Source organism: Mangrovibacter phragmitis, from assembly GCF_040429585.1.
Taxonomy (GTDB): domain Bacteria; phylum Pseudomonadota; class Gammaproteobacteria; order Enterobacterales; family Enterobacteriaceae; genus Mangrovibacter; species Mangrovibacter phragmitis.
Map to the genome: position 1 here is coordinate 3621866 of NZ_CP134782.1, position 922746 is coordinate 4544611.

The 922746-nt window shown below is 50.0% G+C and carries 860 protein-coding genes, 13 tRNA genes, 3 rRNA genes, 2 other RNA genes, 21 pseudogenes, 2 riboswitches and 1 other annotated feature (1 of these 902 running past the window's edge); of the genes and pseudogenes, 402 read left to right on the plus strand and 497 right to left on the minus strand.

Annotated elements, in window-relative coordinates; genetic code table 11:
* The 3 genes in view from MPHASIOC01_RS17485 to MPHASIOC01_RS17495 are tightly spaced (at most 50 nt apart) and all read left to right on the plus strand, a layout consistent with a single transcriptional unit that may run on beyond the window.
* Nucleotides 1-490, plus strand: the 3' end of a protein-coding gene (locus MPHASIOC01_RS17485) for a TRAP transporter substrate-binding protein (RefSeq protein WP_064600366.1). It extends 500 nt beyond the left edge of the window; only the last 490 of its 990 coding nucleotides appear in the window; its start codon lies beyond the left edge, outside the window; it ends in the stop codon at nt 488-490.
* A gap of 50 nt (nt 491-540) precedes the next feature.
* The gene (locus MPHASIOC01_RS17490; RefSeq protein ID WP_064600368.1) at nt 541-1044 is read left to right on the plus strand and encodes a TRAP transporter small permease; all 504 of its coding nucleotides are present in this window, start codon (nt 541-543) and stop codon (nt 1042-1044) included.
* Complete coding sequence (locus MPHASIOC01_RS17495; RefSeq protein ID WP_064600370.1) at nt 1044-2345, plus strand: TRAP transporter large permease; 1302 nt, start codon at nt 1044-1046, stop codon at nt 2343-2345. Before MPHASIOC01_RS17490 ends, MPHASIOC01_RS17495 begins: the two co-directional genes overlap by 1 nt.
* Nucleotides 2346-2401: 56 nt before the next feature.
* Here the strand turns inward: MPHASIOC01_RS17495 and MPHASIOC01_RS17500 are convergent, their stop codons facing one another.
* Nucleotides 2402-2905 carry an ESA_00282 family adhesion-associated protein gene (locus MPHASIOC01_RS17500; RefSeq protein ID WP_064600371.1) on the minus strand — a complete coding sequence of 168 codons (504 nt, stop codon included), beginning with the start codon at nt 2903-2905 and terminating at the stop codon, nt 2402-2404.
* A 103-nt stretch (nt 2906-3008) separates the two neighbouring features.
* Between MPHASIOC01_RS17500 and MPHASIOC01_RS17505 the strand changes: the two genes are divergently transcribed.
* Entirely contained in the window at nt 3009-3419 is a 411-nt protein-coding gene (locus MPHASIOC01_RS17505; protein ID WP_064600373.1) for a hypothetical protein, read from the plus strand.
* Nucleotides 3420-3423: 4 nt separating this feature from the next.
* Complete coding sequence (locus MPHASIOC01_RS17510) at nt 3424-3816, plus strand: hypothetical protein (protein WP_064600375.1); 393 nt, start codon at nt 3424-3426, stop codon at nt 3814-3816.
* 283 nt (nt 3817-4099) lie between these two features.
* Here the strand turns inward: MPHASIOC01_RS17510 and exbD are convergent.
* Together exbD and exbB are read right to left on the minus strand one after the other, a co-directional pair.
* Nucleotides 4100-4519: pseudogene (gene exbD / locus MPHASIOC01_RS17515) on the minus strand (TonB system transport protein ExbD); the annotation flags it as partial.
* Between the two features lie 6 nt (nt 4520-4525).
* On the minus strand, nt 4526-5260 hold the full coding sequence (gene exbB / locus MPHASIOC01_RS17520; protein WP_156519105.1) for a tol-pal system-associated acyl-CoA thioesterase: 735 nt from the start codon (nt 5258-5260) through the stop codon (nt 4526-4528).
* A gap of 246 nt (nt 5261-5506) precedes the next feature.
* Between exbB and metC the strand changes: the two genes are divergently transcribed.
* Both metC and MPHASIOC01_RS17530 read left to right on the plus strand, forming a co-directional pair.
* Nucleotides 5507-6694 carry a cystathionine beta-lyase gene (gene metC / locus MPHASIOC01_RS17525; RefSeq protein WP_064600377.1) on the plus strand — a complete coding sequence of 396 codons (1188 nt, stop codon included), beginning with the start codon at nt 5507-5509 and terminating at the stop codon, nt 6692-6694.
* Between the two features lie 135 nt (nt 6695-6829).
* Nucleotides 6830-7519 carry a DedA family protein gene (locus MPHASIOC01_RS17530; protein ID WP_353612984.1) on the plus strand — a complete coding sequence of 230 codons (690 nt, stop codon included), beginning with the start codon at nt 6830-6832 and terminating at the stop codon, nt 7517-7519.
* Nucleotides 7520-7534: 15 nt separating this feature from the next.
* Here MPHASIOC01_RS17530 and MPHASIOC01_RS17535 read toward each other — a convergent pair whose 3' ends face one another.
* On the minus strand, nt 7535-8467 hold the full coding sequence (locus tag MPHASIOC01_RS17535) for an AraC family transcriptional regulator (protein WP_353612985.1): 933 nt from the start codon (nt 8465-8467) through the stop codon (nt 7535-7537).
* A 184-nt stretch (nt 8468-8651) separates the two neighbouring features.
* Between MPHASIOC01_RS17535 and yqhD the strand changes: the two genes are divergently transcribed.
* Nucleotides 8652-9815 (plus strand): alcohol dehydrogenase, encoded by a 1164-nt coding sequence (gene yqhD, locus MPHASIOC01_RS17540; RefSeq protein WP_353612986.1) that lies wholly within the window; start codon nt 8652-8654, stop codon nt 9813-9815.
* Between the two features lie 75 nt (nt 9816-9890).
* Nucleotides 9891-10718 (plus strand): 2,5-didehydrogluconate reductase DkgA, encoded by an 828-nt coding sequence (gene dkgA / locus MPHASIOC01_RS17545; RefSeq protein ID WP_064600383.1) that lies wholly within the window; start codon nt 9891-9893, stop codon nt 10716-10718.
* Between the two features lie 105 nt (nt 10719-10823).
* Here dkgA and MPHASIOC01_RS17550 read toward each other — a convergent pair whose 3' ends face one another.
* The 4 genes from MPHASIOC01_RS17550 to parC all read right to left on the minus strand — a co-directional run bounded on the left by MPHASIOC01_RS17550 (nt 10824) and on the right by parC (nt 17983).
* Nucleotides 10824-13094, minus strand: a complete 2271-nt coding sequence (locus tag MPHASIOC01_RS17550) for a YgiQ family radical SAM protein (protein WP_353612987.1) — start codon at nt 13092-13094, stop codon at nt 10824-10826.
* Nucleotides 13095-13241: 147 nt separating this feature from the next.
* Nucleotides 13242-14651 carry a cell division protein FtsP gene (gene ftsP, locus MPHASIOC01_RS17555; RefSeq protein ID WP_064600386.1) on the minus strand — a complete coding sequence of 470 codons (1410 nt, stop codon included), beginning with the start codon at nt 14649-14651 and terminating at the stop codon, nt 13242-13244.
* A gap of 70 nt (nt 14652-14721) precedes the next feature.
* Nucleotides 14722-15480 carry a 1-acylglycerol-3-phosphate O-acyltransferase gene (locus tag MPHASIOC01_RS17560; RefSeq protein WP_353612988.1) on the minus strand — a complete coding sequence of 253 codons (759 nt, stop codon included), beginning with the start codon at nt 15478-15480 and terminating at the stop codon, nt 14722-14724.
* A 235-nt stretch (nt 15481-15715) separates the two neighbouring features.
* Nucleotides 15716-17983 (minus strand): DNA topoisomerase IV subunit A, encoded by a 2268-nt coding sequence (gene parC / locus MPHASIOC01_RS17565; protein WP_353612989.1) that lies wholly within the window; start codon nt 17981-17983, stop codon nt 15716-15718.
* A 198-nt stretch (nt 17984-18181) separates the two neighbouring features.
* Here parC and MPHASIOC01_RS17570 point away from each other — a divergent pair, with 198 nt between their 5' ends.
* Both MPHASIOC01_RS17570 and MPHASIOC01_RS17575 read left to right on the plus strand, forming a co-directional pair.
* Nucleotides 18182-18763, plus strand: coding sequence for an NAD(P)H-dependent oxidoreductase (locus MPHASIOC01_RS17570; protein ID WP_064600391.1), 582 nt, complete (start codon nt 18182-18184; stop codon nt 18761-18763).
* 30 nt (nt 18764-18793) lie between these two features.
* Entirely contained in the window at nt 18794-19111 is a 318-nt protein-coding gene (locus MPHASIOC01_RS17575; protein WP_064600396.1) for a putative quinol monooxygenase, read from the plus strand.
* Between the two features lie 136 nt (nt 19112-19247).
* On the opposite strand, the gene MPHASIOC01_RS17580 is transcribed toward MPHASIOC01_RS17575, so the two are convergent.
* Genes MPHASIOC01_RS17580 through argH form a run of 7 tightly spaced genes read right to left on the minus strand, consistent with a single transcriptional unit; the run spans nt 19248 to nt 26309 of the window.
* Nucleotides 19248-20621 carry an MmgE/PrpD family protein gene (locus MPHASIOC01_RS17580; protein ID WP_353612990.1) on the minus strand — a complete coding sequence of 458 codons (1374 nt, stop codon included), beginning with the start codon at nt 20619-20621 and terminating at the stop codon, nt 19248-19250.
* The gene (locus MPHASIOC01_RS17585) at nt 20614-21519 is read right to left on the minus strand and encodes a polysaccharide deacetylase (RefSeq protein ID WP_353612991.1); all 906 of its coding nucleotides are present in this window, start codon (nt 21517-21519) and stop codon (nt 20614-20616) included. Before MPHASIOC01_RS17585 ends, MPHASIOC01_RS17580 begins: the two co-directional genes overlap by 8 nt.
* Nucleotides 21509-22357 (minus strand): polysaccharide deacetylase, encoded by an 849-nt coding sequence (locus MPHASIOC01_RS17590; protein WP_064600397.1) that lies wholly within the window; start codon nt 22355-22357, stop codon nt 21509-21511. Before MPHASIOC01_RS17590 ends, MPHASIOC01_RS17585 begins: the two co-directional genes overlap by 11 nt.
* 14 nt (nt 22358-22371) lie before the next feature.
* Nucleotides 22372-23199: an ABC transporter substrate-binding protein gene (locus MPHASIOC01_RS17595; RefSeq protein ID WP_064600398.1), complete on the minus strand. Its 828-nt coding sequence runs from the start codon at nt 23197-23199 to the stop codon at nt 22372-22374.
* A gap of 16 nt (nt 23200-23215) precedes the next feature.
* The gene (locus MPHASIOC01_RS17600; RefSeq protein WP_064600399.1) at nt 23216-23980 is read right to left on the minus strand and encodes an amino acid ABC transporter ATP-binding protein; all 765 of its coding nucleotides are present in this window, start codon (nt 23978-23980) and stop codon (nt 23216-23218) included.
* A 12-nt stretch (nt 23981-23992) separates the two neighbouring features.
* On the minus strand, nt 23993-24871 hold the full coding sequence (locus MPHASIOC01_RS17605; RefSeq protein WP_064600401.1) for an amino acid ABC transporter permease: 879 nt from the start codon (nt 24869-24871) through the stop codon (nt 23993-23995).
* Nucleotides 24872-24881: 10 nt separating this feature from the next.
* A complete protein-coding gene (gene argH, locus MPHASIOC01_RS17610; protein WP_064600403.1) occupies nt 24882-26309 on the minus strand; it encodes an argininosuccinate lyase in 1428 nt (475 codons plus the stop codon).
* Nucleotides 26310-26449: 140 nt separating this feature from the next.
* Between argH and MPHASIOC01_RS17615 the strand changes: the two genes are divergently transcribed.
* On the plus strand, nt 26450-27448 hold the full coding sequence (locus MPHASIOC01_RS17615; RefSeq protein ID WP_353612992.1) for a LysR family transcriptional regulator: 999 nt from the start codon (nt 26450-26452) through the stop codon (nt 27446-27448).
* A gap of 103 nt (nt 27449-27551) precedes the next feature.
* Here MPHASIOC01_RS17615 and parE read toward each other — a convergent pair whose 3' ends face one another.
* From parE to nudF, 5 genes are read right to left on the minus strand one after another with little or no spacing between them, the layout of a single operon-like run.
* Entirely contained in the window at nt 27552-29444 is a 1893-nt protein-coding gene (gene parE, locus MPHASIOC01_RS17620) for a DNA topoisomerase IV subunit B (protein ID WP_064600407.1), read from the minus strand.
* Nucleotides 29445-29483: 39 nt separating this feature from the next.
* On the minus strand, nt 29484-30059 hold the full coding sequence (yqiA, locus tag MPHASIOC01_RS17625; protein WP_064600408.1) for an esterase YqiA: 576 nt from the start codon (nt 30057-30059) through the stop codon (nt 29484-29486).
* A complete protein-coding gene (cpdA, locus tag MPHASIOC01_RS17630; RefSeq protein WP_064600409.1) occupies nt 30059-30886 on the minus strand; it encodes a 3',5'-cyclic-AMP phosphodiesterase in 828 nt (275 codons plus the stop codon). The genes yqiA and cpdA overlap by 1 nt, the downstream gene beginning before the upstream one ends.
* Nucleotides 30887-30910: 24 nt before the next feature.
* Nucleotides 30911-31333: a DUF1249 family protein gene (locus MPHASIOC01_RS17635; RefSeq protein ID WP_036105661.1), complete on the minus strand. Its 423-nt coding sequence runs from the start codon at nt 31331-31333 to the stop codon at nt 30911-30913.
* 2 nt (nt 31334-31335) lie between these two features.
* Nucleotides 31336-31968, minus strand: coding sequence for an ADP-ribose diphosphatase (gene nudF, locus MPHASIOC01_RS17640; protein WP_064600410.1), 633 nt, complete (start codon nt 31966-31968; stop codon nt 31336-31338).
* A gap of 211 nt (nt 31969-32179) precedes the next feature.
* Between nudF and tolC the strand changes: the two genes are divergently transcribed.
* The 3 genes from tolC to MPHASIOC01_RS17655 all read left to right on the plus strand — a co-directional run bounded on the left by tolC (nt 32180) and on the right by MPHASIOC01_RS17655 (nt 35748).
* Complete coding sequence (tolC, locus tag MPHASIOC01_RS17645) at nt 32180-33631, plus strand: outer membrane channel protein TolC (protein ID WP_353612993.1); 1452 nt, start codon at nt 32180-32182, stop codon at nt 33629-33631.
* A 284-nt stretch (nt 33632-33915) separates the two neighbouring features.
* Nucleotides 33916-34581 (plus strand): DUF1190 family protein, encoded by a 666-nt coding sequence (locus MPHASIOC01_RS17650; RefSeq protein WP_064600415.1) that lies wholly within the window; start codon nt 33916-33918, stop codon nt 34579-34581.
* A 3-nt stretch (nt 34582-34584) separates the two neighbouring features.
* Complete coding sequence (locus tag MPHASIOC01_RS17655) at nt 34585-35748, plus strand: glutathionylspermidine synthase family protein (RefSeq protein WP_064600416.1); 1164 nt, start codon at nt 34585-34587, stop codon at nt 35746-35748.
* An 80-nt stretch (nt 35749-35828) separates the two neighbouring features.
* Here the strand turns inward: MPHASIOC01_RS17655 and ygiD are convergent, their stop codons facing one another.
* Complete coding sequence (ygiD, locus tag MPHASIOC01_RS17660; RefSeq protein WP_353614953.1) at nt 35829-36620, minus strand: 4,5-DOPA dioxygenase extradiol; 792 nt, start codon at nt 36618-36620, stop codon at nt 35829-35831.
* A 746-nt stretch (nt 36621-37366) separates the two neighbouring features.
* Here ygiD and MPHASIOC01_RS17665 point away from each other — a divergent pair.
* Together MPHASIOC01_RS17665 and MPHASIOC01_RS17670 are read left to right on the plus strand one after the other, a co-directional pair.
* Nucleotides 37367-39052: an NAD-dependent malic enzyme gene (locus MPHASIOC01_RS17665; protein WP_064600419.1), complete on the plus strand. Its 1686-nt coding sequence runs from the start codon at nt 37367-37369 to the stop codon at nt 39050-39052.
* Between the two features lie 374 nt (nt 39053-39426).
* Nucleotides 39427-40368: an AEC family transporter gene (locus MPHASIOC01_RS17670; protein ID WP_064600421.1), complete on the plus strand. Its 942-nt coding sequence runs from the start codon at nt 39427-39429 to the stop codon at nt 40366-40368.
* Nucleotides 40369-40437: 69 nt separating this feature from the next.
* Here MPHASIOC01_RS17670 and ribB read toward each other — a convergent pair whose 3' ends face one another.
* Nucleotides 40438-41091 carry a 3,4-dihydroxy-2-butanone-4-phosphate synthase gene (ribB, locus tag MPHASIOC01_RS17675; RefSeq protein ID WP_064600423.1) on the minus strand — a complete coding sequence of 218 codons (654 nt, stop codon included), beginning with the start codon at nt 41089-41091 and terminating at the stop codon, nt 40438-40440.
* Between the two features lie 102 nt (nt 41092-41193).
* Nucleotides 41194-41343: riboswitch (FMN riboswitch) on the minus strand.
* A gap of 120 nt (nt 41344-41463) precedes the next feature.
* Between ribB and MPHASIOC01_RS17680 the strand changes: the two genes are divergently transcribed.
* A complete protein-coding gene (locus MPHASIOC01_RS17680; RefSeq protein WP_064600425.1) occupies nt 41464-41727 on the plus strand; it encodes a ubiquinone biosynthesis accessory factor UbiK in 264 nt (87 codons plus the stop codon).
* 75 nt (nt 41728-41802) lie between these two features.
* Here the strand turns inward: MPHASIOC01_RS17680 and hldE are convergent, their stop codons facing one another.
* The 3 genes from hldE to MPHASIOC01_RS17695 form a co-directional block, all read right to left on the minus strand.
* Nucleotides 41803-43227 carry a bifunctional D-glycero-beta-D-manno-heptose-7-phosphate kinase/D-glycero-beta-D-manno-heptose 1-phosphate adenylyltransferase HldE gene (gene hldE, locus MPHASIOC01_RS17685; protein WP_064600427.1) on the minus strand — a complete coding sequence of 475 codons (1425 nt, stop codon included), beginning with the start codon at nt 43225-43227 and terminating at the stop codon, nt 41803-41805.
* 68 nt (nt 43228-43295) lie between these two features.
* Nucleotides 43296-46136 carry a bifunctional [glutamate--ammonia ligase]-adenylyl-L-tyrosine phosphorylase/[glutamate--ammonia-ligase] adenylyltransferase gene (glnE, locus tag MPHASIOC01_RS17690; RefSeq protein ID WP_353614954.1) on the minus strand — a complete coding sequence of 947 codons (2841 nt, stop codon included), beginning with the start codon at nt 46134-46136 and terminating at the stop codon, nt 43296-43298.
* 17 nt (nt 46137-46153) lie between these two features.
* A complete protein-coding gene (locus MPHASIOC01_RS17695) occupies nt 46154-47464 on the minus strand; it encodes an inorganic triphosphatase (protein WP_353612994.1) in 1311 nt (436 codons plus the stop codon).
* Nucleotides 47465-47783: 319 nt separating this feature from the next.
* Between MPHASIOC01_RS17695 and MPHASIOC01_RS17700 the strand changes: the two genes are divergently transcribed.
* Both MPHASIOC01_RS17700 and MPHASIOC01_RS17705 read left to right on the plus strand, forming a co-directional pair.
* Nucleotides 47784-48404: a TIGR04211 family SH3 domain-containing protein gene (locus tag MPHASIOC01_RS17700; protein WP_064600433.1), complete on the plus strand. Its 621-nt coding sequence runs from the start codon at nt 47784-47786 to the stop codon at nt 48402-48404.
* Nucleotides 48405-48528: 124 nt separating this feature from the next.
* Nucleotides 48529-49770 carry a multifunctional CCA addition/repair protein gene (locus MPHASIOC01_RS17705; RefSeq protein WP_064600435.1) on the plus strand — a complete coding sequence of 414 codons (1242 nt, stop codon included), beginning with the start codon at nt 48529-48531 and terminating at the stop codon, nt 49768-49770.
* A 13-nt stretch (nt 49771-49783) separates the two neighbouring features.
* On the opposite strand, the gene bacA is transcribed toward MPHASIOC01_RS17705, so the two are convergent.
* Together bacA and folB are read right to left on the minus strand one after the other, a co-directional pair.
* A complete protein-coding gene (gene bacA / locus MPHASIOC01_RS17710; protein ID WP_353612995.1) occupies nt 49784-50605 on the minus strand; it encodes an undecaprenyl-diphosphate phosphatase in 822 nt (273 codons plus the stop codon).
* A gap of 108 nt (nt 50606-50713) precedes the next feature.
* On the minus strand, nt 50714-51079 hold the full coding sequence (gene folB / locus MPHASIOC01_RS17715; RefSeq protein ID WP_064600438.1) for a bifunctional dihydroneopterin aldolase/7,8-dihydroneopterin epimerase: 366 nt from the start codon (nt 51077-51079) through the stop codon (nt 50714-50716).
* Between the two features lie 106 nt (nt 51080-51185).
* Between folB and plsY the strand changes: the two genes are divergently transcribed.
* Nucleotides 51186-51806 carry a glycerol-3-phosphate 1-O-acyltransferase PlsY gene (gene plsY / locus MPHASIOC01_RS17720; RefSeq protein ID WP_353612996.1) on the plus strand — a complete coding sequence of 207 codons (621 nt, stop codon included), beginning with the start codon at nt 51186-51188 and terminating at the stop codon, nt 51804-51806.
* 48 nt (nt 51807-51854) lie between these two features.
* Here plsY and tsaD read toward each other — a convergent pair whose 3' ends face one another.
* Complete coding sequence (tsaD, locus tag MPHASIOC01_RS17725; RefSeq protein WP_064600441.1) at nt 51855-52871, minus strand: tRNA (adenosine(37)-N6)-threonylcarbamoyltransferase complex transferase subunit TsaD; 1017 nt, start codon at nt 52869-52871, stop codon at nt 51855-51857.
* Nucleotides 52872-53114: 243 nt separating this feature from the next.
* Here tsaD and rpsU point away from each other — a divergent pair, with 243 nt between their 5' ends.
* From rpsU to MPHASIOC01_RS17750, 5 genes are all read left to right on the plus strand, one after another.
* Complete coding sequence (gene rpsU, locus MPHASIOC01_RS17730) at nt 53115-53330, plus strand: 30S ribosomal protein S21 (RefSeq protein ID WP_001144069.1); 216 nt, start codon at nt 53115-53117, stop codon at nt 53328-53330.
* Nucleotides 53331-53451: 121 nt separating this feature from the next.
* Nucleotides 53452-55203, plus strand: a complete 1752-nt coding sequence (dnaG, locus tag MPHASIOC01_RS17735; RefSeq protein ID WP_064600442.1) for a DNA primase — start codon at nt 53452-53454, stop codon at nt 55201-55203.
* A 476-nt stretch (nt 55204-55679) separates the two neighbouring features.
* The gene (gene rpoD / locus MPHASIOC01_RS17740) at nt 55680-57518 is read left to right on the plus strand and encodes an RNA polymerase sigma factor RpoD (protein WP_064600443.1); all 1839 of its coding nucleotides are present in this window, start codon (nt 55680-55682) and stop codon (nt 57516-57518) included.
* Nucleotides 57519-57997: 479 nt separating this feature from the next.
* On the plus strand, nt 57998-59296 hold the full coding sequence (locus tag MPHASIOC01_RS17745) for an NCS2 family permease (protein ID WP_231889219.1): 1299 nt from the start codon (nt 57998-58000) through the stop codon (nt 59294-59296).
* A 307-nt stretch (nt 59297-59603) separates the two neighbouring features.
* Nucleotides 59604-59679 (plus strand) — tRNA-Ile (locus MPHASIOC01_RS17750).
* A gap of 182 nt (nt 59680-59861) precedes the next feature.
* Here MPHASIOC01_RS17750 and MPHASIOC01_RS17755 read toward each other — a convergent pair.
* Nucleotides 59862-60116 carry a hypothetical protein gene (locus MPHASIOC01_RS17755; RefSeq protein WP_064600444.1) on the minus strand — a complete coding sequence of 85 codons (255 nt, stop codon included), beginning with the start codon at nt 60114-60116 and terminating at the stop codon, nt 59862-59864.
* Nucleotides 60117-60935: 819 nt separating this feature from the next.
* Between MPHASIOC01_RS17755 and MPHASIOC01_RS17760 the strand changes: the two genes are divergently transcribed.
* The 5 genes and pseudogenes from MPHASIOC01_RS17760 (at nt 60936) to MPHASIOC01_RS17780 (ending at nt 67341) form a co-directional block, all read left to right on the plus strand.
* The gene (locus MPHASIOC01_RS17760; protein ID WP_353612997.1) at nt 60936-61388 is read left to right on the plus strand and encodes a DUF1795 domain-containing protein; all 453 of its coding nucleotides are present in this window, start codon (nt 60936-60938) and stop codon (nt 61386-61388) included.
* Between the two features lie 12 nt (nt 61389-61400).
* Nucleotides 61401-65648, plus strand: a complete 4248-nt coding sequence (locus MPHASIOC01_RS17765; protein ID WP_353612998.1) for an RHS repeat-associated core domain-containing protein — start codon at nt 61401-61403, stop codon at nt 65646-65648.
* Between the two features lie 9 nt (nt 65649-65657).
* Nucleotides 65658-66104 (plus strand): SMI1/KNR4 family protein, encoded by a 447-nt coding sequence (locus MPHASIOC01_RS17770; protein WP_353612999.1) that lies wholly within the window; start codon nt 65658-65660, stop codon nt 66102-66104.
* Between the two features lie 29 nt (nt 66105-66133).
* Nucleotides 66134-66367, plus strand: a pseudogene (locus tag MPHASIOC01_RS17775) (RHS repeat-associated core domain-containing protein); the annotation flags it as partial.
* Between the two features lie 755 nt (nt 66368-67122).
* On the plus strand, nt 67123-67341 hold the full coding sequence (locus tag MPHASIOC01_RS17780) for a hypothetical protein (RefSeq protein WP_353613001.1): 219 nt from the start codon (nt 67123-67125) through the stop codon (nt 67339-67341).
* A 307-nt stretch (nt 67342-67648) separates the two neighbouring features.
* On the opposite strand, the gene MPHASIOC01_RS17785 is transcribed toward MPHASIOC01_RS17780, so the two are convergent.
* Nucleotides 67649-67903 carry a hypothetical protein gene (locus MPHASIOC01_RS17785; protein ID WP_353613002.1) on the minus strand — a complete coding sequence of 85 codons (255 nt, stop codon included), beginning with the start codon at nt 67901-67903 and terminating at the stop codon, nt 67649-67651.
* Between the two features lie 326 nt (nt 67904-68229).
* Between MPHASIOC01_RS17785 and MPHASIOC01_RS17790 the strand changes: the two genes are divergently transcribed.
* Together MPHASIOC01_RS17790 and MPHASIOC01_RS17795 are read left to right on the plus strand one after the other, a co-directional pair.
* Entirely contained in the window at nt 68230-69312 is a 1083-nt protein-coding gene (locus tag MPHASIOC01_RS17790; RefSeq protein ID WP_353613003.1) for a malate/lactate/ureidoglycolate dehydrogenase, read from the plus strand.
* 238 nt (nt 69313-69550) lie between these two features.
* Nucleotides 69551-69982, plus strand: a complete 432-nt coding sequence (locus tag MPHASIOC01_RS17795) for a DoxX family protein (RefSeq protein WP_064600463.1) — start codon at nt 69551-69553, stop codon at nt 69980-69982.
* Between the two features lie 68 nt (nt 69983-70050).
* Here MPHASIOC01_RS17795 and MPHASIOC01_RS17800 read toward each other — a convergent pair whose 3' ends face one another.
* Nucleotides 70051-70830: a siderophore-interacting protein gene (locus MPHASIOC01_RS17800; protein ID WP_353613004.1), complete on the minus strand. Its 780-nt coding sequence runs from the start codon at nt 70828-70830 to the stop codon at nt 70051-70053.
* Between the two features lie 303 nt (nt 70831-71133).
* Here MPHASIOC01_RS17800 and MPHASIOC01_RS17805 point away from each other — a divergent pair, with 303 nt between their 5' ends.
* Nucleotides 71134-71805 (plus strand): PadR family transcriptional regulator, encoded by a 672-nt coding sequence (locus MPHASIOC01_RS17805; RefSeq protein ID WP_353613005.1) that lies wholly within the window; start codon nt 71134-71136, stop codon nt 71803-71805.
* A gap of 46 nt (nt 71806-71851) precedes the next feature.
* On the opposite strand, the gene MPHASIOC01_RS17810 is transcribed toward MPHASIOC01_RS17805, so the two are convergent.
* On the minus strand, nt 71852-73189 hold the full coding sequence (locus MPHASIOC01_RS17810; RefSeq protein ID WP_353613006.1) for an aspartate aminotransferase family protein: 1338 nt from the start codon (nt 73187-73189) through the stop codon (nt 71852-71854).
* Nucleotides 73190-73407: 218 nt separating this feature from the next.
* Between MPHASIOC01_RS17810 and MPHASIOC01_RS17815 the strand changes: the two genes are divergently transcribed.
* Nucleotides 73408-74172, plus strand: a complete 765-nt coding sequence (locus MPHASIOC01_RS17815; RefSeq protein ID WP_353613007.1) for an SDR family NAD(P)-dependent oxidoreductase — start codon at nt 73408-73410, stop codon at nt 74170-74172.
* A 63-nt stretch (nt 74173-74235) separates the two neighbouring features.
* On the opposite strand, the gene MPHASIOC01_RS17820 is transcribed toward MPHASIOC01_RS17815, so the two are convergent.
* The 6 genes and pseudogenes from MPHASIOC01_RS17820 to MPHASIOC01_RS17845 all read right to left on the minus strand — a co-directional run bounded on the left by MPHASIOC01_RS17820 (nt 74236) and on the right by MPHASIOC01_RS17845 (nt 78419).
* Entirely contained in the window at nt 74236-74994 is a 759-nt protein-coding gene (locus tag MPHASIOC01_RS17820; RefSeq protein WP_064600475.1) for an amino acid ABC transporter ATP-binding protein, read from the minus strand.
* Nucleotides 74987-75409: pseudogene (locus MPHASIOC01_RS17825) on the minus strand (ABC transporter permease subunit); the annotation flags it as partial. The pseudogene MPHASIOC01_RS17825 and the gene MPHASIOC01_RS17820, both read right to left, overlap by 8 nt.
* A gap of 145 nt (nt 75410-75554) precedes the next feature.
* The gene (locus tag MPHASIOC01_RS17830) at nt 75555-76535 is read right to left on the minus strand and encodes an IS5-like element IS5 family transposase (RefSeq protein WP_000019402.1); all 981 of its coding nucleotides are present in this window, start codon (nt 76533-76535) and stop codon (nt 75555-75557) included.
* 70 nt (nt 76536-76605) lie between these two features.
* Nucleotides 76606-76851: pseudogene (locus MPHASIOC01_RS17835) on the minus strand (ABC transporter permease subunit); the annotation flags it as partial.
* Between the two features lie 21 nt (nt 76852-76872).
* Complete coding sequence (locus tag MPHASIOC01_RS17840) at nt 76873-77514, minus strand: amino acid ABC transporter permease (RefSeq protein WP_064600478.1); 642 nt, start codon at nt 77512-77514, stop codon at nt 76873-76875.
* Between the two features lie 53 nt (nt 77515-77567).
* Nucleotides 77568-78419 carry a transporter substrate-binding domain-containing protein gene (locus MPHASIOC01_RS17845; RefSeq protein ID WP_064600480.1) on the minus strand — a complete coding sequence of 284 codons (852 nt, stop codon included), beginning with the start codon at nt 78417-78419 and terminating at the stop codon, nt 77568-77570.
* A 246-nt stretch (nt 78420-78665) separates the two neighbouring features.
* Between MPHASIOC01_RS17845 and MPHASIOC01_RS17850 the strand changes: the two genes are divergently transcribed.
* Nucleotides 78666-80126 carry a PLP-dependent aminotransferase family protein gene (locus MPHASIOC01_RS17850; protein WP_064600481.1) on the plus strand — a complete coding sequence of 487 codons (1461 nt, stop codon included), beginning with the start codon at nt 78666-78668 and terminating at the stop codon, nt 80124-80126.
* Nucleotides 80127-80536: 410 nt separating this feature from the next.
* Here the strand turns inward: MPHASIOC01_RS17850 and MPHASIOC01_RS17855 are convergent, their stop codons facing one another.
* The 3 genes and pseudogenes from MPHASIOC01_RS17855 to MPHASIOC01_RS17865 all read right to left on the minus strand — a co-directional run bounded on the left by MPHASIOC01_RS17855 (nt 80537) and on the right by MPHASIOC01_RS17865 (nt 83071).
* Entirely contained in the window at nt 80537-81553 is a 1017-nt protein-coding gene (locus MPHASIOC01_RS17855; RefSeq protein WP_353613008.1) for an ABC transporter ATP-binding protein, read from the minus strand.
* Nucleotides 81543-82442, minus strand: a pseudogene (locus MPHASIOC01_RS17860) (ABC transporter ATP-binding protein); the annotation flags it as partial. The gene MPHASIOC01_RS17855 and the pseudogene MPHASIOC01_RS17860, both read right to left, overlap by 11 nt.
* Nucleotides 82443-82513: 71 nt before the next feature.
* Nucleotides 82514-83071 carry a recombinase family protein gene (locus MPHASIOC01_RS17865; protein ID WP_353613010.1) on the minus strand — a complete coding sequence of 186 codons (558 nt, stop codon included), beginning with the start codon at nt 83069-83071 and terminating at the stop codon, nt 82514-82516.
* Between the two features lie 29 nt (nt 83072-83100).
* Between MPHASIOC01_RS17865 and MPHASIOC01_RS17870 the strand changes: the two genes are divergently transcribed.
* Nucleotides 83101-83460, plus strand: coding sequence for a hypothetical protein (locus MPHASIOC01_RS17870; RefSeq protein WP_353613011.1), 360 nt, complete (start codon nt 83101-83103; stop codon nt 83458-83460).
* A 1-nt stretch (nt 83461) separates the two neighbouring features.
* Entirely contained in the window at nt 83462-83908 is a 447-nt protein-coding gene (locus MPHASIOC01_RS17875) for a tail fiber assembly protein (RefSeq protein ID WP_353613012.1), read from the plus strand.
* On the opposite strand, the gene MPHASIOC01_RS17880 is transcribed toward MPHASIOC01_RS17875, so the two are convergent.
* From MPHASIOC01_RS17880 to MPHASIOC01_RS18100, 45 genes and pseudogenes are all read right to left on the minus strand, one after another.
* Entirely contained in the window at nt 83905-84342 is a 438-nt protein-coding gene (locus MPHASIOC01_RS17880; RefSeq protein WP_353613013.1) for a tail fiber assembly protein, read from the minus strand. The genes MPHASIOC01_RS17875 and MPHASIOC01_RS17880 overlap by 4 nt on opposite strands.
* On the minus strand, nt 84342-84992 hold the full coding sequence (locus MPHASIOC01_RS17885; protein ID WP_353613014.1) for a hypothetical protein: 651 nt from the start codon (nt 84990-84992) through the stop codon (nt 84342-84344). The genes MPHASIOC01_RS17880 and MPHASIOC01_RS17885 overlap by 1 nt, the downstream gene beginning before the upstream one ends.
* The gene (locus tag MPHASIOC01_RS17890) at nt 84992-85579 is read right to left on the minus strand and encodes a putative phage tail protein (RefSeq protein WP_353613015.1); all 588 of its coding nucleotides are present in this window, start codon (nt 85577-85579) and stop codon (nt 84992-84994) included. Before MPHASIOC01_RS17890 ends, MPHASIOC01_RS17885 begins: the two co-directional genes overlap by 1 nt.
* Nucleotides 85564-86640: a baseplate J/gp47 family protein gene (locus MPHASIOC01_RS17895; protein ID WP_353613016.1), complete on the minus strand. Its 1077-nt coding sequence runs from the start codon at nt 86638-86640 to the stop codon at nt 85564-85566. The genes MPHASIOC01_RS17890 and MPHASIOC01_RS17895 overlap by 16 nt, the downstream gene beginning before the upstream one ends.
* Entirely contained in the window at nt 86630-87082 is a 453-nt protein-coding gene (locus tag MPHASIOC01_RS17900) for a phage GP46 family protein (RefSeq protein WP_036108935.1), read from the minus strand. The genes MPHASIOC01_RS17895 and MPHASIOC01_RS17900 overlap by 11 nt, the downstream gene beginning before the upstream one ends.
* Nucleotides 87079-87621, minus strand: coding sequence for a phage baseplate assembly protein V (locus MPHASIOC01_RS17905; protein ID WP_036108938.1), 543 nt, complete (start codon nt 87619-87621; stop codon nt 87079-87081). The genes MPHASIOC01_RS17900 and MPHASIOC01_RS17905 overlap by 4 nt, the downstream gene beginning before the upstream one ends.
* On the minus strand, nt 87612-88703 hold the full coding sequence (locus tag MPHASIOC01_RS17910; protein ID WP_036108941.1) for a phage baseplate assembly protein: 1092 nt from the start codon (nt 88701-88703) through the stop codon (nt 87612-87614). Before MPHASIOC01_RS17910 ends, MPHASIOC01_RS17905 begins: the two co-directional genes overlap by 10 nt.
* A gap of 1 nt (nt 88704) precedes the next feature.
* Nucleotides 88705-89973, minus strand: coding sequence for a DNA circularization protein (locus MPHASIOC01_RS17915; protein ID WP_036108944.1), 1269 nt, complete (start codon nt 89971-89973; stop codon nt 88705-88707).
* Complete coding sequence (locus tag MPHASIOC01_RS17920; protein WP_036108948.1) at nt 89973-91898, minus strand: phage tail tape measure protein; 1926 nt, start codon at nt 91896-91898, stop codon at nt 89973-89975. The genes MPHASIOC01_RS17915 and MPHASIOC01_RS17920 overlap by 1 nt, the downstream gene beginning before the upstream one ends.
* Before the next feature lie 98 nt (nt 91899-91996).
* A complete protein-coding gene (locus MPHASIOC01_RS17925; protein WP_036108952.1) occupies nt 91997-92380 on the minus strand; it encodes a phage tail assembly protein in 384 nt (127 codons plus the stop codon).
* 3 nt (nt 92381-92383) lie between these two features.
* On the minus strand, nt 92384-92740 hold the full coding sequence (locus MPHASIOC01_RS17930; protein WP_036108954.1) for a phage tail tube protein: 357 nt from the start codon (nt 92738-92740) through the stop codon (nt 92384-92386).
* Between the two features lie 12 nt (nt 92741-92752).
* Nucleotides 92753-94228 carry a phage tail sheath subtilisin-like domain-containing protein gene (locus tag MPHASIOC01_RS17935; RefSeq protein ID WP_353613017.1) on the minus strand — a complete coding sequence of 492 codons (1476 nt, stop codon included), beginning with the start codon at nt 94226-94228 and terminating at the stop codon, nt 92753-92755.
* A gap of 2 nt (nt 94229-94230) precedes the next feature.
* Entirely contained in the window at nt 94231-94437 is a 207-nt protein-coding gene (locus MPHASIOC01_RS17940) for a DUF2635 domain-containing protein (RefSeq protein WP_036108960.1), read from the minus strand.
* Nucleotides 94434-95036, minus strand: coding sequence for a hypothetical protein (locus MPHASIOC01_RS17945; RefSeq protein ID WP_036108962.1), 603 nt, complete (start codon nt 95034-95036; stop codon nt 94434-94436). The genes MPHASIOC01_RS17940 and MPHASIOC01_RS17945 overlap by 4 nt, the downstream gene beginning before the upstream one ends.
* On the minus strand, nt 95033-95575 hold the full coding sequence (locus MPHASIOC01_RS17950) for a phage virion morphogenesis protein (RefSeq protein ID WP_036108967.1): 543 nt from the start codon (nt 95573-95575) through the stop codon (nt 95033-95035). Before MPHASIOC01_RS17950 ends, MPHASIOC01_RS17945 begins: the two co-directional genes overlap by 4 nt.
* On the minus strand, nt 95575-96015 hold the full coding sequence (locus MPHASIOC01_RS17955; RefSeq protein WP_036108970.1) for a gp436 family protein: 441 nt from the start codon (nt 96013-96015) through the stop codon (nt 95575-95577). Before MPHASIOC01_RS17955 ends, MPHASIOC01_RS17950 begins: the two co-directional genes overlap by 1 nt.
* Complete coding sequence (locus MPHASIOC01_RS17960) at nt 96015-96497, minus strand: hypothetical protein (protein WP_353613018.1); 483 nt, start codon at nt 96495-96497, stop codon at nt 96015-96017. The genes MPHASIOC01_RS17955 and MPHASIOC01_RS17960 overlap by 1 nt, the downstream gene beginning before the upstream one ends.
* 73 nt (nt 96498-96570) lie before the next feature.
* The gene (locus MPHASIOC01_RS17965; RefSeq protein ID WP_353613019.1) at nt 96571-97473 is read right to left on the minus strand and encodes a Mu-like prophage major head subunit gpT family protein; all 903 of its coding nucleotides are present in this window, start codon (nt 97471-97473) and stop codon (nt 96571-96573) included.
* A gap of 5 nt (nt 97474-97478) precedes the next feature.
* Nucleotides 97479-98447 carry a phage protease gene (locus MPHASIOC01_RS17970; RefSeq protein ID WP_353613020.1) on the minus strand — a complete coding sequence of 323 codons (969 nt, stop codon included), beginning with the start codon at nt 98445-98447 and terminating at the stop codon, nt 97479-97481.
* Between the two features lie 209 nt (nt 98448-98656).
* Nucleotides 98657-99493 carry a phage minor head protein gene (locus MPHASIOC01_RS17975; protein WP_353613021.1) on the minus strand — a complete coding sequence of 279 codons (837 nt, stop codon included), beginning with the start codon at nt 99491-99493 and terminating at the stop codon, nt 98657-98659.
* Between the two features lie 3 nt (nt 99494-99496).
* On the minus strand, nt 99497-99931 hold the full coding sequence (locus MPHASIOC01_RS17980) for a hypothetical protein (RefSeq protein WP_353613022.1): 435 nt from the start codon (nt 99929-99931) through the stop codon (nt 99497-99499).
* A complete protein-coding gene (locus MPHASIOC01_RS17985) occupies nt 99921-101495 on the minus strand; it encodes a DUF935 domain-containing protein (protein WP_353613023.1) in 1575 nt (524 codons plus the stop codon). Before MPHASIOC01_RS17985 ends, MPHASIOC01_RS17980 begins: the two co-directional genes overlap by 11 nt.
* Nucleotides 101495-103078, minus strand: a complete 1584-nt coding sequence (locus tag MPHASIOC01_RS17990) for a terminase large subunit domain-containing protein (protein ID WP_405027780.1) — start codon at nt 103076-103078, stop codon at nt 101495-101497. Before MPHASIOC01_RS17990 ends, MPHASIOC01_RS17985 begins: the two co-directional genes overlap by 1 nt.
* Nucleotides 103079-103086: 8 nt before the next feature.
* On the minus strand, nt 103087-103665 hold the full coding sequence (locus MPHASIOC01_RS17995; protein ID WP_353613025.1) for a DUF3486 family protein: 579 nt from the start codon (nt 103663-103665) through the stop codon (nt 103087-103089).
* Nucleotides 103655-103933 carry a hypothetical protein gene (locus MPHASIOC01_RS18000; RefSeq protein WP_353613026.1) on the minus strand — a complete coding sequence of 93 codons (279 nt, stop codon included), beginning with the start codon at nt 103931-103933 and terminating at the stop codon, nt 103655-103657. The genes MPHASIOC01_RS17995 and MPHASIOC01_RS18000 overlap by 11 nt, the downstream gene beginning before the upstream one ends.
* Entirely contained in the window at nt 103923-104297 is a 375-nt protein-coding gene (locus tag MPHASIOC01_RS27700) for a hypothetical protein (protein WP_405027738.1), read from the minus strand. The genes MPHASIOC01_RS18000 and MPHASIOC01_RS27700 overlap by 11 nt, the downstream gene beginning before the upstream one ends.
* Nucleotides 104297-104584 (minus strand): ArsR family transcriptional regulator, encoded by a 288-nt coding sequence (locus tag MPHASIOC01_RS18010; protein WP_353614955.1) that lies wholly within the window; start codon nt 104582-104584, stop codon nt 104297-104299. Before MPHASIOC01_RS18010 ends, MPHASIOC01_RS27700 begins: the two co-directional genes overlap by 1 nt.
* A 10-nt stretch (nt 104585-104594) precedes the next feature.
* Entirely contained in the window at nt 104595-104846 is a 252-nt protein-coding gene (locus MPHASIOC01_RS18015) for a DUF2730 family protein (protein ID WP_405027781.1), read from the minus strand.
* A gap of 25 nt (nt 104847-104871) precedes the next feature.
* A complete protein-coding gene (locus MPHASIOC01_RS18020) occupies nt 104872-105108 on the minus strand; it encodes a TraR/DksA family transcriptional regulator (protein ID WP_353613028.1) in 237 nt (78 codons plus the stop codon).
* Nucleotides 105105-105710: a hypothetical protein gene (locus tag MPHASIOC01_RS18025; protein ID WP_353613029.1), complete on the minus strand. Its 606-nt coding sequence runs from the start codon at nt 105708-105710 to the stop codon at nt 105105-105107. The genes MPHASIOC01_RS18020 and MPHASIOC01_RS18025 overlap by 4 nt, the downstream gene beginning before the upstream one ends.
* Nucleotides 105698-106084 (minus strand): hypothetical protein, encoded by a 387-nt coding sequence (locus tag MPHASIOC01_RS18030; protein WP_353613030.1) that lies wholly within the window; start codon nt 106082-106084, stop codon nt 105698-105700. The genes MPHASIOC01_RS18025 and MPHASIOC01_RS18030 overlap by 13 nt, the downstream gene beginning before the upstream one ends.
* The gene (locus MPHASIOC01_RS18035; RefSeq protein WP_353613031.1) at nt 106068-106295 is read right to left on the minus strand and encodes a hypothetical protein; all 228 of its coding nucleotides are present in this window, start codon (nt 106293-106295) and stop codon (nt 106068-106070) included. Before MPHASIOC01_RS18035 ends, MPHASIOC01_RS18030 begins: the two co-directional genes overlap by 17 nt.
* 1 nt (nt 106296) lies before the next feature.
* Nucleotides 106297-106878 (minus strand): glycoside hydrolase family 108 protein, encoded by a 582-nt coding sequence (locus tag MPHASIOC01_RS18040; protein WP_036108998.1) that lies wholly within the window; start codon nt 106876-106878, stop codon nt 106297-106299.
* A gap of 96 nt (nt 106879-106974) precedes the next feature.
* On the minus strand, nt 106975-107478 hold the full coding sequence (locus tag MPHASIOC01_RS18045) for a hypothetical protein (RefSeq protein ID WP_036108999.1): 504 nt from the start codon (nt 107476-107478) through the stop codon (nt 106975-106977).
* 11 nt (nt 107479-107489) lie between these two features.
* Nucleotides 107490-107885, minus strand: a complete 396-nt coding sequence (locus MPHASIOC01_RS18050) for a Mor transcription activator family protein (protein ID WP_353613032.1) — start codon at nt 107883-107885, stop codon at nt 107490-107492.
* On the minus strand, nt 107882-108433 hold the full coding sequence (locus MPHASIOC01_RS18055; protein WP_353613033.1) for a regulatory protein GemA: 552 nt from the start codon (nt 108431-108433) through the stop codon (nt 107882-107884). Before MPHASIOC01_RS18055 ends, MPHASIOC01_RS18050 begins: the two co-directional genes overlap by 4 nt.
* A 172-nt stretch (nt 108434-108605) precedes the next feature.
* Nucleotides 108606-109043 (minus strand): annotated as a pseudogene (locus MPHASIOC01_RS18060) (DUF550 domain-containing protein); the annotation flags it as partial.
* 203 nt (nt 109044-109246) lie between these two features.
* The gene (locus MPHASIOC01_RS18065) at nt 109247-109864 is read right to left on the minus strand and encodes a DUF3164 family protein (RefSeq protein WP_036109005.1); all 618 of its coding nucleotides are present in this window, start codon (nt 109862-109864) and stop codon (nt 109247-109249) included.
* 12 nt (nt 109865-109876) lie between these two features.
* Nucleotides 109877-110131 (minus strand): hypothetical protein, encoded by a 255-nt coding sequence (locus MPHASIOC01_RS18070; RefSeq protein ID WP_036109009.1) that lies wholly within the window; start codon nt 110129-110131, stop codon nt 109877-109879.
* Nucleotides 110132-110140: 9 nt separating this feature from the next.
* Nucleotides 110141-110398 (minus strand): hypothetical protein, encoded by a 258-nt coding sequence (locus MPHASIOC01_RS18075; protein WP_353613034.1) that lies wholly within the window; start codon nt 110396-110398, stop codon nt 110141-110143.
* 38 nt (nt 110399-110436) lie between these two features.
* Nucleotides 110437-110727: a hypothetical protein gene (locus MPHASIOC01_RS18080; protein ID WP_036109013.1), complete on the minus strand. Its 291-nt coding sequence runs from the start codon at nt 110725-110727 to the stop codon at nt 110437-110439.
* A 2-nt stretch (nt 110728-110729) separates the two neighbouring features.
* Nucleotides 110730-110969 carry a hypothetical protein gene (locus MPHASIOC01_RS18085; RefSeq protein WP_036109014.1) on the minus strand — a complete coding sequence of 80 codons (240 nt, stop codon included), beginning with the start codon at nt 110967-110969 and terminating at the stop codon, nt 110730-110732.
* A gap of 4 nt (nt 110970-110973) precedes the next feature.
* Entirely contained in the window at nt 110974-111912 is a 939-nt protein-coding gene (locus MPHASIOC01_RS18090; RefSeq protein WP_353613035.1) for an AAA family ATPase, read from the minus strand.
* Between the two features lie 78 nt (nt 111913-111990).
* Nucleotides 111991-113976: a transposase domain-containing protein gene (locus tag MPHASIOC01_RS18095; protein ID WP_353613036.1), complete on the minus strand. Its 1986-nt coding sequence runs from the start codon at nt 113974-113976 to the stop codon at nt 111991-111993.
* On the minus strand, nt 113976-114197 hold the full coding sequence (locus MPHASIOC01_RS18100; protein WP_072006966.1) for a helix-turn-helix transcriptional regulator: 222 nt from the start codon (nt 114195-114197) through the stop codon (nt 113976-113978). The genes MPHASIOC01_RS18095 and MPHASIOC01_RS18100 overlap by 1 nt, the downstream gene beginning before the upstream one ends.
* A 232-nt stretch (nt 114198-114429) precedes the next feature.
* On the opposite strand from MPHASIOC01_RS18100, the gene MPHASIOC01_RS18105 reads away from it, so the two are divergent.
* On the plus strand, nt 114430-115143 hold the full coding sequence (locus MPHASIOC01_RS18105; RefSeq protein WP_084172279.1) for a S24 family peptidase: 714 nt from the start codon (nt 114430-114432) through the stop codon (nt 115141-115143).
* 229 nt (nt 115144-115372) lie between these two features.
* Here MPHASIOC01_RS18105 and MPHASIOC01_RS18110 read toward each other — a convergent pair whose 3' ends face one another.
* The 5 genes from MPHASIOC01_RS18110 to MPHASIOC01_RS18130 form a co-directional block, all read right to left on the minus strand.
* Nucleotides 115373-115528: a hypothetical protein gene (locus MPHASIOC01_RS18110; protein ID WP_353613037.1), complete on the minus strand. Its 156-nt coding sequence runs from the start codon at nt 115526-115528 to the stop codon at nt 115373-115375.
* Nucleotides 115529-115531: 3 nt separating this feature from the next.
* Nucleotides 115532-116425 carry an ABC transporter permease gene (locus MPHASIOC01_RS18115; RefSeq protein ID WP_353613038.1) on the minus strand — a complete coding sequence of 298 codons (894 nt, stop codon included), beginning with the start codon at nt 116423-116425 and terminating at the stop codon, nt 115532-115534.
* A 2-nt stretch (nt 116426-116427) separates the two neighbouring features.
* Nucleotides 116428-117381 (minus strand): ABC transporter permease, encoded by a 954-nt coding sequence (locus tag MPHASIOC01_RS18120; protein ID WP_036104683.1) that lies wholly within the window; start codon nt 117379-117381, stop codon nt 116428-116430.
* Between the two features lie 21 nt (nt 117382-117402).
* Nucleotides 117403-119064 (minus strand): ABC transporter substrate-binding protein, encoded by a 1662-nt coding sequence (locus MPHASIOC01_RS18125; protein WP_064600490.1) that lies wholly within the window; start codon nt 119062-119064, stop codon nt 117403-117405.
* A 350-nt stretch (nt 119065-119414) separates the two neighbouring features.
* Nucleotides 119415-120956 carry a PAS domain-containing methyl-accepting chemotaxis protein gene (locus MPHASIOC01_RS18130; RefSeq protein WP_064600492.1) on the minus strand — a complete coding sequence of 514 codons (1542 nt, stop codon included), beginning with the start codon at nt 120954-120956 and terminating at the stop codon, nt 119415-119417.
* 341 nt (nt 120957-121297) lie between these two features.
* On the opposite strand from MPHASIOC01_RS18130, the gene MPHASIOC01_RS18135 reads away from it, so the two are divergent.
* From MPHASIOC01_RS18135 to MPHASIOC01_RS18155, 5 genes are all read left to right on the plus strand, one after another.
* Complete coding sequence (locus MPHASIOC01_RS18135) at nt 121298-122875, plus strand: ABC transporter substrate-binding protein (RefSeq protein ID WP_064600734.1); 1578 nt, start codon at nt 121298-121300, stop codon at nt 122873-122875.
* A gap of 133 nt (nt 122876-123008) precedes the next feature.
* Nucleotides 123009-124013 carry an ABC transporter permease gene (locus MPHASIOC01_RS18140; RefSeq protein ID WP_353614957.1) on the plus strand — a complete coding sequence of 335 codons (1005 nt, stop codon included), beginning with the start codon at nt 123009-123011 and terminating at the stop codon, nt 124011-124013.
* Nucleotides 124013-124846 (plus strand): ABC transporter permease, encoded by an 834-nt coding sequence (locus tag MPHASIOC01_RS18145; RefSeq protein WP_064600494.1) that lies wholly within the window; start codon nt 124013-124015, stop codon nt 124844-124846. Before MPHASIOC01_RS18140 ends, MPHASIOC01_RS18145 begins: the two co-directional genes overlap by 1 nt.
* The gene (locus MPHASIOC01_RS18150; RefSeq protein ID WP_064600496.1) at nt 124839-125675 is read left to right on the plus strand and encodes an ABC transporter ATP-binding protein; all 837 of its coding nucleotides are present in this window, start codon (nt 124839-124841) and stop codon (nt 125673-125675) included. The genes MPHASIOC01_RS18145 and MPHASIOC01_RS18150 overlap by 8 nt, the downstream gene beginning before the upstream one ends.
* Entirely contained in the window at nt 125662-126384 is a 723-nt protein-coding gene (locus MPHASIOC01_RS18155; RefSeq protein ID WP_064600498.1) for an ABC transporter ATP-binding protein, read from the plus strand. The genes MPHASIOC01_RS18150 and MPHASIOC01_RS18155 overlap by 14 nt, the downstream gene beginning before the upstream one ends.
* Here the strand turns inward: MPHASIOC01_RS18155 and MPHASIOC01_RS18160 are convergent.
* The gene (locus tag MPHASIOC01_RS18160; RefSeq protein WP_353613039.1) at nt 126305-127273 is read right to left on the minus strand and encodes a diguanylate cyclase; all 969 of its coding nucleotides are present in this window, start codon (nt 127271-127273) and stop codon (nt 126305-126307) included. The genes MPHASIOC01_RS18155 and MPHASIOC01_RS18160 overlap by 80 nt on opposite strands.
* Before the next feature lie 463 nt (nt 127274-127736).
* Here MPHASIOC01_RS18160 and ygjG point away from each other — a divergent pair, with 463 nt between their 5' ends.
* Nucleotides 127737-129128 (plus strand): putrescine aminotransferase, encoded by a 1392-nt coding sequence (gene ygjG, locus MPHASIOC01_RS18165; RefSeq protein WP_353613040.1) that lies wholly within the window; start codon nt 127737-127739, stop codon nt 129126-129128.
* A gap of 151 nt (nt 129129-129279) precedes the next feature.
* On the plus strand, nt 129280-131301 hold the full coding sequence (locus tag MPHASIOC01_RS18170; protein WP_353613041.1) for an NADPH-dependent 2,4-dienoyl-CoA reductase: 2022 nt from the start codon (nt 129280-129282) through the stop codon (nt 131299-131301).
* Here the strand turns inward: MPHASIOC01_RS18170 and rlmG are convergent, their stop codons facing one another.
* Nucleotides 131302-132435, minus strand: a complete 1134-nt coding sequence (gene rlmG, locus MPHASIOC01_RS18175; protein WP_353613042.1) for a 23S rRNA (guanine(1835)-N(2))-methyltransferase RlmG — start codon at nt 132433-132435, stop codon at nt 131302-131304.
* A gap of 85 nt (nt 132436-132520) precedes the next feature.
* Between rlmG and MPHASIOC01_RS18180 the strand changes: the two genes are divergently transcribed.
* The 4 genes from MPHASIOC01_RS18180 (at nt 132521) to sstT (ending at nt 136831) form a co-directional block, all read left to right on the plus strand.
* A complete protein-coding gene (locus tag MPHASIOC01_RS18180; protein ID WP_353613043.1) occupies nt 132521-133024 on the plus strand; it encodes a M48 family metallopeptidase in 504 nt (167 codons plus the stop codon).
* Between the two features lie 67 nt (nt 133025-133091).
* On the plus strand, nt 133092-134090 hold the full coding sequence (locus tag MPHASIOC01_RS18185) for a Gfo/Idh/MocA family protein (protein WP_064600510.1): 999 nt from the start codon (nt 133092-133094) through the stop codon (nt 134088-134090).
* Between the two features lie 268 nt (nt 134091-134358).
* The gene (locus MPHASIOC01_RS18190) at nt 134359-135327 is read left to right on the plus strand and encodes a TerC family protein (RefSeq protein WP_064600512.1); all 969 of its coding nucleotides are present in this window, start codon (nt 134359-134361) and stop codon (nt 135325-135327) included.
* A 256-nt stretch (nt 135328-135583) separates the two neighbouring features.
* Entirely contained in the window at nt 135584-136831 is a 1248-nt protein-coding gene (gene sstT, locus MPHASIOC01_RS18195; protein WP_064600514.1) for a serine/threonine transporter SstT, read from the plus strand.
* Nucleotides 136832-136870: 39 nt separating this feature from the next.
* Here the strand turns inward: sstT and MPHASIOC01_RS18200 are convergent, their stop codons facing one another.
* The 3 genes from MPHASIOC01_RS18200 to uxaC form a co-directional block, all read right to left on the minus strand.
* Nucleotides 136871-137401 (minus strand): YgjV family protein, encoded by a 531-nt coding sequence (locus tag MPHASIOC01_RS18200; RefSeq protein WP_064600516.1) that lies wholly within the window; start codon nt 137399-137401, stop codon nt 136871-136873.
* 94 nt (nt 137402-137495) lie between these two features.
* Nucleotides 137496-138983: an altronate dehydratase family protein gene (locus tag MPHASIOC01_RS18205; RefSeq protein WP_353613044.1), complete on the minus strand. Its 1488-nt coding sequence runs from the start codon at nt 138981-138983 to the stop codon at nt 137496-137498.
* Nucleotides 138984-139001: 18 nt separating this feature from the next.
* On the minus strand, nt 139002-140414 hold the full coding sequence (gene uxaC / locus MPHASIOC01_RS18210; RefSeq protein WP_064600519.1) for a glucuronate isomerase: 1413 nt from the start codon (nt 140412-140414) through the stop codon (nt 139002-139004).
* Nucleotides 140415-140886: 472 nt separating this feature from the next.
* On the opposite strand from uxaC, the gene MPHASIOC01_RS18215 reads away from it, so the two are divergent.
* From MPHASIOC01_RS18215 to MPHASIOC01_RS18265, 11 genes are all read left to right on the plus strand, one after another.
* Entirely contained in the window at nt 140887-142188 is a 1302-nt protein-coding gene (locus tag MPHASIOC01_RS18215) for an MFS transporter (RefSeq protein ID WP_064600521.1), read from the plus strand.
* Between the two features lie 121 nt (nt 142189-142309).
* Complete coding sequence (gene exuR / locus MPHASIOC01_RS18220) at nt 142310-143086, plus strand: transcriptional regulator ExuR (protein ID WP_064600523.1); 777 nt, start codon at nt 142310-142312, stop codon at nt 143084-143086.
* A gap of 337 nt (nt 143087-143423) precedes the next feature.
* Nucleotides 143424-144086, plus strand: a complete 663-nt coding sequence (gene yqjA, locus MPHASIOC01_RS18225; protein ID WP_064600526.1) for a DedA family general envelope maintenance protein YqjA — start codon at nt 143424-143426, stop codon at nt 144084-144086.
* Nucleotides 144083-144469, plus strand: coding sequence for an EnvZ/OmpR regulon moderator MzrA (mzrA, locus tag MPHASIOC01_RS18230; RefSeq protein ID WP_064600527.1), 387 nt, complete (start codon nt 144083-144085; stop codon nt 144467-144469). The genes yqjA and mzrA overlap by 4 nt, the downstream gene beginning before the upstream one ends.
* A gap of 158 nt (nt 144470-144627) precedes the next feature.
* Entirely contained in the window at nt 144628-144888 is a 261-nt protein-coding gene (locus MPHASIOC01_RS18235) for a DUF1090 family protein (protein WP_064600528.1), read from the plus strand.
* Nucleotides 144889-144984: 96 nt separating this feature from the next.
* Complete coding sequence (locus MPHASIOC01_RS18240; RefSeq protein WP_064600529.1) at nt 144985-145284, plus strand: YqjD family protein; 300 nt, start codon at nt 144985-144987, stop codon at nt 145282-145284.
* Nucleotides 145284-145685 (plus strand): phage holin family protein, encoded by a 402-nt coding sequence (locus MPHASIOC01_RS18245; protein WP_064600531.1) that lies wholly within the window; start codon nt 145284-145286, stop codon nt 145683-145685. The genes MPHASIOC01_RS18240 and MPHASIOC01_RS18245 overlap by 1 nt, the downstream gene beginning before the upstream one ends.
* The gene (locus MPHASIOC01_RS18250; protein WP_064600532.1) at nt 145678-145953 is read left to right on the plus strand and encodes a YqjK-like family protein; all 276 of its coding nucleotides are present in this window, start codon (nt 145678-145680) and stop codon (nt 145951-145953) included. Before MPHASIOC01_RS18245 ends, MPHASIOC01_RS18250 begins: the two co-directional genes overlap by 8 nt.
* A gap of 192 nt (nt 145954-146145) precedes the next feature.
* Nucleotides 146146-146538 carry a DoxX family protein gene (locus MPHASIOC01_RS18255; protein WP_064600534.1) on the plus strand — a complete coding sequence of 131 codons (393 nt, stop codon included), beginning with the start codon at nt 146146-146148 and terminating at the stop codon, nt 146536-146538.
* 140 nt (nt 146539-146678) lie between these two features.
* Nucleotides 146679-147668, plus strand: a complete 990-nt coding sequence (locus MPHASIOC01_RS18260; RefSeq protein ID WP_064600536.1) for a glutathione S-transferase family protein — start codon at nt 146679-146681, stop codon at nt 147666-147668.
* A gap of 192 nt (nt 147669-147860) precedes the next feature.
* Nucleotides 147861-148226 carry a DUF805 domain-containing protein gene (locus MPHASIOC01_RS18265; RefSeq protein WP_064600538.1) on the plus strand — a complete coding sequence of 122 codons (366 nt, stop codon included), beginning with the start codon at nt 147861-147863 and terminating at the stop codon, nt 148224-148226.
* 49 nt (nt 148227-148275) lie between these two features.
* On the opposite strand, the gene MPHASIOC01_RS18270 is transcribed toward MPHASIOC01_RS18265, so the two are convergent.
* Nucleotides 148276-149175 (minus strand): LysR family transcriptional regulator, encoded by a 900-nt coding sequence (locus MPHASIOC01_RS18270; RefSeq protein ID WP_353613045.1) that lies wholly within the window; start codon nt 149173-149175, stop codon nt 148276-148278.
* Between the two features lie 101 nt (nt 149176-149276).
* Here MPHASIOC01_RS18270 and MPHASIOC01_RS18275 point away from each other — a divergent pair, with 101 nt between their 5' ends.
* Nucleotides 149277-149978, plus strand: a complete 702-nt coding sequence (locus MPHASIOC01_RS18275; protein WP_353613046.1) for a pirin family protein — start codon at nt 149277-149279, stop codon at nt 149976-149978.
* Nucleotides 149979-150000: 22 nt separating this feature from the next.
* Nucleotides 150001-150150, plus strand: coding sequence for a hypothetical protein (locus MPHASIOC01_RS18280; RefSeq protein ID WP_197499299.1), 150 nt, complete (start codon nt 150001-150003; stop codon nt 150148-150150).
* A 30-nt stretch (nt 150151-150180) separates the two neighbouring features.
* Here the strand turns inward: MPHASIOC01_RS18280 and MPHASIOC01_RS18285 are convergent, their stop codons facing one another.
* Complete coding sequence (locus tag MPHASIOC01_RS18285) at nt 150181-150507, minus strand: gamma-glutamylcyclotransferase (RefSeq protein WP_064600542.1); 327 nt, start codon at nt 150505-150507, stop codon at nt 150181-150183.
* A gap of 49 nt (nt 150508-150556) precedes the next feature.
* Nucleotides 150557-151117 (minus strand): TetR/AcrR family transcriptional regulator, encoded by a 561-nt coding sequence (locus tag MPHASIOC01_RS18290; protein ID WP_064600544.1) that lies wholly within the window; start codon nt 151115-151117, stop codon nt 150557-150559.
* 94 nt (nt 151118-151211) lie between these two features.
* Between MPHASIOC01_RS18290 and MPHASIOC01_RS18295 the strand changes: the two genes are divergently transcribed.
* Nucleotides 151212-151679, plus strand: coding sequence for a nuclear transport factor 2 family protein (locus MPHASIOC01_RS18295; protein ID WP_353613047.1), 468 nt, complete (start codon nt 151212-151214; stop codon nt 151677-151679).
* 164 nt (nt 151680-151843) lie between these two features.
* On the opposite strand, the gene rnpB is transcribed toward MPHASIOC01_RS18295, so the two are convergent.
* From rnpB to MPHASIOC01_RS18320, 5 genes are all read right to left on the minus strand, one after another.
* Nucleotides 151844-152222, minus strand: an RNA gene (gene rnpB / locus MPHASIOC01_RS18300) — RNase P RNA component class A.
* A 32-nt stretch (nt 152223-152254) separates the two neighbouring features.
* A complete protein-coding gene (gene garK / locus MPHASIOC01_RS18305; RefSeq protein ID WP_064600548.1) occupies nt 152255-153400 on the minus strand; it encodes a glycerate 2-kinase in 1146 nt (381 codons plus the stop codon).
* Between the two features lie 64 nt (nt 153401-153464).
* A complete protein-coding gene (gene garR, locus MPHASIOC01_RS18310) occupies nt 153465-154355 on the minus strand; it encodes a 2-hydroxy-3-oxopropionate reductase (RefSeq protein WP_036104796.1) in 891 nt (296 codons plus the stop codon).
* Nucleotides 154356-154388: 33 nt separating this feature from the next.
* Complete coding sequence (garL, locus tag MPHASIOC01_RS18315) at nt 154389-155159, minus strand: 2-dehydro-3-deoxyglucarate aldolase (RefSeq protein ID WP_353613048.1); 771 nt, start codon at nt 155157-155159, stop codon at nt 154389-154391.
* Nucleotides 155160-155180: 21 nt separating this feature from the next.
* On the minus strand, nt 155181-156509 hold the full coding sequence (locus MPHASIOC01_RS18320; protein WP_353613049.1) for an MFS transporter: 1329 nt from the start codon (nt 156507-156509) through the stop codon (nt 155181-155183).
* Nucleotides 156510-156885: 376 nt separating this feature from the next.
* On the opposite strand from MPHASIOC01_RS18320, the gene garD reads away from it, so the two are divergent.
* On the plus strand, nt 156886-158457 hold the full coding sequence (gene garD / locus MPHASIOC01_RS18325; RefSeq protein ID WP_353613050.1) for a galactarate dehydratase: 1572 nt from the start codon (nt 156886-156888) through the stop codon (nt 158455-158457).
* Nucleotides 158458-158520: 63 nt separating this feature from the next.
* On the opposite strand, the gene rsmI is transcribed toward garD, so the two are convergent.
* Nucleotides 158521-159387, minus strand: a complete 867-nt coding sequence (rsmI, locus tag MPHASIOC01_RS18330; protein ID WP_064600555.1) for a 16S rRNA (cytidine(1402)-2'-O)-methyltransferase — start codon at nt 159385-159387, stop codon at nt 158521-158523.
* A 60-nt stretch (nt 159388-159447) separates the two neighbouring features.
* On the opposite strand from rsmI, the gene MPHASIOC01_RS18335 reads away from it, so the two are divergent.
* The 4 genes from MPHASIOC01_RS18335 to dolP are packed head-to-tail and all read left to right on the plus strand — an operon-like array spanning nt 159448 to nt 163141.
* Nucleotides 159448-161583 (plus strand): penicillin-binding protein activator, encoded by a 2136-nt coding sequence (locus MPHASIOC01_RS18335; RefSeq protein WP_064600556.1) that lies wholly within the window; start codon nt 159448-159450, stop codon nt 161581-161583.
* On the plus strand, nt 161541-161942 hold the full coding sequence (locus MPHASIOC01_RS18340; protein WP_064600557.1) for a YraN family protein: 402 nt from the start codon (nt 161541-161543) through the stop codon (nt 161940-161942). The genes MPHASIOC01_RS18335 and MPHASIOC01_RS18340 overlap by 43 nt, the downstream gene beginning before the upstream one ends.
* Before the next feature lie 23 nt (nt 161943-161965).
* Nucleotides 161966-162556 carry a DnaA initiator-associating protein DiaA gene (gene diaA, locus MPHASIOC01_RS18345; RefSeq protein ID WP_064600559.1) on the plus strand — a complete coding sequence of 197 codons (591 nt, stop codon included), beginning with the start codon at nt 161966-161968 and terminating at the stop codon, nt 162554-162556.
* A 9-nt stretch (nt 162557-162565) separates the two neighbouring features.
* Nucleotides 162566-163141, plus strand: a complete 576-nt coding sequence (gene dolP, locus MPHASIOC01_RS18350) for a division/outer membrane stress-associated lipid-binding lipoprotein (RefSeq protein ID WP_064600561.1) — start codon at nt 162566-162568, stop codon at nt 163139-163141.
* 122 nt (nt 163142-163263) lie between these two features.
* Here the strand turns inward: dolP and MPHASIOC01_RS18355 are convergent, their stop codons facing one another.
* From MPHASIOC01_RS18355 to MPHASIOC01_RS18365, 3 genes are all read right to left on the minus strand, one after another.
* Nucleotides 163264-164325, minus strand: a complete 1062-nt coding sequence (locus MPHASIOC01_RS18355) for a permease (RefSeq protein WP_064600563.1) — start codon at nt 164323-164325, stop codon at nt 163264-163266.
* A gap of 78 nt (nt 164326-164403) precedes the next feature.
* Entirely contained in the window at nt 164404-165048 is a 645-nt protein-coding gene (locus tag MPHASIOC01_RS18360; protein WP_353613051.1) for an NAD(P)H-binding protein, read from the minus strand.
* Nucleotides 165045-165503 (minus strand): YhbP family protein, encoded by a 459-nt coding sequence (locus tag MPHASIOC01_RS18365; RefSeq protein ID WP_064600567.1) that lies wholly within the window; start codon nt 165501-165503, stop codon nt 165045-165047. Before MPHASIOC01_RS18365 ends, MPHASIOC01_RS18360 begins: the two co-directional genes overlap by 4 nt.
* A gap of 103 nt (nt 165504-165606) precedes the next feature.
* On the opposite strand from MPHASIOC01_RS18365, the pseudogene MPHASIOC01_RS18370 reads away from it, so the two are divergent.
* A pseudogene (locus MPHASIOC01_RS18370) lies at nt 165607-165910 on the plus strand (GIY-YIG nuclease family protein).
* Here the strand turns inward: MPHASIOC01_RS18370 and MPHASIOC01_RS18375 are convergent.
* Both MPHASIOC01_RS18375 and MPHASIOC01_RS18380 read right to left on the minus strand, forming a co-directional pair.
* The gene (locus MPHASIOC01_RS18375; protein WP_064600571.1) at nt 165897-166400 is read right to left on the minus strand and encodes a GNAT family N-acetyltransferase; all 504 of its coding nucleotides are present in this window, start codon (nt 166398-166400) and stop codon (nt 165897-165899) included. The pseudogene MPHASIOC01_RS18370 and the gene MPHASIOC01_RS18375 sit on opposite strands and share 14 nt — an antisense overlap.
* A complete protein-coding gene (locus MPHASIOC01_RS18380) occupies nt 166394-166918 on the minus strand; it encodes an SCP2 domain-containing protein (protein ID WP_064600573.1) in 525 nt (174 codons plus the stop codon). Before MPHASIOC01_RS18380 ends, MPHASIOC01_RS18375 begins: the two co-directional genes overlap by 7 nt.
* Before the next feature lie 248 nt (nt 166919-167166).
* Between MPHASIOC01_RS18380 and MPHASIOC01_RS18385 the strand changes: the two genes are divergently transcribed.
* From MPHASIOC01_RS18385 to MPHASIOC01_RS18395, 3 genes are all read left to right on the plus strand, one after another.
* The gene (locus tag MPHASIOC01_RS18385) at nt 167167-168162 is read left to right on the plus strand and encodes a peptidase U32 family protein (RefSeq protein ID WP_064600575.1); all 996 of its coding nucleotides are present in this window, start codon (nt 167167-167169) and stop codon (nt 168160-168162) included.
* Between the two features lie 11 nt (nt 168163-168173).
* Entirely contained in the window at nt 168174-169052 is an 879-nt protein-coding gene (locus MPHASIOC01_RS18390) for a U32 family peptidase (RefSeq protein ID WP_353613052.1), read from the plus strand.
* Between the two features lie 131 nt (nt 169053-169183).
* A complete protein-coding gene (locus MPHASIOC01_RS18395; protein ID WP_064600578.1) occupies nt 169184-170188 on the plus strand; it encodes a luciferase-like monooxygenase in 1005 nt (334 codons plus the stop codon).
* 39 nt (nt 170189-170227) lie between these two features.
* On the opposite strand, the gene mtr is transcribed toward MPHASIOC01_RS18395, so the two are convergent.
* The 18 genes from mtr to rlmE form a co-directional block, all read right to left on the minus strand.
* Nucleotides 170228-171475, minus strand: a complete 1248-nt coding sequence (gene mtr, locus MPHASIOC01_RS18400; RefSeq protein ID WP_353613053.1) for a tryptophan permease — start codon at nt 171473-171475, stop codon at nt 170228-170230.
* 389 nt (nt 171476-171864) lie between these two features.
* A complete protein-coding gene (locus tag MPHASIOC01_RS18405) occupies nt 171865-173757 on the minus strand; it encodes a DEAD/DEAH family ATP-dependent RNA helicase (RefSeq protein WP_353613054.1) in 1893 nt (630 codons plus the stop codon).
* Nucleotides 173750-173830, minus strand: a complete 81-nt coding sequence (gene yrbN, locus MPHASIOC01_RS18410) for a protein YrbN (RefSeq protein ID WP_110027122.1) — start codon at nt 173828-173830, stop codon at nt 173750-173752. The genes MPHASIOC01_RS18405 and yrbN overlap by 8 nt, the downstream gene beginning before the upstream one ends.
* Before the next feature lie 101 nt (nt 173831-173931).
* The gene (gene nlpI, locus MPHASIOC01_RS18415; protein WP_353613055.1) at nt 173932-174816 is read right to left on the minus strand and encodes a lipoprotein NlpI; all 885 of its coding nucleotides are present in this window, start codon (nt 174814-174816) and stop codon (nt 173932-173934) included.
* Nucleotides 174817-175022: 206 nt separating this feature from the next.
* Complete coding sequence (gene pnp, locus MPHASIOC01_RS18420; protein WP_353613056.1) at nt 175023-177173, minus strand: polyribonucleotide nucleotidyltransferase; 2151 nt, start codon at nt 177171-177173, stop codon at nt 175023-175025.
* A 237-nt stretch (nt 177174-177410) separates the two neighbouring features.
* Nucleotides 177411-177680 carry a 30S ribosomal protein S15 gene (rpsO, locus tag MPHASIOC01_RS18425; protein ID WP_064600585.1) on the minus strand — a complete coding sequence of 90 codons (270 nt, stop codon included), beginning with the start codon at nt 177678-177680 and terminating at the stop codon, nt 177411-177413.
* Nucleotides 177681-177785: 105 nt separating this feature from the next.
* On the minus strand, nt 177786-178730 hold the full coding sequence (gene truB / locus MPHASIOC01_RS18430) for a tRNA pseudouridine(55) synthase TruB (protein WP_353613057.1): 945 nt from the start codon (nt 178728-178730) through the stop codon (nt 177786-177788).
* Nucleotides 178730-179140, minus strand: coding sequence for a 30S ribosome-binding factor RbfA (gene rbfA / locus MPHASIOC01_RS18435; RefSeq protein WP_064600589.1), 411 nt, complete (start codon nt 179138-179140; stop codon nt 178730-178732). Before rbfA ends, truB begins: the two co-directional genes overlap by 1 nt.
* 70 nt (nt 179141-179210) lie before the next feature.
* Complete coding sequence (gene infB, locus MPHASIOC01_RS18440) at nt 179211-181916, minus strand: translation initiation factor IF-2 (RefSeq protein ID WP_353613058.1); 2706 nt, start codon at nt 181914-181916, stop codon at nt 179211-179213.
* A gap of 24 nt (nt 181917-181940) precedes the next feature.
* Complete coding sequence (gene nusA / locus MPHASIOC01_RS18445; protein ID WP_353613059.1) at nt 181941-183428, minus strand: transcription termination factor NusA; 1488 nt, start codon at nt 183426-183428, stop codon at nt 181941-181943.
* 25 nt (nt 183429-183453) lie between these two features.
* Nucleotides 183454-183906, minus strand: a complete 453-nt coding sequence (gene rimP, locus MPHASIOC01_RS18450) for a ribosome maturation factor RimP (RefSeq protein WP_064600739.1) — start codon at nt 183904-183906, stop codon at nt 183454-183456.
* 213 nt (nt 183907-184119) lie between these two features.
* Nucleotides 184120-184196, minus strand: a tRNA-Met gene (locus tag MPHASIOC01_RS18455).
* A gap of 59 nt (nt 184197-184255) precedes the next feature.
* Nucleotides 184256-184342, minus strand: a tRNA-Leu gene (locus MPHASIOC01_RS18460).
* Nucleotides 184343-184378: 36 nt separating this feature from the next.
* Entirely contained in the window at nt 184379-184714 is a 336-nt protein-coding gene (gene secG, locus MPHASIOC01_RS18465; protein WP_064600595.1) for a preprotein translocase subunit SecG, read from the minus strand.
* A gap of 220 nt (nt 184715-184934) precedes the next feature.
* A complete protein-coding gene (gene glmM / locus MPHASIOC01_RS18470) occupies nt 184935-186272 on the minus strand; it encodes a phosphoglucosamine mutase (protein ID WP_064600597.1) in 1338 nt (445 codons plus the stop codon).
* Nucleotides 186265-187113 carry a dihydropteroate synthase gene (folP, locus tag MPHASIOC01_RS18475; protein ID WP_064600599.1) on the minus strand — a complete coding sequence of 283 codons (849 nt, stop codon included), beginning with the start codon at nt 187111-187113 and terminating at the stop codon, nt 186265-186267. Before folP ends, glmM begins: the two co-directional genes overlap by 8 nt.
* A gap of 79 nt (nt 187114-187192) precedes the next feature.
* Entirely contained in the window at nt 187193-189130 is a 1938-nt protein-coding gene (ftsH, locus tag MPHASIOC01_RS18480) for an ATP-dependent zinc metalloprotease FtsH (protein ID WP_064600601.1), read from the minus strand.
* A gap of 56 nt (nt 189131-189186) precedes the next feature.
* A complete protein-coding gene (gene rlmE / locus MPHASIOC01_RS18485; RefSeq protein ID WP_036104859.1) occupies nt 189187-189816 on the minus strand; it encodes a 23S rRNA (uridine(2552)-2'-O)-methyltransferase RlmE in 630 nt (209 codons plus the stop codon).
* A 120-nt stretch (nt 189817-189936) separates the two neighbouring features.
* On the opposite strand from rlmE, the gene yhbY reads away from it, so the two are divergent.
* The gene (gene yhbY / locus MPHASIOC01_RS18490; protein ID WP_036105139.1) at nt 189937-190230 is read left to right on the plus strand and encodes a ribosome assembly RNA-binding protein YhbY; all 294 of its coding nucleotides are present in this window, start codon (nt 189937-189939) and stop codon (nt 190228-190230) included.
* A 132-nt stretch (nt 190231-190362) separates the two neighbouring features.
* On the opposite strand, the gene greA is transcribed toward yhbY, so the two are convergent.
* Nucleotides 190363-190839, minus strand: coding sequence for a transcription elongation factor GreA (greA, locus tag MPHASIOC01_RS18495; protein WP_064600603.1), 477 nt, complete (start codon nt 190837-190839; stop codon nt 190363-190365).
* Between the two features lie 255 nt (nt 190840-191094).
* Between greA and dacB the strand changes: the two genes are divergently transcribed.
* The 3 genes from dacB to pmrB are packed head-to-tail and all read left to right on the plus strand — an operon-like array spanning nt 191095 to nt 194245.
* Nucleotides 191095-192525: a serine-type D-Ala-D-Ala carboxypeptidase gene (gene dacB / locus MPHASIOC01_RS18500; protein ID WP_064600741.1), complete on the plus strand. Its 1431-nt coding sequence runs from the start codon at nt 191095-191097 to the stop codon at nt 192523-192525.
* 2 nt (nt 192526-192527) lie between these two features.
* Nucleotides 192528-193190 (plus strand): two-component system response regulator PmrA, encoded by a 663-nt coding sequence (pmrA, locus tag MPHASIOC01_RS18505; RefSeq protein WP_064600605.1) that lies wholly within the window; start codon nt 192528-192530, stop codon nt 193188-193190.
* The gene (gene pmrB / locus MPHASIOC01_RS18510; RefSeq protein ID WP_064600607.1) at nt 193187-194245 is read left to right on the plus strand and encodes a two-component system sensor histidine kinase PmrB; all 1059 of its coding nucleotides are present in this window, start codon (nt 193187-193189) and stop codon (nt 194243-194245) included. Before pmrA ends, pmrB begins: the two co-directional genes overlap by 4 nt.
* 75 nt (nt 194246-194320) lie before the next feature.
* Here the strand turns inward: pmrB and cgtA are convergent, their stop codons facing one another.
* From cgtA to rplU, 4 genes are all read right to left on the minus strand, one after another.
* Nucleotides 194321-195499 carry an Obg family GTPase CgtA gene (cgtA, locus tag MPHASIOC01_RS18515; RefSeq protein ID WP_064600609.1) on the minus strand — a complete coding sequence of 393 codons (1179 nt, stop codon included), beginning with the start codon at nt 195497-195499 and terminating at the stop codon, nt 194321-194323.
* Between the two features lie 16 nt (nt 195500-195515).
* Nucleotides 195516-196481 carry a DMT family transporter gene (locus MPHASIOC01_RS18520; RefSeq protein WP_064600611.1) on the minus strand — a complete coding sequence of 322 codons (966 nt, stop codon included), beginning with the start codon at nt 196479-196481 and terminating at the stop codon, nt 195516-195518.
* Nucleotides 196482-196572: 91 nt separating this feature from the next.
* Entirely contained in the window at nt 196573-196830 is a 258-nt protein-coding gene (gene rpmA / locus MPHASIOC01_RS18525) for a 50S ribosomal protein L27 (protein WP_036104873.1), read from the minus strand.
* Between the two features lie 16 nt (nt 196831-196846).
* Nucleotides 196847-197158 (minus strand): 50S ribosomal protein L21, encoded by a 312-nt coding sequence (gene rplU, locus MPHASIOC01_RS18530; RefSeq protein ID WP_036104882.1) that lies wholly within the window; start codon nt 197156-197158, stop codon nt 196847-196849.
* Nucleotides 197159-197414: 256 nt separating this feature from the next.
* Here rplU and ispB point away from each other — a divergent pair, with 256 nt between their 5' ends.
* Nucleotides 197415-198386 (plus strand): octaprenyl diphosphate synthase, encoded by a 972-nt coding sequence (gene ispB, locus MPHASIOC01_RS18535; RefSeq protein WP_064600613.1) that lies wholly within the window; start codon nt 197415-197417, stop codon nt 198384-198386.
* A 219-nt stretch (nt 198387-198605) separates the two neighbouring features.
* Nucleotides 198606-198869 (plus strand): DNA-binding transcriptional regulator SfsB, encoded by a 264-nt coding sequence (gene sfsB / locus MPHASIOC01_RS18540; protein WP_064600615.1) that lies wholly within the window; start codon nt 198606-198608, stop codon nt 198867-198869.
* Nucleotides 198870-198899: 30 nt separating this feature from the next.
* Here the strand turns inward: sfsB and murA are convergent, their stop codons facing one another.
* The 7 genes from murA to mlaF form a co-directional block, all read right to left on the minus strand.
* A complete protein-coding gene (murA, locus tag MPHASIOC01_RS18545) occupies nt 198900-200159 on the minus strand; it encodes a UDP-N-acetylglucosamine 1-carboxyvinyltransferase (RefSeq protein ID WP_064600617.1) in 1260 nt (419 codons plus the stop codon).
* 53 nt (nt 200160-200212) lie between these two features.
* Complete coding sequence (gene ibaG / locus MPHASIOC01_RS18550; RefSeq protein WP_064600619.1) at nt 200213-200467, minus strand: BolA family iron metabolism protein IbaG; 255 nt, start codon at nt 200465-200467, stop codon at nt 200213-200215.
* Nucleotides 200468-200595: 128 nt separating this feature from the next.
* A complete protein-coding gene (mlaB, locus tag MPHASIOC01_RS18555; RefSeq protein ID WP_064600621.1) occupies nt 200596-200895 on the minus strand; it encodes a lipid asymmetry maintenance protein MlaB in 300 nt (99 codons plus the stop codon).
* Nucleotides 200895-201524, minus strand: a complete 630-nt coding sequence (gene mlaC, locus MPHASIOC01_RS18560) for a phospholipid-binding protein MlaC (protein ID WP_064600623.1) — start codon at nt 201522-201524, stop codon at nt 200895-200897. The genes mlaB and mlaC overlap by 1 nt, the downstream gene beginning before the upstream one ends.
* Before the next feature lie 15 nt (nt 201525-201539).
* Nucleotides 201540-202091 carry an outer membrane lipid asymmetry maintenance protein MlaD gene (mlaD, locus tag MPHASIOC01_RS18565; protein WP_064600625.1) on the minus strand — a complete coding sequence of 184 codons (552 nt, stop codon included), beginning with the start codon at nt 202089-202091 and terminating at the stop codon, nt 201540-201542.
* Nucleotides 202092-202095: 4 nt separating this feature from the next.
* Nucleotides 202096-202881 carry a lipid asymmetry maintenance ABC transporter permease subunit MlaE gene (gene mlaE, locus MPHASIOC01_RS18570; RefSeq protein WP_064600627.1) on the minus strand — a complete coding sequence of 262 codons (786 nt, stop codon included), beginning with the start codon at nt 202879-202881 and terminating at the stop codon, nt 202096-202098.
* 4 nt (nt 202882-202885) lie between these two features.
* Nucleotides 202886-203701 (minus strand): phospholipid ABC transporter ATP-binding protein MlaF, encoded by an 816-nt coding sequence (mlaF, locus tag MPHASIOC01_RS18575; protein WP_064600629.1) that lies wholly within the window; start codon nt 203699-203701, stop codon nt 202886-202888.
* 231 nt (nt 203702-203932) lie between these two features.
* On the opposite strand from mlaF, the gene MPHASIOC01_RS18580 reads away from it, so the two are divergent.
* The 11 genes from MPHASIOC01_RS18580 to npr all read left to right on the plus strand — a co-directional run bounded on the left by MPHASIOC01_RS18580 (nt 203933) and on the right by npr (nt 212135).
* Nucleotides 203933-204910: a calcium/sodium antiporter gene (locus tag MPHASIOC01_RS18580; RefSeq protein ID WP_064600631.1), complete on the plus strand. Its 978-nt coding sequence runs from the start codon at nt 203933-203935 to the stop codon at nt 204908-204910.
* Between the two features lie 12 nt (nt 204911-204922).
* On the plus strand, nt 204923-205909 hold the full coding sequence (gene kdsD / locus MPHASIOC01_RS18585) for an arabinose-5-phosphate isomerase KdsD (RefSeq protein ID WP_353613060.1): 987 nt from the start codon (nt 204923-204925) through the stop codon (nt 205907-205909).
* Nucleotides 205910-205924: 15 nt separating this feature from the next.
* Nucleotides 205925-206491, plus strand: coding sequence for a 3-deoxy-manno-octulosonate-8-phosphatase KdsC (gene kdsC / locus MPHASIOC01_RS18590; protein WP_064600635.1), 567 nt, complete (start codon nt 205925-205927; stop codon nt 206489-206491).
* Nucleotides 206488-207063 carry an LPS export ABC transporter periplasmic protein LptC gene (gene lptC / locus MPHASIOC01_RS18595; protein ID WP_064600637.1) on the plus strand — a complete coding sequence of 192 codons (576 nt, stop codon included), beginning with the start codon at nt 206488-206490 and terminating at the stop codon, nt 207061-207063. Before kdsC ends, lptC begins: the two co-directional genes overlap by 4 nt.
* A complete protein-coding gene (gene lptA / locus MPHASIOC01_RS18600; protein ID WP_064600639.1) occupies nt 207032-207583 on the plus strand; it encodes a lipopolysaccharide ABC transporter substrate-binding protein LptA in 552 nt (183 codons plus the stop codon). The genes lptC and lptA overlap by 32 nt, the downstream gene beginning before the upstream one ends.
* 6 nt (nt 207584-207589) lie before the next feature.
* Nucleotides 207590-208315, plus strand: coding sequence for an LPS export ABC transporter ATP-binding protein (gene lptB, locus MPHASIOC01_RS18605; protein WP_064600641.1), 726 nt, complete (start codon nt 207590-207592; stop codon nt 208313-208315).
* Between the two features lie 161 nt (nt 208316-208476).
* A complete protein-coding gene (rpoN, locus tag MPHASIOC01_RS18610; protein WP_064600642.1) occupies nt 208477-209910 on the plus strand; it encodes an RNA polymerase factor sigma-54 in 1434 nt (477 codons plus the stop codon).
* 22 nt (nt 209911-209932) lie between these two features.
* Nucleotides 209933-210220 carry a ribosome hibernation promoting factor gene (hpf, locus tag MPHASIOC01_RS18615; RefSeq protein WP_036104930.1) on the plus strand — a complete coding sequence of 96 codons (288 nt, stop codon included), beginning with the start codon at nt 209933-209935 and terminating at the stop codon, nt 210218-210220.
* Nucleotides 210221-210302: 82 nt separating this feature from the next.
* Nucleotides 210303-210788, plus strand: a complete 486-nt coding sequence (gene ptsN / locus MPHASIOC01_RS18620) for a PTS IIA-like nitrogen regulatory protein PtsN (protein WP_064600644.1) — start codon at nt 210303-210305, stop codon at nt 210786-210788.
* Between the two features lie 223 nt (nt 210789-211011).
* The gene (rapZ, locus tag MPHASIOC01_RS18625; RefSeq protein WP_036104937.1) at nt 211012-211866 is read left to right on the plus strand and encodes an RNase adapter RapZ; all 855 of its coding nucleotides are present in this window, start codon (nt 211012-211014) and stop codon (nt 211864-211866) included.
* Complete coding sequence (npr, locus tag MPHASIOC01_RS18630) at nt 211863-212135, plus strand: PTS phosphocarrier protein NPr (protein WP_064600646.1); 273 nt, start codon at nt 211863-211865, stop codon at nt 212133-212135. Before rapZ ends, npr begins: the two co-directional genes overlap by 4 nt.
* 11 nt (nt 212136-212146) lie before the next feature.
* Here npr and mtgA read toward each other — a convergent pair whose 3' ends face one another.
* The 4 genes from mtgA to MPHASIOC01_RS18650 form a co-directional block, all read right to left on the minus strand.
* Nucleotides 212147-212875: a monofunctional biosynthetic peptidoglycan transglycosylase gene (mtgA, locus tag MPHASIOC01_RS18635; protein ID WP_353613061.1), complete on the minus strand. Its 729-nt coding sequence runs from the start codon at nt 212873-212875 to the stop codon at nt 212147-212149.
* Nucleotides 212872-213525 carry an isoprenoid biosynthesis glyoxalase ElbB gene (gene elbB, locus MPHASIOC01_RS18640; RefSeq protein WP_064600650.1) on the minus strand — a complete coding sequence of 218 codons (654 nt, stop codon included), beginning with the start codon at nt 213523-213525 and terminating at the stop codon, nt 212872-212874. Before elbB ends, mtgA begins: the two co-directional genes overlap by 4 nt.
* Nucleotides 213526-213754: 229 nt before the next feature.
* Nucleotides 213755-216091: an aerobic respiration two-component sensor histidine kinase ArcB gene (gene arcB / locus MPHASIOC01_RS18645; RefSeq protein ID WP_353613062.1), complete on the minus strand. Its 2337-nt coding sequence runs from the start codon at nt 216089-216091 to the stop codon at nt 213755-213757.
* Nucleotides 216092-216152: 61 nt separating this feature from the next.
* Complete coding sequence (locus tag MPHASIOC01_RS18650) at nt 216153-217082, minus strand: TIGR01212 family radical SAM protein (RefSeq protein WP_064600655.1); 930 nt, start codon at nt 217080-217082, stop codon at nt 216153-216155.
* Between the two features lie 688 nt (nt 217083-217770).
* Between MPHASIOC01_RS18650 and gltB the strand changes: the two genes are divergently transcribed.
* Nucleotides 217771-222231, plus strand: coding sequence for a glutamate synthase large subunit (gene gltB, locus MPHASIOC01_RS18655; RefSeq protein ID WP_353613063.1), 4461 nt, complete (start codon nt 217771-217773; stop codon nt 222229-222231).
* Nucleotides 222232-222242: 11 nt separating this feature from the next.
* On the plus strand, nt 222243-223661 hold the full coding sequence (locus MPHASIOC01_RS18660; protein ID WP_064600658.1) for a glutamate synthase small subunit: 1419 nt from the start codon (nt 222243-222245) through the stop codon (nt 223659-223661).
* 150 nt (nt 223662-223811) lie between these two features.
* Here the strand turns inward: MPHASIOC01_RS18660 and sspB are convergent, their stop codons facing one another.
* The 5 genes from sspB to zapE all read right to left on the minus strand — a co-directional run bounded on the left by sspB (nt 223812) and on the right by zapE (nt 227472).
* Nucleotides 223812-224315, minus strand: coding sequence for a ClpXP protease specificity-enhancing factor (gene sspB, locus MPHASIOC01_RS18665; RefSeq protein ID WP_064600660.1), 504 nt, complete (start codon nt 224313-224315; stop codon nt 223812-223814).
* Nucleotides 224316-224320: 5 nt separating this feature from the next.
* Nucleotides 224321-224962 carry a stringent starvation protein SspA gene (gene sspA / locus MPHASIOC01_RS18670; RefSeq protein WP_064600662.1) on the minus strand — a complete coding sequence of 214 codons (642 nt, stop codon included), beginning with the start codon at nt 224960-224962 and terminating at the stop codon, nt 224321-224323.
* A gap of 314 nt (nt 224963-225276) precedes the next feature.
* Complete coding sequence (rpsI, locus tag MPHASIOC01_RS18675) at nt 225277-225669, minus strand: 30S ribosomal protein S9 (RefSeq protein ID WP_000829818.1); 393 nt, start codon at nt 225667-225669, stop codon at nt 225277-225279.
* 15 nt (nt 225670-225684) lie between these two features.
* On the minus strand, nt 225685-226113 hold the full coding sequence (gene rplM, locus MPHASIOC01_RS18680; protein ID WP_036104968.1) for a 50S ribosomal protein L13: 429 nt from the start codon (nt 226111-226113) through the stop codon (nt 225685-225687).
* 228 nt (nt 226114-226341) lie between these two features.
* Nucleotides 226342-227472: a cell division protein ZapE gene (gene zapE / locus MPHASIOC01_RS18685; RefSeq protein ID WP_353613064.1), complete on the minus strand. Its 1131-nt coding sequence runs from the start codon at nt 227470-227472 to the stop codon at nt 226342-226344.
* 213 nt (nt 227473-227685) lie between these two features.
* Between zapE and zapG the strand changes: the two genes are divergently transcribed.
* The 3 genes from zapG to degS all read left to right on the plus strand — a co-directional run bounded on the left by zapG (nt 227686) and on the right by degS (nt 230763).
* Nucleotides 227686-228087 carry a Z-ring associated protein ZapG gene (zapG, locus tag MPHASIOC01_RS18690; protein WP_064600666.1) on the plus strand — a complete coding sequence of 134 codons (402 nt, stop codon included), beginning with the start codon at nt 227686-227688 and terminating at the stop codon, nt 228085-228087.
* 149 nt (nt 228088-228236) lie between these two features.
* The gene (gene degQ / locus MPHASIOC01_RS18695; protein ID WP_064600669.1) at nt 228237-229604 is read left to right on the plus strand and encodes a serine endoprotease DegQ; all 1368 of its coding nucleotides are present in this window, start codon (nt 228237-228239) and stop codon (nt 229602-229604) included.
* A 91-nt stretch (nt 229605-229695) separates the two neighbouring features.
* Nucleotides 229696-230763 carry an outer membrane-stress sensor serine endopeptidase DegS gene (gene degS, locus MPHASIOC01_RS18700; RefSeq protein WP_353613065.1) on the plus strand — a complete coding sequence of 356 codons (1068 nt, stop codon included), beginning with the start codon at nt 229696-229698 and terminating at the stop codon, nt 230761-230763.
* A gap of 41 nt (nt 230764-230804) precedes the next feature.
* Here degS and mdh read toward each other — a convergent pair whose 3' ends face one another.
* A complete protein-coding gene (gene mdh / locus MPHASIOC01_RS18705) occupies nt 230805-231743 on the minus strand; it encodes a malate dehydrogenase (protein ID WP_064600673.1) in 939 nt (312 codons plus the stop codon).
* 409 nt (nt 231744-232152) lie between these two features.
* On the opposite strand from mdh, the gene argR reads away from it, so the two are divergent.
* Together argR and yhcN are read left to right on the plus strand one after the other, a co-directional pair.
* The gene (gene argR, locus MPHASIOC01_RS18710; protein WP_064600675.1) at nt 232153-232623 is read left to right on the plus strand and encodes a transcriptional regulator ArgR; all 471 of its coding nucleotides are present in this window, start codon (nt 232153-232155) and stop codon (nt 232621-232623) included.
* A gap of 370 nt (nt 232624-232993) precedes the next feature.
* Complete coding sequence (yhcN, locus tag MPHASIOC01_RS18715; RefSeq protein ID WP_064600678.1) at nt 232994-233257, plus strand: peroxide/acid stress response protein YhcN; 264 nt, start codon at nt 232994-232996, stop codon at nt 233255-233257.
* 81 nt (nt 233258-233338) lie between these two features.
* On the opposite strand, the gene aaeB is transcribed toward yhcN, so the two are convergent.
* The 3 genes from aaeB to aaeX are packed head-to-tail and all read right to left on the minus strand — an operon-like array spanning nt 233339 to nt 236458.
* Entirely contained in the window at nt 233339-235309 is a 1971-nt protein-coding gene (gene aaeB / locus MPHASIOC01_RS18720; RefSeq protein WP_064600679.1) for a p-hydroxybenzoic acid efflux pump subunit AaeB, read from the minus strand.
* Nucleotides 235310-235314: 5 nt separating this feature from the next.
* The gene (gene aaeA / locus MPHASIOC01_RS18725; RefSeq protein WP_064600680.1) at nt 235315-236247 is read right to left on the minus strand and encodes a p-hydroxybenzoic acid efflux pump subunit AaeA; all 933 of its coding nucleotides are present in this window, start codon (nt 236245-236247) and stop codon (nt 235315-235317) included.
* Between the two features lie 7 nt (nt 236248-236254).
* Entirely contained in the window at nt 236255-236458 is a 204-nt protein-coding gene (gene aaeX, locus MPHASIOC01_RS18730) for a p-hydroxybenzoic acid efflux pump operon protein AaeX (protein ID WP_036104992.1), read from the minus strand.
* Nucleotides 236459-236637: 179 nt separating this feature from the next.
* On the opposite strand from aaeX, the gene aaeR reads away from it, so the two are divergent.
* Entirely contained in the window at nt 236638-237570 is a 933-nt protein-coding gene (aaeR, locus tag MPHASIOC01_RS18735) for an HTH-type transcriptional activator AaeR (RefSeq protein WP_064600681.1), read from the plus strand.
* Nucleotides 237571-237637: 67 nt separating this feature from the next.
* On the opposite strand, the gene tldD is transcribed toward aaeR, so the two are convergent.
* From tldD to csrD, 8 genes are all read right to left on the minus strand, one after another.
* The gene (gene tldD, locus MPHASIOC01_RS18740) at nt 237638-239083 is read right to left on the minus strand and encodes a metalloprotease TldD (protein WP_064600682.1); all 1446 of its coding nucleotides are present in this window, start codon (nt 239081-239083) and stop codon (nt 237638-237640) included.
* Between the two features lie 87 nt (nt 239084-239170).
* The gene (gene yhdP, locus MPHASIOC01_RS18745) at nt 239171-242977 is read right to left on the minus strand and encodes an AsmA2 domain-containing protein YhdP (protein WP_353613066.1); all 3807 of its coding nucleotides are present in this window, start codon (nt 242975-242977) and stop codon (nt 239171-239173) included.
* Between the two features lie 29 nt (nt 242978-243006).
* Nucleotides 243007-244476, minus strand: coding sequence for a ribonuclease G (rng, locus tag MPHASIOC01_RS18750; protein WP_064600684.1), 1470 nt, complete (start codon nt 244474-244476; stop codon nt 243007-243009).
* Nucleotides 244466-245059 (minus strand): nucleoside triphosphate pyrophosphatase, encoded by a 594-nt coding sequence (locus MPHASIOC01_RS18755; protein WP_064600686.1) that lies wholly within the window; start codon nt 245057-245059, stop codon nt 244466-244468. The genes rng and MPHASIOC01_RS18755 overlap by 11 nt, the downstream gene beginning before the upstream one ends.
* A 9-nt stretch (nt 245060-245068) precedes the next feature.
* On the minus strand, nt 245069-245557 hold the full coding sequence (gene mreD, locus MPHASIOC01_RS18760; RefSeq protein ID WP_064600688.1) for a rod shape-determining protein MreD: 489 nt from the start codon (nt 245555-245557) through the stop codon (nt 245069-245071).
* Nucleotides 245557-246579, minus strand: coding sequence for a rod shape-determining protein MreC (gene mreC, locus MPHASIOC01_RS18765; RefSeq protein WP_064600690.1), 1023 nt, complete (start codon nt 246577-246579; stop codon nt 245557-245559). Before mreC ends, mreD begins: the two co-directional genes overlap by 1 nt.
* 63 nt (nt 246580-246642) lie before the next feature.
* Nucleotides 246643-247686 carry a rod shape-determining protein MreB gene (gene mreB / locus MPHASIOC01_RS18770; RefSeq protein WP_000913396.1) on the minus strand — a complete coding sequence of 348 codons (1044 nt, stop codon included), beginning with the start codon at nt 247684-247686 and terminating at the stop codon, nt 246643-246645.
* Nucleotides 247687-247988: 302 nt separating this feature from the next.
* Entirely contained in the window at nt 247989-249929 is a 1941-nt protein-coding gene (gene csrD, locus MPHASIOC01_RS18775) for an RNase E specificity factor CsrD (RefSeq protein ID WP_064600745.1), read from the minus strand.
* 293 nt (nt 249930-250222) lie between these two features.
* Here csrD and msrP point away from each other — a divergent pair, with 293 nt between their 5' ends.
* From msrP to MPHASIOC01_RS18845, 14 genes are all read left to right on the plus strand, one after another.
* Nucleotides 250223-251227 carry a protein-methionine-sulfoxide reductase catalytic subunit MsrP gene (gene msrP / locus MPHASIOC01_RS18780; protein WP_353613067.1) on the plus strand — a complete coding sequence of 335 codons (1005 nt, stop codon included), beginning with the start codon at nt 250223-250225 and terminating at the stop codon, nt 251225-251227.
* Entirely contained in the window at nt 251228-251833 is a 606-nt protein-coding gene (gene msrQ, locus MPHASIOC01_RS18785; protein ID WP_074388845.1) for a protein-methionine-sulfoxide reductase heme-binding subunit MsrQ, read from the plus strand. It begins immediately after the preceding gene.
* Between the two features lie 224 nt (nt 251834-252057).
* On the plus strand, nt 252058-252510 hold the full coding sequence (gene aroQ, locus MPHASIOC01_RS18790; protein ID WP_064600696.1) for a type II 3-dehydroquinate dehydratase: 453 nt from the start codon (nt 252058-252060) through the stop codon (nt 252508-252510).
* A 20-nt stretch (nt 252511-252530) separates the two neighbouring features.
* A complete protein-coding gene (gene accB, locus MPHASIOC01_RS18795; RefSeq protein ID WP_064600698.1) occupies nt 252531-253001 on the plus strand; it encodes an acetyl-CoA carboxylase biotin carboxyl carrier protein in 471 nt (156 codons plus the stop codon).
* Nucleotides 253002-253011: 10 nt separating this feature from the next.
* Nucleotides 253012-254361: an acetyl-CoA carboxylase biotin carboxylase subunit gene (accC, locus tag MPHASIOC01_RS18800; protein WP_064600700.1), complete on the plus strand. Its 1350-nt coding sequence runs from the start codon at nt 253012-253014 to the stop codon at nt 254359-254361.
* A gap of 108 nt (nt 254362-254469) precedes the next feature.
* The gene (locus MPHASIOC01_RS18805; RefSeq protein WP_353613068.1) at nt 254470-254712 is read left to right on the plus strand and encodes a YhdT family protein; all 243 of its coding nucleotides are present in this window, start codon (nt 254470-254472) and stop codon (nt 254710-254712) included.
* Nucleotides 254702-256156: a sodium/pantothenate symporter gene (panF, locus tag MPHASIOC01_RS18810; protein ID WP_064600704.1), complete on the plus strand. Its 1455-nt coding sequence runs from the start codon at nt 254702-254704 to the stop codon at nt 256154-256156. Before MPHASIOC01_RS18805 ends, panF begins: the two co-directional genes overlap by 11 nt.
* Before the next feature lie 11 nt (nt 256157-256167).
* The gene (prmA, locus tag MPHASIOC01_RS18815; RefSeq protein WP_353613069.1) at nt 256168-257049 is read left to right on the plus strand and encodes a 50S ribosomal protein L11 methyltransferase; all 882 of its coding nucleotides are present in this window, start codon (nt 256168-256170) and stop codon (nt 257047-257049) included.
* A gap of 343 nt (nt 257050-257392) precedes the next feature.
* On the plus strand, nt 257393-258358 hold the full coding sequence (dusB, locus tag MPHASIOC01_RS18820) for a tRNA dihydrouridine synthase DusB (protein WP_064600708.1): 966 nt from the start codon (nt 257393-257395) through the stop codon (nt 258356-258358).
* 25 nt (nt 258359-258383) lie between these two features.
* On the plus strand, nt 258384-258680 hold the full coding sequence (fis, locus tag MPHASIOC01_RS18825) for a DNA-binding transcriptional regulator Fis (RefSeq protein ID WP_000462905.1): 297 nt from the start codon (nt 258384-258386) through the stop codon (nt 258678-258680).
* Between the two features lie 825 nt (nt 258681-259505).
* The gene (locus MPHASIOC01_RS18830; RefSeq protein ID WP_064600710.1) at nt 259506-260531 is read left to right on the plus strand and encodes an amino acid ABC transporter substrate-binding protein; all 1026 of its coding nucleotides are present in this window, start codon (nt 259506-259508) and stop codon (nt 260529-260531) included.
* A 70-nt stretch (nt 260532-260601) separates the two neighbouring features.
* Nucleotides 260602-261783, plus strand: a complete 1182-nt coding sequence (locus MPHASIOC01_RS18835; RefSeq protein ID WP_064600712.1) for an amino acid ABC transporter permease — start codon at nt 260602-260604, stop codon at nt 261781-261783.
* A 9-nt stretch (nt 261784-261792) separates the two neighbouring features.
* Nucleotides 261793-262896 (plus strand): amino acid ABC transporter permease, encoded by a 1104-nt coding sequence (locus MPHASIOC01_RS18840; RefSeq protein WP_064600714.1) that lies wholly within the window; start codon nt 261793-261795, stop codon nt 262894-262896.
* An 8-nt stretch (nt 262897-262904) separates the two neighbouring features.
* Nucleotides 262905-263663 carry an amino acid ABC transporter ATP-binding protein gene (locus MPHASIOC01_RS18845; RefSeq protein ID WP_064600716.1) on the plus strand — a complete coding sequence of 253 codons (759 nt, stop codon included), beginning with the start codon at nt 262905-262907 and terminating at the stop codon, nt 263661-263663.
* Nucleotides 263664-263967: 304 nt separating this feature from the next.
* Here the strand turns inward: MPHASIOC01_RS18845 and rrf are convergent.
* The 4 genes from rrf to MPHASIOC01_RS18865 form a co-directional block, all read right to left on the minus strand.
* Nucleotides 263968-264083: ribosomal RNA gene (gene rrf, locus MPHASIOC01_RS18850) — 5S ribosomal RNA — on the minus strand.
* 201 nt (nt 264084-264284) lie between these two features.
* Nucleotides 264285-267303: ribosomal RNA gene (locus MPHASIOC01_RS18855) — 23S ribosomal RNA — on the minus strand.
* Between the two features lie 221 nt (nt 267304-267524).
* Nucleotides 267525-267600, minus strand: a tRNA-Glu gene (locus MPHASIOC01_RS18860).
* Nucleotides 267601-267686: 86 nt separating this feature from the next.
* A 16S ribosomal RNA gene (locus tag MPHASIOC01_RS18865) occupies nt 267687-269228 on the minus strand.
* The 16S, 23S and 5S rRNA genes sit together here with 1 tRNA gene alongside, the layout of an rRNA operon.
* Before the next feature lie 479 nt (nt 269229-269707).
* Here MPHASIOC01_RS18865 and MPHASIOC01_RS18870 point away from each other — a divergent pair.
* A complete protein-coding gene (locus MPHASIOC01_RS18870) occupies nt 269708-270262 on the plus strand; it encodes a gamma carbonic anhydrase family protein (RefSeq protein WP_064597197.1) in 555 nt (184 codons plus the stop codon).
* Here MPHASIOC01_RS18870 and MPHASIOC01_RS18875 read toward each other — a convergent pair.
* From MPHASIOC01_RS18875 to dprA, 6 genes are read right to left on the minus strand one after another with little or no spacing between them, the layout of a single operon-like run.
* The gene (locus MPHASIOC01_RS18875; protein ID WP_064597195.1) at nt 270238-270495 is read right to left on the minus strand and encodes a DUF1488 domain-containing protein; all 258 of its coding nucleotides are present in this window, start codon (nt 270493-270495) and stop codon (nt 270238-270240) included. The two genes, MPHASIOC01_RS18870 and MPHASIOC01_RS18875, sit on opposite strands and share 25 nt — an antisense overlap.
* Complete coding sequence (gene aroE, locus MPHASIOC01_RS18880) at nt 270492-271310, minus strand: shikimate dehydrogenase (RefSeq protein WP_353613070.1); 819 nt, start codon at nt 271308-271310, stop codon at nt 270492-270494. The genes MPHASIOC01_RS18875 and aroE overlap by 4 nt, the downstream gene beginning before the upstream one ends.
* Before the next feature lie 2 nt (nt 271311-271312).
* On the minus strand, nt 271313-271885 hold the full coding sequence (gene tsaC / locus MPHASIOC01_RS18885) for an L-threonylcarbamoyladenylate synthase type 1 TsaC (RefSeq protein WP_064597191.1): 573 nt from the start codon (nt 271883-271885) through the stop codon (nt 271313-271315).
* A complete protein-coding gene (locus MPHASIOC01_RS18890; protein WP_353613071.1) occupies nt 271878-272432 on the minus strand; it encodes a topoisomerase DNA-binding C4 zinc finger domain-containing protein in 555 nt (184 codons plus the stop codon). Before MPHASIOC01_RS18890 ends, tsaC begins: the two co-directional genes overlap by 8 nt.
* Nucleotides 272433-272455: 23 nt before the next feature.
* Nucleotides 272456-272929: a DUF494 family protein Smg gene (smg, locus tag MPHASIOC01_RS18895; protein ID WP_036112740.1), complete on the minus strand. Its 474-nt coding sequence runs from the start codon at nt 272927-272929 to the stop codon at nt 272456-272458.
* Nucleotides 272901-274022 (minus strand): DNA-protecting protein DprA, encoded by a 1122-nt coding sequence (gene dprA, locus MPHASIOC01_RS18900; protein ID WP_353614958.1) that lies wholly within the window; start codon nt 274020-274022, stop codon nt 272901-272903. Before dprA ends, smg begins: the two co-directional genes overlap by 29 nt.
* A 121-nt stretch (nt 274023-274143) precedes the next feature.
* On the opposite strand from dprA, the gene def reads away from it, so the two are divergent.
* The 5 genes from def (at nt 274144) to mscL (ending at nt 278944) form a co-directional block, all read left to right on the plus strand.
* On the plus strand, nt 274144-274656 hold the full coding sequence (def, locus tag MPHASIOC01_RS18905; protein ID WP_064597187.1) for a peptide deformylase: 513 nt from the start codon (nt 274144-274146) through the stop codon (nt 274654-274656).
* 21 nt (nt 274657-274677) lie between these two features.
* The gene (gene fmt, locus MPHASIOC01_RS18910) at nt 274678-275625 is read left to right on the plus strand and encodes a methionyl-tRNA formyltransferase (protein ID WP_353613072.1); all 948 of its coding nucleotides are present in this window, start codon (nt 274678-274680) and stop codon (nt 275623-275625) included.
* A 73-nt stretch (nt 275626-275698) separates the two neighbouring features.
* A complete protein-coding gene (gene rsmB / locus MPHASIOC01_RS18915) occupies nt 275699-276991 on the plus strand; it encodes a 16S rRNA (cytosine(967)-C(5))-methyltransferase RsmB (RefSeq protein WP_353613073.1) in 1293 nt (430 codons plus the stop codon).
* Between the two features lie 40 nt (nt 276992-277031).
* Nucleotides 277032-278408 (plus strand): Trk system potassium transporter TrkA, encoded by a 1377-nt coding sequence (trkA, locus tag MPHASIOC01_RS18920; protein WP_064597181.1) that lies wholly within the window; start codon nt 277032-277034, stop codon nt 278406-278408.
* Between the two features lie 122 nt (nt 278409-278530).
* Nucleotides 278531-278944: a large-conductance mechanosensitive channel protein MscL gene (mscL, locus tag MPHASIOC01_RS18925; RefSeq protein WP_036112755.1), complete on the plus strand. Its 414-nt coding sequence runs from the start codon at nt 278531-278533 to the stop codon at nt 278942-278944.
* Here mscL and MPHASIOC01_RS18930 read toward each other — a convergent pair.
* From MPHASIOC01_RS18930 to fkpA, 42 genes are all read right to left on the minus strand, one after another.
* On the minus strand, nt 278916-279161 hold the full coding sequence (locus MPHASIOC01_RS18930; RefSeq protein WP_064597179.1) for an alternative ribosome-rescue factor A: 246 nt from the start codon (nt 279159-279161) through the stop codon (nt 278916-278918). The two genes, mscL and MPHASIOC01_RS18930, sit on opposite strands and share 29 nt — an antisense overlap.
* Nucleotides 279158-279586: a Zn(2+)-responsive transcriptional regulator gene (zntR, locus tag MPHASIOC01_RS18935; protein WP_064597177.1), complete on the minus strand. Its 429-nt coding sequence runs from the start codon at nt 279584-279586 to the stop codon at nt 279158-279160. Before zntR ends, MPHASIOC01_RS18930 begins: the two co-directional genes overlap by 4 nt.
* Before the next feature lie 2 nt (nt 279587-279588).
* Nucleotides 279589-279960, minus strand: coding sequence for a DUF1992 domain-containing protein (locus tag MPHASIOC01_RS18940; protein WP_353613074.1), 372 nt, complete (start codon nt 279958-279960; stop codon nt 279589-279591).
* A 110-nt stretch (nt 279961-280070) separates the two neighbouring features.
* On the minus strand, nt 280071-280457 hold the full coding sequence (gene rplQ / locus MPHASIOC01_RS18945) for a 50S ribosomal protein L17 (RefSeq protein ID WP_064597173.1): 387 nt from the start codon (nt 280455-280457) through the stop codon (nt 280071-280073).
* Nucleotides 280458-280497: 40 nt separating this feature from the next.
* Nucleotides 280498-281487, minus strand: a complete 990-nt coding sequence (locus MPHASIOC01_RS18950; RefSeq protein ID WP_036112784.1) for a DNA-directed RNA polymerase subunit alpha — start codon at nt 281485-281487, stop codon at nt 280498-280500.
* Nucleotides 281488-281512: 25 nt separating this feature from the next.
* Nucleotides 281513-282133: a 30S ribosomal protein S4 gene (gene rpsD / locus MPHASIOC01_RS18955; RefSeq protein WP_036112787.1), complete on the minus strand. Its 621-nt coding sequence runs from the start codon at nt 282131-282133 to the stop codon at nt 281513-281515.
* A gap of 32 nt (nt 282134-282165) precedes the next feature.
* Nucleotides 282166-282555 (minus strand): 30S ribosomal protein S11, encoded by a 390-nt coding sequence (gene rpsK, locus MPHASIOC01_RS18960; RefSeq protein ID WP_001029684.1) that lies wholly within the window; start codon nt 282553-282555, stop codon nt 282166-282168.
* A gap of 16 nt (nt 282556-282571) precedes the next feature.
* On the minus strand, nt 282572-282928 hold the full coding sequence (gene rpsM / locus MPHASIOC01_RS18965; RefSeq protein ID WP_036112799.1) for a 30S ribosomal protein S13: 357 nt from the start codon (nt 282926-282928) through the stop codon (nt 282572-282574).
* A gap of 147 nt (nt 282929-283075) precedes the next feature.
* Nucleotides 283076-283192: a 50S ribosomal protein L36 gene (rpmJ, locus tag MPHASIOC01_RS18970; RefSeq protein ID WP_015960705.1), complete on the minus strand. Its 117-nt coding sequence runs from the start codon at nt 283190-283192 to the stop codon at nt 283076-283078.
* 30 nt (nt 283193-283222) lie between these two features.
* Nucleotides 283223-284554, minus strand: coding sequence for a preprotein translocase subunit SecY (gene secY / locus MPHASIOC01_RS18975; RefSeq protein ID WP_064597171.1), 1332 nt, complete (start codon nt 284552-284554; stop codon nt 283223-283225).
* Nucleotides 284555-284561: 7 nt separating this feature from the next.
* Complete coding sequence (gene rplO, locus MPHASIOC01_RS18980) at nt 284562-284996, minus strand: 50S ribosomal protein L15 (protein WP_064597169.1); 435 nt, start codon at nt 284994-284996, stop codon at nt 284562-284564.
* Nucleotides 284997-284999: 3 nt separating this feature from the next.
* A complete protein-coding gene (gene rpmD, locus MPHASIOC01_RS18985; protein WP_036112814.1) occupies nt 285000-285179 on the minus strand; it encodes a 50S ribosomal protein L30 in 180 nt (59 codons plus the stop codon).
* A 6-nt stretch (nt 285180-285185) separates the two neighbouring features.
* Nucleotides 285186-285686 (minus strand): 30S ribosomal protein S5, encoded by a 501-nt coding sequence (rpsE, locus tag MPHASIOC01_RS18990; RefSeq protein ID WP_017374144.1) that lies wholly within the window; start codon nt 285684-285686, stop codon nt 285186-285188.
* A gap of 14 nt (nt 285687-285700) precedes the next feature.
* Nucleotides 285701-286054 carry a 50S ribosomal protein L18 gene (rplR, locus tag MPHASIOC01_RS18995; RefSeq protein ID WP_000358956.1) on the minus strand — a complete coding sequence of 118 codons (354 nt, stop codon included), beginning with the start codon at nt 286052-286054 and terminating at the stop codon, nt 285701-285703.
* Nucleotides 286055-286063: 9 nt separating this feature from the next.
* Complete coding sequence (gene rplF / locus MPHASIOC01_RS19000) at nt 286064-286597, minus strand: 50S ribosomal protein L6 (protein ID WP_036112828.1); 534 nt, start codon at nt 286595-286597, stop codon at nt 286064-286066.
* A gap of 12 nt (nt 286598-286609) precedes the next feature.
* Nucleotides 286610-287002 carry a 30S ribosomal protein S8 gene (gene rpsH, locus MPHASIOC01_RS19005; RefSeq protein WP_036112832.1) on the minus strand — a complete coding sequence of 131 codons (393 nt, stop codon included), beginning with the start codon at nt 287000-287002 and terminating at the stop codon, nt 286610-286612.
* A 34-nt stretch (nt 287003-287036) separates the two neighbouring features.
* A complete protein-coding gene (gene rpsN, locus MPHASIOC01_RS19010; RefSeq protein WP_036112836.1) occupies nt 287037-287342 on the minus strand; it encodes a 30S ribosomal protein S14 in 306 nt (101 codons plus the stop codon).
* A gap of 14 nt (nt 287343-287356) precedes the next feature.
* Complete coding sequence (gene rplE / locus MPHASIOC01_RS19015) at nt 287357-287896, minus strand: 50S ribosomal protein L5 (RefSeq protein ID WP_036112840.1); 540 nt, start codon at nt 287894-287896, stop codon at nt 287357-287359.
* Between the two features lie 14 nt (nt 287897-287910).
* Nucleotides 287911-288225, minus strand: coding sequence for a 50S ribosomal protein L24 (gene rplX / locus MPHASIOC01_RS19020; RefSeq protein ID WP_036112842.1), 315 nt, complete (start codon nt 288223-288225; stop codon nt 287911-287913).
* Nucleotides 288226-288234: 9 nt separating this feature from the next.
* Nucleotides 288235-288606, minus strand: coding sequence for a 50S ribosomal protein L14 (gene rplN / locus MPHASIOC01_RS19025; RefSeq protein WP_035344535.1), 372 nt, complete (start codon nt 288604-288606; stop codon nt 288235-288237).
* 162 nt (nt 288607-288768) lie between these two features.
* Entirely contained in the window at nt 288769-289023 is a 255-nt protein-coding gene (gene rpsQ, locus MPHASIOC01_RS19030) for a 30S ribosomal protein S17 (RefSeq protein WP_000130100.1), read from the minus strand.
* Nucleotides 289023-289214, minus strand: a complete 192-nt coding sequence (gene rpmC, locus MPHASIOC01_RS19035) for a 50S ribosomal protein L29 (protein ID WP_064597167.1) — start codon at nt 289212-289214, stop codon at nt 289023-289025. Before rpmC ends, rpsQ begins: the two co-directional genes overlap by 1 nt.
* The gene (gene rplP / locus MPHASIOC01_RS19040) at nt 289214-289624 is read right to left on the minus strand and encodes a 50S ribosomal protein L16 (RefSeq protein WP_036112855.1); all 411 of its coding nucleotides are present in this window, start codon (nt 289622-289624) and stop codon (nt 289214-289216) included. Before rplP ends, rpmC begins: the two co-directional genes overlap by 1 nt.
* 12 nt (nt 289625-289636) lie before the next feature.
* The gene (gene rpsC / locus MPHASIOC01_RS19045) at nt 289637-290338 is read right to left on the minus strand and encodes a 30S ribosomal protein S3 (RefSeq protein WP_036112857.1); all 702 of its coding nucleotides are present in this window, start codon (nt 290336-290338) and stop codon (nt 289637-289639) included.
* 17 nt (nt 290339-290355) lie between these two features.
* Nucleotides 290356-290688, minus strand: a complete 333-nt coding sequence (gene rplV / locus MPHASIOC01_RS19050; protein WP_000447529.1) for a 50S ribosomal protein L22 — start codon at nt 290686-290688, stop codon at nt 290356-290358.
* Nucleotides 290689-290702: 14 nt separating this feature from the next.
* Complete coding sequence (gene rpsS, locus MPHASIOC01_RS19055) at nt 290703-290981, minus strand: 30S ribosomal protein S19 (protein WP_001138115.1); 279 nt, start codon at nt 290979-290981, stop codon at nt 290703-290705.
* Nucleotides 290982-290997: 16 nt separating this feature from the next.
* A complete protein-coding gene (rplB, locus tag MPHASIOC01_RS19060) occupies nt 290998-291819 on the minus strand; it encodes a 50S ribosomal protein L2 (protein WP_036112870.1) in 822 nt (273 codons plus the stop codon).
* Nucleotides 291820-291838: 19 nt separating this feature from the next.
* Nucleotides 291839-292141 carry a 50S ribosomal protein L23 gene (gene rplW / locus MPHASIOC01_RS19065; protein ID WP_064597165.1) on the minus strand — a complete coding sequence of 101 codons (303 nt, stop codon included), beginning with the start codon at nt 292139-292141 and terminating at the stop codon, nt 291839-291841.
* Nucleotides 292138-292743, minus strand: a complete 606-nt coding sequence (gene rplD, locus MPHASIOC01_RS19070) for a 50S ribosomal protein L4 (protein ID WP_064597163.1) — start codon at nt 292741-292743, stop codon at nt 292138-292140. The genes rplW and rplD overlap by 4 nt, the downstream gene beginning before the upstream one ends.
* A gap of 10 nt (nt 292744-292753) precedes the next feature.
* A complete protein-coding gene (gene rplC / locus MPHASIOC01_RS19075) occupies nt 292754-293383 on the minus strand; it encodes a 50S ribosomal protein L3 (RefSeq protein WP_051691463.1) in 630 nt (209 codons plus the stop codon).
* Nucleotides 293384-293415: 32 nt separating this feature from the next.
* Nucleotides 293416-293727, minus strand: coding sequence for a 30S ribosomal protein S10 (gene rpsJ / locus MPHASIOC01_RS19080; RefSeq protein WP_001181005.1), 312 nt, complete (start codon nt 293725-293727; stop codon nt 293416-293418).
* Between the two features lie 313 nt (nt 293728-294040).
* Nucleotides 294041-294517: a bacterioferritin gene (gene bfr, locus MPHASIOC01_RS19085; protein ID WP_064597162.1), complete on the minus strand. Its 477-nt coding sequence runs from the start codon at nt 294515-294517 to the stop codon at nt 294041-294043.
* Between the two features lie 71 nt (nt 294518-294588).
* Nucleotides 294589-294783 carry a bacterioferritin-associated ferredoxin gene (gene bfd / locus MPHASIOC01_RS19090; protein ID WP_064597161.1) on the minus strand — a complete coding sequence of 65 codons (195 nt, stop codon included), beginning with the start codon at nt 294781-294783 and terminating at the stop codon, nt 294589-294591.
* A gap of 215 nt (nt 294784-294998) precedes the next feature.
* Nucleotides 294999-296183: an elongation factor Tu gene (tuf, locus tag MPHASIOC01_RS19095; RefSeq protein WP_353613075.1), complete on the minus strand. Its 1185-nt coding sequence runs from the start codon at nt 296181-296183 to the stop codon at nt 294999-295001.
* Between the two features lie 67 nt (nt 296184-296250).
* The gene (gene fusA / locus MPHASIOC01_RS19100; protein ID WP_064598014.1) at nt 296251-298365 is read right to left on the minus strand and encodes an elongation factor G; all 2115 of its coding nucleotides are present in this window, start codon (nt 298363-298365) and stop codon (nt 296251-296253) included.
* 98 nt (nt 298366-298463) lie between these two features.
* Nucleotides 298464-298934, minus strand: coding sequence for a 30S ribosomal protein S7 (gene rpsG, locus MPHASIOC01_RS19105; protein ID WP_036111072.1), 471 nt, complete (start codon nt 298932-298934; stop codon nt 298464-298466).
* 95 nt (nt 298935-299029) lie between these two features.
* Nucleotides 299030-299404, minus strand: a complete 375-nt coding sequence (gene rpsL / locus MPHASIOC01_RS19110; RefSeq protein ID WP_025238215.1) for a 30S ribosomal protein S12 — start codon at nt 299402-299404, stop codon at nt 299030-299032.
* A 125-nt stretch (nt 299405-299529) separates the two neighbouring features.
* Nucleotides 299530-299817, minus strand: coding sequence for a sulfurtransferase complex subunit TusB (tusB, locus tag MPHASIOC01_RS19115; protein WP_064598012.1), 288 nt, complete (start codon nt 299815-299817; stop codon nt 299530-299532).
* Between the two features lie 6 nt (nt 299818-299823).
* The gene (gene tusC, locus MPHASIOC01_RS19120) at nt 299824-300186 is read right to left on the minus strand and encodes a sulfurtransferase complex subunit TusC (RefSeq protein ID WP_064598010.1); all 363 of its coding nucleotides are present in this window, start codon (nt 300184-300186) and stop codon (nt 299824-299826) included.
* Nucleotides 300186-300572, minus strand: coding sequence for a sulfurtransferase complex subunit TusD (gene tusD, locus MPHASIOC01_RS19125; protein ID WP_353613076.1), 387 nt, complete (start codon nt 300570-300572; stop codon nt 300186-300188). The genes tusC and tusD overlap by 1 nt, the downstream gene beginning before the upstream one ends.
* Nucleotides 300572-301294 carry a transcriptional regulator gene (locus MPHASIOC01_RS19130; RefSeq protein ID WP_064598006.1) on the minus strand — a complete coding sequence of 241 codons (723 nt, stop codon included), beginning with the start codon at nt 301292-301294 and terminating at the stop codon, nt 300572-300574. The genes tusD and MPHASIOC01_RS19130 overlap by 1 nt, the downstream gene beginning before the upstream one ends.
* A gap of 191 nt (nt 301295-301485) precedes the next feature.
* The gene (fkpA, locus tag MPHASIOC01_RS19135; protein ID WP_064598004.1) at nt 301486-302316 is read right to left on the minus strand and encodes an FKBP-type peptidyl-prolyl cis-trans isomerase; all 831 of its coding nucleotides are present in this window, start codon (nt 302314-302316) and stop codon (nt 301486-301488) included.
* A 235-nt stretch (nt 302317-302551) separates the two neighbouring features.
* On the opposite strand from fkpA, the gene MPHASIOC01_RS19140 reads away from it, so the two are divergent.
* Nucleotides 302552-302770, plus strand: coding sequence for a SlyX family protein (locus MPHASIOC01_RS19140; protein WP_064598002.1), 219 nt, complete (start codon nt 302552-302554; stop codon nt 302768-302770).
* Nucleotides 302771-302834: 64 nt separating this feature from the next.
* Here MPHASIOC01_RS19140 and slyD read toward each other — a convergent pair whose 3' ends face one another.
* From slyD to kefG, 4 genes are all read right to left on the minus strand, one after another.
* Entirely contained in the window at nt 302835-303407 is a 573-nt protein-coding gene (slyD, locus tag MPHASIOC01_RS19145; RefSeq protein ID WP_064598000.1) for a peptidylprolyl isomerase, read from the minus strand.
* Nucleotides 303408-303501: 94 nt separating this feature from the next.
* A complete protein-coding gene (locus MPHASIOC01_RS19150) occupies nt 303502-303702 on the minus strand; it encodes a YheV family putative zinc ribbon protein (protein ID WP_036111098.1) in 201 nt (66 codons plus the stop codon).
* 11 nt (nt 303703-303713) lie between these two features.
* Nucleotides 303714-305522: a glutathione-regulated potassium-efflux system protein KefB gene (gene kefB / locus MPHASIOC01_RS19155; RefSeq protein ID WP_064597999.1), complete on the minus strand. Its 1809-nt coding sequence runs from the start codon at nt 305520-305522 to the stop codon at nt 303714-303716.
* Nucleotides 305522-306076 (minus strand): glutathione-regulated potassium-efflux system ancillary protein KefG, encoded by a 555-nt coding sequence (gene kefG / locus MPHASIOC01_RS19160; RefSeq protein ID WP_353613077.1) that lies wholly within the window; start codon nt 306074-306076, stop codon nt 305522-305524. The genes kefB and kefG overlap by 1 nt, the downstream gene beginning before the upstream one ends.
* A 121-nt stretch (nt 306077-306197) precedes the next feature.
* Between kefG and MPHASIOC01_RS19165 the strand changes: the two genes are divergently transcribed.
* Nucleotides 306198-308117, plus strand: coding sequence for an ABC transporter ATP-binding protein (locus MPHASIOC01_RS19165; RefSeq protein WP_064597995.1), 1920 nt, complete (start codon nt 306198-306200; stop codon nt 308115-308117).
* An 85-nt stretch (nt 308118-308202) separates the two neighbouring features.
* Here the strand turns inward: MPHASIOC01_RS19165 and MPHASIOC01_RS19170 are convergent, their stop codons facing one another.
* Together MPHASIOC01_RS19170 and prs are read right to left on the minus strand one after the other, a co-directional pair.
* Nucleotides 308203-309696 carry a nicotinate phosphoribosyltransferase gene (locus tag MPHASIOC01_RS19170; protein ID WP_353613078.1) on the minus strand — a complete coding sequence of 498 codons (1494 nt, stop codon included), beginning with the start codon at nt 309694-309696 and terminating at the stop codon, nt 308203-308205.
* A 12-nt stretch (nt 309697-309708) separates the two neighbouring features.
* Nucleotides 309709-310569 carry a ribose-phosphate diphosphokinase gene (gene prs, locus MPHASIOC01_RS19175; protein ID WP_353613079.1) on the minus strand — a complete coding sequence of 287 codons (861 nt, stop codon included), beginning with the start codon at nt 310567-310569 and terminating at the stop codon, nt 309709-309711.
* Nucleotides 310570-310758: 189 nt separating this feature from the next.
* Between prs and MPHASIOC01_RS19180 the strand changes: the two genes are divergently transcribed.
* From MPHASIOC01_RS19180 to MPHASIOC01_RS19195, 4 genes are all read left to right on the plus strand, one after another.
* Nucleotides 310759-311478 (plus strand): NUDIX domain-containing protein, encoded by a 720-nt coding sequence (locus MPHASIOC01_RS19180; protein WP_064597990.1) that lies wholly within the window; start codon nt 310759-310761, stop codon nt 311476-311478.
* Between the two features lie 114 nt (nt 311479-311592).
* A complete protein-coding gene (locus tag MPHASIOC01_RS19185; protein ID WP_064597989.1) occupies nt 311593-312609 on the plus strand; it encodes a hydrolase in 1017 nt (338 codons plus the stop codon).
* 1 nt (nt 312610) lies between these two features.
* Nucleotides 312611-312829 carry a YheU family protein gene (locus tag MPHASIOC01_RS19190; protein WP_064597988.1) on the plus strand — a complete coding sequence of 73 codons (219 nt, stop codon included), beginning with the start codon at nt 312611-312613 and terminating at the stop codon, nt 312827-312829.
* 100 nt (nt 312830-312929) lie between these two features.
* Nucleotides 312930-313805: a phosphoribulokinase gene (locus MPHASIOC01_RS19195; protein WP_064597986.1), complete on the plus strand. Its 876-nt coding sequence runs from the start codon at nt 312930-312932 to the stop codon at nt 313803-313805.
* A 53-nt stretch (nt 313806-313858) separates the two neighbouring features.
* Here the strand turns inward: MPHASIOC01_RS19195 and MPHASIOC01_RS19200 are convergent, their stop codons facing one another.
* A complete protein-coding gene (locus MPHASIOC01_RS19200; RefSeq protein ID WP_064597985.1) occupies nt 313859-314263 on the minus strand; it encodes an OsmC family protein in 405 nt (134 codons plus the stop codon).
* Nucleotides 314264-314560: 297 nt separating this feature from the next.
* Between MPHASIOC01_RS19200 and crp the strand changes: the two genes are divergently transcribed.
* Nucleotides 314561-315193: a cAMP-activated global transcriptional regulator CRP gene (crp, locus tag MPHASIOC01_RS19205; protein ID WP_000242758.1), complete on the plus strand. Its 633-nt coding sequence runs from the start codon at nt 314561-314563 to the stop codon at nt 315191-315193.
* A 209-nt stretch (nt 315194-315402) separates the two neighbouring features.
* Entirely contained in the window at nt 315403-316440 is a 1038-nt protein-coding gene (gene pstS, locus MPHASIOC01_RS19210; protein WP_074388802.1) for a phosphate ABC transporter substrate-binding protein PstS, read from the plus strand.
* 128 nt (nt 316441-316568) lie between these two features.
* On the opposite strand, the gene MPHASIOC01_RS19215 is transcribed toward pstS, so the two are convergent.
* From MPHASIOC01_RS19215 to MPHASIOC01_RS19230, 4 genes are all read right to left on the minus strand, one after another.
* A complete protein-coding gene (locus MPHASIOC01_RS19215) occupies nt 316569-317792 on the minus strand; it encodes an aspartate aminotransferase family protein (protein ID WP_353613080.1) in 1224 nt (407 codons plus the stop codon).
* Nucleotides 317793-317879: 87 nt separating this feature from the next.
* Nucleotides 317880-318443, minus strand: a complete 564-nt coding sequence (gene pabA / locus MPHASIOC01_RS19220) for an aminodeoxychorismate synthase component 2 (RefSeq protein ID WP_353613081.1) — start codon at nt 318441-318443, stop codon at nt 317880-317882.
* Between the two features lie 129 nt (nt 318444-318572).
* Entirely contained in the window at nt 318573-319145 is a 573-nt protein-coding gene (ppiA, locus tag MPHASIOC01_RS19225) for a peptidylprolyl isomerase A (protein WP_064597978.1), read from the minus strand.
* A gap of 277 nt (nt 319146-319422) precedes the next feature.
* On the minus strand, nt 319423-320739 hold the full coding sequence (locus MPHASIOC01_RS19230) for a cytosine deaminase (RefSeq protein ID WP_064597976.1): 1317 nt from the start codon (nt 320737-320739) through the stop codon (nt 319423-319425).
* A 419-nt stretch (nt 320740-321158) separates the two neighbouring features.
* Here MPHASIOC01_RS19230 and cysG point away from each other — a divergent pair, with 419 nt between their 5' ends.
* Nucleotides 321159-322535, plus strand: coding sequence for a siroheme synthase CysG (gene cysG, locus MPHASIOC01_RS19235; protein WP_353613082.1), 1377 nt, complete (start codon nt 321159-321161; stop codon nt 322533-322535).
* Nucleotides 322536-322722: 187 nt separating this feature from the next.
* On the opposite strand, the gene trpS is transcribed toward cysG, so the two are convergent.
* The 12 genes from trpS to MPHASIOC01_RS19295 all read right to left on the minus strand — a co-directional run bounded on the left by trpS (nt 322723) and on the right by MPHASIOC01_RS19295 (nt 332699).
* Complete coding sequence (gene trpS, locus MPHASIOC01_RS19240; RefSeq protein ID WP_064597972.1) at nt 322723-323727, minus strand: tryptophan--tRNA ligase; 1005 nt, start codon at nt 323725-323727, stop codon at nt 322723-322725.
* Between the two features lie 4 nt (nt 323728-323731).
* The gene (locus tag MPHASIOC01_RS19245; RefSeq protein WP_064597970.1) at nt 323732-324433 is read right to left on the minus strand and encodes a phosphoglycolate phosphatase; all 702 of its coding nucleotides are present in this window, start codon (nt 324431-324433) and stop codon (nt 323732-323734) included.
* Nucleotides 324426-325103, minus strand: coding sequence for a ribulose-phosphate 3-epimerase (gene rpe, locus MPHASIOC01_RS19250; protein WP_353613083.1), 678 nt, complete (start codon nt 325101-325103; stop codon nt 324426-324428). Before rpe ends, MPHASIOC01_RS19245 begins: the two co-directional genes overlap by 8 nt.
* 45 nt (nt 325104-325148) lie before the next feature.
* The gene (dam, locus tag MPHASIOC01_RS19255; protein WP_064597967.1) at nt 325149-325964 is read right to left on the minus strand and encodes an adenine-specific DNA-methyltransferase; all 816 of its coding nucleotides are present in this window, start codon (nt 325962-325964) and stop codon (nt 325149-325151) included.
* A 65-nt stretch (nt 325965-326029) separates the two neighbouring features.
* Nucleotides 326030-327271: a cell division protein DamX gene (gene damX, locus MPHASIOC01_RS19260; RefSeq protein WP_353613084.1), complete on the minus strand. Its 1242-nt coding sequence runs from the start codon at nt 327269-327271 to the stop codon at nt 326030-326032.
* A gap of 90 nt (nt 327272-327361) precedes the next feature.
* Complete coding sequence (gene aroB / locus MPHASIOC01_RS19265; RefSeq protein WP_064597965.1) at nt 327362-328450, minus strand: 3-dehydroquinate synthase; 1089 nt, start codon at nt 328448-328450, stop codon at nt 327362-327364.
* A 59-nt stretch (nt 328451-328509) separates the two neighbouring features.
* Complete coding sequence (aroK, locus tag MPHASIOC01_RS19270) at nt 328510-329031, minus strand: shikimate kinase AroK (RefSeq protein WP_036111171.1); 522 nt, start codon at nt 329029-329031, stop codon at nt 328510-328512.
* Between the two features lie 302 nt (nt 329032-329333).
* Nucleotides 329334-330551, minus strand: a complete 1218-nt coding sequence (locus tag MPHASIOC01_RS19275; RefSeq protein ID WP_353613085.1) for a secretin N-terminal domain-containing protein — start codon at nt 330549-330551, stop codon at nt 329334-329336.
* Nucleotides 330548-330871 (minus strand): HofP DNA utilization family protein, encoded by a 324-nt coding sequence (locus MPHASIOC01_RS19280; protein ID WP_082917869.1) that lies wholly within the window; start codon nt 330869-330871, stop codon nt 330548-330550. Before MPHASIOC01_RS19280 ends, MPHASIOC01_RS19275 begins: the two co-directional genes overlap by 4 nt.
* Entirely contained in the window at nt 330822-331352 is a 531-nt protein-coding gene (locus MPHASIOC01_RS19285) for a hypothetical protein (protein WP_353613086.1), read from the minus strand. Before MPHASIOC01_RS19285 ends, MPHASIOC01_RS19280 begins: the two co-directional genes overlap by 50 nt.
* Nucleotides 331336-331881 (minus strand): PilN domain-containing protein, encoded by a 546-nt coding sequence (locus MPHASIOC01_RS19290; RefSeq protein ID WP_064597958.1) that lies wholly within the window; start codon nt 331879-331881, stop codon nt 331336-331338. Before MPHASIOC01_RS19290 ends, MPHASIOC01_RS19285 begins: the two co-directional genes overlap by 17 nt.
* Nucleotides 331878-332699 carry a hypothetical protein gene (locus MPHASIOC01_RS19295; protein ID WP_064597956.1) on the minus strand — a complete coding sequence of 274 codons (822 nt, stop codon included), beginning with the start codon at nt 332697-332699 and terminating at the stop codon, nt 331878-331880. Before MPHASIOC01_RS19295 ends, MPHASIOC01_RS19290 begins: the two co-directional genes overlap by 4 nt.
* 117 nt (nt 332700-332816) lie before the next feature.
* On the opposite strand from MPHASIOC01_RS19295, the gene mrcA reads away from it, so the two are divergent.
* Nucleotides 332817-335366 (plus strand): peptidoglycan glycosyltransferase/peptidoglycan DD-transpeptidase MrcA, encoded by a 2550-nt coding sequence (mrcA, locus tag MPHASIOC01_RS19300; RefSeq protein ID WP_353613087.1) that lies wholly within the window; start codon nt 332817-332819, stop codon nt 335364-335366.
* 30 nt (nt 335367-335396) lie between these two features.
* On the opposite strand, the gene nudE is transcribed toward mrcA, so the two are convergent.
* Nucleotides 335397-335957 (minus strand): ADP compounds hydrolase NudE, encoded by a 561-nt coding sequence (gene nudE, locus MPHASIOC01_RS19305; RefSeq protein WP_064598076.1) that lies wholly within the window; start codon nt 335955-335957, stop codon nt 335397-335399.
* 335 nt (nt 335958-336292) lie between these two features.
* Between nudE and MPHASIOC01_RS19310 the strand changes: the two genes are divergently transcribed.
* From MPHASIOC01_RS19310 to pckA, 5 genes are all read left to right on the plus strand, one after another.
* Nucleotides 336293-338428 (plus strand): IgaA/UmoB family intracellular growth attenuator, encoded by a 2136-nt coding sequence (locus MPHASIOC01_RS19310; protein WP_353613088.1) that lies wholly within the window; start codon nt 336293-336295, stop codon nt 338426-338428.
* A 58-nt stretch (nt 338429-338486) separates the two neighbouring features.
* Nucleotides 338487-339155, plus strand: a complete 669-nt coding sequence (gene yrfG, locus MPHASIOC01_RS19315) for a GMP/IMP nucleotidase (RefSeq protein ID WP_353613089.1) — start codon at nt 338487-338489, stop codon at nt 339153-339155.
* Nucleotides 339156-339166: 11 nt separating this feature from the next.
* Nucleotides 339167-339568, plus strand: a complete 402-nt coding sequence (gene hslR / locus MPHASIOC01_RS19320) for a ribosome-associated heat shock protein Hsp15 (protein ID WP_064597948.1) — start codon at nt 339167-339169, stop codon at nt 339566-339568.
* Nucleotides 339569-339593: 25 nt separating this feature from the next.
* Nucleotides 339594-340472, plus strand: coding sequence for an Hsp33 family molecular chaperone HslO (gene hslO / locus MPHASIOC01_RS19325; protein WP_064598075.1), 879 nt, complete (start codon nt 339594-339596; stop codon nt 340470-340472).
* A 329-nt stretch (nt 340473-340801) separates the two neighbouring features.
* Nucleotides 340802-342418, plus strand: coding sequence for a phosphoenolpyruvate carboxykinase (ATP) (gene pckA / locus MPHASIOC01_RS19330; protein ID WP_064597945.1), 1617 nt, complete (start codon nt 340802-340804; stop codon nt 342416-342418).
* A gap of 96 nt (nt 342419-342514) precedes the next feature.
* Here the strand turns inward: pckA and envZ are convergent, their stop codons facing one another.
* Together envZ and ompR are read right to left on the minus strand one after the other, a co-directional pair.
* Nucleotides 342515-343867 (minus strand): two-component system sensor histidine kinase EnvZ, encoded by a 1353-nt coding sequence (gene envZ, locus MPHASIOC01_RS19335; RefSeq protein ID WP_064597944.1) that lies wholly within the window; start codon nt 343865-343867, stop codon nt 342515-342517.
* A complete protein-coding gene (ompR, locus tag MPHASIOC01_RS19340; protein ID WP_036111203.1) occupies nt 343864-344583 on the minus strand; it encodes a two-component system response regulator OmpR in 720 nt (239 codons plus the stop codon). The genes envZ and ompR overlap by 4 nt, the downstream gene beginning before the upstream one ends.
* Before the next feature lie 221 nt (nt 344584-344804).
* On the opposite strand from ompR, the gene greB reads away from it, so the two are divergent.
* The 5 genes from greB (at nt 344805) to feoC (ending at nt 351162) form a co-directional block, all read left to right on the plus strand.
* Nucleotides 344805-345299 carry a transcription elongation factor GreB gene (greB, locus tag MPHASIOC01_RS19345; RefSeq protein ID WP_064597942.1) on the plus strand — a complete coding sequence of 165 codons (495 nt, stop codon included), beginning with the start codon at nt 344805-344807 and terminating at the stop codon, nt 345297-345299.
* 135 nt (nt 345300-345434) lie between these two features.
* The gene (locus tag MPHASIOC01_RS19350; RefSeq protein ID WP_353613090.1) at nt 345435-347756 is read left to right on the plus strand and encodes a Tex family protein; all 2322 of its coding nucleotides are present in this window, start codon (nt 345435-345437) and stop codon (nt 347754-347756) included.
* Nucleotides 347757-348293: 537 nt separating this feature from the next.
* The gene (gene feoA, locus MPHASIOC01_RS19355) at nt 348294-348518 is read left to right on the plus strand and encodes a ferrous iron transporter A (protein ID WP_036111213.1); all 225 of its coding nucleotides are present in this window, start codon (nt 348294-348296) and stop codon (nt 348516-348518) included.
* Between the two features lie 49 nt (nt 348519-348567).
* Nucleotides 348568-350889 (plus strand): Fe(2+) transporter permease subunit FeoB, encoded by a 2322-nt coding sequence (feoB, locus tag MPHASIOC01_RS19360; protein WP_064597938.1) that lies wholly within the window; start codon nt 348568-348570, stop codon nt 350887-350889.
* 24 nt (nt 350890-350913) lie between these two features.
* Complete coding sequence (feoC, locus tag MPHASIOC01_RS19365; RefSeq protein WP_064597936.1) at nt 350914-351162, plus strand: [Fe-S]-dependent transcriptional repressor FeoC; 249 nt, start codon at nt 350914-350916, stop codon at nt 351160-351162.
* Nucleotides 351163-351213: 51 nt separating this feature from the next.
* On the opposite strand, the gene bioH is transcribed toward feoC, so the two are convergent.
* Nucleotides 351214-351996 carry a pimeloyl-ACP methyl ester esterase BioH gene (bioH, locus tag MPHASIOC01_RS19370; RefSeq protein ID WP_064597934.1) on the minus strand — a complete coding sequence of 261 codons (783 nt, stop codon included), beginning with the start codon at nt 351994-351996 and terminating at the stop codon, nt 351214-351216.
* Nucleotides 351997-352034: 38 nt separating this feature from the next.
* On the opposite strand from bioH, the gene gntX reads away from it, so the two are divergent.
* From gntX to MPHASIOC01_RS19385, 3 genes are all read left to right on the plus strand, one after another.
* The gene (gene gntX, locus MPHASIOC01_RS19375; protein ID WP_074388800.1) at nt 352035-352718 is read left to right on the plus strand and encodes a DNA utilization protein GntX; all 684 of its coding nucleotides are present in this window, start codon (nt 352035-352037) and stop codon (nt 352716-352718) included.
* A 58-nt stretch (nt 352719-352776) separates the two neighbouring features.
* On the plus strand, nt 352777-353352 hold the full coding sequence (gene nfuA, locus MPHASIOC01_RS19380) for a Fe-S biogenesis protein NfuA (RefSeq protein ID WP_064597930.1): 576 nt from the start codon (nt 352777-352779) through the stop codon (nt 353350-353352).
* Nucleotides 353353-353656: 304 nt separating this feature from the next.
* Nucleotides 353657-353869 (plus strand): DUF1471 domain-containing protein, encoded by a 213-nt coding sequence (locus MPHASIOC01_RS19385; protein ID WP_353613091.1) that lies wholly within the window; start codon nt 353657-353659, stop codon nt 353867-353869.
* Between the two features lie 197 nt (nt 353870-354066).
* Here the strand turns inward: MPHASIOC01_RS19385 and malQ are convergent, their stop codons facing one another.
* Nucleotides 354067-356163: a 4-alpha-glucanotransferase gene (malQ, locus tag MPHASIOC01_RS19390; RefSeq protein ID WP_064598074.1), complete on the minus strand. Its 2097-nt coding sequence runs from the start codon at nt 356161-356163 to the stop codon at nt 354067-354069.
* A gap of 25 nt (nt 356164-356188) precedes the next feature.
* Nucleotides 356189-358591: a maltodextrin phosphorylase gene (gene malP / locus MPHASIOC01_RS19395; RefSeq protein WP_064597926.1), complete on the minus strand. Its 2403-nt coding sequence runs from the start codon at nt 358589-358591 to the stop codon at nt 356189-356191.
* Nucleotides 358592-359138: 547 nt separating this feature from the next.
* On the opposite strand from malP, the gene malT reads away from it, so the two are divergent.
* Entirely contained in the window at nt 359139-361844 is a 2706-nt protein-coding gene (gene malT / locus MPHASIOC01_RS19400) for an HTH-type transcriptional regulator MalT (RefSeq protein WP_064597924.1), read from the plus strand.
* Between the two features lie 47 nt (nt 361845-361891).
* Here the strand turns inward: malT and MPHASIOC01_RS19405 are convergent, their stop codons facing one another.
* The 3 genes from MPHASIOC01_RS19405 to glpE form a co-directional block, all read right to left on the minus strand.
* The gene (locus MPHASIOC01_RS19405) at nt 361892-362650 is read right to left on the minus strand and encodes a DeoR/GlpR family transcriptional regulator (RefSeq protein ID WP_064597922.1); all 759 of its coding nucleotides are present in this window, start codon (nt 362648-362650) and stop codon (nt 361892-361894) included.
* Nucleotides 362651-362706: 56 nt separating this feature from the next.
* Nucleotides 362707-363537: a rhomboid family intramembrane serine protease GlpG gene (gene glpG / locus MPHASIOC01_RS19410; RefSeq protein WP_064597920.1), complete on the minus strand. Its 831-nt coding sequence runs from the start codon at nt 363535-363537 to the stop codon at nt 362707-362709.
* 65 nt (nt 363538-363602) lie between these two features.
* Nucleotides 363603-363932 (minus strand): thiosulfate sulfurtransferase GlpE, encoded by a 330-nt coding sequence (gene glpE / locus MPHASIOC01_RS19415; protein ID WP_064597918.1) that lies wholly within the window; start codon nt 363930-363932, stop codon nt 363603-363605.
* Between the two features lie 225 nt (nt 363933-364157).
* Here glpE and glpD point away from each other — a divergent pair, with 225 nt between their 5' ends.
* From glpD to MPHASIOC01_RS19430, 3 genes are all read left to right on the plus strand, one after another.
* Nucleotides 364158-365672, plus strand: coding sequence for a glycerol-3-phosphate dehydrogenase (gene glpD, locus MPHASIOC01_RS19420; RefSeq protein ID WP_064597916.1), 1515 nt, complete (start codon nt 364158-364160; stop codon nt 365670-365672).
* Between the two features lie 391 nt (nt 365673-366063).
* Nucleotides 366064-366840: a glycoside hydrolase family protein gene (locus MPHASIOC01_RS19425; RefSeq protein WP_064597915.1), complete on the plus strand. Its 777-nt coding sequence runs from the start codon at nt 366064-366066 to the stop codon at nt 366838-366840.
* Nucleotides 366837-367196, plus strand: coding sequence for a hypothetical protein (locus tag MPHASIOC01_RS19430; protein WP_082917868.1), 360 nt, complete (start codon nt 366837-366839; stop codon nt 367194-367196). Before MPHASIOC01_RS19425 ends, MPHASIOC01_RS19430 begins: the two co-directional genes overlap by 4 nt.
* A gap of 87 nt (nt 367197-367283) precedes the next feature.
* Here MPHASIOC01_RS19430 and glgP read toward each other — a convergent pair whose 3' ends face one another.
* The 6 genes from glgP to asd form a co-directional block, all read right to left on the minus strand.
* Nucleotides 367284-369731, minus strand: a complete 2448-nt coding sequence (glgP, locus tag MPHASIOC01_RS19435) for a glycogen phosphorylase (protein ID WP_064597911.1) — start codon at nt 369729-369731, stop codon at nt 367284-367286.
* 18 nt (nt 369732-369749) lie between these two features.
* On the minus strand, nt 369750-371183 hold the full coding sequence (gene glgA / locus MPHASIOC01_RS19440) for a glycogen synthase GlgA (protein ID WP_353613092.1): 1434 nt from the start codon (nt 371181-371183) through the stop codon (nt 369750-369752).
* A gap of 55 nt (nt 371184-371238) precedes the next feature.
* Entirely contained in the window at nt 371239-372522 is a 1284-nt protein-coding gene (glgC, locus tag MPHASIOC01_RS19445; protein ID WP_064597906.1) for a glucose-1-phosphate adenylyltransferase, read from the minus strand.
* 15 nt (nt 372523-372537) lie between these two features.
* Nucleotides 372538-374514 (minus strand): glycogen debranching protein GlgX, encoded by a 1977-nt coding sequence (gene glgX / locus MPHASIOC01_RS19450; protein ID WP_064597904.1) that lies wholly within the window; start codon nt 374512-374514, stop codon nt 372538-372540.
* Nucleotides 374492-376693 (minus strand): 1,4-alpha-glucan branching enzyme, encoded by a 2202-nt coding sequence (gene glgB, locus MPHASIOC01_RS19455; RefSeq protein ID WP_064597902.1) that lies wholly within the window; start codon nt 376691-376693, stop codon nt 374492-374494. The genes glgX and glgB overlap by 23 nt, the downstream gene beginning before the upstream one ends.
* Before the next feature lie 262 nt (nt 376694-376955).
* Nucleotides 376956-378062 (minus strand): aspartate-semialdehyde dehydrogenase, encoded by a 1107-nt coding sequence (asd, locus tag MPHASIOC01_RS19460; RefSeq protein ID WP_064597900.1) that lies wholly within the window; start codon nt 378060-378062, stop codon nt 376956-376958.
* A 179-nt stretch (nt 378063-378241) separates the two neighbouring features.
* Here asd and MPHASIOC01_RS19465 point away from each other — a divergent pair, with 179 nt between their 5' ends.
* On the plus strand, nt 378242-378850 hold the full coding sequence (locus tag MPHASIOC01_RS19465; protein WP_064597898.1) for a YhgN family NAAT transporter: 609 nt from the start codon (nt 378242-378244) through the stop codon (nt 378848-378850).
* Between the two features lie 59 nt (nt 378851-378909).
* Here the strand turns inward: MPHASIOC01_RS19465 and MPHASIOC01_RS19470 are convergent, their stop codons facing one another.
* The 18 genes from MPHASIOC01_RS19470 to MPHASIOC01_RS19555 form a co-directional block, all read right to left on the minus strand.
* Entirely contained in the window at nt 378910-379677 is a 768-nt protein-coding gene (locus tag MPHASIOC01_RS19470) for a DUF6708 domain-containing protein (protein ID WP_353613093.1), read from the minus strand.
* A gap of 56 nt (nt 379678-379733) precedes the next feature.
* Entirely contained in the window at nt 379734-380498 is a 765-nt protein-coding gene (locus tag MPHASIOC01_RS19475) for a DUF6708 domain-containing protein (protein WP_353613094.1), read from the minus strand.
* Nucleotides 380499-380553: 55 nt separating this feature from the next.
* Nucleotides 380554-381303 carry a DUF6708 domain-containing protein gene (locus MPHASIOC01_RS19480; RefSeq protein WP_353613095.1) on the minus strand — a complete coding sequence of 250 codons (750 nt, stop codon included), beginning with the start codon at nt 381301-381303 and terminating at the stop codon, nt 380554-380556.
* Between the two features lie 23 nt (nt 381304-381326).
* Nucleotides 381327-384533 (minus strand): T6SS effector BTH_I2691 family protein, encoded by a 3207-nt coding sequence (locus tag MPHASIOC01_RS19485; protein WP_353613096.1) that lies wholly within the window; start codon nt 384531-384533, stop codon nt 381327-381329.
* Nucleotides 384505-385434, minus strand: coding sequence for a hypothetical protein (locus MPHASIOC01_RS19490; RefSeq protein ID WP_353613097.1), 930 nt, complete (start codon nt 385432-385434; stop codon nt 384505-384507). The genes MPHASIOC01_RS19485 and MPHASIOC01_RS19490 overlap by 29 nt, the downstream gene beginning before the upstream one ends.
* Nucleotides 385434-387779 (minus strand): type VI secretion system tip protein VgrG, encoded by a 2346-nt coding sequence (locus MPHASIOC01_RS19495; protein ID WP_353613098.1) that lies wholly within the window; start codon nt 387777-387779, stop codon nt 385434-385436. Before MPHASIOC01_RS19495 ends, MPHASIOC01_RS19490 begins: the two co-directional genes overlap by 1 nt.
* Nucleotides 387776-390454: a type VI secretion system ATPase TssH gene (gene tssH, locus MPHASIOC01_RS19500; protein ID WP_064599717.1), complete on the minus strand. Its 2679-nt coding sequence runs from the start codon at nt 390452-390454 to the stop codon at nt 387776-387778. The genes MPHASIOC01_RS19495 and tssH overlap by 4 nt, the downstream gene beginning before the upstream one ends.
* A gap of 180 nt (nt 390455-390634) precedes the next feature.
* Complete coding sequence (hcp, locus tag MPHASIOC01_RS19505) at nt 390635-391126, minus strand: type VI secretion system effector Hcp (RefSeq protein WP_064599715.1); 492 nt, start codon at nt 391124-391126, stop codon at nt 390635-390637.
* Between the two features lie 3 nt (nt 391127-391129).
* Entirely contained in the window at nt 391130-392842 is a 1713-nt protein-coding gene (locus MPHASIOC01_RS19510; protein ID WP_353613099.1) for an OmpA family protein, read from the minus strand.
* The gene (gene tssL, locus MPHASIOC01_RS19515) at nt 392839-393528 is read right to left on the minus strand and encodes a type VI secretion system protein TssL, short form (protein WP_064599711.1); all 690 of its coding nucleotides are present in this window, start codon (nt 393526-393528) and stop codon (nt 392839-392841) included. The genes MPHASIOC01_RS19510 and tssL overlap by 4 nt, the downstream gene beginning before the upstream one ends.
* Nucleotides 393525-394865: a type VI secretion system baseplate subunit TssK gene (tssK, locus tag MPHASIOC01_RS19520; RefSeq protein ID WP_064599709.1), complete on the minus strand. Its 1341-nt coding sequence runs from the start codon at nt 394863-394865 to the stop codon at nt 393525-393527. Before tssK ends, tssL begins: the two co-directional genes overlap by 4 nt.
* A gap of 15 nt (nt 394866-394880) precedes the next feature.
* Nucleotides 394881-396428 (minus strand): type VI secretion system contractile sheath large subunit, encoded by a 1548-nt coding sequence (gene tssC, locus MPHASIOC01_RS19525; RefSeq protein ID WP_064599707.1) that lies wholly within the window; start codon nt 396426-396428, stop codon nt 394881-394883.
* 33 nt (nt 396429-396461) lie between these two features.
* On the minus strand, nt 396462-396959 hold the full coding sequence (gene tssB / locus MPHASIOC01_RS19530; protein ID WP_064599783.1) for a type VI secretion system contractile sheath small subunit: 498 nt from the start codon (nt 396957-396959) through the stop codon (nt 396462-396464).
* A 745-nt stretch (nt 396960-397704) separates the two neighbouring features.
* Complete coding sequence (pxpC, locus tag MPHASIOC01_RS19535; protein WP_064599706.1) at nt 397705-398640, minus strand: 5-oxoprolinase subunit PxpC; 936 nt, start codon at nt 398638-398640, stop codon at nt 397705-397707.
* Entirely contained in the window at nt 398634-399290 is a 657-nt protein-coding gene (pxpB, locus tag MPHASIOC01_RS19540) for a 5-oxoprolinase subunit PxpB (RefSeq protein ID WP_064599704.1), read from the minus strand. The genes pxpC and pxpB overlap by 7 nt, the downstream gene beginning before the upstream one ends.
* 43 nt (nt 399291-399333) lie before the next feature.
* The gene (locus MPHASIOC01_RS19545) at nt 399334-400077 is read right to left on the minus strand and encodes a type 2 GTP cyclohydrolase I (protein ID WP_064599702.1); all 744 of its coding nucleotides are present in this window, start codon (nt 400075-400077) and stop codon (nt 399334-399336) included.
* Nucleotides 400074-401522 (minus strand): deoxyribodipyrimidine photo-lyase, encoded by a 1449-nt coding sequence (phrB, locus tag MPHASIOC01_RS19550; RefSeq protein ID WP_353613100.1) that lies wholly within the window; start codon nt 401520-401522, stop codon nt 400074-400076. Before phrB ends, MPHASIOC01_RS19545 begins: the two co-directional genes overlap by 4 nt.
* A 276-nt stretch (nt 401523-401798) precedes the next feature.
* Entirely contained in the window at nt 401799-402005 is a 207-nt protein-coding gene (locus MPHASIOC01_RS19555) for a YbfA family protein (protein WP_064599699.1), read from the minus strand.
* 303 nt (nt 402006-402308) lie between these two features.
* On the opposite strand from MPHASIOC01_RS19555, the gene kdpF reads away from it, so the two are divergent.
* From kdpF to kdpE, 6 genes are read left to right on the plus strand one after another with little or no spacing between them, the layout of a single operon-like run.
* Entirely contained in the window at nt 402309-402398 is a 90-nt protein-coding gene (kdpF, locus tag MPHASIOC01_RS19560; RefSeq protein WP_064599697.1) for a K(+)-transporting ATPase subunit F, read from the plus strand.
* The gene (kdpA, locus tag MPHASIOC01_RS19565) at nt 402398-404080 is read left to right on the plus strand and encodes a potassium-transporting ATPase subunit KdpA (RefSeq protein ID WP_064599695.1); all 1683 of its coding nucleotides are present in this window, start codon (nt 402398-402400) and stop codon (nt 404078-404080) included. The genes kdpF and kdpA overlap by 1 nt, the downstream gene beginning before the upstream one ends.
* A 10-nt stretch (nt 404081-404090) precedes the next feature.
* The gene (gene kdpB / locus MPHASIOC01_RS19570; RefSeq protein ID WP_064599694.1) at nt 404091-406139 is read left to right on the plus strand and encodes a potassium-transporting ATPase subunit KdpB; all 2049 of its coding nucleotides are present in this window, start codon (nt 404091-404093) and stop codon (nt 406137-406139) included.
* A gap of 7 nt (nt 406140-406146) precedes the next feature.
* A complete protein-coding gene (kdpC, locus tag MPHASIOC01_RS19575) occupies nt 406147-406725 on the plus strand; it encodes a potassium-transporting ATPase subunit KdpC (protein ID WP_064599780.1) in 579 nt (192 codons plus the stop codon).
* A gap of 13 nt (nt 406726-406738) precedes the next feature.
* Nucleotides 406739-409423: a two-component system sensor histidine kinase KdpD gene (gene kdpD / locus MPHASIOC01_RS19580; protein ID WP_064599692.1), complete on the plus strand. Its 2685-nt coding sequence runs from the start codon at nt 406739-406741 to the stop codon at nt 409421-409423.
* Entirely contained in the window at nt 409420-410100 is a 681-nt protein-coding gene (gene kdpE / locus MPHASIOC01_RS19585; protein ID WP_064599690.1) for a two-component system response regulator KdpE, read from the plus strand. Before kdpD ends, kdpE begins: the two co-directional genes overlap by 4 nt.
* Nucleotides 410101-410351: 251 nt before the next feature.
* Here kdpE and pgm read toward each other — a convergent pair whose 3' ends face one another.
* Nucleotides 410352-411995 carry a phosphoglucomutase (alpha-D-glucose-1,6-bisphosphate-dependent) gene (pgm, locus tag MPHASIOC01_RS19590; RefSeq protein WP_353613101.1) on the minus strand — a complete coding sequence of 548 codons (1644 nt, stop codon included), beginning with the start codon at nt 411993-411995 and terminating at the stop codon, nt 410352-410354.
* A gap of 24 nt (nt 411996-412019) precedes the next feature.
* A complete protein-coding gene (seqA, locus tag MPHASIOC01_RS19595; RefSeq protein WP_064599686.1) occupies nt 412020-412571 on the minus strand; it encodes a replication initiation negative regulator SeqA in 552 nt (183 codons plus the stop codon).
* Between the two features lie 185 nt (nt 412572-412756).
* On the opposite strand from seqA, the gene ybfF reads away from it, so the two are divergent.
* The 4 genes from ybfF to fur all read left to right on the plus strand — a co-directional run bounded on the left by ybfF (nt 412757) and on the right by fur (nt 415378).
* Nucleotides 412757-413533, plus strand: coding sequence for an esterase (ybfF, locus tag MPHASIOC01_RS19600; protein WP_353613102.1), 777 nt, complete (start codon nt 412757-412759; stop codon nt 413531-413533).
* Nucleotides 413534-413664: 131 nt separating this feature from the next.
* A complete protein-coding gene (ybfE, locus tag MPHASIOC01_RS19605; RefSeq protein ID WP_036110697.1) occupies nt 413665-413955 on the plus strand; it encodes a LexA regulated protein in 291 nt (96 codons plus the stop codon).
* Nucleotides 413956-414112: 157 nt separating this feature from the next.
* Complete coding sequence (gene fldA, locus MPHASIOC01_RS19610; protein WP_064599682.1) at nt 414113-414643, plus strand: flavodoxin FldA; 531 nt, start codon at nt 414113-414115, stop codon at nt 414641-414643.
* 285 nt (nt 414644-414928) lie between these two features.
* Nucleotides 414929-415378 (plus strand): ferric iron uptake transcriptional regulator, encoded by a 450-nt coding sequence (gene fur, locus MPHASIOC01_RS19615; protein WP_064599680.1) that lies wholly within the window; start codon nt 414929-414931, stop codon nt 415376-415378.
* A gap of 204 nt (nt 415379-415582) precedes the next feature.
* Here fur and MPHASIOC01_RS19620 read toward each other — a convergent pair.
* The 5 genes and pseudogenes from MPHASIOC01_RS19620 to nagE form a co-directional block, all read right to left on the minus strand.
* A pseudogene (locus tag MPHASIOC01_RS19620) lies at nt 415583-415821 on the minus strand (ChiP family protein); the annotation flags it as partial.
* Nucleotides 415822-415852: 31 nt separating this feature from the next.
* Nucleotides 415853-416857: a LacI family DNA-binding transcriptional regulator gene (locus tag MPHASIOC01_RS19625; RefSeq protein WP_353613103.1), complete on the minus strand. Its 1005-nt coding sequence runs from the start codon at nt 416855-416857 to the stop codon at nt 415853-415855.
* A 162-nt stretch (nt 416858-417019) separates the two neighbouring features.
* Nucleotides 417020-418894 carry a beta-glucoside-specific PTS transporter subunit IIABC gene (locus tag MPHASIOC01_RS19630; protein WP_353613104.1) on the minus strand — a complete coding sequence of 625 codons (1875 nt, stop codon included), beginning with the start codon at nt 418892-418894 and terminating at the stop codon, nt 417020-417022.
* A 286-nt stretch (nt 418895-419180) separates the two neighbouring features.
* Nucleotides 419181-420848 carry a glutamine--tRNA ligase gene (gene glnS / locus MPHASIOC01_RS19635; RefSeq protein WP_353613105.1) on the minus strand — a complete coding sequence of 556 codons (1668 nt, stop codon included), beginning with the start codon at nt 420846-420848 and terminating at the stop codon, nt 419181-419183.
* A gap of 176 nt (nt 420849-421024) precedes the next feature.
* The gene (gene nagE, locus MPHASIOC01_RS19640) at nt 421025-423049 is read right to left on the minus strand and encodes an N-acetylglucosamine-specific PTS transporter subunit IIBC (RefSeq protein WP_353613106.1); all 2025 of its coding nucleotides are present in this window, start codon (nt 423047-423049) and stop codon (nt 421025-421027) included.
* Nucleotides 423050-423376: 327 nt separating this feature from the next.
* Here nagE and nagB point away from each other — a divergent pair, with 327 nt between their 5' ends.
* The 13 genes from nagB to MPHASIOC01_RS19705 all read left to right on the plus strand — a co-directional run bounded on the left by nagB (nt 423377) and on the right by MPHASIOC01_RS19705 (nt 430555).
* Nucleotides 423377-424177: a glucosamine-6-phosphate deaminase gene (gene nagB, locus MPHASIOC01_RS19645; RefSeq protein WP_064599671.1), complete on the plus strand. Its 801-nt coding sequence runs from the start codon at nt 423377-423379 to the stop codon at nt 424175-424177.
* A 26-nt stretch (nt 424178-424203) separates the two neighbouring features.
* Nucleotides 424204-425352 carry an N-acetylglucosamine-6-phosphate deacetylase gene (gene nagA, locus MPHASIOC01_RS19650; protein WP_064599669.1) on the plus strand — a complete coding sequence of 383 codons (1149 nt, stop codon included), beginning with the start codon at nt 424204-424206 and terminating at the stop codon, nt 425350-425352.
* Nucleotides 425353-425359: 7 nt separating this feature from the next.
* On the plus strand, nt 425360-426580 hold the full coding sequence (locus tag MPHASIOC01_RS19655; protein ID WP_064599668.1) for an N-acetylglucosamine repressor: 1221 nt from the start codon (nt 425360-425362) through the stop codon (nt 426578-426580).
* Between the two features lie 62 nt (nt 426581-426642).
* Nucleotides 426643-427395 carry an HAD-IIA family hydrolase gene (locus tag MPHASIOC01_RS19660; protein WP_064599665.1) on the plus strand — a complete coding sequence of 251 codons (753 nt, stop codon included), beginning with the start codon at nt 426643-426645 and terminating at the stop codon, nt 427393-427395.
* A 311-nt stretch (nt 427396-427706) separates the two neighbouring features.
* The gene (gene asnB / locus MPHASIOC01_RS19665) at nt 427707-429371 is read left to right on the plus strand and encodes an asparagine synthase B (RefSeq protein ID WP_064599664.1); all 1665 of its coding nucleotides are present in this window, start codon (nt 427707-427709) and stop codon (nt 429369-429371) included.
* 214 nt (nt 429372-429585) lie between these two features.
* Complete coding sequence (locus MPHASIOC01_RS19670) at nt 429586-429720, plus strand: hypothetical protein (RefSeq protein ID WP_269448079.1); 135 nt, start codon at nt 429586-429588, stop codon at nt 429718-429720.
* Nucleotides 429721-429882: 162 nt separating this feature from the next.
* Nucleotides 429883-429959, plus strand: a tRNA-Met gene (locus tag MPHASIOC01_RS19675).
* A 7-nt stretch (nt 429960-429966) separates the two neighbouring features.
* Nucleotides 429967-430051, plus strand: a tRNA-Leu gene (locus tag MPHASIOC01_RS19680).
* A gap of 20 nt (nt 430052-430071) precedes the next feature.
* Nucleotides 430072-430146, plus strand: a tRNA-Gln gene (locus tag MPHASIOC01_RS19685).
* A 37-nt stretch (nt 430147-430183) separates the two neighbouring features.
* Nucleotides 430184-430258 (plus strand) — tRNA-Gln (locus tag MPHASIOC01_RS19690).
* A 34-nt stretch (nt 430259-430292) separates the two neighbouring features.
* A tRNA-Met gene (locus MPHASIOC01_RS19695) sits at nt 430293-430369 on the plus strand.
* Nucleotides 430370-430375: 6 nt separating this feature from the next.
* Nucleotides 430376-430449 (plus strand) — tRNA-Gln (locus tag MPHASIOC01_RS19700).
* 32 nt (nt 430450-430481) lie between these two features.
* A tRNA-Gln gene (locus tag MPHASIOC01_RS19705) sits at nt 430482-430555 on the plus strand.
* 152 nt (nt 430556-430707) lie between these two features.
* Here the strand turns inward: MPHASIOC01_RS19705 and ubiF are convergent.
* A complete protein-coding gene (ubiF, locus tag MPHASIOC01_RS19710; RefSeq protein WP_064599661.1) occupies nt 430708-431883 on the minus strand; it encodes a 3-demethoxyubiquinol 3-hydroxylase in 1176 nt (391 codons plus the stop codon).
* Between the two features lie 144 nt (nt 431884-432027).
* Here ubiF and miaB point away from each other — a divergent pair, with 144 nt between their 5' ends.
* From miaB to MPHASIOC01_RS19755, 9 genes are all read left to right on the plus strand, one after another.
* Nucleotides 432028-433452: a tRNA (N6-isopentenyl adenosine(37)-C2)-methylthiotransferase MiaB gene (gene miaB / locus MPHASIOC01_RS19715; RefSeq protein WP_064599660.1), complete on the plus strand. Its 1425-nt coding sequence runs from the start codon at nt 432028-432030 to the stop codon at nt 433450-433452.
* 170 nt (nt 433453-433622) lie between these two features.
* A complete protein-coding gene (locus tag MPHASIOC01_RS19720) occupies nt 433623-434684 on the plus strand; it encodes a PhoH family protein (RefSeq protein WP_064599657.1) in 1062 nt (353 codons plus the stop codon).
* The gene (gene ybeY, locus MPHASIOC01_RS19725; protein ID WP_064599655.1) at nt 434681-435148 is read left to right on the plus strand and encodes an rRNA maturation RNase YbeY; all 468 of its coding nucleotides are present in this window, start codon (nt 434681-434683) and stop codon (nt 435146-435148) included. The genes MPHASIOC01_RS19720 and ybeY overlap by 4 nt, the downstream gene beginning before the upstream one ends.
* Nucleotides 435149-435250: 102 nt before the next feature.
* Nucleotides 435251-436129 carry a CNNM family magnesium/cobalt transport protein CorC gene (gene corC / locus MPHASIOC01_RS19730; protein WP_064599652.1) on the plus strand — a complete coding sequence of 293 codons (879 nt, stop codon included), beginning with the start codon at nt 435251-435253 and terminating at the stop codon, nt 436127-436129.
* Nucleotides 436130-436132: 3 nt separating this feature from the next.
* Nucleotides 436133-437668, plus strand: a complete 1536-nt coding sequence (gene lnt, locus MPHASIOC01_RS19735) for an apolipoprotein N-acyltransferase (RefSeq protein WP_064599650.1) — start codon at nt 436133-436135, stop codon at nt 437666-437668.
* A gap of 387 nt (nt 437669-438055) precedes the next feature.
* Complete coding sequence (locus tag MPHASIOC01_RS19740; RefSeq protein WP_064599649.1) at nt 438056-438955, plus strand: glutamate/aspartate ABC transporter substrate-binding protein; 900 nt, start codon at nt 438056-438058, stop codon at nt 438953-438955.
* Nucleotides 438956-439114: 159 nt separating this feature from the next.
* Nucleotides 439115-439855: an amino acid ABC transporter permease gene (locus MPHASIOC01_RS19745; protein ID WP_064599648.1), complete on the plus strand. Its 741-nt coding sequence runs from the start codon at nt 439115-439117 to the stop codon at nt 439853-439855.
* Nucleotides 439855-440529 (plus strand): glutamate/aspartate ABC transporter permease GltK, encoded by a 675-nt coding sequence (gene gltK / locus MPHASIOC01_RS19750; protein WP_064599647.1) that lies wholly within the window; start codon nt 439855-439857, stop codon nt 440527-440529. The genes MPHASIOC01_RS19745 and gltK overlap by 1 nt, the downstream gene beginning before the upstream one ends.
* On the plus strand, nt 440529-441254 hold the full coding sequence (locus tag MPHASIOC01_RS19755) for an amino acid ABC transporter ATP-binding protein (protein WP_353613107.1): 726 nt from the start codon (nt 440529-440531) through the stop codon (nt 441252-441254). The genes gltK and MPHASIOC01_RS19755 overlap by 1 nt, the downstream gene beginning before the upstream one ends.
* Before the next feature lie 192 nt (nt 441255-441446).
* Here the strand turns inward: MPHASIOC01_RS19755 and MPHASIOC01_RS19760 are convergent, their stop codons facing one another.
* Nucleotides 441447-441929: a zinc ribbon-containing protein gene (locus MPHASIOC01_RS19760; protein WP_064599643.1), complete on the minus strand. Its 483-nt coding sequence runs from the start codon at nt 441927-441929 to the stop codon at nt 441447-441449.
* Nucleotides 441930-442163: 234 nt separating this feature from the next.
* On the opposite strand from MPHASIOC01_RS19760, the gene leuS reads away from it, so the two are divergent.
* From leuS to nadD, 4 genes are read left to right on the plus strand one after another with little or no spacing between them, the layout of a single operon-like run.
* Nucleotides 442164-444746, plus strand: a complete 2583-nt coding sequence (gene leuS, locus MPHASIOC01_RS19765; protein WP_064599641.1) for a leucine--tRNA ligase — start codon at nt 442164-442166, stop codon at nt 444744-444746.
* A gap of 14 nt (nt 444747-444760) precedes the next feature.
* The gene (lptE, locus tag MPHASIOC01_RS19770; RefSeq protein ID WP_353613108.1) at nt 444761-445357 is read left to right on the plus strand and encodes an LPS assembly lipoprotein LptE; all 597 of its coding nucleotides are present in this window, start codon (nt 444761-444763) and stop codon (nt 445355-445357) included.
* A complete protein-coding gene (gene holA, locus MPHASIOC01_RS19775) occupies nt 445357-446388 on the plus strand; it encodes a DNA polymerase III subunit delta (RefSeq protein ID WP_353613109.1) in 1032 nt (343 codons plus the stop codon). The genes lptE and holA overlap by 1 nt, the downstream gene beginning before the upstream one ends.
* Nucleotides 446381-447037 (plus strand): nicotinate-nucleotide adenylyltransferase, encoded by a 657-nt coding sequence (nadD, locus tag MPHASIOC01_RS19780; RefSeq protein ID WP_064599636.1) that lies wholly within the window; start codon nt 446381-446383, stop codon nt 447035-447037. The genes holA and nadD overlap by 8 nt, the downstream gene beginning before the upstream one ends.
* Here nadD and cobD read toward each other — a convergent pair.
* On the minus strand, nt 447023-448111 hold the full coding sequence (gene cobD, locus MPHASIOC01_RS19785) for a threonine-phosphate decarboxylase CobD (protein WP_353613110.1): 1089 nt from the start codon (nt 448109-448111) through the stop codon (nt 447023-447025). The two genes, nadD and cobD, sit on opposite strands and share 15 nt — an antisense overlap.
* A 92-nt stretch (nt 448112-448203) precedes the next feature.
* Between cobD and MPHASIOC01_RS19790 the strand changes: the two genes are divergently transcribed.
* The 11 genes from MPHASIOC01_RS19790 to lipA all read left to right on the plus strand — a co-directional run bounded on the left by MPHASIOC01_RS19790 (nt 448204) and on the right by lipA (nt 458975).
* Nucleotides 448204-448809 carry an adenosylcobalamin/alpha-ribazole phosphatase gene (locus tag MPHASIOC01_RS19790; RefSeq protein ID WP_064599633.1) on the plus strand — a complete coding sequence of 202 codons (606 nt, stop codon included), beginning with the start codon at nt 448204-448206 and terminating at the stop codon, nt 448807-448809.
* 252 nt (nt 448810-449061) lie between these two features.
* On the plus strand, nt 449062-449379 hold the full coding sequence (rsfS, locus tag MPHASIOC01_RS19795; RefSeq protein ID WP_064599629.1) for a ribosome silencing factor: 318 nt from the start codon (nt 449062-449064) through the stop codon (nt 449377-449379).
* 2 nt (nt 449380-449381) lie between these two features.
* Nucleotides 449382-449852, plus strand: coding sequence for a 23S rRNA (pseudouridine(1915)-N(3))-methyltransferase RlmH (gene rlmH, locus MPHASIOC01_RS19800; protein ID WP_064599627.1), 471 nt, complete (start codon nt 449382-449384; stop codon nt 449850-449852).
* Nucleotides 449853-449876: 24 nt separating this feature from the next.
* Entirely contained in the window at nt 449877-451781 is a 1905-nt protein-coding gene (gene mrdA, locus MPHASIOC01_RS19805) for a peptidoglycan DD-transpeptidase MrdA (protein ID WP_064599625.1), read from the plus strand.
* Between the two features lie 3 nt (nt 451782-451784).
* Complete coding sequence (mrdB, locus tag MPHASIOC01_RS19810) at nt 451785-452897, plus strand: peptidoglycan glycosyltransferase MrdB (RefSeq protein ID WP_064599623.1); 1113 nt, start codon at nt 451785-451787, stop codon at nt 452895-452897.
* Nucleotides 452898-452907: 10 nt separating this feature from the next.
* Nucleotides 452908-454131 carry an endolytic peptidoglycan transglycosylase RlpA gene (gene rlpA, locus MPHASIOC01_RS19815; protein WP_353613111.1) on the plus strand — a complete coding sequence of 408 codons (1224 nt, stop codon included), beginning with the start codon at nt 452908-452910 and terminating at the stop codon, nt 454129-454131.
* Nucleotides 454132-454268: 137 nt separating this feature from the next.
* Nucleotides 454269-455480, plus strand: coding sequence for a D-alanyl-D-alanine carboxypeptidase DacA (dacA, locus tag MPHASIOC01_RS19820; protein WP_064599619.1), 1212 nt, complete (start codon nt 454269-454271; stop codon nt 455478-455480).
* A 101-nt stretch (nt 455481-455581) separates the two neighbouring features.
* The gene (ybeD, locus tag MPHASIOC01_RS19825) at nt 455582-455845 is read left to right on the plus strand and encodes a DUF493 family protein YbeD (protein WP_036109542.1); all 264 of its coding nucleotides are present in this window, start codon (nt 455582-455584) and stop codon (nt 455843-455845) included.
* Nucleotides 455846-455946: 101 nt separating this feature from the next.
* Nucleotides 455947-456588, plus strand: a complete 642-nt coding sequence (lipB, locus tag MPHASIOC01_RS19830) for a lipoyl(octanoyl) transferase LipB (RefSeq protein WP_064599617.1) — start codon at nt 455947-455949, stop codon at nt 456586-456588.
* A 259-nt stretch (nt 456589-456847) separates the two neighbouring features.
* The gene (locus tag MPHASIOC01_RS19835) at nt 456848-457825 is read left to right on the plus strand and encodes a YbeF family transcriptional regulator (protein WP_353613112.1); all 978 of its coding nucleotides are present in this window, start codon (nt 456848-456850) and stop codon (nt 457823-457825) included.
* A gap of 184 nt (nt 457826-458009) precedes the next feature.
* Nucleotides 458010-458975, plus strand: a complete 966-nt coding sequence (gene lipA / locus MPHASIOC01_RS19840) for a lipoyl synthase (protein ID WP_353613113.1) — start codon at nt 458010-458012, stop codon at nt 458973-458975.
* A gap of 121 nt (nt 458976-459096) precedes the next feature.
* On the opposite strand, the gene tatE is transcribed toward lipA, so the two are convergent.
* Both tatE and MPHASIOC01_RS19850 read right to left on the minus strand, forming a co-directional pair.
* Nucleotides 459097-459312, minus strand: coding sequence for a twin-arginine translocase subunit TatE (tatE, locus tag MPHASIOC01_RS19845; RefSeq protein ID WP_064599612.1), 216 nt, complete (start codon nt 459310-459312; stop codon nt 459097-459099).
* A gap of 148 nt (nt 459313-459460) precedes the next feature.
* The gene (locus MPHASIOC01_RS19850) at nt 459461-460249 is read right to left on the minus strand and encodes a deaminated glutathione amidase (RefSeq protein ID WP_353613114.1); all 789 of its coding nucleotides are present in this window, start codon (nt 460247-460249) and stop codon (nt 459461-459463) included.
* Between the two features lie 74 nt (nt 460250-460323).
* Between MPHASIOC01_RS19850 and crcB the strand changes: the two genes are divergently transcribed.
* Nucleotides 460324-460725 carry a fluoride efflux transporter CrcB gene (gene crcB / locus MPHASIOC01_RS19855; RefSeq protein ID WP_353613115.1) on the plus strand — a complete coding sequence of 134 codons (402 nt, stop codon included), beginning with the start codon at nt 460324-460326 and terminating at the stop codon, nt 460723-460725.
* Between the two features lie 284 nt (nt 460726-461009).
* Here the strand turns inward: crcB and cspE (MPHASIOC01_RS19860) are convergent, their stop codons facing one another.
* Nucleotides 461010-461219, minus strand: a complete 210-nt coding sequence (gene cspE / locus MPHASIOC01_RS19860; RefSeq protein WP_002439184.1) for a transcription antiterminator/RNA stability regulator CspE — start codon at nt 461217-461219, stop codon at nt 461010-461012.
* Nucleotides 461220-461403: 184 nt separating this feature from the next.
* Nucleotides 461404-461961 carry a lipid IV(A) palmitoyltransferase PagP gene (pagP, locus tag MPHASIOC01_RS19865; protein ID WP_353613116.1) on the minus strand — a complete coding sequence of 186 codons (558 nt, stop codon included), beginning with the start codon at nt 461959-461961 and terminating at the stop codon, nt 461404-461406.
* 697 nt (nt 461962-462658) lie between these two features.
* Between pagP and dcuC the strand changes: the two genes are divergently transcribed.
* The 3 genes from dcuC (at nt 462659) to MPHASIOC01_RS19880 (ending at nt 466921) form a co-directional block, all read left to right on the plus strand.
* Complete coding sequence (dcuC, locus tag MPHASIOC01_RS19870; RefSeq protein ID WP_353613117.1) at nt 462659-464035, plus strand: anaerobic C4-dicarboxylate transporter DcuC; 1377 nt, start codon at nt 462659-462661, stop codon at nt 464033-464035.
* Nucleotides 464036-464264: 229 nt separating this feature from the next.
* Nucleotides 464265-465071 carry a ribonuclease T2 family protein gene (locus MPHASIOC01_RS19875; RefSeq protein ID WP_353613118.1) on the plus strand — a complete coding sequence of 269 codons (807 nt, stop codon included), beginning with the start codon at nt 464265-464267 and terminating at the stop codon, nt 465069-465071.
* A 473-nt stretch (nt 465072-465544) separates the two neighbouring features.
* Complete coding sequence (locus MPHASIOC01_RS19880; RefSeq protein WP_064599774.1) at nt 465545-466921, plus strand: GntP family permease; 1377 nt, start codon at nt 465545-465547, stop codon at nt 466919-466921.
* Between the two features lie 116 nt (nt 466922-467037).
* On the opposite strand, the gene ahpF is transcribed toward MPHASIOC01_RS19880, so the two are convergent.
* Both ahpF and ahpC read right to left on the minus strand, forming a co-directional pair.
* Complete coding sequence (gene ahpF, locus MPHASIOC01_RS19885) at nt 467038-468603, minus strand: alkyl hydroperoxide reductase subunit F (protein ID WP_353613119.1); 1566 nt, start codon at nt 468601-468603, stop codon at nt 467038-467040.
* 130 nt (nt 468604-468733) lie between these two features.
* Complete coding sequence (gene ahpC / locus MPHASIOC01_RS19890) at nt 468734-469297, minus strand: alkyl hydroperoxide reductase subunit C (RefSeq protein ID WP_064599601.1); 564 nt, start codon at nt 469295-469297, stop codon at nt 468734-468736.
* Between the two features lie 816 nt (nt 469298-470113).
* Here ahpC and MPHASIOC01_RS19895 point away from each other — a divergent pair.
* Complete coding sequence (locus tag MPHASIOC01_RS19895; RefSeq protein ID WP_064599599.1) at nt 470114-471532, plus strand: sugar porter family MFS transporter; 1419 nt, start codon at nt 470114-470116, stop codon at nt 471530-471532.
* A 68-nt stretch (nt 471533-471600) separates the two neighbouring features.
* Here the strand turns inward: MPHASIOC01_RS19895 and MPHASIOC01_RS19900 are convergent, their stop codons facing one another.
* Nucleotides 471601-472764, minus strand: coding sequence for a pyridoxal phosphate-dependent aminotransferase (locus tag MPHASIOC01_RS19900; RefSeq protein WP_353613120.1), 1164 nt, complete (start codon nt 472762-472764; stop codon nt 471601-471603).
* A gap of 141 nt (nt 472765-472905) precedes the next feature.
* Here MPHASIOC01_RS19900 and MPHASIOC01_RS19905 point away from each other — a divergent pair, with 141 nt between their 5' ends.
* The 3 genes from MPHASIOC01_RS19905 to MPHASIOC01_RS19915 are packed head-to-tail and all read left to right on the plus strand — an operon-like array spanning nt 472906 to nt 474744.
* Nucleotides 472906-473520, plus strand: coding sequence for a methylthioribulose 1-phosphate dehydratase (locus MPHASIOC01_RS19905; RefSeq protein WP_353613121.1), 615 nt, complete (start codon nt 472906-472908; stop codon nt 473518-473520).
* Entirely contained in the window at nt 473517-474197 is a 681-nt protein-coding gene (mtnC, locus tag MPHASIOC01_RS19910; RefSeq protein ID WP_064599593.1) for an acireductone synthase, read from the plus strand. The genes MPHASIOC01_RS19905 and mtnC overlap by 4 nt, the downstream gene beginning before the upstream one ends.
* Nucleotides 474198-474201: 4 nt before the next feature.
* Nucleotides 474202-474744, plus strand: a complete 543-nt coding sequence (locus MPHASIOC01_RS19915) for an acireductone dioxygenase (protein WP_353613122.1) — start codon at nt 474202-474204, stop codon at nt 474742-474744.
* Nucleotides 474745-474790: 46 nt separating this feature from the next.
* Here MPHASIOC01_RS19915 and mtnA read toward each other — a convergent pair whose 3' ends face one another.
* Nucleotides 474791-475816, minus strand: coding sequence for an S-methyl-5-thioribose-1-phosphate isomerase (gene mtnA, locus MPHASIOC01_RS19920; RefSeq protein ID WP_353613123.1), 1026 nt, complete (start codon nt 475814-475816; stop codon nt 474791-474793).
* A 117-nt stretch (nt 475817-475933) separates the two neighbouring features.
* Between mtnA and mtnK the strand changes: the two genes are divergently transcribed.
* Nucleotides 475934-477133 (plus strand): S-methyl-5-thioribose kinase, encoded by a 1200-nt coding sequence (gene mtnK / locus MPHASIOC01_RS19925; protein ID WP_064599587.1) that lies wholly within the window; start codon nt 475934-475936, stop codon nt 477131-477133.
* 290 nt (nt 477134-477423) lie between these two features.
* On the opposite strand, the gene MPHASIOC01_RS19930 is transcribed toward mtnK, so the two are convergent.
* The 6 genes from MPHASIOC01_RS19930 to cstA form a co-directional block, all read right to left on the minus strand.
* Nucleotides 477424-478494 carry a sugar ABC transporter substrate-binding protein gene (locus MPHASIOC01_RS19930; protein WP_353613124.1) on the minus strand — a complete coding sequence of 357 codons (1071 nt, stop codon included), beginning with the start codon at nt 478492-478494 and terminating at the stop codon, nt 477424-477426.
* Between the two features lie 76 nt (nt 478495-478570).
* Nucleotides 478571-479566, minus strand: coding sequence for an ABC transporter permease (locus tag MPHASIOC01_RS19935; RefSeq protein ID WP_353613125.1), 996 nt, complete (start codon nt 479564-479566; stop codon nt 478571-478573).
* On the minus strand, nt 479563-481071 hold the full coding sequence (locus MPHASIOC01_RS19940; RefSeq protein WP_064599580.1) for a sugar ABC transporter ATP-binding protein: 1509 nt from the start codon (nt 481069-481071) through the stop codon (nt 479563-479565). Before MPHASIOC01_RS19940 ends, MPHASIOC01_RS19935 begins: the two co-directional genes overlap by 4 nt.
* 565 nt (nt 481072-481636) lie before the next feature.
* Nucleotides 481637-482662 (minus strand): GTP-binding protein, encoded by a 1026-nt coding sequence (locus tag MPHASIOC01_RS19945; RefSeq protein ID WP_064599578.1) that lies wholly within the window; start codon nt 482660-482662, stop codon nt 481637-481639.
* Nucleotides 482663-482674: 12 nt separating this feature from the next.
* The gene (locus tag MPHASIOC01_RS19950; RefSeq protein WP_036109624.1) at nt 482675-482872 is read right to left on the minus strand and encodes a YbdD/YjiX family protein; all 198 of its coding nucleotides are present in this window, start codon (nt 482870-482872) and stop codon (nt 482675-482677) included.
* 57 nt (nt 482873-482929) lie between these two features.
* On the minus strand, nt 482930-485035 hold the full coding sequence (cstA, locus tag MPHASIOC01_RS19955; RefSeq protein WP_064599577.1) for a pyruvate/proton symporter CstA: 2106 nt from the start codon (nt 485033-485035) through the stop codon (nt 482930-482932).
* A 296-nt stretch (nt 485036-485331) separates the two neighbouring features.
* Here cstA and fepB point away from each other — a divergent pair, with 296 nt between their 5' ends.
* The 8 genes from fepB to MPHASIOC01_RS19995 all read left to right on the plus strand — a co-directional run bounded on the left by fepB (nt 485332) and on the right by MPHASIOC01_RS19995 (nt 494768).
* Entirely contained in the window at nt 485332-486249 is a 918-nt protein-coding gene (fepB, locus tag MPHASIOC01_RS19960) for a Fe2+-enterobactin ABC transporter substrate-binding protein (RefSeq protein WP_156519091.1), read from the plus strand.
* Between the two features lie 337 nt (nt 486250-486586).
* Nucleotides 486587-488800, plus strand: a complete 2214-nt coding sequence (locus MPHASIOC01_RS19965; RefSeq protein ID WP_353613126.1) for a TonB-dependent siderophore receptor — start codon at nt 486587-486589, stop codon at nt 488798-488800.
* 440 nt (nt 488801-489240) lie between these two features.
* On the plus strand, nt 489241-489507 hold the full coding sequence (locus MPHASIOC01_RS19970) for a hypothetical protein (protein ID WP_051691374.1): 267 nt from the start codon (nt 489241-489243) through the stop codon (nt 489505-489507).
* Between the two features lie 135 nt (nt 489508-489642).
* Nucleotides 489643-491511, plus strand: coding sequence for a putative nucleotidyltransferase substrate binding domain-containing protein (locus MPHASIOC01_RS19975; RefSeq protein WP_353613127.1), 1869 nt, complete (start codon nt 489643-489645; stop codon nt 491509-491511).
* The gene (locus MPHASIOC01_RS19980) at nt 491508-492221 is read left to right on the plus strand and encodes an exonuclease domain-containing protein (protein ID WP_353613128.1); all 714 of its coding nucleotides are present in this window, start codon (nt 491508-491510) and stop codon (nt 492219-492221) included. The genes MPHASIOC01_RS19975 and MPHASIOC01_RS19980 overlap by 4 nt, the downstream gene beginning before the upstream one ends.
* A 195-nt stretch (nt 492222-492416) precedes the next feature.
* Nucleotides 492417-493139, plus strand: a complete 723-nt coding sequence (locus MPHASIOC01_RS19985) for a nucleoside recognition domain-containing protein (RefSeq protein ID WP_353613129.1) — start codon at nt 492417-492419, stop codon at nt 493137-493139.
* Between the two features lies 1 nt (nt 493140).
* Complete coding sequence (locus tag MPHASIOC01_RS19990; RefSeq protein ID WP_064599564.1) at nt 493141-493602, plus strand: YjiG family protein; 462 nt, start codon at nt 493141-493143, stop codon at nt 493600-493602.
* Nucleotides 493603-493619: 17 nt separating this feature from the next.
* A complete protein-coding gene (locus tag MPHASIOC01_RS19995; protein WP_353613130.1) occupies nt 493620-494768 on the plus strand; it encodes a M20 family metallopeptidase in 1149 nt (382 codons plus the stop codon).
* Nucleotides 494769-495091: 323 nt separating this feature from the next.
* Here MPHASIOC01_RS19995 and MPHASIOC01_RS20000 read toward each other — a convergent pair whose 3' ends face one another.
* From MPHASIOC01_RS20000 to MPHASIOC01_RS20060, 13 genes and pseudogenes are all read right to left on the minus strand, one after another.
* The gene (locus tag MPHASIOC01_RS20000; RefSeq protein WP_064599560.1) at nt 495092-496774 is read right to left on the minus strand and encodes a methyl-accepting chemotaxis protein; all 1683 of its coding nucleotides are present in this window, start codon (nt 496772-496774) and stop codon (nt 495092-495094) included.
* A gap of 151 nt (nt 496775-496925) precedes the next feature.
* Nucleotides 496926-497843, minus strand: coding sequence for a bestrophin family ion channel (locus MPHASIOC01_RS20005; RefSeq protein WP_353613131.1), 918 nt, complete (start codon nt 497841-497843; stop codon nt 496926-496928).
* 580 nt (nt 497844-498423) lie between these two features.
* Complete coding sequence (locus MPHASIOC01_RS20010; RefSeq protein WP_064599772.1) at nt 498424-499449, minus strand: HoxN/HupN/NixA family nickel/cobalt transporter; 1026 nt, start codon at nt 499447-499449, stop codon at nt 498424-498426.
* A 14-nt stretch (nt 499450-499463) separates the two neighbouring features.
* A complete protein-coding gene (gene hypF / locus MPHASIOC01_RS20015; protein WP_353613132.1) occupies nt 499464-501695 on the minus strand; it encodes a carbamoyltransferase HypF in 2232 nt (743 codons plus the stop codon).
* A 46-nt stretch (nt 501696-501741) separates the two neighbouring features.
* Nucleotides 501742-503889: a formate dehydrogenase subunit alpha gene (gene fdhF, locus MPHASIOC01_RS20020; protein ID WP_064599551.1), complete on the minus strand. Its 2148-nt coding sequence runs from the start codon at nt 503887-503889 to the stop codon at nt 501742-501744.
* 37 nt (nt 503890-503926) lie between these two features.
* Nucleotides 503927-504472 carry an electron transport protein HydN gene (gene hydN, locus MPHASIOC01_RS20025; protein ID WP_064599549.1) on the minus strand — a complete coding sequence of 182 codons (546 nt, stop codon included), beginning with the start codon at nt 504470-504472 and terminating at the stop codon, nt 503927-503929.
* Between the two features lie 161 nt (nt 504473-504633).
* On the minus strand, nt 504634-505101 hold the full coding sequence (gene hycI, locus MPHASIOC01_RS20030; protein WP_353613133.1) for a hydrogenase maturation peptidase HycI: 468 nt from the start codon (nt 505099-505101) through the stop codon (nt 504634-504636).
* Nucleotides 505094-505504: a formate hydrogenlyase maturation HycH family protein gene (locus tag MPHASIOC01_RS20035; RefSeq protein WP_353613134.1), complete on the minus strand. Its 411-nt coding sequence runs from the start codon at nt 505502-505504 to the stop codon at nt 505094-505096. The genes hycI and MPHASIOC01_RS20035 overlap by 8 nt, the downstream gene beginning before the upstream one ends.
* The gene (locus MPHASIOC01_RS20040) at nt 505504-506268 is read right to left on the minus strand and encodes an NADH-quinone oxidoreductase subunit B family protein (RefSeq protein ID WP_064599542.1); all 765 of its coding nucleotides are present in this window, start codon (nt 506266-506268) and stop codon (nt 505504-505506) included. Before MPHASIOC01_RS20040 ends, MPHASIOC01_RS20035 begins: the two co-directional genes overlap by 1 nt.
* On the minus strand, nt 506268-506810 hold the full coding sequence (locus MPHASIOC01_RS20045) for a formate hydrogenlyase complex iron-sulfur subunit (RefSeq protein ID WP_036109678.1): 543 nt from the start codon (nt 506808-506810) through the stop codon (nt 506268-506270). The genes MPHASIOC01_RS20040 and MPHASIOC01_RS20045 overlap by 1 nt, the downstream gene beginning before the upstream one ends.
* Before the next feature lie 41 nt (nt 506811-506851).
* The gene (locus MPHASIOC01_RS20050; RefSeq protein ID WP_064599541.1) at nt 506852-508561 is read right to left on the minus strand and encodes an NADH-quinone oxidoreductase subunit C; all 1710 of its coding nucleotides are present in this window, start codon (nt 508559-508561) and stop codon (nt 506852-506854) included.
* 17 nt (nt 508562-508578) lie between these two features.
* Complete coding sequence (locus MPHASIOC01_RS20055) at nt 508579-509505, minus strand: respiratory chain complex I subunit 1 family protein (protein ID WP_064599540.1); 927 nt, start codon at nt 509503-509505, stop codon at nt 508579-508581.
* Nucleotides 509506-509507: 2 nt separating this feature from the next.
* A pseudogene (locus MPHASIOC01_RS20060) lies at nt 509508-510149 on the minus strand (formate hydrogenlyase subunit 3); the annotation flags it as partial.
* A gap of 79 nt (nt 510150-510228) precedes the next feature.
* Here MPHASIOC01_RS20060 and MPHASIOC01_RS20065 point away from each other — a divergent pair.
* Complete coding sequence (locus MPHASIOC01_RS20065) at nt 510229-511152, plus strand: IS5-like element ISSpu11 family transposase (RefSeq protein WP_353613135.1); 924 nt, start codon at nt 510229-510231, stop codon at nt 511150-511152.
* Nucleotides 511153-511205: 53 nt separating this feature from the next.
* Here MPHASIOC01_RS20065 and MPHASIOC01_RS20070 read toward each other — a convergent pair.
* The 3 genes and pseudogenes from MPHASIOC01_RS20070 to hycA form a co-directional block, all read right to left on the minus strand.
* Nucleotides 511206-512405: pseudogene (locus MPHASIOC01_RS20070) on the minus strand (proton-conducting transporter membrane subunit); the annotation flags it as partial.
* The gene (locus MPHASIOC01_RS20075; protein ID WP_064599537.1) at nt 512402-513010 is read right to left on the minus strand and encodes a 4Fe-4S dicluster domain-containing protein; all 609 of its coding nucleotides are present in this window, start codon (nt 513008-513010) and stop codon (nt 512402-512404) included. The pseudogene MPHASIOC01_RS20070 and the gene MPHASIOC01_RS20075, both read right to left, overlap by 4 nt.
* Nucleotides 513011-513096: 86 nt before the next feature.
* Entirely contained in the window at nt 513097-513564 is a 468-nt protein-coding gene (gene hycA / locus MPHASIOC01_RS20080) for a formate hydrogenlyase regulator HycA (protein ID WP_353613136.1), read from the minus strand.
* Between the two features lie 226 nt (nt 513565-513790).
* On the opposite strand from hycA, the gene hypA reads away from it, so the two are divergent.
* The 6 genes from hypA (at nt 513791) to flhA (ending at nt 519623) form a co-directional block, all read left to right on the plus strand.
* Nucleotides 513791-514135, plus strand: coding sequence for a hydrogenase maturation nickel metallochaperone HypA (gene hypA / locus MPHASIOC01_RS20085; protein WP_064599532.1), 345 nt, complete (start codon nt 513791-513793; stop codon nt 514133-514135).
* Between the two features lie 9 nt (nt 514136-514144).
* The gene (hypB, locus tag MPHASIOC01_RS20090) at nt 514145-515029 is read left to right on the plus strand and encodes a hydrogenase nickel incorporation protein HypB (RefSeq protein ID WP_064599530.1); all 885 of its coding nucleotides are present in this window, start codon (nt 514145-514147) and stop codon (nt 515027-515029) included.
* Nucleotides 515020-515295: a HypC/HybG/HupF family hydrogenase formation chaperone gene (locus MPHASIOC01_RS20095; protein WP_064599528.1), complete on the plus strand. Its 276-nt coding sequence runs from the start codon at nt 515020-515022 to the stop codon at nt 515293-515295. Before hypB ends, MPHASIOC01_RS20095 begins: the two co-directional genes overlap by 10 nt.
* Nucleotide 515296: 1 nt before the next feature.
* The gene (hypD, locus tag MPHASIOC01_RS20100) at nt 515297-516418 is read left to right on the plus strand and encodes a hydrogenase formation protein HypD (protein WP_353613137.1); all 1122 of its coding nucleotides are present in this window, start codon (nt 515297-515299) and stop codon (nt 516416-516418) included.
* On the plus strand, nt 516415-517425 hold the full coding sequence (hypE, locus tag MPHASIOC01_RS20105) for a hydrogenase expression/formation protein HypE (protein ID WP_353613138.1): 1011 nt from the start codon (nt 516415-516417) through the stop codon (nt 517423-517425). The genes hypD and hypE overlap by 4 nt, the downstream gene beginning before the upstream one ends.
* 110 nt (nt 517426-517535) lie before the next feature.
* A complete protein-coding gene (flhA, locus tag MPHASIOC01_RS20110) occupies nt 517536-519623 on the plus strand; it encodes a formate hydrogenlyase transcriptional activator FlhA (RefSeq protein WP_353613139.1) in 2088 nt (695 codons plus the stop codon).
* A gap of 62 nt (nt 519624-519685) precedes the next feature.
* On the opposite strand, the gene MPHASIOC01_RS20115 is transcribed toward flhA, so the two are convergent.
* The 5 genes from MPHASIOC01_RS20115 to MPHASIOC01_RS20135 all read right to left on the minus strand — a co-directional run bounded on the left by MPHASIOC01_RS20115 (nt 519686) and on the right by MPHASIOC01_RS20135 (nt 525144).
* Nucleotides 519686-520168, minus strand: a complete 483-nt coding sequence (locus MPHASIOC01_RS20115) for a FidL-like protein (protein ID WP_064599520.1) — start codon at nt 520166-520168, stop codon at nt 519686-519688.
* Entirely contained in the window at nt 520165-520920 is a 756-nt protein-coding gene (locus tag MPHASIOC01_RS20120; RefSeq protein ID WP_353613140.1) for a winged helix-turn-helix domain-containing protein, read from the minus strand. The genes MPHASIOC01_RS20115 and MPHASIOC01_RS20120 overlap by 4 nt, the downstream gene beginning before the upstream one ends.
* 317 nt (nt 520921-521237) lie before the next feature.
* Nucleotides 521238-521903 carry a hypothetical protein gene (locus MPHASIOC01_RS20125; protein ID WP_353613141.1) on the minus strand — a complete coding sequence of 222 codons (666 nt, stop codon included), beginning with the start codon at nt 521901-521903 and terminating at the stop codon, nt 521238-521240.
* Nucleotides 521904-522504: 601 nt separating this feature from the next.
* Nucleotides 522505-523050: a GNAT family N-acetyltransferase gene (locus MPHASIOC01_RS20130; protein WP_353613142.1), complete on the minus strand. Its 546-nt coding sequence runs from the start codon at nt 523048-523050 to the stop codon at nt 522505-522507.
* A 39-nt stretch (nt 523051-523089) separates the two neighbouring features.
* The gene (locus MPHASIOC01_RS20135) at nt 523090-525144 is read right to left on the minus strand and encodes a bifunctional diguanylate cyclase/phosphodiesterase (RefSeq protein ID WP_353613143.1); all 2055 of its coding nucleotides are present in this window, start codon (nt 525142-525144) and stop codon (nt 523090-523092) included.
* Nucleotides 525145-526449: 1305 nt separating this feature from the next.
* Here MPHASIOC01_RS20135 and MPHASIOC01_RS20140 point away from each other — a divergent pair.
* Entirely contained in the window at nt 526450-527319 is an 870-nt protein-coding gene (locus MPHASIOC01_RS20140) for a winged helix-turn-helix domain-containing protein (RefSeq protein ID WP_353613144.1), read from the plus strand.
* Between the two features lie 142 nt (nt 527320-527461).
* On the opposite strand, the gene MPHASIOC01_RS20145 is transcribed toward MPHASIOC01_RS20140, so the two are convergent.
* Both MPHASIOC01_RS20145 and MPHASIOC01_RS20150 read right to left on the minus strand, forming a co-directional pair.
* Nucleotides 527462-529060 (minus strand): APC family permease, encoded by a 1599-nt coding sequence (locus MPHASIOC01_RS20145; protein WP_064599506.1) that lies wholly within the window; start codon nt 529058-529060, stop codon nt 527462-527464.
* 665 nt (nt 529061-529725) lie between these two features.
* Nucleotides 529726-531018, minus strand: a complete 1293-nt coding sequence (locus MPHASIOC01_RS20150) for a citrate synthase (RefSeq protein ID WP_064599504.1) — start codon at nt 531016-531018, stop codon at nt 529726-529728.
* Between the two features lie 455 nt (nt 531019-531473).
* Between MPHASIOC01_RS20150 and MPHASIOC01_RS20155 the strand changes: the two genes are divergently transcribed.
* The 13 genes from MPHASIOC01_RS20155 (at nt 531474) to MPHASIOC01_RS20215 (ending at nt 543865) form a co-directional block, all read left to right on the plus strand.
* Nucleotides 531474-532130, plus strand: a complete 657-nt coding sequence (locus MPHASIOC01_RS20155) for an EAL domain-containing protein (protein WP_353613145.1) — start codon at nt 531474-531476, stop codon at nt 532128-532130.
* Nucleotides 532131-532455: 325 nt separating this feature from the next.
* A complete protein-coding gene (locus tag MPHASIOC01_RS20160) occupies nt 532456-532941 on the plus strand; it encodes a spore coat protein U domain-containing protein (RefSeq protein ID WP_064599498.1) in 486 nt (161 codons plus the stop codon).
* A gap of 45 nt (nt 532942-532986) precedes the next feature.
* Nucleotides 532987-533712, plus strand: a complete 726-nt coding sequence (locus MPHASIOC01_RS20165; RefSeq protein WP_353613146.1) for a molecular chaperone — start codon at nt 532987-532989, stop codon at nt 533710-533712.
* Between the two features lie 10 nt (nt 533713-533722).
* Nucleotides 533723-535948: a fimbria/pilus outer membrane usher protein gene (locus tag MPHASIOC01_RS20170; RefSeq protein WP_231889207.1), complete on the plus strand. Its 2226-nt coding sequence runs from the start codon at nt 533723-533725 to the stop codon at nt 535946-535948.
* A complete protein-coding gene (locus MPHASIOC01_RS20175) occupies nt 535939-536910 on the plus strand; it encodes a spore coat U domain-containing protein (RefSeq protein WP_064599492.1) in 972 nt (323 codons plus the stop codon). The genes MPHASIOC01_RS20170 and MPHASIOC01_RS20175 overlap by 10 nt, the downstream gene beginning before the upstream one ends.
* Nucleotides 536911-536942: 32 nt before the next feature.
* Entirely contained in the window at nt 536943-537722 is a 780-nt protein-coding gene (locus MPHASIOC01_RS20180) for a winged helix-turn-helix domain-containing protein (protein WP_353613147.1), read from the plus strand.
* Nucleotides 537719-538201 (plus strand): hypothetical protein, encoded by a 483-nt coding sequence (locus tag MPHASIOC01_RS20185; protein WP_353613148.1) that lies wholly within the window; start codon nt 537719-537721, stop codon nt 538199-538201. The genes MPHASIOC01_RS20180 and MPHASIOC01_RS20185 overlap by 4 nt, the downstream gene beginning before the upstream one ends.
* A 103-nt stretch (nt 538202-538304) precedes the next feature.
* Nucleotides 538305-539096: a histidinol-phosphatase gene (gene hisN / locus MPHASIOC01_RS20190; RefSeq protein WP_064599486.1), complete on the plus strand. Its 792-nt coding sequence runs from the start codon at nt 538305-538307 to the stop codon at nt 539094-539096.
* 182 nt (nt 539097-539278) lie between these two features.
* On the plus strand, nt 539279-539488 hold the full coding sequence (locus MPHASIOC01_RS20195) for a YdgH/BhsA/McbA-like domain containing protein (protein WP_353613149.1): 210 nt from the start codon (nt 539279-539281) through the stop codon (nt 539486-539488).
* 77 nt (nt 539489-539565) lie between these two features.
* On the plus strand, nt 539566-539754 hold the full coding sequence (locus MPHASIOC01_RS20200; RefSeq protein ID WP_064599482.1) for a hypothetical protein: 189 nt from the start codon (nt 539566-539568) through the stop codon (nt 539752-539754).
* Between the two features lie 294 nt (nt 539755-540048).
* Nucleotides 540049-540786, plus strand: a complete 738-nt coding sequence (locus tag MPHASIOC01_RS20205; RefSeq protein WP_064599480.1) for a GntR family transcriptional regulator — start codon at nt 540049-540051, stop codon at nt 540784-540786.
* 134 nt (nt 540787-540920) lie between these two features.
* A complete protein-coding gene (locus MPHASIOC01_RS20210) occupies nt 540921-542528 on the plus strand; it encodes a PTS transporter subunit EIIC (protein WP_353613150.1) in 1608 nt (535 codons plus the stop codon).
* An 11-nt stretch (nt 542529-542539) separates the two neighbouring features.
* Nucleotides 542540-543865, plus strand: coding sequence for a 6-phospho-alpha-glucosidase (locus tag MPHASIOC01_RS20215; protein WP_064599476.1), 1326 nt, complete (start codon nt 542540-542542; stop codon nt 543863-543865).
* A 67-nt stretch (nt 543866-543932) separates the two neighbouring features.
* Here the strand turns inward: MPHASIOC01_RS20215 and MPHASIOC01_RS20220 are convergent, their stop codons facing one another.
* A complete protein-coding gene (locus MPHASIOC01_RS20220) occupies nt 543933-544124 on the minus strand; it encodes a DUF1127 domain-containing protein (protein WP_064599473.1) in 192 nt (63 codons plus the stop codon).
* 196 nt (nt 544125-544320) lie between these two features.
* Between MPHASIOC01_RS20220 and MPHASIOC01_RS20225 the strand changes: the two genes are divergently transcribed.
* Nucleotides 544321-545769 (plus strand): PLP-dependent aminotransferase family protein, encoded by a 1449-nt coding sequence (locus tag MPHASIOC01_RS20225; RefSeq protein WP_064599471.1) that lies wholly within the window; start codon nt 544321-544323, stop codon nt 545767-545769.
* Between the two features lie 52 nt (nt 545770-545821).
* On the opposite strand, the gene MPHASIOC01_RS20230 is transcribed toward MPHASIOC01_RS20225, so the two are convergent.
* On the minus strand, nt 545822-546571 hold the full coding sequence (locus tag MPHASIOC01_RS20230; RefSeq protein WP_353613151.1) for an SDR family oxidoreductase: 750 nt from the start codon (nt 546569-546571) through the stop codon (nt 545822-545824).
* A 161-nt stretch (nt 546572-546732) separates the two neighbouring features.
* Between MPHASIOC01_RS20230 and MPHASIOC01_RS20235 the strand changes: the two genes are divergently transcribed.
* Nucleotides 546733-547674: a LysR family transcriptional regulator gene (locus tag MPHASIOC01_RS20235; RefSeq protein WP_353613152.1), complete on the plus strand. Its 942-nt coding sequence runs from the start codon at nt 546733-546735 to the stop codon at nt 547672-547674.
* Between the two features lie 18 nt (nt 547675-547692).
* Here the strand turns inward: MPHASIOC01_RS20235 and yajD are convergent, their stop codons facing one another.
* The 4 genes from yajD to MPHASIOC01_RS20255 form a co-directional block, all read right to left on the minus strand.
* Complete coding sequence (gene yajD, locus MPHASIOC01_RS20240; protein ID WP_036109773.1) at nt 547693-548040, minus strand: HNH nuclease YajD; 348 nt, start codon at nt 548038-548040, stop codon at nt 547693-547695.
* Nucleotides 548041-548047: 7 nt separating this feature from the next.
* On the minus strand, nt 548048-548257 hold the full coding sequence (locus tag MPHASIOC01_RS20245; RefSeq protein ID WP_156519090.1) for a class I SAM-dependent methyltransferase: 210 nt from the start codon (nt 548255-548257) through the stop codon (nt 548048-548050).
* A 161-nt stretch (nt 548258-548418) separates the two neighbouring features.
* On the minus strand, nt 548419-549132 hold the full coding sequence (locus tag MPHASIOC01_RS20250; RefSeq protein WP_353613153.1) for an SDR family oxidoreductase: 714 nt from the start codon (nt 549130-549132) through the stop codon (nt 548419-548421).
* 17 nt (nt 549133-549149) lie between these two features.
* Complete coding sequence (locus MPHASIOC01_RS20255; protein WP_353613154.1) at nt 549150-549896, minus strand: SDR family oxidoreductase; 747 nt, start codon at nt 549894-549896, stop codon at nt 549150-549152.
* Between the two features lie 164 nt (nt 549897-550060).
* On the opposite strand from MPHASIOC01_RS20255, the gene MPHASIOC01_RS20260 reads away from it, so the two are divergent.
* Complete coding sequence (locus tag MPHASIOC01_RS20260; RefSeq protein ID WP_353613155.1) at nt 550061-550987, plus strand: AraC family transcriptional regulator; 927 nt, start codon at nt 550061-550063, stop codon at nt 550985-550987.
* Nucleotides 550988-551170: 183 nt separating this feature from the next.
* Here the strand turns inward: MPHASIOC01_RS20260 and MPHASIOC01_RS20265 are convergent, their stop codons facing one another.
* Entirely contained in the window at nt 551171-552073 is a 903-nt protein-coding gene (locus MPHASIOC01_RS20265; RefSeq protein WP_353613156.1) for a LysR substrate-binding domain-containing protein, read from the minus strand.
* A gap of 93 nt (nt 552074-552166) precedes the next feature.
* Between MPHASIOC01_RS20265 and MPHASIOC01_RS20270 the strand changes: the two genes are divergently transcribed.
* Nucleotides 552167-553183: an NADP-dependent oxidoreductase gene (locus MPHASIOC01_RS20270; RefSeq protein WP_064599460.1), complete on the plus strand. Its 1017-nt coding sequence runs from the start codon at nt 552167-552169 to the stop codon at nt 553181-553183.
* Nucleotides 553184-553243: 60 nt separating this feature from the next.
* On the opposite strand, the gene MPHASIOC01_RS20275 is transcribed toward MPHASIOC01_RS20270, so the two are convergent.
* Nucleotides 553244-554257, minus strand: coding sequence for an aldo/keto reductase (locus tag MPHASIOC01_RS20275; RefSeq protein WP_353613157.1), 1014 nt, complete (start codon nt 554255-554257; stop codon nt 553244-553246).
* A 102-nt stretch (nt 554258-554359) separates the two neighbouring features.
* Here MPHASIOC01_RS20275 and MPHASIOC01_RS20280 point away from each other — a divergent pair, with 102 nt between their 5' ends.
* Complete coding sequence (locus MPHASIOC01_RS20280; RefSeq protein ID WP_197499284.1) at nt 554360-555241, plus strand: LysR family transcriptional regulator; 882 nt, start codon at nt 554360-554362, stop codon at nt 555239-555241.
* 151 nt (nt 555242-555392) lie between these two features.
* Here the strand turns inward: MPHASIOC01_RS20280 and MPHASIOC01_RS20285 are convergent, their stop codons facing one another.
* Entirely contained in the window at nt 555393-556202 is an 810-nt protein-coding gene (locus tag MPHASIOC01_RS20285) for a helix-turn-helix transcriptional regulator (RefSeq protein ID WP_353613158.1), read from the minus strand.
* Nucleotides 556203-556279: 77 nt separating this feature from the next.
* Between MPHASIOC01_RS20285 and MPHASIOC01_RS20290 the strand changes: the two genes are divergently transcribed.
* From MPHASIOC01_RS20290 to MPHASIOC01_RS20305, 4 genes are all read left to right on the plus strand, one after another.
* A complete protein-coding gene (locus tag MPHASIOC01_RS20290) occupies nt 556280-558319 on the plus strand; it encodes an FUSC family protein (RefSeq protein ID WP_353613159.1) in 2040 nt (679 codons plus the stop codon).
* Nucleotides 558309-558524, plus strand: coding sequence for a DUF1656 domain-containing protein (locus MPHASIOC01_RS20295; RefSeq protein WP_064599451.1), 216 nt, complete (start codon nt 558309-558311; stop codon nt 558522-558524). Before MPHASIOC01_RS20290 ends, MPHASIOC01_RS20295 begins: the two co-directional genes overlap by 11 nt.
* A complete protein-coding gene (locus tag MPHASIOC01_RS20300) occupies nt 558521-559384 on the plus strand; it encodes a biotin/lipoyl-binding protein (RefSeq protein ID WP_353613160.1) in 864 nt (287 codons plus the stop codon). The genes MPHASIOC01_RS20295 and MPHASIOC01_RS20300 overlap by 4 nt, the downstream gene beginning before the upstream one ends.
* Before the next feature lie 114 nt (nt 559385-559498).
* Nucleotides 559499-559858, plus strand: a complete 360-nt coding sequence (locus MPHASIOC01_RS20305; RefSeq protein ID WP_353613161.1) for a helix-turn-helix domain-containing protein — start codon at nt 559499-559501, stop codon at nt 559856-559858.
* Between the two features lie 30 nt (nt 559859-559888).
* Here the strand turns inward: MPHASIOC01_RS20305 and MPHASIOC01_RS20310 are convergent.
* A pseudogene (locus tag MPHASIOC01_RS20310) lies at nt 559889-559966 on the minus strand (Hok/Gef family protein); the annotation flags it as partial.
* 191 nt (nt 559967-560157) lie between these two features.
* On the opposite strand from MPHASIOC01_RS20310, the gene MPHASIOC01_RS20315 reads away from it, so the two are divergent.
* Both MPHASIOC01_RS20315 and MPHASIOC01_RS20320 read left to right on the plus strand, forming a co-directional pair.
* Nucleotides 560158-560412: a YrhK family protein gene (locus tag MPHASIOC01_RS20315; protein WP_064599444.1), complete on the plus strand. Its 255-nt coding sequence runs from the start codon at nt 560158-560160 to the stop codon at nt 560410-560412.
* A 487-nt stretch (nt 560413-560899) separates the two neighbouring features.
* Complete coding sequence (locus MPHASIOC01_RS20320) at nt 560900-561814, plus strand: ATP-grasp fold amidoligase family protein (protein WP_353613162.1); 915 nt, start codon at nt 560900-560902, stop codon at nt 561812-561814.
* A gap of 13 nt (nt 561815-561827) precedes the next feature.
* Here MPHASIOC01_RS20320 and MPHASIOC01_RS20325 read toward each other — a convergent pair whose 3' ends face one another.
* Together MPHASIOC01_RS20325 and MPHASIOC01_RS20330 are read right to left on the minus strand one after the other, a co-directional pair.
* Nucleotides 561828-562907: an ATP-binding protein gene (locus MPHASIOC01_RS20325; protein WP_353613163.1), complete on the minus strand. Its 1080-nt coding sequence runs from the start codon at nt 562905-562907 to the stop codon at nt 561828-561830.
* Complete coding sequence (locus MPHASIOC01_RS20330) at nt 562904-563608, minus strand: response regulator (RefSeq protein ID WP_353613164.1); 705 nt, start codon at nt 563606-563608, stop codon at nt 562904-562906. Before MPHASIOC01_RS20330 ends, MPHASIOC01_RS20325 begins: the two co-directional genes overlap by 4 nt.
* A gap of 842 nt (nt 563609-564450) precedes the next feature.
* On the opposite strand from MPHASIOC01_RS20330, the gene MPHASIOC01_RS20335 reads away from it, so the two are divergent.
* The 6 genes from MPHASIOC01_RS20335 (at nt 564451) to MPHASIOC01_RS20360 (ending at nt 572034) form a co-directional block, all read left to right on the plus strand.
* The gene (locus tag MPHASIOC01_RS20335; protein WP_353613165.1) at nt 564451-567567 is read left to right on the plus strand and encodes a multidrug efflux RND transporter permease subunit; all 3117 of its coding nucleotides are present in this window, start codon (nt 564451-564453) and stop codon (nt 567565-567567) included.
* Between the two features lie 85 nt (nt 567568-567652).
* Nucleotides 567653-568207: a GNAT family protein gene (locus MPHASIOC01_RS20340; RefSeq protein WP_353614959.1), complete on the plus strand. Its 555-nt coding sequence runs from the start codon at nt 567653-567655 to the stop codon at nt 568205-568207.
* A gap of 182 nt (nt 568208-568389) precedes the next feature.
* A complete protein-coding gene (locus tag MPHASIOC01_RS20345) occupies nt 568390-568842 on the plus strand; it encodes an acyltransferase (protein WP_064599442.1) in 453 nt (150 codons plus the stop codon).
* A gap of 363 nt (nt 568843-569205) precedes the next feature.
* Nucleotides 569206-570294 carry a mechanosensitive ion channel family protein gene (locus tag MPHASIOC01_RS20350; RefSeq protein ID WP_197499291.1) on the plus strand — a complete coding sequence of 363 codons (1089 nt, stop codon included), beginning with the start codon at nt 569206-569208 and terminating at the stop codon, nt 570292-570294.
* Between the two features lie 298 nt (nt 570295-570592).
* Nucleotides 570593-571075, plus strand: a complete 483-nt coding sequence (locus MPHASIOC01_RS20355; RefSeq protein ID WP_064599435.1) for a type VI secretion system tube protein Hcp — start codon at nt 570593-570595, stop codon at nt 571073-571075.
* Nucleotides 571076-571095: 20 nt separating this feature from the next.
* On the plus strand, nt 571096-572034 hold the full coding sequence (locus MPHASIOC01_RS20360; RefSeq protein WP_064599433.1) for a hypothetical protein: 939 nt from the start codon (nt 571096-571098) through the stop codon (nt 572032-572034).
* A 161-nt stretch (nt 572035-572195) separates the two neighbouring features.
* Here MPHASIOC01_RS20360 and MPHASIOC01_RS20365 read toward each other — a convergent pair whose 3' ends face one another.
* The 4 genes from MPHASIOC01_RS20365 to MPHASIOC01_RS20380 all read right to left on the minus strand — a co-directional run bounded on the left by MPHASIOC01_RS20365 (nt 572196) and on the right by MPHASIOC01_RS20380 (nt 576347).
* Nucleotides 572196-572744, minus strand: coding sequence for a NifB/NifX family molybdenum-iron cluster-binding protein (locus MPHASIOC01_RS20365; RefSeq protein WP_353613166.1), 549 nt, complete (start codon nt 572742-572744; stop codon nt 572196-572198).
* 127 nt (nt 572745-572871) lie between these two features.
* Nucleotides 572872-573153, minus strand: coding sequence for a DUF134 domain-containing protein (locus MPHASIOC01_RS20370; protein ID WP_353613167.1), 282 nt, complete (start codon nt 573151-573153; stop codon nt 572872-572874).
* 73 nt (nt 573154-573226) lie between these two features.
* Nucleotides 573227-574612, minus strand: coding sequence for a sigma-54 dependent transcriptional regulator (locus MPHASIOC01_RS20375; RefSeq protein ID WP_064599427.1), 1386 nt, complete (start codon nt 574610-574612; stop codon nt 573227-573229).
* Entirely contained in the window at nt 574602-576347 is a 1746-nt protein-coding gene (locus MPHASIOC01_RS20380; protein WP_064599425.1) for an ATP-binding protein, read from the minus strand. The genes MPHASIOC01_RS20375 and MPHASIOC01_RS20380 overlap by 11 nt, the downstream gene beginning before the upstream one ends.
* Nucleotides 576348-576581: 234 nt before the next feature.
* Between MPHASIOC01_RS20380 and MPHASIOC01_RS20385 the strand changes: the two genes are divergently transcribed.
* A complete protein-coding gene (locus MPHASIOC01_RS20385) occupies nt 576582-577022 on the plus strand; it encodes a hypothetical protein (protein WP_064599424.1) in 441 nt (146 codons plus the stop codon).
* Nucleotides 577023-577356: 334 nt separating this feature from the next.
* Here the strand turns inward: MPHASIOC01_RS20385 and MPHASIOC01_RS20390 are convergent, their stop codons facing one another.
* Entirely contained in the window at nt 577357-577587 is a 231-nt protein-coding gene (locus tag MPHASIOC01_RS20390) for a hypothetical protein (RefSeq protein WP_353614960.1), read from the minus strand.
* A 222-nt stretch (nt 577588-577809) separates the two neighbouring features.
* Between MPHASIOC01_RS20390 and MPHASIOC01_RS20395 the strand changes: the two genes are divergently transcribed.
* On the plus strand, nt 577810-579468 hold the full coding sequence (locus tag MPHASIOC01_RS20395; RefSeq protein ID WP_064599422.1) for a sensor domain-containing diguanylate cyclase: 1659 nt from the start codon (nt 577810-577812) through the stop codon (nt 579466-579468).
* Between the two features lie 18 nt (nt 579469-579486).
* Here MPHASIOC01_RS20395 and ybiX read toward each other — a convergent pair whose 3' ends face one another.
* The 8 genes from ybiX to ulaG all read right to left on the minus strand — a co-directional run bounded on the left by ybiX (nt 579487) and on the right by ulaG (nt 589316).
* Nucleotides 579487-580164: a PKHD-type hydroxylase YbiX gene (gene ybiX / locus MPHASIOC01_RS20400; RefSeq protein WP_064599420.1), complete on the minus strand. Its 678-nt coding sequence runs from the start codon at nt 580162-580164 to the stop codon at nt 579487-579489.
* Between the two features lie 47 nt (nt 580165-580211).
* Entirely contained in the window at nt 580212-582497 is a 2286-nt protein-coding gene (locus MPHASIOC01_RS20405) for a catecholate siderophore receptor Fiu (RefSeq protein WP_353613168.1), read from the minus strand.
* A 484-nt stretch (nt 582498-582981) separates the two neighbouring features.
* Nucleotides 582982-583560: a sugar O-acetyltransferase gene (locus MPHASIOC01_RS20410; RefSeq protein WP_353613169.1), complete on the minus strand. Its 579-nt coding sequence runs from the start codon at nt 583558-583560 to the stop codon at nt 582982-582984.
* Between the two features lie 166 nt (nt 583561-583726).
* Complete coding sequence (locus tag MPHASIOC01_RS20415) at nt 583727-585127, minus strand: MFS transporter (protein ID WP_353613170.1); 1401 nt, start codon at nt 585125-585127, stop codon at nt 583727-583729.
* Nucleotides 585128-585577: 450 nt separating this feature from the next.
* Nucleotides 585578-586336: an HTH-type transcriptional regulator UlaR gene (gene ulaR, locus MPHASIOC01_RS20420; RefSeq protein WP_353613171.1), complete on the minus strand. Its 759-nt coding sequence runs from the start codon at nt 586334-586336 to the stop codon at nt 585578-585580.
* Nucleotides 586337-586424: 88 nt separating this feature from the next.
* Complete coding sequence (locus MPHASIOC01_RS20425; RefSeq protein WP_353613172.1) at nt 586425-587297, minus strand: L-ribulose-5-phosphate 3-epimerase; 873 nt, start codon at nt 587295-587297, stop codon at nt 586425-586427.
* A gap of 18 nt (nt 587298-587315) precedes the next feature.
* Nucleotides 587316-588140 (minus strand): Cof-type HAD-IIB family hydrolase, encoded by an 825-nt coding sequence (locus MPHASIOC01_RS20430; RefSeq protein ID WP_353613173.1) that lies wholly within the window; start codon nt 588138-588140, stop codon nt 587316-587318.
* 108 nt (nt 588141-588248) lie between these two features.
* The gene (gene ulaG, locus MPHASIOC01_RS20435; RefSeq protein WP_353613174.1) at nt 588249-589316 is read right to left on the minus strand and encodes an L-ascorbate 6-phosphate lactonase; all 1068 of its coding nucleotides are present in this window, start codon (nt 589314-589316) and stop codon (nt 588249-588251) included.
* 481 nt (nt 589317-589797) lie between these two features.
* Between ulaG and MPHASIOC01_RS20440 the strand changes: the two genes are divergently transcribed.
* The 5 genes from MPHASIOC01_RS20440 to MPHASIOC01_RS20460 all read left to right on the plus strand — a co-directional run bounded on the left by MPHASIOC01_RS20440 (nt 589798) and on the right by MPHASIOC01_RS20460 (nt 595411).
* Nucleotides 589798-591570 (plus strand): PTS ascorbate-specific subunit IIBC, encoded by a 1773-nt coding sequence (locus MPHASIOC01_RS20440; protein ID WP_353613175.1) that lies wholly within the window; start codon nt 589798-589800, stop codon nt 591568-591570.
* A gap of 56 nt (nt 591571-591626) precedes the next feature.
* A complete protein-coding gene (locus MPHASIOC01_RS20445; RefSeq protein WP_353613176.1) occupies nt 591627-592106 on the plus strand; it encodes a PTS sugar transporter subunit IIA in 480 nt (159 codons plus the stop codon).
* A 57-nt stretch (nt 592107-592163) separates the two neighbouring features.
* The gene (locus MPHASIOC01_RS20450; protein ID WP_353613177.1) at nt 592164-592862 is read left to right on the plus strand and encodes an L-ribulose-5-phosphate 4-epimerase; all 699 of its coding nucleotides are present in this window, start codon (nt 592164-592166) and stop codon (nt 592860-592862) included.
* A 106-nt stretch (nt 592863-592968) separates the two neighbouring features.
* Nucleotides 592969-593628, plus strand: a complete 660-nt coding sequence (locus MPHASIOC01_RS20455) for a 3-keto-L-gulonate-6-phosphate decarboxylase UlaD (protein ID WP_353613178.1) — start codon at nt 592969-592971, stop codon at nt 593626-593628.
* Between the two features lie 478 nt (nt 593629-594106).
* Nucleotides 594107-595411, plus strand: a complete 1305-nt coding sequence (locus MPHASIOC01_RS20460) for a DUF2254 domain-containing protein (RefSeq protein WP_353613179.1) — start codon at nt 594107-594109, stop codon at nt 595409-595411.
* Here the strand turns inward: MPHASIOC01_RS20460 and nudI are convergent.
* The 6 genes from nudI to MPHASIOC01_RS20490 all read right to left on the minus strand — a co-directional run bounded on the left by nudI (nt 595406) and on the right by MPHASIOC01_RS20490 (nt 601832).
* A complete protein-coding gene (gene nudI, locus MPHASIOC01_RS20465; RefSeq protein WP_353613180.1) occupies nt 595406-595831 on the minus strand; it encodes a nucleoside triphosphatase NudI in 426 nt (141 codons plus the stop codon). The genes MPHASIOC01_RS20460 and nudI overlap by 6 nt on opposite strands.
* A 216-nt stretch (nt 595832-596047) precedes the next feature.
* Nucleotides 596048-597346 carry an MFS transporter gene (locus tag MPHASIOC01_RS20470; RefSeq protein ID WP_082917896.1) on the minus strand — a complete coding sequence of 433 codons (1299 nt, stop codon included), beginning with the start codon at nt 597344-597346 and terminating at the stop codon, nt 596048-596050.
* A gap of 492 nt (nt 597347-597838) precedes the next feature.
* A complete protein-coding gene (locus MPHASIOC01_RS20475) occupies nt 597839-598621 on the minus strand; it encodes a DJ-1/PfpI family protein (protein WP_353613181.1) in 783 nt (260 codons plus the stop codon).
* A 266-nt stretch (nt 598622-598887) separates the two neighbouring features.
* Nucleotides 598888-599634 (minus strand): SDR family oxidoreductase, encoded by a 747-nt coding sequence (locus tag MPHASIOC01_RS20480; RefSeq protein ID WP_353613182.1) that lies wholly within the window; start codon nt 599632-599634, stop codon nt 598888-598890.
* A 538-nt stretch (nt 599635-600172) separates the two neighbouring features.
* A complete protein-coding gene (locus MPHASIOC01_RS20485) occupies nt 600173-601120 on the minus strand; it encodes a GlxA family transcriptional regulator (RefSeq protein WP_064599406.1) in 948 nt (315 codons plus the stop codon).
* Between the two features lie 253 nt (nt 601121-601373).
* A complete protein-coding gene (locus tag MPHASIOC01_RS20490) occupies nt 601374-601832 on the minus strand; it encodes a carboxymuconolactone decarboxylase family protein (RefSeq protein WP_064599404.1) in 459 nt (152 codons plus the stop codon).
* Between the two features lie 103 nt (nt 601833-601935).
* On the opposite strand from MPHASIOC01_RS20490, the gene MPHASIOC01_RS20495 reads away from it, so the two are divergent.
* The 8 genes and pseudogenes from MPHASIOC01_RS20495 (at nt 601936) to MPHASIOC01_RS20530 (ending at nt 608904) form a co-directional block, all read left to right on the plus strand.
* The gene (locus MPHASIOC01_RS20495; RefSeq protein WP_353613183.1) at nt 601936-603345 is read left to right on the plus strand and encodes a PLP-dependent aminotransferase family protein; all 1410 of its coding nucleotides are present in this window, start codon (nt 601936-601938) and stop codon (nt 603343-603345) included.
* A gap of 569 nt (nt 603346-603914) precedes the next feature.
* Entirely contained in the window at nt 603915-604559 is a 645-nt protein-coding gene (locus MPHASIOC01_RS20500) for a hypothetical protein (RefSeq protein WP_353613184.1), read from the plus strand.
* Nucleotides 604560-604562: 3 nt separating this feature from the next.
* Nucleotides 604563-605423, plus strand: a complete 861-nt coding sequence (locus MPHASIOC01_RS20505; RefSeq protein ID WP_353613185.1) for a glycosyltransferase family A protein — start codon at nt 604563-604565, stop codon at nt 605421-605423.
* Between the two features lie 159 nt (nt 605424-605582).
* Nucleotides 605583-606067, plus strand: a pseudogene (locus MPHASIOC01_RS20510) (transposase); the annotation flags it as partial.
* 651 nt (nt 606068-606718) lie between these two features.
* Complete coding sequence (locus tag MPHASIOC01_RS20515; protein WP_353613186.1) at nt 606719-606853, plus strand: hypothetical protein; 135 nt, start codon at nt 606719-606721, stop codon at nt 606851-606853.
* Nucleotides 606853-607590, plus strand: a complete 738-nt coding sequence (locus MPHASIOC01_RS20520; RefSeq protein ID WP_353613187.1) for a hypothetical protein — start codon at nt 606853-606855, stop codon at nt 607588-607590. The genes MPHASIOC01_RS20515 and MPHASIOC01_RS20520 overlap by 1 nt, the downstream gene beginning before the upstream one ends.
* 70 nt (nt 607591-607660) lie before the next feature.
* Nucleotides 607661-608143 (plus strand): hypothetical protein, encoded by a 483-nt coding sequence (locus MPHASIOC01_RS20525; protein WP_353613188.1) that lies wholly within the window; start codon nt 607661-607663, stop codon nt 608141-608143.
* Nucleotides 608140-608904: a tetratricopeptide repeat protein gene (locus MPHASIOC01_RS20530; protein ID WP_353613189.1), complete on the plus strand. Its 765-nt coding sequence runs from the start codon at nt 608140-608142 to the stop codon at nt 608902-608904. The genes MPHASIOC01_RS20525 and MPHASIOC01_RS20530 overlap by 4 nt, the downstream gene beginning before the upstream one ends.
* A gap of 149 nt (nt 608905-609053) precedes the next feature.
* Here the strand turns inward: MPHASIOC01_RS20530 and MPHASIOC01_RS20535 are convergent.
* The 3 genes and pseudogenes from MPHASIOC01_RS20535 to MPHASIOC01_RS20545 form a co-directional block, all read right to left on the minus strand.
* Nucleotides 609054-609278: pseudogene (locus tag MPHASIOC01_RS20535) on the minus strand (transposase); the annotation flags it as partial.
* Between the two features lie 103 nt (nt 609279-609381).
* Nucleotides 609382-609984: pseudogene (locus MPHASIOC01_RS20540) on the minus strand (tyrosine-type recombinase/integrase); the annotation flags it as partial.
* A gap of 193 nt (nt 609985-610177) precedes the next feature.
* Nucleotides 610178-610254 (minus strand) — tRNA-Arg (locus MPHASIOC01_RS20545).
* A 416-nt stretch (nt 610255-610670) separates the two neighbouring features.
* On the opposite strand from MPHASIOC01_RS20545, the gene folD reads away from it, so the two are divergent.
* The gene (folD, locus tag MPHASIOC01_RS20550; RefSeq protein WP_064599395.1) at nt 610671-611537 is read left to right on the plus strand and encodes a bifunctional methylenetetrahydrofolate dehydrogenase/methenyltetrahydrofolate cyclohydrolase FolD; all 867 of its coding nucleotides are present in this window, start codon (nt 610671-610673) and stop codon (nt 611535-611537) included.
* Nucleotides 611537-611749, plus strand: a complete 213-nt coding sequence (gene ybcJ / locus MPHASIOC01_RS20555) for a ribosome-associated protein YbcJ (protein ID WP_064599393.1) — start codon at nt 611537-611539, stop codon at nt 611747-611749. The genes folD and ybcJ overlap by 1 nt, the downstream gene beginning before the upstream one ends.
* A 99-nt stretch (nt 611750-611848) precedes the next feature.
* On the opposite strand, the gene cysS is transcribed toward ybcJ, so the two are convergent.
* Entirely contained in the window at nt 611849-613234 is a 1386-nt protein-coding gene (cysS, locus tag MPHASIOC01_RS20560) for a cysteine--tRNA ligase (protein ID WP_064599391.1), read from the minus strand.
* Nucleotides 613235-613409: 175 nt separating this feature from the next.
* Between cysS and ppiB the strand changes: the two genes are divergently transcribed.
* From ppiB to purK, 4 genes are all read left to right on the plus strand, one after another.
* Complete coding sequence (gene ppiB, locus MPHASIOC01_RS20565; RefSeq protein WP_064599764.1) at nt 613410-613904, plus strand: peptidylprolyl isomerase B; 495 nt, start codon at nt 613410-613412, stop codon at nt 613902-613904.
* A 2-nt stretch (nt 613905-613906) separates the two neighbouring features.
* On the plus strand, nt 613907-614629 hold the full coding sequence (lpxH, locus tag MPHASIOC01_RS20570; RefSeq protein ID WP_064599389.1) for a UDP-2,3-diacylglucosamine diphosphatase: 723 nt from the start codon (nt 613907-613909) through the stop codon (nt 614627-614629).
* 135 nt (nt 614630-614764) lie between these two features.
* Complete coding sequence (gene purE / locus MPHASIOC01_RS20575) at nt 614765-615274, plus strand: 5-(carboxyamino)imidazole ribonucleotide mutase (RefSeq protein ID WP_353613190.1); 510 nt, start codon at nt 614765-614767, stop codon at nt 615272-615274.
* Complete coding sequence (purK, locus tag MPHASIOC01_RS20580) at nt 615271-616338, plus strand: 5-(carboxyamino)imidazole ribonucleotide synthase (RefSeq protein WP_064599386.1); 1068 nt, start codon at nt 615271-615273, stop codon at nt 616336-616338. The genes purE and purK overlap by 4 nt, the downstream gene beginning before the upstream one ends.
* Before the next feature lie 107 nt (nt 616339-616445).
* On the opposite strand, the gene MPHASIOC01_RS20585 is transcribed toward purK, so the two are convergent.
* From MPHASIOC01_RS20585 to ybbA, 3 genes are all read right to left on the minus strand, one after another.
* Nucleotides 616446-617600, minus strand: a complete 1155-nt coding sequence (locus MPHASIOC01_RS20585) for a porin (protein WP_064599384.1) — start codon at nt 617598-617600, stop codon at nt 616446-616448.
* Between the two features lie 260 nt (nt 617601-617860).
* Nucleotides 617861-620275: a putative ABC transporter permease subunit YbbP gene (gene ybbP / locus MPHASIOC01_RS20590; protein WP_353613191.1), complete on the minus strand. Its 2415-nt coding sequence runs from the start codon at nt 620273-620275 to the stop codon at nt 617861-617863.
* Nucleotides 620272-620958, minus strand: a complete 687-nt coding sequence (gene ybbA, locus MPHASIOC01_RS20595) for a putative ABC transporter ATP-binding protein YbbA (RefSeq protein WP_064599760.1) — start codon at nt 620956-620958, stop codon at nt 620272-620274. The genes ybbP and ybbA overlap by 4 nt, the downstream gene beginning before the upstream one ends.
* Here ybbA and tesA point away from each other — a divergent pair.
* The 5 genes from tesA (at nt 620929) to MPHASIOC01_RS20620 (ending at nt 624741) form a co-directional block, all read left to right on the plus strand.
* Nucleotides 620929-621555: a multifunctional acyl-CoA thioesterase I/protease I/lysophospholipase L1 gene (gene tesA / locus MPHASIOC01_RS20600; protein ID WP_353613192.1), complete on the plus strand. Its 627-nt coding sequence runs from the start codon at nt 620929-620931 to the stop codon at nt 621553-621555. The two genes, ybbA and tesA, sit on opposite strands and share 30 nt — an antisense overlap.
* Nucleotides 621545-622354, plus strand: coding sequence for an SDR family oxidoreductase (locus MPHASIOC01_RS20605; RefSeq protein ID WP_156519080.1), 810 nt, complete (start codon nt 621545-621547; stop codon nt 622352-622354). Before tesA ends, MPHASIOC01_RS20605 begins: the two co-directional genes overlap by 11 nt.
* A gap of 58 nt (nt 622355-622412) precedes the next feature.
* Nucleotides 622413-623267, plus strand: coding sequence for a co-chaperone YbbN (locus MPHASIOC01_RS20610; protein WP_064599378.1), 855 nt, complete (start codon nt 622413-622415; stop codon nt 623265-623267).
* Nucleotides 623268-623365: 98 nt separating this feature from the next.
* Nucleotides 623366-624283: an SPFH domain-containing protein gene (locus MPHASIOC01_RS20615; protein WP_036109966.1), complete on the plus strand. Its 918-nt coding sequence runs from the start codon at nt 623366-623368 to the stop codon at nt 624281-624283.
* A complete protein-coding gene (locus MPHASIOC01_RS20620) occupies nt 624280-624741 on the plus strand; it encodes an NfeD family protein (protein WP_353613193.1) in 462 nt (153 codons plus the stop codon). Before MPHASIOC01_RS20615 ends, MPHASIOC01_RS20620 begins: the two co-directional genes overlap by 4 nt.
* A gap of 32 nt (nt 624742-624773) precedes the next feature.
* Here the strand turns inward: MPHASIOC01_RS20620 and cueR are convergent, their stop codons facing one another.
* Nucleotides 624774-625190: a Cu(I)-responsive transcriptional regulator gene (gene cueR / locus MPHASIOC01_RS20625; protein WP_064599374.1), complete on the minus strand. Its 417-nt coding sequence runs from the start codon at nt 625188-625190 to the stop codon at nt 624774-624776.
* A 146-nt stretch (nt 625191-625336) separates the two neighbouring features.
* Between cueR and copA the strand changes: the two genes are divergently transcribed.
* Complete coding sequence (gene copA, locus MPHASIOC01_RS20630; protein ID WP_353613194.1) at nt 625337-627835, plus strand: copper-exporting P-type ATPase CopA; 2499 nt, start codon at nt 625337-625339, stop codon at nt 627833-627835.
* A 118-nt stretch (nt 627836-627953) separates the two neighbouring features.
* Here copA and MPHASIOC01_RS20635 read toward each other — a convergent pair whose 3' ends face one another.
* Nucleotides 627954-628112: a hypothetical protein gene (locus tag MPHASIOC01_RS20635; RefSeq protein WP_156519079.1), complete on the minus strand. Its 159-nt coding sequence runs from the start codon at nt 628110-628112 to the stop codon at nt 627954-627956.
* Here MPHASIOC01_RS20635 and MPHASIOC01_RS20640 point away from each other — a divergent pair.
* The 3 genes from MPHASIOC01_RS20640 to MPHASIOC01_RS20650 all read left to right on the plus strand — a co-directional run bounded on the left by MPHASIOC01_RS20640 (nt 628106) and on the right by MPHASIOC01_RS20650 (nt 630921).
* Entirely contained in the window at nt 628106-628918 is an 813-nt protein-coding gene (locus MPHASIOC01_RS20640) for a TraB/GumN family protein (protein WP_353613195.1), read from the plus strand. The genes MPHASIOC01_RS20635 and MPHASIOC01_RS20640 overlap by 7 nt on opposite strands.
* Nucleotides 628919-629104: 186 nt before the next feature.
* A complete protein-coding gene (gene ybaK, locus MPHASIOC01_RS20645; RefSeq protein ID WP_064599369.1) occupies nt 629105-629584 on the plus strand; it encodes a Cys-tRNA(Pro)/Cys-tRNA(Cys) deacylase YbaK in 480 nt (159 codons plus the stop codon).
* Nucleotides 629585-629691: 107 nt separating this feature from the next.
* Complete coding sequence (locus tag MPHASIOC01_RS20650) at nt 629692-630921, plus strand: MFS transporter (RefSeq protein WP_369935712.1); 1230 nt, start codon at nt 629692-629694, stop codon at nt 630919-630921.
* Between the two features lie 248 nt (nt 630922-631169).
* Here MPHASIOC01_RS20650 and MPHASIOC01_RS20655 read toward each other — a convergent pair whose 3' ends face one another.
* The 9 genes from MPHASIOC01_RS20655 to MPHASIOC01_RS20695 all read right to left on the minus strand — a co-directional run bounded on the left by MPHASIOC01_RS20655 (nt 631170) and on the right by MPHASIOC01_RS20695 (nt 640615).
* Nucleotides 631170-632474 (minus strand): inosine/guanosine kinase, encoded by a 1305-nt coding sequence (locus MPHASIOC01_RS20655; protein WP_064599365.1) that lies wholly within the window; start codon nt 632472-632474, stop codon nt 631170-631172.
* Between the two features lie 64 nt (nt 632475-632538).
* The gene (gene hemH / locus MPHASIOC01_RS20660; RefSeq protein WP_353613196.1) at nt 632539-633501 is read right to left on the minus strand and encodes a ferrochelatase; all 963 of its coding nucleotides are present in this window, start codon (nt 633499-633501) and stop codon (nt 632539-632541) included.
* 140 nt (nt 633502-633641) lie between these two features.
* A complete protein-coding gene (gene adk, locus MPHASIOC01_RS20665; protein WP_064599363.1) occupies nt 633642-634286 on the minus strand; it encodes an adenylate kinase in 645 nt (214 codons plus the stop codon).
* Between the two features lie 188 nt (nt 634287-634474).
* Nucleotides 634475-636349: a molecular chaperone HtpG gene (gene htpG, locus MPHASIOC01_RS20670; protein WP_064599361.1), complete on the minus strand. Its 1875-nt coding sequence runs from the start codon at nt 636347-636349 to the stop codon at nt 634475-634477.
* Nucleotides 636350-636464: 115 nt separating this feature from the next.
* Nucleotides 636465-637070 (minus strand): recombination mediator RecR, encoded by a 606-nt coding sequence (gene recR, locus MPHASIOC01_RS20675; protein ID WP_064599359.1) that lies wholly within the window; start codon nt 637068-637070, stop codon nt 636465-636467.
* Entirely contained in the window at nt 637070-637399 is a 330-nt protein-coding gene (locus MPHASIOC01_RS20680) for a YbaB/EbfC family nucleoid-associated protein (protein WP_036109998.1), read from the minus strand. Before MPHASIOC01_RS20680 ends, recR begins: the two co-directional genes overlap by 1 nt.
* Before the next feature lie 82 nt (nt 637400-637481).
* A complete protein-coding gene (gene dnaX, locus MPHASIOC01_RS20685; RefSeq protein WP_064599357.1) occupies nt 637482-639449 on the minus strand; it encodes a DNA polymerase III subunit gamma/tau in 1968 nt (655 codons plus the stop codon).
* Nucleotides 638085-638149: a sequence feature (DnaX frameshifting element), on the minus strand. Its footprint overlaps the gene before it by 65 nt.
* Nucleotides 639450-639539: 90 nt before the next feature.
* Nucleotides 639540-640091: an adenine phosphoribosyltransferase gene (apt, locus tag MPHASIOC01_RS20690; protein ID WP_064599355.1), complete on the minus strand. Its 552-nt coding sequence runs from the start codon at nt 640089-640091 to the stop codon at nt 639540-639542.
* A gap of 146 nt (nt 640092-640237) precedes the next feature.
* Entirely contained in the window at nt 640238-640615 is a 378-nt protein-coding gene (locus MPHASIOC01_RS20695) for a DUF454 family protein (RefSeq protein WP_353613197.1), read from the minus strand.
* Nucleotides 640616-640672: 57 nt separating this feature from the next.
* Here MPHASIOC01_RS20695 and priC point away from each other — a divergent pair, with 57 nt between their 5' ends.
* Nucleotides 640673-641200, plus strand: coding sequence for a primosomal replication protein PriC (priC, locus tag MPHASIOC01_RS20700; RefSeq protein WP_064599351.1), 528 nt, complete (start codon nt 640673-640675; stop codon nt 641198-641200).
* Nucleotides 641201-641267: 67 nt separating this feature from the next.
* Nucleotides 641268-641414: a pleiotropic regulatory protein RsmS gene (gene rsmS, locus MPHASIOC01_RS20705; RefSeq protein ID WP_064599349.1), complete on the plus strand. Its 147-nt coding sequence runs from the start codon at nt 641268-641270 to the stop codon at nt 641412-641414.
* Between the two features lie 26 nt (nt 641415-641440).
* Here the strand turns inward: rsmS and mscK are convergent, their stop codons facing one another.
* The gene (mscK, locus tag MPHASIOC01_RS20710; RefSeq protein ID WP_074388822.1) at nt 641441-644800 is read right to left on the minus strand and encodes a mechanosensitive channel MscK; all 3360 of its coding nucleotides are present in this window, start codon (nt 644798-644800) and stop codon (nt 641441-641443) included.
* A gap of 208 nt (nt 644801-645008) precedes the next feature.
* Nucleotides 645009-645656: a multidrug efflux transporter transcriptional repressor AcrR gene (gene acrR, locus MPHASIOC01_RS20715; protein WP_064599345.1), complete on the minus strand. Its 648-nt coding sequence runs from the start codon at nt 645654-645656 to the stop codon at nt 645009-645011.
* 149 nt (nt 645657-645805) lie between these two features.
* Here acrR and MPHASIOC01_RS20720 point away from each other — a divergent pair, with 149 nt between their 5' ends.
* From MPHASIOC01_RS20720 to MPHASIOC01_RS20740, 5 genes are all read left to right on the plus strand, one after another.
* Nucleotides 645806-646990 (plus strand): efflux RND transporter periplasmic adaptor subunit, encoded by a 1185-nt coding sequence (locus MPHASIOC01_RS20720; RefSeq protein ID WP_064599343.1) that lies wholly within the window; start codon nt 645806-645808, stop codon nt 646988-646990.
* A gap of 32 nt (nt 646991-647022) precedes the next feature.
* Nucleotides 647023-650172, plus strand: coding sequence for a multidrug efflux RND transporter permease subunit AcrB (gene acrB / locus MPHASIOC01_RS20725; RefSeq protein ID WP_353613198.1), 3150 nt, complete (start codon nt 647023-647025; stop codon nt 650170-650172).
* Between the two features lie 846 nt (nt 650173-651018).
* Nucleotides 651019-651393, plus strand: a complete 375-nt coding sequence (gene tomB, locus MPHASIOC01_RS20730) for an Hha toxicity modulator TomB (protein WP_064599340.1) — start codon at nt 651019-651021, stop codon at nt 651391-651393.
* Between the two features lie 25 nt (nt 651394-651418).
* Complete coding sequence (locus MPHASIOC01_RS20735; protein ID WP_036110043.1) at nt 651419-651640, plus strand: HHA domain-containing protein; 222 nt, start codon at nt 651419-651421, stop codon at nt 651638-651640.
* A gap of 260 nt (nt 651641-651900) precedes the next feature.
* Nucleotides 651901-652365 carry a YlaC family protein gene (locus MPHASIOC01_RS20740; RefSeq protein WP_064599338.1) on the plus strand — a complete coding sequence of 155 codons (465 nt, stop codon included), beginning with the start codon at nt 651901-651903 and terminating at the stop codon, nt 652363-652365.
* A gap of 49 nt (nt 652366-652414) precedes the next feature.
* On the opposite strand, the gene MPHASIOC01_RS20745 is transcribed toward MPHASIOC01_RS20740, so the two are convergent.
* Nucleotides 652415-653488: a LacI family DNA-binding transcriptional regulator gene (locus MPHASIOC01_RS20745; protein WP_064599336.1), complete on the minus strand. Its 1074-nt coding sequence runs from the start codon at nt 653486-653488 to the stop codon at nt 652415-652417.
* Between the two features lie 266 nt (nt 653489-653754).
* Here MPHASIOC01_RS20745 and MPHASIOC01_RS20750 point away from each other — a divergent pair, with 266 nt between their 5' ends.
* Nucleotides 653755-655014, plus strand: coding sequence for a maltoporin (locus MPHASIOC01_RS20750; RefSeq protein WP_064599334.1), 1260 nt, complete (start codon nt 653755-653757; stop codon nt 655012-655014).
* A 172-nt stretch (nt 655015-655186) separates the two neighbouring features.
* Here the strand turns inward: MPHASIOC01_RS20750 and MPHASIOC01_RS20755 are convergent, their stop codons facing one another.
* The 6 genes from MPHASIOC01_RS20755 to MPHASIOC01_RS20780 form a co-directional block, all read right to left on the minus strand.
* The gene (locus MPHASIOC01_RS20755) at nt 655187-655495 is read right to left on the minus strand and encodes a glucose PTS transporter subunit EIIB (protein ID WP_064599332.1); all 309 of its coding nucleotides are present in this window, start codon (nt 655493-655495) and stop codon (nt 655187-655189) included.
* Nucleotides 655496-655620: 125 nt separating this feature from the next.
* Complete coding sequence (locus MPHASIOC01_RS20760; protein ID WP_353613199.1) at nt 655621-657678, minus strand: beta-galactosidase; 2058 nt, start codon at nt 657676-657678, stop codon at nt 655621-655623.
* A 27-nt stretch (nt 657679-657705) separates the two neighbouring features.
* Nucleotides 657706-658908 carry an arabinogalactan endo-beta-1,4-galactanase gene (locus tag MPHASIOC01_RS20765; RefSeq protein WP_353613200.1) on the minus strand — a complete coding sequence of 401 codons (1203 nt, stop codon included), beginning with the start codon at nt 658906-658908 and terminating at the stop codon, nt 657706-657708.
* A gap of 5 nt (nt 658909-658913) precedes the next feature.
* Nucleotides 658914-659762: a sugar ABC transporter permease gene (locus MPHASIOC01_RS20770; protein ID WP_064599326.1), complete on the minus strand. Its 849-nt coding sequence runs from the start codon at nt 659760-659762 to the stop codon at nt 658914-658916.
* 12 nt (nt 659763-659774) lie between these two features.
* Nucleotides 659775-661082 (minus strand): sugar ABC transporter permease, encoded by a 1308-nt coding sequence (locus tag MPHASIOC01_RS20775; RefSeq protein ID WP_353613201.1) that lies wholly within the window; start codon nt 661080-661082, stop codon nt 659775-659777.
* A gap of 61 nt (nt 661083-661143) precedes the next feature.
* Entirely contained in the window at nt 661144-662379 is a 1236-nt protein-coding gene (locus MPHASIOC01_RS20780; protein ID WP_353613202.1) for an extracellular solute-binding protein, read from the minus strand.
* 348 nt (nt 662380-662727) lie between these two features.
* Between MPHASIOC01_RS20780 and MPHASIOC01_RS20785 the strand changes: the two genes are divergently transcribed.
* Nucleotides 662728-663876, plus strand: a complete 1149-nt coding sequence (locus MPHASIOC01_RS20785; RefSeq protein WP_353613203.1) for an ABC transporter ATP-binding protein — start codon at nt 662728-662730, stop codon at nt 663874-663876.
* 8 nt (nt 663877-663884) lie between these two features.
* Here MPHASIOC01_RS20785 and MPHASIOC01_RS20790 read toward each other — a convergent pair whose 3' ends face one another.
* A complete protein-coding gene (locus MPHASIOC01_RS20790) occupies nt 663885-664361 on the minus strand; it encodes a helix-turn-helix domain-containing protein (RefSeq protein ID WP_353613204.1) in 477 nt (158 codons plus the stop codon).
* Nucleotides 664362-664582: 221 nt separating this feature from the next.
* On the opposite strand from MPHASIOC01_RS20790, the gene MPHASIOC01_RS20795 reads away from it, so the two are divergent.
* Entirely contained in the window at nt 664583-665128 is a 546-nt protein-coding gene (locus MPHASIOC01_RS20795) for a flavin reductase family protein (RefSeq protein WP_064599310.1), read from the plus strand.
* Between the two features lie 32 nt (nt 665129-665160).
* Here the strand turns inward: MPHASIOC01_RS20795 and MPHASIOC01_RS20800 are convergent, their stop codons facing one another.
* The 3 genes from MPHASIOC01_RS20800 to MPHASIOC01_RS20810 all read right to left on the minus strand — a co-directional run bounded on the left by MPHASIOC01_RS20800 (nt 665161) and on the right by MPHASIOC01_RS20810 (nt 670136).
* The gene (locus tag MPHASIOC01_RS20800; protein WP_353613205.1) at nt 665161-668274 is read right to left on the minus strand and encodes a beta-galactosidase; all 3114 of its coding nucleotides are present in this window, start codon (nt 668272-668274) and stop codon (nt 665161-665163) included.
* A 106-nt stretch (nt 668275-668380) separates the two neighbouring features.
* Nucleotides 668381-669454, minus strand: a complete 1074-nt coding sequence (locus MPHASIOC01_RS20805) for a LacI family DNA-binding transcriptional regulator (protein WP_064599304.1) — start codon at nt 669452-669454, stop codon at nt 668381-668383.
* A gap of 34 nt (nt 669455-669488) precedes the next feature.
* Complete coding sequence (locus MPHASIOC01_RS20810) at nt 669489-670136, minus strand: YitT family protein (RefSeq protein WP_064599301.1); 648 nt, start codon at nt 670134-670136, stop codon at nt 669489-669491.
* An 88-nt stretch (nt 670137-670224) separates the two neighbouring features.
* On the opposite strand from MPHASIOC01_RS20810, the gene MPHASIOC01_RS20815 reads away from it, so the two are divergent.
* On the plus strand, nt 670225-671652 hold the full coding sequence (locus MPHASIOC01_RS20815; protein ID WP_353613206.1) for a PLP-dependent aminotransferase family protein: 1428 nt from the start codon (nt 670225-670227) through the stop codon (nt 671650-671652).
* Nucleotides 671653-671956: 304 nt separating this feature from the next.
* Here the strand turns inward: MPHASIOC01_RS20815 and MPHASIOC01_RS20820 are convergent, their stop codons facing one another.
* From MPHASIOC01_RS20820 to MPHASIOC01_RS20830, 3 genes and pseudogenes are all read right to left on the minus strand, one after another.
* Nucleotides 671957-672175 (minus strand): hypothetical protein, encoded by a 219-nt coding sequence (locus MPHASIOC01_RS20820; protein WP_064599296.1) that lies wholly within the window; start codon nt 672173-672175, stop codon nt 671957-671959.
* On the minus strand, nt 672175-672426 hold the full coding sequence (locus MPHASIOC01_RS20825) for a hypothetical protein (RefSeq protein ID WP_064599295.1): 252 nt from the start codon (nt 672424-672426) through the stop codon (nt 672175-672177). Before MPHASIOC01_RS20825 ends, MPHASIOC01_RS20820 begins: the two co-directional genes overlap by 1 nt.
* A gap of 255 nt (nt 672427-672681) precedes the next feature.
* A pseudogene (locus tag MPHASIOC01_RS20830) lies at nt 672682-673471 on the minus strand (IS3 family transposase); the annotation flags it as partial.
* A 139-nt stretch (nt 673472-673610) separates the two neighbouring features.
* Between MPHASIOC01_RS20830 and MPHASIOC01_RS20835 the strand changes: the two are divergent.
* From MPHASIOC01_RS20835 to MPHASIOC01_RS20845, 3 genes and pseudogenes are all read left to right on the plus strand, one after another.
* Entirely contained in the window at nt 673611-674432 is an 822-nt protein-coding gene (locus tag MPHASIOC01_RS20835; RefSeq protein WP_353614961.1) for an S-type pyocin domain-containing protein, read from the plus strand.
* The gene (locus MPHASIOC01_RS20840; RefSeq protein WP_064599290.1) at nt 674432-674899 is read left to right on the plus strand and encodes a DUF6392 family protein; all 468 of its coding nucleotides are present in this window, start codon (nt 674432-674434) and stop codon (nt 674897-674899) included. The genes MPHASIOC01_RS20835 and MPHASIOC01_RS20840 overlap by 1 nt, the downstream gene beginning before the upstream one ends.
* Before the next feature lie 383 nt (nt 674900-675282).
* A pseudogene (locus tag MPHASIOC01_RS20845) lies at nt 675283-675858 on the plus strand (recombinase family protein).
* A 379-nt stretch (nt 675859-676237) separates the two neighbouring features.
* Here MPHASIOC01_RS20845 and MPHASIOC01_RS20850 read toward each other — a convergent pair.
* A complete protein-coding gene (locus tag MPHASIOC01_RS20850; protein WP_064599289.1) occupies nt 676238-676894 on the minus strand; it encodes a hypothetical protein in 657 nt (218 codons plus the stop codon).
* A gap of 441 nt (nt 676895-677335) precedes the next feature.
* Between MPHASIOC01_RS20850 and MPHASIOC01_RS20855 the strand changes: the two genes are divergently transcribed.
* A complete protein-coding gene (locus MPHASIOC01_RS20855; RefSeq protein WP_156519078.1) occupies nt 677336-678310 on the plus strand; it encodes a VirK/YbjX family protein in 975 nt (324 codons plus the stop codon).
* 148 nt (nt 678311-678458) lie between these two features.
* Here MPHASIOC01_RS20855 and ffs read toward each other — a convergent pair.
* An RNA gene (gene ffs, locus MPHASIOC01_RS20860) (signal recognition particle sRNA small type) lies at nt 678459-678555 on the minus strand.
* A gap of 169 nt (nt 678556-678724) precedes the next feature.
* On the opposite strand from ffs, the gene MPHASIOC01_RS20865 reads away from it, so the two are divergent.
* Nucleotides 678725-679036: an MGMT family protein gene (locus MPHASIOC01_RS20865; protein WP_353613207.1), complete on the plus strand. Its 312-nt coding sequence runs from the start codon at nt 678725-678727 to the stop codon at nt 679034-679036.
* Between the two features lie 88 nt (nt 679037-679124).
* Here MPHASIOC01_RS20865 and MPHASIOC01_RS20870 read toward each other — a convergent pair whose 3' ends face one another.
* Nucleotides 679125-679691 (minus strand): YbaY family lipoprotein, encoded by a 567-nt coding sequence (locus MPHASIOC01_RS20870; protein WP_064599285.1) that lies wholly within the window; start codon nt 679689-679691, stop codon nt 679125-679127.
* Nucleotides 679692-680032: 341 nt separating this feature from the next.
* On the opposite strand from MPHASIOC01_RS20870, the gene tesB reads away from it, so the two are divergent.
* The gene (gene tesB / locus MPHASIOC01_RS20875; RefSeq protein ID WP_353613208.1) at nt 680033-680893 is read left to right on the plus strand and encodes an acyl-CoA thioesterase II; all 861 of its coding nucleotides are present in this window, start codon (nt 680033-680035) and stop codon (nt 680891-680893) included.
* 92 nt (nt 680894-680985) lie between these two features.
* Here tesB and MPHASIOC01_RS20880 read toward each other — a convergent pair whose 3' ends face one another.
* The 6 genes from MPHASIOC01_RS20880 to MPHASIOC01_RS20905 all read right to left on the minus strand — a co-directional run bounded on the left by MPHASIOC01_RS20880 (nt 680986) and on the right by MPHASIOC01_RS20905 (nt 687604).
* Nucleotides 680986-681201: a hypothetical protein gene (locus tag MPHASIOC01_RS20880; RefSeq protein WP_353613209.1), complete on the minus strand. Its 216-nt coding sequence runs from the start codon at nt 681199-681201 to the stop codon at nt 680986-680988.
* A 419-nt stretch (nt 681202-681620) separates the two neighbouring features.
* Complete coding sequence (gene amtB, locus MPHASIOC01_RS20885) at nt 681621-682907, minus strand: ammonium transporter AmtB (RefSeq protein ID WP_064599754.1); 1287 nt, start codon at nt 682905-682907, stop codon at nt 681621-681623.
* A gap of 30 nt (nt 682908-682937) precedes the next feature.
* On the minus strand, nt 682938-683276 hold the full coding sequence (glnK, locus tag MPHASIOC01_RS20890; RefSeq protein WP_002891893.1) for a P-II family nitrogen regulator: 339 nt from the start codon (nt 683274-683276) through the stop codon (nt 682938-682940).
* A 252-nt stretch (nt 683277-683528) separates the two neighbouring features.
* A complete protein-coding gene (locus tag MPHASIOC01_RS20895; protein ID WP_353613210.1) occupies nt 683529-685313 on the minus strand; it encodes a SmdB family multidrug efflux ABC transporter permease/ATP-binding protein in 1785 nt (594 codons plus the stop codon).
* Entirely contained in the window at nt 685306-687075 is a 1770-nt protein-coding gene (locus MPHASIOC01_RS20900; protein WP_353613211.1) for a SmdA family multidrug ABC transporter permease/ATP-binding protein, read from the minus strand. The genes MPHASIOC01_RS20895 and MPHASIOC01_RS20900 overlap by 8 nt, the downstream gene beginning before the upstream one ends.
* A 73-nt stretch (nt 687076-687148) precedes the next feature.
* The gene (locus tag MPHASIOC01_RS20905) at nt 687149-687604 is read right to left on the minus strand and encodes an Lrp/AsnC family transcriptional regulator (RefSeq protein ID WP_064599274.1); all 456 of its coding nucleotides are present in this window, start codon (nt 687602-687604) and stop codon (nt 687149-687151) included.
* Nucleotides 687605-687720: 116 nt separating this feature from the next.
* On the opposite strand from MPHASIOC01_RS20905, the gene MPHASIOC01_RS20910 reads away from it, so the two are divergent.
* Nucleotides 687721-688764, plus strand: a complete 1044-nt coding sequence (locus MPHASIOC01_RS20910) for a PLP-dependent cysteine synthase family protein (protein WP_064599272.1) — start codon at nt 687721-687723, stop codon at nt 688762-688764.
* Nucleotides 688765-688942: 178 nt separating this feature from the next.
* Nucleotides 688943-689638, plus strand: coding sequence for a 7-cyano-7-deazaguanine synthase QueC (gene queC / locus MPHASIOC01_RS20915; protein ID WP_064599270.1), 696 nt, complete (start codon nt 688943-688945; stop codon nt 689636-689638).
* 41 nt (nt 689639-689679) lie between these two features.
* On the opposite strand, the gene MPHASIOC01_RS20920 is transcribed toward queC, so the two are convergent.
* The 9 genes from MPHASIOC01_RS20920 to bolA form a co-directional block, all read right to left on the minus strand.
* Nucleotides 689680-690078 (minus strand): YbgC/FadM family acyl-CoA thioesterase, encoded by a 399-nt coding sequence (locus tag MPHASIOC01_RS20920; RefSeq protein ID WP_353613212.1) that lies wholly within the window; start codon nt 690076-690078, stop codon nt 689680-689682.
* A gap of 99 nt (nt 690079-690177) precedes the next feature.
* Nucleotides 690178-690486 (minus strand): ComEA family DNA-binding protein, encoded by a 309-nt coding sequence (locus MPHASIOC01_RS20925; RefSeq protein WP_353613213.1) that lies wholly within the window; start codon nt 690484-690486, stop codon nt 690178-690180.
* Nucleotides 690487-690630: 144 nt separating this feature from the next.
* Nucleotides 690631-692505, minus strand: a complete 1875-nt coding sequence (gene ppiD, locus MPHASIOC01_RS20930) for a peptidylprolyl isomerase (RefSeq protein ID WP_064599266.1) — start codon at nt 692503-692505, stop codon at nt 690631-690633.
* 225 nt (nt 692506-692730) lie between these two features.
* A complete protein-coding gene (gene hupB, locus MPHASIOC01_RS20935) occupies nt 692731-693003 on the minus strand; it encodes a nucleoid-associated protein HU-beta (protein ID WP_064599265.1) in 273 nt (90 codons plus the stop codon).
* A 233-nt stretch (nt 693004-693236) separates the two neighbouring features.
* Nucleotides 693237-695591, minus strand: coding sequence for an endopeptidase La (gene lon / locus MPHASIOC01_RS20940; protein ID WP_064599263.1), 2355 nt, complete (start codon nt 695589-695591; stop codon nt 693237-693239).
* A gap of 218 nt (nt 695592-695809) precedes the next feature.
* Nucleotides 695810-697084, minus strand: coding sequence for an ATP-dependent protease ATP-binding subunit ClpX (clpX, locus tag MPHASIOC01_RS20945; RefSeq protein ID WP_353613214.1), 1275 nt, complete (start codon nt 697082-697084; stop codon nt 695810-695812).
* A gap of 130 nt (nt 697085-697214) precedes the next feature.
* Nucleotides 697215-697838, minus strand: coding sequence for an ATP-dependent Clp endopeptidase proteolytic subunit ClpP (gene clpP, locus MPHASIOC01_RS20950; protein WP_064599259.1), 624 nt, complete (start codon nt 697836-697838; stop codon nt 697215-697217).
* Nucleotides 697839-698129: 291 nt separating this feature from the next.
* Nucleotides 698130-699428, minus strand: coding sequence for a trigger factor (gene tig / locus MPHASIOC01_RS20955; protein WP_064599257.1), 1299 nt, complete (start codon nt 699426-699428; stop codon nt 698130-698132).
* Nucleotides 699429-699943: 515 nt separating this feature from the next.
* A complete protein-coding gene (gene bolA, locus MPHASIOC01_RS20960) occupies nt 699944-700258 on the minus strand; it encodes a transcriptional regulator BolA (protein WP_064599256.1) in 315 nt (104 codons plus the stop codon).
* 301 nt (nt 700259-700559) lie between these two features.
* Here bolA and MPHASIOC01_RS20965 point away from each other — a divergent pair, with 301 nt between their 5' ends.
* From MPHASIOC01_RS20965 to MPHASIOC01_RS21000, 8 genes are all read left to right on the plus strand, one after another.
* Complete coding sequence (locus MPHASIOC01_RS20965; protein ID WP_064599254.1) at nt 700560-701138, plus strand: lipoprotein; 579 nt, start codon at nt 700560-700562, stop codon at nt 701136-701138.
* A 55-nt stretch (nt 701139-701193) separates the two neighbouring features.
* On the plus strand, nt 701194-702669 hold the full coding sequence (gene ampG, locus MPHASIOC01_RS20970) for a muropeptide MFS transporter AmpG (RefSeq protein ID WP_353613215.1): 1476 nt from the start codon (nt 701194-701196) through the stop codon (nt 702667-702669).
* 498 nt (nt 702670-703167) lie between these two features.
* Nucleotides 703168-704127 carry a cytochrome o ubiquinol oxidase subunit II gene (cyoA, locus tag MPHASIOC01_RS20975; protein ID WP_064599250.1) on the plus strand — a complete coding sequence of 320 codons (960 nt, stop codon included), beginning with the start codon at nt 703168-703170 and terminating at the stop codon, nt 704125-704127.
* A gap of 5 nt (nt 704128-704132) precedes the next feature.
* Nucleotides 704133-706124: a cytochrome o ubiquinol oxidase subunit I gene (gene cyoB, locus MPHASIOC01_RS20980; RefSeq protein ID WP_064599248.1), complete on the plus strand. Its 1992-nt coding sequence runs from the start codon at nt 704133-704135 to the stop codon at nt 706122-706124.
* Nucleotides 706114-706722: a cytochrome o ubiquinol oxidase subunit III gene (locus MPHASIOC01_RS20985; protein ID WP_064599245.1), complete on the plus strand. Its 609-nt coding sequence runs from the start codon at nt 706114-706116 to the stop codon at nt 706720-706722. Before cyoB ends, MPHASIOC01_RS20985 begins: the two co-directional genes overlap by 11 nt.
* A complete protein-coding gene (locus MPHASIOC01_RS20990) occupies nt 706722-707051 on the plus strand; it encodes a cytochrome o ubiquinol oxidase subunit IV (RefSeq protein ID WP_064599243.1) in 330 nt (109 codons plus the stop codon). The genes MPHASIOC01_RS20985 and MPHASIOC01_RS20990 overlap by 1 nt, the downstream gene beginning before the upstream one ends.
* A gap of 11 nt (nt 707052-707062) precedes the next feature.
* Nucleotides 707063-707950 (plus strand): heme o synthase, encoded by an 888-nt coding sequence (gene cyoE / locus MPHASIOC01_RS20995; RefSeq protein WP_064599241.1) that lies wholly within the window; start codon nt 707063-707065, stop codon nt 707948-707950.
* A gap of 339 nt (nt 707951-708289) precedes the next feature.
* Complete coding sequence (locus MPHASIOC01_RS21000; protein ID WP_064599239.1) at nt 708290-709654, plus strand: MFS transporter; 1365 nt, start codon at nt 708290-708292, stop codon at nt 709652-709654.
* 49 nt (nt 709655-709703) lie between these two features.
* Here the strand turns inward: MPHASIOC01_RS21000 and MPHASIOC01_RS21005 are convergent, their stop codons facing one another.
* Complete coding sequence (locus tag MPHASIOC01_RS21005) at nt 709704-710195, minus strand: YajQ family cyclic di-GMP-binding protein (protein WP_064599236.1); 492 nt, start codon at nt 710193-710195, stop codon at nt 709704-709706.
* A gap of 306 nt (nt 710196-710501) precedes the next feature.
* Between MPHASIOC01_RS21005 and panE the strand changes: the two genes are divergently transcribed.
* Entirely contained in the window at nt 710502-711416 is a 915-nt protein-coding gene (gene panE / locus MPHASIOC01_RS21010) for a 2-dehydropantoate 2-reductase (RefSeq protein ID WP_064599234.1), read from the plus strand.
* Nucleotides 711376-711966: a protein deglycase YajL gene (gene yajL, locus MPHASIOC01_RS21015; RefSeq protein WP_064599232.1), complete on the plus strand. Its 591-nt coding sequence runs from the start codon at nt 711376-711378 to the stop codon at nt 711964-711966. The genes panE and yajL overlap by 41 nt, the downstream gene beginning before the upstream one ends.
* 86 nt (nt 711967-712052) lie before the next feature.
* Here yajL and MPHASIOC01_RS21020 read toward each other — a convergent pair whose 3' ends face one another.
* The gene (locus tag MPHASIOC01_RS21020; protein ID WP_064599230.1) at nt 712053-712553 is read right to left on the minus strand and encodes a lactoylglutathione lyase family protein; all 501 of its coding nucleotides are present in this window, start codon (nt 712551-712553) and stop codon (nt 712053-712055) included.
* Between the two features lie 92 nt (nt 712554-712645).
* Between MPHASIOC01_RS21020 and MPHASIOC01_RS21025 the strand changes: the two genes are divergently transcribed.
* Entirely contained in the window at nt 712646-713536 is an 891-nt protein-coding gene (locus MPHASIOC01_RS21025) for a LysR family transcriptional regulator (RefSeq protein WP_353613216.1), read from the plus strand.
* Between the two features lie 55 nt (nt 713537-713591).
* Here the strand turns inward: MPHASIOC01_RS21025 and malZ are convergent, their stop codons facing one another.
* The 5 genes from malZ to phoB all read right to left on the minus strand — a co-directional run bounded on the left by malZ (nt 713592) and on the right by phoB (nt 720851).
* The gene (gene malZ / locus MPHASIOC01_RS21030) at nt 713592-715409 is read right to left on the minus strand and encodes a maltodextrin glucosidase (protein WP_353613217.1); all 1818 of its coding nucleotides are present in this window, start codon (nt 715407-715409) and stop codon (nt 713592-713594) included.
* 163 nt (nt 715410-715572) lie between these two features.
* The gene (gene proY, locus MPHASIOC01_RS21035; RefSeq protein WP_353613218.1) at nt 715573-716958 is read right to left on the minus strand and encodes a proline-specific permease ProY; all 1386 of its coding nucleotides are present in this window, start codon (nt 716956-716958) and stop codon (nt 715573-715575) included.
* A gap of 69 nt (nt 716959-717027) precedes the next feature.
* Nucleotides 717028-718347, minus strand: coding sequence for a branched-chain amino acid transporter carrier protein BrnQ (gene brnQ / locus MPHASIOC01_RS21040; protein ID WP_064599215.1), 1320 nt, complete (start codon nt 718345-718347; stop codon nt 717028-717030).
* Between the two features lie 481 nt (nt 718348-718828).
* A complete protein-coding gene (gene phoR, locus MPHASIOC01_RS21045) occupies nt 718829-720139 on the minus strand; it encodes a phosphate regulon sensor histidine kinase PhoR (protein ID WP_064599214.1) in 1311 nt (436 codons plus the stop codon).
* Nucleotides 720140-720161: 22 nt separating this feature from the next.
* The gene (gene phoB / locus MPHASIOC01_RS21050; protein ID WP_036110201.1) at nt 720162-720851 is read right to left on the minus strand and encodes a phosphate response regulator transcription factor PhoB; all 690 of its coding nucleotides are present in this window, start codon (nt 720849-720851) and stop codon (nt 720162-720164) included.
* A gap of 252 nt (nt 720852-721103) precedes the next feature.
* On the opposite strand from phoB, the gene sbcD reads away from it, so the two are divergent.
* Nucleotides 721104-722312 (plus strand): exonuclease subunit SbcD, encoded by a 1209-nt coding sequence (gene sbcD / locus MPHASIOC01_RS21055; RefSeq protein ID WP_064599212.1) that lies wholly within the window; start codon nt 721104-721106, stop codon nt 722310-722312.
* Nucleotides 722309-725467 (plus strand): exonuclease subunit SbcC, encoded by a 3159-nt coding sequence (gene sbcC, locus MPHASIOC01_RS21060; protein ID WP_353613219.1) that lies wholly within the window; start codon nt 722309-722311, stop codon nt 725465-725467. The genes sbcD and sbcC overlap by 4 nt, the downstream gene beginning before the upstream one ends.
* 216 nt (nt 725468-725683) lie before the next feature.
* Here the strand turns inward: sbcC and mak are convergent, their stop codons facing one another.
* Nucleotides 725684-726595 (minus strand): fructokinase, encoded by a 912-nt coding sequence (mak, locus tag MPHASIOC01_RS21065; protein ID WP_353613220.1) that lies wholly within the window; start codon nt 726593-726595, stop codon nt 725684-725686.
* A 126-nt stretch (nt 726596-726721) separates the two neighbouring features.
* Here mak and rdgC point away from each other — a divergent pair, with 126 nt between their 5' ends.
* Entirely contained in the window at nt 726722-727639 is a 918-nt protein-coding gene (gene rdgC, locus MPHASIOC01_RS21070; protein WP_353613221.1) for a recombination-associated protein RdgC, read from the plus strand.
* A 184-nt stretch (nt 727640-727823) separates the two neighbouring features.
* On the opposite strand, the gene ppnP is transcribed toward rdgC, so the two are convergent.
* The 3 genes from ppnP to aroL form a co-directional block, all read right to left on the minus strand.
* Complete coding sequence (gene ppnP / locus MPHASIOC01_RS21075; protein ID WP_353613222.1) at nt 727824-728108, minus strand: pyrimidine/purine nucleoside phosphorylase; 285 nt, start codon at nt 728106-728108, stop codon at nt 727824-727826.
* Between the two features lie 71 nt (nt 728109-728179).
* Entirely contained in the window at nt 728180-728863 is a 684-nt protein-coding gene (locus MPHASIOC01_RS21080; protein WP_353614962.1) for an AroM family protein, read from the minus strand.
* Between the two features lie 357 nt (nt 728864-729220).
* Nucleotides 729221-729757 carry a shikimate kinase AroL gene (aroL, locus tag MPHASIOC01_RS21085; protein WP_064599202.1) on the minus strand — a complete coding sequence of 179 codons (537 nt, stop codon included), beginning with the start codon at nt 729755-729757 and terminating at the stop codon, nt 729221-729223.
* A 333-nt stretch (nt 729758-730090) separates the two neighbouring features.
* Between aroL and MPHASIOC01_RS21090 the strand changes: the two genes are divergently transcribed.
* Together MPHASIOC01_RS21090 and proC are read left to right on the plus strand one after the other, a co-directional pair.
* A complete protein-coding gene (locus MPHASIOC01_RS21090) occupies nt 730091-730840 on the plus strand; it encodes a DUF2076 domain-containing protein (protein WP_353613223.1) in 750 nt (249 codons plus the stop codon).
* A gap of 104 nt (nt 730841-730944) precedes the next feature.
* Nucleotides 730945-731754 carry a pyrroline-5-carboxylate reductase gene (gene proC / locus MPHASIOC01_RS21095; protein ID WP_353613224.1) on the plus strand — a complete coding sequence of 270 codons (810 nt, stop codon included), beginning with the start codon at nt 730945-730947 and terminating at the stop codon, nt 731752-731754.
* A gap of 83 nt (nt 731755-731837) precedes the next feature.
* Here the strand turns inward: proC and phoA are convergent.
* From phoA to MPHASIOC01_RS21130, 7 genes and pseudogenes are all read right to left on the minus strand, one after another.
* Nucleotides 731838-732956: pseudogene (phoA, locus tag MPHASIOC01_RS21100) on the minus strand (alkaline phosphatase); the annotation flags it as partial.
* A gap of 25 nt (nt 732957-732981) precedes the next feature.
* Nucleotides 732982-734541 carry an IS66 family transposase gene (tnpC, locus tag MPHASIOC01_RS21105; protein ID WP_165564680.1) on the minus strand — a complete coding sequence of 520 codons (1560 nt, stop codon included), beginning with the start codon at nt 734539-734541 and terminating at the stop codon, nt 732982-732984.
* Nucleotides 734542-734633: 92 nt separating this feature from the next.
* Nucleotides 734634-734990: an IS66 family insertion sequence element accessory protein TnpB gene (tnpB, locus tag MPHASIOC01_RS21110; RefSeq protein ID WP_353613225.1), complete on the minus strand. Its 357-nt coding sequence runs from the start codon at nt 734988-734990 to the stop codon at nt 734634-734636.
* A 2-nt stretch (nt 734991-734992) separates the two neighbouring features.
* A complete protein-coding gene (tnpA, locus tag MPHASIOC01_RS21115) occupies nt 734993-735277 on the minus strand; it encodes an IS66 family insertion sequence element accessory protein TnpA (RefSeq protein WP_088585668.1) in 285 nt (94 codons plus the stop codon).
* Nucleotides 735278-735361: 84 nt separating this feature from the next.
* A pseudogene (locus MPHASIOC01_RS21120) lies at nt 735362-735676 on the minus strand (alkaline phosphatase); the annotation flags it as partial.
* Nucleotides 735677-735816: 140 nt separating this feature from the next.
* Nucleotides 735817-736068 carry an anti-adapter protein IraP gene (iraP, locus tag MPHASIOC01_RS21125; RefSeq protein ID WP_064599194.1) on the minus strand — a complete coding sequence of 84 codons (252 nt, stop codon included), beginning with the start codon at nt 736066-736068 and terminating at the stop codon, nt 735817-735819.
* A 210-nt stretch (nt 736069-736278) separates the two neighbouring features.
* The gene (locus MPHASIOC01_RS21130; RefSeq protein ID WP_064599192.1) at nt 736279-737493 is read right to left on the minus strand and encodes a multidrug efflux MFS transporter; all 1215 of its coding nucleotides are present in this window, start codon (nt 737491-737493) and stop codon (nt 736279-736281) included.
* A 327-nt stretch (nt 737494-737820) separates the two neighbouring features.
* Between MPHASIOC01_RS21130 and ddlA the strand changes: the two genes are divergently transcribed.
* Entirely contained in the window at nt 737821-738921 is a 1101-nt protein-coding gene (gene ddlA / locus MPHASIOC01_RS21135) for a D-alanine--D-alanine ligase (RefSeq protein WP_353613226.1), read from the plus strand.
* Here the strand turns inward: ddlA and MPHASIOC01_RS21140 are convergent.
* Nucleotides 738918-739142, minus strand: a complete 225-nt coding sequence (locus MPHASIOC01_RS21140; RefSeq protein WP_064599187.1) for a DUF2754 family protein — start codon at nt 739140-739142, stop codon at nt 738918-738920. The two genes, ddlA and MPHASIOC01_RS21140, sit on opposite strands and share 4 nt — an antisense overlap.
* A 256-nt stretch (nt 739143-739398) precedes the next feature.
* Between MPHASIOC01_RS21140 and MPHASIOC01_RS21145 the strand changes: the two genes are divergently transcribed.
* Nucleotides 739399-739695, plus strand: coding sequence for a DUF2755 family protein (locus MPHASIOC01_RS21145; RefSeq protein WP_064599186.1), 297 nt, complete (start codon nt 739399-739401; stop codon nt 739693-739695).
* A 47-nt stretch (nt 739696-739742) separates the two neighbouring features.
* On the opposite strand, the gene sbmA is transcribed toward MPHASIOC01_RS21145, so the two are convergent.
* Nucleotides 739743-740960 carry a peptide antibiotic transporter SbmA gene (gene sbmA / locus MPHASIOC01_RS21150; protein WP_064599184.1) on the minus strand — a complete coding sequence of 406 codons (1218 nt, stop codon included), beginning with the start codon at nt 740958-740960 and terminating at the stop codon, nt 739743-739745.
* Nucleotides 740961-741104: 144 nt separating this feature from the next.
* Entirely contained in the window at nt 741105-741635 is a 531-nt protein-coding gene (locus tag MPHASIOC01_RS21155; protein WP_353614963.1) for an isochorismatase family protein, read from the minus strand.
* A gap of 219 nt (nt 741636-741854) precedes the next feature.
* Here MPHASIOC01_RS21155 and ampH point away from each other — a divergent pair, with 219 nt between their 5' ends.
* Together ampH and hemB are read left to right on the plus strand one after the other, a co-directional pair.
* Nucleotides 741855-742979, plus strand: a complete 1125-nt coding sequence (gene ampH, locus MPHASIOC01_RS21160) for a D-alanyl-D-alanine-carboxypeptidase/endopeptidase AmpH (RefSeq protein WP_353614964.1) — start codon at nt 741855-741857, stop codon at nt 742977-742979.
* A gap of 109 nt (nt 742980-743088) precedes the next feature.
* Nucleotides 743089-744066: a porphobilinogen synthase gene (gene hemB / locus MPHASIOC01_RS21165; RefSeq protein ID WP_064599182.1), complete on the plus strand. Its 978-nt coding sequence runs from the start codon at nt 743089-743091 to the stop codon at nt 744064-744066.
* Between the two features lie 358 nt (nt 744067-744424).
* On the opposite strand, the gene MPHASIOC01_RS21170 is transcribed toward hemB, so the two are convergent.
* From MPHASIOC01_RS21170 to MPHASIOC01_RS21190, 5 genes and pseudogenes are all read right to left on the minus strand, one after another.
* Entirely contained in the window at nt 744425-745105 is a 681-nt protein-coding gene (locus MPHASIOC01_RS21170; RefSeq protein ID WP_353613227.1) for a hypothetical protein, read from the minus strand.
* A 119-nt stretch (nt 745106-745224) separates the two neighbouring features.
* Entirely contained in the window at nt 745225-745869 is a 645-nt protein-coding gene (locus MPHASIOC01_RS21175) for a hypothetical protein (RefSeq protein WP_353613228.1), read from the minus strand.
* A 559-nt stretch (nt 745870-746428) separates the two neighbouring features.
* Nucleotides 746429-746728 (minus strand): hypothetical protein, encoded by a 300-nt coding sequence (locus MPHASIOC01_RS21180; protein WP_064599175.1) that lies wholly within the window; start codon nt 746726-746728, stop codon nt 746429-746431.
* Nucleotides 746729-746931: 203 nt separating this feature from the next.
* Nucleotides 746932-748260, minus strand: a pseudogene (locus MPHASIOC01_RS21185) (PepSY-associated TM helix domain-containing protein); the annotation flags it as partial.
* A 75-nt stretch (nt 748261-748335) separates the two neighbouring features.
* Nucleotides 748336-748824 carry a DUF2946 domain-containing protein gene (locus MPHASIOC01_RS21190; RefSeq protein WP_353613229.1) on the minus strand — a complete coding sequence of 163 codons (489 nt, stop codon included), beginning with the start codon at nt 748822-748824 and terminating at the stop codon, nt 748336-748338.
* 165 nt (nt 748825-748989) lie between these two features.
* On the opposite strand from MPHASIOC01_RS21190, the gene MPHASIOC01_RS21195 reads away from it, so the two are divergent.
* Both MPHASIOC01_RS21195 and MPHASIOC01_RS21200 read left to right on the plus strand, forming a co-directional pair.
* On the plus strand, nt 748990-750699 hold the full coding sequence (locus MPHASIOC01_RS21195; RefSeq protein WP_353614965.1) for a GNAT family N-acyltransferase: 1710 nt from the start codon (nt 748990-748992) through the stop codon (nt 750697-750699).
* 103 nt (nt 750700-750802) lie between these two features.
* The gene (locus MPHASIOC01_RS21200) at nt 750803-751900 is read left to right on the plus strand and encodes an ABC transporter substrate-binding protein (RefSeq protein ID WP_353613230.1); all 1098 of its coding nucleotides are present in this window, start codon (nt 750803-750805) and stop codon (nt 751898-751900) included.
* Here the strand turns inward: MPHASIOC01_RS21200 and MPHASIOC01_RS21205 are convergent.
* Nucleotides 751858-752622 (minus strand): hypothetical protein, encoded by a 765-nt coding sequence (locus MPHASIOC01_RS21205; protein ID WP_064599169.1) that lies wholly within the window; start codon nt 752620-752622, stop codon nt 751858-751860. The genes MPHASIOC01_RS21200 and MPHASIOC01_RS21205 overlap by 43 nt on opposite strands.
* 197 nt (nt 752623-752819) lie before the next feature.
* Between MPHASIOC01_RS21205 and MPHASIOC01_RS21210 the strand changes: the two genes are divergently transcribed.
* On the plus strand, nt 752820-753350 hold the full coding sequence (locus MPHASIOC01_RS21210; RefSeq protein ID WP_353613231.1) for a DedA family protein: 531 nt from the start codon (nt 752820-752822) through the stop codon (nt 753348-753350).
* Nucleotides 753351-753585: 235 nt separating this feature from the next.
* Here the strand turns inward: MPHASIOC01_RS21210 and mmuM are convergent, their stop codons facing one another.
* The 3 genes from mmuM to MPHASIOC01_RS21225 all read right to left on the minus strand — a co-directional run bounded on the left by mmuM (nt 753586) and on the right by MPHASIOC01_RS21225 (nt 756824).
* On the minus strand, nt 753586-754530 hold the full coding sequence (mmuM, locus tag MPHASIOC01_RS21215; RefSeq protein WP_353613232.1) for a homocysteine S-methyltransferase: 945 nt from the start codon (nt 754528-754530) through the stop codon (nt 753586-753588).
* Nucleotides 754517-755953, minus strand: a complete 1437-nt coding sequence (gene mmuP / locus MPHASIOC01_RS21220) for an S-methylmethionine permease (RefSeq protein ID WP_353613233.1) — start codon at nt 755951-755953, stop codon at nt 754517-754519. The genes mmuM and mmuP overlap by 14 nt, the downstream gene beginning before the upstream one ends.
* A 193-nt stretch (nt 755954-756146) precedes the next feature.
* A complete protein-coding gene (locus tag MPHASIOC01_RS21225) occupies nt 756147-756824 on the minus strand; it encodes a type 1 glutamine amidotransferase domain-containing protein (RefSeq protein ID WP_353613234.1) in 678 nt (225 codons plus the stop codon).
* Between the two features lie 319 nt (nt 756825-757143).
* On the opposite strand from MPHASIOC01_RS21225, the gene MPHASIOC01_RS21230 reads away from it, so the two are divergent.
* The 3 genes from MPHASIOC01_RS21230 (at nt 757144) to MPHASIOC01_RS21240 (ending at nt 759100) form a co-directional block, all read left to right on the plus strand.
* Nucleotides 757144-758034: a LysR family transcriptional regulator gene (locus MPHASIOC01_RS21230; RefSeq protein WP_064599159.1), complete on the plus strand. Its 891-nt coding sequence runs from the start codon at nt 757144-757146 to the stop codon at nt 758032-758034.
* 148 nt (nt 758035-758182) lie between these two features.
* A complete protein-coding gene (locus tag MPHASIOC01_RS21235; protein ID WP_064599157.1) occupies nt 758183-758428 on the plus strand; it encodes a DUF2543 family protein in 246 nt (81 codons plus the stop codon).
* A 189-nt stretch (nt 758429-758617) separates the two neighbouring features.
* The gene (locus tag MPHASIOC01_RS21240) at nt 758618-759100 is read left to right on the plus strand and encodes a cold-shock protein (protein ID WP_064599154.1); all 483 of its coding nucleotides are present in this window, start codon (nt 758618-758620) and stop codon (nt 759098-759100) included.
* 84 nt (nt 759101-759184) lie between these two features.
* On the opposite strand, the gene MPHASIOC01_RS21245 is transcribed toward MPHASIOC01_RS21240, so the two are convergent.
* Nucleotides 759185-760357 carry an ROK family transcriptional regulator gene (locus MPHASIOC01_RS21245; RefSeq protein ID WP_064599151.1) on the minus strand — a complete coding sequence of 391 codons (1173 nt, stop codon included), beginning with the start codon at nt 760355-760357 and terminating at the stop codon, nt 759185-759187.
* A gap of 308 nt (nt 760358-760665) precedes the next feature.
* Between MPHASIOC01_RS21245 and MPHASIOC01_RS21250 the strand changes: the two genes are divergently transcribed.
* From MPHASIOC01_RS21250 to MPHASIOC01_RS21270, 5 genes are read left to right on the plus strand one after another with little or no spacing between them, the layout of a single operon-like run.
* Complete coding sequence (locus MPHASIOC01_RS21250) at nt 760666-761865, plus strand: extracellular solute-binding protein (RefSeq protein WP_231889210.1); 1200 nt, start codon at nt 760666-760668, stop codon at nt 761863-761865.
* A 9-nt stretch (nt 761866-761874) separates the two neighbouring features.
* Nucleotides 761875-762783 (plus strand): sugar ABC transporter permease, encoded by a 909-nt coding sequence (locus tag MPHASIOC01_RS21255; protein WP_353613235.1) that lies wholly within the window; start codon nt 761875-761877, stop codon nt 762781-762783.
* Nucleotides 762773-763612 (plus strand): carbohydrate ABC transporter permease, encoded by an 840-nt coding sequence (locus MPHASIOC01_RS21260; protein ID WP_353613236.1) that lies wholly within the window; start codon nt 762773-762775, stop codon nt 763610-763612. Before MPHASIOC01_RS21255 ends, MPHASIOC01_RS21260 begins: the two co-directional genes overlap by 11 nt.
* A 2-nt stretch (nt 763613-763614) precedes the next feature.
* A complete protein-coding gene (locus MPHASIOC01_RS21265) occupies nt 763615-764577 on the plus strand; it encodes a carbohydrate kinase family protein (protein WP_064599142.1) in 963 nt (320 codons plus the stop codon).
* Nucleotides 764564-765649, plus strand: a complete 1086-nt coding sequence (locus MPHASIOC01_RS21270; RefSeq protein WP_353613237.1) for a sn-glycerol-3-phosphate ABC transporter ATP-binding protein UgpC — start codon at nt 764564-764566, stop codon at nt 765647-765649. Before MPHASIOC01_RS21265 ends, MPHASIOC01_RS21270 begins: the two co-directional genes overlap by 14 nt.
* A gap of 221 nt (nt 765650-765870) precedes the next feature.
* Here MPHASIOC01_RS21270 and MPHASIOC01_RS21275 read toward each other — a convergent pair whose 3' ends face one another.
* Nucleotides 765871-767544 (minus strand): methyl-accepting chemotaxis protein, encoded by a 1674-nt coding sequence (locus tag MPHASIOC01_RS21275; RefSeq protein WP_353613238.1) that lies wholly within the window; start codon nt 767542-767544, stop codon nt 765871-765873.
* Between the two features lie 551 nt (nt 767545-768095).
* On the opposite strand from MPHASIOC01_RS21275, the gene MPHASIOC01_RS21280 reads away from it, so the two are divergent.
* On the plus strand, nt 768096-768257 hold the full coding sequence (locus tag MPHASIOC01_RS21280) for a hypothetical protein (protein ID WP_156519076.1): 162 nt from the start codon (nt 768096-768098) through the stop codon (nt 768255-768257).
* A gap of 183 nt (nt 768258-768440) precedes the next feature.
* Here the strand turns inward: MPHASIOC01_RS21280 and MPHASIOC01_RS21285 are convergent, their stop codons facing one another.
* From MPHASIOC01_RS21285 to MPHASIOC01_RS21305, 5 genes are all read right to left on the minus strand, one after another.
* Nucleotides 768441-769613: a multidrug effflux MFS transporter gene (locus tag MPHASIOC01_RS21285; protein WP_353613239.1), complete on the minus strand. Its 1173-nt coding sequence runs from the start codon at nt 769611-769613 to the stop codon at nt 768441-768443.
* Nucleotides 769614-769616: 3 nt separating this feature from the next.
* On the minus strand, nt 769617-770234 hold the full coding sequence (locus MPHASIOC01_RS21290) for a TetR/AcrR family transcriptional regulator (protein WP_353613240.1): 618 nt from the start codon (nt 770232-770234) through the stop codon (nt 769617-769619).
* 182 nt (nt 770235-770416) lie between these two features.
* Nucleotides 770417-770806, minus strand: coding sequence for a carboxymuconolactone decarboxylase family protein (locus MPHASIOC01_RS21295; RefSeq protein ID WP_064599133.1), 390 nt, complete (start codon nt 770804-770806; stop codon nt 770417-770419).
* A 106-nt stretch (nt 770807-770912) separates the two neighbouring features.
* A complete protein-coding gene (locus tag MPHASIOC01_RS21300) occupies nt 770913-771293 on the minus strand; it encodes a MerR family transcriptional regulator (RefSeq protein ID WP_064599131.1) in 381 nt (126 codons plus the stop codon).
* Between the two features lie 179 nt (nt 771294-771472).
* Nucleotides 771473-773545, minus strand: a complete 2073-nt coding sequence (locus MPHASIOC01_RS21305; RefSeq protein WP_353613241.1) for a DUF4034 domain-containing protein — start codon at nt 773543-773545, stop codon at nt 771473-771475.
* Nucleotides 773546-774058: 513 nt separating this feature from the next.
* Here MPHASIOC01_RS21305 and MPHASIOC01_RS21310 point away from each other — a divergent pair.
* The 3 genes from MPHASIOC01_RS21310 (at nt 774059) to MPHASIOC01_RS21320 (ending at nt 777092) form a co-directional block, all read left to right on the plus strand.
* A complete protein-coding gene (locus MPHASIOC01_RS21310) occupies nt 774059-775255 on the plus strand; it encodes an MFS transporter (RefSeq protein WP_353613242.1) in 1197 nt (398 codons plus the stop codon).
* A gap of 196 nt (nt 775256-775451) precedes the next feature.
* Entirely contained in the window at nt 775452-776081 is a 630-nt protein-coding gene (locus MPHASIOC01_RS21315) for a TetR/AcrR family transcriptional regulator (protein WP_353613243.1), read from the plus strand.
* 21 nt (nt 776082-776102) lie between these two features.
* Entirely contained in the window at nt 776103-777092 is a 990-nt protein-coding gene (locus MPHASIOC01_RS21320) for an MDR family oxidoreductase (protein WP_064599124.1), read from the plus strand.
* 34 nt (nt 777093-777126) lie between these two features.
* Here MPHASIOC01_RS21320 and dhaR read toward each other — a convergent pair whose 3' ends face one another.
* Entirely contained in the window at nt 777127-779040 is a 1914-nt protein-coding gene (dhaR, locus tag MPHASIOC01_RS21325) for a dihydroxyacetone kinase operon transcriptional regulator DhaR (RefSeq protein ID WP_064599122.1), read from the minus strand.
* Nucleotides 779041-779269: 229 nt separating this feature from the next.
* Nucleotides 779270-780367, minus strand: a complete 1098-nt coding sequence (locus MPHASIOC01_RS21330) for a glycerol dehydrogenase (protein ID WP_064599120.1) — start codon at nt 780365-780367, stop codon at nt 779270-779272.
* 611 nt (nt 780368-780978) lie between these two features.
* On the opposite strand from MPHASIOC01_RS21330, the gene dhaK reads away from it, so the two are divergent.
* The 3 genes from dhaK to dhaM are packed head-to-tail and all read left to right on the plus strand — an operon-like array spanning nt 780979 to nt 784136.
* Nucleotides 780979-782049 carry a dihydroxyacetone kinase subunit DhaK gene (dhaK, locus tag MPHASIOC01_RS21335; protein WP_353613244.1) on the plus strand — a complete coding sequence of 357 codons (1071 nt, stop codon included), beginning with the start codon at nt 780979-780981 and terminating at the stop codon, nt 782047-782049.
* 2 nt (nt 782050-782051) lie between these two features.
* Nucleotides 782052-782699, plus strand: a complete 648-nt coding sequence (gene dhaL / locus MPHASIOC01_RS21340) for a dihydroxyacetone kinase subunit DhaL (RefSeq protein ID WP_064599114.1) — start codon at nt 782052-782054, stop codon at nt 782697-782699.
* 3 nt (nt 782700-782702) lie between these two features.
* Nucleotides 782703-784136 carry a dihydroxyacetone kinase phosphoryl donor subunit DhaM gene (dhaM, locus tag MPHASIOC01_RS21345; protein WP_353613245.1) on the plus strand — a complete coding sequence of 478 codons (1434 nt, stop codon included), beginning with the start codon at nt 782703-782705 and terminating at the stop codon, nt 784134-784136.
* Here the strand turns inward: dhaM and MPHASIOC01_RS21350 are convergent, their stop codons facing one another.
* From MPHASIOC01_RS21350 to MPHASIOC01_RS21360, 3 genes are all read right to left on the minus strand, one after another.
* Nucleotides 784137-786065, minus strand: a complete 1929-nt coding sequence (locus tag MPHASIOC01_RS21350; RefSeq protein ID WP_353613246.1) for a sensor domain-containing diguanylate cyclase — start codon at nt 786063-786065, stop codon at nt 784137-784139.
* A gap of 120 nt (nt 786066-786185) precedes the next feature.
* Nucleotides 786186-787268, minus strand: coding sequence for an MBL fold metallo-hydrolase (locus MPHASIOC01_RS21355; protein ID WP_353613247.1), 1083 nt, complete (start codon nt 787266-787268; stop codon nt 786186-786188).
* A gap of 205 nt (nt 787269-787473) precedes the next feature.
* Nucleotides 787474-788328 (minus strand): helix-turn-helix transcriptional regulator, encoded by an 855-nt coding sequence (locus MPHASIOC01_RS21360; RefSeq protein ID WP_353613248.1) that lies wholly within the window; start codon nt 788326-788328, stop codon nt 787474-787476.
* A 107-nt stretch (nt 788329-788435) separates the two neighbouring features.
* Here MPHASIOC01_RS21360 and MPHASIOC01_RS21365 point away from each other — a divergent pair, with 107 nt between their 5' ends.
* The 3 genes from MPHASIOC01_RS21365 (at nt 788436) to MPHASIOC01_RS21375 (ending at nt 790785) form a co-directional block, all read left to right on the plus strand.
* Nucleotides 788436-789878 carry an MFS transporter gene (locus MPHASIOC01_RS21365; RefSeq protein WP_353613249.1) on the plus strand — a complete coding sequence of 481 codons (1443 nt, stop codon included), beginning with the start codon at nt 788436-788438 and terminating at the stop codon, nt 789876-789878.
* A gap of 179 nt (nt 789879-790057) precedes the next feature.
* Nucleotides 790058-790369 carry a type II toxin-antitoxin system HigB family toxin gene (locus MPHASIOC01_RS21370; RefSeq protein ID WP_353613250.1) on the plus strand — a complete coding sequence of 104 codons (312 nt, stop codon included), beginning with the start codon at nt 790058-790060 and terminating at the stop codon, nt 790367-790369.
* Nucleotides 790366-790785, plus strand: a complete 420-nt coding sequence (locus tag MPHASIOC01_RS21375) for a helix-turn-helix domain-containing protein (RefSeq protein WP_353613251.1) — start codon at nt 790366-790368, stop codon at nt 790783-790785. The genes MPHASIOC01_RS21370 and MPHASIOC01_RS21375 overlap by 4 nt, the downstream gene beginning before the upstream one ends.
* Nucleotides 790786-790865: 80 nt before the next feature.
* Here the strand turns inward: MPHASIOC01_RS21375 and MPHASIOC01_RS21380 are convergent, their stop codons facing one another.
* Nucleotides 790866-792140: an MFS transporter gene (locus tag MPHASIOC01_RS21380; RefSeq protein WP_353613252.1), complete on the minus strand. Its 1275-nt coding sequence runs from the start codon at nt 792138-792140 to the stop codon at nt 790866-790868.
* Entirely contained in the window at nt 792137-793561 is a 1425-nt protein-coding gene (locus MPHASIOC01_RS21385) for a M20 family metallopeptidase (protein WP_353613253.1), read from the minus strand. Before MPHASIOC01_RS21385 ends, MPHASIOC01_RS21380 begins: the two co-directional genes overlap by 4 nt.
* A gap of 170 nt (nt 793562-793731) precedes the next feature.
* On the opposite strand from MPHASIOC01_RS21385, the gene MPHASIOC01_RS21390 reads away from it, so the two are divergent.
* The 8 genes from MPHASIOC01_RS21390 (at nt 793732) to lpxC (ending at nt 804002) form a co-directional block, all read left to right on the plus strand.
* A complete protein-coding gene (locus MPHASIOC01_RS21390) occupies nt 793732-794667 on the plus strand; it encodes a LysR family transcriptional regulator (protein WP_353613254.1) in 936 nt (311 codons plus the stop codon).
* A 203-nt stretch (nt 794668-794870) separates the two neighbouring features.
* Nucleotides 794871-794965: riboswitch (guanidine-I (ykkC/yxkD leader) on the plus strand.
* Between the two features lie 60 nt (nt 794966-795025).
* A complete protein-coding gene (locus tag MPHASIOC01_RS21395) occupies nt 795026-796081 on the plus strand; it encodes a putative urea ABC transporter substrate-binding protein (protein ID WP_064599100.1) in 1056 nt (351 codons plus the stop codon).
* Between the two features lie 14 nt (nt 796082-796095).
* Nucleotides 796096-796908 carry an ABC transporter permease gene (locus MPHASIOC01_RS21400; protein WP_353613255.1) on the plus strand — a complete coding sequence of 271 codons (813 nt, stop codon included), beginning with the start codon at nt 796096-796098 and terminating at the stop codon, nt 796906-796908.
* Nucleotides 796909-796932: 24 nt separating this feature from the next.
* Entirely contained in the window at nt 796933-797706 is a 774-nt protein-coding gene (locus MPHASIOC01_RS21405; RefSeq protein WP_353613256.1) for an ATP-binding cassette domain-containing protein, read from the plus strand.
* Nucleotides 797707-797727: 21 nt separating this feature from the next.
* Nucleotides 797728-798441 (plus strand): urea amidolyase associated protein UAAP1, encoded by a 714-nt coding sequence (locus MPHASIOC01_RS21410; protein ID WP_064599094.1) that lies wholly within the window; start codon nt 797728-797730, stop codon nt 798439-798441.
* 2 nt (nt 798442-798443) lie between these two features.
* Nucleotides 798444-799079, plus strand: a complete 636-nt coding sequence (locus tag MPHASIOC01_RS21415) for an urea amidolyase associated protein UAAP2 (RefSeq protein ID WP_064599092.1) — start codon at nt 798444-798446, stop codon at nt 799077-799079.
* 80 nt (nt 799080-799159) lie between these two features.
* Nucleotides 799160-802738 carry an urea carboxylase gene (gene uca / locus MPHASIOC01_RS21420; RefSeq protein WP_353613257.1) on the plus strand — a complete coding sequence of 1193 codons (3579 nt, stop codon included), beginning with the start codon at nt 799160-799162 and terminating at the stop codon, nt 802736-802738.
* A 307-nt stretch (nt 802739-803045) separates the two neighbouring features.
* Nucleotides 803046-804002: a UDP-3-O-acyl-N-acetylglucosamine deacetylase gene (lpxC, locus tag MPHASIOC01_RS21425; RefSeq protein ID WP_353613258.1), complete on the plus strand. Its 957-nt coding sequence runs from the start codon at nt 803046-803048 to the stop codon at nt 804000-804002.
* A 67-nt stretch (nt 804003-804069) separates the two neighbouring features.
* On the opposite strand, the gene MPHASIOC01_RS21430 is transcribed toward lpxC, so the two are convergent.
* Nucleotides 804070-804936, minus strand: a complete 867-nt coding sequence (locus MPHASIOC01_RS21430) for an NAD(P)-dependent oxidoreductase (RefSeq protein WP_064599088.1) — start codon at nt 804934-804936, stop codon at nt 804070-804072.
* A gap of 800 nt (nt 804937-805736) precedes the next feature.
* Between MPHASIOC01_RS21430 and MPHASIOC01_RS21435 the strand changes: the two genes are divergently transcribed.
* The 4 genes from MPHASIOC01_RS21435 (at nt 805737) to MPHASIOC01_RS21450 (ending at nt 810024) form a co-directional block, all read left to right on the plus strand.
* On the plus strand, nt 805737-807392 hold the full coding sequence (locus tag MPHASIOC01_RS21435) for a methyl-accepting chemotaxis protein (protein ID WP_064599087.1): 1656 nt from the start codon (nt 805737-805739) through the stop codon (nt 807390-807392).
* 234 nt (nt 807393-807626) lie between these two features.
* A complete protein-coding gene (locus MPHASIOC01_RS21440) occupies nt 807627-808085 on the plus strand; it encodes a MarR family winged helix-turn-helix transcriptional regulator (protein ID WP_064599085.1) in 459 nt (152 codons plus the stop codon).
* Between the two features lie 46 nt (nt 808086-808131).
* Nucleotides 808132-809373, plus strand: a complete 1242-nt coding sequence (locus tag MPHASIOC01_RS21445) for an MFS transporter (protein ID WP_064599083.1) — start codon at nt 808132-808134, stop codon at nt 809371-809373.
* A gap of 102 nt (nt 809374-809475) precedes the next feature.
* Nucleotides 809476-810024, plus strand: coding sequence for a GNAT family N-acetyltransferase (locus tag MPHASIOC01_RS21450; protein WP_353613259.1), 549 nt, complete (start codon nt 809476-809478; stop codon nt 810022-810024).
* Here MPHASIOC01_RS21450 and MPHASIOC01_RS21455 read toward each other — a convergent pair.
* Genes MPHASIOC01_RS21455 through speB (MPHASIOC01_RS21470) form a run of 4 tightly spaced genes read right to left on the minus strand, consistent with a single transcriptional unit; the run spans nt 809993 to nt 814335 of the window.
* Nucleotides 809993-811528 (minus strand): amino acid ABC transporter permease/ATP-binding protein, encoded by a 1536-nt coding sequence (locus MPHASIOC01_RS21455; protein WP_353613260.1) that lies wholly within the window; start codon nt 811526-811528, stop codon nt 809993-809995. The two genes, MPHASIOC01_RS21450 and MPHASIOC01_RS21455, sit on opposite strands and share 32 nt — an antisense overlap.
* 37 nt (nt 811529-811565) lie before the next feature.
* Nucleotides 811566-812390 (minus strand): ABC transporter substrate-binding protein, encoded by an 825-nt coding sequence (locus MPHASIOC01_RS21460; protein ID WP_353613261.1) that lies wholly within the window; start codon nt 812388-812390, stop codon nt 811566-811568.
* Nucleotides 812387-813373, minus strand: coding sequence for an agmatinase (gene speB, locus MPHASIOC01_RS21465; RefSeq protein WP_353613262.1), 987 nt, complete (start codon nt 813371-813373; stop codon nt 812387-812389). Before speB (MPHASIOC01_RS21465) ends, MPHASIOC01_RS21460 begins: the two co-directional genes overlap by 4 nt.
* The gene (speB, locus tag MPHASIOC01_RS21470) at nt 813370-814335 is read right to left on the minus strand and encodes an agmatinase (RefSeq protein WP_353613263.1); all 966 of its coding nucleotides are present in this window, start codon (nt 814333-814335) and stop codon (nt 813370-813372) included. Before speB (MPHASIOC01_RS21470) ends, speB (MPHASIOC01_RS21465) begins: the two co-directional genes overlap by 4 nt.
* Nucleotides 814336-814490: 155 nt before the next feature.
* Between speB (MPHASIOC01_RS21470) and MPHASIOC01_RS21475 the strand changes: the two genes are divergently transcribed.
* A complete protein-coding gene (locus MPHASIOC01_RS21475; protein ID WP_064599074.1) occupies nt 814491-815399 on the plus strand; it encodes a LysR family transcriptional regulator in 909 nt (302 codons plus the stop codon).
* A 30-nt stretch (nt 815400-815429) separates the two neighbouring features.
* Here the strand turns inward: MPHASIOC01_RS21475 and gap (MPHASIOC01_RS21480) are convergent, their stop codons facing one another.
* The 3 genes from gap (MPHASIOC01_RS21480) to cfa form a co-directional block, all read right to left on the minus strand.
* Nucleotides 815430-816440 (minus strand): type I glyceraldehyde-3-phosphate dehydrogenase, encoded by a 1011-nt coding sequence (gap, locus tag MPHASIOC01_RS21480; protein ID WP_353613264.1) that lies wholly within the window; start codon nt 816438-816440, stop codon nt 815430-815432.
* Between the two features lie 65 nt (nt 816441-816505).
* The gene (locus MPHASIOC01_RS21485; RefSeq protein ID WP_353614966.1) at nt 816506-817501 is read right to left on the minus strand and encodes a helix-turn-helix domain-containing protein; all 996 of its coding nucleotides are present in this window, start codon (nt 817499-817501) and stop codon (nt 816506-816508) included.
* Between the two features lie 93 nt (nt 817502-817594).
* Nucleotides 817595-818746 carry a cyclopropane fatty acyl phospholipid synthase gene (cfa, locus tag MPHASIOC01_RS21490; RefSeq protein ID WP_064599068.1) on the minus strand — a complete coding sequence of 384 codons (1152 nt, stop codon included), beginning with the start codon at nt 818744-818746 and terminating at the stop codon, nt 817595-817597.
* A 114-nt stretch (nt 818747-818860) separates the two neighbouring features.
* Here cfa and MPHASIOC01_RS21495 point away from each other — a divergent pair, with 114 nt between their 5' ends.
* Nucleotides 818861-819649, plus strand: coding sequence for a helix-turn-helix transcriptional regulator (locus tag MPHASIOC01_RS21495; protein ID WP_353613265.1), 789 nt, complete (start codon nt 818861-818863; stop codon nt 819647-819649).
* On the opposite strand, the gene MPHASIOC01_RS21500 is transcribed toward MPHASIOC01_RS21495, so the two are convergent.
* From MPHASIOC01_RS21500 to MPHASIOC01_RS21510, 3 genes are all read right to left on the minus strand, one after another.
* Nucleotides 819643-820002 (minus strand): hypothetical protein, encoded by a 360-nt coding sequence (locus MPHASIOC01_RS21500; RefSeq protein ID WP_064599064.1) that lies wholly within the window; start codon nt 820000-820002, stop codon nt 819643-819645. The genes MPHASIOC01_RS21495 and MPHASIOC01_RS21500 overlap by 7 nt on opposite strands.
* Nucleotides 820003-820292: 290 nt before the next feature.
* On the minus strand, nt 820293-821081 hold the full coding sequence (locus MPHASIOC01_RS21505) for a prepilin peptidase (RefSeq protein ID WP_353613266.1): 789 nt from the start codon (nt 821079-821081) through the stop codon (nt 820293-820295).
* Nucleotides 821081-821350 carry a hypothetical protein gene (locus MPHASIOC01_RS21510; RefSeq protein ID WP_353613267.1) on the minus strand — a complete coding sequence of 90 codons (270 nt, stop codon included), beginning with the start codon at nt 821348-821350 and terminating at the stop codon, nt 821081-821083. The genes MPHASIOC01_RS21505 and MPHASIOC01_RS21510 overlap by 1 nt, the downstream gene beginning before the upstream one ends.
* Nucleotides 821351-822394: 1044 nt before the next feature.
* Here MPHASIOC01_RS21510 and MPHASIOC01_RS21515 point away from each other — a divergent pair.
* The gene (locus MPHASIOC01_RS21515; RefSeq protein WP_064599056.1) at nt 822395-824026 is read left to right on the plus strand and encodes a sensor histidine kinase; all 1632 of its coding nucleotides are present in this window, start codon (nt 822395-822397) and stop codon (nt 824024-824026) included.
* Nucleotides 824023-824742, plus strand: coding sequence for a two-component system response regulator DcuR (gene dcuR, locus MPHASIOC01_RS21520; RefSeq protein WP_064599054.1), 720 nt, complete (start codon nt 824023-824025; stop codon nt 824740-824742). Before MPHASIOC01_RS21515 ends, dcuR begins: the two co-directional genes overlap by 4 nt.
* Before the next feature lie 74 nt (nt 824743-824816).
* Here the strand turns inward: dcuR and MPHASIOC01_RS21525 are convergent, their stop codons facing one another.
* Entirely contained in the window at nt 824817-825794 is a 978-nt protein-coding gene (locus MPHASIOC01_RS21525; RefSeq protein WP_353613268.1) for an FAD:protein FMN transferase, read from the minus strand.
* Between the two features lie 66 nt (nt 825795-825860).
* The gene (locus MPHASIOC01_RS21530; protein WP_353613269.1) at nt 825861-828638 is read right to left on the minus strand and encodes a flavocytochrome c; all 2778 of its coding nucleotides are present in this window, start codon (nt 828636-828638) and stop codon (nt 825861-825863) included.
* A 690-nt stretch (nt 828639-829328) separates the two neighbouring features.
* Between MPHASIOC01_RS21530 and MPHASIOC01_RS21535 the strand changes: the two genes are divergently transcribed.
* From MPHASIOC01_RS21535 to MPHASIOC01_RS21550, 4 genes are all read left to right on the plus strand, one after another.
* Entirely contained in the window at nt 829329-830840 is a 1512-nt protein-coding gene (locus tag MPHASIOC01_RS21535; RefSeq protein ID WP_064599050.1) for an anion permease, read from the plus strand.
* Between the two features lie 150 nt (nt 830841-830990).
* Complete coding sequence (gene fumA / locus MPHASIOC01_RS21540) at nt 830991-832637, plus strand: class I fumarate hydratase FumA (protein ID WP_353613270.1); 1647 nt, start codon at nt 830991-830993, stop codon at nt 832635-832637.
* Between the two features lie 333 nt (nt 832638-832970).
* The gene (locus tag MPHASIOC01_RS21545; protein WP_353613271.1) at nt 832971-833777 is read left to right on the plus strand and encodes a hypothetical protein; all 807 of its coding nucleotides are present in this window, start codon (nt 832971-832973) and stop codon (nt 833775-833777) included.
* A 22-nt stretch (nt 833778-833799) separates the two neighbouring features.
* Nucleotides 833800-834741, plus strand: coding sequence for a sensor domain-containing diguanylate cyclase (locus MPHASIOC01_RS21550; protein WP_064596496.1), 942 nt, complete (start codon nt 833800-833802; stop codon nt 834739-834741).
* Between the two features lie 96 nt (nt 834742-834837).
* On the opposite strand, the pseudogene MPHASIOC01_RS21555 reads toward MPHASIOC01_RS21550, so the two are convergent.
* From MPHASIOC01_RS21555 to MPHASIOC01_RS21565, 3 genes and pseudogenes are all read right to left on the minus strand, one after another.
* Nucleotides 834838-835119 (minus strand): annotated as a pseudogene (locus MPHASIOC01_RS21555) (Bcr/CflA family drug resistance efflux transporter); the annotation flags it as partial.
* 123 nt (nt 835120-835242) lie between these two features.
* On the minus strand, nt 835243-835740 hold the full coding sequence (locus MPHASIOC01_RS21560; protein ID WP_353613272.1) for a hypothetical protein: 498 nt from the start codon (nt 835738-835740) through the stop codon (nt 835243-835245).
* A gap of 134 nt (nt 835741-835874) precedes the next feature.
* On the minus strand, nt 835875-836492 hold the full coding sequence (locus MPHASIOC01_RS21565; RefSeq protein ID WP_353613273.1) for a LysE family translocator: 618 nt from the start codon (nt 836490-836492) through the stop codon (nt 835875-835877).
* A gap of 293 nt (nt 836493-836785) precedes the next feature.
* Here MPHASIOC01_RS21565 and MPHASIOC01_RS21570 point away from each other — a divergent pair, with 293 nt between their 5' ends.
* Nucleotides 836786-837736, plus strand: a complete 951-nt coding sequence (locus MPHASIOC01_RS21570) for a Gfo/Idh/MocA family protein (protein WP_064596323.1) — start codon at nt 836786-836788, stop codon at nt 837734-837736.
* Between the two features lie 33 nt (nt 837737-837769).
* Here the strand turns inward: MPHASIOC01_RS21570 and MPHASIOC01_RS21575 are convergent, their stop codons facing one another.
* From MPHASIOC01_RS21575 to MPHASIOC01_RS21595, 5 genes are all read right to left on the minus strand, one after another.
* Nucleotides 837770-839170 carry an efflux transporter outer membrane subunit gene (locus tag MPHASIOC01_RS21575; protein ID WP_353613274.1) on the minus strand — a complete coding sequence of 467 codons (1401 nt, stop codon included), beginning with the start codon at nt 839168-839170 and terminating at the stop codon, nt 837770-837772.
* Between the two features lie 3 nt (nt 839171-839173).
* Entirely contained in the window at nt 839174-842275 is a 3102-nt protein-coding gene (locus tag MPHASIOC01_RS21580) for a multidrug efflux RND transporter permease subunit (RefSeq protein WP_353613275.1), read from the minus strand.
* Nucleotides 842275-845475 carry an efflux RND transporter permease subunit gene (locus MPHASIOC01_RS21585; protein ID WP_353613276.1) on the minus strand — a complete coding sequence of 1067 codons (3201 nt, stop codon included), beginning with the start codon at nt 845473-845475 and terminating at the stop codon, nt 842275-842277. Before MPHASIOC01_RS21585 ends, MPHASIOC01_RS21580 begins: the two co-directional genes overlap by 1 nt.
* Entirely contained in the window at nt 845472-846701 is a 1230-nt protein-coding gene (locus tag MPHASIOC01_RS21590) for an MdtA/MuxA family multidrug efflux RND transporter periplasmic adaptor subunit (RefSeq protein ID WP_353613277.1), read from the minus strand. Before MPHASIOC01_RS21590 ends, MPHASIOC01_RS21585 begins: the two co-directional genes overlap by 4 nt.
* A 321-nt stretch (nt 846702-847022) precedes the next feature.
* Entirely contained in the window at nt 847023-847790 is a 768-nt protein-coding gene (locus MPHASIOC01_RS21595; protein WP_064596499.1) for a class I SAM-dependent methyltransferase, read from the minus strand.
* Nucleotides 847791-847950: 160 nt separating this feature from the next.
* On the opposite strand from MPHASIOC01_RS21595, the gene MPHASIOC01_RS21600 reads away from it, so the two are divergent.
* From MPHASIOC01_RS21600 to MPHASIOC01_RS21690, 19 genes are all read left to right on the plus strand, one after another.
* Nucleotides 847951-848730 carry a helix-turn-helix transcriptional regulator gene (locus MPHASIOC01_RS21600; protein ID WP_064596333.1) on the plus strand — a complete coding sequence of 260 codons (780 nt, stop codon included), beginning with the start codon at nt 847951-847953 and terminating at the stop codon, nt 848728-848730.
* A 354-nt stretch (nt 848731-849084) separates the two neighbouring features.
* Entirely contained in the window at nt 849085-849471 is a 387-nt protein-coding gene (locus MPHASIOC01_RS21605; RefSeq protein WP_353613278.1) for a hypothetical protein, read from the plus strand.
* 68 nt (nt 849472-849539) lie between these two features.
* Nucleotides 849540-850598: a class I SAM-dependent methyltransferase gene (locus MPHASIOC01_RS21610; RefSeq protein ID WP_064596335.1), complete on the plus strand. Its 1059-nt coding sequence runs from the start codon at nt 849540-849542 to the stop codon at nt 850596-850598.
* Between the two features lie 64 nt (nt 850599-850662).
* Nucleotides 850663-851385 carry a beta-ketoacyl synthase chain length factor gene (locus MPHASIOC01_RS21615; RefSeq protein WP_353613279.1) on the plus strand — a complete coding sequence of 241 codons (723 nt, stop codon included), beginning with the start codon at nt 850663-850665 and terminating at the stop codon, nt 851383-851385.
* A complete protein-coding gene (locus tag MPHASIOC01_RS21620; protein ID WP_353613280.1) occupies nt 851382-852185 on the plus strand; it encodes a lysophospholipid acyltransferase family protein in 804 nt (267 codons plus the stop codon). The genes MPHASIOC01_RS21615 and MPHASIOC01_RS21620 overlap by 4 nt, the downstream gene beginning before the upstream one ends.
* On the plus strand, nt 852166-852423 hold the full coding sequence (locus MPHASIOC01_RS21625) for a phosphopantetheine-binding protein (protein WP_036104525.1): 258 nt from the start codon (nt 852166-852168) through the stop codon (nt 852421-852423). The genes MPHASIOC01_RS21620 and MPHASIOC01_RS21625 overlap by 20 nt, the downstream gene beginning before the upstream one ends.
* A gap of 13 nt (nt 852424-852436) precedes the next feature.
* Nucleotides 852437-852697: an acyl carrier protein gene (locus MPHASIOC01_RS21630; RefSeq protein ID WP_064596341.1), complete on the plus strand. Its 261-nt coding sequence runs from the start codon at nt 852437-852439 to the stop codon at nt 852695-852697.
* Between the two features lie 51 nt (nt 852698-852748).
* Nucleotides 852749-853282, plus strand: coding sequence for a hypothetical protein (locus MPHASIOC01_RS21635; RefSeq protein ID WP_064596504.1), 534 nt, complete (start codon nt 852749-852751; stop codon nt 853280-853282).
* Nucleotides 853279-854643 carry an AMP-binding protein gene (locus tag MPHASIOC01_RS21640; RefSeq protein WP_353613281.1) on the plus strand — a complete coding sequence of 455 codons (1365 nt, stop codon included), beginning with the start codon at nt 853279-853281 and terminating at the stop codon, nt 854641-854643. The genes MPHASIOC01_RS21635 and MPHASIOC01_RS21640 overlap by 4 nt, the downstream gene beginning before the upstream one ends.
* Nucleotides 854630-854983, plus strand: coding sequence for a hydroxymyristoyl-ACP dehydratase (locus tag MPHASIOC01_RS21645; protein ID WP_064596345.1), 354 nt, complete (start codon nt 854630-854632; stop codon nt 854981-854983). The genes MPHASIOC01_RS21640 and MPHASIOC01_RS21645 overlap by 14 nt, the downstream gene beginning before the upstream one ends.
* Nucleotides 854974-856665, plus strand: coding sequence for a glycosyltransferase (locus MPHASIOC01_RS21650; RefSeq protein WP_064596347.1), 1692 nt, complete (start codon nt 854974-854976; stop codon nt 856663-856665). Before MPHASIOC01_RS21645 ends, MPHASIOC01_RS21650 begins: the two co-directional genes overlap by 10 nt.
* A gap of 3 nt (nt 856666-856668) precedes the next feature.
* Nucleotides 856669-857091, plus strand: coding sequence for a thioesterase family protein (locus MPHASIOC01_RS21655; protein ID WP_064596349.1), 423 nt, complete (start codon nt 856669-856671; stop codon nt 857089-857091).
* A complete protein-coding gene (locus MPHASIOC01_RS21660) occupies nt 857088-857693 on the plus strand; it encodes an outer membrane lipoprotein carrier protein LolA (RefSeq protein WP_064596350.1) in 606 nt (201 codons plus the stop codon). The genes MPHASIOC01_RS21655 and MPHASIOC01_RS21660 overlap by 4 nt, the downstream gene beginning before the upstream one ends.
* Entirely contained in the window at nt 857680-859989 is a 2310-nt protein-coding gene (locus tag MPHASIOC01_RS21665) for an MMPL family transporter (RefSeq protein WP_405027743.1), read from the plus strand. Before MPHASIOC01_RS21660 ends, MPHASIOC01_RS21665 begins: the two co-directional genes overlap by 14 nt.
* Nucleotides 859986-860573 (plus strand): DUF3261 domain-containing protein, encoded by a 588-nt coding sequence (locus tag MPHASIOC01_RS21670; RefSeq protein ID WP_064596353.1) that lies wholly within the window; start codon nt 859986-859988, stop codon nt 860571-860573. Before MPHASIOC01_RS21665 ends, MPHASIOC01_RS21670 begins: the two co-directional genes overlap by 4 nt.
* Before the next feature lies 1 nt (nt 860574).
* A complete protein-coding gene (locus MPHASIOC01_RS21675) occupies nt 860575-861744 on the plus strand; it encodes a beta-ketoacyl-[acyl-carrier-protein] synthase family protein (RefSeq protein WP_064596355.1) in 1170 nt (389 codons plus the stop codon).
* A complete protein-coding gene (locus MPHASIOC01_RS21680; RefSeq protein WP_064596357.1) occupies nt 861741-862217 on the plus strand; it encodes a hypothetical protein in 477 nt (158 codons plus the stop codon). Before MPHASIOC01_RS21675 ends, MPHASIOC01_RS21680 begins: the two co-directional genes overlap by 4 nt.
* The gene (locus MPHASIOC01_RS21685) at nt 862214-862945 is read left to right on the plus strand and encodes a 3-ketoacyl-ACP reductase FabG2 (protein WP_353613282.1); all 732 of its coding nucleotides are present in this window, start codon (nt 862214-862216) and stop codon (nt 862943-862945) included. The genes MPHASIOC01_RS21680 and MPHASIOC01_RS21685 overlap by 4 nt, the downstream gene beginning before the upstream one ends.
* A complete protein-coding gene (locus tag MPHASIOC01_RS21690; RefSeq protein ID WP_064596360.1) occupies nt 862942-864171 on the plus strand; it encodes a beta-ketoacyl-ACP synthase in 1230 nt (409 codons plus the stop codon). Before MPHASIOC01_RS21685 ends, MPHASIOC01_RS21690 begins: the two co-directional genes overlap by 4 nt.
* Before the next feature lie 389 nt (nt 864172-864560).
* Here the strand turns inward: MPHASIOC01_RS21690 and MPHASIOC01_RS21695 are convergent, their stop codons facing one another.
* The 4 genes from MPHASIOC01_RS21695 to MPHASIOC01_RS21710 form a co-directional block, all read right to left on the minus strand.
* Complete coding sequence (locus MPHASIOC01_RS21695; protein ID WP_353613283.1) at nt 864561-864788, minus strand: DUF1737 domain-containing protein; 228 nt, start codon at nt 864786-864788, stop codon at nt 864561-864563.
* Between the two features lie 149 nt (nt 864789-864937).
* Nucleotides 864938-865279 (minus strand): hypothetical protein, encoded by a 342-nt coding sequence (locus MPHASIOC01_RS21700; RefSeq protein ID WP_353613284.1) that lies wholly within the window; start codon nt 865277-865279, stop codon nt 864938-864940.
* Nucleotides 865280-865515: 236 nt separating this feature from the next.
* A complete protein-coding gene (locus MPHASIOC01_RS21705; protein WP_353613285.1) occupies nt 865516-865797 on the minus strand; it encodes a hypothetical protein in 282 nt (93 codons plus the stop codon).
* Between the two features lie 158 nt (nt 865798-865955).
* A complete protein-coding gene (locus tag MPHASIOC01_RS21710; protein ID WP_353613286.1) occupies nt 865956-866447 on the minus strand; it encodes a hypothetical protein in 492 nt (163 codons plus the stop codon).
* A 309-nt stretch (nt 866448-866756) separates the two neighbouring features.
* Here MPHASIOC01_RS21710 and MPHASIOC01_RS21715 point away from each other — a divergent pair, with 309 nt between their 5' ends.
* Nucleotides 866757-867188 carry a bifunctional diaminohydroxyphosphoribosylaminopyrimidine deaminase/5-amino-6-(5-phosphoribosylamino)uracil reductase RibD gene (locus tag MPHASIOC01_RS21715; protein ID WP_353613287.1) on the plus strand — a complete coding sequence of 144 codons (432 nt, stop codon included), beginning with the start codon at nt 866757-866759 and terminating at the stop codon, nt 867186-867188.
* Nucleotides 867189-867383: 195 nt separating this feature from the next.
* Nucleotides 867384-867860: a GNAT family N-acetyltransferase gene (locus tag MPHASIOC01_RS21720; RefSeq protein WP_353613288.1), complete on the plus strand. Its 477-nt coding sequence runs from the start codon at nt 867384-867386 to the stop codon at nt 867858-867860.
* 155 nt (nt 867861-868015) lie between these two features.
* Here the strand turns inward: MPHASIOC01_RS21720 and MPHASIOC01_RS21725 are convergent, their stop codons facing one another.
* The 3 genes from MPHASIOC01_RS21725 to MPHASIOC01_RS21735 are packed head-to-tail and all read right to left on the minus strand — an operon-like array spanning nt 868016 to nt 869733.
* On the minus strand, nt 868016-868855 hold the full coding sequence (locus MPHASIOC01_RS21725) for an MBL fold metallo-hydrolase (RefSeq protein WP_353613289.1): 840 nt from the start codon (nt 868853-868855) through the stop codon (nt 868016-868018).
* A gap of 13 nt (nt 868856-868868) precedes the next feature.
* On the minus strand, nt 868869-869195 hold the full coding sequence (locus tag MPHASIOC01_RS21730) for a hypothetical protein (protein WP_353613290.1): 327 nt from the start codon (nt 869193-869195) through the stop codon (nt 868869-868871).
* 4 nt (nt 869196-869199) lie between these two features.
* The gene (locus MPHASIOC01_RS21735; RefSeq protein ID WP_353613291.1) at nt 869200-869733 is read right to left on the minus strand and encodes a sugar ABC transporter; all 534 of its coding nucleotides are present in this window, start codon (nt 869731-869733) and stop codon (nt 869200-869202) included.
* A gap of 165 nt (nt 869734-869898) precedes the next feature.
* Here MPHASIOC01_RS21735 and MPHASIOC01_RS21740 point away from each other — a divergent pair, with 165 nt between their 5' ends.
* The 4 genes from MPHASIOC01_RS21740 (at nt 869899) to MPHASIOC01_RS21755 (ending at nt 875148) form a co-directional block, all read left to right on the plus strand.
* Nucleotides 869899-870798, plus strand: a complete 900-nt coding sequence (locus tag MPHASIOC01_RS21740) for a LysR substrate-binding domain-containing protein (RefSeq protein ID WP_353613292.1) — start codon at nt 869899-869901, stop codon at nt 870796-870798.
* A gap of 180 nt (nt 870799-870978) precedes the next feature.
* A complete protein-coding gene (locus MPHASIOC01_RS21745) occupies nt 870979-871521 on the plus strand; it encodes a chorismate mutase (protein ID WP_156519021.1) in 543 nt (180 codons plus the stop codon).
* Between the two features lie 629 nt (nt 871522-872150).
* Complete coding sequence (locus MPHASIOC01_RS21750) at nt 872151-873506, plus strand: aryl-sulfate sulfotransferase (RefSeq protein WP_353613293.1); 1356 nt, start codon at nt 872151-872153, stop codon at nt 873504-873506.
* 175 nt (nt 873507-873681) lie between these two features.
* Entirely contained in the window at nt 873682-875148 is a 1467-nt protein-coding gene (locus MPHASIOC01_RS21755) for a carboxylesterase/lipase family protein (RefSeq protein ID WP_064596507.1), read from the plus strand.
* A gap of 218 nt (nt 875149-875366) precedes the next feature.
* On the opposite strand, the gene MPHASIOC01_RS21760 is transcribed toward MPHASIOC01_RS21755, so the two are convergent.
* A complete protein-coding gene (locus tag MPHASIOC01_RS21760; protein WP_353613294.1) occupies nt 875367-876002 on the minus strand; it encodes a DsbA family protein in 636 nt (211 codons plus the stop codon).
* A 523-nt stretch (nt 876003-876525) separates the two neighbouring features.
* Between MPHASIOC01_RS21760 and MPHASIOC01_RS21765 the strand changes: the two genes are divergently transcribed.
* From MPHASIOC01_RS21765 to MPHASIOC01_RS21775, 3 genes are all read left to right on the plus strand, one after another.
* Complete coding sequence (locus tag MPHASIOC01_RS21765; protein ID WP_353613295.1) at nt 876526-878424, plus strand: methyl-accepting chemotaxis protein; 1899 nt, start codon at nt 876526-876528, stop codon at nt 878422-878424.
* Between the two features lie 298 nt (nt 878425-878722).
* Nucleotides 878723-878815, plus strand: a complete 93-nt coding sequence (locus MPHASIOC01_RS21770) for a YoaK family small membrane protein (RefSeq protein ID WP_156519022.1) — start codon at nt 878723-878725, stop codon at nt 878813-878815.
* A gap of 309 nt (nt 878816-879124) precedes the next feature.
* On the plus strand, nt 879125-882304 hold the full coding sequence (locus tag MPHASIOC01_RS21775; protein WP_353613296.1) for an HD domain-containing phosphohydrolase: 3180 nt from the start codon (nt 879125-879127) through the stop codon (nt 882302-882304).
* A gap of 283 nt (nt 882305-882587) precedes the next feature.
* On the opposite strand, the gene MPHASIOC01_RS21780 is transcribed toward MPHASIOC01_RS21775, so the two are convergent.
* A complete protein-coding gene (locus MPHASIOC01_RS21780; RefSeq protein WP_231889165.1) occupies nt 882588-882770 on the minus strand; it encodes a hypothetical protein in 183 nt (60 codons plus the stop codon).
* 19 nt (nt 882771-882789) lie between these two features.
* Complete coding sequence (gene cspE, locus MPHASIOC01_RS21785) at nt 882790-883002, minus strand: transcription antiterminator/RNA stability regulator CspE (protein ID WP_064596381.1); 213 nt, start codon at nt 883000-883002, stop codon at nt 882790-882792.
* 321 nt (nt 883003-883323) lie between these two features.
* On the opposite strand from cspE (MPHASIOC01_RS21785), the gene MPHASIOC01_RS21790 reads away from it, so the two are divergent.
* Nucleotides 883324-883515 (plus strand): YnfU family zinc-binding protein, encoded by a 192-nt coding sequence (locus MPHASIOC01_RS21790; RefSeq protein ID WP_064596383.1) that lies wholly within the window; start codon nt 883324-883326, stop codon nt 883513-883515.
* A 99-nt stretch (nt 883516-883614) separates the two neighbouring features.
* On the opposite strand, the gene MPHASIOC01_RS21795 is transcribed toward MPHASIOC01_RS21790, so the two are convergent.
* The 3 genes from MPHASIOC01_RS21795 to MPHASIOC01_RS21805 all read right to left on the minus strand — a co-directional run bounded on the left by MPHASIOC01_RS21795 (nt 883615) and on the right by MPHASIOC01_RS21805 (nt 886110).
* On the minus strand, nt 883615-884505 hold the full coding sequence (locus MPHASIOC01_RS21795; protein WP_064596385.1) for an oxidoreductase: 891 nt from the start codon (nt 884503-884505) through the stop codon (nt 883615-883617).
* 85 nt (nt 884506-884590) lie between these two features.
* Entirely contained in the window at nt 884591-885067 is a 477-nt protein-coding gene (locus MPHASIOC01_RS21800) for an NUDIX hydrolase (protein ID WP_064596510.1), read from the minus strand.
* A 134-nt stretch (nt 885068-885201) separates the two neighbouring features.
* Nucleotides 885202-886110, minus strand: coding sequence for an AraC family transcriptional regulator N-terminal domain-containing protein (locus tag MPHASIOC01_RS21805; RefSeq protein ID WP_369935528.1), 909 nt, complete (start codon nt 886108-886110; stop codon nt 885202-885204).
* A 196-nt stretch (nt 886111-886306) separates the two neighbouring features.
* Between MPHASIOC01_RS21805 and MPHASIOC01_RS21810 the strand changes: the two genes are divergently transcribed.
* From MPHASIOC01_RS21810 to MPHASIOC01_RS21825, 4 genes are all read left to right on the plus strand, one after another.
* Nucleotides 886307-887140 carry an oxidoreductase gene (locus MPHASIOC01_RS21810; protein ID WP_064596387.1) on the plus strand — a complete coding sequence of 278 codons (834 nt, stop codon included), beginning with the start codon at nt 886307-886309 and terminating at the stop codon, nt 887138-887140.
* A gap of 191 nt (nt 887141-887331) precedes the next feature.
* Entirely contained in the window at nt 887332-887778 is a 447-nt protein-coding gene (locus MPHASIOC01_RS21815; protein ID WP_353613297.1) for a hypothetical protein, read from the plus strand.
* A gap of 437 nt (nt 887779-888215) precedes the next feature.
* Nucleotides 888216-888695: a hypothetical protein gene (locus tag MPHASIOC01_RS21820; RefSeq protein ID WP_353613298.1), complete on the plus strand. Its 480-nt coding sequence runs from the start codon at nt 888216-888218 to the stop codon at nt 888693-888695.
* Between the two features lie 573 nt (nt 888696-889268).
* Nucleotides 889269-889889, plus strand: a complete 621-nt coding sequence (locus MPHASIOC01_RS21825; RefSeq protein ID WP_064596393.1) for a response regulator transcription factor — start codon at nt 889269-889271, stop codon at nt 889887-889889.
* Here MPHASIOC01_RS21825 and MPHASIOC01_RS21830 read toward each other — a convergent pair.
* The 5 genes from MPHASIOC01_RS21830 to MPHASIOC01_RS21850 all read right to left on the minus strand — a co-directional run bounded on the left by MPHASIOC01_RS21830 (nt 889886) and on the right by MPHASIOC01_RS21850 (nt 897126).
* Entirely contained in the window at nt 889886-895456 is a 5571-nt protein-coding gene (locus MPHASIOC01_RS21830) for an AAA family ATPase (RefSeq protein ID WP_064596395.1), read from the minus strand. The two genes, MPHASIOC01_RS21825 and MPHASIOC01_RS21830, sit on opposite strands and share 4 nt — an antisense overlap.
* A complete protein-coding gene (locus MPHASIOC01_RS21835; RefSeq protein ID WP_064596397.1) occupies nt 895456-895839 on the minus strand; it encodes a response regulator transcription factor in 384 nt (127 codons plus the stop codon). The genes MPHASIOC01_RS21830 and MPHASIOC01_RS21835 overlap by 1 nt, the downstream gene beginning before the upstream one ends.
* A gap of 38 nt (nt 895840-895877) precedes the next feature.
* Nucleotides 895878-896132 (minus strand): XapX domain-containing protein, encoded by a 255-nt coding sequence (locus MPHASIOC01_RS21840; protein WP_064596515.1) that lies wholly within the window; start codon nt 896130-896132, stop codon nt 895878-895880.
* A 2-nt stretch (nt 896133-896134) separates the two neighbouring features.
* On the minus strand, nt 896135-896377 hold the full coding sequence (locus MPHASIOC01_RS21845) for a DUF1427 family protein (RefSeq protein ID WP_051691267.1): 243 nt from the start codon (nt 896375-896377) through the stop codon (nt 896135-896137).
* Between the two features lie 62 nt (nt 896378-896439).
* Nucleotides 896440-897126, minus strand: a complete 687-nt coding sequence (locus MPHASIOC01_RS21850) for a hydrolase (RefSeq protein WP_036104379.1) — start codon at nt 897124-897126, stop codon at nt 896440-896442.
* A 272-nt stretch (nt 897127-897398) separates the two neighbouring features.
* Here MPHASIOC01_RS21850 and MPHASIOC01_RS21855 point away from each other — a divergent pair, with 272 nt between their 5' ends.
* The 4 genes from MPHASIOC01_RS21855 to MPHASIOC01_RS21870 are packed head-to-tail and all read left to right on the plus strand — an operon-like array spanning nt 897399 to nt 902194.
* Entirely contained in the window at nt 897399-899276 is a 1878-nt protein-coding gene (locus tag MPHASIOC01_RS21855) for an amidohydrolase (RefSeq protein WP_064596399.1), read from the plus strand.
* Between the two features lie 4 nt (nt 899277-899280).
* Nucleotides 899281-899712, plus strand: coding sequence for a DoxX family protein (locus tag MPHASIOC01_RS21860; RefSeq protein WP_064596518.1), 432 nt, complete (start codon nt 899281-899283; stop codon nt 899710-899712).
* Entirely contained in the window at nt 899696-901327 is a 1632-nt protein-coding gene (locus MPHASIOC01_RS21865) for an MFS transporter (protein WP_064596401.1), read from the plus strand. Before MPHASIOC01_RS21860 ends, MPHASIOC01_RS21865 begins: the two co-directional genes overlap by 17 nt.
* 48 nt (nt 901328-901375) lie before the next feature.
* The gene (locus tag MPHASIOC01_RS21870) at nt 901376-902194 is read left to right on the plus strand and encodes an alpha/beta fold hydrolase (RefSeq protein ID WP_064596403.1); all 819 of its coding nucleotides are present in this window, start codon (nt 901376-901378) and stop codon (nt 902192-902194) included.
* Nucleotides 902195-902263: 69 nt separating this feature from the next.
* On the opposite strand, the gene gap (MPHASIOC01_RS21875) is transcribed toward MPHASIOC01_RS21870, so the two are convergent.
* The gene (gap, locus tag MPHASIOC01_RS21875) at nt 902264-903265 is read right to left on the minus strand and encodes a type I glyceraldehyde-3-phosphate dehydrogenase (protein WP_064596521.1); all 1002 of its coding nucleotides are present in this window, start codon (nt 903263-903265) and stop codon (nt 902264-902266) included.
* Between the two features lie 897 nt (nt 903266-904162).
* Here gap (MPHASIOC01_RS21875) and MPHASIOC01_RS21880 point away from each other — a divergent pair.
* Nucleotides 904163-904840: a hypothetical protein gene (locus MPHASIOC01_RS21880; protein WP_064596405.1), complete on the plus strand. Its 678-nt coding sequence runs from the start codon at nt 904163-904165 to the stop codon at nt 904838-904840.
* 472 nt (nt 904841-905312) lie between these two features.
* A complete protein-coding gene (locus MPHASIOC01_RS21885; RefSeq protein WP_353613299.1) occupies nt 905313-906077 on the plus strand; it encodes a YopT-type cysteine protease domain-containing protein in 765 nt (254 codons plus the stop codon).
* Nucleotides 906078-906506: 429 nt separating this feature from the next.
* On the opposite strand, the gene MPHASIOC01_RS21890 is transcribed toward MPHASIOC01_RS21885, so the two are convergent.
* From MPHASIOC01_RS21890 to MPHASIOC01_RS21900, 3 genes are all read right to left on the minus strand, one after another.
* Nucleotides 906507-907196, minus strand: coding sequence for an HlyD family secretion protein (locus MPHASIOC01_RS21890; RefSeq protein ID WP_353613300.1), 690 nt, complete (start codon nt 907194-907196; stop codon nt 906507-906509).
* 197 nt (nt 907197-907393) lie between these two features.
* The gene (locus MPHASIOC01_RS21895) at nt 907394-908575 is read right to left on the minus strand and encodes a deaminase domain-containing protein (protein ID WP_353613301.1); all 1182 of its coding nucleotides are present in this window, start codon (nt 908573-908575) and stop codon (nt 907394-907396) included.
* 490 nt (nt 908576-909065) lie between these two features.
* On the minus strand, nt 909066-909221 hold the full coding sequence (locus MPHASIOC01_RS21900; protein WP_197499264.1) for a hypothetical protein: 156 nt from the start codon (nt 909219-909221) through the stop codon (nt 909066-909068).
* A gap of 37 nt (nt 909222-909258) precedes the next feature.
* On the opposite strand from MPHASIOC01_RS21900, the pseudogene MPHASIOC01_RS21905 reads away from it, so the two are divergent.
* Together MPHASIOC01_RS21905 and MPHASIOC01_RS21910 are read left to right on the plus strand one after the other, a co-directional pair.
* Nucleotides 909259-909420, plus strand: a pseudogene (locus tag MPHASIOC01_RS21905) (integrase); the annotation flags it as partial.
* A 420-nt stretch (nt 909421-909840) separates the two neighbouring features.
* Complete coding sequence (locus tag MPHASIOC01_RS21910) at nt 909841-910263, plus strand: hypothetical protein (RefSeq protein WP_224225008.1); 423 nt, start codon at nt 909841-909843, stop codon at nt 910261-910263.
* Between the two features lie 520 nt (nt 910264-910783).
* On the opposite strand, the gene MPHASIOC01_RS21915 is transcribed toward MPHASIOC01_RS21910, so the two are convergent.
* The 7 genes from MPHASIOC01_RS21915 to proB form a co-directional block, all read right to left on the minus strand.
* Complete coding sequence (locus tag MPHASIOC01_RS21915) at nt 910784-911200, minus strand: hypothetical protein (RefSeq protein WP_353613302.1); 417 nt, start codon at nt 911198-911200, stop codon at nt 910784-910786.
* 11 nt (nt 911201-911211) lie between these two features.
* A complete protein-coding gene (locus MPHASIOC01_RS21920; RefSeq protein WP_353614967.1) occupies nt 911212-911268 on the minus strand; it encodes a DUF1493 family protein in 57 nt (18 codons plus the stop codon).
* A gap of 94 nt (nt 911269-911362) precedes the next feature.
* Nucleotides 911363-912040: a DUF2971 domain-containing protein gene (locus MPHASIOC01_RS21925; protein WP_353613303.1), complete on the minus strand. Its 678-nt coding sequence runs from the start codon at nt 912038-912040 to the stop codon at nt 911363-911365.
* 90 nt (nt 912041-912130) lie between these two features.
* Nucleotides 912131-912550 carry a hypothetical protein gene (locus MPHASIOC01_RS21930; RefSeq protein ID WP_353613304.1) on the minus strand — a complete coding sequence of 140 codons (420 nt, stop codon included), beginning with the start codon at nt 912548-912550 and terminating at the stop codon, nt 912131-912133.
* 612 nt (nt 912551-913162) lie between these two features.
* Nucleotides 913163-913238: transfer RNA gene (locus tag MPHASIOC01_RS21935), tRNA-Thr, on the minus strand.
* A 113-nt stretch (nt 913239-913351) separates the two neighbouring features.
* A complete protein-coding gene (proA, locus tag MPHASIOC01_RS21940) occupies nt 913352-914605 on the minus strand; it encodes a glutamate-5-semialdehyde dehydrogenase (RefSeq protein WP_064596418.1) in 1254 nt (417 codons plus the stop codon).
* A gap of 10 nt (nt 914606-914615) precedes the next feature.
* On the minus strand, nt 914616-915719 hold the full coding sequence (gene proB / locus MPHASIOC01_RS21945; RefSeq protein ID WP_353613305.1) for a glutamate 5-kinase: 1104 nt from the start codon (nt 915717-915719) through the stop codon (nt 914616-914618).
* A 287-nt stretch (nt 915720-916006) separates the two neighbouring features.
* Here proB and phoE point away from each other — a divergent pair, with 287 nt between their 5' ends.
* Nucleotides 916007-917086: a phosphoporin PhoE gene (gene phoE, locus MPHASIOC01_RS21950; RefSeq protein ID WP_353613306.1), complete on the plus strand. Its 1080-nt coding sequence runs from the start codon at nt 916007-916009 to the stop codon at nt 917084-917086.
* Nucleotides 917087-917185: 99 nt separating this feature from the next.
* Here phoE and crl read toward each other — a convergent pair whose 3' ends face one another.
* The 3 genes from crl to gpt all read right to left on the minus strand — a co-directional run bounded on the left by crl (nt 917186) and on the right by gpt (nt 919459).
* Entirely contained in the window at nt 917186-917587 is a 402-nt protein-coding gene (gene crl, locus MPHASIOC01_RS21955; protein WP_064596425.1) for a sigma factor-binding protein Crl, read from the minus strand.
* A 57-nt stretch (nt 917588-917644) separates the two neighbouring features.
* On the minus strand, nt 917645-918889 hold the full coding sequence (frsA, locus tag MPHASIOC01_RS21960) for an esterase FrsA (protein ID WP_064596428.1): 1245 nt from the start codon (nt 918887-918889) through the stop codon (nt 917645-917647).
* 111 nt (nt 918890-919000) lie between these two features.
* A complete protein-coding gene (gene gpt / locus MPHASIOC01_RS21965) occupies nt 919001-919459 on the minus strand; it encodes a xanthine phosphoribosyltransferase (protein ID WP_064596430.1) in 459 nt (152 codons plus the stop codon).
* A gap of 267 nt (nt 919460-919726) precedes the next feature.
* On the opposite strand from gpt, the gene pepD reads away from it, so the two are divergent.
* Entirely contained in the window at nt 919727-921184 is a 1458-nt protein-coding gene (pepD, locus tag MPHASIOC01_RS21970; RefSeq protein WP_353613307.1) for a beta-Ala-His dipeptidase, read from the plus strand.
* A 248-nt stretch (nt 921185-921432) separates the two neighbouring features.
* Here the strand turns inward: pepD and dinB are convergent, their stop codons facing one another.
* The gene (dinB, locus tag MPHASIOC01_RS21975) at nt 921433-922488 is read right to left on the minus strand and encodes a DNA polymerase IV (protein WP_064596524.1); all 1056 of its coding nucleotides are present in this window, start codon (nt 922486-922488) and stop codon (nt 921433-921435) included.
* Nucleotides 922489-922746: the final 258 nt, after the last annotated feature.

Below are 922746 nucleotides of genomic sequence, written 5' to 3' on the forward strand. Positions count from 1 at the left end.
CATGAAAATTCGTGTCCAGGCGAGCCCAACCACACTGAAAATGATTGAGTTAATGGGCGGTTCACCTACCCCTATTTCTTTCGGTGAAGTGTATACAGCCATGCAGCAAGGCGTGGTGGATGGTGCTGAAAACAATGTGCCATCCTGGGTACAAACACGTCATATCGAAATTGCCAAAGTGTTCTCTGAAGATGAACACACCTCCATTCCTGATTTTCTGGTGATGTCGACCAAAACATGGAACAAGCTGACACCAGAACAACAGCAGATTCTGGCTAAAGCTGCTACCGATTCTGAAGTTTATGAACAGAAACTGTGGGATGAAGTGGACAAAGAGTCACGCGAGAAAGCCATTTCAATGGGAGCCACTTTTGTAAAAGTGGATAAAGCGCCGTTCCGTGCTGCTGTTAAACCGCTTTACGACGATTTTGCCAAAGATCCTAAACAAGCAGCCTTGCTTGCCAAGTTTGAAGCCGCCGCGCCACAGTGACGGACCTCTGGCGGGCTTGAAGCCCGCCTTTTTTAATCAGGAAAACAAAAATGATCTTCGACCGTATTAAATGGGTGGTTGACCGGATTATTGCGACCTTTTCTATCCTGGTAATGGTAGCCCTTGTTGTCTGCGTCGTCTGGCAGGTATTCAGCCGTTATGTGCTAGGACAGCCCAGTACCATGACAGATGAGCTGGCACGCTTTTTGATGATATGGGTAGGCTTACTGGGCGCCGCCTATACCGTAGGGGCACAACGCCATTTATCAATTGATATTCTGGCGCTCAGCCTGAGTGAGCGGAAGAAACAGGTTCTCAACATCTTAATTAACCTGTTTATTTTTCTGTTTGCGGGTGGCGTGATTATTTCCGGCGGCCTGAAGCTGATTGAAAAAACCCTTGCCACTGCGCAAGTGTCTGCAGCCATGCAAATTCCTGTGGGTTATGTCTATTTTGTTCTGCCGTTAAGTGGCGCCGTCATGATGTTCTATTCCTTATGGTTTATTGCCCATGATATTCACCGCTTACGCCATCCGGATGAGGTTGCCCCGTAATGGAAAGTTATATTGCTCTCGCCCTGTTTGGTAGTTTCTTTATTCTGGTTTTTATCGGCGTGCCTATCTCGTTTTCAATCGGGATAGCGACTGTCACATCCATGGCGCTGATGTTCCCGTGGGATATCGCCATTATCACCGTCACCCAGCGCCTGGCTAATGGTCTGGATAACTTCGCACTACTCGCCATCCCGTTTTTTATTTTTGCGGGGATCCTGATGAACAGTGGTGGAATAGCCATCAGGTTAATCAACCTGGCGCAAGTGATGGTTGGCCGGGTGCCGGGTTCTCTGGGCCATGTCAACGTACTGGCTAACATGATGTTTGGTTCCATCTCAGGTTCAGCTGTTGCAGCTGCCGCCGCAGTAGGTGGCACTCTGGATCCTATTCAGAAAAAAGAAGGGTATGCCCCCGAGTTTTCAACAGCCATTAACGTTTCTTCCTGTATTACCGGGTTATTGATACCGCCATCAAACGTGCTGATTGTCTTTTCACTGACAGCTGGCGGCGTTTCTGTGGCATCGCTGTTTATGGCGGGTTACCTGCCGGGCATTCTGATGGGTTTTTCCATCATGCTGGTTTGTTGGTTTTTGGCACGTAAACGCAACTATCCATTGTCGCCACGCCCAACAGCTCGCCAGGCGCTGAAAGCGCTTCTGGATGCACTGCCCAGCCTGTTATTAGTGTTTATCGTTATGGGTGGGATTTTAGGTGGGGTGTTTACCGCCACCGAGGCTTCCGCCATCGCTGTGGTGTATACCTTTATCCTTTCAGTGCTGGTTTACCGGGAAGTAAAATGGCGTGATTTGCCCGGGCTTATTCTGGAGTCTGTTGTCACCACATCCATCGTGTTGTTGCTGATTGGCTGCTCAGTGGGCATGTCGTGGGCTATGACCAACGCCGATATCCCCTACATGATTAGTGATGCCATGATGGGTATCTCTGATAACCCGCTCGTTATTCTGCTGATGATTAACGTAGTGTTGCTGGTGGTAGGTATCTTCATGGATATGACGCCCGCAGTACTGATTTTCACCCCTATTTTCCTGCCGATTGCGCAGACACTGGGAATGGATCCGGTACATTTCGGAATAATGATGGTAGCCAACCTGTGTATTGGTCTGCTGACACCACCTGTAGGGAGTGCGCTGTTTGTCGGGTGTTCCATCTCTGGCGTGAAGATCCAGAACCTGATTAAACCGTTGCTGCCCTTCTATGCCGCCCTGTTTATTTCACTCATGATGATAACCTATATCCCTGAAATTTCGCTGTTCATACCAAAATTGCTGGGGCTGATGTGATACTTACCCGGCAGGCGCTAATTCTTCGCCTGGCCGGGTTTCCTTCTGCATAACCGTTATACATCCCCAAGCGAAACCACAGGGCGCTGGTAAGCAGGCCACACAATCGCAACCAGTTCCGGATAAGCACTCAGGCTGAACTCATAGAAACACTGGCGCAGATTCAGCACTTCAATATCTGAGTAGCCAATCACTTCCCCATTCATACAGCGCTTTTTCAGATTGTCATAGTATTTGTACACCGCTGAGTTGAGGTCGCTGCAACGCCGCTGGGCATCAAACAACCCAGGTGTCGACGTGATTTTATCAATGCCCATTTGCTTAACTGTTATGCGGACAAAATCAATGTACTCGTTATTCACCCGCCAGTACCAGGGTGGGGTAATGTGGTTGATCAAACGGGCAAACTGATCCTCCCCTTGCTCTGGTGTTAATGAGGGTTGTGAATATAAAGGCTGTTGCTGTTCCTGTTTTGCGCTCTTTTTATTATCGCGCATTAAAACAAGCACCCCACCCAGTAGTATTAATAATATAAAGACGAGATAAATAGTGAGGCTCACATTTACACTCCTTTTTTTTGATTTTAATTTTACAACATGTTATTGTCAACGTTACACTCGCCCTGAATAATTTTATCTTTTTGATATAAAAGGCTTATTAGTTATGCTGCCAGATAACCTGGTGCCCGGGCGGTATCACTATATAGTTCCGGAATCACCGCAAGAAAGTTCTGACACTCCATCTGATTTCACTTTAGTTACTGAAAAGCTTCAGGAACTCGAGGTTGAAATTCTCAGCAGCGTCTCTCAACCGGGGCGTATTGGCCTGCCGAAGAACGCCCTTCTGGAAGAACACGACCGCTATTTCAAAGAGCGATTATTTCGCGTTGCTAAAATAGAAACCTTTGCCCGGGTACTAAAAGAATTAGTCGCAGAAAATGAAATTACCCAGGAAGCTCTTTCTGAGCTAATCACACAAAAGACCGTAGAAACAAATGAGCAGGGTGAAAAAATTTGGCTTAATTTAATTACCAGCGAAGTTAAATCACCTTTGTTTTACCGGTTTGAGGATTAGCCCTATGTCTGAACAGGCTCAATCAATTAATAAAAATTTCACTTTAAATACTGAAAATAAGCACCAATTTATCTTAAGTAGAAATTTACAGTCACTGCGGCTTTATAAAAACGAGGTGGTAGACCGTTATACCCGTAAAGTCTCCAGCATTCCGGCGGCTCTGGTTGAGTTGAAGTGGCAAAACCGTAAAGCGCTGTACGCATTCCAGGTGAAAGAAGAAGTTTATGGCAGCGTGTTGTGCCAGTTACTGGCTAACAACCCGGAGCTAAAAGAAAAAGTCATGGCGCGTATTGAGGCACATTACCAGCAGTTTCGTACTCATGAAGCACAAACACTGGAAGTGTCCCGCAAACTGGTTGACGGCCAGTTTAAAACGTCTTCAGCACTCGAAAGCTAGCCTTATTCCCTCTCAGTTTTCTGGCACGTTCTTTCACACATAAAAAAAGCGTGGCCAATGCCACGCCCCGATACCGGTAAGAAGCAGAGCAAGCCAGCTTTCTTACCGGGAACAGATAAAAACCGGCTATTTTCATCAAACTGACTGGCAGAGAACCTGCGCGATGAACCAACAGGTCATCAAACAGTCACTCCGATGTCAATTACTTCGCTGCCGCACCTGACGGCTGTGATGATTGCGCGGGTTGTGGTGAGGCACCCGTTGGGCCTGCTGCTGCCCCGGCCGCAGGGTTACTTTCTTGCGCTACCAGGCCAATTTTGAGATACCCGGCCTGTTGCAGCATATCCATCACATGCATCAGGGTTTCATAATCCACCGTTTTATCCGCACGGAAAAAGATAGTGGTGTCTTTCTTCCCTTCTGTCATGGTGTTCAGGACATCCACCATGTTCTGCTCAGTCACAGGTTCATCGCCGATAAACAATGTTTTGTCTGCTTTGACTGACAGATACAAAGGTTTTTCCGGCCTGGGTTGCGGCTCGCTGGATGACCCCGGTAAGTTCACTTTTACGTCAACTGTCGCCAGTGGTGCAGCCACCATAAAGATAATCAGCAAAACCAGCATCACATCAATAAAAGGTGTGACATTGATATCGTGCATCTCGGCGCTGTCGTCTGAGTTCTCATTAAAATGCATAGCCATAAGGCATCAACCTGCACGCAGTTTCTGAGCTGGCTGGATATTACGTGTTTCACAGCTCGCAGCCAAATCCAGATCGCGGCTTTGCAGTAACAACACTTGTGCGGCCACATCACCCAGTGATGCTTTATAAGCGCCAATCATGCGGGCGAAAACATTATAAATCACCACGGCTGGAATCGCAGCGATAAGGCCAACTGCGGTTGCCAGCAACGCTTCAGCGATGCCTGGAGCCACAACGGCCAGGTTCGTTGTTTGCGACTGCGCAATACCAATAAAGCTGTTCATGATGCCCCAGACTGTACCAAACAGCCCAACGAACGGTGAAATTGCACCAATAGTCGCCAAAAAGCCATTACCGCGCCCCAGATAACGCCCGGTTGCCGCAACACGGCGCTCCAGACGGAAACTGGTACGCGATTTGATGCCTTCGTTATCAGTACTCCCTTCTGAAAGGACCAACTCGTCTTGTGCTTCATTAATTAACTGAGCACTCAAACTGCTGGTGTGAAAACCTGCCGCAGTTTCGCTGGCTTCATCTAAAGAGCGGGCACTTGAGAGTGCGGAATACTCACCATTAAGGCGGCGTTTCCAGGCAAGCAGTTCAGTAAATTTGCGAAAGAACAGCGCCCATGTGACCACGGAGGCGAACAACAGGCCAATCATGACCAGTTTCACCACAATATCGGCATGATGATACATACCCCAGACGGACAAATCCGCCTGCATCAAATTTTCTGCCACAGTCAATCTCCAGGACCAACATGAAAAAAACGAATATTGTCGGTATCATATCAAAATAGTGTCGAATTGATAGTCGTTCTCATTACTATTTACATAATGATCTGGCTCACACTCTGTTTCTTTGCGCCAGGACAGCAATTGACTGCTATTTATCGCACTTTTTCTTATGAAGGTCATTTCCCTGTGCCGGTTCCGCCAGAAGCGTGTTAACTTATTTAGACATCCAGACGTATAAAGGGACAGGCAATGTCAGAGAAACATCTTGAAACCGCGCTGATTACTGCTGGCCGTAACAAGCGCTATACCCAGGGCTCTGTGAACAGTGTTATCCAGCGGGCATCTTCGCTGGTATTTGAGTCCGTCAGTGCCAAAAAGCAGGCCACAGCAGGCAGGGCAACAGGTGAGTTATTTTATGGCCGACGCGGCACCCTCACACATTTCTCCTTACAGGAAGCTATGTGTGAGCTGGAAGGTGGCGCTGGTTGCGCGCTGTTCCCCTGCGGAGCTGCCGCCGTTGCTAATACCATTCTGGCCTTTGTTGAACAAGGTGATCATATTCTGGTAACCCGCACAGCATATGAACCGACCCAGGATTTGTGCACCAAAATCCTCTCACGGTTAGGCGTTACCACCTCCTGGTTTGACCCACTTGCTGGCGCAGATATTGCCAAACTGGTCCGCCCGGAAACGCGTATTGTTTTTCTGGAATCGCCGGGTTCCATCACGATGGAAGTTCATGATGTCCCGGCTATCGTCAAAGCAGTGCGAGAGAAAGCCCCCAATGCCATCATCATGATGGACAATACCTGGTCTGCGGGTGTGCTGTTTAAAGCTCTGGATTTTGGTGTCGATATCTCAATTCAGGCTGGCACAAAATATTTGATTGGCCATTCCGATGCGATGGTTGGCACAGCAGTTTCCAACGCCCGTTGCTGGGAACAGTTGCGTGAAAATGCTTACCTGATGGGGCAAATGGTGGATGCAGATACCGCGTATATGACCAGTCGCGGCTTACGTACCCTGGGTGTGCGCCTGAAACAACATCAGGAAAGCAGCATTGCTGTTGCCACCTGGTTGCAGCAGCACCCGGCTGTTGAGCGCGTTAACCACCCGGCTTTACCCGGCAGTAAAGGCCATGAATTTTGGAAGCGCGATTTTACCGGTTGTAGCGGGTTGTTCTCTTTTATTTTGAAAAAACGCCTTAGTGAAGCTGAGTTTGCCCATTTTCTGGACAACTTCAGCCATTTCAGCATGGCCTACTCCTGGGGCGGGTTTGAGTCACTCATTTTAGCGAATCAACCTGAAGAAATTGCCGCCATCAGGCCGGAGAGTGAGGTAGACTTTACTGGCACCCTGGTACGCGTGCATATCGGTCTTGAGAATGTGTCTGACCTGATTGACGACCTCGCTGCCGGGCTGGAGCGCATTGGTTAACTCAGTTTGGTTTAAGTCTGCAAAAAGTTGTCATACATGAGTATGGGATGTGCCATGTTGAGCGCCGGATCAAGGTGTTAAACTGTATCCGTCAGGTACAATTACTATAATTTAAGCTGTTCCACGGGATGTTTCATGGTTGTTATCGAAAATATCATCGCTGCACTTTGGCATCATGATTTTGTGGCTCTGACTAATCCACATGTTATCGGTATCGTGTATTGCATCATGTTCGCGACACTGTTCCTTGAGAATGGTTTGTTGCCTGCAGCCTTTCTTCCCGGGGACAGCCTGCTGTTACTCGCTGGCGCAATGATTGGCCGGGGAGTAATGGATTTTACTTCTACATTATTGTTGCTCACCGCCGCCGCCAGCCTTGGTTGCTGGCTGAGCTACCTGCAGGGCCGCTGGCTGGGCAATACCCGCATCGTCAAAGGCTGGTTACATCAACTGCCTTCACAATATCACCAGCGTGCCACCTGCTTATTTGACCGTCACGGACTGCTGGCACTGTTAGTGGGGCGTTTTTTAGCGTTTGTGCGTACCATTTTGCCCGTCATTGCCGGGTTGTCCGGGCTGTCTAACCGTCGGTTCCAGTTTTATAACTGGCTGAGTGCTGTGTTGTGGGTAGGTACAGTTACTGGTCTGGGTTATGCGCTGAGTATGATTCCGTTTGTAAAGCGCCATGAAGACCAGGTCATGACTGGTTTAATGATTTTACCGGTTGTTCTGCTGGTTGCCGGGTTACTGGGCGCCATCATTGTTGCCGTTAAAAAAAAGCCGATGGGCGGCGTTGCGACAAACAATAACCGCCCGGTTAACTAGGCTACGGCCAGAATTCTACTGGCGGGCAGTGGTGTTCAGCAGATTGCGGGTGCCCGTTTGTGTCGCCCGCATTCTCAGAATATCTTCCCCGGGCGTCAGCCCGAAGTAACGTTTAAATTCCCGGCTGAACTGAGAAGGGCTTTCGTAACCCACCTGAATGGCCGCTGCTCCTGCTTTCATCCCGTCATGCAGCATCAATAAACGCGCTTTGTGTAACCGGTAGGTTTTCAGGTACTGCAACGGTGAGGTGCTGGTGACGGATTTAAAATTATGGTGAAACGCTGATACGCTCATGTTCGCCTCCATCGCCAACTGGTCGACAGTCAGGTTATCACGATACTGAGTTTCAATGCGCCGCAATGCCCGGCTGATCAGGCTAAAATGGGTATGGCGGCTGACCAGGGCCAGCAATGCTCCCCCCACTGGCCCGGTAAGTAAATGGTAGAGAATTTCCCGAATGATGGCTTTACCCAGGATGCGCGCATCCAGCGGTTTTTCCAGTACATCCAGCAACCGTTCCACGGCACACAAAATCGGTTCTGATAAAGGTGCGGAATGAATACCACTGGAAACCGGATGCGGCTGGAATTCCGGTTCTTCACCAATATCCATAAGCAAAGCCTGTAACTGCATAATATTAATGTTGATACGTAGCCCGGCAAGCGGTTCTTCTGGTGTTGCTGTGGTTTCACATTCAAAAGGCAGTGGCACAGTCAGCAATAAATATTCGTTTACATCATAGCGAAAAACACGATCATTCAGATAACCCGTTTTGTGGCCCGAAAAGAGAAAAACAACACCTGGTTCGTACATTACCGGCGTGCGGGGATACGGAGACTCCCCATAGAGCAGGCTAATTTCACCATCAAAAAAATTCGAAGTATTTTTTATGTTTATCAGATGATTAACCTTATTTTTTAAGGTTAAACAAATTTCTTCACGGCTCATTTTTACTTACCAGGCAGAGAGTATTCGGACAAGAGGTAGTGTACTCAAAATGAATTCTTTCTCCATTGTTTTGTAGAAATAGGCAAATCAATTGCAGAAATGAGCATTGAGCAATCGGGCGCAGAATCAGACAATAACCGCCAACGCCCCACAGGGCATAACTAATTATTGAAGGGTACACCCCATGAACAATTTCGATTTACATACCCCTACCCGCATTTTATTTGGTAAAGGTGCGCTGTCTTCACTGCGCGAAAATATTCCGGCAGATGCCCGCATTCTTATCACCTATGGTGGTGGTAGCGTGAAAAAGACTGGCGTGCTTGACCAGGTGCTCACTGCGCTGGATGGTTTAAATGTTCAAACTTTTGGTGGCATTGAACCGAACCCGGCATATGAAACCCTCATGAAAGCCGTAGAAGTGGTTAAGCAAGAAAACATCACATTCTTACTGGCTGTGGGTGGCGGTTCCGTGCTGGATGGTACGAAGTTTATTGCCGCAGCGGCAAAATATAAGGATGGCGTGGATCCCTGGGAAATACTGGAAACCTGGGGCGGCAATATCAAAGACGCTCTGCCGCTCGGCTCCGTGCTGACACTGCCAGCAACCGGATCCGAATCCAACAGTGGCGCCGTGGTGTCTCGCCGTTCAACGGGTGACAAACGCGCATTTATGTCGCCTCATGTTCAGCCTCTGTTTGCTGTTCTCGATCCAGTTTATACCTACACGTTACCAGCCCGCCAGGTGGCAAATGGTGTAGTTGATGCATTCGTTCATACTGTTGAGCAATACATCACTTATCCGGTTAACGCGAAAGTTCAGGATCGTTTTGCAGAAGGCCTGTTACTGACACTGAAAGAAGAAGGCCCTGTCGCGTTGAAAGAGCCTGAGAACTATGATGTCCGTGCGAATATCATGTGGGCTGCCACCATGGCGCTCAATGGCCTGATTGGTGCAGGTGTACCGCAAGACTGGGCAACACACATGCTGGGACACGAGCTCACAGCAATGCACGGCCTGGATCACGGTCAAACGCTGGCCATTGTTCTGCCCGCTTTGCTGAATGAAAAACGCGAGCAGAAGCGTGAAAAACTGCTGCAGTATGCTGAACGTGTATGGAATATCACTGAAGGAAGTGAAGACGCCCGCATTGATGCGGCCATTAATGCCACTCGCCAGTTCTTTGAAAATATGGGGATTCCGACACATTTATCCGATTATGGTCTGGATGGCAGCACTATTCCGGCCTTATTGTCTAAACTGGAAGAACACGGCATGACCAACCTGGGTGAGCATCAGGATATTACCCTGGACGTAAGCCGCCGGATTTATGAGGCGGCTCGCTAACCAGTCTGCACCAATCCTGATTTCGACCCTTCGCTGCCACCTGCTACGGGTGGCAGCTCAATAAAGGAGGAGAGAATGGCGAATGCAAGTGTAATAAAGCTGAACGATGGAAACCTGATGCCGCAACTTGGCTTAGGTGTCTGGCAGGCCAGCAATGAAGAAGTGCTGACCGCCATAAGTAGTGCACTGGATGTGGGCTACCGGGCCATAGATACCGCAGCCGCCTACCACAACGAAGAAGGCGTTGGCCAGGCATTAAAAAACAGTCATGTCCCCCGCGAAGACTTATTTATCACCACCAAACTCTGGAATAGTGACCACCTGCAACCTGCGCAGGCACTTCAGGCAAGTCTTGAAAAGCTACAGCTTGATTATATCGACCTGTGGCTGATGCACTGGCCAGTCCCGGCGAAAGGCCACTACATTGAAGCCTGGAAAAGTATGATTGACCTTCAACAGCAAGGGCTGGTGAAGAGTATTGGTGTCTGCAACTTCAATATTGATCACCTGCAGCACATTATTGATGAAACGGGCGTTCACCCGGTGATTAATCAGATTGAACTGCACCCGTTATTTCAGCAGCGTGCATTGCATGCATGGAATGCCACCCACCAAATACAAACGGAATCCTGGAGCCCACTGGCCCGGGCTGGTGAAGGTATTTTTGAGCAGAAGATTATTCGTCATCTGGCAGACAAATACGGGAAATCGCCCGCGCAAATTATTATCCGCTGGCACCTGGATAACGGACTGGTTGTGATACCAAAATCGGTAACCCCATCGCGCATTGCTGAAAACTTCAATGTCTGGGATTTCCGCCTGGAAAAAGAAGAACTGGCAGAGATGGCAAAACTGGATTGTGGTAAGCGGATTGGCCCGGACCCGGATAAGTTTGGGGCATAAGGCTGCCACTGGCATCTTGCCAAAGCAGGGCGATATAAGCGCCTCGCAAAAAACAAACGCCCTTCATTACGAAGGGCGTTGTTTCATTTGTTAAGCCAACCTGCTTTAGCCTTGTCTGGACTGAGGTTTACGGCGCTTTTGCGCGGCCTGGGGTGAGCGCCCAGGTGCAGCCTGAGATGTGCGACCTGTACTTGTAGTTGCAGACTGAGGTGCGCGACCCGTTGCCGACTGAGGAGACCGGCGTTGATGAGCCATTGGTGTATGGCGTGTCAGTGCGGTCTGGCTCTTACGATTCTGGCGACGTGCTTCGCGCATTTCTTCCATCGTTGGTGACGGCACAAGGCACTCACGCCGTGGGCCTATCAGGTGCTTTTTCCCCATCGCTTCCAGTGCAGAGCGAATCAACGGCCAGTTAGCCGGATCATGGTAACGCAGCAAAGCTTTATGCAGGCGTCGTTGCTTATCGCCACGCGGCACCACAATATCTTCACTCTTGTAATTCACTTTAGACAACGGATTTTTGCCGGTGTAATACATCGTGGTGGCATTTGCCAGCGGCGACGGGTAGAAGTTTTGTACCTGGTCCAGGCGGAAACGGTGTTTCTTCAACCACAATGCAAGATTAACCATATCTTCATCTCGCGTACCTGGATGCGCAGAAATAAAGTAAGGGATCAGGTACTGCTCTTTACCAGCCTGTTTTGAGTAACTGTCAAACAGCTCTTTGAAACGATGATAGCTTCCCATACCTGGCTTCATCATCTTCGATAACGGACCTTCTTCGGTATGTTCAGGCGCAATCTTCAAATAACCGCCCACATGGTGGGTTGCCAGTTCTTTAATGTAGCGCGGGTCTTCAACCGCCAGATCGTAACGTACACCAGAAGCTATCAGGATCTTTTTAATACCACTCAGGTCACGAGCCCGGCGATACAAGTCAATCGTCGGCTGGTGATCGGTATCCATGTGCGGGCAGATATCCGGGTAGACACAGGATAAGCGGCGGCAGGTTTGCTCAGCACGCGGGGATTTACAGCGCAACATGTACATATTGGCTGTTGGCCCGCCCAGGTCGGAAATCACACCAGTAAAGCCCGGCACAGTATCGCGGATCGCTTCAATTTCATTGATGATTGAATCTTCTGAGCGGCTCTGGATAATGCGCCCTTCATGTTCGGTGATTGAACAGAAAGTACACCCACCGAAGCAGCCACGCATAATATTGACCGAAAAACGGATCATTTCATACGCAGGGATACGGCTGTCGCCATATGACGGATGCGGTACGCGTTTATAAGGCAGTGCGAACACGCTGTCCATCTCTTCGGTGGAAAGCGGAATGGCCGGTGGATTTATCCAGATATACCGGTCACCCTGTTTTTGCATTAATGCCCGTGCACAACCAGGGTTGGTTTCATGGTGCAGGATCCGTGATGCATGGGCATACAAGACTTTGTCGCCTTTCACTTTTTCATAGGATGGCAACAGAATGTAGGTCTTTTCCCAGGGCTTTTGCTTTAGTTTTGGCGGCTGTACCACTATGGCTTCTGCTTTTGCCCCCGCGCCCACTTCAACGGTTTTGTTATTATCCGCACAAGGCAAATCCTCGCCATAAGGATGCGGGATTGGGTCTATCTTACCAGGAGTATCCAGGCGAGTGGAGTCCACCCCTTCCCAACCTGGCAGCGCTTCACGAACAATAATCGCAGTATTGCGCACATCTTTAATTTCACTGATGGGCTCACCCTGCGATAAGCGGTGTGCCACTTCTACCAGTGGGCGCTCGCCATTGCCAAACATCAGCATATCTGCTTTGGCATCAATCAACACGGAACGGCGAACGGTATCAGACCAGTAATCATAATGCGCAGTGCGGCGCAGGCTGGCTTCAATACCGCCAAGGATAACCGGCACATCGCTCCAGGCTTCTTTGCAGCGCTGAGTGTAAACCAGGGTAGCACGATCCGGGCGTTTACCTGCGACGTTATCCGGTGTGTATGCGTCGTCGTGGCGCAATTTCCGGTCTGCTGTGTAGCGGTTAATCATGGAGTCCATATTGCCCGCGGTCACACCGAAGAACAGGTTGGGTTTGCCCAGTGCCATAAACGCGTCTTTACTGGTCCAGTCTGGCTGGGAAATAATCCCAACACGAAACCCTTGCGCTTCCAGCATACGGCCGCAAATCGCCATCCCGAAACTCGGGTGGTCAACATAGGCATCACCGGTAACCAGAATAATATCGCAGCTATCCCAGCCTAATTGGTCCATCTCCTCGCGGGACATGGGCAGAAAAGGGGCAGGACCAAAGCAGGCAGCCCAATACTGGGGCCATGAAAAAAGGTCGCGCTCGGGCTGAATCAGACTGGTACGGCTCATATTGCTTCCGAAAAAAGGTAAAAAGATATCAAAGGGTCGCGATTATACGCCGGGTTAGTGCCGGAAAAGAAGAGGGCTGAACAAATTATGCTCACTTAACTGTCACCTGATACCCCTGAATGCTCAGTGATATCAGGTGGATAATCATCAGGATGCAGGTTGAACTAATAGCTGCCCAATTGAGCCCCTGTCGGCCAGTTCCAGTGTCTGGCTGGAATACAGGAAGGGGAAATGCGGCCAGGACGGCTGGCCGAAATACACCAGCAATTCCACCTGCCCGTCAACCCAGACGGTATCTTTCCAGCCCCGGTCTTCCGGGAAGGGGGATGCGCCATTCACATTACGCACCTGGAACATGACACCTTCAATATGGAAAGCCTGGGGCGTATTAGCGTGTACAGTCCAACGCTCCCAGGTCCCTTGCAAGGTCTCAATATCTATGCGGTTGACGTCCCACAACTGACCATTAATACCCGGATCATCACCCAGTGAAATATCACGGCTGCGCGTTGAGCTACCGGCAATAATATCTTCTGGCAAAAGACGGGCAGGAAGTGGAGTGGTCACCAGGGGCAACAAGCCTGTCGGCCGCAGCGTCAACACCAGCGTCGAAATCAGGATGCTGGATGGTTCAAAAAAGCCACGAATGCGTTCCATTATGCCAGCAGATTCCCCGCAGGTAATGGAGACGGCATCACCATTGCTCATATCCACCAGCACTTCGCGACGTTCACCGGGGGCAAGAGAGAGCTGAGAAACGGATACGGGTGCCGGTAAAAAACCCTGATCACTGGAGATAACGTGCAGCGGTCTGCCATCAGACATACGTAACAGGTAACGCCGGGCATTCGACGCATTAAGTAAACGCAGGCGCACCCAGCCTCGCGAGACGTCGACATAAGGACCCTGTACGCCATTGACCAGCAAGGTATCACCAATAAACCCGCCATCGGAAGGTTCGCTGTAGGTTGGCGCGCCAAAGTTATCCAGCCGTTTGTCCTGCAAGATGACCGGGAAATCATCCACCCCATAGTGGTTAGGGACAGGTAATGATTTACTGATGTCATCTTCCACCAGCCACATTCCCACCAGCCCTTTGTAAACCTGCTCAGCGGAACGGTTTGGCGTATTTGCGCGGTACCACAATGTGGCGGACTGCTGGCGAATGGGCAGCACTGGCGCCCAGTCAGCGTTGGGTGTCATCATGCGTGCCGCACCACCCATTAGCGGCCCCGGAACCTGCAACCCGGAAATTGTCATCGCGACATTCTCCGTTAAGCGGTTGCTGTAAATCATTTTAACATCATCACCATTCCATACACGAATGGTGGGCCCCATGTAGCGCCCGTTAAAACCCCATACCTGAGCACGCGTTCCGGGTGCAAAAGACCAGTGAGCGCTTTGCAGCGTCAGAAACAAAGGTTGCCCGCGCCGGGACTCCAGCAATGGCGGAACAGGAAGAGGCAACTGGGTAGCCGCATTGGCTTTTAACGGCAACGCCCCAGCGCCCAGTGCAATGCCAGATGCCTGAATAAACTGACGCCGGCTGAGTGACATAATTGCTCCATGTAAACTGAATGAAATTTGGCGGGACACCTTTCCCGCCTAAAAATGACCGGAAAGAGGCCTAACGTTGTACGTTTTTCTCGGACGTAACTTTTCCCGCTTCGCGCAAAGCAACTTCTGCATCCAGTGCGCGAATTTTTTCTTCCATCAACTGGCGGCAATACGCAGACAATTCACGAACCTGATCTTTACCGAAGTTGCTGGTATCAACAGGTGGCAACATTTCAACTATCACCAACCCATTACACCAGCGATTGAGTTTAATTTTATTGCTGGTGTTGGAAACACAGATGGGAATGACAGGCACTCCGGCAGCCAATGCTGCATGAAATGCCCCGGCTTTAAAAGGCAACAAACCACGACCACGACTTCGTGTCCCTTCTGGAAACATCCAGATGGAGATATTACGCTCGCGAATCTGCTGAACGACCTGGGCAATCGTACCATGTGCTTTTGCCCGGTTATTGCGGTCTATCAGCAGATTGCCAGTCAGCCAGTAAAGCTGCCCAAAAAAAGGGATCCACAATAAACTTTTCTTGCCAACTGTTACGGTTGTTGGCTGAACAATATACGACGCTGTTACCATATCGTAGTTGTTCTGGTGGTTGGCAATGTAAATAGCATTACCAAAGTTTTCTGCACCGGACGGTTTGCGGATTTCCACCTTTAACCCAAATACGGTAGACAGGCGGGCAAAAAGATGACCAAACGTAGCAACGTGGCGTGGGTTTCTGGGGCTGAAGAGACAATATATTGAACCGAAAACACACACCAAAATACTGTAGAGCACAACAATAATAAAACGAATAATCAAAAGCATAGCAACCTCTGAAGACACAGGCGATGTTCACCAGAGCCCTGGTATAATTTCAGTTTCAGGCAGGTTTCAACGCCTTTTATCCTGTCCCCTGAATAACATTAACAACCACTATTTGCAGACCAGCAAACCATTATAACTGGAGAATGCATTGTCAGGCGCTTTGCCATCACAAACAATGGTGAGGTGAAAAAATCATACGAATTCAGGGAAGTGAAGCGCCACTCCCCTGTTCTGTTTATGACTCGCTGTCATCGTCAGCGCGGGCTGGTGAGTCTATTTCAATATTATCAATCCGCTGCAAACCGCGCATCACCGTTCCCCGACGCCCGCGCTCTGCATGGACTTTCTGTAACTCTTCCGGACGCAGTTTCAGTTTCCGCTTACCAACATGAATAGTCACTGTGCTTTGTGGCGGCAGAACACGCAACCAGGCAAGTTTATCTTTCCCGCTTACGGCTTCCGCCGCAGGAATTGAGATAATTTTATTCCCTTTACCTTTTGAGAGTTGCGGTAAATCACGGACCGGGAACATCAGCATACGCCCGGCGGCAGTAATCGCCAGTAACATATCGTCATCATGATTTACCCATAACGGCGGCAATACCCGGGCATTTTCCGGCAGGCTAATCATTGCTTTGCCTGCACGGTTGCGGGCAACCAGATCATTAAAGGTACACACAAAGCCGTAACCGGCATCGGAAGCCATCAACAGTTTTTGCTCATCCGGTGCCATCAGAACCTGTTCAACCACCGCTCCCGGCGGTAGCGTCAGCTTACCAGTGAGTGGCTCCCCTTGCCCACGAGCAGACGGCAGGTTCACAGGATCCAGCGCATAGCTACGCCCGGTTGAGTCGATAAATACCACTGGCTGGTTAGACTTACCTTTAGCCTCCGCCATAAAACTGTCGCCCGCTTTATAATTTAACCCGGCGGCATCAATGTCATGGCCCTTGGCACTGCGAACCCAACCCATTTGCGACAACACAATCGTGACGGGTTCAGACGGCATCATCTCATGGTCGCTCATCGCCTTCGCTTCACTACGTTCGTGTAACGGAGAACGGCGGTCATCGCCATAAGCCTGTGCATCTGCCTGCAACTCTTTTTTTAGCAGGTTATTCATTTTCCGCTCAGAAGCGAGAATGCCCTGCAGTGTATCGCGTTCTTTTTCCAGATCACTCTGCTCACCACGGATTTTCACTTCTTCCAGGCGGGCAAGGTGGCGTAATTTCAGTTCAAGAATTGCTTCCGCCTGAGTATCTGAGATACCAAAGCGCGACATCAGTGCGGGCTTCGGTTCATCTTCAGTGCGGATGATTTCAATAACTTCATCAATGTTGAGGAACGCAACCAACAAACCTTCGAGGATATGCAGCCGTTTCAGTACTTTCTCCAGCCGGAAACTCAACCGGCGGCGTACTGTGTCACGACGGAAAACTAACCACTCACTGATAATTTCATGCAGGTTTTTAACCGCAGGGCGGCCATCCAAACCAATCATGTTCAGGTTAACGCGATAGCTTTTCTCAAGGTCGGTAGTGGCAAACAGGTGGTTCATCACCTGTTCCATATCCACGCGATTAGAACGCGGTACAATCACCAGACGAGTTGGGTTTTCGTGGTCGGATTCATCGCGCAGATCATCAACCATCGGCAGTTTTTTCGCCCGCATCTGGCTGGCGATTTGTTCCAGCACCCGCGCACCGGAAACCTGGTAAGGCAGTGCAGTAATAACCACAGCACCGTCTTCTTTATTCCAGACAGCACGCATACGTACAGAACCACGCCCGTTCTGGTAAATTCTACGGATATCTTCACGAGAAGTAATAATTTCCGCTTCCGTGGGGTAATCCGGCCCCTGAATAATATCCAGCAAGGTATCCAGCGAGGTTTTGGGGTTTTCAATCAGGGTTACTGCTGCCTGAGCCACTTCACGCAAGTTATGAGGCGGAATATCTGTCGCCATACCAACAGCAATCCCGGTGGTGCCGTTTAACAGAATATTTGGCAAACGGGCTGGCAGCATCTTCGGTTCGCTGAGCGTCCCGTCAAAGTTAGGGACATAATCAACCGTTCCCTGGCCCAGTTCACTGAGCAGCACTTCAGCATAACGCGACAAGCGGGATTCGGTATAACGCATCGCTGCGAAGGACTTCGGATCATCCGGTGCCCCCCAGTTCCCCTGCCCATCTACCAGCGGATAGCGGTAAGAGAAGGGTTGCGCCATCAGTACCATTGCTTCGTAGCAGGCACTGTCGCCATGGGGATGGTATTTACCCAGCACATCCCCGACGGTACGTGCTGATTTTTTGAATTTCGCCGCTGCATTGAGCCCCAGTTCAGACATGGAGTACACAATGCGCCGCTGAACGGGTTTCAGGCCATCGCCAATAAATGGTAATGCGCGATCCATGATGACGTACATGGAGTAATTGAGATACGCACTTTCCGTAAATTCATGCAGAGCACGGCGTTCTACGCCGTCATGAGTAATCTCACTCATTAATTTTTAACCCTCAAACTGACTGGCCAATGCAAAGTTGAATGGCAATATTGTGGCCGATAGTACCCTATCTGGCGTGGAGAGTCACAAGAAGCGCATTATTGCCCTCAGAGCAAAAGTCTTTGCCTGTCTTTCCACTACAGGCGTGATACACATCACGATAAAATCCTCCGCATCTTAACTTATCGGAAAGAGACCATGAGTAACATACTGATTGTTAATGGCGCCAAATCTTTTGGGCACTCCGCCGGTCAACTGAATAATACACTGACCGAAGAAGCTGTAGCTCAATTACGTGAGCTGGGTCACCAGGTAACAGTGAGCGTAGCCGACAGCGATTATAATGTGGAAGATGAAGTTGCCCGCTTCCTGGCCGCTGACGCTATTATCTGGCAAATGCCCGGTTGGTGGATGGGTGCGCCCTGGACCGTTAAAAAATACATGGATGATGTGTTCACTGCCGGCCACGGCAGCCTGTACGCCAGTGATGGCCGTACCCGTTCAGATGCCAGCAAAAAATATGGCTCAGGGGGGCTGTTGCAGGGCAAAAAATATATGCTGTCACTCACCTGGAACGCCCCACTGGAAGCGTTTACGGACAAAGAGCAGTTCTTCCACGGCGCAGGTGTTGATGGCGTCTACCTGCCGTTCCACAAAGCCAATCAGTTTATTGGCCTGGAAAGCCTGCCGACATATATCGCCAATGATGTGATTAAGCAACCGGATGTGCCACATTATATTGCACAATATCGCGAGCATCTGCGGGCGATTTTTGCTTAACTGTTAACACATTTAAAAAGGAGTGAATTTATGCTGACAGTGATTGCTGAAATTCGCACACGTCCAGGCGTTCATCATCGCCAGGCCGTGCTGAATGAATTTAAAACCCTGGTACCTGTTGTTCTTCAGGAAGAAGGTTGCCATGGCTACACCCCAATGGTGGATGAGAATACCGCTCTGGATTTTCAGGCAACAGCGCCAGATTCCATTGTCGTGGTTGAAGTGTGGGAAAGTGCTGCACATCTCAAAGCGCACCTGGAAACGCCGCATATGAAAGCATTCGGGGAAAAAACCAGGAATGATGTGCTGGATATGCACATTCGCATTCTGAAACCCGGCATTGCCTGAGTTTACTCCAGCAAAGTAAACACATCACTACAATGAACTCGCTACATTTGCTACAAAAGAAGGAAGTCAGTTTCCTTCTTTTTATTGCGGTTCATAATGTTATTTTTCGCTATCACGCCTGCACCATCACTCAGGTTTACTCATCTTCCCTGCCCAGCAATCCGCACAGTACAGCGACATCCGGGTATTCATCCAGATGCAGGCAAACATGCTCCAGTGCCCGGCAAGACGCTGCTGATAACACCTGGCGTGCCAGTTGGTCAAATTTAGCCAACAACGCTCCATCACTCAGCGGGTTGCCTGGCGAACCCGAAGGCACTGGTACCTGTACCTGTGTCACGCTGCCACGGGTGGTATGTAAAATAACAACCGGTTCTTCATCACCTTGTTGAAGCGCATCAACCTCCAGAGTAATGCGCGCCAGCATATCGCTCACTTGTGGCGAAAGCCGCTTTTCTTCACTGTAGCTTTCCAGCCCGACGCTGCCATAACATAGACGGGCAGCAAGCGCATAAGGCAGGCTCATTTGTGCCGCCGCCAGGCTGCCAGTTGACCGGCCACCGCACATCTCCATTAAAAATGGGTTAAGCCTGACATGTATGCGCTGCACCCGAGCCAAAGGCTGCACAGACAACAACTGGTTCAGTGCATCAACCGCTGAATGAGTTCCCCGGCATGAGGCATAAGGTTTGATTGAGCAACGCGCCAGTTTCCAGACTTGCCCGAGCGATGCCACCAGTGCCTCAGGTAGCTGGCTGTGAGGCGCTATGGTTTGCAAAAAACCGCCCCATTTATCAGCGAAAATAGCACCCGGTCCCTGAATGCCTCTCTGTGCCAGTTGCGCGGCAAACAGCCCACTCTCGGCAGCCCGGCCAGCATGCAGTTTTTTAGTTTGCGAACCATCATGAATGAAAGCCCACAGGCCACTACTGAAACTGCCCGCAATACCCAGAGCAGCACTACACTGAGCCGGAGAAAGCCGCAGCAGGCTGCACACTGCGGCGGTAGCACCAAATACCCCGCAGGTTGCTGTCGAGTGCCAGCCAGCTTCGTTATGAGCGTTGTAACCGCCACAGGCTTCCAGCACACGACGGCCAATATCATAACCAATAATAAACGCGGTCAATAAACGCTGCCCGTCAACGGCTTCCTCTACCAGTGGTAATGCCGCGAGAATGGCAGGCATTACCACTGCTCCGGAGTGATCACAGCCACCGGTATCATCCAGTTCATACATATGCGCAGCGACACCATTCAGCCAGGCTGACTGGCGCGGTGTTACCCGCCACGCCTGCCCCACAAGGAGAGACTGTGCATGCCCGCCTTCTTCTCTGGCTAAGGCAGCACACTGATGCCAGATATCACTGTCGGTGCCTGCAAGCATCGCGCCCAGGGTATCTAAAAAATGGCGTTTGGCTTTTTCAACAAGGTGTGGAGGAAAATCCCTGTAGCCTGTAGTGGCAATGAATTCCCCCAGCATGTGCGTATAATCAATCATGGATTCAGCCATGATGTTGCTCCCACAACCGCTGGAATACTTCCGCCGGGTGGTCTGGCGTATTAGCGGGCTGAGAAGAACGCCAGTGTTCGGCCACAGACTGCGCGGTGGTTAACCAGACAGGTTGCTGTTGCAGCGTATCAATCAGCGCCTCCAGTAATGAAATGCGGCCTGCCGTACCCATAATTTCCGGGTGCAAACGGAGTAAGTAACACAAACCAAACCGGTGATAACCGTAAAAATCCTGGGTCATATTCGCCAGTGTTTCCTGGTATGACGCGATACGCGACTGGCCTGGTGGTACTGCCGGGCTGAGGTTAAACGCGAAATAGGGTTCATCTTCCAGTTCATAATGCAGCGGTAACTCAACCAGAGAGGTGCCCGGATGGAAATAAGGCAGGTCGTCGCCTCGCCAACAGGAAGACCACTGAAACCCCATGCCGCTCAGTGCCTGGGCAAACCCGGGTTTCCACTGCCCGGCGGGGGTACGAAACCCCCGGGGGACACGGCCACATAACGCCGTCAGTTTCTCTGTAGCGCGGCGGACACAAGCCACCTGTTCTTCCAGGCTCATAGCGGAAAAATCTTCGTGCTGGTCACCTGCGCAGGCAACTTCGTGGCCTGCTGCCAAAATCCGCTCCAGCAGCAATGGCTGTTCTTGCGCCACAATAGCTGGCAGGCACCAGGTGGTGTTCACCTGCTTTTTCGCCAGCAGATTCAGTAAACGGTCAACACCGCGTAACGTACCATAGCGCCAGACAGACAATGTTTTATCCCGTCCTTCAACAGTAGGAGCCTGGGACAAAATGCCGTAGATATCATTAAAATCAATGGTGATAACCGCAGCAGAACGGTATCCCTGCGGCCAGGGCGAAGTACTCCCGGTAAGCATTGTGTTTTTATCCGGCATGTTGACACTCCTGCATATACCACGCTGCGACAGCATCACAACGGGCAAACCACACGTCGCCACGGGAAGTCATATGGGCAAAGAATTTCTCCAGCAACAAAATGCGGCCTGGCTGCCCGGAGATTTTGGGGTGAAACAACGTGGTCAGGCATAATCCTTCATCCATGGCGCCATCAAATTCCCGTTGCCAGTTATCCAGCGTCAGTGCATAGCTGGCAGTGCGGTCTCCCCCTTTGGGAAAATCCGGGTTACGGGTATAGGCCAGTGAGGCATAGTCATCCATTTCCCACTTGCCGGGGATTTCCACCAGTGGCGGGAAACCCGCAACCTCAATGCAATAAGGTCTGTCATCGCCACGCATACTGCTCGAATAGAGAACCCCTGCAGCCTTGAGCACTTCAGGAGTACTGGCTTGCCAGTCTCCCGACGGGGTACGGAACCCTCGTGCGGTAATACCTAAATAGCGTTGAAAAATTTCTGCGGATTTTGCCATCACTGCATGCTGTTCATCAGGGCTCAGGGCAAAAAACGATTCGTGCCGATAACCATGAAATGCCACTTCATGCCCTTGTTCCACTATGGCGCGGCATTGTTCCGGCCAGTGCTCAACAACCCAGGCCGGAACAAAAAAAGTGGCCGGTAACTGAAAGTCTTGCAGTAAATCGAGCAAACGACCGAGTGCCCGAAATGGCCCATAAGAGCCAAAGGTAAAGTACTCTGGTGAAGACCAGATACTGCCATTAAGCATGGCATCGCCAGTCGGGCCATCTAAATCAAACGCCAGCGCCATACAACCGCGTTTTCCCTCAGGCCAACGCAATTCACCCGGTGATTGCATCATCTGCTCCTGATTCAGCCCTGGTTGACGGTGGCTTTGGCTACGCCGTTATCTGATAAGCCCCATTTAGTGAGGATTTTTTGGTAGGTACCATTGGCTATCATGTCATTCAGCGCGCCCTGAATGGCATCGCGTAATGCAGTGTTGTCCTTGCCAATCGCCATCCCGGTGTACTGGAAAGCGAATGCTTTATCCAGTGGCTTAAAGGTTCCTTTTTCGAGGCTCATAATGTAAGGCAGCGTTTCGCTCCCCTGCACGGCTGCATCCAGGCGACGCTGGCGTAACTGCGTGCGCGCATCAGCGCTACCTTCAGTACCCACAACCACAACAGCCGGTTTCCCCGCAGCTTCGCAATGAGCTTTGCTCCAGTTAGCAATTTCCTGCGGGAATGTAGTGCGGCGGCTGGTGCCAACATGTTTGCCACACAAATCAATATCATGCTGGAGATCCTGACGGGCGGTCAGCGTGTAAAACTGTGGGCCGGTTTTGAAGTAGTCAATAAAATCGACCACTTTCTGGCGTTCTTTGGTATCTGTCATCCCTGACATCACCATATCGACGCGTTTGGTTACCACAGCATTGACCATCTGCTCAAAAGCGATTTCCTGCCAGTTCACTTTGATACCCAGCTCTTTGCCAATGGCTACGCCCAGGTCGTAATCCACACCAGTTAACTGATTGCTGGCCGGGTCTTTAAAATCCATTGGCGGGTAGTTCGGCATAATTGCCACGGTAATTTCGCCTTTTGCCTTGATGGATGCTGGCAATTCCGTTGCCGCCCAGCTGCTGGAGGACTGGACAACGAGTGCAGTTGCTATCACGCTCAGAAACAGGTTTTTCATGGTTTACCCCGGTTAATTAAAGGAGAATGGCATTAATGAAATTTTTCATTCGCGGGTTACGCGGGTTGAGCAGAATCTCTTCTGGTGCGCCCTGCTCAATAATCTGGCCTTCATCCATAAACACCACCTGGTTGGCAACCTCGCGGGCAAAGCCCATTTCATGGGTCACCACCAGCATTGTTGTGCCCTCCTGCGCCAGTTGACGCATGACAGCCAACACTTCCCCCACCATTTCGGGATCCAGTGCCGAAGTGGGTTCATCAAACAACATCAGTTTTGGTTTCATTGCCAGTGCCCGGGCTATGGCAACGCGCTGTTGTTGCCCGCCAGAGAGCGACTGTGGGTAGGCGTGTGCTTTGTTTGCCAAACCAACCCGCTCCAGTAATGCCATCGCCTCTTCAGTTGCTTCGCGTTTTGGGCGCAATAACACATTGCATGGGCCTTCAGTGATATTCTCCAGCGCAGTCTTATGGGGAAATAAGTTAAAACGCTGGAAGACCATGCCGGTATGCAGGCGCTGGCGGGCAATTTGTTTGTCATTGAGTGGATAGAGCTTGTCGCCTGCAATGCGATAACCAGCCAACTCGTTATCTATCCAGATCCCACCACGGTCCACCTTTTCAAGTTGGTTAATACAACGCAGAAAGGTACTTTTCCCTGAGCCCGATGGCCCGAGAATGCACATCACCTCGCCGTAATTCACTTCCAGACTGACATCTTTCAGCGCGTGGAACTGGTCAAAATATTTGTTCACCTTCATGGCGCGAACAATGTTTCTCATGAGGAACTCCAGTTACTGGCGGCGGCGATGACCGCGGGAGAAATAACGCTCCAGTTGGCTTTGGCCAAAAGAGAGCACCGTGACAATCATCAGGTACCAAATCCCCGCCACAAACAGCAGCTCCATCACACGCGCGTTAGCGAAGTAGATGTTTTGCGTGTTGTAGAGCAATTCGGAATACTGAATCATGCTCGCCAGACTGGTCGTTTTGATCATGCTGATAAATTCATTACCAATAGGCGGCAGAATAACTCGCATCGCCTGAGGCAAAATAATGCGGCGTAAAGCCTGCAGGCGCGGCATACCAATGGATTTCGCCGCTTCATACTGGCCAATATCCACAGACAACAACCCGGCGCGAACCACTTCAGAGGTATACGCGCCCTGGTTGATACTCAGCCCCAGCAAAGCAGCCAGGAATGGTGTCATGACATGTACGGTCTGCACACTGAACAGGCCGGGAATAGAAATCACCGGGAATACCAGCGCGAGGTTGAACCACAGCAGTAATTGCAGAATCAGTGGGGTGCCCCGAAAAATCCAGGCATAGGCCACTGCGATGTAATGCAACACCGGGTTGGGCGACATATACATAATTGCCGCCACCACACCAAAAACCACGCCCAGCATCATGGCTAAAATCGACATAATCAGAGTGTTCATCACCCCCTGAAGAATGGCTGTGGCAGTAAAAAACTGGCCGACATAACGCCATTCAATATTGCCGTGGGCAAAAGCATTCACCAGCATTGCCACCAGGAGCAAAATCACAACCGAGGCAGTAATTCGCCCATAATAGCGGCGCGGGACGACCTGGTATTTGTCCAGGTCATATTGTGTGTGGCTGTTGTGCGCCGGTGATGATGTTGTAAGCGGGGTTGATTGTTCCATCCTGCCTCCTTCAGGCTCGCGGCCCAGTGTAATTCCGGGTCCAGCTTAGCTGGGATTCGGTCAACGTTTGCAGGCGGGCTAACTGTTGTTCAACACAGTGCGGTGCGGTGCCACCGAAACCGTGGCGGGCCGCTAATGCCGCATCCAGTGTCAGGGCATCACGAACGTCAGGCGTCAGGCGCTCATCTACCGATTTCAGTTCGGCATCGCTCAGTGCATCCAGCCCGCACTGCTGTTGTTCGCACAGTTGTACCAGTTGGCCGGTAATTTCATGAGCATGCTTAAATGGCACCCCGCGCATGGCCAGCCAGTCCGCCACCTCTGTTGCCAGGGTAAAGCCTTCCGGCGCCTGCTGCGCCATTCTCTGTGTATCGAATTTCAGGGTGGCAACCATGCCAGACATGGCAGGCAGGACCAGCAACAGGGTTTCTACTGCATCAATGACATTACGCTTGTCATCACTTAAATCCCGGTTGTAGGAGAGTGGCATCGCTTTCATAGTAGTCAGTAATGCCATCAGGTTACCGACCAGACGCCCACTGCGCCCACGCGTCAGCTCGGCAATATCCGGGTTTTTCTTCTGCGGCATAATCGAGCTGCCAGTAGCATAGCTGTCATCCAGCTCCACCCAGCGGAACTGGCGAGATGACCAGAGGCAGACTTCCTCGCACAAGCGCGACAGGTTGACAGCTATCATGGCAGTCACAAACAAAAACTCCGCAGCAAAGTCACGGCTGGCAACGGCATCAATGGAGTTTTCACAGGCTGCGATATACCCCAGTTCCTGAGCTGCAAGTTCGGGTTGGCGGGCAATAGCTGAACCTGCCATTGCTGCGGCACCCAGAGGGCAGTATGCACTGCGCTGATCCCAGTCCTGCATACGTGAAATATCCCGGGCGAAAGCCTGAGCGTGAGCCAGCAACTGGTGCCCAAAAACAATGGGCTGGGCCTGCTGGAGGTGAGTAAAACCCGGAGCAACACTGTGAAGATGTCGGGCTGCCTGGCCCATTAGCGCCTGTTGTAACTCCAGCAATGCACTGGCAACACGACGCCCGTTATCCCGCAGGTAGAGACGCAAATCATTCACTGTCTGGTCATTACGAGAACGGCCAGCGCGTAACTTCCCGCCCAATTCCCCCAGGCGTTCAACCAGTACACGTTCAATAAATGTATGAACGTCTTCATCCGCAGTAATTGGTGAAACCAGTCCGGCTCGAAAATCCTGGTCCAGCTTGTCAATCGCCACCAGCATGGCTGATAACTCTTCAGCGCTGAGCAGCCCGGCTCTTTCCAGCTCTCTGGCATGGGCCCGACACCCGGCGAGATCGTAGGGAGCCAGTGAGAAATAGTGCTCCGGGCTGCGTGATAACGCACTCAGGCTGGCGGCTGGAGCGGATTTAAAACGCGCTCCCCAAAGGCGCTCTGCATTTTCAGACATGCTGTTTCCCTTTCAAGACGGTGATAAATGAGTTCGTCTCCGGCAATAATAAAAACTTATTTTTACTATCACTGGAAAACTTAATTCATTTCATGTTCACTGTACTTTTACCGCAATATTTACGGAGTTAAATAGTAAAAATGGAAAGTAAAGTTTCTCATTATGGAAACATGGCAAATCCGGGCAATGGAAACAGCGCGATGAATCGTAATGATGGAACAACTCTTTCATTAAATAACATCGACCTAAAATTGCTGCGGGTTTTTAAATGTGTGGTGGAAGCCGGAGGAATGACGGCGGCCAGCCATGAGCTGAATATTGGCCTTGCTGCAATTAGCAAACAGGTTTCCGACCTTGAAATACGCCTTGGGATGACATTATGCAGCCGTGGGCGAGAAGGCTTTGAACTGACAGAATACGGCGTAAATGTATACCAGGCAACGCTGGAACTCTTTGTTTCACTTAATACTTTCCGTGAGAGGGTTCACAGTAGTCGCAATGAAGTTCTCGGCGATATTGCGATTAGCGTGGTCGATAATACTATTTCTGATACTCAGTCGCCTGTCACCAAAGCGGTGCAACAATTGCACCAGAATGCACCAAAAGTAAATATCCGTCTGCAAACATCGCAATTAGAAGATATAGAAAGGGGTATTAGCGAGGGGCGTTATCATTGCGGGATCGGCCCCGTATATGAAAAAAAAGAAGCATTTGAGTATTTTATTTTATATCACGAAATTTCGAAAATTTATTGTTCCTCCTCTCACCCACTATTTAATGAAGAAGAGAAAAATAACGTGTCTATTGATATAATAAAACAACAAAAAATGATTAATCACATGTATGTTTCACACCGCGATAGCAGTAGCCTCCTGCCTGTTCACGACACAAAAATACAGGCTGTTCAGGTTGAATCAGTCGCCATGTTAATATTAACCGGACACTTTATTGGTTATCTTCCAGAACATTATGCGCAAAGCTATATTGATCGGGGTTTATTACAGGAACTCAGTAATGAAAAACTGGTGGCAAAAACGCCTTTCTACCTGATGCTGAAGAAAGGAAAAAAAATTAATCCGATAATTAATTTATTTATGCAGGCGTTATCGATCAGTGAATCTGCGGTTGCATCATTATGAGGCAATGCGCTTATACTGATGAACAAATACGCTCCAACGGGCATAAAAAACCCTGAGATAGGGCTTTACGCCTCTATCATCAGGGTTGTTAACCGGCAATAAATCAGACCTCAATATCCACCATATCGCCTTTTTCCTGCAACCAGTTTCGGCGGTCTTCAGAACGTTTTTTCGCCAATAACATATCCATCATCGACTGGGTTCGTTCTTCATCGTCATCGCTAATGGTTAACTGCACCAGGCGGCGGGTATTGGGATCCAGCGTTGTTTCACGTAACTGTAGTGGGTTCATTTCACCCAATCCTTTAAAGCGCTGAACATTTGGTTTACCACGTTTACGCTTAAGTTGCTCCATAACCCCATCTTTTTCTTCGTCAGTCAGGGCGTAATAGACTTCTTTACCCAGGTCGATACGATACAGTGGTGGCATAGCGACATACACATGGCCTGCCTTCACCAGCGGGCGGAAATGGCGCACAAACAGCGCACAAAGTAATGTAGCAATGTGCAGACCATCGGAGTCTGCATCCGCCAGGATACAAATCTTACCGTAGCGCAGTTGCGTTAAATCATCGCTGTCGGGATCAATACCAATGGCGACAGAAATATCATGCACTTCCTGGGAGCCCAGCACTTCGTCTGAAGACACTTCCCAGGTATTCAGGATCTTACCTTTCAAAGGCATGATGGCCTGATACTCGCGGTCGCGCGCCTGTTTGGCAGAACCGCCAGCGGAATCCCCTTCCACCAGAAAAAGCTCAGTACGATGCAAATCCTGGGCAGTACAGTCTGCCAGTTTACCAGGCAGTGCCGGGCCGCTGGTCAGTTTCTTACGTACAACTTTTTTGGCCGCTCTCAGCCGGCGCTGCGCGCTGGCAATCGCCAGCTCAGCCAGTTGTTCTGCCGCCTGCACATTCTGGTTCAGCCATAAGCTGAAAGCATCTTTTACCACACCAGAAACAAATGCCGCACACTGGCGAGATGACAAACGTTCTTTGGTTTGCCCGGCAAACTGAGGGTCCTGCATTTTGACCGACAGGACGTAAGCACAACGTTCCCAAATATCATCAGCAGATAATTTCACACCACGCGGCAGAATATTGCGGAATTCACAAAACTCGCGGATACCATCCAGCAACCCCTGGCGCAGGCCATTAACATGGGTCCCACCCAGCATGGTAGGGATCAGGTTGACATAGCTTTCAGTCAGCAGCTCGCCGCCTTCCGGCAGCCACAGTAGCGCCCAGTCAACGGCTTCGGTTTCACCAGAGAAATTACCTACAAAGGGTTTCTCCGGCAGCGTCACCAAACCATTAACGGCTTCACTCAGGTAGTCTGTCAGGCCATCCTGGTAACACCAACGCTGTTCAGTGTTGTTCACTTCATCGCGAAAGGTGATTTCCACACCAGGACACAGTACTGCTTTTGCTTTCAGCAAATGCGACAGGCGAGAGACAGAGAAACGCGGGCTGTCAAAAAATTGTTCATCAGGCCAGAAATGCACGCTGGTGCCGGTATTGCGTTTACCGCAGGTCCCTTTTACATGCAGTTCTTCAGCTTTATCGCCATTCTCAAACGCAATGCCATACACCTGACCATCACGCTTAACTGTCACTTCAACCCGTTTGGATAACGCGTTGACAACAGAGATGCCCACCCCATGTAACCCACCAGAAAACTGGTAGTTCTTATTGGAGAATTTTCCCCCGGCGTGCAAGCGGCACAGGATAAGCTCAACCGCCGGAACGCCTTCTTCCGGGTGAATATCGACAGGCATGCCGCGCCCGTCATCAATAACTTCCAGCGACTGATCGGCATGGAGAATTACGTCAACTTTTTTGGCATGGCCTGCCAGCGCTTCATCCACGCTGTTATCAATAACCTCCTGACCAAGGTGGTTAGGGCGCGTGGTGTCAGTGTACATACCCGGGCGACGGCGAACCGGCTCAAGCCCGGTAAGTACCTCAATGGCATCAGCGTTATAGGATTGCGTCATGGTTTTTCGCTGCTCAACTAAGGAAGAAGATACCTGGTACTAACTCAGCCCCAGGAAATCAATAATCTGTGTGAAATGATGTTCAAAGCCGGTGAATGCATGATTACCCCCCTCTTCAATGAGCTGGCGGCAAGGGGCGTAATAAGCCACCGCCTGGCGGTAATCCAGCACTTCATCACCCGTTTGCTGTAGCAACCAAAGCAAATCGGGTGCTTCCAGCGGGTCAACCTGCATAACTTTGAGATCATAAATATGGCGAGACTCTAGCACATATTGCTGGCCGGTGTATGGGTTCTCATTGTCTCCGAGAAAATCTGCCAGTAATTCAAAAGGGCGTACAGCCGGATTCACAACCACCGCAGGCAACATAAAACATTGCGACAACCAGGTGGCGTAATACCCACCTAATGATGAACCCACAATGCCCATCGGTTCTCCCCCTCTGGCCATTACAATAGATTCAAGCATTTCTGCAGCATCGGCCGGGTAAGGAGGTAACTGAGGGATAACCATGGTGATATCCGGGTGGTGCTCAGCCAACCAGTTTTTCATACTGGTGGCTTTTGCCGAACGCGGTGAGCTGTTGAAACCATGGAGATAAAGAAGAGTGGCCATTAATAACCTTCAGAATCAGTATCGGGGCTGAACGCGCTGCCCGACAAACGACAAACTTCAGTTGTCAACGAACCATCCGGATGCAGTGTTATCCAGCGCCAGCCCGGCGCAACCGTGTCCAGTGTAAAATTGGCGCAATGTGGTTTGAACTGCACACAGGTGGACGGCGTAGCCATCATCCGGCGCCCATTCCAGTCCACATCCATTTCCTGGTGAATATGCCCACACAGCAAATGTTTCACCCCTGTATAACGTTGCAACACATCATCAAGTGCCTGGGCATTACGCAGGCTGTGTTGATCAAGCCAGCTGCATCCGGCAGGCAGAGGATGATGATGCAACAGTAACAAAGTTTGCCTGTCAGGGTTTTCAGCCAGTTTTTTTTCCAGCCACTCAAGCTGGTACTCGCTCAGCTCACCATGAGGCACACCGAAAACCTGGCTATCAAGCAGCAAAACCTGCCAGCTTTTCCCTGCCAGTACCTGCTTTGAAGACGAAATACCCGATTCTTTCAGCGAACTGAACATCGCGGGTTGAAAATCATGATTGCCAGGCAGCCAGACACAAGGTACCGCCAACGAAGAAACCCCTTCAGCGAAGTGCTGATAAGCTTCGTTGCTCTGATCCTGTGCTAAATCCCCTGTGGCAACTATCAGGTCGAACGGACGGGCTTCTTTGTGGATGGCCGCCAGTACTGCCCGATAACTTGACCAGGTGTTAACGCCCAACAGCGTTTCATCTTTCCCGGCAAATAAATGGGTGTCAGTAATTTGTAGTATCCTGATACTGGCTTCATCAGCAGCAGGTATTGTCAACAGGCTTTCCAAATGGTGTCCTTAGGTTTCACGACGCTAACAAACCGGAATCGCCATCGCTCCATGCGCTAAACAGTAACGTAGCCAATCGGCAAGGAACTGGTTAATTTGATGTTTTTCGTCGCGTTGATGCAACTTTTTATTAGGATAATCATAACGTGCTTTAAAACGGAAGATCTGCTGACTTGAACACACTTCAGCAACCATGGCGTCATGATAGAGCCTGACAGACATGGAAGGAAGACTCCAGTATGTGACAGAGGGTAGCGTTTGTTCAATCTCAACAAGCGTAGTGTAGCGAGTTGATTCAAGAATCGTTAACCGATACTGAGCACTATTGACCTGGTAGCTGATTTTTTCACCGATTGCATCAACAGGTGGCAGCAACCGGCGTAACTGGGCGAAGTTTGTTTCGCACAAACGCATCATCTCAGGAAAATCAGGTGTATAGCGCTTCATTGTCATGCGTTCCACTCTTGTCGTAATTGTTGATAATGCAACTGCAGCCATTGCAAGGCGATGACAGATGCGGCGTTGTCGATTTTCCCTTCCTCAACTAATTGGTACGCCGTTTCCCGGCTGACGACATGAACACGGATATCTTCATTTTCTTCCGCCAGGCCGTGGACTCCGGTCGCAGTCATTGCATCCACCTCTCCGACCAGAATAGACAACCGTTCACTGGTTCCGCCAGGGCTTGCCAGGTAACTTAATACCGGCCGGGTACGCTTCACATGCAACCCGGCCTCTTCTTCTGCCTCACGGCGCACAACATCTTCCGGAGACTCGCCCGCTTCAATCATGCCGGCAACCATTTCCAACAGCCATGGGGTTTCACTGGTATCAAAAGCAGCAATTCTAATTTGCTCAATAATCACCACTTCATCACGCACCGGATCATAGGGCAACAATACTGCCGCGTGGCCACGTTCGAAAATCTCCCGACGAACCTCTTCACTCATTCCGCCATTGAACATACGATGACGAAAACGCCAGACATCCAGCGAAAAAAAACCACGCCAAACTGTTTCCCGTGCAATAATTTCTACATCGTTTTTTGTAAACGTTGTGATGTTTTTGTTTTCTTTATCCATCAGTAGACCTGCTCGAACAGTGATTGTTTTATTGATTTCAATCCATCAGGAATGTTGTTTCAACCACTCTGTGGTAGATTGATGAATTTTCAGGGCAGATGGCACTTAACGCCAAGACGTTGTCAACGCTGAACCTGCTAAAATCGGCGATCATTTTTGGCATCAGTCAGCGTTATTACACACAATTTCTGCTTCACAACAAGGAATGCAAATGAAGAAACTGCTCCCCACACTTATCGGTCTGAGCTTTATCGCGTTCAGTACCATGAGCCAGGCAGAAAACCTGTTGCAGGTTTATCAGCAGGCACGTATCAGTAACCCTGACCTGCGTAAATCCGCAGCTGATCGCGATGCGGCATTTGAGAAAATCAATGAATCACGCAGCCCATTATTACCTCAACTGGGCCTGGGAGCCGACTATACCTACAATAACGGCTACCGTGACAACAATGGCATTAACTCCAATGCCACCAGCGCGTCCTTACAGCTTACGCAAGTTATTTTCGATATGTCAAAATGGCGTGCGCTGACCATCCAGGAAAAAACGGCGGGAATACAGGATGTCTCCTACCAGTCTGACGAACAAGCGCTGATTCTCAATACCGCAACAGCGTATTTTAACGTATTGAGCGCTATCGACTCGTTGTCATACGTTGAAGCGGAAAAACAGTCTATTTACCGCCAGCTTGACCAAACCACCCAGCGTTTTAATGTTGGTTTAGTGGCGATTACTGACGTACAAAACGCCCGTGCTCAGTACGACAGCGTTCTGGCTAATGAAGTCACCGCTCGTAACAATCTGGATAATGCACTGGAATCATTGCGCCAGATTACCGGCAATTACTACTCTGAACTGGCCTCCGTCAACGTTGCGGATATGAAAGTCACCAAGCCTCAGGCCGTTCAGAACCTGCTCAAAGAAGCGGAAAACCGTAACTTATCTTTATTGCAGGCACGTTTGAACCAGGACCTGGCTCGTGAACAAATTCGCTACTACCAGACCGGCCATATGCCTACCCTGAATCTGACCGCGTCCAGTAGTGTTTCCAACACCAAATACAATGGTCATAACGCTGTCGGTTCAAACTATGCAGACAGAGACATTGGGCAGAACTCGGTTGGCCTGAGCTTCTCTTTACCGCTCTACAGCGGTGGGTCTGTGACTTCACAGGTGAAACAGGCGCAATATAACTTCGTGGGTGCCAGCGAATCACTGGAAAGTGCTCACCGCAGTGTTGTGCAAACCACCCGTTCAGCGTGGAACAACATCAATGCATCCATCAGCAGCATCAATGCCTATAAACAGGCAGTAGTGTCGGCACAAAGCTCACTGGATGCGATGGAAGCCGGTTACTCTGTCGGTACCCGTACTATTGTTGATGTCCTGGATGCAACGTCTACATTGTATAACGCCAAGCAGGAACTCTCCAACGCACGTTATAACTACCTGATCAATACCCTGACACTGAAATCTGCATTGGGTACGTTGAACCAGCAGGATCTGGTCACACTGAACAGCGAACTGAGCAAACCGGTTTCGACTTCACCTGAAAGCATTGCGCCCGATAATATGCAGCAGGATGCGAGAGCAGATGGTTACAATGACACAACAGGACAAAAAACAGTCAAAAGAGCCAGCAGCAAAAAAATGCTGAGCCACTGATTGGCCGTTTTGTTTTATCTAAAGAGAGCCTTTTGGCTCTCTTTTAGTTAGCAGCCGAAATTCTGTGAATTAAGTTTCCGTGTTTCTCATTGGGTGACATCCTCTCGTTCTGTGTGGACATGAAGTTTGTTATCAGCCTCAGAGAACCTTTTGGCTCTTTTTTTTCTAAACGTAAGGCTTCGTAAAGAAGACGCCACAATTCTGCACATTGCTTCAAATATAATCAGTGTTCCTCTATTCTTTGCACTCCAAGTAATCTCTACCACTGGGCAAGGAAAAGAATGATGAAAAGGACCAAAACAATACAACTCGCCGCCTTTCGCAAAAGCTGGAATGCACGGCATTTGACGCCAGTTGCTCTGGTTGTTACGGCAGCATTTTTACTCGCTGGCTGTGAAAAAAGCGATGAAACAGTAAAACTCTACCAAAATGCGGATGACTGTAGTGCAGCCAATCCAGGTGAAAGCCAGCAATGTACAACAGCCTATAACAACGCCCTGAAAGAAGCTGAACGCACCGCACCTAAATACGCGACTCGTCAGGATTGTGTTGCCGAATTTGGTGAAGGCCAATGCCAGCCTGCGCCCTCCCAGGCGAGTGTCGCCGGTGACAATCAGGCACAGGCTCAGTCAGGTGGGAGTTTCTGGATGCCATTAATGGCCGGGTACATGATGGGGCGTATGATGGGCGGCTCTTATGCTCAACAGCCGCTGTTCAGTTCGAAAAACCCCTCCAGCCCGGCTTATGGCCGTTACACAGATGCCAGTGGTAAAAGCTACGGCGCAGCAACGCCTGGGCGCACCATGACTGTGCCCAAAACCGCTATGGCGCCGAAACCCACAACTACCAGCACAATTACTCGTGGTGGTTTTGGTGAAAGCGTCGCCAAACAAGCGTCCATGCAGCGATCCAGTACCAGTGGCACAACGCGTCGTACAATGGGTGGTTAAGTCATGAAACGTCTGCCTATTACCGAACGTCCAGGCTGGCAGGATAAAGCCCGCGAATTTGGTTTCAACTTTCACACCATGTATGACGAGCCCTACTGGTGTGAAGATGCATATTACCAGTTCTCCCTGGCGGAAATTGAAAAACTGGAAGATGTTACTGCTGAATTACACCAGTTATGCCTGAAAGCCGTGGAACGCGTGGTTGCCAGTGATGCGCTGATGGATAAATTTTGCATCCCGCGCCATACCCGGGGTTTCGTACGCCAAAGCTGGGCAACCCGCCAGCCGTCTCTCTACTCCAGGCTGGATCTTGCCTGGGGTGGTACCGGGGAACCTAAACTACTGGAAAACAATGCCGATACACCAACCTCATTATATGAAGCTGCGTTTTTCCAGTGGATCTGGCTGGAAGATCAAATCAACGCTGGTAACCTGCCTGCGGGAAGTGATCAGTTCAACAGCCTGCAAGAGCAGTTAATCGAGCGTTTTCGTGTATTGCGCGAACAGTATGGCTTCAATTTGCTTCACATGGCCTGCTGCCAGGACAGCATTGAAGACCGGGGCACAGTGCAGTATCTCCAGGACTGCGCAGCCGAAGCCGGGCTGCCAACCGAATTCCTGTTTATGGATCAAATTGGGCTGGGTGAAAAAGGTCAGTTTACCGATATGCAGGACCAGGTCATCAGCAATTTGTTTAAACTCTATCCGTGGGAGTTCATGCTACGGGAGATGTTTTCGACAAAACTTGAAGATGCTGGTGTGCGCTGGCTGGAACCGGCCTGGAAGAGTATTTTATCTAACAAAGCATTACTGCCATTGCTGTGGGAAATGTTTCCAGGGCACCCGAATCTTTTGCCCGCCTGGTTTGCCGCAGATGATCATCCCGCCATGGAGAGCTACGTGGTGAAACCCATTTTCTCCCGCGAAGGTGCCAATATCCAGATTATTGAACAAGGGAAAGAAATAGCCCGGGCGGAGGGTCCATATGGTGAAGAAGGTATGATTGTCCAGCAATACCACCCATTACCCAGGTTTGGTGACAGTTATACGCTAATTGGATCCTGGCTGATTAATGACCAACCCGCCGGGATCGGTATACGGGAAGACAGGGCACTGATCACGCAGGATCTTTCACGCTTTTACCCACACAGCTTCACCCCTGAATAATGACTGCACGCGCCTGTTAATCAGGCGCGGCCTTATTCAGTATTCATCGGGTTCTGACACAGTACCCGGTGGCAATGTCGTTATGCGCCAACCTGCACAGACAGCATACTCAGAGAACCCATTTCAATTCCTTCAATAACAATACTCACTGGCTCTTCACCATCCCACGCCCCCAAAATATACAACAGCGGCAAGTAGTGATCTGGTGTCGGGCATGAAAGCTGAGCGCCTGAGTGGTCCATATAATTAACCAACGGGTGGTCTTGCGCTTCACCTTTCCAGGTCAAATTATCGCGAACGTACTGGTCAAAGGCGGTTGCCCAGGGATAAGCCTCACTCCCACCCTGCCAGCGAATAGTACGCAGGTTGTGTACAACGTTGCCGCTACCTATCAGCAGGATACCTTCATCACGCAGTGCTGCCAGCTTACGGCCCATTTCATAGTGCCAGACCGGTGACTGGGTAGCATCAATACTCAGCTGTACCATAGGTATATCGGCATCAGGGTACATTTTGATAACCACACCCCATGATCCGTGGTCAAACCCCCATGCACTGTCATCTTTAATGACAGCAGCAGGAGCCAGTAAATCCACTAAGTGCTGTGCTAAATCCGGTGCGCCAGGAGCCGGGTATTGCGTATCAAACAGCGCCTGCGGGAACCCGCCAAAATCATGAATAGTCTTTGGATTAGGCATAGCGGTAACGCCAGTACCTCGCGTGTACCAGTGAGCAGAAACCACCACTATCGCTTTCGGGCGAGGTAGTGTTTTACCCAGTTGCTGCCAGGAGCGGGTATACACGTTATCTTCAAGCACATTCATTGGGCTGCCATGGCCAACAAACAGTGCAGGCATACGTGAGGTGTTCATCATTATATCCTTAATTACCGTGTCAGATTACTTACTGCCAGATTACGGCTTTCAGCGTGCAAATAAACGCAGATAACCATGATGATGATCATCAGAAATTTTGAATATATTATTATGCAAAACGTACGCACAGCCCTCGACACGCAGCTGAATCAAAGATAAAAATGACAGTCATTATCCAATTTAAGTGCTATGCCTGTACCGCTGGTTCCGACTCTGTTAGCGGGTAGTTCACCATTTATTGGCGCACTGTGCATAATGGTGGTCATGGGGTTAAGCCTGACTGCATTACAGGGTATGGAGCTCTGCACTTTCATTGGGTGCAACCCGCCTGGTGTTGGCATCAAATGAATATCAGGCAAACGCACAAAAACACCGGACAAAGGCAGGAAACTAAATACATATTTAACTCATACTTTCCACAATCATTTATTGAAATATTTAACCTCGTCACATAAAATAAAACATCTGGTATTATATAACGCATTAATACCGTTATATGGGTTAGCAGATTCACGTTGATAGTTACCCGCCATCCATCCCTGGATAATAATCAAACAAAAAACACTAAAAAAACTAATTAAAGTTTAATGCAATTAAAGTAATTAAAATTCTGCAAAAATGAGGAATACAATCGGGGTTAAATTAAACCGTTACACCCCTACATCATACGCCAGACGTATATTTACGTGGTGACATTTTTCTCTTATGCGCCGTGGCAGTATGATCGTCTCTGGAGCATTCAGATGTTAAAAAAAAATTCTGTTTATACCCCGTATACTGGGGCTATGTTGCTGGAAAACCCTTTGTTAAATAAAGGGCTGGCATTTTCTCATGAAGAGCGTATTGCATTAAATTTAATTGGCCTGTTGCCTGAACAAGTCGAGACCATCACTGAACAAACTGAACGCGCATGGTCCCAGTTTAATCACTTTAAACGCGACCTCTCCCGCCATATTTATTTGCGAAATATCCAGGATACTAACGAGACATTATTCTATAACCTGCTGCGCTCACACCTCGAAGAGATGATGCCCATCATCTATACCCCTACAGTGGGTGAGGCCTGTGAACACTTCTCTGATATCTACCGCCGCGCGCGTGGGTTATTTATTTCCTGGCCAGACCGCCACCGTATTGATGACATGCTGCAAAACTTTTCCCGCCATGACATAAAAGTCATTGTTGTGACCGATGGCGAACGTATTCTCGGCCTTGGTGACCAGGGAATTGGCGGCATGGGTATCCCTATCGGTAAATTATCGCTGTACACAGCCTGTGGTGGTATTAACCCGGCATCTACATTGCCCATCATGCTGGATGTCGGCACGAATAATGCCCAACGCCTGGATGATCCTCTGTATATGGGTTGGCGCCACCCACGTATCACAGATGGTGAATACCGTGAATTTATGGATATGTTTATCAATGCCGTAAAAGAGCGCTGGCCAAATGTTCTGCTGCAATTTGAAGACTTTGCTCAGAATAACGCCACACAATTACTGAACCGCTACCGTGACGAGCTGTGCTGCTTTAACGATGATATTCAGGGTACAGCCGCCGTTGCACTAGGTACACTGATTGCCGGTTCACAGGCTAAAGGTTCAACACTGCGCGACCAGCGTATTGCCTTCCTGGGTGCAGGCTCCGCAGGCTGTGGTATTGCGGAAACTATCGTTGCACGTATGGTGGCAGATGGTGCCAGTGAAGAAGAAGCACGTTCACGAATCTTCATGGTGGACCGTTTTGGCCTGTTGACTGACGACATGCCAAACCTGCGGGATTTCCAGCACCGTCTGGTCACCAGCCGGGAAAAAGTACAGGGCTGGGGTAATGAAGCCGGAACAATTTCCCTGATGGATGTAGTCCGCCACGCGAAACCCACTGTGTTAATTGGCGTCTCCGGGCAACCGGGGTTATTCAGTGAAGAAATCGTTAAAGAGATGCATCGCCACTGCCCGCATCCTATTATTATGCCGTTGTCCAACCCAACGTCACGCGCGGAAGCCAAACCACAAGACTTGATTGCCTGGACGGAAGGCGCTGCACTGGTTGCCACAGGAAGCCCGTTCCCACCAGTATGCTACCAGGATAATATTTATGACATTGCCCAATGTAACAATGCCTATATTTTCCCGGGCCTGGGGCTGGGCATTCTGGCAGCGAAAGCACGCCGTGTCACGAACGGTATGCTACTGGCAGCAAGCCAGACACTGGCTGATCATTCACCACTGGTGCAAACAGAACGTGGCAAGTTACTGCCTCCTATTGAAGAGATAGAACAGGTTTCTCGAGCAATAGCACTGTCTGTGGCAAAAGCCGCGCAACAGGATGGTGTCGCACCACAAATGGATGACGATGCTATTCTTTCCGCTATTGATAAAACGTTCTGGAAAGCAGAATACCAGCCTTATAAACACGCGGCATTTTAATTTATTTTCTTACCTGTTCATGATGCGCCATTTACTGGCGCATTTTTTATTTCCCGCATCAACTTCCCCTGTCGATTACCTCTGTTAATTCACAAAAAAAATATCTTCCCAAACCAAAAAAACGCAGCCGTTACTTTATTAAATTTAAACAGGCTTTAGTAATTAATGTTAGCCCCTTGCCGTGACTGATATCACTCACAAAAGAATACAGCAACTATATATTCAGCTCATCATAACGATTATTTATTCATTTACAAATAGTGAAATAAAGGCTTATCACTCAGTGTGTTAACCAGAAAAATCTCAACATGAGAAAACATCACTGAAGGTGATCTCCAGGTTGTTTCCACTCAATACAATTACAAGGTAATATTATGCCAACATTACTCTTATCCTCATTATTTCCACTTGTGTTCATTATGGTTCTTGGATGGTTAAGTGGTAAACTAGGTTATACCCGCCGCGAAGATGCTTCGGTATTAGCAACCGTAGTTATCCGCTTTGCTCTGCCTTTGCATTTATTTATGGGTGCACTGAAAACGGATCCAGAGAAAATTCAAAACCTGCCATTTATGGCCGTTCTGGTATTTGGCCTGATGGGCTCGTGGTTGTTGGCATTACTTATTTCACGATTTGTCTTTCGCCATGATATTAAAACCAGTGCAATTCAGTCACTGGTGTGTGCCTTCCCGGATATGGCTTACTTTGGTGCGCCCGTGCTGGCGGTATTAATTGGCCCGGAAGGTTTTCTGGGTGTCCTGATAGGTAACCTGATAACCAGTGTGTTGATGATTCCCCTAACTATTATGCTGATTCGCATGGGGGAGAAAGGTAACGAATCAGAAGCAGTCAGACTGGGCAGTATGATAGCCGCGAATTTATTTAAAGCCATTCGCAACCCTATTGTCTGGATCCCTATTCTGGGAGTATTGCTGAGCCTGAGTGGCCTTAAAATCCCGGCATTGCTGGAGTCACCAATTGAGATGATGGGGAAAACGGCCGGAGGGATTTCACTGTTTGCTCTGGGGTTACTGTTCTATGGTGAACGCCCCGCCTTCAATATACATACACTCACCAATATCAGTATCAAGAACCTGATCCAGCCTGCATTAATGGTTGCCGCCGGGCTGGCTGTTGGCCTCAGCCACACGTTTATGCAGCAAGTGGTGATTATTGGTGCAACCCCTTCAGCTATAGCTGCCGGGATGTTTGCCATACGCAGTGATACTTATGTGGAATCAGCCTCATCATCCATTTTACTGGGGACCGCACTGGGCATTGTGACTGAAGGCATCATGATTTACCTGGTTTCATAACGCTATCAGGCCCCGAAAAGCACTGTGGCAGCCAAATAGCTGCCACAGGAAATAAAAAGTCATTGCCAGTTAGCTGGCTTTACGCTCATTAGCCTGACGATAAGCTACGATATCTTCGATGGTGACAACCGCTAAGTTGTGTTTACCAGCAAATTCGATGCAACCCGGCGCACGAGCCATAGTGCCATCGTCGTTAGTCAGTTCACACAGCACACCCATTGGTTTGAACCCGGCCAGCGTAACTAAATCTACCGTCGCTTCAGTGTGGCCACAGCGGGTAAGCACACCACCAGCCTGAGCACGCAACGGGAAAACATGCCCCGGGCGGTTTAAATCACTGGGTTTTGCGCCATCAGCAATTGCAGCACGTACCGTGGTCAGCCTGTCGGCCGCAGAAACACCGGTAGTCACACCGTGAGCAGCTTCAATGGTAACGGTAAAACCGGTACCGAACGCACTGGTGTTATTTTCTACCATCATAGGCAGGTCAAGTTGCTTGCGGCGTTCATCCGTAATACACAAACAAACGATACCGCTGCCATGGCGAATGGTGAGTGCCATTTGTTCAACCGTCATATTTTCAGCGGCAAAAATCATGTCACCTTCGTTTTCACGATTTTCGTCATCAAGGACCATTACACCACGTCCCTCACGTAATGCAGCAAGCGCTTGTTCAACGCGTTCAATAGGCGTGCCAAAAGAAGAAAGCAGCGTCTGATTCATGGTAAGAAACCTCATTAAACTTATGGATTACCAGAACCAGGGCAGTCTTAGGAGTGCCAAAAGGCAAATAAATAACGCGAGCGGGCTTTCACCCGACTGGATCGCTATCCTCTCCCATCCGGACTCTAACCGTCGGCCCCGGAATTACACCGAGTCTGCTGACCTCCGCCATGACAGCGGAGCGCTCGCGGGCTTTCAGCAAGGCGCTGATTTACCGCCGGTGGGGAATTTCGCCCCGCCCTGAGAATAAACGCAGTTACTATAACGCCAATCCCCTAACCCGGCAACGGGCTTAAAAATATTTCTGGTTTATCCCCCCGGATTCAGCGATTACAATAGAAGAATCACCTCACTTTATTGCCGGAAAAGACAATGATTGATCCAAAAAAAATTGAGCAGATAGCCCGTCAGATTCACGAATCAATGCCTAAAGGCATGCGTGACTTTGGTGAAGATGTTGAGAAAAAAATCCGCCAGACGCTGCAGTCACAACTGACGCGCCTGGACATGGTGAGCCGTGAAGAGTTTGATGTTCAGACACAAGTTTTACTGCGGACTCGCGAAAAGCTTGCTGTGCTGGAACAACGCCTTGCCGCACTTGAAAGTACTCAGAAACAAGAAAGTGACGAACAGTAATAACCCTGAAAAACCAACGGCTGGTAACATTAACAGACTGCCAACCGTTGGTGGCTCACAGGGTTCTGTTCAGAATCACTGATTCTGAATTTTACGAATAATATTGGTGGTTGAGCAGCCATCTTCAAAGTTGAGCACCAGCACATCACCGCCATTTGCCCAAACTTCTTTACTCCCGGCAATATCTTCCGGTTTGTAATCGCCGCCTTTTACCAGTAAATCAGGCAGGATATCGGCTATCAGGCGCTGCGGGGTGTCTTCTTCAAACCCAACAACCCAGTCTACCGCTTCCAGCGCCGCCAGCACAATCATACGCTGTTCCAGCGCATTGACCGGCCGGGTTTCCCCTTTCAGGCGACGCGTCGAGGCATCACTGTTGACAGCCACAATCAGCCTGTCACCCAGCTTACGGGCATTTGCCAGGTAGGAAACATGGCCGGCATGCAGTATGTCGAACACACCATTCGTCATGACCACTTTTTCCCCCCGTTTACGGGCATCACTGACCGCCTGTTTCAGCGCAGCTTCACTCATCACGCCAAAGCCGGTTTCTGCCCGGCCACGCACCGCGTTTTCCAGCTCAATTGGCGAAACTGTAGATGTACCGAGTTTACCGACGACAACCCCGGCTGCGGCATTAGCAAAATAGCAGGCTTCTTCCAGTGAATTTCCGGCTGCCAGCGTCGCGGCCAGCACGCCAATCACAGTATCCCCGGCACCGGTGACGTCGTATACCTCCTGTGCCTGAGTGGGCATATGCAAAGGAGCTTTGCCCGGTTGCAATAAACTCATGCCCTGCTCCGAGCGCGTTACCAGCAAAGCACTCAAGTCGTAATCAGCAATGAGTTTCAAACCGCGTTCAACAATTTGTTCTTCTGTAGTGCACTTACCCACCACAGCTTCGAATTCAGATAAGTTTGGCGTCAACAACGTTGCCCCACGGTAACGCTCAAAGTCAGTGCCTTTTGGGTCGATTAATACGGGTACGCCCGCCTGACGCGCCAGGGCTATCATTTGCTGTACAGACGCCAGTGCCCCTTTGGCATAGTCAGACAGCACAATCGCGCCCATTTCAGGCAAAGCCTGCTGAATGCGTTCATGCAACGGCGCCGGATCAACGCCTTCGAAACCTTCTTCAAAATCGAGGCGAATCAACTGCTGATTACGTGACAATACACGTAATTTAGTGATTGTCGGGTGGGTTGGCACAGACACGAAATCACATTTAACATGCACATCCGCCAGAGACTGGCTCAAGGCCCGCGCAGCGTCATCAATCCCCGTCAGGCCAACCAGGCGTGAACGGGAACCCAGAGAAGCAATGTTCATCGCGACGTTGGCTGCACCACCAGGGCGTTCTTCGATGGTGTCAACTTTCACCACCGGAACAGGCGCTTCAGGGGAAATTCGGCTGGTAGGGCCATACCAGTAGCGGTCCAGCATGACATCGCCTACCACCAGGACGCCAGCACGGTTGTACTCGGGCAGCGTTACTTTCATTCCTTATTCTCCAGCAGAGATAGCAAATTTGCGCGCGATAATACCACAACTGATATTAATCGCACTGTTCAGGCCTGTTCCAGCCAGGTATTCCAACTGGTTATCACTTGTTGACGCTGTGCTGCGAAAGCATCCGGCTCCACATGCCCGGGCTGTGCCTGTAAGGCCAAATGGTGCAAGGCATCACGTAGCGTCACATAAGCTGACGTGAGCGCGTGCGCTTCTTCTTCAGGCATAATGCCATGCTGGGCTAGCAACGCCAGAATACGCACATTATCAGACCAGCGGGTCAGACCAGGGACTTTTGCTGCATCGCGTAATACCAGATACTGCGTGATAAATTCGATGTCAGTAATGCCCCCCTGGTCAGCTTTAATGTCAAACCGGCCACGGTGTTTATTGCCAAGATGTGTGCGCATTTTTTCACGCATCTCACGCACTTCAGTACGCAGGTGGTCTTCATTACGCTCAGTACACAAAATCTTTTGGCGAATGGCATTAAACCGGGTGTGGATTTGGCTGTCGCCATATACCACTCTGGCACGCACCAGCGCCTGGTGCTCCCATGTCCAGGCCTCATTACGCTGGTAGTCTTCAAAGGCACTGTCGGTGGTTACCAACATCCCGGCTTCACCTGCCGGGCGCAGGCGCGCATCCACTTCATACAAAATACCGGAAGAAGTCCGCGTGCTGAACAAATGCATAATGCGCTGGGCCAGGCGCAGATAAAACTGGCGACCATCAATTTCCTTTTCACCATCCGTAACCGCGTCGGCCGGGCAATCGTGCAGAAACACCAGATCAAGGTCTGAGCTGTAACCCAGCTCCCATCCGCCCAGTTTGCCGTAACCAACCACTGCAAACCCGTACCCTTCCCGGCCAGCTAAATGCCCTGGCCTGCCAAAACGAGCCACCATTTGTGCCCACGCGCGCTGCACGACGGCATCGATTATCGCTTCGGCCAGCCAGGTTAAGTGATCACTCACTTTCATCACAGGCAACGTCCCCGCGATATCGGCTGCTGCGACACGTAACAGTTGCGTCTGTTTAAACTGGCGTAGTGCTTCCAGTTGTTGTTCTTCGTCATCTTCAGGAACACGCAACAAATACTGGCGCAGTTCATCGCGGTAGGCATCAGGTGCTGTAGGCTGGTAAAGCGTGGAAGGGTCAAGCAGCTCATCAAGCAACAAAGGGTATTGTGCCAGTTGCTCCGCCACCATTGGCGAAGCAGCACATAAACGCACCAGATGCTGCAATGCACCTGGGAACTCGCTGAGCAGTTCCAGATAGGTGGTGCGGGTCAGAATACCGGTGAGCAGAGGTACCATACGTGAGAACGGAACTGGCGCATCATCCCGGCTACAAACAGCCTGCAACAAATGCGGCATTAACTGATCAAGCACCTGCCGACCTCTCGGGCCAATAGTCCGCCGGTTGGTATCGTTACGAAAATCGGTAATCAGGCGCAGAACTTGCTGGCGATCAGCATCCGCAAGGTGAGCCAGTACATCCGGGGTATCCTGGCTATCCAGTGTGTCATGCCATAATTCGCTCCAGCCATCATCCACCGCATGCTGAGCTTCCACGCTTTCTTCATCGCCAATCAGCGCATTGAAAATTGTGCGTACCGCCTGCATATGGTGTTGCAAGGTTGCTTCCAGTACAGACCAGTCGGGAGCATTCATCGCCCAGGCAAGGCGCGCGCGATTCAGTTCATCGCCCGGCAATGTCTGGGTTTGTTCATCATGAATACTTTGCAGTAAATTCTCCAGACGGCGCAGCCACAAGTAGGCCTCACGCAACGCAACTACATCACTGGCAGGCAGCAAATTCAGGTCGTTGATAACATCCAACGTTTGCAGTAATGAGCGTGATTGCAAAGCGGGTTCGCGCCCACCGCGGATAAGCTGAAAAACCTGAACAATAAACTCCGCTTCGCGAATCCCCCCAGCGCCCAGCTTAATGTTATCTTTCAGCCCCCGCCGCCGCACTTCCCGGGCAATCATACTTTTCATGTTACGCAGCGACTGAATCACACTAAAATCAATGTAGCGGCGAAAAACAAACGGCCTCAGCATCGCGTGCAATTCTTTGCTCCACAGACTGTCTTGCGGGCCAAGTATTTTCGCCTTCACCATGGCATAACGTTCCCAGTCACGCCCCTGCTCCTGGTAATAATCTTCGAGAGCCGCAAAGCTCATTACCAGTGGCCCGCTGTCACCAAAAGGACGCAGGCGCATATCCACCCGGTAGACAAAGCCATCCTGTGTTGGTTGATCCAGTACTTTGATTAAACGTTGCCCCATGCGTGTAAAAAACTGCGCATTATCCAGCTCCCTGCGCCCACCTTGTGTCACGCCGCTTTCCGGCCAGGCAAAAATAAGGTCAATATCCGAAGAAAAGTTAAGCTCTCCGCCGCCCAGTTTCCCCATACCCAAAATAAATAACGACTGAGGGACGCCCTCTTTATTAGATGGCGTTCCCCATTCCCGGCAGCATGCCTGATATACCCAGTCTCGGGCAGCAACAATTAACGCTTCGGCCAGCGCACTTAATTGCACCAGTGTCTGTTCAGTACTGCTGCTTTCTGTCACCTGCCCCCACGCAATACGGACCATTTCCCGGCGGCGGAAAATACGCAGTTCGCGCATCAGTTCTGCTTCGCTCTCAATACTGCCCAACAACCGCTCCAGCGCTGAAGCATAGTTTTGCCATTCATCAGGGCCTGGCTGTGCAACCTGCAACTCTTCCAGCCATTGCGGCCAGGCCTGCACGCTGTCACACACAAAATCACTGAATGCCAGTACGCTTTGTGCCTGCTGAGAAAGCGCCTGAGTTGCAAAAGATTCCGGCAGGCGCGCCAGGCGCGTCTGCCAGTGTTGTTGTAAAACAGGAGAGAGAGGAATCATCACCATTTTCCCTTAATTTAGTGTTTCCCTGATTGCCCGCTGTGTAACCAGAAAGGTGCCTGAGCCAGTGCCTCATGGCGGAAGTGGTCTGCTTCATGGCGGCTGCCCTGCCTGATAGCCAGACAAAGTTCCTGCCAGTTATCCAGCCAGTGGCTGGCCTGGGTTTGATCATAAAAGCCAGACAACAGACGTAAAATATGGACTTCACGGCTCAGACGCGGCAGTTGATCCCGCAGGCTGTCGCCTGTTACGTGAGTAAATGTACGCTTCAGTTCCGCGCTGTGGCGTGACAAATTAATATCAGCAAAACGCTTAAACCCTTCGTCAAGGCTACGCAGTGCTTTCTCATCCAAAAACGGACGCCAGCCCCGGGTCACCAGCCATTGGGTTAACGCCAGTTTGGTTTGCGTGAAACGAGTTTCCCATACCACGCTTTCTGCTGAGACATCCAGCGCGAGATCACTTTCAGTATGGGTAAGCATGTCACGTAAGTGAGTACTCGCCTTCCTGGGAATAATGCCACCAAACAGCACCAGTGCTGCACGAATAAGCCCAATACTTTCAATAATTTCGTTCTTCGCTTTCTGATCGCCACGCACCCACAACTCTTCATGGTAGAGCCAATGATTGAGCGCAATACCCAGTGCCGTCTCCAGGCCTTTCTCTACACTGGACTTCAACGGAAGTTGCATAATGGGTAACGCCTGATGAGGGCGTTCAGGATTTCCTTTCGCCAGGTGGTAACCCCGGGCCGCCTTACTGAGCAGCCCCTGACGAACTCCCGGCCGGGAGGCCAGAACCCCCGCAAGGCTCAGGACATCTTCCGTATTGCCTTTAATCAGCTCCAGTTCAAGTTCATGAATGACTTCGCTGAACTCACCCGCTTTCACCTCGCCCTGGTCAAAAGCTATCTCTACCTCGCTGTCACCGTGAGTAACCACCCACTTTTCCCGCAAAAAATCGGTACTGAACAGCGGGTGCAACGCTTTTTCCAGTTCGGCCACATCACAACCTTGTGGCCAGATTTCAGCCGGAAACTTATCCAGCGCTAAGACAGGCGCATCCAGAGCAACGTTATATTCCGGGCGCTGATGCAACCCACCCACAACATGCCCGGCCGTTTTAATCGTCATTTCATACCGGCCATCCACACCACGGATGCGCAAGCCAGCATCATGGCGCCGCAAGTAGTTATCCTGCGTTTCATAATAGATATTGCTCAGTTTTCGTGGCTCACTATGCTGGCCGGGAAGCGTATTCAGAAAAGCGCATAACGCATCACCGCTTTGCGGTTGAACAATGAACTTTAATTCGATTTCTTGTGCCATAGTCTCTACTTACTGTCGTTCCACAAATTGGGAAGTGAACTAAAAAAACATTTAACTGTCAGTATACTCTAAATAATTCGGGTTTCAGGGCTGCAAAATGAACCTGCATCCAGAAACCCAGCTAACGCAGTAACAGCTGATGAAACCCCAGGGATGGTGAGTGACACCCAATAACGCTAAGGGTAGCTGTCTTCGGCGCAAACTGACTTTTTGGTGGTAAAAATCACACCAGGAAGATTCCCATTCAGGTTTAGTTTTTGCGTCGTCAGACTGTTGCCATTACTATCTTTCTACCATTAACGACAATAATGACTTACTAATGCAGAAATTACGCCTGATTTGTCTCTCTTTATTTGCTTTAAGCGTTTCCGCTACGGCTGTCGCGGATGAAACACGTTATGTTTCCGATGATCTCACCACCTGGCTGCGCAGCGGGCCGGGGGACAACTACCGTCTGGTTGGCACCCTTTCTGCGGGCGAAGCTGTCACATTGCTGCAAACCAATGAAAACACAAATTATGGTCAGGTTCGTGACAAAGACGGGCGCACAGCCTGGATACCACTGAAAGAACTGAATACTGACCCCAGCATGCGCACTCGCGTACCTGCACTGGAAGCGCAGGTGAAAACCCTGACCGACAAGCTCAATAATATTGATGCCACCTGGAACCAGCGCACGGCAGATATGCAGAAAAAAGTGGCCGCAAGCGATGGCATTATCAATGGACTGAAAAGCGAAAACCAGAAGTTGAAGAATGAACTGACCGTTGCCCAGAAAAAGGTCAACATGGCTAACCTGCAGCTGGATGACAAGCAGCGGACCATCATCATGCAATGGTTTATGTATGGCGGCGGTGTTGCAGGCATTGGGTTGTTACTGGGCCTGATCCTGCCCCATATTATTCCTGGTCGCCGCCGTAAAGACCGCTGGATGAACTAAGTCTGTTTGTAAACGCCCGGACGCTACCATTCTGGTAAACCGGGCGTTCTCTTCTTGTTCTTGCTCCATTATGGTTACACTTAACGTATGATATTGGGCAAAGTGGCCATCAATGAGGTAGCGGGTGAAGATTTTTCTGGTGGGTGGTGCAGTACGGGATTCGTTGTTAGGCCTGTCGGTGCAAGACCGGGACTGGGTTGTTGTGGGGGCCACGCCAGCAGAAATGCTCGATAAAGGCTTCCAGCAGGTGGGGCGTGATTTTCCCGTTTTTTTGCACCCGGATACCCATGAAGAATATGCGCTGGCCCGCACTGAACGCAAAAATGGCCACGGCTATACCGGTTTTATCTGCCACGCTGAACCAGACGTCACTCTTGAGCAGGATCTACTGCGCCGTGATCTGACCATCAACGCGATTGCCCAAAGTGAAGAGGGCGAATTTATTGACCCCTGGAACGGGCAAAAAGATATCTCGCAGCGTGTGTTGCGCCACATCTCTCCTGCTTTTTGTGAAGACCCGTTACGCGTGTTACGGGTGGCTCGCTTTGCTGCCCGTTATGCCCATTTGGGGTTTCGTATTGCGCCGGAAACACTGGCGCTCATGCAACAAATGGCTCAGGCTGGTGAACTGTCTCACCTGACACCTGAACGGGTCTGGAAAGAAACGGAAGCTGCACTGTTAACACGCAACCCACAGGTCTTTTTCCAGGTACTGCGAGACTGCGATGCACTGAGCGTTTTGTTCCCGGAAGTGGATGCCCTGTTTGGCGTTCCAGCCCCTGCGAAATGGCACCCTGAAATTGATACTGGCATTCACACATTAATGACGCTGACTATTGCGGCCCAGCTCAGCCCGGCACTGGATGTACGCTTTGCCACACTGTGCCATGATCTGGGCAAAGGACTGACGCCGCCAGAACTGTGGCCCCGCCATCATGGGCATGGCCCTGCAGGGGTGAAACTGGTAGCCCGTTTATGTGAGCGCTATAAAGTGCCAGTTGCCATCCGTGACCTGGCGAAACTGGTTGCGGAGTTCCACGACCTGATTCACACCATACAAATACTGCAGCCAAAAACCCTGGTGAAGTTGTTTGATAATCTTGATGCCTGGCGTAAACCAGAACGTGTTGAGCAACTGGCTTTAACCAGTGAAGCCGATGCCCGTGGGCGAACCGGTTTTGAATCCAGCGATTACCCCCAGGGAAGGTTGTTACGTGCCGCCTGGCAGGTTGCCCGCTCGGTTGACAGCAAAGCGGTAGTGGCGGCCGGTTTTCAGGGAGCGGAAATTAGGGAAGAACTGACACGCCGCCGTATACAGGCAGTTGCAGCCTGGAAGCAAGAGCACTGCCCTCAACCTGAGGGTTAAGGGCAGCCAGGGATTAATGCACAAAAACCAGGTAAACGGCTGCTGCGACAATAAACCGGTAAATGGCAAACGGAATAAACGAGATTCGTTTAATTAATTCCAGAAAGGTTTTAATGGCAATCAATGCAACAACAAACGCCATCACAAACCCAACCGCGAACATCGGTGCATCAGCCAGGGTCAAAAAGCCAATGCTTTTATAGAGATCCAGCCCGGTTGCGCCAATCATCATTGGCACGGCCAGCAGAAACGAAAACTCAGAGGCTGCGTAACGGCTCACGCCCATTAGCATCCCACCTGAAATTGTTGAACCCGAGCGGGAGAAACCCGGCCATAATGCAAGGCACTGGAAACACCCAATCACAAACGCCTGACGGATTGTCATATCATCCACCCCTTCAGCTCGTGGCTTTTTAGGTTTCAGATACTCAGCAACTATTAATAACAAACCGCCCACAATGAGCGCGTACATGACAGTCACCGGATTAAACAGGGTCTTGATGAAATCATGAAAAACCAGCCCAAGGATAACCGCAGGTACCATGCCAGCAATAATGTGCAACAGGGTGAGTTTCCCGGTTCCTGTGCCTTCATGTGGCACAGCGCCAAAATGAATACCAATCAGGCCAAATAACCGCCGCCAGAACATCACCACTACGGCGAGGATTGACCCCAACTGAATCACAACCTCAAAAGTATCGGCTTTATCACCTTCAAAACCCAATAAATGGCCGACAATGATTAAATGGCCTGTGCTGGATACCGGGAGAAACTCCGTCAAACCTTCGACAACCCCTAAGATACCTGCAACACCAAGCGAACTCAGATCGCTCATGACAACGTTACCCCTAAAAAAGATATAAAAAAACGGCAGACATTCAGGCCACCGCAAATGGTTATCCGTAAGACCAGCTTAACCGGAAATAATTTAATTTAGATGACGTTATTCGCTTTTCAGACTTTGCCTACGCTCAATTATCACACCAACGTTGGATGCTTCAGCGACCGCGCCCGGCTTACTGACTTTCAGACGCAGCCAGGGGATGGGGAACCGGGCCAGCAGCAAACTGGCAACTTCTTCAGCCACGCGCTCTACCAGTGCAAAACGCCCGCCAGAGACATGGGTTAATATTGCATCGCTCACATCAGCATAGCTTAGGCAATCATTAACATCATCGCTTTGTGCAGCTTTCTGGTTATCCCAGCCCATTTCGATATCGAACACCAGTTTTTGTTTAATCGTTTGTTCCCAGTCGTAAACACCGATAGTGGTGATTACCGAAAGTTGCTCTATAAATACAATATCCATCACGTCCCGCCGCTTTTTAGCCCAGCCGGATACCACTTCCGGCGAAATATGCGTATTATCCACTGATGCAGAGAATAAAACGACATTTTCAAAACGGAACAGCGTTATGAGTGCAATCGCGCCCGGAATAGTGCTCCTCGCGTACCTTTGTGGCTCGATATCCAGCGCCATTATTGTCTGTCGGCTTACAGGCCTCCCCGACCCGCGTGGCCAGGGCTCAGGCAACCCCGGAGCAACCAATGTGTTGCGTATCGGTGGAAAAGGCGCCGCCGCAGCCGTGCTGGTTTTTGACATACTGAAAGGCATGTTGCCTGTCTGGGGTGCATGGGCATTAGGCGTCAGCCCGATGTGGCTCGGTTTTATTGCCATTGCCGCCTGTATTGGGCACATCTGGCCTGTCTTTTTCGGGTTTCGGGGTGGTAAGGGCGTTGCAACGGCTTTTGGTGCTATCGCGCCTATTGGCTGGGATCTGACGGGTGTTATGGCAGTAACCTGGCTGCTTTCCGTGTTGCTGAGTGGTTATTCTTCGCTGGGGGCAATTATCAGCGCCCTGATTGCTCCGTTCTATGTTTGGTGGTTCAAACCTCAGTTCACTTTCCCCGTTGCCATGCTTTCATGCCTGATTCTGCTGCGCCATCACGATAATATTCAGCGGTTGTGGCGCGGGCAGGAAACCAAAATTTGGGAAAAACTGCGGCGTAAAAAGAAAGGTGAGAGTGAAGAATAGTGCCGTGGCACAACACGGCACAGAATAAAAACAGGCAGGCAAGAACAGTTATTGCGCTGGCGGTAATTCAGCCAGTGGCCAGCGTGGGCGTACACGCACACCTAAATCAGACACACTACCCGCTTTAAAGCGCACCATGCCCGCATAGGCAATCATTGCGCCATTATCGGTACAGAATTCCGGGCGTGCGTAAAAAACTTCGCCACCACGTTTTTCCATCACCTGCGCCAGTTTCGCGCGCAGTGCCCGGTTAGCACTGACCCCACCCGCCATCACCAGGCGACGGAACCCGGTTTGCTCCAGTGCGCGCTTGCATTTAATTGCCAGCGTATCAACCACAGCATCTTCAAAAGCTCTGGCGATATCGGCACGAGTCTGGTCGTCGTCGCTGTTGCTACGAATGGTATTCGCCGCAAAAGTTTTCAGGCCGGAGAAGCTGAAATCCAGCCCGGGCCGGTCTGTCATTGGACGCGGAAAAACAAACCGCCCTTCCTGCCCTTGCTGCGCCATACGCGAAAGCAGTGGCCCGCCAGGGTAATCCAGGCCAAGCAGCTTCGCGGTTTTATCAAACGCTTCCCCGGCGGCATCATCAATGGATTCACCTAATAAGGCATATTCGCCAATACCCGTCACACTAATCAGTTGGGTATGACCACCAGACACCAGTAATGCAACAAAAGGGAAATCAGGTGGGTTATCTTCCAGCATCGGGGCTAACAAGTGCCCTTCCATATGATGAACAGGCACTGCAGGAACATTCCAGGCAAATGCCAGTGAGCGGCCAACGGTTGCGCCAACTAATAATGCACCTACCAAACCAGGCCCTGCGGTATACGCTACGGCGTCAATATCCTTCGCAGATAACCCGGAAGATGCCAGCGCCGCCTGAATAAGGGGCACAGTTTTACGGACATGATCCCGTGATGCCAGTTCAGGCACCACACCACCGTAGTCGGCATGTAATTTAACCTGGCTGTATAACTCGTTGGCTAACAACCCTTTTTCATCATCATAGATGGCTATTCCTGTTTCATCACAGGATGTTTCGATACCCAGTACACGCATACTTCACCCTCTTTTGTCAGCGCGAAGTGTATGCCCAGATGCGCGGCTTGTAAAACTTTGCTCATCCTGGTGCATCGTAGTGTATAATGCCGGACTTTTAGAAAGGCCTGACAGAAAAGCCCTCTTCAGCTTGCAGCAGGTGCTTTACAAAGCAGCAATAGTTGAAGTAAAATTCCGCACCATTTTGAAATATGCTGGCGTTGATGCCAGTGGCAAACCGAATTTAGTAAAGGTGAGAGGCACATGCCGGTAATTAAAGTACGTGAAAACGAGCCATTCGACGTAGCACTGCGTCGCTTCAAACGTTCCTGTGAAAAAGCGGGTGTTCTGGCGGAAGTTCGTCGTCGTGAATTCTATGAAAAACCGACCACCGAACGTAAACGCGCTAAAGCTTCTGCGGTAAAACGTCACGCGAAGAAACTGGCTCGCGAAAACGCACGCCGTACTCGTCTGTACTAATTGTTGACTGCGGATTTTCCGCAATACAACTGTCACACAGACTGAGTTTTAGTTGTAAAGGCCGTGCTTCCGAAAGGAATGCGCGGCTTATTCTCGTTTAAGAGCTGAAAAACCGGGGCCTATGGCTGGACGTATCCCACGCGTTTTTATCAATGACTTGCTGGCTCGCACCGACATCGTCGATTTGATCGATGCGCGTGTAAAGCTGAAAAAGCAAGGTAAGAATTACCACGCGTGTTGCCCATTCCATAATGAAAAAACCCCTTCTTTCACGGTGAATGGCGAGAAGCAGTTTTATCACTGTTTTGGGTGTGGCGCTCATGGTAATGCCATCGACTTTTTAATGAATTACGACAAGCTTGAGTTTGTCGAAACCGTTGAAGAGCTCGCTGCCATGCACAATCTGGATGTTCCCTACGAAGCCGGTAACGGCCCGGGGCAGATTGAACGCCATCAGCGGCAAAACCTGTACCAGTTGCTCGATGGGCTGAATGCATTTTACCAACAATCACTGACTCAACCCGTTGCTGAAAACGCGCGCCAGTATCTGGAAAAACGCGGCCTCAGCCAGGAAGTTATTGCACATTTCGCCATCGGTTATGCACCGGCTGGTTGGGATAATGTGCTTAAACGTTTTGGTCAGCATGCCGAAAATAAACAGGCGTTGATTGATGCCGGGATGCTGGTAACCAACGATAACGGTCGTAGTTATGACCGTTTCCGGGAACGCGTTATGTTCCCTATCCGGGATAAACGCGGCAGAGTCATTGGCTTTGGCGGTCGCGTGTTAGGTGACGGGCTTCCGAAATACCTCAACTCACCGGAAACTGATATTTTCCATAAAGGCCGCCAGCTATATGGCCTTTATGAAGCACAGCAAAGCCAGCCTTCTCCTGCACGGTTATTAGTGGTTGAAGGTTATATGGACGTAGTGGCGCTGGCGCAGTATGGCATTAACTATGCTGTTGCCTCTCTGGGTACGTCAACAACAGCAGATCATATTCAATTGCTGTTTAGGGCAACGAACACCGTGGTTTGTTGTTATGACGGCGACCGGGCAGGTCGTGACGCGGCGTGGCGAGCTCTGGAAACAGCGCTGCCTTTCATGACTGATGGTCGTCAGCTACGCTTTATGTTTCTACCCGATGGCGAAGACCCGGATACACTGGTTCGCAAAGAAGGCAAAGCCGCCTTTGAAACCCGGATTGAGCAGGCTCAGCCGCTCTCTGCGTTTCTGTTTAACAGTTTGCTGCCACAGGTAGATCTGAGTTCACCGGATGGGCGGGCACAGTTAAGTACACTGGCTTTGCCATTAATCAGCCAGGTACCCGGCGAAACATTACGCATTTTTTTGCGCCAGGAGTTGGGTAACAAACTCGGTATTCTGGACGAAACACAACTGGAACGGTTGATGCCGCGCCAGGCGGAAACACCAGTAAATCCGCAGCCAGCCGGGCTAAAACGGACAACCATGCGTATACTGATAGGGTTGTTGATACAAAACCCACAGCTTGCACCGCTGGTTCCTTCGTTGGCAGGGCTGGAACAGGCCAAATTGCCAGGACTGGGGTTGTTCTCTGAGTTGGTTGCAGCCTGTCTGGCGCAACCTGGGTTGAACACCGGGCAATTACTTGAGCTTTATCGTGGAAGAAAAGAAGCGCCAACCCTTGAAAAACTGGCAACCTGGGACGATATAGCAGATAAGGACATCGCAGAACAAACCTTCACCGATGCGCTCAGCCATATGTTTGATACGGTGCTCGAACTCAGGCTTACTGAGCTTATCGCACGGTCAAGGACCGAAGGCTTAAACGCTGCCGAACGCGAAGAAGTTCGCGTGATTACTGAAGCGTTAAAACGCGCAAAGAAATAGGCGCGAGGCACTACAGAATTAACATGCTTTGTGTTGTGAAGGAAGTGAAAACACACCTGCGGCGCGAAGTATGACGAGATTGCTCTAAATAATTCGTGTTGCAGGAAGGCGGCAACGCAGTGAACGGCCTCGAGCTTACATTAGTAAGTGACTGGTGCGAGCGAGGCAGCCAACACACCTGCGGCGCGAAGTATGACGAGAAAGAATTTAAGCGGCTTAACTGCCGAATATACCTCGGGAAGACCCCGAATGCCGCAAAGACGGGCAGCGGCCAGAAAATAAACCAGCCCGCCGTACCTGAGATTTTTCAGGGTGCAGCATGACAGTGATGGCGTGGCCCGGGCGGAAAGAAACCGCCGGGTGAACACAGACCAGGTCATACAACGCCGCAGTTTGAAAGAAACGGGTATAACGTTATTGTTGGCAGTTTCGCCGACCAACACCAACTCTCATGACTTAAGTGTGGATACCGTCTTATGGAGCAAAACCCGCAGTCACAGCTCAAGCTTCTTGTCACTCGTGGTAAGGAGCAAGGCTACCTGACCTATGCCGAGGTCAATGACCATCTGCCGGAGGATATCGTCGACTCCGACCAGATCGAAGACATCATCCAAATGATCAACGACATGGGCATCCAGGTGATGGAACATGCGCCGGATGCCGATGATCTGTTGCTGGCTGAAAACACGAATGACACGGACGAAGATGCCGCTGAAGCAGCCGCACAAGTGCTTTCAAGTGTTGAATCTGAAATTGGCCGCACCACCGATCCCGTACGTATGTACATGCGTGAAATGGGTACCGTTGAACTGCTGACCCGCGAAGGCGAAATCGACATCGCCAAGCGCATTGAAGATGGGATCAACCAGGTACAGTGCTCTGTTGCCGAATACCCGGAAGCTATCACCTATCTGTTAGAACAGTATGATCGTGTTGAAGCAGAAGAAGCTCGTCTGTCAGACCTGATTACGGGCTTTGTTGACCCGAACGCAGAAGAAGATCTTGCCCCGACTGCCACTCACGTTGGTTCTGAATTGTCCCAGGAAGATATGGACGATGACGACGACGAAGATGAAGACGACGACGACAGCGACGACGATAACAGCATCGACCCGGAACTGGCGCGCGAGAAATTTACTGAACTGCGTGAACAATACATTGTTACTCGTGACACTATCAAACTGAAAGGCCGTAGCCACGCAGCTGCACAGGAAGAAATCCTGAAACTGTCTGAAGTATTCAAACAGTTCCGCCTGGTGCCAAAACAGTTTGATTACCTGGTAAACAACATGCGTGCCATGATGGACCGTGTTCGTACCCAGGAACGTCTGATCATGAAACTGTGTGTTGAACAATGCAAAATGCCGAAGAAAAACTTCATCACACTGTTTACCGGTAACGAAACCAGCGAAACCTGGTTCAACGCGGCTATCGCGATGAACAAACCCTGGTCTGAAAAACTGAACGAAGTAACAGAAGACGTTCAGCGTTGCCTGCAAAAACTGCGTCAGATTGAAGAAGAAACCGGCCTGACCATTGAGCAGGTTAAAGACATCAACCGTCGTATGTCGATTGGTGAAGCGAAAGCTCGTCGCGCCAAAAAAGAAATGGTTGAAGCAAACCTGCGTCTGGTTATTTCTATCGCCAAGAAATACACCAACCGTGGTCTGCAGTTCCTCGACCTGATTCAGGAAGGTAACATCGGCCTGATGAAAGCAGTGGATAAGTTCGAATACCGCCGTGGTTACAAGTTCTCAACTTATGCCACCTGGTGGATTCGTCAGGCTATCACGCGTTCTATCGCTGACCAGGCGCGTACCATCCGTATTCCGGTACATATGATTGAGACCATCAACAAACTCAACCGTATTTCACGCCAGATGCTGCAAGAAATGGGCCGTGAACCCACTCCGGAAGAACTGGCTGAGCGCATGCTGATGCCAGAAGATAAAATCCGTAAGGTACTGAAAATCGCCAAAGAGCCTATCTCCATGGAAACACCAATTGGTGATGATGAAGATTCGCATCTGGGTGATTTCATCGAGGATACCACCCTCGAGCTGCCGCTGGATTCCGCCACAACGGAAAGCCTGCGTGCCGCCACCCACGATGTTCTCGCCGGCCTGACAGCCCGTGAAGCAAAAGTTCTGCGTATGCGCTTTGGTATTGATATGAATACTGACCATACTCTGGAAGAAGTGGGTAAACAGTTTGACGTAACCCGTGAACGTATTCGTCAGATTGAAGCGAAAGCACTGCGTAAACTGCGCCATCCAAGCCGCTCGGAAGTCTTGCGCAGCTTCCTGGATGATTAATATATAATCTTCCAACGTGAAAAGGCCCTCTACGGGGCCTTTTTTATTGGTACGCTGTAACCTGCTGCACGGAAAAACATACACAGAAACCTGCCTTATTCCTTCAACATTCCTTCAACGCCTTGTCTTTTGTACCGTTCACTAAATAAACCCGCATAACCAGAACCAGCCATGCTGTTTTCATGTGGGAAAACGATTGCGCACACATGGTGCAATGCACCATAATCACGCCTCATTCTGGTTCGGAATAGTCTTAGCCAGTGATGCAACGAAGAAGGTAAACGATTGCGTCCAGGCATGGCATAGCAATTGCTATGTGAATTCAGGGAAAGGAGTTGGTATACAAGGCGCTGGCGAAAAATCGCCGGATTGATAGCCGAGCATGCAGCTGTCAGCCTTTTCCCGAAACAATAACGCGCATGCAACCCATTATTGGCAAGAGAACGCACGTCAGTGACGTCTCCCCATCACGAGAGATGATGATGTTAGAAAAACTATTCAAGCTAAAAGCGCACAATACAACGGTTCGCACCGAAGTTATCGCGGGTATCACTACCTTCCTGGCAATGGCCTATATTCTGTTTGTTAACCCCAGCATCCTTGGTGCCACCGGCATGGATAAAGGTGCGGTGTTTGTTGCCACCTGCCTGGCTGCGGCAATTGGCTGTGTGCTGATGGGCCTTATCGCCAACTACCCCATTGCGCTGGCACCGGGTATGGGGCTGAATGCCTTCTTTACTTACACCGTGGTATTACACATGGGCTACACCTGGCATATTGCGCTGGGTGCGGTATTTCTTTCTGCCTGTATTTTCTTTGCGCTGTCGATATTCAAAATCCGTGAATGGATTATCAACAGTATTCCGTTACCACTACGTTCCGGGATTGCCGCAGGCATTGGTTTGTTCCTGGCGTTGATCGCGCTGGAAGGTGCCGGGATTGTGGTTGATAACCCGGCAACGCTGGTTGGCCTGGGCGACCTGACCAAACCAGGTCCGTTGCTGGCACTGTTAGGCTTTATCATCATTGTGGTACTGGAAGCCCGCCGTGTAACAGGCGCAGTACTGATAGGTATTCTGATTGTTACCTTCCTGTCTATGGGGATTGGCCTGACACCGTTCGGTGGCGTATTCTCTGCTCCGCCATCACTCGCCCCAACCTTCCTGCAACTGGATATTGCCGGTGCATTTAATGTGGGCCTGGTAAGCGTTATTTTTGCCTTCCTGTTTGTCGATGTATTCGATAACACCGGCACACTGCTGGGTGTAACCAAACGCGCCGGTCTTGCCGATGAAGACGGTAACCTGCCGAAAATGGGCCGTGCACTGGTTGCCGACAGCGCTGCAGCACTGTTTGGTTCACTGCTGGGTACTTCCACCACCACCAGTTATGTGGAATCTGCCGCAGGCGTGAGCGCCGGTGGCCGCACGGGTCTGACAGCAATTGTGGTTGCAATTCTGTTCCTGCTGAGCCTGTTCTTCTCACCACTGGCTGGCAGCGTACCGGTTTATGCAACTGCACCGGCATTACTGTTCGTTGCTGTGTTGATGACTTCAGGACTGGCAGAGATTGACTGGAAAGATGTCACCACTGCTGCACCGGTTACCGTAACCGCACTGACCATGCCGCTGACTTATTCCATCGCTAACGGTATTGCTTTCGGGTTTATCACCTGGACAGTAGTAAAACTGCTGAGCGGCCGCACTAAAGAAGTGAATGCGGCACTGATTATCATGTCCATCCTGTTTGTTATCAAACTGGGCTGGCTGAGTGCCTGATTAGTTTTGTGATTAGCACTAAGGGCTGCGACCTTCGGGTAGCGGCCCTTTCTCCTTCATACTGCATATATGCCATAGCAAGTGACCTTAACGGCCCCGATTCACCTTCTCCTCTGCAATGGCTCTGGAGCCCATACAGTTACTCTTAACGCGTTTAATACTCCAGTGCATCCGCAACGAGGCTACTGACAAGCGGGCATTTCTAATTCTTGTTGATTTTCTAACGGGTTAACACTGCTTATAAAATCAGCATACGCATTATAATGGCTGGATTGAGGCAGTCAGTTCCATTATAATCGTCCGCCACGGCCCCTTAGCTCAGTGGTTAGAGCAGGCGACTCATAATCGCTTGGTCCCCCGTTCAAGCCGGGGAGGGGCCACCAGATTTTAGCTGTTAATACAGACACTTAAGCCACCCAATGCGGTGGCTTTTTTGTTGCCTGAATTTTTAGTGGCGATGAAATGGCGGTGGATTTTTTACCGCCACTTTCCTGAGCACATAAAAAAACCCGCACACGGCGGGCAGTAAGAGAAAATGATCAAAAGCATGCAGAAGTCATATCGATCAGCCTCTGGAGCGATACAGATATCGGTAAATTTTCTTCGTCAGAAAAATTGCCAGAACTCCCAGCAAAATAGAAACAATACCGAGGAAAATCAGTATCGAAAGAAGGTTGCTGAACAACCCTCCAAGGCTAGAAAAATCACTCAGCCGTGCAAATTGTTCCGGGGTCAGTACACGAATCACAATCTCCGGGATAGTTAGAAAAAAAACAATCACTACCAAAAAGTAAATTGCCGCCTTACCACTTTTTTTCATTATCTTCCTTGCCCTTTCTAACAGTTATGGTCAATTATAAGCTCCGGTGATTTCAAAAGAAGTCACATCAGTATGATTAACCGATTTTCCTCATTATTTATTGCCGGAACATCGATATATGGAAAGGCGCACTTTGCAGCTTGCGCTGTTAACAGATTGCGTTTTCAGGACCTGGAATATTATCACCTCCTGTATAAAGAAAATTTAGAAATGCTGTATTTTATAATCGAACCACATATGAAGAAAATCATTTACCAGATACAATCAGGAGATAACAAACCTGAAGTAATAGGTGATGCTTTATATGAGATTTTAAAAAAATGAAGCGGTTGGTTTTGTGGCTATTACAGTCTTTTTTTTATCTTATCCCTGTCATTTTCACTATTGTCGGAGCATTTATAATTCTTCGTTTTGTTCCCTTTCACCCGGGCGTGTTTGTCGTACTGTGGATTATAATTGTTGCATATGTTTATATCCGCTACAGCAAGTGGACTTAACCCATTCACATGAACGGGCCCATAACGTGACCTGGGTTAACCCAATACTCCTTGCTCCCCCGGCAATAAATAACGGTGCTTTACACTCGCACAAACAAAAAACCAAATTCAGACAAAACCTATATCCACTGGTTAAACCGAAAGGTGAAATACCCTTTTCCCGATATAAGTGAACCGGTTATTGCTACCACCCGCTGGCGCAAACCAGGCGGGTTCACTACAGCCAAAGCCGTTCCTGCTGCTATGCAACGCATTCCGGGGAAATGTTATTCATCTTTTTAGATACAGTGTTTAACCCTGTGAAGCAAAAGGACCCTGCGAGATGCCCGACTTTTCACGTTGTAGCTTTACGGAAGGCAGTGTGGCGTTACCTGAAGGTTACCGCGACCGCACCGTGAACGTGCTGCTGGCGGGGGATGATGCCTCCCCTTCTTTGAATATCTCCCGCGATGACCTGCAGGCAGATGAACTACTGGCTGATTATGTGACACGCCAGTTGGATACGCTTTCCACCGGGCTGAAAGGCTGGGTACTGAAAAGCCGTGAACCCGTGTCACTCGGCAAGGATGCGCTGCCAGGGGAATGCGTGCTGGCAAGTTACCTGCGTGATGGCCGCCGTATCTGGCAACGCCAGGCTGTATTTGCATTACAGGGTGGTCACGTTCTGGTATTCACCCTCGCCATGACCCGCAAATTATCACCTGAGGATGAGGCCCTGCTCCAGCAGGTGCTGGAAAGCTACCAGCCCGCCGACGGCGTAACCACACAGCCATAAAAGGGATTTTTCATGAGTGAAGCTGCACGCCTCGGAGACCCCATCGGGCATTCACATGCCCTGGCCGGTATGATTGCCGGCACCCTTGTGGGTGGGCTGATTGCTGCCGCGGGTGGGATCATCGCAGGGGAGTTATTTTTCCTTGGCCTGGCTGCATCCTGCCTTGGTGTGGGTGTGTTGCTGATAGGTGCCAGCTTTCTGGTTGGTTATCTCACAGGAAAACTGGCAACGGCCGCCCGGGATGGCCTTGCCGGTGCCGGAGCCGGGAGTCTGTCGCCCTCCGGGGCCATACAGACCGGTTCCCCCAACGTATTTATCAATGGTAAACCAGCGGCCATTGCCACCATCAGCCAGGTGTCGTGCAGCAACGATGGCCCGTCCATGCAAATGGCACAGGGCTCTGACAATGTCTTTATCAACAAGCAACCCGCTTCACGTAAAGGCGATAAAACCAACTGTGACGCCCAGGTCATGGAGGGGTCGGCAGATGTCACCATTGGTGGCGGTACCGCGACCACACTCCCCATCGACCCTGAAGTACCGAACTGGCTGTACAAAGCTTCAGACCTGACATTACTGTTTGCCGGGTTACTTGGTGGCGCGGGTGGTGCTGCCAGTAAACTGGGCGCCCTTGGCAGGCTATTCAGTAAACTCAAAGGCATCAACTGGTTCATGAGAACTGCCTGCCGCCTGGGCAAAGTTGCTACTGTCGTTGAGGCCGGTGGCATCATCGCCCGCCCGGTGGATATTATCTCCGGGCAGAAATTTCTCGCGGGTGATGATGACCTGGATTTTGTCCTCCCTTCCCGCTTTCCGGTTGAATGGCAACGCTACTGGCGCAGTGGTAACCCCGGAGACAGCGTGCTCGGGCGCGGCTGGAGTCTGTTCTGGGAAAGCTGCCTGATACCGTACCAGGGCGGTCTGGTATGGCGGGCGCCGTCTGGCGACTACATTTCCTTCCCGAACGTTCCCCGCGGGCATAAAACCTACTGCGAAGCGGAAAAGTGCTGGCTGATGCATAACCCGGATGGCACCTGGCAGGTTTTTGATGTCAGCGAACAGGCCTGGCATTATCAGACCCCGGTTGGTGAGCAACCTGGCCGCCTGACTATGATGACAGACTCCACCGGTAACATGACTTCCCTGGTTTATACTGACCAGGGCCAGCTTTCAGGGCTGGCAGACAGTGCAGGCCAGCACCTGAGTTGCCGCTACCTCACCACCACCAACGGCCTGCTCCGCCTGGCCTGCGTATTGCTACACACACCCGGTGGCGATGTACCGCTGGTCAGTTACACCTATGACGATGAAGGCCAGCTGAGCACAGTCACCAACCGAGCCGGTGAAATCACCCGGCGCTTTACCTGGCATAACGGGTTGATGGCAGGCCACCAGGACCGCCACGGGCTACTGAGTGAATACCAGTGGCAGGAAATTGAAGGCTTACCCCGGGTCACGGCCTGGCGGCACAGCGCCGGTGAATCCCTCTCGATGTTTTATGACTTTGCCGGTAGTGTCCGCCGGGTGGTGCGCGATGACGGGAAACAGGCCGTGTGGCAACTGGATGATGACGATAACGTCGCGCAGTTCACCAACTTCGACGGGCGCGGTCTGGCCTTTCTCTACGAGCGGGGCGAACTGTGTGGCGTGATCCTGCCCGGTGGCGGGCAGCGCCGTTGTGAATGGGATATCTACGGCCGGTTACTCAGTGAAACGGACCCGCTGGGCCGCACAACCACCTGGCAGTACTCACGCAACACTGACCGGCTGGTCTCTGTCACCTGGCCGGATGGCAGCCAGGAGTTCGAACAACACGACCAACAGGGCCGGCTGACACAACAGACTGATGCACTGGGCAACATCACCCGCTATCACTACCCGGATGAGGAAGACAGCCTGCCATCTTCTGTTATTAACGCACTGGGTGGCGAGGTAAAACTGGAATGGAACGCGCAGGGCCAGTTGCTGCGCCATACCGACTGTTCCGGCAGTATCACCGCGTATGCCTGGGATGTGTTTGGCGAACTGACGCACCGCACAGACGCCGAAGGCAACCTCACACAATACCAGCGGGACAGCGCGGGCCGCCTGCAACGGCTCATCCACCCGGATGGCAGTGAAGAACACTTTTTCTGGAATGCGCGCGGGCAGTTAACCTGCCATCAGGACCCGCTGGGTAGCGAAACTCACTGGCAATATAACCAACTGGGGCAGCGAACCGCCGTCACTGACCGTATCAACCGTACCCGCCGCTGGCACTATAACGCGCGTGGCTGGCTCACCCGTCTGGAAAACGGCAATGGCGGAGAGTACCAGTTCAGTTACGACCCGGCAGGCAGGCTTACCGGGGAGCGCCGCCCGGATAATACCGACCATTTCTACCATTACAATGCTCAAGGCCTGTTATCTGAACACCGGGAGACCGGCCCGCAGAACAGCAGCGCACAGCCTTCACAGCGGGTACATCAGTTCCTTTATGACGAAGCCGGGCAACTCTGCCAGCGCAGCAACGACAGTGCTGTCTGGCAGTACCAGTACAACTCAACCGGCCACCTGAATGAGGTTTCACGCACTCCCACTGCCGCAGGGGCTGAACAGGGTATTGAGCCAGACCGCGTGCAACTGCACTACGACAGCGCCGGTAACCTGCTGTCTGAACAGGGCGTGAATGGCAAACTGGATTATGAATGGGATGCGCTGGCGAATCTGCTGTCCCTGGTCCTGCCCCAGGGCGACCAGTTACAGTGGCTGTATTATGGCTCAGGGCATACCAGTGCCATCAAATTTAACCAGCAACTGGTCAGTGAGTTCACCCGCGACAGGTTACACCGCGAAACCGGGCGCACGCAGGGCTCACTGCTTCAGCAACGGCAGTATGATGAGCTGGGCCGCCGCCGCTGGCAAAGCAGTTTCCGTAACGGGAAAATCAGCAAACCGGAAGAAGGCCTGCTGTGGCGGGTGTTCCGCTATACCGGCCGTGGTGAGCTGGAAGGGGTGAGTGATGCGCTGCGTGGCGAGATACATTATGGCTATGATGCCGAAGGCCGCCTGCAGCAGCACACGGAACCCCGGCAGAGCCTGCGCAGCCGCCACCTGCATTACGACCTGGCCGATAACCTGCTGGGTGAAGACCCGCTCAGTTCCGGTGGTGCCCGGCAACAGCCCGCAGCCATTGTGAGCAACCGCCTCACCACCTGGCAGCAGTTATTTTACCGCTATGATGCCTGGGGTAACCTGGTCAGCCGCCGTCATGGACAGCATGAGCAGCATTATACGTATGATGCCGACAACCGCCTGATAAGCGCCCGTGGCCGTGGCCCGGAAGGCGAATTCACCGCACACTATCATTACGATGCCCTGGGCAGGCGGATACGCAAAACCGTCGATTACCGCAACCGGGGAACGGAAACCACCCGTTTCCTGTGGCAGGGCTACCGCCTGCTGCAGGAGCAACGGGATAACGCCACCCGTCGCACCTGGAGCTATGACCCGGCCAGCCCGTGGGCGCCGCTGGCTGCCATTGAGCAGGCGGGCAGCGCACCGCAGGCCGATATTTACTGGCTGCACACCGACCTGAACAGCGCACCGCTGGAAGTCACCGATGAAGACGGTAACCTGCGTTGGTCCGGGCAGTACGACACCTTCGGGAAACTGCGCGGCCAGACACCCGGCAGTGCCGGGCTGCGCACCGGCGCGGCTTACGCCCAGCCCCTGCGTTTTGCCGGGCAGTACCAGGACAATGAAAGCGGCCTGCACTATAATCTGTTCCGTTACTATGAGCCGGAGGTGGGCCGCTTTACCACCCAGGACCCGATTGGGCTGGCCGGTGGCTGGAACCTGTATCAGTATGCGCCGAATCCGCTGGGGTGGGTGGATCCGTTTGGTCTTGCAATGAGTGGGGTAGACTTTACAGGCAGCCCTTCTCTCTACCCAGTAACTGGAACACAACGTAATATTGTTGAAATAACTCTGCAAGGCTCCAGAGGACGTGATTTTACTGAAGCCTATAAATTAGCAGGGATTACCAAGACTGATGCTGAAAACTATACATGGCATCACCTTGATGTTTTCGACCCTAAAACAGGTAAAGGTACAATGCAGTTAGTTACGACTGAGGCTCATGTTGAGTCATTACCTCACAAGGGGTCTGTATCGCAATTTGAAAAACATTTCGGTGTAGAATATGGAACACCTGAAGCGATTAAAATATCTCATTCCAAAGGCTGGCTAAAAGGCCGAGTTCCGAAACATTGTAAATAGGAGGTAGCCATGTCAATTAAGTTAATTAATTCCTCACCAGCCATATCTGAGCAAGACATAGAAAAAGCCGAACTTTTTTTAGGCTTTCCGATCCCGAGAGAAATAAATGAAATATACAGAAAAAATAATGGCGGCGTGCTTGAAGATGATAAATGCATTTATCAGAGTGAATCACATGAGTTGGATATAAAATATTTCCTCCCCATCGGAAAATCTAAAGAACCGGGCATATTTACCATTGAGAATTTATATAAGAAACTAGCTAAGGAAAAAAAATTAATTCCAGAAAAAATGTTACCCTTTGCAATAGATGGAGGCGGATTTCCTTTCTGTATCGACATTGACAATAAAAGTATATATTTTTTAAATCTTGAGAGTGGGAAAGAAATTTTTCTTGATAATGACTTGATTAGCTTTATTAATAATATAATTTCAGAAGAAGACGCTTGGGGCTAAAACCATCGTATAATTTTACATATACTATGATCCGACCCGCACTGCTGGAAGTCACCGGTGAAGACGGTAACCTGCGCTGGTCCGGGCAGTACGACACCTTCGGGAAACTGCGCGGCCAGACACCGGCCAGTGCTGAACGCCGCACCGGTGCGGCTTACGCCCAGCCCCTGCGTTTTGCCCGGCAGTGCCAGGATAATGAAAGCGGCCTGCACTATAATCTGTTCCGTTGCTATACGCCAAAAACCGAAATATTCATCACAGAACCCGAGCTAAAAGACATGAACATATAGCGTACACAATTACATTTAAACGACGGGAATAATTACATATCACAACCAGTATTACTGTGTTGTAAAATATATTTTACAGAATAAGATGTACACCGTAAAAATAGATACAACCATGACATCAACTTCATAATGATGCTTCTATCAAAGTAACCTCATATATAGACACAGCATGAATACAGATACCTGATATCACTATAAAAAAGGAGAATATATGCCAGGGAACAGGCTCAGGATGCGTGAACTGTTAGAACGCAGGTAGGTGAATTAAGGCGGCAGTCAATTTATATGGCAAATCAGGCACTAAGAACGCCTGACATCCGAATATAAACTGTCGACAGTACTGCTTATGCGGCCTTTGAACAATGGCGGCATCACCCCGCCAGGGTTGTGGACTGGGATTGGCCGGGTGCATGGCCTGCATGGAAAAAGAACTACCCAAAGCGATTTGAATGCGCAACCTGGAATGGTAATCGTCTTATCGGATTTTCGATGGGGCGTCCCACTTACCAGTCTTCTGGGCTCAGGCTTGATTACATAGAAAAATCGCCAGAAGCAAGCGAGCCACATTTAGACCTGACGTATCTTGCTCTCTATGCTTATGCTACGCTATTAGGTGCCACCCATGTAAAAATAATAAATCCAATTAACAGTGATGTTCTGGATTATTACGAAAGCAAAGGCTTTTGTTATGATGAGAGATCCAATGGCTGTATTCGGAGAATTGTCTGATGAATAACAAGGCAAAGAAACCAGCGTCAGTGCACCATGAAGAGTCTAATACCCAAGAGCAAGAAGATAAAATAAAATCTGGTTTGGAAAATCTCATCAAGGAAATGGGGAAAAACAAATCAACTGAGCCTAAAGGACTGGCTTCAGGGGAAAGTGGTATCAATGGCGAACTGCTCATTAACTTAGGAAAAGATGAGGATGAGGGTGAAAAATCATAAATCATTAAGTGACACAGAAAAGCAATTCACTATTTTAGCTAATGAAGCCCCCCTAAAGATGCGTTTATAAAAGCATTCATTGCGGTTCAGGATGCGTTATCCCAGATGAAGAGTGTTCAACATGCACGGGGTAAAAAACACACCAGTCGCAACAAAATTAAAGGTTATTGATCCCATAAAAACCATTGTGAGCACAATTTGTTATCACCCGGCACTTCTCAATATTTCTGAGGATGCAATCAGCAAAAGCAATAATTACAGGAACACGCAACGGAAAAGCCTTTCTGTTGCGTGTCTAAGGTAAGGCTTACTTCCCAGGCGCCACACCCTCTTTCGGCGGCTTGCATCCATCTGGTGGTGGCAATGGCTTACCATCTTTTCCCATGGGGGGTTTTTTACCCTCTGGTGGAGGAAGTGGTTTACCATCACTACCTTTTGGTGGTTCAGGTGGCTTTTTGCAATCTACCGGGTGAGTGGTGGATGCCGGTTCAGCAGCCTGAACACTGGCAAAAGTAAACATGGCGCTGGCCGCGGCCAGTAGCACTATCGCAAATTTACACATATTATTGTCCCAGAAGTTTTTTGCTTATTCTGGCCCCATCCCCACCAAAAATTGTGAGTAATTTGCGGCACAAATCAGGATAAATGTGTCAAATCATGTCAAAAAAACCACAAACATTTTAAAGTCTTCTCATCATCGATTCACGCCTTGAGCTCAGCCCACCATTGGCGCAGTATAAAACCCGGACAGATAAAAAAAGACCAATAACCCCATCGATTTCACGTTGCCGTACCCCAGGCTACGCCTTTTCATCCACCTTCTGAGGACAGTGGAGCCTTGTGCGCGTAACGTGAACGACAAGGGGCACGCAAGAGGATGAATACAACGTGAACACAGGAATACGTATACAAGCACAACACCTCCACCAGTTTATTGAAGCGCTCTTTCGCCATGCGGGAAGTGAAGCCGAAGAAGCCAGCCGGGTGGCTGACCACCTGGTCGCGGCGAACTTATCCGGGCACGACTCCCATGGCGCCGGCATGATCCCAAGCTATATCAACTCACTGGCACTGGGTTATTTACAACTGAACCAGCACGCAAAAGTCGTGCGGGATGCCGGTGCCATCGTCACGGTTGATGGCAATGCCGCCTTTGGTCAGGTCGCGGCGCTGGAAGCTATCAATATGGGGATTGAAAAGGCGAAGCAGTTTGGCATCGCTGCCGTGGCATTACATAACGCACACCACATTGGCCGTATCGGTTACTGGGCTGAACAGTGCGCCGCTGCCGGGTTTATCTCTATCCATTTTGTGAATGTCCCTGGCGACCCAATGGTCGCCCCTTTCCGCGGCACCGACAGCCGTTTTGGCACCAACCCTTTCTGCGTGGTATTCCCGCGCAAAGATAAAGACCCACTCTTGCTGGATTTCGCCACCAGCGCTATTGCGTTCGGTAAAACCCGGGTTGCCTGGCATAAAGGCCAACGAGTACCAGAAGGCTGCCTGATTGATTCACAAGGTGCTCCCACCACCGACCCGGCCGTGATGCAGACCCCGCCTTTAGGCGCGCTACTTACCTTCGCACAACACAAAGGGTATGCGCTGGCAACCATGTGTGAAATTCTGGGTGGCGCGTTATCTGGCGGGAAAACAACCCATAAAGAAACACTGCACGGCAGCGTTGACGCGATTTTTAATGGCATGACAACCATTATTCTTAACCCGGAAATGTTCGGTGCGCCCGAAATGGAAAAAGAAACGGATGCGTTTATCAATTGGGTGAAATCCTCACAGCAGGCAGCAGATGAGCCTATTCTGGTGCCTGGTGAATGGGAAGCAACCAACCGTGCAATACGCAGGGCTGAAGGGATCCCGCTGGATAACGGCAGTTGGCAGGCTATTTGTGAAGCCGCACTGAAAGCAGGTATGCCACAAGAAGAACTGGAGCAGTTTCGCCTGCTCGTTCATTAATTACTCCCTTCAGACCAGGGTGCGGAAACACACCCTGGTCATTACCGCAGCCTCACAGCAAAAAACGCACTAACCGACACAAAAAAATGCGTAATTAATTGATAAATAAATAGTTACCACAAAAATATTATTCAATTTTTTTGAACCATTGTTGCAATTTTTTAGATTTCTCTCCACTTGAGAGGCGGTTATGCTGCGCAGGTGACAATCACTTTTTGTGCATATTCAGGGATATATTATGTTAACCAATCTTTATTCTCGTTTTTCCAGCGCGGTAGATCACCCGGACTTCGCCCGCCTGTTACTGCGACTTGTATTTGGCATCCTGATGTTATTTCATGGCACTGCAAAAATGCAGAATGGCGTTGAGTGGATTAAACCCATGCTCGCAGCCCATGGTTTACCCGGTTTTGTCGCCTATGGCGCTTATATTGGCGAAGTTGTCGCCCCGGTACTGATTATTATTGGTCTGTTTACCCGCGTTGCTGGCCTGGTGTATGCCTTTAACCTGGTTGTCGCGGTGTTGCTGGTTGGGATGGGGAAATTCTTTGTGCGCACGCAAGTCGGTGCATGGGCACTGGAAACAGAAGCGCTGTATTTCTTCGGCGGCATTTTCATTATGTTGCTGGGTGCCGGTAAATACTCACTGTTTAAAGGTAAACTCAGCTAAGTATATTTCAGCCCGGCAGAGCCAAATCTGCCGGATATTTGCCACTCACACAGCACAAGCGCACTGTATTAACGTTTATCGTGCCAGTAAGCAACGGTACGAACCAGTTGTGCATCCCGCCCTACACTTAGCTGTTCTCCGAGTTGCTTCGCGACCTTACCCTCACCAGTCACCCAAATGAAATAATCCTCTTCAGGAATGGTCAGAGCCAGTGCATGGCGCGCCACGGTTTCAGGGCTTTCGCCAACAAACCATTCGATATTCACACCCGGTTCAGCGGTTAAATATTCACAGGCCTGCTGGCTGTGCACAGAAACCAGCGCTGTCACCTGCCCCTGAAACTGGCGGGCGTTGAGTTCGGCCAGGCGGCGGCGTAATGCAGGCATGCCAGACTCATCACAAACATAGAGTTGCCAGTGATACTCTGTGGGAACTATCAGTGAACCCCGTGGCCCGCCCATATACAGCGTATCGCCAGGTTTAGCCTGCACAGCCCAATTACTTGCCACACCACCGTCATGGATATAAAAGTCCACTGTCAGTTCTTGTGTGGACGGGTCATAAATTGGCGTGTAATCACGAGCAGAAGGGCGAACGTCATTCTGCCAGATAATGCCATCTTCACCTGCAACAGGTGGCACAAAACCACTATCAGGTTCAGGGAAAAAGAGTTTGATATGGTCATCAAAACCTTGTGATTCAAAACCTTCCAGTTCATCACCGCCGGCCACAATACGCTGGAAGTGGCCAGCGACCTGTTCCGTGCGCATCACAGTCAGTTTTCGAAAGCGTAATGCATTGCGGGCACGGCGGGGATAGTGTGTTGTTGCAGAGCGGGGTTGTGTCATAGGAGCTCCTGTATAGTCTAATTTTAGATATATCTAATCGTCAGTTAATGATAATGATTGTTATCCGTGATTTATGCAAGACAAAATTTGATATATCAGCACTCGTCACCACCACCAGTCACAACAAGTCAATAATTAAATACAAATTAATAAGTTAAGGTAAGATCAATGAAATAAACTTTGTAATATTTGCTAAAAAATATAATTAGATATACTTTAGATATATCTATATGACACCTTACCATTCAGAAACTGAATGCAACAACAGGTGCATAAATTAAACACAACAATAAGGTTGTCCCTATGAGAGATTTTTTCCGTTTACAAATGCGTCGCGATAACGGGCGCGGAGAAGAAGGCGAAGGGCGTCGCCATGGCAGGGGTCGCCATAGCCGTATGGAAGGTGAAGAACAAGTTCGTGAACTGCGTGGCCGTGAAGAACGTGGGCACGGAGACCGGAGCCGTGGTAGACATGCTGAGTGCGACATGAATGAACGTGGCGGGCATCGCCGTAAACGCTTCTTTGGCCATGGCGAACTGCGGATCGTAGTGCTCGATATCCTGTCTCAGGATGCCAGCCACGGCTATGAACTGATCAAGTCTATCGAAAACATGACGGAAGGCCATTATGTTCCGAGTGCGGGCGTTATCTACCCCACGCTGGATTTTCTTGAGTCCAATAAACTGATTCACCTGGAAGATGAAGAAAACGGGCGCAAAAAAATCACCATTACAGAACTGGGACAGCAATGGTTAGCAGCGCACAATGAGGAATTGAGCCAAATTAAAGAACGCATCGCAGCTAAAGCGGTAGGCCGTAAATTGAGAACCAACCCAGATATGAAACGGGCGCTGGACAACATCAAAGCGGTGCTGGATTTGAAAGTGAATCAACAAGGCGTTGAGCCTGCTACGCTCAAACAAATTATCGGCATCATTGATAAAGCCGCACTGGATATTTCACAACTGGATTAAAAAGCAAGCAACCAGCCCGCAGGCTGGCCGCTTACCTGGGGAGTGGTTAACGGACCAGGCCGCTGAACTGACCCAGTACCTGGTCAATGATTGCCAGGCCTTGTTTCACTTCATCGGCAGTAACCGTGCAGGGCGGAACCACATGAATGCGGTTTTCCACCACAAAGCTCAGTAGCCCGGCTTCGGTCAACGCCAGCTTGATGGCCGCCATATCGGCTGCAGCGACGGGTGTTTTGGTTTCAGGGTTGGTCACCAGTTCCAGTGCCTGGAATACGCCAACCCCACGCACTTCACCCACCAGCGCATATTTTTCTGAAAGCGCATTCAGGCCGGCACGCAGTGCACCATCACCCACCAGTGCTGCATTTTCCACAACGTTTTCTTCTTTCATTGCGTCCAGCGTGGCGACAATCGCCGCCATCGCCAGTGGGTGCCCGGAATAAGTCAGGCCACCGGCAAAAAAGTGGTCATCAAAATAATGGGAAATGGCTTCAGAAATCAGTACGCCACCTGCCGGTACATAACCTGCGTTCACCCCTTTTGCGAAGGTGATAAGATCAGGTACCACGTCATCATGTTCAAACGCAAACCAGCGGCCGGTGCGGCCAAAACCTGCCATCACTTCATCCAGAATCAGGACAATGCCAAATTCATCGGCCAGAGCACGCACACCTTTCATGTACCCTGCAGGCGGCACCAGAATGCCTGCGGTACCAGGAATACTTTCCAGTAAAATAGCGGCAATAGAAGCCGGGCCTTCGCATTCAATAATACGGCGTAAATGCTGTAACGCACGCGCGCACTCTTCTTGTTCGTTGGTGGCATTGAACTCAGAGCGGTAGAGATACGGGTTGAAGAAATGCACATGGCCGCGAGAATATTCGTTTGGTACACGGCGCCAGTCACCGGTCGCGGCAATCGCGCTACCGGTATTACCGTGATAAGAGCGGTAGGCTGACAGCACTTTATCGCGCCCGGTGTATAAACGCGCCATACGGATCGCGTTTTCGTTGGCATCGGCCCCGGCGTTAGTAAAGAAAACTTTATGGAAACCCGCAGGTGCCAGTTCCACAATGCGTTTTGCGGCTTCACCACGCGCCAGGTTAGCTGTTGCCGGGGCAATCGTCACCAGCTCTTCAAGCTGTGCTTTCATGGCGGCCAGCACTTTAGGGTGCTGATAACCAATATTGACGTTAACTAACTGGCTGCTGAAATCGAGGTAATTTTTACCGTCGTAATCCCATAACTGGCAGCCTTTTGCGCCAGCAATAACTAATGGGTTCAGGTTGCCCTGCGCAGACCATGAGTGAAATACATAAGAACGGTCCAGCTGACGCACATCGTTATTTGTTAGAAAATTCTCGCCCTGTAATGCCAGTTTCATACCTGCCCTCCTGAATCTTACGCTCAACATTTCGGTCATAACCCTTGAATTCATCCTGAGCCTGTAACAACCAGACCTGGTAGAGCCAGAAGCAGATTTTTACTGTGACAAGAGGTGTCACAAGCCAGTCAGTCATCTGGCTCTGTCTCACTCCCTCGCCGCTTCTTATAGTGCGAACTGACCTTTGCCTTATTCAGTCTTCTTTAAAGGAGTGGAACATGTCCGAAAAGCAGGTTGCCTTTATTACTGGTGCAACATCAGGTTTTGGTGAAGCAGCTGCCCATTATTTTGCAGAACATGGCTGGTCACTGGTGCTCAGCGGACGCCGTTTCTCCCGGCTTGAAGCATTAAAAGATGCCCTTGCGGGAAAAGTACCCGTTCATATTATTGAGCTGGATGTGCGCGATTCAGATGCAGTAAAAACTGCGGTAGCCAGCCTGCCTGAAGAATTTGCCGATGTGAAAGCACTCATTAATAACGCCGGGCTGGCGCTCTCACCCATGCCATCTCAGAAAGTTGACCTGGAAGACTGGCAAACCATGATTGATACCAATGTGAAAGGGCTGGTGAGCGTCACGCATGCATTGCTGCCAACACTGATTAAACACGGTGCTGGAGCCAGTATTATTAATATTGGCTCTATCGCAGGCCAGTGGCCGTATCCGGGTAGCCATGTATATGGCGCAACCAAAGCGTTTGTAAAACAGTTCAGCTATAACCTGCGTTGCGATTTGCTGGGAACCGGAGTACGTGTCACCGACCTCGCACCAGGCATTGCGGAAACAGAATTCACGCTGGTGCGTACCAAGGGAGACCAGGCGGCATCAGATAGCCTCTACCGCGGTACCACCCCGCTCAGTGCGCAGGATATTGCAGAGCAGATGTATTACATCGCCACCTTGCCGGATCACATGAATATCAACCGTATTGAGGTGATGCCGGTTCGCCAGGCGTGGAACCCGTTTGCTATCGACCGGGATTAACAAAATAACGGCCCACCGTTTCTGTGGGCCGTTATTGCCGGCTACATGGGAATAACATACATCTCAGCGCGTGGTCGCCAAAAAGCGCTGCACACGTTCAGAATCAGGATTAGTAAAGAATTTTTCGGGTGCGGCTTTCTCAATTAACACGCCTTTTTCCAAAAATACCACCTGGTCTGACACCTGGCGGGCAAAGTCCATCTCGTGAGTCACCACCACCATGGTGTAACCTTCCGCTGCCAGTGCTTTCATTACTGCCAGCACTTCGCCAACCAGTTCAGGATCCAGCGCCGAAGTCGGTTCATCAAACAGAATCACTTCCGGTGACATAGCTAACGAGCGGGCAATTGCCACACGCTGCTTCTGCCCACCGGATAACGTAATGGGGTAACTGTCGGCCTTGTGGTTCATACCCACTTTTTCCAGTTGTTTATGGGCAATCTGGTTGGCTTCCGCACGTTTGAGGCCCTTGACGTGCAATAACGCTTCTGTCACGTTTTGCAGCACCGTCAGGTGCGGCCACAAATTAAAACTCTGGAACACCATACCCACACGTTCACGCACTTTTGACAGCTCACGGTGAGACATATGTTTGCCACTGTCATCCACGCCGATACGGCTACCAGAAATACGAATTTCGCCGCGATCAGGCTGTTCCAGCCAGTTCATGCAACGCAGCAACGTCGATTTACCCGAACCGGATGACCCCAGAATGCTGATGACTTCCCCCTTTTGTACATCCAGGTTGATATCACGTAACACTTCCACATTATCGAATTGCTTCGAGACATTTTTAATACTAACTGCCGCATTCTCAGGCATGGGTAATTCCTCGTTTCGCGCCATAGCTATTCAGGCGTTTAATCAATAACTCAAGCAGCACACTGACACCCCAGTACAGGCCAATGGCAACAATAAATGCATTAAATGGAATGAAATAAGTCGCCTGGACACTGTTTGCTGCAGCAGTAATTTCCTGAACAGTAATAATGCACAAGAAAGCTGTATCTTTCAGGCAGATAATCAACTGGTTACCCATCAGTGGCAGCGCACCGGAAAAAATATTCGGTGTAATAATCCGGGTAAAGGTTTTATAACGGGAAAAACCTTGTGCTGTTGCTGCTTCAATATAGCCAGTAGAAAAAATCCGCCGCTGGCTACGTAATATTTCATAAAAATATGCACTGTGATAAATAATCAGTGAAACCAGACCAGCTGTCCAGGCTTCCATACTAAGGAAGGTGCGAATAAGTGGGGAAATTCTTCTCGGCTGACTCAGTCATTTCATTTCTTCATGTTTGAGCCGATTTTTTCTCCCGTAAATGCCTTGAATCAGCCTATTTAGACCGTTTCTTCGCCATTTAAGGCGTTATCCCCAGTTTTTAGTGAGATCTCTCCCACTGACGTATCATTTGGTCCGCCCGAAACAGGTTGGCCAGCGTGAATAACATCGCCAGTTGGTTATCGTTTTTCAGCAACCCCTTGTATCTGGCTTTCACGAAGCCGAACTGTCGCTTGATGATGCGAAATGGGTGCTCCACCTTGGCCCGGATGCTGGCTTTCATGTATTCGATGTTGATGGCCGTTTTGTTCTTGCGTGGATGCTGTTTCAAGGTTCTTACCTTGCCGGGGCGCTCGGCGATCAGCCAGTCCACATCCACCTCGGCCAGCTCCTCGCGCTGTGGCGCCCCTTGGTAGCCGGCATCGGCTGAGACAAATTGCTCCTCTCCATGCAGCAGATTACCCAGCTGATTGAGGTCATGCTCGTTGGCCGCGGTGGTGACCAGGCTGTGGGTCAGGCCACTCTTGGCATCGACACCAATGTGGGCCTTCATGCCAAAGTGCCACTGATTGCCTTTCTTGGTCTGATGCATCTCCGGATCGCGTTGCTGCTCTTTGTTCTTGGTCGAGCTGGGTGCCTCAATGATGGTGGCATCGACCAAGGTGCCTTGAGTCATCATGACGCCTGCTTCGGCCAGCCAGCGATTGATGGTCTTGAACAATTGGCGGGCCAGTTGATGCTGCTCCAGCAGGTGGCGGAAATTCATGATGGTGGTGCGGTCCGGCAGGGCGCTATCCAGGGATAACCGGGCAAACAGACGCATGGAGGCGATTTCGTACAGAGCATCTTCCATCGCGCCATCGCTCAGGTTGTACCAATGCTGCATGCAGTGAATGCGTAGCATGGTTTCCAGCGGATAAGGTCGCCGGCCATTACCAGCCTTGGGGTAAAACGGCTCGATGACTTCCACCATGTTTTGCCATGGCAGAATCTGCTCCATGCGGGACAAGAAAATCTCTTTTCTGGTCTGACGGCGCTTACTGCTGAATTCACTGTCGGCGAAGGTAAGTTGATGACTCATGATGAACCCTGTTCCATGGCTCCAGATGACAAACATGATCTCATATCAGGGACTTGTTCGCACCTTCCCTAATGCCAATCTCAGGCAAACCGTAATAAAGTAAATAAGCCAGAATCAGAAAAGGCACTGCCCGCATCAGGCTTACAAAATAGTGAATAATGTTATTCAGCACTTTTGATTGCAGCTCGGTTAAGTACAACACTGTAGTACCGATGATAATTCCCGCAATCGCAGTAATAACGAACAATTCAAGGGTCGAAATAAACCCCTGCAGAAACAAATCTCGTGCTGACCAGACTATCGCCCATTGGTTCATAGCGTCTCCAAATACTCTGCTTTACCGCGCCAGGCGTTTCGCTTTACGTTCTGCTAAATTTTGTAATTTAAGCAGTACGCCAATAATTACTATATACAGTAAACCCGCCGCCAGGATAGGTGATAACGGCTCATAAGTTACTGCAGAAATACGGTTTGTTACCCGGGTTAAATCCACCACACCGATAACAGCAATCGCCGGGCTGCCCTTAATTAAAAAAGACATTTCATTTACCAATGCTGGCAGGCTTTCAATCCACATCTGTGGCAACATGATATAACGGAAATAAGTCCAGCGTTGCATTCCTACCGCTTCAGCAGCTTCTTTTTGCTCTTTGGGAAAATGGGTAAAGGCATTACGCCAGATCTCTGCATTGAATGCGGAAGTATTCAGTGTCAGTGCCACAATGGCGGCAATACTTTTATCAAGGTTAATACCAACCGCCGGTAATGAAAGAAACAAAAACAAGACTAATGTCACCAACGGTGTGGCACGCGCCAGGCTGATGTACAGCACCAGGATAGTGTCCACAACGGGGATCTTCATCATTCGAATAAACGCGATGACCAGACCAATCGACACCCCGAACAGGATAGCGATGCCGGAAATCCACAACGTCGCCCAGGCGCCTTCAAATAATAACTGCCAAGATATCGCGTCCATTTAACGCTCCTTGATACCAAAACAAGGCGCAGCCTGCAGGCTGCGCCCATTTATTACAGACCTGCTAATTTATGGAACTGTTCAGCACTGGTGATTGGTACCGTTGGCAGATTCGGGTAGGTTTCACCAAACCATTTTTTCTGCAATTCAGCCAGACGACCGGTTTCACGCATGTGATCCATGAATTTGGTCATATATTTCATCAGTTCTGGTGAATTTTTTGAGATTGGCCAGGCCATATAACCCGGTCCAGAAACCGCCAGGCCTTTGGCAAAAACTTTGGGTTTTTCTTTAACCAAATCGTTTACAGAAATAACCACGTTAATCACATAATCCAGGCGTTTGTTGGCCAAATCTGCATACGCTTCCGGATAGGACTGATATTGAACAACCGGGCCCAGTTCACCACCCTGTTTCTCCAGCATGGCTTTCAGCTCTGGCAAACGTGCTAATAACGCGCTACCCGCCTGAACACCCACTTTTTTGCCGGACAAATCTTTAATGGTATTCAGTGAAGTATCCCCTGCGCGCTTCACAAAATAATGCTGTGCAGAAGCAAACGGTGGTGTGAAATTAAAAACATTCAGGCGCTCATCCGTAACAACAGCCCCTGTCAGAGCCATATCATACTGCCCGGTAGAAACAGACGCCAATAAGCCAGTCCAGGGTAAAATACTTTGGTCTACATGGAATTTTGCGTATTTACGTAATTCATCCAGCATATCCTTGTTAAAACCTTCCGCTTTACCATCTTTGATAAAGTTAAACGGCGCATAGTCGTCTTCTGTCACCACTTTCAATGCGCCTGCTTTTTCAATTTCCGGTAAATCACGAGCAGCCACCTGCCAGCTAAATGCCATTGCCAGCACTGCGGATAAAGTCAAAATGCCCAACTTACTCTTCATAGCGCCACCTTTTATTTTCTGAAACCAGATGCATTACGGGAAAGCGTTACCCGAATACGAAGCAAAATATGTGCCGGAAAAGAAATATCCCGTTAAGAATATTCACACCGGGTTGCGTTTTACTCTAGGAAGGTTGTTTGCCACCTGAACAGTGACAGTTTCACTCTGCCGATGTGTCAGATAAGCAGAATATGGTACGAAGATTGCTTATGTAGTTACCTGTTAAGCCACCGGAGGACCATCACGATGAATCGTCATTATCTGCACATAGAATTTGACCGGTCACGTGGGTTGCAGGAACAAGTCAGAGAGACACTGGTTAACGCTATTTTGAGCGGTATTTTTCCGGCCGACCAGCCTCTGCCTTCCTGCCGCCAGCTTGCCAGCCAGCTCCAGGTGTCACGCAATACCACAGCCCTGGTTTTTGAAGGACTGGTGAACGATGGTTACCTGATTAGCCGTCCACGCAGTGGTTATTTTCTGCACCCGGATTACCAGTCATGCCAGTACAAAACCACAGAGACTGCACTTCCCGCCGATAACACCGCACCACTTTGGAGCAACCGGTTTAAAGTCGCCCCCAGCCAGCAAGAATCCATTATGAAACCCTCAGGCTGGATGCACTATCGCTACCCGTTTATCTACGGGCAGCCTAACACCGCCCAGTTCCCGCTAAGTCAGTGGCGGGCAGCTTCACGCTGGCTCAACAGTGGAGTGGCAGACCAGCGCTGGATAATCGATCATATCGATCAGGATGTCCCCATGCTGATTGAGCAGATTCGCACCAGAGTACTGCCAAAACGCGGAATACTGGCGGCGCCGGATGAAATTCTGATAACCATTGGCTCGCAAAACGCGCTCTATTTACTGACCCGTTTGTTGATGTCTTCGTCAACCCGCGTGGCAGTGGAAAACCCGGGTTACCGTGAAGCTATCAACACGTTTTTGCTGGGTGATGCGCAGATAATTCCCCACGATGTTGATGAAGAAGGCATTACCCTGAACCAGCCGCCGTGTGATTATTACTATGTCACCCCCGGGCACCAGGTGCCGACAGGTGTGACACTGAGTAGCCAGCGCCGCAAGGCATTGCTTGAGCATGTGACTCGCCATGACGCGGTAATTATCGAAGATGATTACGATTCAGAAAGTAATTTCACGCTCAACCCACCGCCCGCTCTGAAAGCCAGCGATAAACATGGCCGCGTGGTTTATGTCAGCAGCCTGTCCAAAGCGCTTTCGCCGGGATTACGCCTGGGATTTATGGTGGCCGACCCTGAATTGATTGATGAAGCCCGGGCACTACGCCGCCTGGTGGTTCGCCATGCGCCAACCAATATCCAGTACCAGATGGCGCATTTCCTGGCACAAGGGTATTACGAAACACATCTGCGCCGTTACCATGAAGACTCTGCACGCCGTTGGGAGTTACTGAACAGGTCGCTGGAAACCTGGTTGCCGGAATGCCGCCCTATTCCCGGGAGTGAGCATGCTAACGCCTTCTGGCTAAAAACCCCCGGCGGTATTAATACCCAGCAACTCACCTGGCGCGCGGCTCACGCAGGTGTATTAATTGAGCCCGGTGCCCGGCATTTTCTGGATGCCAACCCACCAGAAACCTTTTTCCGTATGGGTTTTCACGCCATTTCACCGGAAAAAATTGCCCCCGGAGTGGAAGTACTGCGCGAACAACTCGCGCAGCTATGAACGGCAACAAGTACACATCATCATTATGTAGCTTCACAGACCGGGTTGTCAGTGCCCCGTTTCCCCCTGGCAAAACGGGCAGCTATATAAGAGCCAGGGAACAGCTCTTCACAAGCAACTGCTCCCTCCTGCGCCAGCCAGGTGCCCTACCCCTCAATAACCCGCAAGACGATATACGCACCATCAATATCAGGCAATCAGGCAATCAGGCAATCAGGCACTAATTTGGTGCACCCCATCCCAGACAGAACAGGCTGCATCAATAAAGGGCAACAGACTTCGCAGGCTGTTGAGCGCAAAAGTTAACCCTGCAAACGTACCAACAGGTACTGCTTTAACCGGGAAAACGGGTAAGGCATAAAAACACGGATACTTTTCCCAACATGTCGTCATCGCCTTGTTCGTCAGGTTCAGGCCAACTGGGTTGCTGCTTCTGTTACGGCCTCTTGCTCCAGTGAGCGCCAGCGGTGGCAACTGACCCGATGGCGTTGCGCGACATATTCAGTTTCCGGCACCGTTTGCGAACAGGTGGCACTGGCATGAGGACAACGGCTGGCGAATGCGCACCCTTCAGGTAAATGCGCTAAATCAGGTGGAGCGCCAGGGATGCAATACAATGCATCGCCTTTTTTCAGGCCAGCGCGTGGGCGGCTGCCAAGCAACACCTGGGTATACGGGTGTCGGGGATGTGCGAGGATTTCCGCCAGCGATGCTTCCTCAACAATGTGCCCGGCATACATCACGGCAACACGGTCAGCAATTTCTACTGCCGCGCCCATGTCATGGGTGACAAAAATAATCGACAGCCCTTTCGCCTTTTGCAGCTCGCGCAACAAAATCAGGATCTGAATCTGTACCGTGGCATCCAGTGCCGTAGTTGGTTCATCTGCCAGTAACAGGTCTGGGTTACAGGACAGAGCCAGTGCAATCATGGCGCGCTGGCGCATACCGCCAGACATCTCATGGGGCCAGGCATCAAGGCGGCTTTCCGGGCTGGGGATCTTCACCTGCTGCAAAGCAGACAGCGCCCTTTTCCTGGCCTCTGCGCGTGACAACCCTTCGTGGCGGCGCAGCCCCTCAATAATTTGCTGCCCCACGGTATACACCGGGTCGAAGGCCAACAGAGGCTCCTGGAAAATCATCGCGGTTTGGGCACCACGAAACTGGCGCAGTGCCGCCGAAGACATAGCCAAAACATCTTCCCCCCCAACATGAATCTTGCCGGTTATGCGTGTGCTGTCTGGTGGATGCAGGCGCATCAGTGCGCGTAAGGTAACGCTTTTTCCCGAGCCAGACTCACCAATCAGCGCCATCACCTCGCCCTTTTGCACATCAAAAGAGACACCATTTACGGCCTGAATGGTCTGCCCGCCGCGGGTAAAGGTGACATGTAAGTCATTCACTTCAACAAAAGCATCATGCGGCACTGTACACCTCCCGAACCGGAGTTTCGACGTACCAGGGTGAACCAGGCTGAGCCATCAGGCAGGCGGCCTGATGCCCTTCACTCACTGCACTCAACTGAGGTTTCACTTGTTGGCAAACCGGTTTCGCCTGCGGGCAACGGGTATGAAACCGGCAACCCGTCGGCGGTGAAATGGGGCTGGGGGGATCCCCCGACAAAGGTGAAGCCAGGGTTCTGTGATTTGGGTCCATCGATGGCATAGAGCTCAGCAGCGCCTGGGTATAAGGGTGCGCCGCACCGGTAAACAGAGCTTCAGCAGGCCCCACTTCCACCACCTCGCCCAGGTACATCACCAGAATACGGTCAGATAGCCAGCGAACAACATGTAAGTCATGGCTGATAAACACATAGGTCAAATCCAGGGTGCGTTTTAAATCCTGCAATAGTGTCAGCACCTGAGCTTCCACTGATTTATCCAGCGCGGACACAGCTTCATCCAGAATCACCATGCGGGGTTTCATGGCAAGAGCACGGGCAATGTTCACACGCTGGCGCTGGCCACCAGATAACTCATGAGGATAACGCCCGGCAAAGCGAGCCGGATCCAGCCCAACATGCGCCAGCAAATAATGTGCGTACTCCCGGGCTTCACGAGCAGAAACACCATGTACCCGCTGCCCAAACGCAATGCTCTCTTCCATGGTCATACGGGGGTTGAGCGAAGCGTAACTGTCCTGAAACACCATCTGCACCTGGCGGCGGTAAGCTTTCATGGACAGCGCAGCAGAGCCAACACTCTGCCCGTCAAATACCAGTTCGCCTTTATCCTGGGTGAGTAACTGCATTAATAACCGTGCCGTGGTGGATTTGCCGCAACCGGACTCCCCCACCACACCCAGAGTTTCCCCTTTGTGCGCGGCACATAAATCGCGAATTTTTGTCAAACAACTTTGGATCACAACATGTGATCCAACTTTAAATGTCAAAGCTTAGAGCAGACTGGAAACCTTTTATACAGGGTCGATAAACCAGCATCAAAGATTAGCGCCACACGCTGATAGGACTCACCAGCAGCAATAAGCCTGCCCATTTGTGCCCATTGCTCTATAGTAAACTTAGGCTTCCGACCTCCAATTCTCCCTTCTGCACGAGCTGCCTCAAGACCAGCTCTGGTTCGCTCTACTATTAACTCACGTTCCATTTCTGCAAGTGCTCCCATTACGTGGAAGAAAAAGCGCCCCATGGGTGTACTGGTATCAATGCTGTCAGTAAGGCTACGAAAATTTATCCCTCTTATTTTTAGATCTTCAACCAGTACGACAAGATGACGCATGCTGCGCCCAAGCCTGTCCAGTTTCCACACAACCAGCGTATCGCCGTCTGAAAGCATCCTGAGAAGCTTTTTTAATCCGGGGCGGTCTGATGTCTTCCCGCTGATTTTATCCTCAAAAATTAGCTCACATCCTGCACACTCAAGCGCATTTCGTTGTAATGCAGTGTTCTGGTCATTTGTTGACACCCTCACATAGCCTATCAGCACAAGTATTTCTCCCGGCAAAAGCCGAAAGCATGCCAAATAGCGGGCGAACGGTCATTCTCTTAAACCTTGGTTTGGGAGATATCGCCCTGGCAGGGGTGGGGACGGGATTATTGGGAGGTCAGAGCAGCAATGGATACTGGAAATTTCCTGGGATAATTGATGGTGAGAGAAAGGAGCTGATTATGCAGTGGTACACAGCGATAGCAACACAGGCTGGGGCCATCACTGTAAATTTCCCAATCCCGTTTCCAAATACTTTTCTTGCCGATGCAGTATTACCGGGCGGCTCTGGTACGGCTTTAGTGAATGGTGGAAATGTCTCTCAGATCAGCCGGCAGCTTTACTGCAATAACCCAATGAGTGTCGCTGTAATAACGATAGGATATTAATATGTATCTCTTTTCCAAAACAACACTGGGCTTTTATCCCGCAGCTGATAAACAGGCTTACATCAGTGCGGGTACACTTCCTGATGATGTGATTGAGGTTGATGACAATGTGAGGGACACATACAACGCTCAGGCACCGGTGGGTAAAAAGCTGGATGTTGGCAGCGATGGAATGCCTGTGTGGACCGACCTTCCAGCCCCCACTGCCAGTGAGCTTATTGCTCAGGCTAAGATAAAGCAGACATCGTTACTGACCGCAGCGAAAAACACCATATCCGTATGGCAGTCTGAGCTACTGCTTGGCATCATCAGTGACGCAGACAAGGCAACACTAACAGCCTGGATTTCCTATATCAAAGAACTCCAGGCGCTGGACTTCAGCTCAATAACAGATGAAGCCAGCTATGTTGTCTTTGTCTGGCCTGACGCCCCTGAGTCTTCAAGTTAACTGGATGAACCTGGCTCTGTCGGCCAGGTAATATCTGGTGCAGTTGAAGTGTCTACGGCATTCAGTGCATCAAGATAGTCCAGCCATTCATTAAACAGCGCTTTATCACTGTCACTCAGACGCCCAAGGGCTAACTTTGAAGGCCACTGCATACTATTAATGTAGCCGTTAGCATCATCAGTTTTATTATTTTTCTCAGATTTTGCCGCTGCAATCAGCTCTGCTTCACTGAGCGGCGGGGTATCAACCCATGCTGGCGAACCTGATGTATCTGCCCCCAGTTGCTTTCCATCTGCAGGTGTTGAGGTATACGTTGATAACTCTTCCTCTGAGACTTCTTTTGCATCTGCAGGCCATGTTCCTGCTTTTACGTAAGTGTCTTTAAATGCATCATTATAAAAACCAAACGTAGTTGCGGAAAAATAAGTAGTCATTAATACCCCCATGCCAGCCAGAATACTGGGTTAACCACTCTCACAGGTGATCCGCCGACACTGCTATAGCAGTTAATGTTCATTCCGGTTAATGACTCTCCTGAAGAGTTTGAAATATAGGATGAATAAGCTGATGGTGCACCCGTTAATACACCACAAATAGCGTTAGGAAATGTAGTCTGAAATGTAACCACAGCAGTTGCTGTTGAGGATGATGTTGTAACACCCCACTGAATGATAAATGTTCGCTTCACCCCGCTAATGATTAGCGGTAGAGCTATATATCCATTTCCAGACAGCATACCCCCGCCCACCCCAGCTAAAGCTATATCTCCCAAACCAAGGTTTGCGAGACCCTGTGCAACAGCTGCAGGCCCATCAGCTTTGATATCCGCAAACGGATTCTCTCTGCTGAGAAAAAGCCTGGTGAATGCCGTGAGCAATTGCGTCGCATCTGCCTTATCTGGGTCAATTCCCGCCTGGTCAAGAATATTAAGTAACTCTGACTGAACGGTATTGAACCAGTCAGGGCCCGGATAGGTGGGAGGAATACCATTCCCCCCTTCAGTGAAGAACAGGCGTAAGGCACTGTACAGTGGTGACACGGCGGGCATAACCGGGACGCCCGTATTATTATCGACATGGAACATCAGTTCTCTCCTGCATAAATAAATTCATAGCCTGTGCCACCCATACGATACTTTGTCATAACACACTCAAGCTCCCGGGCGCGGTCACTGAGTAACGGTGTCATGACCGTATCCATACACGTAAACCGGCCACCACTTGAATCAAGAACCTCTATCTGTAAAAGCCAGCGGTAACGATTGGGCCACAGTGGATACATACAGCTCCGCATACAGTGGTGAGGAAGAATAACGTTTACCTTTACGTTAAAGCCCAGGTCAGCCGCGACAGCCTCTATTTGCCAGGGGGCAAGTCCACCTTTACGATGATATTTCTCAACGACAGCCCGTCTGCGGCCTTCGAAAGTGCTGGCAGGTAATTCACATTCAGGCAGCTCAAGATACCCCTCCCATTCATCCAGTAACTGCCGGGTAGTCTCCGGGCGCATTTCAGGAAGAAGCAGGTCTGCATTGGTTTCAACGCGGTTTAAACGGGTTGCAAGAGCCAGTAAAAGACGGGTTAAATCTGAATCGGCTTCACGCGGCCACGCCTTACCTCTGGGCATAACCTGCTGAAGCGCATGTAACCACGCCGCTACGCCGTGAGCCATGTGACATCTCCTGTCGTAATCAGCTCATTGGTTTCTGCCGGAATATCAGCATCAATGGAAAGGGTGTAATCAGTCACGCCGCTGGCTGACCCGACAGCCGTCCTGAGTGCTGAAACAGGTAACTTTTGTCCGGGTGACAGCGTTTTCTGGAGCGTTGACAGGTTGGTCAGCACCGCCGTTCGTGTCGCCGCTGAGTCAGGCGTCAGCTTAATGCTCATATCGACGGGTTTCAGTTGCAGCTCAACAGGCCAAACCTCAATCCCGCCTGGCTTGCCAACATAATTGCCGGTGGCAGGGTCAGCATGCCGGAAGAGATACGTCTCCATGGATGCTCTGTCAGTGGCTGTTGGCGTAATATCGGTACGGTCATCATAGACCCATGCCAGACCAACAGTGCCTGAACCATGCCAGGCATCGAAACACCAGGCACGACTGACACCGGCCATCTCTCTGGCCCAGTTGACATAATCATGGACAGCGCCACCAACGGGCGGGTTACGTTTGCGGAAAAGAAGTCGGTCAAGCAACTCAGAAATGGGTTCAATATCTGCACCACCCGTTATCCCGTCACTGGCAACAACCCCATTGCTTTCTGTGCCTGCAACAGGGGAAAGTAACGTTAATATTTCACCGGATGAAAGGTTTCCATCAACACCGGCTTCATCAGCCTGGACCTGAACAGTGATCACACCATCAACGGGTTCAGAAGATGCAGTGATGTGATAAACCACACCGGATGTGGTCTGCATTGATGTATCAAGCTCAAGTGCAGCAGAGCTGGTAAATTCAACCGGGCCTGTTGCGAAAGAGGTCTGTTTACGTATGACACCTTCAGAAGCAGCTGTATCGATAATGGTCTGGTCATCGGAATCTGGTGAAGGAATTATCTGGTCTGCAATCCAGCTCTGATGGTCATATAAATCACGAACCTGACTGCTTACTGAAATATTGATGGCATTTTCAACGCCGACAGGCGGAAGCTCAGGAATATCGAGTTCAATGACGATATCCTTTTTCCCGTCTGAAATGATTTTTTTTAGCGTGGGAATATTAAATGGCATTCAGCGTCGCCTCCCATCGTTTATTCAGTTGAATGGTCAGCACCGATTTATCCGGGCGGGTCAGGGTTACAGTGAAATTAATGCGGTCACTGGTGGCAATTGTGGCAACCACCTCAGCCGTTCTGGCATAACCGGTACGCAACAAGGGTTGCATGGATAACGTGGCATAGTCCTCCACGCGCTGACGAACTGACTCTGTCAGTTTCTGGCGCTCAAGCAACCAGAGCTTTGAACCCCATGGGTAATCGCTGTAGGTATCACCCGGCCAGCCCCTCAGGTCATCAGAGCCATCAGGAATTTCATCATCTGCATCAGCACGGATATCGGTAAACAGGCAAATAAGCACCAGAGTAACAAGCCCGTCGTCAAGCGCCAGGCCGTCATGTTGAATGGTAATATCACCGCGTGATAAGAGATTTTGCCAGGTCAGTCCGATAGTCATAAGGGTTTGGTTGTATCTTCATTGTCGCCATCCTTATGAATATGGTCGAGGAAGGATTTACTTTTAACAGTAATATCCTCAGTAAACTCAGAAGGACCGACACATTTAAATTGAGCTGTAGTAATCTCAAATAAATCGTCGGCGGTGTAATTAACCGTTTTCCCTCTAACATCAATTATTCCGCCTTTCTTCAGAATAATCATTGACTGACCATCCTGATGATAAAGGCAGACGTCGCCTGCCTCCAGCCCTTTCGGACGACAGCGTTTATCTTCTACGGCAATCGCGACCAGACTTTCCCGACGCCCACCCACGGCCAGCACAATGGCTTCACTGCCTGCCGGTGGAACTGTAGTCAGACCGTATTGCTGAAAACGCTCAACATCGTCGTTCGTCGCATCAGCCAGAGACTGAACCTGGAGATTCTGTCGCCCGAGGCTGTCCGTGACCAGACGAACTACAGCACGATCAACTAACAGGCGCAGACGTCGTGCTATCTGGTTAAGGGTACGGCCAACATTTTCTGGATTCAGTCCCATGTTGCTTTCACCTTTGACTTTTTGGTTTTTTTGCCTTTTGTTTCAGGAAGGTCCAGAGATTCAGGCGGAACCAGTGACAGGACTGTGAGGCGTCCGTTATCACCATCAGTAAACGTCACGCTTTTGATTATCCAGGTGGTATTCAGATTCTGGACAGGGTCACGGATGTCAGCAAGCAGGTTGGTATGCCACAGCGTTCCTGTATTGCCGTTATCACGCCACCCGGACAGGGTAATTTCCGTTGTATTGGATTCACCCAGCATCCTTGCTTTATACCAGTCACCACGAATGCTCGCGCCGCCCACTGTCAGGCTGTCTTCATTGACCAGGATTCTGGGGCGATACCGGTTTATTTCACCGTCATCAATACTGACCTGACGGCCTCCAACAACACTGGCTGGCTGGGCATCCCATGTGGCACCACCCGCACTGGAACTGCCTTTAACAATGTACTGACTGGCCCGTTCACGCCAGCTGAAACGGCCACGGGCGGCGAGAATATTATCCCCAAGTACCAGAGCGACTGGGGCGCGTTTAGTTGAAGCGCGGGTAATAACGAGATTACCGTTTTCGTTCGATGTCAGCAGCACACCACGCTGACGGGCAAGACGATCAAGTAATTCAAAGCCGGTTTCACCCTGTTCCAGTACCACACTGGGAAAAGCCTCGCCGGTATCCGTTTCATTGATGACAGTAATACCATAGGGTTTGGCAACTTCTGTCGCCAGTTGCTCAAGGCGTATGCCTTTCCACTGCCCCGATTTATGCACGACAGAGCTGTCAACAAGGTCGCCCGTCTTATCACGACCTGTTACCCGTAATGACACATTCTCAGCATCATAGCTGGGAATAAAATCATCTATATACCCGGTCATAACGATATCGGTCCCAATCATGACCTTACAGGGTAAGCCTTCTTTTATGGTGCGTGGAGCAGCTTCTGACCACTGGGTTGTCACCGTGAGGTCAAACTCACCCGCTATCGCGTCCAGAGAACGGGTGATGGACATTTCAGTCCAGCCATCCCAGTTTTTCCCGTCCACAATAAGTGAAACGCTTTCTTGCTGGCCGGATTCAGTCATATCAGTCAGTCACCTTTATTGATGTGGAGGGGAGAATAAAAGAAGGATCACGAAGGCGATTACGCGACACAATAGTGTCCCTGTTCTCCGTATCACCCGTTTCACGCCATGCCAGCAGGGCTGCTGTTGTGGTCGTTGTTGGGTTAACCAGACGGGTGTCAGGTAACTGTGCACTACGAACCCTGACATCATTTACAACAGAAAAACGAAGGTCACGTAATGCACGCCACAAATCACGCTGTCCGTTTTCAACGGCAATAGCTGCCTGCTCAGACAGCTGAACGGCCAGCGTATCACCGGCGTTCGTGGCTTCTTCTGCTGTTGCAAAATCCATGGTGGCGACAGCCTCGGCCTTTGCCACCACAGAAGACACAATGACAAGCTGACGGAAGTCGTTGATGTTGTCCTTCATTGATGTGGTCATGGCAACCCCCGTTACCGGGACACTACTCGCCATACCAACGACTCCCTGAGACGGTGAGCTGGCTACAACAGGCATGTCTTTAGGAAGACTTCGGGTTGCGGATTTGGTGGCTTTATCTCCGGCCCACTGGTCACTCAACTGGTCATAAACGCGCAGCGACCAGGGTGGCTCACTGACAATGTCCCGGATACTGCTGGTCAGGCTGGTCATCTGCCTGACCAGTTCTCCGGGTTTAGCAATAATTACACCTGTCAGGTCTTTAAAGCGGCCCAGCCGGTCAACCCAGTCAGTCAGTGCGGAAGGTATGGTTGGGAGGTTCATTACCAGCCCTTCCATATCATCCAGCAGGCTGTCAGTCATATCACCGAGGCCATCAAGAGCGGCAAAATAATCGCCGTTTGCAAAAGCCTCTTTGACAGCATCAGCAGCACTGAGTGAGGTCAGGCTGGTATTTTCCGTTGGGGAAGGGAACAGGCGTTCACCCGCTTCAAAAACTTCAAATGAAATGTAGGCGACGCCGCCTTCCTCAGTGCTGAGTCGGTGAGAAACCTTACCCACCTGCACCTTTTGAACCCCAAACCACGGGTGGACCAGTTCGCCCGGGCCGGGAGTGTTCAAAGCAGACAGCAGGGCATCCAGTTGTTTCTGGTAATTGTTACCGACGAGCTTTCCGTTAATCTGCTGCTGGGACAGCACCGCACCATTGTCTTCGGTCCAGCCCACTTCTTTTTTGGGATATGCCCGAGGGATGGCTCGCCGCCCACTGGTGCCTTCATTATCGACCAGGTAAAACGAGACATTACGGAATGATGCATCACGCAGGGTTTCCCATTTTCCTGTTGCCATCAGTTCTGCTCCACACTGGAAATACCAGCAGAGGCACTGAGTTTCACGCCTGGCTGGTCCATCTTCACACTTTTAACCCGGGCATCACCTTCAACAACCACGCGAATTTCCCCCTGAAGCTGGGGTGGCACCAGAGGGTAATTCGGTGACTGATTTTGCATACTTGCCCATGGCCTTGGGTCCTGCGGCATTGATGATGTATCACTGACAGCAGTGGTAAAAAAGTTGACCAGTGCATCCCATACATCACTTCGTTTTTGTTTTTCCTGGGCAGGTGTATCAAGCTGTAATTCGGATGCCACCCTATACGACCAGTCGCGTGTAGGAGACTGACGCGCCTTTTCCCCAAGCCCGGAACCTTCGTAAATATTTTGGGCAATATAATCAGCCGCCTCACTCTGCAGATAGGTCATACCAACCCCGGTCATGGCACCGAGTGCAAGACCTGTCCAGCGTGTCATGCCTGTTGTAGGTAACTCAGGAAGTTTCGGTGATGAGGGACTGGAACCAGAAGGGACAGGTTTGGTGGGTTCAGCCCCTTTAGGACCTGTTGCCGGTGTCGGGCCATTCTGACTACCCGGACCACCATTACTGAAGCCACCACTCATGTTGACAACATAAACAGGCATCACACCAGATCCAAATGCATCAGAGACGTTCTTTGGAATTCCTTTACTTTTACCGCCGCCAAACAAATCCCAGGCACCTTTTCCAACTTTGAATACTTTTCTGGCCGCAATAAGCCCGCCCACTGCAATAGTGATGTTCTTACCAATATTCAACCAGTTTTGTACCGTTTCATGGTCAACCGAGTTAAGAGCATCAGCCAGTTCCTGTACAGGCTGTGCCAGATTTGATTCAGCAAAACGCTGCCATTCATTATTGAGCGACTGCATGGCTGAATTAAATCCCTCTGCATTGGTCTTTGCTGCATTCTGGGTGGACCCATATTCTACGGTGCCGTAAATCAGCTCCTGCATAAGCCTGATATTCTCAGGCTTGAGTAATGTTGTAATCCCCTGCATCCCTGTCTGGTCAAAGACATCCTGAAGTTTTACTGGATCGTTTTTAGCCCTTGCTAAAATTTCCTTCATCAATTCAAAAGGAAGCTTTAATTCTTTTGTCCCTTTCTGAAACACATCGATGCCATTCGCTTTAAGAAAATCAATGTTCTTTTTATTAGAGAGGGCTGCATACATGGCCTGAATACTGGTAACTGTTTCATCAGCGCTGCCCTTGTTTTTTGCAAATACCTGAGCGAATGCGCCCATCTGGGCAATCGCTACCGGGCCCTGTTGCTGAATAATAGAAAACAATTTTGGGGCAACCCTGGCAATATCGGCCACACTTACCGACCCGACAGCAAACTGGGCATACAACTTATCCAGCATTTTGCTAACGTCACCGGAACCTTTGACACCTTTTTCCCAGAACTGGGCAAGCAAGCCCGCTGCCGTCTGGCCGTCAACCCCAAAGGCCTGCATGAGCAATCCCATATTACGCAGGTTATCTGCCACAAATTTGTAATCACCGGTTTTTCCCAGCAACTCGCTGACACCCTGTCCCAGTGCAGACGCATCAAGGCGAATATCCCCCTGATTCGATATATCCCTGATTTGCTCATGTAAACTGATGACCTGCTCACGGGTTAACTGGGCATCCGTTCCCATACGCCGCATCTGTGCATCGAAATCAGCAACACCTTTTACCGTTGCCCCGGTAGCAAACCCGGCAATCATCCCGGTATAGCGATTACCCAGACTGTCAAGAGCCCGGCCTGCAGCAGCGCTGGTGGATTTAACCACCGACATGGCCCGTTCATTACGCCGGGCGAACTCAGACATATTGGCACCGTATTGCCGCGCTTTTGCTGTCAGGTTACCGGCAAGGTTAATGAGGATTTCTGTGGTCAGGCGGCTTGCCATATTGCTTCCTCAGTTGTTCTGTGAGACGAAACAGTTGCCGCAAGGGCAACTGCTGGAGGTAGGACATATCGAAACGTTGAGACAAATTGACGAGTAAACTACTGAGCGCCGTCGCCAGCGGCATCAGGTCGCCCCCGGGAACCAGTCTCCGCAAGCAGGTCATCCATCTTTGATGCCATGCCCGTCAGTAAATCAAGGTCTTCCGGGTGGAGCCTGTAGAGGTCTTTGATATTCAGCGGGCCGGGGATAGTACCTACAGAAAGTATCTGACGGCGCAACATCTCCAGCCCCATCAGCACCTCAGAGCAGTAAGCAACGGCCTTGCCGTTCTCCCCGATAACCACACGCTCAGCGGCCAGTTGTGATTTGATCACATCCTCTGAGTTCAGTTCACGAAAGGTGACGTCAACATGACATGCTTCATCCGCCGTACCTTTACCGGTCAGCAGGCCATGCTTCAGTGTACAGGTCATCTGAGCCATGTCTTATACCTTAACCAGATTGGTGCCAAGGAAGTTAGCCGATATCGTCCCGGCATCTTCATCCAGTGTTGCCGGGCCTTCTGTTGCTGACCCGGTCATCATATAGTTGAGGCCGTTATCCCCTTCAAACATGACAGTGACCTCTTCCCAGTTACTGATTTCAACCACATCCATGTCTTCTGCAGCCGCAATGGTTAACTGAATTGACGGTGCCGCCATTTTGCGCGACAACCCCCAGACCTTGCCGCCGCCCATATGCTGGGTTCGGGAGAAGCCACCCGGATTCAGGGTGGATTTACCTTCAGTTTTAATTTCACGGCCATTGATACGGATAGAGGCCATTCCCAGAATTGTTGACATACCACTATCCCCTTACTGTTTGAACTGAATAAGACCGGCCAGCACACGCAACTGGTTTACCAGGTTCGGGTGGGCGATAAAGTTGAGCCGGTTGGCATCGTTGCTGTCGATGTCCACATCAAGCGTGTCTTTGTAATCATCAAAGTCTTCCACCAGACCGGCTGGCACCAGTTCGGTCAGTGCGATATCCAGCAACTCAGCCCGGGCGATTTTGGGTGTCATTACGGGCTGTCCCGGGTCAAGGCGGTCCAGAACGTCATCCCCGGCCAGTTTGTGGCGGGGGTAACGGTTAGTGAAGCGGTTCTTAATGATGTAGCGAATGCGCCCCAGTGTGGCCGGTGACTGGACGTCAAGGTAAGACGTATCCGTATCACCGTACTGATTAACCCGGTACATCGTGACTTCACGCTCAATACAGGCATTATCACCCGCATCAACAAAGTGGGTTGCTATACCGTCATGCAGCAGCAGATTACGTTCCTGCAGATCCCAGCGAATATCTTTAACCGGAACAAGTATCCCGGGAAGAACCAGTGTCTGAAGCGGGCGGGCCGGGTCAACAGCCAGATAGTATGCGGCGATACCCCCGTAAGATGCCGCCCACTGCCAGTGAGGCTGAGGGGCAATATTGGTACTCATGCAGGATATCAGCCAGTCATTACGGGCATGACCAAACGTACCTGATTCAGCATGCGTACCACGAAAAGCAGTCCACAACTGCGCCTCAATCATCTTCAGCGGGCCCCAGCGGGTGACCAGTTCGTCACGGAGGGTGTTAAGGCTCTGGGTGTCATTAAACGGGCACACAATATCGGTAAACCAGTCATCACCCATTGCAGCCACGACAGCCGACATGTCCGGTGTACCCGTACCGCCTGCAAAACCGGCAATGGTCACCCCAAGACCCGAGGGTGTCTGCTCGCCGGTATAATAATTCAGGCGCACGTCCATACCATTTCCCGTACTGCCCGGCCAGTTTGCCGTCAGTTCAACCGTATCGGTCAGCCCTTCTTTCAGGGCGGCAGTGACCTGTGTCTCAGGCTGGGCCGTCATAGCCGTCACTATTGCCCCCGCCACGGTATCCTTGTCGTCACTTTCCGCCACGGCAATCTGTACAGAGATACCGTTCACCAACAGCGCCAGTGTGCCGGCTGCTGAAGCAGAACCGATAATCGTCAGAGAAGCCTTTGCCGCGGCCCCTTCAGGAACAGGCACACTCATTGCCCAGGTCTCGGTGTAACTGTTCGCCTTGCGGAATATTTTCAGCATGGCCGCCAGCATTGAACCTTTACCGTATAACTGCCCGGACATACCATCACCGGTGATCCGGCTGCGGGTCAGTGCCACTGATGTCCCGTCATCATTCTGGTGTCCGATAACCAGTACCTTACGTGACTGAGCCGGTGCGCTGCTCAGGGCCTGAGAATTATCAATTTCGATGACAGCCAGTGGTACGCGGATATCATCAGGAATAGTGCCAAGAGACATGGTTATTTCTCCCCGCCAGTACGTTTCTGTGTACCACTGTCAGTGGACGCAGTGCCTTTTTTTACCTCAGTCATGATCACATCACCCTGAGCCTCACGACGATACCACCAGGCATTGACCTGCAATGGCTCGCCTCCGGCAGCAAGGAGGTCGCCATTCTGTTTTCTGACCCGTAAGTCAGGCCGGGCTGGCGTTATATGCTTAATCATTCATGTTCCTCTCTCACGTCAATATCGCCCTGAATTTCCGTTGCGCCATCGTTAACCACAAACGTGGCACCCAGTCGCAGAAAGTCAGGGAGCGCATTAATATCGATTTCTTCATCCAGCCTGAATTCCTGCTCCCATGTCACCGCCCATAAAGTGAGGCCCAGTTCGTTAAGGCCTGCGGAATAAATGTTGTCAGCGCTGATGGAAACCGGAGCCCGTTCAGCTTTCATACCTGCAGCGGCATCACGGGAGGCAATTCGGCGGACCAGTTTTCCCACGATGACCTCGCAGCGGGTATCCCGGGAATGGCCCCATGAATCTGTTGCCATCACATAGGCACCCCAGATGACATCACCGACCGTACCCCCTGCACGCTGGCGGATATTGCGAATACGCAGAGCGGTAATGCGAATGCAGCCACTGCGGTCAGACAGATAGGTTTTCACCTCAGCAGGTGTATTGAACTGGCCGATATGTCGCTCAATTGCCCTGACCTGATCCGGACTGTCACCCTGCAGGGCAGGGATAAGCCATGACACAATATTCTCAGCAGCGGCAACCGTGCTGCCGGTGGTCAGTAATACGGGACGGTTACTCATGGCAACACTCCATTCCAGAAATCACTGATGACGTGCATCAGCTCATCATTGTTCTCTGCAGATAACCCGAGGTATTCACGCTGCGGGATATTCATCATGCGCTTATGTGCCCCCACGGTTTGCCAGACGCCATGCTTCAGTGCCCGGCCAAATGCCTGGGTGATGAGACGCTTATGCGCACTGACCGACACGTTGCCGGAGAACCCGTCCTGGTGAACGGCTGCATAGGCCAGTGGAGAACCCACGCGAACCCGGCCACGCTCGGTGATGAACTGAATACTGTCCAGTAAGTCACCATTTCCCTGTAACAGACTCTGGTTACCGTTACGGGTCTTTCGGTAGCGCTCTGACCAGTCCTGCCACTTCTCCCCGGCAGGGCTGGTTTTCTCATCACTGATACGACGGCGGGTCTGCGATTCAACCGTGGCACCAATGCTTTCCAGCAGTTCCTGTTGCAGGGCACCGTCGGACAGCTTTTCAACCGCCATACGGACCTTAGCCAGTTGTTCAGTGCCTGATACCTCGACGGATATCGCCATCACAGCACCCCACGCAACTTGTTACGGGTGAAGAGTCGCTCGTTATCGGATACAACAATCAGTCTCCCGTTATCCGTTTCCGGTGCCGGTGTGTCTGTTGGCAGACCCAGGTCACGGGTGCCGTTCGCCATCTCTTTCAGGGTCTGGATGGCACTGTCATACCGTTTCTGAATCAGGTCTGTTATCTGGTTGTCGCGTTCAGATAACCAGTAAATGGCGATGGAGACCGCTACCCGGTGCAGTGGCCGCGGGACAGCTGTAATATTCAGCGGCAGCTGGTAACGCTTGGACAGAAACGAATTGATCTCTGCATCTGCGTCTTCAATCGCTGTGGCAATTTTGGTTTCATCAAGCTGCTCGGTGTCCTTGTCTATAGCCATGTTCCAGACCAGAGAGCCGTCTGCCGCCAGCAGGTCATCACGGGTAACGTAAATCCCCATCAGCCTTTCTCCGCCACAACCGGGACGTCAGTCACTATCAGGCCGGGTTCCGCTTTCAGGCGTTGCGCGGTGGCATGGCTGATGAAGCAACTGATGACCACATCACCGTCCAGAGCATTCGCCTCGTTGTCACCATCCGGGTCATCACTGACAAAAATATGCACGGTCTCATGCGGCCAGAAGCGGCCACAGCGCCAGAAACCACGACGGGATTTTGCCCTGACAGACAGAACCTGCACGTCATCAGTTGCCGGACCAGCCGGGGGAAGACGTGTTTCATCACCGGTACTCAGCGCCTGCAGCGGTGTCATCACACTGATGGCACCCGCACCCACCGGTATGTAATGCCCGGGCAACGCAAGTGACAGTTCAGGTCCCGGCACGTTTGATGCAACATCCGGTGCCACTTTCTCCGCTGATACCTTGCCAGCGCCACCTTTAGTGACTTGCTTACCCGTTGCTTTTGCTTTCGTTCCACTCACTGTTCCATCCTCTTTAAAGGTGGGTTACAGCAGGTATAAAGCCTGCTGTAACGTTGTTGACCGACGCTGAGAATTACGCCGGGGTGGTGATGAACGGTGAGTTGACGATATCCACATCTTTGTAATAGATATTGGAATCCCCACCATCGACCAGCATGGCATCAATGATTTTCTTCGCGGCGGCACGGTTGTTGGGCCCCACCACCAGAGTGGTTGGGCGGATACCCAGAGGCTGACCGGAGTCACGTTTCATTCCCTGCAACACCTTCACTGCCGCTTCATAGTTTTCAGTAGTCAGGGCCGCACGTGAGCCACAGGCGGTTTGCCAGAACCCGAACCCGACATTGCAGCGACCATCAACGCCATACAGGAACTCGTTATTTTTGAACGTATGCTCACTGCTCAGGTCGTCCAGCGATTTGAAATCGAAATCACGTCGCTTCTGGTAAATCACCGGCTTCAGTGCCTGTGACTCATCAATCAGGAACCAGGGTTCACCGGTATCGGTGGCAATATCCCCGACGATATTGCTGTAGGTGGAACCCGCCATGGGGTGGTCGGTATCAAAGAAATACTGACCGTCAAAGCATTCTGTCGTGAAACCGGCAACCAGCATGGGGAAGCTCAGGGTGTCAGGAAACGCAGCAACCTGCTGGCCGAACGCGGCGGCAATCACGCTGTACTGACCAATCTCGTCATCTTCAATGTTTTCCCGTTTAACCCGAATAGAGTTTTCCCAGGTTTTGTTGGTGATGACGTAGCCGTACTGTGCCAGCAGTGCCATCTGGCGTTCACCGACCCACTCTTTGATGGTCGGTAAATCCGCCAGCCAGCCATATGTATTGGAGGCGGAGCCACTGGGCACTTCAGTCGCAATACGCAGATACTGTGGTGTAACCCCCGTAAGCCCACGGTTAAACGCAGCACTCAGCGACGTGGTGAGTGCGTGCAAAATTTCAGCAGAAGGTGCTGGCATCGTGATTACTCCTGTTCAGGTTTGGCTGCGAGAAACTCTTCTTCGGTAATGCCCATGCTGCGACACATTGCCAGTTCAGTTTCCGTGAGCTTTTTATCGGTGGTGGTGGTTTTCCCTTTTGTGGCGTCTTCATTGTTCACCAGTGCAGGGGCCGTTTTGACAAAGCCGATGAACTGCTCCCGGCCTTCTTTGGTACGACAGGTCGCGAGATACATCTCACGGTTCGCCGGGGCGACCTTCCCGCCTTCAATTGCCGCATCCACCAGAGCCTCAGCATCTTTGTTGTTGCGGGCCTGCAGCTCACCTTCAGCTGTCTCAGCACGGTTCAGTGCCAGCTGGTGTGTCTCAATGGGAATAAACTTCGTCACATCCGGGTTTTCAGCACGGTTCAGCGCCACCGTTTCACGGTCTTTGAGTTGCTGGATAGCTTTAACTGTGTCATCAACAGACGCAGCAGCGGCCAGACCCAGCACTGTCGCAATCTGGACAGGTACGGTCATGTCGTGGTTCTCCGAGTTAAGTGCGGGTAAATCAAGGTTGGGTTTGTTGGTCAGGCCCGCACTGGAAATACGGGTCACCTGACCGTCGGCAGTAAAGCCAAAGGCCGGACTGTAGTAGCGGTATTTTTTGCCACGGATAAGGGCTTCGCCATCGGGCGTCCATTCGATGTGCGCTTCAATGACGCCATCATCACGCAGCCGGTAGTCGTCCAGCCAGGCAAATGCAGGAGCCTCTTCGCCTTTCGGCCCTTTCAGCTCAGTGGCATGCTCCATATCAAACGGCAGTTTGGGATAGCTCAGGGTGGCGCGGATAACAGCTTCCGGCTGGTTATTTACCCAGGAACGGCCATCACGCCCGGTGAATGTGCCAGCCGGTATCATCGGCAGCCATTCTGGCAGCGGGGTGTTAGCTGTCAGTTCCGGCAACTCAAAGCAGAGCGCCAGAAGTTCAATGTTGGGGAGCGGTTTGCCCATGATGCTGTCCGTTTAAAAAAGGTGTACGGACAGTATGAGGAAGGGAAAATAAAAGCCGGATTTACCGGCTTCACTGTAAATTATCGGGTTAACCCCGTTTAAAACACGTTTAAAAACGCCTGTAAGCGTTTAATAAATTTCTGGTGAATCATCGTACCACAAAGCATGACAGCGCCACCATGAAGCGTACAAACGTCTTTCAGGCAACATTATTTATTACTGTCGAACTGCTGCTGCCGGGTTTGTAACTGACGATCCAGTTCACGTTCCCGCCCTGTACCGGGGTTATAATCCCATCCCGGATCAATACCCTGTGGCACCATTTCCTCTTCACCGGTACGTTTGTTCACCCACTTAACCCGTTTTATTTCCGGCGCTTCAGTTTGCACCGGCACTGTCTGCCGGATGACCTGACCCGTTGGATTACCTCTGTCATCGAGCTGCTGAACGTTACGGGTGACACCCTGTTTCAGCAATTGCTGATACTCATACTTACTGACCTGCCGCACACCACATTTACACCCCCAGCCATTTGGTCCCATATGCGTTTTCCAGAAAGGATCATCAACCGGCAGACAGAGGTCAGCCCAGCCAAGGTGTTCCTTGCGGTGTACCCTCGACGGCCCGACAGTATAGAGCAAATACGGCATGGCCCTTTTGGTTCGCTCTATGCGGTCCCACTGACCGGCACTGCGTGCAGTACGCATATTCGTATCGTAAAGGGTGCGCAAACGTCTGTCGCTGCCGAGCTGTACCACCCGGGTTTCCTGCGTCAGTGGGTCATCCATCATCTGAGTGCCCCACCAACCCCGCTTTATCAGCAGCGGTTTCAGTGTTTCGCGGAACTGCGCGAAGGTCTGGCCATTCTCCAGTGCATCCTCTAGGATCATTTTCACATCCTGAAGAAGGTCGAGCTGGGTCATTTTTGCCACGGTAAAGCCGATACGGTGCTCTTCACGCCAGACGTCACGGTAATCAAAACCGGGCTTAAGCTTTTTGGCTTTCATCCAGGCAAGTGCCTCTTCAGGGACAATATCCTGAGCCATAAGTCACGCCTCCTGTTCAGTGATAATGGTCAGGCCATCAGCCTTCCTGAACTGCCGAATGAGCGCGGCAGAACTGTTGAAAAACGGTGTGCGGTAACGCATACAGTCATGCAGTTCAGGGAACATCGCTTTTGCTTTCCGTTTACCAAACAGCTTTTCCAGCTCAGCCACCCGTTTTGCCGAATAATAACGGCGTCTTTTCTCACACCAGAAAAGCCGGGTCAGCGGGTTAAACATATCACTGGCTTCACTACCCCATCCGGCGCACATTTTCCCGTCAAAATAAACAGCGAGAACCGTGTGGCTCTCACCGTCACGCTCCCGCGTAATACTGACCACTGTATCCTGATAGCGGAACCGGACATGACAAAAGTAGCCTTTCAGCTCATCCGCAATGTTTGTCCACATGGCTTTCGTTACTGGCTTATCAACCATCATTCGCATCCCCCAGCGCCCGGGCTTTAAAACTCAGGAGCGCCAGCTGCTGCACGAACTCATCCGGTTTCAGCGACTGCTGAAGCTCAGGCAGGCGGGCAAGAAACTCTTCATAACTCCCGACATCTTTAGCCAGCTGCAATACCGGACTGGTGAATGCATCACCGGTCTGCTCCCAGTCTTTCATTGCTTCACTGACCATGACATCAATGTCGTCTTCCTGGCTTCGGTTGAGTGCAATGTGTTCACGGTTCAGTGCAGGGGCAGGACTGAAGGCTGTGAACGTGCTTTCAGGCACGAGAACGGCGGCACCGTCTTCGGGCTCTGCCAGCCCGAACCGGTCACGAATTTCTGATTCCTGAATTTTCATGCCCCTGTCTATCAACGGTGTCAGGGCCTCAACAAAGGACTTGAGGTCTTCGGCCTCACTGACTGACATTTTTATCCTGGGGTAATTCTCCTGAGGCCCGTAATTGAACTGGATAAACGGACGAACCAGAAACTCATTGAGCGTATCGGCCAGTTGCCGGGCGTCCCAGTTCACAATGTCCATTCTCACCCGGTCATGAACATCTGCCTGGGCACGGGAACTGCCGTTATCCGTGGTCATCGTCTGACCCAGCACCGCCTTGGATGTCTGGGCATCACACCATTCAGCCATTTCCTTAAACAGTGCGCCGCCATTATTCCGGCTGGCCGTCTCCTGCATATCCAGTTGCATACTCTGTGGAATGGCACACCCGGCATCTGAGGCAATAGAGCTGATGGCATCAATGAGGGTCTTTATCTGTTCAGGGGAGGCATTCGCACCATATTTCCCGACAACAATGGGAATACCGAACTTTTCACCAAAGGCCCACCAGTCACGCACCGTAAAGGACTTGAGCATGTACATCACTGCCACAAGACGGGCTAACCCGTTTCGAATGGGTAACCCTGACTTAAGCCGGGGCTGATGGATAATGAATTTACCCGGGCTCAGCGACACACCCGAAACAGGATTGCTGTCTGTCAGCAGCATAAACTGGCGGAGCGTCTCACGCTCTGGCCTGAGAAAGCGGGGGTCAACCCATTCATAGTCACGGGGTTTCCATTGTGCCTGACGGGTATCCCAGAGAATTTCACAGACACCGATACCTTTTCCCAGCCCGTCCAGCAGGTCAAATAACAGCTCGGGGATTTGAGGCTGTTCCAGCAGGGCCCGGACAGCATCAGCAAGCAGGATATCTTTTTCATCATCACTGGCCGCCACCACCGTGGGGACAATTCCGGCCACCGTCAGCTTACGGGTACGCAACACACTGGCGTAATGCAGGTCACGCTCCTCCATTTCTTCAGCAAGAATGAAGTATTCCCTGACATCACCTTCCACAGCATTGCGTAAAACCCCCGCAAGACGGGCAGGTGACAGTGTGCTGGCGACACTGATACCTGGGGAAGGTCGGCGCACACTCATACTGCGGCTGCGGGCTTCCGCCTCTGTGGCATCAGTATCTTTAACGGTAACAGCTTCCCCGGTCTGAGGATGAAGCAGACGGCGTATAGCCCCGGATAATTGTTTTAGCATCAGAGTAAACCTCGCTGATTTTTCAGACCACGGGTAAGGTGAAGCTGGCGATGGTTATCATCACTCTCTGGCCGCTTCCGCTCATGTTCCTGCCGGTTAAGGCGGTGAAGCTCATACCGGCGGCAGTCTTCTTTGCTGGCAAGGAAGGCCAGAAATATCGCATAAGCACTGTCACCATGGCGTTTATGGCCGTCGCTGCCGGTATTCTCCCGGTCATCAATACCCGGTGCGCCACGAAGGATAACTATCTGACCGAGGTCACTGATCACATCTTCATGCTTCGGTAAGACCAGCTCATCATCTTCAAATGCCGCCTTGAAGCGGGGCATGTTTTCGCGGTAATGCGCCACGGATGGCATGACCACTTCCACTTCATCGCCGTACTTTTCAGCCGCCTGTTCCGCCAGATAATTACCGTTACCACGCCCGTCAAGCTTGATACCGTCGCGTCGTGGCAGACGATCACAAATAAAAAACAGGGCCTGTTCCTGCTGCTTGTAGGGAACATTTGCCAGCTCAACAAGAAAGGGAACCGTGCGGGTGGTGTCATCATTGACCGTCATGGGTGAGAACACGGTCAGGTGCCCGGAACGGGCAAAGTCTTCGCCAAGACAGTGGCGGAGATTCTGCGGTAACGTGTTCAGTGCAGGCTGAACCACCCGCTCAAGCCAGTCCTGCATGTCCAGTGCCCGAATATGTTCAGGCGTGGCATTGAACTCCGTGGACCCTGTAAAGCGCAGAACGGGACCTGAACCCCGCGCAGCCCGTTCACGTATGGACCGGGCCAGATAGGTCCCGCCACCGTTTTTGGGTTCGCAATAATATTCCTCACGGGCATCTTCTTCGGTTGCCGTATCGCTCAGCAGGTTGTTCAGCCACTCAGTTTCTGCGGCGGGTGACCAGGTTTGCCGGGTGACCTGACAGATTCGCCGGTAAAGCCCTTCCTGAATGGCAAGTTCAATATCAATACGGTGAACGGAGTAACGGCGCTTTCCTGCACGGCTTTCAGTGATAAGGGTATTGAACAGGTTTTCGATACCATTATGGGTGGAGATAATGCGCACTTTACTGCCCCACATTGTCAGTGCCAGTGCGGCTTTCAGTAATGCGGCTAAATCCCCCTGGAATGCAGCCTCATCAATAATGACGTTCCCCTGCATACCGCGCAGGTTCGACGGGTTAGAGGAAAGGGCCTTTATCTTGAAACCACTGGCGAAGTTGATGACATAGACCAGAATGTCTTTGTCTTCATCGTTCAGCACTTCTTCGCCAATATTGGATGCGGCCCAGTCGTAGGCCTTTGCCCACATGGCACACGCGTCAATAAACTCGCGAGCCATATCTTTTGTCGTGCCGACATAAAAGGTGTCACACCCGCCAGCAGTTCTGGACATAGACCCATTTAACGCAGCATCAGCCGCTTCTGCCCAGGTCAGTCCGGTCCGACGCGATTTTTCGCCAATCTTGATTTGGGCCGTGTCGGCAATCCAGCGACGCTGGTATGGCAAAAGCACCTGATCCTGTTCAAATTCACCGTTAAGGATGGCAGAGGCTGAAGCACTGTTCAGGGCTGAATCAGACATGGAAACCATTATGCAATCCCCAGAATCTGGCGTTTGATATCAGCAGCGGTTTCAGCTGACAGTCCAGCCTGTTTGGTTATTTTCTCAGCCTGCGCTGCCGCTTCTTCGGCAAAGGCCTGGCGGATTTCTTTTTCTCGTTTATGGCTCGCCATCGCTGCCGCTTCAAGACGTTGTGCCACCAGAGCAAGCTGGCCCAGTGCTTTGGGCTCGACAGTCTGCTCGCTTTCAGCCATTGACATAGATGTTTCAAAGGCCAGTGTCTTGACGAACTCCAGCAACAACTTACCAACATCAGAGGTCGGTGCAGAACCCAGCTTTGCTGCCCAGATTTCTGCCATTTCTCTGGATGCCCGGATTTTGGCACCAAATTCTTCCATACGGCTGGCATACCGGTTCAGCCCCGTTCGGCTGAGCTTCATGCCTTCCGGCAGGTCATGACTGTCAATAAGCTCGTTGATGGCCTCCCGGATTTCTTCCTGAGTATGTCGTTTTTCGCGCAACATCTGATGCAGGGTGTCACGGACACTGTCAGGTAACAGGTCTATCTTTGACGGACGGCCACGGGTGGGACGCAGTTCACTCGCCATTTTCCCTCCTGACTTTCTCCAGGAACCCACGTTCATGGCTGGCCTTGTCTTTCATCAGAAGCTTCCATACGCGACGGTATTCCGGGTTCTTGTTCAGAAAGACATTCAGATAGGAGTCCGGCGCGTTAAAGTCATATTTTTTACCGGTTGATTTTTCCATCTGCGGTGCGACAGCCCTGACTTCAACTTCCAGGCAAACCATGACAGCGGCCAACTGGTTAATCACATTCCGCTCACCTTTGGTGAGTGATTTAAGCTTATTCGCCATGGGGTTCTGCCTCCGCCTGATGCCTGTGTTCAGCCACATCGTTTACCGCGTCACTGAAGCTGAATACGTTACTCCATTCAGGTCGTTCTCCAGTGGCGGCTTCATACATATCACTCAGGGCCGTTTCAGCATGGTCCCGTTCTTCTATCAGCTGTGTCTCTGAACGGTCATACCGGGCCAGCTCTTCGCCCTGTTTTTTACAGACCTGACAGAGCGACTCAATATGGCTGGCAACTTCAGCCACTGCATGCCATGGAAGAATGGTTTCTCCGGCTTCAGTGCAGCCAGCCACGCGGGATATTCGTCTCAGGTTGTCAGCCATTTTGAGACAGTTATGCAACAGCGTATTGGTATCCGTCATCATCACCCCCGCGCCCGGGGTTTTTTGACACCCGGAACTGTGCTCAGACCACTCGCCACATCTTCACCACGACCTGTAATCTCAGCCACATAACAGCCGGAAACATCCGTCAGGCTGACCAGCCCCTGTTCCCGTAACCAGGCAAGATGAGTCCGGACCACATCACGGGAAACCCGGTGTCCGTATGTTTGCAGGCAGGCCTGAAGAATGGATTCATTGGCACTGTCGCCACACTCCGTCAGGGATCGCAAAATGACCAGGCGCTGGTCCTGGTCGAGCATGTCTCGCATTGTCATACCTCTATTTATCCTTCAGTTCATTTTCCAGGAGTAAATCGCTGATACGTGATACCTGACGTATTGACGGGGCCAGCTCACGCAGTTCGCCACGAAGGTTGCTCATTTCCAGTTGCAACTGATGCAGGTCTTTCTGACCCGGCAAAACTTCAATATTGGTTTCCAGCGTCTGTATCCGGTTTCTGACCAGCTCAAGCTCTTCCCGCTTGACATAGGTCTTTGCCAGCAGAAGCTGAATCAGGTTTACGCCTGACATGAACAGCGCCCAGATAATTGCCCAGTTACCTTGAACCGCATCCCAGTCCACGCTTCCCCCTTTCTTCTCTGATGCTCTGACAGGTATGGCAGGTCACGGCATCCGGTTGCGCAGCAAGTCGGTCGTCCGGAATGGTATTGCCACAGTCATTACAAAAACCGTAATGTTCAGGCCGTTCTTTAATGCGGTTTAAATGGCGGTTTAAAATGCGTTCCCGCTCTTCAGTTTCCAGAGCACTGGCGCGGTCAAAAGCATCTGTCATTTCGTCACCATGGCCTTGTCCTTGCTTGACTTGCTGTAGCGGGCAAACCCGTCCAGTGTCCTGAAGCCCAGATAGCCCATGGCGGGTGTCGCCAGCATCAGGGCGATATCCCAGTCTGGCGCGGGCATGGTAAACACATGACCATAAGCACTGGCGACGGCACCGGCCTGCTGTCCCAGAGACATCAGCATCACATAACCGATACTGCTGTAGAGGGATAAACGGGCCATCAGGGGCCGGGTCTGACGCACATAGGTGTCAGTGGCATTATCACCATTACGAATGGTTTCCTGTTGTTCATGCTGAGCCGCCTGACTGTCAGCCATGACAGCTTTGTCCCGTTCAAGCTGAATTTGCTCCAGCTGCACTTTCATGGACTGGATTTGCACGAACTGGTCCGGGGGTAACTGGCTCAGTTTCTGCTCAAGAACCCGTTGCTGGTCCTGAGGGTTAATGACCGAACCGACACTCTCAACTATGCCTGCCACTGAATCGGCGGCTTTCGCCGTATCACCACCGAACAGGTTACCCACCGTTCTGACAAGAGAAGGTCCGGCTTTCATGAGCAAAGAGGCAATGGTGGAAATGGTTATTGGATCCATTTCATCAACTCCTTATTTCTGACCCACAGGCTGAACATGAAGCCGCACAATGACCCTGCGATATACATCGCGACGGATATCCACGTTACGGCAAGAAACGATGTGGCCCAGAAGCAGGCAAGCGCACCGACCAGAACCAGCCAGGCACACCAGCCCATGACCTTTCGACGATGTGCCAGACGCTGCACGACAGCCCGGTTATCAAGAAAGAAACTGAGTGATGAAAGCGCCACACCTGAGGCTGACAGCCACCAGACGAGAAAGGGCTTCTGGCCCGTCTGTCCACATACGGACAGAGAAACCACGACAAACAAAAGCAATGTCCACCCCGAACAAAACAGCTTTGGCAACATCACTTTAATTGAGTTGAACATTCTTTTTTTCCTTGTAACGGTGGCATCGCCAGACAATGTCTCTGACATCAACAGAATCCCATCCCTTGCGGTAATAACTGGCGTGTGTTCCATCGCAGCCGGTGTAGTCTCTTGGGGTTGGAACCGGGCCACCATCGACCCGGTGCAGCACTTCCTGACGGAGGCGATCACGCCGCCCCAAAAGCCGTGAGTTTTCCCAGCTTTTGCACATATCAGCTCCGGGTGACAGAAACCTGCCCACCAATCACTTCCTGACAGGCACTTGCCAGTTCATCCAGTCGGTTGAACCAGCCATTGAGGTATTTCCCCTGAGAAGCATTGGATTTAATGATGTCGGCGTAGTAGCGGGAACGTTTGAGGAAGCAGCGGATCAACAGCCATTCAGCATCTGCGGTACTGACTGCATTGACTGTTTTCGGGCCAATGATGCCATCAGCCTGGACACCAACAGCCTCCTGCAGCAGTTGAATGGCTTTTTTGGAACCATGCTGAACAGCGGAGTCAAAGACAAAAATGGATATGCCGTCAGGCCATGTATCGCACTTGGTTGTAAGCCAGTAGTCACGCTGATAGATTTGACCAGCCTGTTCCTGAGTCAGGTCTTTAATGAGGGTATCGGGTTTCCCGTCGCCGCTGACATCTGTTTTTCCATCAGCGAGGCCATCCCGAAGGTCTGAAATACCGAACTTTGTTTCACCGCCTTTGTCCGTAGGGTCATTAACATAGCCACCTTCACGGGCAAGGACAAAAGCCAGTGCGTGTTGAAATGCGGGGGAAAACAATTGCTGTGTCATATCGGCACCTGAAGATAAAGTTAAAAACGTTTCTTCAATTTATGCCGGACATAAAAAAAGCCGGATTTACCGGCTTCATTGGTATTGACTATGTCATCATGCTTTTTGTGCAGAGCAGGAAGTATTCATACCTGAGTGTTTTATTTTAACATCCCAGCCATTAATGTTTTTATGCACATAATCACCATTACTCAACTGGAGCTTATCAACAGACATAAAGTCCAGTGGGTCAGTAACATTATCATCCCACGACTTTAATTTCTCAATTTGGTCAGAAGTAAGTACCACATGTCGGAAGACAATATTGCATACGGCTGTGGTGGCAACAAAGAAATCATCATCGCTGGGTTTATCACCGTTACCTGCATACCACATTTTTATATTAACTTCGTTCTTTCTCACTGAAGCTTTAATGTTCTGATAAATCCCTAAGTTACGCCCGGTAAACTCAGCAAATGCGGTGTCTCCTTCGTTGTACCAGTCAGCAGCATCCACGTTCGTGTACTGTTGAAAAACCCCTTTAACATCTTTAATGAAGTCCGTACTTGCGATTGCTGATTGGGATAAAATACTTGCTGCGATCAATATGAAGATTTTCATTAATCTTATCCTCAGAATAATGGCATTTGGTGTTTGCCATGCTCCAGTCTTCTCATCCGTTTGATGGCTTTATACACCGTTTTGTAGGTTACATGATAGCGCTCAACCAGCTCAGGTATATTTTTACCGGTAAAGTCACGCCAGATACGCATATCGCGGATGAGATACTCAAGTGTCTGCCCCCGGGGGAAATAGACCTGCATTCCTCCAATCTTGCTACTGATAGCGGCCACCAGTTCAATTGAGTGGCGGGAGTCATACCCAAGCCGTTCCAGTTCGTTACGTAATAACGCATTCAGCTCAGCCAGGAGTGAAGGAAACCGGGAGGATTCAACCTCATCATCAAGATGTTCCAGAATACTGTCATCCCGTACATCATCAAAAAGCTCACCCGTTTCATTTTTCATTGTTTCCCCCTTGCCCTTGCTGCAATAAAAGCAGAGCGAACAGAGTCATAATCCCTTAGCTCTCTGCCATTAACCGGGCTGACAGGCATCATTATCCCGCGTTCGGTCATCGTTTCACGCATCACTCTAAGGTGCCACTGTTTGAGACTTTCCAGTACAGCAATCACCATATCGCCACGCAGCCATGCCACACTTGCCACACCTTCACCACCGTTCTTCTGGCTGGTTATCCGCTGAACCCAACGGTCAAGGGCAACATCACTGCCGTCAATGACAAAACCATCTATGTGCATGAAACGCCAGATAACGCGAATTTTTGCACTGATATCTGATGGTCGTGAAGTTCTGCGTTTATCCGAACGGGCAGATGTCCGGGAAAAGCCTTTTCCCTCCAGCGCCTTCAGCACTTTTTCAAGTTCCTGAATATTCATGTCCCGGCAACTACTTTTGCCAGGAACAATACTGCCAATCATGGTCCGGTATGTTTCATCATCGAGACCCAGCTTGCGCCGGGCCACATGGATAAGTTTAATCACGTTTTTACGCATGTTAACTGCTCCCAGCCAGTGCGGCACGGGCCTGCCAGACATGCCACAGTATGGCGATGAAAGCAGTTTCATCAGATTCAGTGGTCATTCCACTGCGGTCTGGTTCGTAGTCAGTTGCAAGCCATGCATCAAATAAGGCACGTTCGTCGGCGAGTAACCGGGACTCTCCGCCTTTAATATGCAGGCGGGGTTCTCCATCCTTTGGCTCCGGCCAGTTACGGGTTTTATTCACAGCCAGCTTTTTAATCATTGCCTGAACTATCTGCTCATCAGTGATGCCAGCACGGCGTTGCGCGTCCCATAACAGGAATTGCATATCAGCCCATTCGCTAAGGTCACCTGGTTCTGCTGCCGCTTCCAGCGCTTCTTTAGAAAGGTGTTTCAGTGGGCCAACCGGACCAACATTACCGAAGGTGGCTTGTGACCACTCAGCGTGTTCGCGGCGAACATGTTCACGCGCTGTCTGCTCAGATACGACAGGGCCAGAATAGAGTGGAGTAACTTTCCACATTGGCATTCCTTGGTACATTCGCGCTTCACACTCCTGGTCACGAAGGGTTACATCGCCGAATGGTGATACCACTTTGTATTCAACCGGCTTCTGCTCTATCGCCTGCAACAGTGCCCGGGCCATATACATACCTTCTTCCAGTGACTGCCCCACACTTCCAAATGCAATTTCTTCCAGCCGTCTCTTTTCAGGTATCGGTAGTTCCGTTATGTATGTCATAAATAACCTCATACTCAGTTTCAGCGCGAGCGAATCCCCGGCGCTCGCGCCGTATTAAGAAAGAAAACATCAGGAATTAATTATCAGAGCCTGGCTATATCCAGAGATATTTGCTTATAAGAGCCGTCAGTCTGGCGCTCATAAATCCGCAAATACTGACTGGTTCCGGTCACCTGGATAGCATCAGCTACCGCATCCATCGCCTCATTCCATTTCCCGTCATCAATGTTCAGCTGGCGTAACCCCAGCACCTGATTGATGTCTATCTTTCCCTGCTTGTTGACCCGGAAAGCATGGTCAACCAGCGCCATGATTTTTTCATCAGCACCACCGGACCATTCACTGATACAGGTATCTATCAGCTTCTTTGCTGCCTGAATTCGCTCATCGAAAACCCGGTGTTCCCCAACAGCACGAATAATTTTGTAACGGCCATCGAAGCTTACCAGCGTGACATTCCCTTTTGCGCCACCATATTCAACACCGTATTCAGCCGCTGAAACATCAATGAAGTCACCCACCTTTGCCATTGAACCGAGTTTGAACTCAGCCAGAGATTTACGCTGAAGATGAGCAGCTTCCACAATGGCAAGAACCACTTCATCACGCAGTTTATCCAGCGGTTTTATTTGGGACTCCGGAACATAATGGCCCTGAGCATTAATCCGGTAACCTTCCGGGATGTTATTTTCAGTATTCATAAAAGCCTCAGTTTAATTTTTACTATATTGTCGCTGAATAAGGTCAGTGAACTTAATTAATGCATCCAGACCTTCATGTTGTCTGGGTGCTTCAGGGATACCGGGCACTAACAACTGGTCACTGTTTCTGGAATGTCTTGCCATGTCTTCAATCAGTCCCCGAACCCGTGTTTCTTCTCCTGACAGAATGGGCAATGCGCCATCAGGTGTCACCGTACCAAACTCAATCAGACCGGATGCCCACGCGTAAGCCGTAATTTTTGCCATGTGCCCCCCTTAGTGTTTCTGTACTGACCGTTCGCAGACACTGCCTTCTGCGTGGTCACCCATGGAACGCATCTCTTCAACCAGTTTCCCCATTACCAGACCCGCTATTTCTTTTTGATTCTCGGCCATTACCATGGCAAGTGCCCCGGTGGGATTGTGCTGGTCACCCTGAAAATCAACCTGAACATTAACCGAAATCCCTTCCATGACGCCGTTTTGCACCCGTTTTGCAAAATCACTTTTAAATTCAAAAATTACTTTAGCCATATACTGATACCCCTTTATTTAAGTAGTCAGGCGATACTTCACTCAGCCTGACAGACAATGTGGAAAACCCGGTTACGGGTCATTTCCATTTTTTGGGCTATGACCGCAATGGACAGCCCCGCCTTATAAAGCTCACGGCAGAGATACTGGTCATGCTCATCTTCCGTGACTATCCGTAATGACAACCCATGGCGCATGGCGCGGTTATAGACAGACTGAGTTGAACGCCCCAGCAGACGGGCCAGTTCACTGACCCCCAGTTTCCCCGCATGCTGCTCAAGGAGACGGAGTTCTTCCCGGGTCCATGTTCTGCCTGATTTACATCCCATATTTACCTCCAGATAACCCGGCAACCCTCAAGGCTGGCAACCCAGACTGACCGGGTTCCCCCTTTGTGGGTTTCCATAATTCGTGAGGCCTGATTCACCAGTTCAGCAGGAGGGCAGGCGATTTCCAGCAAAGGACGGCGCATAAATACGCGGACATCCGTGACACGACTCCCACGCGCCCGAAGCCAGCTCTGTGCTGCCTCAGCCATACTGATATGCTCTGCAATATGTTCGGCTATCATGGTGTTATTCCCCGTTGACATCTGCATGACCGAGTTCAAGCATCGCTGAATGGATGTGCCCCGTATTAACAGGCTCACCTTTACCGCTTGCGTAGATATGAGCCAGCGGCAGGATGTGTGAAAGAGAGCGAAGTGCCCCGGGCCGTTTTGCAATAGCCTTAAGCAGCTGGCGTTCGTCCTTGCCTGCCACATTCCATGCATCACAGAAAGCATCGACATCCCCGGCTTTGATGTTGTTAATCACCACCTTTTTTGCCACCCGGGAAAATAGCCGGGCAAAGTCCACACTGCGTGTTCCACCGGTCAGCCGGTCATAGACCTTGTGGTTGCCCGTAAAGGCCAGACCGATATTGCATTCCTCCTGAAGAATGCGCAGTTCTTCAATGGCGTCATAGTTGAGCCAGTCAGCTTCATCAATGATGATGAGCGAGCTGGTATCGCGCAGGCGATGACGCAGCAGACGTGAGAGTGCGCCCCGCTGGTAAGGTGCATCAGCAATCCCCATGGCAAGGGCCAGTTCATACATGGTTTCCAGTTCATTGGTTCGGGATTTGCTGGCAGTAATACGCCAGACGTTGTTTCCTGTACGTTCATACTGTTTGAGCGCCTCAGACTTACCAACGCCCGGGTTACCATAAACAAGGGCAATGGTGTGCGTCAGTTGCGCATAAGTCAGCGCAGCGGTGATGGTTTCCGATGTCGGCGTTGCAACATAGTCAGGAATGGCAGGAAGGGTGTGTTGCGCAGCTTTACGGGTTTCCAGCCAGGTGTTTATGCTCTGGGCAACGGTGTCATTATCCCCTCTGTATTTTCCGTTCAGAAACTGGGAAATAACCGCTGTTGACTGACCGGTTTCACGCGCCAGAGTAGCTCCCGTTGTTCCACCATTTTCAATCATGGATTTGACTGCGTGGCGGACTTCATCATGGTTAATTTGCGTCATTTTCTTTAATCCTGTATTTTTCCGTTGTTAAAGCTGATTTACATCGTTTTCAAAGAGCGGCAGGCAAGGCCGCTCTTTTCATTTCTTCCCTTTGCTGACAGATTTCATCAGCGCCTGAAAAATCACATCGTTTTCATTCTGTTGTTCCTGTACCTCCTGAACTTTCTTCAGGGCATTACCTTCTGAAAACACCCGTTCAACCACATGGCGCTGAGGGGGTTCTGGCGGGGCCACATCGGGAAGGAGGTCATTCACCTCGATAGCGGTCATGCGACGTTGTGCCCGGGCAGCGCGTTTGGTGTGAGACATCATCTGTTTACGCTGACGGCTGTGTTCGCGGCCTGTTTCTGTGTCGCCAAAGGCCACGGCAGAACGGCACTCAGCCATACACAGAAAACGGCCGTCCAGGTCATAACAGGCGACTTCGCTGTGCAGGTTTCTCGGGTCGAAGCGCACGGTAATTTTGCGTTTGCGAAGATTGGCAAGCGCCGGGTTCCAGTAGCTGTTTTTGCGACCGAATAATGTACCGCCCGATTCAAGCAGGAATTCACCGGTGGGTTTCACCGTCACGGCTTCAGCCGGAAGCATAAGCTGACGAATTTGTTCATCACTGAGACGGGTGACAATGGCATTGCGGTAGCTGTTCTCAAAAGCCTGGTCAAAGGAATACTCACCGCGACACATTTCAGTATTACGCCCGGTTTTTGCGTTATACATCGCGATACCTTCATTGACGGCGGCAAGAAAGGTTTCTACATCAACCACCCGGTCACCGTAATTATCCGGTTTGTTTTGGGTGTTCGGGCCGGTATATGCTCCGGCAAGGGAAGGATGTTTATCGATATAATCACCCAGACCACCAATACCGAAGGAACGTTCGACAGGCTTTGCCTGCCCCCAGCCTTTCCCACCGATAACACTGGTCCAGTGCACCTGGATACCCAGCAGAGGCAAAATCCCCATAGGGTCATCAGGCTTAACTTTAAAGCGGTAACGGTTTGGTACACCGCCAGAAAGCCATTTATTGGCGGCTGCACGGGTGTTATCGATAGTGACGTGTTCGGGTTTGCCAAAGTCTGAAATGGCATCCATCAGTGAAAGGCGAATGCTGTCGCTGTTTTCCGAAACATCAGTGCGCCAGCCAATAATCTTGCGGCTGTGGACATCCTGCCACACCCATGTTTTTGGCCGGATAACTTCGCCGTTATACCAGCGAACAAAAACGTTATGCTGATAGCCATCGCCATTAATCCATTCCATGGCACTGAGTTGTGCAACAGTACGTTGCTGACTGGGGAACATTCTCGCCAGCGCATTATCACCTTTGCGGGTCGCCACGATAACGCGGACATCAACCTCACGCTCCACGCGACGGCGCAGTGTCCGTTCTGACGGGATTTCCCATCCATATTCACGCGCAGCGATAACGAGCAACTCATAGGATTTTGTAAAGCACGGCTCTTCAGGGCGCAGGTAGTCACCAAGAAAGAATTGCCAGGCATCTTCACTGATAGGTGCTTCACGATTTGTTTTTCGTTTTTCACGCAAACGACGGTCTAACAATACCGGAGCCCATAAATCACGACTCCGGTTCTGCACCCGGTAGTAGAGATTACGCAATGAGCCTTCGCTCATCTGCAGTTTTTTCGCGGCGGTAGCCATCGCGAGCCGTAAGGTCAGCCCCGAATCCTGGAGTTCGGCAACTAAAGCGACAGCTTTAGCCCGGTGTTCGGCTCGCAGTCGCTGTTCGTTACTGGCTTTCTCCCAGTGTTGCCAGAGTTTCTGTCTTTCAAAGCTTTCTGCTGAAGCGACAGTTTTCTTGTTATTTTCAGGTAACGTGATCAACCCTACACCAGTTTCAATTAATCCTTTGGATGTAAGAAATTCGGCTCGAACTTGGGGCGGGAGAGCTGATATGTGATACTCAAATGCTTTTGACCCCTCGCGTTTACGGCGTAATTCAGTCCTTCCTGCCACCATTCTTTCAAGAGTGTCCCGGGTTCTTCTGGGGGTTGTTGGCAATCCAGCAATACCGGCGACTTCATTAGCAGATACCCATTCCATTAATTGCACTCCTCTTTGGGATACCTGCTCGGCCAAATCATTTGTGGAGAAGTTCCCAGGGCAGCAGCAATAAGTTGCTCACCTCGGGGCCATTTCCGTGCAAACGTATTACTTAAAGTTCTTGAGCCAAGTCCCGCTTCACGTGAAACACGGGCCAGTGATGTCCCTTTCTTTTTTAAAGCAGCAATTACATCTGCCCGATGCCAGTCTCTTCCATCCATGCAATTTTTTTGAGATGCTACATAATCATTCATAGTAATAAGCCCTTGTGCTTAGACCTAGTAATAAGACGATAGAGACAAAAGGGACGCAAGTCAATAGGACTTCGTCCTTTTTGTCTTTTTAGTGATTCAGCCTCAGATGCCTGTATAGCCTGGCATTTAGTGGAAAAAGACATGTAAGCGGCAAAAAGGACGACCAGTCCCTTTTACCATCGATGAAAAGGACGTAAATATGGAGTTTGAAGAATCTAAAGACTGGTTAACGGCTAAAGATGCAGCCGGTCTACCTGATATGCCTACAACCCCGAGAAGGGCAAGAGACATACTGGACAGAGCCAGCTATGACCGACCTGATTTGCGGAGAAAAAGGAAAGGGACGAAAGCGACGGAATATCATATATCTGTCCTGCCACCAGCAGCAAAGTTGGCGTACAAGAGTGAGGGAAGTAAACAGTCAGTAAATGATGTGCCATCACCTAACTACACTGTAGAAAAAGCAGAACCTGATTCGTATGACAACTTCTTAGATGAATTTGCTCTTATACCAGGTTATCGCATCCAAGTATCGGCTGGATATGGTTCATTTAATGATGATGGCATTTCACCATGTAGACATCTAGCGTTTAGACGTAAGTGGTTGTCATATCGTGGTTTTCATGAAAAAGACCTTGTTGTTGTTTGGGCAAAAGGTGATTCCATGGAACCAACAATCAGCAACAACGACACTTTACTCATTAACACAGCAGATGCCAGGCCATCTGATGGAAACATGTATGTAATCAGACAAGATGACTTGTTGTGGGTGAAAAGGTTTCAGATTCAACCTAATGGCGCCTGGGTTCTTATTAGCGATAACACGACTTATCCACCAATGCCTATTTCAAAAAGTGAGCTTCATAACTTTGAAGTCATTGGCCGTGTTGTTCATATTGCAAAGGATGTTTAAGGTTTAAATGCACTTTAAACCTTGAAATCACCCAGCGGTACTTTCATTTTTTATGTGTCAGTAATCTCGTTTCAAGTTAGGTGATCTAAAAAAGCGTTCGGCATTGACCTCGCTCTGTGTACTTCATAGTAGATTACCTGAAGCCTTTCATATCAAGACTTATCCCACATACTCCCGGTTAAACCCGGATATTCCCGGTACTAGATACTATTCATTACTTATGTGTCACTTAACACCCTTTTTTTACTTCAAAATTAACGTTATCTACAGCCTGAACCTGTACCCGCCCTTGCGCGCTACGCACCGGGAAATACTTCACCAGCCCGGAAACACGTAACAAAGGCTGAGCAGGCCCACCAATATCCTGATTATGAAAAGGTTGCATCCGTTACTCCTTAATGGCCATGGCTGAGCGCAGGCGATCAGCAAGAATATTGAAGGAGATAGACGTGATGAAAATCATCATGCCTGGTAAAGCCGCCACCCAGGGTTGGGTATAAATAGCCGTGCGCAACGTGTTGAGCATCAGCCCCCATTCGGGTTCAGGTGGCCGTACTCCGAGCCCCAGAAAAGAGAGGCCGGAAGCCAGAATCATGCAGACAGAAATTAACCCGGTAGAGAAGACAAATACCGGCCCGAGGACATTGCCCAGTACCTGAACGCGAATAATGGTAAAGGCACTCGCTCCCGTGGCTCTGGCCGCATCGATATAATCCATATTGCGCACTTGAGCGGTAACACTTTCAGCGATACGGGCAACCTGGGGCACAAACACCAAAGTCAGGGATAACAACGCATTCCCGATCCCGGCCCCTAACGCGCCAGATAACGCAATGGCCAGCAGAACAGAAGGAAAGGCATAAAACACATCCACAGTGCGCATAATCGCACTGTTTACCCAGCCTCCGGCGTACCCGGCCACGATACCTATCGTCCCGCCGATAAAAAACGCCAGGATTACCGGCATAATCCCCATAAATAGCGATAAACGCGTGCCCAGAATCAACCGCGACAGCATGTCGCGCCCCAGTTCATCAGAACCCAGGGGGAAACCATCAGTCCCAATGGGTTTGAGGCGCAAAAACATGGATGTCTGGTAGGGGTCTTTGGTTATCAGCCAGGGGCCAGCCACGGCTAAAAACAGCAGAGCGATAATGATGGCAGCGACAAACATGCCGCCGGGGTCTTTTGCCAGCCTCAGTGCGACACCAGACCAGTAGCTATCTGAAGCCGGAACAACAGGCAATGTATCAGGTGCTTTTGGTGTCACAGAATCAACCATCCTCAGCTCCTTTTAATTCGCGGATCAAGCGCAGACTGGAGCATGTCTACCAGCAAATTCAGCAGCACAAAAAACAGCGCCAGAACCCAGATAGTTCCCTGTAACAGCGGCAAGTCTCGCTGGAAAATTGCCGTGTTGAGCAACATCCCCGTACCCGGCCAGGAAAATACCGTCTCAACCAGGATTGAACCGCCCATCAGGTAACCCACCTGCAGCCCCATCACCGCCAGGGCGGTTGGCGCGGCATTTTTCACCACATGGCCAAAAATACTCGCTTCACTCAGCCCTCTGGCCCGTAACCCGGTAATAAATTCCTGGCTCAATAAGTCTGCGACCTGAGAACGCACGGTACGGGCAATAATACCTGTGGGAATGACAGATAACGTAATGGCCGGGAGCAACATAAATTGCATATGCTCCCAGTTCCACGCCCAGCCCACTTCGCCTATCGGCCCGCCGCCTGTAGCAGGTAGCACCGACAGTTTTACGCTGAAAATAATGACCAGCAGCATACCCAGCCAGTAGTGCGGCACACTCACGCCAAACACCGATAACACCGATGCCAGGCGGTCCACCAGGCTGTTGCGGTAATAACCGGCAACAAACCCGAACAGGCTTCCCAGCAAAAAACCCACCAGTGTTGCCAGCACAGCCAGGCGCAGCGAATAGGTCACCGCCGTCATTACCTCGCTGAATACCGGCCGCCCGGTGGCGACCGACATACCCAAATCGCCATGCAATGCCCGCCACAGCCAGTGGACAAACTGAACCGGTAGCGGTTTATCGAAGCCATAAGCCTGCATCAGACTGCGGCGTAGTTCTTCTGAAGCATCTGGCGGCATAACGGAAACCAGCGGGTCGCCGGGGGCTATCTGTACCAACAGGAAACAGATAATCGCTACCCCCAGCATGGTGGGAACCGCCAGCAATACTCGGTAAAAGACAGACCGAAACATGCTTCCCTCCTGAGTTCTCAGTTACTCTTTTTTGCTCACCAGCGCGAGATCGATAAACCAGCTTTGCGGCTGTACCACCCCAGTGACAGCAGGTGAAATTGCCCGGGGACCAACATCATGGGCAACAAACAGGAACGGAACCTGGTCCACCAGCTCGGTGTGCAATGCAGCAGCGGCTTTGTTCATCTCATCCGTGCTGAAGGCATTTTTCACCGCCGTTGCCAGTTTTTCAGTTTCAGGTGTGGCGAAATAACCCCAGTTAGTGGCAACCGGTGGGAAGGCTTTCGCCGTTGAGAAACGGATCATGCCAAAGTAGGGATCGAGCGCGGCGGCACTGACGTTGATCGCATCAATACCTTTGGCTGCCGGATCTTTTGCCCCCAAACGCCAGTTGGTAAACAAGGTATTCCATTCCTGGACCTTGATATCCACGTTGAAATAGCAACTTTTCAGGCTTTGTTGGATGTATTCGTTCATGGGTAACGGCTGCATCTGCCCGGAGCCGGATGCCGAGGTCGCCACAGTCACATGCAGTGGTTTGCTGGCGCTGTAACCGGCTTCTTCCATCAACTTACGTGCGGTATCGGGATCATATTTAATTTTGAAGGTGGGGTTGCCATGCCAGGGGTTACCGGGTTCATACACGCCGGTGGCCGCCTCCATGTAGCCGCCAAGGTAATTTTTCAGCTCTGCACGGTTGATACACAGGTTAGCCGCCTTACGCACCCGGATATCCAGCCAGGGCGACCCTTTCAGGAATGAGAACTGCCAGGGCCAGACATGAGGCTGAATATTGGCGTAGATCTTGTAGCCCTGGGCTTTTATTTGATCGAGCGCGTCCGGCGCTGGCGCTTCTATCCAGTCCACTTGTTTTGAGAGCAATGCAGCAGTGCGCGCATTAGCTTCCGGCAGTGGGATCAGCACCACTTTGTCCACTTTCGGAATACGTGCTTTATTCCAGTAATTAGGGTTCTTTTTCAGGATCAACTGCTGGCGGGGAACTAACTTTTCCAGTTCAAACGGGCCGCTTCCTACAGCATGTGCTGCGAACTCCGTCCACGCCGTTTTGCTGCGTGTGGCGTCATCGCCATCTGAAGCCGGGATAGCCGCAAAAATTTTCTGCCAGGCCGTGGGCGAAACAATAAACAGATTCGTGAGGTTATAAGGCAGGAGCGCATCCGGTTCTGATGTGGTCAGGGCAACGGTGTAATCATCAATTTTCGTGGCTCCGCGCAGTGTTGGCATACGCGATAAGGTATTGCCAATCTGCCCTGGTGCGTATTGTACAGCGGTTTTATCCAGAACTTTGTTAACGTTCCAGACAATGGCATCGGCATTGACTGGCGTACCATCATGGAAGGTGGCATCGTGGCGCAAAGTGAAGATCCAGCGCGTGTGATCATCCGGGTCAACATGCCATTCGGTGGCAAGCCCTGGCACCAAACCACTGGGTTTTTCGCCTTGTGAAAGATCCCACTCAACCAGTGAATCGTACAAAGGGATCCCGGTGAAACGGTTACCTTCATAGCCCTGATCTGGCTGGCCCAGAGTCAGGGGAATATCCGCTGCAGTCATAGCAATACGCAGCGTTGACGCATTTACCAGTGAACTACTCAAAAGCGCCAGAGAACCCAGCGCCAGTGCGAACTTACTTTTACGGCCCGGAAAAGATAATTTCAGCATGTTGATGTCCCTGTTAAATAAATGACAGGAAACATCGAGCAAAATATGTACCAAATGGTGAAAAATCGGGAAATAACTCATAAAACAATGAAACAATATCATTATCTTATGCTTACAAATCGTTAACGACCGCAACAAATAACCGAAACTTATAGCAAGGTTGCGCAAACGCACTATCACAGTGAGTGCGTTGCACCAACAGCCTGTATTACGCTAAATAACATCATGTTATTGATAGAAAACGCACAGTTTGAATAAGCCACCATGTAGCCATTCACCAGGTACACTGGCGGTTAAGCAGCCAGGTTGCGCAGAACCTGGCCCTCCGTCAATCTCAGCCAGAGTAGTGATTACCCCGCCTGAGAAAGCACGCCAACTGCATCCTGAAGACGTTCCGCCCGGTATTTCACCATGTCGGCAATTTGTGCATTGCTTTCCACCAGTTGCGCGTTACTGGAAGTGATCCCATCCAGCGCCGCCACCACTTCGGTCAACCCGGATAGCCCGGAAGCCTGTTCACGGGTCGCCTTGCTGATGCGGGTAATCAGTTGTGTGACATTTTGTACCCGGTCCACAATGTCCTGAATGGTTTGCCCTGCCTGGTGAACCTGTACAGAGCCCGATTCAACTTTCCTGGCACTTTCTTCAATTAACTGGCGAATTTCATTAGCTGCAGACGCGCTGCGTTGTGCCAGATGGCGCACTTCCTGCGCCACAACTGCAAATCCTTTTCCCTGCTCCCCCGCCCGCGCAGCTTCGACGGCGGCATTCAGTGCCAGAATATTGGTCTGGAAAGCGATGTCATTAATTAATGAGGTGATGGTACCGATTTGCTGAGTACTGCTGGCAATATCATCCATAGTGGTGACTACCGTTTTCATTGCCTGCCCACCGCTTTGTGCCACCTGGCTGGCATCGGAGGAGAGTTGGTTAGCTTGTTCAGCGGTTTGCGAATTGGACTGCACAGTCTCGGCCATCTGATTCATTGTTGTGACCGTAGCCTGGACATTATCTACCGACTGCTGCGTACGGTGGTTCAGGTCTTCGTTGCTCTTTGCAAGCTCTTCACTCCCCTGACGCACGGTGTTGATTTGTTGGGTGACATCATTCATCAACCAGCGGCACATCAGCCCTAGTTGACCAATGGCCCGTAAGGTACGGCCAATTTCATCTGCACGGTGTATATGACGTATTGACTGACGCTCACCGGTGGCAACCTCCAGTGCCTGGGTTGCCACATCCTCTACAGGCCGGGCTACCTGCCAGACCATCATGCCCATCCCAACCAGCATAACCAGCGCCGCCGTCGCTAATTCGCCCAGCAACATCATGCCCCGCTCACCTTGTACGACGGCCAGCACTGCGAATAAGGCCCACAACAAAGCAAACACACCGCCTATGCGCTGACGGAGTGAAAGGCGGGGCAATATTCCCGACAAACCTTTACCCAGCACCAGGCCTTTGAAAATCCGCTTTGTACTGCGCCCTTCATTAAGCGCGCTATACAGCGATTCTGCACCGGCGATTTCATCGCGATTCGCCGCCACTCTTATCGACATATAGCCAGTCACTTTGCCCTCTCTTTTCATTGGGCAGACATTGGCGCGAACCCAATAATGGTCGCCATCTTTACACCGGTTTTTCACAATTCCAGTCCAGGGTTCGCCACTGCGCAACGTGGCCCACATATCGGCAAATGCGGCTTTTGGCATATCCGGGTGGCGCAAAATATTATGTGGGCTGCCAGTGAGTTCATCCAGACTGTAACCACTGATATGGACAAAATCATCATTAGCATGAGTGATATAGCTGGCGAGGTCTGTGGTCGACATCAGTGTTGCTGAGCTTTCCAGTTTTTTTTCTGTTTGGGTAACAGGAGGGCGAGAAGTCATGTACAGCTCCGAAAAAACAGTTGCCTGTTTGTTAAAAACATTCCAGTGAATTGTTATTTCGGCGCTAAAAAATTTATCTTTAGGTTTATTGTGTGATCACAATCGCATTTATCCACTAATAAGATCAGGTTATTCGCACAGACATGTCTGCCACGTATATAACCCGCCAGATATTTTATGAAAGCAATAATTTCATAAAGTTACTATATAGCCATGATGACATTTGACTATATGGATATTACTTATTTTCATAGGTTACCTGCGCGATATGGCTTTATCTCCGGGACTAAAAGCCCTAACGTTATGTGAACAATAATGTCGAAACGTTAATTGGGATGATTATGCGCAAGAAATACCTTCCTGCTGTATTACTGACAGCGCTCTCTGCCAGTATTTTTTCTGCTCAGGCTGCCACACCACCCAATACCCTGGTTGTTGCCCAGGGGCTTGATGACCTGGTTAGCCTTGACCCGGCTGAAGCCAACGAATTGTCGAGCATTCAAACCATTCCCTCTTTATACCAACGCCTGGTACAGGCTGACCGGGATAACCCGGAAAAAGTTATTCCAGTACTGGCTGAAAGCTGGACAACTGATGCAGCCAGCAAAACACTGACGATAACACTGCGTAACGGCGCAGTATTTGCTTCCGGAAACCCGGTGCGCCCTGAAGATGTTATTTGGTCATATACCCGGGCCATTAATCTGAATAAATCCCCCGCATTTATACTTAATGTTCTGGGCTGGTCACCGAAGAATATCGCCAAACAATTCAAGAAGGTTGACGACCACCGATTACAGATTCACTGGACTGCCGATGTCAGCCCGGCGGTTGCCTTAAATATTCTGTCCACGCCAATCGCTTCTATTGTGGATGAGAAACAAGTGGCCTCTCATGCCAAAAACAATGATTTCGGTAATGCATGGCTGAAAATGCATTCGGCGGGAAGTGGCCCCTACAGCATGCGGGTTTACCAGCCCCACCAGGCAATAGTGCTGGATGCCAATGCTTCCTCGCCTGGCGATAAAGCCAGGATGGCTCACATAATTATCAAGAATGTGCCCGACCCGGCCGCGCGTCGCCTGTTAATCCAGCAGGGGGATGCCGATATAGCCCGTGACCTGGGCGCAGACCAGACCAGTGCGCTGCAAGGCAAACCTGGCGTAAAAGTGCTGAGCATTCCTTCTGCTGAACAGAACTACCTGGTGTTTAACACCGGTAATAGTGCTAATCCGCTCCTGAAGAACCCGGCATTCTGGGAGGCTGCTCGCTGGCTGGTTGATTATAAAGGCATTACGCAGGATCTGCTGAAAGGCCAGTATTTTATTCACCAGAGCTTTCTGCCTGTTGGCTTACCGGGTGCTATCGAAAGTAACCCTTTCCACTTTGATCCTGAAAAAGCCAAAGCGATTTTAAGCAAAGCAGGAATTAAAGACGCACACTTTACGCTGGATGTGGAAAACAAACCGCCATTCATCACTATTGCCCAGTCTATGCAGGCCAGTTTTGCACAGGGTGGCGTAAAAATAGATTTACTGCCTGCCGCAGGTAGCCAGGTGTATGCCCGGGTGCGGGCCAAACAACACCAGGCCGCCATTCGTCTGTGGATCCCGGATTATTTTGATGCCCACTCAAATGCCAGCGCATTTGCTTACAATGATGGTAAATCCAGCACTGTCGCAGGGTTGAATGGCTGGATGAACCCTGAAATGAATAAGCAAACACTGGCCGCCGTGGCTGAAGCCGACCCCGCTAAACGCCTGTCTATGTATCAACAGATGCAGGAGAAGTTACAGCACAACTCACCGTATGTATTTATTGACCAGGGGAAAACCCAGGTGGTGGTACGCGATAACGTGAAGGGCTACCAACAAGGGCTGAACGCCGATATGGTGTACTATGACCGCGTAACCAAATAATACCGGTCTCTTTAGCGGCGCAGGGCAATATTACACCCTGTGCCGGTTTATTCCCCTGGTTCTGTCTTACCCAAATAGAGTTTTTTTCATGTCAGCGACACCGTTCTCTCCTGGCGCGAAACGCCTGAGCCAGATGCTGGTCACCCTTGCACAAAGCGGGTTCACACTGGTCTTGACCTTACTGGGCCTGCTGGTTATTACTTTTTCACTTTCCGCCCTTTCCCCGGTGGACCCTGTGCTACAGATTGTGGGCGATCACGCCAGTGCTTCAACCTACCAGCAAGTGCGTCACCAGTTAGGTCTGGATCAGCCTTTGGTCATGCAATTCTGGCACTATTTTGTGAATCTTCTTCACGGGGATCTGGGTACCGCCAGTGCCACCGGGCAGCCTGTTTTGCAGGATTTATTATCGGCGTTTCCGGCTACGCTGGAACTGGCTACGCTGTCGCTGATTGTGGGCGCAGTGGTCGGTATCCTGTGCGGGGTATTGTGTGCCCGCTACGCGGGGTCTCTTTTTGACACCGTAATTCGTACCCTCACGTTACTGGGCAACTCCGTGCCCATTTTTTGGCTGGGGTTGCTGATGTTGTCACTGTTTTATGCCCGCCTCCAATGGAGCGCAGGCCCCGGCCGGTTAGATGATATTTACCAGTACAGCGTTGAGCCACGTACCGGCTTCGCGTTAATTGATACCTGGCTTTCAGGTGACCCGGAAGCTTTCCGCAATGCCCTGAGCCACCTGGTGTTGCCCGTCAGCCTGTTAGGGTATTACGCACTGGCAAGCATTACCCGCCTGACCCGTGCGGCCTGTTTAAGTGAGCTGGGAAAAGAATACATCACCCTTGCCCGGGCAAAAGGTGCCAGCGAAATGACTATTCTGTGGCGCCATGTACTCCCTAATATTCGCGGTACACTGCTGACCGTTCTTGCCCTGGTATGGACCAGCCAGCTTGAAGGAGCGGTTCTGACCGAAACTGTCTTTTCCTGGCCAGGTATTGGCCGTTACCTGACTACAGCCCTGTTTGCCGGAGATACCAAAGCCATTATGGGTGGCACGCTGGTTATCGGGATTTGCTTTGTCCTTATCAATAATCTGACTGACGTGCTGGTTCGCGTCACTGACCCGAGGACACACTGATGCCTGCCTCACTATTCTGGCGCCGTTTATTGCGCTCCCCTTCTGCGGTTGCCGGGCTGGTGGTTGTGGTGCTACTGGTGGCTATTGCTCTCCTTGCACCCTGGCTGGCACCGACAGACCCAAACTGGCAAAATGCCGCCGATCGCCTTGCCGCACCTGACTCACACCACTGGCTGGGTACCGACAGCTATGGGCGCGATATGCTTTCCCGCCTGCTGTATGGTGCCCGCCCGGCACTTGGTCTGGTGATGCTTGTCAGTATTATCACTCTGCCACTTGGCCTGATAGTCGGTATTGTTTCTGGCTACTATGGTGGCTGGCTGGAACGTGTACTGATGCGGATTACCGATATCGTTATGTCCATGCCACGCCTTATTCTGGCGTTTGCTTTTGTTGCCATGCTCGGGCCTGGTCTGGTTAATGGTGCACTGGCTCTGGCGCTCACCACCTGGCCGGCCTATGCCCGCCAGGCCCGCAGTGAAATACAACGCTTGCGTAACAGTGATTACCTTGCCGCCGCAGAGATGATGGGCGTGCGGGGAACACGCCTGCTGGCAGGCCATATTTTACCTTTGTGTCTGCCTTCCGCCATTGTGCGCCTGGCTCTGGATCTGGCCGGGATCATTCTGGCTGCTGCCGGGCTGGGATTTTTGGGGTTGGGTGCCCGCCCGCCTATGGCTGAATGGGGTGCCATGATAGCAGATGGTATGCAGGTGATTTTCGACCAATGGTGGATAGCCGCAGCCCCGGGGGCCATCATTCTTCTTGCCAGCCTGGCATTTAATTTACTGGGCGATGGCTTACGTGACGTTCTGGAGCCACAGCATGACTGACAAGTTTATCCATGTCGACGGGCTGAATATAGATTATCCGGGAGCTCGGGTGGTCAGTTCCCTGTCATTTTCTCTCGGCCAGGAGCGGCTGGCGCTGGTTGGAGAATCTGGCTCAGGGAAATCCATGACGGCAAGAGCGCTGATGGGGCTGGTGCGTAAACCAGGCCAGGTCAGCGCCCGGTCATTGCAAGTGCTCGGCCAGGATGCACTGACCCTCTCCCCACGCGCCTGGCAACGCCTGCGTGGTAACCAGGTCGCCATGGTATTGCAAGACCCACGTTACGCACTCAATCCGGTGCAAACGGTATTACAGCAAACGCAGGAAGCCCTGACTCTGCATCAAAAATTGCCACGTAAAACCCGCATGGAGCATATCAAAGCACTCATTGATGCGGTTGGTTTGCCTCAAACCGTGTTGTCTCGCTACCCGGCGGAATTGTCGGGCGGGATGGGGCAGCGCGTCATGATTGCCATTGCGCTGATGAACTCGCCGCGTGTGCTTATCGCGGATGAACCAACTTCTGCGCTGGATGCCCGCATGCGGGATCAGATCCTCACCCTGCTGGTTGAGCAATGTGAGCAACGAAAAATGGGAATGCTACTGATAAGCCACGATTTACCACTGGTTGCAGCACACTGCCACCGGGTGATGGTGATGTTTCAGGGTCACCTCACAGACACTATGCCTGCGGCCGAACTTCCCAATGCCACTCATCCTTACACCCGGACTCTCTGGACTTGCCGCCCCAGCGCTGAAAGCTGGGGGCATCCGCTTCCTACTCTGGATCGCAGCCAAATCTGGCAAGGAATTCCTCATGGCAATGATTAATGTTAACGAGCTTAAGGTTGTATTTCCGGTAAAAGGCGGAGTGAAAACCGCTGTGTCAGGTGCGACGTTTGCCATTGAAGAAGGTGAAACCTTTTCTTTGATTGGCGCTTCAGGCTGTGGCAAGTCGACAATTTTGCGTGTTCTGGCGGGTTTACAACGTGAATGGCAGGGTTCTGTTTCATTAATGGGGAATACGCTTGCGCCGGGGCAGGTATTTCGCGGTGATCTGCGACGTAATGTCCAAATGGTGTTCCAGGACCCGTATGCCTCGCTTCACCCAAACCATACGCTGTGGCGCACACTGTCTGAACCATTGATTATTCATGGCGAGCAAGTCAGCCGTAAACAAATTACGGCCATGCTGGAAGAGGTTGGCCTGCCTGCCAGTGCACTGGACCGTTACCCGCACCAGTTATCCGGTGGTCAACGCCAGCGTGTGGCAATTGCCAGAGCATTACTGTTGCGCCCGCGTGTTTTGTTGCTTGATGAGCCTACTTCAGCACTGGATATGTCGGTTCAGGCAGAAATTCTCAATTTGTTGAACCGGTTGAAAGCAGAACACGGTATGACTTACGTCCTGGTCAGCCATGACGCTGGCGTTATCGCCCATATGTCAGACCGCGCCGCTTTTATGGATGGTGGGAAAATTCAGCGTTTGTATTCACGCCAGGATCTGAGCCAGGGGATTCACCAGGAACCTGGTGGGTAAGCGTTATCAATTGCCCCGTTTCTGACATATAAATACAGCGGTTACGCCCGGTATTTTTCCCGTGGTACATCGCTTTATCTGCACGGCCGATGGCGTCGTGCAGTGATTCGCCTTCTTTAAGGCCGACGATGCCACCTGTCACTGTCACCGTCAGTAACTCTGCTCCCAGTTCAACAGGGTTACTTTCCATATGATGGCATAACCTTGCTGCACACTGGCAGGCTTCTTTACCCGATGATGCTTCAATAAGCATAATAAATTCTTCGCCACCAAAACGGTAAACAGGTTCATGCCGCCGCGCTCCACTGCAGAGAATATCTGCCACCCGGCGTAATACCTCATCACCGGCATTATGCCCCCAGCAGTCATTAATCGATTTAAACCTGTCGATATCCATTAATAAGACAAATATTCTTTTTCCGGCTCGCTGATTTCGGGCCTGCATTAATGCGAATTTGCTGTAAAGTAAATGCCTCAATGGAAGGCCGGTAAGCGTGTCCATATGGTTACGGCTTTCAAACAAATATTCTTTATATTTATCGATACTATTGATAAACAATTGCTGGGCATGATGGTAATTAGTTAATATTATCGGGCTGACAGCTTTATTAATTATTGCCTGCGTTAAGTCTCGCGCTCTGTCATGCATAATCACATGAGCAGAATAAATATGTGATACCAGCTCAGCACCTGGCTGGCCTTCTTCCAGATTACAGTTGATCCACTGGCTGAACTGGCAACGCTGGTGAGCTAGCGGGTGCAAAATGGCCTCATCGGTTTTTCCACCTAACAAAGCCAGTTCGAGCAGTTTTCCCGCCCACTCATAATGGTTTTTTATCGCCTGATTTAACACAATTAAATCATTATCTATATTAAGAATCATCTGCATAGGGCTTTCCTTGAATTTACCGATGCCGGTCCTGGGCAAAAAACAGCGTAAAGATACACCAATTATTTCCTCTCTCGATGAGACTTTGTAATAAAATAACATTCATTACAAAAATTGATACTAACTGAAGCTTAATAACTCTCAGCCACAGATGTCCATCACACAATTTATTGATAATCATCAAATTACATACTTTACTCAGTTTTCGCACCAAAGCAGAGCAAAGCGCCCCATAACGGTGAAAAAAACACAGCAGACAAACTTTTTGCCACTTTTTATTTTATAGATACCGTTTGTAACACAGCATTAACACCAGGCGATGCCATAGGCACAACGATTAAAATCCATCCTTTCTAAGTTTATCAGTTCAAAATCGTGATTTTCACGACTGCCGACGATATGGCGTAAACCCTGCAATACTTAATTCAGTATCGTGTGATACGCCGCACCAAAGGAGCACATTTTGAACAGGTTACCTTCCAGCGCGTCGGCACTCGCTTGCTCAGCGCACGCACTGAACATCATTGAAAAAACCACCCTCGATCACGAGGAAATGAAAGCACTTAACCGAGAGGTAAGAGAATACTTTAAAGAGCATGTCAACCCTGGTTTTCTGGAGTATCGCAAATCAGTTACAGCCGGCGGGGATTACGGGGCCGTAGAATGGCAGGCGGGAAGTTTGAATACGCTTGTCGACACCCAGGGACAGGAATTTATTGACTGTCTTGGTGGGTTCGGAATCTTTAATGTAGGGCACCGTAATCCAGTCGTTGTTTCCGCCGTTGAGCAACAGCTCGCAAAACAGCCACTGCACAGCCAGGAATTGCTTGACCCCCTGCGTGCATTACTGGCAAAAACCCTTGCTGCACTGACCCCCGGAAAACTCAAATACAGCTTTTTCTCCAATAGTGGAACGGAATCCGTTGAAGCCGCACTGAAGCTGGCAAAAGCGTATCAGGGGAAACGAGGTAAATATACGTTTGTGGCAACCAGTGGCGCTTTCCATGGCAAGTCACTGGGTGCGTTGTCCGCCACAGCAAAATCCACTTTCCGTAAGCCCTTTATGCCATTAGTACCGGGTTTCCGCCATGTACCCTTTGGTGACATTGACGCCATGCGTACCTTACTGAGCGAATGCCAGAAAACCGGCGACGATGTTGCCGCCGTGATTCTGGAGCCTGTTCAGGGCGAAGGCGGCGTTATTCTGCCACCTGAAGGTTATTTGAGCGCAGTGCGTAAGCTGTGTGATGAATTCGGTGCCCTGATGATTCTGGATGAAGTGCAAACGGGTATGGGCCGGACAGGTAAAATGTTTGCCTGCGAGCACGAAAATGTGCAGCCTGATATTTTATGCCTTGCCAAAGCGCTTGGCGGTGGGGTGATGCCGATTGGGGCAACTGTTGCCACGGAAGAAGTGTTCTCTGTACTGTTTGAAAACCCCTTCCTGCATACCACTACTTTTGGTGGCAACCCGTTGGCCTGTGCCGCGGCGTTAGCAACCATTAATGTGCTGCTGGAAGAAAACCTGCCTCGTCAGTCTGCTGAAAAAGGTGCGCTATTACTGGAAGGCTTCCAGGCACTGGCAGCAGATTACCCGGAGCTCATCACTGAGGTCCGTGGTAAAGGGATGTTGATGGCCATTGAGTTTACCCATAACGATATTGGCTATAACTTCGCCAGTGAAATGTTCCGCCAGCACATTCTGGTCGCCGGTACGCTTAACAATGCGAAAACCATTCGTATTGAACCGCCACTGACGCTGGAATTGTCTCAGTGTGAACAAGTGCTCAAGGCCGCGAAAGTGGCACTGGAGCAGTTGTCGGAGTTACAAGAGCCAGAAGACGACGCAGCGTAATATGCCTCCGGGCACACACATGATGTGCCCGGACCTTCCTTTTTCTGCCAGTTATTTGAATCCCATCACAATCGTTTTACCTGATACTGTCCATCAGGCATTTGCCAGCTAAATTAATAACTCATCCGACCACATAACAAAAACGGAAAAAATGATGAGCTATCCATCGCTGCTGTCCCCCCTTAATTTAGGTTTCACTACCCTGAAAAACCGGGTACTTATGGGGTCAATGCATACGGGGCTGGAAGAACACCCCAATGGCCCTGAGCGCCTGGCCGCTTTTTATGCTGAGCGGGCAAAGCACGGCGTAGCTCTGATTGTGACAGGCGGTGTTGCCCCCAGCCCTTCCGGAGTTGCGATGGCACAAGGTGCGACACTGGATACAGAGCAGCATCTTCGGGCGCACCAGGTCATTACTGATGCGGTCCACCAGCAAGGCGGGAAAATTGCCTTACAAATCCTGCATACCGGTCGCTATAGCTACCAGCCACACCCGGTGGCCCCTTCTGCTATTCAGGCTCCCATTAACCGTTTCAAACCTCATGCGTTAACCCACGAAGAAATTCTGGTACTGATTGATGATTTTGCGCGCTGCGCCATGCTGGCACAAAAAGCGGGCTACGACGGCGTGGAAATCATGGGTTCTGAAGGATATTTAATTAACGAGTTTCTCGCGGCACGCACTAATCAGCGTGATGATGAATGGGGAGGTGACTGGCGACGCCGCATGCGTTTTGCAACAGAAATCGTGTCTGCCGTTCGCAAGGCGGCGGGTGAGCAATTTATTATTATCTACCGTTTATCGATGCTCGATCTGGTGGAAGGCGGCAGCACTTTTACTGAAACCAGCATGCTTGCACGCGCCATTGAACAGGCAGGCGCAACGCTGATAAACACCGGCATTGGCTGGCATGAAGCACGTATTCCCACGATTGCCACATCGGTTCCTCGCGCAGCTTTCAGTTGGGTGACGCGCAAACTCAAAGGCGAAGTCGCCATTCCATTGATAACCACCAACCGTATCAACGACCCGGATGTTGCGGAAGCAATTATACGTGACGGTGATGCAGATATGGTTTCCATGGCACGCCCATTCCTCGCTGATGCCGAGTTTATTTCAAAAGCTGAAAGCGGGCGTAGCGACGAAATCAATACTTGTATAGCCTGCAACCAGGCCTGTCTGGACCAAATCTTTATGGGAAAAATCACCTCCTGCCTGGTCAACCCACGGGCCTGCCATGAAACCGAGTTGCCCCTGCGCCCGGCAGCCGGAAAGCGCCGGTTGGCGGTAGTCGGTGCTGGCCCTGCAGGCCTGGCTTTTGCAGTCAATGCCGCCATGCGAGGCCACCACGTTACCTTGTTTGACCAGGCCAGTACGATTGGCGGGCAGTTCAATATTGCAAAAGAGATCCCCGGCAAAGAGGAGTTCAGGGAGACGTTACGTTACTACCAGCGCATGCTGGAACTGCACCATGTCGATGTACGCCTTGGCGAGCGGGTAGCACCAGAGCAGTTAACCGAATGGCAAGAGGTGGTTCTGGCAACCGGTGTTGTACCGCGCACGCCAGACATCGAGGGCATTCATCACCCCAGTGTGCTGAGCTACCTTGAAGTACTGCGCGATAAGCACGCCGTTGGCAAGCGTGTGGCAATTATTGGTTGCGGCGGTATTGGCTTTGATACCGCCATGTACTTAAGCCAGAACGGCGCGTCCACCAGCCTTGATGTGGCACGTTTTTGCCAAGAGTGGGGTATCGATACCTCACTCCGACATGCTGGAGGCCTGATCCCGGGGGGAGCTCATAAGCCAGACAACCCACGTGAAATCATTATGCTGCAACGCAAAAACAGCAAACCCGGTGAAGGTTTGGGGAAAACAACCGGCTGGATCCACAGGACCACCCTGCTACAGCGCGGCGTAACAATGCTGGCCGGTGTACAATATCTGCGTATTAACGATGCTGGCTTACATATCCGTTGTGGGGAAGAAGAGCGAATTCTGGCTGTGGATAATGTGATTATTTGTGCAGGCCAGGAGCCGCTGCGGGCATTATCCCGGCCATTAGAGGAATTGGGTAAGCAAGTTCACCTGATTGGCGGCTGTGATGTGGCAACCGAGCTTGATGCCCGCAGAGCCATAGCGCAAGGCACCCGCCTCGCGCTGAGCCTGTGATCAGTATTGTTTGCGGGTTTTTACTGCCTGTAATACAACAAATTTTTTGTTGGTTGCCAGCGTTGTGCAATTACCAAAGACACGCTTGAGTTTGGCGTAATAATCCAGGTGGCGGTTGCCGACAATGCGCAATTCGCCGCCATATTTCAGGCAACGGCGGGCATCATTAAACATCTGCCAGGCAATGTTATCGGTAATAGCATTCTGTTGATGAAACGGTGGATTACACAGTACGGCATCGAACTGATTCGCTTCCAGCCCCGCCAGCGAGTTATTTACCAGGTAAACAGAGCGATTCACATCACCGGGCAGGTTTTCCTCGACATTCAGGCGGCTGGAGGCCACAGCCATTGCGGATTCATCAATAAATGTCACCTGAGCCTGTGGGTTTTTGCTCAACAAAGACAGGCCAATCACACCGTTACCACACCCTAAATCCACCAGGCTGCCCTCCTGGTTTTCAGGCAGGTACTGCATAAAGAAACGCGCGCCAATATCCAGTGAGCTACGAGAAAAAACATTGGCATGGTTATGCATGATCCAGCCCGTTTCCGGCACAGACCAGTGTTCAGTCTGGCTGGCGGGCTGGTATGCAGGCGCAGTAAAAGTGCAGTGGATCAGGCGGGCTTTTTTCCAGGCAAGAGACGTTGTGGTTGGCCCGAGAATACGCTCAAATAATGCGAGAGTAGAGTTATGGATTTCTTTTGCTTTACCGGCAGCAATAATCCGCGTTTGCGGTGTGGCAACCTGGCGAATTTGCTCCAGTTGATGTGCCAGTAACGCTAACTGTTTGGGCACCTTAATCAGCACCAGCGCTGGTTTTTCCGGCAGGCCAGTAAGGCTGTCCTGGAATGTTACCGCATTATCGTCAAGCTCGTTATTGTGCAGGTTACGTTCCGTGGCAATTTGCGCAAGTAAGGAATCACTGGCAAAAACCGGGTGATGCTCAACCAAAGCGCAGGTTAATGCACCGAAATTATCGTTGAGAATGACCAGTGGCCCGTCGATATCCCCGCTAACCTGTTGCAGTAAATATTCATCTGCCGCATCCCACGCCTGCAGCGGGTTGATGTCGTCAGTTACAGGGAAACGTTCCAGCGCGAATACGCGCCCGGCTAACTCTACCTGGCTCATTGGTTCTCCACAGTGCTAAAATCTGCGCGTTTTATCCCTTAATTTGGCCCCAGAGTAAACCTTTTTCCTGACCCGTGGAGAGAATATGACTACACGCCCGTTTTTACAGGGTTACCCGGCATCATTGCTGGCGCAGGTGGAAACGTTAATTGCACAGGGGAAGCTTGGAAAGCTTATTGAAAAACGCTACCCGGCCCGCCACGAAATTGTGACGGATAAAGCGCTGTGGTCTTATGTTCAGGAGATGAAAAGCCAGTATTTGCGCAGTGCTCCGCCCATTAATAAGGTATTGTGGGATAACAAGATTCATGTGGTCAAACACGCGCTGGGCCTGCACACCGCTATTTCCCGGGTTCAGGGAAATAAACTCAAGGCAAAAGCAGAGATTCGGGTAGCGACATTATTTCGTGAGGCCCCGGAAGCTTTCTTACGCATGATTGTCGTCCACGAACTGGCCCACCTAAAAGAGAAAGAGCACAACAAAGCCTTTTACCAGTTGTGCTGCCATATGGCTCCCGATTACCACCAGTTAGAGTTCGATACCCGTTTATGGCTGACGCACCTTTCGCTACAAAAAACGACTTCCTGACGCGTTTTACCCACAAAAAAACGTGCTACCCTGAAATGACAACCCCTACTGGAGACAGTGCCTGTCTATGATACGCTTCGCTGTAGTTGGAACTAACTGGATAACTCGCCAGTTTGTTGATGCGGCCCACGAAAGCGGTAAATATCAACTCGTTGCCGTTTACTCACGTACCCTTGAGCAGGCCGAAGCCTTTGCCCGCGATTACCCGGTATCCCATTTGTTTACCTCTCTGGAGCAGATGGCCTGCCACGCTGAAATCGACGCCGTCTATATCGCCAGCCCAAACGCCCTGCACTTTTCCCAGACCCAGTTGTTTCTCAGCCACAAAAAACATGTTATTTGCGAGAAACCACTGGCATCCAATTTTGATGAAGCGCAGGCAGCCATTGCCTGTGCCAGAGAAAACAGGGTTGTGCTGTTTGAAGCATTCAAAACGCCAGCACTGCCTAATTTTCAGGTATTGCAAAACGCACTGCCTAAAGTGGGTAAGCTGCGTAAAGTGCTGCTCAATTATTGCCAGTATTCTTCCCGTTACCAGCGCTACCTGGATGGTGAAAATCCCAATACGTTTAACCCGGCATTTTCTAATGGATCCATTATGGATATTGGGTTCTACTGCCTGGGGTCGGCCATCGCGTTGTTCGGTGAGCCGTTTGAGGTAAAAGCGCAAGCCAGTTTGCTCGCCAGCGGCGTGGATGCCCATGGTTCGGTTATCATGAACTATGGTGATTTTGATGTGACGCTACTGCATTCTAAGGTGAGCGATTCATCACTCCCCAGTGAAATTCAGGGCGAATCAGGGTCATTGATCATAGAGAAATTGTCTGAATGCCAGGCGATTACTTTTTTGCCGCGTGGGGGTTCAGCGCAAACGCTGACCGTTCCCCAGCATATTAATACTATGCTGTATGAAGCTCTGGTGTTTGCCGACTATGTGGAACAGAACCTGGTTGAGCACCCTGACCTGGCCTGTAGCCTGGGTATTGCACGCTGGCAAACAGAAATTCGCCAGCAAACAGGTGTTGTGTTCCCGGCAGACGCTACCAGGGAACCACTTATTGCGTAAATTTAGGTAAATCACTGGTGCCGGCACCTTGTTTATCGCGGGCTGCTGACATATTTTGTTACGCGCAAAGGGGAGTAACTTCATTGCCGGCTGGTCGTCATTACGAAGCGCAAGCTTCCGGTCACCGGGCAATGTGGATGGGTTCCATAACATGGGTTCCAAAACGCATTGTAAGTGAGACCTTGCCGGAAGGCGAGGTGCACGCAATGTAGCGATACGGCTGGCGTCTTCCGACACTGGCCGTTTTTGTTTTGTAAGGAATATCTCCATGAATAGTGTTGGCACTCCCTTGCTGTGGGGCAGTTTTGCTGTTGTTGTTGCCATTATGCTGGCAATTGATCTGCTGTTGCAGGGCCGCCGTGGTGCCCATGCCATGTCAATGAAGCAAGCCGCCGTCTGGTCGGTTATCTGGGTTTCGCTTTCTCTGCTTTTCAACCTCGCCTTCTGGTGGTATCTCAGCGAAACACAGGGCCGTGCAATCGCCGACACCCAGGCACTGGCTTTTCTGACCGGTTACCTGATTGAAAAAGCACTGGCGGTGGATAACGTTTTTGTCTGGCTGATGCTGTTCAGTTATTTTGCTGTACCGGCAGCATTACAACGCAGGGTGCTTATTTATGGTGTTCTGGGGGCGATTGTCCTGAGAACTATCATGATTTTTACCGGCACCTGGCTTATTACACAGTTCTCCTGGGTGCTGTACCTGTTTGGCGCATTTCTGCTGTTCACCGGGATTAAAATGGCTGTTGCTAAAGAAGATGACAGTAGCCTGGAAAATAAACCGCTGGTGCGCTGGCTGAAAGGCCATTTACGTATGACTGATACTATTGAGAATGAACACTTTGTGGTACGTAAAAATGGTCTGCTGTTCGCCACCCCGTTGCTGCTGGTGCTGATTCTGGTAGAGCTCAGTGATGTGATTTTTGCTGTTGACAGTATCCCGGCCATTTTTGCTGTTACTACCGATCCATTTATTGTGCTCACCTCAAACTTGTTTGCCATTCTGGGGCTACGCGCCATGTATTTCCTGCTGGCAGGTGTTGCTGAACGCTTCTCTATGCTGAAGTACGGGCTGTCCGTCATTCTGGTATTCATCGGCGTGAAGATGCTTATCGTGGACTTCTTCCATATCCCGGTTGGCATTTCTCTGGGCGTAGTTGGCGCAATCCTGGCCCTGACATTGCTGTTCAATAGTTGGGTAAACTGGCGAAATGACAGACAAAACAAGATGAAATAATCATCTGGCTAAGGGGGCATTTGCCCCTTTATTATTTGGTAAAGTAGCAGGCTGAACATTTGCTGCAATTGTCACAAATTTGTTACAGCTTAGTTATTAATTCTGGATGAACTCAAAAGAATTAGAGCATATCGCTTCCACCGCGAGAGAATATCCTTATACTCACCAATGCAAACACATTGTTACATCCCGCTATAAATGTCACAAATAATACGGCAGCCGGGATGTTTCGCATCATCTCAGACAGGAAATATCAATGGCTACACACTCTTCTCCTGGCCTGTTCCAGCGTATTGCGCAGGGCAGTCTGGTTAAACAAATCCTCGTAGGTTTGATTCTGGGTATTCTGCTGGCGTGGGCATCAAAACCCGCGGCCCTGGCAGTCGGTCTGCTTGGCACATTATTTGTCGGTGCACTGAAAGCCGTTGCGCCAGTGCTGGTGCTGATGCTGGTCATGTCTTCTATTGCCAGCCATACCAAAGGGCGTAAAACCAATATTCGCCCTATTCTGGTGCTCTATTTACTGGGGACATTCAGCGCGGCATTGTGTGCGGTGGTGGTCAGTTTTGTGTTCCCTTCTACCCTGCATCTGACTGCAGCCGCCACTGACGTCACCCCGCCTTCTGGTATTGTTGAGGTATTGAAAGGCCTGCTGATGAGCATGGTGTCCAACCCCGTCGATGCTCTGCTGAAAGGCAACTACATTGGTATCCTGGTGTGGGCTGTGGGGTTAGGTTTCGCTCTGCGTCATGCAAACGAAGGAACCAAAAACCTGGTCACCGACTTCTCACATGCCGTCACGTTTATGGTGCGTGTTGTTATCCGTTTTGCGCCGCTGGGTATTTTTGGTCTGGTTTCTTCCACTCTGGCGGAAACAGGGTTCAGTACCTTGTTGGGCTACGGCCAGTTACTGGTTGCGCTAATTGGCTGTATGTTCCTGGTTGCGCTGGTAGTTAACCCGTTGCTGGTCTTTTTAAAAATTCGCCGCAACCCTTACCCTCTGGTATTTACCTGCCTGCGTGAAAGTGGTGTCACAGCGTTCTTTACCCGCAGTTCTGCGGCAAATATCCCGGTAAACATGGCACTGTGCGAGAAGCTGAACCTGGATAAAGACACCTACTCGGTATCTATCCCTCTGGGTGCAACTATCAATATGGCCGGTGCTGCGATTACTGTTACTGTGCTGACACTGGCGGCAGTCAATACTCTGGGTATTGCTGTCGATTTACCTACCGCTTTGCTGTTGAGTATTGTGGCATCGCTATGTGCCTGTGGCGCGTCTGGTGTCGCGGGTGGCTCTCTGTTGCTGATTCCGCTGGCTTGCGGGATGTTCGGTATTCAGAATGATGTCGCCATGCAGGTTGTCGCTGTTGGCTTCATTATTGGCGTACTGCAAGATTCCTGCGAAACGGCTCTGAACTCATCTACCGATGCGCTGTTCACCGCCGCAGCATGCCAGGCTGAAGATGCCCGGCTGGCCGACCGTAACCCATTACGCGGCTGATATCATTCAGACACTCCCTCCGGCCGGGCCGGGGGGAATTTAGTGTGTTTTCTCAACTAAAAATGGGTCAATCCCACGTTTCTGCATTTTCCAGAAACGAATAATTGTCACGCCATTTACGATTAAAAAACTCCCTTCTATCAGCGTACCGCCTATCGAACCCAGTAAAGCGTTGTGTGTCACCCAGCATGCTGTTGAACACCACATAACACAACGCGTAGTCAGGCCTTTGCAACGAAATAACGCCCAGGTACTGGCAACGGTCCCAATCACTGGCAGCACTTCAAACCAGTACTCAACATGGATTGAACCTGATAACAACGTCAGAGCGATAAAAATTCCCATCACCCACAAACTGCGGGTACGCAGCGTGATTAACGTTCGGATGGCATTCAATTCTGCGCTGGCACCCGCCGGGAATGCCCCCATCAGGAAAAAATGAATACCGATAACAGCACTGTATATTGAAAGCTGTATCTTAAAACGCCGTTCATCACGATTGAGAAAAGTAGTTATACCAATCAAAAACGCAATGACCCCGATGCCCTGAGCAAGCCAGTATGCTGACATGGGAAACCCTTAACAGTAGAAAAAGATAATGCCAAAAAAGAAACGGCGCATCACCAAGTGAAACGCCGTTTTATTTTACGCCAGTGCTGGCATTTTACAATGTGACACCACTCTTGAAGATAGCCAGTTCGCGGAAATCATTTTTCTCATTGCAGGTTTGTTTGCCGTCGGCGATATCCACAATAAGGTCAATGAATTTTTCCAGTAATTGTGGCATCAGAGTGCCATGCAACAACTGACCCGCATCGAAATCGATCCAGTGCGGTTTTTTCGCCGCCAGTTCACTGTTTGTGGCAATCTTAACAGTGGGCACAAACCCGCCATAAGGCGTGCCACGCCCGGTACTGAACAGCACCATATGGCAACCCGCACCAGCCAGCGCACTGGTCGCAACGGCATCGTTGCCGGGTGCGCTTAACAGGTTAACCCCGTGTTTTTTCAGGCGCTCACCATAACGCAGCACATCCACAACCTGGCTGGAGCCCGCTTTCTGCGTGCATCCCAGAGACTTCTCTTCCAGGGTTGTAATTCCACCAGCTTTGTTGCCTGGTGATGGGTTTTCGTAAATAGGCTGGTTATGGGCAATGAAATATTGTTTGAAATCATTCACCATAGTGACTGTTTTTTCAAACGTACTTTCATCACGGCAATGGCTCATCAGAATACGTTCCGCACCAAACATTTCTGGCACTTCCGTTAATACTGTTGTGCCTCCATTGGCAACCATAAAATCAGAGAAACGCCCAAGCATCGGGTTAGCAGTAATACCGGACAACCCGTCAGAACCACCACATTCAAGGCCAAACTTCAGTTCACTGAGTTTACCTGGCTGGCGTTTATCATGACGCATCGCTTCATATAACGCCTGGATGTGTTCAACCCCGGCTTCCACTTCATCGTCTTGCTGCTGGCAAATCATAAAGTGAACGCGATCTTCATCAAACTCGCCCAGGGTTTCACGAAAGGCGCTAACCTGGTTGTTTTCACACCCCAGACCAATCACCAGTACTGCCCCGGCATTAGGGTGGCGAACCATGTTTTGCAGCATAGTACGCGTATTGATGTGATCGTCGCCCAACTGGGAACAACCGTAGTTGTGGCCGAACAGGAAAACACCGTCAATATCAGAGGCGTCATCATTTTCTTTCAGAAAACGCTGCTGAATTTGGCGGGCGATCCCGTTAACACACCCAACGGTAGGCAGGATCCATAATTCGTTACGCACACCCACCTCGCCATTGGAGCGGCGGTAGATCTGAACATCGCGATCCCCCGCCTGCACCATGACATTCAGTGCTTCAGGTTGATAGCTGTACTCGTCCAAATCGCTCAGATTGGTACGCATATTATGCGAGTGAAGGTACTCACCAGGCCGGATATCAACCAGTGCATGACCGATAGGCAGACCATACTTAACAACGTTCTCACCCTTCGCGATTGCCCGGATGGCGAACTTGTGCCCACGCGCAACAGGTTGAAGCAGAGTAATGTCCTGCCCATCGACATTGACGATGGCCCCTTCGGCCTGGTCCACTAGCGCAACAGCGACATTATCTTGCGAATGGATCTTAATGTATTGCATATCAACCTCAGTTGAGACTTAGTTCAGCTCAATAGCAAAATAATCACGCGCATTGTTAAAGCAGATGTTTTTCACCATCTGGCCTAACAACTCGATATCTGCAGGTGCTTCACCCGCTTCAACCCAACGGCCAATCATCTGGCACAGGATGCGACGGAAATATTCATGACGGGTGTATGACAGGAAACTACGGCTGTCGGTCAGCATGCCAACAAAACGGCTTAACAGGCCCAACTGCGCCAGTTGAGTCATCTGACGTTCCATACCGTCTTTCTGGTCGTTAAACCACCAGCCGGAGCCAAACTGCATTTTCCCGGCGATACCTTCGCCCTGATAGTTACCAATCATGGTACCCAGGACTTCGTTATCACGCGGGTTCAGGCAGTAAAGGATAGTTTTCGGCAGTTGATTATTTTCGTTCTGTTTATCCAACAGACGCGCAAGCTCTTCCGCCAGCGGGCGGTCATTGATGGAATCGAAACCAACATCCGGCCCCAGCAGCTTAAACTGACGGGTGTTGTTGTTGCGCAGTGCACCGATGTGGTATTGCTGAACCCAGCCACGACGGGCATATTCCGCGCCCAACCAAACCAGTACTGCGGTTTTGAACTGAGCAACTTCCAGCGCAGACGGAGTAGCTCCAGCCAGGCGGCGCGCGAGAATGCTATCCAGTGTTGCTTCATCAGCATCGGCATACATTACGACATCCAGCGCATGGTCAGACACTTTACAACCGTGGGCTTCGAAGTGATCCAGGCGTTTTTTCAGCGCAGTTTGCAGATCGCTGAAACGGCGAATATCGGTGTCAGAAACTTCCGCCAGTTTGCCGATGTAATCAACAAAAGTGGCCAGTTCAATGTTAAATGCTTTGTCCGGACGCCAGCTTGGCAACACTTTGATGTCAAAACTGGTATCAGCCGCAATAGCACTGTGGTGATTCAGGGCATCGATCGGGTCATCAGTTGTCCCAACCATTTTCACGTTCATCTGCTTCATGATACCGCGAGCAGAGAAGGTGTCTTCAGCAAGCAGCGCATTACACTGCTCCCAAATTTCATCTGCTGTTTTCGGTGACAGCAATTTACCTGTAATACCAAACGGGCGACGTAATTCCAGGTGCGTCCAGTGGTAAAGCGGGTTACCAATGGTGTGCGGCACGGTTTCCGCCCAGGCGTTGAATTTTTCGCGGTCAGTCGCATCACCGGTGCACAGACGCTCAGCAACACCATTAGAGCGCATAGCACGCCATTTGTAGTGATCGCCTTTCAACCAGATGTCATACAAGTTTTTAAAACGATAGTTTTCTGCGACTTGCTGCGGGGGAAGGTGGCAGTGGAAGTCAAAAATTGGCTCATCCGCTGCGTAGTCGTGGTACAAGCGACGGGCAAATTCAGTATCAAGCAGAAAGTCTTCAGTCATAAACCGAGTCATTATCGTTATTCCTCTGGACACGTTATCGGATATCTAATCAGTATGACTACAAAGTTATCACACCAATTCATTGCATCCGAGTGGAATTTTGTGTCCCGGATCACATAAACCATACAAATTATGTTTATTTAAAGTTAAAAAAAGTACTGCAAGCCGCGCCAGTTCTGGCAAAGCATACCCCGATTTAATAACCCTGTCTTTAATGTACTTTTGTGATGGCTCTCAACTTTTAAAGATGTATGACAAGTTATCTTTTGCCACGTCAAGAACAGTAAATATTACGGAATATTTGGCGATGCGCTTTTATCGCTTTTGTAGGTATGGATGCCGGATGCTTTACACATTCTAACTAGCAAGGCACGGGCCATACCTAAGTTTCACTGGTAGAACCCTCCTGAATAAAACTCATATGCAGGTCTGGTCCTGTAATGCAACCGTGTGGCGCGGTTGAAAACAAATACTGAGGTTCGAAATGCGAAAGATCAAAGGCTTACGCTGGTATATGATTGCACTGGTCACGCTGGGGACCGTGTTGGGGTATTTAACCCGTAACACTGTCGCTGTGGCTGCGCCGACTCTGCAAGAACAGCTCCATATTACTACTCAGCAATACTCATATATTATTGCCGCTTATTCTGCATGCTACACAGTAATGCAGCCTGTTGCTGGCTATATCCTTGATATTCTTGGTACAAAAGTTGGCTACGCCGTATTTGCCATCTTCTGGGCTATCTTCTGTGGTGCAACAGCGTTGGCGGGAAGCTGGGGCGGTCTGGCTATTGCCCGTGGGGCAGTCGGTGCCGCAGAAGCCGCAATGATCCCTGCAGGCCTGAAAGCCAGTAGTGAATGGTTCCCGGCGAAAGAACGTTCCATTGCCGTGGGCTACTTCAACGTAGGCTCCTCTATTGGTGCCATGATTGCGCCGCCTCTGGTTGTGTGGGCGATTATGATCCACAGCTGGGAAATGGCATTTGTTATCACCGGGGTTCTGAGTTTTGCCTGGGCGATGCTGTGGCTGTTCTTCTATAAGCACCCGAAAGATCAGAAAAAACTGTCTGATGAAGAACGTGATTACATCATCAGTGGTCAGGAAGCTTTGCATCAAACCAGTAACATCAAAAAGCTTTCTGCCTGGCAGATCCTGCGTAACCGCCAGTTCTGGGGTATTGCGTTACCGCGTTTCCTTGCTGAACCGGCCTGGGGTACGTTTAACGCCTGGATCCCGCTGTTTATGTTTAAAGTCTACGGCTTTAACTTGAAAGAAATCGCCATGTTCGCCTGGATGCCAATGCTGTTCGCTGACCTGGGTTGCGTAATTGGTGGGTATTTACCTCCGCTGTTCCAGCGCTGGTTTGGTGTTAACCTGATTGTTTCTCGTAAGCTGGTTGTCACCATGGGTGCATTCCTGATGATTGGCCCAGGTACCATTGGTTTGTTCACCAGCCCTTATGTCGCTATCGCTCTGCTGTGTGTGGGTGGCTTTGCCCACCAGTCACTGTCCGGCGCTCTGATTACGTTGTCTTCTGACGTATTTGGACGTAACGAAGTGGCTACTGCTAACGGGATGACTGGTATGGCAGCCTGGACCGCCAGTACGTTGTTCGCTCTGGTTGTCGGTGCGCTGGCCGACAAAATTGGGTTCAGCCCGCTGTTTGCCGTACTGGCTGTGTTCGACTTGCTCGGTGCACTGGTTATCTGGACGGTACTGAAAAATAAATCCGCTGAAGACATTGTGGATGAAGGTGGCGTTGCTCACGCTGCGGCGCAAAGTTAAACCTGGTTCTCAAAAAGCCGCCTTAAGGCGGCTTTTTATTAGCATCAAGTAGAGCCGGGAAGAGATAAGTGGTATAACAAATTAGTTTCATCATGTATCAGACCCCATCCTGGAGCCGCTTATGGAGTTATCGGATTCTCGTCGCTTATATCAGCAACTGGCCGCTGAGCTAAAACACCGAATAGAAAGCGGAGTTTATCTTGTCGGAGACAAATTACCGGCGGAGCGTTTTATTGCTGACGAGAAAAATGTCAGCCGGACAGTGGTACGCGAAGCCATTATCATGCTTGAAGTGGAAGGGTATGTTGAAGTCCGTAAAGGTTCAGGCATTCATGTCATCGCCAACCAGGCCCGCTACAGTGCGCAACCCGATGAGCGGTTTGAATTCGCTAATTACGGTCCTTTTGAATTACTCCAGGCCCGCCAGTTGATTGAAAGTAATATTGCAGAATTTGCGGCAACGCAGGTGACCAAGCAAGACATCATGAAGTTGATGGAAATTCAGGAACAGGCGCGGCATGAGAAATGTTTCAGGGATTCGCAATGGGACTTACAGTTCCATGTGCAAGTTGCCCTGGCCACCCAAAACAGCGCGTTAGCCGCTATTGTAGAAAGAATGTGGACACAGCGTGTTCATAACCCTTACTGGAAAAAGTTACACGATCATATCGATCTCAGAACAGTCGATCACTGGTGCGATGACCATGATCAGATTTTGCGTGCCCTGGTCAGAAAAGATCCCCACGCAGCTAAACTGGCGATGTGGCAGCATTTGGAAAATACCAAACAGATGCTGTTTAATGAAACCAGCGACGACTTTGAGTTCAACGCAGACCGCTACTTGTTTGCTGAAAACCCGGTCGTTCACCTTGAAGCTCCCGGCATCCCACATAAATAATTCGTCAATGGGCGAGAGATATTCAGGGCGTTAGTGTCAGCCTTTGTAAATACTCTCGCCAGCCTGCATTTTACCGCGCAAAATCAGCCCGACTACTGCTAAATATTGTGACGCACAACATCTATATTTGTTACAATTGTACGCATTTTTCGTGGCCAGCCTGGCTTTTTGCTGCCTTTTGCCACGTATGTGATACGCCAGAAAAGGCTGTTTTTTATACGGTGATCCAGTTTGTACGCTGATAATGTTTTTACGGCAGCACACACGCGACAGACCCATCCCGCCATTTGCCTTCTTCTGCCGTTATTGGTTTTGACTGATGTGCCAGGACCCCTGAATGGAACTTTTTACACAACTCCTTAATGCACTCTGGAGTCAGGATTTTGAAACCCTTGCCAATCCTTCAATGATTGGCATGTTGTATTTCGTTTTATTTACGATTTTGTTCCTGGAAAATGGCTTACTCCCGGCGGCATTCCTCCCTGGAGACAGTTTGTTAATTTTAATCGGCGTACTGATTGCTAAAGGTGCACTGGCGGCTGTCCCCACATTGATTTTGCTTACCGCAGCAGCCAGCCTGGGTTCCTGGGTCGGCTTTATTCAAGGCCGCTGGCTTGGCAACGCCCGACTTGTGCAGAAATGGCTATCTCATCTGCCCGCCCATTATCATCAACGTGCCCACCATTTGTTCCATAAGCACGGCCTTTCCGCATTACTTGTGGGCAGGTTCATCGCATTTGTTCGTACTCTGCTCCCAACCATTGCGGGCCTTTCTGGCCTGAGCAGCTCTCGTTTTCAGTTTTTCAACTGGATGAGTGGGTTACTGTGGGTTCTGATTTTGACTGCTCTGGGTTACCTGCTGGGCAAAACCCCCGTGTTTGCCAAATATGAAGATGCGTTGATGTCCTGTCTGATGCTTATCCCGGTGGTACTACTGGTCTTCGGTCTGTTGGGTTCCCTGGTGATGTTGTGGAAAAAACGCAGCGGGAGCAAAGGATGAAACTGTTCCATCATTTAACTAATAACCGGGCCCACCTTGCTATCGTGGCTCTGTTACTGATCTGTGCCAGCACCGTATTCTGGGCCGCGACCCGTAAGCCAGACACCACTCTGGAAATTCGCCCTGCACAGGCTGGCGCAACAATTCCCGATGGTTTCTTCGTCTGGCACCATCTTGATGCCAATGGCATTCGGGTGAAAAGCATTACACCAGATAACAATAAGCTCGTGATTAAATTTGATTCCAACGTGCAAAGCGAAGCCGCTGCCCGGGTGCTTTCTGCAACACTTCCCCATGGGTATGTTATCACGCCCCGCCAGGAACCAACCCCGTTTGACCACTGGCTGGCCCGCCTTGGCGTTTCACCTTCCAGAATTGGCTAACTTGCTTTACCGAATATTCTGAATATTTTCACTTACTTTGCCGTTTAGCTGCATCCTGACTATGCTTACCAGGCGATTTAAAAATACAAAATCGCTACACTGACAGCATCTTCAACGGACTGGTGCCCCCTTGTTGCTGCTACCAGAAACGAACGGACATGTTAACAATGAATTATCGCACCTTGCTGGTTTGTACGTTTACCTTGCTGTTTTTCTCCCCTCTGATACAGGCATCCACCGCCTGTCAGGACAAGCAGCAAGATATATTGCGTGAGATAAGTTATGCGAAAAAGCACCATAATCAGCGCCGTATTGATGGCCTGAATAAGGCTCTGGCGGAGGTCAGGTCCCGGTGCAGGGAAGAATCCCATCACAGCAACTTATCGGGTGAAAAACATAAAAGCACTCATACGCGATAAAGGCCCACTCGAACGGCAGGCCAGCGTTACAGCAGTCACCGCATATGTATAGCGGTGACTGATTCATGGAACTGTGAATTAACTGGAGAAGCCTGTATGTCTAAAGATACTGAACAACTGCGAGATGAACTTAAATCCCTGGCGGATACTCTTGAGGAAGTGCTGAATTCTTCGGGTGAGAAATCGAAAGAAGAAGTTGAAAAAGTACGAGCCAAAGCTGAACGTATGCTGAAACAGAGCCGGGTGCGGGTAAGTGAAACAAGTGAGGCAGTGCTGCGACAGACAAAAGAAGCAGCCTGCAAAGCAGATAACTATGTGCATGAAAATCCATGGGCCGGAATCGGAATTGGTGCCGCTGCGGGTCTGGTACTGGGTATGCTGCTGGCGCGTCGTTAATGATGGATAATTCTCCGACACAAGGGCCGGGAGGGCGTATTCTTGGTTCGGGAAAGCGAATTCTGTCGCTGCTGGTCTCCATGGTGGAGACCCGGCTTCAGTTAGCTGTAGTCGAACTGGAAGAGGAGAAAGCGCGCCTGTTTCAGTTACTTCTTCTGCTGTCACTGACGTTGCTTTTCACTCTGTTTGGTCTTGCCAGCCTGCTGGTGCTCATTGTTTGGGTTATTGACCCTCAATACCGGCTCTATGCCCTGACGGCAGCAACAGTTGTATTGTTACTCCTCGCACTCTTCTGTGGTCTTGTGGCGTTGCATAAATCACGGGCCTCCACTCTGCTGCGCCAAACTCGTAAAGAGTTAGCAAACGACAGGCAGGCACTGGAGGATACTCACCATGAATGAATCACTTGCCGAACGAAAGGCGCGGCTGACATTGCGTATTCAGCAGCAACGCCTTGACTTGCTCAGCGCAGAGCGCGAGTGGCTATCTGCAATGGCACCGGTAGATGCGGGCTGGGGGTATCTGGCCCGCTACAAATGGGTGGCCATCGCCGGAAGCGGTATACTGGCGACCTGGCAATTGCGCCATCCTGGAAGGCTGATACGCCTGTTAAGACGTGGGCCACTGGTCTGGAGCGCCTGGCGCTTAGTCCGTAACATACGGCGCTGACTGATAAAATCCCGCGGTTCCCCCGTGGGATTCTTTCAATTCAAACATAATCAATTTTTTTGAATTTTTCTGACAATTATACTTGCTAACAATCTCCCTTCAGTCTCTTTAGTATTCAGCCATGGACAGCAAGGCACACTAATCACCTGCTGCTACTCAATAAAAATAAACTGGTTTCCTGGAGAGAGTAAGATGAAAAAATTCGAAAATATTGGTTTTCTGGTTGCACGCATCCTGATGCCAATTCTGTTTATCTATGCCGGCTGGGGCAAAATCAACGCTTACGGAGCAACTCAACAATACATGCAGGCAATGGGTGTGCCGGGGGCCTTATTACCGCTGACCATCTTACTGGAGTTTGGCGGTGGCCTGGCTATCCTGTTTGGTTTCCTGACGCGCACAACAGCTATTATTACTGCAATCTTCACGTTAATTACTGCGTTTATCTTCCACAGTAATTTTGCAGAAGGCGTGAACTCACTGATGTTCATGAAAAACCTGACGATTGCAGGCGGTTATCTGCTGCTTTTCATCACCGGCCCTGGTGCCATCAGCCTGGACCGTGTCCTGAAAAAGAGCTGGTAATGGTTCAAAGCAAAAGGCGGAGATATGCTCCGCCTTTTGCTGTATCACGGCAACTGACAATCAGCCCCTTCACTTGTTTCTCGCTATAACAGTGTGCAGTTGGGAAAACGGGTTGAAGAAACAGAACAGAGGAAACAGACATGGGACAACTTATTGACGGAGTCTGGCACGATACCTGGTATGATACGAAATCAACTGGCGGGCGATTCAAGCGCTCTGTCTCCGCTTTTCGCAACTGGATAACGCCAGACGGCACACCGGGCCCAACCGGAACAGGTGGTTTTTCAGCATCAACATCCCGCTACCATTTGTATGTCTCTCTTGCCTGCCCCTGGGCTCACCGAACGCTGATTATGCGGCAATTGAAAGGGCTTTCTGATTTTATTCCCGTTTCAGTGGTCCACCCCTTGATGTTTGAACACGGCTGGACACTGGCACAGGATTTCCCGGGCGCTACAGGCGATGGCCTGTACCAACATGAGTATTTATACCAACTCTACTTACATGCCGATGAGCAATACTCTGGCCGTGTTACCGTCCCCGTATTATGGGATAAACAAAACCAGACGATTGTCAGCAACGAATCAGCTGAGATTATCCGTATGTTTAACAGTGCATTTGATGCACTGGGCGCAACAGCGGGAGATTACTATCCCGAAGCTTTGCGTGAACAAATAGATGAGATTAACGCCTGGATCTATGACTCCGTGAATAATGGTGTGTATAAGGCAGGGTTCGCGACATCTCAGGATGCGTATGATGAAGCGGTAGCCGGCGTGTTTACTGCGCTGGATAAACTGGAAGACCTGCTGGGGCAACAACGCTGGCTGGTGGGTAACCAAATGACAGAAGCAGATATCCGCCTGTGGACCACGCTTATCCGTTTTGATCCGGTGTATGTCACCCACTTCAAATGCGACCGCAAACGCATCAGTGATTACCCCAACCTGTTCGCCTACTTACGGGATATTTACCAGATACCCGGAGTTGCTAATACGGTTAACTTTGATCATATCCGCCACCACTATTTTTGTAGCCATAAAACCATTAACCCAACCGGCATTATCTCCACAGGCCCGGTTCAGAATTTAATGCAGCCCCACGGGCGCGAACAGCAGTTTCCAGGTTAAATACCGTTAAATTGTGAGACGAAAACCGGGCCTGCGCCCGGTTTTTGCCCTCATTTAACAAGCCCACGCTATTTCTGCTCAAAAAGGTGAGAACTCAACCATTCTCTGTGCCTGCCATTTGCCAGTTTTATTTTCAGTCCTATGCTTTATTTGGTGATTAAAAAGGTTGTCTGACTGGAAAGGAGAGTGCAAATGGACTGGTATTTAAGCGCGCTGCGCAATTACTTTGGTTTTCAGGGAAGAGCTCGCCGCAAAGAATTTTGGATGTTTACCCTGGTTAATATCATTTTTGCTGCAGTTCTGGCGGTGCTGGACAATATGTTACACCTGCGTATTCATGAGCAGGGGGTATTATCATCGTTGTATAGCCTGTTTGTGTTAATTCCTTCACTGGCGCTACAATTTCGCCGCCTGCACGATACCAACCGTTCAGCCTGGTGGTTGCTACTCATGTTCATTCCACTGATTGGCGCGCTGATCTTGCTGGCGTTCTATTGTCAGGAAGGTAACCGTGGTGCCAACCGTTTTGGCAATGACCCTAAAATAGCGATTAACTGACAGCACAGAACCCGGTGCAACTCCCCGGGTTCTGCTGCAAAAGCGTGGGCTATTTCATTTGCGCGAACAGTTTCGGTATTTCACGCAGGCACCATGACTTGGCTTCACCCATGCTGTCGCCCCGCCAGGCCATGATAATGTCAACCTCGCTGGTCGATTCGGGGCTCACGACCCGTAAACGCCCTTCCTCGATATCCTGTTTCACCAGCGGCCATGGCATGGTTGCCACCCCCATGCCATCCAGTAAAGCCCGATGCTTATCATGAATGGTACTTACCGTAAGGCGCGGCTGTTTATCCAGCAGCTGGACGGTTAATACCGGGCGCTCGCGTGCGGTGTCAGCCACCGCTATACCCCGGTATTTCACACGCGTTACCTCTGAAAGCGGCTCTGCCTCGTTATGGATAGGATGGTCTGCCGCTGCGACATAAACATTCTTCATGGAGTAGAGCTTTCGGGAGTTAATCTCTGTTGAAGAGCGAAAATGCATGTCGGGTGCAATAACGATATCCGCCCGCCCTTGTTCAAGACGCTCCCAGGCGCCAGCCAGTACCTCGGTCAGCAGGGAAAGCTGGGTATTGGCTTTTTGTGCCAGCCTCTCCACCAGAGGAAATAATGCAAAAGTAGGTACCAGTGCTTCAGTCACAATCGTCAGGTGAGTTTCCCACCCCCTGGCCAGTGCTTCAGCATCTGTTGTGAGTTTATCGGCAGCTTCCAGCAACACCCGGCCCCGTTCCAGCAGCATTCTGCCGACATTGGTGAATTTAGTACGGTGACCTGAGCGGTCGAAGAGCACCACATCCAACTCTTCCTCAAGCTTTTGCATGGTGTAACTCAGTGCAGAAGGTACTCTGCCCAGTTCATCTGCCGCTGCTGCAAAACTTCCCCGCCGGTCAATAGCATCCATCACTCTTAATGACTCCAGCGTGAGTGCGCGTTCTTTTGCCATCCTCTTCTCTTTCAGGAAATTTGAACATACCAAGCAGATTAACTGGCTAACAATGCAGCGTCCAGTTACTTAACATGGAGAGAGCAAAAAGAGGTTAAAACATGATTACGACAAGAACTGCAAAACAGTGTGGCCAGGCAGATTTCGGCTGGTTACAGGCACGTTACACTTTCTCATTTGGACATTACTTTGACCCGGACTTACTCGGCTACGCATCATTACGTGTACTGAATCAGGAAGTTTTGGCACCTGGTGCCGCATTTCAGCCGCGCACTTACCCTAAAGTGGATATCCTGAATTTAATTCTGGATGGTGAAGCAGAATACCGTGACAGCGAGGGTAACCATATTCGGGTTAAAGCAGGTGAGGCGTTGCTTTTATCCACTCAGCAAGGTTGTAGTTACAGTGAGCATAATGCCAGTAAAGATAAATCGCTCACCAGGATGCAGCTGTGGCTTGATGCCTGCCCGGAACGCGAAAATCCGTTAATCCAGAAAATAACCCTGTCAGGGGACAAGCGGCAGTTAATTGCCTCACCGGATGGCCAACAAAACAGCCTGGTGCTGCGCCAGCAAGTCTGGCTCCATTATGTGAACCTGAAAGCAGGCGAACAGGAAGAGTTTCAGTTACATGGGCCACGGGCATATTTGCAGTCTATTCATGGTTCTTTTCACGCGCAAACAGGCGCTCAGGAAAAAGCCCATATGACTTGTGGTGACGGCGCATTTATTAAGGATGAGGCACATCTAACCCTTGTGGCGGATACCGACCTGGAAGGGTTACTGGTAGACTTGCCTGTATAACCACACCATGAGAGAGACTGTTATGCAACACGAACAAACACTCGCAAACAGCGCAACAACACCTGTGGCAAAGCCTGCTTCACTCGACGATGTTTTTACCCAAATGCTGGATGAGCTGGAAGCAATTGTCGCGGAAGCACAAGTTCGCCTGGCTGAAGAGCTTTATGCCTGACACCACACTTTTTCTGCCAGGCCTGGGGCATCAGGCCTTCAGAATATAGACAAAGGCACAAATTTTTTGTCCCTGCTGCGTAGTCACTTCCGCGGTTACCCGCAGGTAGTCAGCACCTTCAAAATCATCCAGCATCGCCCAGTTTTCATCCAACTTTGAGGATGAAAAAAGATATCCGTCAACAAGTTCGCCCTGTGAGTCCGGTATCAGCGCCGGGTAGCCACCAAGTGTGCGCCAGCCCGCATTGACCAGATGCCCCGTTACACAGGCCGGTTCCCAAAGGCCTTCCATTTGCGCCAATAACCCGGCGTTTTTCTCCCCCGGGCAGAGAGATCCATAGACAAACAAATATGCCATAGCGGCTCCTGGTACCTGTCTCACTAAAACGAAGAATGGATGAAATAACTTACTGTGTGAAGTCAGCAAGGCAAGCCTGCAATAGTGCCACTGTCGCCTCCCGGTCTTCTTCCCGCTGCGCCTGAACAATCGCGCCATCCACTAATAAAGCACATTTTTGCGCCGTCTGAATACGCTGTGGGGTATCTGGCAGACATTGCGCGATAGTATCCGCCATATCCTGCTTATGTTCACGAATTACGGGCAGAGCCTCCGGTAATACACCGGTAATTTCACTGGTAGCATTAATAAAAGCACAGCCGTGAAATTCAGGTGACAGAAACCAGCGGGAAAGCACCTGTGGTAGTGCCAGGCAGAGCTTGCCACTCTGCGCCATTTCCTCTTTCAAAGCGGTGGCAAACCACGTTATCCATAAGCCATGCCGGTAGTGAAGAAAAGCCAAAATAAGGTCGTTCTTGGCCGGGAAATGGCGGTAGAAAGTTACTTTCGTCACCCCGGCTTCTTTGATTATCCGGTCTACGCCGGTAGCCCTGATTCCGTCTTTATAAAACAACTCATGGGCAGTGCGAATAATGCGCTCTTTAGCGCTGACTTCTTTAGTTGCAGTCACTTCAGGTTTCCTGATTTCAGTCAATAAGTAGACAGACCTGTCTACATCAGATAAATTAAGTAGACAAATCTGTCTACATACTACAGGAGATATCATGGAAACACGACCACCCGTTCCCCCTTTTACTTACGACAGTGCCACACTAAAAGTACGGATGGCAGAAGATGCCTGGAATAGCCGCGATCCTGAAACAGTATCGCGGGTGTATGCGCCTGATACTGTCTGGCGCAACCGGGCAGAGTTTGTCACCGGGCGTGAGGCTGTGGTGAAATTTTTACAACGCAAATGGCAAAAAGAACTGGATTATCGGTTAATCAAAGAGTTATGGGCAGTAAATGAGAACAGGATTGCTGTCCGGTTTGCTTATGAATGGCACGATGACTCAGGGAACTGGTTCCGTAGTTATGGTAACGAAAACTGGGAATTTAATGAGCAAGGCCTTATGGTAAGGCGCTTTGCCTGTATCAACGATCTCCCTATTTCGCACACTGAACGCCTGTTCTTCTGGCCTTTAGGCAGGCGCCCGGATAACCACCCCGGGCTGAGCGAATGTGGTTGTTGAGTGCCAGAGCGAGTATTACAAAAAGAAAAACCCCGCCATTGCTGGCGGGGCCTGAAAGTGTGAAGCTGACTGGTAAGCCGCGTTCTTCGTTATATAGCGTCTTGGGCAGTCATTCATCTCTGTTGATAAAAGAAAAGCCCCGCCATTGCTGGCGGGGCCTGAAAGTGTGAAGCTGACCGGTAAGCCGGGTTCTGTCTTGGACAGTCATTCATCTAGGCCAGCAATCGCTCACTGGCTCAAGCAGCCTACCCGGGTTCAGTACGGGCCGTACCTTATGAACCCCTATTTGGCCTTGCTCCGGGTGGAGTTTACCGTGCCACGAACTGTTGCCAGCCGTGCGGTGCGCTCTTACCGCACCCTTTCACCCTTACCTGATCCTGCTTGCGCAGGCCATCGGCGGTTTACTCTCTGTTGCACTGGTCGTGGGTTTGCACCCCCCAGGCGTTACCTGGCACCCTGCCCTATGGAGCCCGGACTTTCCTCTCCTCCGCCCGTCTCCTTCGAAAAGGACGACGACGAAGCAGCGACTGTCTGGTCAGCTTCGGCGCGCAGTATAGAGGGTTTCACGCCGTCTGTCACCTTGCGGTGCACATACCGACCATTAACGTGGCCGCAATATTACGCGACTCACGATAGATATTTTCAAACGCGCCCCGAAACGCCTCTTCCAGAGAGCCAATACTGCTTAATACGCTGAATACGGCATCAATACCATACTGATGCACAACAGCGACATCCTTCGTCAGAGAGCCCGCTATACCAATGACGGGCTTATGGTATTTTTTCGCCACACTGGCAATACCAACTGGCACCTTACCATGAATACTTTGGCTATCCAGCCGGCCTTCACCTGTAACAACCCAGGTGCAGTCGTGAATGTGTTCTTCCAGATTCAGTGCTTCAGTGACAATCTCAATACCACTGCGCAACTCTGCACCCAAAAACGACATTAATGCTGCTCCCATACCACCAGCCGCACCAGCGCCAGGGACATTCTTCACATCGACATTCAGCGCACTTTTAATGATGTCTGCGAAGTGGTCAAGATTATAATCCAGCGTGCGAATCATGCTTTCCGTCGCCCCTTTCTGAGGCCCAAAGATTCGGGAAGCGCCGTATTCACCCAATAAAGGGTTGGTGACATCACAAGCAACATTAATCACGCAATGCGCAAGGCGGGAGTCCATATTGCTGATATCAATATTACGCAGTTGTAAAAGACTACCGCCACCAAAACCAATTTCCTCACCGGCTTCATCGGTAAGGCGGGCACCCAAAGCCTGAACCATACCCGCGCCACCATCATTGGTCGCACTGCCACCAATACCAATAATGATGTTTTGAGCACCTTTCTCCAGTGCATGGAGAATTAATTCCCCCGTACCACGAGAAGTCGTCAGTAATGGGTTACGCTGTTCCGGTGGAACCAGTGCAAGACCGCTGGCCTGGGCCATTTCAATAAATGCGGTTTTCCCGTCACCCGAAATACCCCATTCCGCCATAACCTGTTGCCCTAAAGGCCCGGTAACCGGGGAGCTCATTCTGACTCCCTGAGTGGCCGTTATCATGGCATCAACGGTTCCTTCGCCACCATCGGCAACCGGCACGGAGACATATTCGGCATCAGGGAAGATTTCACGAAATCCTTTTTCAATTGCCTGCGCTACCTGAGTGGCAGAAAGGCTCTCTTTGTATGAGTCGGGTGCAATTACGATTTTCATAAGGTTGTTGCCTGGTCATGCCACTCAGGGCGAAAACATCCGGGCGCTGTCTCGCGCCCTTGCCTTATCGGCTGACTTCAGTCTTAGCCAGTTTTTCGTAGTAGCATGCCAGTGCACTGTGGTCGGCAGAGCCAAGCCCGTCAGCACGTAATGCCTGCATCATTTCCATTACCGCTGCGGTCAGAGGTAACTGAGCACCCACGCCATGGGAAGTATCCAGCGCATTCGCCAGGTCTTTAATATGCAGTTCAATACGAAAACCCGGTTTGAAATTACGATCCATAACCATTGGGGCTTTGGCATCCAGCACAGTGCTTCCTGCCAACCCACCGCGGATTGCCTGATAAACCAGATCCGGGTTAACACCCGCTTTCGTTGCCAGAACCAGAGCTTCAGACATTGCTGCAATATTCAGGGCAACAATGACCTGGTTTGCCAGTTTAGTCACATTACCTGCACCGACATCGCCGGTATGAACCACTGAACCTGCCATTGATTTCATCAGGTCGTAGTATTTATCGAATACTGCTTTGTCACCGCCAACCATCACAGACAATGTGCCATCCACAGCTTTGGGTTCACCACCGCTAACCGGTGCATCAAGCATGGATACGCCTTTCGCTTTCAGTGCTTCACTGATTTCGCGGCTGGCAAGTGGAGCAATGGAACTCATATCAATTAACACCAGCCCCTGGCGGGCACCTTCGATAATACCGTTCTCACCCAATGCAACTTCTTTCACATGTGGGGAGTTGGGCAGCATCGTAATAATGACATCACACTGTTCAGCAATGGCTTTCGGTGTTGCTGCAGTTTCTGCACCTGCAGCAATAACATCGGCAATGGCTTCAGGATTACGGTCTGAAACCACCAGGGAATAACCGGCCTTAATGAGGTTTTTACTCATTGGTTTACCCATAATACCCAGGCCAATAAAACCAACTTTCATCGTCATAATTTGCTCTCTCTCGCTATTTACAGGTGGTCGTTACTTTTTGAATGCATCACACAGTTTTTGAGTGGCACCGCGGAAAACCCCAAGGTCACTGCCCACAGCAACAAAGGTTGCGCCCCACTCCAGGTAACGACGGGCATCAGCTTCAACGGGTGCCAAAATACCGGCGGGTTTGCCATGTGCTTTTGCGCGTTCAAAAATATGCGCAATTGCGCGTTGCACTTCAGGATGAGAAGGGTTGCCCAGATAACCCAATGCGGCGGACAAATCACCCGGCCCCACGAAGATGCCATCCACACCCTCAGTCGCAGCAATTGCATCCAGGTTATCCAGCCCTTCCTGGCTTTCGATTTGCACCAGAATCGTGATGTTGTCGTTTACCGTTTTGAAGTAGTCTTTAACTGTGCCGTAGCCATTACTGCGATGAGAAACAGAAACGCCACGAATACCTTGCGGTGGATAACGTGTCGATGCCACAGCCCGTACGGCATCATCTTCTGATTCAACAAACGGGATCAGGAAGTTATAAAAACCGATATCCAAAAACCGTTTGATGATGACCGGCTCATTGGTTGGAACGCGCACCACAGGAGCACTGAGGCTGCCCTTCAGAGCCATAAGCTGGGGAATGAAGGTAGAAATATCATTCGGCGCATGTTCGCCATCCAGCACCAACCAGTCGAAACCAGCAAGGCCAAGCACTTCTGTTGTGATAGGGCTTGCAAGAGCAGACCAGCAGCCTATCTGTGTCTGGTGAGCCGCCAGCGCGGCTTTGAATGCATTTGGGAAAAATTCGCTATTCATTTGTCTTGCCTTTATCGTTGCTTATTTTTGAAGTTCCATACGTTTGATATCGCCAACAACCAGCAGGTAGCAAACCATCGCCATCAGTGCTGAACAGCCGACAAAGATCAGAGCAGCATTAAAGGAGTGAAGCTCGCTGACCAGGTAGCCAATCACCAGTGGAGTCACAATTGATGCTACATTACCGAAGACATTAAACACCCCACCGCACAACCCAACGATCTCTTTCGGTGCAGTATCTGAAATTACCGGCCAGCCCAGCGCCCCAAAACCTTTACCGAAGAATGCCAACGCCATCAGCGTCACAACCAGTGCGGTGTTATCGACGTAGTTACACAAAATGATGGTTGAGGCCAGTAACATGCCAAGCACTATTGGTAACTTACGGGCAAAGGTAAGAGAGACACCACGACGAATCAGGTAATCTGAGAACACGCCGCCCAATACTCCACCAGCAAAACCACACAGTGCAGGAATAGAAGCAACCAGGCCAACTTTCAAAATTGACATGCCACGCGCCTGAACCAGGTAAATAGGAAACCAGGTCAGGAAGAACCAGGTAATGGTATTAATGAAATACTGGCCAAAAAATACACCTAACATCATCCGGCTTGTAAGCAACTGTTTGATATAGTTAGCCTTTGGACCAGCGATGCTGTCATTCTTGCGTTGGTCCATATCCACAACTGCTCCACCTTTACGGATGAAGTCCAGTTCTGCTTCAGACATGCGCGGATGAGCTGTTGGGTTATGGATAGTACGAGTCCAGATCCAGGTCAGGATAAAGCCAATAACCCCCATTACGGTGAACACATGTTCCCAACCCCAGGTAAACGTGAGCCAGCCCAGTAACGGAGAAAAAATAGCTAATGAGAAATATTGCGCAGCATTGAACAACGCCGAGGCGGTGCCACGCTCTTTGGTCGGGAACCACGCGGCAACAATACGCGCATTTGCAGGGAATGAAGGCGCTTCGGAAAAGCCCAGCATAAAGCGCATCACGAACATTGAGATCCCGGCCCATGCAAGAGGAAATATGCCAACGAACCCTTGCAGGAAAGTAAACAATGACCAGAAAAACAAACTGTAGGTATAAACTTTACGTGAACCAAATTTATCCAGTAGCCAACCTCCGGGAATTTGCATTAACAAATAAGCCCAACCGAAAGCCGAAAATATATATCCCAAAGAGATTGAACTAAGTTGTAGTTCTTTACCCACTTCAGCACCGGCGATGGAGAGAGTGGCCCTGTCTGCATAATTCACTGCAGTGACAATAAATATCACTAATAATATGAGATATCGGGTGTGCATTCCCCGTTTAGCTTCCACCGTTTCATCCAAAATCATTTTTCCAGCCTCTAAGTCGGGTACAAACAAATAAATTTAAAATGTTTTTATGAACACCATATAAATAAACCAATAAAAAAAACTGGTAAGTGTTTTTTAATTTTCCACAGTATAATCACAGTATAAATAACGCGCACCATGCAAACGCACAATTGAAAGTGTGAATTTAAATTATCTAATGAGCAAATGCACAATAGCATGGGCGATAATGCACAATTTTTACTGTTCCCCACCTTGCCAGCTCTGGCTTCAGCATATTAAGTGATGCAGATCACATTTTATTCTGAATGAACCTGACATGCTAATTCCACAATATATTTATTAACCTTTTCATTTTTTAAATATCACCAGACAGCGTACCTGGAGAATACTGGAAATGGCAACGATAGAAGTTAAACAGCATTCACCTCAGGCATTTTATATAAAAGTTCATGAAACTGATAACGCCGCTATTATTGTTAATGACAATGGTTTAAAGGCTGGCACATGTTTTCCTGATGGCCTGACATTAATTGAGCATATTCCCCAGGGGCATAAAGTAGCCTTAAGTGATATTCCACAAAAAGGGGAAATAATTCGCTATGGCGAAGTTATCGGCTATGCGGTACGTAATGTTCCGGCCGGAGCCTGGATTGATGAATCCATGGTGGAATTACCAAAAGCGCCACCCTTGAACACACTCCCACTGGCGACCCGCGTTCCTGAGCCTTTACCGCCGCTGGAAGGATACACCTTTGAAGGTTACCGCAACGCAGATGGCAGTGTCGGTACCAAAAACCTGTTGGGTATCACCACCAGCGTACACTGTGTCGCAGGGGTTGTGGATTATGTAGTCAAACTGATTGAGCGAGACTTACTCCCCAACTACCCTAATGTTGATGGCGTGGTTGGGCTGAATCACCTGTATGGTTGCGGTGTGGCTATTAATGCGCCTGCAGCAGTGGTTCCGATTCGCACTATCCATAACATCGCGCTTAACCCCAATTTTGGTGGAGAGGTGATGGTGATTGGGTTGGGTTGTGAAAAGCTGCAACCTGAGCGCCTGTTGCAGGGTACTGAAGATGTTCAGCCAATAAATGTGGATGAAGCCAGCATAGTGCGGCTGCAGGATGAACAGCACATTGGCTTCCAGTCAATGGTGGAAGATATCTTACGTGTCGCTGCCCGTCATCTGGACAAGCTCAACCAGCGTAAACGCGAAACCTGCCCGGCATCTGAACTGGTAGTGGGTACACAGTGTGGCGGGAGTGATGCATTCTCTGGCGTAACAGCAAACCCGGCAGTGGGTTTCGCATCTGACTTACTGGTGCGTTGCGGTGCGACCGTAATGTTTTCTGAAGTGACTGAAGTGCGTGATGCCATTCATTTACTCACTCCGCGCGCAGTCAATAAAGACGTAGGCAAACGCCTGCTTGAAGAAATGGCCTGGTATGACAATTATCTGGATATGGGGAAAACGGACCGCAGCGCCAACCCATCACCAGGGAATAAGAAAGGCGGGCTGGCAAACGTTGTTGAGAAAGCATTGGGCTCCATTGCCAAGTCTGGGAAAAGTGCGATTGTGGAAGTATTATCGCCCGGCCAGCGCCCCACAAAACGTGGGCTGATTTATGCCGCAACGCCTGCCAGCGACTTTGTTTGTGGCACACAACAGGTTTCATCAGGAATCACCGTTCAGGTTTTCACAACGGGCCGTGGGACACCTTATGGCCTGATGGCTGTACCGGTGATAAAAATGGCAACCCGTACTGAGCTGGCTAACCGCTGGTTTGACTTAATGGATATTAATGCCGGCACCATTGCAACGGGTGAAGAGACAATTGAAGATGTGGGCTGGAAGTTGTTCCACTTTATTCTCGATGTAGCCAGTGGACGGAAAAAAACCTTCTCAGACCAGTGGGGCCTGCACAACCAACTGGCTGTATTTAACCCCGCCCCCGTGACCTGATCCACCAGCAAGGCATGAACACGCCACATTTGCTATATTCATGCCTGTTTTGCCAGGATAACGTCAACCGTTATCCTGTGCATCCAGCGCATATTTATACAGCGCATTTTTCTTAACACCATGAATTTCTGCCGCCAGCGCGGCAGCTTTTTTCAGTGGTAATTCTGCCTGTAATAAGGCCAGAGTGCGCAATGCATCCGGCGGCAGGGCTTCTTCTTGTGCCTTATAACCTTCCACAATCAGCACCATTTCCCCTTTACGCCGGTTATCATCTTCCTGAACCCAGGCCAGTAATTCACCTATCGGGGCACCATATACAGATTCCCAGGTTTTGGTGAGCTCACGAGCCAGCACTACATAGCGCCCGGACCCCAGCACCGTATTTATATCCGCGAGGCTGTCCAGCAGACGGTGAGTGGATTCATAGAAAATCAGCGTGCGCGGCTCTTGCGACAATGCGGTCAGTGCGTCCCGCCGCCCTTTTGGTTTGGCAGGCAAAAAGCCCTCGTAACAAAACCGGTCAGAAGGCAAACCTGCTGCGCTTAAAGCGGCAATGGCAGCACATGGGCCAGGTAATGGCACCACACGAATTCCCGCTTCACGGCAGGTGCGCACCAGATGATAACCCGGGTCATTAATCAGCGGTGTTCCGGCATCGGAAACCAGAGCAATGTTCTGCCCCTCTTGCAACTTAGCCAGCAATGTTTCTGCTTTTTGTTGTTCATTATGGTCATGAAGTGCGAATAAACGCGCATTTATGGCAAAATGCTGTAAAAGTAACCCGGTATGACGGGTATCCTCCGCTGCAATAAGATCAACAGACTGCAATACGGACAGCGCACGTTGAGTAATATCACCCAAATTTCCGATAGGTGTAGGAACGATATAAAGCTGACCATCAGAATTCAGCACTGATTCGTCTTGTTTCATTGTTTCATCCGTATTGCCGATTTAATATTGAGCATTAAGCAAAAAAACACTGGATACAGTATGGTACCGTCAAACCGTTTTCGTTCTAAAGCTTCACGCAGCCTGCCAGTGGTTCTGGCCGCGATTTTGTTCGCAGGATGCGTCGCGCATGAACCAGACCAAAGTGCACCTTACATGCAAGGCCAGGTAAAGGCCGGTTCCGCCTTCTACTTGCAGCAAATGCAGCAGAGTACGAATGATACCAAGACCAACTGGCAATTACTTGCCATTCGTTCACTACTCCAGGAAGGGAAAACCAACCAGGCAGTGCAACTCTTCCAGGAACTACCACAGCAGGTTACCGCACAGCAACGTGATGAACAGGCATTGCTGGCCGTTGAAATGAAACTGGTGCAGCAAGACCCGGACAGCGCAAAAACACTGCTGGCAAATATAAATCCAGAAACACTGACCCCGTCTCAGGCGCAACGTTACTGGCAGGCGCAAATTGCGCTTAACCACGGCACGCCTTCTATTGAGTTACTCCGGGCGTTAATTGCTCAGGAACCCGGACTGCAGGGGAAGGCAAAACAGCAAAATATTGATGCAACCTGGCAGGCCCTTTCTTCAATGACCAGGGAACAAGCTAATGCACTGGTTATCAATACCGGTGAACAGACCTTACGTGGCTGGCTCGACTTGCAGCATATGTGGTTCGATAACCGTAATGATGCCACCATGCTACAGGCTGCAATCAAAGACTGGCAGACACGTTACCCGGACAACCCGGCAGCAAAAATGCTACCAACCCCACTGGCAAACGTGCAGTCATTCCAGCCTACGTCAGTTCAAAAAATTGCCTTGTTGCTGCCACTGAGCGGCCAGGCGGCCATTTTTGGTCGTACGATTGAGCAAGGTTTCGAGGCGGCCAAAAATGCAGGTACAACGCCAGTTACCCAGATTGCGCCGCAATCTGTACCTGCCTCTGCCAGCAACACTGAGGCAAATGGTGTGCAAACCACTCCGGGCACCACCGCAGACACAGCGGCAAGTGCAAACGGGGGGGTTGTCAGCCCATCTGCAGCATCCGTTGATAATCTGACCGGTGAAACAGCTACCGCCACACAAACCGGCACTACGGCTACAACTGACACCACCACACCAGACACACCCGTTGTAGCCAGCACAACGCCATCTGCTGATACCCAGGCTATTAATAGCACCCCAGCAAATCCATCCGCTGAATTAAAAGTGTATGACACCAGTGCGCAATCCATTGATCAGATCATGGCTCAGGTCCAAAAAGACGGTGCCAGTATCATTATCGGTCCATTGCTGAAAGAAAATGTTAAAGCCGCAGTTAAAATCAATACCACTTTAAATATGCTGGCTCTTAACCAACCGGAAGATGTGCAGAATCAGGCAAATGTCTGTTACTTCGCGTTGTCGCCAGAAAACGAAGCCGCAGATGCTGCGCGACATATTTGGCAATCCGGGCAACGTAACCCGCTGGTACTGATTCCACGCAATAGTTTTGGTTCGCGTATCAGTAAAGCTTTTGCCACGGCGTGGCAACAACTGGGTGGTGGTGTAGTACTTGAGCAACAGTTCGGTTCAGTAAATGAGTTGAAAATGAGCATTAACCGCAATTCAGGTATTACGCTGACTGGCCGTCCCGTTCAGGCGAGCCTGCCACAGCAGAAGAGTGTGACCATTGGTGGGTTAACCATTCCGGCAGCGCCTTCCGATGCAGACATCACTGCCGGAACCTCAGGAAAAGTAGACGCAGTATATATTGTGGCGACTCAACCTGAGCTGGCACTGCTCAAACCGATGATAACCATGGGTTCAGGCAGCCGTAATGGCGGTGCAGTGTTGTATGCCAGCTCACGCAGTGCCCAGGGCGGTACCGGGCCAGACTTCCGTCTGGAAATGAGCGGTCTGCAATTCAGTGACATTCCGATGTTGTCCGGGGGCAATAATACCCTGATGCAGCAAGCGCTCGGCAGTGTGAATAACGATTACTCACTTGCCCGCCTGTATGCTATGGGTGTCGATGCCTGGACGCTGGCCAGCCACTTTTCGCAAATACGTCAGGTGCCCGGATACCAGGTTATGGGGAATACTGGCAACCTGACCGCCAATAGCGATTGTGTTATCAAACGGAAATTGCCATGGCTTATGTACCAACAAGGCAACGTGGTTCCCGTCAATTAAGTGCCACACAACAGAAAGGCGCGCTCTGGGAACAGAGGGCGCGCCGCTGGCTGGAGCAGCAAGGGTTACATTTTATTGCAGCCAATGTGCGTTTTGGCAGAGGTGAGATAGACCTTATTATGCAACAGGGCGGGTGCCTGGTTTTTGTTGAAGTGCGCTATCGCCAGTCAGCACTATATGGTGGTGCGCAAGCCAGTATCACTCGCCAAAAAAGGCGTAAACTGTTACAAACTGCCAACTTATGGCTGGCGCAACAAAACCAGAGTTTTGATACTGTGGATTGCCGTTTTGATGTGTTAGCCTTCACGAATGACCGGGCGGAATGGATACCTAATGCATTCTCCGCCTGCGACAATTAAAAGCCATTGCATCAGGATCTATTGTGCTGGACAGAATTAAAGCCTGTTTTACCGAAAGTATTCAAACACAGATTGCGGCTGCAGAAGCGCTGCCAGATGCAATTTCACGCGCCGCACTCTCCATTGTTCAATGTTTACTGAACGGCAATAAAGTGCTGTGCTGCGGTAATGGCACATCTGCGGCGAATGCGCAGCATTTCGCCGCCAGTATGATAAACCGCTTTGAAACGGAGCGCCCCAGTTTACCTGCTATTGCACTAAATGCTGATAATGTGGTCCTGACCGCCATAGGTAATGACCGTTTGCATGATGAGATCTATGCCAAGCAAGTTCGTGCTTTAGGCCATCATGGCGATGTTTTATTAGCGATTTCGACTCGTGGCAACAGCAGAGATATCGTGAAAGCAGTTGAAGCGGCTGTCACCCGTGATATGTCAATTGTGGCATTGACCGGTTATGACGGTGGTGAACTTGCCGGTCTGCTGGGCCCGCAAGATGTTGAAATTCGTATACCCTCTCATCGCAGTGCACGTATTCAGGAAATGCATATGCTGACGGTGAATTGCTTATGTGATCTGATCGATAACACATTATTTCCTCACCAGGACGACTAAGGAGTACTCATGAAGGCATTAACGCCGCTGGCAGTCCTTATTTCCGCTCTACTGTTACAAGGCTGTGTTGGCGCTGTAGTCGTGGGAAGTGCAGCCGTCGCAACAAAAACCGCTACCGATCCGCGAACTGTAGGTACTCAAGTGGATGATGGCACGCTGGAGTTACGTGCCAGTAATGCCCTGAGCAAAGATGAACAGTTGAAAAAAGAAGCTCGCGTCAATGTCATGGCATACCAGGGGAAATTGCTGCTGACAGGCCAGGCACCGACGCAAGCACTGTCTGAAGAAGCGAAGAAAATTGCCATGGGTGTGGAAGGTGCAACGGAAGTCTATAACGAAATCCGGATTATGCAGCCAATCAGCCTGGGCACAATTTCCATGGATACGTGGATAACCACCAAAATACGTTCACAATTGCTGGCAAGTGATACGGTGAAATCATCGAACGTGAAAGTAACCACTGAAAATGGCGAAGTCTTCCTGATGGGGCTGGTAACAGATGCTGAAGCAAAAGCGGCTGCAGATATTGCCAGTCGGGTCAGTGGTGTTAAACATGTCACTACTGCGTTTACGCCCCTGAAATAATAAGCTTCCCACTCTGGCGGTGTGCACGTCTGGCCAGAGATATCGCTATAGCCAGGAAAATAAAGCCCTGTATACGCAGGGCTTTGTTGTTTTGCAAAGTGCCGGTAACTGACCAGAACAACTCAGAACATCAGTGCCAGCCCCCCCAGTACACTCCCGCAAACAATCACCATCAGCCCCGTGAGCCAGAGCGCTTTTGCCGGGAATGTTTTATGCAACATAACCAGTGATGGCAGGCTTACTGCAGGTAACGTTATCAACAACGCCATCGCCGGAGCTGTTCCCATCCCTGCGGCCATCAGCGTTTGAATAACAGGAATTTCAGCCGCCGTCGGAATCACAAACAGGCACCCGGCAATTGCCATTGCCACAACCCAGAACAGGTTGTTTTCAATAATGCCGTCTGCATGAGGGAACAGCCAGACACGGGCGGCTCCCAGAATGAATACAGCAAGGATATATACCGGAATGGTACTCCAGAACAGCCACCATAACGCTGATGCCCACCGGCGTAAGAACCCCCCTGTTTGCTGGCTGGGTATGTTATCCAACAGCGCATTTGATTTAGCGCGGGCACTGAGTATATCAGGCTCCTTCACCCACTGTTGTACCATCCACGCCACACCCAGCACGGTAACCAACCCGGCAACAACACGTATCAACGCAAATTGCCAGCCCAGTACAAATCCCATAAAGACCAGCGTAGCCGGATTAAGCAATGGGTTGCCCATCCAGAATGCCAAAGCGCCGCCCATGGAAACCGACTGACGGCGCATGCCTGCTGCCACTGGTGCCGCACAGCAAGTACACATCATACCGGGTATTGCGAATAACGCCCCAAACAGAGCTCCGCCAAAACGAGTTTGACCCAGTGTTTTCAGTAACCAGTTACGGGGGAGCAAAACCTGAATCAATGACCCCAGCAATACACCAAGTACAGCCGCTTTCCACACGGCCAAAAAATACACCACAGAGTAATCAATGGCCGACTGGAAGGGATGTGTTTCAGCCTGAGCAATAATGGAATGCCCAATACTGTGGGTTTCAGCCGCAGTAAACGCTTTAAAATAATAGGGTTGCCATTTTACATACCAAAGACCGACAGCCGTTACCAGGAAAAACAAGGCGGGTTTCCACCATGCAAATGCAGACACCCGTTCAGCAGGCGCGGATTGCGTTGCCATAAGAACCTCAAAAAAATATGTAGTGATTAAAACGTCCCGCGGCCTGCTATGCCAGGATACCAGGCAGGAACAATCTGTTTAAACTGTGTAATGCTTTGCGTCCTGGCTGAGTTGAGCGGAGTCCCTGACAACAACGGCAGACTTATTATCGGATAATGCATTAAACATCAGAGCCCGGGCGACATCTGCGGCTCTGATAGCCCGCAAGGAGCCTGGCAGGCATTTAAAAAACGGTGTGCTCAACGTTTCTGTCCAGCGTTTTTTACGGCGACTGCCCAGTAGCATGGATGGACGGGCAATGACCAGTTCAGGCCAGGCCTGTTCAATCAAAGCATACTCTGCGAGACCTTTTGTTCGATTATAGAAGATACATGAGCGCGGGTTGGCCCCCATGGCGCTGACCACCAACATTTTTTCAGCACCAAGACGTAGCCCGGTTTTCCCGGTCAGTACCACCAAATCATGATCCACCGCGTAAAAAGCCTGAGTGCTGCCCGCATCATGGCGCGTTGTGCCAAGGCAACAGAAAACCAGGTCGACCGGTGTTGCGACCTGATTCAGGGCGTCTGCTAATTCAGGGGCTGCAATGCAAGTCACTTTCGGGTGGGAAGGTAGTGAACGGCGCGCGGCAATAACGATATGAGAAATATGCGGGCTGGCAACCAGCAGTTCAAGCAAATGGCTGCCAACTAAACCACTGGCGCCGGCGAGTAATACATTCACTGGTCAAGACCTGCCTGCTGTGCAGCCTCAGGGTCACGGAACCAGAATAATTTCTTACCAAACCCCAGGGTGTTATCGGTGAATTTGAGTTCATCAACCAGAATTTCCCAAATCGGTGCTTTGTGGACTCTGGCGATTGGGAAACGCCGGTAATAAGGCTCACGCAATGGGCCTGAATCAGCTTCATCAACCAAACGAATAGTTCCGCTGTACTGCAGGCCACGAATCAGCGCGACACTTTTGGTCTGACCATTCACGGTACCCGCCACCGGCCTGCTTTGACCAATCATCTCACCATGGCGGGAGGCGGGATCACTCAGCAGGTAAAACGCCACACGCTGTTCATCAAAATAAAAAAATGCATTAGCGCACCAGATACCACTTTCATTTGAGACACAAAAAGTGACGACATGCTGCTTCTTCAGCCACCGGCTGATAACACTCAGAGACTCCATCGCGACTCCTGTTTGTTTAAACCTGCGACGTGATTCTGGCGGCCACTGACCGGTCGCCCAATTCGTGGTAAGGTAGCCTGACACTCCTTTACAACTTAATACGATGTCTGTCTGGTTCCTGTATCTTATTCACACGCAAAATAACCGCCTCTACACAGGCATTACAACGGATGTCGAACGCCGTTTTAGCCAGCATCAGCGCGGTAAAGGCGCAAAAGCGTTGCGGGGTGCGGGTAAGTTAAGCCTGGTATTCAGTTACCCGATAGGTGATAAGTCACTGGCACTGCGTGCAGAATACCGGGTAAAACAATTTACCCGGGCTGAAAAAGAGCACCTGCTTACCGACAACACGAAACTGGTTAATCTTCTGGCGGGCTTGCACACGCCTGGAGATTAAAAGTGATTAAAGTGTTCGTGATAATCAACCCGCCCAGAAATACCCGCCAGAGCCTCTTCCGCCAAAGGATAAACCAAGAAAGCATTTTCTGTCTCAGGCCAACGGCAATACAAGTCGAACTGTGCGGCTTTTTTAAAGCCCAGGTGTGAGTAAAACCCAGGCTCACCAAGCACAACAACAGCGGCATAACCAAATTCGTTTAACGAGTCCAACCCTTCATAGACCAGTTGCTTACCAAGCCCCTGGCCACGAAATGGTGCATCGACTGCCAGCGGGGCCAGCCCGACCCATTGCCGGTCTTCCCCAGCGATATCTACCGGGCTGAACGCAATATAGCCAACCACCTGGCCTTCGTCATCGGTTGCGACGAGACCCAATGTCAGCAATCCATCTTCACGCAGGGAGTGAACCAGTTGCGCTTCTGCATCACCGTCAAATGCCCGGCGAAGCAGTGCATCAATGCCAGGGGCATCAATGGGAATTTCCACACGAATTAGCATGTCTCACCTACTGAGGTCTGTTTGATTGCGGGCGCTTTTTCAAGGCCAGCTTCGACAAAGTCAGCGAGTTGAAGTAGCAGAACCCGCAACGGCTTAGGCATTGCATCCAGCTCTATAGCATCCATCAAATTTTTAACATATAAGCCAAGTTCGGTATCGCCTTCAATCACCAAACGGCGCTGGAAAAAGAGTGTATCAGGATCCTGCTTACGTGCTGCGACCAGTAACAGATCGTTGGCATCGGCAATAAAACTCACATCAGCATCTGCCTGTTCACGCACCACCAGCTGGTTCGCCTGCAACGAAGTAAACCACTGCAGCCCGATATCACGCACCTCGATACTCAGCCAGCGACCTTCCAGAAAGTCCAGCTCGCCTTCCTCCAGCGCCTGACGAAACTGCCAGCCAAGAACTTGTTCCAGAACTTTACGTTTCAACGCAAATGGCGTCAGCTTTACCGGCTGGCGCAACAACGCAGGACCAAGACGCACCAGATTTGTACGCAATTTTTCCAACACGGGCTTTCACTCCTTAACACAATATTACCGCATATTCTGCCACATCAGGCTGGCGAGATAGCGGCTCAAATCAACTATTACACAGGTTTCATTACCAGTGTCTGGAGCTATGAATACGACTTTAGCTGCCTTAAATCAAAATGTATCGTGTAAAGGTTAACTAGAATCGCACTTCGTTAACAATTCTTGCTGTCCAGTTACGGTCAGCCCGGTAACGTTGATGGTTACCAGACAATCCAGGAAACGCTATGGAGTTGCTTTGTCCGGCCGGGAATTTACCGGCTCTGAAGGCGGCCATCGAAAATGGTGCCGACGCGGTCTATATTGGCCTGAAAGATGATACCAACGCCCGCCATTTTGCCGGGTTAAACTTTACCGAAAAGCGGTTACAAGAAGCAGTGGAGTTTGTGCATCGCCATAAACGTAAACTACATATTGCTATCAATACGTTTGCGCATCCCGATGGTTACACCCGCTGGGAAAAAGCGGTAGATATGGCAGCCCAACTGGGTGCAGACGCCCTAATTCTGGCCGACCTGGCAATGCTGGATTACGCAGCCCGTCGCTACCCAGGCGTTGAGCGCCATGTTTCTGTTCAGGCATCAGCCACCAATGAAGCCGCCATTCGCTTTTATCACGATAACTTCGCCGTCAGCCGTGTTGTGCTGCCTCGGGTGTTGTCTATTCACCAGGTGAAACAACTCGCCCGCGTTACCCCTGTTCCACTGGAGGTCTTCGCATTTGGCAGCCTGTGTATTATGGCTGAAGGGCGTTGCTATCTCTCCTCCTACCTGACAGGCGAATCACCGAATACCGTAGGTGCCTGCTCACCCGCGCGTTTTGTGCGCTGGCAACAGACACCGCAAGGGCTGGAATCCCGGTTGAACGACGTACTGATAGACCGCTACCAGGAAAACGAAAATGCGGGCTACCCAACCTTGTGCAAAGGGCGCTACCGGGTCGATGGCGATTTGTATCACGCGCTGGAAGAACCCACCAGCCTGAATACTTTGTCTCTCCTGCCTGAACTGATGTCCATGGGTATAGCATCCGTCAAAATCGAGGGCCGCCAGCGCAGCCCGGCTTATGTTACTCAGGTTGCCAAAGTGTGGCGCCAGGCGATTGACCGCTGCAGCGCAGATCCCGAGAACTTCGTGCCACAAGATGCATGGATGCAGGCGCTTGGCGCAATGGCAGAAGGTACCCAGACAACCCTTGGCGCCTATCACCGGAAATGGCAGTAACAGGAGCAAAGATGAAATATTCATTAGGGCCTGTGCTGTATTACTGGCCGAAAGAAACACTGGAAACGTTTTATACTGCCGCACAAAAAAGTGAAGCGGATATTATTTATCTGGGTGAAGCTGTTTGTAGTAAGCGCCGGGCAACAAAGCAAGGTGACTGGATGGCGCTGGCAAAAATGCTGGCTGGTAGCGGGAAGCAAGTAGTGTTATCCACACTCGCTCTCGTTCAGGCACCTTCAGAGCTGGGCGAATTGAAGCGCTATGTCGATAACGGCGAGTTTATGATTGAGGCCAATGATTTCGGTACAGTCAGCCTTGCAGCGGAACACAAACTGCCTTTTGTCGCCGGGCATGCGCTCAACTGCTATAACGCTGTCACGCTGCGTATTTTACTTAATCAGGGGATGGTACGTTGGTGTATGCCAGTTGAACTTTCCCGTGACTGGCTGATTAAATTACTTGAGCAGTGCGATACGCTGGGTATTCGTAATCAGTTCGAAGTGGAAGTACTCAGCTATGGTCACCTGCCGCTGGCATATTCTGCTCGTTGTTTTACTGCCCGTTCAGAAAACCGGGCAAAGGATGAGTGTGAGACCTGCTGTATCAAATACCCGGTTGGCCGCAATATGCGCTCACAGGAAGACCAGCAAGTTTTCGTGCTCAATGGTATTCAGACCATGAGTGGTTATGTGTACAACCTTGGTAATGAATTAGCCGGTATGCAAGGTCTGGTAGATATTGTCCGGTTGTCGCCAATGGGATTGGGAACGCTGGATGTGCTCAAACACTTCCGCGCCAATGAGCAGGGTGAAAAACCCCTGGTACTGGAAAACCACCACGATTGTAACGGTTACTGGAAACGCCTGGCAGGTCTTAACCTCGAAGTCTGAAACAGCTCGCATTGTTAACGCGCATCATCAATCTTTAATGCAGTATTAAAATTACATGAACGGGCAGATGCTAAAACCATCTGCCCGGAGTCGTTCTTTTGTTCTCAACGATGCGATAAAAGCGAGTGCTTATGTCTGATTACGCCAGTGTACCGTTTTCTGTTCTTGACCTTGCCCCTGTACCTGAAGGCGCAGAAGCAGGTACAGCCTTCAGCCACTCTCTTGAGCTGGCAAAGCTTGCTGAGAAACTCGGCTACCACCGCTACTGGCTGGCAGAACACCACAACATGTCTGGTATAGCCAGTGCAGCAACCTCCGTGCTTATTGGCTACCTTGCGGCCAATACCACCACCCTTCATTTGGGGTCTGGCGGTATTATGCTACCGAACCATTCTCCACTGGTTATTGCAGAGCAATTTGGTACGCTGGAAACGCTCTTCCCGGGGCGTATCGACCTGGGGTTAGGCCGTGCGCCAGGGAGTGATCACCGAACAATGGCAGCATTACGTCGCCATATGAATAGCGAACTGGACAGCTTCCCGGAAGATGTCTGTGAATTAATAAACTGGTTCGATGCCAGTGAAAATGCTTCTGCCGTACACCCTGTACCCGGCTATGGGCTGCGTATCCCGGTATGGCTTTTAGGCTCCAGCCTTTATAGCGCTCAGTTGGCGGCAAAACTCGGGTTGCCTTTTGCTTTCGCATCGCATTTTGCCCCCGATATGCTGTTCCAGGCCCTGCAGCTTTACCGCAGCAACTTCGTACCTTCCAGGCGTCTTGAAAAACCCCGGGCCATGGTGTGCATTAATATTATTGCTGCCGACAGCAACCGCGACGCTGAGTTTTTGTTTACTTCAATGCAGCAGGCATTTGTAAAATTACGCCGTGGCGAAACAGGCAAATTACCTCAGCCAATCCAGAATATCGCTAATTTCTGGAGCCCGGCGGAGCAATATGGTGTTCAACAGGCACTGAGTATGTCTCTGGTTGGCGATAAAACCAAAGTGCGCCATGGCCTGTTAAGTTTATTGCGGGAAACCCAGGCCGATGAAATTATGGTTAACGGGCAAATCTTTGATAACCAGGCTCGCCTGCACTCCTTTGAACTGGCAATGGAAGTCAAAGCGAGTCTGTAATAGTGGACTTACGCAGGGGCAACCCTGCGTTTTTTCGGTTTACTGATAAGCAGGCAACACATTAAAACTGGACAGAATATGAACCGCCGCGTTCACGATGCCAAAGCAAAGCACCAGTATAATGAGCGGTTTTCCTCCCCACACCCGAAACGGCGCATCCGGGAAGCGCTTGCGTGATTTTCGTGCCAACAGAGCCGGAACGACTGCCGCCCAAACCGTTGCCGCCAGGCCAGCATAACCAATCGCATAGAGAAAACCGTTTGGCCAGCACAACGCCCCGGCAACCGGCGGCAGGAAGGTCAGCCCAGCTGTTTTCAGGCGGCCTGACGACGTGTCATCGAAGCTGAACAGATCAGCCAGATAATCGAACAACCCCAGAGTCACCCCCAGAAATGAACTTGCCACAGCAAAGTTGGAAAACGCCACCAACAGCAACCCCAGGTTTTTACTGTTCAGTACACTACCCAGAGCCTGAACCAGCACATCAATGTTGCCGCCTTTTGCAGCGATATCAATGAAGTTATGGCGCGGGATATTCCCCATCGTTCCCAGTAACCAGATAGCATACAGGCCCAGCGCGATAAGCGTTCCCCCCACCAGGCAACGCACGATAGCCGCAGGATTTTTCCCATAGTACTTCACAAGGCTTGGGACATTTCCGTGATAACCAAATGAAGCAAGGCAGAATGGCAGGGTCATCAACAAATACGGCGCATAATGTGGGTTGCTGTCTGCGGTGTTAAGCAATATCGCTGGCTGGACATGCCCAAGCAGTGTGCCAAAAGTGAGAAAGAACGTAATCACTTTTGCCCCCAACACAATGGCGGTTACCCGGCTCACCGCTTTTGTGCTCAGCCAGACAATAAAAGCAATCAACAGTGCAAAACCGGTTCCGGCAAAACGTGCTGAGATATTCAGGGATAAAGAAGAAAAAGTATGCTGCAGAATAGAACCACTTGCAGAAATATATGCATAAGTAAGGATATACAGGACAAATGCGATGGACAGGCCATTGAGCAAATTCCACTTTTTACCCAGTAAGTCCCGTGTCAGGGTATCAAAACTCGCTCCCGGGCGATAATTGAGATTTGCTTCAAGAATCATCAGCCCTGAATGCAGCATGCAAAACCAGGTGAAAGCCAGCCCCGCCAGAGACCAAAAAAACCAGGCACCAGACATCACAACGGGCAGAGAAAACATACCAGCACCAATGATGGTACCCGCGATAAGCATCACGCCGCCCCAAACAGACACAGAGGCTGAAGATGATGTTGTGAGTGTTGCCATACAAGCTCCATTGGGCCCATTTTTAGGCCAGTAATTATATGGAACATTGTACCAGTACATGAGTACACGCTGAAATAACCTTGCCTGAATTGGCCAAAGCATAGTGAAATGCAAAATGTAAAGAAAAGTTTACGGTCAGTTATTTCGCTAAAGTGAGTATAAAGCAGGAAAAATAGCAAAAAAAAGCCCTGCTTACGCAGGGCCTCAGTCTGATGACAAACCTCATGTCCGCATAGAACGAGAGGATGTCACCAATAAAAAACCAGGAAAATCAATTTATTGATTTTCGGCTACTAAATAAAAAGAAGGGAAAACCACACTTTTTCCTTCTTTTTCATCAATTTGAAGCCCTGCTTACGCAGGGCCTGAATATCAGTAGCTACGCTGAATTATGCTTCGCTGAAGCGGCGTCGACCTGTTGAGTCATCACGGTCACGACGCGGTGCGCGACTGTCACGGTTATCACGACGTTCACCGTTAAATGGACGACCACCTTCACGGCGCTCACCACCACCGAAGCGACGGCCTTCACCACGGCCACCTTCGCGGCGTTCGCCACCAAAGCTACGACCACCACCACCACGGCGTTCACCACGCGGCTGTGGCTGTGCATCACCTAATAGCTGCATATTCATCGGTTTGTTGAGAATACGCGTACGGGTAAAGTGCTGTAATACGTCACCCGGCATGCCTTTTGGCAGTTCAATGGTGGAATGTGAACCAAACAGTTTAATGTTACCGATGTAACGGCTGCTGATATCGCCTTCATTTGCAATTGCGCCAACGATATGACGAACTTCAACACCATCGTCACGGCCTACTTCGATACGGTAAAGTTCCATTTCACCAGCATCACGGCGTTCACGACGCGGACGATCACCACGTTCACTACGCTCGCCACGGCGATCACCACGATCGTCACGGTCACGGAATTCACGACGCGGACGGCGCTCAATAACCGGATCCGGCGGCAGAATCAGCGGACGCTCACCCTGAGCCATTTTCAGCAATGCTGCGGCCAGCGTTTCCATATCAGCTTCTTCACCCGGCTGCAGTTTGCTTAACAGCGCACGGTACAGATCGAGATCACTGCTTTCCAGTTGCTGCTGAACACTGGCAGAGAATTTAGCCAGGCGGCGCTCTCCCAGTAACTCAGCATTCGGCAGTTCCACTTCCGGGATGGTCAGCTTCATAGTGCGTTCAATGTTACGCAGCAGGCGACGTTCACGGTTATCAACAAACAGCAAAGCACGGCCAGCGCGACCAGCACGGCCAGTACGGCCAATACGGTGAACGTAAGACTCAGCATCCATCGGGATGTCGTAGTTAACGACCAGGCTGATACGTTCAACATCCAGGCCGCGTGCAGCAACGTCTGTTGCAATCAGAATGTCCAGGCGGCCATCTTTCAGGCGCTCCAGCGTTTGTTCACGCAGAGCCTGGTTCATATCACCGTTCAGTGCAGCACTGTTGTAACCATTGCGTTCCAGGGCTTCGGCCACTTCAAGAGTCGCATTCTTGGTACGCACGAAAATAATCGCCGCATCAAAGTCTTCAGCCTCCAGGAAACGAACCAGCGCTTCGTTTTTACGCATACCATAGACAGTCCAGTAACTCTGGCTGATATCAGGACGCGTAGTAATACTGGTCTGGATCCGCACTTCCTGCGGGTCTTGCATGAAACGACGTGTAATACGGCGAATCGCTTCTGGCATAGTTGCAGAAAACAGTGCGGTCTGATGACCTGCAGGAATTTCTGCCATGATGGTTTCAACGTCTTCGATGAAGCCCATGCGCAGCATTTCATCTGCTTCATCCAGAACCAGACCTTTCAGTTGGGAAAGATCAAGAGTGCCGCGTTTCAGGTGGTCTAACAGACGACCAGGTGTACCCACAACGATTTGTGGCCCCTGGCGCAAAGCGCGCAGCTGAACGTCATAACGCTGGCCACCATAAAGGGCCAGGACATTCACGCCACGCATATGTTTAGAAAAATCATTGCACGCTTCTGCAACCTGAACGGCCAGCTCACGCGTTGGAGCCAGAACCAGGATTTGCGGTGCGCGCAACTCAGGATCAATATTGTTCAGTAACGGCAGCGAAAACGCTGCGGTTTTGCCACTCCCGGTTTGGGCCATCCCCAGAACATCACGCCCTTCCAGTAAGTGCGGGATGCAGGCAGCCTGAATCGGCGAAGGTTTTTCATAACCCAGGTCGCTCAGTGCTTCAAGGATTGGGGCTTTCAGGCCCAGTTCGGAAAAGGTGGTTTCAATATCAGCCATGTAGTACAAGTGCCTCAGTGTCAATGGCGGCCAGTCTACATAACTCATCGTGAAAACGATCTGCAATTTTCATTGAAAAGTGTGAACCGGCTCAAATTTGTTGAATTGACGAACAAAACAGCCCTCACCCCTGAAGGTGAAGACTCGATAAAAAGGGCTGAAAAAATTCGTCAGCTATTGCTGGTCCGATTCTGCCAGGTCATCTTGCTCCTGGCCCAAGAGCGATAATTCCAACAATGCATAGCGATGCTCGACAAAGTTATGAACGTTGTTAGCAAGCGCTAATTTGAACAATGCCTCAGCACTGTCCTTATCCCCCAGACTTAGGTAATGCTTACCTAAATAGAAGTTGGTTTCACTGAGATGCTCAGCGAGCGAGGTGTTATCCGTTGCATCTGCCTTGAGTCTGTCCATCAGTGTGCTTTCACTGATGTCACCAAGGTAGAATTCGACAATATTCCATCCCCATTGTTCCTTGTCCGATTTGTTGAAGCGTTGTCTTAACGCGTCTTTTGCCTGTTGTTTGTTTAACTTGCTTTCGTCAAGGTAAAGCCACAGGCTACGGAAAGGATCGTTAGGATCGTCATGATAAAACGCCAGCAGATCATCTTGCGCTAACCGGTACCTACCGCCGTAATACAGCGCGATACCACGGTTTAAATACGCATAGTTGTAAGTTGGATCAAGCTCAAGTACAGAATCAAACGCTTCATAAGCGGCATCAAAATTGCCCGCCTGCGTTAAATAAATCCCGAGATAATTAAAAGCCTCAGGCATATCTGGTCGGATTGCCAGCGCTTGAGAAAAATCATTCCGCGCTAAAGCTCTCAGACCGAGACTATCATACAACACTCCGCGCTCATATAAAAGCTGTGCGCGTTCATCCTCGGTTAAAGCCCGACTGGCAAGAATTTGTTCCATCCGCGCCAGGATAACTTCCTGCTGTAGTGTTGGCTGTAAAGGAACAGCAAGCACTTCATCCTTACGCCAGGCAGAGTTGCTGCATCCCGCCAGCGTCAGGGCTGTCGCAACGAAACACCAGCGCAAAAAAGGCTTCATTTCCTACTCCCGAAGACAACAAATGGATGAACGTCCTGTTACCCGGTTGTATAACATGGCTTCCTGCCCTGAATGAAACAACTCTTCATGTCACCATGAAGAGTCAACTCCGCATTCCAGATACTGTTTTTGTTGCCCGCCAGTGCGGCACTGGCGGGCAACATGTTTACAGACGGTATCGGATATTAATATGCCATAGAGCGAGATTACTCTGCCTGAGTGTCAACCGCGGCATCCGGAGCAGATTTTTCTTCCTGCTCCTGCGCTTTTGGTTGCTCAACCGCTTCTTTCATGCTCAGACGCACACGGCCCTGGCGGTCAACTTCCAGTACTTTAACCGGAACTTCCTGGCCCATCTGCAGGTAGTCTGTCACTTTTTCTACACGCTTGTCGGCAATCTGAGAAATATGCACCAGACCTTCTTTACCGCCGCCAATCGCTACAAACGCACCGAAATCAACGATACGCGTAACTTTACCATTATAGATGCGACCAACCTCAATCTCAGCAGTAATTTCTTCGATGCGACGAATAGCATGTTTTGCTTTATCACCATCAGTTGCTGCGATTTTCACAGTACCGTCATCTTCAATTTCAATGGTTGTACCGGTTTCTTCAGTCAGAGCGCGGATTACAGAGCCACCTTTACCGATAATGTCTTTGATCTTATCAGGGTTGATCTTAATCGTATGGATACGCGGTGCAAATTCAGAAATGTCACCACGCGGAGCATTGATTGCCTGTTCCATCACACCCAGAATGTGCAGACGCGCACCTTTAGCCTGGTTCAGAGCAACCTGCATGATTTCACGGGTGATACCTTCGATTTTGATATCCATCTGCAAAGCAGTAATACCTTCACGAGAACCCGCTACTTTAAAGTCCATATCGCCAAGATGATCTTCATCGCCCAGGATATCAGAAAGGACAACGAAATTATCGCCTTCTTTCACCAGACCCATTGCGATACCCGCAACAGCAGCTTTCACCGGCACACCTGCATCCATCAGTGCTAAAGACGCACCGCAGACAGAAGCCATGGAAGAAGAACCATTGGACTCAGTGATTTCAGAAACAACACGCACAGTGTATGGGAAACGGTCTGCAGCAGGCATAACAGCTGCCACACCACGTTTAGCCAAACGACCATGACCAATTTCACGGCGTTTTGGCGAACCTACCATCCCGGTTTCACCCACAGAGTATGGAGGGAAGTTATAGTGGAACAGGAAACGATCAGTGCGCTCACCCATCAATTCATCGATGTTTTGCGCATCACGTTCAGTCCCTAAAGTTGCAGTAACCAGCGCCTGAGTTTCACCACGGGTAAACAGTGCTGAACCGTGAGTACGCGGCAGAACGCCTGTGCGCACATCCAGGCCACGAATCATGTCTTTTTCACGGCCATCAATGCGCGGTTCCCCAGCCAGTACGCGGCTACGGACAATGTTTTTTTCCAGCGCATGCAGAATTTCACCCAGTTCATTTTCGTCCAGGGCTTCATCTTCTGCCAACAAAGCAGCAATGACTTCAGATTTAATGACATCAACCTGAGCATAACGCTCCTGCTTGTCAGTAATGCGGTATGCATCGCTCAGACGCGCTTCAGCAAGAGCAGCAACGCGCGCATTCAATGCTTCGTTAACGGCTTCTGGCTGCCAGTCCCAACGCGGTTTACCCGCTTCAGCAACCAGCGCTTTGATATTTTCGATAACAATCTGTTGCTGGTCGTGACCAAAGACTACCGCACCCAGCATCTGGTCTTCACTCAGCAGTTCAGCTTCAGATTCAACCATCAGCACAGCGTTATCAGTACCTGCAACCACTAAATCCAGTTTACTGCTTTTCAGTTCATCGGCAGTTGGGTTCAGAACATACTGGTCATTAATATAACCAACACGCGCCGCACCAATTGGGCCATTGAATGGAATACCAGACAGAGACAAAGCAGCAGAAGCACCAATCATAGCAACGATATCAGGGTGAACCTGCGGGTTAACAGAAACAACCGTCGCAATAACCTGAACTTCGTTAACAAAACCTTCCGGGAACAGCGGACGAACAGGGCGGTCAATCAGACGCGCAATCAGCGTTTCGCCTTCACTTGGACGACCTTCACGACGGAAAAATCCGCCTGGAATACGGCCAGCCGCGTAAGTACGTTCCTGGTAGTTTACTGTAAGAGGGAAGAAATCCTGGCCGGGTTTCGCTTTTTTAGCACCAACAACGGTGACGAAAACGGCGGTGTCATCCATGCTGACCATCACGGCCGCAGTTGCCTGGCGAGCCATCATGCCAGTTTCGATGGTGACGGTATGTTGACCATACTGGAATTGACGAATGATCGGATTAAGCAAAATAGTATCCTTTCTTTAGACGAGTGACAGCACAACAAAGTGCTGTTGTGATTACCAGCCTTTATGCTCCCTCGCGACTAATGAAAACACAGAAAAATTATATGTGCTTTCATTAGCCGCGCGAACCTCAGCAATAAAGACTATTAAAAGCAACAATACATTACTTTCTGGTGAATTGCTGCTTTTGAGTTGAAAAAAGGGGCCTCTGGAGGCCCCTTTTTCAGAAACTCGCAAATATTAGCGACGCAGACCCAGACGTTCGATCAGGGAAGAATAGCGTGCAACATCTTTACGTTTCAGGTAGTCAAGCAGCTTACGACGCTGAGAAACCATGCGCAACAGACCACGACGGCTGTGGTGATCTTTTTTGTGCTCTGCAAAGTGACCTTGCAGGTGGTTGATCTGTGCAGTCAGCAGGGCAACCTGAACTTCAGTTGAACCGCTGTCGTTAGCACCACGACCAAACTCAGAAACGATTTTAGCTTTAGCTTCAACACTTAGAGACATTTTGAACTCCAGTAATTAAATAAGAAAAAAGGGTGCCGATCTCTAATTCAGCAGCCCCAGAGCCGCGCTATTCTACCTGCGCGGACAGGTTATCGCAAGGTGAGACTATACCGGATAATGAACAACCAAACGACGCGGCGCAACACGGCCTTCGTCATCAATTTCACCCATACCGATAAATTCACCAGTCTCGCCTTCGGTAACGCGAACCAGACCGTCAGAAGGTACCCCAGCAACCCTGACCGGCTGCCCTTGTTTGAAATATGCCGCAACAGCGGGCTGCAGATTCACTTGGGGGAAGTCGGCTGCCGGGCTGTCCATTGGCATCAGCAGAGGGTCCAGTACCGCCTCAATACCCGAGCCTTCTTCCTGGGCTTTCGCGACCAGTGTATTCAGGTGCTCAAGGGTCACCATGCGCTCGACCGGGTATTTACTGACAGCTAAACGCCGCAAAAAGGCAACATGCGCACCACAACCCAGTTTTTCGCCAAGATCATCAATGATTGTGCGAATGTAAGTTCCTTTAGAGCAGTGTACTTCCAGCTCCAGTTCATTACCTTCGTGGCGGATAAACAGCAATTCATACACAGTAATAGCACGCGCCTCACGGGGAACTTCGATACCCTGGCGAGCATATTCATACAAAGGCCGCCCCTGGTACTTGAGTGCAGAGAACATGGATGGCACTTGTTGTGTTTCACCGCGAAAGCTTTCCAGCGCCTGAAGAAGATCAGATTCACTGAAGGTGACCGGGCGCTCCTGAACCACAGTTCCGTCGGCATCAGAAGTATCGGTACGCTGCCCAAGCCGGGCAATTACACGGTAACGCTTGTCTGAATCTAACAGATAACGGGAAAACTTGGTTGCTTCACCAAGACAAACAGGCAGCATGCCCGTAGCCAGTGGATCCAGCGCCCCTGTGTGACCTGCCCGATTAGCATTAAAGAGGCGTTTTACTTTTTGCAGCGCATCATTTGATGACAGTCCATGCGGTTTATCCAGCAATAAAACACCATGGACATCACGCCCACGCCGACGAGGACGACTCATCAATCCTCCTTGTTGCTGTCATCCGTTTCCGAATGGGAACGGCGCGCTTCATCCTGTTTAACCACACTGCTGACCAGGTTAGACATACGCATCCCTTCAACCAGAGAGTTGTCGTAGATGAATGTCAGCTCCGGAACAATGCGCAAACGCATTGCCTTACCCAGCAACATGCGAATATAACCAGATGCATCCTGCAGCGCTTTCACGCCAGCTTTTACTGCTGCTTCATCCTGATCATTCAGGAAGGTGACATAAACTTTTGCATAAGCTAAATCACGGGATACTTCAACGCCTGAGACTGTTGTCATCAGACCTACACGCGGATCTTTAATTTCGCGCTGCAGAATGATTGCGATTTCTTTCTGCATTTCCTGCGATACGCGCTGCGGGCGACCAAACTCTTTCGCCATAATAGTTTCTCCAGACAAATCAGGGGGGCACCAGGCCCCCCTTAATAATCTTACCGAGCCCAGAAAGGGATTAGGAAATGGTACGTTGAACTTCGATTATTTCGAAGACTTCAATCATGTCGCCGGTGCGAACATCATTGTAGTTCTTAACGCCGATACCACATTCCATACCATTACGGACTTCGTTAACGTCATCTTTAAAGCGACGCAGAGACTCCAGCTCGCCTTCATAGATAACCACGTTATCACGCAGAACACGAATTGGGTTGTGGCGTTTAACCACACCTTCCGTAACCATACAACCCGCAATCGCGCCAAACTTCGGTGATTTGAACACATCACGAACTTCAGCCAGGCCGATAATTTGCTGTTTGTATTCCGGAGCCAGCATACCGCTCATAGCCTGTTTAACTTCGTCAATCAGGTTATAGATAACGGAGTAGTAGCGCAGGTCGATGCTTTCAGCTTCAATAACACGGCGGGCAGAGGCATCAGCACGGACGTTAAAGCCTACAACAATCGCGTTGGATGCAGCAGCCAGCGTCGCATCGGTCTCAGTAATCCCACCAACACCAGAGCCCACAATTTTCACTTTCACTTCATCTGTGGACAGCTTGACCAGAGAATCGGTAATTGCTTCAACAGAGCCCTGAACGTCGGCTTTCAGTACGATATTAACCTCAGAAACCTCACCTTCAGTCATGTTAGCAAACATGTTTTCCAGTTTAGATTTCTGCTGACGAGCCAGTTTAACTTCACGGAATTTGCCCTGACGATACAGCGCCACTTCACGCGCTTTTTTCTCATCACGGACAACTGTAGCTTCATCACCCGCTGCAGGCACACCAGACAAGCCCAGGATTTCTACTGGAATTGACGGACCCGCCTCTTCAACATCTTTGCCCAGTTCGTTACGCATTGCACGAACACGGCCATACTCGAAACCGCACAGGACAATATCGCCACGATGCAACGTACCTTCACGAACCAGCACAGTTGCTACCGGGCCACGTCCTTTATCCAGGAAGGATTCGATAACCACACCGCTCGCCATACCATTACGTACAGCTTTCAGTTCCAGTACTTCAGATTGCAGCAAGATAGCATCCAGTAGCTCATCAACACCGGTGCCTGCTTTTGCAGAAACATGAACGAACTGGCATTCACCACCCCATTCTTCTGGAATGATGCCGTACTGAGCCAGTTCGTTCTTAACGCGATCCGGATCTGCTTCTGGTTTATCAATCTTGTTCACAGCAACAACTACAGGGACTTTCGCCGCTTTAGCGTGCTGGATAGCTTCAATAGTTTGCGGCATCACGCCATCGTCTGCTGCAACAACCAGCACCACAATATCTGTTGCCTGAGCACCACGAGCACGCATTGCGGTAAACGCTGCGTGGCCTGGGGTGTCCAGGAAAGTAATCATGCCGTTGTCAGTCTGAACGTGATAAGCACCGATATGCTGAGTAATACCGCCGGCCTCACCAGAGGCAACCTTCGTTGAACGAATGTAGTCCAGCAGAGACGTTTTACCGTGGTCAACGTGGCCCATGATAGTCACAACAGGTGCACGCGGTTCTGCCTGAGCGCCAGTATCACGGTCACTCATTACTGCTTCTTCCAGCTCGTTTTCACGACGCAGGATAACTTTGTGCCCCATTTCCTCAGCAACAAGCTGCGCAGTTTCCTGGTCAATCACCTGGTTGATGGTTGCCATGGCACCCATTTTCATCATTGCTTTGATGACCTGAGAGCCTTTCACCGCCATTTTGTTAGCCAGTTCCGCAACCGTGATAGTTTCACCGATCATGACATCACGGTTAACTGCCTGAACAGGTTTCTGGAAACCTTGTTGCAGAGCGCTGCCTTTACGCTGACGCCCGCCTTTACCACCACGAATAGCGGCGCGCGCTTCTTCACGGTCAGCTTTGGATTCGGCGTGTTTGTTACCTTTCTTAGGACGTGAAGCTTTAGCGTTGCGACCGCGGCCACGGCCACCTTCAACTTCACGGTCATTATCATCTTCAGCCTGACGAGCATGCTGAGACGTCGTAACGTGATAGTCGCTGCTTTCCGTTTCTTCGTCAGTATTACGCCAACTGTCGGCATTCTCTTCCGCCATGCGACGGGCTTCGTCTGCAACGCGGCGAGCCTCTTCTTCAATTTTGCGGCGGGCTTCTTCTTCAGCCTTACGTTTCAGCTCTGCTGCTTCTGCTTCACGACGGGCCTTCTCAGCCTGTACGGCTTTCTGTTGTTCGGATTGTTGATTGCTCACTTTGCTATTTTCCGCAGCTTCACGTTTCGCTTGTTCCGCGGCCTCACGCTTCGCATGTTCATCGGCATCGCGTTTGGCTTTCTCTTCCGCTTCGCGTTTGGCCTTTTCCTCAGCCACACGTTTAGCAGATTCCTCTGCTTCACGACTGGCCAGCTCTTCCGCCTCACGCTGCGCTTGCTCTTCCGCGGCAAGACGCTCAGCTTCTTGCGGATCACGTTTTACAAAGGCGCGCTTTTTGCGGACTTCCACTTGTACCGATTTACTTTTACCACCGGTACCCTGAATACTCAAAGTGCTGCGCGTTTTGCGCTGCAATGTTAACTTGTCTGGCCCTGAACCATGCTCACGGTTCAAAAATGCCAGCAAAGCTTGTTTTTCTTGCGCTGTCACCGAATCTTCAGACGACTTGCGGATCCCGGCATCAGCAAATTGCTGTATCAGGCGATCCACTGGAGTCTGAATCTCCGCGGCCAGCGATTTAATAGTCACATCTGTCATGCTGTTCCTTCCTGCTACAGTTTATTACGCTTCGTCGCCGAACCAGCAAATATTTCGGGCGGCCATAATCAGCGCCCCGGCTTTCTCATCGGTTAAGCCTTCAATATCTGACAGGTCATCAATGCCCTGTTCGGCGAGATCTTCCAGCGTACTAATACCACGCGTAGCCAGTTTAAAGGCCAGCGCACGATCCATACCTTCAAGGTTAAGCAGATCGTCGGTAGGTTTCTTATCACCGAGGCTTTCTTCCTGCGCCAACGCCAGCGTGGTCAGCGCGTTTTTCGCGCGGTCACGTAATGCTTCTACAGTAGCTTCATCAAGCCCATCGATTTCAAGCAACTCTTTCATCGGGACATACGCGAGCTCTTCCAGTGAGGAGAAGCCTTCTTCTACCAGAACAGTCGCGAAATCTTCATCGATATCGAGATACTTGGTGAACGTATCAATGGCGGCGTGTGCTTCAGCCTGGTGCTTAGCCTGTAAGTCTTCTACCGTCATGACATTCAGTTCCCAGCCACTCAGTTGAGAAGCAAGACGAACGTTTTGACCGTTACGACCAATAGCCTGCGCCAGGTTACCCGCTTCTACCGCAATATCCATTGTGTGTTTATCTTCATCAACCACAATGGAAGCGACATCAGCAGGCGCCATTGCATTGATAACGAACTGAGCAGGATTATCATCCCACAGCACGATATCAATACGCTCGCCGCCAAGTTCAGTTGATACTGCCTGTACGCGTGCCCCTCGCATCCCAACACATGCGCCAACAGGGTCGATGCGTTTATCATTGGTTTTCACCGCAATTTTTGCGCGAGAACCCGGGTCACGAGCCGCAGCTTTAATTTCGATGACTTCTTCGCCGATTTCCGGAACTTCAATGCGGAACAACTCAATCAGCATTTCCGGCTTAGCACGAGTCACAAATAACTGCGCACCACGTGATTCAGGACGCACGGAATACAGCACCCCACGCACACGGTCACCCGGGCGAAAGTTTTCACGCGGCAACATATCTTCACGAAGAATGACGGCTTCTGCGTTATTACCCAGATCCAGCGTGATATTTTCGCGATTCACTTTCTTCACCATACCGGTGATGATTTCGCCTTCATGTTCACGGAACTGATCAACCACCATTGCACGCTCTGCTTCGCGCACTTTCTGCACGATAACCTGTTTGGCAGTTTGCGTGGTGATGTGGTCAAAAGTCACTGACTCGATCTGGTCTTCTACATAGTCACCCAGATTCAGCGCAGGATCTTCGAACTGCGCGGCTTCCAGCGTGATTTCACGCGTAGGCTGGGTAACTTCCTCAACGATCAGCCAGCGGCGGAAAGTGTCAAAATCGCCACTTTTCCGGTCAATGCTGACGCGGACGTCGATTTCTTGCTCATATTTTTTCTTGGTCGCTGTTGCAAGGGCTGTTTCCAGCGCTTCAAAAATTTTTTCGCGCGGAACCGCTTTTTCATTAGAAACAGCTTCAACAACAGCCAAAATTTCTTTGTTCATCCTGGGTTCGCCTCAAGCCAGACTATTAAAAGTGGGGGACCAGGTTCGCTTTCTGAATATTACTCAGTGCGAACACTTCATCGTTGCCATCGACCGTAACGGTAACCATCTCACCATCAACCTGTTTGATGATGCCCTGCCATTTACGACGGTTCTGCACTGCCATACGCAACACCAATGTGACTTCCTCACCGAGAAAACGCGTGTAATGCGCGGCAGTAAACATCGGACGGTCAAGGCCAGGAGAGGAGACTTCGAGGTTATAAGCAACAGTGATTGGATCTTCTACATCCATTACTGCACTTACCTGATGACTAACATCAGCACAATCATCAACAGTGATACCATTCGGACTATCAATGTAGATGCGCAACGTAGACGTACGACCGCGAACAAACTCAATACCAACCAGTTCGTAGCCCAGAGCCTCTACTGGTGCAGTAATCATCTCTGTTAACTTTTGCTCTAATGTGGACAAGCCCACCCCCAAGACATAAAAAAAGGGCGCTAAGCCCAGTTATTCTCTCGTCAGATAACAAAAAACCCCGATAAATCGGGGCTTTATATAACTGAACCCTACAAGCCGCGACTGCGACCTGGAACTATTTCCATGAGAATTTTTTTCAAAATTCCATTGTGAAAAGAACTGTCGCTCTTCACAGTATATTTGAAAAACAACTCTCAGGGAAATTGGTTGCGGGGGCCGGATTTGAACCGACGACCTTCGGGTTATGAGCCCGACGAGCTACCAGGCTGCTCCACCCCGCGTCCGAAAACGTGGCAAATACTACGCCTTTAACACAAAAAAAGCAAACTTCGCTGGGATTTGGTACCGAGGACGGGACTTGAACCCGTAAGCCCAATCGGGCACTACCACCTCAAGGTAGCGTGTCTACCAATTCCACCACCTCGGCACTTATTTCGCACAAAAAGTACGATGATACGACAACTTAGTGCGGGATATCGCTGCTCGGCTGCGCTGGCGCTGCCGGTTGAGTAGTCTTCTCAGTTTGAGCGGGCTGACTCAGATTGTCCCAGCTGCTTCCCTTGGTGGTTTTGTTGCTGTTGATATTACCCAGCGCAAGGCTGATAATAAAAAACAGTGTCGCCAGCACGGCAGTCATGCGGGTCATAAAGTTACCAGAACCGCTTGAACCAAACAGAGTTGCAGAAGCGCCTGCGCCAAAGGAGGCACCCATATCAGCACCTTTACCTTGCTGCAGCATAATCAAGCCAACAAGGCCGATGGCTACAATAAGGAAAACGACTAAAAGAGCTTCGTACATAATTAACCTGTTCCTTGCGGATTTCCGCATGCCAATGCTTCTAACCAAAAAGACGTGGGTATTTGTCATTCCCCACTGAAGCGGGTGTGAATACTAACCAAAGCGCATGCACTGTGCAAGACCATTTTCTTCGCAATGATTCAATTGCAGAAAAAAGCGGCAACACGCGCAGATTTCAGCCGGTGAGGCGAGAATCGCCCCTACCGGCAGTGTCGTATTTTCAGACCGCTTTCACTGCATCGGCTATTTGGTTAGCCAGTTGAGTCACCTGCGCTTCATCTTCGCCTTCCACCATCACACGAATTAGCGGTTCTGTACCTGATTTACGCAACAGGACTCGCCCGCGTTTACCCAAAGTGCGCTCGACTTCCGCTGTGACTTGTTTCACGCTATCGTGCTCCAGTGGGTCACCACTCCCCGCGGTATAACGGACATTAACCAGAATCTGCGGGAAGAGTGACATACCACTGCACAAATCATGCAGGTTCATATGATTGCGCACGACAGCAGCCAGAACCTGAAGACCGGCAAGAATACCGTCTCCTGTGGTACTTTTATCCAACAGAATGACGTGGCCAGAGTTCTCCGCGCCAATACGCCAACCTTTTTCCTGCATTTTCTCCAGCACATAGCGGTCACCGACCTTTGCCCGTGCAAATGGTATACCCAGCTGTTTCAGTGCCAGTTCCAGCCCCATATTGCTCATCAGCGTGCCGACCACCCCTCCCTGGAGTTTGCCCTGGCGCAAGCCTTCACGGGCAATAATGTAGAGGATTTGGTCACCATCAACACGGTTTCCGAGATGGTCGACCATGATCACGCGGTCGCCATCGCCATCAAAAGCCAGCCCAAGATCTGCGTTTTCCGCAATCACTCTGGACTGAAGCGCTGCAACATCTGTCGCACCGCATTTTTCATTGATATTCAGCCCATTGGGTTCACAACCCATGGTAATTACGTTGGCCCCCAACTCACGAAAAACATTTGGCGCAATGTGGTATGTTGCACCATTGGCACAATCGACAACCATTTTAAGGCCGTTCAAATTCAGTTCGTTTGGGAAGGTACCTTTGCAGAACTCAATATAACGGCCGGCAGCATCAACAATACGGCTGGCTTTACCCAGCATGGCCGATTCCGCGCAAGTAATCTCTTTTTCCAGTTCGGCTTCAATAGCTTCTTCTACCTCATCTGGCAACTTGGTACCTTCTGTAGAGAAAAACTTGATACCGTTGTCATAATACGGGTTATGGGATGCCGAAATGACAATGCCAGCTTCAGCCCGAAAAGTACGGGTTAAATATGCCACTGCCGGTGTCGGCATGGGACCGGTAAACGAGGCAGACAAACCGGCAGCTGCCAGCCCGGCTTCCAGTGCGGATTCCAGCATATAGCCCGATATGCGGGTATCTTTGCCAATAATCACTTTTCGTGAACCGTGGCGTGCCAGCACTTTACCCGCAGCCCAGCCCAGTTTCAGAACAAAGTCAGGTGTAATAGGGGCTTGACCAACACAGCCGCGAATCCCATCGGTACCAAAATATTTACGGTTACTCATAGCGTCTATTTTCCTTCGCTGACAACGTCGCTTCCACAACCCGCATCGCCTCAACAGTTTCTTTTACATCGTGAACACGAATAATATGTGCCCCTTGCATAGCGGCGATAACCGCACATGCAAGGCTACCGCTCAGGCGCTGATCCGGCCCCACATTCAGGAGTTGCCCAACCATCGATTTACGGGACATCCCCACCAACAGTGGCAAACCGAAATGATGCAGTTCAGATAAACGCGCCAGCAACTGATAATTGTGCCCCAGATTTTTACCGAAACCGAAGCCGGGGTCGAGTAACAATTTGTCTTTCGCGATGCCTGAAGCTTCACAGCGTGCAATTTGTTCCATCAGGAAATGCTCTACATCCTGAAAGACATCATCATAATGCGGAGCATCCTGCATAGTGCGAGGTTCACCCTGCATGTGCATCAGACAAACTGGCAGCCCAGTTTCTGCCGCCGCTTCTATTGCTCCAGGCATTTTAAGTGAGCGGATATCGTTAATCAGATGTGCACCTGCTCGTGCGGACTCCCGAATAACTTCAGGCCGAGAAGTATCCACCGACACCCACACTTCAAAACGCTGTGCCAGCGCCTCAACAACCGGAATAACACGGGCAAGTTCTTCTTCCACACTCACTAAAGCGGCACCAGGCCGGGTAGACTCGCCCCCCACATCAACAATGGTCGCCCCGGCGTTAATCATCAGGTTGGCATGTTTTACGGCTTCATTCAGGGTGTTGTGCTGACCGCCATCAGAAAAGGAATCTGGCGTGACATTTAAAATCCCCATGACATGAGGATGCGAGAGATCAAGTGAAGTCCCCTGAGCAAAGAGTTTCATGTGATTACCTTCAGAAAACGCGTTACGGATGAGAAAAACCCCGGACAAGCCGGGGTTTACAGATTACAGCAAAATGGGATTATTTATCACCAGCCTGCTCTGACATGGGATTTCCGGGTTTATTTATATCCGGGTCGTCCACTGGTTTTGGCGCTGTTGGCGTACCAGAGGAATTGTCAGTGTTGTTGCTGGCATTAGGGTCTTCCCAGCCAGCTGGTGGGCGCACATCACGCCGGGCCATCAAATCATCAATCTGCGGTAAATCAATAGTTTCATATTTCATTAGCGCATCTTTCATAGCATGGAGGATGTCCATGTTATCGTTAAGGATTTGACGGGCACGGTTGTAATTACGCTCAATCAGTGACTTCACTTCCTGGTCGATAATACGAGCTGTTTCGTCTGACATGTGTTTCGCTTTAGCCACACTGCGGCCAAGGAACACCTCGCCATCTTCTTCCGCATACAGCAATGGCCCCAGTTTCTCTGAGAAGCCCCACTGAGTGACCATGTTACGAGCAAGGTTGGTCGCGACTTTAATATCGTTGGACGCACCAGTTGACACATGCTCAACACCGTAAATTATCTCTTCTGCCAGACGTCCACCGTAGAGTGTCGAGATCTGGCTTTCCAGTTTCTGACGGCTGGCACTGATTGCATCGCCTTCAGGCAGGAAGAAAGTCACACCTAATGCCCGACCACGAGGAATAATCGTTACTTTATGTACCGGGTCGTGTTCCGGCACCAGACGCCCAATAATAGCGTGGCCCGCTTCATGATATGCGGTTGATTCTTTCTGAGCTTCAGTCATCACCATTGAGCGTCGTTCAGCGCCCATCATGATTTTGTCTTTCGCTTTTTCAAATTCAACCATGGACACAACGCGTTTATTACCACGGGCGGCAAACAAAGCGGCTTCGTTCACAAGGTTAGCCAGGTCCGCACCGGAAAAACCCGGTGTACCACGGGCAATAATAGCCGCATCGATATCCGGAGCCAGCGGCACACGGCGCATATGCACTTTAAGGATTTGCTCACGACCACGTACATCAGGCAGCCCAACGACAACCTGGCGGTCAAAACGCCCAGGACGCAACAAAGCTGGGTCCAGAACATCCGGGCGGTTAGTCGCTGCAATGACGATAATACCTTCATTGCCTTCAAACCCATCCATTTCGACCAGCATCTGGTTCAGTGTCTGTTCACGTTCATCATGACCGCCACCCAAACCAGCACCACGCTGACGCCCCACCGCATCGATCTCATCGATAAAGATAATGCAAGGAGCTGCTTTTTTAGCCTGTTCGAACATGTCACGGACACGGGATGCACCCACACCCACAAACATTTCAACAAAGTCAGAACCTGAAATGGTGAAAAACGGTACTTTTGCTTCACCGGCAATAGCCTTGGCAAGCAATGTCTTACCAGTACCTGGAGGGCCAACCATCAGCACACCTTTCGGGATCTTACCGCCTAATTTCTGGAAGCGGCTTGGCTCACGAAGATATTCCACCAGTTCACCAACTTCTTCTTTCGCTTCGTCACAACCCGCGACATCGGCAAAAGTAGTTTTAATCTGATCTTCCGTCAGCATTCGCGCCTTACTCTTGCCGAACGACATGGCACCTTTGCCACCTCCGCCCTGCATTTGGCGCATAAAAAATATCCAGACCCCAATAAGCAAAAGCATTGGGAACCATGAAATAAAGATCGTTGCCAGCAGGCTTTGTTCTTCTGGTGGTTCACCAACAACCTTGACGTTCTTGGTAAGCAGGTTATCAAGAAGTTTGGGATCGTTTACGGGGATATAAGTCGTGTATCGGTTACTATCTTTCTTGGTAACGGTAATCTCACGTCCGTTGATACGCGCTTCACGAATCTGATCCTGATTGACCTCAGACAGGAAGGTAGAGTAATCCACCCTGCGGCCATTAGACTCGCTGGGCCCAAAGCTCTGGAATACTGACATCAGCACAACGGCAATGACCAGCCAGAGTATTAGGTTTTTCGCCATGTCACTCAAGGGATTAACCTCATATTACAACTGTGTTAACAAACAGCGTCAGGGTACTATAGTTTACGCCCGGTCGCTACAATGTACACTTCACGTGAGCGAGCACGCGAAGCGTCCGGCTTACGAACTTTAACACTCGTAAACAGGGAGCGAATTTCCCGCAGGTACTCATCGAAACCTTCGCCCTGAAAAACCTTCACTACAAAACTACCACCTGGTGCCAGAATATCACGACACATTTCTAACGCCAGTTCCACCAAATACATAGCTCGGGGAATATCAACAGCAGGTGTTCCGCTCATATTGGGTGCCATATCGGACATGACAACCTGAACTTTTTTATCACCCACACGTTCAAGAAGCGCTTTCAGGACTAATTCATCACGAAAATCACCCTGAAGAAAGTCCACACCGACGATTGGATCCATAGGTAAAAGATCGCAGGCAATGATACGACCTTTCCCGCCGATTTGACTTACCACATATTGCGACCACCCACCAGGCGCCGCACCAAGGTCGACAACCGTCATACCCGGCTTAAAAAGTTTGTCACCTTGCTGTATTTCATCAAGTTTAAACCAGGCACGGGATCGTAACCCTTTTTTCTGTGCCTTCTGAACGTATTTATCGCTAAAGTGTTCCTGCAACCAGCGGCTAGAGCTGGCAGAACGCTTTTTACCTGTCATTTTATAATCCAGTCGGGTTCATCTTCCGCGAGCAATATCAAAAAGCGCACGGCGATTTGGCTATAATCAGGAGATGGCGGTAGAATGTCCCGTTTTCAATCCCAACGTAAGCAAAAAACGATGAATCTGAGTACAAAACAAAAACAGCACCTGAAAGGTCTCGCGCATCCGCTCAAGCCGGTAGTCCTGCTTGGCAATAACGGTCTGACCGAAGGGGTGCTGGCCGAGATTGAACAAGCGCTGGAGCACCACGAACTGATCAAGGTTAAAGTTGCCACAGAAGATCGTGAAACGAAAACTTTGATAGTGGAAGCCATCGTGCGGGAAACCGGAGCCTGTAATGTACAGGTCATCGGTAAAACGCTGGTGCTTTATCGCCCATCCCAGGAACGCAAAATTTCGCTGCCTCGTTAACAAAAAGTGCAATAATCATCTGCATTTTTATAACGCAGGCTGAGCAAAATGACACGCTCCTTTCATGGTTAAAAGGCCGCATTGCGGCCTTTTCCATTCTTTACAAAACCGTTATATCCAGCGTAGCAGAAATCAGAGGTATTCTACCTTGATGATTTCAAATTCAACTAACCCACCAGGGGTGTTAATTCCTACGATATCATCGGCTTCTTTACCAATCAGCCCACGAGCAATTGGTGAGTTAACAGAGATAAGATTCTTTTTAAAATCGGCCTCGTCATCACCAACGATACGGTAAGTTTGCTCTTCTTCGGTATCAAGATTCAGTACAGTTACCGTTGCACCAAAGATAACACGACCATTGTTAGGCAACCTGGTCACATCGATAACCTGTGCATTAGACAGCTTGCCTTCAATATCCTTGATACGGCCTTCACAAAAGCCTTGTTGCTCACGCGCAGCATGGTATTCGGCATTTTCCTTTAAATCACCGTGCTCACGCGCTTCGGCGATGGCTGCGATGATCTCCGGACGGCGAACGCCCTTCAGAAACTCAAGCTCTTCGCGCAATTTTTCGGCGCCACGTAAAGTCATCGGAATAGCTTGCATATTATACCTCATTATAAAAAACGCCCCGGACACAAGGGCCACAATTGGCCGCACAACCGGAGTACTGCCCGAAGAAACTCTGCATTCACCGGGCCAGAAACAAAAGAAAACTACCCCGAAGCAAAGCTTCAGGCTAGTCGTATTTCGCATTTTGATACGTATTTTAACCTGAAGTTCCCCGGGGGTCATCGTTTACTTTACAGGGGATTGCACCGTAGTATGACGGCACGTTTCCAGGTTTTAATGCCAAAAATTATGCGATTTTTACATTTAGCTGTTGGGCTGGTTTTATCCTTCGCCTTAGAAGCTCAGGCTGCAAATATTGATGAATACGTCAAACAACTCCCACCAGGCGCTAACCTCGCGCTTCTGGTGCAAAAAGCGGGCTCAGATACGCCGCTTATTGATTACCATGGCCAACAAATGGCACTGCCCGCCAGTACTCAGAAAGTGATAACGGCTCTCGCAGCCCTGTTATCGCTCGGCCCTGATTACCGTTTCACAACAACCCTTGAAAGCCATGGAAACATCAATGACGGGATTTTGCAAGGAGACCTTATAGCAAGGTTCACCGGCGACCCGACATTGAAGAGGCAGCAATTACACAATATGGTAGCCAGCCTGAAAAAGGCGGGAATTACAAAAATTCAGGGAAATATCTTAATTGATACATCGGTATTCGCCAGCCACGATAAAGCCCCCGGCTGGCCATGGAATGATATAACGCAATGCTTCAGCGCTCCGCCATCTGCGGCTATCGTCGATAAAAATTGTTTTTCCGTATCCCTTTCCAGTCCACGTCCCAATGAAACGGCTACGGTGCGCCTGGCATCGTATTACCCTGTTCATGTGTTTTCTAATGTGCGAACACTTGCCCATGGTTCTGCAGATGCCAAATATTGTGAACTGGATGTCGTCACAGGTGACCTGAATCGCTACACATTAACAGGTTGCCTGACCCAGCGTGAAGACCCATTACCTCTCGCGTTCGCTGTACAGGACGGGGCCAGCTATGCCGGTGAAATACTCAAAGATGAGTTGAATAGTGCGGGAATAACCGTGAGCGGAACACTGATTCGCCAAACTCGAGTAAACCAGCCAGGGCAGGTTTTAGCCTCCACGCAGTCTGCTCCCCTCCATGATTTACTACGCATGATGCTAAAAAAATCTGACAACATGATTGCTGATACTGTTTTTCGCACTATTGGGCGGGAAACCCTGGGGGTTCAGGGAACCTGGCGGGCAGGCGCAGATGCTGTTCGCCAAATCCTGAAGCAGAAGGCTGGTATCGATTTAGGTAACACTATTCTGGTGGATGGTTCAGGTTTATCACGCCATGACCTGATTTCGCCTTCAACCATGATGCAAGTGCTACAATTTATTGCCAAAAATGATAATCAGCTAAACTTTATCTCAATGCTGCCACTGGCCGGCCATGATGGCACGCTGCAATACCGGGCCGGGCTGCATGAAGCAGGAGTGGATGGGAAGGTTTCAGCCAAAACAGGATCATTGCAAGGGGTGTATAACCTTGCAGGGTTCATTACAACGGCATCCGGGCAAAAACTGGCATTTGTTCAATATCTTTCTGGTTATGCCGTTGAACCCGGCGACCAACGTAACAGAAGGATACCGCTGGTACGCTTTGAAAGCCGACTCTACAAAGACCTCTATCAGAATAACTAATTATGAAATTACTCATTGTTGAAGATGATTTACTGCTACAAGAAGGACTGGCTCTGGCACTGAATGGTGACGGATACGCTGTAGATACTGCAGCGACAGCAAATGATGCCGACGCGCTGATTCAAAGTGGTGAATACAGTCTGGTGATTCTGGATCTTGGGCTACCCGATAAAGACGGAGCAACACTACTCAGCCAATGGCGCCGAAGAGGGCTAAAAACTCCGGTATTGATTCTGACTGCAAGGGATGCACTGGAAGACCGGGTCAGTGGTCTTGATGCAGGCGCAGATGACTACCTGGTAAAACCCTTTGCGCTGGCCGAATTACAAGCCCGTGCCCGGGCTCTTATTCGCCGTTACCAGGGGCACAGTGACAATCTGTTGCAACATGATGACCTCACATTAAACCTCCAGACACAACAAGTGTTGCTGCAAGGTAACGCTGTGGAAGTCACCCCCAAAGAGTTTGCTTTGCTGACCCGTCTGATTATGCGAGTTGGCCAAACTGTTCACCGGGAAACACTTCAGCAGGATCTCTATAGTTGGCAGGACGATCCTGGCTCAAATACCCTTGAGGTTCACATTCATAATCTGCGACGCAAGCTGGGTAAAGAACGCATCAAAACTGTTCGTGGCGTTGGCTATCGTCTGGAGAACCGGGTATGAACAGTATGCGTCGGCGTTTAATGGCAATGCTGGCGTTAATTTTTCTTTTCTTTCAACTTGTCAGCGTATTATGGCTGTGGCACGAAAGCCAGGAGCAAATTGGGTTCCTGGTCAATGAAACGCTGTCTGCCCGTACACGTAATCACCATGTTGAAAAAGAGATCCACGAAGCCATAGCCTCATTATTAGTTCCTTCACTGGTTATGGTTGGCTTTACACTGTTTTTTTCTTTTCTGGCAGTGTCCTGGATTATCCAGCCACTCAACAAACTCAGTCGTAGTCTTGTTAACCGTTCCGCCGACAACCTTAGCCCATTACCCATGTTTTCCGAGATGGAAGAGATGGTAGCAGTCACCACGGCCCTCAATCAATTACTGTCCCGTCTGGAAAGTACCATTCAGCAGGAACGATTATTTACCGCCGATGCCGCCCACGAATTACGTACCCCACTGGCTGGTATTCGCCTTCATCTTGAGCTTATGGCCCAGTCCGGAAATAAACAGGCTGATTCGCTGATCCAGCGACTGGACCAACTGATGCATGTCATCGAACAGTTGTTAATGCTATCCCGGGCAGGACAAGCCTTAGCCAGTGGGCATTATGATACGCACCAGTGGTGGAAAGATATTATCGAACCACTTCAGGAGGAAATGACAGAGATGGCTGAGAGGCATAATCAACGGATTATCTGGCCGGAAGATACTGGTCTCTCTGTGCAGGGGGACCCGGTGCTATTACGCCTGCTGCTCCGTAATCTACTGGAAAATGCCTGGCGGTATAGCCCTCAAGGGAGTTGTATCGAAATCCGCTTACAGGAAGAAAACAATGGCGCACATCTTCAAGTGCTGGATGAAGGGCCGGGCATCGACGAAGCTCACCGAAAAACTATTACGGAACCATTTCGTCGCCTGGATCAACGCTATGGTGGCAGCGGGCTTGGGCTCAACATCGTGCGGCGTATTGTGCAACTGCACCGGGGAAAATTGCTGATAGATAACCGTACTGATAGCCAGGGTTTGAATGCAGGTTGCTGGTTCCCGGATCATATTGATTGAAACTACGCCCACTGCGCAGTGAAGCAAAAAAGTAAGGCCGGGAAACCCGGCCTTACCTGCAAAGCTACGTGGAGATTAACGTTCGTAGATTATCTCTACACCTTCGTCATCATCTTCATCCCAGTCATCGTCATCGTCCCAGGGCTCTTCGGCTTCAGATTGCACTTCTTCCAGTTGTTTACGGTGGTAATCGTCCCACATAAATTCAACTTTCTCAGCTTCCTGAGCCACTTCTTCATGAACAACCGGGTTTTCGATAATGAAATGCATCACATCCCAACATAACGCATTGACACCATCACGTGTCGCCGCAGATATCAGGTAATGCTTCTCTTCCCAGCCCAGGGCGGTAGCAATTTCTTTAGCCCGCTGTTCTGCTTCTTCACTATCAAGCAAGTCAACTTTATTGAATACCAGCCAGCGTGGCTTTGCCGCCAAAGTGGCACTGTATTTCTCCAGCTCACCAATAATGATGCGTGCATTCTCGACCGGATCAGAACCATCAATAGGTGCCAAATCAATCAGGTGCAATAAAACACGGCAACGTTCCAGGTGTTTGAGGAAACGAATTCCCAGCCCTGCGCCATCAGCCGCACCTTCAATCAGCCCCGGAATATCAGCAACCACAAAGCTTTTTTCGTTATCCATTCGAACAACACCCAGGCTTGGAACCAGAGTGGTAAAGGGATAATCAGCTACTTTCGGTTTTGCCGCGGATACGGCACGAATAAATGTAGATTTACCCGCATTAGGTAAACCCAGCATGCCAACATCAGCCAGCAACATCAGCTCAAGGTCGAGTTCGCGCTTCTCACCTGGCGTACCATTCGTTTTCTGGCGGGGTGTACGGTTTACAGAGGATTTAAAGCGCGTGTTCCCCAAACCATGCCAGCCCCCTTTTGCGACCAGCAAACGTTGACCGTGGGAAACCATATCACCCATTGCTTCCCCGGTACCTTTATCAATAACCCGGGTACCAACAGGTACACGAACGGAAACATCTTTTCCTCGTTTACCGGTACAGTCACGGCTTTGACCATTCTGGCCCCGCTCAGCACGGAATGATTTTTCAAAGCGATAATCGATAAGGGTATTCAGGTTCTCGTCAGCTTCCAGCCAGACATCACCACCATCACCACCATCGCCACCATCCGGGCCACCTTTCGGGATGTACTTTTCACGACGGAAGCTAACACACCCATTGCCGCCATCACCTGCGACCACGAGGATCGTTGCTTCATCAACAAACTTCATTTTACTTCTCCGTAGATCATTCGCCCGAATGGGGCACAGGTACCACCGGCTGGCGCTTACGCCAACGCCCCCAAAGGCGATGCCCAATCGCGGAATACATTGCGCCCGCCACAACGACAAATGCGCCGATATAACCCATGACATTCAACATTGGCACAGCAAAGAAATCTGGCCATGCCAGGGCTAATAAATCTGAAAACAGCAATGTAAATAAAGGTGTCAGTGTAATAAATGCACTCACCTGTGCTGCCTGCCAGCGTGCCATTGCTTCAGCCAGTGCGCCGTAACCCACCAGTGTATTCAGGCCACAAAACACCAGACAACTCAGTTGCCACCCACTCAATTGCTTTATAACCATTGGGTCAGCCAATGGGAGCAATGCTATTGTACATAAAGTGTACAATAAAAACAGAATCTGTTGGGATGCCAGACGCCGTAGTAACACTTTCTGCGCCACCCCATAACTGACCCAGACACAGGCTGCAGAAACGCCAAATATTACGCCCCATGTGTAGTCTGTCAGACGGGTAAATATTTCCACCAGGCTGGAGTTAAAAAACATAATCAACCCGGAAAGCAGCATCAGTGCACCAACAACTTGGGTACCACGCATCTTTTCTTTCAGGATAACAACACTGGCAACCATCATTCCTACCGGAGAAAGTTGTCCAATGACCTGTGATGCTGTAGGGCTCAGATACTGCAAAGAGGAACTAAAAAAAATAAAGTTCCCAAACAGCCCACCTGTTGCTATAGCCAGTAATACTAACCAGCGGCGGCGTTTGAAAATTCTGAGCGGGGGTAAATTCCCTCTCAGTGTCAAAATCAGGCCCAGTCCGGTGCCAGCCATCAGAAAACGATAAAATACAACAGTAGGAGGAGACATCACCTCCAGTACCTGTTTCATAGCAATAGGTAATGCGCCCCAGCACATCGCTGTTGTCAGGGCCAAAGCGATGCCAATTCCTGCCTGTTGTTTCATTTAAAGCCCCTGGCGCTTTCCCCTGTGTCAGAATGTAAAAAGCCCCGCAACGTGTTGCGGGGCTTCAATCCGTTACCGGAACGCGAAAAACTTATTCAGCAACAATGCTTACAAATTTACGGTTTTTCGGACCTTTAACTTCGAACTTGACTTTACCGTCAGACAAAGCGAACAGAGTATGATCTTTACCGCAACCTACGTTGCTGCCTGCGTGGAATTTAGTACCACGCTGACGAACGATGATGCTGCCAGCAAGAACTGCTTCACCGCCGAAACGTTTTACGCCCAGACGTTTAGCTTCAGAATCGCGACCGTTACGTGTTGAGCCGCCAGCCTTTTTGTGTGCCATTTAATCTGCTCCCCTATTAAGCGCTGATGCCAGTAATTTTCACATCAGTGAACCACTGACGGTGGCCCTGCTGCTTACGATAGTGTTTACGACGACGAAACTTAACGATTTTAACTTTCTCGCCACGACCATGAGCAACAACTTCAGCTTTAATTACGCCGCCCTCAACAAAAGGAACGCCGATTTTAACTTCTTCGCCATTGGCAATCATCAGAACCTGGTCGAATTGAACTGCTTCGCCAGTTGCGATGTCCAGCTTTTCCAGGCGAACGGTCTGACCTTCGCTTACTCGGTGTTGTTTACCACCACTTTGGAAAACCGCGTACATAAAAAACTCCGCTTTCCGCACACACCTCTGTGTTTTCAGTGCGCGCTATAAATAATCACAATAGGGCGCGAATATTACGCAAATCCAGGACATTTGACAAGTACCATCATCAATTCGTGTAGAAAAAAAACACTACGCACAATGTTCCATTTATTAAGCGCATTTTTTCAGTACAATCTGTATTTGATGACCAGACAGATACCCAATAACATGTTCCGTCGAACGGGATAAACCGGGCAACAGCCAGACTTTTGCGATGAATTTAGAGAAAATAACCGAGTTAACCGCGCAAGATATGGCGGGCGTAAACGCGACAATTCTGGATCAGCTCAACTCTGACGTTCAGCTAATCAACCAGTTGGGATACTACATAGTCAGTGGTGGCGGGAAACGCATTCGTCCAATGATAGCGGTGCTTTCTGCCCGTGCTCTGGGTTATGACGGCAACGCGCATGTCACTATTGCGGCCTTAATTGAATTTATTCATACCGCTACGTTGCTCCATGATGACGTTGTTGATGAATCAGATATGCGCCGTGGTAAGGCGACAGCAAATGCCGCTTTTGGTAATGCAGCCAGCGTTCTGGTTGGTGATTTTATCTACACCCGCGCATTCCAGATGATGACGCAACTGGGCTCACTCAAAATACTGGAAGTGATGTCGGCGGCCGTCAACGTTATTGCTGAAGGGGAAGTACTTCAGCTAATGAACGTCAACGACCCGAATATTACAGAAGAAAGCTACATGCGGGTTATTTACAGTAAAACAGCACGCCTGTTTGAAGCTGCTTCTCAGTGTTCCGGCATTCTTGCTGGTGCAACGCCCGAACAAGAACTCGCCCTGCAAAATTATGGCCGCTATATTGGTACAGCCTTCCAGCTTATTGATGATCTGCTTGATTATAGTGCTGACGGCGCAACGCTGGGTAAAAATGTGGGAGATGACCTCAACGAAGGGAAACCCACTCTTCCGCTGTTACATGCCATGCAACATGGCACACCAGAACAGGCCACTATGATTCGTCAGGCCATTGAGCAAGGTAATGGAAGGCATCTTCTGGAACATGTACTGGAAGCAATGGAAATGTGTGGTTCACTCGCCTGGACACGCCTGCGAGCCGAGCAGGAAGCGGATAAAGCCATTGAGGCGCTGGCAATACTTCCTGACTCCCCCTGGAAAGCAGCACTAACTGGCCTCGCACACATCGCCGTACAACGCAACCACTAAACCACACCATATTGGCTTAGTTAAAAAGGATCTGCGCCACAGTGCCCGGATCCTTTTTCTTCTTTTGGGCTCTTATGCAACGCATTACAAAAAGCTGAGCGCGGCTACACAAAACAAACTGCAAGCCTCAATATTAAGAACTTTCAAGAATCTCCTGTGCTATATAACCCAGGCTTCCACTGAGTAGCCAATGCAACCCAATAGCGACAGGGAGAAAACATGGAAAGTAAGTTTGTTGACTGGCACCCGGCTGACATTATTGCCGCGTTGCGCAAGAAGGGAACGTCAATGGCCGCCGAATCACGTAAGGCCGGACTGAGTTCTTCGACTCTCGCCAATGCTCTGACACGCCCCTGGCCCAGGGGAGAAATGTTGATAGCCGATGCGCTGAATGTGAACCCATGGGAGATTTGGCCCTCCCGCTACTATGACCCGCATACCGCACAATTCATTGACAGAACCCGGCTCATTCGCCAACGTTAAAAAAACCGGGGAACTCCCCGGTTTATTACGTTATTCAGCGCGAATACGTTCAATTTTAGCACCCAGCGCCTGAAGTTTGTCTTCAATACGCTCATAACCACGATCGATGTGGTAAATGCGGTCAACCACCGTAACGCCTTCAGCAATACATCCGGCAAGCACCAGGCTTGCCGATGCACGCAAATCAGTCGCCATAACCTGGGCACCCGACAATTTGTTCACACCATGGCAAATCGCAGTGTTGCTTTCAATTTCGGCATGTGCGCCCATACGAATCAACTCAGGCACATGCATAAACCGGTTTTCAAAGATGGTCTCGGTGATGACACCGGTGCCTTCGGCAACCAGGTTGAGCAGTGTAAACTGGGCCTGCATATCTGTCGGAAAACCAGGATGTGGCGCAGTACGGACATTTACGGCTTTAGGACGCTGGCCGTGCATATCCAGAGATATCCAGTCTTCACCTGTTTCAATAGCAGCACCCGCTTCACGCAATTTAGCTAATACTGCATCCAGAGTGTCCGGGCGGGTATTACGGCACATCACTTTTCCACCAGAAATGGCAGCAGCCACCAGGAAAGTGCCTGTTTCAATACGATCAGGCAAGACGCGATATACACCACCACCCAGGCGTTCAACACCCGTGATAGTGATACGGTCAGTACCCATGCCTGTGATTTTTGCTCCCAACGTATTCAAAAAATTGGCCGTATCGACAATTTCTGGCTCGCGGGCCGCATTTTCAATAACCGTAGTGCCTTCAGCCAGCGTTGCCGCAGACATAATCGTGACCGTTGCACCAACACTGACCTTATCCATAACAATGTGCGCCCCTTTCAGGCGACCATTGACACTGGCTTTTACATACCCTTCTTCCAGTTTGATTTCTGCACCCAGTTGCTCCAGACCTGAGATATGTAAATCAACCGGACGAGCGCCAATTGCACAACCACCCGGTAAAGACACCTGCCCCTGGCCAAAACGAGCAACCAAAGGACCTAATGCCCAAATAGATGCCCGCATTGTTTTGACCAGTTCATAAGGTGCGCAGTAAATGTTAACTTTACTGGCGTCAATCCAGACAGACCCGTTGCGCTCAACCTTTGTCCCCAGTTGGCTCAACAATTTCATTGTGGTATCAATGTCTTTCAGTTTGGGGACATTCTGAATCTCAACCGGCTCTTCAGCCAACAGGGCGGCAAATAAAATCGGCAACGCGGCGTTTTTCGCCCCCGATATCGTCACTTCGCCACTCAGGCATGTTGGCCCTTCTACGCGGAATTTATCCATCAGGACAGCTCTCTACATATTCAAAATCACAGTTACTGCAGCATCGTTGCAGCTCAGAATCCGTTTAATTTACGGTCGCGTTCCCACTCTGTCGGGGTATAGGCTTTGATGGATAAAGCATGGATACGGTTATCCGCAATGTATTCCATAAGAGGCCCATAAATCGTTTGTTGTTTTTTCACACGACTCATGTCGGCGAAGAGTTCACCCACTGCAGTAACCTGAAAGTGGCTACCGTCACCAGTGACGTGGACTTCCTGAAGGGGCAGTGTATTCATCAGCACCGTCTGAATTTCATGATTTTCCATGGGCTCTTCATCATCGTCGATTAATAAAACCAGCCAAACATCTTAGAGGAAAGTGTTCGCCGCTGAAATAAGCAAAAAGGCCTTGCAGTAAGAAAATGCAAGGCCTTGAAACTAACCCACTGAAAACATTAGTGGGTATAGGGAAATACTGATTCTGGTAAATTATAGAGCTTGCTCAGCATATCAAGCTTTTCGTTCATGCCAGTGAGCACAACCTCATGCCCCCGGGAACGAGATATTGCTACCAGATGCAGTAAGATAGCCAGCCCCGCAGTATCTACCCTGACCAGCTCGCCAACCGCTATCTCAGATAACGACTGGCAAACAACCTGCCGCTGTGACCAGAGTGGCAATAACGACCCCTGATCCAGAATACCAAACAGAGACAGAACGCCGCTATCCAGTTGCCACTGCAAAGCACCTGCCATTATTTCTGCGCTTCCAGGGTAATCGGATGACTGGCAATGGCTTTAAGCTCCGCAGTCAGGCCATCTATCCCTTTCTGGCGCAGCAAATCCCCCCACTCATTTTGTTTTGTGGTGATCATGCTGACACCCTCCACAATCATGTCATATGCCTGCCAGTTCCCTGTCTGGCTATTTTTACGCCACTGGAAGTCGAGACGTACCGGAGGACGACCATTCGGGTCAATGATGGTCACGCGGATTGCCACGATAGTCGCATCACCAATAGGTTGTTCCGGCGCGACCTGGTAGGTTTGCCCATGATACATTGCCAGTGCCTGGCCGTAAGCCTGCTTCAGGTATTCGCGGAAAGCCGCGAAATAGGCCTCACGTTGCGCCGGAGTGGCTTCACGATAATAACGCCCCAGTACTAATGCGCCGGCATACTTAACCTGGACATAAGGCAATAATTCCTGGTCGACTATCTCACGCAGATAATCCGGATTCTGGCGAATTTTCGCCTGTTCATTTTTCAGCCTGGAAAATGTCTTTTCCGCCGCCTGGTTCATTAAAACATACGGATTAGACTGATCCGCCGCTACCGCTAAAGGAGCGATCACCAACATGGCAACCATTAACAGCCGTTTAAACATGACATATCTCCAAACTTAGTTCGTTTTCCCGGACGGGGATGGCTCATTATTCCCGTGTGACGTTCCTTGTGCATCGCCACTCGTCTTATTGTCGTTACCATTGTTGCCCTTATACAAGAACTGGCCTATCAAGTCCTCAAGCACCATAGCTGACTTGGTATCCTGCACCGTGTCACCATCTTTCAGAATACCAGTGCCAAGTTCAGGGTCTTCAAACCCCACATTCAGTGCCAGATACTGTTCACCCAGTAAGCCTGAAGTACGCACAGCCAGCGAACTGGTGTCCGGAATGTGGTTGTAACGCTGTTCGATATCCATTGCCACACGGGGCAAATAGGTCTTTGGATCCAGGGAAATATCTGCCACCCGGCCAATCACTACGCCGCCAATACGGACTGGCGAGCGTGCTTTCAGACCGCCAATGTTGTCGAAAGTGGCATACAGACGATACGTTGGCTCAGTATGAAAGGAGGTGACATTCGCCACGCGCAGGCAGATAAAAAGAATAGCGGCAAACGCAACCAGCATAAATGCGCCAACCCAAATTTCAAATTTCTTCGTTTGCATGAACTTAATTCCCAAACATCAGTGCAGTAAGCACAAAATCCAGCCCCAAAACAGCCAGAGAAGCGTGCACAACAGTACGTGTAGTTGCCCGGCTAATCCCTGCAGATGTTGGGATAGCATCATACCCATTAAATAACGCAATCCACGTTACAGTAATGGCGAACACAACACTCTTGATAACACAGTTGACCAGGTCAAGACGCCAGTCGACAGCATTCTGCATGGCTGACCAGAAAAAGCCGGAATCGATCCCTTTCCAGCTAACGCCCACCAGCGAACCGCCCCAAACGCCAACAGCGACAAAAATCAATGTCAGTAGCGGTAACGAAATGACTCCCGCCCAAAAACGCGGGGAAATAACACGTCGCAACGGGTCAACAGCCATCATTTCCATGCTGGAAAGCTGTTCTGTGGCTTTCATCAGGCCTATTTCGGCAGTAAGTGCGGAACCAGCCCGACCGGCGAACAATAATGCAGCGACAACCGGCCCCAGCTCACGCAGTAGCGACAATGCCACCAGCATACCCAGACTGGTTTCTGCGCTGTATGTGGTTAAAACCAGGTACCCTTGCAGGCCCAACACCATACCGATAAACAACCCCGATACGATGATGATTATCATAGACATAACGCCAACATTGTAGAGCTGGCGCATCAATAGCGGCGCATGTTTGCGAAACTCGGGTTTTCCGACCAGTGCATTGAAGAGCAGTATCCCTGCCCGACCAAATGTTGCACAAAACTTAATGCCCTTATGCCCGAGAGATGCCAGCGCATCCAGAAATACCACGTGATTACTCCTCCGCTCCTGCAAATAAATCCCGTTGATATTCCCCAGCCGGAAAACGGAACGGCACAGGGCCGTCGGCAATACCATCCAGAAACTGTCGAACCCGAGGATCCGGATTACGGCGTAACCCTTCAGGGCTGCCATGCGCGATAATCTGTTGATCCGCAACGATCCATGCTTCATCGGCAATACTGAGTACTTCAGGTACATCGTGGGACACGACAATGCAGGTCACACCCAGTGAACGATTTAACTCAGAGATTAACTTCACCAACACCCCCATAGTGATTGGATCCTGACCCACAAACGGCTCATCGAACATGATGAGTTCAGGTTCCAGCGCTATAGCGCGTGCCAGCGCAGCCCGCCGGGCCATCCCGCCAGAAAGCTCTGATGGCATAAGCTCTGCCGCTCCGCGTAGCCCTACGGCTTCCAGCTTCATCATAACTGTACTGACCAATAATGGCTCAGGCAGGTGTGTATGCTCGCGTAAGGGATAAGCCACATTTTCGAACACATTCAGGTCTGTAAACAACGCACCTGACTGAAAAAGCATGCTCATCCGTTTACGGACGGTAAATAGCCGTGAACGAGACAGTGACGGAATGTTGTCACCATCAAATAAAATTTGCCCGGCATCAGGTTTTATCTGCCCACCAATCAGGCGTAACAGGGTTGTTTTACCAATCCCGGATGGCCCCATGATGGCCGTGATCTTTCCACGCGGTACAGCCAACGAGATATTGTCGAAAATACGCCGACTCCCGCGTGAAAAGGTCACGTCTCGAATATCGACCAGGTTATCCACTCTCTGGTTCATCTGATGTCCTTAAACTCTTAGCTTCAGATACACCTGTACATTTAAACACGGCATTGATTTCTGCTGTGCGCGATATTCTTACAGAATATTGCGCGGTTCAGTTAGCGAAAACTGGCATCGTTTTACTTTTCGGTGCCATATAGTCAAAATTAGGCAAGTGTTTCATGCTGTGCTGTTCCCACATAAGCCAGAGCAGTGAACCAGTCATTGTAACTGAATAAAGGATTTTTCATGTTTGTAGCGACGTCTCTGTTAATCATCGGTTTACTTTTGGTGGTTTACAGCGCCGACCGGCTGGTCTTTTCTGCGTCTTTACTTTGCCATCGGCTAGGGGTTTCTCCCTTAATCATCGGCATGACTGTCGTTACCGTTGGCACATCATTGCCCGAGATAATTGTTGCGTTATCGGCAACGTTACGCGACCAGGGTGACCTGGCCGTAGGTACAGCAATTGGCTCAAACATCACAAATATTCTGCTCATTCTTGGGCTCGCAGCAACGTTACACCCCCTAAAAGTCCACTCAGCGTTGCTACGCAGAGAAATCCCACTGATGCTGCTGGTCACGTTCATTGCCGGGTATATTCTGTGGGATGGTGAATTAACTCGTGGCGAAGGGATTGTCTTACTGATAATCGCCGCTATTTACTTGCTGCTGACAGTCAAATTTGCTCAGCATGCCCATCATAAAGAAAACGACAACCTGACCCGGGAGCAACTGGCAGAACTGCCTTGTGAAGGCTCTCTGCCCGTTGCACTTTTGTGGCTGGGCGTTGCGCTCATTATTATGCCGATAGCCACCCACATGGTTATTGACAACGCTACAGTACTTGCCAATGCCTTTAACATCAGCGAGTTCCTGGTTGGTATCACTGTACTGGCAATCGGCACCAGCCTGCCGGAACTGGCAACGGCAATAGCCGGAGCAAGAAAAGGTGAAGACAATATCGCTATTGGCAATTTAATCGGCGCCAATATTTTCAACATCACAATTGTTCTGGGTTTACCTGCGCTCGGGTACCATAGCGACCTCGACCCGCTCATGATCCGGTATGATTATGGCGTGTTATTGCTGGTCAGTCTGGTGTTTGCGCTACTTTGTTGGCGCCGTTCAGGTGAAATCAGTAAATGTGCGGGAGCGTTGTTATTAGCGGGTTTCATTGCCTGGTTAATTCTGCGCCTCGCCGGTTTTTTTCCTTTCGTCGAGTAATACGGACACGGTATGTCACACAAAAACGTGGATGCAAACTTTGATTTCCAGCACGCCGGGAAAACCGTGCTGGCGGTTGAACGTGAAGGGCTGGCTCAACTGGACCAGTATATCAATGGCGACTTTACAGAGGCTTGCAGGAAGATCTTTGCCTGCCAGGGAAAAGTCGTGGTGATGGGAATGGGTAAATCCGGGCATATTGGCCGTAAAATGGCCGCAACATTCGCCAGCACAGGTACACCCGCATTTTTTGTTCATCCAGGTGAAGCCAGCCACGGTGATTTAGGCATGGTGACCAACAACGATATTGTTATTGCCATCTCTAACTCAGGCGAATCCAACGAAATACTGGCGCTTATTCCAGTACTTAAACGCCTGAAAGTACCACTAATCAGCATGACCGGGCGGCCACAAAGCACGATGGCGAAAGCCGCAGATATCCACTTGTGCATTCATGTACCGCAAGAGGCCTGTCCACTGGGCCTGGCCCCCACCACCAGCACAACCGCCACATTAGTTATGGGTGATGCGCTGGCTGTTGCTCTACTGGAAGCCAGGGGGTTTACCGCCGAGGATTTCGCACTATCGCACCCAGGCGGAGCTCTTGGGCGCAAGTTATTACTGCGTGTTAATGATATTATGCACACGGGTGATGAGATTCCCCATGTTAGTGAGCATGCTTCGTTACGCGATGCTTTACTGGAAATCACCCGAAAAAATCTGGGGATGACAGTTATCTGTGATGACCAGATGACAATCCATGGTATTTTCACCGATGGCGATTTACGCCGCGTATTTGATATGGGCGTAGACCTGCATACTCTGGCAATTAAAGACGTAATGACTCCGGGCGGTATTCGGGTTAAGCCGGCTACACTGGCTGTTGATGCATTGAATTTAATGCAGTCCAGGCATATTACATCTGTACTGGTTGCGGATGGCGACCATCTGGCTGGTGTGTTACATATGCACGATCTGCTGCGCGCTGGCGTCGTCTGAATAGGATATGAAGTAATGAGTACCCCCCAAGCGGTAACTGAAACGTGCTACGGTCTGGTCGATAACTCAGTGATAGAAAAAGCGGCGCGGATTAAGCTGCTTATCCTTGATGTCGATGGCGTGATGTCTGATGGCCTCATTTATATGGGCAACAATGGTGAAGAATTGAAAGCGTTCAATGTGCGGGACGGTTACGGCATTCGTTGTGCCCTAACATCAGGCATTGAAGTTGCCATTATCACTGGGCGTAAGGCAAAGTTACTGGAAGACCGTTGCCAGACACTGGGCATCACTCATCTTTGGCAAGGGCAAAGTGATAAGCGAATCGCTTACCAGTCGTTGCTTGCACACCTTTCGTTACAGCCGGAAGATGTCGCTTATATTGGTGATGATCTGATCGACTGGCCAGTGATGTCACAAGTCGGTTTAAGTGTGGCTGTCGCTGATGCTCACCCACTGCTGCTCCCCCGTGCAGATTATGTCACGACGATTTCTGGTGGGCGCGGAGCAGTAAGAGAGATTTGCGATATCCTGTTACAGTCTCAAGGCAAACTTGAGCAGGCTACAGGGCAATCAATATGAGTAAAAGCAGACGTTGGGTCATTATCCTGCTTGCCCTGGCCGTTTTAATTTTGCTGGGGATAAACCTCGCCGATACCGACAATAATTCGCAAGTGCAGGTCAATGATAACGAGCCCACTTATCAGAGTGAGCACTCCGATACGGTTGTATATAATCCAGAAGGCGCGCTCAATTATCGTCTGATAGCAAAACATGTTGAATATTATTCAGATCAAGAGCTGACCTGGTTTACTGACCCCGTAGTGACTTCATACGATACAAACAAAGTCGCGACCTGGTCTATCCGGGCAGACAAAGCAAAACTGACCAATGACCGGATGCTTTATCTTTACGGGCATGTCGAGTTGGATGCACTGACGCCTGACTCACAGTTACGTAAAATCACCACCGATAACGCGCAGGTAAACCTGATAACTCAGGATGTTGCCTCCGATGATCTGGTGACGCTATATGGCACCACATTTAATTCCAGTGGTTTGAAAATGCGCGGCAACTTACGCAGTAAAACGGCCAAGCTGATTGAAAAGGTTAGAACTTCCTATGAAATTCAAAATAAACAAACTCAGCCTTAACGTTCTGGTAGCCGGTGCATTGTTTGCCGCCAGCCTCCCGGCATTTGCGTTAACTGGCGATACGGATAAGCCTATCCATATCGAATCAGATCAACAGTCTCTGGATATGCAGGGCAATATTGTTACCTTTACCGGTAATGTTGTTGTCACCCAGGGAAGCATAAAGATCAACGCGGACAAAGTTGTTGTGACACGTCCCGGTGGCGAAAAAGGTAAAGAAGTGATTGATGGCTATGGTAACCCTGCCACATTCTATCAAATGCAGGATAACGGCAAGCCGGTTAAAGGCCATGCCAGCCATATGCATTATGAGCTGCAAAATGATTTTGTCGTGCTGACTGGCAAAGCTTACCTGGAGCAACTGGATAGTAATATCACTGGCGATAAAATTACCTATCTGGTGAAAGAACAGAAAATGCAGGCGTTTAGTGATAAAGGTAAACGCGTGACTACCGTTCTGGTTCCGTCCCAACTTCAGGACAAAAAAGACCAGAAACCAGCCCCTAAAAAGAGTAACTAATTCGGTATGGCAACACTTACAGCGAAAAACCTGGCGAAGGCCTATAAAGGGCGCCGGGTCGTAGAAGATGTCAGTTTAACTGTGAACTCTGGAGAAATCGTTGGCCTGCTGGGGCCAAACGGTGCGGGGAAAACTACCACGTTTTACATGGTAGTGGGTATTGTTCCACGCGATGCCGGTAATATCACCATTGACGATGAAGACATCAGCCTGTTACCACTTCATGCCCGTGCCCGTAGGGGAATTGGCTATCTGCCACAGGAAGCGTCTATTTTCCGGCGTCTCAGCGTGTACGATAACCTGATGGCTGTGTTACAAATTCGCGATGATCTCTCCAGCGAACAACGTGTTGATCGGGCAAATGAGTTGATGGAAGAATTTCACATCGAACATCTGCGCGACAGCCTTGGTCAATCACTGTCTGGTGGTGAACGCCGTCGTGTAGAGATTGCTCGGGCGCTGGCTGCTAATCCGAAGTTCATTCTGCTGGATGAACCCTTCGCAGGGGTTGACCCCATCTCGGTTATCGACATAAAACGTATTATCGAACATCTGCGTGATAGCGGTCTGGGCGTATTGATTACCGACCACAACGTACGCGAAACGCTGGCGGTTTGTGAACGGGCTTATATTGTCAGCCAGGGTCATCTTATTGCCCATGGCACACCCAGTGAAATTCTCGAAGACGAGCATGTGAAGCGGGTATATCTTGGGGAAGAGTTCAGACTCTGATAGGGTAAGCGTGACAGGATGTAAAAAAGAGTGAGCACACCTCACATCAGGTTTGTTCGCTATTCGTTATCACTGTCACCGTTTCACTTTATCAGGAGAGTTTTTCTTTTTGCCAGGGCAGGTATTATTAACGTATTGACCTGAGGAAGTATGCTCTGAATATGAAGCAAGGTTTGCAACTAAAGCTTAGTCAACAGCTTGCCATGACGCCTCAGTTACAACAGGCCATTCGCCTGTTGCAACTGTCTACGCTGGAACTGCAGCAAGAACTCCAGCAAGCGTTGGAAAATAATCCGCTGCTTGAGCAAACCGATTTTCATGACGAAGTGGAAACTCAGGATGCTCAGGATAGTGAGTCGCTGGATACCCGTGAAGCGCTTGAGCAAAAAGATATGCCTGAAGAGCTGCCGCTGGATGCAAGCTGGGATGAGATCTATACCGCAGGAACCCCCTCCGGCACCGGTGCCGATTACATTGATGATGAACTGCCTGTTTATCAGGGGGAGACAACACAAACACTTCAGGATTACCTGATGTGGCAAGTGGAACTGACACCGTTCTCTGATACTGACAGGGCAATTGCCACGTCGATTGTCGATGCGGTAGATGAAACAGGCTATCTCACCGTTCCCGTTGAAGATATTCTGGAAAGCATGGGCGATGAAACCATAACACTGGATGAAATCGAGGCTGTACTCAAGCGAGTTCAGCGGTTTGATCCTGTGGGTGTAGCTGCCCGTGATTTACGTGATTGTTTGCTTATCCAGCTTTCTCAGTTCTCTCGTGAAACGCCTTTTCTTGAAGAAGCCCGGCAGATAATCAATGGGCATCTCGATCTTCTGGCAAACCATGACTTCCGGACACTGATGAAAATCACGCGTCTAAAAGAAGATGTGCTGAAAGATGCGATGATGCTGATCCTGTCTCTTGATCCTCGTCCAGGGCAGTCCATTCACACCACTGAGCCTGAATACGTTATTCCGGATGTACTGGTGCGCAAACATAAAGGGCACTGGACAGTTGAACTGAATTCCGACAGTATTCCCCGCCTGTCCATTAACCAGCATTACGCCTCTATGTGCAACAATGCTCGTAATGACAGTGACAGTCAGTTCATCCGCAGTAATCTGCAGGAAGCGAAATGGCTAATCAAAAGCCTGGAAAGCCGAAATGAGACACTGCTCAAGGTCAGCCAGTGTATTGTAGAGCAGCAGCAGGCTTTTTTCGAAAATGGCGAAGAATACATGAAGCCAATGGTACTGGCAGATATTGCTCAGGCGGTGGAAATGCACGAATCAACGATTTCGCGCGTTACCACGCAAAAATACCTGCACAGCCCACGGGGCATTTTTGAGCTGAAATATTTCTTCTCCAGCCATGTGAATACTGAAGGTGGGGGCGAAGCCTCTTCCACGGCAATTCGCGCACTGGTGAAGAAGTTGATTGCCGCAGAAAACCCGGCAAAACCACTTAGTGATAGTAAACTGACTTCTATGTTATCTGATCAAGGTATCATGGTGGCCCGGCGCACTGTCGCAAAATACCGCGAGTCTTTATCCATACCGCCGTCGAACCAGCGTAAACAATTGGTTTGACTCAACCGATAAGGAAGACAATATGCAACTCAATATCACAGGACAGAATGTCGAGATTACTGAAGCTATGCGCGAATTCGTCAACACAAAGTTCGCCAAACTGGAGCAGTATTTCGAAAGGATCAACCAGGTCTATATTGTGTTGAAAGTGGAAAAAGTCACTCAAACAGCGGATGCTACACTTCATGTAAATGGCGGTGAATTGCATGCCAGTGCCGAAGGCCAGGATATGTATGCCGCAATTGACGGTTTGATAGATAAACTCGCACGTCAATTAACTAAACACAAAGATAAACTGAAACAGCATTGATGACCCAGGTATTTCCCTGAATCTCAGCGGCCCGTTATCGCAGGATAGCGGGCCGCTGGCACAGAGGGTACCAGGTGGAGCTATGATGAATAATGATTCCGCGCTGCAACTCAGCGCTGTCCTGAACCAGGAATGTACGCGTAATAACGTACATTGTCAGAGCAAAAAACGTGCTCTGGAAATCGTCAGTGAGCTGGCGGCTAAGCAGTTAGGCCTTCCGTCACAAGCGGTTTTTGATGCTGTATTAACCCGCGAACGTATGGGAAGTACCGGCATTGGTAATGGTATCGCTATCCCGCACGGTAAACTGGAAGAAGACACATTACGTGCCGTTGGTGTATTTATCCGTCTGGAAACACCCATACCTTTCGATGCCATTGATAATCAGCCAGTTGATCTCTTATTCGCGCTGCTGGTTCCGGCAGATCAAACTAAAACACACTTACACACTTTGTCGTTGGTTGCCAAAAAACTGGCCGACAAAACGATTTGTCGTCAGCTCCGTATGGCCCAAACGGATGAAGAACTGTTTAACATTATTACTGATGCGGGAAATGCAGAAGCCTGATTCCGGCTCAGTAATCATGAATTAACATCACATGATACCCATGAAAATTGGGGATGCATGCAGGCTAACACCGTAAACGCCACTGGCTTCATCTGCATCAGTAACGTAAAGGGTGTTTTACTGGTAGCGGTCATTAGGGTGCCTCTCAGGGATGAGAGAGATAAATATAGCCACCCTGTGCAAACCGACAACGGGTATATTCAGACTGGGGGAGAGACTGTTCATGGTGCTGATGATTGTCAGCGGCCGCTCAGGTTCAGGGAAATCCGTAGCCTTGCGTGCTTTGGAAGATATGGGTTTTTACTGTGTAGACAACTTGCCAGTTGTGTTGCTACCCGATTTAGCCCGCACATTATCTGACCGGCAAACATCTGCGGCAGTCAGTATTGATGTACGCAATATGCCCGAGTCACCGGAAATTTTTGAGCAGGCAATGCGTAATTTGCCTGATACATTTTCGCCGCAACTTCTGTTCCTGGATGCTGACCGTAACACGTTGATTCGACGCTACAGTGACACAAGGCGTCTTCATCCGCTGTCCAGTAAAAATCTGTCACTGGAAAGTGCGATTGATGAAGAAAATGATCTGCTGGAGCCGCTGCGTTCCCGGGCTGATTTGATTGTTGATACCTCGGAAATGTCAGTGCATGAACTGGCTGAAATGCTGCGAACCAGGCTACTGGGTAAACGCGAGCGTGAGCTTACCATGGTGTTTGAATCATTTGGTTTTAAACACGGTATTCCTATCGATGCAGACTATGTTTTTGATGTTCGCTTTCTGCCAAACCCCCACTGGGATCCCAAATTACGCCCCATGACTGGTCTGGATAAACCCGTCGCTGCTTTTTTGGATCGCCATACCGAAGTGCATAACTTTATTTACCAGACTCGCAGCTACCTCGAGTTATGGTTGCCCATGCTGGAAACGAATAATCGTAGCTACCTGACGGTTGCTATTGGTTGTACCGGTGGTAAGCACCGCTCTGTTTATGTTGCAGAACAATTAGCTGACTATTTCCGCTCACGCGGTAAAAACGTCCAGTCACGCCATCGAACGTTGGAAAAACGCAAAACATGACCGTAAAACAAACTGTTGAGCTCACCAATCGTTTAGGAATGCACGCGCGCCCGGCAATGAAGCTCTTTGAACTGGTACAAAGTTTTGATGCCGAAGTGTTGCTGCGCAATGAAAGTGGAACAGAAGCAGAAGCCAGCAGTGTGATTGCACTGCTAATGCTGGATTCTGCCAAAGGTGGGCACATTGAAGTGGAAGCAACCGGGCCTCAGGAAGAAGAAGCGCTGGCTGCCGTTATAGCACTGTTCGACGCGGGCTTTGACGAAGATTAATTAACTGCAGGTTAATTCAGTTTGTGCTCTGCCAGGAAGCTTTCCCCACCCAGTTGCCTCATCTGGCGGAGTATCCATTGTTGCCTGGCACGGACATACCCTGAAGGCGCGCTGGCTTTATAAATAATCGGGTTTGGCAATACCGCGGCTAACAAAGCGGCTTCTGCAGGTGTCAGTTGTCTTGCAGTCTTATGGAAATAATGTTGTGCAGCGGCCTCAACACCGAAGATACCTTCACCAAACTCAGCCACGTTCAGGTAAACCGTTAAGATTCGGCGCTTACCCCACAACAATTCAATTCCCACGGTCAACCCGGCCTCCAGGCCTTTACGCAGCCATGATCGCCCATCCCACAAAAACATATTTTTGGCTGTTTGCTGAGAGAGTGTCGATGCACCACGTATCCGGTTTTCATGACGTTCATTATGAGCCAGCGCTTGCTGAATCGCGTCAACATCAAACCCCCAGTGCTCAGGGAATTTCTGATCTTCAGCCGCAATGACCGCAATCGCCATCCAGGGAGAGATGTTATCCATGGATTCCCACGTTGAATGCGCCACATAGTGAAAATTCCCCGAAAACCAGGCCGATACCTGGCGCTCCACCATCACAGCGCTAAACGGGACAGGCAACATACGAAACAGCAGTATTAATGACAGCCAAAAACCAGCGAGCCCCAAAACACTATATAAGATGTACCGTTTAACTCTCGCTAATAATCCTTTACTGCCTCGACTCATTGGCAAAGAACCAGAACACGCGAAACAAGTTTTTCAATACCTTGTGCGGCTTCATCAATATTTTTCGCCAGCATATAGGCCGGTGTAGTTACCACTTTTTGGTCTTCATCCACCACAATATCCTCTACCGGACAAGGAACGTGCTCACCTCCCATCTCTTCCACTAATTCAGCTGTATCAACATCCGTGCCAATAGTCAGGCGCACAGGAGTTTCAAGAATGTGAGGGAGCATGGCTGGTGCAATACAGATAAAACCAAGAGGTTTGCCCGCGGCATGGCAATCCCGCGCCAGAGCCTTCAGTGCCGGGTCAACCGAGCACTCCGCACCGGCAACAGCAAAGTTACTCAGGTTCTTGGCCGCGCCAAACCCACCAGGAACTATAAGAGCATCCAGTTCCGCTGCCTGAGCCAGGCTGAGCGAGCTCACCTGCCCGCGGGTAATACGTGCAGCTTCAACCAGGCAGTTACGCGTTTCATGCATTACCTCACCGGTAAGGTGATTTACCACGTCATACTGTGTTTTATCTGGAGCAAAACAAATGGCTTCTGCTCCTGCCCGAGCAATTGCCAGTAAAGTCAGGACGGCCTCATGGATCTCCGAGCCGTCATAGACTCCCGCACCGCACAGAACTACACCAATTTTTTTCATACAAATTCTCTTTGTACTGCTGTCAAATCGTTAAATAAAATGCTATTAAGACGCTATGCTTCACACATTTTACTGATTCATGTAACAACAAATTTAAGTTTTGCTATCTTATGGCTGAGTTGTGTAAGGAATTTCTCGTCTCGCCTCGTTAAAACATAAACCAATACTCTGCGGGACGTCAGTTTCCCTGGTGTTGGCGCAGTATTCGCGCACCCCGGTTAATCCGGGGTCATTTTTTTTCAGCACCAGCAACCCATTTTTCCAGCGCAGCAATATCGTTGCGCCATTCGTGCCGAATCTCATCTATCCACTCTCCGACGTTATCCCACCATGCAGGTAAATCCGGAGACTGAACTTGCTGTGCCAGTTGCTGGATATGGCGTAACCCCACCGAGCCTGCGGCACCTTTGATTTTATGACCTTCTTCAACAATGCCTTTCTGGTCGCGTGCAGTCCAGTTGGACTCCAGCACACTTAAATAACCCGGCATCATTTTTTCAAACATAGCCAGCCCGTCACGAATCAATTTTGGCCCGACTAACTCCATATACTGTTCGAGCATCGGTAAATCCAGGATAGCTTGTTTTTTATCATCAGTTTCAAGATTATTCACGCCATCCTCCTGCACGGTATGTGCGTCCCAAAACTTCTTGATCATCGCGGTTAAAGCAGACACAGATAATGGCTTACTCAATACATCGTCCATGCCCGCATCCAGGTACTCTTTTTTATCTTTAAGTACATTGGCAGTTAACGCAACCAAAGGAGGCAATTCATCCCGGGTGAATGTCTGGGTTAATTTACGGGCAATATCCAGCCCGGTCATATCCGGCAACTGAATATCCAATAAAACTAAATCGTATTCACCAGGAATAAATGTCGCCAAAGCTTCTTTACCGGTCATTGCCACATCAACAGAATTCCCCATTTTTTCCAGCACAGAACGGGCGACAATCACATTCAGCTCAATATCTTCTACCAACAGAACATGGAGTGCCGGCAATGGCAACTCATCATCATCGTCTTCATCCACTTCGTCATGAACAGCAGGAGCATGTACTGTCAGGGTAAACAATGCCCCCTCTCCTGGATTACTGGAAACGGTGATGTCTCCTCCCATGCTTTTTGCCAGACGTCGGGATACCGCAAGGCCAATTCCGGTTCCGGTTGCCGGCTTTCCACCCTGTTCATCTTTTACCTGATAATACATAGCGAAAATTTTATCCTGCTCGCCTGGAGGAATACCAATGCCCGAATCCTGAACCTCAAAGCGCATTATCTGGTCATCCTGATAGCTGACCCGCACCCGCACTTCTCCTTTGCGGGTAAATTTCACTGCATTACTAATCAGATTCCACAGAATTTGCCTCAGGCGTGTACCATCTGCGATTATTTTATGCGGTAACGGCTGGGCGGCTTCCATTACAAAACGCAGCCCTTTTTGCTGGGCCTGCAGGCCGGAGAGATTTTCGAGGTCAGAAAGAAAACCGGTAAAATCAATTGGCTGGTTATCCAGTTGCACTTTACGGCGTTCAATTTTATCCATATCGATAATATCATTGAAGATATTACCCAGAGTGACAGCAGAAACATGAACGGTTTTCAGGTACTTCTCTTGTTCCGGTGTCAGGTCGGTATCCAGCAGAATACGGCTTAACCCAACAATCCCGTTCAGTGGCGTGCGCAATTCATGGCTGATAGTTGAAATAAACGTTGTTTTATCCCGGCTGGCACGCTCAAGTGCGTCCTGATAACGCTTGCGTTCAGTAATGTCACGCCCAAACCCCATCAGACCATGCCGTTTACCTACACGGTCGTAGTAAGGCACTTTACGGATTTCAAAGCAGGCTTTGCGCCCATCGGGGTAATCCAGCCATTGTTCATAGGTGAGTGAAACATTGTGGCGAAAGACCTTCTCATCTGTTTCAATCACTTTCTCTGCCGCTTCAGTGGAATACACATCGGGCGGACGCAGGCCAATGAGTTGTTTCTCACTTTTCCCGGTTAACAACTCCATCGCCCGGTTACAGCCAGAAAACTCCTGATTTTCATTGCGATAAAACACCAGGTCTGGTGATGCATCGAGAAATGAGCGCAAAAAAGAGGATTGTTGTGCCAGTTGGATCTGCGTTTGTTCACGCTCTTTTATTTCCAGAGTGAGCTGGTCAAGGACAGACTGACGTTCTTTTTCCGCCCTTTCGCGATCAGCAATCTCCTGATTAAGCTGCGTGATATTGTTTTTTAGCTGAACATTAAGCGACAAGTCGCGTTCACGCATCTCTTCCAGTTTTTCTACCAGACGTGTCAGTCGCTGCCGGGACTCTTCAATTTGTTCCACTACAACAGAGAGGAAATAGACCGCCCAGGGCGTAATCAATAACCCGAAGAAAATAGAGCGGATAACATCAATACTCTCTACCTGACCGCGCAACACCATAGTGACAGCCATCTGAACAACAATAGCCAGAACCACCAGCGCAAACGCTAATAACAATGAAAAACGCACCAGACCCAATTTCATCATCAGGTCTACATAATATTGCGCCAGCTTACGGATTTGATTCATGGAACATTCCTTAACTGAGAATTACCACCATGATACCGAAAAATGACATAACAGTATGTTTTCAGGCAAGCGCCGGTTTCCAGGGCGTCCCTAATGCGTCCCCCTGAGGGCCATGTTCAAGCAAATAGCGGTTGATTTCCACCATTCCAGTCCAGCGATTTTCACACCACAAAGGAGCAAGCAGTGTCGGACGACGCGCGCTGGCTGAAATACGGTGATAGACCACATCCAACGGTGTGTGGCGGATCATTTCACTGGCAGTATGGGTATATTCCTCAAGAGTAATCCCCGCCAGCCTGCCGGCTTGCCAGCTTTTTGCCATGATACTGCCTTTCACAATATGCAAGGGATGTAACTTAATGCCATCCACTCCAGTGTTTACCACTCTTTCGAGAGTTTCCATACAATGCTGATGTTGTTCACCCGGCAACCCCACAATCAAGTGACAACAGACTTTCAGGCCGCGCTGGCGGGCCAGTTGAGCTGTTCGCTGGTAGCAGGCAAAGTCATGGCCACGATTAATGCGATGCAATGTTTTATCGTGTGCGGTTTGTAACCCTAACTCGAGCCAGACTTCATACCCCTGAGCCGCATAACCACTTAGTAAATCCAGCACAGCTTCCGGAACACAGTCCGGGCGTGTTCCCACACATAAACCTACAATATTTGCCTGTACAACTGCCTGTTGGTACATATTACGCAGTACTTCTACCTCTGCCCAGGTGCTGGTGTATGCCTGAAAATAAGCAAGATAGCGTTTTGCACGGTTCACAAGGTGCGCCTGATCAGCGAGTTGCTCTGCAATGGAATGATATTGTTGCGCCTCATCAGCAAAAGAGGCGACGTTGCAAAACGTGCATCCCCCACGCCCGATGGTTCCATCGCGGTTTGGGCAACTGAACCCGCCATGCAAAGTCAATTTATGTACCTTTTGCCCGTAGCGGCGAAAAAGATCACCACCAAACATATTGACTAAATTCTGTAACTGCATAATTCTGTTAGGCCGCCCTTAGTAAGGGCAACAGACTGCCACTTTTCTCAACCAACGGCGATGACCTGGATCAAGCGCCCTGGCTGCCTTTATTCAAATGAATAACAATTCACAATAAACGTTTTTTCACTCACTTCGCAGACGATTACTTTTCCTTATGTGAATTTAATTTTTCGACAAAAATTCTTCACAAGCTAAAAACAGTTTCATCAATTACAAAAACAGCATCACCAGGTAAAAAATGCTGGTAGTTTAGAAAAAACCAGTGACAAATCTCATCACCCCCACAACTACACAGTGATACAGGTCACATTCCTCATAAGGTCACCCTTAGGTAAACTGAATGTAAAAAAGTTATTTTTCCATTTAATATTATATAGTTAAGTTACTTTCCATTCTTTTTTGCATAAATAAGAATGCCATTTGACCTGAGTAGCGATTCTCGCTAACTTGGAAGTCCGCTGGAAGCTTTCTCGATGAGTTCTCTGCTCATCATATTTATGCAGTAATTGAGATTCCCTCTGAAGCAAGTCCTCAACACTTGTGCACCGATGTAAAACGTCGAGTCGATAAGAGGGCGACATGCGAGGCTCGCATACTGAGTATGCACACCCCGTCGCCTGTCCCCTGTTACGCCTTAACGCAATCGGTCTCGGGAATCCCGTAGAGCCTGGGGAGGTTCACTGATATGTTGTACGATAAATCCCTCGAACGGGATAACTGTGGTTTCGGCCTGATCGCCCACATAGAAGGCGAACCTAGCCACAAGGTAGTGCGTACCGCAATCCACGCACTGGCCCGGATGCAGCACCGTGGTGCAATTCTTGCCGATGGTAAAACCGGCGATGGCTGCGGTTTGCTACTACAAAAACCCGATCGCTTCTTCCGCATCGTTGCGGAAGAGCGCGGATGGCGTTTGGCGAAGAACTATGCTGTTGGCATGTTGTTCCTTAACCAGGACGATACGCTGGCCCAGGCAAGCCGTCAGGTAGTAGAAGAAGAATTGCAACGGGAAACACTTTCAATTGTTGGCTGGCGCGATGTGCCGACCAATGAAGGTGTACTCGGTGAAATCGCCCTCTCCTCTTTACCACGTATTGAGCAAATTTTTGTTAATGCTCCCGCAGGCTGGCGCCCGCGTGATATGGAACGCCGCCTGTTTGTTGCCCGTCGCCGTATTGAACAGCGCCTGCTCAACGATAAAGAATTCTACGTTTGCAGCCTGTCTAACCTGGTGAACATTTATAAAGGTCTGTGTATGCCGGCTGATTTGCCGCGTTTTTACCTGGACCTGGCTGATTTACGTCTGGAATCGGCTATTTGCCTGTTCCACCAACGTTTCTCAACTAACACCGTACCACGCTGGCCTCTGGCTCAGCCGTTCCGTTACCTGGCACACAATGGTGAAATCAATACCATTACAGGCAACCGTCAGTGGGCAAAAGCACGTACTTACAAATTTAAAACACCACTGATCCCTGACCTGCAGGATGCCGCTCCCTTCGTAAATGAAACAGGTTCGGACTCCAGTTCACTGGATAACATGCTGGAACTGCTGCTAAGTGGTGGGATGGACATTATTCGTGCCATGCGTTTACTGGTTCCACCTGCCTGGCAGAACAACCCGAATATGGATCCTGAACTGCGTGCGTTCTTTGACTTTAACTCCATGCATATGGAGCCCTGGGATGGCCCGGCGGGGATTGTGATGTCTGACGGGCGTTTCGCCGCCTGTAACCTTGACCGTAATGGTCTGCGCCCGGCGCGTTATGTCATCACAACCGACAAGTTAATCACCTGTGCCTCTGAAGTGGGTATTTGGGATTATCAGCCCGACGAAGTAGTTGAAAAAGGGCGTGTTGGCCCAGGTGAACTGATGGTTATCGATACGCGTATCGGCCGTATCCTGCACTCAGCAGAAACCGATGATGACCTGAAAAGCCGCCATCCGTATAAAGAGTGGATGGAGCGCAACGTGCGCCGCCTGGTACCGTTTGAAGACTTGCCTGATGACCAGGTCGGAGCTCGTGAATTAAGCGATGACTTGCTGGGTAGCTATCAGAAACAATTTAACTACAGCAGTGAAGAACTGGATCAGGTGATTCGCGTGTTGGGTGAAAATGGCCAGGAAGCGGTTGGCTCAATGGGTGATGATACGCCATTTGCCGTACTGTCCAGCAAACCCCGCATTATTTATGACTATTTCCGTCAGCAATTCGCGCAGGTGACCAACCCACCAATTGACCCGCTGCGTGAAGCCCATGTCATGTCACTGGCGACCAGTATTGGCCGCGAGATGAATGTCTTTTGCGAAGCGGAAGGCCAGGCACACCGCCTGAGCTTTAAGTCACCGATTCTGCTTTATTCTGATTTCCGGCAACTGACTTCGCTGGATGAAGAACATTACCGTGCAGATACGCTGGATATTACCTTTGATCCGGCCAAAGCCTCTCTGGAAGAAACTATCAAAGCGTTGTGCGACCAGGCAGAAAAAATGGTTCGCGAAGGAACCGTTTTGCTGGTCCTTTCAGACAGAAATATCTCTAAAGAGCGTTTGCCAGTTCCTGCACCAATGGCTGTTGGCGCTATCCAGACTCGTCTGGTAGACCAGAGCCTGCGCTGTGATGCCAACATTATTGTGGAAACAGCCAGTGCCCGGGACTCACACCACTTTGCTGTCCTGCTAGGTTTTGGCGCTACAGCTATCTACCCTTATCTGGCCTATGAATCACTGGCGAAACTGGTTGATGGTGGCGTGCTGGAGAAAGATTACCGTACAGCGATGCTTAATTATCGTAACGGGATCAACAAAGGGCTGTACAAGATAATGTCCAAAATGGGCATTTCTACTATCGCCTCTTACCGCTGTTCAAAACTGTTTGAAGCTGTTGGCCTGCATGATGATGTCGCCAGTGAGTGCTTCCAGGGGGTGGTCAGCCGTATTGGTGGTGCCGGGTTCAATGATTTCCAGCAAGACCTTATTAACCTGGCCAAGCGAGCCTGGCTGGCACGTAAACCACTGGAACAAGGCGGTTTGCTGAAGTATGTCCATGGTGGTGAATACCATGCGTACAACCCGGATGTGGTTCGTACACTGCAACAGGCAGTACAGAGCGGTGAATATTCTGATTACCAGGAGTATGCCAAACTGGTTAATGAGCGCCCTGCTGCCACGTTGCGTGATTTGCTGTCAATCACCCCACAAGGTGACGCTGTCAATATTGAGCATGTGGAACCGGCAACCGAGCTGTTCAAACGCTTTGATACTGCAGCGATGTCCATTGGCGCGCTAAGCCCTGAAGCTCACGAATCTCTGGCGGAAGCCATGAACAGCCTGGGGGGGTTCTCCAACTCTGGTGAAGGTGGCGAAGACCCGGCGCGTTATGGAACCAACAAAGTTTCCCGTATTAAGCAGGTTGCCTCTGGCCGTTTTGGGGTTACTCCGGCTTACCTGGTAAATGCGGATGTTATCCAAATCAAGGTAGCGCAAGGTGCCAAACCGGGTGAAGGTGGGCAATTACCTGGTGATAAAGTCACCCCATATATCGCGCGTTTGCGTTACTCAGTGCCGGGTGTGACATTGATTTCACCACCACCACACCATGATATTTATTCTATCGAAGATTTGGCTCAGCTGATTTTTGACCTGAAACAGGTCAATCCTAAGGCGATGATTTCCGTCAAGCTGGTGTCTGAACCGGGCGTTGGTACGATTGCCACCGGGGTGGCAAAAGCCTATGCCGACTTGATTACTATTGCAGGTTATGATGGTGGTACAGGCGCAAGCCCACTTTCTTCAGTGAAATATGCTGGCTGCCCATGGGAGTTAGGTCTGGTGGAAACCCAACAGGCGCTGGTCGCAAATGGTTTACGTCACAAAATTCGTCTGCAGGTTGATGGCGGATTAAAAACAGGTGTCGATATCGTTAAAGCCGCGATTCTGGGAGCGGAAAGTTTTGGTTTCGGTACTGGTCCTATGGTTGCCCTGGGCTGTAAATACCTGCGTATTTGCCACCTCAACAACTGTGCGACTGGTGTTGCGACTCAGGATGAGAAACTGCGCCGTAATCACTATCATGGTTTACCGTGGAAAGTGACCAACTACTTCGAGTTCATCGCCCGCGAAACCCGTGAAATCATGGCGTCTCTGGGTGTAACACGTCTGGTTGATTTAATTGGCCGTACAGACTTGCTCAGCGTACTGGATGGGTTTACTGCCAAACAGCAAAAACTGGATTTATCGCGCCTGCTGGAAACGGCTGAGCCATTGCCAGGTAAAGCACTGTACTGCACAGAGCAGAACCCGCCGTTTGATAAAGGCGATTTAAACGCCCAGTTGCTTAACCAGGCGATGCCTTATGTCGAAAACAAGCAGAGTAAAACCTTCTGGTTCGATATTCGCAATACTGACCGTTCTGTTGGTGCATCGTTGTCTGGCCATATTGCCAGCCATCATGGCGACCAGGGCCTGGCGGCAGACCCTATCGTGGCGTATTTTACCGGGACAGCAGGCCAGAGCTTTGGTGTCTGGAATGCGGGTGGTGTTGAACTGCACCTGACGGGTGACGCAAACGACTATGTCGGCAAGGGTATGGCTGGCGGCTTAATTTCAATTCGACCGCCAGTGGGTTCAGCATACCGTAGCCATGAAGCCAGCATTATCGGTAACACATGCCTGTATGGTGCGACCGGCGGCCGGTTGTATGCCGCCGGGCGTGCCGGTGAACGTTTCGCGGTCCGTAACTCTGGTGCCATCACTGTTGTAGAAGGCATTGGTGATAATGGCTGTGAATACATGACTGGCGGGATCGTTTGCATTCTTGGTAAGACAGGTGTGAACTTTGGTGCTGGTATGACGGGGGGCTTCGCGTATGTTCTTGATGAAGATGGCGAGTTCCGTAAGCGCGTCAACCCTGAACTGGTTGAAGTTCTGAATGTTGATGAGCTTGCCATTCACGAGGAACACCTGCGTGGCATGATTACTGAACATGTTCAGTTTACCGGCTCTCACCGTGGTGAAGAGATTCTGGCGAACTGGCCGGTATGGTCAGCAAAATTTGCTCTGGTTAAACCGAAATCCAGTGATGTAAAAGCATTATTGGGTCACCGTAGTCGTTCCGCAGCCGAGCTGCGGGTGCAGGCGCAGTAAGAGGTCATACAATGAGTCAAAACGTTTATCAATTTATCGACCTGCAGCGCGTTGATCCGCCGAAAAAGCCGCTCAAGATTCGAAAAATTGAGTTTGTAGAAATTTATGAACCCTTCTCAGAAGGCCAAGCTAAAGCACAGGCAGATCGCTGCCTGTCCTGCGGCAACCCTTACTGTGAATGGAAATGCCCGGTACATAACTACATTCCAAACTGGCTGAAGCTTGCCAATGAAGGGCGTATTGTTGAAGCAGCTGAGTTGTCGCATCAGACCAACAGCCTCCCGGAGGTATGTGGTCGTGTTTGCCCGCAGGATCGCCTGTGTGAAGGCTCCTGCACGCTGAATGATGAGTTTGGTGCTGTCACCATCGGTAATATTGAACGCTATATCAATGATAAAGCCATCGAAATGGGGTGGCGGCCAGATATGAGTGGCGTAAAACCCACTGGCAAGCGGGTTGCTGTCATTGGTGCCGGTCCTGCCGGCCTGGCATGTGCCGATGTGCTGACACGTAATGGTGTGAAAGCCGTTGTCTTCGACCGTCATCCGGAAATTGGTGGACTGCTCACTTTTGGTATCCCGGCATTCAAACTGGGCAAAGAAGTCATGAGCACACGTCGGGAGATTTTCACCGGTATGGGCGTTGAATTCCGTCTGAATACGGAAGTGGGCAAAGATATCCAGATGGACGATTTGCTGAATGAGTATGATGCGGTATTCCTGGGCGTCGGGACTTATCAGTCTATGCGCGGCGGGCTCGAAAATGAGGATGCCACAGGTGTATTTGATGCATTGCCATTCCTGATAGCCAACACAAGAAAGTTGATGGGCTTTGAGGAAGACGCTGAGCAACCTTACATTAACCTGCAAAGCAAACGTGTAGTGGTTCTCGGTGGTGGTGACACCGCAATGGACTGTGTACGCACCTCTGTTCGCCAGAGCGCCACTCATGTCACCTGCGCTTATCGCCGCGATGAAGAAAACATGCCGGGCTCTAAACGCGAAGTTAAAAATGCGCGTGAGGAAGGCGTTGAATTCCAGTTCAATGTTCAACCATTAGGTATTGAAGTCAATGGTAATGGCAAAGTGTGCGGTGTGAAGATGGTACGCACAGAAATGGGTGAGCCAGATGCCAAAGGACGCCGTCGTGCTGAAATCGTTGCAGGCTCTGAACATGTGGTTCCGGCAGATGCCGTCATTATGGCATTTGGTTTCCGTCCGCACCGTATGGAATGGCTGGAAAAGCACAGTGTTGAGCTGGATAGTCAGGGGCGTATTCTGGCACCAGAAAACAGTGACAACCCATATCAAACAACCAACCCGAAAATCTTTGCCGGCGGTGATGCTGTGCGGGGTTCCGACCTGGTTGTTACTGCGATTGCAGAAGGTCGTAAAGCCGCTGATGGCATAATGAACTTCCTGGAAGTGTAACGAACACGGCAACAAATGAGCATTAGCTCATCCGTCAAAGCCAGTCGGTCCACGCTGACTGGCTTTTTTTACATTTTCGGCGGGGAAAACAACAGGCGTAAAAAAACCGGGGTATCGTCCCCGGTTTTCACTATTAACCAACCAGTGTGGTTACTTCACAACCCGTAATGCCGGGCGGCCACCCCGTGGTGGAGGATCGTTGTCCGGATTATCACCTTCTTCCGGGGCATCAGGTTTATCGCCGTCAATCACTGACATCACAGTGTTATCGGATGATTCACTCTCAGACCCAGCCCCTTGTACTGCACTTTCATCATCCAACTCGTAGGCCGGTTCAGGCTCAAACATCGTGCCTGCACCATTCTCGCGGGCATAGATAGCCAAAACAGCAGATACAGGGACAGAAACCGTACGAGGAACACCACCAAACCTGGCATTAAACTGCACCTCATCGTTACCCAGCTCCAGGTTACCGACAGCACGAGGCGCAATATTGAGCACAATTTGTCCGTCCCGGGCATATTCCATGGGTACGTTCACACCCGGCAGCGTCACATCTACTACCAGGTGCGGCGTCAACTGGTTATCCAGCAACCAGTCATAAAAGGCACGCAGCAGATATGGACGGCGAGGTGACAACTGAGACATTTCCATTGGTATTAGCCCCGGGTGTGCAGGCGAATTTCACGCTCTGCTTCCGTCAAAGAAGCCAGGAATGCATCACGCTCAAAGACACGGGTCATATAACCTTTAAGTTCTTTAGCGCCAGCACCGGCAATCTCAATGCCCATTAGAGGCAAACGCCACAACAGCGGAGCTAAATAGCAATCTACCAAACTGAATTCATCGCTCAGGAAGTAAGGCTTCTGACCGAAGACAGGCGCAATAGCCATTAGTTCTTCACGCAACTGTTTACGTGCCGTTTCCACTTCCGAACCCGTACCTGCCATGATGATGTTCATCAGGCTATACCAGTCCTTTTCAATACGATGCATATACAGACGGCTTTCGCCACGAGCGACCGGATAAACCGGCATCAACGGCGGGTGCGGGAAACGCTCATCCAGATATTCCATGATGATACGGGATTCCCACAACGTCAGTTCGCGATCAACCAGAGTAGGAACACTTTGATTCGGGTTGAGGTCAATCAGATCCTGAGGCAGATCATCCGTTTCCACATTCTCGATTTCGAAACTTACACCTTTTTCCGCCAGGACAATACGCACCTGATGGCTATAGATGTCAGTAGGACCGGAAAACAGCGTCATCACCGAACGTTTGTTGGCAGCGACAGCCATGAAAACCTCCAAGTATATTCAGAAAATTACTGCCACTAACCGCTACAGCGGAGCAGCCAGCCAGATTACGGGAGCCCTGAGTCTGTTGTTGTAGTCACTTGCGCCAGGCAATCCGGCTAAAACGTAAACAGATACCAGCTTTGGGGCATAAAATTGGATGATAGTTTACCAGATTTTGTTGTACTTGTGGTGAAGGGTGGTGGGAATTAACAGAAAAACACACTGTCTGGCATGTAAATACAGCATTGTGCAGAGATAAAAAAACCCGGCCAGGCCGGGTTTTTCGCCAATGCAATCTGCAGAGCAGAGAGCAATTAACGTTTGGAGAACTGCGGACGACGACGTGCTTTGCGCAGACCCACTTTCTTACGTTCAACCTGACGAGCATCACGAGTGACGAAGCCAGCTTTACGCAGTTCGGAGCGCAGAGACTCATCGTACTCCATCAGAGCGCGGGTGATACCGTGACGGATCGCACCTGCCTGACCGGAGATACCACCACCTTTAACGGTGATGTACAGATCCAGTTTTTCAACCATGTCGACCAGTTCCAGCGGCTGGCGAACTACCATGCGAGCAGTTTCACGGCCAAAGTACTGTTCCAGAGAACGTTGGTTGATAACGATTTTACCGTTGCCCGGTTTGATAAACACACGAGCGGCGGAGCTTTTGCGGCGACCAGTGCCGTAGTATTGATTTTCAGCCATTGCCTGATATCCCGATTAAATGTCCAGAACTTGCGGTTGCTGCGCCGCGTGGTTGTGCTCGTTACCTGCGTAAACTTTCAGTTTACGGTACATAGCACGGCCCAACGGGCCTTTCGGCAACATGCCTTTAACCGCGATTTCAATCACACGCTCAGGACGGCGGGCAATCATTTCTTCGAAGGTCGCTTCTTTGATACCACCGATGTGGCCGGTGTGGTGGTAGTACATTTTGTCAGAACGCTTGTTGCCGGTAACAGCAACTTTATCTGCATTCAGAACGATGATGTAATCACCAGTATCAACGTGCGGAGTGTATTCCGCTTTATGCTTACCGCGCAGGCGACGAGCCAGTTCGGTAGCCAGACGGCCCAGGGTTTTACCGGTCGCGTCGACAACATACCAGTCGCGTTTTACGGTTTCTGGTTTAGCTGTAAAAGTTTTCATTAAAAGCTTACCCAATAAATAGTTACACGTTGGTGAACACCCAAACGCTTAAAATCAGTTGAGGTTCACACGACATTGTCCAGTAAACCTACCCCCTCGGATAGTTTTCACCGGCACTCTAAAGTTTCGGGAAAAAAACTTTGTTGTAACGTGGGGTCGCAAGATTATAGAGAAGTCACTGGTAAAGATCGACCCTTTTTTCTGATTTTCAGCAGCAGTCAGCACAGGTTATGGCCGGTGCGGAGCCTGCAGATACGCTTCACTTTGCATTTCCTGTAACCGGGAAAGGCAGCGCTGGAATTCAAACTTCAGGTGTTCCCCCTGATAAATCTCGAACAAAGGCACCTGCGCGAGAACCACCAGCTTCACCTGGCGCTCATAAAATTCATCCACCAGTGCAATAAAACGCCTGGCTGCATTTTCAGCCCGTATATCCATCACCGGTACGTTGTACAGCATCACCGTATGAAACAAATGTGACAGCGCGATATAGTCATGCTGGCTGCGGGCATCCACACACAACGTATCGAATGTCACCGCCAGCGTCTGATTCGCACTGCCAAGCGTCGCAAGTGAACGATGATTGACTTCCAGAACCTCGCCCTGGCCTTCATGCCATGGTGAACCTGAAAGTGTCTGAAATAATTGCCCCATCCGTTCCAGGTTGCCAGCATTACAAGGCGAAAGCCATAGATGTGCCTGTGTTAACGCACGCAGACGATAATCCACACCGGCATCCACATTGATCACATCGCAGTGCGCCTGAATTGCGGCAATAGCGGGCAAAAAACGCGAGCGCTGTAATCCATTATGATACAGGTTCTCTGGCGGAATATTCGATGTTGCCACCAGAGTAATCCCCCGGGAAAACAGAGCCTGCATTAGCCCACCCAGTAACATCGCATCGGTAATATCGGAAACGAAGAACTCATCAAAGCAGAGTATGTCTGCCTGCGCTTTGAAGCTGTCAGCCACAATTTCCAGTGGATCGCTGTGCCCCTGCAAACGGGTTAGTTCTTCGTGAACACGCAACATAAAACGGTGGAAATGCAGCCGCAGCTTTCTTTCACCCGGAATACTCTGGAAAAACATATCCATAAGCCAGGTTTTCCCACGCCCTACGCCGCCCCACATATAGAGGCCGGTTACAGGTTGCGGAGCAACTGGCTGGCGGTTAAACCATCGGGTAATCTTTCCTGCCAGGCCTTTTGGCTCAGAATGAGGCACCGCCTGCCGTGCGCTCAATGCCTGGTAAATTGCGTCCAGACGCGTAATTGCATCGCGCTGAACATTGTCAGGCTGAAACTGCCCATCGCGAAGCGCCATTTCGTAACGCGATGCCGGAGAGAGGGTTTGCATGGTGTTATTCTTACTTCCTTAGCAATCTAATAAACGAGTTGCCATTACTCTTTTGTCTAAAAAAAGGCCGTTCTACACTACGCGATACACCAGCAGGATTCCACTTCTCATGAATTAACGGTTATAGTGGCAGTTATAAAGCGATGGCACGGACATAACAGAAGGTAAGCCTCGCAGTTAACCCTACGACCAAACAATAAATGGGAGATGTTCATGACCTGGGAATACGCGCTAATTGGGTTAGTCGTCGGTATCATTATTGGCGCCGTCGCGATGCGTTTTGGCAACCGCAAGCTTCGCCAGCAGCAGGCATTACAGTATGAGCTGGAGAAAAACAAAGCAGAACTGGAAGAATACCGGGAAGAACTGGTGAATCATTTTGCCCAAAGTGCCGAGTTGCTGGATAACATGGCGCGTGATTACCGCCAGTTGTATCAACACATGGCAAAAAGCTCTTCCAGTTTGTTACCGGAAATGAGCGATGAAACCAACCCATTCCGCAATCGACTTGAAGATTCAGAAGCCAATAATGATCAGGCTCCGGTGCAAATACCGCGAGATTACTCTGAAGGCGCATCAGGGCTTTTGCGCAACGAAAAAGCAAAACGCAGCTAACGATTTGTAAATGACAGGGTGCTCCGGCACCCTATTTTTTTGCGTGATTGCGCTTACACGTTATACAAGTTGTTCATTCCAGGTATATTCAATATTATCAATCTATTCAGGATAGCTGTTTTCAAGCAAGCCAATGGGAGCCTGTATTAATGAAAAAAACAACTCCACTTTTTTGTGCTGTCGCGTTAGCGCTTGGCATCGGATTGTCTGTTCCAGCGGCTTCGCTGGCCGCCTTGCCTTCACAGATTCCTGGGCAACCTGCGATTCCAAGCCTTGCGCCAATGCTTGAAAAAGTGCTTCCGGCTGTTGTCAGCATTCAGGTGGAAGGCAGTGCAGTAGAAAGCCCACAAGTGCCCGATGAACTGAAAAAATTCTTTGGTGATGATGGTTCAGACCCGCAAGCCCAGCCTTTCGAAGGTTTAGGTTCTGGTGTAATTATTGATGCAGCAAAAGGCTATGTGCTTACCAATAACCACGTTATTGAGCATGCAGATAAAATCAGTGTCCAGTTAAACGATGGCCGCACGTTTGATGCCAAACTGATTGGCAGTGATTCGCAAAGTGATATAGCAGTCGTACAAATTCAGCATCCCGAAAAACTCACCCAAATTAAAGTTGCTGACTCCGATGCGCTGCAAGTGGGGGATTTTGCCGTTGCCGTGGGTAACCCTTTCGGGTTGGGGCAAACAGTGACGTCCGGCATTATTTCTGCTCTGGGGCGCAGTGGGCTGAATATTGAAGGTCTGGAAAACTTCATTCAGACAGATGCGTCTATTAACCGCGGTAATTCGGGTGGTGCATTACTAAACCTGAAGGGGGAACTGATAGGCATTAACACGGCCATTCTTGCTCCAGGCGGCGGCAGCATCGGTATTGGTTTCGCTATTCCGGGCAACATGGCTATAAAGCTTGCAACCCAACTGATTCACTCCGGGGAAATTCAGCGCGGGTTACTGGGTATCAGAGGAACCGAATTGAATGCTGATTTGGCTAAAGCCTTCAACCTGAATGTCCAGCGCGGTGCGTTCGTAAACGAAGTACTACCAGGTTCTGGTTCAGCGAAAGCGGGAATCAAAGCGGGCGATGTAATAACCAGCCTGAACGGTAAACAGCTCAGCAGTTTTGCCGAGCTCCGTGCAAAAATTGCCACAACAGAGCCAGGAACCAAAGTAAAACTGGGGTTGTTACGGGCAGGAAAAGCACTTTCAGTTGAGGTCGTACTCGATAAGAGCACAGCATCGTCAGCCAGTGCTGAGTTAATATCACCAGCATTACAGGGTGCAACACTCAGTGATGGACACCTGAAAGACGGAACTAAAGGTGTGCATATTGATGCCGTTGACAAAGGTAGTGCTGCCGCAAAAGCCGGATTGAATAAAGATGATTTAATCGTCGGTGTTAACCGTGAGCGTGTGCATTCCATTGCTGAGATGCGTAAGGTAATGGAAAATAAACCATCGGTTATTGCGTTGAATATCTTACGTGGTGATACCAATCTTTATCTGCTTTTGCGCTAAGTAACATAATTACCAGCCTCCGCAATGCGGTGGCTGGTAAACTCATGATATGCTCCCATCCTGTTTACTCAATTAATCACAATATACATCCATGATTCTGAAGCTATTGCGGTCAGCACTAATTGGTTTATTTGTCGGTGGCATTCTGGTGTTCACCGTGCCTTCGCTGCGCACAATGGTGCCTGCATCGGTGAGTCAGTTCACCAGTGCAGATGAATCTCCGGTTAGTTATAACCAGGCTGTACGCCGGGCGGCACCAGCAGTGGTTAACGTTTACAACCGTAGTAGTAATGGCAATACACATCACCAGTTGGAAATCCGCACCCTGGGTTCCGGGGTCATAATGGATGCCAGAGGGTATATCCTTACCAATAAGCACGTTATTAATAACGCTGACCAAATCATCGTTGCCTTACAGGATGGTCGGGTTTTCGAGGCACTATTAGTAGGTTCTGATAGCCTGACTGATTTGGCTGTACTAAAAATTAACGCAACAAATCTGCCTGTTATTCCCATCAACCCACACAGGGTGCCACATATTGGTGATGTTGTTCTGGCAATAGGTAACCCTTATAACCTGGGGCAGACCATTACTCAGGGTATCATTAGTGCGACCGGGCGAATCGGCCTTAACCCAAGTGGCAGGCAAAACTTTCTGCAAACCGACGCATCGATTAACCATGGTAACTCGGGTGGCGCTCTGGTTAATTCACTGGGTGAACTAATGGGGATCAATACGCTCTCATTTGATAAAAGTAATGACGGCGAGACACCTGAAGGCCTGGGATTTGCCATTCCTACTCGCCTGGCAACCCGCATCATGGATAAGCTAATTCGTGATGGGCGGGTCATTCGCGGCTATATAGGTATCACCGGGCGAGAAGTGATGCCCATGCATACAGCCGCAACATCCGGGCTGGACCAGATACAGGGTATAGTCGTTAATGATGTGGCACCAGATGGGCCTGCGGCAAAAGCAGGTATTCAAATCAACGATGTGATTTTATCGGTAAACCATAAACCTGCGATTTCAGCACTGGAGACCATGGATCAAGTGGCTGAAATCCGTCCAGGATCAGTTATACCCGTTGAAATTATGCGTAATGAACAGAAAATGACGTTGATGGTGACAGTCCAGGAATACCCGGCAACGAATTGACAGAAACAAACATGGGCCGGGAGCCGGCCCATGTAGTTGCGTTAGCGGTTTACAAAATCCACACCCAGTTCAATATCTTTCTTCAGCGTATCGATTAACCCTTCCAGCGCTTGTTTTTCAAAAGCACTCAAAACCCCCGGGGACTGACGCTCTACAATGCCATTTTTGCCAAGCAGCAATGGCTGAGCGAAGAAGCGGGCATATTCGCCATCACCTTCTACATAGGCACATTCAACAACTCCTGCTTCACCTTTCATTGCCCGTACTAGTGACAGACAGAAACGCGCAGCAGCAAGACCCATAGAGAGAGTTGCAGAACCACCACCCGCCTTAGCTTCAACCACCTCAGTACCTGCATTCTGAATGCGGGTTGTCAGTGCCGAAACTTCATCATCAGTAAAGCTGACGTCAGGAACATGGGAAAGTAACGGAAGAATGGTCACACCTGAATGACCACCAATAACCGGAACATTCACATCCGCCGCGTTTTTACCCTTGAGTTCAGCAACAAATGTATTAGAACGAATAATATCCAGTGTACTCACACCAAATAGCTTATCTTTGTTATACACACCTGCTTTCTTAAGCACCTCAGCCGCAATTGCAACCGTAGTGTTAACCGGGTTAGTAATAACGCCAATACATGCTGTTGGGCATGTTTTCGCTATTTGCTGAACTAAGTTTTTCACAATCCCGGCATTCACATTGAACAGATCGGAACGATCCATGCCGGGTTTCCGGGCAACACCCGCGGAAATTAATACAATATCAGCGCCTTCCAGAGCGGGCGTTGCATCCTCACCAGCAAAACCTGTGATTTTCACATCGGTAGGAATATGGCTTAAATCAACTGCCACCCCCGGGGTTACCGGAGCAATATCATACAAAGTCAGCTCTGAACCAGAAGGCAGTTGGGTCTTAAGCAGAAGGGCTAGCGCCTGGCCGATACCACCTGCCGCGCCGAGGACTGCAACTTTCATCCTAAACTCCTTATTATGGTTAGCAATAAGTGCCTTAACTCCATAGGGGTTGCGACCATAATCCAGAGATGAAGTAAATACAATCTTCACGCCACCAGTTTACTAAGTATTACGGTGTTTTGTTTACTCCGTATACTTTTCTGGGGTGGACAGTAAGTCACTTCCTAAACAGGCACTTCAATACTGTTTTCTTAACTTGTACTGAATGAATCAAAACAACATCATTTTGATAACATTTACTTTACCTTATAGCGCATTTTTAAGACGTGATGCAGGTATATTTCTGGATAACATTTTTTGATAGAATCCGCGGCTTTCATCAATTTAATTCAGCCGCCAGGATGCATTTGCATAAAAATTCAATTAATTGCATAATGATGCCACTTATTGGCCTGAATGAAGGTAAATTATGCGAGCCTCTGCTAAACAAGAAGAATTAGTGAAAGCTTTCAAGGCGCTTCTTAAAGAAGAGAAATTTAGCTCTCAGGGAGAGATCGTTCAGGCTCTCCAGGAGCAAGGCTTTGAAAATATCAACCAGTCGAAAGTTTCCCGTATGCTGACTAAGTTCGGCGCTGTGCGAACACGTAATGCAAAAATGGAAATGGTCTACTGTTTACCGGCAGAACTTGGGGTACCAACCACCTCCAGTCCACTCAAGAATTTGGTACTGGATATCGACTACAACGATGCTGTGGTAGTTATTCACACCAGCCCCGGAGCTGCGCAACTCATTGCCCGCCTGCTCGATTCTCTTGGTAAAGCAGAAGGGATCCTGGGCACCATTGCGGGTGACGACACGATTTTCACAACACCAGCCAGTAACTTCACGGTAAAAGAACTTTACGACGCGATTCTGGTACTGTTCGAGCAAGAGCTGTAAGTACATGGGTTTACGCTGCCGTACCCGTGCCAAAGGCGCGTAAACCTGTCGAACCTCATGCATCACTACCTGGGAATTTCCTGCCACTATTTTGTATTTTGTGCGTTGTCCACCAGACTGTTCTCATGCACTAAACCGCATCAATGGTTAAATATTTATATCCGATTGATTTACATAACCTTTAGCTAAAAACATTCGCTTCCCAATCCATTTTTATGACTCAACAATCTAAAAAGATTTTCTTATACAATAAATGTTCATTATGAAATGATTAGTCTGTTATCTTTTTTTCGTGGCCCTACTATACTGTTTTTTGTGACACTGCTCACGAATAATGAGCAAGACAAAACAGATAACAGAGGTACCTGATATGAACATGACAAAAACTCTCACTACAGCCAGCCTGCTTTCCATGTTGTCATTTGGCGCTTTTGCCGCAACGCAACTCAATGATGAGCAAGCTGAATCACGCCAGCCTATAGGAACAATCAGCGTTGATGGCATAGCCAGTTCACCTATGGATATGCACCAGATGCTAAATAAGAAAGCCGCTGAACAAGGAGCTTCCGCTTACCATGTTATAGAGGCGCGTTCAGGTGATAGCTGGCATGCAACTGCAGAATTATATAAATAAGCTATGATGCAGGGGCATGGTGCCCCACTTCTCGTCGTTTATAACAACAACCCGGCATAATGCCGGGTTGTTGTTATGCCTTTATGAGTAACTTTCTGTTAGCGCATGCTGATACTTATTCAACATTTCTGTCAGGCGGCGCACTGGTTCCGTAACACTAAGTGGAGCATCCCACTTTTCCAGTTTTTGCTGGTAAATAGCTAACTCACGCAGCAACCTTTGGAAGGATTCACGCCGCCGGAAGTTATTTGATGACGATGTAATACGGTCTGCCGTTCGCCGTAATTGCCGATGAAAAGCTGACAGCTCATCATTCACGGGAACCGGGGCATCACGCAGGCGCTGATGGGCGATAATCAAGTTAAGTGCCAGCCGAAAACGGGCTATATCTCCCGGAAATTTATTCAACAGCAGGAACAGTTGCTGGTACAACGCAGGTAAATGGTTTTCCTTACGACGTACTACATTGGTGGTGAGCGATGACACTGCTGCTGACATCAGTTGATTTAAAATATTCTGCCCGGTTTGCTCACGCGAATTATCCCGAATAACAGAAATCACGATCATGGCCAGCACCACACCCACCAACTGCCCCAGCGCATTGTCCAGGAAGAAATTAAAATCAAACTTCATGGGATTATCCAGCACAATAATATTGATAGTCCCGGCCAGCGTTGCCATTGAACCCAACATACGCTTTTGTACCTGAATACCAATAAAGAACCCAAGAATGGCCAGGCTCAGGCACAGCAACAGCATACTCTGCTGTGTCGAGGGGATAATAAACAGGAAATAGAGTGCGCCGAGTGGTAATGCCATAAGCATGCCATAAACAAAATCAAGACAAACCATCCGTGGGTTAGGTAAACGCATTGCTAATGAAGTGACAACAGCTATCATGACCATTGCGCCACTGCCGGATGTCCAGCCCGTCCACAACCAGAACAGTGTTCCCAGAATACAGGACACCGACGTACGCCAGAAATTAATCATCGCGTGATGGCGCTCAGCTGATACCGGCTTAACAACCGGCTCCCCATTGAGTACTTCCTCTTCAACTGCGCTGATTTTGGTATTTGCGTTGACGCCGCGTTTTAGCAGTAAAAAGCGTGTTGCAGAGCCCACCCAAGTATAAATAGTTACCGGTGTATCATCACCACTGATTGAAATAACACGGCGCATGAGTTTCAACCTGCGGTGTACATCAGCAGCTGAATCGACAGGCAATTCAAACAAGTAACGGAACTCAGAAGGCACTGCCTCAGGACGGGTATTCTGAATCAGAAAGGTTTCGGCTGCCTGAGTTATCATGGTTAACGACAACGAGTGGATAACATTCAAACGGCGAGTGGCTTTATCCCAACGAGATGATTCCATTTTTAAATTACTTCTCATCCCATTTAATGCATTGGTGCGCCTCAGCAAATCACTCCAGGCTTTATCAACCTCTTCGCGGGAACTGTGCGCGATGCACAGTTGCATCAACCGATAATGGTCAACAACTATCTCCTCCAGCTCTTTATCAATTTCTTGTTTAACGGAGCGAGGTGAAAATAGCAGGTCAGCAACTATTGCGCACATTATCCCAATGACAATTTCACTGCAGCGCTCCACGGCAAATTGCGGGGTCAACAATGGTGCTTTTTGAATAGTAATTACAATGATCAGTGCGGTATAACCGGAAAGCCCCCATGCATATGAATTTTCGACACGCACCAGAGAAGAAACCCAGGTACAAAACCCCGCCCATATACAACAGACTATCAACATGAGTAACGGGGCCCGAATCAATAAAATGATAATAGCCAGCGCAGCAAAACAACCAATAAATGTTCCGATAATACGTAGCATCCCCCGGTAGCGAATAGCCCCGGAGTATGGCTCTCCACCTGCTGCAAAAGCTGGGCCTGCTGCAACAAGGGCTGCAGTCAATACAGCCCAGCGAGGTGTTTCAAGCTGAAAATGAAACCCCACAAACAGCGCCAGCACAATGGCTGTAGCGAGCTTGAAAGCAAAACGCAAATGAATCTGGGAGATGGAGAAAAAGCCCATGATAATTAACCAAACTCACGAAAACGGCGGAAAAACTTACTGATAAAAGACATGTTCTCAGTATTCCGGTCATGTTTGCCAGTAACAACAACCGTTGCCGTAGTGCCTGCCGGAAACAAATTGCCATACTGCTTATCCAGTTGAATACGCACAGGTACCCTTTGTGCAAGACGAACCCACTCGAGGTTGGAATCGACACTCGCCATGCCTTTCGCATCCTGGCTACTGCTGGCATTTGTCACCCCGGCAGCAATACTGTTTACCGAACCATGTAATACCTGATTACTTCCCAGCGGGGTGATCTCAACACGGTATCCCGGCCGGACACCATCCAGTTTGGTTTCTTCCATGTAAGCCACAACATAGAACGAATTTTCTTTCACCAGGGCTACAGAGGTAGAACCACGCGTAATGAACTCACCGGCATAGACATTCAAGTTGGTTACCCAGCCATCTGCTGGCGCATAAACAACAGTTCGCGCAAGGTCGAGTTTTGCCACATCTCTTGTTGCACGGGCTTTAGCCAGCTGATGTTCCATAGTCTGCAGGCTGTTGTTCGCCTGGTCGATTTGCTCTTTTGCCACGGCACCCACCCCCAGGCGGTTACGACGAGCGGCTTCACGACGTTTCTCTTCTACTTGAGCCTGGTAGTACGCAACATCCGCCTCAGCCTCTGCCAGTGCTTCTTTATAACGCGGTTGATCAATCACGAACAGCACCTGGCCCTTTTTCACCAGTTGGTTATCATGAACATCAACATGTTCAATCAAACCGGAAACATCCGGTGCAATAGCCACAATATCAGCACTAAAGCGGGCATCTCGTGTCCAGGGCGACTCGGTATAAAACGACCAAACCCGGAATACAGCAATAAAGGCCAGAATAACCAACACCACGGTGATTGCCGTGCGGGTCAGATTTTTTGTTAGTGTTTTCACTTCTACCTCAAACAAACAGGCGGGTTATTAACCAGAATAGACAGCAATACAAGGCGGTATTGAACAATGCCGGGTGCCAGACAAAATCATAGATACCAGTAGGAACCAGTACTCTACGCAGCCCCCAAAATAGTGCCAGCGATAATAGCAACTCGAAAAAAATCGGCGGAAATGAAAGGCCGAATACTACAATAACCGGAAATAAAGTCATTTTTGTCCTGATATGAACGGAGCAGGCGATACCATTGATGTAGTTAACACCTCGAAGCCACATCAAGAATTTGCAGGCAGGAACTACGAAGTGCTCAATTTAATAATAATATATTAACGTAACTGTTATGCTGTTATCTATAATCTGTGATCTAAATCACTTTTAAGCCAGAGTGAATAATGGAACGACTTAAACGGATGTCAGTCTTTGCCAAAGTAGTTGAACTGGGTAGTTTCACCGCGGCGGCAAGACAATTACAAATGAGTGTCTCATCGATCAGCCAGACTATTGCCAAACTGGAAAATGAACTGCAGGTAAAGCTGCTTAACCGTAGTACCCGCAGTATTGGTCTGACCGAAGCAGGGAAAATTTATTACCAGGGCTGCCGCCGCATGTTGCACGAAGCGCGGGAAGTGCACGAACAACTTTATGCCTTCAATAACACGCCGATAGGGACGCTGCGTATTGGTTGTTCCTCTACAATGGCACACAATATTCTGGCTGTCATGACAGCCAATATGCTGAAAGAGTACCCGGGTTTGTCTGTTAATCTGGTGACAGGTATCCCGGCACCAGACTTGATTGCCGATGGGCTTGACGTGGTTATTCGGGTTGGAGCATTGAGCGATTCCAGCCTGTTTTCCCGCCGCCTGGGGGCAATGCCAATGGTTATCTGTGCCGCAAAGAAATACCTCAATCAGCACGGTGTACCGGAAAAACCCGCCGACCTGAGTAACCACTCCTGGCTGGAATACAGTGTTCGCCCGGATAATGAATTTGAGCTAATCGCACCCGAGGGAATTACCACCCGTATGACACCTCAGGGGCGTTTTGTCACCAATGATCCAATGACTCTCACGCGTTGGCTGAGTGAAGGTGCAGGAATTGCTTATGTGCCACTTATGTGGGTTCTGGATGAAATAAAACAAGGTGATCTGGAAGTCTTACTGCCCCGCTACCAGTCAGATCCTCGACCAGTCTATGCGTTATATACCCAAAAAGATAAATTGCCCCTGAAAGTACAAGTCTGTATTAACTGGCTGATGGAGTACTTTGTGAACGTAGCAGAGACTTACCAGGAAATGCATGGCCGCCATACAGACCTGAGGTAAAAAATAAGCCGCCAGTTAAAGCGGCGGCTTACATGTCGACGACTACATTTATCGGCCTGTGTCAGAATCAGGCCGTTCCGCCAACGGTAAGGTTATCCACCTTAAGTGTGGGCTGCCCCACACCAACAGGTACACTCTGCCCTTCTTTACCGCAGACACCGACGCCGTTATCCAAACGCAGATCATTACCAACCATTGAGATCTGCTGCATCGTTTCGATCCCAGAACCGATAAGCGTTGCGCCTTTCACCGGTTTCGTCACTTTCCCTTTCTCAATCAAATAGGCTTCTGAAGTGGAGAAGACGAATTTCCCGGAGGTAATATCAACCTGACCACCGCCAAAATTCGGGGCATACAGGCCATACTCAACCGATGCAATAATGTCTTCTGGCGTGGATTTGCCTGCCAGCATATAGGTATTTGTCATACGTGGCATCGGTAAGTGAGCATAAGATTCACGCCGGCCATTACCCGTTGGAGACATGTCCATCAGGCGGGCATTCATTTTATCCTGCATAAACCCTTTGAGTACGCCGTTTTCAATCAATACGTTGTACTGCCCAGGCACTCCTTCATCATCAATGGCAACAGAACCACGGCGATTTGCCAGCGTGCCATCATCAACGACCGTACATAATTCAGACGCCACCAGTTTGCCCATCTGACCACTGAATACAGAAGTCCCACGGCGGTTAAAATCACCTTCCAGGCCATGCCCGACAGCTTCATGCAACAACACACCCGGCCATCCGGAACCTAACACCACGGGTAGTGTGCCTGCGGGAGCTGCCACAGCAGACAAGTTGACCAGCGCCATACGAACAGCCTCATGCGCCCAGGCATCAGCTCTGGCAGTACCTTCTTCTTCTTCAAGGAACCAGGCATAATCAAACCGGCCACCGCCACCACTGGAGCCGCGCTCACGTTTGCCATCTTCTTCAACCTGCACACTGACTGATAACCGGACCAATGGCCGTACATCGGCTGCCAGAGTACCATCAGTGGCGGCAACCAGGATCAACTCGTACACCCCCGTCAGACTGGCATTCACTTCTTTAACACGGTTATCAGCAGAACGTGCCACGTTGTCCACACGGCGTAAAATATCCAGTTTTTCTTCGCGGCTCATGCTCTGCAGAGGGTCGAGCTGCATATAACGAGCAGGTGTGGCTATGGCACTAAACGCTTTGGTTTGCCCTTCTCCCTGCTCCTGTACGATGCTGCGCGCGGCTTGCGCACTTTGTTGCAATGCTTCAAGGCTTATTTGATCTGCATATGCAAACCCAGTTTTTTCACCGCTGATGGCACGAATACCAACGCCCTGGTCAATATTCCAGGAACCATCCTTAATAATACGGTCTTCCAGAACCCAGGATTCGTGATAGCTGGACTGGAAGTAGAGATCGCCATAATCAAGACGACGCTGTGATAATTGACCCAGGACAGAAAACAAGTCTTGATGACTTAATCCATTCGCGGACAATAACTGCTCGGTTACCAGATTCAGACTCATCGTACTCATTACTCTTATGCTGACCACCTGACTGGTGGTGAAATGTTTTATCTATTGAGCTTGCGGTAATTCATCGCTAACGTCAAATCATTGCGTGGCGGTTTTACGAGGTTGCCGCAATACTTCATTAATACGCGGTTTATCTATCGGGCCCGTAATTTGGTAGCGCAGCAAGGCAATTTTACTCCACAAAGGCCCCAGAACTTTACTGGCGGCAAATACCGCAGCACCAACTATCGGGTTTACTGCAAAAGCCGTTGCAACCCCTACAGTTGCTGAAATTTCAGGTGCCACGGCAGCTTCCATGTTCAACTGCCGGTTAACCAAATCAACAGTGCCTTTCATCGCTATATCCGCTTCGAGCCCATCTACCAGCGTATCATCAGTGTGCAACGTACCGTCTTTAATCCAGGCTGTGCTACGGATGGAATCAAAATAAAAACCACTGCCAAAAGTATCGCTGAAATCAAAGCGCAATTTACGCAATAAGGCATCAAAACTCACCAGTCGCAAAAGTTGGCCTGCATGCCCGGTTTCCAGCTCTGCTATTTTGCCTTTCCCCAGTTTAGTTTTAATTATCCCATTGAGTGAGGCGACATCAGGGCGCCAGGGAATATTGCGCCAGTGCAGATCGTATTCGGTCTTGAAAGAAGCCCCCTGTAACGGAGTACCGACCCCAAAGAAGCCTGTCGCCTCGTCAAGCGACTTGCCGCTCAGGACGCCTTTGAGAGATGTTCTTTCACTACCAGGCTGATTAACCCACTCCCCACTCGCCGTCAACCGTGCAAAGCCTGTATCAATAAGCCCTTGTGTTAACGTAAGCGTATTACCCTGAATCGCTAAATCTGCGTTAATACGACCATATTTTTGCCCCATCAGCCAACACTCTGCGCAGTGAATATTCAGATCAGGCCACTGGCTAAAATCAATTGTATTCCCCGTGGTCGCCAACATATTTTCAGCAGTTTTATCAACCTTGAGCGCAGATAATACCGGGTTGTAATAAAGGTAGTTCAGCGACACATCCCATGGAGTATTTTCACGCCGGGTTAATTTGCCGTTGATCTCACGCCCGGTTATGTCAACAACAGTGCTGTCAGTTGCGTTATGCATCACCAGATTAAGGTTGTTCCATGCCTGACCGGCAAACTGGAAGGAAGGCGTTCGCAATGTGACCGCATCAGGAAAGCTCACACTGTGGCTTACTTTTTCTGCAGTCCCGGCCTGTAAGACAGCCAGCCATTGAGCACCATCAAGTGGTGGGAGGTTAAGCTCCACCATCTGGTTTTCAGGTAATGGGGGAATACTCCTCGAATCAGACACCCAGATAGCCCGCTCCAGTGTCAGTTTTTTATTGAGCAACCAGTGGCTATTAAAGTGTGTGGTCTGCCCAAGGCTGCCAGTCAGCGAAAAACTGTGCATATCTCCTTTCGTTTTGATGACCAATGGCAAAGACTCGCCAGCAGGTTTAGCGGCCGGAACAGGTAAGTGACTACTTACATTCTTCAAGTCACCTGTAAGGTCAACCTGCCAGGTTGTATCACCCCGGTAAGGTAAGGTCACTCCAACATTCCCTTTCCAGCTAAAAGTACCTTTTAAACTCTGGCTAAGAGCATCAGGCAATACGCCTGTACTGGCAGCTTGCCAGTTGCCATTCAGGTTAATATCCACCTGATACGCTTTTTCCTGCTCTTGTGTGGTGAAATCAACCGTCAGTGGCTGATTAAACCAGGTCGCCTGCAGTGGTCCACTGGTTAAATTGCCATTCTTAAAGCTGAACTCGCCAGTCAGGTGATGCAATGTGCTGTTAAGGGGAACAACAGACAACGTGTTATTGCGCAGTGAAACATTTCCCTGTGCCGTCGTCATTTCTCCATCTAAAGGAATAGCCAGATGTAAGCGAGCACTTACATCTCCTTTCAGTTTGAGTTCATCAAGCGTTGCGCCAAGGGTATCCGCTAAGGGCGTTTGTTTGAAATAGGGCCCAACAGATTCTCCCGCGCCGTTGATATCAGCATCAATAAACAGTTTTTCTTTCGCATAATCCGGAATCACGGCGTCCAGATTACTGGCCGTTACCCCACCTAAAATCGCTTTAGGTGCCTTCATCCACAAACCGTCATTACGAAAATCGAGATCAATATCAAGGTGCTGAAGTGCAGGCCAGTCTGGCTGGAAAGCAAAGGTTGCATCTTTAAGCGGAACAAAAACCTGGAACTGACCTTCGTTATGCAAATATGGGAAGAAATGTGGGTTTCCTGAGTAAACCAGTGTCGCATTTTGCGCTTTACCGGCTTTAATCGCACCACTGAGATAATCCACCAGCGATTTGCCCATCAGGTTTTCCGGAAAATAGCGCCATGCCTGCCCCCCGTCAGTCGCCGTGATCCCGGCCAGTATTTTAAGCCAGGGTTGGTCACCTTCCGGGTGTTGATAACTGAAATCACCATGGGCCTGGACGCCATTGGCCTGAACATTGATATTGCTACCGTCAATACGCAGCCCCTGAGCATCATCCTGCCAGCGTAAAGTGGCATTACCTTGTGCGATTTCCAGTGGCGCACGAAAGACATGCTCATAAGGCAAACGGGCATCATGAATGTTCAGATTCAGTCTGCCATTTTGCAGACTTCCGACAATATTGCCGGCAACATGCTGCGCACCTGGCAATAACTTCCACTGGTTCCAGGAAAGGTTGTGCCACTGCGCTTTCATGCGCAATGTTTCGGGCTTCTCTAAGGGAATATCCAGAGCCAGTGAGTCTATATTTCCTGCCGGGTGCAGGGTACGCCAGACATCGACAAATTTTGGAGCAAATGTTTCCGCCAGCGGAAGTAGTGGAGCCAGGTAATCCGGGGTTAACTGATTCGCACGAATGCGTAACTCTCCCTCTGAAAACGCAGACTCTGCGGTTTCTTTGGTATTCCCAGGTAGCCAGGCAAGCACCATGCTCCCTTGTGACCATGACTGGTTATCCAGTTTCAGGCCTGATAACGGAAACTGCACTTGCCAGCCAGTGCCCAGCTTAGAGATATGGGTAAGCAGGCTCTGCACCGAAAGCTCATGCCGGAATTTTTCGCCCGACCACTCCGCGCCCCCTTGCTGTAGCCAGATGTCCGCACTCTCCAGCCCACCATCTTTGATATTTACCCAGGCCGCCATACTGAAGCGTGCACGATTCAACTTAATGTTGTCCCGCATCCACTCACCAAACCAGGGCTTAACATCGACATCGTCTGCCTGCATCCAGATTTTCCCGGAGTTCAGCGTGCCATTTTGATCACGTAAATCCATGCGTACATTGACCAGCCCATGTTGCCCGTTAAAGCTGGACAGACTTATCTTTCCTTCAGCCCGATGGCGTTTATTGCCGTTCAACCAGGTTAAATGTGGAATATGTAAGTTTGCCCGCTGGCCTGATAGCGTTAAAAAGCTGATGTTGCTGTCGCGCAAATCGAAGTGGTCAAATTGCCGTAAAAACAGGTCATTGAGTTTACTGACCTCAAAGTCGGTGGTTTCACCGTTATGGGAAAGGGCCGTATTGGTCACTGCGTTTAATTGGTAGAAGGTGAGATCACGGAATTGCCAGCGAGCGTGTAACAAGCTTTGCCAGATATCCAGCGCCAGCGTGACTCGCTTTATGGTTAACGTCCCTTTGTCTTTAAGCAGAACATTGATATCACGAATATCAAGGGTGGGGCCAAATGTCTGCCAGGAGGCATGGATTTCACTGACCTCTACAGGAATACCGCTAACCTGTTCAATTTTAGCAAGAATGGGTTCCCGCCAATTATTCAGATGCGGCAATGCAAGGCGCAGCCCACTGACCAGTAGCGCAATAACGACAACCAGTGCAGCAAAGGTGAGCAGCAAGATGCCCGGCAGTCGCTTCACATTTCTCTCCTTGTCTGCTGGCGGCAGTGCTACATCATGACCACATCAAACTGCTCCTGATTATAGAGCGGCTCTATCTGAACTTTAACTTGTTTACCTACAAAAATTTCTACCTCAGCAAGCGCATGAGATTCTTCGCTTTTCAATGCTTCAGCAACTGACGGAGAAGCGTAAACCAGGAAACGATCAGAATCATAGGCATGATGGACGCGCACAATTTCACGCATAATTTCGTAGCAGACGGTTTCGACAGTTTTTACAGTGCCGCGCCCATGGCAAGTTGGGCATTCACTGCACAGAACATGTTCCACACTTTCCCGTGTACGTTTCCGGGTCATTTCCACCAGGCCAAGAGCAGAAAAACCATTAACACTGGTTTTAACACGATCTTTACTCAGGGCTTGCTCAAGGGAGTGTAATACACGACGCCGGTGGTCATCGTTACTCATGTCGATAAAATCGATAATGATAATCCCACCCAGGTTTCGCAGGCGTAATTGCCGGGCTATGGCCTGAGTCGCCTCAATGTTGGTGTTAAAAATGGTGTCATCAAGATTCCGGTGCCCAACAAAAGCGCCTGTATTGATATCAATGGTAGTCATCGCTTCTGTCTGGTCGATTATCAAATACCCACCAGATTTCAGTTCAACCTTGCGTTCAAGAGCACGCTGGATTTCATTTTCAACATCATAGAGATCAAAAATAGGCTGGCGACCACTGTAATGTTCCAGTTTGGCCGTCATGTCCGGAATATATTCAGCCGTAAACTCCAGCAGCATTTCATATGTCAGACGAGAGTCAACGCGAATTCTGTCCAGTGAGGCATCAGCGAAATCACGCAATACTCGCTGAGCCAGTGCTAACTCGCCATACAGCTGGCAGCGGGTTTGAGGTCGTTTACGGCGTTCAATGACCTTACGCCAGACGCGTTTCAGATAAGCGGCATCAGAAGCCAGATCCTTCTCACATACGCCTTCTGCCGCCGTGCGAATGATAAAACCGCCCATTTCATCGCAATAAACGCTTACAACCTGTTTGAGCCGCTCACGTTCTTCTTCACTTTCTATACGCTGTGATACGCCGACATGGGATGCACCTGGCATGAAAACCAGATAGCGAGAAGGGAGTGTGATATCTGTCGTCAAACGGGCACCTTTCGTGCCCAGAGGATCTTTCACTACCTGGACCACCAGATCCTGCCCCTGGCGAACTAACTCTGAAATATCCCGTACTGTGAAGTTTTTCTGTTCTTCACCCGCAACACATTCAGTATGCGGCATGATATCTGAGGCATGTAAGAATGCTGCTTTATCAAGGCCAATATCTACAAATGCCGCCTGCATGCCCGGAAGTACACGACTCACGCGACCTTTGTAGATATTGCCTACAATTCCCCGGCGCGCTTCACGTTCAATGTGGATCTCCTGCAAAATTCCACCATCTATGTAAGCTACCCGAGTTTCAGAAGGGGTAATATTGACTAATAACTCAGCCGTCATGATTGCTTTTTCCTTCGCGTAACGCACTAAACGTCGCTATTAATGCATCAGTTTCAACCAGAGGCAGGCCAACCACCGCGTGGTAACTACCATTAATTTTTATCACAAAACGCCCCCCCAGCCCCTGGATTCCATACGCTCCAGCTTTATCCATTGGCTCACCGGATGCAACATACTCAGCAATATCACGCTCTGATAATGGGCGAAATGTCACCTCAGTCACTACCAGACAATCCAGCAGATTGGTGCTATCCGCAATGGCAACCGCAGTCATAACCTGATGTGTTTTCCCAGAGAGTAACTGTAACATAGCACAGGCATGCGCTTGATCCTGCGGTTTTTCAAGAACTTCTCCATTTAATACCACAATGGTATCTGCGCCTAAAACCGGTAAATCCCGGGAGGCCATGGCAACCCCGGCAGTGGCTTTATCCCGGGCAAGGCGTGACACGTATTGTTGCGCAGTTTCTCCCGGTAGGCGGATTTCATCCACACCGGTAACAATGCGTTCAAATGAAACGCCAAGTTGCGTCAGCAATTCCTGGCGACGAGGTGAACCTGAAGCGAGATACAATGTAGTCATCATTACCTGCTACTGCACGGCAAATTGCTGGCGCACTTTGCGCATAAGTAAAAAGATCCAGGGCCAAAGCACACCATTGACCACACTGCTCCAGTAAATTTCCGGATGAAATGTTACGTCAATGACCAAAAACTCCGCCCAGAAGACAAGTAAATCAGCAGCCAGAGAGAGCACAACAATCACTAACGCTTGTTGCCATAACGCCAGATTGCGCAACAGCTGGAATTTTAACGCAACAAGATAAGCAATAATGCTCAGTGAGAGCGCCCGGATACCCAGTGTTGAGCCACTGATAAGATCAAGTATGGCTCCCATTATAAATCCGGTGCCAACATTTACCCGGTGCGGCAACGCCAGTACCCAGTAAATAAGGATAAGCAACACCCAATCTGGCCGGAAAACAATGATTTGTTCCGGCCATGGCATAACCTGCAGTATCAGCGCAATGATAAAAGATAAAACAATTACCCAACGCCCCTGACTACGGTAGCTCGCCACTACTGGCCTCCCTGCAAGGATGGTGTCTTGTTTTGAGGCTCAGTAGCTGCCGGTGGTTGTGACAGGCCTGTTGCTGGTGCTGGTATTGGCGCAGGTGGCCCCATTTGCCCCGGTGCTGGCAATACTTGCGGCATCATTTGCATCAGGCGCTCATTCGCAACACGGTGGACTTCATCCGGTGTCATTGGATGTAACCCCTGGCGATCGGCTCCCCACAGCAATAACAAATAGCGTAAACGCTGCAGGCCAGCAGTAGGACGTGCCTGAATAACAGTGTAAGCCCGCTGTGTATCCAGTTTGACTGAAGAGACAACAGCCACGGGATAACCTTCCGGAAAGCGCCCGCCCAGACCGGATGTCACTAACACATCCCCAACCCTGATATCCGTATTAGCAGGTAAATGTTCAAGCTGGAGATCATCTGTGCAACCATTACCTGCCGCAATAACACGGATGTCATTACGCAATACCTGAATAGGTAAAGCATGTGTGGCATCACAAATTAACAATACCCGGCTGGTAAATTTCGCAACAGCAACAACCTGCCCCACAACACCTTTGTCACTGATAACCGGCTGGCCTTCATAAACCCCATTCACGCTGCCTTTATCAATGACGACCTGGTCACTGTATGGATCGGTCCCCGCCGAAATCACCTGCGTCACCATTTTCTGCTCATCCTGACGCAAGGGGGAACCCAGTAACTCACGCAAACGGGCGTTTTCCTGCCGGTACTGCCCAAGCAGAAGCAAGTCACTATTCTTTAATAATAATTCCCGACGCAGAGCACGGTTTTCCAGCTCAAGCTGATCTCGCGATGCCAGAGTCTGTGAAACGCTATCCAGCAATGCCCGCGGGCCATTGGAGATAAAATAGAAAGGGCTGACAGCCGTATCCATATAGGCCCGGATCTGACTAAACATACCCAGGCGGCTGTCCGCAACAATGACGCCCAGCGCCACCGCTACGGCCAGAAAAAGGCGAATCTGTAGCGAAGGGCCACGGCTAAAAATAGGCTTCATAGGCTATGCGTATTCCTGGGCTGGCAACAAGGGCAATCTGGCGATTGCCCCTTTCAGCATTAATTACTCTTCGCTGAACAAATCACCGCCGTGCATATCGATCATTTCCAGCGCTTTACCACCGCCACGAGCAACACACGTCAGAGGATCTTCAGCAACAACAACAGGAATGCCCGTTTCTTCCATTAACAAGCGGTCCAGATTGCGCAGCAATGCACCACCACCTGTTAATACCATACCGCGTTCAGAGATATCAGAAGCCAGTTCTGGCGGGCACTGTTCCAGCGCAACCATAACCGCACTCACGATACCTGTCAGAGGCTCCTGCAGGGCTTCAAGAATTTCATTTGAATTCAGCGTAAACCCACGGGGCACACCTTCAGCAAGGTTACGCCCACGAACTTCAATCTCACGAACTTCATCGCCCGGGTAAGCTGAACCGATTTCATGTTTAATACGTTCGGCTGTGGCTTCACCAATCAGTGAACCATAGTTACGACGAACATAGTTGATGATAGCTTCATCGAAGCGGTCACCGCCAATACGAACAGAAGAGGAATACACCACACCATTCAGAGAGATGACGGCAACTTCAGTGGTACCACCACCGATATCGACAACCATAGAACCGGTTGCTTCGGAAACCGGAAGACCCGCACCAATTGCAGCCGCCATTGGTTCTTCGATCAGAAATACTTCACGTGCGCCAGCCCCCTGTGCGGATTCACGGATAGCACGTCGTTCGACCTGAGTGGCACCAACAGGCACACACACCAGTACACGCGGGCTGGGGCGCATAAAGCTATTGCTATGCACTTGCTTAATAAAGTGCTGCAACATTTTCTCGGTCACGAAAAAATCTGCAATTACACCATCTTTCATAGGACGAATAGCAGCAATGTTGCCAGGTGTACGGCCAAGCATTTGTTTTGCATCATGGCCTACAGCAGCCACACTCTTCGGTGAACCAGCACGGTCCTGGCGAATGGCCACAACAGACGGCTCATTCAACACAATGCCCTGTCCTTTTACATAAATAAGGGTATTCGCGGTACCCAGGTCAATGGACAGGTCGTTGGAAAACATGCCACGAAATTTTTTCAACATACTAAGGGATAATCCTGCAAGCTGGGGCGGAAACAAAATCCGCTTACTTTACCAACCACTCGATGCAGCGACAAGGCGCAAAAACGTTCTGCATCGGTGAAAAATAGTGCAATTCATTTCCGGCTTTACAAAGTTGCTATCTGGCTCCCGGTGTACCAGTAAAATGCCACTAAGCAACTTTATATTTTGTTACATGGCCGTTCATAAATTGTCCGGTTTACTGAGATACTCCGTCCGGCAAGCCGAGGCTCCCATAGGATTCAGCGGACGTTATTCTACGTGAAAACATCACAAACGGCAGGTTAAACCGAGTATCTTTGCAAATATTTTTTTACGCTCGTATCCAGTGCCTGTGTTGCAGCAATAAAATCCCCTTGTGCGCCACTGACACCGCGATCAACTAACGTTTGCCACTCACCGCGAGCCCTGACACCAGTGGCAAAAACTCGCGTCTGCATGCCGGTACACGCTTCCACAAGACTTCGTATCAACAATTGATTCTCAGTGCGCTTTTCAATGTTGCGTACCAGACCGGGGTGAAGTTTGATTAACTCCACATTCAGTTCCTTTATATAAGTGGTACTGACCAGTGTCAGACCTGCCTGATTGACGGCAACTCTGCTACCCAGGGCTTTGATTAACCGAATAACAGATTGCAGACGACCGATATGTTGACACACATCCGCCTCTGGGAGTTCCAAAATAATTCGCCGCCTTAACGATTTTTCGCATTGCATAAGCGTGTCACGCAGCCAACGTTGAAAAGGAGGGCGAAGCAGAGAATCCACTGTAATTGAAAATGCGAAAGTTTCTTCTGGCCAAAACTGGAGCAACTGAATTCCCCGGCTAATCATTTGCCGGTCCCAGGAATCAGCAAGACCAAACTGTTGCACTACTGGCATGTATTCAGCCGCAAGCACTTCCTGCTGCCCATCAAATATCCGGCACAACAGTTCCCGATGGTGCACCACACCATCCTGCATCACTGCGGGTTTCTGGTAAATCCGTGGCCCACCGCGTTGTAAAACGCCTTCCAGCAAAGTACGCCAACGCACATTGCCTCGTACTTTTTCTGGTGTTGATTCATCCCAGGTTGACCAGCCATTGCCACCATGAAGCATTGCTTCCCGGGTAGCCACCTCAACTTGTTCCATCACCTGCTCAGTTGTTTGCCCGCTACGCCACGCGGTAATCCCAATGTGCAGCATATCGTTACGGTCCAACATGGGAGTCGGCGGCAGAGCATCAACGGCATTGAGTAACTGGCTGGCAATACTTCCAGCTTCTTTTAGTGAACGGTGGGGTAACAGTACAGCAAAATCACTGTGATAATAACGTGCCAGTAATGCCCCAGGGTAGCGCATAATAAATGTTGAAAGCATGTTGACCAGGCTGTAGAGATAATCATCAACAACACTTTTTCCCCAGGTCTCATGTAACATTTCAAAGTCAGGCAGGCGAATCATCATAACAACACCATGGCTCTGAACGTTATCCTGCCCTTCGAGCAAGGTTGCCAGTTGATTATCAAAAAACAGGCGATTATTCAGGCCTGTTCTGGAATCCTGCGCGGCATACGCACGAATCAGGTTCTCCACCCTGCCTTGTTGTTCACCAGCATTTTGGATATCAGCCAGTAACACATCCAGCGCACTACTCAGGTTATGCGGCCATTCATCCATCGTTCCCCGAATCCCTGCCCGGCGTTCCCCCTTAAGAATACGAATAGCCCGGGCTTCAAGATGTTCCAGCCCCTGAAACTGCCGCTTGATCCACCAGACCGTGAGCAGCGCCATTATCACGATGAACAACACCGCAATAGATAATGGTGTGGTCGCCAGAATAGAGTGAAAGTAATTGGCCATTGGATCCATCCAGACCAGCGTCAGTGTCATACCAGGGTGTTTGACCAGAGGAACATTCAGAGATTTATACTGCTGAGGAAGACCTGCCGGGTTATATCCTTCGGGCTGGTCATGAAGAAAAACAGGCACACCATCCTGGCGAATAACCATTCTCACCACATCAACAGGCGTCATGATTTCATCGAAAAAGCGTGACTGAGTTTCTGGTGGATACTCTAGCAGACGGTTATCAACTATAGTGGCTATCGCCCTCACCCGCTGATTCAGCTTCACCTGAACCGCGGTATAGAAACTCCATGAACACCCTATCAGGACAGCCAGCATCGCCAGCCCGGACAGTAATGTCACAATGGCAGAGAATTTTGTTGTCAGTCGCATCCTTGTGTGAACTCCTTCTGGCACCTCGTTAATTGGATAATATGCAAACTCGTTCGAAATGAGCGCCAGCCATGAAAACAGATGCACGTAAACACCCTGCATACTAGCAAATATCGCTGCTCTCTCCAGGGTTTTTCTCACTCCTTCGGTATTGGCGCAGACAAATCAGCCAAGAGACACATTCTCTGCCTAATAAGTCTTAACAGAAAGTTGAATATTTGAAACTGGCTTCATCTGATTCTGCCCGCCATGCTTATAACAACCCACCTGCATGGCAACAAAGGCAATCAATAATGAAAATGAAAAAACACCTCAGTGAAAACGATGTTACACATGAAAGCGTATTTTTTATGCAGCGCCGGCAGGTTCTGAAAATGTTGGGTATTGGTGTAGCCACTGCTGGCTTGCAGGCAAAAGCACAGGCAGATGTATTGTCGTGGTTTAAAGGTAACGACAGACCAGCCGCGCCTTCAGGCAAACCGCTAACCTTTACCCGCCCTGAGGTCTGGCAAGCAAAATTGACATTAACCCCGGAAGATAAAGTCACTGGCTATAATAATTTCTATGAATTTGGTCTGGATAAAGCAGACCCGGCAGCAAATGCCGGAACACTGATTACCGACCCATGGACGCTAACCATAAGCGGTGAAGTTGCAAAGAAAATCACACTTGATCACGATGACTTATATAAAAAACTGCCACTGGAAGAGCGAATTTACCGTATGCGCTGTGTGGAAGCCTGGTCGATGGTAGTTCCCTGGATTGGCTTTCCTTTAGCCAAACTACTGGCTTTGGCTGAACCCACCAGCAATGCAAAGTATGTTGCCTTCACCACTCGCTACGCTCCCGATCAAATGCCCGGTCAAAAAGACAGATTTATTGGCGGCGGTCTGGCATACCCTTATGTGGAAGGGTTGCGTATTGATGAAGCAATGCATCCTCTGACCTTAATGACAACCGGGGTTTATGGCAAAGCCTTACCGCCGCAAAATGGTGCTCCTGTTCGCCTGATTGTTCCCTGGAAATACGGTTTCAAAGGAATAAAATCGATTGTCAGTATTCGTCTGACGCGTGAAAGACCGCCCTGCACCTGGAACCTGGCTGCACCCGATGAATATGGCTTTTATGCCAATGTAAATCCCCATGTTGACCATCCGCGCTGGTCACAGGCCACGGAGCGCTTCATTGGTAGCGGCGGTATTCTGGATGTCAAACGCCAGCCCACGCTATTGTTCAACGGTTATGCGGACCAGGTTGCTTCACTTTATCGCGGGCTGAATCTGCGGGAGAATTTTTAAGTGCGCCTGACAGTTAAGCATATTCGTCTCATCAAAGGCCTGTTGCATTTGCTGGCTGTTTTACCACTGATATGGCTTTTTTTTGCACTACATTACGGCTGGCTAAGCGCCGACGCGGCGAAGGATATTCAGCATTTTACTGGCCGAATGGCTCTGAAATGTTTATTGGTTACATTGCTGATTTCGCCGCTTGCGAAATATTTGAAACAACCACTGCTCATTCGGGTAAGGCGACTAACCGGCCTGTGGTGCTTTGCCTGGGCATCACTGCATTTATTGAGCTACCTTTTTTTGGAACTTGGTATTACGCAATATCGACTACTTGGCGAGGAAATTCTACATCGCCCTTATTTGACACTGGGTATGGCATGTTGGCTGATATTGCTGGCACTGGCCGCAACGTCGACGCGGAAACTGCAACAATGGATGGGAAGGCGATGGCAAACACTACACAACGGAGTGTATCTGGTCGCTATTCTTGCCCCGGTTCACTATATCTGGTCAGTAAAAATTTTATCACCACTGCCCTTGTTGTATGCAGGTGCCGCCTTCTTGCTATTAATATGGCGATACAAAACATTTCGACAGTGGTTTCGTCGCCGATAAGCCCGCCGGGCCTGATGCCACAGGCCCCCATCAGTACCCATACTCATTGTATGTTGATTATCTTCCCTGATAAGACCAGTATTTAGCTGCCAAATGCCACGAAATCATTATAATGTGCGACTTTGGTTCACTCTGGGGCGTTATTTTAGCGTTCTCGGGTGACAACAACAGCCTTAAGGTATATTTTGTAAATTACCTGGAAAATTGCTGGAGATAGCAGCACGATGGCGAACAATTTTCACATTTTGCTTTTGAATGGCCCTAATCTCAATATGCTGGGGACACGTGAGCCTGAGAAGTATGGTTCACAAACGTTGCCTGAGATAGTGACCCGTTTGGAAGCAGAAGCAGAAAGTCTGGGCGCTGTACTGGATCATCTGCAATCTAACGCTGAACATGTGCTGATTGAGCGGATTCATCAGGCTAAAGATACTGTTGACTATATCCTGATAAATCCGGCCGCATATACGCACACCAGCGTGGCACTGCGTGATGCATTACTGGCTGTGAACATTCCGTTCATAGAAATACATCTCAGCAATGTGCATGCGCGGGAACCTTTCCGCCATCATTCATATCTATCTGATATTGCCTCTGGCGTCATTTGCGGTTTAGGCGCCGATGGCTATTCATATGCACTACAGACAGCGGTAAAACGTCTGTCACAATTAAACTAACAAGAGTACGGAACGCACTCATGGATATTCGTAAGATTAAAAAACTGATCGAGCTGGTTGAAGAATCTGGCATCGCTGAACTGGAAATTTCTGAAGGCGAAGAGTCTGTTCGCATCAGCCGCGCAGTGGTGAACCCGGCTCCTATGATGCAGCAAGCTTATGCTGCTCCGGTTGCCATGCCCGCCGCTCAACCTGCACTTTCATCAGCCGTGGCCCCTGTTGCTGAAACAGTAAAAGAAGCTTCTGCTGAGATCAGTGGTCATATCGTACGCTCCCCAATGGTTGGGACGTTCTATCGCACGCCAAGCCCGGATGCAAAAAACTTCGTAGAAGTGGGTCAGAAAGTCAGTGCTGGCGATACATTATGTATCGTTGAAGCAATGAAAATGATGAACCAGATCGAAGCCGATAAATCAGGCGTTGTGAAAGCCATTCTGGTCGAAAATGGTCAACCGGTTGAATTTGACGAGCCGCTGGTCGTCATCGAATAACGAGGCGAACATGCTGGATAAAATTGTCATCGCCAACCGTGGTGAAATTGCATTACGCATCCTGCGTGCCTGCAAAGAGTTGGGCATCAAAACGGTTGCTGTGCATTCCACCGCAGACCGCGATTTAAAACACGTACTGCTGGCTGATGAAACGGTTTGTATCGGACCGGCGCCTTCAGTTAAAAGTTACCTCAATATCCCGGCAATTATCGCTGCTGCTGAAATCACCGGCGCAGTCGCTATTCACCCGGGGTATGGCTTCCTGTCTGAAAACGCGAACTTTGCAGAGCAGGTTGAGCAGTCAGGTTTTATCTTCATCGGCCCGAGAGCAGAAACTATTCGTCTGATGGGTGATAAAGTTTCTGCAATCACCGCTATGAAAAAAACTGGCGTGCCTTGTGTACCCGGTTCTGATGGTCCTTTGGGCGACGATATGGATAAAAACCGTGCCATTGCCAAACGCATTGGTTACCCGGTTATTATCAAAGCATCAGGCGGCGGCGGCGGTCGTGGCATGCGTGTTGTGCGCAAAGAATCTGACTTATCTCAGTCCATCACCATGACCCGTGCAGAAGCGAAAGCCGCTTTCAATAACGACATGGTATATATGGAGAAATACCTGGAAAATCCGCGCCATGTGGAAATTCAGGTACTGGCCGATGGGCAGGGTAACGCAATTTATCTGGCTGAGCGCGACTGCTCCATGCAACGCCGCCACCAGAAAGTTGTGGAAGAAGCTCCGGCACCAGGCATTACTCCTGAACTGCGTCGCTATATTGGCGAACGCTGTGCAAAAGCTTGTGTGGACATCGGCTATCGTGGCGCTGGCACATTTGAGTTCCTGTTCGAAAACGGTGAGTTCTATTTTATTGAAATGAATACCCGTATTCAGGTTGAACACCCGGTGACCGAAATGATCACTGGCGTCGATTTGATCAAAGAACAGTTACGTATTGCTGCAGGCCAGCCGTTATCCATTAAACAGGAAGAAGTTGTGGTTCGCGGACATGCGGTTGAATGCCGTATTAATGCTGAAGATCCTAATACCTTCCTGCCAAGCCCGGGTAAGATCACGCGTTTTCATGCTCCAGGTGGTTTTGGGGTGCGCTGGGAATCTCACATTTACGCAGGTTATACCGTTCCAGCCTATTACGATTCAATGATAGGTAAGCTTATCTGCTTCGGTGAAACCCGTGATGTTGCGATTGCCCGTATGCGCAATGCGTTGCAGGAACTGATCATTGATGGCATAAAAACCAACGTTGATCTGCAATCACGTATTATGAGCGACGAGAACTTCCAGCATGGTGGTACCAACATCCACTATCTGGAGAAAAAACTCGGTCTGCAGGAAAAATAATACTCTGCAAGAAGCTGAAGGGCCGGTAAACCGGCCCTTTTCTTTTTTTATTTCCTCTCATCGTCCATAAGGTACAATTCCGGCTTTGATCTTTTACAAGGGATAACGATGGACGCGCGTTTTGTTCAGGCTCATAGAGAAGCCCGCTGGGCACTCTGGCTAACCCTTCTTTATTTGGCTGCGTGGATTGCTGCGGGATATTTACCCGACTCCGTTCAGGGTGTGACGGGATTGCCGCACTGGTTTGAAGCCGCCTGCCTGTTGGTCCCCGTGGTATTTATTTTTCTATGTAAGATGATGGTCACCCGCATATTCCGCGATATTTCGCTGGAGGAGAACCATGAAGACTGAAGTTCTGCTCCCGCTTGTCGGCTACTTAGTGTTGGTATTTGCTATTTCTATTTATGCATTCCGCAGGCGTAAGCAGGGAAACTTTTTGAATGAGTTTTTCCTGGGAGGACGCTCTATGGGCGGTTTTGTCCTCGCAATGACGCTCACGACCACCTATGTCAGCGCCAGTTCGTTTATCGGGGGTCCAGGTGCTGCTTACAAATATGGGCTTGGCTGGGTGCTTCTGGCCATGATTCAGTTGCCAGCTATCTGGTTGTCACTGGGGATTCTCGGTAAGAAATTTGCGATTCTCGCACGCCGCTACAACGCCGTGACTCTCAACGACATGCTATACGCCCGTTACCAAAGCCACCTGCTGGTGTGGCTGGCAAGCCTCAGCCTGATTGTCGCGTTTTTAGGCGCAATGACTGTGCAGTTTATTGGTGGTGCCCGCTTACTGGAAACCGCCGCAGGCATTCCTTATGACACAGGGCTTCTTATCTTTGGCGTCACTATTGCGCTCTATACCGCATTTGGCGGATTCAGGGCCAGTGTATTAAATGACGCGATGCAAGGGGTCGTGATGCTACTGGGTACCATCTTGTTGCTTGTGGGTGTTGTTCACCAGGCAGGCGGACTCCATATGGCGGTGGAAAAGCTGTCGCATATTAATCCGCAGCTTATATCTCCGAAGGGAGCAGACAATATTCTGTCACCCACATTTATGGCTTCATTCTGGGTGCTGGTCTGTTTTGGCGTTATAGGTTTGCCCCATACCGCGGTGCGCTGTATTTCTTACAAAGACAGCAAGGCCGTTCATCGTGGGATAATTATCGGCACGATTGTCGTCGCGGTGCTGATGCTGGGAATGCATCTCGCGGGCGCACTGGGACGCGCAATTTTACCCGACCTGACAATACCTGATCTGGTTATCCCCACATTGATGATTACCGTCCTGCCACCTGCGTTGGCGGGGATCTTTCTGGCAGCACCAATGGCCGCGATTATGTCGACCATCAATGCTCAACTCCTCCAGTCATCAGCAACGATCATTAAAGATCTCTGGCTCAGAACCCGCCCTGACCAGTCGCAAAACGAATCCCGACTGAAAAAGCTCTCAACCGGGATTACACTGGTACTCAGTGCGCTGCTATTACTGGCTGCATGGAATCCACCAGAGATGATCATCTGGCTGAATCTCCTCGCATTTGGCGGGCTGGAAGCGGTATTCCTTTGGCCCCTGGTGCTTGGGCTTTACTGGGAAAAGGCCAATTCTGCGGGAGCCTTATCAGCCATGATCGTTGGTGGCCTGCTTTACGCTGTGCTGGCCACACTGAAGATACAGTTCTTGGGCTTTCATCCGATTGTCCCGTCACTATTATTAAGTTTACTGGCTTTTCTCGCAGGTAATTGCTTTGGGCGCCCTGCAGTCACCGCCAGTATGAACACCCACCCGGAAAAATAAAGAGTTACGCCATGCCATGGATTCAACTAAAGATTAACGCTACAGGTGAAACCGCTGAAGAACTCGGTGACGCCATCATGGAAACGGGCGCGGTCTCGGTCACTTTTCAGGACACCCATGATACCCCGGTTTTTGAGCCCCTGCCGGGCGAAACACGTCTGTGGGGTGATACTGATGTCATCGGGTTGTTCGATGCCGAAGCAGATATGAATGATGTCATTGCACAGTTGTCTGTTCACCCACTGCTGGCATCCGGTTTTCACCATAAAATTGAACAACTGGAAGATAAAGACTGGGAACGTGAGTGGATGGAAAACTTCCACCCAATGAAGTTTGGTAACCGTTTATGGATTTGCCCAAGCTGGCGCGATATTCCGGATCCTGACGCCGTCAACGTACTGCTGGACCCGGGACTGGCATTTGGTACGGGTACTCATCCCACGACATCATTGTGCCTGCAATGGCTGGATGGACTGGATCTGGTCGGGAAAACGGTTATCGATTTTGGTTGTGGCTCTGGCATTCTGGCAATTGCCGCACTCAAACTGGGCGCTGCAAAAGCGATTGGTATCGATATCGACCCGCAGGCAATTCAGGCCAGCCGGGACAACGCTGAACGTAATGGCGTTTCTGACCGGTTATCGCTGTATTTACCAGCCGATCAACCAGAAGGCCTGAAAGCAGATGTGGTGGTCGCAAACATTCTTGCTGGCCCATTGCGTGAACTGGCCCCGCTTATCGGCGTGCTGCCCGTTACAGGCGGTGTGCTTGGGCTTTCCGGTATCCTTGCCAGCCAGGCAAGTTCAGTTTGCGCTGCCTACACCGACCGGTTCGCACTTGACCCGGTTGTTGAAAAAGAAGAGTGGTGCCGAATTACAGGAACCTGCCTTTGAATTACCTCAGCGTGGTGGCTTTGCACCACGCTTTTCTGTTTGATTATCAATCAATTTTTCTGCGCCAATTCGCCTCACACACCCGATTTTCCAGCATATTATCCCGGTCAAAAGCGCTTTTTATCCCCTCTTTTTAAGAAGTTTTAAGAAAAATTCAAAGCGCACAATTTAACCATAAAAATGTAATCGTATGATTAATATCACTAATTTACCCAGCATTCATGTCCAGAAACAGATTCATTGATCTATAACAGCGGATTGTTCAAAGTTTGGCCTTTCATCTCGCGTAAAAAATGCGTAATATACGCCGCCTTGCAGTCACAGTATGGTCATTTCTTCACTCATGCAAATCGGACAATATCAGCTTCGGAACCGGTTAATCGCCGCACCAATGGCGGGGATAACAGACCGACCATTCAGAACGCTGTGTTACGAAATGGGTGCCGGACTTACGGTCTCCGAGATGATGTCTTCTAACCCGGAAGTTTGGGCAAGTGACAAGTCACGGTTACGTATGGTTCATATTGATGAACCCGGCATCCGTACCGTACAGATTGCCGGCAGTGTGCCTGATGAAATGGCAGAAGCCGCGCGCATTAACGTGCAAAATGGTGCCCAGATTATTGATATCAATATGGGATGCCCGGCTAAAAAAGTGAATCGTAAACTTGCAGGCTCAGCACTACTGCAGTACCCAGAGCTGGTTAAAAGTATCCTGTCCGCAGTGGTTAATGCGGTCGAGGTACCTGTAACGTTAAAGATTCGTACTGGGTGGGATAAAGACCACCAGAACTGTGTAGAAATTGCCCAACTGGCTGAGCACTGTGGTGTTCAGGCTCTGACGATACATGGACGCACGCGCGCCTGCAGGTTTGAAGGCGAAGCAGAATACGACAATATTCGGCTGGTTAAGCAGACAGTTTCCATTCCCGTTATCGCGAATGGTGACATAACAAACCCGCTTAAAGCCAGAGCGGTTCTGGACTATACAGGGGCTGATGCCCTGATGATAGGCCGGGCTGCTCAGGGAAGACCCTGGATCTTTCGGGAAATCCAGCATTATCTGGACACTGGAGAGTTGCTTGCGCCACTGCCTCTGGCTGAGGTAAAGCACTTGTTGTGCGAGCATGTTCGGGCGTTACACGGCTTTTATGGCCATGTGAAAGGTTACCGAATTGCACGTAAGCACGTTTCCTGGTATCTCCAGGAACACGCTCCAAATGACCAGTTTCGGCGCACATTCAACGCCATAGAGGATGCCAGCGAACAGCTGGAGGCGTTGGAGGCATACTTCGAAAATTTTGCGTAAACAGAAATAAAGAGCTGACAGAACTATGTTCGAACAACGCGTAAATTCTGACGTACTGACCGTTTCTACCGTTAACTCTCAGGATCAGGTAACCCAAAAACCCCTGCGTGACTCGGTTAAACAGGCACTGAAGAACTATTTTGCTCAACTGAATGGTCAGGATGTTAATGACCTGTATGAGCTGGTACTGGCTGAAGTTGAACAGCCATTGTTGGACATGGTGATGCAATACACCCGTGGTAATCAGACCCGTGCAGCACTGATGATGGGTATCAACCGCGGCACCTTGCGTAAAAAACTGAAAAAATATGGCATGAACTGATTTTAATCAGTTAATCCGTTGTTTTAAAAGGTACTACCCTTCACGGGGTGGTACCTTTTTATTTATAAATCCGCTCCTTAGAAAGATCCCCTAACTGCATACTTTCCCTTGCCAGATAATTAACCATTATTTTATAAAGGTTATTAATCTGACACACTCCTTTAATACATTCCCCCATGGCGACACATTCGGTAGCGTGAGATTTATTAGTTACCTGAATTACAATTCATTTATATATAACCGCCAGATAACTCTCATCAGTTGCCAGTTTCCCCGCACCAGCAAAAAACTAAATATATCGATGACGAAAAATCAGAACTCACGATGATGCGACTGTTGCAGACTATCGGTATATGGAGCACAGATGATGCAAAGGTAAGCTGTATTAAGGAGGTGCATTTTTATGCATCAGGTGTTTGTATAGATAAGACAAACTTTCAACCAGTTAACTAATAATAGAATATAAAGTTACTTTAGATTACATGAAGCAGATAAATAACCATAAAATGTAGTACTTATTAATATTAACTCCCCACAAAAATTCATTTCATTATAAATTGTTTCTCTACGTTAATATCATCACATCGATGAAACTTTTTTGCGCCATTATGTGGCGTAAGTTTCATTTTTGCACCATGACAGGGCGCCATTTCCTATATTTCATGCCTACACTCATCGCAGGGTGATTGCTTTGTCACATTTTGAATAGTTTAAAACCTGGCATCACCTTTGCTTTATTAAGTTCGGCAATCGCCACAGACAGGATGATGGCATCAATATGGATGCCACTTTTTATAACGATAATTTAGCCACACAGGATCCACTATGAAAAAATTGACGTTAGCCACTCTGGTAGCAGCAGGAGCGCTGTTTGGTATCGCCAACCAGGCACATGCAGGGGCAACCCTGGATGCCGTTAAAAAGAAAGGATTCGTACAGTGCGGTATCAGTGATGGCTTACCGGGCTTTTCATATGCTGATGCAAGCGGCAAGTTCACAGGTATTGATGTGGATATTTGCCGTGGTATTGCTGCTGCCGTGTTCGGCGACGCTTCAAAAGTAAAATATACTCCACTCACAGCGAAGGAACGTTTCACTGCTTTGCAATCTGGCGAAGTGGATCTGCTTTCACGTAATACCACCTGGACATCTTCCCGCGATGGTGGCATGGGGATGGTTTTTGCTGGTGTTAACTATTACGACGGCATTGGCTTCCTCACACACGCTAAAGCCGGATTAAAAAGTGCGAAAGAACTCGACGGTGCGACAGTCTGCATTCAGGCCGGGACCGATACAGAACTGAACGTTGCTGACTATTTCAAAGCCAACAACATGAAATACACACCAGTAACGTTTGACCGTTCTGATGAATCAGCGAAAGCGCTTGAGTCTGGCCGCTGCGATACGCTGGCTTCTGACCAGTCGCAGCTTTATGCGCTGCGTATCAAACTCAGCAAACCTGGCGAATGGGTTGTTCTGCCTGAAGTTATCTCTAAAGAGCCGCTGGGGCCTGTTGTTCGTCGGGGTGATGACGACTGGTTTGCCATCGTTCGCTGGACACTGTTTGCTATGCTGGATGCAGAAGAAATGGGTGTCAGCTCCAAAAACGTTGATGAAAAAGCAGCCCATCCTTCCAACCCGGATATGGCACACCTGTTAGGTGCTGAAGGCGACTTTGGTAAAGACCTGAAGCTCGACAACAAATGGGCATTCAACATTGTTAAACAGGTTGGCAACTACGGTGAAATATTTGACCGCAACGTTGGTGAAGGTAGCCCACTGAAAATCAAACGCGGCCTTAACAACCTCTGGAACAATGGCGGTATCCAGTACGCCCCGCCAGTACGTTAATTTTTGCAGTAATGGGCACTACATTTGTAGTGCCCTCACGTCTGTCGCATTGTATTACTGAGGTTCGTTTATGTCTCATCGCCGCCTTAAAACGAAAGGAGAACTCTCCTTTTCTAACCCTGCGGTGCGTGCCTGGCTGTACCAGATTATCGCAATTGTTCTGGTAGCCACGGCCGCAATTTACCTGATACACAACACCATCACAAACCTTAATAACCGCGGAATCACTTCCGGATTTGCTTTTCTGGACAGAAGCGCCGGGTTCGGTATTGTCCAGCATCTTATTGATTATCAAGAGGGGGATACATACGGCAGAGTCTTTGTCGTTGGGTTGCTCAACACACTGCTGGTTTCCGCACTGTGTATCATTTTTGCTTCTTTTCTGGGTTTTTTCCTTGGCCTTGCCCGCCTTTCAGATAACTGGTTGTTACGGAAGATCTCGACGATATATATCGAAACCTTCCGTAATATTCCGCCTTTGCTACAAATTTTCTTCTGGTACTTTGCGGTATTACGTAATTTACCGGGTCCTCGCCAGGCACTTGATCTGTTTGATCTGGTATTCCTTAGCAACCGTGGCCTTTACCTGCCTTCCCCAATTATTGGAGAGGGCCTTATCGCCACAGGGCTGGCTATACTGGTTGCGCTGATTGTCAGCTATGGGCTGTACCGGTTCAATCGCACACGCCAAATCAAAACAGGGCAACTTCGCCGCACCTGGCCTGTAGCCCTCGTTCTGATAGTATTTTTACCTTTATTAACTCATTTGATCTTTGGTGCAGCAATTCACTGGGATATTCCTGCATTGCGGGGATTCAATTTCCGCGGAGGGATGGTTTTAATCCCTGAACTGGCCGCACTTACTCTGGCTTTATCCGTCTATACATCGGCATTTATTGCGGAAATAATTCGCTCGGGTATCCAGTCGGTTCCGTTTGGACAGCATGAAGCAGCGCGTAGCCTTGGGTTACCCAACCCAATAACCCTGCGCCAGGTCATTATTCCTCAGGCGCTGCGTGTCATTATCCCTCCACTGACCAGCCAGTATCTGAATATAGTGAAGAACTCCTCACTGGCAGCTGCGATTGGTTATCCGGACATGGTATCGCTTTTTGCCGGAACCGTACTTAACCAGACGGGACAAGCTATAGAAACTATTGCCATCACAATGTCGGTCTATTTGATCATCAGTCTGAGTATTTCGTTGTTGATGAATATTTATAACCGCCGCATTGCTCTGGTGGAACGTTAAGGACGCATGATGAGTAAAGCTATTTTATCAAAAGACTCTCGTCCTGATGCTTCCTGGTCCGGACGTACACTACTATGGATGCGTAAGAATCTGTTTTCATCCTGGAGTAATAGCCTGCTGACTATTATCTGCCTGTGGTTAATGTGGCAGTTAATTCCACCATTGCTCAACTGGGCTATTTTTCATGCTAACTGGGCAGGTTCAACACGTAGTGACTGTACTAAAGAAGGTGCCTGTTGGGTGTTTATCCATGCCCGTTTCGGGCAGTTTATGTATGGGCTCTATCCGCATGAACAGCGCTGGCGTATTAATACGGCACTGATTATTGGCCTGTTGAGTATTCTTCCGATGTTCTGGAAGAACATGCCGCAGCGGGGCCGCTACATCACCGGATGGGTAATTGTTTATCCAGTCGTTGTGTGGTGGTTAATGTATGGTGGCTTCTTCGGGCTAAACCGCATTGAAACACGCCAGTGGGGTGGTCTGACACTGACTTTGATTATTGCGTCTATTGGTATTGCCGGTGCTCTCCCTCTGGGGATTCTTCTGGCATTGGGACGCCGTTCGCGTATGCCTGTAGTCAGAATTCTGTCTGTTATTTTTATCGAATTCTGGCGTGGCGTACCACTCATCACTGTTCTGTTTATGTCTTCAGTAATGCTGCCGCTCTTTATGTCAGAAGGGACAACGATAGATAAACTAATCAGGGCGTTGGTCGGTGTGGTTCTTTTCCAGTCATCCTATGTTGCAGAAGTAGTCAGGGGCGGTTTACAAGCTTTGCCAAAAGGACAATACGAAGCTGCGGAATCCCTGGCTCTGGGATACTGGAAAACCCACATTTTAGTCATTCTTCCACAAGCCTTAAAACTGGTGATCCCAGGGCTGGTCAACACGATCATTGCATTATTCAAAGACACCAGCCTGGTCATCATTATAGGCCTGTTCGATTTGTTCAGTAGCGTTCAGCAGGCCACCGTTGACCCGGCATGGCTTGGGATGTCAACCGAAGGCTATGTCTTCGCCGCAATGGTCTACTGGATCTTCTGTTTCAGCATGTCGCGCTATAGCCAGTATCTGGAAAAGCGCTTCCATACCGGGCGCACACCGCACTAAGGAAAATCATGAGTCAAAATACTATTCTACCTGCCGACGCGATGATTACGCTGGAAGATGTTAACAAGTGGTACGGGCAGTTTCATGTTTTGAAAGATATTAACCTTAATGTCCAGCAAGGCGAGCGTATTGTTCTGTGTGGTCCTTCAGGCTCAGGAAAATCAACAACGATTCGTTGTATAAATCACCTGGAAGAACATCAGCAAGGGCGCATTGTTGTTGATGGCATTGAGCTCAATGATGACATCCGCAATATTGAGCGGGTCCGTAACGAAGTTGGAATGGTATTCCAGCACTTCAACTTATTCCCGCATCTTACCGTCTTGCAGAACTGCACTCTCGCTCCGATTTGGGTGAAAAAAATGCCCAAACGTGAAGCAGAAGCGTTGGCCATGCATTACCTCGAACGTGTGCGTATTGCTGAACATGCTAATAAATTCCCCGGCCAAATATCCGGAGGCCAGCAACAGCGTGTAGCTATTGCCCGGTCCTTATGTATGAAGCCTAAAATAATGCTGTTTGATGAGCCAACCTCAGCACTGGATCCTGAAATGGTTAAAGAGGTGCTGGATACCATGATTGGCCTGGCTGAAGATGGAATGACAATGCTCTGTGTGACCCATGAAATGGGGTTTGCCCGTACAGTTGCTAATCGCGTTATTTTCATGGACAGAGGCGAAATTGTAGAAGAAGCACCACCTGAGGAATTCTTCTCTAACCCGCGTTCCGATCGTACCCGGGCCTTCCTTTCCCAGGTTATTCATTAAAATATCCGTATTGCGTTTGCTGATGCCCTGTCCTGTGACAGGGCATTTTTTACTCGGTTAAATGGGTAAGAAAAATTGGCAACAATAATAAGCACCAGCGGTTCTGGCGGAAACAGCGACGGTCTGCGGATGTGCCGCCTCGGTCGGCTCGACCCGGTGGTGTGCAGGCAAAAAACCCGGCACTGCAGCGGAATAACCTGACGGGAACTGTTCCCGGGCGTGAAACTGTGGCTGAACAGCTGAACGGCCTGAAATACAAAAGCAAAAAACCCCCAGCTTTCGCTGAGGGTTCTTCTTAATTAAAGCCTGGCAGTTCCCTACTCTCGCATGGGGAGACCCCACACTACCATCGGCGCTACGGCGTTTCACTTCTGAGTTCGGCATGGGGTCAGGTGGGACCACCGCGCTCTTGCCGCCAGGCAGATTCTTTGTGCTCGGTCGTGTCTCTTTTACGTTCTTGCTGCGTTGCTCTCGCCTGCCCGCTCAGTCACATACTTCAGTATGCTCCTTACGCGGTGCGGCTCTGTGCCCTGCCATAACGTAAAATCCATCACGACTTTACTTATCCGTCAACAGGCTGAAAATTTCGTCTCTCTCACACCAAAACATCTTTGGCGTTGTAAGGTTAAGCCTCACGGTTCATTAGTACCGGTTAGCTCAACGCATCGCTGCGCTTACACACCCGGCCTATCAACGTCGTCGTCTTCAACGTTCCTTCAGGACTCTTAAAGAGTCAGGGAGAACTCATCTCGGGGCAAGTTTCGTGCTTAGATGCTTTCAGCACTTATCTCTTCCGCATGTAGCTACCGGGCAGTGCCATTGGCATGACAACCCGAACACCAGTGATGCGTCCACTCCGGTCCTCTCGTACTAGGAGCAGCCCCCCTCAATTCTCCAGCGCCCACGGCAGATAGGGACCGAACTGTCTCACGACGTTCTAAACCCAGCTCGCGTACCACTTTAAATGGCGAACAGCCATACCCTTGGGACCTACTTCAGCCCCAGGATGTGATGAGCCGACATCGAGGTGCCAAACACCGCCGTCGATATGAACTCTTGGGCGGTATCAGCCTGTTATCCCCGGAGTACCTTTTATCCGTTGAGCGATGGCCCTTCCATTCAGAACCACCGGATCACTATGACCTGCTTTCGCACCTGCTCGCGCCGTCACGCTCGCAGTCAAGCTGGCTTATGCCATTGCACTAACCTCCTGATGTCCGACCAGGATTAGCCAACCTTCGTGCTCCTCCGTTACACTTTAGGAGGAGACCGCCCCAGTCAAACTACCCACCAGACACTGTCCCCACGCCAGATTATGGCGCCAGGTTAGAACATCAAACATTAAAGGGTGGTATTTCAAGGTTGGCTCCATGCAGACTGGCGTCCACACTTCAAAGCCTCCCACCTATCCTACACATCAAGGCTCAATGTTCAGTGTCAAGCTATAGTAAAGGTTCACGGGGTCTTTCCGTCTTGCCGCGGGTACACCGCATCTTCACGGCGAGTTCAATTTCACTGAGTCCCGGGTGGAGACAGCCTGGCCATCATTACGCCATTCGTGCAGGTCGGAACTTACCCGACAAGGAATTTCGCTACCTTAGGACCGTTATAGTTACGGCCGCCGTTTACCGGGGCTTCGATCAGGAGCTTCGCTTGCGCTGACCCCATCAATTAACCTTCCGGCACCGGGCAGGCGTCACACCGTATACGTCCACTTTCGTGTTTGCACAGTGCTGTGTTTTTAATAAACAGTTGCAGCCAGCTGGTATCTTCGACTGACTTCAGCTCCATCCGCGGGGGACTTCACCTACATGTCAGCGTGCCTTCTCCCGAAGTTACGGCACCATTTTGCCTAGTTCCTTCACCCGAGTTCTCTCAAGCGCCTTGGTATTCTCTACCTGACCACCTGTGTCGGTTTGGGGTACGATTTCGTGTTACCTGGAGCTTAGAGGCTTTTCCTGGAAGCAGGGCATCTGTCACTTCAGCACCGTAGTGCCTCGTCATCACGCCTCAGTGTTAATGAGCAACCGGATTTGCCTGGTCACTCCACCTTCACGCTTAAACCGGGACAACCGTCGCCCGGATGACACAGCCTTCTCCGTCCCCCCTTCGCAGTAACACCAAGTACAGGAATATTAACCTGTTTCCCATCGACTACGCCTTTCGGCCTCGCCTTAGGGGTCGACTCACCCTGCCCCGATTAACGTTGGACAGGAACCCTTGGTCTTCCGGCGTGCGGGTTTTTCACCCGCATTATCGTTACTTATGTCAGCATTCGCACTTCTGATACCTCCAGCATGCCTCACAGCACACCTTCACCGGCTTACAGAACGCTCCCCTACCCAACAACACTCAGTGTCGCTGCCGCAGCTTCGGTGCATGGTTTAGCCCCGTTACATCTTCCGCGCAGGCCGACTCGACCAGTGAGCTATTACGCTTTCTTTAAATGATGGCTGCTTCTAAGCCAACATCCTGGCTGTCTGGGCCTTCCCACATCGTTTCCCACTTAACCATGACTTTGGGACCTTAGCTGGCGGTCTGGGTTGTTTCCCTCTTCACGACGGACGTTAGCACCCGCCGTGTGTCTCCCGTGATAACATTCTCCGGTATTCGTAGTTTGCATCGGGTTGGTAAGCCGGGATGGCCCCCTAGCCGAAACAGTGCTCTACCCCCGGAGATGAATTCACGAGGCGCTACCTAAATAGCTTTCGGGGAGAACCAGCTATCTCCCGGTTTGATTGGCCTTTCACCCCCAGCCACAGGTCATCCGCTAATTTTTCAACATTAGTCGGTTCGGTCCTCCAGTTAGTGTTACCCAACCTTCAACCTGCCCATGGCTAGATCACCGGGTTTCGGGTCTATACCCTGCAACTGGACGCCCGGTTAAGACTCGGTTTCCCTGCGGCTCCCCTATACGGTTAACCTTGCTACAGAATATAAGTCGCTGACCCATTATACAAAAGGTACGCAGTCACCCCACCCCAAAACGCTCCACTGCCTGATTTTTTAAGTTGAACGTCGCTTACGCTCCGTTAACCGTCAGTCGCGCTGTCGTTACGCATTTTGCGCACCACGCAAAGCGAAACGCTTTGGTGGTGGGGCTCCCACTGCTTGTACGTACACGGTTTCAGGTTCTTTTTCACTCCCCTCGCCGGGGTTCTTTTCGCCTTTCCCTCACGGTACTGGTTCACTATCGGTCAGTCAGGAGTATTTAGCCTTGGAGGATGGTCCCCCCATATTCAGACAGGATACCACGTGTCCCGCCCTACTCATCGAGCTCACAACAGGTGCGCTTTCGTGTACGGGGCTTTCACCCTGTATCGCCGGCCATTCCGGACCGTTCCACTAACACACCTGCTGATTCAGACTCTGGGCTCTTCCCCGTTCGCTCGCCGCTACTTGGGGAATCTCGGTTGATTTCTTTTCCTCGGGGTACTTAGATGTTTCAGTTCTCCCGGTTCGCCTCATTAACCTATGGATTCAGTTAATGATAGTGTGACGAGTCACACTGGGTTTCCCCATTCGGACATCGCCGGTTATAACGGTTCATATCACCTCACCGGCGCTTTTCGCAGATTAGCACGTCCTTCATCGCCTCTGACTGCCAGGGCATCCACCGTGTACGCTTAGTCGCTTAACCTCACAACCCGAAGATGTCTTCGTGCTGTAAGTTTTGAGAGACTCACGAACAACTTGCGTTGTTCTGTGTTTCAATTTTCAGCTTGTTCCGGATTTTTAAAGAGCAAATATCTCAAACGTGATTCACTGCTGAATCAGTTTTGAGATACTGAGGTCGGCGACTTTCACTCACAAACCAGCAAGTGGCGTCCCCTGGGAGGTCTGACCTCATCAGTTAACGCCTGGCGTCCCCTAGGGGATTCGAACCCCTGTTACCGCCGTGAAAGGGCGGTGTCCTGGGCCTCTAGACGAAGGGGACACTGAAGTCTGCTTCGCAAGACGCCTTGCTTCTTTACTTTCATCAGACAATCTGTGTGAGCACTGCAAAAGACCGTATCTCTAAGGTAAGGAGGTGATCCAACCGCAGGTTCCCCTACGGTTACCTTGTTACGACTTCACCCCAGTCATGAATCACAAAGTGGTAAGCGCCCTCCCGAAGGTTAAGCTACCTACTTCTTTTGCAACCCACTCCCATGGTGTGACGGGCGGTGTGTACAAGGCCCGGGAACGTATTCACCGCGGCATTCTGATCCGCGATTACTAGCGATTCCGACTTCATGGAGTCGAGTTGCAGACTCCAATCCGGACTACGACGCACTTTATGAGGTCCGCTTACTCTCGCAAGTTCGCTTCTCTTTGTATGCGCCATTGTAGCACGTGTGTAGCCCTGGTCGTAAGGGCCATGATGACTTGACGTCATCCCCACCTTCCTCCAGTTTATCACTGGCAGTCTCCTTTGAGTTCCCGGCCTAACCGCTGGCAACAAAGGATAAGGGTTGCGCTCGTTGCGGGACTTAACCCAACATTTCACAACACGAGCTGACGACAGCCATGCAGCACCTGTCTCAGAGCTCCCGAAGGCACTCCCGCATCTCTGCAGGATTCTCTGGATGTCAAGACCAGGTAAGGTTCTTCGCGTTGCATCGAATTAAACCACATGCTCCACCGCTTGTGCGGGCCCCCGTCAATTCATTTGAGTTTTAACCTTGCGGCCGTACTCCCCAGGCGGTCGACTTAACGCGTTAGCTCCGGAAGCCACGCCTCAAGGGCACAGCCTCCAAGTCGACATCGTTTACGGCGTGGACTACCAGGGTATCTAATCCTGTTTGCTCCCCACGCTTTCGCACCTGAGCGTCAGTCTTCGTCCAGGAGGCCGCCTTCGCCACCGGTATTCCTCCAGATCTCTACGCATTTCACCGCTACACCTGGAATTCTACCTCCCTCTACGAGACTCCAGCCTGCCAGTTTCGAATGCAGTTCCCAGGTTGAGCCCGGGGATTTCACATCCGACTTGACAGACCGCCTGCGTGCGCTTTACGCCCAGTAATTCCGATTAACGCTTGCACCCTCCGTATTACCGCGGCTGCTGGCACGGAGTTAGCCGGTGCTTCTTCTGTCAGTAACGTCAATTGATGAGCGTATTAAGCTCACCACCTTCCTCCTGACTGAAAGTACTTTACAACCCGAAGGCCTTCTTCATACACGCGGCATGGCTGCATCAGGCTTGCGCCCATTGTGCAATATTCCCCACTGCTGCCTCCCGTAGGAGTCTGGACCGTGTCTCAGTTCCAGTGTGGCTGGTCATCCTCTCAGACCAGCTAGGGATCGTCGCCTTGGTGAGCCGTTACCTCACCAACAAGCTAATCCCATCTGGGCACATCTGATGGCAAGAGGCCCGAAGGTCCCCCTCTTTGGTCTTGCGACGTTATGCGGTATTAGCCACCGTTTCCAGTAGTTATCCCCCTCCATCAGGCAGTTTCCCAGACATTACTCACCCGTCCGCCGCTCGCCGGCAAAGAAGCAAGCTTCTTCCCGCTGCCGCTCGACTTGCATGTGTTAGGCCTGCCGCCAGCGTTCAATCTGAGCCATGATCAAACTCTTCAATTTAAAGTTTGATGCTCAAAGAATTAAACTGTTTATTCGTAATGAATTAACTGTTAGTCACTCTTTAAGACTTGATAATTTTTAGCGTCTTGCGACGTTAAGATATCAGTGCTTATGAGTGCCCACACAGATTGTCTGATAAATTGTTAAAGAGCAGTGCGACCCGGCATTCTGCCTGCTGTCGCGAGGTGGCGTATATTACGCTTTCCTCTTTCAGAGTCAACCCAATTTTTCAGGATTTTTTCTCTTTATCTTCCCGGCTTACTGCACTCAGTGAAGCGTGCCGCCGTGTCGATGGAGGCGCATTATAGGGATCCCATTCAGATGCACAAGCCTTTTTTCGATCTTTTTTGCTAAGTGTGGTTTTTTCAACCTTTTTGCTGAATTCATGCACTTCAACGTTTGTTTTATGTACATTTCACCTTGAATTTCCCTGTCTGATAGTCAAAGTTAACCTTTCAGACTCTTAAATTGAGGTAGCTATGCCCCAGGTTTTCCGTCAATACCAGAATTTATATCCTTCAGCCGGACGCCAGGTCATGGTTGATCCCTCCAGTGTACTCATTGGTGATGTAAGACTGGGAGATGATGTCAGCATCTGGCCTCTTGTCGCTATTCGCGGCGATGTTAATTACGTTGCTATCGGTGACAGGACAAATGTCCAGGACGGAAGTGTCTTACATGTCACGCATAAATCACCTTCACACCCTGAAGGCTACCCGTTAATCATTGGGCAAGACGTAACTATTGGTCACAAGGCAATGCTTCACGGATGTAAAATAGGTGACAGAGTATTAGTCGGTATGGGTTCCATCCTGCTTGATGGTGCTGAAATTGGTAATGATGTCATGATTGGTGCTGGTAGCCTGGTGCCACCCGGGAAAAAACTGGCAAGCGGATTTTTATATATTGGAAGCCCTGTTAAACAAGTGCGCCCACTATCTGCAGACGAAATCCAAGGCCTGAAATACTCTGCAGATAACTATGTAAAATGGAAAGCAGAGTACCTGGCTCAGGATAACCAGTACCAACCTTGAGCATCTTCCTGTTGCGCATTGATCAATACTTCAGCCTCTTCCTCCAGATCCCAGCGATGGGATCTGAATAGATTCAGGTATTCTTCAGCAGTATGCTCACCAAACCGTTGTGCTAAAACCAGCTTGCTGATAGCGCAAAAGACCTGCATACCACCCACCAGCGCAGGAAAAACAACAGCCTGGTACTCAATATGCCATTCCTCTCTGTCCGGAAACTGAATCGACTGGTTCATGCACTCAATACTCGTTTTAGCTTTTCAATCACTGGGGTTGTTTCTGGCAAAACGCCATGCCAAAGCATAAATGAGTGAGCGGCCTGGCTAACCAGCATCCCCAACCCATCAGCAAATTTCTGAACATGGTGCTGCATTGCCCACATTAAAAAAGGCGTAGGCCCGGCCTGATAAAACATGTCATAACAACTGATATTATGATGCAGTAATGAAGCCGGGATCGGAGGGACGTCGCCGTTAATACCGCTGGACGTTGCATTGATAATAAGGTCAAAAACTTTTCCATCAAGCGCAGAATACTCACAGGCACTCACATTTCCGAAAGCAGAAAAATGCGCGGCCAGCGTCTGAGCTTTATCAAAAGTCCGGTTGGCAATTACAATATCGCAGGTTTGTGCTAACAAGGGCAGAATGACACCTCTGGATGCGCCGCCTGCCCCCAGCAACAGAATACGTGCCCCGTAAGGTAAAAACCCCAACCGCTGTAAGTCACTGACAAGCCCAACACCATCCGTGTTATCACCCAGCACCTGCCCATCGTCCAACAATTTTAACGTATTAACTGCCCCAGCCAATGTTGCTCTTTGCGTTAGCGTGTCAGCAAACTCAAACGCCTGTTCTTTAAACGGTACCGTAACATTCGCGCCCTTGCCCCCGTTCGAAAAAAAAGCCCCAATAGATTCTTTGAAACCATCAACGGGAGCCAGAACAGACCCATAATGGTGAAAAATCCCCGTTTCTTCTGAGAACCACGCATGTATTTGAGGGGATTTGCTATGCGCAATAGGGTTACCAAAGACAGCGAATGTTTCCATGATTATCCTTGCCGAAAGAGTTTGCCGGTTAAAGCGTCTCTGATCTCTGATGGATTTTTCCTTCCCCCTGTTAAGCCATCAACCACAGGAAAGGCATCACCAAATTGAGCGCGAACTTCTTCAGTGGTTCGGCACGGTGGTAAACCACTTAAATTAGCACTTGTCGAAACTAACGGTTTACCGAAAGCGAGACATAAATCAACTACCAGTGGATGATTAGTGACACGCACAGCTAATGAATCAAAACGCCCTGTTAACCATACTGGTGTATCTGGTTTCGCAGGAAAGACAAAAGTGACAGGGCCTGGCCAGCACGCAAATACACTTTGGAGCTGTTCAGGGCTCAGAGAAGATTCATCAATATAAGGGCGTAATTGTTCAAAATTTGCAGCGATAAGAATCAACCCCTTATCAATAGGACGTTGCTTCAACGCCAATAAGCGCATTACTGCAGTTTCACTATCAGGATCACACCCCACACCAAATACAGCTTCGGTGGGATAGGCGATGACATTTTCTTCTTCTAAAACGTGAACGATGTCGTTCAGCGCATGATTTTGCAGGTTGTTATTCACTTTCTTTATCTACCGTTACCGGCTTTCCACATTGTTTACTGGCACAGAAGCGTTTAACACCTTGCGCCGTTTTCTTCTCAATTAACAAGGGGTAATGGCATTCCTCACACTCCCCTGCAACAGGCGTACAATTTACAGCAAACTGGCACTCGGGGAAGCGGTTACAGGCATGAAATATTTTTCCATAACGAGAACGCCGCTGAACTAAGTGGCCTTGCTTACATTGGGGACAGGAAATAGCCGTATTATCAGGCTTATCGATAAGTTCAGTATGCCCACATTCTGGGTATTGGCTGCAACCAACAAACATACCAAAACGCCCCTGGCGTAACACCAGGACTGACTGGCATTCCGGGCACAATTGCCCTTCAAGCACCTTAACAATATGCCCATCTGATGAGGGCTTTAAAGGACGCAGATAGTCACAATCTGGGTACTGAGAACAACCGAGAAACGGTCCATGCTTCCCGGTACGAATTACTAACCGCGCCCCGCACTTTGGGCAGGGCGACTGTTCAGGCACTGAAAAGAGTGCGTCTTTTGCCATATCGCTCACACTTCACTGAATAATCAGTGAAGCATACCTTCATTTACCTCAAAAAGAAGTTCTTCCATCTGTTGATAAGCGTTCTCACAACCTGGCAGATTGAATAACACCATCAACACAACCCATTTCAGGTCTTCAAGATCAAACTCACTTGTATCCAACGCCATAACACGCTCAATTACCATTTCACGTGTTTCGAGGTTTAGCACCTGTATTTGTTCCAGGAATAGCAAGAACCCCCGGCAACTGGAATCCAGACGCTGGCTTTCTTCATCCGTGAAAATACGCATAGACAGAGGGTCGGACGCCAACTGCATTGGCTCAACTAATCCATCCTGGTAATCAGCCAGTTTTTCCAGCCAGGATAATGCATTGTAGATATCGTCGCGATCAAACCCTACATCAGCTAAATCACGGGTTAATTTATCCTGATCAACCTGAACTTCAGCCTGATTCTGGATATATGTTTCAAACAGATAAATTAGTACGTCGAACATGGCATGCCCTCCTCAATCGGACATAGCCGCCGGGTACAGCTGCGATCCACCCTGCTAACTCCAGCTCAAGTAATTGGACTACGGTCACTGGCACAGGTTGGCCGGCACGTTCAGCGACGACGTCAACAGGTGTTACCTCATCTCCTACGTTAGCCAACAGCTCAGGAAATGGCAATGGAGGGATGGCATGATCCACTGAATTATTTAACTTCAACGCCTGTTTTGCTAATACGCTGACAGTTTCACTGAGCGAATCAATAATATCGCCGGGTTGAGAAACCAGTTGAGCACCCTGCTGAATCAACCAGTGTGGACCCTCACTGCCTGGATTACTTAACGGGCCCGGTAACGCAAACACATCTCGCCCATGTTCAAGCGCACAACGTGCAGTAATCAACGAACCACTTTTCAGCGTCGCCTCAATGACCAAAACCCCGTAACTTAACCCACTAATAATTCTATTGCGCCGCGGAAAATTAGCGGGCTTAGGCGTTGTCCATAAAGGAAACTCAGAGACAATAGCGCCGCCCATTACCTGAATGTCTCTTGCCAGTGACCGATGTCGAGGGGGGTAGACTGTATTTAAACCGTTTCCCAAAACAGCAACAGTTCTCCCGCCTGACTCAAGTGCCGCATTATGTGCCACGCCATCAATACCAATCGCAAGCCCACTGGTAATTGTCAGCTGTTCGGCAAGAGATGCAGCAAATTGACGGCACCAATGCTCCCCATACCAGGAAAGGCTGCGGCTTCCAACTATAGCTAATTGCGGTGTATTCAGTACCGACAAATCACCTTTAACAAATAGCGCAACCGGAAAATCATTAATCGCCTTTAACGGCGCAGGATACATTGCATCCGAGACGGTCAACAGATGATGATGCTCACTATCAAGCCAGTTCAGCGCCTGAGCGATTTGCTGCGAAGTGGGAGAGAAAAACTGTTTTATCTGGGTCTCACTACACCCGATAAAACGCAATGTTGCAGGAGTACAGGAAGGGCTTTCCTGTAACTGACGAAATAGCATATGCGCGATGTCGCCATATATTGACGAAACATTCATTAATCGCAGCCAGATTTCCGTTTCCGACAAACTCATTCCTACAACCTCAGCAATTTCTGTGATTGGCGAGGGATACTGTCAATCGGGCGCGGAAATGTCTAGAATAGGAAGGAAGTATCCGTTTAACTTTTGAACTCAGCTCTGGATAAATATGTCAGTATTGCAGGTTTTACATTTCCCGGACGAGCGGCTTCGCACTATCGCTGAACCGGTCAAAGAGGTTAATGCAGAAATTCAGCGTATCGTCGATGATATGTTCGAGACCATGTACGCAGAAGAAGGCATTGGCCTTGCTGCAACACAAGTAGATATTCATCAGCGTATCATTGTCATTGATGTTTCGGAAAACCGCGATGAACAGTTAGTTCTGATTAACCCTGAACTACTGGAAAAAAGTGGTAATACTGGAATTGAAGAAGGTTGTCTTTCAATTCCTGAGCAGCGGGCTTTGGTTCCTCGTGCTGAAACAGTCAAAGTGCGCGCATTAAACCGTGACGGCCAGTCCTTTGAGCTGGAAACAGATGGTCTGCTTGCCATTTGTATTCAACATGAAATGGATCACCTGGTAGGCAAATTGTTTGTTGATTACCTGTCCCCATTGAAACGCCAACGTATTCGTCAGAAGCTTGAAAAAATGGCAAGACTGAGTGCGCGCGAAGCTTAACCGCACGGAGCTAAAAACCACGTGGCTAATTCTCTTCGTATTATTTTCGCCGGAACACCTGATTTCGCCGCTCGCCATCTGGATGCGCTGATAGCTTCAGAGCATGAAGTGGTTGCTGTTTTTACTCAACCCGATCGCCCTGCCGGGCGAGGGAAAAAACTAATGGCAGGCCCAGTGAAAACACTGGCTCAGGAGCATGAGATCCCTGTGTATCAACCAGACAGCCTGCGACCGCAGGAAAACCAGGCGCTAATTGCTCAGTGTAATGCAGATGTGATGGTCGTGGTTGCTTATGGCCTGCTGCTGCCAGCAGCAGTATTAACCATGCCTCGTTTAGGCTGCATTAATGTACATGGTTCCCTGCTTCCTCGCTGGCGTGGTGCTGCGCCGATTCAGCGCGCATTGTGGGCCGGAGATGAACAAACTGGCGTAACCATCATGCAAATGGACAAAGGCCTTGATACCGGCGATATGCTGCATAAGATAGCCTGTCCCGTTACCCCCGAAGACACCAGCGCTACTCTGTATGACAAGTTGGCTGCCATTGGCCCTCATGGTCTGTTATATACGCTTACTCAGTTGGCTGAGTCGGGCATTACACCAGAAAAACAAGATGAGACCCTGGTGACCTATGCTGAAAAACTCAGTAAAGAAGAAGCCAGACTTGACTGGTCATTACCGGCAACCCAGCTTGAGCGCTGCATTCGTGCGTTTAATCCCTGGCCTGTAAGTTTTTTAATGGTTGATGAACAACCAGTAAAAGTCTGGAAGGCATCAGTTATTGACACTCAGGTTAATGAAAATCCCGGGACAGTTGTTGCAGCAAATAAACACGGTATTCAGGTTGCTACACAGCAAGGCATTCTGAACATAGAGATATTGCAGCCCGCCGGCAAAAAACCGATGTCGGCCCAGGATATTCTCAATTCCAGGAAAGAGTGGTTCACCCCAGGAGTTGCGCTTGCCTGATAAGCATCTTATTCACAGCCCGGACTTGTCCGGGCCTTTTTATTTCTGACGGCTGGAAAACCAGACTGTAGCAATGAAACGATCTCAAAACTTACGCAGCCTGGCAGCTCAGGCGATAGACCAGGTAATGGAGCAGAAATTGTCACTTAGTGATGTTCTGCCACCACTTCAGGAACGTGTTTCTGACAAAGACAAGTCACTCTTACAAGAACTGTGCTTTGGTACCCTGCGTACACTGCCAGAACTGGAATGGCTGATTAGTCAGTTGATGTCCCGCCCATTGCAAGGCAAGCATAAAGTCATCCATTATCTGATTGCCGTTGGTCTTTACCAATTAATTCACACCCGGATCCCCGCACATGCTGCACTCGCTGAAACTGTTGAAGGTGCAAGCGTGCTTAAGCGACAACAGTTTAAAGGGGTTATCAACGGTGTATTACGGCAATTCCAACGCCAGAGCGACAGCCTTATGGCGGAACTACAACAGCATGAATCCCGTTACTGGCATCCAGAATGGCTGCTTAATCGCCTGCGCCAGGCCTGGCCGCAGCATTGGGAAAGCATTGTTGAAGCAAATAACCACCGTCCACCGATGTGGTTACGTGTAAACCGTCGCTTTCATCAGCGTGATACGTGGCTTAAGCTACTCCAACAAGCAGGAATGAATGGGTTTACTCACCAAGACTACCCTGATGCCATCAGGCTGGAAACGCCAATACCTGTTGCTATGCTGCCCGGCTTCTCTGAAGGTTGGGTTACCGTACAGGATGCATCAGCCCAGGGCTGTGTGGCGTTGCTGAATCCGCAGAATGGCGAGAATATTCTGGATTTATGCGCAGCTCCGGGAGGGAAAACAACTCATATTCTGGAAGCTGCACCTGAGGCTAACGTTCTGGCTGTTGATATTGACAAAAAGCGCCTTAGCCGGGTTTATGAAAACCTGAAACGTCTGGGTATGAAGGCTGAAATCAAATCAGGTGATGGTCGCTACCCCGAGCAGTGGTGTTCTGGCCAACAATTTGACCGCATCTTGCTGGATGCGCCCTGCTCAGCGACGGGAGTAATACGGCGCCACCCCGATATAAAATGGCTGCGACGCAATAATGATATAGAAGAGCTGGCAAAGTTACAGAGCGAAATTCTTAATGCTGTCTGGCCCCTTTTAAAACCCGGTGGCACTTTGTTATATGCAACATGCTCCATCATGCCAGAGGAAAATAGCCAGCAAATTAAACAATTTTTGCACAACTTTGCTGATGCAACAATTGTCGAAACAGGAACATCTGATGAGCCTGGGAAACAAAATTTCCCCGGGCCAGATGAAGGAGATGGATTCTTTTACGCTAAGCTAATCAAAGCGTCATGATGAATCAAGCCTTCCAGGCACAACTTAAGAAACAATACTGATGAAAATTATCATTTTGGGTGCCGGACAGGTTGGGGGCACCCTCGCAGAAAACTTAGTAGGTGAAAATAACGATATCACTGTCGTGGATACCAATGGTGACAGGTTACGTAGTCTGCAAGATAAATTTGACCTGCGCGTTGTGCAGGGGCCGGGTTCACATCCCAGAATTCTGCGAGAAGCAGGTGCTGATGATGCAGATATGCTGGTCGCAGTAACCAGTTCGGATGAAACGAATATGGTTGCCTGCCAGATTGCTTATTCGTTATTTAATACCCCAAACCGTATTGCGCGCATCCGGGCATCAGATTATGTACGCGATGCGCAAAAACTCTTCACGCCAGACGCCGTACCAATTGACCACTTAATCGCGCCAGAACAATTGGTGATTGATAGCATTTATCGTCTGATTGAGTATCCGGGGGCTCTTCAGGTCGTTAACTTTGCCGAGGGCAAGGTTAGCCTTGGGGTCGTCAAAGCCTATTACGGTGGCCCACTCGTAGGTAACGCGCTGTCTACAATGCGTGAACATATGCCGCATATCGACACCCGTGTAGCGGCTATATTCCGCCATGACAGGCCTATTCGCCCTCAGGGTTCCACCATTATCGAAGCCGGTGATGAAGTCTTTTTTATTGCGGCTTCGCAGCACATCCGTGCAGTGATGAGCGAATTACAGCGGCTGGAAAAACCCTATAAACGCATTATGTTGGTGGGTGGTGGTAATATTGGGGCCGGTTTAGCAAAACGTTTAGAGAAAGAATACAGCGTTAAATTGATCGAACGTGATCAGAAACGAGCCGCAGAGTTAGCCGAGAAATTACAAAATACTATTGTATTTTACGGCGATGCATCTGATCAGGAACTGCTGCAAGAAGAACATATTGATCAGGTTGATTTGTTTATTGCTGTCACCAATGATGATGAAGCAAACATCATGTCCGCAATGCTGGCAAAGCGCATGGGTGCCAAAAAAGTAATGGTACTGATCCAGCGCAAAGCCTATGTCGATCTGGTACAGGGGAGCGTGATTGATATTGCCATATCTCCACAGCAGGCAACAATTTCTGCACTACTCAGCCATGTACGCAAAGCTGATATTGTAGGGGTTTCGTCCCTCAGGCGAGGCGTTGCTGAAGCGATTGAGGCTGTCGCACATGGTGATGAAAGTACATCGCGAGTCGTTGGCCGGGTCATTGACGAGATAAAATTACCACCAGGTACCATTATTGGTGCTGTTGTACGCGGTAATGATGTAATGATAGCTAACAATGATCTGCGTATTGAACAAGGGGATCACGTTATTATGTTCCTGACAGATAAAAAGTATGTCAGCGATGTAGAACGTCTCTTCCAGCCCAGTCCATTTTTCCTCTGAATACAGGGCGGTTATCCGCCCCGTTAATTCTTTGTATATAATCTATTTACTTACTGTTATTTGGGTCAATGGGATCTAAAACGCTATTGCCCTATTGGGGTTGTGTTGTTCAAGGAGAATGTATGAGTATATTCAAAGAGTTTCGAGCTTTTGCAATGCGCGGAAATGTCATTGACCTTGCTGTCGGGGTAGTGATCGGCGCTGCTTTCGGGAAAATCGTTTCGTCGCTGGTTGCCGATATCATTATGCCACCACTGGGGCTGCTGATCGGGGGAATTGATTTTAAGCAGTTTGCAGTAACATTGCGCCCTGCTGAAGGGGATATCCCGGCAGTGGTCATGCACTATGGTGTTTTTATTCAGAACATTTTTGACTTTATCATCGTAGCATTTGCCATCTTCATGGTAGTTAAGATGATGAACAAATTGTACCAGAAAAAAGAAGCACCAAAAGCACCTCCAGCTCCCTCTACCGAAGAGGTGTTACTGACTGAAATTCGTGACCTGCTCAAAGCCCAGAATAGTAAAGATGCATAACTGCCGCAGTTAGTACGAAGAAGGCCAGGAGTAAAAAAGCATCTACTTGTTTACTGCTGGCCTCCTGCCCACTGTTTTTCCCATATTTAGTTTTGCGAGAATAGCTACCTTTTCCTTTCTTGTTTCGCTCAACACGCTGGCGAAATAGCGGGTCATGAAGCAATGCCTCCAAAGCATTATCTCGGATGGTCCCTTTTTTATGTTGATAGTTACTCATATTTTCTCCGGTTGGATTTTGGTTGCACCCTGTTCCAGTGCCTCAAGAATTGAACAGTACACGCTACTGTGAGCGGTGCCACAGCAAATGTCATCCAGTCTTTTTAAAGACTGCCTCATCACCTCAAGCTCAGCGATTCTGGATTCTACTTCCGTGAGTCGGTCCTGGACAATCTGCTTTGACTCACGGCAAGTATGATGTTCCGGGTCAATCCGAATAGAGAGTAATTCACGGATTGAATCCAGAGTAAAACCAAGCTGCCTTGCGTAACGAATAAAACGCAGGCGCTGCAAATCATTTTCACTATATAACCGAAAGCCACCTTCTGTGCGCACTTCATGATCCATCATGTTCTGCTTTTCGTAATAGCGGATAGTATCGGGCGTAACATCAGCTAAACGAGCAATTTCACCTATACGATACATAGCTAGCTGTCCTCAGAAAAGCGCTCTCTGACTAACAGGCCGTAGGAACCATGAAGGAAATCAGTACTTAAACCAGCCTGGCGTAATTTAAGTTCCAGCAATGCAACACGCTGGCTTACTTCATGGAATTCAGGGTCAGTCTCTTTAACACCCTGGAGTAACTCATGGAGTTCAAGTGCTTCCCTACGCTGCTCAAGCTCAGGTGGAAGACATCCTGCATTTTTTAAAAGACGATAACCAGTTCGCAAGGATTCAGGTACAAAAGAATCATCATCCAGCACCAAAGGTTGCCCTTCACCAGGAAGGTTGTCCAAATCACCCTTTTGCTGTGCTTCAAGAATGTGCCGTTCAGCCCATTGGTCAATTAACCACATATCAATACCTCGGTGATTAAATGAACAAATAAAATTTGAATTCTAGATCAAGGTCCGAATTTTAGATATAAAAAAACCGGGCAAGCCCGGCTTTTTTACGTTACTGCAAATTACTCTGCAGTAGCTTCTGCTTGAGACTCAGCGCGATCAACCAGCTCGATGTAAGCCATCGGAGCATTATCACCAGCACGGAAGCCACACTTAAGAATACGAGTGTAACCACCTGCACGGCTCGCGAAACGCGGACCAAGTTCATTAAACAGTTTTGCCACGATCTCGTTATCACGAGTACGGGCGAATGCCAGACGACGATTAGCTACGCTGTCGGTCTTGGCAAGAGTAATCAGCGGCTCAACTACGCGACGCAGCTCTTTCGCTTTTGGCAGGGTCGTCTTGATGATTTCATGACGAACCAGTGAACCAGCCATGTTACGGAACATTGCCTGGCGATGGCTGCTGTTGCGGTTCAGTTGACGACCACTCTTACGATGGCGCATGACCTTATCCTTCTCAGTAAAACCTTAACCTGTGATCCGGTTACTCATCAGCAATGCTTGCTGGTGGCCAGTTTTCCAGGCGCATGCCCAGAGACAGACCACGGGAAGCCAGCACGTCTTTAATCTCTGTAAGAGATTTTTTACCAAGGTTCGGCGTTTTCAGCAACTCAACCTCGGTACGTTGTACCAGATCACCGATGTAGTGGATAGCTTCTGCCTTGAGGCAGTTAGCAGAGCGGACAGTCAATTCCAGATCGTCAACAGGGCGCAGCAAGATCGGATCGAATTCTGGCTTCTCTTCTTTAACTTCCGGCTGACGTACGTCACGCAAGTCAACAAAGGCTTCAAGTTGTTCAGCCAGGATGGTAGCCGCACGACGAATCGCCTCTTCAGGATCGATTGTGCCGTTAGTTTCCATTTCGATAACCAGCTTATCCAGGTCGGTACGCTGCTCAACACGAGCTGCTTCAACATTGTAGGCAATACGCTCTACAGGGCTGTAGCAAGCATCGACCAGCAGACGGCCGATTGGGCGCTCATCTTCTTCCGAATGAATTCGGGCAGAGGCCGGCACATAACCACGACCACGTTGAACTTTAATACGCATATTAATAGATGCGTTATCATCGGTCAGGTGGCAAATCACATGCTGCGGCTTGACGATTTCAACATCACCGTCATGGGTGATGTCTGCTGCGATCACAGGGCCAATGCCAGATTTATTCAGGGTAAGAATAACTTCATCTTTGCCCTGAACTTTCACCGCCAGCCCTTTCAGGTTGAGCAGGATTTCCAGGATATCTTCCTGTACGCCTTCTTTGGTGCTGTACTCATGCAGTACACCATCAATCTCAACCTCGGTCACCGCGCAACCCGGCATCGATGAAAGCAGAATACGGCGCAGTGCGTTACCTAGAGTATGGCCAAAGCCACGCTCTAACGGCTCAAGGGTCACCTTGGCGTGCGTCGAACTCATTTGCTCGATATCGACCAGGCGCGGTTTAAGAAACTCTGTCACAGAACCCTGCATTGTGTCCTCTCTTTGGTACTAAGCTTTACTTGGAGTAAAGCTCGACGATCAGGTGTTCGTTAATGTCCGCAGACAGATCAGAACGCTCAGGCTTACGCTTGAACACACCTTCCATCTTGCCAGCATCAACTTCCAGCCAGGTTGGCTTTTCACGCTGCTCAGCCAGCTCCAGAGCGGCTTTCACGCGAGACTGCTTTTTCGCTTTCTCACGAACGCTAACAACATCGTTCGGACTCACCTGATAAGAAGCGATATTAACAACACGACCGTTAACCATGATAGCTTTATGGCTTACCAGCTGGCGTGCTTCCGCACGAGTTGCGCCAAAGCCCATACGGTAGACAACGTTGTCAAGACGACCTTCCAGCAGAGCCAACAGGTTTTCACCGGTGTTGCCTTTCAGACGTGCTGCTTCTTTGTAATAGTTACGGAATTGACGTTCCAGAACACCATAGATACGGCGAACTTTTTGTTTTTCACGCAACTGCACACCATAGTCAGACAGACGCGGTTTACGCGCACCATGCTGACCAGGAGCTTGTTCAATTTTACACTTGGTATCGATCGCGCGAACACCAGACTTAAGGAACAGGTCTGTGCCCTCACGACGGCTCAGCTTGAGCTTAGGACCCAAATATCTTGCCATTTTCTTTCTCCAACATTCCTAAAAACGGTGCGTTATACGCGACGTTTTTTCGGCGGACGACAACCGTTGTGAGGGATCGGAGTCACATCAGTAATATTAGTGATGCGGAAACCAGCGGCGTTCAGAGCACGAATAGTAGATTCGCGACCCGGACCCGGTCCCTTAACCATAACTTCCAGATTCTTAATTCCGTACTCTTTCACTGCATCAGCGCAACGTTCAGCTGCAACCTGAGCGGCGAAAGGAGTGGATTTACGAGAACCACGGAAACCGGAACCACCGGCAGTTGCCCAACCCAGCGCGTTACCCTGACGATCAGTGATAGTAACGATGGTGTTGTTGAAAGAAGCATGGATATGAGCCACGCCATCAGAGACTTGTTTTCTTACACGTTTACGTGCACGAATTGGTGCCTTTGCCATTATTCAATCACCCCGATTATTTCTTGATCGGTTTGCGCGGACCCTTACGGGTACGGGCGTTGGTCTTGGTACGCTGACCGCGAACCGGCAGACCACGACGATGACGCAGACCGCGATAGCAACCAAGGTCCATAAGACGCTTGATGCTCATGCTGATTTCGCGGCGCAGATCACCTTCAACGACAAATTTGGCAACTTCGTCACGCAACGTGTCGATTTGTTCTTCAGACAGCTCACTGATCTTAACATCTTCAGCGATACCCGCCGCAGCACAGATGGCTTTGGAACGAGTCTTGCCGACACCATAAATCGACGTTAATGCGATTACAGCGTGTTTTTGATCAGGAATGTTAATGCCTGCTATACGGGCCACTATGCACTCCTATAATTTCATGTGTACGTACCATACTGAAAAGCCCGTTTTCAGGATACTCAAATGAATACGCACAGACATACAAAAGATTGGCTGGCTAATCTAGCCAGCTCAACCCAACTTTGCAAGAAAAATATGCGAAAATAATCAGCCTTGACGCTGTTTATGTTTCGGCTCGGCACTGCAAATCACACGAATAACGCCTTCGCGCTTAACGATTTTGCAGTTACGGCATAATTTCTTGACGGAAGCACGAACTTTCATTTTTACTCTCCGTAACTTCTCAAGCGACCATTAACGGCCATAACCTTTCAGGTTCGCTTTTTTCAATGCAGACTCATACTGACTGGACATCATCAGAGTTTGCACTTGAGCCATAAAGTCCATGATGACAACAACGACAATTAACAGTGAAGTCCCACCAAAGTAGAACGGCACTTTCATCGCATCACGCATGAACTCCGGGATCAGGCAAATAAAAGTAATATACAACGCACCGACCAAAGTCAGGCGAGTCATTACTTTATCAATATACTTCGCCGTTTGTTCTCCCGGACGAATTCCTGGTACAAATGCACCGGACTTCTTCAGGTTATCTGCTGTTTCACGCGGGTTGAAAACCAACGCAGTATAAAAGAAACAGAAGAAGATGATTGCAGACGCATAGAGTAACACATAAAGCGGTTGCCCAGGCTGCAAGTACAGCGAAATTGTTGTCAGCCAGTTCCAACCAGTACCGCCCCCGAACCATGAAGTAATGGTTGCCGGGAACAGAATAATACTGGAAGCAAAGATAGCCGGGATTACACCAGCCATATTCACTTTCAGCGGTAAATGTGTGCTCTGTGCAGCATAGACACGTCGACCTTGTTGGCGTTTCGCGTAGTTTACCACAATTCTGCGTTGACCACGTTCAACAAACACAACAAAGAAGGTGACAGCAAATACTAATACTGCAACCAACAGCAACAGGAGGAAGTGCAGGTCGCCTTGCCGCGCTTGCTCGATGGTATGTGCAATAGCAGGCGGAAGGCCTGCAACAATACCAGCGAAGATTATGATTGAGATACCGTTACCAATACCTCGCTCAGTAATCTGTTCACCTAACCACATCAGGAACATTGTCCCGGTGACCAGGCTAACAACAGCAGTGAAATAGAATGCAATACCTGGATTAATAACCAGACCAGTCATTCCTGGCATATTCGGTAAACCGGTAGCAATACCGATTGACTGAAATATTGCCAACACCAAAGTACCGATACGGGTGTACTGGCTAATCTTACGACGTCCAGACTCCCCTTCCTTCTTCAATTCAGCCAACGCCGGATGAACGACTGTCAGCAACTGGATAATAATTGAAGCCGAAATATACGGCATAATACCCAGCGCGAAGATGGAAGCTCGGCTCAGAGCACCACCAGAGAACATGTTGAACATTTCAATGATGGTGCCCCGCTGTTGCTCGAGCAATTTGGCAAGAACAGTGGCATCAATACCAGGGATTGGAATAAAAGAGCCAATTCGGAAAACAATCAGCGCACCAATAACAAACAACAGTCTGCGTTTTAGCTCGCCAAGCCCACCTTTAGCACTTTGAAAATCTAATCCCGGTTGTTTTGCCATCTGCTACTTATTCCTCGATTTTACCGCCAGCAGCTTCGATAGCAGCTCGTGCGCCTTTAGTAACACGCAGACCGCGAACAGTTACCGGGCGAGTAACCTCACCAGACAGAATCACTTTCGCGAATTCAATCTGAATACCGATAATGTTTGCTGCTTTCAGCGTGTTCAGGTCAACTACGTCGCCTTCAACATTAGCCAGGTCAGACAGACGGATTTCCGCAGTGACCATTGCTTTGCGAGAGGTGAAACCGAATTTAGGCAGACGACGATACAACGGCATCTGACCACCTTCGAAACCACGACGTACACCACCACCAGAACGAGATTTCTGACCTTTGTGGCCGCGACCACCGGTTTTACCCAGACCAGAGCCGATACCACGACCCAGGCGTTTCGGCGCGTGCTTAGACCCTTCGGCTGGAGACAGAGTATTTAAACGCATCTCTTACTCCTCAACTTTAACCATGAAGGAAATCGCGTTGATCATACCACGGACCGCAGGCGTATCCTCACGCTCAACAGTGTGACCAATACGACGCAGACCCAGGCCAAGCAGCGTTGCCTTGTGTTTCGGCAGACGACCGATTGCACTGCGGGTTTGAGTGATTTTAATAGTCTTTGCCATGGTCAATTACCCCAGAATTTCTTCAACGGATTTACCACGCTTGGCAGCGACCATTTCTGGAGATTTCATATTTTCCAGGCCATCAATGGTAGCACGAACCACGTTAATCGGGTTGGTGGAACCATATGCTTTTGCCAGTACGTTATGAACCCCAGCGACTTCGAGAACAGCACGCATAGCACCACCTGCGATGATACCAGTACCTTCTGAAGCCGGCTGCATGAACACACGAGAACCTGTGTGCACACCTTTAACTGGGTGCTGCAGAGTACCGCTGTTCAGCGCGACGTTAATCATGTTGCGACGGGCTTTTTCCATCGCTTTCTGGATCGCTGCTGGAACTTCACGCGCTTTACCGTAACCAAAACCAACGCGACCATTGCCATCACCCACTACAGTCAGAGCGGTGAAGCTAAAAATACGGCCACCTTTTACAGTTTTAGATACGCGGTTTACCGCGATCAGCTTTTCCTGCAGTTCGCCAGCTTGTTTTTCGATGTGAGCCATCTTACACCTCTACCTTAGAACTGAAGGCCAGCTTCACGGGCAGCATCTGCCAGTGCCTGGACACGACCATGATATTGGAACCCGGAACGGTCAAAGGAAACATCTTTGATTCCTTTTTCCAGAGCGCGTTCTGCAACAGCTTTACCTACTGCAGCGGCGGCATCTTTGTTACCGGTGTACTTCAGTTGCTCAGCAATAGCTTTTTCTACAGTAGAAGCAGCTACCAGAACTTCAGAACCGTTCGGCGCGATTACCTGTGCGTAAATATGACGCGGGGTACGATGTACCACCAGGCGGGTCGCACCAAGCTCTTTGAGCTTGCGACGTGCGCGGGTCGCACGACGGATACGAGCAGATTTCTTATCCATAGTGTTACCTTACTTCTTCTTAGCCTCTTTGGTACGCACGACTTCGTCGGCGTAACGGACACCCTTGCCTTTATAAGGCTCAGGACGACGGTAGGCGCGCACATCAGCAGCGACCTGGCCAATCACTTGTTTATCAGCGCCTTTCAGCACGATTTCAGTTTGTGACGGACATTCTGCAATGACGCCAGCCGGCAGTTCATGGTCTACAGGGTGAGAAAAGCCTAAAGACAGGCTCAGAACATTCCCTTTAACCGCTGCACGGTAACCTACACCAACCAGCTGAAGCTTCTTAGTGAAGCCTTCGGTAACACCGATAACCATGGAGTTCAGCAGCGCACGAGCTGTACCCGACTGGGCCCAGCCATCTGCAAAACCTTCGCGAGGAGCGAAAGTCAGTGCATTGTCCGCATGTTTAACTTCAACAGCATCGTTGATAGAACGAGTCAGCTCGCCGTTTTTACCTTTGATCGTAATAACCTGACCGTTGATTTTTACATCAACGCCGGCAGGAATAACGACCGGTGCTTTAGCAACACGAGACATTTTTTCCTCCGATTAGGCTACGTAGCAGATAATTTCGCCACCAAGACCAGCCTGGCGCGCTGCACGATCAGTCATAACACCTTTAGAGGTAGAAACGACAGCAATACCCAGCCCAGCCATAACTTTCGGCAGCTCATCTTTTTTCTTATAGATGCGCAGACCTGGACGGCTGACTCGCTGAATGCTCTCTACCACAGCCTTGCCCTGGAAATATTTCAGAGAAACTTCCAGTTCAGGCTTGATGTCGCCTTCAATTTTATAATCTTCGATATAACCTTCTTCCTTAAGCACATGGGCAATTGCCACTTTCAGCTTGGAGGAAGGCATGGTGACCGCAACTTTGTTCGCGGCCTGACCGTTACGGATACGGGTCAGCATATCCGCGATCGGATCTTGCATGCTCATCTGTCTCTACTCCCGTGATTCAAATTGGTGACAATTACCAGCTAGCCTTTTTCAGACCCGGGATTTCACCGCGCATGGCGGCTTCACGGACCTTAATACGGCTCAACCCGAATTTCCGCAGGAAACCATGCGGACGACCAGTTTGACGGCAGCGGTTACGCTGACGAGACGGGCTGGAATCACGCGGCAGACTCTGCAGCTTGAGAACAGCATCCCAACGATCTTCGTCAGAAGCGTTCACATCAGAAATGATCGCTTTCAGTTCAGCGCGTTTAGCGAAGAATTTTTCAGCCAAAGCTACGCGTTTTACTTCGCGTGCTTTCATTGATTGCTTAGCCATGAAGTAACCCTACCTTACTTGCGGAACGGGAAGTCAAAGGCAGCCAGCAGAGCACGGCCTTCATCATCGGTTTTCGCAGTAGTGGTAATGGTAATATCCAAACCACGAACGCGATCGACTTTGTCATAGTCGATTTCCGGGAAGATGATCTGCTCACGGACACCCATGCTGTAGTTGCCACGACCATCGAAAGACTTAGCGGAAAGACCGCGGAAGTCACGAATACGTGGTACAGCAATAGTGATCAGGCGCTCAAAGAACTCCCACATGCGTTCGCCACGCAGAGTTACTTTACAGCCGATCGGATAGCCCTGACGGATTTTGAAGCCTGCAACTGATTTGCGTGCTTTGGTGATCAACGGTTTTTGACCGGAGATTGCTGCCAGGTCAGCTGCTGCATTATCCAGCAGTTTCTTGTCAGCGATTGCTTCACCAACACCCATGTTCAGGGTGATCTTCTCGACCCGAGGGACTTGCATGACAGAATTGTAGTTAAACTGAGTCATCAGTTTAGTAACTACTTCGTCTTTGTAGTAATCATGCAGTTTCGCCATCGTACTACTCCAAATTACTTGATAGTTTCGCCATTAGATTTAAAGAAACGGACTTTTTTGCCCTCTTCAAATCTAAAGCCTACACGGTCAGCCTTACCGGTTGCCGTATTGAAGATTGCAACGTTAGAAACCTGAATTGCAGCTTCTTTTTCAACGATGCCACCCGCCTGGTTCAGAGCCGGAACCGGCTTCTGATGTTTTTTCACCAGGTTGATACCTTCAACAATGACCTTACCAGAAGACAGGACACTCTTAACTTTACCACGCTTGCCTTTATCTTTGCCGGCCAGCACGATAACTTCGTCATCACGACGGATTTTCGCTGCCATGTTTGCTCCTTAGAGTACTTCTGGTGCCAGAGAGATGATTTTCATAAACTTCTCAGAACGAAGTTCACGAGTAACCGGCCCAAAAATACGCGTACCGATTGGCTGTTCGCTGTTGTTGTTCAGAAGAACACAAGCATTGCCATCGAAGCGAACGACAGAACCGTCAGGGCGACGAACACCCTTCCTGGTGCGCACCACTACCGCCTTCAGCACATCACCTTTTTTGACCTTACCACGCGGAATTGCTTCTTTGATGGTAATTTTGATGATGTCGCCTACGCCTGCGTAGCGACGGTGCGAGCCACCCAGAACCTTGATACACATTACGCGACGTGCGCCAGAGTTGTCGGCGACGTTCAGCATAGTCTGTTCTTGGATCATTTCAGTGCTCCGCTAATGTCAACTACTGAGACCTGATATCAGGTCGTTCATAAACGCCCCATAAACGAGGGCGCGGCATTATAACACCGCTTATCGGATATGGGTAGAAAAAATAAACGGCCCATTTCTGAGCCGTTTATCGATTTGAGAATGCGTACTCTATTACAGAACCGCTTTCTCTACAACGCGAACCAGAGTCCAGGATTTAGTCTTGGACAGCGGACGGCATTCGCGGATTTCAACCACGTCACCAATTCCACATTCGTTGTTCTCGTCATGTACGTGCAATTTAGTCGTACGCTTGATGAATTTACCGTAGATCGGGTGTTTCACAAAACGCTCGATAGCAACAACAATGGATTTTTCCATTTTATCGCTAACAACACGACCTTGCAGAGTACGGATTTTATCGGTCATTACGCACCCGCCTTCTCAGTCAGTAAAGTCTTAACGCGTGCGACATTTTGACGCACTTGCTTCAACAGGTGAGTCTGTTGCAGCTGGCCACTTGCAGCCTGCATACGCAGGTTAAACTGCTCACGCAGCAGGTTAAGCAGCTCGGTGTTCAGCTCTTCAACACTCTTTTCACGCAGCTCTTTTGCTTTCATTACATCACCGTCTTAGTTACAAAGGTGGTTTTGATCGGCAGTTTCGCTGCTGCCAGGCTGAATGCTTCACGGGCCAGCTCTTCCGGAACACCGTCCATTTCATACAGGACTTTACCCGGCTGGATCAAGGCAACCCAATACTCCACGTTACCTTTACCTTTACCCATACGAACTTCCAGCGGCTTCTCGGTGATCGGTTTGTCCGGGAATACACGGATCCAGATCTTACCCTGACGCTTAACTGCACGGGTCATTGCACGACGTGCTGCTTCTATCTGACGTGCAGTCAGACGACCACGGCCAACAGCTTTCAGACCGTAAGTGCCGAAGCTCACATCCGTACCTGCAGCCAGACCACGGTTACGGCCTTTGTGCACTTTACGGAATTTTGTACGCTTTGGTTGTAACATCAGCGACGCTCCTTATTTACGGCCTTTACGCTGCTGCTTTTTAGGTTGAGCAGCCGGTTTTTCCGGTTGTTCAACAGCAGCCATACCACCCAGGATCTCACCTTTGAAGATCCACACTTTCACGCCAATAACACCATAAGTGGTGTGCGCTTCAGAGGTGTTGTAGTCAATGTCAGCACGCAGAGTGTGCAGCGGTACACGACCTTCACGATACCATTCGGTACGTGCGATCTCAGCGCCACCCAGACGGCCACTAACTTCAACTTTGATACCTTTAGCGCCCAGACGCATTGCGTTCTGTACAGCACGCTTCATAGCACGACGGAACATAACACGACGTTCCAGCTGAGAAGTGATGCTGTCAGCAACCAGTTTTGCGTCCAGTTCAGGCTTACGAACTTCTGCGATATTGATCTGAGCAGGAACGCCAGCAATGTCTGCTACGGCCTTGCGCAGTTTCTCAACGTCTTCACCTTTTTTACCGATAACGATACCCGGGCGAGCAGTGTGAATGGTTACACGAATGCTTTTAGCCGGACGTTCGATAACGATACGAGATACAGACGCCTTAGCCAGTTCTTTAGTCAGGAACTGACGTACTTTAAAGTCGCTGTCCAGGTTGTCAGCGAATTCTTTGGTGTTCGCGAACCAGGTAGAGTTCCATGGTTTGACAATACCCAGGCGAATACCATTAGGATGTACTTTCTGACCCATTGCTAGTCTCCAGAGTCTCAGCGATCGGACACAACCACAGTAATGTGGCTGGTGCGCTTCAGGATGCGATCTGCACGACCTTTTGCACGCGGCATAATGCGCTTCATGCTCGGGCCTTCATCTACGAAAATTTTCGTAACTTTCAGATCGTCAATATCAGCGCCATCGTTGTGTTCAGCGTTAGCAATGGCAGATTCCAGAACTTTCTTGACCAGTACAGCCGCTTTCTTATTGGTGTAGGTCAGAATATCCAGAGCCTGCGACACTTTCTTACCGCGAATCAGGTCAGCAACAAGGCGAACCTTCTGAGCAGAAGAACGAGCATGGCGATGTTTAGCGATAGTTTCCATCTCTTCCTCCTACCTTATTTCTTCTTCGCTTTTTTATCAGCAGCATGGCCGCGATAAGTACGAGTCGGTGCGAATTCACCCAGTTTGTGACCAACCATTTCGTCGGAAACAAAAACTGGAACGTGCTGACGACCATTATGGACAGCGATGGTCAAACCGATCATGTTTGGAAAGATCGTTGAACGACGGGACCAAGTGCGCAGGGGCTTCTTGTCACCGCTTTCCACCGCTTTCTCTACCTTCTTCAGCAAGTGCAGGTCAATAAAAGGACCTTTCTTGAGAGAACGTGGCATGGCTTATCCTCTAAAATTATTTGCTACGGCGACGTACGATGAATTTATCAGTACGCTTGTTGCTGCGGGTCTTTTTACCTTTGGTTTGAATGCCCCACGGGGAAACCGGGTGCTTACCAAAGTTACGACCTTCACCACCACCATGTGGGTGATCTACCGGGTTCATCGCGGTACCGCGAACGGTAGGACGAACACCACGCCAGCGAGCAGCACCAGCTTTACCCAGAACGCGCAGCATATGCTCAGCATTGCCAACTTCGCCCAGAGTAGCGCGGCACTCTGCTTCCACTTTACGCATTTCACCAGAACGCAGACGCAGGGTGACATAAGCACCATCACGAGCAACGATCTGAACGTAAGTACCAGCAGAACGAGCCAGCTGACCGCCTTTACCAGGTTTCATTTCTACGTTATGAACGGTAGAACCAACCGGAATATTGCGCATCGGCAGGGTGTTACCCGCTTTGATTGCAGCATCAACGCCAGATTGAATCTGGTCGCCAGCTTTCAGGCCTTTAGGGGCCAGGATGTAACGGCGTTCGCCATCTTTGTACAGAACCAGCGCGATATTCGCAGAACGGTTCGGATCGTACTCAAGACGTTCAACAACTGCCGGAATACCGTCTTTGTTGCGTTTGAAGTCAACAATACGATAAGCCTGCTTATGACCACCACCAATGTGACGCGTAGTGATGCGGCCATTGTTGTTACGGCCACCGGATTTGCTGTTTTTTTCCAGCAACGGAGCAAAAGGTTTGCCCTTGTGCAACTCTGGGTTAACCACTTTAACTACGTGGCGACGACCCGGAGATGTCGGTTTACACTTAACAATTGCCATTGTTCTTTACTCCTCCGACTTACTCAGCGCCGCCAATGAAGTCCAGATTCTGGCCTTCTTTCAGGGTGACGTAAGCTTTTTTCCAGTCGCTACGACGACCGATACGCTGTCCATGACGTTTTACTTTCCCTTTAACAACCAGGGTACGTACGTCATTGACTTCGACTTCAAACAGTTTCTGCACAGCAGCTTTGATTTCTGCTTTAGTCGCGTCTTTAGCAACTTTGAGAACGATGGTGTTGTTTTTTTCCATCGCAACAGACGCTTTTTCAGAAACGTGCGGTGCGTTCAGCACTTTCAGCAGACGTTCTTCACGAATCATGCCAGCATCTCCTCAACTTGCTTAACAGCATCAGCAGTCATTACGACTTTGTCGAAGGCGATCAGGCTAACCGGATCGATGCCATTAGCATCACGTACGTCAACCTTGTGCAGGTTACGTGCAGCCAGGAACAGATTTTCATCCAGTTCACCGGTGATGATCAGCACATCTTCCAGAGCCATATCTTTCAGTTTCTGAGCAAGCAGCTTAGTTTTCGGTGCTTCTACAGAGAACTTCTCGACAACGACCAGACGATCCTGACGTACCAGCTCGGACAGAATGCTTTTCAGCGCGCCGCGGTACATCTTTTTGTTAACTTTTTGACTGTGGTCCTGCGGACGAGCAGCAAAGGTCACACCACCGGAGCGCCAAATTGGGCTCTTGATGGAACCAGAACGTGCACGGCCAGTACCTTTCTGGCGCCACGGTTTTTTACCGGAGCCAGTTACTTCAGCACGAGTCTTCTGAGCACGAGTACCTTGACGGGCACCTGCTGCATAAGCAACAACAACCTGGTGTACCAGCGCTTCGTTAAAATCACGACCGAAGGTAGTTTCGGAAACAGTCAGCGCGCTCTGCGCGTCTTTCAGTACTAATTCCATTGCTATCCCCTTACGCCTTCACAGCTGGTTTAACGATCAGGTCGCTACCGGTTGCACCGGGAACCGCACCTTTAACCAGCAGCAGGTTGCGCTCAGCGTCAACACGTACTACGTCCAGGCTTTGAACAGTTACACGTTCATTACCCAGCTGACCTGCCATTTTCTTGCCTTTGAACACTTTGCCCGGAGTCTGGTTCTGACCAATAGAACCCGGAACACGGTGAGACAAGGAGTTACCGTGAGTAGCATCCTGAGTGCGGAAGTTCCAACGTTTAACAGTACCTGCGAAACCTTTACCTTTAGAGGTGCCAGTTACGTCTACTTTTTTAACGTCAGCGAAAACTTCAACACTGATGTTCTGACCGACAGCAAATTCTTCGCCTTCAGCCAGACGGAATTCCCACAGACCACGACCAGCTTCAACACCGGCTTTAGCAAAGTGACCCGCTTCAGGTTTGGTGACGCGGTTTGCTTTTTTAACACCAGTGGTAACCTGGATTGCGCGGTAACCATCGTTGTCCAGATCTTTAACCTGGGTAACGCGGTTAGCTTCAACTTCGATTACGGTTACTGGGATAGAAACGCCTTCTTCAGTGAAGATGCGAGTCATGCCCACTTTTTTACCGACTAAACCAATCATTGTTTCAACCTCTCAATCGTTCAATGACCTGATTAACCCAGGCTGATCTGCACGTCTACACCGGCAGCCAGATCCAGACGCATCAGAGCATCAACGGTTTTCTCGGTTGGCTCAACGATGTCAACCAGACGCTTGTGAGTGCGAATTTCGTACTGATCACGCGCGTCTTTGTTAACGTGCGGAGAGATCAGAACGGTAAAGCGCTCTTTGCGGGTCGGCAGCGGGATTGGACCACGAACTTGCGCACCAGTGCGCTTAGCAGTCTCAACGATTTCCGCGGTTGATTGATCGATCAGACGATGATCAAACGCTTTCAGGCGGATACGGATTCTTTGGTTCTGCATGAGACCAGAGCTCCAATTATTTATAGACGAAAATGACTACTACTCAGACCCATTACGATTGACGGGAGAGTGTAATCTTCTTTACATAGCTTCCCAATCGGAAGCATTGTTCAGGCAGCAAAGCTGCACAGGCTCTGTCGAGCCACTCGCTACTATTAGCGAGCCTGCGCATTATACGCAAATCTGCGCCTCAGGCAAGCTTTGTTTATAAATTAGTCATGGATATTGCACAAGTGGGGGTTTAATTGATAGTAAGCTGAAACAGGAAGATAGATAAAACGGAGACTCAGATATCGCCTCCGCTATAGTGGTGTCAGGCTTGTTCTTTAAGTTGGGACTGGAGATAATTTTGCAGGCCAATTTTACCGATCAAATCCAGCTCAGTTTCCAGCCAGTCAATATGGCTTTCCTCATCCGACAAAATTTCGATAAGCATATCCCTGCTGACATAGTCGTGAACCGAATCTGCATAAGCAATTGCTTCACGAAGATTCTTCGCCCCTTCCATTTCAAGATTGAGATCCGAACGAAGCATCTCTTCAACATCTTCCCCGATGTGAAGTTTGCCGAGGTCCTGCAGATTGGGGATTCCTTCAAGAAACAAAATACGCTCAATATACTTATCTGCATGCTTCATTTCATCAATAGACTCATGATACTCAATATCATTAAGCCTTGTCAGGCCCCAGTTTTTAAACATTCTGGCGTGTAAAAAGTACTGGTTTATTGCAACAAGCTCATTTCCCAATAGTTTATTGAGATGGGTTATTATCTTAGCATCACCTTTCATAGTCACTCTCTCCGCTTCCACTACTTAAAAGCGTAGATGGGTAGCAGAGTAAGTCAAAAAAAGCGCACTAATTATGCCGTTTCTTTAAACTCTGGTATCTGGATCAGTTCTTCCTGCATGATTTCCCTCGCGGCCCTGATGCACTTACCACACTGGTTACCGACAGGAACAAACTTGCGCAACTGCTGAAAAGATTGCGGATGAAACTGGCGTACCGCCTGGCGAATAGCTTTATCACTAACGCCGTTACACAGACAAATGTACATAACCACTCCAGTACAAATAACGATCAAATTCTAATTGAGAATGGTTATGATTACAATAGACGGTTCGTAAAAAGATCAGCACGATGCAGTTAAAGCATTCAAGCCCGGCTTTGAGAAATAACAGCGGAGTACAGATATCACAAGGCGAGGAGCAGACGTAAGAATTTGTGCAATAAAAAAGGGCGCCGAAGCGCCCTTTTTAGTTCGAAGACTAATTAGCCCAGAACTTTAGCAACAACGCCTGCACCAACGGTACGGCCGCCTTCACGGATTGCGAAGCGCAGACCTTCGTCCATTGCGATCGGGTGAATCAGGGTAACAACCATCTGAATGTTGTCGCCCGGCATTACCATTTCTACGCCTTCCGGCAGTTCGATGGAACCCGTTACGTCAGTAGTACGGAAGTAGAACTGAGGACGGTAGCCTTTGAAGAACGGAGTATGACGGCCGCCTTCATCTTTGCTCAGAACGTATACTTCAGATTCGAATTTGGTGTGCGGGTTGATTGAACCCGGTTTAGCCAGAACCTGACCACGTTCAACGTCATCACGTTTGGTACCACGCAGCAGAACCCCAACGTTTTCACCAGCACGGCCTTCGTCCAGCAGTTTGCGGAACATTTCAACGCCAGTACAGGTGGTTTTGGTGGTTTCTTTGATACCAACGATTTCTACTTCATCGCCAACTTTGATGATGCCGCGTTCTACACGACCGGTAACTACAGTACCACGACCGGAGATGGAGAATACGTCTTCGATTGGCAGCAGGAACGGTTTGTCGATAGCGCGTTCCGGTTCCGGAATGTAGCTGTCCAGTGCTTCTGCCAGTTCAATGATTTTCGCTTCCCACTCTGCTTCGCCTTCCAGCGCTTTCAGAGCAGAACCACGGATGATCGGGCAGTCGTCGCCCGGGAAGTCATACTGAGACAGCAGCTCACGAACTTCCATTTCAACCAGTTCCAGCAGCTCTTCGTCATCAACCATGTCACATTTGTTCAGGAACACGATGATGTAAGGAACGCCAACCTGACGACCCAGCAGGATGTGCTCACGAGTCTGCGGCATCGGGCCGTCAGTCGCAGCAACAACCAGGATAGCGCCGTCCATCTGAGCAGCACCGGTGATCATGTTTTTAACATAGTCAGCGTGGCCCGGGCAGTCTACGTGCGCGTAGTGACGGGTCGGGGTATCGTATTCAACGTGAGAAGTGTTGATGGTGATACCACGAGCTTTTTCTTCCGGCGCGTTATCGATCTGGTCGAATGCGCGAGCAGAACCACCGTAGGTTTTTGCCAGAACGGTAGTGATTGCAGCAGTCAGGGTTGTTTTACCATGGTCAACGTGACCGATAGTACCGACGTTGACGTGCGGTTTTGTACGTTCAAATTTTTCTTTAGACACGGCTATATTCCTTACTATTGCGCTCCTCCCGCAGAAGGAGCGCTGGACTTTGTGTTAACCCTGAGGCTTATTTACCACGGGCTTCGATTACGGCCTGAGCGACGTTGTTCGGCGCATCATCGTACTTCAGGAACTCCATAGAGTATGAAGCACGACCTTTGGTCAGAGAACGCAGCTGAGTTGCATATCCAAACATTTCAGACAGCGGAACTTCAGCGTGAATGATAACGCCAGTGGCGTTAGATTCCTGACCACGCAGCACACCACGGCGGCGGCTCAAGTCACCGATAACGTCACCAGTGTTCTCTTCAGGCGATTCAACTTCAACCTTCATGATTGGCTCAAGCAAAACAGGTTTTGCTTTCTTAAAGCCATCTTTAAAGGCCAGAGATGCCGCCAGTTTAAACGCCAGCTCGGAGGAGTCAACGTCGTGGTAAGAACCGAAGTGCAGACGCACACCGATATCCACTACCGGGTAACCAGCCAGAGGACCAGACTTCAGCTGTTCCTGAATACCTTTATCAACGGCAGGGATGTATTCGCCAGGAATTACACCACCCTTGATGTCGTTGATGAACTCATAACCTTTCGGGTTAGAGCCTGGTTCCAGCGGGTACAGGTCGATGACAACGTGACCATACTGACCACGACCACCGGACTGTTTGGCGTGTTTACCTTCGATATCTTTAACGGTCTCGCGAATCGCTTCACGGTAAGCAACCTGCGGTTTACCCACATTTGCTTCAACGTTGAATTCACGTTTCATACGGTCAACGATGATATCGAGGTGCAACTCACCCATACCAGCAATGATAGTCTGGTTAGATTCTTCATCTGTCCATACGCGGAAAGACGGGTCTTCTTTCGCCAGACGGCCCAGAGCCAGACCCATTTTTTCCTGGTCAGCTTTGGTTTTCGGTTCTACAGCGATAGAAATAACTGGCTCTGGGAACTCCATACGTTCCAGGATAATTGCATTATCCGGATCACACAGGGTGTCACCAGTAATTACGTCTTTCAGGCCGATTGCCGCAGCAATGTCACCTGCACGTACTTCTTTGATTTCTTCACGTTTGTTGGCATGCATCTGAACGATACGGCCAAAACGTTCGCGCTGGGCTTTAACTGAGTTCAGTACGGTATCACCAGAGTTAACAACACCAGAGTACACGCGGAAGAACGTCAGGTTACCAACAAACGGGTCGGTAGCGATTTTAAATGCCAGAGCAGAGAACGGCTCGTCATCACTTGCGTGACGCTCTGCCGGCGTATCTTTACCGTCGTCCAGCATACCGTTGATTGCCGGTACGTCAGTCGGAGACGGCAGGTAATCAACTACCGCATCCAGCATTGCCTGTACACCTTTGTTCTTAAATGCAGAACCACAGGTGACCAGGATGATTTCGTTGCTCAGAACACGCTGACGAAGAGCGCCTTTAATCTCTTCTTCAGTCAGATCTTCACCACCCAGGTATTTTTCCATCAGCTCTTCAGATGCTTCAGCTGCGGATTCCAGCAGGTTCTGGTGCCATTCGTCAGCCAGGTCCTGCATGTCTGCCGGGATATCTTCATAGGTGAAGGTTACGCCCTGGTCCGCTTCATTCCAGTTGATAGCTTTCATTTTCACCAGGTCAACAACACCGGTGAATGCTTCTTCAGCACCAATAGCCAGCTGCAACGGAACAGGGTTAGCGCCCAGACGGGTTTTAATCTGATCAACAACTTTCAGATAGTTCGCACCCATACGGTCCATTTTGTTAACGAACGCAATACGTGGAACTTTATATTTGTTAGCCTGGCGCCAAACGGTTTCAGACTGCGGCTGAACACCACCAACTGCGCAGTAAACCATTACCGCACCGTCAAGAACACGCATGGAACGTTCTACTTCGATAGTGAAGTCAACGTGCCCTGGGGTGTCGATGATGTTGATACGGTGCGGTTCATACTGCTTCGCCATACCAGACCAGAACGCGGTAGTAGCAGCGGAAGTGATGGTGATACCACGTTCCTGCTCCTGCGCCATCCAGTCCATAGTAGCGGCGCCGTCATGAACTTCACCGATTTTGTGGTTTACACCGGTGTAGAACAGAATACGTTCGGTAGTGGTAGTTTTACCGGCGTCGATGTGTGCACTGATACCAATGTTACGGTAGCGTGCAATGGGTGTTGTACGAGCCATTTGATTCCTCTATATCCTGGGACGTTCAAGTTAAGTTACCCAGAGTGGGCGCAACAATTAAGTTATAGCGCCCACCTGGAACTAACACTAACGCGGGATTACCAGCGGTAGTGAGCGAACGCCTTGTTGGCTTCAGCCATGCGATGAACGTCTTCACGTTTTTTCACTGCAGTACCTTTGTTTTCTGCAGCATCAGACAGTTCGTTTGCAAGACGCAAAGCCATGGATTTATCACCGCGTTTACGAGCAGCTTCAACGATCCAACGCATTGCCAGAGCATTACGACGAACCGGGCGAACTTCAACTGGTACCTGATAAGTAGAACCACCAACGCGGCGAGACTTAACTTCGACAGTCGGGCGCACGTTTTCGAGGGCTACTTCGAAAGCTTCCAGTTCAGTTTTACCAGAGCGCTGAGCCAGGGTCTCCAGCGCGCTGTATACGATAGTTTCTGCAGTAGATTTTTTACCATCTACCATCAGGATATTTACAAATTTAGCCAGCAGTTCTGATCCGAACTTCGGATCTGGCAGAATTTTACGCTGACCAATGACGCGACGACGTGGCATGGAAATACTCCGTTGTTAATTCAGGATTGTCCAAAACTCTACGAGTTTAGTTTGACATTAAAATAAAACGTTTGGCCTTACTTAACGGAGATCCATTAAGCCTTAGGACGTTTAACGCCGTATTTGGAACGAGCTTGCTTACGGTCTTTAACGCCGGAGCAGTCAAGCGCACCACGTACGGTGTGGTAACGAACACCCGGGAGGTCTTTAACACGACCACCACGAATCAGGATCACGGAGTGTTCCTGCAGGTTGTGACCTTCACCACCGATGTAGGAAGTCACTTCGAAACCGTTAGTCAGACGAACACGGCATACTTTACGCAGTGCGGAGTTCGGTTTTTTCGGAGTGGTGGTATATACGCGAGTACATACACCACGTTTTTGCGGGCAAGCTTCCAGTGCAGGCACGTTGCTTTTAACAACTTTGCGTGCACGTGGTTTGCGTACCAGCTGGTTAACTGTTGCCATTAAATAGCTCCTGGTTTTAACTTTTGCTTCGTAAACACGTAATAAAACGGCCTCATACAATATGAGGACGCAGAATTTTAGGGCCCGGCAGAAAGGGTGTCAAGAATTATACAGCCACGATGTCATTACCAGGCCATCTGATTCTTATGTTTCACTGCCAGTATGACAAAATCATTATAGCTAACCCTGGCAATGCTGGTTGATATTTGACCAGAAATTCCGCGGGCCTGCACGTCATCTTCGAGTACATAAAAGGAGGCAGGGCAAGCTCGCAACTCTGCGAAAGCCACACTGCCTTCTATGGCTGCGTAGACACCATCCTGTAACAGCAGAAGATCATCGCCTTCCCGAAGATTGCGTTTTAGCATCGGCAGGTCAATTTGGCCCGGTGAATGAAAGAGTGTATGTAGCATAATGTCTCAGAAAGTCAGCACAACATCGTACTGTTCAAGGTGGGTGCGTAATACATCAGCAGGCTCAATTGCAGCTGGCAGTATCAATTCCGCACTCTGTCGTGTAAGCCCACGGGCCTTCAACGAATCACTGCACACCCAACAAGATGTAATGTCATAAAGCGGTAATACCTTAAATGTTGAAATGTAGTCGCGTGAATGAATGGCTCCTGGCTGTTGACCTGCCAGTAATTGCAGTACACCATCTCCCATAAAGAATACCCCCGGGTCATCGCTGACTGCAGAGGTTGCCAACAATGCATCAAGCCCTTCTCGCCCGGCAGAAGAACCATGTGGTGGTTGAGTAAATACAAAAGCAATACGCTTCATCAGAATTGCACCACTCGGTCACAGGCTAATGCCGCTTCAGCTAACGCCCCCAGGCCACTCAACTGAAAACCGTCGAGTAAATTATGGCAGCTCAGACCAAGGCGAATGGCCTCAGGCTCATCAACTACACCACGCCGTAATGCCGCAGCGACACAAATATTCAGAGCAATGCCCTGTTGCAAAGCCATTTTCTGCCACGCACGCACCAAATCGAACTCATCTGAAGCTGGAGACACCAGTTGGTTACCGTTAAGTATGCCTTCCCGATAAAAAAAGACGCTGTCCAGTTCATGCCCGGAGTCCAGTAGCGCATTAGCAAAACGCCAGGCAGTGGTCGCCTGTTGTGTGCCATAAGCGGGTCCGGTAACTATTAAAGCAAAACGCATTACCTGTCCTGAATCTGAAAGTCGCCACTCTTAAACTGGCGAATATATAAATAGACGGTATGTTTAGAAATATTCAGGCGGTCTGCCACCTGATTGATAGCATCTTTGATGTCAAAAATTCCTTTTTCATACAGATTAAGGACGATTTGCCGGTTCTTGGCATTGTTCGAAACAGAACGGTCTGCATTGACTTCTTCAATCGTAAATTCAAGAGTTTGCATTACCAGGTCTTCAACTGAAGAAGCAAAATTAACAGAGGATGACTCTTCCTGCGTCTCTGGTGGCACAAAAGTGCTCATTATCTGGGAAAACGGCACATCCAGGTTCATGTTGATGCACAACAAACCAATAACACGGTTTTCCCGATTCCGAATCGCAATTGTGACCGATTTCATCAGTACACCGCTTTTCGCCCGCGTAAAGTAGCAGCGAGAGACGCTACTGTCTGCACCTGTCATATCATGCAACATACGTAGAGCTAAATCTGTAATTGGTGAGCCAATTTTACGCCCGGTATGTTCACCATTAGCAATACGCACTGCTGAACACTTCAAATCCTGAAGAGAGTGCAGAACAATTTCGCAGTGGGAGCCGATGAGCATTGCCAACCCGTCAACAACAGCCTCATATGACTTAAGAATATCAAGATCTGTCTGCTCAAAAGGACGTTGATCCAGTAAATCAAGCTCACTGGTTTCGTTGGTTAGAAGCGAGTTGGACATGAAGAAACACCACCTTTTCCACGGAGTCTGTCGCGATGATGGTCATTATTATCGTAGGGCAGACTCATTTCTTAATACATTGCGCAAGCCCATAAAGTAATACAGCGCAGCACGACTGTGCCAGTTTTTATTATATCCTGGTTCCAATGAAAAACCGCCGCCTGTATGGCGACGGTTTCAATACTAACAGATTACTTGCTTGCTGCTGCGCTGGCATTGTCCGCTTTCGCATCCGCAGCCTTGTCATCATTCTTCGGTGCAGGCTTGATATCCAGCAGTTCGACATCGAAGACCAGCGTAGAGTTTGCAGGAATCCCCGGCACACCCGTTTTGCCGTAAGCCAGGTCTGGCGGAATGACCAGTTTAATTTTTCCGCCTTTCTTGATGTGCTTCAGCCCTTCTGTCCAGCCCGGGATTACACCATCCAGACGGAAAGAAAGCGGCTCACCACGGGTATAAGAGTTGTCAAACTCTGTCCCGTCAATCAATGTACCTTTGTAGTTAACAACCACGGTATCTGTATCTTTCGGCGCTTCACCTGAGCCTGCTTTCTCAACCAGGTACATCAGGCCAGACTTAGTGGTTTTAACCCCTTTTTCTTTCGCGAATGCTGTACGGTATGCAGTACCTTTGTCTTCATTTTCTTTCGCGTCTTTTTCCATTTTTGCCTGAGCAGCAGTTTTCACGCGGGTTTCAAACCCTTTCAGCGTTTCTTCGATTTCCTGATCAGACAGCTTGCTCTTATCAGCAAATGCATCCTGTACCCCGGCAATCAGTTGCGCTTTATCCAGTTTGATACCCAGTTTTTCCTGCTCTTTAAGGGAGTTATCCATGTAGCGGCCCAGAGATGCACCCAGCGCATATGCTGCCTGCTGGTCGTCATCTTTGAATTTTGCAGCACTCTTGTCTGCTTTCGCCGCAGCCCCTTGTTCCGCAGAGGTCGTAGCTGCAGATACCAGAGGTGTATTCAGTGCCATCGCCATAGTGGTTGCCAGCAGCGTGGCTTTAAACAGTGATTTCATCCATTATCTCCGGGCAGGGCGTCACACCCCAGGGTTAAGAAATTAAACTAACAGAGCGACGTACTATAACGTCGGGAAAGAAAGCAGCACAATCTCTAACGCGGTTATTGCGTCAAATTCTGACTTATTTTTGTGTAAATTAATGTCATGGTCAGGACTGGCGGTATTTACGCCATAATTCAAGTACAATCCCCCGCATATTGCCCTGAGCGGGCTCAAATTCCGGGAGAACAATATGCAAAGCACAGAGACAGAAAAACGCCTGGAGGAGTTAGAAAGCCGGCTGGCATTTCAGGAATTCACTATCGAGGCACTTAACCAGGCTGTTTCCAGCCATGAACTGGAACTTGCCAGGTTGCGTGAACACATTCGTTTACTGGTGGAAAAACTGAAGGCAAGTCAACCGTCAATGCTGGCATCACAATCGGAAGAAACACCTCCGCCACACTATTAACAAAAACCACAGAAACCAGCATTAAAAAAGGGCGCTACTGCGCCCTTTTTTGCCGCTCAGCGGATTAATGGCAACCACACCCGCCATTACCACAACCACCGTTGCCATGTTCGTGGTCATGACCATGACCACCACAGCAACCTTCGTGGTCGTGATCATGATGGTGATCATGAGCACCATGAACGTGACCATGAGCAAGTTCTTCCTCAGTGGCTTCACGCACAGCGACAACTTCCACATTGAATTTCAAATTCTGGCCAGCCAGCATATGGTTACCGTCAACCACAACGTGGTCATCTTCCACACCCGTGATTTCAACCGGTACCGGTCCCTGATCGGTTTCAGCCAGGAAACGCATCCCAACTTCGAGCTCATCAACACCCATGAATACATCTTTCGGTACACGCTGTACCAGATTTTCATCATACTGACCGTAAGCGTCGTTTGCGCCAACGCTGACATCAAAGCGATCACCCACTTCATGGCCATCCAGCGCATTTTCCAGGCCAGAGATCAGCGACCCATGACCGTGCAGATAGTCAAGCGGCGCGCTTACCGGAGACTCATCAACTAACACACCGTCTTCTGTACGTACCTGATAAGCCAGGCTGACCACCAGGTCTTTTGCTACTTTCATGATATCTCCTGAACGTGGGGAAAAAACTGGCGCGAATTGTAGCTGAAATTCACGCCGGTGTACCCAATAGCTTAAAGAAAGCTGACGCGTATCGCTAGTCCGGATGAAAAATCCCTATGACTTGCTCGTGTTCGCGCAATTGCTCACGCGCCTGTTTATCGGCCTCACGCATCTGGTGGCCGCATTTCACACAGGCAACAATATCGACATTATTTTCACGCCACATAGCCAGTGAATCCTGTGCCTGGCACTGCGGGCACACTGCACCCGCGATAAAACGTTTACGTACCGCCATTACTCACCTTGTTATTCAAATTCGTCCCAGCCATCCAACTGATGACGCTCTCGTTGTAATTCACGCTGAAAGATCTCTTCCAGTTCCCTGCGCGCTTCTTTTACCCGCGAGATTTGCGCAGTATCGGTATGCACAGGCATCAACTCACGTAACATACGCATATCCAGGCGACGAAAATGTAATTGCGCTCGCAAAGCCTGATGAGGATGCATTCCAAGAGAGATTAGCGTTTTTTTCCCCAACTCCAGCGCACTGGAAAATGTTTCACGGGAAAATTGTGTGACCCCGGCCTGTAATAGCTCATGAGCCTCAACGCGCCCCCGCGCCCGCGCAAGGATAGCTAAATGTGGGAAATGTTTCTGGCAAAGGTGCACGATTTTCAGCGTGTCTTCCGGCTCATTGCAGGTAATAACGATAGACTGTGCGTTTTCAGCGCCTGCTGCGCGTAACAACTCTGCGTCCGTCGCATCACCGTAGTACACCTTATAATCATATTTCCGCATGATATTAACAGCACTGATATCACGTTCCAGAACAGTGATTCGCATCTTATTCGCCATCAATAAGCGCCCAATCACCTGACCAAACCGGCCAAAACCAACAATAATGACCTGGGGATGGTCATCTTCAACCCAGGGGCGTTCATCACTGTCAGTTACGGGTTGGTTAAAACGGCGCACCAGCACACTATCAATCACCCGCATTAGTAGTGGTGTGGTCATCATCGAAAGGGTGACCGTCACCAATAACAAGGCCAGTTGATTACCAGCAAAAATATGCTGTGCAGACGCTGCGGAAAACAAGACAAAAGCAAACTCTCCCCCCTGGCTTAACACCCCAGCAAGCTGAGCTCGCTCGGAAGAACGCAATCCTCGCCAGTGAGCCAGCACATAAAGCACACCCATTTTGATGCTGACCAGAAGCGCTACACTGACCAATATCCATAGCCAGTGGGTATAAAGCACACCCAGGTTGAGTACCATGCCAACCGAAATGAAAAACAACCCTAACAGCAGCCCTTTGAAGGGTTCTATAGCACTTTCAAGTTCATGACGATATTCACTTTCCGCCAGCAGAATTCCGGCAATAAAGGTCCCCAATGCCATGGAAGCGCCAAGCAAATCCATAAACAGTGCCGCACCAAGAACCAGTAACAATGCAGCCGCGGTGAAGACTTCGCGCACACCTGATGCCGCAATGATGCGAAAGACAGGGCGAAGTAAATAACGCCCCCCCACCAGCATGCCAGCAAACGCCACCACCTTAATGCCGAATTTGAACCAGTCAGGTGTCTGCCCTTCGCCACCAGCCAGTAAAGGGACCAACGCCAACGCCGGGATCACCGCCATATCCTGGAAGAGCAAAACCGAAAAACCCAGTTGCCCCCCTTCACTGCGTTTCATGCCCTTTTCTCGCATCAACTGCAGCGCCATTGCCGTTGATGACATAGCAAGCCCAATGCCACCAATAACAGCAGCAGGCAAAGAAAAGTGGCTCAGCATTAATAAACCACCAAGGATCACTGCGCTAATCACTACCTGCAAGGTTCCGACACCGAAAATGGAGCGCCGCAACCGCCAGAGTTGCGCAGGGTTTAATTCGAGCCCAACCAAAAACATCAGGAAAACCACACCAAGTTCTGAGAAGTGCAATATCTCATCGACATCGCTTATCATCCTCAGCCCCCAGGGGCCAATAGTTATCCCGGCCAACAGATACCCCAATACCGCCCCAATACCAAGACGGGCAGCCAGTGGCACAGCCACGACCGCCGCCAGAAGAAATACGACACCTGCAACAAGGAGATCGGGTTGATGCATCAAATTCCTCCCTGGTTAAACGGTGAAGACAACCACTCGACATATGCCCGTGCATGGCTGGCAAGCTCATCAGCGGGCAACCGCCGGGCCCAATAGATCACAAAGGGGTTTAACCAGTGCATCCTGCACAAGGCGGCGGTTAATTCAAATGGGCGTAAAATCTCACTCAGCGGGAAGCGGTTAAGCCCATCGTACTGAAACGCACCTTCAGGCTCGCCAGTGGTGATGACACTGCGCCAGTATTTCCCCACCAGGGCATTGCCCCCTTGTCCACTGGCAAACCCACGGCTTAACACGCGATCCAGCCACTCTTTAAGTAATGCCGGGCAACTGTAAGTGTACAGTGGATGCTGAAATACAATGATGTCATGCTCCCGTAAAAGGGCCTGCTCATGCTGGATATCAATAAAAAAATCAGGATAGTGGGCATAGAGGTCGTGGACAGTCACGTTAGGCAGTTGAAAAACACCGTCCAGTAAGACCCGATTAGCTACTGAACTGTGAAATTCAGGATGGGCGTACAACAGCAAAACCTTGGGTGGCTGCGACATCATTACCCTCCGGGGATCGTTTTGAGTGCTGTTTTGGGCTAACATGCAGCGCGGTTGGCCCAATACTGGCCCAGGTTACCTGATTATAATGACAAATTAACATAGTCTAAACATACGGCGCGCTATGATCGTTTTCTCTTCACTACAAATTCGCCGCGGCACCCGCGTGCTGCTCGACAATGCTACCGCTACTATCAACCCCGGGCAGAAAGTCGGGCTGGTTGGGAAAAATGGTTGCGGTAAATCCACGCTGTTATCGCTATTGAAAAGTGAAATCAGTGCCGATGCAGGTAGCGTGACCTGGCCTGGCAACTGGGCTATGGCCTGGGTTAACCAGGAAACGCCCGCGCTCCCGGAACCCGCCATTGAGTATGTGATTGATGGCGACCGTGAATACCGCCAGCTTGAAGAGGCGTTAAAAAACGCAAATGAAGCGGATGACGGCCATGCCATTGCCACCGTGCACGGCAAACTGGATGCCATTGATGCCTGGACCATTCGCGCACGCGCGGCAAGCTTATTGCACGGTCTGGGTTTTACCAATGAGCAGCTTGAACTGCCAGTGAGCGATTTTTCAGGTGGCTGGCGCATGCGTCTGAACCTGGCTCAGGCGTTGATATGCCGCTCAGATTTACTACTACTTGATGAACCCACCAACCACCTGGATTTGGAAGCGGTTGTCTGGCTGGAGCGCTGGCTAAAAAGCTATACCGGCACACTCATTCTTATTTCCCATGACCGGGATTTTCTTGACCCGGTTGTTGATAAAATCCTGCACATTGAACAACAAGCGTTGTTTGAGTACACCGGTAACTATTCCTCATTTGAAGTACAGCGCGCGACTCGTCTTGCCCAGCAGCAGGCGCAATATGAAAGCCAGCAACTGCGTGTAGCGCATCTGCAAAGCTACATTGAGCGTTTTCGCGCTAAAGCCACCAAGGCGAAACAAGCTCAGAGCCGCATCAAGATGCTGGAACGCATGGAGTTAATTGCTCCGGCGCATGTTGATAATCCGTTTCATTTCGAGTTTCGTGAACCCGAAAGCCTGCCAACCCCCTTACTGAAAATGGAACATGTCAGTGCGGGTTATGGTGATAAGACCATTCTGCGTTCAATCAAACTCAACCTGGTCCCAGGTTCCCGTATTGGTTTGCTGGGCCGAAATGGCGCCGGGAAATCGACACTGATTAAACTGCTTGCTGGTGATCTGGAACCACAGCAAGGTGAAATCGGCCTGGCGAAAGGTATCAAACTCGGTTACTTCGCACAGCACCAACTGGAATACTTGCGCGCAGATGAATCCCCGTTACAACATCTGGCACGAATGGCTCCTGGTGTGCCTGAACAACCGCTGCGCGATTACCTGGGCGGTTTTGGTTTTCAGGGCGATAAGGTTAATGAGCCAACCCTGCGTTTCTCTGGTGGAGAAAAAGCGCGGTTAGTGCTCGCGTTGATTGTCTGGCAGCGCCCTAACCTGTTGTTGCTCGATGAACCAACCAACCACCTGGATTTAGATATGCGCCAGGCGCTGACAGAGGCCTTGATTGACTTTGAAGGCGCACTGGTCGTCGTTTCCCATGATCGCCACTTACTGCGTACTACCACCGACGACCTGTATCTGGTACACGATGGCAGTGTTGAACCCTTTGATGGGGATTTGGATGATTACCAGCAATGGTCTCTGGACCAGCACAAACAGGAGCGGCAAGAAAGCAACCTGAAGGAAACGGTTAAGGATAACCAGAACAGTGCTCAGGCGCGTAAAGATCAGAAGCGGCGTGAAGCAGAACTCCGCGCACAGACGCAGCCTTTACGTAAAACACTTGAGCGGCTGGAAAAAGAGATGGAAAAACTCAACAGCACACTGAGTGACCTGGAAACCCGGCTTTCAGATACAGCTATCTATGATATTAGCCGTAAAGCTGACCTCACAGACTGCCTGCAACAACAGGCACAAGCGAAAGCTGCGCTGGAAGAGAGTGAAATGGCATGGCTGGATGCGCAGGAACAACTCGAACATATGCTTTCTGGCGGGCAAGAGTAACCCTGGAAAAACGTGCACATGAGTATAACCTCATGTGCACCATATTCAGAGAAGAGCTGGTGATGGCCTTGCGTCCACCACTGTCCTATTGCTGAGCAGCAAGGCGCTGGCGCAGCACCTCAATGTGTTCAACATTATACTGTTTGCCATCCAGAAAACGGGTTTTCAGTTCACCTTCACGTTCCTGCTCTGGAGTCTGCTCATCCAAAAGGCATAACTCACCCTGTGCATTTCGCATCACTTTCAACAACCCTCTTGCGGAACGTTTCAGGCCGCTATCTGTTTTCGGTTCCTTAAAGATCATGCGCCCTGTTCCGTTGACGGCCCCCCAGGTAGCTTTCATTGCGAAGCCGAACGTATCACGCGTATTGTACTGATAGGTGTATGAACCAACACCAAACACGACACAGGAGCTGGCAAAACCTTTTGCCGCAAGGCGGCGTAAAATTTCATGGGTACGCTCCAGAGTAATTGAATCACCATAAATCAGGCCTACATGGGAATCGAGCACCTTGTAACCTTTGCTGTTCACTGTACCGCCAAATATCTCCCACAAAACTTCAACAGAACCTTTTTCCTGAGGAGAACGCGTGGCGCGTTGATCATCATCAGCACCTGTACCACATAAAATATCTACCGGATCACCACTGTCCGGGCGAAAAACCACTTTGCCTTCCCGCGCCATAATGGCGGCTTTCAGTTCACGGGTATAGCTTGTGAGCACCTGCCAGTAATCCCAGGTATCTGAGACGATAGACACAAACCCCTGAGGGTACAAATCACAAATCAGACGGCGAAATGTAGCTATTTCATGCTCTTTTTCACCCATGCACATCACACTGTGTTCTGTTGCCGGAATACTGCCTGCTATAAAGTAATCAGCATCATTGCCGGTATAATACTGACGGGCATACACAACCGCCGGAATGCTGTCAGTCCCTTTAAAACTCAGCAAGTGCCCGCAACCAGCCTGGGCGACATCCTGCATACCCGCCATTCCCCGGAAAGAGAAGTCATGGCACTGAAAATCCAGGTGAGCAAAGTCATCACACGTTTGTTCCGCCCAGGTTACACATATTTTGTGATAGTGGTGTGCGATAGTAGCGTTTGTTGATGCTTTCCACAGCTCAGCTGAGAGCACAGTTTCCAGGTAATTAACCAGCCAGAAGAATTCATCCCGGGTGTTGGTAATTGTTAATACCGGCACTTTCATCGGAATTTTATCGCCTTCGTCCAGTCCTTTAATGTGTAAAGGCAAATAACCTAAACGGTGCAATGCCCGAATATGTTCAACATCAACAGCATTTTTTCCCAGGTAACTGTCCATCAGCATTTTGTATTCGCTAACCACCTGTTCTTCCGGCTGTGCGAAAAACTGGCTGTTAAACATGTCTATCAGGAACCATTTTATGAAACCTTGCAGGCCGAAAAATACCAGCTTGTTATCCGCAACTGGCGAACAGAAAAAACGATCGCTGCGTGGCGTAAAATTCGAGTAAACACGCGTTGTGCCTTCAGGGTATTGTTCACGGTGTGAAACTTTATAACCATCAATTGCCAGAATAGGGTTAATCATCATGTCCGTATCTCCTTAAGCCACAAATAACGTGTCAATATCCACAACAGAAAGGCGTGGATCAGTCGGAAACTGTGTAGAAAATGAAGTGGTGGTATAAATGTGGTGAATACCCTGGCTAAGCAGGTTTTCCACACCTTTAGAAAAAATACCGTGCGTCACATACAAACTGACTGAACGCGCTCCCGCCGCTAATAGCACCTGAGCAGACCCAATAAAGGTTCCCCCGGCATCACACAAGTCATCGGTAATCAGCAGGTCTTTTCCAGCCACATCACCACTCGCCAGGGCAAACCCGGTTAATGCGCCGGTTACTACATCCCTGTTTTTAGTCATGATGGCGAAATCTTTTGCCCCAGCAGCGGCAGCGACGGCATGAATCTTTTTCAGTGCACCAGCATCAGGTGCCACCAGCATTAATGCGCCCGACTGTAATTGCGAGCGTAATTCTTCATGGGCCAACACGGCGGCTTCCTGCGGAATAATGACCATGTTGCGCACTGCAGCCGCCGCAGATTCACTGTGCGGGTCAAGGACAAAAACTTTGTCAAAGTTAAGGCTGTTTAGTGCGTCAGCAAAAATACGTAACGCGAAGCTGTCTCCGGGTTGCATATACCTGTCCTGCCGGGCATATGCCAGCCAGGCAAGTTGCAAGTGGCTGAAACGGATATCACACTGATGGCGAATAGCATCAACAGACTGAGCCAGTAACATCCAGTCATCCATCGTGGCAAGCCCGGTTGCCCGAACCACCATTTTATTAGCAAAATCTGGTAACTCAGTCCGTGCTTTTGCCCAAACCGCACCGTCTGGGAAACATCCGGTTTCAACCATGATTGCTTGATTATCAAGCCAAATGTTCAGTGTCATTCCCATTACCGCCTCCAATTAATGTCCTTAAGACACTTATAATATTGTCTCAAAGACACTTTATTGCAAGTAAAAATTGTCACAAAGACACAATTTATAATTAATGCATTGATTAATCTCAGAAAAAAAACATACCCTCTCTGAACTACCTCCATGTAAAATGTGACCTTGAGACAGTTATTGTGGAGAGTGAAGATGGAAAGCGAAGAGCAGTACCTGAAAAATTATGACGCCAGTCGTTTCCCCTCACCTATCGTCACAGTCGACAGCGTGCTGTTCACTTTGCATGAAAAACAACTGTGTGTATTGTTAGTCAAGCGCAGCCAACACCCGTTTCAGGGGCTATGGGGGCTGCCTGGTGGTTTCATTGACTTACAACAGGATAATTCCACCCAGGCAACAGCAACGCGCAAACTGGCAGAAAAAACAGGCATTACCCCTTCCTGGCTTGAACAACTGGAAACTTTCTCCGGGCCGAACCGTGACCCCAGGGGCTGGAGCATCACTGCAACCTGGTTTGCACTCATCGCATGGGAAGCCTGCCAGCCACATATTGCAACAGTAAGTGATGTTCAGTGGTGTCCGGTAGCAAACCTGGAAAGCGAAGCACTGGCTTTTGACCACGCCACAATCATTGCCTCAGCCTTACAGCGCCTGCGGCAAAAAACGATGTACTCGCTGTTACCAGTCTATTGCCTGCCAGATACATTTACCCAAACTCAGTTGCAGGAAGCAACCGAAGCTATTCTTGGGCAACCGGTACAGCGCAAAAGCCTGATTCGCCGTTTTGAAGCGTCAGGAATGTTTGAAGATACAGGGCAAAGTGTTGCCACCGGAGCCAGAAAAGCACGTTTGTGGCGGCGTAAACCCAACATCCCGGTTCACTTGTTTTCGCGTAATCTGCTGCCAGAGTGAACACAAAATGGTTAATTTTGAATCAATGCCGTGAAATACATAAACGAGACGTATGACTCACGGTATAGTAGCCAGTAATTAGCGCGATAATGAATTGATACCCGTTTTACAACTATGACCCAGATTACCCCCGTCGATGCCAGTGAAGAAAACAACAGTCAGAGGGATTTTCACCCTATGCCTGGGCTTTCTAACCCGCATTTACAAACTATGCTGCCCCGCCTCATTCGCCGGCGCCTGCACTTCACCCCTTTTTGGCAGCGGCTTGAGCTTCCGGACGACGATTTTGTTGATCTTGCATGGAGCGAAGACCCACAACTGGCTCTGCATAAACCCCGGCTGGTGGTGTTTCATGGCCTTGAGGGCAGCCTGTACAGCCCCTACGCCCACGGCATGATAGAAGCGGCGAAAGCGCAGGGTTGGTTGGGTGTCGTAATGCATTTTCGCGGCTGTAGCGGAACACCGAACCGCCAAAAGCGGATTTATCATTCCGGTGATACCGGCGATGCCAGTTACTTCCTTAACTGGTTGAATCTGCGTTACGGTTCGGTACCCACTGCTGCTGTTGGTTACTCGTTGGGTGGCAACATGCTGGCCTGCCTGTTAGCAGAACAAGGTACACAGTGCACGCTGGATGCAGCGGTAATCGTCTCTGCACCCTTTATGCTGGAACAGTGCTGCTACCATATGGAGCGGGGATTCTCTCGTATTTATCAACGTTATTTGCTGAACTTACTGAAAGCGAATGCCAGCCGGAAACTGGCTGTGTATCCGGGCTCACTCCCTGTCGATTTAACCCGGCTACGCAAAGTAAAACGAATCAGAGAATTTGATGATTTAATTACTTCCCGTATTCACGGTTTTGATGATGCGCTGGATTACTATCGCCAATGCAGTGCAATGTCCCATCTGCCGAATATAGCGGTAAATACACTGATTATTCACGCAAAGGATGATCCCTTTATGGATCACCATGTCATACCAGACAGCACACTACTTCCGTCAAACATTGAATACCAGCTCACCGACCATGGTGGCCATGTCGGGTTTATCGGTGGTAGCATCGCTCGCCCAGAAATGTGGCTTGAAAAGCGCATTCCCAGCTGGTTAACCCGTTATTTAAGTAATTAAAATGATCATTCCCTGGCAACAGATAGCACCTGAAACGCTGGATAATCTGATTGAATCCTTCGTATTACGTGAAGGCACTGATTACGGCGAGCAGGAACGCTCGCTTGCTCAAAAAGTAGCCGATGTAAAACGACAACTAAAACAGGGGGATGCTGTGCTGGTTTGGTCTGAATTGCATGAAACAGTGAATATCATGCCTCGCACACAATTTAAGGGCTGATTCACAGGCGTCACATACAGTATTGGCATCCACCACTATACTGCTTTAACCTGCAGTACTGTGCGTTTTACCTTGCCTCTTACTGATGGAGTGGTTGTTTATGTCAGCCAAGCACCCTGTTATTGCGGTTACCGGTTCCAGCGGGGCCGGTACCACAACAACCAGCATTGCCTTTCGTAAAATTTTTACTCAACTTAATCTGCGTGCTGCTGAAGTTGAAGGCGACAGTTTTCACCGCTATACACGCCCTGAAATGGATATGGCGATACGTAAAGCACGCGATCTTGGGCGTCACATCAGCTATTTTGGGCCAGATGCCAACGACTTTGCCTTGTTGGAGCGCACATTCAGGCAATACGGCGAACAGGGTAACGGTCAGTCCCGCAAATATCTGCACACTTATGATGAAGCTGTTCCCTGGAACCAGGTACCCGGTACCTTTACCCCCTGGCAACCACTGCCTGAACCCACGGACGTATTATTTTATGAAGGGTTGCATGGCGGTGTCGTTACCCAGACTCATGATGTTGCTCAACATGTTGATCTTCTGGTCGGCGTGGTGCCTATCGTCAACCTTGAGTGGATACAAAAACTGGTAAGAGATACCAGTGAGCGCGGCCATTCCCGGGAAGCTGTGATGGATTCCGTTGTGCGTTCAATGGAAGATTATATCAATTACATTACACCTCAGTTCTCACGTACTCATCTTAACTTCCAGCGCGTCCCTACAGTGGATACGTCCAACCCTTTTGCCGCAAAAGCCATTCCTTCACTGGATGAAAGTTTTGTAGTCATTCATTTTCGTGGGCTGGAAGATATCGATTTCCCATGGCTTTTGGCAATGCTGCAAGGGTCATTTATTTCACATATCAATACATTAGTTGTCCCTGGTGGGAAGATGGGACTGGCGATGGAGTTAATCATGACGCCACTGGTTAAACGCCTGGCGGAAGGGAAAAAAGTCGCGGGAGGCTGATATGGGGTACCAACAGGCAGGGTGCTGCATGGCGCAGCACCCGTCATGAAAACTTAACCTTCAACGACTTCCCATGAGTGCGTGATAGTGGCAGCTTTGCCAAGCATTAACGCAACAGAACAATATTTTTCTGCAGATAAATCTACCGCACGAGCCACGGCATTATCTTTCAGATCTTTCCCTGTAACGATGAAGTGCAGATTAATAGAGGTAAACAAACGCGGTGCTTCTTCCCGGCGTTCAGAAGTCAGTTTGACTTCACAATCAGTCACATTGTGACGACCTTTTTGTAAAATAGAGACCACATCAATGGCACTGCATCCACCTGCTGCCATTAGCACCATTTCCATTGGACTTGGCGCTTTATCACCGGAGTTACCATCCATCAGCACCTGGTGACCTGAGGCGGATTCACCCAAAAATGTTAAACCTTCAACCCATTTAACTCGCGCCTGCATTCTTATTACTCCCAACTAAAGTGTCATCGCAACAGATTACGCGGCATTAACAAAACAGGCAATGGAAGGCGACACAGGTCATGCTGAAACGAGACAATAGAAGACACTACAGGAAACCTGTGCTAAAACAAACAAGATGTAACAGGCTGACAGTGACGTCATACCTGTTACAGAGGAAAAAGCGATTACAGACCAAACGACTTATGGCTCGCTTCAGGAATGGGGCGATTTAATGTTGTAACGCCAACAGGGCCCTACCCTGTCTTTGAGCAAGTTTATAATAGAGGATAACCGCGCATGGTGCTTGGCAAACCCCAAACAGACCCGACTCTCGAATGGTTCTTGTCACATTGCCACATTCATAAGTATCCATCCAAGAGCACCCTGATCCATCAGGGCGAGAAAGCAGAAACGCTGTATTACATCGTAAAAGGCTCTGTGGCCGTGCTTATCAAAGATGAAGAAGGCAAGGAGATGATCCTTTCTTATCTTAATCAAGGCGATTTTATTGGCGAGCTGGGGCTGTTTGAAGAAGGCCAGGAGCGTAGCGCCTGGGTTCGTGCAAAAACAGCCTGTGAAGTTGCCGAGATTTCATACAAAAAATTTCGCCAGTTGATCCAGGTAAACCCGGACATTCTGATGCGCCTTTCATCCCAGATGGCACGTCGTTTACAGGTCACTTCTGAAAAAGTGGGGAACCTGGCATTCCTCGATGTAACCGGCCGAATTGCACAGACTTTGCTTAACCTGGCAAAACAACCTGATGCGATGACTCACCCGGATGGCATGCAAATCAAGATCACCCGCCAGGAGATTGGTCAAATTGTTGGCTGTTCCCGTGAAACTGTGGGCCGCATTTTAAAAATGCTGGAAGATCAAAACCTGATTTCCGCTCATGGTAAGACAATTGTGGTATACGGTACTCGTTAATTTTACTGTATTTAATCACGCATACAGGCACGCTTTAGAGCGTGCCTTTTTGTTTGCACAACCAGGCATCCCTTCAGCTTTACCTAACAAATTCTGAAAATTGTTCATGAATGACACAAAACTGTCACAAATTCGCCTTATTCTTCCCAGGTACTGAAAACACAGCGATTAAAAAATTATTTTTGATCTAACCTTTTCCGGGAGAAATTATGGCAATGCTTAGCTCTTCAGCCCGTCTTGTAATCGCCGCTCTGACTCTGTCCACCACAACTGCATTTGCAGCCACTAACCTGACCGGTGCCGGTGGTACATTCCCAGCGCCGGTTTATGCAAAATGGGCTGCAGAATACCAGCAGAAAACAGGTTCTCAGGTAAACTACCAGGGAATCGGTTCTTCAGGTGGTATCAAACAAATCATTGCAAAAACCGTTGATTTCGGTGCATCTGATGCGCCAATGAGCGATGCTGACCTGGCAAAAAATGGCCTGTTCCAGTTCCCGACCGTTATCGGTGGCGTAGTTCTGGCCGTTAACATCCCGGGTATTAAATCAGGTGAATTAACTCTGGATGGTAAAACACTGGGTGATATTTACCTGGGTAAAATCAAAAAATGGAATGACCCGGCTATCACGAAGCTGAACCCAAAAGCCAAATTGCCGGATACCAACATAAATGTTGTGCGCCGCGCAGATGGTTCAGGCACATCTTTCGTCTTCACCAGCTACCTGTCTAAAGTGAGCCCGGACTGGGCAAGCAAGGTAGGCAAAGGCACCACTGTTAAATGGCCAACCGGGCTGGGTGGCAAAGGTAACGATGGCGTGGCTGCATTTGTACAACGTTTGCCGGGTTCTATTGGTTATGTTGAATATGCCTACGCAAAACAGAACAACCTGACCTGGACTAAATTGTTCGATGCTGACGGTAAAGCAATTGAGCCGACCCAACAAAGTTTCAGCAATAGTGCCAAAGAAGCAGACTGGAGCAAAACCTTTGCCCAGGATCTGACTTATCAGAAAGGTGCAGATGCATGGCCTATCTCTTCTACCACGTTTATCCTGGTCTACAAAAAACAAGAAAACGCACAGAAAGGTGCTGAAGTGCTGAAATTCTTTGACTGGGCCTACAAAAATGGTAACGCTATTGCCAGCAGCCTTGATTACGCGCCTCTGCCAGCAAATGTTACCGATCAGATTCGCGCAGCCTGGAAAGCAAACGTGAAAGACAGCTCAGGTAAAGCGCTGTATTAATTTTCACTTGTGAAACAGCTTGTTTGCAGGCTGTTTCAACGATAAAAAGCCGGATTATCCGGCTTTATTTATTATTAATTTCCCCTGCACACGCTACAAAAACACAGACAGGAGTTGTATTAATACAGTTACAGCCCTTTCACCACTGCCTTTATTGCACCGGCAAAACGGACCATACCATCTTCTATATCTTTATAATCAATAACCAAAGACGGGGCCAGACGAATCACATCCGGGCCAGCGTTAAGGATCATCAAATCATTCGCGGCGGCTGCATTCAGTACATCACGCGCCCGGCCCTTATATGCTGCACTTAATTCGGCGCCAATCAGTAACCCCATCCCACGGATATCACTGAAAACAGCATATTGTTCATTAATCTGCTGCAGGTGTTTTACGAACAACTCGCGTTTCGCCATAACGCCATCCAGTACTTCCGGCGTGTTGATAATATCGAAAGCTGCCCCTGCTACCGCACACGCCAGCGGATTACCGCCATAGGTTGAGCCATGCGAGCCAACATGGAAAGCCGATGCAATCTCTTTTGTTGTCAGCATCGCACTGATTGGGAACCCACCGCCAATTGCTTTAGCACTGGTCAAAATATCGGGAGTCACATCATAGTGCATGTAAGCAAACAGCTTGCCAGTACGCCCCATACCACATTGAACTTCATCAAACACCAGCAAAGCCTGGAATTCGTCACACAGCTCACGCAGGCCTTTCAGAAACTCAGGTGTGGCCGCCATCACACCACCTTCTCCCTGAACAGGTTCCACCACGACAGCACAGGTGTGGTCATCCATAACGGCTTTCACCGCATGTAAATCATTAAAAGGCACATGAACAATATCTGCTGGTTTCGGCCCAAAGCCATCTGAATATTTAGGCTGCCCCCCTACAGAGACAGTAAATAAAGAACGACCATGAAAAGCATTATGAAAAGCGATTATTTTCGTTTTATAAGGGCTGTGGCGCGTGGACGCATAGAAACGAGCCAGCTTAAAGGCGGTTTCATTGGCTTCAGTGCCCGAATTCATAAACAAAACACGCTCTGCAAAAGTTGAGGCTATCAGTTTTTGCCCAAGCTTCAATGCTGGCTCATTAGTAAACACATTGCTGGTATGCCACAACGTTTCACCCTGCGCTTTCAGTGCTTCAACCAGCGCCGGATGGCAGTGCCCCAGCGCTGTAACCGCAATACCGCCTGCCAAATCAACGTACTCATTACCTTGCTGATCCCACACTCGGCTCCCTTTACCTTTTACCGGGATAAAGTTTGCGGGCGCAAAAATTGGAACGATAACGTCATCAAATGTAGAGCGGGTTACTGCGGGTTGTTCAGTTGCCATTTCATATCCACCTATGTTTAGCAGAAATGCGTAATGAAATTATAATCACAAAATATGCATAAAAAATCACTTAATGGCAATAAAAAATCAACGATTCAGGAAATTATTCAAAAGCGCATGGCCCTGTTCGCTAAGAATACTTTCCGGATGGAACTGTACTCCTTCAATATCCAGCAACCGGTGACGGATCCCCATAATTTCTTGTTGTTCCGTCCAGGCTGTCACTTCAAATACCTCAGGCAGACTCTCACGTTCAAGCAATAAGGAGTGGTAGCGGGTAACAGTCAGTGGATTATTCAGACCATGAAAAACCCCTTGATCATTATGGCGGATCGCAGATGTTTTCCCATGCATTACCTTCGCGGCGCGAACCACATTGCCGCCAAATGCCTGGCCAATCGCCTGGTGACCCAGACAGACGCCTAAAATCGGGCACCTGCCTGCATAATGGCGTATCGCTGACAGAGAAATACCAGCGTCATCTGGCGTACATGGTCCTGGAGAAATAACCAGCTTCTGTGGCGCGAGCTGGTCTATATCATCAAGGGTTATTTCATCGTTACGTTTTACCAGCACCTGCGCGCCCAGCTCACAAAAATACTGGTACAAATTCCAGGTGAACGAATCATAGTTATCAATCAGCAATAACATAGCAACTCCCGTTCTAAAAACGGGCATATTCTACCGGTTTTACCCTTGTGAACGGGGAAAATAACGCCATGATGCAGAAAAAGCTGGAGGGGCGAAGCAGGTGTTACTTTCCCGCTTCGCACAAGCAGATTATGGCAGCACTTTAGCTGAGAGGATCACAACAGGCTTAGAGGGAACATTTTGGTAAGGGCCAACATTATGGGTAGGTACCTGAGCGATTTTATCCGCTACATCCATGCCTTTCACCACCTTGCCAAAAACAGCGTATCCGTAATCACGCTGGCCATGGTTTAAAAATGCATTGTCCGCCACATTGATAAAGAACTGGCTGGTTGCACTGTCTTTATCTGCCGTCCTCGCCATCGCTATTGAACCACGCGTATTACGTAACCCATTGTCGGCTTCATTCTTAATTGGCGGTTTCGTGGCTTTTTGCGTCATATCCACATTAAAGCCCCCACCCTGAATCATAAACCCTGGAATCACACGATGAAAAATCGTGTTGTTGTAAAAGCCACTATTGACATAATCCACAAAGTTTTTCACCGTCACTGGCGCTTTTCCGCTATCCAGCACTAGCTCGATATTCCCGGCCGACGTTGTCAGCAGCACATGAGGATCCCCTTTTGCCGCGAGTGCAGAAGAGGAAATCGAAGTCAGGGCAAAGACAGCCGTAACGGCCGCCAGAGTCGATTTCAGCATGAATGGTTTCCTTTACAAGCAATAAAAAATGCAATGAAACGATTCTAAAGAGCCACCTGCCGACAAGCCAGCCATTTACTCTTTTTTACGTAACAGAATACATACCCCGGCAGTAACACCCTCCAGGGTCACTCTGTATGTTTCAATTGCATCAATAAAAACAATGCACTGATTTTATTTAATAAAAATGTACATACTCATCGTATTTTCCCGGTGGTATGGGCAATCAAATACCGCATATCCGGCGTTTCACTCTTCAACTGGGTGTATGTCAGGATTAATTGCCTGAAGGCTGCGGATTACCTGGCTGTGAAAAATCTACCAGTTCGCCTCCCTTATCCACCTGTACCCATGTCTGAGCAGGTTGCGTAGTGGTAATGATACGCCCATTACGGACAGACCAGCGCACCGGCACCTGCCGTCTTAGCGCATCAAAGCCATTCAGGGCTGGCAGAATTACCATGTTCGCCGGGTGCCCTTCCACAATACCGTAATCCGCAATACCCAGTGTGCGGGCACTGTTGTCGGTTATCAGCCGAATGCCCTCATCAATTTGCGGGTAGCCCATTAACTGGCAAATATGTAGCCCCATGTGCAACACCTGCAACATATTACCCGTTCCCAGTGGGTACCATGGGTCGAAAACGTCATCATGACCAAAGCAAACATTAATGTCCGCCTCCAGCATCTCTTTCACCCGGGTTATCCCACGGCGACGCGGGTAGCTGTCAAAGCGCCCCTGCAAATGAATATTCACCAAAGGATTTGCCACGAAATTAATCCCGGATAATTTCAAGAGCCTGAATAAGCGAGACGTGTAAGCACCATTGTAACTGTGCATGGCCGTAGTGTGACTTGCGGTGACGCGCTCCTTCATACCCAACTTCAGTGCCAGCGCAGCCACCGTTTCCACAAAGCGCGATTGCTCATCATCGATTTCATCACAGTGGATATCCAGTGGCCGGTCGTATTTCTCCGCCAGCGCAAAGGCAGTATGCAAAGACTCCACACCATATTCACGGGTGAATTCAAAATGCGGGATAGCTCCCACAACATCAGCGCCCATCACCAAAGCTTCCTCAAGCAAAGCGGCACCATTGGGATAAGACAGAATACCTTCCTGCGGAAATGCGACCAGTTGCAAATCAATCCAGGGCGCGACCTCCTGTTTTACTTCCAGCATGGCTTTCAGCGCAACCAGACCAGGGTCAGAAACATCCACATGACTACGTACATACTGGATCCCGTTTGCCATCTGCCATTTCAGCGTTTTCCACGCCCGCGCTTTTACATCTTCGTGGGTCAGTGTTGCCTTGCGCTCTGCCCAACGCTCAATGCCTTCAAATAAGGTTCCCGATATATTCCAGGCTGGTTCACCTGCAGTTTGTGTGGTGTCGAGATGAATATGAGGTTCAACAAAAGGAGGAAGTGCTAATCCGCCATGAGCATTAAGGACATCGTGGCTTCCATACACACGAGTTTCCGTCATGGGCGTTATTGCTCCAAACCGCCCGTTTTCAATAGTAATTTGCCACAAACCTTCACGCCCTGGCAGGCGCACATCCTGAATGAACCAAAACGTAGCTGGTGCCATATACCCTCCGGATGAATACATATTGAAAAACAGACAGCAAATATGAAGTTATCATGCCTTTTCGTTACAGGCACAACGCATATTCACTATGACGTGCAACAATAGCGCCTTACCACTTTATGTAAAAACCCGGGCATCACTGAAGGGAGCCGACAGTAAGTTACCAAACACCCGGCAAGACAACTTGCAGGCAAAATAACAGGAAGGAAAAGCATCAGGGATTACAGAAAAACCAACAAATTCAATGATTTTTTATCTGTATATTATTGATAGTTTAACGTATTCCCATCTGAATACTGAACTCATATTTAGGGGGCAGGGATCTGTACGCTTTAGTACGGCTATGAGATAGTCTTCGCCTTACTGTCAAAAATGCTTATCGCACTGGCCCGCGCAAGCGGGAGGAACGAGGAACTGCTGTGGATTATTTGCCTATTTTTTGTGAGCTGAAAAACCGCGATTGCCTGCTGGTTGGCGGAGGAGATGTCGCTGAGCGTAAAGCCAGGCTACTAATGGATGCAGGAGCCAACGTCATCGTCAATGCCCGGGAATTTACCCCACAGTTCACTGTTTGGGCTGAGCATAAGCAGTTGTCACTGGTTAAAGGTGATTTCTCACCTGCGTTAATGGATAGCAGTTGGTTGGTGATTGCGGCAACAGACGATGACCAAACCAATCAGCACGTTAGTCAGGAAGCAGAACGGCGTAAGCTTTTTTGTAATGTTGTCGATGCCCCTAAACGTGCGTCATTTATCATGCCGTCGATTATTGACCGCTCCCCCATCATGGTAGCGGTTTCCTCCGGTGGTACAGCACCTGTTCTTGCCCGGTTGCTGCGCGAAAAGCTTGAAGCTGTATTACCTCAACACCTAGGTAAGGTGGCCCAATTTGCCGGTCAGTTGCGTCAGAGAGTCAAAGATACTTTCACAACAATGGCTGAGCGTCGTCGTTTTTGGGAAAAGTTGTTCGCCAATGACCGAATTGCGCAATCTCTGGCAAATAACGATCCGGCCGCAATCCATTCGCAAACCGAAACATTATTCTCTACACCACTGGATAACCAGGGCGAAGTGGTTCTGGTTGGCGCGGGTCCTGGCGATGCCGGGCTGCTCACGCTTAAAGGATTACAGCAAATCCAGCAAGCCGATATTGTTGTGTATGACAGGCTGGTTTCTGATGATGTGATGAAACTGGTCCGCCGCGATGCTGACCGGGTATTTGTGGGCAAACGGGCGGGTTATCACTGCGTACCACAAGAAGAGATTAACCAAATATTGCTCAGAGAAGCGCAAAGTGGGAAACGTGTTGTCAGGCTAAAAGGTGGCGACCCGTTTATTTTCGGGCGAGGTGGCGAAGAGCTGGAAACGTTATGTGAGGCAGGGATTCCATTCTCTGTCGTTCCGGGTATTACTGCAGCTTCTGGTTGTTCCGCCTACTCAGGTATTCCACTGACTCACCGTGATTATGCGCAAAGTGTCCGCCTGGTTACCGGACACCTTAAGTCCAGTGGTGAAGAGCTGGACTGGGCCAGCCTTGCTGCAGAAAAACAGACACTGGTATTTTATATGGGACTAAACCAGGCGCCGGCTATTGAAAAAAACTTACTTGCTTGCGGGATGCCGTCTGAAACCCCCTGTGCTCTGGTAGAAAAGGGGACGGCGACTACACAGAAAGTGGTGCAGGGTACACTGGAACAACTGGCTGCTCTTGCTCAACAAGTGCAGAGCCCAAGCCTGATTATTGTTGGGCGTGTTGTTGGTCTACGGGAAAAATTAAACTGGTTCAGCAACCATTAAGCAAAAGCCCCCGGATGGGGGACTGAGTCTGATGACAAACCTCATGTTCGCACAGAACAAGAGGAAGTCATCCAATAAAAAACAAAAAAAATCAATTCATTGATTTTCGGCTGCTAACTAAAAAGAAGGAAAAGCCAAGCTTTTCCTTCTTTTTCATCAATCTGAAATCTCCGGATGGAGCTTCATTTTAAGGTTTAGCAACGAAACCAATTGCTTCGTACACTTTCTTCAAAGTTTCTGCTGCCTGGGCCTGTGCTTTCTTCGCTCCATCCCGCATAACTTGCTGCAAGAAAGCCTCATCATTCCGATAGCGATGGAAACGCTCCTGAAGCTCGCTCAGCATACCTGAAACGGCATCGGCAACCTCACCTTTGAGGTGACCATACATTTTGCCTTCAAAATGTTGTTCCAGCTCAGGAATACTCTGCCCGGTAACAGCAGACAAAATATCCAGCAAGTTAGATACACCAGCTTTATTGGCAACGTCATAACGAACAACAGGCGGCTCATCAGAGTCAGTTACCGCACGTTTGATCTTCTTAACCACTGATTTAGGATCTTCCAGCAATCCGATCACATTGTTGCGGTTATCATCGGACTTGGACATTTTTTTGCCCGGCTCAAGCAGTGACATAACACGAGCGCCAGATTTAGGAATAAAAGGTTCCGGCACTTTAAATACATCGCCATAAATCGCGTTAAAGCGCTGCGCGATATCGCGGCTCAATTCGAGATGCTGTTTTTGATCCTCACCAACCGGTACCTGGTTAGTTTGGTAAAGCAAAATATCAGCCGCCATCAGAACCGGATAATCAAACAGGCCAGCATTAATATTTTCGGCATAACGCGCAGATTTATCTTTAAACTGCGTCATGCGGCTCAGTTCACCAAAATAGGTGTAGCAGTTCAGCGCCCAACCTAACTGTGCATGTTCCGGTACGTGAGACTGAACAAAAATGGTGCTTTTTTCCGGATCAATACCACAGGCAAGATACAGAGCCAGAGTATCAAGTGTCGCTTTACGCAGTTTCTCAGGATCCTGGCGGGCCGTAATGGCGTGCAGATCCACAATGCAATAGATACAGTGGTAATCATCCTGCATGTTCACCCACTGACGCAGTGCACCCATATAGTTACCAATAGTTAATTCACCTGATGGTTGTGCACCACTAAAAACGATGGGCTTACTCATTTTTTCATTCCTGATTGTCATTGTGCGGGAGCCCAATAATGGGCAGGAGATCACTGAAACGATCACAAACAAAGTCAGGCTGACTTAACGTGATCGATTCACCATAGTTGTAACCATATGTCATGCCAGCAACGCTGACAGTAGCGGCTTTTGCGGCCTGGATATCATTGCGTGAATCCCCCACAAAAAGTAATTCATGAGGATACAGACCCAGTTTACCCAGTACCAGGTAAAGGGGAGCCGGGTGCGGTTTTTTGGCAGCGACATCATCACCACCGATAACCAGGTCAAAATAGTCAGCAATACCCAGTGTTTCCAGAATCGGCCGGACAAATGGCGTAGGTTTGTTGGTCACTATCGCCATTTTAACACCGTGCTCACGCAGAGTTTTCAAGGTATCCGCAACTGTCGGGAATAAATAACTGCCTTCCTCTGCATACTGGGCATAATACGTATCAAACAGGCGCCGCATCATTTCTGGCAGGCCATCCTGAGGTGATTTATCTTTCAAGGCCCAGGTGAGCGCTCGCTCAACCAGAATATCCGCGCCATTACCAATCCAGGTCGTCACACGGTCTTCACCTGCAGCCGGCAACTCAAGGGCATACAATGCGCTGTCAATGGCATCTGTCAGGCCTGGTGCACTATCAATTAATGTACCATCAAGGTCGAATGCGATGCCTTTAATACCTTCAAGCTTACCCATGGCTAACTTTTCCCAGCTCTTCACGCATTTGGTCAATCACTTGCCTGTAGTCTGGTTGCCCGAAAATTGCCGAACCAGCTACAAACATATCTGCACCAGCTGCCGCAATTTCGCCAATATTCTCTACTTTCACGCCACCATCAACTTCCAGGCGAATATCATACCCGGAAGCATCAATACGCTGGCGTACTTCACGCAACTTATCCAGTGTATGCGGGATAAAAGACTGGCCGCCGAACCCTGGATTCACGGACATCAACAAGATGACATCCAGCCTGTCCATTACATAATCAAGGTAACTGAGCGGCGTGGCTGGATTAAATACCAGACCGGCTTTACAGCCATGCTCTTTAATCAGTTGTAAGGTACGATCAATATGCTCGGACGCTTCCGGGTGAAATGTAATAATACTGGCGCCTGCCGCCGCGAAATCCGGGATTAACCGGTCAACAGGCTTCACCATCAGATGGACATCTATGGGTGCTGTTATTCCGTACTGACGCAGTGACTTCAACACCATTGGCCCAATAGTCAGATTCGGCACATAGTGATTATCCATCACATCAAAATGAACCACGTCTGCACCAGCAGATAAGGCTCTTGTGGTATCTTCGCCAAGACGGGCAAAATCCGCCGACAAAATTGAAGGGGCAATGAGATACTGTGTCATCCGCGTCTCCATTTTTAGAAATGCATTATGCGGCAGCGAAATTACTCAGACGTTATAGAGTGCCAGAAGTTCGTCTACTTTCTTGCGCGTGCCGCCGTTACTGCTGATGCTGCGCCGGACTTTTACAGGCAACAACGTACTTGCCAGCCTGTACCATTCCCGGGTCAATATTGTGTCATGATTAGAGATCAACACAGGAATGCGTTTTTGCCGCAACTTCTCAGCCAGAAAAGCCAAATTCTGTTGTTGTTCTACATTAAAACTGTTGGTGTGATACGCCGTAAAGTTTGCTGTTTCTGACAGAGGCGCATAAGGCGGATCGCAATAGACAACCGCACCTTTCATTGCCTTAGCCATGCTGGAATCATAAGACTCACAGACAAACTCAGCCCGCTGAGCTTTTTCCGCAAACAGAAACAATTCATCTTCGGGGAAATAAGGTTTCCTGTAACGCCCGAAGGGAACATTAAATTCACCACGCAAATTATACCGGCACAAACCATTGTACCCATGGCGGTTCAGATACAAAAAAAGTAGTGCCCGCTGAAATGGGTCCGTACTTTTGTTAAACGTGTCACGTAGTACGTAATAGCGTTCAGCGCAGTTGTTCTCTTGAACAAAAAAATTTTTAGATTCAGTAACATACTCCTCTGTACGTGTCTTGACGATGTTGTACAGACTAATCAAATCGCTGTTGATATCGGCGAGGAGATAACGAGAGTATTCTGTATTCAGGAAGACAGAACCCGCCCCGACAAAAGGCTCAATCAGGTACTCGCCTTCGGGGAGATGACGTTTAATGTCATCGAGCAGGGGGTATTTCCCCCCTGCCCACTTCAAAAAAGCGCGATGTTTTTTCATGCTGTATGACTAAATTACCTTCTCCCGCTGTGGAGAAGCTCCGACAGCATCCTGCGCTTTATACACTATTTAAGATCAGCCTGAACCTGATGAATGGGCTTGGTCCAGGGGTTTTTCGCTTGTACATCTGCCGGGAGCGATGACACTGCGCGTTTGGCATCATCGCGATTTGCATAAATGCCGCTTACCAGAACATACCAAGGTTGGCCATTACGCGTTGTTTTGTACACCACATAATCTTTAAGCTGCTCTTTCTTAGCCCAGTTTGACAAGTTGGCCTCGTTGGAAGAACTGCTTAATTGCAAAGTGTAATGACTACCCGGGGCTGATTTCAGGGCATTAATATTGCCAATAGTACCGCCCGAAGCTGCAGCAGGCGCGGGCGTAGTTTTTGCCACCGCCACATGTTCCTGGGTAGCAGGCGCTGCACGAACAGGCTCAGGTTTCTTCACAACCGGCGTGGGTTCGCGTGTTTTCACCGGCGCGGGTTCTGCGGCCCTGGCTGTTTTCTCCCTGGCTGAATGAGAAGGTTCAATGACCACTTCGCGGCGTGTCTTTGCCGGCTCATTGTGACGCACAGTGCGCTCTGGTGCAGCCACAGGTGAGGATTTACCATTCACAGGAGCGACCGTAGCAGGTTCTGTCGGCAGGGTTGAACCCGCAACAACGTTATTGATTTGCCCTTGTTGCTGAGTCAGCGCGGTATTGAGGTCACCCGGCACATCTACGCGTTGTTCAGCATTATTAGCAGACTGAGCAGGACCAATAGCCTGCGAAGGTGTTTCTGACACAGGCGGGACAGAAATTTCTTGTGGTGCACTGTTGCCCTGAGCAACCTGACCATTATTGTCCACTACGGGTGCAGGAGTACTACTTCCCTGTGAAGCAGAACCAGAAAGATCGATACTTTTTTCACCGCCAGAGGAGACCGTGGAGGATGAATCGCCGGGTGACTTAGGTGATTGCAGTGCAGAACCAATCCCCAAAATCAGCACCAGCAAAACCAGTATCCCCACCCCCATCATAATATGCTGGCGTGAAACTGGGCCTTTAGAAGGAGCAGACTTTATTTTTTTACGCTTAGGTGGACGACGCGTGGGTTGTTCCCCACTTTCATCAGCCTCATCATACTCCTGGGCATCGCTGTCACGTCGTGAACGCGATGGACGGCGCTCGTCTGCATCAACATCCACATCATCCATGTTGATACTGGGCTCATTGTCGTAGTCTGCAGACTGGCGTGAGCGGCCAGGATGACGGTCGCTGGGATCTGGTTTCAGACCGTCTTCCGGTTTTAATTCATCCATTTAACACCCCATTCAAAGGCGAAGAGTGTTAATACCTCACTCGCCCGAAGTTAAAGGCCACTTTGGGTGGCTAATCTCATGTCTTTGTAATCACGCCTGCAGGCAATCTGTGATAGCACTGAGAACAAGGTCGTGCGCAACGCCTGCCCGTACTTCACTTTTACCAATAGCCAACGGAAGAACCAGGCGTAGTTCTCCCGCCAGAACTTTCTTATCCCGCATCATATGCGGCATATATGCAGCTGGTTCCATGCTTTTCGGGCCGGTTACCGGCAGCCCTGCTCGCTTAAGGAGTGTAATGATACGTACCGTATCTGCTTCACTAAACTGCCCCAGGCGTTGAGCAGTACGAGCAGCCATTACCATTCCCGCAGAAACCGCCTCACCATGCAACCAGTTTCCGTACCCCATTTCGGCCTCAATGGCGTGTCCGAAAGTATGACCAAGGTTAAGTAAAGCACGTTGACCGCTTTCGCGCTCATCAGCGGCCACAACTTCTGCTTTCAGTTCACAGCAACGGCGAATACAGTAAGACATAACCACAGGATCCAGTGCCACCAAAGCATCCAGGTTATTCTCCAGCCAGTTGAAGAAATCGGCATCAAGAATAATCCCGTATTTAATCACTTCAGCAAGACCAGATGCTAATTCTCGGGGAGGTAATGTTTTCAGACAATCGATATCAATGACAACTGACGCCGGTTGATAAAAAGCGCCAATCATATTTTTTCCGAGGGGATGGTTTACTGCTGTTTTACCGCCAACAGACGAATCAACCTGGGAAAGCAACGTTGTGGGAACCTGAATAAAACGGACACCGCGTTGATAGCTTGCTGCAGCAAAACCGGTCAAATCACCAATAACACCGCCTCCCAGCGCTACTAAGGTGGTATCCCGACTATGGGGTTTTTCAAGCAATGCGGTAAAAACTGAGTCAAGTACTGACAGGCTCTTATACTGTTCACCGTCTGGCAGGATAACGACATCAACGTTAACCCCTGCCTGTTCAAGCATGTGCCGAACCCGGTCAAGATAAAGTGGTGCCAGGGTTTCATTTGTAACAAGCATCACTTGCTCACCTGATTTCAGGGGCCAGAAAGAAGCGGATTCATTAAATAACCCTGATGCGATGGTAATTGGGTAGCTGCGCTCCCCTAATGTCACCATTAACCTTTCCATGACGCTGTTACCTTTTGTTGTGTATTACCCCAGCCGGGTTACGTTTACATCAACTGAAATTAGTTACTTTCCAGCATGTTAATTATTTGATTAGCAACAACCTTCGCGCTTTGATCGTCAGTGCGAATGACAACATCGGCAATCTCTTCATACAGAGGATTACGCTCATCCGCTAACGCTTCGAGAACTTCCCGAGGGGGCATGTCTACCTGGAGTAACGGACGTTTTTTGTCACGTTGCGTACGCGCCAGTTGTTTTTCAATGGTGGTTTCCAAATACACCACAACACCGCGCGCAGAGAGACGATTACGCGTTTCACGAGACTTCACAGACCCGCCGCCGGTAGCCAGGACGATACCCTGCTTTTCGGTCAGCTCATTGATAATTTTTTCTTCGCGCTCGCGAAAACCCTGTTCGCCTTCAACGTCAAAAACCCAACCGACATCGGCTCCAGTACGTTTCTCAATTTCTTGATCGGAATCGAAAAATTCCATATTGAGCTGTTGAGCCAATTGCCGCCCAATAGTGCTTTTGCCGGCACCCATAGGCCCAACCAGAAAGATATTGCGTTTCTCTGCCATTTTTTCGGTACTACTAAGACAATTCGTTAATGATAAACCCACCATGCAACGTCCGGGCATGGCAGGAAATGAACTGAAACCTCTTATGCGATAGTGCGAGAGTCAGACTAAAAATTATCTCAACACTCAAGGTGGTTTGGCAACCGAATAAATTACTACTTCGCGGATATCCCCAGAACAAGCACTGAGCCTGAAGCGGCCCTGCCCCACCTAAAACCGGTACATCTTGTATGATAATTCCAGCCTCAGGTCAAACACCATGACGGGTTTAACTAAACTTATTTGTATACATCTTTTATTTGTCAGATTTCTGCCAGATGGGTGGTGATAAAAACAACCAGCTCCCGACGCTCATCTTCTTTTATTTGATGACGGAATAAACCGCCAATCAATGGAATGGATCCAAGAAAAGGAACCTGAGCCACACCATCACGTTGTTTATGCTGAAAAATACCACCAAGAACGATGGTATCGCCATGGCGTACATCAATTCGGGTTTCTATTTCCTGTTTATCTATAGCCATAACGTCGCCCTCAGCACGCTGTAAAACCTGCCCAGGGGCATTCTGAGTGATACGTAAATTCAGGCGGACTCGTTTATCCGGCAGAACCACAGGCGTTACCTCAAGCCCCAAAACAGCTTCTTTAAATTCAATAGTAGCAGCCGAAGAATCCGTACCTGAGGTCTGGTAGGGAATTTCACTCCCTTGCTTAATACTGGCTGGTTGCTGATGTGCGGTAATCAGGCGTGGGCGGGCAATAATATCCAGTTGCTGGCGTTGTTCGAGGGCTGACAGTTCCAGCGCCAATAAATTACTGTCGACCCGACCAATATTGAACCCAAGGCTGGTAGTGCTGCTGCCCGTAACACCTAACTCTGCAGAGCCTGAAACCTGCCGTGAGTTACCTTGCCACTTCACGCCCAGTTCCTGCAAACTTTGCTGATTAATCGTCACAATATGGGCCGCCAGCTCAACCTGGCCTAATGGTAAATCCAGTAACTCAACCAATGCCTGTATGCGCGCCAGTGCTGGTTGCGTATCATTTAACATCAGCCTGCTGGTACGCTTATCAACCACCATAGACCCGGAGCCTGACAGACCATTATCACCCAGTTCACGAATGGCAGCCGCTACCCGTTCGACATCAGCATGCTGTACAACAATAACAGCCTGTTTTTGCGGCAGGCGAGCCTGTTGTTGCGCTTTTTCTTCCCGCTGAGCCTGGCGCTGTTGACTGGCCCATTCACGCGTACTGATGCGCAAAATATTGCCCTGCACCTTCCCTTCCAGTTCCGCAATTTCAAGCACCACGGAAAGCGCCTGCTCCCAGGGAACATCCACCAACCGTAATGACACCAGCCGATCGCCCCCTTGCGCAATCACAACATTAAGCTTCCGGCCCTCAGCAAGTGCCTGTAACACCTGTGCCACCGGCACATGGTCAACCACCAGGGAAACTGGTTTGGCGCCACACCATGTTGACCACAAAAATACCAGGCTCACCAGCCATACTTTCATGTTTCGTTCCTCCCTGAGGGTAGTAAAATATGCTCCTGCGCCGAACATGCTGCTACCCGGCGTACTATCATTTGGTGTTCAGAAACTGGGCCAACACGCCAACTATCACCAAGCTCATCGCCCTCTATCACACGCAACCACTGCCCACTGCCGGTACGAATAATGCCTTGTAGCATCGCTCCCTGACGTACTACCCCCATAAAACGCCATTCATCCGGTACACCTGATGAACAGGTTGTTGCCAGTGGAATAAATGGATTTCGCAATTCACTACAGACCAGCGCAGGTACCCATAACATCAACAACATTATCTGACGCATCCATAATCTCCAGATCCAGCCTCACGCTAACCTGCTCACCCTCGTCCGCCTGCAACTGGAACCCTGGCAATTCGACAGGTTCACCAGCCAATGCCGGAAATAACTGCAAAACACCCTCCCAGGGCAAGGACAAACTCAGTTCACCTTTACGCTCACCTCCCGGCATCCCCCAGCGTAATAATTTCCCTCCCACATCTCGGGTAAAACGCTGGGCAGAAAATACCGTGACTGGCTGGCTGATACATAAATACTGTTGTTCCAGTTCTGCTACTTGCTGGCGTAATTGTAACCAGTGGGCCTGTTGTTGTTGCCATTGAGTACGCTGCATATTTAATTGCATAACGGAATCAGCAACCTGTTGTTTTACTGGCATCACCCAAACCAACCAGCCAATACCTGTACAGACTGCCATCAGCGCAAGCAAAAGCACGGCCTTTCTGGGGCCGGAAAGTGCCAGCCAGTGTTCAACTATCAACATCATCCTTCTCACCTTGCAGGGTAAATCCAAAGTGAATCTCGCCGTTACGCCGGGTGATATGGTTAACTTTTAGTTGGTCAACCCCTGGCAAGGCCGCCAGTACCGTTTCGCAGGCCAGTGTACCCTCAGCCGATAACCCAACCCCTTCAACTGACAAGGTGTTATGTTGTACAACCAGACGGGTAATCCAGGTATCTTCCGGTAACTGCTGACTGAGGTAGACCAGGCTCTGCCGCCAACGGTGTAATCGTTGTTGGCGCTTTTTCATAGTGTCATTGGCCTGGCGTATCTGAGCTAACCGGGTAAGCTTTGTTTCCAGCCCGACTACCGCAAGTTGCTGGTGGTTATATAAAGCAGGGAATGTGGAAGCCACATTCATATTGACACGTAAGCAGGTATGCAAAGGCAGAACAACAAGTACCAGGGTTATACCAACGCAACACAGTGCAATGAATGAGCGCCGCCCCCACAACCAGAACAAAGATTTACGCCGTTGGTCCCGCCACGGCAAAAAATTCAGCGATTCATTCATGCCGGATAACCCCCAAGCGCCAACCCCAATGCAATGACAAATGGGTCGATGTTTTCAGGTAAAGGAGGTGCAACCAAATGTAGCAAGCGATATGGATCCAGCCTCTCTTGTGGTTGTTCCGTTAGCACCTCCTGTGGCCCACAAAAATGAATATGTTCACTTTTACATCCCAACCGTTCCAATAAAGCAGGCACTTCCGGCACATCGGAAACCCGTGTTGCCCCCCATTGTTGGGGGCCATACCATAACCAGTCATGTTGGCTGCGATATATAACCCAGGAACTACCTCCCAGAAGAGCCTGATAAGGAGCCAGTGCCAGCGCATCAGGGGTAATTGCACGCAGGTGGCACTTGCTTTGGGTAAAATACTCTTGCAAACGTGCCACTACATCCGCCGGAGCAGTAGCAACACTGACACTCTTGCTGCCAGAATCAGTAGCAGTACGGGCAACATAGTCCCAACACAATTGACTGACAGGTATATCCAGTTGTTGTGCAGCCATTTGACCGATATAACGACAGGTATCAGTCTCGGTCATAGCCATAGCAGGTAATGACATTTGTTGTTGAAGCGTACGCCCGGTAGGGATCCCCACCCGAATACGATACCCGTAAGGCAGTGAGAGCCTTAACGCCGCCAGAGCTGAAACGACATCAGCGTGTGAAGGCTGTTGCGTATCGTCTGGTGAATGATGAGACACCGGCCATTCCCACCAGCCGCGTAATTGCCACCCATAACGCCGGTGTTGAACAGCCACCGCCCGGAGCCTGTCACGCTGAATATCAACCCCCACCTGCCACTGTGCTGCTGGACACATCTCATCTTCCTCCCTGACCTAAAAGTAAAAATGGCATATCAAAGCGCTCTTGATGCCTTTATACTACTGCCCGGTTGTTTATAAACTGCCCAACAGAAACCAGATGAGAAAAGCTCAGTGAAGTTCGTAAAGTATTTATTGTTCTTTGTTATTGCTTGCATTTTATTGGGTGCTGGCTCGATTTATGGCTTATACAAATACATAGAGCCGCAGTTACCCGATGTTGCGACGCTCAAAGATGTCAAACTCCAGACGCCTATGCAGGTCTACAGCGCCGATGGTGAATTGATTGCGCAATTTGGTGAAAAGCGGCGGATACCGTTGCACCTGGACCAAATTCCGCCGGAGTTAGTGAAAGCGTTTATTGCGACTGAAGACAGCCGCTTTTATGAACACCACGGCATTGATCCTGTAGGGATTTTCCGTGCGGCCAGCGTGGCTCTGTTTTCCGGGCATGCTACCCAGGGTGCCAGTACAATTACACAACAACTCGCGCGTAACTTCTTCCTGAGTCCCGAAAAAACGCTCGACCGTAAAATTAAAGAAGCGTTTTTGGCGATACGTATTGAGCAATTGCTGAGTAAAGATGAAATTCTTGAACTTTATCTCAACAAAATTTATCTCGGGTACCGTGCTTACGGAGTGGGAGCAGCCGCTCAGGTCTACTTTGGTAAAGATGTCAGCCAGCTAACATTAAGTGAAATGGCGGTAATTGCGGGGTTGCCGAAAGCACCTTCCACATTCAACCCGATTTACTCTGTCGACCGGGCAACGGCCCGCCGCAATGTGGTTTTGAGCCGCATGCTCAGCGAGGGCTATATTACACAGGCGCAATATAATGATGCGGTCACTCAGCCGATAGAAGCGAATTACCATGGCCCGCAAATAGTCTTTTCAGCACCTTATTTGGCTGAGATGGTTCGCCAGGAAATGGTTAGCCGCTATGGCGATAACGCTTATACCGATGGCTACAAAGTCTATACCACGGTGAGCCGTCGTTTACAGCAAGCCGCTCAGGATGCTCTGCGTACCAATGTAATTAATTACGATATGCGCCATGGCTATCGAGGCCCGGAAACGGTGTTGTGGCGTATTGGTGAAATGCCATGGAATACCCAAAAAGAGATTACCCTGTTACGCACCCTGCCTAATTATGGCCCGTTACATCCGGCTATCGTGAACAGTGCCACCCCAACAGAAGCAGTAGCGATGCTCGCTGACGGGAGTTCGGTGCGCTTAACGCTGGATGGTGTTCGCTGGGCACGGCCATGGCGTTCAGATACTCAGCAGGGTGCCACTCCGCGCAAAGTAACCGATGTTCTTCAGGCGGGACAGCAAATCTGGGTTCGCCAGCAAGACAACAACTGGTGGCTGGCTCAGATACCAGCAGTGAACTCGGCTCTGGTTTCGCTTAACCCACACGATGGTGCGGTAATGGCGCTGGTGGGTGGGTTTGATTTCTACCAAAGTAAGTTCAACCGCGCCACACAAGCTCTGCGTCAGGTCGGTTCTAACATTAAGCCATTCCTGTACACCGCCGCTATGGATAAGGGCCTGACATTAGCCAGTATTTTGAACGATGTACCTATTTCGCGTTGGGACGCTGGTGCAGGTTCCGACTGGAGTCCGAAAAACTCCCCACCAACTTATGATGGTCCGATTCGCCTGCGTCAGGGCCTGGGGCAGTCGAAAAACGTGGTCATGGTTCGCGCTATGCGGGCGATGGGTGTGGACTACGCTGCCGATTACCTGCAACGCTTTGGCTTCCCGTCACAGAATATTGTGCGCACAGAATCACTGGCGCTGGGTTCCGCTTCCTTCACACCTTTGCAGGTGGTTCGTGGCTATGCTGTGTTGGCAAATGGCGGCTTCCTGGTTGATCCTTACTTCATTAGTAAGATCGACGATGAACAGGGCAACACGATTTTTGAGGCCAAACCACAGGTTGCCTGCGCCGATTGCAATCTGCCGGTTATTTATGGCGAAACACCGAAGTCGAATGTTCTGGAAAATCAGAACATGGAAGATGTCGCTACTTCTGCTCAGCAGCAAAATGCCACAGTGCCCATGCCTGAACTTGAAAAAGTGAATGGGCAAGTGCCTGCCATGCAGTCTCAGGCTTATGCACCTCATGTTATCAGCACACCACTCTCCTTCCTTATCAAGAGCGCACTGAACTCGAATATCTTCGGTGAACCAGGCTGGATGGGTACCGGCTGGCGCGCGGCACGGGACCTGAAGCGTAATGATATCGGCGGCAAAACCGGAACAACCAATAGTTCAAAAGATGCGTGGTTCTCTGGTTATGGCCCGGGTGTCGTCACGTCGGTGTGGATAGGCTTTGACGATCATCGTCGGGATCTTGGGCGTACTACGTTATCAGGTGTGATTAAGGATCAGATCTCTGGTTACGAGGGTGGTGCTAAAAGTGCTCAACCAGCCTGGGATGATTACATGAAAGCGGCATTAGACGGTGTTCCGGAGCAACCACTCACGCCGCCACCCGGTATTGTTACCGTGCGTATTGACCGTGCCACAGGTCAACTTGCCAGCGGCGGCAATAGCCGGGATGAGTATTTTATTGATGGCACACAACCCACTCATCAGGCTGTACATGAAGTGGGGACAACTGTCATTGATAACGGTGAAACTCACGAACTCTTCTGATAAGCCAGCCCCTTCCTGTGGAAGGGGCTATTACAGCCGACCCTGCTGATTCAGCCATTCACGCACTAAAAACAGCGCACTGATATTACGTGCCTCGCTAAAGTCAGGCTCTTTCAGCAAATCCATCATGGTCGCCAGCGGCCAGTGTTCCTGTATCAGGGGTTCCGGCTCATCACCTTCCAACGATGATTCATATAAGTCTTCAGCCAAAATAATATTCATTTTGCTGGAAAAATAAGAAGGTGCCATTGTCACTTTTTTTAGAAAGCTCAGTTTTTGCGCACCAAACCCCACTTCTTCCTGCAACTCCCGGTTCGCCGCATCAAAAGGCAACTCGCCGGGATCAATTAATCCCTTTGGAAACCCCAGCTCGTAAGACTCTGTGCCAACAGCATATTCACGTATCAGAACAAGTTTATCGCCCAGGAGAGGGACTATCATCACAGCTTCCCGTTCAGACGGACGCATACGTTCATAGACACGATGAACCCCGTTACTGAATGCCAAATCAACCGACTCAACATTAAACAAACGGGAGCGGGCAACGGTTTCAACATTCAGTATTTGTGGTTTTTTTAGTGGCTTATTCATGAATCTGCGCTTCATTTATGGGATCCTGATGCTATTTTGCGACACACGGCAATGTTTGAGCAATTGCCAATTGCCTGTTTTTCACAATTGTGCAACGAAACAAGCACGAATCATGACAATTTGACTGATGTCAAGGCATTGCATTCTTTCCAGGAATTTGCTGATACTTCTCTTTATATAGCTTTGCTAACATTTAGTTACCTTCGGCATGTCTACCCAAAAAGCTAAAGAAAGAAATCAATAATGCCGATTATCATTCACTTAACTAAAATCATCAGTGAAGGGTCGCCGTTTGCTGTACTTGATTCAAAAAATGAAGGTTTGATGGGGATAGCATGAGCACCTTGTTGATTTTTTTCACTGCAGTACTGGGCTGCCTGGCTATTGCCGGGTTGGTGTACGGGTACAAGCAGCGTCAGCACTCGCGCTACCCCTGGTTGCAGGCATTAGCTGGCGCGACGACACGCCAGCTTAGCGAAGAAGAACGCTCGGCTATTGAGCACTATCTTTCTTCACTTGCACGTAATCAGCAACTGCCTGGCCCCAGTGGTGCCAGTGCAGGCCCAGTTACCCTGTCGCTAAGCCCTAAAAGCCGCATCGTTTATTCAGTCGTACGTTCAATTACCCGCTATGGGCTTACTGCCGATGATCCTAACAAGTGGCGCTATTATCTGGATTCTGTTGAAGTCCATTTACCGCCTTTTTGGGAGCAGTACATCAGTGATGATAACAACGTTGACTTAGTGATTACCGACTCACTCCCACTGGTGATTGGCCTCAATGGCCATACACTGAAAAACTATCACCAGGAAACCCGCGGAGCGGTACATCAATTCTCTGGCAGCACTGCATCGATTCGTGGCGAAGAAAGTGAACAAATTGAATTGTTAAATATTCGCGAAGAGACGCGTGAAGAATACACATTGTCGCATCAGGATAACCTGCGAGATGCCCTGCTGATCAGTGCTGCTTTTTTACTGTACTATCTGTGCCTGCTTATTCCATCAATGTTTATCCCATGGCTTGCCGGATGTGCCACGCTTCTGTTACTGGGTGGGTTATATGGTATCTGCATCCCACCGGCAAAAAGCAACTTACGGGAAATCCACTGTTTGCGCGGTACCCCAAAACGCTGGGGGCTGTTTGGCGAATCAGACCAGGAACAAAATAATATATCTCTTGGTGTCATTGACCTGGTTTACCCCTCTCACTGGCAGCCTTTTATTAACCAGGACCTGGGACATAAAACAGACATTGATATTTATCTGGATCGCCATGTTGTTCGCCAGGGACGTTTTCTGTCTTTACATGATGAAGTAAAAAACTTTCCTTTGCAGCACTGGCTGCGCAGCCTGATAATTAGTGCCAGCGCCCTTGTCGTACTGGTGATGTTGGTTGTCTGGGTGCCTCTTGATATGCCGATAAAGCTCACTATCTCCTGGCTTAAAGGCGCGCAAAGTATTGAAGCGACAACATTGTCTCAACTGGAAAGTGCCAATTTGCGTGTTGGTGATACCGTGCAACTCTCCGGGTCCGGGATGTGCAGTATTTCGGCTACGGACAACTGGTCAGCTCAGCATAACACCCCTTTCCGGCCCTTTGATTGTTCACAGATTTTCTGGAACAACGCTACCCCGTTGCCAGCGCCGGAATCCGATATCGTCACTAAAGCCAGTGCCCTGGTGCAAACAGTCAATCGCCAGCTACATCCACAGGATGGCGATGATACAAAGGTGAACCCGCAACTGGCTTCCGCTATTCAAAAATCAGGCATGGTGTTGGTGGATGACTTTGCAGATATCGTGCAAAAAACCCAGGCGTTATGTACCTCGAACGATGATTGTATTCGCCTCAAAAATGCCCTGGTGAATCTGGGGAATACCAAGGACTGGGAAACACTGGTTAAGCGCGCAGATAGCGGAAAACTGGATGGAATTAATGTTCTGCTCCGCCCGGTCAGCGCGGAGTCACTGTCTAATCTGGTGGCAACATCGACAGCTCCTTTCTTCATGCGCGAAACATCCCGTGCTGCTATGTCACTGAACAGCCCGTCACCAGGGGGTTTTTTGATTATCAGTGACGAGGGCGCTGAACTGGTTGACCAGCCTTATCCGCCTGTTTCACTCTATGATTATCCGCCGCAAGAGCAATGGGCTGTTTTCCGGCACCTTGCCGAAACCCTGACCCATACGCCATTCCATGCGGAAGGCATTATAACCGGGTTGTCCACCGACGCGAATGGAACGGTACACATCATGCTGCACAGCGTTCCAGACAGCGCCAGTTTGTGGCGTTATATCTTCACGTCATTGCTGCTGGCCGCGATGGTGCTTAGCACCCTGTATAATGGCAGCATGGCAGCTATCCGTTACTACCGGCACCGCCGTCGCCTGGCACAAATTCAGGCATGGTACGAAAACTGCCTCAATCCGAAACTGATCCCTGGGCCGGACGTTCCCCATTTGTTCTGAGTATTCATGCCGCAGGTTGTGATAACCTGTGGCACATTGTGAACACCCGGGAGCTCTCATGCACGTCGACATTGACTGGCAACATATCGACACCGTTCTGCTGGATATGGACGGCACCTTACTCGACCTCGCATTTGACAACTATTTTTGGCTACATCTGGTGCCAGAAACGCTCAGCGAACAGCGGGGCATTCCCCTCGAGGACGCACATACCCTGATTCGCCAGAAATACCATGCCGTACAACATACGCTAAACTGGTATTGTCTCGATTACTGGGGTAATGAACTCGGCCTGGATATTCGCGGTATGACCCGGGAGATGGGGCCACGGGCAGCCTTGCGGGCTGATACCGCGCCATTTTTATCTGCTCTGAAACAGGCCGGGAAGCGGCGAGTCCTGCTGACTAATGCGCACCCGTATAACCTTTCTGTCAAACTGGAACATACTGGTTTAGGCAACTGGCTTGATTTATTACTTTCCACCCATACATTTGGTTATCCCAAAGAAGACAGGCGTCTGTGGCTGGCTGTTCAGGAGCAAACCGGGTTTGATCCGGCTCGCACATTGTTCATTGACGACAGCGAACCTATTCTTGATGCCGCAAAACAATTCGGCATTCGCTATTGTCTCGGGGTCACTAACCCGGACTCCGGGCAACCCGATAAAATCTGGCACCGCCATCCGGCAACAGGTGACTACCGGGGGCTGCTCCAGGCACTATCCTGAAAGGAGGTGAGATGAAAGAGAAAATCGCAGAAGGTGTGCGGCTGGATAAATGGCTGTGGGCTGCCCGTTTTTATAAAACCCGGGCCATTGCGAGAGAAATGGTTGAAGGCGGGAAGGTGCACTACAACAGCCAGCGAAGTAAACCGAGCAAAATCGTCGAACTGGATGCCTGTCTGGTGATTCGTCAGGGTAATGACCAGCGTACGGTTATTATTAAAGGCATCACCGACAAACGTGGTCCCGCAATACAAGCTGCTACGCTGTATGAAGAAACACCGGACAGTATTGAGAAGCGCGAGAATATCGCACTGGCTCGTAAAATGAATTCACTGACAATGCCGCATCCTGAACGTCGCCCTGACAAAAAAGAGCGGCGTGATTTGATGAAATTTAAATACGGCGGCAATGAATAATCACCGCCCGCAAGAGAGAGAAAGTATGGTTCAACACGACCAATTGCACCGTTATCTGTTTGAAAATTTCGCTGTTCGCGGCGAACTGGTAACGGTATCTGACACCTGGCAGCAAGTGCTGGCCAACCACGATTACCCGCAACCGGTGAAAAACCTGTTGGGTGAAATGCTCGTGGCCACATCACTGCTCACTGCCACATTGAAATTTGAAGGTGATATTACCGTTCAGTTGCAGGGTGATGGTCCGTTGTCCCTGGCTGTTATCAACGGTAATAACCAGCAGCAACTGCGTGGTGTTGCGCGTTTTAGCGAAGAGTTCCCAGCCAGTGCCACACTGAAAGAAATGGTGGGTAATGGCTATCTGGTTATCACCATCAGTCCGAAAGAAGGTGAGCGCTACCAGGGTGTGGTTGGTCTGGAAGGTGAAACCATCGCAGAGTGTCTGGAAGATTACTTTGTGCGTTCAGAACAATTGCCAACCCGCCTGTTTATTCGCCTTGGTGAGTCAGAAGGTAAACCTGCAGCAGGAGGTATGTTCCTGCAAGTCTTACCTGCTCAGGATACCCAGGCTGATGATTTTACTCACCTTGCCACGTTGACAGAAACCATCAAAGCCGAAGAACTACTGACACTGCCTGCCCAGGAAGTGCTATGGCGCCTGTACCACGAAGAAGAAGTCACTCTGTATGAACCTCAGGATGTCAGTTTCTCTTGCAGTTGTTCACGTGAGCGCTGTGCTGCAGCCCTGAAAACTCTGCCACAAGAAGAAATCAACACCATCCTTGAAGAAGATGGTGAGATAGATATGCATTGTGATTATTGCGGTAGCCACTACCTGTTTAATGCTATGGATATCGCAGAAATACGGACCAATGCCGATCCAGCGGATCCGCACATTCATTAAGTACTACAGGCCCTGGTCATCACCAGGGCTTCTTTTCCCTTCCGTCAGCCACCACACTGTTTTGTCGAGAACTACACCGTCGCAACATTATGTATGCGTTTACAATCTCAAAAAGGCTTTTTTTTCTACTTTTCAATAACATTTGCAAAACACTTATATTCATTAATAAAAAAATCCTGCGATAATGTTCCCCGCAGCGAGACCTGCCCTGCTTCTGTTGATTTGCGAACAAATCTTTTGATACGTAAATCTATGAAGCGGGTCGCGGTCAACATTCGGCTAATAACCCTACAATTTATAGTAATAGTTCCTGGCTAAGGAGAAGTGACATGCGCGTTTTAACCCCGCAAGAACTGAAGGCTTATGGTATTCATGACGTACTGGAAGTGGTGTATAACCCTGATTACGATAGATTGTATCGTGAAGAGCTTGACCCAACCCTGGAAGGGTTTGAACGTGGCGTACTGACAAATCTGGGTGCCGTCGCTGTTGATACCGGTGTTTTCACTGGTCGCTCACCAAAAGATAAATATATCGTTCGTGATGATACAACCCGCGATACATTATGGTGGGCTGATAACGGCAGCGGAAAGAATGACAATCACCCGCTCACCCCTGAAATATGGCAAGACCTGAAAAACCTCGTCACTGAAGAGCTTTCGGGAAAACGTCTGTTTGTGGTTGATGCTTTTTGCGGTGCTAACCCGGACAGCCGCTTGTGTGTACGCTTCATTACCGAAGTGGCCTGGCAGGCACATTTCGTCAAGAACATGTTCATTCGGCCCAATGATGAAGAACTCGTTGATTTTGAACCTGACTTCATCGTAATGAATGGGGCAAAATGCACCAATCCAAACTGGCAGGCACAAGGCCTGAATTCAGAAAACTTTGTTGCCTTTAACCTGACAGAACGCATGCAGTTAATTGGTGGCACCTGGTATGGCGGCGAAATGAAGAAAGGGATGTTCGCCATTATGAACTACCTGCTGCCACTGAAAAACATTGCCTCCATGCACTGTTCCGCCAATGTTGGTGAAAAAGGCGATGTAGCGGTCTTCTTCGGTTTATCCGGAACCGGTAAAACCACTCTCTCCACTGATCCGAAACGCCGCCTGATTGGCGATGACGAGCACGGCTGGGATGACGACGGCGTATTCAACTTCGAAGGGGGTTGTTACGCGAAAACCATCCGTTTATCAGAAGCAGCAGAGCCAGATATTTACCGGGCTATTCGCCGTGATGCTTTGCTGGAAAATGTCACCGTCGCTACCGATGGCACCATTGATTTCGACGACAGCAGCAAAACTGAAAATACCCGCGTGTCTTACCCTATTTATCACATTGATAATATTGTTAAACCAGTATCCAAAGCAGGCCATGCCACTAAGGTGATTTTCCTCACCGCAGACGCATTTGGAGTGCTGCCACCTGTTTCACGCCTGACAGCCGAACAAACGCAATACCACTTCCTTTCAGGTTTCACCGCAAAACTGGCTGGTACAGAATGTGGTGTGGACGAACCAACGCCTACATTCTCTGCCTGCTTTGGCGCCGCCTTCCTCACGCTGCACCCCACGCAGTATGCAGAAGTGCTGGTGAAACGGATGCAGGCTGCCGGTGCCCAGGCCTATCTGGTGAATACGGGCTGGAACGGTTCTGGTAAACGTATTTCCATTAAAGATACGCGCGCAATCATCGATGCCATTATTAGTGGAGAACTGGATAACGCTGAAACCACCACGCTACCGGTCTTTAACCTCGCCGTACCAGTTGCATTAACGGGAGTGAACGCCAGGATACTTGACCCACGCAATACATGGGCCACTGCCGCACAATGGGAAGAGAAAGCGCAGCATCTCGCCACACTGTTTGTGGATAACTTCGAGAAATATACCGATACTCCCGCGGGTGCCGCGCTGGTCAGTGCCGGGCCACAAACCCGGTAACCAACTCCCTGAGTCTGAGTAGCAGAAAGCCCGTGTATTCCAGAATACACGGGCTTTGCTTTGTATCACCTGTCTGGTGGAGTTACCAGCGTCCGGTTAACTCTCTTTCGCCTTCTCAGCCAGTAACCCAGGCATAATGGGCAGCCAGGCCCGAATGCGCAACCCACCGCGCTCACTGCTGCCAATGTCCAGCAGACCATTATGGTTATCTATAATACGTTGCACAATCGCAAGGCCCAGACCGGTACCACTGGTACTGCGCGCGCTGTCTCCACGCACGAAAGGCTGCAGTAAATGTTTCAGTTGTTCAGGCGGGATGCCCGGCCCGTCATCTTCCACCTGAAACCAGGCCTTACCCGGCTCTGTGCCACTACTGACTTTTATCCACCCATTACCGTAACGCGCCGCATTAACCACCATATTGGCCACAGCGCGCTTGATAGAAAGCGGATGAATATTGACAGTAATCTCACCCGGCTGCAGACAGGTATTAATCTCGCGCTCATAACCACTTTCCGCAGCAATCACTTCCCCGAGCACACCGTTAAGATCTGCCGTTTCCAGTGGCATTTCCTGGCCCGTTCGCAGGTAGTCAATAAACTGCTCAATAATGGCATTGCACTCTTCGATATCTTTATTGATTGACTCCGCAAGATAACCATCCTGCTCACTCATCATCTCGGTCGCCAGACGGATACGAGTGAGAGGCGTGCGCAGATCATGACTGACTCCGGCCATCAGCAAGGTGCGGTCGTCCGCCAGTTGCTTCACCCCCGACGCCATATGGTTGAACGCCCGGGTCACCGAGCGTACCTCTGAAGCACCATATTCTCGTAACGGCGGAGGGATAATCCCTTTACCCACCTGCAACGCAGCATGCTCAAGGTCGACCAGGGGGCGGTTTTGAATACGAATAAACAACCACGCCCCACCAATGGCCAGCAACATAATCGCCAGGGTATAGCGGAACAACGGTGAGAAATCGCCCTGATGAATTTCAGTCAGCGGTACCCGTACCCAAATATTGGGAGACAGCCAGGTTTTCAGCCAAACAACCGGCGAGCTTTTATTGACCTCAACACGAACTTCCGTTGGTCCACCGAGTTGTTGCGCCATTTGCTGGCTCAAAAATTCGTAATGCTGCGCCCAACGCAGGCCAGCCTCTTCCGCTGCTTCATCGGAATAAAGCGATATCCCGAGTTCACGATAAATCTCGCGACGAAACGCAGGCGGTACAACCAGTTGAGTACCGTCCTCCAGTTGCAGTTTATCTGTCATCAGCATACGAACTTCGTAAGCCAGTACTTTATTAAACTGCTGGAGGCTCGGCAAAATCGCAAAGTTCAGCACGACAAGGTAGGTTGTCACCAGGCTGGCAAACAGCAAGGTGACAATCAGTAACAAGGTGCGGGCAAATGAACTTCTTGGCGAGAAGCGCAGTCGCCTCATGCTTTAGCGCCATCCGGCACAAACACATAACCCAGGCCCCATACCGTCTGAATATAACGGGGATGTGCCGGGTCCTCTTCCACCATGCGACGCAGGCGGGAGATCTGAACATCAATAGAACGTTCCATCGCACTGTATTCACGGCCACGCGCGAGGTTCATCAGTTTATCGCGGGATAATGGTTCACGCGGGTGGCTGACCAGGGCTTTCAACACAGCGAATTCACCACTGGTTAAAGGCATCGGTTCGTCATCACGGAACATTTCACGGGTTCCCAGGTTCAGTTTAAATTTGCCAAAAGCAATAACAGCTTCTTCCTGGGACGGTGCGCCGGGTAACTCATTTGCCTGGCGGCGCAACACTGCACGAATACGAGCCAACAATTCACGCGGGTTAAAGGGTTTGGGAATATAGTCATCAGCACCAATTTCCAGCCCAACAATACGATCCACTTCTTCACCTTTCGCCGTTACCATAATGATGGGCATCGGGTTACTCTGGCTACGCAGACGGCGGCAAATGGACAAACCATCTTCTCCCGGCAGCATTAAATCCAGAACCATTAAGTGGAAAGACTCACGTGTCAGCAGGCGATCCATTTGTTCAGCGTTAGCAACGCTACGAACCTGGAAGCCTTGTTCGGTGAGATAACGCTCAAGCAGTGCACGCAACCGCATATCGTCATCAACAACCAGAATTTTATAATTCTCTTGCATACTGTTAACTCCCAAAGGCTCGAATTGTACGATGGCTATTCTAGAAAAGTGTGCGCCAACGACCAGATAAAACTGGTATATATTCTAGTCAAAATTGTTACAAAGCATATTTAACAGCGACTTATCTGTACAATACATCACAAACTGGTGCATAAAGCGACAGGCAAGTTATTGTAAAACAGGCCTGCTTCACCATTTGACAGAACTAACAGGTACATTGCATGAAAACGCCCTTGATTACCCGAGAGGGTTACGAAAAACTAAAAAAAGAGCTGGATTATTTATGGCGTGAAGAACGTCCTGAAGTCACCAAAAAAGTTACCTGGGCGGCAAGCCTTGGCGACCGTAGCGAAAACGCCGACTATCAGTACAACAAGAAACGCCTGCGTGAAATTGACCGGCGTGTTCGCTATCTCACTAAATGCCTTGAGAGTTTACGCATTGTTGACCACTCACCACAGCAGGATGGCAAAGTGTTTTTTGGCGCCTGGGTGGAAATTGAAAACGACGACGGAGATATCAGGCGGTTTCGCATTGTCGGCTACGACGAAATTTTTGGCCGCAATGACTACATCTCTATTGATGCTCCTGTGGCCCGGGCGTTGCTCAAAAAAGAAGAAGGTGATGTTGCCACCGTTATCACACCATCTGGTATCGCAACCTGGTATGTAAACAGTATCAGCTATACAAGACCGGACTGGTCCAAAGAAGCCTGAGCCTCTGCACTGTTCACAAGATTTAAAGAACAAACTGAAAAAGCAGGCTGAAAGGTCGCCATAACTGGCATTTTATTTCCGGACTCCGTATAACTGTGCTTCACTTTTTATCGCGACAGACAGACAACAAAAGCCATGATGAACAATTCGCTTAACGGCATTATTGCCAGTGAACTCAAGGCACGGAATGAGCAGGTTGAAGCGGCTATCCGTTTGCTTGATGAAGGGAACACCGTGCCATTTATCGCACGTTATCGTAAAGAGATCACAGGTGGGCTGGATGACACCCAATTGCGTCAACTTGAAGTCCGTCTGGGTTATCTGCGTGAACTGGAAGAGCGCCGCCAGGCCATTCTGAAGTCGATTAGCGAGCAAGGGAAGCTGAGTGATGAACTGGCTGGAGCCATTAATTCAACACTGAGCAAAACGGAGCTTGAAGACTTATATCTCCCGTACAAACCTAAACGCCGCACTCGTGGGCAAATCGCCATTGAAGCAGGGTTAGAGCCGCTTGCGGATCTGCTCTGGCAGGATGCCTCCCGCACACCAGAACAGGAAGCAGAGCAGTATATTGACGCAGACAAAGGCCTGCCCGACACCAAAGCAGTGCTGGATGGCGCGCGCTATATTTTGATGGAACGCTTCGCTGAAGATGCGGCCTTGCTGGCAAAAGTGCGTGACTACCTGTGGCGTAATGCCCATCTGGCTTCCACCGTGGTACCAGGTAAGGAAGAAGAAGGCGCGAAATTCCGTGACTATTTTGCCCACCATGAAGCCATTTCTGGTGTGCCTTCACACCGTGCTCTGGCCATGTTCCGTGGCCGTAACGAAGGTGTGCTTCAGTTAGCCGTTAACCCGGATCCCCAGTTTGATGAGCCCCCCAAAGAAAGTTACTGTGAACAACTGATTATTGACCACCTTGGGCTACGCCTGAACAACGCGCCAGCAGATAACTGGCGGCGTGCGGTTGTTTCCTGGACCTGGCGTATCAAGGTGTTAATGCACCTGGAAACAGAGCTAATGTCTACCCTGCGCGAACGCGCGGAAGATGAAGCAATCAATGTCTTTGCCCGTAACCTGCATGATTTGCTGATGGCGGCACCTGCGGGAATGCGTGCCACAATGGGGCTGGATCCGGGTTTGCGTACCGGGGTTAAAGTTGCCGTTGTGGACGCCACCGGGAAACTGGTTGCTACTGATACCATTTACCCGCATACCGGGCAGGCAGCTAAAGCGGCGGTTGTGCTGGCAGCATTGTGTGAAAAACACCATGTCGAACTGGTCGCTATCGGTAACGGTACAGCATCGCGCGAGACAGAACGTTTCTGGCTGGATGTGCTAAAACAGTATCCTCACCTTAAAGCACAGAAAGTGATTGTCAGTGAAGCCGGGGCATCAGTCTATTCCGCTTCGGAACTGGCGGCACAAGAATTTCCATCACTTGATGTTTCTTTGCGTGGCGCGGTCTCCATTGCCCGCCGCCTGCAGGATCCGCTCGCTGAGCTGGTGAAAATAGACCCGAAATCTATCGGAGTAGGCCAGTACCAGCACGATGTCAGCCAAAATCAACTGGCGAAAAAACTCGATGCCGTAGTCGAAGACTGCGTAAACGCCGTGGGTGTGGATTTAAACACCGCATCGGTGCCGTTATTAACCCGTGTGGCAGGTCTGACACGTATGATGGCGCAGAATATTGTCGACTGGCGCGACCAGAATGGACAGTTCCAGAACCGCCAGCAACTGCTGAAAGTTAGCCGTCTGGGGCCGAAAGCTTTTGAACAATGTGCCGGCTTTTTGCGTATCAACCACGGGGATAACCCGCTGGATGCATCAACTGTTCACCCTGAAGCCTACCCTGTTGTTGAGCGGATTCTTGCCGCAACCCATAAAGCCTTACGGGACTTGATGGGTGATGATGGCGCACTACGTAACCTGAAAGCGGTCGACTTCACTGATGAACGTTTTGGTGTTCCTACTGTTACGGACATTATCAAAGAGCTGGAAAAACCCGGGCGCGACCCGCGACCTGAGTTTAAAACGGCTCAATTTGCTGATGGAGTGGAAACACTCAACGATCTCCAGCCGGGCATGATCCTGGAAGGTGCTGTCACCAACGTCACTAACTTCGGCGCATTCGTAGATATTGGCGTGCATCAGGATGGACTGGTGCATATCTCTTCTCTAGCGGATAAATTCGTTGAGGACCCACACAAGGTGGTGAAGACCGGTGATATCGTTAAAGTCAAAGTGATGGAAGTGGATTTGGCCCGCAAGCGCATTGCGTTGTCTATGCGTCTTGACGAACAACCAGGGGAGAGCCAGCCTCGTCGGGCAAAAGGTGGCAACACGCAACAGCGCCCTCAACAACAGTCACGTCAGCACCAGCGTGAAACAACCAGCTCAGGTAACAGTGCCATGAGCGACGCACTGGCTGCCGCATTTGGTAAAAAGCGTTAATCCGTGATATGAAAATTGCCAGCCTGTTTACCCGGGCTGGCAAAAAAAAACACAAAAAATCAGAAAAAAAATCGTTCTCCGCCTGTCACCTGCTCAGTTTCACCTTGTAACAAAGCTGCCCCAGTGATACTGAAATAGTCCTGTAAAATTCGCCGGTTCCGCACACCAGCGCATATATAAAAGTTAATTGTTAGCGGGCTGGAATTTAGCAAATAATTATTTTTTTATATAAATAAAATACACTTCACCAAAATATTTAAAATCTAACCTTTAATTTAACAAAATTAACCATTTGTAGTTATTTGAAATACCCCACCACTCATGCTAAATACCCTCTTTATGACACAGATTAACCTTAGTACGAATAAAGTGTGAAATAAGATTCATTTGCGTTAAATCGAGTTGATTACGAAAACCATTCTCATTATCATTGTATTACTTGTTTTATTCTGTTCTATTTTTCTGGCGAGGCTCCTCTGAATCTCATTTCAGGCTGTTCTCTTGGTAAACGTTCACTTGTAAGTTCTGGCAGGCATTATGCAATTCTTACCATCCAGCTCATGGAAAATCATTGGGTTCTCCGGAGAAATCAGCCCGGCATACCGCCAAAAGCTTCTCTCTTTAGGCATGTTGCCAGGTTCGTCATTCAATGTGGTACGTGTGGCACCACTGGGCGATCCTATTCATATTGAAACCCGTCGCGTTAACCTGGTCGTGCGTAAAAAAGACCTGGCGCTATTAAATGTCGAGGAAATACGCTGAGTTACTCTCAGTTGTTAGGTCATGGCAATGCAAGAAAGTGGGTCATAAAATGAAAACAATTACTGTTGGTTTGATTGGTAATCCCAATTCCGGGAAAACAACATTATTTAACCAATTAACAGGTGCCCGCCAGCGTGTAGGGAATTGGGCGGGCGTAACGGTTGAACGTAAAGAAGGGCTGTTTGCGACACCAGAACATCAGGTCACACTTGTTGACCTGCCTGGTACGTATTCCCTGACCACTATTTCTGCACAAACCTCCCTCGATGAACAAATTGCCTGCCACTACATTCTGAGCGGTGATGCAGATTTACTGATTAACGTTGTTGATGCCAGCAATCTTGAACGCAATCTTTATTTAACATTGCAGCTTCTTGAACTCGGTATTCCTTGTGTTGTCGCCCTGAACATGCTGGATATTGCAGAGAAACAGCACCTGCGTATTGATATTGATGCGCTTTCTGCCCGGCTTGGCTGCCCGGTCGTGCCACTGGTTTCCACTCGTGGGCGGGGTATCGACAACCTGAAACGCGCTCTGGACATTCACCAAAAAAACAGTAAACAAGAGTTCGTTCATTACCCGCAACCCATTATTGACAGCGCGCAACAACTGGCTGAGTCCATGCCCGATACATTACCGGCTGACCACCGCCGCTGGCTGGGCATACAAATGCTGGAAGGGGATATCTATAGCCTTGCCTACGCTGGAGATGCAAGCAACCAACTCAATGCAGTAAAAGCCGGGCTGAGTGAAAAAATTGATGACCCGGCGTTATATATTGCTGACGCGCGTTATCAGACCATTGCCACCATCTGTGAATCAGTCAGTAACAGCATTACTGTTGAGCCGAACAAGCTCACTGCGCAGGTAGATAAAATCGTCCTGAACCGCTTCCTCGGTTTACCCATTTTTCTGTTTGTAATGTACCTGATGTTTCTGCTGGCCATTAACATTGGTGGTGCATTGCAACCTATTTTTGACGCCGGTTCCGTCGCCATCTTTATCCACGGTCTGCAGTGGGTTGGCGCAACGTTACATTTCCCGGACTGGCTGACGTTATTGCTTGCCCAGGGCATTGGCGGTGGGATCAACACCGTATTACCACTGGTACCGCAAATCGGCATGATGTACCTGTTTCTCTCTTTCCTTGAAGATTCGGGTTACATGGCTCGGGCAGCCTTTGTTATGGACCGCCTGATGCAATCTCTGGGGTTGCCTGGTAAGTCATTTGTCCCGCTGATTGTTGGTTTTGGTTGTAACGTACCTTCAGTGATGGGTTCACGTACCCTTGACGCACCCCGTGAGCGGCTGACAACCATCATGATGGCGCCATTTATGTCCTGCGGTGCACGCCTTGCTATATTCGCTGTTTTCTCCGCGGCATTCTTTGGGCAACAAGGGGCATTGATTGTTTTTTCGCTCTACCTGCTGGGCATTGTGATGGCAATACTTACCGGCCTGATGCTGAAGCACACTATTATGCGTGGTGAAGCCACTCCATTTGTCATGGAGTTGCCGGTTTACCACGTCCCGCACCTGAAAAGCCTGTTAATTCAAACCTGGCAACGCCTGAAAGGGTTCGTGATCCGTGCCGGAAAAGTGATTGTTCTGGTGAGTATTTTTATCGGCGCCCTGAACAGTTTCACACTCACCGGGAAAGCGGCAGATAACATTAACGATTCAGCCCTGGCGTCCGTCAGTCGCGTTCTGACTCCGCTGTTGCAACCCATAGGCGTTCACCAGGATAACTGGCAAGCAACTGTAGGGTTGTTTACCGGTGCTATGGCGAAAGAAGTGGTTGTTGGCACACTCAATACGTTGTATACCGCCGAGGATATTCATAATGAAGCGTTTGATCCGGCATCCTTCAACTTATTGAGTGAACTTCAGGGGGCGCTTCAGGATACCTGGAGAAGCCTGAAAGACACATTCAGTCTCAGCGTACTGGCTAACCCCATTGAAGCCAGTAAAGGTGATGGCGAAATGGCGACCGGTGCCATGGGCGTCATGAGCAGTAAGTTTGGTAGTGAGTCTGCGGCATACAGCTACTTAATCTTTGTATTGCTTTACATCCCTTGTATCTCGGTGATGGGCGCCATCGCTCGTGAAGCGGGTCGAGGATGGATGACGTTTTCCATTCTGTGGGGTCTGAACATTGCTTACTCGTTGGCTACGGTGTACTACCAAGTGGTCTCTTTCCACAGCCATCCTCAATACAGTCTGGTCTGTATTCTGGCGGTGGTGCTGTTCAATGTGGTGCTGTTGGGCGCTTTACGCCGTGCGCGTAGTCGGGTGGAAGTACACCTGGTTGCCAAACCAGGCAGTGTCGCTTCCTGTTGCCAGTCTGCAGGCACCAGTGACTGCCACTAAGACATAACAGGAGGCAACCAAGCTATGGCAAGCCTGATTCAGATCCGTGATCTACTGGCGCTGCGAGGTACCATGGATGCCTCGCAGCTCAGCCAGCAACTAGCCACACCGCTTCCACTGGTTAACGCTATGCTGGCCCGTCTGGAAGCGATGGGCAAAGCACAGCGTCGCACAGAAGACACCAGCCACTGCCTGGGCGGAGGGTGCAAAAGCTGCCCGGAGGGTAAAACAGCCTGCCTGAGAGAAGTGTGGAGCCTTAGCCAGCCAGCGTAAGAGAACAAACCCGGTGAACTGCGCCAGTGGGTTTACCGGGCACCTTTCAGGTTACAGGCGTAACCCGCTGGTCAGAGCCAATAATTGTTCACAGAACAAATCAGGGTGAGAAATGAATGGTGCATGTGCGGCTTTTGGGAATACAACCGAAGCACTGCGCTGCCAGCGGCTGTCCAGAATCTGTGCGGCTTTGCGCGGCACCAGCCCATCAAGGTAGCCATAGAGCCGCCAGAATGGTACATCCAGGTTATCCAGTGCTGCTCGCAAATCCACTTGTTCCAGAATAGCCAGCCCACCATTGAGCACCTCTGGTGTCGGGAACGGTTGCGACAACACAACGTCTTTGAGTACCCGTGCATCCTGCCGGGCACTTTCTGTACCCAGTGTCTGTAATGCCAGAAAACGCTCAACGGTTCGCCGGAATTCTTCGCTCAGTTGCTGCTGAAACCCCTGCAACACTGACCCTTTGATGCCAGGCCACCCTTCATGTTCATTCGCCTGAAAACAAGGCGAAGAGGCCACTGTAACCAGAGCGTCCACCCGGGAAGGTGCAGCCAGTGTTACCTGGCTGGCAACCAGCCCGCCAAGGCTCCAGCCCAACCATACTGCGCGTTCGGGTGCCTGTTGTAAAACCACATCAGCCATGTCCTCAAGTTTCATCGCACCATAGCCCTGGCTGCGCCCAAACCCCGGTAAGTCTACCAGGTGCAGGGTAAAATGCGGGCTAAGCTGGGCGGTAATGCCTTGCCAGACAGCCGCATTCAATCCCCATCCGTGCAACAGCACAAGATGTGTTTTTCCTTCACCACATGTTTGCCACCACAAATCCGTCATCGGTTATAGTTCTCTGATTTATCCAGCAAGGAGGCTGTATGCTATCAATCCCCGGACATTGTTGGCTATGCAAAATGCCACTTACTCTGCCTCATTGGGGTTTTTGCTCCTGTTGTACCGCCAGCCTGCCCCGGCCACCTGTTTGTTGCCCGTGCTGTGGTTTGCCCGCCGGGCAGGCAGACTGCCTGTGTGGCCGCTGCCTGCAAAAACCGCCCCCCTGGCAGAGTATGATATTTGTCAGTGATTACTGCCCTCCCCTTGATAAACTCATCCAGCGTTGGAAGTTTCATAATACGCCGGCGCTGAGTGAGGGGCTGGCACGTTTACTGTTCCTGCGTTTACAGGCACAGAAGTACACAACGAACTGGCAATTACCTGACACAATACTCAGTGTGCCGTTATTTCAACGGCGGCACTGGTTACGGGGGTTTAACCAAAGTGACCTGCTGGCCCGCCCGCTGGCACACTGGCTAAAATGTGTCTGGGAACCGGCAGGATTGCAGAGAAGAATTCCGACAGTAACTCAGCACCGGCTTTCAGCGCGGTTACGCAGGCACAATCTCAATAATGCGTTTACGCTTGAAATTCCGGTAAAGCAACGCCACATCGCTATAGTGGATGATGTCGTAACTACTGGCAGCACTGCCGGTGAAATTGCCCGCCAGCTTAACAAAGCTGGTGCTGCAAGCATTCAGATCTGGTGCCTGTGTCGAACCTTGTAGAGCCTCGATGATGGGCGTATAATAACCGACTAAAATAGTCAACTATTAGGCCTTTGTTATGATCCGTATTTCCGATGCTGCGCAAGCACACTTTGCCAAACTGCTGGCAAATCAGGAGGAAGGGACACAGATTCGCGTGTTCGTTATTAATCCCGGCACGCCAAATGCTGAGTGCGGTGTTTCATACTGCCCGCCTGATGCTGTTGAGGCTACGGACACAGCTCTTGTGTTTGAGCAACTGACCGCCTACGTTGATGAACTGAGCGCACCGTACCTGGAAGATGCTGAAATTGATTTCGTTACTGATCAGTTAGGCTCACAGTTAACCCTTAAAGCACCCAACGCGAAAATGCGCAAGGTGGCAGATGACGCACCATTAATTGAACGCGTGGAATACTTCCTGCAGTCCCAGGTCAACCCGCAACTGGCTGGTCATGGCGGGCGCGTTTCCCTGATGGAAATCACTGAAGAAGGTTACGCTATTCTGCAATTTGGTGGTGGCTGTAACGGTTGTTCCATGGTGGATTACACCCTTAAAGAAGGGATTGAGAAACAGCTCTTAGCCGAGTTTACCGAACTTAAAGGTGTGCGTGACCTCACGGAACACCAGCGCGGCGAACACTCGTACTATTAAAAACAGCAGGCGCACTCTTTCTGCCCTGGTGTTTTTGTAAAGGCCTGCGGTTTATAAACCGCAGGCCTTTCTGTTTTCTTCTTTCATCTCCCGATTACTTTTCCCGAAAACATCAGGTGCCAGCCAGGCAAAGCAAAACCGGTTCAGGAATATGCTGCCTGCCTGTTTACGCCATTTTATTATTCAAATAATTTGACAAATACAAGCAAATCCTTCAGCTTTTACTTCTTCCACTCCCAGCCTATTATCACTTCATCGAAGGCGAAAGCCTTTAAAAATACCAAAACCATTAAGGAATACGACCATGAAATCCATCAAATCTTTAGTTGTAGTTACAGCTCTTTCCCTGGCTTCATTTGGCGCATTTGCTGAAACAGTTAGCGCAACAGCATCCACACTCGATGGTGCCGAAGCAAAAATCGCAGTACAGGCAAAACAAGCCGGGGCATCTTCTTACAACATCACAGAAGCATTCAGCGGTAACCAGGTTCATATGACTGCGGAACTGAATAAATAAACCGCAACAGGCCATAATCGCTCTTTGATGTATTGCCATTTACTGCCCATGCCAACACACTTGCTTGAACTCTGACTCTGATTCGGCGACAGTTATCTGTCGCCTTTTTTTGTTTGCCCCCCAGTAACGGCCTTGCAATAAAAAAACGCCCTGTACTACCGGGTACAGGGCGTTGTTTCAGCTTTAGTTCGTCCGGATTATTTATACTGGCCCGCTTTTTTACGCCTGGCAGTTAAATCCTTCAGTAACCGGTTAATATCATCATCCGCAAAGATTGCTTCTATTTCGCGATTCAGTTTGCGCCGCCAGTTGGGATACTGTGTACTGGTGCCAGGGACATTCACTGGCTCTGCCATATCCAACCAGTCTTCCGGTTGTAAACCGAGCAACGCACTGTTTGAGTCAGCAATGTAACGCTGCAATCCCCGGTTAAGAACAGGTGACATATGCATAAGACGCGCCTGCTTTCCGGTACGTTTCGGTACACAACCATACTGGTGCAAACTATTGAGTAACCCTTGTTTCGCCGCTTCACGTTCCTGATATAAACCTTTCAGAATCACCTTGTCAGGATATAACCCTAAAGATTCGCCAAGCGTCAGATCCCCGCATTCCCAGTATCCCCGTAGAGTTGGCAGGTCATGGGTAGTGGCGACAGCCATAGATTGTTCCGGCCAGATATCAGGGGCTTTAAACTGCTTTTCGCTGTCATGCTCAAAATAAAGCACTTTGTACGAATACACTCCACTGCTACGCAGTTTCCCTACAATTTCTGCCGGAACAGTCCCCAGGTCCTCGCCAATCACCATGCACTGGTGGCGCTGGCTTTCCAGTGCCAAAATGGCCAGCAGGTCGTCTACCGGGTAGTGAACATACGCGCCTTTATCTGCCGTTTCGCCATATGGGATCCACCATAAACGCAGTAGCGACATCACATGGTCAATACGCAATGCGCCACAATGCGTCATGTTGGCTCGCAATAAATCAACAAACGGCTCATAGGCGCGCTCAAACATTACATGAGGGTTAATCGGTGGTAATCCCCAGTTTTGCCCGAGAGGGCCCAGAATATCTGGCGGAGCGCCCACAGAAGCCCGCAGGCTGTACAGTGCACGATCACTCCAGGTTTCGGCTCCACCTTCTGCCACGCCAACAGCCAAATCACGATACAGCCCCACTGGCATTTCCGCTTTCAGGCACTCGTCCCAGCAAGCCGAGAACTGTGTGGCTGCCAGCCATTGTAACCACATCCAAAAGCGGACCTCCTGAGCATTTTCTTCACAAAACGCCAGGACGACAGCGCTTTGCGGATCACGCCAGGCTTCAGGCCAGGCCGGCCACCCCCAATGCTGAGCATCTTGCGCCAGCAAATGGTGATGCACTGCATCATAAGCGCCTTGCCAGTAAAGGCTCTCTCCACCATCACGCACAAAGGCATCAAACAATGCAACCGTATCATCATCATGAGGCCGGGCGCAGAAGGTATCCCAGGCCAGGCGCAATGCAGCAATTTTAAGTTCCGTTACCGTGGTGTAATCCACCCGCCCGGCACTTCTGGCCTGGGCTATCGCTTGCTGTGTCGTCTTTTTTTCCCACCAGTGTTGCGCGGCATCGCTGGCAGCAAAATCAGCCACAGCGGGAACATCAATATATAAAACATTCAGCCAGCGACGTGATGACGGACTGTACGGGCTGGCACTTTCAGGAATCGCCGGGTACAGCGCATGAACCGGGTTCAGGCCAATAAAAGCCCCACCCCGTGCGGCAATTTCTGGCAGCATACGTTTCAGGTCACCAAAATCACCGATACCCCAGTTGGTTGCTGAGCGCAATGTGTACAACTGTACGCAAGCCCCCCAGAGCTTCTCCCCTTGTAAGAGGGCTGCAGGTTCATAACAACGAGGCGGTGCAACAATCACCTGGCAGTGCCAGCGCTGTTCATCCTGAGTGAGAGTCAGTGAGTGATATCCGGGTTGCAGGCTAACAGGCAAACGCATGGGCTTGCCGCCCTGGATTGTGCCATGGTGTAATTCGCCAGTTTCTGTTGTCAGCAACCACTGGAAACGACCTTCCCCTTTTACAGGCACAGACAGGCGTTTACCAGAAACCAGCACATGTACAGGAGGTACTACGCGCTGGCTGTGTTGGTATGCCAGTGCCGGAGCATCACCCATTGCCGCCAGCAACTGCTGGCGGGTGTCCATACCAATGCTTTCAGGTTTACCATGCGCATTGATATAACTCGATGCGATCCCCGCTTCCAGGGCGGCCTGTTCAAGACGTTTTTTGTCCATCATCCTTTCACCTACCTTGATGTCCTTAGCGCTTTGCCTGCCAAATACGAGCCTGGTAATCGCGAATAGAACGGTCCGAACTGAACATACCGCAACGTGCTGTATTCAGAATCGCCGCACGCGTCCAGGCTTCCTGATCGCGGTACAGTTCATCGACCTGTTTCTGTGCTTCAACATAAGCATGAAAATCTGCCATGACCAGATATGGGTCGCCTCCCTGTTTCCCCAAACTGTGCAGCATTTGGTCGAACGCATGTTTATCGCCGTTGCTGTATTTACCCTGTTCCAGCTCTTTCATAACGGCATCCAGCAGTTTGTCTTTTTTACGCCATTTTTGCGGTTCATAACCAGCGGCTTTCAGCGCTTTCACTTGTTCCACGGTATGGCCAAAAATAAAGATATTCTCCGCACCAACCTTCTCAGCAATTTCAACATTCGCGCCGTCCAGCGTGCCGACAGTCAGTGCACCATTCAGCGCCAGCTTCATATTCCCGGTACCTGAAGCCTCTTTCCCGGCCGTTGAGATTTGCTCGGAGACATCTGCTGCCGGGATCATTACTTCTGCAGCAGACACACAGTAATCTGGCAGGAAGACAACTTTCAGTTTGTCGCCAATCGCCGGGTCAGCGTTGATAACCTCAGCCACCTTGTTAATGGCAAAGATAATATTTTTAGCCAGGTAATAGCCAGGTGCGGCTTTTGCCCCAAACAAGAATACGCGTGGAACTCTGTCTGCTTTCGGGTTTTCGCGAATCTCTTTGTAAAGCGCCAGAATATGTAACAGATTCAAATGCTGGCGCTTATATTCGTGCAGACGTTTAATTTGAATATCAAACAAAGCATTGGGGTTGATCTCAATCCCGGTACGTTGCTTAACAAACTCCGCCAGGCGAACTTTGTTCTGCTGTTTAATTTCCCGGTAAGCTTTGCGGAATTTGGCATCGTCAGCATATTTTTCGATACCTTCGAGGACATCCAGGTCGTTTGCCCACTCTTTTTTCAATGTCTTATCTAACAATGCAGCCAGAGCCGGATTGCACTGCTTTATCCAACGACGGGGAGTAATGCCGTTGGTCACATTATGGAACTTGTTCGGCCATAACTGGTGGTATTCCGGGAACAGATCCTTCACAACCAGCTCAGAGTGCAGTGCCGCCACACCATTTACTGCGAAGCCACTTACCACGCACAGATTCGCCATACGTACCTGGTTATCATGTACCACAGCGAGTTTCGCCCACACGGCGCCATCGCCCGGCCAGGTCGCTTCAACCAGCTTCTTAAAGCGGGCATTAATCTCTTTGATTAATTGCATATGGCGTGGCAGCAATGTTCTTACTAAGCGCTCATCCCAGCACTCCAGTGCTTCAGGCATCAGGGTATGGTTGGTGTAAGCAAAAGTGCGGCTGGTAATCGCCCAGGCGTCATCCCAGCTCAACTGGTGTTCATCAATCAACACTCGCAGTAATTCCGGAATGGCTATCGTAGGGTGAGTGTCGTTCAACTGAATCACTTCAAAATCAGGTAATTGTGCCAGTTTTCGGCCAGCCTGGTGGTGGCGACGCAAAATATCAGCAACGGAACAGGCACACTGGAAATATTGCTGCATCAGGCGCAGCTTTTTCCCCGCCAGATGGTTGTCATTGGGATACAGCACTTTGGTCAGTTTTTCTGCATCAATACCCTGTTTCTCGGCACGCAGAAAATCACCGTCGTTAAACTTGCCCAAATCGAAAGGATGAGCGTGTTTCGCCTGCCATAAACGCAAAGGTTGCGAAACGCCATTTCGGTAACCAATAACCGGTAAGTCCCAGGCTTCCCCTTGCATTACAAAAGCGGGTTCCCAGTGCGGTTTACCCTCGACAGTCACCACTTTACCACCGATGCCAACCTGCACATCCAGGGCACTGTTATGGCGGAACCATGGGTAACTGCCACGCAACCAGTCATCCGGGGCTTCATGCTGCTGACCATCAACAAACGACTGGCGGAATAAGCCGTACTGGTAATTCAGGCCATAACCGGTTGCAGACTGCCCAACGGTTGCCATGGAATCCAGGAAACAGGCGGCAAGCCGCCCCAATCCACCATTTCCCAGCGCCGGGTCGGTTTCTTGCTCAAGTAAATCACTCAGCACAATGTTGTAATCGGCCAGCGTATCACTCACCAACTGATACCAACCCATATTCAATAAGTTATTACCTGTCAGGCGGCCAATCAGAAATTCCATTGAGATGTAGTTTACATGGCGTTGTTTTTTTTCTGGCTTTGCCAGAGGCTGTGCTGCCAAAAGTTCCGCCAGCGCCCCGCTAACAGCCTGCCACCACTGGTGTTGCGTCATTTCTGCGGCAGCATGTAATCCAAAATGCTGCCACTGACGTGTCAGGGCAGCCTGAAATTGTGCTTTATCGAATGTAGGCTGTGACATAGGTAATCGGTGTCCTTCAAGTAATTAGACAAAGTTTACATTAGTGTGCCTGGGCCCCCCGGCTGATACCTCATCCCGCCTTGGATTAGGCAGGGAGGAGTAGCGGGGAGTAGGAGAAACTGTGATCCATGACACTCAAATTAGCCGTAAACCACGTAAAAGCATAATGTGAAATTTTAATGAAACAGGTGAAACTTCAAACGATGAAACACTTTAATTAATTGAAATAATTACTATTAGATGCAAATAAAGACAGACACACTATCTGTGCGTTATGTAGAAATAAAACTAAACCCTTTGTTTTTACTTGAAAGAGAAGAATGGTGTGGAGGTCAAAGGAGTGAAACAAAGGAGGACGACTAACCCTGGCTACGCCCCCAAATCATCCAATAAGTTTCAGAAATGTGACCAGGTGCACCTTTAAAGGTCTTTTATACGGGGTTAACTTGCATTAAAGACTAATCTGTCCGAATTTATCTTAAGAATTAATTACGAAGCGCGAAAAAATTCGTAATCCCGTAGTTTCGACACAGTGAAGTGAATGACTATGTTAATTCCATCCAAACTTAGCCGTCCGGTGAGGCTCGACAATACAGTCGTGCGCGATCGCCTGTTGGCAAAATTATCCTCGGCCAAAAATTACCGTCTGGTTCTGGTTACCAGCCCGGCAGGCTACGGAAAAACAACACTGGTTGCCCAATGGGCCGCCAGCCAACCCCATTTAGGCTGGTTTTCACTGGATGAAGGAGATAACCAGCCTGAGCGTTTTGCCAGTTACCTGATAGCCGCTATTCAGCAGGCCACCGGCAAGCATTGCGTCACCACCGAAATGATGGTGCAGAAAAGGCAGTATGCCAGCCTGATTTCACTGTTTGGGCAACTGTTTATTGAACTGGCTGAATGCCAGCATGCTTTCAAGTTAGTCATTGATGACTATCACCTCATCACCAACCCGGTGATCCATGACGCCATGCGTTTTTTCCTGCGCCACCAGCCCGATAATCTCACGCTGGTCGTTCTGTCCCGTAATCTGCCACAGTTAGGGATAGCCAATCTGCGCGTTCGGGATCAACTACTGGAAGTAGGCAGTCATCAACTGGCCTTTACCCAGCGGGAAACAAAACAATTTTTTGACTGCCGGTTAAGTTCACCTCTGGATGAGCAGGAAAGCTACCAGATCTGTGAAGATGTCGCCGGTTGGGTTACAGCATTACAGCTAATCGCCTTGTCCGCCCGGCAAAAAAATACCGCTACTCAACACTCTGCCCGCCGGTTGGCCGGCATCAACGCCAGCCATTTATCGGATTACCTGGTTGATGAAGTGCTTGATACTGTTACACCAGCAACGCGCCTGTTCCTGCTGAAAACGTCTTTATTGCGTTCAATGAATGATGCGTTAATAGTGCGAGTGACAGGAGAAGAAAACGGGCAAATGTGGCTGGAGGATCTGGAGCGCCAGGGGTTGTTCATACAGCGTATGGATGACGACGGTGAGTGGTTCAACTACCATCCACTATTTGGCAATTTCCTGCGCCAGCGTTGCCAGTGGGAAATGGCAACTGAATTGCCAGCCATTCACCGGGCAGCCGCAGAAGGCTGGATGGCACAGGGCTACCCTGCTGAAGCTATCCACCACGGTGTGGCGGCGGGCGATACCGCTTTATTGCGTGATATCCTGCATCAGCACGCCTGGGATTTATTTAACCAGAGCGAACTGGCGCTGTTGGAAGAATCCCTCAACGCTCTGCCCTGGGCTGTATTGTTAGATAACCCACGCCTGCTTTTACTGAAAGCCTGGCTGATGCAAAGCCAGCACCGTTTTCAGGAGGTTAACACCCTGCTGGCCCGTGCAGAAGAAGAGATGACGCGTGAGCCGGATGAATCGCTACATGGTGAGTTCAACGCTCTGAGGGCACAGGTAGCTATCAACGCTGGTAACCCGGAAGAAGCAGAACGCCTTGCGATGCTGGCGCTGGAAACTTTGCCGTTCTCCAGTTTTTACGGGCGCATTGTCGCCACCTCTGTACATGGGGAAGTGCTGCACTGCAAAGGCGAACTGAACCACTCACTGGCCTTAATGCAACAAACTGAGCAGATGGCGCAAGTCAATGAAGTCTGGCACTACGTGTTGTGGAGCCAAATTCAACAAAGCGAAATTTTATTTGCCCAGGGATTCCTGCAGTCTGCATGGGAAATTCAGGAAAAAGCCTTCCAGCTGATTCAGGCTCAGCACCTGGAACAATTACCACTACATGAATTTTTGCTACGTATCCGCTCGCAGTTACTTTGGGCGTGGGCCCGGCTGGATGAATCCGAAGCGGCAGCCCGCCAGGGGATGGATGTGCTGGTTAACTATCAGCCACAGCAGCAACTTCAGTGTCTGTCATTAGTGATTCAAAACTCACTGGCCCGGGGCGATTTAGATAATGCACGCGGTTTACTCAACCGCCTGGAAAACTTGCTGGGCAACGGTTCCTATCACATCGACTGGGTCAGCAATGCCGACAAAGTACGCGTCATTTACTGGCAAATGAATAATGATAAGCAGGCGGCAGAAAACTGGTTACGCCAGACTCCGCGCCCGGCGACAGTGAGCAATCATTTCCTGCAAAGCCAGTGGCGTAACATTGCCCGGGCTCAAATTCTGCTGGAAGAGTTTGGCACGGCAGAAACGATTCTGGAAGAGCTGAACGAGAACGCGCGGCGACTTCACCTGATGAGTGATTTGAACCGTAACTTGTTACTGCTCAACCAACTTTACTGGCAGGCAGACCGTAAGAGCGATGCCCTTCAGGTACTGGTTGAAGCGCTTTCCCTGGCAAACCGTACCGGCTTTATCAGCCACTTTGTTATTGAAGGTGAGCCAATGGCGCAACAGTTACGCCAGTTAATCCAACTGGCAACGTTGCCAGAACTGGAGCAACATCGCGCGCAACGCATTCTCAAAGAGATAAACCAGCATCACCGGCATAAATTTGCTCACTTTGATGAAAGTTTTGTACACCGCTTGTTGAACCACCCGGATGTACCGGAATTAATCCGTACCAGCCCGCTAACGCAACGCGAATGGCAGGTGCTTGGGTTGATTTACTCTGGCTACAGTAACGACCAGATAGCCGGAGAACTGGATGTCGCCGCAACCACAATCAAAACCCACATTCGTAACCTGTACCAGAAAATGGGTGTGGCGCACCGCCGGGAAGCCGTACAACAGGCACAGGAATTATTAAAAATGATGGGGTACGGCGTGTAAGCCTTGTGTTTACCAGCCTGGCTAAGAACCGGCCAGGCTGGCCGGGTTTAGCATAACTCTAACTGCACGTTATTTTCGGCAATCACCTGCATGACACTGGCTGGTGGCATAATGTCCGTATACAACGCATCGACCAGGCCAATACTACCCAGATTAACCATGGCATTACGGCCAAATTTCGTGTGATCCACCACTAACATCACATGGCGTGAATTATCAATTATTGCCCGTTTGGTGCGTACTTCGTGGTAGTCAAACTCCAGTAAAGAGCCATCACTGTCGATGCCACTAATCCCCAGGATGCCGAAATCCAGGCGAAACTGTGAAATAAAATCCAGCGTTGCTTCGCCAATAATCCCACCATCGCGGCTGCGTAACTCACCACCCGCCAGGATTATCCGAAAATCATCTTTTACCATCAGGGTGTTTGCCACATTCAGGTTATTGGTCACCACCCGCAAATGGTTGTGGTCTAACAAGGCATGAGCGACGGCTTCCGGTGTAGTGCCAATATCAATGAACAGCGTGGCCCCATCAGGGATCTGGCTGGCAACTTTTTGCGCAATACGCGCTTTCTCTGAAGCCAGCGTCGCACGCCGGTCGTGCCATGACGTGTTGACTGAGCTTGATGGAATAGCAGCACCACCATGGTGGCGCATAATTATATTCTGGTCAGCCAGGTCATTCAGGTCACGACGAATAGTCTGCGGACTAACAGAAAAATGTTCCACCAACTCTTCGGTACTGACATAACCTTGCTTTTTGACCAGTTCAATAATGGCATCATGCCGCTGTGTTTGCTTCACCCTGCTCTCCTGTTGTTATTGTTTGCGTCACAAGAGCCGCTTTGCGACCAAAGCGGTTATGCGCGTTTTCGCGTCTGGCTGCTGTCAACCAGCGCCATAGCCAACCCTACCAGCAAACCAGTCAGGTGTGCGCTATTGGCAATGGACATCCCCATAACATTAAACCAGCCAATCACCAGCCAGAGCAGTGCAAACACCATCAACCCACGGGGTAACATCACACCGCAAGCTGGATCACGTTCGCCCCGCAACCACACATAGCCCATTAAGGCATATACCACTCCCGACAAACCACCAAACCATGGCCCACCAAAATAGTGCTGCATAAAGCCACTGAGTAAGGCGGAAATCAGGGTGATAGTTAGCAATTTACCACTGCCAAGGCGCTTTTCGACCGGGCCGCCCAAATACCACCACCACACCAGGTTAAATGCGATATGTAGCAGCGAAAAGTGCAACAGGATATGCGAAAAATAACGCCATACCTGGAATTTGAGCGAGGGATCAAATGGCCAGGCCAGCCACAGCATTACCTGCTGATCACCGACTATCTGCATCAAAATATATACGGCCACACACAAGACCAGCATACCCAGTGTCAATGGGCCTGCTTTGCTGCGTAGTGTCGCAAAAAAAGGATAACGGCGATAATGCAACCCACTACCAGTATGGCCTGTGGACCAACTGGCGGCGAGATAACGAGGATCATTGGGGTTTGCCAGGAAGTGTTCCAGCGCTTCTCTGACTTGCGACTCCTGACTTTCATCCTCCAGCCAGATATCTATATTCACCCGGTGTTGCAAGCTCAGGTGTACACCCTGAGTTGCCATGTAATCAACAAACGCCTGAGCCATACGCGGGTTTTCAAATGAGGCAACCATCAACATAGGGTAACAACCTGCTTATCCATAATAGTCATAGCAGTATACTGGTTAAATGATATTGGCAAAAATTACTCTTCACCCTGAGCGACTTCAGTCGGGAACTGGCGATGCCAGGCCTCAAAACCACCATCAATGCTGTAAACCTCATCATAGCCTTGTTGCAGCAGGTACTGCGCCGCACCTTTGCTGCTGTTGCCGTGATAACACATCACCAATACGGGTGTATCAAAATCCGTATTCTGCATAAATGTCGGTAAAGATGCATTGGTCAGGTGAAACGCACCGGGGGTATGCGCCAGGGTATAACTTTGTGGATCACGAATATCCACTAACACCGCACCATCAAGGTGTAATTTCTGGTGGGCCTGTTCAACATTGATACATTCAAAGTTATCCATTATCTGCGCTTACTCTTTTCTGTATAGGGGATAAAACCCGTTTCCTGGTAAGGAACATGGGGCCTGATTCTCTGGCTCCCAGTGTACGTGGCTGCGCGTTAATGCGCCATTGTGTTATGCATATCACGCGAAATTGTTTTTTTCTTGTTACCAAAAGCGCGTTCTCTTGCTATTATGAGCGATATCGAACATTTTTGAGCTTTAACGAAAATGCGTGGGGGCATAATGGAAACCAAAGATCTGATTGTGATTGGTGGTGGCATCAATGGTGCTGGCATCGCTGTAGACGCTGCCGGGAGAGGCTTGTCTGTACTGTTATTAGAAGCTCAGGACTTAGCCTGCGCCACATCATCGGCCAGTTCAAAACTGATTCATGGCGGGCTGAGATACCTTGAACACTACGAATTCCGTCTGGTCAGTGAAGCACTGGCTGAACGTGAAGTGCTGTTAAAAATGGCACCGCACATCGCCTTCCCTATGCGCTTCCGCTTACCTCACCGCCCGCATTTGCGTCCGGCCTGGATGATCCGCATTGGTCTGTTTATGTATGATCACCTGGGTAAACGCACCAGTCTGCCAGGTTCTGGCGGTTTGCGTTTTGGTGCAGACTCCGTGCTTAAACCTGAGATTGTGCGCGGTTTCGAATATTCCGACTGCTGGGTGGATGATGCAAGGCTTGTGCTGGCTAACGCACAAATGGTGGAAGAAAAAGGGGGACAGGTTCTCACCCGCACTCGTGTCACCTCTGCACGCCGCGAAAATGGCTTGTGGGTGGTTGAAGCTGAAGACACTGATACCGGCAAGCGCCATACCTGGCAAGCGCGTGGGCTGGTCAATGCAACCGGTCCCTGGGTGAAACATTTCTTTGATGACGGCTTACACTTACCATCACCTTACGGAATCCGCTTAATCAAAGGCAGCCATATAGTGGTGCCCCGTGTACATACACAAAAGCAGGCCTATATTCTGCAAAACGAAGACAAACGCATTGTGTTTGTTATTCCCTGGATGGATGAGTTTTCTATTATTGGTACTACTGATGTTGAATATAAAGGCGACCCTAAAAGCGTTCAGATTGACGACAACGAAATTCGCTACTTGCTGAATGCCTATAACGAACACTTTAAAAAGACACTCACACAAGAAGATATTGTCTGGAGTTATTCAGGGGTACGTCCGTTGTGTGATGATGAATCTGATTCACCACAAGCCATTACGCGTGATTACACGCTGGATATTCACGACGAGCAAGGCAAAGCGCCGTTGCTATCGGTATTTGGTGGCAAACTGACTACTTACCGGAAACTGGGCGAACACGCAATGGATAAGCTCAGCCACTATTACCCCAATATTAAACCCGCCTGGACCAAAGGCGCAGTCCTGCCTGGCGGCCATTTCTCTGGTGACCGGGATGATTATGCAGCGCAGTTACGGCGTAAATTCAGTTTCCTGACTGAATCCCTCGCCCGCCATCTCGCCCGCACATATGGCAGCAACAGTGAGAAAATCATTGGTAATGCCAGCAGCGTGGCAGATTTAGGTGAAGATTTTGGCCATGAGTTTTATGAGGCTGAACTGCATTATTTGGTCGCTCACGAGTGGGTACGTGAACTGGACGATGCTATCTGGCGCCGTACCAAACAAGGTATGTGGTTAACTGAAGCCCAACAAGCCCGTGTTGCACAGTGGTTGTCTGAGCACCAACAATCGTCAGACAGCAGGCTTTCACTGGCATCCTGATTGCTTCCCTGATGTTCAGGCACTTTCCCCCACATAAAAGTGCCTGAACATAGCTATTCACCATAATTATTTCCCTGAAAAACCATATTTCCCAACCAACGGATGTGTTGTTCATACCTGACTACATAAGTTAATTGCTGAGCACACCGCAACCTCGTCAGTAAGAGCCGTTTCGACAACCAAAAAATATTAAGATTTTTCTGCTTTTTGATTCTAATTTTCTGAGTAGCATGCGATGCTTAACTCATTGACCTATCAGCAATACTCCATTTATTCCATCTGAAATAAATGGAAATGGTCTGAAACAAATAAAGAATAAAAATAGTTGAGATGTACAAATGAATAGTATAAAAACTCAGTTGGGAAAGGTGGTACAAACAATTATAATGATGTGAAAGAGATACAAAAATTATTAAGAGAGAATGGTTTCCCAAGTCTAAATATAGATGGAATTTGCGGGCCAAACACTATAAAAGCCATTCTGACTTACCAAAAACACTTTTATCATTATCCAGATGGTGTTATATCACCAGGCAAGAAGACATTCCAACTTCTCACCGGAGATAAAAACACAAGGTCCAATTCATTGAATAAAGCTGATGGAGCAACTTGTACTAACCCCAATGGAAAAAAATCAAACTCTAGATATATGAACCCAAGCATAAATGCTTATAATTTGTTAAAAAAATATGAACAAAAAATAAACTATCCATATTCAGATAAAGATCCAAAGCAACACAAAACGAAACTCACAAAGTGGGATGAGACAGCAACAATTGGATATGGACATCTTATTAACACCCCAGAAGAATTCAACCAATACAGAGATGGAATAACGGATCAACAAGCCGATAGTATTTTCAAAAAAGACAGTTACTGGATTTTAGAAGATGTAAGAAAGTATATAAAAGTAGATCTTACTCAAAATGAGTTTGATGCAATTTTTATTCTCGCCTTCAATATCGGACCTGGTTCGCCAAGAAGTCATAAACACAAAGGTTTATACTGGTCATCTGTATTAGCTATCGTTAATGGAGAAAGTAATGCAGATTTATACTCAGCCTGGACTGCTTATGATATATCTAGAGGAAAAGAGTCTGGCGGGCTGTTGAAAAGGCGTATGTCGGAACTAAAAGTATATAATGAAGGTGTGTACATAAAATTATGAAAAAAATACTAACTGCACTTTTACTTTTAACAACAGCATCATCATTTGCTCAAAATAAAAATGATACATTATCTATCACTACTAAAAACTACCAGATAACTATCACAGATAATTGTGAGGAAGGTGAGATTGCCTGTAATGATGTTACATATCATTCAGTGAATAAAAAGAATCACACTGAACTAACATTGAGCGGCCATACGATTAATATCGGACAATCAGAGGACTTTAGAGGATATGACTTCAGTAATGGAGAATATTTATACAGACTTCGCCCTGAAGAAGACGATACCTGGTCGCTTTATGTCATAAAGGGTGATAAAACGTTACTCCAGGAGAAAGGTGTAGAGAACTGAAAATCTGTAACTTTATCCTTTCATTAAATGCCACCAGCATTCAGAAACAGGGAAAGGGCTATTGAGTGCCCTTTCCCATATCATCATTTAAAGCCTTACCGGTTTTATATGCCAAATTTCATCGGCATACTCCTGAATGGTGCGGTCAGAGGAGAAATACCCCATATTGGCAATATTGTGCATTGCCCTTGTGGTCCATTCTTCTGGTGTCCGATAAAGCTCGTCCACTCGTTTCTGGCAATCCACATAGCTACGGTAATCAGCCAGCACCTGGTAGTGGTCGCCGAAGTTTATCAGTGAATCAACCAGATCCCGGTAACGCCCGGGCTCCTGTGGGCTGAACACCCCAGTCGCGATTTGCGTCAACACCTGATACAACGCTTTGTCTTTCTCGTAATACTCACGCGGGTTATATCCCTTGCGGCGCAGTGCTTCCACTTGTTCTGCTGTGTTGCCGAAAATAAAGATGTTATCTTCGCCCACATGTTCCAGCATCTCCACATTTGCACCATCCAGCGTACCAATAGTCAGTGCACCATTCAGAGCAAACTTCATATTACTGGTACCCGATGCTTCGGTACCTGCCAGTGAAATTTGTTCCGAAAGATCAGCCGCAGGAATAATCACCTGTGCCAGGCTAACACTGTAGTTAGGAATAAAGACCACCTTCAGCAGATCTTTTACCTGAGGATCATTATTAATGACCGCTGCAACATCATTTATCAGATGAATAATGTGCTTAGCCATGTAATAGGCAGAAGCCGCTTTACCGGCAAAAATATTGACCCGTGGTACCCAGTCGGCGTCCGGGTTTGCTTTAATCTGGTTATAGCGCGTAATCACATGCAATACATTCATCAACTGGCGTTTGTATTCATGGATACGTTTTATCTGCACATCAAACAACGAATGGGGATTCAGAACAATCCCCATTTGCTGGGCAACCCAGCCGGCAAGGCGTTTTTTATTTTCCAGCTTGGCGTGCTGAATATCATTGTTTACCGATGGATAATCAATGTGTTCCTTCAGTTCACGCAGCAGGCTCAGATCAGTACGCCAGTTATGGTCGATGTTATCGTCCAGCACCTTAGACAAACCAGGGTTTGCCAGCGCCAGCCAGCGCCGGGGGGTAATTCCATTGGTTTTATTACAAAAACGCATCGGGAAGATGGACGCAAAATCAGCAAACAGCGATTGCACCATTAGATTTGAATGCAATTCAGAAACACCGTTCACTTTATGGCTGACCACCACCGCAAGCCAGGCCATGCGCACACGGCGCCCATTGGATTCATCAATAATTGAAGCGCGGCTCAACAGCCCCACATCTTCAGGGTATTGCTCCTGCAACGTTTTCAGGAAATAGTCATTTATTTCAAAGATAATCTGCAAATGACGAGGCAAAATCTTGCCCAGCATATCCACATTCCAGGTTTCCAGTGCTTCGCTCATCAACGTGTGATTGGTATAAGAGAAGACCTGGCAGGTTACCTCAAAAGCATCATCCCAGTTATAACCGTGTTCATCGATTAACAGACGCATCAACTCAGGAATAGACAAGACCGGGTGCGTATCATTCAGATGAATGGCAATTTTATCAGCCAGATTGTCGAAGGTTTTATGCATTTGCCAGTGGCGGCTCAGAATATCCTGAATAGTGGCTGACACCAGGAAATATTCCTGGCGCAAACGCAGCTCCCGGCCTGAATAGGTGGAGTCATCCGGGTAGAGCACACGACACACGTTTTCTGAATGGTTTTTATCTTCCACTGCAGCAAAATAATCGCCCTGGTTAAATTTACCCAGGTTAATTTCACTACTGGCCTGAGCAGTCCACAACCGTAAGGTATTGGTTGCGTCTGTATCATAGCCGGGAATGATTTGGTCGGTGGCAACCGCCAAAATCTCTTCGGTTTCAACCCAATGGGTTTTCTTACCTTCTTGCTGAATGCGCCCACCAAACCGCACCTTATAACGCGTATTGTGGCGGCGGAACTCCCATGGGTTACCGTATTCCAGCCAGTAATCCGGCGATTCTTTCTGGCGGCCATCGACTATGTTTTGTTTGAACATGCCATAGTCATAACGAATGCCGTAACCGCGGCCTGGCAACCCAAGTGTTGCCAATGAGTCCAGAAAACATGCTGCAAGGCGACCCAACCCACCATTACCCAGGCCTGGATCATTTTCTTCTTCGATAAGCTCTTCAAGAGAGAGCCCCATCTCTTTCAATGCCCCGTCAATGTCTTCATAAATTCCCAAAGACAACAGTGCATTTGACAGTGTGCGGCCAATAAGAAATTCCATCGACAAGTAATATACCTGGCGAACTTCCTGGGAGAGCTGTGCCCGGTTGGAACGAAGCCAGCGTTCAACCATTCTGTCCCTTACGGCAAACAACGTAGCATTCAACCACTCATGTTTATTGGCGATAGCCGGGTCTTTACCGATGGTAAACATCAGTTTATAGGCAATGGAATACTTCAACGCCTCGACGCTGAGTGTAGGTGATGCATAGCTAAAGGGTGCGTTCATAACAGTGATTCCTGGAGACTAAATCAAGCGTTGATAAAGTTCGCGGTAGGACTGCGCCGCTACCTGCCAGCTAAAGTCCATACTCATCGCCTGACGCTGAACATAGCGCCATAACGATGGGCGTGACCACAACACAAAAGTCCGACGAATTGCCCGAAGAAGCGAGAGGGCATTACTGTCTTCGAAGACAAAACCACTGGCGAGACCATCAGCCAGATTCTCTAACGAACAATCAGAAACTGTATCCGCCAAACCTCCTGTACGTCGCACCAGCGGCAACGTGCCATATTTCAACCCATACAATTGCGTTAACCCACAAGGTTCAAACCGGCTCGGCACCAGAATCACATCTGCACCGCCCATAATTCGGTGAGAGAACGCCTCGTGATAACCTATCTGTACCCCAACCTGCCCGGGATGCTCTGCGGCAGCGGCCAGAAAACCCTCCTGCAATACCGGGTCACCTGCGCCGAGTAACGCCAGTTGGCCACCTTGCTCCAGTAATCCTGGTAGCGCTTCAAGCACCAAATCCAGGCCTTTCTGGCTGGTCAGGCGGCTGACAACGGCAAACAACGGTACTTTGTCATTCACCTTTAACCCCATGGCTATCTGGAGCTGTCGTTTGTTTTCCGCTTTCGCTTCCACAGAATCACGGTCATAAGCGGCGGTAAGTAATAAATCATGGGCCGGATCCCAAATTTTTTCATCCACACCGTTAAGGATCCCACTCAATCGTCCTTCTCTGTGCCGCTGCGTTAACAAACCTTCCATACCATAGCCATACTGTGACTCGGTTATTTCGCGAGCATAGGTAGGGCTCACAGCAGTAATGTGATCAGCATAATAGAGACCCGCTTTCAGGAAAGAAATCTGTCCGTTAAATTCCAGACCATGCATATTGAAAAACTCACCCGGTAACTGGATCTCTGCCATGTGTTTGGCGTAGAACAATCCCTGATAAGCCAGATTATGGACAGTAAAGACGGATTTAGCAGGCCGTCCACGCGCGGCGAGGTATGCCGGTGCCAGGCCTGCATGCCAGTCATGGGCATGAACCACATCTGGTTGCCAGAATAAGTCCAGACCACAAGCCAGCTCACTTCCCACCCAGCCTAACAGGGCAAACCGCAGCACGTTATCGGTATAGGCATGCAAATTGGTATCGTGATAAGGGCTGCCCGGGCGCTCATACAGATGAGGCGCATCAATCAAGTAGATACCCACGCCATTAAAATGCCCATACAGCAATGTTATAGGGCCGGCAAAGGTATCCCGCCGGGTTACTACCTGCGCGTCAGCGATCCCCCTGCGAATATCCGGAAAAGAAGGCAACAGAACACGCGTATCCACGCCACCCGCAATTTGTGCCGCCGGTAGTGCACCGATAACATCCGCAAGGCCACCCGTTTTCAGCAGCGGAAACATTTCAGAACATACATGTAAAACCTGCATTGTCGCTCCCGTTCAATGTTTGACCCACACTGACTCAGTGAAGGCTCCCTGTTGTTCAGGCCTCCAGGCGGGCCAGCATTTTACGCGTTACCAGAACAATGCCTTCTTCGGAGCGATAAAAACGACGGGCATCCTCTTCGGCATTCTCACCAATGACCATTCCTTCAGGAATGACACAGGCCCTGTCAATAATACAGCGCCGTAAACGGCACGAACGGCCAATCCACACATCAGGCAAAAGCACTGCGGAATCAATATTACAAAAAGAGTTTATTCGCACTCGGGGAAACAACACGGACTGCACCACCACTGACCCCGAGATAATGCAACCACCAGACACCAGCGAGTTCAGTGTCATGCCATGGCTACCAGAACGATCCTGTACAAACTTAGCGGGTGGAAGGGGTTCCATATGGGTGCGAATCGGCCATTTCTGGTCATACATATCCAGTTCAGGGGTTACTGAGGCCAAATCAAGGTTCGCTTTCCAGTAAGCCTCCAGCGTACCCACATCGCGCCAGTAAGGTTCAGACTCCGGGTCTGATTGCACGCAGGACAACGGGAAAGGGTGAGCAAATGCTTCACCAGCTTTAGTAATTTTGGGGATGATGTCTTTACCAAAATCATGGCTCGATTGCTCATCTTTATCGTCTTCTTCCAGCAACTGATAAAGATAATCCGCGTCAAACACGTAAATCCCCATGCTCGCCAGTGCTTTTGTCGCGTCGTTCGGCATCGCTGGCGGTTTTTCTGGTTTTTCAACAAAATCAATAATGCGTTCTTCGGCGTCGACAGCCATGACCCCAAACGCGCGGGCTTCTTCAACAGGAACTGGCAGGCAGGCAACGGTGCATTTGGCACCTTTCTCAACATGGTCAATCAACATGCGCGAATAATCCTGCTTGTAGATATGATCACCGGCGAGGATCACCACATAGCTGGCCTTATAGCGCCGGATAATATCCAGGTTCTGCGTTACGGCATCGGCCGTACCACGATACCAGTTTTCACCATGAACACGTTGCTGCGCGGGGAGTAAATCAACGAATTCATTCATTTCTTCATTGAAAAATGACCAGCCGCGCTGAATATGCTGAACCAGTGTATGCGACTGATATTGCGTAATCACACCAATGCGGCGAATACCGGAATTGATACAATTAGACAAGGCAAAATCAATAATGCGAAATTTACCGCCGAAGTGAACGGCAGGCTTGGCGCGTGTTGAGGTTAAATCTTTTAAGCGTGTGCCTCGCCCCCCGGCAAGAATCAGGGCAACAGACTTCATTGGCAGCTCGCGTGCCAACATCAACGAATCGTTCTTCTCGAATTTTATCATGACTGACTCCTTTATTTATGACCGGTAAAAAACGCACACTCCGTGCGCAGGCCCATGCCATACAGCCATTACAACCGGGTTATCCTCTCCGGCAAATGGGGGGACAGCACGCCATTCCCCTTCAGGTAAAACAAATTCACTCACAGACTGCGTGGCATTCAGTGTGATAAGCCAGTGCCCTGAAAGCAGCACCTGCAACTGTTTTATCTCAGACTGCCATGCTTCAGGACTGAGTGGACTGGCCTGACTGTTAAGCCAGACAACACTGCCATCGCCCTCTTCCCACCACTGATCATTGACCAGTGCAGGGATTTGCTTTCTGAGTTTGATTAATTCGGTGGTAAACGCCGTCAACCCTTCATTCTTATTGGCCCAGTCCAGCCAGGTCAGCTCGTTGTCCTGGCAGTAGGCATTATTATTGCCGTGCTGGGTGTGCCCGTGCTCATCACCAGCCAGCAACATAGGCGTCCCCTGAGCAAGCAATAGTGCCGTCAGTAAGCCATGAACTGAATGGCGACGGCGTTCCTGAATATGAATATTGCCTGTTGGGCCTTCCTCACCATGGTTGTTACTGAAATTCGCATTGGTGCCATCACGGTTTTCTTCACCGTTAGCCTCGTTATGCTTATGGTTGAAACTGACACAATCGCGCAGCGTAAAGCCATCATGTGATGTCACCAGGTTAATGCTGGCTGAAGGGTTACGCCCCTGGTGACGAAATACATCGCTGGAAGCAGCAAAGCGGCAGGCAAACTCGCCAGGATTTGAATCGCTACTCAGCCAAAAGCGCCGCATACCATCACGGAAATGGTCATTCCATTCGGCAAACAGTGGTGGGAAATTCCCGACCTGATAACCACCCGGACCAATATCCCAGGGTTCAGCAATCAGTTTTACCTGTGATAACAACGGGTCCTGGCGAATCGCTTCAAACAACGGGGCATCCTGGCGAAACTCAGGAGTACGCCCCATCACACTCGCTAAATCAAAGCGGAAACCATCAACATGAAATTCCGACACCCAGTAACGCAGATTATCCACCACCATATCTACCACTGCCGGATGGCTCAGATTCAGTGTGTTTCCACACCCCGTCCAGTTGTGATAATCCCCGTTGTCCTGTAGCCAGTAATAACTGGCATTATCGATTCCTCGCCAACTGAAGGTTGGCCCATAAAGATCGGTTTCTGCCGTGTGATTAAGCACAATATCCAGCACCACTTCGATCCCTGCCTGGTGTAAAGCTTTCACCGCAGTACACAACTCAACCCGGGCTGCTTCAGGCCGCGAGGCATAACCAGGCTCCGGACAATACATCGCCAGAGGGTTGTAACCCCAATAATTACTGAGCCCCATCTGCTGCAAACGTGGTTCTGTTGCAAACTGAATCACTGGCATTAACTCCAGCGCGGTAATCCCCAGTTGCCTGAAATAATCGAGCATGACTGGGTGAGCCAGCGCAAGATACGTGCCGCGCAACTCCGCAGGTATATCAGGGTGAAGGCGCGTAAGGCCGCGTACATGCGCTTCATAAATCACCGTTTCCCCCCAGGGAGTACGCAACGGTTCATCGTCTTCCCAATCAAAATGAGAGTAAGCAACTACGCAGCGCAGCATTACACTGCTGTTATCCCGGTGGTCGGGGTTATCCAGGCCACCATGGAACAACGCGTGATCGGGAACCTCACCAGTGACCTGACGAGCACACGGGTCGAGAAGCAATTTTTCCGGATTGAATCGGTGCCCCAGTGCCGGAGACCAGGGACCATGCACGCGGTAACCATACTGCAAACCAGGGCGGGCACCGGGCAGGTAACCATGCCAGATATCGCCAGTACGGGAAGGTAATAAATGACGCTCTTCGTTGCCATCCTCGTCAAACAGGCACAACACAACCTGCTCTGCATTAGCCGAGAACAAAGTGAAGTTCACGCCATGACCATCGAATGCCGCGCCAAGGGGCGAAGCATTACCCGCCTGTAGTTGCGTCATCGATATCTCCCTCACGTACCAGCCAAATTGTCGCCAACGGCGGCACGGTTAAACACAATGAGTGTTCACGCCCATGACTTCGGATAGCATCACTTTGGATAGTGCCGCCATTGCCCATATTACTGCCATGGTAGTACTGAGAATCGGTATTAACGGCCTCTTGCCAGCGTCCTGGTTGGTTAACCCCTACCCGGTAGTGCTCACGCGGAACCGGAGTGAAATTGCTCACCACGATAATTTCATTGCCTTGCTTGTCACGCCGGATAAACGCGAATACTGAGTTGGCCTTATCGTCAACAACCAGCCATTCAAACCCATAAGAGTCAAAGTCTAGTTGATGTAATGCTTTATGGTGGCGATAGGTGTGGTTCAGGTCGCGCACCAGGCGCTGTACGCCGTGATGCCAGTTATCTTTACCTTCCAGTAAGTGCCAGTCCAGGCTGGTGTCATGGTTCCACTCACGCCCCTGAGCGAACTCATTTCCCATGAATAACAATTTCTTACCTGGGAAGGCCCACATCCAGGCGTAATAAGCGCGTAAGTTGGCAAACTTTTGCCAGGCGTCTCCGGGCATACGATCAAGAATAGACCGTTTCCCGTGAACCACTTCATCATGGGACAGGGGGAGTACAAAGTTTTCGCTGTAGTTATACAGCATGCCGAACGTCATCTGGTCGTGGTGATACTGCCGGTGAACAGGATCCAGTTTCATGTAATTCAGCGTGTCGTGCATCCAGCCCATGTTCCATTTAAACCAGAATGCGAGGCCATCGGGCCGGGAAACGCCGGGAAAATCCGTTGATTCTTCTGCCATCGTGACGGCACCAGGCACTTCCTTACCAATTATCTGGTTGGTCTGGCGTAAGAACGAAATGGCCTCGAGGTTTTCACGCCCGCCAAACTCGTTGGGGATCCACTCACCTTGAGCACGGCTGTAATCGCGATACACCATTGAGGCCACAGCATCCACTCGTAAGCCATCAATACCAAAGCGCTCCATCCAGTACAGAGCATTACCCACCAGGAAGTTCTGCACTTCACGGCGGCCAAAGTTATAAATCAGGGTATTCCAGTCCTGGTGGTAACCTTCGCGAGGATCCTGGTGTTCATATAACGCAGTACCGTCAAAACGCGCCAAACCAGCATCGTCCACCGGGAAATGCCCCGGCACCCAGTCAAGAATTACGTTCAGCCCGGCAGCATGGGCCGCGTCAACAAAGTAGCGAAAATCATCACGCGTCCCAAAGCGCCGTGTTGGCGCATATAACCCCTGGGGCTGGTAACCCCAACTACCATCAAAAGGGTGCTCATTGATGGGTAACAGTTCGATATGGGTAAACCCCATACTTTTCACATAGGGCACAAGCTGTTCAGCAAGCTCCCGATAACTTAACCAGAAGTTATTATCAGTATGGCGACGCCAGGAGCCGAGGTGTACTTCATAAATCGAAACAGGCGCGTCGAAATCGTTCGCACGCTGGCGTGATTCACTCATCACCTGTTTTGGTGGCAACCCGCAGATCATCGATGCCGTATCCGGTCGCATTTGCGCCTCAAACGCATACGGGTCTGATTTAATGCGTAAATTACCCTGGCAGTCCAGCAACTCGAATTTGTAGAGCTGCCCATTGTGAGCTCCTGGAATAAAGATTTCCCAAATCCCCGACTCACGACGTAAGCGCATAGGGTGGCGTCGCCCATCCCAGAAGTTGAACTCCCCAACCACCGAAACCCGGCGGGCATTTGGTGCCCAGACAGTAAACCGGGTACCCGTCACACCATCCATGGTTGCAGCATGCGCGCCCATCACTTCATAAGGGCGCATATGAGTACCTTCCGACAATAACCAACCGTCCATTTCCGGCAATAAAGGGCCAAAACGATAGGGGTCATCTATCAGGTTCTGTTGCCCATGCCAGGACACAGCCAGTTGGTAACGGAAAGGATTTTTTCTGCGAGGCAACACCGCGGCGAAAAAGCCACGAGAATCAAGACATGTAAGCTGGCCAACTTTCCGGCCAGTTTTCGGTTCAATCACCCACACTTCCGTGGCGTCAGGTAACAATGCGCGAACTTCCAGCCCGGCATCGGTCTTATGCATACCCAGCACGGAAAACGGATCCGAATTCTGGCCAGCAAAAAGCGCAGTTATCACGTCCTTATCAATACACACAGACATGGTAAGCATCCTGTTTTTATGTGTCATACCTGTCCGATTTACGCATGTGCGCAGGCATGCCCACTTATTTTATCAACCTGACAGTGCAGTCATTCTCCCTGCCACTCTGTCACACAAAAAGCAGAAACGTGGCAAGCACGCTCTCTTTAAGCATAGTCAATGGTTTAGCTGACTCCCGAGAAAAAAATGAACATCGCGTTTACTCCATGTAGTGCGCAAGAAAACGGGAGGGAATCCCCTCCCACGAAGCATAAAATGCTAATCAGGCCAGTTGGCGCAGCATACGACGCAGCGGTTCCGCTGCGCCCCACAGCAACTGGTCGCCTACAGTGAAAGCAGAAAGGTATTCCGGGCCCATGTTGAGTTTACGCAGGCGTCCAACCGGCGTAGACAATGTACCGGTTACCGCAGCAGGCGTCAGATCACGCATACTGATTTCACGATCATTCGGTACCACTTTCACCCAGTCGTTGTGTGCCGCCAGCATCGACTCGATAGTCGCAATTGAAACGTCTTTTTTCAGTTTCAGCGTGAAAGCCTGGCTATGACAACGTAATGCGCCAATACGCACACACAAGCCATCAACAGGAATCGTTGATGTGGTTCCGAGAATTTTGTTAGTTTCCGCCTGGCCTTTCCACTCTTCACGGCTCTGACCGTTATCGAGTTGTTTATCAATCCAGGGGATCAGGCTACCAGCCAGCGGCACACCAAAATTATCGACCGGTAATGCACCACTGCGTGTCAGCGCGGTTACTTTGCGCTCGATATCCAGAATAGCTGATGCCGGGTCCGCCAGTTCTGCCGCCACTTCATGATGCAACTGCCCCATTTGTACCAGCAGTTCGCGCATATGACGGGCGCCACCACCGGAAGCAGCCTGGTAAGTAGCAACAGATGCCCACTCAACCAGGTCATTGGCAAACAAACCACCCAGGGACATCAGCATCAGGCTGACAGTACAGTTACCGCCAACAAATGTGTTAATGCCTTTATTCAGGCCATCATCAATAACTTTCTGGTTTACCGGGTCCAGAATGATAATGGCATCGTCTTTCATTCGCAGGGAAGACGCGGCATCTATCCAGTAGCCTTTCCAGCCGCTTTCCCGCAGCTTTGGATAGATTTCATTGGTATAATCGCCGCCCTGGCAGGTCACGATAATATCCAGAGCCTTCAGTGCGTCCAGGTTCCAGGCATCCTGCAAAGTACCAGCAGGTTTCCCGGCGAACGCAGGTGCAGCCTGCCCGGTTTGAGAGGTAGAGAAGAAGATGGGGTTAATGGCGTCAAAATCGCGCTCTTCAACCATGCGCTGCATGAGCACGGAACCAACCATGCCACGCCATCCGATAAAACCAACATTTTTCATAACTTATCTTTCCTGCGAAGATGTGTGCGTTTTTGTGTACCCGTGAGGGAACCGGTTTATCCTTTCACCTTACAAAAAGCAGCTAAAGTCGCAAGTGAAATTAATCAATGATGACAATCTCATCAGAAGTACGACTTATTTAGCAGAAATTCCGAATTCATTATTATGGAAATTTATTTATGAATGAAATCATTTCCGCAGCAGTTTTGTTGATCCTGATTATGGATCCTCTCGGAAATTTACCCATTTTCATGTCCGTACTAAAACATACTGAGCCAAAACGGCGTCGCAGGATAATGATAAGGGAACTATTAATTGCGCTGCTGTTTATGCTAATTTTCTTATTTGCAGGTGAGAAAATTCTGTCCTTACTTAATTTACACGCTGAAACTGTTTCTATTTCTGGTGGCATCATTTTATTCCTGATAGCCATTCGAATGATTTTCCCAGCCCCCGCTGGAAGCTCCAGTGGCCTGCCAGTTGGTGAAGAACCCTTTATTGTACCACTGGCGATTCCGCTGGTTGCCGGACCATCGCTACTGGCAACACTGATGCTGCTTTCTCACCAGTATCCCAACCAAATGGGGCATTTAGTTATCGCCCTGTTGGTTGCATGGGGAGGAACCTTCATCATTTTGCTGCAGTCTTCACTCTTTTTACGGCTGTTGGGTGAAAAAGGCGTTAATGCGCTGGAAAGGTTAATGGGGCTTATTTTGGTGATGATCGCCACTCAGATGTTTCTGGACGGTATTCGCACCTGGATGCAGGGTATACCGGTGCATGGGTAATACCCCTCGTGTCGGAAAGTCTGCTGTTACGATATGAAAATAAAAGTATCTGCAAACTCTTAGCTACTACTAGTGGATTCCCGTTCCATGGCTTCCGGCCAGGCATCCGCCTTACGGGGTTGCCAGAAGTCCGGGGTTCCCGCTTCGCGCGGCGGTGGCAGTTCATCGTCGTGCTGCATATACATACACAGATAACTCCAGATTTGGTTCAGTTGCTCCCGCTCCCCCCACTCTTTCGCCAGCACAAAGCGTTCCACCACCTGGTGGGTGCCGGGTTCACACAGTGCCCCATACAGGTGGTAGCCACGGATCCCCGGGGTGCTTTCAAAATGGACTTCTCCGTGGATATCTGCCCAGTTATACACACTGATACGGGTTATGGCTTTCCGCCAGGGCTGCCAGGGCTGTTTATAGTTATACACATAGAGTTTTTGCCGCTTGCGGTTCAGGCGTATTGGCAGGCTGCGGGGCTCTACAAAGTACATTTTTAAACAATAAAGTATCAAAGGAGGGAAAAACCCCCCAGCCCAAAGCCATATCAATATTCCATATAAATCATACCATTTAAGTCCGGCTGTCATGACAAATGCCAATATCAAGGATAATACAGCACAGGCTAACGACAGGAATGCCGAAAGCAACATTCCTCCCCACATCACCTCAATCCGGTAACGGGGTACTTCCAGGTAAATATCATTCCGCTCCGTCAGCCAGCGCAGTTGTGGTGGCACCAATTGTGGCTCATGGTTTTCCGGCAGGTCTTCACACCAGTTATTGTGTTTGGGGTGCAAACGGGGTGTGGGGTAATCAAACTGCATAAAAGACATGGTTATTCATCCTTGTTAGCGCATCAGTCTATATGGGTGGCCAGTTGCCGGTGTGTCTACGGTGTGCTGGTGGATTCCCGCTCCATGGCTTCCGGCCAGGCATCGGCCTTACGGGGTTGCCAGAAGTCCTCAGTTCCGGCATTGCGCGGCGGTGGCAGTTCATCGTCGTGCTGCATATACATACACAGGTAACTCCAGATTTGGTTCAGTTGTTCCCGCTCCCCCCACTCTTTCGCCAGCACAAAGCGTTCCACCACCTGGTGAGTGCCGGGTTCACACAATGCTCCATACAGGTGGTAGCCACGGATACCCGGGGTGCTTTCAAAATGGACTTCTCCGTGGATATCTGCCCAGTTATACACACTGATACGGATTATGGCCTTCCTCCAGGGCTGCCAGGGCTGTTTATAGTTATACACATAGAGTTTTTGCCGCTTGCGGTTCAGGCGTATTGGCTGGCTGCGGGGCTCTATGAAAGTAGTTTTCAAACCATGGAGGAACAACGATAACAATACAGTAGTTCCGCAACTGCCTAATAACATAGCGACATAATCATAACTCCCCCACCCATACTGAATTATTAGTATGATTATCATCAGTAAGGCCCCACTAAGTGGGAACAGGGCAGCACAAAGCATTCCCCCCCACATCACCTCAATCCGGTAACGGGGCACTTCCAGGTAAATATCATTCCGCTGCGTCAGCCAGCGCAGTTGTGGCGGCACCAGTTGTGGCTCATGGTTTTCCGGCAGGTCTTCACACCAGTTGTTGTGTTTGGGGTGCAAACGGGGTTTCGGGTAATCAAACTGCATAAAAGACATGGTTATTCATCCTTGTTAGCGCATCAGTCCATATGGGTGGCAGTTGCCGGTGTGTCTACGGTGTGCTGGTGGATTCCCGCTCCATGGCTTCCGGCCAGGCATCGGCCTTGCGGGGTTGCCAGAAGTCCGCGGTTCCGGCATTGCGCGGCGGTGGCAGTTCATCGTCGTGCTGCATATACATACACAGGTAACTCCAGATTTGGTTCAGTTGCTCCCGCTCCCCCCACTCTTTCGCCAGCACAAAGCGTTCCACCACCTGGTGGGTGCCGGGTTCACACAGTGCCCCATACAGGTGGTAGCCACGGATACCCGGGGTGCTTTCAAAATGGACTTCTCCGTGGATATCTGCCCAGTTATACACACTGATACGGATTATGGCTTTCCGCCAGGGCTGCCAGGGCTGTTTATAGTTATAGACATAGAGTTTTTGCCGTTTGCGGTTCAGGCGTATTGGCAGGCTGCGAGGTTCTATAAAATAAGTTTTCAGGGCAAAAAAAACTAAACATAAAATGACGATAGAGGTTAAAAAGGCCGTGATGACAAAAAAATAATGAGCAATCGCGATACTATAAAAGGCAAGAAAGAAAATAATAAAAGTGAATATAACTACCAAAAAAATCATTCCTCCCCACATCACCTCAGTCCGGTAACGGGGCACTTCCAGGTAAATATCATTCCGCTCTGTCAGCCAGCGCAGTTGTGGCGGCACCAGCTGGGGCTCATGGTTTTCCGGCAGGTCTTCACACCAGTTGTTGTGTTTGGGGTGCAAACGGGGTTTTGGGTACTCAAACGACATAAAAGACATGGTTATTCATCCTTGTTCGCGCATCAGTCCATATGGGTGGCCAGTTGCAGGTATTCATCCGGCAGTGATTTATCCGGCCACCAGACCACCGACAGTTCCGCACGCTTAAAACGGGTGGTGTTAAGGGGAAAGGTGCCGTCCAGTTGCAACCCGTGGGGCTCCGGCTTTTTCTGCTCACCGTTTTTTTCCGGCTGTGAGCCCGCTGGCGGGGCATTGTCTTGCGGGCAGGTGCTGCCTGATGCCGGGCCCTGAAGCGGCTGTTCTGCCCGTACCCTCCCGGTGTCATCCTGCCGGCCCGGCTCCGGTGCCTGTTCCCGGGTATACCAGGTTTCCGCCAGCGTGGTGGCGGCAGTGACCTGCCTGACCGGTTGGGGATTCGGCGCCATGACATCCGCGCGGGGATACTGTACCCGCAGGGCTTCATAGGTCTGTGGCTGTAGTGGTGGCAGGTTACCCTGCTGGTCTGCGGAGGCACTGCATGCCAGTACCTGGCGTATTCCCCCGTGGGTGATACCCGCCAGTTCCACCCGCCAGGCTGAGTTTTCCGGGTGGCAGTCTGCCAGAATGACCCGGGCCGCCAGCAGACGGGTGCCCGGTAATGGCGCCGCTTTGGTCAGCCCGGCCAGCCGGTCATAACGCAGTTGCACCGACACCCCACTGGTTATAATCGCCAGCGCGTCCAGGCACTCCTGCAGGTCTTCCAGGCTTTCCGGGTGCCAGACCGGTTCGCGTTCATCGCACCTGTTACGGTTACCAAAGCAGCAGTGGCTCAGCCAGCGCTCCAGCGGGGAGCGGATATAGCGGTTGCCCACTGCCACCAGGGTGGCGGCCAGAATACCCAGGGCAATACACCAGCCTACCGGGCCAAGCAGGGTGAACTTACCGGCTGCGCTATAGGCCATAGCCATACCGCCAGATATGATAAAAAGAGAACCCGCAATGACATAAAAACCTCCAGCCATCTTGTCACCGAATTCCCACACCTCATATCCCTTTATCCATAACGCCACACCCTGAATAACCACCGCCAGCCCGGCAATGACCCCGGCGGCCCTCAGCAGGATATCTCCCTTGTTAAACAGGTTCAGTACCGCCGCACTCTGCCCCACAATTTCCACGGCTGACGCCATCAGTATCAGCACACCGGATGCCAGCGCCATTTCTGCCCGGGTGTCGCCGGGCATCGCACTTTTCAGGGCCGCCAGATTATCGGCAGTGGCGCTGACCATCACCCCGGCCAGCACCAGACCCAGTATCCCGCTCTGCAGGTGCGGAGAAAGCCGGGCCTGCGCCCGGGCCACACGTTTTATCTCCGCATCACTGAGGGCGATATCACCGTTTTTCAGCGCACTGTTCACCGCCTCCGGGGTCATCCCCGTTATCCCGGCCAGCAGCTCCGGGCTGTTCAGTGGCAGTGCCAGACGTACCCTGATTCTGCGGTTCAGTATCTCCGCATCCGTTATCTGTGGCGGGTGCCGGGCACTGGTGGTGCGGGTAAACTGCCCGTCCGGGGCCGTGCGGGTGGTCCATAAAGGCCGCCCGTGGGCGGTTAACTGGCGGCGGACCAGTGACTGAAAGTCCCGCACCGTCATCTCCCCGGTAAAGACCCCCACACCCGGGCCGCCGGTGGTGGCACTGCCCACCGCCATCACCACCCGCTCCACCCCGTTTCTGACCCTCCCGGGCAGGGTATGGCGCAGGTGAGCAAATGCCCCGTTCACCGCCGTAACCAGGCTCGCCACCTGGCGCTGGTACACCTCACTGTTCACAAACTGGCTGACTTCACTGCTGGTGAGGGCCGATTTCAGGTCGGCATACGAAAACAGCCCGCTGAACACCCCGGCAGACACCTTCGCCCCTCCCAGCATGGCCACAAACAGCGGGCTGGCCGGGTTTTCCAGCCAGGCCCGCCAGCCGGAAAAATCCGCGTTGCCTTCTGCCTGCCCGCCCCGCCCTTCCGGCATGTCTTTATGTGGCCCGCCATGCAGGCAACTGGCCAGTGTGCGCAACAGAAACGACCAGCTGAGCACACTGCGCTCCGGTGCATAGTCGTCCTGCATTATGCCCTGCCAGGCGGCAGAGCCCTGCAGCCGCGCCAGGTCCTGCCAGATGGCTGCAATACGCCGGTGATGGCTGCCCACCATGCTTTCATATTCACGGGCAAACTCCGCCCGGGCAGGCTCATGATAAAACCGCTCCATCCGTCTTAACGCTTCATGCGTTCTGAGGGCCACCTCCACCTCACGGCTCACGCTGAACGAGCCGTGGTAACCCGGCGTGGAAAACCCTTTCAGTTGCGGGTCATTATGCACCCGCAACCGGGTGCCTTCACGGAGTGCCAGAATGCTTTCCGACACCATCAACTGGTGAATCACCCTCTTTTGCCCGGTGTACGCCGCCAGCGCGTCCGTCACGTCCAGCCGGCTGTGGTTTAATTCCTGTACCACCCCGACAATGTCATCCAGCACCACGGCACTGACCGGCGCACCGTACTGTTGTTCCGCACGGGCAAGGTGCATTCCCAGTACCCGCTGTTTTTCCCTGTTAGTACGCGGGTAAAATCCGTGAGCCCCGCCCGGAGTGCCGCCACGGCCGGCCACCGACGGGAAGGATTCCACGGCAAACTCAGCGACCTGGGCTTTCAGGGTGTCCAGGGAAGGCTCCAGCACCCGGTGCCGGTGCGGCTGCGTGGCGCTCACCTGCCCCCCGGACAGGGTCAGTTGGGTAAAACGCGCAGACGGGCCGTTTTTGCTGCGCCAGGCATCCAGAACATCCATGCTCCACGGGTCACTGCTGAATGCCATGCGGATATCCGTGTGATGGGGTGCAATGGTGATAAAACTGGCCAGGATGTCATGGTGCTGTCTCCGGCAGGCGGTATTCAGGGGCGGGATGTCCGGGCTGGCCGGCATCTCTTCCACATTAAACTGGCGCAGGTACCCTTCCGGGGTCACCTGGTACCCCTGCCAGATTTCCCCGTCCAGCAGTACATAGACGTACCCGCCACGCAGGGTGCGCAGGGCGTATTTGAATTCCCCACCCGCCAGGGGAACCGCCTGCTCAGGCACCGCCGGGCGCCAGGCAGGATGCACCAGAAAAGCGGGCACGGCTGCCACCCGCAACGGGTATATGGCCACACCCTGCCGGCTGCAGGCTTTACAGCCGGACGGCGCTGCCGCAGCCTGGCGTGCTGCAAGTGCATTACGGGCAATCTGTTCTTTGATATTCATCGCCGGAACTCCTTTCCGTTAACGGCCCGGCAGGATGCAGGGCCTGCCAGGCTGAATCGTCAATGTTTTCTATCACCTGGGTGAAATACAGCCCGGGGTTATCAGCTACTTGCTGTAACAACGTCTGTATAGCGGGATGTTGCGTCATATCAACGCCCAGAATCAGGTTATTGAGCGCCAGAAAAAAACGGTCGTTAAAATGATGAAGTTTGCTTTCCCCTGAGGTTATCCAGGCATCGGTTGCCAGGGATACCGCATTTTCTGAAAGCACTGCGCACTGTTTTTCCCACTCAGACAACAAAAGCCGTATTGGGTGAATATTGTTTAATACCAGCTCCGCTCGCCAGCTAAGACGGCTACCGTTACTCTGTTGCTCACCCCGTAATGTGATTAACCTTCCAGTGACAGACGCTATGTGCCACGCGTTAACAGGTGCGAGCAGCGATGCCAGCAGCGCAGGCTCAGCAACCATACTCAACAGTTCAAGTCTGAAAGGTTCATAAACAGGCACAACACTGTCAGTTGTTAGCCTTGTACACAATTCGGCCAGCCAGTTTGCCATTTCTTTCGGGGGAAGCGGTGAACTTAACCACCCACAGATATAGCGCTTCTCATGCAGCACTTCATTGCGTGAATACATTTCACTGTTCTGAACCAGCATGGCATCACAGGGCGCTTGCGGCGGTGCCAGTAGCAATAACTGAGGGCAATGTTCAGGTGACCAGACAAGGTCGTGCCTGGGAACAATAGAAAAAGACTCACGCCTGGCTGTTTGATAGAGATTATCCATATTCACCGGGCTCCAGGGCGCCACTGGTTTGATGGGGTCGAGTAACAGGTAACGATACTCATCGTACCGGGCATTGAGACTATCCGGCAGCGACATGTCCGGAGCATTCATCAGCGGTTATTCTCCACGCAGGTTGCAGTTGGCGGTACACTCGCAGGCGATGGGCTATAACTCTGCGCGACTTCCCTGTGCCAACTGGTGCATTTAATGTTCAGATCTCCGGGTGTCATTAACGTGATACCTGAAGGCTCTATTACTAAAGCCGTCTTGCCGCTGGACAGAGTCAGTTTATTCCTTGACTGGAGTGTTATTTCACCATCTTTACTGGTGAGATTCATCGCGTTACGCGAAGTCAATGACATTTCTCCACCCTGCGCCTGAATATCCACTTTGCCCTGATTCGCGAATATTTTAATGCCCAACGTTTTAGCAAACAGGCTGACCATTTCTCCGGCTGCAACCGTAAATTTTTTAAATACGCTGAAGTCGCTATTTTCTCCGGAGGTTTGAATGAAATTTTGCCCGCTGCTGATCTGAATGTTTTGTGGCGAGACTTGTGCAATTCCGTCTGGCGCACTCAACAGCAATGCGGACATCTGCAGGTCTTTTAATGAAGATTCGAGCAAATCCTTTTGCGCACGGAGTTGTGCCAGCTCAGCCTGAGCAACAGACACGGCTTCACTTAATGACTGCGCCAGCCCATGTGCCTGCCTTAGGGTGCCTAAGGCTGCATCCATTGACAGTACATTCCCCTGAGCTTTAATCTGCGCGTCAGCAGTTATAAATAACCCGGCCTGAGCACGGATTGCCCCCCAGCAGTCGGTACGCAACTCAAACCCCTCACCGCGCTGCTGTTTCTCGCTATCCACCAGGTGGCCCAGGTTTAACTGGCTTTTGCCACCGTATTCAGTGGAGATTTTGATATGCTCCTGGCCGCGGTTATCCTCCAGGCGAATTTTATTGTTCGCCGGAGTGCGTAGCACATTTCGGCGATAATTACGGATGGTGACCAGATCCGGGTGTACTGAGTCATGCAGCACACCGGCAATATAGGGGCGGTCGGGGTTACCATCTTCAAACCCTATTGCCACCTCGGTTCCTGCCAGTAAAGGTAAGTGCAGGCCGAAGGTATCACCACCATAAGGCCGGGACTGACGTAGCCACATACTTTCCGAGCCCCGTTCCCAGTCATCCCGGTCAAACAACATGTTGACCCGATAACGCCCGAACTTATCAATATGCCCGTAAGGATCGTTTTTCGTTGTACTGGTCACCCTGGCGGGTAACGTCCCGGCCATTATTGGCCGACAACCCCGTGGTGGGCGAAAACTGTAATCAGGATTAGTCGGTATCGCGCCAAAACGCACTACCAGGCTTTTGTCTCGCCGTGCCTGGCTTATGACGGAAGTAATCGCCACACCTCGGGCGAAGGCTTCCGTCACCTCATGGCCGCCCGTTACCTTCAGTACCTGCCCCGGGCACAGCGTGGCACAACTGGACATCCCGGAAAGCGTTGCCAGCCCGTTCAGGTAGCGTTCATGGCGCATTCGGGCGTAGAACACCCCATTCTCAGGTGGAGGGTTGTGATCATAAATACTACCGGGAACGCGGTAGTTGTCGGCATAGTGGTACGCTTCACCATAAGTGCCCTGGTCATCACGGGCAACATCCACCCGAATATCCATATCCTCTTCAGCTTCCCGGTAGTTGTAATCCCGCAGGCTGACCGCTTTTTCCACCACCTGGTACCGGCTCTCAAGCCCCCATACGGACTCTTCCCCCCGGTCAAGTTGCCCGGAAACCGGAACCGAAGGGAGTACAGGGCCTGTTTCGTAACCCTGTCGGCTGTCGTAGAACTCCGCAACATCAATTCTCAGGCGCGTGTCGGTGGTGAAGCGAAACCAGATCCCCACCTCGCCGAGCAAGCGGGTAATAAACTGCAGATCATCCTCGTTGTACTGCATGACCTGTTCACGGCGTGGGTAAGTTTTGGTCAGTGAAAAGAGAAAATCCTGCCCACGCATTTTATGGCGCTCACGCAGGATTTTCTCCACGATTTGCGGAACTGACATATCCTGGTAAATCGCGTTATGACGAGTCCGGCAAAGCAGCGCCAGGCGGGGTTGCAACGTCACCGCATAGTGTGTTTCGTCTTTAGATGTGCTCAGGCGTTCAAACCCGGTGACCACGCCCTGAATGACTCGCACTGGCTGGCGAACTTTAATGCTGAACCCCTGGTCTGTTGGAGCCTGCAGCGTCAGTGATGCTGCTTTCATCAGCATGCTTTCCCGGCCAATGCCGTGGTCAGTACTGGTAAACTCAATGCGGTAACTGAATGGCTCACTCAGCGCTTCGCGGCCTTCAAAAGCCAGGACATCTGGCTGTGACTGGCAATCTTTAATCTTCAGTAAATGGTGGCTGTGGCTGAACAGCACCCGGGAAGGATTGCTGCTCATTGCACGCCTCCGCAGTCAGGGTTATCAATATCGCCAGCAGGCGCGCCAAATACCAGAGTGACACCTTCAGTTTCATGCCACCCCAGCGCCAGGCTCCGGGGCAGTTGTTTCTCCGCAAGGTAAGCCAGCAACTGCTGGCTCAGTACCGGCAAAATTTGCTGGTTAAGCAGGCTGTCGATATTGCGCGCACCGGTATCAGGTAACAGACAGGCACTGGTTAATGCGTCATACAGGCTGTTTTCTATTTGTGTTTTCAGCCCATAATGGCGCTGCAAACGCTGGTTTACCTGTGCCAGTTTCATCTCGACAATAGCGCGCATAGCAACAGGTGATAACGGGCGATAAACTACTGTCTGGAAACGCGCCAACAGCGCAGGCTGGAAATGGTCACGCAACAATGGACGCAGTAATTCATGTAAATCGCCATCTGTGGCTTGAGGCTGGTCATCGTGCATTTGCATCAGCAAGTCGCCACCCAGATTAGATGTCATCAATATCACTGTATTGCGGAAGTCTATTTCACGGCCTTCCCCATCACGCATAAAGCCACGGTCAAAAACCTGATAGAACAGGTTCATCACGTCCTTATGCGCCTTTTCGACTTCATCCAGCAACACCACACTGTACGGGCGTTTACGCACCGCTTCAGTCAGAACGCCACCCTGCCCGTACCCTACATAACCTGGTGGTGAGCCTTTTAACTGAGAAACCGTATGGGGTTCCTGGTATTCAGATAAGTTAATGGTAATCAGTGAGTTCTCACCACCATACAACGCGCTGGCCAGCGCCAGTGCGGTTTCCGTTTTACCGGTACCACTCGGGCCAACCAAAAGAAATACGCCCTGAGGACCATTTTCAGAGGTCAACCCGGTTTTTGCGGCCCGCAAGCGCTGGGCCAGGGCATTCAACGCAGCCTCCTGGCCAACCACTCGCTTGCCGATTTCATGCTCCAGGCTTAACAACTCAGTTTGCTCGTCTTTCATCAACGAAGAGAGCGGAACGCCAGTCCAGTCTGCAATAACATTTGCTACTGTACGGGGCTCAACATCCGGGTAAACCAGCGCCTGTTCCTGTTGAATCTGGCGCAATTGTTTAAGCAAAGAGGCCCTCTGTGCAGAGCCGGATGTATCACCTTTGCAAGCCAGAATTTGTTCAATCACAGCCTGTTCTTTACCGTATTGCGCTTCCAGTTCATCCAGCGCCACCACCAGGCTAATTTCTTCCTGTTCGAGCGCGGAAATACGCCCATCAGCCACGTCTCCTCCCGCATCGATATCAGCCTGAAGAGCCTGGCGCTCCATTTCCAGCGCAGTAATGCGCGAACGGTAGCCGGTTATAACCTCTGGTAACGTATCAAGGCTCATACGAACACGGGCAGCCGCGGTATCCAGCAAATCAACCGCTTTATCCGGCAACTGGCGTCCAGTCAGGTAGCGGCGTGATAAAGCCACCGCTGTACGCACCGCATCATCTGTAATATGAACACCATGATGTTGCACATAACGAGGCTTAAGACCTCTGAGCATCAGGCAGGCAGTGTCATCATCCGGTTCATCAACTTTCACCATTTGGAAACGGCGCTCCAGCGCGGCGTCGCGTTCAAAATATTGTTTATATTCGCTCCAGGTCGTGGCTGCGATAGTGCGCAATTCACCACGAGCCAGCGCGGGTTTGAGCAAATTAGCAGCGTCTGCACCACCAGCCTGGTTCCCGGCTCCAATAATGGTGTGAGCTTCATCGATAAACAGCAGTACGGGTTCAGATGATTGTTGTACCGCATCAATAATATTTTTCAGCCGCTGTTCAAATTCCCCTTTCACACCGGCTCCGGCCTGTAACAGGCCAAGATCAAGGGTGCGCAGGGTGACTGGCTTCAGGGATTCGGGGACATTCCCTTGTGCAATACGCAGAGCCAGCCCTTCCACTAACGCTGTTTTTCCGACACCCGGCTCGCCGACCAAAATAGGGTTGTTTTTACGTCGCCTCGAAAGAATATCTATCATCTGGCGAATTTCAGTATCACGCCCAAATACCGGGTCGATATCCCCTTTGCGGGCTTTGGCTGTCACGTCAACGGTAAATTTATCCAGCGTATTCTGTAATACGCTGTTCAGTGTTGCCGCATTGTCTGGCTGGCTTTCCGGGCGGCCCGCCAGGGTGGCATTATCAAGCAGTGAATGGGCAAGTTCGTCATTCTGCTGAGCTTCAAGCCGCTCGTCAGATTGTGTGTCAAGGAGTGACCGCAGGCGCTCTAACTGAATTTGCCTCAAAGTCAGCAACGGCCACAAACCATCACACGATACCAGGCGAGGTTTGTTAACCAGAGCCATCAGCAAGTGAACACTGCGAATCTGCTCTTCGCCAGCCAGTGATGCCCGTAACCAGGCTTCCTGTAACAACGCCAGAGTTTCATCCGATAATCGTGGCCGGTGATGAATCTGGCGAGGTAACGCATCCAGCCAGTTCATCAGGTCCTGCCACAGCGCATCCATATCCCATTCGTAACGGCGTCCCAATACCGTCAGGTCACCCTCGCCTTGTTCAAATAGCTTTAATAGCCAGTGCTCTGGGTGAATTTTCGCGTGAGCCCGGGTTTGGCACAGAGAGGCAGCACTTTCCAGTGCACGGGCACAGTAAGGGTTTAGACGACGCAACAGGTTCGCTGAATTTTCCATATTCTTTCACTCGCTGTCAGAGACCTTCAGGCACGCTACCGCCCATCGCTTTTCCTTGTTTTCAGGAACCTAAGCGCATCCGGTCTGGTTTGGGGTTTGTGGTATTTTTTGCTGAACACCCGCTTCACCGATGCTCAGCAAAAAGAAAAGCGGACAGCCGAAACTGCCCGCTTGAATAACTTACGCGGTGGCGCGCTCATTCCATGAATCAGAATGAATGATGTTGCCGTCTTTGTAAGTCCAGGTGATCTTTTCGTAACGCAGTTCAATGCGCTCCAGGTGATTGTGTTTCTCGTAAGCAGGGTCTTTGATGTCATGCATAACCGGGTTTACCTTCACCACCTTCACGTTCTCAAGTTTGGTGTTGAAGTACTCCACTTCCTGGCCCGCATCATTGATTTTGTACCACTTAAATTCAGCTGACTGCAGCGTCTGGCCTGTGGTCACCGCCTTGTATAAATACGGGCTGGCGGAATCAATTTCTTTGGTGAACAAAAAAGGTGTGTGGATACGGGTGCCAGTCAGTTTCCCGGTGTTGTTATCAGTCGGGATATACAGGTTGTGCTCCTGCGCCACCACTTCAATGCTGCCTTCACGGTCCTGAACATCTACAGAACCTTTGATATCAGCACCGCCATCGTCTTTCAGCCAAAGATAAACAGGAATTGCCATTTGTTACTCCATTTCGTTTCGTGACACGCCACCATCCAGTGATGGCGCAGAGGATAAACCTGCTGCCAGACAGGCATTCGCCTGTGGAACCAGGTTGATTTCGACACGGCGGTTAAGCGCACGGCCTTCCGCTGTATCGTTAGTTGCGACGGGGCGACTTGCACCATGCCCCTGAACCGCAAAACAGTTTTCCGGTATTTCGCCGGTATCGCGCATCCAGTCACGCACCGACTCCGCCCGTTGCAGAGACAACGCCTGGTTGAGTGATGTGCTCCCGGTGTTATCTGTGTGCCCGGTTATGCGAATCAGCCACCCTGGCCGGGCTTTAACCCCCACCAGCGCATTCACCAGCACTTTCGTGGAACCGGGTTTCAGCTCAGACTTCCCGGCATCGAACAAAGACATACTATCGAGGTGAATAATATTGGGTTGGCTTGTTTCCGGAGGTGTGGGAACAACAGGTTCTACCGGTACAACGTAAGACTGGATGGCGGCCATAACCGGTGCGCGTAAATGCTCCCCACGGTACAACCCCAGGCTCAGGTGAAGTGGGCTACCATTACGAGCCCAGCTATTCAGTTGGGCTGCGTGCAGGCGCAGCTCATTTACCGCTTGCGCCTTCTGCCTGTTATCTGCCGGGCCAATATGGTGGTAATGCTGTAAATCGAAACTGATGCGTTGCAGTAATTGCTGGTTGTTCCAGGCACTGCTGGCTAAAGCCACGCCGATGCTCAGCGTGAACAGCACAAAACCGTTGCACAACATACGCTGACCGGGCGTTACGCCTTCCCCCTCAGGCAGCAGCGGTAAAATAAAATCGGGTAACAGTGGCATCACTGTGCTGTCAGCCCCGGCAGGATGCCAGCCAGCGACGTCATTCAATGCTGTATGCCGGTGTAACCATTCGGCCCAGACTGAACGGGGTAAACTTCCCGCCAGAACCGGGCTTATTCCCCAAACCACTGCTGTGGGTTTAATGGGTGGCATATCCGGTTTTGTATCTATAAATACGGCGTGAACATAACGGTTGAACCAGTTTGCCAGGCTATTCATCAACACCGGGGGCTCAACAGACTGGGGATTCTGCGTATTAAGCCAGCCAGCAACTGTTTCCGGCACAGATGAACTATGCCAGACACGGATACGCCCCTCCGATGTTGCAGATTGCCAGTGCATATCTTTCACCATTGCGGTGCCCACCAGACTACTGAGCAATAGCGGCACAGCCTGCCCGGTTATACGGTGCAACTGGCTTATTTGCCAACGCAAAGCGAGCAACTGGCTGGTGAGCGTTTCCAGGTCACCATGTTGTTGTGGGCAAACGCAGACCATTACCGAAAGCTGGCGACCCCAGCCGGGGCGTTGAGACAACAGTTCGCGGGTAACTGCCGCCAGGTCATGCGGAGTTTCCACTCTTATCCAGCAACCCTGGCTCACAGTGAGAACCGGTGAGGCCTCTGGCCAGTTGCCTGGCAAATCACCGCAAACCAATACAACAGGCTGGCGGTATGCCACTCCGGGCAAGTCAGTAAACCAGGCAATAGCGCCTGGGTTTCCCCGGCGGTTTGCCATGCCCACCCATACAGTGGCACTTCCCCAAATAACAACCACCGCCAATACAGCAGAAAAACGCGAGACAGGCAGGAACCCGAGACAGAGCACACTGCTTAACAGTGCGGCCCATAACACCAGCAGTCGCTGTTGTGTGGGTGTCATTGAACCACCTCAGGCAACCGTGTTGCCAGAACCTGGTCCAGCCACAGATCCAGACCCAACCACAGTACAACCAGCATAAACACAGCCAGGCCAATACGTGCAGGCCAGGAGGAAAAACAACGCATTACCCCCACATCATCGAACCTTTCGTTCAGAACGGGTTGCACTGTTGTACAGGTGATGCCGCCAACTTTGTCATTAAGCGCATTGACCAGTTTGTTACGTTCCGGATCATCCAGTGAACGATAACTGCCCAAAAAACCTAACATCAAAACCCGGTGGAAACAGACCAAAACCGCCAGGTCTGGCGCAGGCTCACGCAACACTGCGCGCATGCGGTCGCAAAGGGTATCCCCCGCATTCATCGTGCCCAGGAAATGCCCTTCAAGAGGAATGCTGTACCACTGCGCACAGGCATCATCCTGAACACCACGACTTTTCACCGTTTCATCCAATAGTGCGCATTGTGCAGTGAGGATGTGCTGGCAGCTCACTTCATCCAGTTGTGTTGCTTTCAGCGCCTGTTGCGCCCCGGTAATGTTCTCGACACAGCGCTCCCACAATATCGCCCCTTCGCCGGACTTAAATTCAGGGCTGTGGCGTAAGCTGATAACCTGCAGCCAGGTACTATGCAAAAGTGAATCAATATCAACAGGTTTAGTAATTTCGAATGTTTGCTCACTCATGTTCTCAGTACCGCGTAAAGTTCAAGTTCAGGTTCGCCCAGCATGCCCGGGGTGTAGAACATGCAACTGCCGCTTTCCAGCATTTCTTTTGCCGCCGGATGAGACAAATCAAGGGAGAAGTACTGGTTTTCCAGGCGCAACGGGATAGCTGCCGGGACATGGTGCAAAGGCTTGAGTGGGATACCCTGACGAGACGCGTTCACCAGGCTGGTGACAAAGTCCGGGCTACCCACACGGCATTGCAGAGGAAATTGCTCCTGCAACCGCGCTGCAGGTATGGGTGAGCGTACCGAAAGGTAGTAGTCGGCCCCATCACGCAACCGGGGGTCATGCAGCCGCGCCGACCACAGCCGCAGGCGTGTGTCACACGTCAGTTCAATCGACACAACCCGTGATGGCAGGCTGGCTTCTAATAAATCACTCAACAAATTAAATAATGGTGGGAAGACATCGTTCAGTGCCTCATGGCGGTAGTGAGGAATAGCGGTAATCTGATGCTCCAGGGAAAATGTCAGCAAACTACCGGCAAGCCGGGCAAGCTCGGGATACAGACGTTCCACGGGTGATTGTGGGTGGTGCTGAAATTGCCCGAGTACCGGTTCAGCGCTGTTAAGGGCATTCAGTAACCAGAACAAAGACACATCTGCGACAGCAAAGTCTGCCATACGCTCATTGCTTTCACGCCTCATGGCCATCAACCGTGCAAGCCGCGCACGTAGTTGGGTCATCAGTTGTTCCAGGTGAACCACCAGCCATGAGCTACTGCGCACACTGAGTAACGGTGGAAGGAATGTCTCGTCCACACGCCATACTCCCTGTGAATCCTGAATCAGGCGAGCCACAGGGCAGGTAAGGAAATCACCATTCTTCTGGTGAGCAAAACGCAGGCTAAGTTCTGGCTGGAGTATGGCAATCTGGCGGTCATCATCCCCAAAGAGATTACGCACGTCATGCCAGGACTGGCGAAAGCGGACTGGGTGAGCGGCGACTTCTTCGGGTTTCAGGCAATTGCCACCATTGGCACGCATCCGGGGTAATGCGAGAAGCACTGTCGTTTCATGGGTTTCGCCAGCCAGGGGCAACGCGGGTGGCAATGCCTCCGCGTTGTTGGTATCAATCAATGTGCCGTCCTGGAAACGGACATGTAAGTGGCGGGCCTGGAGATGACCCAGTTTCAATGCATCGGCTTCAAACGAAACCTCAACCACTCCCCACGGATGGTTGAGCCCCATTCTGGCAATGCATTCGGCAGACCAGGCTGCATACGCAGCCTGTTGTTGGAAATGCTGGGGCGAAAGCATAATCCCTCGCCCCCATAACGGTTGTTCCGTTTTCATCGGCTTCCTGCCTTGTTAAGATTTCGCCTTTGGCATTCGGGAAACCAGCGACAGGTTGACATCCATGCCTTCGACCTGGAAATGGGGCACCGCGTACAGTTTCACACTGAAGAAACCCGGGTTATCACTGATATCTTCCACAACCACTTTCGCATCACGCAGTGGATGAGAAGCCTGCAATTCATCACCCGGATCAGTCATTTCTGTTACCAGCCCACTCACCCAGGTATTCAGTTCCAGTTCCAGTAAACGGCGATCTTTCGTGGTACCGATGTTTTCGCGTTGAATCAGCTTCAGGTAATGCGCAATACGCGACAGCAAGAATATGTAGGGTAACCGCGAATTAATGCGGCTATTCGCTGTTGCATCAGCCGTATCATACAGTGCGGGTTTTTGGGTGGAGTTTGCCGAAAAGAAACACGCATAATCGCGGTTTTTGTAATAGGAAAGCGGAATAAAACCGAGGTTGGCAAATTCGAACTCGCGGGTTTCAGGGATCATCACCTCAGAAGGGATCTTCACCTGGTTGCCCGTTCCCAGATCATACAAATGGATTGGCAGATCCTGCACTGCACCACCCGCCTGCGGGCCGCGAATTTGTACACACCAGCCATTATTGATAAAGCTGCGCACCATATTGGCAGCAAAGGCAAATGATGCATTGGTCCACAAATACTTGTCGTGATCCGGCCCTTTTACTTCTTCAACATAGTTAAAGCTACGTACCGGTACTGTGTCCGGGCCATAAGGCAGGCGTCCGAGTACTCGTGGCATCACCAGGCCAAGGTAACGGGAATCGTCCGTTTCACGAAAAGATTTCCATTTGATGTACTCCGCACGGTCAAAGTAGTTACCAATATCTTTAATGGCCGCGACTTCTTCCATTGAGTCTTTCAGAAAAAATGCCGGGCCTGCCGAGCCAATAAAAGGCATATGCGCTGCCGCAGACACTTTTGAGATATTGCGCAACAGTGCAACGTCCTGAGCCGATGCATCAAATTCATACGCAGAAATGAGTGCCGCTATCGGCTCGCCACCCGGTGTATCGTATTCAGCAACATATGTCTGCAAATACAGGCCGCTCTGAATAATTTCTGGTGCATCTTCAAAATCCTGGCGCAGGTCGTCTTTGGATAAATCCAGGAGTTCAATTTTGACGTTCTGGCGGAAGTCTGTTTTATCCACCAGCGATTTAACGCCACGCCACAAGGATTCCACTGACTGGAAGCTTTCATGGTGCATCACCGCATCCAGTTGGCGGCTGATTTGCCAGTCCAGTTCCGCTATATGGTGATCAATCAGGTGTTTATCCAGTTTTTCCACACGGGCTCCCGCTTTACTCAGGCACTCGAGGAAAACCTGCATGCCAGCAGTCAGGCGTTCATCGGCCGTAGCGTCAGACATCGCCTGTGCATCCTGCCAGATATCCAGCGCGCTAAGTTCTGAAACCGGGTTAAGATTAATTTTCTCAAACAACGAGGTATACACACTGCCCATTTCAGGGCGTTCCAGTACCACACTATCCCCAGTGGTTGCGCTTTCAGTATTTACAGCCATCAGCATTCCTTATTTAGTCCGTTAAAATTGTTACTGGTGTTATGCCTGTTTTGGCGCAAGCGCAGACAACTCATTACGCAGCTCAGCGCTCAGGGAAGGGTCAAGCAGGATTTTTTCCAGTTCCTTACGAAAAGACTGGTTATCCAGCAGATTTGCTTTCAGATCCCGGAGCAGGTTACGCATAGCCAGCATCGCTTTGAGTTGAGGGATTTGCCGTGCAACCTGTTCGGGAGAAAAATCATTCATATCACGGAATGTCAGGCTGACATTTTCTTCACTGCCGTCACCAGCAAGCGTATTCTCTACAGCCATGCTCACAGAGGGTGAATAGTCAGCAAGCACACTATTAAAGTTATTTTTATTAATGTTGATTTTATTCCGCTCAGATAATGCCAGTGTCTCCTTGCCGTTACTAAAATCACCAGCAACTAATAACTTTAAAGGCAATTCTGTTTTCTTCTGCGCCCCTCCTGTGTGCAAATCCAGTTTTAAGTTAATGCGGGCTTTAGGTATTTCCCTTTGGAAGCTGTCGCTCATATCCCCTCTCTCATTAGTGAATGTTTTATTGGTGTCATCCGGACTTCCGCCCGCACATACAATAATAGACAGATGAAAATATTCAAATACGTTAATTTGATTAAATAAATTATGAAGACAGTGCATTGCGTATTTAAACCTGAATAAGATAACAACTCCCTACATCCTTTACTGGGTGAAAATAACACATAACAATCATTAGATAGAATAAAAACCCAAATAAAAGTAATAAATCAGAATAAAATAACAAAAAACAACCAATTATCAATTTAAAAAAGCTGTAAACAGAGACCAAAAGGTAGGAAATACAGAGTAGTAATGGAGATAAAAACGAAGAAATACTCCTGCTTATCAATAAAAATATATGCATTATATAAAAGCAAAAAGAGAAGAATTAATAAAATCAATAGATAAAACCTTTTTATAAAGGAAAAGATACCAATTTCCTTGTATAAATCTCCTGCCAATAAATAACAACAATCAGTAACAAGGTAAAAAAACGCTACTCATACAGCAATCTGATTCAGAAAATCAAAGAAAGAGATAATGGCTAAAATAAAAAGAGACAGCCGAAAAAAATTATTTCAGGAAACATTCACCGCCATTCAGAAATATTAAAATATAGTCATATAAAAGGATTTTCTTTGTCCCCACCTACATTTATTATGCAACCAGACTGCTACAGGAATAAAAAAGGCCACCCTGCAATAAGCTAAGACGGCCTTGTTATCTTTATTAGTATGAGTCAGTGAGTCTCTTGTTCCAGATACCTTGCCAGTTGCTCAAAGTAACGCTCTTGCTCAACCCAGGCACGGTGCGCTTCTTCATGAGTGCACTGCATAAAATGCAGTGGTTCGCCAAGGCGTAACTGTGCCAGATGATATCTGTCTGCTTCAATCACACAGGCAATGCGTGGGTAGCCCCCCGTGGTTTGCGCGTCAGCCATCAATACGATGGGCTGCCCATTTGGCGGCACCTGAACCACTCCCGGAACCAACCCGTGGGACAGCAACTCATGGTCAGATTCGCGCTCCAGGCTGTTTCCCACCAGACGGTACCCCATGCGGTTACTTTGTGCCGAGAGTTGCCAGCCGTTACGCCAGAAATCCTGCCGGGCTGATGGGGTAAAATCCATATATTCAGGACCAGGTAATGCCCGTACCCGATTATTCCACAGCAACTGTTTAACCCCTCGTGAGCGCGTGACAATGCGTTCTGGCTCACCTGCCAGCAGGTTGTCTCCATCACGAACTAATCGCCCTTCCAGCCCACCAAAACCGCCTTTAAGATCTGTACTTTTTGAGCCCATAACCTCTGGAACCACAACCCCACCGCTGACGGCAAGGTAACTGCGCATCCCATGGCGAGGCTGGCGCAAACGGAGTTGATCCCCCGGCTTCACCGGAAAACACCAGCCCGTCCACAAGGGTTTTCCTGCAAGTGTTGCCTCACAGCCGGCACCAGTCAGTGCTACCCAGCCAGTTGACGTAAATTCAGCCACAAAATTGCCCAGAGTCACCTCCAGGCCTGCGGCAAATTGATCATTGCCGACCAGTAAGTTGGCTGTACGTAATGCGGGGAGGTCCAGTGCGCCACAGAGGCTAACTCCCAATTGGCGGAAACCAGAACGGCCAGCATCCTGAACGGAGGTATGTATCCCGGCATGATGTATTTTCAGCATACTCCCTCCTTTTGCGGAACAAAACGCACGCGGTCACCCGGCCTCAGTAACGCAGGAGGCTCACTATGTGGGTCAAAGAGTACAAGGGATGTTCGGCCAATCAGGTTCCAGCCGCCCGGGGTTTCCAGAGGATATATCCCGGTGTGTTGACCACCAATTCCTACCGTGCCAGCAGGCACATTCAGCCGCGGCTCAGCTCTTCTCGGGGTTGCCAGTTCGTGAGGCAACTCACCAAGGTAAGCAAACCCCGGCTGAAACCCCATAAAATACACCACATATTCCACACTACTGTGGCGTTCAACGACTTGTGCGGGAGTCATGCCACAATGCCGGGCCACTTCGCCGAGATCTGGCCCATGTTGCCCACCATACACGACCGGGAAATCCACGCGCCGGGATTGTGGCGTCCAGGCTTCACTCTCTTCCCACCAGCGTTGTAACCGTTCAATAGCATCCAGCGCATTGCTATTGGCAACACGGAGAATCACCGTGATATTGTTCATGCCCGCTATTGCTTCCAGTACCTCTGGCATTCCCTGCAGGCGCTGCATCAGCCCCCATATGCGCTGCTGGCTTTCCAGGCTTACTGGTGGTTCCAGAGATAAAACTACGCAATTCTCACCCAGTAAATAACACCGTGCTCGCTGCACTCCCGCCTCCTGTGGTACTGCTGACCCATGTTTCACAGAGAACTCATGCCGGGTTGTCTATATCCACAAACATCACATCCAGCCCATACTGCGCAGCTAACCATTCACCCAATGCTTTTATCCCATATCGTTCAGTAGCATGGTGGCCTGCGGCAAAAAAGTGGATACCCTGTTCGCGGGCCGAGTGAATCGTCTGTTCAGACACTTCACCTGTAATAAACGCATCTACACCAAACTGGGCTGCACTATCAATGAAGCTTTGCCCACCGCCGGTACACCAGGCGACACGCGTAATTTTTTCCGGGCCATTGTCACCACACCATAACGGTTTACGGCCTAAACGCGCCTCCAGCCAGGACGCGTACTCGGCCCCTGAAACCGGGATTGCCACTTCACCCCAGGGCACCAGCGGTTCAATCACACCTTTTACAGTAATCCCCAGCAGTTGAGCTAACTGGCTGTTATTTCCCAGCTCTTCATGAGCATCAAGGGGTAAATGCCAGCCATAGAGATTAATGTCATTAACCAGCAAGGTTTTCAATCGCTTCTGCTTCATACCACGAATAACGGGCGATTCACCTTTCCAGAAATAACCATGATGAACAATCACCGCATCCGCTCCCAGCCTTACAGCTTCGTCGAGTAACGCCTGACTTGCGGTAACGCCTGTGACAATCTTTTGCACTTCTGGCTGGCCTTCAACCTGTAATCCATTAGGGGCATAGTCATTAAAAGTTGCAGCATTCAACTTTTCGTTAATAACTTGTTCCAGTTCAATATTATTCATTGTTCATCCTTCATTTTTTCTCTTGCGGCTTCCCAGGTAGCCAGCGTATGCAAACGTGCCGTTTTATGGTCCACAACCGGACGGGGATAATCAAGAGTAACCCCTTGCTTATCTGCCCATTTCCACGGGTTATGAATGGCGCTGGCAGGAACCAGACTGAGTTCCGGCAGCCACTGGCGAATGAAATTCCCCTGAACATCAAAACGGGTACTTTGGGTTTCAGGGTTAAAAATACGAAAATAGGGTGCTGCATCGGTTCCCGTAGAGGCTGCCCATTGCCAGCCACCGTTATTGGCAGCAAAATCACCATCCAGAAGTTGCTCCATAAACCAGCGCTCGCCCTCCCGCCAGTCAATCAGCAAGTCTTTGGTGAGGAAGCTGGCGGTAATCATCCGTAACCGGTTATGCATCCAGCCAGTACTGTTTAACTGCCTCATTGCGGCATCCACAATGGGATAGCCAGTCTTTCCCTGCTGCCACGCACCAAGCAAAGCTTTATCATGTGACCAGGCGACGTTATCCGTCCAGCCAATGAAGGGCCGGTGTCGGCACAACGCAGGCCAGGCAACCAGCAAGTGGCGATAGAACTCACGCCAGATAAGCTCATTCAGCCATACTGCTGCCCCCTCTTCGTGTTCCATGACATGAGGATGCTCCGCCAGCAGCCGCCGGAAACACTGACGTGGTGACAATGCACCAGTCGCCAGCCAGGGGGAAAGCATGCTGGTTCCATCCTGTGCCGGGAAATCGCGCTGTTGCTGGTAATTCTGAACCCTCTGTTGGCAGAACATACGCAGCTTTTGTAATGCCGCTTTTTCTCCAGGGGGAAATTGGGTTGTATCTACTGGTTGCAGTGGGTAATCAAATTCAACTGGAGTGTCATCACTGATTGCCGGACCGCGAGCATGAGGAGCAGGAGCACACTGAGGCATTTTTTCGCGCAAGCGGCGCAAGAATGCCTTGCTGAATGGCGTGAAGACACGAAACATTTCGTTATTGCCTGTCAACACACTCCCCGGTGGTAATAAAACGCTGTCATCAAACCCTTGACAAGTGACTTTACCTGCCAGTTGCTGTTCCAGTTGTGCATCGCGGCGCCTTTCATTCAGTTCATATTGATAGTTATAAAACAGATGCGATACCTGGTGTGCTTCACAAAATTCCACCAGAGTGCCGACTGAATCAGTAAAGTCAGCCGCATTGAGACAATAAAGTGGGATCCCTTTTTCGCCCAGGGAACGGCGCAGTAAAACCACCTGTTCACGAATAAACCATGCCTGGCGGGCAGCCATACTGTGTCTGCGCCATTGCTCAGGGGTGGCAATAAACAGGGCAATAACCTTAGCATCATCTTCGTTGCACGCAGCAGCCAAAGCCAGATTATCGGTAATGCGTAAGTCCTGACGAAACCAGACTAAATGGACAGTTTGTTGAGTAGACATCATGCTGACACTCTGCCCCCAACAACCGTAAAGAACAGGCATGACCGTAAGTGCCGCTTAATCTCAGGGTACAAGGCTGGCACAAACCATAAGTGAAAATTTAACCGGAAATGTCTGCCCGGGGCTGAGCCTTTTTTTTCTCGCATATCCACTCCTTATCACTTTTACCTGTAAGTTTAGCCAGGTATTTTGGCACTGGGAATGGATAAAAAAATGCCACGGAGAAAAACACCATGGCAGGGAATGTTCGAAGAATAGTGAAATGCGGTGGAATAAAACTCAGTAAAAGTCACCCGCCGCTGACTCTGCATGGGCCAGCCATACAGGTTTGTCGCTGGTTTTCATCCATATGCGGTGCAGATAACTATAAAAACGTGCACGGTCTTTCCAGAACAACATAACCGGCAATGCTAATGTACCAATGATAATGACACCGGCCCTGCGCAGGAGAATGCGGTGCAGAGGCCAGGATTGGTATAGCGACATAATGTTCTCCCCCTTTTGGACCAGCTCAATGTGCTGGTAAGCATAAATAAGTTCTCTGCTGTAAATCATATCGGGAATGATGAAATTTTACCACTCATCCGACCACATAAATGGTCATTTTTTCACATCAGGCGCAGAATACCCGTAATTTAGTTACAGGATTGTTAATTTAATACTAAACATTAGTTATTTCACGGTTATGTTTTTATATTTTTTTTACACCCTGACGGCTTTTTTTGCGAAATTTTTCCAGCCCTTTGCTTACCGTAACCCCCAGATAACCTCATAACTGGAGTAAACGTGATGAGTCTTTCCCTGGTCGCCGGCATAGTGCTGGTTTTTCTGCTACTCGGCTATCTGGTCTACGCCTTATTACATGCGGAGAAATTCTGATGGGTAATGCGATTTTGCTCACCATCAGCTATCTGCTGGTGTTGATATTACTTGCCCGCCCACTGGGGCATGGCCTGCGTTACCTGATTGAAGGTAACCTGCCACGCTGGATGCAACGCCCGGAACAGGGTATCTGGTTTATTACCGGAATACCGCGAAATGAGATGGGCTGGCGTGAATATTTAACAGCCATTCTGATGTTTAATCTGACAGGGATTGTGCTGTTATTTACGCTGCTGATATTACAAAACCACTTGCCACTCAACCCACAGCATATAGCTGGAATGACATGGGATCTGGCACTCAATACCGCTATTAGTTTTGTGACCAACACCAACTGGCAGGCATACAGCGGTGAAACATCGCTGAGTTATTTCAGCCAAATGGCGGGATTAGGTGTGCAAAACTTTTTATCCGCAGCCACTGGCATCGCGGTTGCGTTCGCACTGATCCGCGGCCTCACCCGCAAGAGTGCTCAAACACTGGGAAATGCCTGGGTTGATATCACCCGAATTACACTGTGGGTACTACTGCCAATAGCGCTGATAATGGCGCTTTTCTTTATTCAACAAGGCGTACTGCAAAATTTTGCGCCAGCACAACCCTTTACCACGCTTGAAGGGCTACATCACCTGTTGCCAGGGGGGCCAGTGGCTTCTCAGGAAGCGATCAAAATGCTGGGTACAAACGGTGGTGGGTTCTTCAATGCCAACTCAGCTCACCCTTTCGAAAACCCTACAGCACTGACTAATTTCATACAAATGCTGGCTATTTTTTTACTGCCCACCGCACTGTGCTTTGCATTTGGTGAAGTCGCGCGCGATAACCGCCAGGGCCAGACATTGTTATGGGCAATGGGAATTATTTTTGTCTTGTGCGCAGCTGTTGTTATGTGGGCCGAAACACAAGGGAACCCACACCTTGCCGCACTTGGTGCAAACAGCACCGCCAATATGGAAGGCAAAGAAAGTCGTTTCGGCATTTTGGCTACCAGCCTGTTTGCCGTGATTACAACCGCGGCCTCCTGCGGTGCAGTTAATGGCATGCACGACTCATTCACTGCACTGGGTGGCATGATTCCCATGTGGCTAATCCAGTTGGGGGAAGTGGTTTTTGGCGGTGTCGGCTCAGGCCTGTACGGCATGATCTTGTTTGTGATCCTCGCCGTTTTCATTGCCGGTTTAATGATTGGGCGCACACCAGAATACTTAGGCAAACGTATTACTCTTGCCGAAATGAAGTGGACAGCACTGGCTATTCTGGTCACGCCTGCACTGGTCTTACTGGGTACAGCACTGGCAACCCTGACACCTTTCGGGCGCGAGGCCATTCTGAATCCTGGCGCACACGGTTTCAGCGAGGTGCTGTATGCCCTGTCTTCCGCCGCAAATAACAATGGCAGCGCCTTCGCCGGGTTAAATGCCAACACGCCATTCTGGAACCTGCTACTGGCGTTTTGCATGTTCATTGGCCGTTTTGCCGTCATTGCCGCCGTCATGGGCATAGCCGGTTCTCTGGCCAGTAAACCGGCTCAAACACCACAAAACGGCACACTCCCCACCAGCGGCCCGCTGTTTGTCGGGCTGCTTATTGGCACTGTCATTCTGGTCGGTGCCCTTACGTTTGTTCCTGCACTGGCACTGGGTCCAGTGGTGGACAGCTTAAACCAATTGACCCATTAACGGAGCGCATATGACACGTAAAACACAGGCTCTGTTCGACCCAACACTGGGCCGCCAGGCAATCATTGATGCCATATTTAAACTTAACCCTGCGAGGTTATGGTACAACCCGGTGATGTTTGTCGTATGGGCCGGAAGTGTCCTGACGACATTATTGGGCCTGGCCATGCTAACAAAAATCACTCACGGAGAGGCCGGTTTTACTCTTGCTATCAGTGCATGGCTGTGGATAACCCTGCTGTTCGCTAATTTTGCGGAAGCCCTGGCTGAAGGCAGGAGTAAAGCCCAGGCCAGCGCCCTCAGAGGTGTCAAAAAGACCAGTCTGGCAAAACGCCTGTCTGAACCACATTATGGCAGCCTTCCAGAAACTGTACCGGCAGAGACCCTGCGCAAAGGAGATATCGTACTGGTTGAAGCGGGTGACATTATTCCGTGTGATGGCGAAGTCGTGGAAGGTGGTGCATCGGTAGATGAAAGCGCCATCACCGGTGAGTCAGCGCCGGTTATTCGTGAATCCGGTGGGGATTTCGCCTCAGTCACGGGTGGTACACGTATCCTGTCTGACTGGCTGGTTATTCGCTGCAGCGTCAACCCTGGCGAAACATTTCTCGACCGAATGATAGCCATGGTTGAAAACGCCAGTCGCCAGAAAACCCCAAATGAGATAGCTCTTTCTGTGCTGCTCTCAGCGCTGACCATTATTTTTCTGCTGGCGACTGCCACACTCTGGCCTTTTACCGCCTGGCTGGGTCATGCCGTCAGTATTCCGGTATTGGTAGCACTGCTGGTTTGCCTGATTCCCACCACCATAGGCGGATTATTATCAGCGATTGGTGTGGCAGGCATGAGCCGTATGCTCAGCGCCAACGTCATTGCCACCAGCGGCCGGGCGGTTGAAGCCGCAGGCGATGTCGATGTTTTGCTACTGGATAAAACCGGTACGATAACATTGGGTAATCGCCAGGCGGCCCGTTTTATGCCCGCGCCCGGGATTGACGAAAAGCGCCTGGCCGATGCCGCTCAACTGGCATCGCTGGCCGATGAAACGCCGGAAGGCCGCAGTATCGTGGTATTAGCGAAAAAACGCTTTAATTTACGTGAACGGGATGTCAGCCAGCTTAACGCAACATTTGTGCCGTTCACCGCTCAAACCCGCATGAGCGGTATTAATCTGGAAAACCGCATTATCCGCAAAGGCTCAGTAGACGCTGTTCGCCGTCATATTGAAGCTAATAAAGGTCGTTTCCCGTCACAAATAGATAAGCAAGTTGAAGAAGTCGCAAGGTCAGGCGGTACCCCACTGGTAGTCTCAGAAGGCGCTCAGGTATTGGGTGTTATTGAGTTGAAGGATATTGTGAAAGGCGGTATCAAGACCCGTTTTGCTCAATTGCGCCAGATGGGAATTAAAACCGTGATGATAACGGGTGATAACCGGCTGACCGCTGCGGCAATCGCCGCTGAAGCGGGCGTGGACGATTTTCTGGCGGAAGCAACCCCCGAGGCTAAACTGGCCCTGATTCGCCAGTATCAGTCAGAAGGGCGGCTGGTTGCGATGACAGGCGACGGAACAAACGATGCCCCGGCGCTGGCTCAGGCCGATGTTGCAGTGGCAATGAATACCGGAACCCAGGCAGCAAAAGAAGCGGGCAACATGGTTGACCTTGATTCCAGCCCAACCAAACTGATAGAAGTTGTGCATATTGGTAAACAAATGCTGATGACCCGGGGATCACTGACCACCTTCAGTATTTCCAATGATGTCGCAAAATATTTTGCCATTATTCCGGCCGCGTTCGCGGCGAACTGGCCACAACTGAACGCGCTGAACATCATGCACCTCCACTCGCCCAATTCAGCCATTCTCAGTGCGGTTATCTTCAATGCGTTAATTATTGTTTTCCTTATCCCACTGGCCTTACGCGGCACGCATTATAAGCCCCTTGGCGCATCTGCCATGTTACGCCGGAATTTACTGATTTATGGGCTGGGCGGGTTAATCGTACCCTTTATTGGTATCAAACTTATCGACCTGCTGCTCAGTGCCACAGGCTTGTTTTGAGGTGAATATGTCTCCGTTGCGTTCTGCTATTTCGCTGTTACTTGTTCTGACTGTACTGACTGGTGGTGTCTACCCCTTCATCACCACAGTGCTTGGGCAATGGTGGTTTCCATGGCAAGCCATGGGCTCTCGTGTTGAAATACAGGGACAAGTTCGTGGCTCTGCGCTGATAGGGCAGGAATTTACTCAGGCCGGGTATTTTCACGGCCGGCCTTCTGCTACCGCAGAGTTCCCTTATAACCCGATGGCTTCCGGCGGTAGTAATCTTTCTGTCGGTAACCCACTGTTAACACAAGAGTTAACCAGGCGAGCACAGTCACTCCGGCACAATAACCCACAAGCCACTGGCCCCATTCCCGTCGCTTTACTTACTGCGTCGGGCAGCGGCCTTGACGGGCAACTTCCTCCCGAGGCTGCTTTGTGGCAAATTCCACGTATTGCTGCCGCGCGCCATATTCCGAAGAGTGTGTTAACTACTCTGGTCGAACAGGCAACGCACTACCCAGTACCCGGTTTCATTGGTGAACCCGTTGTGAATGTGTTATCGCTGAATCAGGCTCTGGACAGTTACCGGCAGTCAAACTAATTAAGGAATATCCATGCACCAGGAACCACTACGCCCTGACCCGGACCGTTTAATTGCGCAAGTTAATCTCCCGGAGCGGGGTAAACTACGCATTTTTTTCGGCGCCTGTGCTGGCGTGGGTAAAACATGGGCCATGTTGCAGGAAGCACGCCGGTTGTACGAACAAGGGCTGGATGTGGTTGTTGGTGTTGTTGAAACCCACGGGCGCGAAGAAACCGCCAGGCTAACAGAAGGCCTGGTTTTTCTGCCTCCCAGGCGGCATGGGCACCGAGGGCGGGTACTGGAAGAATTCGACCTGGACGGTGCCCTGGCACGCCACCCGGCTCTGGTTCTGGTTGATGAACTCGCCCACAGTAATGCACCAGGCTCACGCCACCCGCGGCGCTGGCAGGATGTCGAGGAATTACTGGATGCCGGTATTGATGTTTTTACCACACTCAATGTACAGCACCTGGAAAGCCTGAATGACATAGTTGGTGCCGTAACTGGCGTTCAGGTAAGAGAAACCGTCCCCGACCCTATTTTTGATAATGCCAGTGATGTGGTTTTGGTTGATCTGCCGGCAGAAGATTTACGCCAGCGGTTACGTGAGGGCAAAGTCTATATCCCAGGCCAGGCAGAGCGTGCCATTGAGCATTTCTTCCGTACCGGGAATCTTATCGCGCTCAGGGAACTGGCATTACGGCGCACAGCCGACCGGGTCGATGGGCAAATGCAGGACTGGCGGGGAATCCAACAGCCAGGCAAAGTCTGGCACACCCGTGATGCCATTTTACTGTGTATTGGCGCCCGTAGTGGCAATGAAAAACTGGTACGTACCGCCGCCAGAATGGCAGCAAGGATGGGGTGTTCCTGGCATGCGGTGTATGTCGAAACCCCCCGTTTACACCGGTTGAATGAATCCAGGCGGCGGGCCATTCTCTCTGCACTGAGCCTGGCACAAGAATTAGGCGCAACTACAGCGACGTTGTCTGCCCCTCAGGAAATCAATGCCATTGTACGCTATGCCCGTGAACATAATCTGGGCAAGGTTATCACTGGCCGCCGCCAGGGGAAACGCTACTGGCCTGCACGTTCCTTTGCCGACAAACTGGCGCAACATGGGCCTGACCTCGACTTAATTGTCGTCGCTATGGATGACCGCCCTGACCCGACCGGCAATATGCCCGACACGCGCCGTTTTTTTGAAAAATGGCGAGTACAGCTACTGGGATGTGCTGTCGCGGCATTATTTTGTTTTGTGATAACGCTCTTTGCCAGCCTGTGGTTACTGGGCCTGGATACCGCCAATATGGTAATGATCTACCTGTTTGGAGTTGTCGTTGTCGCATTGTTATACGGGCGTGGCCCTTCGGTGTTCGCCACAGTAATCAATGTTGCCTGCTTTGACCTGTTTTTCATTGAGCCCCGTGGGACCTTCGCTGTCTCTGATGTCCAGTACCTGCTCACTTTCGCTGTAATGATGGCTGTCGGGTTATTAATTGGCACCCTGACCGCAGGTGCCCGTTACCAGGCACGCGTGGCCCGCCACCGGGAGCAGCGCACACATCATCTGTATGAAATTTCACGCGCCCTCGCCGTCACCCGAAACACTCAAGAGATAGCGCTCACCAGCCAGCAGTTTATCCGCCAAAGTTTCCAGGCCGATGCGCAATTATTACTCCCTGACAACCAGGGGCAACTGCGGCCAGTGAGTGATCAAGGCACACCAGTGTGGTGGGATGACGCGATTGCGCGCTGGAGCTTTGATAACGGGCACCCTGCTGGCGCGGGCACCGACACACTGCCAGGCGTACTCTGGCAGATTCACCCTCTGCGCACACAAGGGAAAACGCTGGGGCTGATGGTTATCATGCCCGATAATTTGCGCCAGCTAATGATACCCGAACAGAAGCGATTGCTCGAAACAGCACTGCTGTTGGTCACCTCAGCACTGGATCACCTGAATCTGATGGTCAGTGAAGAACAGGCACGGGTTGCCGGGGAACGGGAACGCATTCGTAATACGCTGCTGGCAGCACTCTCCCACGATTTGCGCACGCCGTTAACTGTGTTGTTCGGCCAGGCGGAAATTTTAACCCTCGACCTGGCTTCTGAAGGCTCACAACATGCTCCGCAGGCAAATGAAATTCGCCAGCAAGTGCTTAATACCACTCGTCTGGTGAATAACCTGCTGGACATGGCACGGATCCAGTCCGGTGGGTTTAATTTGCACCGGGCCTGGATCCCAGTGGAAGAGTTAATTGGTGGTGCTCTCCAGCAACTGGATCCGATAACGGGGGGGCGTGAAATCCATCTCAACCTGCCCGACCCCTTACTGTTAATTCATGTGGACGGAACATTGTTTGAACGTGTACTGATTAATCTGCTGGAAAATGCTGTGAAATACGCAGGCAATCAGGCACAGGTTGGGATTACTGTTCGCAGTGATGAATCCATCATTGACCTGGAGGTTTGGGATACCGGCCCCGGTATTCCTCCCGGCCAGGAGACCACAATTTTTGAAAAATTTGCCCGCGGCACCAAAGAATCCGCCATCCCAGGTGTCGGGCTTGGCCTGGCAATTTGTCAGGCAATTGTTGATGTCCATGACGGTGAGATTTATGCTGAGAACCGTACTGAGGGCGGTGCCAGTTTTCATATCCGCCTGCCCCACCTTACCCCTCCGGGGCTTGATGAAACTGACGAGGTGATGTGACTACTATTGTTGTTGTCGAAGATGAACAGGCAATTCGTCGTTTTCTACGCAATGCGCTGGAAGATGAAAATGTACGCATTTTTGAAGCAGACACATTACAGCGCGGGCTCATTGAAACAGCGACACGAAAGCCTGACCTGGTTATTCTCGATCTGGGTCTGCCTGATGGCGACGGGCTGGATTTTATTCGCGATGTACGCCAGTGGAGCCAGATTCCCATTATTGTGCTTTCGGCTCGCAGTGATGAGCAGGATAAAATCGCCGCACTGGATGCCGGAGCAGATGACTACCTGAGTAAGCCCTTTGGCATTGGGGAACTCCAGGCTCGTTTGCGTGTGGCCCTGCGCCGCACTTCTGGCAATGAGGAGGAGAACAGCCTGTACACCTTTGGTGACATTCAGGTTGATCTCGCAGCCCGGCGTATTTGCCGTAATGAAGCCGATATTCACCTGACACCCATTGAATTTCGTTTGCTGGCTGTACTGCTGCGCCATCATGGCAAAGTGCTGACTCAACGCCAGTTACTCAACCAGGTGTGGGGGCCAAATGCTGTCGAGCACAGCCACTACCTGCGCATTTATATGGGGCATCTGCGCCAGAAACTGGAGACTGACCCCGCACGCCCGCGCCATCTGTTAACTGAAACCGGTATTGGTTACCGTTTTATGCTGAATTAACGCAGCTTGCATCAGACTTAAAGAGCGCCACTGGCGCTCTTTAAGTCTGATGACAAACCTCATGTCCGCACAGAACGAGAGGATGTCACCCAATAAAAACCAGGAAAATCAATTCATTGATTTTCGGCTGCTAACTAAAAAGAAGGAAAAAATCACGCTTTTTCCTTCTTTTTCATCAATCTGAGCGCCGCTGGCGCTCTTTTTGACTTATTCAGGAAAGAGAAACTGGCAGTTTCTCTTTCTGACTGACATTATTGAGCACTGCTCAGTACCGCACTCACAATTTCCACCGCTTCTGTTTCTATCTGTTTACGGTGCTCCGCACCCAGGAAACTTTCACAGTAAATTTTATAAGCGTCTTCCGTACCTGACGGACGCGCGGCAAACCAGCCGTTTTTAGTCATGACTTTCAGGCCACCAATTGCAGCACCATTGCCAGGCGCTGTCGTCACACGGGCAGTGATTTCATCCCCGGCAAGTGTACTGGCACTAACCATTTCCGGTGACAAACGGGATAACGCAGCTTTTTGCGCAGAAGTGGCAGACGCCTGCAGGCGGTTATAGCTTGGCGCACCAAAACGCGCAGCCAGCTCATCATAATGTTGTTGCGGGTTTTTCCCCGTCACTGCTGTAATTTCCGCAGCCAGCAGGCACATGATGATTCCGTCTTTATCAGTTGACCATGGCGTACCATCGAAACGCAGGAACGACGCTCCGGCGCTCTCTTCCCCACCAAAACCAAAACTGCCATCAAACAAACCGTCAACAAACCATTTAAACCCAACCGGCACTTCCACCAACTTACGGCCAAGGGCATCCACAACCCGGTCAATCATGGCTGAAGAAACCAGGGTTTTACCCACAGCGACATCACTACCCCATTGCGGACGATGCTGGAATAAATAATTAATGGCGACAGCAAGGTAATGGTTTGGATTCATCAACCCAACTGGGGTAACAATACCGTGACGGTCATAATCCGGGTCATTCGCAAATGCCAGATCAAATTTATCACGCAGTGCCAGCAGACCGGCCATGGCGCATTCAGAAGAGCAGTCCATGCGGATCACTCCGTCTTTATCCAGGTGCATAAAGCGGAACGTTTGATCAACCTGATCATTAACCAGAGTCAGATTCAGTTTGTAATGCTCAGCAATACGTTTCCAGTATTCAATGCCGGAACCACCCAGTGGATCCACTCCCAGTTTCAGGCCTGCTTTTTGAATAGCGGCCATATCAATGATATCGGCCAGGCCTTCAATGTACGCCTGAACAAGATCAACTTCCTGGACATGCCCACTTGCCAGCGCTTCATCCAGAGCCACGCGCTTAATACCCGCAAGGCCTGTTGCTAATAACGCATTGGCACGTTCTTCAATGAGTTTTGTTACACCGGTGTCTGCCGGGCCACCATTAGGTGGGTTATATTTGATACCACCATCTTCTGGTGGGTTATGCGATGGCGTAATCACAATACCATCAGCCAGCGGGCCACCTTGCTTGTTATGAACCAGAATCGCGTTGGAAACAGCAGGCGTCGGAGTGAAACCGTTATCCTGCTGAACAATGACATCCACACCGTTGGCGGCCAGCACTTCCAGAACAGAAATAAATGCTGGTTCAGAAAGCGCATGCGTATCTTTACCGACATAACACGGCCCGGTAATACCGTTCTGGGCACGGTTTTCTGCAATCGCCTGGGCGATGGCAAGAATATGGCTTTCATTGAAACTATGGCGACCGGCACTACCCCGGTGGCCTGACGTACCAAACTTCACCGCGTGCTCTGGATTACCTGACACAGGTTTCAGTACATAATACTGAGCGGTCAGTTGAGCGACATTAATCAAATCACTCTGCTGCGCAGGTTGCCCTGCTCGAGGATGGTTAGCCATTGCTGGTCCTTTTTGTCACAAGCGTTAAATAGTGCCGCAAACCTTTTCAATCAATTCTGCCGGGAACTGCATCGACTGCATAATATGCTCGACCATGCTACGTTTGCGGCCCGTATTGGTATTCGTGATAACCCAATAAGGGGTATCGGGAACTTGCTTAGGTTTAGTCTGATTACCATTCTTCAATAAGGTTTGCTCATTAACCGCAAAATACACCCGGGTGCGCCCATGTAAAGACTCCGTTGCCTGAGCAAATGTGGAAGAATCCAGAGAGTAGAGCGTTGAAAGCACCAGCATGAAGCGGTTAACCGCTTTCTTTTGCTCCGCATATTCATCTGACAGCAGTAATTCACGCATTGCCCGTACTTTATCTTTCGGTTTTTCTGGCGCTTTTTCAATACGTGAAACAGGAACACTGCTGTTCGTTGAAATTGTAGAAGAGGACAGCGCAACAGGTTGCTGACCAGAAGAGAGTTTCAGCATACGCCGCAAAATGTCTGACGCGCTTTCACCAATATGCAGTGTGTGGCTCGCAATGTAGCGATACAGCTCGTCATCAACTTCAATCGTTTTCATTTTAATCCAGTTACATATCTTTTCTGAATACAAATCATTGGGATTATAGAGTCAAAACCCAATGGCGAATAGCATCAACCCGGGATGGTGTCAAAAGTCAGAATTAACTGTAACCCTTGCAGCCGGATGGCAGAATAGCCAACATAATACTCTATTCCTGAGACAGCGAAAAAAAGAAGTTTTCTATGAAATTACACGCTCGCCTGCAATCTGCTCAACAAATGACTAACAATCCACCGATTGTGCTTATCCATGGATTATTCGGTACGCTGGACAATTTGGGGGTTCTGGCAAGAGACCTTGTGAAGGACCACGACGTACTGCAAATAGACTTACGCAACCATGGCTTGTCTGCACGCAGCGACACCATGACCTGGCCTGCTATGGCTCAGGATGTACTGGATACGCTGGACGAACAGCATATAGACCGGGCGATTTTCATCGGCCATTCAATGGGCGGCAAAACCGCAATGGCGGTGACACAACAAGCACCAAACCGGGTTGAAAAACTGATCGCTATTGATATAGCCCCGGTCGATTATCACGTTCGCCGCCATGACACTATTTTTGCCGCTATAGACGCCGTCAATGCAGCCGGTGTCACTACCCGGCAAGATGCAGCAACCGTGATGCGTAACATTATCGATGAGGAAGGTGTTATTCAGTTTTTGCTGAAATCCTTTGTTAATGGTGAGTGGCGTTTTAATGTCCCGGTACTCAAAGCGCAATACAGCAATATTGTCGGCTGGGAAACCGTCGCGCCATGGCCGCACCCGGCACTCTTTATCAGCGGCGGGCAGTCACCTTATATTCAGGAACAGTATCGTGAAACACTGCTGGCTCAATTTCCTTGTGCCAAAGCCTGGGTGGTTGCAGGTGCCGGTCATTGGGTTCATGCGGAAAAACCCGATGCAGTCATCCGCGCGATTCGCCGTTTTCTTAACCCCGCAGACCAAAACTGATTAAAAAGCCGCCGACTGGCTGGCAAATGTGGCTTTCGCGTTGGCGCGTCATGTTGCCTGATGTATCATGGCGCGCTGTAATGCGCCCGAGCACGTTGCTCAAGCCACCTGTTTTCCTCACTATTCTAATCATGGCAAAAGAACAAACGGACCGTACGACATTAGATCTGTTCGCGGATGAACGCCGTCCGGGTCGCCCGAAAACAAATCCACTGTCACGTCACGAACAATTGCGTATTAATAAACGCAACCAGCTTAAACGCGATAAGGTTCGTGGGCTTAAGCGTGTGGAATTAAAATTGAATGCCGATGCGGTAGATGCGCTGAATGAGCTGGCGCAGGTGCGTAACATGAGCCGAAGCGAACTTATTGAAGAGATGTTGATGGCTCAGTTAGATAACACAAAACCCGGTCATATATAATCCACGCATTCCCGGCCAGTTTTTCCTTTTCATGTAGCAGCGTGTGCACCCGGTAGTGATAGCTGTTTCCGCATGGGAAGCTGTTCTGCTATCATTGCCTTATCTGTGGACAAACTCACGCCACCATAACATTAAGTTTCAAGAGGTTATTAAACTCATGGCGATCGTAGGCATTTTTTTCGGCAGCGACACCGGCAACACTGAAAACATTGCAAAAAGCATTCAAAAACAGCTTGGTAAAGATGTTGCTGAAGTGCACGACATAGCCAAGAGCAGCAAAGAAGATATTGAAGCCTTTGATATTCTGCTGCTTGGTATCCCAACCTGGTATTACGGTGAAGCACAGTGTGACTGGGATGATTTTTTCCCTACACTGGAAGAAATTGATTTTACGGGTAAATTGGTAGCCCTGTTCGGTTGCGGTGATCAGGAAGATTACGCCGAATATTTTTGTGACGCCCTTGGCACAATGCGTGACATTATCGAACCGCGTGGTGCGGTTATCGTCGGCCACTGGCCAACTGCCGGGTATCATTTTGAAGCCTCGAAGGGTTTGGCAGATGACGACCACTTTGTCGGCCTGGCTATTGATGAAGACCGTCAGCCAGAGTTGACAGCTGAGCGTGTTGAAAAATGGGTTAAGCAAGTTTCTGAAGAAATGCAGCTCGATAGCATTATTAATGCCTGATAATTCAACGGCGCAACTATATTGCGCCGGATTGATAGGTAAAACCGATAAAAATAATTGCTACATTTTTTTAACTTTTTCACGTTAGCGCTGTACAATGATCCAGTTGACAGCATGTTTTTTTGGTAAATGTGCCAGTGCTGTCAGATTATTATTTTTCAATTTTGCTGGAGACTTGCGGTTTTCTTTAGGGAGTGTCAAACCTATAATGAGACGCATTAACTTTAGCGTATTACGTCGTATGCCCATTCACGGGTACTTTGCAAGCAACAGGACATATTCCGCATGACTGACAATAATACCGCATTAAAGAAGGCAGGCCTGAAAGTCACGCTTCCCCGGTTAAAAATCCTGGAAGTGTTGCAGGAGCCGGACAATCACCATGTCAGCGCGGAAGATTTATATAAGCGACTGATTGACATGGGAGAGGAGATTGGTCTTGCTACCGTGTATCGTGTGCTCAATCAGTTTGATGACGCCGGTATCGTTACACGCCATAACTTCGAAGGCGGCAAATCGGTATTCGAACTGACGCAGCAGCACCATCATGACCATCTGATTTGCCTGGACTGCGGTAAAGTTATTGAGTTCAGCGATGATTCTATCGAAGCTCGCCAGCGTGAAATTGCTACCAGCCATGGTATTCGCCTGACAAACCACAGTCTGTACCTCTATGGTCATTGCGCTGAAGGCGATTGCCGTGATGATGAACATGCACACGAAGGCACCAAATAATCGGGTGTACCCGTAAGCCTGTGTAATGTGACATCAACAAAAGCCAGGCTTAATACCTGGTTTTTTTGTCAGTGAGCTTTGTTCCGCTGGCAGGGCTTCCATCTCCCACAAGCGAATCAGCATTACTTAGCAATAACGCCCCTGCTGGTACGCGCTTGCCATCCGGGCTCACAGCGCGCACCGGCACATTACCGCTGACACAGAGCCGTATTTAAACTTTGCCGCTGCTTTACACAGGCGGATACCACTCTTATCGCCGCGCCAGTCTTCCTTGTATGCTTTATTGCCTGATAACAAGCAATTTCATTGGAGTGACCGCTTTCAGGGGACTCCGCCATTTCAATTGCGGTAAAAACCGCAAGCTCCAGGCCGAACATTTCGGCGAGATAACCGGACTGAAAATCCAGATTTGTGTTCCCTGTTGTGTGAGACAAATTGGTTTTGCAGTCAGAAAAGTGAAAACAACCAGACAGGTTAATTGAGGTTCTTTACTGAATCGCGAATGACCAGTTCACCGGGTAAACTCACGCAAGATTTATCTGTATGCGGTGAGATACCTAACAAACGTTCAACGGCCAGTTTGACCATGTCAGTCAAGGGGATTTTAATGGTGGTGAGTGCAGGAGAAACAAAACCGCCAATGCGCGAATCATCAAACCCGGCAACAGAAATATCGCCAGGCACCGCAATTCCCGCCTCTTGCAGCGCTTTCATGGCCCCTAATGCCATATCATCATTACCGGCAAGGATCAGGCTAAAGGGAACTGCCTGCTCAATCAGTTGCCGTGCAGCGGCATAACCACTTTCCATACTCCAGTCACCGGCCACTGCCAGAGCAGGTTCAGGAGTAAGACCCTGTTCAGATAACGCATCTAAATACGCCTGATAACGCATAATATTGGTTGGAGACCCATTCCTGCCGCTTATCCAGGCGATGTTGCGGTGCCCCATATCCAGAATAAAGGCCATCATCATTCGGGCACATTGATAGTGCAGGACGCTGATAGCGCATTCAGGATGGCGGGGTAATGTGCGGTTGAGAACAATAACAGGAACCGGGCTGGTATCAATAATCGCATCCAGTTCATCAGGAGTGAGGTATTGCGGGTAAACCATAATACCAGCGCATTTCATGCGCACCAGGTAATCAATAGCCGCCGTTTCATCTTCTGCTGAGTGCTTACCATCGGCAAAAATAAGCTGATGCTGGTATTGTTCGCTCCAGGTTGCTGCACCATAAATTAGTGTTGAGAAATAAGGGCCATTGTATAAAGCATTGGTCATCACAAAACCCACTAACCGTGTTTTCTGCGTCGCCAGTTGCTGGGCCAACAAATTAGGCCGGTAGCCAGTTTCTTCAATGGCTTTAAACACCAGGCGTTTAATTTCATCACTGACGATGTCTTTACCATTCAACACCCGGGACACGGTAGATTTAGATACCCCGGCGGCTTTCGCGACATCCAGCATTTTTACCATTGAAAAACGACTCCCCAAATTATCTACGGCCTGAAAGGCAGGTTAGCCTGAGCCCTGAAAACTGGCAGATGTATTCAGGGCTACACGACTGTAATGGGTTTCGCGTGCCGTTTCAATTTTGCGGCAACAAGAGTGGGGCCAGTAATGCTGGACCCCGAGTATTTAAGCAACAGAAAATAAAGGGTTACCGCTATCAACCCTGCCCGACTGCTGGTGAAATAGCAAAGCATGTTCATCGCTGTTCACCACCAGTACCGGCGTCGTAATGTCATAGCCCGCTTCAATTACCTTTTCTTTATCGAACTGAATCAACGGGGTACCGGCGGTCACATAGTCACCTGTTTTAACCAGCGTGGTGAAATGTGCGCCCTGGAGCTTCACTGTATCAAGGCCCACATGAATAAGTAGTTCAGCACCATTCGCGCACAGCATCCCGACAGCATGTTGAGAGTCAATGACCGAAGCCACTTCCCCATCGCAGGGGGCAACAATGACGCCGTTGTCAGGTAAAATAGCAATGCCATCACCCAGCAGCTTGCTGGCAAAGGTTTCATCGTTAACCTGGCTCAGGGAAACCAGCGTCCCTGAAACCGGGCTATTTAAAACCAGTTCACTGGGCACATGTTCTTTAGCGTGTGGTTCTGGCGCGTTTTGTTTATTTTCCGGCATTTCCGGTTCCGTAAAGCTCACCATAAACACCAGAGCGAAAGTCACCGCCACTGTCACGCCAAGCCCCACCAGCTCACCAATGAACGACTGGGGGTTTTCCGGGCTGATAGCATTCATAATGGTCAGCAACCCCGGGAGCCCGGCATACGCGTAGTAATAACTGCCAAAGAAACTGGCGACGCATGCCCCAGTAGCCCCACCGATACAGCCGCAAATAAACGGTTTTTTCAGGCGTAAAGTGACACCATAAATCGCGGGTTCAGTAATGCCAAACACCCCGGTTAACCCGGCAGACCAGGAAACCGTACGGAATGCGGCCTGGCGGGTTTTCATCGCACAGGCAAAGGCTGCAGCCATTTGCGCCACAACAGCCATCGTCTGGAACGCCTGGAAAGAGTCACGGCCATACATATCAAAGTTAGCCATGATGACAGGAGTAATCCCCCAATGGACACCGAAAATAACAATAACCTGCCATACACCGCCTATCACCGCCGCAGCCAGTGGTGGGGCCGCATTGAACAGCCAGTTATAGCCATGTGCAATACCATTTGCCAGCCCCGCCGTCACAGGCCCAATCACCACCAGCGTTAAAGGAACCATAACAACAACACAAACTAATGGTGTGAATAGCGGAGCCACCACATCAGGTAAAGCTCGTAATACCAGGCGCTCCAGGTGCGCCAGCCCCCAAACCAGAAACAGCGGCGGTAACACAGATGAGGTATAAACTGTCTTCGCTAACGGAATACCGAGGAAAGTAAAGCCTTCGCCACTGGCTATTTTTCCGGCAATAACTGCCCAGTCCGGGTTGATTAATGCACAGCAGCACAACACGGCGATATAGGTATTGCACTTAAAATGTTTTGCGGCCGTTATCGCAATGAAAACCGGCAGAAATGCAAACGGTGTCCATGAGATAAAATTCAGTACGCCAAAAGTGCCTGTTGTATGAAAGGATGCGGAGAAATAATTGATGATGATAAGCAACCCTTGCAACAAACCCGCAGCGGCCAGCACGTAAATAACGGGCGCAAAAACCGCCGACATCGTTGCCACAACAGCATCCAGCGGGCGTTTTTTCTCTGTTGTAGCATTGGTTAACGTGTCGCTGTCAACCAGCCCGGAAAATGCCTGATATACATCGGCGACATGAGTGCCAATAACCACCTGGAACTGGCCCCCGCTCAGGACAACGGTAATTACACCAGTAAGATTTTTTACCCGCTCAATAGCCGATTCGGGAACTTCCTTTAACACCAAACGTAATCGAGTTGCGCAACGGGAGAAGCTTACCAGATTCGCTTCCCCACCAACTTCAGTGAGAATATTGTTTGCCAGCGCGCTGTAATCTCTGATAGTGCCCATAGCTGATCCTTTGTTTGTTTGCTCTCTGCAACCGGTTTCAGACTGACTGAATATGCACTACCTCTGCAACCGGTTTCAGAGAGAATTGCGGCAATTCTCACAGAATCAGGCTATGGATAAATCCGTTGAATTTATGGTGCTAACCGCTGTGCATAATGACGCGTACTGGCGGGAACGCTCTCAGGGGATAGTGCAAAAAATGGCTGTTACAGGTAAAAAAAAACCGCAGTCGCGCACCACGACTACGGTCAGTTCTCACCCGGTAATGTCCGGGGGATTCAAACAATTAACCAGCGATTTTCGCCCAGGTATCACGCAACCCAACAGTGCGGTTGAATACCCGTTTTTCGGTTGTGCTGTAGCGCTCATCCAGGCAGAAGTAACCTTCACGCTCAAATTGCAGCGCTTTACCAGGCTGGGCGGATTTCAGGCTCATCTCTGCCACGCCTTGTTTAATCACCAGGGATTCCGGATTGACTGTTGACAGGAAATCATCTGCACCACCAGGGTTCGCAACACTGAACAGGCGGTCATACAAACGAATCTCCACTGGCAATGCATGGGCTGCACTCACCCAGTGAATAACCCCTTTCACCTTGCGCCCATCTGCCGGGTCTTTACTCAGCGTGTCTGCATCGTAACTGCAGAAAATGGTGGTGATATTCCCTTCCTCGTCTTTCTCAACACGCTCGGCTTTAATCACATACGCATTACGCAAGCGCACTTCTTTACCCAGCACCAGGCGTTTGTATTGCTTATTCGCTTCTTCACGGAAATCTGCACGGTCGATAAAGACTTCGCCACTGAATGCCACTTCACGGCTGCCCATATCCGGGTTATTCGGATGGTTAGCCATGGTTATCATTTCACTCTGCCCTTGCGGGTAGTTTTCAATGACCACTTTTACGGGATCAATCACAGCCATTGCCCGAGGCGCATGTTCGTTCAGGTCTTCACGGATACAGGCTTCGAGCGCTGCCATCTCCACGGTATTATCCTGTTTAGTAATACCGATACGCTTACAAAATTCTCTCACTGAAGCCGGAGTATAACCACGGCGGCGCAAACCAGAGATGGTTGGCATACGAGGATCATCCCAACCTTCAACAATTTTCTCAGTGACCAGTAAATTCAGTTTACGCTTGGACATAACCGCATATTCAAGATTCAGGCGTGAGAATTCATACTGGCGCGGGTGAGCCGGAATCGTAATGTTATCCAGCACCCAGTCGTACAAACGGCGGTTATCCTGGAACTCCAGCGTACACAGAGAATGTGTAATACCTTCCAGCGCATCAGAAATACAATGGGTGAAGTCGTACATCGGGTAAATGCACCATTTATTCCCGGTCTGATGGTGTTCTGCAAATTTGATACGGTAAATCACCGGGTCGCGCATCACCATGAATGGCGAGGCCATATCGATTTTGGCGCGCAGGCAAGCGGTGCCTTCCTCGAACCCACCAGCACGCATTTTTTCAAATAACGCCAGGTTCTCTTCAACACTACGTGAACGGTAAGGGCTGTTTTTCCCGGGCGCTGTCAGCGTACCACGATATTCACGGATTTGTTCCGGAGTCAGCTCATCAACATAGGCCAGGCCTTTGTTAATTAATTCCAGCGCATACTGGTACAACTGATCAAAGTAATCGGATGAGTAATGGACATCACCAGCCCACTGGAAGCCTAACCACTGCACATCGTGTTTGATTGATTCAACATATTCGATGTCTTCTTTAACCGGGTTAGTATCGTCAAAACGCAGATTACATTGCCCCTGGTAATCTTGCGCAATACCAAAATTCAGGCAAATCGACTTGGCATGGCCGATATGCAAATAACCGTTGGGTTCTGGCGGAAAACGGGTGCAAATATGGTCATGCTTACCAGCAGCCAGATCTTCATCGATTATCTGGCGGATAAAATTTGTTGGGCGGGCTTCAGCCTCACTCATCGCAGAGTCCTCAAAGCGTAAACATCATTTAACGGAGAATGATCTAATAAGCGGCGCGTGGAAACAACCTTTATGTTGCAATAATTCTGGATTTATTGCTCTGCGTAGTTACTGCAGGCGTAAAAAACGGCTGAAGAAAACCTTCAGCCGTTGATTTACGTATCAGGCGGGATTAATTACTTTTTAATGTCGAACAAAATAGTCTGCCCGGCGATAACCTGGCCTTCTGCTTTTAATTCCAGGCCAGCGAAGTCGTCGATATTACTGCAGACAACCGGGCTAATCATGGAGCGGGCATTGGCATTCAGGTAATCAAGATCTAACTGCAGCACCGGTTGCCCGGCAGTTACAGTTTCGCCTTCTTCAACAAGGCGCGTGAAACCTTTACCGTTCAGTGCGACAGTATCAATCCCCATATGCACAACCAGTTCGGCACCACCTTCAGTTTCCAGGCAGAATGCGTGGTTGGTATTGAAGATTTTCACAATAGTCCCCGCTGCCGGAGCAACAACCATACTGTCGGTCGGTTTAATTGCCACACCATCGCCAACTGCTTTACTGGCAAAGGCTTCATCTGGCACCTGCTCAAGAGCAACAATCGCACCGGTAACCGGCGATACCAGTGAAACTACAGTTTCTGCCGTTGAAGTGGGAACAGACTGCAATTTAGCACCACTCTGTGCTGGTGCTGGTGCTGGTGCGGCTTCAACGTGCCCGGTAGTTTTCATGGCATTGGCAATTTTCTCTGCGATAAAACCGACAATGATCTGCACGCTGGTTTTATTCAGACGAATCACACCGGTTGCGCCCAGTCGTTTCGCCATCGATTCATTAACCAAAGAAGAGTCTTTCACATTCAGGCGTAACCGCGTAATACAGGCGTCAATGGCAGTCAGGTTATCAGAGCCCCCCACGGCAGCAATATACTGGCGGGCAAGTTGAGCCGCGTTCTGCTCTTTCGATGCACCACCTTTGCTGACATTTGTGTCTTCACCATCAGCTTCGCTTCCGGCAACCGCCAGTTCACGGCCCGGCGTCATCAGGTTGAATTTGGTGATAGTGAAACGGAACACCACATAGTAAATAGCGAAGAACACCAGCCCCTGAGGTATCAGCATGTACCAGTGCGTAGCCAGTGGGTTACGCGAAGAAAGCACCATATCCACCAAACCGGCACTAAAGCCAAAACCGGCAATCCAGTGCATAGAGGCTGCGATATAAACAGAAATCCCCGTCAGGATAGCGTGAATCACATACAGCACAGGCGCAACGAACATGAAGGAGAATTCTAACGGTTCAGTTATCCCCGTAAAGAAGGCTGCAAACGCCCCCGCCATCATGATCCCTAACACTTTTGCTTTGTTTTCCGGGCGGGCGCAATGGTAAATAGCCAGAGCCGCACCAGGCAAACCGAACATCATGATTGGGAAGAAGCCAGCCTGGTAGCGGCCAGTAATGCCCGGGATCGCCTTGCCCGCTTCAATAGACTGAGCGCCACCAAGGAAATTAGGAATATCGTTGATACCTGCGACATCGAACCAGAACACGGAGTTCAGTGCATGATGCAAACCAACCGGAATCAACAAACGGTTAAAGAAAGCGTAAATCCCGGCACCCACTGAACCCAGTCTCTGGATATGCTCACCAAAATTAACCAGGCCACCAAAAATAATAGGCCATGTGTACATCATGATGAACGCAACAACAATCATCACGAAGGAAGTCAGGATGGGTACCAACCGGCGGCCACTAAAGAAAGAGAGTGCTTTAGGCAGTTCAACGCCACTGAAGCGGTTATAGAGTTCAGCAGAAATTATCCCAACAAGGATACCAACAAACTGGTTTTGGATTTTACCGAAAGCAGCCGGAACCTGGTCGACAGGAATCTTTTGAATCAGGGACACAGCCGCCGGTGAACATAATGTTGTCAGAACCAGAAAACCGACAAAGCCAGTCAGTGCAGCCGCACCATCTTTGTCTTTAGACATACCGTAAGCCACACCAATAGCAAACAGCACTGACATATTATCAATGATGGCCGAACCGGATTTGATGAAGAACGCCGCCAGCGCACTTTGACTTCCCCAACCAACCGGGTCAATCCAGTAGCCAACCCCCATGAGTATTGCCGCGGCAGGCAAGGTCGCAACAGGCACCATGAGCGCGCGACCAACGCGTTGTAAATAACCTAAAACACTCACATATTCCCCCTTGTAAGACCCGATAAGTCTTATCTAACTGTCTGTTTTTATTTTGACTGGCACTGAAATACCTGCACAGCTTTTGATATTACATCCTGAGTGTGTGAAAAAATAATTCGCATCGCAAATTAATTACACTCATTTGTGATAAAAATCACCAAAATTCTCTTATTACCTCCCTTTTAACTGGCCTGAAACCAAAACTTATTTTATCATTCGAAAAATCGAGACGGATTGACCCTGTTCGCTCTTCGACTGACGGAGCATTACACTTTAGAGCAACTCAATTCGGCTTTTCTGTTTCTTTCTATCTTCATGAGGTGAACAATGAGACTGATTCCCCTGGCTACACCACAGCAAGTTGGCAAATGGGCAGCACGCCATATCGTTAACCGCATCAATGCCTTTAAACCTACCGCTGAACGCCCTTTTGTTCTCGGCCTGCCTACGGGAGGCACGCCGCTTGAAGCGTATAAAGCACTTGTTGACATGCACAAAGCAGGCCAGGTTAGTTTTAAGCATGTAGTCACATTTAATATGGACGAATATGTCGGCTTACCTAAAGAACATCCGGAAAGCTACCACAGTTTTATGTACCGCAACTTCTTTGAACACGTTGATATCCCGGAAGAAAATATCAACCTGTTGAATGGTAACGCACCCGATATTGATGCAGAATGCCGTCAATATGAGGAAAAAATCCGTGCTTATGGAAAAATCCACCTTTTCATGGGCGGGGTGGGTAACGATGGGCACATTGCCTTTAATGAGCCGGCATCTTCTCTGGCCTCACGGACCAGAATCAAGACGTTGACACACGAAACCCGGGTTGCCAACTCACGTTTCTTTGGTGGTGATGTCAGCCAGGTGCCAAAATATGCGCTCACTGTCGGTGTAGGCACATTGCTTGATGCCGAGGAAGTCATGATTCTGGCGCTGGGCCAGGTAAAAGCCCAGGCATTGCAGGCTGCAGTGGAAGGCAATGTCAACCACATGTGGACAATCAGTTGCCTGCAACTCCATCCTAAAGCTGTTATCGTTTGTGACGAGCCGTCAACGATGGAATTGAAAGTAAAAACATTGAAATATTTCAATGAATTAGAAGCTGAAAATATTAAAGATCTTTAAGCTCACGCTATTAACCGGGGGAAATTATGTACGCTTTAACCCAGGGCCGGATTTATACCGGCCGAGAAGTTCTCGATGACCATGCAGTGGTCATTGCCAATGGTCTGATTGACCGTATCTGCCCAGTGTCCGAACTGCCCGATACGCTGGCCCAACATGGCGTGAACGGCGCCATTATTTCCCCTGGTTTTATTGATGTGCAGCTCAACGGTTGCGGTGGCGTACAGTTCAACGACACAGCTGAAGCCGTCAGTGTGAAAACGCTGGAAATTATGCAAGCCGCCAACGAAAAGTCCGGTTGTACCAGTTTCCTGCCGACCCTGATTACTTGCAGTGACGCCCTGATGATGCAGGGAGTTAATGTGATGCGTGATTATCTGAGCAAACATCAGAATCAGGCACTTGGTCTGCATCTTGAAGGCCCCTGGTTAAATATCAAGAAAAAAGGAACACATAACCCGGAATACATTCGGTTGCCGGAAAGCCAGTTGGTTGATTTTCTCTGCCAGAATGCTGATGTCATTGCCAAAATCACGCTCGCCCCGGAAAAAGTACCGGCAGAGGTTATTAAGCAGTTAGTCAGTGCAGGTATTGTCGTTTCCGCCGGGCACTCCAATGCCACTTTGCGCGAAGCCAAAGCAGGATTCCGCGCCGGTATTAGTTTTGCTACGCATTTATTTAACGCAATGCCTTATATCACTGGGCGTGAGCCCGGCCTGACCGGCGCAATTTTTGACGAAGAAGATGTGTGGTGCGGTGTTATTGCCGATGGCCTTCATGTTGATTTTGCCAACATACGCACTGCGAAAAAAGTGAAAAAAGACAAGCTATGCCTGGTCACAGATGCAACCGCACCAGCAGGTGCAAACATCGACCAGTTCATTTTTGCTGGTAAAACAATATACTATCGTAACGGGCTCTGCGTAGATGAAAACGGCACATTGAGTGGTTCATCACTGACTATGATTGAGGGAATACGCAATCTGGTTGAGCACGTTAACATTGCGCTGGACGAAGCACTGCGGATGGCAACACTCTACCCGGCGCGAGCTATTGGCATGGACAAACATCTTGGAACAATTGAGCCGGGCAAAGTGGCCAATTTAACCGTGTTTACCCGTGATTATCATATTATTAAGACCATCGTTAATGGTAACGAGGTCGTTGCAGAGTAAGTAAGGCATGACAACTGGCGGACAAGCACAAATTGGCAATGTGGATTTGGTAAAACAACTGAATAGTGCGGCGGTTTACCGTCTGATTGATCAGGCAGGCCCCATATCACGTATTCAGATAGCCGAACTCAGCCATCTGGCACCCGCCAGTGTCACCAAGATTACCCGCCAGTTACTTGAGCGCGGGTTAATTAAAGAAGTCGATCAGCAGGCGTCAACCGGCGGGCGACGTGCCATTTCTATCATTACTGAAACACGTCTGTTCCAGGCAATTGGGGTGAGGCTTGGCCGCCATGATGCCACACTGACTTTATTTGATTTAAGTGCCCGCGCACTGGCTGAAGAACATTTTCCACTTCCCGAGCGTACTCAGGAAACGTTACAAGATGCGTTGCTGAAAACTCTCACTACGTTTATCAATAATAATCAGCGCAAAATCCGGGAGTTAATTGCTATCTCTGTGATACTTCCAGGGCTTGTTGAGCCAGATACAGGTGTGGTGCGCTATATGCCTCACCTCCCGGTCAACGAGTGGCCGCTGGTGTCCGTTCTGGAAAAAAAATTCAATATCACCTGTTTTGTCGGTCACGACATTCGCAGCCTGGCGCTCGCCGAGCACTATTTTGGCGCAACCCGGGATTGTGATGACACCATTTTGGTGCGTGTGCACCGGGGAACCGGGGCTGGCATTATCTCTAACGGGCAGATATTTATTGGCCGCAATGGCAACGTGGGTGAAATTGGTCATATTCAGGTCGACCCGCTAGGTGAGCGTTGCCACTGCGGCAACTTTGGTTGCCTGGAAACCATCGCTGCAAACGCTGCTATTGAAAACCGGGTGCGCCAGCGTCTTGAGCAAGGCTATCCCAGCCGTTTATCCCTTGATGACTGCGATATTGCCAGTATCTGTAAGGCCGCCAACAAAGGCGACACACTGGCGACAGAAGTGATTGAACATGTTGGCCGCCAACTGGGGAAAGCAATCGCTATTGCCATCAACCTGTTTAACCCGCAAAAAGTCGTCATTGCTGGTGAACTGGTAGAAGCAGAAAAGATACTGATGCCAACCATTCAGGCTTGTATCAACACTCAGGCACTGAATGCATTCCGGACAAAACTCCCTGTAGTCCGTTCTCAACTGAATGACCGCTCAGCGATCGGCGCGTTTGCACTGGTTAAACGCGCTATGCTGAACGGCGCGCTTCTCCAGCGTTTGTTGGAAAATTAACAGGATTTTCGTCTGTTCCAGGCTATAGTTAGCCCCTTGAATGTGCTGATAAAGAGTATCGAATGACCATCCAGAACGTGATTTGCGATATTGATGGTGTGCTGATGCACGACAATGTCGCCGTGCCTGGCGCCAGTGAATTTCTGGCGCGCATCATGAGCAAAGGTTTTCCGCTGGTTTTACTGACCAACTACCCTTCACAAACAGGCCAGGATCTGGCTAACCGGTTCTCTGCAGCCGGTATTGAAGTGCCAGACTCCGTGTTTTACACCTCGGCCATGGCGACTGCAGACTTTCTGCGCCGTCAGGAAGGTAAAAAAGCCTATGTAGTGGGTGAAGGCGCATTGATTCACGAACTCTATAAAGCCGGGTTTACCATTACAGACATTAACCCTGACTTTGTCATTGTCGGTGAAACCCGGTCGTATAACTGGGAAATGATGCATAAAGCAGCCTATTTTGTCGCGAACGGCGCCCGGTTCATTGCCACCAACCCGGACACCCATGGGCGGGGGTTTTACCCTGCCTGTGGTGCATTGTGTGCCGGTATTGAGAAAATATCCGGGCGAAAACCGTTTTATGTTGGTAAACCCAGCCCGTGGATAATCCGCTCTGCGCTGAACAAAATGCAGGCACATTCAGAGCACACGGTTATTGTCGGTGACAACCTGCGTACAGATATTCTGGCAGGCTTCCAGGCCGGGCTGGAAACCATTCTGGTTTTATCCGGTGTTTCCAGTATGGACGACATAGATAATGTGCCTTTCCGCCCAACCTGGATTTACCCTTCTGTTGCTGAAATAGACATTCTCTGATTTTCGTCCACCACAACTTCTGACGGCGCACATGCGCCGTTTTTGTTATCTGCGCACCAAAACAGCACAATTAATGTTTATCTAACAAAACAAAGAAAATAGTGAAGATTCGTTAATTCAAGACGCCACAATCATATAAAAAATCACTTTTCCGCAGCAGCAGGTTAACTTTTATTTTTTGAGCCCTGAAAAGGCTTGCACCGTTATGCACATTGGGGCATTTTCTTACTTACGGAATGCGGCAGACAGGATTTGCTGCACAATATAGATAAAACAACATCACCGCCCAGTTCGGTTAAACGGAGAAGTGTATGTGTTCGATTTTTGGTGTGCTGGATATTAAAACCGACCCGGCTGAATTACGAAAAAAAGCACTGGAGTTATCCCGCCTGATGCGTCACCGTGGCCCGGACTGGTCCGGCGTTTATGCCTGTGACAAAGCGATTCTTGCCCATGAACGTCTGTCCATTGTCGACGTTAACGCCGGTGCCCAGCCACTGTATAACCCGGAACACACTCATGCGCTGGCAGTCAATGGTGAAATTTATAACCACCAGGCGCTGCGTGCTGAATACGCTGACCGCTATGCTTTCCAGACAGGTTCTGACTGCGAAGTCATTCTGGCGCTGTATAAAGAAAAAGGCCCGGAGTTCCTCGATGACCTGCAGGGTATGTTCGCCTTTGCGTTATATGACAGCGAACAGGATGCATATCTGATTGGCCGCGACCATATCGGTATTATTCCGTTATATATGGGCCATGACGAACACGGCAACTTCTATGTCGCATCAGAAATGAAAGCACTGGTACCGGTTTGCCGCACCATCAGCGAATTTCCTCCGGGAAGTTACCTGTGGAGCAAAGACGGTGAAATTCGCCAGTACTACCAGCGTGACTGGTTTGAGTACGACGCTGTCAAAGACAACGTGACGGACAAAAACCAATTACGCCAGGCTCTGGAAGATTCAGTAAAAAGCCATTTGATGTCTGACGTACCCTATGGCGTACTGTTGTCTGGCGGTCTGGATTCATCTGTTATTTCGGCTATCACCAAGAAATTTGCCGCACGCCGCGTAGAAGATCAGGAACGCAGCGAAGCCTGGTGGCCGCAACTGCATTCATTCGCCGTTGGTCTGGAAGGTTCACCTGACCTGAAAGCAGCGCAGGAAGTGGCTGACCACCTGGGTACGGTGCATCATGAAATTCACTTCACGGTGCAGGAAGGTCTGGATGCCATTCGTGATGTCATTTATCACATTGAAACTTATGATGTCACCACCATTCGCGCCTCCACGCCAATGTACCTGATGTCACGTAAAATCAAAGCAATGGGCATCAAAATGGTGCTGTCCGGTGAAGGTTCTGATGAAGTATTTGGCGGCTACCTCTATTTCCATAAAGCGCCCAATGCTAAAGAGCTCCATGAAGAAACTGTGCGTAAATTGCAGGCACTGCATATGTTTGACTGCGCCCGTGCGAACAAAGCCATGTCTGCATGGGGTGTGGAAGCGCGCGTTCCTTTCCTGGATAAAAAATTCCTTGATGTGGCAATGCGTATCAACCCGCAAGATAAAATGTGCGGCAACGGCAAAATGGAAAAACACATTCTGCGTGAATGTTTTGAATCCTATCTGCCGGCCAGTGTGGCATGGCGCCAGAAAGAGCAGTTCTCAGACGGTGTTGGCTATAGCTGGATTGACACACTGAAAGAAGTGGCTGCAGAACAAGTTACCGACCAGCAACTGGAAACCGCTCACTTCCGTTTCCCGTACAACACACCAACCTCTAAAGAAGGTTACCTGTACCGTGAAATTTTTGAAGAACTGTTCCCGGTACCCAGTGCGGCTGAGTGTGTACCAGGTGGCCCGTCAGTTGCCTGCTCTTCTGCCAAAGCCATTGAATGGGATGAATCATTCAAAGCGATGAACGATCCATCAGGCCGTGCTGTTGGTGTGCACCAGTCTGCATATAAATAACACTGCGATACAATTTCACTGCCAATGCCCGCTATATGCGGGCATTAAGGCTGATGGCAAACCTCATGTCCGCACAAAACGAGAGGTTCTCACCCAATAAAAAGTCTGGGAAATCAATTCATTGATTTTCGGCTGCTAACTAAAAAGAAGGAAAAACCACGTTTTTTCCTTCTTTTTCATCAATATGAATGCCCGCTATATGCGGGCATTTTTTATGCGGGCAGCAAACGCACATAAGCCAGAACTGTTATCTCGCCAGGCATTTCTGCAATACCGTATTCCTCAGGCGATTGCCGGCTGGCGCGCAAAAAACTTTATCACTGATAATGATGACTTTTTAACCAGATGATTTATAAAAGTCGTGATATTTTGTTGATTATCACGCCAAGTCGTTCGCAAGATAGTCAAACAGACATTCAGAGCCACTTTTCGGGAAAAAATGTGTTGACGCTGCAAGGCCCAATACGCATAATGCGCCCCGCAACGCCGATAAGGTAACGCGAAAAAAGATGGCTACGTAGCTCAGCTGGTTAGAGCACAGCACTCATAATGCTGGGGTCACAGGTTCGATTCCCGTCGTAGCCACCATCTTTTTGCGGGAGTGGCGAAATTGGTAGACGCACCAGATTTAGGTTCTGGCGCCGCAAGGTGTGCGAGTTCAAGTCTCGCCTCCCGCACCATTTCCGTTAGCGTTGTCGGATGGGGTATCGCCAAGCGGTAAGGCACCGGTTTTTGATACCGGCATTCCCTGGTTCGAATCCAGGTACCCCAGCCATTTTTTTGCGACTCCTGCGTGGAAACGCGTCAGTCGTTGGGGTATCGCCAAGCGGTAAGGCACCGGTTTTTGATACCGGCATTCCCTGGTTCGAATCCAGGTACCCCAGCCAGTCGTTTTCGGGCTGGTCAATAGCAGTACAATTTGGCTACGTAGCTCAGCTGGTTAGAGCACAGCACTCATAATGCTGGGGTCACAGGTTCGATTCCCGTCGTAGCCACCATTTTCTTGGGGTATCGCCAAGCGGTAAGGCAGCGGATTCTGATTCCGCCATCCGGGGTTCGAATCCCTGTACCCCAGCCAAATTTAAAAGACGTTACTTGTAACGCACCTGTTGGGGTGTCGCCAAGCGGTAAGGCAGCGGATTCTGATTCCGCCATCCGGGGTTCGAATCCCTGCACCCCAGCCACTCAATAGAAAAAGCCCGTTTATCGGGCTTTTTTTGCATCTGTAGTTTACTGAACTGTAGTTTACTGAACAGTCATTTACTGAGTTCAGGCTTATTCAAACCCGCCGCAGAAAAGCCCGGCGGCAACCACCGGGCACAGAACTCAGCTCCGGCTACAAACCAATTGCATATTTCAGCACCTGTGTTTTGACCTTTCCGGCATTCGCTGCCGCCATCAGGCCTAAATTCCGGGCCAGCTTTACCGGCCCCAGCCGGTTAGAGAAACTGGCATAGAACAGATCCATCCCGGTTTGCATCAATATATTGTCGGGGTAGCGACGGGCCTGGTAACGCAGCAACACGTTTTTGGATGACCAGTCCTCACCATAACTACGGGCATTAATCAGCACATCAAGTAATGCTTCAACATCACGGTATCCCAGGTTAACGCCCTGCCCCGCCAGCGGGTGAATAGTGTGTGCCGCATCGCCAATCAGAGCCACACCTTGTTTGACATAGCGCCACGCGTGGCGGCGCACCAGCGGAAATGCTCCCCGGGCAACCACCACGGTCTCGCCAATACGTGCAGGAAAATGAGCCCGGATTTCATTCGCCAGTTGTACCAAAGGCAATTTATTCAGCGCCTGAATGCGCGCTGGCTTGTCATACCAGACAACCGAACCATAATTTCCCATTAGTGGTAACCACGCCCTGGGCCCGTCTGGCGTAAATTGCTGCCAGGTACGGTCTCCTGATTCCTGTGGCCGTTTTACCGTAATCAGCATGCAGGCCTGGTCATACTCCCAACCATGAATACCAATACCTGCCATCTCGCGTACTTTGGAATGCGCACCATCTGCACCCACCACTAACCGCGCAGTGAGCATCTCTCCGGAATCGAGTACCAGTTGCAGCCCTTTCGCAACAGTGGATAGCGAACGCAATGTTGCCGGGCAGAAGCACGTCACCGCCGGATGTGACGAAACGGCATCCCACAATGCGCGTTGCAATACTGGATTTTCAACCATATGACCTAAAACCGGCACACCTAATTCCCCGGCAGAAAAAACCACCCGGGCATTGTCCCATTCCCATGTTTCCAGCTCGCGCCAGGGGTGGCTGCGCATGGCGGTGACAGACTGCCAGACCCCAAGGCTATTTAATAAAGCGATGGACGCGGCACTGACCGCAGAGACCCGCACATCAGGGGGTAACTCCGGGTTAAAAACAGCTGGCGTCTGCTGCTCAATAAGCGCGACTGTAAAGCCATTTTGGGCAAGCCCCAGGGCCAGTGCCGCCCCAACCATACCGCCGCCAATAATCGCAACGTCAGTGGATAGATTCGTCATGGTTAATTATCCTTAGCACACATGGGCTAAGTGTACCGGATTTTCAATCCTGTGCGCTGTCTGTCTCTCACCTACTGGTCACAACAGCGCCAAAGCATTACAATACGCGCCCTGCATTCCTGGCGTTAACTGAGCAATGAGTCAATGACAAAAAAACTGCATATCAAAACCTGGGGCTGTCAGATGAACGAATACGATTCATCGAAGATGGCCAGTCTGCTGGAGACCACACACGGCTTTACTCTGACTGAAGTGGCTGAAGAAGCAGATGTTCTGCTGCTGAATACCTGTTCAATTCGTGAAAAGGCACAGGAGAAGGTTTTCCATCAGTTAGGCCGCTGGAAAACATTAAAGGACAAAAATCCTGAGCTCATTATTGGTGTAGGTGGCTGCGTAGCATCGCAAGAAGGTGAGCATATTCGCCAGCGCGCCCATTATGTCGATATTATTTTTGGGCCACAAACCCTGCACCGCCTGCCGGAAATGATCAAACAAGTCAGTGGCACTCGTAGCCCCGTCCTGGATATCAGCTTCCCGGAAATCGAAAAGTTTGACCGACTGCCGGAACCCCGCGCAGAAGGGCCAACGGCTTTCGTTTCTATTATGGAAGGCTGTAATAAGTACTGTACTTACTGTGTGGTGCCTTATACCCGCGGAGAAGAAGTCAGCCGCCCAAGTGACGACATTCTGCTGGAAATCGCCCAGCTCGCGGCGCAAGGTGTGCGTGAAGTTAACCTGTTAGGCCAGAACGTCAATGCCTACCGCGGTCCAACTTTTGATGGCGGTATCTGCACCTTTGCTGAACTGTTGCGCCTGGTAGCGGCCATTGACGGGATTGACCGGATTCGCTTTACCACCAGCCACCCAATTGAGTTCACTGACGATATCATTGAAGTCTACCGTGATACACCAGAACTGGTGAGCTTCCTGCACTTACCGGTACAAAGTGGCGCAGATCGCGTTCTGAATATGATGGGGCGCACCCATACTGCGCTGGAATATAAAGCTATCATTCGTAAACTACGTGCGGCACGGCCGGATATCCAAATCAGTTCTGACTTTATCGTTGGTTTCCCTGGGGAAACTGAACAGGATTTCGAGCAGACCATGAAACTGATTGCCGATGTTAATTTTGACATGAGCTTCAGCTTTATCTTCTCTGCACGCCCGGGTACCCCGGCAGCCGATATGGTCGATGATGTCAGCGAAGAGGTGAAGAAACAGCGCCTGTGGATCCTGCAAGAGCGGATTAACCAACAAGCGATGGCCTGGAGCCGCCGGATGCTGGGTACCACACAGCGTATACTGGTAGAAGGCCCTTCGCGCAAAAATATTATGGAGCTGTCAGGGCGTACTGAAAATAACCGGGTGGTTAACTTTGAAGGTACACCGGATATGATTGGTAAGTTTGTCGATGTCGAGATTGTTGATGTCTTCCCTAACTCATTGCGCGGGAAAGTGGTGCGCACTGAGGACGAAATGGGGTTGCGTATCACCGAATCTCCGGCGTCTGTCATTGCCCGTACCCGTAAAGAAAATGAACTGGGTGTAGGTACCTGGCAACCTTGATGTCGGTCTGGCCCTTTCGCAGGGCCAGTTCCCCTTGCATTCTGCGCAATCTATCCCCATATCCGCCTTAAGTGTTGTGCCCAGCCTTATGGGCAGGAAAAATTTCACATGCCGCTCATGTGCGGCGCGTCTTCTTTGCTAACAGGCCCTGTGTGACCCAGAGGATAAGTTTGAATATCGAAACACGCGAATTAACGCTGGAGCCAGCAGACAACCAACGGCTGTTGAGCTTATGTGGCCCGTTTGATGACAATATCAAACACCTGGAACGCCGGTTAGGTATCGAAATTAACCGCCGTGACAACCATTTTAAACTGACCGGCGGCAGCCTGGTTATCAATGCCGCAGCAGATATTCTGCGTCATCTGTATGTTGATACTGCCCCGGTACGCGGCCAGACGAAAGACATTGACCCCGAACATATTCACCTTGCGATAAAAGAGTTCCGGGTGCTGGAGCAGGCTGCAGAAAGTGTGCCGGAATATGGCAAAGCGGTTAATATCAAGACCAAACGCGGTGTCATCAAACCACGCACGCCAAACCAGGCGCAATATATTGCCCATATCCTTGATCATGATATTACCTTTGGTATTGGCCCTGCCGGTACTGGTAAAACCTACCTTGCTGTTGCTGCTGCAGTCGATGCCCTGGAGCGCCAGGAAATTCGCCGCATTCTGCTCACTCGTCCGGCAGTGGAAGCCGGTGAAAAACTGGGCTTCCTGCCAGGCGACCTGAGCCAGAAGGTCGACCCTTATTTACGGCCACTGTACGATGCGCTGTTTGAAATGCTGGGTTTTGAGCGGGTCGAAAAGCTTATGGAGCGCAACGTTATTGAAGTTGCCCCACTGGCTTACATGCGTGGGCGAACCCTCAATGATGCATTCATTATTCTTGATGAAAGCCAGAACACCACCATTGAGCAGATGAAAATGTTCCTGACACGTATTGGTTTTAACTCTAAAGCCGTGATTACCGGGGATGTCACCCAGATAGACTTACCACGCAATACCAAGTCTGGCCTGCGTCATGCCATTGAAGTGCTGTCTGAAGTTGATGAGATTAGTTTTAACTTCTTCCACAGTGAAGACGTAGTGCGCCACCCGGTGGTTGCACGCATTGTTAATGCTTATGAAGCATGGGAAGAAGCCGACCAGAAACGTAAGGCAGAACTAGCCGAAACACGTAAACGTGAAGCGCTTGCTGCCCAAAACAGCCTGCAGGAGCACAAATGAGCCAGGTGATAGTCGATCTCCAGTTAGCCTGTGAGAACAATCAGGGGCTGCCAGACGAAGCCGCCTTCCAGCGCTGGGCTGATGCAGCCATTCTGCAATTTCAGGAAGAAGCAGAAATCACTGTACGCCTGGTCGATGAAGCTGAAAGCCATGAGCTGAACCATACTTACCGTGGTAAAGACCGGCCAACCAACGTGCTCTCTTTTCCGTTTGAAGCCCCGCCGGGCATTGAAATGCCACTGCTGGGTGATCTGGTGATTTGCCGCCAGGTTGTCGAGCGCGAAGCTCAGGAGCAGGAAATCACTACCGAAGCGCACTGGGCGCATATGGTAGTACATGGTTGCCTGCACTTGCTGGGTTACGATCACATCGAAGATGATGAAGCCGAAGAGATGGAAAGTCTGGAAACAGAGATAATGCTTGCTCTTGGCTATGCTGACCCGTACATTTCCGAGAAAGAATAACGGTATTTTGCTGTTATTCTTAAATGTAAATGATTGCCGGCCGGGTGAGTTTGCTCCGGGCCGGTTGTTTTTCAACTGATACAGGAACCCAAAATCACCGCCATGAGCGACGATAATTCACACAGTAGCGACACACCTCACAGTAAAAAGGGGTTCTTTTCCCTGATCCTCAGCCAGCTTTTTCATGGCGAGCCCAAAAACCGGGATGAGCTGCTCGCGCTAATTCGTGATTCTGAACAAAATGAGCTTATCGACCAGGATACGCGCGATATGCTCGAAGGGGTAATGGACATCGCTGACCAGCGAGTTCGCGACATTATGATTCCCCGCTCACAAATGGTCACCCTCAAACGAAATCAACCTCTTGATGAATGTCTGGATGTCATTATTGAATCCGCGCACTCTCGTTTTCCGGTGATCAGTGAAGATAAAGATCACATTGAAGGGATTTTGATGGCGAAAGACTTGCTGCCTTTTATGCGCAGCGATGCTGAGCCATTTAGCATGGATAAAGTGTTACGGCCTGCGGTGGTGGTACCTGAGAGTAAACGTGTAGACCGTATGCTCAAAGAGTTTCGTTCTCAGCGTTACCACATGGCTATCGTTATTGATGAATTTGGCGGTGTTTCCGGCCTTGTTACTATTGAAGATATCCTTGAGCTGATTGTCGGCGAAATTGAAGACGAATACGACGAAGAAGAAGATATCGATTTTCGCCAGTTAAGCCGTCACACCTGGACGGTGCGCGCCCTGGCTTCGATTGAAGATTTTAACGACACCTTCAGCACGCAGTACAGTGACGAAGAAGTGGATACAATTGGCGGTCTGGTGATGCAGGCGTTTGGTCACCTGCCAGCCCGTGGCGAGACTATTGACATTGACGGTTACCAGTTCAAAGTTGCCATGGCTGACAGCCGCCGTATTATTCAGGTTCATGTCCGTATCCCGGATGACTCTCCGGCGCCTACAGTGGAAGAATAATTGATGGCACTCGCCTTTTTGTCTCGCCAGTGGCAACGACTGCTGCTGGCGTTACTTTTCGGGGCCTGCGGTACGCTGGCCTTTTCTCCTTATAATTTCTGGCCAGCAGCGATTATTTCGCTTACAGGTCTTCATTTACTCACACTGAACCGCCGCTCATGGCAAAGTGCTGCGATTGGTTTTGTCTGGGGTTTTGGCCTGTTTGGAACCGGGGTCAACTGGGTTTATGTCAGCATCGCTCAATTTGGTGGCATGCCAGGCCCGGTCAACATCTTCCTGGTTATCTTGCTGGCAGCCTGGTTATCCCTGTTCCCTGCTCTGTTCAGCGGCCTGCTCAACCGCCTGCTTCCGTCAACCACATTATGGCGGCTGGCTCTGGCGAGCCCGGCGCTCTGGCAAGTCACCGAGTTTCTGCGCGGTTGGGTGTTGACTGGTTTCCCGTGGCTGCAATTTGGCTACAGCCAGATAGACGGCCCGCTAAAAGGCCTTGCCCCGGTTTTTGGCGTGGAAGGCATTACCTTTTTACTGATGATGCTCACCGGTTTTCTGGCCTTCGCGATTGCGCAAAAAAGCTGGCGTTCATTGGTTGCAGCATGTGTGTTATTAGTGCTGCCATGGCCCCTGCGCTACATCATCTGGTATCAGGCACAACCTGAGCGGGCGGTTAATGTCGCACTGGTTCAGGGCAATATTCCCCAGTCAATGAAGTGGGATGAAAGCCAGTTGCTGCACAGCCTGCAAACCTATGTCGACCTCAGTTCGCCCTGGGTGGGGAAAGCGCGCCTGGTTATCTGGCCGGAATCGGCAATCAGTGATCTTGAAGTTAACCAGCAACGTTTTTTGCACCAACTGGATGATACTTATCAGGCGCATAATACCGCGCTGGTTACCGGTATTGTGGATGCACGCCTGAATAAACAAAACCGTTACGATACCTACAATACGGTGATTACGCTTGGGGAAGGCAACCCCTATAACTATTTTTCCCCCGACAGGTATAACAAGAACCATTTAGTTCCCTTTGGGGAGTTTGTCCCGCTGGAATCCATTTTACGCCCACTGGCACCGTTTTTTGATTTGCCCATGTCGTCATTCAGCCGCGGGCCTTATAAACAAAAGCCACTGGAAGCGAATGGTTACAAGCTTACCACCGCTATTTGCTATGAAATCATTCTTGGCGAACAGGTGCGTGACAACTTCCGCCCTGATACGGATTTTCTGCTGACCGTCTCAAATGATGCCTGGTTTGGTCATTCAATTGGTCCGTGGCAGCATTTCCAGATGGCCCGTATGCGGGCGCTGGAACTGGCTCGCCCACTTCTGAGAAGCACCAATAATGGCGTGACAGCTGTTGTCAAACCTGACGGCGATGTGCAGGCAATTATCCCGCAATTTACCCGCCAGGTTCTGGATGCCACTGTCACACCAACCCGCGGTCTGACACCTTACGCTCGTTTCGGCAACTGGGGGGTCTGGCTGCTTTCATTGCTGGCGGGTTTCGCCGTAGTGGTCTGGGGCCTGGGCCGCCGTAAACGCTGATCCCTTCCCGGCGCAGGCTCCGTTCTGCGCCGTTTTTTTATCCGCTTGTTATGCTGCTGTAACCTTTATTTTCCTTTCTGGCACGACCTTTGCTTAGATATTTCCAGAGGTAACAACTGTTTGCTGCTATAACAGTAAACATTAATACCAGGTTGCACCATCAGGGTTCCCAACCAGCACCACAAAGGTGCAATGGTTTCTTTTTGCCTCTATTTGGTGCGTGGTGTATCGCAAAAAATACATCCGCATTACGCAATTTGTTTACATTCGCCCGGATTGAATGTTAATAAATTGAGTGTATCTACATACTAATTTTAACAACACAACTACAAACTCACGACAATAGCCCGGGTGATTACACTACGGGCTGCAATAAAGGAGTTGGATATGCAATTAGCAAAACTGGCCACAGCACTGTTAGCCGCGGGTATTTGCGTTGGTGTGGCTCATGCAGCAGATGCACCCCAGTCCACACTGGACAAAATTAAAAGTAGCGGTGTGGTTGTGGTTGGTCATCGTGAATCTTCCGTACCATTCTCCTACTACAACAACGAACAGCAAGTGGTGGGTTACTCACAGGATTTTTCTAACGCCATTGTTGATGCCATCAAAACTAAACTCAACATGCCAAACCTGACTGTGAAGCTGATTCCTATCACTTCTCAAAACCGTATTCCATTGCTGCAAAATGGTACCTTCGATTTTGAATGTGGCTCCACCACAAACAACCTCGAACGCCAGAAACAGGTAGCATTCTCTGATACTATTTTTGTTATCGGCACACGCTTGCTGGTTAAAAAAGGCAGCCCAATCAAAGATTTTGAAGATCTGAAAGGGAAAAATGTCGTTGTCACTTCCGGTACAACCTCTGAAGTACTGTTGCATAAACTGAACGACGAGAAACACCTTGGTATGCGCATCATCAGCGCGAAAGACCATGGCGACTCTTTCCGCACCCTGGAAAGTGGCCGTGCCGTTGCTTTTATGATGGATGATGCGTTACTGGCAGGTGAACGCGCCAAAGCTAAAAAACCAGGCGACTGGGTGATTGTAGGGACTCCGCAATCCAAGGAAGCTTATGGCTGTATGCTGCGCAAAAACGATCCTGAGTTTAAAAAGCTGATGGATGACACCATCGCCAAAGCTGAAACCTCCGGTGAAGCAGAAAAATGGTTTGAGAAATGGTTCCGTAACCCGATTCCGCCGAAAAACCTCAACATGAACTTCGAACTGTCTGATGACATGAAAGCGTTGTTCAAAAACCCAAATGATAAAGCATTAAACTAATTACAACACAGAGGGGCGGGAAAACCTGCCCTAACGATTGACCACAGGGACCAGGACAGACTATACGCCGGATGGTCGTTCCCCATCGGGCGCGAAAAGAGGTCTCTCATCAATCTTGGGGGGTAGCGATGCTACCCTCATTTTTTTCGGAGTTGAAATATGTCTATAAACTGGGACTGGGGAATCTTTTTTCAGCCTGCCCCTTTCGGGAACACCACCTATCTGGGCTGGTTATGGAGCGGTTTTCAGGTCACTATCGCATTATCAGTTTGCGCCTGGATAATCGCTTTTCTCGTCGGTTCGTTCTTCGGGATTTTACGTACCGTACCGCATCGTGGCATTTCAGCGATTGGTACCTGTTATGTTGAGTTATTCCGTAATGTGCCGCTTATTGTGCAATTTTTTACCTGGTATCTGGTTGTACCGGAATTGCTGCCACAAAACATCGGCATGTGGTTTAAAGCGCAGTTGGATCCGAATATTCAGTTTTTCGTCTCTTCCATGCTGTGTCTGGGCCTGTTTACTGCCGCGCGTGTCTGCGAGCAAGTCAGGGCCGCCATTCAGTCTTTGCCGCGTGGGCAAAAAAACGCCGGGCTGGCAATGGGCCTGACCCTGCCGCAAACCTATCGTTATGTTCTGCTACCCAATGCATACCGCGTTATTGTTCCACCGATGACATCAGAAATGATGAACCTGGTTAAAAACTCAGCTATCGCATCCACCATAGGCCTGATGGACATGGCGGCGCAGGCAGGCAAACTGCTGGATTATTCTGCTCATGCGTGGGAATCATTCACCGCCATCACGCTGGCCTATGTGCTTATCAATGCCGTCATTATGGTGCTGATGAGCATTGTTGAACGTAAAGTGCGTTTGCCAGGTAATATGGGGAGCAAATAATGTATCAATTTGACTGGAGTTCTATTCCGCCTTCCCTGCCCTTTTTAGCAGATGGCATGATTCTGACTTTGAAAATCACCCTCACGGCGATTGTATTCGGTATTGTGTGGGGCACCTTGCTGGCGGTCATGCGCCTGTCCTCTTTTAAACCCCTGTCCTGGTTTGCCAAAGCCTATGTCAACGTATTCCGCTCAATTCCGCTGGTTATGGTGTTGCTGTGGTTTTACCTGATTGTACCGGGCTTCCTGCAACAGGTATTGGGCTTATCCCCGAAAACAGATATCCGCCTGGTGTCAGCATTAGTCGCGTTCTCCATGTTTGAGGCCGCCTATTACTCGGAAATTATCCGTGCGGGTATTCAGAGTATTTCCCGTGGGCAATCCAGTGCGTCACTGGCACTGGGAATGACCCACTGGCAGACCATGCAATTAGTTATTCTGCCCCAGGCATTCCGCGCTATGGTGCCTTTACTACTGACACAAGGCATTGTTCTGTTCCAGGACACATCGTTGGTGTATGTGCTCAGTCTGTCTGATTTTTTCCGCACTGCATCCACGATTGGAGAACGCGACGGCACCCAGGTTGAAATGGTGCTGTTTGCCGGTGCGGTCTATTTTGTAATAAGTCTCAGTGCCTCCTTGTTGGTCGGCTGGTTGAAGAAAAGGACTGTGTGATGATCTCCCTGAAAAATATTTCTAAATGGTACGGCCACTTTCAGGTACTGACCGATTGTTCGACTGAAGTGCAAAAAGGTGAAGTTGTGGTAGTGTGCGGCCCATCGGGTTCCGGTAAATCAACCCTGATTAAAACCGTAAATGGCCTGGAGCCTGTTCAGCAAGGTGAAATCATTGTCAATGGCACCAAAGTGAATGACAAAAAAACCAACCTGGCACAGTTACGCTCCCATGTGGGTATGGTATTCCAGCACTTTGAATTATTTCCGCACCTGTCGATTATCGATAACCTGACACTGGCGCAGGTGAAAGTGCTCAAGCGTGATAAAACTTCCGCACGGGCAAAAGGCCTGAAACTGTTAGAACGCGTCGGCCTGTCTGCTCACGCTAACAAGTATCCGGCACAATTATCTGGTGGCCAGCAGCAACGTGTGGCTATCGCCCGTGCGTTGTGTATGGACCCTGTCGCCATGCTGTTTGACGAACCAACCTCCGCACTGGATCCGGAAATGATCAACGAAGTGCTGGATGTTATGGTTGAACTGGCAAAAGAAGGTATGACGATGATGGTGGTAACTCATGAAATGGGCTTTGCCCGTAAAGTGGCAACCCGGGTCATCTTTATGGATGAAGGGAAAATTGTCGAGGACTCACCCAAAGAAGCGTTCTTTGCCAACCCTCAATCTGACCGGGCCAAAGACTTTCTGGCAAAAATCATTCACTAAATTGTGAAAAATCGTGCATTACATAACAGGCTGAAAGGTGACCCTTTCAGCCTCAGATTGATGAAAAAGAAGGAAAAAGCGTGGTTTTTCCTTCTTTTTAGTTAGCGGGCGAAAATCAATGAATTGATTTTCCTGTTTTTTTATTGGGTCACATCCTCTGGCACTGTGCAGGCATGAGGTTTGTCATCAGCCTCAGGGATTAAATGGCTGGCGATGAAACTGGTTATGCCCACATTTTGGGCAACGGGGCAATATATCCGGGGTATACACCGCCAGGTGATAATGGCAATGTTCGCACACCAGGTTACCCAGCCCCACCACCTCACCACTGTGGTAGACACCGTGACGGGTTAAATCCTCAAAGACTTCATGCCATTCCAGTTGCGTTTTATCAGTGATATCGGCAAGTTCCTGCCACAAACTCTCCTTAATCACGCGCATAAAAACACTGTCGTTGACTTCCTGCTGGCTTTCCTGATAACTCAGCGCAAACTCTTCCAAATCCCGGCGTACCGCACGCACCAGTTCATCCATCTCAGTACGCGTGAGTGCTCCCGACTCATTCATATGACGCCGGGCACTCGCCACCAGCGCGTCAATATCGCGCTCCCCATTACGTAAACGCTCACTCAAGGACGAAACAAGTTCACGGTAGTATTGCGCAACTTTACTCATGGCGCTGGCCTCCTGGACTTAACGTCTTCTAATAATAGACGTTATTCTGTCATGCCAGTGTTAGCCACCCCACAACCGCACCAAATATTTCTCACAGGTAACAGGGCAGGAAATCATTCTTACGGGCATGGAAGTGCTGTTTTGCCGCGCCCTAATCGGCTATGCTATGCCGATCTGAAAAAACACACACAGGCTACATTTGTAGCTTTCTATAGCACAGGACCACTCGCAGCCATGCAAGAGCAATACCGCCCGGAAGAGATAGAATCTAACGTTCAGCTTCACTGGCAAGAGAAGCGTACATTTGAAGTAACTGAAGACGAGAGCAAAGAGAAGTATTACTGCCTGTCGATGCTTCCTTATCCTTCTGGTCGACTACACATGGGTCATGTGCGCAACTACACCATTGGTGATGTGGTTGCCCGTTATCAGCGCATGCTGGGTAAAAACGTCCTGCAGCCAATTGGCTGGGATGCATTTGGTTTGCCCGCTGAAGGTGCTGCGGTAAAGAACAACACAGCACCGGCACCCTGGACTTACGACAACATCGAATACATGAAAAACCAGCTGAAAATGCTGGGTTTTGGTTATGACTGGAGCCGTGAACTGGCAACCTGCAAACCAGAATATTACCGTTGGGAACAGCAATTCTTCACCCAACTGTATAAAAAAGGTCTGGTTTACAAAAAAACCTCTGCGGTTAACTGGTGCCCGAACGACCAGACCGTACTGGCCAACGAACAAGTTATTGATGGTTGCTGCTGGCGTTGTGATACCAAAGTTGAGCGTAAAGAAATTCCACAGTGGTTTATTAAAATCACTGACTACGCTGAAGAATTGCTTAACGACCTGGATAAGCTGGACCACTGGCCAGATACCGTTAAGACCATGCAGCGTAACTGGATTGGGCGCTCAGAAGGTGTGGAAATTACCTTTGACGTTGAAAACAGCGACCAGAAGCTGACTGTCTACACCACCCGTCCGGATACCTTTATGGGGGTCACTTACCTTGCTGTTGCCGCAGGCCACCCACTGGCGCAACAGGCAGCACAAGGTAACGCAGCCATTACCGCCTTTATTGACGAATGCCGTAACACCAAAGTAGCCGAAGCCGACATGGCGACTATGGAGAAAAAAGGTATCGCAACGGGCATTAACGCCATCCATCCGCTGACCGGCGAAGCGGTTCCGGTGTGGGTTGCTAACTTTGTCCTGATGGAATACGGCACGGGCGCAGTAATGGCAGTCCCGGGGCATGATCAGCGTGACTGGGAATTCGCCAGCAAATATCACCTGGCCATCAAACCCGTCATTCTGGATGCCGAAGGCAATGCACCAGACCTGAGCAATGCAGCACATACCGAAAAAGGCGTGCTGTTTAACTCCGGTGAGTTTGATGGTCTGGACTTCCCGGCAGCATTTAACGCCATCGCCGACAGCCTGGCCGCAAAAGGGGTTGGCGAGCGTAAAGTTAACTACCGCCTGCGCGACTGGGGGGTTTCCCGCCAGCGTTACTGGGGTGCGCCAATTCCAATGGTGACACTGGAAGACGGTACCGTGCTCCCGACGCCTGAAGACCAGTTACCGGTTATCCTGCCAGAAGACGTGGTAATGGATGGCATCACCAGCCCGATTAAAGCCGATCCTGAGTGGGCAAAAACCACGGTAAACGGTCAGCCTGCACTGCGTGAAACGGATACTTTTGATACCTTTATGGAATCTTCATGGTATTACGCTCGCTACACCTGTGCGCAATACGACAAAGGCATGCTGGACGAAAAAGCCGCGAACTACTGGCTGCCGGTTGACCTGTATGTGGGAGGAATTGAGCACGCCATCATGCACCTGCTCTACTTCCGCTTCTTCCACAAACTGCTGCGCGATGCAGGTATGGTCACCTCTGATGAACCCGCCAAACAGTTGTTGTGCCAGGGTATGGTGCTGGCCGATGCCTTCTACTACACCGGTGTAAATGGCGAGCGTAACTGGGTATCTCCGGTTGACGCCATTACTGAACGTGATGAAAAAGGCCGTATTGTTAAAGCGACTGACAGCGCAGGCCATGACCTGGTTTACGCGGGCATGAGCAAAATGTCCAAGTCCAAAAACAACGGTATCGACCCGCAAGTCATGGTTGAGCGTTATGGTGCCGACACCGTGCGCCTGTTCATGATGTTTGCTTCCCCGGCAGAAATGACGCTGGAATGGCAGGAATCGGGTGTTGAAGGGGCTAACCGCTTCCTGAAACGTGTCTGGAAACTGGTGTTTGAGCATACAGAAAAAGGAGCAGTCGCTGCTCTGGATGAAGCTGCACTGTCAGAAGACCAGAAAGTACTGCGCCGTGAACTGCACAAAACCATTGCCAAAGTGACCGATGATATTGGCCGTCGTCAGACCTTTAATACCGCGATTGCGGCCATTATGGAACTGATGAACCGCCTGACCCGCGCTGCACAGGACACTGAGCAGGACCGTGCACTGATGCAGGAAGCTCTGATTGCAGTAGTACGCATGCTGTATCCGTTTACTCCGCATATCTGCTTCAACATGTGGCAGGCGCTGGGTGGTGAAGGTGATATCGATAACGCGCCATGGCCGGTTGCTGACGAGCAAGCCATGGTTGAAGACACCCGTCTGGTTGTGGTTCAGGTCAATGGTAAAGTCCGTGGCAAAATCACCGTCCCGGCAGATGCCAACCAGGATCAGGTTCAGGCTCGCGCGGCACAGGAACACCTGGTCGCAAAATACCTTGAAGGCGTAACCATCCGCAAAGTTATCTACGTGCCGGGTAAATTGCTCAACCTGGTTGTTGGTTAAACGCAGGAGGACATGTGAGATATTTGCTCACTATCATCTTAAGTATGGCGGTGCTGGTCACCGCCGGGTGTGGCTGGCACCTGCGGGGGTATTCCGCGGTGCCAACCAGTATGCACACATTGATTCTGAACTCGGGTGACCCGAATGGCCCGCTGACCCGTGCAGTACGCAACCAGTTACGTCTTAATAACGTGACGATTGTAGAGGCATCTTCTGCTCGCCAGGATATCCCATCCTTGCGCCTGGGCGGTGCGTTAATACATAAAGACACCGCGTCTATCTTTGAAAATGGGCAGACGGCGGAATACCAGATGGTAATGACAGTAAACGCAACCGTGTTGATGCCAGGGAACGATATTTACCCCATTTCAACCAAAGTCTATCGTTCATTCTTTGACAACCCGCTCACCGCACTGGCGAAAAGTGCTGAGCAGGACCTTATCATCAAAGAAATGTACGACAAGGCAGCCGAACAACTGGTGCGTAAACTAATGTCAGTGCAGACAAAAGCGCAGCAGAGAAGTGAAGAGAATGACACGCCTGCAACGCATTCTTCTGCAGTAACGTCTCCCCGCCAGTCGGCTACGCTGACTCCCGTGCCTGCACAGTAATGGTTAAGTTGTATCCGGAACAACTCAGTACGCAGCTCAATGATGGGCTGCGTACTGTTTGGTTATTATTGGGCAATGACCCTTTGTTATTGCAGGAAAGCCAGCAGGCTATTTTGGACGCAGCCAAAGCTCAGGGCTTCGATGAGCATTACAGTGTACAAATTGATGCCACAACAGACTGGCAGGACTTGTTCACTCGTTGCCAGTCTATGAGCCTGTTTTCCAGCCGCCAGTCTCTGGTTTTGCAGTTCCCGGAAAATGGCCCAAATGCCGCTATTAATGCGCAACTGGAAATCCTGGTTAGCCTGTTACATGAAGATTTATTACTGGTAATTCGTGGTAATAAACTCACCAAAGCGCAGGAAAATGCGGCCTGGTTTGCGGCAGTCAGTGCACAGGCGGCCCAGGTCACCTGCCAGACGCCCGAACAGGCGCAGCTCCCCCGCTGGCTTGCAGCCCGCGCCAGGCAGATGAAACTCTCCCTGGATGACGCGGCCAGTCAGTTACTCTGCTACTGTTATGAAGGTAACTTACTGGCCCTGGCTCAGGCACTTGACCGGCTTGCTTTACTCTGGCCTGATGGCAAACTGACGCTGCCCCGTGTTGAACAGGCTGTTAATGACGCCGCGCACTTTACTCCCTGGCACTGGGTAGATGCGTTGTTGGCGGGTAAGAGTAAACGCGCGTTACATATCCTGAACCAGCTCCAGCGAGAAGGTGATGAGCCGGTTATTCTGGTACGAACACTTCAGCGTGAATTGTTGCTGATGGTTAATCTGAAGCGCCAGTCATCCCAGGCACCACTGCGTACACTATTTGACCAAAACCGTGTATGGCAGAACCGCCGGGGGCTGCTGACTGAAGCACTGAACCGGCTACAGCCTGAACAGCTGTTTCAGGCTGTGAAGTTACTAAGCCAGACTGAGCTGACGCTTAAACAAGATTTTGGCCAGGATATTTGGCCGTCACTTGCAGCTTTGTCACTGTTACTCTGCCACGGCGCATTACCCGATACCTTTATTCATGGCTGATTCTTTATCTGAACTGATAGCACTCTATGGCGGCACCTTCGACCCGGTACATTACGGGCACATCAAGTCTGTCATCGCCATGGCAAAGGCGGCACAACTTAAGCAGGTTATCGTTCTGCCCAACAATGTGCCACCACACCGCCCACAACCTGATGCCAGTAGTGAACAACGCAAAACCATGGTGCAACTGGCGGTAGCAGGTAACCCACTGTTTACTGTGGATTGCCGTGAACTGGAGCGGGACACGCCTTCCTGGACTGTCGCCACGCTGGAAACCTTTCGCCGTGAATACGGCCCGGAACAACCCCTGGCATTTATTATTGGTCAGGATTCCCTGTTAACACTCCACAAGTGGTACCAGCACGAAAAAATTCTGTCGTTGTGCCACTTGTTAGTGTGCCGCCGCCCCGGATACCCATTAACCCTCCCGGAACCAGGCCGCCAGCAATGGCTGGAAGATAACCTGGTAACAGAGGCACACCTGCTCCACCAGTCACCTTGTGGCTCAATTTTCCTTGCCGATACACCGGAGTATGCCATTTCAGCAACAGAAATTCGTACCCGGCTTGCCAACAACAGCCCGTGTGATGATCTACTGCCAGACAGCGTACTGGACTACATCCGCCGCGAGCATTTATACCAAAGCTGACATCACCTGTTGCAGCGCATCCAGCAATGACTGGTTCGCTGCATGTGACTTCACCGCGACACGGTAGTAACGCGCATCAAGCCCTGGGTAGTTAGCGCAAGAACGAATTAACATCCCCGCCTGTTCCAACAGCGCCCACTGTAAATCCAGCTCAGGGACATCGCAGCGAAAAAACAAATAGTTTGCCTGCGGCTGCCATGCCTGAATGCCGGGCACCTTACTCAGCGCCTGATACAACCACTGATTCTCTCTACGCACCCACTGCCATGTCTCCTGCTGATACGCTGTTTCCTGTAACACCTGTTCACCCGCGATGGCCGCCAGGGTGTTAATACTCCAGGGAGCACGCTTTGCCCGCAGGGATGCCATCGACGCCGAGTGGCTACTTAGCGCATAACCCAGTCGCAACCCGGGAATGGCATAAAATTTTGTCATCGAACGCAATACCCACACCCACGGCATGTTCCCCAGCACAGGAATAAAACCAGGTTGTTGCGGGACAAAATCAAGGAAGGCTTCGTCAACAATTAACCAAATATGATTATCCCCACACTTGTGTGCGATGCGCTCCAGCAAAGGCCAGTCGGGCAGCAATCCGGTGGGGTTATTTGGCGTACATAAAAAAACACAATCAAGCTCCGGGGTTAACGCACTAAGAATACCGTCATCTAACTGCCAGCCAGCACTTTCCTGCAACCACCAGGTATGCACCTGGCACTTAGCCTGGGCTAATGCACGTTGATACTCAGCAAACCCGGGAGATACCACTAAAGCCTGTTTTGGCTCCAGGGTTTTCACCAGGTCAAAAATCAGCTCGGTTTCCCCATTACCTGCCTGTATCCAGGCTGGCGGAACTGCGTGATAAGCCGCCAGCGCCTGGTGCAGTGATTGATAGGCTACATCCGGATACTGCTCCAGTTTATCCAGTGACTCTGCCAGGCGCTGGCGCACCCCCAACGGCATCCCCAGTGGATTAATGTTGGCGCTAAAATCCAGAAGAGTATCCTCATCAACCCCCAAATATTGCGCAACCTCGCGTCGATTTCCGCCATGCTGACTGGTGAAACGGGACATGATTTTTCCTTTTATTAAAAGCGTTATCATAGCGGAAACTTGCGCGCTATTAGATAATGCGGCCTGGACCGCAATCATTGCAGGAGAGAAACATGCGCTTATGGCTGGTACGGCACGGGCAAACTGAAGCAAATACCCGGCAGCTTTTTTGCGGTAAAAGCGAATCACCTCTGACGCCGACGGGTATTGGGCAGGCCTGTGTAGTTGCCAACCTGCTACGCAATGTGCCCTTCGACCATGTGTTAATGAGTGAACGAGAACGCGCCCGCCACACAACACAACTGATCCTGCAACCGCATCACCCACAACCACGTACCAGTGCCCTGTTGAACGAAATGGATTTCGGTGCCTGGGAAATGCAACACCATAGTACGCTGATTGAACAGGATAAGCAGTATCAGGCCTGGTGTGCTGACTGGCAGCATGTCACCCCACCGGAAGGGGAAAGTTTTGCCCACTTTACGGAGCGCGTCGCAAAACTTGCCCTGGCGGCCCGGTCGCTACAGGCAGACAACCTGCTACTGGTCAGCCACCAGGGCGTGATAAGCCAGTTACTGGCGCAACTGCTGAATATGCCACCCGCAGCCATGTGGCACTTTGCTATTGAGCAGGGAACATGGAGCCGTATCGACCTGAAAGGCGATTATGCAACTCTGCGTTATCTCAATAACCATGGAAACAGTACACATAATGATTAACCAACCCGCCGCACCACGGTTACCGGGCCATTCGGGCATTGACACCCCTTGTCAGCCTGTTATTCTCCGCTGCCAGAATTGCCTGCGCCGCTGTTTCTAAATTGTTTTACAAAAATGGCGATGCATTCCAGCCCGGCCAGTGGGAAGATAGCTCGCCTGGCGCAGTGCCGCTGGCTGGCCAGCCGGGCTGTGGGCATCGGTATGGTATCATGCAGGCACCATCACACATTGTTAATCCACCAGGGGGAACACTTGCAGGGTAAAGCACTCCAGGACTTTATTGTCGACAAAATTGATGATCTGAAAGGTCAGGACATTATTGCCATTGATGTCAAAGGCAAATCCAGTATCACTGACTGCATGATTATTTGCACCGGCACCTCCAGCCGCCATGTCGTCTCCATTGCCGATCATGTTGTTGAGGCTTCACGTCAGGCCGGGCTGCAGCCATTGGGTGTGGAAGGTGAGAACGATGCTGACTGGGTAGTCGTTGACCTGGGCGATGTGATTGTGCACGTTATGCAGGAAGAAAGCCGTCACCTGTATGAACTGGAAAAACTCTGGAGTTAAGTGTGAAGCTTCAGTTAGTTGCCGTTGGAACCAAAATGCCCGACTGGGTGCAGACTGGTTTCAGTGAATATCTGCGTCGTTTCCCTAAAGATATGCCTTTTGAGCTGGTTGAAGTTCCGGCTGGCAAACGAGGGAAGAATGCGGATATAAAGCGCATTCTCGACAAAGAAGGCGAAGCCATGCTGGCCGTTGCCGGGAAAGGTAACCGAATCGTCACTCTGGATATTCCAGGCAAACCCTGGGATACGCCGCAACTGGCTGAACAACTGGAACGCTGGAAGCAGGATGGCAGGGATGTCAGCTTACTGATTGGCGGCCCCGAGGGGCTTTCTCCCGCGTGTAAAGCGGCAGCCGAGCAAAGTTGGTCCCTTTCCACACTGACACTGCCACACCCACTGGTACGTGTGTTGGTTGCGGAAAGTTTATACAGGGCGTGGAGTATCACCACGAATCATCCCTATCATCGTGAGTAATGCACCAGGTAGATTAAGCAGCGGATGAAATTACAGGATTCTTTTCGCGATTATACGGCTGAGTCCGCGCTTTTTGTGCGCAGGGCAGTAGTTGCCTTTGTTGGTATTCTGGCGCTGACTGGGGTACTGATAGCCAATCTTTATAATCTGCAAATCGTCCGGCATGATGACTACCAAACCCGCTCGAACGAAAACCGTATCAAGCTGGTTCCCATCGCACCAACCCGGGGCATCATCTACGACAGGAACGGTACACCACTGGCGCTTAACCGTACCATTTACCAATTAGAAATGATGCCAGAAAAAGTGGACAGCGTGCAGGGCACACTGGATGCGTTACGCCCGGTGGTTAACCTGACAGACGAAGATATTGCCAATTTCAAAAAAGAACGCTCCCGTTCACACCGTTTCACCTCTATTCCCGTCAAAGTTAACCTGAACGAAGAACAGGTGGCTCGCTTTGCCGTCAACCAGTACCGTTTCCCGGGGGTAGAAGTCAAAGGCTACAAACGCCGCTATTATCCTTATGGTTCGGCCCTGACTCATGTCATCGGTTATGTTTCTAAAATCAACGACCGTGATGTTGAACGCCTGGATAAAGACGGGAAATTAGCTAACTATGCCGCAACCCATGATATAGGCAAATTGGGTATTGAGCGTTATTACGAAGACCTGCTCCATGGTCAGACAGGTTATGAAGAAGTGGAAGTCAATAACCGTGGGCGCGTCATTCGCCAGTTAAAAGAAGTGCCACCTCAGGCCGGGCACGATATTTACCTGACACTCGACTTCCAGTTACAAAGCTACATTGAAACACTGCTGGCTGGCAGCCGGGCTGCAACCATTGTCACAGACCCGCGTACAGGTGCGATTCTCGCTCTCGTCTCCATGCCCAGCTATAACCCGAACCTGTTTGTCGATGGCATTTCCTCTAAAGACTATTCAGGCCTGCTGCATGACCCGGACACACCACTGGTCAACCGCGCGACACAAGGTGCCTACCCGCCGGCATCCACAGTGAAACCTTATGTTGCGGTATCAGCCCTGACTGCCGGGGTGATTACCCGCAGCACCAGCCTGTTTGACCCTGGCTGGTGGCAACTTCCTGGTTCTGAGAAGCGTTACCGTGACTGGAAAAAATGGGGGCACGGGCATCTGAATGTTACTAAGGCGCTTGAAGAATCAGCAGATACCTTCTTCTACCAGGTTGCCTACGATATGGGAATAGACCGCCTGTCTGAATGGATGGGCAAATTTGGCTATGGTCATCTGACTGGTATCGACCTGGCGGAAGAACGTTCAGGCAACATGCCAACCCGCGAATGGAAACTCAAACGCTTCAAAAAGCCCTGGTACCAGGGGGATACCATCCCTGTTGGGATTGGTCAGGGCTACTGGACAGCCACACCCATTCAGATGAACAAAGCGCTGATGACACTAATTAACAATGGCGTCATTAAAACACCACATTTATTGATGGATACAGTCGTGGATGGTAAGAGAGTGCCCTGGGTTCAAAAGGAAGACGGTCACATTGGTGACATCCATTCAGGCTTCTGGGAAATCGCCAAAGACGGGATGTATGGTGTGGCAAACCGCCCTAACGGCACAGCACACCGTTATTTCGCCGGTGCGCCATATAAAATTGCCGCAAAATCCGGGACAGCACAGGTGTTTGGCCTGAAAGCCAATGAAACCTATAACGCCCACAAAATTTCTGAGCGCCTGCGTGACCATAAACTCATGACCGCGTTTGCACCTTATGATAATCCGCAGGTCGCTGTTTCTATTATTCTGGAAAATGGCGGGGCAGGCCCGGCAGTGGGGACCGTCGTTCGGCAAATTCTCGATCATATTATGCTTGGCGATAACAACACCGCATTACCAACTGACTCCCCTGCCCAACACGTCGCCGGAGAGGATCAATAGCCCATGACTGACAATCCGAATAAAAAGTCCCTCTGGGATAAGATACACCTCGATCCCATGCTGGTCGTCACCATTCTGGCATTGCTATTATACAGCGCGCTGGTTGTCTGGAGTGCCAGTGGGCAAGACCCGGGCATGATGGAACGCAAAATCGCCCAAATTTGTATGGGGCTGGTCATCATGATTGTGCTGGCTCAGGTCCCCCCACGGGTCTATGAAGGCTGGGCTCCCTGGTTGTACATCCTTTGTATCGTGTTACTGGTTGCCGTTGATGCCTTTGGGGCAATATCCAAAGGGGCTCAACGCTGGCTGGATCTTGGCATAGTGCGCTTTCAACCATCAGAGATTGCTAAAATTGCGGTTCCCCTGATGGTGGCCCGTTTTATTAACCGCGATGTCTGCCCACCCACACTAAAAAACACGGCAATCGCATTAGCGCTTATCTTTATGCCAACCCTGCTCGTTGCGGCGCAGCCAGACCTGGGAACATCCATCCTGATTGCCGCATCCGGTATCTTCGTGTTGTTCCTTTCCGGGATGAGCTGGCGCTTAATTGGTATAGCCGTAATACTGGTGGCGGCCTTTATTCCCGTTTTATGGTTTTTCCTGATGCATGATTACCAACGCGCCCGCGTCATGATGCTGCTTAACCCGGAGAGTGATCCACTGGGTGCGGGCTATCACATTATTCAGTCTAAAATTGCGATTGGTTCCGGTGGGTTGCGCGGTAAAGGCTGGTTGCATGGTACGCAATCCCAACTGGAGTTTTTACCAGAACGTCATACTGACTTTATTTTTGCTGTACTGGCTGAAGAACTGGGGCTGGTTGGCGTGCTGGCCCTGTTAACACTGTATTTATTACTGATTATGCGTGGGCTGTGGATTGCGGCACATGCACAGACCACCTTTGGCCGGGTGATGGCCGGTGGCCTGATGTTGATTTTGTTTGTTTATGTCTTTGTTAATATTGGTATGGTTAGTGGAATTCTACCGGTGGTGGGCGTTCCCCTGCCGCTGGTAAGTTATGGTGGTTCCGCGCTTATCGTACTCATGGCGGGGTTTGGTATTGTTATGTCGATACACACCCATCGAAAACTGTTATCGAAAAACGTATAAGAGGTAAGTGATGCGCAAGCAATGGCCTGGAGTTTGTGTTGCCGCACTTTTACTGGCGGCCTGTAGTGGGGAGCAACAGCAGGCAGGTGTTGAACAAGTGCCTGCCACACCAGTATGTAATGGACCACGCGTTGAGGTATCTGGTGCTGAACCGCACTATGAAACCCCATCAGCCACAGCGAACCAAAACTACCAAAGGGATGGACGGACTTATACCATTGTCCAGGACCCGTCACGCTTCAGTCAGAGCGGGCTTGCTGCTATTTATGATGCCGAACCAAACAGTAACCTCACGGCATCCGGCGAAGTGTTCGACCCGACCCAACTTACAGCTGCGCATCCGACCCTGCCCATTCCCAGTTACGCGCGAATTACCAACCTCGCTAATGGCAGGATGTTGATTGTTAAGATCAATGATCGCGGCCCTTATGGTGACGACAGGGTTGTCGCAGTATCTCGTGCCGTAGCCGACCGTTTGAATATGTCCAATAATACACGCGTACGTATCGACCCAATTCTGGTCGCTCAGGATGGCACAATGTCTGGTCCGGGTATGGCGTGTATTACCATTGCCAAACAAACTTATGCCCTGCCCGCCCGCCCGGATCTCACGTCCGGGTCAGGCAGTGCGTCTTCAGTTGTTCCTGCGGCACAACCGCAAAACAGCAATGTGCAGGCTATCAGTAACAGTACACTCCAGCCGCAAGATACCAGCGCCCCGGCACAAAACGGCAGTTTCCTGGCTCCGGCATCACAGGCAACCCCGAATGCAGGCGTGACATCTGGCAACGCAACTGTCGCGGCGGGAGCCGCCACGTCACAAATGCTGACGCCGCCGAATCAAACATCGCCTGCCACCACAGCTACACCCGCCACAGCCCCGGCCACAACTGAACCGGCACCAGCGCCGGTTAACCCGGCTCTTGGCCTGCACAGTGATCCCGTCACTGCGCCCGGTTCGATTCAGGGGAGTGTCGCCGGGCGTAGCGCCACGGTAGCGAGCGGGGGTTATGTTGTCCAGGTGGGCGCGGTAAGTGATGCCGGGCGCGCGCAACAGTGGCAGCAAAAACTCAGCCAGCAATTTAGTGTACCCGGTCTGGTCACTCAGAATGGGGCAATCTGGCGCGTTCAGCTTGGGCCATTTAGCAGCCGTAGCCAGGCAATCAGCCTGCAACAACGCCTGATGAATGAAGCACAGCAGCAGTCATTTATTACTGCGGCCCCGGCTCAATAAGTTTCCAGGCACCAGCTTTGTCAGTTTGCGTAAATAACATTAACAAACTCATGCGCAAAGTCTGGTGCCAGGTAAAAAACCATTTGTTATAGTAAGTCACTTTTTTAAATTCCATCACGGATGTTGCTGTTCTGACCATGAATACCACTTTCTCCGCTAATGCTGTAAAGCGTATTGCCTTTGGGGCTGCGTTAACACTGGCCGCAACTGGGTTAGCCAGGGCTGATGACCTGAACATCAAAACAATGATTCCTGGCGTACCACAAATCGACGCTGAGTCATACATTCTTATTGATTACAACTCAGGCAAAGTGCTTGCCGAACAAAATGCCGATGAACGCCGCGACCCGGCAAGTCTGACGAAAATGATGACCAGCTATGTTATTGGTCAGGCAATGAAAGCGGGTAAATTTGATGAAAACGCTGTAGTCACTATCGGGAAAGACGCCTGGGCGACAGGGAATCCAGTATTCAAAGGTTCATCGCTGATGTTCCTCAAACCCGGTATGCAGGTTCCTGTTTCTCAGTTGATTCGCGGGATTAACCTGCAATCAGGGAACGATGCCTGCGTGGCGATGGCGGATTTCGTGGCGGGTAGTCAGGACGCCTTTGTTGGCCTGATGAACAGCTACGTTAATGCACTGGGCATGAAAAACACCCATTTCCAGACTGTCCACGGTCTGGACGCTGATGGTCAGTACAGCTCCGCGCGTGATATGGCGTTACTGGGCCAGGCATTGATTCGTGATGTTCCAAACGAATATGCAGTCTATAAAGAGAAAGAATTCACATTTAATGGCATTCGCCAGATGAACCGTAATGGTTTGTTGTGGGATAAAAGCCTGAATGTAGATGGCATCAAAACCGGCCATACTGAGAAAGCAGGTTATAACCTGGTTGCTTCAGCCACTGATGGCAACATGCGCCTTATCTCCGCGGTTATGGGCGGGCGGACATTCAAAGGTCGCGAAGTGGAAAGCAAAAAACTGCTGACCTGGGGCTTCCGTTTCTTTGAATCTGTTAACCCTATTAAGGCAGGTAAAGAATTCGCTTCTGAGCCAGTATGGTTTGGTGACAGTGACCGTGCATCACTGGGTGTGGATAAAGACGTTTGGCTGACCATTCCTCGTGGCCGGATGAAAGACCTGAAAGCCAGTTATGTGCTGAACAATTCGGAATTACATGCACCACTGCAAAAAAATCAGGTAGTGGGTACCATTAACTTCCAGTTAGACGGCAAAACAATCGACCAGCGCCCACTGGTTGTACTGAATGAAATCCATGAAGGTAACTTCTTTAGCCGGATGATTGATTACATCAAACTGATGTTCCACCACTGGTTTGGTTAAAAACCGCACACTTGAAAGTGTGACGGCTGCCCCCATATACTAAGTAACACTGGAACTCCCGCTCAGGCGGGAGTTCGTTTTTTATTTTTGCTGGAGCTGACATGAAAACCAAACTAAATGAACTCCTCGAGTTCCCCTGCCCGTTTACCTACAAAGTAATGGGTCTGGCTCAACCTGAACTGGTGGACAGGGTCGTTGAGGTTGTACAGCGTCATGCACCTGGTGACTACACACCTCAAATCAAACCCAGCAGTAAAGGCAACTACCATTCCGTATCCATCACGATTACGGCAACCCATGTAGAACAGGTAGAAACACTTTATGAAGAACTGGGCAAAATTGAAATTGTCCGTATGGTTCTGTAGCAAAAACGTCGTTTTCCGTTACCCGGCCTGAAGGCCGGGTGTTTGTTTGCTCCGCTATGCTATACTGGCCGCCTGTATTCCCGACTCCGGAGACATCTGTTTTGTCTCAAAATACCATTCTTATTCGCCATCTTGGCCTGCAGCCTTATGAACCTGTATCACTCGCCATGCATCAGTTTACTGATACTCGTGATGAAACTACGCCCGATGAGATTTGGCTGGTAGAACACAACCCTGTGTTTACTCAGGGCCAGGCGGGCAAAGCTGAGCACCTGTTAGCGACAGGTGATATTCCCGTTATTCAGAGCGACCGTGGCGGCCAGGTAACTTATCATGGCCCAGGCCAACAAGTGATGTATGTGCTGCTCAACCTCAAGCGCCGTAAACTGGGTGTACGTGAGCTGGTAACGCTACTGGAACAATGCGTGGTCAATACCCTCGCAACACTGGATATTGACGCCCATGCCCGCCCTGATGCACCGGGTGTTTATGTAGGTGAAGATAAAATCTGTTCTCTTGGGCTGCGGATTCGCAAAGGGTGCTCATTTCACGGCCTGGCGCTGAACATCAATATGGATCTCACCCCATTTTTACGTATTAACCCTTGTGGCTACGCTGGCATGAAAATGACCCAGGTCAAACAGTTTCGTCCCGGTATACAAGTAGCAGATATTCAACCGGTTCTGCTGGATAATTTTTTGCATTTACTGGGTAACCCACCCATTCGTACAGTCAGTGAATAATCAAAAAAAACCGAAACAAGAATGATTTTGTTTCGGTTTATTAGTTTATTTAACGGGTTTTAATCCTTCTCTATTTTTTGCTTAATCGCTAGTTTACGTCTACCTTTTATTCATGTTGTGCAAGCACTTAGCACGACAGCAAACTTATATAAAAAGTGCTTTGCCGTTTTGTCTTTCAAAATGGCGGTATTTCCTTGTGCCCAAAACAGACAACGCTTTTTCAGTAAACAGACAACACATTATAAAAATGGGAGAACGAATGAATAATACTGGCAAGGATAATAATTTTCTTTCCCGTTCGAATAGTGCACGCCTGAGTGGTTTCCAGGCACTTCGTACTATCGACCTTAACTTATTGACGGTATTTGAGGCAGTTTACATTCACAAAGGCATTGTCAACGCAGCAAGAGCGTTGAATCTCACGCCTTCGGCTATCAGTCAGTCCATTCAAAAGTTGCGTAACGTCTTCCCAGACCCATTGTTTGTACGTAACGGGCAGGGGATCATGCCCACCAGTTATGCCGCCCACCTGCATGAATATATCAGCCAGGGGTTGTCATCCATACTGGGAGCACTGGAGTTTAATGAAGTCAGTAACGCGCAACGCACCATTACCATTGCAACCCATCCTTCTGTTGGCGCACTGGTGATGCCGACTATTTATAAAGCTATCCACCACCGTTGCCCCAATATCAACATTAATAATGTCCCGATATCGCAGGCAGAAACGCAGTTAAGCCAGCTTCAGGCTGATATGGTGATAGACACTCGTCGGCCGGTAATGAGCAAAATAGGCAGCTTTCGCTTGTTTGAAGAACGTGTGGTCATCGTCTGCCGCAATGATCACCCGGAGCTAACGGACGAAGTGTCATTAGATATTCTGAATAAACAACAGCAAACCATGCTGGTATTGCAGGATGATATCTTGCCGGATGTGCGTAATGTGGTTGAGCAGACATTCCCCGACCGGCAAATCACTTTCAGCAGTTACAATGTCCTGACACTGGCAGCCATGCTGGCTAACAGTGATCTGGTTGGTTTTATGTCTTCGGGGTTGTACCACATGTTTCGGGATAACTGGAACCTGCGTGAAGTTGAGCGTGAGGGCTTTGCCGGGGGAAAATTCGAAACGCACCTGTTTTATAACAAACTCAGCCAGCATGACGAGGTATTACGCAACTGCATGGAAACGATTCAGAATGCATTTGTGCAAAAACACGGAGAAGCCATGTTCTGACAGACAAACGCACAAAATAACAACTTATTTACACTAAAATCACGTTTTGCGTGCCCGGCAGGCTGCTTTCACAGCAATATAAATGTTATACTGCCTGCCATTAATTCAAAAATAGTTGATAAATACAACATTTGATTGAATTGAAACGTTTTCACTCGATATCCGCAACTGGAATACGCACGTTATGAGTAAACCCATTGTCATGGAACGCGGTGTTAAATACCGGGATGCCGACAAAATGGCGCTAATCCCGGTGAAAAACGTCGCCACTGAACGCCAGGAGCTGTTAAGAAAGCCGGAATGGATGAAAATCAAACTCCCGGCGGACTCCACCCGTATTCAGGGTATCAAAGCTGCCATGCGTAAAAATGGCCTTCACTCTGTTTGTGAAGAAGCATCCTGCCCTAACCTTGCCGAATGTTTCAACCACGGAACGGCTACCTTTATGATTCTGGGTGCGATTTGCACCCGTCGCTGCCCATTCTGCGACGTTGCTCATGGTCGCCCGGTTGCGCCCGATGCCGGTGAAGCAGAAAAACTGGCGCGCACCATTGCTGATATGGGTCTGCGTTATGTGGTTGTCACTTCCGTTGACCGTGACGACCTGCGCGACGGTGGTGCCCAGCATTTTGCCGATTGCATTGCCGCCATTCGCCGTGAAAGCCCAAATATAAAAATTGAAACACTGGTTCCTGATTTCCGTGGAAGAATGGACCGTGCGCTGGAAATTCTCACTGCCACACCGCCAGATGTTTTCAACCACAATCTGGAAAACGTTCCCCGCCTGTACCGTCAGGTACGCCCGGGCGCTGATTACAACTGGTCACTGAAATTACTCGAACGGTTCAAAGAAGCACATCCGGAAATTCCGACCAAATCAGGTTTGATGGTTGGGCTGGGTGAAACCAATGAAGAAATCATCGAGGTGATGCATGACTTGCGCCGTCATGGGGTAACCATGCTAACACTGGGGCAATATCTGCAGCCAAGCCGCCACCACCTGCCGGTTCAGCGTTATGTCACCCCGGAAGAATTTGATGAAATGAAAGCTGAAGCGCTGGCAATGGGCTTTACTCATGCGGCATGTGGCCCGTTTGTACGCTCCTCTTACCATGCTGACCTGCAGGCGCGTGGTGAAGAAGTAAAATAAACCTGAGCCCACCAGGCTTGCAGAATAAAAAAACCGGCGCTGACCGGTTTTTTTATTCAATTTATAGCCCTGCCAGAAATAACAACCTGATAGTGGCCAGCTATATTTCATAGCCACAAGGCTACTCTTTGTTGTTCAGGCGCTCACGCGTGTCTTGCGCGTCATTTTTTTCGCCAGAGATTATCGACTGGTTATTATCGTCTTCACTCATGGCTTTTTTGAAGCCTTTAACCGCTGAACCCAGATCGCTGCCCAGGGTCCGTAGCTTTTTCGTACCGAAAAGCAACACGATCAGCGCCCCGACAACCAGCAATTTAGTAATACTAATCTCACCCATATTTACCTTCTTAATCTCCAGCCATACTCGTTCGTAATACACTACACCCGCCACAGTGCATTACCTACATAGCCTTGTACTATTAACGGTTATTCATGCCCCATATACAAAATAATTCTGTAACAAAGTGAATCAAAGTCACCGCGAGTTACCCAAGCACCGGGGGCAAAAAACGCCGGTTTACCAACACCGGCAACCGGGCACGGACCTGTTCCACATGCGCCAGGGTAATGTCACTGACAATCATGCCTGGCTCAAGGCCGGCACAGGCAAGCATGTTACCCATAGGATCAATAATCTGGCTCATACCAATATTTTTCTCACCGCACTCACCACTTGCCACAATGTAACAAGTGGTATCAAGAGCGCGTGCCGCAAGTAATGTTTGCCAGTGATGCACTTTATTTTCACCTTTAAGCCAGGCTGCCGGCACCACCAGAACATGCGCACCAGCCAGTGCAAGGCTCATTGCCAGGTCAGGGAAACGCAAGTCGTAGCAGGTCATTACACCCACCATCAGGTCGCCAACAGCAATCAATGGTGCAATAGCCTGCCCAGGGCAGACAAACCGGGACTCCTGAACATTAAACGCATCATACAGATGCAATTTATCATAGCGCGCAGTCACCTGCCCGCGGTGCAGAGCCAGCAAGGAATTTGTCACCCGCCCCGAATCATCCGGGATATGCAGGGTGAACACCAGTGTCAGGTCACAATTTTCCGTGAGCTGGCGCATGCCCTGAATGAATGGCCCGTTGAGGGTTTGCCCGTGCCGTACAGAATAGCCGGGGTCAGTGTTGTCTCTCGCCTGAATAGCTTCTGGCAACACCAGTAAATTGACGCGTTTCTCAATAGCCTGGCTGACTAACAAACGGCATTGCGCTAAATTGTCCTGCCAGTCTGGCATAACAGCAAACTGCCCGGCTGCAACATTCATACAAACACTCCCCGACACATTGCGTGAATCAACACTACCCCATAGCCAGCTTGCGCGGTAGACTTTCCGCTTTAATGATTAATGAGATATACCTTATGCAGATGTTATTTGCTGTATTTATTGGCGGCGGCCTTGGGAGTATTTGCCGCTGGTTGATTAGCCAACGCCTGAACCCGCTTCATCATGCCATCCCAATGGGTACACTTTCAGCTAACTTACTCGGTGCTTTTATTATTGGTATCGCGCTGGCAAGTTTTAGCCGCCTGACTAACCTCGACCCGATGTGGAAACTATTAATTACCACCGGTTTTTGTGGTGGGCTGACGACGTTCTCAACTTTTTCATCAGAAGTGGTATTTTTACTACAGGACGGACGTCTCGCCTGGGCCGCGGCCAATGTAGTGATTAACCTTGCAGGTTCACTTATTATGACCGGGCTCGCATTTTGGCTGGTTTCAGTGCTTGCTGCGCGATAATTTTTACTTGCGACGTATGGCGTTAATGTAGGCTTCATCTTTCTCTGCCAGTATCTGCCTGAGTTAATCACACAAACATGGGCACTATAATGAAAGAAAGCCTGGTAAACATCAGTACGCTACTGTTAAGCGCACTCATTGTCGGTTGCTTCCTGAAACTTTACTTGTTTAGCTGAACAAGCTTACCGAACCCGGTAGCAACCGGGTTAACCTGTTAAGAAACCAGATTTTGAGCAAAAAAAACCCGCCTGAAGGCGGGTTTTGTCGTTCTCAGCCAGACGTTATTACAGAGCAATTACGTTAGCAGCAGAAGGGCCTTTGGCACCGTTAGTGATTTCGAACTCTACACGCTGACCTTCAGCCAGAGTTTTGAAACCATTGCTCTGGATTGCAGAGAAGTGTACGAACACGTCTTTGCTGCCATCTTCCGGAGTAATGAAACCGAATCCTTTGGACTCATTAAACCACTTAACGTTACCTTTAATCTTAGACATCAAAATTACCTTTTATGAAAAAACGACACAAATACCGTGTCGGTAACCAGTACATCAATTGTGGTGCCGTTTGTCCAGTTGATATTTACTAAAAAGTGATAAAAATCGCTATCTTTTTACTTTCAGGCTGATAACCCCTTGCTTTTCCGTGCAATGGGTACGAAAAAAAATTTTGCAGCCGTTATCAGAACTGGAAGCGCAACCAGGCAAACCAGACATTACCATTGTTATAAGTACCTGGGATGTACGTCATCTGGAACGTTGCCGGGCCGTAACCAACAGATGCCAGAGGCAATACCACCGGAATAGGGATATAGTTCCAGTTATCACGCGCTGTTACGCCCAGTGTATACCCCAACCCCACATGAAAACGTGAATCTGCGCTGACAGGCCGCCAGGTCGCCTCCCAGCCATACCCACCTATAGGCTCCCATTTGTTAAACGAGTCTTTAAACGCCATTAAATATAAACCGTGCCAGTTCCCTTTCTCATCCCAGCGAGAAACACCAAACCCGGCCCCCCAGGGGCGCTCATTGTAATTATCTGTTTTTTCTTTATCGTACGCAAAACGCGCATGCCAGGTGATAGCCGGAACGTACAAATCGTAGTGCTGAGGCTCACGCCATGTTTCACCCATGTTCCCTGTCAGAGTGCTGAACCACCCACCATCACTTGCCTGCACCTGAGATGAAAACAAACAGGGAGCCAATAAACCACATACTACAAATAAATGCTTAATCATCTTGAACACTTTGTCGCCACCAAATACTTTCAAATATGCACAGACTACGGGTGCTTTTATTAACAAAACCTGAACAAAGAACCGGAAAAATTATTTTCTTGAAAATCAAGATGTATAATTCCGAAAAATACCTCAGTTTTTCCCACGCAAAAAAATGTTGAACCAGTGGCAATTATCTACGCCACAAACCAGACCTGGCGTACCTTACAAGAATTCATACTGTATTGATGAATTATTAATTACCCTTCTGACGAACCCGTTGAAATATCTAAACCTGGTATTCTTGTTTACGGGCTATCATAACATGCCATTTTACGAAAAATTTATCACACAGAAAAATCCTGGTTATTTTTATCATTAAATAACAGATATCAGCAGCCATTATTAATATTCTTTCAACCGCCGCGTATTTCCAGGTAAACAGATAGCCTGGCAATTAACCCAGGACCTGTTCAGGGCCGGCAGCCAACACACGCCCCCTTCACTGATACATTCAATCCATAAAACCGCAAAATATTAGATTTTATTGCTGTTTTATTGATTTTTGTCAGCAAAAAAAGTGGAATGATTAGGCACATTCCTCTGCGCTACTTACATAATTTACACTGTGTTACTGAACGTCATGATTGCGACTTAGCGCTATAGCCATGCTATGCCACATGTCACCGTGCGCGTTTAGCCACAAACAGGGGAAACTATGCTCACTTTTTTTGAACTTGCCGTTGGTATTCTGGTAATCATCGGCGTTGCCCGTTACATCATCAAAGGCTATTCCGCTACTGGCGTATTATTTGTCGGTGGTCTGGTGCTGCTTATCATCAGTGCCATCATGGGCCACCGTATTCTGCCTGCCAGTGAAGCCAGCACGGGTTTTCTCAGCGTAGATATCGTGGAATACATCAAAATTTTGTTGATGAGCCGCGGTGGCGATCTCGGCATGATGATCATGGTGCTGTGCGGTTTTGCGGCATATATGACGCATATTGGTGCCAATGACATGGTGGTAAAGCTGGCATCCAAACCACTGCAATTCATCAACTCGCCTTATTTGCTGATGGTCGCAGCTTATTTTGTTGCCTGCCTTATGTCACTGGCGGTTTCCTCAGCAACCGGGCTTGGCGTGTTGTTAATGGCGACGTTGTTTCCGGTAATGGTCAATGTCGGCATCAGTCGTGGTGCCGCTGCCGCAATTTGTGCCTCTCCTGCCGCTATCATTTTGTCGCCCACATCGGGCGATGTCGTGCTTGCAGCCAAAGCGTCAGAAATGGATCTGGTTAATTTTGCCTTTAAAACTACGCTGCCTGTTTCTATTGCCGCAATTATCTGCATGGCCATCGCGCATTTTTTCTGGCAGCGCTTTCTTGATAAAAAAGAAAACATTACCAGCGAGCAACTGGACATCAAAGAAATTGACACCAGTGCACCCTCTTTCTATGCAATTCTGCCTTTCACGCCAATTATTGGGGTATTAATCTTTGACGGCAAATGGGGCCCCAGCCTGCATATCATTACCATTCTGGTTATTTGTATGCTGCTGTCAGCCATCATCGAATTTTTGCGCAGCTTTAATACCGAAACGGTTTTTGCCGGGCTGGATGTGGCATGGAGAGGAATGGCCGATGCTTTCGCCAACGTGGTCATGCTGTTAGTGGCTGCCGGGTTATTCGCCCAGGGGTTAAGCACTATTGGGTTTATCCAGAGCCTGATATCCATTGCGACATCCTTTGGCTCCGGCAGCATTATTCTGATGCTGGTGCTGGTTGTTCTGACTATGTTAGCGGCGATGACCACAGGCTCGGGTAACGCCCCGTTCTACGCATTTGTTGAGCTGATTCCGCGCCTGGCGCAGCAAGCTGGCATTAATCCGGCATATTTAACCATTCCGATGCTTCAGGCATCAAACCTGGGGAGAACTATCTCACCGGTATCTGGCGTAGTGGTGGCTGTTGCCGGTATGGCGAAAATATCCCCTTTTGAAGTGGTAAAACGCACGTCAGTGCCGGTTCTGGTTGGCCTGATAGTAGTCATTCTGGCAACCGAAATACTGGTTCCCGCCACTGTTATGCTCCCTTAATTCGCACAGCCCCCAAAAAGGGGGCTCAGCTTGATGAAAAAGAAGGAAAAAGCGTGGTTTTTCCTTCTTTTTAGTTAGCGGGCGAAAATCAATAAATTGATTTTCCTGGTTTTTATTGGGTGACATCCTCTCGTTCTGTGCGAACATGAGGTTTGTCATCAGACTCAGCTCCCGAAAAGGGCTACACTGTAGCCCTGAACACAACAGCAACAAACGTAATGACAGGCACATGATTAACCGCATAATAACTGGCGCTTTTCTCGCCGCACTGTTTTCGCTTGCCATACCAGGCTATGGCGCTCCACTGCAGGCACAGCGCTATAGTGACTTTGACCACTATGTTCTGGCGCTTTCCTGGCAACCGGGTTTTTGTGAAACAATGCACCAAAGCCAGCGCGCATTACCCGCAGAATGCCAGAACCAGCAGGAACAGGCAGACAAAACGCAGTTTCTGACCATTCACGGGTTATGGCCAGACCTGCCTCGCAGTATTGCCCGTCAGGGAGTGGACAGGCGCCGCTGGATGCGGTTTGGTTGTGCAACCCGCCCGGTTCCTGATATGCCAGAAGTAAAAGCCAGCAGAAAATGCGCCGCTCCTGATACGGGCATTTCGCCTTCGCTGGCAGCGCAACTGGTGCAACACATGCCGGGCGCAGGTGGCACTTCATGCCTTGAACGCTATGAATACGCAAAACATGGGGTCTGTTTTGGTTTTGTACCCGATGACTACTTTGGCACCATGTTGCGGCTTAATAGTGAGATTCGCCACAGTATCCCTGGCGCTTTTCTTGCCAGCCATTATGGCGAAACCGTTTCGCGCGATGCGCTTAACCAGGCAATCAGCAAGGCTTATGGCGAGAAAAGTGTAAAAGCTTTCCGTTTTATGTGCCACGGCAACCCGGCATGGCTGACAGAAATCCAAATCGCCATTCGGGCTGGCAGCATCAACGCACCATTATCGGCAGGCAGTTTTGCGCCTGGCGCTCACCCCGGTAACTGCCCGGCACAATTCCGCCTGGACGCGGCCGGTTTCTGACACATTTTTTATGCCTGTCATTTAATTAACGGGCACTTTTCCCCCCCTGAATATGGCATCCAGTGGGAATAATTATGTGCTCACTTAAGCCCTTTCGCCCATCGTCACGCCTCCTGAGTGACTGTCATCCCTTCATTCTTGTCATAATTTAATTTTACCCACGCACCATAAAAACGTTATTTATTCTCACGCCCGGGGTTATATCCGGTGATAACACTATAATTAATATAATGATTAACATAGCGATTACATTTAAAAATCAATGCGCTAACAAAGCTATTTTTTAAAAACAAGTGTGCAGATCAACAAAGTGGGTATTTATATCTAATGCTTGATATACATCTCAAAATATTAATAAACATGTCAGGAACGCTTTAAGTGCAGAGAATGTTACCAGTATCATGTTACCGGTATCAGCACAGAACGAAGGGTTTTCCTTTTCGTACTACGCTCAAGTTCATAGGGGTTATTCCATGACAGAATTAACACACGCATATAGTGCAGGCACCCTTCTGGGGATTGCTGCTGCCTCGGTAGTTGTTCTTCTAATCCTCATTATGCGTTTCCGGGTACATGCATTTCTGGCCCTCACTCTGGTCAGCATTCTGGTGGCGCTGGTAACAAAAGTGCCTTTCGACAAAGTGGTTCCCACGCTGTTAAATGGATTTGGCAGTACACTGGCGAGTGTAGCCTTGCTGGTGGGTCTGGGTGCCATGATTGGCCGGCTGCTTGAGGTTTCTGGTGGAGCGCAAGTTCTCGCAGACACCCTGGTTAACAAGTTTGGTGAGAAGCGCGCACCACTGGCAATTGGTGTTGCCTCGCTGATGTTCGGCTTTCCTATCTTTTTCGATGCAGGCCTGGTGGTGATGCTGCCAATTATCTTCAGCGTGGCGAAGCAATTCGGTGGTTCCACCCTGAAATATGCTTTCCCGGCTGCCGGTGCTTTTGCAGTCATGCATGCGCTGGTTCCGCCCCACCCAGGCCCGGTTGCCGCCAGTGATTTACTGGGTGCCAATATTGGTCTGTTGGTTATCCTTGGCCTGATTATCGCTATCCCGACCTGGTATATCGGTGCGTACCTCTACGGGCAATATGCTGGCAAAAAATTTGACGTGAAATTACCGTCATCATTTTTGGGTGACATTGAACGTGACGCGTCGCATCAGCCCCCCTCTTTCGGCATGGTAATGACAATTCTGATGCTGCCGCTGATCCTTATCTTTTTAGATACAGGCCTGAATACGGCAACCGTTATCGGCTGGGTTTCAGCAGATAACACACTGGTACAAATCTTACGTATGCTGGGTAAAACACCGGTAGCCCTGCTGATTACTGTGTTCTTCGCACTGCAAGTTTTCAGTGGCAGCCGTAGCCGCCAGCACCTGGAAAAAATCTGTGATGGTGCGCTGGGGCCAATTTGCGCCATCGTGCTGGTAACCGGTGCCGGTGGGATGTTTGGTGGTGTACTGCGCGCCAGTGGTATTGGTAATGCGCTGGCCGATGTTCTGAGCAACATTGGGTTACCGCTGATTGTCGCAGCATTTGTTGTGTCGGCAATTTTGCGTGTGGCTCAGGGTTCGGCAACGGTTGCGTTAACCACCACAGCGGCACTGGTTGCACCGATGGTGCAGGCAACACCAGGCCTCAGCCAGTTCGACCTGTGTTTTATTGTGATTGCTATCGCAGGCGGCGCTACCGTGCTGTCACATGTGAACGACTCAGGCTTCTGGCTGGTTGGTCGTTTCCTTGAAATGGATGAGAAAACCACACTGAAAACCTGGACTGTAATGGAGACCTTGCTGGGAACAATTGCTTTCCTGCTGGCAGCCCTGGGGAGTCTTATCCTGTAAGCCTGTACCTGAACGGTTCCGGTAACGCCCCGGTATGGCAGCTTTACCGTTAGTTACCGTAAAAGTAAAAAAAGGCTGCCAACAAATGGCAGCCTTTTTACTGTATGAACAATTAATTATGCTGTTTTGGTGCGAATCAGGTAATCAAATGAGCTCAGAGACGCTTTTGCCCCTTCGCCAGTCGCAATGATTATCTGCTTGTACGGCACGGTGGTGCAGTCACCCGCAGCGAATACCCCTTTCACACTGGTTTCGCATTTCGCATCAATAATAATTTCACCCATGCGGTTGCATTCAACAACCCCGTCAAGCCAGGTGGTATTAGGCAGTAAACCAATCTGCACAAAAATCCCGGCCAGTGACAACTGATGCACATCACCACTATTACGGTCACGGTATTCAAGGCCGGTCACTTTAGTGCCATCGCCTTTCACTTCCGTGGTTTGCGCATTCAGAATGATATCCACGTTGCTCAGGCTTCGCACTTTGTCCTGCAATACCTGGTCGGCTTTCATTTCTGGCGCGAACTCAAGCAAGGTGACATGTTCAACCACACCTGCAAGGTCAATCGCCGCTTCAACACCCGAGTTACCACCACCAATCACGGCAACACGTTTACCTTTAAACAACGGGCCATCACAGTGCGGGCAATACGTTACGCCGCGAGTACGGTACTGGTCTTCACCAGGAACCCCCATATTGCGCCATTTGGCACCGGTTGCCAGAATGATGCTGCGTGCTTTCAGCGTTGCACCGGATGCCGTCTGAATCTGATGCAGGCCACCTTCAACATCTGCCGGGATCAGTTTCGCCGCACTCTGGCTGTCAATCACATCCACATCATAATCATCAACATGGGATTTAAGCGCACCCGCCAGTTTTGCACCTTCGGTTTTCGGCACTGAAATATAATTTTCGATATCTACTGTATCAAGGATCTGGCCGCCAAAGCGCTCCCCCATCAACCCGGTACGAATACCTTTACGTGCAGAGTAAACGGCTGCGGCAGCGCCTGCCGGGCCGGAGCCCACAATCAACACATCATAAGCATCGCGCTTGCTCAGCTCTTCTGCAGTGCGTTTTTCTGCACCGGTATCCACTTTGGCGACGATTTCTGCCAGAGTCATGCGCCCCTGACCAAATTCCTGACCATTCACAAACACCGCAGGAACACCCATGATGTTGCGTTCAGTTATCTCATTCTGATAAACACCGCCATCAATCGCAGTATGTTTAATACGCGGATTGAGGATAGCCATTAAATTCAGTGCCTGAACAACATCCGGGCAATTGTGGCAAGAGAGCGAATAGTAAGTTTCAAATTCAAAATCACCGTCGATATCGCGGATCTGCTCAAGCAGAGCCTGCGCTTCTTTTGACGGGTGCCCACCGGTCCACAGCAATGCCAGCACCAGTGAGGTAAATTCGTGTCCCAACGGTGAACCAGCAAAACGCGGCCCCTGTTCACTGCCTGGGTTAGTTATCAGGAACGACGGTTTACGTACATTCCTTGTGTTGTCTTCTTTAACAGAAACTTTGTCAGATAATTCCGCTATTTCTGCCAGAAGCTCCTTGATTTCAGCGGACTGTGCACTGTCATCCAGTGTGGCAATCAACTCAACAGGTTTAGTCAGACGCTCAAGGTAACCCTTAAGCTGTGTTTTCATGGTTGCGTCGAGCATGTTTATCTCCCTGGCAAGAAATTCGGGTGCCAGGCACCCGAATGCGTTGATTCATCGCCCGTCAGTTCGGGCGATTTTTTTGACCAGTGCAAGTGGCTATTACAGCACTTGCACCAGTGAGGTGTGGTAATTAGATTTTACCAACCAGGTCCAGAGACGGAGCCAGAGTGGCATCGCCTTCTTTCCATTTAGCCGGGCAAACTTCGCCTGGGTGAGTCGCAACGTACTGAGCCGCTTTCACTTTACGCAGCAGGTCAGAAGCGTCACGGCCGATGCCTTCAGCAGTAACTTCGATAGCCTGGATGATGCCTTGTGGGTCGACGATGAAAGTACCGCGGTCAGCCAGACCTTCATCTTCACGCATATTTTCGAAGTTACGGGTCAGGGTGCCGGTCGGGTCGCCGATCATCGCGTATTTGATTTTAGCGATGGTGTCAGACTCGTCGTGCCATGCTTTGTGAGTGAAGTGGGTATCAGTCGATACAGAGTAAATATCAACACCCAGTTTCTGGAATTCGTCGTAGTGGTCAGCTACGTCGCCCAGTTCTGTCGGACATACGAAGGTAAAGTCAGCCGGGTAGAAGAAGAACACGCTCCAGCGTCCTTCAACACTCTTTTCGGTAACTTCGATGAATTCACCGTTTTTAAATGCCTGGTTTTTGAAAGGTTTAATTTTGGTATTAATTAAGGACATCTATACTTCCTCCGTGTTATCGACGGGATATAAAGTAGCGAATATTCGTCACTTCAGCCAATGCGTTTACGTTATCAAATCAATAAGCAATACCTACTATGCACGCTTATTGTTGCAACCTGACGTATGAACCGCCAGACCAGCACGCCCTGTCGGGAGCCTTAAAATAAAAAGGCCACCCGGAAGGCGGCCCGAGACTGAAATACCACTCAGTACTTCAGTGCCATAGCTGGCGTATACTGTCACTCCATTTTTCAGGCGTAACAACTCAAGATTACACCATCTGTCTGGCTGGCGGACAATGCTTCCGGCCTTACATCCTGCCTATGGCTGTGATTGGTTTTACATATCAAACAAGCCGAGGCTCCTTTTCTCCGGCATAAGCCTGTCTGTATATAACAGTGGCTATGGTGCCGGGCCTGTAATACAGGCATAAATAACCATACATAAAAAAGGGAATATAAATCAAGAACGCGCTCACCATCCGGGCATTATCTGTGGCAGTCACATGCAAAAAGTTATTAGCAGCACAGCATGTAACCGTTGAACAACAAAAAACCAAAAACAAGAATTATCCATATTCACAACCTCTAAAAACCGGCCACTCCGCTGCTTAAAAGGTGAGTAAAATCGCGGCTCACCTTATATACCGGAAAGATTTCGTGATGTAACACATGCTTTCATTATGGAACGCACATCACAAAACAACATGCTGAAGCACAATAATCCATATCACTGACGATTTAAGCCAGACGCAAATAAACGGAAATACCGTACCGTAGCCTCATAAAAACAACCCTATGCTGGAGTTACACTATGTCTTATGTCAGCGAAACAGGCGATATACTGTCCATCCAGGCACAAAGAGCGCGCCGGATGAATCTGTTTGTCTCGATCTCAGCTGCCGTGGCTGGCCTGCTGTTTGGTCTGGATATCGGCGTTATATCAGGTGCTCTGCCTTTTATTACTCACTACTTCACCTTAACCAGCCAGGCACAGGAATGGGTTGTCAGCAGTATGATGCTCGGTGCGGCGCTGGGAGCACTTTTTAATGGCTGGTTATCTTTCCGTTTGGGCCGCAAATACAGCCTGATGGCGGGCGCAATTCTGTTTATACTCGGTTCGCTTGGCTCAGCGATGTCCACCAACCTGGAAATCCTTCTGCTATCCCGTGTTGTGCTGGGAATTGCGGTTGGGATTGCCTCTTACACCGCGCCACTGTATTTGTCTGAAATGGCATCAGAGAATGTACGTGGCAAAATGATCAGCATGTACCAGTTGATGGTGACACTGGGTATCTTGCTGGCGTTCTTATCAGATACTGCTCTGAGTTATAGCGGTAACTGGCGCGCCATGCTCGGTGTTCTGGCACTGCCGGCACTCGCTTTACTGGTGATGGTGGTATTCCTGCCAAACAGCCCACGCTGGCTTGCGGCAAAAGGCCAGCACAACCAGGCAGAAAAAGTACTGCATATGCTGCGCGATTCCTCAGAAAAAGCCCGCGAAGAACTGAATGAAATCCGTGAAAGCCTGAAAGTTAAACAAGGTGGCTGGGCACTGTTTAAAAGCAACCACAACGTGCGCCGTGCGGTATTCCTGGGGATGTTGTTGCAGGCAATGCAGCAATTTACCGGGATGAATATCATCATGTATTACGCGCCCAAAATTTTCCAAATGGCGGGGTTCACCAGTACTCAACAACAAATGATGGCCACGGTGGTTGTTGGGCTGACCTTTATGCTTGCTACATTTATTGCCGTGTTCACTGTTGATAAATCCGGGCGTAAACCTGCACTGAAAATTGGTTTTACGGTGATGGCGCTGGGGACACTGATTCTCGGCTATTGCCTGATGCAGGTAGAAGGTGGGCACAGCTCTGGCGCACTGTCCTGGTTGTCTGTTGGTATGACTATGATGTGTATTGCAGGTTATGCCATGAGTGCTGCACCGGTCGTGTGGATCCTGTGCTCTGAAATTCAGCCGTTGAAATGCCGTGACTTTGGTGTGACCTGCTCCACCACTACCAACTGGGTTTCCAATATGATTATTGGGGCCACTTTCCTGACACTGCTCGACAGCATTGGCGCCGCGGGTACCTTCTGGCTGTATACCGCGCTGAACGTTCTGTTCATCATTGTCACCTTTGTACTGATTCCGGAAACCAAAAACGTCACACTGGAACATATTGAACGTAATCTGATGACCGGTAAAAAACTGCGCGATATCGGCCAGTAATAACCCACCCCCAAAAACCTGGCGCTGTTACCGGCGCCAGGTTTTTCATATTACAACCACCAAAACAATCACAGTTTCACCAAACGCTCTGCCGCCGCATCCAGCGTTGCTTCCTGCTTGGCAAAGCACAGGCGAATCAGTTTATGGGGGAACGGGTCGGCACAGAATACAGACAACGGTATTGCCGCCACACCCTGTTCAGCCGTTAACCAGCGGCAAAAGCTCACATCATCCATATCAGAAATGGCACTGTAATCCGCCAGTAAGAAATAGGTTCCACTGCAGGGTAAAACCTCCAGGCGGCTGGCAGCTAATGCCTTAACAAAACGGTCACGTTTCGCCTGGTAAAACGCTGGCAGTGTACGGTAATGTTCCGGTTCTGCCTCCAGCATATCTGCCAGGGCCAGTTGTGCCGGAGTATTCACCGAAAATGTCAGGTACTGGTGAATTTTACGGATCTCCACACTGATGGCAGCAGGAGCCACACAGTAGCCCACTTTCCAGCCTGTCATATGGTAAGTTTTACCAAATGATGATACCGCCACAGCGCGCTCACGCAACGCTTCATGCGCCAGTACACTGGCATGGCCTTCAGGCGCAAAACAAATGTGCTCATACACTTCATCGCTCAGCACATAGATTTCCTGGTCTGCAATAGCCTGCCATAACTGGACGAAATCGCTCTGTTGCCACAGGGTTGCGGTGGGGTTATGGGGCGTATTGAGGATAACCATACGGGTTTTCGGCGTAAGCATGTTTTTGAATGCGTCCCAGTCCACCCGGAAATGCGGCGGCTGTAACGCCAGGCGCTTCACCACGCCACCAGCCAGTTCAATAGCCGGGGCATAGCTGTCGTAACTGGGGTCAAAACAAATCACTTCGTCACCGGTGCGCACTAATGCAGTAATGGCTGCATACAAGGCTTCTGTCGCTCCGGCAGTGACGGTGACTTCACTGTCAGCATCCGGCAGCCAGCCATACAACTCCGCTGTTTTGCGGGAAATGGCTTCCCGCAGTCGCTGAGCCCCGGTCATGGGCGCATACTGGTTTGCCCCCTGAGCAACATGCCAGGCAAGGCGCTCTTGTAAATAACGAGGCCCGTCAAAATCAGGGAACCCCTGAGACAGGTTAATGGCTTGGTGAAGCTGTGCCAGAGCGCTCATCTGGGTGAAAATAGTGACACCCGATGCTGGTAACTTACTTTTTGGAATCAAAGGGTTACTACTCTTCATTCTCTCCCCTTTCCGGTATTTTGTTGTAATGCTTGTGTTGCTGCAACTATAACACGATGTTAATATTTGGCAATCAAGACGCTTAGACGTCCAAATAATAATGTCATGCCCGAATAACTCCTGCACATAATAAGGAACGTAATGACACAACAACTGCAACTGGCGGAATTAGTCGCGGCCTGTCGCTGGCTCGGTGCCAAAGGCTGGGCTCCCGCAACTGGCGGCAACATGTCTTTGCGCCAGGACTCCGAATGGTGCTGGCTGAGTGAATCCGGTAAAGATAAAGGCAGCCTGACAGAAAGCGATTTTTTGCAGGTCAACATTGGCGACAATACCGCGCCCTCCGGGCGTACACCTTCTGCGGAAACCGGGCTGCATACCCTTATTTACCGCCTGTTCCCTGAAGCACAGGCGGTTCTCCATGTTCACACTGTTAACGCGACCGTGTTATCTCGCCTGGTCAAAGGCAACCGCCTGACACTTCAGGGCTACGAAATGCAAAAATCCCTGCGCGGCCAGTCGTCGCACCTGGATGCCCTGCAACTCCCGGTGTTTGATAACAACCAGGATATCAGTGCACTGGTGCAACGAATTAACTCGGAAACCAGCAAAGACGACCTGCAATGGGGGTTCCTGCTACGCGGCCACGGCCTGACCTGCTGGGGAAGAAGTGTTCAGGAAGCCCGCCGCCATCTGGAAGGGCTGGAATTCTTATTTGAATGCGAAATACTGCGCCGCCGCCTGGAGGTATTATGATTAAAGCCATCGTGACGGATATAGAAGGCACCACCAGTGATATCCGCTTTGTACACAATGTATTATTCCCTTATGCACGCCAGCATCTCGCTGCATTTATTGCCAGCCATGAGCAACAACCCGATGTTGCTGCTGAACTGGATGCCGTGCGCAACGAAATCGGCCAGCCACAAGCCACTACCCGCGAAGTGGTCAGCGCACTTCTGGCCTTTATGGATGAAGACCGCAAATCAACCCCGCTCAAAGCCCTGCAAGGCATGATCTGGCAAACCGGTTATCAGCAAGGTGACTTCACCGGTCACCTCTACCCGGATGTGCTGCCAGCACTGCAAAAATGGCAGGCTTCAGGTATTGCGTTATATGTTTATTCGTCTGGCTCTGTCGCCGCGCAGAAACTGCTGTTTGGTTACAGTGACGCAGGTGATATCACGCCGTTGTTCAGCGGGTATTTCGATACACATGTTGGCCACAAGCGGGAAACAGCTTCTTACCAGGCAATCGCCCGCAAAACGGGTTTTGCACCAGGTGAATTACTGTTTTTATCAGACATACGCCAGGAGCTGGATGCCGCGCGCGAAGCAGGCTGGCAAACCGTACAACTGATTCGTGGCGCGGCGGATAACGCCAGCCAGCACCCCCAGGTTGGCGACTTTAGCGCCATCAACCCAGAGGCATAACTGAATGAGCACACTTACCATTTATTCCGAAAACGATGCCAGCCAGGCGCTCTGGCACAGCCAGGACGCAGAGGCTATCCGCGAACAACTCAATGCCGCCGGTGTGCGTTTTGAACGCTGGGAAGCTAACCAGCCACTGGGAGAAGCGCCGACACCAGAAACAGTGCTGACAGCCTACCAGCACGAAATTGAAAAGCTGGTTGCCGAGAAAAACTACCAAAGCTGGGATGTTATCAGCATGCGCGCCAGTCACCCGGAGAAAGCGGCGCTGCGGGAAAAATTTCTCGCTGAACATACTCATGGTGAAGACGAAGTCCGTTTCTTCGTTGAAGGCGCGGGTTTATTCTGCCTGCACCTGAACGGCAAGGTTTACCAGGTCTTGTGTGAAAAAAATGATTTAATTTCTGTTCCCGCAGGCACACCACACTGGTTCGACATGGGTTCACAACCCAATTTCACCGCCATTCGTATTTTTGATAACCCGGAAGGCTGGGTGGCAAAATTTACCGGTAACCCTATTGCTGATATTTACCCGCGCATTGACTGAATCCTGCCTGCGGCCAGGCTGACTGGTTACCTGGCCGCGCCACTCTTCAGGCCTGAGCTTTAAACACCCCGTCGCGCACCTGTTCCGGGGTAATCACGCCACTGTCCAGTACCCAGCCACTAATCAGCTCTGCCGGGGTGACATCAAACGCCGGGTTGCAAACTTGCGCATTCGCTGGCGCCCACTGCACCGCGCCAAAACTCCCTGCCACGCCGGTTACTTCCACTGCCGCCCGTTGCTCAATAGGAATAGCCTCGCCATTCGGGCAGGATGAATCCAGGGTGGTAATCGGTGCCGCAACATAAAACGGAATACCGTGGTACTTTGCCAGCACCGCCAGGCTGTAAGTGCCAATTTTATTCGCCACATCGCCATTGGCGGCAATGCGGTCAGCACCCACCCATACAGCATCCACCTCGCCTTTTGCCATCAGGCTGGCCGCCATGGAATCACAAATCAGTTGGTAGGGGATATTCAGTTCTCCCAGTTCCCAGGCGGTTAAACGCCCGCCCTGCAATAGCGGGCGTGTTTCATCCACCCAAACCTGCTGCACATTGCCTGCCAGAAAGGCTTTGTGAATCACCCCAAGCGCAGTTCCGCACCCTGCCGTCGCCAGCCCACCGGTGTTGCAATGAGTTAACAGGCGGCTGCCGGGCGTAACTAACTTACTGCCAGCCAGAGCAATAGCGTCACACAGTTGTTTGTCTTCCTCCACCAGCCGCCAGGCTTCATTAACCAAGGCACCGGCCCAGTCGCTCTGGCCCAGCGCCTGTTTCATCCGGTCGAGGTTATTCATCAGGTTAACGGCTGTTGGCCGGGCGGCGCGTAATGTTTCCAGCGCCGCCCCCAGCTTTTCACGGCTCTCACCACGTTCCGCCAGCGAAGCCAGTAACAGACTGGCAGATAGCCCTATCAGGGGCGCACCACGCACCCGTAAAGCATGGATATGGCCCACCAATAATTCGACTGTACTGGCATCCAGCCAGTTTGACTGTTGCGGTAAGGCCTGCTGGTCGAGGATCCACAGTTGGTTGTTGGCAATGCGCAAGCTGGTGGTCTGGAGATTATTCATTTTAGTTAAATCCTTGTTGCGTTGATGTGTTCTATTGTGTCAGGATGGAAAGCGGATGTATAGACGTCTGAACGGCTTATTAACCAGAATGCCAGAACTGAAGAGGAAAGAAGTCACATGTCGCACTACCGCACTTTTACCGCCAGGGACGCCGTTGCCTGGGCTCAACAACATGGTGGGCTGGCGAACCCGGAAACACTGACCCATGCTGAAGAAGTGGGCGACGGTAACCTTAACCTGGTGTTTAAGGTGTTCGACAACGCAGGAATAAGCCGCATTATTGTTAAACAGGCGTTACCTTATGTGCGCTGCGTAGGGGAATCCTGGCCATTAACCCTCGACCGCGCCCGCCTGGAAGCGGAAACCCTTATTGCCCACTACCAGCACTGCCCACAACATACAGTCCATATTCTGCACTTTGACCCGGCACTCGCCGTCATGGTGATGGAAGATTTATCCAGTTACCGTATCTGGCGCGGCGAACTGATTCGCGGTGAATATTATCCGCAGGCCGCCAGCCAGTTAGGTGAATACCTGGCGCAGGTGCTGTTTCATACTTCCGATTTTTACCTGCACCCGCACCAGAAAAAAGCCGAAGTCGCGCGGTTTATTAACCCGGACATGTGCGAAATCACTGAAGACCTGTTTTTTAACGACCCGTACTGCCAGCACGAACGCAATAATTACCCTGCGGCACTGGAAAGCGAGGTTGCCGCCCTGCGTGAAGACACAGACCTGAAGCTTGCTGTGAGCGCCCTTAAACACCGCTTTTTCTCCCATGCGGAAGCACTACTGCACGGTGACATCCACAGTGGTTCTGTTTTTGTCGCCAAAGGCCGCCTTAAAGCCATTGATGCCGAATTTGGTTTCTTCGGCCCCGCCGGGTTTGACCCGGGTACAGCAATTGGCAACCTGTTGCTCAATTACTGTGGATTACCCGGTTTGCTCCCGCTGCGTGAAGCCGCCGATGCACGCGAGCAACGCCTGGCGGATATTTGCGAATTTTGGCACACCTTTACGGAGCGCTTCCAGGCACTGGCGCGCGAGAAAACCCGTGACCAGGCGCTGGGTTGCCCCGGTTACACCAGCCAGTTCCTGAACAAAGTGTGGCACGATGCGATTGGCTATGCAGGTACGGAGCTTATCCGCCGCACTGTAGGGTTATCCCATGTAGCTGATATCGACACCATTACCGATGACGCCATGCGCCTTGCCTGCCAGCGCCAGGCGCTGGCACTGGGTAAGGCGTTGATTCTGATTGCAGATAAAATTGACAACGTGGAAGAGTTTATCGCGCGGGTGCGGCAGTACAGTTAACCCCGTTCAGGGTGAAGAGAGTCACTTACCAATGGCTCTCTCCCTCTGGCAGTAATATATTGCTCCACTGCGGTGAACATCGCTCCAGACGATATCAACGCTGGCGTACCGTAAATCAGCCCAGGTACTGAAAATTGACAGCCCGGCGTTACAGCCAGTGCTGCAGATATTCGCTGCGCATCCACCAACACATCACAGGGCTGAATAACCTGAGGCCTGGTCAGCCGCATATTGCGGCTGTATTCGGGTTTCAGCAACGATATGCCTTCTTTAATGCCTTCTTTAACGCCTTATTTTTGCTGTTTCGCTTCCAGCGTGGCGAACCACGGAGCGATAAAGTCCTGAGACTGGCCCCAGCCTGGAATAATTTTACTCAGGGATGCCATATTCACATTACCCGAATGGCCTGCCAGCAAGGCCTGGGGAATTACCGCAGCTTTAAAATCGTAGGTAGCCGGTGTCGGCTCGCCAGCAATTTTGTAAGCAACCAAACGGACATTGATAGCGCCAATCAGTTTTGGGTCAACAGCTGCTGTCACTTTCCACGGGCTGTTGGCCTCGCGCATCAGTTGTAAATCCTGGTTAGACGCATCAATGCTGTACAGTTTGATTTCAGTACGGCCATTCTCTTCCAGCGCTTTATAAGCCCCCTGGCTGAACGCATCCCAGGTACCCCAGATTGCGTCAATTTTCCCTTTCGGGTATTTCGCCAGCACCGCGCCCACTTTATTAGCCGTATCGCCCTGCACATCAGAAGAGACTGCGCCAATAGATTCCAGTTCATGGATCCCCGGGTTGTCTTTGCGCATTTTTTCGTATTCAGCCTGGCGGCGCTCCATCGGTGGGAAACCGGCCACCCACAGCTTGATGATATTGGCTTTACCATTGAAGTCTTTTACCAGTTGGCCAAAGGAGAGCCGCGTCAGTGAAGCATCATCCTGCTGGGTGGCAGTCACACCCGGAATGTTACCTGTTACCGCTGTATCAAAGACTGACACTTTGATCCCGCTATCCACAATACGTTTTACCAGTGCTGTTGAATAAGGTTCGCGGCCCTGAGACAAGATAATCCCGTCGTATTTCTGGCTGATAGCCTGGTTTACAAAATCCTGAAAGCGCGCATCATCGCCATTGGTTAGAAACACGCTCACTTTGAACCCCAGCTTCTTGCCCTGTTGAATGGCACCGGCAAGAAACTGCGAAGTATTATCATCTGAGCCCAGATTACGAATCACCGCGATTCTTATTGGCCCATTGTGGTCTGCAATTGCCGCAGGCACTGGTGCAAGTGTGGCAGCAAAACTGGTGGCGGTACCAGCCAGTAACCCAAGGGTAATTAACGAGTACTTCAGCATTTTCATTATTGTCTGTTTCCTGTCTGTTTTAGATGATGTTGTGCAATATGTTGCAGGTTTGCCCCACACAAAATTCGCCTGATTAACGGCGCTGGATATAAGTCAGGGCCAGAGCGCCTGCCAGTACCAGGCCTTTAATGATGTCCATGGCGTAATACGGTACAGAGATCATCACCAGCCCGTTTTGCAGCACACCAAGAATGATGGCGCCCAGCAAGGTTCCCAGCGCATTGGGTTTCCCTGAGCCTGCCAGTGAAAAACCTATCCAGGCGGCAGCCACAGCGTCCATCAGGTAGCCACTGCCTGCGTTTACTTGAGCTGATCCAATGCGTGACGCCAGTAAAATCCCACCCAACCCGGCAAGTAACGAGGCCAGCACATACGCCAGCACACGGTAGCGTGTGGTGCGAATACCAGACAGCCTCGCTGCTTCCGGATTTCCTCCAATGGCATACATCCGGCGGCCATGAGTCGTCAGCGAGAGGCCAAGTTGTGCCACCACTGTAACCACCAGCATGATTATTACGATGACTGGCACCTGGCCCAGTTGGCTGAAGCCCGGCGGAATAAGGCCTTGCGCCATATCACCACTCGGCAGCACCATATTCTCCGTAATGGAACCACCGTAGCTGTAAGTCATCGCCACGCCCTGAATAACAAACAGACTGGCAAGGGTTGCCAGCATGTCGGGAATTTTCAGAACCACAATCAGAAAGGCATTAAACACCCCAACCAGGCAGCACAACGCCAGCGTGATGACTATCGCCTGCGTTGTGTCAAAGCCGTACCAGACAAACAGGGAAATCACCAGGGCATTGGCAAGTGAAGCGGTCGAGCCCACCGATAAATCAAAGCCGCCAACAGTCAGCGACAACGACACGCCCACCGCAATCACGGTTACGATAGCGATAGAACGCAGAATATTGATAATGTTATGCGGGTCGAGAAAGTTATCTGTCGTTAGCCCAAATAACCCAATCAGGGCCACAACAGTGAGCAACATTCCCCACTTATAGAAAAAATCAAACAGACGCTGGCGCCCGGGGGCCTTCGCTTCAAGGGACAGGGCTTTACTCACGCGGGTGTTCCTCCAGTGGAATACATCAACAAAATTTCTTCGCTGGCCTCACGACTATCCAGTTCCGCCACAATACGCCCATCCCAGAGCACACAAATTCGGTCACACAACCCAACCAGTTCGGCAAATTCGCCACTGGCGTAAATCACCCCTTTTCCCTGCTCCGCAAGACCGGATATCAGGGTAAACAAATCGGTTTTAGCCCTGACATCCACCCCTTTAGTGGGTTCATCAAAAATCAGTACATCGGCGTTGCCTTTCAGCCACTTACCAATCGCTACCTTTTGTTGATTACCACCAGACAGGCGCCGTAACACCTGATCAGGCCCGTGAGTGCGCACACTAAGGCGCGCTATCACTTCTTCTGCCCAGCGCCTGGCGGCACCGAAACCAAACAGACCGCCACGGGAAAAGTGTTTATCCGCGCTGACGGATAAATTCATGGCAACCGGCTCATCAATAAAAATGCCCTCTTTGCGCCGCTCTTCCGGCACCAGAGCTATGCCACGAGAAACTTCGTGCGCCGGGCTTACTGGCCGCCATGTTTTACCACGCAACACCCCATGAGCCACCTGGCAAGGTGAAGCGCCAAATAAGGCTTTGCACAATTCCGTTTTACCCGCGCCTGCCAGCCCGGCAATACCCAGAATCTCCCCCTCGCGCAGGGTTAAACTGATATCGCGTAACAGATGTTCATCATTCAGCCCTTCAACCGCCAGTAATACAGGGGCATCTGCCGCCACACCGGTCCGTTCCGGGTAGAGGTTATCCAGGGTGTGGCCCAGCATTTTCTCTACCACTTCCTCGCCAGACAGCGATGCCATTGCCCCGGTTTCAACCAGGCGGCCATCACGTAATACTGTGAGCGTGTCGCAGATAGCTTTAAGTTCATGAATGCGATGGGAGATAAACACCACGCCAATCCCCTGAGCCTGAAGACGCCGGACCACGGCAAACAGGCGGTCGCTTTCATGCTGGTCAAGGGGAGCGGTGGGTTCATCGAGGATCAGAAAGCGGCAATGGTGAGACAGCGCACGCGCGAGCAACACATGTTGTTTCTCAGCAAGGGAGCAATGCTCAATGGTTTTTTTTACATTAAGGCTGATATCCAGTTGTGCCAGTGCTTCGCGCGCCTGCTGCCAGACAGCGCGCCAGTTAAACCCATGCCCGGGAGCCGCCAGGTGGTCAAGCATGATGTTTTCACCCACGCTGAGTCCGGGTACCAGCGCAACATCCACTTCCTGCTGTACCAGGTGAATGCCCAGTTGCTTTGCGTCACGCGGTGTACGCAATTGCACCGGTTCACCATCAAGCAAAATCGCCCCTTCATATTGCGCCCATATACCAGACAACACAGCCATAAGGGTTGATTTTCCGGCACCATTCGCCCCCGTCAGCGCGTGAACACTTCCGCCTCTAAGAGTGAAATCCACGCTCTGCAAGGCATTAAAACCACCAAAGCTGATGGAAATACCACGCATCTCAATCTGGTGAGGTTGTGCCATAAATGCCAGTCTCTATGAAATTAACCAAATAATTGAGTCTGATGACAAACTTCATGTCCGCACAGAACAAGAGGATGCCACCCGATAAAAAACCTGGAAAATCAATTCATTGATTTTCGTCCGCTCACTAAAAAGAAGGAAAAACCACGCTTTTTCCTTCTTTTTCATCAATCTGATAATTCATGGTATTTTTCATATTGCCCCGGCCATGACAATGAATGAAATGGCATAACATAAAGCGAAATATTATTAGCCATCCGGACATCCAGACGCATTATTGGGCAGATAATATAAAACAGAGAGGATTGCTTCTGTCCCCACTCAGACAACGGACGAAAATCGCCTGAACACAGACAGAAACCGAATATATGCGACATAACGGCAGCCGCGTTGTGCCAGGCCCGGCAAGCTTCAGGCCCCAGCCTGGCGCACAGAACCAATGTGCGTGTGTTACCAGAACAGCGCAAACTGGCGCTACAGGAAACTGGCACCAGTACACCTGCAAGCGGCACTGAAAAATATCGAAGCCGTAACTCGTTAAATGATTGCGACCTGCACAGACTTATTACACGCAGGCCGCCATAAAGCGCCGTCGAATATCTTCCGTGGGCAAGTTTCTGCCAATGATAACCAGCCGGGAACAGGCTGTTTCACTGTCACGCCAGGAGGAGCCATAATCAAACCCCACCACGCTGTGTATTCCCTGTACCACCAGGCGTTCTGGTTTTCCCGCAACCGCCAGCACACCTTTATAACGCAACATATCCGCACCCCAGTTTTCCACGCACCAGTTCATAAACTCACCTGCCGCATGCAAATCCAGCCAGCCTGCTTCGAGCACCAGAGACGAAATGGCGTCATCCCAGTGCCGGGTTACGCGTGGCTGTGAAAGTGGCTGGAAGCTTAGCGCCTGGTCCAGTTGTGGCCGGGCAATAAAAAAGCCACGCTGCACAGTGGCGTCATCACTCAGCGTGAAAGCAGCCAGATCAAGCCATAACGCTGCAGGGCACTCCCCGTTGGTTACCTGGTAAATCGCGGCACGCGGGTTGATACGGTTAAGGCGGGCCATTACGGCATCGCGTTCCTCGGGTGTCACCTGGTCACCGTGGGTGACCAAAATCCGGTCAGCAAACCCCACCTGAGAAACCGCCACCGGGTGCTCATCCAGTTGCCGGTGAATGTGTTGCGCATTCGCCAGGGTCACCACGGCGTCCAGTTGCAATGACTCACGTAAGCGCTCATCCACAAAGAAGCTTTGAATAACCGGAGCCGGGTCGGCAAGCCCCGTGGTTTCCACCACCAGCCGGTCAAAATTCAACCCACCATCAGCCCGCTTATCCAGCAGGCCATGCAATGCCGCGGTGAACTCGCCACGCACATTGCAACACAGGCAACCATTGCTTAACTCCACAATACTGACGTTATCACCTGCTTCCAGTAATGCGCCGTCAATATTCACCGGGCCAAACTCGTTTTCCACAATCGCCACAGCTCCCGCTTGCGGCTGGTGCAAAAAGTGGTTAAGCAGGGTGGTTTTCCCTGCCCCCAGAAACCCGGTCAGCAAGGTGACAGGGACTGTTATTGATTGCATAAATATCCTGTATTAACAGCAGCGCGGGCCGCCATTGCCGCCATAACGGGCATCCTGGCGCTCACGGAAAAATTCTTCATAACTCATTGGTGTCTGTTCGGGGTGATTCAGCCGCATATGCTGCACATAGTTGTCATAATCCGGCACCCCGACCATCAGTTTGGCGGCCTGACCCAAATACTTTCCGGCTTTTGCAAGCGTATCAAACATGTTTCCTCCTTCCGCCTGCCCTGGTCATCACAGGGGCGGTTGCCCGCCCCTGCCGCTTTAATGTGCGTTACGAGCCGAGTGCGTTGCTACCGGTGTTTCTGGCGGCATTGCTTCCCACGGCACTTCATTCACTGTCGGTTTATCACTGTTCAGCGCTTTCAGGCAGCAGCGTAATGCAAACCAGGCCAGCACCACGACAACGACCATGAAAAACAGCGTCAGCCCGGCATCAAGGCGGTTGTTAAATATCAGCCGCACCAACTGGCCTTCTGTATATTTCGCCGGAATCGTGCCGGTATCGATCATGGTCTGGAATTTGTTGGCGATAGCCAGGAAACCAACACGCGGGTCGCTACTGAAGGTTTTCACCCAACCGGCAGACAAGGTACAAATCAGTAACCAGGCGGTCGGCACCAGCACAACCCAGGCATAACGCTGGCGTTTCATTTTAAACAGCACAACCGCACACAACAGCAGCGCCATGCCTGCCAGCATCTGGTTGGCAATCCCGAACAACGGCCAGAGCGTATTAATCCCGCCCAGCGGATCGACCACGCCCTGATACAGGAAATAGCCCCAGGCCAGTACACACAGCCCCGTAGCAACCAGGTTAGCCGGTAATGAATCCGTGCGTTTCAGGCCAGGTGAAACCAGGCCGAGTAAATCCTGGAGCATAAAGCGCGCGGAACGCGTGCCTGCATCCACCGCCGTCAGAATGAACAAAGCTTCAAACAAGATAGCGAAGTGATACCAGAAAGAAACATCCATCAGGCCACCCAGCGCCCCATGAAGAATGTAGGCCATACCTACCGCCAGCGTTGGGGCACCACCAGCGCGGGAAACTATACTTTGTTCACCCACTTCACGGGCAATGTTGTGCAGAATATCCGGTGTTATCTGGAAGCCCCAACTGCTGACCACATGTGCGGCCGATGTCACCACATCAACGGTATTGTCCGGCACCAACAGTGCAAGCGGGCTGTTCATAGCAAAGTAAACACCCGGGTCAATCACACACGCCGACACCAGCGCCATAATGGCCACGAAGGATTCCATCAGCATGCCACCATAGCCAATAAAACAAGCCTGGTTCTCATTCGCCAGCATCTTCGGTGTAGTGCCAGAGGCAATCAGTGCATGGAAACCAGACACCGCGCCGCAGGCAATAGTAATAAACAGAAACGGGAACAAATCCCCGGCCCATACCGGCCCGGAGCCATCAACAAAACGAGTCAGGGCTGGCATTTTCAGCTCAGGGCGAACCAGCAAAATACCCACCGCCAGGCCAAGGATAGTGCCAATTTTAAGGAAGGTAGACAGATAATCGCGAGGAGCCAGCAGCAGCCAAACCGGTAACACGGCAGCAATGAAACCATACACGCCCAGCATAATGGTCAGTTGTACACCCGTGAAATCAAAAAAAGCCGACCATGTGGGGCTTGCCGCCACCCAGCCACCAGAAATAATGGCGAACACCAGCATCACCAGGCCAATAACCGAAACTTCACCAATCCGCCCAGGGCGCAAATAACGCAGGTACACCCCCATAAACAGCGCCAGAGGAATGGTAAACGCAACGGTCCAGGTTCCCCACGGGCTGTGGGTCAGTGCTTTCACCACAATCATTGCCAGCACCGCAAGAATAATCACCATTATCATAAAACAGGCGACCAGTGCGATAACCCCGGCAGTATTCCCCATTTCCGCTTTAACTAACTCCCCCAAAGAGCGGCCATCGCGACGGGTAGAAACAAACAGCACCATAAAATCCTGTACTGCACCGGCCAGCACTACGCCAGCCAGTAACCACAGCATACCGGGTAAATAGCCCATCTGCGCCGCCAGCACCGGGCCAACCAGCGGCCCCGCCCCGGCAATCGCGGCAAAATGGTGGCCGAACAATACTTTTTTATCTGTCGGGACATAATCCAGCCCGTCGTTATGGCGCACGGCAGGTGTCATGCGGGTGGCATCCACCGACAGCACTTTATTGGCAATAAACAGCCCGTAATAACGATAAGCGATTAAGTACACGCAGGTTGCCGCTACGACAATCCATAATGCATTAATTTGCTCACCCCGATTTAACGCAATGTAGCCCAGAGCAAAGGCACCCAATAGTGCCAGTATGCCCCAGACAAGGTGTTTCCCCGTGTTATTCATAGGGTTTCCTTTTTTATTTTCACAACAGAGGTTTGACAGAGGATATGTGCGCTTATTTGACCTGCTTCTGTGGGTAAAAAACGCTGCAGGGATCATGCTTTAAGCAAAATGTTAAATAAAATGAAAAGGAATGTAATTTCGATGTAAATCACAAAACAGCGGCAGATCACTGCATCAGGCAAAAATGTACCCGGGGCTTGCATCGTATAAAAATAAAAATAAAAATGAGAGTAATTTTCATTAACCATGATGGCGATATAGTGAAACAACCCGTTCTGTTTTTCATCTCCTGCCTGATGGCGCTGTTGTCCTGCTCCGCACAGGCCAGCGGCTGGCCACGCACATTCACTGACAGCAAAGGAACCCATACGCTTCAACAGGCGCCTGTACGCATTGTTTCCACCAGCGTCACACTCACGGGTTCGTTACTGGCGCTGGATGCGCCAGTCATTGCCAGCGGTACAACCCGGCCAGGCAACAAAGTGTCTGATGAACATGGTTTTTTACGCCAGTGGGGAGAGATAGCTGTTCAGCGTAACATCCAGGCCCTGCCTCCCGGAGAGAGCAACCCGGAACTGATTGCCACCCTGCGCCCGGACCTGATTCTGGTGAGCGCGACGGGCCTCGATTCAGCAATGGCTGAGTGGGATAAGTTGTCAAAAATAGCGCCAACAATCGTAATTAACTATGGTGACCAAAGCTGGCAGGAATTACTGACCGAACTGGGGAAAATTACCGGGCACGAACAGCAAGCGGCAGCGCGTATTGCCCAATTCAGTACGCACCTTGCACAGGTAAAATCTGCGATTACATTGCCGCCTCAGCCGGTAAACGCCCTGGTGTGGAATGCCCGCGCTTCGCAGGCTAATGTCTGGACAAGGGTGTCTGCTCAGGGGCAGTTACTTTCCCAACTGGGATTTACCCTGAGTGAACCCGGCCAGGAACAGCGCATGGTCAGCCTGCGAGGCACACGCCAGGATATTATTCCACTACAAGGCGAAAACCTGGTTGTCGGGCTAACCGGGCAAACATTTCTGCTGTTTGCCGCCAACTCACAAGATGTGGCATCGGTAGAAAATCACCCTCTACTGGCTCACCTTCCGGCAGTAGAAGCCAGGCGTGTCTATGCCCTGGGTGGGGATAATTTCCGCCTGGATTATTACAGTGCCAGCCACTTACTGGACACATTAGCGAAGTTATTCCCTGCCCACTAATCATCGCTACCACACCGGCCCTGCTCCTGTTCCACCTTGAGTAAACCGTGGCGAGCCGGGCCGAAAACACCTGCCAGTTATTTGATTCAGAACAGTAAATACGCAATAAAAGCATAAAACAGCAAAAATAATGAAAACGCTATTGATAATTATTTCTATTTGCAATAGCGTATTGCTCGCTGTTAATCACCGTGCCTGTAGCACTTATAAAAAATAAGGCGTCTTGCTGGCTGCCGGATTTTGCCAGACAAGCCGTTCCGCGCACTTTCACGCATTTTGTTGCCCGGTTTCCGTGGGAGGGAGCCTGTACCGGCAACAAGACGAGCAGGAACTCAACATGATTAGAAAACGCAATACACTGGCTACGCTGGTGCATCTGGGAATTTATGGCTTTGCGCTTCCGGTCTCAGCAGCCAGCACGACAACACAAGAAGACACCATTGTTGTCAGTGCGGCGGAGCAAAACCTTCAGGCCCCGGGTGTTTCAACCATTACGGCTGAAGAAATCAAAAAACACCCCGCCGCACGCGATGTGTCAGAAATTATCCGCACCATGCCTGGCGTGAACCTGACCGGTAACTCAACCAGCGGTCAACGTGGTAACAACCGCCAGATCGATATTCGCGGTATGGGGCCCGAAAACACCCTTATCCTGATAGACGGTAAACCCGTTACCAGCCGTAACTCCGTGCGCCTGGGCTGGCGTGGTGAACGAGATACACGCGGTGATTCCAACTGGGTTCCTGCTGAGATGATCGAGCGCATTGAAGTCATTCGCGGCCCGGCGGCGGCGCGTTATGGTAATGGTGCGGCAGGTGGCGTGGTCAATATCATTACCAAACCCAGTTCCAGTGAATGGCACGGCTCATGGAACACCTATTTCAACGTTCCACAACATAAAGATGAAGGCGCCACCAAACGAACCAACTTCAGCCTGACAGGGCCAGTGGGTGGAGACGTAAGCTTCCGCCTGTGGGGAAACCTGGCGAAGACACAGGCCGATGCCTGGGACATCAACAAGGGCCATGAAGAAAACCGCACAGGCACGTTTGCCGGTACTTATCCCGCCGGGCGCGAAGGTGTTATCGATAAAGACATTAATGGTCAGTTGCGCTGGCAGTTCGCCCCTATGCAGTCACTGACTTTTGAGTCTGGTTACAGTCGCCAGGGCAACCTGTATGCAGGCGACACCCAGAACACCAATACCAGTGCGCTGGTAAAAGAGAACTATGGGAAAGAAACCAACCGCCTGTACCGCCAGACTTACTCCCTGACCTGGGCAGGCGCCTGGGATAACGGTGTCTCCACCAACACCTGGGCGCAGTATGAGCACACGCGCAACTCACGCCTGAGTGAAGGGCTGGCTGGCGGGACCGAGGGGTTATTCTCCAGTAACAAATTTGTCGATATCGACCTGAGCGATATCCTGTTGCACAGTGAAGTGAACCTTCCGCTTAACCTGCTGGTCAACCAGACTCTGACTCTGGGTAGCGAGTGGAACCAACAGCGGATGAAAGATAATGCGTCGAATACCCAGGCATTGTCAGGTGGCAGTCTTGACGGGGTTTCCAGCACCAACCGCAGCCCATACGCCAGTGCGGAAATCTTCTCACTGTTTGCCGAAGACAACATGGAACTGACCGACAGTACTATGTTAACCCCGGCGTTACGTTTTGATCATCACACCATTGTGGGGAATAACTGGAGCCCGTCACTGAACCTGTCTCAGGCGCTGAGCGACGACTTCACACTGAAACTGGGGATTGCCCGCGCGTATAAAGCCCCCAGCCTGTACCAGACCAACCCGAACTACATTCTCTACAGTAAAGGCCAGGGCTGCATGGACAGCTCAACAGCCTGTTATTTGCAGGGGAACGCAGACCTGAAAGCCGAAACCAGTATCAACAAAGAGATTGGTTTAGAGTTTAAACATATGGGCTACCAGGCAGGGTTGACCTGGTTCCGTAACGATTACCGTAACAAGATTGAAGCGGGTTATTCTGCTGTTGGCGCCACCGGCTCCACCAATATCTATCAGTGGGAAAATGTGCCGAAAGCCGTGGTTGAAGGGCTGGAAGGAGCGGTGAATGTGCCTGTTACTGATACAGTGGCCTGGAATAATAACCTGACCTGGATGCTGCAAAGTAAAAACAAAGAAACCGGTGACCGCCTGTCGATTATTCCGCAGTTTACCCTTAACTCAACGCTGAGCTGGCAGGTACGCAGCGATGTTTCTCTGCAAAGTACCCTCACCTGGTACGGACGCCAGAAACCGAAGCTGTACAACTACCAGGGCGAACCGGTTTCAGGCAGTGAGAAGACCGAAGTCAGCCCCTACAGCGTGATTGGCCTGAGTGGTACCTGGGATGTTAACAAAAACCTGAGCTTTACTGCCGGAGTGGATAACCTGTTTGATAAACGCCACTGGCGTTCCGGTAACGCGCAAACCACCGGTAACAGCAACACCAACTCTTATATGTACGGCGCGGGGGCCGCAACCTATAACGAATCTGGCCGGACGTTCTTTATGAGTATGAATACCCAATTTTAAATCTCCGCGGCGTCTGGTTCTCAGGCGCCGTTTTTATTGAAACGCTCCCCAGTTTCGTCTGGCACAGCGTCACATTACTCGCCGTTCCTTTTTCAAGAAATCACAGTAAAATAACGCGTTATATGCTGTGCCTGTTGAGTAAACCTGATGCATCACAATGCCTGCACGCCCTGTGCGCTTTGCAGAAGCGGCCATAACCCGCAACACAACAGAATGTATAAATATGAAAACATCTGTCTGGCTGGTGCAGGCGCGGTATAATGATGCTTTCGGGAGTACCGGTTGCCCGCCTTTATGCCACGGTGGTATACCCGTTCAACGCGAACTTGCGTTAGCGGTATAAACCGTTAAAATTTAGACAATTAGCAGCGTTACTCTGTACATATTGAACAACTCTGGTGACAGTACGCTCCCATTAATCACCTCAACAGGTTCTGGCTATGTCAATACCCACACACCGGCAGCTTATCGCCGTTGCTATCCGCTCTCCGGAAGAGGCGCTGCCTTTCCCGCTGGATCAAATCAAGCAATCACTACTTGATGGCGTCACCGTGGAAGCACTGATGTCCACGCTTAATCAAAAAGGGATCCGCGCCTGGCGCGAAAGTGAAAGCGACCAGGGCGATGTTACAGCCTTCTGGATCCAGGGTGGTGGTGAACAGGCGGTGCTTATTTCCTGCCAGTACGGCGATATCCCCATTCACTGAGCCAGTGAAAAATCAGAAAAACGTCGCTCTGGCCCGGTTATTCACTTTTTCTTTTTGCCTTCCTGCACGCACAGCCGCAAAATAAAACGGCATTCCATTATGCAATGGATCCGTTCTGCGACAGGAAAGCCGCTTATGTCAGAAATTGTACTGCCCAGCATCAGTGAGTTTATCGCTCAAGTTTCTCCCCTGAATTCATTACCCGTTAGTGCGCAAAAAACCATTGCGAGCCACTTGCGTATTCGCTACCTGGCGGCCGGGGAAACCCTGCCTTTCGATGCCAGCGAAGAAGAGCGCTGGCTGTATGTGGTGCGCACCGGGGCGCTGGAACAACGCTGGCGTGATGGCGTATTGCGGGCCCGTCTCGGGCCAGAAGACTTATTTGGCTTTACCTTTCTCGAAGGAGTACCGGGCAATCCGGAAGATTGTTATAACGTGACCGCGTTACAAAACACCCTGCTCTATCAAATTCCGCATTCTTTGTTGAAAAACCTGCTGAACACCTGGCCAGAATACGCCACCCATTTTTCGATTAACGCCCATGAACGGCTGGGCTCTGCCATGAATGTGGTCTGGTCAAACGACGAAAAAGGGTTGTTTGTTCGCAAGGTTGCGGATGTCGCCAGCGATGTGATTTCTGTCGTTCAGTCAGAGACCACTATTCAGCAAACCGCCTGGCAAATGCGCGGTATCGACCGTTGCTCTACGGCAGTAGTCATGGAAGATGACCAGATTGTTGGCATTATTACTGACCGGGATATGTCATTACGTGTCGTCGCCCAGGGGGTTGATACCCGCCGCCCGGTCAAAGAGGTCATGACACCTTCACCGGTCACTATTGGCCCGAACGAACTTATCATGCAGGCAGTCGCCTTAATGATGCAGCACGGCATTCGCGGGTTGCCCGTCGTCAACCAGAACCGGCCTGTCGGGCTGTTAACCACCTCACATCTGGTGCAGCACCACCGGGTGCAGGCCATTTTCCTGATTGAAAAAATTAACCACTGCAATACGGTTGAAGAACTGTCTGCGCTGGCCGTTGAACGCCAGGCGGTGTTTGAAGCGTTGGTGGAAGGCAATTTGCACAGCGAAAGCACGCATCTTGTCATGACCATGATTATGGATGCCTGCACCCGCAAGTTAATTAACCTGGCCATTCAGCACCTGGGAACACCCCCGTGCGAGTATGCCTGGCTGGTGGCAGGCTCCCACGCCCGTAACGAAGTCCACATGATGTCAGACCAGGACAGTGCGCTGGTGCTGGCCGATACTGCAACGGAAAGCGATATTATTTGGTTTATGCATATGGCGATGTATGTCAGCAACGGGCTGGATATGTGTGGTTACCCACTGTGCACGGGCAACTATATGGCTGTCTCCCGCCGCTGGTGCCAGCCTGCGCATGTCTGGCAGGAATATTTCAAAAAATGGGTGCGCAACCCGGAATACAGCCAGTTGCTCAACGCCACCGTATTTCTGGAAACCCGGGCGCTGGCAGGCAATGCTGCCCTGTGTGAAACAGTACAGCAAACGCTGCTTGATAGCATTGCCCGGTGTCCGGGCTTTTTACGCGCACTCACCCGTGATGCCGTTCAGACCAGCCCGCCACTGGGGATTTTTAATAACCTGGTGCTGGAAAAAAGTGGTACGGACACCAAAACGCTGAATATCAAACGCTATGCCCTGACGCTGATTATTGACCTGGCCCGTATTTACGCACTGGCGGCAGGTTGTAGTGAAACGCGCACCGAAGCCCGGTTTATTGCCGCCAGGGATAAAGGCTTATTATCAGCAGACAGCTGTACCAATATTATCGACACGTTCCATTTTCTGACCCGTCAGCGCCTGTTACATCAGTGCCAGCAAATTCGCCAGGGTCAGCCAGCAGACAACCAGATAAACCCACAGGATTTTGGCAGTTTCGAGCGCAAGCATCTCAAAGACGCGTTCAGGATAATTTCAGGTTTGCAGGATGCCGCGAAGTTGAGGTTTGTGAAAGAATGAGGCTGCAATTCCCCTGGCCCGGCCCCACCCAGCGTTGGCGCAAATTACACCAGCAACAGCAGCGCTGGCAGCAGACTGGTGGCTTGCCTCCGGCGTTGCAGCGCCTGGTGAATACTCCCCTTCCGGGTGCAGATACCTTGTTGCACGATTACCCCTGGCTGGCGTTTGATTTTGAAACCTCCGGCATGAACGCAGAACAGGCGCATATTCTGAGCATTGGCTTTGTACCTGTGCTTGCCCGGCAAATCGCCCTTGACCAGGCGCAACACCACTATGTTTCCTCCTCCGTAACAATAGCAGCCCAAACCGCTGTTCTCACTCATATTACGCCGGAAATGCTGAAAAATGCCGCTGGCATTGATGCAGTAATGGAACAGTTGTTCACCCACCTGGCCGGGCATGTTGCTGTGGTACATGGCAAAATGGTGGAGGCCCGTTTTATCAATCATTACCTGATGACGCGCTATGGGCTGGACACTCTACCCATTATCTGGCTGGACACGCTTGAAATGGGGCGTCAGCACCAACGTCTGCAACAGGATGGCAGGGAAGACTACCGGCTGGCATCATTACGTTCCCGCTGCGGTTTACCTTCCTATACCGCACATAATGCGCTGAGTGATGCTGTCGCGACAGCCGAGCTTGCCCTGGCTCAACTGGCCTGCCGCTTTTGCAGCATCCCGCCAACTATTGGCGCTATTCTTGGTTAGCACCTGGCATTCACCTGTTTTTCCGAGGTTACCTATCGGCTTATCTTTCACTTATCATCATTAAATAAAAACTATAAAAATACTTACTTTTCATTACGTTATAAATAAAACTATTCATGACCTGTGTCACTTTGTTTCCTGATTATCTGCCCACAATAGCGGCTCCACACTATGGAGAGAAGATAAAGGAGCCCTATGTCTGTTTCCCCCACTCACAATGAACCTGCGGTGACACCCGGTGCCTGGCTGGCACTGGCCTTTGCCGTGGTATTTTTCTCCGGTATTGCCAGTGGCGATAGCTGGTACGGCATTTTTGATTTCACTACATTAAATGGCGCATTTGGCCGTGTGGTCTCTGGTGTGCAACTGAATGATGGCACGCTAACCACCAGCACCATAAGCTTTCGCGGTGTTGGCGGGCATGGTGCGATGGACGGCTTCCTGTTTGCTCTGGGGCTGATACCCGCCGTGATGTTTGCGCTGGGCATGATAAACGTCCTGGAGCACTACGGCGCGTTGCGTGCCGCCCGCCGTTTACTCACTCCACTGCTGCGCCCTTTATTGGGGTTACCAGGCCATACCGGGCTGGCCCTGATTGGCAGCCTGCAAAGTACTGATGTTGGGGCATCATTAACCCGTAATCTCGCCGAACAGGGCGAAATCAGTGAAGACGAACGTGATGTTTTTGCGATGTTTCAGTTCTCGGCGGGTGCCATGCTGACCAATTTTTTTGGTTCTGGTGCGGTGTTATTTGCCCTGGTTGCTGCAGACGGCTCAGTGGTCGTTCCCGCCTCAATTGGTAGCTGTATTGCCGTGATGTTTATCATGAAGATTGTCGGCGCAAACATGATGCGTCTGTGCCTGCTGACCCGCAGGGGTAAAACTGCCACCCCGCCTGTTACCCGCAAGGAGAGCTGATATGTCGACAACCCCGCGCCCTATGGTGACAGATATTTTTATTGAAGGCGCCCGTAAAGGCTGGACCGTCGCCACGACCAGTACATTACCAAATGTGGTAATGGCGTTTATTCTTATAAAAGCACTGGAAATTACCGGAACCTTGTCTCTGATAGGCAAAGTGTTCGCGCCTGTAATGGGGGTGTTCGGTTTGCCTGGTGAAGCCGCTGCGGTTCTGATTGGCGCCTGGATGTCAATGGGAGGTGCTATTGGTGTGGTTATCGGCCTGTTTGAACGCGAGATACTGGCCGGTGAGCATATTGCGATTCTGGTGCCCGCCATCTATCTGATGGGTTCGCAGGTACAGTATCTCGGCCGTATTCTTGGGGTAATTGGTACCCGCGCGGCGCGCATACCGCTGATGATTGGCATCTCATTGCTTAACGCCTTCCTCGCTATGTGGCTAATGCGCATCATTCTCTGACGATAAGGATACTGAATATGGATATGAACCATTACACCCGTCTGCTCAGCCAGCTGGTCAATATTGATTGTGGTACCCAGACGCCGCAAGGTGTCGCCACGGTAGCATCACGGCTTTGTGCCTTGTGGCAGGAAGCTGGCTGGTTTACCCGCACAGTAGAACTGGACGATGCCTGTGGGCCAGGTTTGCTGGTCACTAACCGCCATGAAGCGGCACATTATGATGTACTGCTCATCGGCCATATGGATACCGTTTTTCCTCCGGGGACTGTAGCACAGCGCCCAATGAGCGAAGACGAAACCCGGATATATGGCCCGGGCGTGTCAGACATGAAAGCCGGTTTACTGAATATTTTCTTCGCCCTGAATAACCTGACCAAAACAGACAATGAGCGGTTGTCGATAGCGGTTGCCATGAACCCGGATGAAGAAGTCGGTTCTCCCTGGTCTCAGCAATGGCTGAGCGAACTGGCTAGCCGTGCCCGTGTTGTACTGGTTTGCGAAGCGGCCCGTGCCGATGGTTCACTGGTTAAAGCACGTAAAGGCGTGGCAACCTGGGAAATACACTTTAGTGGGGTCGCAGCCCATGCGGGTAATGAGCCGGAAAAAGGGCGCAGTGCGATTACCGCCCTGGCACATACAGTACTGGCCGTTAACCAGCTTGCCAGTCTGGATGCGGGGACAACAGTGAATGTGGGGATTATCAGCGGAGGGGATGCGCCAAATATTGTCGCGGCCCACGCTTCTGCCACAGTCGATATCCGTTTCTGGGAAAACAGTGATTACGAAAGGGTAAAAGAGGCTCTGTTCACATTGTGCAGCAAACCGGGGTACAACGGAGTGGCGCTGTCTGCTCACTGTCTTGCCCATAAACCTGCCATGACGCCAGGCAAAGCGACCGGGGCGCTAATGCATCATATTGAACAGGCTGGTGAGTGTTGTGGCGTGCCCATAACCTGGCAAGCGGTTGGCGGAGGAAGTGATGCGAATTTAACCGCGGCATTAGGGATCCCTACCGTGGATGGCCTGGGGCCTGTTGGAGGTGGTTTCCATTCACCTGATGAATACCTGGAAAAGGCATCTGTCGCACCGAGAATCGCGCTCTTAGGCGAAATTATCAGCGGATTACCTTGCAGTGAGGATATAGTAGAAAACACTAATAATTAATTAATCTTATCTATAAGTGCTATTTTTAACTAAAAATAGTCATAATGAAAAAGTATTAGTCTACTACCAGTTTAAGTAGCCCCCGATGACAAGCCGATTAAATCGGTTACAATGTCGGCGAATAACATAAAAATTAATCCGTGAAAATTGCCCGGCCAGTGGCCGGGATTTTTTTCTTGCCTGCTACAGATACCTGCAAATGGCAAAGAACAGGGAAGTAAAACAACCCGCAATACTTTGCCTGAATTGCGTGTTCAGCCATGGCGCAGGTATAACCGGGGTACGTGCAGTATCACCGCCCCACTCCCCGGCTATACATCAGGTTAAAACGATTCCCAGTCCCCAGCAGTACTGACTTCTGTCCGGCTGGTTTTCTTCACCGGCGAACTGAGTGCTGCTTTCGGTGCAGAATGGCCCAGGTTTGCCTGACGCCCAATGTTGTCGCGCTGGTCCGTGGACAGGCGGAATTTCGCCACAGAACGCTGCAGGCCTTCCGTCTGGCGTTCCAGTTCTGCTGCTGCAGTGGCAATTTCCTGAACCAGTGAGGAGTTTTGCTGGGTCACACTATCCATCTGGGTAATCGCAATCCCCACCTGAGACACACCTTTACTCTGCTCTTCAGAAGCACTGGCTATCTGCTTCATTATTTCGGTCACATTGGAGACAGCTTTAACAATATCCCCCATGGTGCTACCTGCTTCATCCACCTGGCGGGAACCGTTATCCACCCGTTGTACTGAGTCGCTGATAAGCGCTTCAATCTCTTTTGCTGCCCCGGCGCTACGCTGGGCCAGGTTACGTACCTCACTGGCCACCACGGCAAAACCACGCCCCTGCTCACCAGCACGAGCGGCTTCAACTGCTGCGTTCAGTGCCAGAATGTTGGTCTGGAAAGCGATACTGTTAATCACATTGGTAATTTCAGCAATTTTCTTCGAACTCTCGGAAATCCCCTGCATGGTACTGACCACATCGCCAACCAGGCGACCGCCTTTGCTGGCCGTTTCAGAAGCCTGCTGCGCCAGCGCACTGGCATGATTAGCGTTTTCCGCATTGAGCTGCACAGTAGACGTGATTTGTTCCATACTGGCCGCGGTTTCCACCAGGGCAGCGGCCTGCTGCTCAGTGCGCGAAGAGAGGTCGTTGTTACCAGACGCAATTTCCGTCGCCCCCTGCCAGATATTCTCGGTACCAGAGCGAATTGCGCTGACCGCAGTCCGCAGGCTGTCCTGCATTGCCCTGAGTAATGGCACCAGTTTCCCGACACAGTTACGCCCTTCATCCACCAATGGCTGGCTCAAATCCCCTTCTGCTATGACACGGAAATGCTCGCGGATCCTGTCCAGCGGTTTTACCAGGAAACGGACTAAATAGCGGTCGGTGAACAGCAACAATGCAAGACCAATCAATACGGCAATAATAATGATGGTTTTAGTCACCGACGTCAGGTGAGCAACTTCTCTGCGCGTCTCATCAAGCTGAGCGCCAGCGGCTTTATTGTAGCTGGTTGCCGCTGCGCCAAAGGCACGGCTTAACGCAGGCGTCACATTGTGCGCATGGTTGCGGTATTGATCCGCAGTACCAGAGCGTGCCAGCTCCATTTGTGGTGTAACGCCTTCTTCATACAACTTTTGCCATGCGTTGATAACCTTGTCGGAGGTCTCTTTATCCATGGGGCCTGGCGAGCCTTGTTTAAAAACAGCCAGTTGATGCGCCATATTGTCCAGCGCTTCTTTGACTGGCCCAAAGTCTGCCTCAGTCGGCATTTTGCCATCCGCTTTGTTTTCCATTAAGCGGGTCAGGCGGGTTATAAAACGGAAGTATTGATCATTACCACGGCTCAGCGCATTCATCTGATCCGCCAGTAACTGACCTTTGGTATTCCCTGCAGTCTGCTGGTCAAGGGAGTAGACACTGTAGGCACCGACACCACACCACAGCAGGCAAAACAAGCCCAATACTGACAGCATGACCGAACGAATTGTAAAATTTTTAAGGAAGCCCATATCTGCACCTTGTAACTGGTTATTATTTAATCGCAGTTCGAAACATCTGAAGGGGTTATCGGCACCCGGTGCAGAACATGTAACTTATTTTCTTATTGTCACGATGTAATTTGATGGCCGCTCACAAATTACCGCTAAAACATTGGGGAAATCAGGTCAGCCGGTGTTGTTTATCCGGATACATTTTCGCCGGGCAGTGGCTGTCTCCTGCCATCTGGCATAGCTCAATTTCAATCGTATTGCATATTGCGTCCAGGGCGAGATCGTTCGCTTCTGTTCCGAAGGGCTCTTCCAGCTCTTCCGCCAAAGTATCCAGCGAGATAAAAGTATAAGAAATAAAGACAGAAACCATCGGAGTAAAGACGTGGATCTGGTTTATCAGCGCAAAAGGTAACAACGTACAAAAAGCATAGACTGTGCGGTGCAAAATCAGTGAGTAGGCAAACGGCACTGGTGTATTGGCGATACGCTCACAACCACCCAAAATACCAGAGAGTTGATTCAGGTGTGCATTAAGGTTCTGGTAGAGAATATCGGAAATCCGCCCACTACGGCGTGCCTCAGCCACCTTTTCCCCCATGATTAACAATAACCGGTTACAGGGGGTTTGCTGGGTATTCACGAAAGTGGCTACGGGCAGTTCAATAAACCGTTGTAACACTGCGGCTACCGGTTTATGACGCAACTGGTAATTAAGGCAGTAGCAAAATGCCAGCAGGTCGTTTTTCAGGCTTTGCTGATAGTGAGCATCGTTGGGAAATAAGGTTATAACTTCACGCATTAATGAACGGCAATTAATTAGCAGGCTGCCCCACAATTGGCGCGCCTCACAATAACGCGCCCATGACGCACTGTTACGGAACCCAAGGAAAATCGCAATCGCAATACCCAACAGGCTGAAGGGCGCAAGGGTTATTTTAACATGCAGGCTTTCATACCAGCTATATACCCCAAGCAATATCAAGGATAACAGCAAATTCAATAATAACCGTGAGTATATTTTAGACATCACGGAACCGTGCCACGCAAATAACCGCGTGAACCAGTGTTGAGCCGGGCGAACAATCATAATAGTCAGTCTGTGTCAGTCATAACGCGTAGTGCGCTTATTGTATGCAGGCCGGGTAACGCTAGCACAAGGGCACGTTCAACTCTAGCCAAAAAGCTAAACGACTTATGTCAGCCAGCCGCATTAAAAGAGGAAATCATGAGTAGAATAAAGGGGATTATTTGAGTGTTTTTTCCCTGCCAGCCAGCCTGCAACATAATAACCAGCGGCAAGGCCAATACAGCAGATAACAGACCATAAATGGGTAAAAAACCTTTTTTTTAACTATCACTGTTAGCTTTACGACAATTTCTCAGCGTAATTACAGGGTTTTAACCACAGAAACAGAAACATATAACCAACAGACTGGCAACATCCCCAATACTTCCCGTCACAAAAATAATCCCCTTATTTTTAAACCGGAATACCCTTATTGACTATGCGTCACTCCACGATACAGAGAAGAAAAAAAGCCTGCTAAATAGCAGGCCTGAAACCGATGACACCCTCACTTAAACAGCGGAATACCATTGGTAAGTACAAGGGAATACCCAAACAATTAATTCATTGATATACGATACATCGCTACAGTAACAACCGGTTAGTGGTTAACCGATAATGCATCGTAACCTTTCCAGCGGTAATTCAGCATTGATACTATCCAGCAGAAAATAAATAAGCCGACCACCACAAACCCGGCATTACCTAAATTATCATTGAGTAAACTCACGATATTCCAGAAGCCACCCTGTAAATCCAGTTTTTCCATAACCAGGCCAAGCGCTTCCATACCACCAATAAACAGCGCAACGACCACAGAAGTTCCGGTAATGGTCATATTGTAATAAAGCTTGCGTTGGGGTTTGTTAAACGCCCAACCATATGCGCCAACCATCACAAAATTATCCAGCGTATCAATCAACGCCATTCCACTGGCAAATAACGCCGGGAAGACCAGTATTGACCAAATCGAAATGCCGTTGGAAGCTGACGCCGCCGAAATACCCAGTACACCAATTTCCGTTGCGGTATCAAAGCCCAGGCCAAACAAGAAGCCAACAAGATACATCTGCCAGCTATGGGAAATTAACCGAAATGTCCGCTTAAACAACCAGCTCATGATGCCGCCGCCAATGGCATCTTCCATAACATTGTTTGCCGGCTCGCCACGTTTCAGGCGGCTAAATGCGTGCCATACTCCACGCAAAATCACCAGATTCACCAGTGCCATAGCCAGTAAGAACACGGCAGAAACCGTTGTGCCTATTACACTACCGGTTTCATGAAACCAGTCCATTTTATGCTGAAAAGCCGCCGCTGTGGCTGCAATGGCAATCGTGGCAAGAATCACAATGCTGGAGTGCCCCAGCGAAAACCAGGCACCCACACCCAGTGGACGTTTCCCTTGCTGCATCATCTTGCGGGTAACATTGTCGATAGCGGCAATATGGTCAGCATCCACGGCATGGCGTAAACCATAGCACCAGGCCAGCAAACTGGCAGCCATCAGCGCCGGGCTGTGGCTAAAAGAGATAAACGCCCAGCCCCACGCGCCAAGGTTAGCTAATAACAAAGCACTGACCAGTGACACGGCGCGCCCATCCAGATGAGACATTTTCAACAACATAACAGGTTCCTTGGTTATCCCTGCAACCGGGCAGCCGCGACCAGCGCCTGCCCCCATGAAAGTGCGCCGTCTCCTGCCGGAAGAGCATGGGGAAACAACACATGATAATCGCCAAGCCAGTGCTGAAGGCGCTGGCGAAAAAGCCGATTGTGAAAAACACCGCCTGCGCAGACCACGGTAGTAATACCCTGTGTCCGGGCATGCTGACTGGCCAGTTGAGCGAACCCCCGAGCCAGCGCATCATGAAACACCCAGGCTTTTTCTGGCACCGTTGCATTCAGCGCCAGAAAAGCGGGCCAGAAAACAGCCAGGTCCAGCATGTTATTCTTCACGGGTAAGGGAATGGTGTGGCGCAAGCCTGAGCACTGCAAAGCCAGCGCCTCAAGGCTACAGGCCGCTTCCCCCTCCCAGGTTTGCTGGTCTGCCACACAACCCAGTGCTGCGGCTACTGCATCAAATAACCGCCCGGCAGAAGACGCCAGCGGTGCATTAACTCCCCGGACAATGGCTTTCTCCAGCACAGCCCAGGGGTGCGCCAGCAAACTGGCGCAGTACGGGTTGCTCTGCCAGCCTGGCACAAAAGCCAGACATTGCGCCAAAAAATTACGCCAGGGCTGGCGTGCGGCCAGGTCTGCGCCGGGTAAAGCAACAGGGGGCAACCCGCCCAGGTGGCGGCACTGGCGGTAGTCCACCAGCAAACACTCCCCACCCCACAACGCGCCATCACTTCCCATGCCAATACCGTCCAGGCTGAGCCCTATCACAGGTTTGGTTGACCGTGGTAAACCATGCTCGCCCATACACGCGGCCAGGTGCGCGTGGTGATGCAATACCGTTTGTACCGGTAACCCCATGTCACGGGCAATACTGTAAGTCTGGTAACCCGTGTGCGCATCGGCCACGATATGCCGGGGAGTAAAACCATAGACTTCGCACATCACATGCCAGGCCTGCCACCACTGTTCCTCCACCTGAGGGTCGTGCAGATCCCCCAGGTGCTGGCTGAGAACAGCCTGGTGACCACGCGCCAGGCAGAAGGTATTTTTAAGGTCGCCCCCCAGGCTCGCCAGCGGTTCCACTGACGCAAATCCAGGTGGTAGCAGTAAGGCATCGGGGACAAAGCCTCTGGCCCGGCGCAGCATCGCACCATCGGCAGCCAGTACTGAATCATCCATCCGTTGCAGGATGTCGCGGTTATGCAGCAGGAAACCATCAGCGATACCCGCCAGGTCGCTACAGGCGTCTTCATTACTCAACACGGGAGGCTTGCCGCTCAGGTTGCCAGATGTCATCACCAGTGGGCGGTTCACGCCCTGCATCAATAAATGCTGAATAGGGTTGGCTGGCACCATCACCCCCACTTCGTTCAACCCCGGCGCGATGGCGGAACACAGATTATTAACCTGCGTTTTATCCACCAGCACAACGGGTGCTGCCGGTGTTAACAACAGTTTCTGCGTGCTGGCGCTCAGTGATGCGGCATCTGGCAGCATCACCGCCAGCGGTTTGCCTGGGCGCTGTTTGCGCTGGCGCAGGCGCATCACCGCCTGCAGGCTGGTAGCGTCACAGGCCAGGTGAAATCCGCCCAGGCCTTTAACCGCCACAATCTCTCCACGCAACAAACAGGCGATAGCCTGCTGTAGTGCCGCTTCCCCTGCCAGTGCGGGTTCCCCACTATGCTGCCAGGAAAGTTGCGGGCCACATTCCGGGCAGGCGACAGGCTGGGCGTGGAAACGCCGGTCAGCCGGGTTCTGATACTCGCGCTCACACAGGGTGCAGAGCGGAAAAGCGGCCATTACAGTATTTGGCCGGTCATAAGGCATCGCACGGATAATCGTGAGGCGCGGGCCACAGTGTGTACAGTTGATAAAAGGATAGCGATAACGGCGTTCAAGCGGGTCATTCATTTCAGCGAGGCAGGCCGGGCAGGTTGCCGCATCCGGGGCTATTTGCGTCACCATTGCGCCTTGTGTTGCGCTCTGGCGAATGGTAAACCCCTGCGGCTCTGCAACCCAATGAAAGGGAGACGGCTCAATGCTGTCAATCCGCGCCAGCGGAGGGCAGTGTTGATGTAAACCGTCAACAAATGCCTGGCTGTTGCCATACAGGCGCACCAGCACGCCAGCGCTGTCATTGCAGACATCGCCAGTCAGATTGAAATGTTGCGCCAGTTGCCAGACAAAGGGACGAAACCCCACTCCCTGAACTTTACCGCGAATGCGTAAGCAAATACCGTTATCGTTCATCTTTTTATCATACGCTGCGAGCCAGGCCCGCAGCGCATTTCCAGCCTTATGCGATAGCTTCGCGCAGGCGTGCTTTCATATCGTTGTAAGTGGTTTGTGCATAATTCTCTGCCCAGCGCTGGTCTTCAATCGCCGTCACGTTAACCGCACAATATTTGGTTTCCGGTGTTTTGGAGATGGGATCCAGATTGTCCTGAGTCAGTTCGTTACATGCGCCAATCCACCACTGGTAGGTCATGTACACGGCACCCGTATTGATACGTTCGTTGATATTGGCACGGCTGATAACTTTCCCGCGGCGGGAAGCCACCCAGACCAGTTGCTGGTCTTTCACACCAAGGCGTTGCGCATCTTCCGGGTTAATCTGGACAAAGCCCGGTTCATCCGCCAGCGTTTGTAGTGCAGCACAGTTACCGGTCATAGAACGGCAAGAGTAGTGGCCCACTTCACGCACCGTACACAAAACCAGCGGGTAGTCGTTATCCGGCACTTCAGCCGGTGCACGCCACTGTGCAGCAAACAACTTGCCTTTGCCGGTATCGGTATCGAACTTGTTATCTTTGTACAGATACTGGGTCCCTGGGTGGTCAAGGGTTGGGCAAGGCCACTGAACGTGCCCCATATCCCCCATTTTTTCGTAGGTCGCGCCATAGAACAGCGGGCACAACTCACGCAACTCATCCCAAATTTCCTGGTTATTTTCGTAGTGCATCGGGTAACCCATTGCTGTCGCAAGCAGGCTGATAATTTCCCAGTCACGTTTTACGTTGTACTGCGGCTCAATGGCTTTTTCGAAACGCTGGAAACCACGGTCAGCACAAGTGAAGACACCACCATGCTCACCCCATGACGTCGCAGGCAGCAGCACATCCGCCACTTCTGCGGTTTTGGTCATGAAGATATCCTGCACAACAACAAAATCGAGCGCTTCGAACCCTTTACGCACCAGACCCAGGTCGGCTTCGGTTTGCAGCGGGTCTTCGCCCATGATGTAGTAGGCTTTGATTTTCCCTTCCAGCGCCAGGTGTGGCACTTCAGTAATGCGGGTACCCACTTTGTCATCCATGATTGCCGGGTCAATGTTCCAGGCTTTGGCAAACTTGGCACGCACATCGGCGTCGGTAACATTCTGGTAGCCAGGGAACTGGTTAGGCAGAACCCCCATATCACAGGCGCCCTGTACGTTGTTCTGACCACGAACCGGGCCAACCCCAACATTTTCACGGCCCAGGTTGCCGGTCAGCAAAGCAAGGCTTGCGAGGCCTTTCACCACGTCAACAGCCTGGCCAAACTGAGTAACCCCCATCCCCCACATGATGGTGGCGGAAGGTGCTGCAGCATAGGTACGCATCGCCTGGCGGATTTGTTGCGCGCTCACCCCGGTCAGGTGTTCTACGGCTTCCGGTGCGTAGTCTTTTACCACTTCACGGTAAGCATCCAGACCTTCGGTATATTTCGCAACGTATTCTTTGTCGTAGAGATTTTCTTCCAGCAGAACGTAGGCGAAGGCATTGACCAGCGCCATGTTACAACCGTTTTTAATTTGCAAATGCTGGTCAGCAATACGGGCGGTTTCAATGCGACGCGGATCGCAAACAATGATTTTGGCACCATTTTCTTTGGCTTTAATCACCCGGCGCGCCACGATGGGGTGTGAATCCGCACAGTTGTAGCCAATAACCAACAGGCAACGGGAATTTTCAATGTCACCAATGGAGTTACTCATTGCCCCATTACCTAATGTTGCCTGTAAACCGGCAACCGACGGGCCATGGCACACACGCGCACAGCAATCGACGTTATTGGTATTGAGCACTGCACGGGCAAACTTCTGCATCACAAAGTTAGTTTCGTTACCCGTACCGCGAGAAGAACCGGTAGTCATGATAGACCGTGGGCCATATTTGGCTTTGATATCGCTTAAACGCTTTGCGGTATAGCTAATCGCTTCTTCCCAGGAAACAGGCTGAAGCTTGCCGCCTTTTTCATAGCGAATCATCGGCTGCTGGAGGCGTGGCGTCAGCAATTTGGTATCGTTCAGGAAGTCCCAGCCATAGTAACCTTTAAGGCATAATTCGCTCTGGTTGGTTTTCCCGTCTGCGGCTTCGGCACGGATAATTTTGTTGTTTTCAACGACAAGTTTCAGTTTGCAGCCTGCTCCGCAATAGGGGCAAACACTGGTAATTTTTTTCATCTATAACAGACCTGTTAAAAGTTGAAAGTCACTGAGGTTAAAACATCAGCGAGGTGGAGGTATCCAGAGCAGCACGGCGGCGTTTTTCCGCACTCATTGACTCCAGCTTATTTCTGTCGACACAAACAATTGCGTTGGTCGGGCAGGCTTCAACACAGGCAGGGCCATTTTCACGGTGAAAACACAGGTCACATTTGTGCGCTTCTGCTTTTTCAGCCTGAATATTCAACCCGGCACCGCTGTTACGCACCACCGGTTTCACAACGACATCCATCGCGCCATATGGGCAGGCAACAACACAGGTTTTACAACCAATGCAGCGTTCTTGCATGACATGAACAAAACCTTTATCGCGGCTGATGGCGCCGTTCGGGCAAACATTGGCACAGGGAGCATCTTCACACTGGCGGCACATGGTTGCTGTCGAGATATTGACGCCTTTAATAACGTGAATGCGTGGTTGAAAAGTCTGTGGCGTCAGCGCAGCGCAATCCTGGTTTTCCTGGTGAGATACCACACATGCCACTTCACATGTGCGACACCCGATACATTTGCTCGCATCAGCAAGGATGAAACGGTTCATCTACTTCTCCAGCAGTAATAGTGGTTTCCGCGCTTATTAAGCACGTTTCATGCCAATTATTAACATACTGTTATTTAACACTTTTATTTTTTATTATTGCCAAAAAAAATGTCATCGACATAAGTGACGATGACATCTGACAACATGATGACAGCGAAAAATCAGCAGTCTGGCTCCAGTAAAGCAAAGCCGCCCTGCCCTTCCCAACCAGCCAGCCTGGCATAAACTTCATCCACGGCAGCAATCACCGGTGCGGTCATGGGGTAATAAAAACCCACGATATCGGGTTGGATACCGAGGAAAATCACCTCGCCCACATCCTCTTTGATTTGGTCAACCAAATAGTTCAGTGGCATGTTATGGGTGGTCATCATAAACATTTCAGCAATATCATCCGGGTTGATAACCCGGATTTCCCCGGGGTTGAGCCCCATTTCGGTGGCATCAACCAGCAGCAGGCGGTCTGGCCGTAATTCCCGAATCGCCACGACGTCATTTTCCGGGGCGCTACCGCCATCTATCAGTACCCAGTTACCCTGAGGCGCCGACCGAAAGCGCTCAGCCAGTAACGGACCGGCGCCGTCATCGCCCATCATGCTGTTGCCAACACATAACAGAACATCAGTCATGTTGCCTCCTGACCATCAGGTACACTGCCGGCTCCTGGTGAATAGCCTGCAACATGGACAGCATTTGCTCACTCCAGCTTTGTTGCTCCGGCGTTTGCTGGCTGCGGGCGTTATCAAACGCGTAAGCCAGCATATCGACATGAGTACTGTCGATAACGATTTCACCATAACGCGGCACACCTTCCATTTTACGCCGCGCCTGGCTGCCCGTTTCGAGTGTTGCCACCCATGCCTGGTAAGCCGGATAAGGGCACGTTAACGCGGCCTTCAGGCAGTCAATCACCCCCAGATGATGGCCAATCGCCAGGCTGTAATACACCACTTGTTGGGCATCTGCGGGCGTATTGTCGTTTTCATCGACAAATTTGCGGCTCAACTGGCTGAACACCACGGTTTCACTCATCAGACTCGCTCCCCAGCCACCAGATTTTGCAGATTGCCGACAATTTCACTCAGGCGCGGATCATTTTCGCTCGACAACCAGCTCCCCACTTTCTCTTCACCCTGCGCCAGCATACGCAGATAATCATTGGCAATCTGGCGGCCATAGCGGTAACCCGCCAGGCGGCGTGCTTCACGCTCAACACGCACACGCAATGGCTGGACCATATCCGGGTGTAATAACTGGGCAGGCTGGTTATCCACTTCGCCCGGCAAACGGGCATGGATTTTCTGCTCAAGCAGCCCCAACGCCATGGCAAAACCATACAGTGTGGCTGCCGGTGTCGGCGGGCACCCCGGAATGTAAACATCCACTGGTACGATTTTGTCGGTACCGCCCCAGACGCAATACAGGTCATGAAAAATGCCGCCGCTGTTGCCACAGGCCCCGTAAGAAATACAAATTTTCGGATCCGGGGCTGATTCCCAGGCACGCAACGCCGGTGAGCGCATCGCGCGGGTGACCGCGCCAGTGAATAACAGGATGTCGGCATGGCGTGGAGATGGCACGACTTTGATGCCGAAGCGTTCAGCGTCAAACAGGGGAGAAAGCGTGGCGAAGATTTCAATTTCACAGCCGTTGCAACCACCACAGTCCACCCGGTAAACATAGGCGGAACGTTTAATCTTTTTCAGCAATGACGCTTTCATCTGCGCAATGGATTCATCCACTGTCATGGGGACCGGGATCCCGTTGGCGTCGCGTGGCCCTAACAGGTTGCTCATCAGCTGGCCTCCTTCATCTGGCGGCTGAAATCAATTTTGTCTGACGGCGCAAGGCACTGCTGACGCTTGCAGTCCGGGCAGGTTTCAAAACTTTCCCGGCGGGATTCGGCGCGCGGGTCACCCTCGTGGGCTAACAGAGCAATGGCGTAATCAATCTCTTTTTGTACCGCAAAAGGCTTGCCGCATTCCCGGCAATGGCACAGGTCAAAACGCGCCTGCTGGAGGAAATCCTCTTTACGCCATACAGCAAGCTCGTACTCCTGGGAGAGCTTAATCGCCGCAGTTGGGCAAACTTCTTCGCACCGGCCACAAAAAATGCAACGCCCAAGGTTAAACTGCCAGGCTTGCTGGTCAGTTGCCAGGTCTGTTTCCACGCTCAGTGCGTTAGACGGGCAGGCATTAACGCAGGCTGCGCAACCAATGCATTGCTGAGGGTTATGTTGCGGCTTACCCCGGAAATTTTTATCAACCTCAATCGGGCTGAGCGGGTAGCTTTGCGTCGCCACCCCGGTTTTCAACGCTTTTTTGATAAACGTAAACATCATTACTCCTCTGCGCCCACCAGACGCGGGCGCCAAAGACGTTATTTCAGTGGCGAGTTTTTGCGTTCAATGCTGTAACGTTCGAGCTCTTTATAAGGCACAACTTTGCTTTTACGTTTACGCACATCCACTACCGTCATACGGTCCGTGCAGGAGTAGCACGGGTCAAGGCTGCCGATAATCAACGGTGCGTCAGACACGGTATTACCGCGCAACATATAACGCAGAGTTGGCCAGTTGGCATAAGTTGCGGCACGGCAGCGCCAGCGATACAGCTTCTGGTTGTCGCCAGTCATACTCCAGTGGATATCATCGCCACGCGGTGCTTCTGCAAAACCTAAAGCGAAGCGGTGGGGAATGTATGTGAAGCCTTCCACCATCAGCGGGCCACCTGGCAGGTTATCCAGACCGAAATCAATCATATTCAGTGCGGTAAATACTTCGTTAATTCGCACTTTGAGGCGGGAAATGACATCGCAGCCCTGTTCACTGTGGACTTCCATCGGCAGTAATCCGTAACCGACAAACGGGTGATCGGCACGGGTATCGCGGGCATGCCCGCTGGCGCGCACCATTGGGCCCACGTTACTGAAGTCACGGGCTATTTGCGGGTCAAGGCGGCCAATTCCCACAGTACGCTGTTCAATATTTGGCGTACTGAGCAGAATATCGACCAGATCCTGCACGTCACGGCGCATCTGCTGAGCCAGCTTACGTGTCTGAATCATGTCATCTTTGAGCATGTCGCGGCGAATACCGCCAATCAGGTTCAGCCCATAGGTTTTGCGCGCACCGGTCAGGATTTCAGCCATTTTCATAGACTGCTCACGTACCCGGAAGAACTGCATAAAGCCGGAGTCAAACCCGACAAAGTGGCAGGCCAGCCCGAGGTTGAGCAGGTGGCTGTGCAGGCGTTCCACTTCCAGCAGAATCGCGCGAATCATCTGCGCCCTTTCTGGTACCTGAATCCCCATAGCATTTTCCACAGAGGTGGTGTAGGCCGTGCTGTGTGCAAAACCGCAAATACCGCACACCCGGTCAGACAGGAATGTCACTTCGTTGTAACCCATGCGAGTTTCAGCCAGTTTTTCCATACCACGGTGGACATAGAACAACCGGTAGTCGGCATCAATGATGTTCTCGCCATCAACAAACAAGCGGAAATGCCCCGGTTCATCAGAGGTGACATGCAATGGGCCAATCGGCACCACATTGTTTTTCTTGTCACCCAGTTCATTAATGAACGGGTAAGTTTCCTGATCAGTGGTTGGTGCCGGGCGCTGGCGGTAATCCATGCTGTCTTTGCGCAGTGGGTACAAATCATCCGGCCAGTCATCAGGCAGCACCAGGCGGCGTTCATCGGGTAACCCGACGGGTTGCAGACCATACATGTCGCGCACTTCGCGCTCACCCCACACCGCAGCCGGTACGCGTGGCGTTACCGCCGGGTACTCCAGTTTCACCGGGTCCACTTCAACACGGACTGTAATCCAGCAACGCTCGCCCTGCTCCATCGACAAAACATAATAGACTGCGTAGTTACCACACAGCTGACGTTCGTCATTACCAAACAGCACTGACAACCATCCACCTTGTTGGTAGTAGAGATGTTCAACCACCTCTGGCAACCGGTCGACCTTAACCGTTAACGTTATCTGGTCTTTGGTCTGCCAGGCAGCTTCCAGGATAACGCCCGGGAAAGCCTGATGTAGCGCAGCAATATACTGCTGGCCGATTTTTTCTTCTGACATGAATACACTCTCTTAAATCACGCCACCAACAAGGAGACGAACGCTAAAAAGGCAAAGCCGAACCCGGCCCAGGTAACCCGGGAGGTGGCAAGAAAACGCAGTCGCGCCATGCTGTTCTCAAACAGAGCAATCACCAGCACGCCAACCACCAGTTTGACCAGCGCGATAACCACCGCCAGCGCCAGACCAGACCAGGAGAACTGCGTCATTTGCCCCCAGGGGATAAACACACCCAGAAACAGTTGCAGCACCACCAGTTGCTTCAGGCTGATTGCCCATTTCATGACGGCAAACCCGGCACCGCTGTATTCCGACAGCGGCCCTTCCTGCAGTTCCTGTTCAGCTTCCGCCAGGTCGAACGGCAGTTTGCCCATCTCAATGAATGTGGCGAAGCCACAGGCAACCAGTGCCAGAACCAATGAAATACTGTGGGAAACAGGCCAGTGCGCAATAATCAATGCGATATTGCCCACATTAGTGGAACCGGCCACTAACGCTGCCACCCACAAACCCAACAGCAACATGGGTTCAACCAGCACCCCGAGCATCGCTTCACGGCTGGCCCCAAGACCGGTAAACGGGCTGCCGGTATCCAGACCGGCGATAGCGAAGAAAAAGCGCACAATGGCAAACAGGTAGAGAAGCGTTATCAGGTCACCCAGTGGTGCAAGGGGAGAAGCCTTTGTCACCACCGGCAACGCGGTGGCAATTGTTAGCAACACCCCACACATCACAAAAGGTGTCAGGCGGAACACCCAGCCAGATGCCGCAGGTGCTACGCTCTGGCGGCCCAGCAGTTTGACTAAATCTCGGTATTCCTGGAGCAGACCCGGCCCACGGCGGTTATGCAGCCGGGCACGGGCAACGCGCGTCACACCAGTAATCAGGGGAGCCAGTGCAAACAGCACCAGCGCCTGAATACAGGCCAGTAACACAGTATTCATCTTCAGACTCCTCGGGTAATGACAACAACCAGCAATACAGCCAGTTCGATTAAGGCCAGGCGACGGAATACCCCCGCCACACATTCACTCTGCCAGCCCGGGAATAAACGCACCGGGTTCAACCAGGTACGCAGTTTCAGTACCGGTGCAAACGCCCCTTTCACTGGCATGGCAAAACCATGCGCCGTAATCACCATTGATTTTTCGTGGTCGTAGCCGCATACCCAGGCCATGCCTTTACTGCGGGCAGCCAGGCGGTCACCTTTGAGCAACAACATCAGCAGGAAAGGCAGGAATGGGCAGGCCACCAGCAGCAGTGTCATCATGGGTTGAGAAACAGTGGTATGGGCGGTAACCAGCGGTAATGGCACAGCCTGTTGCAGTAATGGCAACAGCCAGGGCGCCGCCACACCAGCCACCACGCAGCACAATGCCAGCCCGATGACACTGAGGTTCATCAATACCGGTGCATGGCGGGCCTGTTCGGCCTCGGCGGTGCGTGGCGCGCCGAGGAACGTTACGCCATACACTTTCGCCATACACATCACCGCCAGCGCCCCGGTGATTGCCAGGCCTACTGCCATCAGCGGCCCAAAGAAGCGGCCAATAAACACCGGTGCATTACTCAAATGGAAGAAAGACTGGCTTTGTTTCCTAAATAGTTTGAACTAAAACGGTAGACGCTGATCTGATCGGCATAGCCTATCAACTTACATATCAAACATGCCAAAACCCCGCTATAAAACCACCAACTGGAAGCAATACAATCAAGCTCTAATCAATCGTGGCTCACTCACTTTCTGGATCGATGAGGACGCTATTGCCCAGTGGAAAGCCAAGGCCGAGCAACCAAGGAAAGGTCGCCCACGCGTATTTAGCGACTTAGCCATTACCACCGCGCTGATGGTTAAACGTGTTTTCTCTATGCCACTACGAGCGTTGCAAGGCTTTATCAACTCTGTGTTTAAACTGGCTGATATTCCGCTTTCGTGCCCACATTACACTTGCATCAGTAAACGAGCGAAAACCGTCAAGATTGCTTTTAAAACCAAGACGCGTGGCACCATTGAGCACTTGGCTATCGACTCGACAGGCTTGAAGGTTTATGGCGAAGGTGAGTGGAAAGTGAAGAAACATGGCACAGATGGCAAGCGCCGCGTGTGGCGTAAGCTGCATATCGCTGTCGATACCCATAGCCATGAAATTATTGCTGCGGAACTGAGTTTATCCGGCGTCACTGACGCTGAAGTTATGCCGAATTTGCTCAAGCAAACCCATCGCAAAATCCGCAATATCTCAGGTGATGGTGCTTACGACACAAGAGCCTGTCACGATGCCGTTCGTAGAAAACGGGCTTTGGTACTCTTTCCACCGAGGGAAGGTGCCGCTCTCTGGGAACAAGGTCATCCGCGTAACTTAGCGGTTAGTTGGCAAAAGCTTTATGGTTCAAATAAACAGTGGAAAAAACGGTATGGTTATCATCGGCGGTCAATCTCAGAAACTGCCATGTACAGGGTAAAGCAATTACTAGGTGGCAGATTGAGCCTGCGAAATTATAACGGTCAGGTAGGAGAAACTTACGCGATGATAAAGGCGTTGAACAAGCTCACAGGGCTAGGCATGCCTGAAACTTACCGTGTAGTTTGATTTTTAAACAATCATGAAGGGTTTTGTTCGCTGAATCGATTTAGGAAACAAAGCCAGAAAGACTGGTAAATCAGCCATTCACCGGCAAAGCCGTTCAGTGGAGGCAATGCCGCCATCGCCATCAGCCCCACCAGCATGGCGAGAGAAATCGCCGGCATGCGTTTACCCAGACCACCAAGTTTCTCAATATCGCGGTAGCCCGTGCGGAACCATACCGCCCCGGCGCCAAGGAATAAGGTGGTTTTAAACAGGCTGTGGTTAATCAGGTGATATAAACCGCCAGTCAGCCCAAGGGCAATCAGCACGGTGTCATTCAGCGCACAGCCAATCAGCCCAACGCCAAGCCCCAGCAAAATAATGCCGATGTTTTCCAGCGCGTGGTAAGCCAGCAGGCGGTTAATGTTGTGCTCCATCAGTGCGTACAACCCGCCAACAAAGGCGGTTAACATGCCCAGCAACAGCACCACGACGCCCCACCAAAGCGGCAACTGGCTACCCAGTAAAGACAAAGTGAGAATGCCGTACAGGCCCACTTTCAACACCACAGCCGAGAACAGCGCCGCTGCTGGCGCAGCAGCATTGGCATGGGCCTGCGGTACCCAACCATGCAAGGGAATAATGCCAGCCAGCAGGCCAAAACCCAGCAAGCCGAGGATCCAGATGGCAGGTGTTAACGGGAAGGCACTGACTGCGGGCTGTAAGTCGACAAAATCCAGAGTGCCGTAACGCGCCCGGAGAAGCCATGCGCACACCGCCAGCAATACCGTACCCAGGCGGCCCAGCAAGAACCACAATTTGCCAGACTGGCTGCACCCGGTAAGAAACACCGCGCACAACGCCATAATTTCAGCCATCACAATCAGCATGGCGAAATTCGTGGCGGTTACCGCCAGTACGGCTGCGGCCATCAGCAAATTCAATAAGAAGCCATTGCAACGGACATCTGTATGCCGGTGCCAGGCAATGTTGAATACACTGACAAACAGTGACGGGATACACAACGCAATCAGCCAGATACTGCTCAATGCGGTTAACTGAAACGTCATATGCATAAAGCTGAACGGGCTGGCAGCCTGAGGCGCAGCTCCGGTCAGCACGGCACCCGCCGCCAGGATAGCCATCAGGCTGCTGACAGCGCCACACACCCCGGCCAGTAAGCCACTCAGTGTGCGGGAAAAGGCAAAGACAAGCGCCAGTACTGCGGTAATGATAAAACCGAGCACCGCGCCGTCCATCAACGACAACGCATTCATTTAGTCGCCTCCGTCCCGGTATTGAATAAAGACAAATCCCCCAGACTGGCATTCACTGTCAGCGCACGCTTACGTTTGCTGGCCAGCGCCAGATCAGCGTTATCCACAACACGCAGTGCTTTGGTCGGGCAGGTACGTACACAGGCCGGGCCCTGTTCATCGAACTGGCATAAATCACATTTCACAGCCACCGCCCGAATACCTGGCACCCAGTCCAGCATGCTGCTGACTTTGGCCGGAGCGGGCGGAGCCGGCGGCGCTTTGGGTGTATTGACGTTGGCGGGAATATCCAGCGGGCGGCTGCCGGAGAACTCAATAGCGCCAAATGGGCAGGCGATGCCGCAGAGCTTGCAGCTCACACACAAACTTTCATTGAGCTGCACTGCGCCATCAACACGTTTAATCGCGTTGACCGGGCACACGGTCGCGCACGGCGCGTCTTCACAGTGGTGACATAACTGCGGCGCGGATTCATTTTTATTGCGCATGACTTTCAGGCGTGGCAGCGATTGCAGCCCCTGCTGACGATGCGTTTCAGAACAGGCCGCTTCACAGGTATGGCAACCTATGCACAGCCTGGAGTCGGCGATAACAAAACGATTCACCGGGTATGTCCTCGGGTCGATGGTCATTTTTGACGAAAACATGCCGCAAACTGTCAATTTCGACAGATATCGACACAGGTTAAGGCTCAGGCCAGTGCGTGGCGGGCCAGTTCTTGTTTAAGCTCACTCATATTCAGTGGCGTATCATCATGTACGGCCTGATACAGGCTGTCGTAGACACTGCCAATCTTGCCAAGGTAGTGGTCCAGAACCTGCTGGCGGTCGCGGATATTCACGGTGTTATCTATCTGCCCGGCATTGTTTAGTTCAGCCGTACCAATCAGCAGGCGGGTGTTATCATCACGGGTGCTTAAGGTATATTCGATGGTGTGGCAGTTAAAGCCCGTAGCTGGCTCAATGTGCACAATGAAGTGGTCAAATAACACAAAGCAGAGGTCCTCGTCGGGGCTGCATCCCACGGCGTGGTACAGGTGTGCTTTTGATAACGTGACGGCCTGAATCAGGGTATTGCAGTAGGTATGCCACTGATCCTGTAGCTGGCGATGCCGGTCGGCAATGTATTCAGCTTTTTCGCTCAGTTCCCAAATGGTCATGTTGCGTTACTCTTTTAATGGAAGTCCCCTCCATAAGCACATAACGTGCCAATTTTTAACACATTGTTTTTCATGTTTTTATTTTAAAAACACCTTAATAACCTGACTTTTGACATGTCATTTTCGTCACCTTCGTCATCGCTGACGACACTTCTTTACCTGGCAAAAAATAAAACATGGCACTTTTATTGCATTTGGTGCGCAGGGTGATTCACGAGGAGCAGTTATGCACGAAATTACACTCTGCCAGCGCGCTGTCGAACTAATGGAGCAGCAGGCTCGCCAGAATAACGCACAACGTATTACCGCTGTCTGGCTGAAGATTGGCGCGTTCTCCTGCGTGGAAACCAGCGCACTGACTTTCTGTTTCGAACTGGTGTGCCGCGGCACGCTGGCAGAAGGTTGTGCCCTGCATATAGAAGAACAACAGGCTGAGTGCTGGTGCCCACAGTGCCAGCAATATGTCACGTTATTAACCCAGCGCGTGCGCCGTTGCCCACAGTGCCAGAGCGATGAGCTCCAGATAGTGGCCGACGACGGTATGCAGATAATGCGCCTGGAAATCGAGTAGGAGTGCTGTATGTGTACCACTTGTGGTTGCGGTGAAGGCAACCGTTATATCGAAGGCGATGAGCATAATCCCCACTCACCTTTCCGTAGTGCGCCTTTCGCGGCGTCGGCCGCTGTTGCTCATAAACTGAGTATCACCGGGCTGGTGCCGGAAACCGCACACTTCACGCCAGATGAACTGACAGGCGGCGACCTGCATTATGGGCACGGTGAAGCCGGTAGCCATGCGCCAGGCCAAAGCCAGCGCCGTATGCTGGAGGTTGAAATTGATGTTCTGGACAAAAACAACCAACTGGCTCGCCAGAACCGCGCCTGGTTTGCCAAACAACAACAGTTAGTGCTCAACCTGGTCTCCAGCCCCGGTTCTGGTAAAACAACCCTGCTGACAGAAACCCTAAAACGCCTGCAAGGACGCGTGCCGTGTGCGGTTATCGAAGGCGACCAACAAACTGTCAACGATGCCGCACGTATCCGTGAAACCGGCACACCGGCAATCCAGGTGAACACCGGTAAAGGCTGCCATCTTGATGCGCAAATGATTCACGATGCCATGCACCGCCTGCCGCTGAACAACCACGGCATTCTGTTTATTGAAAACGTGGGTAATCTGGTTTGCCCGGCAAGCTTTGACTTAGGTGAACGCCATAAAGTGGCCGTGCTGTCTGTCACTGAAGGTGAAGACAAACCACTGAAATACCCGCACATGTTCGCCGCCGCCTCGCTGATGATCCTCAATAAAGTCGATTTACTGCCATACCTGGATTTTGACGTAGAAAAATGCCTTGCTTACGCCCGTGAAGTTAACCCGGCGATTGAAATCATTTCGCTGTCCGCCACCAAAGGCGACGGCATGGAGACCTGGCTTAACTGGCTGGAGGCACAACAATGTGTATAGGCATTCCCGGGCAAATCAGTGCCCTGCTGGATGACAACCAGGCAAAAGTCGATGTCTGTGGTATCCAGCGCGATGTTGATTTAAGCCTGGTTGGGCAGCACGATGAACAGGGTCAGCCGCGCCTGGGTCAATGGGTTCTGGTGCATGTTGGTTTTGCCATGAGTGTCATCGATGAGCAGGAAGCCCGGGATACTCTGGAAGCCTTACAAAACATGTTTGACGTTGAGCCCGATGTGGGTGCTCTGCTGTATGGGGAGGCGCGTTAATATGCATCTGGTCGATGAGTATCGCGACCCCGAACAGGTCCGTAAACTTCTGGTACACCTCGCCCAGCGGGCTCCGCTGCTGGGCGCCACGCCAGAACATCCACTGCGTATCATGGAAGTGTGTGGCGGCCACACCCACGCCATTTTCAAATTTGGCCTGGATCAGTTGTTACCACCCAATATTGAATTTATTCATGGCCCCGGCTGCCCGGTGTGTGTGCTGCCAATGGGGCGCATTGACACCTGTATTGATATTGCCCGCCGTCCCGGAGTTATTTTTTGTACTTTTGGCGATGCCATCCGTGTGCCTGGCCGCAATGGTTCTCTGCTGGATGCCAAAACGGCAGGCGCGGATATCCGTATTGTCTATTCGCCTATGGATGCGCTGAAACTGGCTCAGCAAAACCCGGACCATAAAGTGGTGTTCTTCGGGCTGGGTTTTGAAACCACCATGCCAGCTACTGCTATCACCCTGCGCCAGGCAAAAGCGAAAAACATCAATAATTTTTACTTTTTCTGCCAGCACATTACCCTGATCCCCACGCTGCAAAAATTACTGGAGCAACCAGATAACCAGATAGATGCGTTTCTGGCTCCCGGTCATGTCAGTATGGTTATCGGTACCCAGGCTTATAGTTTCATTTCGCAACAATTTAATCGCCCTTTAGTGGTTGCTGGTTTCGAACCCCTTGATCTACTGCAAGGCGTAACCATGCTGGTTGAGCAGAAAATAGCGAATCACGCATGCGTGGAAAACCAGTACAGCCGCGTGGTACCTGATGAAGGCAACAAGCTGGCACAACAGGCAATTGCCGATGTGTTTGTGGTGAATGGCGATAGTGAGTGGCGTGGTCTGGGCGTGATTGACGCATCCGGAGTGCATTTAACCCCGGAATACCAGCGTTTTGACGCCGAACAACACTTTAACCCGGTGCGCCAGTCAGTCAATGACGACCCACGGGCCAGGTGTGGCGATGTGCTTACCGGCCGGTGTAAACCGCACCAGTGCCCATTGTTTGGAAAAACCTGCAACCCACAAAGCGCATTTGGCGCGCTGATGGTGTCTTCAGAAGGTGCCTGTGCTGCCTGGTATCAATATCGAGCAGAGGAACCAGTGGCATGAAAACCGTTACCCTCGCCCACGGCAGTGGTGGGCAGGCAATGCAGCAACTTATCGCCCGGCTGTTTATGCGCGCCTTCGACAACCCCTGGCTGGCAACCCAGGAAGATCAGGCGCGCTTACCGCTGGATGTATTAACCAAAAGCGGCGACCACCTGGCATTTTCCACTGACAGCTACGTCATCGACCCCCTGTTCTTTCCCGGTGGGGATATTGGCAAACTGGCTATTTGTGGTACCGCCAATGATGTTTCCGTCAGTGGCGCAATTCCACGCTGGATTTCCTGCGGGTTCATTCTCGAAGAAGGCCTGGCTTATGACACCCTGGAACAGGTTGTCACCAGTATGGCCAAAACAGCCCGGGATGCCGGTATTGCCGTGGTCACCGGGGATACCAAAGTGGTGCCGCGCGGTGCCGCAGATAAGCTGTTTATCAATACCGCCGGTATCGGCGCTGTGCCCTGTCACCTGAACTGGGGCGCAAACCAGGTTGCGCCGGGCGATATTATCCTGGTCAGTGGCACACTGGGCGACCATGGCGCAACCATTCTTAATCTGCGTGAATCCCTTGGGCTGGATGGCGAGTTACGCAGCGACTGTGCCGTGTTAACCCCACTGATTCAGTCAGTGACTGGTCTGGAAGGCATTAAAGCCATGCGCGATGCCACACGCGGTGGTGTTAACGCCGTTCTGCATGAGTATGCGGCAGTCAGTGCCTGTGGTATGGAAATCAATGAAGCCAGCCTGCCTTTACACCCGGCGGTGCGCGGTGTGTGTGAATTACTGGGGCTGGATGCACTGAATTTTGCCAATGAAGGGAAACTGGTTATGGTTGTGGCTCGCGACAAAGCCGAAGGTGTGCTGGCACAACTTCGTGCGCACCCCCTGGGTGCAGAAGCGGCCATGATTGGCGAGGTAGTCGAACGCAAAGGTGTGCGGGTGACCGGTTTATACGGGGTAAAACGCACCCTGGACCTTCCTCACGCGGAGCCATTACCGCGCATTTGTTGATGGCATGCGTTTTTGGCGTTTCTTTTTTGCCATTCGTTAAGATGTACTAAAGTCTCACATGAAAATAATAACAAGGTGCGCCATCAGGCGCGCCTGACTGGATGGGCACTATGTCATATACACCGATGAGCGATCTCGGGCAGCAGGGGCTGTTCGATATCACCCGGACTTTATTGCAACAGGCTGATTTATGCGCGCTTTCTGAAGCACTTACCCGCCTGGTTCGCCAGGCCGGGCTGGCAGACCAGGCGAATATTCTGCTGTGGCAGTCCCATCATCAACGTGCCAGTTTTTATGGCACCGATGGCAAAGGCTCGCAACTGGAATATGAAGATGAAACTGCGCTGGCAAACGGCCCGCTGCGCCGGATATTGTCACGCCCGGAAGCACTGCACTGCCAGTACGAAGAATTTAAAGACACCTGGCCGCAACTGGCGCAAATGCCGTTGTATCGCGCTTTTGGGCACTACGGCCTGTTACCCCTCGCAGCCGAAGGCCATATTTTCGGTGGCTGCGAATTTATTCGCCAGAACCCGGAGAACTGGAGTGAGAAAGAGTTTGCCCGCCTGCAAATCTTTACCCAGGTGGCCGGTGTGGCCGCGGAGCAAATTCAGCATCGCCTGACATCCAGTTACGAATACCAGATATTGTGCCGGGAAAGGGACGATTTCCGCATTCTGGTTGCCATTACTAATGCCGTCTTATCAAAACTGCATCTCGATGAACTGGTCAGTGAAGCGGCAAAAGAGATCCATCACTACTTTAATATTGATTCCATCAGTGTGGTGCTGCGCAACTCACGTAAAGGCAAAGTCAGCATTTGGTCTGCTCATTATGTGGACAAAGCCGCCCCGGTGCATGACCAAAGTGAAGTGGATGAAGCTGGCACCTTATCTGAACGGGTGTTTAAAAGCCGCGAAATGCTGCTGGTTAACCTGAACCAGCGCGATGAACACGCGCCTTATGAACGTATGCTGTTTGAAATGTGGGGCAATCAGATCCAGACACTGTGTCTGTTGCCACTGATGTTTGGGCAAAATATTGTTGGTGTACTGAAACTGGCGCAGTGCGAAGAGAAGGTATTTACTGCCAGTAATATCAAGTTATTACGCCAGATTGCCGAGCGTATTGCGATTGCGGTAGATAATGCGCTGGCTTACCAGGAAATTCACCGGCTGAAAGAAAAACTGGTGGATGAAAACCTGGCGCTGACCGAACAAATTAATAATGTGTCCAGTGAGTTTGGTGAAATTATTGGCCGCAGTGATGTCATGTCATCGGTTATGAAACAGGTGGAAATGGTCGCGCAAAGCGACAGTACCGTGCTTATCCTTGGGGAAACCGGTACTGGCAAGGAACTGATTGCCCGCGCCATCCATAACCTGAGTGGGCGCAATAACCGGCGCATGGTAAAAATCAACTGTGCTGCCATGCCGGCTGGTTTACTGGAAAGTGACCTGTTCGGCCATGAACGTGGCGCCTTTACCGGTGCCAGCACCCAGCGTATTGGCCGTTTTGAACTGGCAGATAAAAGCTCGCTCTTTTTAGACGAAGTGGGCGATATGCCACTGGAATTGCAGCCCAAGTTATTGCGCGTATTACAAGAAAAAGAGTTTGAGCGCCTGGGCAGTAATAAAATTATCAACGCTGATGTCAGGCTGATAGCCGCAACTAACCGGGATTTGAAACAGATGGTCGCCGACCGGGAGTTTCGCAGCGACCTCTACTACCGGCTGAATGTTTTCCCCATCCAGTTACCTCCTCTGCGTGAACGCCGTGAAGATATTCCATTACTGGTTAAAGCCTTTACCTTCAAGATAGCGCGCCGTATGGGGCGCAGCATTGACAGTATTCCGGCGGAGACACTGCGTACCCTAAGCCGTATGGACTGGCCAGGTAACGTGCGTGAACTGGAAAATGTGATTGAACGTGCTGTATTACTGACCCACGGCAGTGTGCTGCAACTCTCTTTACCAGAGCAGGTTACGCGGAATGACCGGGCCAGTTTTGAACCGCCGGAGGATACCGACATCCCCTTACAGGGTGAAGATGAAAGCCAGCAAATTCTGCGCGTTCTGAAAGAAACTAATGGGGTGGTCGCCGGGCCGCGAGGCGCCGCACAACGCCTGGGTATCAAACGCACCACACTGCTTTCCCGGATGAAGCGGCTGGGGATAACCAAAGAAATGATTGAGTAAATAACGGCAGGCGCCGGGCGCGTCACCCCGGTGCCGCACAGTCAGGCACAGTGAACCCGGCGTTATTTTGCCTGGTGCATACAGAGTGCAATTGGCGACACCACATTACCGATAACCAGCGACTGGGCATTCACCGGATTAATATACAACACCAGCGAATTGCCAAGGCTCAGGCGCTTAAACACCAGTGGGAAAATATCATCAGGCAGGTCATCATGCCCCATGCGCTCCATGCTGGTCACTTTTAAGCGGTACTGGTTCAGCTCAATATTGTCGTAGTCGAACAAAGCCATGCGGGACAATGAATAGAGCTGATTCTGGTAGCGAACGTTACCCGATAACATGAACTGCCCGGTCTTTTTCCCGGAGGCATGAAAGGTAATAGTGCCGTCGTAAGCAAGCGGCACAGCGGAAGCTGCGTCCTCATAATGCAGGCTGGCTTCGCAATTGAGTTGTACCGGGTCTGCCGTACTGGTGATTTTAACAACCGCCAGTGCGCACATTGCCACCACCAGCACCCCTGCCAGAATCCGCGACACCATCATTTCCGTCTCCAGTTATATTTATAGGTGCTGTCGCAATACAGCAGGTTGTTCAGCCCTTTTTCCTGTGAGCAGGTAGCAATAAATATGCGCCCTGCCCGGCCTAAATAAACCTGATTTTGAATCTGGAAATAAACCACAGCCGGTTCACTGAGGCATTTTTCTTTCAGTTCTGGAGCCGCAATATTAAGGATTTCCAGCGTGTTTTTTCTCATCTCCGGAGATAACTTCTGCCAGGCGTTCAACTGGCATAACCCCAGTTTCCCTTGCGGGTAAACCTTGCTGTACAGTGGTGAGACATGCACTTCCCGGTAATTTTTTACCGCCAGGGTACTCACCAGCAAAATAGCCGCAATCAGGACTAAATTTACGACCAGGGGAATAAGCGGCAAACGCTCAGAAGGGTGGGAAGGGGTTACGCCTGGTTGCATTTCGTTGGTGGCTCCGTCAGGTTGTTCGTCTGCGGCTTGCACCCAGGGGACTACCGAAATGGCGGAATTAAAGTAGAAGCCAACACGCGGCACGGAAATAATAATGTCATCGTCATCTATCCACGCAGACAGTGTCTTGCGCAAAATACTGATGTACTGATTAAGGGAACTGTTTGAACCAGCATGCCCCTGAGACTCCCAAACCTTATCGAGAATGTCTTCACGTTTAAAAACCTCCCCCGGAGCAGACAGTAATAAAGCAAGAATACGATTAGCGGTAGGAGTCAGTGTTTTTGCTTCATCCTGATGTTGCGCATCTTGCATCTGGATGACGCCATTTTCCGTGTCATAAATGACAGTATTAGCGATAAGATAATTCATATGGGATAAGGTTAAGGCCGCCTTTAGTGTCCGTGTGCTTCCTGTCACCAGGATGGGCAAAGCATAGCATAGTTCTGCAACTATGCCGTTGTACAACCATGCGGTTATACAGCGACATAGTTTGACTATTTTTATACCACTCCTTTTATACCACTCCAGGCCAGCAACACTACCGGTTTTCCCGGCATGGTGACCAAACGCTGCAGTCACTGGTTCCCCAGGCCGGGGGCTAATTTCAGCAAAGCCCCCTTAACTCATCACTAGTGCGCATACTGAAATACCGTCGCCTTCTGCCCGGAAACCCGTTGCCATGCAACGGTGGTGCGCGCTTTGCTTTGCGGTTCGTGCAATTCCAGTTCAACTTTATGCAGCATATTAAGGAAATACAAAGTGATATAAAAATCACTGTTCTTCGTGCAGTGAATTTTATTCATGATATTGCGTTTCTTATTCGAAACAGACTTCACATTATTACCTGTGATCCGGGCAATTTGTTTTGCGCGCATGCAAGAAAAATAGTCATTAATAAATGTCTGTTCACAAGGAGTAAACAATGGCTTCTGTGGGTTTTGCTCATCTTCCAAATTCAGGTTACTCGTTTTTTGGTGTATCTCTTTGAGCTGTACCACCAAATCATTACGTAACTGAGTGATATTATTATCGACACAAACAAATTGATTTAACCGCTCTGGGGAAAACTCACTAACAATATTATAAAAATAGTTTGAACAAAAAATCAGATCCCAGTCTTCAAGATCCAATTTTTGGAAGCGCTGTAGTTCCAGAAATGGTGTGGCATCAACCACAACAACCATACGGAGGTGAGCGATATTTAACCGGCTCTTTCTGACAACATCATCCAGCACTTTTTTTATAGCCAGTGTAATAAAATAGTTTTCACCATCAATATGAATTTGATTGTTCATAATAGACCCTTTAAGTCTTAGTCTTGTTAATAACGCAGACAATAAACGGGCTTCAGTCATGCACACTATTCAGGAACCAGGCTTTGCGCTCTGAAGCGTTTACTTTTACTTTTCTTCCCCACACTGGCAGAAGGACATGTGATATCACTCAGGCATATAAAACCACTCACACGGCTAAATGTAAAATTAAACACCTTTAAATTGAGAATTTTAATTGTTTAAAACCAATTAATATAAATAAAACAGAATAAAACACCTTAAAAACTTAATACAAACGAACCACAAAATAGAAAATTCCGAAAAAATAGCGCACGGAATAAATCTTAAAAGAGTTATTTATGTGATGCATGTAGCATTTTTAATGCATTTTAATGTTTGATTTTAACAATACAGCAACCAAAAACATTAAATACAAAACATCTCACCAACATTATGAACATCCTGGATCTTTTGCAATATGAATACTGGCCATGGCATTTAGACATCGGCAGCAGAAAGGAACCATTTCACTGCCAGTGAATCGGAAGTTCGCTTGCAGGTATTAATTTTCTTATTAACACCCATTGCATGCGAAATATAACAGGCAGGCTAAATCTGTTAGTTACTGTGGGTGGTAAAACAGCCACTCTTCACGGGTTAATTCCCATAATGCTGTTTCAAGCGTGCCACAGACATAATTTCTATTGAACGATTTTATCTTGCGCATATGCTGGGCTTCAGAAATAACCGCTGAACGCGTATTGAGCTCAGCCTTTTCAACCCGCAATACCGGGCGGTTAAGTTCCCTGAACCAGTATGTATTGACACACTCGCATGCTTCCGCCATCAACCCCTGATATTGATATTCAGGAGCCAGCCAAAAACCACGGTGGTTATCTTTCTGGTCATAAAGACCGATAATACCAATCAACGTATCTGGTGCCGTTTTTAAACGTAACGACCATATCCAGGCTCGTTGCTCTTCTATTGCAGGTAGCGCAACTCCCGAGAGGAATTTTTGCGCGCCATCAGCCGGATATGGCCAGGGAACCGTTGCCACCAGATAACGGACAATCTCCCAACGCGGGAAAGTCGCCTGTATCTGTGGGGCATCACTCAGGTTAAGAGGGCGTAACAGCAAACGTTGTGTTTCCAGATAAGGCACCATGCAAACTCCAATAATCACAGTATGTGATGTCTGGTGTGATTACCGCTCCCAGAAAAAAGGAATGACTGATTGCGCCGGTAGCGGTTTCCCTAATAAATATCCTTGCAGTACATCACACCCCAGCCCGGTAAAAAAGTCCTTTTGGGCCTCGGTCTCTACGCCTTCTGCCACTACATTGAGTTTAAGTGAGCGGGCAAGATCAATTATCAAAGCAACAATTGCCGTGTTTTGCGAGCCTGGGTCAGTATCTATAATAAAAGCACGATCAATTTTCAGTTCACTGGCTGGCAGGGCTTTCAGGTAGAGCAAATTCGCATAGCCGGTTCCGAAATCATCAATAGAGATTTTCACACCGCGCGCCTTCAACTGTGCAAGGCGGGAAGCGCTTTCTTGCGGGTTATTGATGGCGGAGGTTTCCGTTATCTCAAGTGTCAACACATCCGGTGGTAGTTGGTATTTTTCGAGGCAGGCCAGCACTTGCGCTACCAGCCCAGGCTGTGCCAGTTGCAGGGCAGATAAATTCACGGCCACCGACCAGTGAGTGGCGCCTTGCGCGTGCCATTGTGCTAACTGGCGGCAGGCCTCATCCAGCACCCAGTTTCCCACAGCAATGATCAGGCCGTACTTCTCCGCGCAAGGCAGAAAGCTGTCTGGTGCCAGCAGGCCTTTTTCCGGGTGTTGCCAGCGAATTAATGCTTCAAAACCAATAATAGCGCCAGTGGGAGCACTAAATTTAGGTTGGTAATAGAGGCAAAACTCCTGATCTCTGAGTGCCTGATGCATTGCCGAAACCAGCTGGTTTTCCTGGATTTGGCTTTCGCCCATGCCAGCCTGGTAAAAATGAAAGTTATTACGCCCATGCTGCTTGGTGTAATACATGGCGGTGTCGGCATTAAACATTAACTCACGCACATCGCGCCCATCTTCCGGATAAAGGGCAATACCCACGCTCAAACTCACCCGTGCAGATTGCTGCGCGACACTATAAGGCGTAGCCACATTGTCCACCAATTGTTTGGCGAGCGTTGCGGCATCCATTGCCCGTGTTACTGGCATGAAAAGCACAAACTCATCGCCACCAAGCCGGGCAAGAATGCCACGGTCCATCAGCACTCGCTTCATTCTTGCCACGACATCCACCAGCAAGAGATCCCCGGCCTGGTGACCTAAGCGGTCGTTAACCTGCTTAAAATCATCCAAATCAAGGAACATCAACGCAAAACGCCTGTTTTCACTGCGCGCTTCATCCAGTGCGGCAGCCAGTTGTTGTTCCAGCCAGCCCCGGTTAGGTAGCCCGGTTAACCAGTCGTAATGCGCACGCTTCTCCAGTTCCGCATTCGCACGGGCTAACAAATTAACCAGTTCGCTGGTTTTAGTATGCAGGCGCGCATCCAGCACTGAAGTCAGCAGGGCAATACCCAGAATTGTCAGGCTGACCAGGGTAACCAGCAGAGCCATCCAGTTACGGTTAAGCCCATGGGCACCATGAGCATGCGCCGGGAAACAGGCCGCCATCATTCCGGTATAATGCATCCCGGCAATGCCCCCTCCCATAATACAGGCGGCAATAACCCGGTACGCATGAACAGACCGGCGGCGCTGGCGCAAATGGAAAGTTAAATACAGGGCACAGCCTGCGGCGATAAAAGCGACCATAAAAGAGGCCGCAACCCAGTATGGGTCCCAGGTGATGGCGGGGGAAATCTCAACAGCCATCATGCCGGTGTAGTGCATGGCAGCAATGCCACTCCCCATGGAGATACTGCCCGTGATTAACCGGCGTAGTGGCAACACAGCGTGGCACACCATGCGCAAAGCAAAGAGCGATGCCGCAATGCCCATCAGTAAAGAAAGTAGTGTCAGCGGCAGGTTGTAAGCAAGCTTAACCGGCATAACCATCGCCAGCATGCCAATAAAATGCATAGCCCATATACCAATTCCCATTGCTGTTCCACCGCCAGCCAGCCACCAACAGGCTGCCCGGTTTTTTACTTCCATGACTCTGCCCGCCATATCCAGAGCAGTGTAAGAAGCAACGACAGCAACCAGGAAAGAAATAGCCACAAGAACAGGATTATAGTGGACAACCATCATACAAACATCTCGGATAAACACAGTCCAGGGCTCATATTAAGCCGGGTAAACATACCAGAGTAAAAACAGCGCACCGCCGGACCGGGAATACGTGCTTGCCTATGGCCAGAAATTAGCACAGCTATTGTGGCTAAAAGCCTCATATCTAATCAACAAAAATAACGCCAGGCAAAACCCCATTTATTTTCTGGTTTTAATTGCGTTACTTCACATAGTTACATCAACTAAACGTAATACACTAAAAACCCCCCAACGGATAAGAAATATCCTATATGAAAAATAAGCATCCCAACCTTTCACCACTCGCCGAGATATTTTTACAGTCAGTTCTCCAAAAATACCGAAATCACTCGCCTCATGTGAGCATGCCCACAGGTTATCAGGCAAACATCCGCTACCGGCAGAGATAAAACAAAGCATATCTACCCGCCGATACACAAGAGAGTCTGCCAGGCCAGGGACAGATGTTCACTTGTTTTGTTGTTGGGTAGTGTGCATTTTGCTTTATTGGTGCCTGGGGTGCTGAGCGCTCTGGTTCAGGCAAAGATGATGTATGGAACCATACTGCCTGCTAAAAGCGAACTTAATTTCAATACATAAGCAATTTACAGTGATAAAGCTCTCATTTATTAACCTTAAAATATCACTTTATTGACATATAAAAGACTCTTCATCACATAAATAAGGGCAAAAATATCATCTAATTTAGCTATTGCCCTCAAACTATAACGGTATAATCTGTCACATAGGGCGTAATTATACGTCTGGTTATCTTGATTTTATTTTACATAGCAAGCAGGCTGGCTTATTTGCGCAGGGAAACCTGCCCATGGTATTCGGCATCATACTCATGTAATGCATTGATAGAAAACAATTTGCGTTAGAATAAGCCAGCTATTTTTCTCTCCCTGTTTATGCTGTTTTCCCTGACTATTCCTTCGCTATACCCATATAATACGCAATGTTAAACTCCACTTACTCTTCAGCATTACTTTTGGTGTAAGTTACCCGCTTATTTCAAAATCCCACATTAATTATAAGAATTTTCACGTTATAAACGGCATGACACAACATTATAAAAAACTACAATAACTGCCGTAATTTCAATGTAATGATTAGTTGAGTGATTAACTCAGTACAAGGGAACAGGCAGGATAGTGGCAACAGCAGGCAGAGGAATAACGCGCTGCATTCATCTCATTCAGTCATCAAACAGAGTGTATGGCAGTCAATACATATTGCTGTAATGCATGAGAGCACAAGATAACTGTTACACCTGAATTATTTCATCAAAAAGGATGTCTGATGATTTATCTAATTGATAAAGTGCTGTATTTCCGCCCGGATGATGGCGCTATCTGGTGGAGCACACCCAATGAAAGTAACACGGTTCTGACTACTACAGCCAGCCGTCTGCTATGGCTTTTGCTCGAACGCCAGGGTGAGTTATTAATGCGTGACGACATTATTTACCATGTCTGGACGCGCCATGGTCTGGAAGGCTCAAACAATAGTCTGAACCAGTACATCTCTACCATTCGTCGGTCACTGGGCGCATTTGGTCTTGAAGGCGAAATTATCAAGACAGTGCCGCGACTGGGTTTTATGTTTTCCCGGGAAATTAACGTTACTCGCCTCCCTCCCGCTCCACCGCCATCAAGTAAGGAAGATCTCCAGGCAAGGTTCATGGTACAGGAACCAATACAGCCCCCGGCATATCCTGCCCAACGAGTTGCCACAACGTTACCGGAGCCCCCCAAAAAAGGATGCGCATGGTATCAACGCAGCTGCTCACCATATAACGTTGTGCTGGCACTGCTGGTACTGCTAATTGCAGGCGGGCTGGTCACCCTGCTCCATTTAACCGGTTCATCCTCTGTGTATGAAGCAAAGCGGGTTGGTGTTATTGGCCATTGTGAACTTTACAGCCTGCCGCCGCACCCTAATGAAGGGCATCCCAATACCATTACTCTGGCAAGCCAGTTAGTTGCTTCCAGTGAGCTCCCGTGTCGTGAATCCGGCGTATTTTTCTTTCAGGCCGACCCTGGCGTATTTGAAAAATCTACCGGGCGTTTCTATGTTGCCTCTTGCGAAAAAGAGAGGGATACCCTGCAGTCCTGCGTCAGTTTCATATCTAATAATGCTGAAAAGGTACTGAGTAACTTAGTGGAGTAAACACTGAGCCACCGGGCGACAACGTGTCTGGCGCAGACAATTCAGGCAGAAATATAATGAAAGTCCCGCCTGGGTATTATTTTTCACCCAGGCGGGATAACGACAGCAGCCATTGAATGGTTCAGGCTATCAATTTAGGGCATTACTGAGCGTAACCTTCTTGATTCATGTGCTCAGCCACCAGCGTTTCATCTTGTTCTTCAGTAATTTCTGGTATTGTCAGACTGGCGCTGACACCCCAGTAGTAGCACACCAGGCTGATAACGACTGACAGGAACATATCCCAGGGTGAGCTGATGACCCCAGAGCCGCCAAACGTGCCAAGCCCGGAAATAACCATCATGGCAATGTAATAGGCCAATAACCACCATGCACACCCCACATCACGCTGATGATGTTTTCCTTTCCTTGCAAACAGTGCGTACAAAGCCCAGGCAACAATCAAAATAGGCAGCAGAATGATGTTAACCGACCAGCCACTCCAGTAAACCAACATGGTACTGGCAACAAAAGCCAGCGGGCTCAACAGATTAAACAGCGGCAGGCGGAAAGGACGGTGTAAATGAGGCAAATGGCGACGGAAAGCCCCGGCAGAAATCGGACCTGGCAGATAAGTAAAGACCGTTGCGGAAGTCACTGCGCCAATCAACCCACCCCAGACCTGGAATTCAGAGGGCAAAGTCCATGCAATAGCCAGTACCAGAGACAGCCATAAAGCACCGCGCGGCACACCTGATTTTTCGTCTATTTTGCCAAACACTTTAAATAAATGGCCATTACGCGCCCAGGCAAATAATACGCGGCTTGCGCCAGCAAGGTAGATGTTGCCTGTGCCTGCAGGAGAGATAACCGCATCCACCAGGATAAGGTTAATCAACCAGGTAATGCCAAGGCTGCGAGCCAGATCAGCATAAGGTGATTGCAGAACCTGTTTCAGTCCATCCCAACCGTGCGCACTCAGTGCTTCAGATGGTACTGCCCCCAGGAAAGCATATTGCAGCAGCAAATAGATAACGAAACTTAACCCAATTGCAATCATGATAGACAGCGGAACATCGCGTTGCGGGTTCTTTGCTTCACTGGCGAAATCCACTGCCTGGCGGAACCCCAGGTATGCAAAAACAATCCCGGCTCCGGTCAGTGAGGAGAAAATGCCGTGAGCACCACCAGGCGGTGGCGGTGGCACATCCAGGTTGGCGCCGTGGAAATACATGAACAGAGTAACAATTGTCAGCAATGGCACAATAAATTTGAAAGCGGTAACAATGGTATTAACCCGGCCAAAGACTTTCACACTCCAGTAGTTCAGCAAGAAAAAGACTAACAACAAGCCAATCTGGACCGCAAAACCTGCCGCTGTCGGGCTGCCATCCGTATGACCCAGTGCAGGCCACCAGTAAACGGCATACTGGCGTACCGCTTCTACTTCCACCCCTGCCGTACTGGTATAAGCAAGTAATGAACTCACACCAATGACAAAACCAACTACATTACCATGTGAGTAGTTAGGGTAACGAACAAATCCCCCGGCGCGTGGTAACGCCGATGATAATTCAGCAAAAACCAGTCCGATTAATAATACAATTATGGCACCCAGGATCCATGCCCAGCCTGTCTGTGCACCGGCATATCCTGCACTGGTGAGTGCAGCATAAAGCCACCCAGAGCCAATCATTGACCCTATTCCCAGCAGAGTGAGATCAACTAATCCCAACCCTTTTTTCAGCCCATGTTTCACCATCTGACCTACCTCTTATTTTCAGTTCCGGCACTCACTGGCCCGGCTATCTGAACGTTTTGTTGATGTGATGTGTTGTGTGACAGGACTTCAAAAGCAGGTTGTATGCCAGCCAGAGTATCTATGGGTAAATAAATGTGTCTTTTTATAATTAAGGTGTCGCAAGGTAACTGAATAATGAAATTTGCAAACCTGGCCGGTTAATTCGGCCAGGATAAGACAAGTGGGCGACGGATAAACGACAGGGTATTTGCAAACAGCAACCTGATCGCACCTTAATAGTGCGCAATGCACAAAAATAGTGCAGCAGTAGTCAGGACGGGTATTACGTGAGATAAACGCCGTTAAGCCAGGCGAATGACATCCAGGTTTTACACCACCAATAAAGCGTTATGCCTGATTCACTGGAGCCTGAGCCTTAGGAGCTTTGTTACCTGTTAGTATGCCCGTTCAGGCTAATTAACACTGGAGGCTGGCGCAGCGCACCAATATAACGCATAGCGCACAAAAAAAGTGCATAACTTATTAACGCTGGCGTCATGTGAGCTAAACGGCGTTAAGCCCGGTGGGTGGAGTCCAGGTTTGGCACCAATAAAGCGGTATACCCACTTTATTGGTGCCTGAGTGCCTGGTACTTTGTTGCCTGTCAGTATGCCCGTTCCGGCAAATTAACGCTGGCGGCGGGAGACGAAATCTCGCCGTGCCTGGCCGGTGTATAACTGGCGCGGACGGTAAATCTGCAAAGGTTCATCGACGGTTTCATGCATCTCATTCCAGTGTGCAACCCAGCCCAGAGTGCGCCCCACGGCAGTTACAACCGTAAACATGGTTGATGGCAGGCCCATCGCTTTAAGAATCACCGCAGTATAAAAATCTGCACTTGGGAATAACTTATTCTTAATAAAGTAGCTGTCATTCATGGCGATATCTTCCAGAGCCATGGCAACCTGTAACAGGCTGTCCTCCATCCCCTGCTCTTTAAGCACCTTGTGGCAGGTTTCGCGTAAAATCGCCGCACGCGGATCCGAATGGGTATAACGTGAATTACCAAAGCCCAGACGGCGGAATACCGAAGGTTGTGCCATAGCGCGCTGAATAAATGCCGGTATTTCATCAATCTCACGGATCTCTTCCAGCATGCTCATACAGGCTTCATTGGCCCCGCCATGTTGTGGCCCCCATAAAGAAGCCAGGCCAGCAGCAATACAGGCAAAAGGATTCGCACCAGATGACCCGGCGGTGCGCACAGTCGTGGTGGAAGCACACTGCCCGTGATCAGCATGGAGGATTAAAATCTGGTTCATTGCCTGCTCAAGTACCGGGTTCACCACATAGGGTTCAGCCTGTATACCAAACAACATGTGCAGAAAATTACCGGCATAGGAGAGGGAATTACGTGGATAATTGGCGGGTTGCTCAACCGTATACTTATAGCTCATGGCTGCAAGCGTTGGCATTTTTGAAATGAGGCGCACTTCAGCCAGCCGGCGATGTTCCGGGTTTGAGACATCAACCATTTCATGATAGAAAGCCGCCAGCGCCCCTACCAATGCACACATTAACGCCATCGGGTGGGAATCACGGCGAAAGCCACTGCACATTCTGGCCATTTGCTCGTGCACCAGTGTATGGCGAGTAATTGTATGGCTAAATGCCTGATATTCCTCTTCGGTTGGTGCGTCACCGTATAGCAGAATATAACTCAACTCCAGGAAATCACACTGCATCGCCAACTGGTCAACGGGGTAACCGCGGTGTAGCAGTATGCTTTGTTCAGTATCGATATAACTAATAGCAGATTTACACCCGGCGGTATTACTGAAGCCTGGGTCGTAACTACACAGCCCTTGTTGCCCTAACGGGCGCAGATCCAGAGCTGACTGCCCAAGGGTACCGGGTAGCACATCCAGCCCCACCGACGAGTTATCGTCTGAGAAAAGGGTAAGTTGTTGTGTCATGATGTTTATCTCTTCCTGCCTGTCAAAGTATCAATAATGAGCGATGCGGCCCTGTATCAGCACCTGACCCCACCAGAGTAATAATAAATATCACCGGTATTGGGTTCTTTGATATCAACTCGTCAAACATCACATTGCCCGGTATAGCTATACGTCCATTGCTATATCTGCTCAGCGGGTACTGGCGAGAATGCGTCAACACCTGATTAGTCGCACTGTCTGAGCCACACTACCACTTTCAGGTAGCCCTGCGCAAAGACGATTCCGGTATCCAGATGTGACCTCCTCTGTATTTTATGCGCTATAAGCCCTCAAATAATCAGAATTAAAAATCAAATAGATATAAAAAATCAGATAAACACACCGAAAACTTCGTTAATTCATTTATAAATACCATAAGAGACATAATTTGTTCACACTGCAACTCCTATTTATATCAGCAGGGACTGGCATCAACGATGCTTACAGGTTACAAATTCGAATCTATTCGCCGCCTTAACAATCAGGGAATCATTGCCTGGGAAATGCTGTCAACACTGCGTCCCAATATCGACGCGGAAGTATATTTCTCCTCCCTTCCCGAGGAAAAACGCATATCACTTTTTGCAAACCAGGTAAATTATGCACTTTATACACCCTGTGCTCAGCGCTATTATATTAATGCTGACTCAGGCGTATTCCTGTCATCAACAATGGCAGAAGTGATCGCCGGCCATAATTTCCACCGACCAAAATTTGCACTCGAACTCACCGATCTGTGTAATATAATGCAGTTCTCATCGGTACAGATCAGAAAATTACGCCAACGCATCTCCCAATTACACGCAATGAACATTCAGGTATGGGCCGATGATGTCACCCCCGCTTTGATTCAGCTTCTGCTCAAAGAAAGATTCTTTTTTTATGGGGTTAAAATAGATAAACATGTATTCTGGAACCTGCGCGGGTACCAAAAGCGCCTCAATGATTTGGTCGGTAAGTGCCAGACACTTTGTGATAAGGTATTGATTGAAGGTATAGAAAACCACCACGACTTTTTATCAGCACAAATCAGCGTGGCCGATTATGGCCAGGGTTATATGTGGAAACCAGTTGCACATTCATTTAATTTGTAAACCCCTGCCGGATAAATTCAGAAAAATACACAGCCTGCCGGTTTTTTATTCTTACAGCGTGAAGCATGATTACTTCTCCCAAACCTATTTATGTAACTAAATAAACCACCAGTTATTTTTATTCTCATTTCATTCACAATACCAGGAATGCGCCATATTTTTTATCTTTTTATATTCTTTTTTAATTTTGAATATTACTTTATATAGCACTTAAACATTCGGGCCCTGAACGGCTACGACGGTTCCCCGGTAAGTTCAGTCGGATTCCAGAAACACCTACCGGTCATTATCAAAGCCAGATTTTCTTAAATAAGAACATATTGATATGAAGGTTAAAAATATTGCTTACGCCTGCGCACTGGCAGTGATTTCTTTCGCCAACCAGGCGGATGATAATACCAGCATGCATGTTACGCTGCAGGTGATGAAGTCCTGCTCACTCTCAGCCAGTGATATGGATTTTTCCCGGCACAGCTCTGCTGATACCAGCGAGATAACAGCCAGCAGTGAACTCAGTATTACCTGTACCAAAGGCACGCCCTGGAAACTCACCGCAGATTCCGCAGATCAGGCAAACGGCACATTCTACCTGCACCCATCCAGTGATATGACAGATGCCGCGAACATTGCCTACAAACTCTACAGTGACGCCAGTAAGTCAGAGCAAATCACCAGCACTGACGGGCTGGAAAGCACTGGCACCGGTACCCTACAAAACCAGACACTGTATGGCGTGATTGAAGCCAACGCACTGACAAGCGCGGTCGCAGGCCAGTACGACGACGATGTAAACCTGTATTTAACCTATTAACCGATGAAAACCAGAGCACTCATTCTCATTTCCTGGCCGTTTTTCATGCTGGCGCTTACACACTATGCACTTGCGGCCACCTTACAGGTTGCCCCGGTGAATATCGGGATGACAACTGAACAACAAGCCACAGCTGTATGGCTCACCAACACAGGTAGCCTGCAAGAAAGTGCGCAAATTCGCCTGTATCAATGGAATCAGGTGAACGGGAAAGACGTTCTTGAACCCACGACGACACTGGTCAGCAGCCCGGCAATAACCTCGCTGGGGGCAGGTCAAAAGCAACTTATCCGCTTGATTGCGCTTAAGCCTTTTACCGCAGATAAAGAGCACAGTTTTCGGCTGATTATTGATGAACTGCCCGGCGAACAAGCGAACAAGGATGACCACCATGCCATCCATTTTTTGCTGCGCTATTCCATTCCGGTGTTTATCGCCAGCCATTCACTTCCCGGCAATGATAACAGTAAAACAGCCACCTGCCAGTGGGACTCTGCCCACCGGCAACTGGTATTACACAACCAGGGTTCGCGCCATATAAAACTCAGTGACTTGCAAGTCGAAAACCAGCAGGGCCGCCAGCTGCACCATGAGGATGGTTTAGTCGGTTATCTGTTACCCGGATCCTGGCAGGCTATTTCTGTGCCTGCATCGTTATTGAATCAGGCCGTCACTTTGAAACTGACACTCAATGAAGTGCCTTATGAATGCCCGCTCAACCATACTGTTGCTACTTTTAACAGGGTTACAGCCGCAACTCACCTGCGCTGAAACAACGCTCGTGGGAAGTCATGTTCAATGGTTGTCAGTCAGTGTTAATCAGGCTCAGTCACCGGGATTATATGCCGTACAAGTAGCTGGCACGGAAATAGGGCTTAAGCAGCAGGATTTACGCACCCTGGGCATTGGCCCTGCCAGCAGCAAATTACCGCAAGGTGAATGGGTTAAATTAAGTGATATACCGGGTATATCAGCCACGTTCGATGCGCTTAACCAGCAGTTATTCCTGTCTGCCAGAATGGCCGCATTGTCCAGGCGCCAGTACCTGGAAAACCAGCCCCACGATGTGCAACCTGGCATGCCCACTACTGACACACGCCTGGGTCATCTGACTTTGGGCTACAGCCTGAATGCCACTCATTCGACTGGCTACCAATATGCCTGCGCACAAACCAGTCTGACATCATCAGGATGGCTTCCCGGTACCCTTTACAGTAGCTTTAACAGCCGTGTGGCAGAAAACCCACAAGAAACGCAGGACCGGACTACCCGGCTAATGACCGCCTGGCAACTGGATGACAGCCAGCACCAAATTTCCCTGACGCTGGGCGATGCTATTACTTCCGGTGTTAGCTGGAGCAGGCAGGTGCGTTTTGGTGGTATTCATCTTGCCCGCAACTTTCAACTGACGCCACAACTGAATACGTCACCCCGAGCCGAATACAGCAGTACCGCAGTACTGCCATCAACGGTGGATTTATACATCGACGGACTGAAACAGAGCAGCCAGCAAGTTGTGCCAGGCCAGTATATTCTCGCCACACAACCCACTTTCACGGGAAATGGTCAGGCCGACATTGTGATTACCGATATCAATGGGCAGCGTAAAGTGGTCTCACTGGATTTGTACGGTGCGCCGCAGATGCTGGCCGCAGGGTTGAGCAGCGGTACGCTGGATGTGGGCTGGATGCGACAAAATTACAGCCTTAACTCAAATGACTATGCTGCGAAGCCGATGCTGGATGCCGGCTGGCGCTATGGTGTCAATAACACACTGACTTTGGCACTGCATACCGAACAACAACGCGCAGCCCGGAATGCCGGAGTCGGTGCTTACTGGCTACCATCACCCTGGGTTGGCGTGTTAAGCGCCCATATCGCTGTCAGCCATTCCCTTACGGCACCAGGGAAGCAGTGGGGTGTTGGCTGGCAATGGAATGGCCGGGGATACGCATTCTCTGCCAGTACCACGCTGCGGGAAAATACGTTTACCGATATCGCCAGCACCAGTGGCGCTGTGGCCGCGCGGCGCAGTGACGCAGTCTGGGCCAGTACCCGGTTAGGGCCTCTGGGGCAACTTGGCATGGGCTGGGTACGCCAGCACACCGCAGGAAACGATGAACAGTACCTGAACGCCTCGTGGTCCAAAACCTTTTCCCACGGGGTGAATACCAACATAACCTGGACGCGGGATATTGCCGGCAGAGATTCACAAATCAACTTCACACTGGCTGTTCCATTCGGTTTTCATGACCAGGTCTCTGTTCAGAGTAGTGGCAGTCGCCAGCAATGGCGCTATCGCCACCAGGCCGATAATGACCAGGGCGGCTGGTCCTGGGATGCCGGGCAATCCAATGGCTACCAACAATATCACTATGCTGATGTTGGCAACCTTAACCGCTATGGCGAATGGCACCTCGGTATCAACAAAGCGGAAACAGAAACCAGTGGCTGGTTAACGGGCGAAGGCAGCCTGACGCTGCTCCGTGGACACATCTATGCCATGCGCCAAAGCCACCAGGGGGTTGCGCTGGTGTCCAGTAACGGTATTCCATCGGTTCCGGTCTACCAGGAAAACCGCCTGGCGGGAAGGACAGACGACAAGGGATGGTTACTGCTAACAGAACTGCCAGGATACCACACCAGCAAAATATCCATCGACCCGCTTAAGCTGCCGGCCTCCGTTCTGACACCGGTAACGGAGCGCTATATTTCACCAGGAACCGGGCAGGTCGTACTGGTTGATTTTGGCATGAAAGAAGCGCTTTCCGTTGTGGCGCGCCTGGTTGATGCCCACGGTGCCCCGTTACCCCTGGGAAGCCAGGTCCGAATCAAGGGTGACAGTACCACCAAAAGTGTGGCCCGTGATGGCATGATTTGGCTGGAGAACCCGACACTGCCTGCTGAACTGGAAGTCACCACTAACCAACACCGATGCCATGCCCGCCTGCCCGCCAGGCCTGCCGGGCAGGCTTATCTGCAACCAGGGAATATTCTATGTCAGTGATGGCTCACATACTGAAAGTGGCTTGCCTGTGCGCTTGCCTGATATGCCCGGCAAAAGCTATGGCCGCCAGTTGCTGGATAACCCATGGCGCCAGTATTGCTTTTGGCACCATCGCAACAGACAGTGTTAACCAAACGCAAACCCGTGTGGGCTACGCGTGCCAGGCAGATTATGGCACAACCCAATACTTTGCCGTCTGCCTGTCCAGCCAGGAAGAACCCCCGTTCATTATGACCTCTAACGGCGATGAACAGGGCCACACTTACTCATTGCAATTTAATCTGTACAACGCCAGCGACAGCTCGCAAATGCTGGCATCTTCAACAAGTGGTAACCTGATACAGCAGGTGTTTTCTGCCGGAAACAATCAGCAAACAAGCGGCACTTTCCCGTTAATTGCCCGCATGCCATCCGGCCAGAGCCCGGTGCCCGCCAGAAGTTACTTTAACTATTCACTGGGAATAAAAATCACCTGGAACACCAGTACCCAACAAAGCACGTTAACCCCCTGCCAGAACGGCATTAGTAGCGGCAGTGCCACTGACAGCTCCAGTAACGCGAATGCAACCATTTCTACTGGCTGCTTTATTGAAAGTGTCAGTGCGCTCGACTTCGGTACTGTCAGTGCTGACAGTATCCGTTCTGGCATACGCTCCACCGCTACATTACGCACCCACTGCCCTCCGGGAACCCAGTTTTCGATAGGTCTTGATAACGGAACCCATGCCACGGGCACCACGCGGCAACTTTGCAGTGCCAGTGGCGACTGCCTGGCTTATTCACTCTGGCAGGACAGCGCAACCACATCCCCCTGGGGGAACAACCGTGGGGAAAATACGCTGGAAACAACCAACAGCAATGGGAATGTCCAGGATTACACCATTTATGGCGTTGTTCCCGCACAGTCGCCCCCCGCAGCAGCGACCTACACCGATGATGTTGTCGTCACGCTGAGTTATTAAGCACCCTGTAAACAGAAAGACAGAGAAACAAAATGACCTGGCTGATTGCTTCCACAGTAATTTACAACCCTGAAGATGGCGTGCTGACACATATCAGTACCCCGGATGATCAGAGTATCACCCTCACCACAACCGCTAACTTGTTACTGGCATTACTGATACACCACCAGGGGATTGTGGTGGAGCGCGATACCCTGCTGCATGAAATTTGGGACCAACGTGGGCTGCGAGGTTCCAGTAGTTCGTTGAACCAGTACATCAGTATCCTGCGTAAGACACTGAGCAGTTTTGGCCTGAATTTTCCCACTATCATCACGGTGCCCAGGGTGGGCTTTATGTTCAACAGTGAGCTGGTTGTCAGCCAGCAATCAGGGCTTTCCCGTATTGAGAGCCCGTCACAGGAAAGCCGGGGGCAAAAAATACCGCTGCAAAACACCCCGGTGCGCAGAAAACAGGCACCGTGGTTATTCCCCCTCGCTGTCGCCCTGGCCAGCATACTGTTTGTGGTGTTGACCCCGGCACCCGCCGCTATTCCCGCAACGCCGGTGTTCCTGTTAACACAAGTTAATCAGTGCCCGGTCTACACCTTTACCAAACTGCCCGATGCCTGGCAAAAACCAATACAGGCTCTGGCGAAAACGGCACTGTCCATTGACCATCTGTCCTGCCAGCAGGGCACGGTATTTTATCTGCATGCACAGGATGCAATTGTCTATCAGGGCAAAGGGCAACTGGCGATCATTGAGTGCTCGCTGGCGCAGCAAACCAGCGAAACCTGTTTGACTCACTATTTCCGAGGGTGGTCATCATGAAATGTCGGCCACGCTGGTTTTACCTGAGCGTATGCACTGTAACCGTTATGCTGTCAGCAACCCTGACTGGCTGGCACATCCACTCTGCTCCGCTGGATTTTAGTTGCCACGGTAACCTCGTGTACCACGATACACTGGAGAGCGCCCCGGTGCGTTTTGACGGTGAAATTGTCGCTAACTTTTTACCTGATGGTGAAGGCAGCCTGAATATCAAGGGCATTTATACTTACCACAATCAGCAAGTCCCCGTTTCCCGCCAGACGTTAATCTCGTGGAAAACGTTACACAATAACCTTTACGATGTGCGGGTAACCAGCGTGATACCTTACAGCCAGCGAAGCCTTCCGGCTGGCCTGTTTGACCACACAATTATTGGCCTGAAATTGGGTGAGCACCAACAATTGCGCTTCAACCGCCTGCCCGGCGGCGCAGTGAATCTCAGTGATTTTTATTCTCCCGTTCTGGTTTGCACTGAATAAGAACGGAAGTACCACTTGAAATCAAACAATCTGCCTGTGGTGTCAGCCAGCTTTCATATTGCCGATATATACTGGGCACCTATTTTGATTACAGGAGGCAATCATGGCACATGCGTTACCGGACATCGCGTTCTTTCACCAACTGGCAGATGCCGCTGCACAGCAGACTCTTCCGCGTTTTCGTTCAGCTCAGGAATTGCATGTTGGCAGCAAGCCCAAGGAGGGGTTCCGGTTTGACCCCGTCACGGATGCCGACCGGGAAGCAGAACGGGTAATCCGCCAGATTATTACGGAACATTACCCGGAACACAGCATTCTCGGTGAGGAATTTGGGGCAACAGGGAGTGGCCCATTGCAATGGGTGCTGGATCCTGTGGACGGCACCCGCCCTTTCCTGTGTGGTTTACCGGTTTGGGGAACACTGATTGGGTTGTATGAACATGGCCGGGCGCGCATGGGGATGATGAGTCAGCCCTTCACCCAGGAACGGTTCTGGGCTGATGGTAATGCGGCCTGGTGGCGCAGCCCGTATGGCGAACACCGCCTCACTTCCCGTACTGGTATTTCACTGTCTCAGGCGATTTTACACACTACCTCGCCTGAACCTGTTCCCCGCTTCCCGGCAATCCGTTTTACTGACCTGGCCGAACGTGTACTGATGACCCGCTATGGCGGTGAATGCTACGCCATCGCCATGGTTGCCGCAGGCCATATTGATATTTGTGTCGAATACGGCCTTCAACCTTACGATATCGCCGCACTGGTTCCCCTGATTGAACAGGCTGGAGGTGCCATTACCACCCTGGATGGCGGCAGGCCAGAACAAGGTGGCAATATTGTTGCCACTGGTTGCCCGGTACTGCACCAGACAGTGCTGGACTGCCTGAACGGATAACACCTGTGTTGCCAGCCCCGGGCTGGCAATCTCTCTACTCGAATACCGCCCCGCTTCAAACATCAATTATTTTGAATGATATCCGCAAATTGTTTTAATTTTAATCACACCGTGGTCACCTTACTATTATCACATCAAGGCGAAACGCCTTATACAGACCAACTAACTTAAGGAATACGACCATGAAATCCATCAAAACTTTCGTTGCAATTGCTGCTCTTTCTGTAATGTCTTTTGGTGCTTTCGCGCAGACCATCAGCGTAACGGCTTCCACACTGGATGGCGCTGAAGCTCAAATCGCAGCGCAGGCAAAACAGGCTGGTGCAGCTTACAACATCACAGAAGCATACGTTGGCAACCAGGTGCATATGACTGCCAACCTGAGCAAATAAGCCGTGCGCCCTCTGCCAGGCCGCCAGTCTTAACGTGCTTGCGGCAGTGGCAGGTTAACCAACAGAAGGAATACAAAATGAAAAAGACAAATCTTGTTACCGCTCTGCTGCTGGTTGCTACATTTTCTTCAGGTGCCATGGCTGCAGGCAACACGTTTTCGCGCCCGGAAGCCGGGTCAAATATCGACAACACGGTTCACCAGAACCATATTGAAGCCAGCCACGCGTTCGACAGAGAAAATTTGACTGCCGGTAATATGCTGTAATTCAGTAAATGCCGGGGCTCCGGGCAGGGTTCCACCTGCCCCGCCCTGCACGAATGCCCTTTATCTCTGGTTCTTCACCAACACCTCTTGTCCTGCTTTGCAACAAACACGCTCTGCGCTGAACGGCACTTTCTCCTGGAATGGTAATGAACACCTGCGCGCTGTTTGACTCTGTGCACGGAATGCTTTCTCTGCCCGCAAAGTAAATCAGTGACATATCTTTCACTAACACCAACAGCGATTGTCACTTGCCAGGCATGCCGCTATCATTCCGGCATGATGCGGGGGGCATGAATGATGATAGATAAATATTCCAGTACACCGGTTTATTTACAGCTTGAGCAATATCTTAGCGAAGAGATAGCCAGTGGGAAGTTAAAGCCTGGCGATGCACTTCCGTCGGAAAATACACTGTGTGCTGAATTCTCAATTTCCCGCATGACTGCACGTAAAGCAGTGGATTACCTGGTTCGCCAGGGAAAAGTTGAACGCCGCCGTGGGCAGGGTACTTTCGTCGCCCGGCAGGAAAATAACCTGCGTATTTCACTGCCGCTGGACAGGCATCTTTCATCCAGCGAAGCCACTCTCGGAGCAGGCAAAGAAGTCACCAACCACCTGATTTGCCTCGTGCTGCAAAAATCCCCGCCTTCCATTGCCGCTCAGTTACATATTCCTGCGGGTACCAATATCTGGTTTATGAAACGCCTGCGTTTAGTGGGTGATGTGCCTTTTGTCTTTGAACAATCCTGGATGCTGGCCGCCCCTTTCTCCGACCTGAGTGAAACCGATCTCAACCGTTCGAAATATGCTTATATTGCCCGTAAAGGTTTTACGGTTGAACGCTCCGAGAAAGAGATTCGGGCTGAACTGCCTTCACAAGAAGTGCGCGATATGTTGGGCATCAACCGGGAGGAGCCAGTGCTTCATGCCACCTCTGTCGCCATGTTACGCGGGTTTGGCCCCTTCGAAATTTCCGATATTTATTATAATCAGCAACACTACCGCTTTACCCTGACAGCAACCCGAGACTGACCCGGTCACAGAAAACAGTTTGTGCTCGTAAGCTTATTTTTTATTCACTGGGCTAGACAACTATACATACAAAACACTTATACTTATTCCCGAGCAGTGCCCCGTGCCATGCACATTAATTACAGGAAAAAAGAATGAACAGGACAGGTGCCTTTCTACAGGATTTAGGCAAAGCACTGATGATGCCTATTTCTGTTATTGCGGCTGCCGGAATATTTCTTGGCCTTGCCGCTGCCCTACAAAACCCGGCCATCGTTGGTGAGCACATTATTCATGCTCAGGCCATGCAAACAGTTATTGGTTTTATCAGAAAAGTATCAGGTGCATTATTTGTTAACCTGCCACTGCTATTTTGTATTGCCACGGCAATTGGTCTGGCAAAAGATGAAAAACCCACTGCAGCACTGGCAGCGGTTATTGGTTTTATCACTTTTCATGTTGGCGTTAATTATAGTTTAACCATCCAGGGCCTGACACCAGAAACCACTTCGGCCACGGCACTTATTTCCAGCGGAATGACACAGTCTGCTGCAGTAATGTATTCTGCCGAATTCACCCACGTACTGGGGATATTTTCATACCAGATGAGTGTATTAGGTGGCGTGCTCAGTGGTCTGATAACCGTACTGCTGCATAACCGCTTTTACACGATAAAACTTCCCACAGCTATTGCCTATTTCGGCGGGCGGCGGTTTGTCCCGATTATTACAGTCATGGTTTTACCGTTAGCCGGGGTAACCACGTCACTGATTTGGCCTGTTATTGCCAGCGGCATTATTTCCCTTGGGCAGTTTATTGGTGAATCAGGCCCTTTTGGGACATTTATTTATGCTTTTACTGAACGTATTCTTATTCCAACCGGGTTACACCACATTCTTAATGAAACGGTTCGGTTTACTCCGGTGGGCGGCATGCTTCACATAAATGGTGAGAGTATTACTGGCGCGCTGTCTATCTTTAACTATGCGCTGGCGCATCCGGGAGAGATTTCCGACACCATTACCCGCCATGCCACTCGCTTTCTGGCTCAGGGGAAAATTCCGGTGATGATGTTTGGCTTACCGGGCGCTGCACTGGCTATTTACCGCTGCGCCCGGCCTGAGCATAAGCAACGAGTCAAAGCGCTGATGCTGGCTGGCGCGCTGGCATCTTTTACTACCGGCATTACGGAACCGCTGGAGTTCAGTTTTATTTTTGTTTCACCGGTATTATTTATTTTCCATGCCATTATGACCGGCTTATCTTTCGCCTGCTCACAATTACTCCATATTATGATTGGCAATATCCAGGGTGGTTTTATCGATTTTATGGTGTTCGGTGTTCTGGGTGGGAAAGCAACACAGTGGTGGTTCAGCCTGTTACTCGGTTGCATTTGGGCACCGGCTTATTACTTCACATTTAAATGGATTATTTTACGCAGTAATGTCAAAACGCCTGGGCGTGAAACAGACAGTGAAACACCTGCCGTGGTTAGCGCCCACCACCAGGAAGATACGCTGAGTGAACAAATTATTACCGGGCTTGGTGGCAGAGAAAATATTCACGCAGTGGACTGCTGCTTTACCCGGTTACGGGTAAAAGTACATCAGACAGAAAAAGTGAGTGAAAGCCTGCTCAGGAAAACCGGTGCCAGTGGGTTTATTCGGGCAACAGAACACGATATTCAGGTTATTTACGGCCCACAGGTGGAAAGTGTTGCCACTGCTGTAAAACAACATTTATTGACACAACCAACCCATTAAGGGAATTCGCAATGAAGAAAGAATTTAATATTGTCCTTGTCGGTGGTGGTTCCACCTGGACGCCAGGTCTGCTCAAAGCGTTATGTAAATTAAAATCTCGCCTGCCATTAAAAAAACTGGTGATGTTTGACATCAATGAAGAACGCCAGAAAGTGATTGGTGAGTTTGCCAAAGTTTTATTCAGTGAATCTTATCCGGAATTAGAATTTACTTACACAACGGATAAAGCAACAGCCTTTCGCGATATGGATTTTATTTTCTGCCAAATGCGTACTGGCGGTTTTGCCATGAGGGAGAAGGACGAAAAGATCCCTCTTAGCCTGGGGGCGATTGGCCAGGAAACCTGTGGGGCCGGAGGTTTTGCTTATGGTATGCGGTCCATTGGCGACATGATTGACCTGGTCGAACAGGTGCGCCAGTATTCACCGGACGCCTGGATCCTTAACTACACCAACCCGGCCGCGATTGTTGCTGATGCCCTGAATAAACGCTTCCCGGACGAAAAGCGCCTGCTGAATATTTGTGACCAGCCCGTCAACCTGCTGCGTTCCTATGGACGCCTGCTGGGCAAAGACCCGTCAACCTTTGACCCGGTCTATTTTGGCCTGAACCATTTTGGCTGGTTTACTCATTTATACGATGAACACGGCCAGGATCTGGCTCCGGTACTGAAATCCTTTATTGCTGAGAATGGTTTCAAACCGGTTGATGCCGAACAGCGGGATAAATCCTGGCTGGAAACCTACGCCGCAGTCGCGGATATGTTGCGCGATTTCCCGGATTACCTGCCAAATACCTATCTGCAATATTATCTTTATCCTGAATATAAACTGAGCAAGCTCAATTCCCACTATACCCGCGCTAACGAAGTAATGGACGGGCGGGAAAAACGGGTTTTTGATGAATGCCGCCAGGCAGTAGCAGAAGGTACCACCCGGAATGTTCATGTTGTGCATAATGATGCGCACGGCGACATGATTGTCGAACTCGCGGAATCCATCGCCTTTAACCTGAAAAAGAAATTTATTGTCATGGTGCCTAACCAGGGTCTGGTGGAAAACCTTGATGATGATGTGATGGTGGAAGTTACCGCAGAAATCGGTTGCCATGGGCCAAGGCCTTATGGCGTAGGTAAAATTCCGGTCTTTTATAAAGGGCTTATCGAACAACAGTTCGCCTATGAACGCTTAACAGTTGAGGCCTGGTTCGAAGGGTCTTACACCAAAGCATTACAGGCGCTGACATTAAACCGTACTATTGTGGATGCGAAAAAAGCCCGCAGGATATTAGATGCACTGATTACTGAAAACAAAGCCTGGTGGCCGGAATTGCACTAAACACAGCGTAACGCACTGGCGCAGGCCCATTCATATAGCCCTGCGTCAGTGCCATTCAGCCTGAATATTAACGCGGCCAGGCTCTGTCCATCGGGTCGGCAACGTCGCTGCGCGACAACCCAATATCTTTTAACTGCGCATCACTTAAATGCGATAACACACGTTGTGTTTTACGGCGCGCCCGCCAGTGTTTCCATGCCTGCCAAATCAGCACAAAGCCTTTAAACGGTGCCCTGGAACGGTTTTCATAAAACTCCATTATCTGCCTGCCCCCCCATCTTGATGCCGTGGCTTTATCATCGCAGGGAAAGGCCGCACCAATACAGATGCAAAAATTACTTTTCTTTACCGTACAGATAACTCAATATGAGATCTGCATGGTGTTTTTTCACCCAGTCTGTACTGGTTTTCTCTTCTGTATGGCATCAATTAGGGATACAGCATAAGGATACAGCATGACTCGTTACCAATATCTGGCAACACTGCTTGCTCAGCGCATTGAACAGGGGCTCTGGAAGAGTGGAGAGAAATTACCGTCGGTGCGACAATTAAGCGCCGAGCACGGTGTCAGCATCAGTACGGTTCAGCAGGCCTACCAGGTACTGGAAAACCTGCAGCTGATCACTCCCCAGGCCCGTTCAGGCTACTTTGTTGCGCCATGTAAAGCACAACCCCCCGTCCCCGCAATGAGCCGCCCGGTACAACGGCCAGTGGATGTCACACAGTGGGATGAAATCATGACCCTGCTGGAAAGCCGGAAAGATAAAACAGTTTTGGCGCTGGGCAGTGGCTCACCTGACCTGAGCCAGACGACACTTAAACCATTGTGGCGTGAATTAAGCCGCCAGGTGCAACACAATCCTGATACCGTACTGGGTTATGACGACCTGGCAGGAAAAGCCGAATTACGTCAACAAATTACCCGCTTAATGGTAGACAGCGGCACCCTGGTTAGTGCCGATGACATCGTCATTACCAGCGGCTGCCAGGGCGCGCTCAGTGCCGCCCTGCTGGCGGTGTGCAAGCCCGGTGATATTGTGGCGGTTGAGTCACCCTCGTTTTACGGCACCATGCAAATGTTACGTGGTTTTGGTATTAAAACCATTGAAATTCCAACGGACTCCTGCCTTGGAATCAGTATTGAAGCACTGGAACTGGCGCTGGAACAGTGGCCCATTAAAGGTATTATTCTGGTGCCCAATTGCAATAATCCCCTGGGCTTTATCATGCCGGACGACCGTAAGCGCGCCGTTGTTTCTCTGGCGCAACGCCATGATATTGTGATTTTTGAGGACGATATTTATGGTGAACTGGCTAACGACTACCCGCGCCCACGCACCGTTAAATCTTTTGATATAGACGGGCGCGTGTTGTTGTGCAGTTCATTTTCCAAAACCCTGGCACCGGGTTTGCGGGTGGGCTGGATTGCACCGGGCCGGTATCTTGACCGGGTACTGCACGCCAAATATGCCACCGCAGGCACTAATGTTCCTGCCACACAGTTGGCGGTAGCAGCGTTTATTCGTGACGGGCATTATACCCGCCATGTGCGCCGTATGCGCCGGGTTTACCAGCAAAACATGGAAGCCTGGACCTGCTGGGTTCGCCAGGATTTCCCCGATGGCATCTGTGTTACCCGCCCGGCAGGTGGCTACATGTTATGGATAGAACTCCCCGAACAGGTGGATATGGTGTGTGTTTCTCGCTGCCTGGCAAAGCTTAAAATTCAGGTAGCTCCGGGCTCGATGTTTTCGGCATCGGGCAAATACCGTAATTGTCTGCGGATTAACTGTGCCCAGCCATTAACGGAAACCAACCGGGAAGCCCTGCGCCAGATTGGTAATGTGGTGTATGAAGCGCTGGAGGACGCTAATACACTCACACCACCGAAAGCGCCGGTCTGACACGCCAGGCAGTTGCACAAGGATGTGCGCAACAGCCCGGCGTTTCACTCACTTAAATTTGCGCCATGCCGCCATCAACAAACAGTTCAATGCCATTCACAAAGCTTGCTGCATCGGAGGCAAGAAAGGCCACAGCCTTGCCAATTTCTGATGCTTCACCCAGGCGGCCCAGCGGCACCTGAGCTGCCAGCGTGTCGTATAACCCCTGGCGGTATTCGTCAGGCACCAGGCCGCCAAGACCCGGTGTACGGATTGGGCCCGGGCTGACCACGTTCACGCGGATATTGCGCACTTTCAAATCCAGCACCCAGGAGCGGGCAAAATTACGCACAGCGGCTTTGCTGGCACTGTACACGCTAAAGCTGGCAGTCCCTTTCACTGAGGTGGTTGAACCGGTGAGGATGACGGACGCGCCGTCCGTCAACAACGGCAGTGCTTTTTGCACGGTGAACAACACGCCACGCACGTTGGTGCCGAAGATGTCGTCAAAATGCTCTTCGGTGATTTCGCCCAAAGGCAGCATATCGCCACCGCCTGCATTAGCGAAGAGAATATCCAGTTTCCCGGCTGTTTTCGCGATTTGCGCGTAAACCTTATCGAGGTCTGCCAGTACCGATGCATCGGCTCGAATTCCGGTAACACTGCCGCCGATATCCGCGATGGCGGAGTCAAGCACTTGCTGGCGGCGGCCAGTGATAAATACCCGGGCACCTTGTGCCACCAGCTCTTTTGCTGTTGCCAGGCCAATTCCACTGGTGCCACCGGTAACTAATGCAATTTTACCGTTCAGTTGTTTGCTCATTTTCATTTCCTCTATTCAGCAGTCTTATTTAGCAACCCGCCCGATGTGTGCGGTGTATGGCGCTACAGTACCGCGGGCATATTTATTGAAAAATAGCGAAAAATTAAAATGACTATTCACAGGTGTGTATAATCAAGAAAAACTGATACGTGGAGGTGAAAATGGACCAACTGGTAGCCATGCGGGTATTTGCCCGGGTTGTGGAGTCAGGTAATTTCACCCGGGCGGCAGATTCACTGAATATGCCTAACGCCACGGTCAGTAAATTGGTTCAGGAACTGGAAGCACACCTTGGCGTTCGTTTACTGCAACGCACCACCCGCCGCGTAACAATCACGCCAGAGGGCCATGAGTATTATGAAAAGAGCACGCGAATATTGCGCGACCTGGAAGATATCGACAACGCATTCAGTACCGCACGCAGCAAACCACGTGGAGCGTTACGTGTTGATATCGGTAGTTCCACTGCCTGCGATGTGTTAATTCCCGCTCTGCCGGATTTTCTGGCCCGTTACCCCGATATTCGCTTTGATTTAGGCGTTTCAGACCGCTCAGTGGACCTGGTTAGTGATAACGTGGACTGCGTGATTCGCGGTGGCGCACTGGAAAGCTCGTCGCTGGTTGCCCGTTATATTGGCTCCGCCACTTTCGTTACCTGCGCCACTCCATTTTACCTCAAATGCTACGGGACACCGGCTACCCCAGAGGAACTGAAAAACGGGCACCGGCTGGTGAGCTATGTATCGCCACAAAATGGCAAGGCCACACCGTTTCGCTTCGAACGCCAGGGAGAGAGAAAAGAAATTAAGATTGACCACCGTATTGGTGTTAACGAAAGCAATGCACACCTGGCGGCAGCCCTGGCCGGGATAGGGATTGTACAGACATTCCGTTATTGTGCCGGAAAGGCAATCGAAGCCGGTGTGCTGACAGAAATTCTGCAGGAGTGGCGCCCGGCACCCTATCCTTTCCATGTGGTTTACCCACAAAACCGCCACGTCACACACCGGTTACGTGTGTTTATTGAATGGCTGCTGGAATTCTTTCCGCAACGTGTGGCGGGTGCGCCTCATCAACCTGGCATTCATCAACCGGGCAAATAGTGGCAGGCATAGCTGGTACTACTTTTTCTTGTTAAGCATCGATTTTAAATCGGCAAATGGGTTATAGGTGGCAGCACCAACGTCTTTTTGTGCATCTTCCCCTGCCACAACGCTTGTGCCGTACTGCTCCGCTTCCGTGTACTTCGAGTGTTCGTGATCATGGCAATACAGACACAATAATTCCCAGTTACTGCCATCTTCCGGGTTATTGGTATGGTCGTGATCGATATGGTGAACCGTTAATTCACGCAGGTTGGAGTACACGAACTCGCGTGAACAGCGCCCGCACACCCACGGGTAGATTTTCAGTGCTTTTTCACGGTAGCCACTTTCCAGCCGTGCGTAGTTTTTAGGGATCAGAGCCATTGCCGTATTACCTGTCGAGTAGAAATAATTTCACACTATATCCCATAACGGGGGAAAGTGTCTGGCGAACAAACCGGCCTGCTGGTGTCAGTAACCTTCTCACTTCTGAAAAACAGCGAGGCCGCGCCTCATTGACCAGGCAATGAAGACAACTGCCATCAATAATCAACTCGAACATGGAATTCTGTAGCTGAAAAAAGTGGCACATATCCCCCATAAGAAACTGAGCGGACAATTTCAACGGGAAGGCGGCCGTCAGATAAAGAAATGATGTTGGGTTATTGTGTGAATGCCGTACCAGAGAAAAAATGCCCACTGTGCGCCAGGCAGACGTTTGAAAGAATAACCAGCGATATTGCTGGCTCGTTTCGCCGTTTTTTACCAGGGCCAGGTGTTATTTTCATAGTCAAGGAACAGATGTTTTTTATCATTACGGTGTAGCTCAATGACATTAACCATTCCGTTGACGCTGGTTTTCACGTCAATCTCTGCTTCAACTGCGCCGTCCAGCGTGCCCATCGCTGTCGCGACCCAGCCCGGATGAACAGACAGTACAGTATGTTCACCCTGTTTCAGATCCATATAAATACAACGAGCCAGCATATTCAACGCCACTTTACTGGCACGGTAGAGCTCCAGACCTATGCCAGGTTCGGTATTGCCCGCAATGCTGCCCCGGTGTGACGACATAAAAACCAGCGTGCTGGCAGGTTTCATGAACGGCAGAAGGTGTCTGGCCAGACGGGCAGGCCCAAAGGTATTGGTCATCATTATTTGCTGGAATTCAGCATCCGACGCCCGCAACACGGACTGATGCAAGGGTCCGTAGATCCCTGCAACCATAAAAATAATGTCAAACGCCCGTGCACCAAGGCTGTCGATAAAGGGCCTGATATGGCTCGCATCAGTTACATCAATCTCGCCGGTCGTGAGGTTATCCGGATAATCCCTTTCCAGAGCAAGCAGGGAAGATACATCAGCATCTGGTAAGTGCGTGGCAAAAACTTCCCAATCTTTTTTCAAATAAGCTTCTGTCAGCCCCAGCCCAAGCCCTTTCTCAGCCCCAACAATCAAAATACGCTGTCTTTTCATTATTGCTGTGCTCCTGGTTACTGTGCGGTATAACCGCCATCTGCCATTAATATTGTTCCCGTAACAAAGCTGGCTTTAGGTGATGCAAGCCAGGTAATTGCTTCGGCAATTTCTTCCGGCTGAGCCACTCGTCCAAGTGGGTGAACATGACCATAGCTGGACAACGTGGCACGGCTGTCTTCCACGATACCGGAAAGAATATTCGTTTCGACGACGCCGGGTGCCACCGCATTAACCCGGATACCATACTCAGCCGCTTCCAGAGCCAGCACTTTGCTCAACTGGGCTATTGCGCCTTTAGAAGCCGAGTAAGCCGAAGTTGCTTTCATACCAACCATGCTCACAACGGACGCCACATTGACAATCGCTCCCTGTCTGCGGGGCTGCATGACCTTCAGGCTTTCTCTACTCAGGAGAAAATATCCTCTGGCATTAATGGCCATAATGCTGTCCCACTCTTCAGCCGATGTCTCGGTAGCAAGTTTATTCAGGGTCTTACCCGCATTGTTGATGAGAATATCCACCCCACCGAATTCTGCCTGTGCGAGCTTCACAGCGTCGATAACCTTCTGCTCCTGGCTGACGTCACAAATATGAGTCACCACCTGATTTTCCCGGGCCAGAGAATGAACCTCCGGGTTAATATCCAGGGCCAGCACCTTCACTTCATGGCTCAGCATTAGCTTTACTGTCGCCCTGCCAATATCGCCAGCGGCCCCCGTAACAATCGCCACTCTGTTTTTCAAACCTAAAAAATCTGTCATGTTTACTCCTCTCCTCATTTCCTTCGTGGCAAAAAGGATATGAGAAGCAGATAAACGTAACAATGTTGATTACTGTACAAACATTATCTATTTCTCTCATAATCACTTTTGACACACGGAAATAATGGGAAAGAAATTATCCTTTCGTATTTACAGGAGGCGTAGTGTCCGGATTCCCATCAATACTGACACAGAAAATGATCTCTGCCTTTCTGGCACTTGCACCGGATGAAGGCTACTCACGTACACCGATGAAGGAGGTCAAACTGTTGCGGGTAAATGAATCTATGCCTCATACACCCGTCCTTTATGAACCCTGCATAGTTATTGTTCTGCAGGGAAAGAAAACAGGCTTAATGGGCGGACAGGCGTTCATCTATGATGCCGGGCATTATCTGGTTGTCTCAGTTCCTGTTCCGTTTACCAGCCAGACAACTGCCAGCCAGGAGGAACCTCTGCTGGCCATGTCTGTATCGCTCGATGTCGCACTTATCGCCGAATTAATGATTGAAATGGGGGGAAAAGACATAAGCGATAATGAGAGTGCAGGGATAATGTTTTCCACCCCGCTGGGAGGAGAGCTGTCAGATACGGTTTATCGGCTTCTGACAACACTTTCTGATGAGGAGCAAGCCAGAATTCTGGGGCCGGGTATTCTGAAAGAACTTTATTATCGTGTGCTGATTGATACTCAGGGAGCCTCAATAAGAGCGGCGCTCTCCGGAAAGGGGCATTTCAGGCAAGTTGCTGCGGCTATACGTACTATGCATACCCGGTTTATGGATAATATTGACATCAATATGCTGGCGAAAGTAGCCGGGATGAGCATTCCTTCTTTTCACCGCCATTTCAGAGCATTCACTGGCACAACACCAAAACAGTACCTTATTTCTATCAGGTTACACCAGGCGCGTTTTTTAATGGTAAAACGAAATGTCACTGCCAGCGAAGCTTCTTTAAGGGTTGGTTATGTCAGCCCGACACAATTCAGCAGAGAATTTAGCCGGTTCTTTGGTAGCCCCCCACAAAAAGAAGCGCACCGTCTACGCCATTTATTAAAGGTTAAAGCTGAGTCATACTGGCCGGAATAATTTCATGCTGATCACGATGTCGGCGCATTTAATATTAATACGATCTCAACCTGCCAATACCGGAATGGCAGGTAAGGCAATGTGAGCCCCTTCACTTCGAACCACGAAAATGCTTTGCCCGGAGGGTACCCCAATGGAGATACAACTGGGTGACTATACCTTACTCAAACCGGTATTAAGAATTCAGACATGTTCAAAAAGATGATCCAGAAATACCCGCACTGCGGGATTAGAACGCCGGCTTTCATGCCACAGTACCGAAATATTATGCCGCTCTACTGTATAGCCCGCCAGCAGAGTAACTAACTTTTTATCTTTTACCCACGAATCCGCTATAAAGCTCGCAACCATCCCTATTCCGGCACCAGCAGTAATTGCCGCTACAACGGCTTCACTGACATCAACAATAATACTGGATGAAGGCACAATTTCGATCTCCTTTTCGCCAACCCGAAACGGCCAACGAAAAATCTGCCCGGTATTCTGGTAACGCAGATTGACCGTTTTGTGCTCATTCAGATCATACGGGTGTTCCGGCGCGGGATGCCGGGCCAAATATTCAGGCGAAGCATAACAACCTATGTGATAGGGAGAAAGATGGCGTGACAACAGATTTGAATCTGCGAGTTCGCCGAGCCGGACGGCGATATCAATATTCTCATCAACGATACTTATCACATGATCACTTAACCGTAAGTCAATCTTCACTTTTGGGTAAATTGCGCAGAACTGCGGAATAACCGGCGCAATCAAATGAATACCGACCGGTAACGATGCCGCAATTCTCAATATTCCCGCTGGCTCAGCATGAGCGCGCTTTGCCAGTTGCTCAATCTCATCAGCATCGCGCAACAGCCGTAGTGCCCGCTCATGAATCTCGCGCCCTTCCTCAGTCAAAACCAGAGAGCGAGTGGTACGGATAAATAAAGTGACCCCGAGAAGCTGTTCCAGTCGTTGAACGCTCTTACTTACCGCTGAAGGTGAAATGGACAAAGAGCGTGCCGCAGCAGTGTAGCTGCCGAGAGAACCAGCGCGAGCAAATGCAATAAGACCCGTGAGCCTTTCAAAACCAATTTGTTCCTTCATGGCACAATTAAAGCGAAACTGAACCCAATTATCAATCCTGGATAACAGTTATATTGTTTGTTACGAAAGTCCTTTTATTAAAGTGAGACGATAATGACTGACGTAATGAAAGCAGTACAACTGCGAGCTTTTGGCGGGCCGGAAAACCTGTTGTATGAAGATGCGCCAGTACCTGCGGTGGGAAGCGACGAAGTACTTGTACATGTACATGCAGCCGGTGTTAATCCCCCTGACTTGTATTTGCGAGACGGTTATCGGGCGCTTCCGCCTGAATGGTGGCCAAAACCAACATTTCCACTCATCCCCGGAACTGATGTATCAGGAGTCATTGCAGCAGTCGGTGAAAATGTCTCTGCATTCAGCCCAGGGGATGAGGTCTATTCAATGGTGCGTTTCCCGGAAGGGATAATGAATGGCAGCGGTGCCTACGCAGACTATGTGAGTATTCCTGCATCACAGGTCGCATTCAAACCTCACAGGCTCACACATATTCAGGCTGCTGGTGCGCCGATGTCGCTGCTTACAGTCTGGCAATTTCTTGTCGAACTGGGTCACAACGCACCAAATCCATTTCAGCCATTTCAGCATACACCTGTTTCACTGGAAGGCCGGACAGTACTGGTAAATGGTGCTGGCGGTGGCGTGGGGCATCTTGCCGTACAAATAGCTAAGTGGAAAGGGGCACGAGTTATTGCCGTTGCATCGTCCCGGCATGAAGAACTTTTACGCAATCTGGGTGCAGATGAGTTCATCGATTACACCCAAAAAGCAGCGGAGACTGTAGTAAAAAATGTCGATCTCGTCCTGGATACTGTTGGTGGCCCAAACATGGAGCGCTTCCTTGGTTGCATCAAACAGGGCGGAGCATTATTTCTGGTTAATCCTTTGGGTTTTTCCGGACAGAATGAGGCCGTTGAAAAGGGTATTACCGTATCATCAACGCAAGTACGTTCTGATGGTGCGCAACTTATTGAGGCCAGTAATCTTCTGGATAAAGGAATTATCCGGGTGGTCGTTGATAGTACCTATCCCTTAGCCAGGGCATCAGATGCGCATAAGCGCGCTGAGTTGGGAAGTATTCAGGGCAAGATTGTGCTCACAAATTTTTGATCTCGCTTCACCTGCCTGCCATTCACTGATGTTATGTGAATGGCAGTGTTTCGATGCGGTTCAGGAGGCAGCGGCCTCAGGCACATTAGTACCCATTCCTTCGGGCAGAAACGGGACAATTTCGGCCAGTTCATCCTCGCTCAGTCTGAACTCTGCTGCGCCAAGCAATCCGTCAATTTGCGCCGGACGGCGTGCACCGACTATCGCGCCGGATACAGCTGGTTGTCTCAGCACCCACGCAATCGCTACAGCCGCAGGTGTCTGACCGTGGCGTTCACCAATCCGACGGAAGGTTTCAACCAGCGCAAGGTTCCTGGTCAGGCGCGGTTCCTTAAAGTCAGGACTTCGGAATTTACGCCAGTCATCATCGGGGAGGCTGGCAATCCGCTCACGCGTCATTGCCCCGCTCAACAGGCCCGATTGCAAAGTTGAATAAGCGATAATGCCGGTGTTCGTCTGCTCGCAGAATGGCAGGATGTCGGACTCTGCCTCACGCATAAGCGCCGAATAAGGCGGCTGTAGTGAGACAATATCCGTCACTGCCTGTGCTCGTTTGAGTTGCGCCACATCGAAATTGGAGACACCGATAGCACGCACCTTCCCCTGCTTACGTGCTTTGTCTACCGCAGCAAGTGCGGCCTCAATGCCGTCATCCGGTCCGCCTGCAGGAAAAGCAGGCCAGTGGATCTGATACAAGTCAATGGTTTCTGTACGCAGGCGGCGCAGGCTTTCGTCAATTTCTCTGGCCAACGAGTCTGGTGCCAGTGAATGCGAAATCTGCCGAGTTGCCGGATCCCAAACCAGACTGCCTTTTGTGAATACCAACGGACGACGCGAAGCCGGCACCCGGCGCAAAAGCTGCCCGACAATTTCCTCTGCGTGCCCCAGGCCGTAAACGGCAGCGGTATCTATCCAGTTAATTCCCCTTTCTACTGCATACTCCAGCGCAGCCAGACTTTCAGCGTCATCCTGCGCTCCCCAGCCAAATTCCCAGCCCGCCCCTGCGATGGCCCAGGTTCCCAGGCCGACAGGAGAAATAGTGAAATCGGCATTGCCCAATTTGTTCTGTTGCATCGTTTAATTTCCCAATGAATTAGACAACTTCATTGTGGCACGCCATATATGAGACGATAAGCTATGTTATCTTTTATGAACTACTGAATATTTCTCATTAATATGACAATCGATCTCCATGAACTGGATGCCTTTGAAGCCGTTGCACGGCACAGAAGTTTCCGCAAGGCTGCCGCTGAAAGGGGGGTATCTGCTTCAGCGCTGAGCCATGCCCTGCGCGGGCTTGAAGAACGTCTGGGTGTGCGACTACTCCATCGCACCACACGTAGCGTAACGCCAACAGAGGCAGGCCACCGTCTGCTGGCCCGGCTCGCACCTGCTCTCCGCGATGTGGCCGATGCCCTCTCCGATGTGACGGCATTACAGGCTGTACCAACAGGAACGCTTCGTCTGAATGTACCGCGCCCGGCAGCCTGGTTGGTACTGTCAGCAATATTACCGGGTTTCGTGGCGAAGTATCCCAGAGTGAAAGTCGACGTTGTGACCGACGATGGTCTGGTCGATATTGTGGATGATGGCTTCGACGCAGGCATCCGTTTCGGCGAGAGTCTGGCCGGAGATATGGTCGCTGTGCCTGTCGGTCCCTCGCAACGCTTTGTCTGCATTGCCGCACCGTCATATCTGAATGCGTATAATGCGCCAAACATACCGACAGACCTGCTGAATCATGCCTGTATTTGTCGCCGCTTTCCAGGCGGTCATTACTATAACTGGGAATTTTTGGTTGCCGGTAAGCCGCAGTCCATCGCCGTTTCTGGCCCCCTGGTATTCGACGACGATATGCTGATGGTCCAGGCTGCACGCGACGGTGCAGGTATTGCCTACCTCTATGAAGCAATGGTGAGAGAGGATTTAGCTGAAGGCAGGCTGGTTTCTTTACTGGAAGCTTTTAGTACGCCGCCAGGCCGTTTTTTTCTCTACTATTCCGGGCGGCGGCATCTGCCCACGGCGCTGCGCGCATTTGTGGATTTTATTCGTAAATAGAATTCCCCATGCCAGAGCGTGACTACGCTTTTCCAGGGTAACCCGCCCGCATGATTGACTTTGTCAACGGCCTGAACACTTATCTGCCAGGCCTCTATAACGACGATGAATATGACAAAAGATGTTAACAGTGTGTACTGATAACCTGTTTTCATGGGGCATGAGTCTGGTGTGCGCTTATTTTTCGCTCAGAAAAGTAATGCGCGGGCGTGCTTCCCATCACTTTGCGGAACATGGTGATAAACGCATTGACCGATTCATATCCTAATTTTATCGCCACATTTTGTACCGAGACACCACTCGCCAGCTCCTGCAGGGCAATAATCAAATGTAGTTGCTGGCGCCAGCGCCCAAAAGACAAGCCCGTTTCCCGCACCATTAAACGCGCCAGCGAGCGTTCGCTAAGTGCCAGTCTTTTTGCCCAGGTTGTTAAGGTGCTGCGGTCATCAGGGTGACTGACCAGAACGTCGGCCATAGTGCGGATTTTCGGGTGAGACGACACAGGCAGACTCAGTTTCTGTTGTGGCATGGTGGCTAACTCATCAAGTGTCACCCTGGTCAGTCTGGCGACATGGCTTTCTGATGAATAATCAACACATTCCTGAGTCAGGCGATCAACCAGTTCTTTAATAAGCCCGGAAATCGCCAGCGTGCAGCATCGTTCGGGCAGCGCGGCGGCACCCGGTTCAATAAACAGATAATTGAGATGTGCATTCCAGGTGGCTTTCGCACTGTGTGCAATACCACCGGGGATCCAGACGGCACAGTCGGGCGGCACTATCCAGATATCATTTTCAGCACGGCAAATTACCGCGCCATACAGGGCAATAATCAACTGCCCTTTGCGATGCGTATGCACCGGCACTTCTGCTGCGTAATCAACAAAATCCAGATGTCGTGCCACAGCGGGGCAAGACGTGGAATCCGGGTCAAACAACGTATTGGCGAGTGAGCGGGACATACAATTGACCACATTTAGGTATTTTTTGACAGAATAGAGTATTTAAGCATATAAGCAAGCCGGTAATAATCTTCGGCATGAACAAAACCAACGTTAGCCACTTTCATTTTTTACACGCGATAAGCCATCGTTTACACCGTGCGGCGACCACCACACTATTGAATGATGCCAGCGCGTTGATCTACTCCGCGAAGAGCTTCATCGCAGCGATGCTCGCATACTATATTGCCCTGTCGATAGGCCTGGACAGGCCTTCCTGGGCAATCATCACCGTGTATATCGTTTCACAAACCTCTGTCGGCGCATCGCTGAGCCGGTGCCTGTACCGCCTGGCAGGCACTGTAGTGGGTGCAGGCATGACGGTGTTAATCGTGCCCACATTCGTGAATATGCCTGTTTTTTGCAGTGTGATACTGGCCGCCTGGATAACCTTCTGCCTCTATTTGTCACTTCTGGAACGTACACCCCGCGCCTACAGTTTTGTACTGGCAGGTTACACCGCGAGCCTGATTGGTTTTCCCGCAGTTTCCGACCCAGGCGCGATTTTTCACATCGCCATCGTACGGGTACAGGAGATAATCATTGGAATATTCTGCGCAGCGTTGATTCATCGCTATGTGTTGCCGGCACGAATCTCTGCCTTGTTTAACAGCAAACTATCGCAAACGTTACAGGCGGCGCGGCAACGGGTTGCGGACACCTTAGCGCGCAAACCAGATGCAGTTTCGGTTCCTCTGCATACAGCACTGGCTCTGCAATTTCTGCAAGGCATCAGCCATCACATTCCCTATGACTTTGCGCTCTCTGTACCAGTGCGGCAGGCCAGAAAAGGGATCCACGACCGTCTGGCGCGGTTAATCATTGTCAACTGCGAGTTACACGACCGCCTTGTGCTGATGCCCGTGATGCCAGCCGATATGCAAACACTGCTTGACGATGTCCGGACCTGGCTTGTCGGTAATAATGGAAGGGCAGGTAACAACGCGGCTGAATCCCTCAAAAAACGCTGTGAACAACTGCTGTGCCGGTATGCAACTCAGGTCCTGACGCTCGACGATGCTTTACAGGTCAGTCTTGTGCACTACCTGGCTGAAGCTATTGAGCTGGTACAGCAGTGCGGTCGCCTTTCTGATGCCATTTATGACACGAGGCCTGCGGACGGGCCAGCAGAAACAAATACAGTGAAAGGCTACGTATTCCACCGCGACGCCCTCAGTGCGTTTCGCTCAGCCCTGGGGGCTTTCTCCATCATTCTGAGTGGCTGCCTGGTCTGGATTTTTTCTGGCTGGCAGGATGGCGTCACGGCAGTCTCTCTCCTTGGGGTTTTTTGCACACTGTTTGGTAGCTTCGATACGCCCGCCCCGCATATTGTGAAATACATTATTGGCTCGGTCTGGGGGGTTGTGCTTAGCCTGATTTACAGTTTTGCCCTGCTCCCCCAGGTCAGTAATTTCACCGTGCTGGTAGCGGTCTTTGCTCCAGTCTATTTGTTTGCCGGTTCGCTCCAGGCAAGGCCGCCAACCACTTTTATGGCGATGGGAATAACCCTGACACTGCCCATCTTGTGCGAACTGGGTGCGCACTACAGCGGAGATTTTTCCGTAGCGGTTAACACTGCCATTGCCCTCTTCTTTTCAGCCGGCTTTGCCGTGGTTGGGATGAGTCTTCTGCAAACCATACAGGCAGATACGGCGGTAAACCGCCTGCTGAAACTTTGCCAGCGCGATATTCGCCGCAGTGTGAAAGGCGTACTGAATATCGACGAAACCCACTGGACCAACATGATGATTGACCGGGCAGCCTTACTGCTACCGCGTTTACAGCGCAGTGGGCGGTCACCAGAATGGGCGCAGCATCGCCTGTTACACGCACTGCGCGTGGGGCTCAGTGTGATGCGCATACGCCGATATGATTCCCATAAGAACCCTGGAATAACTGAATTGTTCACGCTCCTTGTTCGTCCGGCAGACACCGGCATCTTACTTCAGCAACTTGCCACTCTCATGGAGCACAGCTTACCTGCAACCGATGAACCATCGCGCCAGTATGTTTTCCGGTTGGTTGATTTGTACTGCGTAATCCGTAATCAGAATAGGGAACCTGTTGATGATCAATGACATCAATATCGGGGGCGTTTTTATTCCTGGCCTGCTGGTGATCGCTCTCTTCGCGCTGGCCTGCACACTATTACTTGTGCCGCTGTTCACCCGCAGCCGGGTTTACCGCCGCCTGCCGTTTCGCCCACTACTCGAACTTTCCACTGTTATTGTTACTTTTTACCTGCTGCTGCAGGGCCTGACCACGTTGGGGTTACTCACATGAAATCATTACTGTCTCTATTGAGCCGCTATGCGCTGACACTCAGTGTCGTGGCGATATCCACTCTGCTGGCTTTTATTTGCTGGAAACATTATGCGCAAACGCCCTGGACACGCGATGGCAGGGTTCGCGCGGAGGTGGTGCAGATTGCGCCGGATGTCTCCGGGCCGGTGCTTAACGTGGCAGTGCGTGATAATCAGTGGGTTAATCGTGGTGATGTTCTTTACTCCATTGACCCACACTGGCTTAAGCTGGCAGTTGTCACCGCACAGGCAGATGTTGAGGCCAAACGTCATGAGATGTTGATGCGTCAGGATGCAGCCAGGCGGCGCACTCAGATAAAAAGGATGGTTTCCGGCGAGGATTTACAGCAAACAACCAGTGCAGCCAGCGTGGCTGCAGCCAATTATCATGGTGCGCTGGCCGCGCTGGAACTTGCCGAGCTGAATTTGTCTCATGCCACTGTTCGTTCGCCGGTTGCGGGCTATGTCACGCACTTGCGGCTTCACCCCGGAGACTATGCCACAGAAGGAGAAACTAAAGTTGCTATCATTGATGCCCATAGTTTCTGGGTAGTTGGCTATTTCGAAGAAACCCGGTTGCGCCATATTCATGTGGGAAATATGGCGCACATTTCGCTGATGGGGTTTGACTCGGTTATCACGGGGCATGTAGAGAGTATCGGGCGTGGGATAGGTGATAATAATGACGCGACGGGTCAGCTTGGCCTGCCAGATGTTGATCCAACATTTAGCTGGGTAAGGCTTGCGCAGCGCATTCCGGTTCGGATTCATATCGACACCCTGCCGAAAGGGGTTGAACTGGTGGCAGGGTTATCAGCCAGTATATCCGTCACACCATAATGGCAGGTATTTTCTCAACTGGAGAGATATACCCGACAGCAATATTTTTAGTTTCTGAATTTATGGTGCAGATAAGTATATATTTCCTCAATAAATTAACTCTGGTATTACCTTATGAATAGCAGAACAGAATTTATAGCAGACTTAATTACCTGGATAAATAACAATATCGAGTCACCACTCAAATTAGATGACGTAGCCATTAAATCCGGGTATTCAAAATGGCACTTGCAACGATTATTTTTCACAGAAACAGGTCAGTGCCTTGGGGCATTTATCAGAGAGCGAAAGTTATACCTTATTGCTGAGGAACTTATTAAGTCAGACGATTCATTGATAAACCTGGCGATACGGTTTGGCTTTGACTCGCAACAATCATTAAACAGGGCGTTTCGTCAACGATATAATCTTCCGCCACATCAGTACAGAAAGAAATATTGCTATCAGCATTCGGCACCCCCGAAAGAAAGATAAAAACCGGGTTACATAACAACCAGAAAAACATTCGTAAGCCAGCACGGCTGCGACCTCTCTGTGTCCGTCCTTCATCCGGATTTCACATAAACGAGTCCGGGTCAGGCATTGTTTGAGAGATGAGCATAAAGTTTTGTCTGTCCTTTTAGTGCCAGAAGCGTGCCAGAACGAATATTACGCATGCGTGACAGCCCACCGGGCAGCATACTCTAACATTCTGTTACATCCGGAGTCAGAAACACTCGCAATCAGAGTGTAATTTTATTAAGACAATCAAAGCAATTAAGCGTGGGGGATAGATGCGAAAGCGAGAAGCAGAAATAGACTTCGGTGCCGAGCATATCATTATCAAACGGCGTTACCGGGCGTTAGGCGCATTAAACGATTTACTGATAGCGTTATGGTTTCTGATTGGCAGTATTTTCTTCTTCTATGACGCCCTGATGACTGACGGAACATGGCTATTTGTGGTTGGCAGCATGCAGTTGATGCTGAGGCCAGCCATCACTCTTGCTGAACTCATTCATGTTCGAAAAGCTTATGCGAGAAATTAACTTTCTCTGCCAGGCAATGCGTAACGGCTCACGGCGGTGTTACATTCACTTGCCAACGGCTGATGATAAACGTCAGTAATTATCTCTGGTTAACACTTTATATCAGCCGTTGTATGAAGCCCCGCACAGTAATAAAGGATGGCAACGAATGAGACAGGTCATTTGTGCGTCAGGTATGGTGTTTGTGTTGGTCAGTTGTGCACTCTGGCCGACCAGTATCGCCTTAGTTGGCGGCACAAGGTAAACATTAACGCGCAGACCATAGAAATCTGACCGACTGCATCCATTTTTGTGCAAAATCCGCAGGACGCTGATAACGAAGACCTGAAGACTGCGGGCCGGAACAGGCAGATGAATGTCCACCCTGTGCGGCATAATCCCAGGTAAACACCAAATAACTGCCTGTTTGCTCCACATTCACTCCATAAACTGAACAATATAAAGCAATTATCCTCCATCACAATATTCATTGTGCTCAGGAGGAATCATGAATAAATTGAACTACATTTTAAAATACACCGAATATCTAATCAGAAAATGTAGAGTATTTGTTACTACGGACCTTTACTTTCATACAGCCACACTGAATAGAATTTCAGGAGCGCATGCAAATCTAAAAAAACCAGTAACGTTGAACGAGAAGATTTGCCACAGACTTGTATTTGATCATAACCCTTTGTATACATTACTGGCAGATAAACTCGCAGTCAGAGAATATGTACACAACAGGACTCAATTGGTGAAAACCATACCAGTAATAGGTGTCTACAACAGAGTTGAGGATATCGACCTCAGCAAATTACCCGAAAAATTTGTTTTAAAATGCAATCATGACAGTGGTAGTGTTGTCATTTGTACCGACAAAGAAAAATTCAACCAACGCAGAGTATTTAACAGGCTAAAACTTGCTCTTAATAAAAATATGTATTTCACTACCAGAGAATGGCAATATAAATACATTACCCCAGTTATTCTTTGCGAGAAGTATATAGATATATTCAATGGTAGAGTAAAAACAAACATACCGGAAATGTTAAGAATCCATTGTTTTCATAACATAGCCTGCTTTATCGAGGCCGATTTCACCGATGAAAACGGAAAGGAATTCATTAACGTTTATGACACTTCATGGCAGTTACAACCTTTCCAGATGGAATATCCAAATACGCCGGTTCCAGTACAGGAACCCGAGTTATTCCATAACGCAATTATTGCTGCACAGGAACTGGCAAAGGGCATTGATTATTGCCGAGTCGATCTAATGCTGGCAGAAGATGAAATTTATTTTAGTGAAATCACATTAAGCCCTATGCGAGGAAAACTAAGAATAACACCAGCGACCTGGAATGCAACATTAGGAGAAATGTGGCATCTTACTGAATTAAAAAGCAGGCTCCATTAAACCTGTCCTCCCATTACAAGTGTTTACTCTGACTGACTGGCCATGATAACTTGAAAATCGAGTGATTTTCTGGTGTTAAACTATAGCTCGCATTCCCGCCATGAGCGAGCATAATAGCTCTGACTACAGATAATCCTAATCCACACCCTTCCGGGTTAATATTTCTTGCATATTCCCCTCGTTGAAATGGTTGAAATAAGACTTTCTGGAGTTCCTCAGGAATTCCAGGCCCCTTATCCTGAATGAGGATAAAATTCTCTTCCTCTGCTATACCATTTTTTACCAGAAGCGTTTTTGATGTGGAATATTTTAACGCATTGTCGAAAAGAACAGTCAGGCATTGAATAATACGTGCAGGGTCGCAGATACAGCACTGATGGTTAAGTTCGGTGGTGAGAGTAAATTGTTTACTCTGAAACTCTGGCTGGAAGGTATCAAGTACACTCGCAATGGTGGTATCAAGGAAAACTTCATTAAGAGTAAGCGTATAACCCGCACCGCCGGAGGAACTCACAACCCGAAGGTCTTCAATTAAATGCGTCAGACCTTCTGTTTGCTTTAACAAATTTCTGAAGAGAACTTCCTCAGGTGCGAAAACACCATCAACCAGTCCCTGAAGCCGTCCCTGAAGAATAGTCACAGGCGTTCTGAGTTCATGCGCTATTGCGGCATTCCATAAATTCCGCTGAACATCCAGTGTCTGTAGCTTTTCAGCCATCTCATTGAAATTCTTTACAAGGTTGTTAATTTCTCCTAACTGAGAACTGGTACACGTTGCTCTGGCATCAAGATTTCCCTGTGATATCTGTTTCAGGCTATAGGCTACAGCATTTAATGGCCTCAGTATTCTTGATGAGAGCTTGACGGTAAAGAAAAGGGAAACCACCAGGCTACTTACTGAGGCTATCATTATCCACAGCCAGTCCAGAAACGTCATTTTATCTTCATTCCCTGCAATAGCACCGCCTGGCAGGTAATTAATCAAAAAACTATAAAATAAATAAGAGCCAAGTACTGCGATAATAATAATAATAAAAGTCAGCGAAAGCATGTACGACAATATTTGACGGCTCAAAATTGCGTCTTTATTCATTTATTCTCACCTAACCGGTAGCCCAGCCCTCTGATACTCTCCGGGATCCCTTTTAATCCTGCGTGCTCAAGTTTTTTCCGCAGTTTACTCATATGACTGTCCACGGTTCGGTCAAGTGAGTCACCTTCTGGCAAACAGGCGTCAAGCAGCTCTTCACGGGAGCATACCTTTCTCGGATTTCTCGCCAGATATGCGAGAAGTTTAAATTCCGTGGTGGTCAACACTGGGGTAACCGTTGTATCTTTGACAGTAATTTCCACATAAAAATCATCAGGATAAATTGTCAAAAAAGGTGTCCTTATTGGCCTTGCATTCACGAGTTCTGTACGCGCCAGCGTTCTGCGAAGAACGGCCTCGACCCTTGCGACGACTTCAGAAGGATTAAAGGGCTTTATCACATAATCGTCTGCCCCGAGCCTCAGGCCCATCAGTTTATCTACATCCTGATCCAGCGCGGTAACAATGATAACCGGAACGTTACTCTCTTTCCGCAGAGTAGTCAGAACGTTCCATCCATCATAAACAGGCAGATGGATATCCAGTAATATGAGGTCTGGTTTATGCAGACGGGCAAGGCTTATCACCTGTTCACCATCCTTAGCCCTGAAGGTTTTCATACCTGTCCGATGCAAATAGCTTATCAGTATGTCGGCAATTTCATCGTCGTCTTCTGCGACAATAATCAGATTATCTTTGTTCATTTTATCTTCTACCAGAACCAATGATAGTATTTATTTTATCTTGAAAATATCTTCTGTCATTATCAGCCAGCCTGGATTTAATGCAACGCTGGTAAAATAAGCACTTCTGATATTTTTTGTTTAATCCGCCCTCTCTGACCATCGAATTTCAAAAAAGTTGCATTAAAACCCACTTTTTGTGAATACTTAAACCACGGTAATGGCCTGTCCATGCAGAGACAATAATAGCATATATTTAATTTAAGATTTTCACTCTCTTCAAGTTAACCTAAGATGGCATTTATTTTTATCTCGCACTTATACAACCACAAATAATCCACACTGGCACTCTGGTTAACAATTGTTATTTTGTGCCCAGTGGTAAATATTCTCGGGCAATCTTTTTATGTGGACTAACCGGCATATTATGAATGTGATATTATTTTATTCTGTACGTGTTTCTTCGGTACTACTCTTTCACTCCATACTCGCTCCATAAACACCCCATACGTGGTCAATGTCAATACGTTATAGTCGGTTTATGTTCTTATTCACAGGTATATTTGTACTGCGGAATGTTAATCTGGCAAGGTTTTAGCCACTGATAGTATGGTTGCGCTTTTCTGATGTTCAGGATGGCATCATCATGATTGATAAAAATACCTGCGTCTGGAACAGACTCACCTGGATGACCTGTCTGTGGATATGTGAGACAGCCCAGGATAATGCACCACAACACCTTAATAAATTCTCAGCGTTCAGGATCTTCAGCAAACACGTCACAAGAGATGGTCAGGCACCTTCATCAGATGAGTTGTTTTGATTTTCCCGAATGTTATGTCAGCCAGCTGGAAGTTTTTCTGATGCCGCATTTTTTCATTGAACGCCCTATTTTTGCGTGGGTAATTGCACTGTTTATTGTCCTGGCCGGAATACTGTCAATCCCGCAATTACCGGTCGCTCAATACCCGGCTGTTGCACCGCCGGGGATTATTATTTCGGTCAGTTATCCCGGTGCCAGCCCGGAAGTAATGAATTCCTCCGTCGTTTCACTTATCGAACGTGAGATTTCTGGCGTGGATAATTTACTTTATTTTGAATCGTCCAGTGATACCACTGGCATGGCATCAATTACAGTAACCTTTAAGCCAGGAACTGATATCAAGCTCGCCCAAATGGATCTACAAAATCAGATTAAGATTGTGGAACCGCGTTTACCAAAGACGGTACGTCAAAACGGCATAAATGTTGAAGCCGCTAACTCCGGCTTTCTGATGATGGTGGGGTTAAAATCCCCCACAGGGAAGTACCAGGAGGCAGATTTAAGTGACTATTTTGCCCGAAATGTCACGGATGAACTGCGGCGCGTACCCGGTGTAGGTAAAGTTCAGCTATTTGGTGGAGAAAAAGCACTCCGTATATGGCTGGATCCAATGAAGTTAAACAGTTACGGGGTATCTGCCTCAGATGTATTAACTGCGATAAGCCAGCAAAACGTCATTGTCTCGCCAGGCAGAACAGGAGATGAACCCGCTATCCCCGGTCAGGGGGTTACCTATCCAATCACCATCAAAGGGCAGCTCTCGTCAGTTGAGGCGTTTCGCAATATTACCATTAAATCAGCGACATCTGGCGCGCGGCTGGCCTTGTCTGATATTGCCCGCGTTGAATCCGGGTTGCAAAGTTATGCATTTGGCATACGTGAGAATGGCGTTCCAGCCACCGCCGCCGCTATTCAACTTTCGCCCAGCGCAAATGCCATCAACACTGCTGCCGGTATTCGCTCACGGCTTGCTGAGCTATCTGGCGTATTGCCTGAAGGTATGGTGTTTACAGTTCCGTTTGATACAGCTCCCTTTGTTAAGCTATCTATTATCAAAGTCGTGGAGACATTTCTGGAAGCAATGGTTCTGGTCTTCCTCGTGATGCTACTTTTTCTTCATAAAATTCGCTGTACGCTTATCCCTGCTATTGTGGCGCCGGTGGCACTGTCAGGCACGTTTACACTTATGTTGCTCAGCGGTTATTCCATTAACATACTGACCATGTTTGGCATGGTGCTGGCTATCGGCATTATTGTTGACGATGCTATCGTTGTGGTAGAGAACGTCGAACGCCTGATGGAAGAAAAAGGGCTGTCCCCACACGACGCAACCTGTGAAGCGATGCATGAAATCACCCCGGCTATTATAGGTATTACACTGGTGCTTACTGCAGTGTTTATTCCTGTGGCGTTTGCTGGGGGTTCCGTCGGTATTATTTACCGGCAGTTCTGCATTTCTATGGCTGTTTCTATCTTACTGTCAGCGTTTCTGGCACTGACACTGACGCCAGCACTCTGCGCAACAATACTCAAGCCACACAGTCGTGGTCAGAACACAGGCAAAACATTTTCAGGGTGGTTCAACGCCCGTTTCCATCGCCTCACTGCATTTTACGCATCCGGGCTGGGATTTGTACTGAAACGGAGCGGACGTATGCTCATGCTCTATGTCGCTTTATGTCTGGCGCTTTGCGCTGGCCTGTCTTCACTGCCCTCATCATTTTTACCTGAAGAAGATCAAGGCTACTTTATGTCGTCAATCCAGCTTCCTCCTGATGCCACGATGCAGAGAACACTGAATGTAGTTAAAAAATTCGAAAACGAAATCGCCAAACAACCCGCAGTTGAAAGCAATATAATGATCCTGGGTTTTAGCTTTTCTGGCTCAGGCCAAAACTCAGCCATGGGCTTCACCACGCTTAAAGACTGGAAACAACGCGCAGACACAACCGCGCAGGATGAAGCGGCCTTTATTCAGTCCAGAATGGAGCGTGAGCCAGACGCTGTCACCATGAGCCTGCTTCCTCCCGCTATTTCAGATATGGGAACCACATCCGGGTTCACCTACTATGTCCAGGACAGAGGCGGCAAGGGATACCGGGCGTTAAAAGACGCTGCTGATGAACTTGTACGGCGGGCAAATCAGTCCCCACAATTGGCAGATGTTTATATTGACGGACTCCCGGATGGCCCTAACTTAACCCTAAAAGTTGACAGAGAGAAAGCGGAAGCCATGGGGGTTTCGTTTGACGAAATTAACCAAACGCTTTCCGTCGCCATGGGGTCGAATTATGTCAATGATTACCTCAATAAAGGCCGGGTTCAGCAGGTGATTGTCCAGGCCGATGCCCCCTACCGTATGCAGCCGGAACAATTATTAGCATTACCCGTTAAGAACCGCCTGGGGCGAATGCTTCCGTTGTCCACTTTTGTCACGCTGTCCTGGGGGGTCGCACCGCAGCAACTGAATCGCTATCAGGGTTATCCTGCACTACGAATTACCGGAAGCGCAGCCTCAGGCATATCCACAGGTACTGCCATGGTGGCGATGGAGAAACTTTCTCGTGGCCTGCCCTCGGGTTTTGCTGGAGCATGGTCGGGCAGTTCAGTACAGGAAAAGATATCCACATCACAGCTTCCGGGGCTGATTATTCTGTCAATGCTGGTGGTATTTATGGTGCTTGCTGCGCTTTATGAAAGCTGGTCTGTTCCATTTGCAGTCATACTCGTCGTCCCTCTGGGGCTGGTCGGTGCTGTCCTGGCTGTGACCATTGCGAACATGACTAATGATGTTTTTTTCAAAATAGGGCTGATAACTCTTATTGGCCTTTCCGCGAAGAATGCAATCCTGATTATTGAATTTGCGAGACAATTGATGAAGCAGGGAAAGTGCGTAATTGATGCAACATTAACGGCCTCAAAGCAGCGGTTACGTCCGATCCTCATGACATCGCTGGCTTTTACACTTGGCGTTGTTCCGCTGATGCTTGCCAGGGGTGCAAGTGACAGCACTCAACATGCCATAGGCACAGGGGTATTCGGAGGGATGATCAGTGGAACTGTGTTTACCATTTTCTTTATTCCCGTATTTTTCGCCATGATTACCCGATTTATTGAAACGCGAAAATATAACCGGAAGAACGCACGTAACGATTAGTCTTTGCCATTTTTAGCCACTCTGTAAACGGAGTCAGCCCCCGCCAGACTGGTGTTAAATGGCAAAAAATGTACATGAGGTAACAATGAACAGGATTATAACCCCGAGGCTTGCCATTCGTCATTTCAAGGAAAAAGATGCCGCAGGGCTTTTAGACTATCTTTTTTCACCCTGTACGCCTTGCTTTCAGAGTGAACGGTTAGCCTCATTAACAGAAGCACAGGCCGAAGTGGCTAAAAGAGCCACCGACCCATGCCAGTTTGCCGTCTGTATGAAAAACACGGATGCGTTAATCGGCCACCTTTTTATGGACAATAGTGGCGAACCGGACAGCGAAACCTGGTCGGTTGGCTGGCATTTTAATCCACGTTATACAAGGCAAGGGTTTGCGACGGAATCGGTTACTGCTTTATTCCAATATTTATTTAATGAAAAAGGCGCAAGGCGTTTGTATGCCTGGGTTGAAGATTATAATGTGGCGTCGCAAAGACTTTGTGAACGTCTTCATATGCGGCGTGAAGGCTGTTTTAAAGAGTTTGTTTCCTTTATAAGTGAAAATGGTATCAAAAGGTACGATAATACCTGTATCTATGCTCTGCTAAAAAAAGAATGGATCAGCACACTGAAAACCATCTCGTGATATATGCTTGTTGTCCACAGCCCGGCAGACTGACCCGGATGTCGGGCTTCATCACAGACAACTTATTCAGTATTCTCCCCTATGATGTGTCAGTTATGGAATTACGAGCGCAGGATTCTGAAAAATAGCCAACAGGCTTCTGCGCGCTATTCTTGAAACACCTTTGTTCATCTGGGATAACTATGAAAGTATTTGCAAGTGGTATACGTGATGTCATTGAAGGCGAAAATATCAGGGTAGTAACACCTGTCAATATTTATCAGTGCACATTGGGTGACGACGTCTTTATCGGACCATTTGTCGAAATTCAAAAAGGCTGTGTGATTGGCAACAGAAGCAGAATTCAGTCTCATACCTTTATTTGTGAAAATGTTACGCTGGGAGATGACTGTTTTATCGGCCATGGCGTTACTTTCGCTAATGACCTGTTCAAAACGGGTGGCCCTGATTCCTGTGCTGAAAACTGGATTCAGATTGTATTAGGCAATGCAGTTACGGTGGGTAGCGGAGCAACGATTCTGACCACAGAAATTTGCAGTGGCGCGGTTATTGGTGCCGGTAGCGTAGTCACTAAACCTGTACTGGTTAAAGGGATTTATGCGGGGAACCCGGCAAAACTTTTGCGATTGCTTTAAGCATTCTCCCAGTCAAATGTCGGCCCGGGTGCATTATCAGGTCAGGGCCGACTTACCTCCCATGATCCCCACGCCCCATACTATGCACTCCTCCCATACGGGCAGTACCGGCAGGTTTTTGTACAGAGTTACGATCAAATGAGCATATTAATTTTCCGCATAATTTCAGAAAGTTAGAAAAAATTTACTCATAAAAACTGGTTTACGCAAACGTGATTTATCCGAGTAGTAAGCCAGTTACCTCAATTTTTCATAAACTTATTTGCACGATTATGTCTTTCTCAGTTAAGCAAGAAGACAACGGTTACTGATTTTGGCGGCTTAGCTGACAACAATTGTCGTTAGCAGATATAAGGGAAAATGATGCAATTGTTATTTATTGAGTTATCTGACGCTCCATCATGGGTACCTGCTTTATTGCTGGTCACGCTCTCATTCGCAGTAGGTTTTCTGGCCCGGTTTATACTTCTCCGGGTCATCCGTTACTGGCAGAAACGCGACAGGAAGCTCTTCAAATCACTGGAGAAGCATCTGCGTGGCTCCATGTTTCTGTTCCTCCCCTTACTATTAATCAATGTTGGGGTTCATTATATCAATATCCCCACAAACGTCCTTAACCTGATTACATCAACTGCCAATATATTTATTATATTATCATTTTGTTCCGTTTTAATTCGCCTGACAAATGTCGTTCAGGATATGTTGTTCATACGCTATGACATTAACCTTTCGAATAATCTGCGCGCCCGTAAGATCCGCACACAAATAATATATGTTAAGAAAGTTGCTATTGTACTGCTGGTGTTATTCTGCCTTTCTTTGATTTTACTCAGTTTCCCTGGTGTCCGAAAATTTGGCACGACAATTCTGGCGGGTGCCGGAGTGGCAGGAATTATCATAGGCTTTGCTCTACAGAAATCACTGGTCAATCTGTTTGCCGGCATTCAGATAGCCTTTACCCAACCAATAAAAATTGACGATGCGGTAGTGGTAGAAAAGGAATGGGGCTGGATTGAGGAAATAAACCTGACTTATGTTGTGGTGCGTATCTGGGATTTGCGCCGGCTGGTGCTGCCTATTACCTATTTTACTGAAAATGCCTTTCAGAACTGGACACGCAATAATGCACAAATATTAGGTTCTGTATTTCTTTACGTGGATTACTCGATGCCACTGGAACCCCTGCGCAAACATTTTGAAAAAGTACTCAGTGAAACAAAGCTCTGGGATCAACAGACCCAGGTGCTCCAGGTTACTGATACTACTGAAAAAACCATGACAATCAGGTTATTAATGACTGCACAAAACTCCCCTACAGCCTGGGACTTACGCTGTTATGTACGGGAAAAAATGATTGAATTTATTCAGCAAAATTACCCGCAGAGCCTTCCGCATGTAAGGGCGACACTGAACAACTCAACAGATTCAGTAACGCAACAAGACCACGATTAATAGCTGGGAAAATATACAGAACAAACGGACATGCCTTTTCCCTGGCATGGTGCATAAACCCGGGCCGCTCAGCGGCCTGCAACAATTTTATTATGCACTGTGCAAAGCAAATATATCCAAAAGTAAACACCCTTGTATCTCACTGGAATTTATGTCTGAAGTGATACTTAACACACCAAAGAGTAAGATTATTCTCAGTTTTCATTATGTCACGATTAATTCACTCAAATCGCCGAAATTTACTCTAGAGTTAATGGCTGACCACCCATTCTTAAAGCATTTAATATAGGAATTTCATATGGCTATTGATATGTATTTAAAGGTTGATGGTGTAACTGGTGAATCTAAAGATTCAAATCACTCCAGCTGGATTGATGTATTGTCATTTAACTGGGCAGCGGAACAGCCGGGTAATATGAGTGTGGGTGGCGGTGGCGGTGCGGGGAAAGTTAATTTCCAGGACCTTTCAGTACAGGCATTAATAGATAAAGCAACACCGACCATTCTTAAATTCTGCGCCAATGGTAAACATGTCAGTAAAGTTGAGTTGTCAATTTGCAAAGCCGGTGGTTCGCAAATTGAGTATTCCCGTATTGTTCTTGAAGATGTTCTGGTTACCAAAACCAGTTTCAGCGGCGTGGGCCATACCGACACAGTTATGGTGAATTACCTGTTTCAGGCATCTAAAGTCAATCTGCATTACTGGGAACAATCTACTCAGGGTACAAAAGGTGCAGAAACCTCATCTGGCTGGGATATCAAACAGAATAAAGAACTTTAATCAATGCCGGAGATCCCGCTATGGCAGATATAACCTCCGAGATAAATACTGTCGTCTCTGACACATCGCGGTTTAATGCAGCTCAGATGCATATTATCATCGCGTTCGTTAATGAACTGGATAATGACACATTGCATCAGTTTGAAAACGGTTCAGAACGCTCCATCATGGACTGCTATACACAGTTACTTTCCGCCTGCAGAACACCGGGCAGGCGGCAACGTGATGAAGAGTATGAGCTGGAATCATTAACGGGTGTTGACCGTCGTAATATCACGATGCGCAGTAACCCTGATTTTTTTGAGCGCTTCCGGACATCGCCAGCTCATATGTATGGCTATGGCGGTAATATCTACCGGGATCAGACGAAAAGTTATTACGATATAGCAGGCAAAGTACTGGCTGGTCTTGGTGGACTGGCGACTTTCGGTGCGGGCACTGCCGTAATCGCGGCAACACAAACCGGTTCATCTCTTTCCGTTATCGCTGCCCGTTATGCCTTATCTTCTTTAGGTGCAACCGGCCTGGCATCCGGGGCAATGGCTCTGTTGCGCAATAACTTCTCAGATGTACAAATTGCGACAAATAAAGATTTTCTTGAAACCATAAAGTCTGTTGCCAAACTGAGAAATAAACTGAATGATTTTTTTCAGGGACTGTATGGCAAGGTATTAAAAGATAGCGAAAAAGCGGAAAAAGCGCTGAACGATGAGATGGGTTCCCATCCGTTACGTTATTCTGCTGGTTCAGAGAACCAATTGGTGCGCACCAACCTTACCCCGATACAAAGTTTAATCACAGAGGATTTTGCTAACGCAAACTACGATATCAGCGCCAAAATTCTGCCACAGGATGAGCATGCGGGCTGGCATATCTCTGTTACATCCATGCGCGGTGGCGAACGGATACTGAACAGAACCAATATGCTTGTTCTGCAACAGGTCGTTAACCGGCTTTAACCTGTTCTGCCCCCGTGTTGTAAGTTTGTGGTTGTGAAGTATATCGTTTGAAATGCCACTGTCAGTGTGACGGACAGTGGCATTTAGTGGCAACAGGCTCAAAACGGACAGATGGCGTAAAGATGGTTTTCGCCGGGGAGCGTACCAAACAACCCTGATGATCAGTTATGTTGGTGATGGCGACCACACTGACCACCATTATGCTGGTGCCCACCGCAACATGAGCGGGCAATACCCGTCACATTCATTGTTCCTTGCTCATGATGTTTCCCGGCATGCTGGTCATGGCAACAGGCATGGCCTGCGCCGTGGTGGCTCTGAGCCTGTTCGCACTGGCCGTGGTGTTCTCCATGGTGCCGCGATGGCCGGCCTTGTTCAGCTGTTGTCAGCTGCACCATTTCTGCGTTATTGGTTACCAACAGTGCCAGTGTTGCCGGGATATCGCGCGTAGTTGCCTGCAATACGCGCATACCGGCATCCAGTAGTTTGCCCAGCATATGCTGGCCTATATTACGCACCACAATGCAGGTCACCTGTTTACTCTGCAACGTGCTGAACAGTGCGCGTTTTGCTTCGCAACTGCTCTCATCAAAAGCCGGATTGGTAAATTCACCCAGTTTTTCGCCCTGGTCCGTGTAAAGCGCAAATGAGTCTGCTTTGGTGAAGTGGGGAGATAACTGCCCTTTCAGGCAGGGAATAGCAATTGTCATGGTGGAGTCCTCAGTAAGGGCGCAGGTCTGGCCGTACGCCATTAATAGCATATGCCATATATAGCACTATTAATGGCATATGCCAATTACTGAAAAATCCGTTACAGGGTGTAAGTCTGGTACTGAGTCAGTCGCGGCCCGCAAGATCCAGCGCTTTGCCATTTACCAGGCAGTCTGCCACTTTGGCGCGCGCACGTTTCACCAGGTTTGCCAACGTTTGCCGTGACACCTGCATTACTGCTGCGGCTTCCAGTTGTTGCATGCCGTTAAGGTCAACCAGACGCATTGCCTCAAACTCATCTGCACCCATTGCCACCCGTTCCAGGCTGTTCATTGGGATACCGTTAGGCTTAAAGCAACTGTTTGCCGGGCGCCCGCAGATATTACGGGGTATTTTCGGTCGTGCCATGGTTCTCTCGCAGAAACAGGTTAGTAATGGCCTGGTACTATACCGGGCCACAGTGAGCAGATAAACACCATGCTTATGCTGATGAAGAGCCCGGTCCACTCTCCCCTGTACCACGGGAAATTTTCTGGTGCAGGGTTTTGCGGGTGATCCCCAGGCGGCGGGCCGCCTCACTTTTATTGCCCCCGGTCACTTCCAGCATACGGGCTATCGCCGCCTGTTCTATCTCTTCAAGGGACATATCATCAAACACCAGTGGCGAAGGTTCCTGGTCATCACCCGGATTCAGCGTAGGTGGCAGTACCTGCAAACCCACATAGTCGCCTATTGCCAGTACCACCGCGCGTTCCACTGCATTTTCCAGTTCACGAATATTGCCCGGCCAGCGGTATTTCAACATACAATCCATTGCCTGCGGGGTAAATCCTTTGAGTTGTTTGCCATTGCGCCTGGCAAACCGGGTAAGAAAAGCATCAGCTAATAACGGAATATCCTCCACGCGCTCGCGCAATGGCGGCAAGGTAATCGAGACTACGTTCAGGCGATACCACAAGTCCTGGCGAAATTCGCCGGTCGCCACCCGGTCCTGCAAATCACGGTTGGTTGCCGCTAACAACCGCACATCAATCTTCTGCGGCTGGTCTTCGCCAAGGCGCTGTACTTCACGCTCCTGAATCACACGCAGTAACTTAACCTGCATGGGCAATGGCATTTCGCCAATTTCATCCAGAAATAACGTACCTTTGTTTGCCGCGGCAAAGCGGCCCGGACGCGCTTTTTCTGCCCCGGTAAAAGCGCCTTTGACGTGGCCAAACAATTCAGATTCCAGCAAAGTTTCACTCAGCGCGCCGCAGTTAATGGCGATAAACGGCCCGTTACGCCGGGGGCTGTTGTCATGAATCAGGCGGGCTATGCGCTCTTTACCGGTTCCTGATTCACCGCCAATCAATACAGTTGCTTCACTGGGAGCAACAGCCTGTACCAGGTTCATCACCTGGCGCATGGCATCGCTGCGGGCCACCATGCCTTCCTGTAGCTGAAGATGGGTTGCCAGTACATCACGCAGTTGCTGGTTCTCACTACTCAGCGCTACATGATCCAGTGCCCGCTCAATGGTCATTTTCAGTTCATCAAAATCGAGCGGCTTGGTGAGGTAGTCCCAGGCACCCGCTTTCATTGCTGAAACGGCTGTTTCGGTATTAGCCCAGGCGGTCATGATGAGCACAATAATTGCCGGGTTCCAGGCTTTGATTTGCGTTAAAGCTTCAATACCATTAAGCCCGGCCATGCGGATATCCATCAGTACCAGGTCGAAAGGGGTTTCATGACACAGACGAACTGCGGTTGCGCCATCTTCCGCGCCCTGAACCTGGTAACCCCACTCACTGAGTAAGGTAATCAACATGATGCGATGCCCCGGGTCGTCATCCACCACCAGCAATGTTTCAGGGTTATTTTTCATGGTGTTCGCTCCGGTAAATGGGTAACCAAAGGGTGAAAACACTGCCTGAGCCCGGTTCGCTTTCTACAGTGATTTCCCCCCGGTGTTTTTCAATAATTTGGTGGACAATGGCAAGCCCCAGCCCGGTTCCGCTGGGTTTGGTTGTGAAATACGGTGTGAAAATTTCGCTTAAATGCTGTTTGTCGATACCACTACCGTTATCCGCGACCGAAACGGCCAGTTTGGTGCCCATATTCGCCACCCGTACCGCCACAGAAATGGTGCCACCTTCTGGTGTCGCCTGGATGGCGTTGATAACCAGATTCAGCAGGCATTGAGCCAGGCGGTCAGCGTTATGCTCCACCTCCGGTAATGGCCCGCAAGGTAAAAACACCAGGGAAAGATGTTTATTTGCAGCATCGTTTTGCACCAGGCGAATTGCCCGCTCAATAACGGGAGTGATATCACCCGGTTGCAGTGAAAACTCACCAGGTCTTGCAAAATCCAGCAATTCAGAAACCACCCGGTTCAGCCTGTCCACCTCTTCGGATAAAGTGCGCGCAGCCAGATGTTCGGGGGCCTCTTTGGAAAATTTCCCCCCCAGATAAGTTGCCAGGCCTTTAATCGAACTGAGTGGGTTGCGGATTTCATGGGCCACCCCGGCCGCCATTTCACCCAGTGCGCTCAGGCGGGCCTGCCGTTCAACCTGTGCCTGAAGTTGTTTTACTTCTGTCAGGTCGCGCAACACAAATACCGTGCCGCTAATGTGCCCGTTACCACCACGTACTGGCGAAGCACTGATACTGACCGGGATTTTATGCCCCCCGGCGTTGTTGAGCTGATATTCCTGCTCCAGTAAGCGCCCATTTTCTGGCATGGCATTGCGTATTGCTGCCCAGTCCAGCCCTTTTACCTGAGCCAGAGGGTGTTTTTCCCAGAGGGCTGGTAATTGCAACAGTTCAATAGCCTGCCGATTAGCGGAGATGATGCGCTGCCGTGTGTCGCAAGTGAGCAAAGCCAAAGGCAGGCTGGCGATGACTTCGTCGGCCATCGCCCTGGTGTCACGCAGGAGTGACTGTGAACGCCGGTAGTGGTGAGCCCAGAACAAGGAGATAAAACCCGCCATACCGAGCAAAATCACCAGTACAGCGAGCAGGTAATTGTTACGCCGGGTTTGCGCAAAGGTGGTTTCAAAGCTGGCCGGGTCGATACCCACAGCAACCCATTGTGGCAAGGCGTTGTCTGCCCCATCATCATAGCCGCGCATCATGCGCATCATCCCGTTTCCGCCGCCCATCATGCCGCGCCCACGCAAGGGGTTAAACCGCTGCCAGACCTGGAAAACCTGCCTGCCATCATTCAGTTTTATATGCCTGCGCCAGGTATTGGGCTGTTGTGGTGAGGGGCGCTGGTCTGCAGGCAGTTGCTGCCCTACCCGGCTGGCATCGCTGTCCGCCAGAATATTGCCGTTATCATCAGTCATCATCAGAAAGATGACGCCTGGCTGGTGAGCCGTCTGTTCAACCAGGGTTTGCAGGCGGTTGTCCCGGCCGCCACTCATGCTCATCCGCGCGCCTGTTTCCAGCGCCCAGACAATGGCATCTGCCCGGTTATTGAGGTTTTGTTGCAAGTACACCCGTTCCTGTTGCGTACTGCGCAGGGATAACCCGAACACAGCAGCCCCCAGTACAACCGATAACCCCACCATCAGCCAGGGCGACAGGCCAAAAAAAGTTCGTCTGGAGTCACTTAACATTGTTTATCCCCTGGCAGCGTAGTGAGTATTCACCCGGTCGCTGAAGTGTAACTTTTTTACCCACTTTTTTTATGATCTGGGTAAATAATTCACATATAAATATCAGAAATTATTTTTTATCCATAAAAAACAATAAATTAAATATTGGCACAGCACTTGCAAACCTAAGAAGCAAGAAGAACATTTGCCAGGTTACAACACTATTCCTGGCTGTTGACTATCAGGAGACAAATCATGAAACGTACAACATTACGCAAACTGCAGGCCGCTATGGTTATCGCCACACTGGTGGGGGGTTTTTCACTGGCCAATGCGGCAACAGAAACCCCTCAGACAGGCAATGCAGTTATTACTGATGCCCAGGCCCAACAACATTTCCAGACCATGAATGTTTTGCGCCAGAAAGTCTTTGATACCCAGCAGGCACTGGATAACGAGTACAACCAGGCGAAACCAGACCAGGCAAAAATTGCCGCGCTCACCCAACAGCTTGGTCAACTCAATGCCCAGTGGTATGCCAGCCGCAGTGAATGGCACAGGCAAATGATGGATGCAGGTTACGCCCGTGGACCTCGTGCCGGCAATGATGGTGACCGGGGTTACGGGATGGGTTATGGCATGGGCTACGGCATGCGTAACGGTGGTTGCGGGGGTTATGGTATGCGTGGCTGGTAAACGCCAGGCTTATATACTCTGCGTATTTTGGCGGCGCCATACGCACCAGCCGCCATTATACAGCGCAGTGACCGGCTCCTCCGGTTAAGTGCCAGACGCCGGGTTGAATACCCGGCCCAAATAATGCCGGCCAGAGCCACCCGGTGGCGGTGTTCACCGATATGAGCCAAAGCCGCAAAGCAGGTTGCGCAGGGTATCGCTGTGCTCTGGATTCATTTATTCAGCTACCTGATACCCTGAAGCAACACTGCATCATTCCGTAATAGCAGGGTAATAGCAGGCAACTGGCACCGGGGCTGCATGCGTCAGGTGCTGGTTATACTCACTCACCAGGTTAACCCAGGTGGTGTCTTTCCCGCCAGTCTTTAATCATGTTCTGCGTAACTTCTTTCTTGTAGCAAATGGGGGAATAGCCTCCGGGCTTACTCCACGCGCTACGCCTGCCGCACGAGCTTCCGTTACGTGCGCTGTTGTACGGGCACGCACAGACGCCCGGGTAAGCAGCAATGGAATCATCAATAATCGCCTGCTTTACCTGGTCATCAGAAACCGTCGTTTTCGCCATTGCGGGCAGACAGAGGAAACCCAGTGCCAGCAATGTGGCAACAGCAGATCCCCGTGCAAAAGTGATCATCATTCCGGCTCTCCTTAAGAATATTCTTAAAATAATTGCATATTTGCATCCGGAAGCAACTGAAATCGCTTTTTAGCCACACTGCTACAGAATTGTCTCACCCTGCCGATAAGTTATTTTACTTAGGGAAACCTTGAGCATGGTGAGTGAAAGATGAGTACTGATATTTACGGTGAACTGTTTGCACAATCAGACATGCCGATGGCGCTTCTGGATTTACGTGGTGTTTTTGTGCAGGTTAATCCCGCTTTTAGTGCCATTTTGGAACGTGAAGCAGACCAATTGACAGGCCATTCCTTTCGTGAGTTCACGGATGTGCATGATCTGTCACTGCACGCATCATCTTTTAACTGCCTGCTCACTGGCGAAAAGAAAAGCGTCACTTATGAACACCATTTTGTACGTAATGATGGTGAATCTATAGTTGCTCAGGTGGATATTGGCGTACTGACCAAAGAAGGGCAACTGGTTAATTTTTATGTTTATGCCAGAGATATTTCGGCATTCAAGAATAAAGAAGAAAAGCTTTATGAACGCAACCAGTTTCTTGAAGCCAATCTGCAACAACAGGAAGATTATTTCAGTATTTTCATTAACAACAGTAAAGACGCATTTATTGAATTCAACGAATCTGAACGTGTAAGCCGTATTAACACTGCAGCTAAAAATTTATTTTCTCTGGATGATTCTGTTATTAATAAACCACTGTGTGAGAAGATTTTCCTGCATAAACATACCAGCCCGGCAGGCTGTGCATTTCATGATGTTTTTTATACCGATACCGGAGAAGCACTGAGCGCCCGTAAGCGGCTCTATGGGCGCGATAAAAACGGGCGCACCTTTCCAGTTGAGCTGGCTATCAGCTCATACCGGCTGGATGAACAAGTATTTTACTCCGTCTTTGTGCATGACATTAGTGAAAAAATAGACACGCTGAAAAAGCTGATTGAAAGCAAACTGCGGCTGAATGAAATCACTGATAACATTCCGGTATTGATTGCTCACGTAGATAAACATATCAATTTTACTTTTCTCAACAAGATGTATGAGAAATACTTCCCTTGCAAAATTGAGCAATTACTGAATACGTCAGTATTTAATTTATACGACCGCAAGTTTTTTGCACCACAAGACTTCAAAATTAAAAAAATTTATGAAAAAATGACCTATTCCTTTGAGAAGGAAATGAACATCAATGGCAAAACGGTTGTCTTTAACAACACAGTGGTTCCGGCCAGAAAACTCAATGATGGTTTCTATTTACTCACTACCGATATTACAGAATTTAAAAAATTACAGGATATCTACAAATACGATGCCAACCATGATCTTCTGACCGGGCTACCCAACAGACGCGCAGTTGATCACTACCTGGAAAATTACCGAAGTCCATCATTCAAAAAATTTTCTGGCATCAGTATTTTGTTTTTTGATCTTAATGATTTCAAAAAAATTAATGACAACTACGGGCATGATGTGGGCGACAAGACACTGATTGCTTTCGCACGGATTGTAAATGGGTTATTGCGCCGGGAGGATTTCTTTGCACGCCTGGCGGGCGATGAATTTTTGCTGATTACTGAGGGTTTTAAAGATGCCCGGCAGGAAACAGAGGCTCTGGTTGAAAAAATCCGTCGGGCTCTGGATGCCCCGATTGTCATCAATGATATACCGATAACGTTACATGCCAGCATTGGTATCGCTGTAGAAAAACAGATAAAACAGATTGATCTTGATAAATTAATTATCGAAGCCGACAAAAATATGTACCTGGATAAAAAACAGCACAAGGGCGCTCCTCAGGAGAAGTAACGCCCTGCCAGGGATTGCTCAAACTTCGGTCCAGGTGCGTAATAAGTTGTGGTACATGTTGAGTAACGACAAAAGTTCCTCGCTGTCGCCATGGCGGGCTTTCAGACACTGAATAGTATTATCCAGTTCATATAACATGGCGCGTTGCTTTTCATCACGCACCATTGACTGGATCCAAAGAAATGACGCCACCCTGGTCCCTGATGTCACCGGGGTCACACAATGCAGGCTGCTTGCAGGGTACAGCACCAGATGGCCTGCCGGGAGTTTAACCCGGTGCTCGCCATAGGTATCTTTAATGACCAGCTCCCCGCCTGTATAACTCTCTGGCGCGCATAAAAACAAGGTGGCAGATAAATCTGTGCGCATCCAGCCAGCATTACCATTTTGCCTGACCGCGCCATCTACATGAAAACCATAGGTTTCCCCTTGTTGATAGCGGTTGAATAATGGCGATGACAAAGCGCGGGGTAATGCCGCAGAGAAGAATTGCGGGTTGCGGTTAAGGGCCTGCCGGACTGCATTTTGCAGCGCATCATACAACGCAGTTTGGGTATTTATTTGTTGGTTATGCTTAACCTGTGCACCCTGGCTGCCTACCGTTACTCGCCCATCCACCCATTCAGCCTGGGCAAGCTGTGCACTGAAGGTGATCAGTTCGTCTGACGTCAGGACATCAGGAATGTGATACATCATGATGGTGTTCTCTTCTGTATGTGGGGACAGAGCCCCACACAAATCAGTTAAAAATGCACGTTGGCAGTCAGCAGGAATGTACGGGGTTCACCAGGGTGATAGCGATAGCCGCTCTTATTAATGGAGGCGACATAATCTTTATCGAACAGGTTATATACGTTCAGTTGCAGGTCCAGATTGCGGTTTACCCGGTAACCCAGTTTCGCATCTGCCACCCAGTAGCCTTCTGTGTGGTCCGGTGTACCCACTGCGCCATCACTCCCCCGGCGCAGGCTGCCCACATAGCGCGCCCCTGCTCCAACAGAAATCGCGTCCGTTGCCTGGTACTGGCTCCATACGGTGAAAGCATGTTTGGGTGTATAGGCCAGGGCAGATGAACCATCCTGTGCCACGGTATCCCCTTCTTTCACAGAGGCATGCTGCTGGGTATACCCCATACTGACCTGCCAGTCAGACGTAATATTGCCAATCGCAGACAGTTCATAGCCTTCCACTCGCTTCTTCCCATACTGGGAGTAAGTGCCGTCATCATTACTGGCAACTTCATTCTCGATATCGGTACGGAACAGGGCTGCGTTCAGCAACAGGCGCTTATCAAGAATTTCCCATTTGGTGCCAATTTCACTGGATTTGGCTTTCTGGGGTTTAAAATCAGTGCGGTTCGCGCTGTTACCACTACCACCAGCAGCCAGGGCGAAGGTGCTGCCACCTGGTGGTTGCTGAGAAATAGCATAGTTAGCATACAGGTTGCCCTGCGAAGTCAGGCGATACAGCGCCCCTGCTTTCCAGTTAACCAGGTTGCCAGATTTCGCGGTATCAACCGTGGTGACAGGCGTTCCTGTTGGTGCACCTGCCGGGCAGGCGACCGCCCGACGCCCCGTGCCTCCACATACTGTGGCGCTGTCGTAATCCGTGTGGTAGTTATCAAGGCGGATCCCACCATTAACCTGGAAGCTGTCGGTCAGTTCCAGTGTGTCAAACGCGTAAATCCCAAACGTGTCTGTCTGCCCATTAGCATTTGCGCCGTTGCGTGACAGGCCACCCACAGAAATACTGCTGATGGGGTGGTAGATATTGACGGCAGGCGGGGTGATTGCATCAACGCCGTAGTTGGTCTGTTTCTCACGGGTAAATTCAACCCCGGCACTGACATCATGCCCCACAAAACCGGTGTGGAATTTCGAGGTCAGGTTGGTCTGGTTGGTAAGAATACGGTTGCTGACATCTTTGGTATTAGCCAGACGCGACCATTCCCAGGTATCCACATTGTTGCTGTCTGGCTGAGTAATATTACTCGCGCCGCCCATCACTGCGGTCAGCAGGTATTTCTGTTTCACACGCGACCAGCGGGTGGTATTACGCAGCGTGGTGTTGTCGGTAAGATCATGCTCGAAACGCAGCGTGAAGCTGTCTGTTGTCGACTTATCAAAGTCAGAATCAGTACCGTAGTAATTTTTAGTGTTCACTTTGCCGGAACTATTCAGGGCGCTGGTAGCCGAAGAAGGCGCTGAATACCCAGGCAGCCCAATAGTTGGGATACCACCATCCGGTGTATTGTTCTGGTGAACATGCAGATAATTAATATACAGGCGAGTTGGTGTATCCAGGCCAAATGCCAGTGATGGCGCAACACCGTAACGCTCATTTTCTACATGATGCCGCCCAGCATCATGGGTTTTCTCACCCATCAGGTTCAGGCGAAAAGCGCTGTTTTCCCCAAATGCCTGGTTGTAATCCAGCGTGCCACGGCGCATCCAGGCGCTGCCAGCACTGACGGACGCATCTAACCCTGAATCCAGACGGGGTTGTTTGCTTATCATATTAATAGAGCCCGAAGGTGCACTACGGCCATAATCAGTGCCTGCCGGGCCTTTAATCACCTCAACCTGTTGGGTATTGAAGGTATCACGGGTAACACTGCCAATATCACGAATACCATCAACATAAATGCTGCCAGAGGTATCCACTCCGCGCATATACACCGCATCACCTGTAGAAGAGCTACCGTTCTCCCCTGCGTAAAATGCCCCAACGCCCGGCACATTTTTCAGGGCATCAGTCAGGTTTGTGACGCCCTGGTCCTTAATCATTTGCTCCGGAATCACTGTTATTGTGCGGGTTGTATCTACCAGTGGTTGGGTAAATTTAGGGTCAGCTGATACACCGGGTAAATAAAGTGAAGGTGCCTGAGCCTGAATGACCAGAGTCTCTTCTTTTTTCTGTGCCGTGTTATCAGCGGCATGAGCGACAGATGTTGACGCACCAAGGCATAGCCCGGTGAACAACGTCAGTGAGTTAAAGTTGCCAAACGGCTGGTTGCGATTTTTATCCATGTGAAATAAAGGTTTTTATTGTTATGCAGGTATCACCGGGCTACCTGACAGCATGCTGTCAGGCTTTCATTCCATATTGCATAGCCCGAAATATCAAATGATAAAGATAATAATTATCATTTTGATTATCATACTTACACATTCTCTCCATTTTGTGAATACATTTCATTACACAAATTCACAAAATCAACAATTTTGAATGAAGTATGAATAAGACGTGTCGAATGGCTGAATGAGAAGAGGTATTGAAGGGAAAAGTAGCTTTCTGCAGGTGAGAAGAGAACAGGTGCCTTCTCAACCTGTCACCAGCTCACTATTGCCTGGCGGCAAAGCAATGTTGGTTGTTGAATGTTGGTTGTTAGTAGTGCGGAAACGACATTTCTGAGCAAATGCTGTACGTTGAGCGCGTCTGATTAGTGTCACCACACCAGGACAACGCTTCGTTTTCTGTGTCCTGGTGTGGTGAGCTATCAATATCTGAACTTCAATCGGCCTTACGAATTACACGAGCCGGATTTCCTACTGCCAGCATGCCAGCTGGAATATCTTTGGTTACCACACTTCCGGCCCCAATCACGGCACCATCACCAATGGTGACACCCGGTAATACAGTGACATTCCCGGCTATCCACACATGGTTGCCAATGGTAACAGGCAAGGTTGTTCCGATATGCCGGCCACGCTTGCCTGCATCCATGGGGTGCAATGCGGTATACAGCGACACATTCGGGCCAATAAAGACGTGGTCACCAATAGTCACGAACCCCGGGTCCAGCAACGTAAAATTAAAATTGATAAACACATGGTTGCCGAGTGTTGTGGTACAGCCATAATCCACACGTAACGGCTTTTCAATATGCACATCATCGCCAACTTTGCCGAAAATTTCCCGAATCAACGTGTTCTTTTGGGAAACCTCCCGGGCTCCACACTGGTTAAACTGGTCCACCCGGTCACGGGTGCAATAACGAATCTCCACCAGTTCAGCATCGTTAATCCAGTATTCCCGGCCTTCCACCATGGCCTCAAATGCAGCACCCATTGTCATCTCCCTCGTTGCCATCTGTTCCACCTGGCGGGCAATGCCAGGCTACGTTAACCCTGCAGCGCATATGTGCGATACCTTTCCACAGTTTATTGCGCGCCTGGTGTTATTTAACAAGAGGGGCAACATAGCAGGAAACAGGTTTAGCTATTTCCTGTATGTTTTTAGTGTGTTTATCCATGATTCAGTCAGGTGAACCGGTGTGTTTCTGTTCATCCGGTTTCGCCTTATCCGGTTTCTCTGTGCTGGCTTCCGTTGCTTCTCCGTTGACAGGCGAAGTATCTGTTTGATCTTCCGGCTCCTCAGGCGGTTCACTCTCTTCGTCAGTATTAACCATGGCAGCCTGAATATCTTCTTCCTCAATAACCGGGTTAAGCGCAGCCCCAATTGGCGAAGTCGCCAGGCTGTCCGGCATCACCACATGGGGTAAAGGCACTTCGGTAGTAGGAACAGGGTGTATTTTTACCGGGCGGTTGAGCAGCGCGATAACCAGCGCGCAACAGGCAAAAAAGATATACAGCATATTGCTGCCAAGCGGTTGCATCACCGCACCAACCACCAGCGGCCCGATACTGGCACCAATACCAAAAGCCATTAACAGACAGGCAGTGAGTGACACCCGCCGTTCTGGCATCACCTGGTCATTCGCCAGAGCAACCTGGAGTGGGTACAGGGAAAACTGCATCATACTGACGGCAAAGGCCACGCCCAGCAGGAATTGATAAGGCAGAGATAACAGCACACCCGGAACTAACGCAAAAATGGCATACAGTAGCGCAATAATAAACAGCAGCCGCTGGCGGTCAAAACGGTCTGAGAGCCAGCTTAAGGGGAACTGGGAAACCAGACCGGCAAAAATCGTCAGGCTCATAAACATCCCCGTTTGCTCTGTGGTGAAACCTTTCTCACTGGCAAATACCGGAGCCAGGCCGTAAAACGCGCCAATCGCCATGCCACTAACCAGCGTTGTCGCCAGTAATTTGGGAATGGTACGGACAAAATACCCCAGTTCCATGGGAGCCGGTGACATCGCTTTCGCATTGGTACGGGTTGTCAGCGCTATGGGCACCAGGCACAGGGCAAAACACAATGCCACTATCAGCAACGTGCTGATACCAAAGCCCGTTTGTACTGCAAGAATCACCTGGCCACCACTGAGCCCCAGGTAGGTTGCCACCATGTACAGACCAAAAATGACACCACGCTGAGAAGATTCAGCCTGATCGTTAAGCCAGCTTTCCAGCACCATGTACTGGCACATCATGCACAGGCCGATTATCAGACGCAGGAAGATCCACAAGGGTATGAAGTTGGTTAACCCATGGCCAATGACTGAGGCGGTGATTATCCCCGCACAGGCTACATAAGCACGGATATGCCCCACTCTGGCAATCAGGTTATGCCCAACTTTTCCCCCCACCACTAAGCCCACATAGTTTGCGGCAATGATGGCGCCAATCAGTGTGCCACTGACCTGCTCATGAGCCAGGCGTAACGAAACATAAGTGGTCAATAACCCGGAACCCAACAGCATGAGTAAGGTCGTAACATATAAGGGTAAAAACGCATTAAGAACTTTTCTCATCAGGCTCCCTGTCATTACATCGTTGGACAATAAGCAAATATATAAAGATAGCTTCTTTGCCAGCCAGGGAAAAATATGAACGACTGAGTTTAATGATGTTGAGTGCTGTAACAATCATCGCTGCCGACATCACAATACTTGTGGCAGCTTCAGTCCGGGACAATTTGAAAACGAAAATCTTGCTCAGAACTGTGTCCCCATTATGTGGGCAGGAGCAGGATTCGTTGCCTGTACATGATTTACAGAAGAGAAGACACATCCAGTACAGATTAAGGCAAGTAAATACCAACCTGAAGCTGAATAGATAGTTTTAACTACAATACCAATAAAAAAACAACGCTCATGTCTGCACCCGGCAAGTGCCCGTAATAAGTTATTGCCTGATTATGCTGACACTATCCGCATCAGTGCTGACTGCCAGTGCAACACTGATGCATCATGTTGCTACTATCAAACAAGAATAATTTGTACGCCTTTACTTTGTAAAGCCTGTAACACCGTCGGGTCGGCATCGTTACCTGTGATAAGTATATCCACACGAGTTGCCGGACAAAATAACATACCTGCGCGCTGACCAACTTTACTGCTATCAGTCAGTACTACCAGCTTACCAACATGGTCGAGCATTTTTTGCTCAGCCATCGCTGTCAGCATATCCATTTTATAAAGCCCGTCTGCCGTAATCCCTTTACCACTGGTGAACATCCAGTGCCCGGCATAGAGTGAAGAAATTTCGTCCTGTGGTGCCAGGGTTATCGACTGGCTGCGGTTATACTGCCCACCAATAATCACCACGCCATCATGGCCTTCTTCAATTAAATAATTCGCCAGCGGGAAATAGTTGGTGATGACTTGCACGTCCTGACCACACAAGGCTTTCCCCAGTAAAAATGCGGTTGAGCCGCAGTTGATCACAGCACTTTCACCAGGCTGAATCAGGGCGGCAGCGGCCTGAGCTATCCTGATTTTTTCATCGTGATTGGAGCTCAACTGGCTGTTTAATGGCGACCAGACACTTTTTTCTTTCACTGGCAGCGCTTCTGCACCATTACGAACCTTACGCAACTTACCGATTTCATTGAGTTTATTGATATCCCGACGGGCTGTGGCAGGCGAAATTGAGAAAGCTTCCATTAGGCCGGACACCGTCATATGTTGCTGTTGTTGCAGCAAGGTCAAAATGGCATTATGCCGTTGTGCTTCAGTCATTGCCTGCTCGCTTATGATTATTCTTGATGAAAAATAATCATTTTACTCATTTTGAGAATGAATGCCATCAAGTTCACCGTAAACACAGTCATGCAAATGAAACCCCACTCTCCTGAGCCATTATTTCCAGGCGGGATTTAGCCAGTGCGACATTGTCGGCCCAGTTTTCGTCCTGCGCCCACATCTCCAGCACCAGAGGGCCTTTAAACCCGATCTCTGACAATGTGTGAAACACGGACGGAAAATCAACATCGCCTTCACCAATGACCAGGTCACGGAACTGGCCTTTACCCGGCCCACAGACCTTACGGGTTTCTTTTAAGTGAATTTGAATAATATGCTGACGGCTGAGTTTTAGCTCCGTGCAAATGTCGTAATTCCAGCCTGTAATGTTGCCAACATCCGGGTAGGCCATAAAAAATGGTGATGGGATATGACGTTTGAGAATTTCGAATTTACTCAATGAGTTAAGGTAAGGTGTATCCATTATCTCCACTCCCAGCATGACACCAGCCCGCTCAGCCATTTTGGCAGCTGCCTGCATACCAGCAATGAAGTGTTGATTTGTTTCCGGGCTTTGGGGTTCATAATAAACATCGTACCCCGCGAGCTGAATACAGCGAATACCCAGTTTACAGGCGAGTGTTATGGCTTGTTCCATTATCTGGTGGGCCTTGTCACGTACTTCCGGATCCGTCGAACCAAAGGGAAAGCGGCGGTGTGCGCTAAGGCAGAGTGACTGAATCGGCAGACTGTATTGTTCACTCAGGCGGCGCAACCAGGCGATGTGGCTATCGTCCCATACCAGCCGGGCCTGACGTTCATCGGACTCATCAATCGACATCTCAATAAAGTCAAACCCCAGTGCTTTTGCCGCCTTTATTTTTTCTTCCCAGGTTAAATGCGCGGGCATGGCTTTTTCGTAGAGTCCAAGGCGAAAGTTATCTTCTTGTGAGTACATAATGCCTTCCGGTTTTGGTCAAAAATATGTCTCGATAATGTCCAGAACACCACGCCCCTCATTAGTTTGTGGTGTAATGCAGTCTGCACAGGATTTGACTGTGTCGTTCGCATTCGCCATGGCAACTCCGAACCCTGCCAGGCGAATCATGGAAATGTCGTTATCGTTATCGCCAATGGCGACAAGCTCAGCTGGCGAGTAATGGCGTGCGGTGAGCAGAGAAAGAAGGCGGCGACCTTTACTGTTGCCCTGCCATGAAAAATCCATCCGATTTGACCAGGATTGTTCAGCACTGAAATGTGCATGGATCCATGTCTGGTCAGCAAACGCCCTGATTTTTTCTGTCTCGCCTTCAACTACAAATTTCCAGACCTGGATGTTATGAGCCAGACTTTGTTCGAGGGACGGCACTGCGATTATTTTAGGGCGATAGTCCGCCGGGCAGGTTTCCGCCCAGTCTTTCAGCGAGGCTATATATTGCGCCGGCTGGCGCTGTGCATACACCATGGCTTCAGTAACATAAATGACCAGGCTCAGTTCATGTGACTTAGCCTGTGCCAGCGCAATAAATTGTGCGGCAGCTTGTGCCGGAATGGCGTCAGCTTCCACCACCATCTGACGCCCATAGTCATACACATAGGTACCGTTGCAGCAAATAATGGGCGTTTGTAATCCCAGTTGCCGGTAATAAGGTTGCGCGGTTGTATGGTGACGGCCTGTGACCAGAATGACTTCTACCCGTTCACGTAGTGCATGTATTGCGTCGCATACCGCAGGGACAATCTGGTGCTGGCGAGTGAGCAATGTCCCATCCAGATCCAGCGCTAAAACTCGGTATGTCATAACAGCACCTCCTGACTTGTGCTGTAAATGACGGTGTGGCAATACGCGGTCATATCAAGAGTGCGATCCAGAAACAGACATTGCGTGCTGCCACACCCGTCAACAGGTTTACAGGAAAGATTTGTAAGGTAATTCAGGCTCATCCGTGAATATATCGTCAAATCCGCGTGGGTGCTGATAATGCATTTTCCCTTTATCTGTCGGGAAGGTATATTTCCCTCCAGGCTGCCAGAAGAAAGGATGGAAACTATAATCCAGCCGGTCTTTTTTCATTGACCACAGCACTTCAATTTCACGGGGATCACTCTGGAAATTCGCCCAGATATCATGGTGGAACGGGATGACGACTTTGGCCTTCAGAGACTCCCCGGCTCGTAAAATATCTGACGATGTCATTTTGTCTGTCACACCACGGGGGTTTTCGCCAAATGAAAGCAATGCGACATCTATCTGATTTTCATTACCATGTTTGGCGTAGTAATTGGAGTAATGAGAGTCGCCTGAGTGATAAAGGTTGCCGCCAGACGTTTTTACCAGGTAATTGACAGCACGCTGATCCATCCCATCAAGGATCTGCTTATCATGTGAGGACACTCCCTGAGGCAAAGTCACTAATGCCGTGCGGTCAAATGCATCAAGAACATTGATTGTGATATCACCGACGCTAATTTCATCGCCGGGATGGACGGTGATACAACGATCTTGCGGCACACCCCAACTTTGCCATAAGTCAACACAGGCCTGGGGGCCAATAAATTTGACATGGCTGCCGCAGTTCTTCAGCACGGCAGCAGCAACGTTAATATCAATATGATCGGCATGATCATGTGTCGCCAGTACAGCATCAATATGCTGAATACCGAATGGATCCAGAACAAAAGGCGTGGTGCGCAGATTAGGTTGTAAATTACGTACACCGCCCATTCGCATCATTTGGTGCTGTTTTTTCATCAGAGGATTGGCATGCGTTTTTTTGCCCGTCCCACACCAAAAATCAATGGATATTTGTGTGTTACCTGCTGATTTTAGCCAAATGCCAGTACAGCCCAGCCACCACATGGCAAAAGTGCCAGGTAACACATCTTCCTGTTCGATCTCTTCATTCAGCCAGGTTCCCCACTCCGGGAACGTGTTCAAAATCCACGACTCGCGAGTGATTTCATCAACATGACTCATTGTTGCACTCCTGTTTGTTCATCAGCCAGTGTAGTGACAGGACAGGCAACGACAGGTAATTTGTCATCGCATGACCTCTTATGATTTTTAATGACTATATCAGCGTAGTTATGATTATCAATGATTATTTATGTTTTTTTGTAGTCAGGATGATTTTCGTGCATCTCTCGAGACAAAAAACAAACCTAACAAGATGATTAATATAGTTTTTAATATTATCAATGCGCTCGGCAAAGTTTATGGACAATGAGAACAATGCTATTTCAGGTAAAATTGAGAGAACCTTCTTGATAAAATGGAAAGAGATATCGCTCACATAAAGTCATAAAAAATCTTTTTGTGATTCCTTGTGATTGGTATGGTTAACACGCGAACAGAAACAGGCGAGTGATGATGAGGTTGCGTTGGTCATGTTGTCAAATCAACACCCGTAGCAAATTCAATCCCATCAGCATAAAAATCCTTATACCGGAGCATCATCATGGAAACCCTGTATAACATTTTTTATATCTTCTATAACCAGGTAATGACGAAGGCCCCGCTTTTGCTGGGTATCGTCACCTGCATTGGCTATTTGTTATTAAGACGTGATGTGACAACTGTCATTAAAGGCACCACAAAAACTATCGTGGGATTTATGTTGGTCCAGGTAGGGTCTGCCACGCTGGTCGCGGGGTTTAAACCCGTAGTAGACAAAATTGCGGAATACCATCATTTAGTGGGCTCGGTGATTGATCCCTATACCACAATGATGGCGACGATGGAGACCATGGGGGATAAATACGCCTGGGTTGGTTACACTGTATTGCTTGCGTTGGCGTTGAATATTTTGCTGGTAGTCTTCCGCCGTTATACCGGCATTCGTACTATCATGCTCACCGGGCATATTATGTTCCAGCAGGCTGGATTAGTTGCGGTCTTTTATCTGGTGCTTGGCGCATCTATGTGGGAAACCATCATTTATAGCGCAATTCTTATGGCCCTTTATTGGGGGATCTTCTCCAATATCATGTTTAAACCCACGCAACAGGTTACAGGGGGTGCCGGTTTTTCAATTGGCCATCAGCAGCAATTCGCCAGTTGGATAGCCACGAAAGTAGCCCCAAAATTGGGTAATAAAGAAGAAAGTGTTGATAACCTGAACCTGCCAAAATGGCTGCATATTTTTCACGACAGTATTACCGCAACCGCCATTGTGATGACGGTATTCTTCGGTATTATTTTATTGTCCTTTGGCCTGGATAACCTGCAAAAAATGGCAGGAACAACCCACTGGTCCATTTATATTATTGAAACCGGGCTTAAATTTGCCGTTGCTGTTCAGATTATTGTTGTCGGCGTAAGGATGTTTGTTGCTGAACTATCTGAAGCATTTAAAGGTATTTCAGAACGTGTGATCCCTAATGCCGTATTAGCCATTGACTGCGCAGCTATTTATGCTTATTCCCCGAATGCAATGGTCTTTGGCTTTATGTGGGGAGCAATTGGGCAATTCGTTGCCGTTATTGGGCTGTTAGTCTTTAAAGCCCCGATTATGATTATCCCTGGTTTTATTCCCATGTTTTTTTCAAATGCGACCATCGGTGTTTTTTCCAACCAGTTTGGCGGCTGGAAAGCAGTGATGAAAGTCTGCTTTGTGATGGGGATTATTGAAGTTCTGGGATCCGCCTGGGCAATTCATATCTTTGCTGTACAGGGTACCGCCTTTAATGGCTGGATGGGAATGGCCGACTGGGCATTGCTCTTCCCTCCCATTATGCAGGGGCTGTCTTTCTCTTCCCTGTTCTTCTTTATTTTGTTGGCAGGTGCAGGTGTATATATGTTTTTTGCTTCAAAAACACTGCGGGCAGAAGAAGATACCGTAATGGCAGAACAGCAAGTTGCGAATCCTGGCAATGAAACCCTCCATGAACTAACAGAACTGCAAACATCTGAACCCGAAGCCAGCGCGGAAGAACGCCCCATCCGTATTCTGGCTGTGTGTGGTAATGGTCAGGGATCATCAATGATGATGAAAATGAAAATTGGAAATTATTTGAAGCAAAAGGGTATTCCAGCCGTGATGGATTCCTGTGCGGTTTCTGATTATAAATCCCGATTACTGAATACAGACATTATTGTGTCGTCCAGACATTTAGCCGGAGAAATGGAACCTGGAGAAGGAAAATTTGTACTGGGTGTACAAAATATGCTTAATCCAAATACATTTGGCGACGAATTACTCAGTCTGATTAAAAACAATTTTAGTCATTAATTTTTTGGTAATCACCCGGTCTGGCCAGAGACATATCTGGTCAGTGAGGAGCAAAGATGAAATTTAAAGAATCACTGATTGAAAATGATGCTATCCGGTTGCAGGCAACGGCAAGTGACTGGCGCGAGGCAATAATCATGGGAACAGATATGCTGGTGGCTTCTGGCGCGGTGACGCCTGAATATCCGCGCGCCATTATTCGCAGTATTGAGTCTCATGGTCCTTATGTGGTGATAGCCCCTCAGTTTGCCATGCCACATGCCCGCCCGGAAGATGGCGTGGTACGAACGGCTTTTGCTTTAGTCACACTGACCACCCCTGTTTATTTTGAAGGAGAAAACGAACCCGTTGATGTTCTGGTGACACTTGCCGGGAGCTCCTCGGATGAACATATGCAGGGGCTGATGGAAGTGACACAGGTGCTGGACGACCCTGACAGCGAAACGGGAATTAACCTGGATAAATTTCGCAAGTGTCAGACAAAAGAAGACGTTTTTCGCGTTATTGACGCCGCATTATGCGCTGATGAGGCATAACTCACACTGATGTCAGAGTCTTTTGAAAATGTTCTTCAGGAAATCAAAGGGGATGCAATGTATCTGTCATTGAAAAAAGCGGCTCTGGAAGCCAACCTAGCTTTACCTGCGTTCAATTTAGTGACATTAACCTGGGGGAATGTTTCACAAGTTGATCGTGCGAACGGGGTGATGGCTATCAAACCTTCAGGCGTGAGCTATGAACAAATGCAGGTTGAGGACATCGTCGTTGTGCGTCTTGATAACGGTGCCGTGGTTGATGGACAGCTTAATCCTTCCAGTGACACTGAGACTCACCGGGTTTTATATCAGGCATTTCCTGACATTGGCGGCATTGTTCATACGCATTCCCGCCATGCCACTATTTGGGCTCAGGCAGGGATGGACATTCCGGCTCTTGGCACTACCCATGCTGATTATTTTTATGGCGACATTCCCTGTACCCGACAACTGACGGATAGAGAAATCAGCGTTGATTATGAAACCCATACAGGGAAAGTGATAGTGGAGTGCTTCCGGCAGTTAAAACTCAACCCGAATGCAATGCCTGGTGCCTTAATCTCCGGACATGCCCCTTTTTGCTGGGGGGAAAATGCCTCAGACGCAGTCCATAACGCTATCGTGCTGGAGGAGGTGGCTGCTATGGCACTGTCCACCCGGACGCTGAATACCCGTATCCACCTCCAGCAGGCGCTGGCGGATAAACACTATTTCCGTAAGCATGGCGAAAAAGCATATTACGGGCAACACCATTAATAACTGGAATCTGCACAGCAAAAACGTAATGGCGCTGCGTGTTACCCGCCAGGCCCAGTATTACGCAAAACATTGTGCAGCAATGAAATAACGAAGGAGTAAGGTGATGACCAAACCTCTATTACAAATTGCACTGGATTCAACAGACCTTGCAACCGCAGTCACAGTTGCCAATCGGGTAGAAAGTTATGTCGATGTGATTGAAATTGGCACCATTCTGGCTTTTGCCGAGGGGATGTCTGCCGTAAGTACGTTGCGCAAACGCCACCCAAATCACATTATCGTGTGCGATATGAAAACGACAGATGGCGGAGCGATTCTGGCCCGGATGGCTTTTGAAGCAGGCGCAAACTGGATAACGGTGTCAGCCGCTGCGCATATTGCCACCATTGCCGCCTGCAAAAAAGTCGCCGATGAATTTGGTGGAGAAATTCAGATAGAATTGTATGGGCACTGGACCCTGGATGATGCGAGAAGTTGGGTTGAACTTGGGATTCAGCAGGCGATTTATCACCGTTCGCGGGATGCTGAACTGGCCGGAGTCAACTGGACGCAAGACGATCTGAGCCGTATGCGCGCGCTGTCTGAACTGGGGTTAGCAATTTCCATTACCGGTGGCATTGTTGCAGAGGATATTCACTTGTTCCAGGGGATACATGCAAAAACCTTTATTGCCGGGCGGGCACTGGCTGCAGATGACGGGCACAAAATGGCAGGAGCACTGAAAGCGGAAGTGGACAAGTACTGGCCTGACAAGAACGCCTGACTTCCTCACCGGCATCTAAAGCCAGAGATGAATACTGGTGCCGGGGTATTACCGTAAGAGGAAAGTCGGCTGGTGTAACAAGTAAAAAATCACCGTCAATAAAAAACCGGGGGCTTATACAACTCCCGGTTTTTATTCCCTGAAAACTTATATAATAAGATTCTGCATATTGGTGGTACTTCCTGCTTAAGAAAAAAATAAAATATAATTTTGTCAGTAATATTTTTTAACACAGCCACCAGGCGCACTTTATTTAACAACCGACTTTCACAAATAATCTTTGGTGATTATCACAACCTAATGAACTTCGCAGAACCATTTATTCCAGGGATAGTTACTGTTACAACAAAACCTGAGTCCGAAATATTATCAGCCATATCAGAAAGACAGGCAGATTCAGGAAAATTTGCTGTATTATTAATAAGACTGGCCTCAGGCTGACACACCCCCGCCTGGTCACATTGCATGAGGACGATTGATGATTTCACGCTGGCAGTTTGTACTGACGCAAGTGTTCCACAAACTCTGGTTCAGAGCCACTCTGTTTGCCATTGCCGCCATTCTCACAGCACTGATATCTATTGCTGTAAAATCATTTATCCCACCCGCATTTTCCGGGATAGTCGGCGCGAAAGCGGTCGATAATATTCTGAATATTCTGGCGTCCAGTATGCTGGCCGTCACGACCTTTTCACTGAGCATTGTTGTCACCGCCTATGGCTCTGCCACAACCAATGTCACGCCGCGTGCAACTCGCCTGGTGGTGGAAGACACCACAACCCAAAATGTACTCGCCACTTTTATTGGCTCTTTTCTTTTCAGCCTGGTGGGGATTATCGCCCTGAATATGGGCGCTTATGGCGAGCGTGGTCGGGTAATTTTGTTTGTTGTAACACTGGTAGTGATTGCACTGATTGTACTGACGCTATTGCGCTGGATTCAGCACCTGACTTCTCTGGGCCGCGTGGGGGAAACAACTGCCCGGGTGGAGAATGCAGCTTTGCGGGCATTTCACGCACGGGCTGAATCCCCCTGCTTAGGTTGTTTCCCGTGGGTGGAAAGTGGCACGCAACCTGAGGGGACACAGGCAATTTTTTCGCCTTCCGTAGGTTATGTTGAGCATATTGATATTGGAAAGCTTGCCGCCATGCTCGCTGGCAGCCCGATACATGTTTATATCGCCGCCCAACCCGGGCACTTTGCGCATCCGTCCCAGGCAGTCATGTACACCACTGAAAAATGCAGTGATGCGTTCCGGCAGCGTCTGTTGTCTGCACTGAGTATTTCAGATGCCCGCTCTTTCCACCAGGATCCGCGTTTTTGTTTGTGCGTGATGGCTGAAATTGCCTGCCGGGCACTGTCACCAGCCGTGAATGACCCAGGCACCGCTATTGATGTTATTACCCGTGGTGTAAGGGTATTATCGGTATGGGCTGAACAGACGGAACAAGCCGAACAAAAAGCACAGGTTCTCTACCCGCAAATTCACCTTGCTCCTCTCAACCCCGACAACCTGTTCGACGATATTTTTTCACCTGTGGCGCGCGATGGCGCTGCTATGCGTGAAGTGCAATTGAGGCTATTAAAATCACTGGCAATGCTGGCAAAAGCCTGGCCCGAACGCTACGCCAGTGTGGCTCGCAAGCATGCCGAAGAAGTGATGAACCATGTCACCCGCGCCGGGCATATTCAGCCAGATAGGGTATTACTGCGTAGCACTTTTGACGCGCTGTTTACCAGGGAGTTAGCCAAAGGTGAGAAAAACAGTGCCACCCGGTTATAACCATCCTTTTAGGGTAAAAGTTAACCGGGTTGCTTCATTTAAATCCATTTTTTTGAGATCCTGTGGCAGAACCCAGGCTATTTCCTGGAACTCTTCATTAAACGTAATTTCTCTATTAGCACTGATACAGTCAAATATCAGGTAAATCATATAAATTTCTTCTGTTGTGCCATCGGCATAAGTTTTATTTCTGATATCATCGCGAAAAGCCCAGGGCTTAATTTGGTTTATGATCAGTGCATCCCCCAGTTCTTCCCGAATTTCACGCCGCAGCGCAGATTCCATGGTTTCCCCCGGCTCCATTCCACCACCAGATAATGCCCACTGACCTGGAAATACGCCACGATCGTCTGCCATTTTACATAGCAAATATGCTCCTTCATTCTGAATGATGGGGCACACTATGGTTCTCTGCCGCATGAATTTTTCCTGTATTAGTTTATTTTTGGCATATTACACCCGGGCAGTAAAATAATCTCGCCAAATTAACACACTGGATTACTCTCAAAACACTCTTTTACTGGCTGTGTTACCACCACAAACAAGGGGCAGTTCCCTGCCCCTGACATCTTTAAGAGAGAAAAAACGCGCCAGGCTGTTATTCCCACTGAGTGCTCACCTGACAACCTGGTTTAATCAACGATGTGACGAAGAAACCGAATGCTGATTCTTCGTCACCTGTGAACGCCGGTTGGCAGTTGTCGGGTTGCCTGTGGATTCTTCCCGCCCGGTGATGACCATCCCCTGGGTTTCACGCCCGAACGCCACCAACACACAAATCAACACGGCGACGGCCCCGGCCACACAAGCCATCGCAAAGCCGTAGTTGCCCTGATGCGTTTCAGCAATACGCGCCTGAAGTGTTGCGTTAACTGATGCCAGTAGATTTCCCAGTTGGTAGACAAAGCCAGGCAAGACAGCACGGGCATTGGCGGGTACCAGTTCGTTCAGCCAGGTTGGAACCACACCCCAGGCACCCTGCACCATAAACTGCATCAGGAAAGCCCCTAAACCAATGGTGAAAGAACCACTGGAGAACGCCCACAACGGTAACACTGGCAACGCCAGAAACGCCGCAGTAATAATGGCTTTTTTACGGCCAATATGCTCGGAAAGCGCACCAAATAAGATCCCCCCCATCATCGCAGCAATGTTATAGCAAATGGCAATAATGCTGACAGTATGGGGAGAGAAGCCATGTTGAATTTTCAGGAAGGTGGGGTAAAGATCCTGCGTACCATGGCTGAAGAAGTTAAAGCACGCCATCACAACAACCAGATACAGACACAGTTTCCAGTGCATGCGTAATATTGGCATCAGCGCAGTACTTTCTTTACGCGCGCGGGCAGACAACCACACCGGGGATTCTGGTACTTTAAACCAAATGTAGGGCAGCATAAGTACCGGTAATGTGCCAATCAGGAACATACCACGCCATCCCACCAGGCTGTAGAAAATGCCAAAAACAATCGAAGAGAGTAAGTAGCCACAGGGATAGCCTGCCTGAAAGATCCCGGACATCAACCCACGGGAACGGTCTGGAATCGTTTCCATCGCCAGCGACGACGCCACACCCCAAATCCCCCCCATCGCAATACCGTAAATCAGCCGGAACGCCATAAAGGCACCTAATGTAGGGGACCAGGCAGAGAGTAACTCGAACAGCGAGAACATCGCGACATTAAGCATTAGCACCGGTTTGCGCCCATAACGCTCTGCCAGGCGTCCGAATAACAATGCCCCAATCGGCCTTACAGCCAAAGTTAACATGATTGCCAGCGAGACTTCCGCCACACTCGAGTGGAAGTAGCTGGCCAAATCACTCAGTACAAAAACCAGGATAAAAAAATCAAACGCATCGAGAGTCCATGCGCCAAAACAGGCAAAAGCAACATGACGCTGCACTGGCGTCCAGGTAAGAGGTGTAAAAGACATGGATATTTCCTTTCTGTATTTGCGCACCGTGCTGTGCTGGCGAGCGCAAAGCCAGGCAAGGAGGCAGGGAAAAACCCTTGTCGGATTGGCGCTGCCAGCCCCTGTGATATCACGAAAAGCAGAATTGTTACTGGTTTGTTATAGCAACAAAGTTACAACAATTGATTAAAAAACTTGTTTCATACTGTAATAATAGACTGCTTAGTATTTCTGAATGTCATATTTGATTAATGGTAAATGCCACAGACATATTGATTGAGAATAAAGCTGCGTATCAGCCAATTTACCAGTCGCTGGCCCGGCAAAAACACACAAGGAGGGAAAAAATGGAAGCAATACACAGACTGGCTTTTGATATTTATTAGTTTCCAGCCCAATGTAACAGTAAAGCCATTGCATTATAGTGTTCAGAATATAATACGCGGCAATGTGGGTTTAGTTTCATTGCCGCCAGTACAAAATCGGTACAGAAATGAGCTTGCCTGTTAACCTTTAGCGCACGCCGGGAATTCTGGCGAGCCCTTTAGAGGCGCCGGGAAGTTGCTTATCGACCATTGCAATGATCTCCGGACGGGCTTCCCGGGGGTGGCCTGAATGGAACGGTGGCGCAGGATCGTACTCAATGGCAAGTTGCGCGACTTCTGCGGCCTGTAGCCCCCGCAGTTTTGCGGCAACCCGAAGAGCAAAGTCAATACCTGCTGTTACACCACCGCCACTCATAAACCGGCCATTGTCATCTTCAACAAAGCGATCCGGAACCGGGATTGCACCATATTCAGATAACTTATTGATAAAAGCCCAGTGGCAAGCGCTTCGTTTTCCCTTGAGGATCCCCGTCGCTGCAAGAACCAGCGAGCCATTGCAAACTGACGTAACGTATTTAGCACCATCGGCGAGACGTCGAATCTGTTTTAAATACTCCGGCTGCATGGGTACAGACAAATTCGATCCCCCAGGGACCAGAATCAAATCCGTTTTTTCAATATCGGCCAGTCGTTCGGTCTTACCGTAGACAACACCGAATTCGAGAATGACGTTCCCCCCATTAAGACTTGCATAGCGAACATTTGTGTTCGGTATTCTGTGAAAGATTTCGCTTGGGCCGGCAAAATCAAGCAGTGTTCCACCATCGTAATTGACAATTAAAATATTGAGGGGCTCATTTGAATCAAATTCTCCGGTATTATTTCCCTGAGCCAGTGCATCAGGGGCATGACCAGACAGGGTGACACTTTTCCCCTGTGCATGAGCGTTACTGATAGCGCCATTTGCCATAATGGCCCCAAGAGCAGCAGCACTTCCGTATTTAAGGATATCCCTACGGGAATGACCGGCTCTGTGCTGTGAACCCTCAAATGAACTATATTGATTATATTCTTTCAAGGTTACTTCTCCTTATATTCCGATCTCTGTTCAAGAGAATCGGATTTAATACGAGTCAGTTAAATTATCCTTTGTGGCGTAATGCCGGGCGGATAGTTGACTTAAATCAGGAGCACAAACAATGAAGTGAGGCGTTTTATTAAAACGACAACCCAAAATTAAAGCTGTGAGGCGCCCCCATCAACAATAAGTTCCGTGCCAATGACATATGACGATTCGTCACTGGCAAGGTAGACCGCTGCATGGGCTATATCTTCTGCCTTACCCATGTGGCCGGCCGGGATTGTTTTCGCCATCGCCTGTTTGCGCTCGCGAACTTCCTCATCAGATAAGCCCCACTTGCTTATTAATGGTGTATCAATCGCGCCGGGAGCAATGGCATTAAACCGGATCTTCCTGTCAAGAAACTCATAAGACCAACTGCGGGCAAGTGAACGTACTGCTGCCTTGGCTGCGGCAGTTAACGAGATACCATGCTTACCGGTTTGCGCGACGAAAGAGGTATTAAGGATAAATGAAGAACCCTCACGCAGGATGGGCAATGTAGCCTGTAGTGTAAAAACTACGCCCTTGACATTGACGTCCATGATATCGGTATAAAGGCTTTCAGAAATTTCTTGAAGGGGTGAAGGAAAGGCCAGGCCTGCATTTGCAAACACCACATCCAGGCCGCCAAAACTCTCTTTCACCTGCATCGCGACCCTCTGCATATCTGCAAGCGAACGAACATCGCCTTTCAGAACAACAGCATGCTCTCCAAGCTCTGCTTTCACATCGCCAAATACAGATTCATTACGCCCCGTCACTATTACCCGGGCACCTTCGGCGACGAAGAGTTTGGCCGTCGCCAGGCCAATTCCGCTGGTGCCTCCAGTGATTAATGCAACTTTATTCTGCAGTCTCATTTTGTCTTCCTCTCTTTGTTTCTTTATTGATCAGGCCTGAGGCCTGACACACCGCGACCCAGGGTCGCTACGATTACTTGTTCCGATTGTGTAACACGCAACGAATGGCGTAAAGGTCGTATAAACCTCAAAAAAGGACATAATATAAGAGAAGAAAACAAGTCAATGGTGAGTGAGAATGGCAATGCCGGTTGCAACCACGGCGCAGGGTGGCGTTAATAAGGTAATCACCAGCAGAATGGCAGAGCAACTGCCATGATGTGTTGGGCGATAACACTGGGAGTGTCAGATATTCTGTGCCATTCCCGCACTATACGAATCACAGGGAATAAACGTGGCCCGGCGCCCCCGATTGCGATAACACCTTCAGGGAACGCCATTTGGTCAGGTTTCAATCAGAAGAAATTGGTAATGCCTGTCCAGAGCCTGAATCAGGCATTGTCGCAGTGAGTCATTTATTGCGAAGGGCGGCTGCAAAATGCCATAGCGCTGCAGAATTTTAAGGTGAAACAACATGCTGAATGGTTTTGGTCGATTCTCAGCGGCTGCGAAGTAACCGACTCTGCCGACGAATGGATTGCGGTGGATGCCCGTACAGTTTAACAAAGGCCCTTCTCATCCGCTCGGAATCGACAAACCCAACAGCCCGGGCAACCTGTTCAATTGATTCACTGCCATCCAGTAACCGAATACGTGCAGCTTCAACACGCAAACGCTCTACTGCCCTTGCTGGCGTTTCCCCCGTTTCCCGGAGAAACGCCCGACCAAATTGCCGAACACTTAATCGCGCGACTTCGGCGAGTCTTTCGACAGGCAACGCTTCAGCTAAATGTTCTCTGGCAAAATTGAGGGTTATCCGAATACGATCTGATTCTGGCTCCATTTGTGACATAACAGAAAATTGAGACTGCCCTCCCGCTCTGCGGTACGGAACAACCAGCAGCCTGGAGACGTTTCGGGCCGTTTCCGGCCCCATGTCTTTCTCTATCAGCGCCAAAGCCAGATCTATTCCTGCAGCGATTCCTGCTGATGTCCAGATGCCATCATCTTCAGTGTATATGCTATCACCATCAACCCGGATAAGCGGAAAACGTGACTGTAACTGAGACATATACCGCCAGTGAGTCGTTGCCCTTCTACCATTGAGTAATCCAGTTTCTGCAAGCAAGAAAGCACCTGTACAGACACTTGCCACCCGAGGTGTCTGTTCAGCCAGTTGCTTCGCAGCTGCAATATTCGCAGAAGTTTGCATACAACTGATATCACCACCGACAAATAAAACGGTATCAAGTTCTACTTGCCCGGCAGGACGCGCTGCAACAGGGAGCCCTGCATTACCAATAAGTTGCCCACCTGACTGGGAGATTATATGAAGCTCATAAGGGCTACGTTCAGCGGCTGCAGCTACCTGATTAAAAGCCGAAAGCGGCCCGGCGAGATCAAGAGCATCGTGACCATTGCAAATGAAGAATCCAACTCGATGCATTTTATGAAAGGGCTCAATAATTGATAACTTGACTTATTTTATGGGAAATATGCTTTTTCAGTCAAACCGGTATTAATATTACTCCCACTCAGAACGTTAAAGTCCGCTACGACCGCAGGTCACAGGGAAAAGCCAGAAAGTAACGACTATGACTATAAAAAATCCATTTCTGATTATACGGTTAGCAGGGTCTACAAACGCATAAAATATCATGTGTACAACAGCCCGAGCCACCTGCTACCGGAAATGATGACTAATTGGATGTTGCCGCTTCCTGAGGAACATTCCTGAAGCTGATAGCAAGACGGTTATAAGCATTGATCAGGCCGATTGCCATGGTAAGATCCGCCAGTTCCTTATCCCCAAAGACGGCAGATGCGGCTTTGAAAGCTGCGTCCGGGACATGAGTTTCTGAAACTCTGGTCACAATTTCAGCCCATGCCAGTGCCGCTTTTTCACGTTCGGTAAAAACGTCACCCGCTTCATCCCAAACCTGTACCAGCGCCAGCTTAACAGGCGTAAGCCCCTTTTTCAGCAGAAAGCGGGTGTGCATGTCCAGGCAGAAGGCGCAACCATTAATTTGGCTCACGCGAAGATTCACTAACTCTACAAGCGTATTTTCCAGGCCACATTGCGCAATGTAGGCGTAAACGCTGCCAAGCGCTTTAACGCCAGCTGGAGAAGTTTTATTGTAATCAATACGTTGGCTCATTTTTTATTTCCTTTATCGTTGAAAGTGAGTAAAGCTTACCAGCTGGATTTACACTGAAAAGAACCAAAACGAGCAGATTTTGATGTACCACGAAGGCAGCCATATGAATGAAAAAAAGTTTAAACTCACGATAGTAAGTGATGCCAGGGTATCGCTGTCCGAACAGATCCGTCGCGGGATTACGGAGGCTATCATGAGCGGAGTACTACAACCCGGCGCAAGATTGCCCTCATGGATAGACCTGGCCACACAGTTGGGCATTTCACGCGGCACGGTAAAAACCGCTTATGAACGTTTGTCAGATGAACAGCTTGTCGAGATGTCTCGCTCCCGGGGAACCTGTGTTGTCGAAAATCTGCCCTTAAGTTCTGCAGCAGATACAGTGCCTGAATTTGTCCCAACCTCAGAGTTGTATCAGAACTTTTTATTTCCTACTGGCGATTTTCAGATGGGTATCCCTGCGAGCGATGTTTTTCCTGTGCCTTTGCTGTCACGTCTGTTTGCTGCTTCTGCCCGTAAAGTCATGTCTCTAAAACAAGTTTATTGCGATCCGCGGGGGGAAAATGAGCTGCGCCGTGAGATAGCCGGTCAGTTGACACTTTCCAGAAGAATCAAATGCCATTCATCTCAGGTTTTTGTCACCACGGGCTTCACTGGCGGGCTCGGCCTGGTGCTGCATGCCCTGTCTTTACAGGGTAAAAAGGCATGGGTTGAAAATCCGGGCTTTCCCCCGGCAAGGAAGGCGCTCGCCCTTGCCGGACTGACAACCGTTGCTATACCGGTTGATTCGCAGGGAATGGATATAGAATACGGTATACGTCATGCTCCGGATGCCTCAATTGCGCTGGTTACTCCAGGGCAACAAGCTCCGTTGGGTATGACTCTACCGCCTGAAAGGCGTAACCGATTACTTGAGTGGGCCAATGAAGGGGATCGCTGGATTATTGAGGATGATTATCTCGGTGAACTCCAGCTGAGCCGACGTGCAGCACCCTCACTGGCGGCACAAGATACTTTCGACCGGGTCATCCATATCGGATCTTTCAGTAAAACAATCAGTCCATGCCTGCGTCTGGGATTTGTCGTTGTTCCCCCTTCACTCGTCGAAGCCGTTGCAGATGTTGCTGCCTGCCTTTCACCTGCTCCGGATCCCGCTATTCAGCTCACGGTGCTGGCTTTTTTGAACGGCGGTCATTTTTTACGTCATCTGCGCAAAATGAAAAGGGTTTATCACACCCGAAGCCTTGAACTGGCCCGAATCATGGGTAATTTTGGCTACAAAACACATATTCACGGTTTGTCGGTTTTAATTGATCTTCCTGATGGTGCTCAGGACAAGGCCATCGCGCATTATGCCTGTCATTTTGGATTAGCACCTTCGCCTCTTTCTGCCTGGTATCTGCCGAACACATCTTCTCGCGCAGGCTTGTTGCTTGGGGTGTCGGGGAAAGAAGGCGAGCCGTTAATTCAGGCGTGCGAGCGGCTTGACAGCATAATACGCAAATTATCCTGACTGACATATTCCAGTGAGGTCGATGAAATCAGTGATGCCGACAGGCAAGAATGAACGCAGGGATTAACCCCGGAGAAGGCTGAAGCGGGTAAGGTGTGCAGAAACACGTATGGCGTATAACGCAGAGCGAAAGAGATGATCGATTAAACCGATCGATGTAAGAAAATTGATCTGCAAAATGAATTATCCAGCCTGGTAGTCCCTGTGCTAAATTTCCAAAAACTCACTTAATGTATTGTTTATTAATTTATTTCCTGCCTTCCGGCGGGCGGCTTTCTTTTGTCCTGCGAGCACGGCACCGGAATGCGACAGCAGGTGATTGAATGAAAAGATGTGCCAGATGTAACAAGAAAAGAGGCGTTCTGGACCGGATCTTCGGGCTGGATAAAGAATTCTGCGATGACTGTCTGATGGTGGTTAACCAGGAAATCAGAGAAAAACGCGTTGTATCAAAACCAGCACGAAAATCACCGGAACGTTCTTCCTGATAATGTGTTTTATTCGTCACATTTGACTCGTATAAGGTAACAACTCTGAAGCGTTCCGTCTCTTTACACTTTCCTTGTTCAATGAAAATTAACCTCATCACGCCTGCCATAAATACAGTTGACAGCATCGGGGTTCTGGTCAATACACGGCCCGGTGAAACAATACTTCGAACCTCAATCATTGTTGTGGATGAGCGTATTGTGGTGGAGCTTCTACGGGAGCGGTTGCGCATTGAACGCGCAGCACAGACCTGTATCGCCCTTTTCAATGCGCGGCATACTGACAGTACCGAACATCTGCGGCATTATGCTCACCGCAGACAACCTTGCAATCAGGTACTGCGTACCTGCTTTCGCACACGAATAACCGTGCATTACTATTACTGCAATACTGAAGCCGTACTCAAGCGACAGCTTCATCTGCTGGCGATACTGCTGCGCCTGGGCGGTTATTTTCCGAAAGACGATGCCTCAGACTTTTTCCCGGAAAAATGCCTTATTTTGCTCAACATCCCGGCAATGAGTTTCAGGCTGATAAGTGACAAAGTCTCTGATATCATTACGGTTGTTTGTCGCGAGGTTCACCGCAACAAACAGCTTTGGTCATTCAGGTGCTATTGCAATACCCATAATTTGAGCATCCAGCTATACCGGCAACTGCTGGAAGTACCATCCAGCCAAAATCATCAGGTGCCTGATAGGCTTAATCACATTATAAGAGTGTAATATATGAAATCATCGGCAGAATTAATTTCAGGACGCCATTTACTGGATAAGTCTCATATTAAGCTTTCATACATAACCCATTTTTATTGCAACCAGAATTCGATTGACTCTGTAGTTTCTTTGTTACGTGAATATGAAAAATTTCCAGCTGATATTATTGATGCCATCGAGTTTGTGATCGTTGATGATGGCTCTCCTCTTGAGTATCAAATTCCCACATTAAATTTAAACTACCGATGGCTAAAAATCACAACAGATATTCAGTGGAATCAGGGTGGAGCGCGTAATCTTGCAGTAACATACGCTAAATCGGATAAAATCCTGATGACGGACCTTGATCATGCCTGCCCGGCAGAAACACTTCGCTATTTGATTAAAACTTCTAATCCAGGGCGTAAGTTTTATAAATTACGCAGAAAGGATGTCCACGGTAAAATATACAATGGGCATTCAAATATCTTCTTCATGAGTCGGGCAAGATTTCTTCGGTTTTACGGCTATGATGAAGAGTATTGCGGTCATTATGGTGCCGAGGACTACCGTTTTGTGAAGTTCCAGAAATATCATGGTTCTAAGCAGTCATATCTTCCTTCATCAGTCTGGTGTTATTCACGCGAATTAGATCGTGAAGGTGCTTACCACAGTCTGAAAAGGGATTTGAGTTTTAATACTCCGGTCGATAAACGTAAACAGAATGAATGTGAATTATTCGGGGCGGAATACGGACACAGCCGAATCTTTCTTAATTTTGAGTGGAAAGTGCTTAGCTCCGGTACCCGTCAACCATCGGCATTACCAGTAATACGGCGCTACTGGAAACTATCCTGGTGGTGGCGCTGGCTCAATCCGTTTGCTGCAAAATAGTGCCTGCAGGATTCACACAGGCAATATAGTGTGTTTTCTGTAGAGTTTTTCCTGTTTTGCTTTCATGGATGTCTCATAGAGCCCCCAGTTTGCAGATGCAGGAGATTGAGTTGTTCTCAGACCATTCAAAAGACAACAGAGATCTCCTGGCTAAACTGCATTTATCCACAGACAGAGGTGCAATTGTGTGTCACTCACCAGATCCACAACTTGATTAAATATGTGGTCTCAAAGCACCATAAAACCTTCATGGTCAACCTGAAGTCCGGTGTATTACGGTGTCAAAAGAAGCCGCGGAAATTGCGCAGGATGAGCTGGAGGCTAAATGGGGCAAAAAATATCCATTGGTATTTCAGTCCTGGCGACGCAAATGGGAAAATCTGCTGGCGTACTTCCGTTATCCTGCGAATATCTGCAAAGTTATCTACGCCACCTACGCGATAAAACCGGTACACAGGCAGTTCAGAAAACTGACCAAAATGCAAGGTGTTTTCCCGAATGAAAACAGCCTGTTGAAACTGCTTTATTGGGGTCTGATGAATACGCAGAAAAAATGGACAATGCCGATCCAGAGCTGGAATTTGGCATTGTCACAGTTAGCCATTTATTTTGAGGGTTGGCTAAATAATGTCATGATGCTGTAGTAATTTTAGCGTGACTCAGAATTCTGAACTCTCTCTAAACAATAACCCTGTCCCAAGAGACGTCATAATTTCGCCATCCTACTTGTGTTCTGACGCTTTGTAATCCATTCCCCATTCACTGTTCTGGCACGTAAAAAGCCTCTCTGCAGCGACTTAAACCCAGTTACTGCGGCGAAAGTTATCATAGGTTAGCTCACCTTAAACTAGACTGCATTAATTGGCCGTTACATTAAACGGTTACTGGGACTGAAATACTCACTTGTGTCAACGCCAAAACTTATGGTCGTTATTCGCTCAAAACTGCCATCGACCGTTGCCTTGCACACATTTTTCAGAATTTTATACTGCAAATTTGATTAAATATCACTTATCGTAATATCATTACGACTGTAACGCTTAGCCATACCCTACACTGTGCGGGTGAAACTCAATCTCTCTCTACAAGCCAGAGTAGATGCTTGAGCAGGCAGCACTCATCCATTCTGTGTCGCACTTATGTGCCGAAGCTGGCAATGGAACAAAGCGTTTGAGAACGACAAATTTTGGGGCAGTCTACTGTTACAAGCAGACTGGAGCAGACCGGGCAATCCAGATCCTAAAATAAAAAAATACTATCAGGTAGGAGTATTACCCAGAGAAATTAAGGAGTTAATGAACAAGCCGGAAACTGGTGAACAACCGATGCCAACAGACGAGCCTGGCGTGGTCAATGATTACGGCCCACGTCAGCGAGTTCAACCGGGTACGAAAAGGGATTTCGGAAACCAACTGGTGGATGCCCTGTAATGGGATATGCCAAAACCACTGGTTTAAATAAGGGAGCGAGTATGAATAATATCTGTAGGCTGATTTGTTGCTTTGCTGTAGGAACACTATCTCTACCCTATGGTGCAGTGGTATCTGTAAAAAAAACACCCACTCAGGTTGTTTATCGTTTTGCCAATCATCGTTTTCTTGAACTGGAAGGGTTCAACTGTGAGGTGGCGCTTTGGTACAGCGACACACAAAGAAATATTCGTTCGGCAGTTGTTAAAAGTGACCGTCCTATATTCAAAATATCGTTCTTTAAATTCGTCCACCCTTCTGAGAACTATATTTTAATTCCTTGGGATTATTTATCGGTTTTTTTAATTTCTAAAGATTATGGACAAACCTGGGGACGTGCTCGTTTTGCTCCGGGAGGCGGGGCAAAACGATATGGCGCTTCGGGCCCTGAAAGTAATGAAGGAATATCTTTCATTGTGGTTAATGGCCAAGGTTTTATCCAGATAAAATCCAACGATCTCTACATGAGTTCAAAGCGATTCGACGATCAGCGTTTGTTGCCAGGTAGTGCGGGAATTCCTTATATCTACCGTGACAACGACGACTCTCTACAACAAGCACGTTTAAAACCAGGATCTTCCGGATTAGATTGGGGAAAGGAATACGCATCGCGGAATTCTATTAATACCCCTGCCCATGGATTATTTTTGCCTGGAAGGCTAACTGGCAAAACATCCCCAATAAAACCCCAGAGATGAAAAATTATAAAGGCTGGGATGGTATGCAATGTAATCCTGATTTGGGATTATCTGCATCGGAGCAAGCGCGATGAAAAAGAAAATAAACTCATTACTTTTTACGCCTGTTATATTTATGCTTGCTGGTTGTGCTATGCAAGAAGCGAAATCATCATGCCCGGAGCTTGAGGGCAGCTATGAAATTGAAAACAGCGCAGAATTTTATATTCAAAAGCAATCAAACGGTGAATATACCGCGATGATAGTGACCGATGGTGATCCGACAGAATTTATGCCGATCTTCATTCCAACCAAGAAACAGTTAGTCGATGAGAATTTACCAGAATGTAGTGTGATACTTCAAGGTGCGGGGGTTCTTATGCCTTCAGATAAAAATAAAACCTATCATGTTACAGCCCAGTCGCAAAATTATCTCACTGAGCGAAAACTGGATACACCTTTAGTGTTAATGGTAGCAGCAGGTTTTCAGTCCGATGTCTACGGTGTAGTGAAGACATCCGATGTGTTATCGAAAGAAATTACTTCAATCTTCAGCAAAGGAAATGCCAAATGAAAAAGTTAATTAAAATTGCAATATCCTTATCTATGTTTTTCATTCTGCAAGGCTGCCAGAATAATTCCGATTCAGCTAGTAAAGTGGCAAGTAAAAACTCTCACCTACCAATGTGTACAGATGATGTCGAAGAAAGGGAAGGGATTTTTATTGACTGGGTCGAATTGGCTAATAAATACAACTCGGATAGTGGAGCACAGTCAGACTATCAAAAAGCACTGTGTCTTTATAAAAAAGCAGACAAAGTAAAAAATGCACCTGAAGCACAATACTATATCGGGGTGATGTATTTTCAAGGCCGTGGAATGGCGGTGCCAAAAGATTTACAACAGGCTCAGCAGTGGTTTTTGAAAGCAGCCAATTCAGAAAAAGGTATGCCGCCAGCCAGCTTTGCATTGGGGACCATGTATCTGGACGGCAATGGTGTCACACAGGATTACAAGCAGGCTAGTGAATGGCTTGAGAAAACAGGAACCTGGTCATCAAGAGATTACCGTGATACCAGCTCAAATGCCTTTTTGCTGTTAGGAAAAATGCATTATCACGGAATGGGAACACAAAAGGATAATAAAACGGCATTTGCCTATTTTTGGCTTTCATCCTTCACTGGCAATAAAGAAGCGAAACATGACCTCGATATTCTCAAAAAGGAACTATCAAAAAACGAACTAAATGATGCAATGCACATCACCAACGAGCTGAACAAAAAATTTCACGTTTTACTCGACAGTCCGTTCCCTGCTATTGAGAAAAAACAATGAATATTCGAGGTGCTGTAAAAATAGCGCTAATAGAGATCGTAACCCTTATCTGAGGAGTGTTAAAATTCTGTGTCATTCCAGTAATATGTAATTAAAAAGGAATGACTCATGGCACAGCCTGTCAATAATTCTGTGTAACTGCCACTGCATTAAAGGTGATCGCTCAGGCGGTCACCGAACTCGATAATAAAACGACTCATTGCCAACCGCCAGTTCTGGATCGGCATACTCCATTTTTTCGACGCATCCTTGTTCGCCAGATATATAACTTTTCGCACCGAGGCATCCGTCGGGAACACTTTGCGCTTCTTGATAGCCGCACGGATCACGATGTTCAGCGGTTCTATCGCGTTCGTGGTGTTGTCCACTTCCCGTTATCTGAGACACTCATGATTAGAATTTTCTAACTGTTTCCGGTATATCTCCGGAAGGAGATTATTTAAACTTTCATGAGTACGGTTCCGGTTATAATTGAGTTGATTTCGCCGTAGTCAGGGCACTAGCAAGTTCGGCAAAGGGATTGGTTTTCGCTCTACCCGTAACAATGGCATAAGTGCAAACCTGTTTGCAGGCCTGACGAACCTTCCTCAATTTATCGAGTACGCCACGCTTTTCAAGTTTGCGTAATGTGGTTAGAGCTTCTAACGGTTCAATCTCTGCTATTGGTCGTTTGCCGATATCAGGAAAAATATCGTTCTCAAATGTCTCCATCAGATCTTCGGCATACCCCTTTGACCAATTGGGGCGCTTGTATTCATGCCATTCCAGTGCAACAGATTTGAACGTATTTTCTACAGCGACTTTACGCGCCTGCTTCTCTACTTTTTTCTTCTCACTGGGATCAATGGAATTGGCCACTTGCCGTTTTGCTTCATCTCTGCGCTGCCGGGCCTCGGACAACGAGATTTCCGGGTAAACACCGAGTGCCAACATCTTTTGTTTCCCGTCGAAACGATATTGCAATCGCCAGTATTTAGACCCATTGGGATGGACCAGCAGATGCATCCCTTCCCCATCAGTAAGCTTATAAGGCTTGTCTATTGGCTTCGCACTTCTTACCTTCACATCGGTTAATGCCATTTGAGGCCCCCATGCTGGCTATTGGTACAAGATTTTATCGAACGGGGAGATACCATCACATATACCAACAAAGACTACTTGATGTAGGTTGATACGAGTTGAGCTTGGTAGAGTAGCGACGCGTTAAATTCAGCCAATACACTGAATTTTAGGCATAAAAAAAGACGTCGGTTGACGTCAGTTTACTTTAAAATGGTACGCCCTACAGGATTCGAACCTGTGACCCACGGCTTAGAAGGCCGTTGCTCTATCCAACTGAGCTAAGGGCGCATGACACAAAACATCTCCGGCACATACACCTGGAAACGCGAGGAATTATACGGTCAGGGCCTTGTGAGTCAATGGCTTTTGTTCTGTATGCTGGCGAAATAAGCGTATTAAGTGCAAACGCCGGGCCAATGTTGTCAGCTGCACGGCTAAAACAGTGCTGATAAGCGCCAGCAAGTTAGGGGATGCGTGTACAAGGCCGCTACGCAAGGGGTAGCAATTGTGTTTATCCACACCAGGCAGCCAGAGAAATAAACTTAGTACAGTCTTGTGCGCTACATGTGTAAATAGCTTTAAATCTGCTGAGTTACACATGCCAACCAAAGGAAATCTGCACAGGTGACTGACAGCGCGCCTCGCTTCTGACAAAATATACACATTCCCTTCCCTTTTTTATTACAGATGGAATTCTCACGCTGATGGCAGCAACAATTATTGATGGTAAAACGATTGCGCAGCAGGTACGGCGCGAAGTCGCGGAAAAAGTACAGGCTCGCCTGGCCGCTGGTAAACGTGCACCGGGGCTTGCTGTTGTGCTGGTCGGGGAAAACCCGGCATCACAAATTTATGTAGGCAGCAAACGCAAGGCTTGTGAGGAAGTCGGTTTTATTTCCCGCGCGTGGGATCTGCCGGAAACCACTACTGAAGCAGAATTGCTCAGCCTTATTGATAAGCTGAATGCGGACCCGAGCATTGACGGGATTCTGGTTCAGCTTCCTCTGCCTGCCGGCATTGATAATGTTAAAGTGCTGGAACGTATCGCGCCCGATAAAGACGTGGATGGCTTCCACCCTTATAACGTCGGCCGCCTGTGCCAGCGCGCACCTCGCCTGCGCCCCTGCACCCCTCGTGGTATCGTTACCCTGCTTGAACGCTACAATATTGATACCTATGGCCTGAATGCTGTGGTCATTGGTGCTTCAAACATTGTTGGCCGCCCAATGAGCATGGAGTTATTGCTGGCTGGGTGTACCACCACCGTAACTCACCGCTTCACCAAAAATTTACGCCACCATGTAGAAAATGCAGACTTGCTGATTGTTGCTGTTGGCAAACCAGGTTTTATCCCTGGTGAATGGATAAAAGAAGGCGCAATTGTGGTTGATGTGGGCATCAACCGGCTGGAAAATGGCAAAGTAGTGGGTGATGTGGTGTTTGAAGATGCCGCGGCTCGGGCTGCTTACATTACGCCAGTGCCCGGTGGTGTGGGCCCAATGACTGTCGCGACACTGATTCAAAATACGCTTCAGGCTTGTGAAGAATACCATGATGGAGAAGTACAATAATGGCAACATTTTTTCTGGGTAAACATCCCCATGTTGAACTGTGTGACTTGTTAAAGCTGGAGGGCTGGGCTGAAAGTGGCGCACAGGCCAAAATTGTTATCGCCGACGGCCAGGTTCAGGTAGATGGCGCAACAGAAACCCGTAAGCGCTGTAAAATCGTTGCCGGGCAAACTGTCACTTTCGCCGGTTACAGCGTTACAGTAGCAGCCTGATTGCTGCAGCCAGCAGTTATTCATGTCACAAAGCTGGCAAATACCAAAGGCAAAAAAAGCGGCATAAAGCCGCTTTTTTACCAGTTGAAAAACAAACTGTTATTTCCTGCGCCAGGTGGTTCCCTGCGGGCCATCTTCCAGCACAATACCCATTTCATTCAGGCGGTCACGCGCTGCATCGGCTGCCGCCCAGTCTTTTGCCTTACGGGCATCCAGGCGCTGCTGAATCAGTGCTTCAATTTCAGCCACTTCGCCGTCATCTGCCTGTGCACCACTTTGCAGGAAGGTTTCCGGGTCTTGATCCAGAATCCCGAGGACAGCGGCGATATCACGCAACGCAGCTGCAAGGCCATTAGCAGCAGCCATATCCTCGCTTTTCAGGCGGTTAACTTCCCGGGCCATATCAAACAGTACAGAATAGGCTTCAGGTGTGTTGAAATCGTCATCCATTGCTTCGCAGAAGCGCGCTTTAAAAACTTCACCACCCATAGCAACAGCCGCTTTATCTGTACCGCGTAGAGCAGTATATAAACGTTCCAGAGAAGCACGCGCCTGTTTCAGGTTCTCTTCGCTGTAATTAAGCTGGCTGCGGTAATGCCCGGACATCAGGAAGTAGCGCACTGTTTCTGCATCGTAATATTTCAGTACATCACGCACAGTGAAGAAATTGCCCAGGGATTTGGACATTTTTTCACGATCCACCATAACCATCCCGGAATGCATCCAGTAATTCACATAGTCGCCGTCGTGAGCACAGGTGGACTGGGCGATTTCGTTTTCATGGTGCGGGAACATCAGGTCGGAACCCCCGCCGTGAATATCGAAATGGCTACCCAGATGCTTGCAGTTCATGGCAGAACATTCAATATGCCAGCCTGGACGGCCTTCGCCCCAGGGAGATGCCCAGCTCGGTTCACCTGGCTTGGACATTTTCCACAGCACAAAATCCATGGGGTTACGCTTGGCATCGGCAACATCAACCCGCGCACCCGCCTGGAGCTGTTCCAGGTCCTGGCGGGATAATTGCCCATAAGAGGCGTCTGTCGGCACAGAAAACATGACATCGCCGTTATCAGCAACATAAGCATGCCCGCGCTGAATCAGTTTTTCGACAATCTCGATAATTTCGTGAATATGATGCGTTGCCCGGGGCTCACAGTCAGGCCGCTGAATATTCAGTGCATCAAAATCAGCGTGCATCTCGGTTATCATGCGGTCCACCAGCGCGGTAAAGCCTTCGCCATTTTCCGCCGCACGCTTAATAATTTTGTCGTCAATATCAGTGATGTTACGCACAAAGTTAACATCATAGCCCAGAGAGCGAAGGTAGCGCACCACTACGTCGAACGCGACAAATGTCCGCCCATGGCCAATATGACACAGATCGTAAACAGTTATTCCACACACGTACATGCCAACTTTCCCGGCATGAATGGGTTTAAATTCTTCTTTTTGACGGCTCAGAGTATTGAAAATCTTTAACATCAGCGATTCCATGTATGTGTGTGGTAAAAAAGCAATAATCTATATTACCCCAAAATTCCTTTCTAAAGCAGCATGCATTGCAAGGTGATCGAACCTGATGAGTGTGCTATAACAACGGGCTATTGTGGCCTGCAGCGCAGGCTTAAGCACTACATGGCAGAATAGGATGCACAGCATGGTTACTTTTCATACCAATCATGGCGATATCGTTATCAAAACTTTTGACGATAAAGCACCGGTAACAGTTAAAAACTTCCTGGACTACTGTCGCGAAGGGTTCTACAACAACACGATTTTCCACCGTGTTATCAATGGTTTTATGATTCAGGGCGGCGGTTTTGAACCGGGCATGAAACAAAAAGAAACCAAAGACACCATTCAGAACGAAGCCAATAACGGCCTGAAAAACACCCGTGGCACGCTGGCGATGGCACGTACTCAGGCTCCACATTCCGCTACTGCACAATTCTTTATCAACGTTGTTGATAACGACTTTCTGAACTTTAGTAGCGAAAGCCTGCAAGGCTGGGGCTACTGCGTGTTTGCTGAAGTCGTGGAAGGCATGGATGTGGTGGATAAAATCAAAGCCGTTTCTACTGGCCGCAGTGGTATGCACCAGGATGTACCGAAAGACGACGTAGTAATTGAAAGCGTGACTGTCAGCGAGTAATCGTGGCAACACTCTTTATCGCAGATTTGCATCTGTGCACAGAAGAACCGGCGATTACCGCCGGTTTTCTGCGTTTTCTGGCACAGACAGCACCGCAAGCAGACGCACTGTATATTCTCGGGGATTTGTTCGAAGCCTGGATTGGTGACGATGACCCGGAGCCTCTTCACCAGCAAATAGCCGATGCCATTCGTACCCTGGTGAATCAGGGCGTGCCCGTCTATTTTATTCATGGCAACCGTGATTTCTTGCTGGGCAAAGCATTCGCCCGGCGTAGCGGTATGACATTACTGCCCCAGGAGCAGTGCGTGTCACTGTACGGGCGCCCGGTTATTATCATGCACGGCGATACCTTGTGTACTGATGACCACGCGTACCAGGATTTTCGCCGCAAAGTTCACACGCCCTGGATCCAGCGCCTGTTTCTTGCCCTGCCGCTGTTTATTCGCCGCCATATTGCACGGAAAATGCGCGCCAATAGCCAGCAGGCGAATCAACACAAATCGCTGGCGATTATGGATGTCAACCCACAGGCAGTCCAGGAAGCGTTCACGCGCCATCAGGCGCAATGGCTGGTGCACGGGCATACGCATCGGCCGGCGATTCATGAGCTTGAAGCCAACGGTCAACCTGCATTACGGGCCGTATTAGGCGCCTGGCATACAGAAGGCTCAATGATTCGTGTTACCGCAGAAGAGATGGCTCTGATCCACTTTCCGTTTTAACCCATTTTGTTATGGTTTAATGCCCATTTCACCACTACGCAACCGTTTTCCTTGCCCGCTTTACGTGCTATTCTCTGAGCCCTTCTCCGCAACAGTCTGTCGTTGTTTTGTTTATTCACAGGAGTTTTGAGACGCATGTCTTCCACCCAAAACCCGGCGCGTATCGCCATTGTGATGGGGTCCAAAAGTGACTGGGCTACCATGCAGTTTGCCGCTGAAGTCCTGACTGCTCTGGACGTTCCTCACCATGTGGAAATTGTCTCCGCCCACCGTACCCCCGATAAACTGTTCAGTTTTGCCGAACAGGCACAGGGAAAGGGTTTTCAGGTTATTATCGCCGGTGCTGGCGGTGCTGCGCACTTGCCAGGCATGATTGCAGCCAAAACTCTGGTGCCGGTGTTGGGCGTGCCTGTACAAAGCGCTGCACTGAGCGGTGTGGACAGCCTGTACTCTATTGTTCAAATGCCGAAAGGGATCCCGGTAGGGACACTGGCAATTGGCAAAGCGGGTGCCGCAAATGCCGCGTTGCTGGCGGCTCAAATTTTGGCCCAGCATGATGCCCCACTGCTTGCCCGCCTGGAAAACTGGCGCAAAACGCAGACTGAAGATGTGCTGAACAACCCGGACCCGCGGGAGGCTGAATAATGCAAGTTTGCGTACTGGGTAATGGCCAGCTTGGGCGTATGCTGCGCCAGGCCGGGGAGCCTCTGGGGGTCACTGTCTGGCCAGTTGGCCTGGACGCAGACCCGCAAGCCGTTCCCTGGCAGCACAGTGTTATCACCGCTGAAATTGAACGCTGGCCTGAAACCCCGTTAACCCGCGAGCTGGCAAACCATGCAGCATTTGTTAACCGCGATGTTTTTCCGGTCATTGCTGATCGCCTGACACAAAAGCAATTGTTCGATAAATTGCAGTTGCCTACTGCACCCTGGCAATTGCTCGCCTCTCGGCAGGAGTGGCCTGCAGTCTTTGCCCTGGCGGGTGAACTGGCAATTGTTAAACGCCGCGTGGGTGGCTATGACGGGCGTGGTCAGTGGCGCCTGCGCCCGGGTGAAACAGACAACCTGCCAGTTGAGTGCTACGGCGAGTGTATTGTTGAGAAAGGCATTAAATTCTCTGGCGAAGTATCTCTGGTTGGCGCTCGCGCTAAAGACGGCACCAAGGTGTTCTACCCTCTTACCCACAACCTCCACCAGGACGGGATCCTGCGAGCCAGTGTGGCATTCCCCTCCGCCAGTGCTGAGCAACAGGACCAGGCTGAGTCTATGCTGTCGGCTGTCATGGATGAACTGGGGTATATCGGCGTGATGGCAATGGAGTGTTTTGTGACACCTGCCGGGTTGCTGATTAATGAACTGGCGCCCCGTGTTCACAACAGTGGTCACTGGACACAAAATGGTGCTTCCATCAGCCAGTTTGAACTGCACCTGCGCGCAATACTGGATTTACCCTTGCCGCGCCCGGTGGTCAGCGCGCCTTCAGTAATGATTAACCTGATTGGCACACCTCGTAGTTGGGAGTGGCTCAAATTGCCACTGGTTCACCTGCACTGGTATGAAAAAGAAGTGCGGCCAGGCCGGAAAGTGGGCCATCTGAATCTGTCAGATGCGGATAAAGGGCACCTTTCTGCCTCACTTGAAGCGCTGCTCACGCTTTTACCAGAAGAGTACGCCAGTGGTATTGCCTGGGCACAATTACAGTTGCAGTAACCAATAAGGCTGGTTCAGTTCACAGCCTTTAGTTTACTGGCTGTTAGCAGGAAGTCGCAGGCGTCTGTAGAGTAAAGACAAGCGCACAAGGCGCTTGTCTTTTTTTATCAGAAGTCGTAACGCAGACGAACGAGGTTCATATCACCCAGCGTTTTATCGGTGCTGGAGGTAAATACGTGTTCATAGTCAACACGGAAGCCGTAATCCAGCTGGAAACTAACCCCCAGGCCATTATCAATGCGCTGATAGTTTCGGTCGTTGACATATTCCAGGCGGTCACCCATAAAATACGGCTGAACAGACTGCAGGCCATACTGCCCAACCGGGAATTTGTACCCGGCAAAGTATTCAATCCCCCAGGCGTCACCTGCAAAGTAGTCATTAACAGTGCTCTTTTTCGAGACCAGGAAGTTCTGATACCAGCCACCACCGAAGGAGAAAGTCCAGTTATCCGGTTTCCAGCTCAATGCTGTACCTAAAATATTCTGGTTCTGGGTTTTGCTGTCACCGTTAGAAGGGTCACGCATTTCTGCACGGGTCATGTTCCACGCAGTACCCCATGTCAGGTCTTTAGTGATGTGATAATCCACACCCAGTGAGCCGCCGCCTTTACGTTTATAGCGCAGCCCATTGCCTGGCAAATATTCGTCATCGTCAAACAACCAGGCGCCATACAGGTCAACATTACCAACTGCTTTTTTGTATTTCAGCATGCCGCGTGAACGGTAAGAACCATCGTAGTCGCCATTGATACCGTTACCTGGTGCCTGGGCAAGCATGTCGTAATCCCAGATATCAGTTTTTGCACCAACCACATCATAATAAATACTGTTTTGTTTACCGTAAGTCAGTGTACCCCAGGTAGCACTTTTCAACCCGGTATACAGCATACGGCGGTTAGTATTATTTGCGCCTTTGGCATAATGGTCATCCCAGTTAAATACCGCCGGGATATTAACGCCCAGTTCGTAATAATTTATCCAGCTGATATCATCGAACAGATAATAGTCAGAAGCGAAACGAAAACGTGTCCCGCCATCAAATCCATTACGTTTGTAAGAACCTTTATCACCATCACCTGTCATATTATTAAACTGAGGGCGAATACTCCCACCTACAGTGAAATTTAACCGGCTTAATGGATCCCCTGCTTTTGGATCCTGTTTCAATAACGTAATCTCTGCATGAGCTGGAACCATCATTGCAGTTAATACCACTGCGGTGCTGACTGCCTGCGCCAGCACTGTTATTTTTTTGTTCATTTCTATTCCTTACCAATAGGTGCTAAAACCACTTTAGCAAGGAGAAGATTACCTGCTATTTATTAAATTTTATTTATTAAAATTATCAATCAGTGCTACTGAAAAAAATAATATTATGAATATTTATTACAAAAAATGATAAAAAAAATAAGTATTATCATTTTGTGCGAAGCAAGATAATTAATTCGCATTATTTATCAAAAAAAGAAAAAGCACCCAATAAATAAGTGCTTTTCTTTCACAATCTGTTTTCTTTTTATTTACCCCTGAACTTGCCGATACAGGGCTTTGCCTTTTACCAGACGCACACCCAGCCAGCCGCCAAATAGAGCCAAAACCAGCGCACCTGATACGGGCAGAGCGAGCCATAAACGCCAGTCAGGTGACCAGGGGAAATCAAATACCTGGGTTTGTAGCAAAGCCAGCGCACTTTCGGCCCCTCCTGCGGCAACAATGCCCGCCACCACACCAAGGGTAATAAACTCCCACCATAGTGACTGGCGCAGCAGGTTTTTACCCGCTCCCAAAGTACGGTAGACCAGTAATTCCTGGTGACGCTGGCGCATACCAACCTGCACCTGAGCCAGAAGCAGTAATACACTGCACAGTGTTACCAGCACCACCATCACTTCCAGTGCCCGGCTTACCTGCTGTAATACCATTCCCACCTGGTTTAAAATGGCGCGGATATCCAGCAGGCTCACTGTCGGGAATTCACGGTTAAGTTGTGTCAGCAAGGATTCCCCCTGCTCCCAACGGAAACTGGTAAGCCAGGTTTGCGGCTGATTGTTGAGCGCACCTTCAGGGAAAATAAAGTAGAAGTTCGGCCGCAGGCTTTCCCAGTCGACTTTACGTAAGCTTGATATTGTTGCTGTGAAAGTGTCAGTATCACCAGTAAATGTCAGTTTATCTCCCAGCTTCAAATTCAGCCGTTTAGCCAGCCCTTCATCAACAGACACTTCCCCGGTTGCTGGCGGCCAGTTACCGGCAACAATCGGGTTATGCGCAGGTTTTACACGCTGCCATGTCAGGTTGAGCTCACGGTTGAGTGCTTCATCTTTGTTACTATCAGTGGTATCGCCATTAATTCCGGTTAAACGCGCCCGGACGATGGGATAAAACCGGTCGGGAATAACCTGGTGCTCTGCCAGAAAGCTTTTCATTTCACCTAACTGTTCTGGCGCGATATTTATCAGGAAATAGTTAGGGCTTTCCGGCGGCAACTGCTGTTGCCAGCGATCCAGTAGATCGCCACGCAATACCAATAACAGCGCCAGTAGCATGAAAGAGAGGGAAAAGGCCGCAATCTGGCTCAGCGTTGTCAGAGGCTGGCGCAGCAGACGGTTCACTGCAAGGCGCAGTGATAACACCCGTGTAGTGAAACGCTTTAATATCCACAGGGCCAGCCAGCCTGCCAGACCGCACAGCAATGCCACCACGCAACTTCCCGCCAGAACTGACCACAGCAACATGTTGTTGCCGACCAGCAATGCCAGCAGTGCTACCACCACCAGCGCCATAACAGGCAGATAAATAGTAAGCGGCCAGCGGCGAGCTATGGCATCGCGCCGCAGCACCCGCACGGGCTGAGTGGCCAGCAAGATATGGTAAGGACGCGCCCCAACCAAAAAGGCTATCACCACCATCCCACCCAGTGCCCAGATTAATGGCATCAGCCCCGGTTCAGGCAACGTTGCAGGTAACACCGGGCGCAGTAATGCCAGCAAGATGGATTCACATACTTTGCCCGCCAGCAGACCCGTACCGGCAGAGACCAGCAATAATAATGACCACTGACCAATAATCAGACGGCGCAGTGCCTTACGCCCTGCGCCAAGGGTTTTCAACACGGCAACCAGGTCATAACGAGACCGGCAGTAGTGATTCATTGCCACAGTAACAGCGGCGATTGCCAGCAATAACGTCAATAATGCAGACAAAAGCAAAAACTGACGTGAACGCTCAAGGGATTTACCCAGCGCACTGTCTTCCTGCTCCGGGCTGTACCACCGGTATTCAGCCGTTAACTGTGGTAATAGTGCATTCTCAAAACGGGTAATTTGCCCGGGTGTACCGGCAAATTTATACAGCCAGCGCACCCGGCTGCCTGGCTGAACAGCCCCCGTTGCCGGGACATCAGCCAGATTCATCATCAGGCGTGGTGCAAGCTGGAAAGGATTAAACCCGGCATCAGGCTCCTGAATAACTTCGCCAGCCACCCGTAAGGTGGCATCGCCCACGTCCAGTTCATCGCCCGGTTTCAGGCTGAGCAATGCCATCAGGCGGGGAGCCAGCAACACTGTTCCCGGTTGTGGCCCCCGTCCTGCAGGGTTTGTGACCAGGCTGCCATACAGCGGGTAGTAGCTATCAACGGCTTTAACATCAGCCAGTTGCGGCGTATTGCCAGCAAAAGTCATGGTCGAGAACAACAACTGGGTACTGACCTTAACGCCTTCTTTCTGCGCCAGCGCCAGCCAGATATCAGGAATGGGGTGCGAGCTGCGTAATGCCCGGTCGCCTGCCAGGAAATCCCGGCTCTGAGCACTCAGCCCCTTTTCCATTCGCTCGCCAATACTGCTCAGCGCAAAAACACAGGCAACAGCGAGGCTCAGGGCCACCCAGACAATCAACAATGATGGCGTGCGCCATTCGCGCCAGAACCAGCGAGCTATCATAGCTCCTCCTGCAATTTGCCATCCTGTAGCCGTAACCGCCGGTCACACCGTGCCGCAAGTTGTAAATCATGGGTAACCAGCAGCAGCGTTGCCCCACTTTCCCGGTTCAGAGTAAACAACTGTTCGGCAATGCGATCCCCGGTTTTGCGGTCAAGATTACCGGTCGGTTCATCCGCAAATAATACTGCCGGGTTACCAATAAACGCTCTTGCCAGCGCTACGCGCTGTTGCTCACCTCCAGATAGCTGGGCAGGAAGATGATGAAGGCGCTTTTCAAGCCCCAGTTCAGTTAATAAACCCCGGGCATGAGAAAGACTCTGAGCTGAATTTTCACCACGCAACAGAGCGGGTAGTTGCACATTTTCCAGAGCAGTCAACGTAGGCACCAGCATAAATGACTGGAAGACAAAACCGACACTGGCCGCACGCAGTGCAGCCCGGGCCTCTTCATCCATTTGGTGCAATGGTTTACCCAACAACCAGACCTCACCTTCAGTGCCATCATCCAGCCCGGCTAAAATTGCCAGCAGAGTTGACTTCCCTGAACCCGACTCACCAATCAGGGCGATACTTTCCGCTGGTTTGACAATCAACTCAACTCCGGTGAGGATGTTGAGCTCATGTTCACCCTGACCGACGGACTTACAAAGACGATGTACTTCAACACTATTTTCCGCTGGCATGTGCCCTTCCTGTTGTTCCTGTTAACGTTCCGTGCCGTGGCTGCGGACACGCTGTTAATTCTGGGTGACAGTCTGAGTGCTGGTTACAGAATGTCAGCAAACAGTGCCTGGCCGGCAAAACTTAATGAAAAATGGCAGGCAAAGCAGATAGATGTTATTAATGCCAGTATCAGTGGTGACACCGCCGCTCAGGGCCTCGCCCGCTTGCCTGGTTTACTGGCACAACACCACCCACGTTGGGTACTTATAGAACTTGGTGGTAATGACGGTTTGCGTGGTTTTGCCCCACAAACCATTAGCACAACTCTGGGTAAAATCATTACACAAGTTAAAACAGCAAATGCACAACCTGTGCTAATGCAGATACGCCTGCCGCCAAATTATGGCCGCCGCTATACCGAAGCGTTTCAGGCCATCTACCCACAACTGGCAGAAAAATACGCCATTCCATTGCTGCCTTTTTTTATGGAAGAGGTCTACCTGAAGCCACAATGGATGCAGGATGATGGTATTCACCCTAACCCGGATGCCCAGCCTTTCATTGCCAACTGGATGGCTGAAAAACTGGCACCTTTGTTAGTTAAACATGAGTCATAAACAATCAGCGCTTTTAACGGGTAAAGTTATGCAAAAATCAGTATTTATCACAGGCAGTTCCAGTGGAATTGGTCTGGCCTGTGCTCATGCGCTGAAGCAACGCGGTTATCATGTTCTTGCGGGTTGCCGTAAAGCAGAAGATGTTGAACGTATGACATCACTGGGTTTTACTGGCATTCAACTCGACGTTGATGACGAAGCCAGCGTCAGGCAGGCGGCACAAGAAGTGCTTCGCCATACAGGTAACCAGCTCTATGGGCTATTTAACAATGCCGGGTTCGGGCTCTATGGGCCGTTAGAAACCATTAGCCGGGCACAACTGGAAAAACAGTTTTCCACCAACTTTTTTGGCGTGCATCAACTCACAATGTTGTTGTTACCCGCCATGAAAGCGCAGGGTGAAGGGCGAATTGTAATGACCAGTTCGGTAATGGGGCTGATTTCCACACCCGGCCGTGGAGCCTATGCGGCAAGTAAATACGCTCTGGAAGCCTGGTCTGATGCGCTGCGCATGGAGTTACGCTATACCGGTATTCAGGTCAGCCTGATAGAACCCGGTCCAATCCATACCCGTTTTACCGATAACGTCAACCAAACCCAGGCCGATAAACCTGTCCAAAATCCGGGCATTGCCGCACGCTTTACCCTTGGCCCGGAGGCCGTTGCTGCAAAAGTGTGCCATGCTTTTGACAGCACCAGGCCACGGTTGCGCTACCCGGTGACCGTGGTCACCTGGGTGGTGGGTTTCCTGAAACGGCTGTTGCCTGGCCGCATTATGGATAAAATTTTGCGTACCTGAGTTGAAGCTCAGCGTCTCACCCCCATGTAGATTAGAAAGTCCTGACTGAGAAAAAAGCATGTCCGTACAGAATATTGTTGAGATTACTGAAGCGAATTTACATACCACACTGGAACAATCAGTTACCACACCGGTATTGTTTTACTTTTGGTCTGACCGTAGCCAGCAGTGCCAGGAAATGACGCCGGTGCTGAAAGGGCTGGCTGCGAAGTATAATGGCCAGTTTATTCTTGCCACTGTGGATTGTGACAACCAACAGATGGTCGCCTCGCAATTTGGGTTACGCGCTATCCCAACGGTGTATTTGTTCCAGAACGGTCAGCCCGTTGATGGATTCCAGGGGCCACAGCCCGAAGAAGCTGTACGCGCGCTGCTGGATAAGGTCCTGCCGCGTGAAGAAGAGGTAAAAGCACAGGAAGCAATGGCATTAATGCAGGAAGGCAAGCACACCGAAGCCCTGCCGCTACTGGTTGATGCCTGGAAGTTGTCCGAACAGAGCAGCGAAATCGGCCTGTTACTGGCGGAAAACTATATTGCGCTGAACCGTTCTGATGATGCAGAAACAGTGCTGGCCACTATCCCGCTGCAGGATCAGGACACCCGCTACCAGGGGTTACAGGCACAAATTGATCTGCTGAAAAAAGCTGCCGACACCCCGGAAATTCAGTTACTGCAACAGCAAGTTGCAGAGAACCCGCAGGATGCAGAGCTCGCTACCCGCCTTTCTTTGCAATTACACCAGGTGGGGCGCAATGAAGAAGCACTGGCGTTGTTGTTTGGCCACCTGAAACAGGACTTGAGTGCAGCAAATGGCGAAACCCGTAAAGTGATGCAGGAGATCCTCGCGGCCCTGGGCACCGGGAATCCACTGGCTTCACAATATCGCCGCCAGCTTTACTCACTACTTTATTGATTATTCGAGATTACCTGGTGTAAACCCTCGAATATAGTAGCACCTCCTGTTTATTTTTTAGGGTAGAATTACTCTCACTATTAAACAGGAGGTTTTTTATGCTAATCGTGATCCCGGTTCTAATTGTTGTTGCACTGGTGATCGTCTCTGCCGGGGTGAAAATTGTCCCGCAGGGTTTTCAATGGACAGTTGAACGTTTTGGTCGTTATACCAAAACACTGATGCCTGGCCTGAACCTGGTTGTGCCGTTTATGGATCGTATTGGCCGTAAGATCAATATGATGGAGCAGGTTCTGGATATCCCTTCCCAGGAAGTTATCTCTAAAGATAACGCCAACGTCACGATAGATGCCGTCTGCTTTATTCAGGTGATTGATCCGGCGCGTGCTGCCTATGAGGTCAGCAACCTTGATCTGTCTATCATGAATCTCACCATGACAAATATTCGTACTGTGCTGGGCTCAATGGAGCTTGATGAAATGCTCTCGCAGCGCGACAGTATCAATACCCGTCTGTTGCATATTGTTGATGAAGCAACCAACCCCTGGGGCGTGAAAGTCACACGTATTGAAATTCGCGATGTTCGCCCGCCAGCTGAACTGATTGCCTCCATGAACGCGCAAATGAAAGCTGAACGTACCAAGCGTGCTTACATTCTGGAAGCCGAAGGGGTTCGTCAGGCTGAAATTCTCAAAGCTGAAGGGGAAAAACAGTCGCAGATCCTGAAAGCAGAAGGTGACCGTCAGTCTGCATTTTTACAGGCAGAAGCGCGTGAGCGTTCTGCTGAAGCAGAAGCACAGGCAACGCGTATGGTTTCTGAGGCCATTGCTGCGGGTGATATCCAGGCTGTGAACTATTTTGTTGCACAGAAATATACTGATGCTCTGCAACAGATTGGTTCCGCTGAAAACAGTAAAGTCGTTCTGATGCCGCTGGATGCCAGCAGCCTTATGGGCTCTATCGCGGGTATCAGCGAGTTAATTAAAGACAGTCAGGTGCAACGGAAAATAAAATGATTCCACTGATTGCTGCACATCCGCATGCATTCTGGTTGAGTCTGGGCGGCCTGTTACTGGCCGCTGAAATGCTCGGTGCCAGTGGTTACCTGCTGTGGAGTGGTATTGCTGCGCTGGTAACCGGCCTGATTGCCTGGCTCCTGCCGGTGGGCTGGGCCTGGCAGGGTACCAGTTTTGCCGTGTTGACTGTGCTGTGTGCTTTTTTATGGTGGCGCTGGCTGAGCCAGAAAAACATCAACCAGCCCGGTCAGCAACTCAACCAGCGGGGCAACCAACTGGCAGGCCAGGTCTTTGTGCTGGAAAATAACCTGGTCAACGGGCATGGCCAGGTACGGTTGGGCGACAGTGTATGGCCAGTGAAGGCCGATACCGATTTACCTGCCGGAACCCGTGTGCGCGTTGTGCGTGTTGAAGGAATTACTTTACGTATTGAAGTATCCGGCTCCCCTGGGGCATGAACCCTGATGCCAGTATTTCCCTGTGCAGCAGGTTAGCGCTGCGCAGGGGTATTGTGGTGGCAACACCCGGCAAGATTATCAATAATCGGGCAATCAGCCGTGTCATCGCCTGGGCAATTTTCCGCCAGCGCCTGCAGGCGTGTTTTCATTTCCAGCAATTCCTGAATATGTAAATCGATCTCGTCAATTTTTTGCAGCGTTCGCGCTTTCACATCGGCACTGTGCCGCGCAGGATCATTAAATAAATGCACCAGTTCACGGCACTCTTCCAGGGTGAACCCCACCTGGCGTGCCTGGCGCAATAATGTCAGTTCTTCCAGGTGCTTAGGGTTATAGCTCCGGTAGCCATTTTCACCACGCAGTGGCGGCGTCACCAGCCCTTTTTCTTCATAAAAACGAATGGCTTTGCTGGTTAAGCCTGTTTTTTTCGCCACATCGCTAATATTCACATCACCTCCTTGACCTTCCCCTTAATGGAAGGTTTAACCTTAATCATAACGCAATATCATGCTGATGATTTGCACAAGATAACTTAGTGCTTCGCTCCGCCAAAAAATTGGCGTGAATGCGGGCAATTACAAACAGGAGCGGTTATATGTCTCATATTACTCTCGCACTGGATGGCCTGTCTTGCGGCCACTGTGTCAAACGTGTCAAAGAAAGTCTGGAAAAACGCAGCGATGTTGAAAGCGCTGAAGTTACGCTCAACCAGGCAGAAATCACCGGTAGCGCAAGCGCAGAGCAGTTAATTGCCACCGTAAAAGAAGCCGGGTACGAGGCTCAACTGGCCAGCCACCCAAAATCTGAGCCGCTGGCAGAGTCAAACACTCAGCCGGAAGTACTGGCAGCGGCAGATAATGAGCTTCCGGCAGACACTACCACTGATGACAGCCAGCATTTGTTGATAAGTGGCATGAGCTGTGCCAGCTGTGTTTCCCGGGTGCAAAATGCGCTGGCGCATGTGCCCGGCGTAACCCAGGCACGGGTCAACCTGGCAGAACGCAGTGCACTGGTTCTGGGTGATGCCCCTGCCAGTGCACTGATCCAGGCTGTACAACAGGCCGGGTATGATGCCGAAGCCATAGAAGATGACCAGCAGCGCCGTGAACGGCAACAACAAACAGCGCAACATGCGATGTCTCGTTTTCGCTGGCAGGCCATCCTCGCGTTGCTGGTTGGTATCCCGGTGATGGTCTGGGGCATGGTTGGCGACCATATGGTGGTCACCGATGCAAACCGCCAGCAATGGTTGTGGATTGGCTGGCTGACACTGGCCGTCATGGTTATCGCTGGTGGTCATTTCTACCGTAGCGCCTGGAAAAGTCTGCTGAACAGAACCGCGACTATGGATACGCTGGTGGCGCTGGGAACAGGTGTTGCCTGGCTTTACTCCATTAACGTCAATCTGTGGCCCCATGCTTTTCCGGACCAGGCCCGCCACCTTTATTATGAAGCCAGCACCATGATTATCGGGTTAATTAACCTGGGGCATATGCTGGAGCAACGTGCCCGCCAGCGCTCTTCCCGTGCACTGGAGCGCCTGCTGGATTTAACTCCGCCAACCGCACGGGTTGTCACTGAAAAAGGTGAAGAAACCGTTCCGCTTGCTCAGGTCACTAAAGGGATGACCCTGCGCCTGACTACCGGTGACCGGGTACCGGTTGACGGAGAGATAACTCAGGGTGAAGCCTGGCTGGATGAAGCCATGCTTACGGGGGAACCCGTTCCCCAACATAAAAGTGCGGGCGAAGCGGTTCACGCAGGGACACTGCTACAGGATGGCAGCGTGCTGTTCCGTGCCGAGGCCACCGGCAACCAGACAACGCTGGCGCGGATTATCCGTATGGTGCGCCAGGCGCAGTCCAGCAAGCCACAAATAGGGCAGATGGCGGATAAAATCGCTGCGGTATTTGTGCCAGCGGTTGTCGCAATTGCTTTGTTCAGCGCAGCCATTTGGTATTTCTTTGGACCGGCTCCGCAAATTGTTTATACCCTGGTGATTGCCACTACGGTATTAATTATTGCCTGCCCGTGCGCACTGGGCCTCGCTACGCCCATGTCGATTATTGCCGGTGTTGGCCGTGCCGCTGAATTTGGCGTACTGGTTAAAGATGCCGATGCCCTACAACGTGCCAGCGAAGTCGATACAATCGTGTTCGATAAAACCGGCACACTAACAGAAGGCAAACCCCAGGTAACACAGATAGCCACTTTTAGTGAGCTGGATGAATCAGCAGTGCTGCAGTTTGCCGCCAGCCTTGAACAGGGTGCCAGTCACCCACTGGCGAAAGCGATTGTTGATAAAGCTGGAACAACGACATTACTGCCCGCCAGGAGTTTTCGCACTCTGGGTGGTAAAGGTGTACAGGGTGAAATTGACGGGCGGCAAGTCTCATTGGGTAACCAGGCGATGATGGAAGAAACGGGTGTGGATACCCTTCCCGCACGTCAGTCGCTGGATAATGTCGCAAGCCAGGGGGAGACACCTGTGTTACTGGCTGTGGACGGCACCCTGGTGGCATTATTCGCCATTACCGACCCACTGCGTGAGACCAGCCGGGCTGCACTTGAGCGCCTGCATGGGATGGGATACCACCTGGTGATGCTGACAGGCGATAACCCCGTTACCGCGGGCGCTATCGCCAAACAGGCTGGAATTGATACGGTGATTGCTGGCGTGCTGCCTGATGGCAAAGCAGAAGCCATTACCCAATTGCAACAGCAAGGCCGGCATGTGGTGATGGTTGGCGATGGTATCAACGATGCTCCTGCGCTGGCACAGGCAGATGTTGGGGTTGCCATGGGTGGCGGGAGTGATGTCGCCATCGAAACCGCAGGCATGACGTTAATGCGCCATGACCTGCAAGGGGTTGCTGACGCCATGTCGATATCCAGGGCCACCTTAAAAAATATGAAACAAAACCTGCTGGGAGCGTTTATCTACAATGCGCTGGGGATCCCGGTTGCCGCCGGGGTGCTCTGGCCACTGACCGGCACACTGCTCAACCCGGTAGTTGCAGGCGCAGCAATGGCGCTTTCCTCTATCACGGTGGTCAGTAACGCCAACCGGCTGTTACGCTACAAACCCCGGTAAAGCCGGGTAAACAGGTGGTTTGCCATCAACCGCAACACCCCGGATAACGGGGTGTTCATATTGATGAAAAAGAAGGAAAAAACGTGGTTTTTCCTTCTTTTTAGTTAGCAGACGAAAATCAACAAGTTAATTTTCCTTGTTTTTTATTAGGCGACACCCGCTTGTTCTGTGCAGACATAAGGTTTGCCATCAACCGCAACACCCCGGATAACGGGGTGTTGCTTTTTTTGCCTGCCGGGTTAGCATGGTGTTTTACCGGGACTTGAACGAATGCCATTTTTCAGCCGTTTAAAAGCATTATTGAATCAGTGGGTTAATCAGGGCTACTCCTGGCCTGCACTTGATGTTGTTCTGCCCGGAGGCCGTTATTTACACCTGGTTGGCAGTATCCATATGGGAACGCCCAATATGGCTCCCTTGCCTGCCAGGCTCATACGCAAGCTTCATAGTTGTGATGCGCTAATTGTTGAAGCCGATATTCTGACCGGTGATTCCCCGTTTAACAATGTTCCCTGGTGCGACCCACTGGAAAGCCGCCTCAGTGCCGAACAACTGGCAGAAGTAGAACAGGTAGCAAATGAAGCAGGTGTCGCTATGAGGCAGTTGGATGCCCTGCCTTTCTGGCAAATAGCGCTGGTGCTCCAGGCGCACCAGGCACAGCGACTGGGGTTAAGACCGGAATACGGCATTGACTGGCAATTACTGAATGCCGCACAGCAAAGTGGGCGCAAGATTTTAGAGCTCGAAGGTTCAGACCAGCAAATCGCCCTGCTCAATACCCTGCCCGATGATGGCCTGCCACTGTTACTGGATACACTGACTCACTGGCGAACCAATGCACACTTACTTCAAGTGATGATTAGCTGGTGGCTTCAGACCCCTCCGGCATCCGGCAATACGTCATTACCAAACACCTTTGGCGATCAATTGTATGATGTATTAATGAATCAGCGTAATATTACCTGGAATGCGTATCTGCAGCAGTTGCCTCCCGGGCGCTATGTCGTCGCTGTTGGGGCACTACATTTATACGGTACCGGGAATCTGCCTGAGTTGTTGCAGGCAAAAAAAAACGGCCAGTAACAGGGTACTGGCCCGTCAAAGAGGAATTCAAATAGTTATTTTTATGATGAGCCTGAGGCTCACATCAGAATTGTCTCGCAGCACGAGCATAATGGCTACGGTTGTTTAGCAATCTGGTACTATTTTTTTTCCCTCCCCCAGGTTTATTCTCCCTGTAGTTCACTATTAACCAGACGAAAACGCCTTATGACTCCGGCAATTAAATTACTCGAAAAAAACAAGATATCTTTCACTCTTCACAGTTATGACCATGATCCGAATGAGACCAACTTTGGTGATGAAGTGGTGCGCAAACTGGGTCTTGATGCCCGTCAGGTTTATAAAACGTTACTGGTTGCCCTGAACGGTGATATGAAACATCTTGCAGTCGCAGTAACACCAGTATCCGGGCAACTTGATCTGAAAAAAGTCGCCAAAGCGCTGGGAAGCAAAAAAGTCGAAATGGCTGACCCGATGGTGGCACAGCGTGTCACAGGGTATCTGGTTGGCGGAATAAGCCCTCTGGGGCAGAAAAAACGTCTGCCAACGGTGATTGATGCGCCTGCCAGCAACTTTGCGACGATGTACATTTCAGGGGGTAAACGTGGGCTGGATATTGAGCTGGCACCGGCAGACCTGGCTAAATTACTCGATGCGACCTTTGCTGATATCGCGAAAATTGATTAAACCGCGATTGCAGTAGCCAGTGATGTTCAGAGGTAGCTGTTAGCCTGATAATTATTTCATCCTCAGGTGAAATCAGCTACACTCTGCTTCTTTTCTCCTCACTTGTTATGGTTTTGTTACTCATGAGCCACAACCCTCAGGTGTTACCGGCAACTCCCCAGAATAATGTGAAAGCACGTACTTCATTTGGGATCCTTGGCGCTATCAGCCTTTCGCATCTCCTTAACGACATGATTCAGTCGTTAATTCTGGCTATCTACCCGTTATTGCAGAACGAATTTTCACTCAGTTTTGTGCAAATTGGCCTGATTACCCTGGCCTTTCAGCTAGCCTCTTCATTGCTACAACCAGTAGTGGGTTATCTTACTGATAAATACCCTATGCCCTGGTCGCTGCCTGTTGGGATGTGTTTCACCTTGTGTGGTCTGGTATTACTGGCACTTGCTGGTAGTTTTTACACGGTTTTGCTGGCTGCGGTGTTGGTGGGTACAGGGTCATCAGTTTTCCATCCTGAGTCATCCCGTGTGGCGCGCATGGCTTCTGGTGGGCGTCATGGGCTGGCTCAGTCCCTGTTCCAGGTTGGCGGTAATTTTGGCAGCTCACTTGGGCCATTGCTGGCAGCTATCCTGATTGCTCCTTATGGCAAAGGCAATGTGGCGTGGTTTGTGCTGGCAGCTTTACTGGCAATCATTGTACTGATTCAAATCAGCCGCTGGTATGCCCGGCAACAGCGCACTGCCAAACAACGCCCTAAAGTACATATCACCAACCCGCTGCCGCGTAACAAAGTTATCCAGGCGGTCTGTGTTCTGCTGTTGCTGATTTTTTCTAAATACTTCTACCTTGCCAGTATCAGCAGTTATTTCACCTTTTATCTGATGGATAAATTCGGCCTGTCAGTGCAAAGCGCCCAGTTGCACTTATTTGCATTCCTGTTTGCCGTTGCGGCCGGAACAGTAATTGGTGGCCCGGTAGGCGATAAGATTGGTCGTAAATATGTAATTTGGGGGTCGATACTGGGTGTTGCGCCCTTTACCCTGCTTTTGCCCTGGGTTTCATTGTTCTGGACCAGCATCCTGATAATGATCATCGGTTTTATTCTGGCTTCGGCATTCTCTGCCATTCTGGTGTATGCCCAGGAGTTGTTGCCAGGCCGAATTGGGGTGGTTTCCGGGTTGTTCTTCGGTTTTGCATTTGGTATGGGTGGACTGGGCGCTGCGGTTCTGGGAATTGTGGCTGACCACAGCAGTATTGAGCTGGTTTATAAAATATGTGCTTACCTGCCACTGATTGGTATCTTGACGATTTTTCTGCCTGATAACCGCGTAACACATTAAAAACAGGTGAATAAATATTACCGGGGCTGAGCTGAATGCTTGCTCTGTCTGGTCTAAAACGCGATACCCCGGCAATACGGGCAACTCACAATAAAAAGCAGTGCTGTTGGTTATAAAACACAAATAATCACTACCTTTTCTGCCAGGCTGGCATAAGGTTATTTGTCTGGTGGTTATTATTTAACAGTTACTTTACATACGAGTTAAAACAGCCAGCAGCCTGGCAGATGCCAGGCTTAGCCGTACGCTTACCGTTCCCAATAAGCTTCTTCCAGGCTGTCTTCCCGCTCCGGTAAACCTCGTGTCAGCCTTGGAGAGTGCTGGTTAAGCACCTGGTAGCTGACCCGGTTGGCATATTTACATACCTGAGCCAGTGAGGAATATGTCAGCCAGGTGCGGCTGTGTTTACTGGAATTAGGCACTTGCTGGCGGTGGTAGTTATTGGCAGTAATATCGTGCAACAAGGCGGCCAGCGCGCCATCGCCAGCACCGTTGGTGTTCATGATTTTTTCCGGCCCGCCCATATAAGGCGCAATATGGGAGAACACCCGTACTGGAGAAACACAATCGTTCTGGCGCATTGCCCGGCTGAACTCGTACTGGTTAAATTCGGCTATTGCGCCGGGTAACAGCGGGTGCTGAGTTTTACGTTTGTTTTCATCTTCGGTGTAACCGGCCATAAACAGGCCAACCGGCCCGGCAGTACACAGCACAAGATCCACCCAGTCGAGCGCACGGTTTGCCGCCAGTAGCGGGTCACTTTCACCTGTCAGAGCTTCCCCCTCTTCTTCATTCATTGCCAGAATATCAACATTATCGCGCAGAAAATCCTGCCACCACTGTGCCTGTTCAGTAATGACATACCTGGTTCCAAGGGTAATCACTACCGGGACATTATGTTTTTTGGCGTAAGCAATGGCCTGCATAGTGGCGTCGCGCATAGGTTCCTCTGGCGCGCACCGGACCAGGTAAGCCGATAACACCAGTGCAGAGGCTCCGGCGATTACCGCTTCAGGGATACTTTCCGGGCGCAGGTGGTTCATCATGCCAGGGCTGATGGCAAAAGTCCGTTCGCCATTGTCGCTTATCAGCGTAAAACAGCGCCCGATGGCACCATCCACCCCTTGCAGATAATTCAGATCTGTCCGGCTGGATGTATTACACAGGTAACGGTATGCATAACTGCCAGGTGTGATTGAGCTGCACATCACCCCTAACAAAACCGAACGGTCATCAGCCAGTACTGAGTAGTTATGCATCGTGTTGCCAATCGTCCCACCAGCAAACTGGTGCGTGATTAACTGATTCTGGGTAAGTTCCTGATATAACGCTTCTGCTTTAGCATCATCAATCACCAGAGAGTGGCCCTGACTCAGGCCATAACGCCTGATGAAATCATCATCCACACGGGCTTCGATATCGACCAGTGTCTGGTCAATACCCACAATCCAGGCATTTGTCTGCTCACTTTCAGTTTTAACCTGCGCCAGTAACGGATCACGGGCACTGACCGGAAAATAGTGTTTGGATTTACGTTTACCAGGAAATTTCATCGTGTTTTTGCGAAGGGAGAGAAAACGAGCCGGAAGTTTAGCACACCCAGCCCGTTTCCTGCGATCACCGATAATGCGCGGTGAGGGCCGACATCATAGCGATATGTGCAGCATCATCATTAAGCGCCGGAATATAATGGTATGTTTCTCCCCCGGCTTCCAGGAAGATTTCACGGTTCTGAACAGCGACTTCTTCGAGCGTTTCCAGGCAGTCGGCAGCAAACCCGGGGCACATGACCTGGATATTCTTCACGCCTTTTTTTCCCAGTTCTTTCAGGGTTTCATCAGTATATGGAGTGAGCCAGGGCTCGCGCCCAAAACGCGACTGGTAGGTCATCATGACTTTTTCTGGGGCGATGCCAAGCGCAGACACCAGTGCGCGGGTTGTGTCACGGCAGCGTTGCGGGTAGGTATCCCCCTGGCTTGCATAGCGCTGGGGAATGCCATGGTAAGACAGTAACAGCAGTTCTGGCTCACCAAACTCGGCAAAACTGGCTTTAACCTTACCGACCAGTGCGGAAATATACTGGGTATCATCCGCGTAATCACGAATAAAGCTGACAGCAGGAATTGACCTTTTGGTAGCGAGAATACGTGCCAGCTCATCCCAGACGGCGGCGACAGTCGAACAAGAATACTGTGGGTAAAGTGGCAGTACAATCAGGTGCTCAACACCCTGCGCCAGCAGGCTGTCAACGGCATCAGACATAGCGGGCTGGCCGTAGCTCATTCCCAGCGCAACAGGTGTGTCAGGTAATTGAGCCTGCAATGCCTGAGCCTGGCGCTTACTGTAAACCATCAATGGCGAGCCTTCTTCCATCCAGACCGATTGGTATAGTTTTGCCACTCGTGGCGAACGCACTGGCAGAATCACGCCACGCAGCAGAGGCCACCACAACCAGCGTGGGGTATCCACCACCCGGCGGTCGCTCAAAAACTGGCGCAAATAACGTTTAACCGCTGCAGGGGTCGGGGCATCAGGTGTGCCTAAATTAACCAGTAAAATACCTGTTTTTTGCTGAGTCATTTCCATCTCTCTTACGACTAACGGCCTGATAATTGTAACCGAATGACGTGTTTTGGAAACCAATCACAGTAACAGGGTAAAACTCGCAGATAAAGCACAGAGGGAAAAGTGCCAGCCCGGACGGGCTGGCAGCAGGAAACTTAACCGAGGATACGTTCCAGTTCAGCACGCACATCGTTCACGGACTGGGTACCGTCGATTTTGGCATAACGGGTATTACCAGACTCGGCTTCTTTGCTGTAATAACCAATCAACGGTGCAGTCATTTGGTGGTATTCCACCAGACGTTTACGTACCGTATCTTCCTGGTCATCTTTACGGATGGTCAGCTCTTCGCCCGTCACGTCATCTTTCCCTTCCACTTTCGGCGGATTGAATTTCACATGATAAACACGGCCAGAAGCGGCATGAACCCGGCGGCCAATAATACGGTCTATGATAAGCTCATCCGGTACGTCGAATTCCAGAACATAATCAACGGTGATACCGGCTTCTTTCATGGCATCAGCCTGAGGAATTGTACGCGGGAAACCGTCTAACAGAAAACCATTGCGGCAGTCTTCCTGAGTAATGCGTTCTTTAACCAGTGCAATTACCAGTTCGTCAGTGACCAGCTTGCCTGCGTCCATCAAGTCTTTTGCTTGTTTACCCAGGGCTGAGCCGGATTTTACTGCGGCACGTAACATGTCGCCGGTAGAAATTTGCGGGATCCCATACTTCTCCATAATAAATTGAGCCTGAGTTCCCTTACCAGCGCCAGGAGCGCCGAGCAAAATAATACGCATTGCGTAATTCCTCTTACGAATGGATTTTAATACATCAAAATGAGGCGAAAACCATACCACTAAGGCTGCATCACCACAAGAAAGCCAGCGCTACGGAAGCGATTCCGCCAGCGAATAACCTTAAAAAAAGAAAAGATATGAACGTCTGCAGAAAAAATACCGCCCTGCCAGGCAGGGCGGTATTGATATCAGGAAACCAGTAACTGGTTCATACGGCGGATAAACTGGTTTGGATCTTCCAGTGTTCCACGTTCAGCAAACATCGCCTGGTCGAGTAACAACTCTACCCACTCTTTGAAGTCCTCTTCTGAACTGGTGTCAGAAGCCCGTTTAACCAGTGCATGGTCCGGGTTCAGTTCAAAGATGTATTTCACTTCCGGCACTTTCTGCCCCGCTGCGGCAAACAGTTTTGCCATCTGGGTACTCATTTCGTCGTTATCGGTTGTGACAATGGCTGGCGTATCCGTTAAACGGTGAGTCAGGCGCACATCTTTAACACGTTCACCCAGCAGAGCTTTTACGCGATCAACAAATGGCTCAAGCGCTTTTTCCGCTTCTTTGGTTTGCTCATCCACTTCGTCTGCCAGTTTATCCAGAGATTCGTCAGCTTTGGCGACAGACTGGAAGGATTTGCCATCGAACTCAGTCAGGTAGCTCATCATCCACTCATCGACGCGGTCGGAAAGCAGAAGTACTTCAATGCCTTTTTTGCGCAGCAGTTCCAGATGCGGGCTGCTTTTCGCGGCGGCATAGCTGTCTGCGGTGATGTAGTAGATTTTATCCTGCCCTTCTTTCATCCGGCTGACATAGTCTTCCAGAGAAACGTTTTGTACAGAAGAGTCGTTATGCGTCGAGGCAAAGCGCAGCAGTTTTGCAATAGCCTGCTGGTTCGCCTGGTCTTCTGCCGGGCCTTCTTTCATTACCAGACCAAACTGATCCCAGAATGTCTGGTATTTTTCACTCTCATTTTTTGCCATTTTTTCCAGCATTTGCAGCGCACGTTTACTTAGTGCGTTACGCAGGTTGCGGGTAATGGCGCTGTCCTGGAGGATCTCACGAGAAACGTTCAGTGGCAGGTCGCTGGAGTCTATCAGGCCGCGGACAAAGCGCAGATAATTCGGCATGAACTGTTCCGCATCGTCCATGATAAACACACGCTGAACATATAATTTCAGGCCATGTTTGTGGTCACGGTTCCACATATCCCACGGGGCCTGAGAAGGGATATATAACAGGCTGGTATATTCCTGTTTGCCTTCAACACGGTTATGGCTCCAGGCCAGTGGGTCAGTGAAGTCATGGGCGATGTGCTTATAAAACTCAGTATATTCTTCGTCTTTAATTTCCGCGCGGTTACGCGTCCACAGAGCCTGTGCTTTGTTGATTTTTTCCCAGGAAACAACGGTTTCACCGTCTTTCTCTTCCTGTTGTTCAATTTCTACCGGCAGCGCGATATGATCAGAATATTTGCTGATGACAGAGCGGATGCGCCAGTTATCCAGAAACTCATCTTCGCCCTCACGCAAATGCAGGGTGATTTCAGTACCACGGTCTGCTTTTTCAATATCTGCGACGGTGTATTCACCTTCACCAGCCGATTCCCAGAACACCGCTTCACTGGCTGTTGCACCAGCAGCGCGAGTGCGCACAGTCACTTTATCGGCCACAATAAAAGCAGAGTAGAACCCAACACCGAACTGGCCAATTAACTGGCTGTCCTGCGCCTGGTCTGAACCCATGGATTCCAGAAACGCTTTGGTACCGGATTTAGCAATAGTCCCCAGGTGGTCGATAACCTCATCGCGACTCATACCAATGCCGTTATCTGAAATAGTGATGGTTCTTTTTTCTTTGTCGCAGGAAACCCGCACACGCAGTTCGCCATCACCTTCATAAAGTTCCGGTTTGGAGAGTGCACGAAAACGCAGTTTGTCTGCGGCATCGGATGCGTTGGAGATCAATTCACGCAGGAAAATTTCTTTATTTGAATAAAGAGAATGGATCATCAGGTGCAGAAGTTGTTTTACTTCTGACTGAAAGCCACGGGTCTCTTGTCCTTTCATGGTTGTGATACCTCAACAGTTCGGGCAACAAAATAAACAATTTGTGTTGAGGGAGGAGATGGGGACAGGGAAACAAGATTTCAAGCAGAAACCCTGAAACAGGGCTTCTGTTTGGTTAAAAGCTAATCTTTTGGCGACCAATCAGTGAATGTGAGAGCGTTGTGCCATCCACCATTTCCAGTTCACCACCCACAGGTACACCATGTGCTATGCGGCTGGCTTCAACACCATATTGCCCGCATAAGCCAGCAATATAGTTGGCGGTAGCCTCCCCTTCCACTGTGGGGTTAGTGGCGAGAATCACTTCTGATATTTTTTCTGCCTCAAGGCGTGCTTCAAGCCTGTCGAGACCGATGTCATTCGGACCGATGCCATCCAACGGAGACAAATGCCCCATCAGCACAAAATAACGGCCGGAAAACTGCCCGGTTTGCTCGATAGCATAAATATCGGCCGGACTTTCCACGACACAAATCTGGCCATTTTCCTGACGACGTGGGTTACTGCAAATCGGGCAGATTTCCTGCTCGGTAAAGGTCCGGCAATCAGCACAGTGACCAATTTCCGACATCGCCCGAGTCAGTGACTGCGCCAGGCGCATTCCCCCACTACGGTCACGCTGCAACAGCGTATAGGCCATACGCTGAGCAGACTTTGGCCCTACGCCAGGAAGGCACCGAAGTGCCTCCATTAACTGCGTTAGCAGTGGGCTGGTTTGCATCAGAACGGCATCTTAAAGCCAGGTGGCAATTGCATACCGGAAGATACAGACGCCATTTTTTCTTTCTGGTTTTCTTCCACCCGACGTGCGGCATCGTTGAATGCTGCAGCCACCAGGTCTTCCAGCATATCTTTGTCGTCTTCCAGCAGGCTCGGGTCGATTTCGACGCGGCGGCAGTTGTGTGCGCCATTAATGGTCACTTTTACCAGGCCGGCACCGGATTCACCAGTCACTTCCATGCTGGCGATCTCTTCCTGCACTTTTTGCATTTTTTCCTGCATTTGCTGGGCTTGCTTCATCAGATTGCCCAGACCACCTTTACCGAACATACGCTTCTCTCTATAGGCTGTGGCCGCAAGCCGCCAGGCGGTTTACGGCAGTTAAGGTTGACTTATGCAGGCATCCTGCACATCAAATAGGACGGATACTATCTTCATCAAGATCGGCATCGAAGAAACGCCGAAGTGTCTGGATATTATTATCCGCCAGAATCGCCTCGCGCGCCTGGGCCAGTTTTTCTTCATAAATGGCCTGGCGCCACTCCAGTGGCGTCCGTTGCGCGAGATTATCATCTTCTGTAATGGTCAATTCAATGGGTTGACCAGTAAGAACCCGCAAAGCCTGCTGCAGGCTTTGTTGGGCAGAGGCTGAATTCAGGTGACGCTGCCCCGAACGCAGGTGCAACACAATTTGATTACCTTCCTGCTCACGCCAGGCATTCAATGCCAGTTGCTGAACCAGTTTCGGCACATTGAGTTGTTGCACTTGCGCAGCCCACTCATCACGCTCTATCGCTTCTTGTGCAAGTTTTACAGCCAGTTCTGGCGTTTTCTCATGCTCCAGAGCGCTACGTAATGCTTTAGGTGTCGCAATGGGGTCAGCCACTGCCTCTGGCACACTCTGCGCCTTCCAGCGATATGCTTCTTTTTTAACCGGTTTTGCCGCTGCATTTTCTGCGGCAGGGCGAGCCTGTACACGATCCGTCACTGCTGCCAGCCGCTCAAGGGCTGAAGTGTTCACCGGCCGCGCTCTGCCTGACGCTGCCGGTTCACGCTTTTTTGACGGGTTATCTCCCTGCTGGCGCTGCAACTGATTGCGTGCCTGTAACACCTGACTGACAGCACTGGAAACCTGCCCACTGGCAGGAACAGGCGTTGGTTTAGCGGGTGCCTGAGGTGAAACTGGCGGCACATCGCTCCCGGCAGGTGAAACCGGCTGGACTGACTCAGTTTGCGGGTAGGGGCTCAAAGCCTGACCAGGCTGACCAGAATGCTCAGGTTGTGTAACCGGTGCCTGAGGATGGAATGCCAGAGCCCGTAGCAGCGCCATTTCAACACCCATTCGGCGGTCTGGTGCCCAGGGCAATTCTTTACGCCCAATCAACAATGTTTGGTAATAAAGCTGTACATCACCAGGTGGTATCTGCCGCGCCAGTTCACGCAGGCGCTGTTCCTGGGTATCGTTTTCCAGAGGCGGTACAGAGGGAGAAAGCTGCAACATGGCAATACGGTGCAAATGGCTGAGCATATCCACCAGTAACGCTTCCCACTCCACGCCGCGGGCACCTGCTTCTGCCACCTGGCTCATCACCCGTTGCCCGTCAGCCTGTAATAAGGCATCAAGTAAATTAAGCGCCTGGAAATCATCCAGTGTACCCAGCATCGTGCTGACCGCAAGCGTGGTGACTTTCCCCTCCCCACTGGCAATTGCTTGATCTGTCAGGCTCAGTGCATCACGCAGGCTACCATCTGCCGCGCGGGATAACAGTTGCAACGCACGGTTTTCAAACTCGACCTGCTCGGCTGTGAGAATTCGTTCCAACTGATGACGGATTTGTTCAACATCCAGCGCCTTGAGGTGAAATTGCAAACAGCGGGAAAGAATAGTCACCGGTAATTTTTGCGGGTCAGTGGTTGCCAGCAAAAACTTCACATGCGGTGGCGGCTCTTCCAGCGTTTTCAGCAACGCATTAAAACTGTGGCGAGAAAGCATATGCACTTCGTCTATCAGGTAGACTTTGAAGCGACCGCGCGTTGGTGCGTACTGAACGTTGTCCAGCAGGTCTCGCGTATCTTCAACTTTGGTGCGGGATGCGGCGTCGATCTCAATCAGGTCAACAAACCGCCCTTGCTCTATTTCCCGACAGTTTTCACAGACACCACAAGGTGTTGCCGTGATACCTTTTTCGCAATTCAGACCCTTCGCCAGCAAGCGGGCAATAGAGGTTTTCCCCACGCCACGCGTGCCTGAAAACAGCCAGGCGTGATGAATACGGCCCAATGACAGACCATTGGCCAGCGCAGTCAGGACATGCTCCTGACCCACTACATCAGCAAATGTTTGGGGGCGCCATTTACGCGCCAGTACCTGGTAACTCATCAGAGATAGGCTCGACTTCGCGGGAAGGTGAATTCAGGTTGGATAATGTAACATAAGCCCCGCCAAATGAGCGAGGCTCCGTCTCACGAATTAGTGCCCCGGGAAAGGCACCAGGCTAAATGCGGTCACGCCAACATCAGCAAGGCGTTGTTCCCCACCTAAATCAAACAGGTTAATAATAAACGCGGCATCAGTGACTTCACCACCAAGCTGGCGAATCAGTTTTACCGTGGCATCAATAGTGCCGCCGGTTGCCAGCAAGTCATCGACTACCAGCACACGGTCGCCCGCTTTGATTGCATCAGTGTGGATTTCCAGCTTGTCAGTGCCATATTCCAGTTCATAGGTTTCACTAAGGGTTTTACGTGGCAATTTTCCTGGCTTACGCACAGGAACAAACCCAACCCCCAGACCCAGTGCTACAGGAGCACCAAACAAAAAGCCACGGGCTTCAGTCCCGACGACCTTGGTAATACCGGCCTGTTTGAAACGCTCAACAATCAAATCAATGCTGAGGGCAAAAGCTTTCGGATCTTCCAGCAAACTGGTGACATCACGGAACAGAATCCCCGGTTTTGGATAATCCTGAATGCTTTTAATGCTGTTTTTAAGATATTCAAGCTGCTGCGCAGTTGCGGTCATAGGTAGTTGCCTATAAAAACGGTGTTACTCACAGAACGCAAACAGGCTGATGCCTGGCTGGTTACACAATAGCCAGCGCGCCCTGTGCTCGAAAACGCTCGAATTTACTGTCTGCGGGGCGTAATTGCAACTCCTGCGACAGGCGTTTAGCTTTTTTGTTGTTTTTCATCAACAACAGGGATACGGGCGAGAAAAATAAAAAGCAACAACAGCATCACCACTAATATTCCTCGTACCCACCAAAGCTTAACCACCCACAGCGAAATGGCAAACGTCACTGCAACCAGCGCGATAGCCCGCGGCTTTGCGCCTGGTGGCATGGCCCGATATTGCTGCCAGTGGCGTAAATAACTGCCAAACCAGGAACGGTAGAGCAGCCAGTGATGAAAGCGGGGAGACGAGCGGGCAAAACACCAGGCTGCCAGAAGTACAAAAGGCGTGGTTGGTAATAACGGCAATACGACCCCCAACACAGCAAGTGCTACCGATAACCAGCCGGACATGATTAAAATAAACCTCAACATGTTCAACCTTTCCTTCTGCGTGGTGGCATTTGCATTTGTAGAGGGCCCGGAGAATTTATGAAACAGGACACCCTTCTCCGCCAGCTTGAAGACCAGTTTGCCGGGTTAGCCCGCCGCCTGGCACCGCTGGCCACACACCGTTCATTATCTGCCCGTTTTGATAAACAACTGTTCTTAACCAGAAGCACACAAATAAGTGATTATCTGGGTGAAACGCAAGAAAATTTACGCCATTTGCGTACTGTTGCACAAGAAGGGAATGTGGTTCAAACCACCTGGCTTGCCGAACGATTAGTTGCCCAGATTTCGGCGTTGCAGCGTGAAGCGGCAACCTGGCCTTTACGCCAGTACGATAGCGCTCACAAAGGTGCGAGCGCACTGCGTAACAGTCTGCTTAAACACCAGGACTACGAAAAGCGCCTGGTCGAAATGCTGCAGGCACGCGAAACTCAGTTAAACTGCACCACGTTGCTTACAGAACAACAACAATTATTGCGTGAAAAAACGGCACTGGAAGGCAGGCTTGCCCGCTGCCGCAGCGCACTTGAACGCATTGAAGATGCACTGGAACGCGTCGTTCGCTAACACATTTACGTTTATTGCCCACAGAATAACGGTGCCAGGTTAACCTGGCTGAATATCGGGAGATAACATGTCACTGGAAACTGCCCCTGACGATGTCAAACTGGCTGTCGATTTAATTATGCTGCTGGAAGAGAGCGGGATTGCGCCACAAGTGGTGCTGTCCGCACTGGAAATGGTGCGCAAAGATTTCGAACGCAAAGCGCAGGAAGCGTAAACCTCCTGCGCATCAAAGTATCAGCGTTAGTCAGCCAGTTTCGGCGTGGCATGATCCGTTTTGTTATTTTCAACAGTACGGCTGACTTCCGTTACGGTATCGCCATTATTGTTATACAAGTGAACATCCAGTTGGTTGAAGGCTATTTCTATCCCATTTTCACGGCACAGCCTGTCAATAGCCCGGTTCAGTTCATCCACAGTATAACTACGGTCACGTAATTCACGCACATACAGGCGTAATTCGTGATCCAGCGTGCTGGCGCCAAATGTGGTGAAGAAGACCGAAGGTTCAGGGTCGCGCATGACTTTGGGGTGCTCCATTGCTGCCTGCAATAACACCGCCTTCACTTTATCCAGATCCGAACCATAAGCCACTCCCAGGCTTATCACCACACGAGTAATCGTATCTGACAACGACCAGTTGATAAGCCGCTCGGTGACAAACGCTTTATTCGGGATTATCACTTCTTTACGATCAAAATCCGTAATGGTGGTAGCGCGGATACGGATCTTACTCACTGAGCCAGAAAACGACCCAATTGTAATAGTGTCACCAATGCGCACCGGCCGTTCAAACAGGATTATCAGGCCGGAGACAAAGTTACCGAAAATCTCCTGTAAACCAAAACCCAAACCAACGGACAATGCAGCCGCCAGCCATTGCAGTTTGTCCCAGGAAACCCCCAGCGCACCGAACACGGCCATAGTACCAACCGCGATTATCACATAATTCAAAATGGTGGTAATGGCATAGGAAGAGCCCTGGCGCATATTAAGCCGCGACAATACCAGTACTTCCAGCAAACCGGGTAAGTTGCGAATTAACGCCCAGGCTACCACAGTGACAATGACCGCAAACAACAGACTCCCCAGGGTAATATTTCTGATAACCGCACTGCCCGCCTCTGTGCCACTGGAATGCCACAATACAATACTGTCCAGATAAGCAAAGACAGTAATTAAATCTGACCAGATCATCCAGAAGAACAGCCCGAACAGCGCAAACATCAATAATGTTGTGATACGCAATGTCTGCTGGTTAATTTGGTCAAGGCCCAACGGCGGCTCTTCAACAGGCTCCGCGCCTTCCGCCCCTTCTTTCACCATGTTTTGGCGGCGAGCCAGCGCACGCCGGTAAGCAATACGCCGTGCGGCCACACTCAACCCGCGCAACACTGTCTGGTAAAGTAAGTTCCACAAAATGACCAGATAGACGGTATCAATCCAACGGTTAGCCAGACGCAGTGTGGTATAGAAATAGCCCATCACTGTCAGTACCAGTAATCCGACAGGCACCAGAGCGAGTATGGAGACAGTAATAAGCCTTATTGAGTGCGATTCTTTATCGCGCCAGCTGTCCCGGCACATAGGCCAAACCAGCCCGGTAATCAGCAGTAAATTGAGCAGAATGATGGACTGCCCAAGAACGTCATCCATCAGGTGCAGTGGCGACAATTCACCCACCACTGACCAGAACAGTAAAGGCAGTAAAGCAATGCTGATGCGAATTATCTGACGGCGATAATGGCTGGTAAGGTTTACCGGCATCATAAAGTGTTTTACTGCAACACCATCCGTATCCAGAATGCGCCAGCACAAGCCAAAAACCAGCAAATAAACCGCCAGTTCTTTACTGAAACTCCATATCAGCTCACTAATATTGAGTTGTAAAAACAGGATGCACCAGCCGCAGGCAATGATAACCAGGCACACAGGTAGCGCCTTGAACAAAGTCAGCAGTATGGCTTTAGGGGTATGCAACTGGCTGTCATTACGCAGTTGACCTACGTTGGCGCTGAGTTTCGCCAGAGTGTTATTTACCCAACGGAAACGCCAGCGAATAATCCCCGCCAGTAATAACCAGGGAAGGCTGGCAAGTATTGCAACCAGCGCAGTGGTAAGGCTCCAGTTGTTTGCCGTAATTTTCAACTGTCCGAGTTGTGTTTTGAGTGCTTCAGGAAATGCTGTCACCCAACTCCAGTTCATGGGTTTATTACTGTTCACCCAAAAAATCTGCTGAGTTACCGTTTTCTGTAAACGGGTGGATACACTCATCAGTTGTTGCTGGTTAATTTGTAATGCAATCGCCATCATCAACTGGTTACCCAGTTGCTTGTTTAGCTGATCCAGTAAATCCTTACGGGAATCCAGAACCTGGCTCAGCGCACTATTAACTTCATCGTTCACTTCATCTTTATGGCCCGCTTCAATTGTCGCGATATAATTATCGCTTTGCAGCAACGCATCACGTTTCTGACCGATATCAAACTGCTCAAGGCGCAGGTCGGCAATCTGGTTCGTCATATCTTCAAGGTCATCAGCCCGTGGCAGAGACTGCTGCTGCTGATATAAAATACGTGAGAGCAACAAACTCCCCTTCAGCATGGCGATTTGCTCTTTCAGGTTGTGCTCAGCCTGAACGGCACGGTCGAGCCAGTTTTTAACCCGAATATTTTGTTGAACCAGTTCATTGCCTTCCTGGGTCGCCTTGATCAACCGGTCGCTCAGTTGACGGTTAATTGCCAGCTCTTGTTTTACCAGCGGGTTGTTCTGGATGGCACTGGCTTCATCTGTCGTAGCTGCTTCCTGAGCGGTTTGCTCAGTGAGTGACAGACGCTTATGGCTGATAGCTGCCTGAATCAGTTGCAGGTCATGCTCAAGCTTATTGATATATTGCGTATTGTAGTCACGCTGTTTTTGCAAGGAGTCCTGCAAAACCGTATTACCAGACAAGCTCTTACGCTGCTCATCTATTTGCGCATTGAGTAATGCCTGTTGTGCCAGCAACAGCTCTTGTTGACTCTGACGCAGCTGTGTGCCATCCGGGCCATTTCCGCTCAACTCAGTCTGGATTTGCTGTAACTGCTGAGAAGCGTTAAACAGGGTGTTCTGTACACGCTCAGGCTGTGTCTGCAATGCAACCAACTGGCTGTTAATACTGGATAACTGTGTTTGCGCGGACTGCAGGTTATCCAGCAGGCTTCCCATTTTGCTTTCAAGAGAGCGAATGGAGAGTTTGGCGTAATACTTCGCCTGTTCATCATCACTGGTGGTATTTGCCAGCGCAGCAAGAGACTCTTCCGCTTTATTCATTTTGTCCGGCGCCTGGGCAATTTGTTGGCGCAGAGCATCTGAATCTTGTTTCACCTGATCTATTTTTGCCAGGACATCCAGCGTTTTATTCAGGTCAGCAAGACTGAGTTTTTCCTGAGCAGACAGGCTCTTTTGTTTGTTAAGCGCATTAATCTGATTTTGTACATCCGCTTTTGTCGGTACATCACTGTTCGTTTGCGCACTGGCAAACGGCACAATACCGGCAAAAACGCCGCAACAAAGCAAAAGAACAACACAGGCTGCTTTTCTGACAATTTGTGTAAGTTGCATAATTTTTGGATGTGTAATAGATGAAACGTCTGGCGGAATCGCACTCAAGTTTCTATGATAAGACGCGCAGGATAGCACGCCTTCTGCTTATGGAATAGTGAATGCTGCAGAGCTACGCCAGGCGAAGTCTGAAACTACAGTTGTACCTGGTTTACGTCACGCAAAAGCCATAAACAAAGCGAAGCCTGCCAAAAATTGTGTGAAGAGCTCAGTGCTGCTGTGGCTGTGATTGTAAGCCTGTACAATGCTGGTACATTTCCAGTAACACATCGACATAGACACGGGCTTCAGCTTTTAAATCAAAGGTTTCTGGTGCAAACAACCAACTTTCCATTAACCCGCACATATAACTACGCATCAAAATAGCGGCGCGCCTGGAAAGTAAATTAGCCGGGAGTAAACCGGCATCCATGCACTGGATTATTGCGTTTTCAATACGCTCATACTCCTGGACATAGAGGTCACGTTTCGCCTGATGGACGGTAAGCATTTCACCCACAAATTCGCATTTATGGAAAATAATTTCCATCATGGAACGACGGCGTTCATCTTCAACTGTCGCTTCCAGAAGATAAACCAATAGCTCACGCATCACAGAAAGTGGATCGTCAGGAAATTTTGCCCGATACTCAATTTCTAAGTCATTTATTGTTGAATCGGTTAATGCCCAAATTTCATTAAAAACATCTGACTTATTTTTGAAATGCCAATAAATAGCACCCCGGGTGACACCAGCCTCTTTGGCTATATCAGAAAGGGATGTTGAAGATACGCCGTACTGTGAAAACAAGCGAATTGCTGCATCCAAAATCTGCTGCCGGGTCTCCATTGCTTGTTGTTTGGTTTTTCGTGCCATATGTCGGTGAATTTACAGGGGTAAGGCTTACATACATTTTTGAATGTATGTAACATAACATGTTCTAAATAGAAACGCAGCAATGGGATTATGGACAAGCGTTAGCGTTCCATTGATCAACTTTGAAATCGGACACTCGAGGTTTACCTATGAACAAAAACAGAGGGTTAACGCCTCTGGCGATGGTTCTGATGCTTTCAGGCAGCTTAGCGCTTACAGGATGTGACAATAAACAGAATCAGCAACATGCGATGGGCACGCCTGCTGTCGGTGTGGTAACGCTGAAAACTGAACCCTTGCAGATCACAACCGAGCTCCCGGGCCGCACCAGTGCGTTCCGGGTTGCTGAAGTGCGCCCTCAGGTCAGCGGGATCATCCTCAAACGTAATTTTGTTGAAGGAAGTGACATTAAAGCGGGTGAATCGCTTTATCAAATTGACCCCGCCACTTATCAGGCCACTTATGACAGTGCAAAAGGTGATTTAGCAAAAGCAGAAGCTGCAGCCAATATTGCCAGACTGACCTTAAAACGTTACCAGCCGCTGTTGGGTACCAAATATATTAGCCAACAAGACTACGACACAGCACAGTCAACCTTACAACAGGCCAATGCTTCAGTGCTGGCAGCAAAAGCCGCTGTCGAAACTGCGCGCATTAACCTGGCCTACACCAAAGTCACCTCACCTATCAGTGGGCGGATTGGAAAATCCTCTGTGACAGAAGGTGCCCTGGTACAAAATGGGCAAACCACTGCATTAGCAACAGTGCAGCAGCTTGACCCTATTTATGTTGATGTCACGCAATCAAGTAACGATTTTCTGCGTCTGAAACAAGAGCTGGAAAACGGTACGCTGAAGCAAGAAAACGGCAAAGCAAAAGTCGAACTGACAACAACCGAAGGTTTTACATACCCGCAAAGCGGCACACTGGAATTTTCTGACGTCACTGTCGACGAAACTACTGGCACCATTACTCTGCGCGCTATATTCCCTAATCCTGACCACACATTACTCCCGGGTATGTTTGTTCGTGCACGACTGGAAGAAGGTGTCCGGCCAGACGCACTGCTTGTTCCGCAACAAGGTGTAACACATACACCGCGTGGTGATGCCACCGCGATGATTGTAGATAAAGACAACAAAGTGGAAGTGCGCCAGGTTACAGCAAGCCAGGCTATTGGCGATAAATGGCTCGTCACGAAAGGACTCAAGGCAGGTGACCGCGTAATAATCGAAGGGCTACAGAAAGTCAAACCTGGTGCCACGGTGACTGCGCAAGAAGTCACAACTGACGAGAAGACCAGCGAAAAAGCCCCAGAAAAAACGTCAGAATAATCCGTCTTAACTAAAACAGGAGCCGTTAAGACATGGCTAAGTTTTTTATCGATCGCCCAATTTTTGCCTGGGTAATCGCAATTATCATCATGCTCGCAGGTGCACTTGCTATCCTGAAACTGCCTATAGCGCAATATCCAACGATTGCGCCTCCGGCAATTCAGATTACAGCCAGTTACCCAGGTGCGGATGCTAAAACGGTACAGGATACAGTCACTCAGGTCATCGAACAGAATATGAACGGCATCGATGGCCTGATGTATATGTCTTCTACCAGCGATTCCTCCGGTACTGTGCAAATCACTCTGACATTTGATTCCGGTACGAATCCGGACATTGCTCAGGTCCAGGTGCAGAACAAACTGCAATTAGCAATGCCGCTACTTCCTCAGGAAGTACAGCAGCAAGGTGTGAGTGTTGAAAAATCGTCCAGTAGCTTCTTGATGGTAATGGCGATGATCAGCACTGACGGCTCAATGACGCAGGATGATATCGCCGACTATGTAGGTTCAAATATTAAAGATCCCATCAGCCGTACCTCCGGCGTGGGTGATGTGCAGTTGTTTGGTGCCCAGTATGCAATGCGCATATGGATGGACCCCAACAAACTAAATAACTTCCAGCTCACACCAGTAGATGTTATTGCCGCTATCAAAGCACAAAACGCTCAGGTAGCCGCTGGTCAGTTAGGGGGTACTCCACCCGTTAAAGGCCAACAACTTAACGCCTCTATTATTGCGCAAACCCGCCTTAACTCACCGGCGCAGTTTGGTAATATTCTGCTGAAAGTGAATCAGGATGGTTCCCAGGTTCGCCTGAAAGATGTGGCAAAAGTTGAACTGGGTGGTGAAAGTTATGATGTAATCGCCCGCTATAACGGCAAACCTGCTGCAGGCCTGGGGATTAAACTGGCAACCGGTGCTAACGCTCTGGATACCGCTGCGGCAGTTCGTGCCACTATTGATAAACTGCAACCTTTCTTTCCTCACGGTCTGAAAGTGGTTTATCCCTACGACACGACCCCGTTCGTTAAAATCTCCATTAAAGAAGTGGTCAAAACGCTGGTAGAAGCTATTTTGCTGGTGTTCCTGGTTATGTATTTGTTCCTGCAGAACTTCCGGGCAACACTGATTCCTACCATTGCAGTACCAGTGGTCTTGCTGGGTACATTTGCCATTCTTTCCGCCTTTGGCTTCTCGATAAATACCCTAACGATGTTCGCCATGGTTTTGGCGATAGGGCTATTGGTGGATGACGCCATTGTTGTGGTGGAAAACGTCGAGCGTGTTATGGCAGAAGAAGGGCTACCGCCTAAAGAAGCCACACGCCGTTCTATGGGGCAAATACAGGGCGCTCTGGTTGGTATCGCACTGGTGCTGTCCGCTGTATTTATTCCGATGGCATTCTTTGGCGGGTCCACCGGGGCCATTTACCGCCAGTTCTCCATCACTATCGTTTCGGCAATGGTGCTGTCAGTTCTGGTTGCGATGGTCCTGACACCCGCACTGTGTGCCACCATGCTCAAACCGATTAAAAAGGGCGAACATGGGGCCACAAAAGGCTTCTTCGGCTGGTTCAACAATATGTTCACGAAGAGTACGCACCACTACACCAATAGTGTGGCAAATATTCTTCAGAGCACAGGCCGTTATCTGGTGCTGTATTTGGTGATTGTCGTGGGTATGGCATGGCTGTTCCTGCGCCTGCCCAGTTCATTCCTGCCTGATGAAGATCAGGGAGTATTCCTCACTATGGCACAATTGCCAGCCGGGGCGACTCAGGAACGAACGCAAAAAGTGCTGGATGAAGTTACCAACTACTACCTGACCAAAGAGAAAGACAACGTGAACTCGGTGTTCACCGTTAATGGCTTTGGTTTTGCTGGCCGAGGGCAGAATACGGGGATTGCGTTTGTTTCACTGAAAGACTGGAGTGAGCGCCCGGGTGAAGCCAATAAAGTTCCGGCGATTACAGCCCGAGCCAGTGCGGCATTTTCGCGCATCAAAGATGCCATGGTCTTCGCGTTCAACCTCCCGGCTATTGTGGAACTGGGGACAGCGACAGGCTTTGACTTCGAACTTATCGACCAGGGAGGCCTGGGGCACGATAAACTAATGCAGGCACGTAACCAACTGTTCGGCATGATTGCTCAGCATCCGGATACCCTGGTTGGTGTTCGTCCCAACGGACTGGAAGATACGCCACAGTACAAAATCGACATCGATCAGGAAAAAGCGATGGCACTTGGTGTATCTGTCAGCGATATCAATACCACGCTCGGCGCCGCCTGGGGGGGAAGTTACGTTAACGACTTCATCGACCGGGGCCGTGTGAAGAAAGTGTATGTGATGTCTGAAGCCAAATACCGCATGCTGCCCAGTGACCTGAACTATTGGTATGTGCGTGGCAGTAACGGCCAAATGGTACCATTCTCTGCATTCGCTACCGCCCGTTGGGAATATGGTTCTCCGCGTCTGGAACGTTACAATGGCTTGCCATCCATGGAAATATTAGGCCAGCCAGCACCAGGTAAAAGTACCGGTGAAGCTATGGCGCTGATGGAGCAACTGGCAAGTAAATTACCTTCCGGAATCGGTTATGACTGGACGGGTATGTCTTACCAGGAACGTCTGTCTGGTAACCAGGCCCCTGCACTGTACGCCATTTCACTGATTGTGGTGTTCCTGTGCCTTGCCGCTCTGTACGAAAGCTGGTCTATACCGTTCTCGGTAATGCTGGTAGTACCGTTGGGGGTTGTTGGTGCGTTGCTTGCAGCTTCTCTCCGTGGCCTGAACAACGACGTTTATTTCCAGGTAGGCTTACTTACCACTATCGGGGTATCGGCGAGGAACGCCATCCTGATTGTTGAGTTCGCCAAGGACCTGATGGAAAAAGAAGGTAAAGGTCTGGTAGAGGCGACGCTGGATGCTGTTCGTATGCGTCTGCGCCCTATCCTGATGACCTCGCTGGCATTTATCCTGGGCGTTCTGCCTCTGGTATTGAGCTCTGGTGCAGGTTCCGGCGCACAAAACGCCGTTGGTACCGGGGTGTTTGGCGGGATGATTTCTGCCACTCTGCTGGCAATTTACTTTGTTCCCATGTTCTTCGTTGTGGTTCGCCGCCGCTTTGGCAGCAAAGGTGAAGACGCTGAACACAGTCACGACACACCACAGTCACATTAACTTGTGGTATGTATCACCAGACAAAGGCCGCCTTGTGCGGCCTTTACTTTTTTAGCTTACCGCCGGGTTTCAACCTCCCCCGAAAATCTGCAGGTTTGTGGGTTCACGTTGTAGCTACAGCCGCCGCCTTCCTCCACCAAACAACTGGAGCCGGTTTGTCATTAATGGCTGAATATTCAGCTGGCAGACTTGTTATGGTACAGTCAGCCCCCATATCATCCTGTGGGAGACGATTAGCGGCATTTTAATGCCATATTCCACATCAGGGCTTCCCGGCGTATGCTTGTATTTAAGAGTCCTGGAGCGGTGTTACAAAGCAATGCAGCACTGGGGGTGTCGCGGTGAGCGTAAAGAGAGTGAATCCGGACCACATGGCATTCTGCCTGGTAGTTACCAGATAACAAGACGCAGTCAATGGCGTTACAAAAACCTGCACCCGTGTAACCATTAATGTGGATTACGTTAAAATACATCTAATAAGAAAGTACGAGAAGCGTAACGTTAAATTGCCATTTTTCTGGGGAGAAAAACCAGGATTATTCCGACATTATTTATAACTCATGGCAAAAACATAATTATTCAAGATTTAACCTGTATATTGAATCTGAAAGAGTCAGGCAGTACTCACTAAGGGTAAGCTGTTTTAAATCATCTTTTTTCAGGAAAGCCGTGTCAGACAGGGAATTTCTCATTATTTGGAATTTTTACACTATTCAGGTGAAAATTACTTAACTGTGACTTATAGTTAAATCATTAATCTGGTGGTGTAAAACATCAAGAACTCTCTTTTGTCAGCCCCGAAGTATTGTATTTATCAGAAAATTTTCGATAATAAGGGGGTACCATATGGACGAATACTCACCAAAAAGGCATGATATAGCGCAGCTCAAATTCCTCTGCGAATCACTTTATCATGATTGCCTCTCGAGTCTCGAGGGCAGTACCCATACCTGGGTTAACGATCCTACATCTCCAGCCAGCCTGCAGATGAACGATCTGATTGAGCACATCGCTACCTTTGCACTTAATTACAAATTAAAGTACGAAGACGATAGTGACTTGGTAGAGAAAATAGATGAATATTTGGACGACACTTTTATGTTGTTCAGCAGTTACAGCATTAATGCAAAAGATTTACAGAAGTGGCGCAGAACAGGCCTTAACCTGTTTCGGTGTTTTTCTACGGTGAGTAAAGAAAATCCCGTTAGCCATTCCTGTTAGTATGAATATTTCTTAAGGTAAAGTTATGTCTATCACCAAACCGTTAACAAAAACCGATTATTTGATGCGCTTAAGGCGTTGTCAGACCATCGACACCCTCGAAAGAGTGATTGAAAAAAATAAATATGAACTTTCTGATAGTGAACTGGCAGTATTTTATTCAGCAGCAGATCATCGCCTTGCAGAACTGACGATGAATAAATTGTACGATAAAATCCCATCTTCAGTATGGAAGTTCGTCCGCTAAGTGACTTTCTGATTCAAACACAATTATGAACCTGAAGATAACACACTTCTGGTTCTGTTCTGTTATGGTTCAAAAAAACCGGTTTCCCGGCGGCGTGGTTACATCCGCCCCTTTCATCGCCCCTGGTTGAGCGTTCCCGGGTTCTGCCCGGCAGGCGACAACTGTTATGCAAATTTTCCGGGAAACTGTTACTGGTTACTGAGCACCACCTCTCTACAATTCAGAGAATATTTCCTGAATTGTTTTCTGTAGAGGCTTGTATGACGGAAATTCAGCGCCTGCTGACTAATACCATAGAGCAACTGAATCATCGCGAGAAACGGGATAACCGGCCGAGGTTTAGTATCAGCTTTATTCGCCGTTATCCGGGGCTGTTTGTAGCCATGTACGCGGGGTGGCTGGCAACACTCGTTGTTATCGTGAAATCACCAACACTTGAGGATTTTGTCTGGCTGCATGTTGGGCTGTTTGTATTGCTCAACGGTTTCTTCTTCTTTGATATCAATCCACGTTACCGGTATGAAGATATAGACCTGCTTGATTTTCGCGTCTGTTATAACGGCGAATGGTATAACACACGCGATGTACCTGGTGAGTTGATAAATAATATTCAGGCTTCCTCACAAGTCAGCAACCAGCAAAAAGATTTATTGGCTAAAATGTTGGTCAATAAAAAACGGCTGACCTTTTATGATATCTATAGTCTGGATAATCAGACATCTTAGCCCGGTAGAGTAATTGCTCTGGGCAACTCAATACCGGGCTCAAGGCTCGCTACGCACTCAGTTGTTGTGCAAGCTGGCGCAGTGTATCGGCAATTTGTTGCAAATCGCGGGTGTTATCCTGTTTTGGCCCTGTGGAGTTACGTACCACCAGTTTGGCAGGCAGAACAGATGATGAACGCCCGTCTTCTTTCTGCCCTGCATTAAGTAAACGCCGCACCGCTTCTTTACCCTGTAAATCCAAATCCAGAGAAACCGTTGTCAGCGCAGGGTAAAAGAACGAGCTTTCCCAGGTATCGTCATACCCAATTACCGATTTCTGCCCGGGAATGCTCAGCTGATGCTGATGGAACGCACTGAGTACGCCCAGCGCCATTTGATCGTTACCGACCAGTACTGCAGAAAATGAAGGGGTTTCACGCAACATCTGGAGTGCGCCAGCATACCCGCTACGGGCATCCCAGTCGCCATGCAGAACTGTTACGGGTTTTAGCCCATAACTGTCCAGTGTCTCACGCCAGGATTTCAGGCGTAACCGGGCTGATACAGAGTGCGCGGGCCCCGCCAGTATCGCAATCTCGCGGTGCCCCTGTTCATAGAGATATTTCACACTGGCGCGCGTACCGTCGGCCGGATTAAACGAAACGTTAAACACGGAACTGAAAGGATCCACATCCAGAAACAGGCAAATGATATCATCGTTCTCAACAGCGATTTTTTCTGCATTTTCGCTTTCCAGGGGCACATTGATTATCACTTTATCAACCCACTGAGACTTCAGTTCATTGATAGCACTTTGGATACTTTGTTCTACGTTCTCATCAATCATGGAAATCAATACCTGATATCCATCCTGGTTTGCATAGCGTTTCACCGCTGCAGCCACCTGTGAAGGGGCATGTAACGCCAGTGAAGTGGTAACCAGACCAATCGTATTACTTTGTTTTCCCACCAATTGCTGCGCAAGACGATTAGGTACATAGCGCAACACCTCGATAGCTTCCTCCACTTTCCGGCGCGTTGTTTCAGACACATTGGCTGATTTATTCAAAACCCGGGAGACCGTCTGGTATGAGACGCCTGCATACCGGGCAACATCTTCTAATGTCGCACTTTTAGACTTCATCTTTCCTTTTCCACGTAGGCTACTAATCAAATTGTATCAGGCGTTAGTCTGAAATACCTGTGGAAAAACCGCCTCACTGATACCAATCAAAAAAGTAACACGCTCACATAACAAAAACATGTGAGCAACCTCACCACACGATAACAAAACCAGCTGTTTTGTTTGCGTCAAATCACATTACCGCTTGTTCTAAATTGCAAGAAATCATAATTAAGCATTTTATTACATCGATTATGTGAACGTAATACAAACAATAAGAGGGTATCATGAATACGACGCTACGCACACTCACTGTCGCGTTGACCACTGCGCTGACTTCAACCTGGGCGATGGCAGACAACGCTATCGATTTTCACGGCTATCTTCGCTCTGGTATTGGTGTCTCCAGCGATGGTGGCATGCAGGAATGGCAGAAAAATAAACTCGGCCGTTTGGGTAATGAAACAGATACATACGGCGAGCTTGAACTGGGTTCACAGGTGTATAAAAAAAATGATGTCAGCTTCTACCTGGACAGCATGGTCAGCATGGTTTCCGATGGTTCCAATGACAATGAAACCACTATTGGCAATGATGCACAGTTCGGTTTGCGCCAGTTAAACCTGCAAATCAAGGGTCTGGTGCCTGGCGATAAAGATGCCGTTATCTGGGGTGGTAAGCGTTACTACCAACGTCATGATCTGCATATTATTGATACAAAATATTGGAACATTTCCGGTGCAGGTGCAGGTATTGAAAACTATAGCCTTGGCCCGGGGGCAGTTTCTTTCGCATGGATAAGAGGTGATGCGAACGATGTCGACTACCGCGTGAACAATGATAATAACGTCAACATCAACTACCTTGATTTGCGTTATGCCGGTTTAAAACCCTGGCAGGGCTCCTGGGTGGAAGTCGGTATTGACTATGCCATGCCTAACCCAACCAATACGCAGAAAAGCTATGGTGGGTTATATGATGCGGATAATGGTGTCATGCTGACGGGTGAAATTAGCCAGGATATGTTCGGTGGATACAACAAATTGGTGGTGCAGTATGCCAACAAAGGCCTGGCGCAAAATATGGTTTCCCAGGGTGGTGGCTGGTATGACATGTGGAATGACACCAGTAGAGCCACGGGCTACCGTATTATTAACACAGGTTTGATTCCAATTACCGAACGTTTCTCATTGAACCATGTGCTTACCTGGGGCTCAGCTAACAATATTACCGCCACGACAGATAAAACGCGGTTGATTTCACTGGTTGGCCGGGCACAATATCAATTCACCAACTACGTCCGCGGAATTGGTGAAGCAGGCGCATTTTACCAAAAAGACACGTATAACGATGGCTCCAATTACAAACAGAGCGGTGAGAAGTATACTATTGCGCTGGCACTGGCGGATGGCCCGGAATTTATGTCGCGCCCGGAACTGCGTATTTTTGCTTCATACCTGACAGATGGCGAAAAACGCGATACCTTCCGCGACAATACAGCCAGCGATACATGGAATTATGGCGTACAGGTCGAAGCCTGGTGGTAAGTATTACCTGACTGAATCATCATTATATCTCTTTTTTGATGTTATTTTTCTGACATCATAGCCACTGCATATTATTTTTTAAGGCAATCATTATTTTGATTGCCTTCTTTTTTAGAAAAATAATAAAAAAGCCGGTGCCCGACCAGCTTTTTAAATATAATTAAATACCCCATTATAACTGTAAGAAATGCTTTTCCAGAAGTTGACGCAGATTATCAGACTGGGTACCAAAAATAGCATGAACCTCGTTGCCAAGAATAATTACACCAAGCGCACCTTCACTCTGCAAAGCCTGTGAATCGACCTGTGACAGCTGTGCTACGGTTACCCGCAGGCGTGTCAGACAGGCATCAATATGGCAGATATTATCTCTGCCACCAAAACCGCTAACCAGGCGCTCAGCCTGCGCTTTATCTGTGTCATTCATTACACATTCTACTTCATGGCGAAAATACTGGAGAAAGGATGTCAGGCTTACCATAGGCGGTTCCTTATACTGATAATTACAGGAAAGAAATAGAAAACACGCCCACTATATTCAGGGCGCAGGATGGCACTATAAGAAGGGCATATTCCCGCCGCCAAAAGGCAGGCGGGAATAAATGACTAACATGCGCAGGAGAGTACCCGGCAATCCCATGCAGTCAGGTTTACCGTGCCAGAAACCGGCAACCCGGTCAGCATATCGGTATACCCCTGTGGCAGGACGAGGTTGTGCTGCTTGTCGCTGTAGTTTTCCAGAAAAATATAATTCTGCTTCCCGTCTGTGCGTTGGTGTGCGGTAACACCAGGCGGCAATGGCACAGGCAGAGGCCCGCACAAGCCTGATTCAGCAATGATATTGCCGAAAAAATCACGCTGGAAAGCCAGATCATTACGTGATGCAACATACCATGCTTTACCCTGGCCAAATGCATTCACAGTGACCGCTGGCCTGCCTGCGTAAAAATCTTCCCGGTAACAGGCCAGTGCTTTTGCATTTTCTGTATTAATAAGTTCACACAAGTGCCGAACACGATACGGCCCCTGCAAGCCCGCCTCATTACCGGCAAGCCCCTGAACCAGGTTGCTTTCACCTTCAGCCAGACTGTCAATCTCCTCCGCCCAAATACCCAATACCTTACGTAATGGGCCAGGAAACCCGCCTAAATGGCACAGATCACTCTCGTCAACAATGCCGCTCCAGTACGTAGCAACGAATTGCCCACCCTGTTCAACAAAGGTTTCCACCCGGCTGGCAAACCCCTCACGAACCATGTAGAGCATTGGAGCAATAACTAGCTGATACGAGGATAAATCAGCATCCGCATTTATCACGTCAACACTGATTCCCTGTTCCCAAAATGGGCGGTAATGCTCTGCAACCGTCTTTTCATATTCGAGCCCCAGGTTACGTGGCCCTTGTGCGTTATCCATTGCCCAACGGCTTTCCCAGTCGAAAATAATTGCAACCTGCGCTTCAACCCGGCACCCAACCACCGGCGACAGGTGCTGAAGGATATCGCCCAGTTTGCAGACCTCTCGGCCAACACGGGTATCAATATGCCCTACATGATCTACCACAGCGCCATGAAATTTCTCTACCGAACCCCGGCTTTTACGCCACTGAAAATATTGCACGGCATCCGCGCCATGAGCGACAGCCTGCAGTGAAGAAAGAATATGCATTCCGGGCTTTTTGAGCTTACTGGTCGGCTGCCAGTTGGTCACACTGGGTGTTGATTCCATTAAAACAAAGGGTTTGCCCTGTTTTAAAGTACGCATCAGATCATGGTACATCGCGGTATAGCAGGCCAAAGTGGTCTCATCTTTATCCTGGTGCCACATGGGGTAGCTATCCCAGGAAATGAAATCGATGGCCTGCGCCAGTTTCCAGTAATCATAGTCGTAGAAATATTCCATAAAGTTAGTCGTGACCGGCAACGCTGAGTTTGCTGCTTTGAGCGGTGCGACTTCATTACGACAAAAATCAACGACCTGGTCTGTAGTAAACCGCCGCCAGTCAAGATTCAGTCCATGAACAGACTCTTCACCCTGCGGAGCGGGTGACTCAATCTGCGACCAGTCTGTATAGGTATGGCTCCAGAACGTACTCCACCAGGCATGGTTAAGCTCATCGAGCGACAAATAACGTTGTTGCAGCCATTCACGAAAGCGCGCCTGGCAAGCCGGGCAGTGACATTCACCGCCGTATTCATTGGAAACATGCCAGCCGATAACCCCCGGATGATGGCTGTACCGTTCAGCCAGACGAGTATTTAACTGGCGAACTTTTTCACGGTATACAGGCGAGGTCAGACAGTGATTATGGCGGCCACCATGCAGAGCTGGCACTCTGTCGCGCCCTACTCGTAATACCTCGGGGTAAGCCTGTGATAACCAGGCTGGCCGGGCACCACTGGGAGTGGCAAGGAAAACGGATATACCACTGGTATATAATTTATCCAGCACATTATCCAGCCAGCCAAACTGGTATTCACCTTCTTTTGGCTCAAGTTTTGCCCAACTAAAAATACCCACCGACATAATATTGCACTTTGCCTGTTGCATCATGGCAATATCTTTTTCCAGAATATTGGGATAATTATCCCACTGTTCCGGATTATAGTCGGCACCATGCAATAAGGTAGCGACCTTTGAACTCAAAGGTGGAAACTTATTCATAAAAAACCCTTAGAATGAAATGAAAACCTAATTAAAAACTTTTATTGATGGTAGCACCTCGCCCTGGCAATTAAATAACGCCTGATTTTCACGCGCATTACCCAACTTCCAGTGGTCATTGATATATTTCATCCCAGCTTCTGTCGCCCATGTATTTCCCGGAGGCGTTATCCAGGCTGGCTCCCAATAAAATATACCTTTGCCACGCTGCTGAGGTACATCAATCACACTTTGCATTAAATCATGTAAATAATTCGCCTGACCTTGCACGGTAGCCGGATATTCTCCGGCTACTTCTTCTTTTTGTTGAAAACTGTTCTCGGCTTTATCGCAATTTGCCAGGGTCCAGGCATATGCGGTTTCCACTACAATGACATCTTTGTGGTAACGTTTGCTGATATCATCCATATTGGACTGTAGCGCGCTTATCGGGCCATTCCAGTAGGTGTACATCGATAAGCCAATGACATCAAACGGCACATCGCGTTTAGTTATTTCATCAAACCACCAGCGGAATGTGTCATTTTTGGTGCCCTCAGCCAGGTGCAACATAATTTTGACGTGGTCGTCTGGCCCGAGGCTGGATTTCAACCCACTAATAGCCGCTTTTAATAATCCGGCGAGCCGGTCAAATTCGCCGCCACCCTCTCCCCAGCTTTTGCCTTCTGGCCAAAGGATGCCACTATTGATTTCATTACCTATTTGCACCATATCCGGTAATGCACCTGCCTGCCGGAACTGCTGTATGGTGTCACGGGTATAATCATGAATAGCTGTGACCAGTTGGTCGTAGTTCATTCCTTGCCAGGCTTTGGGCTTGAACTGTTTTCCTGGATCCGTCCAGAAGTCACTATAATGAAAATCAAGCAACACTTTCATACCCAGCGCTTTTGCACGCTTTGCCAGAGCAAGAGTAGTCGCCAAATCATTGTCGCCGCCACCGTAAGGATGCCCGGCGCTGTCTTTCGGGTTTACCCATAACCGTAACCGAATATAGTTAAAACCATTGGCTTTTAAAATCGCCATCGCATCCTGTTGTTGATGTTGTGCGTTATAAAATTTCGCGCCCTGATGCTCCACTTCATATAAAGTAGAAACATCAGCACCTTTAATAAAATCAGCGGGTTCATTACGTAATGGTTTAATCACCACCGTTTCACTGGCAAAAAGCGGTAAACTGGTTGCTGCTGCCAGTCCCCAGATAACAAAAGAAAGCACGGTCTTTTTCATAATGATTACCCTTTGGTACTCCCTGAAGTCAGGCCTGAAACAAAATACTTCTGTAACGCCAGATACAATATGGCGACAGGTAATGCTATTAACACAGCACCTGCCGCATATGTGGTATAACTGGCCCCCATTTTTTGTGCTACCAGGTTATATAACCCAATAGGTAAAGTGTATTTATCCGGCGTGCGTAAAATGGTACTGGAAAGGATAAAATCCCCCAATGGGCCGGTAAAAGAAAACAGCGCGACCACCGCAATAATCGGCTTTGATAGCGGCATAATTATTTCCAGAAAAATACGTAAATTACTGGCACCATCCATGCGGGCAGATTCATCTAAATCTTTCGGTATCGCATCCAGGTAACCTTTCATCAACCAGGTGTTCATCGGGATCATGCCAGCGACATAAATAAGTACTAACGCCAGGTGGCTGTTAATCAACCCCAACAGTTGCGACAGCACGAAGATGGCAATCAACGCCGAGAACTGCGGAATCATTTGCAGCAGCAAAAACAGCATCAGCCCATTCTGCCGCCCTTTAAAACGAAAACGTGAAAAAGCATACGCCGTAAAACTAACACTAATTAATGTCAACACCATGGTCATCAGGCTTATTTTCATTGAATTCCAGTACCACGTCAGGTAATTGACCTGACCATTAAATAAGTCCTGATAATGTTGAAAAGAAAGATTTTCCGGAATAATGGAGGTACTGAGCAGGCTGTTCCCGGCATTTAATGATGCCCCCACAGTCCAGACCAACGGATAGATAATAATCACCGAAACCACCACCACAACCAGCCAGGATAATGACAGGCGTATCCATTTTTCACGCTTAATGCTTTGTGTTTTCACCCTGAATACTCCTTACGCCATCTCGTCATTCTTGAATGATTTCGTGGCACGAAATTGCCACAGTGCAACACCCACAACAAAAACCGACAAAAGAATGGTGATAGTTGCAGCAATAGCGTATTGCGAAGATGACATCGTCAGCTTATAAATCCATGAAACCAGAATATCTGTCCCCCCCGCATTAGAGCCGACTACTGCCGGGCCACCATTATTGAATAAATAAATAATATTGAAATTATTAAAGTTAAATGTGTATTGAGTAATAATAATGGGTGCAATGGAATAAAGAACCAAAGGTAAAGTAATGGTACGTAATTTGGTAAATGTACTGGCTCCATCCATAGTTGCGGCTTCATATAAATCATCTGGAATTGCCTGCAGAACACCCGTTGTCATTGCAAAAACAAATGGAAAGCCAAGCCAGGTTTGCATCATGATCAATGCTGTTTTAGTCCAGAATGGATCAGTCATCCAGGCTTTAGGGCTTATTTCCAAAAAAGACAGAATAGAATTATTAATGACACCAAAGGAGTCATTAAACATCCCGGCAAAAACCAGAATCGTGACAAATCCAGGTACAGCCCACGGAAGAATAAAAATAGTACGAATCACAGGCTTAAAGCGCAGATCTTTTTGATTCACCAAAATTGCCAGCATAACACCTACAGTGCATTGCAATGTTGTTGCCAGTAAGGTCCACACTACCGTCCACTGCAACACATCAAAAAAGGTATTACGCCAAATTGACAGGGTAAAAATATTGATAAAGTTTTTAATTCCCACCCAGTCCACCAGTTTTGCTGGCGGGGTGTGGTACAGGTTGTAATTGGTAAAGGCGATAGCAAAACCAAATAAAATCGGGAAAATAACCACAAACACTAACAGGATAAAACCTGGCGTTATCATTAAATACGGGAACCCTTCATTGAGCAGGTTCTGATACTGGCGGCGCACGCTGTGTAACGGTATACCGCTATCCCGACAGCGGCCGTTTACCCAGGCATCGCGTAATGAAAGCACATAAACCGCCCCCCCTAAGCCAATGATCAACAGGCTTAATATTCCTTCCGCTAATAAGAAGACAGAATTATCACGGGGAACTTCTTCACCAAGCGTCCATAACCCCCACAGACCTTCCCTCAAAAAATCATGGAATACGCCCAGGAAACTACTGAGTAGCACCAGAAAAATAAGCCCTTTTGCCCACTGACGGTTATAAAACTGACCGAATCCAGGCAGGCAGGCCAGCAACAACGCTGCCCACGCATGACGACCTGGCCTGGTTGATGCGGATAAACTTTCACTGGAACTGATAATCACACCTGGCTCCTTCTGCTGTACGGGGAAGCCAGGCTCCCCCGTAACAAAACAATACCTGGAATTACTGGTTACTGGCCTGCATGGCTTCTATTTGCATTTTGATTTGTTTAACTGCGCTATCGAGCGCATCTTTTGGCGACTGCTTACCCGTCATAATCAGTTGCAGTGCCGCATTCGCAGGCCCCCAAACCTCACCCATTTCAGGAATACCCGGCATGGCGACCGCAAATTTTGACTGCTCAGCAACAGCACTGGCGCGCTCATCATTTTTAATCACCGGATCATTCATAACAGCCAACAATGGCGGGATCTCTTTCGTCACTTCATAACGCGTTTTCACGTATTTCGGCTGGTTAATAAAGGTGATGAATTTATTGGCAAGGGTTTTATCTTTGCTCCAGGTAGAGACTACATAACCTTTAACGCCCAGAAACGCGCTCATCGGTTTACCATTTTCCAGCAGGGGTAATGGTGCCACGCCATAATTCACACCAGCTGCTTCATAAGGCTGGAACGCCCAGGGACCATTAATGACTGCAGCAGCTTTTTTCTCTGTAAATAATGAATCAATTGCATTCAGACCGTTTTCCCCAATGATTCCGCTGGGAAATAACTGTTCACTGTAGAATTTTTTCAACGTAGTGACAGCACTCACGGCACCGGGTGTATTCAGCCCAATATCCAGAGGATTGAGTTTGCCGTTGCTGTCTTTACCGAAGATATACCCGCCCATCGGGCTGATAGCGCCCCAGCTATAATAAAGCTCGTCAAATTTTGCCAGCAGACCAATCTTGTTCTGTTTATGTTGCTGACGGGAGAAGTTAAACCACTCATCCAGTGTCTTGAATGGGGTTTTCACAAGATCTTTGTTATAAATCAGCACCAGTGTTTCAACCGCTTTAGGCAAACCATACTGTGTGCCATTCATCTGGAATGCATCCACCGATGAAGGGGTAAAACCTGTAAGTATCGATTTATCAAGCGTCAGCGGCGCTAAAAGCCCCTGTACCACCGCACCACCGAGCTGATCATTTGGAATGACCAGTATATCCGGACCAATGCCTGCGGGCCCGTCGAGGCGTAATTTTTCCAGTTGCTGAGCAAAGGGCATCTCAAGAACATTCACTTTAACCTGATACTGCTTTTCAAAATCACTGATGGCGCCTTTGATGCCGTCTGATTTCTTAATATCCTCCCAAACAGTAAGCTGCTGTGCGGCGGCGGATGCCTCAAATGCAACGAACTGGCTGGCTGCCAGCGCTGAAAGTAACAGGGTGGAGCATAGCGTAATTTTCATTATCGACCTCTTGTGAAGGTATTACATTTAAGATGTTCTGCTAATTTTTTTGTTTTTCTCGTAACTGAGTCATTTTCATAATTTAAATGCTTTTTGATGATGACATCACTCACCATCAACAATGTTATACGTTACGCTTTAGAAATAATCAGAACCATCACTTAGTGATTATTCTGTGATCATGATTGCAGAAATGAAACAGCAGCATACTGCCTTCTATAACTGAGATATATAGTTTCAGAATCTCAAAAAACCATCCTGCTCTTGCTTGCTTTCATGGTTTGTTATACGTAATACATAAAAACCATAAAACAGCATTAGCGGCATTCATTAAGCCAGGAGAAGTGGATGTCCAGCATACAGCTCAGAAACGTCACCAAGCGTTTTGGCAAAACCGTCACGCTGCACAATATTCAACTTGATATCGAAGATGGAGAGTTTGCGGTATTCGTCGGCCCGTCAGGGTGCGGCAAATCCACACTGTTGCGCATGATCGCGGGCCTTGAGGATGTCAGTGAAGGCGAGATAATGATTGGGCCAACGGTTGTTAATGATATTGCCCCGGCACACCGTGGGGTGGCAATGGTCTTTCAGTCCTATGCCCTGTATCCGCATATGACCGTTGCTGAAAATATGGGTTATGGGCTGAAGGTGAATAAAGTCCCCAAAACAGAGATCCGCCATCAGGTAGAAATGGTTGCCAAAACACTACAACTGACCCACCTGCTTGAACGCAAACCAAAGCAACTTTCAGGCGGCCAGCGCCAGCGTGTCGCTATTGGTCGGGCAATCGTGCGTAAGCCACAGGTGTTTATGTTTGATGAGCCTTTATCCAACCTGGATGCTGAACTGCGGGTTGAAATGCGCCTGCATATCGCCCGGCTGCATCAGGAGATGAAAACTACCATGGTGTATGTTACCCATGACCAGGTGGAGGCCATGACGCTGGCAGATAAAATTGTGGTTATGAATTATGGCAAAGTGGAACAGACCGGTTCACCAATGCACCTCTATTACAACCCGGTTAACCGGTTTGTCGCCGGGTTTATTGGGTCGCCAAAAATGAATTTTTTGCCTGCGACAGTAAAACACTGGCATGAGGGGGAACTGGTGGCGGACATTGCCGGGCAGCAAACGCTGACACTCGCGTTGCATACACAGCAATTACATCCAGGCGATAACATCACACTGGGAATCCGTCCTGAGCATTTACAGGTGGGTGAGCAGGCGGGATGCCAGCTTCTGTTCCAGTGCGAAGTGGTGGAACGCCTGGGTAACAATACCTGGCTGTTTGGCCAGTGTTACGGCCATGACAACTTCAAAGTACTTATTCCGTCAGATATTCATTTCAGCCCCTGGCAGAAGATAACAACGTATTTTGAAGCCAGGCAGTGTATGGTCTTCAACGACGCGGGGCTGCGTATCAGTGCTGAAATTCAGGTTCCGGATAATACCCTGCCTGTATATCAGACAGAGGCTCAGGCGATCCCTGCCTGAGCGCCGGCCTATTTACGTAACAACTGCTGCAGGCGTCTTTGCCTGCGGCGAACCAGCCAGTCGTGCAGCACAAATACCCGGCACCCGCGCACCAGTAACAACCCACCCCAAATACCCAAAGGCCAGAGAAACCACAATATTTCGTGGCTGGTGAGCAGATTTATTACAGCAAGCCCCCCGCAAATCACCGCCCAGGTGAATAATGAACGCAGAAACCTGCTTTCTTCATCCAGCCGGGCATTGGCGGACAAAACACGCTGGTCGGCCCCCTCTTCTGCTGGCTCACTGTGCTCATCAGCCGGGCTCATTAATTCAGCAACCTGGCACTCAAATACCGCCGCTAATGCACTCATGGTTTCAATACTTGCCTGTTCACCATTCTCAATACGCTGAATTGTGCGGACACTCAGTGCCGATAATGCCGCCAGTTGTTCCTGCGACCAGCCTCTGGCAAGGCGCAGGGCTTTAATATTGTTGTACTGCATCCTGGTTCTCCTTTGTTCAGTTGACGATAAAGACTGTCCGCCAACCCCGGTGAAAACGCCACGACAGTAACCTGACAGCAACCCGACAATCACCCGCCACCCGCCTGACACCACGGCAACAGGCCTTGTTTGCAGGTAAATACACAAGTATCTGGCAAACAACCTCACACCCGGCCAGGAAACAGCTATTATCCTGTATAGCAAACCATACAGGAGGCAGTATGAAAAAATACCCTTATCCTGTTAGTGAAGTACGCCGTTTTTTGGAGCCTGGCCCCATCGTGCTGATCAGTTCTCACTGGCAAGGGAAAGACAATATCATGACGCTCGGCTGGCAAACTGTCATGGAGTTTTCACCTTCCCTGATTGGCTGCATGATTTCCGCAGGTAACCACAGTTTTGAGATGATTAAGGCCAGCAGAGACTGCGTAATTAATCTCCCGGAAGTTGAGTTACTCGATACTGTTGCCCAAATAGGGAACTGTTCAGGGAGTGACACCGACAAATTCACCCGTTTTGGTTTGACACCAGAGCCCGCGCAAAGTGTTGGAGCGCCAGCAGTTGCCGAGTGCTTTGCCAGTTTTGAATGCCAAATCTATGATGACGCACTGGTCGACAACTATAACTTTTTTATTTTCGAAGTGGTTTGCGCTCGGGTAAAAAGCCTGACTGACTGGCCCCAGACCATGCACTATACCGGTGATGGTATTTTCCGCCTCGATGGTGAAACGGTAAACCGCCATCAGTGGTTCACCAAAGTGAGTTGATGGCGGTGGCTGTTCTCATACTTCCTGAGGTATTACCCAGGCAGAGACCAACTGAGCTGGTAACGCAGGGTTGATGTGGCGAGGATGTCATCCTGGTGCACACTCGGGCTCCAGGAATCATCACCACCAATCCCCATATGAAACGCATCCAGATTCAGCCATACACCCGGCTCTTCTGCCAGTAAATGCACATGGCTGGTTGCACGCAGTTGTTGCAGGCTGTAACGGCCAATCCCGAAGTGGAACAGGCCCTGCCACTGGTGGCCAGCGTAACGTAGCGAGCGGGTGTCACAACGCAGGCCGTTTTCACTGGGGAAAATATAAGGGGTATGCAGCTCTGGCAGTGGTAATGTCCAGCGCCCCTGGCAGGCAGCCAGTTTTCTGTCCGGGTAGTTTTCATGTGGACCAAGCCCGTCCCAACTGACTACAGGCGCCTGGCCCGCCAGGTGGCACACCAGGCCAATACGCGGCGGCGGTGGAATATCTGCCGCCACCTCAACCCGGACATCAAGCTGCAATTGCCCGTTGCCGTCTATCTGCCAGCGTTTTTCACTGATAAAGCAACAGTGTTGTTGATGTAACCAGGCATGCCGTGTTTTGATGACTACCCCTTCTGTTGATTCATGAGCTTCACACTGTAAAACCTGCGCCTGTAAATCATAAAACCCTGCAGCTTTCCAGCGCTCTACCCAGGCATTCGGGTCAACCCGTGCGGCTTCACTGGTGCCAATGTCGTTATCCAGTGGCGCACGCACAAACTGATCTTCAAGAGGGCCGAGCAGGTGTGCTGTCTCGCCGGTAAAACACTGCACCAGCGTGCCCAGTTTGCGGTCAAACACCCAGCGGTTATTCCCGGATGTAACCTGGTACACCCCGTTATCTTCCAACAGTTGTGGGCGCGGAAGTTGAGGCGCGGATAGTGCTGACGCGGGTAACGGGAGTGAATCGGCTACCGGCCACTGCGCCCAGGCACAGCGCTGCCCGGCCTGAGCCCACTCAGTATCGGCTAAATATTCAACCCAGACCGTAAACCAGCGCGGCTCACAACCCTGACGTTCAGGGAATGGCGGGACAACCAGACACCGGCTGGACTCAGGAGCCAGTACCAGTGACTCCCGCCCTTCAAGCAACACTTCACCGGCTTGTGTCAGTGCCCAGCACAGGCATTCGTTATCTGTGGTACGGAACAGATATTCGCTGGTAACCTGCAATTGCTGAGGCTGGCTGGCATCCCAGTGAAACTGGAAAAACTGCTGAGCGCGTTGTACTTCATATAATGCCGGGTGTGGAGTGCGGTCCGGAAACACCAGTCCATTCAGGCAAAACTGGCGGTCATTGGGTTTATCGCCGAAGTCCCCACCGTAAGCCCACCATGGTTTGCCCTCTGGCGTATATTTTGTCAGCGCCTGGTCTACCCAGTCCCAGATAAAACCCCCTTGCAGGCGTGGATACTGGCGGAAAGCCTGCCAGTAACGGTAGAACCCGCCCAGGCTATTTCCCATCCCATGCGCGTATTCGCATAATATCAACGGGCGATGTTCGTCTGGCATCCCCACCCATTTTTTAATCGACCATTTGGGGACCTGTTCAAAAGGCTGATCTTCATCTACACGGGCGTACATCGGGCAAATAATATCAGTGGCCGCGGTATTGGCACCGCCACCTTCATATTGCACCGGGCGGCTGGGGTCAGTACTTTTCACCCAGCGCCATAACGCGTCATGAGCCGCGCCATGACCGGATTCATTGCCTAAGGACCAAATAATTATGCATGGATGGTTACGATCCCGCTGAACCATGCGGGTAACCCGCTCACTCATTGCCGCAAACCAGCGCGGGTCTTGTGCAAGGCGTGACATGGGCTGCATGCCATGAGTTTCAATATTGGCTTCATCCACAACATACAAGCCATATTCATCGCATAACTGATACCAGAGCGGGTGGTTGGGGTAGTGCGAACAACGTACCGCATTAATATTGTGTTGTTTCATCAATACAATATCCTGGCGCATGGTGGCCTCGTCCATCACCTGGCCGTACTCCGGGTGGTGCTCATGGCGGTTCACACCGCGAATGAGCAGTGGCCTGCCATTTAACTTCAACAACCCGCCAGCAATGGTTACTTCGCGAAATCCTACCTCGCAGGCTTCGGCATCAATACAGTTGCCTGCGCTATCCAGCAATGTCATTGCCAGGCGGTACAAATGTGGCGTTTCCGCACTCCAAAGCGCGGGCGAGGAAACGGATAAAGTAAGCCGGGCCTGTTCAGGGTAATGGCCACGTTCATCAATCACGGGTCCGCCCACCGGCTGTGTTCCCCGGGTGATACACACCCCATGCCGCCACAGGCTGGCCTCAATCTGGTACTGTTGCGGATGATCGCCGTCCACACTCACATTCAGCATTAATTCAGCACGGGAATAGTCACTGTTGAAGGTAATTTGGTGGTGATAATCCGCAATATGCGTATCGGGCTTATGCAGCAGCGTAACATCACGGAAAATCCCGCTCATGCGCCACATATCCTGGTCTTCAAGCCAGGTACCATCGCACCAGCGCAGTACCATTACAGCAAGGTGGTTTTCACCGGGTTGCAACCAGGGCGTCAGGTCAAATTCAGCAGGCAGGCGGCTGTCCTGGCTGTACCCCACCCAGTGCCCGTTGCACCACAGGTAAAATGCAGAATTCACGCCATCAAAAATAATGCGTGTTTGCCCGCTATCAAGCCAGTTCTGGTCCACAGTAAACACGCGCGAATAGCACCCGGTAGGGTTATCCACGGGTACCTGCGGCGGGGTTGTAGCAATAGGGTAATTCACATTGGTGTACACCGGCACATCAAACCCCGGTAGCAACTGCCAGTTTCCCGGGACCACCGCCTCTATAGCTGATTCCAGTGGCCGGGTAACCCATTCTGCAGGCACCGCTTCAGGGCGGGGAAACCAGGTGAATTGCCATGCCCCATTCAGGCTTAACCGTCCATTACCCGGTTTTTTATGCACAGCGCTCACTTCATCGGGCCAGCCCGCAAGTGGAGCATGGCTCGCCAGGCGATGCCAGTGAGTCACTGATGGGTTCTCCCAGTCACGGCGTGCAACCAGGGCAGACAAAGCAGAAGCAGGTTCAGAACAAGGCGTGGCAGACATAGTTCCCTCATAAATTGCGAAGCGCTCACATTCACAATAATTTGAATGAATATGAGCACGCCGTAAATACCAGGAAAGAGAATAAGCGAAGCGGATCACATCCCGTTTACGAAGACAATTTCGCAACCTGCTTCGCCAGCATATGTAACTGCTGTGCTAATACCTCTGGCTGAGGTCTGCCCTTGCCTGCCTCACCAGTCGATTCACGCGTCACCAGCGTAACTGGCAGGCATTGTGATGCAGGCGTTTTTTTCCCCGCCACACTGTTTAGCCAGAACACACAGGACTCACCTAACTGGCGAAAATCCTGGCGGATGGTGGTTAAAGGCGGGGTAAACCATGCGCTGTCTGCTGTATCGTCAAAACCAACCACACTTATCTCACCCGGCACGGAGATACCGCGCTCAGCACAAGCGCGCAACACACCCAAAGCCATTTGATCATTGGCAACCAAAATGCCCTGCGGTTGGTAACGGAGTAATGCCTGAGCCTGCAGATAACCGCTGTAAGCACTCCAGTCGCCCTCACCTTGTGCGACAGGTTGTAAACCTGCCTGTGCCAGTGTATTCATCCAGCCGGCCCGGCGTTGTTCAGCACTGACAGAAGATAATGGGCCATGAAGCAACGCTATGCGGTTTAATGACAGTGACAAAAGATGTTTCGCACCCAGCGCCGCTCCCTGTGCGGCGTCAAAAGTGACGCTGGGTACCTGAGCGCTGGCGGGAACATCCAAAAAGAGTATCGGGGCATGCGTATAACGCTCCACCAGCGCTGATGCCTGACTGGTGGACAGAGGTAAATTAATTGCTACAGCTTCCACTCGCTGAGCCAGTAGGGTATCCAGCGCACGGCAACACGCCTGTTCATTTAACTCCTCCAGCATAGCGATGGAAACATCCACGCCAACCTGTGACGCCTGGGACTTAATCGCCGCCGCAATTTGCGAAGGCGCATGCAGGGACAAGTCTGTGGTTATCAACCCCCATATACGCCGCCTTTTCCCTGCGAGCTGTCGGGCTGCCGGATCTGGCACATAATGGAGCGCCTGCATTGCCTGTTCGACATTCTGCCGGGTACGAACCGATACATTTGCCGCCCCGTTAATAACACGAGAAACTGTCTGATAAGACACGCCCGCGCGTGCTGCGACATCATATAAGGTTATCGTTTTATTGCTCATAACCGGCCCCTGAGAGTAAAAGCGCTATACTACCTCAGAGTGGGCTTTTCAGATCAGAAAGTGTATTGCCTTGTGATTTCTGGCTACTTTCAGCCATGTGCTTCTCGTGGCGGCGTGTGGCGAACCAGGGAAGTGTCAGTTGAATAAGTGGCCCAATACTCACTGCATACAACACCGTGCCAATCCCCAGACTTCCCCCCATCAAAAAACCAACAAGCAGCACTGTCAGTTCAATAGCTGTTCTGATACGCCGTATCGGCCAACCCATTCTGTTATGCATCCCGGTCATCAGCCCATCACGAGGGCCAGCGCCAAACCCGGCGCCAATATATAAACTGGTGGCCAGTGCATTCAGCACTATCGCAGCAACCAGACACAGGCTGCGTACCCATAAATCTGTGACTGGCGGGAAAACAGCCAGTACTGCATCGGCCACCAGCCCCAGCACAACCACATTGCTGATAGTTCCCAGACCAGGCTTCTGGCGCATTGGCCACCACAACAATAAAACCAACGCCCCCACCAAAATGACGGTTTGCCCGAGCTTCAGCCCGGTCAGTTGGGCAAGCCCCATATGAAACACATCCCACGGATCAAGCCCCAGGTTGGCGCGGTAAAACACCGCAATTGAGATGCCATAAAACACCAGACCTGTGTACAACTGAACTAAGCGGCGCAACATAATACTTTCCTGTTCTTTGCAGACATGTTTATACTCTGCTCAATAATGGACTTAATAATAAGGTCCAGTTTATAAAAAGTGGACTGCTATGACTCAACGACAACTACGCAGTGCTTCGTTATTGAAAATACTGGGCCAGTGGCATCATCCGGACACGCGTATTCCCGTTTATCGGCAACTGGCTGAAGGACTGCGCTTACTGATACTTGATGGCCGGTTGCCTTTAAACAGCCGGTTACCCGGAGAACGAGAACTGGCAGATTCACTGGCACTGAGCCGCACAACCGTGGCTAATGCACTAAATCAGTTGCGTGAAGAGGGTTACCTGCAAAGCCGCCAGGGATCGGGTTCAGTTACTCGCCTGCCTGATACACAGGTAATCCAGCAGGCCTCTACGGTTCCCGGCGATACACTGGACCTTGCCACCGCGGCCCTTCCTGCCAGCCCGGCAATCCACCAGGCTTACCAGCGCGCCATTACCGGGCTGACAGAACACCTGGGTTCCACTGGCTATGATTCACAGGGCCTGCCGCGCCTGCGAACGGCGATTGCACGGCATTACTGCCAGCGAGGCCTGACAACCACACCAGACCAGATAATGGTGGTCAACGGCGCGGTCAGTGGGCTGGCATTATTATTGCGGTTGTTCACCGGGCCCGGAGACAGAGTGTTGGTTGACCATCCCACTTACCCTATGGCGCTGGACGCCATCCGGGGTGCTTCCTGCCGCCCGGTAGGCGTCACCCTGCCGGCGAATGAAGGCTGGGACTATGATGGTTTTGCCGCCACACTGGCTCAAACATCTCCCCGCCTTGCCTACCTTATCCCGGATTTTCATAACCCAACCGGGCGCTGTATGAGCCTTGCAGAGCGTCAGAACATCGCGGCTATTGCACAACGCAGCCACACCCCGTTGGTGGTTGACGAAACCATGGCTGAATTATGGTATGACGCCCCTCCACCACCACCTCTGGCCTGTTTTGGCGATGCGGAAAACATAATTACTCTGGGTTCTTGCGGCAAAAGCTTTTGGGGAGGTTTACGTCTGGGCTGGATACGAACTTCCCCTGGGGTGATAGCCCGTCTGGTTCAACAACGTAACACCCTCGATTTGGGTTCTCCGCTGCTTGAGCAACTCGCTGCGGCTATTTTGATAGAAGAGGAAGAGGCAATTTTACAGGAAAAACGCCAACAACTGCGGGTACAGCGCGACCAGTGTCTGGCATTGATACAGTCATACTTTCCAAACTGGCAAACAACCTCCCCAGTTGGAGGCTTATCATTCTGGGTCACACTGCCTTCCCCAGTTGCAACACGGTTTGCAGCCAGTGCAGAGAATATTGGCATTCACCTGGGACCCGGCCCGCGGTTCGGTATAGATGGCGCTTTTGAACGTTTCTTACGCCTGCCTTTCACGCTGGAAACGGCCAGAATGGAGATGGCACTGATGCGCCTGGTTCCGGTGTGGCAACAACTTGCTCTGGTTCGCTCACCCGTAAGCAATACGATGATTTAACACATGCTCGCCAGACACCCGGTCGCACCAAAAAGAGAACGGCGAGCCAGAAAGCTCGCCGTTTTGAATATCATCCATGATGCACATTACCTTTGAGGCAATGCCACCTTAACAAGTCGTTATGAACACTCAAGGTAATTCCGGTTGCACAAAAATGATATTTTTATGACACTATTATTTCATATAAATTTCATTTTCATGTCAGTAATATGACAATCGGCATTAAACCACGGTAAATATTCATGCCATACAGTTACAATCAATAGACCTGATATTGCCGTATAACATGAAAAAAGTGGCAAAATCAATGTTGCCGCGGAACCGGAAAACCTTTTACAGAAATAACAAACCCATTATCTCTGCGCTTTATTTTTGCACCGGCATCACACCAGTCTGAAGCTATGCGAAAAAACTCATCACTCCCCACATTCCAGCCAAGGCGAACATGCTTAACAAACCCGGAGCGCAATAATTCACATGCTTCATTGTAACTGTGAGCCACACTCACATTATCGTCAGCCATTATTTCCTCTTCTTAAGAAGTTTTCTCAATGCTTTGATTTCTTTAGCGTTTAATGGTTGAACCCCTTCTTCCTCTTCTGTGTGCTGGTTATCAATGTCATCTTCCTTAACCCCAGCATCAAGGCTTGCAAAAGCTATTCTCAAAAACTCTTCTGTTACTGCACCCAATGTTTCCCCATGCAGTTCAGCATAACTACGCACTTGTTCTTTAAGCTCACTGCTAATTTTTACATTTAGCACTGCGGTTTCCATATGCTTTCCTTTGAGTTTATATAGCGCAATAATATTATTCTTATTACACGAATTGCCAGGAAAAATCCATCACTATTCTGTTGCGGAAAAATGACTGTCAATACAGACAGGAAAATAAATGTGATCTGAAACTCACTCTGTAGCAATAAATTTCATTGTTACATTGATATACTTATTTTTACTGTTGTTGTTTTTCGGGAAATGGAATGAAAAAACGGTGTATTGTGATCCTACCCACGTAATGTGGACACAGCCCTAAGCGAGGTTCTGGTTTTCAAACTGTTCCGGGCTGAGGCCACCACCGATCGTAATCACACCCGATATAATTAAATACCGTCGTCCGCATTATTTCCCGACTGATAAAGCGTTCACCATGGATGCATTCTACTTTCAGTGACTGGAAGAAGCTTTCCGCACAGGCGTTATCGTAACAGCAGCCCTTTGCACTCATGCTACCGCGCAGGTTATATCGCTTCAGTAGCGCCTGATAATCTGCTGAGCAATACTGCCCGCCACGATCCGTGTGGACGATGATATTTTCCGGACATTTACGCCGCCAGAGCGCCATCTGTAACGCATCGCAGGTCAGTTTCGCCGCCATTCGTGAGGACATCGACCAGCCAATAACGGCACGAGACCAGAGGTCAGTCACCACCGCCAGATACAGTCAGCCTTCATCCGTGCGAAGGTTCGTGATGTCTCCGGACCACTTCTGGTTCGGACCACTGGCATAAAAATTCTGTTTCAGCAGGTTTTCTGACACCGGCAGGCCGTGCTCACGGTAACTGACCGGGCTGATAGCGACGTTTGAGCCAGGCATACCAGCCGCTTCGGGCAACCCGAAGCACCTGGCACATGGCTTTGACGCTGAATTCAGCCTGATGCTTTTTGATGAAGACATACTTCATTTCAGGCGCTTCGCGAAGTATGTCGCGGCCTTTTGGAGAATGACCAGCTCTTCATCCCCTTCAGCCAGTTGTCGCTTAAGGCGGGCAATTTCGACGGACATTTCCTGTTCACGTTCGGAAGATGAATGTGTATTTTTCAGCCAAATTGATTTAAGTTAAGTCACTTTTTGGATATTATGCCTGCGATATCAATATGATTTATATGGAATAATCAAGGGTGTTCCCCTGTGATAGCAAGTCGGTACAAGGAGCGATCTGCTAACACCTGAAAAATTACTGCAAGTCGCTTACAGCAAAGGGACCGTACCAACCCGAGTACGCTATAACTGGATTACTGACGATGAAACCGGGCGATTAAAAGCTGTCGGCTATCATACCAGTACTGAAAGCGGGCGTGATCAGGTTCGTGTTCGTATGCTGGAAAAACAAAGGGATGGTAGCTATGAATTTTGGGGCGATGAGAGAAGCGATAAACCGCTGATCACATGGACACCAGCGAGTACGCAGGGATCGCAAAGTAGCTGGAATACAGGCAATAACAGCCCGCAGGCGGGTACTGTAACGATTCCGGGGCTTGAACATCCTGATATTCAGGGCGTAACTATCACCACAACGCCAGTACCGGAAGAGAAGGATTTTCGGGATTACATTCTGGTGTTTTCGGGGAACATCCACCCGCCGATCTACATCTATCTCAGTAAACCTCCGGTAGAACTGCTGGAAGTTGATCTATACAGCAACTTTACAGGTAGGCCGCGAAATGGTACTCACGCAGATCACATGCCATCGGCAGCAGCAGTGAGAGCATTCTTGCGACGTGAATATCCTGATGCAAAACCTGCTGAAATTGACAGTATGGCGAAGGATGTAGCAGCAATCATTATTCCCTCCGAAATCCACCAGAAGTTAAGTGCTACCTATGGTGGTAGGAACAATCCAGTACAACTCCAGCAGGATTCAAAAAACTTAAGGGCAGCATTAGAACGAGATATTGAAACAATTAGACCTGCTCTAAAAGAACGTGGCTTAACTGATGGTCAGATCGATGAAGCCAAAGCTAAGATGCACCAACTGAATCATGAACAAGGGTTATATTAATGACCGTAAATGTTGAAAAATTAATCAATAGCTTAGGGAAACCGTATCAGGATATTTTTGATGCAGGACTTATTCCTTATAAGACTAAACCTACGGGCTATCCGGGTGATCCCGTTCTTACTTTAAGTATGATGAATGAAGGCATTTATCTTGCGTTCAAGCGGGATGGTGTAACTCTTTATTCTATAGAGCTTTTTTTGCAAAATCCCAAGAAAGCTAATTATCGTTTCCCTAATGAGCTTCCATCACCTTTAGAGGCCGAAATGGTACGTCCGTGGGTTCATGCTCAGTTTGGTTCCCCTGATAAATTTCTGCCGCCAAGGAAGCGTTTACGCAAAGATGTTGGTTACACAGATCTTTTTACTGTTATGGATTTCCACATTCCGATCAGTATGCAGATCGACTATGATTTGCAGGAACGAGTAAAAGAAGTTGCATTCATCACAACTTCTGAAGTTCGTTGGTGATCAATCGCAGGCGGTCTAGACTAGGCCGCTTTTTCGTCCTCGCTAAAAGTACTGGTCCTTACATCACAAAACAATCAAAACCCAGCCCATCCATTTTTTGACAAAAAATCTTAAGTAATCTTTTACTCAGAAAAAAGTACAGTCAGTATTTTTCTGCACGATTTAAAATCCTGTTCGTCTGATCAGGTCCAACCCCGCCGACCAAATGCCGTGTATTCAGATCTCAGTACTGAACTTTTCACTAACCCTACATTGCCTAAAAACGCACGGTCAAAAATCTCTTTTGGGTACTCCCTAACGATACTCGTTTTTCTCGTCTCGTTAAGTATCATTTATATGTTGTACGGGTTTAAATGATACTAATCAGCGGTGAGGACAGGAAAATGATTTTTGGTTATGCGAGAGTCTCAACAAAGGATCAGAATCTTGAGCGTCAGTTGGCAGTACTGGAAATCTGTATGTGACAAAATCGTTACAGAGAGAGGATCAGGGAAGTCCACCAGCGAAAGACTTGAACTGTTGAACCGCCTTTCACACCTCCGCGAAGGTGATACTCTTATTACTCATACAATCGACCGCCTTGCACGTAATACTCGCGATTTACTGGAAATGATTGATAGCCTCGTTGAACGTGGGATCACTGTTCAGTTCCTTGCTAACTCATGAGTTTTGATAACTCCCCACAATCACGCCTGATCCTAACCATGATGGGGGCAGTCGCCGAATTCGAGCGAAGAATGATCGCATCACGCCGCAACGAAGGGATTACCCTTGCTAAAGAAGCTCGTAAGTACAAAGGCAAGCAAAAGAACAAAGAATTGCACAGTAAAATCATTGAAATGCTTCAAGCAGGGAAGAACACACCGGACGAGATCGCAAAACTGTGCGATTGCGGTCGAGCTACCGTGTTTCGCATAAAGAAAGAGATGCTTGCCAGTACTGGTAGTATTGAGGACTGATATAGCGGAAGAGAGCAAAGGAAAGGATTGCATAGGGTATTGTTTCTCGAATCCTTTCGATATCCAAACGTTACTTTATACGAGGCTTTATAGCCTCTTCTTTATTTTATTATTAATCAATGTGTTACAATTTATTTTTTGCGTTTTATTACTACAGTAATTAACTGTCATTCACCACAGTGATTGCCATTAAAGCGTGTTATTTCGGCTTAACAGGCAATGGGAAAACAATCAGTAAAAACGCAAACAGAAGAATAGCCACTGCATTACGCCTGCTCACTACTTGTTATTCAACCAGCCTGGCGGACTATACAGGTAACATGCCCACACCCGGCGGAAGTACTCCACCAGGTGTGAACAACCAGAGGCAGCGCTATGTTCAGGTATCCAGGCTAAAGGCAGATCCAGGATCACTTTGAATACCGTCACTACCTTCAAGCTGTTCAATGTTGAAGAACTTCACTACATTGCGGCTATCAAGACAAATCAGTAGCACATTCATCTTTCGGGGATGCATTGCTCCGCCCTGCATTACCTGATGGGGTTCTCGCCAGACATACATCATGATTTTATTACCATCATCATCAAACAAATAGTTACGAGGCTCCCCTAATCGGGCAATAATCCCCGTTTCAGTGGAAACCCCTTTGGTGATGATTTTATTCAAGTGTAACTTGCTGTCTGGGCTCAAAAAGCTGTTCTGCATACCCGCAGGGTAGCGATGCACCCAATGTCTCTCGACAACTTCACCATTAATTAATGCTGTCAGTTGCGTTGTCTGTGCAGCTTGTTGCCCCTGAGGCCCTGTCCAGTTCTGCATCCAGACTGCTATTTGTTTACCTTGTGGCGACCAGAGTGTGCGTGACGGCACACCGTACTGTTGAATCAGCCTGGTTAATGAAGTGCTTCCATCAATAATCCCCGACTGCGTTGCCGACACAGTGTTTGCGCTAAGAGCAGGAACAGCGGGTGGTTTTGCCACACAACCCGTTAAGCCAATTGCAGCAATGACATACAGTGTTTGTATTATTTTCATTGTTTTTTCCCAAAAAACATCCGGGCCAGCCTGGATTACAGACTACTGACACAGCCAGAACAGTATTCTCATTGCTGGTATAAGCGCTGTAACCCGCCCCCGGCAAAGAGATGTCTCATGGATGAGACGAACAAAGCCCGCACAATGGCAATTTAAACACAAAGCCTGCAGGCAGAAAAAGTGCTGTCAAAGCTACCAAAGAAAATGCCTGGAAATGAAGTCGTAATGTCTCATTTTATCAATCAGTAATATGACCAATTCTTACTTTTGAAATATTTCACCACATGAAGAACAAAATAAGACCTTTTCCACCATAACTATCTACCCAAACTTTACCAACTATTAACTTTATTCATCCAGATGAGCTTTCGTTGAAGTTCACTCTATTACACTGCACAGACAATTCTTATTTGATTTATTTTTTTAGCTGCTGGGGCATTTATGTCTTTGAATGAAACACCGTTACACACTGCTAATGAGCAAGGCATTAGCCACGGGTCACTGGTCTTTGCTATAGCCCGGGGGCTGATTGTGCCACCTGCGGCTATCTGGCAAAACAAACACTACCGGTTGAAATTTTTACTACGTTCGCTGTGGTACTGGAAACCGACCAACAGCATGCTGACAGCTTTAGCGCAATTACCTGAATTCCCGGCGTTATTACAAGCGCAGGTCACGCTGCCCAGCAAACCGCACCGCCATTATTTGCGCCTGGGTCTGACTGCTTCACAGCGAGCTCATGCTGTTGTGGCTCACTACCATTTTTTACATCAACACACCAGCCCAACACTTTTCGAGGCACTGACAGCCAGCGAACCAACTCTGCTATTCAGTTTTACCGGACGTAACGAAGAGTTATTCTCACTCAAAGCTTCTACCGCCCGTAATGCAGAACGCGAAGGTGAAAGCACGCTGTGGTTGTTTATGGGCAACGATTTACTGGCAAGTTTGACGTTCTCAATCACAGGCTCTGCACAATGCCCGGTACTGTTTATTGGCGGTGTACAGGGGCCACGCCGCCAGATTACCAATGACACCATTAAACAGGCCACCAAAGCCTGCCATGGCCTGTTTCCCAAGCGTATTTTGTTGGAAGTTATCTGGCAATTATGCAACCAGTGGCATCCAGAAAAGATCTATGGCGTGAGTGATGCAGGGCATGTATTCCGCGGATGGCGTTACCGTTTCAGTAAGGCACGCCATCTTCATGCAAGTTATGACGAATTCTGGGAATCCGTTAGCGGTACCAAAGCCGGCCGGTATCAGTGGCAGCTTCCGGCATGCCTTCCGCGGAAAAGCCTTGATGATATCGCCAGCAAGAAACGCGCGGAATACCGCCGCCGTTACCTGTTGCAGGATGAGATCGAGCAAAAAATACTGACACTAATCGCTGATGGCCCGCAAAGCAGTTCATAATTTCCCGGCACACAGCCAAAGCTGCTCCCCCCAATAACGTCATTCAGTATCCGCAGGTTGAGCGAAGCAATACATCTCAGCCTGCATGCCTTTTATTACCAAAACAAGGGGAAAACCAGAGCGTGCAGAACGCACAAATGGGTGGGGGCCCTGCCAGCTACATCCCGGCACACACGTCGCCTGCTGCGGCTGCTTCCTTCCGGACCTGACCGAGTTCACAAGTTAGTGTTGCGGGAGAACCAACAGAGCCCCCATTGAGAGCGTTGTATTCCAACGCGCGGGGCGCATTATCTCTGTTGATCCTGGTAATTGCAAGTCAACAGGGTCTGGATGCCGGTTTATTGCACAGTTGACTTTGTTTCTTCCTTATCTGCCACCGGGTATAGTCATGTGGATGGAGCAAAGGAGTAACATATGGCCTCAACAGACAATTTCGCGCAGCGGGTGTACCAGATAATTGCGGCGATTCCTTCCGGCAGAATAACCACTTATGGTGATGTGGCTCGTATGGCTGGTTCACCGCGCGCGGCTCGTCAGGTAGGTGGCGTGCTCAAACGGCTACCAGAAGGCTCACGCCTGCCATGGCACAGGGTTGTGAACCGCACAGGCCAAATCTCACTGACCGGCCCGGACCTCAGCCGCCAGCGCCAGGCATTACTGGCAGAAGGTGTGCAGGTATCCGGGAATGGGAAAATCGACCTGCCACGCTACCGTTGGCCTGAATAAAAGAAAACAGCGCCCAGAGGCGCTGTCAGATTAATGAAAAAGAAGGGAAAAGCGTGGTTTTCCCTTCTTTTTAGTTAGCGGATGAAAATCAATTACCGGTTTGCATTTGTGATTGCTGCTGTTGCGGCAAGAAATGCGTAGGTACAGGCTCCGCTTCAGTTACTTTTCCCGGTTGTACTGCAACCGCGGTATTTTGCAACGGAATCAGACGCAGGTCAGTACTGTTCACACCATTAGTGATTACCGGTTTAAAGGAATCAGACATAAAGATCAGCTTGCCGTCCACGGTAATCGCAGCACTTAACAAAATCCGGGCATTCTGGCGGATGTCGGCCAGGTCGTAAGGCAGCACATAGCTAAAGGGTGCCTGGTGGCCTTCAAGGTTAACCACTTTCTGCGATAAGACTCTCGCAGGTGAATCCGCGCGTGAAGCATCAGACAAGGTTACTGTCAGTACCGCATTTTGTGGCAATGCCAAACGCTGGTTAATAACAATATTACCGGACAGATGAGGTTTCTGCATATCAGCCTGTGAAGCGAGGCGAGAATAGGCAAAGTTCGGGTTCGGGACTTCATAAGTATTGCGAAATTGTTGTGCACAGCCAGCCAGGACAAAAGCAGCAGCCAGACCGCAAATTACGGGTGTCAGTTTCATCGTTTTTCTCCTTCTCCTGCCACCTGCCGATACAGTCGATATCGTTGTGGTGGGGGGTTGGTTTATTGCTTATCAGGGTAAGTCTGGCATATTACCTGATTTTTTGCTGGTAAAAGACTGTAAATTCAGATAATTGAACCCATCGGACCAGTTAAAAATCCAGGTTATACTTAACAGGATGTGTCGTATTGCGTCCGGGTGTGCCGGCCTTCCGCTTTTATGCGTGTTTGTCTGCATTGAGGAAGGAAGTACCGGTACGCTGGTTGTGTCGCAAAACCGCGCATCAGGCCATATGGTCACTACACACACCGACTAAAAACTCCGCAGCCAGAGGGTGTACTATGAGTCAGGCGTTAAATAATTTGTTAGCCCTGTTAAATCTTGAAAAAATTGAAGAAGGCCTGTTTCGTGGGCAAAGTGAAGACCTTGGCCTGCGCCAGGTATTTGGCGGCCAGGTCGTTGGGCAGGCGCTGTATGCAGCAAAAGAAACGGTTCCCGCAGAACGCCTGGTGCACTCCTTTCACAGCTATTTTCTGCGCCCCGGAGACAGCAAGAAAGCCATTGTTTATGATGTTGAAGTACTGCGTGATGGCAACAGCTTTAGTGCCAGGCGCGTGTCCGCCATTCAAAATGGCAAGCCAATCTTTTATATGACAGCATCATTTCAAGCACCTGAGCCTGGTTTTGAACACCAGAAAACCATGCCAGAAGCCCCGAAACCGGAGTCACTTAAATCCGAAACGGATATTGCCAAACTGTTTGAGCATATGCTCCCTCCACTGGCTAAAGAAAAATTTTTAAGCGATAAACCGCTGGAGATCCGCCCGGTCGTGTTCCATAACCCTTTAAAAGGCCATGTGGATAAACCTGAACGCCAGGTCTGGATGCGGGCGAATGGCACAATGCCGGACGATTTACGCATTCACCAGTACTTACTGGGTTATGCATCTGACTTTAACTTTCTGCCCACAGCTTTACAGCCGCACGGAATAGGGTTTCTGGAACACGGGATGCAGGTTGCCACTATTGATCACTCTATGTGGTTCCACCGCCCTTTCAGCTTTAACGAGTGGTTGCTCTACAGCGTGGAAAGCACTTCAGCATCCAGTGCCAGAGGTTTTGTACGCGGCGAGTTTTATACGCAGGATGGGGTTTTGGTGGCTTCAACAGTGCAGGAAGGCGTTATGCGCCAGCGGGGTTAACCTGTTCGAATAGCCCACAAATGAGAGTTTGTGGGCTGGCATAAAATGAACTCAGGCCGCTATCTCCGTATCACCCTGAGTTCAACACCTGTTTAATGCTGGCGTAGTTGGCGCACCAGGGTAGCCATGCGCCGTGTTCGGCAATACAGGATGAACAGCACAAATGCCTGGCAATTGAATATCCAGCGCGCCGCACACAATGCCACGAATGCAAGACAAACTGCCCACTGCCCGCCACCACCCCAGAACAGGCCTCGTACTCCTTGCCCCACCGTTAGTACCACTAAGACCACAAATAACCAACTCAAACATGTAATACCCGCCACATACCCCCTTGAGGCAAGCGATACACATACCAGGGAGGTTACCAGCATCACAATTGCTGGCACAAAAAAACTCAGGGCATGTTCTGCCGGGGTCAAATGGGTAAAGTTACTCAAAAAAACCAGCACGAGGTGCTTTGCACTACGGATAAAGCAAAGAAAGTGGCACCGATGTTACGCACCACAGCAGAAGTGGTTCTGAAATACGTTCGTCGAGAATGGTGATTTCAAACGGCTACTACTGCAAGGAGGTTTTCTGAGCGAGTCGGGCGGTTCAAAAATATACTGGCCTTATTAGATTAAAGTCCCGGTCTTATGACCAGGACTTTGTCATCAATCGGAGAGACAACAGTCCCTCTTTTTTATGCCTGGCTATTACACCAGGCACTCAGCAACCAGCGGGATTATGCGTTGTAAGCATTTTCACCGTGGCTGTTAACATCCAGACCTTCACGTTCCTGATCTTCCGGAACACGCAGGCCAACAGTCATATCGGCAATTTTGTAACCAATGAAGGCAACAACGCCAGACCAGACAATGGTAATCAGCACGCTTTCCAGTTGAACCATCAGTTGGTGGCCCATAGTGACACCCTCTGCGAAACCAACACCACCCAGTGAAGAGGATGCGAAGATACCGGTCAGGATACAACCTACGATACCGCAAACACCGTGAACGCCGAACACATCACACGGGTCATCAACACGCAACCAGCGTTTCAGTGCAGTAACCCCCCACAGGCCAGCAATGCCCGCCGCGATACCAACGATAAGCGCACCACCAACACCGATATAACCACAAGCAGGCGTTACCGCAACCAGACCCGCGATAGCACCAGAACAAGAGCCCAGCAGAGACGGTTTACCACGAATCGCCCACTCACCAAATACCCAGGCAAGGATAGCCGCAGCAGTTGCAACAACGGTATTAAGGAAAGCCAGACCAGCGATTTCATTCGCCGCACTTGCTGAACCCGCATTGAAGCCGAACCAGCCAACATACAGAATCGCGGTACCAGTAAATACCATTGGCAGGTTATGCGGTTTGAACGCTTCTTTGCCGAAGCCAACGCGTTTGCCCATCATATAGGCACCCACCAGGCCAGCAACTGCTGCGTTAATATGCACCACTGTACCGCCAGCGAAATCCAGCGCTCCATGGGTTGCCAGCAGACCGCCGCCCCAGACCATATGCGCAATCGGCACATAAGACAGGGTCATCCACACAACAACGAAGATCAGCACTGCAGAGAAACGAATACGTTCAGCCAGGGCACCAACAATCAGGCCAACGGTGATACACGCGAAGGAGCCCTGGAAGGAAACGTGGATGTACTGATAGAAAGTACCCATCAGATCGGTAATTTTGATGCCTTTCAGCATGGTCCAGTCAAAGCTACCGAAGAAATTGTTACCAGTGCTGAATGCCAGGGTATAGCCATAGACCACCCACAACACGCACACCAGCGCGAAAGTTACAGAAACCTGAGTCAGCATGGACAGCACGTTCTTGGAACGAATCAGTCCACCGTAAAATAACGCAATCCCAGGAATCGACATGAACAGCACCAGTGCGGTGCAAATCATCATAAAAGCGTTATCGGCTTTATCAACTACTGCTGGTGCAGCCATTGCAAGTGATGGCAACAATGCCAGCGCCCCGAGGCCAAGTTTAATGCCAAATTTACTCATTTTATCCATCCCTTTCACCATTGCCAGGAATCAGAGGGCCGCTTCGTCGGCTTCGCCCGTACGAATACGAATGACACGTTGTAATTCAGCAACGAAAATTTTGCCGTCGCCAATTTTGCCTGTGTAGGCAGCTTTACTAATTACATCAATAACTTCGTCGAGTTGATCGTCAGCAATGGCTACGTCAATTTTCACTTTTGGGAGAAAGTTAACGCTGTATTCTGCTCCGCGGTACAACTCGGCGTGCCCTTTCTGGCGACCAAAGCCTTTCACTTCGGTCACTGTCAGCCCCTGAATGCCAATAGATGAAAGCGCTTCACGGACGTCTTCCAGTTTGAATGGTTTAATTACCACGGTAACCAGCTTCATAAATCCCCTCCAGTAAGAAATCGGTAAGTGCCGCAGCGAACAGGGATTACTAAGCAATCAACGTGCCAAAAGTATAAATCAGCAACTTTCAGCGTCTTAATGAGGTGAGAGGCGGGTTAACTGAAAAGACCGGAAACAATGTTGTCGCCAGGAACATTCCTGAAAAATAAAAACGCACCTTTTTGGTGCGTTTTTATAAAAAACACTGCACCAATAGTGCAATGGGTTAAATGTTCGCCAGATAATGGTGCATTACATAACAGCAGACTCTTCATAGCTGCTGGAGGCTAATTCTTCACCAGCCAACTGTAACTGATACATTTGCCAGTAACGCCCACGCTTCGCCAGGAGTGCCTCATGCCGGCCACTCTCAACTGCCTGCCCACGGTGCAACACCAGAATAGTATCAGCCTGGGTAATGGTGGAAAGCCGGTGAGCAATTACGACCAGAGTGGTTCGCTGGCGTAAGGCACTGAGTGCATGCCCTATCGCCTGCTCGGTGCCTGAATCAATATTGGCAGTCGCTTCATCCAGAATAAGTATTTCCGGGGTATCAACCAGTACCCGGGCAAGTGCCAGCAACTGTTTTTGCCCGACCGACAACGTATTGCCCTGCTCACCTAATTGGGTATGAATACCTTCAGGCATTGAGCGCACAAGGTCAGCCAGTTGCACGGTCTCCAGCGCCTGCCAGACACGCTCTTCACTGATATCCCGCCCCAGTGTCACATTCATATATAGCGATTCAGCCATCACCACCGGATCTTGCTGCACCATCGCCACACCTTTGCGCAGGACACTATGGCTCAGGCTTTCTAACGGACGGCCATCAAGGCGTATCTCCCCTTGTGACCACGGGTAATAACCCATCAATAAATTTGCCAGTGTGCTCTTGCCACTGCCCGTGTGCCCAACCAGAGCGATAAAGCTTTTCGCTGGTGCCTGCAGGTTAATATCACGCAGCACATTCTGACCATCGCGATAGGCAAAAGAGAGTTCAGAGACATCAATACGCCCGGATGCCAGTGGTTGGTTATCCGGGCCATAGTGCTGTTGTTGGCAGTCCATTAACTCAAATACGCGTTCCCCTGCTACAACCGCCTGCTGCAGCATCGACTGCTGGGTTGTTAACTGAATCAAAGGCTCATTCAAACGCCCCAGATAGCTGATAAAGGCGTACAGCACCCCGACTTCAATTGCGCCATTACCGGCATACCCGAACTGAAACAACAGCCCACATAAAATTAGTGCTGAGAACAGGCTCAATAGAGGGCGTAGCAGAAAGCCTTCCAGTTTCAGGGTTTGCATACGCGCGTCATAGTGTGCTTCACTGGCATCCGCCAGTTTTTTACCAAAGCGCATCTGCTGGCGAAATTGCTGGATAACCCCCATGCCATTAACCGCTTCATTAAAACCGTCATTGATATCCGCGAGGTAACTGCGTACCCGCCGGACAATTGACGTACTCAGGCGTTGGTAAATCAGCATAACCACCAGAACGGCAGGGAAAATAACGATAGCCACCAGCGCCATACGCCAGTTTAATGAGAACATCGCCACCAGCATCGCACCAATTAATGCAGCGCTGCGCAACACAGTTGCTACCACGGTGACATACAAATCGCGGATAACCTCGGTATCATTTGTCACACGGGAGATCAGTTGACCGACAGGTTGGGTGTCAAATGCACTCACTGGCTGGCGCAACGCTGCATCCATTACATCAGTACGCAATTGTTGCACAACCCCCACAGCCGCCTCGTTAAACAACAAAGCCTGAGTGTAATGCAGCAATGCGGCCAGCCCCTGCAACAGGATATAAGCGGCGGCCAGCCCGCCGATCATCGCCAGCGGCAGTTGTTTTTCCGCAACCAGGTGGTCAATAAAGTAACTGATTAAGGCCGGGCCACTCACTTCCGCCGCCGAAGCCACCCACAGCATAATCACCGCTTTGATGATAGATTTACGCCAGGGAGAGCCATAGGCCAGAAGACGTTTTAGTGTCGGCCATAATGCAGGTTGAGATGGGTTACGCATGAGCCTGCTCCCCGGTTTCATCCTCTTCGTCCAGTGCGGCTTCCAGTTGTTGGTAACGGTACATATCACGATACCAGCCTTGCTGATTCGTCAGTTCAGAGTGGTGGCCGCGTTGCGCCACATTCCCTTGTTGAAGAACCAGTATTTCACTGGCTTCCGTTAACGCCGACAAGCGGTGGGCGCTGATAATCAATGTGTGCCCTGCGCCCCATTGCCTCAGGTTATGCAGAATTTGCTGCTCGGTTCTGCCATCAACCGCAGATAACGCATCATCAAGGATGAGTATTTCAGCATTGAGTAAAAGTGCGCGTGCAATAGATATACGCTGTTTTTGCCCACCGGAGAGCATCACCCCACGTTCACCCACTTCCGTTTCATAACCTTGAGGCAGGCGCAGAATATCGTCATGCACACTGGCCAGTTTTGCAACAGCTTCAATTTCAGCCTGGCTGGCACCGGGTTTGCCAAGCGCGATATTGTTTGCCACCGTGTCAGAGAATAAAAAAGGTGTCTGATTGACGACTGCCAGCCGTTGATGCCAACTGTTAAGCTGCAACTGCCGTAATGGCATACCATGAAATGAGATATCACCGTCATCTGTGTCGAAGTGGCGTTGTACCAGCGACAACAGCGTGCTTTTTCCGCCACCTGTAGGGCCACATAAACCGAGAATCTTCCCGGGTGCCAGGGTAAAATCAACCTGATGGAGTTGTGGGTGCTGACTCCCCGGCCAGGTAAAACTATTGATCTGGCAAACCAGTGTTCCCGGCCCTTCGGGTAGTACCTGCGAGCCATCTTCCACAACCGGTTTTTCCGCCAGTAAATCACGAATACGGCTGTAGGCAGCACTGCCACGTTCCACAATGTTGAACATCCAGGCAAGCGCCAGCATCGGCCAAATCATCAGCCCAAGGTACATCGCAAAACTTGTCAGTTGCCCAAGCGTCAACATTCCCTGGCTGACCATCCATGCTCCCCCGCCAATAGCGAGCATATTCGCCGTTGCAATAGCGACATAAATGGTTGGATCAAAACGGGCATCCACCGTAGCGACACGCATATTTTTCTCACCGGTATCCCGGGCATCTTCAGCAAATAAGGCAGACTGGCGGTCTTCGAGACCGAAAGCTTTAATCATGCGGATACTGGTCAGACTTTCTTGCGTCCGATCATTGAGGGAGGAAAAAGCGGCCTGAGCCAGTTTGAAGCGTTGGTGCAACTGGTCACCATAGCGCTTGATAACCAGCGCCATAACAGGCATTGGTAACAACGCCAGCAATGTCAGTTGCCAGCTAATCTGGGTACACATCACTACCAGCACGGCGCAGCCCATCACCAGAGAATCAACCAGGGTCAGTACCCCTTCGCCAGCGGCAAACACCACCCGGTCAACATCATTGGTTGCCCGGGCCATCAGATCACCGGTACGGTGGCGCAGGTAAAATGCCGGGCTCTGGCGGCTCAGTTGCCGGTAAAAATCCGCGCGTAACTCAACCGCAAGCCGGTAAGATGCGCCAAATAACAACACCCGCCAGACATAACGCAGTAAATACACCACGACCGCGATAACGGCCATTACCCCAATCCACAGCAGTAATTTGCTGAGAGTGAAATGTTCCAGTGTGACACCATCGACAATAATCCCCACCAGCTTAGGCGGGGCAAGTTGCAAAATTGCAATCACAATGAGTAACGTTACCGCACCCAAATAACGGCGCCATTCCCGGCGGAAGTACCAATGAAGTTGAGCAAATAATCGCACAGCAACGAGTCCTGAAACTGGCCTTTCACGAGCCAGTTTGTTGAATGAAATGGTTCAAATAGTGAACGAGTGCCTACAGTGGCAATGATGTGGTGTATTTTATCTGTTCCATGGCAAAACTCGAAGTGACATCGCTCAGCCCAGGCACATTGTTGACTAAACGCTTATAAAAATCATCAAACCGCTTCATATCCGCCACCTGAACACGCAACAAGTAATCGTATTCACCCGCCATGCGCCAAAACCCCAACACTTCAGTCATTGCAGAAACAACATTGACAAACTGGTTATACCATTCGCTGCTGTGATTCTGTGTTTTTATCAGCACAAATGCCGTGAGATTCAGCCCGAGAAGCTCCGGGTTCAGCAACGCCACTTTACCCAGAATATATCCTTCATCCTCAAGGCGTTTCAGCCGTTTCCAGCAGGGGGTGGTGGTCAGATTAACGGCATCCGCCAGCGCCTGCAAAGAGTATGTGCAATCTTCCTGCAGTAGCGCCAACAAACGACAGTCCGTTTTATCTAGCATAGCCACCTCAAAAGAGAAATATTTTCTCTCAATACTGAATATGGCAGAGAAAATAGCAACTTTTTTTTCTCCAGGTTGCGGTACGCTGAGCACAAATTGACAAACGGGCCAGAGCCATGAATAACTGGGTAACACACGCCATTCGTGAAATTAACGCCGATTACCAGCGTTCCGCTGATACACATTTAATTCGCCTGACACTTCCTGCATTTCCGGGAATCCATATTTATCTCAAAGATGAAAGCACACACCCGACAGGCAGCCTGAAGCACCGGCTGGCACGTTCACTGTTTTTGTACGGGTTATGCAATGGCTGGATAAAAGAAGGCACCACGATAATCGAAGCCTCTTCAGGATCCACCGCAGTTTCGGAAGCCTACTTTGCCCGTTTGCTTGGCCTGCCTTTTATTGCCGTCATGCCTGCCTGCACGGCCAAACGTAAAATTGAACAGATTACGTTCTATGGTGGTCGTTGCCATTTTGTTGACAGCCCCTGCCAGATTTATGATGCCTCAGAAACACTGGCCCGCGAGCTTAACGGCCATTATATGGACCAGTTTACCTATGCCGAGCGGGCAACAGACTGGCGTGGTAACAATAATATTGCCGACAGTATTTTCCGCCAAATGGCAAGCGAACCCTATTCTGAACCGGAGTACATCGTCATGAGCGCGGGCACTGGTGGAACATCTGCAACCATTGGGCGTTATCTGCGTCACCAGGGGCATCAAACCCGCCTGATGGTTGTCGACCCGGAAAACTCAGTGTTCCTGAACTACTGGCAGGATGGCGACAACCAGCGCCGGAGTGAGACCGGAAGCCGCATTGAAGGGATTGGCCGCCCGCGTGTGGAACCGTCGTTTATTCCCGGTGTGATTGACGACATGATGCGTGTGCCAGATTGCGCCACAATTGTCGCCATGCAATGGCTTGAAACCATTCTGGGCCGCAAAGTGGGCGCATCCACAGGTACTAATATGTGGGGAGTACTGAGCCTTGCGGCACAAATGCGTGATGCCGGGCAAACCGGTTCAATTGTTACCTTACTGTGCGACAGCGGTGAGCGTTATCTGGAAAGTTACTACAACCCTGAATGGGTTGCGGCCAACATTGGCAATCTTAGCGAAGCCCGCCTGGCTTTACAGGCCTTATTGAAGTAACAGACTGCCGGCTTCCATCGTGCTGATGCAAGCCTGGTCACACCACGAAAAACCAGTAGTCAGCATGGTGCGGGTTTCATTTTTACACAAACCCGCACCTTCCTTATCATGAAGCTGGTGAGCCAGCGGCGGGCGCGTTACCATATCCTATCTGTTTTTACTTATTACAAGGTTTACTATGAAACGTGCTGTTGTTGTGTTCAGTGGTGGGCAGGACTCCACTACTTGCCTGATTCAGGCACTACACCAGTATGACGAAGTGCACTGCGTCACATTTGATTATGGGCAGCGCCACCGGGCTGAAATTGATATTGCCCGTGAACTGGCACTGAAACTGGGTGCGAGAGCACACAAAGTGCTGGATGTTGGTTTGCTGAATGAACTGGCGGTAAGCAGCCTGACACGGGACAGCATTCCGGTGCCGGATTACGACCCAAATGCCAGTGGCATCCCTAATACCTTTGTCCCCGGGCGTAATATTCTGTTTTTAACCCTGGCCGCTATTTATGCCTGGCAGGTAAAAGCTGAAGCAGTAATTACCGGTGTATGTGAGACTGACTTCTCCGGTTACCCGGATTGCCGCGACGAATTCGTGAAAGCGCTGAACCACGCCGTTAACCTCGGCATGGCCTGTGAAATTCGCTTTGAAACGCCACTGATGTGGATAGATAAAGCACAAACCTGGGCCCTGGCTGATTACTGGGGAAAACTCGATTTGATTCGCACCGAAACGCTGACCTGCTATAACGGCATTAAAGGTGATGGTTGCGGCGAATGCGCAGCCTGTAACCTGCGAGCCAATGGCCTGAAACACTACCTGGCCGATAAAACCGCTGTCATGGCGGCAATGAAGCAAAAAACAGGCCTGCGTTAAACCAGCACAGCTACTGGCATGCTGGTGCATGCCAGTGCAATTCAGCCAATCATCTGCATCAGTTTTTCTTTTAATTCCCCTTCAACTGACAATGCTTTCTGGCTTTTCAAATCGACACAAACAAATGTAATCAGCGCATCCGCCACCACCTCGCCCCCAGGCTGAAGTGTAATAACCTGGCTTAGTACACCACTTTTCCCATTGAGTTGTTGCAGTTTACTGGTCACCAGTAAACGTTCCCCCAGCAAGGCTGGGCGCCGGTAATTGATATTGATATTGACTACGACAAAGGCAATATTTTGTGCACTCATCCAGCGAAAGCTTTCTTCTTCTTCCAGTGCGGCCCAACGGGCTTCTTCAAGGAATTCTAAGTAACGTGCATTATTCACATGCTGGTAAACATCCAAATGGAACCCGCGAACAGTGATTTCAGTCTGCATAACCATAGCCTGTATGCCTTTATGTTGTTATGAGGTAAGGAGGCCACACCAACTGGTATGACCTCCTTATTGTGGCAAAAATTAACAGTTACGCAACATTCACAATGTGATGCGATCGATATTCCGTTCAACCAGTGAATGGCCAATACCTGGTACATCACTCAGTTCGTCAACGGAGGAAAAAGCGCCGTACTGCTCACGCCACTCAACAATCGCCTGTGCTTTCTTCAGGCCAATACCACTCATGGCACTGGCTAATTCCTGTGCGCTGGCCTGGTTAATACTGACTTTTTCTGTTGTGCTGACCGTAGCCTGAACAGGTGGCTCAGGCTGTGCCCAGGTTGGCGCTATCCCAACACCCATACCCAAAGCCAGAACGAAAGCCGCAGATTTAAAACTGGTCTTCATGCCGTTTCTCCTTGTGTTTTAACAGCCCGGGAACAGTAAACCGAACCAAACAGCAGCACAAACGGTGAATTACAGGAATGGAAAGGGCCGCGAAAGCGGCCCTTGTGTGTTGCATCTTATTGCAAAAGAATGCGAGCAGGCATGTTATTGCTGTTGTTGCACAACATCACTGACTTTGATTTTCGCTTCCTTACGCAAGGTATTGAGCAGCGATTCCAGCGCAATTTGCGCATTGTTGCTGGCAACCTGGTTTGCCATTGCTGCTTTTTGCGCCTCAGGCATGTCTCCAGCTTCAACAGCATCCAGAGCAATAATAAGCACATTACCCTGCAAATCATTACTGGTACCGTACACAGACTGACCTTTCGCTGGTAACGGTAGCTCAAAGGCAGCGCGTGTCACCGGGTCCTGACCACTACGCGTCAGAGTTTGCTTTTCGCCAAATTTAAGGCCCGCCGCTTTCATGGCATCATCGCCTTTACCGGCTTTTAACTCAGTGAGCAGCTTGCTGGCCTCAATACGAGCCTGCTCATTGGCTTTCTGCATTTTCACCGCAGCAACAACTTGGTCATGCACCTCTGACAGCGGTTTCGTGCTTTCAGCTTTGTGTTGTGCAATACGCACAACAAACGCACGGTCGCCATCTACAGTGATGATGTCAGAGTTACTACCCGGCGCACCATCCTGCCCCAGTAAGCCACCGTTAAAGATAGCATCGGTAACGGGTTTAAAGTTCAGTTCAGCCGGAACAGAATCTTGTGAGAACCAACCAGTTTCTACCGCTTTAACACCAGCAACCTGTTCTGCCGCGTCCAAAGACTGGTTGTCGTTGCTGGCCGCATCACTGACTTTCTGTTGCAATGCATAATAGGCATCCAGCGCTTTTTCACCTTTCACTTTTGCCGTGATTGAGTCACGCACATCTGCGAGCGGTTTAACCACAGCCGGCTGAATGTCATCGAGACGAGCGACCAGGAAGCCGACAGAAGATTTGATAACACCTGATAACTGGCCTTTTTTAGTCAGCCCGGCATTTTTCAGCTCATCCGGCGTGGTTGATGGCTCCAGCCAGCCCATGTCGCCACCCTTACGGGCAGAAATAATATCTGTGGATTTTTCTTTCGCCAGAGCGGCAAAATCAGCGCCATTTTTCAGTGCATCCAACACGTCCTGCGCATCTTTCTCCGTTTTGGTCTGAATCACACTGTAGCGATCGCGCTGTGGTTGAGTAAACTCATCACGGTGTTCATCGTAATAGGCCTGGATATCGGCATCTGTCACGTTAGTTTTCATATCCGCAGCATCCAGCTTGATATAACTGACGCGGAATTGCTCTGGTACCAGGTAAAGTGACTGGTGCTGGCCGTAATATGCTTTAACTGCATCCTCTGGCGCAGTCTGTTTATCTGCCAGCGCTTTAACATCGATGGTAGCTTCACGCACAACTCGTTTTTGGGAAACCAGTGCAGCCAGCCGGTTTACTTCACCAGGCAAAACGAACCCAGTGCCTTCTACCGCATCAATCAACTGCTGAGTCGTAAGCTGGTGGCGCAGGCTCTCTGCGTAGCGTTCTGGCGTATAGCGGGCATTTGCCAGCACGGTATTAAAGCGATTGTTATCAAATTTACCGTCTACCTGGAAAGCCTGGGAGTTAAAAATATTCTGTTTAATCTGGTCATCGCTGATACTCAGACCGAGATGTTTTGCATACTGGTCAATCAATGCTTCATCAATCAGGCGCTGCAGAACCTGTTGACGCATTTCCTGCATATAGCCTTCATTCGAAGCCAGCACGGAATACTGGTCTCCCAGCCGTTGCTGCAAGCTGCTGCGTTGAGCAACAACTGCATTTTCAAACTGTGCACGGTCAATCTTCTGCCCGTTAACTTTTGCGGCAAAATCGTTGTTACCGCCAATTAGGTAGCTGCTTACCCCAGTCAAAACGAATGACAGGATAATTGCCCCCAGAATGATCTTGAGTACGACATTGCTGGATGCCGCACGTAACGTGTCCATCATGGTGTAACAACACTCCGCTGTAATGTGACAAAACCTGGTGTAATGGCATGTTGTACATGGGTAAGTTTCCCAAAGCCGTTACACGCGAAAGCGTATTGTGAAAGAAACCGGGGCAGTTGTCAGCCCGTATAACACAGAAAGTCATACAGAAAAGAAAAAAGGCACATCTTAGATGCGCCCTTAAGCTGTTTACTTGCCAGCGCCCCGCCCTGACGGGGGTGCTAATCAGTTAACCGCGTCTTTCAGCGCTTTACCTGCACGGAAACCCGGAACTTTTGCAGCAGCAATGGTAATTTCTTCACCCGTTTGTGGGTTACGACCCGTGCGGGCTGCGCGTTCACGAACGGCAAAAGTACCAAAACCTACCAGTGCTACGTCGTCCCCGGACTGCAGGGATTCAGTAACGGAAGCAATCAAAGCGTCTAATGCACGTCCAGCCGCAGCCTTGGAAATATCAGCATTTGCGGCAATTTTGTCGATCAGTTGAGATTTATTCACTCTTCTCTTCCTCTGTTTATTTTTTTTGTATCGCACCTGAATCCTTCAAAGTACGACCGCGAAGCAGTTATATCAGGCCTGCCATGCCCTTACAACTCCCAACCCGATGTTTATTTGGTCAGGAGAAAGACATATCCCCAGCCAGCGTCCTAAAGTAGCCAGGCAAAAAAAAGCTGGCAAGTGACAATTCACCTGCCAGCCCTGTTTTTCCAGGCACTCTTTGCGTCAGGTCACTATTTTGCGCTAACGACTTCCATTCCAAACGGTGAGTTTTGCAAAGCCAGAGACAGAACTTCCTCAATGCGCTTCACTGGATGAATATCCAAATCAGCCAGAATGTTATCCGGAATCTCTTCCAAATCGCGTTTATTCTCATCCGGGATAAGCACCGTTTTAATACCACCACGGTGAGCCGCCAGTAACTTCTCTTTCAGCCCACCAATAGGCAGCACCAGCCCACGCAAGGTGATTTCCCCGGTCATAGCGACATCTGCACGAACCGGGTTACCTGTCAGGCAGGATACCAGCGCTGTACACATCGCGATGCCCGCACTTGGACCATCTTTTGGTGTCGCACCTTCAGGCACATGCACATGGATATCACGTTTTTCATAGAAATCGCTGTTGATACCCAACTTTTCAGCCCGTGCACGCACGACAGTTAAGGCAGCCTGAATGGACTCCTGCATCACTTCACCCAGCGAACCGGTATAGGTCAGCTTGCCTTTACCCGGAACACATGCAGTTTCAATAGTCAGTAAGTCACCACCAACTTCAGTCCATGCCAGCCCCGTTACCTGACCGACACGGTTTTCGTTATCAGCACGCCCGTAGTCAAAACGCTGAACCCCAAGAAAATCCTTCAGGTTATCGCCATTGATTTCAATTTTCTTCAATGACTTATCCAGCAGCAGTTGTTTCACTGCTTTGCGGCACAGTTTGGAGATTTCGCGCTCCAGCCCACGCACGCCTGCTTCACGGGTGTAATAGCGGATAATGCCGACAATCGCACTGTCATCAACCTTGATTTCAGTTTTCTTCAGTGCGTTACGCTCAACCTGTTTCGGTAACAGGTGTTGTTTGGCAATATTCAGTTTTTCATCTTCGGTGTAACCAGAAAGACGAATCACTTCCATACGATCCAGCAACGGGGCCGGAATATTCATGGAGTTGGATGTCGCAACAAACATCACATCAGACAGATCGTAATCCACTTCCAGGTAATGGTCGTTGAATGCGATATTCTGTTCCGGATCCAGAACTTCCAGCAATGCTGAAGCCGGATCACCGCGCATGTCAGAAGACATTTTGTCGATTTCATCCAACAGGAACAGCGGATTTTTTACCCCCACTTTCGCCATTTTCTGAATCAACTTGCCTGGCATTGAACCAATGTATGTCCGGCGATGCCCACGAATCTCGGCTTCGTCGCGCACCCCGCCCAATGCCATACGCACATATTTACGCCCGGTGGCTTTGGCAATGGACTGCCCCAAAGAGGTTTTACCTACCCCTGGCGGCCCAACCAGACAAAGGATTGGCCCCTTAATTTTGTTCACGCGGCTCTGAACAGCAAGATACTCGAGAATACGGTCTTTCACCCGTTCCAGACCATAGTGATCGGTATCCAGAATTTCCTGAGCCTGGCGCAAATCTTTTTTCACTTTGCTGCGAGAATTCCACGGAACCTGAACCATCCAGTCAATGTAACCGCGAACCACTGTCGCTTCAGCAGACATCGGCGACATCATTTTCAGTTTTTGCAGCTCAGCTTCCGCTTTTTCACGCGCTTCTTTCGGCATTTTCGCCGCTTCAATTTTGCGTTTCAGCGCTTCGCTTTCATCCGGTGCGTCATCCATTTCGCCAAGTTCTTTCTGAATAGCTTTCATTTGCTCATTCAGATAGTACTCGCGCTGGCTTTTCTCCATCTGCTTTTTGACGCGGTTACGGATACGTTTCTCAACCTGCAACAGGTCAATTTCCGATTCCATCATCGCCATCAGATATTCGAGACGTTCGTTAACATCAGACATCTCAAGCACGGACTGCTTATCTGCCAGTTTCAATGGCATGTGCGCAGCTATGGTGTCAGCCAGACGCGCCGGGTCATCAATGCTGTTCAGTGAAGTCAGCACTTCCGGCGGGATTTTTTTATTCAGCTTGATATAGCCTTCAAACTGATTAATGGCGGTACGAACCAGGACTTCTTGTTCACGCTCTTCAATCACCGGAGACTCAAGGTATTCAGCCTGAGCAATGAAATGCTCGCCGTTATCCGAGAGTGTCGTGATCCGTGCGCGCTGTAAGCCTTCGACCAGCACTTTTACCGTACCATCCGGCAGTTTGAGCATCTGCAGAATAGAAGCCACAGTGCCGACAGTGAAAAGGTCGTTTATACCAGGCTCATCCGTCGAGGCCTCTTTCTGCGCCACCAGCATGATTTTCTTGTCGTTATCCATCGCCGCTTCCAGGCAGCGGATAGACTTTTCCCGTCCGACAAATAACGGAATAACCATATGCGGATAGACCACCACATCGCGCAATGGCAACACGGGGATTTCTATGCGTTCAGAACGCTCAGGATTCATAGAGCTCTCTCTTAGTTTTAACCTGTTCATACCACCATGATACAGGCGATTGTTTCCGCCAGGTGATGAGGCGCTCGTGAACCCTCTTCACGGCATCACCAACAAGTAAAACAGTATATGGGGATAATTCCCGGACATTCAACGGCAGGCGGGCACGAAAAATAAATGGGGGATTAAATCCCCCATTTTTTGGTAACTGCTTGTTGACGAATGATTAATTATTCGCCAGATGCCTGTTGTGCTTCTGGCTTGCCATAAATCAGCATCGGTTCAGACTGCCCCGAAATAACAGATTCATCGATAACCACTTTCTCGACATCATCCATAGATGGCAAGTCATACATAGTATCAAGCAGAGCAGCTTCAACAATAGAACGCAGGCCACGGGCACCCGTTTTACGCTGCATTGCTTTTCTGGCAATAGCATCAAGCGCATCATCACGGAATTCCAGCTCAACACCTTCCAGGTTAAACAACGCCTGGTATTGTTTAGTCAGCGCATTTTTTGGCTCTTTGAGGATTTGGATCAACGCCTCTTCACTCAACTCGCTCAAAGTTGCGACAACTGGCAGACGACCGATGAACTCCGGGATCAAACCAAACTTGATCAAATCTTCTGGCTCAACCTGCCCCAACAGCTGGCTTTCACTGGCTTTCTGTGACTTACCTTTTACCGTCGCGCCAAACCCAATGCCAGAACCTGTTTCAACACGATTGGCAATAACTTTATCCAGATCCGCAAATGCACCGCCACAGATAAACAGAATCTTTGAGGTATCAACCTGCAAAAACTCCTGTTGCGGATGCTTGCGCCCGCCCTGAGGGGGAACCGCTGCAACCGTACCTTCAATCAGTTTCAGCAACGCCTGCTGCACACCTTCACCTGACACATCACGGGTGATGGACGGGTTATCAGACTTACGTGAAATCTTGTCGATTTCATCGATGTAAACTATGCCACGCTGCGCTTTCTGCACATCGTAATCACATTTTTGCAGCAATTTCTGGATAATATTCTCAACGTCTTCACCCACATAACCGGCTTCGGTCAGTGTGGTTGCATCCGCCATGGTGAAGGGAACATCCAACAAACGTGCCAGCGTCTCAGCCAGCAGCGTCTTACCACTCCCGGTAGGCCCGATAAGCAAAATGTTACTTTTACCCAGTTCAACACCATTGCTGGTATCGCCGTTACGCAGACGCTTATAGTGGTTGTAGACCGCTACGGACAGCACCTTTTTAGCCGGTTCCTGGCCTATGACGTAATCGTCAAGGTGGCTGCGAATTTCATGGGGAGTTGGCAGCGCACTACGCTCGCGATGCGGGGCCACTTCTTTAATTTCTTCGCGAATAATGTCGTTACATAAATCGACGCACTCATCGCAGATATACACTGACGGCCCGGCAATCAGCTTACGCACTTCATGCTGGCTTTTGCCGCAAAAAGAGCAGTACAGCAATTTGCCTGAACCGTCTTTGCGCTTATCTGTCATCAGTAAAACCTCTTTTCTGTTACTTTATGCCGCACACGACGACGCAGTTGCCACTCTCAGGCGCAGCTGGCTACACGGGCTGGGCCACCAGAAACTTATTACAGTATAGCGGCTCAGCCACTCCTGGGCGTTAATTACGGTGAGTTAATATTGAGTCAACTAAACCGTACTCTACCGCTTCTGGTGCAGAGAGGAAACGATCGCGCTCAGTATCACGCTCAATTTCCTCCAGCGGTTTGCCTGTATGCTCTGCCATTAGTTCATTCATCCGCGCTTTAACTTTCAGGATTTCACGGGCATGAATTTCGATATCCGTTGCCTGCCCCTGATAACCGCCCAGCGGTTGGTGGATCATGACTCTGGAGTTTGGCAGGCAGAAACGCTTACCCTTAGTACCTGCTGTCAGCAAAAATGCGCCCATTGAAGCTGCCTGGCCCATACAAATGGTACTGACATCAGGTTTAATAAATTTCATGGTGTCGTAAATAGACATACCCGCGGTAATCACACCGCCTGGAGAGTTAATATACAAGTAAATGTCTTTTTCCGGGTTTTCTGCTTCGAGGAACAACATCTGCGCCACAATCAGGTTCGCCATGTGGTCTTCAACCTGACCCGTCAGGAAGATAACTCGCTCCTTAAGCAGACGGGAATAAATATCGTAAGAACGTTCACCGCGTGAGGTTTGTTCCACAACCATCGGCACCAACGCCATATGGGGTGCAAATTGTTCTTTTTCGCCACTGTATGACATTTTCCGTCTCCTTTATCGTTGTTAGAACTGACAGGTCGTACTGATTTTACCTGAGCTTACCAGGTATAACTATGCCCGGCGCCCCAAAGGTTTTTTACAGACGGATTATCAACCAGTATTCCAACAGTTACCCACAAGAGATGGGGCCAGCCCCATTTATTTTCAAGCATAACAATCTTTCAGCGTTACGCTACCACTGAAAACAGGATTACGCACGTTTCGCACTGACAAAAAAAAGCCCGCCACCAACCGGAGACGGGCTTTAATACTGACAGAGAGGTACCGGCAGTATTACGCCTGCTGGTTCATCAATTCATTGAAGGAAACAGCTTTGTCGCTAACTTTGGCTTTTGCCAGAACAGTTTCAACAGCCTGCTCTTCCAGCGCAACGTTACGCATATTTTCCATCAACTCTTTGTTTTTACCGTAGAACTCGATCACTTCAGACGGATCTTCGTAAGCAGAAGCCATTTCTTCGATCAGCGCCTTAACACGGTCTTCATCAGCTTTCAGCTCGTTGCTGCGAATCACTTCGCCCAACAGCAGGCCAACAACAACACGGCGTTTAGCTTGTTCTTCAAACAGTTCACGCGGCAGTTCCAGCGCTTGTTTTTCGTTACCACCGAAACGCTGAGCAGCCTGGCGACGCAGTACATCGATTTCGCTGTCGATCAGTGCGGCAGGCACCTCAATTTCATTCGCTTTAACCAGGCCATCAATTGCCTGAGACTTAATGCGGTTACGCACAGCACCTTTCAGTTCGCGTTCCATGTTTTTACGCACTTCAGCACGCAGACCTTCGACAGAACCATCGTCAACGCCGAAACGTTTGATGAATTCCGGGGTCATTTCCGGCAGTTCGCGCTCTTCAACTTTTTTCAGGTTGATAGCGAATTTCGCTGCTTTACCTTTCAGGTTTTCAGCGTGGTACTCTTCCGGGAAAGTCACATCAATAGTGAACTCTTCACCCGCTTTATGACCAACCAGCGCTTCTTCAAAGCCCGGGATCATACGGCCCTGGCCCATCGCCAGAACGAAATCAGACGCTTTACCGCCTTCAAACTCTTCGCCGTCAACAGAACCAGAGAAATCAACAGTTACGCGGTCTTCAGCGGCCACTTCACCATCTTTGTCTTTCCAGGTAGCCTGCTGTTTACGCAGGGTTTCCAGCATGGCGTCTACATCAGCTTCAGTCACTTCAACAACCGGTTTTTCAACTTCGATTGTTTCAATACCCTGTAATTCGACTTCCGGGTACACTTCAAATTCAACAGAGTAAGTGAAGTCTTCGCCCAGTTTGTATTCGCCCGGAACATAGTTCGGTGCGCCAGCCGGGTTAATTTTTTCTTTGATGATAGCATCAACAAAGTTGCGGCTCATCAGGTCACCCAGTACGTCCTGACGCACTGATGCGCCATAACGCTGAGCAACGATATTCATCGGTACTTTTCCTTTACGGAAGCCGTCAATACGGACTTTTTTAGCCACGTTGACCAGCTCGCTCTTCACCGCATTCTCGATGTTATCCGCAGCGATAGTGATAGTTACACGGCGGCCAAGGCCCTGAGTGGTTTCTACTGAAACTTGCATCTTGTTACCTCAAAAAATCACAGTGCTCGGTCAACTCTGGAAGCCCTAATGTATTTCGCTTCACAGAACCGGGATGGTTTCTGTATCCAGAACGCACTCCCTGTCACCAGAATCATCCCGAATACATTCCAAAAATTAAGACGCAGCATTATAGCGGCATCATCTGAGGGAGTCGAGAACCGCAACTAACGGATAACCGCACCGATTCACATTCTCGACATCCATCCACCTGTTTACCCGAATTTCTCCGGTAAACAGGCAAAAGAAAACGGCCTTATGGCCGTTCTGACTGACAACAGCTAACAGCCCGGTTAACAAACCAGGTCTGCCATCGGGCTGCGCAAATAAAGAAAATCAATTCATTGATTTCAAGCCACTGAGCCCAGGCAAAGAGAAAATACCCGTTCCGCTGTTAATAGCTGCAAAGACCCAACAAAAACAAACGGCCTGCAGGCCGTTTGCTGATAGCCGATTATCACCATACCGGATAACCGCCATTATTGACAACAACCCTGTCAGGCCAGTGTACCCGCCCCACGACAAGGAGGAGAAGGTAAAACAGTGTCCTGCAAATTCTCCCACTCTGAAGCAGAGTAAGTATGCAATGCCAGTGCATGCACCTGCCCGGCAAGTTCTTCGGCCAGCACTGTATAGACCTGGCGGTGGCGCGCTAACATGCGCTCAGCGGAAAACTTATCGCTGACAAGCACAACCTTAAAGTGACTTTCTGAGCCTGCAGGCACATTATGGCGATAACTTTCATCAATAATATCAATAAACACAGGGTCAAACGCCGCCTGTAACTTCGCTTCAATCTGTGCGCGCATCATAGTAAGTTCTCCCCCGACAACAACAGGTTGCCCGTCCCTTTAAATGTTAGCCGCTTTTACCTGTTAGCGAAGCATATGGCAATAAAATTTTCCCTCGAGTCTGATTGCTCTGAATGCAGACAACAGGTCTAATAGCCGGGGTTCTGGTGCGCGAACCGCTGGTTTTTTCTTCCTTATTACAGGGAAAAAGGCCGAAGCAGCAGATAAAACAATTTTCCCTGCTGCCTGCTTCCCCCTGTCACCAGCAATGTTATGATGGCGGGGACTTTTTTGGATAGAAAATGGTACTTGAGAGATAATCATGTTAAAAAAACTCTTTTTCCCGTTAATGGTGATGTTTGTCCTCGCAGGCTGCGCCACGCCGCCCACCACCATTGATGTTACCCCGAAAATTACATTGCCTTCCCAGGATCCCAGCCTGATGGGTATCACCATCAGCATTAATGGCGCAGACCAACGTCCGGATCATGCGCTGGCTCGAATCAACCGTGATAACCAGCTTGTCACGCTGACAGCCTCCCGAGACCTGCGTTTCCTGCTTCAGGAAGTGCTGGAAAAACAAATGACCGCCCGTGGCTACATGGTTGGTCCGAACGGCGCAGTTGACCTGCAAATCATCGTCAACAAGCTGTATGCCGATGTCTCACAGGGCAACCTGCGTTATAAAATTGCCACCTCAGCCGATGTCTCTATCATTGCTACCGCGAAGAACGGCAATAAGATGACCCGTACCTACCGTTCCAACTATTCTGTTGAAGGCGCGTTGCAGGCCAGCAACAAGAATATTGCGAATGCAGTTAACTCCGTGTTGAGCGACACCATCTCTGATATGTCACAAGACACCAGCATTAATGAGTTCATCAAACAGAACGCTCGCTAATACTAATCATCTATTACAGCCAGTTTGCCGCGGCAAACTGGCTGATGAGTAAGCCATGCCCACGCAATATTTACGGATATTTCAACAGCCCCGGTCTGCAATTCTGTTAATTCTGGGGTTTGCTTCAGGACTGCCACTCGCACTCACCTCAGGTACACTTCAGGCCTGGATGACGGTTGAAGGTATTGATCTTAAGACCATCGGTTTTTTCTCTTTGGTCGGTCAGGCTTATGTATTCAAGTTTATCTGGTCCCCCGTGATGGACCGCTATACTCCCCCATTTTTAGGGCGCAGGCGAGGCTGGCTGGTTATTACCCAGGTTTTTCTGGTTCTCGGTATCGCCGCCATGGGGTTTCTGGACCCAGAGAGCCAGTTACGCTGGATGGCGGCACTTGCGGTCTTAATTGCTTTTTGTTCCGCCTCACAAGATATTGTGTTTGATGCGTGGAAAACCGATGTGCTCCCGGCTGATGAACGCGGTACTGGCGCGGCTATCAGTGTGCTGGGTTACCGCCTGGCAATGCTGGTATCTGGCGGCCTGGCCCTATGGCTGGCAGACAAATGGCTCGGCTGGCATGCCATGTACTGGTTGATGGCTGCGCTCCTGGTTCCTTGCATTATCGCCACACTGCTGGCACCAGAACCACTGGATGCCATCCCGGTTCCCCGTTCGCTTGAGCAAGCTGTTTTACACCCACTGAAAGACTTTTTTGGCCGTAACAACGCCTGGCTTATTTTGCTGTTAATTGTGCTCTACAAGCTGGGTGACGCATTCGCCATGAGTCTGACCACTACTTTTTTGATTCGGGGTGTGGGGTTTGATGCAGGTGATGTGGGGCTGGTGAATAAAACCCTTGGCTTATTCGCCACTATTGTTGGTGCTTTGCTGGGCGGGGTACTGATGCAGAGACTGACTTTGTTCCGCGCGCTGCTCATTTTCGGTATCCTGCAAGGTGCTTCTAATGCCGGTTACTGGCTACTGTCTGTCACTGATAAGCATATCTACACCATGGGTGCTGCAGTTTTTTTTGAAAACTTATGTGGTGGAATGGGCACATCTGCTTTTGTCGCTCTGCTCATGAGCCTGTGTAACAAGTCATTCTCGGCCACACAATTTGCCCTGCTCTCCGCGCTTTCCGCTGTTGGTCGCGTTTATGTCGGCCCACTGGCGGGCTGGTTTGTTGAACTGTACAACTGGCCAACGTTTTATCTTTTTTCCATTTTTGCTGCTTTACCTGGCATCGCACTGCTGCTGGTGTGCAAGAAGACACTCGAACACACACAACAAACCGAACAGTTTCTTCCGCGAGAGTTTTTCCCTGTCGCGTATGCCGTTGCCCTTAAAGCGCTGCTACTGGGTTGTCTGGTGTTATTGTGCGGATTAGCGTTACTGGGGTTCCAGGCTTATGGTTACCTGGTTTTCTTACCTGGTGCACATATCACTGAATGGGGAGCAATTCTGATGGCTACCGGGTTGTGTGGGGGGGCCATTCTGGATGCAATGGCACTGCGTAAGTCAGCCCTTATTTAAAACTCAATATCAATTCAAATGATTAACGGGCTGGTATTATTTCAGCATATAATTACGTGAAGTAACAAATATGTTTATTTTTGCACCAATTCCCTACAAAACTATATTGCTAATTTGTGCTGAATCGACAGAAATAAATTAATGTTCTACGCTTTTTTTATATTTACATTTTATCGATTCAGCTAATTTTTCTTTAATATTAAGTTTTCTTAATGTCTGTAACTTGTCTTTTAAATGTTAATTAGTTGTTTATTTTTTTAATTGGTTATACCATTTACCCTTACAGCAACAGGCGCATGATCTGTTTAGGTTATAACAGGTGCCACTTAGCCGCCTTTTACTGTTTTTGTCATATTCAGCAACATATGTGACACGAACAGCAGAACCCGGTAACACCTTGCTGACACTAAGCCAATCATGTTTACAGTAATGTAACCATCCCGTAAAATGCCAGCACACTTTAAGCGCCACCAGATCCCGTGGAATTGAGGTCGTTAAATGAGACTCAGGAAATACAATAAAAGTCTGGGAATGCTGTCATTAGTCACAGCCACTGTATTACTCAGTGGCTGTGACTCGGCACTTCTCAACCCTAAAGGACAGATTGGCCTGGAACAACGTTCACTGATACTGACAGCCCTCGGGCTGATGTTGATTGTCGTTATTCCTGCCATCGCTATGGCAATTGGCTTTGCCTGGAAATATCGGGCATCAAACAAGGATGCTAAGTACACGCCCAATTGGGCGCACTCAAATAAGATTGAGGCTGTCGTTTGGACTATCCCTATTCTTATCATCCTTTTCCTTGCCGTACTGACCTGGAAAACCACCCATTCACTTGAGCCCAGCCGCCCAATTGCCAGCGACCAGAAACCGCTGAAAATTGAGGTTATCTCAATGAACTGGAAATGGTTTTTTATCTATCCGGAACAAGGTATTGCGACAGTCAACGAGATTGCCTTCCCGGCACATCGCCCTGTTGAATTCAAGCTTACCTCTGAAGACGTGATGAACTCGTTCTTTATTCCACGTTTGGGCAGCCAGTTGTATACCATGCCAGGCATGCAAACCAAACTGAACCTGATCGCCGATGAACCCGGTATTTACGATGGTATCTCTGCCAGCTACAGCGGTAAGGGGTTCTCCGGGATGAAATTTAAAGCGATTGCGACGCCTGACGAAGCCGGTTTCGACCAGTGGGTTGCCAAAGTTAAACAGTCATCGCTGACAATGGATGACATGGCAGCATACAAAAAGCTGGCACAACCCAGCGAATACAACAGTGTCGAGTACTTCTCCAGCGTGAAACCTAATTTGTTTGCCGATGTGGTTAATCAGTACATGTCCCACGGTAAGCACATGGCAACGCAAGCTGAAGGTGCAGTGATGCATCATGAAGGCATGCAGGGCATGGATATGGGCGACACGGAAACCTCTCACAAGGGCGCCGAGGAATAAATACGATGTTCGGAAAACTTTCACTGGATGCAGTCCCTTACCATGAACCCATTATCATGGTTACGGTCGCAGCCATTATTATCGGTGGTCTGGCAATAGTCGCCGCCATCACTTACTTCGGTAAGTGGACCTATTTGTGGAAAGAGTGGTTCACGTCCGTCGACCACAAAAAACTGGGCGTGATGTACATCATTATGGCAATTGTCATGCTGTTGCGTGGTTTTGCTGATGCCATCATGATGCGCAGCCAACAGGCACTCGCTTCTGCAGGCGAAGCCGGCTTCCTGCCGCCTCACCACTACGATCAGATTTTCACCGCACACGGTGTAATTATGATCTTCTTCGTGGCAATGCCTTTCGTTGTTGGTCTGATGAACCTGGTTGTGCCATTGCAAATCGGCGCACGTGACGTCGCCTTCCCATTCCTTAACAACCTGAGTTTCTGGTTCACTGTTGTGGGTGTGGTGTTGGTTAACCTGTCACTGGGCGTAGGTGAATTTGCACAAACTGGCTGGCTGGCTTATCCGCCACTATCTGGAAGCGAGTATAGTCCAGGCGTTGGGGTCGATTACTGGATATGGAGCTTGCAGCTCTCCGGTATTGGTACCACGCTTACCGGGATTAACTTCTTCGTGACTATCCTGAAGATGCGCGCACCGGGCATGGATATGTTCAAAATGCCTATCTTTACCTGGGCATCTTTGTGCACCAACGTACTGATTGTCATTTCCTTCCCAATTCTGACTGCGACTATCGCGCTGTTGACGCTGGATCGTTATCTGGGCACCCATTTCTTTACTAATGATATGGGCGGCAACATGATGATGTACGTCAACCTGATTTGGGCATGGGGCCACCCGGAAGTGTACATTCTGGTGCTGCCGGTGTTCGGGGTCTTCTCCGAAGTGACCGCCACCTTTGCGAAAAAGCGCATGTTCGGTTACACCTCCATGGTGTGGGCGACCGTGTGTATCACCCTGCTTTCCTTTATGGTCTGGCTGCACCACTTCTTTACCATGGGTAGTGGCGCGAACGTGAACGCCTTCTTTGGTATCACCACAATGATTATCGCAATCCCGACAGGGGTTAAGATCTTCAACTGGCTGTTCACCATGTATCAGGGACGTATCACCTTTAACTCCGCAATGCTGTGGACCATTGGGTTTATTGTCACCTTCTCTGTTGGTGGTATGACCGGGGTTCTGCTGGCGGTACCTGGTGCTGACTTCGTTCTGCATAACAGCCTGTTCCTGATTGCTCACTTCCATAACGTTATAATCGGTGGTGTGGTATTTGGGTGCTTCGCGGGTATGACTTACTGGTGGCCTAAAGCCTTTGGTTTTACCCTGAATGAGAAATGGGGTAAACGTGCTTTCTGGTTCTGGATTATTGGCTTCTTTGTCGCCTTTATGCCGCTGTACGCACTGGGCTTTATGGGGATGACCCGCCGTCTGAGCCAGCATATCGACCCGGCATTCCATCCGTTGCTGATGGTTGCGGCGGGCGGTGCTGCACTGATTGCTATGGGTATCCTGTGCCAGTTGACTCAGTTCTATGTTTCTATCCGTGACCGTGAGCAAAACCGCGATCTGACGGGTGACCCGTGGGGTGGACGTACACTGGAGTGGTCAACTTCATCTCCGGCTCCGTTCTATAACTTTGCCCATGTGCCACACGTTCATGAGCGTGATGCATTCTGGGAACTGAAAGAGAAAGGCGAAGCATACAAAAAACCTGCGCATTATGAAGAGATTCATATGCCGAGAAACAGCGGTGCGGGCATCGTTATCGCAGCATTTGCAACTGTGTTTGGTTTTGCCATGATCTGGCATATCTGGTGGCTGGCAATTGTTGGCTTTGCTGGAATGATTGTCACCTGGATTGCGAAGAGCTTCGATGAAGACGTGGATTACTACGTACCGGTTGCCGAGATCGAAAAACTGGAAGAACAGCATTTCGATGAACTCAACAAAGCAGGGCTGAAAAATGTCAACTGATACTCTGACTCACTCAAAAGCCCATGACCATGGGCACCACGATGCAGGGCCGAATAAAGTGTTCGGCTTCTGGATCTACCTGATGAGCGACTGCATTCTGTTCTCGTGCCTGTTTGCCACCTATGCAGTGCTGGTAAACAACACCGCAGGCGGCCCGTCCGGGAAAGACATTTTCGAACTGCCGTTTGTGCTGGTTGAAACTTTCCTGCTGTTGTTCAGTTCTATTACCTATGGCTTTGCTGTCATTGCCATGAACAAAGGCAACAAGAGCCAGGTTATGTCCTGGCTTGTGCTGACCTTCTTGTTTGGTGCCGGCTTTATCGGGATGGAACTCTATGAATTCCACCACCTGATTGCCGAAGGCTTTGGCCCGCAGCGCAGTGGCTTCTTATCCGCGTTCTTCACGCTGGTAGGTACTCATGGTCTGCACGTCACCTCTGGCCTAATCTGGATGGCGGTCATGATGTTCCACATTTCTCGTCGTGGGCTGACCAGTGCTAACCGTACACGTATCATGTGCCTGAGTCTGTTCTGGCACTTCCTGGATATCGTGTGGATTTGTGTATTCTCGGTTGTCTATCTGATGGGGGCAATGTAATGAGTCATTCAACTGATAACAGCGGCGCTCATCACGGCAGCGTAGGAACCTACCTGACCGGGTTTATTCTGTCCGTTATTCTGACCGTTATCCCCTTCTGGATGGTGATGACTGGCGCGGCCTCTCATGGTGCGCTGATTGGTGTTGTTATTGTTACCGCAGTGGTGCAGTTACTGGTTCATCTGGTGTGCTTCCTGCATATGAACACCTCTTCAGAAGAGCGCTGGAACCTGGTTGCCTTTGTCTTTACCGTGCTGATTATCGCCATTCTGGTGGTGGGCTCGATTTGGATTATGTGGAACCTTAACCACAACATGATGCTGGACTAAGAGCGGCTAAAATGATTAAGCAATACCTGCAAGTTACCAAGCCCGGCATTATTTTCGGGAACTTGATATCCGTGATCGGAGGCTTTTTACTGGCCGCAAAAGGGAATATTGATTATCCCTTGTTTGGCTTTACGCTGCTGGGTGTAAGCCTGGTGGTTGCCTCAGGTTGTGTGTTCAACAACGTGATTGACCGTGACATCGACCCTAAGATGGAACGCACTAAAAATCGCGTAATGGTCACAGGCCTCATTTCTCCGGAAGTGGCGTTGGTTTACGGCAGTTTGCTGGGTATTGCTGGCTTCATGATGCTGTTCTTTGGCGCTAATCCGCTGGCTATGTGGCTGGCGGTAATGGGATTCGTTGTCTATGTAGGCATTTACAGCCTGTATATGAAACGCCATTCAGTTTACGGAACCTTGATTGGCAGCCTGTCTGGCGCGGCTCCACCAGTTATCGGTTACTGTGCTGTGACTAACGAGTTTGACACTGGTGCATTTATCCTGCTGGCTATTTTCAGCCTGTGGCAAATGCCGCACTCTTATGCCATTGCGATTTTCCGCTTTAAAGATTACCAGGCAGCAAACATTCCGGTGTTGCCTGTAGTAAAAGGCATTTCCGTCGCAAAAAACCATATTACGCTGTATATCATTGCGTTTATGGTGGCAACGTTAATGCTCTCTTTAGGTGGTTATGCCGGGTACAAATATCTGGTGGTTGCCGCGGCAGTCAGTGTGTGGTGGCTTGGGATGGCGTTATCAGGTTATAAAACCGAAAACGACAAAGTCTGGGCGCGCAAACTGTTTGTGTTTTCCATTGTCGCAATTACCTCACTCAGCGTGATGATGTCGGTGGACTTTATGGTTCCGGACTCCCACAGCCTGCTGACTTATGTCTGGTAATTTTCCTGCTTCAACACAAAAGGTGCCCCTGGCACCTTGAGTCTGATGACAAACCTCATGTCCGCACAGAACGAGAGGATGTCACCCAATAAAAAACCAGGAAAATCAATTTATTGATTTTCGGCTGCTAACTAAAAAGAAGGAAAAACCACGCTTTTTCCTTCTTTTTCTACAATCTGAAGGTGCCCCTGGCACCTTTTTTATTCATATTACTCGTATCATTTGCAGCATCAGCCACACCTTACGTGATCATCTTTGTAATATTTGCTAAACAAGCTGGCATTTACCCCACCGGACACCCCGCTCTACACTATGCCCGGCTTTTCTTCAGAGGTAACAATGAACGATAACAAAATGACACCGCTTGAATTGCGGGCAACCTGGGGGCTGGGTACAGTATTTTCCCTGCGTATGCTGGGCATGTTTATGGTATTGCCGGTTTTGACAACATGGGGTATGGCTCTGCAAGGTGCTAATGAAGCGCTGATAGGTCTTGCTATCGGTATTTATGGTCTGGCTCAGGCCGTGTTTCAAATTCCTTTTGGATTGCTTTCAGACCGCATTGGCCGTAAACCGTTAATTGTTGGTGGGTTGGCTATCTTTGTCGTCGGCAGTGTTATTGCCGCCACCACACACTCCATTTGGGGCGTCATTCTGGGCCGTGCATTACAAGGTTCAGGTGCGATTGCCGCCGCGGTAATGGCCTTACTGTCTGACCTGACACGGGAACAAAACCGCACCAAAGCCATGGCGTTTATTGGTGTCAGCTTTGGCATTACTTTCGCTATTGCCATGGTTGCCGGGCCGATTGTAACCCACCGGATAGGCCTCAATGGCCTGTTCTGGATGATTGCCCTGCTGGCAAGCCTTGGGATTCTTATTACCTTACTGGTTGTGCCTGGCAGCAAAGACCACGTACTGAACCGCGAATCAGGTATGGTGCGCGGGTGTTTTAAACAGGTGCTGGCTAATCCCAGCCTGCTAAAACTTAATGCCGGCATTATGTGCCTGCATATTTTGCTGATGTCCACGTTTGTCGCCCTGCCTGGCGAGCTGGAATCCGTTGGTTTCCCCGCTTCCCAGCACTGGAAACTCTACCTTGGAACCATGCTTATCGCTTTCATCGGCGTAGTACCCTTTATCATCTATGCCGAAGTGAAGCGTAAAATGAAGCGTGTCTTCGTGGGTTGTGTGGCAACCCTGGTGGTTGCCGAAATCGTATTATGGGGTGCGGGTGAAGGGTTCTGGGAACGGGTTATCGGGGTGCAGTTGTTTTTCCTCGCCTTTAACCTGATGGAGGCCATTCTGCCATCACTTATCAGTAAAGAGTCGCCTGCTGGTTACAAAGGCACTGCGATGGGCGTTTACTCCACCAGCCAGTTTCTGGGCGTTGCGCTGGGCGGCACGTTAGGTGGCTGGCTGGACGGGCACTTTGATTCACAAACCGTCTTTCTGGGGGGCGCGTTAGTGGCTGTATTGTGGTTATTACTCAGCACCACAATGAAAGAACCGCCTTACGTCAGTAGCCTGCGTATTGAACTACCAGACTACGCGATTGATGACGATGTACTGAAAGCGCGACTGCTGGCGAAAGAAGGTGTGAAAGACGCACTGATAGTCAGTGAAGAGCGCAGTGCCTATGTGAAGATTGACAGCAAAGTCACTAACCGGGTGGAAATTGAATCACTGGTGAAAAGCGCCTGATGCCAGGTTAATTTAAGTGGGCTGTGATACAGCACAGCCCACTGGGTTATCAGTCACGGAAGTTATTGAACTGGAATGGTTGCCCAAGATTGCCACCACGCACCAGCGCCATAACTGACTGTAAGTCATCACGAGATTTTCCAGTAACCCTTACCTGTTCACCCTGAATCTGTGCCTGGACTTTCAGCTTACTGTCTTTAATCAATTTAACGATTTTTTTTGCCAGCGCCGTGTCAATCCCCTGCTTCAGGCTGGCCTCAACACTCCAGGTTTTACCGCTGTGCTCAATAGTTTCTGGCACTTCGAGTGAGCTGCCTTCAATACCGCGTTTAAGCAGTTTGGCGCGTAAAATATCTACCAACTGGCTCACCTGAAAATCAGACTCGCTCTCAACTTTGATGGTGTTATTTTTGTCATTGAATTCAAAACTGGCTGTTACGTTACGAAAGTCAAAGCGCGTTGCCAGTTCGCGGGTGGCGTTTTCCACCGCATTGCGTACTTCCTGAACTTCCACTTCTGAAACAATATCGAATGACGGCATGATTCTTCTCCCCTTTCTTCTGTTGCCAGCATGATACCCAGTGAAACGCACAAAACAACCCACAGGCAGTACTAAGCCGCTGGACAATGCCCTTATTACCACGGACAGACGCTTTTACCAGCAAAAGCATACCAACAGGGGATGGTGAGACATAGCGATTCGCTGCAACATGAACATTTTCAGGTATATAATCATATCATGTGCTTTGAACTGTTCTTGATACAGGATAAACCTGTCAGGATCCGGTGTTCATGCGGCCATAAAGGGCGACATGATGTATGACGAGAAAACCTGCCAGGAGGGGAAATGAACATTACTGTACTGGGGTGTGGCGCGTTAGGTCAGGTTTGGCTGTCGGCTTTATTATCCCAGGGGCATCAGGTTCAGGGGTGGCTGCGTGTGCCACAAGACACTTTCGTATTCAACCTGGTTAACCTGGATGGAAGCAAAGTTCAGCACCGTGTTCAGGCAAATTCCCTCAGCCAGCTTGCTCAGTGCGATCTCCTGTTGGTAACGCTTAAAGCATGGCAAGTCTCCAACGCGGTCAAAAGCCTGGCATCGCATTTGCGACCAACCTGCCCTATTCTGCTTATTCATAATGGCATGGGTACGCAGGAAGAGCTAAGACAGTTACAAAACCCTTTATTAATGGGTGTCACCACGCATGCTGCCCGTCGGGAAGGCAACCAGGTGATTCATGTCGCCAGCGGCACCACACATATTGGCCCCGGCAATAAACAAGGGGAAGCCTGGAGTGAAATGGCCGATGTCCTGCAGGCAGTTTTACCAGATGTCGCATGGCATGACACTATTCGGGCAGCCTGCTGGCGGAAACTTACCGTCAATTGCGTAATCAACCCACTGACTGCGTTGTATGACTGCCCTAATGGCGGTTTGAAAGCCTTCCCTGAGCATATCAATGCTATTTGCAGCGAAGTGGCTCTGGTTATGGAGCGCGAAGGGTTGCATATTTCGCAGGAAAACCTGGTAAGTTATGTAAACCAGGTTATCGACAATACTGCCGAAAATATCTCCTCCATGCTGCAGGATGTCCGTATTCAGCGCCATACAGAGATTGATTATATCACCGGCTACCTGCTGCAACGCGGGCGAGCTCACGGCCTTTCTCTGCCGCAAAACAGCCAACTTTATGAACAAATCAAACGTAAGGAGAACGATTATGAGCGCCTCGGCACTGATATGCCTGGCTCCTGGAACTGAAGAAACCGAAGCTGTCACTACTATTGACCTGCTGGTGCGTGGTGGCGTTGCGGTCACTACCGCGAGTGTCGCTACGGATGGTGATTTAGTTATTACCTGTTCCCGGGGTGTAAAATTACTGGCCGATGCGCCGCTGGTTACGGTAGCAGACAATCCCTATGATGTTATTGTCCTGCCGGGAGGTCTTGCTGGGGCAGAATGTTTCCGCGACAGCCCGTTATTAGTGGAAACAGTACGCCAGTTTCACCTGTCCGGGCGCATTGTTGCGGCTATCTGCGCTGCCGCAGGCACAGTACTGGTTCCTCATGAGATTTTCCCCATCGCAAACATGACGGGTTTTCCCGGTCTGAAAGACCGGATCCCTGAAGAACAATGGCAGGAAAAGCGCGTGGTATGGGATCCGCGCGTAAATTTACTCACCAGCCAGGGGCCGGGCACTGCAATAGATTTTGCCCTGAAGATTATTGATTTATTACAAGGGCCGGAAAAAGCCCGTGAAGTTGCCAGCCAGCTGGTTCTGGCCGCCGGGATTTATAACTACCAGAATTGATGGCATCAGGCACCTGAGAACTGGTATTTAACAGCCAGTTTGTCAGGTACCTGTTGCATTTTCCCCTTAAGTCATAGTCCTGTTACTTACTGGTAAGCCCCGGCTGAATAGGTCAGCTCATAGCTGTGGCTATATATTTCAATAATATTGCCGAAGGGATCTTCCATATACACCATACGGTATGGTTTCTCACCCGGGTAATACTCACGCACAGGCATGCGCTGTTTACCACCAGCAGCAACGATTTTAGCGGCCAGCCCTTCCACATCCGGGTCCTGCACGCAGAAATGGAATACACCCGTTTTCCAGTATTCAAAGTTATTTTCCGGCTTTTCTGCAGCGTTAAATTCAAAGATTTCAACACCAACCCGGTCACCGGTAGAGAGATGAGCGATACGGAAAGAGGACCAGCCGGCACCAAAGACATCGCTGCACATTACGCCAATAGCGCTGTCATCTTCCGTGATTGTGGTGGGTTGCATAATCAGGTACCACCCCATCACTTCGGTGTAAAACTTCACGGCGGCGTCCAGGTCGGTCACCGACAACCCGATATGCGAAAAGGCGCGTGGATAAGTTTGGTTCATATCAATTCTCCTCAATTTGTATTCCACAAGCCTACGCTCTCAAAACTATAATAAGAACCACCAACAACTAATGGTTTCTATAAGAGTTCGTAATGGTTAATCCACAATGGTTACGTTCATTTGCTGCACTGGCAAAACGGGGAAACTTCACCCGGGCGGCTGACAGCCTGTTACTGACACAGTCGGCTGTCAGCCAACACGTTAAACAACTGGAGGCCGAGTATGGCCAACTGATCATTCGTCACTCCCGGCATGTTGAATTAACGCCAGCAGGCCATGTACTGTTGCGCTTTTACGACGAAATATGTGGTGCTGAAAAACGCCTGAACGCGAGCCTTGCCGCCCGGGATGATGACCAGGGGGAAATCAGTGTGATAAGCCCTGGCAGTATTGGATTATCGCTGTATCCGTTGTTACTTGACTTACAACAGCAATGCCCGGCTCTGACAGTTCGTTACCGTTTTGCACCGGATAAAGAAGTGCTGGATGCGGTACTGAATAACCATTTCGAACTGGGTATTGTGCCGTTAAAACCCGACCATCCCAGCCTGAATGCCGAGTTCTTCGCTAACGAATATCTGGAGTTGATTGCCCCGGCAGGAGCCAGTGTGCACACCTGGCCTGACCTTGAAAACCTCGGTTTTATTAACCACCCGGATGGGAATGTAATGGCAACCCGTTTACTCAGCCGCTGGTTTCCGGCTAACCCGGGTGTGTCCAGCCTGCCAGAAAACGGGTTTATTAACCAAATAGGCCTGATACTTGAACCTGTCGCCCGGGGCATGGGCTTTACTGTATTACCACGTTTTGCCCGTATGGCATTTGCGCGCCAGGAGGCAATTCAGGCGTTGGAACTGGGCCCGGAAGTGGTTAACCCACTGTGGTTAATCTACCGGGCCGAATGGCCACTCTCGCGCCGGGCACAGCGAGCCTTGAGCGTATTACGTACCAGTTGTGAAACACCACGGGCAACGCCTGCATAAAACGCCACGCTGTTTGGGTTCCGCACACCTGAAGCAACAAGCCGGCCTGACTGATTTATTTACCCTGCCAGACAGTGGCTGATACTCCCGGTAAAGCCAGTGCCATGCCATCAATAACGCCACTTCCTTCAAGGCAATGCCAGCTTTTCTCTGCCAGCAAGGCAGAGAAAGGCAGCGTACAAGTGGTTTTCTCCCCACGATTCAGGGCAACCAGCACTCGCTCCTTTTGCCACACACGGACAAACACCAGCACGTCACCGGCCGCAAAAACCACCTGGCAGCCACCATGGCGCAGAGCCTTACTTTTTCGGCGTATCGTTGCAATACGCCGGTACAGACTTAACAGCGCCAGGTCCTGCTGTGCTTTATCCCACGGGAAGGGTTTACGGCACATAGGGTCGTTGCCGCCATCGAGCCCCACTTCATCGCCATAATAAATACAGGGAACGCCAGGCCAGCAAAACAACCAGATAACGGCCAGTGGCAGGTGGGCAACATCTTTCCCCAGCAGTGTTTTAAACCGCGCTGTGTCGTGGCTGTCGAGTTGGTTAAACATGCGTAACTGCTGTTGGTGAGATAACCCGGCCCGGTAATCCTCCAGCCAGGCTGCACAGGTTTCAGCGTCAATATGATTAGGGTCGTACGAAATATCCGTGTTAGCCAGAAACCCCCAAACCGGGAAGCTGAACCCACGGTAATTCATCGCGCTGTGTTCAGCATCGTTATGCAACCACTGACGGGCATCGCCAAAGTGCTCACCAAACACAAATGCCTCAGGGTTTACCTCGCAGGAAGCCTGAGTGATACCAGCAATATGTTGCTGGTTATTTTTAGCTCCTCCCGCATCACCCAACATTTGTACGACATCCAGCCGCCAGCCATCCATATTCCAGGGTGGCTGTAGCCAGTGGCGCACCACGCTGTTCTCACCCCGGTAGATTTCATCCACTACACCAGCACACCCATAATCAAGCTTGGGCAGGCTGCTGTAACCCAGCCAGTTCAGCGCCTGACCTGATTCATCAAAATGATACCACTCACGCCAGGGGGAATCCGCATGGTGGCAGGCCCCCTGCGAATGTTGCTGGTAACGGTCAAACCAGGGGTGAGTATCTCCGGTGTGGTTAAAGACACCATCCAGAATCAGGCGCATTCCCTTGTTCCTGGTTTGTTGCCGTAAACGCAATAAGGCATCATTGCCACCGAACGCCATATCCACCTCGCGGTAATTCTGGGTATCGTATTTATGCACGCTGGGGGCCGTGAACACCGGGTTAAGATACAGGGCTGTTACTCCAAGCTTCTGCAAGTAAGGCAGTTTTTCAGTGATGCCATCCAAATCTCCGCCATAAAATGTCGAGCCTCCCGCTTCGTGTGTCAGAGGTTCATGCCAGGCCTTATGCCGGGTTTCAGTCCCGGCTGAATGGTGCCAGTAAGAGTGGTCTGCCTCGGGCTTACGCTGGTGACTACGGGCAAAACGGTCGGGGAATATTTGGTAAAACACCTGGTCTGCGACCCAGCCGGGCCCTGTATCAGGGTAATCAACCGCGAAAGTTTCCAGCCGCGGCGGCGGGAATGCACCCATTCCCCGTGGCGAAAACCATTGCTGGCGGTCGGCCCATAACAGTTTAAAGCTGTAGCGGCGGCGTGGTTGCCCCTGAGCAAGGCTGATTCGCCCGCGCCAGGCTACCACGCCCCAGGCAGGAGCCGTACTCTGCCGCTTCATCGGCATCATCAGCTCTTCGTTATCTTCTTCATAACGGATAACAACACGCTGCGGTAAATCATTACCAGCGAGCCACAAAGTCACGACCAAATGGTTATCATGAATCGTGACAAACGGCGTAACTGGCAGGTGCCAGGCTGTTAACATAATCGCTCTCCCCTCTCTGGAATTGCGCCACCTTGCCATAATCGTTACACAGGAAACTCACCATTAGCGACTTTATTCGGGGAGGATAACGGGGGAGGAGAAAACGGAAAGAGAAACAGACTCACCCCGGGGAGAAACCAGACGCCTCCCCAGAGCAAAAAAGCTAGTCGTTATCTGATACAAGCACAGCTTTGCGGTTATCCGCACGGCATTTAAGCACCCAGCCAGCCAGCAGCAAAACAATCCAGACGATACCGACATAAAGCGAAATGCGGGTTTCAGGATGGTAACCAATCAAACCAATAATAAAGACCAGGAACACCAGCCCAACCACTGTAGTGATTACACCACCCGGTACTTTAAACTTCAGCGCGGCAACTTCACTGGCGGGTAAACGGCGGCGGAAAGCTATTTGAGACAGCAAAATCATAATCCACACCCACACAGTGGCGAACGTGGCAAGGGAAGCAATCACCAGAAACACATTTTCCGGCATGATGTAGTTGAGGTACACCGCAACCAGCAATGCCCCGGTCATCACAATAACCGTTACCCAGGGAATGCCTTTACGCGATGTTTTCGCGAAGATTTTAGGCGCACTGCCCTGCTCCGCCATCCCGTGCAGCATGCGCCCCACGCCAAAAACATCGCTATTGATGGCAGACAGTGACGCAGTCAGCACCACAAAGTTCAGGATGCTGGCCGCAAAGGTAATCCCCATATGCTGGAATGTCAGAACAAACGGGCTGCCATCTGTACCCACTAAATTCCACGGGTAGATGGACATAATGACAAACAGCGTCCCCACATAGAACACCAGAATACGCAGCGGGACTGAGTTAATAGCACGCGGAATAGATTTCTCAGGGTCTTTGGCTTCACCTGCTGTAATACCGATGATTTCAATCCCGCCATAAGCAAACATCACCATTTGCAACGACATAATCATCCCCAGCCAGCCATTACTGAAGAACCCGCCATGACTCCACAGGTTGTGTACTCCGGTTGGTTCTCCGCCATTGCCGATGCCCCACAGGATAATCCCGACTCCGGCAACAATCATGATGATAATCGTGGCAACTTTAAAGAATGAGAACCAGAACTCCAGTTCCCCAAACACTTTGACACTCATCAGGTTGATGGCGCAAATAATCAGCACCACACTCAACACCCAGATCCAGTGCGGAACAGCCGGGAACCAGACGCCCATATAAATACCGAATGCGGTTACATCCGCAATGGCGACAATCAGTATTTCAAAACAGTAGGTCCAGCCAGTAATATACCCTGCTAAAGGACCGAGATTTTCCTGGGCATAACGCGAAAACGAACTTGCAGAAGGGTTGTGTACCGACATTTCCCCCAAAGCACGCATTATGATATAAGCGGCGACACCGCCAATAATGTATGCCAGCAATACACTGGGGCCTGCCATTTTTATCGCATCCGCGGAGCCGTAAAACAGGCCGGTACCAATTGCCGAGCCCAGCGCCATAAAGCGGATGTGACGCGTACTCAGACCACGTTTGAGTTTGTTCGCGTTTTCCATGTTTCTCTTACCATCTGACAAAATAAAAAACCACGGAGCAGAACCCCGTGGTTAAACAAATAATTCTGTTTAGTGAGCTGTGGATGCCACTTCACCACCAGCGACTTTATCCCAGACAACAGAGATAAGCAGCATCACAAGCGTTGGCATCAACCAGGCCAGCCCTTCTTCCGCCAGTGGCAAATGGGTTGACCATGCAGGCAGAATAGCGCTGAAAGGTGAAGCCTTCACACCATCAATTAACCCAAAGAGCAGGCTGATTAACATGCCTGGCGCAATAATACGCGTCGGGTTACTCCACCATGGGCGGGTGAAACTCAATACGACCAGCACAATACAAGGCGGGTAGATAGCCGTGAGCACTGGTACTGAAATTTTAATCAGGTGAGTCAGCCCCAGGTTGGAAACCACCATGGAGAACAGACCAAGGATAAACACCAGAGTGCGGTATGAAACTGGCAAATACTGGGCAAAGAATTCAGCACAGGCACAGGTCAACCCTACAGCCGTTACCATGCAGGCAACAAAAATGAGTATTGCCAGTAACAAACTGCCATAGATACCAAATGTATGTTGCACATAAGCATGGAGAATGGCCGCACCATTAGCAGACTGGGGCACCAGGGAGCTGCTGTCAGAGCCCAGGCGGAACAGGCACAGGTACAACAGCGTCAAACCCACACCAGCGATCAGACCAGCCCAAATCGTATAACGGGTTAACAGGCGTGATTCAGTCACACCGCGGGAACGCGCGGCATTCACAATGACAATACCGAACACCAGAGCGCCCAGGGTATCCATCGTCAGGTAGCCATTGACGAAGCCATTAGAAAACGCTGCATTCTGATATGCCTCTGTTGCGTCACTCAAACCACCTGCAGGCCAGAAAATCGCAGCGCCACCCAAAATAATTAATGCGCCAATTTTTACGGGAGCCAGAAAATGGCCTACGGTATCAAGCAACTTCCCTGGGTAGAGGGAAATCCCAATCACCAGCGCAAAATAAATCAGGCTGTAAATCAGTAAAGGGGTGGGACCATCGCCTGCCAGCGGAGCGATCCCTACTTCAAATGACACGGTTGCTGTGCGGGGGGTGGCAAAAAATGGCCCAACAGCCAGATAACAGATGGTTGCCAGCACCAGGCCTGCATGGCGGCCAATGGGGGAGCTGAGGTTATCAATACCGCCACCGACTTTTGCCAGCGAGATAACAGTGAGAACTGGCAAACCTACTGCCGTAATAAGAAAACCAGCGGCGGCAACCCAAACATGTGGGCCTGCCTGTAAACCGACCATGGGAGGGAAAATAATGTTCCCTGCGCCAACAAACAACGCAAAGGTCATAAAACCTAAAGCGATGATGTCACGGGATGTTAATTGACGGGTCATATCGTACTTGTAGCCTGTGGATGTGGTTATGTTGTTTGCAGAAACGAAAAACCTGAATGACAGAAAACACACTACGCTGAATGCCCCGAAAACCAGTAACGGGTATGACTATGCTGAATAGCGGCCACAGACAGAATATGTGGATGGCCAACAACACAGCACGCACAGCGGGATATGCTCATGATTAACCATAATTAAGAATAGTTTTCCGGTTAATAACGCAATCCTGGTGCATTCATGCACAAACAGGGGCGCAATTAAAACGCTTATAGCGTTTAAAGGCAAGAAGCGATCCGAAAACAAGCGGCTTATTCCGCAATCAAACCAATAAGCAGACATTATCGCTATTTTATCGTCATAAGAACCGCTTATAGTTCGAACAAAAAGTCGCCATCACGATGCATTTGTTTCATTCATTCTGCGAGACAAAAGAAAACAGGCCATAAGTATGGCCTGCAGGAAAGTTATGTTTACAGTTAAATCAGGCCTGGGCTGCCAGCACCTTGTCACTCACCAGCAAACGCTCTGGTAATTCAAAAGAAAAACAGCTTCCTTTGCCTGGTACACTCTCAATGCTCAGACGGGCATCATGATGGGTAAGCGCATGTTTGACTATTGCCAGGCCAAGACCACTGCCTCCGGTCTGGCGAGAGCGTGCTTTATCTACCCGGTAAAAACGCTCTGTCAGGCGTGGCAGGTGCTCAGGAGAGATCCCCGGCCCATTATCCTGCACAGAGAAACGCGCGCCATGAGCCACTTTTTCCCATTTAACCTGAATATGTGTCCCTTCCGGAGTATGGTTCACTGCGTTATAGACCAGGTTAGACATAGCGCTACGAAGCTGCTCTTCACTGCCATAAACCTGTAACGCCGGGTCAACCATAAAACTTATCTGGTGACGCCCCTGGCTCAAGGTTTGCGCTTCACGCTCCACCAGACGCAACATCAGAGGAACATCAATTTTATCAGTAAGACTCAGCGCTGGCGCCGCTTCAATACGAGATAACGTCAGCAACTGGCGTACCAGACCTTCCATGCGGGAGGTTTGTTCACGCATCGTAATCAATGCTTTTTCCCGCACCACGCCTTCCAGTGGCTGGTCCTGCATCATCTCGAGATAGCCCTGCAGCACTGTCAGTGGTGTACGCAATTCGTGGCTGACATTGGCAAAAAAGTTACGCCGTGCACCCTCAAGTTGATGCATCTGAGTCACATCACGCACCACCATCAGCCACTGGCCGTCGGTATAAGGCATGATACGAAATTCAAGATGGCGGCCATTGTTCAACACCTGATTGAAAGGACGCGCAAAATCGCGTTTTTTGATGTACTGGTTAAATTCCGGGTAGCGCAGCAAATTAACAATATTTTGCCCGTTATCATCCGGCCAGCGTAAGTTAAGCAACTGAATAGCTAGGCCATTACACCAAAATATGGCACCTACTTCTGTCATCATTACCAGTGCATCTGGTAATGACTCCGCCCCACTACGAAACCGCTTGATCAGGTTACCCAGCTCTTTGCGCCGCTTTTTATTGCGCATCTGCATCTGGTGAATACCATACATCAGCGGCTCCCAACTCCCGGAGCCTGTTGGTGGCGTCATACTGCGATCAACCCATAGCCACCAGGAAAGACGTAACAGATTCCAAAAATGCCAGACAAGCAGGCCTGTCACACTCGCCAGTAAAAACCAGGGGAGATAACCAAAGAACGCCCCCAGCAATAAAGCAGGTATGCAACACAGCGCCAGTTCAAGTACCAGCCTTCGCCATGACAACCGTTCAAGCACGGGTCATACTCCATCCAGATAATTAAAAACGGGCTGAAAAGCGATAACCCGTACCGCGAACGGTTTGAACCATACGGTCATGCCCACTGAGTTCCAGTGCCTTACGTAAACGGCGAATGTGAACATCTACCGTTCTGTCCTCAACGTAAACATTCGTTCCCCATACATGATTAAGGAGTTGTTCACGGCTGTAAACCCGTTCCGGGTGTGTCATGAAAAAATGCAGCAACTTAAATTCTGTCGGCCCCATATCCAGTGGGTTCTCACCAGTCATTACCCGGTGAGAAGACGGATCCAGGCTGAGCCCCTGAATCTCAATCACTTCTTCTACTGCCATAGGAGAGATACGGCGCATCACCGCTTTAATACGCGCGACCAGTTCTTTGGGTGAAAACGGCTTGGTAATATAATCATCTGCCCCAATTTCCAACCCTCTGACCCGGTCCTCTTCTTCACCGCGGGCCGTCAGCATGACTACCGGTATATCCCGCGTCATCGCTTCACGTTTCAGGTGCTTGATAAACTGAATCCCGGAGCCGCCCGGCAACATCCAGTCGAGTAAAATTAAATCCGGCCAGGGTTCGTTGAGCTGGTTTACCGCACTGTCATAATCTTCCGCCTCAACAGCCTGAAAACCATTTTGTTCGAGCACAAAACACACCATTTCACGAATGGGTGCTTCATCTTCCACAACCAGAATTCGTCTCGCCATAATCAGCCCTGTAAATATATACAATAATTTAACGCGGCGTCATTATGCGTCAGTTTTATGACAGTTTTATGAAAAAAATGACCATTACATGACCTGTCATATCATTTTATGACAAAGCGTTTCCTTCTGCTGCAATACAAGTCGCAACGCATATTCTCACTGGAATCCGCTACGCAGCTTACGACAACACACCTGCAACTTAATGCGTCACATGTATATAATCACCACTTCGCTTTCTGACCGGGACAGGTTATGCGCATTCTTCACACCTCTGACTGGCATCTGGGACAAAATTTCTATACCAAAAGCCGTGCTCCGGAACATGCAGCCTTTCTAAACTGGCTAACCGAAATGGTTGAACAGCACCAGGTTGACGCCGTCATTGTAGCAGGCGATATTTTCGATACAGGCTCACCGCCCAGTTACGCGCGCGAATTGTATTACCGCTTTGTTGTTCAACTCCAGGCAACCGGCTGCACACTTGTCGTGCTGGGCGGCAACCATGACTCCGTCGCCACACTGAACGAATCGCGTGAATTGTTGGGCTACCTCAATACCTGGGTTATTGCCAGTACATCAGATACCGAAGCCCCCATTTTATTACCGCTTCGCAACGGGGAACCCGGCGCGGTACTCTGCCCGGTTCCTTTTTTGCGCCCACGCGATATCCAGATAAGCCAGTCCGGGCAAAGTGGTCAGCAAAAACAACAGGCGCTGGTCGGGGCCATTCACCACTATTACCAGCAAGGTTACCAGGCAGCCTGCGAATTACGCGGTGAGCGCAAACTCCCTATTATTGCCACCGGCCACCTGACAACCGTTGGAGCCAGTAAAAGTGATGCTGTGCGCGAAATCTATATCGGTACTCTTGATGCCTTCCCTGCCAGTGCATTTCCGCCAGCTGATTATATTGCGCTGGGGCATATTCACCGCCCCCAAAAAGTCACCAGTAGTGAGCATATCCGCTACTGCGGGTCGCCCATTGCACTCAGTTTTGACGAAACCAACAACACCAAAATGGTTCTGATGGTGGATTTCACTGAAGGTAAACTGAGCACCGTAACGCCACTCCCGGTGCCGGTAACCCAACCATTGTTAATGCTTAAAGGCTCACTGGAAAGCATTAAACAGCAACTGGAAGCATGGCGGGATGCCCCTTCCACGCCAGTCACCTGGCTTGATATTGAACTCACTACAGACCAGTATCTCCACGACATGCAAAAACAGCTACAGGCACTGACCGCTGATTTACCAGTAGAAATTGTGTTATTGCGCCGCAGCCGCGAACAACGGGAAAAAATCATCGCTAACCAACAAAAAGAAACCCTGAGCGAACTCAGTACCAGCGAAGTTTTTGAGCGCCGTCTGGCACAAGAAAACCTGGATGAAAACCAGGCTTCCCGCCTGCGTGGGTTGTTTGCAGAAACCCTGCACCGCCTGGAAGAGGAACCTGGCTCATGAGAATTCTGACGCTACGGTTGAAAAACCTCAATTCACTCAAAGGTGAATGGAAAATCGACTTTACTCAGTCGCCGTTCAACAGCAATGGTTTATTTGCCATTACCGGGCCAACCGGTGCAGGCAAAACCACATTACTGGATGCCATTTGCCTGGCGTTATATCACCAGACACCACGTCTCAGCACCATTTCCCAGTCCAGTAACGACCTGATGACCAGGGATACCGCAGAATGCCTTGCTGAAGTGGAGTTCGAAGTCAAAGGCGTTGCCTGGCGAGCCTTCTGGAGCCAGAACCGGGCACGCAACCAGCCCGATGGAAAACTCCAGGCGCCAAGAGTGGAACTGGCCCGTTGTGCAGATGGCAAAATTGTTGCCGACAAAGTGAAAGACAAGCTGGAAACCATTGCCCGCCTGACCGGGCTGGACTATGACCGGTTCACTCGCTCAATGTTGCTCTCCCAGGGGCAATTTGCCGCTTTTCTTAATGCCGATGCAAAAGCACGGGCAGAATTGCTGGAAGAGCTCACCGGCACCGAGATTTATGGGCAAATCTCCGCACTGATTTTCGACACATGGAAACAACACAAACAGCAACTGGAACAGTTACAGGCTAAAGCCAGCGGCGTGCAATGCCTTACGGACGGTGAACGGGCAGAGCTGGAAAACCAGGTTTCCTCTCTGGTACAGCAGGAGCAGCAGTTGCTTACGCAACAACGCCAGGTGCAGTCTGCAGTTCAGTGGTTGCAACAATTAACGCAGCAACAGCAGCAAATCAGCCAGCTTGAGCAAAAACTGGCCCAGGCGAAGCGTGATTTTGAGGCTGCTGAACCAGACCGCGCACGCCTGGCACTCGCGCTGCCCGCCGAAAAATTACGCCCTGTCTGGCAGACATGTACAGACCAGATGGCACGGGTTCACCACCTGGAACAGCAACTGGTTGCGTTATCACAACGCCTGAGCACTGCGGGCCTGGTGCGCCAGCAGGTATGGCTTTCAGCCCGTAATAAATCCACTTATATACAAAAGCAACGCCAGGCCATTACTGACTGGCTGAGCGAACACAAAGCCGTGGGTGAATGGCAGCACGAACTGGCAGGCTGGCGCAGCAGCTTTGCCCGCTATCGGGATGACAGCAAACAACTTACAGCCTTGCAGCAAACCCTGACGGCACAGCAAGAAAAACTGGCAACACAGGCACACCCGGCACTCTCATTAACCGCTGACGAAACCGTTGCGCGCCTGGCAGAACACCAGCAACACCAGGCAAAACGCGAACAACTCCGGCGCCTGGCGTTTGAGTTTGCCCCACTTCAGCAACAGTACCAACAGTTACAACAGCAACGCAATGAACAGCAGCAACGTTATCAACAGGCAGGAGAACAACTTGCCGAACGGCGCAAAACCTGGGCCGAAGTTAACCAGCAGTACCAGGATGTAGCCAGGATCTGTGAGCTGGAAAGCGCCATTGTTAACCTGAATGCCGAGCGGGAACGCCTGCAGGCTGGCCAACCCTGCCCATTATGTGGAGCAACAGAGCACCCGGCAGTTGCCCATTACCAGGCACTGAAACCAGACGAAAACCAGCGGCGCAAAACTGAACTGGAAGAGCGTAAGCGCCTTCTGGCAGAAGAAGGTGCAACGTTAAAAGGCCAGCATGATGCACTGGCTGCACAAACAGAACAATTAACCCGCCAGCAGGCCAGCGTTGAACAGGCACTGGAACACCATCAACAGCAATGGGCCGAATTATGCCATGCGCTGAACCTGTCGGCGGCACCAGGTGACGATATCACGCAGTGGCTGAGCGACAATGACGCTTACCAGGCTCAACTCCAGGCACACCAGGTATGGCTGGGGCAACAAGCGCTGGTAGATCAGACCCGGGCGCAAGTCACCGAATTATCACAATCGTGCGAACAACAACGCCTCATACTGCAAACAACACTGGCAACATGGCAATTGCCCTGGCCGCAACCCGGTGAAGTTGAAGCCTGGCTGGCTGCTCGTGAAAAACACCGTGAACAATTCCTCCGGCAACAAACCTTGCTGGCACAATTGAATACAGACGACGAAGCCATCAGGCTAATCCTCCGGACACTGGAAGACGATGGCAGTGATACACCGCTACCCGACGAAGAGACTCAGCAACAGCGGATTCAGGACTGGTCACGCCATAACAGCGAATGGGTGGCGTTACACAGCCAGTCTGAAGCGCTGACCCAACAGTTGCAGCAAGAAAAAGAGCAACTGGCACAGCACCAGCTCGCACTGGATAACGCCCTGCAGGCCAGCCAGTTTGCATCCACAGAAGCCATGACGGCGGCATTGCTCGATGACACCACTCGCCAGCAACTGGCAGACCGTCTGGCCGCCCTGGCTCAACAGGTACAACAGCAAACAGCACTGGCAGAACAGGCTAAACAACAGCTTGCCACGCATATTGCGGCACGGCCAGAGCACCTTAGCGAGCAGAACACCCAGAGTGAGCTGGAATCACAACTGGCGCTGGTTAACACTCAGTGGCGTGAGAATACCTCCGGCCAGGGGGCATTGCGCCAGCAACTGGTGCACGATACCCGCCAAAGAGAACAACAACAAAGTCTGCTTCACTCCCTTGAACAACAGCAGCAATTAGTCACCGACTGGGGCGCGTTGAATGAAATGATCGGCTCAAAAGAAGGTGATAAGTTCCGCAAGTTTGCACAGGGGCTGACACTGGATAACCTTGTGTGGCTGGCTAACCAGCAACTGCACCGGTTACATGGGCGTTATCTGTTACAACGTAAAGACAACGAAGCACTGGAATTGCAAGTGGTGGACACCTGGCAGGCCGATGCAGTGCGTGATACCCGAACATTGTCAGGTGGGGAAAGCTTCCTGGTCAGCCTGGCGCTGGCGCTGGCGTTGTCTGACCTGGTTAGCCATAAAACACGTATTGACTCATTATTCCTTGATGAAGGCTTTGGCACCCTGGATGCAGAAACACTGGATACCGCCCTTGATGCACTGGATACTCTCAATGCCAGCGGAAAAATCATTGGTGTTATCAGCCATGTAGCCGCCATGAAAGAGCGTATTCCGGTGCAAATCAAAGTCCGTAAAGTGAACGGGCTGGGGTACAGCCGGCTGGATAAGCATTTCGCAGTGGACAGCTAATGCACAAAAGTAAGTGATGGCTCACTTTTGTGTGGGGCGTGAGTACTGGCAATATGCAGCCATACTCACGCCTGAGATGCCCCTTTAGCAAATACCCCTGGTTATGCCAGAAACGACGCTAAAAGCTATGTTAAAAGCTATATCAAAAGCCACGCCAAAAGTTATGTCAGTAATGGCTCACTTTCGCACTGACACTGGCTGACCCTGGGTTTGGGCTTATTTCTCCTGCGGCCATAACCAGGCAGCGCCACGGACACCACTGGAATCACCGTGTTTTGCCTTGAGAACCGGAGTGGTGCATTCGCCCCCAAATACCCAGTTATTCATCAACCCCGGCACGGTTTGGTACCAGCGGTCAACATTGCTCATCCCACCACCGAGCACAATCACATCCGGATCAAGCAGGTTCACTACATGAGCCAGAGATTTAGCCAGCCTCTGTTCATAGCGGCATAAGGCCTGCTCTGCCAGAGTATCACCACCTGCTGCCCTGGCGACAATATCACTACCACGAAGTGAGTGGCCACTCAGCCGCTGGTAATCGGTCGCGAAGCCTGTCCCGGAGATAAAGGTCTCAATGCAGCCACGCTGCCCGCAATAGCAAGCAACGTCATTCCGGTAGCGTAGCTCATCGTCATCCATCCACGGCAGTGGATTGTGCCCCCACTCACCGGCAGTCCCGTTACCTCCCGCATGGCAGCGCCCGGCGATGGCAATTCCGGCACCACATCCGGTACCAATAATCACTGCGAATACCACCCCTGCCCCCGCTGCCGCGCCATCAACAGCTTCAGAAACCGCAAGGCAGTTGGCATCATTTGCCAGGCGAACCGGTTGCCCTAATTTTGCGGTGAGATCCTGGTCCAGAGGCTGCCCATTCAGCCAAACAGAATTGGCGTTTTTGACCAGGTGCGTTTGTGGTGACAAGGTTCCCGGAATACCAATGCCGACAGTACCCTGTTGCCCGGTATGAGCCTGAGCCTGGTTCACTAACTCAACAATGACATTCAATGTTTCCTGGTAATCACCGTGTGGGGTTGCCACCCGGTGGCGAAACAGTTGCTCCCCCGCGTCACTCAAGGCTATTACTTCCGTTTTTGTTCCACCCAGATCAATACCAATTCTCACCTGTCGCTCCTTATTTTCTGGCCCAGTGAACAGAGCCTATGTTGCGTATCAGGAAAAGGCAATGAAAGGCTCGCGCCAATTGGGTATCATGCCCGCTGCCTTTTTACTAACAGCCGGGGAACAAACATGCTGTGGTTCAAAAATTTAATGGTCTACCGCTTAAACCGTGACGTATCACTGCGTGCGGAAGAAATGGAACAAAAACTGGCTGATATGGCATTTCGCCCATGCGGTAGCCAGGATATGGCAAAAACAGGCTGGGTTGCACCAATGGGAGCCAAAGGTGGCGATGCATTAACGCACGCTGTGGCAGGGCAAATTATGATTTGTGCCCGCAAAGAAGAAAAGATTATCCCTTCACCAGTTATCAGGCAGTCACTGGAAGCAAAAATTAATAAACTCGAAGCCGACCAGGGGCGCAAGCTACGCAAAACAGAAAAAGACTCACTCAAAGATGAAGTGCTGCAAGACTTACTGCCCAGGGCATTCAGCCGTTTCAGCCAGACCATGATGTGGATTGACACTGTCAATGGCCTGATCATGGTAGACAGCGCCAGTGCCAAAAAAGCAGAAGACACACTGGCATTGCTGCGCAAAAGCCTCGGTTCATTACCCGTTGTGCCGCTCAGCATGGCAACCCCTATTGAACTGAGCCTCACCGAATGGTTGAAAAGCGGTGATGTGCCTCAGGGGTTCCAGTTACAGGATGAAGCTGAGCTCAAAGCCATTCTGGAAGGTGGTGGTGTGGTACGCTGCAAAAAACAGGATCTGATGACTGACGAAATCACCGTGCATATTGATGCCGGTAAAGTAGTCACCAAACTGGCTCTGGACTGGCAACAGCGCGTGCAATTTGTGATTGCGGACGACGGCTCGCTGAAACGCTTAAAATTCGCCGACGAATTACGTGAGCAGAATGACGATATCGACCGTGAGGATGTCGCGCAACGCTTTGATGCTGATTTCACGTTGATGACTGGCGAACTGTCTGCCCTGATTGCTCAACTGACTGAAGCGCTCGGTGGGGAAGCAACTAACCAGTAAGCCAGCAAGGCTTGTGCCGGTAAGCAAACAGAAAAGCCCGTGAGAGTGCGGGCTCAGGTGAATCGCCAATCTGCCTGTTCGCCTTAGCATACAATAACAAAACCCCACTTTTTTAGTGGGGTTCGCACCAAGTTAAAGCACCATAAAATGGGCTTTCCCTACCTTTCATTTCATTGCTAACCGCTTATAAGTAGCGGCACAAATACGCGGTTGCTTCAGCCACTTTCAGGTGAAATTCGCTGTTAGCAGGTACATTAAACTGGGCACCCGGTCCAAAAGTATTCCATTCACTTTCACCTGGCAGTTGTACCGTTAACGCCCCGGAAACAACGGTCATTTCTTCCGCCTGCCCGGTACCAAAAGTGTATTCTCCGGGTTCCATCACCCCAACACTGGCCCGCCCGGCGCTTTGGCTAACAAAACCAATGGATTTAACATTACCGTCAAAATATTCATTCGACTGAAGCATTTACTGAACCCTTATGAACTGAAAAAAACACTATAAACAGCAAATTGCAGGCCGTCACCCAAATTCACAAGTCAGTTCATGATTTCACTGGCAAGCCTCGCCACCAGTGTGTTAGACAATAATACTGGTATATCAAGCGCCTTTTGCAATAAATCTCTGTGCTTTATTTGATAGCAAGGACTATCCAGCACTAAAACATCTGCACCCTGGTCCATCATTTTACGCCCGGTAGCCACTAAAGCGTCATCATCCTGGGTTAATGGGTTTGCCAGACCATACACTGGCGACATATATAACCGCCCCCATTTTGCTTCCTGGCCTGCCTGAAACTCTGGTTGAGGCAGGATGACACCAACCTGATGCCCACCCACAATGGAGGCAACCAGTGGAGGGATCAGGCGTTCAGGCTCGAGCAACATCGCATTTGTGGTGTGCAGGCCATTAAAACGCACATGGCTTAACAACAAAATTACTTCAAAACCCTGGTTATCCAGAATCTTAAGAATAGTGTGTAATGCCTGTTCAATTTTGTATCGCGATAAACGAACACGTTTAAAATCAGCCAGCAACGCCAAAATAGTCGGTTCATTGGCGTCTTCGTCAGCACCATATTGTGCCAAAACTTCGGCACATGTTTTGTTACCCAAAAGCGTAAGGTAAGTAATTTGTTGCTCAGAAATATGCTCAGACAGTAAAGGCAACATCTCACCGACTGGCATGGTGTCGATACACAGTATCGCCATCGTCGACTGCAACACATTTTTACCATGATCTATAACGGCTTGATTTAACATGGTCTTTAACCACTGCATTGGAAAAATTGATCATAAAATGATCATTAATTCTGGCAGCAATTGGCAAAAAATCCTGCGGATATATTTACCAATCGTAACCAAACGTAAACCACGGCATCTAAACATGAACAGATACTGATAAACCAGCAAATAAAAACCATGGTCACACACCGTTGCGCAGGGAGATGCTGACTGATACAGGCACAATGCCAACCGCAAAGAATACAGGTTTCTTATCCACCGTATTCTTTGTGTTAACATCTCCACCACACATAGTTAGTATAGCGGTAATCCATGTAAGCCGGGGAATTAAAGGAATTAGCTGGCCGCTTTGCTGGCACCGGAAGCCGGAATACGTTGCAGAATATCGGCAACGATTTCAGAAGGGCTCTGAGAAGCATCAATAAAGTGATGAGCAGATTGCTGGTAGAGTGCTTCACGCGCTGCCAGTACTTCAGAAATTTCATCGGTAATTGTTTTACCAGTCAGAGTAGGGCGCTGGCCCTCATCGGGAAACGCTTCAAGACGATTAGTCAGCGTATCCACAGAGGCGCGCAAATAAAGAACCAGCCCTTGCTCACGCATAAACTCACGGTTTTCGTCGCGCAGTACAATCCCTCCCCCTGTCGCAACCACTGCACCTGGCTGGGTTGCCGACTTCAGAGCCTGGCTTTCCCGCAGACGGAAACCATCCCAGCCTTCCTGCTCCACGATTTCTGCCACAGACATTCCGCTCGTTGAGAGTAACCAGTGATCGGTATCAATAAACTGCAGCCCCAGCGCCTGGGCCAGCGCCTGACCAATAGTGGTTTTTCCGCTTCCCCTGGGGCCAACAAGAAAAATGGGTTGCGTCATGGATTTACATTCCTCTTTTTTCACAACGAACGATAACAGGTATCAGTGGCCTGCCACTTTACCATTAATCAGGCCCTGTACACATGTAAATCTTTCATTACATTTAGATTTCTAAAACAAGAAACTCCTTATTACACAAGGATTCTCTAATAAAATTCACTGTAAACAATTCATGTCAGAAGCGGGCAATAACCATACTGGAAATACCCGGTGAAACACAAGAGCAATGGCCTGCAAACGGTAACAATATTATGAAAAGCTTTACGCTGTAGCCCCTTTATACTGCACGTAAATGATGCACACTGAATACTTCACCTGCAGGAGATACACATTATGCAACCCGAAGAAAAGAACCTGATAGACGGGCTGTTTCAGCGCCTTGAAACAGCTGAACACAGCGGCTCACCTCGTGATGAGCAGGCCATGCAATTAATCCAGCAACACCTCACAAAACAACCCGAAGCGCCTTATTATATGGCGCAGACGCTGTTAATTCAGGATGCCGCTATTCGCAAACTGCACAGCCAAATTCAGCAGTTACAAGACCAGGTCAGCCAGTTGCAAACCGCAGCTTCACAGCCTAAAAGCGGCGGTTTCCTTTCAGGGTTGTTTGGTGGTGGGCATACCGCCACACCTCAGCCACAGGCGGGTTACTCCGCAGCACAACCCCCCGTTGGATATCCCCCACAGCAGAGCACTTATACGCCATATAATGGGCGTAGTGGCGGTGGTTTCTTGTCGGGCGCCCTGCAAACCGCTGCGGGTGTTGCCGGCGGTATGGTACTGGGGAATATGCTTACTGGCCTGTTCCATTCATCTCGCCCGGAGGAAATCGTGAATATCATTAACGAACCTGCTTCCGGCCTGAATGGCTTTATGCCCGGCATTCAGGGTAACGCCACGGCATTTCAGCCCGATGGCAACCAGGAATTTACCGATACCGCAGACCAATTTTATGGCGACCCGGGGCTGGGAGATGATAATTCATTTACCGGCAATGATAATTCCTTTCTGGATAACAACACTGATTTTGGCAGTGGTTTCGGCGACGGGTTTAACAGCGATGACGACAACTGGATTTAACCCCTGCCCGCATCCTGGTGCCTGGCTGCGGTTTCATACTCAGTGAAACCGGGGTAATCTATGCTTGTTAACATCAAAGAAACATCAACTTACGGGAGCGACGCGTGGACAGAAAAATAGGCTTTATTGGTTGTGGAAATATGGGGAAAGCGATTCTCGGCGGGTTAATTAACAGCGGCAAAGTCGCTGCCAGCCAAATCTGGGTCTATACCCCATCCGCCGATAAAGTCACCGCACTGCATCAACAATGGGGAATTAACGCCGCAGAAAGTGCAGAAGAGGTTGCTGTACAGGCCGATATAATTTTCGCAGCCGTTAAACCCAACATCATTCTTCAGGTGCTCAGCAACATAAACAGCAGCCTGAATAAAGATGCAGTGCTGGTTTCTGTCGCAGCCGGTGTCACTTTAGACCAACTGGCGACTGCAGTAGGCCATGACCGCAAAATCATTCGGGCCATGCCGAACACTCCCTCGCTGGTGAATATGGGCATGACGTCGGTAACTTCTAACGCACTTATCACAGAAGAAGATCTGCAGGACGTTCTGGAGATATTCCGCAGTTTTGGCGAAGCAGAAGTTGTCAGCGAAGCCATGATTCACCCGGTTGTGGGTGTCAGTGGCTCATCTCCGGCTTATGTGTTCATGTTTATTGAAGCCATGGCCGATGCCGCCGTGCTGGGTGGCATGCCGCGCGCCCAGGCATACCGTTTTGCAGCTCAGGCTGTAATGGGGTCAGCCAAAATGGTTCTGGAAACCGGGCAACACCCGGGAGCATTGAAAGATATGGTGTGTTCGCCAGGTGGAACTACCATTGAAGCGGTAAAAGTGCTTGAAGAAAAAGGGTTCCGTTCCGCAGTTATTGAAGCTATGCAGCAGTGTATGGAAAAATCCAAAGCACTCAGTAAAAGCTGAACTTAGAGGCGATTGCCGGGTATTCAATACTGGCGCGCAAACACAAATGCGCGCCATTTATTTGCTTGTTGCCCAGGGCGTGGTTACTCAAGGCCTAATGCGTTTTTCATCGTCCAGAATAAATCGGTCTGGTCTGTCAGGCCCACAACGTTAGCAGCATGAGGGCCGTAAGCCGCCACCCGCAACTGTGTACCCGTATGCGCCTGGGAATCCTCTTCCGAATTACCGTAGCTCATCACCATAATGGCGCCATCTTTGGTATTCAGTGCCTGAGTCAGGCCCGGAGCTCTGGTCTTTGGCGGAATAATCTGGCTGGCGTGCGCATGGTCTGCGGTTACAATCACCAGGGTATTGCCGTCCTCACGCGCAAACGCCAGTGCTTTTTGTACGGCTTCATCCAGGTCCACAGTTTCACCAATTTGCCCACATGGGTTCGCCGCGTGATCCTGCTTATCAATCGATGCCCCTTCTACCTGCAAGAAGAACCCTTTTTTATTCTGGCTGAGCAGGTTAATAGCTTTCTCTGTCATTTGGGCAAGTGTTGGCACTGACGCGGTGCGCGCCGGGTTCACTTCACAGGTGACAGGTGGTTTTTCCAGGTTGCCATAGTGCGAGGCTTTTGGGCCATTCCAGCGTACAGGCATATTGCCCTCAGAGAATAACCCCAACAGCGGCTTACTCTGATTCGCAGACTGAACAGCCTCAAGTGCGTTAGCATCCGTTACCACCTGGTAGCCTCGTTTTTCGGCCTGTTCAAGCAAAGACATCCCGGCCCAGTCGCCAGCAACGGCGTTTTCTGCGAAGGTTTTGGCACCACCGCCTAAAGTTACATCGGCACGGGCATTCAATAATTGTTCACTGATAGACCCCGCCCCACCGTTTTGCAGGGCATTCGCCGCGCATTTTTCCAGTGTTGCTGTTGGGCCATAGCACTTACGAGATGTTACATGAGCAACCAGCGCCGCTGGTGTGGCATCCTGAATTTCGGCTGTGGAAACATTACCGGTGGCCAGCCCGGCGGCTTTTGCCAGCTCCAGAATAGTGGGGTGAGGCTTGCTATTCACATCCACACCCAGCGCACCGTTGTAGGTTTTCACCCCGGTACTCCACGCAGTAGCCGATGCCGCTGAATCTGTAACATAGTCAGGTTTATGGGTTTGTTTATCGAGTGAGTAGTGGGTGTACTGTAAGCGTAACGCCAACCACACCTTGCGGTGTGGCTGGTGATCAGTAAGGCAGGAGTTGCTGTAGTTTCTCTTGGGTGTTGGCTTTGGGTAGCTCGGTTAATAAGCGGCATAGGTAATCATACGGCTCCAGTCCGTTGATTTTTGAGGTCTCGACCAGGCTGTACAGTGCCGCACTGGCTTGTGCTCCCGTCTTGGTATTGGCGAACAACCACGCCTTGCGACCAATCACGAACGGTTTGATGGCACGCTCCGCACGATTGTTGTCGATATTCAGACAGCCATCATCCAGATAGCGGACAAGCTTGGGCCACTGATTCAGGCTATAAGTAATAGCCGCTCCCAGTAAACTTTCTTTCGTGACACTCTCGCTTGATTTATCCAACCAGCTTTTGAATTGCGCGAGCAACGGCCTGGCTAGCGTTTGCCTGGCTTCATATTTCTTATCAGGCGGCGCAGTTTTTAATTTACTCTCCAGCGCATAGAGTTTCTGGATATGGTTAAGAGCCACATCGGCCTTACCGGTTTTGCCTTTACCCTGCGCTTTTTGGGCTTCGACGAACTTACGTCTGGCATGTGCCCAGCAGCCGACTAAGGTTGCGTGGGTTTTCTCATATCCGGCATAACCGTCGACCTGCAGATAACCGTTAAACCCCGCCAGGAAGTCGGTGGGATGTTTACTGCTGCGACTATCCTGATAATCAAACAGCACGAGCTTGGGGCCGGTACTTTTTTCTAAGCCACAGCCATATACCCACATATAACAGGTGCTTTTCTCAACATCCAGCACATTAACCGTGGTTTCATCTGCCCACAGCACGGGCTGTTTCAGAAGCTCAGCTTTCATTAACGCCAGTAACGGTTTCAGTTTCTCTGCACAGCTTATCAGCCAGCGGCTCATCGTTTGACGGCTAAGCTCAATACCGGCCTGATTAAACAACTGCTCTTGTCGGTACAACGGTAAGCCATAGTGCATTTTGCTGCTGATGATTTGGGCAAGCAGACTCGGTGTGGTCATGCTCTTAGGGATAACCGCCGGTGGCACATCGGCAATTTTAATGTCGACCTTGGTGTCCGTGGTTTCACACTGCCGGCAGCTGTATTTCAGCCGCACGTTTCTGAGCACCCGGATTTGTGCCGGTACGAACTCGATTTGCTCACTAACTTCTTCACCCATTTGATGTAGCGCATGGCCACAGCAAGCACAGGTTTTATCGTCAATGTCATGGATAACATCAACGCGCGGCAGCTCAGGGGCAATCCGTGGGCGGCGTGGCTTAGCAGCTTTCTTAGCGCTCTCGGTCGTCTGAGTATCTGGCTCTGTCGCTACTGACTCGTCTTCAATAAGCTGTTCGGCCTCATTTAACACCTCGCCTTCACCTTCATAGGTTTCACTGCTGGGGCTAAATTTCTGGTACTTCTTCAGGTTGTAACGCTCCAGCAACTGCTGCAACTTGTCCGACAGTTGCTGGTTAACCCGCTCTAATTTGGCGATGCGTTTATCTTTTTGCGCCAGTTTGCGCTCAAGCTTTTGCGTCTGCTCAAGCAGCATTTTCTTGAGCAGTGCAACGTCATCAGGTAAGGATTGAGGTGTCTTTTTCATGGCCGCTATTGTAACGGCCAATTTAGCTAAGTGCTTGGTAAGATTTAGATTGTTTTGGATGCGATCATAAGGATTTATAGCCGATCGTCATATCAGCCCACACTCTGGTAATGCAGTGGCTGATGGGCGGTGATTTTTTGGATATCGACACCTTGCAACAGCCAATGCCATTGCTGCTCGCTAATAGACAGTATTTTGCCAGGCATCTGCCGTGGCCAGCGGAACTTGTCTTTTTCAAGCCGTTTGTACCACAGGCAAAACCCGGTGCTATCCCAGTACAGTACTTTTAACCGGGTACGCTGCTGATTACAAAACACAAACAGTGCGCCGCTAAATGGCGAGAGCTGCATCTCTTGCTCGACCAGCAACGATAAGCCATTAATGGATTTACGAAAGTCGACCGGCTGTTTATGCAAATAGACCTTAGGCACATCGAAGAACATTTTCATGGTCAGAGCGCTCTTAGCAAGGCTGCTAACCACTGTGCATCGGTGCCGGCTGGAAACTGCAATTCGATATCGCGCTTGCGTAGCAAAATGGATTGATTCAGCTGCAAACCCTGTGGCGTCAGCTCAACAAAGCCACCGTCATCATCCTGAAACGCCAACAACTGACGCTTGCGATAACTAAAATATGTAGGAATGATGCCCTGACGTTTTGCAAATTCAGTTTGGGTGAGACCACTTTGGGCTTGCTCGGCAAACAAGGCCAGCCATTGTTCTTTGGTACGGTGCATGATGATTACCCTGGCAGTTGATAATGGCAGACAGGGTAAAGTTGATCAGTTAGGATTGGAATGTGTGGTTGGCGTTACGCTTACGGTGTACTGGCCGGTAAGCGGCAGTGCGTCAATGCCCTTGAAATAACCACCTGCCCCCATCGCATAATTACGTGCAGCCGTAATTTCAGAATCACCCATGCCATCGCCAATCAGCAAAATTACATTTTTTGCGGGTTTATCACTGAGGGAGTCGCGTAACGCCTGGGTTTGATCCTGAGTAATGCGCCTTGCTCCACCAGGTGCAGATAAATCACCTTGTGCAGCTCTGTCCATAAGATTGGGGTTTTCTGCAGCGCAAACAGCTACCGAAATGAGCAATGGTAATAACGCCATACCACAGGCTGGTTTGAGCATTTGTCTCTCCTTGTAAAATTATTTACCTTTTGCAATACAGAGAGACAATAATTAATCATTATGACAGCGCCATGACAAATATATAACAAAGGCCATCAAGGCTTGATTCGCTTCAGTAGAGGTAAAAACCAGAAAAAAACTTAATAATGCAATATTTTTTTTATATTCTGGCTCAGCAAATCAATATTCTGGTCGGGTATATTCTCCCCCGGACGAAGGTCATCAAGTGCTGTTTCAATATTACCAATAACGCTCTGGCGCTGTTGTTCACCCATCCCTTTCAATAGGGCTGTAACAACCACTTCCAGTGCTTCAACCTGAGCTACAAGTTCCCTTGTAGCGTCTTCTTTCTCAGCCAGCGTGACAAGCAAATCAGCAATTAAGTTTTTCATGCTGCAGTTCCCTTGAAGGAATACGAAAATAATTCGCTATATTGTGCGTCCAGTTAGAAGAATAACAACACTATTTGTAGATGGCCCAACAATTAGCCGGGAGAATCTATAATTTTAAATGGTAATAAATGATTATTCAGGCACCTTAAAACTGAATGTGCCATCAGATAAACAGAACTCATAACACAAACGCCCCGGCTCACCAGAAGATTAACCTTCACGCCTGGCAGCAGCCAGTTGGTTTCGCTTACGCAGCACCAGAGCAAACTGCAAAATATTCAGTACAACAACCACACCAGTAACAACAAACACCCAGCGGAAACCGATTATTGCCGAAACGCTGGCTCCCATCAATGGCCCAACGACATTGCCCATATACATAAATGACTGGTTATACCCAAATATACGCCCGGTTACCTGCTCAGTGGAATATTTCACCAGCAATGTTTGCACTGCAGGGAGCATTGCACCATCAGCAAAGCCTAATAAAAACCGCAGCACAGCCAGTTGCACCGGCGTAGCAACAAAGCTCATGGAGAAAAACAACACCACGGCAAAGACCAGCGCACCCATTAAAATTTTATCGGTGCCAATCCGGTCACCCAGGCGGCCAAGGCGTGGTGCGGCGAGTAAAGCCGGAATACCCGGGATAGCGGCAATCAGCCCACTCATAAACGCAATATTATTACTGCCAGGGTCAAGATACTTAATAAACAGGGCAAGAATCGGCCCAATAGAACCATTACACAGCTGAATTACCAGTGTAGTCACACACAAACTAACTATCAAAAAAGGGTAAGGCAGTGCTTTGAATACGGCTTTACCACTTAACTGTCCCGCCTTATTTTGTACTGGCCTGGCCCGCTCTTTAATTAAAAACAGAGTCACTAAGAAGCTGACCATCAACAAGGCAGAGGTGAGTAAAAACACCGGCCGTAGCCCGAAGTTATCCGCCAGAATCCCACCCATTAATGGGCCAACTATCACACCGCTTATCTGGGCGGTAGATAAAGTACTAATCGCCCAGCCACTGCGTTCCCGCGGAGCCTGAGAAGCAACCAGCGCCAGAGCATTAGGAATATAGCCTGAAGTCAGCCCCATCACACCGCGCAGAATAAACAGTTGCCAGACATTGGTGGCAAAGGCTTGTAGTAAAATAGTGACAGCCATGCCCAGTGATGCGCGCAGTAGCATCAGCTTCCGCCCTTTACGGTCGGCAAGGCTGCCCCACCAGGGGGCAACAACGGCGGAAACCAGAAAAGTAATGCTGAACGTAAACCCGGACCACATCGACAGTGCTTCGTGGGAATGCACACCCAACTGGGAAATATACAACGGCAAAAAAGGTAAAATCTGGCTAATCGCCAGCCCGGTAAAAAAGCAGCCAAACCAGACTGAAATAAGGTTAACTTTCCAGGATTCCATACAGAAAACACTGTGAGATAAAGAGTATCAAGTCATGCCAGCATAACAGCGAACTTTTCATCTGCCCTCACATAACATGCCGTTATTATTATTTTGGTGGTTTATCGGGTAGCAGGCATGATTTGTAGTACAAATGTAGCAACCCATATGCAGGTATGCTACCCATACAGCATCTCATTCGGTACAAATCGCCGTTTTTTTTCGATGAAAAAATGGACAAAACAACAGCACTTTGTTCCCCTTTTCACTTCCTGTTCATGAAGCACATGAATCCACCTCGCCAGCATGATATGGTGTCGTTTTTGATAAGCCTCAGGAATGTGCGACATGGCAAAGTTACGTGTGGGGATCGTGTTTGGTGGCAAATCTTCCGAGCATGAAGTGTCCCTTCAGTCGGCAAAAAATATCGTCGACGCCATTGATAAAACAAAATTCGACGTTGTCCTTCTGGGTATTGATAAGCAAGGCCAGTGGCATATTAACGATGCATCCAGCTACCTCCTGAATGCAAACAACCCGGCGTTAATCGCCCTGAACCGTTCAGATAAAAATGTGGCACTGGTACCGGGAATTGAGCAAAACCAGCTGATAGACTCTGACAGCGCACACTCTCTGGGCCAGATTGACGTGATTTTCCCAATAGTTCACGGCACGTTAGGCGAAGATGGCTCATTGCAGGGCATGTTGCGCATGGCAAATCTGCCTTTTGTCGGTTCCAGTGTACTGGGTTCCGCCATGTGCATGGACAAAGACGTTACCAAACGCCTCCTGCGTGATGCCGGGTTAAAAATTGCGCCGTTTGTCACACTGACCCGCACCAATCGTCATCGCTATGATTTCCAGACACTGGAACGGCAATTTGGTTTACCGATGTTTGTTAAACCGGCTAACCAGGGGTCCTCTGTCGGCGTCAGTAAAGTGACCAGCGAAGCCGAATTCATCACAGCCACAGAACTTGCTTTTGAATTCGACCACAAAGTTGTCGTTGAACAAGGCATTAAAGGGCGAGAAATTGAGTGTGCTGTACTGGGGAATGGTGACCCACAGGCCAGCGTATGCGGTGAAATTGTCGTGAAAAGTGCATTTTACTCTTACGACACAAAATACATTGACGACAAGGGTGCTGAAGTTGTTGTCCCGGCAGCGCTTCCTGAAGAAGTCAGCGATAATATCCGCACTATTGCTGTAAAAGCTTACCAGGCTCTGGATTGCCTCGGTATGGCGCGAGTGGATGTTTTTCTGACACCAGATAACCAGGTCATCATTAATGAAATAAACACGTTGCCTGGTTTTACCAATATCAGCATGTACCCCAAATTGTGGCAGGCCAGCGGGTTAAGCTACCAGGCGTTGATCACCCGCCTGATAGAACTGGCTCTGGAACGCCACCAACAAGACAATGCACTGAAAAGCAGCGTTGCGCATTAATTGCTTTCATCATGTTCTTCTGCCGCTGCCTGCGGGTGGCGGCGAATAATTTTCCCCGCAAGCCAGAAACTGATAACCCAGGTAACCAGCCCCACAGCATAACTTTTCCACCCTTCAGTGGGAAAACCGGCCACCCCTATCACACCATTGAGAATAAAAATCAGCCCAATAGCGAACACATAATAGTGCCAGTCACGGCGAAGTTTCGTACTCAGAGTCATACACAACAGGCTCCATTACCCAATAAACATTCATTATCCAATATTTTGCACAACCAGTCTGTGTAGTGTGTCGCGCTGTAGAGACGCTCTGCCAAAAGCACAGAAAGATGACAAGTATTACAGTCTGTAAAAACCAGGATTATTCTGCAACTCAATTATCACTATTCTGATGTCCGGCATGACACCTTGCTGCAACACTCTCGGTACTTTCTCAGTATTAGCCATGCGCGTAACAATTACGGCAAGAAGGTGCACTATGACAGACCTGCCAATTCGTAACCTGCCCCGGGCTCGCCCTAAAACAACGCTGCCCGGGAATATTGCTTATGCAGTTTTCGTATTATTTTGTTTCTGGGTAGGTTCACACTTACTCAATATGTTGTCTCACTCGCAAGGTATTTTTGAACACTTGCTACAAACAAACAACCAGGCAGACGGGCCGGTTATTGAAATGAGTATGCTGGTCAGCACTATTTTTGGGTTAGTGCCTGTGCTGGCTGTCGGTTTTATTCTGGCGGTACTGGCGCTGGTGTTTAAACTACGCCATCTGTAATTTTTCTTGCCGGGAGTGATGTGCTCCCGGCAATCAGCAACAGACTGTCAGGCCACTTCCACTTCCTCCGGCCCCGGAATATTATCCAGCTCCCGCTCAAAACTGCGCAGACGCTTATAAATTGACATCAATTCTACCAGGGTTGTCCAGGAACTGATTAAATACTGGAATGCGCCACGAACTTGTCCGAACACATTGGTAATCTGCGTCATCAGCCCCAGCGTAATAGTGCCCGCGGCAATCGAAGGAAATAGCAGGAAAATACCAAAGACCGTATCTACCTGCAGGTAAAGAATACGCACAATATTAAAGTACATATAGTGGAAATAGAGGCGGAAATAGTTTTTACGCACCCCCGCATACAGATCTTTAACCGTGGGTGGTGTTGCGCGCATGTTGTCGTCTTCGCCATACACCAGTTCTTTTCGGTAAGCCGCTTCGACGCGCTGGTTTTTGAACGCAAGCCCCGGTAATTTTATCCCAACCAGAGCCAAAAGACCGGTACCAAACAAGGACCAGACAATTGCCGCGATCACCAGGCCATAAGGAATTTCCCCCACAATAGGGAACTCCTTTACATGGGGAGATAGCGCCACCAGCACAGGCAGGAAAGCAATCAGAGTCATAATGGCGTTAATCAGGCTGACGCCCATATCTTCCAGTGTCGAGGCAAAGCGCATGGTATCTTCCTGCACACGCTGTGCAGCCCCTTCAATATGGCGCAGGCGCTGCCAGTGTTCCATATAGTGTTCGTTCATGGCACTACGCCAGCGGAACACATAGTGGCTGATAAAGAAGTTATTCAGCACTCCCACTACCACTGCTATCAGCGCGATCCCCAGAAAAACCCCCACCTCATGATAAAACTGATGGATAGGCACGGAATTAGGTTTTGCCAGTGCACGCTGGATCAAGTCATAAAATGGCTGGTACCAGGCGTTAATAGCCACACTGACTTCCACCAGAAACCAGGTAACAAAGACAATTAAAGCAGAACCAAGAATGGACCAGTATTGCCAGCGATGCGGGCTGATTTTAAACCACACCACAGCAAAGGCGCCCACGCAAAACAAGTAGTAAGCATAAAACACCAGATAGCTCCCGGACCAGAAACGCGCGGCACTAATCGGTACGTTATTTGTGGCCCCGGCCAAATGCTCCAGCCAACGCTCCCCACCAGCCTGCCAGAAAATAACTGCTATCATCACCCAGATAAAAGCCGACAGAAAAAAGGCTGCCGGTCTGGGAAAAAAAGACTTGAACATGAAAAAACTCCTGAAAATAACGTCTCGTTATCGGGCTATTGCTTACTGCGACGCTGGCCGGATTTCCGTCTCCATTAACCATAACGCTTTCTACTACCCGGGCGTTGCAAAACTTGTTTCAAAGCATGAAACCGATTGACAAAATCACGCCCCGGCCCATTGTTCCAGGATGCTGGCGACGGGCTGAACCAGCACCGGGTTACCCGGCACAGTAAAATTACGCCAGACATCATTGTGATGGGCAATCAGCACCTGTGCATTTGCCGCAGGGCGGTTTGCCGTGGTATGCGCATCTTCTGCCACTGTTACACGGTACCCAAGGCCGGCAGCGCGCTTTATTGTCGCATCGACACAATAATCAGTGGCGCATCCGCACACGACAAACCCGGTAATGCCAGCGGCTTCCAGCTCCTGGGCCAGAGAAGTACGCCAGAAGGCATCACAGGCTGTTTTCGTTACCCGTAATGCCGATGTGGGTTGATGAAGTTCCGGAAGTACTTCAAAGGCTTCTGTACCTGGCTGCATGTCTGCTTCCGCATGTTGAATGAAAATCACCTGTTCAGCGGCATCAATCAGTTGATTAATACGCTGGCAACAGATGTCTCGCGCCACACGCTCCGTTACAAACACCCCCAACTGCATGTCGACCACCATGACTACTCGCTGCTGTACCATTGCCATTTTCCCCGGAAAAACAAAGATACTACCACAGCACAAATCGCCAAACACAGCGCCATACAAAGTGAGCGAATAACCTGAAAACCAGGCGGTTGACAATGATTTGCATTTAACACTTTGCACATGTGCCAGAAGTAGTATAAATACCCATATTATTGAGTGGTTTTACACGCAGGGTTCACCTTGAAACGTTGTCTGTTTGCCGTTACGGCATTATTGATGTCATTACAACCGCTGGTAGTGAAAGCCAGCTCATCACCCGACCCACTGCTCACAGCAGATATTGTTGACCGTTACGCCAACCTGATTTACTACGGTACCTCCGCCACTGGCATGGCTATGGTGGTAATTGACGGAAATCAGCGGGTTTTTCGTAGCTTCGGTGAGACAAGGCCTGGCAGTAATGTCCGGCCTCAACTGGATTCGGTTATTCGCATTGCTTCGCTGACCAAACTGATGACCAGTGAAATGCTGGTTAAACTGGCGGAACAAGGGGTGGTGAAACTCAATGACCCGCTAAAAAAATACGCCCCTGCCGGTGATGCTGTACCTGGTCACAATGGCGTTCCTATTACGCTGGAAAACCTGGCGACCCATACCAGTGGTTTGCCGCGCGAACAGCCCGGGGGAGCCGCACACCGCCCGGTATTTGTCTGGCCGACTTATTCCCAGCGCTGGAACTGGTTGTCGCATGCCAGCCTGAAAGTCACACCAGGTAGCGTGGCTGCTTATTCAAACCTGGGGTTTGACCTGCTGGCTGACGCGCTGTCCCGCGCGGCCGGGCAATCCTGGGTTTCACTGTTCGACGCTTACATTACTCGCCCACTCGGCATGAAAGATACCACTTATACGCCTTCACCAGACCAGTGCAGAAGGTTAATGGTGGCCGAAAAAAGTGCCAGTCCGTGCAATAACACCCTGGCGGCCATTGGTAGTGGAGGCGTGTATTCAACACCGGCGGATATGATGCGCTGGATGCAGCAATTTTTATCCTCTGATATCTACCACCGCTCTGCACAGGCAGACAGAATGCAAACGCTGATTTATCAACGCGCGCAGTTAACCCGCCTGGTTGGGATGGATGTTCCTGGTAAAGCAGATGCACTGGGTTTAGGCTGGGTTTATATGGCGCCCAAAGATGGCCGGCCGGGAATTATTCAAAAAACCGGGGGTGCAGGTGGTTTTATTACTTATATTGCGATGAACCCACAAGAGAACATTGGTGTATTTGTGGTAGTAACCCGTTCTGCATCAACCCGCTTTACCAATATGAGTGATGGCGTTAACGATTTGGTTGCCGCACTGAGCAATAACAAACCGCTGGTTATCCCGTCATCCTGACGCTATCGGCGCCCACATACAGTTGTTGTGGGCGCGAATCGTAAAATAACCATTTGCCATTCAGGTATACTGGCATCACTGATAACAACGATGAAGAGCAGAAAGCACTATGTCTGAATTTAATCTGGCTAACCGCCCGCGTCGGTTACGCAAATCACCTGCCGTTCGGGCCATGTTCGAAGAAACCACACTGACCCGCAATGATCTGATTCTGCCAATATTTGTTGAAGAAGGCCTGGATGATTACACTCCGATTGAAGCCATGCCTGGTGTAGTGCGCATCCCGGAAAAACGCCTTGCTTATGAAATTGAGCGTATTGCCAAAGCCGGTATTCGTGGTGTGATGACCTTTGGTATTTCTCACCATACAGATGCCACAGGTAGCGATACCTGGAATGAAAATGGCCTGGTCGCCAGGATGTCACGTATCTGCAAATCCACAGTACCGGAAATGGTAGTGATGTCTGATACCTGCTTTTGTGAATACACCAGCCACGGCCACTGCGGTGTGCTGTGCGACCACGGGGTGGATAACGATGCAACCCTGGTAAACCTCGGCAAACAAGCAGTGGTTGCTGCTGCTGCGGGAGCTGATTTTATCGCCCCGTCAGCTGCAATGGACGGCCAGGTAAAAGCCATTCGCCAGGCACTGGACGCTGCCGGTTTCAGTGAAACCGCTATCATGGCCTATTCTACTAAGTTTGCTTCTTCATTTTACGGCCCGTTCCGTGAAGCAGCGGGTACAGCCCTGAAAGGGGACCGTAAAACCTACCAAATGAACCCGTTAAACCGCCGTGAAGCCATTCGTGAATCCCTGCTGGATGAAGCAGAAGGCGCAGATGCGCTGATGGTAAAACCCGCGGGCCCGTATCTGGATATTGTGCGTGATATTCGCGAACGTACCACGCTACCACTGGCCGCCTACCAGGTGAGCGGCGAATACGCAATGATTAAGCTGGCCGCACTTGCCGGAGCAATTAACGAAGAAAACGTGGTACTGGAAAGCCTGGGAGCAATCAAGCGTGCTGGTGCTGATGTCATTCTCAGCTATTTCGCGCTGGATCTGGCAGAGAAGAAAATTCTGTAACCATCATATATAACCAGCTCTGATAGAAACTGGCTATGTTCTGCCTGTTAAACGCCTGATGAATACCATCGGGCGTTTTGTATGGAGGTCAGATAAGTCTGCTCGCGGTGATAAATAACTGTAGCTTCCTCTATAGTTACCGGCCCCGAATTCAACATTATTTTTATTTATCCTGTTACCAGAAAGCATACTACATATTCCGGGCTTATTACGCCAATAACAGAGGGCAACTCAGGATATTTCCGCCTGTGTCACAGCAGCCATTATCAGTATCTGCATAATGGAAAACCCCATCACTTACGATGGGGAGAACCTTAAACAATATAAGAATGGTTTTATTACCGGGGATAACTAACGTTCAAATAACCCATTGATTACGGGAGTGAACGATATCTAATGGTCTAATACCAGATTTATCAGACAGATTAATTAGCATTGAAGCAATGCCATATGATGTGCATTGATCATGGTGAAAATTTGTTTTCAAATGCTTCAATATTGTTTGTAGATTATCATGTGATTCCATAAGAAAAACCCCTCGATTAGGGTTAAAATAATACACTTTTTTACCATCACATATTAAAGCAGTTGCATGAAGAGACTCATATGCATGCCCTTTATCATGTGTTATTAACAGAATTGCTTCGCCAGCATTCCCTTCAGGCCTTTTAATCATATTATCCAGTTTATCTGAAATACCCATCCCTCTGATCAAATTATATCTTATTACGGCTTTATTAAATTTATTGGTTTTACCATTCAGAAGATGATAAGAGTCCAGTGTTTTGCAAGCTGTCTCCAGGCCAACACCATTATGTATAGTTGACTGAACCATATTTGCGTAAATATAAAAATCCTCAAGCGCACTTAAGCTAAAACCTTGATTACGATTCGCTGCAGTGCTAATCATGCCATCTAAACTATCAGTTATCCACTTAAGACTCATACCATAACAACGACCATTACTATTATGCCCTGAGAGTTCAGAACTATTAAGCAGACCTTTATAACGCTTTGCTATATCAATTTCTTGTATCATAAAAAATCCCGGTTATTTATATAAAATATTCCGCATTCCCTTGTGAAGATCAGTAAAATTAAAACGAGAAAGCATACAAACCTTATCCTTTATCTACAGAACCCAATAAAAAATAAGAATCAACTAAAAGAGTGCCCACCAATATTTAGCACTTTCACAATACGCTCTTGTTCTTTAATGATAAAAAAAACCCGATGCTCATTGCTCAATCTAATGCTAAAAAGTTGAATATCTTTTTTTTGCTTCACTTGTTTATAACGAAACTGGCTCCCAATCATATCAGCTGCATTTCTCGGATGTTGCCCGGCAAGGATTAGTCTTCGCCACATATAATAATTTCGCATTGTCGCAGGCTCTACCGGAATGTGCCTTCTGAATTTATACTTTTCTCTGGGCGCACTCTCATCAAAAGTCCAGCCAGTGTCTCCCGGGGCTTTACTCCGCCCTGCTTTAGCTCTGAATGATGAATAGCCTGAACCGGATTTTCTTGAATAACCCGAACTGGATGGTGTTGAATATCCTGAACCGGATTGCACTGAATACCTTGAGCCTGATGTCCCTGCTCCAGATGGCCTTGAACACCCCAAATTAGATTGCACTGGACGCTGTGAATTAAAAGGATTTAAATATTCTGGATTAGCATGCGAAAAATAAACAGGATTACATTCATCAGCAGAAAAATACTCATCCTCACTGGCAGTGAAATATTCCGAATCTGAAATAGCCTCTTCAAGATCAAATTCATTTAATTCAACAATAACCATTTACACCTCATTATCTTTATGGCGATAAGCTTACCAACCACCACCTGATAAGGTAATAAACCAGTTTAAGATGGTAGTATATTAGTTATATAAACCTCATGTAAATAAAGACATAAACAAGTGGTAGCGCAACGTGTCTGCAGTCACCTCATTCATTTTAACAATGCTCAATTATCCCCTTCTGGTTTACCTAAAGTCAAATTACACCCATTATCTTTATAGTACTTTACAGTCACATTCATTCCTCACTACGTGAAAAACCCTTTCTCCCACATGATAAATGAGCCACTTTACATATTACCTTTTTTATTCCCTGGTACATCCGGGACAAAAACATCTGTTTATTTTACCGTTCATTGTGACTTCGTTAAGGCCTGGGGTTCGATTATGACGTTGGACCTGGTGCATAAACCCCAATTCCATCGCTTTATTAAGATTTAAGACAGGAACCTGTCGGCGTTATTCAGTTGCCGAGTAGTACCAACAAAAAAAACAGGAAACCTGGCTTCCTGCTTTTTTTAGAACAGTAACAGACCCAGAGCCAGAACTATTGCGCCGTTCAGGTAGCAGCTTCTGGTTCCTGAGTCAGCATGACCAGGTCTTTATCCCAGGCTTTGAAAATCCGGGTATTGGCAAGGCTACTGCAGCGATCGCATAACGGCAGAATATACACCCCATCCACTTTACCGACCTTAATCACCCTTCCTGCTTCAGTTACTTCGCGGTCGCAACCAAAGGCTTCACACTGTGTTGCGCGTTTCCCGCGTTGAGCTTCCCAAAACGCCAGCCAACTTCTGAAGCCTTCTGGTAGCGTTAACTGTGTGGCACCCGACTCAATTTTCAATGAAACCGTCGTCATAAATGTATCCTTACATTTGTGTCACCGGGCAATATTACCCGCGCAAATTGTGCGGGTAACAGAGGGTAATTCAAGCGCTACTCAGTAAAACTTTGCGTGGTTACGCATCCTTACACAGTGAACTGTTAATATTTGCAGTAAGGATCACGCAACAGCACCTGAATTCACTCACTCAATACCCACCGGGAGCGGCCCAGGTAGCTACGCAGCATGTCCACTGCCAAAAAAGCGACCAGGCTCACGCCCATCACTGGCAGGCAATACCCAAGAGCGAGTGCGCACACCACCACGGCAATACGTAACCCACCAGGTAACGCAGACCAGGCGGCACTCAACGGCTGTTCACTTCGGGCCGGGCGGCGTAACCACCACTGGCGGTAACCCAGTGCAATTAACACGCACAACCCCAGGCCAAACACTGCCAACAGGATTTGGTTAGCAAGACCAAAGAGTATGCCCATATGAGCATCAATACCCCAACGGGTGAGTTTCGCCACCAGAGGGAAATTGGCAAAATGCACAGCATCAACAATCCGGAAATTCACCGGATTAACTGAAACCGCATCAACCTGTGTGGGCCACGCGCGGTTAATTTCTGTCACGGTCCAGGCCGTGCCCATTTTTTTCGGCGGGCGAATTTCAATTTTATTGGCTGATATGCCCGCCTGCCTTGCTGCAGCCAGTACCTTATCCCAGTCCTGGACAGGTACTGCCATCACCATGCCTCCTTGCATGTGATGCATGGCATGCGGGTCTATCGGTGTGGGTGTACCATCTGCCGTCAAAGATGTACTGACTTGCGGTGTCATCCAGCCCAGTTCATTACGTAGAGTATCAATGTTGCCCCCGGCCCAGCGCGACCAGGTCAGCCCGGTGGCAGAGAAAAACACCATCCCCACCAGCAAGGTTAACCCCAGCACAATATGCCAGTGGCGGGTGCGCGCTTTGGCACCACGCACTGGCCCATTGCGCCGTTTTTTTACCCGGGTTTGCCACCACAGCAACATGCCACCCACGGCCGCCACCCACATCCAGGAAGCAGCCAGCTCGCTGTAATTACGGCCAAAAACGCCCAGTTGCAAGCTACGGTGAAATTCATCAAGCCAGGTGCGTAACGGTAAAATTCCACTGGTTCCGTATACCGGCATATCACCGGTTACCGCCAGGGTATACGGGTTAATAAACACGGCACGGGAACGTGAAGCCCCCAGCTTCGGGTCAGCAAACTGTACCCGGGTAGTATCTTGCGGGCCGGGTGCCGGGCGCACAGCATAGAATGGCTCAGCAGGCCCCACATAACGCCTGGCGGCTTCCACCTGGCGGGATAACGGCTGAGCGTCACCTTGCGGGGTGACAAATAACGTGCCGGCATACCAGGCATTTTCCAGTTGCGGAGTCAGGACATAGGCCGTGCCAGTCAGTGCGGCAAGGAAAATAAACGGTCCGACAAACAGACCAATATAAAAGTGCAACCGGCGCAGCATCTGTACAACAGCGCCCCGGCCACCAGCCGGTAATATTTCAGAAGTCATGGCTTACCTGTAATCAATTATCCAGAAATGACACAACTGTGCAGTTATCAAGAAAGCCGCACAGCAAAATAAGTGTTAGTGGATAGCCAAAACAGGCGGAGCCCGGGCGAGGAATGGACGAAACCACCCGCGGAGAGCCGGCACACAAACCTGCACAACAGCAGGTGTGCGCCGCAACGTAATCAGGCACCACAATAATAACGTGGCAACCCAGAAGATAAGCGGCATATGCAGTAATAACTGGCAATAGCCACAAGCCGCATCATCCATCCAGTTCGCCTGCGGGGTGGTTGTGTCGTTGTGCACAACATCGTGATAAGCAGTGTTTTTCCTGGAGGATGCGTGGTGCATCCCGTGATGTTCTCCGGCGTGTTTATGAGCCATTGCTGGCTCATGCTGTACCATCGCCATGCCGGGCATTAGCATGTTGCCTGTTTCAGGCATCATCAACCCTTGCCGCACCAGCGCTTTTGACACAACAGGCGCAACAAACAGCATAAAAATAGCGAGCAGAGCCAGGAAAATACCCACCCGGCCTGCTCTGGCGTGGAAACGATGCAACACAACATGGCCTGCCAGAACAAAATGTTGCGCAATTGTACATGAACAGAAATTGTTTTGTTGCAAAAAAATGGCAACCAACCGCACGCCATAAGAACGTCACCCCGTTGACATGCACCTGTCATGTTACCGCTTTAAGGTCAGCCTCAAAATAGAGGAGGAATGACCGTGTTTAGTATCGACAACGTACTGGATGAGTTATATCCCCACCACAAGCCCGGCGAGCGCGCCGTGCGTATGCTCAAACGCTTACTTCACGAACAGGATTTCCAGCAGTTTGCGCACGATTATCGTCACCTCAAGGGGCTGGATATGGTGGAGCAGGTGCTTGAGCACTTGCAAATACAGTGTGATATCCCGGCAAGGGATCTGGAACAAATTCCCGGACATGGGCCATTAGTTGTAGTAGCCAATCACCCCACCGGCACCGCCGATGGTCTGTTACTGTTGTATGCCATTTCACGCGTTCGCCGCGATATCAAAGTAGTGGCAAACCGCATTCTTAGCCAGCTCGAACCGCTTTCTTCGTTGTTTATCGCTGTGGATAACATGAACAACCAGGTGCGCAAATCGGCAGTTACCGAAATGGATAATCACCTTGCCGCGGGGGGCGTATTAATCTTTTTCCCTGCCGGGGAAGTGGCTCGCTGGCGGCCAGAAGGAATCAGTGACCGGCCATGGTCTGCCGGGTTTATCAAGCTCGCCAGGCGTTATCAGGCACCGATTCTGCCAGTACGAATTCAGGCACGTAACAGCGCACTGTTTTATCTTACTTCCCTGATTTCACCAGGGTTATCGCTACTGTTACTGATTCGCGAAATGTTCCGCCTGCGCGGTAGCAGGTTACCCGTCAGAGTTGGTGAACGCATTCCCTGGGATGGCTGGCAAGCGACCCAACCAGCCCGTGAACTGGCAGTACGCTTTCGCGAGCATGTCCATGAGATTGGGAAACGCGACACAGGGTATTTCCGTACGGAAAAAGGCATTGCCCCGGCGGAAGACAGGCAAACCCTGCGCCAGGCACTCAGCCAGGCTGAATGTCTGGGAAGCGCTCCCGATGGCAAACGTATTTACCTCTGGCGGCGCAATGGCGCAGAGGAAACCCCCATCTTACGTGAGTTGGGCCGGTTACGCGAAATCGCTTTTCGGGCTGTGGGAGAAGGCACCGGGAAACGCCGTGACGTTGACGCCTGGGATGACGATTACTGGCACCTGGTGTTATGGGATGACGACGCGCTGGAAATTGTTGGAGCCTATCGTTTTATGCCCGGCAAAGATGCGCTGAAACAACGGGGTTACACCGGTTTATACAGCCACAGCCTGTTCGACTACCAGCAGGAAATGGAACCCATACTGGCACAAGGGATTGAGCTGGGTCGTAGCTTTATTCAGCCACGTTACTGGGGGAGACGCGGCCTGGATTACCTGTGGTATGGCATCGGCGCCTGGCTGGCACGTAACCCGGACTACCGTTATTTATTTGGGCCAGTGTCTATTTCGGGTGGCATGCCGCTGGCTGCCCGCCACTTGTTGGTGGCTTTTTACCGCTTATGGTTTGCCCCTGTCTGCCCTCTGGGCGTGTCGCGCCGCCCCTGGCCTTCTTCACTCCCGGAAGTGCTGGGGGAGTTTACGGGCACAGATTACCAGCAAGACCTGGCGCACCTCAAACAACGCCTGAATAACCTGGGGTGCGGTATCCCGCCACTGTACAAGCAGTATTCGGAACTGTGTGAACCCGGTGGCGTGCAGTTTATTGATTTCGGCAGCGACCCGGACTTCAACGATTGCATTGATGGCCTGGTTCTGGTTGACCTTACTTATCTGAAGAGCAGTAAGTACCAGCGTTATATCGGCACTCATTTGCCACAGGATGCCTGATAGCTGCCATCCCGTCAGCCTGGCGGGATGGCTCAATATTGCAAAAATAACTGATTATAATTATCATTTACCCCCTTATTCTTCGTTTCAGGCTACCCGCCGTATGCGTACCCTGCTTGTTGCTTTATGCCTGCTATTCAGCACACTGGTTTGTGCCAAAACAGTCACTGATATTACTGGCCGCCAGGTCACTATTCCGGATAACCCGCAACGCATTGTGTTGGGTGAAAGCCGCATGTTGTATACCCTGGGCTTACTGGAGCCGGGTTACCCAGCAGATAAGATTGTCGGCTGGCCGGGTGATATGGCGAAGTACGACCCGCAAACCTGGTCAGTGTGGTTAAAAGCCTTCCCACAACTGGCCTCGGTAACCCAACTGGGCGACAGTTTTCTGGAGCAAAGTAACATCGAGCAGGTTATCCGCCTGAAACCAGACCTGGTTATCCTGCCGCAACTGGCAAAGGGCAGCCATTCAGAAAGCCAGTTCATTGAATTACTGGCGCAGGCCCACATACCGGTGATTAAAATCGATCTGCGAGTCGATCTTCTGCACAACACCGTACCCAGCATTCGCCTGCTGGGCGAGGTATTAAACCAGCCACAGCGGGCGCAGAGTTTTATTGATTTTTACCAACAACATATGGATCAGGTGAAAAAACGGCTGGCTGCAATTCACGGCCCTGAGCCCACGGTGTTTTTACATCTCCACCTCGGCAGACGAGACACCTGCTGCACGACTGTCGCCCATGGTAATTTGGGGCAATTACTGGATTTTGCTGGCGGGGACAATATTGCCAGGCCACTGCTTAAAGGGGTTTTTGGTAATCTGTCATCAGAACAATTGCTCGCCAGCCAGCCTGAGGTCTACATTGGCACGGGAATGAGCAACAGCGGGCGCACGTTGCAACTCGGCCCTCTGGTCAGCCAGCAACAGGCACAAAACAGCATTAAACGCGCGATTGCGGCCCAACAGCCCCTGAGCTACCTCAATGCGGTACGTCAGGGGAACGCATGGGGATTGTGGCATAATTTCTATCTCAGCCCTTACCATGTTGCGGCAGTCGAATTCTTTGCAAAAACATTCTACCCACAACAATTTGCCGACATTAACCCGGAACAAACACTGAAAACACTTTATCAGCGCTTCCTGCCAATCCCTTACAGCGGCACATTCTGGGTCAGGCTGCCAGTCGCCAAATAATGTCTGGCGGTCAAAGTATCTGACGGAAACCCGGATAACCCAATCACCCGCGCGGTGGGCTCTGCTATCGCGCATTGCCAGACTCCCCCAAGCAACCTGGCCTGGGGCCGCATTTGCACTGCTATTTGTTCCATTGCTTCTTCGTAGCTGGTAAGCAATCCACGGGCAAAAGGTGATAACAGCACCACCAGTAAACTATTTTGTTCAGCCAGCGGCAAACGTGCGGTAATATTTTTCGCCAGAGTTTCCGGTTGATAATTACGCACAGTGCAGTGCTGGAGTGTCCGGCCAGCTTTAAGAATTTGCGAAACATCTTCGCATTCCGTCATGACCAGGCCCGGTTGTAATAATGGCACCAGTAATGTCATCAACCTGGCCTGCAACCCGCGCATCAACGCCCCCTGCACCGGCCAGACAATGACGCCTTTGGGTAAATTAGCTGGTGCGCCCGCCCCCGCAGGTAACAACAACACCACCAGGCCAGTACACTGTGCCAAAGTTTCCAGTGGAAGCGCCACTCCCGGGAACACCAGTGTCAGAAAAGCCTGCTGCGAATTTTCTGGCGTCAGGCTGGATATACGCTGCCAGCAAGGCTGCCCACCAAATACAGGCAACTGGCTAATCAAGTGGGTATCGCTATCATTCACCATTACATTAATCAATAAAGGCCGCACAAGAGACTGCATGCCAATAAAAAGTTCAGCAAACGATTGTCTGTCCATTTAAGCATTCCTGTAATCGTTTTTTCCGAATAATACCTGTTGATTTAACTTAAAGCGATGATATATCTCTTTTCCAGCACAGGTACTTGTCGATAAATACCACGGAAGAAATCAGCTCAGGCCTTCCTTGTTTAGCCATGGTTTTTGTTACAGCCAGTATGCTGTTAAGCTGAAATAATCACAGGGAGAGAACAGGTATGTCCATTCAGGAAATAACCCGTTGGGTGAGCGAACTGATTAACCAGCACCACTATTGGGCGGCTCCCATTGTCTTCTTGCTGGCGTTTGGCGAATCACTGGCGTTCCTTTCCCTGCTACTCCCTGCCACGGTTATTTTGCTGGCACTGGGCGCCTTGATGGCAGACAGCGTGGTGCCATTCTGGTGGCTGTGGGCGGCAGCCAGCGCAGGAGCATGGCTGGGTGACAGCGTCTCATACTGGCTGGGGTATCACTTCAAAGACAACGTCACCAACTGGTGGCCACTTTCACGTAAGCCCTGGTTACTGGCACGCGGCCACGCTTTCTTCGAACGCTGGGGCACACTGAGCATTTTCTTAGGCCGCTTTTTCGGCCCATTACGCGCTATTGTACCGCTGGTGGGCGGCATTTGTGCCATGCCACGCCTGCCATTCCAGTTGGCAAACCTGGCATCAGCCTGCCTGTGGGCATTTGCCATGCTGGCCCCGGGGGCGTTTGCCATGCCCTGGTTAATGGCCTGGCTCAATTAACGGGGTTTGTGGTGCACCACTTTACCTGTTCTGGCCCATCCACCCGGATGGGCCTCAGCTTGATGAAAAAGAAGGGAAAAGCGTGGTTTTCCCTTCTTTTTAGTTAGCGGGCGAAAATCAATGAATTGATTTTCCGTTTTTTTTATTGGCTGACACCCTCTCGTTCTGTGCGGGCATGAGGTTTGCCATCAGGCTCTGGCCCATCCACCCGGATGGGCCTTTTTATCTGCCAACATTAATGGCGGTGAGCCCCGGCCGCAATGCTTGCGATATCCGCCGGTGTGGTACGGCAACAGCCGCCAATTAACCGGGCACCGCTTGCCAGCCAGTCTGGTAAATAGTGAGCCAGTTGGTGGCAGGCTTCACCACTGTGGTGCCAGGTTTTGGTCACGGCGTCGTATTGTTCGCCTGAATTGGGGTACACCACCAGTGGCAACGCAGTCAGTTGGTGAAGCATGGTTAACGCAGCCGTGGTTTTCTCCAGCGCAATGCAGTTCACGCCCAGCGCAATCACCTGCGGGTAATCTTTCAGAAAACTCACCACTGTGGCTAACGGCGTGCCATCGCTCAGGTGCTCACTGTCACGCAGCGTAAATGAGAACCAGGCTGGCAGCGCAGGAAACTCCTGTGCCAGTAAACCAACTAACGCCTGGGTTTCAGCAAAAGAAGGCTGTGTTTCACAAGCCAGCAGATCCACACCACCCTCAACCAAAGCCGCAATACGCGGGCGGTGAAAATCCTGAAACTCCACAGCTGTTCGCTGGTAATCACCACGGTACTCAGAGCCGTCTGCCAGAAAAGCGCCATAGGGGCCAACAGAACCGGCCACCAGTAACGCCGGGGAACCTGAATGTTCTGCCAGGTAATCCTCACGCGCCTGGCAGGCAAGGCGTGCACTTTGGGTAATTAATTCCAGTGATTGCTCATGGCTGATGCCGCGTGCAGCAAACCCGGCAGGCGTGGCCTGGTAACTGGCCGTGATGGCAACCTGTGCCCCGGCACGGAAATAATCCAAGTGAACCTGGTAAATCAGTTGTGGGTTTTCCAGCAGTACTTTCGCTGACCAGAGGCTGTCTGCCAGATTGCATCCCCGGTTTTCCAGTTCCGTTGCCATTGCGCCGTCCAGCACTAAAAAAGGGCTGTGTTGTAACGCGTGTTGTACGGGATCAATCAGTGACATGTTCCACCTCCGGTTGGTTACGTTTTGCCAGATACTGAGTGAGGTAATAAACGCCGTAGCACAGAGCAACAAACGGCAGCCCGCACCATAATGCAATGCGCTGCTCCGGGTCAAACGCCAGGCCAACACAAGCTAACAGGCACAGAACAAACCCTAACACTGGTGTCACCGGGAACCAGGGAGCGCGGTAATGTAATTCACTTAATGCCCGCCCGGCGGCAATATGCTGGCGGCGGAACACATAATGCGCAGCACAAATACTCAACCACACCGCCACCACGGCAAACCCGGAAATCGCCGAAAGCGCCACGTACACGGTGTCGGGGGCAACCACGCTGGAAAACAGCGCCAGCACACCGCCCAGCATGCTGACAGATAATGCAGTGAGTGGCACACCACGGCGGGTAAGGCGGGAGAAACAGGCCGGTAGCGTGCGTTCACGGGACAACGACCACAGCATGCGCCCGGAAGCATACAACCCGGAGTTAGCGGCAGAGAGAATCGCCGTGAGGATGACGAAGTTAAAGATATCCGCAGCACCAGGGATCCCCACTTTCTCAAACACCAGCACAAACGGGCTTTTCACCACACCCGCCTGATCCGCGGGAATTAATGCCGCCAGCACAAAAACAGTGCCAATAAAAAAGATTATCAACCGGGCAATTGTGGTGCGAATGGCAACCGGGATCACTTTTTGTGGGTTTTCCGTTTCACCGGCAGCAATGCCGATTAACTCTGTTCCGGAAAATGCGAAGTTCACCGCAACCATCGTCATCAAAATGGGCAGTCCACCATGAGGAAACCAGCCATTATTGGTAATATTGTGTAGTAACGGAGCCGGAGAACCATCTTTCATTGGCAGAAAACCGAAGATGGCTGCGGCACCCAGCACAATAAACGCCACAATAGTGATAACTTTAATAATTGAGAACCAGAACTCCCCTTCGGCAAAAAAACGGGTAGACACCACATTCAGGCCGAAGATCAGCACACAAAAAACCAGGCACCACACCCAGACTGGCACCTGCGGAAACCAGTACTGCATACAAAAACCGGCCGCGGTAAAACTCGACCCTAATGCAACAGTCCAGGTAAGCCAGTACAGCCAGGCGACAGTATACCCCGTTGCCGGGCCAAGGTAGCGGGCTGAATACACATGGAATGCCCCCGTTTCCGGCATGGCGACAGAAAGCTCACCCAGGCATTGCATCACCAGCCAGACAACCAGTGCGCCTATCAAATACGCCAGTAACGTGCCCAGTGCGCCAGTGGTAGAAATAATATAGCCCGTGTTAAAAAACAGCCCGGTACCAATCACGCCCCCTAAAGAGAGCATAATCAGGTGGCGGGTTTTCATGGTGCGCTTAAGCCGCCCTTCTTCCTGCCCCTGGGCTGCGTGCGATGTGGTGGTGGAGTCCTGCATATTACCTTCTGAACGTATAGACGTCTAAACTTCCGAATGATGTCTGTTATACCGTTATGGCGGGTAAAATGCAAAAAACAATTTACAAAACAATACAGAAGCAGGGGATCTACTCAATCGCTCCGCAAGTATACCCGAGTGCACTGGCATGCATACCAGTGCACTCAACGGGTGACCCAGGCCTTCGCGCGCGTTACTGCACTTTTTTCAGTAAAGCGGCAGCCACAGCTTCTGAACTTGCAGGGTTCTGCCCGGTTATCAGGTTGCCATCTTCCACAACATAGGGCGTCCAGTCCGGGCCTTTAGAATAATGAGCACCCGCTGCAATAAACTCATCTTCAATCAGGAAAGGAACCACATGAGTTAATTCAACAGCGTCTTCTTCACTATTAGTAAAACCGGTGACATTACGCCCTTTAATCAGCAACTCACCCTGGTTATTTTTCACATGGCGCAATACGCCTGGCGCGTGGCACACAAACGCAATGGGCTTCCCGGCACGGTTGAACGACTCAATCAGTTCAATGGATGTGCTGGATTCAGCCAGATCCCATAATGGCCCGTGGCCGCCTGGGTAAAATACGGTGTCAAAATCCGCTTGCGATACAGTCTCCAGTTTGACTGTATTCGCCAGCGCATCCTGGGCAACTTTATCTGTTTTGAAACGTTCCGTTAGCGTGGTCTGGAAGTCAGGCAAATCACTTTTTGGATCCAGCGGCGGCTGTCCTCCTGCTGGTGAAGCCAGTACCACTTCAGCGCCTGCATCCTTAAAGACATAATAAGGGGCCGCAAACTCTTCCAGCCAAAACCCGGTTTTCTTACCCGTGTTGCCTAATGCGGAATGTGAAGTCAGAACCATTAAAATTTTCATGTTTACTCCTGAATATGGGCAGTACAGATGGTTTAATTTTTTAGAAATGCTTCGGCGGCAATTACCTTGTCCTGGTAAGGTGCACCAAGGCGAAGATTAGCGTGCCCGGCACTCTCCTGAACAACGACCAGTCTGGCATGGCTGAAACGCCTTCATGTTGCGAAGAATGGCCGACAAATCATCGAACTGTTGTTGAGGCGTCATGTTAGTTACCTGTTCCGTTGTCTTGATGATTAATGGCAGTCAGCTTAAAGATTCTGGCATTCAGGTGGTAACAACGCTATTTTCACAGGGGCATAAATAAATTTATGGGTGAAGCGTGTCTTTAATACGATTGCGTACATTTATGGAAGTTTACCGCCAGCACTCCATTTCTGCAGCGGCCCGCGCTCTGAACCTGACACAACCTGCCGTGTCGCAACATATCAGTGGGCTGGAAGTCGCAATAGGCAGGCCACTGTTTGAACGGCAATCTCAGGGGGTTGTCCCGACAGCAACCGCTGACGACTTAGCGGCAGATATCGGCGATAAACTCGATGCGGCAGAATCGGCACTGGCCTCTGCCAGAGCGCGCTCGATGGATGTCTCCGGCACATTACAAATTATTGGCCACTCCGACTTTATGGCTGAAAAGCTGGCAGACGTTCTTCTGCCATTACTCCAGAGTGGAATCCGGATACATCTGCACACCGGAGATGGCCCTGAGGTTACCCAGATGGTGCTGGAAGGGCACTGTGACCTGGGGATCACCGCACACCCGGTTACCGATACACGCTTAAAAAGCGAAGTCATTTTCACAGACAACATTATTGCTGTCGCTTCACCAGAGATTGCCGCCCGTCTGAATCAAAGCAACAACTTCGCTCACGACTTACTCAAGGAGCCGCTTCTGGCTTACAACCTTGAGCTGTCGCTGATTAAAGAGTGGCTGGATAAAAATAAGATCCCCAGTTCAGCCCTGCTCCCTGCTGTAGTGGGAAAAGATTTACGCGGGCAACGCAGCCTGCTGTGTAAAGGTTTCGGCTGGACAGCGATGCCTGGTTTTTTATGCCGCACCGAGATTACACAAGGGAAACTCAGCCAGTTACTGGCACCAGTCAGTAACACAGAAATTCGCTATAGCCTGATCTGGCTACCCAGTGCATTACGCAAACCACGCCTGGCTCACGCCCGGCAAACGCTGCTACAAATATTAAACGGCCACGAGTGAAATCGCTCGGCGTGGCGGGCTGGTAGACAGTACCACCAGCAAATGCAGGCTTACGCAATTTGTGCCAGAAAGCCTGGCAAGAATGGTATTATCACGCCAATGCACTAAACCAGCCCACAGGCACAAACTTAACCTCCGGGGACAACCAATGAACCAGGCCATTCCGCTCAAGTTTTATGACATCGTCGATGAGTATTCGACAGAAACTGAACAGGCTGTCAGCGAGGCTGAACGTGACGCGCTGGCACACTACTTCCAGTTGCTGATTACCCGTTTAATGAATAACGAAGAAATTAGCGAGCAGGCGCAGGCAGACATGGCAACCGAAGCCGGTATTAATGCACAACGTATTGATGAAATTGCTAATTTCCTCAACCAGTGGGGTAATGAATAACGCCCGCAAGCGCATTAAAGGCAGAGTATTCCTTCTCATCCGGTGCATCAACACGCCTGAATATTTCCCTGTCAGGCTCGCCTTTACATAAGATAGCGGTCAGACTTAAACCAAAGACGTAGTCTGCCCGCGCATTGTGCTTTACACTGCGCGCTGCGAAATGAGTGAACAACGAGTAAGTAAGCGGTAATGACCATGAAAGGAACAATCACAACCTGGTTCCAGGACAAAGGCTTTGGTTTTATCAAAGATGAAAACGGCGATAATCGCTATTTCCATGTCATCAAGGTATCCAACCCTGAGCTGATTAAGAAAGATGCGGCGGTCACTTTTGAACCTGGCACCAATAACAAAGGGTTATCAGCCTTTGCGGTGAAAGTGCAACCGGAAAGTAAATACTTGTATATCGCCGGTGAGCGCGTAAAACTCACGTCGATTAAGTCTTACCTGGTTTACAGTGAAGAAGAGCCTGTCGACACCCGAATTGATAAAGAAAACGCAGTGTTGTCTGTTGGTATACTGATGAACAGCATCAGGCCGAAGTCGGCACAAAAAAGCGGCGAGATGCGCTCAGTAAAAAAACTGGCGATCACCACTTTTCAGGGAACTACGCTCATCTTCACTGAAGATGAAATTGACATTGATGCAACAGTGAAAATGCTCAAAGTCTGACGTATTCAGAGCCGGGGCAGAAACACCTGCCCATGGCTCACACACCACCGTGAATACGCCCCATTTTCCCAATGCGCTGGGCACCTACTTCATCAGCACCTGAAATTGTGGGTTAAACTCGTCAAAAATAGGCAGAGCCGCCGCCCCAAGTGCTGCGGTGTCCATGCCCGACATGCCCATTTTCACCCGCATGCCATCCAGGTAACGCCCACGTACCGACTGGTAAAACGGTGGCAGGCGTGCCAGCACTTTCTCCAGCAAAGGCGCTGGCATCATACCGCCCACAACCACGGTCTGCGCATCAAAAATACACTCCAGTATATTGATCGCCTGGCGCAGAGGTGGCAGCGCCGTCTCCACCCAGCGGTCAAACAGTGAGTCATCTACAGCCAGCAAGTCATCGGGCAGCGCCTGGTAGGGGTCAAGGCCACAAAACTCATACGCCGCCTGCAAAGAGACATAGCGCTCAAGGCAGCCATGGTTCCCGCAATAACAGGCCTTACCACCCGGCTGAACCACGATGTGCCCCACTTCCCCCGCATTATGTGCATGGCCGGAATAAATATGGCCATCGGTAAAAATACCGGCTCCCAGGCCAGTGCCAATATACAGGTAAATAAACGAACTCAGTTGCCGGGCCACACCATGAAAACGCTCACCAATTGCCGCAACCGTGGCGTCATTTTCCAGTGTAACGGGCAGACCAATAAGCGCAGAGAGCGTAGCGGCAACATCGACATGCTGCCAGCCATTAAGCGTTGTCGGCCCGGCAGAGGAAATGCCTTCCACACCAAACGGCCCGGGCATTACCACCCCGACACCCAGCACTTTTTGCCAGTCCAGCCCCGGCAAGGCTTTAATCTCATTAATCACCGCCATAATGCGCACAAATGTGGCATCGGGTTGAGGCTTTTGCACCATAATGAGTCGCCGGAAATGAATTTCACCGGATAAATCCACCAGCACAATAATTAAAGTCTGGTGATCCAGATGAATCCCTACCGACCAGGCGCTGGCCGGATTCAGGCTTACCGGAACCGCCGGTTGACCACGCCCGGTCACTTTGCGTGGCGCATGGCTGAGTAAAATTTCTGCCTGCTGTAGTTCCGCCACAATATTTGAAACGGTTTGCGGCGTCAGCGCGGTAAGCCGCGCCAGCTCTGCCCGCGTCAGTTCACCATGCAGCCGAATAGTTTCAATAACCACTCGCCGGTTATGTGCGCGCGCGTGTTCGAGGTTGGTTCCTGAGGTCTTCATCTGTTCCTTTCCTGGCGGCCCTGCGGGCAGTATCTTCTGCCCCCTGGCGGATAGCAACGGTTAAGCAAACTTTATGCCCTGCTCAGCGACTGGCATAAAGCTTGCTTCGACTATACTCAGTGAAGGCGTCAGCCTGACCTTTTTGTCATCCTGATTAAATCAATCAAATTGATTTAATAAATCATAAACGGTTTTACGCCCTGTCACCCGGTTGCTCACAGCAAAAAAAAGCCACCAGGGAAACAGGGCTGGGGGAGAACACCATGAGTCACCACAGCATACACCGCTTCCGCCTCACCCTGCTGGCTATGCTTGCTGTTTGTACCAGCGCCACAGCCGCCACACAAATCAACGCGTTATTTATGACCCAGGCGGCCTACAGCGAAAACGATATTCGTGCCATGACCAGTGATTTCCAAAAACAGCACCCGGATATTCACGTCAACCTGGAGTTTGTACCTTATGAGGCGCTGCATGACAAAATCGTCGCGGCCCGGGGCGCAGGCACCAATGGCTACGATGTTGTGCTGTTTGATGCTATCTGGCCGGCAGAATTTACCCGCTTTAACCTGCTGAAGGATGTCAGTGCACGTATTCCCGATACTGAACGTGAAAAGATTTTTCCGGGAGCCATGAACACCGTGGTTTATAAAGGGAAAACGTTGGGTATGCCGTGGATTCTGGATACCAAATATCTCTACTACAACAAAGCCATGCTCAGTAAGGCCGGGATAACCCAGCCGCCAGCCACCTGGCAGCAGGTAATGGACGATGCCAAAATCATTAAAGACAAAGGTATTGTGAAATATCCGCTGGTCTGGAGCTGGTCACAATCTGAAGCCCTGGTGTGTGATTACACCACGCTGGTATCGGGTTTTGGCGGCAGCTTCTATCACAACGGCAAACTGGATTTCAGTTCTCCGGCTTCGCTCGCTGCGCTGAAACTGATGAAAAGCTCGCTGGATGAAGGCCTGACTAACCCGGCTTCACGCGAATACCTTGAAGAAGATGTGCGTAAAGCCTTCTCTAATGGTGATGCCGCATTCGCCCTGAACTGGACCTACATGTACAACATGGCAAATGACCCGAAACAGAGCAAAGTGGCAGGTGATGTCGCAATTATGCCTGCCCCGGGTGATGCGCCTGGCAAAGCCGGTGCGGTAAATGGCTCGATGGGGTTAGGTATCACGCAGGGCAGCCAGCATCCGGAACAGGCATGGCAGTTTATCAGCTACATCACGTCACAACCGGTACAGGATAAATACGCCAAACTGAGCCTGCCCATCTGGAAAGCGTCTTATACCGACCCGACGGTCGCTCAGGGACAGGAAAGCCTGATTAAAGCCGCGGATACTTCGTTGAATGTCATGCTTTCCCGCCCGGAAACAGCAGACTATTCACGCCTGTCTAATACCCTGCAGCAACAACTCCAGGCGGTATTACAAGGCAAAGCCACACCACAAGACGCCATGAAAGCCGTAGATAAAAGCGCGGCACGACTGCGTTAAGGAAGCGTGATGCTGAATTTGCAACAACGCGAACACCGTCAGGCATGGGTGCTGTTAGCACCCATGGTTATCATGATGCTGTTGCTAACAGCCTGGCCGTTGCTGCGCACTCTGTGGTTAAGTTTTACCGATGCAGCGCTTATCAGCACCGGAACCGGCCCAAACTATGTTGGGCTGGATAACTACTTATACGCCCTGACTGACCCGGATTTCCGGGATGCATTTGGTCGCACACTCTACTTCACCATTGTTTCTGTGACTATCGAGGGTGTACTGGGCGTATTAGTGGCGCTGCTGCTTAACCAAAAATTCCTCGGGCGCAACATTCTGAGAGTGTTGGTGATCCTGCCCTGGGCGCTCCCCACCATTGTTAACGCCATGATGTGGCGGCTGAACTTTAACCCGGATTACGGCAGCATCAATGCCCTGCTCACTCAACTGGGTATTCTGGACAGCTACCGCTCCTGGCTGGGTTCAACCGACGCCGCACTGAATAGCGTGATGTTTGCCGATATCTGGAAAAACTATCCACTGGTGACCTTACTGGTGCTTGCAGCATTGCAATCCATACCGGAAGACTTGTATGAAGCGGCAAGGCTTGATGGTGCCAGTGCGTGGCGGCGTTTTCGCGCCATCACCTTTCCGGCCATTGTTGCCCCACTGGGCGTGGCTTTGGTTCTGCGCACCATTGATGCCTTCAAAGTTTTCGACATCATCTACGTTATGACGCGTGGCGGGCCTATGGACAGCACCAAAACCCTGAGCTTTTTCGTTTACCAGGAATCGTTCAGCTATATGCGGGCAGGCAGTGGTGCGGCTTATGCCATTCTGATGGCACTGATGTGCGGCGTGCTGATTGCTGTTTACCTGCTGATGCTATTACGCCAACGCCGCCGGAGTACCGCCCATGAAGCGTAAAATTCGCACCTTTCTGCGTTACCTGGCAGCCCTGGTCGTGGCATTGTCTATTCTGGGCCCGATGGCGTGGCTATTTTTAATGAGTGTCAGCTCTACCGCCGACCTCACCCGCATTCCCCTTGAATGGTTGCCACGCCAGTGGGATTTCAGCCGCTATGCAAGCCTGGTTTCACTGGCACCAGGTAAGCCAGGCGCACTTTTTCTGCACGCACTGTTAAACAGCATTCTGGTTGCCTGTGGGGCTACGCTGGTGTCGCTGGTGCTTGCAGTCCCGGCTGCGTTCAGTTTTTCCCGCTATCCAGGCCGTGAAGGGTGGTTGTATGCCGGCCTGGGCATTTACATGGTGCCGCCCGTGGCCTTTGTACTGCCGCTCTATTTTATTCTTGAACAACTCGGGCTGCTTAATACCCGCACTGGTCTGGTTCTGGTTTATTGCTCGCTTATCCTGCCTTTTCTCACCTGGATGCTCAAAAACCAGTTCGATACCCTGCCCCGCGATATTGAACAGGCCGCACGGCTTGATGGTTTGCGGTTTTGGCAGGTTCTGTTGCGCATCACGCTGCCACTGGCAAAACCGATGCTGGGAGCGTCTGCACTGTTTGGCTGGCTCCTGGCCTGGGATGAATTTTTCTACTCATTACTGTTTACCAGCAACCTTGCCGCACAAACGCTGCCCGTTACGATTGCCGGTTTTACTGCCGGGCGCGCAACCGATGACGGCCTGATAGCCGCAGTCGGCATTCTGGCATCCGTTCCGCCACTGTTTATTGCTATCTGGTTGCAAAAAACGCTGGTGGGTGGGCTTGCCAGCGGTGGAAGTAAAGGATAACTATGCACAATTTAACCACGCCTGTGTTGTATGTCGCGGGCAATATCAATGTCGATATTATTATGGGTACTCTGACACAGTGGCCCTCACCTGGCACAGAAGCCATGATGGAGCACAGTGCGCTGCGCCCTGGTGGCTCAGCCGGGAACTGCGCACTGGCTCTCTCGGCAATGGAAATTCCCCACCGGGCTATTTCCTGCCAGGGCAATGATGCTTTCACGCCGTGGCTCGCCGGATACTTCCCGGAAAGTGCTGCCGGTTGGCCGGGCTATGCCTGCGAAACCTCTTTCACTGTGGGCGTAACACACCCGGACAAAGAGCGGTCATTTCTCAGCAATTACGGCCATATCACTCGTCTCAGTGCCGACGACATTCTGCAACAACTGCCGGAACAAGCCATCCCGGGGGATATTGTCCTGCTGTGTGGCACTTTTTTATGCAGCACGCTGTTCAGCCAGTACACCACTTTGTTGCCTCAACTGCGCAAGCAGGGTTACCGCATCGCGGTGGATACCGGCTGGCCGCCCTCTGGCTGGACACCAGCATTGCGCGCTGATGTATATACCTGGTTACCCAACTGCGACTGGTTACTGCTCAACGAGGTGGAAACCCTGGGACTCTCAGGGATGGAAAACCTGGAAGACGCCGGAGCGGAACTTGCCCGGCAACTCAGTTCCAGGGGGGGATGTGTGGCGAAATGCGGCCCGAACGGGGCCCGGTTATGGACCACACAATATCATCAGCACGCTCCGGGCCAGCCGGTCAGGGTTGTTGACACCATTGGCGCCGGCGACAGTTTTAATGCCGGTTTTCTGGCCGCACTTTGCCAGGCGCAATCCCCCGAAGACGCGTTGTACTGGGGAAACGCCGTTGCCGCTCATGCCATCAGTAGCTCACCACGCAGTTACCCTGACTGGCAGGCGCTACAACACCATATAGAGGAGATGTCACATGGCCGGGGTTGAACTGGTAAAAGTTGCCAAGCGTTATGGGAAACAAACTGTTCTGCACCCACTGGATTTGACCATCCCGGATGGCAGCTTCACCGTACTGGTAGGCCCTTCCGGATGTGGTAAATCCACCCTGCTACGGTTACTGGCTGGTCTGGAAAGTGCCTCTGGCGGATCTATCTTAATGAATCAAAAACAGATAAACGATCTTGATCCGGCAGACCGGGATATCGCTATGGTATTCCAAAGCTACGCGCTCTATCCCCACCTGACCGTCGCTGAAAACCTCGCTTTTCACATGCAGGTCAAAAAAGTGGATAAAACCACGCAAAAGAGCAAAATCACCCAAATAGCCACCATGCTGGGGATTGATAAATTGCTCAGCCGCTACCCACGAGCTTTGTCCGGCGGGCAGCGCCAGCGTGTGGCAATGGGCCGGGCTATGGTGCGCAACCCTCAGGTGTTTTTGTTCGACGAGCCACTGTCCAACCTGGATGCTCAGCTACGTATGGAGCTACGCGCTGAAATAAAATCCCTGCATCAGCGTTTTAAAGCCACCATGATTTATGTCACCCATGACCAGGTTGAAGCCATGACACTGGCCGACCAAATTGTAGTGATGCGTGATGGCGTGATTGTTCAGCAAGGCAGCCCGTTAACTATCTACGACCAGCCACGCAATACTTTTGTGGCCCGCTTTATTGGTTCGCCGCCGATGAACCTGCTGGAAGGCACTATTCAGCTTCGCCAGAGCGAGCCGGGCGTACAGTGCGGCGAACTCTGGATACCGTTGCCACCTCACTGGCACGAAGCCGCGCGCTTACAGGGCGACAAACCGGTCATTGCCGGGTTACGCCCACAGGACATCGTTATCGCGCCACAAGGCACCAGCGCTCAGGTGAATATTATGGAGGTCACCGGGGAATCCACATTGCTGCATCTGGACTGGCAGGGGTTTGCCGTCCACGTTCAGGTTACGGGGCGGCCTGCTACCGGGCCTGGGCAAACGCTGGCGTTAGTGGCGAAAAGTGACAGGTTGCACCTGTTTGACAAAGCCAGCGGGGAACGGCTGGTTCAAGGAGAATAATGTGAGTAGTAACGGGGGCCTGAAGCCCCCGTTCAGATTGATGAAAAAGAAGGAAAAAGCGTGGTTTTTCCTTCTTTTTAGTTAGCAGGCGAAAATCAATGACTTGATTTTCCTGTTTTTTTATTGGGTGACATCCTCTCGTTCTGTGCGAACATGAGGTTTGTCAACCGACTCAACGGGGGCCTGAAGCCCCCGTTTAATATAGTCATGTAGCAATAAACTCAGAACGATTCCCAGTCACTCTCTTTGGAGCTACCGCCCGCCAGCGCCAGTTGACTTTTTCTCGCCGGAGCCAGTCCTTTACGCGCTGCTGATTGCCCCTGATTACCACTCGTATCACCCGGCAAGCGGAACACCGAAACAATTTCAGTCAACCGGTGAGCCTGCTCTTCCAGTGACGCCGACGTGCCGGAAGACTCTTCCACCAACGATGCGTTCTGTTGTGTTACGGTATCCATCTGAGAAATCGCACTTCCCACCTGGGAAATACCTTTGCTTTGCTCCACAGATGCCGATGCAATCTCCGCCATAATGCTGGTCACACTGGAAACAGATTTCAGGATGTTATCCATCGTGGTGTTTGCCAGGGAGACCTGCTCATAACCGGTGTTAACATTGCTGACTGATTCATCAATCAGAGTTTTGATCTCTTTTGCCGCACCCGCACTGCGCTGGGCCAGGTTACGCACTTCACTGGCTACCACCGCAAATCCACGCCCTTGTTCGCCAGCACGAGCCGCCTCAACCGCGGCGTTAAGCGCCAGAATGTTGGTCTGGAATGCAATGCTGTCGATAACATTGATGATGTCGGCGATTTTTTGTGAGCTGCTGGTGATATTTTTCATGCTACTGATAACACCCTGTACCACTTCACCACCTTCATTCGCCGCTTTGGATGCAGTTTGTGCCAGCGTACTGGCCTGGGCTGCGTTATCAGCGTTCTGTTTTACCACAGCACTCAACTGTTCCATGCTGGCCGCTGTTTCAGTCAGCGCTGCTGCCTGCTCTTCTGTACGCGATGACAAATCGACGTTACCTGCGGCAATTTCACTGGAGCCGTGGTAAATCTCGCTGGCACTACCACGAATTTGCGAAACGGTTTTCACCCAATTTTGCTGCATGGTCTCCAGAAAGGGAATTAACTGCCCCACTTCGTTATTGCCCAGTGGCTGCGTGGATTTATCCAGATGACCTTGTGATAACACCTGCAAATGTTGTTTTACCCACTCCAGCGGGCGGCCAAGGAACACAGATAAGTAACGCTCACTCAGCACCAGGATCACCAGACCAATAATCATCGTAATAATAATTACGGTACGCGACACAGAAACCCAATTATGAATACGACCATTGGCTGCTGTTTTAAGATCATGAATCTCCTGGTTATAAGCGAGAATGGCGTCGGTGAAATTGGTCCGCAGCGGATTATATTTATCATTTGTCAGTTGAGTAAAGGCGTCCAGGTTATTTGCCTTCACCGTTTCGAACATTGGCTTAATTGCCTGAGTAAACAGTGTCAGAGAGCTGTTGTAAATATTATCAATAGCAGCACTACTGATGTTGGCATGGTCTGTCACTTTGAACTGATCAAGCCCCCCTTGCAGGAAATCAATATCCTTACCAATTCCATCCACTAACTGCTGATAACTGGCTGTATCCCCATTTTTTTGTGCGACCATCGCACGGTCCATAGCCAGCTTAACCTGGTAGTAACGCGAACTGGCACCATTAATAATGTCGCCATTCACCTGCTGGACATTGGTGAGCTCGACTTCTTCTTTCAGGCTGCCCAGTGCATGCAGAGAGAAAAAAGAGACACCACTCCACAACAGAGTGAACAGGATAAGGATAGATAACATTATAACCTTTATTTTAAGGTTGCGAATAAAGTGCATATAACCCCCGGAGTATTTAAGTGATAACAAGCCAGGTGTTGAGATGAGAAACAGGAATACAGCATAATGCTGTTGCAGTATTTCCGTATCTGGAGCGCAACACCTGTAATTAATATCGGCACAATTACATTTTTAGTTAATATTTTTATCATTTATCTCATAAAAAAATTCACAGAAAAACAAATGTAACATTTTGTTTTTACTGCATTTTGAAAAATAAAGATGGAAAAACAAAAAAAACCGCAAAAAATTTCACTAACAAAATCAATTCAAAAAATAATTATTTTTTTAAAACTAAAACAATCCAACAAAAGTATGATTTATTCATTAATTAAGCAGAGATAACTGAGAATAAAACACATTTTATTCCTACTAATCTATCCTTGCGTTACCACAGAGAACAACCTGAATTAAAAAAACCATACTTTGCTCACAATTTCCCTTATATACCTCAGTTAATAACGAGCCAGGGAACAGCCCTCCCTTATGTAACAAAGAACCCGATGAAGTCCCGTTAACGGGAAGCCATTGAAGCTCAGTCTGAGGATGATATGAACAAATTTGTCGCACTTTCTGCTTTACTGGCCTTTGCCGTTGCTCCCATTGTTCAGGCTGCGCTACAGCACGGGCAAAACAACCAGCAGAAGCAGAACAAAAAAGACCCTGGCCAGAACAGTAACGGTGATAACAAACGGCCAGTACAACCACGCTAAGTTGGCACTTATCCGTTGCTGAACGCACAGAAGGAAACCCTCAGGGTTTCCTTCTTGTTTAATGCATGACATTGTTTTTCGTGCGCCGGGACGGTAAAACCCGCCACTATTGCAACTGACGGCAGACCCCATTTACCCGCTAAAAACACCCGACACGTTGCGCTGCATGGAAGATTCGTCCGGTTATGCTTTGCGGGCTATCAGTACATAACTTAACAGCGCCAGCAGATAGCTCCCACCCAGAACCACGCCCATAGAAATAAAAGAGGTGCCGCCAATGCCAGTTAAAGGTGCGCTCACGCCCCCCATTATGAACATTAAGGTGCCTAAAAAAGCGGATGCAGTACCTGAATGTTGCCCTTGTGCCTGCATCGCCATGGCTCCGGCCAGGGTGCAGACTGCGCTGTTAATGGATACGGCTACGAACAACACAGGAACAATAACCGACAGCGGTGCCCCCACCACACCGCACAGCAAGAGTATTACTGAGGCAATGACCGACAGAACCAGAGCACCAACCAGAACAGGCTTTTCTCCCCAACGCCCCGAGAGTTTCACCGTGCCAAGGGAAAATACGATAAGCCCGACACCATTCAAAGCAAACAGGTAACTATACTGCTGTGGCGTCAGTTGCCAGTGAGACTGAAAAACATAAGATGAAGCACCAATGTACGCAAATAACCCGGCCAGCATAAACCCCTGCACCAGGCACAACCCCATGAATCGCCGTTCACGCATCACTGCAATAAATGATGCTGCCATATTACCTTGCTGTTTTTGCCGCCGTTGAGGCGGGTAACTCTCGGCTAATTGGGTGAACACAACAACCAGCATCGCAATCCCCACCAGGGCCAGAGTAATAAACAGCCCCTGCCAGCCGGTCAGCGCCAGTTGCAGCCCACCTAATACCGGTGCGGCAATCGGAGCCACACCGTTAATCGCCATCAGTAAAGCAAAAAACTGCGTCAACTCTGGACCGGCGTAACAGTCACGCGCAATGGCCCGGGACAATACTGCTCCCCCCGCCCCGGCCAGCCCCTGGATAAAACGTGCCACTATTAAATCAGGCATGCGGGTTGCCATCGCACAGCCAATTGATGCCAGAATAAAAATAACCAGAGAAGCCAACAGAGGTACTTTGCGCCCCATTCGGTCACTTAACGGGCCGAAAACCAGTTGCCCCAACCCCAAACCAACCAGAGACGCGGTGAGAGTCAGTTGCGTCACCGAAGTGGCTACCTGTAAATGCGCAGTAATATCCGGCAACGCAGGTAGATAAAAATCGGTGCACAGTGGCCCCAACGCAGCCAGCATGCCAAGTATCAGAGCATACTGCGTACGTTGTTGTATTGACATGATTTATTCCTTTTTACTGGTGTCGTTGCGCTGAGTGTCTGGAAACAGAGTGTGCAATATGGCGAGGTAATTACTTTGCAAGCATTGCGCATCAATTGGCCGGTGCGGGCGAACATGGCGGCGAACCAGAGTGCCTTCAGTGAGCACCGCCATTACTTCACTTAGCGCATTGATTTGCGTTGTATCCAGATGCGGATAGCGCGCTTTCAGCATGGCGCATCCTTGTTCAAATAAACGCAAGTCCGCCTCAACCACCAGTTGAGCAATGCGTGGGTTACGGGTTGCTTCAGCACTGATTTCCAGCAACAGTGCATCATCGTGGCTGTCAAATGCGGCAATACCAGCCAGGCCACGGGTAAACTCATCGGCCTTGCGCACTAAATCATGATTGACGGCCAGCATATGCTCCACCCGGGCACCAATAATCACCTTGATAATCGCTTCCACAATGGCGTCTTTATTCTGAAAACAGCGGTAGATTTGGCCCGGCCCGAGTTGCGCTTCCCGGGCGATATCCGCCATAGAAGTACCATGCAGCCCTTTATCCCGAAAGCATGTTCGGGCAGCCTGAATAATTGCGTCTCGCCTGGCATCCTGGCGGCTTATACGGTCCGTAGTCATAAATATTCCGTGATAGCAGGAATTGCGGGAATCACACCCCACAAATGAGAACATTCATTCTCATCCAGGCAGAGAAAAGATTCAACAAACCGTGGTAAGCAATTTGTGCCAATGGGGAGGAAACAAGGAGGAATGTGGGGAAATAGCAGGGAATGTGCCAGAAGACTGGCACATTGTTACTGTTATGCATGAGCTTCACGCTCAGCCTGAGCAAACACACCACGCGCGACAGCGACCGCTTTCAGCGCTGCCGGAAACCCTGCGTACAGCGCCATTTGCAACATCACTTCTGTAATCTCTTCGCGGCTGCAACCAACATTCAGTGCTCCCTGAATATGCACAGCCAGTTGAGGCTCGCAATGGCCCATCGCGGTCAACGCCGCAACCGTTGCGATTTCCCGTGATTTAAGATTGAGTTGCGGGCGGGAATAAATATCACCAAAACCAAACTCCACAATATAGCGGCCGAGATCAGGACAGATATCCGCCAGCCCGTTAACCACTTTTTCGCCTGCTTCACCATCAATTTCAGCAAGCTTTGTTAACCCTTTTTCATAGCGTGACTGTTGCATGTGTTACCTCCGGTTAATCAGTACAGGTAACAGGCTAAAAGTTAGAGTTAACTCTAAGTCAAGAAAATATTACCGCAACAAAAAGGCCACTTATTCACGAAGATAATCACACCTGAGCATTCTGATGCGCCACCTGTTCCCGCAATGCCTCATCATAGAAAGCAATTTTATTGTCCAGCGCCTGCAGATGCGCCTGAGCCTGAGCGATGTGCGCCTGCAATACCGCCTGGTGTTCCGCCAGCATTTGCCGCCGTTGGGAAAGAGTGACAGCCCCCTTTTCCCGTAACGCCGCATAGGCACAGATTTGCGCCAGAGGCATGCCGGTTTCTTTCAGCCGGGTAATGAATTTGACCCATTCAATATCTTTTTCATTAAACTGCCGGTGGCCACTGGTATCGCGTGCAATACGAAGCAAACCCAGAGTCTCGTAATAACGCAATGTATACGGGCTTAACTGAGTACGTTCGGCAAAACGGGCAATTTTCATCAGTTCTCCAGAACTATAGTCGTGTGGTGGCGTTATTTTCAGTGAAGAGGAATAAGGCTTTTTTTATTTACCTTACCTCACTCAGAGTTTTCGGGGAAAAGGTGTATCTCTCCCGGCCAGCGTTCTCCATCGCCAGGCATAACGCGCCGCCAGCAGCACCATGAAACCAGCAAGAACAATCATGCCTGTACCTCCACACAACCAGTATCAAAACCCAGTTGCCGGATAAGCCGTTTCTGCCACTCAGGGACACTTGCCTGGTGCTTTTTCACCTGCCGCCGGTACAACACATACAACGGGTAGCGGGAAACGACATCATCACGAAACTGCAGATAACGAGGCGACAGGCTCCACAACCAGGCGCGTTGTATCCAGAAATCCACCAACCATAAGTTTTTTGCCATTCCGCGCCCATGCAACGCACAGTATGCAAACAGATAGGCGATATAAGCCCGGTAATCACCACTGATATTCCCCGACAGCAAAATTGCCGGGCAGAGTTGCTCCAGTCCATGCTGAACTTTTTCAGAAAAGTCAGAGAGAACCAGTGTACAGGCAAGGTCATAGTGGGCAAGTGCGTGCCCGGCTTGCTGAGACTGGTATAACAACTGTTCCCTTGCCTCTGCGAGGCGTATTACTTCTCCTGGCGGAGATCCCCGCATGAGTTGCCTTTCAAGTAACCGGCTATGTAAAAACCAGGCGTGAGCATCCCCCTGGTCACCTGCCTGGACAAAGACGCGTTGTGCCTGTAATTCATTCTCAGGCAGAGCCATGGCTGACAGAGTCCGTGGATTCGCACCCGACTGAACATCGGCCAAAAAAAGTGCTGCCTGGCGCCCTCCCTGCTGTGCCGCGCGCATAAGTATTTTCCCCAGCGCTTTGCCATACCCCAGCGCAGCAAGATTATTACAGGCCTGCCAAAACTCTGCCGCAGCCGCGTGCTGAATTCTGTCCTGCAGCGCCCGTAACTGGCTGGCAGATAGCGCCTGTTTCAGACCTGAAACACCATCTGGTGTCGCTGCCAGTAATGCCAGCAAGGCATCCAGTACAGAACTTCCCCGGGCGCGGGTCAGTGCGACCAGACTCGACAGCACCTGCTGCCTGTCTGCCTGTGGAGCATTTTCATTGCCCAACGCAAGTGCCAGAAGCGAGAAGACCTGACTGCTGTGTGTCAACCAAAAGGCCGGAGCGTCTATTACAACAAGTGCAGCAACGCACTGATAAATCTGCCCGGCAAACCAGGATGTTAACCGCCACTTTCGCCCGTACCTGTTAAGCAAAAAATGTTCGCAAAACCGGGCATAGGCCAAATAACCGCTGGCCTGAGCTTCCGGATGTAAAGAAAGAGACAGCAACTGGCGAAAGCGCGCATCCAGACGGCGAATACGGTACGTTTTCCCCGGCAGAGGCCACAACACCGGGTTATTTATCTTGTCATAAACTTCTATGCGCCGCAGTTGGTTACGATCCTGCAAACTCAGGCTCTGGCAATGTTCGCTACTGAGAAAGCGCTTCACTGCCTGGTAATGAGTGTCGCCATAATGTAATGGGGACAATAACCGCACCCACTGCTCACGGACCACAATATTTGCCGGGTCACACTCCAGTGTGCGGTTAAACCAATACAGGGCGGGGAAGCGGGTCTCTGAGTAAGTGGGCAACCGCAATGCCAGAGAGACGGACCCTTTATTGAGCGGTAACGCGCCAAACTGCCGGGCAAATGCCAGTGTGTCTTCATCAAACTGATGTGCCGGAAACGTCACTGGCCATAAGCCATTTCTCACCCCACCAGGCATACCCAGGTAACCCGTTGCATTCATCAACAGCATAAAGACTTCGGGGCAATAACCGCCTGAAGCTATCGCCTGTACTGCCCATGAAAAACCCGCGGTATTTGCAATCACCACACGAGGTACAGGTTGTTCACCAGGGGCAACAGATACACCGGTCCGAAGTGTTTCACTGGCAATAGCAAACCAACTTTCTGCCAGCAATAAGCAAGGCGTGGCATCTTCCGGACAGGCAAAGTGCCATGCCAGTAACTCGGCATGAACGTTGTCGCGAGCAAGCTGATATTGTGGAAACAAAAAAGCCAGCGAACTTATCAATCCCCGTCCACCCGCAGGCAAGTCCGTATATTGAGCCTGCCGAACAGAGTCAAAAATCCGGCTAAGTGCCCGGTAATTTTTTTCTTTTAGCAAACAATGCAGGTGGTGCTGCAATTCATACAATTCATCCAGAGATGAATACATCCACACGCCCCATTAATTCTCAAACAAGACAAGCCAGTCGCAAAGATCCCTGCAACCGGCAAAAATAAACATAAATTGGCTGGATCCTGGCGCAGGCATTGCTGTAAGTCAATTTACCAGGTTTAGTTGGTTTACCTGTAATTAATTGAAATTAAATACATTACCGAAAGATGAAATTAAGAATTATCCTACACCATGTTTATTTTCAGAAATCATTAAGTCAATCACCATCAAATGCACATTTTTTTAAAAAATAGTTTTAAATTACCTTTCAGGTCCAATAATGAATAATCAGGTGAACTATAATCATCCATACTAGTAAACTAAAAAATATTTACACTGTGGCAATCAGACATGCCGGGCAATAATTTTTCATACAACAACCTTGTACAGGCGAAACACAAAGCATTTCTTGGGTAACAACCAGCGACAACAAAAGTAACATTACGCACTGGTAACCAGCCTTGTTGATCAGTTACATTTGTCATACCAATCTGCTGTCCGGGATATGTCATGTCCGCCCCATTAACTGGCGCCAAACTGAATTTGCGCATTATTTCAATCGTTGTTTTCACCTGCATTTGCTACTTCTCTATCGGGCTGCCGCTGGCAGTTTTACCCAGTTTTGTACATTACGATTTAGGCTACAGTACGTTGCTGGCAGGCATTGTTATCAGTATTCAGTACATTTCCACTCTGTTCAGCCGCCCCCATGCCGGGCGTTACACTGATACCTGGGGTCCCAAAAAAGTGGTGTCCCTGGGGATTATTTGTTGTGGGCTGAGCGGGTTGTTCACACTGATTGCCGCGTTTCTTACCCATTCGCCTGCCCTGGCCGTTGCCGCATTACTGGTTGGCCGCCTGTTTCTTGGTGTGGGCGAAAGCTTCACCGCCACTGGCGCGACGTTATGGGGCATTAAAACGGTGGGCAGTATTCATACTTCCCGGGTGATTTCCTGGAATGGCGTAGCAACTTATGTCGCCATGGCATCCGGTGCACCGCTCGGTGTTATTCTGAACCAATATTTTGGGTTAGCCGGCTTTTCAATACTCATTATTGTTATCGCAACCATTGGGTTGTTTTTTGCCCATGGTAAAGCGGACGTCAAAGTGGTCGCAGGTAAACGCGCGCCATTTCATAAAGTTGTCGCCCGCGTGTTCCCGTTCGGGATGGGGCTGGGTCTGGGTACCATTGGTTTTGGGGTTATTGCCACATTTATTACCCTCTACTTTGCTCAACGCCAGTGGCAGGGCGCAGCTTTTACGCTCTCACTGTTCAGTATTGGGTTTATCTGCGTCCGCCTGGTTCTGAGTAATACGATAATCCGGTTTGGTGGTATACGGGTGTCACTGGTGTGTTTTATCGTGGAGTGTCTGGGGTTATTGCTTATCTGGCTCGCGCCAAATGCCTGGCTTGCCGGTGCCGGAGCATTTATGGCAGGTTTTGGTTTCTCACTGGTATTCCCGGCACTGGGTGTTGAAGCGGTTAACCGCGTGGAAGAACAAAATCAGGGGTCAGCACTGGGGGTTTTTTCCGCATTTCTTGACCTGGCGCTGGGAATTACCGGGCCGGTTGCCGGGTGGGTAAGCGGCCTGTGGGGTATGCAATCGATATACCTGTGCGCGGCCATCATGGTGATGGTCGGCTGGGGGCTAATGTTATGGGTTAACACCCGTTCCCCTTCTCAGCAGAAAAAAAATACAGCTTAAGGCAGTTATGCCATTCCCGCATCAATACAACACCCTGGCTTTCCGGGGTGGTGGCGGTTGCCACGGCAGACCGTTCTTAATTCCACTTCCAGACACATCTCCATCCTCATATTCTGGAAAACCCTAAAACCCTTACTTTACTGTGCCATTATTATTGCATTTTATAGACGACCAGTCTAAATTAAGCGCCATGAACATGCCCACGATACAAAAGCGCCGTGGTCGCCCGCCCAAAGAAGGGCGCAGCCGCGAAGAAACCCAACAGGCCCTGCTCAGAGCCGGGACAGAAGCAATGACCAGTCATGGCTTTACCGCGTCTGGCCTGGATCAAATTCTGAAGTCGGTTGGTGTACCTAAGGGGTCGTTTTACTACTACTTTTCCAGCAAAGAAGCCTGGGGAATGGCAGTGCTTGAGTGGTACGACGCCTTCTTTCGCCGCATGCTGGAAAAACACCTGAATAACACGGCTCGCCCTCCTCTCAGCCGCCTGGCGGATTTCGTTGACCATGCCTGCGCAGGCATGGCGAAGTACCAGTTCACCCGGGGCTGCCTGGTTGGCAACCTTGGGCAAGAAGGCCCGTTACTCTCTGCTGATTTTTGCGCCCGGCTGGAGGCTGTGCTGCAAGGCTGGCAAGCTCTGATGGAACAAACATTACAAGCCGCACGCGACGATGGCACTCTCGCGCCAGGTGCAGATTGCGCACAACTGGCCGCCTTTTTCTGGATTGGCTGGGAAGGTGCGGTATTGCGCGCCCGCCTGACACGCAGTGAAGACCCGATGCGGTTATTCCTCGCAGGATTCCTTGCCGGTCTCCCCCGAATTTAATACAAGCTAACAGGAGTTTTTATGAGTCAGTTTAATGCTCTGCTGGTAGAAAAAGATGACGCCGGCTACCGCTGCACAACCCGCTGCCTGGATGAAAGCCAGTTGCCTGATGAAAACGTCGCAATTGATGTTGAATACAGCACACTGAACTTCAAAGACGGGCTGGCAATTACCGGGAAAAGCCCGGTAGTACGCACCTTTCCACTGGTTCCTGGTATTGACCTTGCGGGAACTGTCACACACAGTACCCACCCGCGCTTCAAAGCGGGCGACAAAGTGGTGCTGAATGGCTGGGGTGTTGGTGAACAATACTGGGGTGGCCTGGCACAAAAGGCGCGGATTAATGGCGATTTTCTGGTGCCACTGCCAGCAGGTATTACGCCGTTTCAGGCAATGGCGACTGGCACCGCTGGTTATACTGCCATGTTGTGTGTGATGGCACTGATGCGCCACGGCATTAAACCGCAGGATGGTGAAATACTGGTTACCGGCGCAAATGGCGGTGTTGGCAGCGTGGCTGTCGCACTGCTGGCAAAATTGGGCTACAACGTGGTGGCATCCACCGGTCGCCCTGAACTGGCCGAAGGCCTGAAAACACTGGGCGCCAGCACGATCATCGACCGCGACACCCTCAGCCAGCCGGGCCGGCCGTTAGGGAAAGAACGCTGGGCTGGCGTGGTGGATTCCGTTGGCAGCCACACGCTGGCAAACGCCTGTGCAACGACTAAAGCCGATGGTGCGGTTGCCGCTTGCGGGCTGGCGCAAGGTATGGATTTCCCGTCAACCGTTGCGCCGTTTATTCTGCGTGGTGTGAGCCTGTTGGGCATTAACAGTGTTACCCGGCCTTATGAAGAACGCACTGAAGCCTGGTCCCGCCTGGCTGAAACGCTGGATTTCTCCTTGCTGGAAGGGATCACCCGCACCATCGGCCTGGAAGAAGCGATTCCGGCCGCCAGTGATTTGCTGGCCGGGAAAATTCGTGGCCGCCTGGTTGTGGATGTAAACCGCTAAACACTCTGCCCCGCTGGCTGGCTTCTGGCGGGGTTTATCGTTCCCGAAATTGCCTGGCATCAATATGGTACTGCTTCATTTTGCGCCACAACGTGGTACGGCCAATATTAAGCAGGCGTGACATTTCAAGAACCCGTCCCTGTGTCACTCTGGCTGCATGTACGATGGCATCCCGTTCTATTGCCGGAAAAGATAAGCCCGACGCCATGGCAGGCCAGGTCGATTCACCGGATGCAGAAATACTCAATAAATAATCGGGTAAGTTACTTAGCCGGATACGCCCATTATCACTGCGCATTGCCATATTTTCGACCACGGTATTCAGCTCAAAGTCATTACCAGGCCAGGTATAATCCGCCAGCTGAGCCAGTACTTCATCATCAATTCGGTAACGGACAGCGAAAGGCTTTTCCAGCTGCGCCAGTTTATGGCGCACCAGTTTCTCAATACTGGCTTTACGTTGGCGCAGTGGCGGAATGTGAATTTCAAAGGCATGGAAAGCGTAATACAACTGACGGCTGAACTGTTTTTGCGCCACCCGGTCTTCCAGGTTTTGCCCTGTCGCCGCCACGATTTTGACATCCACCGGGATCATGCGCTGGGAACCCAGGCGGGTAACCATACCTTGCTTGATAACCTGCAATAGCGCCGACTGAATCTCTCCCGGTAAAAATTCAATATTATCCAAAAAGAGCGTTCCACCATGAGCCAGTTCAGGCTTACTTAACTGGCCGTTTTGCTCATCTGTTGGACCGGTACCCAGGAAATCGGCCACCGCGTCCGGGTCGGCAAAACGCTGGCAGTTAATGGCAATATATGGCCCACCCGCCTGGCGGGTTTCATTATGAATAGCTTCACTGAGCCTGGTTTTCCCCACACCTTCTTCACCAGTCAGTAAGACCGGAAAATTGCCTTTTGCCGCCTGACGCCCAAAGTGCACCAAACGCCGTGAATCGGCGTCCTGCTGAGGCATTTGTTCGAAAGTATGGCTGACCCGGCTTATCTGGCTGGTCATTAACTGGCGCATCTGCTCAGGCGGATGCAACAGCAAAATAAAACTGTCGCCCTGCGCATCATGAATGGGCTTGAGCGTCACCACCAGGTCAATGAACTGGTGCTGGCTCTCAAAAGTGACTTCAACATGGTTCAGGCGCTGACGCTTACGAATACTTCTGCGTAGTAATGCCGGTAATGTAATCAGTTCCTGTAACGGTTGTCCCTGGCTCAGTTGCGGCTGTAACAGCAATAATTCGGCCGCCTGCGGATTCAGAAACTGCACAATACCTTGAGAATCCCAGGCCAGTACGCCGTCGTTCATACTTTCCAGCAACCCATAAAGTTGGTTTAAGTGGCGATTTGACTCTGCCAGCAGGCTGTCGGTCAACAATGAGTTGCCCACTTCACGGGCAATGGCCAGCGTCAGTGGCAAGTCACCGGGACAAGTTTCTTCACTCCGGCACACCAGTGCCACAGAACCCGCCAGCCGCCCGTGGTTATCAAATACCGGCGTGGCACAAAAACACCAGTCAAACAACGCCTGTTTAAAATGCGCACGACCTGTGGTTTTAACCGGCTGGCCCAGTTGAGCGGCAAGGGATAACGCACAACTGCCAATAATGCTTTCCGAACAATAGCACCCGGCGCTGAAGCCCAGTTCAGCCAGCGCGGCTAACGTCTGTGGGTGCCCGCAACTTTCCAGCAAACAGGCAGACTCATCCAGCACCAGTAGTGCGCAATGCCGCCGGTCCATAAACTCCAGCGCATCTTCCAGTGCCGCCTGAGCAATGGTTATTAACGCAGCTTTGCGCTGGCAAATAGAACGAAATGTAACGCCCAGAGCCCGGTGCGGCTGGCGCCAGGTTTCCGGGTGCATCATCGCGGCACAGCGATGCCAGGATTCATGGATATAAGGCGGATATTCAGACGTGGACGTTACGATATCTGTCATGCGGGATCCGGTAGCTGCCTGGAAGCAAAATAATTCGAGTTACAGCGAGGCAAACACCTCAGAGGCTGGCACCCGCCAGTGACCAGGTGATGAGAGCAGCCAGCATAACTGCAATTCGAAGAGTGAAGAATATCAGGCCATTATTATCCCTGCCTGGCAAAAAAAGGGGGCGAGACAGATCATATTTCTGTTAATCCCCCGCCAGTTTCCTTATGGCGGGGGAATAATCTTACTTCGTCAGCCATTGCTGACCGAGTAAATCGGCGGTCAGGATGGCACCATAAACCTGCTCAGGAGTAACCGGGAACGGCATATTATGGATGGTTTCACCTTCAGCACAACTGGCTTTCGCTACCGCCATAATGCTGTTTTCAATATCGGTAGTGACACCCATTTCAGCCAAAGTAACCGGCAGGCCGACCCGGTGGCAGAAACCCAGTACCGTTTCCAGCTCTTCCATTGGGCTATTTTGCAGCACCAGTTGAGCAAGTGTCCCGAAAGCCACTTTTTCACCATGATACAAATGGTGGCAGGACTCCAGCACAGTAAACCCATTATGAATGGCGTGAGCCGCCGCAAGGCCACTACTTTCAAAACCGATACCACTCAGGTAAGTATTGGCTTCAATAATCCGTTCCAGCGCCGTAGTTACCACGCCAGCCTGGGCGGCAAGGCGTGCTTTCTCCCCTTCCGCCAGTAAAGTGTCATAGCACAGGCGGGCAAGACTAAGAGCCGCGGCAGTAGACTGCCCCCCGGCCATGCTCACAGCATGGGCGTCATAACAGGCTTTGGCTTCAAACCAGGTGGAAAGCGCGTCCCCCATCCCCGCCACCAGCAGGCGCACCGGCGCTTTCGCAATAATGGCGGTGTCCATTACCACCATATCGGGGTTTTTCGGGTAAATAAGATATTCTTCAAACTCGCCCTGATCGGAATAAATCACGGATAATGCACTGGTTGGTGCATCAGTAGAAGCAATAGTGGGCACTACAATCACCGGCATATGCAGGTAGTAACCCATGGCTTTCGCGGTATCGAGTGTTTTCCCGCCACCAACGCCAATGACGCCTTTACTTCCCTGGGCTTTCATCAGTGCTATCAGGCGGTTAATTTCATTGTGGCTGCATTCGCCACCAAAACGTTCGGCATGGCATTGAATGTCATTACGGTGCAGGCCATTCATCACTTTTTCTCCGGCCAGTTTCATGACCAGATCATCGGCAATCACGAAGAAACTGTCTGCAAGGTTTTTGGCATACTCGCCAAACAGTGCTGCTGCATCCGGGCCTTGCAAGTATTTAGAAGGGGACTGAATTACATTGAGCATTGGTTATCCTCCACAACCAGGTTGTTTTCTTGCCCGTATTACGACCGGAATCGGGTTGTAATAACCCTTGTTTCACCTCAGCGCTCCGGCATTAATTGGGCCATATCCTTTCACTGTTTAATGCACTGATGTCATTCTGGCCCTCACCAAAAGATAAAAAACAAAAAATATTAACGTTTCATTTTGAAACAAATTAATAAATACTGCGTTTCAATCAGAAACAGATATCCAAAAAACCAGGCAAAATTGCGATCCAGACATCACTCAAAATGCGAAAACCGCCTGCTACAGCTGGGTTTAGTTTGTTCCTTTAGAGTAAAAACCACGGAGAGGCATACACAGAAAAAGAGTAACCACCCGCCTCATTCACAATAAACCTTGTATTTCTGGCATAACAAACCTGGTCTGGCATTAGTTTATTTGACATCAGTCGCAGTTTTTATTTCAGCAACCAATATACGTTTCATAATGGAACATATATTTATTTTTGAGTTCCATAATGGAACGCCATTTTTGGTTTTTTTATTTCACGAAAGCCCAGGCAAGAATAATGTGATGAACATAAGAAACTCTCTGTCAACCAGTCCCCCTGAAATGGAGCATCAAATAAAATGAAAAAACTGATTAATGATGTTGAAACTGTGCTAACGGAACAACTTACCGGTTTGGTAAAAGCGCACCCCACATTGCGCTTGCACCCGGATCCACTCTATGTCATCCGGGCCGATGCCCCCGTGAGTGGTAAAGTGGCGCTGCTGTCTGGCGGTGGAAGCGGGCATGAACCAATGCATTGTGGCTATGTCGGCAAAGGAATGTTGAGCGGTGCCTGCCCGGGAGAAATTTTCACCTCACCCACTCCGGATAAAATTTTCGAGTGCGCCCAGGCAATAGATGGCGGTGAAGGCGTACTGATGATAGTCAAAAACTACACTGGCGATATTCTCAATTTTGAAACCGCGGCAGAATTACTACACGAGAGTGGTGTGCGGGTCGCGACGGTGATAGTTGATGATGACGTGGCAGTAAAAGACAGCCTGTATACCGCAGGGCGCCGGGGTGTGGCGAACACAGTGCTGATTGAAAAGCTGTTGGGCGCGGCCGCACAGCGTGGTGATTCATTAAGCCAGTGTGCGCAGTTAGGCTGGCAAATCAATAATCAGGGGCATTCGATTGGTATTGCACTCAGTGCCTATACCGTACCAGCTGCCGGAACGCCGTCGTTTACCCTGAATGAACATGAAATGGAGTTCGGCGTGGGTATTCATGGTGAACCCGGCATTGATCGCCGGGCGTTTACCAACCTTAACGATACTGTCGATGCCATGTTCGCCACACTGCTGGAAAATGGTACCTGGCAACGCACCCTGCGCCAGTGGGACTGCAGCCAGGGTGAATGGCAGGAACACACAGAACAAAAACAAGCGTTACAACAGGGCGACCGGGTTATTGCCCTGGTGAACAACCTTGGCGCAACGCCACTGTCTGAGTTGTATGGTGTTTATGACCGGCTGGCACACTGCTGCCAGGAAGCCGGGCTAATCATTGAGCGCAACCTGGTGGGGTCTTACTGTACCTCCCTGGATATGTCCGGCGTCTCTATTACCTTATTAAAAGTAGATGATGACCTGCTGTCATTGTGGGATGCGCCAGTCAACACACCTGCACTGAGATGGGGAGAATAATCATGAGCCAGTCATTAAGCCGTGAACAAATCGTCAACTGGTTAACGCTGTGTACTGAAGTATTCACTCGGGAAAGTGACTTTCTGACCGGGCTGGACAGAGAAATCGGCGATGCCGACCACGGTCTGAATATGCACCGTGGGTTTAATAAAGTGGCAGAGAAACTCCCGGCAGTGGCCGATAAAGACATCGGTTTTATATTAAAAAATACCGGCATGACGCTGCTTTCAAGCGTGGGCGGTGCCAGCGGCCCACTATTTGGTACCTTTTTTATGCGCGCAGCCCAACCCGCTCAGGCACACCAGGCACTTACCCTGGAGGAACTGACTCAGGTCATTCAGGAAGGTGCCGCAGGTGTTGCCAGCCGTGGCAAAGCCGAGCCAGGAGACAAAACCATGTGTGATGTCTGGTGGCCGGTGGTTGAAAGTTTACGCCAGTCCAGCCTGCAACAGATACCTCTGAATGATGCGCTCGCTGCCGCCAGCAGGTGTGCTGAAGAAGCAGCGCACAGCACAATTACCATGCAGGCGCGCAAAGGCCGTGCCAGCTATCTGGGTGAGCGCAGTATTGGCCATCAGGACCCGGGGGCAACCTCAGTGATGTTTATGATGCAGGCGCTGGCACAAGCCGCACAGCCACAGGGAGTATGAGATATGGTTAATCTGGTTATCGTTTCACACAGTGCCGCTTTGGGTGAAGGCGTGTGTGCGTTGTCGCAACAAATGTTGCAGGGGAAAACGAACTGCCGGATAGCTGTCGCCGCCGGGTTGGATGACCCGGACTTCCCCATCGGCACCGATCCGGTAAAAGTGATGGATGCCATCAACTCCGTTGCCGATACTGCCCATATTCTGGTGTTGATGGATATGGGTAGCGCCCTGCTCAGCGCTGAAACAGCGCTGGAACTGCTTGACCCGGAGGTCGCAGCCAAAGTCACACTCTGTGCCGCACCTCTGGTGGAAGGGGCGCTGGCAGCAGCCAGCATTGCCGCTACAGGAGCCAGTATCGAGCGCGTAAAAGCTGAAGCAGAAAATGCACTGCAGGCAAAGCGGGCCCAGTTAGGGGTGGAAGAGAACGCACCATTGCCTCCACCGGTTGCGCTGGCGCAGGCACCAGGTGAGAGCGCCATGACAGCCAGTTGGGTGGTCACTAACCCTCATGGGCTGCATGTGCGCCCGGCGGCCCACCTGGTGGCAGCGCTGAGTGGGTTTAATGCCGCTCTGTCGCTGGAGAAAGACGGCAAATGCATCTCGCCGATTACCCTCAACCAGATTGCCCTGCTCCAGGTGCGCTGTGGCGATACATTGCGGTTAATCGCCCAGGGTCCGGATGCCGCGGCGGCCATTGACGCGTTTCTGGCTCTGGCACAAAACCAGTTTGGTGAAAGACCAGGCACAGCAGGTACAGCCACTGAATTACCGGCCAAAATAACGGGTGTTGTTCACTGGCTGGCACAGGACAACGCGCCATTTACGCCAGAAGCGCTGTCCCGGTCAACAGCGTCATTTTCCGCACTGGAACAGGCTATCAACCATACACTGGATGACCTTCTGGCTCTGGCTCACCAGGCGGAACACGACGGGCTGGCAGATATTGCCGCGATTTTCAGTGGGCAGCATACATTGCTGGATGACCCGGATTTACTGGCTGAAACCCGCACACACATGCAGCAGCACCAACAAAGTGCCGCTCTGGCATGGTTTCAGGTGATATCCGGCGTGGCAGAGAGTTACCGCGGGCTGGACGATGCCTATTTACAGGCACGTTATATTGACATAGACGATATTTTGCACCGCACGTTGTGCCACCTGCTCAGTATACCGCTTGCCGTGCCAACCTTCCCTGCGGGCAGCGTATTGTGTGCTGAAAACCTGTGGCCGTCACTGGCGATGCAGTTGCCTGTGGATGAAGTCCGTGCTATTTGCCTGCGCGCCGGCAACCCGCAATCCCACAGTGCCATTATTGCCCGTCAGCGCGGCATCGTCATACTGACCGGGCTGGAAGACACACTGGATAACTGGCAGGAAGGCGAAGCCATTAGTGTATTCAGTACAGGCAAGATCACCCGGCCGGGCGCTGAGTGCTGATCACCCGGTGACTTCAAGCCCGTCAGGTGGTGGCGGCAACTCTGAGGCTACCACCACCTGAGCCCTCCCCAGGTGTTTTGCATGATACAACGCTTCATCTGCACGGCTGATCAGTTGCTCCTGGCGGGCGTCTTCCGGCCAGGTTGACACGCCCACAGAGACAGTAACCGCACCAAAGCGTTGGTAATCCGGTAGCTGATTAATAGCTGCGACATGCTCCAGCACCTGGCATGCCACGCTTTTCGCCGCCGTGCTGTTCAGTTCAGGAAGCAAAATCAGAAATTCTTCTCCGCCGTAGCGCCACAAATGGCCCCGTTCGCCCACCACCCGTTTAAGGGTTGCCGCAACCTGGCGAATCACATCATCGCCCGCCTCATGGCCAAACTTATCATTGAGTTGTTTAAAATTATCAATATCCACCATCAGGCAACTGACTGGTTGCGAATTTTGGCTTGCCTGATCCAGGCAATTTTTCAGGGCGTCTTCAAGATAATAGCGGTTACGCAACCCGGTCAGGGAATCAAACAACGCCTTTTCCTGCAAGGCTTCGCGCAATTTCTGGCTGGTCAGTGCCTGCGCCAGCGTTTCTGCCACCAAATCCAGATACAGAAGCGGGAATTCAGCTTCCGGGTCATTTTGGCGCAGCACCATCACACCAATATTTTCCCCGTAAGCCATTAACGGCACACAAACATGATGGCGAGCGTCTTCACCAGATTCAGACAAGTGCAGGCAGCGCATATCCGGGCCCAACAGAGTGGCACTGTGGCGGTGACTACGGCGAATCGCCCAACAGGCCTGGGGTAAAAAAGGCGCTGAATCGCGTGTCATACCTTGCCAGGCGGCAACACAATGCATCTCACCTGAAGCATTTTTTTGCACAAAAAGCTGCCCACCAATACCTGGCGCGATTTCTGGCACAAAGACGCCCGCAACCCGCCAGATATCTTTTCGATGTTCACAGGCCTGGAGGCGCTGAGCCATGGTTGCCAACAAACGCCGCCGGGCGAGGTCTGCTTCGCGCTCCTGCTCCAGTTGCTGGCGCACCAGGCCATTTTCACGAAATATGCGCAGGGCCTGAGCCATATCGCCAATTTCGTCAATCTGGCGGTAATCGGGTGGTTCAGCGGCATAGTCCTGGGCCGCCAGACGACTAACCACATCACTCAATTTAACTACAGGTTGTAATAAGCGGCGGCGTAAAATCACCCCGAGCACCAGCAAAAATAACCCGGATGTCATCACAACGATAACTTCAGAAAGGGTGCGTAGCTGGCGGGCCGTTTTCCCGGTTTGCACCACTATATTTTGCGCCCGGGCGTTTACCTGGTTATAAAACGACGTTACCACGCTATCTATTTGTTCCAGTTGCTGTTGGTATTCCCGGTTAAACAGTAAATTCACCGCCTGATGGTCATTCCCGCCATCTTTCTCAGCCATCGCCTGGCGCTGAAGTGCTGTTAAAGCATCGCTCTGCGCCAGCGCTTTGCGCAGTATATCCAGCGCGCTGTCGGGGATCCCCCGCACCCGGTAATGTTCCAGCCGAATCTCCATTTTATTTTCAACAACCTGTAATTGCTGCCACGCCTGCAAATCCTGCGGATCATGGTCAATAACATAGTCGCGGGCAAGATCGCTTTCTCCGTAAATATCTTTATCCAGTTGCTCGCTGAGGTCATCCAGCGAGGCTCTTTGCGCCACCGCCTCGCGCTCAGCGGTATCAGCCCGGGAGGCAAGAATCAACGCACCACCAGAAATTAACGTGAATGCCACGGTAATGCCGTAAGCCCAGTTAGTGATTGTGGCGATACGCACAGGGAACCTCGTTTGTATGGAAAGTTTTACAGAAAGTGTAGTAATGGCAGCCAGTAAGCGGCGTGTTAATGCCCACAAAGCATAAAGCATCTCACTAACTGGAATCCAGCGCATATAAAAACCGGCAGAAACCTTTTGCGATACCCTGGAGCGCGCAGACCGTGCGTTATATGAGGCGAAAAAACAAGGCAGAGACTGCCTTGTTTACCTCACTTAGCACCGGCCAACAGGGTTTTACTGGTTACGCCACCAGTCTGTAAACACTTGTTGCGGGTCATCAATGTTAATGCGTTCACCAATGCGTGGTGTTTTTAGCCGCCAGCTGTGGTGCTGGCTTGCGGCAGAAATGCGCTCCAGTGGTTCATACCAGGCATGGTGCGCCAGCTTGAATTTACTATTATGGGATGGCAGCAACGCAGTACTGTGCAAATCAGATGCTGCCCGCGCAGTTTGTTCCGGTGTCATGTGGATACGCGGCCAGTCATCGTCGTATTGCCCACACTCAAGCACGCTGATATCAAACGCCCCAACCCGTTGGTAAATTTCCTGAAAATGCGGGCCATAACCACTGTCGCCGCCAAAATAAAGGCGATGATGCGGCGTAATAATGGCAAATGATCCCCACAGAGTTGGGTTACGTTTAAATAAGCGCCCGGAAAAATGTTGGCTGGGCAAAATATGCAGTGTTAAATCGCCCTGCTCTACTGTGCTGAACCACTCCCCTTCGGTAATAACGCTTTCAGGAAAACCCCATTTTCTAAAATAAGATCCCACACCAGTGGGTGTGACCACATGGCGAATTTTGTCACGCAGTTGAGAAACCGTGGGGTAATCAAGGTGATCCCAGTGATCATGGGTGATAAGCAGGTAATCTATTTCCGGAATATCAATAGTATGGTAAACATTACTGCCTTTAAAGGCCCGGTTGGTTCCCGGTACCGGAGAAGCCTCGTCACTGAACACCGGGTCAACCAAAAACCGGTACCCGTCAACCTGGCAAAAATAGCTGGAATGCCCCATCCAGATAATCACGTTATCAGTCAGCGACAGCGCATGCAGGTCCACTTTAACCGAAGGCAATGCCTGCTGCGGTATAGCGTCTTTCGGTTTTAGAAACAAAAAACGATACCACATAGCCAGCACACTTCGGGAACGCCCCGAGCTGGCCGGAGCAGGAGCAACCGGGTTACTGAACTGGCCGTCGCGGTACAGTGCACTTTCGCTTCCGGCATCACACTCAGGTGCGACATACTGGGGCTGTTTTAGCCAGACAAACACACCAAATACAACGATTGCCACCACCAGCAAAACATACATAAGCCACCCACTTTAGCTGAGAAAAGAGAGATGGCTAAGCCTGACAGACACGGCCACCTTCCCTGTTACTGGTGGCAATGTAACCACTTTCAAGCCTGAAAAGATGTAACAATCTGTGCGGGCTGGCACGTTATTTCTCTGGCGGTTGTGCATACAAGATGCGTTGCACTGCTATCTGTACGTATCCGAAAGACATAATGGCACGTTACGCGACCACCTCCGCCAACGCCATTGCTGCCTGCAGGCGGGCTTTATCTGTATCGTTTTCGGGTAAGAAGACCTGTAAATCACCAGAAATATTCCCGCTGGCATTCGACCAGAACTGCTTCACCAACCGCACCTGGCCTGCCTGGCAATGGCGGTAGTGACGCACAATTTGCTCTTTTGCCTTAACCCGGTGGTTAGCCCACACTTCACGAAATATTGGCCCTGAGGCCATCAGTTGATCAAGGCGAAGCTGCCACTCCTGCTCACTCACTCTGCTGGCAAGTGCTGCGCGCACGCGCGCGGAAGCATTGAGCATACAATTTGTCAGTTCATCAGGTGAGCTGACATTCAGCCATTGTTGCCACTGAGGGTGGTGCTCCAGTAGCCAGAACGTATTGCGCTGGTGCACAGGCAGCGCATTCACATCGAACCCCACCATATATTCAAAAGCCTGGTTGACCTGCAGGATGTCGTAAAAATCATTACAAAACAGCGCAGGAACCGGATTAAGCGCTTCCAGTAAATTTTGACTGGCTACAGACAGTTTGTTACAGGTTTCAATACGCCCTGCGCCATCCTGGTAGCCTCCCAGTTGCAGCAAATACCGGGTTTCGCTGTCATCACACCGCATGGCGCGCGCAATACCCAGCAATACCTGCCGGGAAACGCGCTCTGCTTTTCCTCGCTCAAGTTTGGCATACCAGACAGTACTAATCTGGGCCAACTCTGCTACATCTTCCCTGCGTAACCCGGGAGTGCGGGAGCGCAAAGGTTTACCTAACCCCACACTTTCCGGGGCAATCGTGTTGCGTTTCAGGCGGAGAAATTCGCCCAGCCGTTCCGGGTTCGTCATTGCAGTTTGTCCTGTAACAGATACTGCCAGTACACGTCTTAGTGGTTTCTGGTACACCTTTTATTAAGCGCTAATATAGCATGACCTGTTACTTTTTGGAGCGCTTCATGAACAAAACGTCCCCAGGACGCCATACATTGACCATGGCAGGTCTGTTGTTGTTGGTTGCGGGGCAATTGATGCCACAAATGGATTTTTCAATTGTTAACGTTGCGCTGGAATCAGTGAGTATTTCGCTGCATGCCAGTAAAACTCAGTTAGGCTTAATTGTTTCATTATACGGGCTGGCATTTGCCGTTTGCCTTGCGTTGAGTGGTCGTCTGGGTGACCGCTACGGGCGGCGGCGGCTCTTTATGCTGGGTATTGCGCTGTTTGCCATTGCGTCCTTCTTCTGTGGGCTGGCAACCACCATTCATCAGTTAATTGTGGCCCGCATCGCCCAGGGTGTGGCAGCGGCACTATTAATGCCACAAATTCTCGCCACCATTCATGTTTCACTTTCAGGAGCCCGCCATTCACAGGCGATTGGTATTTATGGCTCGGTTGGTGGGTTGTCCTTTGTTATCGGCCAGGCGCTGGGTGGCTGGCTGGTGTCAGCAGATTTATTTGGTCTGTCATGGCGTACCGTGTTCTATATTAATTTGCCTGTCTGCCTGGTGATTCTCTATTTCGCCCGCAAATTTATTCCAGAAACCCAACAAGACGGGCAAACCATATTTGACTGGTACGGCACAGCACTCCTGGCGCTGGTCATCACACTGATTTTAACCGCCATCTCCTGGGGGACGGAATGGCAATGGGGCTGGCCGGTTTGGCTATGTGCCACAGCAGTCATCGCGCTGTTGCCTGGGCTGGTTCGGGTAGAAAAAAAACTGGCAGGGCTCGGCAAAATGCCACTGCTTCCGCCTGCGTTGTTGCAACGCCGCACTTATCTGGCTGGCGTGAGCAGCCTGGTCCTCCAGGTGGCGTCTTATGGTGGCTTTATGTTTGTGGTGGCCCTGACACTACAGTCGGGGTTTCAGTGGTCATCTGTTGAATCCGGTAATGCGTTTATTGCGCTGGGGGTTACGTACTTCATTACGTCACTGTACGCCGACCGGGTGGCTAAATGGTTTGGACGTCTGTCTTACTCTGGTCTGGTCATGTGTGCCAGCCTGATTAACCTGTCCGGTTACTGGTTATTATTCCAGTTGATTACAGCACATCAGGGGGCGCTAACCCCCTGGGACCTGATTGCGCCAATGGCGATTACCGGGATTGGCAACGCCTTTTCCGTTAACTGTTCGGTACGTATTGGGTTAACCGATTTGCCAGCCCAGTTTGCCGGTGCCGGGAGTGCACTGATGACCACTATGCAGCAAACCGCTATTGCTCTGGGTACAGCACTGGCGGGGGCCATGTATATTCAGCACCTTGCCAGTGATGATATCCACCAGTTAAACGCGCTGAAAGCTGGCCTGCTGGTGCTGGGATGTATGATGTTGCTGCAATTCGCGTTGCATGCTGCAAGTGTGGTTCGCCGGTTGCGGGCAGCACCAGCACGCACCTGAGCAGGGTTATCATCGGGGTTGTAACTGCTCCCTGGCCGCAGCGCGCACGCAGCCGGTCAGGGCATCCAGCACCTGTGAATGGAGATTCCGGCAATGCTGGCTTTTCGTTTACATATTGTAAACCATCCAGCTTAACGTTATAGTGTTTACATAATGTAAACGGATGGAACCAATGCAAGATGCACGTCATTTCAAAGGAGCCTTTCGAGGAGGCGGCAAAGCGGTATCCCAATGATTCGTTAGCCATACTGGCACTGTACCGCTTAGTGCGTGAAATAGATTTCTCTTCTCCGGCTGAGATGAGAACACTGATTCCAGGCCTGGACAATTTTAATTACCGGAATAAATGGTGGGTTTTGGACGTGGGAGGCAACAACCTGCGGGTTGTCGCTTACATTAACTTTGTGAATAAACGCTTTTACGTCAAGCATATTACAACCCACGCTGAATACGACAAGTTGACCCGCTATTACAGGGAGAACCAAGAATGATAACCAACGCTGCAAAAGCCATTGAAGCTACCAGGCAACTCGTAGACGCAGTCCCTTTTCTGGGAAGTAACGCCTCAGAGAGCGATTACCTGGAGGCACTGTCGTTGGTAGACTATTTGATAGAGAACGATGATGAGAACCCGCTTATTGACTTCCTGGCGAGTAAAATAGCTGATTATGAGGATAACAGCGAGCGTTTCGCCAGGTTCAATAAAGCCCAGGCTGAAATGCCGGTCGGCGTGGCGCTGCTGCGAACACTTATTGACCAGCACAAACTCACCTACTCAGACCTGAAAGAAGAGATCGGTTCAAAATCGCTGGTAAGCCAGATTTTATCCGGCCAGCGCTCTCTGACCATTACGCACATTAAAGCGCTATCCGCCCGATTCGGCGTAAAACCTGAGTGGTTTCTTTAAACCGCACTCTACCTAATTAGGCCAACCGCTTTAATGCCAGGCAAGGCACCGGGAAACACCTGGTGCCTTGCCCGTTATTATCAGCGTTGTTTTTTCTGCGCCTGCCACAGAGCCAGCACACTCAGGAACACTGTTGCCATCAGGTAAAAACCAGGGGCAAAGTGAGACCCAGTAGTGCGAATCAGCAGCGTACAAATGAACGGCGCAAACCCACCAAAGACCGTGACGGCAATGTTATAGCTTACCGCCATGCCGCTGGCCCGCGTGCTGATGGGGAAAATATCCGCCATCATTGAGGGAATCGTCGAGAAGTAGACCGATTTCAGCAGGGCCATCCAGCCTACTAACAATATCAGCGACCAGGCAGTGACATCCCGGCTCATTAACCAGAATGCCGGCAGGATGGTGAAGCCCAGTAGCGCCAGCGCACTCCATAACAGGCGCACACGCCCAAAACGCTCGGCTGCCAGCCCGGCAAACGGCGTGACTACGGTGAGGATAATCCCGGCGACCAGTGTGGCGGTATACGCAGTTGACGCTGGCAGCCCCAAAGTGCGGGTTGCCCATGTTGGCACATAGTTGAGCATGTAGTTAATGGCTGTCGAGACCACCATCAGCCCAATCGCCACTGCGATAAGGCGTTTTTGCCCACCGAAGAGCGCCCGCACCGGGTGTGCGCTTTTCTCTGCCTGGGCATAACGTTGCGGTTCATGCACATGGCGGCGAATGTATAAACCAATCGGGCCAATAATTAACCCAAACGCGAAAGGAATACGCCATCCCCATGCCATAAGCTGGTCCGTGGACAGGCACTGCGCCAGCCCCAAACCAAATGCCGAGGCCAGTAACGTGCTTGCGCCCTGGGTGGCAAACTGCCAGCTGGCAATAAACGCCTTGCGTTCCGGGAAGTGCTCAACCAGAAATGCCGTAGAACTGCCGAATTCACCACCGGCAGAAAAGCCCTGAATCAACCTGGCGACCAAAATCAGCAGAGGTGCTGCCAGGCCAATGGTCTGGTAGCCGGGCATAAAAGTGATTATCGCCCCGCCCAGCATCATCAGGTTGATGGACAACAAAAGCGAGGCTTTGCGGCCATGTTTGTCTGCATATGCACCCAGCACAATGGCCCCTAATGGGCGGATTAAGAACGCCACACCAAAGCTGCCAAATGTCAGTAACAATGAAACTGACGGGTCGGTTACCGGGAAAAAAGCATGAGCAATATAACTGGCAAAAAAGCCGTATACCGCAATATCAAACCACTCCAGCGCATTACCAATACAGGTGGCAAATAAGGTTTTGTACAGGCTGGGGCGCACGGTAACAGTGCCGTTTTCACGTACAATACTGGTCATTGTGCACCTCCGGCCTGGTACTGGCGATGAGCATCGAGCAGAGCATTACCATTTTCGCCTAACTCCCAGAACAGATGCGTCATAATCGCCAGGCCTTCGCGAGCAACACAGACCGGCAAATGTTCGTCTGGCGCATGCTGGCCGCAAGCCGGGTAAGAGTGCGGAACCCACAATGTAGGCAAACCGAGGATCCCGGCGAACACATCGTTTGGCAGGGATCCTCCCAGGTTGGGTAATAACGCAGGTTTTTTCCCCGTGGTGTGTTCCATCGCACTCAGCGCCCAGTTCACCAGCGGGTCGCAGGGGTCGAAGCGGGTTGCCGGTGTACCCCGCACTTCACTGATTTCCACCATGGAAAAACCGCAGGCGTCCAGGTGAGTACGCACATGGGAGGCCAGATTTTCCCAGTCCGTTCCCACCACAAAGCGTAACTGGCAAACGGCTGTGGCCTGGCCGGGAATCGCGTTCATGGGTTGCGCCGGGTTCCCGGTCAGAAAAGCCAGCACTTCAAGGGTATTCCAGCCGAACAGTTTTTCTGCCGCGCTTAAGCCAGGTTCGCCCCAGGCAGCGTCGGTCTGTGGGTCGCCCGGGTTACCGGCAGGTGTGACATCCGCAAGAATAGCTTTGAGTGAATCCGTTAAAGCGGGTGGTTTCAGGCCTGCAACCTGAATCGCTCCCTGGCCGTTCACCAGGCAGGAAATAGCATTAGCCAGTTGTGTACCTGGATTGCTGAGCAGCCCACCCCAGTTGCCGGAATGGTAGTCTTTCGCACGGGCATTAATACTGAGGCGAAAGTTGATACACCCGCGGGACCCTAAAAAAAGTGTCGGCCGTTCTGCGCTAAGGCGAGGGCCATCGGACGCGATAAACAAGTCGGCGTTAATGCGGTTTTTCAACTGGCTGCACACTTGCGCAAGCCCCGGGGAGCTAATCTCTTCCCCCATTTCACACAACCACACACAGTTAAAACCAAGGCGCCCTTCACGGGCACGCCACACCTGTTCCAGTGCAGCCAGGTTAACGCTGTGCTGGCCTTTGTTATCTGCGCTGCCGCGCCCGTACCATTTACCGTCTTTTTCGACTAACTGCCAGGGCGACAACCCTTCACTCCACCGGGCATCATCACCAAAAACCACATCACCATGGCCGTAACACATCACGCTGGGAAGTGACGGGTTTTCCTCGCGTATCGCCAGTAAAAATGGCCGGGCCGGGTTAACCGGGTTGGGGATGATTTCTGTGGTGAAGTCCATCTGCGTGAACGCAGGAATAAACACGTCATCATAATAACGGCGCAGCTGCTCATCGCGGTCTGTTCGCTGGCTCTCACTGGCAATCGCTACACGCTCTGCCAGCAGTGCTTTGAAATACCCGCTGTCGAACCAGTCCAGTGCCTGGTTAACCACCTGTTGTGTTTTCATGTTGTGTACCCTGTCCGGTATCAGCCCGCTGCATGTTGCGCGGGCTGTTGTTGTTGTCTTTTTGTTCTAAACCAGACCAGAGCATTGCCACAATAATAATAATTGCAATTATGCATTGCCTTTTTTATAACGCTAATATGCACACTTTTGGCGCACTGGCAGGAACCACGATGTTAAATAATGAGTTACGCTATTTTTTGGCTGTTGCCACCACAGGCTCATTGAGCCAGGCCAGCCAGCAACTGTATGTGGCGAGTTCGGCAATCAGCCGCCAGATCCACAAGCTGGAAAGCCGTATGGGGGTCACACTGTTTCAACGCCACGCGCGGGGAATGGTCCTGACGGATGCCGGGCAAATACTGGCAAACCACGTTCGCAAAAGCCTGCGCGATATGGATAACGCGGTGGCAGAAATTCAGGGACTGAAAGCCGTGCGCAAAGCGCTGGTTCGCCTGGCCTGCACTGATGGAATGGCGTTTGATTTATTTCCCGGGCTGATAGCCCGCTTTCGCCGCCACTACCCCAGTGTGAGTTTTGATTTACAGGTGGGTACGGCACAGACTGTTGCCGAATGGGTACGTAAAGGTACCTGTGATGCAGCCTGCCAGTTCAGCCTTGCGCCAGAGCGCGATGTAGATATTGTGACTAGCTGGCCTGCACCGGTATTATTGCTGTTACATCCGGGGCACCCCCTGGCACAGCAGGAAAAAATTGCCATCAGTGATTTACAGGATTACCCCGTGGCATTGCCAGAACCCGGTACCACCATTCGCCAACTGTTCGACCTTTCCTGCCGCCTGGCCGGAACATTTCTGGAACCCGCACTGAGCTGCAATAACTTCGCGACACTCTATGGTGCGACACGCCAGTTATCCGGTGCAGTAACGGTATGCAGCCATTTCAGTGTGCTGTGGCGTGCGAAACAAGATGGAATGGTGTTAAAACCTATCGACAGCCCCACATTAAGCCAGCGGACCCTGCAGTTACAAACCCCGGCAAGCCAGAACCGCTCAGCCGCCCTGAATCTGTTTTTAGAAGAGACAGTGGCAACACTGACGCAGGCACATCACAGCCATTTTCCTCCGGCGAGCCATGCTCCGAAATAACGCAGAATTGCGCCAGCTCAGTGCACCCGTTACGGGCATTGCACCAACATCACTCACAGAACACAGGGGGAGCAATGCTCAAAGGTGATTATTATCTATCTGTTTTTAAAGGTTTTTAAAAATATCAGCCAGACTGGCACCATTCTTGCCTTGCTAAACCAGCAGGGGTGACAAGCGGGTAACCGGTGTCGCCAGACAATCTGGAAATGGATCACTAGGGTTCCGGTCTTTTGACGCAGGTCCGAGAGTGATCGACCGCCCTCTGGCGGTTACACGGCGGGATAAAAGCCCGGGAGGATAAGCGACCATTACGCGCCGCCCTCCTGCTTTTATTTACTCCAACGTCAGAGGAAATTTCATGCTTACAGCCTGTAAACGCGCCCTGCTCCTGGTCACGCTCGCCCTGTTCACCACAGGCGCACTCGCCGCCACACCAACCTTCAAACTGTGCTGGTCCATTTATGCAGGCTGGATGCCGTGGGATTACGCGCAACAAAGCGGCATCCTGAAAAAATGGGCAGATAAATACCATATCAACATCAAATTTGTGCAGGTCAACGACTACATTGAGTCTGTTAACCAGTACACCGCTGGCGGGTTTGATGGCTGCACCATGACCAACATGGATGCCCTGACTATTCCGGCCGCAGGCGGTGTGGACAGCACTGCACTGATTGTCGGGGATTACTCCAACGGCAACGATGGCATTCTGTCGAAAACCGCTAAATCCATTAAAGACCTGAAAGGCCAGGACATTAACCTGGTGCAGTTGTCGGTTTCCCATTACTTGCTGGCCCGCGCCCTGCAACAATCGGGCATGAGTGAAAAAGATATCAAAGTCGTGAACACTTCTGATGCCGATATCGTCTCTGCTTTCACCACGCCAGAAGTTAAATCCATTGTCACCTGGAACCCGTTACTGGCGGAAGCCGCCAAACAACCGGGGGCCAAATCACTGTTCACCTCAGCCCAGATCCCGGGCGAAATTCTCGACTTACTGGTGGTGAATTCTGCCACGCTGAAAAAACACCCTGAGCTGGGTAAAGCACTGGTGGGAGCCTGGTTTGAAACACTGAAAACCATGGAAGGTAACAGTGCCACGGCGAAAGCGGCCCGTACCCAAATGGCAACGGCATCAGGAACTGATCTGGCCGGGTTTGATGCGCAACTGGCCGATACCTGGTTGTTCGACACACCGAAAAAAGCACTGGACTTCACCACCAGCCCGCAGTTGAAAACCACCATGCAAAAAGTGGCCGAGTTCTCTTTCGCCCACGGCCTGTTAGGCGATGCCGCGCCTTCTGCGGATGTGGTGGGTGTTGCGACACCGGCTGGCAACTGGGGTAACCCGGGCAACATCAAACTGCGCTTTGACGATGAATTTATTCGCATGGCCGCCAGTAACCAACTGTAACCCGGAGGTGCCCAATGCAAAAGATCATTAACTACCAACCCCAGCCGATGAATCGCCTGCTGCTGGGCACCCTGCCACTACTGGTGGTGCTGGTTGTCTACCTGATCGCGTCTGATGCGCGCCTGGCCGCCAACAGCGCCGACAAGTTACTTCCCGGTTTTAATGCCATGGGTGACGCCATTATGCGCATGGCGTTTACCCCCAGCCCACGCACCGGGGAATACCTGCTATGGGCCGACACCTGTGCCAGCCTGGCGCGCCTGCTGATGGGCACCGCGCTCAGCGCCCTGCTCGCACTGGTCTTTGGATTGTTCTGCGGGGCTCTGCCAGTGGTGCGTGCGTTTCTGTCACCGTTAATCACCGTGATTGCGCTGGTGCCACCGCTGGCAATACTGCCCATTCTGTTTATTTGTTTCGGCCTGGGCGAACTGGCAAAAGTCGTGCTGATTATTATCGGTATCACGCCGTTTATTGTGCGTGACCTGCAACTGCATGTGATGTCGATTCCTGAGGAACAGTTAGTGAAAGCCCAGACACTCGGCGGACATTCCGGGCAGATTTTGTGGCGTGTGGTATTGCCGCAGTTACTACCACGGCTGATGGATTCTGTACGCCTGTCACTGAGTTCAGCCTGGTTATTTTTGATTGCCGCAGAAGCCATTTCCGCAACCGATGGTTTGGGTTACCGCATCTTCCTGATGCGCCGTTATATGGCAATGGATGTGATTTTGCCTTATGTCGCCTGGATAACACTGCTGGCGTTTGCGCTCGACTTCGCCCTGCGCTTTATCAACCGCCGCTGTTTCCCCTGGTACTACGCAAAATAACCCCCGGCCGCTTAAGGAACTGTTATGCCGTTAATTGAACTGAAAAACCTTGAGAAACACTACGACGGGCAGGTCGTGCTGGAACGGCTGAATGTCAGTGTTGATGAAGGTGAGTTTGTATCCATTGTCGGGGCATCTGGTTGCGGTAAAACCACCTTTCTGAAGATGCTGTTAGGCACAGAGTCCCCGAGCAAAGGCGAATTACTGCTGGCAGGGAAACCGCTGGCGAAAGAGCCTGATGCCAACCGTGGCGTGGTTTTTCAGCGCTACTCGGTATTCCCGCACCTGACCGTTCTGGGCAATGTCATGCTCGGGGAGGAATTCAGTGAATCCCGCTGGCTTGGCAAAGTTTTTGGCCGCCGCCGTGCTGCCATTCGTGAACGGGCACGCAACATGCTGAGCCAGGTAGGGTTACTGGCGGCACAGGACAAATACCCCCACCAGCTTTCTGGTGGGATGCAGCAACGCCTGGCCCTGGCACAGGCGCTTATCAAACAACCGCGTATTTTATTGCTGGATGAACCTTTTGGGGCGCTGGATCCAGGCATTCGGGCGGAAATGCACACGCTGATAAGCGAGCTATGGACCCGGCACCAGCTCACCATCTTCATGATAACCCACGATCTCAAAGAGGGATTCTCACTGGGTTCACGCCTGTGGGTGTTCGATAAAGTGCGTCACGACCCGCACGCCCCCGATGCCTTTGGCGCAAGCATTACTTACGACATCCCGCTGGAGCGTTCTCCGGCGGGCTCTCCTGCTACCGGGCCAGCCCCGCTGGTTAACCGCGCAGCCTGATACACCTGGACGGAGATAATCATGACAACCCTGAACTACCACACGGTTTTGCCTGCTGGCAGCCACTGGTCACTGGTGATGCGCCGTGGTACGGCACTCACCCTGACCGACATCGATGGCGGGGCCAACGCAGCCGTGCTGTTTTACAACCCGGAGAACTTACTGGAGCGGTATAACGCACCAGATACGCTGAAATGCCAGCATACGTTCCGCCTTGGCCGCGGCCACTGCCTCTATTCCGATATGGGGCGAATCTTCTGCGCCATTGAGGAAGACAGTTTTGGCTGGCACGACACGGTCTGCGGCAACAGCAACGCCACCCTGGTTGCTGAGCGCTTTGGCGCGCTGAATTACCAGACCGCACACAATAAGCGCCACCAGAATGGCTACGACAGCTTCCTGGTTGAGCTGGCGAAATACGGTCTGGGAAAACGCGACATGGCCGCCAACATCAACTTTTTTACCCAGGTCACGGCGGGCGCAGACGGCACGTTACACCAGGGGCAGCACAGCAAGCCGGGTGCCGAAGTCCGCCTGCGTTTTGCCATGGATACACTGGTACTGCTGCATACCTGCCCACACCCGTTGCATGCAGGCGGTGATTACCCGCGCGCTTCTCTGGGTATCACCCTTGATGGTGAGCGCAAACCACTGGCAGAGCACTGCCTGGTACGGGAAGAAAACCAGCGCGGCCTGCGCAATAACCAACTCTATTACCTGAGCGAAGGAGTCTGAACATGTTGCAAACCAGCCCACGAGTAACCGGCGATGCACTGTACCGCATGGCTGTACCGGCCGGTGATTACTGGCTGTACCGGGTGGAAGCCGGGCAAGTTTTACGAATTACGGACCTGGAAGGCAACCAGGCCGCCGACACCCTGTTTTTTAACGCCGATGACACTGCCGAACGCTACAGCGTAACCGACACACTGCGCGGCCAGGGAAACCTGTTTCTGACCACAGGCAGCGTGCTGCGATCCAATGAAGACCGCCCGATGCTGACCATTGTTGCCGATACCTGTGGCCGCCATGACACCCTGGGTGGTGCCTGCGCCACCGAGAGTAACACCGTGCGTTACGACCTGGAAAAACGCCATATGCACGCCTGCCGTGATTCCTGGATGCTGGCGGTTGCCGAACACCCGGAATACGGCCTGACCCGGCGAGACATCACCCATAACATCAACTTTTTTATGAATGTCCCCGTTACTGAACAGGGTGACCTGACATTTGCCGATGGCATTTCCGCACCCGGAAAATACGTTGAGCTGGAAGCACACATGAATGTACTGGTGCTGATTTCCAACTGCCCACAACTTAACAACCCCTGCAACGGTTATCACCCCACTCCTGTTGAAGTCGCGGTCTGGTAAGGTTGGGCGCTGCGGGACGACCCGCAAGGACGCGCCAGGATTGACGCAGGACGACCTGCATAGCCTGAGGCCAGTGAGTTATGTTAACCCGAATTCTAATTGCCAACCGTGGCGCAATCGCGGTGCGAATTATCCGTACCCTGAAACAGATGGGTATTACCGCCATCGCGGTGTATGCCGAAGCAGATAAGCATGCAGGCCATGTGCGCCTGGCCGATGAAGCCTGGTCGCTGGGCGATGGCAACGTCCGTGAAACCTACCTGAACCAGGAAAAACTCTTTGCCATCATCCGTGAAAGTGGCGCTCAGGCGGTGCATCCTGGTTACGGTTTTTTAAGTGAAAATGCCGAATTTGTTGCCGCCTGCGCTGCCGCTGGTGTGCGGTTTCTTGGCCCCACCACAGAGCAAATGGCCGCCTTTGGCCTGAAACACCGGGCGCGCGAACTGGCACAACAGCAGCAGGTTCCGCTGTTACCCGGCAGTGGATTACTGACGGACTGTGACGCCGCACTCCAGACGGCGCTGGCAATTGGCTACCCGGTTATGCTGAAAAGCACCGCAGGTGGCGGTGGTATTGGTATGCAGCGCTGCAATGATGCCGGTGAACTGCAGGCCGCCTTTGAACGGGTAAAACGCCTGGCAGGCAATAACTTTGCCGATGACGGCGTTTTCCTGGAGAAATTTATTGCCCGCGCACGCCATATTGAAGTGCAGGTATTTGGCGATGGTCAGGGCAATGTACTGGCGCTGGGCGAGCGTGACTGTTCCGCACAACGGCGTAACCAGAAAGTTATTGAAGAAACCCCGGCGCCGTACCTGAGCGAACCAACGCGCCAGGCACTCCAGCAAACCGCCATCCGCCTGTGCCAGGCCGTAAAATACCGTAGTGCCGGCACCGTCGAATATGTGTACGACGCTGAAGCAGACCGTTTCTATTTTCTGGAAGTGAACACCCGCCTGCAGGTAGAACATGGTGTGACTGAAATGGTGTTTGGCGTGGATATTGTGCGCTGGATGGTGGAACTGGCACAGGGAACACTCGCACCATTAAACCGCCTGAAAAGTGAACCACGCGGCCATGCCATCCAGGTGCGTCTGTATGCCGAAAACCCGGCGAAAGATTACCAGCCCGTTGCCGGGTTATTAAGTGATGTCAGCTTCCCCACTTCGGTTTCTGGCGCAACGCTGCGTATTGACCACGGGATTGCGACTGGTACGGAAGTTTCTCCGCTATATGACCCTATGCTGGCAAAAGTCATTACCCATGCGCCAGACCGCAACACCGCGCTGAAGGCACTGCGCACTGCCCTGGCGGAAACCCGGTTATATGGTATTGAAACCAATCTGGCATGGTTGCGGCATATTCTTCAGCAACCTGCCGTGCGTGACGGGCGCATGCTGACCTCCACGCTGAGCCAAATCCACTGGCAACCCAACACGCTGGATGTGCTAAGTGGCGGTACGCTGACCACGATTCAGGATCTGCCGGGCCGGACAGGCTACTGGCATGTCGGTGTTCCCCCATCCGGACCTTACGATTCACGTTCATTTCGCCTGGCAAATACTTTACTGGGGAATGCCCCGGACGCCGCCGGGCTGGAAATCACCCTGCGCGGGCCGGTGCTGAAATTTAACCAGCCCTGCTCCATTGTACTGACTGGGGCAACACTCGATGCCACACTGGACGGCATACCCGTGTTGATGGGGGAAGTAACCCGCGTCGACCTTGGACAAACCCTGAGCCTGGGGGCAATTAACGGCGCAGGTTGCCGCAGTTACCTGGCGGTTGCCGGTGGTCTGGATTGCCCGTATTACCTGGGTAGCCGCAGCACGTTTACTTTAGGTAAATTTGGCGGTCACGCCGGGCGGGCGCTCCGTACCGGTGATGTGCTTCACCTGGCCGCTCCCGAAGTGCGGAGTAACGCGACACCAACAGATATTGCCATGCCAGAGCTGAGCAACAACTGGCAATTGCGGGTTATTTATGGCCCGCATGGCGCGCCCGAATTCTTCACCCCTGAGGACATTGCCGCGTTTTTTGCCGCACGCTGGCAGGTACATTATAACTCCAGCCGTACCGGCATTCGCCTGACTGGCCCGAAACCAAACTGGGCAAGGCCGGATGGCGGTGAAGCGGGTATGCACCCGTCAAACATTCATGACAATGCTTATGCTTTTGGCTCCGTCGATTTCACCGGTGATATGCCAGTTATCCTTGGCCCGGACGGCCCTTCATTGGGCGGGTTTGTCTGCCCGGCAACGGTCATAGATGCAGATTTATGGATGCTTGGGCAACTTAAGGCCGGAGACAGCGTGCAGTTTGTTCCGGTGACACTGAGCACTGCAGATGCACTGAGTGGAATTGGCGCAATGCCCACCGGGCAAGAAGCCAGCCCCAATGCACTACCCTCCCCCATATTGCTGCATGACCCGGCACGCGACGGGATGCCAGAATTAACTCTGCGGGCAGCGGGTGATCGCTTTTTACTGGTGGAGTATGGTGAACAACGCCTGGACATTACCCTGCGTTTTCGTGTCCATGCCCTGATGCAGGAACTGGAAAATGCGCCACTTGCCGGGCAACTGGAGTTAACACCGGGTATTCGTTCGTTACAGATTCACTTTGACCCGCACCTGTTACCCCGCGACAGGCTGATCAACGCCATTACCACAGCAGACGCAAAACTGGGCGACCTGCGCGACGGGCGCGTCCCTTCGCGCACCCTGTGGTTACCTTTGAGCTGGAATGACGAAGCCTGCCAGAAAGCCATCGATCACTACACCCAGTCTGTTCGCCCTGGCGCGCCATGGTGTCCAAGCAATATTGAGTTTATCCGGCGCATCAATGGCCTGCGGCATATTGATGAGGTGAAAGACATTGTGTTCAACGCCCGTTACCTGGTTATGGGGCTGGGGGATGTGTATCTCGGGGCACCGGTTGCCACACCACTGGATCCACGCCACCGCCTGGTGACGACCAAATATAACCCGGCCCGCACCTGGACGGCGGAAAACTCGGTGGGTATTGGCGGCGCTTATATGTGTGTGTACGGCATGGAAGGCCCCGGAGGCTACCAGTTTGTCGGGCGTACCATTCAAATGTGGAACCGCGACCGGCAAACACGCGAGTTTGCCCAACCCTGGCTGCTGCGTTTCTTTGACCAAATCCGTTTTTACCCGGTCAGCCACGATGAACTGATGCAGTTGCGCGAACGCTTCCCCTGGGGTGAAGTACCGCTGCGTATCGAAGAAGGTGAATTCAGTCTGGCGGAATACCAACAATGGCTGGCGAGTGAAGCTCACAGCATTGAAGGCTTCCAGGCTGTACGCCAGGCCGCTTTCGATGATGAACTGGCACGCTGGCGGGCTGACGGGCAATTTACCTATATTGCTGAAGAAACAACCGCGACACCAGACGATGATGCAATACCGGAAGCCTGTTATGGCGTGGAAAGCCAGGTGGCAGGCAGCATCTGGCAGTGGATGGTTAGCGAAGGCGACAGCATTGAGCCCGGCCAGGTGATAGGCCTGCTGGAATCTATGAAAATGGAGATTCCGGTGGTTTCCCCGGTTCAGGGTAAGGTTCGTAAAGTGCAACGCCAACAGGGCCAGAGAGTGGATGCCGGGCAATTGCTTGCCATTATCGAACCCGTGGACTGACACCTGAGTCTGGGAAAATAAGCAGTGCAGCAACCCGGTTCTGCCTGGCCTGCACTGTTCATTTTCATCCCGGCAATTTTTTTACCCGGTGAATCTGGCTGGTTACTGATGTTATGAAACCCTGGCAAAAAAGTGGCACAATTTACGCACTCACTGCAAATTTCCCTCATAATCATGCCCTATTCTTACTGCTCCGGCGGGTAACCCTGTACAGGCCTGGTGGTTATTGTACGCCACTGAAAAAGTGATGTTCCCAGGGATATCCTTAATTGCGTATAATGACATTTTCGTGCATCGCCAAACTGCTATGTTAAAACAAAAAACAATTAGTCAGCATATTGAAACCACTGGGATTGGTCTGCACAGTGGGAAAAAAGTGCATATGAAACTTTCTCCGGCACCAGTCAATACAGGTGTTGTGTTTCGTCGTGTCGATCTTTCCCCGGTAGAAGAGATTCCGTTACGCGCGCATCGGATTAAAGACGCCGTTCTCGCCACCAATTTATTCAATGATAACGGTGTACGCATTTCGACTATCGAACACATCTCGTCGGCCATTGCCGGATTAGGCATTGATAACCTGTATGTCGAACTGGATGCCGCCGAGGTACCGATTATGGACGGGAGTTCCAACCCGTTCGTGTACCTGCTGCTTCAGGCCGGGGTTCAGGACCAACAGGAAGCAAAATCCTTCCTGAAAATTACCAAACCCGTACGAGTTACCGATGGTGACAAGTGGGCCATGCTGGAACCAGGCACCGGTTTTAGTCTGGATTTCACTATTGAGTTTAACCACCCGGCTATTGCTGCCGATACTTGTCAGTTTGCACTACAACTCACCCCAGAACGCTATGTGGCTGAACTGTCTCGCGCCCGTACTTTTGGTTTTATCAAAGATATTGAATACTTGCAGAAACAGGGCCTGAGCCTGGGAGCAAGCCTGGACAACGCCATTGGTCTGGATGAATTTACGGTAGTAAACCCGGATGGCCTGCGTTACCCGAACGAACTGGTACGCCATAAAATGCTGGATGCGGTGGGCGACCTGTTTGCCGGTGGGCACAACCTGCTGGGTCATTTCAGTGCGTATAAATCAGGCCATGCACTGAATAATGCCCTGATTTGTGCGGTGCTGGATACGGCCAACGCCTGGACACTGATTACCAGCGAGGATCCGGGGGTTAACGGGCAAGAAAATTACCGTGCAGTGCCAGCGGTTACGCGCTCCAGTTTCCCATCTCTGGCATTCACCACACACCATTAATGTTTACCTGCCAGGCAGGCTTCTGTCCTGGCAGGTCGCATCGGTATGATAGCCGCTCAGGCGCGATTTACTTCACAAATAAACGCACCACGCCGCTCATATCCTCTTCACCCAGGCCTTGCGCCATGGCTTTACGGAACGCATCACGCGCACCGCTGATGGCGGGCATTTCCGTAACTTCTTCGTCGGCCGAGCGCAACATGTAATCCAGGTCTTTTTCTATCAGCTCAACCGGAAACAACGGTGCAAACTGCTGTGTAAGCATAGACTGCGCAACCCGGCCAGCCATTGGGCTCCAGGAAGCCGTGCCCGCGACGGCATCCAGTACCCGGGCGACATCCACCCCTTCACGAATCAGGATAGCAATAGTTTCAGCCAGCGCCGCAACCTGTACTCCCAGCAACGTATTGGTCGCCAGCTTACTCATTGCCGCGGCACCATGGCTCCCGACATAAAATACATCGGACCCCATTTGTAATAATAAAGAGCGGACATGATCCACATAGCCTTCATAGCCGCCCACAAAATAGATAAGGCTGGCATTATCAGCCTGAGGGCGCGACCCTGAAACCGGAGCCTCAAGAAACGGGCGGTCACGGGAAGACATTATCTGAGCAAGCTCTCGCACCCAGGACACAGTCAGCGTACTACTTTCAATAGCGATGGCACTGGCCGGCATTCCCGCGAGTGCGCCCCATTCCGGGTTAAGCCACACTTCCCGTGAAGCCTCATCATCGCGTAATACCGAAATTATCACGCCAGCCTGTGCAACGGCTTCTCGTGGCGTGAAAGCCTGGCCGGCCCCGGCATCAACCAGTGGAGCAGCGGTTTCCGGAGTACGGTTCCACACCGTTACATCATGCCCGGCTTTCAGTAAGTTCATTGCCATGCGGCTGCCCATTGCCCCGGTGCCAAGAAATGTCACTTTCGCCATGATGGTTACCTTTTCAAGATTCTATACGCGGCGGTGACTGGTACGGGAGGGAACCGCCGGGAAATGCCGGTTGCCTGTTGCTGTCAGGCTCGCCCCGCGCCGGCTAAATGGGCTAAGGTATCTGACGCTTTATTCATCCTGGTTGCAAGTATGAATTGCCTTAATCAGACAAATTATTAGCATGGTACGTAAATAAAGCAGGCTGAATTCTCCCAGAGCGTTAGGAAGATACCTGAACCAAACCAGATACAGGCATTATTGATTTATTTTACAATAAACAATAACCAACCAGCCCCAATAAAACACCGAAATTTAAGTTAAGTAAAACACGACAAAAAAAACAGAATAACCCCATCTAAATTACGCCAATATAAATGCATCAATAAGGTATTATTACACTACCCACAACGAGGTATTTTTAATTAACCACAATCACCAAACATAATTACAAGTCACTAATTTAAAAGATAAAAAAATAACAATAATTATTTTTTAATAACGCAGTAAATTAAATTTCAGCAATAGCTTAAGACTATTTTAAGTAATTACACGTATATAATAAATTATACAACAAGGCGATAAACGCCGAGTGTAATTGCAGTATTAAAGTTTTCTTATTTATTTAATTATGTCTTAACTGTTTTACCAAAACCTGTGCCTGGCTTAATTGTAGCTGTAATACTCTGCGTAACAAATGACAGGATATTTTTTGAAACTGAATTTCAAATAACGCAAAGCCAGTCTCATGTTGGCCATTATCCTTAACTGTGGATAACCACACTGATTATCCGGAGCCAATTATGCAGATCTTAAAAGATATTACTATCAGAAAAATGTTGTTGATCATCCTTGCCCTGTTCACATTGATTTGGGGTGTGGCGGCAACATCAACACTGAAAAACTTCAGTGATATTAATCAACTACTTGACCAAACCATGGTGCAGAAAAAAACCTACGCCATGTTGGTAAAAGGTAACGACCAGTATTTCCGCACCATGACGCGGATGTTACGTGCGGTTGACTTCCGTCAGTCCGGTGATGTTGCAGATGCAGAGAAAACCTTCGCCTCAGCAGGCAAGGCACTGAAAATCACTCAGGATATGCTGGCTGAGTTTCGCCAAAGCCAACACCCGGGCGTAGATGAAGCACTGGTCCAGAACATGGTTCATGATTGGGAAGCCCTGCTCAACACCATCGCGCCCATGTTACAAAACGCTGAAGCGAATAATCTGGATGCTTTCCGCCAGACATTTCGCCAGGTTTATCCGCCGCTGAGTGTACAGTTTGGCGTAACCGCCGAGAAATACACCAAAGCGATTCAGGCTGACAGTACTGTTCAGCAAGCTCAGTCGCACATTAACAGCAACCGCTTTATTCTGCTGAGTGCCCTGGTGGCAGGCATTATTACCCTGTTTCTGACAGACCGTTACCTGGTGGCTTATCTGGTGCGCCCTGTAGGCATCATCAAGAAGCACCTGGAGCGCTTAACCGCAGGCCAGTTACAACATAACATCGATGACTTTGGCCGCAACTGCGCAGGGCAGCTGATCCCTTACATCCGTAGCATGCAAGAGAGTCTGCGCAATACAGTGACAGTAATCCGTGACAGCTCTGGCACCATTTACACCAGTACCAGCCATATCCGTAAAGGTAATGAAGAACTCTCTGGCCGTACCGACCAGCAGGCAGCAGCATTGCAACAAACTTCAGCGAGTATGGAAGAACTGACTTCCACGGTAAAAAACAACGCGGAAAATGTTCACCAGGCATGCCAGTTAACCGATGAAGCACAAAGTGTGGCCCAAAAAGGGGGTGAAATTACCAGCACAGTGGTGAAAACCATGGCAGGAATTTCTGAGAGCTCACACAAAATTGCGGATATCACCAGCGTAATTAACAGCATCTCGTTCCAGACCAATATTCTGGCACTGAACGCCGCAGTCGAAGCTGCCAGAGCGGGTGAACAAGGGCGTGGTTTTGCCGTCGTCGCCAGTGAAGTACGCTCTCTGGCACAGCGCAGCGCACAGGCCGCCAAAGAGATAGAAGGTTTAATCAGTGAATCTGTCAACCGTGTGACTACTGGCGTGGGCCAGGTTCAGGAAGCAGGTAAAGCAATGGAAACCATCATTACCTCTGTTAGCCGGGTACGGGAATTGATGGGTGAAATATCTGTCGCTTCAGATGAACAGACCCGAGGTATCGACCAAATCAGCCAGGCGATGAATGAGATGGATAGCGTCACTCAACAAAACGCTGCGCAAGTGCAACAGGCCGCCACCAGTGCCGCTGCCCTGGAGATGGAAGCAGAACACCTGACAGGCGCCATTGCGGTGTTTGACCTGGGCAGCAGCTATACCCCAAAAGCGAATTCTGAAGTGAGAAAGCCGGCGCTAAAACCGTCCCAGAGCGTGAAGGCGCTTACCGCCAACACCGGGGAAAACTGGGAAACATTCTAATAATAAGCAGTAAATAACGCAGAGCGTTGCCGGGAAATTCACAGGTTTCCCGGCTTTTTTATAAGGTTCGTAAAAAACCACATTGGGCATTCCGTGCGGTTTTGTTTTTTTACACAGGAAAACTTTTCAGTTTAGCTGTACAGTTTAGCTGTAGATACTTCAACTGACAGGTCGCTGCCAGCAGGCCTGTAATTTGACGAATTAAGAACACAGCTGGCTGGCAATGAACTGCATATGAATACATCCATCCCTTCAGAACAAAGCGCCATTCTGGCTCAGTCCCTGCAAACTGCTATGCGCAAACTCCGTCGCCGGTTGCGCCAGCAGTCCACCTTGAGTGAACTTTCCGCCTCTCAACTTGCCGTGCTACACCACCTGGAGAATGAGGGTGCAGAAACCGTTTCAGCATTGGCGCGCTCTGAAGGTATTCGCCCACAATCGATGGCGGCCATTGTCAACAGCCTGATGGCAGCGGGGTTTATCACAGGCAATCCGGACCCCAATGACGGGCGACAGACATTACTTTCGCTTACTGATGCCTGGTATGCGTGGGTTATGCCCCGCCGGGCACTGCGTAAGGACTGGTTAACCCGTTCGATTTCAGCGTCTCTCAGTGAGGATGAGCAAGAAACGCTTTCCCAGGCCATCAGCCTGATTAACCGGCTGACCGATGATGCCAGTAACGGGAAATAATCAACCGGCCTTCTCCCCAGAAACTATGTGCTAACCGCAGGTCGCTATGTCAGTCACCACGATTTTTCGTTCATTTCGCAATACCAATTACCGTATTTGGGCCTGCGGTGCCTTTGTGTCAAATATTGGCACCTGGGTACAGCGTGTGGCGCAGGACTGGATAGTCCTGACGCAACTCACGAACCATAATGCGTCAGCCGTTGGCGTCGTCATGGCATTGCAGTTTGCCCCACCGTTATTGTTCCTGCCGTGGACCGGTTTTGCAGCGGATTACTTTAATCAGCGTAAGTTATTGCTGACCACACAGGCGATTATGGGCATCCTGGCCCTGGGGCTTGGAGTACTGACCATTACCGGACTGGTTCAGTTATGGCATGTTTATGTCTTCGCATTTTTGTTTGGCACAGCCAATGCCTTCGATGCCCCGGCCAGGCAAACTTTTGTTGCCGAACTGGTTGGCGATAACGATTTACCCAATGCAGTAGCACTCAACTCTACCTCGTTTAATTCGGCGCGGATGATTGGCCCTGCCGTGTCCGGGCTGGTGATTGCCGCCGTAGGTACCGGCTGGGCGTTTGCGCTAAATGGGCTGTCGTTTATCGCTGTGCTGATTTCACTGCTGTTTCTGCAGGCAGATAAGCTCTACCCCCAGGTGCGGGCAGCACGCAAGAAAGGCAATTTTGTTGAAGGGCTGCGCTATGTTAAAGGCCGGCCTGATCTGAAAGCCATTCTGCTGATGCTGTTTTTTATTGGCACATTCGGCCTTAACTTCCCGATTTATATTTCGACAATGGCTGTCAGTGTATTTCATACCGATGCCCGTGGTTTTGGTTTGCTCTCCTCGGTGATGGCTTGTGGCACGCTGCTGGGCGCACTGATGTGTGCCGGGCGCGAACGGCCACGTTTCACCACCTTAATTCTGGGTGCCGGTTTTTTCGGTATAGGTTGTATTCTGGCTGCTGTATCCCCAGGTTACTGGTGGTTTGCCGCGATGCTGGGCATAACCGGGGTTGCGTCACTGACTTTTATGAATACCTCCAACAGTCTGGTGCAACTGACGACTGAATCCAGCATGCGTGGACGGGTTATGGCGTTGCGTATCTGTATTGCCATGGGTGGGACGCCAATCGGCGCGCCTATTGCGGGCTGGGTCGCAGACAACTATGGTGCGCGCAGTGCCATGGGAATTGGTGCTGCAGCGGGTATCATCGCCGCAGTAATTGGCATTGTGGTTTGGTTACGCCAGCACAGGGCGCAACTTTCCACCACAACTCACGATGTGCCCTAAAAAAACCGGGACACCACAACAACACAAGACCAACAACCGGGCAAACGTGGTATGGTGACAGCGTTTTTTTTGCATCCCACTACTCTGCCATATGTAATTGCCATGATGAAAAACGAACTTTTCACCGCACGCCTGGTCCTGACCCCCCTTAATGCCAATGACTGGCCGTTTTACCTGGCGCTGCGCCAGAACCCGGACGTCATGAAATACATGGCGGAAATTGATAATGAAGACGGTATTCGCCAGAGTTTTGAGCGCCTGCTGAACCAGGAACCGGGCTGCTATTTTATTATTCGTGAACAGCACAACCCTCAGGCGGTAGGCGATATTGGCCTGAATATCAACAGACTGGTGCCCGATGCGGCGGCTGTAGGTTACAGCCTGTTGCCACACGTTCGGGGAAAAGGCTATGCATATGAAGCCCTGTCTGCGGTATGCCAGTTTGCTCTCAATCTGCCCGGCATAAAGAAAATCAGTGCACTGGCACTCAGAGAAAACCAGGCTTCCATTCAGTTGCTGGAAAAGGTGGGGTTTCGCTGTGAAATAGTGACCAAAGAGAGCTATTTACTGAATGGCCACTATTACGATGATTGTGAGTACCGTCTTTATGAAGAAAACTTCAGGCCACTTCAGCCGCATTCACACCCATAAACTGGCGAATGCGTTGTAAAGCGGGGCTGTGCTCTCCACAACGAATATGGGCCGGTGTGGCATCGGCCTGAATATTCCCCTGGTTCATGAGTATCACCCGGTCCGAAATGGCCAGGGCAAAATCCATCTCGTGCGTAACAATAACCATTGTCATGCCTTCCCGGGCCAGCTCACTGATCACTTTCAGCACTTCACCCACGCGTTCCGGATCCAGTGCCGAAGTCGGTTCATCAAACAACATGATATCCGGCGACAACGCCAGTGCTCTGGCTATCGCCACACGTTGTTGCTGCCCACCGGATAACTGGTGCGGGTACTTATCCACATGCGCCAGCAACCCCACTTTATCCAGCAACCACAGCGCCTGGGCACGGCGTACTGTTTCTTTTTCGGGTTGGTGGTGATACCGCTGAGCCAGCATCACGTTTTGCAAAATAGTGTAGTGGGGAAACAGGTTAAACCCCTGAAAAACCATACCAATACGGCGAATACCTTGTTGTTCAGCCTTACGGTTGCGGGCATTGCCTGCCTGAATAAACCCTTCACCGAATAACACCACCTCACCTTTATCCAGACTTTCCAGGCCATTAATGGTGCGAATTAATGTCGTTTTTCCCGAACCCGACGGACCAATCACACTGACTACTTCACCGGGTGCAACCCGTAGTTCTACGCCTTTCAGTACTTCATGCTGCCCCCAGGCTTTATGAATATCCTTCATTAACAGCGCATCAGGGCTGCCGTGTTGTATTGCTGGCTGGCGCAATGCCAGAGGCTGAGCCTGTTCACGTAACGCGGCAAGCTGTTCGTCGGCCAGGGTTTGTGGTGTTTTAGCCTGCACGTTAACCCGACGCTCAACAAGCTGGAACAATAAGCTGAAGACCGAGACTATCAATACATAGTAAACCGCCACTGCCGCCAGGGTTTCCATCACCAGAAAGTTTTCAGCATATAACCGCTGGCCGGTCATTAGCAGTTCAGGCAATGAGATAACCGACACCAGAGAGGTTTGCTTCACAATGGTAATAAATTCATTGATAAGAGATGGCAGCGCGATGCGTAGTGCCTGTGGAATAACCACCAGGCGCTGAATGCCAACATAGCCAAACCCCAGAGCATGGCCCGCTTCGTGCTGCCCTTTCGCCACCGAGAGCAACCCGCCACGGTGGATTTCCGCCATATACGCGGTTTCCACCAGCACGGTTGCTATGAGGCCAGCCACAAAGGCGTTGCCTAAAATAGCACCTGTGCCGGGGAACAGTTGCGGCAGGTTATAGACAAACACCACCAGCACCAGCAGAGGTACGCTGCGAAATAACCAGATATAGACCTGGCTGATACTTTTCAGCCAGGCCGGCCCGGACAGCCGGGCACTGGCCATCAGAAAGCCCAGTACCAGGCCCGCCAGCCAGGAGAGCACGCTTAATTCGACCACGGTGACACAGGCCTGCCAAAACGCATTCATCGAAAAAAGTGAAAAGAAATAGGCCCAGTTAAATGTCATATGCTGCTCTCTCCTGTCCGGTTAACACCACCTGCCATTAGCGGGTCTGGGTATCCGTAATGCCGTAACGGGCATACTTTTTCAGTAATGCGGCGTATTCTCCATTCTGGCGCAGAGTAGCCAGGGCCTTAGTCAGGCTGGCTTTCAGCGCGTCATTGCCTTTTTTCACATAGATACCCAGGGTTTGCGGGTAAATGGTGTCGGGTGACGTGATTTTCACCCGGCCATGGCTGCGTTCAGCAAACATGCTGACTGCACCGGCGATATCCACCTGAGCCTGAACATGGCCTGCCAGCAAAGCCTGCATGGTTTCCGGCGCGGTAGGGAACTCTTTCACCGTAATGGTGCCTTTACCGCTGGTTTTGCAGTAGCTGTCTGAAAGCTCACGCAGTTTTTTCACCCAGGATGTCCCCTGCTGCAACCCTACTGTTACGCCACACAGGTCTTTTTCTGTTTTTGGTGCAATGGTGCTGTCATTACGCACCATGATGTACGCGCCGGTGTCGGCATAAGGAATGGCATCGGCCTGAGCTGTGCGCTCTGGCGTGATATACAGTGCGGAAATGACTGTGTCATGGCGGTCGGCATTCAGCCCGAGGATCAGTCCACTGAATTTGGTATCTGCCAGTTGCAGTTGTAAGCCCATTTGCTGGCTGAGTAATTGCGCCAGCTCAGCATCGAACCCAACAATTTTGTTGTCCTGCCAGGATTCAAACGGCGGGTAAGCCACTTCCATCCCCACTTTTAATACCCCCGGTTTCAGCGTGCCATCGGCCGCACTGACTGCTGAAGAAACCGTGCCCAGGCCCGCCATTAACGCCAGAGCCACACATACACCACGAAGAGAAACAGCCTGAGTCATCGCATTGCTCCTGTAGAAGTCATTCGCCGATGATGCGCACCGGCAAGCTGGCAAAGTAATTCAAACATCATGGTGGCACCGGTCATGCTGGTCAGGTTGCCCTGGTCAAAAGGCGGTGCCACTTCCACCACATCAGCGCCCACTAAGTTCAACCCCTGCAACAGGCGCACACCCTGCTGTGCCTGAAGCGTGGTCATTCCACCGATTTCTGGCGTACCGGTACCGGGTGCATAGACCGGGTCCAGCACGTCAATATCGAAACTGATATAGGTCGGTTCCATCCCGACAATGGCTCTGGCCCGCTCCATTACGGTTTGCATACCTTCTTGCGCCACTTGTTCCATGGGAATAATGGTGATGCCGTTGGCCCGGGCCCAGTCGTGGTCATGTTCACTGAACAGCGCGCCGCGAATACCAATTTGTACTGTGCGTTGGGGATCAAGCACACCCTCTTCCACCGCACGGCGAAACGGTGTGCCATGGGTAAAGCGTTCACCGCCAAAATAGGTATCGTTGGTATCGGAATGCGCATCAAAATGGATCATGCCCACTGGCTGTTCCCGCCCCAGCGCCCGCAGAATGGGCAGTGTGGTCAGGTGATCGCCGCCGGCTGTCAGTGGCATTACCTGCTGCTGATACAGAGTACGGTAATAGTTTTCGATCCGCGCCAGGCTGTCCTGCACATCGACCGGGTTAACCTGCACATCGCCCAGATCCCCCACTCTTGCCAGGTCATAGGGTGACTGGTATGTCACCGGATGAACCCGGCGTACCAGGCTTGAGGCATTACGTAATTCGCGTGGTCCGTGGCGGGTTCCCGCCCGGTTGGTGGTACCGCCATCCCAGGGCACGCCCACCACACCGATATCCAGCGATGCAATTTGTGCGCCAAATGGCAGGCGAAAAAAGGTCGGCAGCCCGCTGTAACGGGGAATATCGCCACTTTGGGGCTGCGGATAATCCGTTGAAGTTAACGTATTCACAGACGTGTTTCTCCTTGATAACGCACTCCGGGCAACACACACAGCATTTCGTACAGCAAGTTGGCGCCAAGTTGTGCAGTCATACCGCTAATATCGTAAGGGGGGGAGACTTCGACCAGGTCGCAGCCAGTCAGGTTTAACCCCCGGCAACCACGAACAATTTCCAGTGCCTGAATGGCGCTGAGCCCGCCAACTTCCGGAGTACCAGTGCCAGGTGCCCAGGCCGGGTCAATGCTGTCTATATCGTAAGAGAGGTACACCGGGCCCGCGCCCATCAGTTGGCGAACTTCCGCCATCAGGGGTGACAGGCTTTTATGCCAGCACTGCTCAACCGGGATCAGCCGGAACCCCTGGTCTACCCCCCACTGAAAATCACCACTGGCATAGCCCTGGGCACGTTGCCCGATTTGCACAACACGCTGGCAATCCAGCAAGCCCTCTTCTACCGCCCGGCGGAAAGTGGTGCCGTGAGCGATTTTCTCGCCGAACATGTCATCATTGGTGTCGGTATGGGCATCAACATGAATCAGCCCCACCGGGCCATGTTTTTTCGCCAGTGCGCGCAGAATGGGCAGTGTTAACGTGTGGTCACCGCCCAGAGTGAGGGGGATAAGCGGCCAGTCGTTAAGACGGGTATAAAAATCTTCAATGATGTCGACAGATTTCAGTAAGCTGTAGGTGTTAATTGGCACATCGCCAATATCACCAACCTGCAAAGAATCAAAAGGTGCCGCTCCGGTTGCCATGTTGTACGGGCGAATCATCACGGATTCATTGCGGATATTACGTGGCCCGTAGCGGGTTCCGGCACGTTGTGAAGTCCCGGCGTCCAGAGGGATCCCAACAAATGCCACATCAAGGCCAGCAGGGCTGTCGCAGAAAGGCAGGCGTAGCATGGTGCCACGCCCTGCAAAGCGTGGCATTTCATTGCCACCCTGCGGTTGGTTATACACTTTCTCCATGAGCACTTTCTCCTGGTTAGCGGAGCAGGCAACCCTGCCCCCGGTGTGTCTGGAAATAGTGCATCAGGGAGAAAGGATGAAAAAATAGCAAAAAGCAAAAAATTAGTTTAGAAAAAGGGAAACTAATTGATGGAATAAAACAGAGGTAATCGCTTATGGCTGCAGGGAAATTCCCCAATCTTCGGTTGGTGCATATTTTTGTCACTGTGGCCAAACACCAGGGGTTTGCCAATGCCCAGGGGGAGCTGAATTTAACTGTATCGGCTATCAGTAATTACATGAGTGAGCTGGAAGATAAGCTGGGGTTTGTGCTGTGCCGCCGGGGGCGAGGCGGGTTTGCGCTGACAACCAAAGGTGAAGCCTTTTTACAGCAGAGTATGACGTTACTGAACACACTGGAAAATTTTGACCGCTACACGGCGTCACTGCGTGGAGAACAAAGTGGCACTCTAAACCTGGGCATTATTGACTCCACGATTACCGACCCAATGCTTCCTGCCAGTAAAGCTATTGCCCGGTTCAGTGAACTGTTTCCCCTGGTTCACCTTAACCTGCAGATCAAAAACCCGAATGCGCTGTTACACGGCATTCTGAATAATGAACTCGATATTGCTGTTGGCACTTTTTCTCTGCAAGGCAACAGTGTGGTCTCACACCCGTTATACCGTGAACAACACTGGTTGTATTGCAGTGATCAACATGAATTATTTACGGTTCGCCACCCTACAGTGGCGCATATTTCCCAGATGCGTATGGTCACACGCAGTTACTGGAGTGCGGCAGATTTGGGTAAGAAAGGGTTTAAACAGAGCCTTGCCAGCGTGGAGAGTATGGAAGCACAACTGATGCTGATCCTCTCGGGAAAATATATTGGGTATTTACCAGAACATTACGCACTGAACTGGGTAAAGCAACAACGGTTGCGGGCACTGTTACCCACCGATTATGGTTATCAGGCTCCCTTTTCCCTGATTTTCCGCCGTGGGCGCAGTAAAGAGATATTGATACGAACAGTACGTGATTTGCTGAGAAATTCTGCGAAAAATAGCAAATCCCGGCACTGAATGCACCGGGATAAAGCGAGGATAAACCCGTTATAACCCAAGGCGCGCCATCATCAGCGCCAGGTCGACCAGGCGGTTTGAAAAACCCCATTCGTTGTCATACCAGGCAAGCACTTTCACCATGCGTCCACCAATAACCAGGGTAGACAGCCCGTCAATAATGGAAGAGCGCGGGTCGCCCCGGTAATCACTGGACACCAGAGGTTCATCGCTGTAGCCGAGGATCCCCTTCAGCGGCCCTTCACTGGCGGCAGCCCGAAAAGCGGCGTTCACTTCTTCCACAGTGACATCCCGTTTCAGGTTCACACTCAAGTCGACAATTGAGACTACAGGCACCGGCACCCGTAAAGAATACCCGGTAAGCCGACCATCAAGCTCTGGGATAACCCTGCCAATTGCTTTTGCCGCGCCACTGGAATACGGCACGATAGACAACGCAGCGGCACGGGCACCACGCAAATCTTTTTCCGGCTGGTCGTGCAGTGCCTGGCTGTTGGTATAAGCATGCGTGGTGTTCATCATGCCATGTTCAATACCAAACGCCTGGTTCAGGACCTGGACTGCGGGAGCCAGGCCATTGGTGGTGCAACTGCCGTTACTGACCACGATATGCTTTTCTGGGTTGTACTGGGTGTCGTTTACCCCCATCACAATGGTGATGTCATCGTTTTTTCCTGGTGCCGAGATAATCACACGTTTAGCGCCGCCGTGAGTGACATGCACTTCTGCTTTGCTTTTTTCGGTAAAAAAGCCAGTGGCTTCAATGACTATATCCACATCCAGTGAATGCCAGGGGATCTCTGCCGGGTCGCGGTGGGCAAAAACCCGAATGGGTTTGCCCCCAACTAACAAGTTATCACCTTCGGGTTCCACGCTGACCGGAAATTTCCCCATCAGGGAGTCGTATTTGAGTAAATGCGCCAGAGTGGCGCTGTCGGTGAGGTCGTTAATTGCGACGACATTGAAATCATCCTGGCCAAGCGCCGCGCGCAGTACATTGCGGCCAATACGCCCAAATCCGTTAATGCCTACCTTAACCATAAATACCTCCTCAGTCAGTTTCTGTTAACTACTGTACTGAGTACGGCGACTGGCGAATATGACATTTAACGATCAATTTCAGCCATCGTGCTGGCATAAAAGCGTTCGCGGTAAGTCGTGGGGGCAACCTGTAAATGGCGTTCAAAGACGCGGCGTAAGTTGATTCCTGAACCAAAACCAGTCTGTAATGCGATTTGCTCAATCCCTTCACGCGTTCGTTCCAGGTATTCCCGGGCAGCATCCAGCCGGACATGCTCAACATATTTTGCCGGGCTGGTGCCCGTTTCCCGTAAAAATACCCGGTTGAAGTTACGCGGGCTCATTGCCAGAGATTCCGCCAGCTTTTCCACTGATAAGTTTTCAGCCAGGTTGCTCTGAATCCAGTCCTGTGAATCCCGGATTGGCCCCGGCTTTGCGGCTCTGGCTGGCAGGTAGCGGCTGAACTGGCTTTGCCCACCCGGGCGGCGCAGGTACATCACCATATCCTGAGCCACTTCACGGGCAATGGCATGCCCCATATCCGCTTCCACCAGTGCCAGTGTGAGATCAAAGCCAGAGCTGACACCGGCTGATGTCCACACCGGGCCGTCATGGACATATATTGGCCCGCGCTCAACGGTAATATCCGGCCAGGTTTGCGCCATGTAATCCAGCAGCCGCCAGTGAGTTGTTGCCCGGCGCCCGTTCAACACACCCGCCATCGCCAGTAATAACGCGCCACCACACACAGAGACGATACGTTGTGTATACGGAGCCGCCATGCGTAACCAGCTGGCAACTGCATCATCTTCCTCTGCATCCACACCACGCCCGGTGACCATTATCGTACCGCGCTTTTCCCGGGGATCCAGTTCCGTCAGCCGGGCATCAGCCAGCAATGTCAGCCCGGATCGGCCATGCACTGCTTTATGCATTTGGGTCGTGGCAATAGTGACCTGATATGGCGCTTGCGCCAGGTCACTACAGGCATTACGTTCGTTCGCCTGCATCAGGATGTCGGTTACCCCGACAGATTCAAATAACATGCCCCCATCGGGAACAATAATCAGCACTGAGTTCATTGGCAGCCAGGGCGTTATGGTAACTGGATTGGTCACTAATTATAACCAGTAAACAAATTCAGACAACGCCCTGCAACTACCGGCAGTACCGAATTAACGCGGTACGCGCAACCCGCCTTCAGTGCCGTGAGAGAACACCACCTGCCATAACTGAATGTCACGGGAGCGGAAAGCCCCGGCACAGGCATTAAGGTAATAGGTGAACATTCGTTTAAAACGTGGAGAATAGTTGCTGGCAATCTCTGGCCAGGCAGTGAGGAAACGCTGGTACCAGGCCATGAGCGTTTTGTCGTAATCCGGGCCAAAGTTATGCCAGTCTTCCATCACAAAATGGGGTTCGCTGGCATCTGCTATTTGGCGCACAGATGGCAGGCAACCGTTGGGAAAGATGTATTTATTAATCCACGGGTCAACATTCATATCCGTTTTATTAGAACCAATAGAATGCAATAAGAATAACCCGTCAGGATTGAGATTGCGGGCCACAACGGAGAAATAGGTGGCATAGTTTTTCGGGCCAACATGTTCAAACATCCCAACCGAAACAATGCGGTCGAACTGTTCGTTCAGGTCGCGGTAATCCTTGAGCAGGATAGTCACGTCCAGGCCAGCACAGCGCTGTTGCGCCAGTGCCTGTTGTTCACGGGAAATGGTGACCCCGTACACGGACACACCATATTCCCGGGCAAGAAATTCGGCCAGCCCGCCCCAACCGCAGCCAATATCCAGCACTTTCATTCCCGGGCGCAATTGTAGTTTTTCACCAATCAGGCGCAGTTTCGCTTGCTGGGCACTGGCAAGATCAGTGGCTGTTTTCCAGTACCCGCAGGAATATTGCATAAAGGGATCGAGCATGCGGGTAAACAGATCATTTCCCAAATCATAGTGTTCTTTGCCCACAATCCACGCCCGTTTACGTGACTGGAGATTGACTGTCCGCGCCCATAAAATACGTAATACATCTTTCAGGTGGTGAGGAATTTTAGTGTCCAGCCCGGCGTTAAGAATACGGGTAAAGAAGAGGTCAAGACGTTCGCACTCCCACCAGCCATCCATATAGCTTTCCCCCAGACCAAGGGATCCTTGTTGCAATATGCGCTTAAATACGTTGGGATTTTTTACCTGGATATCCGCAGCCCCCGAACCATTAATTGTGATACCGGCTTCATCAAGTAGTGTTTCGGCAATACGCCACCAGGCATCACGTTGCGTGGAAGACTCCACCGCGAGAGAGGTATGACTCATTCTGGTTTCCTGCAGATGTTTGAAAGGTTAGTCGTCTGATTATTTTATGGAATTCATTCATGGCAGGTATTACCATGCAAAGACAATTTATATCGAATACAGGACAACCTTGCGATGCCACGCCCTGCCAGAGTTGAAGACGCAGCCGCTACCCGTGTGGCAGAAATCACCCACCTCCCCCGGCCGGTGTATTTCCGCAGTTACCCGATACCCAACAACCACTATGTTGCTCAGCATCAGCATGGGTTTGTTGAGTTTCTTTACGCGCGTAAAGGCGGAATGCGGGTTGAGGTGGATGGCAGAACGCTATTTGTGCCGGTATTTCATGGTATCTGGATCCCACAAAATACACCGCACCAGGTGCAGGCCAGCGGTGATACCCAATTAGAAAGTTTGTACATTTCGCCAGGGAAAATCGCACTGAACCACGCCAGTTGCCATGTGGTGGTGGTGAGCCATTTTGTGCGGGAATTTATTCACCATGCGACAACTCATGTTCCGGCGCATTATGAAGAAACCGGGCCAAATGGCATGTTGGTTACGGTATTGCTCCACTTGCTGGAAAAATTGCCTGATGCCGGTTTTTCGCTTGCCTGGCCTGCTTCCCCGGCAATTATGCAGGTGTGCCGGGCTATTCAGGCTGAACCCGGGCACGCCCATACTATTGATGAATGGGCAGCGCACTGTGGCATGTCTGTCCGCACTTTTTCCCGGCGCTTCAAAAAAGAAACCGGTATTACATTCAGTGAATGGAAACAGAAAATGCGCTTACTGGACGCCGTTATTTTACTAAAAAACAACCATAGTGTGACTCAGGTGGCACTGGATTTAGGCTATTCCAGCATCGCATCCTTTACATATGCGTTTCGCCAAATGTTTGGTGTTCCACCTTCGCGTTACTGAAGGCTCGCCCATTTTTTATGCCAGGCGGCAACAAATGCTTTTGAACGCCCGGTCATGCTCTGTACCTCGGGAGCACTGTACCCCTGGTTGAAGTAAGCTATCACAAGCTGGCGGTCATCCACCAGTTGCTGGCGCCGTTGGGCTGCCTGCAACGCTTTCTCTATCCCCTGGCGGCGTTTTTCATCTGCCGAGATTTGTGGTTCGCCTATCATATGCCATGCGCGTTTACGGGCGGAATCAGGGGTTTCAGGAGAGGTGGCGATATCACGCAGCAAACGTGCGGCACGGCGGTGCATACCCGCAGCCAGTAAACTTTCAGCACGGGAAAACAACTGGTCAATTGAGTCGTACATCAGGAAGTCTCCACAACTGTTGCCAAATCTGCGTGTTACCGCAGATAAATGTAAAGCAACCAACGAAAACGGCACAGACCGGCGCTATTAGCCAGCCACGCCATGGAAAACGAGCAGTTGTCTGATTATCCATCAAAACGCGTTGTCCGTTATTACGCCACTAAGACAGATGTTATAGATTAACGGACAATATCACCCGATAACTGCAGTGTTGTGTAGTAAACCCGGTACATCAGGCAGGAAGATTACCCAGGCCTGTCCCCCTGCCAGGCCGTAGTAAACCACAGCGTTTACCAGAAAAATGGCAGGTGAACGGCCTGTAACCAGCCCAGCCAGCCACTCACCGCAAGCCCCGGCCCAAAAGGAACGGCCTGGTGGAGTGAACGCTGATTCATGGCGTACGCCACCAGCATAAACACCAAAGTCAGCAATGCCGCCCCCAGCAAAATGAACGGAAGCATTTGCCAGCCACACCATGCTCCGAGCGCCGCCAGCAGTTTAAAATCCCCATGGCCCATCCCTTCTTTATTACGTACCAGCAGCACAACCCAGTACAGCAGCCATAAAGCTAAATACCCTGTTACCGCGCCTGCCAGGGCTAATTCCAGGCTAACCGGCCCGGCACCGGAAAGCGCCAGTAACAGCCCACTCCACAGTAAGGGCTGTGTAAGCATGTCGGGCAGTAACATATGCTGTAAATCTGTCAACAACAGTGCGGCCAGTAACGCTGATAACAGTACGCCAGCAGCAAGCAAAACCTGACTGGTCAACAGGCAGGCCAGCCACAGTGAAATCGCCGCCAGCGACAACTCGGTCAGCACATAACGCCAGGCCAGAGGTTGCAGACAACAGGCAGTGCGCCCTTTCAGCAATAGCCAGCCCAATACCGGCACATTGTAATACCAGGCAACAGGGGCTTTGCACAGCGGGCAGTGTGAACGGGGCAGGCAGAGGTTAAAATCACGGTTATGGGGTTGTTCCAGCATTATTGGGATACGCCAGAGCAAAACATTCACCACACTCCCGGCACTGGCGCCCAGTAAGGCAATAAAGGGAAATGAAAACAGTTCAATGGCCATTAACGAAGTCCCTCACAATGAGGTACCAGCACAACATCAATACAGGCATTCGTTACTGCTGCGGTTTCACCATAGTACTGTGCGCTATTTTCATGCAGCGCGACGATTTCGTAACCGGCTGTTATCACTAACCTGGTGGTACGCTGTGTATAACATAGTGCTGAACCGCATAGCTGATATGCACACAATAAAGTCGGCAGCGTACTCTGAATAATATTTCCCATTGTACTATTTTCTGGTTGAACACTTAATTTCGGAACGAATTCCATTTTGCCTCCTGAATATTAATACTGCCTCACCCTGCACACAGTTGGCAACTATGGGCAGAAGGTGTATTTCCTGTTTGTAACGCACAATAGAAAAACATGAATACATGCTCTGTAACCCATACCAGTGAAACCACCCATAATTCATTTTACCGGAATCATGAATGCGCGGGTGAACACAGTTATATTGAGAAACAACCAGACAATCATTAGCCACGAAAAAAAGAAAGACAAAAAAACAGCAGAGATGCTATTTTCCCGCCACACCAAACAGCAACAAAAATATTACCATGAATACATTGATATTCTGTATGAAAAACTTTTTCTTTTATTGACTACATTTCGCCAGGGAGTTGATGACTGAGTACGCGCTTCATTCCAGAATTCTCGGGCAAAGCGCCCCTGCGACGTAATCACGCTCAGGCCTGGTAGTACATAAACGGGCGCTCCATATTGAAGGGCTACCGGATTCGCACTGGCGGGCGAACAATAACACCTGCAACGCAATTACCGCATCTCAATTTACAATTCACTGAAAAATTTGGAACTGGTACCGTAAAACAGCTAAAAATAATAAAAAACCATTAAAAGAAGGCAGGCAAAAATTCACACTACTGGTACGAAATACAACAAACCTTATATTCAACCTGAACAGAACAACCAATTAACATTTCAGGATTCGTTCTGAAAACCCACTCACACCAACAAAAAAATGGATAAAACCCAACAAACCAATAGATATAAGCTCATCATAATAATACATAACAATAGTTAACCTGCCTGAATACTGCCCGTTTAAAATCTGTATTCAACAAATAATCCCATAACGTTTTAAAGGTGCTAATCAAGGCAATGATTCTCGCTCTCAAATCCCGCAGTATCCATTTTTCATAACCCGCTAAAGGCACATTTTTCGCCGCAATTCAACAAAGAACAGAGCAACATCTGATTTATCATCATAAATGCATTATCAAAGAGAATCGGATATTTACAAATAACCTCAGCAAGCGATAATAATCACCTGATTTTTTTGTGTTAAGGGTGCCCATGAGCGACTCGCAGCAACCCCGCACAGCTCGCAAGCGGCCAATGAAGCTGAGCACATCCGTCATTTTGATGGTGAGCGCCGTCATTATTCCATTATTGTTGGTGGTCCACCTGCTCTACTTTTTTCAGATAAGCGATGCCACGCGTGATGGGCTGGAAGACAAAGCTATGGCTGTCGCCCGCACACTGGCAGATTCGCCACAGGTCCAGCAGGCTTTATTACTGCCACCACAAACCCGGCAAATACAGCCCCTGGCGGAAGCCATTCGCAAACGTAATGACCTGTTGTTTGTCGTGATTACCAATATGGATGGTATTCGTTACTCCCACCCAAACAAAGACGCCATTGGTCACCACTACATTGGCAATGACATTAACACGGCGTTAGTGGGTAATGAGAATGTCTCGGTTAACCATGGTGTGCTGGGTGAAGCGGTACGAGTATATACCCCGGTCTATGATAGCCAGCACCAACAGATTGGCGTAGTAGCGATAGGTATTTCCCTCGATAAAGTAAAAGCGCAAATTAATCACAGCCGCTGGAGCATTGTCTGGACCGCACTGTTCGGTGCATTAATCAGTGCCATTGGTATCTGGTGCCTGGTACGGATGCTGAAACGCATTTTGTTTGGCCTTGAACCCTATGAGATCTCGACATTGTTTGAACAACGCCAGGCCATGTTGCAGTCTATTAAAGAAGGGGTTATCGCTGTTGATGACCAGGCCCATGTCAATTTAATCAACCAGACCGCACGGCAACTGCTGCGTGACACCAGTAGCGTTGATGTACCGCTACCCGGCCACATCAGCGATTCACAGCCACTTATTGCCACGTTACGTGAAGTATTGCAAACAGGCAAACCGCTCCGGGACCAGGAAATAACGCTCAATGGCCGTGTTTTGCTGAGTAATACCGTCCCGGTGCACAGTAATAATACGATTATTGGCGCAATTTGTACTTTCAGGGACAAAACCGAAGTCAGTCAGTTAATGCAGCGACTGAGCGGCATGGTAAACTATGTCGATGCGTTGCGAGAACGCTCCCATGAATTCATGAATAAATTACATGTTATTCTGGGGTTACTGCACATGAAGAGTTATGAGCGGCTGGAAGACTATATTCTCAGCACCGCAAATAACTACCAGGCTGAAATTGGCTCACTGCAGTTAAAAATTAAATCGCCAGTCATTGTCGGTTTTCTGTTGGGGAAAATTAACCGTGCTCATGACGCTGGCCTGCGTCTTACTCTGGCAGAAGATTGTCTGATGCCGGATAACGATAATGAAGACCAGGTCGCGGTATTAATCACTGTTTTGGGCAACCTGATTGAAAATGCCTTTGATGCACTTCAGGGGCAACCCGAAGGGGAAGTCAGTGTATTACTGCATTACCAGGAAGGCTGGCTTTCATGTGAAGTGAGTGATGATGGCCCTGGTATTGCCCCCGAAAATGTTCAGGCTATCTTTGAAAAAGGTTTCTCTTCCAAGGGAAGTGAACGCGGTGTTGGGCTGTTCCTCGCGAAGCAACAAGCAGAAAACCTCGGTGGCTCCATTTCGGTTGAATCAGAGCCCGGTGTTTACACTCAATTTTATGTACAACTTCCCTGGGATGGTAAGAGGATGAGCACATGATCAATGTGTTGATAGTCGATGATGATGCGATGGTCGCGGAACTGAACCGTTGTTATGTTGCCCAGGTACCCGGTTTTACCTGCTGCGCCACAGCCTCAACGTTGCAACAAGCCAGCGAACTGGTGCTCAACAAGCAGCAACCTATCGACCTTATTCTGCTGGATATTTATATGCAGCAGGACAATGGTCTGGATCTGTTACCTGTGTTGCGCCAGGCACAACGCCCCATCGACGTGATTGTGATTTCTTCCGCCGCCGATGCCGACAATATCAAGAAATCACTGAATTATGGTGTTGTGGATTATCTGATCAAACCCTTTCAGTTCTCGCGGTTTGAAGAAGCACTGACAGGCTGGCGTCAGAAGAAAAACTTGATGGATAACCAGCAATATTACGAGCAGGCGGATGTGGACAGGTTGATTCGGGGTAATCTCCAGCAAAACAGCGAATCGAAACGGTTACCAAAGGGCCTGACACCACAAACCCTGCGTACCATTTGCCTGTGGATTGACGCCCATCCGGGTAATGAGTTTTCTACCGATGAACTGGCAAACGCCGTGAATATTTCCCGCGTTTCGTGCCGTAAATACCTTATCTGGCTGGCGCAAAGCGAAATATTGTTTACCAGTATTCACTATGGTGTAACCGGCCGCCCGGTTTACCGTTACCGACTGCAGGCAGAACATTACGCATTACTCAAGCAATACTGCCAGTAACAGTATTTGCCCATGCGTACTTGCCCGGTGTGCGCGTGTTATTGCGCGCTACCGGGGAACCACGCCAGCAGGTATCAACTACCTTGTGGAGCCAGTTGGTAAGATGAGTCCTGCAATGTGAACGTAAATAACTGCTGTGATGAAAGGACAACTCTGCGGTCTTTGGTGACAAAAATCGCTTCAATTCCCGGTTTATTCGCCAGGCAGGCACAACCTTGTTCCACACCCATGCCATATATCAATGTAGTCCAGATATCACCATCAACAGAGTCTTCAGACACAATAGTCACACTGTGAAGTTCGTTATCCAGCGGATACCCTGTGCGCGGGTCAAGAATATGGTGATAACGCTTGCCAGCAAACTCAAACCAGCGCTCATAAGTACCGGATGTCACGACTGACTTTCCTTCCACTTCAATTACGCCAATCAGGTCATCTGGCCCGGCAAACGGTTTTTTCAGGCCGACTGACCAGGGCGTACCCCTCATTTGTGAAGCTCCGCCAAGAGTCTGAACATTGCCGCCCAGGTTAATCAGCCCCTGAAAAACCTGCTGGCTGTGAAGAAAATCCCTGACCCGGTCGGCGATATACCCTTTCGCGATAGCCCCCAGGTCGAGTTCCATACCAGCCTGAGTAAGGAATACGCTATGTTGCTCATCATCCAGTATCACCTGGTGAGGACTGGTTAGGGCTAAACGCGTGCTAATCTCGTCCGCCGGGGGAACACTGCTCCCCTGAAAACCAATTTTCCAGCATTTAACCAGCGGGCCAATGGCGAGGTTAAAAGCACTGTTGGGCAGCAGGCTTGCGGATTTAGCACACTTAATCAACTGATATACCGCCGGGTTAACCACCACCGGGTGCAGACCCGCAGCATGGTTAATGTTCATTACTTCAGAGGGTGAACGGTTAACAGTGAGCAGGTTTTCGTAGTGTTTGATCAGGCGAAAAACCTGGTGGGCCAGGTGTTCATTATGCTGAAAGAGTTTTAACAGAATGGGGGAGCCCATCAGTACGGCGGAGTAAGAATAAACATGAGCTTCTTGCGGCATAGCATCACCTGCAGTATTGCGGGAGAAATACGGTGCCTGCCAGGCCAGCAGGCACCGTAGTGATGTTTAGCGCAACGCGTTGTGTGCTGCGTTACGGCCTGCCAGAATACCGAAGATGATAATATCCGCAACCGCATTACCACCAATACGGTTACCACCATGGATACCCCCAACCACTTCACCGGCCGCAAAAGCACCTTTCAGTACCGCTTTGCTGGCATCCAGAACCTGAGTATCGGTATCAATTGTCACACCACCCATAGTGTGGTGCACCCCCGGGGCGATACGAATCGCATAGAATGGCCCCTGGTTCAGTGGGTGACGCATTGCTGTTTTACGGCCAAAATCTTCGTCATACTGTTTGTCGACAAACACATTGTAACGCTCCAGTGTAGCGAGGAACGCGTGGTAATCCATACCCAGTTTATCGGCCAATTTACGCGGTGATTCAGCACTTTCAACAAACCCGCGCGCGATATACTCATCTGCCGCTTTGTTTTTCAGACGGACCTGTTCATCAAACACCACGTAAGCATATTTTTCCGGTAATGCGATAATCTGCGCAGACACTTTATCGCGGGTTTCCATTTCATTGAAGAAACGGTTACCCGCCTGGCTTACCAGAATTGCCCCACCCCCGCGGATTGATTCAGAAATCAGGTAAGAAGTGGTTTGTTCAACCGTTGGGTGAATTTGAATTTCGCCCATATCCACAGTAGCCGCGCCAATCGCTTCCAGAATGGCAATACCTGAACCTGTCGCACCTTTATGGTTCGTGGTCACAAAGCCATCCAGTTCAGGGCGATATTTCACCACCATGTCACGGTTAGCACTGAAGCCACCGGTTGCCACAACGACGCTTTTTGCGTTGATGACCAGAGATTCATTTTCGTCATTCAACAACTCAACTCCGGCGACAGCGCCATTTTCGTAACGAATCTGGGTTACTGAAGTGTCCAGCATGACATCAATGTTGCGTTTGTTGACGTTTTTCACCAAACCACTTATTAGGAAGCCCCCGACGGCTGACGCGTCAGCCGGGCGGTGAGTACGGTCAATGCTCATCCCACCAGTAATGGTGATGTCGCTCAGTTCGATACCATGCTCTGCCAGCCATTCAATCGCCTGGGGTGCCTGTTCCACAAATTCACGCAGCAAAACCGGGTTATTTTTAAAGTGCCCGCCTTTCAGCGTTTCCTGGTAGAACAGTTCTTTACTGTCTTCAATACCTTTTAATTTCTGGTAGCGTGTTTCTGCCGCGTTCATCCCAACAGAAGCTTTAATGGTGTTCCCGCCAATGCTGGACATTTTTTCCACAATCAGGACTCGGGCACCTTCATCACATGCCTGAATGGCCGCCGCCAGACCTGCACCGCCACTCCCTACCACTACCACATCGTAATGCTGAGGTTGGTTAACATCGCCCCCTTCTTCCAGTAACTGTGCTTTACAGGATTTGGCAATGGCTTTAGAAACTGCTTTTTTCACAGCTTCACTCTGAGTGGTTGCACCGGTAACCGCGTCAACGTGCGGGCTGTTGGCATCCAGAATACGCTCGCGGATGATGTCGAAACTGGTGGAGAACTCAACATCCAGCGCCGGGTTATCCGCCAGGGCAATATCAACAATACGGTCGGTTTCCAGGCTGACATTAATCAATAATTCATTGGCATCATCCTGTACTTTTTCCTGGAAGATACCCGGTTTGAATTTTTTGGAGGCCATGCTCATATCGCGAATCATGGCGTCAACCAGTGAGAATCGCCATAACGGTTCCGGGATGGTTAAGGCTTCACGTTTGGTGCTGTCGATAAACAGATCCAGTTTCTCGCCTTTCGCAATGCGGTCTGCCCAGTCCGGATAGGCAATGCAGGCTTTACCAATAGCGACCAGATCATAGCCATGTTCCATAGCCAGATCCACATCGTCTCTATTCACTACGCCACCTACGCCCATTACCGGAATCTGCGCCAGTTTTTCAGAACGCATGGCAACATATTTCTCGATAAGCGGAGTTGGGTCTGTGGTTTCAACAATGGAAGAACGCAATGTGTAACCAACAGAGAAGTGCAGGTAATCTACACCCCGTTCAGCCAGTTTTTCCAGCAGGAACATGGTGTCATCAAAACGGATGCCTGGTACTTCCAGTTCTTCTGGTGAGAAGCGGTAGCCGATAATAAAAGACGGGTCAGCGTATTGCTGCACCATCTGGTGGGTAATTTCCAGCACAGCCATAGGGAAACGGGCACGGTTATCACGGTTGCCGCCCCATTTATCTGTACGCAGGTTTGAGTTCGGAGAGAAGAACTGCTGAATCAGATAAGTGTTGGCACCGTGAATTTCCACGCCATCAAACCCGGCCTGAATCGCGCGGCGGACACCCTCACCAAATTTGGTTATCATGCCGTCCACTTCTTCAGCGGTCAGTTCTTCTGGTGTGGCAGCTCCATCACGAGGTGCAGCGACAGCGCTCGGGCCAACCGGCGCACGGCCACCAATCAGTTTTGGCTCAACCATACGGCCGCCATGGTAAATCTGCAGAACAGCTTTAGAACCCCTGCTCTTGATTGCTTCCGCGATTTTTGCCAGGCCTTCGATTTTGTTGTCGTTATCAATACCAATAGCGCCAGGGAACGCCAGGCCACGGTCATCAATAAAGCAGCACTCAACAATAACTGTACCTATCGCACCAGCACGTTCACGGTAGTACTCAACCAGTTCGCTATTGACGGTACCATCATAAAAACCGGTACAGGTTGTCATCGGCGCCATCAACAGGCGGTTTTTCAATACAGTGCCATTGGGTAACGTAAATGGACTCAAGACTTTATCGTCACTGTTCATATTAGCAGCTCCAAAGATCATAATTTTAAAAATTGAATTCTGTTGCCGGTGTTTTATTTTTCTTTTTTATTCGTTACCGATTGCATACCTTTAATATAAATCCTTTTTTAGTTCCAAAAGTAATAACATTAGTTAAATAACTATTTACCGAGAAAATTAAGGAGAATTTCACTAATTAAAAAGCAATTTTAAATTCATAATTTACATAAACACAATTTTATTTAACCTTTTATTTACCTATAATCAAAAGTGTTAATAAACACAATGAAAGACCACAAAACCCGCACCAGTAAAGGGATGTAACAACTCCTACCAGTAGAAACTTAACGTAAAAAAATGAGAGTAAAATACAAACAAAGAGATTATCTCAATCGAGGTTAAAAAAAATCGCAATTCACATGCAAAATTAAAGGCTATTCTCGTGATTTTTATTTACATTAGAATTTATTATTCAAAAATGAAAATATCGCCGTAATTTATTGATCCTGATCAAAAGTAGAAAATATAAAAAAAGCATTATATAAGCATTTAGTCGGGCCAGGAGATTTACTACCGATCCGTAGAAAATACCAAAGAGAGGTCGATTAAAATGTCACTATTAAATAACTAAAAAAACTTAAGTAACTAAAAAAATCAGAGCTGTCTTATCTGTGCATCACAAGATTCTTAACTACTTATAGACAAATCATCATGAAAGAAACTACGAAAACATCGGTTACAAAACCGGCAAGCAAAGCACCGGGGGGTAAAAAAAACCGCCTGCTGTTTATGCTCCTGCCAGTTCTGGTAGCAGTATTACTACTGCTGGTCCCTACTCCTCAAGGCTTACAACCCTATGCATGGCACTTCTTTGCCATTTTTGTTGGTGTTATTGTCGGGCTGATTTTTGAGCCGTTACCCGGTGCCGTGATTGGCCTGACAGGTGTCGTTGTCATCGCGCTGTTTAGTCAGTGGTTGCTGTTCAGCCCTGACGAGATGGCTGCACCGAAGTTCAAAATGGCTGCTGCGTCGTTTAAATGGGCGGTGAGTGGTTTCGGTAACTCCACCGTCTGGCTTATCTTCGGTGCATTCATGTTTGCCGCAGGCTATGATAAAACCCAGTTTGGTCGCCGCCTGGCGCTGATTCTGGTGAAATATCTTGGCCGCCGCAGTCTGACACTGGGTTACGCCATTACTCTGGCAGATCTGTTACTGGCTCCGTTCACCCCCTCAAATACAGCACGTAGTGGTGGCACGATTTACCCCATCATTGCCAACCTGCCTCCACTTTACGGTTCAAAACCTAATGATCCGAGTGCTCGCAGAATTGGTTCCTACCTGATGTGGGTAGCCATTACCGCCACCTGTATAACCAGCTCCATGTTCCTGTCCGCACTGGCACCAAACCTGCTGGCACTGGCCCTGGTGAAAAGCACCGTCGGTATTGCTATCTCCTGGGGCAACTGGTTCATGGCTTTCCTGCCTCTGGGTGTACTGCTGATTCTCATTATGCCGCTGTTGGCTTACTGGCTGTATCCGCCTGAAGTCAAAATCAACGATGAAGTACCGCGCTGGGCGAGTGAAGAACTGGCTAAACTGGGGCGTCTGTCTCGTAACGAAATTCTGTTGCTGGTGTTCGTGTGCTGTGCACTGATGATGTGGATTTTCGCTGCCAGTTGGATTGAACCGGCAATGGCTGCATTACTGGTTATCACACTGATGCTGTGGACTGGTGTACTGGAGTGGAGCGATATTACGGGCAACAAAGCAGCCTGGAACACATTTGTGTGGTTCGCAACGCTGGTTGCGCTGGCAGGTGGCCTTTCTTCAACCGGCTTTATTAGCTGGCTGGGTAAAGAAGGTGGCGCACTGATGAGTGGTATTTCTCCGGGCACTGCAACAATTGTACTGCTGCTGGCGTTTTACCTGCTGCACTATCTGTTTGCCAGCACGACGGCACACACCACCGCATTGCTGCCAGCTGTACTGACTATCGGTTCCACTATTCCGGGTATGAACATGCAAGTCTTCTGCCTGTTGCTGGTCACTTCGTTAGGTGTGATGGGTATCATCACGCCATATGGTACTGGCCCCAGCCCGATATACTATGGTAGTGGTTACTTACCGACCAAAGACTACTGGCGTCTGGGAACCATCTTCGGTGTCCTGTTCCTGGTAGCACTGATTGTGATTGGCTATCCATGGATGTCCATGATGTTCTGATGATTACCGGGGCGCTACGCCCCGGTTTTACACTGTCTGCACCTCAGCCTTTGCCATGCTATATCGCTGGCGAAGGCATCAATAACGACCGTCGCCAACAGCTGTGTCACTGGAAGAATGGCGACAATAATGGATGAAGTGAGGAACAAAATGTCAACCAAACCCTTCTACTACCAGAATCCTTTTCCTGTAGCAAAAGACGATACCGAATACTATCTGTTAACCAAAGACTATGTCTCTGTCAGTGAATTTGACGGCGAAAGCGTCCTGAAAGTGGACCCCAAAGCCCTGACTCTGCTGGCTCAGCATGCATTCCGCGATGCCGCGTTCCTGTTGCGCCCGTCGCACCAGAAACAGGTGGCGGCCATTCTCAGCGACCCACAGGCCAGTGAAAACGACAAATATGTGGCGCTGCAGTTCCTGCGTAACTCGGAAATTGCCGCCCGTGGCGTGCTGCCCACCTGCCAGGATACCGGTACCGCCATCATTATGGGGAAAAAAGGCCAGCGCGTCTGGACCGGCGGCGGCGATGAAGCGGCCCTGGCGCAGGGGGTGTACAACACCTATACCGAAGAGAACCTGCGTTATTCCCAGAACGCTCCGCTGGATATGTACAAAGAAGTCAACACCGGCACCAACCTGCCGGCCCAGATTGACCTCTACAGCGTGGATGGCGACGAATACAAATTCCTGTGTATCGCCAAAGGCGGCGGTTCAGCCAACAAAACCTATCTGTACCAGGAAACCAAGGCGCTTATCACGCCTGCCAGACTGAAGAACTACCTGGTGGAGAAAATGCGGACTCTGGGTACGGCGGCCTGCCCGCCATACCATATCGCTTTTGTGATTGGTGGTACGTCGGCTGAAAGCACCCTGAAAACCGTGAAACTGGCGTCCACCCGTTATTACGACGGCCTGCCAACAGAAGGCAACGAGCACGGCCAGGCATTCCGCGATGTACAACTGGAACAGGCGCTGATGACCGAAGCGCAGAACCTGGGTCTTGGCGCACAGTTCGGCGGGAAATACTTTGCCCATGATATCCGGGTTATCCGCCTGCCGCGCCACGGGGCATCCTGCCCGGTTGGTATGGGCGTGTCCTGCTCCGCAGACCGTAATGTGAAAGCGAAAATCAACCGCGAAGGCATCTGGATTGAGAAGCTGGAAGATAACCCCGGTCAGTACATTCCGGCAGCGCTGCGCGGCGAAAATGAAGGCGAAGTGGTGAAAGTGGACCTGAACCGCCCGATGAGCGAAATCCTGCAACAGCTGTCGCAGTTCCCGGTGTCCACCCGGCTTTCCCTGAACGGCACCATTATTGTCGGGCGCGACATTGCCCATGCCAGACTGAAAGAGTTGCTGGACAGCGGTGAAGAACTGCCACAGTACATTAAGGACCACCCGATTTATTACGCCGGCCCGGCCAAAACACCGGAAGGGTATGCCTCCGGCTCTCTGGGCCCAACCACAGCCGGGCGCATGGACTCCTATGTGGATTTACTGCAGTCCCACGGTGGCAGCATGATTATGCTGGCGAAAGGCAACCGCAGCCAGCAGGTGACGGATGCCTGTAAGAAACACGGTGGCTTCTACCTGGGCAGCATTGGTGGCCCGGCGGCGGTGCTGGCGCAACAGAGTATCAAGAGCCTGGAGTGTGTGGCTTACCCGGAACTGGGTATGGAAGCTATCTGGAAAATCGAGGTGAAAGATTTCCCGGCGTTTATCCTGGTGGACGACAAAGGTAACGATTTCTTTCAGCAAATCACCAACAAATGCGATAACTGTGGAATGAAATAACTAACAGAGCAAGCCGTTCACAGCTCTGCCACATATACTGCGTCACATTTATGGCTCGCTACAGTGAGCCATATTTTTTGGAAAAACAGCCCGGCAAAACCGGCCTGCAAGAAAGTTCTTTCACCGCATGGTATCAGCCAGATAAACAGCCATATTGTCACCTTTATTGTTATCAATATTTAACACTATTCACCCATCCTGCTTATAGCTCAGCCATTTCCGCCACGGCATAATTTCCCTTGTTCCACCCGACAAAACTAACAATAAACTGGAACACTATTTGTCTGCCCATCAATTCACCTGGTACATCAGCAATAATGGATAATGAAAACCATGTCTGACGCACACTTCGCCGCACCCTTATTTATTCAGGAAAAAAATGAAGAGGACATCAATCTCGCTCTGACACCCTGGTTTTGTAACACGTCCAATGGGCCAGTCTGGGTTGCCGAACCCGCACCCGAAATAGTGCGTGTGGAAGCTGTACCCACCAACCCGGCAATTGCCATGGGCACACCTTATGTTGTCGCGGATATTGTGAAAGTGATACCGAACCCACCCTGGGGTACAGAAACACAGCTGGGATTCAGCGCGACAGAAGTGGTTTTTGAGCCTTTCTGGGCCACCCCGGCTATTGCGGCGGCATTTGGAGCGACGCTGATTCAACCCGGGCAGGCGATTCAGGTTTCCAGCCCGGTAAACCCACTACAATATGTAGAATATGATTATGGTGTATTTGCCGGCCACTGGTCTCCCTACCAGGGCACGGGCAATACGCTACTGACTGTTTCCTGCACTGATCTTGAACACCACGATTTTCCCCATGTATTCGCTTCCACAGACCCGCTACAACCTCTGGTGGTTTCGGTAGGCCGTTACTGGCCTGAACAGGCTATTATTCGTGTCGCAGACCTGTGGGTAAAACAGGGCGATGCATTGTATATTCCGCCCAAGCCAGCACTGCCCAACCAGGTTTGCCTTGATTTGCATAATAACCGTAATTCGGCACTGGCATGCTGGGGTAATATTCGCCAAAACAGCATAACAACACACACGCTATTACAACAAAACAACGGGTACTTCTACTGGTACTGGAATGCTCTGGCAACAGTACACAGTCGCCCGGTCATGCCTGGTTAATTTATTTTTTGGAGAGAGTTTTATGGCAGACATCAGTGAACTCACCAGCGATAACGCAGTGTATAAAACGTTACTGGAATCGACCCTGGCTATTCCGTGGAAAATAGACTGGTCAACCATGTCATTCGCCTATATAGGCCCACAAATCGAACCACTTTTAGGCTGGGAACAGGCCAGTTGGGTTTCTGCTGAAGACTGGGCAATGCGTATTCATCCTGAAGACCGGGAGCGTGTGGTCAACTTCTGCATTGCCCAGTCTCAGGCTGGCGTAGATCATGAAGCCGATTACCGGGCACTGACAAAAGATAATGGATATGTGTGGATCCGCGATGTCGTGCATGTGGTGCGCAAGGAAAATGGAGAACCAGACAGCCTGATTGGTTTTATGTTTGATATCAGTGAACGGAAGAAAACAGAGGAAAAACTCATTGCGCTGCAAAAAGAGCTCGAAGCTTTATCTTACAAAGACGGGCTTACAGGTATTGCTAACCGCCGCCGCTTTGACGCCACGCTCGCCGTGGAGCTGGAAAGCGCCCGACGGGGAAAAACCCCTTTGTCACTGTTGATGCTGGATATCGATTTCTTCAAACAGTTTAATGACATGTACGGCCACATTCAGGGAGACCAGTGTTTGATCCGTGTCGCACAAACCCTGAGCCTGGCCCTTGAAGGCCCACGTGACCTGGTTGCCCGCTATGGTGGCGAAGAGTTTATCATTATCCTGCCCAATGCTGATGCTGTTATGGCAGGCAATATTGCAGAGCGTTGCCAACGACTTATCGCCAAACAAGCCATTGAGCATAAAGGTTCACCACACCAGGGGCTTGTCACCACCAGCATAGGTTGCCTCACTGCCATGCCAGATGAATCATTAAAACCGACCGAATTTATTCGCAAGGTGGACCAGTTACTTTACCGGGCCAAACAAAATGGCCGTAACTGTGTTGAAAAACAAGCGCAGTAACTCATGAAGGCCACACCTACGTGGCCTTTTGGCATTAACGGCGAGCAACCTGCTCACCTTCTTTCTGACCAGCAATGCTCTGTGCGTAATTGCCACTCAGGCAACCGTACGTTTTGCCTTTGCAGGTAATACCACCAGAAAACTGGCAAGTGTGAACAAGGCAATAATCCAGGCCATTGTCCAGGTGTACCGTCGTGGAAGAAAGCCAGTAACAGTGATGGAATAATACCATTGCCATATTGCAACGCCCCTGTCAAAGCAGAGTCAGCACCAGCGATATGTAGCACTTCATCCAGCGCAGCCGATGTGGATATTGCCGCGATTATCCCGTTCATAGAAAAGAAGATAAAAAACAGTAATCACAATACTGGCAATCCCGGCCAATTAATGCACCGAGAATGGCAATAAGGGCGACAGGTGTTTTTGCGGGGGAAGGCGTTCCCGCCCTGGCCCAGGAGACAGGAAAGAAACACAACAGAAAGGAACGGTGTGCTACACCAGTTAAGTGAACCATGCAGATACCCCGGCGATAGCGGCCAGGGAAGCAGGAACAATAGTCAGGACCAGCACCGTTTGTTTGTGTATCGCCTTATGTAACATACCCGAAAACTCACCACGAAAACCGTTTATTTCACCGCGCATGGCGGCCATTTCGCCACGTAATTCCCCCATTTCACCGCGCAATTCCTCACGCAGCTCACTCATTTCACCGCGCAACTCCTCACGCAGCTCACTCATTTCACCGCGCAACTCCTCACGCAACTCACCCATTTCAGCACGTAACTCACCACGCAACTCGGTAATATCAGATTTAGTAGCAAACTGTTCAGAGCGTGTGGTTAATGCGGCAAGGTTTACCCGGATATCGGCGACATCGACTTCGAGCTTCCCCACCCGCAGGCCGAGATTCTGCAAAAAATAATCCCGTGAGCCCTGATGTGGGTAGCGATTTTTGAGGCGACAAACACGCACACTGGTGATTTTGGGCATACTACTCATACGTTATGTTTCCTTACCTGAACACACTCTTCCTGTTAACACGAATTATCCCCTGTTTTTTGACAAGGGAAAATAGTGCTTCGAATAACTCTGCAATTCTCATCGCAGAAAAATCACGCAAGAATGAAACAGTTTCAGGAAGATGCAGCGAGACGCGCAGCAAACAGCAAAAACAAACCACCGGTAATACGGTTAAGCCAGCGAGCCACAGCAGGCTTTTTCAGAATATGGGCCACACGGCGTGATGCATTAATAAGCGTGAGTGACCAGAGTGTCCCCAACACCACATGAATGGATACCAGCAAGAAAGTCCACTCTACCGGATTGTGCCCCATCGGGATAAATTGCGGCAAAAAAGAGACATAAAACACACCAACTTTAGGATTCAACACGTTGCCCAGCACCCCACGGATAAACCAGTTACTGTGCCGGGCAGTTCCCTCGCCTTCGTTTAATTGAGGCGTTACAGGGGTACGTAACATATGAAAAGCAAGCCAGCACAAATACACCGCACCAGCCCATTTCAACAGCATGTAAGCCAGTTCAGAAACAGCCAGTAGTGCCGCCAGGCCAAATGCGACCATCGCGCCCCAAATAAAGCACCCGGTATTAATCCCCAGCGCAGCCATAAACGCTTTCCGGCTACCTTCAACGGTTGCCGTGCGTAAAATCAGTGCGGTATCAAGACCAGGCGTGATTGTCAAAAGTGAGGCTGCAAGGGAGTAGGCAAGAAGGGAATCAGTGACCGTCATTTTCGAGCTCCGAAAGAGTGGAAATTACATAAATCCCCCCGTACAGACAAGCTTTTTATACAAAAAAATCTCACGCCCTTCCATGGGCATGGAATAACTGCAAATCACTGATCCAAATTTGGGACAAATGTATTCAACCAGGATGAAGACCCCGGACGCCTCTTCTTAACCTGCGCCACAAACTTGTATGACAGCTTTTGTTAATTTTGCTTAAGCTGTCACATAGCTTTCCTGTTCTGGCCGCTACACTGGCAGTAAATTTTGTCACCTTCTACTGACACAGGAGTCTTTGCATGTCTGGTCTGGTTAACTGGGGCATTCTGGGTTACGCCCGTATTGCAAGAAATTCACTTATCCCGGCTATCAGCCGGGCCACTAATGCACATTTATATGGCGTAGCTTCGCGTAACAGTGCGCAACTCCCCACTGGCGAATGGGATAAAAGCTACCCGGATTACGCCAGCCTGCTGGCAGATGAAGCGATTGATGCCGTCTACATTCCCCTGCCCAATTCACTGCATAAAACCTGGGTGATACGCGCACTGGAAGCCGGGAAGCATGTTTTATGTGAAAAACCGTTAGGCCTGACCGCCGAAGAAGGCAACGCGATGCATAAGGCCGCGCAACAACATGGCCGCATCCTGATGGAAGCCTTTATGTACCGCTACACACACCGGATGCAGGCGGTAAAATCCGTGCTGGCAAGCGGTGTGCTCGGCGATATTCGCCATATCAATGCCACTTTCCGTTTCCTGTTAAACCGGCCAGGTACCATAAAAATGCAGCCTGCTTTAGGTGGCGGAGCCCTGTACGATGTGGGTTGTTACCCGGTGAATTTTGTCGGCATGGTCACTCAACGGGTACCGGTTCGTTGTGAAGTGTTATGCGAGATGGATAACGGTGTGGACACGCAGCTATCGGCGATTTTGCAGTATGACGACGGGCTGATAGCCAATATTCACTGCGGGTTTAACAGTTTTGGCAGCAATTTTGCCGAAATTATTGGCACTAAAGGTTTACTGCGCATTGACGACACCTTCCAGGACAATGCCGGGGATATTTGGCTGCACACTGATGAAGGCAGCCGCGCAATCCCCGTTGAGGAGTCGGACCGTTATCTGGCGGAAGTCAGCCAGTTTTCCGCCGCAGTCCTGAAGCAACCTGCGCACTGCCTGTCACTGGAAGAGAGTATCCGTAACCTGCAGGTGCTGGATATGATCCGGGCGAAAATGCCCGAGTCATAAGAGAAAATAACTGCGTCAGGTAAAAGTGAAGGTTTATTGAGTAGCCTGCCAGCCGCCACCCAAAGCAGCTATCAGCGCCACGCTGGCAACCCACTGGGTGCTTTGCAAAGACAGCAGGCTTTGTTGTTCTGACAGGCTGCTGTTCTCTGTGGTGGCGACATCCAGGTAGTCAATCATGCCGGCTTCATACTGGTTGCGTGTCACCCGGGCTGATTCTTTCGCGGCGGCGGTGGCTCGCTGCTGCACCACCACTTCCTGCTGCAATGTATTCAGTTCAACCAGGTCATCCTCAACTTCCTGCATGCCTTCCAGCACGGCCTGGCGGTAGTTTGCCACGCTGGCGTCATACGCGGCTCTGGCCTGGTCTACTTGTGCCGATGTCGCGCCAAAATCCAGCAACGTGCCGCTTAACTCTGGCCCAAGGGACCAGACCCGGTAAGGTAAAGCAAACAGGTTGTGGAATACCGACGACGACGTTCCGCCGCTGGCACTCAGCGTCAGGTCCGGGAAATAGCCCGCAATCGCCACGCCCACTGCAGCATTGGCGGCTGCCACTTCCCGCTCTGCATAAGCGATATCCGGGCGGCGTTGCAGCAATTGAGCCGGTACAGCCTGAGGCAGAGCGGGCAAAGTGGCAGCCAGTTTTGCCACCGGCAGGCTGAACTCCGCTGGCGCTTTGCCCATTAATAATGCAATAGCGTGCTCAAGCTGAGCACGCTGCCACTGGTAATCCAGCGCGGAAGCCCGGGCACTTTCTAATTGCATTTGTGCCTGCGCCAGAGTGGCGCGTGATTCCGTCCCGGCACCATATTTGTTTTCGATCACAGTAAGATAGCGCTGGTAAGCCGCCACACTCTGTTGGTACAAAGCGATTTTTTCATCCATTACCCGCAACTGAAAATAATCCTGCGCCAGTTCAGACTGGGCACTGAGTGTCATGTTCGCCAGTTCGGCTGCGCTGGCCTGGGCACTTGCTTTGTTCTCTTCCAGCGTGCGGCGCAGTTTGCCCCATATATCCAGTTCCCAACTGGCGCTCAGCTCCGCCTGATGGCTGTTGCTGGTGGTGCGTTGCCCGGTAGTACTGGAACGGCTGCCGCTACGGGTTGAGCTGGCATCATAGCTTACCGAAGGCAATAGCCCGGCGCGCGACTGTGCCGCCAGCGCCAGCGCTTCACGGTACTGCGCTGCATATTTGGCAATATTCTGGTTGGAGATAACCACCTGAGTCAGCAGCCCGTCCAGTACCGGGTCATGGTATACCGACCACCAGGCACCTTTGTTTTTATCATCCTGCGGCGCGGCCTGTTGCCACCCCTGCGCTTCTTTATAATGCAGCGGCATGTTGATTGCCGGGCGGTGATAATCCGGGCCCACAGCACAGCCGCTTAACACCAGCGATAACGCCAGAGCAGTGATTCGCAACGTTCTTTTCATCAATTAAGGTTCCACATGGCGTAAACGGTGCCATCTGCGTTTTGTGGCACGGCTGAGGCTGTCCAGCCAAAGATAAACCACCGGAGTGGTAAACAGGGTTAATAGCTGGCTGAGTGCAAGCCCACCGGCAATTGCCAGCCCCAGCGGGCTGCGTAAATCGGCATCGCCGCCACTGCCGAGCGCCAGGGGTAACGCGCCGAAAAATGCAGCCAGCGTGGTCATCATAATGGGGCGAAAACGCATCAGGCACGCCTGGGTTATCGCCTGCTGGGGTTTCAGGCCCTGGCGACGTTCAGCATCCAGCGCAAAATCAATCATCATAATGGCGTTTTTCTTCACAATGCCTATCAGCAAAATTATCCCAATCAGCGCAATCACGGTGAGCTGGGTATTGGTCAGCAGAAGCAGCAACAAAGCCCCTACCCCGGCGGAAGGCAGCGTGGACAGAATCGTCAACGGATGAATATAGCTTTCATACAATACGCCCAGCACAATGTAGACCGCCGCCAGAGCGGCAACAATTAACCACGGCATGGTGGCAGTCAGTTCACCAAAGGCTTTTGCCGTTCCCTGGAACCCGGCCTGAATGGATGACGGTAAACCAATTTTCGCCAGTGCCTGTTTAATCAGCACCTGTGCCTGCTCCAGCGACACACCATCGTTAAGGTTAAACGCGATAGTACTGGTGGCAGACTGGCCCTGGTGAGCAACAGAAAGCGGCGCATTTCCACCGACAAATTTTGCAAAAGCAGATAACGGCACGCGGTCGCCATCGTCATTCACGACGTACAGTTCGTTGAGGATCTCCGGGTCGCGGGTGTAGTCATCTGCCAGTGTCATCACGACATGGTACTGATTCAGGGTATGATAAAGCGTGGCTATCTCGCGCTGGCTGAAGGCATTATTGAGCATGGTATCCAGCATCCTGACATTGACACCCAGCCGGGTGGCCTGATCACGGTCTATCTGAATCACCACTTCCTGCCCACCGGTTTGTGAGTCTGAATCAACACTATTCAGTTGTGGAATCGCTGCCAGTGCTGCCTGCACTTTGGGCGTCCAGGTGCGTAACAGATCCAGGTCATCGGCCTGTAAGCTGTACTGGTATGTGGCATTGGCACTCCGCCCGCCAATATGCAAATCCTGCGCGGCCATTAAAAACAGCTGTGCACCGGGGATATGACGAGTTTTAGCACTCAGCCGGTTTGCCACTTCTGTTGCCGTGGCAGAGCGTTTATCAAAATCTTTCAGGCGCACAAAGAAGTTAGCGGAGTTACGCGAACCAAACCTTCCGCCACCCATAGATGACATCACACTTTCTACTGCCGGGTCTGATTTAATGATTTTGGTGAACATCAGCATTTTCGGCTTCATTGCCTGGAAGGAGATGTTCTGGTCTGCCCGCAGTGCGCCCATCAACAGGCCAGTATCCTGGTTGGGGAAGAACCCTTTTTGCACTACTGAATAGAGAAACAGGTTCAGAAGCACCGTCAGAAGTAAACTCAGCATGGTGAACTTCTGGTGTTTCATCACCCAACCCAGCCCGCGCGAATAGGCAGCAAGCAGACTGTTAAGCTGGTTTTCAATAAACTGGTAAACCGGGTGCGGGCGCTTTGTGACAGCAGGTTTGGCTTTCAGCAGGCGTGAGCACAGCATGGGCGTCAGGCTAAGGGAAACAAACATCGAAATCAGCAATGAGACCGTCAGAGTAACCGCGAATTCCCGGAACAGGCGGCCCACGATACTGCCCATCAACAAAATAGGAATAAATACTGCCACCAGAGAAACCGTCATAGACAACACAGTAAAGCTGACTTCTTTTGCGCCACGTAACGCCGCACGCACCGGGCTCAGGCCGGATTCAATATGCCGGGCAATGTTCTCCAGAACTACAATGGCATCATCGACAACAAACCCGGTGGAAATAATTAACGCCATCAGCGAGAGGTTATCCAGGCTGTAACCCAGCATATACATCACAGCACAGGTGCCTATCAGGGAGACCGGCAGAGCCAGTGCGGGAATGATAACTGCCTGAATATTACGCAAGAACACAAACACCACCGCAATCACCAGCAACACAGCTATCAGCAGGGTTTCTTCAGTGTCATACAGCGATGCCCGCACGGTTGGGGAGCGGTCCACCACCAACTTTAACTGGGTATCTGCTGGCAGGTCTTTACGCAGGGCGGGTAGCTTCGCTTTAATGGCATCAATCGTTTCCAGCATATTAGCCCCGGCCTGGCGGGTTATGCCTACCATCACCGATGGCGTGGCATTCAGGAAGCCCGCCTGGTATTTGTCTTCCACCGAGTCATAAACACGGGCAACATCGCTCAGCCGGATTGCCCTGCCATTCTGATAATAGATAACCAGGTTGCGGTACTGCGCGGCTTTATCTAACTGACCATTGCTGTCCACCACCCAGGACTGGGTTTTGCCTTCTAACATACCTTTTGGCTGGTTGGTGGTGCTGTTTGCCACAGCCTTGCGCACGGTATCAAGCGAAATGCCGTAATGAGTCAGTTGCTGGGGTTGCAGGTCAATACGTACAGCCGGTAACGCACTGCCCATCAGGGAAACCTGGCCCACGCCCTGAACCTGCCCCATCGCCTGCTCAATTTTACTTTCGGCCAGGTCGTAGAGCTCACCCGGGCTGCGGTTACTGGAGGTTAATGCCAACATCACAATAGGAGCATCAGAAGGGTTGGCTTTGCGGTAAGTCGGCAACGATTCCATGCTGCTGGGCAGTAAACTGCGCGAAGCGTTAATTGCAGCCTGGACATCACGCGCCGCGCCATTGATATCGCGGTTCAGTTCGAACTGCAAAACAATATTGGTTGACCCCTGGGAACTGCTGGAAGTCATCTCTGTGATACCGGCAATTTGCCCCAGAGCACGCTCCAGTGGTGTGGCAACCGTTGCCGCCATGGTTTCAGGGCTGGCGCCCGCCAGGCTGGCACTAACCATGATGGTGGGGAAATCCACCTGAGGCAACGGAGCCACTGGCAACAAACGGTAGCCAAGCCCGCCCAGCAGGAGAATAGCCAGGGTAAGCAACAACGTTGCCACCGGGCGGAAGATAAAGAGCCGTGTCAGGTTCATTATTCGCCCCGGGTCTGTTGCTGGCGGCGTTTAACCCAGGCAGAGCCACGCCGGGCAAGACCATCAAACCACAGGTATATCACTGGCGTGGAAAACAGCGTTAGTACCTGGCTGACAATCAAGCCGCCAACAATCACCAGCCCCAGCGGCCGACGCAGTTCGGCCCCCGAGCCAGATGCCAGCATCAGTGGCAGTGCGCCCAGTAACGCTGCCATGGTGGTCATCATAATAGGGCGAAAACGTAGCAGGCACGCCTGATGGATAGCATCCCGGGGGCTCAGGTGCTGGTGGTGTTCAGCTTCCAGCGCGAAGTCGATCATCATGATCGCATTCTTTTTCACAATGCCTATCAGCAGAATAACCCCAATCAGCGCTATCAGGCTGAACTCAGATCCTGCCAGGATCAGGGTCAGTAATGCACCCACGGCGGCAGACGGCAGCGTGGAAAGAATAGTGACCGGGTGAATAAAGCTTTCATACAGGATGCCCAGCACCACATACATGGTCAGTAACGCGGCGAGGATCAACCACAATGTATTGCTGGTGGCACTCTGGAATGCCGCCGTTTCTCCCTGGTAACGTAATGTGATTCCACCTGGCATCCGGAGTTGCTGGCTGACATCACTGATAGCCTGCTGCGCATCATCCAGCGAGTAGCCTTTATTCAGGTTAAACGAAACCATCACCGCCGGGAACTGGTTGAGGCGCATGTGCATCAGTGAACCAGTGCGTTCATGAATGGTAGCAATGGACGTCAGTTTCACCATGCCCATTGTGCTGCTGTCACTGCCTGAATCACTGCCGGAGGACGAGCTGCTCGTTGAGCTGTCGCTACTAGAACTGCTGCCAGAAGTGGTGTCGGAGGTGGTTGTGGACGGCTGCAACCAGATATCATCAAAGGATGCGGGCGATTGCTGGTATTTCGGCGCCACTTCCAGCACCACGCGATACTGGTTCGCCTGGGTAAAAATGGTAGAGACCAGGCGCTGACCGAACGCATTGTAGAGCGCGGTATCCACATCGGAGGCGGTAATACCGTAACGGGCTGCTTTGTCGCGGTTTAGTTCAACCCAGGCAACACGCCCCTGGTCCTGCAAATTACTGACTACACCATTAAATTCCGGGCGTTTTTGTAATGCCGCCACCAGTTTGGGTGTCCAGTCCGCCAGGTCTTCACTGTTGGCATCATCCAGCGTGAACTGATACTGGCTGGGTGTCACCTGGTCGTTGACTGTCAAGTCCTGAGCCGGTTGCAGGTAGAGCTGGATCCCGGCCACTTGCTTCGCGGCCTGTTGCAACTGGCTAATCACCACATCTGCTTTGTCATCCCGCTCATCAAAGGATTTCAGGTTAATTTGAATACGCCCGCTGTTCAGGCTGGTATTACTGCCATCAATCCCAATAGTGGACGATAAACTTTCCACAGAAGGATTTTGCAAAATGATTTTCGCCAGTGCCTGCTGGCGTTTTGCCATTTCATTGAATGACACATCCTGAGAAGCGACTGTCACGCCCTGGATCAGGCCGGTATCCTGGGTGGGAAAGAACCCTTTAGGAATGGCGATATACAACACCGCCGTCAGTACAAAGGTTCCGAGTGCAACCAGTAAAGTCAGTTTTTGGTGGTTGAGCACCAGGGTAAGTAACCGGTCATAGCCCCGAATCAGGCTGTCAAAAACTTCACCACCTTTGCGGGAAAAGCGCGACTGCTGTTGTGGGGGAATATGGCGCAGTAAGTAAGCGCATAACATTGGTGTCAGCGTCAGTGACACCAGCATGGAAACCAGAATAGAAACCGCCAGCGTAATGGCAAACTCCCGGAATAACCGGCCAACCACATCGCCCATAAACAACAGTGGGATCAGTACGGCAATCAGGGAGAAAGTCAGTGAGATGATGGTAAAGCCGATTTGCTGCGAACCTTTCAGTGCCGCCTGCATTGGGGTTTCCCCCTCTTCAAGGCGCCGGGAAATGTTTTCCACCACCACAATGGCGTCGTCAATAACAAACCCGGTGGCGATAGTCAGCGCCATCAGCGACAGGTTGTTCAGGCTGAAATCCGCGAGGTACATCACCCCGAAGGTGCCCACCAGCGATAACGGCACCGCCACGCTGGGGATAAGCGTGGCAGCAACATTGCGCAGAAACAGGAAGGTCACCATGACCACCAGCGCTATCGACAGCATCAGTTCAAACTGCACATCGTGAATAGATGCGCGGATTGTCTGGGTGCGGTCAGACAGCACGGTCATTTTCACGCCATTGGGCAACGCGGCCTGCAATTTGGGTAACTGTGCCTTGATGCTATCCACGACCTGAATAACGTTGGCGCCCGGCTGGCGTTGCACACTGATGACAATCGCCGGGTTGTTGTTTGCCCATGCGGACTGAAAGGTATTCTCCGGCCCTTCTTCAATATGCGCGATATCTTTCAGGCGCAACGCCGCACCGTTTTGATATGTGAGGATCAGGTTGCCATATTCCGCCGCCGTGCGCAGTTGGTCGTTGGCGTCAATGGTTACTGAGTGGTATTTGCCGTCAAACCCACCTTTAGAACCGTTTACATTACTGTTGCTAATCAGTGTGTTGACATCTTCCAGAGTCAGCCCGTGGGCGGCAAGCGCTTTGGGGTCCATCTGTACCCGAATGGCAGGCTGATGCCCGCCAGCCAGTGTCACCATCCCTACCCCGGAGATTTGTGACAACTTGAGTGCCACACGCGTATTCACCAGGTCCTGTACGGTGGTCAGCGGCAATGAATCTGAGCTGGCGGCCAGGGTGATTACCGCACTGTCTGCCGGGTTAACTTTTTTATAGGTTGGAGGGTTAGGTAAATCACTCGGTAACAGGTTATTCGCCGCGTTGATGGCGGCCTGAACTTCCTGCTCCGCAACATCCAGCGACAATTCCAGTTCAAATTTGAGCGTGATTATTGACGAGCCACCGGAACTGGTGGACGTCATTTGGCTCAGGCCCGACATTTGGCCCAACTGGCGCTCCAGTGGGGAGGTCACCGATGAAGCCATCACATCCGGGCTGGCGCCCGGATAAAGTGTGGTGACCTGAATCGTGGGGTAATCCACCTGCGGTAACGCGGAGGTGGATAAAAAGCGGTAGGCAAAGATCCCGGCAATTAACACCCCTACCATAATTAACACGGTAGCGACCGGCCGCAGTATAAACAGGCGTGACGGATTCATTTGGCCTCAGGCGCGGTTTTAGTTTGTGTTTCACCCACCACGGAGACTTTGCTGCCGTTAGACAGACGGTCAATCCCTTCGGTAACAACCCGGTCACCAGGCGAGATACCTTTCAGTATTGCCTGCTGGTCATCATTCACTTGTGGCCCGGCGGTGACCGCTTTACGTGTAACGGTATTATCTTTGTTGATAACAAAGACAAAATAGCCTTCATTACTCAACTGCAACGCCTGGCGTGGGATCACCGTGGCATCTTTAAGCACACTGGTTTGCAGGCGCAGGTTCACAAACTGATTGGCATATAAACTTTCATCCTGATTAGGGAAAATCGCTTTCAGTTCAACGGTTCCGGTACTGGTATCAATCTGGTTGCTGATAAATTTAACCTCACCGGTTCCCAGTGCCGTGGTGTTGTCCTGGTCAAAAGCCGTTGCCGGCAAACTTTGGCCGTTATGCAATGCTTTTACCAGCACCGGGATATTGCTTTGCGGCACACTGAATGTCACCGCGGCAGGCTGCATTTGAGTAATGGTGACCAGGCCTGTGCTACTACTGCTTTCCACCATGTTACCCGGGTCTACCAGGCGCAACCCCACGCGGCCACTGACAGGTGCAGTAATGCGCGCATATTCCAGGTCCAGTCTGGCGCTTGCTATCTGGGCTTCATCAGACGCAACCGCCCCCCGGTATTGCCCAACTGTGGCTATCTGGCTGTCGAGGTCCTGGCGAGCCAGTGAATCCTGTGCATAGAGTTTGCGGTAGCGGGCCAGAGTCAGTTTTGCGCTGTTTAATAACGCTTTATTTTCGCTGAGTTCCCCCTGGTACTGGTTCAGTGTTGCCTGGTATGGCCGCGGGTCTATCTGCGCCAGCAACTGGCCGGCAGCCACTTTCTGGCCTTCAGTGAAATAGACTTTTTCCAGTTGCCCGTCTACCCGGCTGGTAACAGTAACCGAAGCATTAGGAATCACGGTTCCCAGAGCATTCAGGTAAACCGGTACAGTGGCGCTGGTTGCCACACCACCATGAACCAGCGTGGTGCCACCGCCCATCATCCTCATTCCCGGGCGGCCTGGCCCACCAGGATGACCTGCCCCACCCGATCTCCCAACACCTTTGCCGCCAGGGAGTAACCGCCAGACAACGCCAGCAACGATTAACACCACAATCAAAATAATCAGCCATTTCAGCCAGCGCGCGCTCGCAGACCGGGAAGTATTCGTTGTCATTGGACTCTTCAGGTGAATGAAAAAGGAATATGTGTTGGAAAAACAGCGAAAAACTTTATCACTCTAACTTTATTCACTGCTCAATTAATATTGACCAGATTTGTCCTGGTTTAAGTGGGAATTTCACAAAGGAAAATCTGAAGAGCATCAGGTACAAAACAATATCCCCCTTAAATTACACACCACTTAAGCCAGACCGCAACGGGTGTGAGCCAGTGTAAATCAGGGGGCTACTGTTACAGGAAACTTTGAAGTTAATTAGCTCCTGGATATTTCAAAATAATTCTAAAAACAACAAAAAGTAACTCACAGAGATAACTGTCAGGCACTGGCCTGCGCCATGAACATAATGGTGTCTGAGGTAAAAGAACCGTCATCCTGAAATGCAAAATGCTGGCGGACTTCTTCCGGAGCCGTGCCCTGCATTGCCCGAATGGCGTCAGATAACACGGGTGGCGTTTTCATGCGCGCAATCCAGGTGGCAAACTCCAGCGGCAGGCGGTCACACACCAAATGTCTGGTCATCAGCCCACTTTCACTGGCAAACTGCATCCATTCACTCTGGCTGTAATTGCGCACATGAGACGGGTCGCGCAGAATTTCTATGGTCTGTAACCAGGTATCCAGTAACGGTGAGCCCGGTGAGACGATATCCATCATAATGAACGTGCCACCTGGCTTCAGTACCCGTTTTACTTCGCGCATTGCTTTGCCAACATCGTGCCAGTGATGGGCGGAATAACGGCTGATGACCACATCAAAACAACTGTCACTAAACGGCAGCACTTCCGCCATCCCCTGGCTTACCTGAATATTACTGAAACCACGGTCACAGGCTGCTGCGCTTACCACGGCCAACATTTGTTCTGATAAATCATAAGCGGTAACCTGCGCCACCTTTTCTGCTGCAACAAAACTGGCGTGGCCTGCGCCGCAACCTAAATCCAGCACACTGGCCTGAGGTTTTTCTGCCAGCCACTCCCCCAGACGCACCAAATCCGCACCGGCAGAATGTACCTGGCTGGTTAAATATGCCTGAGCCTGGGAGCCAAATTGTTGCCCGGTTAATACATGATGTTTTATCGCCATCGCTATTGCCTTTTTGATTGTATGTGTACAGGTCATTACTCCAGTTTCCCAGAAAACCGCGCGTGCAAAACGCATTATCCCCGGGGTTGAGCTCACTATAGAGAAGTGTTTATATTGGTACAATATTGCCATTTATACTGGTATTAACAGGTACTACCTTATGCAAAACACGTTATTTTCAGGGCCAAAAGCGCTGGGGGCATTTCTGCGTTCAGTAAGGGAAAACACCGCCCCGGCAGATATTGGCTTGCCAGCCATGGGACGGCGGCGCACCAAAGGGTTGCGCCGGGAGGAAGTGGCGCAATTAAGTGGCATCAGTACCACCTGGTATACATGGATTGAACAGGGACGCGATATTGTGGTGTCTGCGCAAACTCTGGCTAATATTGCCGGGGTGCTGAAAATGAAGCCTTCCCAGCGCCAGTATTTATTTCACCTGGCACTGAAAAGCGACCCACAGGAGGAGCAGATTCAGGTAGTGGAAGAGGAAGTGCTGGCATCCGTACGTCAGGTGGCCTCGCCTTGCTATTTACTGGATATCACCTGGAACATGCTGGCATGGAACAGTGCGGCACAGGCGCTGTTTACCGGCTGGCTGGATACAGAGCAGCGGCCCAACATGATGACGTTTATGTTTCAGCACCCGTTGTCCCAAACACTGGTTTGCGACTGGGAAAACCGGGCCAGCAGAATCGTGGCTGAATTAAGAGCAGATACCATGCATTACCAGCATGACCAGGGGCTGAATGCCTTTGTTACCCGGATGAATAATGACAGCGAAACCTTCCGTGAATACTGGTCGCGCCAGCAGGTTGTGGTTCGCGAAGGTGGGGAGCGCACATTCTGTAATGCACAAGGGAAATTGCAGCAGTTCCGCCAGGTATCCTGGCAATTAACCAGCAACCGCTCAGTAAAAATGATCATGCTGATGCCGGAGTAAGCGATATTTATTTTCACCCGTCGGGGGAAAGCATCTTCGCTCATGCTAATAACGCTATTTCCCCGGCTATCTTGCCGCTAAAATCAATAATTACAACTGCAAATATTTAATAAAAATAATCCGTTCTTTCAGTTTGTTATTTTATATCAATACACTTTTTGAACTAATAGTATAATGGAAAAACTTCATTTTACCTTTCAGCACAGATACTCGCGCCAGTCACCTACTAAATATAGTACTCACAAAATTACCCTGCCTGCCGATATGATTGCCCAGGATTATTAGTGCCGGTTACTTCACTAATCAGGCCATATCATCACCATATTATTTTTTGATTCTATCAATGGGGTTCGCATGAAAAAAATCGTTAAATGGTTAACTGCTTTTGCAGTTATTGGTGCGCTGGCAGGATGCGCACGTACTGCGCCAATTGACAATGTCAATGCCACAATCAGCGCTGGCCATTCGGCTGAGCAAGTGAAAAGCGCTATCTTAAAAGCTGGCGTTGAGCGTAAGTGGACGATGAATGAGACTTCACCTGGTGTTATTTCTGCCCGCCAGCAATCTCATGGGCATGTTGCTGAAGTTCGCATCACCTATTCTGCAAACAGTTATGCCATTAACTACGTCAGCAGCATTAACCTGCGCGCATCCGGCGGAAAAATTCATAAAACCTATAACCGCTGGATCAGTAACCTGGACAGGGCGATACAGTTAAACCTGGCCAGCGGTACGCTGTAAGCACTAACAGATGCTAACCGGGCGCACTGCCCGGTTGTCTACTTTGATACTGGACAAGGTTATTCTTGATGTACGAGCAGGATACACTCAGCGCGCTGGATGCCATTACCGAAGCACAACGGATAGCTTTCGCCCCCATGTTATTTCAAACCGCATTATGCTTACGTAATTCGGGGATCCTTGCCTTTCTGGATAAACAAGGGTCAACAGGGGCGACACTGGAAGAAATTGTCGCAAAGAGCCCGCTCAGCGAATATGCGGCCAGTGTTTTGCTGGATTGTGGTTTGAGTGGCCGGATCATCACCCGCAAAACATCCTGCTATTATTTATCTAAAGTTGGGCATTTTCTGCTGCATGACCCGATGACCCGCGTCAACATGGATTTCACTCAGGATGTCTGTTACCAGGGCATGTACTATTTGTCCCAGGCTCTGGAAGAAGCACAACCTGCAGGCCTGAAAGTGTTCAGTGATGAACCGACTATTTACCCTGTCTTATCTCAACTCCCCTCACCCGCCCGGGAGAGTTGGTTTGCGTTTGACCATTACTATTCAGATATCGCATTCAATACCATTCTGCCGCTCATTTTTGCCGCAAAACCACGCACCTTATTTGATATCGGCGGAAATACCGGAAAACTGGCGATACGTTGCTGTGAATACGATGAAAATATCGCCGTCACTATTTTGGATCTGCCACAACAAATTGCGCTGGCACGCAAGAACATCGAAAAAGTGGGATTTTTCCATCGGATTCATTGCCACGAAATTGATATGCTCAGCAATCAACCCTTGCCTGATGGCGCAGATATATGGTGGATGAGCCAATTTCTGGATTGTTTTTCACCTGAACAAATTGTCGCTATTTTAAGCAAAATAGCACGAATAATGAAGTCGGGTGCGCAATTGTATATAATGGAACTGTTTTGGGACGTACAAAAGTTTGAGGCAGCAGCCTTCAGCCTGAATGCCACTTCGTTATACTTTACCTGTATGGCAAATGGTAACAGCCGCTTTTACAGTTTGGAAAAATTTAATCACTACCTTGAGTTAGCTGGATTCCAGGTAAAACAACGCCATGACAATCTGGGTATCGGGCATACCTTGTTGATATGCGAGCCTTTTTAATACGCGGCAGGCTTTGAGAATGGTCTGACCTACTAAATAACAGTTTTATCGCAGAAACGCGTTGATGAAATTTGCACTTGATATTATTGACTGGCAGGCACGGGCTCCTGGACTTAGCGAGGCAACAGAGTGGTTGCACTGGGCACAGCATCCTTGTGGTATAGACCCCAACGCCCCCCAGGCAAAACTCACAGCATTACCCATGATGACTGCCAGGCGCCTGAATTCAGGCAGCAAACTGGCGGTTGAATGTGGACTTAACATGTTGCGTAAGCACAGCATTGACGCAGTGCTTTACACCAGCCGACACGGCGAACTGGAGCGCAATTACCGTATTCTGAATGCGCTGGCAGAAGGCCAACCGGTCTCGCCAACTGATTTTGCTATGTCTGTGCATAATTCTGCGGTTGGTAATCTGACTATTGCCGCCCGGCAGCCTGCTGTCACATCTTCATTATCTGCCGGTATGGATACCTTCCAGCAAGGCTTATGCGAAGTTATCTGCCTGCTTCAGGCCGGTTACCAACGCGTATTAATTGTCGATTTTGACGGTGCTTTACCAAAATTTTACCATTCAGGTATGCCTGCCGCGATGCCATGCTGGGCATTTGCTACCGCACTGGTCATTGCCCCCGGGCAAGAACTGTCCTGCGAAACAACCAGCGATGCTGATGGCGCAGAAGCCGCGTTACCGCAAAGTTTGCAATTTCTGCAACATTACCTCTGTGGCGAACCCGAATTCAGCATACCCGGTGAGCGTTTAACCTGGCACTGGAGCCGTTCATGAAACGGCTTAACCAGGCCTGGCGGCTGATGACTACCGGGTTGTGTTTTGCGCTGTTTGGCCTGGGTGGTCTGGTATTGTCTTTAGTCTGGTTCAACTTGTTGCTGGTCGTCGTGCGTAATAAAAATAAACGACGCTGCCTGGCAAGGCGCAGTATTTCTGCCAGTTTTCGTTGTTTTTTATGGATAGCAAGATACACAGGAACGCTAAATTATCGCATTGAAGGTGCCGATATATTAAAGCAGGAACGCGGTTGTCTGGTGGTAGCAAACCATCCAACGCTGATAGATTATGTTTTGCTGGCGTCGGTAATGCCGGAGACAGACTGCCTGGTTAAAAGCAGGCTATTGAAAAATCCCTTTGTCAGTGGAGTCATTCGGGCGGCCGATTACCTGATTAATAGCGAAGCCGACACACTGCTGTCTGAAAGCCAGAAGCGGCTGGCCCGGGGAGAAACGTTGTTGATTTTTCCTGAAGGAACCCGCTCACGGCAAGGGCAGGACATGGTGTTACAACGGGGTGCCGCAAATATAGCTGTACGTTGCCAGTGTGATTTACGTGTCGTGACAATCCATTGTAGCGAACACCTGCTCGATAAGCAGAGCCACTGGTATAACGTTCCGCCCACCAGGCCCGAATTTACGGTATTGGTAAAAGAACGTATTGCGGTAAAACCCTTTACTCATGCCGGCTCTCAAGTACCAACACGAGCAGTAAGGCAACTTAATAAGCACCTTTTACACCAATTACAAATAGTTAATGATCCATTTTTGGGGATGAATGATGCAAGCGCTTTACCTTGAGATTAAAAATCTCATTATTAATACACTGAATTTAGATGAACTCACAGCCGACGATATAGATACAGAAGCCGCCTTGTTTGGCGATGGTCTGGGCCTGGACTCTATTGATGCACTGGAGCTTGGTCTGGCGGTAAAAAACCAGTACGGTGTCGTGTTGTCTGCTGAAAGCGAAGAGATGCGCCAACACTTCTATTCCGTCGCGACCCTGGCCGCGTTTATCAATTCCCAACGCTCCTGAGAATGCATTCATTATGACTGAACACACTAACCAGAACGCAATCTATCAGGAAGTTTCAGCACTGCTGTGCAAATTGTTTGAGATAGATGCAGACAGTATCACCCCTGAATCCCGCCTGTATGAAGACCTTGAACTCGACAGCATTGATGCCGTCGACATGATTGTGCATGTGCAGAAAAAAACGGGCAAAAAAATCAAACCGGAAGAATTTAAAGCTGTTCGCACGGTGCAGGATGTTGTAGATGCCGTCGAACGATTAATGAAAGAAGATTGATTTGCCGTGCGGCATTTTTATCAACGGTTGCTGGTGCTGATAACGGCATTAATGCTGCTGGCATGGCCTTTTTTCGTCTGGTTTGGCCTGGCACATAACGGCCTGCACTGGTTACTCCCTGTAATGGCATTGCTGTTGGTTTTGCGCCTCAGGCAAGTCCGGCGAAGAACAGGCCCTTTGCGCCTCGTCGCACTGAGTGCAGCCGCCGCCGGGTTAGTACTGTGCGTTGCCAGTTTTGTGTTGCGCACTCATCAGTTACTACTTTTCTACCCGGTAGTTGTAAACCTGGTCATGCTGGCGCTGTTTGGTGGATCACTTTTTACATCCATGCCATTGGTTGAGCGTATTGCACGCCTGAAAGAGCCACAATTGCCGCCAGATGGGGTGCGGTACACTCGCCGTGTCACACAAGTCTGGTGCGTATTTTTTGTCGCTAACGGCAGCATCGCGCTTGGTACAGCGCTGTCAGGGGATCTGGCGCTCTGGACCACCTGGAACGGGCTAATCGCTTATTTTCTCATGGGTGGTTTAATGGCTGCTGAGTGGCTGGTGCGCCGCAGGGTAATGAAACGAGAAAGACCATGACACACACACTTCCCTTGTCTCAGTGGCTGGGTAATACGCGTGCTGACGCCACCCCCATTGCCTGGCTTGGCGATAACACCTGGACACAAGCCCGGCTGCGCTATGATGTCGCACAGCTGCTGGCCCAACTCAACAACCACCCGGGCGAACGCTGGGCATTGTGCTTTGAAAACAGTTACCTGTTTATTGTTGCGTTACTGGCAACGCTCTGTGCGCGAAAAATTCCGGTTATTCCCGGGCATTCCCGTATCGCACTGCTAAAAGAACAGTGTGTGTTTTTTGACGGGATACTGAGCGACAAACCGCTGTCATGGCCTGAAAACTTGCTGGTTGTCTCCTCGTCTGGTGAAGCAACGATTACAGAGCAACCACCACTTCCGGTTATTGATGATAACCAGTTTATTGAGCTGTTTACCTCAGGCTCAACCGGGCAACCCAAGCGGGTTGTGAAGCGCATTGCCACACTGGATCAGGAAGCCCAAATTCTGGCTGCCCGGTTTGCCCCGCAGGTGAAGGATTGCCGGGTGGTTGCATCGGTGGTTCCTCAGCATTTATACGGCCTCACCTTTCGTATTGTTCTGCCGATGGCGTTAGGCCTGCCACTGCATGCAGCCATGCTGTATTACGCCGAACAACTGGCGGCACTCACCCCGCAATATCGTTATGTATTTATCAGTAGCCCGGCGTTTCTTAAACGCCTGGATAACCAGTTACCCGCACCACAAGTGGCCATGACGTTTTCCGCTGGCGGCATGCTGCCCTGGCATGATGTGCAATATACCCGCGACTGGCTGGGTCACGCGGTTGATGAAATCTATGGCAGTACTGAAACCGGGATTTTAGCGTGGCGGCACAGAGAGCAGGACCAACAACCATGGGTTCCCTTCCCGGGTGTTTATTTTGCGCATCAGGCCGAGAAATACATTGCCCATTCCCCACTGATTGACAACCCGTCAGGACTGATACTGGACGATATGCTGGAACTCAATGATGACGGCAGTTTCCAGTTATCCGGGCGGCGGGGCCGGGTGGTGAAAATCGAAGAGAAACGGATTTCATTAACGGAAGTTGAGCAGCGCCTGCTGGAGCTGGACGGCGTGAAAGACGCCGCCGCACTCCCTTTATCCCGGGGTGGCCGCCAGGGCATTGGCGCTTTGCTGGTGCTGGATGAAGCACATTACGCTTTATGGTGTACATCAAACAAAAAAACGCTGGAATTCGCCTGGCGGCAGGCTTTATTGCCCTGGCTTGAGCCTGTTGCCATACCGCGTTACTGGCGAGTTATTCAAGAAATCCCGGTCAACAGCATGAATAAACGTGTCTACGGGCAATTACAGGAACTATTCCATGAGACCTCGTGAAATTGCGCGCACCACAGTGCAGCCCAATGAGACAGAGCTTGTGCTGGCCCTTGACCCTGAACTGTTGTGGTTTCGCGGGCATTTTGCCATACAACCTTTATTGCCAGGTGTCGCCCAACTTGACTGGGTGATGCACTACGCCATAACCGTACTGGCTCCGGGCTTTCGCTTTCTCAGTATTCAGAACGTGAAGTTTCAGTCGCCACTGCTGCCTGGCAACATTGTCACCCTGGTCATTCGCTGGTTTCCTGAAAAGCAAATACTTACGTTCAGTTATCACCGCCATGAGGGTGATGAGCGCCATGCAGCCAGTAGCGGGAAGATAAAACTATGTCGGTAAACTTCTCCCCCTGCGTTGTCATTCCTTGCTATAACCACGGCGCAATGATGGCCGGGGTGTTGTCACGGCTGTCCCCTTTCGCTCTGCCTTGTTTTATTGTGGACGACGGAAGTGATTCGGCCACACAGCGCCAACTGGAAGCGCTGGCGAATGGCAACCAGAATGTGCAACTGATCCACCTGCCACAAAACGCGGGCAAAGGCGCGGCCGTTGTCCACGGTTTAACTGTGGCGGCACAACACGGGTTTACCCACGCGGTACAAGTCGATGCCGATGGCCAGCACGCCATTGAAGATATTCCTGCACTGCTGGCGCTGGCTCAGCAATATCCGGACGACCTGATTTCCGGAGCGCCCATTTATGACGACTCCATTCCCCGTTCACGGCTGTATGGCCGCTGGATAACCCACGTATGGGTGTGGATAGAAACCCTGTCACTGCAACTGAAAGACAGCATGTGTGGATTTCGTGTCTACCCAATTGCCCCTACTTTGCGCCTGGCAAACCAGGTCACATTAGGCAAACGGATGGACTTTGATACAGAAGTCATGGTTCGCCTCTACTGGCAAGGGCACAACAGCCATTTTGTCCCAACCCGCGTGACTTACCCGGAAGATGGGTTATCGCATTTTGACGCGTTTAAAGACAATGTGCGTATCTCGTGTATGCATACGCGTTTGTTTTTTGGCATGTTGCCCCGCCTTCCTGCCCTTCTGCTACGCCAGCGCCACACTCAGCACTGGGCAAAACAGCAGGAAGTCAGTGGGCTGTGGGGAATGCGTATCATGCTGAAAGTTTGGCAGTATCTTGGGCGCAATGCATTCTCAGTTTTACTGTGGCCGGTGGTCGCGGTTTACTGGCTACTGGCGCGCCGGGCGCGTGCTGCATCACAACAGTGGCTGAACCGGGTAAAAACCCGGCTGGCGGAACAACACCGACCGGTCCCGCCGCACCTCAACAGTTATTTTCACTTTTTGCGTTTCAGCCAGTCTATGCTGGATAAAATTGCCAGCTGGCGGGGTGAATTACAGCCAGGTAAGCAGATTCAGTTCGCCCCCGGCGCGCAGGAACACCTGGACTTAACCTCACCTCAGGGCCAGTTATTACTGGCTTCCCATTTGGGCGATGTTGAAGTCTGCCGGGCACTCGCTCAGTTGCAGGGCGACAAAACCATTAATGCCCTGGTGTTTCATGAAAATGCGCAACGGTTTAAACAAATCATGGAAGAGATGGCGCCACAAGCGGGGCTGAACCTGATCCCGGTCAATGATATCGGGCCAGAAACCGCCATGTTGCTCAAAGAAAAGCTCGACCAGGGAGAGTGGGTTGCCATTGTCGGTGACCGTCTGGCCGTTAACCCGCAACGTGGTGACTGGCGGGTCACCTGGAGCCAGTTCATGGGGCATCCGGCGCCGTTTCCACAAGGGCCATTTATTCTGGCTTCCATTCTGCGTTGCCCGGTCTTCCTGCTGTTTGCCCTTTCGCAACACGGGCAACTGTGCATCCACTGTGAACCATTCGCCAACCCGCTATTGCTCCCCCGGGGCAACCGTCAACAGGCATTACAGCAGACTATTGACCGTTATGCTGAGCGGCTGGAGCATTACGCCCTCATGTCACCACTGGACTGGTTCAACTTTTTTGATTTCTGGCGCCTGCCCGACGCCGACGATAAGGAGTAACAGGTGTTAAACAACCCACGTTTCACCACGGAAGTCACGCTGACCATTCCTTTTCATGATGTCGATATGATGGGTGTGGTGTGGCACGGCAACTATTTTCGGTATTTCGAAATTGCCCGCGAAGCATTGCTCAACCAGTTCAATTATGGTTACCGGCAAATGAAAGAATCCGGTTATGTCTGGCCCGTAGTCGATACCCGGGTGAAATATCGCGATGTACTGACTTTTGAGCAAAAAATTCGCGTGCGGGCCCAGGTAACCGAATATGAAAACCGCCTGCGCATTGACTACCAAATTTTTGATGATGCTTCAGGGAAGCGTACCACCACGGGCTATACCATTCAGGTTGCCGTAGAAGAAGCCAGCCGGGAAATGTGTTTTATCAGCCCGCCGGTGCTGTTTGAACGTATGGGAGTTACGCAATGAAATACTGGGCACTCGTCTTCACTCTGTTCAGCCATTTTGCCTGTGCCATTACGCTGGATGAACTGCAACAGCGTTTCACGCAAACGCCGGTTATCCGTGCGCATTTTGAGCAGACCCGCACTATCAAAGATATGCCTCAGCCTCTGTTATCTCAGGGAGATATGCTGATTGCCCGTGACCAGGGGTTGCTATGGGACCAGAAATCGCCCTTTTCTATGCTACTGATGCTGAATAATACCCGTATGGTGCAAATCATTAACGGGCAGCCACCACAAGTGGTTACGGCTGAAAATAATCCGCAAATGTTTCAGTTTAACCATTTATTGCGCGCGCTGTTTCAGGCCGACAGAAGTGTACTGGAACAAAACTTCCGTCTTGATTTTCAGGATAAAGGACAAGGGCGCTGGTCGTTACGTTTACAACCCATCACCACACCGCTGGATAAAATTTTCACGTCAATCGACCTGGCCGGGCAGACCTGGCTTGACAGCATTCAACTCTACGACAAGCAAGGTGACCAAACCCGGATAGTGCTTTCTGACCACCGTTTAACGCCCGCAACACTTACCGATGAAGAGCGTAAACGCTTTGACGAACACTAATTCCCGCACTCCGGCTTACCTGTGGGCGGCGGTTTGCCTCGCCATGCTGGCAGCATTGTTCTGCATTCTGCCAGGAGCCAAAATAAACAGTAGCGTACTGGCGATGTTGCCAGAGCAGGCCACAGGCAATATGCCACCGGCACTGAACGATGCATTTATAACGCGCCTGGATAAACAACTGGTGTGGCTGGTAAGCCCGGGCAAAGAAGCACGGCCTCAGGCCGCCCGGTTCTGGCTGAATGCCCTGCAACACAACCCGTTATTCAGCAAGGTAAAAGGGCCAATGGACGCGGCCAGTCAGCAAGCCTGGGGCACGTTTTACTGGCAACACCGCAATGGGCTGATTGACAGTGCGACAAGGCAACGCCTTGAACATGGAGGAAGCGCGCAGGCGCAGTGGGTGCTGGGCCAACTCTACTCAGCATTTTCCGGAGTCAGTGCCAAAGAGTTGCACAACGACCCGCTGATGCTGATGCGTGGCGCACAGTTGGCACAGGCGCAAAGCGGCCAGAAACTCCGCCTGATGGATGGCTGGCTGGTCACCCAGGATGACCAGGGGCGTTACTGGTATCTCATACATGGCGAACTGGCAGGCCACGCTTTTGATATGCACCAGAACCACCAGCTTGTCACCACGCTGGCGGCACTGGAGCAACAATTGAAAGCAGCTTACCCCGACGCCCGGCTACTTTCCCGGGGCACCGTTTTTTACAGTGATTATGCCAGCCAGCAAGCCAAACGGGATATGTCCTCTCTGGGCACGGTGACGATTATTGGAGTGCTACTGCTGATTGTTGCCACTTTCCGCTCACTCCGCCCGTTGCTGTTATGCCTGCTCTCCATTGCCACAGGCGCACTGGCCGGTACACTGATGACCCTGCTTATCTTTGGTGAATTACACCTGATGACGCTGGTGATGAGCATGAGCATTATTGGGATTTCAGCTGATTACTCACTCTATTATTTAACTGAGCGCATGGTGCATGGCGAAGCCGTAACCCCGTGGGAAAGCCTGGCCAAAGTGCGTAATGCCCTGCTGCTGGCATTATTGACCACTATTGCCGCATACCTGCTGATGATGCTCACGCCCTTCCCGGGAATACGCCAGATGGCGGTATTTGCAGCAGCCGGTTTGAGTGCATCCTGTCTGACAGTTCTGTTCTGGCACCCGTGGCTAAGCCAGCGTCTGCCTGTTCGCCCGGTCCCCGCGATGGCATTGTTACTACGCTGGCTGGCAGCATGGCGGCGTAACAACATACTGCGTATTGGGTTGCCTTGCGGGCTGTTTTGCCTGTGCCTGGCAGGCCTCAGCCAGGTGCGCATCAATGATGACATCACGCAGCTCCAGGCGCTGCCACAGTCATTACTCGCTCAGGAAAAAACCATCACCCGGTTAACCGGGCAAAGTCTCGAACAAAAGTGGTTTGTGGTGTATGGCAAGAATGCCCAACAAACACTGGAACGCCTGGAAGCCCTGAAGCCTGAACTGGATAAAGCCCGGCAACAAGGGGTTATTCACCAGTACCGCACTGTTGGCCTGAATTCATTAAAACGCCAGGCAGCGGATTTAGCGCTGCTGCATCAGGCGGCCCCCACAGTAGAAAAGGCGCTAAGCCAGGCGGGGATTACGTCGTTCACGCCAGACCTGACGCCCATGCCGGTTACCGTACCTCAATGGCTGGCAAGCCCGGCAAGTGAAGGCTGGCGGTTGATGTGGATGACGCTTCCTGACGGAACCAGTGGTGTTCTGGTACCGGTAGACGGGGTGGATGCTCAAAAGAGTGAGATTATGGCAGGCATTGCGCAGCAATTACCTGGCGTGAGCTGGGTGGACCGTAAAGCGGCTTTCGACACGCTCTTTTCCCATTACCGCACGGTGCTTACCCGCTTATTACTGGTAGCGCTGGCGGTCATTGCAGCCAGTGCCATCTTCCGCCAGGGGCTACGTCAGGGGCTGGTCACCCTGGTTCCGTCTGTACTGTCGTTAGGCTGTGGCCTGGCCGTACTGGCGTTCAGCCAGCATGCTGTAAACCTGTTTTCATTACTGGCCCTGGTTCTGGTTCTGGGGATTGGGATTAACTACACCCTGTTTTTCAGTAACCCGCGCGGCACCCCGGTAACCTCATTGCTGGCAATCACGCTGGCAATGCTGACCACATTATTAACCCTCGGCATGCTGGTCTTCAGCACGACGCAGGCAATCAGCAGCTTTGGTATTGTCCTGGTCAGTGGCATTTTCTCAGCATGGCTGCTCTCCCCACTTGCCATGCCCCATAAAAAGAGAAAAGTGAAATGATTAAACGTGTGTTGTTCTCTACCTTCTTGTGCCTTGCCGCCACGTTAATCAGCGGGTGCAGCTACCACAAAAACGCAAGTGATGCCGGGCGGCCTCAGGCCTGGCTGGAACCGGGTACCCGCGTCACGCTACCTGCGCCGGGCATTTCTCCGGCGGTTAATTCCCAACAATTGCTCACCGGGTCTTTTAACGGCAAGACTCAGTCACTGCTGGTGATGCTGAATGCGGACGATAAAAAAATCGCGCTGGCAGGGCTGTCATCTATTGGTATTCGGTTATTTTTAGTGACCTATGACAAAACCGGGTTGCATACCGAACAGTCAATAGTGGTTCCACAATTGCCCCCTGCAAGCCAGGTGCTGGCAGATGTTATGCTCAGCCACTGGCCGCTCAGTGCATGGCAACCACAATTACCCCGCGGCTGGACACTGCAGGACAAAGGCGATAAACGCGAACTGCGTAACGCTAAAGGGGCGTTAATCACCGATATTACCTATATACAACGCAAAGGTCGCCGTGAACCAATAAGCATTGAGCAACACGCGTTTAAATACCACATCACCATTCAATATCTGGGCGACTGATATGATTTATATTTCTGCCATCGGTGTGATTAATGCACTGGGGAATACCGCAGCCGGGGTGGCACAACACCTGGTGCAGGGTAAATCCCCCGGCATGCGCCCACGAGCTGGGTGGTTGTCCGGCCACCCGCAGGCGGTGTTGGGCGGAGTGGACGGCGAGCTGCCAGTCATTCCCGAGACATTCCATGCGCATCACACCCGCAACAACCAGTTGCTGCTGGCGGCACTGGCGCAAATCCAGCCCACCGTTGACCAGGCCATTGCACAATACGGGCTGGCGCGAATCGCTATTGTGATGGGTACCAGCACGTCCGGGCTGGATGAAGGTGACCAGCATGTGCGCCTGAGCCTGACAGGCCAGCCCAGCGAGCACTGGCGCTACCCACAGCAAGAATTAGGTGACCCTTCGCGTTTTCTCAGTAAATGGCTTGGCACCACGGGCCCGGCATTTACGCTGTCAACCGCGTGTTCATCCAGCGCCCGGGCTATTATCAGCGGGCAACGCCTGCTTGCGGCGGGCCTTGCCGATATTGCTATTGTTGGCGGCGCTGACACGCTGAGCCGTATGCCGGTTAACGGGTTCCATAGCCTTGAATCGCTCTCGCCTGGTCTGTGCCAGCCATTCAGCCGTGACCGAAGCGGCATCACCATTGGCGAAGGTGCGGCACTGATGGTGCTGACCAAAACACCACAGGATCTCGCATTACTGGGGGTTGGGGAATCCAGCGATGCCTGGCATATTTCTGCCCCGCATCCGGAAGGGAAAGGTGCGATTCAGGCAATCCAGCAGGCGCTGGATAATGCCGGGCTGTCTGCAAATGAGATTGGGTATATCAATCTGCACGGTACCGCCACCCGTCTTAACGACCAGATAGAATCCAGGGTAGTGCATGATTTATTTGGCGACAAAATACCTTGCAGCTCCACCAAACACCTGACCGGCCATACACTGGGCGCAGCAGGCATTACTGAAGCAGCACTGAGCGCCCTGATTTTGCGCCAGAGGCTGCCTTTACCAGCCCAGGACTTTACGCTATCGCCACTCGACCCGGCATTACCGCCCTGTGGCATTCTCCAGCAATCACAGCCCCTGGTTCGCCCCATTATCATGTCAAACTCGTTCGCCTTTGGGGGAAACAACGCCAGTATTATTTTAGGGAGAACCTCATGAGCCGCTACCAGCCACCCGGCAACTATCTGCCGCATGAATCCCCCATGATACTGCTGGATGAAGTCGTCAGCGTGGCCGATAACAGTGCCGATTGCCGGGTCGCTATTCACTCTGCTGGGGTGTTAGCGCCTTTTCTGACAGCGGAACATACCCTGCCCGGTTGGTACGGTCTGGAACTGATGGCACAAACCGTTGGGGTCTGGTCCGGCTGGCACCGCCAGCAACGTGGTCAACAAAGCATTGCACTGGGTATGGTGCTGGGCGCCCGCGAATATACCTGCCCTGCAGGTGAATTCCCGGCTGATGTAATACTGGATATCCATGTCAGCCTGCTGATGCAGGATGCCCGCTTCGGCAGTTTTGAATGCACAATCAGCCACCTTAATCAAACCCTGGCAACCGGGCGCATTAATACCTTCCAGCCCGATAGCGAGGAATTAGCTTCACTTTTTCAACAGGGAAAAACGCCATGAAACGTTCCGTGCTTGTCACTGGTGCCAGTAAAGGCATAGGCCAGGCCATTGCCCGGCAACTGGCGGCAGATGGTTTTATTGTCGGAGTGCATTATCACAGCGATGCCTCTGGCGCGCGTGCCACACTGGATGCCATTGAACAGGCTGGCGGCCAGGGGCGGCTTTTATGTTTCGATGTTGCCAACCGCCAGCAATGCCAGGAAGTTATTGAACAGGATATTGAGTCTCACGGTGCCTGGTACGGGGTTGTGAGTAATGCCGGGATCACGCGGGATGGCGCGTTTCCCTCCCTGAGCGATGACGACTGGGACCGTGTTATCCATACCAATCTGGATAGTTTTTACAACGTTATTCACCCTTGCATAATGCCCATGATCAGTGCCCGTCAGGGCGGAAGGATCATCACGCTTTCATCGGTTTCTGGCGTGATGGGCAACCGTGGGCAGGTAAATTACAGCGCTGCAAAAGCGGGCATTATTGGCGCGACCAAAGCCCTCGCCATTGAGCTGGCAAAACGCAAAATCACTGTCAACTGCATTGCTCCCGGTCTGATTGATACGGGAATGGTCGCACTTGAAGAAACTGCAATGAAAGAAGCTATGTCCATGATCCCCATGAAACGAATGGGGCAAGCCGAAGAGGTTGCCGGGCTGGCCAGTTATTTAATGTCTGATATCGCCGGTTATGTCACTCGCCAGGTGATTTCTATAAACGGAGGTATGTTATGACAAGGCGTGTTGTCATTACTGGCATGGGTGGGGTAACTGCGTTTGGGGAAAACTGGGCAAACGTTGCCAGCCGCTTATTGGCCGGCAAAAATGCTGTACGTAAAATGCCAGAATGGCAGGTTTATGACGGGCTGCATACGTTACTGGGTGCGCCAATCGATGATTTCACACTACCAGACCATTATACACGTAAGCGCATTCGCGCTATGGGCCGAGTTTCACTGCTCTCCACCCGCGCTACTGAACTGGCACTGACTGAGGCCGGGCTGATTGATGACCCGGTACTCACCAGCGGAGAAACCGGCATCGCTTACGGCTCCTCTACCGGGAGCACCGGGCCGGTGAGTGAGTTCGCCACCATGCTCACAGAAAAGCACACTAATAATATTACCGGTACCACCTATGTGCAGATGATGCCACACACCACCGCCGTAAATACGGGGTTGTTTTTTGGCCTGCGCGGGCGAGTCATTCCCACTTCCAGCGCCTGTACATCGGGTAGCCAGGCCATTGGATATGCCTGGGAAGCCATTCGCCACGGGTATCAGACTGTTATGGTGGCCGGTGGCGCTGAAGAGTTGTGCCCATCTGAAGCGGCAGTATTTGATACGTTATTCGCCACCAGCCAGCGTAATGACGCGCCACACACCACCCCTTCCCCATTTGACCAAAACCGCGACGGGCTGGTCATTGGTGAAGGTTCAGGCTCGTTGATTCTTGAAGAACTGGAACACGCCAAAGCCCGTGGCGCCACCATTTATGGTGAAATTGTTGGGTTTGCCACCAACTGTGATGCGGCACATATTACTCAACCGCAGAAGGCCACCATGCAAGTGTGTATGGAAAAAGCATTAAATATTGCCGGATTATCTGCCAGCGATATTGGCTATATATCTGCACACGGCACAGCCACGGACCGTGGGGATATTGCAGAAAGCCAGGCCACCGCAGCAATTTTTGGAAATAAAACGCCGATTTCATCGTTAAAAAGCTATTTTGGGCACACCCTTGGCGCATGTGGCGCACTGGAGGCCTGGATGAGCCTTGAGATGATGCGGGAAGGATGGTTTGCGCCAACCATTAACCTGCACCAACCAGATGAGCAGTGCGGTGAGCTTGATTACATTATTGGCGAAGCCCGCCACATTGATTGTGAATACCTGCAGAGCAATAACTTTGCATTCGGCGGTATCAACACATCCATCATTATTAAACGCTGGGCCTGACTGTGTCGCGCCCCCGGAGAATTGTTCGTCGGGGGTGCAATGTAAAACCGGCGTGGGACATTAAAGGGAATATCAGGAATGTCTGCTGAGTGCCAGGGGCTGAATAATAATGTGTATCATGGGCACATTACCAGGCACGGGAACCCGGCGAAGGCAGGGGTTATCCCTCCTCTGCTATTGAGAATAGGTCGTTTAATTTGTAAACGATATCTCGTTGATTAAAGCACAGAGTGGGGATTACTGCTGCTTACACTTCTGACAAACAGTGAAAGACGGAAGTAACCAAAAGGCCTGCGTAAAGAAAAAATGTGTCGCGATGAGTGATGACATTACCTTACGACAGACACCGGCGGTGAAAAACAGCACCGGACGGATTCAGGACGCCATTACTACGAATCCTGTTTCTGTTGTACCTCAGGCCATATGATAGCCTGTGCAACAATCACATCCTGCCCATTAAACGTCGCGGCGGGTGAACCATACAGTTGATAACCAAGCGCCAGCGCTTCTGAAATCCGATGACAAAATTTAGCGTCATCCTTACCAGTCAGGAGACGATAACGAGGTAGACCATCCGGAGATTCATGGCCCTTATTTTTTATTTCTGGGTTGATCATGGTAGTGCTCATCTTCAAGTTGAGCCTTATAGGCTCTGTCGTTATTCTTACCTTCACAAAACCATAAAATACCATAATGGTCAATCTGGACCATGCGTCCAGGGGAGTGCTCCCGAGCCCGGACGCCCCCTGTGTGCTATAAGCAGACGTTAAGCGTTAGTTGACGGATCATACTCCCACTGCGATTCGTCACTGTAAATCGTACCATCATCATCCATGACTTGGGCATTAAAGTGTCTTGTAATCCGCAACATCTTTCTATACAGGTATGTATCGGGCCATGTGGTATAAATATTACCTGCGCTCCAGTCAAGCCATGGTTCTTCGTACAAAGAGTGACCTGACCACAAGGCGTTGTAATCGCCGTTTATAATATATCTGCTTAATTCATTATCGTTATTAATGTAGTTAAGCCATTCATCTGCGGTTATCTGCGCATCCTCATTATCTGCCCAAAATTCAGCTCTCGTTATGTGCAATTCAACACCCATAGCATCTCCTTAACGCTGGTATAGACTTCACAAACTAGCATAGTGGTTTATTAAAAACGAGGTGAGTAACACTGCAGAATATATAGACTTGAACGATATGTCTGCTCTTCGCTCAAAGCTGAAACTCACTACAACCAACGCCGTTTCTTCTATGGAAAAATAAATTAATGCAATAAAATTCTTCATAATTAATTCAAATATATTAAATATTCATGATTATAAAATCATCACAATAGCTACATTTCCCAATGATCATCCACCCATGAGGCGGGACAATCATCGATGTGGACATCCCATTCTGCTGTTGATAATGCAGATGTTAAATGAGTGATAGCGTTTAGCCAATAAGTAACTGACTTAACGATAATATTTTCGTCTCGATAAGGGAGTTTAATTGCCCCTTCCAATATGTATTCATCTGATGGCACGCTGTAAAATGATAGTGTTTCACCTTCATCTTTGTAAGGGAAATCCTCATTAAAAGCATCTACAATTGACTGAAAATGTACTTTTTCCACTGGATTGACAGGTAGATTTCTTATGGCTGAATAATAAATTTATACGCTCATATATGTTCCTAAATTGCACATGTGAGTTTGGGTGCAATAATTTAAATTTTAATAAAAATCAGAAATGTAATTCATTGATCCCACTTATTTCATTCTGAAACTTTAATTTACTTACAATACTTCTCGTGAAGACCATTGAATGACTTGATTTGCAATTGATATTCACTCACTAAGAACTCATCGTCAGATGCGTATAGAACGGGTCGGCGTGAGTATTTTACATTCAATATCAAATGGTATGGCTCAGCAGAAATAAAACGAACACCTATTTTTCTATTCATTTCTGTTTTACCAGAAATGATTCCGCAAACATAATCCCCACCCTCGAAGTGATGAGTTTTCATTTCGGAGAATGAAATTGGCTTTGAAAAATCGATATCACTATCGCAAAAACCCAACATCATTTTCTTCATACGTGGACTTGAAGGTTCTTTTGCTAAAAAACCTTTGAATAAATCACAACTGCCAGTTGGACCCGCTGCCTTTTTAAGAAAACCAATCACATATGGTTTAATTTGTTCATGTTGAAAATTCTCTTGGCCATACGAAACTGGAACTATAAATGATAGAAGCGACGCTGATAAAACCATACTTTTCATGGGCCTTCTTCCTTGAATGGACGTCCATGTTACATCGGCAGAAAAATACATAACTTTAATAACTGGGATTTTAAGCCAAGTTAGACGCCTAAATCACCTTGTGGTGCAGCCAGTCCGCTTCTCGCTCATAACTGCACTACGGCATTTGAGTGCCAAGAGAAGGCGTTGTTGTAGTTGCTCGGAGGACAGAATCTGTGCATGGTGGTGGTAAAGAAGCCGCGTTAAATGGCTACGATCATTTGTTGACATTAGTATCAGCCCCCCTTAAAAACAGGCAGCAAATGACTGACACAAAAAGACGTAAATTGGATGAGTGAAAAACTAAAATTCATGTTGTTGGCGCTTGAACACTCCCGCCAAGCATTACCGGAATGCAGGCCTAATCCACCGGTAGGGTGCGTGATTGTTCATAACGGGGAAGTGGTCTCGAAAGGGTTCACGCATTCCCCGGGCCATAATCATGCTGAGGTAGACGCAATTTCTAAACTAAAGTTTCCAATTCGGGAATGTGAAATCTTTGTCACGCTTGAACCGTGCTCTTTCCAGGGAAGAACCCCATCCTGTGCATTAACACTTGCAGAGTTGAAGCCAAAACATGTCTATGTAGCTTTAGAAGATCCACACCCTAGAAACAGGGGTGAAGGACTCAATATCTTAAAAAATGCAGGTGTCAGTTTCACATTAGGTCTTGGCAAACAAGAAGTGGAGGACTTTATTTCACCCTATTTAGTGAAGTCATGACCTGCTCCCAGATGATTAATACACCGCGATGCCAGCAATGTCAGCAGATCGCTCACGGCGGACATCAAAACGCAGTTTTATGTTAATCAACGAGCTGCAACTTGTATGTTAGAAGTGAATCCTATTGACCATAGGTAACCTCAGCGTTATTAATATCGTAATATTTATCAATATCATAAGCCTGAGGACTCAAATGTGATTTATTTCCGATCGATGACGGAAAATGAGTATCCTGCTTACCTGGAATATTTTGTTCATGATTATGCATATGAGATCGGATCAAACTACGGGATCTCCCAACGTGATTCTCTTGCAAGAGCGAAGCAGGAAATTTCGGAATTGCTTCCCGAGGGCGTTAAGACGCATGGGCAAGTTCTATTGTGTATAGTTGCGCACTCGGATAATACTGACAACCATGTAGGTTATCTCTGGTACAAACCAGATACGACTATGCGCATCGTTTTTATCTACGATTTTCATATCTTCAATTCCAGCCAAGGACTGGGGCTTGGCAAACAGTCTCTACGTGCTTTTGAAGAGTATCTGCGGGCGAAGGATTTTAAAGAGATCAGATTGCGTGTTGCGGGTGATAATACTCGCGCCCAGCATATATATGTAACCAGCGGATTTGGGATTACGGGCGTAAACATGAGTAAATCTATTGCGGACTGAGACACTGACACTAAACAAAATCCAGTACAATTTGAATAACAAGTCTGTTTTCGCTCTCTGCAGCCCTTCCGCTCAGGTAACTTGTCCGCTCCGGGCCAGGAGCGGGCAAAGATGACCCTGAACGCTGCGAATAAACAACAAGCTGGCATACCCATTCATTTTTCACAGTAGGAAATGCGGTATCCATTACCTTTCCTGAGTACGCTGGCAAACCCGGCATGACTTAAGTGCATGCCTGCAATCAGCAGTTTTTCGCTGACAGCTTTTTCCATAATTTTCTGCCTTGTTTCCTCTGCCTGAGCGGGATCGGTGTCGAATAAAATAGTAACAGCGGGTTGTGCTGACTGAATATGAGGATAATGGACGATGTCTCCCCATATTAATAAGCACTCTTCATCGGCATCGATACGAAATCCTGTATGCCCGGGGGTATGCCCAGGTAGCCATACCGGGAGAATGCCTTCTGCTATTTTGTCGCCGTTAAAAAAACGCACATTCCGGGCATAAGTGTCTAACATTTGGCGGGCCAGCCAAAAATTACGTTGCCCACGCTCATTCGCTATTTTGAGTTTTTCATCGTCCTGCCAGTATTGTGCTTCGAGAGGATGAAGAATAATTTCAGCGCGTTTAAAAACCGGCTGTTTTTCAGAATCCAGCAGGCCCCCAATATGATCCGGATGGCAGTGTGTCAATAAAACTGTATCGACATCGTCAGGGCTGACACCCGCTGTGGCAAGATTTGCTTTGAGTTGTCCTGCCATATTGTTCAGCGAACCTGTGCCAGCATCAACCAAAATTATTCGACCCCGACCGCGAATAAGATAACAGTTTATATGGATATCACCGGGCTTATTGATTCCGGCACTGCATTGAATGATGTTCGCATCAGCTTTTTCGATGCCTGACAGCAAATCCAGACTGGCGGACATATTGCCGTCACTCAGCGCAGTTATTTGAAAATCTCCAATCTGACGGAACGGAAAGGGATGGCTCATCGATACCTCGGGGTTAGTTGCGGGCGAATATGTGTTCTGCTGGGTAACCAAAACAGCGAATACGAGTTGTCAGACCAGAGACCTGCTGAGTGGCAAAATCCAGTTGACGCATAAAGTTCTCCATCACTTCATGGGTACGTAGCGCTGTCAAACGATAAAAGAGCTCAGCACAGACCGGTTGCCCGCATCCCGCCTTTACATAGACAAAAATGATATGAATGTTTTTGGGTTCTGCGCCGAGGATGTCACAACACAGGACACTGCATTTATGGGTAAAATCATCAAGGTTTTTAAACTTGTCACCGTGATTTTCAGAAATATAAAAAGTCAGATTAGGCATGATGTTATAGCTTCCCTTCTTCAGCATTTTGCAACTGTGCTGTCAGAGGTTCGTAGAGGCACACACTGGGGACCTCTGTAAATAGTGAGGCAATTTCAACAGGCAAAACATACGCAACACGATATACAGGGGATTTATCCAGCCCCACCGCATGCATTTCCAGCCCCCTGTATCCCCGTTCTTTATCTAAAAAGTCGATTGGCTTTGGACTCAATAGCAGAATTTCATCGGAAGATATGGCTGGAGCGAGGCCTTCACCCGCATACAGGTTACGATGCCAGTCAGTAATGCAGGCCTGCCAACGAGAGAAATTACCACCTCCTTTTAAACGGTAATCCTCACTGCTGAGAACATCCGCATCATGAATAGTATGAATGGCAAGGTATACAGGGCAGCCGGATTGGGTTGCGCGAAAGCGTTGAGACGTAGCAAAGCCAGTAACAGATATTAAAGCGGGTAGTTTTTGCTTGCTGTAAAAGGCATTCCATTCTTCCTCGCTTTCAGGTTCGTTATACGAGCATTCCACGGTATAGAACATCAGCTCATCTCCACATGAAACATAGACGTAAGAAAATACATTCTCTTAATGACTTTTGATCATGCTATAAGCTGATTTCACAACTTAAAATCGATAATATGTCACGATATAGTGACATTAAGTCAATATAAGCACGTTGCAGGCTCTGAGAAAGGATCAGGTTTTATGCGCAGAAAAATCCCCAGTAGTGCGTCCCTGCAGGCTTTTGATGCCGCCGCAAGACATGGTAATTTTGCCCGGGCCGCAGAGGAGTTGTCGTTAACGGAAGGGGCCATTAGCCGCCAGATTGCGCGTCTTGAAGCTTTGTTGAACTGTAAATTGTTTGACCGTATGGGAAGCCGGGTGAAGCTTAACCCTGTCGGTGCGTGCTACGCACATCATGTGCATGAAACGCTCGAACGGCTCGAAAGAGACACACAGTACATAATGGGAATGCCTGAAGGCAGTAAGAATCTGGATATCGCCGTCCTGCCGACCTTTTCCAGCCGTTGGCTTATTCCCCGTCTGAACAGCTTTAACTCTTTGTTCCCGGACATAACGCTAAATATTGCGGCCAGAACCGATCCGTTCATTTTACCTGGCAGTGGCTTTGACGCTGTCATTCATTTTGAACATTCCGCATGGGCAGGCATGCGTATGCTATTCCTGTTTCAGGAAAAGCTGCTGCCTGTTTGCCATCCTGCATTGTTGACAGATAGTGACGTCAATCAACAGTTAAACGAACTTCCGCGAATTCACCGTCGACAGAATCCTGATGCATGGCATCACTATGCCCGGGAAAGTGGAATACACCTCGATAACCCGGCTCAGGGTGTATGGTACGATCTTCATGAAATGGTAATTGCTGCTGTTATGGCGGGGCAAGGGATTGCACTGGTTCCGCGTATGTATATCGAGAATGAATTGAGCTGCGGCATGCTTGTTTCGCCCTGGCCTGCCTCAGACAGCCTTAGCAAAAAATTCTGTTTAGTAAAACCGACGGAAACGGGAATAAATGAGGTGGCTCTGGAGAGTTTTGAACGCTGGTTGCTTGCTGAAATGAATACGCCTGCAAGCACAGCTTAAAACCGAACGGTGAGGTTACGTCCATTTTTCGCTGTGAGTTCAACGAGTCGATGCAACGCTATCCTTAATCAAGAGCATACTTTCACCCATTGTTATATTTTTGAAATAAAATAATCACACAATGTTATTATTAAGCGTGTAATTTAATATCAGCCTTTCATCCAACTGAGCGGATTCATTATGCACTCTTTTGCCATTTTCCTCTCTTCACTGTTTATGTGCAGTACAGTTTTTGCCAGTTCAGTGACCTCCGTGTCGCTCGAGGAACTGTCATCCGCACTGAATGAACGCATGCTGTTAATGCCAGCGGTGGCTGGCTATAAAGCGCAGCATCACTTACCCGTTGAAGACCTGTCGCGGGAGAAAGTTGTCATAGACGGTATGAGACAAAATGCTCAGGACGCCGGGCTTGCTTCCGACACCGTTGTCCCTTTTGTCCATGCGCTGATGAATGCCGGGAAGGCAATTCAGTACCGCTGCCTGGCCGACTGGCTGGCCACACCGCAGGCCAGGGTTCACGTTACCGAACTTGCGGATACCAGACAAAAGATACAACAGACTGATAATCGGCTGATGACGGCCATCAGCCAGCGTCTGATGGCCGGCTCCTTTACCGAAGCCGATATGGCGTGGCTTATATCGCAGATGACGGCACCAGGACTTAGCGCTGCGGATAAAAATAATCTGCTGTCAGCCCTGTCGCGCATTGAGCGAGCCAGTTAACGAAACGGAGGTCAAGTCCCCGCCGCAACAGACGCGTTCTTCCGCTTCGACAGCGCAGTCAAAATACTGCTCCGCACTGGACTTACATCTTGAGGTGGCGGGCCGGACTATAGAAATGCATCCCCCTGAACGATGTTTCCTGGAATATATCTGAGACCGAATTTTACCTTTGATGTGCACGGATTCATCCCTGTTTAGCACTTCCCTGAGCCGGGATACGTTCCTGACGGTGAAACCATTACCCAGCAGGTCTTTTTCTGTCAATTCTCGGGGCACATGATCTCCTTCACTCATGATCTCAGGCGGCTGACTGCGGCACAGGGCATTGTGGCAGGCCCGAAATTTCGTCAGGCACAGGAATGGATCCGCAACCAGAATTAAGGTGAACTTCCACAGAATCTTCATAAAAAACCGGCTGCGTCGTGATATTTTTTCAAGCACATCATCTATAGCGCCCCTTTTTCCTTTTTAACCGAATGTTAAGCGAGTCGCGATACACAATGTGGGTGCGGCCCTGAAACACACTAACCTTGCAGCGTAAACAAGTTCCCTTTACGTAACAGACTATTCTGCACAGCTATTTAGAGTAAGTATTGCTTTCTGTACTACAAACTAAGTGACGGAAAAATATGAGCAAAACCACATCGACATATCATCAAGCCGGCCTTAGCCGTCGGGGATTCCTTGGCCTTGGAGCTGCAGTCACTGTTGCCGCACTTGTGCATTCCCGTAGTGCTTTCTCAATGCCAACCGTCTTTCCAACAGGCGTAACTATCCACGATAAGTCAGCGACCTATGTCTGTGATGTCATGTTCAGCACATCCGGCAAAACTTATTTGATTGATATCAACGGCCTGGTTGTCAAACAGTGGGAGCACAAAGGTGAACCTGCGCGAATAGTCGATCCCTCTCTTGTTGGTGGGCGTAAGGGCGTCGCTGGCATGACTCTTGATATGGTGGATGCGTCCCGGATGCCAAATCTGGCAGGAATCGGACTCGTGCCCGGGCGCAAGACTGCAAAGATCAACAAGACATTTGGCCTTCTTGACTGGAATGGAAACGTTATCTGGCAGTGGAGTGGCATTGATTCTGTCGGGGCAGCACTACAACATCACGACTGGGAATTACTCTCCAACGGCAACATGCTCATCCTTTCCGACAGGATGCGAGAGGATCCGCGTTTTAAAATCGGCAAAATTGTTGATGACGTGATTTATGAGATAACCCCTTCTGGTAAGGTCGTATGGCAATGGTCAGCAACTGACCATTTGGACGAATTTGGCTTCACTCCAGAGGAAATGAAGCTAGTCACAGCAACTAACGGTCCTGACTATCTGCATATGAATGCTATGGCTGCTCTTGGTCCAAATCGTTGGGAAATGGCAGGAGACAAACGTTTTGCAGCTGAGAACATCATTTTCAGTTCACGTAACGCCAATTTCATTGCCATTATAGACCGCAAGACTGGCCGTATTGTCTGGAGGATTGGACCAAATTATCCTCATTTGACGCCTGCCGAAACGGGTAAACTTCCTCATCCCGTCAACCAGATGAGTGGTCAGCATAACGCTCATATGATTCCTGAGGGATTGCCTGGTGCGGGGAATATCCTTGTTTTCGACGACCAGGGTGAAGCCGGTTACCCTATTGCTCCACGAGCCCTGCTGGGAGGATCACGTATTCTGGAGATAGACCCTGCGACCAGGGAAATTGTCTGGCAGTACACTGCCAGTATGAGCGGTAATCCCGATTCTACATTCTTTAGTCCATTCGTCAGTGGAGCACAACGCCTCCCTAATGGAAATACTCTGATTGACGAAGGGATCGATGGGCGCTTCTTCCAGGTAACTCCTACAGGGAAGATAGTCTGGGAATATATTGTCCCATTCACCGGCATCGGGCCGGGGGGCACCACAGGCCATCCGGTAGAAAGTAATCTCACCTATCGCGCTCAGGCCGTACCTCTGAACTGGATTCCGCGCTAGCCTGTTCTGCCTCCAGGAAGATATGTGGCAGGTGCGTTTTGTATGCAACCCCGATGTGAAAAACATTACAAACATTGGGTATAATCAAAGTATTAGCGCAACAAACTCTACAGGAATACGAATGAAAACTTTACTGGGAAGTGCATTGCTTGTTGTTAGTTCATTTTCTTTTGCCATGGAACCGGCCCCTGTTGTCACTACTGAGTCGGGCAAAGTTCAGGGATATCGCACTGATGACGGTATCAGTGTTTATAAAGGGATCCCATATGCGGCTAATCCTTTTACCGCTGCACGACGGTTTCAGAATCCCCAGCCCATGCAGCCCTGGCAAGGTATAAAAAAAACTGTGTCTGACTCGCCAGTGCCACAACCGGGAAGGACCTCCGCGCAACCATTAGTTGGGCGGGCTGGCGACTTAACCCTCAATATATGGCGCCCTGATGATATCAAAGGGAAAATACCGGTTATGGTCTGGATCCCTGGAGGGGCCTGGATCAGGGAAGATGCGACTGAGCCTGTGTATGACGGAAGCGTGTTTGCTAAAAAAGGCGTGATGATAGTCACGGTTAACTACAGAGTGGGTGTAGATGGATTTATGCATTTCGCCCATCGTCCTGACAACCGTGGTATAGCTGACCAGATTGCTGCACTTAAATGGGTGCAGCGAAATATCGCGAACTTCGGAGGGGATCCTGGCAGAGTGACACTCTTCGGACAATCCGCCGGTGCGGGTAGTGTTGCCATACATTTAGGAAACCCAGAGACCAAAGGGCTTTATCAGCAGGCCATTTTGCAGAGCCCTCCAGTGCAGTGGATTAGCCCTGCCGATGCAACACGAATAACCGAACAATTTTCCCGGAATCTGGGGATTTCTGCCGACCCCGAAGCTGTAGCCAGGGTGCCTTTTGAGGCGCTGGTTCAGAATGTGTTAAAAGTTGGAAATCAAATCAAAGATCCTGCCCGGTGGGGAAAGCTTTCCCTGGGAGGTACTGCATTTTTGCCAGTTGCCGACAATAAAATCATCGTCAGGAGCCCAATAGAAGACCTGGCTAATAGTGACAGTAACCGCGTTCCGGTTATCGTAGGCAGCACCGACAGTGAGTCCAGATTATATTTGGTCCCCGGCGGCGGTCTGCAAAAGTTCACGGAAAAGGATGTGAGCACTGTCATACATCAAATGGGTCTCCCCTCAGGAACTCTTCAGGCCTATGCAAAAAACAGTATTAATGCGCAGAGTCCGGGTGACATTTACGCTCAGATAATGTCGGACTACACATTCAGAATGCCTGCACTGAAAATAGCCAATATTATGAGCAAAAACCAGAACACATGGTTTTATAACTTTTCCTGGCGGTCACCCGCTTACCATGGCCGCCTGGGGGCTGCGCATTTTGTAGACGTCCCCTTTACGTTCGGGACGATTCATACAAAAGAGGCAGAAAACTTTGTCGGGGTAAATCCGCCGGTGTCCTTGTCTGAAAGTATCAATAACGCCTGGGTCTCGTTTGCTAAATATGGCAATCCGGGGTGGCCGCAATATTCAGATAAAGATAAACAAACGATGATGTTCAACACAACCAGTAGCGTGGCGACCAGCATGGATCCACAAATCGCGTCTCTGTGGGAAAAGTTCCGGTTCTAAAAATAATGCGCCAGTAAATGATATTGACAGTGGGTTTGTGAAAGGCACCTCAGCAGATAACGGCACCGGATTGTGCCCAGGAATTACGTGCTCAGGAGGATGCGTTTTCATTTCATATCAAGTCTTTTAATCACGCATACGCCCTTGTGATGTCTGGGTATCCGCAGTCCATATGCGGATACCCATAACACTCCGGTTCCCTCAGGAACGGTACACGCTCAGTCGGTTAACTGTCGGGCAAGGGCCTGGTGATCCTGGTAGACTGCGGAGGTCTGGATCAACCGAATTTCACCCCCAGTTTCAGCAAAAAAGGCAGGTACGCCACGAACACCGAACGCCTGCATTAGCCTCTGAGCATGGCTTGCCCGGTCCTGGATATGAGCATGCAATATCTCACTTGACGAAATAAAGAGACTGGCAGCCTCCTCAAGCTTCAACACATTCAGTATACCGACCAACGTCCCTTGCGAGGTTACATCTAGACCATCCACATAACGCGCTTTCTGAATTGCTGAAAGGGCTTCCAGTTCACGCTCCGGTTCAGTAAGTGCCACGGCGGTAAGTGCGGCAGTGGCATTGCCACTGTCAAACTTTTGCTGACGGTTGGCCAGAACCTTTGCCTGATATTTTTCGGTGAAAGGCTGGCCTGTAATTGACTGGATACGTTGGTCATTACTCCAGGCGTATACCGCAAAATCGTCATCCATTGTGCGGGCACCGTCACCTGAGAACAACCCCGCAGGCAAGGGTTGAACCACGACATTTGTCGTATTGCGCAGGTAAGTGACTGCGGGCGTGGCACCATAGCACCAGCCACATAAAGGGTCAAAAAGGTAATAAAGCGTCTTTGTCATAAGTCTGAACCGAATGTTGGTTTAGTTAAGGACACTTTAATATTACTCTGCAGAAAGTCAGAGCTTTTTTGAATTTTTCAGGGAAAAAGAACTGCGACGAACCAGAATTTTGGGCAATGACCAGTCAGGAACGCATTCATGCACAGTCTCCTTAACAGCACCTCACTGCAACATGGTTTTCCGTTCCAGAGTGTCCACACCTTGCCGAATTAATAAGGGTACGAACGAGTATGCCATTGTCCGTCCTGCGCGGTTTCATCAGAATGTATGCATATTGATGAAAATCATAGTGATATCAGCAAAGTAATTGCATCCATGGGAAATAACGCATTGCGGCAATATTATCTTTTATAGAAATAAGGCACAGCAAATTAAAAAATATGAACAACAGAGCGTTTTTTTATAAACCGTTATTTTGCCATTATTGAATGCACTTTAGATGAAGCCACAGCCAACTTAAATTAAAGAATTGCTAATAAATGTCGTTATTACACATAAGACAACCAAACCGAGTGCTGCAATAATGATATGGAAAAATACCCAGGGTCGAATAGGCCTATTACTTATAAGCTTTTTCGTTATTTTATTGATAGTTACCTATATTGTTATCAAGCAATTTGTTGCTCCACAAATCATTGAAACTGAGACTGAAAATATTCAGGCGACGGTTAAATTACAAAGTAACGCGATTAAAGAGCAGATGAACCGCGTTAAGGCTCAGCAACGCTCAATCACTGAACTGGTTGCCGGGCTGCAAAGTCAGCAAATCGACGAATTTTTACCGCTTCTGGTTAACCAATATGGCGATTTAAACGTATTCGGTGGTGGGATTTGGCCTTTGCCTGGTCAGCGTGATCCGGCCCGGGAAAAATTCAGCACCTTCTATGCCCGTGACGCAAGCGGTAATCTGCAGGTCAACACCGTATGGAACCAGCCGGAATCGGCAAAATACTGGGAACAACCCTGGTATAAAGACGGCATGAATGCGCCAAAAGGCGAATGTGCGTGGGCGAAAGCCTATCAGGATGCGGCCAGCCCACAGCCGCGAACTAACTGTGCCATGGCTATCTGGAAAGACGGTAAAGTCTGGGGCGTGGCGACCATCGACGTGACACTGGGCTTCTTTAACCAATTGGCTGTCGAAATGGGCAAAGCGGTAAACGGTAGCGTACTAATTGTTGAAGCAGACGGCAAAATAGTTGGTAACGGCTCTTCCGTACAGGATAAACCAGCACTCTCAAACGTCCGTGATCTCGGCATTCCGGCTGCGGCACCGTTAGCCAGCCTGTTAAGCCAGGGTAAAACAACAGAAATGCGCGGAAGCTATGAAGGTACAGACGGCGCACATTCACTGTTCGTTCTGCCCATCAGCGGCAGCCCGTGGTTCATGGCGGTTGATATTCCGAGCAGCCACCTGGTAAGTATGTCTAATGCTATTATGACCAAACTCACCATTGTACAGGCGATTATCGGAATACTTATTGTCTTTATTATGATGTTTATTGTGCGTAATATTTTCCATAATGTGACGTTGCTCAATCGTAATATTGAAACGCTATCCAGCGGCGGGGCAGATTTAACGCAACGTCTTGCACAAAGTAAGAGCCCGGAATTTAACGCTATTATCAACAATTTCAATAAGTTTATTTCGTTCCTGAATGAGCTGATGCAACAGGTAGGGAATAGCTCAATGGCGATATCTTCGGCTTCGCGCCAGATTGCCAGCGGTAACCTGAACCTTTCCTCACGCACCGAAGATCAATCGGCATCAATTGTGGAAACGGCAGCGTCCATGGAAGAACTGACCAGCACCGTGCGCCTTAACGCAGAGAACGCATTGCAGGCGAACAAGCTGGCGGAAGAGGCTTCAGCGACCGCGAAACAAGGGGCCAGTGTAGTTAACAAAGTCGTCTCTACAATGAATAACATTAATGAGTCCTCCTCTAAAGTGGTGGAAATCATCAGTGTGATTGACGGCATCGCCTTCCAAACCAACATCCTGGCGCTTAATGCAGCAGTGGAAGCGGCCAGGGCGGGTGAGCACGGGCGTGGGTTCGCTGTGGTGGCTGGTGAAGTTCGTTCACTGGCGCAGCGCAGTGCCCGCTCAGCTCAGGAGATCAAAAAACTGATTGAAGAATCGGTGAGCAGCATTGAGCAGGGTAGCGGGCTGGTTCGTCAGGCAGGGACAACAATGGACGGCCTGATGGAGAAAGTTGAAAGCGTCGGTGTGCTGATCTCAGAAATCAGTTCTTCCAGCGATGAACAAAGTCGCGGAATTGCCCAGATCAACATCGCCGTCAACCAGCTCGATAGCGTAACACAGCAGAACGCTGCGCTGGTCGAAGAGGTGGCGGCCGCCGCGCAGTCCATGGAACAACAAACCTTACAACTCGAGAATGTCATTGGCAGCTTCAAGCTCTGACAGACAAAATAGCGCCGACCCTGCACCGTCGGCCTCAGATTGATAAGATAGCCTCTTCTGGGGCTATCTTACATTGAAAATCATATTCCGCATTGCCTGTTGCTGTGCTTTTGCTCGCAGCGATAAAGGCCAGAGGTGACTTCACTTTTCTAATCAAGAAATTGAGATTACCAGCATCTCTTTGTGTTAATCCATGAGAACATGGTCGGTATAACGTAATTTATTCTGGTAGAATGTTATGACCATTTAACAATAAATGGCTGTAACCACACTGACTTCATTTGCGGGAGATATCGGTATGAAAATTGGGATACTCTTCCCGATTGCTATTTTTTTCGTCGCTGTCATTTTTATTACCTGGTTTGTGGCAAGCGGTTACGCCACCTCATAAACAGATCACCAGAGCCCTGCTCAGCGAGGCAGGGTTATCCCCTTCTGCTTTTCCCTGTTGCCAACGACTACCTGCTGAGTCACAAGGCTTTTTTTTTGCGACATCACCCAGATGTGTGATGGTATCCACGCCGAACTCATCTACAGTTAAATAGTGAACTGGTAATAAACTGCCAGTTATAGTAGTGCGTTCCCCCCAGCAAAATTAACTAGCCAATGTCATTGGTGTATCAGCCATGTTGTCTGCAGGGCTGGGTGCACTAAATGAGAATGGATAAAACAAAAACAATGCGCAAGAAGGCTACGGACTATGCTTGAAAAACTTCGTCATGCCAAATTCAGCATGAAGCTAACAGTTGTCACTATTTTTGTTGCGTTATCGCTGTTAATTATTGCTGTTGCCCTGGCAATGCAGTTTTATTTCGCACAGTCTTTTGCCAAGGATGCCGCCCGGACTTTATTTACCCATACTGCACTGAATGTCAGTGATAAAATACATTCACTGGACAGCGAAACCAGCGGCCTGACCACACTGTTTGCGCAATTTCCAGGTCTGGAAAAACAAGACACATCCCAGCCCCTGCTCCCCATCACTCCTGCCATGGCTCAGGCAATACGCCAGCACCCGCAGGTGTATGCCATTTATATCGGCTATGGTAATGGCGATTTGTATGAATTAATTAATCTCAATAGCAATAAGAACTTACGTAATGTATTAGGGGCGACGGCGGAGGATCGCTGGCTGATAGTCAATATCCGCAATACGCCTGCTGGCGGGCAGCAACAATCCCGTTTTTATAACGATGCTTTCACACTCACCCACCAGACACAAAGCACCAGCCAGTATGTCGCAAATACCCGGCCCTGGTATCTCAATGCCATGGCAAGTAATGCCACAATAAAAACTGAGCCTTATGTATTTCATACCACGCAATCTTCCGGGGTGACGTTTGCCCGGCGTATTGGCACCAGCCAGAATGTTCTGGCTGTCGATATTTCACTGGATACATTGTCGGTCTTTTTGCAAAAAAACCGCTTATTTAAACACAGTGAGACTTTTATTTTTGATAATGATGGCAATGTCGCAGCTCAGTCACTCAGTTTGCAACCCAAACACACCTCAGAACAGGCCAGCCCTATATCCCTTACATCCGAAGAGACTCAGGCAGTAGCAAAAATGGGCACAGTGCGCGTTGCTAATGAGCTTGACTGGGCACCCTATGACTTTTCCTGGAGCGGCATGCCACAGGGCTATGCTATTGATCTGATGAATATGCTGGCGGCCAAAACCGGGTTACGGCTTGAATATATAAATGGTTTTGACTGGAACACCCTCACCATGATGTTCCGAAAGGGCAAGCTGGATGTGATGCCAGCTATTTTCCGGACACCTCAACGAACCAAATGGGGGTTGTTTACCCAGTCCTGGCACACCGCGCCCCCCGCATTAATTACCCGGGTCAATGCCCGCCAGCTCAATACATTACCGCGGTTACAGGGCCGGACGCTGGCTATACCTGCGGGCTGGTCGCTGGCGGAAGAGGTACTCACTCATTTTCCTCAAATCAAACTGATGAGCGTGGAAGACTCACTGGCCGCTTTACAGGCTGTCGCCGACGGGCAAGCTGATGCCGCCCTGGAAACCCGGGATGTCGCCCGTTATTTAGCCGGGCTGTACAGTATTCCTGGGCTGAAAATTCATAACCCGGTGCCGTTATTTTCCGACAACAGCAATTCCGCGTTGGCTATGTTGGTAAGCGCCGATAAACCGCTATTACGTGATGTACTGAATAAAGCTATTCAGTCTCTTACTCCGGAAGAAAAAACCACGCTGGCAAACCGCTGGCTGACAGACAGCCCGTCTTCTGCAATACAGCGCACTCTGGTTGCCGGTATTGTGCCTTCCCCCGCTTTTGTAAGCCTTGCCGCACAAGCAAACAACACCCACACGGCAGTATCACAAGACGTGGTTATTGATGGCAGCCGCTATACACTTTTTGTACAGCCCGTTGTATCAAATGCCCGGCAGACTCACTACCTCGGTATTATGGTGCCAACAGACGTGCTGCTCGGCCCTTACATGAAAAAAGTCTACCTGTCCCTGGCTATCACTTTGCTGTGCCTTGCTTTGTTAGCACCTGCAATACTGTACCTCGCAAGCATGATTGTCACTCCGGTACGCCTGCTTTCTCTGGAAAATAAAAAAATTCGCCAGCGGCGGTTTCGCGATGTGCTCCCGGTGCCGAGCCGCATTAATGAACTGCACCATTTATCTGACTCGATTTACAGTATGGCGCTCTCGCTGGAAGCCTATCACGCCAACCAGCAGGCGCTGATGGATGCCTTTATTCAGTTGATTGCCAAAGCCATTGACCAAAAATCCCCCTACACCGGGGGCCATTGTGCGCGGGTACCGGTTATCGCAATGATGCTGGCTGAATCCGCCGATAAAAGCCAGCTCCCGGCGTTCCGGCAATTTCATTTCGCTAACGAAGACCAGTGGCGGGAATTCAGAATCGCCGCCTGGTTACATGATTGCGGGAAAGTCACATCGCCAGAGTACATTATTGATAAAGGCAGTAAGCTGGAAACTATCTTTAACCGTATTCATGAAATTCGTACCCGGTTCGAGGTGCTGTGGCGTGATGCTGACATTCTCTACTGGCAAGGCAAGGCTTCCGGTGAACCAGAAGAGGCATTACAGGCTGCCCGCCAGGCACGACACCAACAGTTAACGGATGACTTTACGTTTATCGCTCAAAGTAATATCGGTTCAGAATTTATGAGTGACGATAAAATTACCCGTATTCGTGAAATTGGCGCGCAAACCTGGACACGCCACTTTAGTGACCGGGAAGGACTGTCACCCGAAGAAGTAAAACACCTGGCTAATATTGCTGAAAAACCACTCCCCGCAGAAGAGAAGTTACTGGACGATAAGCCAGAGCATCTCTTCCCGTGGCTAAAAGACCCGGCCATTTTACTGAGCAACGATATGAGGATGACGCCTCCGGCGCTGCAGGCCAACCTGGGTGAGATCCATAACCTGTCGATTCAGAAAGGTACGCTGACAGAAGCAGACCGTTACCGGATTAACGAACATATCATCGCCACAATACGTATGCTGGAAGCCCTACCTTTTCCTAAAGAGCTGGCGCGGATACCTGAAATTGCTGGCGGCCACCATGAAACATTAAAAGGCACCGGCTACCCGAAAAAACTGACGGCGGAAAACCTGTCACTGGAAGCCCGCATCCTGGCTATTGCCGATGTCTTTGAAGCACTGACTGCCGGAGACAGGCCTTACAAAAAAGCCAAAACACTGAGTGAAGCCATTAATATTTTACATATGATGGTGCAAGACGAGCACCTGGATAAAGACCTGTTTGAATTGTTACTCTCCAGCGGTATTTATCAGCGCTATGCCGAGCAATACCTGGAGCCAGGCCAGTTAGATGACGTAGATATTCAGCGTTACCTGAAAGCGTAATTCACCGCGGGTGAAAGGGTTATTTTGTGGACTGGTTCTCAAATTTCCCGCCAGGCGTACAAGCTGGCATGGCGTTGCTAAACGCAGGTTTATGCAGCGATGCTAAACCTGTTACTGCGGAGTGTTGAGTAGAGAGCGCAGGCAGAGTAAGGCGCAATACGCGAATAGAGTAATGAGATAGCTTCATTAACCTGGCTGTAGCAGAAGAGAAAAAAGGCGCAGGAAGCCGCAAAATCGCAATATAACAGGCATTAAAAAACCCGGTATCAGAACCGGGCTTTTGCTATTGGTGAATGTTGACCTGTGCTACGTTCACTTTATTGATCAGTGAACAAACAGTTGAGCCAGACACCATATCCGCTTTGCAAAAAATGCATTTCGCACCAAACGGGTTGCAGTGCTTAACATCGAAAGACGACACACGATACTGCGAACCCTGGCAGCGTGGGCAACGGAGATGCCCCAATACAGGACGAATGATGTCCTTAGAGTGCTACCACGTTTGCAGCAGACGGGCCTTTCTGGCCATCTTCTACTGAAAACTCAACTTTCTGGCCTTCAGCCAGAGTACGGAAGCTGTTGCTCTGAATTGCGGAGAAGTGTACGAATACATCTTTGCTGCCATCTTCAGGAGAGATAAAACCGAAACCTTTAGTTTCGTTGAACCATTTAACGGTGCCGATAATTTTGTTAGACATGTTTTTACCTTATTAATTAAACATTTACTTAAATGATTTAATTACAGATATCAATCGGCGTGTTACAGAGAAGACTCAAGAAGAAGGGGTACTCGCAGGAATACACTTTAGAAATGAGGGCTACTTTTCGAACGACTTATAATGATTCTGTGTATCAAATCGGTGCTGATTAACGCATACATCTTCCAGGATAACAAGGCTTATTTTTTTATTTACACTTTATTGACAGTTTCTCAGGCAAAAAAGATATCTGCATAAACTTCTGGGATCTCACAGGGCAAACACGTTAAGCTGTAGGCAGTTAATCACAGAAGAAACTCTATGCAAAATTTTAAGAAAGACTCTCAAAAATCCTTCCTCACCGCCATCGAATGCCCCAAATGCGCCAAAAAATCAGAGCACAGTACATCCCGGGTAAACAAAAAGAAAATGCTTATTTGCCCATTCTGTAATGGCCTCTTCCAGCCGCCTGAAACTCACGCAAGGCCCGCCGTTTTTTCCCTGAAAAAATAACCCGATGCAGTAAATGTGTTGCCATAAACTGGCGGCTGAACCCTGCCTGTTATTCATACAGGCAGGCGAAAATTAAACCTTGTTGTTACATATAAGCCATCAACCAGGCCCGTCGCTGCCAGCTGCCAGAAGTGGTACAATCACGTCGCTTATCGGCGTGGGGATACCATGAACCCGCCCGTAACGCTGTATCACGCCATTGCGGATATCCCATTCGAGGGTTTGCCCGGCCACCCGGTCGGCCAGAATAGAGGTGCCTAAATCAGCCGGGGCCTGGTGGAAACGCGCAACGATTTCCGCTGGCACCTCATCGCTAAGCTGTGCGCCTTCGGCGCGCGCCACCAGCAAACACTCTCGCAAATAGTCCAGCGCAAGCGCAGTGATGTCTGGCCGGGTGAACATTCCCGCCCTCCGGCCAGACAGCACCATCAACCCGGCAACGGCATTTTGCAGCAATTTACGCCAGGCAATAGTGGTGAAATCCGCGGCGACATCCACTTCGCAACGCGTCCCCTCCAGTGCGGCCAACACCACAGCAGTATGCGGTGTTTCCGGCAGTGTCAGCCGTGGTTTTGCCCGCAACCAGACTGAGTAATCAGGCTCACGCTGAGCCGGAAACCACACAACCGATGGCAGCACCGCCACGCCGGGCACATATTCCGCAAACTGGGCTTGTTGCTCCACACCGTTTTGCAGCGCACAAACCACTGTGTTTTCATCGCACAGGGCTGACAACCACGGCGCCGTTGCAGCCATTTGCGTGGTTTTCACCGCAACAAACACCAGCGAGAAAGGCTGTTCAACTTCTGAAGGATTGGTTAACACCGGGCCAGGTACGACAATTTGCCCGTCATCAGCACGCAAAGTAAGTTGTGCGTGGGCAGTACGCCCACAAATAACCGGTGTGCGCCCCACTTCATGGAGTGCTGCCGCAACAGTGGTGCCAATTGCGCCCGGGCCAATAAGTGCAATACTGGGTTTAGCTGACATCCTCTTCTCCCCTGTTTATCTGCCACCACGCAGGTGGTCTGAGTGACATAAAACCATCTATACCACGGGACGATGACAAAAACACTCACTCCCCCTGCCGGGCACCCAACGCCGGGAACACACCGGCACCAGACAGGATTTGGATAATATCTGCCGGGTAGATTATTTCCTGGCTGCCAGCGAGCGCCTGCATACTCCACCAGCGGTGTTGTTTCATGACTTGCTGTTCGTGGTGGCTCCAGCCTTCATGGCTGATTTCGCTGTTACCTGCCCGAATAACAAAAAAACGTTCATTTGCCAGAACACGTTCCCCACTGGGTAACAGCATTTCGAAAGCGCTTTGTGCAACCGGCTCGCCAACGGTATCCCGTATCATGCCAGTTTCTTCGCGCAACTCCCTGACTGCGGCCTGGGCAAAAGACTCCCCATCTTCAACACCGCCGCCAGGTGTGGCCCAATAGCCTTGCCCTGCAAGGGCATCATCGTGATGCTCAAAACGAAACAGTAAAACCTGATGGGCCGGGTTGATAATTAACAACCGGGCAGAAGGCCGGGTTCTCATAACAGCAATATCCTTAATCACCAGCGTTATGTTCAGCCCCGAAACCCCGCATTCAGCACTTTTCAGAAAAGGCGCGCGGGTAAACCGCTCAGCGTAAGCGATTCGGGGGCACTCAGTTTACGCAACCTGTCGGGTTAATGTGAAGAAACAAAGGCAGAAGGTGTGGCCGGTGCCGGCAGTGCAAAATTATGCTTCATCCGCTCAATCTCGTGAGTGGGAGACAGGCCGAACAGGCGTTTAAATTCACGGCTGAATTGCGACAGGCTTTCATACCCAACCTGAGCACAGGCAGCAGAGGCTGTCAGGTTGTTTCTTAGCATCAGCAGCCTGGCCTGGTGCAACCGGGTTGATTTCAGGTACTGCATGGGTGAGGTATCTGTTACGGTCTTAAAATGGCTGTGAAAGGTTGGCTGGCTCATTCCCGCTTCTTTCGCCAGTGCCGCCACATCCAGACGCGACGCATATTCCGCATGGAGTTTGCGTAACGCTTTCGCCACTTTACCAAACTGCCCCTGCATGCCCAGCGCACTACGCAACGTTTCCCCCTGCGCGCCGGTAAATACGCGGTAATAAATTTCTCTCACCATCGCCGGGCCAAGAATTTCTGCATCCAGCGGGGAAGACATCACCTGCAGAAAACGTAGCACCGAAGCGCTCAGTTGTGAGTCCATCGGGCTGGACACCATACTGCGCGGGGGAGCAGCAGGGCTTTTCCCCCTGCCATCAAGCGCCAGCATCAGCTCTGCCGCAAGGCGGAAGTCCAGCCGCATATAAATCGCCAGCATCGGCTCTTCAGCACTGGCATCGGTTTCCATCGTAAAAGGCACCGGCACGGACACCATCAGGTAGTGCCGGGCGTCATATAAATAGACATCCCGCCCCAGAAAACCACGCTTGCTGCCCTGGACAACAATCACGATACCTGGTTCATATAACACGGGTGTACGCAGTAGCGGGCGGTTGGACCGTAAAAACCGCACATCGTCTAACGGCGTGATGTTGTAGCCTTCCTGCGGTGTTAACTGGTCTAACAGCGCCACCATCTGGCGGTTTACTTGTGCAGAAGACAGGGTCATAGCAAAGCTCTGGCAAAGTGGAATTCGGGCATTCAGCATCGCATTCAATACCAGACCGTGTCCAGCCAGGTCAGAGGAACAGGCAAACATTACAGAGGAACCGGGATACCGCTACGACGCGCTGAATTCTATCCTGTGTATCCCTTTTGACCAGGAGCGAACCATGAACTCAGCAAAATTACTTTTTATTACCGGTGTGAGTAGCGGCTTTGGGCAGGCACTAGCCAAAGAAGCACTCAAAGCCGGGCACCGTGTGGTGGGAACAGTACGCACTGAGCAGGCAAAACAGGCATTTGACGCCCTGGCCCCGGGCCAGAGTTTTGGGCATATCCTGGACGTAACCCATGTAGCGGCCATTGACACACTTGTCGCCACTATCGAACAGGAAATCGGTGCGGTTGATGTGCTGGTGAATAATGCCGGTTACGGGCATGAAGGCGTGATGGAAGAATCACCGTTGAGTGAAGCCCGCCACCAGTTTGACGTTAATGTCTTTGGCGCCATTGCAATGATTAAAGCATTTTTGCCTTATTTCCGGGCACGCCGGGCCGGGCGTATTCTGAACATTACCTCGATGGGCGGTTTTATTACCATGCCGGGCATCAGCTATTACTGTGGCAGTAAATTTGCCCTGCAGGGTATTTCTGAAACTCTGAGTAAAGAGCTCAAACCGTTTAATATTTTCGTGACTGCGGTTCAACCCGGTTCATTTCGTACTGACTGGGCGGGGCGTTCGATGGTGCGTTCTGCGCGCACCATCCGTGATTACGACGCAAGCTTTAACCCAATACGGGAAACGCGTGAAAAACGCAGCGGGCACCAGCCAGGAGACCCGGCAAAAGCCGCCAGTGCCATGTTACAGTTAATTAACAGCCCTGAGCCGCCGGTTTCACTGCTATTGGGGAGTGATGCCGTACAACTGGTGCGGGAGAAGCTCCAACAAATGCAGCACGATATTGACCACTGGGAAACATTAAGCCGTTCTACGGACGGGTAAAGCCAGGCAGTACCAGGAGCCTGAATGCCGGTTGTGCGGCTCAGGCTTTTTTCATTTGCTGTCAGCACAAGGTGTTGACCGGTTGCCAGGAACATTTGTTCAGTGGTACTGAAAACAGTATATTTTCCTGAGTATTACCTGAATGCACTATGCTGATAGAGCCACTCTTTTTCCAGCCATACAGGGATGTGATGAATAGATTCTTAGAAAATAAATGGAGTTATGCAGGTATGTTATTGGGTGCCTGTGCGCTGATACTCAGTATTTTTCATTTCACCGCAGGGCCATTTACTTCCCCCGCGCATTCACTGGAACGCGTGGTTGCGGAGAAAGTCTCTGCCGTTAAAAGTGGGTTAATTGCTGGCCTGAAAGGGCAAGAGCCACCCGCCCCCGCCAAAAAACACTGGCCCAATATTGATACGGTGCTGACTACCACAGGCATTGGCCTGGCCGCTGTTGCACTGCTGTGTGCCTTTATTGGCGGGCTGTGCAACGAGAGTTCCTGGTGCGTGAACGGTGCACTGTTTTTTGGCAGCAGTACGCTGGTGTTTTACGCCTTTCTGGTATGGGCCGCGCTAACATGCGTTGTATTGATCCTGTTTATTATTGTTTTATTTTTTACCGGCCCACCATGCTGACCAGCATATAACCGCCTGCGACACTGCAAAACCCATCGACAACCCGCTGGAGCCAAAGGCCAAACCTATTGCCTGCCAGTATCTCCGTAACACCGTCAGGCCTTCTGGCCTGAATTACATGTAATTTCAGAGGTTTTTGCGAGCATGGCCGCAGGCGTTTGCTTGCCCGAAAGCAGCAAAAACGGTATTGTTTTCCGGCACCTGCATAATCAGGTGCCGGGATTGGAACCCCGAATTGCCAAAGAGCACAAGTCACGTTTTACGTGTTACTCTGTGTCGCGCTCGCTCGCCCTCATTATGGTGAGTTGGGCAGGGGAACCGAAAGGTTCGCCGGGTTCTTTGGTGTCCGGTAGTTCCAACCCTGCTCAACTCACCACCAGCAGAGATTGGAACCTCTCGGTGGTGTAAAGGTAATAACCACCAAAGAGGATGCCCTTATGGCTACGACCCCAGCTTTCACTCAATCTTTACTTACCCTGCCCGTTTGTGACCAGACAGATTTCACCGTGCTGGCACGCCACTGTGAACACCTGGCAGATGCCCTGCTGGAATGTACTGATCCACTGTTACGCCTTGCACTGTGTGAAAGGCTGAATACCAGCCTCAGCCTGTTACGCCCCACATTGCTGGAACCTGTTCCCGCACATTTGGCTGAAAGCCTGACAACAGACAGTATGGCACCAGAAAACCCGGAGCCAGCCACCACCGGTTTCGCGCCAGACAGCGAACAACTGTGTGATTACGCACTGGCGTTATCGCAACTGCTGGCATGCCATACACTGCCGCCAGGTTGTACACAGCCACTGCGCGGGTTACTAAACGATGTGGTCAGCCAGTTCGCCAGCCTGTTATGCGCCCCGCGCTGGTGCAACACGCCGCTTGGCAGAGCGTGGATTGACGCCCCTGGCAGCGTATAACACCGGTTGCTCATACGGGTAAAATAATAGATAAAACAGGGCTGCGTAATAGTGGCCCTGTTCATTACCTGGCGGCTTTATGTATTCGCAATATCAACAGAACTCTTGATATATATACCACCTTCATCCGGATGCTACATATATGCTGGCGCGGGGATTTAACACACCTCGGTTTTCATGATTAGCTTTATTGTTAATACATAGAAAAACATTGCCACCAGTAGCCCCATTACCATTTGAAGATACAGACAGAGTTCACCGTACTGGCACGCCACTGTGGACATCTGGCAGATACCCTGCAGGAATGTGCCATTCCGCTGGCTTTGCCTGGCAAGGTGGTGTTTAACGCAAAAAAACGGTCATAAGTATAAAAATACCTGTGAATAGTCTGAAAAACATTCACCATATTGCAACATTAACCAATAATAATGATTATCATTGTGGTATTTTTTGTTACAATATTCACAATTAATTCCCTTTTGCACACGATGCCGGGCTTTACCTTCTCGTAGTACATTGAATGTTGAGCATTATCATGCCGTTCCTCGAAATTCAGATTGAGAAGAAATCCGTATGAATCAAATGGTTTATATCGTTGATGATGATAAGTCAGTAAGAGCTGCTCTCAGCAATCTACTGACGGCAGAAGATTATGAGGTTATCGCTTTTCCCTCTGCCAAAGAATTTCTTAGTCATTCGTTAGGTTCTGATCCTTGCTGCCTGATTTTGGATATTAATATGCCAGATGCAGATGGTTTTACCGTGGTTCAGACACTCAATGAGAGAGGGGTTACGATCCCAACAATTTTTCTGACCGGTTTTGGAACCATTCCAGTTACGGTACGCGCAATGAAAACCGGCGCTTGCGAGTTTCTTACCAAACCCGTCATCCCTGACCAACTGATTGAGGTCGTTTCCGAAGCGTTACAGCAGGCGGTGAGTAACTTTACGGTGTCACAGGAACACTATGAAATGACCACCCGTTACCAGTCTTTAACACCGCGAGAAAGTGAGGCTATGATTCTGGCAATAAGTGGTCTGCTGAATAAACAAATCGCTGCGGAAATGGGGATCAGTGAAATCACTGCAAAAGTGCATAAACGCCGGGTAATGGAAAAAATGAACGTTCGCTCCCTTTCTGACCTGGTTCGTGCAGCTGAACGACTGAATATTCGCAATACCCGCCGAAGTTAACCCGGAGCGTCAGGAGGTAATACAGGCAGAGTGAACCAGAAAATACTGCCTTCCCCTGAACGATTTTCCCCGTGTAATTCACCACCGTGTTTTTTGATGATGCTGCTGCTAATAGCCAACCCCATTCCCATACCTTCTTGTTTTGTAGTGTAAAATGATTCAAAGATACGGCCTTTTACTTCATCTGCCATGCCTTCACCTGTATCCAGCACTTCGACGCAAATGATACCTGGTTCAGGATTGGATGTTACAAGTGTCAGTACCAGCGGCCGGTTCGTGATGCTACCCATAGCATCAATAGCATTAACCACCAGATTGAGCAGTACTTGCTGAATTTGAATACAGTCGCACCATATATCAGCACAACTGGCCTCCAGCTTTATCTGCAAAGCAATCCACTTTCTTTCAATTTCGGCGCGTGACAGAGCAAGAATATCACGGGCAATAGAATGCAAATTGGCTCTGGAGAAGACCGACTCCTGTTTACGCGTTAAAGACTGCAGGCCACGGATAATATCGCCAGCCCGTTTCCCTTCATTGAGAATTTCCTCAAGGCTAAAGCAGGCATTGTTTATATGGCTTTGCTCTCTTTTCAGCCAGCGTAAACTTGCCCCCGCATGAGAGACAATAGACATCAGAGGTTGATTGATCTCATGGGCAATTGAAGCCGTAAGTTGCCCAACCGTTGTAGCCCGTGACACTCTGGCCAGTTCAGCATGAGCTAAGCGCGCAGCATCTTCAGCCCTCCGTTGAACCGTGATGTCGGAAATCGTTCCAAAATACTCTTTGGTTTCCGGCCAGTTAGCAACCGGTTCACCAATACCTTTAATAAAACGGCATTCTCCGTCAAGCCGAAATATACGAAACTCAGCCTGCATGTTTACACCATTACGAACACTTTCCTGAACCAGCTCATTAATTACTTTATGATCGTCAGGATGAACAAATGTCATAAAATCAGCCATGGAGAACATGCTTACTTGCTGAGACAAGCCAAGTATGCGGACATATTCATCAGAGACATGCATCTGATCCTGTTCGACTTCCCAGCTCCAGGTACCTGTATGGCTTATTTTTTCCCCAAGCATGAGCGACGTCTGGCTGTCTCGCAGTTGTTTCTCTACTCGCCGCCTGTGAATATTCTCTTCCAGCAACTCTGCATATAACCGGGCTGTTTCGATTGATACGGCAGCCTGGGCACTAAGGGTTTTTACAATATGTGACTGTTCAGCAGTGAATACATCGGGCATCAGCCGGTTTTCCAGGTAGAGAACGCCCACCATTTTTGCCTGTTTGAACATCGGTACACACATAACTGCCGCGCCAGAAGAAACCAGGTAAGGATCATGGCTGAACGGGCTAAATTCCTCCGGCTTACCCGTGCGAATTTCCTGTCCGGTACGAATCACGGCAGATAACACAGAGAGCGGTAAATCGCTTTGTTCTGGTTGCTCTTTCACCATTACCACTTTTACACCATCAACATTTGCTTCTGCCCGCGCTTCAATCTCGGGAAGATTCCCATCTGTGATACGTATTAACATGCATCGCTGTGCCCCCGACCTTTCCAGCAGTATGCGCATAAGAGTCTGAATCAGGCGGTCAAGGTTTATCTCTTCTGTTAACGCACGCACAGCAGCGACGACACTTTCTAAATCACGAATCGCTTCATCCTCGAATTGCATGGTTGTACCTGCATTACTGCGGTTTTGCACAGCCAAATGTAAATAGCGCTGTTCAAGTTGGCAGACCTTGCTCAGTGCTCCCCAATTTCGCCAGTTACTGACTGCACCTTTTATATATGCGTCACCAGCAACATCTAACTGCCAGCTTTTGGCACAATACCCAGCTAACTCGTATGCCAGTGCAGTGATGTGAACGTAACCGTTTCGGGAAGAGAGATTAATCGCCTCGTCATAATGCCTGAGCGCAGTGCCTTCACGCCCCTCAATACGCGCTAACTCAGCAGCCAGTAAAGCCGCTTTATCGGCGAATAAATCCGGGTTGAGTTGTGCCCATTGTGTTATTTTTACGGCATATTTCCGCGCAGTAACAATGGCAGAAGACTCAGCCCCTGAGGGCAGAGGAATGGTCAAACTCAGTGCACTGTAAAAATAAAGGTCGAGCAGATAGATATATCCGGGTACTGAATTGACCAGTTGGTGTGCTTTGGAAAAAGAAGACAATGCAAGAGAGTATTCTGTGGCAAAAAAATACGCCATTCCCCGGTAAAGCCATGACCAGAACAGAACCATTGCTTTTGGGCCTGAAACAGGACCAGGTTCACTCCCGATTAAATATTCAGAGAAAATACACTCGCCATTAGAGTTGTTACCCTCATGATTCCCTCGTAAATAAACAACCAGTTGCTTTTGCATCAATAAAACATTTTCAACATCGGGGTAGAAAGACTTTTGCGTGAAAGCCAGACCACGTTCGATAGTTGTTTGGATTGATTCAAGATAATCACCACGAGTCAAATAATTCATCACCTGGTGGCGTAATGAAAGACAGGCAAAGGACTTGTCGCCATGAGCAACAGAGACATCAAAGCTTTTTTTCGCACAATCAATTGAAAACTCCAGCTTTTGTGTCCAGATACCAATCTGATCAAGTGGCAAAAGTGTCCGTGCTTTGAAACGCAAAAAATCATGTTGTTCTGCCAACCTGGCAGCTAACGATCCACATTTAAAGCCGTAATGGTATTCCTGGTAACGATCGATAATCAGTACACTAAACCACGACAAACCAAATACCGATGCACCCGTAATACCGTGTTCGAGTGTGATTTCAAGAATTTTACACACCAGCAATAAATGTAATTCGGGGCAATCATAAGAAGACGCATAAATAGTGCTGGCCAACAAGTTCAGAATGGCTTCTTGCTCTTGATCAACCATTACTGGCAATGCCCCAATGCTCATTTCCGGCACATCGCCCAGGCGAGAACGTAAGTTCAGCCATGCCGTATGGCATTCAGTTACATCAGGGTGACGATTAAACTGAATACCAAATACGGTTAGCCAGGCCAGTGCGGTTTCCAGTGCAAGGAAATTATCAGACTGCCGCATATGGATTTCAGCTGAAAGACAAGCTGCTACTGATTTTTGAGTAAGGCTACCCGGTTCTTTGAGAAGTGACGTACACAGTGATTGTGCAGCATCCAGGTTTCCCAGCCGAAACTGGCATTCTGCCTCCTCAACGCCAAGCGCAAAAAAAGCCGGGGCCAGGCGACTGGTATCCAGTGCGCGTGCTGTTTTGATATAACGCATAGCTGAAATATAATCGCCCGCTCTGCGGGCAAGTTGTACTGCATTGAAGCTTAGATGAAAATAAATTTGCCGTTGCTCTGTACTGAACCTGGCTTCTGTCACCATTGAAATATGATGTACAGCTTTAATCAGGGTTTCATTACTGTTTGTCTCTAAAGCATCTTCAGACAACACACTTGCGGACTTAAGATGAATGTGTCGTTTTAGCTCATCACTTATCAATAAAAAAGCAGCGTTATGCACCCGTGCATGGGTAAATGTATATTCATCACCAATAATAGCGATGAATTTCTCACTAATAGCAGGCCTGAGCCCTTGCTGAATATCATCCTGATTTATTTCTAACACCCGGCTTAATAAGCCCAACTCACCTTTGCCACCCAAACAAGCCAGGTGTCCTAACAACTGGCGAGTAGACTCGGGCATTCGCTCCAATTGGCGCACAATAATGCTGGCAACATTATCGGTTGAAGCACAAGCAAATAATGCGGCCCGGTCATAATGCCATTTCAGTGGCTTATAAGTGCAAAAAATAAGTCCATCATCGACGGCCTGCTTAAAAAATACTTGTACAAAAAGTGGGTTACCCGCTGTTTTTTCATAAACCAACTGAGCCAGTTCATTAATACTGCAAGGGCGAATATGTAATCTTGCAGCCAGCCAGCGTGCAACCATTTTGGTATTCAGCGGCATTGGTGTAATTTCGGTTACTCGCGCAGCTGAACTGCGAATTTTGGTCAGCATCTCTGATATAAGAGAGCAAGGCGCAGGGTCGGCATCACGGTACGCAATGACCAACAGCAGCGGTAAATGTGAATAACGCTGCACAATGTTTTCCAACAGTTGCAAGCTGGCGTGGTCGGCACAATGCACATCGTCAATCAACATTACCAGCGGTTTTCCTGACGACGCAAAAACTTTTACGATTGAGCATGCTACATGGATAAAACGCTCACGTTCATCCGGCAAGGAATCAGATAACGGCTTCGTTGGGGAAATGTTTAATATCTGCCGAAATTCCGCAACCAACTCGATAGCTAAATCCGCATCTTTACCCAAAGCCAGTAATAAACGAGCCCGCCACACCGAGACATCGGTAGCCGATAAACCAAGCAGATACATCACCAAGGAACGAATCAGATTAGCCAGTACAGCATAGGGAGCCTGTGGAGAATGCGGATCTGCTTTGCCGACAGTTAACAAAATCGACTTATGCTGCAGTTTTTTCAGTGCAGAAGCGATAATGGCGGACTTTCCTGAACCAGGGGCTCCACGTATCATGACCAATTGATGAGATCCGCTACGCTGAACCTCATCCAAGGCTTTGATCAACAACTTACCCTGAGCATGTTCCGTAAATAAACTTTCGACGCGATAGTTGGCAGTAAAACGTTCCTGAAGCCCGGGAGTGAAAGACTCTATCGTTCCTTGAGAGGTTATCGTTGCTTTACAGCGGCGCAAATCAGCCAGCAAGCCATCAATGCTTTGGTATCCATCTGTGGGTGATTTAGCCAACAGGCGCAAAATAATCACTGACAATACAGGGGGTGTATCATGGCGAACAAATTCCGGGGGCCGTGGAGGGGTGGCAAGATGGTAGTGAATCCACTCAGACGGCCCGGCCTGTAAAGAACCAAAGGGTAATTTACCCGTCAGCATTTCATAGAGAACAATCCCCAAACTATAAAGATCACTCAGATCACTGACAGGGTAAGATGTTCGGCCTGTATGCTCTGGCGACATATACGCCAGGGTGCCTCCTGAAGCCCGCACATCATTTTTTAGTTGTGTGTTATTGGTTACGGTTGCCATGCCGAAACCACCAAGCCGGTAGGTACCATCATGGTTCAGGAACAGGTGAGCAGGTTTAATATCACCATGCACAATCCCCTGATGGTGAAGTTGTCTTAGTGGTAAACATAACTGAATGGCCCGGTGCAGAAATTCAGTTATTGTCGCAGGTGGTGTGCCAATAACTTCAGCCAGCGTGTGGTAATCAAAGTATGGGTAGACCAGGGCATAACGCCCAAGATGGCGGGTATAGCCAGATGGTTTCACTGCCCAGCCAGGCAAAAGGTGAGAAGACAACGTTAGTTCATTTTTTAATAATTGAGCTGCCTTAAACGCTACCTCTTCAGTGGCCCCCATGGCAATAATCACCGCTTCACCGGTGGCATTTTGCCCCGCCAGCCACACAATACAGCCTTCCTGTACCAGTTGTATCAGGTTGATATCACCCGGCAATGATATGTACTGTTCCTTATTATCATCCTGCTCAATAGAGATAATGCCCATCAATATGCTTTCCCCTGAGACAGCTCATCGCGGATAATGTCCAGTAATATGTCAACATCTATCGGCTTACGCAAAAAGGTCACCGCCCCCAGTGAATGAGCATAGTTTTGTACTGAGTCATCTTGTTCCGCAGAAATAAATATCACTGGTAGTAGAATAGAATGTTTTTTCAGTATCGCGTAGAGCTCAAAACCACTCATGCCTTTCAGCCTGACATCAACAATTAACAGAGCGGTGCCAGTCAAAGCCATAATATCGCGCATTAATTCTTCGCCCGACTCGAACTGGTTGGTGGTATATCCTTCAGAATGCAGTAAATTGCTCAGGCCATTACGGACTGAGCGTTCATCATCAACGATGACAATTTGCTGTGGCAGCACCATGCTGAATCCTCGCAGTTCCTAACAAATGAGGATTTTCCTCAGGGCGTTTTTTCTTCGTCCGGCAGTGGCGTACCACTAATTTTTGCCACACATTCGTGGCGAAACCAGGCAAGAGTTATGGGCTGGCGGTTAATAAGCCGTTTCGCCAGTGGCACCAATTGTTCCCCTACTAACATGCCAAATAACCCCAATAACGCAATAATCGGCGGCGCAGGTGATGAAACATGCATAAGACCGTATAACAGACCCGCCAGAATTCCTGTAATCAGCGAGATAACATAGGATTTCAGCATCATCAGTTCTCCTTACCAACATGTTCCGACACAGGTGCATAAGCAACCGTGTACGGCTTGCTATGTGAAAAGAGTGAGCTTGCCTGACCATGAGGTTGTAACTGGGCAATCAGTTGGCTACCGATAATCATGCCCAATAACCCCACCAGCGCAACAGCAGGTGGAGCCGGAGAGCGTACACGCAGTAGTGCGTAAAAGAGGCCAACTACCACCCCTGCCCCCAGAGAAATCATCATTGGATTCATTGGAATGCTCCCTTGACCAGCACACCGGGTGCTGGTCAATACTGGCAATGTGTAGATGGCAATTAACGTGCTGAAACAGGTGCCAAAGTGCGGTGTTCACTCACCTGGCGAGAAGGCGCTTTATGCACCATGGTGTAGGCATAGTCAACACCAATGCCGTAAGCGCCAGAATGTTCTTTAGCAATTTTCATTACGGCGTCATAGGTATCGCGGTTAGCCCAGTCACGCTGCCATTCGAGCATAACCTGCTGCCAGGTCACTGGCACAACGCCAGCCTGAATCATGCGCTGCATGGCATAATCGTGAGCTTCTTTTGATGTACCACCAGAAGCATCAGCCACCATGTAGATTTCATAGCCGCCTTCAAGCATTGCGCACAATGCAAAAGTGTTATTACAGACCTCTGTCCATAAACCTGAAACAATCACCTTTTTCTTGCCATTTGCCGCCAGTGCATCACGCACTTTTTGGTCATCCCATGAGTTCATGGAAGTACGCTCAAGTATGTCCAGCCCGGGAAAAACATCCAGCAGTTCAGGATAGGTATAGCCAGAGAAGCTCTCTGTTTCGACAGTAGTGATAGTTGTCGGGATGTTAAAAACCTTTGCTGCTTTAGCCAGCGCAACAGTATTGTTTTTCAGCACTTGCCGGTCGATTGACTGCACACCGAATGCCATCTGTGGTTGCTGATCAATAAAAATAATCTGGCTGTTATTGGGAGTGAGGACTTCAAGCTTAGAGTTGGACATGAGTTTACCCATTGAGGTTATTAACGGATTTCCGCAAAACATGCTACGGAGCAAATGTGACCTGGCACTGGTCACCTCAGGGCCAATGTTAGGGGGCAATAAAATTCCGCACTATTATCTCTGCGTATAGGTATACAGACGTATAAGTATCCTTCTGTATAACTAGACGGTGTTAATCTCTCATTCCCATAATCCTGAACTCATTCATGCTGGCGACAGGCGACAGCATCTTTCCTGTTCGAATATTCGGACATCACAGTTCAGGAGGCGCTATGGTGGCACTTGGTAAAGCAGAGCTGATTTTAATCAACGGGAAATTTCACACGGTTGATCGCAGTAACCCCGAAGCACAAGCGGTAGCGATCCGTGACGGGAAATTCCTGGCTGTAGGTAGCCTGGCTGAAATCATGGAACATCATGATGAAGGAACGAAAGTCATCGACCTGAAGGATCACACAGTTATCCCGGGGTTAAATGACTCCCACCTGCACCTGATTCGTGGCGGGCTGAACTACAATCTGGAATTACGTTGGGAGGGTGTTCCCTCGCTTTCTGATGCATTACGTATGTTGAAAGAACAGGCACAGCGCACTCCATCACCTCAATGGGTAAGAGTAGTAGGTGGCTGGACAGAGTTTCAGTTTGCCGAGCGCCGGATGCCAACACTTGAGGAAATTAACGAAGCGGCTCCCGACACCCCAGTATTTATTCTTCACCTCTATGACCGGGCTTTACTGAACCGCGCCGCACTCAATGTTGTGGGATATACCAAAGACACGCCCAATCCTCCAGGAGGCGAAATTCAGCGCGACAGTAATGGCAACCCGACTGGCATGCTGATCGCCCGCCCTAACGCCATGATCCTCTACGCAACCCTGGCAAAAGGCCCAACACTTCCGCTGGATCACCAGATTAATTCGACCCGCCAGTTTATGCGTGAATTAAACCGGCTGGGTATCACCAGCGCAATTGACGCTGGCGGCGGTTTCCAAAACTACCCAGAAGATTATGAAGTCATTGCGAAACTACACAGTGAACAGCAGATGACGGTGCGTATTGCTTATAACTTGTTCACTCAGCGCCCCGGCCATGAGTTGGAAGATTTTGAAAAATGGACTGATATGCTCACTCCGGGCCAAGGAAGTGATTATTTCCGCCATAACGGTGCCGGTGAAATGCTGGTATTTTCTGCGGCCGATTTCGAAGATTTCCTGGAACCACGCCCAGATTTAGCACCCGGTATGGAAGATGAACTGGAACGCGTGGTGCGCCATCTGGTAGAGCACCGCTGGCCATTTCGGCTGCATGCAACCTACAACGAATCAATTAGCCGAATGCTGGATGTGTTTGAAAAAGTGAACCGCGATATTCCTTTTGATGGCCTTCACTGGTTTTTCGACCATGCAGAAACGGTAACCCAGCAAAATATTGACCGTATTAAAGCTCTGGGAGGCGGCATTGCCGTTCAACACCGCATGGCATTCCAGGGTGAGTATTTTGCAGAACGCTATGGGCTCGAAGCAGCAGCACATACTCCACCAGTCACTAAAATGCTGAATACCGGTGTGCCCGTGGGACTGGGAACCGATGCCACTCGTGTTGCCAGTTACAACCCGTGGACTGCGCTCTACTGGTTGGTATCTGGCCGTACTGTTGGCGGAATGCAAATGTATGACGTCAACGCCCGGCTCGATCGAGACACAGCCTTAATGCTCTGGACCCAGGGTAGTGCCTGGTTCTCCAGTGAGCAGGGGCAAAAAGGCCAGATAAAAGTTGGGCAGCTGGCCGACATAGCGGTATTGAGTAAGAACTTTTTCAGTGTTCCGGAAGATGAAATAAAAGGTATTGAATCAGTACTGACTGTGGTGGATGGCAACATTGTTTATGCCGCAGGCTCATTTAGCTCTGAAGCACCACCAGCAATACCTGTCCTGCCGGAGTGGTCGCCTGTTGTTAATGTACCTGGTCACTACCGTAGTGCCCCCCCAGGAGCTGTGACCCGCGCTGGCTTAAAGCCCCGGCAACACCAGTGTAACGGCCCTTGCAGTGTTCACAGCCACCAGCATGATATCGCCCGTGGTGCCAACATCCCTGTGTCAGAAGAGAACGCCTTTTGGGGTGCGCTCGGCTGCAGCTGCTTTGCATTTTAATACCATGAAAACAATACCGTTTATCTCATCTGCGCCCCAGACTGATCTGGGGCTGTTCTTCCTGCGACTCAGTAGTAGTTTGCTACTGCTGTACGTCCATGGTTTACCCAAAGTACTTCACTTCCATGCTGAGCTGGCTCGTATTGAAGATCCTTTTGGCATGGGGCCTTATATGAGTTTACTTCCTGCCATTCTTGCTGAGGTGGTTTGCCCGGTTTTGATAATTCTTGGGGTATGGGCCCGGCTTGCCTGTTTGCCTGTTATTGGTGTCCTGCTGGTAGCCATGCTGTTTGTTCACCCTGACTGGTCTGTTGCTGAGGGGCAGTTTGGCTGGCTATTGCTGATAATTTTCATTACACAGGCAATTACAGGACCGGGGCGCTGGCGCATAGGCAATAACACCAAACAAGGGCTGCACTATGGCACAAGTAAATGATATCCAAAGTTCCAGCCCGGAGCAGGATGATACCGTTACAGTGCGGCCTTCGTCACCATGGCAACCACTCAGACAACCCGTGTTTCGTACGCTCTGGCTGGCAACTGTAGTTTCTAATATTGGTTCATGGATGAACGATGTTGGCGTCAACTGGAGCATGCTCACGCTAAGTAGTGATCCCCTGGCCGTCGCCTTAGTTCAGGCCAGTAGTAGCCTGCCTATGTTTTTATTTGCCCTGCCTTCAGGCGTAATGGCCGATATCGTTGACAGGCGTAAATACTTACTCTTTTCGCAGGTATGGGTATTTATTGTGGCAGCCAGTTTAACGTTGCTCTCAGCGGCCGGGTTAGTGACCCCCTGGGTGTTATTGTTAGCCGCCTTTTTGTTGAGTACCGGAGCTGCAATGAGCTCCCCGCCTTTTCAGGCCATTGTGCCCGACCTGGTGACTAAAGATGAGCTGGGCCCCGCCATTGCGCTTAACTCACTAGGCATTAATATCAGCCGGGCGATTGGCCCTGCACTTGGCGGCCTGATCCTCTCCTTTACCAGCCCCTGGCTCGTGTTTTTACTCAATGCATTATCCGTAACGGGTGTTGCCCTGGTGCTGTATCGCTGGAAATCCGAGCCAACTATACAGCGCCTGCCGCCTGAGCATTTTTTCCAGGCGGTGCGTGTTGGTCTGCGTTACATCTATGCTGCCCCCGTTTTCCGTAATGTGCTGGTACGCACCTGTGCTTTCTTTCTTTTTGGTAGTGCAGGTTGGGCCTTATTGCCCCTGGTGGCACGGACGGAAATGCACCAGGGGCCAGGCGGCTATGGCATGATGCTGGCAAGCATAGGTGTTGGGGCCATTAGTGGTGCAGTGTTGATGCCCAGGTTACGCAAAAGGTTTAGTGCCGATGCATTAATGATGCAGGCCAGTGTGTTATTCGGCCTGATGATGCTGGGCATGGCTTTTATTCGCCATTTCTGGTGGCTCAACCTGTGTGAGTTTTTTATTGGTTTAGCCTGGATAACCATTCTTTCGACTCTCAACCTGGGTGCACAACGTAGTGCCGCCCGGTGGGTTAAGGCCCGGGCACTCGCCGTTTATCTCACGGCATTCTTTGGCTCAATGACCATCGGCAGCACAGTATGGGGTCAACTGGCCGCTCATTATTCAATCCCTTTCTCTCTCAGTACCGCCGCTATTGGGCTGATATTGTCCTGCACTGTTGTCTGGCGCTGGCGGCTTGATAAAGACCCTGACCTCGATCTTGATATCGCCACCCACCGTAATAGCAGCACATTACAACCGAACGTGCATCACAGCCGTGGCCCGGTAATGGTGAGCTACGAATACCGTATTCGCCGCGAAGATGCACATGATTTCACAGTATGTATGCAGGACATGCGGCGCATGAGGCGCCGAAGTGGGGCGATTAACTGGGCTATTTATGAAGATGTACTGCAACCCGGTATTTTTGTTGAAACATTCGTTGTTGATTCCTGGATGGAACACTTACGAGAACAGGAGCGTTACACCATGGATGATAAAAAAATTCAGACCCGGGTGAATACCTTCCATCAGGGAGAACAGGTACCTGAAGTCCGTTATTTGGTTGCTCCGTTCTGACGATGCAATGCCAAATATCAACCACTCAATAAATAAGAGGTTTATGTAATGAGCACATTTACAACTAAAGATGGTACTCAGATTTACTTCAAAGATTGGGGCACCGGCAAGCCAGTGCTCTTCAGCCACGGGTGGCCTCTTGATGCGGATATGTGGGACAGCCAAATGAACTTTCTGGCAGAACAGGGCTACCGCGTTATTGCTTTTGATCGCCGGGGATTTGGCCGCTCGGACCAGCCCTGGAATGGGTATGACTATGACACATTTGCCTCTGACATTAATGATCTGATTAATCATCTTGATCTCAACGAGATTACATTAGTCGGGTTTTCAATGGGTGGTGGCGATGTAACGCGTTATATCGGCAATTATGGGACATCCCGTGTTGCAGCACTGGTGCTACTGGGAGCCGTCACCCCAATATTTGGTAAAGCTGAAGACTACCCGCAAGGTGTGGATTTATCTGTTTTTGCTGGTATTCGTGATGGGCTACGCAAAGACAGGGCTCAATTTATTCGTGATTTTGCTTCACCTTTTTATGGCACTAATGCTGGGCAGCAGGTGTCTGAAGGTGTCATGCACCAGACGCTCAATATTGCCCTGCTGGCATCGCTTAAGGGCACGCTTGATTGTGTTACGGCATTTGCAGAAACAGATTTCCGTGCTGATATAGCTAAAGTGGATGTTCCAACATTAGTTATTCATGGCAGCAATGACCAGGTGGTTCCTTTCGAGACGACGGGCAGGTTATCTGCAGAAATGATCCGGGGTTCAGAGCTCAAAGTATATGACAATGCCCCACATGGCTTTGCCGTTACCCACCAGGAACAACTGAATCAGGATTTGCTGGCATTTTTGCAGCGTTAATTCCACTGAACTAAATACCCCAGAAGCAAAAGCTGCTTTTGCTTCTGGGGTATAAATAAAAGTAATTAATTACAGATTGACGAATTTATGCAAAACACGCACTAACTGAGTCACAAAGCCGTATTCATTGTCATACCATGAGACCGTTTTCACTAACTGGATCCCCCCGGCTTCACTTATTTCCGTTTGCGTAGAATCAAAAACAGATCCAAAAGGTAAACCGACCACATCGGAAGAAACGATAGGATCGTCGGTATACTTAAACGACTCGTTATTTTCACAAGCGCTTTTTACAGCGGCGTTTATCTCGTCTACAGTAACTTGCTTTTCCAGAACAGATACCAGCTCTGTTACCGAACCTGTTTTTACTGGTACACGTTGCGCGTGCCCCTTGAGCTTGCCAGACAGCGACGGGATAACCAGCCCAATCGCTTTGGCAGCCCCAGTGGTGTGAGGAATGATATTTTCAGCAGCAGCCCGGGATGCCCGATAATCTTTACTACGTGGGCCATCAACCAGTGCCTGGGTTCCGGTATAGGCATGCACAGTGGTCATGGTGCCAACTTTAATGCCAAAGTTATCATTGATAACTTTAGCCATAGGTGCCAAACAATTGGTAGTGCAGGATGCAACAGAAATAATGCGGTCCTGAGCGGTAAGCGTGTCATCGTTAACGTTAAACACTATCGTTTTCATCTCACCTGCGGGTGCAGAGATAAGCACTTTTTTAGCGCCCGCATCAAGGTGAGACTGAGCTTTCTGCTCAGAAGTATAAAACCCTGTACACTCAATCACTACATCAACACCTAAATCTCCCCAGGGAATATTTTTCGCCTCTTTCTCGGCAAAAACCTTTATATGGTGGTTGCCAACCACCAGGCTTTCACCATCAGCACTCACCGGTACAGGAAAAGCACCGTAGTTAGAGTCATACTTCAGTAAATAAGCCAGCATATCCGGTGAAGTCAGGTCATTAATCGCAACAACAGTGACATCTTCATTTTGTTCAATGAGGCGGCGCAGAACTAACCGGCCAATACGCCCAAAACCATTGATACCAATTTTTTTCATGACAGAAACTCCAGGTAAAAGTAAGCAGGTATTAGCGACAGACAGAGAGATAGCATCCATATCTTCACTGCCAGTCATCCCTTACTGGTCTAATGAAAAATATCAGCCTGGGTGCTGGACTAAGATGAATATTCAGATGCCGGAACCCTTCCATTTTCTCCGGGAGAAAAGAGCGTTCCCATTGCCGTGACAGCAAGACTTAGCCAGAGCCAGCTGACTGTTTTATTTGTTCAGGATCACTATCAATGATGCATATGCCAAAAGATAGTTATACAAATGGATAGGTATACAATGAGATAATTGTTTTTTCTGTATCACTATTATCTTATTCTTTTTTCAGTATTTTCGGAGAATGTGTTCCGCGTCTGAAGTTTTATCCGTTGTACTCTCTACCGGGGAGGTTAAGGCTGGGGCTGACGACTTCAGTGACCATGCTATATACCGTTATTAAAGCAACATGAAATATACGATTATGATGTCCAAAACCAGCAGTAGTTGCAAAGTGAAACTTTCTGTCCACCTTGAACTTCAATAGCGAATAACGCTCAGGAAAGCCAGGCGGTCATATTAATAGCTAAACTTCATTTAACCAGTCATATGGTGACTTAACAGCCAATATAAGCACACTAACACCCCTAAGATAAAAATCATTAACTAACCGCGATTAACAATAAAAATTTAGCTTTGGATAATTTAAAAAACCAATTAGCCACTCGAAAAAGAATAACAAAATAAAATAACCTGTCGCTCAGAAAAATTTCTCATATCGCAAAAAACAGATTAAAGATATCGCCATTCCAACCGTTATACATAGGGTACTCCTGGATTCAGGGAATAACTTTACTGGCAAGGTTGATAATAAAAATCATTCTGTCATTTATATAGGGAAAGTAACAAGTGAAAAACAATCTGTTAATAACTGGCGTATTGTCTTTAGCTTTTCTGACTGGTTGCGCAGGGAATCTTCATCCACATGCAGTACAAGCGGCTAACGGTAGTTCAGTGCAAGTAGCGACTATTTTTGCGCCAACGGAATTGAACAATAACCGCTACGCAGATACCGCATTGCGTGAAGTAACCCCGGCACACGCGGGCACCGGAATGGGAATAGCAATAGCAAGCGCCATATTGGGTGGCGGAATCAGCACCAACTCTTTCGATAAACACAACTACAAAGGCACTACCATCGATTCGCTCCCGGAGCCCACATCCCATTACTTTGGCCCGAAAGCCGAAAACAAAATTCGGGACTGGCTGGCAAAAAATGGCAACGGTTATACCTGGACCCAGCCACTGTTTATTGCCGCATCTGAGTGGTCGCTGGTATACACCAATTTATCTGCCAATGACAGTAACTACGATTTAACCTACCGGGTTAAGTTCTATAAACGCCCGGAAGGTGGCAATATGTTCAGCAATTACGTGATATCCGAATGTGAGCCAACACATGTCACTGCGCCTTTGAACGACTGGCAGGCAAACAATTACGCCAAAGTTACCCAGGAAACAGAGAAAATGATGGATTTCTGCCTGCTTGAGCTGGAAAGCCAACTACCACGCCTGTTAGCAAAATGATGACTGATGTCGTTAGCATTTTTTCGCACAGAGCCTAAAGTAGACAGTATCCCGCCCCACCAGTATTTCTGGGTAGAATAAAAAAAGTGTTGGCAGATGAGTTCTGCCAACACTACATAATGCCATTAAAATATAATTCATATCATAATCCACTGAACCTCAGGCCACTATGACATTACTCACCTGAGTATATAATAACTATAAGATGCCAGAAAAGTATTTCAGGCACCAGATACACAGATTACTATTCAGCACCTGACAATATATTCCCCATACCATAAAACCACTCAAGTTCAATTGGAATTAATCAACATTTATTGGATTCACCGAATTTTCTCTCTGAGATTTTCTAACACAAATAAAACCAAAAAAAATTAAATTAATTTATTGTAAATCAAGCTAAAGAAGTTTTCTATTCTTACCCAAACCAGGTATATTACCGCTTATTTTTAATAACAAGAAAGGAAAGCTTGTGAAAAAATCATTAAATGAATGGGAAAAAATTGTTGATACCTCAGCTGATTATGATTATTACTTAACGCATTATACTAAAAATCAAAGTGGGAAATGTTTTGGTGCATCATTATATTGGGCTTCTGATATTCTCAGAGAGATAGCCAATGACAGGAAAACCATTGGTTTGATGTTAATGAATCAGCACCAATTTTATAATTTCAGCTCGCACATCCACGCTATATATAGTGAGATGCATGCCAGACTTGAAGATAATTCCAGCAAGTTGATCGTGGAGGTATTAAATAACCAGGAAAACTTTCTATCTACAAGATCAAATTACAAGCTAAATTACTCAGTAATCAATGGCGAAACAACGAAACGCAAAATAGACGCTATGATAAAGAATGTACCATCGTGTAGAAACACTGCTATTATTTTCAGTATGAGCATTACATCCAGAGTTAAGCTTATATTTAAAAACCAACTATTTCGGCATGCTGTTGCCATTCTTAATCATGAAGGAAGCGTTTATTTTTTTGATGTCAACAATGGAGTTTATAAGTTATCAAACCATCATTTATTTTCACTGCAGGGAATAGCAGATATAATTAAAAAGGGTTTCGACACAACTGAATCTGACTTATGGGAGTTAGATAAAGGCACGAGCCACATTTTTATTCGCCTGGAAACATCGGGAACTATCAATAAAAACATAATGGGCTTTGATTATTTGAGCGAACGTGTGGATTGGGGATATGACTCTGACGACGATATGGAATAACCCCAAATAAAATTATTTTTCCGGCAGCCGAATGACACTTATCAGAAAAGATTCGCTCTCTGCTTCGGTTGCCAACAACCAATAAATGCCTGTCTACCGTTAACATTTGCCGGGGAGATCCCGGTTTTGTAGATAGCGCATTGTTTTCTCAGATTAATTTTATCTGAAGTATCCTGACAGACGAATAATGCTGATTCAGCATTATTCTACCCAGGAACCGGGCTCTGTGATTACAGAAATATTATTGGTCTGTTACTTCATTAGCTTAGCCATACTGCCAAATATCTATATTAAAATGGTGACAATCACCTTGTGGTAAAAATATAAAAATGAGCATGGTAAATGACTCAGAGAGCCTGTGGAAAAGGGCCAGATAATCTGTTGCGCGGAACTGAGTGGTTCCAGGCGACAACCCCGCTGCCGCAATGATTATAACCCGGCCTCCCGGCCCAGACTGACGACCAGCCACTGCCAGCCACGTTGTAAATAACTACGGTGTGCACTTTGTAATACAACTTTTCCGGCCAGTTCACGTTCTGGCGCCTGACGCGCTTCACAGGGTTCCAAACGAACGCGAAAAATGGTGTTTATGGGTACAAGGCGCTGGTTGTTGATTTGCACCGGAATGCTGCCACCATATACCGATGCCAGCAAGGGTTGGTCGAGCGTAGCCTGGTTGAGTCTGTCAATTTTACCGACTTTGCAGCGAATCGCTCTTGTTTCACCACTGTCAGGGACAAAGAACGCGGCATCCCCCGTGTGCAGGGTTGTTGCCGTTTCTTCGTCCACCCACCCTTCGCCACGCACACCTTCTTTACCCAGAACCTGCATCAACTGCTCGCCCTGAGCCACCACGGTGCCAGACTTCAGCGCATCACTTACATCCGCCACGCGCCCGGAGACCATGTGCCCTGAGAGAGGTGCGGTTAGTGTCAACCGCGCTTGTTGACGCAACAAGCTCTCAACTTGCTGTTGTGCTGCTGATTCGAGTTTTTTCAATGCGCCGCCCTGTTCATCAAGTGCCTGAGAAAAGGGCTGCTGAGCAACCTGCCAGGCCAGATTTGCGGCGATAACTTTGGCCTGGGCTATTTGGTAATTAAGGTTATCTGATGTCAACACAGCCAGTATTTGATCTCTGCTGCTTCTTCCTGCTTTTGAGCTAACCCGGCTTTACCCTCTGGAGTTGCCAGAAATTTACGGGCATGGATCTTACGGTTGTTGCGCTTAGTCGCGTGTCCACTAATGGTGGGGAGGATCAGGAGTGTCTCTGATAGCAAAGAGTGGACAGAATATTTTTTATCACTCTAATATTTTCTTCATACATAACCCTTATAATCATCGACACCGCCATGTTTAACATTCACAGTAACATTCCAGGCATTTTGAAACTGCATAGCTAAAGCAGTACATGAATTACATGTTGCTCTATCTGTAAATAGATTCACATTCCCCTCGGTTGTATAATGTGGAATACCTCTCCTTTGTAAATCTTTGCTAATCGTTTGGCTAAGGTCTTCAAAAACAGCCACTTCTGAATCAAAATCCCTTTCGTGGTGATCAACGAATGTTTGAAAGTGCTGATCATCATAATCCGTGGAGACAACCTGATGAGTTCCAAAACCTCGCTGCGCCGGAGCCCTTAACTTGTGACCGACTTCGTATTTCCCACTACGTCCTGCATAACTGCCTGAGTAATTCAAAGTCAGTGGTCTTCCAGATATAGAAAATCTGACAGTAATATCGTAGTAAAGCGTAGCATAATTACGGTTGCTATCTTCATAATCATCAAGTTTTGGCACGAGATGTGACTGATGGTATCCAGAAATGCCTTGTTGATAACTTACAGAGCTCACTGGTTCCAGGTTTAGATTGGTAGCATGGAAATAGATCAGTTTTTTGTCTAATCCATATTCAAAATAATTTGGTACATTATCCCAGTTAAAGTCACCGTTGTTCAATCGCGTTTGTTCTTCTTCACTTAATGATGAATAATCATTGATGAGTGATGTTCTGATTTTTTCTACATCCCCTCGCGTACGCTTTCCATAATTAGGGTATCCTTGATGGCTATAACGTTCAAGTTGATGTACATAATATACTACTTTGTTTAAAAAACCTTCTACTGTGCCTTTCCTTTGCACTACACTATATCTTGATACAGCATTTCGAACATGCTCTGGAATTAGTTCTAATGAGTTATTTTTAATTGCTCTTAACTGGGTATATTTATCCGAATTACCATATGATTTTTCAACATCTATTGAATAATACGAATTGTTTTCAAAAGTTGGCTTAGAGCTATTCGCAACGTTTTCTTTATCATTATGTTTCTGGATAGAAAAATCGTTACCTGGTTCCTGAGTTTTTCTTTGTGCAACACTTTCCAGGCGATTATCTGCAATGCAAAAACCTTGTCTGTTTACCCCTTTCCGCTGAGAGATAGAATGAATAACCGCCCTGCATTTATTCTGTTTCAGCATCTTGATTTGTTCATACATATCTCAAACCTTTTAGGTTGGTTCTATTCAATGTTCTGCCTTTGAAAAATAAATAACCTTTGCAGTTGACTGATATTTTTCTGAAAGTTAAGTATTTTTATGGCCGGAATAAAACAGCTGTATTCCCTGTCACACACTACCAAACGCTGTGAAAGCATTGTCAATATAATGTCGTCCGGGCAAACAAGATATCCCTTGATCTTTGGCTTCAACCCTGTGGTCGGGCCTGGCACAAAGCCAGACTATTAAAAATGACCACAACCAGCCATAAATTAGCTTAGCATAAGGAGTGCCAGTTGCTAAATCGGTTAACAAAATACACAGACAGCTCAATTCAAAAAAAGTTAAGTCGATCTTTCTGTTAACCGGCCTGGAGAGACCGGTAAGTGTCAAGGTAGTTGGCCCCCGGGTTAATTTAAGTAGCCTGTTTTTGCCGCGCCGGATTCAGTGTTACCGGGCCTTCCGTTTGCCTGTTTCTCGTTCTGCCTGATCATTGTTCGGGATAGGCTTTCTGTGCCATCCGGTACAGGTCATCACGCTGTTTTAGCAGGGCATTATCTTCACCACGGTGACGCTGTCCCGGCGTCACATACCGTATCCCGCTGTGACTGTGCTCTTCGTTGTACCAGTGGGTAAATTTATCCACCCACTCACGCGCTTCACTCAGCGGAGGGAACAGCGACTACAGGGAAAGCAGCACCAGGCCAAATGGAACCAAATCACCTGCTGTCAGGAAGATGCGTTTTGACACGAATACAGCATGAAGGGTTGCATTAAAACGTACAGGGATTCAAGACGTTCGCTTTCATGACCTGCGGCACATCTGGGCAAGCTGGCTGGTTCAGGTGGCCAAATTCAGTAAACCACTTCACCTGAAGACCGGATAGCGCTTCTTGTGGGCCATGAGAGGGGGAAGTACAGAGTCTTTCAAGACTTACAGTCAAGGGGCTTCACTCTGGGAACTTGTTCAGTACGTGGAACAGGTCAATTTTGACGGTATAGCTTGACGGCTTTACGTTTTCATTTTTTGAAATGTGCATAAATAAACGCCAAGACCCTGACAATACTGCGAAAACTGCATAAACAATCACTTTATTAACAGGGTTTATCAGTGTATCAAGACATCTGAATTTTCACCATCAGCCCAGTGATACCAACGGTTGAGGACATTTTACTGTTTCACCATGGGGTACAGAGGGAATCAGACTATCTAACCCCTGATAAATAGCAGCTTATATGATGCATCATTGAACGTTGCTGAAAGCATGGCTAAAATCAAGAAAATTCTTATAAGTGGAATGATGTTGATGGTTAAGAAAATCTCATTGGTGGGCTTGTCAGTACTTGTTCTGGTGTCGCAATCTGCATTTGCGGCTGATTCACAACAATGGTTTCCTATGGCAACAGGCCAGAATGTTAGAATGTCAGCAAAGGGGGATTCATTTCGTAACATTAATGGCTCTTCTTCTTTGTTGGTTCAATATGAAGACACTGAGCATAAAACCGTCGAATATTACAAAGTTTCAGTAAAGAACAGCGACTGTGATAATGGATATGGGAAACTGAACTATTTCGATTTAGATGGTAAGTTCATTACTAAAGTCGATTATGTTTCCTCTGGTCGTAGCGTTGGTGCAGAAGTTGGTGATTTCATTTGCGGTGTAAGAAAGGGATTGAGTCAAAAGTAACGATTCATACAGGGGGGCTAACTTCGTTACCATTACCTCCCTGCTAACCCCCCCTGACTTCTCCCCTTATGCTGGTTCACTTTAGGTATACCCAAACGAGACAGATACAAGCGCAGGCAAGAACAGCACCCAGCATCAACGCAAAGTGCTTTAACAGTGGGGATTCAGGAGTGATTTAGCGTTTAAAGAGAAGAGTAACCCTAACCCACAGCCTCACGGTCAAAACGCGAAACAGGGTCATAAACGCCACAGAGGAAGGCAAATCGATATACAGCCCGCCCAGCCTTCGGCTGGGAGAGGCACACGGGGGAAGTTGAAGCCTTAACCGTCGAGGGAGGCGCAACCGTAAGCGTGCAATTTTTCAAGCCGGGGATTCAGCTATAGGCTAACGGTAGAATGCGGCTTGTAGAAGGTTGTGCGCACATACCCAGTACAACCACATTGCCTCATGCGCACAAGCCCTGAGAGCCGCTTGAGGTGGGGTTGTGGAAGTAAAAGTAACGCCTGCAAGACACATTCTCTACCTCAAATACTCTGGCACATAATCGGCAGGTAACCTCTCTCGGAACCACTGCCATAAGGCGCTAAGTTCAGCAATATCAGACGCAGCCGCCCATTTTCTAACTCCGTTGTCTCTACACGCCAGTGCATCTGATAGAGCGCTATCTACGGCGTCATACAATTGCTCAAAAGAGTATTCCAACACGTTCAGAGTTTCGTATCCCAGCTGGTTCTGTCGTTTCCAGATCAGCTCAAGTCTAGCCTCCTTTGTACCAGGACATGGATCACCGAAGTCCCCGTTGTCCGTTCGCCAATCCATATATGCTTTTTGATGCTTAATCAAAGCTATCTGCGCTAGCTTGGCCTGATTGCTTCTCATGTAATCTGCCTCTTCCAATGCACGCTTTGCTATAGCATCCAACTCATCGTAACTCATTTAGCACCACCTCACAGATATAGCCATCGGTCAGCTCTCGCGGATTCAGCAAACATTATGATAGTCAGCGGCTTCGATACTTGTTTGACAGGGTCAGCGTTTAACCGTTAACAAGACTCACCTTAATTAAAAATTTCGTTATTAGTAATATATAAAAAATAGTTACAGAGTTACTCTGTCAAAATCAAAGCGGTAATCAGATGGGACTCTTTTTACACTGGATATTTTAAGATGCGGATGGGTCGCACTAATTAGTGTAAGAAGGAGTTCTTTATGCATTTTATTCATTCTTCCACCAAGATATATTTCTTTAACACAATCAGGTGAGTACTTCATCAAACCGCTCTCCGATTCTGCTATCAATCTATATTCATTTTCATTTGCCCAAGCCTCATGTTTTGTTTTTAATATAGAAAAAACATCATGAAACTTAGTAAGCGAATCAATTTCTAACGGTGACAAAACATAATTCACATTAAATCCTCTTACAAATCTATTGACTGTAGAATTTAAAGATCCCAACAACTCTTCCAAGCTGAACTTCAAGCAAATCCCATTAAAATCTGACGAATAATGAGACCACATCAATGTGTTTTCTTTGAACTTCTCCTCATCCTCTGGAGAATTCAAGGTGAAACTACATATACCAGTATTATAAAAGGCACCATTATTTATTAGTAAATTACTCGAATTCCCTTTAAATTCAGACGAAAAACAGTACATTTTCTCGAAAGGATCGTTTAAATTTTCAATTTTTGAAAACCATAAAGATGAACTATGAAATGCCGTTATTGTATTAATATTTAGTGGTTGGTATTTATAAATATACTCTGGTAACATCTTCTAACGCTCCAAGACTATTAAATAAAGCGATCCTTATCCCAATAATAGTTGAAATTCATAAGATTGAATCAACCAAAGTAATTACACTTACACCTTGAACTCATTTCGACATACTTTACAAAGCCAACATGGCGAGTAATCTTGACTACCGCCCCAATAGTTTAAATGTATCAGCTTACCTTCGTTCTCTTTACATACCGGACAAAAAGCAGTTTCATCCCCCTCTTTCCAATACAAACTACCATCAAACTTCGGTTCTTGTTTTCCTTCTAACTTAGCCTTTAACCCTCGGATTTCTTCGTCCTTACTTAGCAGAACTGCTTTGAGGCTTACAAATTCACTTTTGACTTCTACAAGGTCATCAAGCAAATCAATTAAAGTATTTCTCATTTCAGCAGCGGTAAGCTCGTTATCACCTTTCTTACGGAGATTGCGAACTAAATCAACCGATTTGTTAACAAGCTCAAGGGTGCCAGAGATAGCAGCAAGAGAAGCAGGATCAGCCATTGTTCTTCCTTAACAGATTATTTGTATTGATTGGAATTATATCAATTTCTGCCATAAGAAGTGGAATCCGACAAGTTTTTGTCCAATCAATCACGATGCCGTCAATTTTCTTGAGGTAAAGCTGTCAATATTCAAGCTCATAAGACCATAAAAGAACCAAAAAGCCCCGTTGGTGGTACAGCAACAAGCGGAGCCTCTGGCGACTTCATCAGGGTTATGTCAGTTAGTGAGGCTTATCAGGATGACCATGTACCCAAGGGGAGCGAGGCCGAACCGCTGGCAGAGCTTGCATATGGTCTGCAAGTACCGTGACCACCATAAACCTGTTTATCCCCTGCGGCGTCTCGCGACGGCGACAGAACGGGGGCATCGGGCTAAAATGCGCTTCACTAAAAGTTTTTGGAATTGTTTAGAGACGGTGGCTACGTCATAGCTTTCAAGTTGAGTCAGTACGTGTTTGACGCTTGGAACTACACGCCGCTATGAGTTAACATCCCAATTACCACTATCAACCACAGCGGCTTTTTCAAGGGACATAAAAGAGCATTTCTTACAGGCAAAAGAGACAGATTTTAATCGTCTAACTAGCTGTATCGTAAGGAATTAGTGAAATGGTGCCGATAATAGGAGTCGAACCTACGACCTTCGCATTACGAATGCGCTGCTCTACCAACTGAGCTATATCGGCACTGCTGGATGTGGTTACGAGCGTAACTCACGGGCTGCAAGGTTAAAACTAACCGGGGGATGCGTCAATAACTCTGTGAATCAAACGGCTATTTTTGCATCACCCCGGTGAGATCACGCACGAATTGTATCGTCGCCGTAACCAATCCACTTATAGGTGGTCAGTGCTTCCAGGCCCATCGGGCCACGGGCATGCAGTTTCTGTGTGCTGACAGCCACTTCCGCTCCCAGGCCAAACTGCCCGCCGTCGGTAAAGCGTGTGGAGGCATTCACATAAACGGCTGAGGAATCCACTTCATTCACGAAACGGTCGGCATTGCGCAATGTGCGCGTCAGAATCGCGTCGGAATGCTGTGTGCCATGCGCACGGATATGGTCGATGGCATCGTCCAGGCCGCTTACCAGCTTCACGTTCAAATCCAGCGACAGGAATTCGTTGTCGTATTCTTCCGCTTTCACAGGTACAACAGTTGCCGGGCCGGACGACAATGCCACCAGCGCAGCCGCGTCGGCATGCAGCGTTACGCCACGCTGTGCCATGACGTTACTCAGTTCTGGCAGGAAACGGTCTGCAATTGCCGTGTGCACCAGCAGCGTTTCAACCGTATTGCAGGTGCTGGGGCGTTGTGTCTTGGCGTTGACAATCACGTTCAGGGCGGGAGCGATATCAGCAGATTCATCGACAAAAATATGGCAGACACCAATTCCGCCGGTGATCACCGGAATAGTCGATTGCTCACGGCACAATTTATGTAAGCCAGCGCCGCCGCGTGGGATCAGCATGTCAATATACTGATCCATGCGCAGCATTTCATTGACCAGGGCACGATCCGGGCTCTCAATGGCCTGCACTGCGCCGGCAGGCAACCCACAGGCTTCAAGTGCAGACTGAATAACCCGCACGGTTGCGGCGTTGGTGCGCCAGGTTTCTTTCCCGCCACGCAGAATAACGGCATTACCGGTTTTCAGGCACAGGGACGCCACATCCACAGTCACGTTAGGGCGGGCTTCATAGATAACGCCCACTACGCCCAGGGGAACACGGCGGCGCTCAATGCGCAGGCCGCTGTCCAGCATTCCGCCATCAATCATCTGCCCCACCGGGTCTGCCAGGCGGCACACCTGGCGAACATCACTGGCAATACCGCTTAACCGCGCAGGGTTGAGTTGCAGGCGGTCCAGCATGGCTTCGCTCAGGCCGTTTTCACGGGCTTCAGCAAGATCCTGTTCATTGGCAGCAAGAATGGTTGCGGCCTGGGCTTCCAGGTTGTCGGCAATCATTTCCAGCGCAGCATTTTTTTCCCGGGCAGATAACTGCGCCAGGCGGTAAGACGCGGCTTTGGCCGCTTTACCCATATCTTCCAGCATCCGGCGTTCCTTATTTGACTATCATATCGTCGCGGTGAACGGCGACAGGACCATACTCATAACCAAGGATGGCGTCGATTTGTTGTGAGTGGTGACCAGCAATACGGCGCAGTGCATCACTGTTATAGCGGCTGACGCCGTGGGCCACATCGCGCCCCTCCAGGCTGCGAATGCGAATAACTTCGCCACGGGAGAAATTGCCGGTCACCTCTTTGATACCTTTAGGCAAAAGCGAGCTGCCACGGGCTTCCAGCGCGTTGAGCGCGCCATCATCAATGATCACTTCACCCGCCGGAGGCGCACCAAAAATCCAGCGTTTGCGGTTTTCCAGCGGCGTATCTAAAGGGTGGAAACGAGTACCAACAGAGATACCTTCCATCACATCGCTGATAACCCCAGGTTTGCTGCCCGCGGCAATTACCACTTCAACACCTGCACGCCCGGCGACATCAGCCGCCTGCAGTTTGGTACTCATGCCACCGGTGCCAAGGCCAGACACGCTGTCTCCGGCAATAGCCCGTAATGTGTCATCAATGCCATGCACTTCTTTAATCAGTTCGGCGGTGGGGTTATTGCGTGGATCTGCGGTAAACAGACCTTGCTGGTCGGTCAGGAGCAGTAATTTATCTGCGCCTGCAAGAATCGCGGCCAGTGCCGATAAATTGTCGTTATCGCCCACTTTTATTTCCGATGTGACAACAGCGTCGTTTTCGTTGATAACCGGCACAATGCGGTTATCCAGCAACGCACGCAGTGTGTCACGCGCATTCAGGAAACGCTCGCGGTCTTCCATGTCAGCTCGGGTCAACAGCATCTGCCCTACATGAATACCGTAAATGGAAAACAACTGTTCCCACAACTGAATCAGCCTGCTCTGGCCCACTGCCGCCAGCAATTGTTTGGACGCAATGGTTGCAGGCAATTCCGGATACCCGAGATGCTCACGCCCTGCCGCAATAGCGCCAGAGGTGACAATCACAATCCGGTGCCCGGCACTGTGTAACTGCGCGCACTGGCGCACTAATTCAACAATATGGGCCCGGTTCAGGCGGCGGGAGCCGCCAGTTAATACACTGGTTCCCAGTTTAACCACCAGTGTCTGGCTATTACTCATGGTGTTCTGCCGTTTCAACAAATAAAAAGAAAAACTGATGACGTTGTAACAGGACTCGCGAGCCTTGCCAACAGGCAGCAGGGAAAACAACGGAAAAAGAGCAAAATGAGGAAAAATACCGGGTAATGTTTACATGTTAATGACAGTAAAAATAAATGACAAAATTTTAGAATTTTTCTGCAAATGTCATAATTCTTTCATCCCATAACGTTAAAAAACTCCCTGTTTTCTCCGGGCTCCTCTTGCCCGCGATTGTCGCGCGTTAAAAAACAAAACAGGAAAGACCAATGAAAAAGAGCACTTTGGCATTAATGATGATGGGTGTAATGACTGCTTCCGCTTCTCACGCAGCAGAGGTTTTCAACAAAGATGGTAATAAACTGGATTTGTACGGCAAAGTGAAAGCTGAACATTACTTCAGCGACGATTCCAGTAAAGACGGCGATCAAACTTACGTGCGTCTGGGCTTCAAAGGTGAAACTCAGATTAACGATCAACTGACTGGTTATGGCCGTTGGGAAGAACAGTTTGCTGGTAACCAACCAGAAAGCACCTCCAGCCAGAAAACACGTCTGGCGTTTGCTGGCCTGAAATTCGCTCAGTATGGCTCGCTGGATTATGGCCGTAACCTGGGTGCGCTGTACGACGTAGAAGCCTGGACCGATATGTTCCCGGAATTCGGCGGTGACTCCTCCGCGAAAAGCGATAACTTTATGACCCAGCGCTCCAGCGGCCTGGCAACTTATCGCAATAACGATTTCTTCGGGATGGTTGATGGTCTGGATTTAACCCTGCAGTACCAGGGTAAAAATGACCGTAGCTCTTACAGCAAAGATAATGGCGATGGTTTCGGCTCTGCACTGACTTATGCCATCGGCGATACTGGCCTGAGTGTTGGCGGTGCGTATACCGTTTCTAACCGCACCCTGTTGCAGAAACAGCAGGTACTGGGTACTGGCGATAAAGCAGAAGCCTGGGCAACTGGCCTGAAATATGACGCCAACAATATTTATCTGGCAGTCATGTATTCTGAAACCCGTAACATGACGCCAATCAGCGGTACGTCAGCCACATTTATGGGTGCAGCGAACAAAACACAGAACTTTGAAGCTGTTGCGCAGTATCAGTTTGACTTCGGCCTGCGTCCATCCATTGGTTATGTTTCCCAGAAAGGGAAAGATATCGAAGGGATTGGCGACCAGGACCTGGTTAACTATGTAGACGTGGGCGCAACGTATTACTTCAATAAGAACATGTCCGCGTTTGTTGATTACAAAATCAACCAGATTGATAAAAACGCGAAAACTACCGCCCTTAAAATCAGCACCGACGACATCGTGGCTGTGGGGATGACTTACCAGTTCTGATGGCATTAAAACAGCCCGCCATAAATATGGCGGGCAGCAATACCACTGCTTCCCCCCAATAGCGCCCTGCTTGCTACTGGGGTTTTTTATGGAGTGAATTCAGGCAGAAAGCTGCACTGGTTTTTCGTCAAAGTCTTCGGCGGGGAGCAGTTTGATATTAAAGGAATCCAGCAGTTTGGTGAGGTTGGCATGGAAAGTGCGCAGTGTTTTCTCAATTTCTTCGTTTGTATTTTTATCTTTAACAGGAGACGGATTCCAAACGCCTTCTTTATCAAACAAGCCAAATTGATAGGAATAGGCAAAGTGTGTCTCAAGCGCCTCTACTTGCATCCACCAGCCCCAGAACTCACGTTTTTCGGGAGCGGGCTTCACGTTAACGCACACCGCCAGGCAATCAAAAAAGAAACGGTTCTCGTCACACTGTTCTTCACGCAAATACGGGCCAAGGGCAGCAAATTTTTTTAGCAACCGGCCCCGTGGGTGTCCACCTGGTAACGTCATTTTGGTCTCCTTTAGTCGTTTAAATGTTTTACCAAATAAACAGAATTTATCAATCCTTTAACCCAGACGTTTGCTGATCCAGTCGACAATATCATTCAGTGCCTTATCAAAGTTGCGATAAACCGGGTTAAAAGGTATTGCGAGCAACTTACCATCTGAAGATGACGACGCGATTAAACGCGAGTCTTCCTCCGGGCTGAACGGGTCATTATCCCAGTAGCCGGAAAGCATTGGCGTGGGGCAGCGGCGCCCAAGTAAACCCTGCGTTTTCAGTGAGTAGCGATTTAACTCTGTGCTTAAAATAGAATTGGTGGCATTCATCATACCCAGGCGGCTGGCTAACACGTCAATATACATATCCGGAATATTGCGCTGGCGCTGAGGAGTGCTCAGCAGGCTGTGTACCACCGGTCCCAGGCAGGCCACAGCTTTCAGACGCGGGCTTTCCAGGTAGGCCAGGCGCACAGCCACATTGGCACCAAAACGGAAACCAAATGCAGCAACCCGGGTGTGATCAACCCAGGGAATATTGGTGAGGTGCTGCAAAACATGCTGGTGAAGCTGGCTGGAATCCTGGTTCAGTTTCCATTTAGATGAGAAACCAATCGAGGGCATATCAATCGTCAACATCGCAATACCGCGCGGAGCGAAGTAACGGGAGAAAAGTTGATAGTAATCACTTTGCAGTGAATCCAGCCCGCCGCACATCAGAATTGTCGGCCAGGGGCCTTCACCTTCAGGCATATGCAAAAAGCCAGTTATCGGGCTGCCGCCCGGGATCCGAAATTCAAGCTGGCGTAATTCACCGTGCAGACGCAGAGTGGCTTCTTCGTAAGCCCGGTTAGCCAGGGTTTGCGCCTGTTCTGCCAGCTCGTCTCCCTTGAGGTGAGGATAAGCGGCAATGCTGTACAGATTTGCGGCTTTGAGCCAGAGTTTGCCTGACTGCGCGTTATTCTCTTCCTGAGTCGCCTGTTGTTGCCAGGACATCGCCTGGCGGGACCATTCGTAAATCCAGTTCCCACTGCGGTAACCAATAACGGTGTCTATCCAGTCATCTCTGGTGCGCTCAGCATCACAGACGGCGATACGGGCCTGCACTTCAATGATTTCTCGCGGGTCCACACCACGCCAAATCCACATCAGTCGGTTTATCATGCGGTACCAGTGAGGCACCGTCGACCCATCCAGAGTGGACTCAACCATGGGGGGTTTATCATTACGAGGACGTTGCACCAGAGTGGAAGTTTCCGGGTGCTTAAAACGGGGCTTAAATAACGAAACGCTGAGGTTTTCCTCTGACATAATGACGGCCTCCATGAACAGGTCATGTTGCCTATTGTATCTTGTCAGGCGCTAAAAAAAACAAACGCCCGACAAACGGGCGCGTGTTTTTACCAAACTGATGAGGCTGAATTAACGGCCAGCTAACGGCGGTACGAAGACAACGCCCATATCCCACGGCTGTTCAATCCAGGTATTTTGTGGAATATCAATTTCATAATCATCAACCAGCGGTTTGCCCGCAGGTTTGGCAAAAATAGTAACAAAATGTGCTTTCGGGTACATTTCGCGAATCGCAACCGCAGTGCCACCGGTATCAACCAGGTCGTCGATAACGATGAAGCCTTCGCCATCGCCTTCTGCGCGTTTCAGTACTTTCATTTCACGCTGGTTGTCATGGTCATAACTGGAGATACACACGGTATCAACATGGCGAATGCCCAGTTCACGGGCCAGCAGCGCACCAGGCACCAGGCCCCCACGGCTCACAGCAATAATGCCTTTCCACTGTTCAGCAGGCAGCAGGCGGCTTGCCAGTTTCCGTGCGTGAATCTGCAGCATGTCCCAGGTGACAACGTATTTTTCGCTCATGTGAATGTCCCGGCCAGTAAAAACGGCTTAAAAAGTGTTCAGGGGAAAATTGGGTTGCGCGAGATTATAGAGATCTGACGCACTAAAAACCAGTGTTGCGCAAAGCTGCGCAGTTTTTTGTGCCCGGAAACACCCCCACCCGGATAATATAATGGTATTCTCACGCCAACGTGCAAGGATCGGTTACCCGCAAGTTACCGGTTCTTTTTATTTGCTTAACCCGGGCTGCCAGCACTGACTGGCAACTCGCTGTCAAGGAGACTCGTCGTGTCTGAACTGTCCCAGTTATCTCCCCAACCTTTGTGGAATATTTTCGCGAAAATTTGTTCTATCCCTCACCCTTCTTATCATGAAGAACAGTTGGCTGAACACATCCTGTCCTGGGCAAAAGACAAAGGCCTGCACGCAGAGCGTGATCAGGTTGGGAATATTTTGTTGCGTAAACCTGCCACCAAAGGTATGGAAAACCGCAAGCCTGTTGCATTACAGGCTCATCTGGATATGGTGCCGCAGAAAAACAACGACACCGTTCATGATTTCACTAAAGACCCGATTCAGCCCTGGATTGATGGCGAATGGGTAAAAGCCCGTGGCACTACGCTCGGGGCGGATAACGGTATCGGTATGGCTTCAGCTCTGGCGGTTCTGGCTGACGACAGCGTTGAGCACGGCCCGCTGGAAGTGCTGCTGACCATGACAGAAGAAGCCGGTATGGATGGCGCCTTTGGTCTGCAATCTGGCTGGTTGCAGGCTGATATTCTGATCAACACCGATTCCGAAGAAGAAGGCGAGATTTATATGGGTTGCGCCGGTGGGATTGATTTTATCACCACGCTGCCATTAAGCCGTGAAGCCATTCCTGCTGGCTATCAGGCGTTTAATCTGGTGCTTAAAGGTCTGAAAGGCGGCCACTCCGGTGGTGAGATCCATGTGGGGTTGGGTAACGCAAACAAATTGCTGGCGCGCTTCCTGAGCGATAACGCACGTAATCTGGGGCTTCGCCTGGTGGAGTTCAGCGGCGGCACGTTGCGCAACGCTATCCCGCGTGAAGCTTTCTCCGTCGTTGCGGTTGCAGAAGAGCAGGTGGCGGCATTCAAACAACAGGTTGAGTCTTACCTTGCCACACTGAAAAATGAGCTGGCTGCTGTTGAGAAAAACCTCACTATTCTGCTTGAGCCGGTTACCACGACTAACGCCGCTCTCACTCGTGAAAGCCAGGACAAGTTCATCAGCCTGCTGAATGCCACACCGAATGGTGTTATCCGCAATTCAGATGCCGTTAAAGGCGTGGTTGAAACCTCCCTGAATGTCGGTGTCGTTACGATGGAGCAGAATAAAGCAGAAATTATTTGCCTGATTCGCTCACTGATCGACAGCGGGAAAGATTACGTTGTCAGCATGCTGACTTCCCTGGGCGAATTAGCCGGCGCAGATGTTGTCGCCAAAGGTAGTTACCCTGGCTGGCAGCCAGATGCCAATTCACCGGTGATGCATCTGGTGCGGGAAACTTACCAGCGCCTGTTCAACAAAACGCCAAATATCATGGTGATTCACGCAGGCCTGGAATGCGGGTTGTTCAAAAAACCTTACCCGGACATGGACATGGTTTCTATTGGGCCAACCATCACCGGGCCACACTCACCCGATGAGCAAGTACATATCGAAAGTGTAGGCCAGTACTGGGTGCTGCTGACCGAGTTGCTGAAATCAATCCCGGCTAAATAAACCCTCAACGCCCTGCTAACACAGGGCGTTCAGATTGATGAAAAAGAAGGAAAAAGCGTGGTTTTTCCTTCTTTTTGGTTAGCAGCCGAAAATCAATGAATTGATTTTCCTGGTTTTTATTGGGTGACATCCTCTCGTTCTGTGCGGACATGAGGTGAGTTATCAGACTCAACGCCCTGCTAACACAGGGCGTTTTTTGTGCCATAGCCAACCAACTTTACCGGCATGGTGTTCTGATGCTGAAGAAGTTACAGCCCCAGTACTAACTGGCGTTCCAGTTGCGGGTCCAGTAATGTTACATGCAACCCCACCAGCCGTACTCCCCGCCCACCACGGCGGCTTTCCCAGGTTTTGCGCGCGGTATCCAGTAAGTCTGTTTTATTCAGGCTCGGCCAGATATGTTCCTGAGTGGTTAACTGAAAATCATCAAACTTCAGTTTGATGCCCTGGCGGGCTATGCGCAGGTCAGGTTTTACTTTTGCCAGACGGCGTTCCAGTTCAGGATAGAGCTGTTCAATAATGTCAGCACAGGCCTGCCAGTCATGAATATCTTCTGCCAGCGTGCGCTCCACACCTACCGATTTACGCTGCCTGTCGTTACTGATGGCGCGCTCATCAATTCCGTGGCTGCGTTCCCACAAAACCCGGCCGAACTTCCCAAAACGGCGTAACAGTAGTGCAAGGTCACTCTGCTGAACGTCCGCACAGGTGAGTAAGCCCATACTTTCCAGTTTCCCGGCAGTAACTTTACCCACGCCGGGGATTTTCCCCAGCTTAAGGGTTGCGAGGAATTCAGGTACCTGCCGGGGAGTTATCACATACTGCCCATTGGGTTTATTGAGGTCTGAGGCTATTTTTGCCAGAAATTTAACCGGAGCCACACCAGCAGAAGCGGTTAGCTGAAGCTCATTAAAAATCGTCTGGCGGATTTCCTGAGCAATCAAGGTTGCTGACCCCTGGCAGAGGGTGCTGTCCGTCACATCCAGATAGGCTTCATCTAATGAAAGGGGTTCTATGAGGCTGGTATAACGAGAGAAAATCGACTGAATATGCCGTGATGCTTCTTTATACGCCTCAAAACGCCCGGGTAATAATGTAAGTTGGGGGCACAGCTTCAGTGCGGTAGCCGTTGGCATAGCACTACGCACACCGAATTTACGCGCAACGTAATTCGCGGTGCTGATAACGCCACGTCTTTCCCGGCTGCCCCCTATTGCCAGGGGAATATCGCGCAGTGCCGGGTTATCGCGCATTTCGACGGCTGCAAAAAAGCAGTCCATATCGACATGTATTATTTTACGCATTCCCCCTCCAATCACTGTGTAAATATACAGCATGTTTATTGGCAGTGAGAAGTGTAATAGTGATTTTCTTACCAGATGGGGTGAGAAAGAGTAAGTCAGTGCTTACTCTTCAGTAATAAAGCCGTTAAGCCCAGGAAGGCTTCAAAGAGAAGTCAAGTAAAAGGACTAAGACCAAAGATATCAGGTGAAGGATTCAGGTTCAGGCCAGGATAAAACCAGCCAGAAAAACCGGGCTCAGAACAGCAGTGATACATGCTA

Excerpts from the sequence above, each read along its gene's own strand:
- MPHASIOC01_RS21570 (WP_064596323.1), top strand. The coding sequence starts at position 836,786 with ATGTCTGGTCTGGTTAACTGGGGCATTCTGGGTTACGCCCGTATTGCA.
- fldA (WP_064599682.1), top strand. The coding sequence starts at position 414,113 with ATGGCGATCGTAGGCATTTTTTTCGGCAGCGACACCGGCAACACTGAA.
- MPHASIOC01_RS19130 (WP_064598006.1), bottom strand. The coding sequence starts at position 301,294 with ATGTCCAACTCGCTTCTAACCAACGAAACCAGTGAGCTTGATTTACTG.
- lipA (WP_353613113.1), top strand. The coding sequence starts at position 458,010 with ATGAGTAAACCCATTGTCATGGAACGCGGTGTTAAATACCGGGATGCC.
- MPHASIOC01_RS20285 (WP_353613158.1), bottom strand. The coding sequence starts at position 556,202 with ATGTCCCGCTCACTCGCCAATACGTTGTTTGACCCGGATTCCACGTCT.
- MPHASIOC01_RS18340 (WP_064600557.1), top strand. The coding sequence starts at position 161,541 with ATGGCTTATGTACCAACAAGGCAACGTGGTTCCCGTCAATTAAGTGCC.
- MPHASIOC01_RS20745 (WP_064599336.1), bottom strand. The coding sequence starts at position 653,488 with ATGAAGTCTAAAAGTGCGACATTAGAAGATGTTGCCCGGTATGCAGGC.
- malP (WP_064597926.1), bottom strand. The coding sequence starts at position 358,591 with ATGTCACAGCCTACATTCGATAAAGCACAATTTCAGGCTGCCCTGACA.
- rpsL (WP_025238215.1), bottom strand. The coding sequence starts at position 299,404 with ATGGCAACAGTTAACCAGCTGGTACGCAAACCACGTGCACGCAAAGTT.
- MPHASIOC01_RS17590 (WP_064600397.1), bottom strand. The coding sequence starts at position 22,357 with ATGCAATCACCGGGTGAATTGCGTTGGCCTGAGGGAAAACGCGGTTGT.
- MPHASIOC01_RS20800 (WP_353613205.1), bottom strand. The coding sequence starts at position 668,274 with ATGTCTGCCACGCCTTGTTCTGAACCTGCTTCTGCTTTGTCTGCCCTG.
- MPHASIOC01_RS21725 (WP_353613289.1), bottom strand. The coding sequence starts at position 868,855 with ATGAGCCATCCCTTTCCGTTCCGTCAGATTGGAGATTTTCAAATAACT.
- fdhF (WP_064599551.1), bottom strand. The coding sequence starts at position 503,889 with ATGAAAAAAATTACCAGTGTTTGCCCCTATTGCGGAGCAGGCTGCAAA.
- MPHASIOC01_RS18120 (WP_036104683.1), bottom strand. The coding sequence starts at position 117,381 with ATGTTTCGGTCTGTCTTTTACCGAGTATTGCTGGCGGTTCCCACCATG.
- MPHASIOC01_RS21545 (WP_353613271.1), top strand. The coding sequence starts at position 832,971 with ATGTCTGACGCACACTTCGCCGCACCCTTATTTATTCAGGAAAAAAAT.
- MPHASIOC01_RS20910 (WP_064599272.1), top strand. The coding sequence starts at position 687,721 with ATGAATAACTGGGTAACACACGCCATTCGTGAAATTAACGCCGATTAC.
- MPHASIOC01_RS18000 (WP_353613026.1), bottom strand. The coding sequence starts at position 103,933 with ATGGCGAATAAGCTTAAATCACTCACCAAAGGTGAGCGGAATGTGATT.
- MPHASIOC01_RS19670 (WP_269448079.1), top strand. The coding sequence starts at position 429,586 with ATGCGGGCAGCAAACGCACATAAGCCAGAACTGTTATCTCGCCAGGCA.
- mlaD (WP_064600625.1), bottom strand. The coding sequence starts at position 202,091 with ATGCAAACGAAGAAATTTGAAATTTGGGTTGGCGCATTTATGCTGGTT.
- uca (WP_353613257.1), top strand. The coding sequence starts at position 799,160 with ATGTTAACCCGAATTCTAATTGCCAACCGTGGCGCAATCGCGGTGCGA.
- MPHASIOC01_RS21765 (WP_353613295.1), top strand. The coding sequence starts at position 876,526 with ATGATATGGAAAAATACCCAGGGTCGAATAGGCCTATTACTTATAAGC.
- proB (WP_353613305.1), bottom strand. The coding sequence starts at position 915,719 with ATGAGTAATAGCCAGACACTGGTGGTTAAACTGGGAACCAGTGTATTA.
- garK (WP_064600548.1), bottom strand. The coding sequence starts at position 153,400 with ATGAAAATCGTAATTGCACCCGACTCATACAAAGAGAGCCTTTCTGCC.
- MPHASIOC01_RS20850 (WP_064599289.1), bottom strand. The coding sequence starts at position 676,894 with ATGAAAATAATACAAACACTGTATGTCATTGCTGCAATTGGCTTAACG.
- aroL (WP_064599202.1), bottom strand. The coding sequence starts at position 729,757 with ATGACGCAACCCATTTTTCTTGTTGGCCCCAGGGGAAGCGGAAAAACC.
- fumA (WP_353613270.1), top strand. The coding sequence starts at position 830,991 with ATGTCAACCAAACCCTTCTACTACCAGAATCCTTTTCCTGTAGCAAAA.
- mdh (WP_064600673.1), bottom strand. The coding sequence starts at position 231,743 with ATGAAAGTTGCAGTCCTCGGCGCGGCAGGTGGTATCGGCCAGGCGCTA.
- fis (WP_000462905.1), top strand. The coding sequence starts at position 258,384 with ATGTTCGAACAACGCGTAAATTCTGACGTACTGACCGTTTCTACCGTT.
- MPHASIOC01_RS18365 (WP_064600567.1), bottom strand. The coding sequence starts at position 165,503 with ATGGAGTCTCTGAGTGTTATCAGCCGGTGGCTGAAGAAGCAGCATGTC.
- MPHASIOC01_RS21760 (WP_353613294.1), bottom strand. The coding sequence starts at position 876,002 with ATGACAAAGACGCTTTATTACCTTTTTGACCCTTTATGTGGCTGGTGC.
- MPHASIOC01_RS20790 (WP_353613204.1), bottom strand. The coding sequence starts at position 664,361 with ATGCAGTACAACAATATTAAAGCCCTGCGCCTTGCCAGAGGCTGGTCG.
- MPHASIOC01_RS19165 (WP_064597995.1), top strand. The coding sequence starts at position 306,198 with ATGATCGTTTTCTCTTCACTACAAATTCGCCGCGGCACCCGCGTGCTG.
- MPHASIOC01_RS19970 (WP_051691374.1), top strand. The coding sequence starts at position 489,241 with ATGTCAATACCCACACACCGGCAGCTTATCGCCGTTGCTATCCGCTCT.
- MPHASIOC01_RS21695 (WP_353613283.1), bottom strand. The coding sequence starts at position 864,788 with ATGATCAACCCAGAAATAAAAAATAAGGGCCATGAATCTCCGGATGGT.
- glgA (WP_353613092.1), bottom strand. The coding sequence starts at position 371,183 with ATGCAGGTTTTACATGTATGTTCTGAAATGTTTCCGCTGCTGAAAACG.
- MPHASIOC01_RS20305 (WP_353613161.1), top strand. The coding sequence starts at position 559,499 with ATGAATAGCAGAACAGAATTTATAGCAGACTTAATTACCTGGATAAAT.
- MPHASIOC01_RS20500 (WP_353613184.1), top strand. The coding sequence starts at position 603,915 with ATGAAAATTAACCTCATCACGCCTGCCATAAATACAGTTGACAGCATC.
- MPHASIOC01_RS17910 (WP_036108941.1), bottom strand. The coding sequence starts at position 88,703 with ATGACTGAATCCGGCCAGCAAGAAAGCGTTTCACTTATTGTGGACGGG.
- MPHASIOC01_RS17655 (WP_064600416.1), top strand. The coding sequence starts at position 34,585 with ATGAAACGTCTGCCTATTACCGAACGTCCAGGCTGGCAGGATAAAGCC.
- rpoN (WP_064600642.1), top strand. The coding sequence starts at position 208,477 with ATGAAGCAAGGTTTGCAACTAAAGCTTAGTCAACAGCTTGCCATGACG.
- MPHASIOC01_RS17680 (WP_064600425.1), top strand. The coding sequence starts at position 41,464 with ATGATTGATCCAAAAAAAATTGAGCAGATAGCCCGTCAGATTCACGAA.
- dnaX (WP_064599357.1), bottom strand. The coding sequence starts at position 639,449 with ATGAGTTACCAGGTACTGGCGCGTAAATGGCGCCCCCAAACATTTGCT.
- lnt (WP_064599650.1), top strand. The coding sequence starts at position 436,133 with ATGGCACTCGCCTTTTTGTCTCGCCAGTGGCAACGACTGCTGCTGGCG.
- bfr (WP_064597162.1), bottom strand. The coding sequence starts at position 294,517 with ATGAAAGGTGATGCTAAGATAATAACCCATCTCAATAAACTATTGGGA.
- MPHASIOC01_RS20490 (WP_064599404.1), bottom strand. The coding sequence starts at position 601,832 with ATGAGCCAACGTATTGATTACAATAAAACTTCTCCAGCTGGCGTTAAA.
- MPHASIOC01_RS21735 (WP_353613291.1), bottom strand. The coding sequence starts at position 869,733 with ATGTTCTATACCGTGGAATGCTCGTATAACGAACCTGAAAGCGAGGAA.
- MPHASIOC01_RS18270 (WP_353613045.1), bottom strand. The coding sequence starts at position 149,175 with ATGGCAAAAGAACGCGCACTCACGCTGGAGTCATTAAGAGTGATGGAT.
- MPHASIOC01_RS19215 (WP_353613080.1), bottom strand. The coding sequence starts at position 317,792 with ATGGCAACTGAACAACCCGCAGTAACCCGCTCTACATTTGATGACGTT.
- MPHASIOC01_RS18065 (WP_036109005.1), bottom strand. The coding sequence starts at position 109,864 with ATGAATACTGAAAATAACATCCCGGAAGGTTACCGGATTAATGCTCAG.
- hslO (WP_064598075.1), top strand. The coding sequence starts at position 339,594 with ATGGTTCAACACGACCAATTGCACCGTTATCTGTTTGAAAATTTCGCT.
- ptsN (WP_064600644.1), top strand. The coding sequence starts at position 210,303 with ATGATGAATAATGATTCCGCGCTGCAACTCAGCGCTGTCCTGAACCAG.
- MPHASIOC01_RS21025 (WP_353613216.1), top strand. The coding sequence starts at position 712,646 with ATGGTTAATCCACAATGGTTACGTTCATTTGCTGCACTGGCAAAACGG.
- panE (WP_064599234.1), top strand. The coding sequence starts at position 710,502 with ATGAACATTACTGTACTGGGGTGTGGCGCGTTAGGTCAGGTTTGGCTG.
- MPHASIOC01_RS21575 (WP_353613274.1), bottom strand. The coding sequence starts at position 839,170 with ATGAAAAGAACGTTGCGAATCACTGCTCTGGCGTTATCGCTGGTGTTA.
- dusB (WP_064600708.1), top strand. The coding sequence starts at position 257,393 with ATGCAAATCGGACAATATCAGCTTCGGAACCGGTTAATCGCCGCACCA.
- MPHASIOC01_RS20245 (WP_156519090.1), bottom strand. The coding sequence starts at position 548,257 with ATGGGGGATATGTGCCACTTTTTTCAGCTACAGAATTCCATGTTCGAG.
- argH (WP_064600403.1), bottom strand. The coding sequence starts at position 26,309 with ATGTCTGAAAATGCAGAGCGCCTTTGGGGAGCGCGTTTTAAATCCGCT.
- ibaG (WP_064600619.1), bottom strand. The coding sequence starts at position 200,467 with ATGGAAAATCATGAAATTCAGACGGTGCTGATGAATACACTGCCCCTT.
- murA (WP_064600617.1), bottom strand. The coding sequence starts at position 200,159 with ATGGATAAATTCCGCGTAGAAGGGCCAACATGCCTGAGTGGCGAAGTG.
- yqiA (WP_064600408.1), bottom strand. The coding sequence starts at position 30,059 with ATGGCCACTCTTCTTTATCTCCATGGTTTCAACAGCTCACCGCGTTCG.
- MPHASIOC01_RS20530 (WP_353613189.1), top strand. The coding sequence starts at position 608,140 with ATGAAAAAGTTAATTAAAATTGCAATATCCTTATCTATGTTTTTCATT.
- MPHASIOC01_RS21580 (WP_353613275.1), bottom strand. The coding sequence starts at position 842,275 with ATGAACCTGACACGGCTCTTTATCTTCCGCCCGGTGGCAACGTTGTTG.
- kdpF (WP_064599697.1), top strand. The coding sequence starts at position 402,309 with ATGAGTCTTTCCCTGGTCGCCGGCATAGTGCTGGTTTTTCTGCTACTC.
- MPHASIOC01_RS21530 (WP_353613269.1), bottom strand. The coding sequence starts at position 828,638 with ATGAACAGTGACGATAAAGTCTTGAGTCCATTTACGTTACCCAATGGC.
- rplO (WP_064597169.1), bottom strand. The coding sequence starts at position 284,996 with ATGCGTTTAAATACTCTGTCTCCAGCCGAAGGGTCTAAGCACGCGCCG.
- MPHASIOC01_RS17895 (WP_353613016.1), bottom strand. The coding sequence starts at position 86,640 with ATGCCATTTAATATTCCCACGCTAAAAAAAATCATTTCAGACGGGAAA.
- MPHASIOC01_RS20650 (WP_369935712.1), top strand. The coding sequence starts at position 629,692 with ATGGTTTTGTTACTCATGAGCCACAACCCTCAGGTGTTACCGGCAACT.
- MPHASIOC01_RS20640 (WP_353613195.1), top strand. The coding sequence starts at position 628,106 with ATGCCATTTTTCAGCCGTTTAAAAGCATTATTGAATCAGTGGGTTAAT.
- cyoA (WP_064599250.1), top strand. The coding sequence starts at position 703,168 with ATGAGACTCAGGAAATACAATAAAAGTCTGGGAATGCTGTCATTAGTC.
- MPHASIOC01_RS18580 (WP_064600631.1), top strand. The coding sequence starts at position 203,933 with ATGTTTGTAGCGACGTCTCTGTTAATCATCGGTTTACTTTTGGTGGTT.
- pgm (WP_353613101.1), bottom strand. The coding sequence starts at position 411,995 with ATGGCTAACCATCCTCGAGCAGGGCAACCTGCGCAGCAGAGTGATTTG.
- sstT (WP_064600514.1), top strand. The coding sequence starts at position 135,584 with ATGGCTACACACTCTTCTCCTGGCCTGTTCCAGCGTATTGCGCAGGGC.
- MPHASIOC01_RS21550 (WP_064596496.1), top strand. The coding sequence starts at position 833,800 with ATGGCAGACATCAGTGAACTCACCAGCGATAACGCAGTGTATAAAACG.
- MPHASIOC01_RS19245 (WP_064597970.1), bottom strand. The coding sequence starts at position 324,433 with ATGGGTAAGCTTGAAGGTATTAAAGGCATCGCATTCGACCTTGATGGT.
- rplB (WP_036112870.1), bottom strand. The coding sequence starts at position 291,819 with ATGGCAATTGTTAAGTGTAAACCGACATCTCCGGGTCGTCGCCACGTA.
- MPHASIOC01_RS19945 (WP_064599578.1), bottom strand. The coding sequence starts at position 482,662 with ATGCAATCAATAACAGTCCCTGTCACCTTGCTGACCGGGTTTCTGGGG.
- MPHASIOC01_RS19915 (WP_353613122.1), top strand. The coding sequence starts at position 474,202 with ATGAGCACACTTACCATTTATTCCGAAAACGATGCCAGCCAGGCGCTC.
- aaeR (WP_064600681.1), top strand. The coding sequence starts at position 236,638 with ATGGAACGACTTAAACGGATGTCAGTCTTTGCCAAAGTAGTTGAACTG.
- dhaK (WP_353613244.1), top strand. The coding sequence starts at position 780,979 with ATGAAAAAACTGATTAATGATGTTGAAACTGTGCTAACGGAACAACTT.
- MPHASIOC01_RS21445 (WP_064599083.1), top strand. The coding sequence starts at position 808,132 with ATGTCAGTCACCACGATTTTTCGTTCATTTCGCAATACCAATTACCGT.
- MPHASIOC01_RS20610 (WP_064599378.1), top strand. The coding sequence starts at position 622,413 with ATGTCCGTACAGAATATTGTTGAGATTACTGAAGCGAATTTACATACC.
- MPHASIOC01_RS21460 (WP_353613261.1), bottom strand. The coding sequence starts at position 812,390 with ATGACTCAGGCTGTTTCTCTTCGTGGTGTATGTGTGGCTCTGGCGTTA.
- rplP (WP_036112855.1), bottom strand. The coding sequence starts at position 289,624 with ATGTTACAACCAAAGCGTACAAAATTCCGTAAAGTGCACAAAGGCCGT.
- dolP (WP_064600561.1), top strand. The coding sequence starts at position 162,566 with ATGAAGGCATTAACGCCGCTGGCAGTCCTTATTTCCGCTCTACTGTTA.
- aaeX (WP_036104992.1), bottom strand. The coding sequence starts at position 236,458 with ATGACTTTATTTCCGGTTATTGTAGTATTCGGCCTTTCATTTCCGCCG.
- rlpA (WP_353613111.1), top strand. The coding sequence starts at position 452,908 with ATGCGCAAGCAATGGCCTGGAGTTTGTGTTGCCGCACTTTTACTGGCG.
- MPHASIOC01_RS21715 (WP_353613287.1), top strand. The coding sequence starts at position 866,757 with ATGAGTGAAAAACTAAAATTCATGTTGTTGGCGCTTGAACACTCCCGC.
- fepB (WP_156519091.1), top strand. The coding sequence starts at position 485,332 with ATGGCGCTGTTGTCCTGCTCCGCACAGGCCAGCGGCTGGCCACGCACA.
- MPHASIOC01_RS21310 (WP_353613242.1), top strand. The coding sequence starts at position 774,059 with ATGTCCGCCCCATTAACTGGCGCCAAACTGAATTTGCGCATTATTTCA.
- MPHASIOC01_RS21375 (WP_353613251.1), top strand. The coding sequence starts at position 790,366 with ATGATAACCAACGCTGCAAAAGCCATTGAAGCTACCAGGCAACTCGTA.
- MPHASIOC01_RS20365 (WP_353613166.1), bottom strand. The coding sequence starts at position 572,744 with ATGACAATTGCTATTCCCTGCCTGAAAGGGCAGTTATCTCCCCACTTC.
- pckA (WP_064597945.1), top strand. The coding sequence starts at position 340,802 with ATGCGCGTTTTAACCCCGCAAGAACTGAAGGCTTATGGTATTCATGAC.
- MPHASIOC01_RS20605 (WP_156519080.1), top strand. The coding sequence starts at position 621,545 with ATGAGTCATAAACAATCAGCGCTTTTAACGGGTAAAGTTATGCAAAAA.
- MPHASIOC01_RS21290 (WP_353613240.1), bottom strand. The coding sequence starts at position 770,234 with ATGACTACGGACCGTATAAGCCGCCAGGATGCCAGGCGAGACGCAATT.
- MPHASIOC01_RS21410 (WP_064599094.1), top strand. The coding sequence starts at position 797,728 with ATGACAACCCTGAACTACCACACGGTTTTGCCTGCTGGCAGCCACTGG.
- MPHASIOC01_RS20480 (WP_353613182.1), bottom strand. The coding sequence starts at position 599,634 with ATGAGACTGCAGAATAAAGTTGCATTAATCACTGGAGGCACCAGCGGA.
- MPHASIOC01_RS21870 (WP_064596403.1), top strand. The coding sequence starts at position 901,376 with ATGAGCACATTTACAACTAAAGATGGTACTCAGATTTACTTCAAAGAT.
- rpmC (WP_064597167.1), bottom strand. The coding sequence starts at position 289,214 with ATGAAAGCAAAAGAGCTGCGTGAAAAGAGTGTTGAAGAGCTGAACACC.
- MPHASIOC01_RS17535 (WP_353612985.1), bottom strand. The coding sequence starts at position 8,467 with ATGAGCCGTGAAGAAATTTGTTTAACCTTAAAAAATAAGGTTAATCAT.
- MPHASIOC01_RS21515 (WP_064599056.1), top strand. The coding sequence starts at position 822,395 with ATGAGCGACTCGCAGCAACCCCGCACAGCTCGCAAGCGGCCAATGAAG.
- MPHASIOC01_RS20460 (WP_353613179.1), top strand. The coding sequence starts at position 594,107 with ATGATTTCACGCTGGCAGTTTGTACTGACGCAAGTGTTCCACAAACTC.
- MPHASIOC01_RS20295 (WP_064599451.1), top strand. The coding sequence starts at position 558,309 with ATGATCAATGACATCAATATCGGGGGCGTTTTTATTCCTGGCCTGCTG.
- MPHASIOC01_RS17695 (WP_353612994.1), bottom strand. The coding sequence starts at position 47,464 with ATGGCACAAGAAATCGAATTAAAGTTCATTGTTCAACCGCAAAGCGGT.
- MPHASIOC01_RS17530 (WP_353612984.1), top strand. The coding sequence starts at position 6,830 with ATGGTTGTTATCGAAAATATCATCGCTGCACTTTGGCATCATGATTTT.
- acrR (WP_064599345.1), bottom strand. The coding sequence starts at position 645,656 with ATGGCACGAAAAACCAAACAACAAGCAATGGAGACCCGGCAGCAGATT.
- MPHASIOC01_RS17670 (WP_064600421.1), top strand. The coding sequence starts at position 39,427 with ATGCCAACATTACTCTTATCCTCATTATTTCCACTTGTGTTCATTATG.
- rdgC (WP_353613221.1), top strand. The coding sequence starts at position 726,722 with ATGCTGTGGTTCAAAAATTTAATGGTCTACCGCTTAAACCGTGACGTA.
- MPHASIOC01_RS20210 (WP_353613150.1), top strand. The coding sequence starts at position 540,921 with ATGAACAGGACAGGTGCCTTTCTACAGGATTTAGGCAAAGCACTGATG.
- MPHASIOC01_RS17870 (WP_353613011.1), top strand. The coding sequence starts at position 83,101 with ATGCCAAATAGCGGGCGAACGGTCATTCTCTTAAACCTTGGTTTGGGA.
- MPHASIOC01_RS18170 (WP_353613041.1), top strand. The coding sequence starts at position 129,280 with ATGATGAGCTATCCATCGCTGCTGTCCCCCCTTAATTTAGGTTTCACT.
- MPHASIOC01_RS21265 (WP_064599142.1), top strand. The coding sequence starts at position 763,615 with ATGCACAATTTAACCACGCCTGTGTTGTATGTCGCGGGCAATATCAAT.
- MPHASIOC01_RS21440 (WP_064599085.1), top strand. The coding sequence starts at position 807,627 with ATGAATACATCCATCCCTTCAGAACAAAGCGCCATTCTGGCTCAGTCC.
- purE (WP_353613190.1), top strand. The coding sequence starts at position 614,765 with ATGTCTTCCACCCAAAACCCGGCGCGTATCGCCATTGTGATGGGGTCC.
- MPHASIOC01_RS17955 (WP_036108970.1), bottom strand. The coding sequence starts at position 96,015 with ATGGGGATTTACGTTACCCGTGATGACCTGCTGGCGGCAGACGGCTCT.
- MPHASIOC01_RS18295 (WP_353613047.1), top strand. The coding sequence starts at position 151,212 with ATGGAAACACGACCACCCGTTCCCCCTTTTACTTACGACAGTGCCACA.
- MPHASIOC01_RS18040 (WP_036108998.1), bottom strand. The coding sequence starts at position 106,878 with ATGACACAGCAATTGTTTTCCCCCGCATTTCAACACGCACTGGCTTTT.
- MPHASIOC01_RS18095 (WP_353613036.1), bottom strand. The coding sequence starts at position 113,976 with ATGGAATGGGTATCTGCTAATGAAGTCGCCGGTATTGCTGGATTGCCA.
- MPHASIOC01_RS20095 (WP_064599528.1), top strand. The coding sequence starts at position 515,020 with ATGTGTATAGGCATTCCCGGGCAAATCAGTGCCCTGCTGGATGACAAC.
- tssL (WP_064599711.1), bottom strand. The coding sequence starts at position 393,528 with ATGAGTGAGCAAACATTCGAAATTACTAAACCTGTTGATATTGATTCA.
- msrP (WP_353613067.1), top strand. The coding sequence starts at position 250,223 with ATGAAAATGAAAAAACACCTCAGTGAAAACGATGTTACACATGAAAGC.
- rplU (WP_036104882.1), bottom strand. The coding sequence starts at position 197,158 with ATGTACGCGGTTTTCCAAAGTGGTGGTAAACAACACCGAGTAAGCGAA.
- MPHASIOC01_RS20695 (WP_353613197.1), bottom strand. The coding sequence starts at position 640,615 with ATGTTGAGGTTTATTTTAATCATGTCCGGCTGGTTATCGGTAGCACTT.
- MPHASIOC01_RS21355 (WP_353613247.1), bottom strand. The coding sequence starts at position 787,268 with ATGTATGTTTTGCTGGTGGTGGCAATCGTTGTATTTGGTGTGTTTGTC.
- MPHASIOC01_RS18190 (WP_064600512.1), top strand. The coding sequence starts at position 134,359 with ATGAATAGTGTTGGCACTCCCTTGCTGTGGGGCAGTTTTGCTGTTGTT.
- dam (WP_064597967.1), bottom strand. The coding sequence starts at position 325,964 with ATGAAAAAACATCGCGCTTTTTTGAAGTGGGCAGGGGGGAAATACCCC.
- brnQ (WP_064599215.1), bottom strand. The coding sequence starts at position 718,347 with ATGACCCGTCAATTAACATCCCGTGACATCATCGCTTTAGGTTTTATG.
- rplW (WP_064597165.1), bottom strand. The coding sequence starts at position 292,141 with ATGATTCGTGAAGAACGTCTGCTGAAAGTGCTGAACGCACCGCACGTT.
- MPHASIOC01_RS19995 (WP_353613130.1), top strand. The coding sequence starts at position 493,620 with ATGGATATGAACCATTACACCCGTCTGCTCAGCCAGCTGGTCAATATT.
- yrfG (WP_353613089.1), top strand. The coding sequence starts at position 338,487 with ATGCACGTCGACATTGACTGGCAACATATCGACACCGTTCTGCTGGAT.
- rpsD (WP_036112787.1), bottom strand. The coding sequence starts at position 282,133 with ATGGCAAGATATTTGGGTCCTAAGCTCAAGCTGAGCCGTCGTGAGGGC.
- MPHASIOC01_RS18395 (WP_064600578.1), top strand. The coding sequence starts at position 169,184 with ATGTCTGATTACGCCAGTGTACCGTTTTCTGTTCTTGACCTTGCCCCT.
- argR (WP_064600675.1), top strand. The coding sequence starts at position 232,153 with ATGCGAGCCTCTGCTAAACAAGAAGAATTAGTGAAAGCTTTCAAGGCG.
- MPHASIOC01_RS19490 (WP_353613097.1), bottom strand. The coding sequence starts at position 385,434 with ATGAATGCTCCGGACATGTCGCTGCCGGATAGTCTCAATGCCCGGTAC.
- smg (WP_036112740.1), bottom strand. The coding sequence starts at position 272,929 with ATGTTCGACGTACTAATTTATCTGTTTGAAACATATATCCAGAATCAG.
- glnK (WP_002891893.1), bottom strand. The coding sequence starts at position 683,276 with ATGAAGCTGGTTACCGTGGTAATTAAACCATTCAAACTGGAAGACGTC.
- priC (WP_064599351.1), top strand. The coding sequence starts at position 640,673 with ATGAAACAGGACACCCTTCTCCGCCAGCTTGAAGACCAGTTTGCCGGG.
- MPHASIOC01_RS18390 (WP_353613052.1), top strand. The coding sequence starts at position 168,174 with ATGAAATATTCATTAGGGCCTGTGCTGTATTACTGGCCGAAAGAAACA.
- secG (WP_064600595.1), bottom strand. The coding sequence starts at position 184,714 with ATGTACGAAGCTCTTTTAGTCGTTTTCCTTATTGTAGCCATCGGCCTT.
- MPHASIOC01_RS19285 (WP_353613086.1), bottom strand. The coding sequence starts at position 331,352 with ATGATGTTGATAGTTGAACACTGGCTGGCACTTTCCGGCCCCAGAAAG.
- MPHASIOC01_RS17810 (WP_353613006.1), bottom strand. The coding sequence starts at position 73,189 with ATGAAACTGGCATTACAGGGCGAGAATTTTCTAACAAATAACGATGTG.
- glnS (WP_353613105.1), bottom strand. The coding sequence starts at position 420,848 with ATGAGTGAGGCTGAAGCCCGCCCAACAAATTTTATCCGCCAGATAATC.
- tusB (WP_064598012.1), bottom strand. The coding sequence starts at position 299,817 with ATGCTACATACACTCTTTCATTCACCGGGCCAAATTGACCTGCCGATG.
- MPHASIOC01_RS20450 (WP_353613177.1), top strand. The coding sequence starts at position 592,164 with ATGTATCTGTCATTGAAAAAAGCGGCTCTGGAAGCCAACCTAGCTTTA.
- nudF (WP_064600410.1), bottom strand. The coding sequence starts at position 31,968 with ATGGATAAAGAAAACAAAAACATCACAACGTTTACAAAAAACGATGTA.
- MPHASIOC01_RS21635 (WP_064596504.1), top strand. The coding sequence starts at position 852,749 with ATGCTGCTGGCATGGCCTTTTTTCGTCTGGTTTGGCCTGGCACATAAC.
- csrD (WP_064600745.1), bottom strand. The coding sequence starts at position 249,929 with ATGCGACTGACAACAAAATTCTCTGCCATTGTGACATTACTGTCCGGG.
- MPHASIOC01_RS21825 (WP_064596393.1), top strand. The coding sequence starts at position 889,269 with ATGAATCAAATGGTTTATATCGTTGATGATGATAAGTCAGTAAGAGCT.
- npr (WP_064600646.1), top strand. The coding sequence starts at position 211,863 with ATGACCGTAAAACAAACTGTTGAGCTCACCAATCGTTTAGGAATGCAC.
- mreC (WP_064600690.1), bottom strand. The coding sequence starts at position 246,579 with ATGAAGCCTATTTTTAGCCGTGGCCCTTCGCTACAGATTCGCCTTTTT.
- rpsG (WP_036111072.1), bottom strand. The coding sequence starts at position 298,934 with ATGCCACGTCGTCGCGTCATTGGTCAGCGTAAAATTCTGCCAGATCCG.
- MPHASIOC01_RS20925 (WP_353613213.1), bottom strand. The coding sequence starts at position 690,486 with ATGAAGACCAGTTTTAAATCTGCGGCTTTCGTTCTGGCTTTGGGTATG.
- cgtA (WP_064600609.1), bottom strand. The coding sequence starts at position 195,499 with ATGAAGTTTGTTGATGAAGCAACGATCCTCGTGGTCGCAGGTGATGGC.
- MPHASIOC01_RS20520 (WP_353613187.1), top strand. The coding sequence starts at position 606,853 with ATGGGATATGCCAAAACCACTGGTTTAAATAAGGGAGCGAGTATGAAT.
- MPHASIOC01_RS18250 (WP_064600532.1), top strand. The coding sequence starts at position 145,678 with ATGAATGAATCACTTGCCGAACGAAAGGCGCGGCTGACATTGCGTATT.
- MPHASIOC01_RS21915 (WP_353613302.1), bottom strand. The coding sequence starts at position 911,200 with ATGAGTTACGATGAGTTGGATGCTATAGCAAAGCGTGCATTGGAAGAG.
- MPHASIOC01_RS20735 (WP_036110043.1), top strand. The coding sequence starts at position 651,419 with ATGTCTATCACCAAACCGTTAACAAAAACCGATTATTTGATGCGCTTA.
- MPHASIOC01_RS21245 (WP_064599151.1), bottom strand. The coding sequence starts at position 760,357 with ATGAAGACCTCAGGAACCAACCTCGAACACGCGCGCGCACATAACCGG.
- MPHASIOC01_RS17765 (WP_353612998.1), top strand. The coding sequence starts at position 61,401 with ATGAGTGAAGCTGCACGCCTCGGAGACCCCATCGGGCATTCACATGCC.
- MPHASIOC01_RS19140 (WP_064598002.1), top strand. The coding sequence starts at position 302,552 with ATGCAAAGCACAGAGACAGAAAAACGCCTGGAGGAGTTAGAAAGCCGG.
- tnpB (WP_353613225.1), bottom strand. The coding sequence starts at position 734,990 with ATGAAAATGTTCTTCGATGTGCCTAAGGTCTATTTGCATAAACAGCCG.
- ppiA (WP_064597978.1), bottom strand. The coding sequence starts at position 319,145 with ATGCTGAAATCGACTCTGGCGGCCGTTACGGCTGTCTTTGCCCTGACT.
- MPHASIOC01_RS21630 (WP_064596341.1), top strand. The coding sequence starts at position 852,437 with ATGACTGAACACACTAACCAGAACGCAATCTATCAGGAAGTTTCAGCA.
- mrdA (WP_064599625.1), top strand. The coding sequence starts at position 449,877 with ATGAAATTACAGGATTCTTTTCGCGATTATACGGCTGAGTCCGCGCTT.
- MPHASIOC01_RS20755 (WP_064599332.1), bottom strand. The coding sequence starts at position 655,495 with ATGGTAAGCCTGACATCCTTTCTCCAGTATTTTCGCCATGAAGTAGAA.
- malT (WP_064597924.1), top strand. The coding sequence starts at position 359,139 with ATGTTAATTCCATCCAAACTTAGCCGTCCGGTGAGGCTCGACAATACA.
- MPHASIOC01_RS17885 (WP_353613014.1), bottom strand. The coding sequence starts at position 84,992 with ATGTTCCATGTCGATAATAATACGGGCGTCCCGGTTATGCCCGCCGTG.
- ppiD (WP_064599266.1), bottom strand. The coding sequence starts at position 692,505 with ATGATGGACACGTTACGTGCGGCATCCAGCAATGTCGTACTCAAGATC.
- MPHASIOC01_RS20235 (WP_353613152.1), top strand. The coding sequence starts at position 546,733 with ATGGACCAACTGGTAGCCATGCGGGTATTTGCCCGGGTTGTGGAGTCA.
- hcp (WP_064599715.1), bottom strand. The coding sequence starts at position 391,126 with ATGGCAATTCCTGTTTATCTTTGGCTGAAAGACGATGGCGGTGCTGAT.
- MPHASIOC01_RS20125 (WP_353613141.1), bottom strand. The coding sequence starts at position 521,903 with ATGAACAATCAAATTCATATTGATGGTGAAAACTATTTTATTACACTG.
- phrB (WP_353613100.1), bottom strand. The coding sequence starts at position 401,522 with ATGATGTCTACTCAACAAACTGTCCATTTAGTCTGGTTTCGTCAGGAC.
- MPHASIOC01_RS18070 (WP_036109009.1), bottom strand. The coding sequence starts at position 110,131 with ATGGCAAAAATTACGGCTTACGCGTGGGCATCCGGTCTGATTGAGTTT.
- aroB (WP_064597965.1), bottom strand. The coding sequence starts at position 328,450 with ATGGAAAGGTTAATGGTGACATTAGGGGAGCGCAGCTACCCAATTACC.
- MPHASIOC01_RS20370 (WP_353613167.1), bottom strand. The coding sequence starts at position 573,153 with ATGGCACGACCGAAAATACCCCGTAATATCTGCGGGCGCCCGGCAAAC.
- MPHASIOC01_RS20205 (WP_064599480.1), top strand. The coding sequence starts at position 540,049 with ATGATGATAGATAAATATTCCAGTACACCGGTTTATTTACAGCTTGAG.
- tnpA (WP_088585668.1), bottom strand. The coding sequence starts at position 735,277 with ATGCACCGTACCAAAGAACAATGGCTGGCCTTGTTTGCCGAGCAAGCC.
- MPHASIOC01_RS20135 (WP_353613143.1), bottom strand. The coding sequence starts at position 525,144 with ATGATGGTTGTCCACTATAATCCTGTTCTTGTGGCTATTTCTTTCCTG.
- degS (WP_353613065.1), top strand. The coding sequence starts at position 229,696 with ATGATTCTGAAGCTATTGCGGTCAGCACTAATTGGTTTATTTGTCGGT.
- MPHASIOC01_RS20840 (WP_064599290.1), top strand. The coding sequence starts at position 674,432 with ATGACCGTAAATGTTGAAAAATTAATCAATAGCTTAGGGAAACCGTAT.
- MPHASIOC01_RS21685 (WP_353613282.1), top strand. The coding sequence starts at position 862,214 with ATGAAACGTTCCGTGCTTGTCACTGGTGCCAGTAAAGGCATAGGCCAG.
- MPHASIOC01_RS19985 (WP_353613129.1), top strand. The coding sequence starts at position 492,417 with ATGTCTGTTTCCCCCACTCACAATGAACCTGCGGTGACACCCGGTGCC.
- ahpC (WP_064599601.1), bottom strand. The coding sequence starts at position 469,297 with ATGTCCTTAATTAATACCAAAATTAAACCTTTCAAAAACCAGGCATTT.
- MPHASIOC01_RS19555 (WP_064599699.1), bottom strand. The coding sequence starts at position 402,005 with ATGTCGCTATACCAATCCTGGCCTCTGCACCGCATTCTCCTGCGCAGG.
- MPHASIOC01_RS20635 (WP_156519079.1), bottom strand. The coding sequence starts at position 628,112 with ATGGCATTCGTTCAAGTCCCGGTAAAACACCATGCTAACCCGGCAGGC.
- holA (WP_353613109.1), top strand. The coding sequence starts at position 445,357 with ATGGTTAAGTTGTATCCGGAACAACTCAGTACGCAGCTCAATGATGGG.
- MPHASIOC01_RS20255 (WP_353613154.1), bottom strand. The coding sequence starts at position 549,896 with ATGACAGATTTTTTAGGTTTGAAAAACAGAGTGGCGATTGTTACGGGG.
- MPHASIOC01_RS18160 (WP_353613039.1), bottom strand. The coding sequence starts at position 127,273 with ATGCAGATGATTCTTAATATAGATAATGATTTAATTGTGTTAAATCAG.
- tssC (WP_064599707.1), bottom strand. The coding sequence starts at position 396,428 with ATGCTGATGGCTGTAAATACTGAAAGCGCAACCACTGGGGATAGTGTG.
- ybbA (WP_064599760.1), bottom strand. The coding sequence starts at position 620,958 with ATGCCAGCGGAAAATAGTGTTGAAGTACATCGTCTTTGTAAGTCCGTC.
- MPHASIOC01_RS19290 (WP_064597958.1), bottom strand. The coding sequence starts at position 331,881 with ATGAATGAATCGCTGAATTTTTTGCCGTGGCGGGACCAACGGCGTAAA.
- MPHASIOC01_RS21845 (WP_051691267.1), bottom strand. The coding sequence starts at position 896,377 with ATGAATCCAATGATGATTTCTCTGGGGGCAGGGGTGGTAGTTGGCCTC.
- MPHASIOC01_RS21280 (WP_156519076.1), top strand. The coding sequence starts at position 768,096 with ATGAACAAATTTGTCGCACTTTCTGCTTTACTGGCCTTTGCCGTTGCT.
- rplD (WP_064597163.1), bottom strand. The coding sequence starts at position 292,743 with ATGGAATTAGTACTGAAAGACGCGCAGAGCGCGCTGACTGTTTCCGAA.
- MPHASIOC01_RS17900 (WP_036108935.1), bottom strand. The coding sequence starts at position 87,082 with ATGACTATCGGACTGACCTGGCAAAATCTCTTATCACGCGGTGATATT.
- MPHASIOC01_RS18870 (WP_064597197.1), top strand. The coding sequence starts at position 269,708 with ATGCCCCAGGTTTTCCGTCAATACCAGAATTTATATCCTTCAGCCGGA.
- tolC (WP_353612993.1), top strand. The coding sequence starts at position 32,180 with ATGAAGAAACTGCTCCCCACACTTATCGGTCTGAGCTTTATCGCGTTC.
- MPHASIOC01_RS21770 (WP_156519022.1), top strand. The coding sequence starts at position 878,723 with ATGAAAATTGGGATACTCTTCCCGATTGCTATTTTTTTCGTCGCTGTC.
- MPHASIOC01_RS19275 (WP_353613085.1), bottom strand. The coding sequence starts at position 330,551 with ATGAAAGTATGGCTGGTGAGCCTGGTATTTTTGTGGTCAACATGGTGT.
- gap (WP_064596521.1), bottom strand. The coding sequence starts at position 903,265 with ATGAAAAAAATTGGTATCAATGGTTTTGGGCGTATTGGCCGGTTAGTT.
- MPHASIOC01_RS18875 (WP_064597195.1), bottom strand. The coding sequence starts at position 270,495 with ATGAACCAGTCGATTCAGTTTCCGGACAGAGAGGAATGGCATATTGAG.
- MPHASIOC01_RS21815 (WP_353613297.1), top strand. The coding sequence starts at position 887,332 with ATGAATAGATTCTTAGAAAATAAATGGAGTTATGCAGGTATGTTATTG.
- MPHASIOC01_RS21405 (WP_353613256.1), top strand. The coding sequence starts at position 796,933 with ATGCCGTTAATTGAACTGAAAAACCTTGAGAAACACTACGACGGGCAG.
- MPHASIOC01_RS21565 (WP_353613273.1), bottom strand. The coding sequence starts at position 836,492 with ATGACGGTCACTGATTCCCTTCTTGCCTACTCCCTTGCAGCCTCACTT.
- MPHASIOC01_RS21840 (WP_064596515.1), bottom strand. The coding sequence starts at position 896,132 with ATGCTGAAATCCTATGTTATCTCGCTGATTACAGGAATTCTGGCGGGT.
- tssB (WP_064599783.1), bottom strand. The coding sequence starts at position 396,959 with ATGAGCGACAGCTTCCAAAGGGAAATACCTAAAGCCCGCATTAACTTA.
- MPHASIOC01_RS21525 (WP_353613268.1), bottom strand. The coding sequence starts at position 825,794 with ATGCCGCAAGAAGCTCATGTTTATTCTTACTCCGCCGTACTGATGGGC.
- truB (WP_353613057.1), bottom strand. The coding sequence starts at position 178,730 with ATGAGTCGTCCTCGTCGGCGTGGGCGTGATGTCCATGGTGTTTTATTG.
- hypF (WP_353613132.1), bottom strand. The coding sequence starts at position 501,695 with ATGAACGATAACGGTATTTGCTTACGCATTCGCGGTAAAGTTCAGGGA.
- ulaG (WP_353613174.1), bottom strand. The coding sequence starts at position 589,316 with ATGAGTCATGTTGATGAAATCACTCGCGAGTCGTGGATTTTGAACACG.
- MPHASIOC01_RS20990 (WP_064599243.1), top strand. The coding sequence starts at position 706,722 with ATGAGTCATTCAACTGATAACAGCGGCGCTCATCACGGCAGCGTAGGA.
- dacA (WP_064599619.1), top strand. The coding sequence starts at position 454,269 with ATGAATACCACTTTCTCCGCTAATGCTGTAAAGCGTATTGCCTTTGGG.
- lptC (WP_064600637.1), top strand. The coding sequence starts at position 206,488 with ATGAGTAAAAGCAGACGTTGGGTCATTATCCTGCTTGCCCTGGCCGTT.
- MPHASIOC01_RS18950 (WP_036112784.1), bottom strand. The coding sequence starts at position 281,487 with ATGCAGGGTTCTGTGACAGAGTTTCTTAAACCGCGCCTGGTCGATATC.
- mtnC (WP_064599593.1), top strand. The coding sequence starts at position 473,517 with ATGATTAAAGCCATCGTGACGGATATAGAAGGCACCACCAGTGATATC.
- MPHASIOC01_RS21895 (WP_353613301.1), bottom strand. The coding sequence starts at position 908,575 with ATGTATGAACAAATCAAGATGCTGAAACAGAATAAATGCAGGGCGGTT.
- bolA (WP_064599256.1), bottom strand. The coding sequence starts at position 700,258 with ATGATGCGCGCACAGATTGAAGCGAAGTTACAGGCGGCGTTTGACCCT.
- MPHASIOC01_RS21925 (WP_353613303.1), bottom strand. The coding sequence starts at position 912,040 with ATGTTACCAGAGTATATTTATAAATACCAACCACTAAATATTAATACA.
- mlaC (WP_064600623.1), bottom strand. The coding sequence starts at position 201,524 with ATGTTTAAACGGCTGTTAATGGTTGCCATGTTGGTGATCGCTCCTTTA.
- MPHASIOC01_RS19295 (WP_064597956.1), bottom strand. The coding sequence starts at position 332,699 with ATGTGTCCAGCAGCACAGTGGCAGGTGGGGGTTGATATTCAGCGTGAC.
- trpS (WP_064597972.1), bottom strand. The coding sequence starts at position 323,727 with ATGAGTAAGCCCATCGTTTTTAGTGGTGCACAACCATCAGGTGAATTA.
- MPHASIOC01_RS20505 (WP_353613185.1), top strand. The coding sequence starts at position 604,563 with ATGAAATCATCGGCAGAATTAATTTCAGGACGCCATTTACTGGATAAG.
- MPHASIOC01_RS20615 (WP_036109966.1), top strand. The coding sequence starts at position 623,366 with ATGCTAATCGTGATCCCGGTTCTAATTGTTGTTGCACTGGTGATCGTC.
- MPHASIOC01_RS17830 (WP_000019402.1), bottom strand. The coding sequence starts at position 76,535 with ATGAGTCATCAACTTACCTTCGCCGACAGTGAATTCAGCAGTAAGCGC.
- MPHASIOC01_RS17550 (WP_353612987.1), bottom strand. The coding sequence starts at position 13,094 with ATGAGCCGTACCAGTCTGATTCAGCCCGAGCGCGACCTTTTTTCATGG.
- MPHASIOC01_RS20250 (WP_353613153.1), bottom strand. The coding sequence starts at position 549,132 with ATGAAAAGACAGCGTATTTTGATTGTTGGGGCTGAGAAAGGGCTTGGG.
- def (WP_064597187.1), top strand. The coding sequence starts at position 274,144 with ATGTCAGTATTGCAGGTTTTACATTTCCCGGACGAGCGGCTTCGCACT.
- MPHASIOC01_RS21305 (WP_353613241.1), bottom strand. The coding sequence starts at position 773,545 with ATGTATTCATCTCTGGATGAATTGTATGAATTGCAGCACCACCTGCAT.
- MPHASIOC01_RS21485 (WP_353614966.1), bottom strand. The coding sequence starts at position 817,501 with ATGAACTCAGTGCTGATTATTGTTCCCGATGGGGGCATGTTATTTGAA.
- ompR (WP_036111203.1), bottom strand. The coding sequence starts at position 344,583 with ATGCAAGAGAATTATAAAATTCTGGTTGTTGATGACGATATGCGGTTG.
- MPHASIOC01_RS20440 (WP_353613175.1), top strand. The coding sequence starts at position 589,798 with ATGGAAACCCTGTATAACATTTTTTATATCTTCTATAACCAGGTAATG.
- MPHASIOC01_RS20680 (WP_036109998.1), bottom strand. The coding sequence starts at position 637,399 with ATGTTCGGTAAAGGTGGTCTGGGCAATCTGATGAAGCAAGCCCAGCAA.
- mzrA (WP_064600527.1), top strand. The coding sequence starts at position 144,083 with ATGAAACTGTTCCATCATTTAACTAATAACCGGGCCCACCTTGCTATC.
- MPHASIOC01_RS19875 (WP_353613118.1), top strand. The coding sequence starts at position 464,265 with ATGATTAACCGCATAATAACTGGCGCTTTTCTCGCCGCACTGTTTTCG.
- MPHASIOC01_RS20175 (WP_064599492.1), top strand. The coding sequence starts at position 535,939 with ATGTCAGTGATGGCTCACATACTGAAAGTGGCTTGCCTGTGCGCTTGC.
- nagB (WP_064599671.1), top strand. The coding sequence starts at position 423,377 with ATGAGACTGATTCCCCTGGCTACACCACAGCAAGTTGGCAAATGGGCA.
- MPHASIOC01_RS20115 (WP_064599520.1), bottom strand. The coding sequence starts at position 520,168 with ATGATGGTGTCGCGGATTCTGGCAGGGGTGCTGGTGGTGGCAATGTGC.
- MPHASIOC01_RS19755 (WP_353613107.1), top strand. The coding sequence starts at position 440,529 with ATGATCTCCCTGAAAAATATTTCTAAATGGTACGGCCACTTTCAGGTA.
- MPHASIOC01_RS17845 (WP_064600480.1), bottom strand. The coding sequence starts at position 78,419 with ATGAAGAGTAAGTTGGGCATTTTGACTTTATCCGCAGTGCTGGCAATG.
- asd (WP_064597900.1), bottom strand. The coding sequence starts at position 378,062 with ATGAAAAATGTTGGTTTTATCGGATGGCGTGGCATGGTTGGTTCCGTG.
- MPHASIOC01_RS20430 (WP_353613173.1), bottom strand. The coding sequence starts at position 588,140 with ATGACATACCGAGTTTTAGCGCTGGATCTGGATGGGACATTGCTCACT.
- MPHASIOC01_RS21700 (WP_353613284.1), bottom strand. The coding sequence starts at position 865,279 with ATGGGTGTTGAATTGCACATAACGAGAGCTGAATTTTGGGCAGATAAT.
- tesB (WP_353613208.1), top strand. The coding sequence starts at position 680,033 with ATGAGTCAGGCGTTAAATAATTTGTTAGCCCTGTTAAATCTTGAAAAA.
- MPHASIOC01_RS17795 (WP_064600463.1), top strand. The coding sequence starts at position 69,551 with ATGTTAACCAATCTTTATTCTCGTTTTTCCAGCGCGGTAGATCACCCG.
- ribB (WP_064600423.1), bottom strand. The coding sequence starts at position 41,091 with ATGAATCAGACGCTGCTTTCTTCTTTTGGCACGCCTATTGAACGCGTT.
- MPHASIOC01_RS21660 (WP_064596350.1), top strand. The coding sequence starts at position 857,088 with ATGAAATACTGGGCACTCGTCTTCACTCTGTTCAGCCATTTTGCCTGT.
- tatE (WP_064599612.1), bottom strand. The coding sequence starts at position 459,312 with ATGGGTGAGATTAGTATTACTAAATTGCTGGTTGTCGGGGCGCTGATC.
- MPHASIOC01_RS17635 (WP_036105661.1), bottom strand. The coding sequence starts at position 31,333 with ATGAAGCGCTATACACCTGATTTTCCTGAGATGATGCGTTTGTGCGAA.
- cyoE (WP_064599241.1), top strand. The coding sequence starts at position 707,063 with ATGATTAAGCAATACCTGCAAGTTACCAAGCCCGGCATTATTTTCGGG.
- MPHASIOC01_RS20005 (WP_353613131.1), bottom strand. The coding sequence starts at position 497,843 with ATGATTGTTCGCCCGGCTCAACACTGGTTCACGCGGTTATTTGCGTGG.
- copA (WP_353613194.1), top strand. The coding sequence starts at position 625,337 with ATGTCTCATATTACTCTCGCACTGGATGGCCTGTCTTGCGGCCACTGT.
- rplQ (WP_064597173.1), bottom strand. The coding sequence starts at position 280,457 with ATGCGCCATCGTAAGAGTGGTCGTCAACTGAACCGCAACAGCAGCCAT.
- MPHASIOC01_RS19465 (WP_064597898.1), top strand. The coding sequence starts at position 378,242 with ATGAATGAAATCATTTCCGCAGCAGTTTTGTTGATCCTGATTATGGAT.
- rpsN (WP_036112836.1), bottom strand. The coding sequence starts at position 287,342 with ATGGCTAAGCAATCAATGAAAGCACGCGAAGTAAAACGCGTAGCTTTG.
- glpD (WP_064597916.1), top strand. The coding sequence starts at position 364,158 with ATGGAAACCAAAGATCTGATTGTGATTGGTGGTGGCATCAATGGTGCT.
- MPHASIOC01_RS18520 (WP_064600611.1), bottom strand. The coding sequence starts at position 196,481 with ATGAAACAACAGGCAGGAATTGGCATCGCTTTGGCCCTGACAACAGCG.
- MPHASIOC01_RS21380 (WP_353613252.1), bottom strand. The coding sequence starts at position 792,140 with ATGACCAGTATTGTACGTGAAAACGGCACTGTTACCGTGCGCCCCAGC.
- rpmA (WP_036104873.1), bottom strand. The coding sequence starts at position 196,830 with ATGGCACACAAAAAGGCTGGCGGCTCAACACGTAACGGTCGCGATTCT.
- hslR (WP_064597948.1), top strand. The coding sequence starts at position 339,167 with ATGAAAGAGAAAATCGCAGAAGGTGTGCGGCTGGATAAATGGCTGTGG.
- MPHASIOC01_RS20810 (WP_064599301.1), bottom strand. The coding sequence starts at position 670,136 with ATGTTGCGCCGCTTAGTTCAGTTGTACACAGGTCTGGTGTTTTATGGC.
- MPHASIOC01_RS21745 (WP_156519021.1), top strand. The coding sequence starts at position 870,979 with ATGCACTCTTTTGCCATTTTCCTCTCTTCACTGTTTATGTGCAGTACA.
- sbcC (WP_353613219.1), top strand. The coding sequence starts at position 722,309 with ATGAGAATTCTGACGCTACGGTTGAAAAACCTCAATTCACTCAAAGGT.
- dinB (WP_064596524.1), bottom strand. The coding sequence starts at position 922,488 with ATGCGTAAAATAATACATGTCGATATGGACTGCTTTTTTGCAGCCGTC.
- MPHASIOC01_RS20740 (WP_064599338.1), top strand. The coding sequence starts at position 651,901 with ATGACGGAAATTCAGCGCCTGCTGACTAATACCATAGAGCAACTGAAT.
- MPHASIOC01_RS20965 (WP_064599254.1), top strand. The coding sequence starts at position 700,560 with ATGTTAAAAAAACTCTTTTTCCCGTTAATGGTGATGTTTGTCCTCGCA.
- kdpD (WP_064599692.1), top strand. The coding sequence starts at position 406,739 with ATGCACCAGGAACCACTACGCCCTGACCCGGACCGTTTAATTGCGCAA.
- aroK (WP_036111171.1), bottom strand. The coding sequence starts at position 329,031 with ATGGCAGAGAAACGCAATATCTTTCTGGTTGGGCCTATGGGTGCCGGC.
- MPHASIOC01_RS18660 (WP_064600658.1), top strand. The coding sequence starts at position 222,243 with ATGAGTCAAAACGTTTATCAATTTATCGACCTGCAGCGCGTTGATCCG.
- tldD (WP_064600682.1), bottom strand. The coding sequence starts at position 239,083 with ATGAGTCTGAATCTGGTAACCGAGCAGTTATTGTCCGCGAATGGATTA.
- gntX (WP_074388800.1), top strand. The coding sequence starts at position 352,035 with ATGCTATCAATCCCCGGACATTGTTGGCTATGCAAAATGCCACTTACT.
- MPHASIOC01_RS21805 (WP_369935528.1), bottom strand. The coding sequence starts at position 886,110 with ATGGTGGCGCTGTTAGACCAGTTAACACCGCAGGAAGGCTACAACATC.
- MPHASIOC01_RS18355 (WP_064600563.1), bottom strand. The coding sequence starts at position 164,325 with ATGGCAACGCAATCCGCGCCTGCTGAACGGGTGTCTGCATTTGCATGG.
- mlaF (WP_064600629.1), bottom strand. The coding sequence starts at position 203,701 with ATGAACCAGAGAGTGGATAACCTGGTCGATATTCGAGACGTGACCTTT.
- ybiX (WP_064599420.1), bottom strand. The coding sequence starts at position 580,164 with ATGATGTATCACATTCCTGATGTCCTGACGTCAGACGAACTGATCACC.
- ybeD (WP_036109542.1), top strand. The coding sequence starts at position 455,582 with ATGAAAACCAAACTAAATGAACTCCTCGAGTTCCCCTGCCCGTTTACC.
- apt (WP_064599355.1), bottom strand. The coding sequence starts at position 640,091 with ATGACCGCAACTGCGCAGCAGCTTGAATATCTTAAAAACAGCATTAAA.
- MPHASIOC01_RS18135 (WP_064600734.1), top strand. The coding sequence starts at position 121,298 with ATGCGCAAGAAATACCTTCCTGCTGTATTACTGACAGCGCTCTCTGCC.
- ybeY (WP_064599655.1), top strand. The coding sequence starts at position 434,681 with ATGAGCCAGGTGATAGTCGATCTCCAGTTAGCCTGTGAGAACAATCAG.
- MPHASIOC01_RS18150 (WP_064600496.1), top strand. The coding sequence starts at position 124,839 with ATGACTGACAAGTTTATCCATGTCGACGGGCTGAATATAGATTATCCG.
- MPHASIOC01_RS17805 (WP_353613005.1), top strand. The coding sequence starts at position 71,134 with ATGAGAGATTTTTTCCGTTTACAAATGCGTCGCGATAACGGGCGCGGA.
- clpX (WP_353613214.1), bottom strand. The coding sequence starts at position 697,084 with ATGACAGATAAGCGCAAAGACGGTTCAGGCAAATTGCTGTACTGCTCT.
- hypE (WP_353613138.1), top strand. The coding sequence starts at position 516,415 with ATGAAAACCGTTACCCTCGCCCACGGCAGTGGTGGGCAGGCAATGCAG.
- MPHASIOC01_RS18045 (WP_036108999.1), bottom strand. The coding sequence starts at position 107,478 with ATGAAAATCTTCATATTGATCGCAGCAAGTATTTTATCCCAATCAGCA.
- envZ (WP_064597944.1), bottom strand. The coding sequence starts at position 343,867 with ATGAGGCGACTGCGCTTCTCGCCAAGAAGTTCATTTGCCCGCACCTTG.
- MPHASIOC01_RS20795 (WP_064599310.1), top strand. The coding sequence starts at position 664,583 with ATGAAAAAATACCCTTATCCTGTTAGTGAAGTACGCCGTTTTTTGGAG.
- MPHASIOC01_RS20035 (WP_353613134.1), bottom strand. The coding sequence starts at position 505,504 with ATGAGTGAAACCGTGGTGTTCAGCCAGTTGAGCCGCAAATTTGTCGAT.
- MPHASIOC01_RS21510 (WP_353613267.1), bottom strand. The coding sequence starts at position 821,350 with ATGGAATTCGTTCCGAAATTAAGTGTTCAACCAGAAAATAGTACAATG.
- MPHASIOC01_RS17490 (WP_064600368.1), top strand. The coding sequence starts at position 541 with ATGATCTTCGACCGTATTAAATGGGTGGTTGACCGGATTATTGCGACC.
- MPHASIOC01_RS19905 (WP_353613121.1), top strand. The coding sequence starts at position 472,906 with ATGACACAACAACTGCAACTGGCGGAATTAGTCGCGGCCTGTCGCTGG.
- adk (WP_064599363.1), bottom strand. The coding sequence starts at position 634,286 with ATGCGTATTATTTTGCTCGGCGCTCCTGGCGCTGGTAAGGGAACTCAG.
- MPHASIOC01_RS21640 (WP_353613281.1), top strand. The coding sequence starts at position 853,279 with ATGACACACACACTTCCCTTGTCTCAGTGGCTGGGTAATACGCGTGCT.
- accC (WP_064600700.1), top strand. The coding sequence starts at position 253,012 with ATGCTGGATAAAATTGTCATCGCCAACCGTGGTGAAATTGCATTACGC.
- dhaL (WP_064599114.1), top strand. The coding sequence starts at position 782,052 with ATGAGCCAGTCATTAAGCCGTGAACAAATCGTCAACTGGTTAACGCTG.
- MPHASIOC01_RS19655 (WP_064599668.1), top strand. The coding sequence starts at position 425,360 with ATGACAACTGGCGGACAAGCACAAATTGGCAATGTGGATTTGGTAAAA.
- MPHASIOC01_RS19625 (WP_353613103.1), bottom strand. The coding sequence starts at position 416,857 with ATGGTAAAAATGCTGGATGTCGCGAAAGCCGCCGGGGTATCTAAATCT.
- MPHASIOC01_RS21755 (WP_064596507.1), top strand. The coding sequence starts at position 873,682 with ATGGAACCGGCCCCTGTTGTCACTACTGAGTCGGGCAAAGTTCAGGGA.
- MPHASIOC01_RS18335 (WP_064600556.1), top strand. The coding sequence starts at position 159,448 with ATGGTACCGTCAAACCGTTTTCGTTCTAAAGCTTCACGCAGCCTGCCA.
- trkA (WP_064597181.1), top strand. The coding sequence starts at position 277,032 with ATGAAAATTATCATTTTGGGTGCCGGACAGGTTGGGGGCACCCTCGCA.
- MPHASIOC01_RS21795 (WP_064596385.1), bottom strand. The coding sequence starts at position 884,505 with ATGTCAGCTAAACCCAGTATTGCACTTATTGGCCCGGGCGCAATTGGC.
- MPHASIOC01_RS21865 (WP_064596401.1), top strand. The coding sequence starts at position 899,696 with ATGGCACAAGTAAATGATATCCAAAGTTCCAGCCCGGAGCAGGATGAT.
- MPHASIOC01_RS20225 (WP_064599471.1), top strand. The coding sequence starts at position 544,321 with ATGACTCGTTACCAATATCTGGCAACACTGCTTGCTCAGCGCATTGAA.
- ulaR (WP_353613171.1), bottom strand. The coding sequence starts at position 586,336 with ATGACTGAAGCACAACGGCATAATGCCATTTTGACCTTGCTGCAACAA.
- MPHASIOC01_RS17940 (WP_036108960.1), bottom strand. The coding sequence starts at position 94,437 with ATGATTAAGCATATAACGCCAGCCCGGCCTGACTTACGGGTCAGAAAA.
- sbcD (WP_064599212.1), top strand. The coding sequence starts at position 721,104 with ATGCGCATTCTTCACACCTCTGACTGGCATCTGGGACAAAATTTCTAT.
- MPHASIOC01_RS19475 (WP_353613094.1), bottom strand. The coding sequence starts at position 380,498 with ATGTCTTTTATGCAGTTTGATTACCCGAAACCCCGTTTGCACCCCAAA.
- MPHASIOC01_RS20780 (WP_353613202.1), bottom strand. The coding sequence starts at position 662,379 with ATGAAAATTACGCTATGCTCCACCCTGTTACTTTCAGCGCTGGCAGCC.
- MPHASIOC01_RS17980 (WP_353613022.1), bottom strand. The coding sequence starts at position 99,931 with ATGATGGTTGATAAGCCAGTAACGAAAGCCATGTGGACAAACATTGCG.
- MPHASIOC01_RS20345 (WP_064599442.1), top strand. The coding sequence starts at position 568,390 with ATGAAAGTATTTGCAAGTGGTATACGTGATGTCATTGAAGGCGAAAAT.
- MPHASIOC01_RS18280 (WP_197499299.1), top strand. The coding sequence starts at position 150,001 with ATGCAACACGAACAAACACTCGCAAACAGCGCAACAACACCTGTGGCA.
- MPHASIOC01_RS18385 (WP_064600575.1), top strand. The coding sequence starts at position 167,167 with ATGGAGTTGCTTTGTCCGGCCGGGAATTTACCGGCTCTGAAGGCGGCC.
- pabA (WP_353613081.1), bottom strand. The coding sequence starts at position 318,443 with ATGTTATTGCTGATTGATAACTATGATTCGTTCACCTGGAATTTGTAC.
- MPHASIOC01_RS20815 (WP_353613206.1), top strand. The coding sequence starts at position 670,225 with ATGACTCAACGACAACTACGCAGTGCTTCGTTATTGAAAATACTGGGC.
- yajD (WP_036109773.1), bottom strand. The coding sequence starts at position 548,040 with ATGGCTCTGATCCCTAAAAACTACGCACGGCTGGAAAGTGGCTACCGT.
- MPHASIOC01_RS20445 (WP_353613176.1), top strand. The coding sequence starts at position 591,627 with ATGAAATTTAAAGAATCACTGATTGAAAATGATGCTATCCGGTTGCAG.
- tig (WP_064599257.1), bottom strand. The coding sequence starts at position 699,428 with ATGCAAGTTTCAGTAGAAACCACTCAGGGCCTTGGCCGCCGTGTAACT.
- MPHASIOC01_RS21690 (WP_064596360.1), top strand. The coding sequence starts at position 862,942 with ATGACAAGGCGTGTTGTCATTACTGGCATGGGTGGGGTAACTGCGTTT.
- yhcN (WP_064600678.1), top strand. The coding sequence starts at position 232,994 with ATGAACATGACAAAAACTCTCACTACAGCCAGCCTGCTTTCCATGTTG.
- proA (WP_064596418.1), bottom strand. The coding sequence starts at position 914,605 with ATGCTGGAAGATATGGGTAAAGCGGCCAAAGCCGCGTCTTACCGCCTG.
- MPHASIOC01_RS18260 (WP_064600536.1), top strand. The coding sequence starts at position 146,679 with ATGGGACAACTTATTGACGGAGTCTGGCACGATACCTGGTATGATACG.
- MPHASIOC01_RS20165 (WP_353613146.1), top strand. The coding sequence starts at position 532,987 with ATGCTGGCGCTTACACACTATGCACTTGCGGCCACCTTACAGGTTGCC.
- prs (WP_353613079.1), bottom strand. The coding sequence starts at position 310,569 with ATGGGAATGACACTGAACATTTGGCTTGATAATCAAGCAATCATGGTT.
- MPHASIOC01_RS21270 (WP_353613237.1), top strand. The coding sequence starts at position 764,564 with ATGGCCGGGGTTGAACTGGTAAAAGTTGCCAAGCGTTATGGGAAACAA.
- MPHASIOC01_RS20155 (WP_353613145.1), top strand. The coding sequence starts at position 531,474 with ATGCTTACAGGTTACAAATTCGAATCTATTCGCCGCCTTAACAATCAG.
- MPHASIOC01_RS21250 (WP_231889210.1), top strand. The coding sequence starts at position 760,666 with ATGCTTGCTGTTTGTACCAGCGCCACAGCCGCCACACAAATCAACGCG.
- MPHASIOC01_RS21145 (WP_064599186.1), top strand. The coding sequence starts at position 739,399 with ATGACAGACCTGCCAATTCGTAACCTGCCCCGGGCTCGCCCTAAAACA.
- MPHASIOC01_RS17970 (WP_353613020.1), bottom strand. The coding sequence starts at position 98,447 with ATGGGCAAACCGCTCCCCAACATTGAACTTCTGGCGCTCTGCTTTGAG.
- panF (WP_064600704.1), top strand. The coding sequence starts at position 254,702 with ATGAAGACTGAAGTTCTGCTCCCGCTTGTCGGCTACTTAGTGTTGGTA.
- MPHASIOC01_RS19990 (WP_064599564.1), top strand. The coding sequence starts at position 493,141 with ATGTCGACAACCCCGCGCCCTATGGTGACAGATATTTTTATTGAAGGC.
- hypB (WP_064599530.1), top strand. The coding sequence starts at position 514,145 with ATGTGTACCACTTGTGGTTGCGGTGAAGGCAACCGTTATATCGAAGGC.
- rpmJ (WP_015960705.1), bottom strand. The coding sequence starts at position 283,192 with ATGAAAGTTCGTGCTTCCGTCAAGAAATTATGCCGTAACTGCAAAATC.
- zapG (WP_064600666.1), top strand. The coding sequence starts at position 227,686 with ATGACCTGGGAATACGCGCTAATTGGGTTAGTCGTCGGTATCATTATT.
- MPHASIOC01_RS19150 (WP_036111098.1), bottom strand. The coding sequence starts at position 303,702 with ATGGCGGTACGTAAACGTTTTATCGCGGGTGCAGTGTGCCCGCAGTGC.
- hypA (WP_064599532.1), top strand. The coding sequence starts at position 513,791 with ATGCACGAAATTACACTCTGCCAGCGCGCTGTCGAACTAATGGAGCAG.
- MPHASIOC01_RS17495 (WP_064600370.1), top strand. The coding sequence starts at position 1,044 with ATGGAAAGTTATATTGCTCTCGCCCTGTTTGGTAGTTTCTTTATTCTG.
- rpsI (WP_000829818.1), bottom strand. The coding sequence starts at position 225,669 with ATGGCTGAAAATCAATACTACGGCACTGGTCGCCGCAAAAGCTCCGCC.
- MPHASIOC01_RS17650 (WP_064600415.1), top strand. The coding sequence starts at position 33,916 with ATGAAAAGGACCAAAACAATACAACTCGCCGCCTTTCGCAAAAGCTGG.
- parC (WP_353612989.1), bottom strand. The coding sequence starts at position 17,983 with ATGAGTGAGATTACTCATGACGGCGTAGAACGCCGTGCTCTGCATGAA.
- MPHASIOC01_RS20130 (WP_353613142.1), bottom strand. The coding sequence starts at position 523,050 with ATGGTGCCTTATCTGGAAACACAACGTTTGCTGTTACGCCCTCTTAAC.
- pmrA (WP_064600605.1), top strand. The coding sequence starts at position 192,528 with ATGAAATTACTCATTGTTGAAGATGATTTACTGCTACAAGAAGGACTG.
- MPHASIOC01_RS21020 (WP_064599230.1), bottom strand. The coding sequence starts at position 712,553 with ATGAACCAAACTTATCCACGCGCCTTTTCGCATATCGGGTTGTCGGTG.
- mscL (WP_036112755.1), top strand. The coding sequence starts at position 278,531 with ATGAGTATATTCAAAGAGTTTCGAGCTTTTGCAATGCGCGGAAATGTC.
- dcuC (WP_353613117.1), top strand. The coding sequence starts at position 462,659 with ATGCTCACTTTTTTTGAACTTGCCGTTGGTATTCTGGTAATCATCGGC.
- MPHASIOC01_RS21455 (WP_353613260.1), bottom strand. The coding sequence starts at position 811,528 with ATGACATTTAACTGGGCCTATTTCTTTTCACTTTTTTCGATGAATGCG.
- MPHASIOC01_RS21285 (WP_353613239.1), bottom strand. The coding sequence starts at position 769,613 with ATGTCAATACAACAACGTACGCAGTATGCTCTGATACTTGGCATGCTG.
- MPHASIOC01_RS21365 (WP_353613249.1), top strand. The coding sequence starts at position 788,436 with ATGAACAAAACGTCCCCAGGACGCCATACATTGACCATGGCAGGTCTG.
- MPHASIOC01_RS21175 (WP_353613228.1), bottom strand. The coding sequence starts at position 745,869 with ATGGTTATTGTTGAATTAAATGAATTTGATCTTGAAGAGGCTATTTCA.
- MPHASIOC01_RS17785 (WP_353613002.1), bottom strand. The coding sequence starts at position 67,903 with ATGTGTAAATTTGCGATAGTGCTACTGGCCGCGGCCAGCGCCATGTTT.
- MPHASIOC01_RS18650 (WP_064600655.1), bottom strand. The coding sequence starts at position 217,082 with ATGCAGTTACAGAATTTAGTCAATATGTTTGGTGGTGATCTTTTTCGC.
- ybbP (WP_353613191.1), bottom strand. The coding sequence starts at position 620,275 with ATGATAGCTCGCTGGTTCTGGCGCGAATGGCGCACGCCATCATTGTTG.
- asnB (WP_064599664.1), top strand. The coding sequence starts at position 427,707 with ATGTGTTCGATTTTTGGTGTGCTGGATATTAAAACCGACCCGGCTGAA.
- MPHASIOC01_RS20320 (WP_353613162.1), top strand. The coding sequence starts at position 560,900 with ATGAATAAATTGAACTACATTTTAAAATACACCGAATATCTAATCAGA.
- speB (WP_353613263.1), bottom strand. The coding sequence starts at position 814,335 with ATGGAGAAAGTGTATAACCAACCGCAGGGTGGCAATGAAATGCCACGC.
- MPHASIOC01_RS20820 (WP_064599296.1), bottom strand. The coding sequence starts at position 672,175 with ATGGCTGACGATAATGTGAGTGTGGCTCACAGTTACAATGAAGCATGT.
- rpsC (WP_036112857.1), bottom strand. The coding sequence starts at position 290,338 with ATGGGTCAGAAAGTACATCCTAATGGTATTCGCCTGGGTATTGTCAAA.
- ahpF (WP_353613119.1), bottom strand. The coding sequence starts at position 468,603 with ATGCTCGACGCAACCATGAAAACACAGCTTAAGGGTTACCTTGAGCGT.
- acrB (WP_353613198.1), top strand. The coding sequence starts at position 647,023 with ATGGCTAAGTTTTTTATCGATCGCCCAATTTTTGCCTGGGTAATCGCA.
- MPHASIOC01_RS19195 (WP_064597986.1), top strand. The coding sequence starts at position 312,930 with ATGTCAGCCAAGCACCCTGTTATTGCGGTTACCGGTTCCAGCGGGGCC.
- MPHASIOC01_RS17595 (WP_064600398.1), bottom strand. The coding sequence starts at position 23,199 with ATGAAAAACCTGTTTCTGAGCGTGATAGCAACTGCACTCGTTGTCCAG.
- MPHASIOC01_RS20495 (WP_353613183.1), top strand. The coding sequence starts at position 601,936 with ATGAATGAAAAAAAGTTTAAACTCACGATAGTAAGTGATGCCAGGGTA.
- recR (WP_064599359.1), bottom strand. The coding sequence starts at position 637,070 with ATGCAAACCAGCCCACTGCTAACGCAGTTAATGGAGGCACTTCGGTGC.
- tomB (WP_064599340.1), top strand. The coding sequence starts at position 651,019 with ATGGACGAATACTCACCAAAAAGGCATGATATAGCGCAGCTCAAATTC.
- MPHASIOC01_RS20870 (WP_064599285.1), bottom strand. The coding sequence starts at position 679,691 with ATGAAACTGACACCCGTAATTTGCGGTCTGGCTGCTGCTTTTGTCCTG.
- MPHASIOC01_RS20195 (WP_353613149.1), top strand. The coding sequence starts at position 539,279 with ATGAAATCCATCAAAACTTTCGTTGCAATTGCTGCTCTTTCTGTAATG.
- lpxC (WP_353613258.1), top strand. The coding sequence starts at position 803,046 with ATGTTAAAACAAAAAACAATTAGTCAGCATATTGAAACCACTGGGATT.
- MPHASIOC01_RS17995 (WP_353613025.1), bottom strand. The coding sequence starts at position 103,665 with ATGGCGAGTGAACTGCGTCCCACCCGTGGCCGTCCGTCAAAGATAGAC.
- MPHASIOC01_RS21750 (WP_353613293.1), top strand. The coding sequence starts at position 872,151 with ATGAGCAAAACCACATCGACATATCATCAAGCCGGCCTTAGCCGTCGG.
- rng (WP_064600684.1), bottom strand. The coding sequence starts at position 244,476 with ATGACGGCTGAGTTATTAGTCAATATTACCCCTTCTGAAACTCGGGTA.
- MPHASIOC01_RS18100 (WP_072006966.1), bottom strand. The coding sequence starts at position 114,197 with ATGGATGGAAGAGACTGGCATCGGGCAGATGTAATTGCTGCTTTAAAA.
- MPHASIOC01_RS17945 (WP_036108962.1), bottom strand. The coding sequence starts at position 95,036 with ATGAGTAACCGTCCCGTATTACTGACCACCGGCAGCACGGTTGCCGCT.
- MPHASIOC01_RS18255 (WP_064600534.1), top strand. The coding sequence starts at position 146,146 with ATGAAAAAATTCGAAAATATTGGTTTTCTGGTTGCACGCATCCTGATG.
- nagA (WP_064599669.1), top strand. The coding sequence starts at position 424,204 with ATGTACGCTTTAACCCAGGGCCGGATTTATACCGGCCGAGAAGTTCTC.
- pmrB (WP_064600607.1), top strand. The coding sequence starts at position 193,187 with ATGAACAGTATGCGTCGGCGTTTAATGGCAATGCTGGCGTTAATTTTT.
- MPHASIOC01_RS19480 (WP_353613095.1), bottom strand. The coding sequence starts at position 381,303 with ATGTCTTTTATGTCGTTTGAGTACCCAAAACCCCGTTTGCACCCCAAA.
- MPHASIOC01_RS19630 (WP_353613104.1), bottom strand. The coding sequence starts at position 418,894 with ATGGGCACTATCAGAGATTACAGCGCGCTGGCAAACAATATTCTCACT.
- MPHASIOC01_RS20485 (WP_064599406.1), bottom strand. The coding sequence starts at position 601,120 with ATGCATCGAGTTGGATTCTTCATTTGCAATGGTCACGATGCTCTTGAT.
- MPHASIOC01_RS18180 (WP_353613043.1), top strand. The coding sequence starts at position 132,521 with ATGACTACACGCCCGTTTTTACAGGGTTACCCGGCATCATTGCTGGCG.
- hldE (WP_064600427.1), bottom strand. The coding sequence starts at position 43,227 with ATGAAAGTAACGCTGCCCGAGTACAACCGTGCTGGCGTCCTGGTGGTA.
- rplX (WP_036112842.1), bottom strand. The coding sequence starts at position 288,225 with ATGGCAGCGAAAATCCGTCGTGATGACGAAGTTATCGTGCTGGCCGGC.
- cstA (WP_064599577.1), bottom strand. The coding sequence starts at position 485,035 with ATGAATAACACGGGGAAACACCTTGTCTGGGGCATACTGGCACTATTG.
- yrbN (WP_110027122.1), bottom strand. The coding sequence starts at position 173,830 with ATGAAAATTGCAGATCGTTTTCACGATGAGTTATGTAGACTGGCCGCC.
- MPHASIOC01_RS20390 (WP_353614960.1), bottom strand. The coding sequence starts at position 577,587 with ATGGCGAAAACGACGGTTTCTGATGACCAGGTAAAGCAGGCGATTATT.
- MPHASIOC01_RS19185 (WP_064597989.1), top strand. The coding sequence starts at position 311,593 with ATGACCCAGATTACCCCCGTCGATGCCAGTGAAGAAAACAACAGTCAG.
- MPHASIOC01_RS21775 (WP_353613296.1), top strand. The coding sequence starts at position 879,125 with ATGCTTGAAAAACTTCGTCATGCCAAATTCAGCATGAAGCTAACAGTT.
- sbmA (WP_064599184.1), bottom strand. The coding sequence starts at position 740,960 with ATGTTCAAGTCTTTTTTTCCCAGACCGGCAGCCTTTTTTCTGTCGGCT.
- MPHASIOC01_RS19950 (WP_036109624.1), bottom strand. The coding sequence starts at position 482,872 with ATGTTTGATACGCTTGCAAAAGCCGGAAAGTATTTGGGTCAGGCCGCC.
- tnpC (WP_165564680.1), bottom strand. The coding sequence starts at position 734,541 with ATGAAAAAGACACCTCAATCCTTACCTGATGACGTTGCACTGCTCAAG.
- leuS (WP_064599641.1), top strand. The coding sequence starts at position 442,164 with ATGCAAGAGCAATACCGCCCGGAAGAGATAGAATCTAACGTTCAGCTT.
- dhaR (WP_064599122.1), bottom strand. The coding sequence starts at position 779,040 with ATGACAGATATCGTAACGTCCACGTCTGAATATCCGCCTTATATCCAT.
- rbfA (WP_064600589.1), bottom strand. The coding sequence starts at position 179,140 with ATGGCGAAAGAGTTTGGTCGCCCGCAGCGCGTATCGCAGGAAATGCAG.
- tusD (WP_353613076.1), bottom strand. The coding sequence starts at position 300,572 with ATGCGTTTTGCTTTAATAGTTACCGGACCCGCTTATGGCACACAACAG.
- iraP (WP_064599194.1), bottom strand. The coding sequence starts at position 736,068 with ATGAAAAACTTAATTGCTGATTTGCTTGTCACGCTGGCTGAGAAAGAA.
- MPHASIOC01_RS21235 (WP_064599157.1), top strand. The coding sequence starts at position 758,183 with ATGAACCAGGCCATTCCGCTCAAGTTTTATGACATCGTCGATGAGTAT.
- kdsC (WP_064600635.1), top strand. The coding sequence starts at position 205,925 with ATGAGTACCCCCCAAGCGGTAACTGAAACGTGCTACGGTCTGGTCGAT.
- MPHASIOC01_RS21730 (WP_353613290.1), bottom strand. The coding sequence starts at position 869,195 with ATGCCTAATCTGACTTTTTATATTTCTGAAAATCACGGTGACAAGTTT.
- plsY (WP_353612996.1), top strand. The coding sequence starts at position 51,186 with ATGAGTGCAATCGCGCCCGGAATAGTGCTCCTCGCGTACCTTTGTGGC.
- MPHASIOC01_RS20215 (WP_064599476.1), top strand. The coding sequence starts at position 542,540 with ATGAAGAAAGAATTTAATATTGTCCTTGTCGGTGGTGGTTCCACCTGG.
- arcB (WP_353613062.1), bottom strand. The coding sequence starts at position 216,091 with ATGAATCAAATCCGTAAGCTGGCGCAATATTATGTAGACCTGATGATG.
- MPHASIOC01_RS18805 (WP_353613068.1), top strand. The coding sequence starts at position 254,470 with ATGGACGCGCGTTTTGTTCAGGCTCATAGAGAAGCCCGCTGGGCACTC.
- hisN (WP_064599486.1), top strand. The coding sequence starts at position 538,305 with ATGGCACATGCGTTACCGGACATCGCGTTCTTTCACCAACTGGCAGAT.
- MPHASIOC01_RS21295 (WP_064599133.1), bottom strand. The coding sequence starts at position 770,806 with ATGCAACAGTCACGCTATGAAAAAGGGTTAACAAAGCTTGCTGAAATT.
- MPHASIOC01_RS21435 (WP_064599087.1), top strand. The coding sequence starts at position 805,737 with ATGCAGATCTTAAAAGATATTACTATCAGAAAAATGTTGTTGATCATC.
- lon (WP_064599263.1), bottom strand. The coding sequence starts at position 695,591 with ATGAATCCTGAGCGTTCTGAACGCATAGAAATCCCCGTGTTGCCATTG.
- MPHASIOC01_RS21180 (WP_064599175.1), bottom strand. The coding sequence starts at position 746,728 with ATGACGACGGTTTCATTGAAAATTGAGTCGGGTGCCACACAGTTAACG.
- mrdB (WP_064599623.1), top strand. The coding sequence starts at position 451,785 with ATGACTGACAATCCGAATAAAAAGTCCCTCTGGGATAAGATACACCTC.
- MPHASIOC01_RS19310 (WP_353613088.1), top strand. The coding sequence starts at position 336,293 with ATGAGCACCTTGTTGATTTTTTTCACTGCAGTACTGGGCTGCCTGGCT.
- kefG (WP_353613077.1), bottom strand. The coding sequence starts at position 306,076 with ATGATGTCGCAGCCACCCAAGGTTTTGCTGTTGTACGCCCATCCTGAA.
- rapZ (WP_036104937.1), top strand. The coding sequence starts at position 211,012 with ATGGTGCTGATGATTGTCAGCGGCCGCTCAGGTTCAGGGAAATCCGTA.
- gltB (WP_353613063.1), top strand. The coding sequence starts at position 217,771 with ATGTTGTACGATAAATCCCTCGAACGGGATAACTGTGGTTTCGGCCTG.
- MPHASIOC01_RS21300 (WP_064599131.1), bottom strand. The coding sequence starts at position 771,293 with ATGAAAATTGCCCGTTTTGCCGAACGTACTCAGTTAAGCCCGTATACA.
- glnE (WP_353614954.1), bottom strand. The coding sequence starts at position 46,136 with ATGATTCCTCTCTCTCCTGTTTTACAACAACACTGGCAGACGCGCCTG.
- cobD (WP_353613110.1), bottom strand. The coding sequence starts at position 448,111 with ATGTCCCGTTTCACCAGTCAGCATGGCGGAAATCGACGCGAGGTTGCG.
- phoB (WP_036110201.1), bottom strand. The coding sequence starts at position 720,851 with ATGGCGAGACGAATTCTGGTTGTGGAAGATGAAGCACCCATTCGTGAA.
- MPHASIOC01_RS20300 (WP_353613160.1), top strand. The coding sequence starts at position 558,521 with ATGAAATCATTACTGTCTCTATTGAGCCGCTATGCGCTGACACTCAGT.
- MPHASIOC01_RS21910 (WP_224225008.1), top strand. The coding sequence starts at position 909,841 with ATGGCTAAAATCAAGAAAATTCTTATAAGTGGAATGATGTTGATGGTT.
- MPHASIOC01_RS18830 (WP_064600710.1), top strand. The coding sequence starts at position 259,506 with ATGAAAAAATTGACGTTAGCCACTCTGGTAGCAGCAGGAGCGCTGTTT.
- MPHASIOC01_RS17925 (WP_036108952.1), bottom strand. The coding sequence starts at position 92,380 with ATGGCTCAGATGACCTGTACACTGAAGCATGGCCTGCTGACCGGTAAA.
- MPHASIOC01_RS20275 (WP_353613157.1), bottom strand. The coding sequence starts at position 554,257 with ATGCAACAGAACAAATTGGGCAATGCCGATTTCACTATTTCTCCTGTC.
- MPHASIOC01_RS21495 (WP_353613265.1), top strand. The coding sequence starts at position 818,861 with ATGCCACGCCCTGCCAGAGTTGAAGACGCAGCCGCTACCCGTGTGGCA.
- MPHASIOC01_RS17850 (WP_064600481.1), top strand. The coding sequence starts at position 78,666 with ATGAATCGTCATTATCTGCACATAGAATTTGACCGGTCACGTGGGTTG.
- MPHASIOC01_RS21860 (WP_064596518.1), top strand. The coding sequence starts at position 899,281 with ATGAAAACAATACCGTTTATCTCATCTGCGCCCCAGACTGATCTGGGG.
- metC (WP_064600377.1), top strand. The coding sequence starts at position 5,507 with ATGTCAGAGAAACATCTTGAAACCGCGCTGATTACTGCTGGCCGTAAC.
- MPHASIOC01_RS20055 (WP_064599540.1), bottom strand. The coding sequence starts at position 509,505 with ATGAATACTGTGTTACTGGCCTGTATTCAGGCGCTGGTGCTGTTTGCA.
- MPHASIOC01_RS18320 (WP_353613049.1), bottom strand. The coding sequence starts at position 156,509 with ATGATTTTGGATGAAACGGTGGAAGCTAAACGGGGAATGCACACCCGA.
- MPHASIOC01_RS18405 (WP_353613054.1), bottom strand. The coding sequence starts at position 173,757 with ATGGCTGATATTGAAACCACCTTTTCCGAACTGGGCCTGAAAGCCCCA.
- yhbY (WP_036105139.1), top strand. The coding sequence starts at position 189,937 with ATGAATCTGAGTACAAAACAAAAACAGCACCTGAAAGGTCTCGCGCAT.
- rplR (WP_000358956.1), bottom strand. The coding sequence starts at position 286,054 with ATGGATAAGAAATCTGCTCGTATCCGTCGTGCGACCCGCGCACGTCGC.
- MPHASIOC01_RS19180 (WP_064597990.1), top strand. The coding sequence starts at position 310,759 with ATGGAAAGCGAAGAGCAGTACCTGAAAAATTATGACGCCAGTCGTTTC.
- ybfF (WP_353613102.1), top strand. The coding sequence starts at position 412,757 with ATGAAATTACACGCTCGCCTGCAATCTGCTCAACAAATGACTAACAAT.
- MPHASIOC01_RS20270 (WP_064599460.1), top strand. The coding sequence starts at position 552,167 with ATGACTGACGTAATGAAAGCAGTACAACTGCGAGCTTTTGGCGGGCCG.
- glgB (WP_064597902.1), bottom strand. The coding sequence starts at position 376,693 with ATGTCTGTGTGTATTGATAAGGACGTGATAACTGCGCTTTTTGCTGGC.
- MPHASIOC01_RS17570 (WP_064600391.1), top strand. The coding sequence starts at position 18,182 with ATGAGTAACATACTGATTGTTAATGGCGCCAAATCTTTTGGGCACTCC.
- MPHASIOC01_RS18240 (WP_064600529.1), top strand. The coding sequence starts at position 144,985 with ATGTCTAAAGATACTGAACAACTGCGAGATGAACTTAAATCCCTGGCG.
- MPHASIOC01_RS21475 (WP_064599074.1), top strand. The coding sequence starts at position 814,491 with ATGGCTGCAGGGAAATTCCCCAATCTTCGGTTGGTGCATATTTTTGTC.
- elbB (WP_064600650.1), bottom strand. The coding sequence starts at position 213,525 with ATGAAAAAAATTGGTGTAGTTCTGTGCGGTGCGGGAGTCTATGACGGC.
- MPHASIOC01_RS17560 (WP_353612988.1), bottom strand. The coding sequence starts at position 15,480 with ATGCTTTTGATTATTCGTTTTATTATTGTTGTGCTCTACAGTATTTTG.
- MPHASIOC01_RS21350 (WP_353613246.1), bottom strand. The coding sequence starts at position 786,065 with ATGCGCTGGATTCCAGTTAGTGAGATGCTTTATGCTTTGTGGGCATTA.
- ybfE (WP_036110697.1), top strand. The coding sequence starts at position 413,665 with ATGGCAAAAGAACAAACGGACCGTACGACATTAGATCTGTTCGCGGAT.
- MPHASIOC01_RS20160 (WP_064599498.1), top strand. The coding sequence starts at position 532,456 with ATGAAGGTTAAAAATATTGCTTACGCCTGCGCACTGGCAGTGATTTCT.
- MPHASIOC01_RS19895 (WP_064599599.1), top strand. The coding sequence starts at position 470,114 with ATGTCTTATGTCAGCGAAACAGGCGATATACTGTCCATCCAGGCACAA.
- yajL (WP_064599232.1), top strand. The coding sequence starts at position 711,376 with ATGAGCGCCTCGGCACTGATATGCCTGGCTCCTGGAACTGAAGAAACC.
- rpoD (WP_064600443.1), top strand. The coding sequence starts at position 55,680 with ATGGAGCAAAACCCGCAGTCACAGCTCAAGCTTCTTGTCACTCGTGGT.
- lptA (WP_064600639.1), top strand. The coding sequence starts at position 207,032 with ATGAAATTCAAAATAAACAAACTCAGCCTTAACGTTCTGGTAGCCGGT.
- pagP (WP_353613116.1), bottom strand. The coding sequence starts at position 461,961 with ATGATTAAGCATTTATTTGTAGTATGTGGTTTATTGGCTCCCTGTTTG.
- MPHASIOC01_RS17755 (WP_064600444.1), bottom strand. The coding sequence starts at position 60,116 with ATGAAAAAAAGTGGTAAGGCGGCAATTTACTTTTTGGTAGTGATTGTT.
- glgC (WP_064597906.1), bottom strand. The coding sequence starts at position 372,522 with ATGATAAAATTCGAGAAGAACGATTCGTTGATGTTGGCACGCGAGCTG.
- MPHASIOC01_RS21505 (WP_353613266.1), bottom strand. The coding sequence starts at position 821,081 with ATGGCCATTGAACTGTTTTCATTTCCCTTTATTGCCTTACTGGGCGCC.
- gpt (WP_064596430.1), bottom strand. The coding sequence starts at position 919,459 with ATGAGCGAAAAATACGTTGTCACCTGGGACATGCTGCAGATTCACGCA.
- rsmS (WP_064599349.1), top strand. The coding sequence starts at position 641,268 with ATGTCACTGGAAACTGCCCCTGACGATGTCAAACTGGCTGTCGATTTA.
- corC (WP_064599652.1), top strand. The coding sequence starts at position 435,251 with ATGAGCGACGATAATTCACACAGTAGCGACACACCTCACAGTAAAAAG.
- MPHASIOC01_RS21830 (WP_064596395.1), bottom strand. The coding sequence starts at position 895,456 with ATGGGCATTATCTCTATTGAGCAGGATGATAATAAGGAACAGTACATA.
- malZ (WP_353613217.1), bottom strand. The coding sequence starts at position 715,409 with ATGTTAACAGCCTGGCACCTGCCAGTTACGCCGTTTGTCACGATTCAT.
- zntR (WP_064597177.1), bottom strand. The coding sequence starts at position 279,586 with ATGTATCGTATAGGTGAAATTGCTCGTTTAGCTGATGTTACGCCCGAT.
- MPHASIOC01_RS17605 (WP_064600401.1), bottom strand. The coding sequence starts at position 24,871 with ATGGAACAATCAACCCCGCTTACAACATCATCACCGGCGCACAACAGC.
- nudE (WP_064598076.1), bottom strand. The coding sequence starts at position 335,957 with ATGAATAAGCCACTAAAAAAACCACAAATACTGAATGTTGAAACCGTT.
- MPHASIOC01_RS21315 (WP_353613243.1), top strand. The coding sequence starts at position 775,452 with ATGCCCACGATACAAAAGCGCCGTGGTCGCCCGCCCAAAGAAGGGCGC.
- rpsK (WP_001029684.1), bottom strand. The coding sequence starts at position 282,555 with ATGGCAAAGGCACCAATTCGTGCACGTAAACGTGTAAGAAAACAAGTC.
- MPHASIOC01_RS19740 (WP_064599649.1), top strand. The coding sequence starts at position 438,056 with ATGCAATTAGCAAAACTGGCCACAGCACTGTTAGCCGCGGGTATTTGC.
- fur (WP_064599680.1), top strand. The coding sequence starts at position 414,929 with ATGACTGACAATAATACCGCATTAAAGAAGGCAGGCCTGAAAGTCACG.
- rplV (WP_000447529.1), bottom strand. The coding sequence starts at position 290,688 with ATGGAAACTATCGCTAAACATCGCCATGCTCGTTCTTCTGCTCAGAAG.
- MPHASIOC01_RS18130 (WP_064600492.1), bottom strand. The coding sequence starts at position 120,956 with ATGACTTCTCGCCCTCCTGTTACCCAAACAGAAAAAAAACTGGAAAGC.
- slyD (WP_064598000.1), bottom strand. The coding sequence starts at position 303,407 with ATGAAAGTAGCAAAAGACCTGGTGGTCAGCCTGGCTTATCAGGTACGT.
- MPHASIOC01_RS20315 (WP_064599444.1), top strand. The coding sequence starts at position 560,158 with ATGCGAAAGCGAGAAGCAGAAATAGACTTCGGTGCCGAGCATATCATT.
- MPHASIOC01_RS17935 (WP_353613017.1), bottom strand. The coding sequence starts at position 94,228 with ATGTCTCTTGGCACTATTCCTGATGATATCCGCGTACCACTGGCTGTC.
- MPHASIOC01_RS21225 (WP_353613234.1), bottom strand. The coding sequence starts at position 756,824 with ATGAAAATTTTAATGGTTCTGACTTCACATTCCGCATTAGGCAACACG.
- hpf (WP_036104930.1), top strand. The coding sequence starts at position 209,933 with ATGCAACTCAATATCACAGGACAGAATGTCGAGATTACTGAAGCTATG.
- MPHASIOC01_RS18110 (WP_353613037.1), bottom strand. The coding sequence starts at position 115,528 with ATGCAACCTTTTCATAATCAGGATATTGGTGGGCCTGCTCAGCCTTTG.
- MPHASIOC01_RS17770 (WP_353612999.1), top strand. The coding sequence starts at position 65,658 with ATGTCAATTAAGTTAATTAATTCCTCACCAGCCATATCTGAGCAAGAC.
- MPHASIOC01_RS18090 (WP_353613035.1), bottom strand. The coding sequence starts at position 111,912 with ATGACGCAAATTAACCATGATGAAGTCCGCCACGCAGTCAAATCCATG.
- MPHASIOC01_RS20425 (WP_353613172.1), bottom strand. The coding sequence starts at position 587,297 with ATGTACTCACAAGAAGATAACTTTCGCCTTGGACTCTACGAAAAAGCC.
- MPHASIOC01_RS18200 (WP_064600516.1), bottom strand. The coding sequence starts at position 137,401 with ATGTCAGCATACTGGCTTGCTCAGGGCATCGGGGTCATTGCGTTTTTG.
- nusA (WP_353613059.1), bottom strand. The coding sequence starts at position 183,428 with ATGAACAAAGAAATTTTGGCTGTTGTTGAAGCTGTTTCTAATGAAAAA.
- MPHASIOC01_RS20855 (WP_156519078.1), top strand. The coding sequence starts at position 677,336 with ATGTCTTTGAATGAAACACCGTTACACACTGCTAATGAGCAAGGCATT.
- secY (WP_064597171.1), bottom strand. The coding sequence starts at position 284,554 with ATGGCAAAACAACCGGGATTAGATTTTCAAAGTGCTAAAGGTGGGCTT.
- MPHASIOC01_RS17800 (WP_353613004.1), bottom strand. The coding sequence starts at position 70,830 with ATGACACAACCCCGCTCTGCAACAACACACTATCCCCGCCGTGCCCGC.
- MPHASIOC01_RS17575 (WP_064600396.1), top strand. The coding sequence starts at position 18,794 with ATGCTGACAGTGATTGCTGAAATTCGCACACGTCCAGGCGTTCATCAT.
- glpE (WP_064597918.1), bottom strand. The coding sequence starts at position 363,932 with ATGGATAACTTTGAATGTATCAATGTTGAACAGGCCCACCAGAAATTA.
- MPHASIOC01_RS21560 (WP_353613272.1), bottom strand. The coding sequence starts at position 835,740 with ATGAGTAGTATGCCCAAAATCACCAGTGTGCGTGTTTGTCGCCTCAAA.
- MPHASIOC01_RS17510 (WP_064600375.1), top strand. The coding sequence starts at position 3,424 with ATGTCTGAACAGGCTCAATCAATTAATAAAAATTTCACTTTAAATACT.
- flhA (WP_353613139.1), top strand. The coding sequence starts at position 517,536 with ATGTCATATACACCGATGAGCGATCTCGGGCAGCAGGGGCTGTTCGAT.
- MPHASIOC01_RS19790 (WP_064599633.1), top strand. The coding sequence starts at position 448,204 with ATGCGCTTATGGCTGGTACGGCACGGGCAAACTGAAGCAAATACCCGG.
- MPHASIOC01_RS20985 (WP_064599245.1), top strand. The coding sequence starts at position 706,114 with ATGTCAACTGATACTCTGACTCACTCAAAAGCCCATGACCATGGGCAC.
- MPHASIOC01_RS21855 (WP_064596399.1), top strand. The coding sequence starts at position 897,399 with ATGGTGGCACTTGGTAAAGCAGAGCTGATTTTAATCAACGGGAAATTT.
- MPHASIOC01_RS17875 (WP_353613012.1), top strand. The coding sequence starts at position 83,462 with ATGTATCTCTTTTCCAAAACAACACTGGGCTTTTATCCCGCAGCTGAT.
- MPHASIOC01_RS17930 (WP_036108954.1), bottom strand. The coding sequence starts at position 92,740 with ATGTCAACAATTCTGGGAATGGCCTCTATCCGTATCAATGGCCGTGAA.
- rlmE (WP_036104859.1), bottom strand. The coding sequence starts at position 189,816 with ATGACAGGTAAAAAGCGTTCTGCCAGCTCTAGCCGCTGGTTGCAGGAA.
- dacB (WP_064600741.1), top strand. The coding sequence starts at position 191,095 with ATGCGATTTTTACATTTAGCTGTTGGGCTGGTTTTATCCTTCGCCTTA.
- zapE (WP_353613064.1), bottom strand. The coding sequence starts at position 227,472 with ATGCAAACCCTCTCTCCGGCATCGCGTTACGAAATGGCGCTTCGCGAT.
- rplM (WP_036104968.1), bottom strand. The coding sequence starts at position 226,113 with ATGAAAACTTTTACAGCTAAACCAGAAACCGTAAAACGCGACTGGTAT.
- proY (WP_353613218.1), bottom strand. The coding sequence starts at position 716,958 with ATGGAAAACGCGAACAAACTCAAACGTGGTCTGAGTACGCGTCACATC.
- MPHASIOC01_RS20395 (WP_064599422.1), top strand. The coding sequence starts at position 577,810 with ATGAGTACTGATATTTACGGTGAACTGTTTGCACAATCAGACATGCCG.
- rpmD (WP_036112814.1), bottom strand. The coding sequence starts at position 285,179 with ATGGCAAAGACTATTAAAATCACTCAAACCCGCAGTGCAATCGGTCGT.
- MPHASIOC01_RS21255 (WP_353613235.1), top strand. The coding sequence starts at position 761,875 with ATGCTGAATTTGCAACAACGCGAACACCGTCAGGCATGGGTGCTGTTA.
- MPHASIOC01_RS21835 (WP_064596397.1), bottom strand. The coding sequence starts at position 895,839 with ATGGTGCTGCCACAGCAAATTGTCATCGTTGATGATGAACGCTCAGTC.
- MPHASIOC01_RS19880 (WP_064599774.1), top strand. The coding sequence starts at position 465,545 with ATGACAGAATTAACACACGCATATAGTGCAGGCACCCTTCTGGGGATT.
- bacA (WP_353612995.1), bottom strand. The coding sequence starts at position 50,605 with ATGAGCGATCTGAGTTCGCTTGGTGTTGCAGGTATCTTAGGGGTTGTC.
- ddlA (WP_353613226.1), top strand. The coding sequence starts at position 737,821 with ATGGCAAAGTTACGTGTGGGGATCGTGTTTGGTGGCAAATCTTCCGAG.
- ftsP (WP_064600386.1), bottom strand. The coding sequence starts at position 14,651 with ATGTCACTCAGCCGGCGTCAGTTTATTCAGGCATCTGGCATTGCACTG.
- MPHASIOC01_RS19760 (WP_064599643.1), bottom strand. The coding sequence starts at position 441,929 with ATGAGTAAAGTTGCGCAATACTACCGTGAACTTGTTTCGTCCTTGAGT.
- MPHASIOC01_RS21400 (WP_353613255.1), top strand. The coding sequence starts at position 796,096 with ATGCAAAAGATCATTAACTACCAACCCCAGCCGATGAATCGCCTGCTG.
- prmA (WP_353613069.1), top strand. The coding sequence starts at position 256,168 with ATGCCATGGATTCAACTAAAGATTAACGCTACAGGTGAAACCGCTGAA.
- MPHASIOC01_RS19545 (WP_064599702.1), bottom strand. The coding sequence starts at position 400,077 with ATGAATAATATTGAACTGGAACAAGTTATTAACGAAAAGTTGAATGCT.
- amtB (WP_064599754.1), bottom strand. The coding sequence starts at position 682,907 with ATGAGTAAATTTGGCATTAAACTTGGCCTCGGGGCGCTGGCATTGTTG.
- MPHASIOC01_RS20180 (WP_353613147.1), top strand. The coding sequence starts at position 536,943 with ATGACCTGGCTGATTGCTTCCACAGTAATTTACAACCCTGAAGATGGC.
- tusC (WP_064598010.1), bottom strand. The coding sequence starts at position 300,186 with ATGAAGCGTATTGCTTTTGTATTTACTCAACCACCACATGGTTCTTCT.
- pstS (WP_074388802.1), top strand. The coding sequence starts at position 315,403 with ATGGCAATGCTTAGCTCTTCAGCCCGTCTTGTAATCGCCGCTCTGACT.
- MPHASIOC01_RS20405 (WP_353613168.1), bottom strand. The coding sequence starts at position 582,497 with ATGGATAAAAATCGCAACCAGCCGTTTGGCAACTTTAACTCACTGACG.
- rpsO (WP_064600585.1), bottom strand. The coding sequence starts at position 177,680 with ATGTCTCTAAGTGTTGAAGCTAAAGCTAAAATCGTTTCTGAGTTTGGT.
- MPHASIOC01_RS20185 (WP_353613148.1), top strand. The coding sequence starts at position 537,719 with ATGAAATGTCGGCCACGCTGGTTTTACCTGAGCGTATGCACTGTAACC.
- MPHASIOC01_RS18015 (WP_405027781.1), bottom strand. The coding sequence starts at position 104,846 with ATGTCAGGCGTAAACCTGATTCAGCTTCTGCTGGCAAAGACCTATGTC.
- MPHASIOC01_RS21005 (WP_064599236.1), bottom strand. The coding sequence starts at position 710,195 with ATGCCGTCATTCGATATTGTTTCAGAAGTGGAAGTTCAGGAAGTACGC.
- MPHASIOC01_RS20585 (WP_064599384.1), bottom strand. The coding sequence starts at position 617,600 with ATGAACAAAAAAATAACAGTGCTGGCGCAGGCAGTCAGCACCGCAGTG.
- sspA (WP_064600662.1), bottom strand. The coding sequence starts at position 224,962 with ATGGCTGTCGCTGCCAACAAACGTTCGGTGATGACGCTGTTTTCCGGT.
- lptB (WP_064600641.1), top strand. The coding sequence starts at position 207,590 with ATGGCAACACTTACAGCGAAAAACCTGGCGAAGGCCTATAAAGGGCGC.
- nudI (WP_353613180.1), bottom strand. The coding sequence starts at position 595,831 with ATGCGGCAGAGAACCATAGTGTGCCCCATCATTCAGAATGAAGGAGCA.
- MPHASIOC01_RS21385 (WP_353613253.1), bottom strand. The coding sequence starts at position 793,561 with ATGAAAACACAACAGGTGGTTAACCAGGCACTGGACTGGTTCGACAGC.
- mscK (WP_074388822.1), bottom strand. The coding sequence starts at position 644,800 with ATGCAACTTACACAAATTGTCAGAAAAGCAGCCTGTGTTGTTCTTTTG.
- rpsS (WP_001138115.1), bottom strand. The coding sequence starts at position 290,981 with ATGCCACGTTCTCTCAAGAAAGGTCCTTTTATTGACCTGCACTTGCTG.
- ybaK (WP_064599369.1), top strand. The coding sequence starts at position 629,105 with ATGACTCCGGCAATTAAATTACTCGAAAAAAACAAGATATCTTTCACT.
- miaB (WP_064599660.1), top strand. The coding sequence starts at position 432,028 with ATGACAAAAAAACTGCATATCAAAACCTGGGGCTGTCAGATGAACGAA.
- ubiF (WP_064599661.1), bottom strand. The coding sequence starts at position 431,883 with ATGACGAATCTATCCACTGACGTTGCGATTATTGGCGGCGGTATGGTT.
- seqA (WP_064599686.1), bottom strand. The coding sequence starts at position 412,571 with ATGAAAACGATTGAAGTTGATGACGAGCTGTATCGCTACATTGCGAGC.
- MPHASIOC01_RS19350 (WP_353613090.1), top strand. The coding sequence starts at position 345,435 with ATGATGAACAATTCGCTTAACGGCATTATTGCCAGTGAACTCAAGGCA.
- tsaD (WP_064600441.1), bottom strand. The coding sequence starts at position 52,871 with ATGCGTGTACTGGGTATCGAAACATCCTGTGATGAAACAGGAATAGCC.
- MPHASIOC01_RS21850 (WP_036104379.1), bottom strand. The coding sequence starts at position 897,126 with ATGTCCAACTCTAAGCTTGAAGTCCTCACTCCCAATAACAGCCAGATT.
- kefB (WP_064597999.1), bottom strand. The coding sequence starts at position 305,522 with ATGCATCAACCCGATCTCCTTGTTGCAGGTGTCGTATTTCTTCTGGCG.
- MPHASIOC01_RS20355 (WP_064599435.1), top strand. The coding sequence starts at position 570,593 with ATGGCTATTGATATGTATTTAAAGGTTGATGGTGTAACTGGTGAATCT.
- mmuP (WP_353613233.1), bottom strand. The coding sequence starts at position 755,953 with ATGCAGGACTCCACCACCACATCGCACGCAGCCCAGGGGCAGGAAGAA.
- MPHASIOC01_RS21600 (WP_064596333.1), top strand. The coding sequence starts at position 847,951 with ATGCAAAACACGTTATTTTCAGGGCCAAAAGCGCTGGGGGCATTTCTG.
- MPHASIOC01_RS20375 (WP_064599427.1), bottom strand. The coding sequence starts at position 574,612 with ATGAAAAATAACCCTGAAACATTGCTGGTGGTGGATGACGACCCGGGG.
- MPHASIOC01_RS21320 (WP_064599124.1), top strand. The coding sequence starts at position 776,103 with ATGAGTCAGTTTAATGCTCTGCTGGTAGAAAAAGATGACGCCGGCTAC.
- nlpI (WP_353613055.1), bottom strand. The coding sequence starts at position 174,816 with ATGAAGCCTTTTTTGCGCTGGTGTTTCGTTGCGACAGCCCTGACGCTG.
- ispB (WP_064600613.1), top strand. The coding sequence starts at position 197,415 with ATGAATTTAGAGAAAATAACCGAGTTAACCGCGCAAGATATGGCGGGC.
- MPHASIOC01_RS20920 (WP_353613212.1), bottom strand. The coding sequence starts at position 690,078 with ATGCAGACTGAAATCACTGTTCGCGGGTTCCATTTGGATGTTTACCAG.
- MPHASIOC01_RS20620 (WP_353613193.1), top strand. The coding sequence starts at position 624,280 with ATGATTCCACTGATTGCTGCACATCCGCATGCATTCTGGTTGAGTCTG.
- uxaC (WP_064600519.1), bottom strand. The coding sequence starts at position 140,414 with ATGACTCGGTTTATGACTGAAGACTTTCTGCTTGATACTGAATTTGCC.
- MPHASIOC01_RS18185 (WP_064600510.1), top strand. The coding sequence starts at position 133,092 with ATGATACGCTTCGCTGTAGTTGGAACTAACTGGATAACTCGCCAGTTT.
- MPHASIOC01_RS18080 (WP_036109013.1), bottom strand. The coding sequence starts at position 110,727 with ATGGGATGTAAATCAGGCAGAACATGGACCCGGGAAGAACTCCGTCTC.
- rpsJ (WP_001181005.1), bottom strand. The coding sequence starts at position 293,727 with ATGCAGAACCAAAGAATCCGTATCCGCCTGAAAGCGTTTGATCATCGT.
- MPHASIOC01_RS20470 (WP_082917896.1), bottom strand. The coding sequence starts at position 597,346 with ATGTCTTTTACACCTCTTACCTGGACGCCAGTGCAGCGTCATGTTGCT.
- rpsQ (WP_000130100.1), bottom strand. The coding sequence starts at position 289,023 with ATGACCGATAAAATCCGTACTCTGCAAGGTCGTGTTGTTAGCGATAAA.
- bioH (WP_064597934.1), bottom strand. The coding sequence starts at position 351,996 with ATGACGGATTTGTGGTGGCAAACATGTGGTGAAGGAAAAACACATCTT.
- MPHASIOC01_RS19495 (WP_353613098.1), bottom strand. The coding sequence starts at position 387,779 with ATGAGCAGCAATCCTTCCCGGGTGCTGTTCAGCCACAGCCACCATTTA.
- crp (WP_000242758.1), top strand. The coding sequence starts at position 314,561 with ATGGTGCTTGGCAAACCCCAAACAGACCCGACTCTCGAATGGTTCTTG.
- MPHASIOC01_RS21240 (WP_064599154.1), top strand. The coding sequence starts at position 758,618 with ATGACCATGAAAGGAACAATCACAACCTGGTTCCAGGACAAAGGCTTT.
- queC (WP_064599270.1), top strand. The coding sequence starts at position 688,943 with ATGAAACGTGCTGTTGTTGTGTTCAGTGGTGGGCAGGACTCCACTACT.
- MPHASIOC01_RS17840 (WP_064600478.1), bottom strand. The coding sequence starts at position 77,514 with ATGGACGCGATATCTTGGCAGTTATTATTTGAAGGCGCCTGGGCGACG.
- MPHASIOC01_RS18375 (WP_064600571.1), bottom strand. The coding sequence starts at position 166,400 with ATGCTAATTCGTGTGGAAATTCCCATTGATGCCCCTGGCATTGATGCA.
- mtnK (WP_064599587.1), top strand. The coding sequence starts at position 475,934 with ATGTCGCACTACCGCACTTTTACCGCCAGGGACGCCGTTGCCTGGGCT.
- MPHASIOC01_RS18055 (WP_353613033.1), bottom strand. The coding sequence starts at position 108,433 with ATGCGTAAAAACGTGATTAAACTTATCCATGTGGCCCGGCGCAAGCTG.
- dkgA (WP_064600383.1), top strand. The coding sequence starts at position 9,891 with ATGGCGAATGCAAGTGTAATAAAGCTGAACGATGGAAACCTGATGCCG.
- mtnA (WP_353613123.1), bottom strand. The coding sequence starts at position 475,816 with ATGAATAATCTCCAGACCACCAGCTTGCGCATTGCCAACAACCAACTG.
- greB (WP_064597942.1), top strand. The coding sequence starts at position 344,805 with ATGAAAACGCCCTTGATTACCCGAGAGGGTTACGAAAAACTAAAAAAA.
- crcB (WP_353613115.1), top strand. The coding sequence starts at position 460,324 with ATGATTAATGAGATATACCTTATGCAGATGTTATTTGCTGTATTTATT.
- MPHASIOC01_RS19975 (WP_353613127.1), top strand. The coding sequence starts at position 489,643 with ATGTCAGAAATTGTACTGCCCAGCATCAGTGAGTTTATCGCTCAAGTT.
- MPHASIOC01_RS17745 (WP_231889219.1), top strand. The coding sequence starts at position 57,998 with ATGATGTTAGAAAAACTATTCAAGCTAAAAGCGCACAATACAACGGTT.
- ygiD (WP_353614953.1), bottom strand. The coding sequence starts at position 36,620 with ATGAACACCTCACGTATGCCTGCACTGTTTGTTGGCCATGGCAGCCCA.
- aroE (WP_353613070.1), bottom strand. The coding sequence starts at position 271,310 with ATGGAAACATTCGCTGTCTTTGGTAACCCTATTGCGCATAGCAAATCC.
- MPHASIOC01_RS17615 (WP_353612992.1), top strand. The coding sequence starts at position 26,450 with ATGGAAAGTAAAGTTTCTCATTATGGAAACATGGCAAATCCGGGCAAT.
- MPHASIOC01_RS20765 (WP_353613200.1), bottom strand. The coding sequence starts at position 658,908 with ATGAAAAAGACCGTGCTTTCTTTTGTTATCTGGGGACTGGCAGCAGCA.
- gltK (WP_064599647.1), top strand. The coding sequence starts at position 439,855 with ATGTATCAATTTGACTGGAGTTCTATTCCGCCTTCCCTGCCCTTTTTA.
- MPHASIOC01_RS18010 (WP_353614955.1), bottom strand. The coding sequence starts at position 104,584 with ATGCGAGACATGCTCGACCAGGACCAGCGCCTGGTCATTTTGCGATCC.
- MPHASIOC01_RS20040 (WP_064599542.1), bottom strand. The coding sequence starts at position 506,268 with ATGAGCAACCTGTTAGGGCCACGCGACGCCAACGGGATCCCGGTCCCC.
- MPHASIOC01_RS21210 (WP_353613231.1), top strand. The coding sequence starts at position 752,820 with ATGTCCATTCAGGAAATAACCCGTTGGGTGAGCGAACTGATTAACCAG.
- MPHASIOC01_RS21500 (WP_064599064.1), bottom strand. The coding sequence starts at position 820,002 with ATGTACGACTCAATTGACCAGTTGTTTTCCCGTGCTGAAAGTTTACTG.
- MPHASIOC01_RS20010 (WP_064599772.1), bottom strand. The coding sequence starts at position 499,449 with ATGTTGTTGAAAATGTCTCATCTGGATGGGCGCGCCGTGTCACTGGTC.
- fusA (WP_064598014.1), bottom strand. The coding sequence starts at position 298,365 with ATGGCTCGTACAACACCCATTGCACGCTACCGTAACATTGGTATCAGT.
- MPHASIOC01_RS20380 (WP_064599425.1), bottom strand. The coding sequence starts at position 576,347 with ATGTTAAGTGACTCCAGACGAACTTTTTTTGGCCTGTCGCCCTGGCTG.
- MPHASIOC01_RS18085 (WP_036109014.1), bottom strand. The coding sequence starts at position 110,969 with ATGATAGCCGAACATATTGCAGAGCATATCAGTATGGCTGAGGCAGCA.
- MPHASIOC01_RS17780 (WP_353613001.1), top strand. The coding sequence starts at position 67,123 with ATGAATAACAAGGCAAAGAAACCAGCGTCAGTGCACCATGAAGAGTCT.
- bfd (WP_064597161.1), bottom strand. The coding sequence starts at position 294,783 with ATGTACATTTGTCTGTGTAACGGCGTTAGTGATAAAGCTATTCGCCAG.
- MPHASIOC01_RS20720 (WP_064599343.1), top strand. The coding sequence starts at position 645,806 with ATGAACAAAAACAGAGGGTTAACGCCTCTGGCGATGGTTCTGATGCTT.
- rpsE (WP_017374144.1), bottom strand. The coding sequence starts at position 285,686 with ATGGCTCACATCGAAAAACAAGCTGGCGAACTGCAGGAAAAGCTGATC.
- MPHASIOC01_RS21260 (WP_353613236.1), top strand. The coding sequence starts at position 762,773 with ATGAAGCGTAAAATTCGCACCTTTCTGCGTTACCTGGCAGCCCTGGTC.
- garL (WP_353613048.1), bottom strand. The coding sequence starts at position 155,159 with ATGAATAGCGAATTTTTCCCAAATGCATTCAAAGCCGCGCTGGCGGCT.
- MPHASIOC01_RS21200 (WP_353613230.1), top strand. The coding sequence starts at position 750,803 with ATGCGTACCCTGCTTGTTGCTTTATGCCTGCTATTCAGCACACTGGTT.
- phoE (WP_353613306.1), top strand. The coding sequence starts at position 916,007 with ATGAAAAAGAGCACTTTGGCATTAATGATGATGGGTGTAATGACTGCT.
- MPHASIOC01_RS21710 (WP_353613286.1), bottom strand. The coding sequence starts at position 866,447 with ATGAAAAGTATGGTTTTATCAGCGTCGCTTCTATCATTTATAGTTCCA.
- MPHASIOC01_RS20230 (WP_353613151.1), bottom strand. The coding sequence starts at position 546,571 with ATGAGCAAACAACTGAACGGTAAAATTGCATTAGTTACCGGTGGCACC.
- tssH (WP_064599717.1), bottom strand. The coding sequence starts at position 390,454 with ATGGAAAATTCAGCGAACCTGTTGCGTCGTCTAAACCCTTACTGTGCC.
- kdpA (WP_064599695.1), top strand. The coding sequence starts at position 402,398 with ATGGGTAATGCGATTTTGCTCACCATCAGCTATCTGCTGGTGTTGATA.
- MPHASIOC01_RS20825 (WP_064599295.1), bottom strand. The coding sequence starts at position 672,426 with ATGGAAACCGCAGTGCTAAATGTAAAAATTAGCAGTGAGCTTAAAGAA.
- MPHASIOC01_RS21205 (WP_064599169.1), bottom strand. The coding sequence starts at position 752,622 with ATGGACAGACAATCGTTTGCTGAACTTTTTATTGGCATGCAGTCTCTT.
- MPHASIOC01_RS20325 (WP_353613163.1), bottom strand. The coding sequence starts at position 562,907 with ATGAATAAAGACGCAATTTTGAGCCGTCAAATATTGTCGTACATGCTT.
- MPHASIOC01_RS21615 (WP_353613279.1), top strand. The coding sequence starts at position 850,663 with ATGAAATTTGCACTTGATATTATTGACTGGCAGGCACGGGCTCCTGGA.
- MPHASIOC01_RS18275 (WP_353613046.1), top strand. The coding sequence starts at position 149,277 with ATGATTACGACAAGAACTGCAAAACAGTGTGGCCAGGCAGATTTCGGC.
- rsmI (WP_064600555.1), bottom strand. The coding sequence starts at position 159,387 with ATGAAACAAGACGAATCAGTGCTGAATTCTGATGGTCAGCTTTATATC.
- MPHASIOC01_RS20265 (WP_353613156.1), bottom strand. The coding sequence starts at position 552,073 with ATGAAGGAACAAATTGGTTTTGAAAGGCTCACGGGTCTTATTGCATTT.
- MPHASIOC01_RS20475 (WP_353613181.1), bottom strand. The coding sequence starts at position 598,621 with ATGGCAAATGGCGCTATCAGTAACGCTCATGCACAGGGGAAAAGTGTC.
- MPHASIOC01_RS20145 (WP_064599506.1), bottom strand. The coding sequence starts at position 529,060 with ATGGTGAAACATGGGCTGAAAAAAGGGTTGGGATTAGTTGATCTCACT.
- MPHASIOC01_RS17580 (WP_353612990.1), bottom strand. The coding sequence starts at position 20,621 with ATGGCTGAATCCATGATTGATTATACGCACATGCTGGGGGAATTCATT.
- yqhD (WP_353612986.1), top strand. The coding sequence starts at position 8,652 with ATGAACAATTTCGATTTACATACCCCTACCCGCATTTTATTTGGTAAA.
- glpG (WP_064597920.1), bottom strand. The coding sequence starts at position 363,537 with ATGTTGATGGTTGCCTCATTTGAAAACCCGCGTATGGCTCAGGCGTTT.
- MPHASIOC01_RS18755 (WP_064600686.1), bottom strand. The coding sequence starts at position 245,059 with ATGACTACATTGTATCTCGCTTCAGGTTCACCTCGTCGCCAGGAATTG.
- hemB (WP_064599182.1), top strand. The coding sequence starts at position 743,089 with ATGTCTGAATTTAATCTGGCTAACCGCCCGCGTCGGTTACGCAAATCA.
- ppnP (WP_353613222.1), bottom strand. The coding sequence starts at position 728,108 with ATGCTTCAGTCGAATGAATATTTTGACGGTAATGTTAAATCCATTGGT.
- folB (WP_064600438.1), bottom strand. The coding sequence starts at position 51,079 with ATGGATATTGTATTTATAGAGCAACTTTCGGTAATCACCACTATCGGT.
- MPHASIOC01_RS17820 (WP_064600475.1), bottom strand. The coding sequence starts at position 74,994 with ATGCCTGAGAATGCGGCAGTTAGTATTAAAAATGTCTCGAAGCAATTC.
- ampG (WP_353613215.1), top strand. The coding sequence starts at position 701,194 with ATGCCCACGCAATATTTACGGATATTTCAACAGCCCCGGTCTGCAATT.
- MPHASIOC01_RS19470 (WP_353613093.1), bottom strand. The coding sequence starts at position 379,677 with ATGTCTTTTATGCAGTTTGATTACCCCACACCCCGTTTGCACCCCAAA.
- MPHASIOC01_RS18205 (WP_353613044.1), bottom strand. The coding sequence starts at position 138,983 with ATGCAATACATTAAGATCCATTCGCAAGATAATGTCGCTGTTGCGCTA.
- glmM (WP_064600597.1), bottom strand. The coding sequence starts at position 186,272 with ATGAGTAACCGTAAATATTTTGGTACCGATGGGATTCGCGGCTGTGTT.
- malQ (WP_064598074.1), bottom strand. The coding sequence starts at position 356,163 with ATGGACAAAAAACGTCTTGAACAGGCCGCCCTGGAAGCGGGGATCGCA.
- MPHASIOC01_RS21140 (WP_064599187.1), bottom strand. The coding sequence starts at position 739,142 with ATGACTCTGAGTACGAAACTTCGCCGTGACTGGCACTATTATGTGTTC.
- MPHASIOC01_RS18145 (WP_064600494.1), top strand. The coding sequence starts at position 124,013 with ATGCCTGCCTCACTATTCTGGCGCCGTTTATTGCGCTCCCCTTCTGCG.
- MPHASIOC01_RS21675 (WP_064596355.1), top strand. The coding sequence starts at position 860,575 with ATGATTTATATTTCTGCCATCGGTGTGATTAATGCACTGGGGAATACC.
- MPHASIOC01_RS20525 (WP_353613188.1), top strand. The coding sequence starts at position 607,661 with ATGAAAAAGAAAATAAACTCATTACTTTTTACGCCTGTTATATTTATG.
- rlmG (WP_353613042.1), bottom strand. The coding sequence starts at position 132,435 with ATGAGCCAGGTAGAGTTAGCCGGGCGCGTATTCGCGCTGGAACGTTTC.
- MPHASIOC01_RS17760 (WP_353612997.1), top strand. The coding sequence starts at position 60,936 with ATGCCCGACTTTTCACGTTGTAGCTTTACGGAAGGCAGTGTGGCGTTA.
- MPHASIOC01_RS21170 (WP_353613227.1), bottom strand. The coding sequence starts at position 745,105 with ATGATACAAGAAATTGATATAGCAAAGCGTTATAAAGGTCTGCTTAAT.
- cspE (WP_002439184.1), bottom strand. The coding sequence starts at position 461,219 with ATGTCTAAGATTAAAGGTAACGTTAAGTGGTTTAATGAGTCCAAAGGA.
- ybcJ (WP_064599393.1), top strand. The coding sequence starts at position 611,537 with ATGGCAACATTTTTTCTGGGTAAACATCCCCATGTTGAACTGTGTGAC.
- tesA (WP_353613192.1), top strand. The coding sequence starts at position 620,929 with ATGTACTTCAACACTATTTTCCGCTGGCATGTGCCCTTCCTGTTGTTC.
- MPHASIOC01_RS20290 (WP_353613159.1), top strand. The coding sequence starts at position 556,280 with ATGAACAAAACCAACGTTAGCCACTTTCATTTTTTACACGCGATAAGC.
- MPHASIOC01_RS18845 (WP_064600716.1), top strand. The coding sequence starts at position 262,905 with ATGAGTCAAAATACTATTCTACCTGCCGACGCGATGATTACGCTGGAA.
- MPHASIOC01_RS18930 (WP_064597179.1), bottom strand. The coding sequence starts at position 279,161 with ATGAGTAACTATCAACATAAAAAAGGGACCATCCGAGATAATGCTTTG.
- hydN (WP_064599549.1), bottom strand. The coding sequence starts at position 504,472 with ATGAACCGTTTCATCCTTGCTGATGCGAGCAAATGTATCGGGTGTCGC.
- MPHASIOC01_RS21620 (WP_353613280.1), top strand. The coding sequence starts at position 851,382 with ATGAAACGGCTTAACCAGGCCTGGCGGCTGATGACTACCGGGTTGTGT.
- MPHASIOC01_RS21535 (WP_064599050.1), top strand. The coding sequence starts at position 829,329 with ATGAAAGAAACTACGAAAACATCGGTTACAAAACCGGCAAGCAAAGCA.
- sfsB (WP_064600615.1), top strand. The coding sequence starts at position 198,606 with ATGGAAAGTAAGTTTGTTGACTGGCACCCGGCTGACATTATTGCCGCG.
- MPHASIOC01_RS20330 (WP_353613164.1), bottom strand. The coding sequence starts at position 563,608 with ATGAACAAAGATAATCTGATTATTGTCGCAGAAGACGACGATGAAATT.
- MPHASIOC01_RS19900 (WP_353613120.1), bottom strand. The coding sequence starts at position 472,764 with ATGAAGAGTAGTAACCCTTTGATTCCAAAAAGTAAGTTACCAGCATCG.
- MPHASIOC01_RS17665 (WP_064600419.1), top strand. The coding sequence starts at position 37,367 with ATGTTAAAAAAAAATTCTGTTTATACCCCGTATACTGGGGCTATGTTG.
- dhaM (WP_353613245.1), top strand. The coding sequence starts at position 782,703 with ATGGTTAATCTGGTTATCGTTTCACACAGTGCCGCTTTGGGTGAAGGC.
- exuR (WP_064600523.1), top strand. The coding sequence starts at position 142,310 with ATGGAGTTATCGGATTCTCGTCGCTTATATCAGCAACTGGCCGCTGAG.
- MPHASIOC01_RS17890 (WP_353613015.1), bottom strand. The coding sequence starts at position 85,579 with ATGGCTCACGGCGTAGCGGCGTGGTTACATGCGCTTCAGCAGGTTATG.
- MPHASIOC01_RS18030 (WP_353613030.1), bottom strand. The coding sequence starts at position 106,084 with ATGTTCAACTCAATTAAAGTGATGTTGCCAAAGCTGTTTTGTTCGGGG.
- mmuM (WP_353613232.1), bottom strand. The coding sequence starts at position 754,530 with ATGTCACTGATTGATCCCGTACAACACGCGTTACAACACAGCCCTTTT.
- MPHASIOC01_RS17585 (WP_353612991.1), bottom strand. The coding sequence starts at position 21,519 with ATGCCGGATAAAAACACAATGCTTACCGGGAGTACTTCGCCCTGGCCG.
- hycI (WP_353613133.1), bottom strand. The coding sequence starts at position 505,101 with ATGACTGATGTTCTGTTATGTGTTGGCAACAGCATGATGGGCGATGAC.
- dcuR (WP_064599054.1), top strand. The coding sequence starts at position 824,023 with ATGATCAATGTGTTGATAGTCGATGATGATGCGATGGTCGCGGAACTG.
- MPHASIOC01_RS21155 (WP_353614963.1), bottom strand. The coding sequence starts at position 741,635 with ATGGTACAGCAGCGAGTAGTCATGGTGGTCGACATGCAGTTGGGGGTG.
- MPHASIOC01_RS21370 (WP_353613250.1), top strand. The coding sequence starts at position 790,058 with ATGCACGTCATTTCAAAGGAGCCTTTCGAGGAGGCGGCAAAGCGGTAT.
- greA (WP_064600603.1), bottom strand. The coding sequence starts at position 190,839 with ATGCAAGCTATTCCGATGACTTTACGTGGCGCCGAAAAATTGCGCGAA.
- MPHASIOC01_RS20865 (WP_353613207.1), top strand. The coding sequence starts at position 678,725 with ATGGCCTCAACAGACAATTTCGCGCAGCGGGTGTACCAGATAATTGCG.
- MPHASIOC01_RS19660 (WP_064599665.1), top strand. The coding sequence starts at position 426,643 with ATGACCATCCAGAACGTGATTTGCGATATTGATGGTGTGCTGATGCAC.
- MPHASIOC01_RS21820 (WP_353613298.1), top strand. The coding sequence starts at position 888,216 with ATGGCTACGACCCCAGCTTTCACTCAATCTTTACTTACCCTGCCCGTT.
- MPHASIOC01_RS21415 (WP_064599092.1), top strand. The coding sequence starts at position 798,444 with ATGTTGCAAACCAGCCCACGAGTAACCGGCGATGCACTGTACCGCATG.
- rpe (WP_353613083.1), bottom strand. The coding sequence starts at position 325,103 with ATGACACAGTATCTCATTGCCCCTTCAATTTTGTCGGCGGATTTTGCC.
- MPHASIOC01_RS18020 (WP_353613028.1), bottom strand. The coding sequence starts at position 105,108 with ATGACAGATGCTTTTGACCGCGCCAGTGCTCTGGAAACTGAAGAGCGG.
- MPHASIOC01_RS17915 (WP_036108944.1), bottom strand. The coding sequence starts at position 89,973 with ATGGCAACAGGAAAATGGGAAACCCTGCGTGATGCATCATTCCGTAAT.
- MPHASIOC01_RS18035 (WP_353613031.1), bottom strand. The coding sequence starts at position 106,295 with ATGTGCAAAAGCTGGGAAAACTCACGGCTTTTGGGGCGGCGTGATCGC.
- MPHASIOC01_RS19230 (WP_064597976.1), bottom strand. The coding sequence starts at position 320,739 with ATGGCACCAGCTACGTTTTGGTTCATTCAGGATGTGCGCCTGCCAGGG.
- MPHASIOC01_RS21605 (WP_353613278.1), top strand. The coding sequence starts at position 849,085 with ATGAAAAAAATCGTTAAATGGTTAACTGCTTTTGCAGTTATTGGTGCG.
- yqjA (WP_064600526.1), top strand. The coding sequence starts at position 143,424 with ATGGAACTTTTTACACAACTCCTTAATGCACTCTGGAGTCAGGATTTT.
- MPHASIOC01_RS19385 (WP_353613091.1), top strand. The coding sequence starts at position 353,657 with ATGAAATCCATCAAATCTTTAGTTGTAGTTACAGCTCTTTCCCTGGCT.
- nfuA (WP_064597930.1), top strand. The coding sequence starts at position 352,777 with ATGATCCGTATTTCCGATGCTGCGCAAGCACACTTTGCCAAACTGCTG.
- MPHASIOC01_RS21800 (WP_064596510.1), bottom strand. The coding sequence starts at position 885,067 with ATGAGAACCCGGCCTTCTGCCCGGTTGTTAATTATCAACCCGGCCCAT.
- MPHASIOC01_RS21930 (WP_353613304.1), bottom strand. The coding sequence starts at position 912,550 with ATGGCTGATCCTGCTTCTCTTGCTGCTATCTCTGGCACCCTTGAGCTT.
- MPHASIOC01_RS20385 (WP_064599424.1), top strand. The coding sequence starts at position 576,582 with ATGAAACGTACAACATTACGCAAACTGCAGGCCGCTATGGTTATCGCC.
- MPHASIOC01_RS21740 (WP_353613292.1), top strand. The coding sequence starts at position 869,899 with ATGCGCAGAAAAATCCCCAGTAGTGCGTCCCTGCAGGCTTTTGATGCC.
- damX (WP_353613084.1), bottom strand. The coding sequence starts at position 327,271 with ATGGATGAATTAAAACCGGAAGACGGTCTGAAACCAGATCCCAGCGAC.
- MPHASIOC01_RS18125 (WP_064600490.1), bottom strand. The coding sequence starts at position 119,064 with ATGCTGAAATTATCTTTTCCGGGCCGTAAAAGTAAGTTCGCACTGGCG.
- MPHASIOC01_RS19850 (WP_353613114.1), bottom strand. The coding sequence starts at position 460,249 with ATGAATGTTGCAGCCGGGCAGTTTGCTGTTATGCCAGACTGGCAGGAC.
- aaeB (WP_064600679.1), bottom strand. The coding sequence starts at position 235,309 with ATGGGCTTTTTCTCCATCTCCCAGATTCATTTGCGTTTTGCTTTCAAG.
- MPHASIOC01_RS20280 (WP_197499284.1), top strand. The coding sequence starts at position 554,360 with ATGACAATCGATCTCCATGAACTGGATGCCTTTGAAGCCGTTGCACGG.
- MPHASIOC01_RS20415 (WP_353613170.1), bottom strand. The coding sequence starts at position 585,127 with ATGAGAAAAGTTCTTAATGCGTTTTTACCCTTATATGTTACGACCTTA.
- kdpC (WP_064599780.1), top strand. The coding sequence starts at position 406,147 with ATGTCTCCGTTGCGTTCTGCTATTTCGCTGTTACTTGTTCTGACTGTA.
- feoA (WP_036111213.1), top strand. The coding sequence starts at position 348,294 with ATGCAATTCTTACCATCCAGCTCATGGAAAATCATTGGGTTCTCCGGA.
- MPHASIOC01_RS17505 (WP_064600373.1), top strand. The coding sequence starts at position 3,009 with ATGCTGCCAGATAACCTGGTGCCCGGGCGGTATCACTATATAGTTCCG.
- glgX (WP_064597904.1), bottom strand. The coding sequence starts at position 374,514 with ATGACGCAACTACAGGCGGGTAATGCTTCGCCCCTTGGCGCGGCATTC.
- infB (WP_353613058.1), bottom strand. The coding sequence starts at position 181,916 with ATGACAGATGTGACTATTAAATCGCTGGCCGCGGAGATTCAGACTCCA.
- hypD (WP_353613137.1), top strand. The coding sequence starts at position 515,297 with ATGCATCTGGTCGATGAGTATCGCGACCCCGAACAGGTCCGTAAACTT.
- MPHASIOC01_RS19940 (WP_064599580.1), bottom strand. The coding sequence starts at position 481,071 with ATGGCACAACCTCACCAGATTGAGATGCGTGGTATTTCCATCAGCTTT.
- MPHASIOC01_RS21450 (WP_353613259.1), top strand. The coding sequence starts at position 809,476 with ATGATGAAAAACGAACTTTTCACCGCACGCCTGGTCCTGACCCCCCTT.
- MPHASIOC01_RS17700 (WP_064600433.1), top strand. The coding sequence starts at position 47,784 with ATGCAGAAATTACGCCTGATTTGTCTCTCTTTATTTGCTTTAAGCGTT.
- MPHASIOC01_RS21790 (WP_064596383.1), top strand. The coding sequence starts at position 883,324 with ATGCAAAATTTTAAGAAAGACTCTCAAAAATCCTTCCTCACCGCCATC.
- MPHASIOC01_RS19280 (WP_082917869.1), bottom strand. The coding sequence starts at position 330,871 with ATGCGTCAGATAATGTTGTTGATGTTATGGGTACCTGCGCTGGTCTGT.
- MPHASIOC01_RS20065 (WP_353613135.1), top strand. The coding sequence starts at position 510,229 with ATGCCAAAACCCCGCTATAAAACCACCAACTGGAAGCAATACAATCAA.
- MPHASIOC01_RS20045 (WP_036109678.1), bottom strand. The coding sequence starts at position 506,810 with ATGTTTACGTTTATCAAAAAAGCGTTGAAAACCGGGGTGGCGACGCAA.
- htpG (WP_064599361.1), bottom strand. The coding sequence starts at position 636,349 with ATGAAAGGACAAGAGACCCGTGGCTTTCAGTCAGAAGTAAAACAACTT.
- sspB (WP_064600660.1), bottom strand. The coding sequence starts at position 224,315 with ATGGAAATGTCTCAGTTGTCACCTCGCCGTCCATATCTGCTGCGTGCC.
- mlaB (WP_064600621.1), bottom strand. The coding sequence starts at position 200,895 with ATGGCAGGTGCTTTGCAGTGGCAACTGGATAGCGGCGTTCTGTCTCTG.
- MPHASIOC01_RS18105 (WP_084172279.1), top strand. The coding sequence starts at position 114,430 with ATGGAGTTTGAAGAATCTAAAGACTGGTTAACGGCTAAAGATGCAGCC.
- MPHASIOC01_RS19745 (WP_064599648.1), top strand. The coding sequence starts at position 439,115 with ATGTCTATAAACTGGGACTGGGGAATCTTTTTTCAGCCTGCCCCTTTC.
- pxpC (WP_064599706.1), bottom strand. The coding sequence starts at position 398,640 with ATGCTGAAAATACATCATGCCGGGATACATACCTCCGTTCAGGATGCT.
- feoB (WP_064597938.1), top strand. The coding sequence starts at position 348,568 with ATGAAAACAATTACTGTTGGTTTGATTGGTAATCCCAATTCCGGGAAA.
- fkpA (WP_064598004.1), bottom strand. The coding sequence starts at position 302,316 with ATGAAATCACTGTTTAAAGCCACGCTGCTGGCAACCACTATGGCGATG.
- mtr (WP_353613053.1), bottom strand. The coding sequence starts at position 171,475 with ATGGCAACACTCACAACATCATCTTCAGCCTCTGTGTCTGTTTGGGGC.
- MPHASIOC01_RS21625 (WP_036104525.1), top strand. The coding sequence starts at position 852,166 with ATGCAAGCGCTTTACCTTGAGATTAAAAATCTCATTATTAATACACTG.
- MPHASIOC01_RS20200 (WP_064599482.1), top strand. The coding sequence starts at position 539,566 with ATGAAAAAGACAAATCTTGTTACCGCTCTGCTGCTGGTTGCTACATTT.
- kdsD (WP_353613060.1), top strand. The coding sequence starts at position 204,923 with ATGTCACACAAAAACGTGGATGCAAACTTTGATTTCCAGCACGCCGGG.
- MPHASIOC01_RS17600 (WP_064600399.1), bottom strand. The coding sequence starts at position 23,980 with ATGAGAAACATTGTTCGCGCCATGAAGGTGAACAAATATTTTGACCAG.
- mtgA (WP_353613061.1), bottom strand. The coding sequence starts at position 212,875 with ATGAGTCGAGGCAGTAAAGGATTATTAGCGAGAGTTAAACGGTACATC.
- MPHASIOC01_RS18840 (WP_064600714.1), top strand. The coding sequence starts at position 261,793 with ATGAGTAAAGCTATTTTATCAAAAGACTCTCGTCCTGATGCTTCCTGG.
- cspE (WP_064596381.1), bottom strand. The coding sequence starts at position 883,002 with ATGTCTAACAAAATTATCGGCACCGTTAAATGGTTCAACGAAACTAAA.
- MPHASIOC01_RS21680 (WP_064596357.1), top strand. The coding sequence starts at position 861,741 with ATGAGCCGCTACCAGCCACCCGGCAACTATCTGCCGCATGAATCCCCC.
- MPHASIOC01_RS21590 (WP_353613277.1), bottom strand. The coding sequence starts at position 846,701 with ATGACAACGAATACTTCCCGGTCTGCGAGCGCGCGCTGGCTGAAATGG.
- MPHASIOC01_RS20655 (WP_064599365.1), bottom strand. The coding sequence starts at position 632,474 with ATGAAATTTCCTGGTAAACGTAAATCCAAACACTATTTTCCGGTCAGT.
- MPHASIOC01_RS18890 (WP_353613071.1), bottom strand. The coding sequence starts at position 272,432 with ATGGCAAAAGACGCACTCTTTTCAGTGCCTGAACAGTCGCCCTGCCCA.
- MPHASIOC01_RS18940 (WP_353613074.1), bottom strand. The coding sequence starts at position 279,960 with ATGTGGTTAATTGACCAATGGGCTGAACGGCACATTCTTGAAGCACAG.
- MPHASIOC01_RS20785 (WP_353613203.1), top strand. The coding sequence starts at position 662,728 with ATGTCCAGCATACAGCTCAGAAACGTCACCAAGCGTTTTGGCAAAACC.
- cyoB (WP_064599248.1), top strand. The coding sequence starts at position 704,133 with ATGTTCGGAAAACTTTCACTGGATGCAGTCCCTTACCATGAACCCATT.
- MPHASIOC01_RS18215 (WP_064600521.1), top strand. The coding sequence starts at position 140,887 with ATGCGAAAGATCAAAGGCTTACGCTGGTATATGATTGCACTGGTCACG.
- MPHASIOC01_RS17975 (WP_353613021.1), bottom strand. The coding sequence starts at position 99,493 with ATGGCTCAGGATATTGTCCCTGAAGAGGCACTTGCCTGGATGAAAGCC.
- MPHASIOC01_RS21610 (WP_064596335.1), top strand. The coding sequence starts at position 849,540 with ATGTACGAGCAGGATACACTCAGCGCGCTGGATGCCATTACCGAAGCA.
- MPHASIOC01_RS20515 (WP_353613186.1), top strand. The coding sequence starts at position 606,719 with ATGAACAAGCCGGAAACTGGTGAACAACCGATGCCAACAGACGAGCCT.
- MPHASIOC01_RS20340 (WP_353614959.1), top strand. The coding sequence starts at position 567,653 with ATGAACAGGATTATAACCCCGAGGCTTGCCATTCGTCATTTCAAGGAA.
- garD (WP_353613050.1), top strand. The coding sequence starts at position 156,886 with ATGGCAACGATAGAAGTTAAACAGCATTCACCTCAGGCATTTTATATA.
- rplN (WP_035344535.1), bottom strand. The coding sequence starts at position 288,606 with ATGATCCAAGAACAGACTATGCTGAACGTCGCCGACAACTCTGGCGCA.
- frsA (WP_064596428.1), bottom strand. The coding sequence starts at position 918,889 with ATGTCAGAGGAAAACCTCAGCGTTTCGTTATTTAAGCCCCGTTTTAAG.
- MPHASIOC01_RS18115 (WP_353613038.1), bottom strand. The coding sequence starts at position 116,425 with ATGGTTGATTCTGTGACACCAAAAGCACCTGATACATTGCCTGTTGTT.
- MPHASIOC01_RS20760 (WP_353613199.1), bottom strand. The coding sequence starts at position 657,678 with ATGAATAAGTTTCCACCTTTGAGTTCAAAGGTCGCTACCTTATTGCAT.
- ppiB (WP_064599764.1), top strand. The coding sequence starts at position 613,410 with ATGGTTACTTTTCATACCAATCATGGCGATATCGTTATCAAAACTTTT.
- MPHASIOC01_RS19835 (WP_353613112.1), top strand. The coding sequence starts at position 456,848 with ATGAATAATACTGGCAAGGATAATAATTTTCTTTCCCGTTCGAATAGT.
- MPHASIOC01_RS21090 (WP_353613223.1), top strand. The coding sequence starts at position 730,091 with ATGCAACCCGAAGAAAAGAACCTGATAGACGGGCTGTTTCAGCGCCTT.
- rplF (WP_036112828.1), bottom strand. The coding sequence starts at position 286,597 with ATGTCTCGTGTTGCTAAAGCACCGGTCGTTATTCCTGCCGGCGTTGAT.
- MPHASIOC01_RS19485 (WP_353613096.1), bottom strand. The coding sequence starts at position 384,533 with ATGAATATCAAAGAACAGATTGCCCGTAATGCACTTGCAGCACGCCAG.
- MPHASIOC01_RS20000 (WP_064599560.1), bottom strand. The coding sequence starts at position 496,774 with ATGGGCTTCCTTAAAAATTTTACAATTCGTTCGGTCATGCTGTCAGTA.
- MPHASIOC01_RS21810 (WP_064596387.1), top strand. The coding sequence starts at position 886,307 with ATGAACTCAGCAAAATTACTTTTTATTACCGGTGTGAGTAGCGGCTTT.
- parE (WP_064600407.1), bottom strand. The coding sequence starts at position 29,444 with ATGACGCAATCCTATAACGCTGATGCCATTGAGGTACTTACCGGGCTT.
- ftsH (WP_064600601.1), bottom strand. The coding sequence starts at position 189,130 with ATGGCGAAAAACCTAATACTCTGGCTGGTCATTGCCGTTGTGCTGATG.
- MPHASIOC01_RS20360 (WP_064599433.1), top strand. The coding sequence starts at position 571,096 with ATGGCAGATATAACCTCCGAGATAAATACTGTCGTCTCTGACACATCG.
- crl (WP_064596425.1), bottom strand. The coding sequence starts at position 917,587 with ATGACGTTACCAGGTGGACACCCACGGGGCCGGTTGCTAAAAAAATTT.
- MPHASIOC01_RS19200 (WP_064597985.1), bottom strand. The coding sequence starts at position 314,263 with ATGCAGGCGCGAGTTAAATGGGTTGAAGGTTTAACATTTTTGGGTGAA.
- MPHASIOC01_RS17905 (WP_036108938.1), bottom strand. The coding sequence starts at position 87,621 with ATGGGACTGAATCCAGAAAATGTTGGCCGTACCCTTAACCAGATAGCA.
- MPHASIOC01_RS21430 (WP_064599088.1), bottom strand. The coding sequence starts at position 804,936 with ATGGCGAAAGTGACATTTCTTGGCACCGGGGCAATGGGCAGCCGCATG.
- MPHASIOC01_RS17965 (WP_353613019.1), bottom strand. The coding sequence starts at position 97,473 with ATGCCAGCACCTTCTGCTGAAATTTTGCACGCACTCACCACGTCGCTG.
- MPHASIOC01_RS20750 (WP_064599334.1), top strand. The coding sequence starts at position 653,755 with ATGAATACGACGCTACGCACACTCACTGTCGCGTTGACCACTGCGCTG.
- MPHASIOC01_RS18050 (WP_353613032.1), bottom strand. The coding sequence starts at position 107,885 with ATGAAAAATGAAACGGGTGAGCTTTTTGATGATGTACGGGATGACAGT.
- MPHASIOC01_RS21585 (WP_353613276.1), bottom strand. The coding sequence starts at position 845,475 with ATGAATCCGTCACGCCTGTTTATACTGCGGCCGGTCGCTACCGTGTTA.
- MPHASIOC01_RS21595 (WP_064596499.1), bottom strand. The coding sequence starts at position 847,790 with ATGGCGATAAAACATCATGTATTAACCGGGCAACAATTTGGCTCCCAG.
- rpsH (WP_036112832.1), bottom strand. The coding sequence starts at position 287,002 with ATGAGCATGCAAGATCCGATCGCGGATATGCTGACCCGTATCCGTAAC.
- rsmB (WP_353613073.1), top strand. The coding sequence starts at position 275,699 with ATGAAACGATCTCAAAACTTACGCAGCCTGGCAGCTCAGGCGATAGAC.
- MPHASIOC01_RS20220 (WP_064599473.1), bottom strand. The coding sequence starts at position 544,124 with ATGGAGTTTTATGAAAACCGTTCCAGGGCACCGTTTAAAGGCTTTGTG.
- MPHASIOC01_RS21130 (WP_064599192.1), bottom strand. The coding sequence starts at position 737,493 with ATGGAATCCTGGAAAGTTAACCTTATTTCAGTCTGGTTTGGCTGCTTT.
- MPHASIOC01_RS18235 (WP_064600528.1), top strand. The coding sequence starts at position 144,628 with ATGTTAACAATGAATTATCGCACCTTGCTGGTTTGTACGTTTACCTTG.
- MPHASIOC01_RS20905 (WP_064599274.1), bottom strand. The coding sequence starts at position 687,604 with ATGCTAGATAAAACGGACTGTCGTTTGTTGGCGCTACTGCAGGAAGAT.
- MPHASIOC01_RS17920 (WP_036108948.1), bottom strand. The coding sequence starts at position 91,898 with ATGGCAAGCCGCCTGACCACAGAAATCCTCATTAACCTTGCCGGTAAC.
- accB (WP_064600698.1), top strand. The coding sequence starts at position 252,531 with ATGGATATTCGTAAGATTAAAAAACTGATCGAGCTGGTTGAAGAATCT.
- MPHASIOC01_RS18155 (WP_064600498.1), top strand. The coding sequence starts at position 125,662 with ATGGCAATGATTAATGTTAACGAGCTTAAGGTTGTATTTCCGGTAAAA.
- MPHASIOC01_RS18140 (WP_353614957.1), top strand. The coding sequence starts at position 123,009 with ATGCTGGTCACCCTTGCACAAAGCGGGTTCACACTGGTCTTGACCTTA.
- MPHASIOC01_RS21395 (WP_064599100.1), top strand. The coding sequence starts at position 795,026 with ATGCTTACAGCCTGTAAACGCGCCCTGCTCCTGGTCACGCTCGCCCTG.
- MPHASIOC01_RS21330 (WP_064599120.1), bottom strand. The coding sequence starts at position 780,367 with ATGCTCAATGTAATTCAGTCCCCTTCTAAATACTTGCAAGGCCCGGAT.
- MPHASIOC01_RS21650 (WP_064596347.1), top strand. The coding sequence starts at position 854,974 with ATGTCGGTAAACTTCTCCCCCTGCGTTGTCATTCCTTGCTATAACCAC.
- MPHASIOC01_RS18025 (WP_353613029.1), bottom strand. The coding sequence starts at position 105,710 with ATGGATCCAATAACCATTTCCACCATTGCCTCTTTGCTCATGAAAGCC.
- degQ (WP_064600669.1), top strand. The coding sequence starts at position 228,237 with ATGAAAAAAACAACTCCACTTTTTTGTGCTGTCGCGTTAGCGCTTGGC.
- MPHASIOC01_RS19170 (WP_353613078.1), bottom strand. The coding sequence starts at position 309,696 with ATGATGATTAACCCTATTCTGGCAATTGATGGTTATAAAGTTTCACAC.
- rpsU (WP_001144069.1), top strand. The coding sequence starts at position 53,115 with ATGCCGGTAATTAAAGTACGTGAAAACGAGCCATTCGACGTAGCACTG.
- MPHASIOC01_RS21670 (WP_064596353.1), top strand. The coding sequence starts at position 859,986 with ATGATTAAACGTGTGTTGTTCTCTACCTTCTTGTGCCTTGCCGCCACG.
- MPHASIOC01_RS21360 (WP_353613248.1), bottom strand. The coding sequence starts at position 788,328 with ATGACGAACCCGGAACGGCTGGGCGAATTTCTCCGCCTGAAACGCAAC.
- kdpB (WP_064599694.1), top strand. The coding sequence starts at position 404,091 with ATGACACGTAAAACACAGGCTCTGTTCGACCCAACACTGGGCCGCCAG.
- MPHASIOC01_RS19965 (WP_353613126.1), top strand. The coding sequence starts at position 486,587 with ATGATTAGAAAACGCAATACACTGGCTACGCTGGTGCATCTGGGAATT.
- MPHASIOC01_RS20050 (WP_064599541.1), bottom strand. The coding sequence starts at position 508,561 with ATGTCAGAAGAAAAAATCGGCCAGCAGTATATTGCTGCGCTACATCAG.
- rplE (WP_036112840.1), bottom strand. The coding sequence starts at position 287,896 with ATGGCGAAACTGCATGATTACTACAAAGACGAAGTAGTTACTAAACTG.
- MPHASIOC01_RS17950 (WP_036108967.1), bottom strand. The coding sequence starts at position 95,575 with ATGGCGATATCCGTCGAGGTATCAGGCACTGAACAACTGGCTAAGGTC.
- MPHASIOC01_RS20120 (WP_353613140.1), bottom strand. The coding sequence starts at position 520,920 with ATGCAAGATGCGCAACATCAGGATGAAGCAAAAACACTGACTCCTACC.
- clpP (WP_064599259.1), bottom strand. The coding sequence starts at position 697,838 with ATGTCATACAGTGGCGAAAAAGAACAATTTGCACCCCATATGGCGTTG.
- tssK (WP_064599709.1), bottom strand. The coding sequence starts at position 394,865 with ATGAAAACGGAACAACCGTTATGGGGGCGAGGGATTATGCTTTCGCCC.
- MPHASIOC01_RS19980 (WP_353613128.1), top strand. The coding sequence starts at position 491,508 with ATGAGGCTGCAATTCCCCTGGCCCGGCCCCACCCAGCGTTGGCGCAAA.
- mreB (WP_000913396.1), bottom strand. The coding sequence starts at position 247,686 with ATGTTGAAAAAATTTCGTGGCATGTTTTCCAACGACCTGTCCATTGAC.
- aroQ (WP_064600696.1), top strand. The coding sequence starts at position 252,058 with ATGGCGAACAATTTTCACATTTTGCTTTTGAATGGCCCTAATCTCAAT.
- MPHASIOC01_RS19190 (WP_064597988.1), top strand. The coding sequence starts at position 312,611 with ATGATCATTCCCTGGCAACAGATAGCACCTGAAACGCTGGATAATCTG.
- MPHASIOC01_RS19930 (WP_353613124.1), bottom strand. The coding sequence starts at position 478,494 with ATGAAAATGCTGAAGTACTCGTTAATTACCCTTGGGTTACTGGCTGGT.
- gap (WP_353613264.1), bottom strand. The coding sequence starts at position 816,440 with ATGGTTAAGGTAGGCATTAACGGATTTGGGCGTATTGGCCGCAATGTA.
- garR (WP_036104796.1), bottom strand. The coding sequence starts at position 154,355 with ATGACGATGAAAGTTGGTTTTATTGGCCTGGGTATTATGGGTAAACCA.
- MPHASIOC01_RS27700 (WP_405027738.1), bottom strand. The coding sequence starts at position 104,297 with ATGATGACGGATACCAATACGCTGTTGCATAACTGTCTCAAAATGGCT.
- MPHASIOC01_RS18245 (WP_064600531.1), top strand. The coding sequence starts at position 145,284 with ATGATGGATAATTCTCCGACACAAGGGCCGGGAGGGCGTATTCTTGGT.
- MPHASIOC01_RS21390 (WP_353613254.1), top strand. The coding sequence starts at position 793,732 with ATGTTAAATAATGAGTTACGCTATTTTTTGGCTGTTGCCACCACAGGC.
- MPHASIOC01_RS18835 (WP_064600712.1), top strand. The coding sequence starts at position 260,602 with ATGTCTCATCGCCGCCTTAAAACGAAAGGAGAACTCTCCTTTTCTAAC.
- MPHASIOC01_RS17815 (WP_353613007.1), top strand. The coding sequence starts at position 73,408 with ATGTCCGAAAAGCAGGTTGCCTTTATTACTGGTGCAACATCAGGTTTT.
- hycA (WP_353613136.1), bottom strand. The coding sequence starts at position 513,564 with ATGACCATTTGGGAACTGAGCGAAAAAGCTGAATACATTGCCGACCGG.
- folD (WP_064599395.1), top strand. The coding sequence starts at position 610,671 with ATGGCAGCAACAATTATTGATGGTAAAACGATTGCGCAGCAGGTACGG.
- glgP (WP_064597911.1), bottom strand. The coding sequence starts at position 369,731 with ATGAACGCACCCTTTAGCTATGCATCACCTACACTCAGCGTCGAGGCG.
- MPHASIOC01_RS20140 (WP_353613144.1), top strand. The coding sequence starts at position 526,450 with ATGATTTATCTAATTGATAAAGTGCTGTATTTCCGCCCGGATGATGGC.
- hemH (WP_353613196.1), bottom strand. The coding sequence starts at position 633,501 with ATGACTCAGCAAAAAACAGGTATTTTACTGGTTAATTTAGGCACACCT.
- MPHASIOC01_RS21000 (WP_064599239.1), top strand. The coding sequence starts at position 708,290 with ATGAACGATAACAAAATGACACCGCTTGAATTGCGGGCAACCTGGGGG.
- MPHASIOC01_RS19430 (WP_082917868.1), top strand. The coding sequence starts at position 366,837 with ATGAAAAAAATACTAACTGCACTTTTACTTTTAACAACAGCATCATCA.
- cfa (WP_064599068.1), bottom strand. The coding sequence starts at position 818,746 with ATGAGTCATACCTCTCTCGCGGTGGAGTCTTCCACGCAACGTGATGCC.
- feoC (WP_064597936.1), top strand. The coding sequence starts at position 350,914 with ATGGCAAGCCTGATTCAGATCCGTGATCTACTGGCGCTGCGAGGTACC.
- MPHASIOC01_RS20455 (WP_353613178.1), top strand. The coding sequence starts at position 592,969 with ATGACCAAACCTCTATTACAAATTGCACTGGATTCAACAGACCTTGCA.
- dnaG (WP_064600442.1), top strand. The coding sequence starts at position 53,452 with ATGGCTGGACGTATCCCACGCGTTTTTATCAATGACTTGCTGGCTCGC.
- MPHASIOC01_RS18265 (WP_064600538.1), top strand. The coding sequence starts at position 147,861 with ATGGACTGGTATTTAAGCGCGCTGCGCAATTACTTTGGTTTTCAGGGA.
- MPHASIOC01_RS18285 (WP_064600542.1), bottom strand. The coding sequence starts at position 150,507 with ATGGCATATTTGTTTGTCTATGGATCTCTCTGCCCGGGGGAGAAAAAC.
- MPHASIOC01_RS20805 (WP_064599304.1), bottom strand. The coding sequence starts at position 669,454 with ATGAGCAATAAAACGATAACCTTATATGATGTCGCAGCACGCGCGGGC.
- MPHASIOC01_RS18075 (WP_353613034.1), bottom strand. The coding sequence starts at position 110,398 with ATGGCTAAAGTAATTTTTGAATTTAAAAGTGATTTTGCAAAACGGGTG.
- MPHASIOC01_RS21645 (WP_064596345.1), top strand. The coding sequence starts at position 854,630 with ATGAGACCTCGTGAAATTGCGCGCACCACAGTGCAGCCCAATGAGACA.
- MPHASIOC01_RS20410 (WP_353613169.1), bottom strand. The coding sequence starts at position 583,560 with ATGGCAACGAGGGAGATGACAATGGGTGCTGCATTTGAGGCCATGGTG.
- rplC (WP_051691463.1), bottom strand. The coding sequence starts at position 293,383 with ATGATTGGTTTAGTCGGTAAAAAAGTGGGCATGACTCGCATCTTCACT.
- MPHASIOC01_RS20350 (WP_197499291.1), top strand. The coding sequence starts at position 569,206 with ATGCAATTGTTATTTATTGAGTTATCTGACGCTCCATCATGGGTACCT.
- MPHASIOC01_RS17990 (WP_405027780.1), bottom strand. The coding sequence starts at position 103,078 with ATGTCTGATTCAGCCCTGAACAGTGCTTCAGCCTCTGCCATCCTTAAC.
- MPHASIOC01_RS17985 (WP_353613023.1), bottom strand. The coding sequence starts at position 101,495 with ATGCTAAAACAATTATCCGGGGCTATACGCCGTCTGCTTCATCCTCAG.
- MPHASIOC01_RS20335 (WP_353613165.1), top strand. The coding sequence starts at position 564,451 with ATGCCGCATTTTTTCATTGAACGCCCTATTTTTGCGTGGGTAATTGCA.
- MPHASIOC01_RS21275 (WP_353613238.1), bottom strand. The coding sequence starts at position 767,544 with ATGCACTTTATTCGCAACCTTAAAATAAAGGTTATAATGTTATCTATC.
- MPHASIOC01_RS19510 (WP_353613099.1), bottom strand. The coding sequence starts at position 392,842 with ATGACACCCACACAACAGCGACTGCTGGTGTTATGGGCCGCACTGTTA.
- nadD (WP_064599636.1), top strand. The coding sequence starts at position 446,381 with ATGGCTGATTCTTTATCTGAACTGATAGCACTCTATGGCGGCACCTTC.
- MPHASIOC01_RS20895 (WP_353613210.1), bottom strand. The coding sequence starts at position 685,313 with ATGCGTAACCCATCTCAACCTGCATTATGGCCGACACTAAAACGTCTT.
- cysS (WP_064599391.1), bottom strand. The coding sequence starts at position 613,234 with ATGTTAAAGATTTTCAATACTCTGAGCCGTCAAAAAGAAGAATTTAAA.
- MPHASIOC01_RS17880 (WP_353613013.1), bottom strand. The coding sequence starts at position 84,342 with ATGACTACTTATTTTTCCGCAACTACGTTTGGTTTTTATAATGATGCA.
- folP (WP_064600599.1), bottom strand. The coding sequence starts at position 187,113 with ATGAAACTCTTTGCTCAGGGGACTTCACTTGATCTCTCGCATCCTCAT.